The organism is Microlunatus antarcticus (assembly GCF_014193425.1).
Taxonomy (GTDB): Bacteria; Actinomycetota; Actinomycetes; order Propionibacteriales; family Propionibacteriaceae; genus Microlunatus; species Microlunatus antarcticus.
In genome coordinates this window covers 2672350-3587938 of record NZ_JACHZG010000001.1, presented here as the reverse complement: position 1 = coordinate 3587938, position 915589 = coordinate 2672350, and the positions used below count along the sequence as shown (strand labels likewise).

Here is a 915589-nt window from a genome sequence, read left to right as displayed (position 1 = left end):
CGGCGCTCGACCAGGCGGCTCGTCTCCTGCCGAACCCCGCCGTGCTGCTCAACGCGGCGACCCTGCTGGAGGCTCAGGCGAGCTCGGAGATCGAGAACATCGTCACGACCGCGGACGAGCTGTTCCGCTACGCGGAGAGCGACGAGGTGGGAGGCCACGCCACCAAGGAGGCGCTCCGCTACCGCGCGGCCCTCTACGAGGGGGTCTCCGCGCTCGTTCGACGTCCGCTGACCTTCGGCACCGCCACGGCGGTGTGCTCGCGCATCAAGGACGTCGACATGACGATCCGTCGGATGTCGGGGACCAGGATCGCCAACCCGGCGACGCGCCGCGTCGTCTACGCCCCGCCCGAGGGGTTCGACGTCATCTCCGACAAGCTGGCGAACTGGGAACGGTTCCTCCACGACGACGCCCTCGGTCTCGACCCGCTGGTGCGGATGGCGATCGCGCACTACCAGTTCGAGGCGATCCACCCGTTCCACGACGGGAACGGGCGGACGGGCCGCATCGTCAACATCCTCGCGCTGGTCGAGGAGGGGTTGATCGCCGAGCCTGTGCTCTACCTGTCGCGGTACCTCATCCGGCACAAGAGCGAGTACTACCGGCTCCTGAACGCGGTCACGAGCGAGGAGGCATGGGAGGACTGGATCCTCTACGTGCTGCGCGCCGTCGAGCTGACGGCCCGGTCGACCCTGATCAAGATCTCCGGCATCCGGACGATCCAGGACGAGGTATCCGAGCGTGCGCGGACCGTGACCCGTGGGGGGCGGGACGCGACCTTTCTGACTCTGCTGTTCGAGCAGCCGTACGTCCGCATCAAGACAGTGGTGGAGCGGTGCGAGGTCTCACGACCGACCGCCACGGCCTGGCTGTCGGACCTGGTCGGCGCCGACGTGCTGTCCGAGCGGCGGACCGGTCGGGAACGGCTGTTCGTCAACCACCGCTTCCTCGAGGTGCTGCTCCGTGACGAGCTGGAGGAGCTCGACGCCTGAGCACTGTGGGGTCGACGCCCTGTCTGACCGGACCCGGAGTGGGCAAGGTTCCGGGGACAGCAACGAGATCCGAGGAGGAACGATGGCGAAGTCAGTCGCAACCGTGTGGGTGCCCGTGGACGACATGGACCGGGCGAAGAAGTTCTACGGCGAGACCCTGCACTTCGAGGTGGGCAAGGAGACCCCGGAGTGGAGCGAGGTGGACGCCGGCAACCTGACCATCGGGCTCAACGCCCGCGAGGGCACGTCGGCGCACGCCGACGGCGGCGCGGTCATCACCTTCACGCCCGAGGGTGGGATCGACGCCGAGGTCGAGCGTCTGCAGGCCGAGGGCGTGACCTTCACCGGCGGCATCAGCGACCACCCGTGGGGTCGGATCGCGCCGTTCAAGGACTCCGAGGGCAACGACCTGCAGCTGTACGCGCCGCCGGCGGACTGACCCCGCGGTGTAGCGTCCGGCGGATGCTGGACCTCGAAAGAATCGTGACCGACCCGCCCGAGGCGGAGCGGTGACGACGACGGCGCCCACCCCGGCAGCGGTGGGCAAGGTCGGCGAGGCCCGACGCCCGCGGTCCCGGCGCGAGCCGGGGTCGTGGGGCGCCGTCGTCTACCTGGTCCCCGCGCTGGTCGTGTTCGTCGCGTTCTTCTTCTTCCCGCTCGGGCGCTCGATCTACCTCTCGTTCCAGCGCAGCGACCTCTTCGGCCGTCCGCGCGGCTTCGTCGGGGTGGAGCACTACACCGACCTCTTCACCGACCCCGGCTTCGGCAAGACGCTCCTGGTGACCCTCGGTTTCACGCTGCTCACGGTGATCCCGAGCATCCTCATCGGGCTGGTGCTCGCCCTCGCCCTGCAGGAGCGGATCCGGGCGGTGCGCTTCTTCCGCACGGCTTTCGCACTGCCCTTCGCCTTCTCCGTGGCCACGGCCGCGGTCGTCTTCGGCGTGATGCTCAACCCCGCGACCGGCGTGGTCAACGGCCTGCTCTCGTACGTCGGCGTCGCTCCCGTCGGCTGGCTGACCGAGCCGTCGACCGCGCTGCTCGCCGTCGCGGCGACGTCGGTGTGGATGCAGGTCGGCTACAACCTGCTCGTCCTGTCCGCCGGGCTCGGCGCCGTGCCGGACGACGTGCTCGAGGCCGCCCGGCTCGACGGGGCCTCGGGGCTGCGGCTGCAGACCGGGGTGGTCCTGCCGCTGATCAGCCCGCAGCTGTTCTTCCTCGCCGTCACCGGAACGGTCCAGGCGCTGCAGAGCTTCGGCCAGATCCACATCCTGACCCGCGGGGGACCCGACCGCTCGACGCAGACGCTCGTCTACTCGATCTACGACGTGGCGTTCGCCAACAACAACTCGAACTTCGGCGCCGGCTCGGCCCAGGCGATCGTCCTGCTGGTCGTGGTGCTGGCGATCACCGCGTTCCAGTTCGGGTTCCTCCAGCGGAAGGTGTTCTACTCCTGATGGCCACCGCGACCTCCCCGGCCCCGACCGCCGCGCGGCCACCCGCCGCCCGCCGTCCCACGTCCGCCCGGCACCGCTCCGGCGGCGGCCGCGTCCTCAACTACGTGCTGCTCGGCGTGCTCTTCCTGGTCCTGCTCTTCCCGGTCTACTACGGCCTGGTCGGCAGCTTCATGAGCCCGAGCGACATCAACACCTTCCCGCCCCGGCTCTGGCCGGTCAGCGGCTTCGTCGCCGAGAACTACGCCAACGCCCTCGAGGTCATCCCGCTCGCCCGCCAGTACCTGAACTCGGCCGCCGTGGCCGTGCTCGTCGTGGTCGGGCAGCTGGTCACCAGCGTCCTGGCCGCGTACGCGCTGGTCTTCCTGCGGATCCGCGGCCGGCGCTTCTGGTTCGCGCTGCTGCTGAGCACGATGATGATCCCCTGGGAGGCGATCATCATCCCGAACTACCTGGCCATGGCCGAGCTCGGGCTGATCAACACCGTCGCCGCCCTCGCGCTGCCCTACCTCGCGGCCGGCTTCGGGGTGTTCCTGCTGCGGCAGGCGTTCCTCACCTTCCCGATGGAGCTGCGCGACGCCGCCCGCGTCGACGGGGTCGGCAGCTTCGGCTTCCTCTGGCGGATCCTCGTGCCGCTGACCCGCCCGACGATCGCCGCGCTGGGGGTGTGGTCGTTCCTGTCCGCCTGGAACATGTACTTCTGGCCGCTGCTGATCACCCAGGCGCCGGAGAACCAGACGATCCAGATCGGCATCGCCCAGCTCCAGTCCGTGGACGCGAACGACCCCGGCATGGTGCTCGCCGGCGTCGTGCTCGCGCTGCTGCCCACGCTGGCCCTGGTGCTCTTCGGCCAGCGCTTCATCGTCCGCGGGCTCACGGCGGGGTCAGGCCGGTGAGCGCCGTGCGCGTGCCGGTCGTCCGCCGGCTGCTCGCCGCGCTCGGCGTCCTGCTCCTCGTCGTCGTCGCGGGCTGCGGCGCCGGTCGTCCCGAGGGCAACCTCGACGTCCCGGCCGCGGACGCGGTGGACACGGCGACCGGCGTCACGACGGTCACCTTCTGGCACTCGATGGACGCCGGCAACGGCGTCGCGCTGAACGCGCTCGTGGACAAGTTCAACGCCGCCCACGCCGGCAAGATCGTCGTCAAGCCGATCTTCCAGGGCGACTACGACACCGCCATCACCAAGTACAAGGCGTCGGTGCAGTCGAGCACGACGCCGTCGGTCATCCAGATCTACGACATCGGCACGCAGTTCATGGTCGACTCCGGCGAGGTGGTGCCGGTCGCGGGCTTCGCGCAGCGCGACGGCTACGACCTCGGCGCCATCCAGAAGAACATCGCCGGTACGTACACGGTCGGCGGCACCCAGTGGTCGATGCCGCTGAACAGCTCCGTCCCGCTGCTCTACTACAACAAGACGGCCTTCGCCGCGGCCGGCCTCGACCCCGACAAGCCGCCGCAGAACCTCGCCGAGATCCGCGCCGCCGCGGAGAAGCTGAGCAAGGTCAACGGCGGGCCGGTCGCGTACGGGTTCGGCGCGGCGATCTACGGGTGGTTCCTCGAGCAGTTCGCGGCGACCAACGGCGAGGCGTTCTGCAACGCCGACAACGGCCGTACGGGGCAGCGCGTCACCGCGGCGAACATGGCCTCGCCGACCATCACCGAGGCCGTCGAGTGGTGGCAGAAGATGGTCGCGGACGGGCTGGCCGTGAACACGGGCCGCGTGTCGAAGGACGCGCAGGACGCGTTCAAGGCGGGCCAGACGGCGATGACGCTGGAGTCCACCGGCCAGGTGAAGGGCTTCACGACTGCGGCGAAGGGCAAGTTCGAGCTCGGCGCCGCGGCGTACCCGGTGGTGTCGGGGACCGTGAAGCCCGGTAACGGCCCCTCGATCGGCGGCGGCAGCCTGTGGATCTCCGGCCCCGGGCACAGCGAGGCCGAGAAGGAGGCCTCGTGGCAGCTGGCGAAGTTCCTGGCCCAGCCGGACTCCCAGGCCGAGTGGCACACGCAGACCGGCTACTTCCCGCTGACCGACAAGGCCCTGGACGAGCCCGTGGACAAGGAGTTCGTCGCGGCGAACCCGCTGTTCCAGGTCGCCATCGACTCGCTCGACAAGACCGAGGTGTCGCCGGCCACGACGGGCTGCGCCGCCGGTCCCATGCCGCAGATGCGCAAGGCGCTGGAGGAGGGCCTGGAACGTGCGCTCATCGGCAAGGACCCGAAGACCTCCCTGGTGACGGTCCAGGAAAACGTGGCGGAGTCGGTCGCCAGCTACAACGAGTCGGTCGGCGGCTCCTGACCGCAGGCCGGCAGGGCTGCGCCAAGAAGCGCAGCACTACTGACCTTTTCGACGTGATCGCGAGGGGGAGGTAGGGAGTTGGCCGACTGGAGTGCCCTGAGTCAGTACCTGCGCAGCGCGGGTCCGACTGTCGTCCTTGGCTGGTCCGAGCTGAACGACATAGTGGGGGGCCTGCCCGCGAGTGCCACCGACCACCGAGCGTGGTGGTCGGGTGACAGACCCCACGTACGAGCCTGGAAAGAAGCAGGATTCACGAGAGCCGAGACCAAAGTCGGAGAGTCGGTCACCTTCGTGAGAGTCGGCGAGGCGGTCGAGACGTCCACGGCTGCCGGTGACTCGAGCGAGCAGCGGCGGGTCGAGATGCTGATGCTGACGCTGCTGCAGCAGAAGCTCGGCATCACGCTTGCGCCACGTCGCCTGCACTCGCCGGACGGCGCGTTCATCGATGTGGACGGCGTCGCAACGAACAACTCCGTGCTGGTCGAGTGCTGGGCTCACCAAGGAACGGCCAAGGTGGCGCAGAAGTACAAGCTCGTCAACGACGCTGCCAAACTGCAGTGGGCTGCTACGTGGCTCTCGCCACGTCCTGCAGGTCTGTTCCTCTGCGTCAGCGACGAGGCCGCCGTCAAGCACCTCCGCGGTACCTCCTGGCAAGGGGCCGCGATCCGGCAGATGGGCGTGTGCCTCGAGGTCGTGCAGCTTCAGGACGATGACGTCCTCGCCCTGGTCGAGGCGCAGAGGCGTCAGTTCCGCTGACCCTTCTCACGACCGGGAACGGTACGCATTGAACCTCCTCCAACTGCGCGCAAAGCGATGTCCTCGCCACCTCCTGGCAACGATTTACGCGGTGGGAAGCAGAGGTCGATCAGACGAGGAGGTCGACGACCTCGGACCAGCTCTCGACGACGGCGGTGACTCCGACGTTGAGCAGCAGCCGCCGTCGCTCCTCGCGCTCGGCGGGCTGCACGAACTGCAGGTTCCCCAGCGTCGGGATGCCGGCCGCTACGGCCGAGGTGGCGCCGGTGCCGGAGTCCTCCACCGCCACGGCCTCCGCGGGCGCCAGCCCCAGGACGTGGAGCGCGTAGCGGTAGATCGCGGGGTCGGGCTTGCTCGTCGGCACCGCGAGCGAGTCCTCGGCGCTGAAGCGCCGCTCGGGCGGGAACCAGCCCGCCATCCCGGTCACCTCGAAGCAGGCGGCGATCCGCGCGTCCGCGCTCGAGCTGACCGCGGCGATGCCGTGGTGCTCGGCGAGCGTGGCCAGGGGACCCAGGACGTCCGGGTCGGGACGGAGCTCCTGGCTCAGGTACGCCGTCACGGCGTCCTTCTCCACCTGGACCCAGTGCTCGAGCTCGTCGGGACCGATGGCCGGCAGGCCGTGCTCGCGGGCCAGCGTGGCCAGGACGAGGCGATAGCTCATGCCGGTCGCGGCCAGCCGGAGCTCCTCGGCCCCGTACCGGCGGTCGACGCCGTGCTCGGCGAGGTAGCGGTTGATCACCTGGCTCGACGCGACGAAGGCCGGCTCCTCGCTCGGGAAGAGGTTGCCGTCGGCGTCGCAGAGGACGGTCCGGACCTCGCGGAGCCGGTCGACCGCGGGGGTGGGGACCACGTCGGGGATCCTAGGCTCTCGCGTCAGTCGCTCGCCGCGCCCTCGTAGTCGACGATCTCGTCGACGTTGGCCTTCGAGTGGCTGCTGGGGTCGAAGGCGTACCCGAGCCACTCCTTCGCCAGCCGACGGGCGAGCTCGAGACCGATGACGCGCTCGCCCATGGTCAGGATCTGGCAGTCGTTGGACAGGATCGAGCGCTCGACGCTGAACGAGTCGTGGGCGACCGTCGCGCGGATGCCCTTGACCTTGTTCGCGGCGATGGAGACGCCGATGCCGGTGCCGCAGACGAGGATCGCCCGGTCGGCCTCGCCGGCCATGATCTTGGTCGCGGCGGCGATGGCCACGGACGGGTAGGTGCCCGCCTTCGGGTCGCTCTCGTTCACGCCCAGGTCCTCGACGCTCGCGACCCGCGGGTCCTGACGCGCGTCGGCCAGGATCGCGTCCTTGTAGTGGTAGCCGGCGCTGTCGCCGCCGAGCAGCAGACGGATGCCGTCAGCCATGGTGAGCCTCTCTTCGTGCGGTGCTGTGGATCAGGAGGTGGGTCAGGACGGGTCGGGTGCGTCGGCGAGGACGCCGCCGATCGCCGTGGCGATCAGCGCGAGGGAGACCGCGCCGGGGTCGGGGGTGCCGACGCTACGTTCGGCGAGCGGCCGGGCGCGACCGATCTTGGGGACGAGCGCGGCCGTGGCGTCGGCGGCCTCGGTCGCCGCGACCGCGGCGTCCCGCCAGGCCTGCGCGAGCGGCGTGCCGCCGTCGACGGCTCCGACGAGGGCGTCGACGAAGGGGAACAGCGCGTCCAGCATCGTCTTGTCCCCGAGCGAGGCCTTGCTGAACTCCTGCAGCCGCGTCGCCGAGCTCTGCACCGCGTGCGCGACGCCCTCGTCGGTCACGCGGTCGACGTCGCCGAGCTGCTGGCCGACGCCGTCGAGCAGCAGCCCCCAGAGGATGCCGCTGGTCCCGCCGGCCTTGTCGCCGAAGGCCGCGCTCGCGGCGGCCAGCACGGTCTGCACGCCGCCCCCGGCCTCGCCCGAGGCGTCCGCCGCCTCGGTCGCGGCCTTCGCCCCGCGGGACATGCCGATGCCGTGGTCGCCGTCGCCGGCGATGGCGTCGAGACGGCCCAGCTCGTCCTTGTGCTCCTCGACCGTCGCGCTGAGCACGGCGACCGCGCGCCGGGCGACCTCGGCCGCGGCGCGGGAGTCCTCGCTCGACTCGGCGACCGGGGTCTCGAGCGTCTCCTCGGTGACCTCGAGGTGCCGGGTGAAGCGCTCGCTGGTCGTGGCCGCACCGCGGCGGTAGGCGGGGGTGTCGGCCGGCGCGGTCCAGTAGCCCTCGAGCTCGTCGTCCAGCCAGGTGACCGAGAGCGAGCAGCCGGCCATGTCGAGGCTGGTCACGAGCTCCCCGACCTCGGGCTGCACCAGCGTGACGCCGGCCTGCTCGAGCAGGGGGGCGATGGAGGCGAAGAGGACGAAGAGCTCCTCGTACTTGGTGGCGCCCAGACCGTTGACGAGGACGGCCGCGCGTCCGTCGGCGGACTCGGGGCGCTCCGCGAGCACCGTCTCCACCAGCCGCGCCGCGAGGGCGGGGGCGGGCATCCAGGCGTCGGAGGTGATGCCGGGCTCGCCGTGGATGCCGAGGCCGAAGTCCATCTGGCCGGGCTCGACGTGGAACAGCGGCTCGTCCGCGCCCGGCATCGTGCAGCCGTCGAAGGCCACGCCGAAGGAGTACGTCGCGGCGTTGGCCTTGGCCATGACGCGCTCGACGCCGTCGAGGTCGAGCCCGGCCTCGGCGGCCGCGCCGGCGACCTTGTAGACGGTGAACGTGCCCGCGATCCCCCGCCGCTTCTCCTGCTCGTCGAGCGAGGCGGAGGCGATGTCGTCGGTGACCCAGACGATCCGGACGTCGATGCCCTCGGCCTCGAGCCGGTCGGCGGCGACCTTGAAGTTGAGCCGGTCGCCGGCGTAGTTGCCGAAGCCCATGACCACCCCGGCGCCGCCGTGGGCCGCCTTGCAGATCCGGTAGACCTGCTCGGCCGACGGGGAGGCGAACAGGTCGCCGAGCACCGCGCCGTCGGCGAACCCGGTCCCGACCGTGCCGCTGTACGAGGGGTAGTGGCCCGAGCCGCCGCCGAGGACGAGGCTGACCTTGCCCTCGAGCGGCCCGCCCGCCCGCACGAAGCCGGAGGAGCCGGGGACGCGCTGGACGTAGGTCGGGTAGGCGGCGGCGAAACCGACCAGGACGTCGTCCTTGAAGGCGGCGGGGTCGTCGTAGACGTGGGTCATGCGGATCTCCTGGGGCGGCGGTGCACGGAGCGGGTTGGGGCGGGAGGTCCCGAGCCGGTGGCCCGGGACCTCCCGCTCGGACTAGCTGCTCAGCTGGAAGTTGTTCACCTGAGCGGCGTTGTCCTTGTTGATCAGGGTGCAGTCCAGCGCCTGCTTCTCGTCGGGCACCCCCGTCTGACCGTTCTTGATGACGCCGTCGAGCTCGGTGATGGCCTTGTTCGTGCCCTCCACGATGGGCTGGAGGACCGTGGCGACCATCTCGCCCTTCTTCACCGCGTCGACCGCGTCCTGGTTGCCGTCGAAGCCCAGCACCTTGACCTGGTCGAGCTTGCCCTTCTCCTTGAGCGCGTTGATCGCGCCCAGCGCCATCTCGTCGTTGCCGGCGACGACACCCTTGACGTCAGGGTTCTTGCTGAGCAGCGACTCCATCTTCTCCTGGCCCGTCTGGCGGTCCCAGTTCGCGATCTCCAGGCCGACCTTCTTCAGGTCGGGGTACTGCGAGATGACCGACTTGTAGCCGTCGGAGCGGACCTGCGCGTTGTTGTCGCTCGGCTTGCCGAAGAGCTCGACGTAGGTGCCCTTGTAGTCCATCGCCTCGGCCCACGCCTCGGCACCGAGGCCGGCGCCCTGCGCGTTGTTCGACACGATCTGCGCCTTGGCCAGACCGGTCTTGGAGATCTCGGCGTTGATGAGCACGACCGGGATCTTGGCGTCCACGGCCTTCTGCACGGCGGCGACGCTCTCGTCGGCGCCGGCCGGGTCGAGCAGGATGCCCGCGACCTTGTCGTTGATGGCGGTCTCGATCAGCTGGTTCTGGGTCTCGGGGTCGTTGTTGTTGGCCGAGACCGTGGCCTTGTAGCCGAGCTTCTCCACCGCGGCCTGGGCCGTGTCGGCCTCCGCCTTCCAGTACGGGTTGCTCGGGTCGACGGTGATGATCGCGATGGTGCCGCCCGCGGGGGCGCCACCCCCCGCGCTGGCGGAGGCGGCGGGCTGGGCGTCGCCGCCACCGCCGCAGGCGGCGAGGGTGACCATGAGGGCGGCGGCGGTCAGCAGGGGACCGCTCCGGCGGAGGTTGAACATCGATGTTCCTTTCGGTGGCGTGCAGGTGGGGTGGTGGTTGGACGGGGTGGTGCGGGGGAGGTTCAGCCGGCCTTGGCGCCGGTGCCCTGGCGGACCGCGGCGACGGCTCGCCGGGCGTTGCGGCGCCGGCCGATGATCTGCTGGATCTGGTCGACGGCGACGGCGAGGATGATCACCGCGCCGGTGATGACCTTCTGCCAGAAGGGCGAGACGCCGACGATGACGAGACCGTTGGCGAGGAAGCCGATGACGAAGGCGCCGATGATCGTGCCGCGCACGGTGCCGCGGCCGCCGGAGAGCGCGGCCCCGCCGATGACGACGGCGGCGATCGCGTTCAGCTCGTAGTAGGTGCCGAGGTCGGCGGTGGAGGAGCTGATGTTGGCCATCTGCAGGATCCCGACCACGCCGGCGCACAGCCCGGACAGGACGTAGATCCGCGTGCGGATCCGCTTGACCGGCACGCCGGAGAGCTGGGCGGCGCGCTCGTTGCTGCCGGTCGCGTACAGCCAGCGGCCGAACGGCGTCCGGGTCAGCACGATCGAGAAGACGACGGCGAAGAGGATCATCACCCAGGCCGAGATCGGCAGCCCGAGCGGGCGGCTCGCGAAGACCGTGAAGAAGCCGGTGTTGTTCAGGTAGGGCTGGCCGCTGAGCTCGTTGGTGATGTTCTGGCCGTTGAGCAGCACCTCCGTGAGGCCACGGGCGACGTAGAGCATGCCGAGCGTCGTGATGAACGGGGCGAGGTTCAGCCGGGCGATCAACAACCCGTTCACCCAGCCCACGAGCATGCCGACCGCGACCGACAGGACGACGATCACCCACACCTGCGGGAACATGATCGCCTCGGTCAGGGGCAGGTTCAGCCCCCGGAACAGCGTGCCCGCGACGGCGGCCGTGAGCCCCACGGTCGAGCCGACCGAGAGGTCGATGCCCCCGTTCAGGATGACGAGCAGCATGCCCAGCGCGACGATGGCGTTGAAGGCGACCTGCTTGGTGATCGTCGTCAGGTTGCCGGCGGTGAGGTAGTTGTCGCTCAGCACGGCGAAGATCGCGATGATGATCAGCAGGGCGATCAGGGCGCGACCCTCGACGAGGACCGAGTTGAGGTTGAACGACCGCCCGGCCTTCGTCCCGGCCGGGCCGGGACCGGCGGCCTGCGGTGCAGGCGCGGTGCTCGTGGTGGTCATGACGCTCCGTTTCGGTCGACGTTGACGTGGGTGGGGGAGGGGTCCTCGACGGGCTCGTGCTCGCCGGAGGCCGCCATCACCTCGTCCCGGGTGCAGGTGCGGGGGTCGAGCTCGCGGACGAAGCGCCCTCGGCTCATGACGATCAGGCGGTGCGAGGCGGTGAGGGCCTCGCCGACCTCGGAGGTGACGTAGAGGACGGCCAGGCCCTTCTGGGCCTCGCGGAACAGCAGCGAGAAGATCTCGCCCTTGGCCCCGACGTCGATGCCGCGGGTGGGCTCGTCGAGCAGCAGCACCTTGGGGGCGGTCAGCAGCATCTTGCCGATGACGACCTTCTGCTGGTTGCCGCCGGACAGCGAGGTGATCAGCGCGTTCGGCCCGGAGGTCTTGACCCGGACCTCGGCGATCTCCTTCTCGATGTTCGCCCGCTCCGGGCGGCGCTGGATGAAGAGGTTCTTGACCGTCGACAGCAGGCTCGCGAGCGACATGTTCGCGCCGACGCTCATCATCTGCACGAGCCCGTCCCGCTGCCGGTCCTCGGGCACCAGACCGAGGCCGAGGGCGATCCGGTCCTTGACGCTGGTGGTGCCGAGGTCCGTCCCGTCGAGCAGGATCCGCCCGCCGGAGATCGGGTCGCGGCCGGCGATGGCCTCCATCAGCTCGGTCCGGCCGGCGCCCATCAGGCCGTAGAGGCAGACGATCTCGCCCTGCCGCACGTCGAGGGAGACGTCGTTGACCGCCACCCGACCGGTGTCGAGCTCGGCGACGGTGACGTTCTGGACGGAGAGGGCAACCTCGCCGAACTCGCGCGGCGCGTCGCGGAAGTCGTAGTCGGCCTCGCGCCCCACCATCTGGCGTACGACCCAGGGCAGGTCGATGTTCGCGGCCTCCTCGGTCGCCACCAGCTCGCCGTCGCGGAACACGACGGCGTGGTCGGCGATCTCGATCGCCTCCTCCAGGTGGTGGGAGATGTAGACGATCGCCACCCCCTGGCTGGTCAGCTCGCGGATGACCTTGAAGAGAACCTCGACCTCGTTCGCGCTCAGCGCCGAGGTCGGCTCGTCCATGATCAGGATTCGCGTGTCGGTCTGCAGGGCACGCGCGATCTCGACGATCTGCTGCTGGCCGACCCGCAGGTCCTGCACGAGGGTCGTGGGTCGGATCGGCTCCTCGAGCCGCTCCATCAGGCCGCGGGTGATCTCGTTCTCCCGGGCGTAGTCGATCCCCCCGGTGCGCGAGCGCAGCTCGCGGCCGATGAAGACGTTGTCGCGCACGCTGAGGTTGGAGCAGAGGTTCAGCTCCTGGTGGATGATCGAGATCCCGCGGTCGACCGCGTCGCTCGTCGAGACGAGGTCGACCGGTTCGCCGTCGAGCTCGAGCTGGCCGCCTGTCGGCTTCTCGACGCCCGACAGGATCTTCATCAGCGTCGACTTGCCGGCGCCGTTCTCCCCGAACAGCACGGTGACCTGACCGCGGCGGACCTCGAAGTTCACGCCCTTGAGCGCGCGGGTCACCCCGTACGTCTTGCTGATGTCGATCGCGCGCAGCACGACCTCGCCGGTGGGACGGTCCGCCACGGCGGTAGCCCGGGCGTTCCCGGCGTCGCTCATCAGGAGGCCTCGATGGTGAGCGGCTGCACGTTGACCGGCTTGGCCCGCGGCACGGGGCCGCCGCCGGTGGAGGTCACGCTCACGACGCCGACGACCGTCACCTTCTTGCCCTGCAGCGACGCGGGGTCGGGCACCGAGGACTGCAGGTCGGCGAGCATGAGCTTCTTGATCTCGTCGGACACGTACTGGTACTGCGTCTGGCCGGGGGCGTCGGCGAACTTGAAGCCCATGGCGTCGCGCAGGACGCTGCCGTTCACGGCGGTGGTCAGCGGGACCAGGACGACCGTCTGGTTCGGCACCCCGTCCACCTGCAGCCGCAGCGAGGCGTCGCTGGCCTCGACGACCGTGCCCGTCGCCTTGACGTCGAAGACGTAGGAGTTCTCGCTCGGCGACACGGCCTTGTAGGTGTCGGCGGCGCTACGGGGGTCCGACTGGAAGGCCGGGACGACCTTCCCGAGGTCGGCCGCCTCGCCGGGGATCGTCGTCTTGGCCCGGCCGTAGAGGTCCTCGGCGGTCGCGACCGGGTCGAAGGGCTTCGGCGCGATCGTGGCCAGCTCGGCCGGGGTGAGGAACTTGGTGCTCAGCGCCATCGCGACGACCAGGGCGACGAGGGCGACGACCCCGACGATCCGGGCCGGCGAGAGCCGGCGGGACGAGGTGGCGGTCTTGACCGTGGCCATCAACGGCTCCTGGGCTGGTGGGTGGAAGAGAGCTCGTCCCGGCGGTCGACCGCCCGGCCGCCGAGGGACAGCAGCGCGGTGAAACCGGCGGCGGTCCACGCGGCGCGGCCGACGAAGAGCCCGTCGAGGTCGAGGTCGAGCAGGTCGGTGGCGTTCTCGGTGGTCACGCTGCCGCCGTAGAGGAGCGCACGGAGCCGGACGCCGGGTGCCAGGTCGGCGACGGCCCCGCGGATCGCGTCCAGGACACCGACGACGTCGGCGGGCTCGGCGGCCCGGCCGCCCTCCCCGATCGCCCAGACCGGCTCGTACGCGACGACGACCCGGGACACGTCGTCCGGGTCGACGTCGGCGAGGGCGCTGCGGACCTGGTCGGCGACGTACGCGTCGGCCCGGCCGGCGGACCGTACGGACCAGGGCTCGCCGACGCAGAGCACGGGGACGAGACCCGCGTCGAGGGCGGCGGCCACCTTGGCCGCGACCATCTCGTCGGTCTCGCCGAGCAGGCCGCGGCGTTCGGAGTGACCGATCTCGACGACCTGCGCCCCGGCGTCGCGCACCTGGGTCATCGAGACCTCACCGGTCATCGGACCGTCCGGACCCCAGTGGGCGTTCTGCACGCCCACCAGCACGGGCGAACCCGTCGGAAGAGCGTCCAGGACGACGTGCAGCGACGTGAGCGGCGGCAGCAGGAAGGCCTGGACGCCTTCCGGGACGACGGTGTGGCCGAGCTCCTCGACGTACGCCCGCGACTCGGCGAGGGTCTTGGTCATCTTCCAGCTGGTGCCCAGCCACAGGGGTCGAGGCTCGGTCCTCGCGTGGAGGACGGTCACGGGATCAGCGTGACCTTGATGGATTCCTTGCCGCTGGCGACGAGGTCGAGGCCTTTCTGGAAGTCGGCGAGGGGGAGCTGGTGGGTGCAGATCTCGTCCATGGGCAGCACGCCGGACTCGATGAGGCGGATGGCGGCGGGCCAGCAGTGGGGGCCGAGGTGGGCGCCGAGGACGTCGAGCTCTTTGTCGTCGCTGATGATCGACCAGTCGACGCTGACGTCGCTGCCGAAGACGCTGTACTCGACGTAGCGGCCGAGCTTGCGGAGCAGGTTGAGGCCCTGGCCGACGGCTGAGGGGTGGCCGGTGGACTCGATGTAGACGTCGGCGCCGTAGCCGCCGGTGAGCTCTTTCACGCGGGCGACGGCGTCTTCGCGGCCGATGTTGATGGTGAGGTCGGCGCCGGTGCGGGCGGCGATGGCGAGCTTGTTGTCGTCGAGGTCGAGGGCGATGACCAGGCGGGGGTTCTTGGCCTTGCTGCCGGCGATCATGCCGAGCCCGATGGGGCCGCAGCCGGCGACGACGACGACGTCGTCGAAGGTGAGGCGGGCGCGTTCGACGCCGTGCAGGGCGCAGGAGAGCGGTTCGGCGAAGGCGGCGTGGGCGGGGGGGATGTCGGCGCTGACCTTGTGCACGAGGCTGTCGGTGGTGAAGACCATGTAGGAGGCCATGGCGCCGGGGGTGGCGCGCTTGAAGCCGTACATGTCGTGGCGGGCGCACATGTGGTAGGCGCCGTCGAGGCAGTAGCGACACGTCCAGTCGGGCACGATCTGCTCGGCGACGACGCGGTCGCCGACCGTGATGTCCCAGTGCGCGGCGGCTTCGTCGTCGAGCTCGACGACGCGGCCGGTGAACTCGTGGCCGGGGATGACCTCGGTCTCGGCCCAGGCTGGGCGGTTGGCGTCGCCCCAGAACTTGGCGGCGCCGTGGTAGCACTTCAGGTCGCTGGCGCAGATGCCGACGGCCTCGACCTTGACGAGGACCTCGCCGGGTCCGCGGGTGGGGACGGGGACCTGTTCGAGGCGGTAGTCCTCGGGTCCGTGGTTGACCACGGCCTGCATCGTGGTCGGGACTTCGGTGGACGCCCGGGTGGTGGTGACGTCCGCGCTCGTGTCGAGGGCCATCGACGAGCCTCTCTGCTCGGGATCTGGGGCGGTCCAGGTCGTAGACCTGCCGCTCGGTGGTGCGACGGACACGCTAGCGGCCGGCTGGACATATGTCCAGCACGAATGTTCTGGCCGGTTCTTGGCCTGCACACCCGTTCAGGGCGACGGGCTGCTGCGATACTTCCCGCATGGCGGCGGCACCGCGACCCGAGACGGCGTCGGGCTACCGGGTGGGTGGCACGGACGGCAGCCGCTTCGACCCGTCGATGCTCTACGCCGTCGCGAAGCTCTACTACCTCGAGGACGCGACGCAGGCCGAGGTCGCGGCGCAGCTGGGGACGAGCCGGGCGACGGTGTCGCGGCTCCTGTCCGAGGCCCGGCGTCAGGGGATCGTCAAGATCCAGGTGATCGCCCCCGAGGAGTCGGGGGCCGACAACCTCGCCGCGCGGCTGGCGACGGCGTTGGGGCTCACCTCGGTCGAGCTGTCCGCACCCTTCCCCGCCACCGGCCCGGGCGCCGCCGACGTGCTGGGCAGCGTCCTCGCCCCCGCGGTGGGTCGGGCGCTCGACAGCGTCGGGCTGAGCCCGGGCGACGTCCTGCTGGTCTCGTCGGGCCGGACCGTCTACGAGGTCGCCCGCTACGAGCTCCCACGCCTGCCCGGCGTGGTCGTCGCCCCCACCGTCGGCGGCACCGACCAGCCCGAGGCCTGGTACCAGACCAACGAGATCACCCGGCTCGTCGCCGAGCGGATCGGCGGGCGGGCGATGTACCTCTTCGCCCCCGCGCTGCCCGGCCCCGAGCTCTACGAGACCCTCCAGCACGACCCGACGATCCAGCGAGTCCTGCACCTGTGGCCGCACGCGCGCTGCGTCCTGACGGGGATCGGAGCGCCCCCGCTGCTGCGCGCCCAGGCCCCGCAGTTCATCGACACCTCGTCGGCGGGGCTGGTCGAGGCCATCGGCGACATCTGCTCGCGGTTCTTCTCGCGGTCCGGGGCGCCCGTCACCTTCCCGGGCAGCGAGCGGCTCATCGCGCTGGACCTCGAGACCCTCAAGCAGGTGCCGGTCGTCATCGCCGTCGCCTCCGGTGCGGACAAGGTCGCCCCCCTGATCGCGGCGGCCCGCGCGGGCTTCTTCGACCACCTGGTGACCGACCCGCAGACCGCACGGCTCGTGCTGGACCGGATGTGAACCTGTCGGCCCCGAGAGAGCCCGCCGGACCTCTCCTGCTGGGCATCGACCTGGGCACGGCGAGCAGCAAGGGCGTGCTCACCACCGCGGACGGCCTCGTGGTCGCCACCGCCGTCCGCGACCGCCCGCGGTCCATGAGCCGGCCGCGGCCGACCTGGGCCGAGGTCGACGCCGACGCGGTCTGGTGGGCCGACGTGGTCTCTCTCAGCCGAGAGCTGGTCGCGGCTGCGGGCGGCCGCATCGCCGCGGTCTGCGTCAGCGGGGTGGGCCCCTGCCTGGTCCTCTGCGACGAGGACGACCGTCCGGTGCGCCCCGCCATCCTCTACGGCATCGACATGCGGGCGCAGGTCGAGATCGAGGAGCTGACGGACGAGCTGGGCCGTGAACAGATTCTCCAGCGGTGCGGCAAGACCCTGTCCAGCCAGGCCGTCGGACCCAAGCTGGAGTGGGTGGCGAAGCACGAGCCCGAGGCCTTCGGCCGTGCCCGCCGGTGGTTCGGGTCGAGCTCCTACCTCGTGCGCCGGCTCACCGGGGAGTACGTGCAGGACCACCACACCGCGAGCCAGTGCGACCCGCTGTACGACGTGCACGCGCTGGGCTGGGCGCAGCCGTGGGCCGACCGGGTCGTGCGTCACCTGGAGCTGCCGCGTCTCGCCTGGCCGTCGGAGGTCGTGGGGACCGTGACGGCCGCGGCAGCGGCCGAGACCGGTCTGCCGGTCGGCACGCCGGTCAGCGCCGGGACCGTCGACGCCTGGGCCGAGTCCTTCAGCGCAGGGGTGCGTGCCCCCGGCGACCTGATGATCATGTACGGGTCGACCCTGTTCCTCGTCCAGACGCTGGAGCGGCCCCAGGCCGACCCGGTGCTGTGGACGACGACCGGCATCGACCCCGGCTCGTACACGCTGGCGGCGGGCATGGCCACGGCCGGCCTCCTCACCGCCTGGGTCCGGGACCTCGTGGGAGCGCCGGACTTCGCCACGCTCGCCCGGGAGGCGGCCGCGGCGCCGGCCGGCTCCGACGGTCTGCTCGTGCTGCCCTACTTCGCCGGCGAGCGCACGCCGGTCTTCGACCCCCGGGCCCGCGGTGTCGTGGCCGGCCTCACCCTCGACCACACGCGGGCGCACCTGGCCCGCGCGGTCTACGAGGGCGTCGCGTACGGGGTCCGCCAGATCCTCGAGCTGCTCGGCGCGGGCGTGGCACGGGTCCGCCGCGTCGTCGCCGTCGGCGGGGGCACGCAGAGCCGCCTCTGGCCGCAGATCGTGAGCGACGTGACCGGTCAGGTGCAGTCCGTGCCCGCCGTGACGATCGGTGCGAGCCACGGGAGCGCCCTGATGGCGGCGATCGGCGTCGGGCTGGTGCCGCCGGACACCAGCTGGGCGACCGAGGCCACCGCGGTGGTCCCCGACCCGAGCCTCCGGTCCACGTACGACGAGCTCTACGCCGCGTACCTCGAGCTCTACCCGGCGGTGAAGCCCGTGCTGGGCACGCTGTCCCGGATCCAGGAACGTTCAGCGGAGGCCGGCCGCGCATCCTGACTGCGCACTCCCGCACCTGGAGTGCGGCGTGTGGGGTGCGGAACTGCGCACCTACGTACTCCGCCGCCCTTGAACGGCACGAGGCCCGCCACCCCGGAAGGGGTGACGGGCCTCGAGGCCTACGGGTGCTGGATCACACGTCGTAGTAGAGCTCGAACTCGTGGGGCGTCGGGCGGAGCCGGATGGCGTCGATCTCGGTGCGCTTCAGCTCGACCCAGGTCTCGATCAGGTCGGGGGTGAAGACGTCGCCGCCCAGCAGGAACTCGTGGTCGGCCTCGAGGGTGTCGAGGACGCCGCCGAGGCTGTCGGGGACCGTGGGAACGTTCGCGTGCTCCTCGGGCGGCAGCTCGTAGAGGTCCTTGTCGACCGGGGCCAGCGGCTCGGTCTTGTTCTGGATGCCGTCGATGCCGGCCATGAGGATCGCCGCGAACGCGAGGTACGGGTTCGACGACGGGTCCGGGCACCGGAACTCGACGCGCTTGGCCTTCGGGTTGGAGCCCGTGATCGGGATCCGCATCGCGGCCGAGCGGTTGCGCGAGCTGTAGACCAGGTTCACCGGCGCCTCGAAGCCCGGCACCAGGCGGTGGTACGAGTTGACGCTCGGGTTGGTGAAGGCGAGCAGCGACGGCGCGTGCTTGAGCACGCCGCCGATGTACCAGCGGGCGAGGTCCGAGAGACCGCCGTAGCCGGCCTCGTCGTAGAACAGGGGCGTGCCCTCGTTCCAGATGGAGCTGTGCACGTGCATGCCGGAACCGTTGTCGCCGAAGATCGGCTTCGGCATGAAGGTGGCGGTCTTGCCCGCGGCCCACGCCGTGTTCTTGATGATGTACTTGAACTTCTGCACGTCGTCGCCCGCGGCGAGCATCGTGTTGAAGCGGTAGTTGATCTCCGCCTGCCCCGCGGTGCCGACCTCGTGGTGGGCACGCTCCACGATCAGGCCGGAGCCCTCGAGGTGCTTGGTCATGTCGTCGCGCAGGTCGGCGAAGTGGTCGACCGGCGGGACCGGGAAGTAGCCGCCCTTGTACTTGACCTTGTAGCCGCGGTTGCCGCCCTCCTCGACGCGCCCGGTGTTCCAGGCGCCGGCGACGGAGTCGATCGAGTAGTAGCCGGTGTTCTGCTTCGTCTCGAAGCGCACGTCGTCGAAGACGTAGAACTCGGCCTCGGGCGCGAAGAACGCGGTGTCGCCGATGCCCGTGGAGGCCAGGAAGTTCTCCGCCTTGCGCGCGATGTTGCGCGGGTCGCGGCTGTAGGGCTCCTTGGTCAACGGGTCGTGCACGAAGAAGTTCAGCGCAAGGGTCTTGGCCTTGCGGAACGGGTCGATGAACGCCGTCGTCGGGTCGGGCAGCAGCGCCATGTCCGACTCGTGGATCTTCTGGAACCCACGGATGGAGGAGCCGTCGAAGGCCAGGCCGTCGCTGAAGACGGCCTCGTCGAACGACCCGGCGGGCACCGTGAAGTGCTGCATCTGGCCAGGCAGGTCGCAGAACCGGATGTCGACGATCTCGACGCCCTCGTTCTTGATGTAGGCCAACAGGTCGTCGGCGCCTTGGAACATCTGTCCTCCGGTGGGTAGGCGTGCGGTGCGAGATACGGCCGTGCGTGCGCAGGGGTGCCGCAGGGCACGACCGTAACGTCCTCGGTATCCGAACGTAGGGAGACCCGGTTGCGTCCGGGTTTCCGCGACGTTCCGCGCGCGTAACGCCACCTCACACGAGGTCGCGGGTCGTCGTTCACGAGGGTCGGGCGGAGCGCCCGCGTACGCTCGACGTGTGGCTGAGCAGGCCGCCGGTACGGCCGGCGAGAGCGACTACCCGGGCGAGCGCGTCGGCCTGCCGCAGGCGGGGCCGGGATCGCTGGCCAGCTGGGGGAGCCGCATCGCGGCGCTGATCGTCGACTGGGTGATCTGCACCGTCGTGGCCGTCCTCCTCTTCGGGACCCGGGTCGTCACCGGTCAGGGCTGGACCAGCTGGATGACGCTGTCCGTGTTCTTCGTCGAGACGACGGTCCTCTGCGTCCTGGCCGGGGGGAGCGCGGGCCAGCTGATCTGCCGCCTCGCCGTGGGCCGCGTCGACCGCACCCAGCTCGGCCTCGTGCGCTCGGCGCTGCGGGCGGCGATGGTCTGCGTGGTCCTGCCGGCCGTCGTGATCGGCACCGACCGACGGGGTCTGCACGACCTGGCCGCCGGCACGGTCGTCGTCAACCGGCGCTGACGATCCTCGTCGTAACAATTCAGGACGTGCACGTGCAGTGCACTTGAAAGCGAGTAGACCAGGTGCCATCCTGGTCTCATGGTTAACGTCACCGTAACATTCGACCCCGACGACGCGGCCGACCTGAGCAAGGCCCGCGCCGTCCTCGACCGTCTCTCGGCTGCCTCCGACGCCGCGACGACCGACCCCGAGGCCATCCACCAGAAGGTGATCGCGCTGCTCCGGGGTTACGGCCACAACCGCGTGGAGTACATCCGCGCGGTCGCCAAGGCGGCTCCCGGCCGTGCCCGCTACGAGGACCTCGTCGCGATCGTCGGCTCGTCCAAGGCGCTCGGCGGCACGCACTCCTCGATCGAGCGCGCCTGGCGCGCGAAGGGGATGCCCGGCCCGTTCGTCGAGACCGACGACGTCGGCGACGCGTCGATGGACATGAAGCTGGCCGACATCGTCCTCTACGCCCTGCACGAGGTCGAGGAGCCCGACCCCCTCGTCGCCGCCCGCTACTGACCCGCACGACCAGCACCGAGCTCGGGGCCGACAGCGTCGTCCGCCCCTGACCCCGGGAGGACAGCGTCGTCCGCCCTGGCACCGCGAAGGCCCGCCACCCCTGAGGGGTGACGGGCCTTCGTGCTGGAGCCGACGGCCCCTGGAGCTCGCCGAACGCTCCTGAGCCTGTCGAAGGGTTAGAAGCCCGCCTCCGCCAGTGCGCTGCAGCAGGTGTCGATGATCATGCCGGTGACCAGGTAGGGGTCCATGTTGGCGTTGGGCCGACGGTCCTCGAGCCAGCCTTTCTTGGCCTTCTCGACGGCCCAGGGGATGCGGACCGAGGCGCCGCGGTCCGAGGCACCCCAGCTGAACTCCTTGAAGCTCGCCGTCTCGTGCGCACCGGTCAGGCGGTCCTCGATGCCGGCCCCGTACGCAAGGACGTGCGCCTCGGCGTTCTTGCCCAGGGCCTCGCACGCCACGACGATCGCGTCGTAGCCGTCCATCGTCGCCTTGGTCGAGAAGTTCGTGTGCGCGCCGGCGCCGTTCCAGTCACCCTTCATCGGCTTCGCGTCGAAGCTGACGGTGACGTCGTAGTCCTCGGCGATGCGGTGCAGCAGCCAGCGGGCGATCCACATCTGGTCGCCGATCATGGGCGCGTTGAGCACCCCGATCTGGAACTCCCACTGCGCCATCATGACCTCGGCGTTGGTGCCCTCGATCGCGAGGCCGGCGTCCAGGCAGGCCTGCGTGTGGCGCTCGATGATGTCGCGGCCGACCATCTTCTCGCCGCCGACGCCGCAGTAGTACGGGCCCTGCGGGGCGGGGTAGCCGTTCTCGGGCCAGCCGAGCGGACGCCCGGCCTGCATGAACGTGTACTCCTGCTCGATGCCGAACATCGGGTTCTGGTCGGCGTACTTCTCCGCCGCCGCCACGGAGGCTGCCCGCGTGTTCGTGGGGTGCGGGGTGAAGTCGGTCAGCTGGACCTCGCACATGACGAGGATGTTGTCGCGGCCGCGCAGCGGGTCCGGCACCGTGTAGACCGGCTGGAGCACGCAGTCGGAGTTGGCGCCTGGAGCCTGGTTGGTGCTCGACCCGTCGAAGCCCCAGATGTCGGGCTCCTTGCCGTCGGCCACGATGCGCGTCTTGCTCCGCATGATCGGCGACGGCTTCGTGCCGTCGATCCAGATGTACTCCGCCTGATACGGCATCCCGAGAACTCCTTCTGCCCCCACGCTGGTGCGCGGCGTCCTCGACGCATCCTGGTCGGGCGTGATGTCGGCGCCGTGTCGGCGAGGTTTCCCCGGGCGCACACGCCCGGACGGCCCGTGACGATCTCGCGACGGGTCCGCTGCGATGCTGGCCCCGTGGCACAGACGCCGAGGGTGGAGCTCGAGCAGCTCGAGGTCACCGACCTCGCGGAGCTGCAGGCCTGGCTCGCCGAGCACCACACCTCCGCGCCCGGCGTCTGGCTGGTGACGTGGAAGCGGAGCGCCGACCCCGAGCGGCACGTCGCGTACGAGGCCGTCGTGCGCGAGTGCCTGCGCGTGGGCTGGATCGACGGTCAGGCCCGGGGCGTGGACGAGGGACGCAGCGCCATCCGGCTGACCCCGCGCCGACCGGGCAGCGGCTGGGCGCGGACCAACCAGCAGCGGGTCGCCGAGCTGGAGGCGGCCGGGCTGATGCTGCCGCGCGGTCAGGCGGTCGTCGACGAGGCCCGGTCGAGCGGGGCCTGGACCTTGCTCGACGACGCCGAGACCCTGACCGAACCCCCCGAGCTCGCAGCGGCGCTCGACACGGACCCGGAGGCCCGACGGCAGTGGGACGCGTTCCCGCGGTCGCCCAAGCGCGCCGCGCTGGTGTGGCTGGGCAGCGCCAAGCGCGCCGCCACCCGCGAGAAGCGGGTGACCGAGATCGTCTCGCGCGCGTCCCAGGGCCTCCGCACGCCCTGACGCCGCTCCCTGACCCTGCTCTCTCGAACTTCTGACGTAGGAACGACACCAGAGGTGGTTTTCCGCACAGAAGTTTGGAGGGAGCGTCAGTCTCAGGTGACCGCGGAACGCACCTTGTAGCGGTCGTCGTCCCACGCCCGCGTGGCGAGGACGTCGGCCAGGATCTCTACGGCGTCGTAGACGTCGACGTGGCGCAGGTAGAGCGGGGTGAGTCCGAGCCGCAGGCAGTCCGGCTCGCGGAAGTCGCCGACCACGCCGCGGGCGATCAGCGCCTGGACGACGGCGTACGCCTCCGGGTGCGCGAAGGTGAGGTGGCTGCCCCGGCGCTCGTGCTCGCGGGGCGTGACGAGGGTGAGCTCGCCGCCGCACCGTTCCTCGACGAGGTCGAGGAACAGGTCACCCAGGGCGAGCGACTTGGCGCGGACCTCCTCCAGGTCGGCGCGCAGCGCGACGTCCAGGCCGCACTCGACGAGCGCGAGGGAGACGACCGGCTGGGTCCCGCCGAGGAACCGGGCCACGCCGGGCGCGGGCTCGTACACGTCCTCCATCGCGAAGGGCCGGGCGTGCCCCCACCACCCGGTGAGCGGCTGGCGGCTGCTCTCGACGTGACGCGGGTTGACCCACAGGAAGGCGGGGGAGCCCGGCCCGCCGTTCAGGTACTTGTACGTGCAGCCCACCGCGAAGTCGGCGTCGGCGGCGGTCAGGCCGATGGGCAGGGCGCCGGCCGAGTGCGCGAGGTCCCACACCACGAGCGCTCCGGCTGCGTGGACCTGCGCGGTGACCGCGGCGAGGTCCCACAGCGCGCCCGTGCGGTAGTTGACGTGGCTCAGCGTGACGACGGCCGTGGTGTCGTCGAGCGCCGCGGCGAGCTCCTCGGGGCTGTCGACCAGGCGCAGCTCGTGACCGCGGCCCAGCAGCTCGGTCAGCCCGTGGGAGATGTAGAGGTCGGTCGGGAAGTTGTCGCGCTCGCTCACCACGACCGTCCGGCGCGGGTCGGCGCTCGCCTGGAGCGCGAGGGCCGCGGCGAGGGCCTTGAACAGGTTGGCCGACGTGGTGTCGGTGACGACCGTGCTCCCCGGGCCGCCGCCGATCAGGGGAGCGAGCCGGTCGCCGAGCCGGACGGGCAGCTCCCACCAGCCGGCCGTGTTCCAGCTGGCGATCAGGTCCTGGCCCCACTCGCGCTCGACCACGGCGGCCGCCCGGGCGGCGGCCGCCTTCGGTCGCGCACCGAGCGAGTTGCCGTCCAGGTAGACCCCGGGCGGCAGCACGAACGCGTCGCGGAGCGCTGCCAGCGGGTCCGCCGCGTCGAGCCGTACGCAGTCCTCGCGCGTGATCAACCGACGAGGTCCGCGGCCTCGAGCCACGCGAGCTCGAGGTCGTCCTTCTCCGCGGTGGCCGCGTCGAGCTCGCGCTGCAGGTCGGCGAGCTTGCTGTAGTCCGCCGCCGCCTTGGCCATCTGCGTGTGCAGCGTCGCGATCCGCTTGTCGACCTTGCCGATCTGCGACTCGACCCGCGACATGGTCTTGCGGGCGGTGCGCAGGTCGGCGTTGGCGGTCGTGCCGTTCGACACCGGACCGGTCGGCAGATCCCCGGCGGCGGCCCGCTGGCGGCGCACCTCGAGGTACTGCTCGACGCCGCCGGGCAGCAGCACGCAGGTTCCGTCGCCCATCAGTGCGTACGTGACGTCGCAGACCCGCTCGAGGAAGTACCGGTCGTGGCTGACCACGATCAGCGTGCCCGGCCAGCCGTCCAGGTAGTCCTCGACGACGTTGAGGGTGTCGATGTCGAGGTCGTTCGTCGGCTCGTCGAGCAGCAGCACGTTCGGCTCCGCGAGCAGCAGGCGGAGCAGCTGCAGGCGGCGTCGCTCCCCGCCGGACAGGTCGTCGAGGCGGGTCGTCAGCTTGTTGCCGGTGAAGCCGAAGCCCTCGAGCAGGGTGCTGGCCGACACCTCGGTCCCGGTGGCGACGCGGACCTGGCGCTTGACGCCCTCGACCGACTCGAGCACGCGCTCGGAGCCGGTGAGGCCCTCGAGCTGCATGAGCGTCTGGCCGAGGTGGCCGATGTTGAGCGTCTTGCCCTGCTTGACCGTGCCCGAGGTCGGCTGGGCCTCGCCGTCGAGCAGGCGCAGCAGCGACGACTTGCCGGCGCCGTTGACCCCGACCAGGCCGATGCGGTCGCCCGGGCCGATGGACCAGGTGAGGTCCTCGAGCAGCACCTTCGGCGGCTCGCCGACCGAGAGGTCGACGTGCTTGAGGTCGAAGACGTCCTTGCCCAGCCGGCTGGTGGCGAAGCGCTGCAGCTCGAACCGGTCGCGCGGCGGCGGCTCGTCGGCGATCAGGGCGTTGGCCGCATCGATCCGGAACTGCGGCTTCGAGGTCCGCGCGGGCGGGCCGCGGCGCAGCCAGGCCAGCTCCTTGCGCAGCAGGTTCTTGCGGCGGGCGTCGGCGGCGCTGGCCTGCCGGGCGCGCTCGGCGCGGGCGAGCACGTACGCGGCGTAGCCCCCGTCGTACGCGTCGACGCGGGCGTCGTGGACCTCCCAGATGCGCGTGCAGATCGCGTCCAGGAACCACCGGTCGTGGCTGACGACGAGCATCGCGACCGAGCGGGCCTGCAGCGCGTTGAGCGCGTCGGCGAGCCAGGCGACGGCCTCGACGTCGAGGTGGTTGGTCGGCTCGTCGAGCACGAGCAGGTCGTGGTCGCCGAGCAGCAGCTCCGTCAGCGCGACGCGACGTCGCTCGCCGCCCGAGAGGGTGGTGAGCTCGGTGTCGAGGTCGACGTCGGCCAGCAGGTGCTCGACGACCGCGCGGGTGCCGGCGTCGGCGGCCCAGACGTGGTCCGGCTGGCCGTCGACGATGATCGAGCGGACGGTGGTCCCGGGCGGCACGTCGTCGGTCTGGATGAGGTAGCCGATCGACACCCGTCCCGTCCGCGTGACGCGGCCGGAATCGGGCTCGGCGGTCCCGGTGAGGATGCGGAGGAGGGTGGTCTTGCCGTCACCGTTGCGTCCGACGACGCCGATGACGTCGCCGCGGGACAGTCCGAGACTGACCTCGTCGAGCAGGGTGCGGGTGCCGAAGGTGATGGTGAGACGTTCGGCGTTGACGAGGTTGGCCATAGGAGGCCAAGTGTTCCACGTCGCGGGGGTGGCGGGTCGTCGCTGGACGGGGTGATGATGACGCGTGGCCGACTGGAACCAGCAGATCATCGAGGAGTTCCGCGCGAACGATGGCATCGTCGAGACCATGGGCTTCGGCCGCGGCCTCGTCCTGGTCCACCACCTCGGTGCCCGGTCGGGCGAGGAACGGATCAACCCCGTGGCGAACATCCGGGAGGACGACGGCTCACGGCTCGTCGCCGCCTCGGCGGCCGGGGCCGACAAGAACCCCGACTGGTACCACAACCTGCTCGCGCACCCCGACGTCACCGTCGAGACGCCGGACGGGGTGGAGCAGGTCCACGTGACCGACCTGCACGGCGCCGAGCGCGACGCCGCGTGGGCGCGGTTCAAGCAGATGTCCGACGGCTTCCGCGCGTACGAGGCGAAGACCGACCGGGTGATCCCGGTGCTCCGCCTGACGCCTCGCGGCTGACCTGCCACCCTGCGCTGGAGCCCGGCTCCCGCACGTCACAGTGCGGTGGCCGTGACGAGCGCGACACGGCCCGTCTCGTCACCGCGCCGCACCTCGAAGAGCACGTTGCCGGTCGGCTCGGTCGTAGAAGCGGTCTCGCCGGGGCGAGTGGGCACCGCCACCTGACCCAGGATGATCGCCGTCGGATTCTTGCTCTCGTCGAGGTCGACGCGCCGGATCAGGAGAAGGTCCGCGTCGAGGCCGCGGTCCCACCCGGTCGGCCGCGCCAGCTCGAGGTGGTAGTCCCAAGCCGGTTGCGCACGCAGGATCGCCAGGAGGTTGGCCCGCGCGCCGGCGTCGTCCGTGGCGGCGAGCGCGACCGTGGTCCCGCTGCCAGACCGCAACCAACCGCCGTCGTCGCGGAGCACCCGGTGCTCGTAGATCCAGCCGTTCTGCAGCAGGTGGGTGGCGCAGACGCGAGGGCCGAAGTTCGTGCCGTAGGTGTCGTCCCACGCGAGCGGTCGCTGGCTCATCAGGCAGCAGGGGTCGGCGTAGTCCTTGGTCAGACCGGGCGTGCGGTCGTGCTGCAGCCCGAAGCCGTGGCCCATCTCGTGGCACACGATGTCGGCGGCGTGCGGCGGGGTGAGCGTGGTGAAGCTGCCGGACGCGCTGCCGTCCAGCCAGAACGGGGCCCAGACCGCCCACGGGATGTCCTCCTGCGTCTTCCCGGGCGGGATCACCCCGTCCTTGGACCAGTTCTCGACGTAGACCGCGACGAAGCCGGCGAACGGCGAGGTGTCCACCCCGGTCGCGCGCAACGCGTCGATCCCGGCTTGGCACAGGCCGCGCCGTCCCGGCCCGGGCGGGGTCGTGGCGCCTGACCCGCCGGCCTGAGCCCGGGTCAGGGAGACCGTGACCCAGCCGAACACCTGCGACCCCCGCACGTCGATGTGGCCCAGCGAGGCGTCACGCCAGTAGTCGCCGACGCCGCCGGAGCGGTTCGCGAAGACGGCGCGGTAGAGCGTCTCCGCCGGCGCCTCCTTGGCTTGGTCCGCCGGCTCGCCCTTCAGCCGGCACAGGATGATGGCCCACGGCTTGGGCTCGTCGCTGCCCATCGACCGCACCACGCCGCGGGCTGACCCGGGCGGGGAGGGCGGGAAACGCCTCGCGAGGGCGCGCAGGCCGGTGTTCTCGTCCTTCGGGACCCGACCCGCGGCCTTCTGGATCTCGACGGACTGCCGGAGCGTGCTCACTGCAGCGTCACGAGGACGGGGATGAGGGCCCCGTCCCCCCGGGCGGGTGCCAGTGCCTTGCCGATCACGGCACCGAAGGCCCTGGTGGTGTCCGACACCCGCATCGCGTGCCCGGGCCGCGCAGAGGTGGTCAGCATGTCCCCGACCTCGACCGGGTCGGAGGTCGCGTCGACGAGGCAGTAGACCTTGCCCATCAGCGCCAGGCTCACGTGATGGTCGGTGGCGGTGGAGCCGTCGAGCACCACCCCGGGTCGGTAGCGTCCCGCTCCCGACACGACACCGACGGCGCGGCGGTCGTACGCGCTGGTGCACGGCTGGACCCGGCCCTCGTCGTCGAGGACCACCACCGTCCCGGGCGGCACCCCGTCGGAGGGCGCGGCGTCGAAGTTCTCGGCGTAGTCCGCCCCGGCCAGGACCAGGTCGCCCGTCACGACGACGTTCCCGTCGAACCACCCGGCGAGCCCGCCTGGGTTGTGCCCGGATACCGCCGCCGCTCGCGGGTTGTGGGTCACCGCGAAGACACCGTCGAACGTCTGGCTCTCACCGACGACCCCCGCATTGGTGTCGCTGTGCCCGTAGACGCCCTGGAAGTCGGTGCTGGTCCCGACGACCCCGCGGTGACCCTGTCCGACGACTCCGTCGCCGTTCTGGCTCGACCCGTGCACCCCCACCCCGGTGGTGCTCGCCCCGTCCACCCCCGTCCCTGCGTCGCAACGGCCGGCGGTCCCCACGCCCTGGCCCGCGTGCAGCCCGAGGACCCCGTTCGGTCCGCCCTTCGCCCAGCCCTCGAGCGCGTTGCCGAGCTCGGAGTCGGCACGAAGGCCCGGCATGGCGCGGCTGAAGGCGACCAACCCGTAGTCGCTGTCGCTCGCCGCGACCACGCCGCGCCCCTTCACGGACGTCCCTCGCAACGCGTTGCCGGTGTCGCTTCGCGCGTCGACCGCGAGCCCGCCGCTGGTGTTCACGGCGTGCACCGCGGTGGTCGCCCCGTCTGCCGACGTGACGTCGATGGGTGTGCCCACGATGGCTCCTCGTCCTGGATCTCTGCGGTGGCGCTCTGTCGCGCCGACCTCGACGAGCCCACCCTGACCCCCGCTCCCGCGCCGAGCCCGTGGTGTTGCATGATCGGCAACGCGTCTTGACCCGGGACGGACGAGTGGGGGCTCGCGGCCGGGTCGGGCTCGGAGGCGCGACGTGCATCTCGACCTGGACGGCCTGGCCGCCTTCCTCGTGGTCTGCGAGGAGGCCCACTATGCGCGCGCCGCTCGTCGGCTCCACCTCAGCGCCTCCGCCCTCACCCGCCAGGTGCAGCACCTGGAGCAGCAGCTCGGCACCCGTCTGATCGAGCGGGGACCGGCGGGGTTCGAGCGGCTGACGCCGGCGGGGGAGCGGCTGCGGGGTTCCGGACCAGCGCTGCTGGAGCACGCGCGGACGGTAGGACGCACCACGGCCGGCGGAGCCGGCACCATGACGCTCCGGGTGGGGTTGCCGGGGGCGGTGGGCGACTACCCCAGCCGACGGCTGCTGGACGGGCTTCGTGCCCGGGCCCTCGCCCGGCGTCCGTCGGTGCACCTCCGGTTCCTCGGCGTGCCGCTGCCCCTGCTCGACGAGAGCCTCGACCGCGAGCTCGTGGACGTCCTCTGGACCATCGAGCACGCGGCCCTGCGGCAGCACCAGACCGTTCTAGCCGCCGTCGAACGGGTGGGTCTGGTCGCTCGATCTCACCGGCTCCCGGGCAACGAGGTCGACGGCGGCGCTTTCGCCGAGCTGCCGTTGCTCCGCGACCCGACCGTCGACCGGGGCTGGATGGCACCGTGGGTGCTCGCTGATCTCCGACCGACCTCCGCCGCCCGCCTGGTCGATGTCTCCGCGCGGGGGGTGGCCGACGTGATCCGTGCCGTCGCCGAGGACCGCGCCGTCACCGTCGTCCACGCCCCCCAGGCCCGCTACTTGCCAAGCTGTGTGCGGACGGTTGCCCTGACGGAGGTGGCAGAGGTGCGCTACGTCGCCGCGCGCCGCGTGGACGACAGGCGCAGGGAGGTCTCCGACGTCATCGCCTTGATGCGGGAGTCCGCGGTCCGCGACGCGACGAGCGTCACGGTCGCCGTCGGTCGGGACCTGCTGATGCGACCCCGGGGGGACCGGCCGGGGGCCTAGCGCCCGCGGGTCGCCTGCTTCGAGGCGCGCGTGGGCATCGGGCCCTTGGGCATGCCGATGACGGGTCGGACGGCGTCGAGGGCCCGCAGGCGGGCCTTGAGGTCGGTGACCTGGTTGGGCTGCAGTGTCTTGGGGAGCTTGCGGATGCGGTCGGCGAGCTTGTCCAGGGGGACCTGGTTGGCCGCGTCGCCCATCATCAGCGTCGTGACGGGGACCCCGTACGCGACCCGCTCGTGCTTGCGCGCCTCGCTGCCGAGCAGCTGACGCGCCCGCGCCGGGTCGCCCTCGCCGATCAGCACCAGACCGCCAGGGCCGAGCGTGCGGTGCACGACGTCCTTCTGGCGCGTGGCGGCGACGACCGGCGTCGAGATCCACTGCTTCGGGAGCATCGACAGCGCGACCTCGCCGGAGCCGGTCTGGCCGGCGTACCGCTTGTAGGTCGCCCCCTTGGCCCGCCGTACGAGCAGCGCCATCGCCAGCAGGACGCCGAGCAGTGCGCCCATCACGATGGCGTAGACGACGTGGTCGACGAGCAGGCCGATGACGAGACCGACGACCACCGGCAGCAGGAACGTGCCCAGCAGCAGGAACGGGAGCTGGCGGTCGTACTCGTGGGTGACCTTGTACGCCTGCTGGATCTGCTTGAGGCGCCCCATGTCGGCGGGGTCGGTGCTGGTCTTGCGACGGAGCTTGGCGGCGGCGCGGGCCTGCTTGGCCAGCGCCTTCGCCTCCTTGGCGGTGGGCGTCACCGTCGTCGTCTTGCGGTCGGCCATCAGCGGGCAGCCCCCTCGGGCGAGAGGAGGTCGCGCGACTCGAGCGCCTCGCGGTAGAGCCGGCCGGCCCGGTAGGACGAGCGGACCAGCGGCCCGCTCAGGACCCCGGCGAAGCCGATCTCCTTGGCCTCCGCCGCGAGCTCGACGAACTCCTCCGGCTTGACCCAGCGGTCGACCGGGTGGTGCCGCGGCGAGGGCCGCAGGTACTGGGTGATGGTGATGATCTCGGTGCCGGCGTCGTGCAGGTCGCGCAGCGCCTCCGAGACCTCCTCGCGGGTCTCGCCCATGCCCAGGATGAGGTTGGACTTGGTCACCATGCCGGCCGCGCGGGAGTAGCGGAGCACGCCGAGCGACCGGTCGTAGCGAAAGCCGGGACGGATGCGCTTGAAGATCCGCGGCACCGTCTCGACGTTGTGCGCGAACACCGCGGGGCCTGCGGAGAACAGCTGGTCCAGGTAGTCGGTGTTGCTCGAGAAGTCCGGGGCCAGCATCTCGACGCCGGTGCCCGGGTTGAGCTCCTTCACCTTGCGGATCGTCTCGGCGTAGAGCCAGGCGCCCTCGTCGGGGAGGTCGTCGCGGCAGACGCCGGTGATGGTCGCGTAGTTCAGGCCCATCTTCTGCACCGACTCGGCCACGCGGAGCGGCTCGCCCGTGTCGAGATCGGCCGGCTTGCCGGTGTCGATCTGGCAGAAGTCGCAGCGCCGCGTGCACTGGTCGCCCCCGATGAGGAACGTGGCCTCACGGTCTTCCCAGCACTCGAAGATGTTGGGGCACCCGGCCTCCTGGCACACCGTGTGGAGCCCCTCGGACTTCACCAGCGCCTGGAGGTCGCGGTACTCCGGACCCATCCGCGCGGTCGTCTTGATCCAGCTCGGCTTCTTCTCGATCGGGACCGCGGCGTTGCGGACCTCCAGCCGGAGCATCTTGCGTCCCTCGGGCGTCACGGTCACCCGGTCACGATACCCGCACCCACGCACAGGAACCGTGGCTCTCAGGTGACGTCGCGACGCCGGAAGACGAGGACGCCGACGACGACGGAGACCACCGCGAGGGTGAGCCAGTAGAGGCCGCTGTGGGCGAAGGAGATGTGCTTCTCGACCTCGGTGTAGTCGCTGCCGTCGGCCAGGACGCTCCGGTACTGGGTGTAGGTCGTGCCGTGCTCCAGGAACGCGGTGAGGTTGAGCTCGGGCAGGTAGGGCGGCAGCCACGCGAGGGGCGCGTCGACGTCCGAGGTGAACGCGGACAGGACGGCGCGGACGAGGCCGTACGCCAGCGGGACCGCGATCGCCGCGACCGTGTGACGCGCGACGAGGGCGATGACGTAGCCGGCCAGACCGGCGAGGGCGACCAGGGCCACCGCACGTCCACCGGCGGCCGCGACGTGCCCGAGCCGGACGAGCGGCTCGCCGTGGTTGGACACCTGGGCCGCCGTGAGACCGAAGGTGGCGAACACGGCCACCGCTCCGAGCACCGTCGAGCCGAGCACGACGGCGATGCCCTTCGAGGCGAACACCTTGAGCCGCTGCGGCACGAAGGTGAGCCAGTTGGCCAGGGACCCGGTCGAGTACTCGGCGCCGATGAAGGACGCCCCGGCCAGGAAGCTGGCGAACATGGCCAGGTACGCGGCCGTGGTCACGCCCGCCTGGCCGACGACGTCGAACGGCGGCGGGGTGACCTGGTACTGCTCCGGCGTGGGGGCCGGGTCGTAGCTCTCGCACTCCTCCTGCGTGCCGCCGCCCTGCTGGACGCAGTCGGCGACGTTCGCGGCGTGGCTCTCCTGCCACTGCTGCTGCGCGGCCGCGTACGCCTGCGCCGCGTCGGCCTGCGCCGCGGCCGACGGGGCCACCTCGGAGCGGATGCCGAACTGGAACAGGGCGACGGCCGCGAGCACGACCACGGCCGCGACGATGCTGACCCGGCGCGACCGGAGCCGGAGGAGCTCCGTGGCGACGAGGCGGACGACGCCGGTCACGACCGGCCCCCGCTCCGGCGCGGGGCGCTCGGGGGGAGCGGGGCGGGTGGCGCGACGTGCGGGCCGCCCGCACCCAGGTGCTCCTCCGACGTGAGGCTGAGGAAGACCTCCTCCAGGTCGGGTCGCTGCCAGACCAGCTCGGCGAGGTAGATCTCGCGCTGGGCGAGGGTGCGGGTGACCTCCGCGGCGTTCAGGGCGGGGCGGCCGGCACCGGCCCGGACGAGCACCGTGCCGGGCGGGCCGGGTTCGGGGGCGAAGCCCGCCTCGAGCAGGATCCGGGCGGCGGTCGCCGGGTCGGGGACGCGGACGCGGACGGCCTCGGTGCCGCCGCGGGCGAGGATCTCGTCCACGTCGCCCTCGGCCAGCAGCCTGCCGCGGCCGATGATCGTGACCGTGTCGGCGACCTGCTGCACCTCGTTCAGGATGTGGCTGGAGACGAGCACCGTGCGGCCCGCGTCGGCCAGGCCCCGCATCGTCTCGCGGATCTCGTGGATGCCTGCCGGGTCGAGCCCGTTCGTGGGCTCGTCGAAGATCAGCAGCTCCGGGTCCTTGAGCAGCGTGCCGGCGATGGCCAGCCGCTGCTTCATCCCCAGCGAGTACGAGCGGAAGCGGTCGCCGCCGCGCTCGCCCAGGCCGACCTCGGCGAGCACCTGGTCCACCCGGGAGGCCGGGGCGCCGATGCCGCCGGCGAGCAGCTCGAGGTTGCGTCGGGCCGTGAAGGCCGGGAAGAACTTCGGCTGCTCGACGATCGCGCCGACGCGGTCGACCACGGCGGGCAGGTGCTCGGGGACGGGCTGGTCGAAGACGGTCATCGTGCCCGAGTCGGGCCGGATGAGCCCGAGCAGCATCCGGATCGTCGTCGTCTTGCCGGACCCGTTCGGGCCGAGGAAGCCGTGCACGCCGCCGCGCGGCACCCGCAGGTCGAGCCCCTCGACGGCCACGCGCCGGCCCTTGCGGGTGCGGTAGGTCTTGCGCAGCGCGGTCGTGGAGACCGCCAGCTCGGGGGCCCGGGCGTGGCGCGGGGGAGCGCTCGTGGTCATCGGCTCGCTTCTCGTCGGGGGCCGCTCACGGTAGCGGCGCGGCGACCTCAGGCTCTCGTGCCGCGCGGGCCCTGTCGTCGGTCCGCGGGCGGTCCCGGCGTCAGACCAGGGTCTGAGGACTACCGGACGGAGACGGTCAGGCCGTACGTCGTGCCGGCGGCGACCGGCTCGGGGAGGGAGGCCACGTCGGGCGTCCGGTCGTACGGCTCGAAGGCGAGGAGGCGCTCGAGGTGCGGCACGAGCACGTACGCCAGCGACGTCAGCGCCGGAGAGGTGCCCAGCTCGGCCGCGATCGAGGTGACGCCGGCGTCGGCGATCCCGCAGGGGACGATCCGGTCGTACGCCGCCAGGTCCGGGTCGGCGTTGAGTGCGAAGCCGTGCATGGTGACGCCGCCGGCCACGCGTACGCCGATGGCGGCGATCTTGCGCTCGGGGCGGCCGGTGGCGACGTCGACGGGCAGCCAGACGCCCGAGCGCCCGGCCACCCGGCCGGTCGTCAGCCCGAGCTCGGCGAGGGCGTCGATCAGGGCCTGCTCCAGGCGGCGCACGTAGTCGACGACGCCGAAGGCCTCGGGCAGCCGGACGAGCGGGTAGCCGACGAGCTGGCCCGGGCCGTGCCAGGTGATCTTGCCGCCCCGGTCGACGTCCACGACGGGGGTGCCGTCGAGGGGTCGCTCGTGCGGCTCGGTCCGCTTGCCGGCGGTGTAGACCGACGCGTGCTCGAGCAGCAGCAGGGTGTCCGGCGCCTGCCCGGCGACGACGTCGGCGTGGAGCCGGTGCTGCAGGTCCCAGCCGTCGCGGTAGTCGGTCAGGTCGCCGCCCAGGCCCAGGTAGCGCACGTCGAGGCTCACGTTCGCGAGTCTAGGACCGCGCCACGGGTGGGTCGTCCACGAGGCGCTGGTGCAGGACGTGGTCCTGCCAGCGCCCCGCGATGCGGATGTAGCGGGGCGCGACCCCGATCTCGGTGAAGCCGTTCTTCGCGAGCACCCGCCGAGATGCGTGGTTGTGCAGCAGCGTGCCGGCCTGGACGCGGTGCAGCCCGAGCTCGCCGAAGGCGATCGCCAGCACGGCGCGTACGGCGGCGGTGGCCACGCCGCGGCCCTGGTGGTCGACGTCGATCCAGTAGCCGAGGTGCGCGTTCTGGAAGGCGCCGCGGACCACGTCGTTGAGGTTCATCCGACCGACGGGCCTGCCGTCGACGAGCACGACGAACGGGTGCTGCTCGTCGCGGGCCTGCCGGGCGAGGGCCTGCGCCAGCCCGCGCTCCTGCCCGGCGGGGGTGAAGTAGTCCTCCGCGTGCACCGGCTCCCAGGGCGCGAGCGCCTCCCGGTTGCGCAGGACCAGATTGGCGAGCGCGGCCGCGTCCGCGGGCCGGACCAGCCGGACCTCGACCGACGGGGGCACGCGGTCAGGCGGCGGCGGTGGGGACGCCGCGCAGCGCCGTGGCGACCGTGCTGGTGACGTCCGGCGCCTGGAACACGTAGCCGTCGTCCAGCAGGCGCTGCGGCAGCACCCACATGTCGTTCAGCAGCTGGCCCGAAAGCTCGCCGAGCGCGGTGCGCAGGACCGCGGCCGGGGCCTTGAGCAGTCGCGGCCGGTGCAGCGCGCGGGCCAGGGCGTCGGTGAACTCCGCGTTCGTGCAGGGCTGCGGGATCGTCAGGTTGTACGGGCCGCGCGCGTGCGGGGTCGAGGCCGCCCAGCGCACGACGCCGAGGTAGTCGGCCAGGCTGATCAGCGGCATCCGCTGCGTGCCGTCGCCGAGCACGGTGCCGAGGCCCGCGCCCCAGGCCAGCCGCATCGGCAGGAACGGGCCGCCGCTGCGGTCGAGCACGGGGCTGGTCCGCAGGAAGACGACGCGGCCCCCGGCGTCGACGGCCGGCTGGGCCGCCTCCTCCCAGCGGGCGCAGACCTGGGCGAAGAAGTCGGGCGCGACTGGGTCGGCCTCGGTGTGCGGGGTCTCCGTGCGCCGACCGCCGTAGAAGGAGATCCCGCCGGCCTGGACGAGCACCGGCGCGTCCGCCCCGCGGGTGGCCAGCGCGCGGGCCAGGGTCGAGGTCGTCTCGACGCGCGAGGACAGGATCGCTTCGCGTCGCGCCTGCGTCCACAGCCCGGTGAACGCGGGAGCACCAGCGAGGTCCACGACCGCGTCGACGCCGTCGAGCACCGCTGGGTCGAGCTCGCCGCGCGCGGGGTCCCACCGGCGCTCGGCGAGCGCCGCCGGCTCCCGGCGGACGAGGCGGACGACCTCGTCACCGTCGGTCGCCAGCTGCACCCGGAGCGCCGTGCCCAGGAACCCCGAGGCGCCGGCCAGCAGCCAGGTGGTCACCGGGACGTCCTCCTGGCCCGCCGACCCCTCAGAACCCGAGCTCGGAGGCGAAGTCGCCGCCCTCGAGCCGGGCCTTGACCATGCTCAGGAACCGCGCGGCGTCAGCGCCGTCGACCAGGCGGTGGTCGTACGTCATCGACAGGTACATCATGTCGCGCACCGCGATGGTGTCCCCGACCCCGGGGACGGTCAGCACGACGGGCCGCTTGACCAGCGCGCCGGTGCCGAGGATGGCGACCTGCGGCTGGTTGATGATCGGCGTGTCCATCAGGGTGCCGGCCGAGCCGTAGTTGGTGATGGTGAACGTGCCGCCGCTGAGGTCGTCCGGCGTCACCTTGTTGGACCGGGTCCGCGAAGCGAGGTCGGCGATCTTCTTGGCCAGGCCGGCGATGTTCAGGTCGCCGGCGTCCTTGATCACCGGGACGAGCAGGCCCTTCTCGGTGTCCACCGCGATGCCGATGTGCTCGGCGTCGGGGTACGTGATGGTCCCGGCCTCGGTGTCGATCGTCGCGTTGACCTTGGGGAAGACCTTCAGCGCCTCGACCGTGGCCTTGGTGATGAAGGGCAGGTACGACAGGCTCGCGCCCTCGCGCCGCTTGAAGTCGTCCTTGGCCCGGGCCCGGATCTGCGAGATCGCGGTGAGGTCGACCTCGACCGTGGCGGTGAGGCTCGCGGCGACCTGCTGGGACTCCAGCATCCGGCGCGCGATCGTCGAGCGCAGGCGCGACATCTTCTCCGTCGTGCCGCGCAGGTTGCTCGGCTGGCCGGCCGGCGCCGAGGCGGCGGCGGGAGCCGGGGTCGACGCGGCGGCCGGAGCCGGGCTCGCCGCGGGGGCGGGCGGTGCGGCGGCCTGCTTCGCGGCCTCCTCCGCCGCCTGCTTGGCGGCCTCGGCGGCGGCGAGCACGTCCTGCTTGCGGACGCGGCCCCCGACGCCGGTGCCGGTCACCGTGCTGAGGTCCACGTCGTGCTCGCGGGCGAGCTTGCGGACGAGCGGGGTCACGTAGCCCTCGTAGTCGCCGGCCACCGGCGACGGCGCGGCGGTGCGGGCCGGACCGTGCTGCTCGGGCTGCGGGTCCTGCGGCGCGGGCGACGACCCACCGCCGAGGCGGCTGCGGTCGGCGTCGCTGAAGGACGGCGGCACGGGCTTGGTGTCGCTGGGCGAGGCCTGGGCGGCCTGCTGGCCCGGCTCGACCTTCGGCGGCGCGGTCTGCTGGGCGGGCTCGGCGGGCGCAGCCGGGGCGGCGGGCGCAGCGGGTGCGGCCGGAGCGGCGGACTTGTCGCCGATCACCGCCAGGACGGCGCCGACCTCGACGGACTCGTCCTCGGCCACGCGGATCTCGAGCAGCGTGCCCGCCGCGGGGGAGGGGATCTCGGTGTCGACCTTGTCGGTGCTGACCTCGAGGAGCGCCTCGTCGGCGGCGACCTCGTCGCCGACCTGCTTGAGCCAACGGGTGACGGTGCCCTCGGTGACGCTCTCGCCCAGGGCGGGCAGGCGGACCTCGGTGCCCTCGGCGGGACCGCTGCCGGCGGGCGCGTCGGACTGCGGGTCGGACTGGGAGGCCACGTCCGCGTCGGTGGACTGCGGGGTGGCGGCGTTCGACCCGGGGCCCTCACCGGTGGTGCCGGCGCTGACCGGGGTCGGGTCCTCGGCCTCGATCTCGGCGTCCGCGTCGTTCGCGGAGGAGGTCTCGGGCTCGGCGGCGGGCTCACCCGCCGGGGCGTCGGTGCCGCCGGAGCCGGAACCGGCCTCCTCGGCGCTGCCGATGACTGCGAGCACGGCGCCGACCTCGACGGTCTCGTCCTCGGCGGCCTTGATCTCGAGCAGCACGCCCGCCGTCGGGGACGGGATCTCGGTGTCGACCTTGTCGGTCGACACCTCCAGGAGCGGCTCGTCCTCCGCGACGGTGTCTCCGACCTGCTTCAACCAGCGGGAGACCGTCCCTTCGGTGACGCTCTCGCCCAGGGCCGGCAGGGTGACCGAAGTCGACATGGCGGTGTGGTGCTCCTTCTCGCGCGACGTTGGGCTCGGTCCGGCTGCACGACCGTGGGTCGGCAGCCCGACGGATCAGGCCCGGACGAGGTCAGCCTAGCGGTGCCCCGCCAGGCACCGCCGCGCGCCGGTGGAGGTCAGCGGTGCGCGTGCAGCGGGCGGCCCGCGAGGGCCAGGTGCGCCTCGCCCAGGGCCTCGTCCAGCGTCGGGTGCGCGTGCGGCAGCGACGCGACCTCGTCGGGCCAGGCCTCCCAGGAGGTGATGAGCTGCGCCTCGCCGATCAGCTCGCCGACCCGGGCCCCCACCATGTGCACGCCGACGACGGGCCCGTCGGTGCGCCGGACGAGCTTCACGAAGCCCGAGGTCTGGAGGATCTGCGCCTTGCCGTTGCCGGCGAGGTCGTACGTCTGGGTCTCGACGTCGCCGAAGCGGGCCCGTGCCACCTCCTCGCTCAGCCCCACCGACGCGACCTCGGGGTCGCAGTAGGTGACGCGCGGGATCTGCTCGTCGGGGACCAGGACCGGAGCGCGGTCGAGGCGGCCCGTGCGGTGCGCGACGTCCTCGGCCACGAAGATCCCGTGGGCGAAGCCGCGGTGGGCGAGCTGCAGCCCCAGGACCAGGTCGCCGACGGCGTACACGTCGGGCACCGAGGTGCGCAGGCGGTCGTCGACGGTGACGTAGCCGCGGTCGAGCGTCACGCCCGCCTCCTCGTAGCCCATCCCCGCGGAACGTGGACCGCGGCCGACCGCCACGAGGACGAGGTCCGCCTCCAGCGTCGTGCCGTCCTTGTCGTCGAGCGCCACCCGGACGCCGGTCGGGAGGGTCTCCACGGAACGCACCGGGCTCGCCGTGCGCACCGTGATCCCGCGCTTGCGGAACGCGCGCAGCAGGGCCGCCGACGCGGCCGGGTCCTCGCCCGGGACGAGGCGGTCGAGCGCCTCGACGACGGTCACCTCGACCCCGAAGGAGCGCCACGCGGACGCGAGCTCGACGCCGATCACACCGCCGCCGAGCACCACCGCGGACGTCGGCAGGGTCTGCAGGCGGATCGCGTCGGTGCTGGTCAGCACGCGTTCGCCGTCGGGCACCAGGCCGGGCAGGGACTTGGACTGCGAGCCGGTCGCCAGCACGACGTACGGGGCGGTGAGCGTGCGGCCGTCGACCTGGACGGCCGGGACGCCGTCTCCGGGCACCAGACGCCCTTCGCCCGTGACGACGGTGATCCCGCGGGAGGACACGAGCCCGGTCAGGCCCTTGTAGAGGCGGGCGACGACCCCCTCCGCGTACGACCGGACGCCGGCGAGGTCGATCTTGTCCACGCTGACGTGGACCCCGAAGCGGGCGCCGTCCCGGGCACCGTCGGCCACCTCGGCCGCGTGCAGGATCGCCTTGGTCGGGATGCAGCCGTAGTGCAGGCACGTGCCGCCGACGAGGTCACGTTCCACCAGGGCCACGCGCAGCCCGAGCTGCGCCGCCCGCAGCGCGCAGGCGTAGCCCCCGCTCCCCGCGCCCAGCACCACCAGGTCGTACGCGTCTTCGCTCATCCACCCATTGTCCGCCCGGGGCGGGACGGCCAGCCGGAGCGCTCGACCCGACCACCGCACGATCCGCGCCGGAGCGGAGCGGAGGCAATTAAACTCGGGTCATGGGTCTGTTCAGCCGCGCCAGGGGCAAGGTGCGACGCGGCGGTGCGTCGGGCAAGGTCGACGAGGCCACCACCACTCACCTGACGACCTTCGCGCGGAGCCGGCGCGGGGTCGAGGCCTTCGTGGAGCCGCAGACGTCGGTGACCCGGACGACCCTGCTGCTGGTGGCGTACGACGGCGAGTGGACCCGGCGTGTCGTGCCGTCGCCGCAGTGGGCGCACGCCTTCGCGGAGTCGCTCCAGATCCCCGGCTACGACGCCGCGGTGGTCGGCTACCCGCAGCGGATGCGCGACTACAACACGCGCAACAAGAAGCACCCCGACCTGCGCTGACGGACGCCCGGACGTGGCGCAGGCCACACCGCAAAGCCGCCCGATCAGTCCCGCCCCACCCAAACCTCAGTCCGGCCCGCTCCGAATCTCGACCAGTGCGGGCGTCCTTCGGGGGACTACCTGACAAGTCCTCGGCCCTCTGGGCCGCGCGCTCCGCACTCCGTGCCGGCGGGGGGCGTGCCAGGGGTGGGATGGCCACCTGGGCGCCGGGGCGCCGCCGGTGCGGTTCACTCGTGGTCCCGCCCGGCACCTCCCTCGAGGAGGTGCCGGGTGGTTGACCCGAGAGACGTGTGGGTGGAGGGCCGGGCGCACGACGCCGGGCCCCTTCCGGGGGCGGTCACCCACGCCGGAGCCGCGCTGGTCCAGGGGGGTCGGCGCGGCTCCTCCCGCCCGGTGTCTCAGCCGGCCAGCGTGCGCGCCAGCTCGACCAGCGTGACGACCCCGACCCCGGTGCCGCCCGCGCTGAAGGCGCCCTCGGCCGAGCCGGTGCGGAAGGCCGGACCCGCGATGTCGAGGTGGGCCCACGGCGTCCCGGCGTCCACGAACTCCCGCAGGAACGCGGCCGCCGCGAGCGCGCCGCCTGCCCGGTCGGTGCCCGACGAGCGGAGGTCGGCGACGGTGGAGTCGAGCTTGCCCCGCGTCTCCGGCGGGATGGGCAGCTGCCAGAACGGCTCGCCCGCGCGGTCGGCCGCGTCGAGCACGCGGCGCGCCGTGGGGTCGTCGGTCGCCATGACGCCCGCGGTCCGGTCGCCCAGCGCGACGATCGCGGCCCCCGTCAAGGTGGCCACGTCGACGACCAGGTCGGGGGAGTCGGCGTTGCTGCGGGCCAGCGCGTCGGCCATGACCAGACGGCCCTCGGCGTCGGAGTTGGCGTTCTCGACCGTCGTGCCGCCGTAGATCGTCAGCACGTCGGAGGGCCGGTAGGCCGAGCCGGACGGCATGTTCTCGGCGAGGGCGCCGTAGGCGGTGACCTGCACGGGGAGCCCGAGCTCGGCGATCGCCCACGTCGCGGCGAGCACGGCGGCGGCGCCGGCCATGTCGCACTTCATCGTGTACATCCCGTCGGCCGGCTTGAGGTTCAGCCCGCCGGTGTCGAAGGTGATGCCCTTGCCCACGAGGGCGAGGTGCGCCGTGGCGCCGCGCGGGCGGTAGGTCAGCCGGACGAGGCGGGGCGGGCGCGCAGAGCCGCCGCCCACGGCCATCAGGCCCCCGTAGCCCTGCGCGGCCAGCTCGGTCTCGTCCAGGACCTCGACCTTGAGCTTCGTCCCCTTGGCCAGGGTCTCGACCTCGTCGGCGAACGACTCGGGGTAGAGCAGGTTGGCCGGGACGTTGACCCACTCGCGGGCCGTGGCGACCGCGGTCGCCAGCACGCTCGCGACCCGGGCGACGTCCTCACCGGCGGCCGTACGGGCGTCGCCGTCGTGCAGCACCGCAATCGTGCCGATCTTGGCCGGGGTCTCCTTGGCGGTGACGCCGGCGTACGCGTACGTCCCCAGCAGGGCGCCCGCGGACACCGCCAGCGCCTCCTCGGCGGTCGTGGCGCCCAGGGCGACGACGACGTCGACGGTGGCCCCGTCCTCGGCCAGGCCGCCGGCCTGACGCACGCCCGAGGCGGCCGCGTCGCGCAGCGCCGGGGCGTCGACGCCGTCGGTGCCCAGCCCGACCACGACGACGCGGACGTCGTCGACGCCCGGCAGCGTGCGCGTGTGCCCGGCCTTGGCCGTGGCGCCGACCGAGGTCGCGAGCGCGGCGACGTCGCTGCCGAAGCGCGCCGCGTACGCCTGGTCGACCGCGGCCGGGACCGAGCGGACCCCCTCGGCGCCGAGGCCGACGACCAGGACCACCGGGCCTCGGGGCAGGGACGTCGCGAGGGTGAGCGTGGGCAGCACAGGAGTCGGCACGTCGGTCAGGCTAGTAGGTTCGCCTGCGATCGAACCGGGCCCCACGGACCCGGTTGACAGCGGCCGCGGAGGAGACCAGTGAGCACCGACGAGGCGACCGAGACGCCGCCCGAGCAGCTGCGGACCTCGCCGCTGCACGAGCGGCACGTCGCGGCCGGAGCGCGCTTCGCCGCGTTCGGCGGCTGGTCGATGCCGGTCGAGTACGCCGGCGGCGGCGTGCTCGCCGAGCACACCGCGGTCCGCGAGGCCGTCGGGCTGTTCGACGTCAGCCACCTCGGCAAGGTCGGCGTCACCGGGCCGGGCGCGCTCGCCTTCGTCAACACCGTCCTGACCAACGACCTCGGACGCATCGGTCCCGGGCAGGCGCAGTACACGCTGCTGGCCAACCCGGACGGCGGCGTGGTCGACGACCTGATCGCCTACCTGACCGGGCCCGACGAGCTGCTCCTCGTGCCCAACGCCGCGAACGCCGCCGCCGTGGCCGCGGACCTCGAGGCCGCCGCTCCGGAGGGCGTGGTCGTCCAGGACCGCCACCACGACCTCGCCGTCCTCGCCCTGCAGGGCCCGCGGGCCGACGCGGTGCTGACCGCCGCCGGGCTGCCGCTCGGGCTGGACTACATGGCCTTCGCCGTGACCGAGGTCGGCGGCGCGGAGGTCGTGGTCTGCCGTACGGGCTACACCGGCGAGCGCGGCTACGAGCTGCTCGTCCCGACCGCGGCGGCGCCGGCGGTGTGGGACGCGCTGGTCGCGGCCGGCGCGCCGTCAGGCCTGCGACTCGCCGGGCTCGGGGCCCGCGACACGCTGCGGACCGAGATGGGCTACCCGCTGCACGGGCAGGACCTGTCCTCCACGATCACCGCCGTGCAGGCCCGGCTGGGCTGGGCCGTCGGGTGGTCGAAGCCGACGTTCCAGGGTGCGGAGGCGCTGCGCGCGGAGAAGCAGGCCGGGCCGACCCGGGTGCTGCGCGGCCTGCGCGCCGACGGGCGCGGCATCCCGCGCGCCGGCATGGTCGTGCGCGACCCGGACGGGTCCGAGGTCGGCGTCGTGACCTCCGGCACGTTCTCGCCCTCGCTGAAGGCCGGCGTGGCGCTCGCCCTGCTCGACGCCGCGGTGACCGAGGACGACGAGGTGACCGTGGACGTCCGTGCCCGGCGCGAGCCGTTCCGCGTCGTCCGTCCGCCCTTCGTCCCGTCCCACGTCCGGTGACCGCCGTCGACACCCCCCGGACCGGGCGTACGCGGACCCGGGTGGCCCACCTGGTGCTGCTGCTGGCCGGGCTGGTCGTGATCGGGTACGCCCTCACGCTCGGCGGCTCGCCCGCGCTCCGCTGCCACGACGCCGTCATGACGCCGGGCTCGGTGTGCCTCAAGGCCGACGGGTCGGAGGGCCAGACGTACGAGCAGCGCATCGCCACGCGCCGCTCGGCGCAGCCCGTCGTCGCCGGCCTGGGCGTCCTGATGGCCGGGTTCGGCGGAGCGCTGCTGGTCGCCGACCTGCGGCGCCGCCCGCGGGACGGTCGGCCCTCAGCGGTCGAAGACGCAGGCTGAGTCGTCGGTGAGGGCGACCGCGAGGCGGCGCCGTTGCAGCGCGTCGAGGTCCGTCGGCGGGTCGTCGGCCCGCCGCCACGCCACCTCGAGGCTCTCGTCGTCACCGACCGCCGCCTCGCCGCCCAGGTAGCGGCAGCGGAAGGTCAGGCTGACGAACTGGCAGACGTCGCCGTTCGGGTAGGTGATGGGCGGGTCGGTGGTGACCAGCGCGAGCCGTTCCGCCTCGGCCTCGACGCGCAGCTCCTCGAGGACCTCGCGCACGACCGTGCTCCCGGGCTGCTCGCCCGGCTCGACGATGCCCGACGGCAGCGCCCACAGGCCGTTGTCCGCCCGACGCCCGTACAGCACCTCGGGCGTCCCGGCCTCGTCGTGACGCACCACGACCGCCGTCACCCCGGTGAGGAAGAGCGGGTCGTGACCGACCCCGCGACGCAGCTGCAGGATGAACTCGGGCACCGGCACGAGAGGGACCCTACGCAGGTCCCGCCGAGCGTCAGCCGGGGTCGGGCTCCAGGCTCATCGGCCCGTACACGAAGCGGTCGCCGTCGTAGAGGCTGACCGCGTGGACGCCGGACGCGAGCAGGTCGGGGTAGACCTCCCCGAGCCAGCTCTCGGCCTCGCCCTGGGACGGGAACTGCTCGGTGCCCACCGGGCGGGTCGGGCCCGAGCCGCGGGCCCCGGCGGGTCGGTCCGACCGCCAGTGCCACTCCAGCAGGTCGTCCTTGCTCGCCATCCGGCTCAGTACTTCTCGCCGCGCTTGACGCGGGGCTGCGGGATGCGGAAGCGGCGGATCTGGATGGCCCGGTTGGCGCCGTAGAAGAGCAGGCCCTTCGTGGTGGTCCCCGGCAGGCGGGCGGCCAGCACCTTCTTGTAGCTGCGCCACATCAGGAAGAGGTCGAAGATCACGGCCAGCACGTACGCGTACATGACGACCGTGCCGATCGCGGCGGCGCGGGGGTAGATCGTGTTGAGGAAGCTGGTCGCGAGGATCAGCACCAGGGCCGGCAGCAGCACCTCGCCGATGCTGAAGCGGGCGTCGACGTGGTCGCGCATGAGCGCCTTCGCCGGCGTGTTGTCGCGGGCCGCCATGGCCTGCATGCGCTCGCTGCGGTTCTGCCGCGAGGCGAGGGCTCGGGACTCCTTCTTGCTGTACGTCTGCGTCACGCGCTGGCGGCGCGCGGCCTCCGCCTCCTTGCGGCTCGGCGTCGGCCCGGGCTTGCGGCCCGAGGGGTCGCGGACCGCGGGCTCGGGGGTCGTGGGCGTCGTCGCCGTGGACCCGTCGCTCGTCCCGCGTCGGAAGATTGCCACTGACTGCCTCTCGCTCGTCCCCGCGCCGCTCGCGGGTGGTGAGGACCGCACCGCTGCAGGCCGTCCTGACCCTTGATCCTCCCAGGGTTCACCCCGGAAACCGAAACCCCGGGGCCCGCGCACGACCGGGCTTCCCGCGCCGGAGATACGGTGGGGGCCTGTTCGCGCGGAGGGTTCGTCGAACGTCCCGCACCGCTCCTCGGCCCAGGAAGGACCTCCGAGACCAACATGGCCGGCATCTTTCAGCGCATGTCCCTGATCTTCCGAGCCAAGGCGGACAAGACCTTGGACAAGTACGAAGACCCGCGGCAGACGCTGGACTACTCCTACCAGCGTCAGCTCGAGCTCCTGCAGAAGGTGCGTCGCGGGGTGGCCGACGTGGCGACCAGCCGCAAGCGCATCGAGCTGCAGGCCAACGGGCTCAGCACGCAGTCCGACAAGCTGACCCAGCAGGCGCAGAAGGCGCTCGAGGTCGGCCGTGAGGACCTGGCCCGCGAGGCGCTCACGCGTCGTTCCGGGATCCAGCAGCAGCTCACCGACCTGCAGGCGCAGCACGCGCAGCTGCAGGGCGAGGAGGAGAAGCTCGTCCGGGCCAGCCAGCGGCTGCAGGCCAAGGTCGACGCCTTCCGCACCAAGAAGGAGACGATCAAGGCGACGTATTCCGCCGCCGAGGCGCAGAGCCGGATCGGCGAGGCGTTCTCGGGCATCAGCGAGGAGATGGGCGACGTCGGCCTCGCGGTCCAGCGGGCCGAGGACAAGACGCTGCAGCTGCAGGCGCGCGCCGGCGCGATCGACGAGCTGCTCGCTAGCGGCGCGCTCGACGACGCGACCGGGACGCAGAAGGACGACATCACCATGGAGCTCGAGCAGCTCGCGTCGACCTCCGACGTCGAGAACGAGCTCAGCCGGATGAAGGCGTCGATCGGCGGCGGTCCCGCCGGCGGCACGCAGGCGATCGGCGGCGGCCAGGCGTCGGCGCTCGAGGGCCAGCCCGCCCCGCAGGCGCCGGTCGCGGCCACCGACTACCAGAGCCAGCCCGCAGCACCGGTGCAGCCGGCCCAGCCGAACGCGGGGGACCTCCGATGATCGTCCGCATCCTCGGCGAGGGTCAGTGGGACGTGCCGGCCTCGGCCGTCGACGGGCTCAACGCCCTCGACGACCAGGTCGAGCAGGCGGTCGCGCAGCAGGACGAGGACCAGCTGGCGCACGCGCTGGCCGAGCTCCTCGCCGAGGTGCGCTCGCTCGGCACGCCGGTCGCCGACGACCAGATCGTCGACTCCGAGCTGATCCTGCCGGACGTCGGCTCCAGCCTCGCCGACGTCGAGGCCCTCCTGGCCGAGTCCTCCGAAGGCCTCATCCCCGGCTGACGCCGTACGGGTTCTTCCACGGCCGAGTGCGCGCAGATCGTGAGCATCGCCCTCCGCGGCGCACGATCAGCGCGCACTCGTGAGCAGCCGTTGGTCGTGAGCTGCTCCTGACGTCGGATGTCGATGTTCCACTGCCGCGGATCCGTCCGGTGCTGGTCTCCCTCGTACTCGATCGCGACCCGCCAGCGGCCGAGGAACAGGTCCACACGGCCAACCGCGCGGCCGCCGGCGAAGACGACCGGGTTGACCTCCGGCTCGGGTAGCCCGGCCAGGAGGAGGCAGAGCCGCAACCGGGTCTCCTGCACCGAGTCCACCCGCTCGCGTACGAGGGCAGCGGCCCGACGCGCGAGCACGGCTCCACGACTCCGGCTCACGATCGCCGCAGCGCGCAGGGCAGCGGGCGAGGAGTGCCCCAGCCGGACGAGCCAGTCCCCGGCGGCGACGAGCTCGACCAGATACAGCTCCTGGGCGGCGCCGACGAAGGCCGCCTCGGCCGAGACGCAGGAACCGTCGAGAGCGGTCGGCGGCAAGGTCCGGACCCGTCGCACCCGTACACCTGGGCGACGCACCTGGTGCGGGTGAGCGCTCACGAACCGCAGCGGCCGGTGGTCGCCGACGTCCACGCCCAGCGCGTGCAACGCGGACACCCCCTCCAGCACGGCGTCCGCCGGGAGCACGAGGCGGGCGGCAGCAAGACTCAGCTCGAGGCTGGGCTCCAGGTCGGCCGGCGCGTACGCCCCGTGGTGCTCACGTCGCACCGCGCGGCTGCGCAGGGTCGCCTCGGTGAGGCCGGCGGCTGTCGCCTGGGCGGCCGTGAACGGTCCGAGCACTCCGGCACCCTGCCCCACCTGAGGCCGGGAGCCGCCGGATCACCGGGCCGCCTGTGGACAACTCCGACGATGCGGCAGCGAGTGCGCGCAGATCGTCGTCCTGGGGCACGCGAACGCACGATTCGCGCGCGCTCGGGCCGGGGAGGAGCAAGAGGCCCCACGCGGATCAGTCCTTCGTCGTCTCGCCCGGCAGGTCGAGCATGCGCTGCAGGGCGATCTTGGCGTGGTGCTCGGTCTCGGCGTCGACGGTGACCTGGTTGACGACGTGGCCGTCGACGAGGTTCTCGAGCACCCAGACCAGGTGCGGGAGGTCGATGCGGTTCATGGTCGAGCAGTAGCAGACGTGCTGCTCGAGGAACGTGACCTCCTGCTCCGGGTGCGCCTTGGCCAGGCGCTGCACGAGGTTGAGCTCGGTCCCGACGGCCCACCTCGTGCCCGGCGGCGCCGACTCGACGGCCTTGATGATGTATTCGGTCGACCCGACCTCGTCGGCCAGCAGCACGACCTCGTGCTGGCACTCCGGGTGCACGATCACCCGCACCCCGGGGACGCGGGCCCGGACGTCGTGCACGGCCTCGGGTGTGAACCGCCCGTGCACCGAGCAGTGGCCCTTCCACAGGATCACCTTCGCCGCGCGCAGCTCGTCGGCGGTGAGCCCGCCGTTCGGCCGGTGCGGGTCGTACAGGACGCACTCGTCGAGACCGAGCCCCAGCTGGAGCACGGCGGTGTTGCGACCGAGGTGCTGGTCGGGCAGGAACAGGACCTTCTCGCCCCGCGCGAACGCCCACTCCATGACCTTCTTGGCGTTGGAGGAGGTGCAGACCACGCCGCCCTCGCGACCGCAGAAGGCCTTGATGTCGGCGGAGGAGTTCATGTAGGTGACGGGGACGGTCACGTCCGCGACCCCGGCGTCGGCCAGCACGTCCCAGCAGTCCTCGACCTGCGCGAGCCGGGCCATGTCGGCCATCGAGCAGCCGGCGGCCAGGTCCGGCAGGATCACCTGCTGGTCCGCGCTGGTGAGGATGTCGGCCGACTCGGCCATGAAGTGGACGCCGCAGAAGACGATGAACTCGGCCTCGGGCCGCGCCGCCGCCTCGCGGGCGAGCTTGAACGAGTCGCCCGTGACGTCGGCGAACTGGATGACCTCGTCGCGCTGGTAGTGGTGACCGAGCACGAACACCCGCTCGCCCAGCTGCGCCTTGGCCCGCCGGGCGCGTTCGACGAGGTTCGGGTCGGACGCCGGCGGCAGCTCGCCGGGGCACTCGACGCCGCGCTCCGAACGGGGGTCGGACTCGCGCCCCAGCACGAAGAGCGACAGCGGCGTACGGACTGGTGCGGGCGTCGTCGTCACGGCCCCAACCTACTCGTGGGGGAGTCCGGCGAGCCCTGGCCGACCGCGGCCGGGGCGGTCCCGGACCGCGGCGCTGGCAGGATGCAGCCGTGCGCGTCCTGGTCTGCTCCGACGAGCTGGGCGGCCTGTCGTCCGCCGCCGCCGGCCGGTACCTCGCGCGGGGGTGGGACGGCCGTGCGACCGCCGTCGTCCCGGTCGGCGAGGCCGGAGCCGGCTTCGTCACCTCGGTCGCCGACCGGCTGGGGGCCGCCGCGGAACCTGTCGTCCTCGGTGACCGCGTCGGCGTCCGGACGCAGGCCCGCGCGCTCACCGCGGTGGCGCTGCCCGGGCCGGGCGTGGGGGAGGGGCCACTCCCGTACGCGGCGAGCTCGCTCCCGCTGGGGCGCCTCGTCGCCGAGACCCTGCCGGACGGCGGCACCCTGCTGGTCGACCTGGTCAGCGACGACGTCCACGACGGCGGGGCCGGCCTGCTCGCGGCCCTCGGTGCGGAGGCGGACGTCGACCTGACCGGCGGCGTCGCGGGGCTGGCGGGGCTGTCGCGGCTCGACCTGAGCCTCCCGCTCGAGCGGCTCGGCGACCTCGACCTCGTCGGCGTCGTGCCGAGCACGCGGACGACGACGCCGCTGCTCGGGCTCCGCGGCATCACCTCGGTCCGTGGTCGGGCCGCAGAGGAGGACGCGGAACCGTTGCTCGCGGCCGACGCGAGCCTGCAGCGGCTGGCCGACCTGGCCGGGTCGGGTCTGGGGGCGACGCCCGGCGCCGGGGCCTGTGGCGGGACTGCGCTGGCCGTGCTCGCGCTCGGCGGGCGCCTGACCAGCGGACCGGAGCTCGCCCTCGGCGGCATCAGCGGTCCGGTCGACCTCGTCGTCACGGGCTGCTCGGTCTTCGACTTCGCGCACCGCGGGGGCGGGGTCGTCGCCGCGGCCGCCGCGCTGGCCGGTCGGCTGCTCGCCCCCTGCGTGGTCGTGGCCGGCGAGGTCCTGATCGGGGCCCGGGAGATGCGCACGATGGGCATCGAGGCCGCGTACGCGGTGCACGAGGCGGCTCGTACGGCCGGCGACCCGGCGGCCGGCGGCGCGGGTGGCGCGGTCACCCCGGACGAGCTGACGGCGGCCGCCGAGCGGGTCGCGCGCACCTGGCGCTGGTGACGCCGGACACGTCCGACCCAGCAGGGGTGGGCCTGGAGTTCGGACGGACCTACCATGAAGTCCGGGAACACGATCCGCCTCATGCGAGTTGCGTCCACGAAGCAGCAGCATCCTCACCGACCAGGGGAGACCCTCATGACCGCCACCACCAGCCCGATCACCATCACCGCGCCGCCGGCCGACGGGGTCCTCCTGACCGACGTCGCCGCCGGCAAGGTCAAGGCGCTCCTCGAGTCCGAGGGCCGCGACGACCTCGCGCTCCGCGTCGCCGTGCAGCCCGGTGGCTGCTCGGGCCTGCGCTACCAGCTCTTCTTCGACGAGCGTCAGCTCGACGGCGACGTCCGCAAGGACTTCGGCGGCGTCAGCGTCGTCACGGACCGGATGAGCGCGCCGTACCTCACGGGTGCCTCCATCGACTTCGTGGACACGATCGAGAAGCAGGGCTTCACGATCGACAACCCGAACGCGACCGGTTCCTGCGCCTGCGGCGACAGCTTCCACTGATCGGCCGCTGAGCGCCGGCCTCCTCGACGAGGCCGACGCCCGAAGACCCGAGACGCTCTGCCCCTACCGAGTCCAGGGGCAGGGCGTCTCGTCTTTTCACCCCAACGCGGGAGCGGTCAGCCCTCGCCGTGGGTGAGCACGAAGTCGAGGACCTCGGAGTAGCTCGCGGTCGCCACGGCCAGGCAGGTGTCGGCCGCGCCGTAGTAGAGGCGCAGGCGGTCCAGCTCGGCGTCGTGCAGCAGCCCGCACGGGAACACCACCCCGGGAACGTCCCCGGTCTGCTCGTAGACCTCGGACGGGCCGAGCACCCACTCCGCGCAGCGCCGGATCACCTTCGACGGGTCGTCCAGGTCCAGCAGCGCGAGCCCGGCCCGGTAGAGCGCTCCCGCGACCGTCTGGCGTACGCCGTGGTAGATGAGCAGCCAGCCCTCGGGCGTCTCCAGCGGCGGCGGGCCGATGCCGATCCGCGCGCAGTCCCAGAAGCCGCCCTCCCGGGCGGACATGACCGGCTCCGACGGGCTCCAGGTCTGCAGGTCGGACGAGCGGGACAGCCAGATGTCGGCGCGCTGGGTGTGCCCTGTCACCGGGCGGTGGAACAGGACGTACTTGCCGCCGACCTTGCGCGACAGCAGGGCCCCGTTCTTGTCCTCGGGCGGGCGGACGACCCCGTGACGCTCGACCGTGACGAAGTCGGTGGTGGTCGCGAGCGACAGGCTCGGACCGCCGGGGCCGAACGAGGTGAAGGCGATCGCCCAGGCCTCCAGCTCGGTGGACCAGGTGAGGCGGGCGTCCTCGAGGCCCCACTGCTCGCGCACGACCCCGGCCTCCGGCGCCAGCAGCGGCTCGGCGTCGACGACCCAGTTGGAGAAGCCGTCGTCGGAGCGGGCGACGGTCAGGTGGCTCATGCCGCGCCGGTCCTCGACCCGGCAGAGCAGCAGGGTCTGGTCGCCGACCTGGGCGGCTCCCGCGTTCATCACGGCGTTGACCGTGTAGGGCCAGCGGCTCGGGCTCAGGATCGGGTTGCCGGCGTACCGGGTGAACAGGGCGGCGCTGCGATCCGCCGACGTCGAGGTCATGGCCGCGACGCTATCCCGGGCACCCGCCTCAGTCGGTGACGCTCAGCCGCAGCAGCCCGGCGTGGTCCAGCGCCAGGGCGGCCTGCCAGACCGCCAGGGTCGACTCCGCGCCCTGGTTCTCGTTCACCCCGTCCTCGGTCAGGCCGTCCGCGCACCCGCCCGAGGCCGGGTCGTAGAGGGAGACCCCGAGCCGGTTCGCGCCGAAGAACCACGACCACGCGGCCCAGGCCCAGGTCCGGTACCTCGGCGACCCGGTCACCGTGTAGGCCTCGACGCACGCCTCGACCAGGGCCGCGGCGTCGAGCGGCTGCTCGTCGCCGTCCCCCTCGTCGTCCCCGGGCCCGCCGGCCGCGGGCGAGCCGTCGGGCTGCTGACGCCACCGGTTGCCGATCAGCCTGACCGTGGAGGTGCCGAGGCCGCACTGCGCGGCGTACCAGTCGAGGGACTCGAGGCCACGGCGGACGAGCGCGTCGTCGCCGAGCCGCTGCCCCGCGGCGAGCAGCGCCTGCGGCAGTCGCGCGTTGTCGTAGGTGAGGTAGGTCTCGAACCAGGGCCAGCGCGGGCCGGCGTAGCGGTCGAGCGACTCGGTGAGCCGGGTCGCCAGGGTCCGCAGCAGGGCCGTGAGGCTCGCCGGCAGCAGCCCGGGCTCCGGCCGGGCGAGTCCGAGCAGGGTGTACGCGACGGTGCGCGGGCTGAGCGCGGCCCCCAGCGAGGGCTCCAGCGCCTCCAGCTCGCGCAGCGCCGGCTTCGCGTCGCCCGCCGCGGGCTGGGCCGCGACCACGGCGCCGAGCGCCCAGGCCGCGCGACCGACGTGGTCGCCCTGGTGGGGCTCGTCCAGCCAGCCGCGGTCGTGCCCCATGAAGTTGCGCAGCCCCGCCCGGCCCGGCTCGAGCGCGTACGCGAGGAAGGCCAGCCCCGAGCCGACCATCCGGACCGGCTCGGGTCGCTGCTCCGGGCGCGAGGCCAGCCCGAGGCCGACCAGCACCATCCGGGCCACGTCGTCGGTGCAGTAGCCGCTCGACCACCGCGGCGTCACGCCGTCGGCGTGCTGGACGATGCCGACGTCGTCGCAGAGCCGGTCCAGCTGGGCCAGCCGGAGCACCTGGCGTGGCACCCACTCGACCGGCGGGACGGCGGTCGCCTCGGAGAGCACGTCGATCGTCGTGCGGGCCACCTGCTCCCAGCCGAGCGTCGAGCCCACCCGGACGGCCTCGGCGCGGGCCTCGGCCAGCGCCTCGGGGTGGTCCAGCAGGTCGGTGATCGCGCCGGCCATGGCGGTCGGGTCGGCAAAGGGGACGAGGCGCCCGGCGCCGCTGGCCAGCAGGTCCTCGGCGTAGAGGTAGGGGGTGGACACGACCGGGCAGCCGGCGGCCACCGCGAAGGTCAGGGCGCCCGAGACGATCTGCTCGCGCGAGCGGTAGGGCGTCAGGTAGAGGTCGGTGGAGGCGAGCAGCACGCTCAGCTCCTCGACGGTGAGGAACCGGTCGAGGAAGTGCACGTGGTCACCGAGCCCGAGCTCGGCGACCAGCCGCTGGAGGCCCTCCCGGTAGACCTCGCCCTCGTGCCGCACGACCTCGGGGTGCGTCTGGCCCGCGACCAGGTAGAGCACCTCGGGGTGGGTCGGCACCACCTGGGCGAGGGCCTCGATCGCCAGCTCGATGCCCTTGCCCGACGAGATCAGGCCGAAGGTGGAGAGCACCGTACGGCCGCGCAGCACGTGCAGCGAGAGGTCGTCGGAGACGTCGGCCGACGCGCTGGCCGCCGCGGCCCGGGCCGCCTCGTGCGCGACGACGAGCGCGGGCACGCCGTGCGGCACGACGCGGATGCGGCCCGACGGGACCGCCCCCGAGGTCACGACCATCCGCCGGGCGGTCTCGGTGAAGACGGTCACGAGCGTCGCCAGCGCGCACACGCGGCGCAGCGCGGAGGCCTGCGCGGGGCTGGGGTGCGTGAGCACGGTGTGCAGGGTCAGCACCACCGGACGCCCGACCCCGGCCAGCAGGGTCACGAGGTGGTCGCCGGCCGTCCCGCCGAAGATCCCGAACTCGTGCTCGACGAGGACGACGTCCACGTCGGAGGCGGCCAGCTCACGGGCGACCCGGTCGTAGTCGCGCCGGTCGTGCTGGCGCAGGTGCCACCTGACCTCGGGCCGGTCCAGCGCGTCGGTGGGGTCCACGTCGCCGCCGAGGTCCTGGTCGATGGCCACGACCTCCAGCTCGAGGGCCGGGTCCGCGGCCCGGGCCGCGGCGTGCAGGTCGGCCGCGAAGACCCCGATCCCGCACGGTCGCGGGGGATAGGTCGACACCATGGCCACCTTCATACGTCCTGGCTCCCTCGTCGTCGGTCCACCGAGCAGCCAGGATCCCACCTCCGGTCAGCGGTCGCGGACCACCTGGAAGCGGGGCGGGGCGGAGCGGAGGAGGGTGTGACCGCGCATCCGGCACCAGGCGGCGAGGTCCGGCGCCGTCGCGGGGTCGTCGGCCAGGAGCTCGACGGTCTCGCCGACCGCGACCGAGCCGATGCGCCGGGCGATCTCGATGATCGGGCGCGGGCAGCGCATCCCGGTGCAGTCCAGGGTGAGGGCGGCCGGGCGGTCAGGACCGTCAGAGCCGTCGGAGCCGTCGGAGCCGTCCAGGGGCGCGGTCATGCGGCGCCGAGGCGGTCGCGGATCTCGGCGACGACCCCGGGGAGCACGTCGAGGAACGCCTCCACCTCGGCCTCGGTGGTCGTCCGGGTGAGCCCGAGCCGCACGTTGCCGTGGGTGAGCGCGCCCATGGAGGCCAGGACGTGGGAGGGGTGCTCGCTGCTCGCGCTGCAGGCCGAGCCGCTGGCCACGGCGAAGCCCGCCCGGTCCAGCTCGAGGCTCAGGGTCTCCCCGTCGACGTAGAGGGCCGAGAAGGTCAGCAGGTGCGGCGCCCGGTCGTCCGGGTCGCCCACCACGTCGACGTCGGGCACCCGGGCGGCGACCTCGCGGCGCAGCCGGTCGACCAGGGCGTGCTGACGCGCGCCGACGACCTCACGCGTGGCGACCACCGTGTCGAGGGCCGCGGCGGCCGACCAGACGGCGGGGACGTCCACGACCCCCGGCCAGCGCCCCTGCTGGTGGTCGTCGGCGGGGTAGGGCGCCCGCCAGCGGGTGCCGCGCCGCACGACCATCAGCCCGACCGAGGCCGGTCCGCCGTACGCGCCCGCCCAGCCGAGCAGCACCGACCAGTCACCCAGAGCCGTGGTGTCCAGCCGCCCGAGCGCCGTGGTGGCGTCCAGCACGAGGGGCACCCCGGCCGCGCGGCACGCCTGCGCCGCCGCGGCGTACGGCTGGCGGGTGCCGACCTCGTGGTTGGCGACCTGCAGGCAGGCGAGCGCGACCCCGGGGCGTCCGACCGCCTCCGTCCAGGCCTCGAGGTCGACGCGTCCGAGGGGGTCGACGCCGACGGCCACGTGCTCGCCGTACGCGGCGGCCGCGGCCAGCACGGCGGAGTGCTCGACCGTGGAGGTGACGACGAGGTTCCCCACCCGACGGCGTCCCTGCACCAGGCCGGCCACCGCCGCCTGCGCGGTCGGCGCCAGAGGACCGGTCAGGACGACCTCGTCGGGACGGGCGCCGACGTGGGCTGCGACACGTTCGCGGGCGGAGTCGAGGGCCTGCGCGGCCAGCCGGCCCGGTCGGTGCAGCCGCTGGGGGTCGCCCCACCCCGAGGACGCGGCAAGAACCCATGCGTCACGTGCCTCTGGGAGCAGGGGTTCACCTGAAGAACAGTCGAGGAAGACCGGCGTTCGCACCTCCGCCACGGGGGAAAGATACGTCCGGGCCCGCAACGGCCCCCTGGGCTTCCTGCGTTACTGTGACCGAGCAAAGATCGAGACGCAGACTGCCCTCCAGGCACCTGAGTCACAGCCCTCACGACGGGTAACACCGGCGGGTGGGTGCACGCCAAGCGCGACGCACGGGGACGACTCGTCGTCCGGCCCGGGTGGGCATGTTCCGAGGAGAGGCCAGAGTGGGTGTGAGCAGAGATCGGGCGCGACGCGTCGGTCTGCGCGGTGGAGTGGCGGTGAGCGCACTGGCGCTGACGCTGCTGACGGGGTGCTCCCCGGAGACGACCGCGCAGCTCAAGCGGCTCGGGCTGCCGGAGGCCGGCACCGTTCAGGCCCCGGCAATCGGTGACCTCTGGATCGGCACCTGGATCGCGGCCGGCTCGATCGGCATCGCGGTCTACGCCCTGGTCATCTGGGCGGCGGTGCGCTACAAGACGAACCACAACGACATGCCGAAGCAGAACCGCTACAACCTGCCGATGGAGATCTTCTACACGGTGGCGCCGTTCGTCGTCATCGGCGTGCTGTTCTACTACACGGTCCTCGCGCAGAACGTCGTGCAGAAGAACCCGACCCCCGACGTGACCGTCGACGTCGTCGGGCAGAAGTGGGCCTGGACCTTCAACTACGAGTCGGCGGGCAACGCGGCCGTCGGCACGGACGTGTGGGAGACCGGCACCATCAACCAGTGGGCGACCCTCTACCTGCCGGTGAACAAGACCGTTCGCTTCAACCTCTCCTCGCCGGACGTCAACCACTCCTTCTGGGTGCCCGTCTTCTACGAGAAGATGGACGTCATCCCGGGCCGGGACAACCACTTCACGGTGACCCCGAACCGTGAGGGCGTGTTCGCCGGCAAGTGCGCCGAGCTCTGCGGCACCTACCACTCCTCGATGCTCTTCGAGGTCCACGTGGTCAGCGAGGCCGAGTACGAGGCCCACCTGAAGACGCTCGTGGCCAAGGGCCAGACCGGCCAGGCCAAGGGCGCAGCAATCCCCAACCCGGTGGGTGAGCCCGGCAACACCGGGCAGCCCGAGCCGGCCGCAGCTCAGCAGGGAGGCACGCGATGACGACGCTCCAGCGCACCGCGACGGAGATCGCGACCCCCAAGCGACAGCTGGGGACGATCTCGTGGAAGTGGATGGTCACCACCGACCACAAGGTGATCGGCAACCTCTACTTCATCACCACGATGCTGTTCTTCTTCCTGGGCGGCATCCTGGCGCTGGGCATCCGCGCCGAGCTGGCCTTCCCGGGCATGCAGTACATGTCGCGGGAGACTTACAACCAGTTCTTCACGATGCACGGCACGATCATGCTGCTGCTCTTCGCGACGCCGCTCTTCGCCGGCTTCGCGAACGCGATCATGCCGCTGCAGATCGGTTCGCCCGACGTGGCGTTCCCGCGGCTGAACATGCTGTCGTACTGGCTCTACCTCTTCGGCGGCCTCGTCACGGTCTCCGGCTTCCTGTCCCCGTCGGGCGCCGCCAGCTTCGGCTGGTTCGCGTACGCCCCGCTCAGCGACGCCGTGAACTCGCCCGGCGTCGGCGGTGACCTGTGGATCATGGGCCTCTACATGGCCGGTCTGGGCACGATCCTCGGCGCGGTCAACTTCATCACGACGATCATCACGATGCGTGCCCCCGGCATGACGATGTTCCGGATGCCGATCTTCACCTGGAACATCCTGGTGACGTCGATCCTCGTGCTGATCGCGTTCCCGATCCTCGCGGCGGCCCTGCTGGTGCTCGAGGCGGACCGCAAGCTGGGCGCCCACGTCTTCGATGCCGCGAACGGCGGCCCGATCCTGTGGCAGCACCTGTTCTGGTTCTTCGGGCACCCCGAGGTCTACATCATCGCGCTGCCGTTCTTCGGCATCATCACCGAGATCCTGCCGGTCTTCAGCCGCAAGCCGATCTTCGGCTACGTCGGCCTCGTCGGCGCGACGCTGTCGATCGCGGCCCTCTCGGTGGCCGTGTGGGCCCACCACATGTACGTGACCGGTGCGGTCAACCTGCCGTTCTTCTCCTTCATGACGTTCCTCATCGCGGTCCCGACCGGGGTGAAGTTCTTCAACTGGATCGGCACCATGTGGGGCGGCAACATCGCCATGCGAACACCCATGCTCTGGGCCGTCGGCTTCCTGATCACCTTCCTCTTCGGTGGTCTGACCGGTGTCGTCCTGGCCTCGCCGCCGCTCGACTTCGCGCTCTCCGACTCCTACTTCGTGGTCGCTCACTTCCACTACGTGGTGTTCGGCACGGTCGTGTTCGCGATGTTCGCCGGCTTCTACTTCTGGTGGCCCAAGTTCACCGGCCACATGCTCGACGAGCGCCTGGGCAAGGTCCACTTCTGGCTGCTGTTCATCGGCTTCCAGGCCACGTTCTTCGTCCAGCACTGGCTCGGCGTCGAGGGCATGCCCCGTCGCTACGCCGACTACCTGCCGAACGAGGGCTTCACGGTCCTCAACCAGATCTCGTCGGCCGGTGCGTTCCTGCTCGGCGCCTCGATGCTGCCGTTCGTCTACAACGTGTGGAAGAGCCGCAACAACCCGAAGGTCGGCGTCGACGACCCGTGGGGCTGGGGCCGTTCGCTCGAGTGGGCGACCTCCTGCCCGCCGCCGCGGCACAACTTCACCTCGATCCCGCGGATCCGGTCCGAGGCCCCGGCCTTCGACCTGCACCACCCCGAGGTCGCGCTGTCGGAGTACAACGACATGAACGGCGAGCTCAACGACACCCTGGTCGACGCCGCGGACGACACCGGTCGCCGCACGCTGCTGGAGCAGCGCGTCAGCGGGGAGTCCACCGATCCGGTCGAGGCGTACGACGAGCAGCACCCCAACCAGTCCCCGCCCTCGGCTGACTTCAACGACAAGGAGGCCGGCCGAGGATGAAGGCTGAGACCTGGGTCTTCATCTCCCTGACGGTCTTCGTCGCGGCGATCACCCCCGTCTACTGGTTGATGAGCAACGACCCCACGGGGACCGCTGCGCTCATCCTGACGTTCTTCCTGCTGCTGATGATCGCCCTGTACCTGGGCCTCCTCGCACGTCGGATCGACCCTCGCCCGGAGGACAAGAAGTCGGGCGAGATCGCGGAGGGTGCCGGCGAGCTCGGCTTCTTCCCGCCGCAGAGCAAGTGGCCGCTGTTCGTCGGCCTGACGTTCACCCTCTTCATCCTCGGGCCGGTCTTCGGCTGGTGGCTGATGATCCTGGGCGTCGCGTTCGGCACGGTGACGCTCACCGGCCTGATCTTCGAGTACTACCGCGGGGATCACGCGCACTAGCCCTCTCGGGCGTGAACGAGGTCGCAGGGCCTCAGACGCCGTCTTCCTCACGATCGATGACGCCACTCGTCGGGCGGATCCATCCGGGTCTGCCTGAAGGGTGGCGTCATCGCTCGTTCGTCCAGACGGCGCCGGCCCACATGACCTCGTCCACGCCCGGGCGCGGTCGAGCTCCTGCCTGATCGAGTCTCCTCGGCGGCGGCGGCGGCGGCGGCGGCGGACGGTCGGCGGTAGTCGGAATGCGCTCGAACGCTCCCTGAGCTTGTCGAAGGGCCACGCAGTGGTCGGCGTGCGTACGACAGCTAGTACCGCTCAGCGGCGCGGGGGAACCTCGATGCGGTCGAGGTCTCGGGCGGCGGTGACGTCAGGGAAGAGCTCACGGGCCTCGGCTGCGAAGACCTGCTCGTCGGGATGGCGGGCCGAGTAGTGGGTCAGGACGAGGCGGCGTACGCCCGCCTCTACCGCGATGCCGGCGGCGTCGGCCGCGGTCAGGTGGGCGTAGCGCTCGGCGAGGTCCGCCTCGGTGCGCAGGTAGGTCGACTCGCAGACCGCGAGGTCCGCATCGCGGCAGAGCTCGACCGCGGCGCTGCAGCGGCGCGTGTCCATGACGAGGGCGAAGGACTGGCCGCGACGGGGTTCGGTGACCTCGGAGGCGAGGACGCGTCGCCCGTCGACGGTGACCTCGCCGTCCTGCAGCAGCCGGCCGACGTCGGGTCCGGAGAGACCGACAGCGTCCAGCCGGTCCCGGACGACCCGGCGTCCGTCGGGTTCCTGGAGGCGCCACCCGTACGTGGGCACGCGGTGGTCGAGCGCGCGGGCGGACAGCGTGAGCCCCGGCCAGGTGTCGACCACGCCGTCGGACGACACCGGGTGCTCGCGGACCTCGGGCCCGTCGGCCGCCGCGCTGGCGTGACGGAGCCGGTCGACGTACGGCTGGCCCGCGGCGGGGAAGTAGAGGTCGACCGGCTGGCCGCGACCGTCCAGCGCGATGCGCTGCAGCACACTGGGCAGACCGAGGCAGTGGTCGCCGTGCAGGTGGGTGATGCAGATCCGGGTGATGCTGCCCGCCGAGACGCCGGCCAGGGTGAGCTGGCGTTGCGTCCCCTCGCCCGGGTCGAAGAGCACCACCTCGCGGTCCCAGCGCAGCACCGCGGCCTGGTGCGCCCGCGTCCGGGTCGGCACCTGCGACGCGGTCCCCAGGACGATCAGCTCCCGCGCACCCACGGCAGCGGAGCCTACGCCGCCGTGCGCCCCTGAGCCGGTCGTGGCTTCAGAGGGGGTGACTCCCGGCTCGACGAGGGGAAGGATGGGGCCATGTGCCGCAACATCCGACCGCTGAACAACTTCGAGCCGCCGGCGACCTCGAACGAGGTCCACGACGCCGCGCTGCAGTACGTCCGCAAGATCGCCGGGACGACGAAGCCGTCCAAGGCGAACGAGGCCGCCTTCGAACGTGCCGTGCACGACATCGCGCACGCGACCGAGCACCTGCTGGAGAGCCTGGTGACCACGGGCACGCCGAAGAACCGCGACGAGGAGGCCGCGAAGGCCCGGGCGCGCTCCGCCGCGCGCTTCGCGTCGGCCTGACCACGCAAGCTTGTCGACCCCGGTCCGTGCGTGGCTGACCAGGTTACCCGGCTCGACGTCGACTACCTGGTCGTCGGCGCGGGCGCGGCCGGGATGGCGTTCACCGACGCCCTGATCGACCACGCGGATGTCTCCGTGGCGATGGTCGACCGCCGCGACGGCCCCGGCGGGCACTGGCGCGCGGCGTACCCCTTCGTCCAGCTGCACCAGTCGTCGACGTACTACGGCGTCGCGTCGACGCTGCTCGGTGGCGACCGACGTCAGACCTCGGGACCCGAGGCCGGGCTGCACGAGCGGGCCGGGCAGCCTGAGATCCTCGCCTACTACGACCAGGTCCTCGCCGAACGGATGGTCGGCCCGGGCCGCGTGCGGCTGTTCACGGGCGCCGACTTCCTGGGCGGTCGGACCTTCGTGGACCGGGCGTCGGGCGAGCACTACGCCGTGCCCGAACGGTGCCGTATCGTCGACGCGCGCTACCTCGCGCCGGACATCCCCGGCGAGACCCCGCCGCCGTTCGCCGTCGACGGCGCCCACGTCGTCCCGGCCAACGACCTCCCGACGTCCGGGCCCGCCCGGCAGCACGTGGTCGTCGGCTCCGGCAAGACGGCCACCGACAGCGTCGTCTGGCTCCTGCGGCACGGCGTCGACCCCGACGCGATCTGCTGGGTGCGCCCGCGCGAGCCCTGGATGCTCGACCGGGCCCGGATCCAGCCCGACCCCGTGATCTACCTCGGGATGGTCGCGGAGCTGATGGGCCTGGCGTCGGACGCCCGCACCCTGCCCGGGCTGTTCACCGCCCTCGAGGACGCCGGGACGATGATGCGCCTCGACCCCGCCGTCACACCGTCCATGGCGAAGGTCCCGACCCTGGGTCGCTGGGAGCTCGACCTCCTGCGCCGGGTCGAGCACGTGGTGCGCCTGGGCCGTGTACGGACGGCCCGACGTGGTCGCCTCGACCTGGACGGCGGGACGGTCCCGATCGACGACGACGCGCTCGTCGTCCACTGCGCGGCGGACGGCCTGAGGCCGCGACCACGTCGGCCGATCTGGGCACCGGACGTCGTCACGCTGCAGCCCGTCCGGGCCGGCTTCCCCTGCTTCGGGGCGGCGCTCGTGGGCTACGTCGAGGCGACCCGGGACGACGACGCCGAGAAGAACCGCCTCTGCCCGCCGTCGTCGTACGGCAACTCGCTGGCCGACTGGGCCCGGATGAACGTCCTCGGCTTCCGGGCCGGCGCGGTCTTCGGCGCGGAGCCCGACGTGAAGGCCTGGACCGACCGGGTCGCGCTCAACCCGGCGCGGGTGCCGCCCGACGCCACGTCACCCGAGCTCGACGCCGTCCTGGAACGTCTCGCGCGGGCCGTCCCGTCCGGCGTCGCGCGGCTCGAGGAGCTCGCGGCCGCGGGCACCTGAAGCGGTTCGTTCGCCGGCGACGCGCGGTCCGGACGCAGCCGAGGGTCTGTCGGTGGGAGGGCGTGGGCGTCTAGATTGTCGCCATGTCGACCGAGGTGCTTCGGTACGCCGCGTTCACGACCAGCGACGGTCGCGGGGGCAACCCCGCGGGGGTGGTGCTCGACGCGGACGGGCTCGACGCCGCCGCGATGCAGGAGATCGCCGCCGACCTCGGCTACTCCGAGACGGCCTTCCTCTTCCCGCGCGACCACGAGCCCAACGTGTACGACGTCCGCTTCTTCGCCCCGCGGCAGGAGGTGCCGTTCTGCGGTCACGCGACCATCGCCTCCGGCGTGGCGCTCGTCGAGCGGCACCCGGCCGCCGAGCTCGTGTTCCACACGCCTGCGGGCCTGGTCACGGTCAACACCGAACGTACCGACCACGGGCTCGTGGCCGAGCTGACCAGCGTCTCGCCGCGGGTCCGGCTGGCCCCGCCCGGGCTGGTGGGGCCGGTGCTCCGGGCCCTCGGCTGGTCGCCGGGTGACCTCGACCCCGACTACCCCGTACGGCTGGCGAACGCCGGCTCCGAGCACCTCGTGCTCGTCACCCGCACCCGCGCGCGGCTGGCCGACCTGCACTACGACTTCGACGCCCTCGCCGCCCTCATGCAGGAGCACGAGCTCATCACGGTCCTGCTCGTCTGGCCCGAGGGACGCAAGCTCTTCCACGCCCGCAACCCCTTCGCCGGCAGCGGCGTCGTCGAGGACCCGGCGACCGGCGCCGCGGCGGCCGCGTTCGGCGGCTACCTGCGGGACCTCCACATCATCGGCGCCAGCGCGGAGTTCACCATCTGCCAGGGCGTGGACATGGGCCGCCCGAGCCGCATCGACGTCAGCGTCCTGCGCGGCGAACCCGGCGTGAGAGTCCGAGGCGCCGCGAGCGCCATCCCGGCCTAGGACGAACAGCCAGCCGCTCGCGAAACTAGACCAGGCACTCGCTCGACGGCGGCGATGTGAGCGTCGGGTAGGTCGTGCGCCCGCTCCTGCCTGGACGAGCAGCCGGTGACGTCACCCAGTACGCCTGAGGCGACCGTCAGGACGAACGAGTGGCGTCACCGGATGGGAGGAAGGCAGGAGCTCTCCGCGCACGGCCGGGCGCGAATCACCAGGACACGCTGAGGGGGCGCCCTTCGTCGTAGCCGGAGCTGGACTGCACGCCGACGACGGCGAGCTGGTGGAACTCTTCCAGCGTCGAGGCACCGGCGTAGGTGCAGGAGCTGCGGACGCCGGCGACGATCGAGTCGATGAGGTCCTCGACGCCCGGACGCTCCGGGTCGAGGTACATCCGCGAGGAGGAGATGCCCTCCTCGAACAGGCCGGACCGCGCCCGGTCGAAGCCGCTCGAGTCCTTGGTCCGCAGCCGTACGGCGCGGGCGGAGGCCATGCCGTACGACTCCTTGTACGCCCGGCCCTGCGCGTCGACCATCAGGTTGCCGGTGCTCTCGTACGTCCCGGCGAACCAGGAGCCGATCATCGCGCTGCCCGCACCGGCGGCCAGGGCGAGCGCGACGTCGCGCGGGTAGCGGACGCCGCCGTCGGCCCAGACCGACTTGCCGAGCGCGCGCGCCGCCGCCGCGCACTCGAGCACCGCGCTGAACTGGGGGCGTCCGACGCCGGTCATCATCCGCGTCGTGCACATCGCGCCCGGGCCGACGCCGACCTTGATCACGTCGGCTCCCGCGCCGACGAGGTCGTCGACCCCGTCCGCGGCGACGACGTTGCCGGCGACGAGGGGGACCGAGCGGCCGGTCGCGTCGGCGAGGCGGTCGCGGACCTCGCGGACCGCCTTCAGCGACGACAGCATCTTGTCCTGGTGCCCGTGCGCCGTGTCGACGACCAGCACGTCGATCCCGGCCCGGAGCAGCGCCTCAGCCCGCCCGGCGACGTCGCCGTTGATGCCGACCGCCGCGCCGATCATCAGCGCCCCGTCCGGGTCGAGGGCGGGGCGGTAGAGCGTGGAACGCACCGCGGAGCGCGAGGTCATCACCCCGAGCAGGCGGCCGTCCGACCCGGCCGAACCGTCGGGCTCCACGACCACGGCGAGCTGGAGGTGCGAGGCGGCGAGCGCGTCGAAGATCTCCCGCGGCGAGGTGTCCGGGCCGACGGCCACCAGGTCGGTGCTCATCACGTCCTTCACCTGGGCGAAGCGGTCCACCCCGACGGTGTCGGCCTCGGCGACGGTGCCGAGGGGGCGGCCGTCCTCCACCACCACGACGCGCCCGTGCGCCCGCTTGGGGAGCAGCGACAGCGCCTCGCCGACCGTGCTGCTCGGCGCGACCGTGACGGGGGTGTCGAAGACGGTGTGCGAGCCCTTGACCTTGCGGACGACCTCGGCGACGACCTCGGTCGGGATGTCCTGGGGGATGATCGCGACCCCGCCGCGGCGGGCGACGGTCTCCGACATCCGGCGGCCCGACACCGCGGTCATGTTGGCCACGACGAGGGGCAGCGTGGTGCCGACCCCGTCGTTGGACGTGAGGTCGACCTCGAGGCGGGAGGTCAGCGACGAGCGTCGCGGGACCATGAACACGTCGCTGTAGGTCAGGTCCGTGGCGGGCGGCGGCTGCAGGAAGCGCATGGGTCCATTGTCCCTGGTCCGGGGACGGAGGTCGATCCCGCGCGGGCCACCCCCGACGGCGCGAAAGAGCGTACGATGATGAAGTGGTTGACGCTTCTACTTCCCCCTCGTACGTGGCTCCCGGTCAGGAGTTCACCCGTGACATGCAGTACGTCGCGACCCGCATCACCGCGGACGGTCGCGACGGCTTCGCCGTGGAGGCTGGCCGCTACCGGCTGATCGCCGCCCGCGCCTGCCCGTGGGCGAACCGCGCGATCATCGTGCGCCGCCTGCTCGGCCTCGAGGACGCGATCTCCATGGGCCTGACCGGCCCGACCCACGACCAGCGCAGCTGGACCTTCGACCTCGACCCGGGCGGCGTGGACCCGGTGCTCGGCTACGAGCGGCTGCAGCAGGCGTACTTCGCCTTCGACCCCGACTACCCGCGCGGCATCACGGTGCCGGCGTTCGTCGACGAGACCACCAAGGCGCTCGTCACCAACGACTTCGCGCAGATGACGCTCGACATGTCGACGGAGTGGACCGCGTTCCACCGCGACGGCGCCCCCGACCTCTACCCCGAGCACCTGCGCGACGAGATGGCGCCGGTCATGAAGCGCATCTTCACCGAGGTCAACAACGGCGTCTACCGCTGCGGCTTCGCCGGCTCGCAGGAGACCTACGAGGCCGCGTACGACCGCCTCTTCGTCGCGCTCGACTGGCTGGAGGAGCGCCTGGCCACGCAGCGCTACCTGATGGGGGACTCGATCACCGAGGCCGACGTCCGGCTGTTCACGACGCTGGCCCGCTTCGACGCCGTCTACCACGGCCACTTCAAGTGCAACCGGCAGAAGCTGACCGAGATGCCCGTGCTGTGGGCCTACGCGCGGGACCTGTTCCAGACGCCCGGCTTCGGCGACACCACCGACTTCGAGCAGATCAAGAAGCACTACTACGTCGTTCACAGCGACATCAACCCGACGCAGATCGTGCCGAAGGGCCCGGACCTGGCGGGCTGGCTGACGCCGCACCACCGCGAGGAGCTGGGTGGGCGACCGTTCGGCGACGGGACGGCCCCCGGACCGGTCCGCGCCGGCGAAGAGGTCCCGGCCGGGGCGAACCCCGCTTCCTGATCCACCCACGAACGAGCCGTCTGCCACCGCGGGCGGCTCGTTCTGGCGTGCCTCGACGGCGGGTCGCCCTCACCCGCATGGTCCTGACCGTGCCCGGGTCGGCCGGGATCGTTCCCGAAACCTTTCGACTCCTCTGGTGGCCGGTTTCCCTGGCCGAGCGCTCGTCTTCGCCTCACCGTACGGGCCGGAACCACGGCGCGGATGCGCGCCGAGCCTCCTTGAATTGCTTGGCACACAATCCTTGACCTGTCCGCCAGGACCGGCCTAGTGTCCTGAGCACGACGAACCGCTCACCACTTATCCGAAACTTTTCGGGGCCGTGGAGAGCTCCGGACGGACGACGAACCGTCCTGTCGTCGTGCACGACCTGCCCGCGACCCCCGCCGGCGGACCCACCTCAACGAAGAGGAACCCCATGTCCCTACGCCGTACCTGCCTCAGCCTGGTGACCGCGGGAGCTGTCGCGTCCGCCCTCCTCGCCGGCGGCGCCCCCGCCGCCGGAGCCGCCACCAGCGACGCGGGCAGCAAGTCCCTCAAGGCCCTGGCCAAGCCGACCGGCGTCCGCGTCGGTACCGCGGTCGACACCGCCGCCCTCGCCGACGATGCGACGTACGCCGGTGCCGTCTCGGCCCAGTTCAACAGCGTCACCCCCGAGAACGTCATGAAGTGGGAGGTCGTGGAGCCGGAGCGCGGCAAGCTCGACTTCACCGAGGCCGACAAGCTCGTGGCCTTCGCCAAGGCCCACAAGCAGAAGGTCCGCGGCCACACGCTGGTCTGGCACAGCCAGCTGCCGGCCTGGCTCACCAGCGGGGTCGAGGACGGGTCGATCGACAAGAAGCAGCTGCGCTCGATCCTCAAGCAGCACATCGCCACCGAGATGGGCCACTTCAAGGGCGACATCTGGGCGTGGGACGTGGTCAACGAGGCATTCAACGACGACGGCACGCTGCGCGACTCGCTGTGGCTGCGCGAGCTCGGGCCGGAGTACATCGCCGACGCGTTCCGGTGGGCGCACAAGGCCGACCCCAAGGCGATTCTCTTCTACAACGACTACAACACCGAGGGCATCGGGCCGAAGAGCGACGCCGTCTACAAGCTGGTCAAGGAGCTGCGCAGCGAGGGCGTGCCGATCCAGGGCTACGGCGTCCAGGGCCACCTGAGCACCGAGTACGGCCTGCCCACCGACATGCAGGCCAACCTGCACCGCTTCGCCAAGCTGGGGCTCAAGACCGCCGTGACCGAGGCGGACGTGCGCATCACGTTCTCGGCCAGCGACCCGGCGACCCCGGCCGAGGTGCAGGCCCAGTCCAACGGCTACAGCTACATGCTGCAGAGCTGCCTGCTCGAGCGCAGCTGCATCTCGTTCACCGTCTGGGGCTTCACCGACAAGTACTCGTGGATCCCGCAGGTCTTCCCGGGCGAGGGCCAGGCCAACCTCTACGACGAGGACTACCAGCCGAAGGCCGCGTACGAGACGGTGCAGCGCGACCTGAGGCTGGCGAAGGGCATCAAGAAGCACTGACCCGTAGGTTCCGGCTCGGAGCACGAGATCGGGGTGGATCTGACCGCGACTACGCGGTCGGATCCACCCCGATCTTTCGTCAGCCCGGTGCGGGGGAGAGGTAGACCCACAGCTGCAGCGGCGGGACGTCGCCGTAGCCGAAGCCGCTGAGGTCCAGGCTCGTCGGACCGAGCCGGGTCCAGCCCTCCGACTCGTAGAGCCGGGCCGGGCCGGTCGTGCTCTGCAGGACGTCCAGGACCGCCCGCCGGCCCGACGCGTGCGCCCGTTCCGTCGCCGTTCGGACGAGGGCGCGCCCGACCCCGCGCCCGCGGGCGTCGGGATGCACGAGCAGCCGGGCCAGCACCGTGAGCCTGGCGGCCGGCAGGCCGGTCGCCTCCTGCGCGAGCGCGAGGACGGGTTCGCCCTCCGCCCGGTGCAGCGCGACCTGCCCGACGACCCGGCTCTCGGGGCCGTCGTCGTCCGCCGCCACCCAGGCGTCCGTCTCGCCCTGCGCCCGCAGGAACTTCGCCGGCTTGGCCGGCCAGTAGCGGGGATAGCCGTCCACCGCGTGCGTGCGCTCCATCACGGCCACGCAGGCGTCGTCGTCGGTGGCGAGCTTGGCCCTGATGATCACGCCGTCATTGTCCTTCGGCACGACCGTTCCTCGCGGCTCGGACCGGGCCGGCCTCAAGCGGCCAGGTGGAACGTGCTGGCGAACCGGTCGAGGAGGTCGCCGCGGCCGTGCAGCACCTGGACCACCCCGGTGGCGATGGCCCGGTCGGGCGCGAGCTCGCCCGAGATGAGCCGCCGGATGGCGTGGCCCGCGGCGAAGGTCAGGTCGGCCGGGCCGTCACCGCGCGTGACGTCGAGGTTGGCCCCGTCCACGCGGACGAGGAGCTGCGCGGGGCCGAGGCGCGCCGCGTACGCCGTGGCCGGCAGGTCCGCCGCGACCAGCGGACGGAACGCGGTGCGCAGCGCCATGGTCATCGCGTCCGGCGTGATGACCTGCTCGTCCCGCGGGTCGCCCATCGCCTTGAAGCCCCAGGTGCCGAGGGCGAGGACGACGGGCTCGAGCTCGCGGCCGTACGGGGTCAGCTCGTAGACGATGACGCGCGAGTGCGGGGCCCGGCGCAGGATCCCGGCCGCCTGCAGCTCCTTGAGCCGCGTCGCGAGGATGTTGCTCGGGATGCGGGGCAGGCCCTCGGCGAGCTCGCCGTAGCGGCGCGGCCCGACGAGCAGGTCACGGACGATGAGCAGGGCCCACCGCTCGCCGACCAGCTCGAGGGCCCGGGTGATCCCGTCGTACTGCCCGTAGTCGCGTGCGGCCACCGGCCTCAGGCCTGCTGGTCGGCGAACGCCGCGGGGCCCTGGGCCGCGGCCGCGGGGTCCATCCAGCCGAAGTCGATGACGTTGCCGTCGGGGTCGGTGACCCCGCGCTGGTACATGAAGCCGAAGTCCGTGGCCTCGCCCGGCTCGGTACCGCCCGCGGCAACGCCAGCGGCGACCGCGGCGTCGACGGCCTCGCGGCTGTCGAGGAAGATCGCCGTCGAGGCCGAGGGGTTCACCGCGGGGTCGCCGATCGGCAGCTGGGTGAAGGTCTGGAAGTAGTCGCGCACCAGGATCATGACGTAGCTGTGGTCCTCCTCGACCACGACGCAGGCGGCGTTGTGGTCGGTGAAGAGCGGGTTGATGCGAAAGCCGAGGGCCGTGTAGAACGCCTTCGCGCGCTCCAGGTCGGTCACCGGCAGGTTGACGAACATCGAGGTCATGGTGGTCTCCCGTCGAGAGCCCGTCGTCGGGCTGCGCCCTCACACTTGCAAAAAGCAAGTAGGACGTCAAGACCCCGGGGCCGTCAGCGCCCGGACGCGGCGTACGGGCCGGGCGCGCCGGTGACGTTGAGCATCACCGTGTAGATGCTGGTCGTCGCGCAGGCGAAGAGCACGTTGCGCTTGAGGCCGCCGAAGGTGAGGTTGGCCGTGATCTCGGGCAGCAGGAGCTTGCCGAGCAGCGTTCCGTCGGGGTGCAGGCAGTGCACGCCGTCCTCGGCGGCCGCCCAGATCCGGCCCGTGCTGTCGAGGCGGATCCCGTCGAACGTGCCCGCCGTGCTGGTGGCGAGCTCGCGGCCGCCCTCGAGCCGGCCGTCGTCGGTGACGTCGAAGACGCGCAGGTGGCGGCGCGCCGAGTCGACGACGTAGAGCTGGCTCTCGTCCAGCGAGAGCGCCAGCCCGTTCGGCTGGTCGAAGTCGTCCGTCACCTGGTGGCAGGTGCCGTCGGGGTCGATCCGGTAGACGTGGTGCCCGAGCTCGGGCTCGGCCTGGAAGCCCTCGTAGTCGGTGGAGATGCCGTAGCTCGGGTCGGTGAACCAGACCCGGCCCCGGCTGTCGACGACGACGTCGTTCGGGCTGTTGAAGGGGTGGCCGTCGTAGCGGTCGGCGAGGACGGTGAGCGACCCGTCGTACTCGGTCCGGGTCACCGCCCGGGAACCGTGGCCGCAGGTGACCAGGCGCCCCTGGCCGTCGAGCGTGCTGCCGTTCGGGTAGCCGGCCGGCGACCGGAAGACGCCCGTCTCGCCGGTGAGCTCGTCCCAGCGGAGCAGCCGGTCGTTCGGGATGTCGCTCCAGACGAAGCTGCGCGACGCGGGGAGGTAGGTCCCGCCCTCGACCCAGCGGCAGCCGGACGCGATCCGCACGACGAGCGAGTCGCCGTCCACCGCCGCGAAGCGGTCGTCGAGGCGTTCCCAGGTGGTGGGCAGGGCGTCGGCGGGGGGCTGGCCTGGTCGCGTCGTCACGCGGGACACCGTACGGCGGCACCCTCGGCCTCCGGCGACCTGCTCGACGGGATTGATCATCACCTGGACGGCGTCGGACGCCCGAGGGCCGCAACGCGGCGGAAACAATCGCTCGCTAGCGTCACGAGCGCTGCACCGGACTCGCCCGTACGCCCACCGCCGTCTGCCGGGAGGACCCCGATGAACCTCGCGCCCTCGGAGACCGAGAAGCTGCTGATGGCCGTCGCCGGCATGGTCGCCCGGGACCGGCTGGCCCGCGGCGTCAAGCTGAACTGGCCCGAGTCGGTGGCCCTGCTGAGCACGTGGGTGATCGAGCGGGCCCGCGAGGGCGCCCGCGTCGACGAGCTGATGACCACCGGCCGCGAGGTCCTCACGCGCGACCAGGTCATGGACGGCGTCGCCGAGATGATGACCGACGTGCAGGTCGAGGCGACGTTCCCGGACGGCCGCAAGCTCGTCACCCTCCACTCGCCGATCCAGTAGAAGGAGACGACATGGCGGGCATCGCGACCTCGGGACCCGGGGCCTTCCGGATCGCCCCGGGCGAGATCGAGCTCAACGCGGACCGGGGCCCGGAGGAGCGCGGCGAGCTGACCTTCACCAACACGGCCGACCGGCCGATCCAGGTGGGGTCGCACTTCCACCTGCCCGACGTGAACGTCGGGCTCGAGTTCGACCGCGCGGCGGCGCAGGGCCACCGGCTCGACATCGCGGCGGGCACGTCGGTGCGCTTCGAGCCGGGCGCCTCCCGGACGGTCGCCACCGTCGCGCTGCGCGGGCGTCGCCTCGTGCCCGGCCTCCAGATCCGCACGCCCGCCCCGACCGAGCAGGAGGGCTGATACGTGCGCATCAGCCGTGACGCGTACGCCGCGATCTTTGGCCCGACCGCGGGGGACCAGATCCGCCTCGGCGACACCGACCTCTGGATCGAGATCGAGCAGGACCTGACCGTCGGCGGCGAGGAGTCGGTCTTCGGCGGCGGCAAGTCGATCCGCGAGTCGGGGAACCAGTCGCTCGCGACCTCGGCGGAGGGTGCGCTCGACACGGTGGTCACCAACGTCGTGATCCTCGACCACTGGGGCATCGTCCGCGCCGACGTCGGGATCAGGGACGGCCGGATCGTCGGCATCGGGCGCAGCGGCAACCCTGACATCGCCGACGGCGTCGACCCCGCGCTGATCATCGGCCCGGGCACCGACGTGATCTCCGGCGAGGGCAAGATCCTCACGGCCGGCGGGTTCGACGCCCACGTCCACCTGCTGTCGCCGTCGCAGATCCACGAGGCGCTGGCCGCCGGGCTCACCACGCTGGGCGGCGGTGGCACGGGGCCGTCCGAGGGTTCGAAGGCCACCACGGTCACGCCCGGGGCGTGGCACCTCAAGCAGACCCACCGGGCGCTGGACGAGTTCCCGGTGAACCTCCTGCTGCTGGGCAAGGGCAACACGGTCTCGGCCGGCGCGTTCGAGGAGCAGGCCCTGGCCGGGGCCGGCGGCTACAAGGTCCACGAGGACTGGGGCTCGACCCCGGCCGCCGTGGACGCCGCGCTCCGGGGGGCGGAGGAGTGGGGCCTGCAGGTCGCGTTGCACTCCGACTCGCTGAACGAGTCCGGCTTCGTCGCGTCCACCGTGGCCGCGATCGCGGGACGCAGCATCTCCGCGTTCCACGTCGAGGGCGCCGGTGGCGGGCACGCGCCGGACATCATCACCATCGCCGGGCTGCCGCACGTGCTGCCCGGCTCCACGAACCCGACCCTCCCGCACACCGTCAACACCGTCGCCGAGCACCTCGACATGCTGATGGTCTGTCACCACCTCAACCCCTCGGTGCCCGAGGACCTGGCCTTCGCCGAGTCGCGGATCCGCGCGACCACGATCGCCGCCGAAGATCATCTGCACGACCTCGGCGCGATCTCGATCACCTCGTCGGACGCACAGGCGATGGGGCGCATCGGCGAGGTGATCACCCGGACGTGGCAGGTCGCGCACGTGATGAAGCACGTGCGCGGCGACCTGTCCGGCGGCCTGCCGGCCGACAACTTCCGCGCCCGGCGCTACGTGGCGAAGTACACGATCAACCCCGCGATCAGCCACGGCGTCGACCACGAGATCGGGTCGGTCGAGGTGGGCAAGCTCGCCGACCTCGTGCTCTGGGACCCGCGCTTCTTCGGCCACCGCCCGAGCGTCGTGATCAAGGGCGGCGGCATCGTCGTGGCCGCGCTCGGCGACCCGAACGCCTCCATCCCGACGCCGCAGCCGGTGCTCATGCGCCCCGCCCTCTACTGGGGCAGCGGGGCCGCGCGCTCGCAGACGTACGTCGCCCCGGCCGCCCTCGACGCCGGGCTGGCCGACGAGCTGGGGCTCCAGCGCCAGCTGGTCGCGTGCCGTCCGACGCGCGACGTCGGCAAGGCGCAGATGATCATGAACGACGCGCTCCCGGACATCGTGGTCGACGCCGAGACGCACGCGATCACGATCGACGGTTCCTTGATCACCCCCGCGCCCGCGAGCGTGCTGCCGCTGGCCCAGCTCTACTCGATGTTCTGAGCGGTCGGACCCGCCGCATGACCGCCTCGTACCTGTCCCTGCTGCTCGCCGACGGCCGGCTGCCCACGGGTGCCCACACGCAGTCGGCCGGGGTCGAGCCGGCGCTGCGGCACGGGATGCGCGTGGACGAGGTGCCCGCGTACCTGCGGGTGCGGCTCGCCACCGTCGTCGAGGTCGAGGCGGCCGCGGCCGTGGTGGCCGGGCACGTCTGGACCAGCGGGGTCGTTCGCGCTGGTTGCGGAGCGTCGACCGTGGTCGAGGCGCTGGCCGAGGTCGACGCGGCCTGGCGCGTCCGGACGCTGTCGGACGCGCTGCGCGAAGCCTCGGACCTGCTGGGCCGCAGCTACCTGCGGACCGCGGCGGCCGTGTGGGACCTGACCCCGTTCGCGACCGCGGCCGGACCCTGGTGCCGGGCCGTCGTCCTCGGCGTCGTCGCCGCCGAGGCCGGGCTCGACGCCGAGCAGACCGCCCGCCTCGTCGCGTACGAGGACGTCCAGACCGTCGTCGCCGCCGCGCTCAAGCTCGAGCCCTTCGACCCGAGCGTCGGGGTGCGCTGGGCGGCGGACGCGGCCGTCGCGGTCGAGGCCCTCGTGAGCCGCGTCGTCGACGCCCGCACCACCACCGACATCCCGGCCCACAGCGCCCCCCTCGTCGAGGAATGGGGCCAGCACCACAAGACGAGCGAGAGGCGGTTGTTCCGTGCCTGAGAGCAGCACCATCCCCACCCGAGCCCTGCGGATCGGGGTGGCCGGACCGGTCGGCACCGGGAAGAGCTCGCTCATCGCGCTGCTCTGCCGCGAGCTCGGGACCGAGCTCAGCCTGGCCGTCGTGACGAACGACATCTACACCGACGAGGACGCGCGGTTCCTGCGCTCGGCCGGCGTGCTCGACCCCGAGCGGATCCGCGCGGTCGAGACCGGTGCCTGCCCGCACACGGCGATCCGGGACGACATCAGCCAGAACCTGCTCGCCGTCGAGGACCTCGAGCGTGACTTCGCGCCGGTCGACGTCGTGCTCGTGGAGTCCGGCGGGGACAACCTCACCGCGACGTTCTCCCCGGCGCTCGTCGACGCGCAGTTCTTCGTGCTCGACGTCGCCGGCGGGGGAGACGTGGCCCGCAAGGGCGGCCCCGGCATCGCCCGCGCCGACGCGCTCGTGGTCAACAAGACCGACCTCGCCCCGTACGTCGGGGTCGACGTCGAGCAGATGGTCGCCGACGCCGAGGACGCGCGCGAGGGCCGTACGGTCCTCCCCCTCAGCCGGCAGGACCCGGCGTCGGTCGCGCGCGTGAAGGCGTGGGTCCTGGCGACGCTGGCCGAGTTCCGCACCGGGAACCACGTCGCGCAGGACCCGGGACCCATGGCGCCGCACTTCCATGCCGAGACCGGGGAGACGCACACCCACGAGCACGCCCATTCCCACTGAGACCGCGGCGACCACGACGGTCGCGGTCGACCGGGTCGACGGACGGCACGTCGTCCGGCTGCGGCAGGGTCTCCTCCGGCCGCAGGTGGTCGGGTCCGCCCCGGACCGCTGCCGGATCGGCCTGCTGGCGACGACCGCGCTGCTCCTCGGCGGCGACGTCGTCGAGCTCGAGGTCCGGGTCGGACCCGGGGCGCGGCTCGACCTGTTCGACGTGGCCGGGACCGTGGCGTACCACGGGCGGGGCGAGGCGAGCGCCTGGCACGTCCGGCTCGAGCTGGCCGCGGGGGCGGCGCTGACCTACGCCTGCGAACCCTTCGTCGTCGGTGACGGCGCGGACGTGACCCGCACGCTCGACGTCGACCTCGCCCCCGACGCGTCCGCGGTGGTGCGCGACACCGTCGTCCTCGGTCGTACGGGTCAGCGCGGCGGCCGCCTGCGTTCCGTCACCGCGGTGCGCGTCGGCGGGCGTCCCGTCCTGCTCGAGGACCAGCGCCTCGACCCCGACGGCCTGCGGGACGCGCCGGGCATGCTCGGCGCCCACCGCGTCCTGGACACGGTCGCGTGGCTCGGGCCGGCGCGGCCCGAGCCGACGGCGGCCACGACGTACGCCCTCGTCGGCGGAGCCGGGACCCTGAGCCGCTGGCTCGGCAGCAGCCTGGCCGACTCGCCGCTGCACCGCGTGGACGTCGGTGCCACCGACGCGGCGGTCCACGCGGCGCCGTCCCCGGCCCGCTGACCGGCAGCCCGGCCACGTAGCGTCTCCGGGTGGCTTCCCGTGACGTCCTGGCACCGGTGCGGGCCGTGGTCTTCGACCTCGACGACACGCTGCTCGACCACCGGGGTTCGACGACCGCAGCCCTGGCGGCGTGGCTCCCCGGCCTCGGGGTCGAGCCGGCCCCCGGCCTGGAGCAGGCCTGGTTCGACCTGGAGGACGAGCACTTCGAGAGCTGGCGGTCCGGTCTGATCAGCTTCGACGAGCAACGGAGACGACGCCTCCGCGACTTCCTGCCGCTCGTCGGTCAGGCCGTCGGCCCCGACGCCGAGCTCGACCTGGTCTTCGTCGGCTACCTCGAGCAGTACGAGCGGGCCTGGCGCCCCTTCGACGACGTCCGGCCCGCCGTCGACGACCTGGTCGACCGCGGGATCGCCCTGGCCGTCCTCACGAACGGCTCGACCGCGCAGCAGACCGCCAAGGTGGCGGCGATCGGGCTGAGCGACTGCGTGGCCGGGGTCGTGACGGCCGAGCAGCTCGGGGTGGCCAAGCCCGCGCCGCAGACCTATCGGGCCGCCTGCCGGCTGCTGTCCGTCGCTCCGGCCGAGACGGTGCACGTCGGCGACCGCCACGACCTCGACGTGGTCGCCGCGCGGGCGGCGGGACTACGGGCGCTCCACCTCGACCGGCACCGGCGGGAGGAGGAAGCACCGGCAGGCCGGATCACGACCCTCGCCGAGCTCAGCGCGCGGCTGGAGACCTGACCTCTGACGCCGCACGGCTCAGGCGCGAGGTGTCGGGCCTCAGCCCGCCGTCCGGCGGACCGGTTCGCCGGCGTAGACGTGGACATGCAGGTGCTTCGAGTCCTGGAAGCGCCCGAGGTTGGTCAGCACCCCCGCCTCGCCGTGCGTGACCTCGACCTCGCGGGCGACCCGCTGCACCACGGCGAGCAGGGCGCGGACGTCCGGCTCGTCCTCGTCCGCGACCGACGTGAACGAGGCCAGGTGGCGCTTCGGGACGACGACGACGTGGACGGCCCAGAACGGCCGGGTGTGGTGGAAGGCCAGGACCCGGTCGTCCTCGTGCACGACGTCGAGGTGCTGCGTACGCGGGACGGCGACGTCGCAGTAGAAGTCGTTGCCGTCGTACGCCGGGTCCGTCACGGGCCGACCCTAGCGAGTGCGACCCCCGGACCCGCTGGCCAAGCGCTCAGCCGACGGCCTCCACGAGGTAGGTGGCGACCTGCTCCGGGTTCGTCGGGGCGACGGTCAGGCCGCTGCGGCCGAGCACGGCGCCGGTCAGCACGACGGGGCCGCGGTCCTGCTGCACGAGCCGGAGCGGGCCGAGGTGGTCGGACGTCGCGTGGTCGCTGGTGCCGGCCCGGTCGACGTGCCACCACGGCGGCGGGACGACCCCGGAGGGCGGCTGGTCGAGCAGGGCGGGCGTGACCCGGTAGCGCAGGTCGGGGTCGAGGCCGGGCAGCGGGACCCGCCCCAGGATCGCGACGTCGGAGCGCGACACCGAGGCGAACGAGTAGATCGCGCTCCGCCGGTCGTGCGCCACCACCCCGCCGGCGAGCAGCGCGTCGTCGGGGAAGTCGATCCGGACGAGGTCGCCCTGCAGCAGCAGCGCGCGGTGCTCCTTGTAGAAGGCGATCCACGCACCGAGCTCGGCCAGCTCGGTCTCGGTGGCGCTGGTCAGGTCCCACTCCACGCCGAGGTGGCCCCAGATCGCCGTCGCGGCACGGAAGCGCAGCTCGTGGTGACGTCCCGTCGTGTGCGAGGCGCCGGAGGCGATGTGCGCCCCCATGAGCTCCGGCGGGATCAGCTGCGTGGTCCAGCGGTGCATCTGCTGGCGCTCCAGCGGGTCGATGCAGTCCGAGACCCAGACGCGGTCGGTGCGCTCCAGCACGCCGAGGTCGACGCGCGAGCCGCCCGAGGAGCACGACTCGATCTCCAGCCCGGGGTGCGCGGCCTTGATCTCGTCGACGAGGCGGTAGAAGGCGAGCGTCTGCGCGTGCACGCCGGGCTGCCCGGTCGGCGAGGTGCCCGCGTCCACGAGGTCGCGGTTGTGGTCCCACTTGATGTAGGAGATGTCGTACTCGGCCAGGATCGCGAAGATCTGGTCGCGGATGTAGGCGTAGCACTCGGGGATGCCGAGGTTGATCACCTGCTGCTGGCGGGCCTCGACCGGGATCCGGCCGCCCGTGGCCATGATCCACTCGGGGTGCGCCCGGGCGACGTCGGAGTCCTCGTTGACCATCTCGGGCTCGAACCACAGCCCGAACTGCATCCCCAGCCCGGTGACCGCGTCGACGAGCGGGTGCAGTCCCTCGGGCCAGACGTCGGGGGAGACGGTCCAGTCGCCGAGCCCGGCGCTGTCGTCGCGCCGGCCGCCGAACCAGCCGTCGTCGAGGACGTAGCGCTCGACGCCCGCCGCGGCGGCCAGGCGGGCGAGCTCGAGGAGCTTCTCGTGGTTGGCGTGGTCGAAGTAGACGGCCTCCCAGACGTTGATCGTCACGGGCCGGTCCGGGCCGGGGTGGTTCGGCCGGGCCCGCAGGAAGCGGTGGAACCGACGCGCGACCTCGTCGAGCCCGGTCCCGTACGCGGCGTAGACCCAGGGCGTCTCGTACGACGCGTCCGGTCCGAGCACGACCTCGCCCGGCAGCAGCAGCTCGCCGCCGCCGATGACCTGCTCGCCGCTGGACAGCCGCTCGGCGTAGTGGGTGTGGTTGCCGCTCCAGGCGGTGTGGACGGCCCAGACCTCGCCGGTGGCGAAGTCGAAGCCGGGCGTCCCGACGTGCAGCAGCGTGGCCGCGTCCGGACCGGTCCGACCGCGACGCCCCTCGCGCAGGTGGGTGCCGACGTCGAGGCGCCCGCGCTGCGGGGTGCGCTCCTTGCCCCAGCGGCCAGCCAGGTCGAGGACCTCGCGCGCCACCGCGGGCACCGGCAGCGCGAGGACGAGGTCCTGCAGCCCGTACGCGTCGGCCGCGGTGTTGGTCAGCCGGGCGCGGAGCCGGACGAGCCCCTCCGGGGTCAGCTGCACGGTCAGCTCGAGGGCCAGTCCGGCCTCCTGGTCGTCCGCCCGGACGACGAGCGTGGCGGCGCCCGCGTTCGTCACGCCCGACCCGAGGGCGACGTCGGCCCCGTCGAGCGCGAGCGAGGCGACGGTGAACTTCGGGGACCAGCCGGCGCCGGCGCGCGACCCGCTCAGCCCGGGGCGCCCGGTCCAGCCGGTCCAGTGCTCCGGCAGCAGGGCGACCGAGACGGGGTCGTCGATGGAGCTCGGCGCGACGACCGCCGCCGAGGCCTCGGCCAGCGCGACGGCGTCCTCGTCGGTCAGCGTCGGCAGCGCCGCACCCCAGTGCAGGACGCGCGGCAGCCCGGCCCCGCCGAGGTCGAGCACGAGGCTGACGCCGGCGGCGCTCAGCGCGACGCAGGTCGGGAGGGCGGAGGGGGTCGCGGGCACGGGGGCACGTCCAATCAGGCGGTCGGGCAGGGCGAGGGCAGGGTGAGGGCAGGTGGGGACGGTCGGGATCAGGGGAGGGAGCAGCCGCAGGAGCGACGGACCACGAGCTCGGTGGGGAGGTGCTGGTGGGCGGGCGCGTTGGCGGGGTCGAGCACGGCCGAGAGCGCGGTCCGGGCCATGAGGTCGATCTGCTGGCGCGAGGACGTCAGGGGAGGCCAGGTGAACTCCGACTGCGTCGTGCCGTCGTAGGCCACCAGCGCGATGTCGTCGGGGCACTCGAGCCCCGCCTCACGGACGGCGCGGTAAGCCCCGGAGGCCTGCTGGTCCGACGACAGGAAGATCGCGTCGGGCCGGTGCCGCCAGGCCAGGACCTGCCGGGTCGCCTCGTAGCCGCCGGTCCGGCTGAAGTCGGTGCGCACCACCGGCCCCGGCGGCAGCCCGTGCGCCGCGAACGCGTCGGCGAAGCCGCGCTCCCGCGGCTCGGGCAGCCGTTCGGTGGACTCGCCGATGACCAGGGCGACGCTCGTGTGGCCGTGCGTGCCGAGCAGGTGCTCGACCAGGTCGTACGCCCCCCGGCGGGAGTCGGAGCCCACGGCCGCGTAGCCGGCGAACGGGGTGGAGACGTTGATCAGCACGGTGGGGCGCCTCGGTGCGGGCAGCGCCGCCAGGGCCTCCGGCATCAGGACCGTCGAGACGAGGAGCCCGTCCACGTTGCGCCCGGCGAGGTCGGTGACGAGCTCGCGCTCGAGGTCGACCCGGGAGCCGGAGCTGCCCAGCGTCACGAGGAAGCCGCGCTCGGCGGCCGCACCCTCGACGGCCTGGGCGAGCTCGGCGAAGAACGGGTTCGTGATGTCCGGGACGACCAGCCCGAGCATCTCGCTCGAGCCCAGGCGCAGCGTCCGGGCGGCGACGTTGGGGGAGTAGTCGAGGGCCTGCACCGCCGCGCGCACCCGGGCCGCGGTGCCGGGGGACACCCGACGCGGGCCCTCGTTGACCACGTAGCTGACGACCGCGGTGCTGACGCCGGCGTACCGGGCGACGTCGGCGCGGGTCGCGGCCCGGCCGTGGGCGAGGGGTCGTACGGGCACGGTCACGCCCGGACCTCCTCCGCCTCGTCGCCAGTGGGAGCGGTCAATCTACTGCGGTAGACCGCCTCTGGGAAGAGCCTGGGTCGAGCGAGTCGGGCAGCCGGCCGGGCGACGGACGGCGCAGACGAGCGGAAAGTGCCCTTCGATGGCCGGAATGGATCGCTCCAACGGCTACTTCTGTGACCAGCATGAGCGAGAGCCCGGCAGGTCTCAGTTCCGACACGGCGGCTCGGGGGTCTTGCCAGCGCCCGATCTACTGCTGTAACTTCCTGCGCATCGAGGCGCCGCCGCTCCGATCTCGGACGGTGCGGCGTACGCCGGTCCGAGGTTCGGAGGGATGACGATGATGTCGTGCACGAGGGCGCCAGCCCGACGGGTCTGGCCCGACGCCGCCGCCGGAGGGCCGGAGTGAGCACGGCCACCGCACCGGTCGACAGCGCCACGGGCGCGGCGACGCCGCCCGTCGGCAAGGGCACCAACCGGCCGCCCGGCAAGTCCGACCTGTCGATGGCGCTGGTCTTCATCGCCCCGGCGCTCTTCGGCTTCCTGGTCTTCTACCTCTACCCGACGATCCGCGGCATCTACTTCAGCCTGACGCGCTACAACATCCTGGGTCGACCGCGCTTCATCGGGATCGACAACTACACCCGGCTGTTCGGCGACGCGCTGTTCTGGAACGCGATGAAGGTGACGCTCGAGTACGTCGCCCTCAACATCCTCTTCCAGACGATCCTCGCCGTCGGGATCGGCGTCCTGATGCAGCGCCTGACCAAGAACACCGCCGTCCGGGCGGTCATCCTGCTGCCGTTCCTGATCTCGAACGTGATCGCGGCGCTCGTCTGGTTCCTCATGCTCGACTTCCAGGTCGGCATCGTCAACGAGATCCTGGCGAACATCGGGCTGGACCGGATCACCTTCTTCGGCGGCGACGCGACGGCGATCCCGACCATCGCCGCGGTCAACGTGTGGCGCCACATGGGCTACACGGCACTGCTGATCTTCGCCGGCCTGCAGACGATCCCCGACTACGTGTACGAGGCCGCCGCCGTCGACGGCAGCACCGAGTGGCGCTCGTTCTGGCGGATCACGCTGCCCCTGCTGCGCCCGATCCTCGCCCTGGTCCTGGTGATCACGGTGACCGGCTCGTTCCAGATCTTCGACACCGTGAACGTGACGACCCGGGGCGGCCCCGGCAACGCGAGCCGGGTGATCCAGTACTACATCGTCCAGAAGGGCTTCACCGAGGGCCAGTTCGGCTACGCGAGCGCCATCTCGTTCGTGCTGTTCGTCATCCTCGCCATCGTCGCCCTCGTCCAGCTACGCCTGCTCCGTGCGGGCGAGTCCGACCTGGCCTGAGAAGGGACGGACATGGCCACCACCATCGCCCCCACATCCATCGCGCCCGAGCAGACCGCGAGCGGGACCCGCGGCCGCAAGCCGCTCAACGCGGGCCGCGTCGCCGCCTGGGCCGCCATGATCATCATCATCCTGATCACGCTGTTCCCGTTCTACTGGATGCTGCGCACCTCGTTCTCGACGTCGAAGGCGCTGTTCCTCGAGCCGGGGAAGCTCGGGCCCGTCGACTTCACCCTCGGCGCGTACAAGCGGGTGCTCGGGCTCGCGACGACCGCCGAGGCGCAGGCCGAGGGCGGGTCGGGCGCGTCGGTCGACTTCTTCCTCTACCTGCGGAACTCGACGATCTTCGCCGTGGTCGCGACAGCGGGCCAGGTGTTCTTCAGCGCGCTGGCCGCGTACGCCTTCGCGCGGCTGCGGTGGCCGGGCCGCGACATCGTGTTCTTCGCGTTCCTGACCGCGCTGATGGTGCCGCCGATCTTCACCGCGCTGCCCAACTTCATCCTGATCAAGAACCTGGGCCTGCTGGGCACGTTCCCGGGGCTGATCGCGCCGTACTTCTTCATGACGCCGTTCGCCGTCTTCTTCCTGCGGCAGTTCTTCCTCGGCATCAACCGTGAGGTCGAGGAGGCGGCGAAGCTCGACGGCGCCGGGCTCTGGATGGTCTTCTTCCGGATCATCCTGCCGATGAGCTGGGCGCCGATCACCACCCTGGCGATCCTCACGCTCATCAACATGTGGAACGAGTACCTCTGGCCCCTGCTGGTCGGGACGAACGACAGCACCCGCGTGCTGAACGTCGCCCTGGGCGTCTTCCGCTCGCAGACCCCGCAGACCGGGCCCGACTGGGCCGGCCTCATGGCGGCCGTCCTGATCGCGGCGCTCCCGCTGCTGATCGTCTTCATGTTCTTCGCGAAGCGGATCGTCAACTCGATCGGCTTCTCGGGATCCAAGTAGGCCCAGGACCCCTCCGGGGGCCCGTCGACGGGGCAGGCCCCTGCCTCACGGCCGTCCGCACGACCAGCACCACCCGCACGACCCAACGCACTGCGCCAGCCCGGGGCGGTGCCACCCGAAAGGAACTGCCAACGATGGCAAGAATGCACAAGAAGCTCGGGGCCGCCCTGGTCGGCCTCGCGGCCCTGAGCCTGACCCTCACCGCCTGCGGCGGCGGCGGCTCCGACAGCGGCGGCGGCGGTGGCACGGACGGCGACGCGATCGACACGACCTCGGCGACCGGCGAGGTCAACTACTGGCTCTGGGACGCCAGCCAGCTCCCGGCGTACCAGGCCTGCGCGGACGCCTTCCACACGGCGAACCCGAACGTCACGGTCAAGATCAGCCAGTACGCCTGGGACGACTACTGGAGCAAGCTCACCAACGGCTTCGTCGCCGGTGACGCGCCGGACGTCTTCACCGACCACCTGTCCAAGTACGGCGAGTTCGTCGCCCAGGACCAGCTGGTCCCGCTCGACGCCACGCTGGCCAAGGACGGCTTCAACACGAACCAGTACCAGCCGGGTCTCGCCGACCTGTGGGTCGGCCAGGACGGCAAGCGCTACGGCCTGCCCAAGGACTTCGACACCGTCGCGGTGTTCTACAACAAGACGCTGACCAAGGCGGCCGGGTACTCCGACGCGGACCTGCAGGACCTGTCCTGGAACCCGACCGACGGCGGCTCGTACGAGAAGCTGATCGCGCACCTCACCCAGGACACGAGCGGTCGGCGCGGCGACGAGGCCGGCTTCGACAAGAGCAAGATCAAGGTCTACGGCCTGGGCCTCGACGGCGGTTCCGGCGGCGACAACGGCGGCCAGACCCAGTGGAGCATGTACACCGGCTCGACGGCGCCGGCGTGGCAGTACACCGACAAGAACCCCTGGGGCACGCACTACAACTACGACCAGCCGCAGTTCCAGCAGACGATCAGCTGGTACAAGAGCCTGATCGACAAGGGCTACATGCCCAGCGTCGCCGAGGTCACCGGCCAGGACGAGACCTCGATCTTCACCGCCGGCAAGTACGCCACGGTGACGAACGGCTCGTGGAACACCAACGCCCTCGCCGGGAGCAAGGACCTCAGCGTCGGGCTCGCGCCGACGCCCGTCGGGCCGAGCGGCAAGCGCTCCAGCATGTACAACGGCCTCGCCGACTCGATCTGGGTGGGCGCGAAGAACAAGCCGGGTGCCGCCAAGTGGGTCGAGTTCCTCGGCTCGCCCGACTGCCAGAACATCGTCGGGGAGAAGTCGGTCGTCTTCCCGGCCATCCCCGCCGCCACGGAGAAGGCCCAGGCCGCCTTCGAGGCCAAGGGCATCGACGTCAAGGCCTTCACCACCCAGGTGACGGACAAGACGACCTTCCTGTTCCCGATCACCGACCACGCGTCGGAGATCAAGGGCATCCTGCAGCCGGCGATGGACAACGTCCTGTCCGGCAAGGCGGACGTCTCCTCGCTGACCGAGGCGAACACGCAGATCAACCAGCTGTTCCAGTAGTCACCTGACCGGCGCGCAGCGCGCCGATCACCGTCCGAGGGGCGTCGCCGGTCTGTCCGGCGGCGCCCCTCTTTCGTCCTGGTCGTCGCTCCGCTGCTGCTGGTCGGGCTCGATGTCCTACTGGTGCTCGAGGTCGCGGAGCCGGACGACGAGGCTGCGGGCGACCTGCTCGCGGACCGGGGGGGTGCTGACGTCGTCGGCGTAGGTCCACGTCAGCGTGTTGGCGTAGCGCTGCACGTAGAAGTCGAAGCGCCGGTCGCCGTCGACCAGGCTCCACCGGACGACGGACCCCGCGGCGCTGGAGAGCCAGTGCCGCCCGGTCACCTCGTACGCGGTCGGCGGCCGGTCGTACGGGGGAAAGGTGACCGCCACGCGCGTGCACCGGAGCATCGCCACCCGCTTGCGGTCGAGCTCGGCCCGGGCGGCGTCCGCGTCGGCGAAGCGCACGACGAGGAGCGTCACCGGCTGGGCGGGGCGGCCGTTGATCCCCGTCCAGGAACGTCCGTCGAGCGGCGGGGTCGAGGTCAGGACCGTCAGCGGGGCGCAGGCCGCCGGGTCCGTCCGCGGGCTGCGGTCGGGACCGAAGCCCGCCGGGTCGGCCGGCGAGGCCAGGCCCGAGCGGTCCACCGGACGAAAGGTCTCCAGCGCGGCGTCGAGCCGGAGGTCGCTCACGAAGGCCCGCCGGTCGAGCGCCGCACGGACGCCGAGCGCCGCGCCGACCTCCGCCCCCAGGAGCACCAGCGACACGACCAGGGCCGCGGCGACCACCGATCGGGTCGAACGCCGCGTCGCCGGCCTCATCCGCCCGGGCAGCCGCAGGAGCGCCGGACGACCAACGTCCCCTGGAACTGCTGGTGCGGGGTCGGTCGGGTCGGGTCGAGGGCGAGGGACACGGCCTCGCGCGCCATCGCGGCGATGGGCTGGGCCACGACGGTCAGCGGCGGCCAGGAGTACTCGGCCTCCTTGGTGCCGTCGAAGCTGACCACGGCCAGGTCGCCGGGCAGCGCCAGCCCGCGTTCGTGCCCCGCGCGGAGCAGGCCGACGGCGAGCAGGTCGCTGCAGGCGAACACGGCGGTCGGGGGGTCCGGGGAGTCGAGGAGCAGCCGGCCGGCCTCGTAGCCGCCGTCCCGGGTCCACGGCACGCGCGTCACCGGTCCCTCGGGCAGCCCGGCCGCCCGCAGCGCCTCGCGCCACCCGATCTCGCGCGGGTCCTCCAGGTCGTGGGCCGCGTCGCCGAGGGCGATGCCGATGCGGCGGTGGCCGTGCACGCCGGCGAGGTGCTCGACCGCGAGGCGCGCCCCTTGGGCGCCGTCCAGCCCCACGCTCGCGAAGCCGGGGATCGGGGCCGACGTGTCGAGCAGCACCACCGGCGGCAGCCGGAAGGAACGGCGGAACGTCTCGTCCGGCCGGTGGGAGACGCTCGCGGCGATGATGCCGTCGACCTGGCGGCCGAGCAGGTCCTCGACCAGGCGGGTCTCCGACTCGAGGTCGTCCCGGGCGGTGGCGATCATGAGCGCCCGGCCCCGCTCGTACGCCTCGGCGCCGATCGCGGAGGCGTACTCGGTGTAGTACGGGTTGTCGGCGTCGGCGAGGACCAGCCCGATGATGTCGGTCCGACCCTTGCGCAGGGCCCGGGCGCTCGGGTTGGGACGGTAGTCGAGGAGCTCGATCGCGTCCCGCACGCGGGCCGCCGTCTGGGGGGCGACGGGCTTGGGCCCGTTGTTCACGACGTAGCTGACGACGGCGGTGCTGACCCCGGCCTGACGGGCGACGTCGTCCCGTGTCACGGCGCGCCGAGACGTGCTCACCGTCCGCTCCGCATGGGTCTCCGCCTCATCGCCCGCTCGGGCTCGAAGGCCCGATCGTAACGGAGTGGCGCCCGTTCAGGAGGTGGGTGTCGCGCCGGGCGCGGACGGGGCGGCGGTCGGGGTCGACGACGCCACCGGGGTGGGGGAGTCCGACGGTACGGGGCTGCTCGACGGGGTGGGGGCGGCCGTCGGCTCGCTGCTCGGCGTCGACGACGGCGCGGCCGTCGCGCTCGGCGCGGCGCTCACCGTGGAGCTGGGGGCGGCGCTCGGCGTCGGCGACGCACTGGGTCGGGCGGTCGGCGTCGGGCTGGGCCGGGTGCTCGGCTCGGCGACCTGGCCGACGGTCGTGCCGGTCCCGCCGGAGAGGGCGCGCCCGGTCGCCAGCTCGATCCCCGTCAGCACCAGTGCGGCGACGACGAACATCAGCAGCGCGCCGACGACGACCTGCTTCCAGCCGACGCGCGACCGCCCGGCGGTGGTGGTCGCGTCCGGGTCGACGTCCGCGCCGTCGGGGGTCTGGTCGGTGGTGACCGGCCACCCGTCGGTGGCGTCGACGCCGGTGTCGCCGACGCTGGTCGGCGGGGTCGTGGCGGTCGCCTGGCCGGGCTGGCGGGCGGTGCCGCCCGTGGAGGCCGGCCGGACCCGGGCGATCACGGTGCTGACGCCCTGGCTCGTACGCCTCAGGGAGGCCGTGTAGAGGGTCCCGGCGACGGCCGCGATGATGCTCGCGAACGCGGCACCGACGACGGTGCCGGCGAGGCTGAGCCGGGAGCCCAGCGCGGCGGCGGTCATCGCGGCGAGGGCGCCGCCGACGATCTGGGCGATCGACAGCGAGCTCTTCGGGGCCTCGCGCTTGTCGGGTCCGTCGTCGGCGGAGGGCTGGGGGCGGTCGTTCGGGTCGGTGCTCATGTGCGTGCTTTCGTCCGGGCGTGGTGGGCACCAGGCGGTGCCCTCGTCCGTGTCCGCCAACGGCTGGTCCGCCGCGTTCGTTACCAGGGGTGAGGAAGCCCACAGGACCGGGAACGCCGACGCCCCGCCTCCCACGAGGGGAGACGGGGCGTCGAAGGTCGTACCGGGGCGCTACTGGCTCGGGATGGATCCCGAGGTCGTCGCGCCGGCCTCGATCGAGTGGTGACCGTTGCCGTTCCCGTGCTCGCCGTGCCCGTTGCCGTTGTGCCCGTTGCCGCTCTCGAGCTCGTGGCCGTCGTGCCCGTCACCGTGGTGCTGGGCGGCCTCGAGCTCGGCCCGGGTCGGCTTGCGCAGCGTGTCGATGAAGTAGAACCGGCTCGCCCGACGGCGCAGGTTCTCCCGCTGCAGCTGCCCCTCGGTCAGGTCGGGGTCGGACTCGACCGGCATCAGCGCCGCGTTCTCGCGGTGCTGCGTCAGCGTCCAGGCCTCGCCCTGGCTGATCGGGGCGTGACGCTCGGTGTAGGCACCGGACGGGTCACGCTCGATGATGCCCGTCTCGGCCCCGTGCAGCAGACGCTCCTCGTCGGAGCGCTGGAGCCCGATGCAGATCCGCTTCGTCGCCATGAAGGCGATGACCGGCATCACGAAGACCGCCACCCGGAGGAAGTAGGTCACCGCGTTGAGCGACACGTGGAACTGGGTCGCGACGAGGTCGTTGCCACCACCGATCCAGAGCATCGCGTACGCCGTCATCGCGGCCACGCCGAAGCCGGTGCGGGTCGGGTTGTTGCGGGGACGCTCGAGGATGTGGTGCTCGCTCTTGTCCTTGGTGACCCACGCCTCGATGAAGGGGTAGAGCGCCATCAGGCCGAAGAAGAGACCCATCGTGCCGAGACCCGGGATCGCGACGTTCCACGACCAGGTCGTGCCGCCGATGTGCGACTCCCAGTTCGGCATGATCCGGATCGCGCCCTCGACGAAGCCCATGTACCAGTCGGGCTGCGAGCCCGCCGAGACCTCGGCCGGGTTGTACGGGCCGTACGACCAGATCGGGTTGATCTGCATGAGCCCGCCCATGAGGACCAGGACACCGAAGACGATGAAGAAGAACCCACCGGCCTTTGCCATGTAGACCGGAAAGATCGGGTAGCCGACCACGTTGGCCTCGGTGCGACCCGGGCCGGGGAACTGCGTGTGCTTGAGGTAGACCACGAGCGCGAGGTGTGCCGCGATCAGGCCCAGGATCAGCGCCGGCAGCAGCAGGATGTGGACCATGTAGAGACGGGCCACGATCAGGTCGCCGGGGAACTCGCCACCGAAGACGAAGAACTCGGCCCAGGTCCCGATGAGGGGGATCGAGCGGATGAGGCCGTCGACGAAGCGGAGCCCGGTGCCCGAGAGCAGGTCGTCGGGCAACGAGTAGCCCGCGAAGCCCTCGATGAGGCCCAGCATGACCAGCGCGACGCCGAGGAGCCAGTTGAGCTCGCGGGGCTTGCGGAACGCGCCGGTGAAGAAGACGCGGAGGCTGTGCGCCAGCATCGCGGCCAGGAACAGCATGGCCGACCAGTGGTGGATCTGCCGGACGAGCAGGCCGCCACGGATGTCGAACGACAGGTTCAGCGTCGACTCGTAGCTCTGCGACATCGAGAGGCCGCGCAGCAGCTGGTAGCTGCCGTTGTACTCGACCTCGGCCATGGACGGCGTGTACCAGATCGTGAGGAACACACCGGTCAGCAGCAGGACGACGAACGAGTAGAGCGCGACCTCACCCAGCAGGAACGACCAGTGGTCGGGGAACACCTTGCGGATGAAGGGCCGGCTCAGCTTGGCGAGGCCGAGGCGCTGGTCGAGGTACTCGGAGGGACCTGCGGCCAGCTTGAAGACCGGCCCCAGCTCCTGCTTCGGGGTGTCGGCCTGGACGGCCGGGGCGTCGGAAACTGTGGCTGCTGGACGAGCCATCAGTTGTCCCCTTCCTTGAAGTCGTTACGAGAGTCACGCTCGAAGAAGCTCGGGCCGACCGGGACGGTGAAACCACTGCGTGCGACGAGGTAGCCCTCGGCGTCCACGGTGATGGGCAGCTGCGGCAGCGCACGCGCGGCCGGGCCGAAGATCACCAGCCCCGAGTTGCCGAGGTCGAAGGTCGACTGGTGGCAAGGGCAGAGCAGGTGGTGGGTCTGCTGCTCCCAGAGGCTGATGGGGCAGCCGACGTGAGTGCAGATCTTGGAGTAGCAGAGGATCCCGCCGACCTGCCAGTCCTGGCGCGAGGCCGGGATCTGGATGGTCCGGGGGTCCATCCGGACGATGATGATCGAGGACTTCGACTTGGCCTGGAGGAACTCCGTGCCCTCGAGCTCCTTGAGGTTCTCGGGCTGGCCGTTGACCAGCTGCCCGATCTCCAGGTCGGAGGCCTTGATCGGGACGTAGGTGACGTCGTTGACGAGGCGCACGCCCTCGGCCCAGATCGTGGTCTCGATCGTGGCCGCACGACGCTTCTTGGTCGGCCAGGGGCCGAGGTCGGCGAAGCTGACGATCAGCGGGATCCCCAGGGCGGCCAGCGCACCGACGAGGCTGCGACCGAGCACCTTGCGCCGGGTGATCTTGGACTCCTCGGTGCCCTTCTGGAGCTCGGTGACGACGTACTCGCGGTCGTCGGCGTCTGAGGCGGCACTGTGCCGGTAGTCGACCATCTCGTGGTCGTCCATCAGCTGACGCGCCCACTGGACGGCACCGATGCCGATCAGCAGCAGCGCGAGACCCGCGGTGGTGCCGAGCAGGAAGTGCTGCAGCCCGACGTGCAGGAAGCCGAAGTCGATGTACGCCGTCTCCGGGACCGCGAAGTACGCGACCGCGAAGCCGATGGCCAGGACGGGGACGATGCCGAACATCGTCGCGACCTGACGGGTGGCCCGGTCTGCGGCCTTCTCGTCGACGTCGGTGAGTCGGGGCAGGTGCTCCGGGTGGCCGGGGTCGGCGACCGGGTACTGCGACTCCGGGTGGGTCGTGTCGAGGTCGGTGTGCCCGTCCCCGGCCGAGGTGCTGCGCTCGAGATCTGTCACTTTGCCTTGACTCCCTTGGACGCGATCCAGACCGCGAAGGCGATGAGTCCGCCGATGCCGATGATCCAGGCCCACAGGCCCTCGCTCACCGGGCCGAGCCCGCCGAGGTCGAGCCCGCCCTGGTTGGGGCGCGAGTGCAGGTCGTTGAGGTAGGCGATGATCGCCTTCTTGTCCTCCGGACGGAGGACGTCGTCGTTGAACACCGGCATCTGCTGCGGGCCGGTGACCATGGCCTCGTAGATGTGCAGGTTGCTGGAGTTCTTCAGCGACGGTGCGTACTTGCCGCCGGGGAGCGCGCCGCCGGCGCCCTCGAAGTTGTGGCAGGCCGAGCAGTTGGTGCGGAAGAGCTCGCCGCCCCGGGCGATGTCCTCCTGGCTGACACCGGCGGTGTTGTACTCCTCCGGCGCGGGGATCGCCGGGCCGGGGCCCAGCGTCGCGACGTACGCGGCGAGCGCGGCGATCTCGGCCTCGCTGTAGCGGACCGGGTGGACCGGCGCCTGCGCGGCGGGGGCGGCCATCGGCATCCGGCCGCTGCCGACCTGGAACTCGACGGAGGCGGCGCCCACACCGGCCAGGGGCGGGCCCTGGATGGTGCTGGTGACCTGGCCCTCGCCGTTCAGGCCGTGGCAGGAGCCGCAGCCCACGGCGAAGAGGGCCTTGCCCTCCGCGACCTGCTGGCTGGTGCCGGTGTCGGCCGACGACTGCTGCCCGGGGGCCAGCAGGGTCGACAGCGCCCCCATGACGAACAGGGCGAGCAGCAGGAGCAGCGCTCGCGCTGCCGGGTGCCGCCGTCGTGCTGCCAGGAAACTCACTGTGTCCTACCCCTCCGTCGTTCAGTCAAGGATTCAGTTGTGCGCCCGACGACGGATGCGAGGTCAGGTGTGACGCTTCAGTCTCGTGCTCCGGCAGGTCAGCGGAGCAGGTAGATCACGCCGAACAGCGCGATCCACACGATGTCGACGAAGTGCCAGTAGTAGGAGACGACGACGGCCGTGACGGCCTGCTCGTGCGTGAAGGTGCGGGCCAGGAACGTGCGGCCGAGCACGAACAGGAAGGCGATGAGCCCGCCGGTCACGTGCAGGCCGTGGAAGCCGGTGGCCAGGAAGAAGACCGAGCCGTACACGTTCGCGGAGATGCTCAGGCCCTCGTGGATGAGCGTCGCGTACTCGAACGTCTGGCCGGCGATGAAGAAGGCGCCGAGGCCGAAGGTCAGGAAGTACCACTCGCGCAGACCCCAGCCCCCGAAGTTCAGGACCGAGCCGGTGCGCCCGACCTGACCGCGCTCGGCGGCGAACACGCCCATCTGGCAGGTGAAGGAGCTCGACACCAGCACCGCCGTGTTCGCGATGGCGAACGGGATGTTCAGGGTCGCGGTCGACGTGTCCCACAGGGTGGGGACGTTCGCCTGCGCCGCCTGGGCGGAGGTGACGTTGCGGATCGTGAAGTACGCCGCGAAGAGGGCGGCGAAGAACATCAGCTCCGACGCCAGCCAGATGATGGTGCCCACCGCCACGGCGTCGGGCCTTCCGGGTCGTCCGTAGAGGCGCGACTGCGGGATCGGGTGGAGCGCGCTCTCGGGCTTGGTCATCGACCCGGAGACGCTGTGCGAGTGTGTTGCCACGGGGTCATTATGTCCACAGATGCCTCACGGGTCACGGCTCGGGCGTGGCGCCGCACGGCGCGAGCCCCTCCGGGGCGCCGACCACTAGGCTGCTCGCGGTCCGCCGAGGTCGCGTGGACCCACCCACCGGACCGAGCGCAGGAGACAGTGCCATGAGCAGCCACCCCGGACCAGACGCCCCCGGCGCCCTGACCGTGCTGCTCTACTCGTCCAACCGGCGCACCCGCGAGGACGTGCGGCTGGCCCTGGGTCGCCGCGTCGCCCGTGACCTCCCGCCCGTCCGGGTGGAGGAGGTCGCCACGCAGCCGGCCGTGCTCACCGCGATGGACCGCGGCGGCATCGACCTCGCGATCCTCGACGGCGAGGCGGTCCCGGGCGGGATGGGCCTGTGCCGCCAGCTGAAGGACGAGATCCGCCGCTGCCCGCCGCTGCTGGTCCTCACCGGCCGGCCGGACGACGCCTGGCTGGCGACCTGGTCGCGGGCCGACGGGGTGGTCGGCCACCCGATCGACCCCGTCCGGCTCCCGGCGGTGGTCGCGCAGCTCCTGCGGGGGGCGACGGAACCGGCCGGACGCGGGTGAGCGGGGTCGTGGCGGCAGCGCCCGCCGGGCCGACCTGGCCGAGCGTCCTCAGCGACCTGGTCGCGCGACGTGACGCCGACCGGGCGACGACCGCCTGGGCGATGCGGCAGATCCTCGCGGGCGACGCCACCCCGGCCCAGATCGCCGGCTTCGTCATGGCGCTGCGCACGAAGGGCGAGACGGTCGACGAGATCGCCGGCCTCGCCGAGACGATGCTCGACTTCGCCACGCCGCTGGAGATCGGCGGGCACGCGGTCGACGTCGTCGGCTCCGGGGGCGACCGGGCGAACACCGTCAACATCTCGACCATGGCCGCGATCGTGGCCGCCGGCGCCGGCGCGCGGGTGGTCAAGCACGGCAACCGGGCCGCGTCGTCGGCCAGCGGCGCCGCCGACGTGCTCGAGGCGCTGGGCGTCGTGCTCGACGTCGTGCCCGAGGACCAGCAGCAGGTCGTGGACGCCGCCGGCATCGCCTTCCTCTTCGCCCCGCTCTACCACCCGGCCCTGCGGCACGCGGGGCTCGTCCGGCGCGAGCTCGGGGTCGCCACGGTCTTCAACTTCCTCGGCCCGCTCGCCAACCCGGCCCAGCCCGCCGCGCAGGCCGTCGGGGTTGCCGACCTCCGCGTCGCCGAGCTCGTCGCCGGCGTCCTGGCCCGGCGCGGCCACCAGGGCCTCGTCGTCCACGGCGGCGACGGGTTGGACGAGCTCACGACGACCAGCGCCTCGACCGTGTGGGTGCACCGGGACGGCGTCGTCGTCCGCACGTCCTTCGACCCGCTGGACCTCGGGCTGGCCCGGGCCGTCCCGGACGACCTGGTCGGGGGCGACCCGCAGCACAACGCCGAGGTCACCCGGGCCCTGCTCGCCGGTCGGCCGGGCCCCGTCCGCGACATCGTGCTGCTCAACGCGGCGGCGGCGCTCGCGGCGTACGAGGGGCCCGACGCCGACGGGCTGACCGACCAGCTCGCCCGGCAGCTCGACGTGGCCCGGGAGGCCATCGACAGCGGGGCGGCCGCCCGGACGCTCGACACCTGGGTCGAGGCCACCCACGCCGTACGGTCCGTCCGGCGGTAGGACCCCGCTCGACGGGGTCCCGGCCCCGGCACGCCCGGTGGCGGGACGCAGAGGTCCGTACGCTGGACGTGTGATATCACGCGACCTCGCCAGCCGGCTCGCTCCCGTCCTGGACTGGACGCCCGCGAACGGCGACCAGTTCTTCATCCCGCGGCCGGAGATCTCCGAGTCCGTCTTCACGATCGCCGACATGGTCGTCGAGCTGATCGTGCGGCACGGCGAGGAGCGGTTCCACTTCAACGGCACCGTCGAGTGGGCCCTCGACTCGGTGGAGTCCGACGCGGTGGTGTGGATGCCGCGCGAGGAGCAGCTCCGCGGTCTGCTCGGTGACGCCTTCCTCTCCCTCGACCGCGTCGGCGAGGGCTTCGTGGTCAGCGGCGCCGGGCCGGCCGGGGCCTTCCACACCGAGCCGCGGCCCGACGCGAGCGACGCCTACGCCGAGGCCCTGCTCGTCGTGCTGCCCGAGCGCGACCCCGCGGCGGCCGCGGCCGTCGGCGCCCTCACCCGCTGAGGGCACGCACCCCGCAGGCCAGGAACGCGCCGGCCAACATCGACGGCGCGTACGGGAAGGCGCCCGGGCGGCCCCGCAGCGCCAGCACGACCCCGACGGCCGCCCCGACCAGGCTGCCGAGCAGCAGGGCCGCGACGAGCGTCGACCAGCCCGCGGCAGCGGTCGCCGCGCCCAGCACGGGCGCCAGCCGGACGTCGCCGAAGCCCAGGCCGCCCCGGCTGAGCCGCCACAGCAGCAGGTAGAGCAGAGCGGCCGCGCCCGCCCCGGCCGCGCTGCGCACCAGGAGCGGCACCCCGCCGAGGAACGTCGCCGGCACGGCGGCCCCGGCGGTCAGGACCCAGACGGCACGGGTGAGCCCGAGGGGCAGCCACGTCGTCCGAGCGTCGATCGCGACGAGCACCAGGGCGGGCCCGCACAGGACCCACCACAGCGGCCAGGTGCCCGTCGGCAGCGTGAGCCCGACCAGGCCGGCCGTGCCGACCGCCAGCGCGGTGCACGCGGTCACGAAGCCACGCGTCGGCAGCGCCCGGTAGGGCGTCTTGCCCTCGGGCTCGGCCGGCTCGGGCAGGCGGACCAGCACGGCGCGGGTGCCGAGGAGCACCGGGACGGCCGCCACGAGGACGAGCAGCACGACGTCCCACCCGCCCGGCAGCAGGCCGGGGGAGGAGGACGGGAGCGGCACCGGGCGATCGTACGGAGCGCCGGCGGCTCACGCGGCCGACGCCACGTCGTCCCGGCTCTCGTCGTGCAGGTCCTCGACGTGCAGGTCCTCGTCGTCCCGGTCCTCGTCGTGCAGGGCGGCGGGCAGGCCCCGGGCGAGACCGACGAGGCGGACGGCCAGCAGCCGGTTGCCGTGCGTGTGCCGGTCCAGCGCCGCGAGCTCCTCGAGCCCGAAGCCGACGGCCGACGCCACCTCGTCGACCGACCAGCCGCTCGCCCGGAGCCGTCCGAGCGCGGCCCGCGGCTCGTCGGCCGGGGCCAGACGCCAGCGGAGCCCCTGCACGTCGTCGGGCCGCACCAGCAGCAGCCGGCGGGCGGTCGGCGGGCTGATCCGGCGGGGGACCCGCCCCGCGCGGCCCTCGAGCAGGTTCCGGACCGTCCGGGTCGGGAGGCCCAGGACGACGGCCACCTCCGCCACGTCGAGCGACCCCGCGGACATGAGGTGGCGCAGGTGCGCCCGGAACGGCCGGGCGTCGACCCAGCGGGCGTCCATCTCGTCGTGCCCCGACACCCCGCCCGTCCCGGTCCCCGCGGTCGTCCGGGCCCCGGACCCTGTCGTCGACACCACCACGTCGTTCTCCCGTCTCCGTCGTGGGCTCCACGCCAGGAGCCCTCAGCAGGAGAAGGCCCGCGGAGGGCCCCCGATGTGTCACGGGTGGTGTTGGCGGTGTCGCCACAGGTGTTGTCCGGGTGGTCTGGGTTGTCCGGGCAGACGACTACGGGCGGCCCGGGTCTCCCCGGACCGCCCGCAGGGGTCAGTGCTCGTCGTGCCGGTGGTGCCGGTGCGTCAGTGCTGGGCCTTCGTGAAGCCGGCCTGCTGGGCCGCCTCCTCCGAGCTGAACCAGACCTCGGCGATCGTGCGTGCCCAGCCGTTCGAGTCGGGCAGGTGGTACTTCATCGACCGCTCGTTGCCCTTGATGGCGAAGCCCTCCGGGGGCTCGACCCCGACGTAGGCCCCGGCCATGTCGTAGCGCTCGGGGTGCGCCTCCGGGCCACCACCGGTCTTGGTGTCCTGCTCGGCCCAGACCGCGTCGGCCGGCTCCTCGTAGGCCCGCTCCTCGACGGTCTCGAGCTCGGTCTCGATCTTCTCGTCGCCGTAGGGCGTCTCTGCACCGGCACCGACGTTGTCGGCCCCGGTCGAGTCGTCTCCGGTGCTGTCCGAGGACCCGGTGGTGCCGGCCCCGGTCGACCCGGCGTCGGTGGCCGAGGGCACGGACGGGGCGTCGTCGCCCTCGTCGACGGAGGCGACGTCGTCGAGGTTCGCGTGGCGTGCGGCGATCGCCGAGCCGTCCACGTCCTCGACGGTGCCGGACTCGTCACCGGGCGTGCCGGCGGTGCCGTAGAGCGACGTGGTGCTGGCCACGACGTCGGTCTCGCCGGGCCCGGCCGTCTCGGGCTGGGGCTCGGCGACGCCGGCCTCGGCCGACACGCGCGGCTCGGCCGCCACGGGCGGTGCGTACGGCGTGGTCGGGCGGGCGGTCTGCCACTGCGAGCCCTTGTCGCCGACGAGCTTGCGGACGACGACGTAGGTGGCGGCGGCCGCGGCGCCGACGACGGCGAGGGTCGTCAGCCAGCGGTGCTTCTTGCGCGGCGGCGGCAGGACCACCGCGGGCTCCTTGCGGACGCTCTGCACGAGCGACCGGCCGCGGTCCGCGGCCGACGTGACCAGGGGCGTGGCCGACGCGGCGGCGGTGGCCGCAGCGGCGCCGACGGCGGGGACGTACTCGCTCGTGACCTTGTCACGCGCTCCCGAGAACGCCTCCCGGGCGGCCTCGAGTGCCGGCTCGAGCCGGTCGGCCAGGTCGTGGCCCGACTTCACGCCCTGCTGACGGACGAGGGCCGCGTACGGCGCGACGGCCTCGGCGGCCTGGTGCGCGTACGGCGCGACGCGGTCGGCGGCCTGGTGGCCGAGGTCGTTCACCTGGGCCGCGTACGGCCCGACCGCGTCGGCGGCCTGGTGGGCGTACGGCGACACGGCGTCGCTCACCTGCTGCGCGAACGGGGTCACCGCCTCGACCGCCTGGTGGGTGAGGGGGGCGACCTTCTCGGCGGCGCTGTGCGCGAGGGCCACGGTCTTCTCCGCGGCGGCCTGCGCGACGGGGACGACCTTGTCGCGCACGACCTCGCCGGGGTCAGGGGTCTTGTTCACGGGTGTCTCCTCCAGAGGGCGGCCGGCGTCCACCAGCCACCCCCAAACCGTAGCGTCCGCCCTGGTCAGGCCGGAGAGACGGGCCGCGTTGGCGCGGTCTGCCAGGATGGGGGACCCAGCCGCGCGGACCCACCGGGGTCCTGAGCGCTCGCGGCCGACGTCCGGGCAGACCGGATCCTCATCAGAAAGGTGCCTCTTCTCGTGGCCCAGCAGACGGCAGTCCTCCACACCAACCACGGCGACATCGCGCTGAACCTGTTCGCCGACCAGGCGCCCAAGACGGTGGCCAACTTCGTCGGGCTGGCCGGCGGCACGCTGGAGTACCAGGACCCGCAGACGGGCGCGAAGACGACCGGCCCGTTCTACGACGGCGTCATCTTCCACCGCATCATCGACGGCTTCATGGTCCAGACGGGCGACCGCCTGGGCACCGGCACCGGTGGCCCGGGCTACACCTTCGCCGACGAGTTCCACCCCGACCTGTCGTTCAACCGGCCCTACCTCCTGGCCATGGCCAACGCGGGCCCGGGCACCAACGGCTCGCAGTTCTTCATCACGGTGACGAACACGCCGCACCTCAACCGCAAGCACTCGATCTTCGGCGAGGTGGCCGACGCCGCCAGCCGTGCGGTGGTCGACGAGATCGCCAACGTGAAGACCGGCCGGGGCGACCGTCCGGTCGAGCCCGTCGTCATCGAGTCGGTGACGCTCGGCAGCGCCGGGTCCGCTTCCTGATGCTGCCGAAGGCACCACGATGACCGCGGAGACGGGGCCGGACTTCACCGCCCCCGGCTTCGCGGCCTGCTACAAGCACCCGGACCGGCAGACCGGCATCGCGTGCCAGCGGTGCGGTCGGCCGATCTGCGGGGAGTGCATGAACACGGCCTCGGTCGGGTTCCAGTGCCCCCGCTGCGTCGGGCTCGGGCGGGCGAACGTCCGCGAGCCGCGGACCCGCTTCGGGGCGCGCATGGCGCCCGGGGGCGGGGTGGCGACCAAGGGCGTGATGATCGCCCTGGCGGTGGTCTACGTGACCAACCTCGTCACGCGAGGCCTCGTCCTGCCTTGGCTCCTCATGGTCAACCCGTACGTCGCGGCCGGGGAGCTGTGGCGCCTCGTCACCAGCGGTCTCGTCTCCGGCGGGCTGCTCGGCCTGGTCATGAACCTGCTCGTCCTCTGGCTCGCCGGACGGGCGATCGAGTCCGAGGTCGGACCGGCGAGGTTCCTGGCCATCTACTTCACTGCGACGCTCGGCGGCTCGACGCTGTTCTACCTGCTCGGTCCGGAGAACGGCGCCACGCTCGGGGCGGCCTCGGCCGTGGTCGGTCTGCTGGCGGCCAACGCCATCGGCAAGCGCAAGAGCGGCGAGGACGTCCGCGGCGACGTGGGCCTCTTCGTCATCCTCGTGCTCTACAGCCTGGTGGTCGGCTTCTCCAGCTTCGGCTGGCTCACGATGATCGGTGGCATCGCCGTGGGTGCGCTGGCGGGCGCCGTGCTGGCGTACGCGCCCCGCGGCAACCGCACGGCGGCCCAGGTCGTCGGCCTGCTCGCCGTCGTCGTGGTCTGCGTGGTCGCCGTCGCGCTGCCGACCTTCGTCGGCTAGCGCGTCGGCGGCGCCCACCTCGCCGGGCGGGGCGTCAGGCGATCGACGAGACCGAGGGCACCGGCAGGGGCGTGAGTCGCGGCTGGTGCAGCAGGACGAAGCCCACGACCGCGCTGACGAGCAGCAGCACGACCAGCACGAGGACGACGGCCGTCAGGGTGCGGGTCGTGACCCAGGGTCCGCGGGTGGCGAGGTCGTCGGTCAGGGGCGGCGGTGGCGCCGACCCGTCCGGCTCAGTCGCCGCCAAGGGAGAAGGCCGCCTCGAGGTCGTGCGCGGAGTAGGCGCGGAACGCGATGTGGGTCTCGGTGCGGAGGATGCCCGGCACCTTGTTGAGCCGGTCGGCCACGACGCCGGCGACCTGCTCGTGGTCGGCGACCCGCACGATCGCGACGAGGTCGAGCGCGCCGGTGACGGAGTAGACCTCCGAGACCCCGGGCAGCGCCGCGACCGCCTCGGCCACCTCGCTGATCCGCGCCACCTCGGCGTTGATGAAGACGATCGCGGTCACCACGCCGGCCATCCTAGGGTCGCCCCGGCCCGCCGGGGGCCACCCCTCGCCGACCGGCTCCGCCGCTCCCTCACCCGGCCAGCGCGGGCTGCGGCGCCGCCTGCCCCCCGAGGGCGTGCTGGACGAGGGTCTCGTGGTCGAGCACCGCGTGCAGGGGCCAGGCCCACTCGCCCTCGATGTGCATGATGCGGACCCCGGGCTGCTCCAGCCAGTCGGCGATGCGCTCGGTCTCCTCGATGCCGGCGGCGGGCAGGGGCGCCGGGGCGGGTCGTACGGTCTCGGCGGTCGCGACCGTGCTGCGGGCCACGGCCTGCGGCACGTCGTACGCCCCGGCGACCCCGCTGCTGGCCAGCCGGCCGTGCCGGATCACGTGGATGTCCCAGCCCGCCCCCTCGCGGCGCGCGGCGACGATCTCGGGGCACGCGGCCAGGCTCGACACCCGGTGGAAGCGGCGCGCGGTCCGGCCGAGCGTGTCCAGCCGCCGCCGGATCGTCTCGGCCTCCTCGTAGCGGTGCTCGCCGACGAGGCGCGTCAGCCGGGCCGACACGGCCGAGACCGCCGGGCGGGCGTCCGTGCACAGCGCGGCGCGCACCTGCTCGACCAGGACGGCGTACTCCTCGCGGCCGACCGAGCCGTCGCACGGGGCGCAGCAGCGGCCCATCGCGGCCAGGGCGCAGGCGTTGGTGGGCCGGGTCGGGCTCAGCCGTGTCGTGCACTGGCGCAGCGGGAAGCCGTCGTAGACCGCGAGCACGACGTCCTCGGCGGCCTGGCGCCGGGCGAAGGGGCCGAAGTAGGTCGCCCCGTCCTCCTTGACCGCGCCCACGATCGACAGCCGGGGGAACACGTCCGTCGTGATCTTGACCCACGTCTGGCGGTCGGGGAACTTGGAGCGCCGGTTGTAGCGCGGCGCGTGCGCGGCGATGAGGCGCAGCTCGAGGACGTCGGCCTGCAGCTGGGTGTCGCAGACGATCGTCTCGACGCCGGTGGCCACCCGGACCATCTCGTCCATCCGGCGCCGCTTCTCCGACGCGGTGAAGTACGTCCGCACCCGCGCCCGGAGGTTCTTGGACTTGCCGACGTAGAGCACGTGGCGCTGGGCCTCGCCGTCGGCGGTCGCGGGCTGCTCGGCCACGAAGAGGTAGACGCCTGCGGTCTCGGGCAGCCCGGCCGCCCAGGTCCGCCGGGAGCGGCGCTGCGGGGAGACCTGCCGGCTGAACTCCTGCAGGTCCTCCAGGGTGTGCACCCCCAGGTTGCCGACCCGCTCCATCAGCCCGTGCAGCACGTCGACCGTGGCCTGCGCGTCGGTGAGCGCCCGGTGGTTGGGGGTGACGGTGGTCCGGAAGTGCCGCGCCAGGGTCCCGAGCTTGCAGTTGGGGACCTCGTCGCGCAGCAGGATCACCCGCGCGAGGGCGGCGGTGTCGAGCACCGGCCAGCGCGGGTACGGGTAGCCGAGCCCCTCGCAGGCCCGGCGCAGGAAGCCGGTGTCGAAGGGCGCGTTGTGCGCGACCACGACGGTGCCGTGGGCGAAGGCGAGGAAGGCGGGCAGCACCTCGCGCAGCGTCGGTGCGGCCGCGACCATCGAGCTGGTGATGCCGGTGAGCACCGCGATCAGCGGCGGGATGTGCGTCCGCGGGTTGACCAGCGTCTGGAACTCGCCGACGACCTCGCCGCCGCGCACCTTGACCGCCCCGATCTCGGTGATCCGGTCCGTCTCCGCGCCGCCGGTGGTCTCCAGGTCGACGACGCAGTAGGTGAGGTCCGACAGCGGCGTCCCGAGGTCGTCGAAGCTCGCCTGCGCCGGGGTGGTCATGGGCCGAGACCGTACGGGCTTCCCCTGACAGAAGCTCGCACACCTGTTCGAGCGGGGTCGTGACCAGTGGTCACGGACGACGCGTCCCCGGCTGACCAGTGGTCACGCCGGGGCGGTGCAGGGAGCTGGGGGAGGGGCTCGAATGACCAGTGGTCACCTGGAGCGGGGTTCGTGGGAGGTCGGGGGAGCGGGGTGGCCGGGGGGCACCCCGGGGTCGTCAGGCCCGGGCGAGGACCTCGCCGTGCGGCACCAGGAACCAGGCCCGCGGGTCCGCGCCGAAGGTGCGCCAGGCCTCGGCGAGGTGCTCGAGCTCGGCGGTGTCCGCGAGCCCGTGCCCCAGCGCGGAGGTGGCGAAGGACGACTCGGTGAGGCGCTCGGCCCAGGTCCCCGTCCACCAGGCGAGGTCCTCGGCGGAGGCGTAGCACCAGACCGATCCCGAGGCCGTGACGTCGGTGAAGCCGGCCTCGAGGGCCCACGCCTTCAGCCGCCGGCCCGCGTCCGGCTCGCCTCCGTTGCGGCGCGCGAGGTCCTCGTAGAGGGCGAGCCAGCGGGTCAGCCCGGCGCTCTCGGGGAACCAGCTCATGGTCGCGTAGTCGGCGTCGCGGACGGCGACGAGACCGCCCGGGCGGCAGACGCGGCGCATCTCGCGCAGCGCGGCGACCGGGTCGGCCAGGTGCTGGAGCACCTGGTGGGCGTGGACGACGTCGTACGTGCCGTCGGGGGCGTCCAGCGCGTACACGTCGCCCGTGTCGATGCGGACGTTCGTCAGCCCGCGGCGTGTCACGAGCTCACGCGCGGCGGTGACGGCGGCCTGGGCCGGGTCGAGGCCCACGACCCGGGCGACGCGGGTGGCGAGGTCGGCGGTGATCGTCCCGGGCCCGGCCCCGACGTCGAGCAGGACGTCGGTGGGACGCAGGTGGGGGAGCAGGTACGCCGCGGAGGTCTCGGCGGTCCGGCGGCCGTGGGAGGCGAGGACCGAGGGGTGGTGCCCGTGGGAGTACGTCTCCCGGGGCGCCTCCGGACCGTCGGCGGGACGGGCGGCCGGGTCCGGGTCGGGGGTGCTCACGGGCCGAGTCTCGCAGGAGTGTCAGTGGGGGTGGTCAGAGTGTTCTTCGGCGGGCGGTGGCGTGAGGGGACGTCACCGCCCGCCGACCAGATCGTCGCCCGAGCACCACACCGAAGCACCACACCGAGCACCACTCAGGACGCCGGGACCACCGGCTCGAAGGGGAGGACCGCGATGAGCCAGGGGAGCACCTTGCACGTGGACTGCGACAGCTGCTCGGCCCGAGGGCCGGCCTGCACGGACTGCGTGGTGACCGTCCTGCTCGGGATCCCCGGGCCGCGGGTCGACCTCGACGGGGACGAGCAGCAGGCCCTGTCGGCGCTCGCCAGGTCCGGGCTGGTACCGCCGCTGCGCCTCGTCCCGAGCGCGCGGCCCGTCCGGAGCGTGTCGTCCCCGGGCCGCGCGGACTGGGAGGGGCTCGACGAGCGGGACATTTTTACCGGCTTCGTGACGGGATCGGAAGGTTAGGCGGGGTTTGCCAGTGACCAAATCGTGACCTAGCCTGAGTCAGCCGGAGCACTTGAACGGTTGACGAACCCTGATGACAAGGGTGTCGATCACGCTCCGGCAACGCTGTGAATTGCCCCGTTCCCGGGGTGCCCCTCGTCAGACTCGGGCACACTGGAGACATCGGGGTCCAGGTGAGCCTGGTTCACAGGGCCGATCCGGGCCGTCAGCGTGCGCGCAGGCGGGTCGGGTGCCGTCAGACGAAGGGGTTAGTCCGCGTGTTCCCACGCCACCGCGAGACCAGAGCGACCGCCCGTGTGGCGGCGCTGGGGCTCACGAGCCTGGCGCTCGGCGCTGTGATGTTCGCCGGCCCCGTCAGCACCGCCTCCGCCGACCCCGCCGTGACGATCGCCGAGGCCAAGGCCCAGATCGAGCAGCTGCAGGTCGACGCCGAGGCGCTGGACCAGGACTACCTCGCGATCAAGCAGCAGGTCGACGCCTCGAAGGCCGACCTCGCGCTCAAGCAGCAGGACGCCCAGGCGCAGTCGCAGAAGGTCGACGCGCTGCGCAAGCAGGTCGGGCAGGCCGCGCTGGCGCAGTTCCAGGACCGGAACGTCGACACGGCGGCCCAGCTGCTCCTCGACTCCGACACCGAGGGCTTCCTCTCCCAGGTCTCCACGATCGAGAAGGTCGGCTCCAACCAGAACAAGGTCCTCCAGGACTTCCAGCAGCAGCGGGCCGGTCTCGCCGACCTCCAGAAGTCGCAGCAGACCGAGCTCGTCGCGCTGGAGAAGAAGGAGACCGATCTCGAGACGCTGAAGGCCGGCTCCGACAAGAAGCTGACCGAGGCCAAGGCCGTGCTGGCCAAGCTCACGACCGAGCAGCAGCAGACGCTCGCCGCGCAGGACCAGAAGCAGACCTCGGACGCGCAGACCCTCGCGGAGAGCGCGCTCGGCACCACGCCCGAGACCCCGGCCTCCTCGACGGCGGACAACTCGAAGGGCGAGGCGGCGCTCGCCTGGGCGGTCAAGCAGCTCGGCAAGCCCTACAGCTTCGGTGCCACCGGCCCGAGCTCGTTCGACTGCTCCGGCCTCACGCTTGGCGCCTGGAAGGCCGCGGGCGTCAGCATCAACCGCACCTCGCAGGCCCAGTTCAAGAACGGCCGCGCCATCGCCAAGTCCGACCTCAAGCCGGGCGACCTCGTCTTCTACTACGGCGGCATCAGCCACGTCGCGATGTACGTCGGCAACGGCACGATCATCCACGCGCCCCACTCGGGCACCGTCGTCAAGTACGCCAAGCTCGACTCGATGCCGTTCGCCGGCGCGCGTCGTCCCGCCTGATCCTCGGCCCCTGGTGATCGCCCGGCGCACCAGCGCCGGGTTCCTGGCCGTCGTCCTGGCGCTCGGCGTCGGCGCGTGCTCACCGCCTCGGTCCAGCCCGACCGTGCCGGCGACGGCGCCGTCCACCGCCGCTGCCGCTCCCACGACCGGCTCGAGCCGTCCCGCCACGCCCGACGCCCAGACCGCGCTCGACCGCCTCTTCGCGGCCGGACGGGCCGGGGACCGTACGGGCTGGGACGCCGGAACGGCTCCGGTCGCCGGCTTCGCGGGTCGTTCCACCCTCCTCTTCGACAACCTCGTCGCGCTGCGTCCCACGCGGCTGCGCGTCCGCCTGACCGGTGCCGAGCAGGACCTGCCCACAGACCGCCGCGCCGAGCTCGGTGCGGAGGCCCGGGTCGTGCAGGCGAGTGTCGGCTGGCGCCTCGCCGGCGAACGGGCGGACGCGACCTCCTCGGTCTGGCTGACGCTGGTCCCCGGCCCGGACGGCGTACGCCTGGCGGGCACCGACGACGGCAGCACGCTCGACAGCCCCGCCGTGCCGATCTGGTGGCTGGCCCCGGTCACCCGCGTGACCCGCGGGGACGTCACGGTCCTCGTCGGTCCCGGGCAGGACGCGCCGCGCTGGGCCGCGCTGGCCACCCGGGCCGCGGCGGACGCCCACGACCACCTGCCCGCGGTGCTGCGCCGGGACTGGGACGGGGGCCTGGTCGTGGAGGTTCCCGGCAGCGGCGACGACTTCGCCCGCGTCCTCGGCGGCGCACCGTCGGCGTACGCGACGACCGCGGCGGTCACCCGGCCCGAGGGACCGACGACGGCCTCGGCCGTCCGGGTCGTGGTCAACCCGGCGACCGCGCGCGACCCCGAGGCCGAGCTCGGGACGACGCTGACCCACGAGACGGTGCACGTCGCCACCTCCTCCGCCACCTCGGCCGCGCCGCTGTGGGCGGTGGAGGGGCTGGCCGAGCACGTCGCGCTCGAGGCGCACCCCGACCAGCGCCGCAGCGAGCTCGCCGTGCTCCCCGGTGGTGCGCCGCCGACCCGGCTGCCGGCCGACGCGGCCTTCACCGCGGGCGGGCCGGAGGTCACAGCGGCGTACGCGCAGGCCTGGCTGGTCTGCCTCGCCGTCGCCGAGCACCGGGGCGACGAGGACCTGGGCCGCTTCTACCGCGCGCTGGACGGCGGGGCCACGGTCTCCGCCGCCGCCCGGTCGACGCTCGGGGTCGACGAGGCCACCGTCGTGCGCTGGTGGCGCGGGGCGTCGGAGCGCGCGGCCGCCGACCGGCGGGGCTGAGCCGGACCGTGGCGCCCACGCTCGTGCTGACCAACGACTTCCCGCCGCGGATCGGCGGGATCGAGTCGTTCGTGGCGACCGTCTGCCGGCTGGTGGACGACGACGTCGTCGTGCTCGCCTCCGGCCCGCCCGGGGCGGAGGCGACCGACGCCGACCGCGCCTTCCCCGTGGTGCGTCACGGCGAGCTCCTGCTGCCCACACCGCGCGTCGCCCGGCGCGCGGCGGAGCTGCTGCGCGCGTACGGCGCCACCCGCGTCGTCGTCGGCGCGGCCATGCCGCTCGGCCTGCTCGCGCCGGGCCTGCGTCGCGCCGGCGCCGAGCGGGTGGTCGCGCTCACCCACGGCCACGAGGTCTGGTGGGCCACCGTGCCGGGCGCCCGCAGCGCGCTGCGCCGGGTGGGGGACGCCTGCGACCACCTGACGACGATCTCGGACTACACCGCGCGTCGGATCGCCCCCGCCCTGAGCCCCGCCGCCCGGTCGCGGCTGCTGCGGCTGCCCCCGCCCGTGGACGTGGACCGCTTCCGACCGCTCCCGAACCCGGCGGCGCTGGAGAGCCCGACCGTCGTGGCGGTCGGGCGCTTCGTGGCGCAGAAGGGCTTCGACCTCCTCCTGCGCGCGTGGCCCGGGGTGGTGGCCGGCCTGGGGCCCGGCCGGCGCCCGCGGCTCGTGCTGGTCGGGGACGGACCCCAGGCGCCCGCCCTGCGCCGGCTGGCCGCGCAGCCCGGATCGGCGGGGACGGTGACCTTCACCGGCGCCCTCGACGCCGCGGGCGTGGTGGCGCGGCTCCGGGCCGCCCACGTGTTCGCCCTGCCGGTGCGGACCCGGTGGGCCGGCCTCAACCCCGAGGGCCTCGGCCTCGCGGCCCTGGAGGCGGCGGCCTGCGGGCTCCCGGTCCTGGTCGGCGACTCCGGCGGGGCGCCCGAGACGGTCCTCGACGGGGTCAGCGGTCGGGTGCTGCCCGGGAACGACGCGGGGGCGTGGACCCGGGCGCTCCTGGAGCTCCTCGGGGACCCGGTCGCCGCGGCCGCGGCCGGGGAGCGGGGCCGGGGCCTGGTGGCGGAACGCTTCGGTCTCGGGCCGGCCCGGAGCACGCTCCGCGCGGCACTCGCCCTCGACGCCGATCCCGTACCCTGAGGCGGTGCCAGGGCAGACGAGCTCCAGCGTCGTCATCGACGCCGAGCCCGACGCGGTCATGGCGGTGATCGCCGACTTCGACGCCTACCCGGCCTGGGTCGACTCGATGGAGCGCGCCACCGTCCTCGCCGAGACCGACGGGGTGGCCGACGAGGTCGAGATGGTGCTGGCCCACCCGCTCTTCTCCGACACCTACGTGCTCGCGTACGACTGGGCGCCCGACCGCGTGTCGTGGCACCTCGTCCGCGGCGGCCGCCTGACCGCCATGGACGGGTCGTACGTCCTGGGCGCCGACCGCGGCCGGACGACCGTGACCTACACCCTCGCGGTCGACACCTCGCTGCCGATGATCGGGCTGCTGCGCCGCAAGGCGGAGAAGACGATCGTGGACGGTGCGCTCCGCGGGCTCAAGCGTCGGGTCGAAGGCTGAGCACCGCGCGGCCCGCCGCCGTGCGGCAGCCCCGCCCGGCCCGCCCGGCCCGACCCCTCCCGGAACGGCTCAGCGTCGGCGTCGACATCGGGGGCACCAAGGTCGCCGCAGGCGTGGTCGACGAGGCCGGCCGGGTCCTCGAGCGCTCGCAGGTGCCCACGCCGTCGCACGACCCCCAGGCCGTCGAGGACGCGATCGTCGACGCCGTGAACCGCCTGCGGGAGCGCCACGCGGTCGAGGCCGTCGGCATCGGCGCGGCGGGGTGGGTCGACAACACCCAGTCGGTCGTCCGCTTCAGCCCGCACCTGGCCTGGCGCGACGAGCCCCTGCGGGCCGCGCTCGGCCGCCGCATCAACCTCCCGCTCATCGTCGACAACGACGCGAACGCGGCCGCCTGGTCGGAGTACCGCTTCGGGGCGGGCGCCGGCTCGTCGGTCATGGTCTGCCTCACCCTGGGGACCGGTATCGGCGGCGGGCTCGTGATCAACGGCGCACTGTTCCGAGGCACGTACGGCATGGCCGGCGAGTGGGGCCACATGACCTCGGTGCCCGGCGGGCACCCGTGCGAGTGCGGCAACCGCGGCTGCTGGGAGCAGTACGCCTCCGGCAACGCCCTGGTGCGCGAGGCGCGGGCGCTGCTGGGCGCCGGCGGTCCCGAGGCCGCGCACCTGCGGGTCGCCCTCGGCGTGGGCCCGGAGGCGCTCACCGGACCCCACGTCACGGCGGCCGCGATGGCGGGCGACCCGGTGGCCGTACGCCTGCTCGCTGACGTCGGCACGTGGCTGGGCCTGGGCATCGCGAACGTGGTCGCCGGGCTCGACCCCGAGGTCGTCGTGATCGGCGGCGGGGTCAGCGCCGCGGGCGAGCTGCTCGTCGGACCGGCGCGCGAGGCGTTCCAGGCGACGCTGTCGGGTCGCGGCTTCCGCACGTACGCGCGGCTGGAGCTGGCGAAGTTCCGGAACGACGCCGGTCTGGTCGGGGCGGCGGACCTGGCCCGGCTCGCCCTCCTCGAGCCGCCGGACTCGGCGCGCTTCGGCTTCTGGCCGCGCCGGCGCAAGCGTCGGCGGGAACGTTCCGTGCGTCAGCTCGGCAGCGAGGCGCGAGCCCGCCGCCGCCAGCTCAGCGCCTGAAGTTGGGTCAGAGGACCGCGCCGTCGCCCGCGTCCGGCGGGCGGTGGCGCGGGAGCTGGGTCAGCAGGACGACCGAGCCGACGATGAAGCACGTGACGGCGAGGTAGCCGAGCCAGGTCGGCAGCCGCAGGCCGAAGCCCGCAGCGAGGACGACCACCGCGGAGAGCAGCACGGCGGTCCACCCCACCAGCGCGGGCGTCCGGGGCCGCCCCAGCGGCGGGAGCGGGTCGGGCACGTAGCGCTCGTCGGGCGTCGGGGCGGGTGCCGGGCTCGCGCGCCACGCGAGCGGCTGCACGAGCTCGGGGCGAGGCGGGACGAGCGGGATCACGGGCGGGGGAGCGGGCTCCGTGGCGTCGCCGGTGTCGGCCCGGTCGTCGGTGGTGGCGAGGTCGCCGCTCAGCCCGAGGGCCAGCCGCGGCTCGGCGGGGTGCTCGGCGGTGAGGTGGTAGCCGGCCACCAGCTCGGCGAAGGCGCGGTCGACCGACTCGCGGTCGTCGTCCTGCTCCGCCATCGGTGACCCTTCCCGGCTCCGGCGAACACCGCTCACCCGGCCAGGCGGGTGAAGAAGTCCACGCTGCCCGCGAAGATCGTGTGCGCCTCGTGGTCGAGCGTGGCTACATGGTAGCTGCGCTCGAGCACCACGAACGTCCGGTCCGGCGAGGTCGTGGACGCCTGGATCAGCGCCACCGACGACGGGTCCGCGACGTGGTCCTGCCGGGACCGGTAGACGAGCAGCGGCGTTCGCACGTCAGCGAGCTCGAGGCGCACCGCCGCCCACAGGTGCCGCTGCGAGGCGAGCGCGTGCAGCGGCGTCCGGCCGTAGCCGCCCTCGTCGGCGCCGGGCTTCGCGACGTCGCCCGCGATGCCGCCGAGCGAGGGCGTCACGAGCCGGATCAGGCGCAGCACCTTGAGGCGCGGGTCCACGATGTTGACCACCGGGTTCACCAGCACGAGGCCGTGGACGAGGTCGGGGTGCCGCTGCGCCAGCCGGAGCGCGAGGGCCCCGCCCATCGACAGCCCGCCGATGCCGACGCGCCGTCCGGTCGCGTCGGCCAGGCGCAGGAGCGCGCGCTCGGCCGCCGCGTACCAGTCCGGCCAGCCCGTCACGTTCAGCTCGCGCCAGCTCGTCCCGTGGCCGGGCAGGCGGGGGAGGTCGACCCGGAAGCCGTGCGCGGCCAGGTCCTCGGCCCAGGGGCGCATCGAGCGCGGCGAGCCGGAGAAGCCGTGCACGACCAGCACCGGCGGGCCGTCCGCGGGACCACCGGCGTACGGGGCGGCGCGCGGGTCGACCTCGGCGGCCTCGGGTGCCTGGGCGAGGAGTGCGGCAACATCCATCCGGGCATGCTCGCACTAGGGTTCTGCCACCCGCCCGTCGTGGTGCGGGGCCGCGCCACGGAGGTCGAGATGTCGTACTACACGTTCTTCAAGGGCGCGCTGTTCAAGCCCCTGATCCGCGTGCTGGTGCGACCGCGGGTCGTCGGCTCCGAGCGCGTCCCCGCCACCGGCGGCGCGCTCCTAGCGGGCAACCACATCTCGGGCTGGGACACCCTGGTGATCCCGGCGATGCTGCCGCGGACGATGACGTTCCCGGCCAAGGCCGAGCTGTTCGTCGGCCGCGGTCCGGTCTCGCGGGTGGTGGCCTGGTTCGTCCGGGCGGTCGGCATCCTGCCGATGGACCGGACGGGCGGGCGGGCCAGCGCCTCGAGCATGGACGTCGTCCTCGACGCGCTCCGCGAGGGGAAGGTCGTCGGCATCTTCCCCGAGGGCACGCGCTCGCCGGACGGCCGGCTCTACCGCGGCCGGACCGGGGTGGCGAGGCTGGCCCTGGCGACCGGGGTCCCCGTGATCCCCGTCGGGGTGCAGCACACGCGACCGCCGAGCCTGCATCGCGCCGTGGTCCGCTTCGGCGAGCCGCTCGACTTCAGCGCGTACGCCGGCGCGGGCAACGACCGCGACGTGCTGCGGCACGTGACCGACCAGGTGATGGCCGCGATCCAGGAGCTCAGCGGGCAGCGCTACGTCGAGACGTACGCGAACGGGGTCAAGGCGGCCCTGCGCGAGGGCCGCACCCTCGACCTCGTCGAGGTGGCCCGCCCCGGCCTCGGCCGGACCGCGCCCCCGTTGCCGGGCCGGCCGTGAGGCCGCCCCGGGGCGACGAGCCCGACGCCGCCCCGGTCCCCACCGACGTCGTCTCCGTCGACGCCTCGGGGACGCTGCGCGTCGCCAGCGCCGACGGCCGGCGGCCGGGCCGCGGCATCTACTGGGTGCTGCGCCACGTCGTCCTGGGCCCGGTCGTGACCCGGCTGTTCCGCCCGATCGAGGAGGGCGCAGACCACGTGCCCGCCGAGGGCGGGGCGATCCTGGCCGGCAACCACCTCTCGTACGCCGACTGGCTCTTCACCCCGCTCGCGCTGAACCGGCGGGTGACCTTCGTGGCCAAGTCGGACTACTTCACCGGGGTGGGGATCAAGGGCTGGGCGCAGAAGCGCTTCTTCGCCGGCACCGGCCAGGTCCCCGTCGACCGCAGCGGCGGCCGGGCGAGCGAGGGCGCGATCCGCGCCGGGCTGGCGGTGCTCGAGCGCGGCGAGCTCTTCGGCATCTACCCCGAGGGCACGCGCAGCCACGACGGCCGCCTCTACAAGGGCCGGACCGGCGTGGCCCGGCTGGCGCTCCTGGCCAAGGTCCCGGTCATCCCCACGGCGGTGATCGGCACCGACGTGATCGCCCCGCCGGGCAAGATCATCCGCCGCGTGGTCAGCCCGACCGTCCGCTTCGGCGAGCCGCTCGACTTCTCCCGCTACGAGGGGATGGAGGACGACCGCTACGTCCTGCGCTCGATCACCGACGAGATCATGTACGCGATCATGGAGCTCTCGGGCCAGGAGTACGTCGACCTGTACGCCCCCGTGGCCAAGGAGCTCGCCGCGCAGGAGGCCAAGGCCGCCGCGCTGGACGAGGTCAGCCCCCAGGCCTGACGCGTCGCGAGGCGTGCGACGGGGGCTGGAAACCGGAAGGCCCCACCTGTGCGCTCCCGTAGGCTTGCGGGATGTCCGAGACGGTCCAGGCCCGACTGATCGAGGCGGGGGTGCCCTCCCTCGCGGAGCTGCACGCCCTCGACGCGAAGCAGCAGCCGACCTATCGGGACCCGGCCGCGCTGGGCGACGTGGTCGACCGGCTGCGCGTCCTGCCGCCGCTGGTGTTCGCGGCGGAGTGCGACTCGCTGCGGGCCAAGATGGCCAGCGTCGCGGCGGGCGAGGCGTTCTTCCTGCAGGGCGGCGACTGCGCCGAGACCTTCGCCGGAGTCACCGCCCAGAACATCTCCGGCAAGCTCCGCACGCTGCTGTCGATGGCGGTCGTGCTGACGTACGCCGCCCAGGTCCCGATCGTCAAGGTGGGGCGGATGGCCGGGCAGTACGCCAAGCCCCGCAGCTCCGACGACGAGACCCGCGGCGGCGTGACGCTGCCGGCGTACCGCGGCGACGCCGTCAACGGCTTCGACTTCACGCCAGCCTCCCGCATCCCCGACCCGGAGCGGCTGCTCGGGGTCTACCACGCGTCCGCGGCCACGCTGAACCTCACCCGCGCCTTCATGACCGGCGGCTTCGCGCACCTGCGCAGCGTCCACAGCTGGAACGCCGACTTCGTCCAGTCCGCTGCCGGGGTGCAGTACCAGCAGCTGGCCGACGACATCGACCGCGCGCTCGCCTTCATGGTGGCGTGCGGGATCGACGAGGACACCTTCCGCACGGTCGACTTCTACTCCAGCCACGAGGCCCTGCTGCTCGAGTACGAGCACGCCCTCACCCGGGTCGACTCCCGGACCGGCAACCCGTACGGCACCTCCGGCCACTTCCTGTGGATCGGGGAGCGGACGCGTCAGCTCGAGGGCCCGCACGTCGAGCTGATGAGCCGGATGCATAACCCGATCGGCATCAAGCTGGGCCCGAGCACGACGGCCGACGTCGCGCTGGCGCTGGCCGACCGGATCGACCCGGACCACGTCGACGGCCGGATCACCTTCATCACGCGGATGGGTGCGGGCAAGATCCGTGAGGTGCTGCCCGAGCTGGTGGCCAAGGTGACCGCGAGCGGCCGCCGGGTGGCCTGGGTCTCCGACCCCATGCACGGCAACACCTTCGAGTCGCGCAACGGCTACAAGACCCGCGCCTTCTCCGACGTCATGGACGAGCTGAACGGCTTCTTCGACGTCCACGAGGAGCTCGGGACCTGGCCGGGCGGCGTGCACGTCGAGCTCACGGGCGACGACGTGACCGAGTGCGTGGGCGGCAGCGACGAGATCGTCGAGGCCGACCTGGTCAACCGCTACGAGACGCTGTGCGACCCGCGGCTCAACCGGAACCAGAGCCTGGAGCTCGCGTTCCTGGTCGCGGAACGCCTCACCTCGGGGCGCATCCGGCGCACGAATCCGGTGCAGGCGTACGCCCCCGTCTCGCTCTGAGTGGTGCTCCGCGCGGTACGGCGTGTCACTGTGGGGTGGTGACCAAGACGAAGACCGCCGTGAAGATCGAGACCGAGACCCTCTACAAGAAGACCGACGGCGGACAGCGCCTCCACCTGCGCGGGTGCCCGCACATCGTCGGTCTGGAGGTCGAGGCGGTCGCCCCGGGCGACAGCTCGGTCCCGGTCTGCCGGTGGACGCGCGCCGAGCTCGACGGCGTCGGCCGGATCCCGCAGAAGACGATCGACGGCGCGCTGCGCGAGTTCGGGGCGAGCCCGGAGGTCCGGCCGCGCCTCATCAAGCTGCTCAAGGGCCTCAAGTGGGACAAGGTCTACCTCCCGCAGAGCCGCTCGTTCGTGGCCCTGTCGCTGGACGAGCACCCGGTGGCCTGGGCGGGCAAGAACTACGTCCAGATCGGCGAGGAGTTCGTCCCGCTGGAGGAGTACCAGGGCGGCGTCGGGGGCGGGCCGTTCGTCAGCGAGCTGTGGGGCGAGCCCTGCCCCGAGTGCTTCATGCAGCGCTCCATGAACGGCACCTGCACCTGCGACTAGTCGCCGCGTTCGTCTGACCGTCCGACCGTGGTCGGTCCCAGCCCTGCAGAGCCCGATCTGCGGCTGGGACCGGCCACGTCCCGGTTCGGGGCGTGGCTAGGGTCGAACGGTGATCGACCTTCGCTCTGACACCGTGACCGTCCCGACCCCCGCCATGCGCGAGGCGATGGCGTCCGCGCCGGTGGGCGACGACGTCTACGACGAGGACCCGTCCATCCACGCGCTCGAGGAGCGGGCCGCCGCCGTGCTCGGGCACGAGGCCGGCCTCTTCTGCGCGACCGGCTCGATGACCAACGTCCTCGGCGTCTGGCTGCACGTCGCGCCCGGCACCGAGGTGCTCTGCGACGTGAACGCGCACGTCGCCCGCGCGGAGATGGGCGCCCACGGCGCGCTGACCGGCGTCACGATGCGGACCTGGCCCTCGCTGAACGGCCGGCTCGACGCGGCGGAGGTCGAGCGGATCGTCTCGCCCGACGCGGGGCCGTACCTCGTCTCGACGGCCTGCGTGGCGGTCGAGAACACGCACAACTTCGGCGGTGGCACCGTCCAGCCCTTCGACCAGCTGGAGGCCACGCGCGACCTGTGCCGCGAGCTCGGCATCGCGTTCCACCTCGACGGGGCTCGGCTGCCGAACGCCGCGGTCGCGGCCGGGATCTCCCTCGAGACGTACGGGCGCCTCTTCGACACCGTGAGCCTGTGCCTGTCGAAGGGGCTCGGCGCCCCGGTGGGCTCGGTCCTCGTGGGGTCCGCGGCGGAGATCGCCCGCGCCCGGGTGCAGCGCAAGCGGCTCGGTGGCGGGTGGCGGCAGGCCGGGATCCTCGCGGCCGCGGGTCTCTACGCGCTGGAGCACCACGTCGACCGGCTGGCCGACGACCACGCAGCCGCCCGCGCGCTCGCCGACGCGGTGGCCGCCAAGGCACCGCAGGCCATCGACCCCGCGGCGGTCGAGACGAACATCGTCGCCCTCGACACCGGCACGGTCCCGGCGACGCAGGTCGTCGCCGCGGCGGCTGCGGAGGGCGTCCGCGTGGGCACGGTCGGCACGCGCACCGTCCGGGCGGTCACGCACCTGGACGTCACGCTCGACCAGGCACGCGCCGCGGGCGAGGTGCTCGGCGACGTCCTCGCCCGCGTGGAGCAGGCCGCCTGAGCCCGGTCGCGGGCACCCGCACCGATCTTGTGTGCGGGCAGCGACACCAGGTGTCGCTACCCGCACAGAAGTCCGTCAGCCCTGCTGCGACTTGGCCTCGTCGATCCAGGCGCTGACCTGCTTCTCGGAGACACCGATGACGCGGCCGTGCCGGTCCAGGATCATCTGGGTCAGCGAGGCGGGGTTGCGGTGGCTCAGCTCCTTGATCGAGTCCACGCCGATGCTCTCCAGCATCTCCGTGTGCTTCGGTCCGATGCCGTTGAGCTTGTGAAGGTCGTTCTCCATGGCCATGGTCGTCGGTGCTCCTCGTCGGCCAGCGCCTCTGGCCCTGCCGGAAATCTAGGCCTCGGACGCGGGCCTGTCGACGGGGGGTGAGGGTCCTTCGCCGACGATCAGCCGACGATCAGCCGGCGATCAGTAGAGGACCTGCTCGACCGGCTCGACCGGGCGGGGCGGCTCGTCGCCGAGCATCTGCGTGAGGTCGATCTCGACGGTCCGCGCGATCGCGGTCATGGGCACGTCGTAGACGGTGTCGGCGAACGGGTTGCCCAGCTGGTCGCCGATCTGCACCGCCATCAGGAACATCAGCCCCACCAGCCCGGAGCCGAGCGGGGTCAGCCAGCCCAGGTCCTCGACCACGGCGAAGGGCAGGATCAGGCAGAACAGCCGCGAGAAGAACCGCGGCAGGAAGCGGTACTGGACCGGCAGCGGCGTGTTCTTGATCCGCTCGAGGCCGCCCTGGGCGTCGGTCAGCGCGACGAGCGCGGCCTCCAGCTCCAGGCGTGACAGCTCGCCGACCATGCCGTTGCGGTAGGCCTCGCTCAGCAGCCGGTCGGTCTCCACGAGGATCGCGGTCTGCCGGTTGTTCGCCGCCTCGACGCGCGTCAGCGCCTCGGGTCGCAGGAACCGCCCGGCCTCGGCGGCCAGCGGCTGGCCCCGCAGGAACGTCCGCAGCACATGGACGTAGGCGATCTGGTTGCGCACCACCTGGTCGGCCAGCCCCGGCGTCGCGTCGGGCCCGCGCTCGTCGATCAGCACGAGCGCCTGGCGGGCGAGGCTGCGCGAGGAGTTGACCACCTGGCCCCAGAGCGTGCGGGCCTCCCACCAGCGCCCGTACGCGGCGTTGACGGTGAAGCCGACGAAGAGCGCGATCACGGTGCCGAAGAGGGTGAACTGGATGTCGATCGCCTCGAAGTGCGTGGTGTCGTCGAGGTAGAGGGCGGTGACCAGCACGTCCCACACGAGCAGGGCGCTCACGGAGACGGCGAGCGTGCGCCACGCGCGCAGGGGGAGCTGTTTCTCGTTGAGGATCAAGGTCGGGGTCCTTGTCGTCGTCGTACGCGGTGGGGAGGGGTCTCCCGCCCCGCATGGGGGAGTCCGGCGCGCCCACCGACTCTGGTGCGCGCGACCAGTGTGGTCGGCGGACCTGTGGACGCGGAATCGAGTGGTCGTGCCTCGTCCCGACTTGCCAGGGGCTGTGCAATTGCATATGGTACTGAGCACTGAGAGAGGATGGTCCCCATGGCCGACACCACTTCGCCCGGCACGACCCCCTGGCGCGGCGTCTTCACCGCCACCGCGCTGCCCTTCAACGACGACCTCACGGTCGACTACGACGCGTTCGGCGAGCACGTCGCTTGGCTCGCCGCGTACGGCACCCACGGCGTCGCCCCGAACGGCTCGCTGGGGGAGTACCAGACGCTCTCGGACGACGAGCGCGCGAAGGTCGTCGAGACCGCGGTCCAGGCCAGCCCCGAGGGCTTCGGCGTCATGGCCGGCTGCGGGGCGTACGGGACCCTCCAGAGCGTCCGCTGGATCGAGCAGGCCGCGCAGGCCGGGGCCACCTCGGTGCTGCTGCTGCCGCCGAACACCTACCGCGCCGACGCCGAGACCGTGCTGCGCCACTACCGCGAGGCGGCCAAGGTCGGCCTGCCGATCGTGGCCTACAACAACCCGTACGACACCAAGGTCGACCTCCTGCCGTCGGTGCTCGCGCAGCTCCACGCCGAGGGCCTGATCGTCGCGGTGAAGGAGTTCACCGGGGACGTGCGCCGTGCGTACGAGATCGCCGAGCTGGCGCCCGGCCTCGACCTGATCGTCGGCTCCGACGACGTCCTGCTGGAGCTCGGCGTGGCCGGTGCGGTCGGCTGGGTCGCGGGCTACCCGAACGCGATCCCGCAGTCCACGCTCGAGCTGTACGAGCTGGTCACCTCCGGCGACCCGGCCGACCTCGCCCGGGCGCTGCCGATCTACCGCGACCTGCACTCGCTGCTGCGCTGGGACTCCAAGACCGAGTTCGTCCAGGCGATCAAGCTGTCGATGGACGTCGCCGGTCGCAAGGGCGGCATCTGCCGTCCCCCGCGCGCCGCGCTCCCGACCGAGATCCACGACCGCGTGGTGGCCGACACCGAGGCGGCTTTGGCCAAGGGTTACAAGTAGTCGCGTGAGCACCCTGACGAGCACCGAGATCTCCGTCCCCGACGAGACAGCCCCCGACGCCGTCCCCGAGCTCGTGGCCGCGGCCGTCGAGGCGGGGCGGGTCTGGGCGGCGACCGGCCGTGAGGACCGCGCCGACGTCCTCGACGCCGTCGCGGACGCGCTGGACGCGGCGGGCGACGAGCTCGTCCCGCTCGCCATGGCGGAGTCGCACCTGCCGGAGGGGCGGCTCCGCGGGGAGCTGACCCGCACGACCTTCCAGCTGCGGCTGTTCGGCCAGGCGCTGCGCGACGGCGGCTACCTCGACGTCCGCGTCGACCACGCCGACCCGGACTGGCCGATGGGCGCCCCCCGGCCCGACCTGCGGCGTACGCAGGTCCCGCTCGGTCCGGTCGTCGTGTTCGCGGCGGTCAACTTCCCGTTCGCGTTCAGCGTCGCCGGCGGTGACACCGCCTCCGCGCTCGCCGCCGGCTGCCCGGTGCTGCTCAAGGCGCACCCGGGCCACCTGCGGCTCTCCGTCGCCACGGCCGAGGTCGTGCGGCGGGCGCTCGCCGCGTCCGGCGCGCCGGACGACCTCTTCACGCTCCTCGTGGGCGTCGAGGCCGGCCGCGCCGCGCTGACCGACCCCGGCGTCCAGGCCGGCGCGTTCACCGGCTCGACCACGGGCGGGCGCACGCTCTTCGACCTGGCGAACGGCCGACCCGTGCCGATCCCGTTCTTCGGCGAGCTCGGCAGCGTCAATCCGGTCTTCGTCACCCGGGCGGCCGCCGAGGCCCGCGGGCCGGAGATCGCCGCGCAGGCCGTCGCCTCCTTCACGCTCGGGGCGGGGCAGTTCTGCACCAAGCCGGGCGTGCTGCTGGTGCCCGAGGGCTCGTCGGTGCTGGAGGTCCTCCGGACGACCGACCTCCCCGGTCCGGCCCCGATGCTGTCGGAGCGTATGGTCGAGGGCCACGCCCGCGTCCGCCACGAGCTCGAGGACGTGCCCGGCACCGAGGTGCTCGTCGGCGGCCCGGACACGGCGGACGGCACGCCCGCGCCGACGGTCCTGCTCACCGACGTCGCCACGCTGCTGGCCGACGTCGAGGCGCTGTTCCGCGAGTGCTTCGGCCCCACGCTGCTCGTCGCGACGTACGCGGCCGAGGACGACCTGCTGTCGCTGGCCCAGACCATCGACGGCCAGCTGACCGCGACCGTCTTCGGCGAGGACTCCGACGTGCCGCACCTGGCGGGCCTCGTCACCACGCTCGCCACCAAGGCCGGCCGGCTGCTCTGGAACGCCTGGCCGACCGGCGTCAGCGTCACCGACGCCCAGCAGCACGGCGGCCCGTACCCCGCGACCACCGCGCCCTCGACCACGTCGGTCGGCACGGCGGCGATCAGCCGGTTCCTGCGGCCGGTCGCGTTCCAGGGGTTCCCCGAGGGGCTGCTGCCCGCCGAGCTGACGGACGGGGCCACGCTGCCGCGCCGGGTCGACGGGGTGCTCCTCACGGACACGACGCGATGAGGGCGAGCCGCGTCTTCTCCGCGGTCGACTCCCACACCGAGGGCATGCCGACCCGCGTGATCACCGGCGGGTTCGGCGTGATCCCGGGCGCGAGCATGGCGGAACGTCGCCTCTGGTTCATGGAGAACAGCGACGACCTGCGCACGCTGCTGATGTGCGAGCCGCGCGGGCACGGGTCGATGAGCGGGGCGATCCTGCAGCCGCCGACCCGGCCCGACGCCGACTGGGGCGTGCTCTTCATCGAGGTGTCCGGGCTGCTGCCGATGTGCGGCCACGGGACCATGGGCGTCGCGACGGTGCTGGTCGAGACCGGGATGGTCCCCGTCGTCGAGCCGGTCACGACGATCCGGCTCGAGGTGCCCGCCGGGCTCGTCGTGGCGAAGGTCGCCGTCACCGACGGTCACGCCACCTCCGTGACGCTGGAGATGGTCCCGTCGTTCAGCCTCGGCCTGGACCGCGTCGTCTCGGTGCCGGGGTACGGCGACGTCACGTACGACATCGCGTACGGGGGCAACTTCTACGCGGTCGTCCAGCTGGAGTCGCTCGGCCTGCCCTTCGAGCACGCGGCCAAGAACCGGCTGCTCGACGCCGGCCTGGCGATCATGGCCGCGATCGACGAGCAGGACCGGCCCGTGCATCCGCTGCAGGCCGACATCAACGGCTGCCACCACGTCTACCTCGCCGCACCCGGCTCGACCGCGCAGCACTCGCGCCACGCGATGGCGATCTACCCCGGCTGGTTCGACCGGTCGCCCTGCGGCACCGGCACCTGCGGCCGGATGGCGCAGCTGCACGCGCGCGGTGAGCTCGCGGTCGGCGACGAGTTCGTCAACGAGTCGTTCATCGGCTCCCGCTTCACCGGCCGGCTGCTGGGCGAGACCACCGTCGGCGACCTGCCGGCGGTGCTGCCGAGCATCACCGGCCGCGCCTGGGTCACCGGCCTGGGCCAGTACCTCCTCGACCCGACCGATCCCTTCCCCGCCGGCTTCACCCTGTGACGTCACCTGTGGGAGGGGTGCGATGAGCGGGACCGTGCCGCGTACGGCCGACCTGGTCGTCATCGGCGCCGGGGCCGTCGGTGCGGCGTGCGCGTACTTCGCCGCGCGGGAGGGGCTCCGGGTCGTCGTCGTGGACCGCGGGCCCGTCGCCGGGGGCACGAGCAGCGCGGGGGAGGGCAACCTCCTGCTGTCCGACAAGGAGCCCGGACCCGAGCTCGAGCTGGCCCTGCTGTCGCGACGCGTCTGGACCGAGGACCTCGCCCCGCACGGCCACCACTGGGAGTTCGAGTCCAAGGGCGGCCTCGTCGTCAGCGACGACGTCGCCGGGGTGGCGGCCCTGGCCGAGCTCGCCGTGCACCAGCGCGGGGCCGGCATCGAGGCCGTGCCCGTCGGGGCGGACGAGCTGCCCGCGTACGAGCCGTTCCTGAGCCGCGACCTCACCGGCGGCATGTTCTACCCCCAGGACGCCCAGGTGCAGCCGATGCTGCTGACCGCCCACCTGCTGCGGCTCGCCCGCGAGCTCGGTGCGACGGTCGTCACCGGGTCGGCCGTGACGGATTTCCTGCGCGACGGCGACGCGGTGACCGGCGTCCGCACCTCGACCGGCGACGTCAGCGCCCCCGCCGTCCTCAACGCCGCCGGGACCTGGTCGGGCGAGGTCGCCCGGCTCGCCGGCGTCCACCTGCCGGTGCTGCCCCGACGGGGTTTCGTGCTCGTGACCCAGCCCCTGCCCCCGGTCGTGCGCCACAAGGTCTACGGCGCCAGCTACGTCGCCGACGTCGCCAGCTCCGACGAAGCCCTGCAGACCTCGCCGGTGGTCGAGGGCACGCCGAGCGGCACCGTCCTGGTCGGGGCCTCCCGTGAGCGGGTCGGCTTCGACAAGACGCCCTCGCTCCCCGTGCTGGCCCGGCTCGCGGCGGCCGCGGCGGCGCTGTTCCCGGTGCTGCGCGACGCGTCGCTGATCCGCGCGTACGCCGGCTTCCGGCCCTACTGCCCCGACCACCTCCCGGTCATCGGCCCCGACCCCCGCGCGCCGGGTCTCTGGCACGCCTGCGGTCACGAGGGCGCCGGGATCGGGCTGTGCGTCGGGACCGGCTCGTTGCTGGCGCAGGTCCTCACCGGTCAGCGCCCCGAGCTCGACCTGCACGCGTTCCGCCCGGAACGCTTCGACGCTGCGACCGGTCCGGGGACCGCCCAGCCCCAGGAGCTCGCCGGTGCCCGCTGAGCCTCGCCCTGTCGGCCGCACCGTCGGTCGCTCCACCGTCCCCTTCGACCTCGACGGCCGTCCGCTGACCGCGCGTCCCGGGCAGAGCGTCGGTGCCGCCCTCACCGACGCCGGCGTCCGGTCCTGGCGCACGACCCGGCGGCGCGGGAAGCCGCGCGGGCTGTTCTGCGGCATCGGGGTGTGCTTCGACTGCCTCATCGAGGTCGACGGACGGCCCGACCAGCGCGCCTGCCTCGTCCCCGTGGAGCCGGGCATGCGGCTCCGGACCGGGGCCCCCGAGGAGTGGACCGAGCAGAGCGAAGAGGGGAGCGGGCATGAGTGACCTCGCCGTCGTCGGCGCCGGGCCCGCGGGCCTCGCCGCCGCGGTCGCCGCCGCCTCCCGCGGGCTGTCGGTGACGGTCGTCGACGCCGGCCGTCAGCCGGGCGGGCAGTACTGGCGCCACCCCGACGAGCAGACCGCCGACCCGGACGAGCTGGCCTCGCACGGCCAGCACGACTGGACGGCGTACGTCCGCCTCCGCGAGCGCTTCGACGACCTCCTGGGCCCGGACCGGATCACGTACGTCCCGGGCGCCCAGGTCTGGTTCACCGAGCGGGCGGGCCAGGGCTGGCGGCTCCGGCTCAGCCCGGTGGTCGAGGGGGTCGCCTCGAGCGACCACGTGCCCACCGAGGTCGTCGTGGACGCCCTCGTGCTGTGCCCCGGCGGCTACGACCGCCAGCTGCCCGTGCCGGGCTGGGACCTGCCGGGCGTGCTCGCCGCCGGTGGGGTGCAGGCGCTGCTCAAGGGCCACGGCTCGCTCGCGGGCCGCCGTGCGGTGGTGGCCGGGACGGGACCGTTCCTGCTGCCGGTCGCGGCCGGGCTCGCCGAGGCGGGGGCCGAGGTGCTGGGCATCTGCGAGGCCAACGCCGTCACCGGCTGGGTCCGCCAGCTCGGCGGGGCCGTCCAGTCACCGGCCAAGGGCCTGGACGCGGTCGGCTACGTGCGCACGATGGTCGCCCACCGCATCCCCTACCGCCAGCGGACCGTGGTCACGGCGATCGGTGGCCGCGACGCCGTCGAGTCCGTCACCACCTCCCGCCTCGACGCGCAGGGCCGGCTCGTCGCCGGCAGCGAGCGGACCGCCGCGGTCGACCTGGTCGCGCTCGGCTGGGGCTTCACCCCCTCGCTCGAGCTCGTGACCGCCGTCGGCGCGGAGACCCGGGTCGACGTGGACGACTCGCTGGTCGCCGTGGTCGACGCCGAGCAGCGCAGCACCGCGCCGCACGTCTACGTCGCCGGAGAGGCGACGGGTGTCGGTGGCGCCGCCCTCGCGCTGCAGGAGGGCGAGCTGGCCGGGCTGGTCGCCGCCGCCGATCGCGGACGCGGCGGGAAGAGCCGCCGGATCCGTCGGCTGCAGGGCAGCATCAGCCGCGGCCGCGCCTTCGCGACCGCCATGCACCGCGCGCACCCCGTGCCGCCGACCTGGTCGAGCTGGCTGACGCCCGAGACGCTCGTCTGCCGGTGCGAGGAGGTCGACGTGGGCACCGTCCTGCGGGCCCGCGACGAGCTCGGGGGCGGCGACGCCCGAACAGCGAAGCTGCTGACCCGGACGGGGATGGGCTGGTGCCAGGGGCGCGTGTGCGGCTTCGCCACCGCGCTGCTCGCCGCCCAGCACGAGGGCCGCGCCCTGACGGTCGACGACCTGCGGCCGACGGCCAAGCGCACCCTGTCGACCCCGGTCAGCCTCGGTCGGCTCGCCGACCTGGCCGCCGTCGACCCCGAGGCCACGGTCGTCGCGCTCGACTGACGTCGGACCCCGTCCTCGGGCCCGAGCGGGCCGGGGTGGTCGTCGAGCCCGGTCAGACCGGCAGGAGCTCGCCCCGGACGATCGTCTGGCCCGAGTGCTGCGTGCTGCCGATGCTCTGCTGCGAGATCTCGAGGAACGGGAACTGCTCGAGGTCGATCGCCTGCTCCACGGTCCAGAGACCGTGCGGGCCGTCGAGGATCCCGAGGGTCTGGCGCTGGGCGGGGTCGTCCCGGTGGACGAGCCACGCCTGACGCACGCCGCCGTGCGGCAGCTCGGCGTGCAGGGAGACCTCCAGCAGCCGCCGACCCTCGGCGTCCGTGGCCAGCTGCGCCTCCCCGGAGGCCTTCGACCAGGGCTCGAGCACCGGCGCGAGGCGCGCGTACGCCCGTCGGTCGCGTGCGGCCTCGGCGCGGCGGGCGTCGAGGCCCTCCTGCACGCCGGACCACACCCGCGGGCTGGGCTCGGCGAGGGTCAGCGACCCGGCCTCACGGGCCAGCTCGACGACGCGGGTCAGCTCGGCCAGCTCGCCCGCGCAGGCGCGGCAGGACGCGACGTGGTCGCGTTCCTCGTCGCCGCCGAAGGGGTCGCCGAGCGCGAGCAGCGCGAGCAGCTCGGGGTCAGTGTGCATCGGCGTTGCCCTCCAGCCGGTGTCGAAGCTCCATGAGACTGGTGGTGATCCGGGCCCGGACGTCCTCGACCGCGAGCCCCGTCCGCCCGGCGATCTCGCCGAGGGTCAGGTCGTGGTCCAGCGCCATCTGCAGCAGCCTGCGCGAGGACGTGTCCAGGTGGGCCATCCCGTCCACCATCACCATTCTTTCGGCCAGAGCACCGGTCTTGGACTCGTCTCCCGCCGAATCTTCCGACGCGCGGTCCGCGGGGACCCGCCGGGCGCGCGCCGCCCGGGTGTCGGCGATGCTGCGGCACGCGAGGTCCACGAGCCAGTCGGCGAGGCGGGAGCGGCCGGGATCGAACGTCGCGCGGGCGGCCCACGCCTGCGAGAACACGGTCCGGGTGACCGTCTCCGCCTCCGTGACGTCACCGAGCGAACGGAGCGCGAGGCTGTAGACCAGCGGCGACCAGCGGTCGTACACCGCGACCAGGCCCAGCTCGTCGCCCGCGGAGAAGGCGTCGACCACCTGCGGGTCGTCCTCTCGGGCTGACACCACCGCATGTCCTTCCTGCTCGGCCCGCGCGCCGCCTGCGGGCTGCTCCGGGGCCACCATCCTGCCGTGCCGGCGTCAGGACGCGGAACCGGGACGGCCCGCCCAGGTCGTCCGCACCCGGGCGATGTGCGCGTGCATCAGGGCCTCGGCCCCGGCCGCGTCACGGGCCTCGAGGAGGTCGACCAGCAGCAGGTGCTCGCGCGCGTTCTCGGCGAGCACGCCGCTGGTCAGCAGGCTGCTGAGGCCGAGCAGCCGGGTCTGGCTCCGCAGCTCGGAGACGAGGTCCACCAGGCGTGGGTTGCCGTCGTACGCGAGCAGCCGCAGGTGGAACTGCCGGTCGGCCTCGGTGTAGGCGACGAGGTCGCCGCCGGCCGCCTCGTCGACGATGTCCTGCGCCATCCGCCGCAGCCCGGGCAGGTCCGCCAGCGGGACGAGGGCGGTCACCCGGCCGACCACGGGCGGCTCGAGCAGCTGGCGGATCTGGGTCACCTGGTCGAGCGAGGCGTCGTCCACCTCGGTGACGCGGAAGCCCTTGTTGGGCACGATCGTCACCATGCCCTCGCGGACGAGGTCGAGCATGGCCTCCCGCACCGGCGTCGCCGAGACGCCGAAGCGACCGGCGAGCGAGGGTGCGGAGTAGACGACGCCGGGCTCCATCTCGCCGGAGATGATGGCCGAGCGCAGCGCCTGGGAGACGCGGTCGCGCAGGTTGGTCTTGGGCAAGGTCGTGATGCTCGACGTCTGGGTCACCTCGACGGCCCTCCTCGTGGGACTGCTGCGTCACACCGTACGGGTCGCGCCGCCGCGGTCCGAGGCGCCGCGCTTGGATAGCGTGGGTCCCATGCAGCTCACCCACCTCGGTCACTCCGCCGTCCTCGTCCAGACCGACGGGGCCCGGATCCTGATCGACCCGGGCAACTTCTCCGACGCCTGGCACGGCCTCACCGACCTCGACGCGATCCTGGTGACCCACCAGCACGCCGACCACCTCGACCCCGCGGCGCTCCCGGCGCTGCTCGCGGCCAACCCGGGTGCCCGGGTGGTCGTCGAGCCCTCGATCCTCGCGGCGAGCGAGGCCGGCGACCTGCCCGAGCTGCCCGGGGCCAGCGGCCTCGCGCCCGACGACCAGACGGCGATCGGCGACGTGCTCGTCACCGCCGTCGGCGGGGCGCACGCGGTCATCCACCCCGACCTGCCCCGCATCGGGAACGTCGGCTTCGTGCTCCGCTCCGAGGGCCAGCCCACGTTCTTCCACCCCGGCGACTCGTACGCGGTCGCCCCGGGCGGGGTCGACGTCGTCGCCGTCCCGCTCTACGGCCCGTGGGGTGCGCTGCGCGAGACGATCGACTTCGCGCGGGCCGTCGCCGCGCCCGAGGGCTTCGGGATCCACGACGAGCTGCTGAACGACCGCGGCCGCGGGCTGATCACCGGCCGGGTCAAGGCCATGACGCCGACGTCGCTCGTCGACCTCCGGGGCGGGCAGACCCACACGTTCTGAGGGCGTGGGCCCGCCGGGGCCGATCAGAAGGCGTACGCCAGCAGGTCGGCCAGGAGCTCGTCGGCGTCGACGTCCAGACCGCGGGCGCGGAACCAGGTCGTCACGTTGCGGCAGTCGCGGGCGAGGTACTCCGTCCCCTGCGGGTTGGCCACCACGTCGACGGCCTGCGGCAGGTCGATCAGCACCAGGCGGTCCTCGGTGGCCAGCAGGTTGAAGGGTGACAGGTCGCCGTGCGCCAGCCCCATCGTGGCCATCGCGCGCATGGCCTCGACGAGCTGCGCCCAGTAGGTCTCCAGCAACGGGAGGCCCGGCCGCGTCTGGGCCAGTCGCGGGGCCCCGGACCCGTCCGCGAGCGTGATCAGCTCCATCAGCAGCTCGGTGCCGTCGAGCTGCACCGGGTAGGGCACGGGCAGCCCCGCCGACCAGAAGCGGGCCAGGTGGTCGAACTCGGCCGCCGCCCACTGACCGGCCTGGACCGCACGACCGTGGCGCGTGCCCTTCGCCGCGGCGCGGCGGTCGCGGCTGTTCCGCATCCGGCGGCCCTCGGTGTAGCCCGCGTCGCGCGAGAACAGGCGGTGGTCGAGGCTGCGGTACCGCTTGGCGGCCAGCACGACCCCGGAGTCGGCGTCGGCCCGCTCGAGCAGGAAGACGTCCGCCTCCTTGCCGGTCTTGAGGATGCCGAGCTCGGTGTCGATCGCCGCGTCGGAGGTGACGAGCCAGGCGGGGAAGGGCTCGGGACCGGCGAGGACGCCGATGTCGTCCCAGGTGGACCAGCGCTGTCCGGGGCCGGGCTCGTCCGGCTCGTCGTAGGACGCCGCCGTGCCGGGGGCGGGGTCAGGTGCGGGGAGAGGTGGAGCAGGGAAGACGTCGGACATGGGTGGGCAGATCTCCTGGGGAGAAGGGGTGGGCTGCGGGCAACCCGAGGACGGGGACGGACACCACGCACCTCCTCCTGCTCAGGGTCGGCCAGACGACCTGCCGGTGGGCCCACCCTCCTCACGCCGACCAGGGATCGCAAGGGGTTTTCCGCGGGCGTCGGCGCCCTTCCGCGAACTTCTGTGCCGCTGACGACCTCTGGTGTCGTTCCGGCCGCAGAAGTTCGGCGGGTCGGCGGCCGACCGGCGCCGGCCGGGCTCAGACCAGGGCGAGGGTGATCGTCGCGCCCTTGGGCGCCTGCTGCCCGCCGCCCGGCGACGAGGTCACGACGTAGCCGAGGCCGAGGTAGTTCGTGGCCTTCTTCGTCTTCGTCTTGAAGCCGGCCGCCTCCATGGTCTCCTCCGCCTTGCGGATGCCCATGGCGCGGACGTTGGGCACGGTGACCAGGACGGGGCCCAGCGACCGGACGAGCGCGACCTCGTCGCCCTTCTTCAGGCTGCCCGAGGGCGGGTCCTGGCTGATCACGTCACCGGACTCGACCTCGTCGGAGTTCGCGGTGGTCACGCTGACGGTCAGGCCGGCCTTCTTGAGCGCGGCCGTCGCCTTGGCGGCGTCCTTGCCCGTCCAGTCGGCGAGCTTGACCGGCTGCGGGCCGCCGCTGACCACGAGCGCGACGGCGGTGTCGCGCTTGAGCGAGGACCCCGCGCCCTGGCCGGCGCTCAGCACGACCCCCTGGGCCACCGTGTCGCTCCACCGCGTCGTGACCTTGCCGACCTTGAGGTTGGCGTCGCGCAGCGTCGCCGTGGCGGCGTCGGCGGTGAGCCCGACGACGGTCGGCATGGCGAACCGTTCCGGCCCGCGCGACAGCACGGCCTCGATGCGGGTGCCCTTGCGCACGCGGGCGCCGGGGGCGGGCTCGGTCGAGACCACCTCGCCCACCGGCACCGTCTCGCTCCAGCCGTCGGTGAAGTCCACGGCGAGGTCGGCGCCGTCGGCGACCGCCGCGGCGTCGGCCCGGGTCAGGGTGGTGAGGGCCGGGGCGCTGGTGAAGCGGCCCTCGGTGAGGTACCAGCCGGTGACGGCCGCGACCGTGGTCAGCAGCAGCACGAGGATGATCGCCACCCAGCCCCGGCGCCGCCGCCGGGCCTCGCGCTCCCGGCGGACGGCCACGCGCTCCGCGTGCTCGCTCCCGGACGGCCGCAGGCGCGGGTCGTGGCCGGGGACGACGGGCGGCGGCGCGTCGCGGAACGTCGGCGGCGCGTACGGCTGCGGGTCGGTCAGCTCCTCGCGCGGCGCGGCGAACGACGGTCGGGCCGTGCTGATGTGCTGGGTCGCCTCGAGGTCGGCCCGGTGGCCGACGACCTGCGTGAGGGCGGAGTCCGGGTCCAGCTCCCGGACGCGGACGGCGGTGGGGGTGAGGTCCTGCGTGAGCTCGGGGTCGTCGGTCAGCCCGGCGAGCAGGGCGGCGCGCACGCGGCGGACCTGGGTGAGCAGCACCCGGCCGTCGGGCGGACGCAGCGCGGGGTCCCGGGCGGTGGCGCGGGCGACGAGCGCGTCGAGGTAGGGCGGGACGGTGCCGCGCGGGGCGTGCGCCGACGGCGGCGGGACGTCCTGGTGGACGTGCGCGTACGCGACCTGGATCGGGGTCTCGCCGCTGTGCGGCTTGCGCCCGGTCAGCAGCTCGAAGAGCACGACGCCGGCGCTGTAGACGTCGCTGCGGGCGTCGGTGTGGCCGGAGGTGACGAGCTCGGGCGGGAGGTACGACACGGTGCCGATCAGCAGGCCCTGCGTCGCGGTCTGGGTCTGGGAGCTGATCGCCTTGGCCAGGCCGAAGTCGGCGACCTTGACCTTGCCGCGGTCGCCGAGCAGCACGTTCTCGGGCTTGACGTCGCGGTGCACGAGCCCGGCGTCGTGGGCGGCGGCCAGCGCCGAGACGACCGGCTCCAGCAGGTCGAGCGCGGCGAGGGGGTCGAGCGGCGCGTGCGCGTTGACGACGTCGCGCAGGGTCTGGCCCTCGACGTACTCCATGACGATGTAGGGGCGGACGACGTTCCCGTCGACGGCGTCGGCACCCTGGTCGAAGACCGAGACGACGTTGGGGTGCGAGAGCCGCGCGGCGGCGCGGGCCTCGTGGTCGAACTTGCGCGCGAACTCGAGGTCGTCGCCGAGCCCCACGTGCATGATCTTGACCGCGACGGTCCGGGTCAGGCGGGTGTCGATGCCCTTGTAGACGGTGGCCATGCCGCCGCGGGCGAGGCGTTCGGTGATCTCGTAGCGGCCGTCGAGCACCCGACCGACCAGAGGGTCACCGCTCGGGCCGCGGGAGCCGGAGCCCCGCGCGCCGAAGGTGCTGGTCATCGTCACGCCCGCTCCCACCACGTCCGCGGCACCGGCCGCACGTCTACCCGGTGCCTGCTGTGCTGAGCGCCGATTCTAGGAGCGGAGCGGCAGGACACCGCTGCTGACGCGCCGGTCGTCCTCGGGCCGGTCGTGCGGCGTGATCCGTCCCTCCGGGGTCGACGACGCCCGGGCGAAGCGGCGGACGGGGATCCGTCCGGCCCCTGCCGCGAGGCGTCCGGCCTGCACGGCCAGGCGCATCGCGTGCGCCATCGCCACCGGGTCCTCCGCGCGCGTCACCGCGGACGCGAGCAGCACCGCGTCGCACCCGAGCTCCAGGGCCCGCGCCGCCTCGGAGGCGGTGCCGAGCCCGGCGTCGAGGATCACGGGGACGGTCGCGTCGGCGACGATCAGCTCGATGTTGTGCTCGTTGCGGATGCCCAGGCCGGACCCGATCGGCGCGCCCAGCGGCATCACGGCCGCGCAGCCCGCGTCGGCCAGCCGGCGGGCCAGGATCGGGTCGTCGTTGGTGTAGGGCAGCACGACGAAGCCGTCCGCCACGAGCCGCTCGGCCGCGTCGAGGAGCTCGATCGGGTCGGGGAGCAGCGTCACCTCGTCGGCGATGACCTCGAGCTTGACCCAGTCGGTCTCCAGGGCCTCGCGCGCCAGCTGCGCGGTCAGCACGGCGTCGGCGCTGGTGTAGCAGCCGGCCGTGTTCGGCAGCACCGCGATGCCGTGCCGGTCGAGCACGTCGAGCACCGAGCCCGGCGCGCTCGGGTCCACCCGCCGCATCGCGACGGTCGTCAGCTCGGTCCCGGACGCGAGCAGCGCGGCCTCCATGACCTCCAGGCTGGGTGCGCCGCCGGTGCCCATGATCAGCCGGGAGGCGAACGAGCGGCCGGCGATGACCAGCGGGTCGGCCGCCGGGTCCGGGCTCCGGGGCCGGCTCGGCTCCAGGCGCGGGTCAGCCACCCTGCACCGCCGTCACGATCTCCACGCGGGCACCTTCGTCGAGGGTGGTGGTCTGGTGGCGGGTCCGGGGCACGACGACGCCGTCGAGCGCCACCGCGAAGCCGCGCGGCGCCTTGCCCCCGAGCCCGAGCACCTGGTCGAGGGTCGCCGGGCCGGTGACCTCGCGGGGCTCGCCGTTCACGAAGACGATCACCGGGCGACCTCGAGGGCCGGCTCGGACGTCCGGTCGAAGCGGCCCAGGGTGAAGGGCGCGGCGACGTCGTCGAGGACGCCGGTCAGGACGTACGAGGCCGCGACGTCCGCCGAGACCGGCGTGAGGAGCACGCCGTTGCGGTGGTGGCCGGTCGCCAGCGACAGCCCCTCGAGCGCGCAGCCGCCGAAGATCGGCGCGTTGTCGGGGGTGTTCGGCCGCCAGCCGACGGACGTCTCGGCGAGCGCGTACTCCGCGGTCATGGGGATGACCTGACGGGCGTCGCGCAGGAGCTCGTAGATCCCGCCCGCGGTGACGCGGTGGTCGAAGCCCTGCTCCTCGACCGTCGCGCCGATCACGACCTCGCGCCCGTGCTCGCGGGGGACCAGGTAGACCTCGTTGCCCCGGCTGAAGGCGCGCACGGTCAGGCCCGGGCACGGGAAGCGGCCCGGGTCGAGGCGCACGATCTGGCCCTTGACCGGGCGGACGGGCACGGTCGGCACGCCGTCGACCTGGGCGGCCCAGGCGCCGTTGGCCAGGACGACCCGCCGTGTGGGGAGCGTGGTCCCGTCGGCCAGCGTGGCCCCGGTGACGTGGCCGTCGGCGCTCTCGACGCGGTGGACGAAGCCGGTGACCTCCCGGACCCCGGCCCGCTGCGCCGCCGTGGTGAGCGCCTCCAGCAGCACGCGGTTGTCGCAGCTCCAGTCGCTCGGGACGAGCAGCCCGCTGCGGACGGTCGGGGCGAGCAGCGGCTCGAGGGCGCGGCACTCGCGGCTGGTCAGCCGCTGGGCGGCGAGGCCCTGCCGGTCCAGGTAGTCGGCGAACGTCCGCAGCCGGGCGGAGTCGTCCGGGTCGGACGCGACGGAGACGGTCGGTCCCTCGCGCAGCCCCGACGGTCGGCCCGAGGCCTCGACGACCTCGGCGGAGAAGGACGGCCAGCGCTGCGCCGAGGCCTGGTTGAGCGCGAGCAGCGTGCGTTCGGTGAAGGTCGTCTCGGTGACGGCCGCGAGCATGCCGGCGGCCACGCGCGACGCAGCGGCCGACCGTTCGCCCACGACCAGGGTCACGTCGAGACCGGCCTGGGCCAGCCGCCAGGCCGTCGCGGTGCCGATGAGACCGCCGCCGACGACCACCACGTCGGTCGCGGTCACCTGCGGGTCCCGTCCATGCGCCCACCTTAGGACGCGTCCGGACGGTCTCCAGGGCGCGGCCGTCCCCGGCCCGTTGCGGGAGAATCAGCGGATGGAGCTGGGGATCACGACGTTCGCCGAGGTGACCGAGCCCGGGGTCTCGCCGGGGGCGCGGCTGCGGCAGGTGGTCGAGGAGGCCGTCCTCGCCGAGCAGGTCGGGCTGTCGGTCTACGGGGTCGGCGAGCACCACCGTCCGGAGATGGCGGCGTCGGCCCCCGCGGTGGTGCTGGCGACGATCGCCGGTCGCACGGAACGCCTCCGGCTGAGCTCGGCCGTGACGGTGCTCAGCTCGGCGGACCCCGTACGCGTGTTCCAGGACTTCGTCACGCTCGACCTGCTGTCCTCCGGCCGCGCCGAGCTGATGGCCGGGCGCGGGTCGTTCACCGAGTCGTTCCCGCTCTTCGGCCACTCGCTCGGCGACTACGACGCCCTGTTCGCGGAGAAGCTCGAGCTGCTGCTCGCGCTGCGGGACGGGGGACCGACCACCTGGTCGGGGCAGTTCCGGGCGCCGCTCGACGGGCTCGAGGTCCACCCGCGGTCCGAACGGCCGCTGCCCGTCTGGCTCGCCGTCGGCGGCACCCCCGAGTCGGTCGTCCGCGCGGGCACCCTCGGCCTGCCCATGGCGCTCGCGATCATCGGCGGGGCCTGGGCGTCGTTCGCCCCGCACGCCGACCTCTACCGACGCGCGCTCGAGTACGGGCAGGCCGACCCGGCCACGCCGCTCGCGGTGCACAGCCACGGCTACGTCTGCACCGACGAGAAGGCCGGGCGGGCCGAGTTCCTGCCCGCGTACCGCCGGACGTTCGACGGCATCGGGCGCGAGCGCGGCTGGCCGGTCATGTCGGACGCCGCGGTCGAGGCCGTCCTCGCGCCGGAGGGGGCCCTGTTCTTCGGCCACCCCGAGCGGGTCGCGGACAAGATCGTCGCGCTTACCAGGGCGCTCGGGCTGCAGCGCTTCGAGATGCACGCCTCGCACGTGGGCCACGCCCAGACCATGCGCTCGATCGAGCTCTTCGGGACCCAGGTGGCACCGCTCGTGGCCGAGCGGCTCGCAGCCTGAGCGCAGCGGACAATGGGCGCGTGACCGTGATGACGAGCCTCGCCCACCGGCTGCGGTCGGCGCGCCTCTACCTCTGCACCGACGCCCGGGAGCGGCAGGGCGACCTCGACGCGTTCCTTCGTGCGGCGTTCGCCGGCGGGGTGGACGTCGTGCAGATCCGTCAGAAGAACATGGCCCGCGACGCCGAGCTGGCCGCCCTCGAGGTCGCCCGCAGCGCCGCCGTCGCCACGCAGGGGATCGTCTGCGTGAACGACTCGCCCAAGGTCGCGAAGGCCTTCGCCGCCGACATGCTCCACCTCGGGCAGACGGACGGTTCCGCGAAGCGGGCCCGCCGGTCGCTCCACGAGTGGGCCCTGATCGGGCGCTCGACCCACACGCCGGCGCAGCTGGAGCAGGCGGCGGCCGACCCGGGCGTCGACTACTTCGCCGTCGGACCGGTCCACGCGACGCCGACCAAGCCCGACTACGTGCCCGTCGGGCTCGACCTCGTCCGCCACGCGGCGCAGGTCGCGCCGGTCGGGGACGTGAGCTCCAAGCCGTGGTTCGCCATCGGCGGGCTGGACGCGGACAACCTCGACCAGGTCGTCGAGGCCGGGGCGCGCCGCGTCGTCGTCGTCCGCGCCATCACCGAGGCGTCCGACCCCGAGGCCGCCGCCCGTGTGCTGAAGGACCGGCTGCGTCGGGCCTGGTCGGACGACCCCGCGCTCGCGTCGTACGCGCTCCGCTCGGCCGCGCTCGACGCGTGAGCGTCCCTCCGACGACGGGCGCCCCGCGACCCCGGGGCCTCCGGACGGCCACGGTCGTCGTGGCGGTCCTCGTGCTGGGCCTCGTCGCCCTGCTGGTCGGGCTGGTCGGCTCCGGCACCGACGGGTCCGAGGCCGTCCCGGCCGGAGCGGGGACGAGCGTCCGGCCCGCACCGTCCGGGACCGCCGGCACGGCCCGTGCCTCGTCGACGCGGCGGCCGTCCGCCCCGGCGACCGCGGGTACCGGTAGCCGGGACCCCGAGTCGGGGCTGCGGGTCGTCACGCTGGGCTCGCTGCCCCGCGAGGCCCAGGCCACGGTGGCCCTCGTCGACCGGGGCGGACCGTTCCCGTACTCCCAGGACGGCGTCACCTTCGGCAACCGCGAGGGCGTGCTGCCGGCGCACCCCCGCGGCTGGTACCGCGAGTACACCGTCCGCACCCCCGGCGAGCGCGACCGCGGCCCACGGCGGATCGTCACGGGCGACGACGACCGCCAGATCTTCTACACCGGCGACCACTACGCGACGTTCGTCCGGGTGTCGCGGTGAGCGACGACGGCCGGGCCGCCTGGCCGTCCCGCGGGGTGCAGCGGGTGCTCGGTGCGGCCGCGCCGGCCGCCGCCGAGCTGAGGCGTCGCGGGTGGGAGGTGGCGCTCGTGCCGCCGGCCACGTCCGACGACGGGCTCTGGGACGGCCTGGCCGTCGCGCTCGGGCTGCCCGGCTGGTTCGGACGCAACCTCGACGCCCTCGACGAGGCGCTCGGCGACCGCGTCCGACCGACCGCGCTCGTCCTCGCGTGCTGGACCGCGTACGCCCGCGCCCGGCCCGAGCGCTGGGAGCACCTGCTCCAGCTCCTGCAGGAGCGGGCGGACCAGGACGGACCACCGTTCGTGGTCGTCCTCGCCGACTAGCCCCGCGGCGCCCGTGGTGGCGCGGTGCGAATCAGGCGGTCCGGCGCACCGCCGCGTCGGCGAGGGCGGTGAGCGCCGTACGGCCCTCGTCCGTCACGTCGGCGCACGCGAGCGCGCTCAACGCCTGGTCGTGCGTCGCGGTGATGGTCGCCTCCACCTCGGCGGTGGCGCCGGAATCGGTGATCACGTCCTGCAGCCGCGCGACGCCGTCCGTCCCCAGGTCCGGGTCGCCGAGCAGGTCGACGAGCAGAAGGCGGCCGGCGGCATTGGTGCGGGCGTAGGCCTGCGCGACGAGCACGGTGCGCTTGCCCTCGCGGAGGTCGTCGCCGGCGGGTTTGCCCGTGACCTCCGGGTCGCCGAACACCCCCAGCAGGTCGTCGCGGAACTGGAAGGCCCGGCCGAGCGGGGAGCCGTACGCGAGCAGCTGCTCCAGGAGCCGCGGGTCCGCACCGCCGACGGCCGCTCCGGCCTGGACCGGGCGGACGACGGTGTACCGGGCGGTCTTGTGCTCGGTCACGCGGTCGGCGTCGGCCAGCGCGCCGGCCAGCTCGGGCCGCCCGGCGACCTCGGGCAGCCAACGGGGGAGGGGCTGGGCCTGGACGACCATGTCGAGGTACTGCCCGCAGGTGACCTCGGTGCGCATCAGGTCCACCAGCGGCAGGGCGCGGGCGACCGCGTCGACGTGCAGCCGGGCCTCGCCGAGGATCTGCGCGGACCACATGATCAGCAGGTCGCCCAGCAGGATCGCTCCGGCCCGGCCGAAGGCGGGCCCGTCACCCAGCCAGCCCGCACCGGCGTGCAGCGCCTCGAAGCGCCGGTGGGCGGACGGCTGCCCGCGGCGGACGTCGGAGGAGTCCATGACGTCGTCGTGGACCAGGGCGCTCGCGTGCAGCAGGTCGAAGCTCCCGGCCGCGTCGAGCAGGGCCGGCAGGTCGGCGTCAGCGGGGTGCCCGCCGGCGGCCACGAGGCCCCACACGAAGAAGGCGGGCCGCAGGCGCTTGCCCCCGCCCAGGAGCGCGTCGGCCATGCTCCGGACCCCGGAGAGCTCGGGCCCCATCACCTCCAGGGCGGGCGCCCGGCGCGCGACGAAGGCGGCGAGCCGGTCGGACACCGCGCCCCGGAACGCGGCCCCCAGCGGGTCGGCCGGGTCCAGCACCGCCACCGGTCCCGCGACGACCCCGACGTCTGGCCCCGGTCTGTCCACACCGAGGATCGTACGGACCGGGCTTCGTCGCTCACCTATCGTGGTCGCCATGCCGGGGCCCTCTGTCGTCGCCGCCCGCCCCCGGTCCGTGCGGCGTGCGCGCAAGCCCACCGTCGCCCAGCTCCTCGAGGCGGCGGAGCGGCCGCTGGTCTCCTTCGAGCTGTTCCCGGCGAAGGACGACGAGCAGCACCGTCAGCTCTGGACGACGATCCGCGAGCTCGAGTCGCTCGGCCCGGACTTCGTCTCCGTGACGTACGGGGCGTCCGGCTCGACCCGCGACCGCACCGTGAGCGCCACCCAGCAGATCGCCGAGCAGACGACGCTGCGCCCGATGGCCCACCTGACCGCGGCGAGCCAGAGCCGCGACGAGCTGCGCCACGTCGTGGGGGCGTACGCGTCGGTCGGGATCAACCACGTCATGGCCATCCGGGGCGACATGCCCGGCGGACCGACGATGCCGTGGGAGCCGCACCCCGACGGCCTGCGGAACGCAACGGAGCTGGTCTCGCTCGTCGCCGAGCTCGGCGACTTCTGCATCGGCGTCGGTGCGTTCCCCGACCTGCACCCGCAGACCCGCGACGCCGACCTCGACGCCCGGATCCTCGTGGCCAAGCAGCGGGCCGGCGCGAGCTTCGCGATCACCCAGCTCTTCTTCACCGCGCAGCGCTACTTCGACCTCGTCGACCGGGTGCGTGCGCTCGGCAGCGACCTGCCGATCATCCCGGGCATCATGCCGGTGACGCGGATCAGCCAGATCGAACGGTTCGCCGACCTGTCGGGCGCCCCGCTCCCGTCGTTCGTCACCGACCGGCTCCGCGAGGTCGGCGACGACCCCGTCCGCGTCCGGGGTGCGGGGGTCGACCTGGCCACCACGCTCTCGGAGGAGCTGCTGGCCGGCGGAGCGCCGGGGCTGCACTTCATCACCATGAACCGCTCGCCCGCGACCCGGGAGATCTACGCCCGGCTGGGGCCCCTGCTGAACCGGGCGTAAGAAGTTTCGGCGGTTTGCTTGCGCGCCCGCCGAGCGTTCGTTCAGGATGACAACGCAACCATCTGGTCGACGGGGGTCGACCTTCCAACGCCGTCTCTTCTCCAGGAGCATGAGAGCGTGCACGTCGACCCCGCACCCGCCACGTACGTCGGCGCCATCCTGACGGCCGTCCGCGCCTTCAACCAGGCGCGCGTGTTCTCCGTCCTCGACGACTCCGACGCCTCCCACGGCGTGGACACGACGATCGACGAGGTCGTCTTCCCCTCGCTGCGCGTGGTGGGCACGTTCTGGTCCAGCGGCACGATCGACATCGCGCACGAGCACCTGCTGTCGACGGCGGTGGCGCGCTGGGTCGCCGCGAAGTCGGCCGTGCTGCCGGCCCCCACCCGTACGGGCACGATCCTGCTGTCCGCCGGCCCGCAGGACATGCACACGCTGGCGCTCGACTGCCTCGACCTGCTGCTCGCCAGCCGCGGGGTCGAGGTGTGCAACCTGGGCGCCCAGACCCCGGTCGCGTCGCTGCTCGTCGCCGCACGTTCCGTGCACCCGACGGCGGTGGTGCTGTCGTCCCACACCCCGACCGTGGCGAGCCAGGCCGTCCGCTCGGTCAAGGCCGTGGCCGAGGCCGGCCTGCCGGTCTACTTCGCCGGCTCGTCCTTCGCGTCCCAGTTCTTCCGCCAGAACACGCCGGGCCTGCCGCTCGACGGCACGCTGCCCGAGGCGGCGGAGCTGCTCGCGACGAAGCACACCACGCGCCCGACCGAGCCGACCTCGGTTCCGCGGGAACGGTTCCGGCAGGCCGCCGCAGCCACCGCGTAACTTCTGTCTCCGCTCCGCTCCGACGCGGCCCGCGCTCTGGTCCGACGCTTTCGTCGTCGCGGGTGACGACGGAGAAGCGTGTCGTCACCCACTCCTCCTCAACGCGCCGGCGCGCGGACCGGCGGTGGTTCAGCAGGTCGGGGCAACGTCCCCAGGGCTACGGCCGCCAGCGGCCGGGTGCTCCGAGGTCGAGCGTGACCAGACGCTGCGTCGGTCGGGTCAGCGCCACGTAGAGCGAGCGCACGCCGCCGGGCGCCTGCGCCACGACGTCGTCCGGCGTCACGACCAGCACCCCGTCGTACTCCAGGCCCTTCGACTCCGTCGAGGTGACGACCGCGAGCCGGTCCGCCCCCTCCAGGTCGGCCGCGAGCAGGTCCGCCTCGATCTCCGTACGCCGGTCGGGCGGGCAGATGACGCCGACGGTTCCCGCGACCTCGCGCAGCAGGTCCCGGACGTGCTCGACGACGCCGGTGGAGAGGTCGTCGGTCACGGCGAGCAGAGGCTCGACGCCGGTCGAGCGCACGGCGGTCGGGAGGTCGGCGTCGGGGAAGGCCTTGACCACCACGCGCGAGGCCAGGTCGAAGACCTCGGCCGGGCTGCGGTAGTTCGTGCTCATCCGGAACCGCCGCACCGGGGCGTGCCCGATGATCTCGCGCAGGGCGCGGTCGGTCTCGTCCGCGTCGGGCCAGGAGCTCTGCGCGGGGTCGCCGACGATCGTCCAGCTGGCGCTCGCGCCGCGGCGCCGCAGCATGCGCCACTGCATCGGCGTGACGTCCTGCGCCTCGTCGATGAGCACGTGGGCGTACGTACGGTGCGGCAGGTCGAAGGGGTCGACCTCGCGCTGGACGGAGAGCCGGTCGGCCGTGGTGACGAGCTCCGACATCTCGGAGTCGGCGTCCAGGAACAGCGAGGTCTCGCTCTCCTCGGCCGAGGGCGGGACCGGCCCGAGCAGGTGCACGAGCTCGTCCAGCAGAGCCCCGTCCGCGACGGTCGGGCCGAGCGCGACGAGGTCGGTCAGCCCGGCGCTGAGCAGGTCGGCGTCCCGCGCGCTCAGCACGCCCTGGCTGAGCCGTCGGGTGAGGGCGGGGTCTGCGAGGCGCTGCAGCACGGTGGTCGCGCTCAGGGTGGGCCACCAGGCGTGCCCGAACATCGTGAAGGTGGCGAGGTCGGTGACCAGGTCGTCGAACTCGTCGCGCTCCATGTCCACCTCGCTCGGGCGCGAGCGCCAGAGCGCGTTCAGCAGGGCCTTCTCGGCGGCCTCGCGGCCCGCGTTGAGCTTGTGGTGGGCCAGCACGTCGCGCCGGATGCCCGCGAGCGCGGGCGCACGCAGGACCAGCACCTGGCCCTGGACCACGAGGCGCAGCTCCAGCGGCTGGTCGGTGAGCGGCTCGAGGACGAGCCGCTTGAGCAGCGGCTGCATCCGGAGGCTGCCCTTGACCGCGGCGGTCGCCGGGTCGTCGGGGCGCTCGCCGGTGACCGGCAGGACGTCGGAGGGGACCGAGCCGATCGAGCGGAGGGTGACCGACTCCTCGCCGAGGCTCGGCAGGACCCGTTCGATGTAGTTCAGGAACACCCGGCTCGGGCCCACCACGAGGACGCCGCCCGACTCGAAGCGGCGACGGTTGGAGTAGAGCAGGTACGCGGTGCGGTGCAGCCCGACGACGGTCTTGCCCGTGCCGGGACCGCCGGAGATGAGGGTGAAGCCCTGGTACGGCGCGCGGATCGCCTCGTCCTGCTCGCCCTGGATCGTGGCGACGATGTCGCGCATCTGGTGCCCGCGGGCCCGGGAGAGAGCGGCCATGAGCGCGCCCTCGCCGATGACCACGAGCTCGCCGTCGGCGTTCTCGGAGTCGAGCAGGTCGTCCTCGATGCCGACCACGCGGTCACCCGTGCACCGGAGGACGCGGCGCCGGACGACGTCCATCGGGAGGGTCGGCGTGGCGCGGTAGAAGGGCTCGGCGGCGGGGGCGCGCCAGTCGATGACCAGCGGCTCGTAGTCGTCGTCGCGGACCCCGATGCGGCCCACGTAGCGGACCTCGCCGTCGGTGCGGTCGAGCCGGCCGAAGACGAGGCCCTCGTGCTCCCCGTCGAGCACCGCGAGGCGCTTGGCGGCCTGGAAGGCGAAGACGTCGCGCTCGTAGAGGCCGGTCCCGTCCTCCTCGCGGACGTAGGACCCGCGGTCGGAGTGGAACAGCGACCGACCCGCGCTGGCGACCTGCTCGGCCGAGCGGGTCGCGTCGCCCAGCCGGGCGTACACGCGGTCCACGTGGGCCTGCTCGACCGCGATCTCGGTCGTGAGCGGATCGGTGTGCGACTCGATGGCCAAGGGCCCATCCATCCAGCTAGAAAACGGACGGCCAACTATACGGCGGCCCCCGGCGGCCACCCCCGATCCGACCGGCCCCGGGCCGATGGCACCCGGACTGGGTCAGTCGCGCCGGCCGGCCACGGCGTACGCGGCCAGCGCGCCGCTCTGCACGACCGCCGACGGGCTGCTCCCCGCCGGTGAGGCCGCCCCCGCCAGCGCGACCCCCGGCTGGGCCGTGGCGGTGCCGGGCCGGCGGCGCCAGCCGCGCAGGCCGGTCGTGTCCAGCCCCCACCCCGGCGCGGGCACCCCGGCGTGGTGGTCGTGCGTCGTCCGCACGGTCCGGCCCGACAGCCGACGGGTCGTGCGGACGACCGGTCGGCCGTCGCCGTCGAGCTCGACGTGCTCGTCGACCTCCTCCGGGCCGGTGCGGTCCAGGACCGTGTGCGTCGCCACCGGCAGCCGGACGGGTCCGGCGCCGCGGAGCGCCTTCCGCAGCCCGCGGGCGGCCCCCGGCGGGAGCAGGCCGGCGGCGGTCCACGGGTCGACCGCGAGCACCACGGCGCCGGCCGGCTCGACCCCGGTCGCGGTCCGGACGCCGGTCACGCCGGCCGGTCCGGTCTCGACGCCGCGGACGGGGGAGGAGAGGTGCACGGCCACGCCCCGGAGCGCGAGCCGGGCCGCGAGCAGCTCGACGAGGACCGACGAGCGGCCGACGTCGCCCGGGGCCTCCGGACGGCGGCCGCGGGCGGGAGCCGGGTCGGGCGCGACCTGCCAGCGCCCGAACGTCCGGCTCACCAGCAGGTCGACGCCGGTGAGCGCCGGCGCCCGCTCGGGCGTGGTGCCCTGCCGGTGGGCGGTGCTGCGCACCAGCGCGCGCAGGTGGGGCTCGTCGAGGGAGTCGGCGAGGTCGGCGAGGCTCCGTCGGCCGCGGAGGCGGCGGACCACGTCGCGGGTGAGCGCCGAGGGGTCGTACGGCTCCTCGAGCCCGAGCGGCCGCAGGGTCTGCCAGACCTCGCCGAGGGAGTCGAGGAGGTGCTGCCAGCGCGCGGCCGGCCCCGGCCCGTACGCGTGGAGCAGGGCCTCGTGCTGCCGGCCGCGGTCGCTCGGCAGCACGAGCTCGCTGCCGTCGGCGAAGCGGTAGGTGGGGGCCGGTGCGGGCACGAGGGCCAGCCCGCTGCGGGCGAGCTCGGCCTCCAGCGGCCGGCCGCTCTTGCGGCTCAGGTCGCGCCACGGCGCCGGGAAGGTCAGCACGCCGGGGGCGTCGTCGACCAGGATCTTGCCGCCGCCGCCGCCGCCGCCGCCGCCGCCGTCGCCGGGGAGCGCGTACGGCGCCCACCGCCCGCCGAGGACGTCCGACGCTTCGTGCAGGACGACGGCGTGGCCCATCTTCGCCAGCCGGGCCGCCGCGGCCATCCCCGCCAGGCCACCGCCGACCACGGCGACCAGCGGTCCGTCGGCGGTCGGCACGAGGCGAGGGTAGGCGAGGGCGCCCGCGGCGGTGGCAGGCTGGCCCCATGAGCGAGCCCGCGGCCCCCGAGCTCCCGGAGGGCGACCGGCCCCGGGTGAGCATCACCTACTGCACGCAGTGCCGCTGGCTGCTCCGGGCGACCTGGCTGGCCGGGGAGCTGCTGACCTCGTTCACCACCGAGCTCGGCGAGGTCGCGCTGGTCCCCGGGGTCGGCGGCGTCTTCACCGTGGCCATCGACGACGACGTGGTCTGGGACCGCAAGCGCGACGGCGGCTTCCCCGACCTCGCGCCGCTCAAGCGCCTGGTCCGGGACCGCGTGGCCCCCGGTCGCAGCCTGGGCCACACCGACCGGCACGCGGCGGTCCCGGTCGCGGGCAGCGTGAAGGACAGCGTCGAGGGCGGGGCGTGAACCGCGCGCTGCTGCTCACCGTCTTCGACCGCCCGCACTACCTCGACCCCGTCCTCGACGCCTGGGCCGCGGTGCGCGGCCTGGCCGACTGGCACGTCCGGGTCGCCGTCGAGCCCAGCGACGTCGCGGGCGAGGTCGTGGGGCTGGTGGACGCGTTCGTGCGGCGGACCGGCCACCGCGACGTCGAGGTCGTGCTCAACCCGACCCGGCTCGGGGTCCTGGAGAACCCGTACGTCCACCTCGACGCGCTCTTCGCCGCCGGGCACGACTTCGTGGTCCGGGCCGAGGACGACCTGCTGGTGAGCGACGACGTGCTCGAGCTCTTCGCCCACGTGGCGACGACGTACGCCGCGGAGCCGACGGTCGCCACGGCCCACGCCTTCAGCGCCGGGCCGGCGGACGCGGACCACGCCGAGCTGGCTCGCACCGACGCCTTCTGCCCCTGGGTCTGGGGCACCTGGCGCGACCGCTGGACCGGGCTGCTGGGCCCGACCTGGGACCGCGACTACTCGACGTTCAACGGCTCGCCCGGCTTCGAGACCGGCTGGGACTGGAACCTGAACACCCGGGTCTTCCCGAGCCGCGGGCTCGGCGCCGTGGCGCCCCTCGCCAGCCGCGTCCGGAACATCGGCGAGGTCGGCGAGCACGGCACCCCGGACGACCTCGTGCCGGCCCCGAGCTTCGCCGCCCACGTCCCGACGCAGGTCTTCCGGGAACGCGGTCGCGTGCACTGAGCCGAGAGCGGTGGCGCCGGCCGTTCACCGAGTCGTCGCCGCGGGTTCGACACGCGGGTGGCGCGCGTCCCGCACAACTGTCGGTGCCCGGCGGTAGTGTTCGGAGAGTTCGAACAGGTGTTCGAGAGGCTGCTTGGGGAAGGGGCCCGACGACACCGCCGAACCACGGTGGCGTGTTCGCGGCACGCACCGACGTCTCGACCCCGGTGCGGACGGACCTCGACCCCCGTCCGCACCGGGGTCGTCGATCGTCCGGGCCCGGCTCGGCCTCCACCGCTACGCTGCGCAGGCCTGCGGTGCGGCGGACGAGCGGGCGAGGAGGAGGGTCGGTGGCGATGTCCAGACGACGGCGTTCGGTCGCCTCGGCACGGCTCGAGGAGGTCCTCGGCGCCCAGCTCGACGGGCTCGTCCCGGGGGAGCAGCGGGCGCTCGACGTCGTCGACCTCGGCGGCGGCACCGGTGGCCTCGCGCTCGACGTCGCCCGGCGCGGGCACCACGTGACCGTCGTGGACCCCAGTCCCGACGCGCTCGCCTCCCTGGAGCGCCGGCTGGCCGACGACCACCTCGAGGGCACCGTCGCCGCGCGCCAGGGTGACGCCTCCGACCTGGTCCGCCTGCTCGGGCGCGGGGCCGTCGACGTGGTCCTCTGCCACCGCGTGCTGGAGGTCGTCGACGACCCGGCGGCCGTGCTGGCCGACGCCGCCGCGGTGCTGCGTCCGGGCGGGGCCCTCAGCCTCCTGGTCGCGCAGAAGCACGCCCTCGTGGTCCTCCAGGCCGTGGCCGGCAACCTCGCCGCCGCCCGCCAGACCTGGGACGACCCGCGGCGCCTGGACTTCGCGGCGGTGACCGCGCTGGTCGAGGCCGCGGGCTTCGCCGTGCGCGAGGCCGACGGCATCGGGGCCGTCTCCGACCTCGTGGGCGAGGCCGTGGTGGAGAGCCCCGCCGCCTGGGCCGAGCTGCTGGCCCTCGAGACGGCGGTGAGCCGGGACCCCGCGTTCCGGGCGCTGGCGCCGCACGTCCACGTCTTCGCCCAGCTGCCGCCCGAGCAGGTGCTCAGCGGCTCCTGACCCCGGCCCGCCCGTCCCGTGCGTCGTGCCTCCGGCGGGCTGTCGGTGCCGCTTGCTACCGTAGAACGCGTGTTCGAATCCGTCCGCCACGCGCGTGCCGTCGGAGCCGCCCGGTGACCCGGACGATCATGCACGTCGACATGGACGCGTTCTACGCTTCCGTGGCGCTGCGCGGGCGGCCGGACCTGCAGGGGACGCCCGTCATCGTCGGCGGCGAGGGGCGTGGGGTCGTCCTGTCCTGCACCTACGAGGCCCGCGCCCGCGGCGTACGGTCCGGGATGTCGTCCTCCGAGGCCCGTCGGCTGGCGCCACGGGCGACGTTCCTGCCGCCGGACTTCGACAGCTACGTCGCCGTCTCCAAGGCCATCGTCGAGGTGTTCAGCTCGTTCAGCGCCGTGGTGGAGTCCGCCTCCGTGGACGAGGCCTTCATCGACGTGACCGGCGCCCTGCGGATGCACGGGTCCGCCGTGGCGATGGGGGAGCGGCTGCGGGCGACGATCGCCGACGAGCAGCACATCACCTGCTCGGTCGGGATCGGGCCGAGCAAGTTCGTGGCCAAGGTCGCGTCGCGCGCGGCCAAGCCGGACGGCCTGGTCGAGGTCCGGCCGGACCAGGTGACCGAGTTCCTCCACCCGCTGCCGGTCGAGTCGATGTGGGGCGTGGGGGCGGCCACGGCGGCCAAGCTGCACCGGCTCGGGATCGAGACGGTGGGCGACCTCGCGCACGCCGACGTCCGGGCGCTCCGACCCGTGTTCGGCCCGAACGCCGGCGCCGGGCTGAGGGCTCTGGCGTGGGGCCGGGACGCGCGGACGGTCGTGCCGTGGACGCGGGAGCGCAGCGTGGGGTCGCAGGAGACGCTCTCGGTCGACACCGACCGCCGTGAGGACGTGTCCCGCGAGCTGCTGCGGATGGCCGACAAGACCGCCCGCCGGATGCGCAAGCAGGGCCTCCTCGGCCGGACCGTGGTGCTCTGCCTCCGGTTCGCCGACTTCCGGGAGATCACGCGCGCGGTCACCGTGGACTCCCCGACCGACGTGGGCGAGGAGATCCACGCGGCGGTGATGGCCACGTACGACCGCCTCGGGCTGGACCGCGCGCGGATCCGTCGGGTCGGCGTCCGGGTGGAGGGCCTCGTGGGGGAGTCCCGGGCCCACCGGCAGCCGCAGCTGACCGACCCGGAGTTCGGCTGGCGCGAGGCCGAGCACGCCATCGACGAGACGGTCGCGCGCTTCGGGCCGGGTGCCGTCCGGCGCGCCGTGCTGGGCGGGAACCGTCGTGCGACGAGCGTCGCAGAGGCCAATTCGCTGGGGCTGTTCCCCCTGACCTGAAGCGCACCTAGACTGGCGAAGCCTACGGCGTGCACGTGGGTTTCTGTGTGACTGACGACGGTGTCGTCGCGGTTGGGTCTCGATCTCGCCGCGCGCCTCTCGACCGGCGGCCAGCCACGTAGGATGGCCGAAGTTGATCACGTGACCCGGTGGGAGGTGGCCGATGGCCCTCTCGAACGAGGAGCAACGGCTTCTCGAGCAGATGGAGGCCGCCCTGGCGGCCGAGGACCCCAAGCTCGTCAACGCCATGCGCGGAACCGGCACGCGCCGGGTCCACCGCCGGCGGGCTGCGCTGGTCTGGCAGCCGACCTGACCTCGCGCCCGGCGGCGGCCCAGCTCAGCGACGCGGGGGCTCAGCGACGGCGGAAGAGGGAGGCCGGGACCAGGAACGCACGGACGCGCCGCCCCAGCCCGGCCGGCGCGGTGATCGCCTCGCGCAGCGACGTGGTGGTCCCGGGCAGGTCGGCCGTCGCGCCGGGGTCGCCCAGGCTCGGGGCGTAGCGCGCGCGCTCGACGAGGGTGGCGACGCGGCCGAGGTCCTCGCGGTCGGACGGCTCGAGCCGCTGGCCGACCTCGCGGCCGACGGCGCGCGGGGTGCCCGAGGGCCAGGTGCCGCCGAAGTCGAGGACCGTGTCGCGCAGCTCCGCCCAGGCCGCCTCGACCTGCTCGTCCGTGGGTCCGTCCGCGGCCAGCCGGGCCCGGCGCCGCCGGATGCGGAGCACGGCCGGCGTGGCGAGCAGGAGCAGCAGCACGACCGCACCGGCGACGACCCCGACCGTCCGCCAGGGGAAGGTGGTGGTCGTCGTGGTGGTCTGGGTCGGCGTCTCCTGCGGGGCCGTGCTCGGCGCCTCGGACGCGCTCGGGGTGGCGGTGCTGGGCGCCGCCGACGCGGAGGCGCTCGGCGTCGGGGTGTCGCTCTCGTCGGTCGGGACGGTCCAGGCGGGCGGCGAGCCGGCCTGCACGCCCGGCGTCGGCTCGAAGCGCACCCACCCGTAGCCGGCGAAGTAGAGCTCGGGCCAGGCGTGCATGTCGCGCACCGAGACGTTGAACGTGTCACCGCTCCGGGCGCCGGGCAGGAAGCCGACGGCCACCCGCGCGGGGATGCCGTTGACGCGCGCCATCATCGCCATCGCGCTGGCGAACTGCTCGCAGTAGCCGCGCCGGTCGAGGGTCAGGAAGTTGACCAGGGCCTGGTAGCCGTTGCCCGGGCGCTGCTGGGTGTCGTAGGTGAAGTTGTCGGGGTCGCGCAGGTAGGCCTGGATGGCGGCAGCGCGGGCGTACGGGGTGTCCGCCCCGCGCGTGACCTGGCGGCTGAGGTCGACCAGGGACTGGGGCAGGTCCGGCGGGACCACGCCGGTGACGTCGCCGTCCGACGGCGCGCCCGCCCCGGCGCGGGCCAGCTCGGCGGCGGTGGGGGCGATGTCCCAGCTCTGGACCTGGTAGCTCAGGTTGGTCAGCACGTCGGCGCGGTTGTCGCTGTTGACGATGGTGAGGGACTCGCTGTTGTAGCTCCAGTCCCCGTTCGCGGTGAAGCTGCGGGCGGCGTACGGGGCGGGCAGGTACTGCGAGGAGAAGTCGACCGCGGTGATCTCGGTGGTGCGCACCTCCGGCACCGCGCCGCTGTAGCCGGGCGGCTCGGACAGCGTCGAACCGGTGTTGAGCCGGATCTGGGTGTTGCCGAAGCCGGCGGCCGAGAACTGGGGGAGCGCGGCCATCCGGAGGTACACCCCGCCGGGCTTGTCGGTGGTGTAGCGGAAGACGACGCGGTCCGCCGGCTGGTTGAGGTTGCGCTTGAGGTCGAGGCTCGGGTCGGTGAGCTGCAGCGGCCCGTTCCCACCGAAGCCGCTCCCCAGGCCGAGGCCGGGCAGGCTGATCGTCGGGAGGAGCACCGCGAGCACCAGCGCCAGCACGACGGCGGGGGCGGCCAGCAGACCCGCGGCCCGCCACACGGCCGGCCCGACGACGGAGACGGCGCGGGTGCCGGACGCACTCGTCCGGAACGAGGCACCCTGCGAGGAGTCGGCGCTGAGCCCGCGGGTCCAGGCGGACGCGTCGTTGAGGCCGTCGGCCACCAGCACGGCCAGGTAGCCGAGCGCCAGGCAGGCGAAGCTGAGGATCCCGGAGTCGTAGCCGAGCCCGATCGCCGGTACCGCGAACAGGGCGGCCAGGGGCGCCACGACCCAGGCGGGCCGGTCCAGGCCCGAGACCACGAGGTCGGCGAGCGCGGCGACCAGGCAGATCGACGTGGCGAAGATGAGGAACACGCCCGGGTCGGCGTCCATGGGCGAGCTCTGGGTCTGCATGTGGAGGACGCCACGGGCCCAGAGCCGGGGGTACGCGGTGACCAGGTCGGCGTCGCGGCTGACCGCGTAGCCCAGGACGAGCGAGCCGGCGACGACGCCGAGCAGCTGGGTCGCGAAGGCCAGGCTGGCGCCCGAACGGCGCCGGCGCAGCACCAGGCCGGTCGCGCAGACCAGGGCGATGCCGAGCCAGGTCACCGGGACGAAGAGCCGGTCGCTGGTCAGGGGCAGCACGGTCAGGGTGGCGAGGCCCATGGCGACGACCGTGGCCAGCGAGAGCCGGGTGTCGGGGCGGATCATGCGGGCACCACCGTGCGCTCGAGGGCCGCCCAGGCCTCGGGGACCGTCATCGAGGCGTCGACGACGACGACGCGCCACTGCTGGTCGGCCAGGATCTCGGCCGCGCGGGCGGCGGGACCGTCAGCGTCGGCGGTGGCGGCGCTGGCGGCGGTGGCGGTGCCCGGTTCGCCGGACGGGGGACCGTCCGTCCGGACCCGCGACCCGGTCGTCCAGGTGTCGACGTCCAGCACCATCGCGAGCCCGGTGGCCCGGCGGCGGCGCAGGCCGGCGACCGCGTACGCCTCCTCCGGCGTCAGGCGGCCGAGGACGGCGACGACGAGCTGCTCGCCCCGCTCGCCGCCGTGGTCGGCGAGGAGGTGGCCCAGGCTCGGGCCGGGCGTCGCCTGCAGGTCGGTCAGCTGGGCCAGGAGCGCCTGGGCGGCCACGGGTCCCCGCGCGGTCCCGGTGCTCTGCAGGGGTCCGTCGGTGGTGACCACGTCGACCGCGTAGCCGTCCTCGGCGAGCTGCAGCCCGACCGAGGCGACGGCGGAGACGCCCCACTCCAGCGAGTGGTGGATCCCGCGGCCCGCGTGCGCCGAGGCCCGGGAGTCCAGCAGGACGGTCGTGCTCGGGTCGAGGGCCTGCTCCTCGCGGCGGACCATCAGCTCGCCGGACCGGGCGGTGGAGCGCCAGTGGATGCGCCGGACGTCGTCGCCCTGCCGGTACTCGCGGACGAGGACGTCGTCGGCGCCCAGCACCCCGATGCGCCGCGGCCTCGCCTCGCCCGCGCTGCCGCCGCTGCCGCCGCCGGCCACGCGGCCCAGGTCGAAGACCTGCGGGGTCACGACGACCTCGCTCGTCGCGGTGAACGTGCGGTCGAGGCGGACGAGGCCGAACGGGTCGGTGGTGCGGACCATCAGCGGGCCGGTGCGGTAGTGGCCGCGGGCGCGGCCGAGCAGCGGGTACTCGACGGTGCGCTGCCAGTGCGAGGTCGCCCGGTCGACCAGGAGGCGGGGACGCTCACCGAGCTCGGGGGGCACCTGGTCCTCGATCTCCAGCAGGGCCGCGGGCAGCAGCGAGTCGTGGCCGAGGGTGATGCGGCCGTGCATCGGGGTGCCGAGCGCGACCTGGGCCGGCTCCACGGAACGTTCCGCGGACATCCGCAGGCGGGCCCGCAGGACGAGGACCAGCGCGACGACGGGCAGGGCCAGCAGCAGCAGGCCCACGCGCATGACGTCGCGCTGGCCGCTGATCATCGCGCCGAGCAGCACCAGCAGGCCGGTCCCGGCCAGCCACCGGCCGCGCGCGGTCAGGACGGACCAGACGCGTCGCACTCCCGCTCCCGCGCCGGGTGTCGCGCTCAGCGGGCCTGGGCGCGGTCGGGCACCCGGATCTCGGCGACGGCGCGGGTGATGACGTCCTCCGCGCTGCGGCGGGAGAGCTGCGCCTCGGACGAGAGCAGCACCCGGTGCGCGAGGACGGGCACGGCCAGCGCCTGGACGTCGTCGGGGGTGACGTAGTCACGACCCTGCAGCGCGGCGTACGCGCGGACGGCCCGGAGGAGCTGGAGGCTGGCCCGGGGGGAGGCGCCGAGCCGCAGGTCGCGCGAGGTGCGCGTCGCGCCCACGATGCTGACGAGGTAGTGCTTGACCGCCGGCGCCACGAACACGCCCGCGACCGCACGGATCAGGCCGCGGATCGTGGCCGCGTCGGTGACCGGGGTGAGGCGGGAGAGCGGGTCCGACGAGCCGTGCGAGTCGAGCATGTCCAGCTCGGCGCTCGGCGTCGGGTAGCCCATCTCGAGCCGGGCGAGGAAGCGGTCGCGCTGCGCCTCGGGCAGGGGGTAGGTGCCCTCCATCTCGATCGGGTTCTGCGTGGCGACCACCATGAACGGCGCGTCCAGCAGGTAGGTGGTGCCGTCGACGCTGACCTGGCGCTCCTCCATGGACTCCAGGAGCGCGGACTGGGTCTTCGGCGAGGCGCGGTTGATCTCGTCGCCCACGACGATGTTGGCGAAGATGCCGCCGGGCTTGAACTCGAAGTCGCGGGTCTCGGAGTTCCAGATCGAGACGCCGGTGATGTCGCTGGGCAGCAGGTCCGGGGTGAACTGCACGCGCCGCACCGAGCAGTCGATCGAGCGGCCGATCGCCTTGGCGAGCATCGTCTTCCCGACGCCCGGCACGTCCTCGACCAGCAGGTGGCCCTCGGCCAGCAGCACGACCATGGCGAGGTCGACGGCCTCGCGCTTGCCCTCGATCACCTGCTCGATGGCCTGACGGACCCGACTCATCACGGCGACCACGTCGGCGACGGAGTAGTCGGTGCCGGTCTGCCGGTCGGAGTCGACGCTCAGGCTCACAGGTTCCCCTTCGTCGGGCGGTCCGGACCAGACGTCGGCCCGTCGGCGGCTGTCGTGCCGGACGCACGGGCGCGTCACGCGGAAGTGCCCGCTCATCGTATGCGCGGGCCCGAAAGCCGGTCGGGCGCGACAGAAAGTCACCTCCGGGGCAGAAGCGGGGGCGACGTGGGGCTCAAGGGGAGCCAGGTGGGGCGAAGTGGAGTAAAGTGGCGGGCAGTGGAGATCGAAGGGCCGTCTGATCCCAGTCGGGCTGTCGAAGACGGCTGACCCCGGTCGCCGAGCGAAGGAGGGTTCCGTGTTCCTCGGGACCCACACGCCGAAGCTCGACGAGAAGGGCCGGCTGATCCTCCCGGCGAAGTACCGCGACGAGCTGGCGGAGGGCCTGGTGATCACTCGGTTCCAGGAGCGCTGCCTGGCCATCTGGCCCGTCGCGACCTTCGCCGAGCTGGTGCAGGGCGTCCGGGGGGCGTCCTCCAGCCAGCAGGTCCGCGACTACCAGCGGATGCTCGCGTCGGGGGCCTCGGACGAGACCCCGGACAAGCAGGGACGGGTCACGATCCCGGCTCACCTGCGTTCCTACGCGGGGCTCGACCGGGACTGCGTCGTCGTCGGGGCCATCAACCGGGTGGAGATCTGGGACGCGACGGCCTGGCAGACGTACGAGGCCAGCAAGGAGTCGGCGTTCGCCGACCTGGACGACGAGGTCTTCCCGGGCATCTGAGGTCTTCCCCCCTCAGCCGGGCAGCACTCGAGCACCACCAGCAGGACCGCACCACCAGCAGGACCGCACGCAGGACGTGCCGAGCGGCTTCAACCCGCTGGCCGGCGCCCTGGCACCACTTCCCCGGTGCCAGGTCGCCACCAGGCCTCGGGTTGGAACCACCCGGCACGTCCCGCGAGCGGGCCGGTCGGGTCGCATCTGACCCCGCCGGACGAGCACAGCCGAAGGGTCGAGCGGGTGATGGTGCAGGACGGCGAGGGCTCGGTCGGGCCGGCGCACGCGCCCGCCCACGTCCCGGTCATGCTCGCCGAGGTCCTCGCCCTCCTCGCCCCGGCGCTCGAGCCCACCCCGCAGACCCCCCACCCGGTGCTGGTCGACTGCACGCTCGGGCTGGCCGGCCACGCGTCCGCGCTGCTCGAGGCGTGCCCCGAGGCCCACCTGGTCGGGCTCGACCGCGACCCGCAGGCGCTGGCGATCGCCCGCGAGCGGCTCGCCCCGTACGCCGACCGCGTCACCCTCGTCGAGGCCGTCTACGACGAGCTGCCCGACGTGCTGGCCGACCTCGGCCGGCCCCGCGTCCAGGCCGTGCTCCTCGACCTCGGCCTCTCCTCGCTCCAGATCGACTCGGCCGAGCGGGGCTTCGCCTACGCGGCCGACGCGCCGCTCGACATGCGCATGGGCCGGTCCGGCCCGACGGCCGCCGAGGTCCTCAACACCTACGAGGTGCGCGACCTCGCCCGCGTCCTGCGCCGCTACGGCGAGGAACGCTTCGCCGACCGGATCGCCCGCCGGCTGGTCGAGGCCCGCGAGGTCGAGCCGTTCGCCCGGTCCGGCCGGCTGGTCGAGCTGCTCCGCGCCGCGATCCCGATGGCCACGCAGAAGACCGGCGGCCACCCGGCGAAGCGCACGTTCCAGGCGCTGCGCATCGAGGTCAACGGCGAGCTGGCCGCGCTCGAGTCCGTCCTGCCGAGCGCCGTCTCCGCGCTCGCGGTCGGCGGGCGCATCGCGGTCCTCGCCTACCACTCGCTCGAGGACCGGCCGGTCAAGCAGGTCCTGGCCGCCGGTGCCGCCGACCGGGCCCCCCGCGGCCTGCCCGTCGTGCCGCCCGAGCTCCGCGCCGAGCTCGAGCTGCTCACCAAGGGTGCCCAGCGCCCGACCGAGGCCGAGGTCGCCCTCAACCCGCGTGCGACGTCCGCCCGGCTGCGCGCCGCCGCTCGCATCTTCGACCCCCGTCAGGCGGGGGGACGACCCCCCACACCCCCCGATGGCGTTCCACTCGCTGGCGCTCGCGAAACCCCCCGAACGACGACCCGACCCGAGGAGGTGGGCGCATGAGCGCTCTCCAGGCCGCCCCGAAGACGACCCGCAGGCACGCGAGCCGACCGGACGAGCAGGTCGACCGCCCGGTCCTGCGGCCGCTGGTCACGCCGGGTCGCCGGATGGCGCGGCTGCCGTTCCTCGTCGTGCTCATCGCCGCCTTCGGGCTGGGCATGGCCGGGCTCCTGCTGCTGAACACCACGCTGCAGAACCAGGAGTTCGAGGCGCGCCGACTCAACAGCCAGGCCAGCCAGCTGACCTACGTGCAGGATGACCTCGAGTCGCAGCTGCAGACCGTCTCCGCGCCCGCGTCGCTGGCGCAGAAGGCGTACGAGCAGGGCATGCGGCCCAACGTCCACGCGGCGTTCCTGGTGCTGCCCGACGGCACCGTCAAGGGCGACGCGGAGACCACCAAGGGGACCGAGATGAGCCACCTCCAGCCGGGCGCCGGCGAAAAGCTGACCACGGCCCGCGCGGCGGCGGAGGCCGCCGAGAAGGCGGCCAAGGCGGCCGAGGAGGCGACGGCGGACCCGACCCCCGGGGCCACGACGACGACCAGCCCGACGACCAGCACCTCGGCGCAGCCGACGACGACCAGCCGCTGAGAGGCCTGCCGATGCCGCAACGCCGACCGCACCCCGCCGCAGCCGGGCGCACCGGCTCCGACGGGCGCGACCGCCCCGACGCCACCCGTCGCCGCGTCCCCGCCGGGGGCGAGGCGCACCGCCGCGGGGAACGGATCCTGCGGGACGGCTCCGCCGAGCGGGCCCGCTCGCGCCCGGAGCCCGCCGTCCGTCGGACGCCGAACAAGGCCGTGCCCGCGCCGCGGGCGAAGCCGCCGGTCCGCCGGCCGCCGCCCCGGACGCCGCTCACCGCGATCCGCGTCCCGCTCGGCTCGTCCAACCGCCGGCTGCACATCGTGCTCGTGATCATGGCCATGGGCCTCTCGCTCTGCGCCGGCCGGCTCCTGCAGCTCCAGGGCTTCGACTCGGCCCGCTACACCGCGGACTCGATCGACGCCCTCACCCGGACGCTCCCGCTGCTGCCCTCGCGCGGCGAGATCACCGACCGGAACGGCGCTGTCCTGGCGTCGACCCAGCCGGCGGTGGCCGTCACCGCCGACCCGACGCTCGTCATGGGTGACAAGCCCGAGCTCGCCGCCGGTCGCGTCGCGCAGGTCGCGGGCATCCTCGCGCCGTACCTGCAGATGACCACCGACCAGCTCGTGCCGCTGCTGACCACCCCGAACACGCACTTCGTCTACCTCAAGAAGCAGGTGCCGGCGCTGACGTACACCCGCCTCGCCGCCGACATCTCCAAGGCCGGCTTCTACGGGGTGTTCCGCGAGGCCGACCCGATCCGCACCTACCCGAACGGGTCGGTCGGCTCGTCGGTGGTCGGCTTCGTCGGGGCCGACGGCAAGGGCCTCGGCGGCCTCGAGCTGTCCATGAACCAGGAGCTGTCCGGCAAGTCCGGCACGGAGACGTACGAGAGCGCGCCGAACGGCAGCAAGATCCCGCTCGGCGACAGCAAGGTCACGCCCGCGACGAACGGCCTCAACTTCCGGCTCAGCCTCGACAGCGAGCTGCAGTGGATGGTGCAGGAGCGGCTGGCCGCGCAGGTCGTGCGGACCGACTCCGACTACGGCATGGCCGTCGTCATGAACGTCAAGACCGGCGAGGTGCTGGCGATGGCCGACGCCCCGACGTACGACTCCTCCAACCCGAGCGCCGCGTCCACCGAGGACCGCGGCAACAAGGCGGTCTCCTCGCCGTACGAGCCGGGCAGCGTGCAGAAGATCATCACCTCGGCCGCGCTCCTCGACTCGGGGACGGCGACGCCGGACACCCGCATCTCGATCCCGTACCGGCTCAAGTCCGGCCCGCTGACGATCAAGGACGCGTTCACGCACACGTCCGACCCGCTCAAGCTGCGGATGCGCGGGGCCGTGGCGCAGTCGTCCAACATCGGCATGGCGCTGCTGACCCGGCAGATGGACCGCAAGAAGCTGAACGACTACTACGAGAAGTTCGGGCTCGGCCAGACCACCGGCGTCCAGCTGCCCGGCGAGTCGGCCGGGATCATCCCCGGCGCGGACATGTCGGACATCCAGCGCGACCAGGTCGCCTTCGGCCAGGCCATCTCGGTCACGGCCATCCAGGAGGCGGCGGCCATCTCGGGCATCGTGAACGGTGGCATCTACAACCCGCCCACCGTCGTCTCGCAGGTGACCGACTCGGCCGGGAACACCGTCGACCTGGACAAGAGGGAGCCGCGCCGGGTGATCTCGGCCAAGGCGTCCGCCCAGGTCCGCGACGTCATGCAGGCCGTGATGGACAGCGAGAACGGGCAGAAGAACCTGCGGCTCGAGGCGTACGACAGCGGGGGCAAGACGGGCACCGCGCAGCGCGCCGACCCCGAGCTCCACAAGTACAAGGGCTACGTCACCTCGTTCGTCGGCTTCGCGCCGCTGAACGACCCGGAGATCCTCACCTACGTCGTCCTGAACAACCCGAAGGGCAGCTTCGACACGGGCACCAGCACGGCGAACCCGGTGTGGCGGGACATCATGAAGTTCGCGCTGCCGCGCTACTCCGTGATGCCGGACAAGACGAAGCCGAACCCCAAGCGCACGACCTGGTGAGCGCGACGAGGACCGGGCTCCGGCCGCGACGCACGTCGCCCGTCCCGCTGGACGTCCTGGTGCCCGGCACCGCCTCCTCGGTGGCGGTGTCCGGCGTCACCCTGGACGCACGGCTCGTGGAGCCGGGCGACCTGTTCGTCGGTCTGCCCGGCCGTCACCACCACGGGGCCACGTTCAGCGACGCCGCCGCCCGGGCCGGAGCCGTCGCGCTCCTGACCGACCCCGCCGGGGCCGCGCTGGCGGGGCAGACGCTCCCGCTGGCCGTGCTCGCCGACCCGCGGCACGCCATGGCCGGCGCGGCCGCCACCGTCTACGGCGAGCCGGCGCGGGCCTTGACGACCTACGGGATCACCGGCACGCAGGGCAAGACCACGACGGCGTACCTCCTCGACGCCGCGCTGCGCGCCGGCCGCACGTCGACCGGCCTGATCGGCACCGTCGGGTTCGCCCTCGACGGGCAGGACCTGGGTGGTTCGCGCACGACGGTGACCACCCCCGAGTCGCCGGAGCTGCAGGGCCTGCTCGGCTACCTCCTCGAGCACGGGGCGCAGGCTCTGGTCATGGAGGTCTCCTCGCACGCCCTCGCGCTGGGCCGGGTCGACGCGATCGTCTTCGACGTGGCGGCGTTCACCGGCTTCGGGACCGACCACCTCGACTTCCACGGCGACGTCGAGTCCTACTTCGAGGCGAAGGCCTCCCTCTTCACGCCCGAGCGGACCCGGCACGCGGTGCTCAACGTGGACGACGCCCGCGGCGAGGTCCTGGTGGGCCGCGCCCGGGCGGCCGGCCTGGGGGTCACGACCATCGGCGCCGGCCCGTACGCCGACGTCCACCCGGTGCGGACGGAGCTCGCCGAGCACGGGCGGACCCGCCTCGTGGCCCGCGTGCACGGCGAGCAGGTGGAGCTGACCCTGCCGCTGCCCGGGGAGTACAACCTGCGCAACGCGCTCACCGCGCTGGCGATGGTGGCGGCCACCGGGGGCGACGTGGCCGTCGCGGCCCAGGGCGTGGAGCGCGCGTCCGTACCGGGGCGGATGCAGCGCGTGGACCTCGGGGAGGGCTCCCCGGCCGTGTTCGTGGACTTCGCGCACACCCCGGAGGCCGTGACCGCCGCGATCGGCGCCGTGGCGGGCTCCGCCCGCGTCCTGGCCGTGCTCGGGGCCGGCGGGGACCGCGACCCCGGCAAGCGCGAGCCGATGGGTGCCGCCGCCGCGGCGGCCGCCGACGTCGTGGTCGTCACCGACGACAACCCGCGCACCGAGGACCCGGCGGCGATCCGGGCCCGGGTGCTGGCGGGCGCACGCGGGCTCGACCGGGCCGGCGTGCAGGTCGTCGACGGCGGTGACCGGCGGTCGGCGATCACCACGGCGCTCGGGCTCGCCGGGCCCGACGACGCGGTCGTCGTGCTCGGCAAGGGCCACGAGACCGGCCAGGAGATCGCCGGCGTGGTCACCCCGTTCGCCGATGCGGAGGTCGTGCGCGAGGCCTGGTCCCGGCTCCGCACGGACGGGGCCGCGTCGTGATCCCGCTCCGCGTGTCCCAGGTCGCGACCGTCCTCGGCGCCGAGCTCTGGCCCGGCTCCGGCCTCCCGGCCGACCTCGGCGTCACGATCACCGACGTCACGACCGACTCGCGATCCGTCGGCCCGGGCTCGCTCTTCGTCGCGCTCGCCGGCGAGCGGGTCGACGGGCACACGTTCGTCGCCCAGGTCCTCGCCGCGGGCGCCGTCGCCGTGCTGGTCGCCCACCCCGTCGACGGCGTCCCCGGGACCCAGCTCGTCGTCGCGGACCCGCTCGAGGCGCTCGGGCGGCTGGCGCGGCACGTCGTCGACCGCCTGCGGCCCGGCGGGCTGCGCGTCGTCGGGATCACCGGCTCGCAGGGCAAGACGTCCACCAAGGACCTGCTCGGCGCCGTGCTCGCCGCCGCCGGTCCGACCGTCGCCCCCGCCGGCAACCTCAACAACGAGCTCGGGGTCCCTCTCACCGTGCTCCGGGTCGTGGGTTCCACGAGCGCCAGCGAGGGGAACCCCTCGGGGGGTGTGGGGGGTCGTCCCCCCTCAGGACAGGGCACCGAACACCTGGTGGTCGAGATGGGGGCCCGGGGGATCGGGCACATCGCCTACCTCTGCGGCATCGCCCCGCCCGACGTCGCGGTGGTGCTGAACGTCGGCCATGCGCACGTGGGCGAGTTCGGCGGCCGCGAGGCGATCGCGCAGGCCAAGGGCGAGCTGGTCGAGGCCGTGGGCGAGGACGGCGTCGCCGTGCTGAACGCCGACGACCCGCGGGTCTGGGCCATGCGGTCGCGCACGCGGGCCCGGGTGCTGCCGTTCGCGGTCGACCGGGCGCCCGACGGGCCCGACGCGGTCTGGGCCGAGGGCCTCGTCGGCGACGAGCGCGGCCGGTACGTGTTCACGCTGCACGTCCGCCGCGCCGGGGTGGAGGCGCAGGCCCCGGTGGCGCTGCGCGGCACGGGCCGTCACCAGGTCGCCAACGCCGTGGCGGCCGCCGCGGCCGCCGTCGCCCTCGGGCTCGACGTCGACCCCGTCGCCGGCGCGCTGAGCGCGGCCGAGCCCGCGTCGCGCTGGCGGATGGAGGTGCACGACCGGGCCGACGGCGTCCGCGTGGTCAACGACAGCTACAACGCCAACCCGGCCTCGATGGCCGCGGCGGTGGAGACCCTCGCCGAGCTCGGCCGCGGGCGCGGACGCACCTGGGCCGTGGTCGGCGACATGCTCGAGCTCGGGGCCGAGGCGCCCGCGCTGCACGCCGAGCTGGCCGTCCGGCTCCGGGAGGCCGGCATCGACGAGATCGTCGCGCTGGGGGAGTTCGCGCCCCTGCTGGTGGCCGACGCGCCCGGGCGTGCGCGGGTCGCGGAGTCGGTCTCCCAGGCGGCCGCGTGGGTCCGCGCCGGGGTGGCGCCGGGCGACGTGGTTCTGGTGAAGGCGTCGCGTGGCCTAGCCTTGAACCTCGTGGCCGACGAGATCCTGCGCACCCCCGACCCCGGGAGCGACGCGTGAAGGTCGTCTTCCTCGCCGGCTTCCTGGCGCTGCTGGGCACGCTCCTCGGCACCCGCCTGGCCATCACCTTCCTGGTCAAGAAGGGCTACGGCCAGCTGATCCGGGACGACGGCCCGACCTCGCACCACGTCAAGCGCGGCACCCCGACCATGGGTGGCCTGGTGATCATCGCCTCGGTGCTGCTCGCCTACCTGGTCAGCCACCTGATCACCTGGACCCTGCCGTCGGCCTCGGGTCTGCTGGTGCTGTTCCTCTTCACCGGGCTCGGGGTCGTCGGGTTCCTCGACGACTTCATCAAGATCAGCAAGCAGCGCTCGCTCGGGCTGCGGAGCAAGGCCAAGATCGCGGGCCAGTCGATCGTGGCGATCATCTTCGCCCTGCTCGCGCTGCAGTTCCCCGACGAGCGCGGCATCCGCCCGGCGTCGCAGGCGATCTCGTTCCTGCGCGACATCGACTGGTTCCCCACGCTGCCGGTCGTCCTCGTCGTGCTCTGGGTGATGCTCCTCATCGCGGCGGCCAGCAACGGGGTCAACCTGACCGACGGCCTCGACGGCCTGGCCGCGGGCGCCTGCGTGATGATCTTCGGCGCGTACACGCTGGTGAACATCTGGCAGTACAACCAGTCCTGCGCCTACGTCTCCTCGGCCGGCCCCAAGTGCTACGAGGTGCGCGACCCGTACGACCTCGCCGTCGTCGCGGTCGCCCTGGCCGGGGCGTGCTTCGGCTTCCTGTGGTGGAACGCCGAGCCCGCGAAGATCTTCATGGGCGACACCGGCTCGCTCTCCCTGGGTGGCGCGCTGGCCGGGATGGCGATCTTCACCCGCACCGAGCTGCTCCTGATCATCCTCGGCGGGTTGCTGGTGATCGAGGTGATGTCGGTCGTGCTGCAGGTGGGCTACTTCAAGCTGACCCACGGCAAGCGCATCTTCAAGATGTCGCCGATCCACCACCACTTCGAGCTGCTCAACTGGGCGCAGGTGACGATCGTCATGCGCTTCTGGATCATCTGCGGGCTCTTCGTCGCCGCCGGGCTCGGCATCTTCTACGCGGAATGGGTGGCCGGCAGCGCATGACGATCTCCTGGATGAGCCTCGCCGACGGGGCGTCGCCCTGGCCCGACGCGCACGTCGTCATCGCCGGCGTCGGCGTCTCCGGCTTCGCGGCGGCGGACGGGCTGCTCCAGCTGGGTGCCCGGGTCACCGTGCTCGACGACGCCGCGACCGAGGCGAACGCCGACAAGGGCGCGCTGCTCGAGGTCCTCGGGGCGACCGTCCGGCTCGGGCCGGGCTCGACCGCCGCGCTGCCGGAGGGCGCCGACCTGGTCGTCACCACCGGCTTCCCGCCGAGCGCGCCGATCCTGGTGCAGGCCCTCGCCGGGTCCGTGCCGATCTGGAGCGAGGTCGAGCTCGCCTGGCGGCTGAGCCGACCGGCCAAGGTCGTGCCCTGGCTCGGGATCACCGGCACCAACGGCAAGACGACGACCACTCAGATGCTCGAGGCCATGCTCACGGCCGCCGGGCTGAAGACGGCGGCCGTGGGGAACATCGGTCGCCCGGTGATGGAGATCGTGCTCGACCCGGAGCCGTACGACGTCCTGGCCGTCGAGCTCTCCAGCCACCAGCTGCACTGGTCGAGCTCGCTGGCCCTGCACTCGTCGGTGGTGCTCAACCTGCAGCCCGACCACCTGTCCTGGCACGGCGGCATGGAGGCGTACGGGGCGGCGAAGGCCAAGATCTACGAGGGCGTCTCGCACGCCTGCGTCTACAACGTCGCCGACCGCGCCACCGAGGCGATGGTCGAGCAGGCCGACGTCGTCGAGGGCGCCCGGGCGATCGGCTTCACCCTCGGCACGCCGGCGCCGTCGATGCTCGGCGTCGTGGACGAGCTGCTCGTCGACCGGGCCTTCATCGAGCAGCGGCGCGACTCCGCCCTCGAGCTCGCGACGCTCGCCGACGTGGCGCGTGCGGCCGGGGCTGTGGCGGGACCGGGGGGCGACGCCGTGCCGCCGCCGCACGTCGTGGCGAACGCGCTGGCCGCCGCCGCGCTCGCCCGCTCGTACGGCGTCCCGGCGACCGCGGTCCGCGACGGCCTGCGGAACGTGCGCGTCGGCGCCCACAAGATCGCGGACGTGGGGGAGCGGCGCGGGGTCCGCTACGTCGACGACTCCAAGGCCACCAACCCGCACGCCGCCGACGCCGCGCTGCGCGCCTTCGGCGACCCGGACGACCCCTCGGGGAGCCGTGTCGTGTGGGTCGCGGGCGGCCAGGCCAAGGGCACCCGCTTCGACGACCTGGTGGTCGCCCACGCGCCCCGGCTGCGGGCCGCGGTGCTGCTCGGGGTGGACGCGCCGGTGGTCGCCGAAGCGCTCGCTCGACACGCACCGGATGTGCCGGTGGAGGTCGTGACCAGCGCCGAAGATGGGCGCACGACGCCGACCGGCACCGCTCGCGGTGCCGCCGACGTCATGGCACGGGTCGTCGCGGCGGCCTCGTCCCTGGCCCGGCCGGGAGACGTGGTCCTGCTCGCGCCGGGCTGCGCCAGCCTGGACATGTTCGTTGACTACGCCGCCCGCGGCGACGCCTTCACCGAGGCGGTGCGCGCGCTCGCTCCCTGACCGGTCGCTCGTGGCCCGGGACGGGAACGGGTCGCACGTGGGACGAGAAGGAGGAAGCCACCCGTGGCGACCCTGACCCCCACCCGCCGCCCCCGCACCGACATCGCCCCGACCCCGGGGCGGGCGGTCGCCCTGTGGCTCCGCGCGGTGCTCGACCGCCCGATGACCAGCTACCACCTCGTGCTCGGCTCGGTCGCCCTGCTGCTCGTGGTCGGGCTGATGATGGTGCTGTCGGCGTCCAGCGTGAACGCCTACCTGACGACCGGCGACTCGTACTACTACGTCAAGCGGCAGGTCATCTTCCTGGTCATCGGCGTGGTCGGCGCGATCACGATCATGAAGCTCCCGGTCGGCACCCTGCGCTGGGTGAGCTGGCTCGGCCTCGGGCTGGCGACGCTCCTGCTCGTCCTCACCTACACCCCGCTCGGCCTCGACATCAACGGCAACCGCAACTGGCTGTCCACCGGCGTGGCCGGCTTCGCGATCCAGCCGGCCGAGTTCGCCAAGCTCGCGCTCGTCCTCTGGGGCGCCGACGTGCTGGCCCGCAAGCAGAAGATGCTCGACCGCCCGCTCCACCTGCTGGTGCCGTTCCTGCCCGTGTCGGGTCTGATCATCGCCCTCGTCGTGTTCCAGGGCGACGCGGGCACCGCGGTCGTCCTCGCCGGCATCGTGGCCGGGGTGCTGTGGATCGTCGGGGCCCCCGTCCGGGTGCTGACCGCGCTCGGCGCGGTCGGGTTCCTCGGGGTCGTCGGCCTCTTCGTCACCTCGCCGATCCGCATGCGCCGGCTCGCCGCCTACCTCGACCCGTCGGTCAACGTCAACGGGATCAACGACCAGGCCCAGGCCGGCATGTTCGCCATCGCGTCCGGCGGCTGGTGGGGCCTCGGCCTCGGCGCCAGCCGGCAGAAGTGGGGGAGCCTGCCCGAGGCGCACACCGACTTCATCTTCGCCGTGCTCGGCGAGGAGTTCGGCCTGTTCGGCTCGCTCGTCGTGCTGGCCCTCGTCGGGCTGCTCGGCTACGCCGGCTTCCGGATCGCGTCACGCTCCGACGACCCCTTCTCGCGCTACGCCGCGGGCGGGGTCACCACCTGGTTCGTCGTGCAGGCGCTGTTCAACCTGGCCGTCGTCCTGCGCCTCCTCCCGATCGCCGGCGTCCCGCTGCCGCTCGTCTCGTACGGCGGCTCGGCGCTGATCGGCAACCTGCTCGCCGTGGGCGTGCTGCTCGGCTGCGCCCGCCGCGAGCCCGACGCGCGGAACCTGCTGGCCGCCCGCCGCGCCGGCGACCGCCCGCGGATGACGGTGACCACCGGCAGCGCTGCGGGCACGGGAGCGGCCAAGGCCACCCGCCGGACCCGGAGCCGCGGGTGACCTCACCCGCGCCCGACGCGTACGCCTCGGCCGGGCGGCCGGTGTCGGTGGTGCTCGCCGGCGGCGGCACCGCGGGGCACACCTCGCCCCTGGTCGCGACCGCGCAGGAGCTGCTCCGGCTCGCGCCGGGCACCCGCGTCACCGCGGTCGGCACCGCACGGGGGCTGGAGACGACCGTGGTGCCGGCCGCCGGGCTGACGCTCGAGCTGATCCCGCCGGTGCCGCTGCCGCGCCGGCCCGGGCCGGACCTGTTCCGCGTGCCCGCGCGGCTGGCCGCCGCCGTCCGGGCCGCCGCCGCGGTGCTGCGCGAGACCGAGGCCGACGTCGCCCTGGGCTTCGGCGGCTACGTGTCCACCCCGGTCTACCTCGCCGCCCGACGGCTCGGCGTCCCGGTCGTGGTCCACGAGCAGAACGCGCTGCCCGGCCTGGCCAACCGCCTCGCCGCCCGGATCACGCACGACGTCTTCACCTCGTTCCCCGGCACGCCGCTGGCCCACGCGACGCTCATCGGGCTGCCGCTGCGGCGCGGGATCGCCGACCTCGACCGGGCGGGTGACCGGGCGTCCGCCCGCGCCGCGTTCGACCTCGGGGCCGACCGGCCGACCCTGCTGGTCAGCGGCGGCTCGCAGGGCGCGGCCAGCATCAACGGGGCCACCCGCGCCGCCGCCGACGACCTGCTCCGCGCGGGGATCAGCGTCCTGCACGTGCTCGGTCCCCGGAACTTCGCCCCGACCGACGTGCGGCGCGCCGACGAGGCGACCGGGGCCGCGTACGTGCCCGTCGCCTACGTCGAGGCGATGGAGCAGGCGTACGCCGCCGCCGACCTGATGCTGGGCCGCTGCGGCGCCGGCACCGTGATGGAGACCGCCGCCGTCGGGCTGCCCTCGGTGTTCGTGCCCTACCCGCACGGCAACGGGGAGCAGGCGCGCAACGCGGCCCCGGTCGTCGCCGCGGGCGGGGGGCTGCTGCTCGACGACGCCGCGTGCACCCGCGACTGGGTCGCGACGCAGGTCCCGGCGCTGCTCGGCGACCCGGCCCGGCTCGCGGCCATGACGCGGGCGCTGGCCGGCACCACGAGACGTGACGCCGCCACGGTCCTGGCCCGACGCACACTGGCCGTCGCGGCGGGGTCAGGTCCCCGCCGGCACGGGAAGGGGCACTGACGTGGGTCTGCTGGAACCGGTGGAGCTCGTGGGCCCGCAGGACCTCGGGGCGACCCACTTCATCGCGGCGGGCGGGTCCGGGATGAACGGGATCGCCTCGATGTTCCTCGACCTGGGCCTGCCGGTGAGCGGCAGCGACCGGTCCGACTCCGCCTACCTGCGCGGGCTGGCCGCCCGCGGCGCCGACGTCCACGTGGGGCACCGCGCCGAGCAGCTGGGGGGCGCGCGGACCGTCGTCGTCTCCTCGGCCATCCGCGAGGACAACCCCGAGCTGGCCGAGGCCCGTCGTCGCGGGCTGCGCGTCCTGCACCGCAGCGCCGCGCTCGGCTCGCTGATGCTCGGCCGACGCGGCGTGGCGGTCGCGGGGACGCACGGCAAGACCACGACGACGGCGATGGTCGTCGGCGCGCTGGTCGGGGCCGGGCTGGACCCGTCGTACGTCATCGGTGGCGCGTTCACCGGGTCCAAGAGCGGCGGGCACCTCGGGAGCGGCGACGTCATGGTCGTCGAGGCGGACGAGAGCGACGGGTCGTTCCTGCAGTACCCGGCGCAGATCGCCGTCGTCACCAACGTCGACCCCGACCACCTCAGCAACTGGGGGACCGCGCAGGCGTACGCCGACGGGTTCCTGCGCTTCGCCACCGCGGCGGGCGTCGCGGTGCTCGTGGTCAGCGCGGACGACCCGGGGGCCGTCGAGCTCACCGCCGCTGTCCGCCGCCGGGCGCTGGACGGCGCCGGGCACGTCCCGGAGATCGTCACCTTCGGGCTGGACGCCGACGCCGACGTCCGGATCACCGGCGCCACGTACGCGGGCACGGGCTCGAGCTTTCGGCTCGGGCGCGACGGCACGGGCGGTCCGATGACCCTCGACGTCCCCGGTGCCTACAACGCCGCCAACGCCGCGGCCGCGTACGCGGTCCTCAGCTGGCTCGGCGTCGACGACGCGACCGCACGCGAGCAGCTGTCGACCTACGCCGGGACGAACCGGCGGTTCCAGCTCGTCGGGACCGTCGACGGCGTCCGCGTCTACGACGACTACGCCCACCACCCGACCGAGGTGCTCAGCACCCTGCGGGCGGCCCGGACGGCCGTGGCCGACGGGGGCCGGGTGGTCGCCGTGCTCCAGCCGCACCTCTACACCCGCACGCGGGACCTCTGGCGCGAGCTCGCCGAGGCCACCTCGCTGGCCGACGAGGCCGTCGTCATGGACGTCTGCGGCGACCGGGAGGACCCGATCCCCGGCGTGACCGGTGCGCTGGTCGCCGACGCGATCCCCGCCGGGACGGCGCACGTGACCTACGAGCCGGACTGGGACGAGGCCGCCCCGGTCGTCGCCGGCCTGGCGCGCCGCGGCGACCTGGTCGTTACCCTCGGCTGCGGCGACGTGACCAAGGTGGCGCCGCTGATCGTCGACGCCCTCGCGCGCCGCTCCGACCTGTCGGTGCGCACGGTGGGTTCCGCGGCCCCCCAGGACGACGCGCCCCGGGCCGACCAGCTGCAGCCCGGGGGTGGCCGGTGACGACCACGGCGACCCCGCCGTCGACGCGGCCCTCGGCCCGCCCGTCGCTGGCCGAGCAGCGGGAGCGGCAGCGCCGTAGCCGGCGCCGGATCCTCCGGGCCGTGATCGCGCTCGTCCTCGCCGCGCTGGTCGGCACCGCCGTCTGGCTCGTCTACTTCTCGACCGTCCTCGACACCCGGTCCGTCGCCGTCAGCGGCACCCGGGCGCTCACGCCGGAGCAGGTGACCGCGGCCGCCGCCGTACCCCTCGGCCGGCCGCTCGCGCGCCAGGACCTCGACGCCGTCGCGCGGCGCGCGACCGCGCTGCCCCAGGTCTCCGCCGCCCAGGTGACCCGCGACTGGCCGAACACGGTCCGCGTCACCGTCACGGAGCGCGAGCCCCTGCTGGCCGTGGCCCAGCCGGGCGGCTTCCTCATCGCGGACAAGGCCGGCGTGGTCTTCGCTGCGGAGACGACCCGACCGACGGGCGTGGTCGAGGTCGCCGCAGACCCGGCGAACCGCCCGCTGCTCGTCGAGCTCGGCTCCGTCGTCCTCAGCCTGCCCAAGGACGTGCGCGACCAGGTGACGAGCATCGCCGCCACGACGCCGGACTCGATCCAGCTCAAGACCACCTCGGGCATCACGATCATCTGGGGCGACTCGTCGCAGTCGGAGCTGAAGGCCCAGGTGGCCGTGGCCCTGCTCGACTCGGGCCCGAAGACGACCATCGACGTCTCCGCGCCCCACACACCCGCCGTCCGGTAGCGCCCGGCGCGCGGGCACACCCTCCTGCCCTCGGCACACCTTCCTGTCGCGGGCACACCCTCCTCTTCTCGGCACACCCTGCAGGGTGTGCCGTCATGACCAGGGTGTGCCGCGGCGAGCAGGGTGTGCCGACGCGATCGGGGCGGCGGAGGGGGCCTACGGCCCGCACGCCCCACCTCACCCTCAAGTGGATCTCCAGAGATCCGGGGGTTACGGCGATCCGAGGGCGTGTCGGACGCCGTCACGTGGACTTGCCCGACGGCCCTCGCTAGATTCGCAGACGTTCGCGTCTCCCCTCGTCGACCTACCTTCCCCGGGTCGGCCCGTCGGGTCTCGACCCTTCGTCGAGGCTCGGAGGACCGGGTCGGAGGAACGTCGAACGAGCCGGTCGAGCGCGCAAGCGAGAACGAGAAGGAAGTACCCCCGTGGTGTCTGCGTCACAGAACTACCTGGCCATCATCAAGGTCGTCGGAGTCGGCGGCGGCGGTGTCAACGCCGTCAACCGCATGATCGAGGCCGGTCTGCGCGGCGTCGAGTTCATCGCCGTCAACACCGACGCCCAGGCGTTGCTGATGAGCGATGCCGACGTCAAGCTCGACATCGGTCGTGAGCTCACCCGCGGCCTCGGTGCCGGTGCCGACCCGGACAAGGGTCGCCAGGCCGCCGAGGACCACGCCCAGGACATCGAGGACGCGCTCAAGGGCGCCGACATGGTCTTCGTGACGGCCGGCGAGGGCGGTGGCACCGGGACCGGTGGCGCGCCCGTCGTGGCTCGGATCGCTCGTGCGCTCGGGGCGCTGACCATCGGCGTCGTCACGCGGCCGTTCTCGTTCGAGGGCAAGCGTCGCGCCGGCCAGGCCGAGGCGGGCATCGGCCAGCTGCGCGAGGAGGTCGACACCCTCATCGTCATCCCGAACGACAAGCTGCTCCAGATGGTCGACCACCAGATCGCCATCCTCGACGCCTTCAAGCAGGCCGACCAGGTGCTGATGCAGGGTGTCTCCGGCATCACCGACCTCATCACCACCCCGGGCCTGATCAACCTCGACTTCGCCGACGTCAAGGCGGTCATGTCGAACGCCGGCTCCGCGCTCATGGGCATCGGCTCCGCCCGCGGCGAGGACCGGGCGCGTGCGGCGGCCGAGATGGCCGTCAGCTCGCCCCTCCTCGAGGCCAGCATCGAGGGCGCGCACGGCGTGCTCCTCTCGATCGCCGGCGGCTCGGACCTCGGGCTGTTCGAGGTCTCGTCCGCGGCCGACCTGATCCAGGCGGCGGCCCACGAGGACGCGAACATCATCTTCGGCACGGTCATCGACGACGCGCTCGGCGACGAGGTCCGCGTCACGGTCATCGCGGCCGGCTTCGAGGGCGGCCAGCCGCCGCGTCGCCAGCCCGGCATCGCCCGTTCGGCCGACCTGCGCAACGGGGGCGGCGGCAACGGCCGACCGGCTCAGGCCCCGCAGGCGCCCGCCCAGGCGTCGAACCCGGGCCCGTCGTACGAGTCCTCGCGCCCCGTGCCCGCGGCCACGCCCAGCGGGGCGAGCGCCGGTCCGGCGTCGACCCCGCGCCCGGCCCAGCTCCGGCCGCCGAGCCCGCCGGCCGACGACGACCTCGACGTGCCCGACTTCTTGAAGTAAGCGGTCCCGGGCCGCCGCGGCGCGACGGGCCGCGCCGCCGAATCGGGGCAGCGTGTCGCCGGTCGTCGTCCGCGGCGGGCGCCGGGACGGCCGGTAGTGTCGTGGTCGCCGACCCTCTCCTCGAGCGGGTCGGCGACGGACGAGATCGAGACGGCGCCTAGATGATCGAGGGACGACGATGGCGGAAAGACTGAAGCGGGCTGCGGCTTGGCTGGGCCTGGTGACGGACGACCGCTACAACGAGTACGAGGCGGACGACGTCGAGCGCACCGAGGGGATCAGCCGTGAGGAGCTCATCGGGGGCCAGGACCGCGTCGCCGCGGCCGGTGGCACGGCTCCGGTCGTGGCCGGTGGCGCCGTCGGAGGCAGCGTCACCACGCTGCAGAGCAAGCGCCCGACCAGCGTCGCGGCGGTGGCCCACCCCGGTGCGGCGGTGCCCGTCGTGACCCCGGAGCCCACGCCGGCCCCGCGGGCCCGGACCGCCGACCTCTCGCGCATCACCACCGTCCACCCGCGGACCTACAACGAGGCCCGCACCATCGGCGAGCACTTCCGCGACGGCGTCCCGGTGATCATGAACCTCTCGCAGATGGAGGACGTCGACGCCAAGCGCCTCGTCGACTTCGCCGCGGGGCTCATCTTCGGGCTGCACGGGACGATCGAGCGCGTCACCAGCAAGGTCTTCCTGCTGTCGCCGCAGAACGTCACCGTGGCCACCGAGGACAAGGAACGCATCGCGAGCGGGTTCTTCAACCAGAGCTGACCCGCTCGGCCGGGCCTCGATGGCCCGGTCGATCGGGTGCCGCGACCGGGCGCCCGGTTTCTGCCGGCCAACTACGATGGGCTCCTCGCAGACGGGGACGAGGAGAGGGGTCGACGTGTCGCTCGTGGGTGTGATCATCGGATGGGTCCTGTGGCTCTTCATGCTGGTCCTGTTCGCCCGGATGATCCTGTCGTGGGTGCCCGTCCTGGTGCGTGAGTGGGAGCCCCGCGGCCCGCTGCTGGTCCTGGCGGAGGTCGTCTACTCGATCACCGACCCGCCGCTGCGCGCGCTGCGCAAGGTCCTCAAGCCGGTCCGGGTGGGCGCCATGAGCCTCGACCTCGCGTTCATCGCCCTGTTCCTGCTGGTCAGCATCCTGATGCAGGTCAACCGGGTCGTCTTCTACTCTCCCTCCTACTAGGAGATCGCGGCCCGCTCGTCGCGGGTCCGCTCCTCGCCGCGTCGGCCGTCACGCCTCGACGCGCTCGGTGTGCGTACGACCCCAGCCAGGTCGGATACGGTGGTCGGCGGGCTCGTGAGCCCCGTTCTGCTGTCTGACCAACTGAGGTGTGATCGATGACGCTGTCGCTCGACGATGTCCGCAACAAGCGGTTCCGGATGGCCCGCAAGGGCGGTTACGAGGTCCTCGAGGTCGACGAGTTCGTCGACCAGGTGGAGGAGAGCTTCGCGCAGCTGACCGAGGAGAACGCCAGCCTCAAGAAGCAGGTCGACGCGCTGAAGTCGGGTTCCGCCAACGAGGCCGCCGGTCCCGCCGAGCGCGAGACCGAGAGCTCCGCGCCGCAGGCCGTGGCCGCCGAGCCGTCCGCCCAGCCCTCGCAGCCCGCTCCGTCGGCGCAGCCGGTGGCCAGCACCCCGGCCGCTCCCGCCGAGCCCGTCGTCGTCACGACGAGCGCCGAGGCCAGCACCGCCGTCGTCCGCCTCGTGCAGCTGTCGACCGAGCAGGCCGAGCACCTGGTGCGCGAGGCCACGGACGAGGCGAGCCGCATCCGCGAGGACGCGAGCCGCAGCGCCCAGCAGGTCACCGAGGACGCCCGTACCCGTGCCGAGCGGCTGGAGTCCGAGGCCCGGGTCAACGCCGAGCGCGTCCAGGCCGAGGCCAAGACCCGTTCGGAGTCGTTGGAGTCGGAGCTCGCCCAGCGTCGTACGCAGCTCTTCGGCGACCTGGACCGCCAGCGCGACTCGCTCACCGAGACGGTCGCCCGGCTGCGAGAGTTCGAGCAGAAGTACCGCTCGGGCCTGCACGACCACCTGCAGGGCCAGCTCAGCACCCTCGAGCACGTGGGTCTCGAGCCCGAGGGGGGCCCGGAGCGCACCGCACCGCGGCAGCCGTCGAGCACGTCCGACGACGCCGCGACGTCCGGCACCGGTCCGACCGCCGCCGTCCGGGGCGAGGGCGACCAGGGCAGCACCACCGACGAGACGTCCGCCCGGCCGAGCGCCGGGGCGGCCTCCGGCTCGAGCGACACGCCGCGCCTCGACGCGCTGCTCGGCGACCAGCGCTAGCACCGTCCGGGCTCCGGCCGCCTTCCTCGAGGGGGCGGCCGGTCCCCGGTCGCGGCGCGCCGGCCACCGGCGCGCGGCGCCGCCGACCTCGTCAGGTGTCGGCGGGACAACGAAGCACGTCCGTTCGTTGAAGAAACGCAGGTGACCGCCTACTGTCTCTGCGTCAGTCCGAGCGAGGGGACCCCTTCATGAGCACCACCAAGACCACCGACGCAGCCACGGGCGGCGGGTCGGGCTCGGTCCGGGTCGCCCCGACCGTGAACGCCGCCCCCGTCGTGCACGCGGAGCGTCCGACCACCGACGTCGACCCGGCCGGCCTGCCGGTCCGCCCGGGCGAGGACCCGTGGACGGCCGAGGAGCTGGACGAGGTCCGGACCACGCTGGCCGACGACGTCGTGCGCTTCTCCGAGCAGCTGGCCACGTCGAACGCCGAGCTGCACAACCTGCTCCGTGACGGCACCGAGGGTGCCGGGCGCGACCCGGCCGACGTCGGCTCCGCGAACTTCGAGCGCGACGCCGAGATGAGCCTGGCCAACAACGCCCGCGAGATGCTCGACCAGTCGCAGCTCGCGCTGCGCCACATCGAGCTCGGCGTCTACGGCACCTGCGACAACTGTGGCCAGCCGATCGGCAAGTACCGGCTGCAGGCGTTCCCGCGGGCGACGCTGTGCGTGACCTGCAAGCAGCGCGAAGAGCGCCGCTGAACCCCTCGGACCCCGCTGACGCCGAGGGTCTCGGCACGGCCGAGCCCGAGGCCCCGGCCGGGGTCGGTCCGGTCGAGGGCAGGTCGGTGCCGGAGGTCGAGCACCGGCCGAGGCTGTGGCCGCTGTTCGGCGCCATCGCGCTCGTCGCGCTGGCGCTCGACGTGGTCACCAAGGTCGCGGTCGTCACCTACCTCGAGCCCGAGGTGGGCGTGCCGGTCGTCGGCAACCTGCTGACGCTGCGTCTCATCCGCAACCCGGGTGCGGCGTTCAGCCAGGGCGAGGGCTTCACCTGGGTCTTCGCCGTGGCCGCCGTGCTCGTGCTGGGCTTCGTGCTGATCCGGCTGGTCCCACGCCTGGGACACCTCGGTTGGACCGTCGCCCTGGCCCTGCTGGCGGCCGGGGTCGCGGGCAACCTCGCCGACCGGCTCTTCCGTGCTCCGGGTCCGTTCCGGGGGCACGTCGTCGACTTCCTGCAGCTGCCGCACTGGCCGATCTTCAACGTCGCGGACATGTGCATCACCACGGCCGCGGTCATGATCGTCGTGCTGTCGCTGATCAAGAACGTCGGCATCGACGGGCGCCACCCCGGCGACGACCAGCCGGGCTCCGCGTGAGCGACCCGAAGGTCCTGCTCGTCCCGGACAGCCTCGAGGGTGAGCGGGTGGACGCGGTCGTGGCCCGCGTCCTCGGCATCGCCCGCGGGCGCAGCGCCGACCTCATCGCGGCCGGCCGCGTACGCCTCGACGGTGCGCTGGTCGCCAAGTCCGACCGGGCGCTCGCGGGCGCCCTGCTCGAGGTGGACCTCGACGAGGAGCCGTCCGGGCCGCAGGTCGTGGCCCGCGCCGTGGAGGACCTCGCGATCCTGCACGAGGACGCCGACCTGGTCGTCGTCGACAAGCCCGCAGGTGTGGCCGCCCACCCCAGCCTCGGCTGGGACGGGCCCGACGTGCTCGGGGCCCTCATGGCGGCCGGCGTCTCGATCACCACGTCCGGCGCCGCGGAACGCCGAGGCATCGTCCAGCGCCTCGACGTCGGCACCTCGGGCCTGATGGTCGTGGCCAAGAGCGAGCACGCGTACTCCGTGCTCAAGCGCGCCTTCAAGGCGCGGACGGTGCAGAAGACGTACCACGCGCTCGTCCAGGGCCACCCCGACCCCTTCACCGGGACGATCGACGCGCCGATCGCCCGCCACCCGGGCTCGGAGTGGCGGATGGCCGTCGTCGCGGGCGGCCGCGAGAGCGTGACGCACTACGACACGATCGACGCCTACGTCGGGACGACGCTGCTGACGGTGGGCCTCGAGACGGGCCGCACCCACCAGATCCGCGTCCACATGGCCGCGATCCACCACCCGTGCGTGGGCGACCCGACCTACGGCTCCGACCCGGTCCTCGCGGCCCGGCTGGGCCTGGTCCGGCAGTGGCTCCACGCCGTCCGGCTGCGCTTCGTCCACCCCGGGACCGGCGAGGAGGTCGAGTTCGTCTCGACCTACCCGGCCGACCTCGTCCACGCGCTCGAGGTCGTCTCCACCACCTGAGGGTGCGTCTGCTCAGAGCTCCAGCGTCACGTCGGCGCGTTCGAGGACCACGGGGTCGTGCGAGGCGACGAGGACCGCCGCTCCCGCGCGCGTCGCCCCCTCGAGGGCGGCCACGACCCGGGCCGCCGAGACGTCGTCCTGCTGCGACGTCGGCTCGTCGAGGACCAGCACCGGCGCTCCCGACACGAGCACGCGGGCCAGCGAGGCCCGCTGACGCTCGCCGCCGGAGAGCACCCCCGTCGGCGTCCCCCGCTGCGCGGCCAGCCCCAGGCGTGCGACCAGCGCCTCGACCTTGGCGTCCTCGACGACCCGTCCCCGGAGCGAGGCCGCGAGGTCGACGTTCTCGGCCACGGTCATCGTCTCGACCAGGTTCGCGCGCTGGAGCCCGTGCGCGAGCCAGCGCCGCCGGTGGTCGGCGCGAGCCTCGCGGTCAAGGGCCGCCCAGGCCGTGCCACCGACCGTGACCCGTCCGCCCCGGGGGTCGGTGAGCCCGGCGACCAGGGTGAGCAGCGTCGACTTGCCGCTCCCGGACGGGCCGCGCAGCGCGGTCCACGAGCCGGGCCGCAGGGTCAGGTCCAGCCCGGTGAACAACGTGCGCCCGCCCCACCCGGCGTCGACCGCCACGAGCTCGACGAGCGCCGCCCCGGACGCCGGGACGGCCGTCGCCGCGGCTGACGATGGCGCAGCGGCAGGAGCCGCGGCCGGGGTGACGGCGGCCGGGTGCAGGATCAGCCCGCCGGCGTCGGCCCGGGCGGTCCAGCTCGCCGTCCGCCCCCCGCCGGTGGTGAGCAGCTCGCCCGGCACCCGGACCCAGCCGCGGCTGTCCGCGACCTGGGTGACCGCCGTCCGGCCCGGCACCCACTCCTCGGCCAGCCGGCCGTCACGCAGCCGGACGGCCCGGTCCACGAACGCGTCCGACCGCGGGTCGTGGCTCACCAGGATGACACCCGTCCCCTCGGCTGCGACGGCCTCGAGGAGCCCATACACCTGGTGGGCGGCGTCCTCGTCGAGCTCGCCGGTGGGCTCGTCGGCGAGCACCAGCGCGGGCCCGTGGGCGACCGCCGCGCAGAGGGCGACGCGCTGGGCCTCGCCGCCGGAGAGCCGACGGACGTCGGCTCGGGCGAGGTGGCCGAGACCGAGCCGGTCCAGGGTCTGCTGGGCCCGGGCGCGGGCGGGCGCCGTACGGGTGCCGGTCAGGCGGAGCTGGAGGGCGACGTTGTCGCGGACGTCGAGCTCGGGGAGCAGGTTGCGGCGGGCGTGCTGGTCGACGAAGCCCAGCGCCCGCGCCCGCCACCGGCGCCGCTCGCCGGCGTCCATCGCGTGCACCGCCGCTCCGCCCACCTCGACGCGTCCGGCGAGGACCGGCTGGTCACCGGTGACGACCCGGAGCAGCGTCGACTTGCCGGACCCGTTGGGGCCGGCGACGAGGAGGCGTTCGCCGGCGGCCAGGGTGAGGTCGGCGCCGCGCAGGGCCATGACCGGCTCGGCCCCGCTGCGGTAGGCGACGAAGACGTCGGTCACCTCGACCACGGGCCGCCCGTGGTCCGAAGGCCTACTGGGCTCGCTCACCGGAGGTCCAGCTCGGGAGCGGTCGGCCCTCGTTCACGGAGGCTGGTCGCCGCGGTGAGGACGGCGGCGAGGACCGTGCCCACGACGGCGGCGACGAGCACGACGGCGGTCGGGGCCGCGGCCAGCACGACCTGCAGCGGCGGGGTGGTGGGACGTCCGTCCGGTCCGGTGCCGAGCAGCCGGGCCGCGGCGGCGGCGAGGCCGGCGCCGGAGAGGAGCCCGAGCGGCAGCCCGACGACCAGGACGAGCGCGGCGCGGGTCAGCAGCACCCGGCGCAGCGCGCGCGGCTCGACCCCGTCGACCTCGAGGGCGAAGAGGTCCGCCGCCGCCAGCTCCCGGTCCCCGCGGACGCCGCCGACCACCGCGACCAGGCCGAGCAGGAGCGCGACCACCCCGGCCGCGCCGAGCAGGGCCACGAAGCCGGTCGTCACCGGGTCCTGCCCGAGCGCCTGTGCCACGTCGGTGCGGTAGGTGAGCGTCGCCGCGGAGGCCGACGCGGTCAGCTCGTCGTGCACCGCCTGCGCGTCCGCCGCGGGCGTCGCGACCCAGACCTGCGCCACGGGCCCGGTGCCGGGCGCGGTCCGGTCGACCAGGGCCGCGACGGCCGACCGGTCGGCGACGACGAAGCGGCTCGGCAGGGTCGGCATGCGAGGGAGGACGGCGACGACCCGGACCGGCTGCGTCGTCTGGTCGACCGTGAGGCCGAAGGTGCCGCGGGCGCCGGCCCGGGCCGCGGTCTCCGCGTCGACGGCGACCGGGAGGACGGGGCGCTGCGCGACCGGGATCCAGGACGGCAGCAGCACGGCCCGGGCGTCGCGGATCTGGTAGCGCGCGCTCAGGCCGGGGGAGCCCCCGGCGGCCTCGGGGGCGACGGTCACCGAGTCGGCTCCCCAGCCCGACCAGGACCACGCGACGGCGGTACCGTCCGCGTGCACGGCCCCGAGGTGCAGGGTCCCGGCGGGCAGCGGGCGGTCGGTGCTGCCCTCGCCGATGCCGTGCTGGCGCCGCGTCAGGTGGTCGGCGGACTCGCCGATCTCCAGGGCGCGGACCGCGAGCGCCGGTCCAGCGGGCAGGTCGGCGTACGCCTCCTCCCCGCGCTGCGCGAGACGGACCCGGCGCTCCTGCCCGTCGGGCCCGGCGACCCAGAGGCCGAGCGTGACGTCGGCGTCGAGGCCGCGGACCTCGAGGACGAGCCGGCGGGTGCCCGCCGGGACGGTCGGCCCGGGCGACGGCGACGCGGGCGTCCGCAGCAGGTCGGCGACCTCGGCCGCGCTCGTGCTGCTCCCGGTGACCGCGGACCAGCGTTGCACCAGCGGCAGGACGTCGGGGTCGAGGCCGGTCAGGGGCAGGGCGGTGGCGCCGGACGCCCCCGCGAAGGCGCTCACGACCGTGCTCGTCACGGGAGCCACCACGACCCCGGGGCCGAGCCCGGTCAGGCGCTCGGGGTCGACCACCGACGCGGGCTGTCGCACCTGCGTGCTCGGCGTGACCCGGACGTCGAGGGGGACGAGCGCGGCCGCCCGGTCCTCGGCGGAACGGTGCGTCGAGGCCGACCAGGCCCCGGCCAGGAAGGCGGTGGCCAGCGCGGCCGCGAGGAACCCGGCGGTCACGCTGGGCAGCAGCGGGCGCCGGGTGGTGAGCAGGGCGACCCGGGTGAGCGGGGCGGCACCCCGGCGCCCACCCCTAGCCAGCGCTGCGACCACGGGGGTCCAGAGCAGCGCCCCGAGCAGACCCGCCGCCAGCGTGAGACCGACCAGCGCCGCGACGGGCAGCGGCGCCCGGGGGTCGTCGGAGGGGCGGACGAGCGCGAGCACGGCCAGGCCGCCCGCCAGCAGCACGACCGCGGTCAGGGCGAGGCGCAGGGTGGCGGGACGGGCCGCCGGGCCGGCGGCCAGGAGCACGCTGCCCAGGACGGCGGCGAGCCCGAGCCCGAGCACCACCGGCCAGGTCGACGCCAGGGCGTGGAGCGCACCGGCGGACGGGTCGGGCCCGCCGCGGACGAGCACCGCGACGAGTGCCGTCCCGGCGGCCGTCCCCACGACGAGCCCGACCACGACCGCCATCGCCGTCTGCAGCGCGGCGACGCCCAGGACCTGGGCGGGGCGGGCGCCGCGCCGGGTCAGCAGAGTGCCGTGCTGGCGCTGGGCCGGTCGGCGCGCGGCCGCCAGCACCAGGCAGAAGCCGAGCTGGAGCGCCCCGGCGCCGACCCCGAGGACGGTGAACCGTCCCGTCGAGGCCTGCGCCCGGGCGGCTGCGTCGAGGACGACGCCGTCGGGCCAGGTGACGTTCAGCGGGCCGGCGACGAGGTTGACCTCGGCGGCGACCCGGTCGAGCGCGGCCGTGAAGGCGCCGGCGCCCCGGTCGGTGACGACGGCGGCGTCGAGCGGGGTGAACCACGCGAGGTTGCGGCCGTAGAGGGTGAGGGACGCCAGGTCGGCCATCGCGGCCGGGTCGGAGCCCAGGAGCAGCGGCTGGCCCGGAGCCACCAGGCCGAGGCCGACGAGCCGGGGCTCGCGCAGCGTCGCGGTGCCCGTGACCACGAGGCCGAGATCCCGGGCCGGCGCGGCGAGGTCGGGGGTGGACCCGGTCGAGGTGCTGACGACCAGGACCTCGCAGGCGGTGGGGGAGCAGGCGGTGGGGAGGCGGCCCGAGGTCAGCGCCACGTCGTCGGGGAGCCGGTCGAGTGCGCCCACAGCGGCGTCGGTGCCCTGTAGGGAGAGTGCGCGGTAGGCGAGGGCCTGCGTCGGGACGGGCAGGCCGGCCTGCGCGAGACCGGCGTCCACCCGCGCCGACACCGAGGCCAGCTCGGCGCCCCGGAGGTCCCGCGTGGTGACGGCCAGCACGCCGCGGGCCGGCTCGGGCACGGCGGAGACGGCCTGCTGGACGACGGCGACGGCGGCGCGCTCCTGCAGGCCGGCGGCGGCCAGCGGCATGAGGGCCGCCAGCGCCGTCCCGAGGGCGAGGAGCAGCCAGGGTCCGGGGCGGTGACGTACACCCGCCCAGGCCAGCCCGGCGCCGGTGCCCACCCGTCTCCCCTCGTCACGTCCACCCGTGGAGTGCTGGCGCAGTCTAACGACCAAAATGGTCTCGGTGGTGTGTCTGGGTGGTAGACAGATGCGGTGACCGTGCAACCCGGTGGCCGGTCGCCGGCGCCGCCCCACCTGGCGCCGCTGCAGGACCTGCTGAACACGGTCAACCTGGAGTCGGGCGAGGACGAGCTGGCGCCGGCGTCGTTCGCGGCCTGGGCCGGCGCCCGTGGGGTGGACGACGCGGACGAGGCCGACCGGGTGCGGCTGCAGGTGTTCCGAGAGGCGCTCCGGGACTGGGTCGGCACGCACGACGAGCAGGTGCCGGCAGGCGTCGCCGCCGGGATCGCCGCGGCCCGCCTCCGCGTGGCCGTCGACGGCGGTCGGCTCCGGACGACCTCGCGCACCGCGTTCGGGCGCCTCGTCGCCGAGCTCGTGGAGGGCGTGCGGACGGCGCAGCGCGACGACGGGTGGTCCCGGCTCAAGATCTGCGACCGGGGGTCGTGCCGGTGGGCCTTCTACGACCACTCGCGCAACAACAGCTCGCGGTGGTGCGCGAGCTCGATCTGCGGGGCCCGGGAGAAGTCGCGCCGGGCCTACCGCCGCCGGTCCCATCCAGACGCGGGCGGGGCACCGGTCGAGCACGAGAGGTCGGCTAGGGTCGATCCGTGAGAAGAGCCAACATCGTGTGCACGCTCGGGCCGGCCGCGGAGACCCTCGAGCGACTGGTCGAGCTCGTCGAGGCGGGCATGGACGTCGCCCGGCTGAACATGAGCCACGGCGGCTACGAGGACCACCTCCTGCGCCTCGAGAACACCCGCGCCGCGGCCAAGCAGGTCGGCCGCCCGGTCGGTGTGCTGGCCGACCTCCAGGGCCCGAAGATCCGGCTCGCCCGGTTCGCGAACGGCCCCGAGAACCTCGAGGTCGGGGCGCGCTTCACCATCACGATCGACGACGTGCAGGGCACCGCCGAGCGGTGCGGCACCACGTACAAGGGCCTCCCCGGCGACGTCTCGCCCGGCGACCTCATCCTCATCGACGACGGCAAGCTCACCCTGCGGGCCGTCGAGGTGACCGCGACCGACGTCGTCACCGAGGTCGTCGTCGGCGGACCGGTCAGCAACAACAAGGGCATCAACCTGCCCGGCGTCGCCATGAGCGTGCCGGCGATGAGCGAGAAGGACGCCGACGACCTGCGCTGGGCGCTGGCCCAGGGCGTCGACATGATCGCGCTGTCCTTCGTGCGCAGCGCCGAGGACATCCTCCTCGTGCACCAGATCATGGACGAGGAGGGCCGCCGGGTCCCCGTCATCGCCAAGATCGAGAAGCCCCAGGCCGTCGAGAACCTCGACGAGATCGTCGACGCCTTCGACGCGGTGATGGTCGCGCGCGGCGACCTCGGCGTGGAGCTGCCGCTCGAGGACGTGCCGCTGGTCCAGAAGCAGATCGTCAGCGCGGCCCGTCGCTGGGCCAAGCCCGTGATCGTCGCCACCCAGATGCTCGAGTCCATGATCACCTCGCCGCGGCCGACGCGGGCCGAGGCCTCCGACGTGGCCAACGCGATCCTCGACGGCGCCGACGCGGTCATGCTGTCCGGCGAGACGAGCGTCGGCGACTTCCCGGTCGTGACCGTGCAGACGATGGCCCGCATCATCGACAACGTCGAGAAGAACGGCTTCGCCCAGATCACGGACGTCGACTGGGACCCGCACACCACGAGCGGCGTGATCACCAAGGCGGCCGAGGAGGTCGCCACGCGGCTCGGGGCCAAGTTCTTGGTCGCGTTCACGCACTCCGGCGACTCGGCCCGGCGCCTCGCGCGCCTGCGGTCGGAGATCCCGATTCTGGCCTTCACCCCCATCGAGCAGACGCAGGGCGCGCTGACCCTGACCTGGGGCGTCGAGACGTTCCTGGTGCCGATGGTCGGGCACACCGACGACATGATCCGTCAGGTCGACCTGGCGCTGACCCAGTCGGGCAAGATCTCCGAGGGCGAGCTCGTGATCATCGTCGCCGGGTCGCCCCCCGGGGTCGCCGGCCACACGAACATGATCCGCGTCCGCCGCATCGGCGCGCCGCTCTAACCGAGGAGCAGATCGGCCTCCGCCGTGGTGACCGTGCCGGCGGTGCGACCCGGGGCGGTCGTGTACTGCCAGTACAGGTTGGTGTGGGCGATCACCTGAGCGGGCGGGGGTGCTCCGTACGCCGACAGGTCCTCGGTGGAGTGCGCGTCGCTGACCAGGGTCGCGTCGTAGCCACGCGTGAGCGCACCGTGCAGCGTCGAGCGGATGCAGGCGTCGGTCTGCGCGCCCGCGACGACCAGGCGACCGATGCCGCCGGCGGAGAGCTCGGCTTCGAGGTCGGTGTCTTCGAAGGCGTCGCCGTACTCCTTGTGCACCAGCGGTTCGGTGTCGAGGCGAACCAGCTCCGGGACGTAGGCCCAGGGCTCGCTACCGCTCGGCAGGTCGTCGCTGTGGTGCTGGACCCAGACGACCGGCGTACCGGCCGCGCGGGCCCTGGTCACCAGGACTCCGATGTTGGCGACCACCCGGTCGCGGTCGTGCGCCCCGGCCATGACGCCGTTCTGCACGTCGATCACCAGGAGCGCGGTCTTCGGTCGGTCCTCGAGGGTGGTCATGCTCGCGATGCTAGACCGGCCCTCTGACTGCGGCAGACCGACGTGTCCCCCTGCTCAGGGGACCAGGACGAGCCGCTCCGGCAGGTCCCAGGCGGACTCCACCTCGCTGAGCTGGCGCTCGACGAAGTCGACGGTGAGCCGGCCCTCGACGGCCGCGAGGAACATGGCCCCGACGGCCGGCGGCATGAGCTCCATCGGGAAGTTGCCGATGCCGTGCCCCGACAGCTGGATCGCCGTGCTGCGCAGGGTGGCGGCGCTGACGGCCAGGTCGGCACCCGCAAGGTTGCCGATGTTGACGAAGCGCACGGGGCGGTGCGGGTCGACCTTGTTCGTCACGAGCGCCTGCAGCACGGTGGCCGCGGGCTGTCCCCAGAGGTAGTCGAGGACGATGTCGTACGCGCCGTCCGGCCCGGCCGCCTCGGCCAGCGGGGCGGCGAGGTCGTCGCCGAGCGTGACGGTCGCGTCGGCCCCGAGCTCGGAGGCCCGCGCCAGTCCTTCCGGGTTGCGTCCGAGGGCGACGACGCGCGACGCCCCGAGCGCGCGGGCGGTCTGGACCGCGAGCAGGCCGGAGGTGCCGGTCGCCCCGACGACGAGGACGGTGGCGCCCTCGGCGCCGAGCCGGCTCAGCGGGACCCAGCTCGACGCCGCCGGGTTCACGAGCGCCGCGGCCGTCGCGGACGACAGGCCCTCGGGCACCTCGACCGCGGCGTTCGCCGGCACGGCGGCCCGCTCGGCGAGCATCCCGTACGGCGCCTGGACCCCCGCGGCGTACACGCGGCGGCCGTCGGGCAGCCGCACCACGCCGTCGAGCCCCGGCACGAAGGGGGGCTTCACCGCGGAGCTGTAGTGGCGGCCGGCGGCGATGATCCGCACGATGACGTGCACGGCCGAGGCGAGCACCTCCGCCTCGACCCGCCCCTCCGCGACCACCGGGTCCGCGAAGTCGGTGTAGGTCGGGGGCTGGTTGGTGTCGGTGACGACGGCTGCGCGCATGACGCCCATTGAACGCGACGTCGCCGGGGCACGCCCGCCGTGGGTCAGCCCCCGAGAGGGTCGCCGAACGCCGCGCGCTCCACCGGGCCGATCCCGAGCGTCTTGAGCCCGAAGGTCTGCGAGCCCTTCGTGGTGAAGCCCGTGCCCGCGCCGCGCAGCGTGGTCACGGCACCTGAGGCATTCTCGCCCGGAGCGCCGACGTCGAGGTCCAGACGCCCGTCGCCGTCGTGGTCGAGCAGCGTGACCGAGCTGCCGAAGCGGTCGCTCACCTCGGCCTTGCCGGGGATGCCGCGGGTGCCCTGGTCGTAGGTCCTGTTCCCGCTGGTGCGCCAGCCTCCCTTCGCGCCGTGCACGACGGTGACTCTGCCGCTTCCGCGGTTCTCCCCGGGCGCGCCGACGACGAGGTCGGCGAAGCCGTCGCGGTTCAGGTCGGCGAGGGCGAGAGAGATGCCGAAGGAGTCCTTCGGCTCGTCGACGCCGGGAACCCCGCGGCCGGACTGGGTCAGCACGAGCGTCCGGTCTTCGGCGACGGGTCCGGTGGGCCTCAGCCGGAGGATCCGCACCGACCCGACGGCGTCCGGTGTCGGCTCGGGGACCGCGACGACCAGGTCGGGTCGGGCTGCGCCGGTCACGTGGCCGATCGCGACCGAGGTCGGGCCGGCGTAGTCGAAGGAGTGCGCGAGGCGGGTGCACCCGGTCGGGCCTCCGGCCGCGCCGGGACAGACGCTGACCGAGCCGGGATAGGCGTCACCCGGCCTGTTCGATCCGTAGGAACCCACCACGAGGTCGGCCCTGCCGTCGCCGTCCAGGTCGCCCGCGGCCAACGAGCTGCCGAACCCGCGGTCCTCGTCCTGGCTCCCGCCACCGGGGCCTCGACCCTCGAGCGCCCGGGCAGACGCCTGGGTCAGACCGCGGGTGCCCCCGACGAACACCAGCACCGTGCCGTCCGTGGCGCCGGCGGCCAGGTCTGGATAACCGTCTCCGGTGAGGTCGGCGGCCACCAGCACGCTGGAGAGACCGGTCGGGTTGTCCTCGTCGTAGCGACCGGTGTACCTGAGCCCGGTGCTGCGGGCGGAATCGAGACCGCCGGAGGACCCGGGTATGACGGTGAGGACACCGACGCCCTGACCGTGGCCCTGGTAGGTGGACGTCGAGACGATCAGGTCCGCGTACCCGTCGCGGTCGAAGTCAGCGCTGGCCAGGCCTCGGCCGAAGCGGTCGCCCTCGATCGGTTCGTCCTCCAGGCCAGGGGTGTCCTTGGTGACGAGCCGCGGCTCGAGCGGGATCCTGCCGCGGACGTTCGGGAGCACCACCACGCCCCCCGCGTCGTAGTTGGTCGGGTCGCCGACCAGGAGACCGGTCGCCGACGCCACCAGCTCCTGGCGACCGTTCCCGTCGAAGTCGTAGGGCTTGGCCGGCTTGGTGGCCGCCGTGGCCGGAGAGCCCCAGCAGCCCAGGGGTGCGACCAGCCCTGCGGCCAGCAGCGCCAGGAGCACCCGTCGAGTCATCTCGGTCTCCTCGGTCGCCGGAAGGCCTACCCTGCGGCATTCCGGCGCCGAGCACAAGAACTCAGATGAAGGTGACGCCCTGCGCGAGGGGGAGCTGGCCCGAGTAGTTGACCGTCTGCGTCGACGGACGCATGTACGCCTTCCACGCGTCGGAGCCGGACTCGCGACCGCCGCCGGTCTCCTTCTCCCCGCCGAACGCGCCGCCGATCTCGGCGCCCGAGGTGCCGATGTTGACGTTGGCGATGCCGCAGTCGGAGCCGGCCGAGGACAGGAACCGTTCCGCCTCGCCCTGGTCGGTGGTGAAGATCGCCGAGCTCAGGCCCTGCGGGACCGCGTTGTGGAGCGCGATCGCCTCGCCGAGGTCGTCGTACGTCATCACGTAGAGGATCGGCGCGAACGTCTCCTCGTGCACGATGGCGGTCTGGTCGGGCATCGACACGACGGCCGGGCGCACGTAGTAGGCGTCGGGGTGCGCGTCGGCCAGCTCGCGGTCGCCGCCGGCCAGGACGGTGCCGCCCTGCTCCCGCGCCGCGGCGAGCGCAGCCTGCTGCGCCTCGTACGAGCGCTGGTTGACCAGGGGCCCGACGAGGACGCCGTCCTCCCGGGGGTCGCCGACGGCCAGGGACTCGTACGCCGCCACGACCCGCTTGGTCAGCTGGTCGGCCACGGAGGAGTGCACGAACAGGCGGCGCAGGGTGGTGCAGCGCTGCCCGGCGGTGCCCGCGGCGGCGAAGACGACGCCGCGCAGCGCGAGGTCGAGGTCGGCCGACGGAGCGACGATGGCGCCGTTGTTGCCGCCGAGCTCGAGCAGGGTGCGCCCGAAGCGGGCGGCGACGGCCGGGGCGACCTCGCGGCCCATCCGGACCGAGCCGGTGGCCGAGACGAGGGCGACGCGCGGGTCCTCGACGAGCTTGCGGCTGCCGTCGGCGTCGGTCAGGAGGAGCTGGTGGATGCCCTTCGGGGCACCGGCCTCGGAGACGGCCTTCGCGAGGAGGGCGTCGACGGCGATGGCCGACAGCCGGGCCGCGTCGGCCGGCTTCCACACGACGGTGTCGCCGCAGACGAGGGCGAGCGCGGTGTTCCAGGCGTAGACGGCGACGGGAAAGTTGAAGGCGGAGATGACGCCGACGACGCCCAGCGGGTGCCAGACCTCCTGCAGGCGGTGGCCGGGGCGCTCCGACGGCATCGTCTTGCCGAAGAGCTGGCGCGACTGCCCGACGGCCAGGTCGGCGATGTCGATCATCTCCTGGACCTCGCCGCGCGCCTCGGACGGCGTCTTGCCGACCTCGGCGGTGACCAGGGTGGCCAGGTGCTCCTTGTGCTCGGTCAGCAGCTCGCCCCAGCGCTTGACCAGCTGGCCGCGCAGCGGGGCCGGGGTGTCGCGCCACGCCGGGAAGGCCTCGGCCGCACGGCCGACGGCGGCGTCGATGTCGGCGACGGTGTCGAGCCGGGCGCCGATGAGCGGCTCGCCGGTGATGGGGCTCGCCACCTGGGCGTCACCGCCGACCACGGAGAGGTCGACGCCGCAGGCCTGGAGGGCGGCGCGGACGTCGTCGGCCAGGGGCGTCGTGGTGGTCAGGGTGTCGGTCATACGGATGCGTTCTCCTGGGTCGGGACGGGCGTGGTGTTGATGGCGTGGCCCAGGGCGGCCTCGGCCTCGGCGAGCGAGGCGGCCTGCTGGGCGGCGTAGAGGTCGTTCGGGTCGGCGATGGTGATCCCGACGACCTCGCTCAGCCGGACGAGGTCGTACGGCGTGCCGAGCTGGTCGTCGTCGCGCGAGCCCTCGTCGGTGAGGTTGGACTGGAAGATGCCGGCGGCCGAGCGAGGGAGGAAGTCCTCGTAGACGATCGGCTCGGCGACCAGGGCGCCGGACTCGAGCAGCTCGGCGAGCCCGGCCACGGTCCCTGAGCCTGTCGAAGGGCGGGCCGTCCCGGTGGCGTGGAACCGGAAGAACCCGAGCCCCGCGAGCGCGAGACCGGTCTCGGTCTGCGGCAGGTGCTCCCGCCACACCTCCGCGGCGACCGCCACGCGGGTGGTGCCCTGCGGTGCGTGGGCCAGCCGGCGGTCGACCTCCGCGGTCAGATCGTCGTAGAGGTCACGTCCGGTCGCGGTGAGCGCGATGCCGCGCTGCTCCACCTCGCCGAAGCGGACGCGGAGCTCGCCGCTGGTCGTGGTGCCGTCCGCCTCCCGGAACGTGCGCGGCTCGGCGAGTGCGCGGAACGACGTCTGCCGCAGCAGCACGTCCGGACCCTCCCAGTCGGGCGGGCCCTGGATCTCCGGGATCATCGCGATGCCCAGCGCGCTCATCCGCGCGTACAGGTCGTCGATGTCCAGCACCCGCGGTGTGAGGTGGTTGATGTGCGTGGCGGGCACGCCGCCGATGTCGGCGGCGACGGCGGAGATCGCCTCGAGATGGTCGTACCAGGCGCGGTCGATCGGCTCGGTCGACAGCGCGAACGATGCGGTGGCCAGAGTGAGGAAGCGGTCGGCGTCGTCGCTGCCGAGGCTGCCCTCGGCCGCGGCGCGGTCGGCCAGGACCAGGGCCTCCGGCGCGAACAGCTCACGGGCGGCCACGAACGCCTCGAGCCGTTCCTGCGTGGCGGCGTCGAAGAACCGGCGGTCGTCGGTGACCAGCATCGAGGTGAAGACGCGGAACGGGTTGCGGGCCAGCTCGTCGACGTCGGTGGGCCGGAAGGCGGTGGAGACGACCGGTACCGAGCTCGCCGAGGCGTCGCGGAGGTCGTAGAAGCCGACCGGGTGCATGCCGAAGCCGGCGAAGAGCCGGGCCACCTGGGCCATCTCCACGGGGGAGCCCACCCGGATCGCGCCGTGGCGTTCCGCGGTGACGCGGGAAATCGAGCCGAGCCGCTCCGCGTCGGCCCCGTGCGCCGCGACGAAGTCCTCGTTCACGGCGCGGGAGACGTCGACGAGCGTCGTGTACGCCGGGACCTCCTGGCCGTAGAGGTCGGCGAGCGACACGGCGAACCGGGCCCGCAGCTCCCACTGGGGGACGCTCACTGGTGACTCACTCCCTCTAGATGATGTGGACCTCGGCGAGCAGGCTGTGCCCGACGGGATCCGGGTCGAAGCGGGACACGTCGAACGGCGTCACGTCGAGGAACGGCTCGACCCCACGGTAGAGGTCGCGCACGACTTCTCCAACCGCGGGCGCCTGCAAGAATCCGTGTCCGGAGAAGCCTGTGGCGTAGAAAAACCCGTCCAGCTGCCGAGAAGCGCCAATGATCGCGTTGTGGTCCGGCGTGTTCTCGTAGAGCCCCGCCCAGCCGCTCTCCAGCGGGCGTCCGACGAGACTCGGGGCGACGACCTGCGCGGCCTCCTCGAAGGCCGGGACCCAGGCGTCGTCGAAGTCGCGCCCGAAGCCCTCGGGCTCGTCCGCGTTGGAGATCCCCAGCAGCATCCCGCCGGCGTAGTTGTGGAAGTAGAGCGTGGTCGACAGGTCGAGCGTGAACGGGACCGTCGGGAAGGCGGGCGTCGGGTGCGGCGTGAAGCCGATCTGGCGGCGCACGGGGACCACCGGCAGCGGCACCCCGGCCAGCTCGCCGAGGCGGGCCGACCAGGCGCCGGTCGCGCAGACGACCGCGTCCGTCCGGATGGTTCCGCGGTCGGTCTCCACGGCGCGGACCGCGCCCTCGCTCGTCTCGACCCCGGTGACGGTCGTGCCCTGGTGGAGCCGACCGCCCAGGGCCTCGAACGCTCGCGCGTACGCGCCGACGACCCGGCCGGGATCGGCGTAGCCGTCGCGCGGGGAGAACGAGGCGCCGACGAGCACCGACGGGTCGACCAGCGGATTCAGCGTGTAGGCCTCCGACGGCGTGATCATCCGTCCGCTGGCGCCCAGGCTCTGCTGGAGCGCGGTGCTGGCCTCGACCGAGGCCACCTCGGCGTCGCTGCGGCAGAGGAAGAGGTAACCGACCTGCCGCAGGCCGATGTCGGTGGAGAACCGTTCCGCGAAGCGCTCGAACGTCTCCAGGCTGCGCTGCCCGAGCAGCACGTTGCCCGGGTCGGAGAACGTCGCGCGGACGCCGCCGAGCGGCTTGGCCGAGGAGCCGCTGCCGAGCGTGTCGCGCTCGACGAGGACGACGTCGCGCACCCCCGCCTCGGCGAGGTGGAACGCGATGCTCGTGCCCATCACGCCGCCGCCGACGACGACGACCTCGGCGCGCTCGGGCAGCGGGGCGCGGGAGGTGGAGGAGGCGCTCATGTCTTGGTCAGTCTCTCGCGACCACGTCGTTAAGATCCATCGACACCTTCTCCACGGGTCGTTGAGGTCTGCTGCATGCTGGGGGCGTGAGATGGACGCTGGACCAGCTCCGCACGCTGGTGGCCGTGGCCGAGCACGGCACGATGAGCGGCGCCGCGGTCACCCTCGGCTACACGACCGGCGCGGTGTCGCAGCAGATGGCCGCCCTGGCCCGCGCGGTCGGGCGTCCGCTGTTCCTCCGTGACGGAGCCCGCCTGGCGCTCTCGGACGACGGGGTCGTCCTCGTCGAGCAGGCGCGGCTCGTGCTCGAGGCGGAGGCGCGGGCCGCAAGCGTCCTCCGGGGACCCTCGGCGGCTTCGGCGGTTCGCTTGGGGGTCTTCGGCTCCGCTGCGGTGGTGGGCCTGCCGGCCACGCGCGCCCGGCTGACCGGTGACCCGGCCGTCGCGCTGCAGGCGGTCGAGGTCGACGTCGAGGCCATGCCCGACGCGGTGCTCCGCGACGAGATCGACCTCGCGCTGGGGCTGGACTACTCCGACGCGCCGCTGCCGCCGCGGCGCGGGCTGGACGTGGCGCGACTGCACCGGGAGGGGTTTCTGCTCGTGCTGCCGCCCGGGGCCAAGCTGGACGCCGGGTCCGCCGAGGAGGTCCGCGCCTTCGCCGACGAGACGGACTGGATCCTCCCGCCGCCGTCGTCGACCTTCGGGCGAGCCGTCCGTACGGCGTGCGCCCGGGCCGGCATCGCCCCGCGCGAGCGGCACCTGGTCACCGACACCGCGGTCTCGATCGCGCTGGCGGAGGCGGGGCTCGGCATCACCCTTGTGACGCCGCTGATGTTGGCGATGCGGGCGACCACCGCCCCCACCGTCGCGCTGCCCGGACCCTCCACCCGCGACGTCGTCGCGCTGACGCGGACGGCGGCGCTCGACCGGACGGGCGTGCGTGCGGTCAGGTCGGCGCTGGTCGAGGCGTTCACCTTCTGAGGCAGCGGCCACGTCCCACGCGGTGGCGCGGTCGGAGGGGTCGGGTCAGGAGAAGCCGCCGGCGAGGGCGACGATGCCGATCGCCAGCCCCGCGAGGACGAGCAGCACGATCGTGGTGACCCCGACGTAGAGGCCGATGCGTTCGTTCAGGCTCAGCTGGAGCCTCCAGCCGAGGGCCTTCGCGGCGTCGAGCACGAGGTCCCGACCCGCCCCCGCGTTGAACGTCACCTCCGACTCCTTCGTCACCCCGTCCCGGCCGAGGGAGTAGGTGCGGTGGAAGCTCCGTCCCACCACCCGCCCTTTCGTGACCGCGAGCGCGGCACCCAGGGTCGGGCGTTCGCGGCCGTCCGTCCCGGCGACCCAGGTCAGCGTCCGGACCTCGTCGGTGATCCTGAGCCTGCGGGCGGCCTTCAGCACCTGGACGTGCTGGATCGACGTCTGGCTGAGCCGCCACTCCCGCAACCGACCGAACCACTGCGGGTCCTCGACCGCGAGGCGTACGTCGAACCCCTCGGCGGTCGCCTCCACCGCGTACGGCGAGCCCGCCGCGCGTGCCTGTACCGCTGCGATCAGGTCGTCCGTCGCGCTCACGCGCGTCACGGTAGAACGCCTGGGGTCCGTCGGTGCGGGTTTCGCTGCCGGTTGCGATCAGCACCTGAGTCCGAGTCCGCGTTGTCGGGCGAGGATGCGGGCGTTGAGGACCGGCCGCTGGTCCCGGTCGACCCACTTCGGTGGGATCCAGGCAGGGAGGTCGTCGATCATGTGGCAGGTCCACCCGCGGGCGGCGAAGTTGTGGTGGTGCCAGGCGCACAACAAGGTCAGGTTGTGCAGGTCGGTCCGGCCACCCTGGCTCCACTCGGTGACGTGGTGGCGTTCGCACCACTCAGGCGGCCGGTCGCAGCCGGGGAACGAGCAGCCGCCGTCGCGGGCGATCAGGGCGACGGTCTGGCCGTTGGTCGCGAGACGGCGGGTGCGGCCGAGCTGGAGGACGACGCCGGTCTTGGTGAGGACGGCCGGGTAGACGTCGGCCTGGTCGGCAAGGCGGACGATCGTCTCGGTCGACAGCATGGTGCCGTCGCTGGTCACACCCCAGCGGGCGCGGGCCTGGAGGTCGTCCTCGGGGATGGTGACGATGACGGTGGCGGGGGTGCCGCCGGAGTCGGGCAAGGTGCCGGAGCGCAGGAGCCGGTCGCACACCTCGCCCAACGCGTCGTGGGAGCGCTGGCCGTGGTGGCGCGGGTCGGGTTCCTCGACGGTGCGTCCGTCCTCGAGGACGACCGTCTCCAACCGTGGCTTGGCCAGCGGGCCGAGGACGGCGTGGAGCTTGGCGCCGAGCTCGCCGGTGAGGCGGCCTTCGACGGCGTACATGCCGTCGGTGAGCTTGCGGAAGGCGAGGTGGCGTCGTTCGGTGTTGAGCTGTTCGGCCGGGACGGTGCCGTCGGGGTCGATCCGGTCGACGACCTGCTGAGCGATCACCCGCAGCTCTTTCGGCCCGAACGTCACGGCGTACTCGGCGAGGAGCCGGTCGCCGAGATCGAGATCGGCCGGGTCGAACCCGCGCCGGTCCACACCCTCCAGCGCACGGACGCACACATCGACCTGCTCGGGGCTGACGTCCCCGGCCCGCTGCGCCGCCGCCAGCGCCGGCCGCAACGGCCCGAGCTCCTCGCCGGTCATGGCGACCCGCTCGCCGACGGCCTCGGCGGCACGGACCCGCCGGGCCGCCTCCCCGCGGGACAGGCGCAGCACCCAGGCGAGGGTGGCGGGCAGGTTCGGCTGCCCGACCGTCTCGGCCAGCCGGACCGACTCGGCCACCCGGACCGCGCGGTGGTCGATGAGCGACATCCGGTTCCGCGTCTGCTCGAACCGTTGCAGGAACCCGACCAGCCCTGCCTTGTCGAGGCCGTCCAACCCGCCGGCCTCGACGACCCCGATCAGCTGGTCGAGCGCCCCGACGAAGTCGTCGAGGGCGTCGTCGACGGGCATCGCCGCACCGCTCTCGCCGCCCTCGATTTCCATGGCTTCAACCTATGGAGGCCCGCTGACAGTTTCGAACACACGTTCGAAGGTGTCCACACGGGCTCAGCCAGATGTGCCTAGGTGTTGATCGCGACGAGTGCGCGGGCTCGGCTGAACCTCTGCTGCAGGTCTCGCAGGATGCGAAGTGCTTCTGGATCGTCAAATCCCGTGACGATGCGCCAGTCCCAGGCAGCCCCGGCGACGTAGCTCGTGAAGGCGATCTCCGTGCAGAGCAACGCTCGCGTCCAGTCGATCCGCGAGAGTGATGCGCTTGGCCACAGGCTCCCGTAGATGCGCTTCCTCTCGGCCCGGAAGTCGTCCAGCCCGTCGAAGCCCATCGCCACAGCCATTTCCTGGGTGCAGGTGACAGGACCTCCCCACACGTGCAGTCCCGCACGCAGGAGATCCAGCCCGTCCTCCGTCAGCTCGACCGGCACCAGCTCGTCCCGCGGGTTCACGCGACTGCTCCTTCGAGGATCAGGCCCGGGGAGCAGCCCGCCGCAGGCTGGCGAACAGGACCCAGACGACGCCGACGGTGAGCAGCATGGCGCCGGGGACGTGGATCCACAGGCTGGAGTAGCCGCCCCAGTAGGCCTGCAGGAACGTGTACGCGAACACGATCGCCGCGAGTGCTGCCGTGGCGATGGACACGCGTCCCTGCCGCCAGAGGAGGACGGCGGCGATCGCCGCCAGGCCACTGAGGACGTGGAGCACGATCGCGCCGGCGGCGTGCACCTCCTCGGGTCCACCGTTCGGGAACAGCTGCCCCGCGCTGATGAACTGCACGAGCACGTTCACGACGGACAGGGCGGCGAAGACCTGGAACGCACGGACGAGGCCGGAGGCGGCGGGTGCGCCCGCGCGTGCGGGTGCGTCGGCGGTGGTGGACATGGGTGCTCCTGGGGGAAGAGGGCAGGCGACAAGCAGTGGTTCCGAGGGTGTCATGGCGGCGCAAACTTGGCGGTCGAGCCAAGAACGTTGATTGTCAGACAATCGGCTGCTAGCGTCTGATTCATGGCGCAGCCGGTGAACGAAGAGCTGAGGGACGAGGAGGACGCGCTGCGTCCCGCGCTCGCCCCGGTGGCCTCGATCTCGCGCCGCGAAGCCGTTCTGGCGCAGATCCGCCGCGGCATCGTCGTCGGAGCGCTGCGGCCGGGGGACAAGCTCACCGAGCTGTCCCTGGCCGCCGACCTCCAGGTCAGCCGGGCCACCGTGCGGGAGGCACTGGGCCAGCTCGCGCAGGAGGGGCTCGTCGTCGCGGAGCCCTACCGCGGGTTGCGGGTGGCCGACCTCGACGCGGCCGCGCTCCGCGACCTGGCCCGCACGCGGGTGGCGCTCGACCTGCTCGCCGCGCGCGCCGTCCTCGACGACACGACCGGTCGGCGGCTGGGCGCCGTCCGGCTGGCTTGGGCCGCCTTCGAGAGCAGCGCGTTCGACGACGACCCGGTCGTCCGGCACGAGGGTCACCTGGCGTTTCACCGGGCGATCTGGAGCGCGGCCGACAACGTGGTGCTCGACCAGCTCTGGCCGGTCATCCAGGCCCACATGACCATCGCGCTGGCGCAGGACCAGGCCGTCCGTCACGACCCGGAACGTTCCCATCGCCTGCACCGCGACCTCATGGACGCGTTGGGGAGCGGTCTCGAGGTACGGGTCGAGACGACGTTCCGCGAGCACACCATCGCCAGCGTCGACGAGCTGATCGCGCTGCGCGACCCGACGGACCAGCACGAGAAGAACGTGAGGACACCCGCATGAAGATCCTGGTCATCGGCGCCACCGGCCTGGTCGGGGGAGCCGCGGCCGACGCCCTCGAGGCGTTCGGCGACGAGGTGCTCCGCGCCTCGAAGAGCTCGGAGCTGGCGGTCGACCTGACCGAGCCCGAGTCGATCCAGGCCCTCTTCGAGCGGATCGGCAGCGTGGACGCCGTCGTGTCCGCGGTCGGCTCCGTGCCCTTCAAGCCCCTCGCCGACCTGACCGCGGACGACTACCGGTCCGCCTACCTCGGCAAGGTCGCCGCCCAGCTCGACGTCGTCCGGATCGGGACCCCTCACCTCCCCGACGGCGGCTCGATCACCCTGACGACCGGCATCCTCGCCCGGGAGCCGATCCGCACCGGCGCGGCCGCCGCCATGGCGAACGGTGCGCTCGAGTCGTTCGTCATCTCCGCCGCGGCCGAGCTGCCTCGTGGTCTGCGCATCAACGCGGTCAGCCCCACGGTGCTGACCGAGGCCACCGGCTACCACTCGTCCTTCCCCGGCTTCGTCCCCGTGCCGGCCGCCGAGGTCGGCCGGGCGTTCGTGAAGTCCGTCCACGGGGTCCAGACCGGACAGGTCTTCGCGCTGTGACCCACGTCGTCGTCATCGGCGGTGGGGCCATCGGGCTCATGACCGCCTACCAGCTGGCCACGGACGGCGCGCGCGTCACGCTCGTCGACGCCCGGCGTACGGGTCAGGGTGCGGCCGAGGTCAACGCCGGCTGGGTCTGCCCGGCGGAGTCGGCCCCCGTCCCGGGGCCCGGGATGATCAGCACCTCCCTGCGCTGGATGCTGCGTCGCGACAGCCCGCTCTACATCCGACCGTCGCTCGACCCGCAGTTCGTCAAGTTCATGCTCGGCATGTGGCGCAGCTGCAACGCGCCCGCGCAGCAGGCCGGCTTCGAGGCCCACCTGCGCCTCGCGGCGAGCTCGGGCGAGGCGTACGACCGCTACCGCAGCGACGGGCTGGACTTCGAGCTGCGTCACGACGGCCTCCTGATGGCCTTCACCGACCCGCACAACCTCGAGCACCACCGTGGGCTCCTCGAGCTGGCCCGCCGCTTCGACCGGGACCCGCAGGTCCTGGTCGGCGACGACGTCCGGGTCCAGGAGCCCAAGCTCTCCGACCGGGTGATCGGCGGCATCTACTTCCCGCGCGAGGAGCACCTCGACCCGCCGGCCCTGATGGGTGCGCTGCACCGCCGGCTGCTCGAGCTCGGCGTGACGATCCTCGAGAACGCACCGATCGACGGCGCGGAGCACGGCTGGGCCTCCGGCGGCGACGGGATCCGGAGCATCACCGCCGGTGGGCAGCAGGTCGGCGGCGACGCGTACGTCCTCGCCGCCGGCGCCTGGACCGGCCCGATCTCGCGGCTCCTCGGGGTGCCGCTCCCGGTCCGGCCGGGCAAGGGCTACAGCATCGACGTGGAGCCGTACGACCTGCGCAGCTCGGTCAACCTCTCCGACGCCAAGGTCGCGGTGACGCCCCTCGCCCGCAACCTGCGCCTCGCGGGGACGATGGAGTTCGCCGGGCTCGACGAGGAGCTCAACCAGGTGCGCGTCGGCGCGATCCTGCGGGCGCCGAGCGCGTACTTCCGCGACTGGACCCCGCCGGCCGGGCCTGTCACGCCGAAGGCCGGCATCCGCCCGATGACACCCGACGGGATCCCCGTCGTCGGCCGCCTCGGGAGCCTGTCCAACACGTACGTCTCCAGCGGCCACGGCATGCAGGGCATCACCCTCGGCCCGGGCTCCGCGCTCGCCCTCAGCCGGATGGTGCTGCACGGCGAGACCCCCGACGTGCTCGTGCCCTTCGCCCCGCAGCGCTTCACCCGCGCCCTCGTCCGCAGGACCCCGACGCGCCGCGACCTCGCGGCCGACGCCGCCTGACCCGCCCCAGACCAAGGACCCCACCGTGCCTCGCAAGCAGACCCGGCTCACCGGCATCCTCGCCGCCGTCCCCACCCCGTTCACCGCCGACGGGTCGGCCGTCGACGAGGTCGCGCTCGCCGCGCTCGTCGACCGACTGGTCGAGGCCGGCATCCACGGCCTGGTGCCCTGCGGGACGACGGGGGAGTTCACGAGCCTCAGCCCGGACGAGCACCGCCGGGTCATCGAGCTCTACGTCGCCGCCGCGGCCGGGCGCGTCCCCGTCGTCGCCGGCGTCGGCTCGATGACCACCGCCGGCGCGATCGACCTGGTGCAGCACAGCGAGCGGGTCGGCGCGGACGCCGTCATGCTCGTGCCGCCGTTCTACGACCCGCTGGACTTCACGGCGCTCAAGGTGTTCCTGTCGGCCGTCGCCGCGGCGACCACCCTGCCGATCGTCTACTACAACGTCCCCGGCGCGACGGGTATCCGCCTCGACGCCGACCAGATCGCCGAGCTCGGCTCGATCGACGGCGTCGACTACCTCAAGGACACCTCGGGCGACGCGGTCACGCTGACCGACCTGATCGTCAGCCGCAGCGCCGACATCAAGGCGTTCAACGGCTGGGACACCCTCACGTTCACCGGGCTGGCCCTCGGCGCCGAGGCCTCGGTCTGGGGCGTGGCGGGCATCGTGCCCGAGCAGGCCGTCGCGCTGTGGGACACCCTGGCCGTGAAGGGCGACCTCGGCGCGGCCCGCGAGCAGTGGCGCGACCTGTGGGCGCTGAGCTCCTACCTCGAGTCGATCAGCTACGTCTCCGGGGTCAAGGCCGCGCTCGAGCTCGTCGGGCACCCGGTCGGTCCGACCCGCGCCCCGGTGCAGCCGCTGTCCGTGGAGCAGCGGGCCGGTCTCGTCGCCGTCCTCGGACCCTTCGCCGCGGCAGAGGCCTGACATGCGGCAGCTCCAGCTCGAGTGCATCGAGGCCCACGCCGAGGGTGAGGCCGGGCGTGTCGTGATCAACGCCGCCGGGCTGGTCCAGGGCGCGACGATGGCTGAGCGGCTCGCGTACTGCCGCGACCACCTCGACGACCTCCGGCGGTTCCTGCTGCGCGAGCCGCGGGGCTTCCCGGGGCTGTGCGCGGTGCTCGTGCTGCCGCCGGTCGAGCCGGGTTCGGACCTCGGCATCGTCGTGCTCGAGCAGGGCGGCTTCACCCCGATGTCGGGCAGCAACACGATCTGCACCGTGACCGCGGTCCTGGAGAGCGGGATCGTGCCGATGCTCGAGCCCGTCACCCGGGTCCGCATCGACACCGCGGTGGGCACGGTCGAGACCGAGGCGGTCGTCTCGGGCGGCAAGGTCCGCAGCGTCACCGTCGCCAACGTCCCGGCGTTCGTCGTCGGCCTGGACGTGCCGCTCGAGGTGCCGACCTTCGGGACGGTCGCGGTCGACGTGGTGTTCGGCGGCGGCTTCTTCGTCCAGGCCCCCGCAGCCGCGATGGGTCTGACGATCGACCCGGACCGGGGCCGCGAGCTCACCCGGGCGGGCGCGCTGCTCAAGCTCGCGGCGCTCGAGCAGCTGGACGTGCGCCACCCGCTGAACCCCGACATCGACGCGGTCGGCAACATCATGCTGCACTCCGGCGACCGTCAGCCCGGCGTGCAGGACCGCAACGCGGTCGTCCTCACCCAGGGCCGTCTGCGCGCCGACGACCCCAGCACGTGGACGGGTGCGCTCGACCGCTCGCCGTGCGGCACCGGGACGTGTGGGCGGATGGCCGCGCTGCACGCCCGCGGTCAGCTGGAGATCGGCGAGAAGTTCTCCCACCTCAGCGTCATCGGCACCGAGTTCGTCGGCGAGCTGCTCGGGACGACGACCCTCGGCGCGTACGAGGCCGTCCTGCCCACCATCACCGGCAGCGGCTGGGTGACCGGCCGCTCGACCTGGGTGCTCGACGACACCGATCCCTTCCCCGCCGGCTTCAGCGTCGGCGACATCTGGGCCCCCGGGCTCTGAGCCCCGTCGACGAGCCCAGCAGACGCAGAGAGAGCGAGCACGAGTGAGCCAGTACATCGACGGGCAGCGCCGGGAGGCCCTGACCGGGGCCCGCGACGTGGTCCGGGACCCCTCGACGGGCGAGGTGGTCGACGAGATCACGCTCGCCGGACCGGACGACGTGGAGGCCGCGGTCGCCGCGGCGCGGGCGGCCTTCCCGGCCTGGTCCGGTGCGACCCCGGGCGAACGTTCCGCGGTGCTGCGTTCGCTCGCCTTCCTGCTCGAGGCGGAAGCCGAGGAGCTGGCGCAGACCGAGAGTCGCCAGGCCGGCAAGCCGATCCGGCTCGCCCGCGAGTTCGACGTCCCGGGCACGATCGACAACACGGCGTTCTTCGCCGGCGCCGCGCGGACCCTGGAGGGCCAGGCGACCGCGGAGTACTCGGCCGACCACACCAGCTCGATCCGGCGCGAGCCCGTCGGCGTCGTCGGCTCCATCGCCCCGTGGAACTACCCCCTGCAGATGGCGGCCTGGAAGGTCCTGCCCGCCGTGGCCGCCGGCAACACCATCGTGCTCAAGCCGTCGGAGCTGACGCCGCTGACGACGCTGCGGTTCGCGGAGCTGGCCACGCAGGCCGGGATCCCCGACGGGGTCTTCAACGTGCTGACCGGGACCGGCGTCGACTGCGGCGCGCACCTGCTGCGGCACCCGCAGGTCGACATGGTCTCGTTCACCGGCTCGACGCGCGTCGGACGTACGGTCCTCGAGGCCGCGGCGACCACGGCCAAGCGGGTGCACCTCGAGCTCGGCGGCAAGGCTCCGTTCGTGGTGTTCGACGACGCCGACCTCGACGCCGCGATCCAGGGCGCCGTCGCGGCGAGCCTGATCAACACCGGTCAGGACTGCACGGCGGCGACCCGCGCGATCGTGCACCGCTCGCTCCACGACCGCTTCGTCGAGGGCGTCGCGGACCTGTTCGCCTCCGTGCGCCTCGGCCCGACGCAGGACCCGGCCACCGACCTCGGTCCCCTGATCAGCACGGCCCACCGCGACCGCGTGGCCGCCCTCGTCGACCGGTCCCGCGCGTACGCCCGCGTGGTCACCGGCGGCACCGTCCCCGGCGGTGGCCTCGCCGCGGGCTCCTACTACGCGCCGACGCTGATCGCCGACGCCGGGCTGACCAGCGAGGTCGTGCGCGACGAGATCTTCGGACCGGTGCTCGTCGTCCTGCCCTTCGACACCGACGACGAGGCGATCACCCTGGCCAACGACACCCCGTACGGGCTGGCCGCCTCCGCCTGGACCCGCGACGTCTACCGCGCGCTGCGGGCGACGCGCGAGATCCGCGCCGGCTGCGTGTGGGTCAACGACCACATCCCGATCATCAGCGAGATGCCGCACGGCGGGATGAAGGAGTCGGGCTTCGGCAAGGACATGTCGACCTACTCGTTCGAGGACTACACCGTGGTCAAGCACGTCATGTTCGACCTCACCGGCGTCGCGGCCAAGCCGTGGCACCGGACGGTCTTCACGGGCCCGCAGGGCGGGGGAGACCGATGATCAAGCAGCCGACGACGTCCACCGCGCGGCGCTTCGTCGACCAGGTCTGCCTGATCACCGGCGCGGTCGGCGGCATCGGCACGGCCATCGCCGGGCGGCTCGCGGCGGAGGGTGCGGTCGTGCAGGTCGCCGACCGCGACGCCGACGCGTGCGCCCGGGTGGTCGAGGACCTCGTGCTGGCCGGCGGGCGGGCGGAGGTGCGGGCGTTCGACCTCACCGACCCCGACGCCTGCGCCGCCGCCGTGCGTGACGTGGTCGACGAGCACGGCCGCCTCGACGTCCTGGTCAACAACGCGGGCGTCAATCGGCGCGGTGCGCTGCTCGACCTGGCCGCGGACGACTGGGCGGCCACGTTCGCCGTGAACGTCGACGCCCTCGTGCACCTGTGCCGGGCGGTGCTGCCGACCATGATCAACGCCGGCCAGGGGGCCATCGTCAACACGGCCTCGCAGTGGGGCCTGTCGCCCGCGCCCGGCCACGTCGCGTACAACACCTCCAAGGCCGCAGTCGTGGCCTTCACCCAGAACCTCGCCCGCGACTACGCGCCGGCCGGGGTCCGGGTGAACGCGGTCTGCCCGGGGGAGGTCTGGACCCCGATGCTCGAGGCGAACCTGGCCCGCAGCGGTCGCACCAAGGCCGACCTGGACGCGCTCGTCCCGTACGGGCGCGTCGGGCTGCCCGAGGAGATCGCCGCGCTGGTCGCGTTCCTGGCCTCGGACGAGGCGCCCTACCTCTGCGGCGCGGCCGTGGAGATCACCGGCGCGCAGGCCGTCGCGTGAGCGGGCTGGGGGAGGGCACCATGGGCCGCGGCCGGGTCGTCCTCGTCACCGGCGGCTCGCGCGGCATCGGCAGGGCGGCGGTCCGTGCGCTGCACCGCGACGGCTTCCACGTCGTGCTGCACCACCGTGCGTCGGGTCCGGCGGCGCAGGCGGTGGCCGCGGAGCTCGGCGAGGAGCGCGTGCACGTGCTGGCGGCCGACCTCGCCGTGGCGGGGGAGGCGGACCGGCTCTGGGGCGAGGCGCTGGCCTGGCGCGGCCGCGTCGACGTCCTCGTGAACAACGCCGGCGTCTACCTGGCCTCTCCGCTCGACGACGCCGACGCCTGGGACGCGGGCTGGGCGGACAACCTCATGATCAACCTGCTCGCTCCGGCGACGTTGTGCCGGCTGGCCGTCACGCGGTGGCAGGCCTCCGGCGGCGGGATCGTCGTGAACGTGACCAGCCGGGCGGCGCACCGCGGCGACGACGCCGACCACCTCGCGTACGGGGCGGCGAAGGGCGGGCTCCAGTCCCTCACCAAGGGGATCGCCCGGTCCTTCGCCCGCGACGGCGTGCTCGCGTACGACATCGCGCCCGGCTGGGTGCTGACCGACATGATGACCGACGGTCCGGAGGCCGAGGCGCTCGCCGCGTCGATGCCCCTGGGCGAGGTGACCCCGCCCGAGGACGTCGCCGAGGTCATCGCCTTCCTGGCCTCGGGACGTTCCCGGCACACCTCCGGGGCGACCATCGACGTGACGGGGGCCGACTACGTGCGGTGACCCGGAGCCCGTCCCCCCACGCGGGGCGTGGGGGCGCCCCCTCAGGGCACGAGGATCGTGCGCCCCCGGACCCGCCCGGCGTCGAGGTCGTCGATCGCCTGCTGGAAGTCGGCCAGCGCGTACGTGCTCGTGTGCAGCGTGACCTTGCCCTGGGCCGCGAGGGCCATGAGCTCGACGAGGTCGTTGTAGGAGCCGACGAGGTTGCCAATCAGGTTGATCTCGCTCGAGACCATGTCGATCGTCGGGACGCTGATGTTCTCGCCGTAGCCGACGACGAAGTAGCTGCCGGCCTGACGCAGCATGGCCACACCCTCGGCGGTGGCGCCGCCCTCGCCGACGAAGTCGATCACCGCCTCGGCACCCTTGCCCCCGGTGAGCTCCCGGATCGCGGCCACGTGTCCGCCGTCGGCGAGGACGGTGTGGTCGGCCCCGATCTCGGACGCGAGGGTCAGGGCCTCGGGGTTGCGGTCGACGACGACGAGGGTCGCGCCCGAGATCGCCTTCATGACCTGGACGCCGATGTGGCCCAGCCCGCCGGCGCCGATCATCACGCAGAAGTCGCCGGGATGCAGGATCCGGGCGGCCTTGGCGGCGGCGTGGTACGCGGTCAGGCCGGCGTCGGCGAGGGCGGCCACGGCCGCGGGCTCCAGCCCGTCGCCGAGCGGGACGACGCTGCGCGCGGTCGTCAGCAGGTACTCGGCGTAGCCGCCGTCGCTGTCGATCCCGGGGAACCGGTTGTTCTCGCAGTGCACGTCGTCGCCGAAGCGGCACGCGCGGCAGAGGCCGCAGGTCACCAGCGGGTGCAGGATCACCGCGTCCCCGACGGCGACGTTCGTCACCGCGGACCCGACCGCGTGCACCCAGCCGGCGTTCTCGTGACCGATCGTGTACGGCAGCGCGACCTGGGACTTCTCGGCCCACTGGCCCTCGAGGATGTGCAGGTCGGTCCGGCAGACGCCGGCGCCGCCGATGCGGACGACCACGTCGAGCGGGCCGTCGGCCGTGGGTTCGGGGACGTCGTTCAGCTGAAGCTTGTCGTGGTAGCCGATGACCTGGACGGCTCGCATGTCAGTGCTCGCTCTCGTGGGAGGGGGACGGCGGGGCGGGAGGCAGGGAGGAGGGGACGGCCGGGTCGTACGCGCTGGCCGCCTGGTCCTCCTCCGCCCCGGGGTAGCGGGTGGCCAGCAGGCCGCGGCAGAAGTGGGCGTTGCCCTCGACCGAGATCCGGGTGGTCCGGGCGAACCGGAGCCGCAACGGCACCTGGTCCTCGCTCACCGGCCGGCCGTGGTCGTCGACCATGACGAGTGCAGCCGGGTCGGTCGCGAAGCCGAGGTCACGACGTCGGCGGACGAGCGCCTCGGTCGTGCGCCCGGACGGCAGGTCGGCCAGCGTGAGCGTGTGCAGGTCGGCGACGGTCCAGGACGAGGTCCTCAGCAAGGCCGCGCAGGAACGTTCCATGGCGGCCGTGTGGGCCTTGCGGCGGAAGATCATCCGCAGCTCGTCCAGGCTGTCGTCAGCCTCGTGCTCGAACGTGCCGCGGTAGCCGCCGCCCGCCGCCAGACCCGAGTTGATCTTGGTCGAGTCGTGGTGGTCGTCGAGCCAGACGGCGACGTCGCGCAGCTCGTCCAGCGCCGTCAGGGCGTCCTGGGCGTCGGCGGCAATCAGGTAGGCGAAGTTCGGCGCGCAGAACGACGTGGGCAGGCGCAGGTGCACCTCGACGTCCACCCGGCCGTCGCCCGTGGGCTCCAGGTGGTGGCTCGCCACGAAGCCCAGGTCGGTGATCGGCTCGTCGAGCTCGGGGTCCATCACCGTGCCGAGGGCGGCCCACACGGCACCCGGGAGCGCGTCGGACGCGCGGACCGGGTGCAGGTCGACCGCGGTCACGCGACCGGGACGCGCAGGTCGGGGGCGGGCGAGGCCACGGGGACCTCGTCGGGCGCGGCCTGGACCTGGAGGTGCGCGGGCACGGGGATGTCGTACAGCGCCGCGGCGTTGAGGCCGAGGATCTTCTTGCGCTGGTCGGTGGTGATGGCGGAGTACTCGGGCTGCATGTCCTCGGGGATCTGGAAGTCGACGAACGTCTCGACGAGCCACTTCGGCGTCCACAGCGCGTAGTCGCTGGAGAAGAGGATCCGGTCCTCGCCGATCCAGTAGAGGAGCTCGCCGATGATCTGGGCGAAGTAGCGGGGCCGGGTGTGCATGAAGGGGATGGCGACCGCGAGGCCCCCGTACACGTTGGGTTCCTGCGTGGCGATCCAGCAGAAGTCCTCCAGCCGCGGCAGGCCGACGTGCTCGACGACGAAGTTGAGGTCGGTGAAGTCGCTGGCCACGCCGTCCACGTCCGCGACGTCGAACGCGTCGCGGTCGAGCGGGCGGATGGTGGGGCCCTTGTGCACGTGGATGTTCTTGATCCCGAGCGAGCGGCACGCCTCGAGGTACTTCACCGACCACGGATCCGTCAGCTTGTAGCCGCGCGAGTCGCCGTGCCACTCCGCGGTGTAGAGCTTGATGCCCTTGAGGCCGAAGCGTTCGGCGTCGAGGTGCAGCTGGTCGAGCCCCTGCTCGCCGTTACGCGGGTCGTACGAGTGGTTGTACGTGAGCTTGTCCGGGTGCGCCTGGGTGAGGGCCCACGCCTCCTCGGTCTGGCCGAAGCCACGGTGGTAGAACTCGCCGAGGTAGGCGGGCTGGAAGATCGCGTGGTCGACGTAGCCGTCGGTGAAGAGGTCCTTCATCAGCCGGTCGGCGTAGTAGAGGTACTGCTCGTAGCTCCACAGCTCGGACGCGGGGCTGAGGTTGCGGTGGTAGTCGTAGAAGCAGTCGATGAACTGCTTGCCGTGGATGTTCCGCTGGTTCTCGGGCCGCGCGTCCCACAGGGCGATGTGCGCGTCGACCACGAAGTACTTCTCGCCGTTGCTCTCGTACATCTCTCGACCTCCATGTCGACAGGTCCGCACCTCGTCACCTCGTCACGACGGTGCGGTCGGTCCAGCACGCAAGGGGCGTTCCGCTCGCCCCGGCGTGCTGGTTGACGGGGCGAGCGCTCCAGCAGGTGCAGCGCTGAGCCGACGGTAACCCGGCGGGGTGACCTGGGTCTCACGGGGGTCGGTCGTGTGCGACTGGTCTCGGTCGATCGGCACAGCCGACGCACAGGAGCGCCAAGAATCCAGCCAGGTTCGCTCACTACCGTCCGCGGCATGACATCGAAGAACTCGCTGAGAGAACGCCCCCTGTCCCGGCGCTGGTTCCTGGGAATCGTGCCGGTCGCGGTCGCCGGACTCGCCGCCTGCTCCGGTTCCACCATCGGGCCCGCCAGCTCGAGCGCCTCGTCGACCGCTTCCGCGGCGTCGAGCGCGGTGGCGACCGGGGCGGCCGCCGCCGGGAGCGTGGCCGCGTTCGCCCAGGCTTTCTACAAGACCCTCACCCCCGAGCAGCAGCCGACCGTGCTGCTCGACTACTCCCTGGCGACCGCCGAGCGTTGGTCGAACCTGCCCCAGGGCCTGCTGGGCGGCAGCACGGGCGGCGGGGGTGGGATGCCCTCCGGGATGCCCAGCGGCGGTCCTGACGGGGACGGTTCGGGACGCCCGTCGGGGATGCCGAGCGGTGGGCCCGCCGGGGGCGGTTCGGGCGGCGCAGGCGGGGGCAGCCAGTCCCGTGTCGGGCTCAGCCTCGGCGACCTCACCGAGGACCAGCTCGCCGCCTTCACGGCGATGATTAAGGCCGCGACGGGGAGCGGCACGGGCACCGGCTACGACGCGATCGAGCAGCACCTCAACGCCGACGACTATCTCGCGGCGAACGGCGGGGGCGACGACTACGGCCGCAAGAACTACTACGTGGCCCTCCTCGGCAGCCCGCAGGACTCGGGGACGTGGGAGCTGCAGTTCGGCGGGCACCACCTGGCCGTCGCGAACACCTACACCGACGGCCAGCTCGCCGGCGCGACGCCGTCGTTCCGCGGCATCGAGCCGAACGGGGCCTTCGACCTCGACGGCCGGACCAACGAGCCGATGAAGGTCAAGGAGGCCGCCTTCACGGCGCTGCTCACCGGCCTGGGCGCCGACCAGCTGGCGAAGGCGAAGCTGAGCGACACGTTCACCGACCTGGTCCTCACGCCGGGCAAGGACTGGGCCTTCCCGACGTCGAAGGAGGGCGTACAGGTCTCCGAGTTCTCGGCGGCCCAGCAGAAGCTCGTGACCGCCGCGATCGCCTCGTACGTCGAGGACATCGCCGACGCCGATGCGAAGACGATCCTGGCCCGGTACTCGGACGAGCTCGCCGACACCTACGTGGCGTACGCGGGCACCGTCGCCCTCACCGAGCAGAACGACTACGTCCGCATCGACGGTCCGTCGGTGTGGATCGAGTTCTCGATGCAGCACGGCATCGTGCTCGCCGGCAACCACCCGCACTCGGTGTGGCGCGACCGGACCACGGACTACGGCGGCACGAGGAGCTGATGCGGACGCTCACCCGCGCCCTGGCGGCGGTGTCGCTGGCGTTCGTGGTGCTCGTCCTGGGGACGGGCACCGCGTCCGCGCACGTGCTGCCCACCTCGACGGTGCAGCTCGTGGTCGGTGCGGACGCGGTCGAGGCGCAGGTCTCCATCCCCGTCGACGACCTGACGGCGGCGAGCGGCCTCGACCTCGGCGACGCCTCCGAGGCCGCGGTCACCGCCCAGGCCTCGGCGATCGACGCCTACCTCGTGGCCCACGTACGCCCGACCAGCGACGACGGTCGGGCGTGGTCGGTCGTCGCGGGTGCCCCGACCGTCTCGGGGGCCGGGGACGCCCGGACGACGGGGCTCTACCGGGAGGTGCGCGTGCTGCTCACCCTCACCCCGCCGGCGGGGGCCGACGTGCGCTCGTTCGACCTCGGCTACGACGCGGTGGTCGACCGCGTCGCGACCCACACCGTGATCGTGACCGTCAGCTCCGACTGGTCGGGCGGGCAGGTCTCGGCCCCGTACGAGGTCGGCACCGTCGTGCGCGACACGGTCACGGGCACGGTGGTGCCGCTGCACGTGGACCTCGGGTCGGGCAGCGACCTCCGGGGCCTCACCAGCATGGTGGTTCTCGGGATCCAGCACATCCGTGAGGGCACCGACCACCAGCTGTTCCTGCTCACCCTGCTCCTGCCGGCCCCGTTGCTGGTCTCCGCGTCGGGTCCGCGTCGGTGGGGCGGTCCGGTCACAGCGCGCTCGGCGCTCGGTCGGATCGCCCGCATCACCCTCGCCTTCACGTTCGGGCACTCGGTCACCCTCGCTGCGGGTGCGATCGGCGTGCCCGTCCCGCAGCAGGCCGTCGAGGTGCTGATCGCGGTGAGCATCCTGGTCGCCGCCGTGCACGCCGGACGGCCGCTGTTCCCCGGGCGCGAGGCGCTCGTCGCCGGGTGCTTCGGGCTCGTCCACGGCCTGGCCTTCTCCGAGACCCTCCGCGCGCTCGACCTCACCGGCGGTCGCCTGGTGCTGTCGCTGGTCGGCTTCAACCTCGGCATCGAGCTCATGCAGCTCGTCGTCGTCGCCCTGGTGCTGCCGCCGCTGGTCCTGCTGGCGCGGGCAGGTCGCTACAGCACCCTGCGCGTCGGCGCGGCCGCCCTCACCGGGGTCGCGGCGATCGGCTGGGTCCTGGCGCGTCTTGGGGTGGCGAACCCGGTCGCCGACCTCGCCGACCGGCTCGGTTCCGTGGCCGTCCTGGTCGTCGTCGTGCTCTGGGTCGTGGCGCTCCTGCAGGTCCGCCGCTCCGGCGCGGCTAGTGCGGCTGGCGCGGGTCGCCGGGGCTCTCGGCGAGCATCACCCGGATCCGCTCCTGCGACGACTCCAGCGACTCGCGGGTGACCGCGACCGCCGCCTCGACGTCGCGCGCCTCGACCGCCTCGAGCAGGCGGCGCTGGGTCGACCACGCCCCGTGGTCGGGGTGGAGCGAACCGGCGCCGTCGGCACCCAGCAGCTTGAAGGCGCGGCACCGCTGCCACAGGTCCTCGACCAGGCCGACGAGCACGGGGTTGCCGCCCGCGGCGTAGAGGACCGAGAGGAGCTCCTCGTCGGCGTCCAGGGCCTCGCTGACCCGGCCGGCGGCGACGGCCGCCCGCATCCGCTCGTCCGCCACGCGCATCCGGGCGACGTCTTCGGCCGCGACGGAGCGGCACCCCAGGCGGGTCGCCTCCACCTCGAGCAGGAGCCGGGTGGCGTAGACGTGCGCGAGCTCCGCCGGCGTGAGGTCGGCGACGACCGCGCCGCGGTGCGGGGTCCGGACGACGAGGCCGTTCTGCTCGAGCCGGCCGATCGCCTCCCGGACCGGCATCGGGCTGGTGCCGAGCTGGGCGGCGAGGTCGCGCAGCCGGAGCCGTGACCCGGCCGCGATCTCGCCACTGCGGATGCCCTCACGGATGGCGCCGTAGACCCGGTCGGTCACCAGCGAGGTCTCGCCGAGGGGAGCCAGGGTCATGAGCAGACCGTACCTGACGGGGCTTGCTTCTGATCTGTGATCACATCTAGGATCCGAAGGACCGCCGTCCAAGGAGCCCGCTGATGACCGTCCACGACACTGCCTCCGGTTCGTTCGCCGGCTCCGCGGGCGCGCTGCGCTGGCCGACCCTGTTCTCGCCGTTCCGGCTGCGCGGCAAGACGGTCCGCAACCGGATCACCTCGACGCCGCACTCGACGGGCTGGGGCCACGACGGTCTGCTCACCCAGGCGGAGGTCGACTACCACGTCCGCAAGGCCGCGGGCGGCGTCGGCCTGGTCATGACGTTCGGGTCGGCCTCGGTGGACCCGGAGAGCGCGGCGTCGTACGGGTCGATCTCGCTGTGGGACCCCCGCAACGACGCGCTGCTGCGCCAGCTCGCCGACCGCGTGCACGCCCACGGCGCGCTGACCATGGCGCAGATGACGCACATGGGGCGCCGCGGCAACTCCTGGCACTCCGGCGTCGCGCTCAAGGCGGCCTCCGACCTGCCCGAGGGCGTGCACCGCGAGGTCCCGGCGGTGCTGAGCGAGGCCGAGATCGCTGTCTTGGTCGACCGCTTCGGCCACTCGGCGCGGCGCCTGATGGAGCTGGGCTGGGACGGGGCCGAGGTCACCTCGCACGGCGGACACCTGATCGAGCAGTTCTACGACCCTTACGTGAACGACCGCACCGACCGCTACGGCGGCAGCTTCGAGAACCGGCTGCGATTCGGTCGCGAGGTGCTCGCCGCGGTGCGCGCCTGGACCTCGGAGGACTTCCTCGTGGGCTTCCGGATGTCGGCCTACCACGGGCTGCTCGAGGGCGCCGGCATGACCGACGCCGAGCTCGTCGAGGTGGCGCAGGGGATGACCGCGAACGGTGCGGTCGACCTGCTCAGCGTCTCCGGCGGCACCGGCTACACGGTGCGCAGCAGCTCGGTCTTCGTGCCCGGCGACGAGCTGGGCGAGAACGTGAACGGCCCGCACGCGGGTCGCCTGCGCCGCGCGACGGGGGTCGCGACCCTCGTCGCCGGGCGCATCCTCGACGCCGACCACGCCGAGGAGGCCCTGGTCCGCGACGGCGTCGACCTGGTCGCCATGACGCGCGCGCTGATCGCCGACCCCGACCTTCCGCGCACGTACGCCGCCGGCCGGACCCCGCGACCCTGCATCAGCCTCAACGAGGGCTGCATCGGCCGGCTCTACCAGGGCAGGCCCATGTGGTGCTCGGTCAACCCCGGGATCCGCGAGCCGGAGGTCGACCTGGGCCTCGACCCGGGCACCGGCGCCGTCGGTCCGACCCAGCACCGGCGGGTCGTGGTGATCGGCGGCGGTGTCGCCGGCGCGGAGGCCGCGTTCCGGGCGGCCGAGCGGGGGAGCAGCGTGACCCTCTTCGAGCAGGGCGACCGGATCGGCGGCCGCGCCGAGCTGGCGGGGCGCCGGCCGGGCCGCGAACGGTGGGGCCTCTACCTCGACTGGCTGGTCGAACGGCTGGCGGAAACCGGTGTCGACGTGCGGCTGCGGACCTCGCCCACCGTCGACGACGTGCTGGCGCTCGAGCCCGACTCCGTCGTCATCGCGTCCGGCTCCGCCCCGCGCTGGCCCTCCTGGGTGACGGGCGCCCCCTCGACCGTGGTCGACGCCGACACGGTCGTCGCCCGCACCCCGAGCCCCGAGGAGGCCGGCGCGGTCGCGCTGGTCGTCGACGACGAAGGCGGGTTCGTCGCCCCGACCGCCGCCGAGGCGCTCGCCGCCGCCGGGTGGACCGTACGGCTGGCCACGAGCCTGACGTCCGTCGCGGCGGAGGTGGACCCGACGCAGGTCTGGTTCGTCCGGCGCCGCCTCAAGCTGGCCGGTGTCGAGCTGGTCGACTCGGTCGGCCCGGACCACGACGGCACGTCCTGGTCGCTCGTCGACCTCGAGTCCGACCTCCGCCGACCGGCGGGCCGTGTGGACCTGGTTGTGCTCGCCGGCGTACGGCGCTCGGCCGACGCGCTCAGCGCCGAGCTCGCCGCCGCGGCGCCGGACCTGGAGATCGTCAAGGTCGGTGACGCGCTCGCTCCGCGGCACCTGCTCGACGCGGCGGCCGAGGGCGCCCGGGCCGGTGCGGCCTGGGGGAAGCCCGAGGTGTCGGCGCTCGCCCCGGCCACGGTCGGCGCCGGCTAGCCGAGGCGGGTCGCTCAGCCCTCGAAGGCGGTGAGCGCCGCGTCGTACAGCTCGAGCGCCTGGGCGACCTCGTCGTCGCTGACGTTGAGCGGCGGGACGACGTGGATGCGGTTGTCGGTGGCGAAGGGCAGCATGCCGCGGCTGATGAGGTCGGACTTGATCCCCGCGACGGTGGCGGTCGCGAGCGGCTCGCGCGTCTGGGGGTCCTTGACGAGATCGAGGGCCCAGAAGACGCCGGTGCCGCGGACCTCGCCGATGACCGGGTGCTTCGCCGCGAGCTCGGCCAGGCCCGGAGCGAGCAGGTCCCGCCCGACGCGCTTCGCGTTCTCGACCGCACCCTCCTCGGCCATGGCCTTCTGGGTGGCGACGATGCTGGCCGCGGCGAGGGGATGGCCGGAGTAGGTCAGCCCGCCGGGGAAGACGCGGTCGTCGAAGGCGTGCGCGATGTCGGAGGAGATGATCACGCCGCCGACGGGGACGTAGCCGGAGTTCACGCCCTTGGCGAAGGTGATCAGGTCGGGGCGGACGTCGTGCGCGTCGAGGGCGAACCACTCGCCCGTACGCCCGAAGCCGGCCATGACCTCGTCGAGGATGAGGAGGATCCCGTACCGGTCGCAGATCGCGCGGACCCCGGACAGGTAGCCGGGCGGGGGGACCATGATCCCGGCGGTGCCGGGCACCGACTCGAGCAGGATCGCCGCGATCGACTCGGGGCCCTCGGCCTGGACGGTCCGCTCGAGGTGGTGCAGCGCGCGGGCGCACTCCTCCTCGGGCGTGCTCGCCCAGAACTCCGAGCGGTAGAGGAACGGGCCGAAGAAGTGCACGTGGCCGGTGGCGTACTCGTTGGGGATGCGGCGCCAGTCGCCGGTCGCGACGATGGCCGCGCCGGTGTTGCCGTGGTACGAGCGGTAGCGCGAGAGAACCTTGTCGCGGCCGGTGACCAGGCGCGCCATGCGGATGGCGTTCTCGTTGGCGTCGGCGCCGCCGGCGGTGAAGAAGACCTTCTCGAAGCCCTCGGGAGCGCGCTGCAGGATCAGTCGCGCGGCCTCGGCGCGGGTCGCGTTCCCGTGCGCGGGGGCGACGGTCGTGAGCTTGGACAGCTGCTCGGTGATGCCCGCGATGATCTTGGGGTGCTGGTGGCCCATGTTCGTGAACACGAGCTGGCCGGAGAAGTCGAGGTAGTGGTTGCCGTCGTGGTCCCACACGGTGGTGCCCGAGCCGCCGGCGAGGGGCAGCGGCTTGAGCCCGCCCTGCTTGGACCACGAGTGGAAGACGACCGCCGCGTCGGCGGCGCTGACCTCGGCGTTCGAGGGCCCGCTCGTGGCCTCGTCCGTGGCGTCCGTCAGCTGGGCGTCGGTCGTCTCGGCAAAGGTGGTCACGGGTGCTCCTGAGGGCTCGGCGTCGGTCCTCGTCAGTCTCTCACCGCGCGTGTTGCGCTAGTGCGACGACGTCGTCGCGCGGGCGTGGTCGAGCACGGCCTCCGCGACGACGAGGTCCTGCCAGGCCATCCCGCTGCCCTTGAACAGCACCCGGCCCGCCGAGGCCCCCGCCTCGCCGCGGGCCACCGACGCGAGGGGGACCAGGTCGGCCGCCACGACGGCGCCGGCGGCCACGGCCTGGACGACGTCGCCGCACTCGCGCAGCGCGGTGGCCACGTCCTCCACCACGACGGTGGCGGAGCCGGCGAACGCGACGTCGACCTCGGCGGCCTCGGCCTCGTGCGACCCGACCGCCGCGACGAGAACGTGACCGCCCAGCAGCGACGAGTCGAAGACCGGTGTACGGGCCGTGGTCGCGCAGACGACGACGTCGGCGGTCCGGAGCGCCTCGGCGACCCCCGGGTCGTCGGTGGCGAGCACGGTCGCGCCGGCGGCGGGACCTTCGCTCGGCAGCGCCACCCGGCCGGGCGTCCGGACCACGAAGGTGACGGCGCCGAGGGTTACCTCGGCGGCGAGCGCGTCGACGTGCCCGACGCCCTGGGGTCCGGCGCCGAAGACGACGACCCGCTGCGGCCCTTCGGCACGACGCAGCCACGGGCGGAGCCCGACGATGCTCGTGGCCGGGGTGCGGAGCGTGGTGAGCGCGGTCCCGTCGAGCGTCGCGACCGGCTGCATCGTCTCGGCGTCGAAGAGGACGAAGACCGCGCCGATGCGGGGCAGCCCGCGCGCGGCGTTGCCGGGGGCGACGCCGACGAGCTTGACCCCGACGTGGCGCGCGCCCGCCGCCGGCATGACGATGAGCTCGCCCGCGGGCACGTCGACGAACGAGCGCGGCACGGTCGCCGACGGGTCGAGCCCGTCGCGCAGCGCCTGCTGCATCGCGTCGGACGCACCGGCCGGACCGAGGGCGAGGACGGCGGCGGCGTCGAGGTGGGGGAGGGTCACGACGTCACGATTTCACGTACGCGTCGCGCCCCGCGAACAGCGAGACGACGAGCTGGACGAGGTTGACCACGACCACGGCGACGAGCGTCGAGCCCCACGCGCCGGTCGCCTGGAACAGGGCGCCCGCGCCGATCGGCCCGATGATCCCGAGCAGGTAGCCCACGCTCTGCACCATGCCGGAGAGCCGGGCCGCGTCGGCGGTGCTCCGGCTCCGCTCGGCCACGAACGTGAGGGCCACGACGAGCGAGGCCCCGCTGCTCAGGCCCGCGACGACCAGCCAGAGCGCGTCGAGGCCGGGCAGGAGCAGCAGCCCCAGCATCGAGACCGCCATGCCGAGGCTCACGGCGACCCCGGCGAGGCGGTGGTCGCGTCGGCCACGCATGGCGAGCGAGACCAGCAGGCCGCCCGCGATGCCGGTGGCCTGGAAGAGGAACAGGTCCCAGCCGGCCCGGACCGGACTGACCCCGCGGGCCACCTCGATGCTCGGCAGCCAGGTGACCATCAGGTAGAAGAAGATCGCCTGCGTCCCCATGAAGGCGGTCACCTGCCACGCGAGCGGTGAGCGCCACACCGACGTGGCCGTACGGGCGGGCGCCCCGGGCAGGGGGTCCGGGACCGCGGCGTCGCGCGAGTGCCCCCGCAGGCGGGGCAGCCACGCCACCAGGGCGAGCACACCGACGACCCCCCACACCCCGATGCCCAGGCGCCAGCCGCCGATCTCGGCGATCGGCAGGGCCAGTCCCGAGGCCAGTGCGGCGGACAGGCTGAGCGTCGCCGTGTACGCGCCCGTCATCAGCGGCACCTCGCGCGGGAAGTCGCGCTTGACCAGGGCGGGGACCAGCACGTTGCACACGGCGATGCCGGCGCCGAGGGCGATGGTGCCCGCCCAGAGCGTCAGGGTCGGGCCGGGCAGCGAGCGCAGGACGGTCGCCGCGAGCATGACGACCATGGCGCCGAAGACGGTGTGGTCCGGTCCCCAGCGGCGGCTGGCCAGCTGGACGAACGGCGACACGACGGCGAAGGCGAGCAGCGGGACCGAGCCGAGCACGCCGAGCGCGGACGGGCTGAGCCCGGTGTCGGCGCCGACGAGCGCGATGACCGGGCCGAGCGCGGTGAGGGTGGGGCGCAGGTTCGCGGCGACGACCAGCAGGCTGAGCCCGAGGACCAGCGCCGAGAGCCCGCGCGCCGGGGGTGCTGCGGCCGTGGTCACCGCTGCAGTCTCGCGGAACGGTTCCGATAGCGTCGCTGCTCCGCGGGCAGCGAGACGATGTTCTCGCACGACGGTGGTCGAGCTGGAGGACGAGATGCGCTGGAGCCAGGTGCTCAACGTGGTCGACGTGCACTGCGGGGGCGAGAACGCCCGCGTGGTCACCGGGGGGATCGGCGACGTCCCCGGCGAGACGATGCTCGACAAGCGCGCCTACCTGACCGAGCAGCGCGACGACCTGCGCCTGCGGCTGCTCCAGGAACCGCGCGGCGGCGTCATCCACAGCGCCGACTTCGTGCTGCCCTCGCGTCACCCCGAGGCCCAGCTCGGCTACGTCATCGCCGAGTCGACCGAGTACCCGGTGATGTCGGGCAGCAACACGATCTGCGTGACGACCGCGCTCCTCGAGACCGGGATGCTCCCGATGATCGAGCCGGTCATGCACCTCGCCCTCGAGTCCGCCGCCGGGCTGATCCGCGTCGAGTGCACCTGCGCCGACGGCAAGGTCACGTCGGTCCGCTTCACCAACCAGCCCGCGTTCGTCTACCACCTCGACGCGCCCGTCGAGGTGGCCGGCCTCGGCACCGTCACGGTCGACGTCGCCTGGGGCGGGATGGCGTACGTGCTCGTCGACGCCGCGTCGCTGGGCTTCGGCATCACGCCGGACGAGGCCCGCGACCTCTGCGTGGTGGGGGAGGCGGTCAAGCTCGCCGCCGCCGCCCAGCTCCCGGCCGTGCACCCCGAGCATCCCGAGTTCCCGGGGATCACCAACTTCGAGTTCACCGGCCCGCTGGGCCGTACGCCGGAGGGCGAGCTGACCGCGCGGAACGCCGTCGTCGTCAGCCCGGGCCGCCTGGACCGCTCGCCCTGCGGCACGGGGACCTCGGCCCGGCTCGCCGTGCTCCACGCCCGGGGGCTCGTCACGACAGGGGAGAACTTCGTGCACACCTCGATCATCGGTTCCCGCTTCGACAGCCGCATCGAGGAGCTGACCACCGTCGGCGACGTCCCGGCGGTCGTGCCGAGCGTCGCGGGCCAGGCCTGGATCACCCAGCTCTGCCAGGTCGGGGTCGACCCGAGCGATCCGTTCCCGAACGGCTACGCGCTAGCCGACACGTGGGGGGCGGCACCACCGTCCCCGGTGGCCGTCCGGCTGGCCACCGCGGCGGCGGAGGCCCGGGCGTGAGCGCCGTGACCGGCGGTCACCACGACGTCATCGTCCTGGGCCTGGGCTCCATGGGCTCCGCCGCCGCGCGCCAGCTCGCCGCCCGGGGCCTGTCGGTGCTCGGGCTCGAGCGCTTCTGGCCCGCGCACGACCAGGGCTCCGGCCACGGCGAGACCCGCATCGTGCGCCAGTCCTACTTCGAGGGCGCCGCGTACGTGCCCCTGCTGCGCCGCGCGTACGAGGGCTGGCACGAGCTGCAGGAGACCAGCGGGCGCGACATCCTCACGCTCTGCGGCGGCCTCTACGTCGGCGACCCGGAGTCCAAGATCTTCAAGGGCTCCCGCCTCGCCGCCGAGGCGCACGACCTGCCCCACGAGGTGCTCGACGCCGAGCAGATCCGGGCCCGGTTCCCGGCCATGGACCCGGCCGACCACGCCTTCGGGCTCTACGAGGACAACGCCGGCTTCGTCCGCCCCGAGCAGACGATCCTGGCGAACCTCGACCTCGCCGCCCGCCACGGCGCGGAGCTGCGGTACGACGAGCCCGCCCGTTCCTGGCGGGGGACCCCGGGCGGCGGCGTCGAGGTCGTCACCGATCAGGGCACGTACGGCGCCGACCGGCTCGTTATCGCCGCCGGGGCCTGGGCGCCGGGGCTGCTCGCCGACCTCGGGCTCGCCCTGCGCGTCGAGCGCCAGGTCGTCGGCTGGTTCACCCCCGACTTCGACGCCGTCCCGTACGAGCGGTGGACGAGCGAGGAGCTGCCGGTCTACATCGAGGAGACCGACCTCAACCGGGACATCTACGGCTTCCCGATGGTCGACGGTCCCGCCGGGGGGATGAAGCTGGCCTTCTTCAACACCTTCGACCCGGCCGACCCCGACACGGTCGACCGCACCGTCACCGAGGTCGAGATCGAGGCCACGCGCACCCGCGCGCAGCAGCTCTTCCCGCACCTGACGGGACCGGTGGTGAAGTCCCTGACCTGCCTCTACACCACCAGCTCCGACCGCGACTTCATCGTCGGCGCGATGCCCGGCTCCCCGCAGGTGACGGTCGCCAGCGTCTGCTCCGGCCACGGCTTCAAGTTCGTGCCGGTCATCGGCGAGATCCTGGCCGACCTCGTCGTCTCCGACGCGACGGCGCACGACATCGCCCTCTTCGACCCCGCCCGCCCCAGCCTGCAACCCTCTGCCCGCCCCAGCTGACGCGGACGGCTCACCCCAGCCCGGCCACGGAGTGAGGAGAGGTGACGTCGGTGACGAGCGGCCGAGCCGAGCAAGGCAGCAGAGCCGGGAGGGTCTGGCGGAGACGGCTCCCCGAGCGTGGATGGGTCTGGCGGGAGCCCGAGCTTGCGAGGGCGGATGGTTGCGAGGGGAGCCGTCTGCGCCAGGCCCTCGCGGCGGGACCAGCCACCGTCACGCGAGATGTGAAGAAGTACCGAGGAGGGGACTCGAACCCCCATGCCCTTTCGGACAGACGGTTTTGAGCCGTCCGCGTATGCCATTCCGCCACCTCGGCCCCACACCCGCGCGTCGGTCAGTGTCCCACACCGGTCACCGAGGGCCCGAGTCCGTAACATCCGCTCGCTAGGGTGTGGCGCGTGACTACGACAGACACTCCAGCGTCGGAGACCTCAGCCATCCGCGTCGTCGTGGCCGAGGACGAGGCCCTCATCCGGCTCGACCTCGTCGAGATGCTGACCGAGGAGGGCTACGACGTCGTCGGCCAGGCCGGCGACGGCGAGGCCGCGGTGGAGCTCACCACGCAGCTGCGTCCGGACCTGGTGGTCATGGACGTCAAGATGCCCAAGCTCGACGGCATCAGCGCCGCGGAGAAGATCGCGACCGACCGGATCGCCCCCGTGGTGATGCTGACGGCGTTCAGCCAGCGCGACCTCGTCGACCGGGCCCGTGCCGCGGGTGCGATGGCGTACGTGGTGAAGCCGTTCGGCAAGGCCGACCTGATCCCGGCGATCGAGATCGCGCGGGCCCGGTTCGCCGAGATCACCGCTGTCGAGGCCGAGGTCACCGACCTCACCGAGCGGCTCGAGTCGCGCAAGGCCGTCGACCGGGCCAAGGGCATGCTCCAGACGGGTCTCGGGCTGACCGAGCCGGAAGCGTTCCGCTGGATCCAGAAGACGGCGATGGACCTGCGCAAGTCGATGCGCGAGGTCGCCGACGGCGTCATCGAGCACGGCGCCGGCGGGGCCAAGAAGAAGTAGGGCTTCTCCGCCGCGAACGCAGGTCAAGGCCTGTCCTTGACCTGACGTCGCGGAATGCCGCTTTACCCGCGGACCGACCTCGACCAGGCTGGTCCCCGTGGGAGACGCGGCGCTGGTGACGGGTGCGGGCAGCGGCATGGGGCTGGCGACCGCCCGACGCTACGTCGACGACGGTTGGACGGTGGTCGGGCTCGACGCCTCTGGCCCCGCGCTCGAGGCCGCAGCCGTCGAGCTGGGGGAGCGCTTCGTCCCGCTGGTCGCCGACGTGACGGACGGGGCCGGCCTCACCGCGGCGGTGAGCGCGGCCGCCGCCGGGCTGACGCTCCGGGCGGTGGTCAACGCCGCCGGCATCTACCCGCCCAGCACCCTGGACGACTACACCGACGCCCTCTTCCACCGCGTCTTCGACGTGAACGTCCTCGGCCTGCTCAACGTCTGCCGCGCCACCGTCCCGCTGCTCCGTGCGGCCGGGGGCGGCGGCATCGTGAACTTCTCGTCGGTCGACGCGATCGCCGTCTCCGAGGGCCAGCTCGTCTACAGCGCGTCCAAGGCGGCCGTCAGCGCGCTGACCCGGTCCCTGGCCGTCGAGCTCGCGCCGGAGATCACCGTGAACGGCGTGGCGCCCGGCTGGGTCGACACCCCCGGCAACGCTGCGACCGGGCGCATGGAGGGCGCGGCGCAGACCATCCCCCTGCGCCGCGTCGCCCAGCCCGCCGAGATCGCCCACTGGGTCGTCCAGCTCGCGGGCGGTGGTGGCTACGTCACCGGCGAGACCCTCGTGATCAGCGGCGGAAGCCTCATCCGCTGAGCCCGGCGCCACCCGATCCCACCGGCACCACCCCACCCGCACGACCCCGGGAGAACCGCATGACCTCCGCGACCTACTGCGTCATCGGCGCCGGCGCCGCCGGCCTCGCCACCCTCCGGACCCTGCTCGCGAGCGGCCGGGAGGTCGACTGCTTCGAGGCGACCGACCGCGTCGGGGGCCACTGGAACACCGACTACGAGGCCCTGCACCTCATCACCTCCCGCGACGTGACGGGTTACGCCGGCTTCCCGATGCCCGCCGACTACCCGCTCTTCCCCTCGCGCGACCAGGTCACGGCCTACCTGACCGCGTACGCCGACGCCCACGGCCTGCACGAGCGGATCACCTTCGGCATCCGGGTCGAGTCGGTCGTCCCCGTGCCGACGAGCGGGTCCACCGGCTCCGCCGGGTGGGTCGTGACGACCTCGGACGGACGCGAGCGGACGTACGACGGGGTGCTCGTGGCCAACGGCCACCTGCACGACCAGCGCGTCCCGGCCGTGCCGGGGGAGTTCACCGGGAAGCAGATCCACTCCGGGTCCTACCGCAGCACCGCCGACGTCGAGGGCACCCGCGTGCTGGTCGTCGGGTCGGGCAACTCCGGCTGCGACCTCGCCGTCGACGCGGCGCAGCACCGCCTGGAGACGTCCATCTGCGTGCGGTCGGGCCACATCTTCCAGCCGAAGACGTTCTTCGGCGTCCCCCGCTCGGAGCTGTCGTTCCTGAAGCAGTTCACGTTCGAGGAGCAGGACCTGCTCACCCGCCTGCTGATCACGGCGAGCAAGGGGACGTACGAGAACTACCCCGGCCTGCCGAAGCCCCCGTTCCGGACGCTCGCCGAGGGGGCGCCGGTGGTCAACGACCTGCTCCTCTACTGGATCCAGCACGGCCGCGTGACCGTGGTGCCCGGGATCGAGCGCTTCGAGGGCCGGACGGTGCACTTCACCGACGGCACCGCGGGGGAGTACGACACGGTCCTCTGGGCGACCGGCTTCCACCCGACGCTGCCGTTCCTCGACGACGACCTCCTGCAGACCGCCGACGGGGTCCCGCTGCGCACCGGCGGGGGCATCGTCCCGGCCGGGCTGGACCGGCTCTACCTGATCGGCCTGGCCGCCCCGCGCGGGCCGCAGATCGCCCTCTACCCGGTCCAGGCGACGCTGGCGCTGGCCATGGCCGAGCTGTGGGAGCAGGGCCTCGACACCTCCCTGGCCGGAGCGCTGGAGGCGGAGCAGCCGTTCGAGCAGCGCGTCGACATGCTCCGCCCGGTCTGGGAGGCGCAGATGGAGGCGACCCGGGACCTCGTCCAGCGACTTGCGGCCCGCCTGCACGCCCGCCTCGACCCCGAGCCCCCGCACCCGCCCCACGCCGAGGTGCCGGAGCAGGGGAGCTACGACGAGGCAGTCGTCTCCTGACCCACGGCTCTCCGACGCGGACGGCGAGACGTGAGGCGCACCCAGGTTGACTCGGGAGGTCGAGCGTCGGAGCCGGCCGCGGCGTCTGGACGACCGAACGAGAACGCCCGCGGCGGTGACCACCTCATCAGGTGACCACCGCCGCGGGCATTCGAGCGACGGAGGAAGACGCCGCGATCAGCCGGCGTGCGCGAGACCGTACGCGATGACTAGTGACCACCCAGGTACGCAGCGGTGACCGACGGGTCGTCGAGGAGCATGGAGGCCTCGCCCTCCGTGTTCAGGCGGCCGGACTCGAGGACGTACGCGTAGTCGGCGATCTCGAGGGCGGCGAGCGCGTTCTGCTCGACGAGCAGCACGGTCACCCCCTGCGAACGGATCTTCTCGATGGTCTCGAAGATGACGTCGACCAGGACCGGCGCGAGCCCCATCGAGGGCTCGTCCAGCAGCAGCAGCCGCGGGTCGCCGAGCAGCGCCCGGGCCACCGCGAGCATCTGCTGCTCGCCGCCGGACATCGTGCCGGCCTTCTGGCTGATCCGCTCCCGCAGCCGCGGGAACAGCTCCAGCACGTTCTCGCGGTCCTCGGCGATCTTGGCCGTGTCCTTGCGGGTGAAGGCGCCGAGGTCGAGGTTCTCCGACACGGTCATCCGCTGGAAGATCTTGCGGCCCTCGGGGGACTGGCTGATCCCGAGCTTGACCACGTCGTGGCCGGGGATGCCGTTGATCTTCTTGCCCTCGTAGACGACGTCGCCGCTCTTGGGTCGCAGCAGGCCCGAGATCGTCCGCAGCGTCGTGGACTTGCCCGCACCGTTCGAGCCGATGAGGGTGACGATCTCCCCGGCGTAGACGGTCATGGACAGGTTCTGCACCGCGGCGATGTTGCCGTAGCTGACGCTGAGGTTGTCCAGCTGGAGGATGACCTCCTTGCCCTGGCCCCGGGCCGCGCCGGCCTGCGGCTGCGGGGAGTCCTGCACCTCGGCGGTCATGCCTGCTCCTGCTCGGTCGTCGTCGGCTGGGCGGACGGCCCGGCGGCCACGGCCCCCGGCTTGGGGAGGCGCTTGCCCTCCCGCGTGCCCGTCTTGCCCAGGTAGGCCTCGATCACCTGCTGGTTGTTGCGGATGTCGTCCGGGGTCCCCTGGGCGATCATGGCGCCGCGGTCGAGCACGGTGATGCGCTCGCTGATCTTCATGATCACGCTCATGTCGTGCTCGATCAGCAGCACCGAGATGCCCTTCTCGTCGCGCACCCGGTAGACGAAGTCGTTGAAGTTCGACGACTCCTGCGGGTTCATGCCGGCCGTGGGCTCGTCGAGCAGGAGGACCCGGGGCTTGAGCGCCATGGCGCGCGCGATCTCGAGGCGGCGCTGGTCGCCGTACGAGAGGTTGCGCGCGAGCTCGCCGACGGTCTTGCCGATGCCGACGTAGTCAAGCAGCTCGCGGGCGGTCTCCCGCGCCTCGCGCTCCTCGCGACGCTGGCCCGGGGTCCGGATGATCGTCGACATGACGCCCGCCTTGAGGTGGGAGTGCATGGCGACCATGACGTTCTCCTCGGCCGTCATCAGGCCGAAGAGGCGGATGTTCTGGAACGTCCGGGCCAGGCCCATCGCCGCGCGCTTGTGCGGCTTGACCGCGGTGATGTCCTTCCCGTCCAGGTAGACCGCGCCCTCGGTCGCCTCGTACAGGCCGGTGAGCACGTTGAAGAACGTCGTCTTCCCCGCGCCGTTCGGCCCGATGAGGCTGACGACCGACTTCGGCGGGATGGAGAACGACACGTTGTCGACCGCGGTCAGACCGCCGAAGCGGATCGTGATGCGGTCGGCGAAGAGGACGTTCGCCTCGACCGGGTCGACCCCGGTGTCGGGCTCGTGCACGGACACGCGACCGTCGACGCCGCTCTCGGCGCTGTCGGGCCGACCGCCGTCGGCGGCCTCCGGGCTGTTCGGCGTGCTGCCGAGCTGGGTGACGTCGCCCAGGGTCTCGCGGAGACCTCCGTCGGAGCTGCTCACGACTCGTCCTCCCGTCGGGGTGAGGGGCTCGGGGCGGAGGCCGCCCCGGCCATGACGTCGGCCGAGTGCGCGATCTTGGCGTCGGCCTTCGCGTCGCTGTGCTCGACCGCGTCGGTCTCGGCCTCTGCCTCGAGGCTGTCCGCCCCGAGGGACTCGGCCTCCGTCCGGGACGGCATCGACATCAGCGCCTTGGTCCGGCTCTCGGGAATGAGGCCCTCCCGGCGGAAGAGCATCATGAGCACGAGCAGCAGGCCGAGGATCACGTAGTTGTAGCGCGGCAGGCTGGCGGCGAGGTCGGTCCCGGCGAAGGAGTCGATCTGCACGCCGATCTGCTTGAGCCCGTTGCTGTTCAGCCAGGACAGCAGGAACGCACCGATCGTGACGCCCCAGACGTTGCCCATGCCGCCGAGGACGACCATCAGCAGGACGAGCACCGACTTGCCGAAGTCGAAGCCGGACGGTGAGACCGCGGTCGTGATCGCCGAGGCGTTCGCGACGCCGCCGATGCCGCCGAAGAAGGCGCCGACCGCGTACGCGAGCAGCTTCACGCGGACGAGCGGGACGCCCATCATGCTGGCCGCCAGCTCGTCCTCGCGCAGCGCGAGCCACGCCCGGCCGAGCCGGCCCTCGCGGATGCGCAGCGAGACGAAGATGCAGATCCCGACGAGCAGGCCGAGGACGAGGATCTTCCACACGTTGCCGGCCGCGGAGTTCGTCAGCAGGGGAGGGGCGATCCCGGCGGCCCCCAGTGGTCCGGTGCCGATCGGGTCGATCGGGCCGATGCCGGGGTCGCCGTTGGCGAGGTTGAAGCCGGCGATGTCACCCGAGTTCCGGAAGAACTGGGTGATCACCTCGCCGAAGCCGAGCGTCACCAGCGCGAGGTAGTCGCCCCGGAGCCGCAGCGTCGGGGCGCCGATGAACAGACCCAGGATCGAGCAGAGGATGCCCGCGGCGATGCACACGAGCCAGAAGTTGATGTGCGTGCCCGGCGTGGTGGCCTTCACCGGCGAGAGCAGGTGGAAGTCCCACGACCAGTTGAAGGGGAACGCCATCAGCCAGCCGGCCGTGTAGCCGCCGAGGGCCCAGAAGGCCACGTAGCCGAGGTCGAGGAGGCCGGCGTAGCCGACCACCACGTTCAGGCCCAGCGCCATGATCGCCCACATCAGGCACTCGTTGATCGTCGCCACCGGGAGCCAGGCGAGGACGGGTGCGGAGACCGGCTTGACCAGGCTCGGGAGGATCTGGAAGTACAGGAAGAACAGGAAGAGGATGACGGCCACGTAGCCGATCGGCCACGCGAACCTCTTGAGGTCGCGCTGAGGCGCGGCCGCATGCGTTGCTGCAGCCATGGTCTACACCTTCTCCGTCGTCGGTCGCCCGAAGATGCCCTCGGGCTTGAAGACCATGAGGATGATCAGGATCGCGAAGACGACGCTCTGCGACCAGTCGGAGCCGAGCCCGTAGGCCCCGCCCTCGTTCATCGCCTGCACGACGCCGATCGCCACCCCGCCGACCACGGCCCCGGTCAGGTTGCCGATGCCGCCGAGCACCGCGGAGGTGAAGGCGATGAGGCCCAGCTGGGTGCCGGTGTCGTAGTAGGTCTGGGTCTGGCAGAGGAAGTAGAGGACGCCCGCCGCACCCGCGAGGGCGCCGCCGAGGCCGAAGACGAACGAGATGGTGCCGTTGACGTTGATGCCCATCAGCCGGGCGCCGTCCTGGTCCTGCGCGACGGCGCGCATCGCCTTGCCCATCTTGGTGCGCGACACGATCCAGGTCATGAGCAGCAGCAGCGGGACCGTCACCGCGACGACCATGAGGAGCTTGTAGATGAAGACGCCCTCGACCTGGGGCCCGCCCCAGGTGATCGGCCAGTTCTTCTGGGCCGAGCCGTTGACGTACTCCTGCTGCGCGATGCCGCGGAAGATGAAGGACAGCCCGACCGCGGTCATCAGCGGCGCCAGCTTGGGCGCCGACCGGAGCTTGCGGTAGGCCAGGAACTCGGCCGACATGTTGATGAAGCCGCCGGCCGCCATGCAGACGACCAGGGCCAGCAGCAGCGGCAGGATCGTGACCACGGTGACCTGGCCGACGCCCAGCAGGCTGACCATGAGGCCGGCCGCGATGATCGTGGTGAGCATGAAGAGGTCGCCGTGGGCGAAGTTGATGAGCTCGACGATGCCGTAGACCATCGTGTAGCCGAGGGCCACGAGCGCGTAGAGCAGGCCGTTCTGCAGGCCGACGAGCAGGGAGCCGATGAAGCGGTCGGGGTTCGCCACGAGGTTGGCGACGAACCAGATGAGGATTCCGGCGAGGACGGCGTAGGCGAGAACGCGCTCGACCAGGGGTCCGAGCCGGACCTTGGCCTTGCGCTGGGTTCCCCCGACGACGAGCGAGGCTGTGGCCATCGCGAGCCAACCTTTCGGACGGGAGGCGCTTCGGTGCGCCGTGAGTGGGTTGGGTCGGACGACCCGCGGGTGGAGCTGGGCGTTGCGGAGAAGAGCCCTGAGGGAGAAAGACCCCGGGCCCGGCTGCAGCAGCCGGGCCCGGGGTTCGTCCTCAGGAGATCGACTGAGACTTCTCGAAGGTCTCCTTGCCGTCCTTGATGATCTCGATCGTCAGGTCCTTCGCACTGGTGTCACCGGTGGTCGGGTCGATCTTGATCTCCTTGCCCAGCACCGACTTGTCGGCCGGGATGGTGATGCCGGCACCGCCGAGCACCTGCTCGGTCACGCTCTTGCGGCTGCCGTCGGACTTGGCGATCGCGTCGAGGATGACCTGGGTGGCGGCCACGCCGTACAGCGGGTAGGAGCCGTCCGGCGCCTTGCCGTACTTGGTCTGGTAGTCGGTGAGGAGCTTGGCGCCCACGCCACCGGCCGCGGCCAGCTGGTCCTGGGTCAGACCGGCGAAGGTCAGGTACATGCCCTTCGACTCGTCGAGCTTGAGCAGGTCCGGGTAGCCGGTGAAGCCGTCGGGGGCGAAGAGCTTGACCGCCCCGTCGTTCGGGCCGAGCACGGCGACCTTGTCCTTGACGAGCTGGCCACCGTTGTTGTCGTAGATGCCGCCGAGGTAGACCATGTCCGCACCCGAGGCCTTGACCGCCTGGTAGAGCGCGGTGTAGTTCGGCTGCTTGGCGTCCCAGTGCGCCGAGCCGACGACCTCGATGCCGTTCTTGACCGCGTTGTCGGAGAACGCCTTCGCCACGCCCAGGCCGTAGGTCTGGTTGTCGTCGAGGACGTACGCCTTCTTGACCTTCAGGTCGGCGGACGCGAAGGCCGCGGCCCCGGCGCCCTGGTAGTCGTCCGTGGTGATGACGCGGGCGAAGTTGCGGGTGCCGCTCGGGTAGTACTTCTCCGGCTCGCCGACGTCCCAGGTCTTGGTCAGACCCGGGTTGGTGTTCGCGTGGCTGACCATCAGCATCGGGCCGGTGCTGTCCTGGTTCAGGGTCGGCACCTCGATCTTGGCGCAGCCCGAGTTGTACGTGCCCATGATCGCGACCTCGTTGGTGTTGGCCACGTGGTCGGTCGCGTTCTTGGCGCACGCCGCGTCGTCCCAGGCGCCCTTGGCGGCGGTCGAGTCGTCGTACGTCTTGAGCGTGATGTTGTAGTTGCCGGCCTTGCCGCCCACCGAGTCCAGGTAGAGCTGGATCAGGTTGTTGGTCGACTCGGACGTGGACGCGCTGGCGCCCTGGAGCGGCAGGTCGGTGGAGATGACCAGGTCGGTCGGGGCGCTGTCCCCGGTACCGGTGCCGGTGTCGGCCCCGTTGGCGCACGCCGTCAGGGACAGTGCGGCGATCGCGCCCAGTGCGACGATGCGCGTCAGTGATCGTGCTGGCAAGGGATTTCCTCCTCGTACATGTCGGCCGGCGCACCGTGCGCCGACCGGGTCCTGCTCGTCGTACGGCCACCCGCCCGGTGGTGGAGCCGGACCGTAGGAGGTCCGGCCAGGGGGAAACCAGGCGCGTCGTGACACCGACCGAGGCCGTGCCAGACGTGGTGCGCTGCCGCAGCCTTACGCAGGGTTATATCCGACGTGTTACCGAAAATGACCACGCCGTTACCGGTCGTTATGACCTTGGGACCGGCGAGGGTCATTGTTATGGGTCGGCAGACAAAATTTCCTGCGTGAGGTGCGGGCAGTGGCGCAACATCCTTGCGCGCCGACCGGGACCTGTCTAGAGGACGGCCTCTCGGGTCCGCGGGTCCGTGCAGGCCCGGCGGAAGGCCTCGATCCGGGCCCGGATCTCCCGGCCGAGCAGGCGCTGCCCGATCGGCTCGGCCACGAACCGCAGCAGGCGCGGCCGGATGCTGTACGTGTACTTCCACGTCGCGGTGGTGCCGGGCGTGCCGTCGTGGACGGCCGGGTCGAAGCGCCAGCCGCCCCCGAACGTGGCGAAGAACCACGGCCCGCGCTCCATCGTCATGCCGACCGAGGTGGGCGGGCGGTAGGAGACGTAGCGGCTCACCATGGCGAAGCCGCGGACCGGCCCGACCCGGGCGCGGGTGAAGGTGCGGACGTCCTTGCCGGGGCGGTCGGCACCGATCAGGTGCTGCGCGCGGATGAAGGGGTCCCACGCCAGCCGGGTCTCACCGGTGGTCTGGCTGACCGCGAAGGCGACCTCGGGCGGGACCGGGACCCACACCTGGGCGACGACCTGGGGCACGCCCGCAGGCTAGGCGGGATCGGGGTCGTCGTGGCCCGGTCGGAGCACGTGGCAGGTGACGCGGGCCGTGGCCACGCGGACGCCCGACTCGTGCGAGATCACGACCTCGTACGACGTCACACGGCGCCCGAGGTGGAGGGCCGTCGCCACGCCGGTCACGCGGCCGGCGCGGGCCGGGCGGTGGTGGGTGACGTTCAGGTCGACGCCGACGGCCATGCCGCCGGGCTGGGCGTGCGCGTACGAGGCGATCGACGCGAGCGTCTCGGCCAGGACCCCGGAGGCACCCCCGTGCCACAGCCCGTACGGCTGGGTGTTGCCCTCGACCGGCATCGACCCGACCGTGCGCTGAGCGGTCAGCTCGGTCACCTGGAGCCCCATCTTGTCGTCCAGGGCGCTGGACGTCGTGGACCACCAGTCGGGGAGTGCAGCCTCGTCGATCACGCCCGCAAGCCTCGCACCTGCGAGCGCAGGGTCCTGTCAGTGGCCACGGATAGAGTTCCCACGTGCCGACCGCGACGAAGACGAAGCCGGGCGCGAAGGGTGCCGCCGCGGCACCGGCGCGGCCCAAGCTGCTCCTGCTGGACGGCCACTCGGTCGCCTACCGCGCGTTCTTCGCGCTGCCCGTGGAGAACTTCTCGACCGCGACGGGCCAGCACACCAACGGGGTCTTCGGCTTCACGTCGATGCTGATCAACGTCCTGCGCGACGAGGCGCCGACGCACGTCGGCGTGGCCTTCGACGTCAGCCGCAAGACGTTCCGCAACGAGCTCTACAGCGAGTACAAGGCCACGCGGTCGGAGAGCCCGAGCGAGTTCAAGGGCCAGGTCGACCTGGTCAAGGAGGTCCTCAAGGCCCTCAACATCGTCTACGTCGAGGCGCCGGGCTTCGAGGCCGACGACGTGATCGGCACGCTCACCACGCAGGCGCAGGACGCCGGCTGGGACGTGCTGATCTGCTCCGGCGACCGCGACGCGTTCCAGCTCGTGACCGACCGGGTCACCGTGCTCTACCCGCGCAAGGGGGTCTCGGACCTGGCCCGGATGACGCCCGAGGCCGTGCTCGAGCGCTACTTCGCCACCCCCGAGCGCTACCCCGACCTCGCCGCGCTGGTGGGGGAGACGAGCGACAACCTGCCCGGCATCCCGGGCGTCGGACCCAAGACCGCGGCCAAGTGGCTCGAGCAGTACGGCGACCTGGAGACCCTCGTCGAGCACGCCGGCGAGCTGAAGGGCAAGGCCGCGCTGGCCTTCCAGGAGCGCACCGAGTCGGTGCTGCTCAACCGGCAGGTCAACGCCCTCGTCCGCAACCTCGAGCTCCCGGTCACCATCGAGCAGCTCGAGCGGCAGCCGTGGAACCGCGAGGCGACCCACCAGCTGTTCGACGGGCTGGAGTTCCGAGTGCTGCGCGACCGGCTGCTGGAGGCGCTGCCCAACTCCGACGAGATGGTGGCCGAGGGCGGCTTCGAGATGGTCGGCGAGCGGCTCGAGGCGGGTGCGCTCGGCGCATGGCTGGCCGAGCACACCGTCACCGGGCGCACGGGCGTCGACGTGATCGGGCACTGGGCCTCGGGCACCGGTGACGTGCGGGCGGTCTCGCTCGCCGCGTCGGACGGTGCGGCCGCGTACGTGGACGTCACCGAGCTGCTGCCCGACGACGAGCAGGTCCTCGCCCGGTGGTTGGAGGACGCCGACCGGCCCAAGGCCATGCACGACGCGAAGGGTCCGCTGCTGGCGCTCTGGGCGCGCGGGTGGGAGATCGCGGGCCTGACCTCGGACACCCAGCTCGCGGCGTACCTGGTCCGACCCGACCAGCGCACCTTCGACCTGGCCGACCTGACCGTGCGCTACCTGAAGCGCGAGCTCAAGGTCGAGGGCGAGGAGGAGGTCACCGACCCCGACCAGGACGCGCTGGACTTCGGGGACGACGACTCGGGGGCCAAGGTCTCGGCGGACGCCTCGATGGTCCGCGCCCACGCCGTCATCGACCTCGCCGAGGCGCTCGACGCCCAGATCGCCGAGCGCAACGGCACGTCGCTGCTCAACGGCGTCGAGCTGCCGCTGCTGCGCACCCTGGCGCGGATGGAGCGCACGGGCGTCGCAGTCGACGCCGACCACCTCCACACGCTCGAGTCGGAGTTCGACGCGACCGTCAGCAATGCGGCCGCACAGGCGTACGAGGTGCTCGGCAAGCAGATCAACCTCGGCTCGCCCAAGCAGCTCCAGGTCGTCCTGTTCGACGAGCTCGGCATGCCGAAGACCCGCAAGACCAAGTCCGGCTACACCACCGACGCCGAGGCGCTCCAGGCGCTGTACGAGAAGACCGAGCACCCGTTCCTGGCCCACCTGCTCGTGCACCGCGACGCGATCCGGCTGCGCCAGACCGTCGACGGCCTGCTCAAGTCGGTCGCCGACGACGGGCGGATCCACACCACGTACGTGCAGACGATCGCCGCCACCGGGCGGCTGTCCAGCACCGACCCCAACCTGCAGAACATCCCGATCCGCACCGAGGAGGGGCGCCGGATCCGCGAGGCGTTCGTCGTCGGGCCGGGCTACGAGTCGCTCATGTCGGCCGACTACAGCCAGATCGAGATGCGCATCATGGCGCACGCCAGCGACGACGAGGCCCTCATCGAGGCCTTCAAGTCGGGCATGGACTTCCACACCGTCACGGCCTCCCGGGTCTTCGGCGTCGAGCCGGACGCGGTGACCGGGGCCGAGCGGGCGCGGATCAAGGCGATGAACTACGGCCTCGCGTACGGGCTGAGCGCCTTCGGCCTGAGCCAGCAGCTCCACATCGAGACGTCCGAGGCCAAGGCGCTGATGGACGAGTACTTCGAGCGGTTCGGCGACGTGCGGACCTACCTGCACTCGCTGGTCGCCGACGCGCGACGCACCGAGTACACGGAGACGATCCTGGGCCGGCGCCGCTACCTGCCCGACCTGCTGAGCGACAACCGCCAGCGGCGCGACATGGCCGAGCGGATGGCGCTCAACGCCCCCATCCAGGGGTCGGCCGCCGACATCATCAAGGTGGCGATGCTCGACGTCGAGCAGGCGCTGGACAGTGCGGGGATGCGCAGCCGGATGCTGCTCCAGGTGCACGACGAGCTCGTGTTCGAGGTCGGCCCGGGGGAGCGCGAGGCGCTCGAGGAGCTGGTCCGCGCCCGGATGGGGCACGCGGTGGAGCTGAGCGTTCCGCTGGACGTCTCGGTGGGTGTCGGCCGCAGCTGGCACGACGCCGCGCACTGAGTCTTCTGTCGCTCTGGCGGCGTTCGCCTGACGTCGTGACCTGAGACCGCTCACGTGAAGCGGCAGCCCTGGCGGTGGCCAGGTCTGGCGTGCTTCACGATCACGGTCCCAGGTCACGACGGCGAACGCTGATCGCCATAGCTCCGGGGCCTGAGCGCCTGTTCCGCGCTGCCGCCGGTCGCCACCCGCGGCACACCGTTCTTTACGAGGCGCCTTTGTCCTTTGTCCACTGCCCGCCACGCCGAACACGATCAGCGGTCGATCCGGGACCTCACGAGCAGGTCGGCCCTCGCCGCGGACTCCGGGTCGGCGCCGACGGCGTCGAGGAAGTCGACGCGGCCAAGGGCATAGAGGACGGCGTCGGTCACCGCCACCACGGTCGCCGTACGGGGCACGTCGCGGAGCAGGGCGATCTCGCCGAAGCAGTCCCCGGCCTTCATCACGCTCAGCTGCTCGTCCCCCCGGACGGCGTCGACGCGACCCGACCCGACGACGTAGAACTCCTCGCCGACGTCGCCGGCCTCGATCACCCGGGTGCCGGAGGCGACCCCGAGGCGCCGCAGCCGGGTGGCGACCAGCTCCTGGGCTGCGGGCGTCAGGTTCGCGAACAGCGGCTGGGCCTGGACGAGGCCGAGGAGTGCCGGCGGCCGGAGCGTGCGATCCAGCCGGTGCAGGCCGGGACGGCACACCAGGGTCACGGCCGCGACCGGCACGCCGAGCGCGACCAGCCCCCCGCCGGCGCCCAGCGTGGCGATCAGCAGCGGAGCGAGCAGCGCTCCCAGGGCGATGCCCGCGCACGTCGCGCTCTCGACCGCCCCGAGCACCCGGCCGAGCACCGGCCGGGGCGCGAGCCGCTGGAGCAGCGTCCTCAGGTGACGTCGACCAGGGGATTACCCAGGCCGAGGACGAAGAAGGCGGCGAACGCGACCACGGCGGCCGGGGCCAGGCCGACCACCAGGAGCGGCAGCGTCGACAGCAGCAGCCCCGTCCCGAAGTCGGTGGCCCGGGTGCTGCGGTGCGCGCGCCCGAGCGCGACCAGGCCGCCCACGACAGCGCCCACCCCCAGCGCGGCGCTGAGATAGCCGACGCCCGGCTCCCCGAGGTGGACCAGCTGCACCGCCACGACGACGACGTAGACCGCGCCGGCGCCGGCGACGACGGTCTCGAGGCACGCCAGACCGGTGACCAGGCGCAGGCGCCGGTCCGACCAGACGATGCGGAAACCCTCCATCGCGTCGACCGCGAGTCCGGGCGCAGGGCTGCCGGGGTCCGGGCACGGGTCGGCGCCGCGGCTCCTCAGCCCGAGGACGAGCACGGCGGACCACACGAAGGAGAGGACGTCGAGCGCGAAGACCACCGGGATGCTGGTGACCGCGAGCAGCAGCCCGCCCAGCGCCGGTCCGACGACGACGGCCACGCTCTCGACCGTGGACCCGACGGCGTTGGCGGCGGTCAGCTCGCGGGGGGACGTCACCAGGGACGGGGTCATCGCGGCGGACACCGGCCGGTACGGGGCCCCGACGACCCCGGTCACCCCCGCGACCACCAGGACCAGGAGCGGCGGCCCGCCAGAGAGGACCAGCAGTGCCGCCCCTGCGACCAGACCGGCACGGACCGCGTCGAGGCCCACCAGGACCGCCTTGGGCGGGAGACGGTCGACCGCCGCGACGCCGAACGGCACCGTCGCGGCCTTCAGTGCCAGCTTGATCGCCACGAACGCGCCGAGAGCGCCGGCTCCACCCCACTGGAAGGTGTAGACCGCCAGGGCGGTGGCGTACGCGCCGTCGCCGACCGTCGACCCGAGGAGCGACAGGTTGATCCGCCTGAGGTCCCGGTTGTCCCAGACCAGCCGGGCCGTCGTGCGCGGGTCGGCGAGCACGCCGCGCACAAGGGTCACCTGCCGAGATGCTGCCACGTCGGACGGCGCGTGGGAGTGGAGCCAGGTCCACTCCTGCACGCCGACGAGGTCGTCGGTCAGGCCGCGGGGAGGGGGGCGCAGCCGCCGAGGACGGTGCTGGTGAGGAACGCCGGGCCGAGCGCGGCCCAGGCTCCGCCGTAGTAGGTGGGGGTCTGCTGCTGCAGGGTCACGGCCTGCGCCATCCGGTCCCGTGCCCCCGCGACGTCGCCGGCCGCGGCCAGCGCGGCGGCCTCACCCTCGAGGCCGACCACCGACCGGTCCGACGTGAGCGGCCGGCCACCCAGGTCGCGTTCCGCGGCCGAGCCGGGGCTCTGCTCCAGCGCGGGGACCAGCCGGGCGGCCAGGGACCGGTCCTCCGGCGTGCAGGACTCGGCGTACCGCAGCGGGAAGCGGGTCGCGTCGTAGCCGTAGCGGACGCCCTGCCCGCCGTGGCCGGCCGCTCCCGGCATCGGGTCGACGTGACCGTCGGCGTGGACCTGGGCCCAGTCCGGCGGCAGGTCGACCTGCTCCAGCAGCCGGGCGTTCACGGCCCGGCTCCCGGCCGCCAGCTCGGCCCACCGGGAGTCGCCCGACGCGTCGCCGAGCACGGCGTACGCCGCGGGCGAGGCGTAGCTCGGGTTGAAGGCCCACGGCTCGCCGGTGGCCCAGCTGCCGGCGGTCAGCACGCGCCCCGCCGAGGTCGGGACGGTCTCCACGTCGAGGACCGCCTGGCCGAGCTTCAGCCCATCAGCGAGCAGGTCCAGGTCGCCGAAGGTCCGCCCCGCCAGGACGAGCGCCCGTGCGGCGTCGAGGTCGGCGTCCGCGGCCGACGACGCGTCGACCACGCTGCCGTCGGCCCACTGCCAGCTCAGCGTGCCGTCGGGGCGGAGGAGGTGCTCCCGCGTCCAGCCCCACACCTTCCGGAACGTGTCCCCGTCCCCGGAACCGACGGCGACGAGCATCGCGTACGCCTGCCCCTCGCTGACCGTGTCGCCCGCCTGGTCACGTCGGACGACGCGGCCGTCGGGGTCGACGTAGGTGCTCAGGAACGCGGCCGACGGGTCCGTGAGCCCCGGGCCGGGTGCCGCAGAACCGGGCGCGCCCGCACCGCACCCCGTCAGCCCGGTCGCCGCCAGCAGCAGGAGCACCAGCCCGACGAGCGCCGTGACCCCCGGAGGCCGGCGCGGACGGGTCCTGCCAGGGGTCTCCACACCCCGTCCATCGCGCGCGGGTGCTCCAGCGTTACCGACCGATCCGTCACGCCCGTGGGCCGGGAGCGCGAGGCGCGCCGACGGGGGGCGTCTCACGACCTCCACGGGATTGACCCCCTCGCGGGGCCCAGGTAGCCTCGGGTGTCGCTGTGGCCTGCGTTACCTCGGACGTAGCAGGTCACGCTCGTACGGAATCAGATGGTGGTCGTCCGGCGTTGTTCATCACAGCGCTGAGCAGCTTCGTTCTGCAGTACGGAGCGGGCCGCAGTGCACCACACACCACTCATCCACCATCCGGAGCACCTACTACATGACGTCCTCTCTCGAGGCTCCTCCCCAGGTCGCGATCAACGACTTCGAGTCGGACGAGGCCTTCCTCGCCGCCATCGACGCGACCATCAAGTACTTCAACGACGGTGACATCGTCAGCGGCATCGTCGTCAAGGTCGACCGGGACGAGGTCCTGCTCGACATCGGTTACAAGACCGAAGGGGTCATCCCCTCCAAAGAGCTCTCCATCAAGCACGACGTGGACCCGTTCGACGTGGTCTCCGTCGGCGACGAGGTCGAGGCCCTCGTCCAGCAGAAGGAGGACAAGGAGGGTCGTCTGATCCTGTCCAAGAAGCGGGCTCAGTACGAGCGCGCCTGGGGCACGATCGAGAAGATCAAGGAAGAGGACGGCGTCGTCACCGGCTCCGTCATCGAGGTCGTCAAGGGTGGCCTCATCATCGACATCGGCCTGCGCGGCTTCCTGCCCGCGTCCTTGGTCGAGATGCGCCGCGTCCGCGACCTGCAGCCGTACGTCGGCATGGAGCTCGAGGCCAAGATCATCGAGCTGGACAAGAACCGCAACAACGTGGTCCTGTCCCGCCGCGCGTGGCTCGAGCAGACGCAGTCCGAGGTGCGCCAGAACTTCCTCACGCAGCTGCAGAAGGGCCAGATCCGCAAGGGTGTCGTGTCCTCGATCGTCAACTTCGGTGCCTTCGTGGACCTCGGTGGCGTCGACGGCCTCGTGCACGTGTCGGAGCTGTCCTGGAAGCACATCGACCACCCGTCCGAGGTCGTCGAGGTCGGCCAGGAGGTCACCGTCGAGGTCCTCGACGTCGACATGGACCGCGAGCGCGTCTCCCTGTCGCTGAAGGCGACCAAGGAAGACCCGTGGCAGGCGTTCGCCCGCACCCACCAGATCGGTCAGATCGTGCCGGGCAAGGTCACCAAGCTGGTGCCCTTCGGTGCGTTCGTCCGGGTGGAGGAGGGCATCGAGGGCCTGGTCCACGTGTCCGAGCTCGCCGAGCGTCACGTCGAGATCCCCGAGCAGGTCGTGCAGGTCAACGACAGCGTGCTCGTCAAGATCATCGACATCGACCTCGAGCGTCGTCGCATCTCGCTGTCGCTCAAGCAGGCCAACGAGGGCGTCGACATCAACTCCGAGGAGTTCGACCCGACGCTCTACGGCATGACGGCGTCGTACGACGCCGAGGGCAACTACCTGTACCCGGAGGGCTTCGACTCCGAGACGGGCGAGTGGCTCGAGGGCTACGACGAGCAGCGCGCGGCCTGGGAGGCCCAGTACGCCGAGGCTCACGCCCGCTTCGAGGCGCACAAGAAGCAGGTCGTGGAGGCCGAGGAGGGCGCCAGCGCCGCTGCGGCCCCGTCGACCTACTCGTCCTCGACGAGCACCTCGGCCGCGACCAGCGAGGAGGACGGCACCGCCGCTCCTTCCGCGCCGGCCGCACCGGAGGGTTCGCTGGCTTCGGACGAGGCGCTCCAGGCGCTCCGCGAGAAGCTGACCGGGAACGCCTGACCCACCCGGTAGGACACGTCAGCAGGCCCCGCTCCGACTCGTCGGAGCGGGGCCTGCTGCGTTCTCGGGCGACAGCGCCACGTCCTTGACCATTAAATTGGGTTCCGGAGCAATCCGGTCGCAAGAGCCGTCACGAACCGTGGGGGAACGCCCAGGATCCGGGCCGCTCGTGGGCAGGTCGGATCACGGCGATCAGCGAGACGTGCCGGCGAGCCGCGCCGCGGTGTTCCCCCAGCCGGGCGGCGCGGCCGGACGCGGGCCCTCCCACCCCCGGGGGAGGGCCCGGCCCGTCTCCCTACGCTGAGGCTCATGACGGCGGCCCGCGCGCGACGCATCGGACTCACCGGCGGGATCGCGTCCGGCAAGAGCACCGTGGCGACCCTCCTCGAGGAACGGGGCGCGCTGGTCGTCGACGCCGACGTGCTGGCCCGCGAGGTCGTGGAGCCCGGGACGCCGGGGCTCGCGGCCGTCGTCGACCGGTTCGGGCCCACCGTCCTCACCCCTGACGGCCGGCTGGACCGCGCCGCACTCGGGCGGCTCGTGTTCTCCGGCGACGCGGCGGGGTCGGCCCGTCGCGACCTCGAGGCCGTGGTCCACCCCGCCGTCCGGGCCCGCGCGGCCGAGCTCGAAGCCGGCGCGCAGCCCGGCCAGGCCGTCGTCCACGTCATCCCGTTGCTGGTCGAGACGGGTCAGGCCGACGCCTTCGACCTGGTGGTGGTCGTCGACGTGCCGGAGGACGTGCAGCGGGCACGGCTGCTGGCCCGCGGCGGTCTCGCCGAGGCGGAGGCCGACGCGCGGATCGCCGCGCAGGCCACCCGGGCCGCACGCCTGGCGGCGGCGGACGTGGTGCTGGACAACGCCGGCGACCGCGACGACCTCGTCCGACACGTCGAGGAGCTCTGGGCCCGAATAGGCCCGCGCTGACTCCCCGGGCTGCGATACTCCGTGCCGAGCCGGTCGGGATCTGTGCCCGGCGTCACGCCGACGACCCGGGTCCGGGTCAGGCCGAGGAGGACCCCTGATGGAATGCCCCCGCTGCCACGCGCAGATCCCGGGCACCGCCCACTTCTGCCCGGAGTGCGGCTCCGACCGCCGGACCGGTGACACGGCCCGCCGACGGTCGTTCGCCGCGAAGCCCGACGAGCCGGTGGCCTCGTTCGCGCTCGTCTCGTCGATCATGCCGCGCGGCTCGGGGCAGCGACCGCAGACGTACCGGATCGCGCTGACGTTCGCCCTCGTCGTCGCGCTCGTGGCGGCGATCTTCGGGGCGATGCCGATCGCCGTGCTCGTCGCGGCCTTCGCCGTCCCGATCGTCTACATCGTCTACATGTACGACGTGAACCTCTGGGAGGACGAACCGCTCCCGGTCACCGGCCTCGCCTTCGGCCTCACCGGGGCGCTGGCCCTGGTCTGGACGATCCTGTGGACCTGGCTGCGCGGGCCGGTCCCGTTCGCCACGCCGTCCTTCGACGGCACCGGCAACGGCGCCCCCACGCTGGGGACGTTCCTGCTGGTCGCCGTGCTGGTGCCCGTGGTCGGCGAGGCGATCCGCCAGGTCGGTCCCGTCCTCCTGGCCAGCCGCCCGCAGTTCGACGACCTCATGGACGGTCTGACCTTCGGGGTCATCAGCGGCGTCGCGTACGCCACCTTCGACACCCTCGTGCGGCACTGGGCGCTGCTGACCGGTGGCCTGCAGGACGCCGACCCAGGTCTGTGGGTCTCGCTGATCTTCCTCGAGGGCTTCGTCAAGCCGCTCCTGATGGGGACCGCGACCGGGCTCGCCTGCGCCGAGTTCTCCGGCCTGGGCCGCGGCTACGACGGCCTCACGCCGCGCTACCTCCGAGCGGTCGTGCTCGCGGTCGTCGCGAACATCGCCTACCAGGCGGGCACGTACCTCTTCTCCTTCGTCGGCAGCGCCACCCTCGGGGTGCTGCTGAGCATCCTGTGGGGTCTGTTCATCCTGGCCATCCTGATCCTGCGGCTGCGGGTCGTCCTCCACACGGGCCTGATGGAGGCCGCCCTCGAGCACCACGCCCGGGGGGCCGGCGTCGGACCCGACGGCGAGCTCGTCCACTGCGCGCAGTGCGAGATGCCGCTGCAGCCCGGGGCCGCGTTCTGCGCCGCCTGCGGCACGGCCCTCGCGGCCACCACGAACGCCCCCCGGCCGAAGGTCGCGGCCACCGCCGCGACGTCCGGCCCGACCCCCGGCCCGACGCCGGGCGAGGAGACCGTGGCCCTGCCGCGAACCAGCCACGACGGGGAGGAGCAGGCATGAGCGAGTCCCAGGGACCGCGCCCCGACCAGGGGCAGCCGTCGTACCAGCCCGGCTACCCGCAGCAGCCGGGCTACCCCCAGCAGCCGGGCCAGCAGGGCTACCCGGCGCAGGGGTATCCGCAGCCGGGCTACCCGCAGCAGGGGTACGCCCAGCCGGGGTACCCGCAGCAGGGGGGACAGCCGTACGGGGGTCAGCCCGGGCAGGGCGGCTACCCGCCCCAGGGGCCGGGTGGTCAGCCCGGCTACCGGCCGTCGGGCCCGACGGGCGGCCCGACCAAGAAGAGCCCGCTGCTGATCATCGGGATCGTGGTCGCGGCCATCGTCGCGCTCGTGGCCATCGGCGGCATCGCCATCGGCCTCAGCTCGGGCGACAAGGACGTGCCGGACACGACCATCACGCCCGGTCCGCAGACCCCGCCGCCGGACGAGCCGTCCGCCGACCCGACCCCCTCGTCCTCGCCGAGCAGCGAGCCGTCGGGCGGGTCGACGCCGGGCGGCGGCGGCAACGGCGCAGCCATCGACCTCGGCAACGACGTCACCCTCGTGCCGGCCGACGGCTGGGACGTGCGCAAGCAGACGGCGTCGCTGGCCCAGCTGACCGACGGCAAGAACGTCTTCATCGGCCAGACCGCCAAGCTCGACACGGGCACCAACCCGAGCCAGGTCTGCACGGCCTGGCACAAGCAGCTCGCGGGGAGCGAGGGCGGCGGCAAGTTCTCCGAGCCCAAGAAGGCGGACGTCGGGTCGGAGAAGCTGACGGCGGCCACCTGCTCGGCCCAGATCACCGCCAGCAGCGGCCAGGGGTCGAGCTCGCTCCTGCTCGTCACGGTCGTCTCGGTGCGCAGCTCCGACGGCGTCACGGTCCTCGGCACGGTCGCCTTCACCGCCTCGGCGGACCAGGACCAGCTGGCCAAGGACTTCGGCGCCATGTCGGCGAGCATGCTGCAGTCGCAGGCGGCCGGCTGACCCCCTCCGAGCGTCGGCAAGGGCGGAGCCGGGCCCTGCCTGGACGACCGAGCGAGCAAGGCCCCGACCGGCCGAAGGGGCGGAGGCACGGACCAGGGCCTTGCGAGCGCGGGAGGAAGGCAGGGTCTTGAGGCGGAGCCCGGGCGCGAGGAGGAGAAAACTGTCGGAGGGCGTGCGTACGCTCGACGTATGCGTCCGATCACCGACCTCCAGCGCACGGTAGCGCCGTTCAAGATGGAGGCGGGCTTCCAGCCCTCGGGCGACCAGCCGACCGCCATCGAGGACCTCGAGCGACGGATCCGGGCCGGTGAGCAGGACGTGGTGCTGCTCGGCGCGACCGGCACCGGCAAGACGGCGACGGTGGGCTGGCTGACCGAGCGCGTGCAGCGTCCCGTGCTCGTCATGCAGCCCAACAAGACGCTCGCCGCGCAGTTCGCCAACGAGCTGCGCCAGTTCTTCCCGCACAACGCCGTCGAGTACTTCGTCTCGTACTACGACTACTACCAGCCCGAGGCGTACATCCCCCAGAGCGACACCTACATCGAGAAGGACTCCTCGCTCAACGAAGAGGTCGAGCGGCTGCGGCACTCGGCGACCAACTCGCTGCTCACGCGGCGCGACGTCATCGTCGTCGCGACGGTGTCGGCGATCTACGGCCTGGGCACCCCGCAGGAGTACGTCGACCGGATGGTCCGCCTGAAGGTCGGGGAGGACGTCGACCGCGACGCCCTGCTGCGCCGTCTCGTGAGCATCCAGTACGCGCGCAACGACCTCGCGGGCACGCGCGGCACGTTCCGGGTGCGCGGCGACACCCTCGAGGTGTTCCCGATGTACGAGGAGCTGGCGGTCCGGGTCGAGTTCTTCGGCGACGAGATCGAGCGGCTCTCGACGCTGCACCCCGTGACGGGCGAGGTGGTGACCGAGGACCAGGAGATCTACGTCTTCCCGGCCAGCCACTACATCGCCGGTCCGGAGCGGATGGAGCGGTCCATCCGGGACATCGAGACCGAGCTGGGGGAACGGCTCGGCCAGCTGGACGCCCAGCACAAGCTGCTCGAGTCCCAGCGCCTGCGGATGCGCACCAGCTACGACATCGAGATGATGCGTCAGATCGGCAGCTGCTCGGGCATCGAGAACTACTCCCGCCACATGGACGGCCGCGGGCCGGGCACGCCGCCCAACACGCTGCTCGACTACTTCCCCGAGGACTTCCTCCTCGTCGTCGACGAGTCCCACGTGACCATCCCGCAGATCGGGGGGATGTACGAGGGAGACATGTCCCGCAAGCGGACCCTGGTGGACCACGGCTTCCGGCTGCCGAGCGCGATGGACAACCGGCCGCTGCGCTTCGAGGAGTTCGCCGAGCGGATCGGGCAGACCGTCTACCTGTCCGCGACGCCGGGGGACTACGAGCTGGCCAAGGGCGACGGCTACGTCGAGCAGATCATCCGCCCGACCGGGCTGGTCGACCCGCAGGTGGTGGTCAAGCCGACGTCGGGCCAGATCGACGACCTGATCGCCGAGATCCGGATCCGGGCCGAGCGGGGCGAGCGCGTCCTGGTGACGACCCTGACGAAGAAGATGTCCGAGGACCTGACGGACTACCTGCTGGAGAACAAGGTGCGGACGCGCTACCTGCACTCCGAGGTCGACACGCTCCAGCGCATCGCCCTGCTGCGCGAGCTGCGGATGGGGGAGTACGACGTCCTGGTCGGCATCAACCTGCTGCGCGAGGGCCTCGACCTGCCGGAGGTGTCGCTGGTCTCGATCCTCGACGCGGACAAGGAGGGGTTCCTCCGGAGCGCGAAGAGCCTGATCCAGACCATCGGCCGCGCCGCGCGCAACGTGTCGGGCGAGGTGCACATGTACGCCGACTCGATCACCGACTCGATGGCCGCCGCGATCGACGAGACCAACCGCCGCCGCGACATCCAGGTCGCGTACAACCTCGAGCACGGCATCGACCCGCAGCCGCTGCAGAAGAAGATCGCCGACATCACCGAGATGCTCGCCCGTGAGGACGCGGACACCGACTCGCTGCTCTCCGGGTCCGGCGCCGGCCGGCAGCGGGGCAAGGGCAAGTCGCCGGTGCCGAGCCTGGGGATGGAGTCCGCGGCGCAGGCGCGCAAGCTCGCCGGGCTGCCGGCGGGCGAGCTGGCCGACCTCGTGCAGCAGCTCACCGAGCAGATGCACGTGGCCGCGGCCGACCTGCAGTTCGAGGCCGCCGCCCGGATCCGCGACGAGGTGTCCGAGCTCAAGAAGGAGCTCCGGCAGATGGTGGAGGCCAACCGGTAGGCAGGCGCGCGGTTCGCCGGGCGCTGCTCCTGCTGCCATACTGGGCGGCTGGAGGGGAGTACTCCCCAAGCGTGGGCATCGTCAGCACGGAACGTCGGACCTCGGGTCCGCCGGACCCGGTGTCCTCGGTCAGCCTCAGGCTGGCGGAAGAGACCTCCGAGACTGCTGCGTTCGCACCAACCCCCGTCTCGGAAGGTTCACCCCTGCATGGACGTCCACGGTTACGCCTGGGCCGCCACGATCGCGATCATGGTCGCGATCCTCGGCTTCGACATCTTCGTCATCGGACGGCGGCCCCACGAGCCGTCGATGAAAGAGGCCGGCACCGCGATCGGCGTCTTCGTCGCTCTGGCCGTCGTCTTCGGCCTCGGGGTCTGGGGCGTGTCCGGCCCGCGCTACGCGGGTGAGTTCTTCGCCGGCTGGCTGACCGAGTACAGCCTGTCGATCGACAACCTCTTCATCTTCATCATCATCATGACCAAGCTGAAGGTCCCCCGGGAGCTGCAGCAGTTCGCGCTCCTCGTCGGCATCGTGCTGGCCCTCGTGTTCCGCGGCATCTTCATCGCCGTCGGCGCCGCGGCCATCGACCGCTTCAGCTGGGTCTTCTTCCTCTTCGGCGCCTTCCTGCTCTACACCGCGATCCGCCTGGTCCTCGACTACCGCAACCACGACGACGACGAGGAGGCCCCGGACAACCCGCTCATCCGCTTCGTCCGGCGCCGCTTCCCCTCGACCGACGACTTCGACGGCCCGCACCTCACGGTCAAGCGCGACGGCAAGCGCCTGATCACCCCGATGCTCATCGTCATCGTCGCGCTGGGCAGCACCGACCTGCTCTTCGCGCTCGACTCGATCCCCGCGATCTACGGCCTCACGCAGGAGCCGTACCTGGTCTTCACGGCGAACGTCTTCGCCCTGATGGGTCTGCGTCAGCTGTACTTCCTGCTGGGCGGCCTGCTGCGCAAGCTGGTCTACCTGTCGATCGGGCTCTCGGTCATCCTGGCCTTCATCGGCTTCAAGCTGATCTTCCACGCGATGCACGAGTACCACCTCGACGAGCGGCTCGGCATCCCCTTCAGCCTCGAGATCCCCATCTGGCTGTCGCTCGTGGTCATCATCGGCACGCTGACCGTCACCGCGGTCGCCAGCCTGGTGAAGTCCCGCTGGGACGACGACCACGCGGAGCCGACCGCTCCCGCTCGCTGAGATCCGGCCGGTCCGGAGACCGTGGGGCTGGACCCCGCACGGACCCGGAAAACAGAGGAAGTCCGTACCTACCTGCTCGGGGGTTCAGGTAAGGACGGACTTCCCGTGTGACGGACGAGGATGATGCTCGGGGGTTCATCACCCTCGTCCGACACCAATTACTTTAGGGCACGACCTGAACCAGCTGCTCAGGTTCGGGCGTCAGCAAGCGGACATGACCGCTATCTGACACGCCCTGCGGGAACGCCGTTCAGACCGGCAGGGCCCGGGTCGCGTCACCCAGCACCTCGGCCTCGCCCGAGGTCCGGGTGGAGAGGTCGTTCGCGATGACGGCGAGCGAGGCGGACACCATGTCCAGCTCGGCCGGGTCGATGCGGTCGAGGGTCGCGGCCAGCCAGCGGTGGCTCTCGGTCGTGATGGCCTCGCCCCGCTCGGTGACCTGGACGATCGTGCGGCGCCGGTCGCGCGGGTGCCGGACGCGTTCGGCCACGCCCTGCCGTTCGAGCCGGTCGACGAGCGCCGTGAGCGCGCTGCTCGTGAGCCCCAGGTTGCGGGCCATCTCGGACTGGCCGCTGCTGCCGTGCACGGCGAGGAACGACAGCGCCTGGCTCTCCGTCGTCCCGAGGCCGATCGCCTCGGCCACCACCTGGCGGTAGTGCTCGCCGGCCAGGATCAGCCTGCGCAGGTTAAGGACGGCCTCGTCCATGCTCGAGGTGGTGTCGATGTGCTTCTCCTGCCACAGGGAGTCCGCGACGGACTCTGTCGGATCGCGAGGTCTTCGACTGCTCGAGCTCCGACACCCGGGGGCGTCAGCACCGCTTCGCACAGCCGAAGCAGCGCAGTTCCTCCGATCTACCACCTGCTTCGTAGACGATCGTAGCGCCGAAGCCGCTCGTCCATCGAGCTTCTCGAGGCTCTGCTCGGCGCGCGTCGGCCGGGTCGTGCACAACGCAGAGGAAGTCCGTGGCTACCTGCTCGGGGGGTCAGGTAAGCACGGACTTCCCATGCGTCGGACGGGGACGATGCTCGGGGGTTCATAGCCCCCGTCCGACAACAACGACGTTAAACCACGATCCGGAAGATTTCCGGTGATCTGCGTGTCCGAAGTGGACATGCCCGGAAGATGACACCACCGAGCACCCCCTCGCCGGGGGTGCGCGGCGTACGCCGGCGGTCAGCCGGCGAGCAGCGCCCGGGTGGGCACGGGGTCGACCTCTCCGGTGACGACCCCGGTCGCGACGGCGTCCAGGTCGTCGGCGACGACCGCCAGCCCGTCCGCGAACCCCGCGAGCCGCTCGGGGTCGAGGAGCCGGAGCGCGTGCTCGAGGCACTGCTGGCTCTCGGTCGCGATCTGCCGTCCCCGCTCGGTGAGCCGGACGACCGTACGACGGCGGTCGTGCGGGTGGCGGGTCCGTTCGGCGACGCCCTGGCGCTCCAGCCGGTCGACGAGGGCGGTCGACGCGCTGCTCGTGAGCTGCAGGTCGCGGGCGAGCTGGGACTGGCCGCGCCCGTCGTGCAGCGCGAGGACCGAGAGCGCCTGGCTCTCGGTGCTCCCGAGCCCGATCGCGTCGGACACGGCCTGGCGGTAGCGCTCGGCGGCGAGGACGAGGCGGCGGAAGTTACGGACGGCGTCGTCCAGGTCGTCGGCGGCGATGTCGCCTCCTGTCGGCAGGGGACGTCCGCGGACGTCGTCGGGTTGCGCTCCGACCGGACGGCCTGGCGCTCTCCCCCGACGGAAGCACGCAGGACCGGACGCGGTCAGGCCGGTAGTTCCTCCGACGTACTACCTGCTGCGGGAAAGACGATATCAACAAGTCGCTCGACGGGAGAGCATTCCAACGAGAAAAGGTTCTACCCGTCAACCAGGACGGGCCCGGTGCCTCCGAGGAGACACCGGGCCCGTCAGGCGCGGATCAGGCGGCGACGGCCGTCGCCGCCGCCACGGCGGGCTCGAGCGCAGCGGCCACCAGCGTCGCCACGTCGGTGGTCAGGACCACCTCGACCGCGTCGGTGACCTCGGTCGGGACCTCGTCGAGGTCGGGCGCGTTCCGCTGCGGGACGAACACCGTCGTGAGGCCCGCCCGCTGGGCGGCGAGCAGCTTCTGCTTCAGCCCGCCGATGGGCAGGACCCGCCCGTTGAGCGTGACCTCGCCGGTCATGCCCACCTCGCCGCGCACCGGTCGCCCGGTCGCCATCGAGGTCAGCGCGGTCACCATCGTGACGCCCGCGGACGGACCGTCCTTGGGGACGGCCCCGGCGGGGACGTGCACGTGGATCGGCCGGTCGAGCACGGACGGGTCGGTGATCCCGAGCTGCTCGGCGTGGGCCCGGACGTAGGAGAGGGCGATGTGCGCCGACTCCTTCATCACGTCGCCGAGCTGGCCGGTGAGCGTGAGCCCGCCGCCGCCCTTCGCCGAGCCCTCCGACGCCGGCAGGACGCTGGCCTCGATGAACAGGGTGTCGCCGCCCAGGCCGGTCACGGCCAGGCCCGTGGCCACGCCGGGGACCGAGGTCCGCTCGTGCGCCTCGGGGGTGAAGCGCGGACGACCGAGGAACTCACGCAGGTTGGACTTGGTGATCGTCAACGGGCCCTCCTTCGCCTGCTCGCCCGGCTTGGCCAGGCGGGTGGTCGCCTTGCGCATCGCCTTGGCCAGCAGCCGCTCGAGCTGGCGTACGCCGGGCTCGTGCGTGTAGTCGGCCGCGATCTCGCGGAGCGCCTCGTCGTCGACCTGCACCTCGTCGGTGGTCAGCGCGGCCCGCTCCAGCTGCCGGGGCAGCAGGAAGTCGCGGGCGATGGCGACCTTGTCCTCCCCGGTGTAGCCGTCGAGGGTGACGAGCTCCATGCGGTCCAGCAGGGGCTGCGGGATGTTCTCGATCACGTTCGCCGTGGCCAGGAACAGCACGTCGGACAGGTCGAGGTCGACCTCGAGGTAGTGGTCGCGGAACGTGTGGTTCTGCGCCGGGTCCAGCACCTCGAGCAGGGCGGCCGAGGGGTCGCCGCGGTAGTCCGAGCCGACCTTGTCGATCTCGTCGAGCAGCACGACCGGGTTCATCGAGCCGGCCTCGCTGATCGCGCGGACGATGCGGCCGGGCAGCGCGCCGACGTACGTACGCCGGTGCCCGCGGATCTCGGCCTCGTCGCGGACGCCACCCAGGGCGACGCGGACGAACTTGCGGCCCAGCGAGCGGGCGACGGACTCACCGAGGGAGGTCTTGCCCACCCCGGGAGGACCGGCCAGCACCATCACGGCACCGGAACCACGCCCGCCCACGAGCTCGAGCCCGCGCTCGGCGCGACGGGCGCGCACGGCGAGGTACTCCACGATCCGGTCCTTGACGTCCTCGAGCCCGTGGTGGTCGGCGTCGAGCACCTCGCGGGCCGCACCGATGTCGGTCGAGTCGGTCGTCTTGACCGCCCACGGCAGGTCGAGGACGGTGTCCAGCCAGGTGCGGATCCAGCCCGACTCGGGGCTCTGGTCGCTGGCCCGCTCGAGCTTGCCCACCTCGCGCAGCGCGGCCTTGCGGACGTCGTCGGGCAGGTCGGCGGCCTCGACGCGGCCGCGGTAGTCGTCGGCCCCCTCGGGCTCGTCCTCGCCCAGCTCCTTGCGGATGGCGTTCAGCTGCTGGCGCAGCAGGAACTCGCGCTGGCTCTTCTCCATGCCCTCGCGGACGTCTTCGGAGATCTTGTCGTTGACCTCGGTCTCGGCGATGTGGGACTTGACCCACTCGACGAGCACCCGCAGCCGGTCGGCCACGTACGGGGTCTCGAGCAGCTCGCGCTTCTGCTCGTCGGTCAGCCAGGAGGCGTAGCCGGCCAGGTCGGACAGCGCGGCCGGGTCGGTCACCTTGTTCACGGTGTCGATGACCTGCCAGGCGTCGCGCCGCTGGAGCGTGGCGACGAGCAGGTGCTTGTACTCCTCGGCGAGCGCGCGGATCTCGTCGGTCTCGAAGACCGCGTCGAGCTCCTCGGCCTCGATCCACAGCGCGGTGCCGGGCCCGGAGACGCCGGAGCCGATCTTCACGCGGCGGTCGGCCTTGAGGACCGCCGCCGGGTCGCCGTTCTGCAGGCGGCCGAGCTGGACGATCGAGGCGACCACGCCGTACGAGGCGTAGCGGTCGTCGAGGCGGGGGGCGACGAGCAGGGTGTCGTCGCTGTGCGCACGGGCCGCGTCGATCGCGGCCTTCGTGGCGTCGTCGAGCTCGACCGGCACGACCATGCCGGGGAGCACGACCAGGTCGTTCAGGAAGAGGATGGGGAGTCGTGTGGTCGTCATGGGTCGAGCCTCCGTTCGGGGCCGCTCAGGTGTGGTTGAGCGACATCGACTCAAGGCTGGGGAGGTCCGGTTTCTTCCCCGCGTCCTCTGGGGGCGAACACGGCCCGGGCCGGTGACGGCGGGCGATCCCCTCCCTCGACGTCAGGAGCGCGGCCCGCCGCTCGAGACCCACGACCCCAGCGGCTGGTCCGGCCCGTCCTGCTCGTCCTCCTCGACGGTGGTCACGACCATCCCGCGCGCCTGGTAGTTGGCCAGCGCCGCGGGGCCGTCGAGCGTGCAGGTGTGGACCCAGACCCGGGTGGGGCGGGGGAGGTCGCTCCGCTCGTGCACGGTCCAGGCGTGCCGGAGGCCGTGCTCCAGGAGGAGGCCGCCGTAGCCGTGGCCGATCGCGTCCTCGGCCAGCCCGAAGTAGCGGATCTCGACCTCGAGACCGCTCTCCCGGCGGGTGGGGTGGAGCTGGACGTAGCCGGCGGGCGCGCCGCCGCGGTAGAGGACCCAGAGCTCCTCGCCCTCGTTGGCGAGCTCGTCGAGCCACTGCTGCCGGGACCAGCCCAGGCGTTCGGTCCAGTGCCAGGGGCCGCCCACGAGGCCGTAGAGGAAGCGGGCGTACTCGGGGGAGATCTGGAGCACGCGCTCCAGGCGGACGCCGTCGGGCAGGGGCCGTGCCGCCCGCTCCGGCGGCTCCCGCATCTCCAGGGTGGTCGTCACGACGCGCAAGCCGGCGCTCCTAGGGGGTCGGTCGGGTGAAGACGGGACCGGCACCGTAGCCCACGGTCCGTACCCCCGGTCCGAAGCCCCCGTACGAGGTGGCCGGCCGGGAAGGACCCGGCCGGCCACCCGCGGGCCGCTCGTCGACGACCCGCTGCTGCTCCTCGAGCGGTTACTTCACCAGCTGGGCCACCGGGCTCGCGGTGCCCTCCGGGTGCAGGGTCCAGAAGCGGCCCGAGCCGGTCGGGGAGAACGAGACCCCGGCGATGCCCGGCGTGGTCACCGTGACGGCTCCGGTCGTGATCATCGGGATGAGCGGAGCCGCGTCGGCGATCTCCTTCTGGGCCTGCTGGTAGGCCGCGGTGCGGTCGGCGGACGTCGGCTGCAGGGCGAACTTCGCGTTGTCCGCGTCGACGGTCTCCGAGCTCCAGAGGGGGTAGTTGTTGATGCCGCCCTTGGTGGCCCAGTAGCCGATGACGATCTTCGGGTCGTCGGTCCAGGCCGACCAGTTGAACAGCTCGAGCCCGGGCGGGCCGACCTTGGCGCCCGGCTCCGTCTGCGACCGCGCGTTGACCACGTCGAACAGGCCGGCCTGGGTCTGCGGCGTCAGGTTGGCCTTGATGCCGATCTTCGTCAGGTTGGCCTGGATGAGCAGCGCGGTGTTGGTCTGGTCGTCGTCACCCTGCAGGTAGTAGAGGGGGACGTCGATCGCGGGCTTCCCGGCCTCGGCCATGAGCGCGTTGGCCTTGTCCAGGTCGGTCGTGTACTGCTCCCAGGCCGGGGTGTACTCCGGCGCGGAGTCCATGACGATGGACTTGGCCCGGGTGCCGCGGCCGTAGGCGACGTTGTCGAGCACGTCCTGGTAGGGGAGCGCGTACGCGATGGCCTGGCGCACGCGCTGGTCCGCGAGGGCGCCCACCTGCTCGGCCGGACCCGCGGTGATGGCGAACATGTCGAAGAAGCCGGTGTCCTGCCACACGACCTTCAGGCCGGCCTCGCCGAGGGTGTTCACCTGGGCGTTGGTGAAGCCCGAGTCGGCGTAGTTGATCGTCTGGTTGCGCAGCAGCGAGCTGACGCCCGACGTGGTGATCTGGATGTTCACGTCCGGGTAGGCCGGCTTGGGCATCCAGCTGTCGTCGGAGGCCGCGAGGGTGATGCTGGTGCCGGGCTTGCGGTCCGTGATGGCGTACGGGCCCGTGCCCACGGCGTTCTCCCGCAGCCACGCCGAGCCGGTGGGGTCGCTGTCGGTGACGTGCGGCTTGACCGCGTCCTCGTCGAGGATGCTGGTGTACGCCTGGCTGAAGATCGCCATCAGGGTCGGGGTCACCGGCGTCGGCTTCCCGGCGGAGGTGACGAAGTCGATGGTCACCGTGGACGGGTCGACGACCTTGATCTGGTCGGGGGACTGCAGGCCGTTGGCCTTGAAGTCACCGACGCCCGGGGTCTTCCAGATGCGCGACAGGCTGAACTTGACGTCCGAGGCGGTGACCTCGTCGTCGGTGCCGTGGAACTTGACCCCCTGGCGCAGCTTGAACGTGATCGAGGAGTCCTTGGTCGTCCAGGACTCGGCGAGCAGCGGGACCACCTCGGCCCCCTGGAACTTGAGGGATCCGTCGGCCTGCTCCGCGAACTTCGGCGACAGCAGCGGCTGGTAGATGTTCCGGGTCAGCGCGCGGTCCTGGCCGGTCGAGAGGTTGGCCGGGTCGAGCGAGGTGACGTCGGCGGGCCAGGCCGTGGTGATGGCCGTGGTCGCGGCGGGGGCCTCGGTGTCGCTCTGCGAGCCGGCCGACCCGCAGCCGGTGAGCACGGTGAAGGTGGTGAGGCCGACCAGCGCGGCGACGGCGCGTCGGGTCTGGGTGCTTCCGGGCATGGGTGTTCCTGTTCTGTGCCGGGCGTCGGCACGAGGGAGGGAGAGCGTCTTCGGTGGTCCGGATCGGTGGGCAGCCTGCGTCAGGCGATGCTGCTGAGCACCTCCGGGTGGCCGGACAGCACCACGGGGCAGGCCACGAGGTGCGGCCCCCCGGAGACGGTGAGCAGCGGCGGCCGGGCGGTGTGGCACGACGGCTGGACCTCGGGGCAGCGGGACGCGAGGCGGCAGCCGGCCGGGAGGTGGACCGGGCTGGGGATCTCGCCCCGGAGCCGGATCCGCTCGGTGGTCGTGCCGTACTGGGTCGACATCGCCGCGGAGAGCAGGGCCCGGGTGTACGGGTGCTGCGGGTTGGTGAAGACGTCCTCGGTCCGGCCGGTCTCGACGACCGAGCCGAGGTACATGACGAGGACGCGGTCGGCCATGCGCCGGACCGAGGACAGGTCGTGGGAGATGAGCAGGTAGCCCAGGCCGCGTTCTTCGCGGAGCCGCGAGAGCAGGTCGAGCACCTGGCCGCGCACGGACACGTCGAGGGCCGAGGTGGGCTCGTCGAGCAGCAGGTAGGTCGGGTCCACCGCCAGCGCGCGGGCGATCGCGACCCGCTGGCGCTGGCCACCGCTGAGCTGGCGGGGGTAGCGCCCGAGCAGCGCGGCGTCGAGCCGGACGTCGGCGAGGAGCTCCTCGACCCGCGCGCGACGTTCCTGGCGCGACCGGCGGCTGTGCAGCCGCAGCGGCTCGTCGATGGTCTCCCCGACCGTCATCTGCGGGTTCAGCGACGTCATCGGGTCCTGGAACACCATCTGCAGCCGCTGGTACGCCTGCCACAGCGACCGGCGGCGCAGGCCCGTGAGGTCCACCTCGTCCAGCATCACGCGGCCCGCGTCCGGCTCGACGAGGCGCGCGATGCACCGCGCGAGGGTGGACTTGCCGGAGCCGGACTCCCCGACGACGGCGACCGTCTCCCCGGGAGCCAGCGTGAGGTCGACACCGTCGACCGCGGTGAGCTGGGCCCGTACGCCGCGGTCGCGCACGGCGAACCGCTTGACCATCCCGTTGACCACCAGGGCTGAGCGGGTCATCGGGTGCCTCCGAGCGTCTGGCTGGCGGCGACCAGCTCGGCGGTGTAGGGGTGGGTGGGGTTCGTGAGCACCGAGGAGGTCCGTCCGGACTCGCAGATCTCGCCGTGCCGGAGCACGACGACGTCGTCGCAGGTCTGGGCCACGACCCCCATGTCGTGGGTGATCAGCAGCGCGGACAGCCGGCCGCCCTTGATCATCTCGACGATGAGCTCCAGGACCTCGGCCTGGACGGTCAGGTCGAGGCCGGTCGTCGGCTCGTCCAGCAGGAGCAGCTCCGGCTCGCAGGCCAGGGCGATGGCGAGCTGGACGCGCTGGGCGGTGCCGCCGGACAGCTCGTGCGGGTACTGCCGCAGGCGCCGCTCCGGCTCGGGGACCCGCATCTGCTCGAGCAGCTCGACCGCCCGCGTCCGGGCCGCCGCCTTGCCGAGACCCTGGTGCAGCCGCACGACGTCCACGAGCTGTCGGCCGACGGTGAAGACCGGGTTGAGCGCGCTGCGCGAGTCCTGGAAGACCATGGCCACCGTGCGGCCGCGGACACCGCGGAAGGCGGCCTCGTCGTACCCGCCGAGGTCGGTCCCGTTCAGGTGGATCGAGCCGCCCGTGCGCTCGAACGTGGCGGGGGTCAGCCCGACGATGCTCAGGGCGAGCATCGTCTTCCCGCTGCCGGTCTCACCCACCACCGCGGTGAGGGCGCCGCGGCGGAAGGCCACGTCGACGCCCTTGAGGATCGGGGTGACCCGGCCGCCGTGCCGCCCCCGGAACCCGCCGGAGTAGTTCTCGAAGGCGACGATCACGTCGGTGGGGTCCGGCTCGTGGTCGAGCTCGGGCACCACCTCCAGCGTCGTGGAACCGGTCTGCTCCATCTCAGCTCCCGCGTCGGACGAGGTCGTGGTCGGTGAGGCCGTCACCGAGCAGGTGGAAGGCGGCGGCGACGAGGAAGATCCCGACCCCGGGGAAGAACGAGGTCCACCACTGCCCGTCGACGACCCCGGACTGGCCGCCGGCGATCATCGAGCCCCACTCGGCGGAGCCGGGCTCGATCCCGAGACCGAGGTAGCCCAGCGACCCGATGGTCGCGATGACCCAGGAGGCGTTGATGCCGGCGTACGCGATCAGCGGGCGGGTGGAGTTGGGCAGCAGGTGCCGGAACAGCACCCCGGCGGGCCGGCGCCCGATCATGGCCGCGGCCTCCGCGAACTGCCAGTTCTTCTTGGTCAGCACCTCGGCCCGGGCCAGGCGCATGTAGTCGGGCAGCGGGATCAGGACCACCACGAGGATGAGGTCGCGCAGGCTGCCGCCCAGCGCGGTGATGACCAGCATGGCGAGCAGCAGGGCGGGGAAGGCGTTCATGACCTGCAGCAGCCGCATCGACACGGCGTCGAACCAGCCGCCGACGAACCCGCTGATCCCGCCCCAGAGGGTGCCGACGACCAGGGAGATGCTGACCACGAGGGCGGTGACGCCCAGGTCGGTCCGGGTGGCGGCCAGCGCCCGGGAGAACACGTCCGAGCCGGTGGCGTCGGTCCCGAACCAGTGGTCGGCGCTCGGCGGGGCGTTGAAGGGGCCGACCGCCTTGGCGAGCGGCGGGTACGGCGTCCACACCAGCGACACCAGGGCGGCGGCGCAGAGCACGACGATGATGACGGCGCCGACCTTGACGGCGTCCTGACCGGCCCAGAGCTCGCGGATCCGGGAGCCCGCCCCGGTGGCTTCCGGCTGAGCGGCGTCCGGCTGGGCGGCGTCCGACAGGGTGGCGTCCGTCGGGGAGGTCTTCGCCTGCGTCGCGGCGCTCATGCGCGGGACCTCGGGTCGACGAAGCCGTAGACGATGTTCAGGACCTCGTAGATGAGGACGTAGATCGCCGAGGCGTAGAGGACGAAGGCCTGGATGACCGGGAAGTCGGAGGTCCGGATGGCCTGCAGGGAGTAGTTGCCGACCCCGGGCCAGCCGAAGATCCCCTCGACGAGGATCGAGCCGCAGAGGGTGAAGGCGACGATGCCGGCCAGGATGGTGACGACCGGGAGCAGCCCGTTCTTGAGCGCGTAGACGAAGCGGATGCGCGTCGTGCCGAAGCCCAGGGCGCGCGCCGTCCGGATGTAGTCCGAGCCCAGCGACTCCACCATCGCCGTCCGGACGACCTTGGCGATCGGGGCCGCGAGACCGATCGCCAGGGTGACGACCGGGAGCACCAGCTGCGCGGCGGCCTTCCCGGCGGTGTCGAACCGGCCCGTGAGCACCCCGTCGAGGACGTAGAAACCGGTGATGTCCGGTGGTGGTCGTACGCCGATCGGTAGTCGCCCGATCGGTCCGGGCAGCACCTGGAACTGGACGGTGAAGAGCCACACGAGCATCAGGCCGACCCAGAACTGGGGGGTCGCGATCCAGGCGATCGAGACCGTGCGCGAGACCCGGTCGAACGCCCGCCCGGGGCGGGCCGCCGAGAACACCCCCATGACGACGCCCACGACGACCCCGAAGAGGAGGGCGTACGAGGCGAGCTCGGCCGTGGCGGCGAAGCGGTCCGTCAGGTCGGTCAGCACCGGGCGTCCGGTCTGGAAGGACTTCCCGAGGTCGCCCTGGGCCAGCTGGGCGAGGAAGAGGGCGTACTGCTCGGGCAGCGGCTTGTCCAGACCGAGGTCCGCGCGGACCTGCTCGCGCGCCACGGCCTCGTCCGCGGCGCTGGCGAAGCCGGCCGAGCCCAGGAACAGGTTCGTGGGGTCCGGCGCGACGACGTGGGTCACGAGGAACGTCAGCGTGACGACCGCGAGGATCACGCCGAGGCTGCCACCGACCGAGCGCAGGATCGACAGGACCCGCGTGCGGCCGCGGCCCCGGACCGCGGGCGCCGTGTCCGGCGCGAGCGTGACCTCGAGGGCCGAGGTGGTCGTCATCGGACCGGCTCGGCGAGAGCGGTGTCGACCGCCCGGGTGTCGACGAGCGAGGAGTAGTCGGCGGCGGTCGAGACCAGTCCGCCCTCCCGGAGGATGTCCATCCACCGGTTGCACGCGGCCTCGTCGACGACCACGGACTCCCAGGTCCCGTTCTCGACCAGCTCGGCGGTGGCGGCGGCCCGCGCCGCCTCGGTCGCTCCCGGCCAGTGCTCGGCCAGCAGCCCGGCGGTGGCGGCGCCGGCGTTGATCGCGTCCATCGCCTCCTGCAGCGCGGCCAGGAAGGCGGTCAGCGGCGCGAGCAGCGGGTCCAGCCGCTCCGGGTCGGTGTAGAAGACGCTGTTGGGCATCACGCCGCCCGGTCCGGCGAGGCGGTAGGTCTGGTGGACCAGTCCGGCCGTGCTCAGCTTCGCCGCGCTGAAGGCGTCGACGACCATCGCGTCGCCGTGCCCGCCGAGGAACAGCTCGGTGAGCATCGGGCCGGACAGGTCGCGGACGAACCGGGCGCTCGCCGGGTCGACACCCGCGGCGCGGATCAGGCCGGCGGTGAACTCGTACGGGGCGGTGCCGCCGGCCCCGGGGACGAGGACCGTCCTGCCGGTGATCCAGCTCCAGTCGAAGTCGGCGACCGGCTCGCGGGTGATCACGGTCTTGGAGAACCGGGCGTTGATCTGGCCGACGGTCACCAGCTCGCGCCCGCGCCCGGCGTACATCGCCGGCACCCACAGCCCGCCGAGCACGACGTCGGCCTCGCCGGACGCCAGGTCGTCGAGGACCTCGGTCCAGGGGTCGCGGTCCCACACGCGGACCTCCAGGCCGCGGGCGGCGAAGAGCCCGGCGGCCTCGGCGTAGTACAGGGGCAGGTAGTTCTGACCGTGCGACGTGGCGGAGACCGACAGGGAGAGCATGAGAAATGTATACAAAACAGGTGTTTCGGCCGCGTTCCACCGGCATTACACATCGGTAAGAGCCAACTCACCCCGCTGGCGGTGTATACGTCCTAGCATGGGGCCGTGGTCGACGAGCCCAAGCCCCTCCAGGTCCACCAGCTGCTGCGCCGCAAGATCATGCTCGGCGAGTACGCGCAGGGCCAGGTGCTGAGCGAGACCCGGCTGGCGCAGGACCTGTCGGTGTCGCGCGTCCCGGTGCGCGAGGTGCTGCCCCTGCTGCAGCTCGAGGGCTTCGTGGAGACCGCACCCCGCCGCCGCAGCGTGGTGACGACCTGGACGCCGAAGCTGATCGACGACCTGTTCGACGCCCGGCTCGGGGTCGAGGTGGCGGCCGCGGCCGCGGCAGCGCGGCGGATGCGCGAGACCCCTGACCCGGCCGTGATGTCCGCGCTCACCAGCGCCATGAGCCGGTCCGAGCGGCACCTCGCCGAGGACCACCCGATCGAGCTCGCGCTGTCCAACGCCGAGCTCCACCTCGCGTTCGCGGCCGCCTCGAGGAACCCCCTGTTCGAGGGCCTCATGCGGCTGCTCGCCGGGCGGATGGCCTGGATGTTCTACCTGACGTCGGGCCGGGACCTGCGGGGGCAGAGCGAGGAGCACCAGGCGCTGCTGGACGCGGTCCGGGCCGGCAACGTCCGGCTCACCGAGGCGCTCATGTACGCCCACGTCGAGTCCGGTAGAGACGCCACCCAGGAGGCCCTGAGCGGCCTCTGGACCTCCGGTGCCCGCGCCGCCGGGGACGCCGTCGCCTGAGCGGGCTCAGCCCGGCCCGCCCCGCCCGGCCGACCTCCGCGCCGGTCAGCCGGGCTGCTGGCCGGCGTCCTGGAGCTGCGGCGCGGTCATGGGCAGGTCGGTGCCGACGCCGGTGAGCCGGGCGCGGTCGATCGCCAGCGCCGCGACGGCCAGGTCCTGCGCGCCGATCCCCACCGAGTTGAACAGGGTGATCGCGTCCGGGTCGACCCGCCCGGGGTCGCGGCCGGCCACCACCGCCCCGAGCTCCCGGAGCCCGGGGTGCGGGGGGAGGGCGCCCTCGGCGATGGCGAGGAGGATCTCGCCCGACTTGGCCATCGACGTGCTCGCGCTGTCGACGAAGAGCTCGGACCGGGCGATCCCCTCGGCGTCGATCTCACGGTGGGTCGGGCGCGGCGGCGCCCCCACCGCGTTGATGTGCTGACCCGCGCGGAACCAGCGTCCCTCGACGACCGGGGTGCGCGACGGGGTCAGGGTGCAGACGACGTCGGACTGGGCCACGACGTCGTAAGCGCTCGTCGCCCGGGTGAGCGGGAGGTCGAGGCCGAGCTCGTCGCACGCCAGCGCGAAGTCGACGAGGGTCTGCTCCGACCGGGTCCAGACGACGACGCGCTCGAAGGCGCGGACCTCGGTGAGGGCCCGGACGTGCTCGACGGCGAGCGCGCCGGCGCCCACCAGGCCGAGCGTCCGGCTGTCCGCCCGGGCCAGGTGGGCGGTGGCCACGGCGGACGCGGCGGCGGTGCGCTGCCGGGTGAGGACCGCGCCGTCGAGGACGGCGACGCACTCGCCCGTGACCGTCGAGCTGACCAGCAGCGTCGAGCGCTGCGGGGGGAGCCCGCGCTCCCGGTTCTCCGGGATGTCGCACATCAGCTTGACCACGGCGAGGCCGAGCCGGTCGGACAGCGCGGCCATCGGCAGGAGCACGGCGTCGCCGACCCCGCTGGCCAGCAGCGCGGGCGGGCCCTGGGTCATGGTGCCGAGACCCAGGTCGAGATGGATCTCCTCGACGGCGCGGACGACCTCGGCGGTGCTCAGGAGACCGGTGAGGTCCTCCCGGCTCAGGAACAGGGTCATCGGGTGGGGAGGGGGGTCGACAAGGGGGTCTCCACGACGGTCGGGACACACGGACAGGGGCGTACGTGCGCTCTCTGTGTATACAACTTTCGTGACGGTGGGGTTACCTACGGTCACCGCAGGACGAAAAGCGGTCGACACCCGAGCAGGCCGACCGACGACAGGTCCCCGTCCCGCTCGGGAAGATGTATACGAGAGTTCACCGGGACCGGGCCTGCGGTGCTGGACCAGGGGGTCAGGCGTCCGCGCTGAGGGTGATCCGGACCTCGCGGAGCTGGTCGCCGAACGCCTGCAGCACCCGCAGCCGGGGGTCCACGGTCGGGAGCACCCGCGGCTGGAGCAGCGGGCCGAGCCCGGCGAGCCGGGGGTCGGCCAGGACGGCGAGCACACCCGCCCGGTCGCCGCCGCCGACCACGGCCGTCAGCTCGCCCAGGTGGGGGCGCAGCAGGGTCGCCGCGACGTCGGCGGCCTCGGCGTACGCCTGCTGCGTCTGGTTGGCCCGGCGTCGGGCGTAGCGCTGCTGCGACCAGCCGCCGGCCTTGGTGGTCCCCTGGACGTAGGTGCTGCCGACCTTCGACCCGATCAGCCGGGAGCCCTCGAACCAGCCGACCGCGTACCCGCCCCGGCGGACCAGGACGGCCCCGACCGTGCGGTCGACGAGGGCGTGCTCGACGACCGACGGCAGGTCCGCGGCCGACGGCAGCGGCGGGAACGGGACCTCGACGACCGCGACCGCCCCGTCCGCCGCGGTCAGCGTGAGCTCGGCGGCCGTCCCCGACGTCGTGACCGGGCCGTGGCGGGCCTCGAAGCGCGTCACCCAGCCGGCGAGCCGCTCGGCTACGACCAGGACGACGCGGTCCGCCCCGCCGTCGCCGGGGGGTCGGGTGCTGGTCACCGGTCGATCCTCCGTCAGGAGCGGCCGGCCCGACGACTCTGCGCCCCGGCGGCGTGGTCGCGCTCGCAGGAACGGGCGCAGCGTGGCCGCCGGGGCGCGGGAGTCGGGTGGTCTCAGCCCTGGTTGCTGAACGCCGCGTCGAAGGCGGCGTCGGGGGCGTCGAAGGCGAGCCGCTTCACGAACTCCAGCGCCTCGGGGGCCCCGACGAGCCGGTCCATGCCGGCGTCCTCCCACTCGACCGAGATCGGGCCGGTGTAGCCGATCGTGTTGAGCATCCGGAAGCAGCGCTCCCACGGGACGTCGCCGTGCCCGGTGGAGACGAAGTCCCAGCCGCGGCGCGGGTCGGCCCAGGCCAGGTGCGACCCCATCCGACCGTTCCGCCCGTTGCCGACCTGGAGCTTGGCGTCCTTGCAGTCGACGTGGACGATCCGGTCCTGGAAGTCCCAGAGGAAGCCGACCGGGTCGAGGTCCTGCCACACGAAGTGGCTCGGGTCCCAGTTGAGGCCGAAGGCCTCGCGGTGCCCGACCGCCTCCAGGGCGCGCGTCGTCGTCCAGTAGTCGTACGCGATCTCGCTCGGGTGCACCTCGTGCCCGAACTTGACGCCCTCCTCGTCGAAGACGTCGAGGATCGGGTTCCAGCGGTTCGCGAAGTCCTCGTACCCGGCGTCGACCAGGGACTGCGACGCGGGCGGGAACATGGCCACGTACTTCCAGATCGACGAGCCGGTGAAGCCGACGACCACGTCCACGCCCAGCTTGCGCGCGGCCCGGGCGGTCATCTTCATCTCCTCGGCCGCCCGCTGCCGGACGCCCTCGGCGTCGCCGTCGCCCCAGATCCGGTCCGGCAGGATGTCGCGGTGCCGGGCGTCGATCGGGTCGTCGCAGACCGCCTGGCCCTTGAGGTGGTTGCTGATCGCGAAGACCTGCAGGCCGTGGCGCTTGAGGGTCTCCAGCTTGGCCGGGACGTACGCGGCGTCCTCGACGGCGGCCCAGGGGTCGAAGTGGTCGCCCCAGCAGGCGATCTCCAGCCCGTCGTAGCCCCACGACGAGGCCAGCCGGCACACCTCCTCGAACGGCAGGTCGGCCCACTGGCCGGTGAACAGGGTGATCGGTCGGGTCATCGGTGCTTGCTCCTCCACGGGTGGTCAGGGGTGGGGCCGCCGGGGCCGGGTGGCCCCGACGGCTCCGGGCTCGACTCAGGACTCGAACGCGGTCCCGGCGTACTGGTCGACGTTCTCCGACGTGACGACCGGGGCGTAGAGCTGGACGACGCGCGGGACCTCGACCTCGGGCAGGTCGCCGAGGCCCTTCTTCTGCACGAGCAGGCGGGCGAGCTTGATGCCGTCGGCGCCCTGCGTGGACGGGTAGACGACCGTCGCCTTGAGCACGCCGGTGCCGCTCTTGATGTCGCGCATGGCGTTGGCCGAGCCGGCGCCGCCGATCATGACGAACTCGCTGCGGTTGGCGTTCTTGATCGCCGCCAGGACGCCGACGCCCTGGTCGTCGTCGTGGTTCCAGATGGCGTCGATCTTGGGGGCCGCCTGCAGCAGGTTGGCGGTCGCCTTCTCCCCGCCCTCGACGGTGAAGTCGGCGGCGACGCGGTTGTCGACGTTCTGACCGCACTTCTCGAGCGCGTCCTTGAAGCCCTTGCTCCGGTCCTGCGTCAGCGGCAGCGAGTCGATGCCGGCGATCTCGGCGACCACGGCGTCGGTCTTGCCCTGCAGCTGGGTGCAGAGGTACTGCCCGGCCGAGACGCCCATGCCGTAGTTGTCGCCGAGGACGGTGACGCGGGCGGCGTTCGGGTCGCTGAACTCGCGGTCCACGTTGATCACGGGGATCCCGGCCTCCGTGGCCTTCTTGGCCACGGCGGTCAGCGCCGCGCCGTCGAAGGGCAGGATGACGATCGCGCCGACCTTGTCGTTGATGAAGGTCTCGACCTGGCTGATCTGCTGGTTGACGTCGTTGGTGCCGGCCGCGACCTTCAGCTCGACGTCGGGGTTCTCCGCCGCGGCCTTCTTCGCGTTGTCGGTGATGGCCGCCATCCAGCCGTGGTCGGCGGCCGGGGCGGAGAAGCCGATGACGACCTTCTCGCCCGGGGCGTCGTTCCCGGAGCCGGCGCCCGGTGCGGGGGCGCTGGCCGCGGGCGCGCTGGTCGTGGGCTCGGGGGTGTTGCTCGTGCAGCCGGCCACGGCGAGCAGCGCGGTGCAGCTGAGGACGGTGGCGGTGCCGAGGAGGCTGCGGTGCAGACCTCGGGAGGGACGGACGGACATGGCGACTTCCTTTCGACGGTGAACGGGTCGGGTCTCGGGGTGGGTCAGGTCTTGCGGGCGGCGAGGCGCTGCTGGAGCAGGACGGCGGCGACGATGATCAGGCCCTTGACCACCGACTGCGCGGAGATCGAGAGGTTGTTGAGCGTGAAGACGTTCGACAGCGTGGTGAAGATCAGCACCCCCAGCACCGTGCCGACGATGGTGCCGCGACCGCCCGACAGCAGCGTCCCGCCGATGACGACGGCGGCGATGGCGTCGAGCTCGTAGAGCGTGCCGTGGGTCGAGCTGCCGGTCGTGGTGCGGGCGACCAGCATCAGGGCGGCGATGCCGCAGCACACGCCGAGCAGCACGTAGAGGTACATCGTGTGCCGCTGGACCCGGATGCCGGCGAGCCGCGCGGCCTCGGGGTTGCCGCCGACGGCGACGGTGCGGCGGCCGAACGTCGTGCGGTTGAGCACGACCCACCCGATGGCGGCGACCGCCGCGAAGAGGATGACCAGCACCGGGATTCCCAGCACGTCGGCGTCGAGGACGCCGACGAACGCGGGGACGTTCACGATCTGCGTACGCCGGTTGGAGATGATCTCGGCCAGCCCGCGGGCGCCGGCCAGCATGGCCAGGGTCGCGATGAAGGGGACGATCCGCCCGTACGCGACGAGCACCCCGTTCACCAGGCCGCAGCCCGCGCCGACGGCCAGGGCGGCGAACACCATGACCAGCCAGGTGGTCTCGTTCGCGATCGTCTGGGTGGCCAGCGTCGTGCACCAGACCGAGCTGAGCGCGACGATCGCCCCGACCGACAGGTCGATGCCGCCGCCGGTGATGACGAACGTGAGCCCCACGCTCACCACGCCGATCACGGCGGCCAGCCGCAGGATGGTCAGGACGTTCGCGCCGTCGGCGAAGCGGTCGCCCCCGGTCACCACCCCGGCGACGCAGAGGATCAGCAGGGCGACGACGAGGCCGAGGTTCCGGCCGGCCGCGGTCCGCAGCAGGTGCGCCAGCCCCCCGCCGTCGGCGTCGAGGTCGGGCGTGCGGGACGGTTCGTGCTGCGCCCCCGGCGACGGGGTGGCGCGGCCGACGACCGCGGTCTCGGGCTCGCTCATGCGGGTGCTCCTTCCATGACCAGGTCCAGGACCTGTGCTTCGTCGAGGGCGGACGCGGGGGCCTCGTGGACCACCGCCCCCTCCCGCATCACGAGGACGCGGTCGGCCAGGCCGAGCACCTCCTCGACCTCGCTGGAGACGACCACGACGGCCACCCCGGAGTCGGCCAGCGCCCTGATCAGGGTGTAGATCTCGGTCCGCGCCCCGATGTCGACGCCCCGGGTGGGCTCGTCGAGCAGCAGGACCTTGCACCCGCGCAGCAGCCAGCGCGCCAGCACGACCTTCTGCTGGTTGCCGCCCGACAGCGTGCGGACGGCCCGGTCGACGCCGGCGGGCCGCACGTCCAGCGACGCGGTGACCTCCCGCGCGGCGACCCTCTCGGCGTGGTGGTCGAGGAACCCGGCGCGGGAGAAGCGCTGCAGGCTCGAGACGGTCACGTTCGCGGTCACCGACTCGTCCAGCAGCAGGCCCTGGCTCTTGCGCTCCTCGGGGCAGAGCCCGACGCCGGCGGCGACGCGGGCCGCGACCGACCCGTTGGGCATCGTCCGACCGTTCACGCGGACGGACCCCGACGTCGCGCGCCGGGCCCCGTACAGGGTCTCGAGGACCTCCGAGCGTCCCGCACCGACGAGCCCGGCCAGCCCGAGGATCTCGCCCGCGTGCACCGCGAAGCTGACCGGGGAGAAGAGGCCGCGCCGGGCGAGGGCGTCGACCTCGAGCACCGGCGCGGCCGTGGTCAGGGCGGCCGGCTCCTGAGGTCGCGGCGGGAAGACGTACTCGATGGAACGTCCGGTCATCAGCCGGATCAGCTCCCGCGTGGGGGTCTCGCTCACCGGCAGGTCGGTCGCGACGCTGGTCCCGTCCTTCAGCACGGTGATCCGGTCGCCGATCTGGCGGATCTCCTCGAGCCGGTGGGAGATGTAGACGACGGCGACGCCCTGGGCGACGAGGCCGCGGACCACGCGGAACAGGTTGGCGACCTCGCCGGAGTCGAGGACGGCGGACGGCTCGTCGAGGACCAGCAGCCGGGTGTCGTGGGAGAGCGCGCGGGCCATGCTGACGATCTGCTGCGAGGCGGGCGAGAGGCTGCCGACCAGGCGGTGCACGCCGATGCCGGCGTGGCCCATCCGCGCCAGCAGCTCGCGGGCCCGGGCGCCGGCCTGGCCGCGCCGGGTGAAGCCGGCGGTGGACAGCTCGTGGCCCAGGAAGATGTTCTCGGTGACCGAGAGGTCGGCGACGAGGTCCAGCTCCTGGTAGATCGTCGAGATCCCGACCTTGATCGCCCCGACGGGCGAGGGGAACGAGACCGGCCGGCCCTCCCAGCGGATCTCGCCCCCGTCCGGCTGGTAGGACCCCGACAGGACCTTGATCAGGGTCGACTTGCCGGCGCCGTTCTGCCCGAGCAGGCAGTGCACCTCCGCCGCGCGCACGGTGAGGTCGACGCCGCCGAGAGCGAGCACGCCGGGGAAGCGCTTGAGGATGCCGCGCATCTGGAGCAGCGGCGGGGCGTCCTCGGACGGCACGGGCTCGTACGGCGTGGTGGGTGCGGTGGTCATGCGGGCGCTCCTGCGGGGACGGCCCCGGCGCGGGGCGAGGTCACGGCGGTGGGGTCGTCGAAGATCCAGGTCAGCGCCTCGAGCGCGCCGCCGCGGGCGGCCGCGGTGAAGCCGAGCGCCGAGGACTCGACCCGGCAGCCGGCCGGCTGGGGCGCGAAGACCCGGTCGGGCAGCGACCTCCGCAGCGGTTCGGCCAGCCAGGGCCCGAGGAGGGCGAAGTAGCCGCCGAGCACGAGCAGCCCGGGGTCGAACAGGTTGACCAGGAACCCGGCCCCGGTGCCGAGCCAGTCCGCGGTGCGGTCCAGCGCGTCCAGCGTCCGGCGGTCGCCGGCCTCGGCGCGGGCGATCAGCGTGGCGAGGCGCGCCACGAGGTCCAGCGTCGGGTCGCGGACGGGGTCGTCGGCGTCCGCGGCCCCCGACAGCAGTGCGTCCAGCCCGGCGACGGTCTCCCAGCACCCCCGTCGGCCGCAGCCGCACCGGCGACCGCCGGGGTCGACCTGCAGGTGGCCGACCTCGCCGGCGAAACCGCGTACGCCGCGCAGCAGCCGGCCGGCGGCGACCACACCGGCACCGACGCCGACCACCCCGGTGAGCAGCACGAGGTCGGCGACGTCGGCCCGGCCGGGGGCGTCGACCTCGGCCCGGGCGGCCAGGTTCGCCTCGTTGTCGAGGAGCAGCGGGCAGGCGGGGTCGTCGAGAAGCGCACGCATCTGCTCGACGACCGGCGTCTGCGCCCAGCCCAGGTTGGGGGCCCGCAGGACGCGGCCCGTCGAGCGCTCCACCAGGCCGGGGACGGCCACGGTGACCCCGACGAGCTCGCCACCGGCCGCGGTGAGCGAGGCGACGATCTCGAGGACGAGCGTGGCGAGGCGGGGGAGCGCGACGTCGGCGTCGAGCGGGCCGGCCTCGAGCGGGACCCAGCGCTCGGCGACGACCTCGCTCCGGACGTCCAGCGCCACGACGGAGAGGTAGCCGAGGTTCACCTCGGCGCCGACCGTGAAGAAGGTGCCGCCGCGGAGGTCGACGTGCTGCGAGGGGCGCCCGACCGCACCGCGCTCGGTCTCGCCCTCGGCCACGAGCCCCCGCTCGACGAGCTCGGCGACCAGGCTCGACACGGTGGCCTTGTTCAGGCCGGTCTCGGCCGCGATGGTCGCCCGCGAACGGGCCCCGGCCGCGCGGAGGTGCGACATCACCAGGGCGAGGTTGTGGCGCCGGACCGCGAGCAGACCCGCGGACGTGCCGGCGTCCGCGAGCAGCGAGCGATCACGGACCATCACCACAGGCTCCTTTGTCTGTTGGTCCAACAAACTAAACCGCGCCCAGAGTGACGTCAAGCACATCCAGGGGGGACAGTCGCGGCGCGGACTGAGGTGCGTCGGTGCACCGAGCGCGTTCTCGTCCAGCGTCGGCGTTTGGGGCGGGGTCGTTTGCTGGAGGGTCGGACGGGGAAGAAGCCCGTCCGAGAGATCGACACATCGCACCGGTGCGACACACACGGAGGATCAGCGAGCAGCCACCAGCCGAAGGCCTGGCTCACGTCCGGGTGTGCCCGCGCGCCGTGCGCGTCGACGACACCCTGACGGAGGAACCGCGCATGAAGGTGGTCTACAACTCGTTCGACGGTCGCTACAGCGACAGCCCCCGGGTCCTCTACGAGACCTACCGCGACCAGTACCCGGGCGAGCACCTGTGGCTGGCCGACCCCGCCCACCTGCACGGCTTCCCGGCCGACGTCGCGACCGTGCCGATCGAGGGCCCGGCTGCCGTGGCCGCGCTGGAGTCGGCCGACCTGGTCGTGGCGAACACCCACCTCGAGGCGGAGTGGACCAAGGCTCCCGGGGCGACCTACCTCCAGACCTGGCACGGGACGCCGCTCAAGCGGATCCACCACGACGTGCTGTGGGCGCCGGAGGGGCGGCTCGCCGAGCTCGACCGCGACGTGGCCCGCTGGGACCACCTCGTCTCGCCCAACGCCGTCAGCACGCCCCGGCTCCGGGCCGCCTTCGGCTGGACCGGCAGCGTGCTGGAGACCGGCTACCCGCGCAACGACGTCCTGACGTCCGCGTCCGCCCCGCGGACCCGGGCCCGGGTCCGCAAGGCGCTGGGCATCCCCGACGGCGTCACGGCCGTCCTCTACACCCCGACCTGGCGCGACCGCGACCACTTCGAGCCGCCCGTCGGCGGGCTGGAGTTCGCCGTCCCCCTGGACGAGCTGGCCGCGTCGCTCGGCCCGGGCTTCGTCCTGCTGCCCCGGCTGCACTACAAGGTGACGCACCTGCGCGACGCACCGGCCGTCGAGGGCGTGGTCGACGTGTCGTACCACCCGGACGTGGCCGAGCTGTTCCTGGCCGCCGACGTCATGGTCACGGACTACTCGTCCACGATGTTCGACTTCGCCGCGACGGGGAAGCCGATGGTCTTCTACGCGTACGACCTGGAGGCGTACCGCGACTCGCTGCGTGGCTTCTACTTCGACCTGGAGCCGGTCGCGCCGGGGCCCGTCCTCAGCCGGCCGGAGGAGCTGCTCCACGCCCTGCGCACGCTCGACGAGGGGCACGCCGCCCATCGGGCCCGCTACCGCGCGTTCCGGCGGACGTTCTGCTCGTGGGAGGACGGACGCTCCACCGAGCGGCTGCGCCCGGTCTTCGAGGAGGCGGCCCGCCGCCCGCGGCGTCAGGAACGCTTCGTCGTCCCGAGGAGCACCCGGACGTCGGTCTCGAAGCGGCCCGCGATCACGCGGTAGCCGGCGTTGCTCGGGTGCCCGTTGACCGGGTTGGCGTAGCGGGACCCGTCGCCGTCGACGAACCAGCTCTCGGCGAGCGGGTCGACGAACGGGAGGTGCTGCTGCGTCCCGTAGCCGGCGAGCACGCACTGGGCGACCAGCCGCGGTCCGTCGGGCTTCCCGTACGGGGTCGCCGGGCCCATCAGGAGGACCGCGGTCCCGGGGAACTTCGCCCGGACCGCGTCGACCGTGCGCGAGACGGCGTCGGTGAGCGCGAGGTAGGGGGTGTCGCGGTCGTTCGACCCGCCCTGCAGCACCACGAGGTCGAACGTGCCGCCCTGGACGCCGGCCAGCCGTTGGAGGTACGTGCCCTCGTTGCGCGGGCCCGGGTTGACGTAGCCCGTCCCGCCGACGCCGTTGACCGTGACCTTCCACCCGAGCGGCTTGCCCACGAGGTAGGCCCAGCCCTTCGTCTCCGGCTCGGCGCCGTACCCCTCGGTGTAGGAGTCGCCGAGGACCAGGACGTCGGGGTTCTTGGGCAGGACGAGGCTGCCGGGGACCAGCGTCGGGCGCGGGTCGGGAAGGGTGCAGGTCGGCTCGGGGGCGGGCGGCGCGGCCGGGGTGCTGCAGCCGGAGACGAGCCCCAGGACGGCGAGGGTGGCGACGACGGCCAGGCCGAGGCGGGTCCTGGCGCGGGAACGTCGGCTCACGGGATCACGACGACGCGCTCGAGCATCGCGACGACGACACCTTCCGGTTGTTCCTGAGACCTGCATGAACGAGCGGAAGGTTACCGCCCGTCCCCTTTTCGTGCAGCGTTCGGCACTATGAGAGCCGTCACCGCAGGAACGTTTGGCCTCAGACTCAGGTTCCCTTAGGGTGAGGGCGTTGCTGGCGATGATCTCGTTGTCGCCGGTGCGGGCCACCCCGGAGCCCGAGAGTCACCGCGTGCGTGCGTCCGAGGACCCAGCACGAGTTAGGGATGACTCGTGGGCACCACCTCGGGGAGAAGTGCTGACTGACGTGACTCAGATCGATCCAAGGCCGCAAGCGCCTCACCACATCCTCGCCCGCACCGGATTCAGCACCGCACCGCCCGCGGCGCGCTGGATCGAGGCCTACCGTGCCCGGCTCACCGTCGGGGACCTCGTCGTCGTCATCGCCGCGGTCGTCGCCGCCCAGCTCGCCCGCTTCGGCACGACCGGCGACGCCGTCCTGCTGCCGAGCTCGATGGTCAGCTACTCGATCGTCTCCGCCGTCCTGGTCGTGCTCTGGGCGCTGGCCCTCACCGCGTTCCACACCCGGGAGAGCCGCATCGTCGGCTCGGGCCCGGAGGAGTACCGCCGCATCGCCCACGCTTCGTTCGCGCTCTTCGGCACGGTCGCGATCCTCGCGTACCTGCTCAAGCTCGACGTCGCCCGCGGCTACCTCTTCGTCGCCCTGCCGGTCGGACTCTCGCTGCTCCTGCTGCAGCGCAAGCTGTGGCGCACCTGGTTGCACAAGCAGCGGGCCCAGCGCCGCTACCTCTCCAGCGTCCTCGTCGTCGGCTCGCACCGTGCGGCCGTCGCGATGGCCAAGGTCTTCGAGCGTGACCCGAACGCGGGCTTCCGCGTGGTCGGGGTCTGCGAGCCCGGCTGGGGCCACGCGGGCCGGGTCCTCGACATCGAGGGTCACCACGTCCCGGTGCTCGGCGACGAGTCCACCGTGATCGACGCCGTCGAGGCCACCCAGGCCGACATGGTCGCCGTCAGCAACACCGAGTTCTTCGGCAACGAGGGCATGCGGGCCCTGGCCTGGCAGCTCGAGGCCGCGGGCACCGACCTGGTCGTGGCGCCCGGCGTCGTCGACGTGGCCGGCCCCCGGCTGCAGGTCCGCCCGGTCGCCGGCCTCCCGCTGCTCCACGTGGACAAGCCGCAGTACCGCGGGGCGGGCAAGTTCGGCAAGCACGCCGTCGACGCTCTCGGGGCGGCCGTCGCCATCCTGCTGCTGTCCCCGGTCATGATCGTCATCGCGCTGCTGGTCAAGCTGACCAGCCCGGGCAAGGTCTTCTACCGCTCCGAGCGCATCGGCCTGAACGGCGAGCCGTTCGGCATGCTCAAGTTCCGCTCGATGCGGCAGGACGCCGACAAGGTCCGGCTCAACCTGCTCGACCTCAACCAGGGCGCCGGCCCGCTGTTCAAGATGCGCGACGACCCCCGAGTCACCTCGCTGGGCAAGGTCCTCCGGCGCTTCAGCCTCGACGAGCTGCCGCAGCTGTTCAACGTGCTGACCGGGCAGATGAGCATCGTCGGCCCCCGCCCGCCGCTGCGCGACGAGGTCATGACGTACTCCGACATGGTCCACCGCCGCCTGCTGGTCAAGCCGGGCATCACCGGCCTGTGGCAGGTCAGCGGACGTTCCGACCTGTCGTGGGAGGAGTCGGTCCGCCTCGACCTCTACTACGTCGAGAACTGGTCCCTCATCCAGGACCTGGTCATCGTCTGGCGCACCGTCGCCGCCGTCCTCGGCAAGAGCGGCGCGTACTGAGCCTCGGCCCGCCGGCCCGCACGCCTCGTGCCCCAGACCCCTCGTGGGTCTGGGGCACGTGTCGTTTCGCTTGGGTCTCGCGTGCGCGTTCTGCGCGAGTGGCGCCATCGGGCACGCGTACTCGGCGTGGCGCGGGTCGAGTGGCGCCAGCGGTGACGCGGGGCGAGGGGTCAGGGCGAAAAGCGCAGCAACGGGGGAGCACGTGCCCCGCAGGTGCGCGCTCCCGCACCTCAGGGCGGCGTGTCGAGGTGCGGAACTGCGCACCTGGCGACCGACCTGACGAGTGGCGCCACCGGGCACGCGTACGCGGCGTGTCGCGGGTCGAGTGGCGCCAGTGGTGACGCATCTCGAGGGGGGTTAGGGCGACAGCGCAGCAACAGGGAAGTGGGTGCCCTGCGAGAGTGCGCTCCCGCACGTCAGGGCGGCGCATCCAGGTGCGCGAGCGCACACTCAGCGACGAGTGGCGCCACCGGAGACGCGTACGCAGCGTGACGCGTGTCGAGTGGCGCCAACGGTCCCGCCGGCCGACGGGCCAAGCTACGGGGCAGCCTGCTCCGTCGTTGCTGCGCCTTGGTCTGAAACCTTCGCTCGCAGGTCAGCTGGACTCCAGGCGCCCCAGGCGCATAGAACCCCTCAGGCGCGGTCGCCGCTGGTGGACTCGGCGTCGACGTACGCGGTGGCGGCCTCGTTCTCGACCGGGTCCGCGGGCGGGAGGTCGGAGCCGATGATCGAGGGCAGCAGGCGGGTCACGACGATCAGGTAGAGGACCGCGGAGACGAGGCGGACGAGCGCCGTGGCGATCGGGATGCCGATCGGGCCGAACAGCACGAAGAACAGCCAGTCCGCAAGCGCGTTGAGCACCGCGAACGTGGCCGCGAACCACACCAGCAGCCGCTGCCGGCGGGCGATGATGAGCATCCGGCCACCGCAGGAGATGCAGAGGCTGAACGGCATCGACAGGAACAGGATCGCGCCCCACCGGAGGCCCTGGAGCCACGGGGACGGGAGGAAGTCGAACGTGCTGGCCAGCAGGCAGACGCCCGACCCGACGAGGCCGACGGCCACGTTCACGGCGAGGAGGATCCCGAAGTCCTTGCGGAACATGGCCCGCCCGGCCGCGTACTCGTAGCTGGGGAGCCGCGCCCAGCGCGACAGGCGGCGGACGACGAGGCCGAGGTTGACGACCTGGGCCGCGGCGAAGAACAGCTTGTCGGCCATCTCGTACGACGACAGCGACCCGACGGGGCTGCGGGCCAGGAAGATGCGGTCCGTCACGGGGCCGGACTGCGCGGTCAGCGCGGAGGCCGACTGCCACACGAGGCCGCGGGTCGGGATGTCGGCGGCCTCGGTGCTCGAGGGCAGCCGGCGCGACGTGCGGTAGAGGATCGTGAGCCGGACGAGCTCGCCGAGGACGAAGCCGGCCGCGTAGACGAAGAGCGGAGCGGTCGGCCAGGCCAGCACCAGGACGATCGGCACGACGGTGCGCAGCGACTGCAGGCTGATGGGGAGGGCGACCCGGCCGTGGGCGATGTTGAGCCCGGAGAACGCGCTGGACACGCCCCCGACGAGCGCCATCAGCAGCATCACGCCGGCCAGCGCGGCGAACTCGTACGGGTCGGTCCGTCGGAACGCGTAGACGACCGTGAGCGGCAGTCCGACGGCCACGCAGGTGGCGAGGGCGAAGAGGAAGATCCGGCGCGCGTACGAGCGCAGCACCGCCTTGCCCGGGGGCGTGCCGCGCCCGATGAGGCGGCCCATCTCCGCGACGCTGTTGGCCTCGATCGCGTTGCCGACGACGTTGGTCAGCGTCAGCGAGACCGACGCCGCGAGCAGGAGCTCGTCGCTGCGCGAGGTCCCGACGAGCCAGGACAGGACGAAGGAGAAGGCGAAGCCGGGGAAGAGGACGAGGGCCGCGACCCCCGTGGTGAGGATGTCGGAGCGTGACCGCACCTTCGGCGTCCCCGTGCCCTTCGGCGTCTCCTGGGGCGGGGACGGGTCCTGAGGCGGAGGTGCGCCCTGGGGGGCGGGCGCGTCCTGGGTCATGGCTGGGCGGGGCGGGGCACGGGGACGAAGTCGGGCATCATCGCCGCGGAACCCTTCTGCGAGACGACGCGCGCGGGGGCTCCCGCGACCGTCACCTCGTCGGGCACGTCGCGCCCGACGACGGCGTTCGCGCCGATGACGACGCGGTCACCGATCGTGATGCCGCCGTAGATCACCGCGCCCGGCGCGATGTAGCAGTAGTCGCCGATGGTCGGGACCCCGCTCGGGCTCAGCCCGATGTTCGTCGCGGAGTTGATCCGGCACCAGGCGCCGACCTTGGCCTTCGAGTGCACGACGATGCTGCCGTAGTGGGCGATCCCCAGCCCCGGTCCGAAGACGTTCGGCGGGATGGTCAGGCCGAGCCGGGTCGAGAGGCGCATGAGCTGTGCGCGGTACCAGGAACGTCGCACGCGGGCGACCGGTCCGGGCTGCGCCAGCAGGAGCTCCACCCGGCGGAGCACCCGCAGGTAGTGGACCTCGGGCCGGCGGAACCGCTGGACGAAGGTCCAGCGGGACAGGCCGGCCGCCGTGAGGTCGTCGCGCAGGTAGCGCTCGTAGTCGGACCGCGTGGAGATCATGGGTCAGCGCACGCCCGCGACGGCTGCGCGGGCAGCGACCTGGGCGCGCGCGCCGCGGCGTGGTCGCACGATCCCGTTGTCCACCGCGTCCACCGCGTCCACCGCGTCGTCGACCGTCCCCGGCACGGGGGCGTCGGCGCTCGTCCGCGTGGCGATGACGACCAGGCCCACGGCGATCAGAGCGGCGGGGTTGCTCTCCCAGAGGGGGAAGGCGGCACCGGCGACGACGTACGCGGCGATGGCGGCGATGCCGTCCGCCCGGCCGGTCCGCACGACGCGGACGACGACGACGGCCACCAGGACGAGCAGCGCGGCCGTGCCGATCACGCCGCCGCTGACCAGGGTGCCGAGCACCGAGTTCTCGAGCGGGAGCACGGCGCCGGACTGCGCGGTGGCGATGGCGGAGTTCCCCGGCCCGTAGCCCACGATCGGCCGCTCCAGGAAGAGGCGGCCCGCGAGGCGGACGACGTAGTCGCGGTAGAGGCTGGAGGCCGCGCCCTCGGCGCTGCCCGCCCGACCGGCGATGGTCGGGAGCGCGGGGAGGACGACCAGGGCGACGACGCCGAGCACGATCCCGAGGAGCTTGTTGGCGATGCTCGTGCGGCCCGAGACGAGGGTGACGAGCAGCCCGACCGCGAGGCCGGCGACGAGGGCGTACACACCGCTGCGGGAGCCGGTGAGGCCGGCGGCGAGGGCGCAGGCGGCGAAGCAGATGAACGCGGTGCCGCGGGGGGCGCCGACGCGCGTCATGGTGAACGCGGCGAGGCAGGCGGTGACGGAGAAGAAGGTGCCGTTCATCAGCGGGTGGCCGAGCGTCGTGCTGACCCGGTAGAGGGCCCAGTGCTGGTCGAAGCTGTAGTACGGCGACAGCGGGTTCGTCTGCAGCAGCGACTCGATGACCGCGACGAGCGACAGGCCGATCCCGAGCACGAACCACGCCTGCAGCAGCGTCGTCGACGTGCGCCGGTCGATGGCCGGGGCGAGCGCGGCCGGCAGGGCCACGGCGATCGCGACGACGATCAGCCAGTTGACGCTGCGCGACGGGCTCAGCCCGATGTAGGACAGCCCGAGCAGCACCGCGAAGACGGGGACGAGCCAGCGCAGCGAGCGGAAGAAGGAGGGACGCCCCCGCGTGAACGACAGCCGGACGAGCCAGATGAGCAGCACGACCACGGCGGGGGAGTAGAAGCGGCCGACGAAGTTGGGCACGCCGACCAGGTAGCCGACCGGCAGGAGCGCGAAGAGCCACAGGGCCACGCTGGGCAGGATCCACAGGGGCAGGCAGGCCGCGACGACGAGGACGGCGAGGCCGACCAGCACGACCGTGCCGACGGGCGACGCGGCGGCGATGCCGCCCAGCGCGAGGACGACCAGGACCACGGGGACCAGCAGGAGGGCCTGGGACGGCTCAGCCGCAGGACGGACAGTCGACATGCATCAGGCCTTCGATCGGTGACAGGTGCGCTCGTCAGGGACCGCCCCCAGGCCTGACGAGGTGCCGCCAGGCGCCCGGTCGGGGACGTCGCGACTCCGCGCTGCGCGCCCAGCCTCGCTGGCGTCCCAGCCGCTGTCAATCCGATCCGTGGGGTTGCCGCCCGCCGTCGTCCGGCTCACGCGGACGTCCCGGGCGGCTGTGGGCAGGATCACCGCTGCCGCGCGGCGTCAGCGCCTCAGCTCGGGCTTGAAGCCCGGGGCCACCTCGCGGGTCGTCGGCCACTGCGCGACCTTCGCGCCCAGGGCGTCGTACGTGCCGATCAGCTTGGCCGGGTTGCCCCCGACGACCGAGCCGTCCGGCACCGAGCGGGTGACGACCGAGCCGGCGGCGACGACGCAGCGGTTCCCGATCCGGACGCCGGGCATGATCGTCGTGCCCGCGCCGACGAACACGTCGTCGCCGATCTCGATCCGGGCCAGCCAGTAGTGCCGGCGCCCCTGCTCGTCGGGGAAGAGCCAGCCGACCCCGTCGTGGGTGATGAACGTGACGTCGCTGCTCACGGTGACGCGGTCGCCGATGGTCAGCAGCTCCCACTCCGAGCTGATCTGCAGGGAGTAGATCCGGCAGCCCTCGCCGATCGTGACGCCGAGGTCCCGGGCGGCCTGGACGGGGCCCTTGACCCGGCTGAGCGCCCGCCACCGCCACCACCGCGGGAGCCGCGAGACAAGACTGGGCACGTCGCTCCTGGGGGGACGAGGGGGCAGGGAAGGACGCCGACACTAGCGCAGGGAGCCTGCGCCGGTGCCGGCGTCCGTACCGAGGTCGGACCTGGTCCGGGCGGTCCCCCGACGGGACGCCCGGTGCGGTCCGGGGTCAGTTCTGGCAGGGCTTGTTGGTCACCCCCAGAGCGGCGGAGGCGGCCGTGTTGTTGCAGCTGACGACGTTGCCCGCGGCCTCGTTGGCGGGCATCCGGACGCCGTAGCCCGGCAGGGTGTCGGTGACGCCGTTGTTGTAGACGACGTTGTTGAGGCCCCAGTCGGTGTCGGTGTTCCAGATCTGGATGGCGTCCTGCGGGCTGTGGCTGCCGGTGTTGCCGGCGACGACCCAGCTGTTGCCCATGACCTGGACGAGGGAGTCGGTGTCGGCCGAGGTGATGGCCGCCCCGTCGAGGGTGTTCTTCCACATCGTGCCGTCGGTGGTGCCGGCCTTCGCCTCCATGGGCTCCGCCGTGGTGGCGCGGATGTCGTTGAAGGCGACGAGGTTGCGGTCGCTGGTGTCGGGGGCGCAGTTGTTGTAGAGGCACCAGTTGCCCTGCGCCGTGCCGATGTAGACGCCCTCGCCGTAGCCGGCCGAGTTCAGGCCGGTGGTGGAGATGGAGTTGCCGATGACGGTGGAGTCGGTGGTCTGGTTCTTGAGGTGGATGGCCTCGTCGCCGATGTTCTCGACGCGGAGGTCGGCGACCGTGACGGCCTTGGAGTAGAGGACGGCGACGCCCTTCTGGACGTTGCGGACGGTCATCCCGGCGAGCACCAGGTTGGACGCCCCGTTGACGCGGAAGCCGTAGCCCTTGGTGACGTCGGCGTTGTCGATGACCGCCGCACGGGGACCGCAGATCCAGACCGGCTTGTCCGGGGTGCCGGTCGAGCCGATGTCGTAGTTGGCGCCGTACGTGCCCGGGTTGAGCCGGATGACCGTTCCGGCGGTGGCCGAGGAGATCGCCGAGAGCAGCTGCGCCCGGGTGGAGACGGTCACCGTCGCGGTCGGGCAGGTGCTGTAGCGCTGCGGGAAGGCGGCGTACGGGTCGCCGCCGTTGGTGAACGAGGCCGGCAGCGACGCACCGGAGTCGTTGCCCCAGGTGTCGCGGGCGACGACGGTCCAGGTGAAGCTGCCGCCCTCGGCCAGGCCCACGTTGCTGAACGAGGTGGTGTCGGCCGAGGTGGTCCCGACGAGCACCTCGGTGGTGGAGCCCGCGGCCCGCCGGAAGACCCGGTAGGAGGCCACGTCGCCGTCCGGGCTCTTGGTCCAGGTCAGCTTGGCGCCCGTACGGGTCCCCGTCGCCTTGAGCGCCGTCGGCACCGCGGGGGCGTAGATGTCCGGGGCGACGAACGCGTCGAGCGTGATGTTGCGGCCCTGGGAGTCGGCGCTCTTGTTGCCGGTCCGCACGATCCGGATGGTGTGGCCGGTCTCAGGGAGCCCGGTGACCTCGAAGACGTTCTGCGCGAACTTCGTCGCGGCGGAGTAGAGGTCGACGGTGGTCTGCTTGACGCCGTCGATGTAGACGTCGGCCTGGCCCGAGGAGGTGTTGGTCCGGGCGAGCCAGCGGATGCCGCTGGTGGCGAAGGACATCTCGGCGTAGCCGTCGGAGCCCAGGGTCGCGAACGAGCTGCCGCTGTCGGTGCCCGCGCCGGTGGAGGCCGTGCGGCTCCAGGCGCCCTTCATCAGGATGTCGTCGGTGTCGTCGTCCTCGTACGTCCCGGCCGGCACCGCCTTCATCGTGATCGTGACGTCGGCGACGGTCGAGCGGGGGGACTCGTTGCCCATCGCGTCGAGCGAGGTGACCTGGTAGTGGTAGGTCGCCCCCGGCTGCAGGCTGTCGTCGGTCCAGCTCGTGGCCGCCACCGGCGCCGTGGTCACGGCGGCCATGGGCCCGTCGGCGAGCGCGCGGTAGACGCGGTAGCCGACGACGTCGCTCTCCGGGGAGGCGGTCCAGCCGAGCTGGGCCGTCCCGCGGCCCGGGGCGGCCACGGGGGCCGTCGGGGCGGAGGGCGGGTAGATGTCGGGGGCGACGAAGGCGTCGAGCATGATCGAGGTGCTGGAGGAGCTCGCGTTCTTGGTGCCGGTCCGCACGACCCGCAGCGTGTGCGGGGTCTCGGTCAGCCCGCTCGCCTCGAAGACGACCTGCTGGTACTTCGTGGTCGCGGAGTAGAGGTCGATGCTCGCCTTCTTGACCCCGTCGAGGTAGACGTCGGCGATGCCGGAGTAGCTGTTCGTCCGCGAGACCCACCGGATGCCGGAGGTCGTGAAGGAGATCTCGGCGTATCCGGCGGCGTTGAGCGTCGAGTACGAGCCGCCCGAGTCCATGCCGGACGTGACGACCGACCAGGGGCCGTTGAGCGTGACCGCGTCGGCGTCGTTCTCGTAGACCCCGGCCGGCTGGGCCTCGATGGGCAGCGTCACCGAGGTGGTGGCCGAGGCGTCGGAGGCGTTGCCGGAGGTGTCGACCGCGACGACGTCGTAGGTGTAGGTGACGCCGGGGCGGCGGGCGAGGTCGGTGAAGCTCGTGACGTCGGCGGTGGTGGTGCCGACCTGGGTCCGGGTCGTGGTGACGCCGCCGAGCCGGAAGACGCGGTAGGCCGCGACGTCGGGCTCGGGGTTGGCGGTCCAGGCCAGGTTGACGTCGGCACCGGACAGGCTCGCGGTGAGGCCGGCGGGGGCGCCCGGGGCGTGGATGTCGGGGGCGACGAAGGCGTCGAGCATGATCGCCGCGCTGGTCGAGCTCGCGTTCTTGGTGCCCGTCCGGACGATGCGGAGCGTGTGCGGGGTCTCGGTCAGCCCAGAGACCTCGTACGCGACCTGCTGGGTCTTGGTGGCGGAGGAGTAGAGGTCGACGCTGGCCTTCTTCACGCCGTCGAGGTAGACGTCGGCGTTGCCGGAGTAGGTGTTCGTCCGGGTCATCCAGCGGATGCCGGAGGTGGTGAAGGAGAGCTCGGCGTAGCCGGCGCCGCTGAGGCTGCTGGTGGAGCCGCCGGAGTCCTGGTTGGACGCGACCTTGGTCCAGGTGCCGTTGAGCGTGACGGCCGGGTCGTCGTTCTCGTACGTGCCCTGGCCGACGGCGTTGATCGCGGTGGTGACGGTCGCAGCGGCGCTGCGGTCGGACTCGAGGGCCGAGGTGTCGACCGCGCTGACCTGGTAGCTGTAGGTCGTGCCCGGCGCGAGGCCGTCGTCGACGTAGCCGGTGCCGGTCACCAGCCCGGTCGAGATCTTGGTGAACGGCCCCGTCCCGGTGGCGCGGAAGACGTTGTAGCCGGCGACGTCGGGCTCGGGGTTGGCGTCCCAGCCCAGCGAGACCTTGGTGCCCGTGGCGGGGGCGACCACGCCGGTCGGGGCGTCGGGGGCGTGGACGTCGGGGGCGACAAAGGCGTCGAGGGCGATGTTCAGGCTGCTCGAGCTCGGGTTCTTCGCGCCGCTGCGCACGATCCGGATCGTGTGCGGGGTCTCGCTGAGCCCCGTGACCTCGTACGCGACCTGCTTGGTCTTCGTGGTCGACGAGTAGAGGTCGACGCTCACCTTCTTGACCCCGTCGAGGTAGACGTCGGCGATGCCGGAGTAGCTGTTCAGGCGGGTGATCCAGCGGATGCCCGACGTGTTGAAGGACAGCTCGGCGTAGCCGGCGGTGCTCAGGGTGCTGGTCGAGCCGCCCGAGTCCTGGTTCGACGCGACCTTGCTCCAGGTGCCGTTCAGCGTGACGGCCGGGTCGTCGTTCTCGTACGTGCCCTGGCCGACGGTGTTGGCCGGCGTGGGGGACGCGGTGGGGGTCGCGGTCTGGGTGGGCGACGCGGTCGGGGTGGGGGTGGGCGTCGGGGTCGGCGTGGGGGTGGCCGTCGGGGTCGGGGTCGGCGTGGGCGTCGGGGTCGGCGTGGGTGCGGCGGCCGGGGTGTAGGTGGCGGCGGTGCTGCGGGCCGACTCGTTGCCCGCGCGGTCGACGGCGGTGACCTGGTAGCCGTAGGTCGTGCCGATTGTGAGGCCGCTGTCGAGGTAGCTGGCGGCGATGACCGGGTCGCTCGAGATCTCGGTCCAGCTGCCGGAGCCGGTGGCGCGGTAGACGTTGTAGCCGGCGACGTCGGACTCGGGGCTCGCGGTCCAGGTGATGCGGGCGCCCGTGCCCTCCTTGGCCGCGGCGACGCCGGCCGGGACCGTCGGCGCCGTGGCGTCGACGACGTCCAGGTAGTCGAGGGTGACGTTCCGGCCGGTGGAGCTGTCGTTCTTGGTCCCGGTCCGCACGATCTTGAGCGTGTGGGTCCCGTCGGTGAGGCCCGCGGCGGAGTACACGGCCTGCTTGACCTTGCTGGTCGCGGAGTAGAGGTCGACGGTCGTCTTCTTCACGCCGTCGAGGTAGACGTCGGCGAGACCGGAGAAGTTGTTGGTCCGCGTGCTCCAGGTGACGCCCGTGCCGGTGAAGGTGAAGGTGGCCGAGCCGTCGGCGTTGAGGTTCGCGTACGAGCCGCCCGAGTCGGACGACGAGGTCGCGGTGCTCCAGGCACCCGTGTAGGTGATCGAGGAGGCGGTGTTCTCGTAGCGGCCGGGCAGGACCCCCGCGTCGGCCGCCTGGGCCTGGACCGGGACGAGCAGACCTGCGACCACCGCGAAGGCGGCGACGGTGCTCGTGCCGGCGATCCGGGCGGCGGTGCTGATTCTGGGCAGGCCAACAGAGAGGGTGCGCATGGGGGGGCCTTTCGACGACCGAGCCGTGGTGTCGGCTCTCGACCTGATGACGTGCCCCCGAGGGCTTGTCCGGCCCCCCGGTCGGGGAGCTTTCCTTGCCGTCCCGCAGATCGTAGGCAGCCTCGATCCTGGCTTTCCGGCGGAATCCGACGGTTTCAGGAATGAGGTATCGGCTCAGGAATGACCGCGGCGCTCATGTCTGAAGATCGCTTAACGCCGGCCCGGGTTTGGGCCGTTTGACCACGTTGTCAAGGCGGTTTGTCTAGGAATGTCTCAGTTCGATTCAGCAAGGTCTACCCGTGAGTTCTTAGGGTCCGGACCTTGCCTGACAACGTCGCCCCGTGCACGTCTCGCCAATCGCGTCTTTGGTCTGAGGGAAAGGCGTTCAGGTCCGACGACTTCCTGAGTGGAACGTCCGGCCGTGACGTTGCGCGACGAACGACACCACCGGGCTCCGGCCCGGGGGCTGACCGCTCGGATGGGGCGTGGCGATCCGGAGGGGAACCGGTATCGTCGGCGCGCCAGGGCCGGCACACGGGCCGCGCGCCGGGCCCGAGACGGTCGTCGAACGTCGGACGGGACCCCCATGCAGATCCTCAGCACCTCCACGGTGCCGGGCGACGACGTCGTCCACCACCGGATGGCCTCCGGCGGGCGTTCGCTGCGCGGCCGGCTCTCGGCCTGGCTCGAGCGCGCCGCGGACGCGGACGCCGTCGTGCTGAGCGGGTCGGTCTCGCTGGGCACGCGCTACGACCAGCTGATCGCCGCCCGGACGTTCGCGACGCGCTACCCCGACCGCCCCGTCGTGCTGGCCGACTGCACCTGGGAGCCCGGGAGCCGGGCGCTCGACCGCCTCTTCCGTACGCAGCGTCCGGTGGCCGTCGACCGGCCGGCCCGTCACGGACGGCGCACCACCCGCTTCGCGATCGGCCGCCTGCGGGCGCCGAACATCCACTGCTGCGTCCTGTCCAGCGAGGAGGGGCGCTCGTTCCCGGGCTTCTGGGGGATCGACCCCGCGAACGTCCACGTCACGCCCTACTGGGCCAGCAACCTGGGGGCGCTCCAGGCGGCGCGGGCCTCGTACGAGGACGCAGCCGGGGAGCAGCGTGACGACGCCGAGGTGCTCGTCTTCGCGGGCGGCGACTCCCTGCGCGACTACCGGCCGCTGCTGGCGGCCGCCGAGGCCGTCCGCGCCCCGGTGCGCATCGCCACCCGCCTGCCGGTGCCGGACCGGCTCCCGTCGAACGTGACGGCCGGCCCCGTGTCGGGGGAGGAGTTCCTGCGGCTCGCGGTCGGCGCGCCGGTCGCCGTCGTGCCGCTCGTGCCCGACGCCCTCCGCAGCGGCGGGCAGAAGACCTACCTCGGCGCCATGGGCCTCGGTCAGACCGTGATCGTTCCCGGGGCCCCCGGCGTGCTCGACCACGTCCGGCCCGACGTGACCGGGCTGGTTCCGGCGGCTGACGACGCGGACGCCCTCGCGGACGCGGTCAACGCGGCGGTCGGCGACCCGGCCCTGCGGGAACGCCTCGGCGCCGCCGCGCAGGCGGACGTCGCCGAACGCTTCTCCCCCCAGGCCTACGGCGAGCGCCTGTACGGCATTGCGCGCAGCCTGGTGGAGCGCGGCTGAGTCGCTGGAGGACAAGCAAAGGCGCAGGAACGAGCGAGTACGCGCCAGGCAAGAGGACAAGCAAAGGCGCAGCAACGAGCGAGTACGCGCACCGCGAGTCGCCCGTCGCCTCGAGCGGTACCGGATCCCGCTTTCTGACGCCTTTCGACCGGGAAGGCGTACCGCTGGAGAGTGCATGTAACCGGTGGCGCCACTCGACGCGCGACACGCCGCGTACGCGTGCCCGTTGGCGCCACTCGCGACGATCAGCTCGAGCCCGCACGCGAGTGTGCGCTCATGCACCTCGACCGGCCGCCGCGACGTGCGGGAGCGCACTCTCGCGAAGGTTGACCACTGGCGGTCGTACCTCTGACGCCAGACGTCGCAGGTTGAGCTCGTCCGCGTGACCTCAAGTGCCACAAGTCGCCCTGACGAGCGGGAGCGCGTCCCCGCGAGGCACCCGCTCCCCGTTGCTGCGCTCTTCTCCTGAAAGCCTCCGCGAGCGGTACCTGATCCCGCCCCCCGGACCCTGCGGACCGGGAACGCCTACCGCTGGAGCAGATCCGTAACCGCTGGCGTCACAAGCTGACGCCCAGGCGCGCACCCGCGAAGCAGCCCCACTCCCCGTTGCTGCGTCCTCGTCTGAAGACTCAGAGAGCCGACGAACGACCTAGCGCGTGATGTGACGCAGCACGTGCTCGAGCGCCGCGCCGCTCTCGGCGGGGGAGAAGCGTTCGAGCCAGGCCGGGGCCGAGACGGGCGCGAGCGTACGGGCGCGCAGCACGGCGTCGGCGTAGTCCGCCGGCTCGGAGCCGATCGCGAACTCACCCGTCACGTGCGGGACGATCGCGTCGGCGCTGCCGAGCGCGCGCGAGGAGGCGACGCTGGGGATGCCGGCGGCCGCGCCCTCGACGAGCACGTTCGCGAAGCCCTCGGCGGCGGAGGTCAGGAGCACGACCGCGTCCGGCTCGGCCTCGTCGAACCAGCTCGTCACCCATCCGCGGAACGTGACGGGCACGCCCAGGCGCTCCGCGGCGCTGCGCACCTCGGCCTCGAGCGGGCCCTTGCCGAAGAAGTCGACCTTGGCGTCGATCCCGTCGCGCTCCCGCAGCAGGGCCGCGGTCTCGACCGCAAGCACGGGCCGCTTCTGCGGGACGAGCCGCGCCGGGATGGTCAGCGTGACGCTGGTGCCGTCGGTCGGTCCGGCGGCGACACGTGCCGCGGCGGCGTGGCCGGGGTCCTTACCCGTCGCCGGGTTGGGCACGACCCAGACGCGGTCCGGGTCCAGGTTGTAGACGCCTGCGGCCTCGGCGGCGACCGGGTGCGAGATCGCGACGTACGCGTCCGCGCGGCGGTAGAGCTGGTGCGCGAGCCCGAGCTCGACCTTGTACGACAGGCCGTGGATCCGGCGCAGCGGCGCCTCCACGTTCCGCCCGCTGATGACGGTCCGCGGCGCGTTCGCGAGGCCGCGGGTGGCGAGCAGGACGAGCAGGTTCCAGTGCGGCATGAGGCCCATGAGAACGTCGTAGCCCGCGCCGGACACGTGGCTGCGCAGCGCGCGCACGCGGGCCGGGAACGAGCTCGCCGTCAGCGCGACGACCGGCACGTCCGGGTGCGTCGCGTCGGGCTCGTGCGTGGTGAGCAGCGTCGGGTGGTGACCCTGGCGGGCCAGGTGCTCGGCCCACTGCACCGCGACGAACTCGGCGCCGCCCCCGCTGAGGCTCGGCAGCAGGATCCCGACGCGCAGGCCGTCCTGCGTCGCGGGGGTTCCCGAGGTGGCCGTCATGCCTGGGGGCCGAACGTCTTCTTCGCCCAGTCGAGGTGGCGTGCGAGGCCCTCCTCGATGGTGACGGTCGGCTGCCAGCCGAGCACGCGCGCGATCTTGGCGGTGTCGCCGCCGGTGCGGAAGACGTCGCCCTTGACCGACTCGGTGTGCTCGACGCGCAGCGGCTTGCCGTTGAGGTCGGAGATGATCCGCAGGGTGTCGAGCACCGAGACGTTGGAGCCGCCGGCGACGTTCAGCACGGTGCCGGGCGTCACGCCGTCGGTCGAGGCGGCCGCGATGTTCGCCGCGACGACGTCCTCGACGTAGGTGAAGTCGCGGATCTGCTCGCCGGTGCCGTAGATCGAGATGAGCTCGTCGAGCACGGCGGCGCGGACGAAGCGCGTGAAGGCCATGTCCGTGCGCTGGCCCGGGCCGTAGACGGTGAAGTAGCGCAGGGAGACCGTCGGCACGCCGAAGTTCGACGCGTACAGCGAGCACAGGTGCTCGGCCGCGAGCTTGGTGACCCCGTACGGGCTCACCGGCTGCGGGCGGTCGTCCTCCGACGTCGGGTAGCGCTCGGCGTTGCCGTAGATCGACGACGACGACGCGTAGACCATCCGCTTGAGCCGCGGGGCGTCCTTGGCCGCCTCGAGCAGGCGCTGCGTGGCCTCGATGTTCTGCCGGACGTAGATGGCGAAGTCCTTGCCCCACGACATCCGGACGCCCGGCTGGCCGGCCTGGTGGAAGATCCAGTCGACGTCGACGAGCAGCGCACCCAGATCGACCGTGTTGAGGTCGGCCTGGACGAAGGTGAAGCCGGTCTCCGGGATGGAGGCGAGGTTGCCGCGCTTGATCGACACCTCGTAGTAGTCGGTGAGCACGTCGATGCCGACGACCTCGTGACCTTCGCTCAGGAGCTGCTTGGCCAGGGTGCTGCCCACGAACCCGGCCACGCCGGTCACGAGTGCTCTCATCGGGGGTTCCTCACGTCGAACGTCGGGGGTACGGGGGTGGAGAAGGGCGGGGCCGCGGGCACGGGTCAGGCGGCCGTGACGTCGTAGATGCGCTTGATCAGCACCGGGGCGCTGAGGTCGGCGACCGCCGCGCGCACCTGGGTGCGGTCGAGGTGGGCCGCCTCGCGGACGCGGGCGGCGAGCTCCTGCGGGTCGCGGCTGCAGACGAAGCCGGTGCGGCCGTCGACCACGAGGCCGCCGGTGTCGGAGCCCTCCGTCACGACCGACGGCAGGCCCGAGGCCATCGCCTCGACGAGCACGCGGGGGTAGCCCTCGTAGCCCGGGTGGGAGGTCATGAGGAACACACCCGCGGCGCCCATGCGGTCGGCCACCTCACGGGGGGCGACGCGGCCGGGCACGCTGATCCGACCGGCGATGCTGGGGTGGAGCGCGTCGACCTGGGCCCGGACCTGCTCGAGCATCGTGCCCTGCCCGAGCAGGTCGAGCTTCCACGGCTGCTCGGGATCGGTGTCGACGAGGGTCGCGAAGGCCTCGACCGCGAGCGCCGGGTCCTTCGGCACCTCGAGGCGCCCGACCCAGATCACCTGGTGAGGGTCGCGCTCGGCCTCGGGCCGGTCGGTGATCAGCGCGGGGTCGAACCAGGTGGGGGAGAACCGGGCGCGGGGGTTCCACCCGCGAACGACGCCGGAGTACTCCTGGTTGAACACGACGACGTCCGCCGCGGCGCCGACCGTACGGCGCTCGAGCACGCCGTGGGCGTCACCGGTGAAGCGCCAGAACGAGTCGGACGTGCTGCCCGTCAGACCCTGCTCCTGGGTGTGGATGAAGTACGCCTGCGGCCGGCGCACCAGCAGCTTGAGGGCGAGCGCGGAGTTGAGGCCGTGCACCTGCACGATCTCCGCCCGCGGCAGGCGGCTGCGGTAGCGCGCGAGGCCGGCCATCAGCCGGACGGAGTGGGGGACGCGACGTGCGCCCTCCGCGGGGTCGAGCGCGACGACGGGCAGGAACCAGAAGGGTCGGCCGTCGCCGAGGTCGTGACGCTCCCACCGGCCCAGGACGCGGCCGGGGTGACCGATGCCCGTGTCGACGCCGACGACCGCCACCTCGGCGGACTCGGGGAGGTAGCGGCACATCCCGCGCAGGCAGGTGTCGATGCCGCCGGGCGAGGAACGGGCGGGGTCGAACTGGTGGACGATCAGCCGGTCGACGTGCGTGGGGGGTGCCTGGGGGTCGGGCACGCTCATCTTGTGGGTCAGCCTCTCGAGCGACGGTCTTGCGGGGCACGGCGCGGCCGGTCGGGACGAGCGACGTCCGCCGGGGCGGGTCGCCCATGCCTCCCGGCGGGACCGACGTGGCGTCTCGTCGACGAGTCCGGCGTGCTCGTGCCGGTCACCACTCTCGGCAGGATTTAACCACGGCTGGCCGACACCGGTAAATTTGAGAGTTCGGTCACGCGTGGCCCGCCGGAGACGGCCCTGCTGACGCGGGGCAGCGGGCGGGGTGTATACGTCGACGGCGCCGCACACCTCTCGACCGGGCCTCCGGGGGGTCGGGCTGTGACAGACTTTCGCCCGACGCCACCCCTGGGGTGCCCATCGAAAGGCTTTGCTTAATGGATCTGCGCGGCTATCTCAAAGTCCTGCAGCGACGCTGGATCAGCATCCTGGTCATCACGCTCGCCACCCTCGCCGTGACGGCGGGCATCACGTTCGCCCTGACGCCCCAGTACACGGCCTCGACCCGCCTGTTCTTCGGCGTGCAGGGTGCCCAGTCGGGCAGCGACCTCGCGCAGGGCTCGACCTTCGCCGAGGCGCAGCTGACCTCGTACGCCCAGGTCGCGACCTCGCCGCTCGTGCTCGCGCCGGTCATCCAGAACCTCGGCCTGCAGCTCACGCCGTCGCAGCTGGCGTCGAAGGTCTCGGCCTTCGCCCCGACCGACACGGTGATCATCCAGGTGACGGTGACCGACACGGACGCCGCACGGTCCGCGGCCATCGCGAACGCGGTCGGCCAGCAGCTCGCCTCGGTGACCAGCGACCTGTCGCCGCGCCGCCAGGACGGGTCCCAGTCGGTGAAGGCGACGATCCTCGCGCCGGCCCAGGTCCCGACCGACGCGTCGTCGCCGAACATCCTGCGCAACCTCGCCGCCGGCCTGATCCTCGGCCTCCTGCTCGGCATCGCCGTCGCCATCGCCCGCCGCCTGCTCGACACCAAGGTGCGCAACGAGGCCGACCTCGAGCAGGTCACCACGGTGCCGGTGCTGGGCGTCGTGCCCTTCGACTCCGACGCCGAGGCGCACCCCGTCGTCATCCGCGACGACCCGCTGAGCGTCCGCGCCGAGGCCGTCCGCCGCCTGCGCACGAACCTCCAGTTCGTCGAGGCCGCCGAGCAGTCGCGCTCGGTCGTCGTCACCTCGTCGATCCCGGGCGAAGGCAAGTCGACCGCGGCGCTCAACCTGGCCGCCTCGCTGTCCGACGCCGGCCTGAACGTCGTGCTCGTCGACGCCGACCTGCGTCGCCCGAGCATCGCCCGCTACGTCGGCATCGAGGGCTCGGTGGGCCTCACCACCGTGCTCATCGGCGAGGCCGCGCTGGACGACGTCCTGCAGCCGTGGGGGGACAGCTCGCTCCGCGTGCTCCCGTCCGGCCAGGTCCCGCCCAACCCGAGCGAGCTCCTCGGCTCGGGCGCGATGGCCGACCTGCTCGACCAGCTCACCGAGCGCTTCGACATGGTCATCCTCGACAGCCCGCCGCTGCTGCCGGTGACCGACGGCGCGATCCTGGGCCGCCTGGCCGGCACCACGCTCGTCGTGGTCGGCGCAGACCGCCTGCACCGCTCGCAGCTGCGCGGGGCGCTCGAGTCCCTCAGCACCGCCGGGGTGCACGTGTCCGGCGTCGTCCTCAACAAGGTCGCCGCGCACAACTTCGGCCCGTACGAGTACGGCTACACCTACATGCAGCGCTCGGACCAGGCCACGGTCGCCCCGAAGCCGCCGCGTCGCGCCGAGGGCAAGCTGCCGCGCGACCAGGACCAGGAGATCGAGCCCGCCCGCGGGTGATCTCGAGCCCCACCAGCAGGACCCTCACCAGCACGACACCGCAGAGCACGACGGCGGCCGCGACCCGGCCGTTCGTCGTGCTCTGCGTCTGTGAAGGGAACATCTGCCGCTCGCCCGTCGCGGCGGTGCTGCTCCGGCAGGTGCTGGGCGCCGACGTCGAGGTGGCCTCGGCCGGGACGCGGGCGGTCGTGGGCGCGCCGGTCGAGCCGGCCATGGAGTCCCTGCTCCGGCAGCGTTCCCCGGCGGGCAGCGGGGACTTCCACGCCCGCCAGCTGCGGCCGGAGCACCTCCGCGCCGCGGATCTCGTCGTCACGATGACCCAGCGGCAGCGGGGGAAGGCCGCCGGCCTGGCCCCGGCCGTCGTGCGGCGCACCTTCACGCTGCGTGAGCTCGCGCGGCTGCTCTCCGAGGTGGGCCCCGAGGCTCTCGCCCCCGGAACCGTCACGGAGCGGCTGCGGCAGGCCGTGCCCCTGGCGGGTGCCCGGCGGCACTACGTCGCCGACCCCCGTGACGACGACGTCGCGGACCCGTACGGGCGTGACCGGGCGGCGTACGTCCGGGCCTACGACGACATCGCCGACGCGGTGGACCGCGTCGGCGAGGTGCTCGTCGGAAAGAGCTAGGCGGCCTGGTCGGTCGCCCGTGCTACGGGATTCGGGTCTACGGCGTCGGGCAGAAGGCCGGCGGCGGCACGATCGTGCGGGAGGCCGCCTCCACGAGCAGCTGGCGGGACGGGTGCTCGAGGTCGAGGACCCCGGCGAGGCCGTGGGACTCCAGCGTCTCGGCCAGGCCGGACTGGTGGTCGTCGACGTGCTCGTGGTGCGCGGAGCGTCGGACGGCCAGGACCGGGCTCTTGCCCAGGCTGAACTGCTGCAGGACCGAGCCGACCCCGCTGTGGGCGACGACGACGTCGGCGGCCTCGGAGAGCTGGTTGAGGCGCTCGACGCTCACCTGCTCGTAGACCTCGCCGGGCAGGTCGGTGCGCGTCGTGGAGCCGAGCTGCCAGACGACCTCGTCCTCGGGGCGCAGCATCGACAGCACGGCGTCGACCGCGCGGTCGAAGCGGTAGGGCGCGATGGTGCCGAGGGTGACCAGGACCTTGAGCGGTCCCTCCGTGGTCGGGCTCTGCTCGACGGTCCAGTCCTGGAGGATGCTGCCGGCGTACGACCACCGGGCACCCGCCCAGGAGGTGTACTGCGTGGCGGTGCGGACCCGGGGGACGTGGGCGAGGATGCGGCCGGTCGTCGAGGGACCGTGCGGGCGGGCGAGGCTCTCGACGTAGAAGGTCGGGATGCCGTTCCAGGCGGCGAGCGGCAGGATCGTCGCGGCGACCCCGGCCCCGGTGCTCACGCAGGCGTCGAAGCGCTCGCGACGCAGCAGGGGGAGCACCTTGCGTGCCGCTCGCACCGCAGCGCGGACGTCACGGGGCGACACGTAGTCGACGAAGAGGTGCGGACGGTCGCGGAGCGCGTCCACGCTCTGCGCGGTCTCGAAGGTGACCCAGCGCGAGCCGGCGGACGGCTGGATGCGGTCGGCGATGAGGTTCAGCTCGGCGAGGTGACCGCCGGTGGAGGTGACCCAGAGGACCTTCGCACCGCGGGGGATCTCGTCCAGCATGTCGGCGGGGGCGGAAGCCGGACCGGTGAGGGTCGACGACTCGTGCGTGTCGTCCGCTAGGCGGCGCAGAGGCACGGACAACGCGCTCATAGAGCCTTCCGTCTGGGCACCGCGTATGCGGTGCCGGACCTCGTCCCTTCAGCCCCCCGGCCGATGGAACTCTTATGACCCCCCCAGCCGTTCCGTACAGTACCGGAGGCGGCCGCCCGAGCGCCAAGCCAGAGTCGATTCAGTTGCTTGTGATCTCAATCTCAGGTGCGGACAAAGTCTGCCCGTGGCCACAGACCGTGGCCCCCCTCCGGCGCGGGTGGTGGCTCGTTCAGCCGGAGCGGGTGGTCCGCAGGCCGCGTTCCACGAGCACCGCGCAGGCGGCGCAGAGGCCCGCGACGACCACGAGCAGCACGCCCTCGTCGGCGAGGTGCGCCAGCTCGGAGAGCACGACCGGCAGCACGAAGCCGACGTAGATGAGGGAGTAGTAGATCCCGGTCAGCCCGGCGACCCGTTCCGGGTCGGCGAGGGCCTGCGTCTCGACGAGCCCGGTGAGGATGCAGATCCCGTACGCCGTGCCGAGCAGCGCGGCGGCGACCAGCGCGAGCGCCACCGACCCCGTCCGGACGTCGAGCGCGAGCAGCAGGGCGCCGACGGTCGTGAGGCCGAGCCCGACGACGGCCTGACGTCCGCGGACGAGACGGCCGAGCCGGGGGACGAGCGGCTGCACGCCCGCCCCGAGCGACAGGGTGACGACCGCGGCCAGCGCGGCGAAGGCGACCGTGTAGCCGCCCGTGCGGCCGGCGACGAGCGCGGGCCCCACCACGAACGCCAGCGCCGGCGCGCCGAAGACCCAGGGCGCCATCGGGACCACGACCCGCAGGAAGCGGGCTCGGCTCGCCGGCGGCAGGTAGAGCTCCTCACGCAGCGGACGGGGCGGGACGGTTCCGCGGCGACGCGTCTCCGGGCTGCGCAGCAGGGGGACCGCCGTCACCAGGCAGAGCACGATCTGCACCCCGTACGGGAGCAGCGTCGGCGCGGGTCCCCACTGCGCCAGCGCGCCGGCGACGGCGGCCCCCAGCCCGAAGCCGAGGGTCAGCGTCAGCGCGGCCCGGCGGGCCCGGGTGCTCGGGGCGGCGGCGACCGACAGCTCCTTGACCCACGTGGTCCCGGCGACCATCGCCGCCGCCACGCTCACGCCGCTGACGAACCGTCCGGCGCAGAGCGCCGCGGGGCTCGCGCTGCCGAGCGCGAGGACCACGCTGCCGAGGACGCTCAGCACAAGGGCCGCGACCACCAGGGGGCGGCGGCCGAGGCGGTCGGCGACGGGGCCGGTGAGCAGGAAGCCCGGGACCAGCCCGAGGACGTAGAAGGCGAAGAAGAGGTCGACCTGCACCGCCGAGTAGCGCTCGACCTGCCGGTAGAGCAGCAGCAGCGGCGAGAAGTGGTTGCCGCCCCACGCGACCACGAGCATCGCCGGGGCCACGCCGAGCCAGGACCGGGGCGTCACTCCCGCGTCCAGCCGCGCAGGAAGTCGAGGACGACCTGCGCCGGCATCTCGCACGGGCGCAGCACGTCCCCGCCGCTCGTGCGCCAGACGTTCGCGCTGACCGCGTCGGCCCCGCCCAGCTCCTCGGCGTAGAGGGTCGTCGTACCGCCGCCGGCGTGGTCGGCGCGGGTCAGGCCCCAGGTGCGGCCCGCGTACGCGACCGGCGTCCACCCCAGCGGCACCCGCTCGACCAGCCCGTGCAGCTCCTCCGGGCCGACCTCGGGCCCGTCCTCCGGCTCGTCGGTCATGCCGGGTCCGCTGCCCGGTCCGACGGGGCGGCGGCCTTGGCCTCGACCAGCGCGTGCGCACGCCGGACGCGGACGACCGTGTTGGCGGCGCAGGCGGCGAGCATGACGACCAGCAGCAGGGCGAAGACGCCGACCGGCCACACGTAGACCTCGGCCAGCTCGTACGTCTCCTTGACCGCGATGAAGAAGGCACCCGCCGCGACCATCGCCCAGCCGGTCGCCACGCTCGTGAACTCGACGAAGCCCTCGACCTCCTCGGCGGTCAGGGCGTCGAGCACCTGCCGGCGGTAGGCCCGCTGGCGGCGGCGCTGGAGGAGGTACGCGACGGGCGGCAGCAGCCACCACCAGGGCGACAGCGGCGGCTGCGGAGCCGTCTGCCGGGCCGCCCGGGTGACCCCGCCGCGCCGTTCGCCCTGCTCGTCGAGCTCGACGGCGGCCTGGTAGAGCGGCCCCGCGACGAGGAGCCAGGCACCGACGAAGCCGGACCAGGCGATGAGCTCGTGCACGCGGACACGCTAGCGAGCGGTCCGTCTACCCGCGGGACCACGCGCTGACGTGGGCGGGGACCTCGATGCCAGGCGTCAGGTCGGGCGCCGGCTCGGGCGTCCCGGGCACGGCGCTGCGCAGCGGCAGCACGCCGGCCCACCAGGGCGAGGCGAGGTCCTCCTCGTCGTCGCCGGGCGGGCCGGAACGGCTCTTGTACGAGACCTCCGTCAGGTCGAGGCGCAGCACGGCGGTGGCCGCCAGCTCGCGGCGGCTGGGCCCGCGGACGTGGTCCGAGCGGCCGGGGGCGATCGCGTCGACCAGGTGCCGGAGGGCGTCGTCCTTCTCCGCCGGGTCCGTGAGGAGCACCGCCCGGCCGTGCACGACCACGCAGCGGTAGTTGGCGGAGTGGTGGAAGGCCGAGCGGGCCAGCACCAGCCCGTCGAGGTGGGTGACGGTCACGCAGACGTCGAGGCCGTCCTCGAGCGACTGCCGCATCGCCCGCGCCCCGGTCGAGCCGTGGAGGTAGAGGGCCTCGCCGACCCGCACGTGGAGCTGGGGGAGCACGACGGGAGCGCCGTCGGCGACGAACGCGACGTGGCAGAGGACCGCCTCGTCGAGCGCGGCGTGCACGGCCTCACGGTCGTACGCGACCCGCTCCCGCAGCCGTGTCGGGGTGGTCCTGCTCGTCGGGGGATAGGTGCTCGTGGTCATCGGTCTCACGTCCGCTGATTGATCTAGTACAATCGGCTGATTGTGACAGAACGTTACCGGCTGGCCGGAAGCACAGCAAGCGAGATCCTCGCCTCGGTGGAGGCGGCCGTCCGCGACGGCGAGCTCGTCGCCGGCGACCTGGTCCCGACCGTACGGGCGCTGGCCGACCAGCTCGGGGTGGCACCCGGGACGGTCGCCAGCGCCTACCGCACCGCGCAGCAGCGCGGGCTGATCGAGACCCACGGCCGCAACGGCACCCGGGTGCGCGCACGGCCGGCGCTGGGGGAGCGCAGCGGGGGGTCGGCGGTCCCGGAGGGCGTCGTCGACCTCGCGTCCGGTCAGCCGAGCGCGGCCCTGCTACCCCGGCTGGACCCGGCGCGGCTGCGCTGGGACCGGGCGGCCGCGCCCGACGTGCTGGTGCTGCCCGCCCTCGCCGACCTGGCGCGCACCCGGCTGGCGGCCGACGGCGTGCCGACCGACCACCTCACGCTGGCCGGTGGCGGCCTGGACGCCATCCGCCGGGTCCTCGCCGCCCGGCTGGCCCCGGGCGACGCGGTCGCGGTCGAGGACCCGGGCTGGCCCAACCTGCTGGACCTGCTCGCCTCGGTCGGCCTCCGAGCGCTCCCGGTCGCGGTGGACCAGGAGGGTCCCCAGGCGCCGGCGCTGGCCGCCGCCCTGCGGAACGGGGCCCGCGCGGTCGTCGTCACCTCCCGCGCGCAGAACCCGACGGGCGCGTACGTCACCGCCGAGCGGGCCGCCGCGCTGCGTCGCGTCCTGGCCCGTCACCCCGAGGTGCTGGTCGTCGAGGACGACCACGCGGCGGAGCTGGCCGGAGTTCCGCTCGCCGGTCTGGCCGGGGCGACGCAGGCCTGGGCGTTCGTGCGCTCGCTGTCCAAGCCGTACGGGCCCGACCTGCGCCTGGCCGTGGTGGCCGGCGACGAGGCGACCGTCGCCCGGGTCGAGGGCCAGCTGCGGATCGGGTCGGGCTGGGTCAGCACGTTGCTGCAGGGCGTCGCGGTCACGCTGTGGTCCGACCCGGGGGTCGACGAGGTCGTGGCCGCGGCGGCGCGGGCGTACGACACCCGCCGGGAGGCCCTGCTCCGCGCGCTGGCGGGCGCGGGCCTGGCGGCCACCGGCGCGACCGGGCTGAACGTCTGGCTGCCGGTGCCCGACGAGACCCGCGTCGTGGCCGACCTGCTCGCCGCGGGCTGGGCGGTCGCGCCGGGAAGGCGGTTCCGGCAGGGGGCGGGGTCCGCCGTGCGGATCACGGTCAGCCACCTCGAGCCCGACCGCGTCGACGACCTCGTCCGAGCCCTCCGCGACGCGACGCGGGGACGTTCCGGGGGTCCGGTCACCGCCTGAGCCCTGGGAGTCTCGACTCCGCTCGATCCGACGACCGAGATGAGCCGGGCCGCTGCTCTTCACGCTCGGTGGAGGCGCACGTCGTCATCTCGGTCGTCGAATCGCGCACGAGAGCAGGGCCCGCGGCCGTCACCAACCGCGGGCGCGCCACTCGCCCAGGTGCGGCCGCTCGGTGCCGATGGTGGTGGCGTCGCCGTGGCCGGGGTGCACGACCGTGTCGTCGGCGAACCGGTTGAAGACCTTGGCCTCCAGGTCGTCGATCAGCGAGTCGAAGTCGGCTGGGCTCCAGGTCTTGCCCGGGCCGCCCGGGAAGAGGCTGTCGCCGGTGAAGAGGTGCGTCGGGCCCTCCGGCCCGCGGTAGGCCAGCACGATCGAGCCGGGGGTGTGGCCGACCAGGCCGACGACCTCCAGCTGCTCCGTCCCGAGCGCGACGGCGTCGCCGTCCCAGACGCCGTCCGGCGTCGGCACCCCCGCCCCCTCGGCGATCGCCTCGGCGTCCGGTCGGCCGGCGACGAGACGCTCGGAACGTCCCGCCAGCGCCGCCAGGGCCGCCCAGTGGTCGCGGTGGCGGTGGGTCGTCACGATCGTCGCCAGCGGCCGCTCCCCGAGCAGGTCGAGCAGCGTCGCCGCGTCGTCCGCCGCGTCGACGAGGAGCAGGCCGGCCCCGCCGTCGAGCAGGTAGGCGTTGTTGTCGCCGGGCCCGACCGACACCTTGGTGGCGGTGACGGTGGGGGACAGGGCGAGGGTCAGCGGCGCGCCGCCGCGGGTGACGTGAAAGGTCTCGGGCACGCCGACAGTCTCGCGCGTCGGTCCATCGTCGGTCGGTGGCGGACCGTCAGAGGCTGGGCAGGCGGAGGCCGCGGGTGCCGGGCACCGCGTCCGGCTCCACGCGATTGGTGAGCCAGCCGACGAGGGCCGGTGCCGGGCCGTGCACGACGAGACCGGGACCGACCTGACCGACCGTGGTCGTGAAGCCGGAGTCGGTGTGCAGCTCGACCCGGGGGAACTCGTCGCGCGCCCGGGCGCGAAAGGCGACCCACTCGATGAGCCACTCGGCGACCTCGGGCTCGATCCGGTCCATCTCGTGGCCGACGCCCAGGTCGACGTGGTGGATCTCGACCTCGAAGAGCCGACCGAGGGGCAGCAGCCGCGCGGGCACGACCAGCCCGCCGCGCAGGTGCACCGCGGCCGACCACCCCGTCGGCGTGCCCTCGGTGCTCCGGGCGGCGGGGTCGACCCGGTCGAGGCTGTCGAACGCCTCGGCCAGCCGCCCGGCGCTGGCGTCGAGGTCGGTCTGCAGCTCGAGCCCCGTACGCCCGGCGCCGTCGTCGATCTCGGCCGCCCGGGCCTCGGGGGAGGCGTACATCGCCTGCGGGACGCCGCTCCGTGCACCCGAGACGAGCCGGGTGAAGCCGTCCGCCTGCCGCGCCACGTGCGAGGCGACGTGCGCCCGGCTCCAGCCGGGCAGCCGGCTGGGCGCGGCCCACTGCGCGTCGGTGACCGCGATCGTGCTCCCGAGGAGGTGCTGCGTCGCGGTGGTCAGCAGGGCGCGCAGCCCGGCGAGCTGGTCGTCGGGGGAGGGTTCGCTCACGCGCTCAACCTAGGGGCTGACCCGCCGGCGCCCGCGATCGTGGCCCTCCGCGCGTTCGGTCGCGGAGGCCGTCCGGACGCGGCTGACCGGGGAATACCGGGCCCGTCCGGCGCCGTTCGAATCTGTCAGTGAGCACACCTAGTCTTTCGTCCGTGCCTTTTCCGGAGAACCGTCTCGTCGTCCGCGGTGCTCGTGAGCACAACCTGCGGAACATCTCGCTCGACCTCCCCCGGGACGCGCTGATCGTCTTCACCGGTCTGTCCGGCTCGGGCAAGTCGAGCCTCGCCTTCGACACGATCTTCGCCGAGGGTCAGCGCCGCTACGTCGAGTCGCTGTCGGCGTACGCGCGGCAGTTCCTGGGCCAGATGGACAAGCCCGACGTCGACTTCATCGAGGGCCTGTCGCCCGCCGTGTCGATCGACCAGAAGTCGACGAGCCGCAACCCGCGCTCCACCGTCGGCACCATCACCGAGGTCTACGACTACCTGCGCCTCCTCTACGCCCGCGCCGGCCGCGCGCACTGCCCGGTCTGCGGCGAGCCGATCAGCAAGCAGTCCCCGCAGCAGATCGTCGACCGGCTGATGGGGCTGGAGGAGGGCACCCGCTTCCAGGTCCTCGCGCCGATCATCCGCGACCGCAAGGGCGAGTACGCCGACCTCTTCCGCCAGCTCGCCACGCAGGGCTTCAGCCGGGCGCGCGTCGACGGCGAGATCGTCCAGCTCACCGACCCGCCGGTGCTGGACAAGAAGTACAAGCACTCGATCGACGTCATCGTCGACCGCATCGCGGTGAAGTCGACGATCCAGCAGCGCCTGACCGACTCGGTCGAGACGGCCCTCGGGCTCGCGCAGGGCATCGTGACGATCGACTACGTCGACCGCGGCACGGACGACCCGGAGCGCGAGCGGACCTACTCGGAGAAGATGGCCTGCCCCAACGGGCACGACATCGCCATCGACGAGCTCGAGCCGCGGCAGTTCTCGTTCAACGGCCCCTGGGGTGCCTGCCCCGTCTGCTCCGGCCTCGGCACCCGGATGGAGGTCGACCCGGAGCTGGTCGTCCCCGACGACGAGCTGTCCCTGGACGGCGGCGCGATCGCGCCCTGGGCGTCGGCGCACGTCGCCGACTACTTCCAGCGGCTCATCCAGTCGCTCGCGGAGGAGCACGGCTTCAAGACCACCACGCCCTGGCACCGCCTGCCGGCCGCGATCCAGAAGCTGCTGCTCTTCGGCGTCCCCGGCCAGGTGCACGTGACCTACCGCAACCGGTACGGCCGCGAGCGCAGCTACAACGCCAAGTACGAGGGCGTCGTCGCCTACATCGAGCGCCGGCACTCCGAGGCGGAGACCGACACCTCCCGCGAGCGCTTCGCCGGCTACATGCGCGAGGTCCCCTGCCGGACCTGCAAGGGCGCCCGGCTCAAGCCGACCTCGCTCGCCGTCACGCTCGGCGGGCTCAACATCTCCGAGATCGCGGCCCTGTCGATCGACGACGCGGCCCGGTTCCTGCGCGAGCTCGAGCTGAGCGACCGTGAGCTCCAGATCGCCGAGCGGGTGCTCAAGGAGATCAACGAGCGGCTGCGGTTCCTGCTCGACGTCGGCCTGGACTACCTCTCGCTGAGCCGCCCGACCGCCAGCCTCTCCGGCGGCGAGGCCCAGCGCATCCGGCTCGCCACGCAGATCGGCTCGGGCCTGGTCGGGGTGCTCTACGTGCTCGACGAGCCGAGCATCGGCCTGCACCAGCGCGACAACCGGCGCCTCATCGAGACACTCGTCCGCCTCCGCGACCTCGGCAACACCCTGATCGTGGTCGAGCACGACGAGGACACCATCCGCGTCGCCGACTGGGCCGTCGACATCGGCCCGGGAGCGGGGGAGCACGGCGGCCACGTCGTCGTGTCCGGTCCCGTGCAGGAGCTGCTCGACAGCGAGGAGTCGATCACCGGGGCGTACCTGTCCGGTCGCCGCTCGATCCCGATGCCGGCGCTGCGCCGCCCGCGGGTCAAGGGCCGCGAGATCGTCGTGCACCAGGCCACCGAGCACAACCTGCAGAACGTCACCGTCGGCTTCCCGCTCGGCCAGCTGATCGCCGTCACCGGCGTCTCCGGCTCCGGCAAGTCGACGCTGGTCAACAGCATCCTGTACGCGGCGCTGGCGAAGAAGATCTACAACGCCCGCGAGGTCCCCGGACGGCACCGCTCGATCACCGGCGCGGACGAGATCGACAAGATCATCCACGTCGACCAGTCGCCGATCGGACGCACGCCGCGGTCCAACCCGGCGACGTACACCGGCGTGTACGACCACGTGCGCCGGCTGTTCTCGGAGACGCCCGAGGCGAAGGTCCGCGGCTACCAGCCCGGACGGTTCTCGTTCAACGTCAAGGGTGGTCGCTGCGAGAACTGCGCGGGCGACGGCACGATCAAGATCGAGATGAACTTCCTGCCGGACGTCTACGTCCCGTGCGAGGTCTGCCACGGCGCCCGCTACAACCGCGAGACGCTCGAGGTGCACTACAAGGGCAAGACGATCTCCGACGTGCTGAACATGCCGATCGAGGAGGCCGCCGACTTCTTCGCCGCGATCCCGGCGATCGCGCGGCACCTCGTCACGCTCAAGGAGGTCGGGCTCGGCTACGTCCGGCTGGGCCAGTCCGCCCCGACCCTGTCGGGCGGCGAGGCGCAGCGGGTCAAGCTGGCCAGCGAGCTGCAGAAGCGGTCCACGGGCCGCACCCTCTACGTGCTCGACGAGCCCACCACCGGTCTGCACTTCGAGGACATCCGCAAGCTCCTCGGCGTGCTCCAGCGGCTGGTCGACTCGGGCAACACGGTGGTCGTGATCGAGCACAACCTCGACGTGATCAAGACCGCCGACTGGCTGATCGACATGGGTCCGGAGGGCGGCAACAAGGGCGGCACCCTCGTCGCCGAGGGCACGCCGGAGCAGATCGCGGCGACCCCGGAGTCGTACACGGGTGAGTTCCTCAAGCCGCTGCTGGAGGGCCGTGAGGTCCCGGTGGGGCTGGTGCAGGAGGCATTCGCCGCCCGCGTCGCCGCGCCGATGACCAAGGCCGCCGTCAAGCGCGCCGCGGCGGCGGAGAAGGCCGCGGCCACCAAGCGCCAGCCGGGCGAGATCCCGACCAACGGACGCCCGGTCAAGAAGGCGGTGGCCAAGAAGGCCGTCGCCAAGAAGACCGTGGCAGCCGCGCGCAAGGCGAGCTGACGGTGGGTCCCGCGCGCACGGCGGCGTACGGGTTCATCGGCACGGGGGCGATCACGCGGGCGATGGTCGAGGGGCTCAGCGCCCTCGACCCGGCCCCGCAGATCGTCGTGTCGCCGCGCAGCGCCTCGGTCGGTGCGGCGCTCGCGGCCCGCTTCGGGAACGTCCGGGTCGCGGCCGACAACCAGGCCGTCGTGGACGCGTCGGCGTGCGTGGTGCTCGCGACCCGGCCCGACATCGGCGTCGCGGTGCTCGAGGGCCTCACCTTCGCGGCCGACCAGCTGGTCGTGAGCGTCGTCGCCGGTGTGTCCGTCGACGCCCTGCTCGCTGCCGTGGCTCCCGCTTCTGAGGTCGCCCGCGCGATTCCGCTGCCCTCAGTCGCGGCGCGTCAGGGCCTCGTGCCCGTCTACCCGGCCCAGCCGGCTGAGCTGGCGATGTTCCGCGAGCTGGGCGAGGTCGTCGCGCTCGACGACGAGACCGCCTTCGACTCCTTCAGCGCGGCCTCGGCCTTCGCCGCGACCCAGCTGGACCTGCTGGCGACCGTCGAGGCCTGGTTGGTCGGCCGCGGCGTCCCGGGCCCGGACGCGAGCGCGTACGTCCGGGTCCTGATCCGCGGGCTGAGTGACGCCCTGGCCGAGGAGCCCGACCGCGAGCTTGCCCTGCTGGCGAGCGACCACGCGACCCCGGGCGGGCTGAACGAGCAGGTCCGGACGTACGTCCGCGGCCACGGCGTGCACGAGCTGGTCGCCACGGCCCTCGACGACGTCGCCCGACGGGTCGCCGCGGCCTCGCGCTGACACGACGCGTGGCGAGCCGGCAGCGGGCCGTGCGGGGGCACCGGCCGCGCGCCTGTGCGTCAGCCATGAACGTGCGGACGGGTGAACCCTCGGACGACGTGCCTCGTTGATGCGGGTGTCCGCCACCACGCCCTCGCGCCCCCTGGAGCACCGATGACCTCGACGACCGACCGCACAGCCTCCCCGACCGACCCCGCGAGCCCGGGCGGGCCCTCCCGGCGCGCCGTCCTGCGGACCGCGGGCCTCGTCACCCTTTCCGGCGGGGCGGTGCTCACGCTGGCTGCCTGCGGCGCGGAGGGGCAGGCCGGCGACCCGGTCCCCACCTCGGCTGCGCCCAGCACCAGCGCCGCGTCACCCAGCGCGAGCAGCTCGGCGAGCGCGAGCGAGTCGCCCTCGGAGGCGGCCTCCAGCAAGGCGCCCAGCGGCCCGAGCGTGGCGACCGCCGACGTCCCCGTGGGTGGCGGCGTGATCCTCGACGACGCCGACTACGTGATCACGCAGCCGACCAAGGGCACGTACAAGGCCTTCAGCAAGATCTGCACCCACCAGGGCTGCAAGGTCGGATCCGTGTCGGGCGGCGTCATCATCTGCCCCTGCCACAAGAGCGAGTTCTCGATCGAGGACGGCTCGGTCAAGCAGCCGCCGGCCAGCAAGCCCCTGGCCGAGTCCGCGACCACCGTGTCCGGCTCGAAGGTCTACGTCACCGGATAGGTCGGCGAGCGAGGTCGACCGGCTGACCGGCAGCGGACCTGCGCGCCTCGGGAGGACCTCGGGGGACGGTGGTCCCCCGAGGTCGGAGCCGGAGCTAGCGGACGGCGATCTCGATGTCCTTCTGACCCGTCACCGTGAGCTTCTGCAGCTTGGTGGCCGCAGCGGCCGGGGGCGCCGAGTCGTCGGACTCGTCGTCCTGCGGCTCGAGCACCAGCTGGGCGGTCACCGCGTCGTTGCGCGGAGCCGAGGTCAGCTGCGAGATGACGCCGTCCAGCGAGCCCTCGGTGTCGGACGCGCATCCCTGACCGATGAGCAGGCACTCCAGGCTGGCGTCGTCGTCGCCCGCCTGGGCGAGGTCGACACCGCCGGTGGCCGACACCGTCCCGACCTGACCCTTGGCCGACTTCGGCACGGTCATCCGCAGCTTGACGTAGGACGACGTCGTGCTCCGGAACGGGCTCATGTCGACCCGGACGGTGAGCTTGTCCCCGACCTTGGCCTGGACGAGGTCGCCCTTGACGTAGGGGCCGCCGTTGACCGAGACCCGCATCCGGGTGATGTGCAGCTGGTCGAACTTCGTCGACAGCTCGTTCGCGAAGGCGACCTTGTCGATGCGGACGTCCTCGAAGTCGTTGTTGAGCAGCGCATCGGCTGCGGAGGCGACGTCGAAGGCCGGGTCGATGGTCACGTCGTCGCGCGAGGCCCAGCGGTTCGTCCGGGTCACGGCGAACGTCTTGCCGCCGGCCCGGGTGCCGGAGATGGTCCAGCTGCTCGAGCCGGCACCGTCCCCCCACTCGTCGAAGACGGCGTCCTGGCTCGAGAAGACGATGTCGGGCAGCAGGCCGGGCAGCGAGCCACGGTCGACCACCGTGGTCGAGCCGTCCCGGACCTTCCCGGAGTTCAGGTTCTTCACCCGGGTGGACACCACACTGCCGCTGGGCACCGCGGTCAGGTCGGCGCGGATGCCGGCCGTGCGGTCCTGGTCGACGGTGCCGAAGCTCGGCCCGACGTTCGCCATCTTGAACGAGCCGAGCGTGTTGTCGGTGACGATGGCGATCGAGGTCGCGTCGTTCGCGCCGTACGAGGCCGGTCCGGACAGGTTGAACGGGTGGCCGAACGCGATGGCCTGGTCGCCGCAGACGTAGGTCGTGGTCCCGATCGCGGCGGCGGTCAGGTCCCCGTAGGACAGGGTGGCGGCGAAGTTGCCTCCCGCTTGCGGCCGGGAGGTCGGCGCTGCCGCCGTGGGTGCGCTCCGGCGGCCGGCGGCGTAGGCCTTGACCGACCACCCGGCGGCGTCGGTGGCCGCCTGCAGCTTGTCGAGCCGGGCGGTGCCGATGCCGCTGACCGCGAGCGGGCTCACCAGCTGCTGCAGCGTCCCCTTGGGGGTGGCGACCCCGGCCGCGGCAGCCAGCTTCGTCTTCGCGGCCGTCGACAGCGTGGCCTTCGGGCTGGCGGGTGACGCCTGCTTCGACCGAGCGGTGCTGGTCGCCTTCAGGTCGAGCAGGTCGAGCATGTCAGCGGCCGGGGTGAGCCCGCCGATGGGGGAGGGGGCGGTGGTGAAGCCGTAGGAGACGGACCCGAGCAGCTTGCCGTCCACGTAGACCGGGGAGCCGGACATCCCGGCCCAGATGCCGCTGCCCTGGTCGACGACGTGCCCGCCGGCGACGTCGGAGACCTTGACGATGATCATGTCGCGCCCCGCTCCGAGGCCGTCCTCGAGCACACCGAGGACGTCGACGACGAACGGCTGGGGTGTCGTCCCGGTCACGACCGTCTGGCCCTCGCCGCGCAGCCCGGGAGCCACCGACGCGAGCGGGTACGCCGTCGGGCACTCGACCGCTCTCGCGCTGACCTGGGGTGCGGCCTGGGCGGGTGCGGTCATCGACCCGGCCACCAGGGCCAGCAGCACTCCCGCGCCCGCCGCGGGGACCAGACGTCGCCGGTGCCGTCTCGTATCGGCCATGGGGTCGTTCCTTCCGTCCGGTCGACACTCATCCCGCGGAGCACCCGAGCGGCTCTGCGCAGGTCGACACCGAGACCCTACCGAGACTGAACGCAGCCTGAGACGCATGTCGAAAGAATCTCAGCAGCCACGGCGAGCGCCGGGGGCCGCCCGCGGAACCGCACGACGGATCCGGACCGGGCTCATCCAGGTCGTCACGTCCTGCACTCGAGCGGGGTGCTCGCCCTTGGTCGGGGCGGTCGGGGAGACGCCGGAACTGTCGGTGGGCGCACCTAACCTGGGGCGCGTGCCACCTTCTCGTACGCGGCGGGCGCCGTTGTCCTACCGGCCGGCACCGGGGTCCATCCCCGAGCAGCCCGGGGTCTACCGCTTCTCCGACGAGAACGGCCGGGTCATCTACGTGGGCAAGGCCAAGAGCCTGCGCCAGCGGCTGAACTCCTACTTCGCCGACCCGCGCGGGCTGCACGAGCGCACGCGGCAGATGGTGACGACCGCGACCAAGGTCGAGTGGACCGTCGTCCAGACCGAGGTCGAGTCCCTCCAGCTGGAGTACTCCTGGATCAAGGAGTACGACCCCCGCTTCAACGTGAAGTACCGCGACGACAAGTCGTACCCCTGGCTCGCGGTGACGCTGAGCGAGGAGTTCCCGCGGGTGACCGTGGGGCGTGGCGCCAAGCGCAAGGGCAACCGCTACTTCGGCCCGTACTCGCACGCCTGGGCGATCCGCGAGACCGTCGACCAGCTGCTGCACGTCTTCCCGATGCGCTCGTGCCGGTCGGGGGTGTTCCGCAACCACCAGCTCCTCGGTCGGCCCTGCCTGCTCGGCTACATCGACAAGTGCTCGGCGCCCTGCGTGGGGAAGGTGAGCCCGGAGGAGCACCGGGAGATCGTCGACGACTTCTGCCAGTTCATGGGCGGCCAGGCGACGCCGATGATCCGCTCGATCGAGCGCAAGATGCGCGCGGCGAGCGACGAGATGGACTTCGAGCGCGCCGCCCGGCTCCGCGACGACGCGCAGGCCATGCAGCGGGCGCTCGAGCGCAACGCCGTCGTGTTCACCGACGGCACCGACGCAGACGTCATCGCGCTGGCCGAGGACCCGCTGGAGGTCGCGGTGCAGATCTTCCACGTCCGCGGCGGCCGCATCCGCGGCGAGCGCGGCTGGGTCGCCGACCGCTTCGACGAGGGCGGGACGCCCGAGCTGGTCGAGCAGTTCCTGCTCCAGCTGTACGCCGAGGCCGACAACGAGCCCGACCCGCGCGACGCCGTGCCGCGCGAGATCCTCGTGCCCGAGCTGCCGACCTCGCTCGACTCGCTCACCGAGCTGCTGACCGAGCGGCGCGGGTCGCACGTCGGCATCCGGGTGCCGCAGCGCGGGGACAAGCGGACGCTCATGGAGACGGTGGCCAAGAACGCGGACGAGGCACTCATCCGCCACAAGACGACGCGCGCGAGCGACCTGTCCACCCGCAACCGGGCGCTGGAGGAGATCCAGGAGGCCCTCGAGCTGCCGAACATCCCGCTGCGGATCGAGTGCTTCGACATCTCGAACCTGCAGGGGACAGAGGTCGTCGCCTCGATGGTCGTCTTCGAGGACGGCCTGCCGCGCAAGAGCGAGTACCGCCGCTTCGTGATCCGTGGCGTCGAGGGCCAGAACGACGTCGCGTCCATGCACGAGGTCATCACCCGGCGGTTCCGCCGGATGATCGACGACCGCAAGGCGGCGACCGCCGCGACCGACGGGGCGACCGGCGAGGGTCCGCTGCTCATCGACCCGGAGACGGGCGCGCCGCGACGGTTCGCGTACGTGCCGCAGCTGGTCGTCGTCGACGGCGGCCCGCCGCAGGTCGCCGCCGCCGCGCAGGCGATGGACGAGCTCGGGGTCGACGACGTGGCCCTGTGCGGCCTGGCCAAACGGCTCGAGGAGGTCTGGCTGCCCGACTCGGGAGTGCCGGTCATCCTCCCGCGCACGAGCGAGGGGCTCTACCTCCTGCAGCGCGTCCGCGACGAGGCGCACCGCTTCGCCATCACCCACCACCGCGGCCGGCGGAGCAAGTCCATGGTCGAGTCGGTCCTGGACCAGGTCTCCGGCCTGGGGGAGGTGCGGCGCCGCACGCTCCTCAACCACTTCGGCTCGCTGCGCAAGCTGCGCGCCGCCACGGTCGAGGAGATCGCCGCGGTGCCGGGGTTCGGGACCAAGACCGCGCTAGCGGTCAAGATCGCGCTGGACGCCAAGCCGGCGGGCGAGGCGATCGACATGAGCACGGGTGAGGTGCTGGCGGAGCGCTGACGCTTCCGTCGGGGGCTGGGTCGTGCGCCGGCGACCGGTCGGACGGCGGCGCCGCGCAACCATCCGCCCGGACGCGGCCGTCTTCGCTGCGTCTTTCGTCTGTCGACGCGCCCGGGCTCCCGCCAGACCCATCCACGCGCGGCGCCGCCGTCCGACCGACCGCCTCTCGACCACCTCCCGGCGGTTGCAGCTTTGCCCGGCACCACCTGACCCGTGCGGTCGGGCCGCGCCCGCGGCTCTGCGCAGCGCGAGTCGTGAAGTGCCTCCGCGGCAACCTGCGGGTCGCCTTCGCGGCGACGGGCGGGTGCGGGTCCTGCGGGGTTGAGGTCGACCGCGGATAATGGCGGGGTGAGCACCGAGACGGCGACCGCCCCCACGCCGCCCGCCGAGCCCGTCGTCCCTGCTGAGCCCGCTGAGCCCGTCGCCGAGGTCGAGGGGGCGGACGCCTCGGCGACCGCCCTCGCGCCGCTGCGGGTCGTCGTCGTGAGCGGGATGTCCGGGGCCGGACGGTCGACCGCGGCGGACAACCTCGAGGACCTCGGCTGGTACGTCGTCGACAACCTGCCGCCGAGCGTGCTGCCGGAGGTCTGCGCCGAGGCGCGGCGGACGGGGATCCGTCAGCTGGCCGTGGTGCTCGACGTACGGACGCGGTCGTTCTTCGAGCAGCTGCCGACGATGTTCTCCGAGCTCAAGCAGGGTGGGACCCTGCCCGAGATCGTCTACCTCGAGGCGTCGGACGAGGTGATCGTGCGGCGTCAGGAGTCGGTCCGGCGCCCACACCCGCTGCAGGGCAACGGCCGGCTCCTGGACGGGATCCACCGGGAACGCGACCTCCTGGCCACGCTGCGGGCGGCGGCCGACCTCGTCATCGACACCTCCTCGCTGAACGTGCACCAGCTCGGCTCCCGGATCAGCCACGCGTACGGCGGCCCGGACCACGCGCTGCGGGTCACGATCCTGTCGTTCGGCTTCAAGAACGGCGTCCCGCTGGATGCCGACATGATCTTCGACGTGCGCTTCCTGCCCAACCCGCACTGGGTGCCCGAGCTGCGCCCGCAGACCGGCCTCAGCGCCCCGGTCAGCGCGTACGTGCTCAGCCAGGCCGGCGCCTCCCCGTTCCTCGCGTCGGTGGAGGACGTGCTGAGGACGGTGGCGTCGGGCTACCTGCAGGAGGGCAAGCGCTTCGCGACCATCGGCATCGGGTGCACCGGCGGCAAGCACCGCAGCACGGCGATGTCGGAGGAGCTCGCGCGTCGGCTCCGCGCCGACGGGCTGCCGACCACCGTCCTGCACCGGGACCTCGGGCGCGAATGAGGCCCTCCGGCGAGCCGCGGTCGCCCATCCGCCTGCAGGGGCGGCCGATGGTGGACGTGCGCCCGGCCGTGGTGGCGTTCGGCGGCGGGCACGGCCTGTCCGCCTCGCTCTCGGCCCTGCGCCGGGTGACCGACCGGCTCACGGCCGTCGTGACGGTCGCCGACGACGGCGGCTCGTCCGGCCGGCTCCGCGACGAGCTCGGCTGCCTCCCGCCCGGCGACCTGCGGATGGCCCTGGCCGCGCTCTGCGGGGACGACGAGTCCGGCCGTACGTGGGCCGACGTCCTGCAGTACCGGTTCGTCTCGCCCGGCCCGCTCGGCGACCACGCGATCGGCAACCTCCTCATCGCCGGTCTGTGGGAACGCCTCGGCGACCCCGTGGCGGGGCTGGACATGGTGGCCCGTCTTCTCGGCTGCACGGGCCGGGTCCTGCCCATGGCGTCGGTGCCGCTGGACATCGAGGCCGAGGTCATCGGGGTCTCGCCCGACCGGCCCGACGAGGTCTCGTCCGTACGCGGCCAGGCCCGCGTCGCCAAGACGACGGGGGAGGTCTGCTCGGTCCGCCTGATCCCGCAGGACCCGCCCGCCAGTCCCGAGTCGGTCGAGGCCGTGCTGGACGCGGACTGGGTCGTGCTCGGCCCGGGCTCGTGGTTCACCTCGGTCATCCCGCACCTCCTGGTCCCGCAGCTCGCGGAGGCCATCCAGGCGACGACCGCCAAGCGGATCCTCGTGCTGAACCTCGAGCCGGCCGAGGAGACCGCCGGGTTCTCGGCGGCCAAGCACATCGAGCTGCTCGCCGACCACGCCCCCAAGCTGCGCCTGGACGTCGTGCTGGCCGACAGCGCGTTCGCCTCCGACGACCCGCATCTGGTGGCCTGGGCCGACTCGCTCGGCGCCGACCTGGCGGTCGCGGACCTGGCCGCGCGAGACGGTTCCCCGCGCCACGACCCGCTCCGGCTGGCGTCGGCGTACGCCGAGATCATGGGCGTCTGAGCCCTGTCCTGAGGGGGGCGACCCCCCACACCCCCCGCCCGAGCTCCACTCGCTGGCGCTCCCGGAACCCGCCCGTACCAGGCGGTGCGCCGCGCATTCTCACCCCTCCCGGAACTTCTGGGGGTCCGTGACACGCGTGGCATCATTCCCAGCATGGCGATGACGGCGCAGGTGAAGGCTGAGCTCGCGACCTTCAAGGTCACGAAGCCCTGCGATCGCAAGTCCGAGGTGGCGACCACCCTCCGCTTCGCCAACGGCCTCCACGTCGTCAGCGGCAAGATCGTGATCGAGGCCGAGCTCGACACCGGTGCCGCCGCCCGCCGGCTGCGTACCGACATCGCCGACGTCTTCGGCCACAGCAGCGACCTCGTCGTGGTGAACGGCAACGGCCTGCGCCGCGGCACGCGCTACGTGGTCCGCGTCGTCAAGGACGGCGACGCGCTTGCCCGTCAGACCGGCCTGGTCGACTCCCGCGGGCGTCCCGCGCGCGGCCTCCCCGCCCAGGTGGTCAGCGGGGGTCTGTGCGACTGCATCGCGGCGTGGCGCGGCGCGTTCCTGGCCCACGGCTCGCTGACCGAGCCGGGCCGTTCCATGGCCCTCGAGGTCACCTGCCCCGGGCCCGAGGCCGCGCTGGCCCTCGTCGGGGCCGCGCGCCGGCTCGGCATCCCGGCCAAGGCCCGCGAGGTCCGCAACATCGACCGCGTGGTCGTCCGCGACGGCGACGCGATCGCCGCCCTGCTCACCCACCTCGGCGCCCACGACTCCCTGATGGCCTGGGAGGAGCGTCGGATGCGCCGCGAGGTGCGCGCCTCGGCCAACCGGCTGGCCAACTTCGACGACGCCAACCTGCGCCGCTCCGCCCGCGCGGCGGTCGCGGCCGGGGCCCGGGTCGAGCGGGCCCTGGAGATCCTCGGCGACGACGTCCCCGAGCACCTGCGGATCGCGGGCAGCCTGCGCGTCGAGCACCAGCAGGCGAGCCTGGAGGAGCTGGGGCAGCTCCACACCCCGCAGCTCACCAAGGACGCGGTCGCCGGCCGGATCCGGCGCCTGCTGGCCACGGCCGACAAGAAGGCCGTCGAGCTCGGCATCCCGAGCACCGAGGCGTCGCTGACCTCGGACATGCTCGACGACTGAGGTCGTCGGCCGTGTAACCACGGCGTAACCACCGGGCCTACTGGTATCAGACCAGTCTGCGGGCGGTCGTAACGGGCGTGCGTCGACTTCGTTATCGTGGCGGATGGCCGTTCACAGCGGCCGGCAGACCCCATCGACGAGGAGATTGCTTCATGACCGTGCGTGTCGGCATCAACGGCTTCGGCCGGATCGGGCGCAACTTCTTCCGCGCCATCCAGGCCTCCGGGGCGGACATCGAGGTCGTCGCGTTCAACGACCTCGGCGACGACGCCACCCAGGCCCACCTGCTCAAGTACGACTCCATCCTCGGCCGGCTCGGCCAGGACGTCGAGGTCGTCGACGGCGGCATCAAGGTCGGCGACAAGGTCGTCAAGTCGTACGCCGAGCGCGACCCCGCGAACCTGCCCTGGGGCGAGATCGGCGCGGACGTCGTCATCGAGTCCACCGGCTTCTTCACCGATGGGCTGAAGGCCAAGGCGCACCTCGACGGCGGCGCCAAGAAGGTCATCATCTCGGCTCCCGCCAAGAACGACGACTTCACCGTCGTCATGGGTGTGAACGACGGCGACTACGACCCCGCCAGCCACAACATCATCAGCAACGCGTCCTGCACGACGAACTGCCTCGCGCCGCTCGGCAAGGTGCTCGACGACGAGTTCGGGATCGTCAAGGGCCTCATGACGACGATCCACGCGTACACGCAGGACCAGAACCTGCAGGACGGCCCGCACGCCGACCTGCGTCGCGCCCGCGCGGCGGCCCTGAACATCGTGCCGACCTCGACCGGTGCCGCCAAGGCGATCGGGCTCGTGCTGCCGCAGCTCAAGGGCAAGCTCGACGGCTACGCGCTGCGCGTGCCGGTGCCGACGGGCTCGGCCACCGACCTTACGGTGGAGCTCGGTCGCGAGACGACCGTCGCCGAGGTCAATGCGGCGTTCAAGGCCGCCGCCGAGGGCCCCCTGAAGGGCTACCTCAAGTACACCGAGGACCCGATCGTCTCCTCCGACATCGTGACCGACCCGAGCTCCTGCATCTTCGACTCGGGCCTGACCAAGGTCATCGGCAACCAGGTCAAGGTCGTCGGCTGGTACGACAACGAGTGGGGCTACTCCAACCGCCTCGTCGACCTCGTCACGCTGGTCGGCAAGTCGCTCTGAGCCAGGCTCGTCCTGTGAGCCCGTCGGAGGTCCTCCTCCGGCGGGCTCACGCCACGTCCGGCACCCGAAGCACGACCCAAGGAGAGCCCAGATGAAGTCCGTCGCCGACCTGGGGGACCTGCGCGGCAAGCGCGTCCTCGTCCGCTGCGACCTGAACGTCCCCCTCGACGGGGAGACGATCACCGACGACGGCCGCATCCGGGCGTCCGTGCCGACCCTCACCCAGCTGCGCGAGGCCGGGGCGCGGGTCGTCGTGATGGCCCACCTGGCCCGGCCCAAGGGCCAGGTGAACCCGAAGTACTCGCTCGCCCCGGCGGCGAAGCGCCTCGGTGAGCTGCTCGGCACCGACGTCGTGCTGGCGCAGGACGTGGTCGGTCCCTCCGCCGAGGCGATGGTCGCCGGTCTGGCCGACGGCGAGATCGGGATGCTCGAGAACGTCCGCTACGAGCCCGCCGAGGAGTCCAAGGTCGACGCCGAGCGCGTCGAGCTGGCCCAGAGGTACGCCGCGTTCGGCGACGTCTTCGTCTCCGACGGCTTCGGCGTCGTGCACCGCAAGCAGGCCAGCGTGTACGACGTGGCCTCGCTGCTCCCGAACGCGGCCGGCGGGCTCGTGCTGGCCGAGGTCGAGGTGCTGAAGCGTCTCACCGAGTCGCCCGAGCGCCCGTACGTCGTCGTCCTCGGCGGCGCCAAGGTGTCGGACAAGCTCGCCGTGATCGCCAACCTGCTCGGCACCGCCGACACCGTCGTGGTCGGCGGCGGCATGCTCTTCACCTTCCTCGCGGCCCAGGGCCACGAGGTCGGCACCAGCCTCCTCGAGCGCGACCAGATCGACACCGTCCGCGGCTACCTCGAGCAGGCGGAGGCGACCGGCAAGCGGATCGTGCTGCCGACCGACATCGTCGTGGCGCCCGAGTTCAAGGCGGACGCCACGCCGACCGTGGTCGCCGCCGACGCGATGCCGGCCGACCAGCTCGGCCTCGACATCGGTCCGGAGTCCGCGAAGGCGTTCGCCGACGTCGTCCGCGGCGCGAAGACCGTCTTCTGGAACGGTCCGATGGGCGTCGCCGAGTGGGCGGCGTTCGCGAACGGGACCCGGGCCGTGGCCCAGGCCCTCACCGAGGTCGACGGGCTGTCGGTGGTCGGCGGGGGAGACTCCGCCGCGGCGGTGCGCGACCTCGGCTTCGCCGACGACGACTTCGGCCACATCTCCACCGGCGGCGGCGCCAGCCTCGAGTACCTCGAGGGCAAGACGCTGCCCGGCCTGGCCGTCCTGGGCTGAGCCGGCACCACCCGTACGTCCCCCCGCACCACTCCCGAGCAGACGAAGGACCACCTGTGCCCCGCACGCCGCTGATGGCCGGCAACTGGAAGATGAACCTCAACCACGTCGAGGCGGTGGGCCTGGTGCAGAAGCTGGCCTGGACGCTGGAGGACAAGAAGTACGACCCGGCGCGCTGCGAGGTCGTCGTGCTGCCGCCCTTCACCGACCTCCGCTCGGTGCAGACGCTGATCGACGGCGACCGGCTCAAGCTGGTCTACGGCGCGCAGGACGTCTCGGCGAACGACGCGGGTCAGTACACCGGCGAGATCTCGGCGGCGATGCTGGCCAAGCTCGGCTGCCGCTACGTCACCGTCGGGCACTCGGAGCGCCGCTTCTACCACCACGAGGACGACGCGCTGGTCAACATCAAGGCCCGCAAGGCGATCGCGGCCGGCATCGCGCCGATCATCTGCGTCGGGGAGGGCCGGGACGTGCGGCAGTCCGGCGACCACGTCGCCTACGTCGAGGCCCAGGTCCACGCGGCCCTCGCCGACATCACGGCCGAGCAGGCCGCCTCCGTCGTCATTGCGTACGAGCCCGTGTGGGCGATCGGGACCGGCGAGGTCGCGAGCCCGGAGAACGCGCAGGAGGTGTGCAGCGCGGTCCGCGGCGTCGTGGCCGAGCTCTACTCCGACGCCGTCGCCGACACGGTTCGCGTGCTCTACGGCGGTTCGGTCAAGGCCGACAACGTCGCGGCCACCATGGCCCAGCCCGACGTGGACGGCTGCCTGGTCGGCGGGTCCAGCCTCAAGGTGGACGAGTTCTCCGCCATCGCGCGGTTCTACGACCTGCCCGCCTGACCCACTCGCGGCACCCGCCGTCGCAGTTCCTGCCCCACGAGTCACAGGTTCTTCACGTTCACGTGAAAATCCGACGCTGGCCACACCAGATCTGGTGTGGCCAGTGCCAGTTTCTCGTGCAGAGCGGGTCGGCCGGCCGACCTCCCGCCACGACGGGTGCCGACGCTCGGACGTACGGTCCCGTCGTGGGCCTGGGTTAAAGTTGGCGCGTGCCTGTGCTCGTGCCCCTGATGACCACCCCGATCCTGATCTTCACGATCGTGCTGGTCGTGACCAGCGTGACGCTGGCGCTGTTCGTGCTGCTCCACAAGGGCCGCGGCGGTGGCCTGTCCGACCTCTTCGGCGGCGGGATCTCGTCGTCGATGGGCGGCTCGTCGGTCGCCGAGCGCAACCTCGACCGGCTGACGATCATCATCGCGGTGATCTGGCTGGCCTGCATCGTGGCGCTGGGGCTGCTCTACAAGCTCGGCTCGTAGGACCACGACCTCCGTCGGCGCGCCGACCGGACGTCTCACATTCGCACGTCCGAGGATGTGCACGGGCGACGGGCGTGATGTGCTCGCCCCACAAGCAATGATCGGGGGATCAGACGGTGGCTGGTAGCGGGAGTGCGATCCGGGGTAGCCGGGTCGGCGCAGGACCGATGGGCGAGGCCGAGCGCGGGGACACCGCGGCGAGGCTCTACGTCTCCTACTACTGCTCGTCCGGGCACGAGACGCGGCCGGCCTTCGCCGCCGACGCCGCCGTCCCGTCGGTGTGGGACTGCCCGCGCTGCGGGATGCCGTCCAACCTGGACTCGAAGAACCCCCCGCCCCCGCCGAAGAACGAGCCGTACAAGACGCACCTTGCGTACGTGAAGGAACGGCGGAGCGACCACGAGGCCGCCACGATCCTGAGCGAGGCGCTCCAGACGCTGCGCGACCGGCGTGCGCGCGGCGAGGTCATCTACTGACCGTCCCGCCGCGGCCACCTCCGCGGTACGCCGGCTTCGAGGGCCTGTACGCGTCGGACGCCGTGGACCTGGCGGTCGCGACGTTCCTCGGGGTCTTCGCCGGGGCAACGGTGGGTGCCCCCGTACGCGACGCCCACCGCATCGACGAGGTGCTCGCCTGGCTGGCCGGCATCCCGATGAACTCGGGCCTCCTCGGCACGACCGACCGGACCACCTGGGAGCTCCTGCAGCCGTACGTCCTCGAGACCGCCTGTCTCTGGGAGCAGGCCCGGGTCGCCTCCACCCGGACCGTTGGCGGCGACCACGCCCGGACCGTCTGCTGCCTGCTCCGGCGGGGGGAGAACGTCCTCGGGTCCGCCGACCCGCAGCGCACGATGCGCGAGCTGCTCGACGGCGTGGAGCTGCGGTGACCGACGCGACCATCCCGGCTCGGCCCGACGTCCTCGCGCGCTACCTGCACGGGGCGGTCGCGCTGGTCGTGCGGGTCGCGCTCGTCGTCCAGCTCGGGCTGATCCTCGCGGGCGGGACGGACGTGAACACGGGGGAGACCGCGGCCGACACCGGCGTCGCGATCCGGCTCGCCCGGCTGGTCAGCTACTTCACCATCCAGAGCAACGTCCTCGTGCTGGTCGCCTCGATCACCCTCGCCCTGGCGCCCACGCGGGACGGACGGGCCTGGCGGGTCCTGCGGCTGGACTCCTTGCTCGCGATCGCCATCACGGGGATCGTCTACAACACCCTGCTCGCGCGGCTCGTGCACCTCGACGGGCTCGCCCTGTGGACGAACGCCGCCTTGCACATCGTGTCGCCCGTCGCGACGATCGGCGTGTGGCTGCTGGTCGGGCCGCGGCCCCGGATCACCTGGGGCGCTGTCGCGTGGGCCTTCGTCTGGCCGGTCGCCTGGATCGTCGGCACCTTCGTCCGCGGGGCGATCACGGGGTGGTACCCGTACCCCTTTATGGACGCGGCGGACCTCGGCTACCCGCGGGCGATCGGCGTCACGAGCCTGGTCGTCGTCCTGGCGCTGGTGCTCGCGGTCGCGCTGAAGGCGCTCGACGGGCGCCTGCGCCCGAGGAACCGGCGCCCGCGCGCCTGACTCCCGCCGCGACTAGCGGGACGAGCCCGCGACGGTCTCGACGTCGGCGGGCAGGTCGGCGGCCGCAGCCGTGTCCACGAGCCAGATCGTCGCCTCGGTCCCGGAGGCCAGCGCGGCCGGCACGGGGTCGGGACCGGTGCCCAGCACCCCCTTCGCCACCGCCTCGGCCTTCTCGGCCCCGCTCACGCAGAACCACACCTGGCGCGACCGGTCGATGACGTCCATGGTCACGCTGATCCGGTCCGGAGGCGGCTTGGGCGAGTCCCGGACGGCGATGACCGAACCCGGCGTCCGCAGCGACGGGTGACCCGGGAACAACGAGGCCACGTGCCCGTCCGGGCCCATGCCGAGCAGGCAGACGTCGAAGACCGTGTTCCCGAGCTCGGCCGCGTACGCCGCGGCCGCCTCGTCGAGGTCGAGGTCGCCGTCGGAGGAGGGCATGACGTGCACGAAGCGCTCGTCGAGGCGCAGGGGACCGCGCAGCACGTCGAGCGTGCCGTCGGCGTTGCGGTCGGGGTCGCCGGCCGGGACGAAGCGTTCGTCGCCCCACCACAGGGAGACCCGCGACCAGTCCACGTCGCCGGGCCCGTCGGCGGCGAGGCGGGCGTACGCCTTCGTCGCGATGCCGCCGCCGGTGAGGCACACCTGGGGCGTGCGCCCCCGCGCCTGGAGGTCGGCGAGGGTGCTCGTCAGCCGGGCGGCCAGCGCCTCGGCGACGGCGTCGGGGCCGTCGTGGACGACGATCTCAGCGGGGGTGGGCACGGTGCGGCACGCTCCTTCGGCAGCAGCCTCCGCGCGGTGCGGAGACACGACGCCGGACGGACCACGAGGGTCCGTCCGGCGTCAGGGTCAGCTCTCAGCTGTTGGGGTCGTCGACGTCCGTCGACTCGCCCGGCGTCTTGCCCTTCTTGGCGTCGTCGAGGGCGGTCTGCACCGTCTCGACGAGCTCGGCCCAGGACTTGTCGAACTTGTCGACGCCCTCTTTCTCGAGCACGTCCCAGACGTCGTCGAGGTCGACCCCGACGGCCTCCAGCTGCGCGAAGGTCTCCGACGCCTCCTCCTCGGTCCCGCTCACGCGGTCGCCGGTGAGCTCACCGTGGTCGGCGAAGGCCTGCATGGTCTTCTCCGGCATGGTGTTGACGGTGTTGGCCACCACGAGCTCGGACACGTAGACCGTGTCGGGCAGGTCCGGGCTCTTGACCCCGGTCGAGGCCCACAGCGGCCGCTGCCGGTTGGCGCCCTTCTCCTGCAGCGCGGCGAAGCGCTCCGAGGCGAAGACCTCCTCGTACGCGGCGTAGGCCAGCCGGCCGTTGGCGATGGCCGCCTTGCCCTTGAGCGCCTTGGCCTCGTCGCTGCCGATGGCGTCGAGCCGCTTGTCGACCTCGGAGTCGACGCGCGAGATGAAGAACGACGCGACCGACTGGATGCGGCTGAGGTCGTGGCCGTTGGCCGCGGCCTGCTCCAGACCGGTCAGGTAGGCGTCCATCACCGCGCGGTAGCGCTCGAGCGAGAAGATGAGCGTCACGTTCACGCTGATCCCCTCGCCGATGGCCGAGGTGATGGCCGGCAGGCCCGGCTTCGTCGCGGGGATCTTGATCAGCACGTTGGGCCGGTCGACGATCTTCCACAGGTCGGACGCCTGGGCGGTGGTGCCCTCGGTGTCCATGGCCAGACCGGGCTCGACCTCGATGGACACGCGTCCGTCGACCCCGTTCGTCGCCTCGTACACGCCCTTGAACAGGTCGCACGCGTGGCGCACGTCGTCCGAGGTCAGCGCCTTGATGGCGTCCGCCACGGCGGTGTCCCGGGCGGCGAGCTCACGCACCTGGTCGTTGTACGCCGCCCCGTTGGAGAGCGCCGAGGCGAAGATCGTCGGGTTGGTGGTGACACCGCTGACCGACGAGTTCTTGATCAGGCCCTCGAGGTTGCCCGTGTTCAGGCGTTCGCGGGACAGGTCGTCCAGCCAGATGGACACGCCTTCGTCGGCGAGGCCCTTCAGTCGATCGCTCATGGTCGTCCTTCGTTCGCGAGATGGGTGGGTGTGATGGTGCTCAGCTGATCGTGGCGCCGGCGTCGGGCTCGTGGTCGCCGGTGTTCTTGGGGCCGGAGGCCGCCGCGTGCAGCGGGGCTCCCGCCTCGTCGGCGTGGGCGAGGCTCTCGCGCGCCGCTGCGGCCACGGTCTCGGGGGTGAACCCGAACTCCTTGAACAGCAGCGCACCGTCGGCGCTCGCGCCGTAGTGGTTGATGCTGACGATCCGGCCGGCGTCGCCGACGATGTCGCGCCAGCTGCCGGAGACCCCGGCCTCGACGCTGACCCGCGCCTTGACGGCGGCCGGGATGACCGACTCGCGGTAGGCGTCGTCCTGCTCGTCGAACCACTCGCGGCACGGCATCGAGACCACGCGGGTCTTGACGCCCTCGCCGGCCAGCACCTCGGCCGCGGCGACCGCGAGCGGGACCTCGGAACCGGTGGCGACGATGATCACGGTCTTGTCCGCGTCGGCGTCGCCGAACTCCTTGAGCACGTACGCGCCCTTGGCCACGCCCTCGGTGGTGGCGTAGCCGTCGGCCCCGCGCGGCACGATCGGCAGGTTCTGCCGGCTGAGGATCAGCGCGGCCGGCCGGTCGGAGTTGTGCAGGATCGCCGCCCAGGAGGCCGCCGTCTCGTTCGCGTCGGCCGGGCGGACGACGTCGAGCCCCGGGATGAGCCGGAGGGAGGAGACGTGCTCGATCGGCTGGTGGGTCGGGCCGTCCTCGCCCAGGCCGATGGAGTCGTGGGTCCAGACGTAGGTGACGGGCACCCGCATCAGGGCCGACAGCCGCACCGCACCGCGCATGTAGTCGGAGAAGGTGAGGAAGGTGCCGCCGTAGGGACGCGTGCCGCCGTGGACCTTGATGCCGTTGAGGATGGCGCCCATCGCGTGCTCGCGGATGCCGAAGTGCAGCACCCGGCCGTACGGGCTCCCCTGGAACTCCTCGGTCTGCCGGTCGGTCGGCAGGAAGCTCGGCTGGCCCTTGGGGGTGGTGTTGTTCGAGCCGGCCAGGTCGGCTGATCCGCCCCAGAGCTCGGGCAGGCGGGGAGCGAGCGCGGTGAGCACGCTGCCGGAGGCGGCGCGGGTGGCGACGCCCTTGGGGTCGGCGTCCCAGGTCGGGAGCGCCTCCTCCCAGCCCGGGGTCAGCTCGTCGTCGACCATCCGGTCGTAGAGCGCCTTCTCGTCGGAGCGGGTGGCGGCCCAGGTGTCGAAGCCCTTCTGCCACTCGGCCTGGGCGGCCTCACCGCGGTCGCGCAGCCCGCGGGTGTGGGCCAGGACCTCGGGGTCGACGTCGAAGCTCTTCGCCGGGTCGAAGCCGAGCACCTCCTTGAGGGCCGCCACCTCGTCCTTGCCGAGCGCGCTGCCGTGGGCGCCCTCGGTGTTCTGCTTGGTGGGCGAGGGCCAGGCGATGATCGTGCGCAGCTGGATGAAGGTGGGCTGGTCGGTGACCTTCTTGCCCTCCTCGATGGCGTCCAGCAGGGCCTTGACGTTCTCCTTGTACTCGCCGCCCTCGAGCCAGTCGACGGTCGCGACGTGCCAGCCGTACGCGGCGTAGCGGGCGGCCGTGTCCTCGGTCAGCGCGATCTCGGTGTGGCCCTCGATCGAGATGAAGTTGCGGTCGTAGATCAGCGTGAGGTTGCCCAGGCGCTGCGTGCCGGCGAGCGAGGACGCCTCGGAGCTGATGCCCTCCTCGATGTCGCCGTCGGAGGCCAGGCAGTAGATGTGGTGGTCGAAGACCGACTCGCCCAGGGGCGCGTCCGGGTCGAGCAGGCCGCGCTCGCGGCGGGCGGCCATCGCCATGCCGACCGCGTTCGCGATGCCCTGGCCGAGCGGGCCGGTGGTGATCTCGACGCCGTCGGTGTGGCCGTACTCCGGGTGGCCCGGGGTCTTGGAGCCCCAGGTGCGCAGCGCGCCGATGTCCTCGATCTCGAGGCCCCAGCCGCCGAGGTAGAGCTGGAGGTAGAGCGAGATGCTCGAGTGGCCGCAGGAGAGCACGAACCGGTCGCGGCCGGGCCAGTGCGGCTCGGCCGGGTTGTGGCGCATGACCTTCTGGAACAGCAGGTACGCCACCGGCGCCAGGCTGATCGCGGTGCCGGGGTGGCCGTTGCCCACCTTCTGCACCGCGTCGGCGGCGAGGACGCGGACCGTGTCCACCGCCTTGGTGTCGAGGTCCGTCCACCCTTCGGGGAAGACGTCGTCCTCGGTGGGGGAGGTGGTCGCAGTGCTGGTCACAGGCAGTCCTTCCGGGGTGCAGGCGAGGAGCGCCGACCGCGGTTGCGCCGACGACTCCGACGCCCTGACCTTATCCAGCGGAGCGCGCTCACGGACAGGGCCTACCCGTGGTGGGCACCGACCATTCACCCAGACGTCACGCGCGGGTGCGTCCGAACGGCGTGGGACGCGGGTCACGCGGTCGTACGGCCGTCCCGGGACGGCCGCGCACTAACCTGGGCGATGCACCCCCGCGCGCCTGCTGCGCGCCCGCCGCCCGCCGGCTGGGCCCGAGGTGCCGGACGTGAAAGAGTGCAACCTGTGACCGCCCTGGACCTGACCGGCGACGCAGCCGCGGCGGACCGCGGCGACGTGGCCGACCGCACCGGTTCGAGGGCCTCGGCCCGGGACGTGGTCTCGGCCTACGTCAACCTCACCAAGCCGCGCATCATCGAGCTCCTGCTCGTCACGACCGTGCCGGCCATGTTCCTGGCTGCGCGGGGCGTCCCGCCGCTGATGCTGGTCCTGCTCACCATGCTCGGCGGCTGCTTCGCCGCCGCGAGCGCCAACGTCTTCAACTGCGTGCTCGACCGCGACATCGACGAGCGCATGCGGCGTACGCGGCGCCGTGCCCTCCCGCGGCACATGGTCGGTCCGCGGTCCGCGACCGTCTTCGGCGCCGTCCTCGGTGTCGCCGCGACGCTGGTGCTGGGCTACGGCGTCAACTGGCTCTCCGCGTTCCTGGCCCTCGGGGCGAACGCCTTCTACGTCTTCGTCTACACGCTGCTGCTCAAGCGCCGTACGCCGCAGAACATCGTCTGGGGCGGGATCGCCGGCTGCTTCCCCCCGCTGATCGGGTGGACGGCCGTCACCGGCCACATCGCGCTGGCCCCGTTCGTGCTGTTCGCGATCGTCTTCTTCTGGACCCCGCCGCACACCTGGGCGCTCGCGTTCCGCTACCGCGCCGACTACGCCGCGGCCGAGGTCCCGATGCTCCCCGTCGTCCGGTCCGCGCCCTACGTCGCGCGCCAGATGCTGATCTACAGCGTGGTCACGGTGCTGGTCTCGCTGTCCCTCTGGCCGATCGCCGACACCGGCTGGCTCTACCCGTCGGTCGCCGCCGTGGCCGGTCTCGTGTTCCTTGTCGAGGCCTTCCAGCTCTACCTGCGGGCCCGGGCCGGCCTCGTCGACGCCGCGCTGCGCCCGATGCGGCTGTTCCACTGGTCCAACTCGTACCTCGCGCTGATCTTCGTCGCCGCCGCGGTCGACCCGCTCCTGCGCTGACGCTTGCCCCTTGGGCGCGCTGCTCGCTCACTTCTGACTGCTCGTTGCCGCCTCGCGGCGCGTGCTGAGCGCAGATCCCGAGCTGACGCTCCGACGAGCAGTCAGAAGTGAGCGCGGAGTGGGCCGAGGATGAGTCCGTGACGCAGTCCGTGGAGCTCCTGCTCGACCCGGTGTCCGAGGGGGTCGTGCTGGGGGAGTGGGCACGCCTGGCCGAGGCCGGTCTGCCGACCGAGCAGCGGGTGGAGCCCAGCCCGACGCACCGCCCCCACGTGACGCTCTGGGCGGGCCCGTCGATCCCGCCCGAGGTCGACGCCGCCTGGCCCGACCTGATGGCCGGGCTCGAGCTCCCGCTGCTGCTCGGCTCGCTGCTCGCCTTCGGACCGCGGCGGGGGCAGGTGGTCCTGGTGCGTCAGGTCGTGGCGAGCGCCGCGCTGCTGGACCTGCAGACGCAGATCGCGAAACGGTGCGGCGTCGAGCCCGACAGCCACTTCGCGCCCGGTCGCTGGAGCCCGCACGTCACCCTCGCGCGACGCGTACGGGTGGAGCAGCTCGGCGAGGTCGTGGCCGTGCTGGGCGAGGTGCCCGACCTCACGGCGACCGTCCGCACCGCCCGCCGCTGGGACGGCGACGCGAAGGTGGCCTGGGACCTGACCTGACCCCGAGAACGACCACAGCCGCGTACCGGCGAGTCAGCCGCACAGGTCGGGACCTGTGCGGCTGGCTGCGAGGTACGCGGCTGTGGCCGCGGCGGTGACCGCTGGGGTCAGCGGCGACCGGTGCTGAAGTTCGCGGCCGAGTGGCTGCCGGCGCCGGCCGAGCCACCCGTGGAGCCCGAGCTGCTGGTCGAGTAGGCGAGGGAGTTGCCGCCCCCACCGCCACCGGTCGGACGACGACCGCCGGAGGCCGGACGCGCAGGTCCACGACCGGTCTTGGCCGGACCCTGGGCGCTGCGACCGCGACCACCACCGGCGCCACGCGCACCACCGCGGGACTCGCCCTGCGGCGCCGCGCTGCCCGAGCCCGAGCCGCGACGACGACCGGCGCCGGCGTTGCGCGGACGCGAGTCCCCGCCGCCGTTGTCGGAGGAGGCGGGCACCTCGAGGCCACCCGGCAGCGCACGCGCTCCGGGGGCGACCGTGGTGAGGACCGGGTCGGACATGCTCTGCACCCGGGTGGTGGTCGGGTTGATGCCCGCCGCCTTGGTCAGCGAACGCACCTCGCGCAGCTGCTCGCCCGTGGCGAGCGTGACGACGGTGCCGTCGCTGCCGGCGCGGGCGGTACGACCGGAACGGTGCGTGTAGGCCTTGTGCTCGACCGGCGGGTCGGCGTGGACGACCAGGGCGACGTCGTCGACGTGGATGCCGCGGGCGGCGATGTCGGTCGCGACGAGCGTCGTGGCCTTGCCGCTGTGGAAGGCGTCCATGTTGCGCGTCCGGGCGCCCTGGCTCAGGTTGCCGTGCAGGTCGACCGTCGGGATGCCCTTGGAGTTGAGCTGACGGGCGAGCGCCTTGGCGCCGTGCTTGGTGCGGGTGAAGACGACCGTACGGCCCGGCGCGCTGGCCAGGTCGATGAGGACGGGCAGGCGCTGGTCGCGGTCGACGTGCAGCACGTGGTGCGTCATCGTCGAGACGGGGGACAGCGCGGAGTCGGCCTCGTGGACGACCGCGTTGGTGAGGAAGCGCTTCACGAGCACGTCGACCTGGTTGTCCAGGGTGGCCGAGAAGAGCATCCGCTGACCGTCGCGCGGGGTCTGGTCGAGCAGGCGGCGGACGACCGGGAGGAAGCCCAGGTCGGCCATGTGGTCGGCCTCGTCGATGATCGTGATCTCGATGCCGCCGAGGTTGCCCTGGCCCTGCTTGATCAGGTCCTCGAGCCGGCCGGGGCAGGCGATGAGGATGTCGACGCCCTTGCGCAGCGCCGCGACCTGCGGCCCCTGGCCGACGCCGCCGAAGACGGTGCGGGAGGTGAGGCCGGTGGTGGCGGCGAGCGGCGCGAGGGCCGCCTCGATCTGACCGACGAGCTCACGCGTCGGGGCCAGGATCAGGGCCCGGGGGGCACCGGGCCGACGCTTCGGCGAGGTGGCCGACAGGCGGGCGACCAGGGGGAGCAGGAACGCGTAGGTCTTGCCGGAGCCGGTGCGGCCCCGGCCGAGGACGTCGCGCCCGGCGAGGGAGTCGGGCAGCGTCGCGGCCTGGATGGGGGTGGGCTCGGTGATGTCCCGCTTGGCGAGGACGTCGACGAGGGAAGAGGGCACGCCGAGCGTGCTGAAGTCGTGCTGGGTCAAGGAGTTCCGTCCATGATGTCCCGCCGACACCGGCCCGAGATTCTCTCGGGAGGCGCCTCGTACGGAGCCACGGAGGGCTACGACGTACGGACTGCTTGCGGCAGGAGCGAAAGCAAGCTGATGCACTGATCATAGCGCCGCATCGAGAGGTTGAAGTGACAACCACCGCCCTGAGGGGCGTGCGCCTCGTCACGCCGGCGCCGTCGGGGTCACGCGTTCGACATCTGCCCGGGCTTCACTGGGGGCGTGCAGCACGAGCAGGAGGCCGAGACGCCCATCACCGTCGCGATCGAGCGGCGGGTGGACGCCGACCATCAGGCGGAGGCGCTGGCCTGGGTGCAGACCGGGACCAGCCTGGCGAGCCGGATGCCCGGCTACCTGGGTTCGGGCTGGGTGCGCGCCCACGGCTCGTCGTCGCTCTGGTACACCCTCTACCGGTTCGCCGACGCGGCCTCGCTGGCGGGCTGGGAGTCCTCGGACGAACGGCGCTGGTGGCTCCGCAGCGGGGAGGAGTTCGTGCACGACGCCCGGGTGGAGCGGCGTACGGGCATCGAGGGCTGGTTCGACGTCCCGGCCTCGTCGCTCCTCGAACCGGCGGCGGGCCCGGTCCGGAGCGCTCCGCCACGGTGGAAGCAGGCCGTCAGCATCTGGCTCGGCTTCTTCCCGACGAACCTCGTCTTCAGCCTGCTGGTGTCGCTGCTGCCGGTCTGGGGCGTCGTGCCCCTCGCGGCGCGCGTCCTGATCACCACGGTCGTCCTGACCCCGGTGATGACCTACGTCGTGCTGCCCTTCGTCACCGCGCGGCTCCGGCCGTGGCTCGAACGTCCGCCGTCCGGGCGTCGGGACCCGGGGCCGGCCGGGCCGTAGGCGCGCGGCGGACGGCGAGCAGCACGTTCGTCGCCGCGGCGACCGAGAGGGACGCGCCGAGCAGGTGCAGCGCGACGAGCGGGACCGGGACACCGAGGTGGTACTGCGCGAGCCCGAGGGCGGCCTGGAGCACCTCGACCGCGATCAGCAGGACCACCGGGAGGGCGCGGCAGACGACCAGCAGGGCCAGCGTGGCCGCGATCGTCACCCAGACGGCCGCCGCGTGCAGGTGCGTGACGAGGACGCCGTCGAGGCCGTTGCGCACGGCGTTCAGGTCGCCGGCGTGCGGGCCGCTGCCCGTCACGACGGTGCCGAGCCAGACCGCCGCCACCATGCCGGCGAAGGCGACGCGGGCCAGGACGAGGGTCCAGGTGCTGCTCACCCGGACGACCCGGGCTCCGCGGGTGGACCGCACGAGCCCGACCGCCAGGCCGACCAGGGCCATGGAGACGACGAAGTGGAGCCCCACGACCCAGGGGTTGAGGTGGGTGAGGACGCTGATGCCGCCGATGACGATCTGGGCCGGGATGCCGAGCAGCAGGCCACCCGCCAGCCAGCGCAGGTCGCGACGGCGCCCCCCGCGGACCTCGAGCCGGGTCTGGTCGCGCAGGCGGAGCGCGGTGATCCAGGTGAGCGCGACCACCGCGATGAGCACGAAGGTGAGCAGCCGGTTGCCGAACTCGATCGCGCCGTGCACGCCCAGCTCGGGGTGGGAGACGAAGGAGCTCTCGCTGCAGCGGGGCCAGGTGGGGCAGCCGAGGCCCGACGCGGTCAGGCGTACGAGCCCGCCCGTCACCACGATCAGGATGTTGATCGCCAGCGCGGCGACGGCCCACCGGCGCAGCGCGACGGGACCGGTGATCAAGCGCAGCAACCCCATGCCTCCCATCATGCGGTCCAACGGAAGGAGCGCCGGGCGAGGAGCCCTGCGACGACGAGCCACACGGCGAGCACGGCGAAGGGCCAGCCCAGGAGCAGACCGGTCGAGCCCGTCCGCAGGCCCTCGCCCAGGGCGGCCGTGGGCAGCGCCTCGACGACCGGCTGGAGGGCCCGGGGGTAGCGGGAGACGCCGATGACCAGGCCGCCGCCGACGAGCAGCACGACGTAGACCAGGTTGGCGACGGCGAGCGTGGCCTCGGCGCGCAGCCGACCCGCGAGGAGGAGGCCGAGCGCCACGAACGTGGCCGCCCCGAGGACGACGAGGGCCGCGCTGCCCAGGAACGAGCCCGCCGTGTACGCGGGCCGCCAGCCGAGCAGGAGGGCGGCGGTCACCAGGACGACGAGCTGGCCGAGCAGCACCAGGCCGACCGCGAGGGCCTTGCCCGCGAGCAGACCGCCGCGGCCCAGCGGCGTGGCGGCGAGCCGCTCGAGCACGCCGTAGCGCCGCTCGAAGCCGGTGGCGATGGCGACGGACGTGAAGGCCGACGACCACACCGCGAGCCCGAGCACCGAGGGCGCGGCGGAGGCGAGCGGCACGAACCGGCCGTGCGTCGCCGCGGCCAGCACGAGGATCGCCAGCGGGATGACGAGCGCGAGCAGGAGCTGTTCGCCGTTGCGGACCAGCAGCCGGAGCTCGGTGAGGGCGTGCCGCACGACACGTCGTCCGGCCGGTGCGGCCCCGGGGGCGGGGGAGAGGTCGAGCACGGGCTGGAGGCGGGGCGTGGTCATCCGACGACCCCGTGCGTCCGGGCCAGGAACACGCTCTCCAGGCTCTCGCCGCCGGCCGTCAGCTCGTCGACGGTGCCGGACGCGGCGACCTGGCCGCGGTCGATCATCCAGACCTGGTCGGCCAGCGCCGTGGCCTCGTCCATCGCGTGGGTCGTCAGCACGATCGAGACGCCGGCGGCGCGCAGCTCGCGGAGCAGCTCCCAGGTCGCGCGCCGGGCGTGCGGGTCCATGCCGGCCGTCGGCTCGTCCAGGAACACCAGCTCCGGGCGCCCGACCAGGGCGCCGGCGAGGTTGACGGCCTGCTGCTGACCGCCGGACAGCCGACGGTAGGGGGTGCGGGCGTACGCGCCGATGCCCAGCCGCGCGACCAGCGCGTCGACGTCGAGCGGGTGGGCGTAGAGCGAGGCGAGGTAGCGCAGCAGCTCGACCGCGCGGATCCCGGACCACGAGCCCGTGCTCTGCGGCATGAGGCCGACGGCCGCCGTGACCTCCGGCGAGCCGGGGGCCCGGCCGAGCACGCGCACCTCGCCGCCGTCGGGGGTGACGAGGCCGGTGCAGCACCGCAGCAGGGTGGTCTTGCCAGCCCCGTTGGGACCGAGGAGCGCGGTGAGGGCTCCGGTCCTGGCCGTGAGACTGAGGCCGTCGAGCACCGTCCGGCCGCCGAGGTCGACCGCGAGGTCGCGCACCTCCAGCGCGGGACCGGACGGGCTGGGCACGCCGTGAGTCTAGGCGGCGGGCGCGTGCCGGAACGGCCGCGTGAGGGCCGTCACGACGGCCGACCGGGGCGCCGCCCACAATGGGCCGATGGACCTGCCCGTGATGCCGCCGGTCGCGCCGATGCTGGCCAAGGCGACCAAGACCGTCCCCACCGGCGACCTGACCTACGAGCCGAAGTGGGACGGCTTCCGCTCGATCATCTTCCGCGACGGGGACGAGGTCGAGATCGGCAGCCGCAACGGCAAGTCGATGACGCGCTACTTCCCCGAGGTGGTGGAGGCCGTCCTCGCCAGCTTCCCGGAACGGTGCGTGGTCGACGGCGAGATCATCGTCGTCGACCCCACCGGCGTACGGCTGGAGTTCGAGACCCTGCAGCAGCGAGTCCACCCCGCCGCCAGCCGGGTCAAGCGGCTCTCGGTCGAGACGCCCGCGAGCTTCGTGGCCTTCGACCTGCTCGCCCTCGGCGACGAGGACTGGACGCCCCGGCCCTTCGTCGAGCGTCGGGCCGCGCTCGAGCGGGCCCTCGCGCAGGCCCGGCCCCCGGTCCACCTCACCCGGGTCACCGACGACGCGGCGGTGGCGACGGAGTGGTTCACCCAGTTCGAGGGCGCCGGCCTGGACGGCGTCGTGGCCAAGCCCAACCAGCAGCGCTACGCGCCGGACAAGCGGGTCATGTTCAAGATCAAGCACGAGCGCACGGCGGACTGCGTGGTCGCCGGCTACCGGGTGCACAAGAGCGGCCCGGACAGCATCGGGTCGCTGCTGCTCGGCCTGTACGACGGCGCGGGCGAGCTCGTCTCCGTCGGGGTCATCGGCGCCTTCCCCGCGGCCCGGCGCCAGGAGCTGTTCACCGAGCTGCAGCCGCTGGTGACGACCTTCGACGAGCACCCGTGGGCGTGGGCCAAGCAGGAGGAGGGCACCCGGACGCCCCGGGCCTCGGAGGGCAGCCGCTGGAACAACGGCAAGGACCTCTCCTTCACCCCGCTGCGGCCCGACCTCGTGGTCGAGGTCCGCTACGAGCACATGGAGGGGGAGCGGTTCCGTCACATGGCGCAGTTCAACCGCTGGCGCCCCGACCGCGACCCGCGCTCGTGCACGTACGAGCAGCTCGAGGAGCCGGTGAGCTACGACCTCGCGGACGTCCTGGGGGCGCCGACCGGCGCCTGACGCCCGCACTCCTCGTTCACCACCCGTTCGTCCACCTGTCAGTGGCCTGTGCGCACAATGCGGGTCCGCGCCGGCCGGCGCAGGTCTAGGGGGACGAATCGATGTCGATGCGACGCTGGCTGCTGGCCGGGATCCTGACCGTGGGGCTGGTCGGCCCGCTGGGCGCGCTGCCGGCCGACGCGGCGGCGCTCAAGCCCCACCAGGACGTGGTCGGCTACGTCGACCCGCTGATCGGCACGGCCAACGGGGGCAACACCTACCCCGGGGCGGTCCGGCCGTTCGGGATGCTCTCCTGGTCCCCGACCTCGACCGCGGGTGACCAGACCGGCACCGGGGCGTCCAACGGCTACGCCTACGACACCACCCGGATCCGGGGCTTCTCGCTGACCCACGTGAACGGTGCGGGCTGCTTCCCCGGGGCCGCCGGGGACCTGCCGGTCTTCCCGCACGTGGGCGAGGTCGCGACCTCCCCGAGCGCGGACACCAAGGACGAGGTCTACGCCAGCGACTTCAGCCACGACGACGAGGTGGCCGAGCCCGGCCGCTACCGCCTGGGCCTGGCCAACGGGGTGAAGACCGACTTCGCGGCCACCACCCGGGCCGGCGTCGGTACCGTCGCCTTCCCCCGCGGCTCGACCGCCAACCTGCTCTTCCGCACGTCGAACTCCCTGAACGGCAGCGAGGACGCCGAGACCACGATCGACCCGGCCACCCGTACGGTGTCGGGCTCGGTCCTCACCGGCGGCTTCTGCGGCCGGCGGGCCAACGGCGGGGGCAGCAACAAGTTCTCCTCCTACCGGTTGTACTTCACCGCGCACTTCGACCAGGCGTTCGTCCGCACCGGCACCTGGGTCGACGGCACCGTCCGGCCGGGCACGACCACGGCCACCGGCGGCGAGGGCTACGAGACCGGGGCGGCGCGCGCCGGCCGCGGCTCGGGCGGCTACGTCGGCTTCGACACGACCTCGGACCGTCCGGTCACGATGCGGATCGGCCTGTCGTACACGAGCGGCCAGGCGGCGGAGGACAACCTCGCCGCCGAGCTCCGCCCGACGGCCACGGTGAAGAAGACCGCGTCCGCGGGTCGGAAGATCTGGAACGCCCAGCTGCGGCGGATCGACGTCGCCGGCGGACGCCGGGACAAGCTCACGACCTTCTACACCGCGCTGTACCACGCCTTCCTGCAGCCGAACGTGAACAGCGACGTCGCGGGGACCTACCGCGGACCGGACCAGAAGATCCACCGGCTGGCGGCGGGCCAGGGGGCTCAGTACGGCAACTTCTCCGGCTGGGACCAGTACCGGGCCCACACCCAGCTGCTGGCGCTGCTCGAGCCCGAGCTCGCCGGCGACTTCGTCCAGTCGATGCTCAACGCGTCCCGCCAGAACGGCGGGGTCTGGGACCGCTGGCTCCTGACCAACAGCCCGACCCGGGTGATGGCGGGTGACCCGAGCGCCGTCGCGGTGGCCGGGATGTACGCCCTCGGGGTCCGCAACTTCGAGGTCGGCGCGGCCTTCGACTCCCTCGTCCGCCAGGCCACCGTGCCGAACCCGGCCGGGCTGTCCGACTACGGCTGCCCCGGTCAGTGCGCCGGCATGCGGCCCAATCTCGCTGCGTACGAGCGGCTGCACTACGCGCCCCAGGACGAGTGCCACTGCTGGGGCGGCGCGGGCGAGACGCTGGAGGACTCGACCGCCGACTACGCCCTCGCCCAGTGGGCGAAGAAGCTCGGCCGGGACGACGAGGCCCGCTTGTTCACCGCCCGCGCCGGCTACTGGGAGAACACCTTCAACCCCGAGGCCACCCCGGAGGCCGGCTACCAGCAGCCCCGGCTCGCGGACGGCTCCTGGATGGCGCCCTTCGACCTCGACAGCGGGGTGGGCTTCGCCCAGGGGACCTCGGCGACCTACACCTGGATGGTCCAGCACGACGTGCACCGGCTGTCGGCACTGATGGGCGGGGACCGGGTGGCCGCGGCCCGGCTCGACGACTTCTTCCGGCTTGACGACGGGTCCTGGGCCGTGACGCCCACCCCCGACGGCTACGACCCGACCAACGAGCCGGGCATCCACGTCCCGTGGCTCTACAACGCCCTCGGCCAGCCGTGGAAGACGCAGCAGACCGTCCGGACGTACCTGGACCTGGTGTACGGCACCGGTCCGGCCGGGCTGCCCGGCAACGACGACCTCGGCACCATGTCGGCCTGGTACGTCTGGGGCGCCCTCGGGATGTACCCGCAGACCCCCAGCCGGGGCGAGATGCTGCTGTCGAGCCCCACGTTCCGCAAGGTGTGGATCAGGCGGGCCGGCGGGCCCACCACGACCGTGACCGCCCCCGGCGCCTCGGCCAAGGCCGTCTACGTCCGCGGCGCCGAGCTGGACGGGCGCACCTGGAACCGTTCCTGGGTCCCGGCCTCGCTGCTCACCCGCGGCGGGGACCTGGAGATCCGTGTCGGGGCCAAGGCGAAGAAGTCCTGGGGCTCGAGCCCGCAGGAGGTCCCGCAGGACCGCTGACGTGACCGAGCCGCGGCTCGCCGGGGGACCGGGGTCGCGCTCCGGGCTTAGGTCCGCCTTGGTTGAACGCTGTGCGAATAAGAGCACACTGGCCTTGTGTATTCAGCAGGCGAGGCGACGCGGGAGGTGTCCGGCGACGAGCCGGAGACCGATCCCGGCGCCACGACGCGTCAGCGCGTCGCCCGCTCGATCCTCGAGCACGGACCGTCGACGGCCGCCGAGCTCGCGACCCGCCTGGGCCTGACCGCGGCGGGCGTACGGCGCCACCTCGACGGCCTGGCCGAGCAGGGCCTGCTGACCTCGCGGGAGCAGCGCGTGTACGGCGCGCGTGGCCGGGGTCGTCCCGCGCGGGTCTTCGTGCTCACCGACGCCGGTCGGGACAGCTTCAGCGCCGGCTACGACGACCTCGCCGTCCAGGCGCTGGAGTTCCTGGCCGCGACGGCCGGGGCGGGTGCGGTCGGCCGGTTCGCCGAGGCGCGGGTCGCCCCGCTCGAGGAGCACTTCCGCCAGGCGCTCGCCGGCGCCGACGCGACCGAGACCCCGACGCAGACCCTCGCGCGGACGCTCTCGGCCGAGGGCTACGCCGCTTCTCTGCGGCCAGCCGTCGCGGGGGAGCAGCTGTGCCAGCACCACTGCCCGGTCGCGCACGTGGCCGAGCGCTTCCCCGAGCTGTGCGACGCGGAGACCGAGGCGTTCTCGCGCCAGCTCGGGGTCCACGTCCAGCGGCTCGCCACGATCGCGCACGGCGACGGCGTCTGCACGACCCACATCCCGAGAACCACTTCGACCACACCGACGTCACACGGGTCAGCCGGAACATCCGGTCGCGACCCGGGCTTGAACCTGATGCACGCCCCCGATCACGAGGAGCACACATGACCGACATCCTTGACGAGACCGCCGTCACCACCGGGACCGCTACCGGTCCGGTCGCGCCCGGCACGGGGCAGAGCCAGGACGAGCACCTCGACGCCCTCGGCCGTTACCGCTTCGGCTGGTCCGACTCCGACGCCGCCGGCTCGATCGCCAAGCGCGGCCTGAGCACCGCCGTCGTGGAGAACATCTCCGCGCTCAAGAGCGAGCCGCAGTGGATGCTCGACCTGCGCCTCAAGGGCCTCAAGCTCTTCGACCGCAAGCCGATGCCGGCCTGGGGTGCGGAGCTGAACGACATCGACTTCGACAACATCAAGTACTTCGTGCGCTCGACCGAGAAGCAGGCCGCGACCTGGGACGACCTGCCGGCCGACATCAAGAACACGTACGACAAGCTCGGCATCCCCGAGGCGGAGAAGGCGCGCCTGGTCTCCGGCGTGGCCGCCCAGTACGAGTCCGAGGTGGTCTACCACAAGATCAACGAGGAGCTCGAGAAGCAGGGCGTCATCTTCCTCGACACCGACACCGCGCTGAAGGAGTACCCGGAGCTCTTCGCCGAGTACTTCGCCACGGTCATCCCGGTCGGGGACAACAAGTTCTCCGCGCTGAACTCGGCGGTGTGGTCCGGCGGCTCGTTCATCTACGTCCCCAAGGGCGTGCACGTCGAGATCCCGCTGCAGGCCTACTTCCGGATCAACACCGAGAACATGGGCCAGTTCGAGCGCACGCTGATCATCGTCGACGAGGACGCGTACGTGCACTACGTCGAGGGCTGCACCGCGCCGATCTACTCGTCCGACTCGCTGCACAGCGCGGTCGTCGAGATCGTCGTGAAGAAGGGCGCCCGCTGCCGCTACACGACGATCCAGAACTGGTCGAACAACGTCTACAACCTCGTCACCAAGCGCGCCACCTGCGAGGAGGGCGCCACGATGGAGTGGATCGACGGCAACATCGGCTCCAAGGTGACCATGAAGTACCCGGCCGTCTACCTCATGGGCGAGCACGCCCGGGGCGAGACGCTGTCCATCGCCTTCGCCGGCGAGGGCCAGCACCAGGACGCGGGCTCCAAGATGGTCCACTGCGCGCCGTACACGTCGAGCTCGATCATCTCCAAGTCCGTCGCCCGTGGTGGCGGCCGCACCTCGTACCGCGGTCTGGTGCAGGTGCAGGACGGGGCGCACCACTCGGCCTCGATCGTCAAGTGCGACGCGCTCCTGGTCGACTCGATCAGCCGCTCCGACACCTACCCCTACGTCGACGTCCGCGAGGACGACGTGTCGATGGCGCACGAGGCCACGGTCTCCAAGGTCAGCGACGAGCAGCTCTTCTACCTGATGAGCCGCGGGATGGGCGAGGACGAGGCGATGGCCATGATCGTCCGCGGCTTCGTGGAGCCGATCGCCCGTGAGCTCCCGATGGAGTACGCCCTCGAGCTCAACCGCCTGATCGAGCTGCAGATGGAGGGCGCGGTCGGCTGACGCCGGCCCCGACCCCACCGATCCACCGATCCACCGAAGGAAGCTCTCACTTGTCCGTCCAGATCGACGCGCCCCTCGAGGTCGTGCCGGCCGCTGCTCCCGACGGTTCCGTCGCGGCGGTCGCCGGCGCGGTGGAGACCGTCTCGTCCCACCTCCACCCGGTCGCCTCCTACGACCTCGCCGACCACCCGCGCCCCACCGGGCGTGAGGAGGTCTGGCGGTTCACCCCGATCAAGCGGCTCCGCGGCCTGCTCGACACCGAGGGTGCGGAGAAGGGCGAGATCACGGTCGCCGTCGACGCCCCCGACCAGGTCGAGGTGCGCACCGTCGGTGCGGCCGAGGCCCGGGGCTTCGAGGGACCGGCGCCGGTCGACCGGATCGCGGCGCTCGCCGTCGCGAACGCCGGCGACGCGACGCTGGTCGACGTGCCGGCCGAGGTCGAGCTGACCGAGCCCGTCACCATCACGGTGACGGGCGAGGGGCTGGGCGCGCCCGCGTTCCGGTCGCTGGTCATCAGGGTGGGGGCGTTCGCGAAGGCGACGATCGTGCTCGAGCACCTGGGGTCCACCGTGCTGGCGAGCTCCGTGGTCCTGCTCGTCGGCGACGGCGCGCGCGTCGACCTCGCCGGTCTGCAGCTCTGGGACGACGACGCCGTGCACGCGGGTCACCTCGGGATCCGGGTCGGTCGGGACGCGCACGTGCGCACCCTGACCGCCTCGCTGGGCGGGGACCTCGTCCGGCTCGTGCAGACGGCGGAGTACGCGGGTCCCGGCGGCGAGATCGAGCAGCTCGGCCTCTACTTCGTCGACGCCGACCAGCACCTGGAGCACCGGCTGTTCGTCGACCACAACGCGCCGCGCACGACCAGCAACGTCGACTACCGCGGGGCGCTGCAGGGCGCCGGTGCCCACTCCGTGTGGGTGGGCGACGTGCTGATCCGCAAGGTCGCCGAGGGCATCACCACGTACGAGTCCAACCGCAACCTGGTGCTCACCGACGGCTGCCGCGCCGACTCCGTGCCCAACCTGGAGATCGAGACCGGCGAGATCGCCGGGGCCGGCCACGCCTCGACGACCGGCCGCTTCGACGACGAGCAGCTCTTCTACCTGCGCAGCCGCGGCATCGACGAGGTCGAGGCCCGTCGGCTCGTCGTGCACGGCTTCTTCGCCGACATCATCCGCCGGATCGGCGTGCCGTCGGTCGAGGACCGCCTGCTCGCCGCCGTCGAGGAGGAGCTCGCCATCAACGTGGGCGCGCCGGCCTCCTCGGGTCGGGTCGCCGAGCCGGAGTCGGAGACCGAGGCCGACGAGGACCTCGAGGCGCCGATCGTCGCGCCCGAGCACGTCGAGGGTCGCGACGCGGACGACGCCGGGCACCACGCCTTCGAGGCCGACGACGACCTCGCCGTGATCGCGAAGCAGCAGTCGTGAGCGGGGGTCTCGTCCGGGCCTGCGCCGTCGCCGACGTGGCGCCCGGCTCGGCTCTCGCCGTCGAGATCGACGGCACCGAGGTCGCCATCGTGCGCACCGGTGACCGCTACTACGCGATCGCCGACGAGTGCTCGCACGCGTCGGTCCCGCTGTCCGAGGGCGACGTCGACGGCTGCACGATCGAGTGCTACCTGCACGGCTCGCCCTTCGACCTCCGGACGGGCCAGCCCCTCGGCCTGCCCGCCACCGAACCCGTACCGGTCTTCCGCTGCCGTGTCGACGGCGACGACGTCCTCGTGGACCTCGCCGCGCGACCGGACCCGGACGACGACCAGACCACCTCAGCCCCGGCGGGGACCGCTCCCCGCAGCCTCAGCCAGGAGTAACAGATGTCCACTCTCGAGATCCGCGACCTGCACGTCTCGGTCAACACCGAGTCCGGCGCCAAGGAGATCCTCAAGGGGGTCGACCTCACCATCGCCAGCGGCGAGGTGCACGCGATCATGGGCCCCAACGGGTCCGGCAAGTCCACGCTGGCCTACTCGATCGCCGGCCACCCCAAGTACACGATCACCTCGGGCACCGTGACGCTCGACGGCGAGAACCTGCTGGCCATGAGCGTCGACGAGCGCGCCCGGGCCGGGCTGTTCCTCGCCATGCAGTACCCGGTCGAGGTGCCCGGCGTGAGCGTCGCGAACTTCCTGCGGACGGCCAAGACCGCCATGGACGGCGAGGCGCCCAAGCTGCGCACCTGGGTCAAGGACGTCAACGAGGCGATGGACCGCGTCCAGATGGACCGCGAGTTCGCCAACCGCAGCGTCAACGAGGGCTTCTCGGGCGGCGAGAAGAAGCGTCACGAGATCGTCCAGCTCGAGCTGCTCAACCCGCAGTTCGCGATCCTCGACGAGACCGACTCCGGGCTCGACATCGACGCGCTGCGGATCGTCTCGGAGGGCGTCAACCGCTTCTCCGCGCAGGGTGACCGCGGCGTCCTGCTGATCACGCACTACACGCGGATCCTGCGCTACATCAAGCCCGACTTCGTGCACGTCTTCGTCGCTGGCCGCGTGGCCGCGCAGGGCGGCCAGGAGCTCGCCGAGCAGCTCGAGGCCGAGGGCTACGACAAGTACGTGCGCGCGGCCGCGGCGGCGGTCTGACCATGACCGCCCAGCTGGACGGGCGCACGCCGCTCTCGGGCGGCGCGCAGTACCCCGACGTCATCGAGCCGGCCGAGCTGACCCTCGCCGAGGGCCTGCCGACCGACGAGCCGATCCCCTTCGACGTCGACGCGATCCGCGCCGACTTCCCGATCCTGGAGCGCACCGCCCCGGGCACGGACGGGCCCGTCCCGCTGGTCTACCTCGACAGCGCGAACACCTCGCAGAAGCCGCGCTGCGTCGTCGAGGCGATCGAGGACCACTACCTCAGTCACAACGCCAACGTCGCCCGGGCCATGCACCTGCTCGGCGCCGAGGCGACGGAGGCGTTCGAGTCCTCCCGGGCCGTGCTGGCCGAGTTCGTCGGGGCCACGTCCAGCGACGAGATCGTCTTCACCAAGAACGCGTCGGAGGCGCTGAACCTCTGCGCCCACACGCTCGGGGCCTCGCTGCGCCCGGGCGACGAGATCGTCGTCTCCGTGATGGAGCACCACTCGAACATCGTCCCGTGGCAGCTCGTGGCCGAGCGGACCGGCGCTGTGCTGCGCTGGTTCGACGTCACCGAGGAGGGCCGGCTCGACGTCGAGGGCGGGCTCGCGTCCGGGCTGATCAACGAGCGCACCAAGATCGTCTCGATCACCCACGTCTCCAACGTCCTCGGCACGATCAACCCGGTGGCGCAGGTCGCCGCGGCGGCCCACGCGTACGGGGCGACGGTCGTCGTCGACGCGTCCCAGTCCGTGCCGCAGATGCCGGTCGACGTGCACGCGCTGGGGGCCGACCTGGTCGCCTTCACCGGGCACAAGATGGTCGGTCCGACCGGCATCGGCGTGCTCTGGGGTCGCTACGACCTGCTCGCCTCGCTGCCCCCGTTCCTCGGTGGCGGCGAGATGATCGAGACCGTCCGGATGACCGGTTCGACCTTCGCCCCGCCGCCGCACCGCTTCGAGGCGGGGACGCCGCCGATCGCGCAGGCCGTCGGCCTGGCCGCGGCCGCGCGCTACCTCACCGCGCTCGGTATGGAGCAGGTCGCCGCGCACGAGCACCTGGTCACCGCGTACGCGTTGGACGGGCTGGCCACGGTGCCGGGGCTGCGCGTCCTCGGCCCGAGCAAGGCCGTGGACCGTGGGGGAGCGATCTCCTTCACCCTGCAGACCACGAGCGGCGAGCAGATCCACCCGCACGACGTCAGCCAGCTGCTGGACGCCCGGGGGATCGCCGTCCGCGGCGGGCACCACTGCGCCCGGCCGCTGCACGAGCGCTTCGGGGTGCAGTCCTCGACGCGCGCGTCGAGCTACCTCTACACCAAGACCTCGGAGATCGACGTGCTCGTCGACGCGCTGAACCGCACGGTCGGCTTCTTCAGCCGGCCCCCGCGCACCCGGGCTCCGCGTCCGAGCCGGACGACCACGGAAGGCGGCGCGCGATGAACGTCGAGGACCTCTACCAGGAGATCATCCTGGACCACTACCGGGCGAAGCACCACAGCGGTCTTCGGGACCCGTACGAGGCCGAGGTGCACCACGTGAACCCGTCCTGCGGCGACGAGGTGACCCTTCGCCTGCACCTGGAGGGCGACACCGTCGCGGACGTCTCGTACGAGGGCCTGGGCTGCTCGATCTCCCAGGCCTCGACCTCGGTGATGAGCGACCTCGTCATCGGTCGGCCCGTCACGGACGGGCTCGACCTGCACGCCGAGTTCCTGGCCCTCATGCAGGGGCGGGGGACGATCGAGCCCGACGAGGACCGCCTCGAGGACGGGATCGCCTTCGCGGGCGTGGCGAAGTTCCCGGCGCGGGTGAAGTGCGCGCTGCTGGGCTGGTCGGCGTTCAAGGACGCGGCCGCCCGGGCCCTGAGCGAGCAAGAGCTGACCGAGCACCAGCAGCACCAGACCGAAGGAGCGTCATGACGAGCGAGCTGACCACCGAGACCCAGGGCATGCGCCCGTCCGAGCTGGTCCAGGACGACCTGCCCGACGTGAACGGTGCCGGTGACTACTCCCCGGCCGCCCGGGCGACGGTCGCCGACATCGAGGAGGCGCTGAAGGACGTCGTCGACCCCGAGCTCGGGATCAACGTCGTCGACCTCGGCCTCATCTACGGCCTCAACCTCGAGGACGACGGGTCGCTGACCATCGACATGACGCTGACGTCCGCGGCCTGCCCGCTGACCGACGTGATCGAGGACCAGACCGACACCGCGCTCGAGGGCCTCGTCGAGCGCTTCGTCATCAACTGGGTCTGGATGCCGCCGTGGGGCATGGAGAAGATCACCGCCGACGGCCGTGAGCAGCTCCGGGCCCTCGGCTTCAACGTCTGAGGCTCGGACGCCGGCTGTGCCAGAACCCGCGGTGACCCTGCGCCCGCAGCGGCCGTCCGACCTCCCGCTGCTGGTGGGCGGGGACACGCCGTTCGACGACTTCGGCCCGCTCGCCACCGGGTCGCACCCGGCCCCGTCCCGGATGGACGACGCCGGGGCGCTGACCGTCGTCGACGAGGCGGGTCAGGTCGCGGGCGACGTCAGCTGGCACTGGCGCGGCTGGGGCCCCAACGCCGGGTCACGCTGCCCGATGATCGGCATCTGGCTGCGGCCCGAGCACCGGGGCCGTGGCCTCGGGCGTCTGGCCCAGCGCTGCGTGGTCGAGCTGTTCTTCACCCACACGCGCGCCAACCGGGTCGAGGCCCACACCGACGTCGAGAACGTGGCCGAGCAGCGCGCGCTCGAGGCCGCCGGCTTCACCCGCGAGGGGCTGACCCGCGGCGCGCAGTGGCGCGACGGGGCGTTCCACGACGGCTACCTCTACGCCGTCCTGCGCGCCGACCTCGCCCCCCGGTCCCCGTAGCGTCCCACCGGTGCTGCGCTTCGACTTCCGACCGGGTGACGCCCGGGCCGGCGGCGGGCGGTTGCGCTTCGGCGAGCCGCTGCGGACGGTCGTCGCCCGGACACCGAACGACGTCGTCGGGGCGCTGACCGAGGTCGACGCCGCCTGCGCGGCCGGGCTGTGGGCCGCCGGCTTCGTCGCGTACGACGCCGCCCCGGCCTTCGACCCCGCCTTCGTGGTCCCCGGTCCGGATTCCGGCCCGGCCGACCTGCCGCTCGTCTGGTTCGGCCTGTACGCCGCGCCGCTGGTGGACGACGAGGCCGACCCGCCGGGGCCGGCGTCCGTCCCCGGACCCTGGGTGCCCTCGACGGACCGGGCCGCGTACGACGACGCCTTCGCCGTGGTGCAGCGCGCCATCCGCGCCGGGGACAGCTACCAGACCAACCTCACGCTGCCCCTGACGGCCGGCTGGGACGACGGCGCCGCCGACCCGGCCCGGTACGAGCGCCTGCTCGAGGCCCAGGGCCCGGCGTTCGGGGCGTACCTCGACCTCGGTCGCCACCACGTGCTGTCCGTGTCGCCGGAGCTGTTCTTCGCCCGGCGCGGGACCACGGTGACGACCCGGCCGATGAAGGGCACCGCCCGCCGCGGCCGCTCGAGCGCGGAGGACGCGCAGCGGCTCGCGGGTCTCCTGGCCAGCGAGAAGGACCGCGCCGAGAACGTCATGATCACCGACCTGCTGCGCAACGATCTCGGTCGACTCGCACGGACGGGCGGCGTCGACGTCCCTACCCTCTGCGTGCCCGAGCGCTACCCGACGGTCTGGCAGCTCACCTCGACGGTGACGGCCGAGGTCGGCCCGCAGGTCGGGCTCGCGGAGCTGTTCGGCGCCCTCTTCCCGTGCGGCTCGATCACCGGCGCGCCCAAGATCGCGTCCATGGCCCTGATCGCCGAGCTCGAGACCTCCGCCCGCGGGCTCTACTGCGGTGCCGTGGGTGTCGTCGCGCCGGGCGGGGACGCCACGTTCAGCGTGGCCATCCGGACCGTGGTGGCCGACCTCGAGCGGGCCACGGCGACGTACGGGGTCGGGAGCGGGGTCACCGTGGGCTCGACCGCGGCCGGCGAGCACGACGAGCTCCTGGCCAAGGCCGCCGTGCTGACCGCCCCGGCGCCGCGGGCGTTCGACCTGCTGGAGACGTTCCGGCTGGAGGACGGGCGCTGGTGGGCGGAGGAGGCGCACCTGGACCGGCTGGCCGCGTCGGCGGACTACTTCGGCCGGGCCGACCCCGTGCCGAGCGCCCAAGCCGCACTCGAAGCCGTCGTCGCCGCGCACCCGGAGGGCCGGTGGCGGGTGCGCCTCGCGGTCGCTCGCGACGGGGCGGCCGCGACGACGGTCGAGCCGCTGCCCGGGGCGTCCGACGAGCCGTTGACCCTCGTGCTCGCGACCGAGCCCGTCGACCCCGACGAGGTCTTCCTCGCCCACAAGACGACGTGGCGCGGGCCGTACGCGCCCCACCGCGCCCGGGCCGTGGCGCTGCGCGTCGACGACGTCCTGCTGTGGAACGCGCGCGGCGAGGTCACCGAGACCACGATCGGCAGCGTCGCGCTGCACGACGCCGACGGCTGGTGGACCCCACCGGTCTCCTGCGGGCTGCTGCCGGGCGTCGAGCGCGGGCTGGCCCTGGCGGCGGGCCGGGTGCAGGAGCGCCTGCTGACCGTCGCCGACCTGCGGACGAGCCTGGCGGGCGGGGCGGAGCTGTGGTTCCTCAACAGCGTGCGCGGCTGGCGCCGGGCCGAGCTGGTCGGCTGAGCCGCACCGACGAGGATGGCCGCGTGTGGTCCACCCTCGCGAGCCGTGACGTGTACGAGAACGCCTGGATCCGGGTCCGGGAGGACCAGGTGCGCCGGCCCGACGGGACGGAGGGCGTGTACGGCGTGGTCGAGGTCCGTAACCCGGCCGTCTTCGTCGTGGCGGTGACCGCCGCCGCCGAGATCCTGCTCGTGACGGTCGACCACTACACGACGGGGGGACCGAGCGTCGAGGTCCCGGCCGGCGGCAGCGACGGCGAGGACCTGCTGCTCGCGGCGCAGCGCGAGCTCCGGGAGGAGACGGGCTACGCGGCCGCGCGCTGGCAGGCGCTGGGCGAGGTGCAGTCGCTGAACGGGGTGGCCGCGGCGCGTGGGCGCGTGTTCCTGGCCCGGGAGCTCGCGCTCGTCGGCGGGGCCGAGCTCGAGACCGAGGGCATCGCCGCCGTCGAGGTCGTTCCGCTCGCCGAGGTCGTGGCCATGGTCGGGCGCGGGGAGATCACCGACAACGAGTCGCTCGGGGCGCTGCTGATGGCCTTGGTCGCGCTCGGCCGCGTCGGCTAGGACGCGCCCGGGGTGAAGAGGCCCGCGGTGGCGACCGCCACCCGGCCGCGCGCCGTCGCCTCGTCGTGGTGGAAGCGGTCGGTGGCCCAGGCCAGCGCGAGGACCAGCTCGAACACCGGCTCGGCCTCGACGTCCGGTCCCACGTCCCCGGACGCCTGCGCGGCGTCCAGGAACGTCGCCGTCCTGGCCAGCAGCGGGTTGCAGGTCGTCTGCACCGTCGCCGTGTCGTCGTCACGGGGGCCGGCCAGGCAGGACGGCAGGTCGTGCCAGGTCCGCAGCAGCCAGGCCAGGCGCACGAGCCACTCGCTCAGGGCCTCGCGCGGCGCCGTCGTCCGCGCGAGCTCGTCGGCCTCGGCGAGGACCTCCGCGGTGCTGGTCTCGATGACGGCCGAGAGGAGGTCGTCGCGCGTGGGGAAGTTGCGGTAGAGCGTGGCGTTGCCGACCCCGGCGCGGGCGGCCACGCCGTCGAGCGACGTGAAGACGCCCTCGTCCTCGAACGCCTCCCGCGCCGCGCGGAGGATCGCGTCCCGGTTGCGTCGGGCGTCGGCCCGGAGGGGGCGGACCGCCTCGGTCGTCCGAGCTGCCACGGGCCACCTCCTTGATAAACGGGGACCTTCCCCACATACTCGGATGCGGGGGAAGTCCCCACTTATCAAGGAGTCTAGATGAAGGCACTCGAAGGTCGCCACGTCCTCGTGACCGGAGCCAACGGCGGGCTCGGCGAGCAGTTCGTCGCCCAGGCCCTGGAGCGGGGTGCGGCGAAGGTCTACGCCGCCGCCCGTACGCCGCGCACCTGGAGCGACCCGCGGGTCGAGCCCCTGGACCTCGACCTGAACGACCCCGAGGCCCCGGCCCGGGCGGCCGCCGTCGCGACCGACGTCGACCTGCTGATCAACAACGCGGCCATCGCCCCCGCGGGGGACTCGATCTCCGGTCCGGAGGACGAGCTGCGCCGGATCTTCGAGACCAACTTCTTCGGCACGTTGCGCGTCAGCAACGCGTTCGCCCCGGTGCTCGCGGCCAACGGCGGCGGTACCCTGATCAACATCCTCTCCGCCGCCGCCTGGGTCAGCATGCCCACCGGCTACGCCGCCTCGAAGGCCGCGATGTGGTCGGCCACCAACGCGCTGCGGCTCCAGCTGCGCGGGCAGGGGACCCACGTGGTCGGGCTGCTCGTCGGCATGATCGACACCCCGATGACGGCGGGCTGGGACGTCCCCAAGGTGACCCCGGAGAGCGTCGTCGCGCAGGCGTACGACGCGGTCGGCGACGGCACGCTCGAGGTCCTGGCCGACGAGGTCACCCGCGACCTCAAGTCCCGCCTCAACACCCGGGGCGAGGAGCTCTACCCCTGGCTGGACGAGCAGGTCGCCGCGCTCTCGTCCTGAGGCGCTGACGCGGAGTTCGTCCGTCGGGTCCGGCCCCGGGCGCCTCGAGCTGACGAGGACCCGCTGGTTAGGGTCGGGACCTCAGGAACGATCCAACGAAGGAGGGCACGATGTCGATCGGAGACAAGGCCAAGGACGCCGTCCAGAAGGCCGCGGGCAAGGCCGAGGAGACCGTCGGGAAGCACACCGACGACGCCGAGCTCACCGCCCAGGGCCACAAGGACCAGGCCATGGGCGAGGCGCGCATGGAGACCGAGAAGGCCAAGGACGCCGTCAAGGACTGACGCCGTCGCGGGGTCGTGCGGGTCCGCCCGCGCGACCCCGGTCGCGGTCGTGCCGCCGGCGGAGGCCGACCCCCGTGAGGGGCCGACCCTCAGAGGCCGGCGACGAAGAGCGCGTGGACGCGGGTGTCGGCCGTGGCCTCCGGGTGGAACGAGGTGGCCAGCAGGCGCCCCTGCCGCACGGCCACCGGGTGCCCCGCCGCGCTCGCCAGCACCTCGACGCCGGCGCCGACGCGCTCGACCCACGGGGCGCGGATGAAGACGGCGTGCAGCGGGCCCTCGATCCCGACGACGTCGAGGTCGGTCTCGAAGGAGTCGACCTGCCGGCCGAACGCGTTACGGCGGACGGTCACGTCGAGCCCGCCGAAGGTCTGCTGATCGCCCAGCCCGTCCAGCAGCTCGTCGGCGAGCATGATCATCCCGGCGCAGGACCCGTACGCCGGCAGGCCGGCCGCGAGCGCGTCGACCAGCGGGTCGCGCAGGCCGAAGCGGCGCGACAGCTTGTCGATCGTCGTCGACTCCCCGCCGGGCAGCACGATGCCGTCGAGCCCGGTCAGCTCCTCGGGGCGGCGGACCGTCCGGGACCGGGCACCGACGGCCTCGAGCGCCCGGCAGTGGTCGACGACGTCGCCCTGCAGGGCGAGGACGCCGACGAGAGGGGTCACCAGCCGCGCTGGGCGAGCCGGTGCGGCTCGGGGATGTCGTCGACGTTGATGCCGACCATCGCCTCGCCGAGCCCGCGGGAGACCTTGGCGATCATGCCCGGGTCGTCGTGGAACGTGGTCGCGGCGACGATGGCCGCCGCGCGCTGCGCCGGGTTGCCCGACTTGAAGATGCCGGAGCCGACGAAGACGCCCTCGGCGCCGAGCTGCATCATCATGGCCGCGTCGGCCGGGGTGGCGATGCCGCCCGCGGTGAAGAGCACGACGGGGAGCTTGCCGGCCTCGGCCACCTCGACCACGAGGTCGTACGGCGCCTGGAGCTCCTTGGCCGCGACGTAGAGCTCGTCGCGGGACAGGCTGCTCAGGCGCCGCATCTCGCCGCGGATGGTGCGCATGTGGGTGGTGGCGTTCGAGACGTCGCCGGTGCCGGCCTCGCCCTTGGAGCGGATCATGGCCGCGCCCTCGCTGATGCGCCGCAGCGCCTCGCCGAGGTTGGTCGCGCCGCACACGAACGGGGCCGCGAAGGCCCACTTGTCGATGTGGTGGACGTAGTCGGCCGGGGTCAGCACCTCGGACTCGTCGATGTAGTCCACGCCGAGCGACTGCAGGACCTGCGCCTCGACGAAGTGGCCGATCCGGGCCTTGGCCATGACGGGGATCGACACGGCGCCGATGATCGACTCGATCATGTCGGGGTCGCTCATCCGGGCGACGCCGCCCTGCGCGCGGATGTCGGCGGGCACGCGCTCGAGCGCCATGACGGCCACGGCCCCCGCGTCCTCGGCGATCTTCGCCTGCTCGGCGGTGACGACGTCCATGATCACGCCGCCCTTGAGCATGTCCGCCATGCCGCGCTTGACCCGGTTGGTCCCGGTGCCCGTGCCGTTGTCCTGCATGTCGCTCATCGTCCTGCCTCCGCCGCTGCTGAATTCACCGAGCAGCCTAGGAGCAGGACCAGCACGGGAGCGGGGGGACGGCCCACGCGGACAGGTGGAGCGGGGCGGTCCGTCACCCCAGCGCCGCGACCACCCGCGTGAGCCCCTCGACCAGGGGGTCGGTCGCCGTCGCCAACGAGACCCGCAGGTGCCCCGCACCGGCCGGGCCGAAGGCGTCGCCGGGGGCGAGCGCGACGCCGTGCTCGAGCACCAGCCCGGTCGCGACCTCGGTGCTGGGACGCGGGTCGGCGTGCGCGAGCCAGAGGTAGAAGGCGCCGACCGGGGGAGCGGCGAGCGTGAGCGCGGCCGAGCCGGCCAGCACCGCCAGGCAGCGGTCCCGGCGGTCGCGGTAGTCGACCCGCATGGCCTCGACGTGGTCCTGCGTCCCGGCGAGGGCGGCGGCACCGGCCCACTGGGTCGGCGTGCTCACGCAGGACAGCGTCGTCTCCTGCACCCGGCGGACCAGCGGGGTCAGGCTGGGCGGTGACACCACGTAGCCCAGCCGGAAGCCGGTCATCGCGTGGGTCTTCGACAGGGAGAAGACGCTGACCACCTCGGGGGTCGGCTCCCCGGCCGCGCGCATCCGCTGGGCCACGGCGGCGACGCACGGCTGCGGCGCGTCCAGCCACATCTCGTCGTAGCACTCGTCGGAGACCACCCACAGACCGTGACGTGCGGCCCAGCCCAGCAGCCGCTCGAGGACGGCGGCGTCGAGGCCGGAGCCGGTGGGGTTGGACGGGGAGTTGAGCACGAGGACCCGCGTACGGGGGGTGCGGAGGCGCTCGAGGGTGTCCGGGTCGACCCCGGCTCCGTCGGGGCCGAGCAGCGGGTAGCCGACAGGCACGGCGTCGCAGACCACCGCGAGCGTCCGCAGGTTGGGCCAGCCCGGGTCGGGCACGAGGACCTCGTCACCGGCGTCGAGGAGGGCGCGGTAGGTGGCGCCGAGCCCCTCGACCCCGCCCGCGCAGACGGTGACGTCGTCCGGCGACGTCGTCACCCCGTTCACCCGCTCGACCTTCGCCGCGGCGGCCTCCCGGAACGCCGGCAGCCCGGGGGTCGGCCCGTAGCGGGTGGCCCCGTCGCGCAGCGCCGCGGCCATCGCCTCGACGACGTGCGGCGGCGTCGGCGCGGACGGCTCGCCCAGCTGCAGCTGAATCGTCCCCGGGGTCCGCCAGGCCAGGTCGGCGATCGCGCGGATCCCCGACGGCGCGATGGCGGCCGCCGTACGGGACCCGGTCACGGCAGCGACCGCAGGGCGCCGCCGTCGCAGGCGATCGTCGTGCCGGTGACGTACGACGCGGCGTCCGAGGCGAGGAAGCCGACGAGCGCGGCCAGCTCCTCCGGCCGGCCGTAGCGTCCGGCCGGGATGGCGGCGGCCGAGTCGCGGCTCACGTCGGCGACGTCGCGGCCGGTGCGGGTGGCGGCGGCCTGGTCCAGGGACGCCACGCGTGGGGTGGCGATCCGGCCGGGCAGCACGCCGTTCACGGTGACGCCGTCCCCGGCGACCGTCCGGGCCAGCGTCTTGAGCCACGACGTCAGCGCCGACCGGCCGGCGTTGGAGTAGGCGAGGGTGTCGATGGGCTCGCGGACCCCGGACGACAGGATCGCGAGGACCCGGCCGAAGCCGCGCTCCCGCATGCCCGGCAGCAGCCGCAGCGTCAGGTCGACCGGGGTGACGGCGAGCAGCTGAAAGGCCGCCCGCATCCCGTCGGCGGTGACCTCGTCGGCCCGGGCCACCGGCGGGCCGCCCGCGTTGAGGACCAGCACGTCCACCTGCCCGTACGCCTCCAGCGCCGCGTCCCCGACGACCTGGGCCGCGCCCGGGTCGGCCGCGTCCGCGACGACGGTACGGACCTGCCGGCCGGGTGCGGCGAGCTCGGCCGCGGTGGCGTCGAGCCGGTCCTGGTCGCGCGACCACAGCAGGAGGTCGTGCCCGGCGAGCGCCCGGGCCGAGGCGGCACCGAGGCCGGAGGTCGCCCCGCCGACCACGGCGACGCGGTTCACGCCGCCGTCCTCTCGTCGAGGTGGACGTCGACGTCGAGCGCCGCGGGACCGGGAACCAGGCCGACCCGCTGCAGCACCTCGTCGAGCTCGGCGACGGTGACGGGGTCGATCCCGGCGGACGGCACCGGCCCGCGCATCGCCCCCGAGACGAGGGCCCCGCGGCGGCGGAGGACCTCCTTGCGGATGGCGAGGCCGTAGCCGGGCTGGCCCTCGAAGGCGATGAGGGGCAGGAAGGCGTCGAACACCCGCGCGGCCCGGACCCGGTCGCCGGCGGCCAGGGCCAGCCGTACGGCGCGGAGCACCTCCGGGTAGGCGAAGCCGGTCATCGTCCCGGCCGCTCCGCGCGACAGCTCGGCGAAGGCGGAGACGCCGCCGAGCCCGCCGTAGACGGTCAGGTCCGGCACCTGCGCGAGCAGGCGGGTGATCTTGGGCGGGGTGGGGGCGTCCTCGAGCTTGACCGCCACGGCGCCGCTGCGCCCCAGCGCCGCCACCAGGGTGGAGACCGCGAGCTGCACGCCGGTCGCGACGGGCTCGTCCTGCAGCAGCACCGGCAGCGGGGAACGTTCGCCGACCGCGCCGAAGAAGGCGACGACGGTGTCCGCGTCGCGGACCAGGGGAGGGGCGGCGACCATGGCCGCCACCGCGCCGTGCTCCTGGGCCCGGGCGGCACGCTCGGCGACGAGCGGGGCCGAGGCCGCGCTGCACCCGGCGGCGAAGGGGACGTCGCCGGCCCCGCGCGACACGGCGCCGAGCACGACGTCCCGCTCGGCGTCGGAGAGCGAGGTGACCTCGCCCATCACGCCGAGCACGGTCACGCCGTCCACACCCCAGCCCACGGCGGTCCGGACGGCGTGCTCGAGCGCGTCGCCGTCCACCGACCCGTCCGACGCGAAGGGCGTGGGGGCGATCCACCAGGTCCCGCCGGCCAGCGCCCGCCGGCCCGGAGCGGGTGCCTCGTGCGTCGTCGTCGTCATGTCTCTAGTAGCCCTTCGTCGCGTCGTAGGTGTTGCGCAGCGGTCGCCCGTCGAGGTAGCGCCGCAGGTTGTCGACGAACAGGTCGACCAGCGCCGCGTTCTCGCTGACCAGGGTCGAGGCCGAGTGCGGGGAGACGATCACGTTCGGCAGGTCCCACAGCGGTGACGACGCCGGCAGCGGTTCGACCTCGAAGACGTCGAGGGCGGCGCCGCCCAGGTGGCCGGAGGTCAGCGCCTCGATCAGCGCCGCCTCGTCGACGACCTGGCCGCGGGCCACGTTGACGACGATCGCGCCGGCGGGCAGGCCCTCGATGCGGGCGCGGCTCAGCAGCCCCGTCGTCTCGTCGGTGAGAGGCGTGGCCAGCACGACCACCTCAGCGCTCGGGAGCACCTCGTCCAGGGCGTCGGTGCTCACGACCCGCACCCCGGCGGGGACGTCGTACGTCCGCCCCGGCCGTCCGACGCCGACGACGTCCAGGCCCACGGCGTCGAGCAGCCGGCAGGTCTCGCGGCCGATGGACCCCAGCCCCACGACCACGGCGCGGCGGCCGCGTACGGAGGAGGTGGCGTAGCGCTCCCAGCGGTGGGCCGCCTGCTGGGCGCGCAGGTGGGGGATCCCCTTGGCCAGGTCGAGCACGCCCGTGAGGGCGAACTCGGCGAGCGGCACGGCGTGCACGCCGGCGGCGGTGGTGAAGGTGATCGGCGTCTGGTCGAGCCCGGTGCGCGCGACGAACCCCCCGATCCCGGCGCTGGTCGCCTGCACCCAGCGCAGCCGCGGGGCGTTCCTCGCCGTCCCGGCCGGGTCGCGCCAGTCGAAGTCGAAGGTGACCTCGGCGGAGGCCAGCAGGTCGGACCAGCGCTGCGCCTGCGCCGCGTCCAGCTCGGGCTTCGTGCCGCCGTGCTCGCAGGGGTAGCGGGGGACCGGGAGCAGGTCGGGCTCGAAGAGGACCTCGACCTCGGGCACCGCCGAGGCCAGCCGCTCGACGAGCTCCGGTTCGAGCGGCGAGGCGATGAGCACGGTGGTTCCGGGCACGGTCTGGATGCTCCTTCGGGCGTGGATCGGGTCGAAGGACCGCGGTCGGGGCACGCGGATCGTCGATTGTCGACCGAACGTAAGCCCTCCGACCGGCCCACGTCCAGAGCGGCGCACCCCGTCCGGGACGGCGGCTCGGCACCGTCGTCTGACCGTTACACGGCCGTTCCTCAGGAGGTCTTGACAGTGGTGCCGTCGGTGCAACATCGTCGATTGTCGACAACCGACGAGGAGTGAGCACCGGATCCGGTGCTCCGGGACACGAGGAGCAGCAGTGGTCGCAGGAGCGCTCGAGGGCACGGTGGCGCTGGTCACCGGCGGCGCGAACGGGCTCGGCCGGGCCATCGTGACGGCCCTCGCCGACAGCGGCGCGAAGGTCGGCGTGCTCGACCTGTCGCCCTTCCCGCTCGACCGGCCGGACGTGCTCTCCGTCGTGGCCGACGTCGCCGACGAGGGCGCGGTCGACGGTGCGCTGGCCGCGCTCGAGGAGCGCTGGGGGCCGGCCTCCATCCTCGTCAACGACGCCGCCGACTATCCGACCGCGGGGCTGCTCGAGATGTCGCCGGCCGCGTGGCGGCACGTGTTCGACGTGAACGTCACCGGCATGTTCCTGGCCTGCCGGTCCTTCGTGCAGCGCTACGTCGACGCCGGCCTCACCTCGGGCCGGATCGTCAGCATCTCGACCGGCTCGGCCCGCAGCCCCCGGCCGCGCGGGGCGGCGTACGCGTCGTCCAAGGCCGCCGTCGAGACGATCTCCGCGACGTTCGCCATGGAGCTCGGCCCGCTGGGGATCACGAGCAACGTGGTCGCCCCCGGCTACATCGACGTCCGGGGCGCGAGCGACGCGAACCCCGACCGCGCGAGCGACGACCTGCGCGCCTCGCTCACCGCGTCCATCCCCACCGGACGCGCTGGTCTGCCGGCCGACATCGCGAACGCCGTCCGGTTCCTCTGCCTCCCCGAGAGCGACCACGTCAACGCGGCCGTCATCGCGGTGGACGGCGGGTCCAGCGCCGGCCGGTTCCGGATGCCGGGCGAGCGCCCTTCGACAGAGCCTGTCCTGAGCTTGTCGAAGGGCTCAGGGAGCGGGGTGGTGGGCGCATGACGGCCCTGGCCCAAGAGCTGGCGGCGACCATGCGGACGCCGCTGCTCGAGACCCGCGGGCTCAGCAAGCACTACGCGCTGCAGCGCAGCACCCGGGCCTGGTTCCGCCGCGAGCCCGGCGAGGTCCTGCGCGCCGTGGACGACGTGAGCCTGTCGGTCATGCCCGGGCGCACGCTCGGCGTCGTCGGCGAGACCGGGTCGGGCAAGAGCACCCTCGGTCGGCTCGTGCTCCGCCTGGAGCGGCCGAGCGGCGGGCAGGTGCTGCTCGACGGCCAGGACGTCGCCTCCGGCGGCGGCGCGATGAGCCACCGGCTGCGTCGCGACGTCCAGGTCGTGCTGCAGGACCCATACACCTCGCTGAACCCGCACGAGACGGTCGGCACCGCCATCGGCGAGGTCCTCAAGGTCACCGGCGGCGTCCCCGCCGCGGACCGACCGGGCCGCGTGGCGGAGCTGCTCGACCAGGTCGGCTTCCCCTCCGGCTGGGCCGACCGCAAGCCGGGCCAGCTCTCCGGCGGCGGGCGCCAGCGCGTGAGCATCGCCCGCGCGCTGGCCGTCGGTCCGCGGCTGCTGGTGGCCGACGAGCCGGTGTCGGCGCTTGACGTGTCCGTCCAGGCCCAGGTGCTGAACCTCTTCCAGCGCCTGCAGTCCGAGCTCGGGCTGGCCTACCTCTTCATCACCCACGACCTGGCCGTGCTGGAGCGGATCGCCGACGACGTCGCCGTGCTCTACCTCGGTCGCGTCGTCGAGTCCGGGCCCGCCGCGGCGCTCTTCGCCAGCCCCGCCCACCCGTACACCCAGGCGCTGCTCGCCGCCGCCCCCAAGCTCGGCCGCCGCCGCTCGACGACCAGCGCGGTCGCAGGCGAGCTGCCGAACCCGATCACGCCGCCCTCGGGCTGCACGTTCCACCCGCGGTGCCCGGCCGCCATGGCGGTCTGCCGCGAGGTCGTCCCGCTCATGGCGACCACCCCGGCCGGCCAGCAGGTGGCCTGCCACCTCTACCCGGGCTCGACGCCCACGACGACCCGCCAGCCCCACCTCGTCAACGGCGCCGCTGCCGTCGCGCACCCCACCCCGTCCCCTGGAGGAACCCGATGACACCCGTGCCCCACACCCACGACCCCGGCTCCGTCCTGCGCCGGCTGCGCCTGACCGGGGTCACCGGCCTCGCCGCCGCCGCCCTCGTGCTCGCCGCCTGCGGGGGAGGAGGTTCGTCCACGACCGCCCCGGAGGCCTCGGCCCCGGCCGCGACCAGCGAGGTCGACACCCTCAAGATCGCCAACGGCGTCGCCATCGACACGCTCGACCCGGCCGAGAACGCGGCCAACGAGAGCATCTGGCTCGACCAGAACATCTACGCCCGGCTCGTGCAGACCGACCCGACGGGGACCAAGATCGTCCCCGACCTGGCGTCGACCTGGGAGCAGAGCGCGGACGGGCTGACCTGGACGTTCCACCTGAACCCCGCGGCCAAGTTCGCGGACGGCTCGCCGGTCACCGCGGCCGACGCCGCGTGGTCGATCAACCGGGCCCGCGCGCTCGAGGGCGGCTGGGGCTTCCTCATCACGCCCGTCACCTCGATCACCGCGACCGACCCGCAGACCGTGGTGATCAAGCTCAAGACCAAGCACGCGCCGCTGCTGGCCGACCTCGCCATGTACGCGTACGGGATCCTGCCGCAGAAGGCGGTCGAGGCCGACAAGGACTTCTTCAGCAAGACCCCGTACGGCGCAGGCCCGTTCAAGGTCACCAAGCTCGAGCCCGACAGCCAGCTGGTGCTGACGCGCAACGACAGCTACTGGGGCCCGAAGCCCAAGATCAGCACGGTCGAGGTCAGCGTCGTCACGAACGACAACACCCGCGTCCTGCAGCTGCAGGGCGGCCAGGTCGACGTGATCGAGAACCCGCCGGGCAACCTGGTCAAGCAGCTCTCGGCGAACCCCAAGCTGAAGGTCGACCTCTTCCCCTCGACGCGCGTCGACTTCCTGCAGGTGCCGCTGAAGTCGAAGCCGTTCGAGGACGTCCGGGTCCGCCAGGCCGTCAAGGCCGCGCTCGACCTCGACGCCATGAACACGCTGGCCTACCAGGGCAACGCGGTCCCGGCGAACACGTTCTTCCCCTACAAGATGCTCCACTGGGCCGAGTCCATCCCGACGCCGAAGCCCGACCTGGACAAGGCGAAGCAGCTGCTCACCGAGGCCGGCTTCCCGAACGGCTTCAAGACCGACCTGATCACGGTCAGCGGTGACGCGGCCGGCCAGGCGCAGGCCGTGGTGATCAAGGACGACCTGGCCAAGATCGGGATCGACGTGACGATCCAGTCGTACGAGCAGTCCACCGCGTACACCAACGAGCGGTCGGGCACGAACGGGCTCGGTCTTCGCTACTGGACCAACGACATCATCGACCCCGACGAGGTCGCGACCTTCGGCGCCGACATCAAGGGCGGCGCGAACAGCTTCAGCTCCTACTGGGGCGACGAGGCCACGAGCAAGGCGATCAACGACGCCCGCTCGGAGACCGACGAGGCCAAGCGCGGCGAGCTCTACGCGCAGGTGCAGCAGACGATCGCCGACCAGGCGCCGTTCATCCCGCTGGCCTACGCCCCCTTCCGCTACGCCTCCGGCGCCTGGGTCAACGGGTTCCAGGTCTCGCCGCTCGGCAACTACAACGACTCCCTGCTCAGCCTGACCGTCGGGACGCACTGAGCATGCGCGCGCTCGGCCTGAGCTGGACCCGGCTGGCGAACCTGGTCCCGGTGCTGTTCGGCATCACGCTGGTGAGCTTCGTGCTCATCCGCCTGGTGCCGGGCGACCCGGCGACGCAGATCCTCGGCAACCGCTACACGCCCGAGGCGGCCGAGCAGATCCGGAACTCCCTCGGCCTGAACGACTCGATCCTCACCCAGTACGGGATCTTCCTGCGCTCGGCGGTCACGGGGTCGTTCGGGGAGTCGTACCAGTACCACCGCCCGGTCGGCGAGATCCTCGTCGACCGGGTGGGGCCCTCCCTGCTGCTCGTCGCGGTCACTGCCGCGCTCTGCACCCTCATCAGCCTCCCGCTCGGGGTGCTGGCGGCGGTCCGCCGCGGCGGGGCCCTGGACCAGGGGACGCGGATCTTCTTCACCCTCGGCTACGCGCTCCCGGCCTTCCTGATCGGGATCGTGCTGATCCTCGTCTTCGGGCTCCGGCTGGGCTGGTTCCCGATCGGCGGCTACGGGACGGGGTTCGGCCAGCACCTCTACCACCTGGTGCTGCCGGCGGTCACGCTCGCGATCCCGTTCTCGACCGTGCTCGTCCGGTCGCTGCGGGCGAGCACCATCAACGTCCTGGAGTCCGACTTCGTCACCATCGCGCGGCTCAAGGGCATCTCGGGCTGGACCGTCCTGGCCCGGCACGTCCTGCGCAACGCGATCGCCCCGGTCGCCGTCGTCTTCGGCGTGAACCTCGCCTTCCTCGTGGGCGGCACGGTGGTGATCGAGAACGTGTTCTCCATCCCCGGCATGGGCAGCCTGCTGGTCGGGGCGGTCGCCACCCGTGACTACCCGGTCGTCCAGGCCGTGTCCCTCGTCCTCGCAGTCTTCGTGCTCCTGGTCAACGTCCTCACCGACGTCGTCCACCGGCTCCTCGACCCCCGTCTCGCCGTGGCGGTGACCCGATGACGACGCTCGTCGACCCCGCCCAGCTGGGGAGCGTCCGAAGCCTCGGCCGGGCGCGATGGCTGCGGCTGCCGTTGCCCAAGGTGCTGCGCGGGAAGTTCTCGCTGATCGCGGGCCTCGTGCTGCTGGCGGCCATCGCCGTGCTCTGCCTCGGCGCGCCGCTCTTCACCTCGGCGTCGCCGCTCGACATCGACCCGCTGAACCCGCTCGCGCCACCCTCGCCCGGGCACCCGCTCGGGACGGACGCCTTCGGCCGCGACCTGTGGGCCCGCGTGCTCTACGGCGGGCGCTACGACCTGGCCATCGCCTTCGGCGCGACGATCGTGACCCTCGTCGTGGGCACCGCGGTCGGGATGCTCGCCGCGTACGTCGGCGGCTGGGTCGAGGCCGTGATCATGCGGGTCGTCGACCTGTTCTTCGCCTTCCCGTTCATCGTCCTGGTGATCGCGATCGTCGCCTCGCTCGGCCCGAGCCTGCGCAACATGTTCATCGCGCTGTGGGTGGCGAGCTGGGTCGGCTACGCCCGGATCGCGCACGGCCAGACCCTCGCCGCGCGGCGCTACGGCTACGTCGTGGCGGCCAACGTCCTCGGCTACTCGACGCCGCGCGTCCTGCTGCGCCACGTGCTGCCGTCGGTCGCGCCGCTCGTGATCGTCTTCGCCATGGTCGACGCCGTCGGCAACGTGCTGCTCGGCGCGTCGCTGGGCTTCCTCGGGATCGGCGTGCGCCAGCCGACGCCGGAGTGGGGCGCCATGATCTCGGAGGGGCAGGCCTACATCCTGTCCAACTGGCAGCTGTCGCTGGTCCCCGGCGTCGCGCTGGTCGTGCTCGGGGTGGCCTTCAGCCTCCTCGGCGACGGGCTCGCCGACGTCCTGAGGGCCGAGCAGTGAGCGCGGGGGCCCCGATGGACTCCGCGCCGCTCCTGGGCGAGCGGGTCGGCGTGCCGGACGCCGACGAGGTCGTGCCCGCGCCGGCGGACCCGCGCGAGCGCGGCGACGTGCTGCTGCAGGTCAGCGACCTGCGGGTCAGCATCCCCACCGCCGCCGGGCAGGTCCATGCCGCCGACGGGGTCACGCTGACCCTGCGCCAGGGCGAGGTGCTCGGGGTGGTCGGGGAGACCGGCTCCGGCAAGAGCGTGACGTGCCGGGCGCTGCTGGGGCTCCGGCCCACGCCGCGCACGGAGGTGTCGGGAACGGTCGCCTACCCCAGCATCGGCGTGGAGGACATCACCGTCCTTCCGTCGAAGCGGCTGCGGCGCCTCTGGGGCCGGCACGTCGCGATGATCCCGCAGAACCCGATGACCTCGCTGGACCCGGTCCGCCGCATCGGCGACCAGGTCGCGGAGGCGCTGGGGGACACGGTGCACGGGAAGGCGGCCCGCCGCGAGCGCGTCATCGAGCTGCTCCGCCAGGTCGGTCTGCCGGCCCCCGAACGGCGGCTCGACGCCTTCCCGCACCAGTTCAGCGGGGGGATGCTGCAGCGCACGCTGATCGCGATCGCCATCGCGCAGAACCCGGCGCTGCTCGTCGCCGACGAGCCGACGACGGCGCTCGACGTGCTGATCCAGGACCAGATCCTCGGGCTGCTGCTGTCGCTGCAGCGCGACCTGGGCACCAGCCTCGTCCTGGTCAGCCACGACCTGTCGGTGGTGTCGCAGGTCTGCGACCGCGTCGCCGTCATGTACGCGGGGCAGGTCGTCGAGCTCGCCGACACCGCGACGCTGCTCTCCAGCCCGCGCCACCCGTACACGCGTGCCCTCATCGGCGCGCTGCCCGGCGCGGTCGCCCGCGACGAGCCGCTCCGCGTCATCCCCGGCGCACCGCCCCCGCTCGTCGGGCTCGGCCCGACCTGCCGCTTCGCCGCCCGCTGCGAGCTGCACGAGGAGGCCTGCGACACGTGGGCCACCGAGCTGCTCACGATCGGCTCAGCCGGCGGCCCCGCAACAGGCACCGCTTCCCACCAGAGCCGCTGCCGACGAGCCGACGAGCTCGCCGCAGCACCCCCGACCACCCAGCACCAAGGAGAACAACGATGACCTCACCCAGCGCCGAGCAGGGTCAGAACCCGGGCAAACAGACCCTCAACGTCGGCGTCGTCGGCACCGGCCGGTGGGCCGTCCGCTCGCACATCCCCGGCTGGCAGCGCGACCCGCGCTGCCGCGTGGTCGGTCTCGCCGACGTCGACGGCGACCTGGTCAAGGCCGCCGGCGACCAGTTCGGCGTCGCCCGGGTGACCGACGACTACCGCGAGCTCGTCGAGGACCCCGACATCGACGTCATCGACGTCGTCACCGGCGACGCCATGCACTTCGAGGTGACCATGGCCGCGCTCGAGGCCGGCAAGCACGTGCTGTGCGAGAAGCCGGTCAACCACGACTACCACGAGGTCGTCCGGGCCGCCGACCTCGCCGCGAGCAAGGGGCTGAAGACCAAGCTCGGCTTCACGTTCCGCTACGCGCCGGCCACGATGTACGCCGCCGAGCTGATCCGCCAGGGCTTCGTCGGCACGCCGTACATGCTCAACGCGTACGAGCAGAACAGCCAGTGGCTCGACCCGCAGAACCCGCTGCGCCAGCAGAACGACGCGAGCAACCCCGACCGCATCCAGGTCGCCTCGATCGAGGGCTACGGGGCGCCGGTCATCGACATCATGCACTGGTGGATGGGCACGCCCCTGACCTCCGTCGTCGGCACCATGCGCAACTTCGTCCCCGAGCGGATGGTCCGCGACACCGGCCGCATGGAGCGCATGAACATCGACGACGGCGACATGTTCCTCGCCGAGTTCGAGGGCGGCGGCCTGGCGTCGGTCCAGTCCTCCTTCGTGACCGTCGGCAACTTCCCCGGCATCGAGGTCCGCATCTACGGCTCCGAGGGCGCGATCATCGTCCGGCTCGTCGAGGAGAACGGGATCTGCCAGACGATCAAGACGGCCAGCAAGGACGCCGTCGAGTTCGTCGAGCGGGAGATCCCCGAGCGGTTCTTCCCGGCCGGCGGCACCTCGCTGGAGGCGTGGCCGTTCCTCTTCTACTCCAACCTCGTCTCCGACTTCGCCACCGAGATCCTGTCCGGCGGCCCGGAGAACCAGGGCGACTTCCGCCAGGGCGCCCTCGTGCAGCACACGATCAACGCCTTCGAGGCGTCGCACCGCCAGCGCGCGTGGGTCGACTTCCCGCTGAAGACCGCGTGAGCACCACGACGGAGCGCGTGACGGCCGCCGACGCCCACGCCTGGGGCGGGCTGGACGAGAGCACGGCCCGGGCGGTGCTCGAGGAGGCGCTCGCCGCGGCGACCGGCGAGGGCGTGACCTTCGCCGACGTCCGGCTCGTCGAGGCCGAGGAGGAACGGCTCTACACCGACCTCCGCGGCGAGCTCGACGAGCGTCGCGAGCACAACGCCGGGCTCGGCGTCCGGGTGCTGCGCGACGGGGTCTGGGGCTTCGCCTCGGCCTCGCTCGACGGCCCCGGCACCGCGCAGGCCGTGGCCCGTCGGGCGGTGGCCGCCGCGGCCGCCGCCGCCGGGACCGCGCCGGTCGTCCTCGCCCCGCGCGAGCCGACGAGCGGGACCTGGTCGGTCCCGGTCGACGTCGACCCGTTCGAGGTCTCGGCCGGGGAGCGCCACGACCTGCTCCAGCGGATCGTGCGCGCCGCGTCGGTGCCGGGCCTCGTGCGGTCGGTGACCGCAGGCCTGAACGCCAAGCGCCAGCACAAGCACTACGCCGACTCCGAGGGGTCGCGGCAGTCGCAGCACCTCGTGGAGACGGGCGCGATGCTGCTCGCCGTCGCGGCCGACGAGCGCGGGGCGCAGCGGCGCAGCTTTCCGAACTCGTTCCACGGCAACACCGCCGCGGCCGGCTGGGAGTACGTCCTCGGCCTCGGGCTCGAGGACGAGGCCACCCGGGTGGGGGAGGAGGCGGTCGCGCTGCTCGGCGCGCCGCAGGCCCCCGGCGGGACCGCCGACGTGGTCATCGGCCCGGCGCAGCTGGCGCTGCAGATCCACGAGTCGGTCGGGCACGCGCTCGAGCTGGACCGGATCCTCGGCGACGAGACGAACTTCGCCGGTCGCTCCTGGGTCCAGCCCGACGACATCGGCAGCCTGCGGTACGGCTCGCCGGCCATGAACGTCGTGGCCGACCCGACCGTGCCCGGCACCCGCGGCAGCTTCGCCTTCGACGACGAGGGCACGCCCGCGACGCGGCACGCCCTGATCGAGAAGGGTGTCCTGCGCGACGTGCTGTCCAGCCGTGACGCGGTCGCGCGGCACGGCGGAGAGACAACGGGCGCGGCCCGTGCCGACGGCTGGGCGTGGCTGCCGGTCTGCTTCGCCACGAACGTCTACCTCGAGCCGGGGGAGGGGTCGCTCGACGAGCTCCTCGACCGGATGGGCGACGGCTACTACGCCGACGACAACCGCACCTGGTCGATCGACGACCGCCGGATGGCGTTCCAGTTCGGCACCGAGGCGGCCTGGGAGGTCAAGAACGGCAAGCGGGGCCGGCTGCTGCGCGGCTTCTCGTACGGCGGTCTCACCCCGCAGTTCTGGGGCTCGCTCGAGGCGGTCGCCGGGCCGGAGGAGTTCAAGGCGTACGGCATGCCGTGCGGCAAGGGGGAGCCCAAGCAGTGGGGGTTCCTGGGCCACGGCGCCTCGCCGTCGCTGTTCCGTGGGATCTCGACGGGGGTGGCCCGATGACGACGACCATGATCATCAGCACCGACCAGGCAGAGCCGGCGGTCGGCGCCGACCGCGCGGTCCAGGCCTGCGCCGAGGCGGTCCGCGCCGCCAAGGCCGCCGGTGCGGACGAGGCCGAGGCGTTCCTGTCGGGCCGGGCGGGCGGCTACACCCGCTTCGCCGTCGACCGGGTCCACCAGCCGCAGGACGTGCACGAGCGCCAGCTCATGGTCCGCGCCGTGGTCGAGGGCCGCTCGGCCCGCGTCGCGACCACCGACCTGGCCGGTGCCGCCGACGCCGGACGGCGCGCCACCGGACGCGCGGCCGCACTGGCCCGCGCCGCCGGACCCCTGGCCGCGCTCCCGGCACCCGCGCCCGCGCGGTCCGTGCCCAGCCTCGCGCCCGAGGTGCTCTGGGACCCGCGCACGGCGGCCTGGGGCACGCCCGAGCGCGTCGGCGCGGTCCGGAGCCTGATGGCCGCGTCCCGGGCGGCCGGGGGCGAGGCCTTCGGCATGCTCGGCCGCGCCGTCACCGAGCTCGCCGTGGTCGACGCCGACGGCGTCGAGCGCTACGCCGCGGCGACCGAGGCGTACGGGTCGTTCACGGTCCGAATCGACGACGGCACCTCGCACTGGGTCGACCTCGACCGCCGGCTCGACGTGCTCGACCTGGACGCCGTCGTCGCGCGCACGGTGCAGGAGGCCGGCCGCGCTCGCGGCCGGACGGACCTGGCCGACGGCACGTACGACGTCGTCCTCTCCCCGCTCGCGACCGGCGAGCTGCTGGAGGGCTTCCACGCGTACGGCTTCACCGGCGACGCGGTCGCCGACGGCGTGGGTGCCGTGGCCCGGCGCCGCGGCGAGCGGGTCGCGCCCGAGACGGTCGATGTGGCCGACGACCCACGGGCCGTGCGCGGGCTGCCGTTCCCGTTCGACCCCGAGGGCACCGACGCGAGCCGCGTGCCGCTGCTCGACCACGGCGTCGTCGCGGACGCGGTCACCGACCGGGCCAGCGCCTCCCGCGCCGGCCTGCCGCTGACCGGCCATGCGCACATCGCCCGCGAGGAGACGCCGCACCCGGCGCCGGCCAGCCTGACCATGGCGCCCGGCACCGCGAGCGTCGACGAGCTGGTCGCCGGGGTCGAGCGCGGCGTCTACGTGCAGCGGCTCTGGTACCTCCGGGTCGTCGACCCGGCGGCCACCACGCTGACCGGCGGCAGCCGGGACGCCTGCTTCCTCATCGAGGACGGACGTCTCACCACCCCGGTGCGGCCGGCGCGGTTCACGGAGTCGGTCTTCGGCGTGCTGTCGCGCGTCGACGCGATCGGGGCCGACGTGCTCGCGCAGCCGCTGGCCAACGTCTGGAACGGCGCCGTCAGCGCGCCCGCCGTCCGGGTCCGGGGCTTCCGCTTCGGCTCGGCGGCCTCGCCGACGAGCCCCACCACCCCCGAGGAGGAGACCGCGTGAAGGTCGAGAGCAACGCCGGCCGGCTGGTGACCCAGCTGCTGGCCGGCGAGGTGTGGCCGGCGACGGCCGACCGCCACGCCTACCGGGTCGACGCGGACGGCGGCCCGTTCGTGCTGCCCGGGATGGGCGGGGTCACGCTCGCCGGGCACCTCGGGGAGCCGGCGACGGGGTGGGCCAGCGACCACCTCGAGCCGGGGCTCTCCGTCCGGCACGCCGACCCGGGCGCCAACTACGCCCTGCAGAACCTGACCTGCGTCGGCAACGAGGTCACGCTGGTCTCGGGTGCATCCGCCGGTGAGAGCGGGGTCGCGATCGGCCAGCACGCGTACGTGCTCGTCGACGCGGCCGACGACGTCCTCGAGGGGGCGACGGTCGGCGACCGGGTGACGGTCCGCGCGCACGGGCAGGGCCTCGCCCTGAAGGCGCACCCGCAGGTGCGGGTGAAGAACCTCGACCCGGCCGTCCTCGACGCGATGCCGGGCGGCACCCGTCCCGACGGGCGCCTCGAGGTGCACGTCGCCGTCGACGTCCCGGCCGACGCCGCCGGGGCCGGCGGCGGGATGGCCTCCGAGTTCGCCAACACCGACCTGATGGGCGCGTACGCGGGCCTCGACGCGTCCCTGTCGCTGGGGCTGGAGGGCCTGCGGATCGGGGACCTCGTGGTCATGCGCGACACCGACCACAGCTGGGGCCGCGGCTACCGGCCCGGCTGGCTGACCGTCGGCACGATCTCCACCGGGCAGTGCGCGCTCTTCGGCCACGGGCCCGGTCCGACGACGCTCTTCAGCGGGCCGGCCGAGGCGTTCCACGTCGTGATCGACGCCGACGCGAACCTCTCCGCCTACGTCGGGGAGTCACGCCGGGTCCGGACGGAGGTCCTGGCATGAGAGCCGTCGCGGTCAACCTGGCCGGCGTCGTGGAGAGCCCGGCGATCGGGCCGTCGCCCTACCGCGTCGACGTCGACGGGCACCCGTACGTCCCGGTCGGCGACGGCGGCATCGTGCTGGGCGTCGCGCTCGGGGACCTCGTGTCCGCCGCGCTCGGCGACCACGTCGCTCCCGGCGCCACGGTCGGCCACCCCGACCAACCCGCCCGGCACGGACTGACGGCGTACGCCTGCGTCGGCAACCCCGTCGTCGTGCGCAGCGGCGCGGCCGCCGGTGCGACCGGGCGCGTCTTCGGCAAGCGCGGCGAGGACGGCCGGCTGCTCGTGTGGCTGCCCGAGGACGCCCTGGAACGTCTCCGGCCCGGCGACGGCGTCGCCGTCCGCGCGTACGGGCAGGGCGCCTCGCTGCCCGGGCTCCCGCCCGGCGTCGAGGTGCTCAACCTCGACCCCTGGCTCGCTCCCGCGCTCGGCATCACGGCGGGGCCCGACGGGGTGGAGGTCGGCGTGCGCGCGGTCGTCCCCAGCCGGCTGGCCGGCAACGGCATCGGTCGTCCGGCGCAGCAGTGGGACGTCGACCTCGCCTTCCCGGCCGGCGACCCGGTGCTCGCCGCGCTGCGGCTCGGCGACCTGCTGGCCGTCGCGGACCTCGACGTCCGGCACAACATGGGCTATCGGCGCGGGCACGTGACGGTGGGTCTCGTCGTGCACGGCGACAGCCCGATGCCGGGCCACGGACCGGGCCTGGTGCCACTGCTCTGCGGGCCCGCCGACCTCCTCCGGGCCACGCCCGACGCCGAGGGCCACGTCGGGCTCACCGAGCACGCGCTCGCCGCACCGGGAACGACCCCCCAGGGCAGGGCAGGATGAGCCCCCAGACGCTGGCCGAGGTGGTCGGGAGGCAGGGGGTGCGCGCGGTGCTCGAGCACGAGTCGCTGCCGGAGGCGGTGCGGAACGCGCTGCGCCGCCAGATCCTCAACAACGAGCTGCCCGCGGGCGAGCGGCTGGTCGAGGCCACGATCGCGGCCGACCTCGGCGTGAGCCGGGCGACGGTCCGCGAGGCGATGCGCGGGCTGTCGGCCGAAGGGCTGATCGAGATCTCGCCGCGCCGTCAGACCGTGGTGACCCGGATGAGCACCGAAGACGCCGACGACGTCTGCTTCGCCCGCTACGTGCTCGAGGCGGGCATCGCCAAGGCGTTGACCAAGGACGAGAAGGTCGGCCTCGACGAGGCGCTGGCGGAGGCGCTCGAGCGCATGGACGTCGCGGCCCAGGAGGGTGACCTGCAGGCCATCGTCGAGGCCGACGTGCACTTCCACGGCCTCATCGTCAACGCGTCCGGCCGCCGTCGCGCGGTCGAGCTGTGGTCCACGGTCAACGGCCAGATCGGCGCGCTGATGCGGGCCTCGATCGACCGTCAGCACCTCGCCCTCAAGGGCGTCCGCGCCCGTCACGAACCCGTCCGTGAGGCGTTGCGCTCCGGCACGGCCCGACAGATCGAGAAGGCCATCTACGCCCACTACGTCACCGACCGCGACAAGGTCCCGGCGCACGTGCTCGCCCTCGCGGACGGAGCCCCAGCGTGAGCCCGCGGCCGCCCGTCCGCTGGGGGATCCTCGGCACCGCGAACATCGCCCGCGCCCAGCTGCTGCCCGCCCTGGCCGAGTCCGGTGACGTGGCCGTGGTCGTCGGCGGTCGCGACCGGGACCGTACGGAGGCCTTCGCCCGCGACCACGGGGTCACCCGGGCCGCCGACGGCTACCGGGCCGTGCTCGAGGACCCCGAGGTCGACGCCGTCTACGTCCCGCTGCCCAACCCGCTGCACGCGGAGTGGGCGACCGCGGCGCTCGAGGCCGGCAAGGCCGTGCTGTGCGAGAAGCCGCTGACCACCAACCCCACTGCAACCCGGGCGCTGCTCGACGTCGCCCGGAGCACCGGCGGGTTGCTGTGGGAGTCGTTCGTCTTCCCGTTCCAGGCCCAGCACCTCCGCCTCGTCGAGCTGATCGACTCCGGCGCGATCGGCGAGCTGCGCGAGATCGTCGCGTCGTTCCACTTCCCGGTCACCCGCCCGGAGAACATCCGCCTCTCGGCGCCCATGTTCGGCGGCGCGCTCGCGGACGTCGGCTGCTACCCGATGCGGCTCGCGCACGAGCTGTTCGGCCAGCCCGTCGCGGAGGCCCAGGTCGCCGCCGAGCTCGGCGCGGAGGTCGAGGTCGAGGCGGCCGGTGTCCTCACGTACGACGACGGGCGCCGGCTGATGCTGACGTGCGGGTTCCGGAGGCAGCCCGAGACCACGGCGCTGCTGCTCGGGACCGAGGGCCTGATCCGCGTCGACAACCCGTGGCACCCGCAGCCGGGCGCGCAGATCGAGGTGCGGGGGAGCGGCAGCGACCCTGTGACCGAGAGCCCCACGGTCGACGCGCACTCGTTCACCGCTGCGCTGCGCCACATCGGGGCCGTGCTCCGCGAGGAGGCCGAGCCGGTGCACCTGGCGTCGACGTCCGCGCTGGCCGTCGCCCAGGCGCTGGGGCACGCCCGCGAGGCGGCCGGGCTGCCGCTCGACGGCTCGGCTGGCTCTGGCGCGGGCTCGGGAGGTGTTCGATGAGCAGGCGCGGGCTGTTCGTGCCGGCCTTCGACCCGCTGGCCGACGCGCGCGTGTTCGCGGATCTCGCCGCGCAGGCGGAGGAGGCGGGCTGGGACGGGATCTTCATCTGGGACCACCTGCTCTACGCCGACCCCGTCGTCGAGATCGCCGACCCCTGGATCTGCCTCGCCGCCGCCGCGATGACCACCTCCCGGATCCAGCTCGGGACCGCGGTCACGCCGCTGTCCCGCCGCCGTCCGCAGGTCCTGGCCCGCCAGGCGGCGACGCTCGACCGCCTGTCCGGCGGACGGCTGATCCTCGGCTTCGGCCTGGGTGACGACGGCGGCGGGCGGAACGGTCGCGGCGGCGAGCTCTCCGCCTTCGGCGAGACGGTCGAGCCCAAGGTCCGCGCCGCCCTCCTCGACGAGGGGCTCGACGTGCTGACCGCGCTGCTGTCCGGGGAGCTGGTCGACCACGACGGTCCCCACCACCGGGCGGCGGGCGTCACGTTCCTGCCGTCCGCCACGCGTCCGGGCGGCATCCCGATCTGGATCGGCGGACGGTGGCCCAACAAGCCGCCGCAGCGGCGCGCCGCGCGGTACGACGGCTACTTCGTCATCGGCCTCGGCTCGCCCGCCGACGTCGCCGAGGCGCGGACGGCGATCGACGCGGCGCGGGCCGCGGCTGGTTCCGACGAGCCGATCGAGCTGGTGGTCCAGGTGCCGGCCGACGGCGACCCCGTGGCGTGGGCCGACGCCGGCGCGAGCTGGGTGCTGACCGGGGTCGGTCCCTACCGGATGGACCTCGACGCGGTCAGGAAGGTCGTCGCCGCGGGCCCCGTTCCGTAGCGGATCGTCGCGACGAGCACGAGCCGTGCCTCGGCGGAGCGCCTGGTCAGCCAGGTGTCGGAGCTGGGCTGTCGTGGCCCTCCGGTGCGGCGCTGCTGCTCAGCGGCGAGGGGTCGAGCGGCCCGGGGCTGGTGCAGACGGCCGTGACCCCAGGAAGAGTCGCGGGATCCTCTCCTGCGGTGAAGCGGCGGCCCACCTCCCCGTGGGGGACGCCGTACCAGCAGCCCACGTAGGTGATCTCCGGGGTCTCCGACGGAGGGGACGCGGGGCGGGTGACGTCGGTGTTGCCGAGGACCACGAGTGCGCCGAAGCCCAGAACGGCCATCAGGCCGACAGCAATCGCGCCTGGGCTCCGCAGGCTCACGCCCTACATCTTCACCGGCACGGTGGAGCACGAGCGGCCACGACTGCCAACGACTGCAGCCCGGCTGGGTCCCTGCCGTTTTTCTGTCCTACCGTCGGCTTCAGCTCAGGACGTGATGGAGTCGACGCGTGGTGAAGGGCGTCGTGAAGTTCTACAAGGTCGAGAAGGGCTGGGGTGCCATCTCCTCCGACGCCCTTCCTGCGGCGGCTGACGCCTGGGTCCACTTCTCCGTGATCGAGGGCACGGGCTACCGCGAGCTCGCAGCAGGGGACGTCGTCGAATTCGACTTCGAGGCCGTCGAGCAGGACAGCTTCCGCTTCCGCGCCACACGGGTGAAGCGGCTCAGGGGCGGCCCCGCTCCAACGCTGAGACGCCGCGGGGACGAGGTGAGGATCGAGCCCGAGGGTGTGCCTGACACCCCGCTGGTTCCTTGAGGCGGGCGCGAGTGCCCTGATCGGCGGTCTGAAAGGCCTTCGCGCGCGGGGACGTAGCCCCGACGTGCGGAGCACGTAAGCCGACCGTCCAGCGTCGTATCCGTCGACTGAACTACGAGCCCGCCCTCGGGCCGCTAGATGGTGTGGAGATGTCTTGGAGGTGTGGGGCAAAAGTCGCCTGAGCGGATTTGGCGCTCAGGCTGACGGAGCGCGAGTCGTCCTGGATAAACGCCACCCCCGAAGGCAAGGAGTAGGGGAGCGCCCTAGTGTCGCCCGGCGGAACCGCACCTACGTGGACCTCGCCGATGCGACACTGCCGGCATGCCGAAGTTGCCTCAGCCCGTTATCGAAGTTGCCTGGCGCCAGACCGGGGAGACCGGCCGCATCCATTACCGCGCCATCCGCCCTGACGGCACCCGGCGTCGACTCCTCGCAAAGGAAGGCGACGGCCTGTACGACCTGCTCGAGCTCCATCTGGCCGCCGTTGGCTATAGCGGGCCGAAGACATCAGCAGAAGGCGAGGACGAGCACTAGCCGAGCGTGGGCAAGGCACTTGAAGTGGTATCTGACTCGACGGCCCTGGAAGGAGAGCTGACCCTCGGACACGTCCTAGCCGCCGCGGGACTGGCCCTGTCTGACGTGATCGTCCTTCGCCACACGTACACCGATGACGGTCTGCGCAACCAGGACGACCTCACGGCAGCGAGAGTGCTGGACTACACACGTTGGCAGGGCATCGGCAACAAGATCGGACTGAACCCCCCGAAGCTCTGGCTCGTCTTCATGGCCGACGGCAAGCGACGTTCACGCCTCCTCACCGCCTACGACAACTACGGCGAACTCACGTCGCAGCGCTCCGAGGAGTCGCGACTGTTCGACCTTCGCCCCTCGCAAGCGCTGTCCGCGCTCACCGATCGGCTTGTTGTCGAGTGGTCTAAAGACGCGGTCAACTGGGCCAAGCTCGGAACGAGCGCTGCAGCCTTCCCCATCGTCGAGATCGCCGACCCCGGACGGATCCAGTTTCCGGGCTTCGACCGGGTGCTACTCACCTACTTGCAGCTCCAGTCTTTGGTCACGGACTCCCGCTACTCGGACTGGCGCACGGCGCTCGGCGCAGTCCAGGGGGTCTACCTGATTGCAGACACGACCAACGGGAAGCTCTACGTGGGCAAGGCCGACGGGCAGGAGCGAATCCTCGGCCGATGGTCCACCTACGCGAAGGACGGACACGGCGGCAACATCGCCCTACAGGCCCTGGCCGACCTCGACTCCGCCCACGCTGAGCACTTCCAATTCAGCATCCTGCGCGTCTTCGGCCCCAGCGTCCCCGCGGCAGAGGTTGACGAAGCCGAGTCGCACTTCAAGCATGCACTGCTGACACGTCAATTCGGGCTCAATCGGAACTAGCCGGGCCGACACGACCACCGCAGTCCAGTCGCTACTCGCTGGCCGATGTCGTGACACTAAGAGCACGCACACCCCGACCGTCGTGCCGAGCATGCATGCCGACCGTCGTGCGGGGCACGTTGAACGACCCCCTACGGTCAATGGCGCCATGCGCGGGCAGCCCGGCGTCGGCGCTTGAGTTACCTCAAGCGGCGATTGCGGCCCGCTCTGCTTCAGGGGGAAACAGTCAGTAACTGCTCGCACCGGTACGTTGCTCGGATGAGTCTCGGTGCAGTACTGGCGTGGTCGGTGCTCCAACTCACTTTCTCCGAGGCCGAGCTGGTGCGCTAGTGGAAATTCTCGAATTTATACAAGCCATGGGCCCAACGCTGGTCGTGATGACGCAGGTGCTCGGGGTCCTAGTCATCGGGATGGTTGCTTCTGCTGTCCTCGATCAGGTCGTACTAGTCCTCTTGCCTCACACCGATCGCGGGGTACTCGCCAATGGAGTTGGAACTTTCACTGACCGGGTGGCTCTCCCGTTCCTCAGCGCAGTCCTAGGTGGTGTCCTCGGCGCGTTCGTCTCGCTCTACGTCACGGCGAACCCGTCGTTGTGGCAGCGGGTCGGAGCTTGTACCGCGCTTGGGCTGACCTTGGGTGCTTTTGTCACGGTGTGGAGGCACGCTGAACGCGCGCTTCCGCAGCAACTCTTTGAACTGCGTCAACAGGTGACAGACCACCGACGCTGGGACCGGATCCGCGAGCGGATCCGCACCGAGCGTTCTCAAATCGAGTTCGGACGCCGGTGGTCTCACATACCGGGGAGGATCCTCACCGTCGCTTGGTTCCTGCTGCAGTCACTGCCAGCAGGGTTCGTCTGCCTGCTCTACTTCAAGCACTTCCTAGCGAGTTCCGAGCTTCACATGGTGGTGCTAGCGGTTGCAATCGCCGCGGTTGGTCAAGTCTCAATCCTGCTTCTCGTACACATCGCATGGCCGCGTATGCGTAAGCAGCGCCTCGCACGTCTGAACAAGTTCGAGGCCGAGCTGACTCAGGTCGAGTCCGAGAGGGCTTCCGAGCTCGAGCGTCAGGCGCAGGAGGTTGAGGCCTCTGAGCACCGCCTTGTAGAACGGCTGCGTCAAGCTCTCGCAGAAGCGGGGACAGCAGCAGATCAGCTTGGCCCCGTGCGCCGGGCTGTGAAGGCGCTACTTCGCATCTGACGGAGCTGCGAACTTCAGCCTTCAGAGGCCGCGGCGACGCGGTGCACAGCGCCGACCCGGTCGCAGGCCGCGGCCGTCGTGCGGAGGGCGCACAAGCCGACCGCCTCAAGGCGTACCGCCAGCCACGTCGACCACGGTGCCCTGAATCAACTCGGCCAGCGTGGCGAGGGGCTGGTTCAGCAGGTGCTCAATACCAGTGCGGGTGGTGCCACGCTCCTACCAAGTCACGTCGGCCGGTCCTTCACACCGGTCGCCGGCAGCACCGCACGAGGCCAACCTTTGAAGAGCGACAAGCAAGCAATGAGCCAGACGACCGGTGCTCGGGACCCAACCACCGCATCGGCGGCCCTGTCACTCTCACATTGACAGCACGCAAGCCGTCCCTCCATGAAGAACGAGCACACCCTGACACGCAGTCGTCATGCGCTGAGCGGAATTCTCGGAAGACCCGACCGCAAAAAGACCCAGTAACCGGGGTTACTACGAACACGCGGCTGAGGTCCCGGAGGACACGTGAACGCCGGCTGTACCTGCGCCTCCGAGTACCGGCTCTAGCGTGCGTCCGCACGACGGTGGCGCTACGGCAAGGCCCACTGAGCGCCGACCTACACCAGGGCCTGGCTCCCGATCACGGAGAGCAGCTGCAGCTTCTCGTGGCTCTCGCTGCCGGGGATGGCGGTGTAGACGAGCAGCCGGTGGGACTGGTCGGGGTCGAGCAGCGACTGGCAGCTCAGCTCCAGCACGCCGAGCTCGGGGTGGACGAAGTGCTTCGTCTCCTGGGGGCGGACGCCGACCTCATGGGTCTCCCACAGCGTCCGGAACTCCTCGCTCTGCGGGAGGAGCAGCTCGGCCAGGTGGGCGGCGCGTGACGCCGGCCCCCGGAGCGTGGCCAGCCCGCGCAGACCGGAGGCGAAGAGGCGGCTCAGGGACGCATGGTCCTCGGGCGCGTACCGCGCCCGGGTGCCCGGATCGGTGAACCACCGGTAGCCGAGGCTGCGGGCGGGCCCGGTGTAGCGGGTCAGGTCCCCGGTCAGCGCGACGCCGAGGGGCGACTGGCGCAGCGTCTCGCCGAGCTCGGTCACGATCTCGGCCGGGGTGTCGTCGAGCCGGTCGAGGACGCGCAGCAGGCCGGGGCTGACGTGCTCGCTGGCGGTGCCGCGGAGCGGGGGCTGGTGCCCGGCGAGCCGGAACAGGTGGTCCCGCTCGTCGAGCGAGAGGTGCAGGCCCTGCGCGATCGACGCGATCATCTGCTCCGAGGGCTGCGGTCCCCGTTCCCGCTCGATCCGGGAGTAGTAGTCGGTCGACATGTGGCAGAGCGCCGCCACCTCCTCGCGCCGCAACCCGCTGGTCCGGCGGCGCTGCCCGCGGGGGAGGCCGACGTCCTCGGGCTGCAGGGACTCCCGCCGCCGCCGCAGGAACTCGGCGAGCCCGACCCGGTCGATCACCACCCGCTTCTCCCTCCGTCGCTGCCGGCGTACGACGCCATGTCTACCGGTCGTGCGTCGGTACAGCCACGGCCTGCCGATCCCCCTCTGGCTCCCGGCCCCGCCGCAGCCTGGGTCTGACGAGCCGTGGATCAGCGGGCCCTTCACAGGGCGGGCGTACGGGGCGACGGTGGTGACACCGAAGCGACGACCCAGGAGTGCCACCATGCCCCGCAGGAACATCGACATCACCGTCCCCGACCTCACCGGCCGGCGCGCCGTGGTCACCGGAGCCAGCGACGGGATGGGTCTGCGCATCGCCGCCCGCCTGGCCGCCGCCGGGGCGGAGGTGGTCATGCCCGTCCGCAACCGGACCAAGGGCGAGGCCGCGATCGCCACGATCCGCCGGAGCACTCCTGGGGCCGACGTCTCGCTCCGCGACCTCGACCTCGCGTCCCTCGCCTCCGTCGCCGCCCTCGGGGAGACGCTCGACCGCGAGGGACGCCCGGTCCACATCCTGATCAACAACGCCGGGGTGATGACCCCGCCCGAGCGGCAGGTCACCGCCGACGGTTTCGAGCTGCAGCTGGGGTCCAACCACCTCGGCCACTTCGCTCTGGTCGCCCATCTCCTGCCGCTGCTGCGGGCGGGTCAGGCCCGGGTGACCTCGCAGGTCAGCGTCGCCGCGCGCAGCGGGCAGATCCACTGGGACGACCTCGGCTGGGAGCGCTCGTACGACGGCATGAAGGCCTACGCCCAGTCCAAGATCGCCTTCGGTCTCTTCGGGCTGGAGCTGGACCGCCGCAGCCGGACGCAGGACTGGGGCATCACGAGCAACCTCGCCCACCCCGGCGTCGCCCCGACCAACCTGCTCGCCGCCCGCCCCGAGCTCGGTCGCGCTCAGGACACGGCTGGACGCAAGATTATCCGCGCCCTCTCCCGACGCGGCATCCTGCTCGGCACCGTCGAGACCGCCGGGCTCCCCGCCCTGATGGCGGCGACCGATCCGGCGGCCCGCGGCGGCGCCTTCTACGGACCGCGCGGTCCCGGCAGCCTCGGCGGTCCGCCCGCCGAGCAGAAGCTCTACGCCCCGTTGCGCAGCACCGAGGAGGCCCGGCGCGTCTGGGAGATGTCCGAGCGGCTCACCGGGACCGCGTTCGCGGCCTGACGCCGCGGACTGAGTGAGGCCCGTCCGGTGGGCCCGACGCTCAGGCCTCACCGCGGGGGTCGTCCAGCTCGTCGCGCCAGGAGTGCTGGGGGTCGTAGCCGAGAAGGTTCCGGGCCTTGTCGATGCTGTAGAAGGTCTCGTCGCGGCCCATCTCACGACGCACCTCGACGCCGTCGTAGAAGGTGTCGATGATCTCTGTCGTGGTCGCGGCCACCGACATGTCGGCGTTGGCGACGTTGAAGATCTCGAAGCCGAGCCCGTCGGTCTCGAGGGCGCGGAGGGTCATCTGGCCCAGGTCGCGGGTGTCGATGTAGGCGAACAGGTTGCGCCGTCGCAACGACGGGTCCGCCAGGAAGGGCGGGAACATCTCGGCGTACTCGTGCGGCTCGATGACGTTGTTGATCCGCAGGCCGTAGATGTCCGCGCCGGTGCGGGCGTGGAAGGAGCGCGCGACCACCTCGCCCGCCACCTTCGACATGGCGTAGGAGTCCTCCGGCACCACGGGGTGGTTTTCGTCGACGGGCACGTACAGCGGCTTGCGCTCGCCCTGGCCGAAGCAGACGCCGTACGTGGTCTCCGAGGACGCGAAGACCACCTTGCGGATGCCGAGCCGGGTCGCCGCCTCCAGGACGTGGTACTGCCCCAGGATGTTGCTCGCGAACGTCGTGGCGTCCGGCGCGAGGAGGATCCGGGGGATCGCGGCGAAGTGGACGACCGCGTCGTACGCCGACCCCTGGCTCGCCTCGCGAGCCGGGGCGTCCAGGTCGGCCATGGTGGGCATGCCCGCCATCGCCGAGTACACCTGGCCGGCGTCGGTCAGGTCGACCTGGAGGTCGGTGACGTCGGGGTGGCCCAACGGGGTGAGGTCGGCGTTGGTGACCTGGTGGCCCTGGGAGGCGAGGTAGGGCGCGACGTGATGCCCCGCCTTGCCGCTGCCGCCGGTGAAGAAGATGCGCATACCCACAGCAAACCCCTCGCCGGCAACACCCTGGCCACTCGAGCGACCGCGGCGGCACCTTCTACGGACCGCGCGGTCCCGGCGACCTCGGCGGCCCGCCCGCCGAGCAGAAGCTGTACGCCCCGTTCCGCAGCACCGAGGAGGCCCAGCGCGTCTGGGAGATGTCCGAGCGGCTCACCCGGACCGCCTTCATCGGCGCCTGATCACGGAGTCGGCCCGGCGGGCGGGTGAGCCCTCGTGGACCCCGTCGTCAGACGGCGATGCGTCCACCGTCGACGGGGAGGACCGCCCCGTGCACGAAGCCGGCGCCGTCGCCGGCCAGGAAGACGACCGCCTCGGCGACCTCCTCGGGCAGCCCGGGACGCCCGGCCGGTCCGGCGGCGGCGAGCTGGTCGAGCGCCTCGCCCATCGCGGCGGTGCCCTCGGTGCGGGTGGGGCCGGGGCTGACGGCGTTGACGCGCACGCCGGCGGGTCCGTACTCCGCAGCCCACGACTTCGTGAGCAGCACCAGCGCGGCCTTGCTCGCCCCGTAGAGACCCATGCCGGCAGCGCCGAACTCGGCCACCATCGTCGTCACGTTGACGACGGCCCCCTGCCCCCGGGCGGCCATGGCGGGAGCCAGGGCGGCGACCAGGAAGTACGGCGCCGTGACGTTGATCGCCAGCACGCGGTCGACGTCGGCGGGCGTGGTGCCGGCGGTCGGGCCGAAGGGGAAGACGCCGGCGTTGTTGACGAGGATGTCCACGTGGCCCCCACCCAGCTCGGTGGCGCGAGCGGCGAGCTCGCGGGCGGTGCCCGCGTCGGCGAGGTCGGCGGCGGCGAAGTCGGCGGTGCCTCCGGCTGCCCGGATCTCCGCCACGGTGGCGTCGCCCCGGGCGGCGTCGCGGCCGGAGACGACGACGTGGGCCCCCTGGGAGGCGAGCGCGAGGGCGACGGCGCGGCCGATGCCGCTAGTCGCGCCGGTGACGAGGGCGGTACGTCCGTGGAGCTCGGTGGACATGGATGGTTCCTTCCCTAGTGGAGTGATCGCTCCACTCTGGCTCCTCGAAATTGGAGACACCACTCCAGAACGAGCTAGGCTCGTCGTCATGACCACGACGACCCGCACCTCGGCACCGCGTCGGCTGACCGCCAAGGGGGAGGCCACCCGCGCGCGGATCGTCGAGGCCGCCTCCGGCCTGGTCTTCGCCCACGGCGTCACCCGCACCGGTGTCGAGGACGTCCAGCGCGAGGCGGGCGTCAGCGCGTCGCAGCTGTACCACTACTTCGGCGACAAGCAGACGCTGATGCGAGCGGTCATCGCCCACCAGACCGAGGCGGTGCTGGCCGCCCAGCAGCCCGAGCTCGACGCGCTCGACACCTTCGAGGCGCTGGGTCGCTGGCGCGACCGGCTCGTCACCCTGCAGCGGTCGCGGCACTGCGCCGGGGGATGCCCGATCGGCTCTATCGCCGCCGAGATCGCCGACGACGACCCCGAGGCCCGGGCCGACCTCGTCGCCGGCTTCGAGCAGTGGGAGGCGCCCCTGCGCTCGGGCCTGGCCACGATGCGCGACCGCGGGGTGCTGCGGGACGACGCCGACCCGGACCGCCTCGCACTGGCCCTGCTCGCCGCGCTGCAGGGCGGGCTGCTGCTCACCCAGACCCGCCGCACCACGCTGCCGCTCGAGACCGCGCTCGACGCCATGATCGAGCTGATCGGGAGCTACGCGGTCTGACGTCGCCCGTACGTGGAGGTCCCTCCTGCGGCTCGGCCGTAGGATGAGGCCTGCAGCCGCGAGCGTGCCCACGTTCCGCGGACGGCTGCCGCTCCGGGCGCGTTCCGCCGGGGAACAACGAGCCGCCCCGCGACGCTGCACCTGGCTGGTTCACGTCACGAAGGAAGCAGGCAGTACACACATGCTGGTCGCGAAGGATCTCCAGGTGCGCGCGGGCGCGCGGCTGCTGATCGACGGCGCGTCGTTCCAGATCGCCCCTGGTGACAAGGTCGGTCTGGTCGGGCGCAACGGGGCCGGCAAGACGACGCTGACGAAGATCCTGTCCGGCGAGGCCGCACCCGCCGCCGGCTCGGTCACCCGCACCGGCGCCGTTGGCTACCTCGCGCAGGATCCCCGTACGGGGGACCCCGAGGTCCTCGCCCGCAACCGCATCCTCTCCGCCCGGGGCCTCGACACCGCGCTGATCCGGCTCGAGAAGGCCGGCATGGCCATGGCGAGCGACGACGAGGCCGAGCGCGACAAGGCCATGGCCGCGTACGCGCGGGCCGAGGCCGAGCTGACCGCCGGCGGGGGCTACGCCGCCGAGGCCGAGGCCGCCCGGATCGCCGCCAACCTGGGCCTGGCGCAGCGCGTGCTCGACCAGCCGCTGCACACCCTCTCGGGCGGGCAGCGCCGGCGGGTGGAGCTCGCGCGCATCCTCTTCTCGGGCGCCGAGACGATGCTGCTGGACGAGCCCACCAACCACCTCGACGCGGACTCGATCGCCTGGCTCCGCACGTACCTGGCGGGGCACAACGGCGCCCTGCTCGTGATCAGCCACGACGTGGGCCTGCTCGAGGCGACGGTCAACAAGGTCATCCACCTCGACGCCAACCGCTCCGAGATGGACGTCTACGCGATGGGCTGGAAGCGCTACCTCCAGCAGCGTGAGACCGACGAGAAGCGGCGTCGTCGCGAGCGGCAGAACGCCGAGCGCAAGGCCGACACCCTGATGCTGCAGGCCGACAAGATGCGCGCCAAGGCCACGAAGGCGACGGCCGCCCAGAACATGGCCAAACGTGCGGAGAAGCTGCGGGCGGGCATCGAGGGCGAGCGCGTGCAGGACAAGGTGGCCAAGATCCGTTTCCCGGAGCCGGCCGCGTGCGGCAAGACCCCGCTCATGGCGGAGGGCCTGTCCAAGACGTACGGCTCGCTCGAGATCTTCACCGGCGTCGACCTCGCGATCGACAAGGGCTCGCAGGTCGTCATCCTCGGCCTCAACGGGGCGGGCAAGACCACGCTGCTCCGGATCCTGGCTGGGGTCGAGCAGTCCGACACGGGCAACGTGCTGCCCGGGCACGGGCTGCGGCTCGGCTACTACGCCCAGGAGCACGAGACGCTGGACACGAACCGCAGCGTGCTGGAGAACATGAAGACCGCGGCGCCGGACCTCAACGACACCGACGTCCGCAAGGTGCTCGGCTCGTTCCTGTTCAGCGGCGACGACGTGGACAAGCCGGCGGCCGTGCTGTCGGGCGGGGAGAAGACCCGGCTCGCGCTCGCGGCCCTGGTCGTCTCCAGCGCGAACGTCCTGCTCCTCGACGAGCCCACCAACAACCTCGACCCCGCCTCGCGCGCCGAGGTGCTGGGCGCGATCAAGACGTACGCCGGCGCCGTCGTCCTGGTGACGCACGACGAGGGCGCGGTGGACGCGCTCGACCCGGACCGTGTCCTCCTCCTGCCCGACGGCACCGAGGACCTCTGGAGCCCGGAGTACGCGGACCTGATCTCGCTCGCCTGAGGCCGGACCCGGTGGGCGCGACCCACCGGGACCGACCGTGTCGACCCCCGGAGGACGCCCTCCGCGCGCTGGTGCGATCATGGTCCGCGATCGGTTGATCATGGAGCCGCGATGCCCGAGCCCAGCCCCGACGACGGGGGCCCGTCCGGGCGTCCTGACCACGGGAGCACGCATGGCGGAGAGCGCCGACGGGACTCAGACGGGACTGACGAAGGGTGCCCGGATCACCGGGGACCAGCGCTCGTCGCTGGGCACGACCTTCGGCCAGCGCTACGCGGGCGGGGAGAGCATCCGCTCCATCGCGCAGGACACGGGACGTTCCTACGGGTTCGTGCACGGGGTCCTCAAGGAGTCGGGCGCGACCCTGCGCGGTCGCGGTGGCGCGACCCGGGGTCCGCGGCGCACGGGGGCCGACCGCGTCGAGGACCAGGCCGCGAACGCCACGGAGACGCCGGCGTCGGCCGTGCGCACCAAGGCCAAGGCCGCCAAGGACAAGGTCGAGAAGGCGGCGGACAAGGTCAGCGAGAAGGCGGCCAAGTCCAAGAGCGCCAAGGACGACAAGGGCAAGAAGAAGGCCGAGCCGAAGAAGGCCGCCAAGAAGGGCAAGAAGGGCTAGTCGCTAGCCCCGCCGCCAGGTGCTGACGCGGACGGCGAGCTCGATCTCGCTCGGTGCCGGGCCCGGACGGTCGGTGCCGTGGAACGCGTTCGGCCCCATGGCGACGAGGTCGTCGAGGGCGGCGCGGTCCAGGGGGACCGTTTGGCGCACGTCGACCGCGTCCAGCGGCTCCAGGTGCTCGCCGAACGTGGCCGCCAGCCGTTCCTGCTTGCCGGGCTCCACGTCGAGCAGGCCCCAGGCCGCCCGGAGACCGGCGAGGTGCTCGGGCAGCGGGCTCACGACGACCGCGAGACCGCCCGGCGCCAGGACCCGGGTCAGCTCGGCGGGCTGACGCGGCGCGAAGACGCTGAGCACGACGTCGACGCCGGACGTCCGCAGGGGGAGCCGTTCCCAGGCGTCGGCCACGACGGCGCCGACGGCCCGCTCGCTCCGGGCGGACCGCCGCGCGGCGGTGGGGGACACGTCCAGGGCGACCCCGCGACCCGGCCGCCCGTCGTCCGCGAACCGGGCCAGCACGCGCTCGAGGTACCACCCCGGTCCGGCGCCGACGTCGAGCACGACGGGCGCAGAGGACGGCGTCCGCAGGGCCGCGTCGGCGAGGGCGTCCGCGATCGCGTCGTACGCGCCGCCGCCCAGGAACCTCTCGCGGGCGGCCACCATCTCCGGCCCGTCGGCGTTGCGCGGGACGGCCCGGCCGACCAGGTTCACGTACCCCTGACGGGCGACGTCGTACGCGTGGCCGCGCTCGCAGCGCAGCGTCGTCGCGTCGAGCGCCAGCGGGGTGTCCGGGAGGTCGCGGGCCGCGCAGGTGGGGCAGGCGAGCAGGTCCGCGACGTCGGCGAGGCTCACGGGGACGCCGGGGCGGTCACAGGGAGCGGAGCGCGCCGCCCTCGACCGGGACCACGCACCCGGTGAGGTACGACGCCGCCGGCGACAGCACGAAGGCGGCCACCCGCCCGAACTCGTCGGGGCGACCGTAGCGGCGCAGCGGGATCGCCGCCTCCCGGGCCGCCCGTGCGGCCGTCGGGTCGGCGTCGCCGGCGTCGAGCTCCCGGGTCCGCTCGGTCTCGACGCGTCCGGGCATCAGCCCGACGACACGTCCGCCGGTCGGGCCGATCTCGTCGGCCAGCTGCTTGATCAACATCCCGAGACCGGGGCGGAGGCCGTTCGAGGTCGCGAGCCCGCCGACGGGGGAGCGGACCGAGGTCGAGAGCACCCAGGCCAGGCTGAGGTCGGCCGCGGTGGCGTGCGCCACGACCGCGCGCGACACCCGCAGCGCGGCGAGGAAGACGCGGTCGAACGCCGTCGACCACTGCTCGTCGGTGGTGCCGAGCACGGTGCCGGGCGGCGGCCCGCCCACGCTGACCAGGGCGCCGTCGAGCCGGCCGAAGGCGTGCAGGGCGACGAGGCAGGCGAGGTCGGCGGTCGCCGGGTCGGTCAGGTCGGCGGTCACGGCGACCGCACGGTCCGGGCCCAGCTCCTCGACGGCCTCGTCCAGCACGTCCGCCCGCCGCGCGACGAGGACGACGCGTGCGCCCTCGGCGACGAGCTGGGCTGCGCTGGCCCGGCCCAGACCGCCGCTGGCGGCGGTGACGACGAAGACGCGGTCGTTCAGTCCGAGGTCCACCGGCTCATACTCCGCTCGAGGTCAGCTCGGGGTGCGCGGGGTCGCGCGGCTTCGGACCCTTCGGCGCCTTGGGCGTCTTGCGGTGACCGGTGCGCCGCTCGCGCAGGTCGCCGCGGATGAAGACGACGATGCCGGCGACGCCGATGCCGGCGAACATGAACCACTGCACCGCGTACCAGAAGTGGGGGCCGTCGGAGATCTCGGGCAGCGCGACGGGCGCGAAGCCGCCCGTCTGTGGCGGGTCGACCGTGATCAGGCCGATGTAGCCGTCGACGACCGGGTAGGGCAGCGTCGCGCCGAACGCCTCGGAGCTGATCAGCCGGGCGGCGCCGTCGACCGGGGTGATGGCCGAGCGCTTGCCCTGCTCGTCGCGGCGGACGTGCCCGACGACCGTGACCTCACCGGTCGGCGGGGCGGGGGCGACGGTCGGGATCGGGGCGCCGTTGGCGAGCGAGACGATGCCGCGGTCGACCAGGACCGCCCCGGTCGCGGTGCGCAGCGGGGTGACGACCTCGTAGCCCTCGGTGTCGCCGCTGCTGCGGTAGCGCAGCAGCAGCTGGTGGTCCGCGTCGAACGTCCCCGTCGCGCTGACGCGCTGCCACTGGTCGGCGTCGACGATCGTGCGGGTGAAGACGTCGGTGTACGGGCGGACGGCCTGCTCCTCGTTGCGGACCGTCGAGACGTTCCGCTCGCGGCGCGACTCGAGCCGGTCGAGCTGCCAGTTGCCGAGGAAGGCGCACGCGGTCCCGAACGCCAGCACGAACGCGGTCAGCAGAGTCCAGCGGACCCAGAGGCGTTGCACCGCTCCAGGCTAGCCCGCGTTGTCGTGGGAGGCGGTCGGACCGCCGGCCGCTCCGTCGGTCGCTTCGTCGGGGCCCGGCGCCGGCTCCTCGAGCAGCGCCTGGGCCGCCTGCGTCGCGGTGGCGACGTCCGCACCCCGCCCGACCGCGACCCCGACCAGGAAGGTGGTCAGCGGACCCGCGACGCGCTCCACGCCGTGCGCGGCCTCGCGGGTCAGGTCGAGGAGCTCGGTGATCCTCGCCTCGTCCAGGTCGACGTCGTCGGTCCCGAGCTCGGCGCCGAGCCGTGCCAGCCACTGGGTCAGGTCCATCGTCGTGCCCTCCGTCGTCGTGCGGTCGTTGGCCCCCGGTGCCAGGATGGGGGCATGGGACGCCTCACCCGGACCCGACCGGTGGTCAAGGTCCGCGTGGGCGACGACCCCCGGGTCGTGCGCCGCAGCGACACGCTAGCCGTGGAGGAACCGCTCGAGGTGCGCCTCGACGGCTCCGCGTTCCTGGTGACGATGCGGACCCCCGGCGACGACATCGACCTCGTGCACGGCCTGCTGCACGGCGAGGGCGTCATCACCACCGCCTCCGACGTCGTCCTGGCCCGCTACTGCGCGGGCACCGACGCGGACGGGCTGCAGACGTACAACGTGCTCGACGTCAGCCTCGTGCCGGGCGCCGCGCCGACCGGGCCGCTGCGCCAGGTGCTGGTGAACAGCGCCTGCGGGCTGTGCGGCAGCACCTCGATCGACCAGGTCGTCACCGCCCGGCGGCACCCGACGACGTTCCGGGAGCCGCTGCCGGTGGAGCGGGTGCTCGCGGCACCCGAGCTGCTGCGCGAGCAGCAGCGCGCCTTCGACAAGACCGGCGGGCTGCACGCCGCCGGGCTGATCGACGCCGACGGTGAGCTGGTGTGCGTGCGCGAGGACGTCGGACGGCACAACGCCCTCGACAAGGTGATCGGCTGGGCCCTGCGCGAGGGGCGGCTGCCGCTCGTCGGCTGCACCCTGGTCGTGTCGAGCCGGGCGTCGTACGAGCTGACGCAGAAGGCCGTCCTCGCCGGGGCCGAGCTGCTGGTCGCCGTGTCGGCGCCGACCTCGCTGGCCGTGGAGCTGGCCGACGAGGCCGGTCTGACCCTGGTCGCCTTCGTCCGCGGCGAGACGATGAACGTCTACGCCCACCCCGAACGGCTCGACCTGGCCGCCGTGGGGAGCGTCCCGGTCGGCTGACCGGTGGGTTCCGTCCGGACGGCCCGCGATCCTGAGAGTTCCCCTAGCATCGTCGCGTGAGCACCACGACCCTGCTGATGATCGTCGGCGGCGTGGTGTGCCTCAAGACCCTCGCCTTCGTCGGGCTGCTGGTCCGTCGCGGGCGCCGGCAGCGGGTCGCGCTGGCGGCGGCGGCCGAGGCGGTCACGGCTGCGGAGGCGCTGGCCCGCCCGCCCGCCCGCGGCGAGGGCGAGGACCCGGCCGGCTGGCGGCTGCTGTGGGCCGAGCCGGGCGTGATGCTCGTCGAGAACGCCGGCGACACCGGCGGCGCCCGCGACGTGGAGCTGAGAGCGACCCTCACGTCCCGGTCCGGCGTCGTGGCGTCGGCGGCGCACACCGTCCGGTTCGTGGCCTCCGGCGCCTGCTTCACCGTGCGGTTCGCCGCCGTGGACCCCTGGCTGGCCGCGTGCACCCTCGACTACGCGCTGGTCTGGCGCACGCCGGCGGGCGAGCGTCGGCGCGAGACCCGGAACGTCCCGTCCGTCGTGCCCGTCCCCGACCTGGCGCTGGAAGCCGCCTGAGCCGAGGGCTCAGCGCCCGGTCGGGCAGGGGGCGGTGGACTCGCGGACGACCAGGCGGGTCGAGAGCTCGAGGTGCGACGTCCCGAGGAAGTCGCCGGTGATCAGCTGGCTCAGCGATCGCACCGCGAGCCGGCCCATCTCCACGAGCGGCTGGGCGACCGTGGTGAGCGGGGGAGCGGAGCGGCTCGCGAGGTAGGTGTCGTCGAAGCCGACGATGCTGAGGTCCTCCGGGATCCGGATCGACCGGAGCCTGGCCTCCTCCATGATCCCGAGGGCGATCTCGTCGCCGGCGGCGAAGATCGCGGTCGGCCGCTCGGGCAGGTCGAGCAGTCGGGCGGCCGACGCGCGGCCCCCGGCGTACGTGAACGGCGACGGCACGATCAGGTCGTCGTCGGCGCGGAGCCCGGCCTCGCCCAGGGCGGACTGGTAGCCGGCGAGCCGGGCCTGGCTGCAGTCGACGCTGCTCGGCCCGGCGGCGTGCGCGATGCGCCGGTGACCGAGCGCGAGCAGGTGCTTGGTCGCCGACAGCCCGCCGCTGAAGTTGGTGGCGCCGATGCTGACGGTGGCCCCCGACCCCGCGCGGACCGGGTCGACGACGACGGTCGGGAAGCCGTCGTCGATGAGGGTGGCCACGGGCGGGGTCGCGGCGTCGACGGTGATGAAGATGGCGCCGATACGACCCGAGCGGCGCATCATCTGCGGCTCGACGACGGCGGTGTTGTCGCGCACCTGCGGCCCGATGGCGACGTCCAGGTGCTCGGCCCGCGCCGCGTCCAGGATGCCGTCCAGGACGCCGACGACGTACGGGTTCTCCAGGCCGGGGAACTCGACCTCGATGGTGCCCTCGAGGCGCGAGCGGCGCCGGCCGTTGCCGGTGACGCGGTAGGAGGAGTCCCGCAGCTGCTGCTGCACGCGACGACGGGTGCCGGGCGCGACGTCCGCGTGGTCGTTGAGGACCTTGGACACGGTGGCGACCGAGACCCCCACGGCGCTCGCGACGTCGGCCAGGGTGGCGCGGCTACTCATGGGCACCCCTTCTGCTCGAAAAGTTTCGGTCACAGTAGCGCCTCAGATCCACGAGCGCGAGCAGAAAACGCCGGGATGGACACGCGGACCGGGGAACACTTCCCCTGGGACCCCGGATGTTGCACACTGGGCGTGGGAACGTTCCCGCGAGCGCAGACCGCTGCAGTGACAACACTCCGGTGACGACATGCGGGGCGCCCTTGACAGGCTCGGTCTCGCGAACTTACGTTAAATCGAGCAGCATTGAGCGAAACATCTCTGTGGTGTTCCGTCGCATCGTTCACACCGCGGCACCGGCCGCGCTCATCTAGGAGATCAGAGTGGATCCCAGCAACACCTCGCGTCGCGGCTTCCTCAAGCTGGCCGGCCTGGCCGGTCTGAGCGCCTCGGCGGTCGGCACCCTCGCCGCGTGCGGCGGCGGCACCCAGCCCACCACCCCGGGTGCGGGCGGCAGCGCGGGCGGTGGCGGCGCGGCCGCCGGCACCGGTGCGGCCAGCTACTGGTTCCTGAGCGGCCAGCCGCAGCAGGCCATCCGTGAGGCCACGGTCAAGCGCTTCAACACGGCCAACCCCGACGCCGCCATCAAGTACACCGAGTTCCAGAACGACGCGTACAAGACCAAGATCAAGACCGCCATCGGCGCGGGCCAGGGCCCGTCGATCATCTGGGGCTGGGGCGGCGGTGGCCTCCGCGAGTACGTGAAGAACAACCAGGTCGAGGACCTGACGTCGTTCTTCTCCGAGAACGCCGCGGTCAAGGACCGGCTCTTCCCGTCCGCCTTCGAGGCGGCCTCGGTCGACGGCAAGATCTACGCGATGCCGGCCGAGACGGTCACCCCGATCGTCTTCTACTGGAACAAGAAGGTCTTCGACAAGGTCGGCGTGCAGCCCCCGCAGACGTGGGACGACATCATGGCCCTGGTCCCGAAGTTCAACGACGCGGGCATCGCGCCGTTCTCCCTCGGCGGCCAGTCCCGCTGGACCAACATGATGTGGCTCGAGTTCCTGCTCGACCGCATCGCGGGCCCGGAGGTCTTCCAGAACGCCTTCTCCGGCAAGGCCGGCGCGTGGTCCGACCCCGCGGTGCTCGACATGCTGACCAAGATCCAGGACCTGGTGAAGGCGAACGGCTTCATCAAGGGCTTCTCCTCGATCACCGCCGACTCCAACGCCGACCTGGCCCTGCTCTACACCGGCAAGGCCGCGATGATGGTCCACGGCGCCTGGACCTACGGCACCATGAAGGCCGACGGCGGCGACTTCGTCAGCGGCGGCAACCTCGGCTACGGGAACTTCCCGGCCGTCACCGGCGGCAAGGGCGACCCGACCAACACCGTGGGCAACCCGGCGCAGTACTACTCGATCTCCGCCAAGGCGTCGGACGCCGAGAAGAACACGGCCAAGAAGTTCTTCTCGACCAGCGTGCTGGACGACACCGAGATCAAGGCGTGGGCCGACTCCGGCAGCGTGGCGATCGTCAAGGGCTCGAACGCCCAGTTCAGCGGCGCGGACGCGCCGTTCCTGAACTTCATCTACGACACCGCCAGCAACGCCAAGTCCTTCGCGCAGTCGTGGGACCAGGCGCTGCCCGCCAACGCGGCCGAGACCCTCCTGGACAACATCGCGAAGCTGTTCCAGCTCTCGATCACGCCCCAGGAGTGGGTCGACAACATGAACAAGGTCATCGGGCAGTGACCGCGCTGGCTCCGGCGGCTCTGCAGTCGGCGCCGGCCAGCAGCGCGTCGGCAGGCGGCGGCAGCGGCATCCGGGAGCGTTCGCTCACCTGGATGGCGCTGCCGGCCCTGCTGATGTTCGTGGCCTTCGGCGTCATCCCCCTGATCGGGGTGCTGGTGCTGTCCTTCACCACCTGGGACGGCATCGGGGAGATCCGGCCCTCCGGCCTCACCAGCTGGAAGGCGGTCCTCACCGACCCTGGGCTGCCGCACGCGCTGTGGGTCACGTTCCTCGTGATGGCGCTGACCTGGATCGTCCAGACGCCGATGAGCATCCTGCTCGGGGCGTTCCTGGCCGGTCAGCAGCGCTACCGCGAGCTCCTCGCGGTGCTCTACTTCATCCCGCTGCTGCTGAGCTCCGCCGCGCTGGCGATCACGTACAAGGCGCTGCTCGACCCGAACTTCGGGCTGGGCGCAGGCCTGCACCTGCCGTTCCTGGCGCAGGACTGGCTCGGTCGGCCCTACCTCGCGGTCGGCGTCGTGATCTTCGTCGTCTCCTGGCAGTTCATCCCGTTCCACGCGCTGATCTACCAGGGCGGCGTCCGGCAGATCCCGGTGACGATGTACGAGGCCGCGCTGATCGACGGTGCGGGCCGGGTGCGTCAGTTCTTCAGCATCACGCTGCCGCAGCTGAAGTACACGATCATCACGTCGTCCACGCTCATGGTCGTCGGGTCGCTGACCTTCTTCGACCTGATCTTCGTGCTGACCGCCGGGGGCCCGGGCGACGCCACCCGGGTGCTCGCGCTGTCGATGTACATCACCGGGTTCCAGGCCAACCTCATGGGCCCGGCCAGCGCCATCGCCTGCATCCTCGTGCTCGTCGGTCTGGCGCTCGCCCTGCTGCTGCGCCGCCTCGGCGGCGACGCGACGTCCAGCCAGCTGGAAGGGGCCTGACATGGCGACCGTGACCACGAGCGCCCCGACCCGCCGGCCGGCCGCCAAGAAGTCCGCGGACCGCGGGTCGGGCATGCGGGGGACCGTCAGCAAGAACTGGTTCGGCGGGGCCCTCAGCTGGGTCTGGCTGCTGATCGTGCTGGTCCCGATCTACTGGATCATCATCACCAGCTTCAAGCAGCAGAGCGACTACTTCTCGACCAACCCGCTCGCCCCGCCGACGGCGCCGACCCTGTCGAACTACCTGATGGTCGTCCAGTCGGACTTCCCGCGGTACTTCGTCAACAGCGTGATCGTCACGGTGGGCTCGATCGTGCCGGCCGTGCTGATCTCGTTCCTCGCCGCGTTCGCCATCGTGCGGGGACGGGGGTGGCTGCTGAAGGCCACGAACTCCCTGTTCCTGATGGGCCTGGCCATCCCGCTGCAGGCGACGATCATCCCCGTCTACCTGATCATCATCCGGCTGGGCCTCTACGACACCCTGGGCGCGATCATCCTGCCGTCGATCGCGTTCGCCATCCCGCTGTCGGTCCTGGTGCTGTCGAACTTCATCCGCGACGTCCCGAAGGAGCTCTTCGAGTCGATGCGGATGGACGGCGCCTCCGACTGGCAGACGCTGTGGCAGCTCGCCTTCCCGCTCACCCGTCCCGCGCTGGTCACCGTGACCATCTACAACGGCCTGGGGATCTGGAACGGCTTCCTGCTCCCGCTGATCCTGACCCAGAGCCCGGAGAAGCGGCTGCTGCCGCTCGGGCTGTGGACCTTCCAGGGGCAGTACAGCGTGAACGTCCCGGCGATCCTCGCCTCCGTCGTGCTGACCACCCTCCCGATCCTCGTGCTCTACGTGATCGGTCGTCGTCAGCTGATGAGCGGCCTGACCGCCGGCTTCAGCAAGTAGCTCGGCCCCGGCTCCGGCGGACTCCTCCGCCGGAGCCGGGTTTCCGGCTGCCCGGAGCCGGTCCTCACGCCACCCGGGACACCCAGAACGCACCCCAGAACACCCACCCCAGAACACCCAGAAGCAGTACGGAGAGGTCGACGAAGATGCCTGTGGAGCTGCACGTCAGGATCGAGGGGTCCGACGGACCCGACCCGGCCGACGGGTCCGAGCAGCGGCCGTTCGCGAGCATCAACGCGGCCGCCCGTGTCGCCCAGCCCGGGGACACCGTCGTCGTGCACGACGGCGTCTACCGCGAATGGGTCGACCCCCGCTACTCCGGGCTCAGCGACTCCCGCCGGATCACCTACACCGCCGCGCCGGGGGAGCACCCCGTGATCAAGGGCTCCGAGGTGGTCACCGGCTGGTCGCAGGTCGACGGCGGCGCGGTGTGGACCGTGGACGTCCCGAACAGCCTCTTCGGCGACTTCAACCCCTTCGCCGAGGAGGTCGACGGCGACTGGATCGTCTACGCCGAGCCGACCACGCCGAAGAAGCACCTCGGCGACGTCTACCTCGACGGGACGAGCTTCTACGAGGTCACCTCGCGCGACGCCGTCACCGACCCGCCGCTGCGCACCGAGGTCGTCGACGACTGGACCTCCACGACCGACCGCGTCCGCGACCCCGCGCAGACCCAGCTCGTCTGGTTCGCCGAGGTGGGCCCCGAGGTCACGACGGTCTGGGCGAACTTCGCCGGTGCCGACCCCAACGCGTCGCTGGTCGAGATCAACGTGCGGCGCTCGGTCTTCTACCCGCGCGAGCACCACGTCGACTACATCACCGTGCGGGGCTTCGAGCTCGCCCAGGCGGCCACGCCGTGGGCGCCCCCGACCGCCGACCAGCCGGGCCTGATCGGGCCGAACTGGGCCAAGGGCTGGGTCATCGAGGACAACGTCATCCACGACGCCAAGTGCTCCGCGATCTCGATCGGCAAGGAGATCTCCACCGGGCACAACTTCGCCACGCTGCGCGGCGACAAGCCGGGCTACCAGTACCAGCTGGAGTCGGTGTTCACCGCCGCCCGCCTCGGCTGGGACCGCGAGCACATCGGCTCGCACCTCATCCGGCGCAACACGATCTTCGACTGCGGGCAGAACGGGATCGTGGGCCACCTCGGCTGCGTGTTCTCCACGATCGAGGACAACCACATCTACAACATCGCGATCAAGCGCGAGTTCTACGGCTACGAGATCGGCGGCATCAAGCTCCACGCCGCGATCGACGTGACCATCCGGCACAACCGGATCCACGACTGCTCGCTCGGCACCTGGCTCGACTGGCAGACCCAGGGCACCCGCGTCACGCGGAACGTCTACCACGACAACAACCGCGACCTCTTCGTCGAGGTGAGCCACGGCCCGTACGTCGTCGACCACAACGTCTTCGCCTCGAAGGTGTCGCTGGAGTCCTTCGCGCAGGGCGGGGCGTACGTGAACAACCTCGTCTGCGGGACGGTCTGGCTGCAGCCCGTCGTCGAGCGGCCGACGCCGTACCACACGCCGCACAGCACGCAGGTGGCCGGCTACGCGGCGATCCTCGGCGGCGACGACCGCCTGATCGGCAACGTGTTCCTGGGCGGCGACGCCTCGCTCGCGTACGCGCGTGAGTCGCGCTGGGACGCCAAGGCCCACCACGGGACGGTCGGCTACGACGGCCACCCGTCCTCGATGGAGGAGTACCGGGTGCTGATCGCCGACCCGACCCGCGGCGACCACGAGCGGTTCGCCGACGTGCCCCAGCCGGTCTACATCCGCGACAACGTCTACCTCACCGGCGCCGAGCCGTACGAGGCCGAGACGGGTGCGGTCGTCCTCGACGGCGACGCGAGCGTGCGCGTGGTCACCGAGGGCGACGAGGTCCACCTCGAGACCACGCTCCCCGAGGGCTTCGCCGAGGCGACCGTCGCCACCGTCTCCGGGACCGACCTGCCGCCGGTGCGGTTCGTCGACGCGGACTTCGACGACCCCGACGGCCGACCGGTCCTGCTCGACACCGACCTCGTCGGCGAGCCCAAGGACGAGGGTCAGGCCTACCCGGCCGGCGCGCTGCGCGGGCTGAAGGCCGGCTCCCAGCGCACCCGCGTCTGGTGACACGCTCGGACGTGCCGGGGCAGCCTCGCACGTCCTGACCGTCACCCCTCCAGCCGATCCACACCACCTCTCAGGAGAAGCACCATGGCCCCAGTCCCCACCCGTGAAGACAAGTTCAGCTTCGGTCTGTGGACCGTCGGCTGGCAGGCGCGCGACCTGTTCGGCGAGGCCACCCGCCCCGTGATGGCCGGCGTGACGGCCGTGCACAAGCTCGCCGAGCTCGGCGCGTACGGCATCACGTTCCACGACGACGACCTCGTCCCGCCGGAGAGCAGCAGCACCGAGCGCGACACGATCATCAGCGAGTTCAAGGCCGCGCTGGCCGAGACCGGCCTGGTCGTGCCGATGGTCACGACCAACCTGTTCGGCGACCCGGTCTTCAAGGACGGCGGGTTCACCAGCAACGACCGCTCGATCCGCCGCTACGCGCTGCGCAAGGTCATGCGGAACATGGACCTCGCCGCCGAGCTCGGCGCCGAGATCTACGTCTTCTGGGGTGGCCGCGAGGGCTCCGAGGTCGACTTCGCCAAGGACGTCCGGGCGGCGCTCGACCGTTACCGCGAGGGCATCGACATGCTCGCGCAGTACTCGATCGACAAGGGCTACAACATGCGCTTCGCGATCGAGCCGAAGCCGAACGAGCCCCGCGGCGACATCCTGCTGCCGTCGATCGGGCACGCGCTCGCCTTCATCAACGAGTGCGAGCACGCCGACATGATCGGCATCAACCCCGAGGTCGGCCACGAGCAGATGGCCAGCCTCAACTACACCCACGGCATCGCGCAGGCGCTGTGGGCGAACAAGCTCTTCCACATCGACCTCAACGGTCAGAAGGGCCCGCGCTACGACCAGGACATGGTCTTCGGCTACGGCGACCTGCTGCAGGCGTTCTCCACCGTCGACCTGCTCGAGAACGGCGCCCCGGGCGGCGGGCCGACCTACGACGGCGACCGGCACTTCGACTACAAGCCGCTGCGGACCGAGAGCATCGAGGGGGTCTGGGAGTCGGCGCTGGCCAACATGGAGCTCTACCTCAGCCTCAAGGAGCGCTCGCAGTCGTTCCGCGACGACCCGGAGGTCCAGGAGGCCCTCGCGGCCGCTGGCGTGGGCACGCTGTCCGAGCCGACCCTGAACGAGGGCGAGGACTACGACGCCCTGCTCGCCGACCGCTCGGCCTTCGAGGACTACGACCTCGAGGCCGGTCGGACACGGGGCTACGGCTTCGCCAAGATCCAGCGTCTCGCCCTGGAGCACCTCCTCGGCGTCCGCTCGGGGACGGCCCAGCTCCCGTCCTGACGGGTGCCCGTGCAGCGGACGCCTCCCCTGGGGGCGTCCGCTGCCCGTAGCGTCGGGTCCACCACCCGCAGAAGGAGCACGACATGAGCAAGAGCACCGACCTGGGCCTGCTGGCCCTGCGCCTCGGCTTCGGCACCGCCGCGGCCTCGCACGGCGCGCAGAAGCTGTTCGGCTGGTTCGGCGGCTACGGCATCGAGGGGACCGGCGGCTTCTTCGAGTCGGTCGGCTTCACCCCGGGCAAGCGCAACGCCACCCTCGCCGGGCTGGCCGAGACCGGCGGTGGCCTGGCCGTCGCGCTCGGGCTCGGGACCGGAGCGGCGGGCGCCGCCCTGACCGGGAACATGGTCGTCGCGTCCTCGCTGCACGGCTTCGAGAAGTTCTTCGCCGCCGACGGCGGCCCCGAGACCGCGCTCACGTACGGGCTCGTCGGGACGGCCCTCACCCTCACCGGCGCGGGCCGCTACTCGCTGGACCACCTCACCGGGCACGTCTTCGACAAGCCGTGGCTGCGGGTCGCGGCGTACGCCGCCGCCGCAGGTGCGGCCACGGCGATCATCATCGCCCGTCGCAACGAGCTGGCCTCCCGGCCGCCGGCGCCCGAGGTGCCGGCGGAGGGTGCTGACGACGCCTCCTGACGGTTGCTCGAGGCCCGGGCAGGGCCGTCACGTGCGCCTAGAGTTGGCCACGTGACCGTCCTGCTCGGCCTGCCCGGCCTGCGCTCGTCCCGCCCTGGCGCGGACCAGCAGCGCCGGCTCGCGGACGCGTACGGGCGGGTCGCGGCCGACCTGCGGCTGTCGCTCACGGACCGCTGCAACCTGCGCTGCACCTACTGCATGCCCGCCGAGGGCCTGGACTGGATGGACCGCTCCGAGCTGCTCGACGACGACGAGATCGTCCGGCTGGTCCGGATCGGCACCGAGCGGCTCGGCATCACCACGGTGCGGCTCACCGGCGGCGAGCCCCTGCTGCGCCGTGGGCTCGAGGGCCTGGTCGCCCGGTTGGCGGCGCTCGAGCCGTCCCCGGTGCTCGCCCTGACGACCAACGGCATCGGTCTCGCCGGTCGGGCGGAGGCCCTGCGGGCGGCCGGGCTGAACCGCATCAACGTCTCGCTCGACACGCTGAACCCGGACACGTTCGCGGAGCTGACCCGCCGACGCCGGCACGCCGACGTGCTCGCCGGCATCCGCGCGGCCCGGGCCGCGGGCCTCGACCCGGTCAAGATCAACGCCGTGCTGATGCGCGGGGTGAACGACCACGAGGCGCCGGACATGCTCCGCTGGGCGCTCGACGAGGGCGTGCAGCTGCGCTTCATCGAGCAGATGCCGCTCGACGCCCAGCACGGCTGGCGGCGCGCCGACATGGTCACCGCCGCCGAGACGCTGGCGCGGCTGCGGACGGCGTTCTCGCTCGTGGTCGACCCGGCCCATGCTGCGGCCCGCGGGAGCGCCCCGGCCGAGCTGTTCCGGGTGGTCGGCACCGACCGGACGGTCGGCGTGATCGCCTCGGTGACCCAGCCGTTCTGCGGGTCCTGCGACCGCGTACGCCTCACGGCCGACGGTCAGATCCGGACCTGCCTCTTCGCTCGCGAGGAGTCGGACCTGCGGCTCCTGCTGCGGGGCGGAGCCGACGACGCAACCATCGCCGACGCGTGGGTCACCGCGGTCGCGGGCAAGCAGCCGGGTCACGGCATCGACGACCCGAGCTTCCTCCAGCCCGACCGGCCGATGTCGGCCATCGGCGGCTGAGCCTCAGTCCGAGCCGGGCGCCTCGGCGCCCAGGGGCACGACCTCGCGCAGCATCCCGCGAGCGCCGAGGTACGAGGCCAGGGAGTCCGTGTGCTCGTCGCACGCCAGCCAGTGCTTGCGGCGTTCCGGGGTGTGGATCTTGACGTTGTTCCAGCGCACGTCCGTGGTCGCGGGTGCCGTGCAGCCGCGGGCCGAGCAGATCAGCTCGTCGGGCAGGTCGGTGGGAGGCGGGTCAGCGGGGAACAGGCTCACGCGGCCCAGTATTTGCGACGGTCCGCAACGGGCTCGTGCACCCGGCCCTCCGCGTCGGCGATGACCTCGCCCTCGACGAAGGCCGGCGACGGTCCGGCGGTCAGCTGGAGCGCGTCGCTCGGGGCCCCTCGCCGGACGGGGTGCTTCAGCCCCTTGGTGTTGGCCTGGTTGGCCAGCAGGACCGCCATGTACGGCAGGAACAGCGCCCCGCCGAAGAGCACCCACTGCAGCCAGCCGTGCGCGAAGATGACCGCCACCAGGAAGCAGACCGTCCGGAACGCCATCGTGATCGTGTAGCGACGGACGCGCTGCGTCATCTCGACGCTCGACCCCGGACGCGCGTCGGTGATGTTCGTCGCGCCCGAAGGGATGACCATAACCAGACATTACGTCTGGAGGGCCTCCGCGGTTTCGTTCCCCAGGAGACGAGTTGGGTGGGGGAGCGGCCACAGCGTTAACGTGCAGCCCGTGACCGAGGTTCCGACCAGTGAAGCGTCCGCCGTCGACCAGGGGCGTGTCGCCCTCGTCACGGGGGGCAACCGCGGCATCGGCCGCGTGATCGCCCAGCACCTGGCGGCGGAGGGCTTCCGCGTCGCGGCGACGTACCGCACCGGGGACGTGCCGCCCGGGATCCTCGGGGTGCGGTGCGACATCACCGACACCGAGCAGGTCGACGCCGCCTTCGCGGCCGTCGAGGCCGAGCTCGGCCCGGTCGAGGTGCTCGTGGCCAACGCGGGCGTCACCCGCGACACGCTGCTGATGCGCATGAGCGAGGACGACTGGGACGCCGTCATCGACACGAACCTCACCGGCACGTTCCACGTCGTGCGCCGCGCCGCGCGACCCATGGTCCGCGCCCGCTTCGGCCGGATCGTCCTCATCTCCTCGGTCGTCGGCCAGCTCGGCTCCGCGGGCCAGGTGAACTACGCGACCTCCAAGGCCGGGCTGGTCGGCATGGCCCGCTCGCTGGCCCGCGAGCTCGGCGGCCGGGGGATCACCGCCAACGTCGTCGCACCCGGCTTCGTCGAGACCGACATGACGGCGGCCCTCGACGAGAAGACCGTCGCGGGCTACAAGGCGCAGATCCCGCTCGGCCGGATGGGCGCCAGCGAGGACGTCGCCGCGGCCGTCGCGTTCCTCGCCGGGCCTGGGGGCGCGTACGTCACGGGCGCCCTGCTCCCGGTCGACGGCGGCCTGGGGATGGGCCACTGAGCCCGGACGCTCACGACGGACCCGGCGGCCGTAGGGCAGGATCGACCCTTATGGGCATCCTCGACGGCAAGACGGTCCTGGTGGCCGGCGTCACCCTCGACACCTCGATCGCGTTCTCCGTGGCGCGGGTCGCGCAGGAGCAGGGCGCGCAGGTCATCGTGTCGAACTTCGGGCGGGCCATGAGCCTGACGAGGCGGGTGATCCGCAAGCTCGACCCGGAGCCGGCGCTGCTCGAGGTCGACGTGACCAACGAGGAGCACCTCGCCGGGCTGGCCGACCAGCTCCGCGAGCACACCGACTCCCTCGACGGTCTCGTGCACTCGCTCGCGTACGCCAACCCGGAGACCGCCCTGGGCGGCAAGTTCCTCAGCACGCCGTGGGACGACGTGTCCAAGGCGCTGCAGGTGTCGGCGTACTCGCTCGCGTCGCTCACCATGGCCTGCAAGCCGGTGCTGGCCAACCCGGCCTCGGTGGTCGGGCTGACCTTCGACGCGACGGTGTCGTGGCCCGTCTACGACTGGATGGGCGTCTCCAAGTCGGCGCTCGAGAGCACCAGCCGCTACCTCGCCCGCTACCTCGGACCCGAGGGGGTACGGGTCAACCTCGTCGCGGCCGGCCCGCTGGAGACCCTGGCCAAGAAGGCGATCGGCGGGGCCGACGAGTTCAACACGGTCTGGGGCTCGCGGGCGCCGCTCGGCTGGGACCCGCGCGACCCGGAGCCGACGGCCCGCGCGGTCGTCGCCCTGATGAGCGACTTCTTCCCCGCCACGACCGGCGAGATGATCCACGTCGACGGCGGGCTGCACTCCACCGGTTCCTGAGGCCCCCCCCGCTACCTGGGTCCTACCGCACGGCGGCCGTCACGTCGGCTGCCGACCGGCTGAAGGGCGCTGGCAGAGTGCGGGGTCCGTGCGGTGGGAAGGAGCGGGACGATGACGCTGGGTGACGAGCTGCTGGCGGGGGTGCGGAGGGCGGCCGCCGGGATCGGCGCCGGTCTGACCGCGTGGTCGGGAGCCGGGGAGGGTGACCGGGCGCCGGCCGGTCAGGCGGGGCACCTCGCGACCGAGGACCCGGCGCTCTTCACGCCCCGGGTGTACGGCGACCCGGCCAAGCTGCACGTCGCCGAGACCGCGGTGGTCAACGACGCCCTCTTCAACCTGTCGTCGGGCGAGATCACCGTCGGGGAGTGGGCCTTCTTCGGCCACGGGGTGTCGGTGCTCACCGGCACGCACGACTGGCGCACCTTCGGGAAGGCCCGCCAGACCGCCGTGCCCAAGAGCGGGCGCGACGTCGTGATCGAGGAGGGCGTCTGGGTCTCCAGCGGCGCCACGCTGGTCGGGCCGTGCCGCATCGGGGCGAACGCGGTGGTGGCGGTCGGCGCCGTCGTCCTGGGCGACGTGGCGCCGTACACGATCGTCGGCGGGGTGCCGGCGAAGGTCCTGCGGACCATCGAGCACGACGAGCCCGGCGCGCCGGCGGGGGAGGACGCGTGACGACGCTCGAGGACCTCGAGGCCCGGCTGCGGGAGCTGGAGGCCGAGGTCGCCACGCTCCGCGCGGAGCGTTCCGGGACCGAGAGCGAGACCGGACCCCGCTTCGCCGCCGTCTACGCCGCGTTCGCCGACCGGTTCCGCGGGTCGCGCGAGGAGGTGACCGCCAAGCTCCGGCCCTACCTCGGCGACGTCGCACGCGTGCTCCAGCCGGCCGAGCGCGGACCTCGCGTGCTCGACGTCGGCTGCGGCCGCGCCGAGTGGCTGACGCTGCTGCGCGACGAGGGGATCGCCGCCCGCGGGATCGACGCCAACGTCGACTTCGCGACCGCGGGGCGTACGGCCGGCCTCGACGTCGTGCACGGCGACGGGGTGGCGTACCTGGCCGCCCGCGAGGAGGGCTCGCTCGACCTCGTGAGCGCGTTCCACCTGGTCGAGCACCTCGACACCGAGACGCTGCTGGCGCTCTTCGAGGCGGCCCACCACGCGCTGCGGCCGGGCGGCTGCCTGCTCCTCGAGACGCCCAACCCGACGAACCTCACGATGGGCGCCTGCAACTTCTACCTCGACCCCACGCACCGCTCGCCGCTGCCGCCGGCGCGGACGGCGTTCCTGGTCGAGGCGTCCGGCTTCCGCGACGTCGAGGTCCGTCCGCTGCACCCGGACGACTCACCGCTCGACCCCGACGCGGGTCCGCCGACCCCCGTGGAGGCGCTGGTCGCCCGTGCCCTGCGCGGCCCCCGCGACTACGCGGTGCTCGGCTACCGCGCCTGACCCCGCCCGCGACCGTCACCGCGCAGGGGTCGGTCAGGCGTCGGGCCAGCCCGCGGCGGCGCAGAGGGCCTGGCCGGCCGCGGTGCGCACGACCCGCAGCTCGCGGGTGCGCACCTCCGCCTCGTGCAGGGTGATGGCCGCGCCGTCGCTGGTCAGCGCCTCGTCGCAGGCGATCAGGAGTCGGGCGGCGCGGTCGGCGGCGAGACGCGCCCGGGGCGGGTAGCCCGGGGCCAGGACGCCGCCGTGGTCGGCCCGCGGTCGGCTCCCGGCGGCGACGTCGAGGTGGGTCAGCGTGGTGGCGGCACGCAGCACGGCCTCGCTCAGCTCGCGCTCCGCCTCGTACAGGGTCGGCGGGGTGAAGGGTCGCGCGGCCGCGTGCACGCGCCACTGCACGCTGGGGCCGACCCGGTGCGGCACCAGGGCCAGCCCGCCGCCGGCCGCGACCGCCGCCTCGCCGGCGACGAGCGCAGCGGTGTTGAGCTCGACCGGGCCCCGCAGCGGCCCCAGCGCGCCGGGCACCGGGAGGGCGAGCAGCCAGCGGTCCGGCTCGGCCGCGAGCAGCCGGGCGAACCCGTCGTCGAGCTCCGTGGCGCGGAGGGGGTCCAGGCCGAGCAGGCCGTCCGGATCGACGAGGTGGTGGGCGACGTCCGGGCCGATGACCTCGGCGGCCGCCCGCTCGGCGGCCAACCGGGTGTGCAGGGCGGCGTTGAGGTTCGAGACGAGGCGCAGCGACAGGCTTCCCGGTGGCAGGGGTGCGTCCACGCCCAACACCGTACGCGGACGCGAGCGTCGGTCGCGGGCGTTCCGCCGGTAAGGTCGCCGACGTGGCCGCAGTCGTCGATCTCGCCGGGGTAGGCGTCGTCCGAGGCGGGGCGGTCCTGCTCGACGACGTGAGCTGGACCGTGGACGAGAGCGACCGCTGGGTCGTCCTCGGGCCGAACGGGGCCGGCAAGACGACGCTCCTGCAGCTCCTCGCCGCGCAGATCCACCCGACGACCGGCGTCGTCGGGCTCCTCGACGAGGTGCTGGGCACCGTCGACGTCTTCGAGCTCCGCCCGCGCATCGGCCTGACGTCCGCCGCGCTGGCCGAACGCATCCCGCGCGGGGAGCGCGTCCACGACGTCGTGGTCTCCGCCTCGTACGCGGTCGTCGGCCGCTGGCGCGAGAGCTACGACGACCTCGACCACGAGCGGGCCGACGAGCTGCTCGCGTCGCTGTCGATCAGCGGGCTGGCCGACCGCACCTTCGGCACGCTGAGCGAGGGCGAGCGCAAGCGCGTGCAGATCGCCCGCGCGCTGATGACCGACCCCGAGCTCCTGCTGCTCGACGAGCCCTCCGCCGGGCTCGACCTCACGGGCCGCGAGACATTGCTCCGCACGCTGGGCACCCTGGCCTCGGACCCGTACGCGCCGGCCTCGGTGCTGGTGACCCACCACGTGGAGGAGATCCCGGTCGGGGTCACCCACGCGCTGCTGCTCAAGCAGGGCCGGGTCGTCGCCGCCGGGCCCGTCGAGACGACCCTCACCGCGCAGCGGCTGGGGGAGACCTTCGACCTCGAGGTCGAGCTCACCTCGCGCGCCGGCCGCTGGTCGGCGCGCGCGCTCTGACCGCCTGCGTCCGGCCGGGCGACCACCCGGCTGGCACCATGGAGGTCTACGCGGGAGGCGCACCTTGAACCTGACGGACTGGCTCGGAGACCACGGCTGGGCCCTGTGGCTGAGCCTCGCCCTGATCCTCGCGGTCGCCGAGGTCGTGTCGCTGGACCTGGTGCTGATCATGCTCGCCGTGGGTGCCCTGGCCGCCGCCGGGACTGCGGCCATCGCTCCCGACCTGTGGTGGCTGCAGATCCTCGTCGGGGCCGGGGTGAGCGCCGGCATGCTGATCTTCCTGCGCCCGAGCGTGCTGGCCAAGGTCCGCGCGACGCCCGGCTACCGCTCGTCGACCGACAAGATGGTCGGCAGCAGCGGGATGGCCACCTCCCAGATCGACCGGGGCAGCGGCGAGATCAAGGTCGACGGCCAGACCTGGTCGGCACGGACGTACGCCTCCGACGTGATCATCGAGCAGGGCACGGAGATCGAGGTCTACGAGATCGACGGGCCCATCGCGGTCGTGTACCCGAAGTACGGCGAGATCGCCTGACCGGTCCGACCGGCCTGACCCGCCCCCGCTCCGGGGGCGCGTGACACCCCTCGGGGCACACTGGACTCCAGACAACAACGTCTCGGAGGAACCACCGTGGACAGCACTTCCCTGATCGTCGCCCTCGTCGTCGCGCTGGCGGTGATCTTCATCCTCGCCAGCTCCATCCGCGTCATCCGCCAGCAGCGGGTCGGGATGGTCGAGCGGCTCGGCCGCTTCAACCGGACCCTCGAGCCCGGTCCGCACCTGCTCATCCCCGTGCTCGACAAGGTCCGCTACAACCTGGACATGCGCGAGAACGTGATCCCGTTCCCGCCGCAGGGGGTCATCACCGAGGACAACCTGATGGTCGGGATCGACTCGGTCATCTACTTCCAGATCGTCGACCCGGAGCGCGCCGCGTACGAGGCGCAGGACTACGTCAAGGCGATCGAGCAGCTCACCCAGACCACGCTGCGCAACATCATCGGCGGGCTCGACCTCGAGCAGACGCTGACCAGCCGCGAGGAGATCAACCAGAAGCTGCGCGTCGTCCTCGACGAGGCGACCGGCAAGTGGGGGATCAAGGTCAACCGCGTCGAGCTGCGGGCGATCGAGCCGCCGCCCACGATCCGTGACGCCATGGAGAAGGGTGCGCGCGCCGAGCGCGACAAGCGCGCCGCGATCCTCATCGCCGAGGGCCAGCGCCAGTCGAACATCCTCTCCGCCGGCGGTGAGAAGGAGTCCGCGATCTTGCGGGCGCAGGGTGACCGCGAGGCCGCCGTGCTCCGGGCCCAGGCCGACCGCCAGGCCCAGATGCTGCGGGCCGAGGGCGAGGCGCAGGCGATCGGGACCGTGTTCAACGCGATCCACGCCGGCCAGCCCGACCAGGCGCTGCTGTCCTACCAGTACCTGCAGATGCTGCCGCAGCTGGCCAAGGGCGACGCCAACAAGATGTGGATCGTCCCGAGCGAGCTGAACGACGCCCTCAAGGGTCTCGGCGGCGTCGTGAACCAGGCCATGAGCGGCGGCAGCGCAGGAGCGCAGGGGACCGGTATCCCGGCCGCCAGCGGCACCTTCACCGCCCCGCCGAAGATCGACGTGCAGGCCGAGATCGAGCAGCAGTCCCGCGCGGACGAGGAGGCCTCGCGCAAGACGGTCGCCGAGGCGATCGCCGCCGCGCAGGAGCTGGAGCGCCCGGGCGTACGGCCGCACGCGACGGTCAACAACGGCAACGGGACCCCGGCGGTCACGGACGGGCGCGAGAACGCGCCGGTCCTCACGGAGCAGTCCGCGGCGGACAGCACCGCGGCGTCCACGGAGCCGGAGACGGTGGGGGAAGCCGCTAACGTGCAGCGGTGAGCCCGACCGACCTCCTGCTGATCGGGCTCGCCGGCATCTGGGCGGGCTTCATCAACACGGTGGTCGGTTCCGGGACGCTCATCACGTTCCCGGTCCTGCTCGCCCTCGGCGTGCCCCCGGTGGTGGCGAACGTCTCCAACACCATCGGGCTCGCCCCGGGGTCGTTCGCGGGGGCGTGGGCCATGCGCCCCGAGCTCAAGGGTCAGCGGAGCCGGATCCTGCGGCTCGGCCCGCTCGCCCTGGTCGGCGGGATCGTCGGGGCCGTGCTGCTGCTGCGGCTGCCGGCCGAGGCGTTCGCCGCGATCGTGCCCGTGCTCATCGGGCTCGGCTGCCTGCTCGTCGTCCTGCAGCCGGTGCTCTCCCGACGCGTGGCCGCGCGGCGCGAACGACTCGGCGAGCCGGTGGCCGGCTCGCCCGGCGGACCCCGCTGGCTCGGCGCCGGTGTGCTCGCGACCGGTGTCTACGGCGGCTACTTCGGCGCCGCCCAGGGCGTGCTGCTGCTCGGCCTCCTGGGGATCGGGCTGGACGAGCCGCTGCCCCGGATCAACGCGCTCAAGAACGTGCTCGCGATGCTCGTGAATGCCGTCGCGGGCGTCGTCTTCATCCTCGTGAGCCACGTGAACTGGCCGGTCGCCGTCGTCATCGCGGTCGGGGCGGTCCTCGGCTCCCAGCTCGGCGCACGGGTCGGGCGTCGGCTGCCGCCGACCGTCTACCGCGTCGTGATCGTCACGGTCGGCGTGGTGGCGATCGTCAACCTGCTGCGCTGACGCGTGGGCCGTACGCCGTCCGCCGTACGGGGGCAGCGGCGGCTAGCGTGCTGTCGTGACGACCGCGGCCAGGGCCCGACCGGGACGGCGTGCCGCGGTGATCGGCGCGGCCGCTGTCGTCCTGGTCGTGCTGCTGGTGCTCCTCGTCCGCTGCGTGACGAGCGGTCCGGCTTCGTCGTCGGGCCCGTCGGCGGGGGACGCCGAGGTGCTCGTCACCGACGTCGAGCTCCCGCAGACCGACCCCGCCTACACCGTCGCGTCGGTCGTCGCCGTCGTCCAAGGCGACCGGGCGTTCCTGCGGGTGAGCCTGATCTGGCCCGACGACGACACGGAGCTGCACCAGGTCCCCCTGATGGGGGCGACCGTCACCCACCACGCGCCGTACGCGGGTCTCACCGCGGCGTGCGGGCTGACCGACTCGGTGGCGCCGCCGAGGATCGAGGGTCCCGCAACCCTCGAGCTGTCGTGCACCGGTCTGCTGGTGCCCGCCGACGTGGCCACGGTCGAGCTGACGGACTGAGCTGACGTACGAGCCTGGATCCGGCGTCGAGGGCGGCTCAGGCGACCTGGCGCAGCAGCATCACGTGCGCGCTCGCCAGCTCGGCCAGCCGGGCGCCGGGCAGCAGCAGCTTGCTGCCGCGGGTGCCGCTGCCGACCACGACCCACGGCTGCGCGACGACGGCGTCGTCCACGAGCACCGGCCAGTCCGAGGGCAGGCCGACCGGGGTGATGCCGCCGTACGCCATCCGGGAACGTTCCGTGGCCTCGGCCATCGGGGCGAAGGAGATCTTGCGGACGCCCAGCTGGTGCCGGACGGCCTTGTTGACGTCCGCGCGGTCGGTGGCCAGCACGAGGCACGCCGCCGTCGTCGTGGTCTCGGCGCGCCGCCCGCTCACGACGACGCAGTTCGCGGACTGCTCGAGCGTCACCCCGTACGCCTCGCAGAACGCGGCGGTGTCGGCCAGGTCGTCGGCGATCGGGGCGACGAAGCAGTCGGCCGCCCAGGCGGCATCCGCCGCGCTCACCGCCTCCGCGGTCGGCGGGGCCAGCAGGTCGAGCTGCTCGAGGGCGGGCCGCCAGGGCAACGAACCGATGGAGGGTGCGGGCACGGCGCGATCCTAGGGGCGGGCAGGATGGGCGGGTGCAGGTGGAGGTCGGGGCCGACGACCCGCGGCTCGGCGACTACGTCCGGCTGCGGGAGTCGTCGTTGCGGCGCAGCCTCGAGTCCGAGCGCGGGCTCTTCATCGCCGAGGGCGAGAAGGTCATCCGCCGCGCGGTCGAGGCCGGGCACCGACCGCGGTCGTTCCTGCTGGCGCCGCGCTGGCTCGCCGGGCTCGAGGACGTGCTGGCCCGCTGGCCCGACGTCGACGTCTACGTGGTCGACGAGGCCGTCGCCGAGCAGGTCACCGGCTTCCACGTCCACCGCGGCGCGCTCGCCTCGCTCCACCGGGCCGACCTGCCGCCGGTGGACGACCTGCTGGGCCTCGATCGGCTGGTGGTGCTGGAGGACGTCGTCGACCACACCAACGTCGGAGCGATCCTGCGCAGCGCCGCCGGGCTCGGCTGGGACGGGGCGCTGCTGTCGCCACGTTCCGCGGACCCGCTCTACCGGCGGGCGGTCAAGGTCAGCATGGGGGCGGTGTTCGCGCTGCCGTGGACCCGGTTCCCGAGCTGGCGCGACGCGCCCGCGCTGCTGACCGGGGCCGGCTTCACGACCGTCGCCCTCACCCTGGCCGACGACTCCGAGGACCTGGACGTCGTGGCGGAGCGGCTGCGCGGTCCAGGCAAGGTCGCCGTGCTGCTCGGGACCGAGGGCGCCGGGCTGTCCGACCACTGGGCGCAGACCGCGTCCGTCCGGGTCCGGATCCCGATGCGGGCCGGGATCGACTCGCTCAACGTGGCGGCGGCCGCCGCCGTCGCCTGCTACGCCCTGGCCCCGCGGGTCACTCGCTAGAGCTCCGACTCGTCGTCGTCGTCGTCCTCGTCGTCGGCCGGCCCGAGCCGCGGCGACACGGGCCAGTCGGCCGGGTAGCGCGCCGCGAGGTCGTCGTGCTGCTGGCGCAGCTTCTTGCGGGCCCGCCCCGAGAGACGGTCGCCGAACACGGTGCCGTTGAGGTGGTCTGTCTCGTGCTGGAGGCAGCGGGCGAGCAGCCCGTCGCCGTGGATCTCGACCGGGTTCCCGTCGACGTCCTGCCCGCGGCAGACGGCGTGGTCGGGGCGGGCGAGCGTCTCGTACGCACCGAGGTAGGACAGGCAGCCCTCGTCGGCGGCGTCGAGGTTGCGCTCCTTGCCCTCCGGCAGCTCGACGACGGGGTTGCAGACGACCCCGACCCGACGGATCTCCTCGTCGTCCGGGCAGTCGTAGACGAAGACGGCGAGGTCGCGTCCGACCTGGTTGGCCGCCAGACCGACGCCGGAGGCCGCCTCCATCGTCGCGAACATGTCGCGCACCAGGGTCCGCAGGTCGTCGTCGAAACGGTCGACCGGTCGGGTCGTCGCGTGCATCACCGGGGTGCCCCAGCGGGTGATCGGCAGCACGCGGCCGCCGGTCGTGAGGTCGTCGTCCACGGCGGGCAGATTAGCGCCCCCAGCCATCGACGTGCGCGTTCATGACCGCACGTCGAGCAGCACGAGGCACGCGGGCCGGGGCGTCGGGAAGCGGAGGACCGCCGCCGCGGCCTCCAGCCCCCGGCCCGCCTCGGCCGTGATCGCTCCCAGGTCGAGCACGACGACCTCGTCCGACTCCTGGTCGGCGACCCAGACCAGGCCGTCGGCCACGACCACGTCGCGCGGGTGACGGCCGCCGCACGCGACCTCCGTGACGAACGCGACCGTGCTCTCCGCGGGGTCCAACCGGAAGACGCTCACCGTGTCAGGGCCGCGCGTGGCGACGACGACCAGGTCGTCCGAGAAGCGGAGCGCGGACGGGGCGGGCGCGTCGCCCGGCGCTGGGTCGGACGCGGTGACGTCGCCCGTACGGCGTGTCGTCCCGATCACCTGCGTCGGGCGCCAGCCGCCCAACTCGCGTCGACCGACCCACAGCTCGGAGGAGAGCTCGCCAGCCACGACGAGGGTGTCGTCGGCGACGACGAGGTGGCGCGGCCCGAACCCGGGCGGGAGCACCAGCGCAGGCGCGGCCTCCGTCAGCCGCCCGTCGTCGTGCAGCAGCAGCCGGTGCACCCGGTCGGTGCCGAGGTCGCAGACCAGCACCTCGTCCGACCGGTGCGGGTCGAGGACGACCTGGTGGGCGTGCGGTGCGTCCTGCCGGACGGGGTCGGGCCCGAGCGGGGCCGAGGACGAGAACCGGTCGAGCGGACCGGTCAGCCGACCCGCCTCGTCCAGGGCGAAGGTCTCCACCGTCCCGCTGCCGTAGTGGGCGACGAGGACCTGCCGGCCGTCCGCGGTGAGCGCCAGGTGGCAGCCGCCGTCGCCGCCCGTCGCCCGCCGGTCCAAGACGGTGAGGCGCCCGTCGTTCTCCAGCCGGGTGCACGCGAGCATCGACGGCGCCGTCTCGGAGACGCTGACCAGCCAGGGGTCGGTGGGGTGCGGCACGACCCAGCTGGGGGAGGGCAGGGCCTCGTGCCCGACCCGGACGTACGCCGGCCCGTCGGCCGGGCGCTCGTGCAGGTCCAGCACGGTCAGACCGGTGCCGGCCTCCGGGTCGTCGCCGGACGGGTCGAGGCTGTAGCCGCCGACGACGACCCGTCGCGGAAGCGTGGTCGGGTGGCTCGCTCGTCGCTCGGTCACAGCCCAGCCGTACCACGGCACAGTCACGGCCCGGCCGGGCGACGTACGGGGTGGCGTCTTGCCCGGGCCTGGTGGGGCGCCCACAGTGACGTGGTGGACGTGGACGTGGTGGGCGAGGCGGTCGGCGAGCCCGAGCCGCTCCCGCCGGCGCTCACCGACCCGCTCGAGGACTACCTGCGCGAGCTCCGGCTGCGGCGGGGCCTGTCCCCGCACACGCTGCGGGCCTACCGCACCGACCTGATCGGCCTGCTGACCCACCTGGCCGGACGCGGCGTGCTCGACCTCGCCGAGGTGGACCTCCGCGACCTGCGCGGTTGGCTGGCCGCCCAGCAGGCCGCAGGCCGCGCGCGCACCACGCTGCAGCGCCGCTCGGCGGCGGTGCACGGCTTCTTCCGGTGGGCCGAGCAGACCGGGCGGCTCTCCCGCGACCCCTCGGCCGCGCTCCGCTCGCCCCGGCCGCACCGACGGCTGCCCGCGACCCTCAGCCAGGTCGAGGCGGTGCAGCTGCTGGACGACGCGCTCGCCGTGGCCCGCGAGGAGGACGGGCCCGTCGGCCTGCGCGACGTCGCGCTGCTCGAGGTCCTCTACGCGACCGGCGTCCGGGTGGCGGAGCTCTGCGGCCTCGACACCGCCGACGTCGACCGCGACCGCGGCGTGCTCCGGGTCTTCGGCAAGGGCGCCAAGGAACGTTCCGTGCCTGTCGGCCGCCCCGCACTCGTCGCCGTGGACACCTGGCTGGCGCGCGGCCGCCCCTCGCTCGCCGTCCCGGCCTCGGGCTCGGCGCTCTTCGTCGGGGAACGCGGTGGCCGGCTCGACCCCCGCGTGGTCCGGCGCATCGTGCACCGGGCGCTCCGCATGGTCGACGGCGCGCCCGACCTCGGGCCCCACGGCCTGCGGCACGCCATGGCCACCCACCTCCTCGAGGGCGGTGCCGACCTGCGCAGCGTGCAGGAGATGCTCGGGCACGCGTCCCTCGCGACGACGCAGATCTACACCCACGTCACCGACGAACGACTCCGCTCCGCCTACCTCCAGGCCCACCCGCGCGCCTGACGCGTCTAGGGATGGCAGGTGCGCACTCCCGCACCCGACACGCCGGTGAAGACGTGCGCCAGCGCGCACCTGCGGTTCGTTTCCCCGCCTTGAGACCCTCAGAGCTCTCGAGAACGCTCGGCGCCCGTGTCGAAGAACGTGTCCAGGTAGTCCTCCGCCGACAGCCCGCTCTCCCGGAGCAGGGAGAACACCTCGGCACCGTCGCCAGGCTCGTCGAAGAGCCGGTAGGCCTGCGCCAGCCCCAGGAAGGTGTCGGGCGCCTCCTCGATCGCCGCCGCGTACGTCTCCGCCTCGGCCTCGGCCCGCGCGACCGCCTCCTCCACCGAGTCGGCGCGCCACAAGGTGATGCGCTCCTCGTAGAGCGGTGGACCACCGTCGGCCGGCCAGCCCTTCGCGAACAGGCAGCGCACCGCGAACCACGCCGCCGTCTCGCTCATCGGCCGAGCGTGACACGGAGCCGGCGTCCGCGCTGTCGTGCGGAGCGGGAGCCAGGGCTGCTGGTCCGACGCCAGCACGCCTCACAGCCACGTCATCGGGTCGACCATGCGGCCGTCGAGCCAGACCATCAGGTGCAGGTGGCAGCCCGTGGCGAAGCCGGTCTGGCCGACGTAGCCGACGACCTGGCCCCGGCGGACCCGGGTGCCGGGCCCGACGACGTAGCGGATCGCGTGGTTGTACGCGGTCACGACCTCGTGCCCGTCGACGGAGCCGTGGTCGATGAACAGGCGGTTCCCGTAGGCGACGCTCGACCCGCGCCGCGACACCCGCCCGTCGTACGCCGCCCGGATCGAGGTGCCGCACGCGGCGCCGAAGTCGGTGCCGTCGTGCAGCTTCCACACGTGCAGGACGGGGTGGAGGCGGCGGCCGTACGGGGAGGTCACGGCGCCCGGGACCGGGCGGACGAAGCCGTGGCTGCCGGGCGTCCCGATCGCGCTCAGCGGCCCACCGACGAACCCGACCGCCCCGGTCGCCGCCGCCTCGACCGCCTTGCGGGCCGCCTCCCGGGCGAGCGCCTCGGCGACGACCACGGAGCGCCGGGAGGACGGGACGAGGCGCAGGGTGCCCGCTGTGCCCGCGGAACCCGTCCCACGGACCAGGACCAGCGGGTCGAGGTAGGTCGTGCCGCGCTTGAGGCCCCAGTGCAGGCAGCGGTCCTGGCAGTGCGCCTCGCGGCCGACCCTGCCGATCACCTGGCCCGTCCGGACGCGCTGCCCGACCCGGACCGACGCCTCGACCGGCTCGAAGGTCGAGCGGACGCCGCCGTGGTCGACCACGACGACCGGCTTGCCGCCGACCCGTCCGACGAACACGACCCTGCCGTCCGCGGGCGCCAGGACCCGTTGGCCGGGTCGGGCCTCGAGGTCGACGCCGCGGTGCCCGGGCAACCACGGCAGGTCGGGCGGGGGAGGGTCGAAGCCCTCCTCGACCGTCGGAGTCCCGTCCAGGGGCCAGCCGCCGGTGGTCGGACCCGCCCCGCCGTCCGCGTCACCTGGCGCGGCCCAGGCAGGGGCCACCCCCAGCACGCCCAGCACCACCGCCAGGAGCGCGGTCGCGCACGCCCGCCGGAACCCGTCTCTGCCACTGCTCACGACGAGATCTTGGTGACCGGCGCCGCGGTCGCGCCGGTGCCCGGACGAGACCTGTGGATGAGTTGGCAGGACGCTCTGGGGCTGTGGACAACCGGCCGGCAGCGGATTCGCGGGGGTAGGCCCGGACGAGTAGTCTGGGCGCAGCAGGCCCACCTGGGCCTGACTTCGCGTGCCCACCTTCCGGTCACCTCGTGACCGGGCGGCGCCACGGTCCTGGCCTCGGCCGGGCGGGTGCCTGCGTGAGCACCAGGGAGCGTCGAACAGCTCGGCGCTCGTCAACCGTACGTCGGTGCCTCCTCGCACCGGCAAGGAGAGGAAACGGCCATGGCCGTCGTCACCACTCGCCAGCTCCTCGAGAGCGGCGTCCACTTCGGGCACCAGACCCGTCGCTGGAACCCCAAGATGAAGCGCTTCATCTTCACCGAGCGCAACGGCATCTACATCATCGACCTGCAGCAGTCGCTGACCTACATCGACCGCGCGTACGCGTTCGTCAAGGACACGGTCGGCCGCGGCGGTCAGGTGCTCTTCATCGGCACCAAGAAGCAGGCGCAGGAGACCATCGCCGAGCAGGCGACCCGGGTCGGGATGCCCTACGTGAACCACCGCTGGCTCGGTGGCATGCTCACCAACTTCGGCACCATCGTGAAGCGCATCCAGCGCCTCAAGGAGCTCGAGGTCATGGACTTCGACGACGTCGCGGCCTCGGGCCTGACGAAGAAGGAGCTCCTCGGACTGCGCCGCGAGAAGGACAAGCTCGAGAAGACCCTCGGCGGCATCCGCGAGATGTCCCGGACCCCGCAGGCGGTCTGGATCGTGGACACCAAGAAGGAGCACCTCGCCGTCGACGAGGCGCGCAAGCTGCGCATCCCGGTGATCGGCATCCTCGACACCAACTGCGACCCCGACGAGGTCGACTTCGCCATCCCCGGCAACGACGACGCGATCCGCTCCGTCTCGCTGCTGACCCGCGTGCTGGCCGACGCCGTCGCCGAGGGCCTCGTGTCCCGCTCCGGTGGCGCGACGACCGGTGACGAGGCCGAGGTCGAGCCCATGCCCGACTGGGAGCGCGAGCTCCTGGGCGCCTCGCAGGAGCCCGCCGCGTCCGTCCCCGACGCCGAGCCGGCCGCTGACGCCGCCCCGGTGCCCGGTGACGAGCAGCCCGGCGAGGCCGCTGTCGAGGCCGAGGCCGAGGCCGACGCCAAGGTGACCGAGGAGCGCGAGTACCAGCCCGACGCGGCTGACCAGGCCGCTCCGGCCGTCTGAGCCCGCACCACTGCTCCTTCCGGGGAGCGCCTTTCCCGAACGAGAACGACGAAGACGAAGGACGGACCGCTGCATGGCGATTTCTGCTGCTGACGTGAAGAAGCTCCGCGACGCCACCGGCGCCGGGATGATGGACTGCAAGAAGGCCCTGACCGAGGCCGACGGCGACTACGAGAACGCCATCGAGGTCCTGCGGGTCAACGGCCAGGCCAAGGCGGCCAAGCGTGGCGCCGAGCGTTCCGCGAACAACGGGCTCGTGGCGTACGACGACGGCGCTCTGCTCCAGCTCGGGGCCGAGACCGACTTCGTGGCCAAGAACCAGGAGTTCCAGGACCTGGCCGCGAACGCGGTCAAGGCCGTGGCCGCCAACCAGGCCGCCGGCGTCGAGGCGGCCAACGCCGCCGCGCTGCCGTCCGGCCAGACCGTCGGCGAGGCCGTCGAGGCCCTCGCCGTCAAGATCGGCGAGAAGCTCGAGGTGAGCAACGCGGCGTACTTCGACGGCAAGACCGTCGTCTACCTGCACCGCCGCGCCTCGGACCTGCCGCCGCAGGTCGGCGTCCTCGTCGAGTACGACGGGGCCGACGAGACGGCCGCCCGCGCGGTGGCGATGCAGATCGCCGCCATGCGTCCGACCTACCTGAGCCGGGACGAGGTGCCCGCCGACCTCGTCGAGAACGAGCGGCGCATCGCCGAGGCCCAGGCCCGCGAGGAGGGCAAGCCCGACCAGGCCGTGCCCCGCATCGTCGAGGGCCGGGTGAACTCCTACTTCAAGGACGTCGCCCTGCTCGACCAGCCCTCGGTCACCGACGGCAAGACCTCGGTCGGCAAGCAGCTCGAGGCCGCCGGCGTCACGGTCAAGCGGTTCGTCCGCTTCGAGGCCGCCGGCTCCTGATCCATCGCGTCGTGCTCTGAGCCTGTCGGGCGATCGACAGGCTCAGGGCACGTAGCGACGGGCTCAGAACCACGACCAGCAGGACCCAGGAGACACCCATGACCGGCCCTTACTCACGCGTGATGCTCAAGCTCTCCGGCGAGGTGTTCGGGGGTGGCAGCGTCGGCGTCGACCCGATCGTCGTGCACGGGGTGGCCACGCAGATCGCCCAGGTCGTCAAGGCCGGGACCCAGGTCGCGGTCGTGGTCGGCGGCGGCAACTTCTTCCGCGGCGCCGAGCTCCAGCAGGCCGGGATGGACCGCGACCGCGCGGACTACATGGGCATGCTCGGCACGGTCATGAACTGCCTCGCGCTGCAGGACTTCCTCGAGAAGGAGGGCGTGCAGACCCGCGTTCAGACGGCCATCACGATGGGCCAGATCGCCGAGCCGTACATCCCCCGTCGCGCCGAGCGGCACCTGGAGAAGGGCCGCGTGGTCATCTTCGGCGCCGGCTCCGGGATGCCCTACTTCTCGACCGACACCGTCGCCGCCCAGCGCGCGCTCGAGGTGGGCGCGGACGTGCTGCTGATGGGCAAGCAGGGGGTGGACGGGGTCTACTCCGCCGACCCGCACCGCGACCCCACGGCGGTGAAGTACGACGAGCTCACCTACGACGAGTACCTCGCCAAGGACCTCAAGGTCGCCGACGCGACGGCCATCAGCATGGCCCGTGACTACAAGCTGGCGATGGTCTTCTTCGGGCTCGACAACCCCGGGAGCATCGTCGCCGTGGTCTCGGGTGAGAAGATCGGCACGTCCGTCCACGCCTGAGGCGACCGCCTCGGGCCGATTCCGGACCACCCTCCCGGCCCCTGGGCCAGGATCCCGCCGCACCACCCGCACGCCGTACGAAGGAGTCCACCCGTGACCGCCGCCGAGATCCTCGCTGACGCCGACACCAACATGGAGCTGGCCGTCGAGTACGCCAAGGAGGAGTTCGCCGCGATCCGCACCGGACGGGCGCACCCGGCGATGTTCGCCAAGATCACCGCCGAGTACTACGGCGCGTACACCCCGCTGCAGCAGCTGGCGAGCTTTCAGGTCCCCGAGGCCCGGATGGTCCTGGTGACCCCGTACGACCGCGGTTCGCTGCCGGCGATCGAGAAGGCCATCCGCGAGTCGGACCTCGGCGTGAACCCGTCGAACGACGGCAACTCGATCCGCCTGGTCCTGCCCGAGCTCACCGAGCAGCGGCGCAAGGAGTACATCAAGCTCGCGCGCAGCAAGGCCGAGGACGCCCGCATCTCCATCCGCGGCTCGCGTCGTCAGGCCAAGGACGCGCTCGACAAGATGGTCAAGGACAAAGAGGTCGGCGAGGACGAGGTGACCCGCGCCGAGAAGCAGCTGGACGGCTCGACGAAGAAGTACGTCGACCAGGTCGACGACGTCCTCAAGCACAAGGAAGCCGAGCTGCTCGACGTCTGAGCGACTCCCTCCTCACCTCGACGTGTCCGCCGACACCGCTCCACCCGCCCCGCCCGTCCGCGGCGGCCGGGCCGGTCGCGACCTGCCCAAGGCGATCGGGATCGGGGTCGGGCTGGGGGCGTTCGTCGTGCTCAGCCTGCTGTTCTTCAAGCCGGCCTTCGTCCTGCTGGTGGCGGTCGCGCTCGTCCTCGGCTCGCGGGAGCTGCACGCGGCGCTGAAGCGTCAGGGGATGAACGCCGCCATCGTCCCGATCATGGTCGGGACCGTGGCCATCGCCATCGGGTCCTACCTCGCGGGCATCCAGCGGCCGATCGTCTACTCGACGACCAGCGTGCTGCTGGGGGCACTGGCGCTGACGGTGCTGGCCGCCCTCGTGTGGCGGATGCCCGGCGGGCCCCACGGCTACGTCAAGGACGCCGCGGCGAGTCTGTTCATCATCTGCTACGTCCCGCTGCTCGGCTCGTTCACGGCGCTGATGCTCGCCGGCGAGAACGGGGGAGCGCGCCTCGTCACGTTCATCCTCGTCGTGGTCAGCAGCGACACGGGCGGCTACGTCTTCGGCGTCCTGATGGGCAAGCACCCGATGGCGCCGACGATCAGCCCCAAGAAGTCGTGGGAGGGCCTGGCCGGCTCGTTGCTCTTCGGGATCGTGGCCGGGATCTGCATGGCCGTGCTCGGCCTGCACGTGCCGATCTGGATCGGGGTGCTCATCGGCGTCGCCCTGGTCGCGGTCGGCACCTGCGGCGACCTGATCGAGTCCCTGATCAAGCGCGACCTCGGGATCAAGGACATGAGTTCGTTCCTGCCCGGCCACGGCGGGGTCATGGACCGGCTCGACAGCCTCCTTGTGGCGGCCCCGGTAGCCTGGCTCATCATGTACATCCTCGTCCCTGGAGGCTGACGTGAGTGCAGCAGGAACCCCCGACCTGCCCCGCTCCGAGGCCCTTACGTCCGCAGCACCGGTTGTGCCCGAGTACGTGCAGCCGCCGGACCGTTCCTCGTTGCCGCTGGTCTTCTCCGCCCCGCGCCGCGGCAAGCCGCCGGTGCACTGGGCCGACCTCGATCCCGCCGCTCGTCGTACGGCCGTCGAGGCGGCCGGCCACCGGGCCTACCGCGCCCGTCAGCTCTCGGCCCACTACTTCGAGGGCCTGCGCAGCGACCCGGAGACCTGGACCGACCTGCCGACCGGCGTCCGCGCCGAGCTGGCGTCGACGTTCATGCCGACGTTGCTCAAGCCGGTGCGCGAGCTGACCTGCGACGACGGCGACACCGTCAAGTCGCTGTGGCAGCTGCACGACGGCGCGCTCGTGGAGAGCGTGCTCATGCGCTACCCCGACCGGGTCACGATGTGCGTCTCCAGCCAGGCCGGCTGCGGCATGGCGTGCCCGTTCTGCGCCACCGGCCAGGGCGGCCTGCAGCGGAACATGAGCACCGCCGAGATCGTCGAGCAGGTCGTCGACGGCGCCCGCAAGCTCGCCGCCGGCACGCTCGCCGACGCCGAGGCCGGCCGTACGCCCCGGGTCAGCAACGTCGTGTTCATGGGCATGGGTGAGCCGCTGGCCAACTACAAGGCGGTCGTCGGCGCGCTGCGGCAGCTCACCACGCCGAGCCCCGACGGGCTCGGCATGAGCGCCCGGGGCATCACCGTCTCCACCGTCGGGCTGGTCCCGCGCATCAACCAGCTCGCGACCGAGGGCATGCCGGTCACCCTGGCCCTGTCGCTGCACGCACCGGACGACGAGCTGCGCGACGAGCTCGTGCCCGTCAACACGCGCTGGAACGTCGACGAGGTCGTGGACGCGGCGTGGGAGTACGCCAAGACCACGAAGCGCCGGGTGTCGATCGAGTACATCCTCATCCGCGACGTGAACGACCAGCCCCAGCGGGCCGAGCAGCTCGCGAAGGTGCTGCGCCGCCGCGGCACGTGGGGCTGGGTGCACGTCAACCTCATCCCGCTCAACCCGACCCCGGGTTCGCGCTGGACCGCGTCACGGCGCCGCGACGAGGACGAGTTCGTCCGTCGGCTCCAGGCCCGCGGCGTGCCCGTCACCGTCCGCGACACCCGTGGCCGGGAGATCGACGGGGCCTGCGGCCAGCTCGCCGCCGGCCAGGCCGACATCGACGCCGTCAGCACACCGGCGACACCCGTCGCCCGTGCCCGCGTCTGACCTTCGGCCGACGGCGGCCGCCGGGGGTGGTGGTCCGACGGAGCTGATCGTGCGTTCGTCGGTCGTCGGCTGGCACGACACCGCCTTCCCCGGCTGGCTCGAGGTCACCGTGTCGGATGTCGGGGGGCGGGTGCACCGCATCGTCGAGAAGGCGCCGGTGCTCACCGGACGCACGGTCCGCGTCAGCGAGGACCTTCCCCTCGAGATGTGGCTCCGCGGTGAGCACGTGCGCATGGACCGTGGCGCGGTCGTCGTCCGATTGGTTCGCGGTGTCGTGACCGCAGACGGGTCGTCCGAGCTGACGCTGGACCACCAGGACGTGCGCTGGCTCTAGCGCACGACGGCGGTCCTAGGCTGACGCCCATGAGCTCCCCCGAGGTGCCCGTGCCCGCGCTGACCGACGTCGCCGACGCGCTCGTGGCGGCGGGCGTTCGGGTCGTCGTCGGCACGATGGTGAACGCCTCCGGTCTGGTGCTGGCCAAGTCGGTGCCGGTCGCGCGGCTCGCGGCCTTCGCGCAGGCCGGGCTCGGGTCGGCGCCGGTCTGGGACGTCTTCACCGTCGACGGCGCGATCGCCTTCACCGACACGGTCAGCGCGGTGGGGGACCGCCGCCTGCGGATCGACACCGAGGAGCTGGCGGTCCTCGGCGACGGCCTCGCGTGGGCCCCCACCGACATCGTCACGCAGGAGGGCGAACCCGTCCCGACCTGCCCGCGTACGGCCCTCCGGGACGTGGAGCGGCGACTGGCGGACGCCGGCTTGCAGGCGCTCGTGGGCCACGAGCTCGAGCTGGTCCTCGTGCAGCCGGACGGCTCTCCCCTCGAGGGCGGGTCCTGGGTGCCGTACGGGATGAGCGGGCTCCTCGACCACGCCGGCTTCGTGGACGATCTCGTCGCCGCCTGCGCCGCGGCCGGGGTGCCGCTGGAGCAGGTGCACGCCGAGTACGGCCGTCAGCAGCTCGAGCTGTCGCTGCCGCCCGCGAGCCCGCTGCAGGCCGCCGACCGGGCGGTGCTCGTCCGCGTCGTCATCGGCCAGGTCGCGCGGCGCCACGGTGTCCGGGCGTCGTTCTCGCCGGCCCCGTTCCCGGGGACGGTCGGCAGCGGCGCCCACCAGCACCTGTCGCTGACCCGCGACGGGGTGCCGCTGCTCTCCGGCGGGTCCGGTCCGCACGGGCTCACCGAGGACGGCGGCGCGGCGATCGGCGGTCTGGTCGACGGCCTCGCCGACGTCCAGGCCTTCCTCACCGGGTCGGTGCTCTCCGGCGCCCGCCTCGTCCCGGGAGGCTGGTCCGGCGCGTTCCGCTGCTGGGGCACCGAGAACCGCGAGGCGGCGGTCCGCTACCTCGTCGCCGCGCCGGGCAACCCGCACGGCGCGAACGTCGAGGTCAAGATCATCGACCCGTCCGCCTGCGTCTACCTCGCCTCCGCCGCGATCCTCGCCCTCGCCCTCGACGGGATCGAGCGGCACGCGGCCCTGCCGACCGAGGTCGCGACCGACCCGAGCACGGTGGCCGAGGCCGACCGGGCCGGGGCCGGGCTCGAACTGCTCTCGTCGGACCCCGCCGCCGTCGTCGACGCGTTGGACCGTTCGGCGCTCGCGCGTCGGCTGCTCGGTGACCCGGTGGTCGACGCGACGGTCGCCGTACGGCGGCTCGAGCAGAAGACGTTCGCCGACGTGCCGGTCGAGGACGTCGCCGCCCGGCTCCGGCTCGTGTGGTCGGCCTGAGCACGGTGGGATCCCCGCTCGCCGAGCACTTGGAACAGCTCGCGCTCGTCGACCACCACGTCCACGGCACGTGGACGCAGGACGCCGATCCGGCTCGGATCGCGAACGCCTTCAACGAGGCCGACACCGCCCCGCTCGCCGACCCGACGTCCGCCTGGGACACCCAGCTCGGGTTCGCCGTCCGTCGCTGGTGCGCGCCGCTGCTCGACCTGGAGCCGCACGCGTCGCCCGAGACCTACCTGCAGCGGCGCGCCGAGCTCGGTGAGCTCGAGGTCGCGCGTCGCCTGATCGCCCCGACGAACGTGTCCGACTGGCTCGTCGACACCGGATGGAGCGAGGGGCTGACGTCGCCGGACGGGCTGGCCGCGCTCGGCGGCGGCACCGGACGCACGATCGTGCGGCTGGAGACGCTGGCCGAGTCGCTGCTGCCGACGCTGGTGGACGCGGGCGACTGGGCCGAGGCGTTCGGGGCCGCGGTGGACGAGGCCGCGAGGACCTGCGTCGGGTTCAAGTCGGTGATCGCGTACCGCTCCGGGTTCGCCGTCGACCTCACCCCGCCCGCCCCGGAGGCCGTGGCCGAGGCGGCTCGGCGGTGGCACGCCGGGCTGGAGGACGGCCGAGCCCCACGGCTCGACGACCCGACGCTGATCGTCTCGGGTCTCTACGCCGCCCTGCGCACCCATCGTCCGCTCCAGCTGCACGTCGGGTTCGGCGACCGTGACCTCGACCTCGCGTCGGTCGACCCCCTGCTCCTCACCGACCTGCTGCGTCGGCCCGAGGTGCGCGGGGTGCCGGTGATGCTGCTGCACTGCTACCCGTACGAGCGCCACGCCGGCTACCTCGCCCAGGCCTTCCCCGAGGTCTACCTCGACGTCGGGCTCGCCACCCACTTCCTCGGCGCCCGAGGGGTCGGAGTCGTGGCCCGTTCGCTGGAGCTGGCCCCGTTCCGCCAGGTGCTCTACTCCTCCGACGCCGCTGGCCCCGCCGAGCTGCACCACCTGGGCGCCCGCCTCTGGCGCCACAGCATGACGCAGGTGCTCGGCGGCTGGGTCGACGCGGGCGAGTGGTCTCTCGACGACGCCCGCCGCGTGGCGACCCTCGTCGGCCGCGACAACGCGCGCCGCGCGTACGACCTGGACTAGGGCAACGGGACGATCTCCAGGCGCTCGACGCGGGCGTCACGTACGTCGAGCAGACCCAGCGTGCGGAACGGTTGCCGCCGCTTGTCGGTCGGGGATCCCGGGTTGACGATGCGCAGGCGGCGCCCATCCAGCAGATGGCCGGTCTCGTCGAGCGGGATGTGGGAGTGGCCGAAGACCACGAGGTCCGCCTCCGGGAACCGCCGCCGCATCCGCGCCGTGCGCCCCTGCTTGGCCCCGGCGTCGTGGATCATCGCCACGCGGAGCCCGTCGAGCTCGCCGCTCCACGTCTCCTCGGCGCCCCAGGCCGCGACCTCGGGCCCGTCGTTGTTGCCCTGCACGACGTGCACCGGCGCGTACGCGGCCAGCTCGTCGAGCACGGACGGCAGGCACACGTCGCCCGCGTGGAGGATCAGGTCGGCGCCGGTCAGGTGCTCGGCCACGGCCGGCGGCAGACCCTTCCAGAAGCGCGGCGCGTGGGTGTCGGACAGGAGGACCACGCGCATCCCCGCATCCTCCCAGTGCTCGATCCGTGCCCCGAGATCGAGGCCGACCTCGGGCCCTGAGCGTGGAGCCGCAGGCCCGGCGCCAGCTCGGGCTCCGGATCGAGCAGACTGCGGAACCATGCACCCCGCGCCCGCCCCGCTGCCCACCGCCGTCACCTCGAGGCGGCGCGAGCCGGTGACGCGGACGACCTACCTCGTCGTCGGGACGGGCTGGCGAGCGGAGCCGTACCTGCGGCTCGCGGCGATGCTGCCCGACCGCTTCGGGGTGACGGGGATCGTCGCGCACTCGGACGCGTCCCAGGAACGCGCCCGCCGCGACTGGGGCGTCCCGGTGCACGCCGACCTCGACGCCGCGCTGGCGGCGGAGCGCCCGGATTTCGTCGTCCTGAGCGTGCCGTGGCCGGTCACCCCGGTGCTCGTCCGCCGGCTCGTCGCGCTCGGCCTGCCCGTGCTCACCGAGACCCCGCCCGCGCCGGACCTCGAGGGCCTGCACGCGCTCTGGGCCGAGGTCGGGGCGTCCGGCCTGGTCCAGGTCGCCGAGCAGTACGCGCTCATGCCGCTCGATGCGGCCCGCCTCGCCCTCGTCGCCGACGGCGTGATCGGGACGCCGAGCTCGGTCCTGGTCTCCTCCACACACCTCTACCACGCCGTCGCGATGATGCGGTCCTACCTCCGCGTCGGGGTCGACGGGCCCGTCGAGGTCGTCGGGCGCGCGTACGGCGGGACGCTCGTGGACCCGCTCACGCCGGCCGGGTGGACGTACGACGACGAGCCGAAGCCGGCGCAGAACATCCTGGCCGCGGTCGACTTCGGCCAGGGTCGGGTCGGGCGCTACGACTTCACCGACAACCAGTGGTGGAACCCGCTGCGCCCCGACCACCTGCTCGTCCGCGGCTCGGCGGGCGAGATCGCCGACACGAGCGTGGTGCACCTGGCCGACCCGACGACGCCGGTCACCTCGCGCCTCGAACGTGTGTCGACCGGCGTCGGCATGGACTACCAGGGCCTCGAGCTCACGCACCTGACGTTCGAGGGCCGCGTGGTCTGGCGCAACGACTTCCTCGGCGCCGGGCTGACCGACGACGACCTCGGCGTCGCCGTCCTGCTCGACCGGACGGGGGCCTGGGTCCGCGAGGGCGGCGACGGGCCGTACCCGCTGCGCGAGGCGTGCCAGGACCACGCGGTCGGGATGGCGATCGAGCGGGCGGTCGCCACCGGCGAGACCGTCCGGGTGGAGCGCCAGCCGTGGGCCTGAGCGCGTCAGGCGTGGTGGACTAGGCGGACGATGCCCGCACGCCAGACGAAGCCCACGCAGCAGCCCAAGGACGCGTACGCGCAGAGCGGCAAGGTCCTCGCCTCGCAGGTCCAGCGGTTGCGCGGATGGCTGAGCACCGACGCGAGCAGGCTGCCGGAGCTGGTCGACGCGCTGAACGCGCTCGTCGCCCACCGGCTCGACGGCCACGCGTACGCCGCGGCGGGGGCGGACGCGCAGGAGGCGGTCAAGCGTTCCGCGGACCTGCTGCTGTCGACCGGGCCCCTCGGGCCCTACAGCAGCGCGGTCGACGCGGTCCGCTGCGGCACGGCCCTCGTCCAGCTCGCGGCGCTCCAGACCGCGGTCGGCCTCGTCGACGCCGCCGGCGCGACCCTCGACTCCTGGGACGGCATCCGTACGCAGGTCGCCGAGGCGGGCACCGTCGTCGAGCTCGCCGCCGCGCCGGGTCGGCACGCCCTGGTCGTGGCCGCGCGCGTCGCCCTGGCCCGAGGTGACGTCGCGAGCGCCAACGCGTACGCCGACGCGGCCCTCGCCGTCAGCGGCCCGCCGCCCGCCGAGACCGGGTTCGGCGTAGTGGACCTCGACCGGTTGGAGTCGGACGTGCGCTGGGCGGCGGGTCACCCCGAGCAGTCGCTGGGCTTCCTGCACACGGCCAAGGAGGCGTACGAGAGCGCGGTCGGCGAGCGCCTGGCCGACCCGGGCCGCCTCGCGCCCCCGCTCGCCGAACGGCTCACCGAGCCGATGCCCGGGCTGTACCGCGACCTGGCCGACCGGCTGGGCTCCGTGGGCGAGCGCGACCTCGCGCTGGCCAACCGCCGGCAGCTCGTGGCGCGGCTGCACGCCTTCGCGGGGCGGTCCGACGCGTTCCGGGCGCCGCTGGTGGCGGCGCTGACCGATCTCGCGTCGGACCTGGCCACGGCCGGGCGGGGCGAGGAGGCCTTCGACGCGGCGACGGAGGCCCACGAGGCCGCGGTGGACAAGAACGTGGCCGCGGGGACCCGCCTGCTGGCGGCCGCCGCGCTGGCCCGCGCCTCGCTCGTCTCGGGTCGGCAGACCCCGGCAGGTCCGCTGCGCGGTCTGCTGACGAGCGAGGGAGAGAGCGCCGGGCCCGCCGTCCGCAGCGTGGTCCAGGCCGCGCTGGCCGAGACGCTGCGCGCCGAGGGGCTCGACGAGGCCGCAGCGGCGGCGTCCGCGCAGGCGACCGGGACCGGCGCGGTGCTCGTCGACCAGGCGCGCGGGGTCGTCCCGCGCGGTGACGGCGCAGTCACCTGGACACCGCTCGACCGCGAGCGCGCCTACGGGGCCCCGCTCGCGGCGGCCGGCGGAGCCGCCCCCGCGGTCCCGACGTGGCTCGAGCAGGAGCGCGCCGAGGCCCGCCGTCAGGAGGCCGAGCGCGCCGAGGAGGCCCGCCGCGACGCCGAGGAACGCGCCGCGCAGGAGGCCCGCGCGCAGGAGCTGGCCCGGGCCGAGGCCGCCGCGCGCGCGACGTCCGAGGCGCAGGAGCGCGAGCGCGAGGAGGCCCGTCGCCAGGCCGCGGAGGAGGCCGAGCAGGCCGAGCGCAAGCGCCGCCGCGAGGAGCGGCTGCGCCAGCACCAGGACGAGGTCGACGCGCGCGAACGCGCGGAACGGGACGTCCAGCGGGACGAGATCGACGCCCGCCTGGCCGCGCTCGACGCCGCGGAGGAGGCCGAGCGCGACCGCCTCCTCGCCCTGCGCGCCCGGCTCGACGAGCCGACGGCGCCCGCCGAGCCGACGCCGCCCGCCCAGCCGCCTGGGGCGATCGAGCCGCAGGAGCCCGATGCTCAGCAGCCCGAGCCGCAGGAGCCCGAGCCGCTCCCAGAGCCCGAGCCGACCCCCGAGCCAGAGCCCGAACCGCTCCCCGAGCCCGAGCCAACTCCCGAGCCGGAACCCGACCCCCTGGACCTCGCCGAGCAGGAGCTCGCCCGGGCCCGCACGAGCGGCGGACGGCGTGAGGTGCGGGCCGCGTTGGAGGCGGTCGTCGACGTCCTCCGGGAACGTCAGGCCCAGGACCCCGCGTACGCGGCCCGCCTGCGGACCGCGCTCGAGGAGCTCTCGAGCGCCCGGCTGCGCGGTGGCGACATCTTCGGTGCCCGCGCAGCGTCGCGGGAGGCCAAGGCCCTGCGCTGACGGCATGATGGTGGCTCGTGAGCGAGCCCGAGCAGACCCTCGACCCGGCACTCAAGGCGCTGGCGGACGCGTACGGCATCGCGACGGACTACTGGGACTGGCAGAGCCGCCACGTCGTGGTCCCGCCGAGCACGGTGCGTTCCGTGCTGGCGGCGCTCGACGTCGACGCGAGCACGCCGGAGGCGGCCGTCGAGGCCCTCGCCGCCCGTGAGCAGGAGCCCTGGACGCGGATGCTCCCGCCCTGCCTGGCCCTGCGGTCGGGGCGTACGGGTCACGTCAACGCCCACGTCCGCGCCGGCGACGCGCTCGAGGTGTGGATCGACCTCGAGACCGGTGGCGTCTGGGAGCACCTGCGCCAGCTCGACAACTGGAGCCCGCCGCGGGACCTGACCGGCCCGTACCCGGGCGGGGGTCCGGTCGGCGAGGCGACCTTCGAGATCCCGGACGCGCTCCCGCTGGGCTACCACCGGCTCCGGGCGCGCAGCACGGACGCGTCGGGGACGGTGCACGAGGCCGCCATGGTCCTGATCGTGACGCCGAGCTGGCTCGGTCTGCCGGCGTCGGTCGGCGAGCACCGGACCTGGGGCATCGCCACGCAGCTCTACAGCGTGCGGTCGCGGCAGTCGTGGGGCGTCGGCGACCTCGTCGACCTGGAGGACCTGGCCGTGTGGTCCGCCGCCACCACAGGCGCCGACTACGTGCTGGTCAACCCCCTCCACGCGGCGGAACCGGTGGCGCCGCTCGAGCCGTCGCCCTACCTGCCGACCTCGCGCCGCTTCGCCAACCCGATCTACCTGCGCGTCGAGCGGATCCCCGAGTACGCGACCGCCCCGGCTGACGTCCGGGCCGAGGTCGACCGGCTCGGGCGGGACCTGGCCGATCGGCTCGCCGGCCTCGACGTCATCGACCGCGACTCCACGTGGTCGGCCAAGCGGGCCGCGCTGCAGGCCCTCTTCGCCGTGCCGCGCACGCCCGGGCGCCAGGCCGCGTTCGACGCCTACCGCGAGCGCGAGGGCGACGGTCTGCGGAACTTCGCCGTCTGGTCCGCGCTCGCCGTCGCCCTCGGACCTGACTGGACGGCCTGGCCCGACGCGCTCCGGCACCCGGGGTCGGCGCAGGTGCAGGCGTGGGCGGGGGAGCACGCGGGCGAGGTCGACCTCGAGTGCTGGCTGCAGTTCGCGCTCGACGAGCAGCTCGACGCCACCCAGTCGGCCGCCCTGCGGGCCGGGATGAGCCTCGGCGTCCTGCACGACCTGGCCGTCGGGGTGAACCCGCGCGGCGCCGACGCCTGGAGCCTGCAGGACACGTACGCCCGTGGGATCGCGGTCGGCGCTCCGCCGGACCCCTACAACCAGAACGGGCAGGACTGGAGCCAGCCCCCGTGGCGCCCGGACCGGCTGGCCGAGACGGCGTACGAGCCCTACCGCGCGATGGTGTCGACGATCCTGCGCCACGCGGGCGGCATCCGCGTCGACCACGTGATCGGGCTGTTCCGGCTGTGGTGGATCCCGGCCGGGGCGGGGCCGAAGGCCGGCACGTACGTCCGCTACGACCACGAGGCGATGATCGGCATCCTGGCGCTCGAGGCGCACCGGGCTGACGCGCTGGTGGTCGGCGAGGACCTCGGCACGGTCGAGCCGTGGGTCCGCGACGACCTGGCGAGCCGCGGGATCCTCGGCACGTCGATCCTGTGGTTCGAGTTCGACTTCCACGGCGACGGCACCCCGCTCGCGCCCGAGCTGTGGCGCGAGTACTGCCTCGCCTCGGTCACCACGCACGACCTGCCGCCGACGACGGCCTACCTCGCCGGCGACCACGTGCGCCTCCGCGAGGAGCTCGGCGTGCTGACCCGCCCGTTCGCGGAGGAGCTCGCGGCGGACGAGGCCGAGCGAGCGGCCTGGCTGGACAACCTGCGGACGCACGGGGTCCTCGCCGAGGGGGCCGACGTGCAGGAGACGGTCGAGGCGCTGCACCGCTACCTGACGCTCACGCCCGCGCGCATGCTCAACGCCGCGCTGACCGACGCCGTGGGCGACCGCCGCGCCCAGAACCAGCCGGGCACGACGAACGAGTACCCCAACTGGCGGGTGCCGCTGACGGACGCCGACGGCCGCCAGGTGCTGCTCGAGGACGTCTTCACCAGCGAGCGCGCGCAGGCGTTGTTCCGCGTGTTCAAGGGCTGAGCCGCACGTGCCGGCCGGGACGGGCGGCTCAGCCGTGCCCGGGGTCGGGTCGAGCCTCGTGCTGGCCGGAGTCGCGCTGATCGCGACGTGCTACGGCTTCGCCCGGTTCGCGTACGGGCTGTTCGCGCCCCGGCTGTCGGAGGAGTTCGCGCTGTCGACCCGGCTGACCGGGATCGTCGGCGGTGGCGGCTACGTCGGCTACTGCCTCGCGATCGGGCTGAGCACGGTCCTCACCGCGCGCTGGGGACCCCGGCGGGTGGCGGTGCTGGCCGGCTCGGTGGCGACGCTCGGGATCGCCCTGGTGGCGGTCGCCCCGTCGGCCGTCGTGCTGGCGGTGGGCGTGCTCGTGGCGGGTTCGAGCACCGGGATCGCCTCGCCGCCGCTGGCCGCCGCGGTGGCCCGGTGGGTGGCGGAACGGGCGCGCGACACCGCGCAGACCGTGGTCAACGCCGGCACCGGGATCGGGGTGCTGGTGTCCGGCCCCGTGGCGCTGCTGCTGTTCGACCGGTGGCGGCTCGCGTGGGCGCTCTTCGCCGTGCTGACCGCCCTCGTCACGATCTGGGTGGCCCGGGCGGTCCCCGCCGGCGGGCGGGCGGAGGCGGACAGCGGCGGCACGACGGGGCTGCGCGTACCCGGCGCCGTCCGGCTGGCGCTCGCAGCGTTCGCGCTGGGGCTCGCCAGCATCGCGGTGTGGACCTTCGGCCAGGACGTCGTCCGGGCCGGCGGGGGTGGCGAGTGGCTGGCCCCGGCCGTCTGGACGGTGATCGGCGGCGCCGGGATCGCCGGCGCGCTCGCCGGCCCCGTCGTGGACCGGTTCGGCGTCCGGACCACGTGGGTCGCGCTCATGATGCTGCTGGCGGCCGGCACGGCCGGGCTGGCAGCGGGGGCGGGTGTGCCGGCCGCCGCGCTGCTCGCCGGAGCCGTGTTCGGGGGCGCGTACATCGCGCTCAGCGGCGTGCTGCTGGTCTGGGCCACGCGGACCTACCCCAGCCGGCCGGCCCGCGGGGTCGGGCTAACCTTCTTCATGATCGCCGCGGGCCAGGCCGTCGGGGCGCCCCTGGTCGGTCTCGGCGCAGACCTCACGTCGCTGACCGGGGTCTGCTACCTCGCGGCCTTGGTCGCCCTCGTCGGCGCGTGCGTCCGCGGCCCCGGGAGGGTCACGACAGCCGGAGCATGACCTTGCTGCTGCCCGTGCTCCGGTCGGCGGCGACCTGCATCGCCTCGAGCGCGTCGTCGATCCCGAACGTGTGGGTCATCAGCGGCGTCACGTCCAGGCCGGCCGCCATGGCGGCGACGGCGTCGGTGATCTCGTCGACGAACCGGTAGGAGCCGACCCAGGTGATCTCGCGGGTGACCAGGTCGCCGAGCGCAGCGGGGGAGGGCGTGCCGGGCAGGTTGCCGACCTGGACGAGCGTGCCGCCCCGCGCCACCGCGTGCAGCACCCCGCCGAGCGCGCCGGTGGCCCCGGAGGCCTCGAAGACCAGCTCCACGTCCTCCGGCAACGACGCGGTGCGGACGTCCACCGTGACGTCGGCGCCCATCGTCCGCGCGACCCGCAGCGCGGCGGCGTCCACGTCGGCGACCGTCACCGTGCGCGCCCCGGCCTCCTTCGCCGCGGCGACCACGAGCGCGCCGATCGGGCCGGCCCCGTTCACGAGGACGTCGCGGCTGCGCACGTCGCCGGCGCGGCGGACGGCGTGCATCGCCACGCCGAGCGGCTCGGCCAGCGCACCCCGCTTGGTGTCGACGCCGTCGGGCAGCACCCGCAGCTGGTCGACGCGGACCACGAGGTGCTGCACGAACCCGCCGTGCGTGTGCGGGACGAACGCGGCCGAGCCGAGGTAGCGGACGTACGGGTGCAGGTTCGTCCGGCCGGCCAGCCGCTCGGGCAGCGCCGGATCGCCGACGAGGGTCGCCGGGTGGACGGTCGTCGGCTGCCCGACCTCGACGTCGCGGACGCCCGGGCCGAGGCGTCCCACCCGGCCGGCGACCTCGTGGCCGAGGACGAGGGGTTCGGTGAGGACGGCGGTTCCCGTCGCGCCGTGGCGGAAGTACGACAGGTCGGAGCCGCAGATCCCGCCCCACTCGACGTCGACGACGACCTCGTCCGGCCCGGGCTCGACCTCGTCGACCTCGTCGACGCGGAGGTCTCCCGCGCCGTGGACGACGACAGCCTTCATGGGGCCGAGTCTGCCCGACCGCCGCCTACGATCAGCACCCGCGCCGGGCTGGCGCGGATCCCGGCCCGATCGCGAGAAACCGCTGACTCCCGCCACGGATGTGGGGTCCGAGAGGGTCGGGAGTCAGCGGTTCGTCGGGGTCAGGAGCCCGGGGTCAGGAGCCCCGTGGGAGTCAGGGGGTGGGGATCAGCTTCTCCGCGCGGTAGCGGTCGAAGAGGTCGGTGAAGGAACGTTCCGTCCGCCGGTAGCCGAGGAACCCGGCCTCGCGGCTCTTGCTCATGTCCGTGACGACCTCCATCGGCCGGCCGAGGTCGGCGTCGGTGTGCCACCAGGAGGCCAGCCGGGAGATGTCGGTCTCGACGAGGCCGTACTTCTCGGCGATCGCGGGCCAGGCGCCCTCGTGCTCGGTCAGCTGCTGCTCCAGCGGCCGCGGGTCGCCGTCGGGGCCGACCACGCGGGCGGGGTCGACGCCGAGGTACGCGGCGAGGCGCGGCCACAGCCAGCGCCACCGGAAGACGTCGCCGTTCACGATGTTGAACGCCTCGTCCGCGCCGGCCGGGTCGGTCGAGGCCCACACCATCTGCTCGGCCAGCAGGCCCGCGTCGGTCATGTCCGTGAGGCTGTTCCACTGCGCCTCGCTGCCGGGGAAGGCGAACGGCAGGTCGAGCTCGTTGGACAGCGTCGCCGCGACGGCGAGCGTCAGACCCATGTTCATCGCGTTGCCGACAGCGTGCCCGATCACCGTGTGGGAGCGGTGCACCGACCAGGTGAAGCCCTGCCGCGCGGCGGCGGCGAAGAGCTCGTCCTCCTGCGCGTAGTAGAAGTTCGGGGTCTCCAGCCGGGGCTCCTCCTCGTGGAAGGGGGTCTCGGGGACCTTGCCCTGCGCGTACGCCTCGAACGGGCCGAGGTAGTGCTTGAGCCCGGTCACCAGCGCGACGTGCTGCAGCGGCGCGTGCCCGAGCGCGGCGAGCAGGTCGCGGACCATCCCGCCGTTGACGGCGATGTTCTCGGCCTCGGTCTCCTGGCGCTGCCAGGCGGTGAAGAAGACGTGCGTCGGGCGGACGTCGGCCAGCGCCGTCCGCAGGCTCTCCGGGTCGCGCAGGTCGGCGGCCACGCTGCCCACGCCGTCGCGCGTCGAGCCGCCGCGCGACAGGGCCAGCACCTCCCAGTCCTCGGCGAGCAGCTGGTCCACCAGAGCGGACCCGGTGATACCGCTCGCGCCCACCACGAGGGCGGTGCGGGAGGTCGGCTCGGCGGTCGGGAGGTCGGTCGTCGCGTCGGGAGTCACGTGGTGCCCAACCGGTCGGGACGGCCGGGCATTCCGTCCGGACGCGTGCGTCGGGCGTCTGCGCACGCCGGCCCGATGATGGGGCGTGCCCTTCTGGTCGGTCGCGCTCGTCGTGGCGACGGCGCTCCACGCCGGCTTCCAGCTGACCGTCACGGCGCTCGTCTACCCGGCGCTGGCCCGCGTCGACGGGCCCGGCTTCGCCCGGGCCCACGACCTCCACTCCCGCGGCATCGTCCCGCTGGTGGGCCTCGTGTACGGCGTCGTCGTCGTGAGCGCGGTCGGTGCCGTCGTGACGCACCCGACCTCGTTCCTGGCCTGGGCCGCCGCCCTGTCGAGCGCGGTCGCCCTGGCGACGACCGCGTTCCGGGCCGCACCGCTGCACGGACGGCTGGGCCGGCGCGGGCCGGAGCCCGACCTCGTCCGTGCTCTGCTGCGGGCCGACCGCGTACGGACGACCTTCGCGGTGCTGGCCGTCGTCCCAGCGGTCGCCCTCGCGCTCTCGGCCTGAGCGAGGCTCCTCCCGCCGCGCTGACCGGGACCGACCCGCGACGGGGCGCGGGCTCATCGGGGTCGGTCCCGGTCGCGCGGGGGATTCCGTCCCGGGTGGGGGGCACCCGGGACGGAGGAAGGCCGGTTCTTAGGGGGAACCGGCGCCTCACACCCTGGCAGGACCGGTGCGGCGCCGCGTGAGGCGTGGAGAACTTCCCCGCGCCCAGATCTTCAGGTGATACTCAGCCCCGACGAATAGCCCGGCTCAGGTGTCGGTCGGGATGTGGTCGGCGGTGACGAAGTCGATGAGCTCCTCGACGCAGGTGAGGAGGGGCCGCTCGATGTCGTTCCACGAACGCACCCGGCCGAGGATCGCCTGCCACGCGCGCGCGATGTCGGCCTGGTCGGCGTGGGGGAGCTTGAGCACCTCGCAGATGCCGGCCTTCCACTCGACGTCGCGAGGGATGTCGGGCCAGCGCTTGAGCCCGACGCGCTCCGGCTTGACCGCCTGCCAGACGTCGACGTACGGGTGGCCGAGCACGCGGACGAACTTCCCGTGCTTGCCCCGCTCGACGGCCTGGGCGATCCGCGTCTCCTTGCTCCCGGGCACGAGGTGGTCCGCGAGCACCCCGAGGCGCCGACCGGGGCCGGGCGCGAACTCGGCGACCACGGCCGCGAGGTCGTCGATCCCGCCCAGGAACTCGACCACGACGCCCACGTGGCGGAGGTCGTCGCCCCAGATGCGTTCGACGAGCTCGGCGTCGTGCCGGCCCTCGACGTAGATCCGGCTGGGCAGCGCGACCTTCGCCGTCTCGCCGCCCGGCGTCGCGACCGAACCGGACGCGGTCCTCGTCGCCCGCTTCGCGCTGGCGCGTACGGGGGCCTGCAGCGTGACCGGCTTCCCGTCTACGAGGAATCCCGCTCCGAGCTCGAACGCGCGCACCTTGCCGCGCCGGTCCTCGAGCAGGACCAGACCGTTCTCCCACCGCTGGACCGCGCCGCAGAAGCCGGTCGTCGCGTCCTCGACCACCAGGTCGCGCTCGAGGGTCATGGGCGTGCTGACCGGCTTGCGGGGCGCGTTCCAGCCCGCGCTGAGGACGTCACCGTTGTAGCGGTCGAGGGGGCTCACCGCTGCACGCTAGGCGGACGGACGGTCGCGGGGCCGCAAGCCGGTCCGCGAGTCTGGCGTCGGCTCCCCGGCGCCTGCCCGTCGGGGTGCATCGTCGGGCTATCCGTCGGCGAGTCTTCGCCTGGCGGTCCTCCCGTGTTCACCCCGCGAGCGCAGACTCACCCCTCGTGACCACCCCCCTCACCCCGGTCGGGCCCAGCCCGACGAACGAGCCCGCCGGCCTGACCACCCCGACGACGACGCGACGCACGGTCCTCAAGGGCGCGGCGCTCGCCGCCGCGGCCGCCGGCACGGCCGGACTGCCCGGGCTGCGGTCCTTCGACCTCGAGGCCGCCGCGGCCCCCGCCCATCGCGGCGTCTTCGGCTACGGCGTGGCCAGCGGGGACCCGACCGGCGACGCGATCGTGCTGTGGACGCGCGCGACGCCGCCGCCCGAGACCCCGGGCGGCCCCGTCGCCACCCCGGGCAGCGGCCTCGGGAAGCCCGTACGCGTGCGCTGGGAGCTCTCCTACGACCAGCACTTCCGCCACGTGGTCAAGCGCGGTGCGGTCTCCGCCCGCGCGGAGTCCGACCACACGGTCAAGGTCGACGTGCGCGGGCTGCGGCCGTACACGCGCTACTGGTACCGCTTCCGCGCCCTCGGCGAGACGAGCGTGGTCGGGCGTACGCAGACCGCGCCCGACGAGCCGCGGCGCGAGCACGCGCTGCGCTTCGCGCTGGTGTCGTGCAGCAACTACACGGGCGGATACTTCACCGCCTACCGGGCGCTGGGGGAGCGCGACGACCTCGACTTCGTCCTGCACGTCGGCGACTACGTCTACGAGTACGGCAACGGTCCCGACCGCTACGGCCCCGCGGACCTCGTCGGCAAGCGCGACGGCATCCCCGCGACCGAGACGGTCGACCTCGAGGGCTACCGGCTGCGGCACGCGCTGCACAAGGCCGACCCGGACCTCCAGCTCGCGCACCGGCGCCACCCCTGGATCACGATCTTCGACGATCACGAGGTCGCCAACAACGCCTGGCGCGGCGGCGCGGAGAACCACACACCCGGCTCCGAGGGCGACTTCCTCGAGCGGCGCCGGGAGGCGTACGAGGCCTACCTGGAGTGGATGCCCTTCCGGCTGCCGTCGCAGCACACGGTCGACCACCAGGGGACGCGGTTCTTCAAGCGGTTCACCTTCGGCACGCTCGCCGACCTGTCGGTGCTCGAGACGCGGCAGAACCGGAGCGCCCAGGTCGACGTCGCCCCGTACACGAAGGGCGGCGGCGGCTTCATCCCGACGAGCAGCCCGACCGTCCAGGCCGAGCTCGCCGACCCGGACCGCCACCTGCCCGAGCCCGAGCAGCTGCGCTGGTTCGAGAAGGCCCTGGCCCGCCGGGGACGTTCCTGGCACCTCGTCGGCAACCAGGTGATCTTCACCCCGATCCGCTTCCCGGGGGCGGCGCTCGGCCTGCCCGCCGGCGACTACCTCAACTCCGACCAGTGGGACGGCTACCAGGCCGACCAGGCCGCGCTGATCGAGCACCTCGACGCCCACGACAGCGGGCACGGCGACGCCGTGTTCCTGACCGGGGACATCCACTCGTCCTGGGCGATGGACGTCCCGGTGAAGCGCGAGGCCGGCTACCACTCGGCCGGGGTCGAGTTCGTGTGCCCGTCAATCACCAGCGACGGCTTCTACGAGCTGGTGCGCGCCTCGGCGAAGGGCGCGCCCGCCCCCGCCGTGGTCCAGACGACCCGCGGCCTCACGAGTGCGGTCGCCGGTGCGAACCCGTGGGTCCGCTACCTCGACGGCGTCGGGCACGGCTTCGTCGTCCTCGACGTGACGACGAAGCGGGTCCAGGCGGACTTCTACCTGACCCCCGTCCCGACCACCGCGCTGCCCGACCCGCGGGTCGACCCGAGCGTCGAGCCGGTGTACGCGACCAGCTGGCGCACGCTGCGCCGGACGCGCCGGGTCGTGGCGGCCGACGGGCCGGTGGGTGAGCGTCGGGACGAGCCGCGCCAGCGCAAGCGCTGACGGCGCGGCTGGCTCGGGTCGAGTCAGGCCGGCTCAGGCCGGGCGGCAGCCGCACGACTCCCGGACGACCAGGTCCAGAGCGAAGAGCTCGTGCGACGACCCGGGCGGCAGGTGGAGGGCGTCCAGCGCGGCCGCGGCCATGGCGGCGACGGGCTGGCGCGCCGAGGTGAGCGGCGGGACCGCGTACGCGCCGTCGTCGGTCCCGTCGAAGCCGACGACGGCCACGTCACCGGGCACGCGCACGCCGGCGGACCAGAGGCCGTGCAGGAGGCCGAAGGCCTGGGCGTCGGAGGTGGCGAAGACGGCGGTGGGACGTTCCGGGAGCGCGAGCAGCTGCTGCGCGGCGTCGAGCCCGCCCAGGCGGTCGAACGGGACCCGCACGATCGGGCCGGTGTCGGCGTTGCAGGCCGAGACGGCCTGGCTCCACCCCAGCTCGCGGGAGGTGGGACGTTCCGCGGCGGTCTCGCCACTGACCAGGGCGACGGAGCGGTGCCCGTGCACGGTCAGGAGGTGCTCGACCGCGAGCCGGGCCCCCTGCCGCGTGTCCGGCCCGAGGGCGTGCACCCCGGGCACCGGGAACGGCGCGTTGACGACCACGGTCGGCAGGCCCGGGTCGGACAGCGCCGGGCTGTCGGCGAGGTGCATGACCGTGGCGACGACCAGACCGTCGATCCCGTGCCGGGGCAGGCTCTCCACGAGCTCCTGCTCCTGGGCGAGCACGGCGTCCGAGCTCGCCGCGATCACGGCCAGGCCCTGCTGGTGCGCGGCCGCCTGGAACGCCTCCGAGAAGGCGGCGAAGAACGGGTTCGACACGCTCGGCAGGATCAGGCCGACCATGCCGGTCGACCCCACCCGCAGCGCCCGCGCCGCCCGGTTGGGCCGGTAGTCGAGCTGCCGTACGGCGTCCCGCACCCGTTCCGCGGTGGCCGGCGCGACCGGGCGCGGCCCCTCGTTGAGCACGTAGCTGACGACCGCCGGACTCACCCCGGCCAGCCGCGCGACCTCGGCGGCGGTGGCCCGGCGTACGGGGTCCGGCGGCGTGGGCACCGGGACATGGTCTCGCGGTTCACGTGGAGTGCGGTCCGGTGGGCCCATCGAGGCCCGCCGGCTCAGGAGATCCGCGGCGCATCGCGCTGTCGACCACGACCACTACCGTCGGAGCATGGCCGTCACCTCCTTGCTCGACATCCACCTCAGCCCCGACGCCCCGGCCGACGCCGAGGCACGCGTCACCTCGGTGCTGGCCCAGACGCGCGCCCGCCCGGGGTTCCTCTCGGCCGACGTCGTACGGGACCTGACCGACCCGCGCCACCTCGTCGTGATCGAGATGTGGGAGTCGGTGGAGGCGGACGACGCCTACCGCGCGTGGCGCGCGACCCCCGAGGGCGCGAACGAGCTGGGCGAGCTGACCGGCGGCCGGGTGTCGCTGGTGCGCTACGAGGCCACCACGATCTGAGCCTGCCCGGCACCCGGTCCGGGTGAGTATCAGACCGAGGGCTGCGGCCTCTGGAGTGTCAGGACACACTCGAGAAAGAGGTTCACCATGGTCTACGCAGCAGGCGGGGCACTCGCCGTAGGACTGATCGGCTACGGGTTCTACAAGGTCTACAAGTACGCGACCGCGGTGCAGTCGGTCGAGGCGGGGAGCGCGGGCGCGGACGCCGGGACACCCTGACGGGTAGCGGCCCCTCAGGACACCGCCTAGCGGCGGTGTCCTGGCTTCCTCCGTGGTGGTCGGGTGGAGCCCCACCCGACGAAGAAGGCGAGCAGCAGACCCTGGAACACGCCGTCGAGCAGGACGTCCGCGCTGATCGTCGGGCCGGTTCGGCCCGTGACCAGGTGGAGAAGGGCGTGAGCGACGACGCTCACCACCAGGGTCAGTGCGAAGGAGACCAGGAACCGCCTGCGCTTGATCCGAGGCGGGTACGGGCTGGGCTCCTCGTCCGGGCCGTACCAGCCGCCGTCGCGCTTGGCCTTCGCCACCCGCGCTTCCCAGTCCGTCATCGGTCGGTCGGCGCCCACGGTCCCACTCTGGCACCGCCGTTCGACCGATGCTCCGGATCGGTCGGACGCGGTCGCAGCGACTGCTGGATCATGGCCGCGTGCGAAAGCCAGCAGCTCGTCCGTCGGTCGGGCCGGGTGATGCCGCTCCTTCTCCAGCCGTGGCGCCCGCGCACGACCAGGTCTTCGGCACGCCGGAGACCGTCAGCTGGATCACGAGCGGGACCACCCGTGGCCGAACCATCGCCCGAGCCGTCCCTCCGGTCTTCGAGTCCTTCGCCACCGTCGACGAGCTCGACGCCGAGGACGACACGCTCCTCGTCGAGCAGGAACGTGCAGTCCTACGTCACCTCGCCGACTTCGGCGGTCACGACTGGTGGCTCGGCTACCTCGACACCGGTGCTCACGACGTGGTCTTCCCCGCGGCGACGAGGGTCCTGATGTACGCCGAGTGGTCGTACGTGATCGTCAAGGCCGGGCCGGACGAAGCCAGGACCTGGCGGGACTCACCACCCGACCTGATCTTCCCGGAGGACCGCTCCTGGTTGATGTCGATGCTCTGGGACGACGGCTGGACGAGCATCGGCGGCCCGGCCCAGCTCATCGACGACCTGGTCGCCGACCCCCTCGTGCAGGCGCGAGCGGTGAGCCTCGGGGTCGACGCCGCACCGCCCGGGCAGACGGCCTATTGATCAACGGGGACGGGAATCGATCCGGTCCGCTCGGCCCAGGCGAGCCTGACCTCGCGTAGCGCCAGGAACAGCGGGAACGCGAAGGCCAAGGCCGCGACGAGCGACGCGGGCCGAGCCGCGTCCAGTGCGGTGGCCCTCGAACACCTTTCGAGACCGGTCGGTCCGGGCTGATGCTTCCCCGAGGCGACCGCTCTTCCACTATGAGCGGGTCTGGAGGAAGCGAGCCACTCGTTCGCACCGAAGCCTGAGCTCGTCGCCTGCTTCTCGGTCGGATCCTCCGATGGCGGTGGCGAGCAGCTCGGGGGTGGCGTAGACGTCAGCGACCAGCGCACGTAGCTCCTCGGCTGAGACTCCGTCGAGCTGGAGCGCCACCGCCAGTGCTCTGATGTCCTCCACGTCGCGATCCCGGAACGCGATGATCTTCATGGCGAGAAGATGGTCGAGCGGCGCGACGTGGACGTCGAGGCCGGGCGCGCTGCGCTCGGCGAGCGCTTCTGGCGGGCGGGGCGGGAGCCAAGGTCGGGCAGCGCTGTTCAGCCAGCCTGGAGGAAGCCCTTCCTCCAGCGCCATGGCTTCGGCTTCCTCCAGCACCGCTTGATCCGACACCATCGCGTCGACATCGATGGTGAGCCGACGTGGCTGGGCTCGCAGGGCGACCGCGACTCCTCCGACGACGTAGACGCTCGCCGCGACCCCACGCCGCTTCAGGCGCTCGTCGAGCAAGATCAGCAGCTCGCGAACGCGTTCTGCGTCGAGGCTCCAGCGCGGAACGCCTGAACCTGCTGCCACGTCAGGCCGTCACGAGGTCACGCTCGGGCAGGAAGATGTTGAGGGCGGCGAGCCAGGCTGGGGTCGCGTCCCTGACCTCCTCGGGGCGGAGCAGGACCCCGGTGAAGGTCCACGGCTCGCCGAGCGGCTCGCGCGCAGTCCATGAAGGAGGCTCGAGCCCGGCTTCGATGAACTCGTGGCCGGTGACGCTCGCCGTCAGCGTGTCCCAGTCCTGCCGACCACTCGAGAGGGGCGGGGCGGTCCAGCCGGCGATGAGGTGGGGGTGCCGAGCCAGCACGAGCCGGAGGTGGTCGCGGCCCTGCACGACCAGCCGGAAGGCCCAGTCTTCTTGGCCGTCGGTCAGGGCCAGGCGGAGGGCCACCCCCAGGGCGGGTGCCGAGAGCAGATGGAGACGGTGGAGGTCGCCGAGCGCCGTCCCGACCCTTCGGACGCGGACGAAGAACCGGGCGGAGGGCGACACCGCTCCGCTCAGGTAGGTCGACAGCCGGGGCTGCGACGTGCCGAGCGCTGCGGCGAATGCGGTCTGGGTCAGCTGGCTGCTGCGGACCGCCTCGCGCAGCTCTTCCATGACGGTGCGCGCGTCGAGGTCGTCCGCCCTCTCCTCCATGGCGCAATCATATCGCTTCGGATATAGAGGGAGATCGGCGGCGGACCAGCCTGACCTCGCGTAGCGCCAGGAACAGCGGGAACGCGAAAGCCACCGCTGGGACGAGCGACATCACGGCGAAGACCACCGGCACCCACGCACGCCACCCCAGGCGCCGGGACTCGCGGACGTAGAGGGCGACGCACACCACGAACACGACCAGGATGTCCACGGCGGCCGACGAGCTAGCCGCGTTCGCGAACCAGTCGCCGACGTAGTTCCCGCCGCGGTAGCCGAGGTTGAAGTACCACGTGCCGACCAGGCCGACGACGGCCAGCGCGGCGTACGTGCTGGCGAGGAGCAACGAGCCTCGAGGGGTCCGGCGGACCTCCGGCGTCGGCCGGCTCATCGTGCCTTCACCGTCTCGCGCTCGACCGACCCGCTCAGGCGGGGTCGGGTCCGCAGGACCACCGCGTACGCGCCGAGGGTGACGGCGACGAGAGCGGCCGTGACGAGGGCGGTCGCCGCGTCCGGGTGGACGATCGACTGGCCGCGCAGGGCCTGCCACGTCAGGACGGCCAGGACGCCGACGTACGCGGCCGCGGTCACGAAGACGATCTTGGTCCGGGTGGCCGAAGCGGCGAGCAGGGCGAACCGGGTTCCCAGGACCGACAACGCGAGGCCGAGGACGATCATGACCTGCAGGCCGTGGATGCCGACGAAGTGCGGGATGCGCAGGTCGCCGCCGACGGTGCTCCAGCCGAGGACCGGGAGACCCGGGCCTCCGTCGGGCAGCCCCACGGTGTGGGCGCCGATCACGGTGGCCTCCGTGCCGGACTCCCAGGACGCCTGCTGCACCGGCGTCGGAAGCGTCATGAGGAAGGCGAGCGCCATCCCGACGACGGCGATGATCATGCCCAGCCGCAACGCCCACGTCAGCGTCAGGTCGGGCAGCCGCTGGGTCAGCAGCAGGACGACGAGCACGAGGTTGGACACCCACAGCGTCCCGATCATGGCGGCCATCGACTGGTAGACGAGCGTGTCGAACGGCGTCGCGAAGTCGAAGTGGCTGGTCCGCCCGCGGACGACCTGGGTGACGATCGCGACCATCTCACCGGCGAGCATGAACGCGCAGATCGTGCCGAGGACCGACGCGAGGCGTCGGTGCCGCGGCATCACCGAGAGCAGCCAGGCGAGGGTGGCGGCGTAGATCGCGATGGACACCGCGAACTTGGCCGGCTTGTCCCAGATCGGCAGCCCCGTCAGCTCGCGGGGGTCGGCGACGATGCCGACCAGGCAGCCGACGAAGAGCACCGCGGACGCGGCGGTCAGCAGCATCAGCGGGCGGTGCCAGCGGTAGGCCTGCCCGACGAACCCGGCCGGTGACCGGCGGGAGCTCGGAGCTGGTTCGTGGGCGGGGGTGACGCGGGGCGGCGTGGTCGTGGTGGCCATGAGTCGATCGTCGTCGGGTCGCGCGGCCCGCACATCGTCCTCGGCGCCGCGGGTCCATCGGCCGTGCGGACGCCCGGAGGTGTCCGCGCGGCCGATGCGGTCGGGTCGGCGCCGTCGTTAGCCTGACCAGGTGCGAGGCCTGACGGACGTGGACCGGTGAGCGAACGGCGCGGCGACGTGCTGCCCGACCTCGTGTGGCTGGTGCCGGTGGTGCTCGCCGTGGTCGCCACCTGCGTGACGACAGACCAGCTCCCCGTGGTGGCCCCGTTGCTCGCCGTGGCCGTCGCGCCCTGGGTCCTGGTCGCGGTCGGGCGTCCGCCGCGTTCGTGGCTGCTCGTCGTGCTCGGGCTGACGCCGGTCGTGGCGATCCTGGTTGTCGACGAGCTCAACGCGTCCGTGTTCCTCGGCACCACGGTGCTGTGCCTCCTGGCGAGCCGGGCCGACCGGACGGGCCAGCTCGTCGCCCTCGCCGCGGCCGGGATCGTGCTGCCCTTCGCCAGCCTGGCGAGCCGGAGCTTCAACGAGGGCGTCTTCTACTTCGCCATCGGCAACCTGTTCGGCATCGTGGTCGGGATGCTGCTCGGCCGCTCCCGCCGGCTGGACGCGCAGCTGCGCACCGCCGACGCGCGCCTCGCCGCCCTCTCCGCGCAGGAGGAACGCACCCGGCTCGCCCGGGACGTCCACGACCTCGTCGCGCACTCGCTCACGGTGGTCGTCCTCCAGGTCGGCGGCGCCCGACGCGTGCTGAGAGCCGACCCCGCCCGGGCCGAGCAGGCGCTCGCGGAGGCGGAGCAGATGTGCCGGGAGAGCCTCGACGGGATCCGGGAGGTCGTCGGGCTGCTCCGGGCGGGCGACGAAGCACCGGGTGCGGCCGTCGACCTCGTACGGCTCGTCGAGACCTACCGCGCCGCCGGCGTCGAGGTCGACCTCGAGGCGGACGAGCGGACCGACGCCCTGCCGCTGCTGGTCCGCGGCACCCTCTACCGCGTCGTGCAGGAGGCGCTCGCGAACGCCGCCCGCTACCGCAGCCCAGGTGCTGCGGTGAGCGTCCGGACCCTGGTCGACGACGGGGGAGCGACGGTGGTCGTGGCGAACGCCGGCTCGCCCGGCCAGCGGTCGGGACCCGGCGGGTACGGCCTCGCCGGGCTGCGCGAGCAGGTCACCGCCCTCGGCGGGACGCTCAGCAGCGGACCCACGGGTGACCGGTGGGTCGTGGAGTGCCGCCTGCCGCAGGACGTCACCGCCCGAGCCGGGCTAGTCGTCCGGTGACCGGCCTGCGACTGGTGATCGCCGACGACCAGGCCATGATCAGGTCCGGCCTCGCGCTCGTGCTCAGCAGCGAGCCCGACCTCGAGGTCGTCGCCGAGTGCGGCGACGGGCGGGCGCTCGTCCAGGCCAGCGCCGACCTGCGTCCCGACCTCGTGCTGACCGACGTCCGGATGCCGGTGATGGACGGGATCGAGGCGGCCCGGCTGATCCGGTCCTCGCCCGAGCCGCCGCCGATCCTGGCGCTCACGACGTTCGACGACGACGAGGTCCTGTGGCCGATGCTGGCCGCCGGTGTCGGCGGGTTCGTGCTGAAGGACAGCCCGGCCGAGTCGCTCGTCGCCGCGGTGCGCACGGTCGCGGCGGGCGGACGGTGGATCGACCCGCGCGTGCTGCCGCGGGTCGTCGACCGGGCCGTGGCCCAGCCCGTCGCCGAGCCGGCCGGCACGAAGGCGCTGGCGCGGCTGACCCCGCGCGAGCGCGAGGTGCTCGACCTGGTCTGCCAGGGCGCGAGCAACGCCGAGATCGCGGCCTCGCTTCGGACGACGGAGCGCACCGTGAAGTCGCAGGTCTCCTCGGTGCTGCAGAAGCTGGGGGCCCGCGACCGCGCGGCGGCGATCATCGTCGCGTACGAGGCGGGCTGGCGCCGGCCGTGAGAGTCGGCGCCGATCAGCTGCTGACGTCGCCCGCCGCGGTGCGAGGGCCGGCGGACGGCCGGTAGGTGCCCACCACGCCGCCGACCACGATGATCAGGGCCGCCGCGAAGAGGACGGTGAAGGCGCGGTTGTCGCGTTCGACGGTGACGAAGTCGAGCCAGCAGAGGACCAGACCCAGCACACCGAGCACGACCAGGAGCGCGGTCTCCCAGGCGACCAGGCGTCCGCCGCGAGCGCGGGCCCGTACGGCTGCCCACTGGCTCACCGCGGCGGCCATCAGGACGAAGGCGCTGGAGGCGAGCACCCAACTGCCGGAGTCCGACGCCCGGACCAGCCCGACGACGACCACCACCGCGAGCAGCGCCGCCGCTGCGAGGGCGACGATCCGGACCACGCGCTGCCGCTCCATGCGGGTCATCGTCCCAGAGAGCGCATCGAGGGCGGCGGACCGGCAGGGCCGGTCGTCACTCGTGCGAGACGATCCACTCCAGGTCGGCGACCTTGACCCACTCGGTGCTGCCGTCGTCCCACTCGACCTCGACCTCGTCGAACTTCTTGTCGTTGACCGTCGTCACGACCCCGTAGTCCTCGCCGCGCCGTACGACTGCCCCGACCTTCGCCATGGGCCTGATGGTAGGCCGACGCAAGCCGTCGGAGTGCGCGCTCCGAGCGGCGGTGGGACGAGGCTGGTGCGCGTCCGCAGCACGTGCTCGCCGCGGAGCATCTCTAGGCTGGGCCTCGTGGTCAGGTCCCGGGTCGGGGTGAGCGAGTACGCCACCTCCGTGGTGCGCCTCTTCCCCGACTACGCCGAGTCCGTCATCTGGTTCCGGGGCCCGGTCCCGTACGAGGACACACGGCTCGACCCGCGGCTGATCGCTGATCTCCGGGCGTGGGACGCCTCCTACTACGCCGGACTCACGGCCGACCTCGCGTGGCGCGCGGCAGGGGTCGAGGCCGCCTTCCACGCGGAGGGCGCGAGGCTCGCCCGGCGGCTCGCGGACCAGATCGGTGACGACTTCCAGGTCGAGCACGACCTCGGCGAGTCCCACCGCCGGGTGCGTGGTGCCGGGCCACCACGGAACCCTGACGCTGCCGCCGCGTTCGCGGAGCTGGCCCGGGTCGCCCGCGCCGAGTGGGACGGCCGTCGCGCGGTCGTCGAGCGGGCGAGACGGGACGGGGAGACCCTCGAGTGGCGAGCCGAGCCGTAGCGGCTGCTCCGAGCGCTCGGGCCGCTCGATACGATCCCCGGGTGTCTGACGCTGCGGTGAGGTTCGGGTTGGTCGGCTACGGCTTCGGGGGCCGGTACTTCCACGCACCGATGATCGCTGGCGCCCCCGGCTGCGAGCTGGTCGGCGTCGTCACGCGCTCGCCGGAACGGCGCGCCGAGGTCGCCGAGGAGCACCCCGGGGTCGCCCTGCACGACACGGTCGACGACCTGCTCGCGGCGGGCGTCGACGCCGTCACTGTGTGCACGCCCGCAGCGACGCACACGGCGGTCACGGACCAGCTGCTGCGCCGGGGAGTGCCCGTCGTCTGCGACAAGCCGTTCGCGCTCGACGCCGAGGCCGCCCGCAGCACTGTCGAGCTGGCCGAGCGCGAGGGCGTGCTGCTCAGCCCGTACCAGAACCGACGCTGGGACTCCGACCTCCTGACGGTGCGTCGGCTGCTGGACGCCGGCAGCCTGGGCGAGGTGCGGCGCTTCGAGTCGGCGTTCGAGCGCTGGGCCTCGGACCCCGTGCCGCCGGCGGCGGGCGGTGGGCTGCTGCGCGACTTCGGCAGCCACCTCGTCGACCAGGCCCTGCACCTCTTCGGGCCGGTGGAGCGGGTCTACGCCGAGACGCACGAGATCGAGCCCGAGGTCGAGGACGACGTCCTGGTGCTGCTGCAGCACGCGAGCGGCATGCGCTCGCAGCTGTCGGGCGCGTGGCGGCAGAGCTCGCCGCGGCCGCGTTTCCGGGTGAGCGGGGACGAGGCCACGTTCGTCGTCACCTCGCCGATGGACGGGCAGGAGGAGGCCCTCATCGCCGGGCGGACGCCGTCGAGCGAAGGCGACGACTGGGGCCAGGAGGTCGAGGCGGCCTGGGGCACGCTGCACCGCGGCGTCGAGAGCGAGGTCGTGCCCAGCGAGCGCGGCCGCTGGGACCAGTTCTACGAGCAGTTCGCCGCCGCCGTACGCGGGACGTCCCCGGTCCCGGTCGACCCGTGGGACGCCGTCGCGACCGCGACCGTCCTCGACGCGGCGCGCCGGAGCGCGGCCACCGGCACCACGGTCGACGTCCCCAGCCGGTGACCTCCGGCGGCGCGGTCACGATCACGCCGGTCCACGTCGCCGACCTGCTGGCCGACGGCAGTCTGATGCCGGTATACGTGCACGTCGTCGACCACCCGGACGGGCGCCTGCTCGTCGACACGGGACTGACCGAGCTGCACCCGGCGGTCGCCGACCTGGACCCGAGGCTGCGTCCCGTGGCTGAGTGGGACCTCGACCTCGCCAGCATCGACCTCGTCGTCAACACGCACCTGCACTTCGACCACTGCGGCGGCAACCACCTCTTCGCCGGCAGACCCACGTACGTCCAGCGCCGCGAGCTCGACGACGCGCGGACGCAGGAGGACTACACGATCCCCGCGTGGGTCGACGCTACCGGCGTGCGGTACGTGCCGGTCGACGGAGAGCTCGAGCTGCTGCCCGGCATCCGGCTGGTCCCGGCCCCCGGCCACACAGCCGGTTCGCAGGTGGTCGTCGTCGAGACCGGCGGGCGTCCGGTCGTGATCGCCGGCGACACGGCGGTCTGGTTCGGCGAGCTCGACGACCCGCGTACAGAGGGGCAGCGCCTCGTCCGTGCGCTCGACCCGGAGCTCGTCTGGCTCTCGCACACCCACGAGCCGTGGCGGCCGAGCGCGGTCTGAAGGGATGTGATGCACCTGGGTGCCGCCATGCTGGTGCCGCCCTCCATCGAAGGAACGTCATGACCGACATCACCGGGTACGTCAACCTCGCCCTCCTGCTGCTTGGCGTCTGGTTCGTGCTGAGCGTCCAGGGCCACGTGAAGCAGATCGCCGCGGACGTCCGCGCGATCCGCCTGGCCCAGGTGGACGACGCAGCTCCTCCGATGCCGGCTCGCGAGAGCCCCTCCGATCCGGCCGTAGACCCGCACCGGTAGCGGCCGTCGGCCCGGACGGGCTCCCGGCGGCGGACATCGGGCGAGATCGTGCACCTGGGAGGTGCACGATCCCGCCCGTCGTGCCGAGGCTGCCGACCGGAGCGCTGCGTCAGCCGCCTCCCGCGTCCTCCGCGGCGAGGAGCTGCTCCCGGAGGATGTCGCCGTGGCCGGCGTGCCGGGCGAGCTCGCGGACCAGGTGCAGGTAGATCCAGCGCAGGGAGACGGGGCTGCGCCGGTTGTGCAGGGCGACGCTGTCGAGGTCGTGCCCGGCGGCGATCTCGAGCGCGCTGTCCCACGCCCGGCGGTAGAGCGCCCTGACAGACGCGACCGTGTCGTCCTGCGTCAGGACGAAGCTGTCCTCGGCGGCGTCCGGGATCCCGAGGTCGGCCCGCGCACGCCCCGCGAACGCGACGTCGAACCACACCCGCTCGACGAACGACGCGTGCTTGACCAGCCCCAGCAGGGTGGTCGCCGACGGCACGAGCCGACGACGGGCCTGCTCGTCGTCCAGCCCGTCGAGGAGGTTGATGATCTCGACCCGCTGGTCGTGCAGGAACGACTCGAGCTGCTCGCGCTCGCCGGACGTCACGGTGCCTTCGGCGCGCTCCTCGACGTCCATGGGGCGACGGTAGCGGCCGGGGCGGGGAGCTCGGCCTCAGTCGAGGCAGAACTCGTTGCCCTCCGGGTCCTGCATGACGATGCAGAGGTCGTTCTCGACGTCGGGCTCCAGGCGGTTCACCTCGCGGGCGCCGAGCGCGACCAGGCGGTCACGTTCCGCCTCGAGCGCCGCCGAGCGTCCTTCCGGCGGGACACCGGCCGCGGCGCGGAGGTCCAGGTGGACCCGGTTCTTCGCCGCCTTCGGCTCCGGGACCTTCTGGAAGAAGATCCGTGGACCGACACCGTCCGGGTCGGTCAGCGCGGACCGGTCGTTGCGGTGCTCCGGGTCGACGCCCCACGCGTCGAGCGCCGCGTCCCACGAGTCGAAGCCCTCGGGCGGCGGCTGGAGCGCGTAGTGCAGCGCCTCGGCCCAGAAGGCCGCGTGCGCACCCGGGTCGGCACTGTCGAAGGTCACCTGGAACTCCACACCCATGACCTGATCCTGGCGCACGGAGGGCCGGTGAGAAAAGGGTGGGGCGCGTCTCGTGGACCCCTAGGTTCGTCGGGTGGTCCTCGACGCGCTGATGCCCCGATGGAGCTGAGCCGCAGCCGGCTGTCCGACCGGCCGGTCGTCCGCAGCCTCAGGCTGCTGCTCGGGCTGGTCCTCTTCGGCCTGGCGCTGGCCGTGCTCCTCCACGGCGGCCTCGGCCTCGACCCGTGGACGGTCTTCAGCTTCGGCGTCAGCCGGCACGTCGCCCTGAGCCTCGGTGCCGTGACCGTCATCAGCTCGGTCGTCGTGCTGCTCCTGTGGATCCCGCTGCGTCAGCGGCCCGGGGTCGGGACCGTCGCCAACGCGCTGATCGTCGGCCCGGTGCTCGACCTCGGGGTCGCCGTGCTGCCGACCCCGGACTCGCTCGTCGTCCGGGTCCTGTTCATGGTGCTCGCGGTGGTCATGGTCGCCGTCGGCACCGGCTTCTACGTCGGCGTCGGCTGGGGTCCGGGACCCCGGGACGGGCTGATGACCGGCCTGGTCCGCCTCGGCCTCCCGCTCTACCTCGCCCGGACCCTGATCGAGGGGACCGTGCTGGTGATCGGCTGGCTGCTCGGCGGCACGGTCGGGGTGGCGACCGTCGTCTACGCCCTCGCCGTCGGTCCGCTGGTGGGACGCTTCTTGCCCCGGCTGACCCTGCCGCCGACCCGCTGAGCCGGCGGCAGGCGTCCGCCTCGCTCAGCCGTTGTACGGGGCCATCACGTCGATCACCCAGGTGACGCCGAAGCGGTCGGTGACCATGCCGTAGAGCGGCGAGAAGCCGGCCGGGCCGAGGTCGGACCGGATCGTCCCGCCCTGGATCAGGCCCTGCCAGTACCGGGTGATCTCCTCGGCCTCCGTGCCGCGGACGGAGACGTAGACGGGGTCGGTGCCCGCGTCGTACGCGCGCTTCGGCGGCACGTCGAAGGCCATGATCGAGAAGCCGCTCGGGGACTGGACGCCGCCCCACATGAGCTGGTCGGGCACCGCGCCGTCGGCGGTCTCCCGCTCGGTCGCGCCCTGGGCGAAGGTGAAGGCCACGACCTCCCCGCCGAAGACGCTCGCGTAGAAGTCGAGCGCCTCGCGCGCCTGGCCGCGGAAGTTCAGGTGGGTGGTGGTGGTGACGCTCATGGTGGGCTCCTCGCTCCGATGGGTCGTCCGTCGGCGGTCCTCGTCGGCGGCGTGAGCACGACTCTGCCAGCGGTACAGGACAGTTTCAGTCCTCTACTTCGGGCAGGCTGGAACTCGTGAACGGAACCTCCTCCCGCCTGCTCACCCTGCTGTCGCTGCTGCAGGCGCGCCGGGACTGGCCGGGTGGGCTGCTGGCGGAACGTCTCGACGTCACCCCCCGTACGGTGCGCCGCGACGTCGACCGGCTGCGTGAGCTGGGCTACCCGGTGCGGGCGTTCAAGGGCCCCGACGGCGGTTACCGGCTCGACGCCGGGGCCGAGCTGCCGCCGCTGCTCTTCGACGACGACCAGGCCGTGGCCCTCGCGATCGCCCTGCAGCTCGCCGTGACGAGCGGGGCCGGGGTCGGCGAGGCCGCGACCCGGGCGCTGATCACCGTGCGCCAGGTGATGCCGGCTCGACTGCGACGCCGGCTCGACGCCGTCCAGGTCGTCCCGGTCGCCGACCGCACGGGCCACGAGGCCGAGCCGGCGGTCCTCGTCGCGCTGACCACCGCCGTCCGGGCACGCGAGGTGCTGCGGTTCGACTACGCGACCGAGCACCGCCCCGACGGTGCGCCGGGCGAGCTCGTGCCGCCCCGACGGGTCGAGCCGCACCACACCGTCGTGCGGTCCGGCCGCTGGTACCTCGTGGCCTGGGACCTCGACCGCGACGACTGGCGGACGTTCCGCGTGGACCGGATCACCCCGCGTACGCCCACGGGGCCGCGGTTCACCCCGCGCGAGGTCCCCGGCGGGGACGTGGCCACGTTCGTCAGCGCGCGGTTCAAGGGCTCGTCCGGGGCGGACGCCTGGCCCTGCACGGGGGTGGTCGAGCTCGACCTGCCCGCCGCGGACGTCGCCCCGTACGCCGCCGACGGGACGGTCGAGGCCCTCGGGCCCGACCGTTGCCGGCTGAGCCGCGGGGCCTGGTCGTGGGTCGGGCTGGCCGCGACCGTGGCCGGGTTCGACGCCGAGATCCGCGTGGTCGGCCCGCCCGAGCTGAAGGAGGCCTTCGCCACCCTGGCGGACCGGCTGAGCAGAGCGGCAGGTGGACGACGCTGAGGATCTGACACCGAAGACGGTGGCGGATCCTCAGCGCTGCCCGAAGCCTCAGGCCCGCTCGGCCGCGACGAGCTCGTCGAGCTTCTGGTCGAGCTCGGTGTCGACGACCTGCTGCTCGGGGTGGGCGTCGTACCACTCGACGATCTCGCGTGCGCCCTGCGCCCACGTGGTCGTGGCGACGAAGTCGGGGACAATCGACTTGATCTTGGCGTTGTCGAAGATCAACGAGTGCGCCTTGTCGCCCACGATGCCGTCCTTCCATTCGGGCAGGGCCCGGCCGAGCCGCTCCGAGCCGACGTGGACGATGTCGGCCGTCGTCCCGGCCGCGGTGGCCAGGCCCTGCGCGACGGCGTCCCAGGTCAGGTGCTCGTCGGAGGTGATGTGGACGGCGTCGCCGAGCGTGCGCGGGTCGCCCAGGAGCGGGACGAAGCCCTTCGCGAAGTCGCGCGAGTGCGTCAGGGTCCAGAACGACGTCCCGTCGCCGTGCACCACGACCGGCTTGCCCCGGCGCATCCGGTCGATCATGGTCCAGCCGCCATCGAGCGGGATGAGGGTGGGGTCGTACGTGTGCGAGGGCCGCACGATCGTCGCCGGGAAGTCCTGCTCCCGGTACGCGGCCACCAGCAGGTCCTCGCAGGCGATCTTGTCGCGCGAGTACCGCCAGAACGGGTTGCGCAGGGGCGTCGACTCGGTGATCGGCAGGCGGACGACCGGCTTGCTGTACGCGGAGGCGGAGCTGATGAACACGTACTGGCCCGTACGCCCGGCGAACAGCTCGACGTCGGCCTGCACCTGCTCGGGCGTGAACGCCCGGAACGTCGCCACCGTGTCGAAGGTGCGCGACCCGATCGCGGCGCGCACCGAGGCCGGGTCGGTCGCGTCCCCGACGAGGACCTCGGCGCCCTCGATCGGCGGTCGGCTGCTCTCGAGCCCGCGGTTCAGCACCGTGAGCTCCCAGCCACGTTCGACCGCGAGCCGGCTGCACTCCGAGCTGATGATCCCCGTGCCGCCGATGAGCAGTGCCTTCATCCACATCCCTCTCGTACCGGTCGGTCGGAGAGCTCCGCCGCACCGCCGACCATCATCCGCGTCCGCGCTCAGTAGTGGATGGGGCCCCGGGCGCCGCCGCCGACGGCGACCGCGTCCCCGTTGACGGCGACGCTCCTCGGGGAGGCGAGGAAGGCGACGACGTCGGCCACCTCCTCGGCGGTGACGAGCCGCCCGATCGACACCGGCTGCGCCAGGACGGCGAGCGCCTCGGGCTCGGTGATCCCGCGGGCCCGCGCGACCTGCTCGACCATGGCCGGCGTCCGTTCGGTGACGGTCATGCCGGGGTGGACGACCGTGACGTTGACCCCGGACCGGCCGAGCTCGTCGGCGAGCGTCTTGGTCAGGGCGGCGACGGCGACGTTCCGGATGGCGCCGAAGGCGCTGCCGGCCTGCCGGGCGGCCAGGCCGCTGACGTTGATGATCCGACCCCAGCCCTGCGCCGTCATGTGCGGCGCTGCGGCCCGGGCGGTGCGCAGGTAGCCGAGGACCTTGGTCTCCATCTGCCGACGGAGCTCGTCGTCCTCGAGGCTCGCCAGCGCGGTCGGGCTCCCGAACGGGGCGGGTTCGGCGGCGGCGTTGACGAGGACGTCCACGCCGCCCAGCTCGGCAACCGTGGTGTCGACCAGGAGCCGTACGGCGGCGTCGTCGGTCGTGTCGGTCGGGACGGCCAGGACCTGCTGCCCGTCCCGGGCTCGACCGACCAGCGTGGCGCGGGCGGCCTCGAGCGCGTCCGCGGAACGTGCGGCGAGGACCACGTGCGCACCCTCGTCGACCAGCGCCCGGGCCACGGCCAGCCCGATGCCCTTGCTGCCGCCGGTGACGACGGCTCTCTTGCCACTGAGCTGCAGGTCCATGAGCGCTCCCAGGTCGTGTCGTCGGACCCCTAGGCTGACGCGGTGAACGCACAGTCGCGGGTCTGTCTCGTCAGCGGTGCCTCGCGCGGACTCGGAGCGGCCATCGCGCGTCGCCTGGGCGCCGCCGGCTGGGCGGTCGCCGTCAGCTACCGCTCGGACACGGCCGGGGCCGAGGCCGTGGTCGCCGACATCGAGGCGGCCGGCGGTCGGGCGGCCGCGCTGCAGGGCGACGTCACCGACGAGGCCGCCGTGGCGCAGCTCGTCGCTGCCGCGGGCGAGCAGCTCGGACCGGTGACCGCCGTGGTCGCGAACGCCACCGGGCCCCAGCCCAACGCGGACGTGGCCGACCTGACCTGGCGGGCGTACCTCGACCAGCTCGAGTTCTTCGTGCTGAGTCCGACCCTCCTGGTCCAGGCGGCGCTGCCCGCGATGCGGGCGGCCGGCGGCGGCCGGGTCGTCATGATCGCCTCCGACGTCGTGGACCGGCACCTGCCCGGTACCTCGGCCTACTCCTCGGCCAAGAGCGCGCAGCTGGGCCTGGTGAACATCTGGGCCAAGGAGCTCGGTCCGCAGCGCATCACCGTGAATGCCGTCAGCCCGGGCTGGATCCCGGTCGAGCGTCACGTCGGCGCCGACACCAGCGCGTACGAGGCCTCGGTGCCGCTCGGGCGGATCGGCGTGCCGGAGGACATCGCCGGGGCGGTGACCTACCTGCTGTCCGACGAAGCCGCCTTCGTCACCGGCCAGGTCCTGACCGTCAACGGCGGCCAGGTCCTCTGACCGCTCCGGGTCGCGCCCGCCGACCTGCGGCCACGCGCCGGCCCGGTCGCCGACGCGTGGCCGCCCCTCACGGGGTGGGGTCGACCGGCGGCACGGTCGGGAGGCGGCGGATCCGCCCCTCGCCGGCCCGGCGCTGCAGCGTGATCCGGTCGATCTCGCTGTAGGCCTCGTTCGTGCCCGGCAGCGCGTCGGCGAGCGTGCGCACGGTGAACGTCGTGTGCTTGCCGTGCAGGGCCGGCTTCACGTCGATGGCCAGGAACGCGTACGCGTCGTAGCGCACCTGCGACCAGCCCACGACCTCGGGCACCTTCGTCCCCTGCAGGTAGCCGGAGGCGTTCTTCGCCGTGCCGTCCGCCGACCAGTAGTAGCTGTTGAGGACGTTCTCGGTGTTGTTCTCCGCGCTGTTCTCGCCGCCGGGAGGCGCGTACCCGCGGTAGCGCTGACCCTCGGGCAGAGCCTGCGGGCCGGTCGGCGTGACGCCCGCGGGAGCCGGCGCGTCGGCGCTCGGAGCCGGACGGAACGGGTAGCGCGGACGCCCGCCGCTGCCGACGCAGATGTACGTCACCCCGTCGACCTGGGGCTGGACGACCGAGCCGTCGGGTGCCGTCCGGGTCGGCTTGCCGTACTTGATCGGGTCGGTCCGCTCGAGCAGGTGGTTGTGGCCCTGCACCACGAGGTCGACCTCGTAGCGCGAGAAGAGCGGGTCGAGCGCGTCGCGCAGCCCGCCGTCGGAGGCGTGGTTGTTGGTCGTCGAGTAGGCGCAGTGGTGGAAGAAGGCGACGACGAAGTCGATGCCCGGCGCCTCGTCGGCGTCGGTCCGCCACCGCTTGAGGGTGCGCTCCAGCCAGGCCAGCTGGGCGCCGTTCGAGTAACCCTTGTTGGTCTGGATCTCGTTGCTGAGCTCGTTCGCGTCGACCGAGATCACCGCGACGTTGCCGTAGACGAACTCGTAGACCGACGGGCACCCCTTGGGCCCGTTGCCCGGCAGGTCGAGCCGGTCCAGGTGCCCGCCGTAGCCGTGCGTCGGGCTGTCGCCCAGCTGCACCGTGTTTCCGTACAGGGGCTCCATGTCGTGGTTGCCGGTCGCGAACATCCACGGCGTGAAGGCCGCCTGGCTCTCGATCTGGTTGAGGAAGACGTCCCAGACGTACGGGTTGTAGAGGTTCGTTCCCGGTGCCGACGTCCCGAGCGGGGTGTGGGAGTCGTCGGCCGGGAGGCCGCTGCCCCCCGGGTCGGCGTAGCAGATGTCGCCCGCGAGCAGGGTGAAGACGGGTCGCTGCGAGGCCATCAGGTTCGTCTGCGTCGCCGCCGGGTGGGGGTCGCGCCCGCTCGTGCCGGCGACCGGGTCGGCCGGGTTGTAGTAGTTGTTGTCGAAGAGGCCGCCGGGCCAGGTGCCGCCGGCGTTCTTGACCACGTCCGGGTCCTGGTTCCACGCGAACTTCGGGTCGGTCGGGGCGTTGTTCGTGCCGACGTCGGCGAAGGCGGTGAAGGTGAACTCCTCGGGCACCTCGCTGCGGTGGTTCCGCCTGCCTTTGGCCGGCTTGGGTGCGGTGGTGAAGTACGCCGTCCCGCTCTTCGCGCCGTCCGACAGCCGCAGGCGGTAGTGGTAGACCTTGTCGGCCCGCAGCCCGTCGAGCACCGCCTTGGCGTAGAACTGGCTGCCGACCGGGCCGCCCGGGATGGCGTACTGGCCGACGAGGTGGACGATCTCGGCCTCGTAGCGCTCGCCGTAGTGGCCGGGCTCGGTGCCGACGTCGACGAAGCAGCGCAGCTTGGACGGCAGCATCCCCGTCTTGCTGACCAGCTGCGCCGTCACGGCCATGGCGTTGTCCGGACGGTCGTGCTTGCCCTGGACGAAGGACAGGTGGCGACCCGAGATCACCGTCCCGGACGTGCCGATCGTGCCTCCGCCCGCGGCGAACGCGGCGTTGGCCAGGCCGAACTGCGCCGCCGCGTAGCCGCCGGCCCCGGCCATCACCGCCTTCAGCACGCTCCGCCGGCTGACGGCCTGACGGCTCAGCTCGCGCGCGTTCCACTCGGTGTACTCGTCGATGGTGGTGGGCTGACCGCCCTGCTCCAGAAGTGTCACGAGAAGCGATCCTGCGCCTGCCGACGGGCGGAGTCGATAGACAGCCTATGGAACGGAAGGTGAACATCACGGGTCGGCGCCCGCGCGGGGCTAGGCGTCGCGGCGGACGTACAGGTCGACCTCGACGCCACGGACGAGGAGGCGGCGCTCCTGCACGAAGTGCGCGCTCAGCACGGCCATCTCGTTGGTCCCGGCGCGGTCGGTGCTCTTGACCCGGAGGCCCCGGGTGCCGAAGACCCAGATCCGCTCGCGGGCGAGCATCGCCGCGCGGACGTCGTCGGGCTTGCGGGCGGTCCCGCGGAGGTTGGCGGCCCGGACGGCCGAGCGGTCGAGGGCGATGTCGTCGACCTGGGTGAACCCGTCCGGGTAGGCCATCGCGCCGAGGCGGAAGCTCAGCGGGAGGAAGAGGACCGCGTCACCGGGCCGGGCCTGCGCCCGCAGGACGGCGGCGGCACCGGCGAAGTCCTGGGAGCGGGAGTCGACGGTCCGCTCGTGACGCAGGTCGGGGACGTGGGCGACGCTCACGGCCAGCACGAGGAACCCGGCGACCGCCCAGCCGACCGCCGTGCGGCCGGTGCGGTGCGCGGCCCACCGGGCGAGCTGCTCGACCCCGCGGGCGGCGAGGAGCGGGAGGGCGGCGACGCAGAACAGGACGTAGCGGACCTCGAAGAGCGGCTGCACGAGGGAGACCGTCAGCAGGGCGACGACCGGGACCACCAGCAGCGGCAGCGCCACGAGCGCGAGGCCACCGCCCGTACGGCGCCGCCGGCGCTGCACCTCGACCACGCTGCCCAGCACCACGAGCGCGAGGACCATGACGAGGAGCCAAGAGCTCGAGCCGAAGAACCTGTCCCGCAGCAGCGTCACCGTGCTCCAGCCCAGCGACGACGTGTGGCTGACCTGGTCGGACTGGGCCAGGGACATCAGCGCCACCGGCGCCATCAGCACCCCGCACGCCAGCACGGACGCCACCCACCACCGCCAGACCCGCCAGGCCGGCCGGCTCAGCACCACGGTCACCGCGTGCGCGAGCAGCGCCAGCACCGCGAGCTCGTTCAGGGTCGTCGCGACGACGATCGACGCCGCGTAGCCCCACCACCAGCGGCGGCGGCCACCCGACAGAGCGCGGACGAGGCAGTACGTCGCGACGAGGACGGCCCCGGTGACCAGCGCGAACGACCGGCCCTCCTGCGCGTAGTAGGAGACCAGCGGCCAGCCCGCGAAGAGCAGTCCGGCGGCCAGCCCCGCGCGGACGCCGGCCAACCGGTTCCCCAGGGCGGCGGTCGCGCCCGCCGCGACGCCCATGCCCAGCACCGACGGCGCACGCATCCACGCCTCGCCGCCGCCCGGCAGCATCCAGACGTGCATGAGGAGGTAGTAGGCGCCGTGGACGAGGTCGATGTTGTCGAGCACGGCCAGGATCTGGTGGACCGGGCGCATCACGACGGTGTACGTCGCCGTCTCGTCCAGCCACATCGACCCGCGGTCCAGGCCCCAGAACCCGACCGCCAGCATCACGACGACCGACACCGCGACGACGCCGTGCTGGAGCCGGCGAGGCTCCTCGGCGACCTGGTCGAGAGGTGAGGAGGACGGGGGTCGCACCTCGGACGGGGGCGAGGGGCGCTGCTGGAGTGTGGTCATGACGCGGCGAAGTTATCGCCGCTCGCCGCCCCGCCCACCGACACGCGCACGCCGCGCGGCTGTCGTCCCGGCGAACATCTGCTGAACGGCTGGGCGACCGGACGACGTCGTCGACCGGCGGCCTCAGCCCGTTGGTCCGGTGTTCACCTGCCGGTACCTCACCGGTTCACGTAGCCACCCTAAGTTCCGAAGGTCGGTGACCGGGGGAGTGCAGGTGGAACGAGCAGCAGCAGCGGTGCGCGCACGTGGCGTGTCGAAGTCCTTCGGCGACGTCGTGGCGCTCGACCAGGTCGACCTCGACCTGGAGGCGGGCCAGGTCCACGGGCTTGTCGGTCCGAACGGGGCGGGCAAGTCGACGCTCCTGGGTCTCCTCCTCGGTCTGAGCGCCGCGGACCGCGGCACGCTGTCGATCCTCGGCGCACCCGTCGGGCGGAACCTCGTCGTGCCGGCCGGGGTCGCGGGCTTCGTCGACGAGCCCGGCCTCTACCCCTCGCTCACCCCGCGGCAGAACCTGGCCGCCCTCGCGTCGCTGCGCGGTGGCCCGCGGGGTGAGGCCGGCCCTGACATCGACGCGGCGCTCGAGCAGGTCGGTCTGGCCGACGTGGCCGACGACCGCGTACGCGGCTTCTCCCTCGGCATGCGACAGCGGCTCGGGCTGGCGTCGGCCATGCTCACCGGGCCGCAGCTGCTCGTCCTCGACGAGCCGGCCAACGGGCTGGACCCGGCCGGCCGGCGCCACGTGAACCGCGTCATCGCCGGCCTCGCCGCCGCGGGGACGGCCGTCGTGCTGTCCAGCCACCGGATGGACGACCTGGCCGAGCTCTGCTCCGACGTCTCCATCCTCACCGCCGGACGTGTCGTCTTCTCCGGTCCGGTGGAGAAGCTCGCGGCCGAGACCGGGGACCTGGACTACCGGCTGCGCACCACCGACGTCGCCGTCGCCCGTGAGCTGGCGGCGCAGACCCGGAGCCTGCGGCTGCCGGCGCAGGAGGACCACCTGCGCGGCGACCCGGACGTCCTCCTCGTGCGCGGCTCCGTCGAGGCGGTCGACGACCTCGTCGTCCGCCTGGTCGGGGCGGGCGTCGGGATCCGTGAGCTCGGTCCGGTCGTGCCCCCGCTCGAGGCCGCGTTCCTGGCTCTCACGCAGGACCAGGAGGCACTGTCGTGACCGCGCTCGCGTCGGCCCCCGCTCAGGCCGGGACCGCCGTACGCCCCGCACCGCTGGGCCGCACGTACCGCTTCGAGCTGCTCAAGCTGCTGACGCAGTGGCGCGTACGGCTGCTGCTCGCGGCGTGCTGGCTCGCGCCGGCCGTGTTCGTGGGGGTCGTGAGCCGGCAGAGCGCACTGCCCGCCGACACCGTCTTCGGCCGGCTGATGGGCTCGACCGGCTGGGCCGGCGCCCTGGTCGTGCTGGTCTTCGCCTGCCTCTGGGCGCTCCCGCTGCTGACCGCGCTGGTCGCCGGCGACGTCTTCGCCGTCGAGGACCGGCTCGGGACGTGGCGGCACCTGCTGGTCGCGGTCCGCTCCAAGAGGGCGATCTTCGTCAGCAAGGCCCTCGCCAGCGCGACCGTCATCCTGCTGCTGGTCGTCGGTCTCGCCGTCTCGGGCGCGGCCGGCGGGCTCGTCTCGGTCGGGGACCGCCCGCTGGCCGGGCTCGACGGCTACCCCTTCACGGGGTCGGAGGTCGCCGGTCGCTACGTCCTCGCCTGGCTGAGCGTCCTGGCGCCGACGGCGGCCTTCGCCGCGGTCGGGCTGCTCGGGTCCGTGGCCCTGGGGCGCTCGCCCATGGGGCTGGCCACGCCGGCCGTGCTCGCCGTGCTCCTCGCGCTCGTCCAGCTGCTGCCGCTCCCGCTCGCCGTCCGGCTGGCGCTGCCGAGCCAGGCGTTCGTCGCGTGGCGGGGCCTGTTCACCGAGCAGGCGCAGACCGGGCCCCTCCTGGTCGGGATCCTGGTCGCCCTCGTCTGGGCCGTCGCGGCGACCGCGCTGGCGTACCGCCTGTTCCTCCGGCGGGACTTCACCGACCTGGCCAACGACGGCTCCGGCCGCCGGTTCGTGCTCGCCGGCCTGCTGCCGCTCGCGGCACTGACCGCGGCGACCGCCCTGGTCGTGAGCCTCGTGACCCCGGCCGGCGGCACCGGGATCGACGCGCCCCGGCTGGAAGGCTCGCTCGCGACCTCGTACGGGCACCTCTACCGGCTCCAGACCGACGAGCTGCACCGGCCCGCCGTCACGGAGGCGCAGCTGCAGACCACCGCGGCCTGCGACAAGGGCGGCTCGCTCGTGGTCGACGAGGGCCCCGGCACCGACTGGCGCTGCGTCGTCTCGTGGCACCTCCCGGGCACGACCGCGGTCGGGTCCGCCATCTACCAGCTCGACGTCACGGCCGACGGGCGCTACGTGGCCGACGGGGACGGACCGGCCGAGGTCAACGGCTTCTTCCAGGTCCGGACCCCGTCCGGGGACGCGCCCAACCCCCTCTGGCAGTTCGACGGCACCGTCGACCTGCTGCAACCCCCACGGAAGGACTGACCATGCAGGTCGTACGCCGACGCCGGTCTCGCACCGCACCCCCACTGAGGCTCTTCCAGCGGCGAACGGCCCGGGTCGCCGTCATCGGCCTGGCCACGCTCGCCGTCGCCGGGACCGGGGCGGCCCAGGCCAGCACGACAGGCTTCGGCAGCAACCAGGTGGGCAGCACCTCCGCAGCCGGGCTGCAGATCTCGTCGGACCAGGTGACCAAGCCGGTCGGCCAGCGGCTGCTGACCAAGTACGGCAAGTTCATGGGCTCGGCCGTCAGCCCGGACGGACGGTTCCTCGCTGCGTCGAGCGCCGACAGCGGCGTCGTCCTGCAGGTCTTCGACCTGGCGGCCCAGCGACCGGTCTGGCTGGTCGGCAGTCAGCCCGGCGTGAACACCAAGCTCGACGACCGCAGCGTCGGGCAGGAGGGGCCGTCGTTCTCCCCGGACGGCAAGTTCCTCTGGCTGCCGCAGACCAACGGCCTGACCCGCTTCGCCGTGGCCGTCGACGGCTCCCTCAGCGCCCCGAACACGATCACGCTGCCGGTCAAGCCGATCACGCCCATCCCCACGAACGACCCGACCAGCCCGCTCACGGAGCTCTCGGCCCTCCCCGGGAAGGTCACGTTCTCCCCGGACGGCGCCACCGTCTACGTCCCGGTCAACGGCCAGAACACCGTCGTCGCGCTCGACGCGGTCACCGGAGTGGTCAAGCAGACCTGGAACGTCGGCATCGCTCCGCGCGCGGTCGTCCTGGTCGGCAGCAAGCTCTACGTCAGCAACGAGGGCGGCCGCCAGGCCGTCGCCGGCGACACGACCATCGAGTCGTACGGCACGAAGGTCCCGGCGGACGCCGTCAAGGGCACGTCGACCTCCGGGACGGTCAGCGTCATCGACCTTGCTGCGGCGGGCTCGCCGGTGGGCGCGATCCGCGTCGGCCTGCACCCGACGGCGATGTACGCCGCCGGCACCGCGCTGTTCGTCACGAACACCTTCAACGACACGGTCTCGGTCATCGACACCGGGCTGGGCAAGGTCGTGCAGACCATCGCGACGCGGCCCTGGGAGTCGTCCTCGGTCGGCTACCAGCCCAACGCCGTCACGCTCACCCCCGACGGCCACCTGCTCGTCACGCTGGCCCGGGCCAATGCGGTCGCTGTCTACCGCTACAGCGGCAAGCCCCAGGAGCCGGTCAGCTACGTCGGGCTCCTCCCGACCGACTACTACCCGGCCGACATCGCGACGGCCGGTGGGCAGGTCGTCGTCACGAACACCCGCGGCGTCGACGCGCGGGGCCCGGAGCAGGCCGTCAACAAGGGCTTCGGCACCGTGTCGGCCACCGACCACAACACCCACAGCACGACCGGGTCGCTGACCCGGTTCACCCTGCCGGACGACCAGACGATCGCCAGGAGCACCGACACCGTCTTCACGCAGAACGGGTGGACCGGCTCGGACGTCGCGAAGGCGAGCGGCTCGACCGCGGCCCCCGTCGCCGTGCCCAAGCACATCGGCGACCCGTCGAAGATCAAGCACGTCTTCCTGCTGGTGAAGGAGAACCGAACCTACGACCAGATCTACGGAGACGACACGCGCGGCAACGGCGACCCGACGCTGGCGCAGTTCGGGGAGAAGGTCACGCCCAACCAGCACAAGCTGGCGAAGCAGTTCGGGCTGTACGACAACTTCTACGACGTCGGCACCAACTCGGCCGAGGGCCACAACTGGGTGATGCAGGGCGACAACCCCGAGTACACGGAGTCGAGCGCGGGGGAGTACATCCGCAGCTACGACACCGAGAGCGACGTCCTCGGCCACCAGCGCTCCGGGTTCCTGTGGACCGCGGCTCAGGCCGCGGGCGCGAGCGTGCGCAACTACGGCGAGTTCATGGCCTACGAGAACAAGCCGGCCACCGCGACCTGGCAGCAGTACTACTGCGCGGCGACGAACGTCGGCGCCGGCGGCGACCCCGCGCAGCTCACCGACCCGGCGATCAAGGTGAACGACCAGTCGCCGATCCCGTCGCTGAACGCAGTCGCGGACCACGACTACCCGCAGTTCGACACGGCCATCCCGGACATCTACCGCTCGCAGGTCTGGTACCAGGACTTCAAGAAGAACGGTCCGGCCGACCTCAACATGTTCTGGCTCTCCAGCGACCACACCGGGGGGACGGCCGACCCGCGGGCCCAGGTGGCCGACGGGGACCTCGCGGTCGGCCAGATGGTCGCCGCGATCTCGCACAGCCGGTACTGGAAGGACTCGGCGATCTTCGTCGTGGAGGACGACAGCCAGGACGGCGTCGACCACGTCGACGGTCACCGGTCGCCGGTCCAGGTGATCAGCCCGTACGCGCAGCACGGCAAGGTGGACTCCACCTACTACTCCCAGATCACGATGGTGCGCACCATCGAGCAGATCCTCGGGGCCCAGCCGCTCAACCAGAAGGTCGCCGCGGCCACCCCGATGTACGGGGCGTTCACGGACAAGCCGGACCTCACGCCGTACACCCCGGTGCTCAACCGGGTCCCGCTGACCGAGGGCGTCGTGACGAAGCCGAGCTGCGGCCCGGACACGCTCGGCAAGAAGGGCACCGCGCTGAAGAAGCTGAACGCGGAGCAGCAGAAGGCCACGGTCGTCCCCAACGAGCAGCAGTCCGTCGCCAAGGCGTGGGAGGACTGGGGCAACCAGCAGCACTTCACCGGCAACGGGGCCATCCCGGACTACGCGCACCCCGCCCAGCTGAACCGCTACACCTGGTACCAGACGCACGGGTGGAACAAGCCCTACCCGGGTGACGCCAAGATCTTCGCGCCCGACGACGTGCCGGGTGCGGCGATCCCGGGGGTCGACGGCGACCGCTGAGGAAGGCGACCGACGCCGCAGGAGCCGGGAGGGGCCGGCTCCTGCGGGGTCGTCCCGCTAGGGGACGAGCCGAGCCGTGGGGGCTCGCCGGAGGAGCAGCTCGACGGCCTCGACCGTGTCGCGCTGGAGCACGACCACGTGGTCGTCTGACTCGGCCTGGTAGCCCTGGGTCCGCAGGAGGTCGGTCGCGGACCGGGCCTCCGCGGCGCTGGCGGTGCTGTATCGACGTGTCATCTGCCGACGATAGGCCTCGACCTGGTGCCTGAACAGCCCCCCGGGCGTCTGCCCGGAAGCTCTCAGGCGCGCAGGTCGAGGGACATGAGGACCTTGTCGTAACGCTTGTCCTGCACCGCGACGAAGCGTTCCAGGAGCCCGTGGCGCGTGAAGCCGACCGAGGCGTACAGGCGCTCGGCCCGGAGGTTGTCGCCGCGGAGATCGAGGGTGAGCACCTCCACACCGGCGTCGCGGGCGGCCTCGACGAGCGCGGTCACGAGGGCTCGGCCGACCCTGAGTCCCTGGTGCGCCGGGCTGACCGCCAGCTTCTCCAGGTCCGCGTGCGGGCGGTGCGTGGGGCGGGCGTACCGGCGCCACCAGCCCAGCCCGGCCAATGCGTCCCCGACCCGGGCCAGGACGAGGGCGGCGTCGCCGTCCGGGGCGTCCGCGGCCACGGCCCGGAGCAGGTCGGCGACCTCGGCGGTGCTCGGCGGGTCGACCCAGCCGAGGGCCGCTCCGTCGCGCACGAGGTCCTGGAGCAGGTTGGCCGCGGCGTCGACGACGTCGGGCGTGAGGTCGTCCGGCGTCGCGCTGACGACGTCGAGGTGGTTCGCGGCGTCCGGCACGGGACCATTCTGAAGGGCTTTCCCGCCGTGTCGCGCGACGCTACGGGGCCACGTCGCCGATTCCGCTCTAATCGTTTAGATTGAGGTCCGGAGCCGACGTCCGGCTCCTCACCACCTCCTCGGGAAGGTCAGGCACGACGTTGAAGATCGGTGTCATCGGCACGGGACAGTTCGCCGGCAGCTTCATCCACCTCTGGCAGCTGCACCCCGACGTGGAGGCGGTCTACGTGACCGACCTGGTCCCCGAGCGTGCGGCGGAGCACGTCACCCGGTACGGGCTGGCCGGCTCGTTCGGCAGCGTCGAGGAGCTGCTGGCCTCCGAGTGCGACACGGTCGCCGTCTTCACGCAGCGCTGGACCCACGCCGAGCTCGTGCTGCAGGCGCTGGACGCCGGCAAGAACGTCTACTCCGCCGTGCCCATGGCGCTGGCCGTCGACGAGATCGCCGCCATCGTCCGCAAGGTCGAGGAGACCGGCCTGATCTACATGATGGGCGAGACGAGCTACTACAACCCCGCCGTCGTCTGGGCCCGGGCCCAGCGGGCGAAGGGCGCGTTCGGGCGGGTCTTCTACGCCGAGGGCGACTACGTGCACGACATGGACAACGGCTTCTACGCCGCCTACCAGTTCAGCGGGGGCGACGCCTGGAAGTCGACGGCGTCGTACCCGCCCATGCTCTACCCGACCCACGCGGTGGGCGGCGTCCTCGGCGTCCTGCCGACCCACGCCACGTCGGTGTCCTGCCTGGGCATCCCCGACGACCGCGGCGACGGGGTCTTCGACGCCGACGTGTCGCTGTGGGGCAACGAGTTCTCGAACATGACCGCGCTCTTCCAGCTCGCCGACGGCGGCACGATGCGGACCAACGAGTTCCGCCGCGTGGGCCACCCGGCGCGCGTCCACGAGTCACGGTTCCGCTTCTACGGCACCGACGGCGTCATGGAGCAGACCTCGACCGGCGCCTCCTGGAGCACCCGCGACGAGATCGACGACATCGGCGAGCTGTTCCGGACCTACACGCACAAGGGCGTGGTCACCGACCCGACGGTGCTCGAGGGCATCGACCCGGCGCTGCGGCACAGCTTCGAGTCCGGGATGGCGAAGGTGCACGACCGCACCCGCCTCCCGGTCGAGTTCGAGGGCGCGCCCAACGGGCACGAGGGCAGCCACCACTTCCTGGCCGACGACTTCGTCCGCGCGGTCACCACGAAGACGCAGCCCCCGGTGAACGCCTGGCGCGCGGCGCGGTTCACGCTGCCGGGCATCGTGGCCTGGGACTCGGCGAACAAGGACGGCGAGCGCCTCGACGTCCCCGACTTCGGCGACGGCCCGGCCGACCCCGGCTGGGGCTGAGCCTCCGGCGGGCTGGCTGACCACGGGAAACCGGTGCTGACCGCACCAGATCTGGTGCGGTCGGTACCGGTTTTTCACGTGAACGTGAAAAACCTGGTGCCGGCGGGGCTGCTGGTACGACGCGGGCGGTCGAGTTCCGCGCACCGGGAACGTTGGGTCCGCCCTGCCACGCTGGGGGCGTGGCTGAGATGGCGATGTTCCCGCTCGGGTCGGTGCTGCTCCCGGCGATGCCGCTACAGCTCCGGGTCTTCGAGGAGCGCTACCTGCTGATGCTCTCGGGCCTGGTGGCGGCCGAGGACACGCGCTTCGGCGTCGTGCTGATCGAGCGCGGCTGGGAGGTCGGCGGCGGCGACCACCGCTTCGGCGTGGGAACGGTCGCGGAGATCCTGCAGGTCGCGGCGGAGGACGGCATGGTCGGCGTCGCCGCCCAGGGCGCCGGCCGCTTCGAGATCGTCGAGTGGCTGGACGACGCCCCGCACCCGCGGGCCGAGGTCAGGACGCTGCCCGACCTCGTCTGGGACGACGGCCTCGAGCCGCTGCGCGAGGAGACCGAGCAGCTCGTCCGCCGCACGCTGGCCGAGGCGTCCGAGTTCGCGGAGACGGGCTGGTCGCCCGACGTCGAGCTGGCCGACGACCCGATGGACCGGTGCTGGCAGCTCGCCGGCATCGCCCCGCTCGGGGACCTCGACCGCCTGACCCTGCTGCGGGCCACGTCCGCGGAGGAGCTGCTGAACAAGACGGCCGAGCTCACCCACGACGCCCGCGTCCCGTTCTCGACGCCGTGGCCCGAGGACGAGGGCTAGGACCGGCCGCCCTCAGCCCTTGACCGCGCCGGACGTCAGGCCCTGGACGATCCAGCGGCTGGCCAGCGCGAACATCACCATGGTGGGCACGATCGTCAGCACGCTGGCGGCCGCCATCGGGCCCCACTCGATGTTGAAGCTCGAGATGAACCCGTTGAGCGCCGTCGGAATGGTCTTGTTGCTGTCGGAGTTCATCAGGGTCACCGACAGGAACAGCTCGTTCCAGCAGTTGACGAAGTTGAAGATGAACGCGGCCATGATCCCGGGCGTCATCACCGGCACGATCACCCGGAACAGCGCGGTCAGCCGCGAGCACCCGTCGACCATCGCCGCCTCCTCCAGGGCGTCCGGCACGTTCTCGAAGAAGCCGCGCAGCATGATCGTGCAGAACGGGATGCACATGGCGATGTAGAGCAGCACCAGCCCGCCCTTGCGGTCCACCAGCTGCAGGTTGACCATCAGCAGGTAGAGCGGGCCGAGGGCGATGAAGGCCGGGATCATCTGGGTGACCAGGAACGCCAGCAGCAGGGGCCCCTTGCCCCGGAACTCGAAGCGTGCCAGCACGTACGCCGACAGCAGCGAGATCAGCGTGCCGACCGCGGCCGCGGAGAGCGAGACCAGCAGGCTGTTGCTCAGGTAGACCCCGAAGTCGGACTTGCTGAACAGGCTGGCGTAGTTCTCCAGCGACCACGGGTGCGGCAGGTAGCGGAGCGGGAAGGCCGCGATCGCCCCGGGCTCCTTGAACGACGTCACCACGATCCAGTACAGCGGGAACAGGGTGATGACCATCCACAGCGCCAGCAGGGCCACCCGGACGACGCGGCCGGGAACGGTGGTCTTGTCGATCATCAGGCGTCTCGATCCCGCAGCGCCAGCAGGTAGAACGTGGTGAACAGGACGAGCACCGCGACCACGATCAGACCGAGAGCGGACGCCAGCCCGTAGTCACCGGCCTGGGTGAAGTTGATCATCCAGCTCGTCACGATGTGGGTCTGCTCGGCCGGTCCGCCGCCGGTCATCCCGTAGATGATCTCCGGGAAGTTGAACACCCAGATCACGCGCAGCAGCACCGTCAGCAGCAGCGTCGTCCGGATGAACGGGATCATGATGTGGAACAACGTCTGCACCTTGTTCGCCCCGTCCAGGGCAGCCGCCTCGAGGGTCTCGTCGGGGACGGACTGCAGGGCGGCCAAGATCATGATCGTGAAGAAGGTCACGCCGTACCAGACGTTGGCCACGATGACCGAGAACATGGCCAACGTCGGGTCCGCCAGCCAGGCGATGTTGGTGTCGATCAGCCCGGCCTTGCGGAGCAGGTCGTTGAACACCCCGAACTCGCCGTTGAACATCCAGCGGAACAGGATCCCGATCAGGAAGCCCGACACCGCCCACGGGAAGAACACCAGCGCCTGGTAGATCCCCCGGAACCGGAAGTGGCGACGCAGCAGGAGCGCGAGACCGAAGCCGATCAGCAGCTGCGGCACGATCGAGCCCACCACCCAGACGACCGAGTGCAGGAGCACCGTGTAGAAGGTCGGGTTGGCCAGCAGGGTCTTGAAGTTGGCCAGCCCGACGAACGGCGTGTTGCGCAGGTCGTAGAGGTTCCACTGCTTGAAGGCCATCTCGCTGCCCCGGACCAGCGGGTAATAGGTGAAGATCACGACGAAGACCAGGGCCGGAGCCAGGAAGGCCAGCACGCCGAGCCCCCGGCGGATCGTCAACTGGCGCTTGCGTCGCGGTGGTGCCGGCGAGGAGCGCTCGGCCGCCGGCCGCTGGCTCGGTCGGCTGGCCTGGTCGGTGACGGCCATGATCAGGTCAGCCCTGCCACTTCTTGAGCCAGTAGGCGTCCCAGCTCTTGAGCAGGTCGGCCGTGGAGAGCTTGTTGATCAGGACCTGCTGCACCTCGTTGTCGGCCTTGGTCGACCACTCGGTCCACCAGGTCACGCCCCGCGGCTGGACCACGGTCAGGTAGGTGTCCGGAGCCTTGGTCATGGTCACGTACGACGCCCACGGCCCGGTCTTGTAGAACTCGTCGTCGCCGGCCTTCTTCTGGATGGGCACCAGGCTGTTCTCCTTGGCGAACACCGTCGAGGCCTCGCCCGACAGGAACTCCACGAGCTTGACCGCGGCCTCCTTGTTCTTGCTGGACTCCGCGATGCCCCAGCCCGACGTCGCCACCGGCTGCGCCGCCTTGCCCGAGGGGCCGGTCAGCAGGGGAGCGGTGTTCCACTGGTCGGCCTTGAGCACCTTCGACGCCGAGACCGTCGCGATCACCTCGGGATCCTGCAGCAGGAAGGCCGTCGAACCGTTGTTGAACCCCTCCACCATCTCCGGGTAGCCCCAGGCCACCGACGAGGGCGGGGACGCCTTGCGGAACAGGTCGAAGTACGCGTCCACGGCGGCCTGCGCCTCGGGTGCCGCGAAGATCGACTGGCCGCCCTTGATCTTGAAGGCGTTCTCCCGGTCGATGGTGTCGCCGACGTACGCCTCGATGGCCGCGACCACGTTGCCGCTCCCGTTCTTGCCACCCCGGAACGCGTAGCCGTACCGGTTCTTGGTCGGGTCCTGGATCGCGGCGGCCTGGGTCAGCAGCTCGTCCCAGCTCTTCGGCGGCGCGCTGAAGCCCGCCTCCTTGATCAGGTCCGTGCGGTAGAAGAGGCTGAGCCCGTAGAAGCCGTAGGGGATGAAGTAGGTCTTGCCGTCGTTCTGCTTCGAGTACTTCTGAGCCTGCTCGGTGAGGTCGGCGAAGCCGGCCCACTTCGCGACGTCTCCGCTCATGTCGTAGAGCCAGCCGTTGTTGCTGAACGGTCCGACGGTCAGGTCGCGCACCTCGAGCACGTCGGCACCGCTGCCGGACTGCAGCATCTGCTGGATCTTCTGGTCGGCCTGCTCGGTGGGGGGCGAGATCAGCTGCACCTTGATCCCGGGGTTCGCCGCCTCGAACTCGCCGAGCAGCTTCTTCAGCACCTCGGAGCGGGCGGGGTTGGTCAGGCTCTCGACCATCTGCAGCGTGACGGACCCGCTGCCTCCCGAGGAGCCCGAGCCCGCGCTCGAGCAGCCGGGCAGCCCGACGACGGCCGCTCCGGCCAGGGACGCTGCGCCAAGGACGAACTGTCTACGCTTCACTGCTCTCTTCTTTCTTCGGGGTTGACGGTCGGAGGTTCGGGGCTGGCTTCGCCGGCCCAGCGCTGGAGCAGCGGGATGCCTCGTTCGACGAGGTCGAGGTAGTCCGCGGGGGTGTTGTAGGCGTGCGCCGACAACCGCAGGTAGCCGCGACCGTCGAAAGAGGTGAAGGCGGTCTCCATGCCCGCCTCGGCGAGCATCCGGTCGCGCAGCGCGTTGCCCCCGAGCTGCCCGGCGACCAGACCGTCCGGGAGACCCACCAGCCGGATCGGACCGACCGGCATCCCGACCCGGGCCCGGCAGTCGACGCCGAAGGCCTCGGTCATCGCCGCGGTCAGCAGCTCCTGCGCCCAGTCCGCCAGCTCGGTGGTGTAGCGCCGGACCCGGTCCCAGCCGAACGCCTCCTCGACGAAGTCCAGCGCCACCGGGGCCGCGAGCCAGCTGGTCAGGTCGAGCGTCCCCTGGTGGTCGAAGCGTTCCGGGAAGTCCAGGTCCCCGCCCCACGAGTCGATCAGCGGGTACGCGAGGTCCGCGGGCCCCGGTCGGGCGACCAGGACGGCGCTGCCGCGGGGGGCCGTGCCGAACTTGTGGAGGTTGCCCACCCAGAAGTCCGCGTCGGCCTCCGCGACCGGGTCCTCGAGCAGCAGCGGCGCGTGCGCCCCGTCGACCAGCGTGGTGATGCCCCGCTCGCGCGCGGCGGCGCAGATCGCCGCGACCGGCATCCGGCGGGCCGTCGGCGAGGTGATGTGGTCGATCACGATCAGCTCGGTCCGGTCGGTGACCGCGGCGAGGACGGCGGCCGCCGCCTCGTCGGCCTCGGCGGCCAGGGGCACCTCGGCCGTGCGGAGCGAACCTCCGGCCCTCTGGGCCAGTCTCGCGGCGCCCATGGTCACCGCGCCGTAGCCGTGGTCGGTCACCAGGATCTCGGCGCCCGGGGAGAGCGTGACGCTGTTGAAGACGACGCTGGCTCCGCCGCTCGCGTTCGGCACCAGGGCCAGCCGCTGGGGGTCGACCCTCAGCCAGGGGGCGATCCGGGCGCGGGCCCCGGCGACGCGAAGGGGCAGGCCGGGGAACCAGGCCACCGGAGCGCGCTCCATCTCGGCCTGGGCCTCGCGCTGGCGGTCGAGGGCCACCCGCGGGACCGCCCCGAAGGACCCGTGGTTCAGGTGTCGGAGCGAGGGGTCCAGCACCCAGGCCGACGCCGCGGGAGAGCCGTCCGCCAGCGCGAGCGGCACGGGCGTCTTCAGGTCGAGCGTGACGGACATGGGTTCCTTCCTGGAGGTGGCCCTCATGCTCGTCCGATGAATCGCCCCCTGTAAAGCCTGTTCGTGTGACGATCAGGTCAATTCGTCAGACAAGGCTCCCGGCGTCGTTGATGGTGCTGGAACACTGGAGCGCACGCGAGCCTCCTCGCGGAGGGGGTGGACGTGTCGGCAGTCGAGGTCGCCTTCGAGGGGCTGCGCGCCATGATCTCGACCGGGCGGCTGGGCGCCGGGCAGCGCTTCCCGATCGAGGCCCACCTCTGCGCGGAGCTCGGCGTGTCGCGGAGCTCGCTGCGCGAGGCCGTCCGGATGCTGGCCGCCCTGGGCGTGGTCGAGACGCGCCAGGGTTCGGGCACCTACGTGTCCCGGCTGCGGGCGGCCGACATCGTCGGCAGCCTGACCCTCACCGTCGGGCTGCTGCCCCTGGAGGGGTTGCTCGAGATCTACGAGCTGCGACGGGTCCTCGAGGGTCACGCGGCCGCCGGGGCCGCAGCGCGACGGCCGGACTCCCTGGTGCCGGAGCTGGACGACCTGCTGACCCGCATCGAGGCCACCGACGATCCCGACCTGACGGCCGAGCTCGACCACCGGTTCCACTCGATGTGCGCCGAGGCCGGTGGCAACCCGACCCTGGCCGCGCTCCTCGAGGTGTTCCGCAGCCGGAGCCGGAGCTACCAGATCTTCACCTCGCCCAGCGGCCCGACGATCAAGCGGGTCAGCGACGAGGGCCACCGGGCCATCGCCGACGCCATCGCCGCCCGGGACCCCGGAGCCGCCGAGACCGCGGCCTGCGCCCACGTGGCGGAGACGGAGCGATGGCTCCGACGGCTGCAGCCTCCGCCTGCCGGCTGAACCGACGCGACGGCTGAACGGCCGGAGCAGGGCCGACCAGGAGGTGGGCGAGGGGTCAGACGGTGCGGGTCGGACCTGTGCTGCGCCGGACGACGAGCTCGACGGGCATCAGGACCTGGCGCGGTGCCTCGTCGGGGTCGAGGAGCATCCGGCCGATCTCGCGGCCGCGCTCGACGATCGGCTGCCGGACGGTGGTCAGGCCGCGCGGCGCGGCCGCCGGGATGTCGTCGAAGCCGCAGACCGAGACCGTCCCCGGGACGTCCACGTCGGCCGCGTTGAGGCCCTCCAGCACGCCGAGGGCGAGCACGTCGCTGAGGCCGACGACGGCCGTAGGCAGGGGACCGCGGGCGAGGAGCCATGCCGCGACGCGCTCGCCCGAGCCGAAGTCGTTCTGCCCCGCGGTGACGAGCGTGATTCGGCCGTCGAGGGCGTCCGACAGCCCCGACAGGCGGGCGGCGTAGTCGGCGAAGTCCAGACGCGGCGGCTCGACCAACCGCACCTCCGACCCCGGCGGCGCGTCGTCGACGGGCGCGACCACGACGACGTCGGTGTGCCCGAGGCCCGCGAGGTGCTCGCCGACCAGGGTCCCCGTACGCCGGTCGTCGATCGCCACCCAGCTGGCGCCGGGGTCGTCGAGCGGGTCGGTCGTGACCAGGCTGATCCCGCGAGCCCGGGCGAGGTCGGCGACCGGGTGCGTCGCCGGGACCGACAGCAGCGCGAGGGCGTCGATGCTGGCCTGCCGGACGACCGACAGGTCGGGGACGCCGTCGGCGTCGTAGTGCAGCGGCAGCAGCACGATCGAGGTGGTCGTGCCCTCCACCGCCGAGGCCAGCCCGGCGAGCAGGCCGACCGCGTACGGGTCGGAGAACGCGTACGAGAGGTAGCCGGTCAGCAGCACGCCCACCGCGCCGGAACGTCCCGTCCGCAGCGCCCGCCCGGCCGCGTCCGGCCCGGTGAACCCGAGCTCGGCCGCGACCGCGAGGATCCGTTCCCGCAGCTCGGCGGACAGCTGGTCGGGACGGTTGTAGGCGTTGGAGACCGTGGCCGGGGAGACCCCGACCGCGGCCGCCACCGTCTTGAGCGTCACCCGCGGCACGGGCGCACTCTAGTGGCGCGGACGCCCAGGGCCCGTCAGCGCTTGCGTCCGCGCGGCACCGGGAGCGGCTCGACGCCCGGCGTCCAGTTCAGGACGCTGGCGCGCTCCAGGAACTCGTCGCTGGAGAGGTCGCCGGTGGCGAAGCGGGTGGCGAGGATCTCGCGCGCCTCGTGCTCCGGGCTGGTGGGCCGGCGGGCCCAGGGGAGCGCACCGAGCTGGCCGGTGCGGCGCAGGTAGACGAGCGTGCCGGCGACCAGCAGCAGGAAGAGCAGGAACATGAGACCTCCGAAGATGGGGTTGGGTCCGCCGTGGGCGGCCCACTGGGCGTGCTGGGCGGCGGCGTCGGTCAGAGCAGCGCCGTCGGGTCCGTGTGGTGGCATGCCTCCACGATGGCCGCGCGAGACCTCCCGCACATCGGGTGGCAGGCGACACCTCGCGTACGCCTCCCGACGTACGCGGGCTACGCACGCCGACGGATGTGCGGGCGGCGGCGCGGCGCTAGGTTCGGTGGACCAGATCAGCCGAGGAGCACCACGGGAGGAACCGACGTGACCCGATCGCGCCGGGTCCTGCTGCTCAACGCGGCCCTCGGGCTGGGTATCGCCTGGTTCTGCTGGGTCGGGGCGCACGTCCCCTGGGCCCGCTCGGACGGAGACCGTTCGACCTACGACGGACCGCGGAACCGGGAACCGGGCGACGGGCGGGGTCCCTTCGACCGCGGCGACGACGCCTTCCAGGCCGTGGCGGTCTCGTGGGTGGCCGTCCCGTTCCTGCTGCTGCTCGCCGCCGGGGTGGCGCTGCGCTGGCGGTGGCCGCGCGCGGCCTTCGTGGCCTGCGCGGTCGGGGTGGGCGGCTTCTTCGGCGTGACCACGTTCTTCGGACCGGTGCTGCTGGCCCTGGCCCTCACCGTCTACCCGATGGCGGCCACGCTGCCGGTCCGGCGCTGGGTCGGACTGCTGGCCCTCCTGGTCCCGGTCGTGCTGGCGGCGCACCACGGCGAGGCCTACCTCGGTGCGCTCGACCCGATCCTCTACGCCGAGCTCGTGATGGCCGTCGCCTTCGCCGTGCTCCCCGCCCTCCTGGCCCTGCTGCGCCGCGGCCGGCGGGAGGCCGTGCTCCGCGACCGCGAGGAGGACCGCCGCCGGACCGCGTACGAGGAACGGCTGCGGATCGCCCGCGAGGTGCACGACGTCGTCGGGCACAGCCTGTCGGTCGTCACCATGCAGGCCGGTGTCGCGCTGCACGTGCTCGACAAGCAGCGCGCGGCGGGGACGCCGGTCTCGCCGGAGGTGAGTGAGTCGCTGGAGGCGATCCGGCGCTCGAGCCGGGACGCGCTGGCCGAGCTCCGGACGACGCTGGGGATGTTCCGGGAGCCGGCGGGCGAGTCGCGGGCGCCGACGGCGGGGCTCGACCGGCTCGACGACCTCGTCGGGGCGCTGCGGGCCGCGGGTCGCCGCATCGAGGTCGTCCGTCCCCCCGACCCAGGGCCTCCGCTGCCGGCCGCCGTCGACCAGGCCGCGTTCCGGATCGTGCAGGAGGGCCTGACGAACGTGGTCCGCCACGCCGGCGAGGCCCGGGCCACCGTACGGATCCTCCGCGAGCGCGGCGCGCTGGTCGTCGAGGTGAGCGACGACGGCCCGGGTGCTCCCCGCCTCGAGGAGGGCAACGGCATCCGCGGCATGCGCGAGCGGGCCGCCTCGCTCGGCGGCACCGTGACGCTCGGTGCCGGGGCGCACGGCGGGTTCGTGCTGCGGGCGGACCTGCCACTCGTCGACCTCGACCACCCGGTGACCGCGTGACCAGCCCGGGGCGCGACCCGGACGCGCGCATCCGGGTCGCCGTCGTCGACGACCAGCCGCTGGTCCGGATGGGCCTGCGGACGTTGATCAACTCGGAGGACGACCTCGAGCTCGTCGGCGAGGCCGAGGACGGCCGGGCCGGTCTCGAGCTCGTCCGCCGGGTGCGTCCCGACGTGGTCCTGATGGACATCCGGATGCCCCGGCTCGACGGCATCGCCGCGCTCCGGGCGGTGGCCGCGGACCCGACGCTGGCGGGCGTCCGGGTGATCGTGCTGACCACGTTCGAGACCGACGAGCACGTCTTCGACGCCCTGCAGGCGGGTGCGGCCGGCTTCCTGATCAAGGACGCCGAGCCGGCCGACATGCTGCGCGCGGTCCGGCTGGCGGCGGCGGGGGAGTCCCTGCTCTCCCCGTCGGTGACCCGGCGGGTGATCGACTCGTTCAGCGCCCGCGGACCCGTACGCCGCGCGCACGACCGCCTCGGCGACCTCACCGAGCGCGAGCGCGAGGTGCTGGCGCTGATCGGCGAGGGCCTGAGCAACGACGAGATCGGCACCCGGCTCGTGGTCAGCCCGGCGACGGCCCGGACGCACGTGAGCCGGGTGATGACCAAGCTCGGCGCGCGCGACCGGGCGCAGCTCGTGGTGATCGCCTACCAGTCGGGCCTGGTGCGCTGAGCCTCCACGACCACCTCACCCACCGAGATGCCGCGCCGCCGGGCGGGAGGTGGAGCACGATCGTCGCGTGACCCTCGTGTGGCTGCCGTTCACCGGTCCGGACGAGGTGCGTCGTCGCCTCGGCGACCTGCCGCCGGGCCTTGAGGTCGACTACTACGGGGCCGGCGGCGAGGACGTGCCCGCCTCGGTCGACGAGGTGGAGCTCTACGTGCTGCCGTACATGCAGCCCGGCGCCAAGGAGCTCATGGCCCGGATGCCGCGGCTGCGGGTCGTGCAGACGTTGACCGCCGGCGTCGACGACGTCGTGCCGCACGTCCCGGACGGGGTGACGCTCTGCAACGCGGCGGGAGTGCACGACGCCAGCACCGCCGAGCTGGCCGTCGCCCTGATGCTGGCCAGCGGCCGCCACCTCGACGTGTTCGCCCGCCAGCAGGCCGAGAGCCGCTGGCACTCGATCAACGGGACGGCACTGGCGGACCAGCGCGTGCTGATCTTCGGCCACGGGCGCATCGGTCAGGCCATCGAGGCGCGGCTGGCGGGCTTCGAGGTCGCCTCGATCACGCGGGTCGCCCGCCGGGCCCGGGACGAGCCGCTCGTGCACAGCAGCGACGAGCTCCTCGACCTGCTGGCCGAGACCGACGTCCTCGTGATCATCGCCCCGCTCACGCCCGAGACGGACCGGGTCATCGGGGCGGAGGCCCTGAGCCGGCTGCCCGACGGCGCCCTGGTCGTCAACGTCGCGCGGGGCCGGCTCGTCGACACCGACGCGCTGCTGGCCGAGACGAGCAGCGGCCGGCTGCGCGCCGCGCTCGACGTCACCGACCCCGAGCCGCTGCCCGCCGACCACCCCCTGTGGCGGGTGCCGGACGTGCTGATCTCGCCCCACGTGGGTGGGGCGAGCTCAGCGTTCCTGCCGCGGGCGGACCGGTTGATCAAGGCCCAGCTGGCCCGCTACGCCGCCGGGGAGCCCTTGATCAACCAGGTGTCGACGGCGAGGTGACCGTGGAGAGACCGAGCCGGCCGCGGGTCGCGACGATCAGCACCAGCGCGACGACCGTCGTGGCGACCAGCTGCACGTGGACGGGGTCGCGGACGACGTCCAGCGTCGGGAAGATCCGGCTCCACACCGAGCTGTAGGTGCTGTTGATCCCGGCGTGCAGCATCATCACGATCGGCAGGCTCTGACCCGTCCGGTTGAAGACCCAGGTCATGACCAGGCTCAACGGGATGCACGCGGCGACGAACTCGACGGGCGCCAGCAGCGGGACGTCCGGCCAGCCGCCCCAGTCGCTCAGGAAGAGCGGCAGGTGCCAGCAGCCCCAGAGCGTGCCGAGCAGGACGGTTCCGCGGACGGCGCCGAAGCGGACCTGCAGGCGGGGCAGGGCGAAGTCGCGCCAGCCCGGCTCCTCCGCCATCGCGGTGGTGAAGAACTGCAGGACGAGCATCGGCAGGTAGAGGGCGAGCAGGCTCAGGTCCGGGTTCGCCACGTTCCCCAAGGCGCCGGGCAGCAGCAGCGTGGTGGTGATCAGGATGGCCGGCACGCCGATCAGCACGGCGGCGTACCAGCGCCAGCCGACCTTGAAGCGGACCAGCCGGGCACCCCAGTGGCGCAGTCCGGCGCGGCCGTCGACGACCGAGGTCACGATGAACGCCGCCGTCAGCGGACCCAGGAACGCCCCGGGCAGGACACCCAGGAGCTGGCCACCCGGGACGCTGAAGGGCAGTAAGCCCAGGCCGGTGCCGCCGAGGACGTACGGGGCCCAGGCCAGCCAGCTGAGGCCGAAGGCGAGCACGAAGAACGCGGCGGTCGGGTGGCGACGGACGAGCTGGACGGTGCCGGAAGGCGGCGACGGGGTGGTCGCCGGACGGGTATCGGTCACGGAATCCGAGGTCATCGGAGGGCTCCTGTGCGAGAGGGGAATCTGACTCCTCCGACGCTAGGAATCCGCGAGGCCCCGCACGATCCCGCTGGCTGCCCGACCCGTGGTGCAGCAGGCTCTACTCTTCGCGCCGTCGGGCGCGGTCCGGGCTCCGGCTGACCTAGGGTCGGCGCTGAGGAGGTGCGCCGTGGACGGTGACCAGGCAGCCGTCGCCCAGCGACCGGCGCGTCGGGGCGAGCTCGGGCAGACCGCCGGCCAGAGCCTCGGCCAGAGCCTCGCGCACCGGCTGCGCCGGGCGGTCGACGCCCTCGAGCAGATCCTCGCCGGCCTCGCGACCGGCGTGCTCGCGCTCCTCGTCCTCGTCGCGGTCCTGGCGGTCGCCGCGCTCTGCCTGGTCGGCGTGGGGGTGCTCGTCGTCCCGACCGCGGCGCGGCTGGTCCGCGCCGTCGCCGACCGGGAACGTTCCCGGGTGTCGCGCTCGGGTCGACCGCTGCCGCCGGCCGGGGTGTCGCCCGGCACCGCCCGGGAGGTGGTGCGCGACCCGGTCGTCCGCCGCGAGCTCGGGTGGCTCGTGCTGCACGGGACCGTCGGCGTCGTCGTCGGGCTGATCGGCCTGACGCTGCCCCTGTGGGTCGTGCAGGACGTGACCTACCCGCTCTGGTACCGCGCCACCGACCACGCGCCGAGCGTGGTGTTCGCCCGGGTCGACGGTTTCGGCGACGCCCTGCTCGTCGCCCTGCTGGGGCTGGCGTTCGCGGCCCTGTTCGTCGCGGTCGGTCCCGCCGTCGCGCGGCTGCAGAGCTGGCCCGGCCGTGCCCTGCTGGCCCCGCTCGGGGGCGACCTCACCCGACGGGTCGCCGAGCTCGTCAGCACGCGGGCGGCGGCTCTGGACGCCCACGCGGCCGAGCTGCGTCGCATCGAACGGTCCCTGCACGACGGCTCGCAGAACCGGCTCGTCGCCGCGAACGTGCTCATCGGGGCGGCCCGTCGGGCCGTCGTCCGCGACCCCGCCACCGCCGACGAGCTGCTCGAGAAGGCGCAGGCGGCGACGGAGCAGGCGCTGGCCGAGCTCCGCGGGGTGGTGCGGTCCATCCTCCCGCCGGTCCTCGACCGCGGCCTGGCCGAGGCGCTGCACGGCCTGGCCGTCGGCTCGCCCGTCCCGTGCGTCGTGGCGGTGGACCTGGCGGAACGCTGCGCCGCCTCGGTGGAGGCGACCGCGTACTTCGCCGCGGCCGAGGCGGTATCGAACACCCGCCACAGCGGGGCGCGACAGGTGCGCGTCGACGCCCGTACGGTCGCCGGCGAGCTGCGGCTGCGGGTGGCCGACGACGGTCACGGGGGTGCCGACGGGCGGTCCGGGTCTGGGCTGACCGGCATCCGGCGGCGGGTCGAGGCGTACGACGGGACCTTCCGCCTGGACAGCCCTGCGGGCGGTCCGACGACCGTGGAGGTTGCGCTGCCGTGCGGGTCGTGATCGCCGAGGACGACCCGCTGCTGCGGGAGGGGCTGAGCCTGCTGCTGCGCGCCGAGTCGATCGACGTCGTGGCCACGGCCGACGACGCCGCCTCGTTGCTCGCCGCGGTGGGGGAGCACGACCCGGACGTGGCCATCGTCGACGTCCGGATGCCGCCGACGCACACCGACGAGGGCATCGTGGCGGCCGTCGAGGCTCGCCGGCGGCAGCCCGGGCTCGCGGTGCTGGTGCTCTCGGCGTACGTCGAGCAGAGCTTCGCCACCGACCTGCTGGCCACGGGCGCGGCGGGGCTCGGCTACCTGCTCAAGGAGCGGGTCGGCCGGGTCGAGGAGTTCCTGGTCGCGCTGCACCGCATCGCCGACGGCGGTACGGCCATCGACCCGGAGGTCGTCGAGCAGCTGCTCACCCGGCGCCCGGCGCGGAGCGCGCTGACCCGGCTCAGCCCGCGCGAGCTCGAGGTGCTCGCGCTCATGGCCGAGGGCCTCGGGAACGCGGCCATCGGACGTTCCCTGGTCATCACCGACGGGGCGGTGCACAAGCACATCCGCAGCATCTTCGCCAAGCTGGACCTGGCGCCCGACGACCAGGCCGACCGGCGCGTGGTCGCCGTGCTGCGCTACCTGAACGAGGGCGCGTCGCGCTGACGGCAGAGTGAATCGTGCGGCAGTCCTCCGGGTCCTAGGCTCGACGGGTGGAACCTGGGACGCGCGCGATCGTGGAGCTGGCGTGGGCGCGCCGGCTCGGGCTGCCGGACGACGCCCTCGAGCCGGGCACGTCGTGGCGGCTCACCCGGGTCGACAGCTCGGTGGCGATGTTCGTCAGCCTGTGGGAGCACCGCGTGCTCGTCGGGCCGGACTGGCTGCTCGACCGCGCCGAGGGCGTCGACGACGGCGTGCTGGCGTCGGGTCCCGGCCTGCTCGGGCTGACCGCGGAGACGGCCGACGGGGCGGCGCCGGGCCGGCTGCTGGGGGCGGGGATCCTGTCCTTCACCGACCGCTACGTCGAGCACGAGGCCCTGGAGACGGTCGTCGTCGCCGACGACCCGCAGGCCGTGCACGACCTCGAGCGGCAGTGCCCGCCGGACGACGTGACCGAGGTCGGCCTCGGGCGGATGGCCGACCGCTTCGTCCTGCTCGACGACCGCGAGGCCCCCGACGCCGGGTCGGGCTACGACGAGTGGCAGGGCATCCTCGCGAACGTAGGCGTCCTGGTCCCGCCCGCGCTGCGCCGGTCCGGGCGTGGCCTGCTCGCCGGAGCGATGGCGACGAACGACGCGCTCGACTCCGGCCTCGTCGCGCAGTGGCGGTGCCGCGCCGAGAACGTCGCCTCCCTGGGCCTGGCCCGCCGCCTCGGCTACGAGCCGGTCGGCACGCAGACCACGGTCGCGCTCGCCTAGCGGGTGGCGCCCGGGACGAGGTCCGCGACCGCGGCGTCGAGCTCGGGCCAGCGGAACGTGAAGCCGGCGTCGAGAAGACGTTCCGGGACGGCCCAGCGGCTCTTGAGCACGAGCTCGGACTCCTGGCGCAGCACGACCATCCCGATCTCCAGGAGCCACCGCGGTGCGGGTAGCCCGAAGGGGGCGTGCCCGGCCCGGCCGAGGGCGGCCATCAGCGCACGGTTCGTGCTGGTGCCGGGTGCGGCGAGGTTCACCGGGCCGGCCACCTCGTCGTGCTCGTCGAGGAACGCGACCGCCGCGACCAGGTCGTCGACGTGGATCCAGCTGAAGCGCTGGTCGCCGTCACGGGTGTCGTGGTGACCCCGCCACCGGGGCGGCCCCGTCGGGGTCGGCCCGATGCCGCGGTAGCGCCGGTGCGGGAACCACCACCCGTCCTGCTGCGGGCCGCCCATTCCGAGGCGGGCGGCGGTGAGCAGCTTGTTGAGCGCCGGACCGTCGCCGAGCACGATCGCCATCCGCAGCGCCACCCGTCGGGTCGCCGGCAGCTCGCCGGCGAAGAACGTGCGCTCCCAGTCGCGCGCCACGTCGACGGAGAAGCCCTCGCCGAGCTCGCCGTCGTCCTCGGTCTGCGGTCGGTCGGTCGCGTGGCGGTAGATCGTCGCGGTGCTCGCGTTCAGCCACAGCCGCGGCGGTCGTACGGCGCGGCGTACGGCGTCGCCGAGCGCGCCGGTCGTCCGGGTCCGCGAGAGGTAGATCTCCTCGCGGTGGGCGTCGGTGTAGCGGCAGCCGACGCTACGCCCGGCGAGGTTGACCACGAGGTCGGCGCCGTCGACGGCGGCGTCGAGCGCCGCCCGGTCGTCCCAGCGCACGTCCGGCCCGCGACGCCCGACGACCACGACGTCGTACCCGCGTGTCCGCAGGTCCTGCGCCAGCCGCGGGCCGAGGAAGCCGGAGGCCCCGGCCAGGACCGCGCGTGCACCGTTCATCAGGCCACGCTGCCACACCCGCCAGACTCGGGGGCATGAGCACCGAGACCGACTACCTCGCGGCGTACGACGCGCAGCTGCGCACCGACGCGGAGACCCCCAGCGCGATCCGGGTCGAACGGCTCGGTCCCTTGCGGCTGGTGACCTTCGCCGGTGGGCGCGGCTTCGTCACCTACCGCGACCTCGCGGGCGCCGACGCCGAGACGATCGCGGACTGGGTCGCGCAGGCGCTCGACCACTACGCGGGCGACCCCGCGATCGACCGGGTCGAGTGGAAGACCCGCGGACATGATCATGCTCCGGGGTTGCACGACGCGCTGATCAAGCGCGGCTTCGCGCCCGAGGAGACGGAGTCGATCGTGATCGGGCGGGCCGACCTGCTCGACGTCGACGTCTCGCTGCCCGACGGGGTGCACCTGCGCCGTGTCACCGACGAGGCCGACGTCCGGGCGATGAGCGCCATGCAGGACATCGCCTTCGGCGACGCGGTGTCGGCGGAGATGGCCGACGCCCTGCTCCGGCGGCTCGCCCTCGACGACGGGATGGAGCTCTGGGTCGCGGAGTCCGCCGGCGACGTCGTCGGCGCCGGGCGGCTGGAGCCCGTCGTGGGGACCGACTTCGCCGGCGTCTGGGGTGGCGCCGTGCTGCCCACCTGGCGCGGGCGGGGGATCTACCGCGCGCTCACCGCCGTACGGGCCCGCTCGGCGCTCGCGCTCGGCAAGACCCTCGTCCACAGCGACTCGACCGCGTGGTCGCGCCCGATCCTGGAACGTTCCGGTCTGGTCGCCGTCTCCACCACCACGCCCTACCGCTGGCGCCGGCCTGCTCCTCCCGAGGTCCGCGAGAGGTAGGTTGCCGCGCTTTCCAGCGCTGAAAGTTCGCGGCAACCTACCGCTCGCCGAGGGGGTGAGGGGTGGGGAAACCCTGGTGCGCGTCCTGCTTCAGTCGGTCTCGGCGTCCAGGTCGTCGGTGCTCTCGCCGGTGACGTCCTGCGCGGCGCGGTCGAGCAGGGCGCTCCCGCCGAGCGGCTCGGCGTGCCAGCGGTCGAGCCGCCAACCCGACGCCGGGTCGCCGACGAGGACGGCCAGGCCGGTGTTCGCGAGCCACAGCTCGTGGGACTCCTCGGGGCTGAGGCGGGTGGCGAGGGCGGCGTACGCGCGGATGGCGGCGCCGTGGCTGAAGACGACGGCGGTCGCGTCGGGCCGGTGCGCGTCGACCACGGCGGCCACCGCCGCGTCGTACCGGGCCCGGAAGGCATGCCCGTCCTCGCCGCCGGGTACTGCGTGGTCGAGGTCGCCGGCCATCCAGGCCGCCAGGCTTCCCACGTACGCCTCGACCGCCTCGGGCTCCGAGCTCATCTCGTACGCGCCGGCCGAGACCTCCTCGAAGCCGTCCCGGACCTCGACCCGCAGGTCCCGGGCGCGGGCCAGGGGAGCGGCGGTCAGCTGGGTGCGGACCAGTCGGCTCACGTAGATCCCGTCGACGCGCTCGTCGGCGAGGGCGGCCGGGACCGCGGCGGCCTGGGCCTCGCCGAGGGCGGTCAGCGGCAGCCCCGGGACCGCGGTGTCGAGCGCCCCGGCGACGTTGGCGGGGGTCTGGCCATGACGGATCAGGAGCAGGCGCACCGCACGCATGCTTCCCGACCGCCGCCGGTCACTGCGGGGCGGGGGGCTCCGCGACGTCGGCCTCGATGATCGAGGAGGCGCCGGCGGCGCGCGCGTCGAAGTTGGTGGTGCGCTCCTGCAGACGCGTGAGCGACGCGCCGTCGCCGAGCGGGACCACGACGTGCACGCTGTCGCTCTGGCGCACGCCGGGGTGGTCCAGCACCTGGTCGACGAGCTCGCTGCGGGCCTCGGGCGGCGCCTCGCCGCGACGGGCGGTCAGGGCCACCGAGGCCTTCCCGTGCGGCTCCGGCGGCGCGGTGACCTCGGCGGCGGCCACGACGCGCCCCTCGTGCTGGACCTTGAGGGAGTCCTTCTTGGCCCGGGGGTCGTGCGCTGCGTCGGTCATCTGAGCTCCTGGGGGCTGCGGCGGGCCGCAGAGGGGTCGACCTGGACGGCGACGGCTGCCCACACCCTCGCACCGGCCGCATCCCGGTGTCCACGCGAGACCCGGAGGCGGTGTCTGGGCCGGAGGAGCGAGGGGTACGGGAGGCCCGGCCCAGCGAGGGCCGGGCCTCCCGGGCGGTCAGTTCAGCGCGCGGGTCCCGGCGGGCAGGACGCCGCCGGCGACGATCTCGGCGGCCGCGTCCTGGAGCGCGGTCAGGGCCACACGCTGGGTGAAGGGGCCCGTCGACACGCGCGCGACGCCCAGCTCCTGCAGCTCGCGGGCGGGCAGCGAGACACCGGGGACGCTGATCACGGTCAGCCGGCGAGGACCGAACGCCTCGGCGACCGTACGGATCTCCTCGCGGTCGACCAGGCCCGGGACGAAGACGACCGGGGCGCCGGCGGCGAGGAACGCCTGGCCGCGGCGGATCGCCTCGTCGATCACCTGGCCGCGCGGGGCGTCGCCGGCCCTGGCCACGGCGTCTGTCCTGGCGTTGAGCACGAAGTCGATGCCGGCGTCGCGACCGGCAGCGATCACGGCCTCGACCGCGGCCACGGCCTCGTCGAACGGCTTCATCTGGTCCTCGAGGTTGCCCCCGACGACACCGACCTCGATGGCGCGCCGTGCGGTGGCGCCTGCGTCGCCGTACCCGGCCTCGAGGTCCATCGTGACGGGGACGTCCACGGCGGCGACGATGCGTCGGACCATGTCGAGGTGCAGCTCGAGCGGGATGTTCTCGCCGTCGTCGTAGCCGAACGTCGCGGCGATCGAGTGGCTCGCGGTGGCGAGGGCCTTGACCCCCGGCGTCGCGGCGACGGTCCGGGCCGAGACGACGTCCCAGACGTTGGCCAGGACGAGGATGTCCTGGGCGGTGTGGAGGTCGAGCAGGGTCTGGGCGCGCGTGGCGAGATCACTCATGCCCGCCCCAACCCGGCCCGGGGCGTGGGCATTCCCGTCGCCGCCCCTCCGGCTCGGACGGCGTGGACGGTGACCGTCGTGCTGCGGCCCGCCCCGGCGACCGCGTCGAGCCCCTCGGTCACGGTGCCCAGCGGCACGAGGCCGGGCGGGGGGACGGTCTGCCCGAGGTCCTCGTAGAAGACGGCGACGTCCCCGCTCGGGGGCCAGTAGTAGACGCCGCCCACCGCGGGGTCGAGGACGCGCTCGTCGTCCGCGACCGGCAGCGGCGTGGAGAGGTGGACCGCCTTCGCCTGACCGAGCAGGTCGCGCCACCGCAGCGGGACCGGGGCCTGCTCGGCGAACGCCCGGCCCGCCGGCGTGTCGAGCAGCGCCACAGTGACGGCGGCCCCGGACGGTGCGGTCGACGGGGCGGGCGCGGGCCGCTGGAGGCAGCCGAGGGCCGGCGCCGCGAGCACGACGAGCACGGAGGTGGGCAGCACCGCGGCTGCTCGCGAGAGGCGGGTACGGGTGCGGGTCCGCACCGTCGAGTGGTCCATGCGTCCCAGCCAACGTCGGTCGTCGGGAGGGGCCCAGCCCCTGACGATGCGTGTACTCGTGGTGCCTCCCTCGTCCGGGCCGGCCGCTCTAGGGTCGGACCCATGGACAACCGGGCCGAGGTCTCCGAGTTCCTGACCTCGCGCCGGGCCGGCATCACCCCCGAGCAGGTCGGTCTGGCCCAGTACGGGCAGCGCCGCGTTCCCGGGTTGCGTCGGAGCGAGGTGGCCGCGCTCTCGGGCGTGAGCGTCGAGTACTACGCCAAGCTCGAGCGCGGGCTGCTCGGAGGCGTCTCGGCCGGTGTCCTCGACGCCCTCGCTCGCGCCCTGCGGCTCGACGACGCCGAGCGTCGTCACCTGTTCCACCTCGCCCAGGCGGCGGACGGCACGACCGCCGCCATGCGTCCTCGCCGGGCCGGCCGGGCTCGCTCGATCCGGCCCGCCACGCAGTGGGCCCTGGACAGCATCACGGCGGCCCCGGCGATCGTCGGCAACGAGCGGTCGGACCTGCTGGGCGCCAACCACCTCGGCCGCACGCTCTACGCCGACCTCTACGCGACCCCGGCCCGTCCGCCCAACTTCGCCCGCTTCACGTTCTTCGACGCCGCGGCGCGACGGTTCTTCCCCGACTGGGAGGCCGCGGCCGCCACGACCGTCGCCAACCTGCGTACGGCGGCCGGCCGAGACCCCCACGATCGTGAGCTCCAGGACCTCGTCGGAGAGCTCTCGACGCGCAGCGACGACTTCCGGCGTCGCTGGGGGGCCCACGACGTCCGGACCCACGGGGCCGGCGTGAAGCACTACCGCCACCACGTCGTGGGCGACCTCGAGCTGAGCTACCTCAGCTCCGACCTGCGGGCCGAGCCGGGACTCAGCCTGACCATCTACGCCGCCGAGCCGGGATCGCCCACGGCCGAGGCGCTGGCGCTGCTCGCCTCCTGGGCCGCGACGCGGGAGGACAGCGCGGTGTCCTAGCGGGCGAGCCGACGCAGCAGGACGGACGACAGGGGAGCCGTCAGCGTGTGAAGGTGGGCGAGGTCGAGCTCGGCGAGCCCGCCGACGGTGTCGGAGTAGAGGTTGAGGGTGGCGAGCGGCCGCAGGTTCGAGACCAGCAGCACCGAGAGCGCACCCGTCAGCCCGAGGTCGGAGACGGCCTCGGCGCACCAGCGGGTCCACCGTGTCTCGGTCCGCAGGTCCGCGGCGACGACGCTGTGCCCGGTCCGGACGGACTGGAGGCACGGGCCCTCGCCGAGCGCGTCCTGCAACTCGTCGGCACGCCGGGCGGTGCGGTCGGTGGAGACCCGGACCGTGAGCCGCCCGCCGGTCACGGTCGTGACGCTGGCGTGGTGGCAGCCGTCGACGAGCGACGGGAGCAGGTCGACCCGGTGCTGGAGGCGGAGGTGGGCGTCGAGCTCGTCGCGGGCCGAGGGCCGCGCACGGCCGTGGGCGTAGGTGGTGCGCGTCGGCGCGTCGATCAGGGGGGTCGTGGCCACGGGGCCTCCAGGTGCACCCAGGTGCCCGCGGCGTCGCGGGCCCTGCTCGTCGGAGTGGATCTTCTGGTCCCCGTTGTTCGGAAGCGTACCGAGGTCCGGCCCGCTCCACACGCGATTCGGCGTGCTCGCGCCCGACGGTGTGAGGTCGGGCCGGTCAGCCCTGCGGTGCGAAGTCCGCCCGGTGGTCCTCGACCCACCGGGCGAAGGTCAGGGCTGGCCGACCCAGCACGTCCTCGACGCCGGGCAGCACGATCCCGTCGCGGACGCCGCTCGCCTGCTCGAGCATGGTGAGCAGCGCGTCGGCCAGCCCCTCGTTCACCCACGGGTTCGCGAGCATCTCGGCGCGGGCCTGGTCGCGGGTCTGCTCCTCGAAGCGCACCGGCCGACCGAGGACCTCGGCGAGGACGCGGACGCGGTCGAGCTGGCTCAGCGGCTCCGGGCCGGACAGCGCGTACGCCCGACCGGCGTGACGCCCGGGGTCGAGGAGCGCCGCGACCGCCACCGCGGCGATGTCGGCCTCGTGGACGGGGGCGGCCGTCGAGTCTCCGAAGGGCTGGCGCACGACGCCCTCGGCCCGGACCGACGCGGCCCAGCCGAGGGTGTTGGCCATGAACATCCCCGGCCTGATGTGGGTCCACGTCATCGAGGAGGCCTCGACGGCCTCCTCGACCGCCAGGTGGCGTCGTCTCAGGGGCTCCAGCTCCGGGGGCGTGTCCATCGCGACGGAGATGGACGACAGGACCACCACGTGCCGTACGACCGCCGCGGCCGCCGCCTCGGCCACCGCGCGCACGCGGGCGGGCTCGGGGAAGAGGTAGAGGGCCCGGACCCCCGCGAGCACCTCGGCCGGCAGCTCCTCGGTGAGGTCACCCGCGACGGCCTCGACGCCGTCGGGCCAGTCGACCCGTCCGGGCCGCCGGCTGAGCGCCCGCACGGGCTCCCCGCGGCCGACCAGCTGGTCGACCACCTGCCGCCCCACGTTCCCCGACGCGCCCGTCACCAGGATCATGGTCCGGACCCTAGACCCGTACGACGGGCCCGGACGAGGCTCGGCCGGTCGTCAGGTGAGCGCGACGAGCCCGACGACGAGACCGATCACGACGGCCAGGGAGCCGACCACGACGAAGACCACGCCCACGGTCGAGCCGTCGACGATCCCGCCGTCGACCACGGCGTCGTGCGGGTCGGCCGGGTTGACCAGGACGGGGACGTCGCGCCCGACCGGGTCACGCAGGACGGACGAGGTGTAGCGGTTCCAGAACAGCACCTGCGTGCCGTCGCGCCGGTAGGCGACCTGGCACCGCACCAGGTCCCCGTCCGGCCGGGTGGCCACCACGCGACCCGGGTAGGCGTGCCAGGTGCGTCGCCGCCGGCGGGTGCTCGCCAGGGTGCGCGCCCCCAGGACGACGAAGACCGCCCCGAGCAGGACGAACCCGGCGCTGAGGAGCGTGAAGGCCTGACCGAAGGTCACGGCAGGAGGGCAGGCGAGCCGCGGGTCGGACGAGGCGTGCGCCGCGGGCGGCCCGGAGTCAGACCGGCGTCAGCCCGGGAGCCGGCCGCGGACGAGGCTGTGCTGGGAGTGCGCGGCGTCGCCGTCCTCGGGCTCGAGGGAGATGTCGACCGTCTGGTAGCCGTCGAGCCGGTCGTCGGTCGGCGTCGGGAGCCAGTAGCTGGCGTCGCCGGACGAGGGGAGGACCCCGAGCGCGTACATCCGGCGTCCGTCGCTGTTGATCAACCAGACCTCGTGGTAGTCCCGGGTGGGCGAGGAGGTGAGGGTGGCGTGGACGCGCAGCTGCAGGGTGTCGCGGTCGCGGACGAGCTCGGCCGTGCCCTCGCCGGTCTCGCCGGGCAGCGGGGCCAGGACGGTGCTGGCGACCAGAGCCGGACCGGCGACCGGTTCGTCGGACGAGCGCAGGGCGAGCACACCCAGCGTCCCGCCGACGCCCACGACCAGGCCGGAGACCGCCGCGACGGCGACCAGGGCACCGCGCCGGCGCGAGGCCGGCCTGGAGGACGCCGGGCGAGGCGGTGCCGCCACGGGCTCGTCGCCCGCCAGGTCCCGCTCGACGGCGGCCCAGACCTCGGGCCGGGGCGGACGCAGGTCGCTCGGCCGGACCGCGCGGGCGTCGCGGGCGAGATCGCTCAGCGCGCCGAGCTCCCGGCTGCACGAGGCGCAGGAACCGAGGTGGTCGAGCTCGTCGGGCGTCGCCCGGTGGTCGGCGTCGGCCGCGAGGGCGGCGAGCTGCTCGTCGCTCAGGTGGGCCACGCCGCTGCCTCCTTCAACCGGCTCCGCAGGTGGAGCAGCGCCCGTCGGGCGTGGCTCTTGACCGTGCCCAGCGGCAGCCCGAGCCCCTCGGCGATCTGGGCGTACGTGTAGCCCTCCCAGTAGGCCATCCGCAAGATCGTCCCACGCGGGTCGGGCAGCTGCTGGATCTCCGCGACGAGCACGAGGCGTTCGAGGTCCCGCTCGGGCGGCGGTCCCTCCGCCGGGGTCGTGACGGCCTCGCTCTCGAGCGTGGTGACCAGGCGCAGCTGGCGCTGGTGGCGACGGTGGTGGTCGACCAGGCGGTGCCGGGTGATGCCGACGAGCCAGCCGGCGAGGCTGCCACGCTCGGGGGCGTAGTCCGCGCGGCTGCGCCAGGCGCTGACGAACACCTGCTGCGTCACGTCCTCGGCGTCGGCGGCGGTGCGCACCTCGCGCAGCGCGAGCGTGTGGACGAGGGGAGACCAGCGTCGGTACGCCTCCTCGAGGCAGGCGCGGTCGCCCGCGACGAAGCCGCGCGCCAGACCGTCGTCGGCCGTCATCGGCTCCCCGTCCCCGTACGCGGTGGTGACCTCGTCGACCGGCTCGGCGTCGAGCTGGCGTGTGCGCGGGGCCACTGCCACCCATGGTGAACCACGACCGGCGACCTCGGCGCTCACCGGGGAACCGCCGTGACGACGAGGTTGTCCTGGTAGCCGCCGTTCTCCGCGTCGTACGCGCCACCGCAGGTGATCAGCCGGAGCACCGCGGGACCGGAGCGGTCGAACACGGCGTCGGGCGTGAAGTCGTCCTTGTCGATGCGCTGCACCTTCGTCACCTCGTACGTCGTGGTGCCGTCGTATCCGTCGTGCAGCTCGACCCGGTCGCCCCGCTCGAGCCCGGCCACACGGGTCAGGGGGCCCGCGCCGTAACGGTCGCTGTCGACGTGGCCCGCGACCACGACGGCACCCCGACGGTCCCCGGGCGCGGCGCCGAAGCGGTACCAGCCGAGCTCGGTCGGCTTCTCGGGCAGCGCCATCTGCCCGTTCTTCGCGACGCCCGTCGGCACCACGCGCAGGTCGAGGCCGACCGCCTTCGCCACGACCCGGTCGGGCGCGGTGCGGTCGACCGGCTTGCGCGGCGTGGCCGGGCGGGTCTTCCACGCGCGCTCCGGGACGTCCCGGGCGCTGGCCGAGGGCGTCGGTGCGGGCTCCAGCGCCGGAAGGGTGGCGGGAGCGACCGGCTCGAGCTGCGTCGAGACGGGGACGCCGGCCGCCACGGTGGGCGTGGCGACGACCTGCTGGCCCGCGAGCAGGACCAGCAGGGCGGACGCAGCCAGGACGGCTGGCCAGAGCCAGCCGTCCTGCCGCGGGGGTCGTACGGTCAACGCGAGGTCACCGCAGGGTCGGGACCTTGACGCCCCGGCCGGACCGGCCGAGCAGGCGCGAGCCCGCCAGGACCAGACCGGCGAGGCCGATCCCGAGCAGCCCGAGGGTCGCCGGCGACGCCGCGGCCGCCTGACCACCGGTGCCACCGGGGACGCCGCCCGGGTTGCCGCCCATGCCGTCGATCGTCTGCACGGCCAGCTCCAGGTTGTCGTCCTCGGCCGAGCCCCACGCGTACACGATCGTGGTCGTGCCCTCCGCGAGGTCGACGTCGGCCGGGCCGATGACGCTGTCGTCCTCGCCGGCCAGGGTCACGTCGGCGCTGATCGTCCCGGCGGGCAGCTCGGCGCTGGCCTCGTCGGGGTTCTCCAGGTCGGCGAAGGCCACGTCACCGTCGGCGCGGACGTCCACGGCCGGGGCCGCGGCGTCGTGCCGCACGATGAGCCGCGCGTCGCCGGCGTCGATGCCCGAGACGTCGTTCGCGTACGCGGTCAACTCCGGGTCGCCACCGGAGTCGAGGTGGGCCACGACGGTGACGTTCGCGCCGGCCGGGACCTCCGCGTTCTCCAGCTCGGCGACGGCGTCGCCGTCGGCCCCGTCACCGGCGGCGACGACCTTGAGGTCGTAGCTGCCGGCGGGCAGCATCTGCGGGTCGGTCAGCGTGCCGGGCTCGAAGTCGGTGAGCAGCGCCTTGCCGTTGGCGTAGACGTCGACCGTCGCACCGGGCACCGCGTGGAGGATCGACACCGTGGCGGTGTCGGCGGCGCTCGCGGTGGTGGTCGGGAGCAGCAGGGCCCCGGACGCGACGGCCAGGGCGACCGCCCCGATGACGGGGCGGGTGTGGGCGGACGTTCTCATGCGGCCTCCAGGTGGGGTGGGATACCTGGACTGCGCCCGGGCGGCCGATCGGGATGCGCGCGGCCGGAAAAAGAATCGGGCCCCTGCGTCAGGCGAGCGGCAGCGTGCGCCGAGGGGTGATCGGACCGAGCTGGGCGAAGGCGACCTCCAGGCCCGGAGCGAGCGTCGCGACCGGGTAGGCCCAGTCGCCCTGGTCCGCCGCGTCGACCGCTCCCACGCCGGCTTCGGCGAGCCGGCGCACCTCGCCCGCGACCGAGGCCAGCCGGCCGCGCTGCTCGTACACGTACGGCCGGTCGACCGGGTCGCCGTGACCCGGCACGGCGCGGGTCGCGGCCGTCATCAGCCCGATCACCCCGTCGACCGTGACCGGCCACTCCTGCAGGAACGAGTCCGGCCCGAGCGAGGGCGGCGCGGCCTGCTCCACCAGGTCGCCGACGAGAAGGAGGTCGGCGTCGGGGACGACCACGACCAGGTCGCCGCCGGTGTGCCCGCGGCCGAGGTGCGCGACCTCCACCCGGCGTCCGCCCAGGTCGAAGGCGACGGCGAGCACCATCGGCCGACTGACGCCCGGTACGTCCTCGTGGCCAACGGTGACCAGGTCGGCGAACGCCGGCAGCCCGAGCAGGTGGTCGTCGTGGGCGTGCGTGACCACGACGACCTCGAGCGGCACGTCGCAGACCTCGGCCACCGCCGCGCGGACCGTACGGCCCTGCTCCGGGCTCGACCCGGTGTCGACCAGCAGCGCCCGCTCGGCGCCGGCCACGAGCACGAGGTTGACCGCGTCCGGCTCGGCGACGGCCCGCCAGACCGAAGGCGCCAGCTCCTCCCACGGCCCGAGGTCGTACGTCGGCTCGGCGTCCTGCTCGGGCTGGGTCACGGGGCTAGACTGGCACTCACCGCACGCGAGTGCCAAAGCGCTGCCGGGCGTCCCGCCGCGGCGCCGGCGAAGGGGGTGACCGCATGGACGACCGCAAGCTGCAGGTGCTCCGCGCCATCGTCACCGACTACGTGTCGAGCCAGGAGCCCGTCGGGTCCAAGGCGCTGGTGGACAAGCACGACCTCGGTGTCTCCCCGGCCACGGTCCGCAACGACATGGCCGCGCTGGAGGAGGAGGGCTACATCACGCAGCCCCACACCAGCGCGGGCCGCATCCCGACCGACAAGGGCTACCGGCTCTTCGTCGACCGGCTCGGCACGGTCAAGCCGCTCTCCACGGCCGAGCAGCGGGCGATCCAGACGTTCCTGTCGGGGGCGCTCGACCTCGACGACATCCTGCTCCGGACGGTCCGGCTGCTCGCCCAGGCGACGCAGCAGGTCGCGATCGTGCAGTACCCGACGCTGAGCCACTCCACGGTGCGTCACGTCGAGCTCGTCTCGCTCTCGACGACCCGCGTGCTGCTCGTGCTGATCACCTCGACCGGACGGGTCGAGCAGCGTTCGCTCGAGGTGCCCGAGCTCGACGAGGACAGCCTGGGCGAGATGCGGTCCCGGCTGAACGTCGCCGCCGCGGGAAAGACGCCCGAGGAGGCCGGCGCGAACCTGTCCGGGCTGCTCACCGCGCTGTCCGAGCCGACGCTCCCGCTCGGCCGGGTCGTGGTGACCGCGCTGCTCGAGATGCTGGGCAGCGAGACGTCGACCCGCATGGTGATCGGCGGGATGCCCTACCTGACCCGGTACGCCGCCGACCCGGGCAGCATGAAGCCGGTGCTGGAGGCCCTCGAGGAGCAGGTCGTCCTGCTCACCCTGCTGGGCGAGGCCACCTCCGACGCCGTCACGGTCCGGATCGGGCAGGAGAACCCGTTCAAGGAGCTCCAGACGACCTCGGTCGTCGCCAGCGGCTACGGCAGCCGCGCCACCCTCGGGGTCGTCGGTCCGACACGGATGGACTACCCCTCCACGATGGCCTCCGTCCGCGCGGTCGCGCGGTACGTGGGCCGATTCCTCGCGCAGGGCTGACCAGAATCAGGATGACCGACCACCCCCATGGCTGCTGACTACTACGAGACGCTCGGCGTCTCCCGCGACGCCTCACCCGAGCAGATCAAGAAGGCCTACCGCCAGCTCGCGATGAAGCTCCACCCCGACGTGGCCACCGAGCCCGACGCGGGGGAGCGCTTCAAGGCGGTCGCGGAGGCGTACGAGGTCCTCGCCGACCCGAAGAAGAAGGACCTGTACGACCGCGGCGCCGACCCGCTGGGCGGTGGCCTCGGCGGCGGGTTCTCCGGCGGCTTCACCAACCAGGGCGGCTTCGACTTCGGCAACCTCGTCGACGCCATGTTCGGCGGCGGCCAGGCCGGCCGCGGTCCCCGGTCGCGCGTCCGGCGCGGCCAGGACGCGCTCGTGCGGCTCGACCTCGAGCTGGCCGAGGCCGCGTTCGGCGTGACCAAGCCGCTGCGGGTCGACACCGCGGTGCTCTGCCCGCTCTGCCAGGGCAGCGGCGCGCAGGAGGGCTCCGAGCCCGTCGAGTGCCGCACCTGCCACGGCCAGGGCGACGTCACGCACGTGCAGCGCTCGTTCCTCGGCGACATCCGCACCACGCAGCCCTGCCCGACCTGCGGCGGCTACGGCAGCGTCATCCCCAACCCGTGCCCGGAGTGCTCGGGCGACGGCCGGGTGCGATCCGCGCGGACGATCAACGTCAAGATCCCGGCCGGCGTCAGCACCGGCAACCGGATCCACCTGGCCGCGCACGGCGAGGTGGGGGCCGGCGGCGGTCCCGCCGGCGACCTGTACGTCGAGCTGGTCGTCGCGCCGCACGAGATCTTCCGCCGCGAGGGCGACGACCTCGAGGTGACGGTCCGGATCCCGATGACCGCCGCCGCGCTCGGCACCGAGGTCACCGTGCAGACGCTCGAGGGCGACCTGCCCGACACCGACGACGAGGACCGGGAGGTCCGCGTCACGGTCGCGCCGGGCACGCAGTCCGGCACCCGGGTGGCGCTCGACGGCTGGGGTGTTCCCAAGCTCCGCTCCAACGGGCGCGGTGAGCTGGGCGTCACGCTGCTCGTGCAGACGCCGACGCGCATCGACGACGAGCAGCGCGAGCTCCTGCGCCAGCTCGCCGAACTGCGCGAGGAGACGGCACCGGACGGCACCGTGCAGAAGCAGGGCCGCGGGGTCTTCGGGCGCCTGCGCCACGCCTTCGCCGACCGGTGACCGACGCGCTCTTCCTGCTCGAGAGCCTGGCCGGGACGCGGCCGCCCGTGGGTGGCGAGGTGCTCGTCGACGGCCCCGAGGGTCACCACGCCGTCACGGTGCGGCGGCTCCGTGCAGGTGACCGCGTGGTCGTGGCCGACGGGTCCGGCGGCGGGGTGCGCGGCGAGGTGGTCGACGCGACGAAGGCTGGGCTACGGGTCCGGGTCACCGAGGTGCTCGACCAGCCCGCGCCACCCGTACGGCTGGTCGTCGCGCAGGCGCTGGCCAAGGGGGACCGCGCGGAGCTGGCCGTGGAGATGCTGACCGAGGTCGGCGTCGCCGAGGTGGTTCCGTGGCAGGCGTCGCGGTCGATCGCGCGCTGGTCGGCCGACCGCGTGGAACGCGGCCTCGGCCGGTGGCGGAGCACGGCCCGCGAGGCGGCCAAGCAGTCCCGGCGGCTGCAGGTCCCGACGGTCTCCGAGCCGGTCGGCACCCGCGCCCTGGCCGAGCGGCTGGCTGCAGCCGACCTCGCCCTCGTGCTGCACGAGGACGCCACCGAGGCCATCGCCCGGGTCGCGCTGCCGTCCGCCGGCGAGGTGGTGATCGTGGTCGGGCCCGAGGGCGGCATCAGCCCGGAGGAGCTGACTGCCTTCGAGGCCGTGGGCGCCCGTACGGTCCGCGTCGGCGACCACGTGCTGCGGACCTCGACGGCCGGCGTCGTCGCGCTCGCCGCCCTGATCAACCGCTGACGCCGTACGGTCGCGCGCCCCCGGGCACACCCTGCTGACCTCAGCACACCTTCCCCACCCCGGCATACCCTGCTCGCCCCGGCACACCCTGCAGGGTGTGCCGATGTGGGGAGGGTGTGCCGATCCCGGCCGCACGACGGCCGCAGACGTGACGCGGGGCGCGGTGGGCTTTCGCCCGCCGCGCCCCGCGCCGTTTACGGCTTCCGGATCAGCTGATCACCTTGAGCTTGATCGTGTACTTCGAGGTGGTCTTGATCCCCAGGTTGTAGGTCTTGCCCGGCTTGAGCGACGTCGGGATGGTGTAGCCGAGAGCCCACTCGTCGTCGTTCTCGGTGGCCTTGAACTTGTCACCGCTCTTGCTCGGCGTCTTCGGCGCCTCGACCGGCTTGTAGACCTGCGGTCGCTTGCTGCTCTTCGCGACCAGCGTGACGGCCTGACCGGCCTTGACGGTGTACGCGCCGTCCACGTACGGGGCGTCGACGATGCCCCGGACGTACGTGCTGGCGCGGACCGTCCTCGTGGTGGTGTTCCCCGCCTGGTCGACCGCGATCACCGAGTAGGTCACGGCCTTGCCGTCGACCTTCCGCTGGGCGGCGCAGGCCGACACCCCGGACAGCGCGTCCGTGGCGCGGCACCCGGCCTCGGGGGCCGACGAGAAGAACCGGTCGCCGTCCTCGACCCCGAGCGCGTCGACCACCGGCTTGGTGGTGTCGATGTTGATGCCGGTGACGCTCGCCGTGGCGACGCCGCCGTCCTCGGCGATGATCGTCTTCGACACGCCCTGCGACGCGGCGTCGGCCGACAGGGTGACCGGGTCGGGGCAGTCGTCGGTGAGCGGCGCGCTCCCCTCGACGCAGTCGAAGGACACCGTCACCGACGCGCGGTACCAACCGGTCGGCGACTTCACCGCGTCGCTCGAGACGGTCGCCTTGATGGTCGGGCTCTTCCGCAGGGTGGACGTGGAGGACCCGGCGAAGTCGTCGTCGCCGCTGTAGACGACGCTGACGAACGTGTCCGCGGGGATGGTCCCGTCGTACGCCGCCTTGCCGCGTACGAGCGTCACCGGGTCGGAGACCGTGTCGCCGAAGCTGAAGACGACCGTGCCTTCCGGCGTCCCGGCCCCCGGGGCCACCGCAGCGACCACGACCGAGGCCTGGTTCGCGCGGACCGTGAGGTCGGTGCTGGTCTTGGCCTGGGCGACGGGCAGCGACTGCTCGACGCTGGACTCCGCGTAGGTCTCGTCGAGCGGGGTGAAGACGGCCTTGACCGGGTGGCCGCCGGCGCCCAGGTCGGTCGGCAGATCGATGCTGGCCGTGCCCTCGAGGACGGAGACGCGGTCACCGAAGGGCTTGCCGTCGACCGAGAGCTGGACGAAGCCGGCCGTGGTGCCGGTCACCGTGACGGTCGCCGTCACCGGCTGGCCGTAGACCGGGGTCTCCTGGTCGAACGTGAGCGCGCTGGTCGTCCTGATCAGGTTGACGGCCACCTCCTGGTTCACAGGTATGGCGGCCTTGTAGTCGACGGTTCCTGCCTGTGCGGCGAGGACGACGCACCGGCCCGCGGCCGTCAGCGTCACCGTCTTCGCCGCGTTGTCGACCGTGCACACACCGTCGGCCGAGCCGGCACCGAGGCTGTAGACAACCGGTGAGCCGCTGGTCGTCGACCCCGTGGCCTCCAGGGGGATGACGTCGCCGATCGTGCCCGAAGTGGGCAGCGGCGGGAAGGTGATGGTCTGGTTGCCCTGGCCGATCTTGAAGGACACCACGTTGTGCCCGGGCGCGTGGGTCTCGTCGCCCGGCAGGTCGCCCGCGATGACGCAGGTGCCGACGTGGTCGAAGCTCACGGCAACACGGTCGACGCTGCACGCGCTGTTCGTGGTGGTCGGGTCCACGCTGAAGGTCACGACACCCGGGCCGGAGGCGTCGGCGGAGACGTTCCGGGACTTGCCCCCCACCACGGCGCCGTCGAAGCTGCTCGTGAAGGAGACGGTGTACGCGGGAAGGTTCGCGTAGCTCAGCGTGATCGCGCCGTCGCCGGACTGGACGCCCGCGGCGCCGACCACGTCGGTCACGCTCGCCGCCGCGAACCCAGCGCCGCCGCCGCCGCCGGACCCCACGTCGGTTCCGGGGAAGTCATCGATGGTGCCGCCCCCGCCGCCCCCCGCGTGGAAGCCGCCACCGCCCCCTGCTCCGGGCTCACTGCTCGAAGGTCCGAAGAGCGAGTCGGCGAAGCCGCCCCGCCCGCCGGTCGGCAGACCCGTGGCCTCGTCCGCGTCCCCGCTGCCTGACTGCCCGAAGGGATTCCCGCCTGTCCCGTTCGCGTCGAGCGTCCCGGGCTGGCCGCCGGTCGAGCTCGATCCGTCCGCCCCCGCGTCTGCTGCTGACCCAGCCCCGCCACCGGAGCCGCCGGCTCGACCATCGCTTGCGCCGCCCCCACCGCCGGCTGCCAGCAGGAGCTCGGCGTCGAACACGTATGACGCACCGCCGCCGCTGGCACCCCCGCCGTCGCCCCAGTAGTTGTAGCCGCCGGCCCCGCCACCGCCGTAGGTTCCCGAAGCCCCGTCCGGCGAGTCGGTCGAGGTCGTGCCACCTGCCCCGACGACGACCTCGAGCTCGTCGCCCGGCTCGACGGAGAAGGTGCCCGTCGTCCGGCCGCCCAGGCCGGCCACGGCCGGGGTCGCCGAGCTGCCGCCCGCGGCTCCCGAGACGTCGGCGGTGAGCGACGTGACGCCCGACGGCACCGTCCAGGTCTGCAGCGCGCCCGTGGCGGCAAAGGTCACGGTGCAGGTGCCGTCGGCGCACACGGGCTGCGGACCGATGGGCTCGGCAGAGGCCGTGCCGGACGACGCCGACCACAGCAGGGAGGAGCTGGTCGCGAGGACCAGGAGGGAGATCCCGCCGTGGCCGAGGCGTCGGCGCAGACGAGGAGGTTTCGGGCTCACGAGGACCGTCCTGAGAAGAAGAAGTGGGCCCCCGAGCCAGCTCGAACGTACATGAGAAAGATCTGAAGAAATAGTGGTTCCTACGGGTTAAAACGTAAACGATCTCCGACTCCTCCTGCCGGCGCGCAAACGTGCTCCGGCCCCGTCTTGGTACGGTCACCGCGATGTCCACCTCACCCCGCGCCGAGTCCCGCGTCCTGATCGGCGTCGACTGGGGCGGGACGAAGATCGAGGCGGCCGCGCTGGCGCCCGACGGCTCCGAGCTGGTCCGCCTCCGGACCCCGACGCCCCGCTCCGACTACGACGCCTGCCTGGCCACCGTCGTCCGGCTCGTGGCCGAGGTGGAGGCCGAGGTCGGGACCACGGGAACGATCGGCGTCGGCCTGCCCGGCTCGTTGGATCCGCGTACGGGGGTGGCCAAGGGCTGCAGCTCGACCTGGCTGATCGGCCGGCGCCCGGAGGACGACCTGCGGACCGCGTTCGGTCGGGACATCCGCACGATGAACGACGCGGACTGCTTCGCGGCCTCGGAGGCGCACGACGGGGCCGGAGCGGGCCACCGCGTGGTCTTCGCCGTCATCCTCGGCACCGGGGCCGGCGCCGGCATCGCGGTCGACGGGCGGGTGCACTCCGGTCCCAACCACTCGGCGGGCGAGTGGGGGCACAGCGCGCTCCCGTACCCGCATCTCTCCGAGGTCCCCGGGCCCGCCTGCTACTGCGGGCGGCACGGCTGTCTGGAACGGTGGGTGTCCGGCCGGGCGCTGGCCCGCGACTACCGCGAGCACGCCGACATCGACCTCGTCGACCCGGCGCAGCTCACCGCGGTCGACGTGGTGCAGCGCATGCGGACGGGCGAGCGGCTGGCGCGGATGATCTTCGACCGCTATCTCGACCGGCTGGCCCGCGGCCTGTCCCAGGTCGTCAACGCCCTCGACCCGGACGTCTTCGTCCTGGGCGGGGGCATGTCCAACGTGGACGAGCTGTACGCCGAGCTGCCGGACCGCATCGCGTCGTACACGTTCTCGCCCTGCTTCTACACACCCGTCGTGCGCGCCGCGCACGGCGACTCGAGCGGCGTCAGGGGAGCGGCATGGCTGTGGCGATGAGTCCGGGCACCAGCGGGGGCGACGACGGGCTGGACGCACGCTTCGCCTTCGGTCTCGACCTGGTCCGCGAGGCCGGGGAGCTCGCCCTGCGGCACTTCCGCAGCCTGTCCACGCTCGTCGTGCACCGCAAGGGCCCGCGCGACGTGGTCAGCGAGGCCGACACCGAGGTCGAGGACCTGATCCGCGCCCGGCTGCGCGAGACGTTCCCGGACGACGGCTTCCTCGGCGAGGAGACCGGCTCGCTCGAGGTCGACGGTTCCGCGGGCACCTGGGTCGTCGACCCGATCGACGGCACCCAGCCCTTCGTCAGCGGCCTGCGGTCCTGGTGCGTCTCCATCGCGTACGTCCGTGCGGGCCGCGTCGAGCTCGGCTTCGTCAACAGCCCGGCGGCGGACGAGCTGTTCGTGGGCCGCCGCGGCGGCGAGGCCACGCTGAACGGCGTCCGCATCACCCCGCACCCGGGGACCACCCTGCTCGACGGCCTCGTCTACGTAGGGGCCTCGCCGCGGGTGACCGCGGAGCAGGTGGTCCCGATGATCGACCGGCTGCTGCGCGCCGGCGGCATGTTCGTCCGCAGCGGGTCGGGGGCCCTCGGGCTGTGCGACGTGGCGTGCGGGCGGCTGCTCGGCTACGTCGAGCCCCACATCAACACCTGGGACTGCCTCGGCGCGATCGCGGTGCTCGAGGCCGCGGGGTGCCGGGTCGACTACGGCGACGCCACCGCGGAGCTGCTGCACGGCGGCCCGATCGTCGCGGGCCCGCCGGCGGTGTTCGACCAGCTCGTCTCGCTCACCGGCTGACCCCGGCAGACGCATGGCAGGCTGGCCCCATGAGTGACAACGCGGACGTCCAGTCGTACGAGCAGACCCCTGACGAGATCGACCAGATGGACCAGGACCAGCTGCAGCCGTACAACAACCTCGACAGCTCCGTGGTCGAGGACGCGCTGGACGAGGGCTACTCGCCGCCCGAGCGTCCGTCGGCCCTGATCCGCGAGGGCGAGCACGAGACGCTCGACCAGCGCCTCTCCGAGGAGATCCCCGAGCCCGACCCGTACGCCGAGGACGACGTCGACGAGGAGGACAACCTCACCGTGCGCGCGGACGAGGAGAACCTCGACGACGGCGAGGTCGGCGACGTGCGTTCCGGTCGCCTGGTCGACCCGAACGAGGGCATCGGCCTCGACGAGGACAAGGACCTGATCGGCGAGGACGTCGGCGTGGACGGCGGCGCCGCGAGCGCCGAAGAGGCCGCCATGCACATCGTCCCGGAGTGACGCTCTACCCCGAGATCGAGCCGTACGCGGAGGGTCTGCTCGACGTCGGCGACGGCCAGCAGATCCACTGGGAGGAGTGCGGGAACCCGGACGGCAAGCCGGTCGTGTTCCTGCACGGCGGCCCGGGTGGCGGCGTCTCGCCCGGCGTCCGGCGGCTGTTCGACCCGGCGCGCTACCGCGTGGTCCTCTTCGACCAGCGCGGGTGCGGCCGCAGCGTCCCGCACGCCAGCACGCCCGAGGCGGACCCGGCGGTCAACACGACCTGGCACCTCGTCGCCGACGTGGAGCGGCTGCGCGAGGCGCGCGGGATCGACCGCTGGCAGGTGTTCGGCGGATCGTGGGGCAGCGCGCTGGGCCTCGCGTACGCCGAGCGGCACCCCGACCGGGTGACCGAGCTCGTCCTGCGGGGCATCTTCACGCTGAGACGCAGCGAGCTCGACTTCTTCTACGGCGGCGAGGCCGGCCAGGTCTTGCCGGAGCGCTACGCGGGCTACCTCGCGCCGCTGCTCGAGCGCGGCCTCGTCGAGGTGACGCCGGGCGGCACGGTCGTGGGCGACCCGATCGCGGCCTACCACGAGCTGCTCTTCGACCCCGACCCCGCGGTGCACGGCCCGGCGGCCGTGGCCTGGGCGACGTGGGAGGCCTCCGCGATCACGCTCGTGCCCGACGAGGCGCTGATCGCCGAGTTCGCGGACCCGGCGTACGCGCTGGCCTTCGCGCGGATCGAGAACCACTACTTCGTCAACGAGGGCTGGTTCTCCACCACACCCGAGGGCGAGGGCCAGCTGATCGCCGACGCCGGCCGGCTCGCGGACGTCCCGGGCGTCATCGTCCAGGGCCGCTACGACCTCTGCACGCCCGCGGTGACCGCCTGGGACCTGCACCGGGCGTGGCCGCAGGCCGAGCTCGTGATGGCCCCGACGTCCGGTCACGCCTGGTCCGAGCCGGAGATCAGCGCGGCGCTGGTCGCGGCGACGGACCGCTTCGCGGACCGCTGGCCGCTGCCCTGATCCTCGAGCCCTGGTCTCTGGGCGAACTTCTGCGCGCCTGACGACCTCACAGGTGCTCGACCGCGCAGAAGTTCAGCCGGACGGGGCTCAGGCGCGCGGCACCCGGTAGTCGAGCTGCACGAACGACCCGGCCCGCGAGCATCCGACGAGCTCCAGCGGTGGGGTGACGAGACGGCGGGGCAGCAGCGGGGCGCCACCGCCGAGGAACACCGGTGCGACACCGAGGTGGACCTCGTCGAGCAGGCCGGCGTCGAGGAACATCCCGACCAGCTCGCCCCCGCCGACCAGCCACAGGTCCTTACCCTCGGGCAGCAGCGCGGCGACCTCCGCGTGCACCGGCTCGACGGCATCACTGACGAACCGCAGGTCTGCGCCCGGGACGCCCGGCAGCTCGCGCGACGTGAAGACCCAGGTGGGCTGCGCGTACGGCCAGCGGGCCGGGTCGTCGCGGATCTCCTCCCGGAGCAGCCACTCGTACGTGGTTTAGCCCATGACGACGGCGCCGATGCCGGCCAGGAACGTCGCGTACCGGCCGGGGACCCCGGCGTCGTCCCCCTCGCCCGGCTCGCCCTCGGAGAACTGGAAGAGCCACGCCAGCGAGTTCTCCTCGTCGGCGATGTAGCCGTCGATGCTGGTGGCCGTGCAGTAGTGCGTCTTCACAGACTGCCTCCGCTTCTCCCTGTGCCGACTGGCCCAGGCTCACTAGACTGGCCGGGTCAAGTGCCCGAGCGGCACGCAGCACCACGTGAGGACCCTCCTGAGCAGGTCAGAGACCGGCAGGCCGGAGCGAGCAGCCCGGCCCGCGAGCACGACCGACATCCGCGGCGACCGCGCGCCGCGCGCCGTCGATGCCGAGCAGGGCGAGAGCGGCTTCGAGGAGCTCCGGCGGATCACCGTCCCGGTGTCGATCGAGATGGTCAACCTCCTCGGCCCGCGCGACGAGTTCCTGCGCATCCTCGAGCGCGAGCTGACCGCGGGCGTGCACGTCCGCGGCAACGAGATCACGCTGTCGGGCGCACCTGTGGCGGTCGACCTCGGCGTCGAGGTCATCAGCGAGCTCGTCACGATCCTCCGCACCGGCCAGGGCCTCACGCCCGACGGCGTGGAGCGGATCGTCTCGATGCTCGCGGAACGTGGCGACACCCGCCCGGCCGAGGTGCTGACCCAGAACATCCTGTCGTCGCGCGGCAAGACGATCCGGCCCAAGACGCTCAACCAGAAGCGCTACGTCGACGCGATCGACCAGCACACGGTGGTCTTCGGCATCGGTCCGGCCGGCACGGGCAAGACCTATCTCGCCGTGGCCAAGGCCGTGCAGGCGCTGCAGGCCAAGGAGGTCAACCGGATCATCCTGACCCGGCCGGCCGTCGAGGCCGGCGAGCACCTGGGCTTCCTGCCCGGCACGCTGAACGACAAGATCGACCCGTACGTGCGACCGCTCTACGACGCGCTGCACGACATGCTCGACCCCGACCTGATCCCGCGCCTGCTCACGGCCGGCACGATCGAGGTGGCGCCCCTGGCCTTCATGCGCGGCCGGACGCTCAACGACGCGTTCATCATCCTGGACGAGGCGCAGAACACCTCGGTCGAGCAGATGAAGATGTTCCTGACGCGGCTCGGCTTCGGGTCGCGCATGGTCGTCACGGGCGACGTCACGCAGGTCGACCTGCCCAACGGCACCGCCAGCGGGCTGCGCCAGGCCGAGGCCATCCTCAGCGAGGTCGACGACCTCTCCTTCTGCCACCTGACCGCGCACGACGTCGTGCGGCACAAGCTGGTGGGTCGCATCGTCGCGGCGTACGAGGTCCACGACGCCGCACAGCCGCCGCCCGTCGCGCGGCGCTGACGCCCACCCGGAGAACGAGAACGTGACTGTCGACATCAACAACGAGTCCGGTCTGGAGGCGGACAGTACCGGCCTGGTCCGGCTCGCCACCTTCGCGCTGGGCCGCCTGCGCATCCACCCACAGGCCGAGCTGTCCATCCTGCTGGTCGACGAGCCGACCATGAGCGCCTACCACGAGAAGTACATGGGGGAGCCGGGGCCGACCGACGTGCTCAGCTTTCCCATGGACGAGCTGCGGCCGCCCCGCGACGACGAGGACGAGCCGCCCGCGGGCATGCTCGGCGACGTCGTGCTCTGCCCGTCGGTGACCGACGCGCAGGCCCGCGAGCACGGCCGTACGGCGCAGGCGGAGGCCGAGTACCTGCTGGTGCACGGCATCCTGCACCTGCTCGGCTACGACCACGCCGACGACGCCGAGCGCGCCGAGATGTTCGGGCTCAAGGACCGTGTCCTCGAGGCCTGGGCGAAGGAACGACCGGACCAGCCCGGACGCGTCGCCGGAGCGGCCCGATGAGCAGCGCCGACTGGGGCCTGCTGGTCGTCGCGTTGCTGCTCGTGGTCCTCGCCGGCCTGCTGGCCGCGGCCGAGGCGGCGCTGAGCTCGATCTCCAAGGCCCGGGCCAACCGTCTCTGCGAGGAGGGCCGTCCTGGCGCCGCGCGGCTGCGCAGGCTCGCCGACGACCCGCCGTCCTACCTGAACACCGCGCTCTTCGTCCGCACGCTGCTCGAGATCTCGTCCATCGTCATCGTGGTCCTGGTGGTCCTGACCAACCTCAGCGTCACCTGGGAGGCCGGGGCGCTGGCGACCGGCGCGATGTTCGTCGTCTCGTTCATCTTCTGGGGTGTCGCGCCGCGCACGCTGGGCCGCCAGCACGCCGACACGGTCTCCCTCGCCGCCGCCGGCCCGCTCGGCCTGCTGACGACCGTGCTCGGACCGCTGACCCGGCTGCTGATCATGATCGGCAACGCCGTGACGCCGGGCAAGGGCTTCGTGGACGGGCCGTTCTCGACCGAGGCGGAGCTGCGCGAGCTGGTCGACCTGGCCGAGACGAGCTCGGTGATCGACTCGGGCGAGCGCCGGATGATCCACTCCGTCTTCGACCTGGGCAACACGATCGTGCGCGAGGTCATGGTGCCGCGCACGGACATGGTCTTCATCGAGGAGCACAAGACGCTGCGCCAGGCGGTGTCGCTCGCGCTGCGCTCCGGCTTCAGCCGCATCCCGGTGATCCGGGACGGGCTCGACGACGTCGTCGGCATCCTGTACCTCAAGGACATCATCAAGCGGACGTACGACGCCCCCGACGTGCAGTCCAAGGAGCGCGTCGGCTCCGTGATGCGGCCCGTGTCGTGGTGCCCCGACTCCAAGCCCGTGGACGAGCTCCTCCAGGAGATGCAGCTCAAGCGCGTGCACCTGGTCGTGGTCGTCGACGAGTTCGGCGGGACAGCCGGGATGGCGACGATCGAGGACATCCTCGAGGAGATCGTCGGCGAGATCACCGACGAGTACGACGTGGAGCCGACCGACGTGACGCCGCTGGGGGAGGACCGCTTCCGCATCTCGTCGCGCCTCCCGCTCGACGAGCTCGGCGACCTCTACGGCCTCAAGCTGGACGACGAGGACGTCGAGACCGTGGGCGGGCTCATGGCCAAGCAGCTGAACAAGGTGCCGATCCCGGGCTCCGTCGTCAGCTACGCCGGCCTCGAGCTGGTCGCCGAACGTTCCAGCGGCCGCCGCAACCGGATCGGGACCGTCCTGGTGACCCGGCAGCAGGACAGCACCGACGAGCCGCAGGCCGACCAGGTGCCCGCGCACGAGGAATCGATGGCATGAGCACCGGACCGATGAGCACCGAACCCACCAGCACGCCCTCCGACCCCGAGGACGTCAAGATCATCACGCTCGCCCGCAGCGCCCTGGCCCGGACGAGCGCGCCGCAGGGCGCCTGCGTCCGCGACACCGACGGCCGGACGTACGCCGCCACGAACGTCGCGCTCGAGCACCTGACCCTGTCCGCGGTCGCGGTCGCCGTGTCCATGGCGATCTCGTCGGGGGCCACGGGCCTCGAGGCCGTCGCCGTCGCGACGGACGACGACCCGGACCCGTACGCGCTCGACGGCGACCTCGACGTGGTCCGTGACCTCGGCGGCGAGGGCGTGGCCCTTTGGGCCGTCGACCCCCGCGGCGTCGTCCGCGGGCGGGTGCTCACGTGAGGCCCGCGATGCCCGGGTCCCTCGACGGCACGGAGACGCCCGAGGGCTTCAAGTCGGGCTTCGCCTGCTTCGTCGGGCGGCCCAACGCCGGCAAGTCGACGCTCACCAACGCGCTCGTCGGCACCAAGATCGCCATCGCCTCGGCCAAGCCGCAGACCACGCGGCACGCGATCCGCGGCATCGTGAACCGGCCCGACGCGCAGCTCGTGCTGATCGACACCCCGGGTCTGCACCGCCCCCGGACGCTGCTGGGCGAGCGGCTGAACGACGTCGTCCGCGCCACGTGGAGCGAGGTCGACACGGTGGGCGTGTGCCTGCCGGCCGACCAGAAGATCGGGCCGGGGGACACCTACCTCGTGGGCGAGCTGGCCAAGCTGCCGCGCGTCCCGGCCCTCGTCGCCGTGGCGACCAAGTCCGACCTCGTCGGCCCCACCCGGATGGCCCAGCACCTGATGGCGATCCAGGCGCTCGAGGAGACGCTCGGCATCACGTGGACGCACATCGTCCCCGTCTCCTCCGTGACCGACGACCAGCTCGACGTCTTGGCCGACACGCTCGTCTCGCTGCTGCCGGACGGCCCGCCGCTCTACCCGGGCGGGGAGGTCACCGACGAGCCCGAGGAGACCCTGGTCGCCGAGCTCATCCGCGAGTCGGTCCTCGAGACCGTCCGTGACGAGCTGCCGCACTCGATCACCGTCGCCATCGAGGAGATGGGCCTGCGGGAGGGCCGGCCGGCCGACAAGCCGCTGCTGGACGTATACGCCTCGATGATCGTCGAGCGCGACTCCCAGAAGGGCATCATCATCGGCCACCGCGGCGAGCGGCTGCGCGACATCGGTGAGAAGTCCCGGCGCCAGATCGAGGCTCTCCTGGGTACCCCGGTCTACCTCGACCTGCGGATCAAGGTCCTCAAGGAGTGGCAGCGCAACCCCAAGCACCTCAACCGCCTCGGCTTCTGAAGGCGCTCGGGGGCTACGCCTCGCTCCGAGGCGTCAGCACCCGCTGGTACATCGCGAACGTCCTCGACAGGCGGTAGCCGAGGGCCTCGTTGACCTTGATCATCGGCAGGTTGTCCACGTTGTTCCAGGTCTCCACGACCTCGACCTGCGGCTCCGTCTCGGCGAGCCAGCGCATCATCTCGATCTTGAGCGCGAGCCCGAGCCGGTGCCCCCGATGATCACGGGTGACGGCGGTGTCGTACTGCAGGGCCTCGCGGGGGGCCCACGGCCGGACGGCGAGGTAGGTGTGCCCGGCCATCTTGCCGGTCGTCCGGTGCCGGGCGACGACGCGACGGATGCGTTCGCCGCGGAGCGCCCGGGCCCGCTCGGCGTCGCGCATGCGGTCCAGGTCGAAGACCTCGTCCTCGAAGGCGAGATCGCCCATCGGTGCGTCGTTGATGGCGGCCGTCGCCGGGATCAGCTCGGCCAGGTGGGCGTCGTCGTAGGGCGGGTCGACCCGTTCGAGCCGGTAGTCGCGCGCGTGCCCGGCGGCGTCGCGCCCGAGGCGGTCGATCTCGGCCGCGTCGAGGTGAGCGAGCACCTGGTGGCGCCGGGCGTCCCGGGCCGCGAGCGCGAAGCCTCGCTCGGCGAGGAGCGCCGTCATCCGTACGTCGTCGGCGCCGACGCCGACCCAGAGGGTCGTGCGTCCGAGGGCCCGGGTCCGGCTGGCCAGCTCCTCGAGCACCACGACCTGGAGCCCCTCGTCGCGCCGGTCCGGACGGACCCGGAGGTGCGCCTCGACCAGGTGCCGGTTGTCGAGGACGGGCACGTCGATCCAGAAGGCACCGACCACCTCACCCGTGTCGTCGAGGAGCAGGGTCGCGCGGCTGGGGTTCAGGTCGCCGCCGTGGCGGAGCTCGATGGCGTGGTCCTCGACGGTCTGCACGAAGGCCTCGGGGTCGTCGTGCACGCGCACCAGCTCGTCCAGCGCGGTCAGCCGCTCGAGCTGCCCGTCGTCGTACGGGTCGACCTCCACGAGTCTCATCCCTCAGGCTCTCGCGGACGGGTCGTCGGTGTCGAGCGCTTTCGCGGGGGTGGTTGGCGTGGCGGGGGCCGTGGGCTAGGGTGACGAACGTGGCAAGCGCGCTGGGGCTCCGGGCCCTCATTCTCCTTCCTTGCCGCAGCGAGGCCTCTTAACGGCCGGCCTCCTCGCTGCGGAGTTCTTGCCTGCCCGGCCAGCTCCCATCAGCAGCGAGGACCCCGATGAGCACCACCCCGTTCGGCACCCGCACCCAGTCCGTGCCGACGCAGACCACCAGCCCGATGCCGTACGGGCGCTACCGCGCCTTCCCGCCCATCGATCTGCCCGACCGCACCTGGCCCGCCGCGCGCATCACCCACGCGCCCCGTTGGCTGTCGACCGACCTGCGGGACGGCAACCAGGCGCTGATCGACCCGATGACCCCGGCCCGCAAGCACAAGATGTTCGCGCTGCTGGTGAAGATGGGCTACAAGGAGATCGAGGTCGGCTTTCCGTCGGCCAGCCAGACGGACTTCGACTTCGTCCGCCAGCTCGTCGAGCGTGACCTGATCCCCGACGACGTCACCATCTCGGTGCTGACGCAGGCCCGCGAGGACCTGATCGAGCGCACGGCCGAGTCGCTGGCCGGCGCGCGGGCGGGGACGATCCACCTCTACAACGCGGTCGCGCCGCTCTTCCGCCGCGTGGTGTTCAAGGTGGACCGCGACGAGTGCGTGAACATCGCCACCCGGGGCACCGAGCTGGTCATGAAGTACGCCGAGCAGCACCTGGGCGACGTCGAGTTCGGCTACGAGTACAGCCCGGAGATCTTCACCTCCGCCGAGCTCGACTTCTCCGTCGAGGTCTGCAACGCCGTGATGGAGGTCTGGCAGCCGGGACCCGGCCGCGAGATCGTCCTGAACCTGCCCGCGACGGTCGAGGTCGCCACCCCGAACGTCTACGCCGACCAGATCGAGTGGTTCAGCCGCCACGTCGACCACCGCGAGCACGTCGCCATCTCCCTGCACCCGCACAACGACCGCGGGACGGCGACGGCGGCCACCGAGCTGGGCCTGATGGCCGGCGCCGACCGTGTCGAGGGCTGCCTCTTCGGCCACGGCGAGCGCACCGGCAACGTCGACCTGGTCACCCTGGGCATGAACCTGTTCAGCCAGGGCATCGACCCCAAGATCGACTTCTCCGACATCGACGAGATCCGTCGCACGGTGGAGTACTGCACGGGACTGCCGGTCCACCCGCGCCACCCGTACGCGGGGGACCTCGTCTACACCGCCTTCTCCGGCTCCCACCAGGACGCCATCAAGAAGGGCCTGGAGGACCTCGACCGCAAGGCCGCGGCCGCCGGGGTGCCGGTCGCCGAGCTGGACTGGGAGGCGCCGTACCTCCCGATCGACCCGCACGACGTCGGCCGGAGCTACGAGGCCGTCATCCGGGTGAACAGCCAGTCCGGCAAGGGCGGCGTCGCCTACATCATGAAGTCCGAGCACCAGCTCGAGCTCCCACGGCGGCTGCAGATCGAGTTCTCGCGGACCGTGCAGACCCACACCGACGGCGAGGGCGGCGAGATCGGCCCGGAGCGGCTGTGGGAGATCTTCTCGGCCGAGTACCTCGGTCGGACGACGCCGCTCCGGCTCACCGAGGTCGTCTCGGCCAGCAGCGCGGGCGGTCGTGACTCGATCACCGCGCGGGTGCAGGACCGCGGCACCGAGCGGACGGTGAGCGGGGAGGGCAACGGCCCCGTGTCCTCGTTCGTCGACGCGCTGTCGGGCCTCGGCTACCACGTACGGGTCCTCGACTACGCCGAGCACGCGCTGTCCGCCGGGGGCGACGCCCTCGCCGCGGCGTACGTGGAGTGCGAGGTCGGTCAGGGCGACAACAGCGTGGTCGCCTGGGGGGTGGCCACGGACGCGAACATCGTCACGGCCTCCCTCAAGGCGGTCATCTCGGCGGTCGACCGCGCGATCGGCTGACGGCCACCACGACGTTCCCTGAGCTTGTCGAAGGGCTGGAGCCCCGGCCACTACCGTGCTCCCGTGTCTGCAGCCCCTTCGACAAGCTCAGGGAACGTCTCCTCGGTCCGGACGACCGACTACCACACCGGGGGTGAACCCTTCCGGATCGTGGTCGAACCACCGGTCGAGATCCCCGGCACCGACGTCGCCGACCGGCGGGCGCGGGCGATCGGGGACACCGACGCCGACGCGCTCCGCCGGTTGCTGTGCTTCGAACCGCGGGGGCACGCCGACATGTACGGCGGGTTCCTCGTGCCGCCGGACGACGCCGGGGCGGACCTCGGGGTCCTGTTCTGGCACAAGGACGGCTTCTCCACCGCCTGCGGCCACGGGACGATCGCCCTCGGCGCCTGGGCCGTGGAGTCCGGCCGCGTCGCGGCGCCCACCGACGGCGTGACCGACGTCGTTGTGGACGTGCCGTCCGGCCGGGTCACCGCCCGCGTCCACACGGTCGGCGGGCTCGTCGAGGCGGTCGACTTCGTCAATGTGCCCAGCTACGTCGTGGAGACCGGGATCGAGGTGCCCACCGCGTACGGGCCGGTCGTCGTCGACGTGGCCTGCGGGGGAGCGCTCTACGCCAGCCTCGACGTCGCCTCGGTCGGGCTGCACGTCGAGCCGGGGAGCATCACCGAGCTGATCGCCTTCGGGCGCGAGGTGAAGCGGGCCCTCGTCGACCACCCCGCCGCGCGCCACGCGCGCGACGAGCGGCTGAGCGGCATCTACGGGACGATCCTCTTCGAGGACCTCGGCGAGCGTCCCGAGGGGCCCCACCAGCGGAACGTGACGATCTTCGCCGACGGCGAGGTCGACCGTTCGCCCTGCGGCTCGGGCACCGCGTCCCGCGTCGCGAGCCTTGCCGCCTCGGGCGTGCTCGGTCCCGACCAGGTGCTGACGCACGACTCGATCGTCGGCTCCCGCTTCGTCGCCCGCGTCCTCGAGCACACGACCGCGGACGGCTTCCCCGCCGTCGTCCCGTCGATCACCGGCACCGCGCACCGTACGGGTGAGCACGAGTTCGTGGGGGACCCGAGGGACACCCTGCCGGGCTTCGTCCTCCGCTGACCACTGGTCACTCCGAGGGGGTGGGCGGGTGGCTACCAGGCTCGAGGTGACCACTGGTCACTCGACCTGGCTGACCAGTGGTCGCTCCGGGGGTGGACTCCTCAGGCGAGGCCGTTGGCCGCCGTCTGCGCGGGGGCGACGCCGGCGTAGATCCAGGCCTGGAAGAACGGTTCGAGGTCGGTCGCTGTGAGGGACTGCGCCTTGGCCATCCAGTCCTCCAGGCTCCGGGTGCCCGGGTCCTGCGCCCACTCGACGTTGAGCCGGGTGAAGGCCTCGTCGCCCATCACGTTGCGCAGCGCCTGCAGCGTCATCGGGCCGCGGAGGTAGACCGTGGTGAACATGTTCCGCCGGCCCGGGTCGATCATGGTCACGCGCCAGAAGTCCCGGGCGTCACGGGCCCGGGCGAAGATCCGCGTCAGCTCGCTCTGTGCGGTCGGGCCGCCGTTGCGCTCCTGCCAGGCCCAGGCCGCCCAGGACGCGTACGCCTCGGAGTCGAAGATGTCGTTCCACTGCCGCACGGTGACGTTGTCGCCGAACCACATGTGCGCGAGCTCGTGGGTCACCAGCTCGTCGGCGTAGCGCGGGTCGACGATCGAGCGCGCCTTGTAGACCGGTCGGGTCTGCGCCTCCAGCCCGTCGAAGGGCAGGTCGGCGTCGGCGACGACGATGCCGCCCAGCTCGGTGAAGGGGTACGGCCCGAAGAGGCCGGCGAGCACGCGGACCTTCGCGGCGGAGGTCTGGAGCGCGGCGAACGCCGTCCGCCGGTCGTCGGCCGACAGCTGGTCGCTGACCGCGTAGACGTACGGCAGGCCGTCCACCACGCCCTGCTCCAGCGCGAAGCCGCCGATCGCGGCGAAGGTCAGGTAGGTCGCCATCGGCTGCCGCGACACCCAGTGCCAGGTGTCCCAGTCGGCCTCGGTCCCGCTGTCCGCGGTGACCAGGCGCCCGACGCTGACCGCCTGCAGGCCGCGCGGGACGCGGATCGAGATGTCCATGAGCGCCGGGTCGGAGGGGTGGTCGTTCGAGGGGAACCACCACGCGGCGCTCTCCGGCTCGCCCGAGACCAGCCACTCCTGACCGGTGCGCGTCCAGGGGTGGCCGCCGTCGGTGTCGGTGACGTCGCCGGGCTCGCCGTCGTACGCGACCTCCACCGTGAAGTCGTCCCCGGCCGCGATCGGCTGGGCGGGCGTGACCCGCCAGTTCGCGTCGCCGTCCTTGGCCAGGCCCGCGTCCTGGCCGTCGACGGTGACCTCGGTGATGTTGAGGCGCAGGTCGAGGAAGAAGCTGTGGAGGCCCTGGAGGGAGCGCGCCGAGATCGTCGTGGTGCCGCTCAGGACCTCGGTGCGCGGGTCCCAGCTGACCCCGATCTGGTAGCGCGAGACGTCGTAGCCGCCGTTGCCCGCGCCGGGGTAGTAGGGGTCCCCGACGCCGCGCGAGCCGTCGATCACGGAACCGTTCGCCGGACCTGAGGCCGCCGGCGACAGGTCCGGTGCGACGCGGCGCCAGACGGCGGCGAGCCCGAGCGGCAGCAGCAGGGACGCGACGAGGGCGAGCGTGACGACGGCGGCGAGGAGGTAGACGTACGCGGGGCGGCGTGGTCGGGACGTCAGCCGTTCGGGGCCCGTCGAGGGCGGCGGCCAGCGCGGGTCAACGCTCGACATGCGCCATCGAGCGGAGCGAGCGGTCGAGGTGCCACGTGGTGAAGGCCGACGTCAGCCCGCTGGCCTCGCGGGCGGCCCGCGGGGCGACGTCGCGGGTCGCGGCCCAGCGCCCCTCGAGCAGGGCCCCGAGCAGCTCGAGGGTGTCCGGCGAGGGCCGGGCCGAGCCGGGCGGGCGGCAGCGTTCGCAGACGGCGCCGCCGGCCGAGGGGGAGAAGGCCGCGTGCGGGCCCTCGAGCCCGCAGAGCGCGCAGTCGCGGAACGACGGCGCGTAGCCCGCGACGGACAGGGCCCGCAGCAGGTAGGAGTCGAGCACCAGGGTCGGCGGCCGCGGTCCGTCGGAGGTGCCCGAGCCCAGGGCGCGGAGCGCGCCGACGAGCAGCCGGTAGTGCTGCAGCGCGGGCTCGCCCTCCTCGACGACGAGCCGGTCGGCCGTCTCGAGCATGACCTGACCCGCCGTGTACGCGGGGTAGTCGGCGCTCAGCGGCCCGCCGAAGGCGTCCAGCGACTCGACCTGGGCGACGACGTCGAGGGAGTGCCCGGTGGCGAGCTGGACGTCGATGTGGCTGAACGGCTCGAGCCGCGCGCCGAACTTCGACGAGGTCCGCCGGACCCCGCGGGCGACGGCGCGGACCTTGCCCCGGCCGCGGCTCAGCAGCGTGATGATGCGGTCGGCCTCGCCCAGCTTGTGCGTCCGCAGCACCACGGCGTGGTCGCGGTAGGTGGGCACCCCGTTATTGTCCCAAGCGTGCCAAGACTGTCCCGGAAGAGAGAGCCGGCGGCGCGGCGCACGGGTCCGCCCGGCCCGCCCGCCCCGCATCGCGAGGGCGCGCTCCCGCCGGCGATCGACGCCGCGAAGGTTCCGCAGCACGTCGCGATCGTCATGGACGGCAACGGGCGCTGGGCCAAGCAGAGGGGTCTGTCGCGCACCGAGGGCCACGCCCGCGGCGAGGACGCGCTCTTCGACGTGATCTCGGGTGCCATCCAGATCGGGGTCAAGTACCTGTCGGCGTACGCGTTCTCCACCGAGAACTGGCGGCGCTCGCCGGAGGAGGTCCGGTGGCTGATGGGCTTCAACCGCGACGTGATCCACCGTCGGCGCGACCAGCTCGACGCGATGGGCGTCCGGGTGCGCTGGGCCGGGCGTCGGCCGCGGCTGTGGCGCAGCGTGATCTCCGAGCTCGAGAGCGCGGAGGCGCAGACGGTCGACAACGACGTGCTGACCCTGCAGTTCTGCGTGAACTACGGCGGGCGCGCCGAGATCGTCGACGCCGTCCGGGCGATCGCGACCGACGCGGCCGCCGGGCGGCTGGACCCGGCCAAGCTCACCGAGGAACGCTTCCGGCGGTACCTCGACGAGCCGGAGATCCCCGACGTCGACCTGTTCGTCCGGTCCTCCGGCGAGCAGCGCACGTCGAACTTCCTGCTCTGGCAGAGCGCGTACGCCGAGCTCGTGTTCCTCGACCGGCTCTGGCCCGACTTCGACCGGCGCGACCTGTGGCACGCGATCCAGCTGTACGCCGACCGCGACCGTCGCTACGGCGGAGCGGTCCCGAACGAGGTCCCGCCGCAGTAGTGCGAAGGGCTATGGAGAGTTGAACGGTCTACCTAATCTGCCGTGATGGGACCTCTCGCCTCGCCCCTCGTCCGCTCCCACGTCCGGCCGCTGCGCCGTGGCGCCGTCACCGTGGCCGGCCTCGCCGCCTTCGCGCTCGTCGGCTGCGGCGCCGACACCACGGAGTCGCCGGCCACCGCACCGGCCCCCTCCAGCTCGACCTCGGCCCCGCCGCCCCCGGCCGACAGCGCCGCCCCGAGCAGCACGCCGAGCGCCACGGCGTCCTCGACCGCGGGCAACGGCGCCGCGCTCGTCGCCGCCGGGAAGACCGCGGTCGCCGAGGTCTCGGGCTCCACGCTCGTCTCGATCGAGACCGACACCGACGGCGGCACGACGGTGTGGGAGGTCCAGCTCGTCAACGGTGACGGCGACGAGCAGGACGTCGACGTCAGCGCCGACGGCGCCAGCGTGGTCCGGACGTCTGCGCTCGACCGCCAGGACGCCGGCGACCGGCGCGAGAACCTGGCCCGCGTCGCAGGCGCAAAGCTCGACTACGCCGCCGCGGTGGACGCCCTGCCGAGCACCGTCGCCGGCGGCACCATCAGCGAGCTCAAGCTCGACACCGACCGCGGCCGGGTCGTCTGGGACGCCGAGGTGCGGGCGGCCGGCGGTGGCGAGCGCGAGGTCACCCTCGACGCCGGCACCGGCGACGTGATCCAGGACCGCTAGCCCCGCCCGGTCGCCTCGCGGGTCGTCAGCCTCCGCTCTTCACGGCGTCGGCCCGCGAGGCGACGGCGTCGACCCGCGAGCTGACGGCGGCGACCGCCGCGGTGCCGGCGTACGTGGCCTGGTAGCGGTCGGTGCCGGGGAAGGGCTGCTTGTTGCTGTACTTCCCCTTCTTCTCGGTCGTCAGCAGGGCGACCCGCTTCGGGTTCGGCGTCTCGACCGGGCCGAGGCGCAGGATGCGGACCCGCTCGCCCTTCACGCCCTCGAAGCGGCTCCGCTCCCAGCTCGCGCGGCGCAGCTTGCCGGCGAAGGTGACCTTGCGTCGGACGGGCTCCGGGCCGGCGTTGAACGACAACGTGCTGGCCCGGCGCACGCTGAAGCTGCGCTCGGCGTAGCGGCGACCCTCGGCCTCGAAGGAGAGCAGCCAGGTGCCCGCGTCGGCGTCCTCCAGCTCGGAGGTGTCGATCGTGAGCTGGCCCTCGTACTCCACGCCGCCGTCGAACGGCGGGGGGCCCTCCGAGAGGTCGACGATGATCTCGCGGTGCGGCGCCAGCACGCGGACGTACGGGTTCTCGAAGGAGCTGAAGCACCCGGCGTAGCCGTCGACGAACACCCGCGTCGACGTCGAGGCCAGCGGCCCGAGGACCACGTCGTCAGGGGTGGGGGAGACGCCGGTGATCGGCGCACCCGGGTCGGGGCAGTCGTCCGCCCAGGCCGCCGGGGCGACGGTCAGCAGACCGGCGGCCAGCGTGGTCGTGACAAGAGCGGAGACGAAGCGGTGCACGGGAGCTCCTCGGGGGCGGAGTGGGCCGCGCAAGCAACTGAGAGAAGCGCGGTGCTTTCTCAGCCGCATCCTAGGGTCTGCTGCGCCGGCTCGTCACCCCCTCAGAAGCGGGTGGCTCCGAGGACGACGACCAGCCCGACCATCACCAGGCGCATGAGCTTGCCGCCGGCGCTGAGGGCCGGCCAGGCGAGGAACGTCAGCCAGACCAGGAACAGCCCGATGAGCACGAGCGCCACCAGCGCCACCGGTGCCGGGGCGAGGACGGCGACGGCGAAGAGCGCGACCGTCGCCAGCGGGACGGCCTGCTTGGGCAGGGCGGTGAGCCGGACGAGCGCGGGCCGGCTCACGACCTCGAGGCGGGCGCGCAGCGGGGACGGGGCGGTGTCGGGCACCGCCCCAGTGTGGCCCGACCTGTCCCGAAAGTGGTCACTCCGGGCCCCGTCCAAGGCCAGTTCCGGGGTCGGAGTGACCACTTTCCGGAAGAGGATGGGGGTCAGAAGGCGCCCAGGGCAGCGACCTGCGGGGCGGGGAGACGGGCGAGCAACCGGTCGAAGACGGTCAGTCGGTCGAACTGGCGGGCGTGGTCGCGGGCCGCGAGCTCCATCATCTCGCGCTCGATGTCGGGCAGGCCGAGGGCTTCGTCGAGGGCGTCGGCGATGGCCTGCGGGTCCTCGACCGGGACGATCAGCGCGGTCTCGCCGACGGCCTCGCCGATCCCGCCGGTGTCGCACGTGATGACGGGCCCGCCGCCGGCGAGCATCTTCTCCACCAGGGCGATCCCGAACGTCTCGACGAACTCGGGCATCGGCTTGCTCGGCAGCACGAACGTCGCGCAGCCGGCCATCAGGGCCGGCTTCTCGTCGTCGCTCACGTCGTCGAGGAAGCGGATGCGGTCGGCCGCGCTCGAGGCGGCGGCGACCGCGTGGAGCTCGGCCGCGTCGGGACCGTTGCCGGCGATCACGAGCGTCTTGCCCGCGGCGGTCGGGCTGGCCGCGAAACCGGCGATGAGGTCGTCCACGCCCTTGGCCCGCGCGAGCCGGGAGAGGTAGAGCACGTACGAGCCGGGCGTCAGGCCGCGGGCGGCGAGGACCTCGGTGGTGGCCGCCGGGTCGAGGTCCAGGTAGTCGGCCGTGTTGATCGCCGGGTACGAGATCGCGACCCGCTCGCGGCACCGGTCGGCGAAGCGGGTGCCGTGCCGCGCGTCGATCGCCTCGGCGGAGGAGACGACGAGGTCGCGGGTGTACTCCGAGACGGCGACGGGCACGTCGCTGCCCAGGAACGCGGTCAGGACCTGCGCGGCGGCGCCGAACTGCTCCTTCTCCACGCAGGTGCGGACGACGTTGGTCACGTCGGAGCCGACGGCCTCGGCGATGGTCGTCACGTTCACCGGCAGCCCGGTCTCCCGCGCGACCCGGACGGCCTCGCTCACCGCGAGCGTGTGCGGGCTGAGGTACAGCGACATCGCCACGGTCGGGACGCCGTCGGTGAACAGCTCGACCAGCCGGCCGACCAGGCCCGACAGGTAGCGCCCGTCCGGCACGCGGTAGTCGCCCACGGGCTCGGGCCGCTCGACCTCGATGCCGTCGCTGTAGGGCTGGACGCTCTCCAGCGGCTTGAGCGGCAGGCCCGCGGCGACGAGGCGCTCGACCGGCCAGGTCACGATCTTCACCTCGCTGAAGCCGCGCAGCAGCGCCGCCTCGGCGAGGTTGCGCGCCTCGCCGGAGTGGCCGCAGATGACCGGGTCGGCACGGACGACGATCACCAGGCGGCGCCGCGTACGGGCGCGGGGCCGGCGACGTCGCGGCGGACGGGAACCTTCCAGGGGCGGGGTCATTCCGGCTCCTCTCAGCCTGCTGCTCTTCAGCCTGTGGTGGTGACGGGGACGGGCGCGGCCGAGGGCTCGCGGTGACCGGCTCCGGGTGGGGTGACGGACGGGGGTCGGGTGGTGGTGCCCCACGCGGACGGCGTGGGCCCGAGGTCGATCTGCAGGGTGCCGCCGCGGTGCAGGTCGCGGGTCGAGACCCAGCTCTGCTCCCACGGCTGGTCGTTGAACCGGACGGACTGGACGTACTGCGGCGGGCGGTCCGGGCCGGGCTCGAGGAACCCGGTGGTGGTGATGTCGAGCTGCTCGCGGCCGAGCCGGAGGCGCGACCACGAGAACGACGGCGCGTTGATCAGGTAGAGGCCCTGGCCCGCGACGGGGAACAGCCCGAGGCTGGCCCAGACGTACCAGGAGCTCAAGCCGCCGGAGTCGTCGTTGCCGGGCAGCCCGCCGCGGCCGAGGCCGAACATGTTCTCGACGACCCCGTGGACGATCTCCGCGGTCCGGTCCGGGCGCCCGAGGTAGTGGTAGGCCCACGGGGCCTCCATGTCGGGCTCGTTGTTGAGGCCCTCGAAGCGGTTGAGGGCGTAGCCGGCGGCGAGCTCGGCGACGCTGGGGCGCTCGCCGACCTGGGTCACCGCCCCCGCCCCGAAGCCGAAGAACGTGTCGAGCATCGCCAGGTACGCGTCCTCGCCGCCCGCGAGGTCGATGCGCGCGGCCATGTCGTGCAGGACGCGGAACGAGTAGTTCCACTTGCCGCCCTCGTAGAACGAGGAGTCGACGAGCAGGCCGCTGACGGCGTCGAACGCGTTCACCCACCGCGTGGCGAGCTCCTCGAGCTGCCCGGCGAGTGCCGTGTCGCCCACGTGGCGCGCGACCTTGGCCGTGCAGTGGTAGCCGAAGGCCAGGTCGAGAGTGTGCGTGACCGGGTGGGCCACGCCGCGGAGCAGGAACTCCTCCCCGTACGCGCGTCGGAGATCGTTGTCCATGTGCACCAGGGCCCAGTCCCAGTCGATGCCGGGCAGGCCGAGGGTGCACAGGTCGGCCAGGAACGTCTGCGCCAGCGCGCTGCCCTGGCGCGAGAAGCGGTCCACGCCCTTGGCCATCCGGTAGCCGATCGGGAGGTTGCCCTCCTCCTCGCAGACGTTGAGCAGCGCGTTCGCCAGCTCGACCGCGCGGGCCGGGAACAGCGCCGTCAGCAGCGGCAGCTGCGTGCGGTAGATGTCCCACATCGTGCAGATGTCGAAGGCAAACGGCCCGTTCGAGGGCCAGAACGGGCTCTCGTCGACGGCGAAGCAGGGCTTGATCATCCCGTGGTAGAGCGCGCTGGAGAAGATCTTGCGCCGCGTCGCCGACGGCGTCTCGACCCTGATCCGCGCCAGGTGCTCGCGCCACACGGCGGCGGTGCCGGCGCGTCGGCCCTCGAACGCGGCCGGTCCGGCGACGGCGAGCGTCGGGTCCTCCGGGAGATCGGGCCGGCGGACCTCGATCTGCTCGCGGGCGGCGTTGTCGCGCCGCAGGTTCATGCGCGCCTGCGCCGTGCCGCGCAGCGAGAAGCCGAAGCGCACCTCCACGACCTGGCCTGGCTCGGCCCGCCCGCGCCACATCAGACCGAACGGGCGCAGGGTGGTCGGGCGGATCCGGTCGAAGTCCATCCGGGTGCCGCCCTGCATGAGGCGGCGGTCGTACCAGAGCAGCTGCGGCCAGTCGCCGCCGTCGAGCTCGACGTGCGTGGCCAGCGGGGTGCCCTCGACGACGATCTCGGCGTTCGCGACGCCGGGGCTGATCGTCTCCAGGTGCGCGCGCAGCGGGACCGTCGCCCCGTACGGGATCGCCAGCCCGCCCATCGAGAAGTCGATCACCAGCCGCGCGTCGGCGTGGGCGGGGAACGTGTAGCGGTGGACCGCGCTCTTGGGCCCGACCGTGAGCTCGCAGCGGATGCCCTCCCCACCGGTCCGGGGGCCGGCGGCCGAGGGCGAGCCCGCGCCGAGGGTGCAGGCGTAGTAGCCGGGTTCGGCCTCCTCGTCCGAGATCGGCCAGTTGGTGCCGAGGGCGTCGAGCGGCTCGAGCATCGGGGTGACGCGGAAGTAGTTGTAGTACTTGCGGATCGCGCCCGTCCCCGACTGCTGGAAGTGCGTGAAGCCGGACGCGACCGGCTCCTCCAGCAGGCGCGGCGGGACGCCCTCGGTGTTGAGCTCGTAGAGGCCGTAGCCCGTCGGGTAGGCGCCGGAGTAGGAGCAGGCCGAGACCATCCCGAAGGGGTACGTCGCGCCCGGGTGCGTGTTGCCGACCTGCGGCTTGGGCCACCACCACGACGCGGCGAGGCCCACCGGCGGGGGCAGCTCGGTCGCGGAGGACCCGATGAAGGGGTCGACGTGCTCGATCATCAGTGCCTCCGTCAGGTCGTCGGGAGCGGGCGTTGCAGCGGCGGAGCGGACGGACGGAGGAGGAGGAGCGGTCCCGAGTTCACCGAACCTAGGGCGTCCAGGTGGCCGTTGGGTTTCGCGCAGGTGACACCCTGCTGTCGATCCGGTCACGAGCGGGGACTGACAACGTTTGCCTGCCTGACCAGGCCGGACACCGCCTTCTGAAGGCTGGCGAAGGGCCGGATACGGCCAGGAGGAAACGCTCCCTGAGCCTGTCGAAGGGCCACGAAGTGGTCGGCGTCCGAGAACCCGGGGTCGGTGAGAGCCAACCTCTTCGAGGCCCTTCGACAAGCTCAGGGAGCGTTCCTCGACCTCGTGGCCGGCTCACGGCGATACTCACCCCGTGATCGTCGTGACGCGCTTCCAGGTGCCCGAGCAGGAGACGGAGGCGTTCGTCGCGCAGGCGGAGGCGGCGATCGGGGTCCTGCGGCAGCGGGGCGGGCTGCGCTCGCTCGACTTCGCGCGGAACCTGGACGAGCAGGAGCTCTGGACCATCACCGCGCGCTGGGACGACGTCGGCTCCTACCGCCGCGCGCTCTCGGGGATCGAGTCGCGCTCGGTGGTCGTGCCGCTGCTGTCGCGGGCGATCGACGAGCCCACCGCGTACGAGGACCCTCACCTGGTCGGTCCCAACCTCGCGCGCGGGTCCGTCCCGCCCTTCGCTCCCTGAGCCTGTCGGCGGGCTCAGGCCACCGTCACCACGAGGTTGTCGAGGTCGACGTCGCCGCCGGAGCTTGCGGTCCAGTCGTCGTTGTCGCCGCCCCGGAAGATCGACCAGTCGAGGTGGGTGACGTGCACCGCGTGGTCGGTGCGGTAGACGACGTCGCTGCGGTCAAGGACCCCGACGCCGTCGACCCAGGCCTGCAGCCGGCCGTCGGCCTGGCCGATCGTGTTGAGCCTGTAGCACTGGCGCAGCGTGTGCCAGGTCCCGTCGACGATGCTGCGCCCCCAGCTCACGTCGTCGCCGAACGTGCCGGCCTGGCCCGGGTGGTAGAGGTAGGTGACCGCGAGGTCGGGCTGGCCGGACTCGCGCACGAACCGGAAGAGCTTGGGCCCCAGCCACATGACCCGGCCGGACCAGCCGTGGTCGGTCTTGCCGCCGCCGGTCGGCGTGGCGGGCGAGACGCCCGGCGCGACGCCGAGCAGCCCCGGGAGCTTGCCCCCGGCCGAGACCTCGAAGCCGGGGGAGAAGCGCACGTCGTACGTGACGCAGGCGGAGTCCCGGCTCTGGTCCTCGAGCGGGACGACGAGGACGTTGCCGTCGCCGGGAGCGTCGTTGCGGTCGAGGATGCGGTGCGCTGCCAGGTGGGTGCGGACGAAGCGGCTGCGCCCCTGGGGCTCGCGCTCGTACGTCATCGAGTCGTACTCCGCGTCGGAGCGGTTGGTCTTGCCCACCGCACGGATGAACGAGTCCGGCGTGACCGGTCCGAGGGTCTCCTCGTCGAAGCGGGCGTCGATGACCGTCTCGCCGGGCGGGTCGCTCTCCCCGCTGAAGGTCGGGCCAGGCGACGCGGCGGCCTCGGGCCGGGCGGCGTAGAAGGACCCCTCGGCGGCCCAGCCGCCCCCGCGCAGCGCGGTGCGCCCGGCCGCGGTGGTCGCGTAGCGGTGCACCCCGCCGGCCTGGAACCGTTGCACCTGGACGGTGCAGGGGCTCGCGGCCCGCGCGACGTACGCGACGACGCCCTGGTCCACGTAGCCCCAGCTCCGCACCGCCTCGGTGACCTCGTCGGCGTCCGCGGTCCAGAGCTGGTCGCCCTCGCCCTTGCGCAGCTGGTGGACCGCGACGAGCCCCGGGGTCGGACCGGTCGCCGCGCGGAAGAGGACCCCCTCGTCCTGCGTCCAGCCGGTCTCGCGCGCCGTGGTCGCGCCGCTCGCGGTGGTGGTGAAGAGCCCGGTCCGGGTGGCCGGGTTGACCTGGTAGCGCACCGGCACGGTCATGGCCGCGCAGCCGGAGGGGTCGGCCGGCGGGGCGGCGACGGGCCGCTCGTGCCCGGCCAGGACGACGACGGCCGTGGCGACGAGGGCCATCACGACGAGGCCGGCGGCCAACGCCAGGAGGACCTGCAGGCGCCGGCTGATCGGCCCACTTCCTCGCGGACGTCGGGCTCGGCTGCGGGAGGAGCGGCGGGCGTGGCTCATTGCGGCCGGGCGGCCGCCTTGGCCGACAGCTTGACGTGCGGCGCGAGCACCGGGTGCCAGCCGGCGGCGACGACCGCGTCGAGGAGGAAGCGGAGGGCCTCGACCGACTGCGACCGGTCCCCGCCCCCGTCGTGCATCAGGATCACCACGCCCGGGTGCAGGTGCGAGACCACGCGGTGCACGATGACCGCGCTGCCCGGCCGGGACCAGTCGCGCGGATCGTCCGACCAGCGCAGCGGGTCGAGCCCGTGGGCGTCCATCGCCTTGACCACCGTCGGGTCCCACAGCCCGCCCGGCTGCCGGTAGAACGTCACCGGGGTGCCGTGCGGGGCGGCCGCCCGGACGTCGGCGAGCCCGTCGGCGACCTCGGCGTCGACGTACTTCCGGCCCTTCTTGTTCATCGTCAGGTCGTGGTCGCGGCTGTGGTCGCACAGCTCGTGCCCGCCCGCCACCTCCTTCTTGACCAGCGAGGGGTAGGTCTTGGCCTGGTCGCCGATGAGGCAGAAGACGGCGTGCACGTGGTGCTGGGCCAGCAGGCCGAGCACCTGCGACGTGGAGCCGGGCCAGGGCCCGTCGTCGAAGGTGAAGGACACCGCGGCCCCGTGCCCGCGGGGGACCCAGACCTCGTGGCCCTTGAAGTGCCCGACCCAGGTGTCCGGCGGCGGGGTGGGCGCGGCCTTCGTGGGCCTCGTCGGCCTGGGCGTCGGGCTCGACGTGGCCGAGACGCTCGGGCGCGCCGTGGGGCTCGACGTGGTGGAGCTCGCGCTGGGGTCGCTCGTCAGCGACGGGCCCGGGGCGGTCGCGGCCGGAGCGGGCGGAGAGGCCGGCGGAGGGATCGTGCCGCACCCGGCGAGCGCGAGGGCCAGCAGGGCCGGCAGCAGCACGCGTGGGACCCCCGTCACCGGAGGATCATCGCTCACGGCCCGTCCGCCGGCCCAGCGGCGTGAGAAAAGAACCTCCGGTGTCGCGACGCCGAGAACCGCTGCCTTCGACACCGGCACTAGGCTCAGGCGTCGTGCCGTCCCAGCCGGGGGCGGCGTACGACCGCGCCCCACCGTCTTGTTTGGAGCTCTCCTCGTGGCCCCCACGACCCTCGACAACGTCATCAGCCTGTGCAAGCGCCGGGGCTTCGTCTTCCCCTCGGGCGAGATCTACGGCGGGACGCGGTCGGCCTGGGACTACGGCCCGCTGGGCACCGAGCTCAAGGAGAACATCAAGCGCCAGTGGTGGCGCAGCGTCGTGCAGAGCCGCGACGACGTCGTCGGCCTCGACTCCTCGGTGATCCTGCCGCGCCAGGTCTGGGTCGCCTCGGGCCACGTCGGCGTGTTCACCGACCCGCTGGTCGAGTGCCTCCACTGCCACAAGCGGTTCCGCGCGGACCACCTGCAGGAGGGCTACGCGGAGAAGCACAAGGTCGACGACCCCGACACCGTCGAGCTGACCTCGGTGCCGTGCCCCAACTGCGGCACGCGCGGGCAGTGGACCGCGCCGCGCGACTTCAACATGATGCTCAAGACCTACCTCGGCCCGGTCGAGGACGAGTCCGGGCTGCACTACCTGCGCCCGGAGACCGCGCAGGGCATCTTCGTCAACTTCGCCAACGTCGTGCAGACCACGCGCAAGAAGCCGCCGTTCGGCATCGGCCAGGTCGGCAAGAGCTTCCGCAACGAGATCACGCCCGGCAACTTCATCTTCCGCACCCGCGAGTTCGAGCAGATGGAGATGGAGTTCTTCGTCGTGCCCGGCACCGACGAGGAGTGGCACCAGTACTGGATCGACGAGCGCACCCGCTGGTACACCGACCTCGGCGTCGACGCGGCCAACCTGCGCCACTTCGAGCACCCGGCGGAGAAGCTGTCGCACTACTCCAAGCGCACGGTCGACATCGAGTACCGCTTCGGCTTCGCCGGCAGCGAGTGGGGCGAGCTGGAGGGCGTCGCCAACCGGACCGACTTCGACCTCAAGACCCACTCGGAGCACTCCGGCAACGACCTGTCCTACTTCGACCAGGCGAGCGGCGACCGCTTCGTCCCGTACGTGATCGAGCCGGCGGCGGGGCTGACCCGCTCGCTGATGGCGTTCCTCATCGACGCGTACACCGAGGACGAGGCGCCGAACACCAAGGGCGGCGTCGACAAGCGCACCGTGCTCAAGCTCGACCCGCGCCTCGCGCCGGTCAAGGCCGCCGTGCTGCCGCTGTCGCGCAACGAGGCCCTGTCGCCCAAGGCGCGCGACCTCGCGGCCGAGCTGCGCAAGAGCTGGAACGTCGACTTCGACGACGCCCAGGCCATCGGGCGCCGCTACCGCCGTCAGGACGAGATCGGGACCCCCTTCTGCGTCACGGTCGACTTCGACACCCTCGAGGACGACGCGGTCACGATCCGCTCCCGTGACGAGATGACCCAGGAGCGTGTCGCGCTCGACCAGGTCGTCGCGTACCTCGGCGCGCGGCTCCCGGGCTGCTGATGACCGGGCTCTCGACGAGAACCGGCCCCTGGGCTGCGGCGGCCCCGGTCGTCGAGCTCGCCCCCATGGCGGGGGTGACGAACGCGGCCTACCGGCAGCTCTGCCGCGAGCAGCACGAGGCCGGCGGCGGGACGGACGGGTTGTTCGTCTGCGAGATGATCACCAGCCGCGGGATCGTGGCCGGGGACCGCAAGACGATGGAGATGCTGCAGTTCGACCCCGGGGAGACGACCCGGAGCGTGCAGCTCTACGGCGTCGACCCCGTCACGATGGCCGACGCGACGGCGATCCTCTGCGAGCGCTTCGGCGTGGGCCACGTCGACCTGAACTTCGGCTGCCCGGTCCCCAAGGTCACCCGCAAGGGCGGGGGAGCGGCGCTGCCGTACAAGCGGGACCGGCTGCGCTCGATCCTGCGGGCCGTCGTCGCGGCCGCGCGCCCGTACGGCGTCCCCGTCACGATGAAGACCCGCGTCGGGATCGACGACGCGCACCAGACCTACCTCGACGCCGGCACCATCGCGGAGGAGGAGGGCTGCGCCTCCATCGCGCTGCACGGGCGTACGGCGCAGCAGTCCTACTCCGGCCACGCCGACTGGTCGACCATCGCCAAGCTCAAGGAGCACGTCTCCATCCCGGTGCTCGGCAACGGCGACGTCTGGGAGGCCGAGGACGCCCGCCGCATGCTCGACCAGACCGGCGCCGACGGCGTCGTCGTGGGCCGTGGCTGCCTGGGTCGGCCGTGGTTGTTCCACGACCTCGCGGTGGCGCTGCAGGGGGACGGTTCAGGGAGCGACTCGGAGCGTCGTGCCCTGCCGACCTCCGGTGAGGTCGCCGTGACCATCCGCCGGCACGCCGAGCTGCTCGCCGGGCTCCAGACCGACCCCGAGCAGGGTGAACGCCGCGCGCTGACCGACCTGCGCAAGCACATGGCCTGGTACCTCAAGGGCTATCCCGTCGGCGGCGACACCCGGCGCGCGCTGGCCATGGTGTCGTCGTTCGCCGAGCTCGACGCCGCGCTGGCCGGGCTCGACCCCGACCTGGCCTTCCCGGTCACCGAGCTGGGGACGCCGCGCGGCCGCCAGGGTGCGCCGAAGAGCAAGGTCGCGCTGCCCGAGCACTGGCTCGACGACACCAGCGGCGCCACTCTGGACCTCGACGACGACGAGCACGTCTCGGGTGGCTGACCCGTTGCGCCCTGAGCCCTTCGACAAGCTCAGGACAGGCTCGGTCGACGGGCCCGAGCCCTCGGCGCGCGCCCAGCAGTGGGCGACGACCATGCACGGCCACGCGGCCGAGGGCCTCGTCCGCGCCCACGCCGGGTCGCACGGGCACGTCGGGCCCGGCCGGACGGTCGACCGGCTGACGCGGGAGGCGTACGAGCGGGAGTCGCTGCGCTCCGGCGCGACCCTCGCCGCGGGGGCGGGGGACCGCGTCCGGCCCGAGGAGCCCGACGCCGAGCGGACCTGCTTCGAGCGGGACCGGGACCGGATCGTGCACTCGACCGCGTTCCGCCGGCTGGCGGGCAAGACCCAGGTCGTCGTGCACCCGACCGACCACCAGCGGACGCGGCTGACGCACGCCCTCGAGGTCGCGCAGGTGGCGACGTCGATCGCCCGCGGCGTCGGCGTGAACGTGGCGCTGGCCGAGGCGATCGCCCTGGGCCACGACTGCGGCCACGGCCCCGGCGGGCACGCCAGCGAGGACGCGTTCGACGCGTACGTGCCCGGCGGCTTCGACCACGGCCCGTGGGGCGCCGACGTCTCCCTGCTCGACCTCAACCTCTGCGCCCAGACGCTCGACGGCATCCGGAACCACTCCTGGTCCCGCCCGGCACCGAGCACCGTCGAGGGGGAGATCGTCAGCTGGGCCGACCGGATCGCCTACTGCGCCCACGACCTCGAGGACGCCGTCCACGCCGGGATCCTGGGCACGGACGAGATCCCCGACGCCGTCGCGGACGTGGCCGGGCGGTCGCGGCGCGAGCAGCTGGGGCACTTCGTCCGCGCGGTGGTGGCCGGGGTGGCCGAGCACGGCGAGGTCGGGATGGCGGCCGACTCGGCTGCGGCGCTGGCCTCGCTGCGGGCGTTCAACTACGAGCGGATCTACGTCCGGCCCGAGTCGCTGGCCCAGTCGCGGGCGGTGGTCGAGGTGCTGCAGGCGCTGGTCGAGCACTTCACGGCCCATCCCGGGGCACTGCCCGGAACGGTGGTCCCGACCGACGACCCGGTGCTGACCGCGGTGACGTACGTGGCGGGGATGACGGACCGGTTCGCCTTCGACCTGGCCGTCCGCGACCTCGGGTGGGCCTCGGAGCGTCTGCCCCTGCGCCCGGGCGGGTAGAGACTGCGCCCGGGCGGGTAAGCAGGAGCTATGAAGCAACGCACTCTCGCCGGCCGGTCCGTCTCTGCGATCGGCCTCGGCGGCATGCCCATGTCCATCGAGGGCCGCCCGGACCGCCCCCGGTCCATCGCCACCATCCACGCCGCGCTCGACGCCGGCATCACCCTGATCGACACCGCCGACGCCTACCACTGGCACGGCGACGAGGTCGGCCACAACGAGTCGCTCATCGCCGAGGCGCTGAAGTCGTACGGCGGGTCGACCGACGACGTGGTCGTGGCCACCAAGGGCGGGCACCTGCGTCCGGGCGACGGCAGCTGGACCGCCGACGGCAGCGCCAAGCACCTCCGTCAGGCCGCGCAGGAGTCGGCGAAGCGCCTCGGCGTCGAGCAGATCGGGCTCTACCAGTTCCACCGTCCCGACCCCGAGGTCCCCTTCGAGGAGTCCGTCGGCGTCCTGAAGGAGCTGCTCGACGAGGGCCTGATCGCCCTCGCCGGCGTCTCGAACACCGACGTCGACCAGATCCGGCAGGCCAACGACCTCCTCGACGGCCGTCTCGCCTCGGTGCAGAACCAGTTCAGCCCGTCGTTCCGCACCAGCCAGGGCGAGCTCGAGCTGTGCGCCGAGCTCGGCATCGCGTTCCTGCCGTGGAGCCCGCTCGGCGGCATCACCAACGCGGCGGGGCTGGGCGACAAGTTCGCGCCGTTCGCCGAGGTCGCGTCGGAGCGCGGCGTCAGCCCGCAGGTCGTGTGCCTGGCCTGGGAGCTCGCGCTGGCCGACGTCGTGATCCCGATCCCGGGCGCCTCGCGTCCGGAGACGATCACCGACTCCGCCACCGCCGCCGACCTCGAGCTGAGCAGCGACGAGCTGGCCCGCCTGAACGCGGCCGGCTAGGAACACACCCGACAGCGATGAGGATCGTGCACCGACATCGGTGCACGATCCTCATCGGTGACGGCCTCGTAGCCTGCTGCGTGCTTCAATCGCCGACGTGAGCGGGTCCGACGTCGACGTGCGGCCGATCAGCCGCGGATCGCTGGCCTGGCGGGTGTTCGCCGCGATCGTCCTCGTCGTCCTGCTGGTGCACGGGTCGACCTCGCTGGCCGTGAAGGACGACGCCTGGCCCCTGGGGCCGCTGTCGCAGTACGCGTTCCGCCCCGGTCCGAACGACACGGTCCTCGTCACCCGCACCTACGGGCTGATGCCGGACGGTTCGCGCATCGAGCTGCCGCTGCGGGTCGAGACGGCCGGCATCAGCCGCGCCGAGGTCGAGGCGCAGATCCCGCGCTTCGAGCGCGACCCGAGCCTGCTCCGGGCGGTCAGCGACGGCTGGAGCTCTCGCCACCCCGACCAGCCCCGCCCCGTCGAGGTCCTCCTCGTCCAGGACCGGAGCTACCTGCACAAGGGCAGGGTCGTGTCCCGCGACGAGGTCCCGCTCGCCCAGTGGCGGGTCACGCCGTGAGCACGCCCCGTCCGGGGTCGGTGGCCGGCTGGTTCGCGCCCGTCCTCCCCGAGGCCCGGGTGGCGGTCCTGCGCCGGGTGCTCTACGTCTTCGTGCTGCTCGACATGCACCTGATCGTCCGCGACCCGATCCCGCTCAGTCACCACCCCGACCTCTACCGGCCGCTGATCTTCGCCGAGGTGCTGCACCTGCCGCCGCCGAGCCTCCCGCTGGCCTGGGGCCTGTACGCCGTCCTCGTCGCCGGCTGCGTCGCCGGGCTGACCGGACGTGCGCCACGGTCGACCGGCTGGGTCGTCGCCGCCGCGTTCACCTGGTGGGTCGCCATCGGCTTCAGCTACGGCAAGGTCGACCACGACCACCTCGCCCTGGTCGTCGCGCTGTGGGTGCTCCCGACGGTCGGCGCGGTCCCGGGCGGCTGGTCCTCCGGGCGACGCTCCGCCCAGGCGGGCTGGGCGCTCAAGGTGGTGCAGATCGCCGTCATCGGCACCTACTTCCTCTCGGCGCTGACCAAGATCAGCAACGACCCGCGCGGGTGGAGCCTGACCGGGTGGCCGGAGAGCTACATCCTGCTGTGGGCGGTCGTCCGGCGGCCGCACGGGCTCGGGCAGCTGCTGATCCCGTACCCGGGCGTCCTGCACGTGATGCAGTGGTTCTCGATCCTGGCCGAGCTCGGCTCGGTCGTCGTGCTGTGGCTGCGCGGTCGTGCGCTGCTCTGCGCAGCCCTGTTCTGGATGGGCTTCCACGTCTTCACCGTGGCGATGCTCTACATCCACTTCGCCCCGACGGTCGTCTGCTGGCTCGCCTTTGCCCCCCTGGAACGTCTCGCGCCCTGGTGGCGCGCCCGCCACCCACCCCTCGAGCCCCCTGTGCCCATTCCCGCGCGGGCCGAGTCCGCCTCCCGCTGACGGGCCGCGGACGGGGCCTGTGCACAACCGGGGCGAGCGCGAACGGCGCCACTAGACTCCCGACGTGGCCGGGCGGATCAACGACGAGGACGTCGTCGCCGTCCGGGAACGCGCCCGGATCGACGAGGTCGTGGGCTCGTACGTCGCGCTGCGCAACGCGGGCGGCGGGTCCCTCAAGGGCCTGTGCCCCTTCCACGACGAGAAGACACCGAGCTTCCAGGTCACGCCGGCGCGTGGGTTCTTCTACTGCTTCGGGTGCGGCGAGGGCGGCGACGTCATCACGTTCCAGCAGAAGATCGACAGCCTGTCCTTCGCCGAGGCGGTGGAGCGCCTGGCCGACCGGGTCGGCATCGTGCTGCGCTACACCGAGCAGAGCGGCCCGCGCCAGGAGCCGGGGCTGCGGCTGCGGCTGATGGAGGCCAACCAGGCCGCCGAGGAGTTCTACACCGAGCAGCTCTCGACGCCCGACGCGCTGATCGGGCGGCAGTTCCTGGGCGGGCGTGGCTTCGACCGGGCCGCCGCGGAACGGTTCGGCGTCGGCTTCGCCCCCACCGACGGCAAGGCGCTGCTGAAGCACCTGCGCGGGCGGGGCTTCTCCGACACCGAGCTGGTCAAGGCGGGGCTGACCCGCGAGTCGGGCTGGGACTTCTTCCAGGGTCGCCTGCTCTGGCCGATCCGCGACTCCGGCAAGCAGGTGCTGGGCTTCGGCGCCCGGCGGCTGCGCGACGACGACCGGATGCCGGCCAAGTACCTCAACACCCCCGAGACGCCGCTCTACAAGAAGTCGCACGTCCTCTACGGCCTCGACCTGGCCCGCAAGCAGATCAGCGCCAAGAGCCAGGCCGTGGTGGTCGAGGGCTACACCGACGTGATGGCCGCGCACCTCTCCGGCGTGGACACCGCGGTGGCGGTCTGCGGGACGGCCTTCGGCGACGACCACGCCCGGCTGCTCCGCCGGCTGATGGGCGACCACGACGCGTTCCACGGCGAGGTGATCTTCACCTTCGACGGCGACCGGGCGGGGCAGAACGCCGCCCTCAAGGTCTTCGCCGGCGACCAGAACTTCATCACCCAGACGTACGTCGCCGTCGAGCCCACCGGCCTCGACCCGTGCGACCTGCGGCTGCAGCACGGCGACGCGGCCGTTCGCGAGCTGGTCGCGCGCCGGATGCCGCTCTACCGCTTCGTGATGAGCAACATGCTCGGTTCTCACGACCTCGACCGCGCCGACGGCCGGCTCGAGGCGCTGCGGGCCACGGCGCCCCTGGTCGGGAGCATCCGCGACTCGAGCCTGGTCAACGGCTACGCCCGCGAGCTCGCCGGGCTGCTGGGGATGGACCCCGACGAGGTCCGGGCCGAGGTCTCCCGCGCGGCGTCCCGGTCCAGCCGTCGCGCCCCGGCGCCCGAGCCGGTGGCGGCCCCGCCGGAGCCGAAGCCGACCGGGATCCCGATCCCGGACCCGCGCGACCGCCATCTCGCCCTCGAGCGGGAGACGGCGCAGCTGCTCGTCCAGGCGCCCGAGCAGTTCCCGGAGCACTGGGACGGGCTGAGCCCGGCCGACTTCACCCACCCGGCGTACGCGGCGGTCTTCACCGGCGTGGAGAAGGCCGTGGCGGACGACGGCCCGGGGGAGTGGACGCAGCGGGTCAGCGACGCCGTGGAGGACGAGCGGGTGCGGTCGCTCGTCGTCGCGCTCTCCGTCGAGCCCCTGCCGCTGCAGGGTGCCCCCGACGAGCGCTTCGTCGTCGCCCACACGGCCGGGCTGCAGCTGCTGACGGTGATGCGCAGCATCGCGACCCTGAAGTCGCGGCTGCAGCGGACGAACCCCGTCTCCGCGCAGCAGAAGTACAACGCGATGTTCTCCGAGCTCGTGGTCCTCGAGGCGCGCCGCAAGGCCCTCCAGACGCGCAGCATCGGCGCGCAGGACTGAGCCGCTCCTCCACAGGGCGGAGCTGACCCGGCCGGTTCTCCACAGCCACCTCCCGGCGGGCGGCGCGTCCCGCTGCGCGTCACCAGACTCCGGTCGTGAGCGCACCCGCCCCGACCCAGCACCCCTACGCGACCTCCCAGGTGGCGGCGTGGGCCGACGCCGTCGAGGCGGGCGTCCTGGCCGCCGCGGCCCGCGAGGACCCGCACGTCCCCTGGCGCAACGACGCGACCGACGAGGAGCTCGCCGTGCTCGAGCGCGCGGGGGCGCGGGCGCAGCAGGAGTTCGTCGCCGCCAACCTGGGCCTGGTGGGCGCGGTCCTCGGCCCGTACGTCCGCACCGGTGCGCCGGCCGCGGACCTGTTCCAGGAGGGCTGCCTCGGGCTGATCGCGGCGGTGGAGCGCTTCGACCACCGGCGGGGGGTCCGGTTCTCGACCTACGCGACCTACTGGGTGCGGACCTGCGTGAGCTCGGCGACCTCGCGCTTCGCCTCGGCGACCACCGTCCCGGTCAGTCGGAACGACCAGCTGCGGGCCGCGCGCGGCGTGGAGAGCGCCCTCACCCAGCAGCTCGGCCGGCTGCCGACCGTCGCGGAGGTGGCCACGGCGCTCGGCCGGGACGAGCGGTGGACGGCGGGGCTGCTCGGCCAACGGGGCGTGCGCTCCCTGGAGGAGGTCGACGAGCGGACCCTGCACCGGCTCTCCGACGCGGCCGAGGACCGCGACGACGCGTCCCGGCGGGAGCCCGAGGTGTGGGCCCGGCGGCTGATGGCGACGCTCACCGGCTTCGACCGGCAGGTGCTCGAGCTCCGGCTCGGCTTCGGCGGCCGGTCGCCGAGCAGCCTGGCGTCCGTCGCCCGCGAGCTGGACGTCCCGGTCGGGCGGGTGCGGCGGGCCGAGGTGCGGGCCCTCGAGCAGCTGCGGGCGCGCTGCCCGAGCGCGCTGGCCCGGAGCGCGTCGTGACGAGCTGTACGGCCCGGCGCGAGCCCGCGGCGCGGTCAGGCCTCGCCGGGGACGAGGAGGTCCTGCCAGCGCTCGCCGACCAGCCCGTCGAGGAGGCCGCGTGCCCCCGCGGCGCGGACCGTCGAGGCCCGGTCCTGGGTGCCGAGCCGGCGGTAGAGGTCGCGGACGTGCTTGTCCACCGTGCTCTGGCTGATGCCGAGCCGCGAGCCGACCGCCCGGACGGTCCGACCCTCCGCGAGCAGGTGCAGGACCTCGGTCTGACGGGCGGTCAGCGCCGGGTCGGGAGCGCGCAGGAAGCGCCCGTGCGTGGCGACCACGACCGGCTGGAGCGCCCGGGCGGCGGCGAGCTCCTCGTCGTCGAAGGGCCGCTCGTAGCGCGCCGCGAGGTAGGTGGCGATCGTGGCACCCGTACGAGCGACCGGGACGACGAGCAGCTCGCCGAGCACCCGGCCCCGGTGCTCCAGGACCAGCCCGGGCGCGGCACCCCACCCCGGCGCGACGGCCTTGGCCGACACCGGGGGCACGACCCCGACCTCGCGGAGCCACCGGGTGAGCGCACCGTCCTCCCAGGAGGCGCTGAGCGTGTCGCGCAGCGTCGCCGCCCACGCCAGGTCGGGCGGCCAGCACCGGACCCCGGCCGCGTGAGACCCGGCGACCGCGAACACCGCCACCGTGGCGCCGCACAGCTCGGCCAGCGCGGGCAGCGTGGTGTCGACCTGCCGGGTCAGCGTGCCGGCCGTGGCCAGCCGGCCGGCCAGGTCGAGGGGGGCGTCGACCGCGACGGAGGGAGGGGCGACACGCACACGCTGGTCCTAGTCGAAAGTAGATGAGGTGTCAATGGTGCGATCCGGTACTACAGGGGTTCAGTCTGGTCGACAACGCTGTCCCCGTACCGGCACGAACGGGTCGCGGGGGGCGATCCGGCTCGTGCGGGTCGTCCCCGCCCCGGCCGGACCGCTCAGCGGCCGGTCGGGGTGCCTGGGGTTCCACGGCAGAATGAGGGCGTGCTCACCACCGCCGTACGCCGCCGATGAGGCCCCGGTTCGGCACCCGAGGGCTGCCGCCCGAGGTGCACGCGTCCTGGCGTCGCTCGCTGAGCGACCGGCAGGGCGTGCCGGCCCGGATCCTGGCCTGGGCTCGGTCGCAGGACGGCTTCGCGGTCGGGAGCCCGTCGGTGCTGTCGGTCGGCGGGGGTGACGGGACGAGCGGTGCGGTGCCCGACGCGCTGCCCGACAGCGGCGTCCAGCCTCGGGACTGGCGCCACATCGGCTGGCACGAGATCGAGCACGGCGGCTGGAACGCCGAGTCGCGCAGCCTGTCCTGGACGCTCTACGGCGGGCGGCGCGGTCGGGTCGAGCTGGCCGACCCGGCCCGGCTGCCGGAGCTGTTCCGCGAGCGGGTGGCCGCCAGCATCGCCGTGGAACGTTTCGTGCCGCTGCGCGGCGAGCGCGGGGTCACGGTCACCGCCCGTCGCGACCTGGGGGCCGCCGGGACGCTCTCCTGGCACTCCACCCTGACCCGTGGCCTCACCGGGAACGAGCCCGGCGTGGCCGACGAGATCGCCGCTGCGGAGGCCGACCTGCGGTCGGAGTACGGATCCACCCCTCAGGGCTGGTAGCGTCATCCAGGCCAATCCCCTGTAGCTCAATTGGCAGAGCAGCCGGCTGTTAACCGGCAGGTTACTGGTTCGAGTCCAGTCGGGGGAGCACACAGTTCGGTCGTCGCAGAGCCGCGGGGCGCTCGGGATCCAGGAGCATCGATGAGCGCACAGCCCGAGGTCTCCGTCCTCGCGACGACCGTCGGCCCGCAGGCCCTCACCCGTCGTACGGCCCTCGTCGGGGCCCTCGGCCTGGCCGGGACCGCGCTGGTCGGGGTCCCCGCCGCCCAGGCCGCCCCGCGGGTCAGCGGACGGATCCTCGAGACCTACCTCGCCGCGGGCGGGGCCCGCGTCCTCGGTGCCGCCGTGCACGGCGAGGTGAAGCGGCGGATCTCGTCGAAGAACACCTACGCGCAGCGCTTCGAGCGCGGCATCGTCTGGTGGGGCTCCGGGGTGGGCAAGGTCGACCTGACCGCCGGCCCCCGGGTCCGGCTCGACACCTCGCGCAACTTCCGCCCCGTCGTCGGGGTGCGGGACCTGTGGCGCACCGGCGACCTGGACGGGTGCACGGCGCTCGAGAAGCGGGTCGTGATCGACCTCGGCATCGAGACGATGATCGCGATGAACTCGGGCGGCGACCCGTCGATCCCCGGCGTGAAGAAGTACCGGTACTACATCGACAACGCGGGGGAGAACCTCGAGTTCTACCGGGGTTACGTCGCCTGGGCCGCGAGCCGGAAGTCGGTCGGCCGGGTGCTCCGCCGCGTCGCCCGCTCCGACGCCCCGGTGCTCGTGCACTGCCGGGCCGGCAAGGACCGGACGGGCTGGGTCTGCGACCTGATGCAGAGCGTCGCCGGGGTCAGCCGCGAGGTGCGCGACGCCGACTACCTGGCCACGCGGGCGTACGCCGGGTCGGAGATCGACCTCGCGTGGCTGAACGCCGCCCGGGACCAGCTCGTCACCGACTACGGCACGCTCGAGGATTACCTCGTGGACGGTTGCGACCTGGACCGCGCCGACCTCGTCCGGCTGCGACTCCGGCTCCGCTAGCCGCTGCTCCACCCGATCCTTCACCCCGCCCGGCCGCCGGAGCGACCGGGCGGGATGGTCAGGACTGGCTTCGGGCCGGCCCGTGCACGGCGCCCTCGGTGCCGCCCCCGACACCGACCCCGCCGCCGACGGCCGGCCGTGCGGGCCACTCGACCTTGCCCTGCACCACGCGGTCCAGGTCGTCGAGGAACGCGCGCGCCCAGTGGTCGATGTCGTGCTCGAACACCTGGCGGCGCAGCAGCCGCATCCGCCGGGCCTTGATCCGGGCCGGGGCGTTCATCGCCTCGACCATCGTCTCCTTGAGCCCGTCGATGTCGTGCGGGTTGATCAGGTAGGCCTGCCGCAGCTCGCGCGCCGCGCCCGCGAACTCGCTCAGCACCAGCGCGCCGTCGTCGGCCTGGCGGCACGCCACGTACTCCTTGGCCACGAGGTTCATGCCGTCGCGCAGCGGCGTGACGATCATGACGTCGGCGGCCCGGTAGAGCGCGGCCATCTCCTCGCGCGGGTACGAGGCGTGCAGGTAGGTGATCGGCGGCCGGCCGATCCGGGCCACCTCGGAGTTGATCCGCCCGACGAGGCGGTCGATGTCGTCGCGCAGGTTCCGGTACTGCTCGACCCGCTCGCGCGACGGCGTGGCGACCTGCACCAGCGCCGCCTCCTCGGGGTCGATGCGACCCTCGGCGACGAGCTCCCCGAAGGCCTGGATGCGCTCGAGCAGGCCCTTGGTGTAGTCGAGGCGGTCGACCCCCAGGAACAGGACCTTCGGCTCGCCGAGGTCGGCCCGGATCTCCGCCGCCCGCGCGGCCGTCGCGTCGCTGGACGCCAGCTCGTGCAGTGACGCGGCGGCGATGGAGATCGGGTACGCGCGGGCCATCACGGTCCGCCCGTCGGCGTCGTGCACGTACTCGCGGCGCGTCTCGAGGTGCAGCCGCTGGCGGACCAGGCGCAGGAAGTTCTGCGCCCCGCCGCCCAGCTGGAAGCCGACCAGGTCGGCGCCGAGGAGGCCGCGCAGGATCTGGTCGCGCCAGGGGAGCTGGACGTAGAGCTCGGTCGGGGGGAAGGGGATGTGCAGGAAGAAGCCGATGTTGAGGTCGGGCCGCAGCTCGCGCAGCATCTGCGGCACCAGCTGGAGCTGGTAGTCCTGCACCCACACGACCGCGCCCTCGTCGGCCACGGCGGCCGTCCGGTCGGCGAAGCGCTGGTTGACCCGGACGTACGCGTCCCACCACTCCCGGCGGAACTCCGGCGGCACGACGACGTCGTGGTAGAGCGGCCACAGCGTGCCGTTGGAGAAGCCCTCGTAGTAGTCGGCGACCTCGGCCTCCGACAGCGGGACCGGCACGAGCTCGAGCCCGTCGTTCTCGAACGGCTCGACCACCTCGTCGGGCGCCCCGTGCCAGCCGACCCACGCACCGTGGTGCGAGTGCATGACCGGCTCCAGCGCCGTCACGAGACCGCCCGGGGACGTGCGCCAGGTGGTGGTGCCGTCGGGGTGCTCGACGCGGTCGACGGGCAGCCGGTTGGCGACCACGACGAAGCTGGCCCGACGCGTCGGTCGGACCTCGGCGTCGAGCGGCTGGTCGACGACCTGCCCCTCGTCGGCCTCGACGGTGCCGGGACCGGCGTCCTGCCCGTGTGCCGTACCGGTCACCACTGCTGTCGCCTCACCCGCCGAAGGTTACGGGGCGACGGCGCATCCGCGTGCCCACGGGCGCGGGGAGCGCGGAGCCTGAACTTCTCCTAGGCTCTGCCCATGACCGACGGCGCGCTGGCGCAGAACCGCCTGCAGGCCGTGCTCGACCACCCGGAGCAGACGCTCGTGGGGATCGACTTCGACGGCACCCTCGCGCCGATCGTCGCCGACCCGGAGCAGGCGCACGCGGACCCGCGCGCGGTCGCCGCGCTGGGTCGCCTCGGGCGGCTGCTGGGGACCGTCGCCGTCGTCACCGGACGCCCCGCACGGACCGCCGTGCGGCTGGGCGGCTTCCGCGACGTCGAGGGTCTTGACCGCCTCGTGGTGCTGGGCCAGTACGGCGTCGAGCGCTGGGACGCGTCGACCGACGAGTTCGTCATCCCGCCCGACCCCGGCCAGGTCGCCGCGCTGACGCAGGAGATCCCGCCGCTGCTCGACCGGCTCGGCCAGGGCGCCGCCCACGTCGAGCACAAGGGTCGCGCGGTCGTCGTGCACACCCGCCAGCTGCCGGACCCGGACGCGTCCTTCTCGACCCTGTCCGGGCCGCTGAACGACCTCGCCGAACGCCACGAGATGGTCGTGGAGCCCGGCAAGAACGTCCTCGAGATCCGCTCGCCGGGCATCGACAAGGGGGTCGCGCTGCGGGCGATCGTCGAGCAGACCGGCGCCCGGCAGGTCGTGTTCGTGGGCGACGACCTCGGTGACCTGCCGGCCTTCCGCGAGGTCGAGCAGCTGCGTCGCGAGGGTCTCGGCGGGCTGCTGGTCTGCTCGGCGTCGCACGAGGAGGACGCGCTGTCGGCGATCGCCGACGTCGTCGTCCAGGGGCCGGCGGGTGTGGCGACGTGGCTCGAGGAGCTCGCCGACGCCCTCGAGGCCCGGCGCTCGACCGTCTGAGCCTCAGCCGGTGCGATCGGACGGCGCAGATCCGCCGGTGGTCAGACGGCGCGGAACGACGCGAACTCGACCTCGCGCCGGAGCTCGAAGCCCATCGCCAGGTAGAGCTCGATCGCCCGCGTGTTGGCTGCGCCCGTGTGCAGGAACGGGGTCTCGCCGCGCTCGCGGACGAGGTGGGCGACGCCGCGGACCAGCCGTGAGGCCAGGCCCCGGCGGCGGTACGCCGGGTCCGTGCAGACGGCGCTGATCTCGGTCCAGCCCGTCGGGTGCAGCCGCTCGCCGGCCAGCGCCACCAGCCGGCCGTCGTGCCGGAGCCCGAGGTAGGTGCCCAGCTCGTACGTGCGCGGCCGGAACGGTCCCGGCTCGGTCCGCGCCACCAGGTCCATCGCCTCGGCCGCGTCGGCGGGCCCGACGACGAACGCGTCGTCGGCGGGCGCGGAGACGAGCGCGTCCGTCGACACGAGCTGGACGCCTGCGACGACACCGTCCGGCGCCCAGCCGGGCGGCACCGTACGGCTGAAGCCCCGGTCCCCGGCGAGCGCGGCCACCTCGTCCTCGGCGTAGAGGTCGCGCAGGTCGCCCCAGGCGCGGGCGTCGTCGACGTCGGCGAGCGCGGCGAACGGTGACACGGCCGGGTCGTAGCGGCGTGCGAGCCCGTCGCCGAGGGCGAAGCGGGCGTGCGCGCCGACGAGGGAGGCCCAGGTCGGGGAGTCGAGCGGGTGCGGCGACGCCGCTGAGGCGTCGCTCACGTTCGGGACGGTGATGACCACGGGGGGAAGAACTCCGCCGCTCCCGGTGCTGTTCCCACGAGACCGTCCTGCCGGTCCGACCCCGTCTGCTCAGCGGACGGTGCTGGAACCGTGAGGATTCCCGAGTAATCCTGTAGGCAATGCGCTCGCCGTCCGGCGGGCACGACGACCGAGGAGACCCCCGTGCCCGCGACCGACGACGCCTCGAGCCTGGTGCTGGTGCTCGTCGGCCTGGGACCGCGCGGGGCCGGCCTGCTGGAACGCCTCGTGGCCAACGCGGCCGCGGACCACGCCGGACCCGTCCAGGTGCACCTCGTCGACCCGTACCCGATCGGCGGCGGGCGGGTGTGGCGCTCGGAGCAGTCGTCGCTCCTGCGCCTCAACACGACGGCCGAGGACCTGACCGCGTTCGTCGACGACAGCGTGACGATGGCCGGACCCGTGACCCCGGGCCCGACGCTCGCCGAGTGGGCCCGGACGCACGGCGTGGACCTCGAGGACCCCGAGCTCGCCGCCGAGGCCGAGGCCCTGGGTCCGCTGGACTTCCCGAGCCGGCGCCTGGGCAGCGCCTACTTCGACTTCGCCGTCCGTCGCACCCTCGGCCGCGTGCCCGCGGGCATGACGCTCGTGACCCACGCCCAGCGTGCGGTGGACGTGCTGAGCGGCGGCACGGACGGGGACCCGGGCGACGGGGACCGCGAGGTCGTCGTGCTCGAGGACGGCGAGCGCCTCACCGCCGACGCCGTCGTGCTGGTGAACAGCCACGTCGACGTCCGGCCCGCCCCGCCGTTCGCCGCGCTGGAGACCTTCGCGGCCGAGCGCGGCCTGACCTACCTCCCGCCCGGGTACGCCGGCGACCTCGACCTCACCGGTGTGCCGGCGGGGGAGGACGTCCTGGTCCGCGGCTTCGGCCTCGACTTCGTCGACCTGATGGTGCTGCTCACCGAGGGTCGCGGCGGGCGCTACCGGAACGACGGCGACCGCCTGGTCTACGAGCCCTCGGGCGCCGAGCCCCACCTGCTCGTCGGCTCCCGTCGCGGCGTGCCCTACCACGCGAAGCCGATGTACCGGCTCCGCGCGGGCAAGCCGACGACCACGACGTTCTGCACGACGCAGGCCGTCGGCGCCGTGCTGCGACGCGCGGCCGACCGTGACGAGGCGATCGACTTCCTGGCGGACCTGTGGCCGCTGGTCGGCCGGGAGGTCGCGTGGTGGTACTACCGCGAGCTCGGGCTCGGCCACCCGGAGCGGGTCGCCACGTCGTGGGAGACGTTCGCGGAGACGTTCGCCGCCCTGGCGTGGGGGAGCGAGGCGTACGCCCGCTGGATCGCCGAGGTGGTCCCCGACCCGGCGGACCGCTTCGACCCCGCCGTCCTGGACCGGCCGCTGCGCGGGCTCCGCGTCGCCGACGCCGCCGAGCTGGGGCGCGTGGTCCGGGACCACATCACCGCCGACCTCGCCCGCCGTGACGACGACACGTGGAGCGCGGACCTGGGGGCCTTCTTCGGGCTGCTGGCGATCGTGCCCGTCGTCGCGCCGGCCCTCGGCTCGCCGCGGATGGACCCGACCTCGCTGGCCCATGACTTCTACGGCTGGTTCATGGGCTTCTTCAGCTTCTGGGCCAGCGGCCCGCCCCACGACCGGCTCGAGCAGCTGCTGGCGCTCCAGGCGGCCGGCGTGGTCACGTTCCTGGGCCCGGATCTCGAGGTCGTCGCCGACGCGGAGCGCGGGACGTTCGTGGCGCGGTCCTCCGCCGTGCCCGGCGAGGTCGAGGCCCGCGCCTTCGTGGAGGCGACGCTGCCGGCCTTCGACCTGGGCCGGACCGAGGACCCGCTGCTGTCCGCCCTGGCGGCCCGCGGCGAGGCGTCGACCCAGGTCCTCGTCGATGCTGCCGGGCGTCCGTTCGACACCGGCCAGCTGCGCACCGACGCGACCCACCACCTCGTCCGGGCCGACGGCACGATCGCCTCGCGACGGCTGGCGCTCGGGATGCACACCGCGCTCAAGGCGGCCGCGTTCGCACGGCCGTGCACGAACGGTCCGGTCCACCGGCTCAACGACCACGTCGCGCGCGCCCTGCTGGCCCTGCCGCGCCGGTCGGCCGACCACCTGATGTCCCGCACGACGGCAGGAGCCGCACGATGACCAGCACCACCACCCGGGCCTCGTACGCGAGCCCGGTCGATACCGACCGGTACGGGACCTACGCCGTCCCGCAGCGCCCCGGCGACCCGCGCCCGCTCTACCGCTTCACCGGCCGGCTCACCCGCGACGGCTCCAGCGGCTTCCCGGCCGTGGCCGGGCGCTACCACCTCTACGCCGGCTGGTTCTGCCCCTGGGCGCAGCGCGTGGTGCTCGAGCTCGAGGTCAACGGGCTGCAGGACGTGGTCGGGGTGTCGTACGTGGACGGCGCCCGGGACGGCCGGGGCTGGGCCTTCCGCGAGGCGAACGGCCCGGACCCGGTCCACGGCTTCACCCTGCTGCGCGACGCGTACGAGGCCACCGAGCCCGGCTTCGACGGCCACGTCAGCGTCCCGACCCTGTGGGACACCCAGACGGGCCGGATCGTCAGCAACGACTACCGGACCCTCGGACTCGACGTCGCCACCGAGTTCGCCGAGCTGCGGAGCCCGGGCGTGGACACCTATCCGGAGGCGTACCGCGCGGAGATCGACGAGCTCGACGCCTGGGTCGGGCCGGCGGTCAACTCCGGTGTGGGTCGCGCCGCGGGGGAGGGCCCGGCGGCCGAGCAGGCGCGCACCGAGCTGCACGCCGCGTTCCGGCGCCTGGACGACCGGCTCGTCGACGGCGGGTTCCTGGTCGGGCACGGGCTGACCGAGGCCGACATCCGGCTCTGGGTGACGCTCGCGCGCTACGACGTGCAGGGCAACCAGGGACAAGCAGGAGCCGGCCGGCTCGGCCCGCCGCTGAGCCACTACCCGCACCTGGCCCGCTACGCCGCGTACCTCGCCGGGCTGCCCGCCTTCGCCGCGAGCACCCGGTGGTCGGCCTTCAGCGCCCCCGGAGCCACCCCGTCCTTCCTCGAGGGAGACGTCCGATGACCCGCCCCCTGCACCTCGCCGTCGCCCTCGACGGCGCCGGTTGGCACCCGTCGGCGTGGCGGCTGCCGACCGCGCGTCCGACCGAGCTCCTGACCGCCGGCTACTGGGTCGACCTCGCCCGCCGGGCGGAGGAGGGGCTGCTCGACCTCGTCACGTTCGAGGACGCGTTCGCGCTGCAGAGCACCTCGACCACGGGTCCGGACCACCGGACCGACCGGGTCCGCGGTCGCCTCGACGCCGTCCTGGTCGCCGCCCGCGTCGCACCGCTGACGCAGCACGTCGGGCTGGTGCCGACGGCGACGGTGACCCACACCGAGCCGTTCCACGTGTCCAAGGCCATCGCGACTCTCGACTACGTGTCCGAGGGCCGTGGCGGCTGGCGCCCGCAGGTCTCCGCCCGTCCCGAGGAGGTCGCCCTCTTCGGCCGCCGGGAGGTCTGGGGCGACCCGTTCGTCGACGACGAGGCGACCCGTGCGCTCGTGCGGGACCTCTTCGAGGAGGCGGGCGACGCGGTCGAGGTCGTGCGCCGGCTCTGGGACAGCTGGGAGGACGGCGCGGAGATCCGCGACGTCGCGTCGGGTCGCTTCGTCGACCGCGACCAGCTGCACTACGTCGACTTCGAGGGCCGGTTCTTCAGCGTCCGCGGGCCGTCGATCACCCCGCGCCCGCCGCAGGGGCAGCCGGTCGTCGTCGCCCTGGCCCACGCCGAGGTGCCGCGCGCCTTCGCCGCGCGCTCGGCCGACGTCGTCCTGATCACGCCCGCCGACAACGCGAGCGCGACGGCGCAGGTCGCCGAGATCGTGGCCGTCCGCCGCGACGCGGGGCGGACCGGCGTCGACCACGTGTTCGGCGAGCTCGTCGTGCTGCTGGACGACGACCAGGCGCGTGCCGACGAGCGCTGGGCGCAGCTCGAGGCCTGGTCGGGCGAACCGTTCACCAGCGACGCCGAGGTGTTCGTCGGGACGCCGCAGGGGCTCGCCGACCTGCTGCTCGCCCGGGCCGAGGCCGGCCTCACCGGCTTCCGGCTCCGCCCGGCCGCGCTGCCCCAGGACCTCGACGCGATCGTCGACGGCCTGGTCCCCGAGCTCCAGCGGCGCGGGGCCTTCCGGACCGCGTACGAGGCCGGCACCCTGCGCGACCGGCTCGGGCTCGAGCGGCCCGCCAACCGCTACGCGACCGGAGGAACCCGATGAGCACGCCCCGCAAGCAGGTCCACCTCGCCGCCCACTTCCCGGGCGTCAACAACACGACGGTCTGGAGCGACCCGCAGGCGGGCAGCCACATCGAGTTCAGCTCGTTCCGGCACCTGGCCCAGACCGCCGAGCGCGGCCTCTTCGACTTCTTCTTCCTCGCCGAGGGCCTCCGGCTGCGCGAGCAGAACGGCGAGATCTACGACCTCGACGTCGTCGGCCGGCCCGACACCTTCACCGTCCTGTCCGCGCTCGCCGCCATCACCGACCGCCTCGGTCTCGCGGGGACGGTCAGCTCGACGTTCAACGAGCCGTACGAGGTCGCGCGCCAGTTCGCGACGCTCGACCACCTCTCGGCCGGCCGGGCCGCCTGGAACGTGGTGACGTCATGGGACGCATTCACCGGCGAGAACTTCCGCCGCGGCGGCTACCTGCCGCAGGAGGAGCGTTACTCCCGCGCCCAGCACTTCCTCGACGCCGCGTTCGCGCTCTTCGACACCTGGGACGGCGACGAGGTCCTGGCCGACCGGGCCGGGGGCGAGTTCCTGAGCCGGCCGGACGTGGGGACGTTCTCGCACCACGACCAGCACTTCGCCATCGACGGGGCGTTCAGCACCCCGCGCAGCCCGCAGGGGCGACCGGTGATCTTCCAGGCCGGCGACTCCGACGAGGGACGCGAGTTCGCGGCGGCCACCGCCGACGCGATCTTCACCCGGCACGCCACGTACGACGCCGGCCGCGCCTTCTACGCCGACGTCAAGGGCCGCCTCGCCGCGCACGGGCGCCGGCCCGAGCAGCTCGTCGTGCTCCCGGCCGCGACCTTCGTGCTCGGCGACACCGACGCGGAGGCCGAGGAGATCGCCCAGCAGGTCCGCCTGCAGCAGGTCAGCGGCGCGACCGCGATCAAGCTCGCCGAGCAGCTGTGGAACACCGACCTCTCCGACCTCGACCCGGACGGGCCGCCGCCGTCCTTCGACCCGGTCGTCGGCGAGAACACGATCGCCAAGGGGAGGGCCAGCGTGCGCATGCACAAGGACCCGGTCGCGACCGCACGCGAGTGGCGGGCCAAGGCCGAGGCCGAGCACCTGTCGCTCCGCGAGCTGATCGTCGAGACGACGAACCGGCAGACCTTCGTGGGCACCGCGTCGACGGTCGCTCAGGCGATCGATGACCACGTCCAGGCCGACGTCTGCGACGGCTACATCCTGGTCCCGCACATCACCCCGGGCGGGCTCGACCGCTTCGTCGACGAGGTGGTGCCGCTGCTCCAGGAACGCGGCGTGTTCCGCACCGCGTACGAGGGCGCGACCCTGCGGGAGCACCTTGGGCTCGGCGCCGCGCCTCGGGTCATGCGGAGCGACGTCTCGACGGGGGCGCTCTCGTGAGCGCCGCCGACCGTCCGCAGGTCGTCGCGCTCTCCGGCAACCCACGCCCCGGCTCGCGGACCCTGCTCGTCGCGCGGACGCTGGCCGGCGCGCTCGCCGAGCGTCTCGGCGCCGGGCAGATCACCTCGCTCGACCTCGCCGAGGTCGCGCCGCAGCTGTTCGCGGAGAGCGCGCCCGACGCGGACCGCTTTGCCGAGACGTTGGCCGGGGCGGCCGTCGCCGTCGTGGCGACGCCGGTCTACAAGGCCAGCTACACCGGCCTGCTCAAGGCGTTCCTCGACCGCTACCCGACCGGCGGGCTGCGCGGCGTCCTCGCCGTGCCGGTCGTCGTGTCGGCCAGCCCCGCGCACTCGTTCGTGGCCGAGCACCTGCTGCGTCCGCTGCTCGTCGAGCTCGGGGCCTCCGCCCCCACCCGCCCGTTCGCGGTCACGGAGTCCAAGCTGGCCGACCTCGACGCCCTCGCGGCGACCTGGGCCGACGAGGCGGCGGTCACCGTGTCGGCGCTCATCGGAACGGGAGCACGATGACCGCGGAGCCGCGCACCCGACCGTCGGAGGCGGTGACCTCCGACGCCTTCCGGTCGATCTTCCGGCAGCACCCGGCCGGGGTCGCCGTCGTGGCGCTGCGTGACGGCGACCGACCGGTCGGCTTCACGGCCACGTCGGTCGTCTCCGTCTCGGCCGACCCGGCCCTGCTGACCTTCTCCGTCGCGGGCACCTCGTCCTCCTGGCCCGCCCTGTCCCGCGCGGAGACCCTGACCATCAGCTTCCTGGCCGCCGGGCAGGTCGACGTGTCGGCCCGGTTCGCCACGAGCGGCGTGGACCGCTTCGCCGGCGTCGACTGGCACTGGCTGCCCACCGGCGAGCCGGTGCTCGACGACGTCCCCGCCTGGATCCGCGGCGAGGTCGTGCAGCGCGTGGCGGTCGGGGCCAGCCACCTGGTCGTGGTCCAGGCGCTCGAGACCTCCCAGGTCGGTGGCGGCCCTCCGCTCGTCTACCACGACCGCGCCTACCACTCGCTGCACGAGGGCTCCGCGCTGTAGGTGCTCGGCACCCGCCGATCAACCTTGTCCGACCAGTTCCGTACGCCCACCCCAGAAGGAGCCCTGTGCCCAAGCAGATCGTCCCGTTCACCGTCGAGGGACACGGAACCGGCGTCGCGCAGCAGCTGACGGTCGTCGGCGAGCACGCGCACACGTTCAGCTCGGACACCTACCCGGCGTTCGGCGGGGCCGACGCCGCGCCGAGCCCGCTGTCGTACACGCTCGGGGCCCTCACCTCGTGCAACCAGATCTCGGCGCAGCTGGTCGCGAAGGGCCTGGGCGTGCGGCTGGGGGAGTTCCGGATCTCCGCGCGCGGGGACTTCGACCCGTCCGTGTTCGTGGGCGGCGCCGACGGGAACGCGAACTTCGACGCCGTGACCGTGGTGGCGTCCGTCGAGACCGATGCGGACGAGGAGACCTTCGCGACCCTGGTGTCGGAGCTCGAGCGCCGCTGCCCCGTGACCCAGCTGTTCAAGCGGAGCGGGCTGGACTACAGCTCGACGTGGACCGCGCTGCCGCTGGCCTGAGAGTTGGGATGATCGACCCGTGACGCCGACGTACGACTGGTTCCTGCCCACCACCGGCGACAGCCGGTCCCTCGTCGGGGGCGGGCACAGCGTCCCCGTCGACGTCGGCCGGGCCGGTGGCTCGCTCGACACGGCCGGACGGTTCCGCGAGCCGGACCTGCGCTACCTCGCGCACGTCGCCCGGACGGCGGAGGACCTCGGCTTCGACGCGGTCCTGACCCCGACCGGGACGCCGTGCGAGGACGCGTGGGTCGTCGCCTCGGCGCTGATCACCCAGACCGAGCGGCTCAAGTTCCTGGTCGCGCTCCGGCCCGGGCTGATCAGCCCGACGCTGCTGGCGCAGATGGCGTCGACGTTCCAGCGGATGTCGGGCAACCGCCTCCTGCTGAACGTCGTCGTCGGCGGTGACCGGGACGAGCAGCTGCGCTTCGGCGACCGGGTCGGCAAGGACGACCGCTACGCCCGGGCGGCCGAGTTCCTGCAGGTCTTCCGCGGGGCGTTCACGGCGGCCGGCACGAGTTTCACCGGCGACTTCTACGACGTCACCGACGCCCGGACGCGGCAACCCGCGCCCGTGCCGGAGATCTACCTCGGCGGCTCGTCGGCCGCCGCCGGCCCGGTGACGGCCGAGCAGACCGACGTCTACCTCACCTGGGGCGAGCCGCCGGCGGCCGTCGCGGCGAAGATCGCCTGGATCCGGGGCCTGACCGAGGCGGCCGGCCGGCAGGTGCGCTTCGGCGTACGCCTGCACACCATCAGCCGGGACCGTTCCGAGGACGCGTGGCGGGTGGCCGACGACATGCTGGCGCAGCTCGACCCTTCTGACGTCGCGAAGGCGCAGGCCGCGCTGGCGGCCAGCGAGTCGGAGGGACAGCGCCGGATGCGCGCGCTGCACGGTGGCCTGACCACGTACACCGAGGCCCGCCAGCTCGAGGTGCACCCGGGCCTGTGGTCGGGGATCGGCCTGATGCGCAGCGGCGCCGGCACCGCGCTGGTCGGCAGCCACACCGAGGTCGCCGACCTGATCGGGGAGTACGCGGCCGTCGGCATCGAGGAGTTCGTCCTGTCCGGCTACCCGCACGTCGAGGAGGCGTACTGGTTCGCCGAGGGCGTCCTGCCGATCCTCCGACGCCGCGGCCTCGCCGCCTGAGAGACGACCGCGAGCGGTAGGTTGCCGCGCCCGAGACGCCCGAGAAGGCGCGGCAACCTCCCGCTCGCGGGGCTCGATCAGGGCTTGCGCGGCCCGACCGGCTTGTCTCCGGCGAGCGTGATGCGGCGCATCACACGGACGTCGGTGTAGTCGCGGTTGGCGTAGTGGGACGTGCTGCGGTTGTCCCAGAGGCCGACGTCGCCGGCCTGCCAGCGGTGGCGGATCGTGTGCTCGGGCTTGGTGAGGTGGGCGTAGAGCAGGTCGAGGATGCCGCGGCTCTCGTGCTCGGAGACGCCCACGACGTGCGAGGTGAAGCCCGGGTTGACGAACAGGCCCTTGCGCCCGGTGACTGGGTGCACGCGGACGACCGGGTGGGCGACGGGGAGCAGCTCGGTGACCCGCTTGCCGTCCCAGAGGTTGCCCTCGCCGCCGCGTCCGCGACGCAGGTGCATGCCCCACTCGCGGTCCCCGTCGTGAACGGCGTCGAGCTGGTCGATCATGGCGCGCACCGGGGCCGCGAGCGACTCGTACGCCAGCTGGCTGTCGGCCCAGCTCGTGTCGCCGCCGGACGGGGGGAGCTGGATGGCGCGCAGGATCGACGCGGCGGGCGGGCTCTCCATGAACGTGACGTCCGTGTGCCACACGTCGGAGAACGAGAAGGCCGGGTCGGCGCTGTCGATGTTGTAGATCTCGGGGTGGGCGTCGTCGAGCCCCGCGACCACCGGGTGCGCCGCGGTGGGGGAGCCGAGCCGGCGGGCGAGCTCGACCTGGTCGTCGTCGGTGAGGTCCTGGCCGCGGAAGAAGAGCACCTTGCGGTCGACGAGGGCGGCGCCGATCGCCGCGATCTGCGCGTCGGTGGCCCTCCGGAGGTCCAGCCCGACGACCTCGGCGCCGAAGGACGGTCCGAGCAGGTCCAGCGTCAGGTCCCCGGTCTCGGCCGGGTCGGTTCCGGCAGTGGTGGAGGTGAGCGTCATCGGTGGGTCTCCTTCTCTCGGGTCAGGCGGCGGCGCTGCGGACGGCGTGTGCGATCTCGGTGCGGGCGGCGGCGAACTCGGGCAGCAGCCGCAGGTCGTCGGGGTCGACGCCCGCCCGCGGCAGGTCGACCTCCAGGTCCAGCGCGACCCGGCCGGGCCGCTTGCTCAGCACGACGACCCGGCTGCCCAGGAACACGGCCTCGTCGACGCTGTGGGTGACGAAGACCGACGTGCGGCCCGGCTCCGCGCTCACGCGGCGGACGTCCTCCTGCAGCCGCTCCCGGGTCAGCGCGTCGAGGGCGGCGAACGGCTCGTCGAGCAGCAGGAGCGGGGAGTCGACGGCGAGGGCCCGGGCGATCGCGACCCGCTGCTGCTGACCGCCGGAGATCTCCCAGACGCGACGGTCCGCGATGTCGGGCAGGCCCACCCGGGTGAGCAGCTCGTCACGCCGCGCGACGCGCTGGTCGCGCGGGAGGCCCTTGTAGCGCAGCGCCAGCTCGATGTTGCCGCCGACGGTGCGCCAGGGGAAGAGCCGCGGCTGCTGGAACACCAGGCCGGCGTCGCGCCCCGGGACCGGCGTCCGGCCACCGACGCGGACGGCGCCGGAGGTCGGCGTCTCGAAGCCCGCGACCAGGCGCAGCAGGGTGCTCTTGCCGCACCCGGAGGCGCCGACCAGCACGACGAACTCGCCCGGCTCGATCGTCAGGTCGACGGGTCCGACGGCCACGACGGCGGACCGGCCGTGACCGTACGCGTGCTCGACGCCCTGCACCTCGACGACCGGCTCGGCGGCTGGCTGGGCGGCCGGCGACCCCGCGCCGGCCGCCCGCAGCTCACGACTGGGAGAGGACACCGGGCAGACCCTTGGTGTAGACGGCCGCGTCGAAGACCGACTGCTCCGGCACGGCCGGGATCTGCTTCTGCTCGCTCAGGAAGACGGCGGCGTCGTGCAGGTTCTTGCCCACGTTGCCCGGCTTGCCGTCGGTGCCGAGCCAGGTCGAGCTGGTCATCTCGGCCGGGGTCAGGTAGACGCCCTGCTTGATCTGGCCGGCCGCCTCCTCGGGGCTGATGCCGAGCTCGGCCCCGATGGCGGTGCTGGCCGCGGTCGGGTCGTTCTTGATCGTCTCGAGCGCGGAGGCCTCGGCCTTGCGCCAGGCGTCGACCGCCTCGGGGTGCTTGGTGATGAAGTCGGTGCTCACGACACCGAGGTCGAGCGTGGGCTTGCCGGCCGTGGCCAGGTCCTTGCTCGCGATCAGCTGCGTGCCGTCGGCGCGCAGCGTGTCGAGGACCGGCAGCCAGGTGTACGCCGCGTCGATGTCGCCGCGCTTCCAGGCGGAGGCGATGTCCTGGGGCTCGAGGTCGACCAGGGTCACGTCCTTGTCGCTCAGCCCGGCCTGGTTCAGCGCCGCGAGCAGGCTGTAGTGCGCGGTCGAGGAGAACGACGTGGCGACCTTCTTGCCGCGCAGCCCGGCGACGTCGGTCACGCCGGAGGCGTTCCGGGCGACGAGCGCCTCGTTGTCGCCGGCCACGTCGAGCACGAAGGCGACCTGGTACGGGATGTTCAGCGGCTGCGACAGCCCGCGGGCCACGGGGCTCGACCCGATCGCCGCGACGTCGATCGACTTGGCGATGTAGGCGGTGTTGATGCTGGCGCCGGAGTCGAACGCGCTCCACTCGATCTTGTAGTCGGGCAGGGCGGTCTCGAGCAGCTTCTTGTTCTTGACGATCAGGTCGCCGCTCGGGAACTTCTGGTACGCGATGCGGATGGTCTTGTCGGCCGAGCCGCCGGCGTCGGAGCCGGACGCACCGCCACCTCCGCAGGCGGCGAGCGCGACGAGCGCGAGGGCGGTCACGGCCACGCCGAGGCGGCGGGTGAGACGGGGGCTGGCGGGGTGGGTCACGCGATCTCCTTGAGAGGGTCGTACGAGGTCGTGGAGGAAGTGGTGGGGCCTTCAGACCCGGCCGCGCCAGGGCGCGACGCGACGTCCGGCGGCGCTGAGGAGCCCGTCGATGACCAGGCCCGAGATGCCGATGGCGATGATCCCGACGAGGACGACGGCGGTGTTGTTGTAGCGCTGGGCGTCGCGGACCATGCCGCCGATGCCGGGCAGGCCGTTGATCGTCTCGGCGGCCACGACGGAGGAGTAGGCGATGCCGACGGCGATCCGGATGCCGGTGACGATCTCCGGCAGGGCCGACATGATCACGGCGTCGCGGACGACGTCGATCCGCCTCGCCCCGAGGGCGCGGGCCGACTCGACGAGCCCGACCGGCGCGGCGACCACGGCGGCGGCGGTGGCCACGGCGACCGGCGGCAGCGCCGCCACGGCGAGCAGCCAGATCTTCGGCGACTCGTCGATGCCGAACCAGATGACGAAGAGGCTGAAGTACGCGAGCGGCGGCAGCGCCCGGACGAAGGTGACCAGCGGCTCGAGCATGATCCGGATCGGCGTCACCGTGCCCAGCACCACACCGAGCACGAGCCCGCCCACGACGCCGATCACGGAGCCGAGCAGGATGCGCCGCAGGCTGATGGCCAGGTGCTCCCACAGGAACATGTCGTTGTAGCCGCGGACCCCGTCGTGGACGGTGTTCAGCTGGACGAAGGTGTCCCAGACCAGCCCCGGCGAAGGCCGGATGACCTCGTCGGGCTCGCCCCACGCCGAGATGACCCACCAGACGCCGAGCAGCAGCGCGACGGCCAGGACCCGGAGCCCGGCCCGACGGCCGAAGCCGCCGCGGGCGCCGAGGACCGCCGAGGTGTCGCTGGCGTCGAGCGATCCCGAGCGCACGGCGCGCTGGTCCTCGGGGGTGACGACGACGGCGGCCATACGCGTGCTCCAGGGGGTGGGGCGGTGGGCGGGGAGGGGGTCGGCCGTCGGTCACGGCCTCGTCGCGGTCGACCGTCGGTCAGGGACCGGGCGCGACCAGGGCGACGGGCAGGCGCGTCAGCGCCCGCAGCGGGGACGACAGCAGCACCGGCCGGAGCGCATTCGGCTCCGCTGCTCTGTTTCCATAGTAGAAACGTAGGGAATCGGCGCGCCCACGTCCACCCGTACCGCGATGTGGGACGGCCGTCTCAGTGGAGGCGGCCGCGCGCCTCAGCCCTCGAGGTCCGGCGACTGCGGCGAGTCCTGCTGCGTCCGCTCCGGGTGGTCCTCGCGCTCGTCGGAGTCGGCCAGGATCGCCGCGGCCTGGGCCTCGGGGTCGTCGCTGCCCGCGGCGCGCTCCTCGGGCAGCAGCAGGGCGCGCTCCTCGACCCGGGGGTCGCGGTCGTTCGTCTCGTCCGGGCTCATGCCCCGACCGTAGCCGAAGCCGGCCGTACGGCCCCGCGTGCCAGAGTGGGGAGATGGACCTCGCACGAGCCCTCGACGCCGCCCGCGCGAACGACCGCTCGGTGCTCGTGACGCTGCGTCAGGACGGTCGCCCACAGCTGTCGAACGTCGTCCACCAGGTCGGCGGTGACGGGCTCGTCCGTGTGTCGACCACGGCCGACCGGGCGAAGTTCCACAACCTGCGGCGAACGCCCTGGGGCTCGCTCAAGGTCGACGGGGAGAGCTTCTGGTCGTACGCGGTGCTCGAGGGTGACGTCACGTTGTCCGACGTGGCCGCCGACCCGGCGGACGCCGCCGTCGACGAGCTGGTCGAGCTCTACCGCGGCATCGCCGGCGAGCACCCCGACTGGGGCGACTACCGCCGCACGATGGTCGCCGACCGGAGGCTCGTCATCCGCCTCCGGCCGACGTACGCCTACGGCGCGCTCTAGGCGAGCGTCTTCAGCGTGGTCACGAGCGGCGTCGTCGGCCGGCCGATGAGCCGGCTGAGGTCACCGGTCACCTCGGCGAGCGTGCCCTCGGCGATGTTGGCGTCCAGGCCGACGAGGAACCCGCGGGTGCCCGCGTCGAGACCGGCGGCGGTCAGCTCGGCGTCCAGCTGCTCCGGCGACACCGGCCGGTAGGTCAGCTCGCGGCCCAGCGCGGTGCTCGCGGCCGCGGTGAAGCCGGCGAAGTCCCACGCCTCGTCGCCGCCGAGCTCGTACACCGTGTCGTCGTGACCCTCGGTCGTCGCGACGACGACGGCGGCGGCCGCGAAGTCGGGCCGCGAGGCGCTGGCCACGCGGCCCTCGCCCGCGGCGGAGACGACCTCGCCCGTCGCGGCGGCGGTCTGGAGAGTGCCGGCGTAGTTCTCGCTGTACCAGTTGTTCCGCAGGAACGTCCAGGTCAGGCCCGACTCCCGCAGCAGCGCCTCGGTCGCCTTGTGCTCGGGCGCGAGGATCAGCGTGGTGTCGTCGGCGTGCGGGGCGCTGGTGTAGACGACCCGACCGACCTCGGCGCGCTGGGCGGCGCGCACGACGTTGGTGTGCTGCGGGACGCGGGCGCCCGGGGTGTCGCCGGAGATGAAGACGACGACGTCCACCCCCGCGAAGGCGGCGGCGAGCGCGTCCTCGTCCTCGTACGGGGCGACGCGCACGGTGACGCCGAGGTCGGCGGCCTTCTGCGCGTCGCGCACGACGGCGACGACCTGGTGGGCGGGGAGGTGGTCGGTGAGGCCGGCGACGACCAGACGGCCCAGCTGTCCGGTGGCTCCGGTGACGGCGATGCTCATGCCCTCCGCAACCCCGGCCTCGGGCGAACTCTTCCCGGCCGCGAGGATGGGCGTGTGATCGAGGCATGAGCAGCACGAGGACAGCGGTCGTCACGGGTGCGAGCAGCGGGATCGGGGCCGCGACGGCCCGCGCGCTGGCCGGGGACGGCTGGACCGTCGTCTGCGCCGCGCGGCGGCAGGACCGGGTCGAGGCCCTCGCGGCGGAGATCGGCGGGGTGCCGGCCGTGCTCGACGTGACCGATCGCGCTTCGGTCCAGGCGTTCGCCGCGGGTCTGGGCGAGGAGGTGTCGCTGCTGGTGAACAACGCCGGCATGGCGCTCGGCCAGGAGCCGGTCGCCGAGGCCGACCTCGACGCGTGGGAGCGGATGTACGCGACCAACGTCATCGGCACGACCCGCGTCACCCAGGCGCTGCTCCCGCGGCTGATCAAGGCTGAGGGCAAGATCGTCTTCATCACCTCGACCGCGGCCGACACCGCGTACGAGGGTGGCGCCGGCTACTGCGGGGCGAAAGCCGCCGAGCGGATGGTCGCCGGCGCGATGCGTCTCGAGCTCGTGGACCAGCCGGTGACCATCCACGACGTCGCGCCCGGCATGGTGCGGACCGACGAGTTCGCGCTCAACCGCTACGCCGGCGACGCGGACCGGGCCGGGGCGGTCTACGCCGGGGTCGCCGAGCCGCTCGTGGCCGAGGACGTGGCCGAGACCGTGCGCTGGATCGCGTCGCTCCCGCGCCACGTCGACGTCGACCGGCTCACGGTTCGCCCGCGCGCGCAGGCCGCGCAGCACAAGGTGCACCGGGTGCTCGATCCCGGTCGCCCGAGCTGACCGTGCCACGACCCGCCCGTCCGACCGACTCGGCGGAACGCCTCGTCTTCTTCACCGACGCGGTGGTCGCGATCGCCCTGACGCTGCTGGTCCTGCCGCTGGTCGACCTCGTCCCGGAGGCGAGCCGGTCGGGGCTCGACCTGGGCGACCTGCTGCGCGAGAACGTCTCCGAGCTCGGGTCGTTCCTGCTGAGCTTCGTGGTGATCTTCCGGTTCTGGTGGTCCCACCACCAGCTGTTCCGCCACGTCTCGGGCCTGAGCCCGTCCCTCGTGCGCTGGAACCTCCTCTGGCTGCTCTCGATCGTCTTCCTGCCCTGGCCGACCGCGATCATCACGGCGTACGACACCTCGCCCCTGACCGTGCTGCTCTACTCCGGGACCCTCGTCGTCAGCACCGGGTCGTTGACCGCCCTGGCCGTCGTCGTCCACCGCGACCCGGCCCTCAGCGCCGGTCGAGACCGCGAGACGCGCGACGAGGTCCTCGGCATCGGCAGCTCCTTCGCCGTGCTGATCGTCGCGCTGGTCCTCGGGACGACCTTCGCGGACACGGTGAACTACTGGGCGCTGCTGCTGCTGTTCGCCACCGGGCCGGTCGAGCGGCTGCTCAGGTGGCGGTGGTCGAAGCGGCCGGAACGCCCGGACGACCGGCCCCCGGAGACCGACGCCGACGTACGCTGATCCCGATGTCTGGAGAGTCGACCACGATGCGCGACCGGTCCGAACGGGTTCGTTGATGGGCCACGACCACGGGCACGCGCACGGCACGCTGACGGCGACCGGACGGCACCGCAAGCGCCTCGTGATCGTCATGGTCATCACGCTGTCCGTGTTCGTCGCCGAGGTGGTGGGCGGCCTCCTGTCGGGATCGCTGGCCCTCCTGGCCGACGCCGGGCACATGCTCACCGACTCCGCCGGCCTGGTCATCGCCCTCGTCGCGTCCGTCCTGGCCGCGCGACCGGCCACGAGTGCGCGGACGTACGGGCTGCAGCGCACCGAGGTCCTCGCGGCGCTGGTCAACGGCGTGCTGCTGGTCGCCATCGCCGGCTGGGTCCTCGTGCAGGCCGTGCAGCGGTGGTCGGACCCGACCGAGGTGTCGAGCGGGCTGATGCTCGCTGTCGCCGGCGTCGGCATCGTCGCGAACGTCGTCGGCCTGCTCCTCCTGCGCGGCGGCAAGGACGAGAGCCTCAACCTGCGCGGCGCGTACCTCGAGGTGCTCGGCGACCTCGTCGGCTCGGTCGCCGTCGTGGTGGCCGCGGTGGTCATCATGACGACCGGCTGGACGCGGGCCGACCCGCTCGCCTCGGTCCTCGTCGTCTGCCTGATCCTCCCGCGGGCCTGGTCCCTCATCCGCGACGTCGTGGATGTGCTCCTCGAGGCGACGCCGCGCGGTGTCGACCTGGGGACCGTGCGGACGCACATCGAGGAGACGCCCGGCGTGGTCGAGGTCCACGACCTGCACGTGTGGACCATCACCAGCGGGCTGCCCGTGCTCTCGGCCCACGTGGTCGTCGACCGCGACCATCTCGCCGCCGGCCGGTCGGGCGAGATCCTCGACTCCCTGGGCCACTGCCTCGGCGAGCACTTCGACGTCGCGCACTGCACGTTCCAGCTGGAGCCGGAGGGGCACCGGGCGCACGAGCCCGCCCACCACGCCTGATCGCCGAGCAGCGGCGGCGCGGCCTCAGGTGAGCGTGGGCAGCAGCGCCGTCCAGGCCTCCTCGGCGGCGCCGGCGACCGGACCGTCCTCACCCAGCGCAGCGGCGACCAGCGGCGGCGGGGCGTCACGGCGGAAGGCCATCAGCCCGGACCGGTAGGCGGCGCCGAGGGCCTCGGGTGCGTGCGCGAGCAGGTCGGCGCCGAGCCCGCCGAGCGTCACGACGTCGGCGTCCAGGCCGTTCACGAGCCCCGCGGTCCCGCGGCCGAGGGCGGCGGCGACGGACGCCACGGCGTCGCGCTCGCGGGGGTCCGTCGCCGTCCGGATCACGCGCCGGGCGTACGCCACGTGGTCCCGGGGGACGGCACGGCCGAGGAGCCGGGCGAGGGCGGTTCCGTCCACGGCGGTGCCCCAGCAGCCCTGCGCGCCGCAGGGGCAGCCGACTCCCGGATCGCCGAACGGCATGTGCCCGAACTCGCCGGCCGCGCCGGTGGCCCCGGCCAGCACCGTCCCGTCCTGGACCACGGCTCCGCCGAGACCCGCCTCGACGTGCAGGTGCAGGTGCAGGTGGGCGCCGACCGCGGCACCGCGGCGGGACTCGGCGGCGGCCGCCAGCGTGGCGTCGTTCCGGGCGACGAGGACCGGCGCGTCGGGCCACAGCGCGTGGAGGTCGACGTCGCGCCAGAGCAGGGTGGCCGCGTCGAGGCGGGCGTCGGGCGTCACGGTGCCCGGGACGGCCAGGCCGAGCGCCTGCGGCCGGTCGGCGTACCGGTCCCGGAACGTGGCGATCGTCGCCGCCAGCACCGTGGCGAGGGTCGCCCACTCCGCCCGGTGCTCGCCCTCCGTGCTCGCGACCACGGCCCCACCCAGCTCGACGACGTCCACCCGCCACGTCTCGTGGGTGATGGCGGCGGCCAGGACGAGCGGGCCCGCCGGGTGCGGCACCAGCGCGGTCGTCGGCCGGCCGCGTACGCCGCTCGGTGAGGCCGGGACCTCGGCCAGCAGGGCGGCCCCGGTCAGCCGGCCGACGATCTCCGTGGTCGCGCCCGTGCCGAGGCCGAGGAGCCGGGCGGCCTCGCTGCGGGTGAGCCCAGGGTGCGCGTGGGCGGCCTGCAACAGCTCCGTCGAACGCGTCGCCACCGCGACCCCTTCCTTTTACTCGTACATAGAGTTTAATGGGTCCATGACCGTGCTGCTCGCCATCATGATGGTGGTCGCCCTGGGGACGTGGATCCCGCTGACCCAGCTGACGCCGTCGACGCCGGAGCGGACCCGGATCCTCTACGTCGCCGTCGGCAACGTGGTCCTGGCCGTGGCCGCGCTCCTGGTGACCGGGGGCCGGCTCGAGCTCGGCTGGCGCACCTTCTGGCTCCCGCTCCTCGGGGGCGTGGTCTGGGCCGCCGGGAACTACTGCGTGCTGCGGGCGACGCGGCTGATCGGGCTCGCCCGGGCGTCCGGCACCTGGACGCCGCTCAACATCGTCGTCGCGTTCGCGTGGGGCGGGCTGCTCTTCGGCGAGCTCGCCGGCTTCTCCGGCCTGCAGGTCGGCGTCCTGGTCGCCGGCTTCGTGGCCGTGGTGGCCGGGGTGCTGCTGATCGCGGGGGCGCGGGACGAGTCGACGGGCCAGCCGACCAGGGCCCGGGGGTCCGGGTTCCTGTGGGCGGGTGCGGCCGGGATCCTCTGGGGGAGCTACTTCATCCCGGCGCAGTGGGCCGGCGTGCCGGCGCAGGTGAGCAACGTCCCGCTCGCCCTCGGCATCCTGCTCGGCGCCGTGGTGCTGTGCCTCCCGGCCCGAGAGCCCGTCCGGCTGGGTCTGCGCCCCGCGGCGACCCTGCTCGGCGCCGGCCTCCTCTTCGGCGTCGGCAACCTCGCCCTGCTCGGGCTCGTCGCCCGGGTGGGCGCGGGTGCCGGCTTCACGATCGCCCAGCTCAGCCTCGCCGTGAACGCCGGCATCGGCATCTGGTTCTTCCGCGTCCCGCGGCCCGGGACGAGCCAGGCGCGCCGGGTCCTGACCGGTGTGGTGATCGCCGGCCTCGGCGGCGGCGCGATCGCGGCCCTGCGCTAGGCGCCGTGGCGGCCAGGTCGGGGCGGTCAGGCGCCGGCGCCGCCGTCCACCGGGACGATCGCACCGGTCACCATCTAGGCGCGGTCGCTGAGCAGCCACGCCGCCACCTCGGCGACCTCGCGGGGCTCGGCCATCCGCCCCATCGGGATCGAGCTGCTCACCTGGGCCACGATGCCGGGCGTCGCCGCCTCCCAGGCGTCGATCATCGAGGTGGCCGTGCCGCCGGGGGTGATCCCGTTGACCCGGATGCCGTCTCGTGCCCACGTCACGGCGGCGGTCTCGGTGATGCTGTTGAGCGCCCGCTTCATCGCCCCGTACGCGGGCAGCGCGGGGTTGGCCCGACGGCTGCCGATGCTCGAGGTGTTGACGATCGCGCCGCCGCCCGTCCGCCGCATGAGGGCGGCCTCGGCGTTCATCGCGGTCCAGTGGGCCCGGAAGTTGACCGTGAACTGCTCGTCCACGTCGTCGTCGCTCGTGGTGTCGAGCGGCCCGGGCTGCTGGATCGTGGCGCCGTTGTTGAAGGCGCCGTCGAGGCGGCCGTGCAGGCGCTCGACGTGGTCGACGGCGGCGCGGATGCTCGCGCGGTCGGCGAGGTCGAGGGCGACGGCGTCGGCGGTCCCGCCCTCGTCCCGCACGCCGGCGACGACGCGGTCGAGGGCGTCCGTGCTGCGCGCGGCCAGGACGACGGTGGCGCCCTCCCGGGCGAAGAGGTGCGCGGCGGCCTCGCCGATGCCGCGGCTGGCGCCGGTGACGAGGACGACCTTGCCACTGAGGAGGCCGACGGGGGTGGGGGTGCTCGTGGTGGTCATGCCGCCAGCGTGCGTGGCGTCGACGTCCGCAGGCAGGCACAGGCGGTACCAGGCTGAGCGGCCCGCCGACGCCCGGCGGTGCGCAGACTGGAGGGGTGGACAAGCAGGAGCTGGGAGCGTTCCTCCGCAGCCGTCGGGAGCGGCTGCGGCCGGAGGACGTCGGGCTGCCGGCCGGCGCGCGACGGCGTACGCCGGGTCTGCGCCGTGAGGAGGTCGCGGTGCTCGCCTACATCTCGATCGAGTACTACGTGCGGCTGGAGCAGGGGCGCGCTCCGCGGCCGTCGAGCGAGGTCCTGTCCGGCATCGCCCGGGCGCTCCGGCTCACCGACGCCGAGTCCGACCACCTCCACGTCCTCGCCGGGACCGCGCCGACCCGCGGGGGCCTGCACCGGCGCGACGTCCGCCCGAGCATCCTCGCGCTGGTCGAGCGGCTCCCGCAGACCGCCGCCTTCGTGGTGTCGGCCGCGTTCGAGGTCCTCGCCTGGAACGACCTCGCCGCCGCGCTCATGGAGGACTTCGCCCTCCTCGCCCCGCGAGACCGCAACCTCGCGCGGCGGGCGTTCCTCGGCACGACGGGACCCAGCCCGCTGTACGGGGTGTCCGACCTGGCCGACTTCCGGCTCGGCGTCGTCGCCGGGCTGCGCGTCACCCTCGGGCGCTACCCGACCGACCCGGTCGTCACCGGGCTCGTCGACGAGCTCCTCGCAGGCAGCGACGACTTCGCCCGGCGGTGGGAACGTCACGACGTCCAGGCGGCGCCCGTGCTGACGAAAACCTTCGACCACCCCGTCGTCGGCGCACTCACCGTCGAGTGCGACGCCCTCGACCTGGTCGAGCAGGACCAGCACCTCGTCCTCTACAGCGCGCCGCGCGGGTCCTCCGCCGCGGACGCGCTCGGCCTGCTCGCCGTGCTCGGTCCGGAGGTCGCGGCCGGCGCGCGCTGACCGTCGGCCGCCCGCGGCTCGATCGCGTCGAGGAAGGCCCGGAACGCCCGGTCGGTGCGCTCGGCGTCGCCGGTCGCGTCGAGGTCGGCCAGGAGGCCGCGGACGACGGCGAGCACGAGCGTGGCGAGGTCCGGCCGGCCGAGGCTGCGCAGGCCCTCCTCGAGGGGTCCGAGCCAGTCGGTGGTCGCGACCCGGCGGAAGCCGGGCCACAGCCGCTGCTCGGCGCTCTCGCGCAGCGGACCGAACAGGCGCAGGTACGGCTGCCCGTCCGGTCCGGTCATCGAGGTCCAGAAGCGCAGCAGGGTGTCGGTGTAGGCCTCCCCGGGCCGGACCGAGAGGAGGTCGCCGTACAGCTCGACCTGTCGGCGCCGCGCCTGCCCGAGGACGGCCCGCAGCAGGGCGTCGCGGGTGCCGAAGTGGTAGATCAGCACGCGCGCCGACGCGCCGGTCGCGCGGGTGAACGGCTCGAGCCGGTCGGGCAGGCCGTGCGCCAGGGCGTGGTCGGTGCAGGCATCGAGCAGCCGTTCGCGGATGTCGGGCTGAGGACGTCGTCCCATGCCGCCATCTTTTCGCGTAACAACCGCTACGTCTAACGTCGGGAACAGGTGTCCGGGCCGTCGGGCGCAGCAGACGAGGAGACGTGATGAGGGTCGTGTTCGTGCACGGGGCGTGCGTGAAGGACGGGTCGTGGTGGTGGCACCGCGCGGCGGCGCTGCTGCAGGACCGCGGCGTCGTGAGCGTCGCCCCGCCGCTGCCCAGCTGCGGCGAGACCGGTGTGCCCGGGGGGACGGACGGCGCCGGGCTCGCCGAGGACGTCGCCGCGGTGCGGCAGGTGCTGCAGGACGGCGACGAACCGACCGTGGTCGTCGCCCACAGCTACGGCGGCATCGTCGCCGCCGAGGCGGCGGCCGGGATCGCGTCGGTGCGCCACCTGGTGCTGGTGTCCAGCTACCTGCCCGAGATCGGCCAGAGCCTGTCGGACTTCGGGGGCGACGGCGGTCCGGCGCCGTTCCTGGACGTGGACCCGGCGGCGGGGGTGTTCCGCGTCCGGCCCGAGCTGCTCGTCGGCACCTTCCTCCAGGACTGCGACCCCGAGGTCCAGGCCGAGGCGGGGGAGCACCTGGCCGACCAGAGCGTGCGCGTCACGGGTGAGCCCGTGGGTGCGGCCGCCTGGCAGCAGGTGCCCTCGACCTACGTCGTCTGTACGGACGACCGCGGGACGCCGGCGGACCGGCAGCGCGACTTCGCGCGTCGGGCGGGCCGCGTCGTCGAGCTCGAGGCCGGGCACCACGTGTTCCTGTCGCAGCCCGACGCGGTCGTGGACCTGCTGCTCGCCCTCTGACGCAACCCCCCGGACGCATTGGGGCCGTACGGTGACGCCGTGATCAGTCGAGCGCGGAACGCCTGGCTCCTCGCGGGGGTGCTCCTGCTCGTCGCGGGGGCGCTCACAGCCGTCTCGTACGTCGCGCACTGGTCGCCGTGCTTCGACGGCGGGGTGCGCTCGGACCTCTGCTCGCACCGGCGGGACACCTGGCTGACCCCGCCCTACATGGCAGACCCGCCGGACCGCGTCCCCTGGGTGGTCGGGCCCGTCGCGATCGCCTCGCTGCTGGCCGGGCTGGCCTGGCCGGTCGCGATGATGGCTCTCCCGCTCCGGCGGGCGGGGCGGGTCGTCGGGACGCTGCTGGCGTTGCAGGCCGTGTCGATCGGGGTCTGGTCGGTGGTCTCGGCCTTCACGCCGCTCATCGACCCCGAGATGGACATCTCTGGGCTCTGGTACGTCGGCGGCGAGCTGCTCGCCGTGGCGCTCGCCCTGGGGATGGTGCTGAGCTCGGTGGACGAGGAGAAGATCCCGCTCCGCCTCGTCTGGCCCGTGATCGCCCTCGTCGGTACGACCACGTTCGGGCTGGTGCGCTGGATGGCGGAGCTGGTCGTCTTCCACGGCCACCTGGGCGACGGCTACCCCCGCCCCGGGGCCGGGTTCGGGATGGCGGCGACGCTGCTGCTCTGCGGTGCCGCCCTCGTGGTGCGCTCGCGGCTCAGGGACCGGGCGCCGTCCACCGAACGACGGACGAGGGCGACGGCTCAGCCGTAGCGGTGGTTCTTCTCCGGGTGGCCGGCCTCGCGGGTGCACGCCCGCCCGTTCATGGACTTGTGGCCGCAGAGCTCGCCCTGGGGGGCCGCGGCAGCGGGGGCCGCCTTGGGGGCCTTCGCCGGCTTGACCGCCGGTGCCGCGGCGGCGGGGGCCGGAGAAGTGCCCTGCGTGGCGGCCGCCTCACGGCGGGTGGGACCGCTGGCGCTGTCCCGGGCGTACTTGGCTTCACGCATCGCCCGCTGGGCGTCGACCTTGCTCACGGGAGGGAGCCTACGAGGCCCCACCGACAACCGCCCCGCGGAACCTCCACCGCCCCCGCCCGCTCCGTCTCGAGCGGCACCCTCGGGCTACGTTGAGCGTCGACGCCCCACCACCCGACCGGGGCGTCCGCGGGAGGGGCAACGGCGCCACCCGGACCCGGGTGGGGGAGCACTGCGTGAGCATCAGGGACGTCGCCGTCGTCGGAGCGGGCTACATGGGGGGCGGGATCGCCCAGGTGCTCGCCATCGCCGGGTTCCGGGTCGTCGTCACCGACGCCGACGCCGAGACCACCCGGCGCCAGCTCGAGCGGATCCGGCAGGAGGCTCGCGCCTTCGAGGACCAGGGCCTCTTCGACCCGGGGTCGACCGATCTGGTGGAGGCCAACATCCGCGCCGCGGCCAGCCTGGAGGAGGCCGTCGCCGAAGCGGACTTCGTCGAGGAGGCCGTCTCGGAGAACCCGGCGGTCAAGGGCGCGGTGCTGGCCGCCATCGAGGCCGCCGCCCGTCCCGACGCCATCATCGGGACCAACACCTCGACCCTGCCGATCGGCGGGCTCGCCGTGAACCTGCAGCACTCCGCCCGTTTCCTCGGCGTGCACTTCTCCAACCCGGCCCCCTTCATCCCCGGCGTCGAGCTCATCGCCCACGCTGGCACCGACCCGGCGGCCGTGGTGGCGTCGGAGGAGCTGGTGGCCCGGACGGGCAAGCTCAGCGCGCGCGTGAGCGACAAGGCGGGCTTCGTGCTCAACCGCCTCCAGTACGTGCTGCTCAAGGAGGCCGCCTCGCTGGTGGAGGAGGGTGTCGCCACCGCCGAGGACGTCGACATCGTCGTCCGGACGACCTTCGGCTACCGGCTGCCGTTCTTCGGCCCGTTCGCCATCGCCGACATGGCCGGGCTCGACATCTACGCGGCCGGCTTCAACACCCTCGCCGAGCACTACGGGGACCGGTTCGCAGCACCGGCGGTGATCACCGACCTCGTCGAGGGCGGCCACCTCGGGGTCAAGAAGGACGGCGGGTTCGTCATCCCGGCCGGCGACTCGGCCCCGCTCGTCGCCTACCGGAACCGCGCGTACGCCCGCCTCGGCCAGCTCCTCCGCGAGCTCGGTCCGGCGCCGACGGTCGGGGAGGCCGTGGCTACTCCCGAAGCCCTGAAGAACCCCGAGCCCCTGACGACCACCGAGGAGGACCAGCGATGACCCTCACCACGAACACCCCCGGCGCGACCCCGCCGTACACGGCCGACACCTGGCCGATCGCCGCGGCGATGCTCGCCTTCGGCAGCAACGACTCCAAGGGCGGACCGATCCAGGACGCCGACCCCGCGGAGTGGGCCAAGCAGCTGCGTCTCGTCCGGCGGATGGGCTTCACCGAGGTCGACCCGACCGACACCTGGGTGCGCATCGCCGACCTCGCGCCCGAGCGGCTCACCGACTTCTCGGCCGTGCTGGCCGACGCCGGGCTGACCATCCCCGCGATCTCGACCTCGCGGCGCAGCGTGATGGACCCCGAGCACGGCGCGGAGTACCTCGACTACAGCCACCGGCTGCTCGACGCCGCGGCCCAGCTCGAGATCCCGTTGGTCAGCTTCGGCTTCTTCCAGCCGTTCACCCCCGCGCAGGCGAAGGCGCTGTGGTTCTGGCTGGAGGAGGGCTGGCAGGACGACGAGTCCGCGGAGGCCCGGGCGCTCGCCGCGTCCCGGATCCGGGAGCTCGCCGAGCACGCCGCCGGGAACGGCCAGCAGATCACCCTCGAGATGTACGAGGACACCTACGTCGGCACGTGCGACTCCGCGGTCGCCTTCCTCCAGGAGGTCGACCACCCGGCGTGCGGGCTCAACCCCGACATCGGCAACTTCATCCGGCTGCACCGCCCGCTCGAGCCCGTCCTGGAGATGTTCGAGAAGGTCCTGCCCTACGCCAACTACTGGCACGTGAAGAACTACGCGCGCGACGAGGACCCGGCGTCCGGCACGGTCTCCACCTTCCCGCTGCCGATGGAGTTCGGCCTGATCAACTACCGGACCGTGATCGGCCGGGCCCTCGAGCTGGGCTTCTCCGGGGCGTTCCTCTGCGAGCACTACGGCAGCGACAGCCTCGGCGTGATCGCGCGCAACCGCACCTACATCCGCGGGGTCCTCGACACGCTGCTGGACTGAGGCGGAACAGGGCGGGGGCGGGGAGGTGCGGCCGGGTCTGCGGAGGTCGACGTCGCTCGCCGGCGCCGCCACCGCCGTGCTGCTGGTCGGTTGCGGCGTCCCCCTGCAGCGTCCGACCGACGTCGGCGAGCAGGCTCCGCCCGGCCCGACCCGCGAGCACTGGGCGCTGAGCCACCGGGTGCCGGGGTCGACCTCCGTACGCGTGGTGGGCCAGCGGGTCGACGCGTACGCCGAGTCGACGACCGTGAGCCTGGGCCGGGACGCGAGTGGTGCGGAGGTGCGGTGCTCCGTCTCCGTCTCCGCCCCCGGGTGGGGCGGCCCGGAGAACATGGTGGGCGAGAAGGTGCCGACGACGGTGCAGGGTCGCCCGGCGGTGCGGAACGGTGCCGGCGCCGAGGGCGACTACCTGATATGGCAGCGGGCCGACGGTGCCTGGACGCAGTCGATGTGCGAGGACGAGGGTCAGTCCGCCTTCCAGGACCGGTTGGCGGAGATCGTCGTCGACGAGCCGTCCGAGATCTTGCTGCCCTTCGACGTGTCGCTCCCCGCCGGCCTCGAGGTCAGCAGCGTCGAGCAGGACGTGCCGTCCGGCGAGACGACGGTCCGCCTCGCGGGCGCCGGCCGGGTCGGGACCGAGGAGGGCGCGCTGGTGCTGTCCTTCGACGGGGAGCTCGACCAGCCGGAGGGTCGGAAGACCGTGATCAACGGACGTCCGGCCATGATCGACGAGACGGCGAGGTTCCCGGGCGTCTGCCTGGACGTCCAGGGTCACGACGTCTGCGTGAGGACGGACGCGAGCGACACCGGGCCCTACCCCGACCGTTCCGCGGAGCTGCCGATGATCATGGCGCTCGCCGAGTCCCTGCGGTTCCCCGACGACCTCGAGGACCGTTCGTCCTGGACTGCGGCCCAGGACGTGTTCGGCTGAGAGCGCGCCGGTCCAGGGCCAGGGTGGCCAGCCCGGCCGGCACCGCTGACACCGCGACGCAGAAGGCGAGCGCTCCCGGGCTGACCTCGAAGCCCGACAGCAGCAGGAGCAGCGCCGTGACCGGGAACGCCGCACCCGCCGCCGCAAGCACGGCCCGCAGCGCCGACGCGGACGCCCACGCCCGGCCTTCGAGCGCGACCAGCACGAGAACCGCCCCGGGCGCGACGACGAGACCGAGCACGAGGCCGGCGACCAGGCCCACCCCGGCGGACAGGACCAGGCTGCTCGTCTGAGTGACCTCCGTCGCCTCGTCCCGCCCGTAGAGCCAGCCGACGAGGCATCCACCGACAGCTCCCACCGCGCCGCAGGCCCCGCCGAGCCAGACGACCACGTCGTCCAGGTTCGCCTGGCGCCGTACGGGACGCGTCAGGACGCTCACGACTCCGGACCCCGGTCGTCCCAGGCCGCGTCGATCTCGGCGCACAGGGCCAGGTCGAGGACCGCGTCTGCCGGTGGGCTGAGCAGGGGACCGGCCGTGCTCGTCGTCCGGCCACGACGTTCCTCGACGGCGCCGACGAAGGCCGCGGCCTGCCGGAGGAAGCCGTCGGCCGGGAACGTCTCGACGGCCGCTTCGGCCCCACGCCTCGAGAGACGGAGCCGACCGCCGTCCTGGTCCCCCGGGTGGATCTCCAGCGCACCGTCGGTGCCGACGAGGAGCAGGTCCCAGTCGTCGAGGTCCGACGGCTTGACGTACGAGGCGGTCATCGCCGCGACGACCCGGCCCGGGAACTCGGCCAGCACCATGACGGTCTCCGGCCGTACGCCGCCCGGGTCCAGGACCCGCTTGACGTTGCCGATCGCCCCCTTGATCACGGGCTCGCCCAGCAGCCAGCGCAACGGGTCGAGGAACGCGTAGGTCAGGTGCGTGACGAGCATGCCGCCGCTGGCCTCCTGCTCGTAGTGCCAGCCGCGCTCCTGCTGCTCGTAGCCGGCGTTGGACCGCACGCTGACGAGCTCGCCGACCGCGTTCTCGCCGAGGAGCTCGGCGACCCGTCGCCAGACGCTCTTGTAGCGGGCCTCGTACCCGGCCTCGACCACGACACCGGCCGCGCGCTGGCCGTCGACGACGCGCTGCCCGGCCGCGAGCGTCGAGGCGAGCGGGCCGCCGATCAGGACGTCGAGACCCGCGTCGAGGCAGCGGAGGACGACCTCGTCCTGCACGCGGTGCGGCAGGGCGACCAGCACCGCGTCGAGGTCGTCCCGGGCGAAGAGGTCGTCGACGGTCCCGCCCTGCGCACCGGGGTACCGCTCGGCGAACGCGGCCGCCCGTTCCTGGCGGCGCGCCGCCACCGCCACCAGCTCGACCGACCCGGTCGCGAGCAGCGCGTCGACGCGCACGGTCGCGAGCGGGCTGACACCGACGACCCCGAGCCTCACCGGAGCAACCTATGCGGAGAGCCCCGGCCGGCGGGCGCACGAGAGACGATGGGCCCATGGTGGATCTCGAGCCGACCGCGGCCGACCTGGCGGACCTGGTCGTGCGGATGACCGAGCTCGCGTGGCCCACCACGGAGGACGAACGCCTCGTCCTCTTCGACCAGCTCGGCCTCCACGACGTGGAGAGCCCCCGGCCCGACGAGAACGTGCCCGGTGCGGAACGCCGCTGGTTCGCCTCGGACCTGTCGAGCGGGCTGGGCGGGACGGCGACCATGTTCCGCGGCGAGTTCCTCGGGCTCGGCCTCTTCGCCTACGACGAGCCGGTCGAGGACGGCGAACGGGCGCGCGTCGGGTACGCGGCCGTGCGCGAGCTGGTGAGCCGGCGGCTCGGCCCCCCGGTCGAGGAGTGGGGGAGCGCCGCCGAGCCCGCCTGCCTGTGGCACCCCGGTCCGCTGATGATCGACCTGTACTGCTTCCAGCGCCAGCGGAGCGGGATCATGATCGGCCCCGACCACGCCGACCGGTCGGCCGCGTACGAGGAGCTGGCGTCCCTGACCGACGGCGGCTAGAGGATCCCGTCCCGCGCGGCGGCCTGCATGGTCGGGACCGCCGGTCGGAAGCCGAACCCGCGGAGGACCGTGCTGTCCATCCGGCCCGCCCAGGGGTTGACGAGCGGCTCGCTCGAGCCGTCGATCGGCTGGCCGGCGAACGCGGCCATCTCGTAGACCGTGACCGGCGCGTCGTCGGTGAGGTTGACGACCCGCCCGTCGAACGTCCCCGCCAGCGCCATGCCGACGACGGTCGCGACGTCGCGGTGGTGGGCGACGGAGTACGTGTGCGCGGGGTGCAGCCCGAAGCGGTCGACCAGGCCGGGCATCGAGGCCAGGTGGCCGTCACCCTCGCCGTAGACGAAGGGGAGGCGGACCACCGACCACGTCAGCCCGCTGTCGGCCAGGAGCGCCTCGGCCGCCAGCTTGCTCGCGGGGTAGGCCGCGGTCGGCGAGCACGTGTCCGTCTCCCGACCCGGCTGCGCGGCAGCCGCGTCGTAGACGTTGCCGGTGCTGGCCATGAAGAAGCGGGCCCGGGGCGCGTACGTCTGCACGGCGGTGATCAGGTTCCGCGTCCCGTCGAGGTTCGCGCGCCAGACCGCGTCCTCGTCGGTCGTGCGGAAGAGGGCCGCGAGGTGGACCACGGCCTCCACGCCCTCGACGGCCTGACGCAACGCGTCGGGGTCGGCCAGGTCGCCGCGGACGCCGGTCGTCCCGTCGGGCAGCGCCACCTCGCTGCGCACGAGAGCGCGACAGGTGTGACCGGCCTCCACGAGCCGCGGCAGGAGCCGCGAACCCACGAGACCGCTTGCGCCGGTGAGCAGAAGCGTCGCCATGATGGTTCCCTTCGGTGATGGTCAGTCATACTGACGATCAGGCTAGCAGTAGTCTGGGGTGATGGTCGCGCGACAGGAGGACCTCGGGCCGCAGCTGAGCTCTCGCCTCACCTACCTGCTCAAGCGCGCCCTCCTGGACCTGGAGGACCTGCACCGCGACCACCTCGCGAGCACGGGGATCAACGTGCGCGAGCTGACGGTGCTGCAGTTCCTCGACGGCCGTGAGCCGGAGTCGCAGCAGCAGGTCGCGAGCCACCTCGGGGTCGACCGCACCACGATGGTCGGGCTGATCGACGCGCTGGAGCGCCTCGGCCTCGTCGAGCGCCGCGCGGACGCGAGCGACCGCCGCCGCAACGTCGTCCAGCTGACCGAGGCGGGCCGGCGGACGCTCGCGGAGGCGACGCGGGCGAGCGACGAGGCGGAACGTCGCCTGCTCGGCGCCCTCGACCAGGCCGACGCCACCCGGTTGCGCGAGCTGCTGCAGCGCCTCGCCTCCTCGCCGCGCTGACGACCGTCCGCCCCGGCGTCACACCGGCGGGCCCCCGGGCGTCAGGAGGGCAGGGACGTCCGTCCCGCAGAGAAGAGGTCGCCATGTCCACCACCACCGACCAGCGCGTCGGCTTCAGCGAGGCCGAGAAGGCCGCGATGAAGGCCCGCCACGACGAGCTCCGTTCCTCCGGACGGGGCGGGGCGAAGAAGGCCGACGAGGCACAAGCCTGCCTCGACGCGATCGCGGCCCTCCCCGACGGGGACCGGGCGCTGGCCGAGCGGGTCCACGCCCTCGTGGGCGAGGTGGCGCCCGGGCTGCGACCGAAGACCTGGTACGGCATGCCGGCCTACGTCGACGAGCAGGGCAAGGTCGTCTGCTTCTTCAAGGCCGGGAGCAAGTTCGGGTCGCGCTACGCGACCCTCGGCTTCAGCGACGTGGCCCGCCTCGACGACGGCGACCTGTGGCCGACCGAGTACGCCGTCAGCCGGATGTCCGCCGAGGTCGAGGCAGCCGTCGGCGACCTCGTACGCCGGGCCGTGCACCCCGGCTGACGCTGGGGACTGAGCCGGCTCAGGGCTGGACGAGCAGGAACACGGCCAGCCCGAGCCCCGCGACCGCGACGACGACCCGGACGACGAGCTCGGGCAGGCGGCGCAGGATCCGCGGGGCGAGGGCGCCGCCGAGGACCATCCCGACGGCGAGGGGCACCATCGCCGTCCACGCGACCAGGTCCTGGCTGACGAAGACGAGCGTCGCGACCAGGTTGGCGAGCCCGAGGACCACGGCGCGGAGCGCGGTGATGCGGGAGAGCGGGTCGGTGAGGGCGAGCCCGAGCACGGCGACGACCAGCGTCCCCGCCCCGGCGCCGAAGTAGCCGCCGTAGACCGCGAGCAGGCCGATGGCCACCAGGGTGAACGGGTGGTGCTCGGACCACCGCCCGCGGTGCAGGCGCTGCAGCCAGGGGCGGAGCAGCAGCACGACGGCGCCCGTCGCGACGAGCCAGGGGATGACGGCGGTGAAGGTCGACTCGGGCAGCACGACGAGCAGACCGGCGCCGACGGCCCCGCCGAGCAGCCCCGCCGCGCCGAACCGGACGAGGCGTGACCGCATGCCGGTCAGCTCCTGGCGCGCGGAGCTCACCCCGCCGAGGGCGATCCCGGTCAGGGCGGCCGTGTTGGTGGCGTTGGCCGCCAGCGGCGAGAGCCCGACCGCGAGGAGGGCGGGGTACGACACGACCGACGCCAGCCCGGCGCCGTACCCGGTCAGCCCCGACCCGATGCCGGCGAGGAAGAGCAGGACGGCCTGCATCACCCCGGCGCTCACGCCGTCCAGTCTCGGGACCCACGTGCTCGGGGCCGGGGGGTCTCACGAGACGCGTACGCCGGAGCCACGGCTCCGGCGTACGCCCAGCGGGTCTAGCTCGTGACGGTGACGGTGAAGACCTCGGACTCGGACGCCTTCGCCTTGGACCCGCCCTCGTAGGCCACGAGGAAGTCGAAGCTCTGGCCGGCGATCTCGGGGTCCGTCTCCAGCGCGAAGGTGACGTTGCCCTTCTTGCTCGTCTTCTTCGTCGTGATGATGCCGCCGGTCTCGGCGTCGGGCGCGTCGAGGAGGACGAGCTCGAGCTTCTGCTTCGCGTACGCCTTGTACTTGCTGCCGGACTTGCGCGTCAGCTTCGCCTTGATCTCGATGTCGTCCCCGACCGTGACCTCGGCCGGCGCCTTCGCGCTGATCTTGGTCTTGGCCTTCGACGCCTTCTTGGCGACGTCCGCGTTGTCCGCGTGCCAGGCGTGGACCGACGACGTCGACGACGTCGCCGAGATCGTCGGGGGAGCGGCCTGGGCGGCCGACGGGGCTCCGACGACCAGCCCGGCCGCGAGTGCGGCGGCGGCGACGAGAGGGGTGATGCGCACGTGTTCTCCTGGTCGTCGGCGACCGGGCGTCGACGTGTTGTTCCGGTGGTCCGGTCAACCTAAGGGGCGCACTCCCCTCACACGGCGGAACCTGAGAGGAAGCCGTGTGTTCTCGGCCACGCGTCGGTCGGGGCCTCGGGCTAGGTTCGCCTCATGGGTCGGCGGAACTACCTCGTCGAGGGCGTCTCGGGGACGGGCAAGACGTCCGTCGCCGACGAGCTCTTGCGGCGCGGTCACCAGGCCGTCCACGGCGACCGGGAGCTGGCCTACCCGGGCGACCCGGCGACGGGTGAGCCGGTGCCGGGTGGTTCGCACGAGCACCACCTGTGGGACGTCGAGAAGGTCACGGCGTTGGTCGCCGACCGGAGCCGTCCGGCGACCTTCTTCTGCGGCGGCTCGCGGAACGTCGCCCGCTTCCTCGGCCTCTTCGACGAGGTCTTCGTCCTGCACGTCGACCTCGACACCCTGCGGCGGCGCCTCGACGCGCGGGGCGAGGACGAGTTCGGCGGGCGGGGGGAGGAGCGCGCGCTCGTCGAGCGGCTGCACCGTACCGGCGAGGACGTCCCGGACGGCACCGTCGTCGACGCGACCGCTCCGCTGACGGAGGTCGTCGACCGGATCCTCGCGCTCGCCGCCCGCCATGGTGACGACGAAGCCGCAGGACGAGCATGAGGTCATGCCCGACGTGACCCTCGCCCCGCACCCGGACCGGCTGCTGCCCGCCGACCCAGGGGTCCGCGCGATCGCCCGCGGGCTGCTCGACTCGGTCGCGGGGTTGCCGATCATCTCCCCGCACGGGCACGTGCCGGCGCACTGGCTGGCCGACGACGTCCCGTTCACCGACCCGACCTCGCTGCTGATCACGCCGGACCACTACGTCACGCGGCTCCTGCACGCGGACGGCGCGGAGCTGTCCACCTTCGGCGTCGGCGAGGGGCCGCTCACCGAGCAGCAGGCACGGGCGGCGTTCCGCGCTGTGTGCGCGCGGTGGGACGTCGTCCGCGGGACGCCGGTACGCCTCTGGTTCGAGGCCCAGCTCGTCGACCTCTTCGGCGTGGCCCTGCGCCCGAGCGCGGGCACGGCCGACCGGATCTACGACGCGGTGGCCGCGGCGCTGGCGACGGAGGCGTTCCGGCCGCGGGCGCTCTACGCCCGCTTCGGCCTCGAGGTGCTGGCGACGACCGACGACCCGTGCGACGACCTCGCCGCCCACGCCCGGCTGCGCGACGACCCGACCTGGACTGGCCGGGTCGTCCCGACCTTCCGCCCGGACCGCTACCTCGAGACCGCGCGCGACGGGTGGAACGCCGACGTCGACCGGCTCGGCGAGGTCAGCGGCGTCGAGGTGGGCGACTACGCGGGCTTCGTCCGCGCGCTCGAGGCCCGTCGCGCCCACTTCGTCGCGCACGGCGCGGTCTCCACCGACCACAGCCACCGCGACGCCCGGACGGACCCGCTCGACCCGGCGGAGGCGAGCCGCCTCTACGCCGCCGCCCGGCGCGGGCAGGTGACGGTCACGGAGGCGACGGCCCTGCGGCGCCACCTGGTCGGCGAGATGGCGCGGATGTCGTGCGACGACGGCCTGGTGATGACGCTGCACCCGGGCGTGTGGCGCGACCACCACCGGCCGACGTACGAGCGGTACGGGGCCGACGTCGGCACCGACATCCCCGTCGCGGTCGAGTACACCGACGCGCTGCGGCCGATGCTGAGCCGCTACGGCACGCACCCGGGCTTCCAGGTGGTGCTCTTCACCCTCGACGAGACTGTCTTCTCCCGCGAGATCGCGCCGCTGGCCGGCTTCTACCCGAGCGTGTACGCGGGCGCGCCCTGGTGGTTCCTCGACGCCCCGGACGCGATCCGGCGCTACCGCGCGGCGATCACCGAGAGCGCCGGCTTCGCCAAGACGTCCGGCTTCGTCGACGACACCCGCGCCTTCTGCTCCATCCCCGCCCGCCACGACCTCGCCCGCCGCATCGACGCGGGCTTCGTCGCCGGCCTCGTCGCCGAGCACCGGCTCGACGAGGAGGAGGCGTACGCGGTCCTCCACGACCTCGTGGTGACCAACCCCAGGAAGGCCTTCAAGCTGTGAGCACCGAGACGCGCCCGCGGCTGTCGCGCGACCTGCCCGGCACCCCGGCCGCACCGCCGGTCCGGATCGTGCACCTCGGCGTCGGGAACTTCCACCGCGCCCACCAGGCCTGGTACACCGCGCACGCCGCCGACGCCGACGCCTGGGGGATCGCCGCCTTCACGGGGCGCCGGCCCGACGTCGCCGACGCGCTCGCGCCGCAGGACGGGCTCTACACGCTCATCACCCGCAGCGCGGAGGGCGACGCGTACGAGGTCGTCGGCTCGCTCGCGGAGGTGCACCCGGCGGCCGACCACGAACGGTTCCTGGGCCACCTGGCCAGGCCCGAGGTCGCCGTGGTGACCATCACCGTCACCGAGCGGGGCTACGTCCTCGACCGCGACGGCCACCTCGACGCCGGCGACGAGGTCGTCCGGTCCGACGTCGCCGCGCTGCGGGAGGACCCGCGAGCCGCGGTCATCTCCATGCCGGCGCGCCTCGTCGGCGGGCTACTGGCCCGCCGGGCCGCCGGGGCCGGGACGATCACGCTGCTGTCCTGCGACAACCTCCCCGACAACGGGGCGGTGACCGCGAGCGTCGTCACCGAGCTCACTCGGCTGGTGGACGACACGCTGCCCGGCTGGGTCGAGGAGCACGTCGACTTCGCCACCTCGATGGTCGACCGGATCACCCCGGCGACGACCGACGAGGACCGCCGGCTCGTGGCGGAGACGCAGGGCTACGTCGACGCCGAGCCCGTGCCCACCGAGCCGTTCCACGAGTGGGTCGTGTCCGGACGCTTCCCGGCCGGCCGGCCGGCGTGGGAGACCGCCGGGGTGACGCTCGTGGACGACGTCACCCCCTTCGAGCAGCGCAAGCTGTGGCTGCTGAACGGATCGCACTCGCTCCTCGCGTACGCCGCGAGCATCCGCGGGCACGCCACGATCGACGAGGCGGTGGCGGACCCGCTGTGCCGGGCGTGGGTCGAGCAGCTGTGGGACGAGGCGTGCCGGCACCTGACCCTGCCGGCCGACGCGCTCACCGAGTACCGCCGGGCGCTGCTCGAGCGGTTCGGCAACCCGCGCGTACGCCACCTGCTGGCTCAGATCGCCGCCGACGGCTCGACCAAGCTGGGCGTCCGCATCCTGCCCGTGCTGCGGGCGGAACGTTCCGCGGGGCGCGTCCCGACCGGCTGCGCCACCACCCTGGCCGCCTGGGTCCTGCACCTGCGCGGCGCCGGGGCACCGGTCCGCGACGCCGGGGCGGGACCGGCCCGGGAGGCGGCGGCGGCCGAGGACCTGCGCACCGCGGTCGTCGGTGTCCTCGACGTCCTCGCGCCCGGGCTGGGCGACGACGCACCGCTGGTCGACGCCGTCCTGACGCAGGCGGAGGAGCTCCGGCCGACCCCGACCCCTGCCCCGACGGCCGACGACCGCGTCTGGCTCGACCCCGCCCGGGCGCCCCGCGAGCGGGCGCTCGCCCTCGTGGCGGCGATGACGCTGGAGCAGAAGATCGCCCAGCTGCACGGCGCGATGGCGACCGGCGTCGACCTCTACGCCCTCACCGCCGCGGCGCCGGAGAACGGCGGCGACCCGGACCTGGTGGGGGAGCCCGTGGAGGTCGTGCGGCACGTCGACGAGATCGACGAGCTCGGGATCCCGCGCTTCCGCATCACCAACGGGCCGGTCGGCGTGGGGCTGGGCGACGGCACGCCGAGCCCGGCCGCGACCTCGCTGCCCATGACGATCGGGCTCGCCGCCGGCTTCGACCTCGAGCTCGCCCGCCGCTACGGCGACCTGATCGGCTCCGAGACGGCGACGCTCGGCCAGCACGTGCTCGAGGGCCCGGGCGTCTGCCTGCACCGCACGATCGTCTCCGGCCGCAACTTCGAGTACTTCTCCGAGGACCCCTACCTGACCGGGGCCATGGCGGTCGCGGTGGCGCGGGCGATCCAGGACCACGGCGTCATCGCCATGGCCAAGCACTTCGTCCTCAACGACCAGGAGCACGAACGGTTCCGGACCAGCGTCGAGGTCGAGGAGCGCGTGCTGCGCGAGCTCTACCTGCTGCCCTTCGAGATGCTGGTCAAGGACGCCGGCATCGCCGCGGTGATGAGCGCGTACAACCGCATCCGGGGCGTGTTCGCGTCGGAGTACCGCCACACGCTGACCGAGGTGCTGCGCCACGACTGGGGCTTCGAGGGCTACGTCCAGTCGGACTTCTGGTCGGCCCGCTCGGCCGTCGCGTCGCTGAACGCGGGCCTCGACCACGAGATGCCGGACTCCAAGTGGTTCGACGAGCGGACCGTGAAGAGGGCGCTGGCCGAGACCGCGGTGGAGATCGAGACGGTCGACCGTGCGCTCGTCCGGCGGTTCACCCCGATGTTCCGCCTCGGGCAGTTCGAGCGCCCGTACGCCCCCGGCGCGATCGACGCCGTCGGCCACGGCGCGGCCGCGCGCGAGATCGGCGCGCAGATCGCCGTGCTGCTCAAGAACGACGGCGCGGTCCTGCCCCTCGACCCGCACGTCGGCTCGATCGTGATCATCGGGCAGTCGACGTTCGTGGACGAGGCCTGCCTCGGCGGCGGCGGCTCGTCCAAGGTCATCCCGCTCTACACGGTCCCGCCGCTGGAGGGCCTGCGCGACGTCCTCGACGATCTTGGTTCCAGCGCGGAGGTCACCAGGATCACCGTCGCCGACGACCTCTCGGACCTCGAGCGCGCCCGGACGGCCGCCACGGCGGCGGATGCCGTGGTGATCATGGCCGGGCTCGTGGCGACCGAGGGGTGGGACCAGCCCGACGCGCACCTGATGCACGACCAGGACCGCATGATCACCGAGCTCCTCGGGCTCAACCCGCGCACCGTCGTGGTGCTCAAGGACGGCAACCCGGTCCTCATGCCGTGGGTCGACCGGGCGCCGGCGGTCCTCGAGGTCTGGAACCAGGGTGCGGAGGACGGCCACGTCGTCGCCGACCTGCTCCTCGGCGTGGTCAACCCGTCGGGCAAGGTCCCGACCACCTACCCGCGCTCGGCCGACGACACCCTCCACGCCGGACGTCCGGAGCGCTACCCGGGCACCGACGAGGGCGACGGCTACCCGGTCATCCGCTACTCCGAGGGCCTCGAGATGGGCTACCGCTGGTTCCAGGCCCAGGGGATCGAGCCGCTCTTCGGCTTCGGCCACGGGCTCTCGTACACGACCTTCGTCCTCGACGACGTGGTGGTGGACACCGCCGACGCCGGCCGGCAGCCCATGGTCGTGACGGCGCGCGTCACCAACACCGGGACGGTCGCCGGGGCCGAGGTCGTGCAGGTCTACCTCGGGGTCCCGGTCGAGGGCGAGCCGCCGAAGCGCCTGGTCGGCTTCGGCAAGGTGCACCTCGCGGCCGGTGCCTCGGCTGCCGTGACGATCACGGTTGACCCGGCGGCGACGCACCACCCGTTCGGCGTGTGGGACGACGGGCACCGCGCGTTCGTGGTGGTGCCGGGGGAGTACACGGTCTTCGTCGGCACGTCCGCCGCCGACACCCCGCACCGCACGCCCGTACGGGTCGGCTGAGGCGTCAGGGTCGGGGGTCGACGCCGGGGCGGGGTCCGTGCCCGGGCGGGCGCGGCGCGTTCAGCCGGAACCGCAGCCCGAGCATCCGGACGGCGAAGCAGACGCCGGCCGCGGTGAGGGCGGCGGGCGCACCGAGGACCTGGTCGACGCCGACGCGGCTGGTGATCACGACCAGGGCGGCGGCGAGGAGAGCTGGGATGGCGTAGAGCCCCGTGCGCAGCACGTCGGGCACGCGGCGGATCAGCACGTCGCGGATGGTCCCGCCGCCGACCCCGGTGAGGGCACCGAGCAGGACGGCCTGGGCCGGACCCATGCCGAGCTCGAGCGCCTTGCCGGCCCCGCTCACCGCGAAGAGGCTGAGCCCGGCGGCGTCGAGCACGTGGATGGAGATCCGCAGCCGCCGCAGCTGGCGGCTGAAGCCGAAGGCGATCAGCGCCCCCGCGGCCGCCACGGCCAGGTAGCGCCAGTCGACGAACGTCGCCGGCGGCAGCGCGCCCAGCAGGACGTCGCGGATGATCCCGCCCCCGACCGCGGTGATGACGCCGAGCGTGAGGACGCCCACGAGGTCGACGTCCACCGCGCGGATGGCCGTGAGCGCACCGTTCAGCGCGAAGGCGAAGGTGCCGACCAGGTCGAGCACCAGCAGGACCGAGAGATCACCGGGCACCAGGACGGTCTACCGCACGGCGCGCCTCTGGACCGGCTCCGCCGGGGGTGAGCGCACCTGGAGGTGGGGGATTCGGACGAGGATGGTGAGGTGGTCCCCGTGAACGGCAGTGCTGACGTCCTGATCGAGCCGACGACCGAGACGGAGGCGCTGGAGGCGATCGCCCGGTCGCTGACCGGCGTCGGTCGCCTGGGCGTCGCGTTCTCCGGGGGCGTCGACTCGTCGGTGCTGCTCGCGGCCGCGGTCCGGGTCCTCGGGCCCAGCCGCGTCGTCGCTGTCCTGGGCGTCTCGCCGAGCCTGGCGGCCGACGAACGTTCCGCCGCGCACGAGGTCGCGAGCGTGATCGGCGCCGCCCTGGTCGAGGTGACCACCGACGAGGGCAGCCTCCCGGCCTACCAGGCCAACGACGCCGACCGCTGTTTCCACTGCAAGAACGAGCTCTTCACGCGGATCTCCGACGAGGTCGTCCGTCAGCACGCGCTCGACGCGGTCGCGTACGGGGAGAACCTCGACGACGCCGCCCGCTCCGACCGCCCCGGAAGCCGGGCCGCCGCCGAGCACCGCGTGCTGGCCCCGCTGCGCGACGCCGGGCTCGACAAGGCCGCCGTACGCCGCCTCGCCCGCGCCTGGGCGCTGCCCTGCGCCGAGAAGCCGGCCGCACCCTGCCTGGCCTCGCGGATCCCGCACGGTTCCGTGGTCAGCCCGGAGAAGCTGCGGCAGGTCGAGCAGGCCGAGAGCGGTCTGCGCCGCCTCGGCCTCGGCGACCTCCGGGTGCGTCACCACGACGAGATCGCGCGCGTCGAGCTGCCCGGCGAGGACCTGGCCCGCGCGGCGCAGGAGCCGTTGCGCAGCGCCGTGCGCGAGGTCGTGCTGGGCGCCGGGTTCCGCTACGCGGTGCTCGACCTGGGCACCATGCAGCCGGGCGCCTTCACCCTCACCGTCCTGCAGGGCCGCGCGTGAGCGACCCCCTGGCCGATTTCGCGGACCTCGACCTGGGACGTCAGGACCGTCGCGGCTACCCGGAGGCCGTCTACTGCGCGGGCAAGACGCCCGAGCAGGTCCGCCTGATCGCCGAGGCCGTGTCCGGCCGGCCGGACGTCGTCACGCTGTTCACCCGTGCGGGTGAGGAGCACGCGGCCGCGGTGCTCGCGTCGCTGCCGGACGCCGCCTGGGACCCCGAGGCCCGGCTGCTGGCCTGGCCGCCGACGGTCCCGCCCAGCACCGGCGGCCTCGTCCTGGTCCTGGCGGCTGGCACGTCCGACCTCCCCGTGGCCCGGGAGGCCTGGCTGACCGCGCGCTACCTGGGTCGGGAGGCCGAGCTCGTCGTGGACGTGGGCGTCGCCGGGCTGCACCGGGTCCTGGGCAAGCTCGACCTGCTGCGTTCCGCGCGGGTCGTCGTCGTGGCGGCCGGGATGGACGGAGCCCTGCCGAGCGTGGTCGCGGGCCTCGTGCGCGCGCCCGTCGTCGCGCTCCCGACCTCCGTCGGTTACGGGGCGTCCTTCGGCGGCGTCGCCGCCCTGCTGACCATGCTCAACAGCTGCGCGCCCGGCGTCAGCGTGGTCAACATCGACAACGGGTACGGCGCCGGCCACCTTGCCGCACAGATCGCCGAGCCGGCGTGAGGCACCTCTGGATCGACGCGTCGGCTGGCGTCGCCGGGGACATGCTGCTCGGGGCGCTGCTCGACGCCGGTGCCTCCCTGGCCGTCGTCCAGCGTGCGGTCGACGCGGTGGTCGCGGCCTCGGTCACCGTCGAGGCGCACCAGGTGACGCGCGCCGGGATGCGAGCCACGAAGGCCGACGTCGTGATGCGGGTGGACGACCCGCCGCACCGGGACTGGCGCACCGTACGGCGGATGGTCTCCGAGGCCGACCTCGCCGACCGGGTGCGGGCCGACGTGCTGCGCGTGTTCCAGAGCCTGGCCGACGCCGAGGCCCGGGCCCACGGGATCTCCGCCGAGGACGTGCACTTCCACGAGGTCGGGGCGCTCGACTCGATCGCCGACGTCGTGGGCGTCTGCGCCGCCGTGGCCGACCTCGGCGTCGAGGCGGTGAGCGGGAGCGAGGTGTCGGTCGGCTCGGGCACCGTCCGCATGGCGCACGGCCGCATCGCGGTGCCGGGACCGGCGGTCGTCGAGCTCTCGCGCGGGTGGCGGGTCCGCGCCGGCGGCGAGGGCGAGCTCACGACACCGACGGGCATGGCGCTGGTGGTCACCCTCGGCGACACCTGCGAGGACCTCCCGTCGATGAGCCTGGAGGGCTCGGGGACCGGCGCGGGCACCCGTGACGCGGCCGGCCGTCCGAACGTCACCCGCGTGTTCCTGGGGTCGCGCGCCGACACCGCGTCGACGGCCGCGTCGGAGGGCACCCCAGCGTTGGTGATCGAGGCCAACGTCGACGACCTCGACCCGCGGCTCTGGCCCGGCGTGCTCGCCGCCCTGCTCGACGCCGGGGCCCAGGACGCCTGGCTCGTGCCGATCCTCATGAAGAAGGGACGACCGGCCCACACGCTGCACGTCCTCTGCGCGCCCGACGCGGCCCCGCGGCTGCGCGACGTCGTCTACGCGCACACGTCGACGATCGGCGTACGGCAGGCCCCCACGACGAAGTTCATGCTGCCGCGGACGTGGGTGGACGTGCAGGTCGATGATCATGCCGTGCCGGTCAAGATCAGCCACGACGGCGGGGTGATCATCCGGGTCACGCCCGAGTTCGACGCCGTCGCCGGGCTGGCGCGGGCGACGGGCCGCTCCGAGCTGGACGCGATGGCCGCCGCGCTGGCAGCGGCCGCCTCCGCCGGGCTCGCGCAGGGCGCGCCGGCCCCGGAGTAGCGGCACCGCGATGGAGCCCGAGCACCTCGACGCCGAGGGCGCCCGCCTGGGTCGTGGACGATCGTGGCTGGTCCTCGGGGTCGTGCTCGCCGTCGTCGTCGGCCTCGTCGTCCTCCGGTTCACCTCGCAGGAACCGGACGTCTCACCCCGGCCCGCCCCGCGGCCGATGATCAGCGCGTCGGCGACCAGTCACACCTGGCCCGCCGACCTGCCGCCGGGCCTGCTGCTCGTCGGGTCGGCGGGGCGGGTCTACGCCGTCGACAGCCGCGACGGCAGGGTGACGCCGACGAGGGTGCCGGCCTACTCGAGCGAGACGTCGATGACCTCGTTGGGCACGGGCGTGCTCGTGTGGGGGGCCACGAAGCGCTCGAGGTCCGTCGTCATGTCCGACGGGTCCGTCCAGCCGGTGAGCGGAGCGCTGCGCACGGCCGCCGCGTTCCTGCCCGGCCCGGACGGCTCGGTCTGGGCGGCGGAGGACCCGGGCTCGAGGCGGACGACCTGGCGCCGGGTCGACGCGGACGGCAAGGCGTCCACGCGTGTCAGCGTCGACGGGGACGCGGCGAGCGACGGGGCCGGCGGCCTGCTGAGCGTCACCGACGCCGGCTTCCGCTCCGCCTTCCCGACGTCCTCCCGGGCCCGTCAGGTCGGTGACGTCATCGCGACCGGCCCCGACGGCTACGTCCGACGGACCTGCGCGCGGGGCGAGTGCCGCTTCACGCTGCACCGCCACGCCGAGGAGCCGGACAGCGTGCTGAGCACCGCGGTCGGCGAGGACACGACGGGCGGCACCCTCTCGCCGGCCAACCGGCGGCTGGCCGTGACCGAGACGGTCGGCGACACGAGCACCCTGCGGGTGAGCGTCGTGGGCACGGGCCAGATCGACGAGATCTTCGACCAGCCGCGCGGCAGCACACGCGACGCCGTCTGGCTCGACGACCGCTGGCTGGCCCTGATCAGCGTCGACCAGCTGATGCTCTACGACGCAGAGGATGACCGCGTCGTCGTCCCGGCCGTGCCGCTCAGCAGCCTCGGGCCGCTGGCGTGGCGCCCGGCGTAGCCGCGTAGCTCAGCACCCGACGCCACGTCTGCTCGATCTGGTGAAGTCTGCGCGCGTTCGAACGCGCGCAGACTCGACAAGAGCGAGCAGACGGGCGAAGGAGGGCTAGAGACCCAGCCCGCGCCGGCCGACCGCGTTGAGGTCCTCGGGCGCGAACCGGTTCGGCCAGCTCGCCTCGTAGTGCTCCTCGGGGAAGTCGTGCGGGCTCCGCCCGGACAGGAACGCCTCGCGCACGGAGGCGGCGTACGCGTCGTTCTTGGCGCACTGCGGTGCGGCCGGGATGTAGATGACGTTGCCCCAGCCCTGCTGGTCCGTCACCGGGGCGACCGCGTGGATCATGTCGCAGTGCCACCAGACGGAGTCGCCGGGCGCGACGTCGGGGATGCCGGAGAGGGCCCGGGTCAGGATGGCGTGGTAGCGCTCGTTCACCGGGAACGTCCGGTTGGGCTGCACCCCGCACATCTCCTCGGCGGGCACGTCGTCGAGCAGCGGGCGGAGCATCAGGTAGGCCATCGCCTTCGGGATCGGCACGGTGTGCAGGACGCCCTGGTCCCGCTGCATCTCGCTGAGCGCGGTCCAGCCCTGGAACGTGCGGAACGCCGAGCACATCGTCGAGCCCGGGTACTGCGCGGCCTCGGTGCGGTAGGCCGCGTCCCACGGGTCGTACGCCGCGACGTCGCCGGAGAAGAGGTGACGGAAGTGCTGCTGGTAGCCCTCGGTCATCCACAGGTCGAGCGTCCCGGGGTCGAGGTGGGTGCCGAGCCCGCCCGAGGTCGCGCCCGGCGGGCGGCGGCGGAGACGGTCGGGGTAGAGGGTGTCGACCTCGGGGTCGAACCACCGGCGCCCCTCGCTGTCGGAGGTCCAGCGCCGGTTGAGGAACGCCTGCACCGTCGCCATGCGTGGGTCCTGGCGCGCCTCCATCTGCGCGCGGGACCAGTAGACCGGGTAGATCTCGGGCTTGCTCATCTCCGAGCCGAGGGTGCCGAAGAAGTCGTCGGCCGGGCCGGCGTAGGTCTCGAAGAAGCGGTTCGACTCGACGTAGTCCACGACGTCGGCGTCCCAGGCCTCGGCCCGGGCGCGGTCGAAGTGGCCGCGCACGACGGCGCAGCCGCGCCGCTTCACCAGGGCCAGCGTCTCCTCCGTCACGGTTCCGGCTTCCACGTCGGCGTAGTCGACGACCGGCCAGACCTCCTCGCCGCGGGCCCGGGTGGCCTCGATGTCGGCGATCTCGCCCTCGAGGAACGTCTCGATCTCGTCGACCACCTGCGCGACCGTGCGGCCCGAGGCCTCGATGCGGGCGCGGATCGCCGCCTTGATCTCGGCCGTCGCGGCCGGAAGGTCGTCCGGGAGGGTCTCCCAGTGCGGCAGCCCGGAGCTGGGGCTGACGGGCGTGGCCGGGGTGGCGGTGGTGGTCATGCGCTGGGCCTCCAGGGGAATGGTTAGGACTCTTTCTGGTTCCGTGGCTGGAACTGTAGGACACCGTTCGGATAAAGTGCAAGGACTCCTAACCATTGATCTGACCCGAGGTGCCGATGACCGACGTGCAGGACCCACCGCGGGCGTCCCTCGCCCTGCTGCGTCGGATCACCGACCGGCACGTGGTGGACCAGCTGCTGCGCGGGGACAACATGACCCGGGCCGAGATCGCGGCGGTGACGGGCATCTCGAAGCCCACCGTGTCGGAGAGCGTGCGGCGCCTCGAGCTCGACGGGGTGGTGGTGGAGGCCGGGGCCGCGCCCTTGGGCCGGCGTGGACCCGCCGGCGTCCACTACCGGCTCCGCGAGGACCTGGGCGTCGCGCTCGCGGTCGAGGGCGGGCCGGACGGCCTCGTCGCGGAGCTCCTCGACGTCCGGGGGACCGTGCTGCGCCGCGTCGAGCGGGACACGCCCAGCCCGGTGACGGCCGCCGAGCTCGACCCGCTGCTGCTCGCCCTCGTCGCCGACGCGACGGGGGACCTGCCGGGACCCGTACGGGCGTGCTCGCTCTCGCTGGCCGGGCCGGTGGACCGGGGCTCCGGCCGGCTCGTGCACCTGCCGCACTCGCCGTTCGTCGTCGACGAGCTCGACCCGCGGGCGCTGCTCGCGCCGCTCGTCGACGTGGAGATCGAGGTCGACAACGACGTGAACTGGGCCGCGCTCGCCGAGCACGACGCGGGAGCGGCGGTCGGCCTGGACGACTTCTGCTACCTCCACCTCGGGCACGGCCTCGGGGGTGCGGTGGTCCACGACGGCCGGCTCGTCCGCGGTCACGCCGGTCTGGCCGGCGAGCCCGCGCACGTCCTGACCACCGGGCCGGACGGCCGCGCGCGGCGCCTGGTCGAGTGCTTCGGCGACCTCGGCCTGCTGCGGCCGGCCTCGGACACCATCGACGTCGAGGCGGTCGAACGTGTCCTGACCGGCGACCGCCGGGAGGACCACGCGCGTCGGGACGCGATCGTGACGGCGGTCGCGGGTGCGCTGGTCTCCGTGGCCGCGCTCCTCAACCCGGCGGCGATCGTCGTCGGGGGACCCTGGGCCGGAGCGGCCGGGTTCGTCGACCGCCTCGTCGCGCGGACCGGCGAGCTCCTGGTGCCCCCGACGCCCGTGGTCGTCGCCGGTCTGGGCCGGGCGGCCCCGCTGCTGGGGGCCCGGCTCGCGGCGACCCGGTCGCTGCAGGACGTGCTGCTCGGGCCTCAGCGTCCCGACGCTGCTGGCGTGGTGTCGTAGTCGGCGATGATCACGCCCGTCGAGGTGACGACGGTGCCGGTCAGCGTGAGGCGTGTCAGCGGCGCCGGCCCGTCGAAGAGGCGCGCGCCCGTCCCGAGCGTGAGCGGGTGGATGAGCAGGGTGTAGTGGTCGATCAGCCCGGCCGCGTGGAGCGAGCGCACCAGCGACGCGCTGCCGATGATCGAGAGGTGGCGGCCCGTCGTCGCCTTCAGCGCGGCCACCGTCTCGACGGCCTCGCCCCGCAGCAGGATCGAGTTCTGCCACGCGTCCGCGTCCTCGAGCGTGCGGGAGACGACGTACTTGGTCGCCGCGTTCATGTGCGTGCTGAACGGGTTGTCGTCGGTCCGGGTGCCCCACGCGGTGGTGAAGTCGGTCCAGGTCCGGTGCCCGAAGAGCATGTCGCCGGGCCGGGCGAGCCCCTTCCCGGCCTCCCGTGCCATCACCTCGTCGGCGTAGTCCTGGCCCCAGCCGCCGTGGGTGAAGCCGCCGCGCGTGTCCTCGTCGGGCCGGCCGAGACCCTGCACCACCCCGTCGAGGGTGAGGCTCAGGAACACGCCGACCGATCGGGTCCGACCGCCCGGGTCCGAGGTCATGGGATGTCCTTCCGCGTCGCCGATGACTTCACCCCGGTCGAGCGGTCGAGAGACCACCAGCCCGATCCGAGGAGAGCTCCATGACATCACCGACCGACGCAACCGTCGAGACGCGGACCCTGAGCGTGCCGGGGGCCGAGCTGACGTACGACGTCCACGGCGACCTGGCCACGGCGACCGCGGGCGCCCCGGCGCTGGTGCTGATCGGGACGCCGCTGGGGCCGACGGGTTCGTGACGCTGCGCGACGTCCTCGTCCGAGCCGTAGGGTCGGCCGGGTGACCGAGACCCCTGACCCGGCGGCCGGGCTGATGCCCGCCGCGTTCATCGGGCACGGCAACCCGATGAACGCGCTCGCGGACAACCGCTACACCCAGGCCTGGCACGCGTTCGGTCGTGCGGTGCCGAAGCCGCGCGCGATCCTCGTGGTCTCGGCGCACTGGTACATCAACGCCACCGCGGTCACGGCGATGCCGCGGCCGCGCACCATCCACGACTTCTACGGGTTCCCGCAGCCGCTCTTCGACGTCGACTACCCGGCCCCGGGCCTGCCGTCCTTCGTCGAGGAGGTGAGCGACACGGTGCACCCGACCTGGGTCGGTGCCGACGTGGACAGCTGGGGGATCGACCACGGGACGTGGTCGGTCCTGATGCACACGTTCCCCGACGCGGACGTCCCGGTGATGCAGCTGAGCATCAACGCCGACAAGCGCTTCGACTACCACCTCGACCTCGGCGCCCGCCTCGCCCCGCTGCGTGAGCAGGGGGTGCTGATCATCGGCAGCGGCAACGTCGTGCACAACCTCGGCGGCATGGACTCCCGGCTGCCCGACGCCGGCTTCGACTGGGCGCGGCGCTTCGACGAGCAGGTGCGGGCGTCGATGACCGACGACCCGACCGAGGTCGCCGCGCTCGACGGTCACCGCGACTTCGACGTCGCGGTCCCCACGCCGGACCACTACCTCCCGCTGCTCTACCTCGCCGGCCTCGCCGGGGCCGCCGACCGCGGCGCCGACGTGCTCGTCGACGGCTACGCGTACGGGTCGCTCTCGATGACCGCCTACACCCTCGACCTGGCGTGCCCGGGTGCCGGCGACGGCACCGCGCCCGCCGCGGCGCTGCCCGAGGGCGTGCCGCCCGACGGCTCGAACATGTGACTGCTGCGGCGTCCGGGCGCCCGTGCCGGTCGGGATGAACCATCGGGGCCTCTGCCCCGTCTGCTCTCACGACCGACCGACCAGGAGGTGGGGATGGAGGGTGCTGTCGAACCGGCGGCAGCGCTGCGCCAGCTGCACGAGCAGCACGGTGCCGCCCTGCTCGGCTTCGCCGCGCGCCTCACGCACAACCCCGACCTGGCCCGCGACGTCGTGCAGGACGTGCTGCTCCGCGCCTGGCGGCACCCGGAGATCGTCGCGTCCGACGAACGGGCGGCCCGGGCCTGGCTGTTCACCGTGACGCGCAACCTCGTGATCGACCGCTGGCGCAGCGCCGCCCACCGCCACGAGACGGCGACCGACGTCTCGACCCTCGCGGACCGGACCCCGACCGGCGAGGACGCGACGAGCGCGGTGCTCGACCGCTGGCTGATCGCCGACGCGTTGCGTGGCCTGTCGCCGCAGCACCGGGAGGTCGTCGTGGCCGCGTCGTACGAGGGGCGGCCGCTCGCCGAGATCGCCCGCACGCTCGGCGTGCCCGAGGGGACGGTCAAGTCGCGGCTGCACTACGGCCTGCGCAGCCTGCGGCTGCTGCTGCAGGAGAAGGGGGTGACCGCGCCGTGAGCGCCGTCGACCGCTACACCGAGTGGGACGCGGCGTACGTCCTCGGGGCCCTGCCGCCGGACGAGCGCGCCGAGTTCGAGCAGCATCTGGCCGGCTGCGAGCGCTGCCGCACCGCCGTCGGCGAGCTCGCCGGGATGCCCGGGCTGCTGGCTCGGGTGCCGCCCGTGGAGGCCCTGGCGATGGACGCCGACCCCGCGGGGGAGATCGAGCCCCCGCTCCCGCCGGCCCCGGCCTCGCCGCCCAAGCCCCTGCGTTCCAGAACCCGTCCGCGGTGGTGGCAGCTGGCGGCCGCCGCCGTCCTCGTCGCGGTGCTCGGTGGGCTCGGTGGCTACGGCCTCCGCGCGCTGGTCGAGCGCGACGAGGTGCAGCGGCTCGCGTTCTCGGCCGTGGTGCCGTCCCCGCTCACCGCCGTCGTCGACCTCGCGCCGGTGAACGGCGGGACCGACGTCCGGGTCGAGTGCCAGTACGCCGACGTGACGGAGGGGGAGCCGTACTCGGTGTGGGTCGTCGACACCGCCGGCCGGGGGAGCGAGGTCAAGCTCTGGACCGTCCGCCCGAACCGGGTCATGCACCCCTCGGGCGTCAGCCCGCTCGCGCTCGACGCGATCGCCGCCGTCGAGATCCGGGAGGGTGACGCCGGGCCCGTGCTGCTGCGCGCCCAGCGCTGAGCACCGGCGACCTCAGTCGAGGTGGAACACCTCGGGCAGGACCTGCCAGGCCTGGTCCGGAGCGCCCTCGCTCGCGAACAGCGCGGCGACGGACCGCTGCCACCGGTCGTTGACCGGTCCCTGGACGCGCCGCTGGATCGCGTCGAGGTCGTCGCCGGCGTCGGTCGAGACGAAGCCGACCAGGACGCCGTCGTCGCCGACGTAGAGGGAGTAGTCGTGCCAGCCGGCGTCGCGCAGGGCCGCGAGCATCTCCGGCCAGACCTCGGTGTGCACGCGGCGGTACTCCGCGACCTGGTCCGGCCTGACCTGACCCCTCAGGCAGTAGCGGGGCACGACGCCTCCTGAGGAGCTCGTTGAATCGTCACAGGAGCGTAGCGGTTGACAGGCTGCAGCCGGGGTGATTGCCTCGACTAGAACGTTTCATATCGCCTGTGCTTCGAACTCGAGGAGTGGAATGCCCGACTGGTCCGCCGTCCTGATCTCGCCCGACGAGGACTTCGACGGAGCCCCGCTGCTGCGCAAGGAGCTCCGGCTCGACGAGGGCCACGGGGCGGTCGTCCGCGGCACGCTGCTCGCCACGGCGCACGGCGTCTACGAGGCCTTCCTCAACGGGCGGCGCGTCGGGGACGACGTGCTCAGCCCGGGCTGGTCGAGCTACGAGTGGCGGCTGCGCTACAACGAGCACGACGTGACCGCGCTGCTCGCCGAGACCCCGGCCGAGGGCACGGTCCTCGGGCTCGCGCTCGGCAACGGCTGGTTCCGCGGGCGCCTCGGCTGGACGGGCGGTCGCGCCTACTACGGCTCCGAGCTCGGGGCCTTCGCGCAGCTGGAGATCGCGTACGCCGACGGCCACGTCCAGACGGTCGTGACCGACGAGTCCTGGACCGCCGGCCCGTCCGCGGTGCTGGCCAACGACCTCTACGACGGCGAGACGATCGATGCCCGCCGCCTCGACGACGGCTGGCTCCGGCCCGGCCACGCCGACCCGGCCTGGGGCGGCGTGCACCGCGGTGAGCTGGACCTGAGCACGCTGACGCCGTACATCGGGCCGCCGGTGAAGCGGATCCTCGAGGTCGCTCCGGTGAAGATCTGGACCTCGCCGTCCGGACGGACTCTCGTCGACTTCGGCCAGAACCTGGTCGGCTGGCTCCGGGTGCACGTCCAGGGACCGGCCGGGACCACCGTCACCCTGCGCCACGCCGAGGTCCTCGAGCACGACGAGCTCGGCGTCCGCCCGCTGCGGACGGCGCACGCGACCGACCGGTTCGTGCTCAGCGGCCGGGCCGACGTCTTCGAGCCCACGCTCACGTTCCACGGCTTCCGCTACGCCGAGGTCGAGGGCTGGCCCGGGGAGCTGACGCCCGACGCGCTCACCGCGGTCGTCGTGTCCTCCGAGCTGCGCCGGACCGGTGACTTCAGCTGCTCCGACGAGCTCGTCACCCAGCTGCACCGCAACGCGGTGTGGGGGACGGTCGGCAACTTCCTCGACGTGCCGACCGACTGCCCGCAGCGCGACGAGCGCCTCGGCTGGACCGGCGACATCGCCGCCTTCACGCCGTCGGCGGCCTACCTCTTCGACGTGGACGACTTCCTCCGCGACTGGCTGCGCGACGTCGAGGCCGAGCAGCGCGCGGCCGACGGGATGGTCGCGTTCGTCGTCCCAGACGTGCTCAAGCTCGTGCTCGCTGACGACCCCGACGCCAGCTCCTTCCCGCCCCAGGAGTCGACCGCGGTCTGGAGCGACGCCGCCGTCTGGGTGCCATGGGCGCTGTGGCAGGCGTACGGGGACCGCCGCGTGCTGGAGGACCAGATCGGCTCCATGGCCGCGCACGTGCGCCGGGTCGAGTCGCTCCTGTCGCCGACCGGGCTGTGGGACACCGGCTTCCAGTTCGGCGACTGGCTGGACCCGACCGCGCCGCCGGAGGACCCCATCCTGGCCAAGGCGGACCCGGGCGTGGTCGCGACGGCCTGCCTGTTCCGCAGCGCCACGCTGGTGGCGGAGACGGCCGAGCTGGTCGGGCACGAGGACGCGGCGCACTTCCGCGAGGTCGCGGAGCGGACGCGGACCGCGTTCGTCGAGCACTACGTGGCTGACGACGGTCGCATCACCAGCGACGCCGTCACCGTCTACGCGCTGGCGATCGCCTTCGGCCTGCTCGAGGGCGACCTGCAGGCCCGGGCCGGGGACCGGCTCGCCGAGCTGGTCCGCGAGGGCGGCCACCACATCCTGACCGGCTTCGCCGGCACCCCGTTCGTCACCGACGCGCTGACGATCACCGGGCACCTCGACGACGCGTACGCGCTGCTGCTCCAGCGGGAGTGCCCGTCCTGGCTCTACCCGGTGACCATGGGGGCGACGACGGTCTGGGAGCGCTGGGACTCGATGCTGCCCGACGGCACCATCAACCCGGGCCAGATGACCAGCTTCAACCACTACGCGCTGGGGGCGGTCGTGGACTGGCTGCACCGGACGGTCGCCGGCCTCGCGCCGCTGGAGCCGGGCTACGCCCGCGTCCTGGTGGCACCGCGGCCCGGGGGAGGGCTCACCTGGGCGAAGACCTCGCTGGAGACCCGCCACGGCGCGGTGGCGGTCGGCTGGACCCAGGCCGACGGGGCCGCGCTGGAGCTGGACGTGAGCCTGCCCGACGGGGTCACCGGCGTCGTCCGGCTGCCCGGCGAGGCGGACCGCGAGATCGGCTCGGGCACGCACCACCTCACGGCGGCGTCGGTCTGACGCCTGCGCGGGCGTGGCTGAACCGTTATGCCGCGCCCGAGGGGCCGCCGCCCGGATGTGTTGACGGGCGGCGGCACCTAGGTTAACGTTCGGGCATTGAAACGATCCAGGCACTGCGGCCCGGATGGCTCTTCAGGCCTCTGCGCAGCTGCCTCGAACACCCGGAGGCACCATGAGGTTCAGCAGAACGGCCCGGCGAGGACTCGCCACGGTGGCCGTCACGTCGTCGATCGCCCTGGTGGCGGCCGGCTGCAGCGCCGGCAGTCTCGGCAGCAGCAGCGACGCGGGCAGCGCCGGGGGAAGCGCGGCCGCGGTGACGATCACCTACCTGATCCCCAACGACGACGCCACGGCGGCGCAGACGAAGGCGGTCATCGCCGCCTTCCAGGCCGCCAACCCGGGCATCACCATCAACACCGACACCCGCCCGGGCGGCACAGACGGCGACAACATCATCAAGACGCGGCTGGCGACCGGGGACATGGCCGAGGTCTTCCAGTACAACAACGGGTCGCTGCTGCAGGCGATCAAGCCGGAGCAGAACCTGACGGCGCTCGACGACCAGCCGTGGGCCGGGCAGCTCGACGACAACTTCGCGGCCTCGTCGAAGGGCACGGACGGCAAGCTCTACGGCGGTCCGATCGGCACGGCGTTCGGCGGCGGGGTGCTCTACAACATCCCCGTGTACAAGAAGCTCGGGCTCGAGATCCCCAAGACGTGGGACGAGTTCATGGCCAACAGCAAGAAGATCAAGGACGCTGGCGGGGTCGACCCGGTCGAGCAGACGTACGGCGAGTCCTGGACCTCGCAGCTCTTCGTGCTCGGCGACTACGCGAACGTCGAGGCGGCCGTCCCCGACTTCGCCACGAAGTACACCGCCAACCAGGCCGGCTACGCCAACACCCCGGCCGCCCTGGCCGGCTTCGAGCACATCCAGGCGGTCAAGGACGCGGGCTACCTCAACAAGGACTTCGCCTCGGCCACGCTGAACGACGGCATGAAGGCGGTCGCCACCGGCGAGGCGGCCCAGTACCCGCAGCTCGGCGGCTCCGCGGCCAACATCGAGAACCTGGCTCCCGGGAAGACGAACGACGTCGGCATGTTCGCCCTGCCCGGGAACGACCCGGCCTCGAACAACCTGACCGTGTGGCCCGGCACGTCGGCCCTCTACATCCCGAAGTCGGCCGAGGGCGACAAGCTCGACGCCGCCAAGAAGTTCCTGACCTTCGTGACGACCCAGCAGGGCTGCGACGCCGCCATCCAGGGCTCGCCCCCGCAGGGCCCGTTCCTGTCCAAGGCCTGCACCCTGCCGAGCACCGTCTCCCAGGTGGCCAAGGACACCCAGGCCTACTTCGACGCCGGTCACGCGACCCCCGCGCTGGAGTTCAAGTCGCCGGTCAAGGGCCCGAACCTCGAGCAGATCTGCATCCAGGTCGGCACCGGCCAGGAGAGCGCGGCCCAGGCCGCGGCCCTGTACGACAAGGACGTCAAGAAGCAGGCGCAGCAGCTCAACCTCCCCGGCTGGGACTGATCCCCACCGCCCGCCGACGGGCTCGGGAGCCGTCCTCCTGAGCCCGACGGTGGGCTCCGTCCACCCAGCACACCCACCGAAGGAGACGGGATGGCGAGCACGACGAGCACCCCGGAGGCGACGCGGGCCGCTCCGGCCGAGCCGGCGCCGAAGAGCAGGGGGTCCCGACGCCGGGGGCCGTACCCGTACTGGTTCCTGATCATTCCCGGCGTCATCTACGTCGTGTTCTTCGTCGTCCCGACGCTGACGTCGTTCTACTTCTCGTTCACCCGGTGGGACCTCTTCACCTCGCGCTGGATCGGGCTGGACAACTACCGGACGTTCTTCCAGGAGCAGGCGCTGGTCATCGGCCTGCGGAACACGCTGATCTACGCGGTGCTGACGTCCGGGCTCAAGGTCGTCCTCGGCATGGCCCTGGCCATCGCGCTGACGTCGCGGATCATCGCCCGCGGCTACCTCCGCTCGGTGATCTTCTTCCCGGTGCTGGTCAGCGCCATCGGCGTCGGCCTCACCTTCACCGTCCTGATGAACCCCGAGAAGGGGCTGATCAACAACGCCCTCGGCCACGTCGGGGTCGACGGCCCGGGCTGGCTGACCAACCCGAGCCTGGCGCTGATCTCGGTGGCGCTGGTCGACGTCTGGAAGGGTGTCGGGCTGGCCACGGTGATCTACATCGCCGGGCTGGTGTCCATCGCCGGCGAGTACAACGAGGCGGCCCAGGTCGACGGCGCGAGCCGCTGGCAGCTGTTCCGCACGATCACGCTGCCGCTCGTCCGGCCGGCCACCGCGTCGGTGATCACGCTCTCCCTGATCGGTGGGCTGCGGTCCTTCGACCTCATCTACGCGATGACCAAGGGCGGGCCCGGGTTCGCCTCCGACGTGATCGCCTCGGTGATCTACAAGCAGTACCAGGCCGGCTTCTACGGCCTCTCCACCGCGGGCTCGGTCGTGCTGTTCCTGCTCGTGACCCTCATCGTCGTGCCGCTGACGCGCTGGCTCAACCGGGCGGAGGACTGATGAGGAACACGCGGGGCGTCGTCATCGGCGGCGTCGGCATCGTCTTCACCGGGATCTTTTTCGTGGTCCCTTTCCTCTTCATCCTGCTGCTCGCCTCGCAGGACCGGGTCCAGTCGAACGAGCTGCGTTTCGCCTGGCCACGGAACTTCCAGCTGCTGCAGAACATCGCCCAGGCGTTCTCGTCGCGGGACTACCTGATGGTCATCGCGTTCATCAACAGCGTCATCCTGACCGTCGTCAGCGTGGCGGCGATGGTCTTCCTCGGGGCGATGGTCGCGTACGTCTGGCAGCGCCGCCCGGGCCGGACCACCGGGGCGGTCGGGCTTCTCGTCCTTGCCGGCCTGATCGTGCCGCCGGCCATCGTGCCGACGATCTGGGTGCTGCAGAAGGTCGGGCTGTTCAAGACGATGCCCGGCCTGATCCTGATCGAGATCGCGTACGGGCTGCCCTTCTGCATCCTGCTCTTCCGCGCCTTCATCGCCAGCGTCCCGCGCGAGCTCGACGAGGCCGCGACCGTGGACGGGGCGAACCCGCTGCAGGTCTTCTTCCGGGTGATCTTCCCGGTCCTGCGGTCGGTGATGATCACGGTGATCATCCTGCAGTCGGTGTTCGTCTACAACGACTTCCAGAACCCGCTCTACTTCCTGCCGGGCACGCAGAACGCGACGATCCAGGTCACGCTGCTCAACTTCCAGAGCCAGTTCACGACGCAGTACAACCTGCTGTTCGCCACGATCCTGCTCGTGATGATCCCGCCGTTCGTCATGTTCATCTTCTTCAACCGCAAGATCGTCGCCGGCATGGCCGCCGGCTCGGTGAAGGGGTAGACGCGCTCAGCGCGGCCAGGAAGCGGAAGCACGCGACTCCTGGCGCCAGAGGGCACACCCAGGGGCCCCTGGCGCGACTTGTGGCGCCACCGGTCACAGATCCCCTCGAGCGGTACGCCTTCCCGGTGGTCATCTCACTCGGAGCGGGAAGGTGTACCGCTCGCGGGCGAAAGGCGGGCTCGAGGATCGCCCGCTGCCTCGTTGGTGCGTCTGTGCCCGTCGAGCTGCCGTTTGTCGAACTGCCGTGCGCAGAGGCTCAGCGCGGGGACGTGCTGCGCCGGACGACCAGCTCGGGGGTGAAGCGCACGCCCTGGTGCTCGTGGGGGAGGTCGTGGTCGGCGGCCTCCATCTCCTCGAACAGCAGCTCGGCGCCCCGGCGGCCCAGGGCCTCGCGCGGCTGCCGGACCGAGGACAGCGGCACGGCGGCGGACGCGGCGAAGGAGATGTCGTCGTAGCCGATGAGCGCGACGTCCTCCGGCACCCGCAGGCCGTGCGTGACGAAGCCCTGCAGCAGCCCGATCGCGAGCAGGTCGTTCATGGCGAAGACCGCCGTCGGGCGCTCGGCGTCGGGCAGCCCGACGAGCTGGTCGGCGGCGGCGACCCCGGCGGCGGCCTCCTGCGAGTCCGTCGACACGACGAGCAGGGAGGCCGAGCTGCCGTGCTGGCCGCGGGCGATCTCCGCGCCGAGCCGGCGGTCGCGGACCTGGTGCAGGGTGCCCGGGCCACCGACCAGGGCGATCGAGGTGTGGCCGAGGTCGAGCAGGTGCGAGGTGGCGAGCCGACCGCCCTCGACGTCGTCGACCGACACCGAGCAGTAGCCGGTCCCGTCGCCCGCACGGTCGACGATCACGACCGGGATGCCCCGTCGGCGCAGGGTCTCCGCGCGGTCGCTCGGACCGCTGACCGGCGCCCAGAGGATGCCGCCCACGCGCTGCTGCTCCAGCACCCGCAGCTGCTCGCTCTCGCGCTCGGGACGGGCCGCGCTGTTGCTCGCCTGCACGTGGTAGCCGCGGCCCTGGACCCAGTCCTCGACCCCGCGCAGGACGTCGGTGAAGAACGGGTTGCCGATGTCCATCACGACCATGCTGATCACCCGGCTGCGGCCGGCGCGCAGCTGGCGGGCCGACTCGTTCGGCACCCAGCCCAGCTTGGCGATCGCGGTCTCCACCCGGTCCCGGGTGGCCGGGCTCACGAGGTCGGGCGAGTTCACGACGTTCGACACGGTGCCCAGCGAGACCCCGGCCAGCGTGGCGACGTCCTTCATGCTCGTCGACGACTTGCGGGGCACACGGGCTCCTCTCCGGCCTGCGTCGCCCACGACGACCGGCCGGCGCGTTGAAGGTTTCAGGAGGATATCGGACGGCCGCCGCGCCGCGGTCGGGACGCGGCGCGGGTTCCTTGACACGTGTAACGCCGAGTCGTAGGGTCGGGCTCTCGATGGAACGTTTCAAGACAGCGTGAGAAGTGGAGTCCCCCATGGCGTCGTTCGCCGATATCACCGACCAGCTCGCCGGCCAGGCCATCGAGCTCCCGTCGTGGGCCTTCGGCAACTCCGGCACCCGCTTCAAGGTCTTCTCCACCCCGGGCACGCCCCGCAGCGTCGAGGAGAAGATCGCCGACGCGGCGCAGGTGCACGCGGCCACCGGACTGGCGCCCAAGGTCGCCCTGCACATCCCGTGGGACCAGGTCGACGACTTCGCCGCCCTGGGCCGGTACGCCGAGGACCACGGCGTCACCCTGGGCACGATCAACTCGAACACGTTCCAGGACGACGCCTACAAGTTCGGCAGCCTGACCCACGTCGACGAGACGATCCGCCGCAAGGCCATCGAGCACCACTTCACGTGCGTCGACGTGATGGACGCGACCGGTTCCCGGGACCTGAAGATCTGGCTCGCCGACGGCACGAACTACGCCGGCCAGGGCGACATCCGCGGCCGTCAGGACCGCCTCGCCGACAGCCTCCGCCAGATCTACGACCGGCTCGGGCCGGAGCAGCGGATGGTGCTGGAGTACAAGTTCTTCGAGCCGGCGTTCTACCACACCGACGTCCCCGACTGGGGCACCTCGTACGCCCACGTGAGCGCGCTGGGCGACAAGGCGATGGTCTGCCTCGACACCGGCCACCACGCGCCGGGCACCAACATCGAGTTCATCGTCGCCCAGCTCCTGCGGCTCGGAAAGCTCGGCTCGTTCGACTTCAACTCGCGCTACTACGCCGACGACGACCTGATCGTCGGGTCAGCCGATCCCTTCCAGCTGTTCCGGATCCTCTACGAGGTCATCCGCGGCGGCGGCTTCGGACCGGGCTCCGACGTCGCCTTCATGCTCGACCAGTGCCACAACGTCGAGGACAAGATCCCCGGCCAGATCCGGTCGGTGCTCAACGTGCAGGAGATGACGGCGCGCGCCCTGCTCGTCGACCACGACGCGCTGGCCAAGGCGCAGGCCGACGGCGACGTGCTCGGCGCCAACGGGCTGATCATGGACGCCTTCTACACCGACGTCCGCCCCGACCTCGCCGCCTGGCGCGAGTCGCGCGGTCTGCCCGGGGACCCGATGCACGCGTACGCGGTGTCCGGCTACCAGCGCACGATCGAGACCGACCGCGTCGGTGGTCGCCAGGCCGGCTGGGGCGCCTGACGTGACCGGTGCTGACGACACGAACCCCGCCGTCGCTGAGCTGATCAAGCGATCGAACCGGCTCGGCTCCGACCCGAAGAACACGAACTACGCCGGCGGCAACACCTCGGCGAAAGGCCGCGACGTCGACCCCGTCACCGGCGAGGACGTCGAGCTCCTCTGGGTCAAGGGTTCCGGGGGTGACCTCGGGACGCTGACCGAGAGCGGGCTGGCCGTGCTCCGGCTGGACCGCGTCCGCGCCCTCGTCGGGACCTACCCCGGCGTCGAGCGCGAGGACGAGATGGTCGCGGCGTTCGACTACTGCCTGCACGGCCGGGGCGGCGCGGCCCCGTCGATCGACACCGCGATGCACGGCCTGGTGGACGCGGCTCACGTCGACCACCTGCACCCCGACTCCGGGATCGCCATCGCCACCGCGGCGGACGGCGAGGAGCTGACGACGAAGATCTTCGGCGACCAGGTCGTCTGGGTGCCGTGGCGCCGTCCCGGCTTCCAGCTCGGGCTCGACATCGCGGCGCTCAAGGAGGCCCACCCCGAAGCGGTCGGCTGCATCCTGGGCGGCCACGGGATCACCGCCTGGGGCAACACCTCCGAGCAGGCCGAGGCCGCCTCGCTGTGGATCATCGACACCGCGGCCCGCTTCATCGCCGACCACGCGAAGCCGGAGCCGTTCGGGCCGGCACTGCCTGGGTACGGCGCGCTGCCCGAGGCGGAGCGGCGCGCGCGGGCAGTCGCCCTGGCCCCTGTCGTCCGCGGTCTCGCCTCCCACGACCGGCCGATGGTCGGCCACTTCACCGACGACGCGGTGGTGCTCGACTTCCTCGCCGCCGCGGAGCACCCGAGGCTCGCCGCGCTGGGTACGAGCTGCCCGGACCACTTCCTGCGGACCAAGGTCAAGCCCCTCGTGCTCGACCTGCCGGCCGACGCCCCGCTCGAGGACGCGAAGGCGCGTCTGGCCGAGCTGCACGAGGCCTACCGGGCGGACTACCAGGCGTACTACGACCGCTACGCCGGCCCCGACTCCCCGCCGATCCGCGGTGCCGACCCGCTGGTCGTCCTGGTGCCGGGCGTCGGGATGTTCTCGTACGGGGCGAACAAGCAGACCGCCCGCGTGGCGGGGGAGTTCTACGTCAACGCCATCAACGTCATGCGCGGGGCCGAGGGGATCAGCACGTACGCCCCGATCGACGAGCGCGAGAAGTTCCGGATCGAGTACTGGGCGCTGGAGGAGGCCAAGCTCGCACGGCTGCCGAAGCCCAAGCCGCTCGCGACCCGGATCGCCCTTGTCACCGGCGCAGCCTCCGGGATCGGCAAGGCCATCGCCACCCGCCTCGCCGCGGAGGGCGCGTGCGTCGTGATCGCCGACCTCGACGTGGAGAAGGCAGCCGCCGCCGCCGCGGAGATCGGGGGGCCGGACGTGGCGATCGGGGTCGCAGCCGACGTCACCGACGAGGCCGCGGTGCAGGCGGCGGTCGACGCGACCGTGCTCGCCTTCGGTGGGCTCGACCTGGTCGTCAACAACGCTGGGCTGTCGCTGTCGAAGTCGTTGCTCGACACCACGGTCACCGACTGGGACCTCCAGCACGCGGTGATGGCCAAGGGCTCGTTCCTGGTGTCGCGGGCCGCGGCCCGGGTGCTGATCGACCAGGGGCTGGGCGGCGACATCGTCTACATCTCCAGCAAGAACTCCGTCTTCGCCGGGCCCAACAACATCGCCTACTCCGCGACGAAGGCCGACCAGGCCCACCAGGTGCGGCTGCTGGCCGCCGAGCTCGGCGAGCACGGCGTCAAGGTCAACGGCATCAACCCCGACGGCGTCGTCCGCGGCTCCGGGATCTTCGCCGGCGGCTGGGGGGCCAAGCGGGCCGCCGTGTACGGGGTGCCCGAGTCCGAGCTCGGCGCCTACTACGCGCAGCGGACGCTGCTCAAGCGCGAGGTGCTGCCCGAGAACGTGGCCAACGCCGTCTTCGTGCTCTGCTCGGCCGACCTGAGCCACACCACCGGCCTGCACGTGCCCGTCGACGCCGGGGTGGCGGCTGCTTTTCTCCGATGAGCGTTCCTCCGGTGAGCACCCGGGCTCGTACGGTCCACGCCGCGATCGACATCGGGGCGTCGAGCGGGCGGGTCGTCGCCGGCGTGGTCGACGACGGGCGGGTCGAGCTGCACACGGTGCACCGCTTCGCCAACGGCGCCGTCCGGGACGGGGACCGCCTGCGCTGGGACCTGAGCGGGCTGTTCGCCGAGGTCCTGGTCGGTCTGACCCGGCTGGGGGAGGCCTTCGCCGATGTGACGAGCATCGGCGTCGACACCTGGGCCGTCGACTACGGCCTGCTCGACACGGACGGCCGGCTGCTGGCCGAGCCCACCGCGTACCGCGACGACCGGACCACGCCCGCGGTCCTCGCCGCCGTGCACGAGCGCGTGAGCGCGGCGGACCTGTACGTGGTGAACGGGCTGCAGTCCCTGCCCTTCACCACCGTCTACCAGCTCGCCGCCGAGCAGCGGGGCCCGCTCTGGCCGCGGGTGCGGCACGCCGTGCTGCTGCCCGACCTGATCGGCTACTGGCTGACCGGGGAGCTGCGGACGGAGGTCACGAACGCCTCGACGACGGGCCTGCTCGACGCCCGGACGCGGACGTTCCCGGCCGACCTGGCTGCGCGCCTCGACCTGCCGGTCGACCTCTTCCCGCCGCTGGTCCAGCCGGGGGAGCCTCTCGGCGCGTTGCTGCCCGCGGTGGCGGCGGAGACCGGGCTGCCCCCGGGGGTCACGGTGGTCGCGGTCGGCTCCCACGACACCGCCTCCGCCGTCGTCGGCGTCCCGGCCACCGAGCCGGCCTGGGCCTACGTCTCCTCGGGGACCTGGTCGCTCGTCGGCCTCGAGCTCGACGCGCCGGTGCTGACGCCGGAGAGCCGGACGGCGAACTTCACCAACGAGGGCGGCGTGGACGGGCGCACCCGGTTCCTGCGCAACGTCGGCGGGCTGTGGCTGCTGTCGGAGTCGCTGCGGGACTGGGCCGAGCGCGGCGAGCCGGCCGAGCTGGAGGCGCTCCTCGACCAGGCCGCCGCGCTGCCCGCGGGCGGTCCGACGATCGACGTCGACGACGACACGTTCATCGCGCCCGGGGACATGCCCGCCCGGATCCGGGAGGCCTGCCGTGCCGCCGGGCAGGAGGTCCCCGCGTCGTCGGCGGCGGTGGTGCGCTGCGTGCTGGAGTCGCTCGCGGCCGCGTACGCGCGCACGCTCGACCAGGCCGAGCGGCTGACCGGGCGCACGGTCGAGGTCGTGCACGTGGTCGGCGGAGGGTCCCAGAACGCCCTGCTCTGCCAGCTGGCGGCCGACGCCACGGGCCGTCCGGTGCTCGCCGGTCCGGTGGAGGCCACGGCGCTGGGTAACGTCATGGTCCAGGCGCGCACCGCCGGCTCCCTCACGGGCACGCTGGAGGAGATGCGGGCCCGGACGGCCGAGCAGCTCGACCTGCGACGCTACGACCCCGTGACCGACGCAGCGCCGAGCACCACGAAGGAGGCCGGGTCGTGAAGATCGGGTTGCTGATCACCTGCCTGGCCGACGCGATGTTCCCCGACGTCGGACGGGCCACCGTGGCCGTGCTCGAGCGTCTCGGCCACACCGTCGCCTTCCCCGCCGAGCAGTCCTGCTGCGGGCAGATGCACGTCAACACCGGCTACCAGAAGGCCGCGCTGCCGCTGGTCGAGCGCTACGCCGACGTGTTCGCCCCGTACGACGCCGTCGTCGCCCCGTCCGGGTCCTGCGTCGGGTCGGTGCGCCACCAGCACGGCCTCGTCGCGCGCCGCTTCGGCAGCACCGGGCTCCAGGACGCGGTCACCGACGTCGCGGGCAAGACGTACGAGCTGTCCGAGCTGCTCGTCGACGTCCTCGGCGTCACCGACGTCGGCGCCTACTTCCCGCACCGCGTCACCTACCACCCCACCTGCCACTCGCTGCGGATGCTGCGGGTCGGCGACAAGCCGCTGAGCCTGCTGCGGGCCGTCGACGGGATCCGGCTGGTCGACCTGCCCGACGCGGACCAGTGCTGCGGCTTCGGCGGCACCTTCGCGGTCAAGAACGCCGACACCTCGACCGCGATGATGACGGACAAGATGCGCCACGTGCTCGACACCGGGGCCCAGTTCTGCAGCGCCGGCGACAGCTCCTGCCTGATGCACATCGGCGGCGGTCTGTCCCGGATCCGGTCGGGGGTCGGCACCGTCCACCTCGCGCAGATCCTCGCGGCGACGCGGGACCGGCCGTACGCGGTGGACCAGGCGCACGCGACGACGCTGGAGGGACGGGCGTGAGCACAGCGACGTCGAACACCGTCATGCTGGGGATGCCCACCCTGCCGCCCCCCGCCCCGCGCGGCGTCGGGCACCTGCGGGGGGACGAGAGCTTCCCCGCCGCGGCCCGGCACGCGCTCGCCGACACCCAGCTGCGGGCCAACCTCGGCCACGCGACCCGCACGATCCGGGCCAAGCGCGCCTCCGTGGTCGCCGAGCTGCCCGACTGGGAGGAGCTGCGCGAGGCCGGCCGACAGCTCAAGGTCCACACGATGGCCCACCTGCCCGACTACCTCGAGCAGCTCGAGGCGGCGGTCACGGCCCGCGGCGGGGTCGTGCACTGGGCCCGCGACGCCGACGAGGCCAACCGGATCGTCGTCGACCTGGTCAAGGCCAAGGGCGTCGACGAGGTCGTCAAGGTCAAGTCGATGGCGACGCAGGAGATCGCGCTGAACGAGGCCCTCGAGGCCGCCGGGGTCTCGGCGTGGGAGACCGACCTGGCCGAGCTCATCGTGCAGCTCGGGCACGACCGGCCCAGCCACATCCTCGTGCCCGCGATCCACCGGAACCGTTCCGAGATCCGGCGGATCTTCCTCGACGAGATGGGCGACGTCGACCCCGACCTCACCGACGAGCCCGCCGTCCTCGCCGGAGCGGCACGCCTGCACCTGCGGCGCAAGTTCCTGTCCGCGGAGGTGGCGATCAGCGGCGCGAACTACGCCATCGCCGAGACCGGCACGATCGGCGTCGTCGAGTCGGAGGGGAACGGGCGCATGTGCCTCACCCTGCCGAAGACGCTGATCACCGTGATGGGCATCGAGAAGCTCGTCCCCCGCTACACCGACCTCGAGGTGTTCCTCCAGCTGCTGCCCCGCTCGAGCACGGGGGAGCGGATGAACCCGTACACCTCGATGTGGACCGGGCTGACCCCCGACGACGGGCCGCAGGAGTTCCACCTCGTGCTGCTCGACAACGGGCGGACGCAGGTCCTCGCCGACGCCGAGGGGCGCGACGCGCTCAACTGCATCCGGTGCAGCGCCTGCCTCAACGTCTGCCCCGTCTACGAGCGGGCCGGCGGGCACGCGTACGGGTCGGTCTACCCCGGGCCGATCGGCGCGATCCTGTCGCCGCTGCTGACCGGGGTGGAGGACAACGCGTCGCTGCCCTTCGCGTCGTCGCTCTGCGGCGCCTGCTACGACGCCTGCCCGGTCAAGATCAACATCCCGGAGATCCTCGTCCACCTGCGCGCCCGGCACACGGAGACGTACGCCGAGGAGCACCGCGCGCCGAGCGCCGAGGCGGTCGCCATGCGGACCCTGTCGTACGTCATGCGCAGCCCGCTCCGGTGGACGCTCGCGCTGCGGAGCGGCCGGTTCGGCCGGCTGCTCGGGCGCCGGCGCGGGACGATCGGCGAGGTCCCGCTGCCGGTGGTCAAGCAGTGGACCGAGACGCGCGACCTCGCGCGACCGCCGCAGCAGACGTTCCGGGACTGGTGGGCCGACACGCACTCCGGGGACCCCTCGTGAGCGACGCACCCGCCTCCGCCCGCGACGTCGTCCTGGGCCGAATCCGTGACGCGCACCGGCTGGCCCCGCCGCCCGACCTCCCGTACGAGGCCATCGCGCGCGACTACCGCCGTACGCGGTCGGCGTCGACCGACGAGCTCGTCGAGCTGCTGGTCGACCGCCTGGTCGACTACAAGGCCCGGGTCCGGCGCACCACGCCGGACGAGCTGGTCGCGACGCTGGCGGCCGCCCTGCGCGACCAGGGCGTCCAGTCGGTGGCGGTGCCCGCGGGGCTCGACGCCGGCTGGCTGGACGGCAGCGGCGTCGCGGTGCGGCGCGACCGGCCCGCCGACGGCGCGGGCCTGACGGTCGCCGAGCTCGACCACCTCGACGGCGTCGTCACCGCCTGCGCGGTCGCGGTCGCGGAGACCGGCACGATCGTCCTCGACGCGTCGCCCGACCAGGGCCGCCGCCTGTTGACGCTCGTCCCCGACTACCACCTCTGCGTCGTCCGGGCCGACCAGATCGTGCCCGACGTCCCGCAGGCGCTCGCGCTGCTCGACCCGGTGCGCCCGACGACCATGATCAGCGGGCCCAGCGCCACCAGCGACATCGAGCTCAACCGCGTCGAGGGCGTCCACGGCCCCCGCACCCTCGAGGTCGTCGTCGTGACCAGCTCGTCCGACTCCGGAATGTAGCACCCGAGCGATCCGCCCCTGGGGTCGTTCGCCCAGGTCGGTTCGTCCCACAGGCCTCAGGTCTTTCACGTTCACGTGAAAAACTCGCGCTGACCGCACCAGATCTGCCGTGGTCGGTGCCAGTTTTTCACGTGAACGTGAAAAACCTGAGGCTGCCGTGACTGCATAGCCAGCCTCAGCCCGTCTTGGTGAAGCCGTCCGGCATCCGGTCGAGCCAGGCGGCCGGGTGGGTCGCCACGGAACGTCCCCCCGGCCGCTCACGCGCCTCGGCGACGGCGGCCAGCAGGGCCGCGGCGACGGCGTCGGGTCCGTTGCGCTCGAGGATCCAGGTCCGGTTCGCCGCGCCGAGCGGGGCCAGCTCCTCGTGGCGGACGAGCAGGTCGGCGAGGCGGTCGGCCAGCAGCAGCGGCCGCTGCTCGGGCACGCGCCACGCGCCCGGGGCGTCGAAGAGCGCGACCCCGCCGCCGCCGTCGTAGCCGGCGACCAGGCAGCCCGACATCATCGCCTCGGCGACGGGAAGCCCGAAGCTGTCGGTGTGCGACAGGGCGACGAACACCGCGGAGCGCGCGAGCACCCGGGCAACCTCCGACCGCGGGACGTCCGCGAGCACGTGCACCGAGCCGGCCGGCACCCGCGGGTCCTGCTCGAGCAGCCGTCCCAGCAGCCGCGCCTCGTGCGGCCGCTTCTTGGGCAGCAGGGCGATCCCCGACTTCTCGGCCGCGGGGGAGAACACGTCCGGGTCGACCGGCGGCGGCACGACCGAGACCGGGAGCGACGGGTTCAGCGCACGGAGGACCTGCGCCTGCTCCTCCGACACCGCCCAGACGGCCGGCGCCGGTGACCAGCCCGGGTAGGCGTCGAGCGGCCCGTCCCAGGTGGCGTACGTGTAGAAGTGGTTCTGGTTGAAGATGATCTTGCGGGCGCCGGGGGCCGGATCGACGCCGGGCACGACCGGGGCCTCCGGGAACAGGACCACGTCGTCCGCGCCGACCTCGAGGGTGCCGCCCGCGACGACGGGGACGTCGCCCATCCAGGCGGGCGTGCCCGACTGGGGCAGCCAGAGCACCGCCTCGATCCCGGCGGCCCGCAGCAGGGCGATGTGGTGCAGGTGGACGTCGACGCCGCCGCTGAGGTTCTTGGTGGCGAAGCTGGCGTAGACGACTCGACCGGGCACGTCCTCCACGCTAACGACCGTCCGGGTAGGCGACGAAGGCGAACCGGGTGGAGTCGGGCGACCAGCTGTTGACGTTGATCGTGCCCTGACCGCCGCGGACGGGGTAGCGCTGCAGCGGGCTCGACCAGTCCTGCGTCGACACGACCCGCACCTCGACGTCGAGGTCGGCCGGATGGCCGAGCGTTCCCGCCGGGAAGGCGATGTACGTGCCGTACGCGCTGTCCGGCGAGAGGTGCGGGAACCAGTCGACGGTGCCGCTCGTGACCAGGCGCTCGACGGTCCCGCCGCCGGCCGGCAGCCGGGCGAGCTGGGCGTGGCCCGGGGCCGAGGTGAAGCCCTCGGTGTTGACGTAGATCCAGGCGCCGTCCGGCGACCACTCGGGTCCGTCCAGGTGCCCGGGCCCGGTCTCCAGGTGCGCCGTCGTCCCGGCCCGGTCGAGGACGACCAGCCGTCCCACCGGGTGCTCGAGGTCGCGGAGCTCGACGTACGCGAGCCGGGTCCCGTCGGGGGAGACGCCGTGCAGGAAGTGCCAGGCCCCGTCGTCGCGCGTGACGCGCTCGACCGGTCCGCCGCTCAGCGACCCGCGGTAGACGTGTCTGTCCATCGCCGAGGCGTAGACGTGCTCGCCGTCCGGGTCGAGGACGTGGTCGTTGTTCACCTCCGGCAGGTCCGGCAGGTCGATCCGGCGCAGCCCGCTGGACGGGTCGGCGGGGTCGAGCGTCCACAGGACACCGTCACCGTTGAGGACGAGGCGGCCGTCGCGCGTCCAGTTCGGCGCCTCCAGCAGCAGGTCGGCGGTCTCGAGGACCAGCTCGGGGGTCTCGAGCCCAGGACCGCCCAGCCAGACCTGGCTGCGCTGGCCGGCGGCGAGCACGCGGGGTGCCATCTCGGTGTCCTTCCGTAGGGGTGGGTCCGGGGACCCGGTGGTTCAGCCGAGGGGACGCGCGGCCCAGCGGGGCGGTTCGGCGCCCGAGCGGGTGCAGGTGTCCGCCGCGACCTCGACGGCGAAGGCGAGCAGCGTCTGCAGGTCCGCCGGCTCCAGCGACGCGACGCCCGCGCGGGTGAGGCGTCCGGTCTGCCACAGGGACGCGAGCGTCGCCGCCATGAACGCGTCGCCCGCGCCCACCGTGTCGACGACCTCGACCGTCGGGGTCGCGACCCTGGCCTCGTACGCCCCCGTCGTGGCCCATGCGCCGTCGGCGCCCGACGTGACCAGCACCAGCGCGGCGCCGGCGTCGAGCCAGCGTCGCGCGACCGCCTCGACGGGCTCGCCCGGGTGCAGCCAGGCGACGTCCTCGTCGCTGACCTTGACCACGTCGCTCAGCGCGACCCAGCCGGCCAGCTGCTCGAGGTAGTGGTCGCGGTCGGCGATGACCGAGGGGCGGACGTTCGGGTCGAGCGTGACCAGCCGACGGCCCGACTCGGCGCGGACGAGGCCGGTCAGCGTGCCGGCCTGAGGCTCGTACGCGAGGGCGACGGACCCGACGTGCAGCGCGGCGCCGGGCGGCAGCGCGAGGCCGTCGAGGTGCTCGGGGCGCAGGCCGCGGTCGGCGGTCCCGGCGTTGTAGAAGCGGTAGCCGGCCACGCCGCCGAGGATGTCGGCGACCCCGAGGCCGGTCTGGTCGGTGCTCGGCACCAGGAACGTGTCCAGCACGTCCGAGCCGGCCAGGTGCCGGCGCAGCAGCTCGCCGAACCCGTCGTCCGACACCCGCGCCAGCAGCGCGGTCGGCACCCCGAGGCGGCCGAGCCCGACGGCGACGTTGAGGCACGAGCCGCCCGGGTGGGGCGCGTACGCGGGACCGCCGTCCACTGCGACCGTCGAGGTGAGGTCGACGAACGCGTCGCCCGCGACGACGATGTCGGGCGCGCTCATCGCGTCGTCGCCACGACCGCCTCCTCGAAGGCGGTCGAGGCCGCGATGGTCAGCTCCTCGGAGAAGAACGCCTCCGCGACCACCGGGGAGAAGGTGAAGTGCTGCACCCCGGCGCGGGCGAGCGTGACCATCGAGCCGACGTCGCGGATGCTCGCGAGCAGGACCTTGGTGCTGCTCCCGGTCGCGGCCAGGAGCTCGTGCATGGCCAGCACGTCCCCCATGGCGTCGCGGCCGGCGTCGGCGAGCCGACCGAGGTAGGGCGCGATGTACGTGGCCCCGGCCGCCGCCGCGATCATGGCCTGGCCCGGGTGGTAGACGGCGGTCAGCAGCGTCGGGATGCCACGACCGGCCAGCTCGGCGCACGCCGCGGCGCCGGCCTTCGACACGACGAGCTTGACCACCACGTCGTCCCCGAGCTCGCGCAGCCGCAGCCCGCGGTCGACCAGGGTGCGCGTGTCCTCGCCCCAGGCCTGGAAGAAGATCTCCTGCGCCCCGGCCGCGCGGGCCCAGGCGTGGATGTCCTCGATGTCGGCGACCCCGCGCTCGGCGCGCTGGAGGATCGTCGGGTTCGTCGTCAGGCCGGCGAAGAGTCCCGTCGCGAGCAGCGGCTCGGCGGCGGCCCGGTCGGCGGTGTCGAGGTACAGGTGCATGCCGCCCACTCTCCCAGAGGTCGGAGGGTCGTCAGGAGAACCACATGCCGCCGTCGACCACGATCGACTGACCGGTGACGTACGCGGCGTCGGGCGAGGCCAGGAACGAGACCACGCCGGCCACGTCGGTGGGGACCTCGAGGCGGCCGAGCGGGATGCCGGCGACCATCGCCTCCAGCTCCGAGCCGACGGCGGTGCCGTTCCGGTCGGCCATCGCGGCGTCGATCGAGTCCCACATCGGCGTCCGGACGACGCCGGGGCTGTAGACGTTGACGGTGATCCCGTGCTCGGCCAGCTCCTGCGCGAGCGACTGGCTCATCCCGCGCACCGCGAACTTGGTGGCCGAGTAGGCCGACTGCCACTTGCCGCCCCGGTGGGCCGCGACCGAGCCGGCCCCGATGATCCGGCCGCCCCGACCCTGCGCGACGAGCTGGCGCGCAGCTGCGGCGTAGCAGTGGAAGACGCCGGTGAGGTTGACGTCGAGCGTCGTGCGCCACTGCTCGGGGGTGGTGTCGACCAGGGGAGCGGTGATCGCGATCCCGGCGTTGGCCACCATCACGTCCAGCCCGCCGAAGCGCGCCACGTGGGCCGCGACCGCCGCGTCGACCGAGGCCGCGTCGGTGACGTCGCCCTCGAGCGCCTGTCCCGGGGTCGCGAGGTCGGCGACCAGCGCGTCCAGCCCCGCCCGCGCGCCCGGCAGGTCGAGCGCGGAGACCGCCAGGCCGTCCGCGGCCAGCCGCAGGGCGATCGCGTGACCGATGCCGCCGGCCGCCCCGGTGACGATCGCGGAGCGGGCGGGGCTCACGGCACGATGACGATCTTGTGCGCCGAGGCGTCGTGCTGCGCCGCCTCGATCGCCTGCGCGTAGTCGGCGAGGGCGAAGCGGTGCGTGATGAGGCCGTCCGTGCGCACCCGGCCGCTGCGCAACGCGTTGATCGCGGCGGCGAACGACGTCATCTCCGCGAACGACCCGAGCACGGTCAGCTCGCGGCGGAAGATCTCGTACGGCGCCAGCGCGAGCCGGGCCTCCTCGCGGGCGACCCCGTACACGAGCAGGGTGCCGCCGTTGCGCAGCAGCGGGAGCCCGAGGTCGCCGACGACCGAGGAGCCGGTGGCCTCGACGACGATGTCGTAGCCATCCCCCGTGGGGGAGGCCGCTCGCAGCTGGTCGGTGACCTGCTGGGCGCTGTCCTCGGTGACCCGGCCGATGGCGATGGTCTGGTCGATGCCGAGCGCCCGGACGGTGTCGAGCTTGGCCTGCGCGGGGTCGGCGACCGTCACGTGGGCCACCCCGCCGGAGGCCATCAGCTGGGCCAGGAGCGTGCCGGTCGGGCCGGCGCCGAAGACGAGCGCGCTCGTGCCCGGGCGGGGACGGAGCCGTTCGAGGCCGTGCATCGCGCAGGAGGCCGGCTCGGTCAGCACGGCGGTGTCAGGCTCGAGCCCGTCCGCGACGAACACCTGCCCGGCAGGGACCGAGACGTACTCGGCGAACATCCCGTCACGGTTGACCCCCACGGCGAGGAGGTTCTCGCAGCGGACGAGGTCGCCGGCGCGGCAGTACGCGCAGAGCCCGCAGTACGCGTTCGGGTTCACCACGACCTGCTGGCCGACCTCGAAGCCGGTCACCCCGTCACCCAGCGCGGTGACGACGCCGACGCCCTCGTGGCCCGGGATCAGCGGGAACCTCGCGCCGAACCCGCCGTGGTGCAGGTGCAGGTCGGTGCCGCAGAAGCCCGCCTGGGTCACCTTGATCTTGACCTCGCCGGGCCCGGCCTCGGGCTCGGGGACCTCGCGCACCTCGGGCTCCAGCGCCCGGTCGTAGACGACCGCCTGCATTCCCCGCACCTCTTCTTCTGCTCGTCCGACATCCCGGGTGGATGGACCGTCAGGCTCTCATCCCCCCGGCGGCGTCACGGCGCCGCCGGGGTCAGGCGCGGTCGTGGAGGGTGATGAGGTAGCCGTCCGGGTCCACGAAGGTGAAGGTCCGCCCGAACGGGCCGTCGAACGGCTCCACGGCGATCTCCACCCCGTCCGCGACCAGTGCGTCGTGGACGGCCTGGGCCTCGGCGGCGTGCAGCCACAGCCCGACACCGCGACCGAGCGGGGCCGCGTCGAGGTCGACGCCCGGCAGGGCGTCGCGCACGGCGAACGCGGCCGGCTTCGTGGCGAACACCACCGCGTGAGGCGGACCGGCCTGGCGGGTGAGGCCGAGGTGGTGCTCGTAGAACTCCGCGGAGCGGGACACGTCGCGCACCTGGAGCGAGACGAAACCGGGACCGTCGACCGTCATGCTGTTCTCCTTCGTCGTTGTCAGTTGTCTGACATAAGCGACCGTATGTCAGAATACTGACATGAGTCAACCCGGAGCCCAGGTCGAGCTGTCCGCCTCGCCGGGCTATCTCCTGAAGGTCGCCGCCAGCGCGCTGCGGTCGGCGATGGAGGACGTGCTGCGCCCGCTGGGGATGACGGTCACGCACTACTCCTGCCTCGAGCTCCTCGCGCAACGGCCCGGCCTGTCGAGCTCCGAGCTCGCGCGCGGGGCCTTCGTCACCCGGCAGTCGATGAACGTCCTGCTCCAGGCGCTGCAGCGCGACGGCCTCGTCATCCGGCCGGAGCAGCCGGTGGCGGGCCGCACGCTCCCCACGGAGCTCACCGCCGCCGGCCGGCGCCAGGTCGCCGTCGCCAGCGCCGCGGTGCGGGCCGTGGAGGACCGGATGGTCGGCGACCTCGGACCCCCCGACCGCGAGCGGCTCGTCGCGCTGCTCCGTGGCTGCGTCGACGCGCTCCACCAGGCCTGACGCAGGTCGTCCACGCGCACGGGCGTCCACGCCTCGGAAGATCCCGACCATCCCGCTAGGGAACATAGGATCAGCGCATGGCGGCCCACCTCGACCTGACCCAGCTGCGGACGTTCGTGGCCGTCACCGAGTGCGGTGGCCAGGAGCGCGCGGCCGCGGCGCTGCACCTCAGTCAGCCCACGGTGAGCCAGCACGTCAAGCTGCTCGAACGACGCCTGCGCCAGACGCTGACGCGACGTAACGGGCGGCGTACGGAGCTCACGACCGACGGCGAACGGCTGCTCGTCGAGGCCCGCCGTATCCTCGCGGTGCACGACGAGGCCGTCGAACGCCTCTCGGCGGCCGGCCCACCCGCCGTGGTGATCGGCTCGACCGAGACCGCGGCCGAGCAGGTCCTGCCCGGGCTGCTCGCCGTGCTGCGCGACGCGTACCCGACGACGTCGGTCACGTTCCGGATCGACCGCTCGACCCAGCTGGCCGAGGCGGTCGGGCGGGGTGCGATCGACCTGGCCGTGCTCCTCGGGCTGGGCGCCGAGGTGCCGGGCCGTCAGGTGGGCGCGCTGCCGCTGGCCTGGTTCGCCGCGCCGGGCTGGCGCGAACCCGCTCCGGGCGTGCCCGTCCCACTGGTCGCGTACGTCGAGCCGTGCGGCATGCGCCAGCTCGCGGTCGCCGAGCTCGCCGCGACCGGCCGGTCGATCGAGGTGGCGGCGGAGTCCACCAGCCTCGAGGGCGTCCTCGCCGCGGCCCGGGCCGGCCTCGGCGTCGCGGTGCTGCCGAGCGGGGGCGCGGTACCGGCGGGGCTGGTGCCGGTGACCCACCTGCCCGACCTCGGCGCCATCGGGGTGTTCCTGGCCGCGCGCCGCGGGCTCGACGTCGACGTGGAGGCGGCCGGTCTGTCGGCGCTCGAGGTGTTCTTCGGCGGGCTGCGTCAGTCATCGGGGTCTCCGATGGTTCCGGTTCACGCTTCGTCGTTGGAGCTGCGGACGTCGGGTTCCTACGCTTCAGAGGTGATCACGGACGCGAGGGACGGGCGATGACGGCCAGCACGGTGCTGATCGGGGTGGACGACCTCGTCCGCGACCGGGCCGACGGCCGACCCGTACGCGTCCTCGACGTGCGCTGGTCCCTGGCCGAGCCGGACGGGCGCCCCGCCTACCGCGCCGGGCACATCCCGGGAGCCGTGTTCGTGGACCTCGGGTCCGAGCTGTCCCGGCACCCGGCGCCCGGCGAGGGACGCCACCCGCTGCCGGACGTGGCCGACCTGCAGGCGGCCGCCCGGTCGTGGGGGATCGACGACGGCGACGCGGTCGTCGTCTACGACGACTCGGGCAACCTCGCCGCGTCCCGCGCCTGGTGGCTGCTGAGCCACGCCGGGCTGGACGTCTCCCTGCTCGACGGGGCCCTCGGGGCCTGGCGGGCGGCCGGGCACGAGCTCGCCACCGGCGACGAGACGGTCGAGCCCGGGTCCGTCACGCTCGCGTACGGGACGTTCGACGTGCTCGGGCTGGACGACGTCGAGGCCTGGGTGGCGGAGCAGCCGCTGCTCGACGCCCGGGCCGGCGAGCGCTACCGCGGCGAGCAGGAGCCGATCGACCCCCGGGCCGGGCACATCCCGGGCGCGCTGAGCGCACCGACGGCGGAGAACCTGGACGCGAACGGGCGCTTCCTTGGCGCGGCCGCGCTGCGGGAACGCTTCGCCGGGCTCGGCCTCGACCCGGACCGCCCGGTCGGCGTCTACTGCGGCTCCGGCGTCACCGCCGCGCACGAGGCGGTCGCGCTGACCGTCGCCGGCTACCGCCCGGTGCTCTACCCGGGGTCCTGGTCGGAGTGGTCGTCGCACCCCGAGCTCCCCGTCGCGACCGGCTGAGCTCCCGACCTGCCCGCCCTGCCTGTCCTCCCTCTGCCGCACCACCCAGGAGCTCCCGTGAGCACGACCACCCTCGCCGACGTCCGGCCCGACGCCGTCACCGAGCTCGACACGGTCGAGTGGCGCGAGCCCGCCGGCCTCAACCCGCGGGGGACGCTCGTCGTGCTCGGCGGCCGGGGCGAGCCGCCGGAGGTCTACGCCCGCTTCGCCGCCCGGCTGTCGGCCGACGCGTACCGGGTGGTCGTGGTCAGCACCGCCGACCCCGCCGGGCCCGCCGCCCGCACCGAGATCACCGCCCTGCTCGCCGACCCGGCGCTCGTCGCCCCGGTCGTGCTCGTCGGCTCCGACACCGGCGCCCGGCTCGCCCTCGACCTGGTCGGTACCGCCGACGCCCGACCCGCGGCGCTGGTCCTGGCCGGGCTCCCCGTCGGCGGTCCCGCCGCAGGCGCCTCCTGGCCGACGGACGAGATCGGCGCGCGGACCGCCTGCCCGACCCACCAGGGCGTGATGCGGCAGTCGTCGCGCGGCAGCCTGGCCGACCGCCCGGTGCTGCCCCGGCTCGCGCGGAGCCTGGACCTGCGGGGCGTGCCCGTCCTCGCCGTGCACGGCGCCGACGACGCGATCAGCCCGCTGCCCGCGGTGCTCGACGTCTACCGCGGGGCCGGCGTGCCCGAGGTCCACGTCGTGGCCGAGGGACGGCACGACATCCTGAACGACGTGACCCACCGCTCCGTCGCCGCGACCCTGGTCCTGTTCCTCGAGCGCCTGCGGCTCTCCTCCGCGGACGACCGCGGCCTCGCGCCGCTCGTCGTGACCACGTCGACCGCGCGTCCGGGGCGATGACCGCGGGCACGGTCGCTCGGTCGGACTGGTCCGGGCTGGCGGCGGCCCTCTCGCCCTCCGCGGTGGTCGCGGTCGACGAGGCGAGTCGCGCCGCCGCGGCCAACGACCGCTCGGGCTGGGTGACGACGAGCTCGCCGGACGTCGTCGTCCGCGTCGGCACGGTCGCCGACGTGCAGGAGGTGCTGCGCTTCGCCACGGCGACCCGGACGCCCGTGGTCACGCGGGGCGGCGGGACCGGTCTGGCCGGCGGCGCGGTCGCGGCCGAGGGCTCGCTGGTGCTCGACGTCAGCGGCCTGACCCGCATCGTCGACGTCCGTCCCGACGACGCGGTGGCCGTGGTCGAGCCCGGCGTCCTGACCGCCGACCTCGACCGCGTCGTCCGCGCGCACGGGCTCCGCTACGCGCCGGACCCGGCCAGCGCGGCCATCTCGACCATCGGCGGCAACATCGCCACCAACGCCGGCGGGCTGCGCTGCGTGAAGTACGGCGTCACGCGCGACGCCGTGCTCGCGCTGGACGTCGTGCTCGCCGACGGCACCCTGCTGCAGACCGGGCAAGCGACGGTGAAGGGCGTGGCCGGCTACGACCTGACGAGCCTGCTCGTGGGCTCGGAGGGCACGCTCGGCGTGATCGTCGGGGCCACCCTGCGCCTGACCGCGGCCCCCACCCTGGTGGCCACCGCCGCCGCGTTCTTCTACGACCTCGACGCCGCGACGGCCGCGACCCTCGCGGTGACCCGGGCCGGCGTACGGCCGTCCACGCTCGAGCTCGTCGACGGGGCCACGCTGGCCGCGATCGACGCCGCTCAGGGCTCGGACCTCGCGACCCGGGGGCAGGCCTTCGTCCTCGTGCAGACCGACGGCTTCGCGGCCGAGGCCGAGCTGGCCGTCGCCGCCGCGGAGCTCCGTCGTCTCGGCGGCCAGGTCCAGGTGACCACCGACGACGCCGAGGCCGAGCGTCTGATGTCCGCCCGCCGGCTCGCGCTCCCGTCCATCGAACGGCTCGGCCGCGTCCTCATCGAGGACATCGCGGTCCCGCGCTCGCAGCTCGCCGAGGCGGTCCGCGGGGTGGCCGCCATCGCGAAGAGCACCGGCGTACGGATCTTCACCTTCGCCCACGCCGGCGACGGCAACCTCCACCCGATCATCGCCGTCGCCTCGGAGGACGCGGGCCACCTCGCCGCTGTCGACCGGGCCGCCGACGCCGTGTTCGCCCTCGCGCTGCGGCTCGGGGGCACGGTCAGCGGGGAGCATGGCGTGGGCCTGCTCAAGCGCGGCTGGCTCGACGCCGAGCTCGGCCCCCGTTCGCGTGACCTGCAACACGGAATCAAAGCGGTCTTCGACCCGCTGAACCTGCTGAACCCCGGCAAGGCCCTCTGACCCCGTGAACACCCCGAGGAGCTCTCGATGAGCGTCGACGTGAACGACCCGGCCGTCAGCGCCGCCGCCCGGAGCGGGGACGCGCTGGGTGCGGACGCGTTCAAGGGCGTGTTCCGCCGCCACCCGGCCGGCGTCGCCGTGATCACCACCGTCGTCGACGGCAAGCCCGTCGGCTTCACCGCCACCTCGGTCATCTCCGTCTCGGCGGACCCGCCGCTGCTCGCCTTCTCGGTCGACTCGGCCTCGTCCGCATGGCGCGCCCTGGCCTCCGCGGAGACCCTGGTCGTCAACTTCCTGACCGCGGCCCAGGTCGAGCTCTCGGCCCGGTTCGCCACCAGCGGCATCGACCGCTTCGCGACCACGGACTGGTTCGAGCTCCCGACCGGCGAGCCCGTCTTGGTCGGCAGCGCCGCCTGGGTGCGGGGCGAGGTCCTGCAGCGGACGCCCGTCGGACGCAGCTTCCTGGTCTCGGTCCTGGCCCTGGAGTCCGACGTCGCGACGGACGACGCCAGCCCGCTCGTCTACCACGACCGCAGCTACCACGGCATCGGCGACCACTCGGTCCTCTGAGGCCCGCCCCGTACGGGTCCGCCCGCGCCCCGACCGCGCTCCTGATGGGGCGCTCCCCGACCCGAGCGGTACGAAACACTGACTCCCGACCGCCGATCCTCACGGATCGTCGTCGGGAGTCAGCGTTTCTTGCGCTACGGGAGGAGGGGAGGGGGTAGCTGAGCACGCCCCCTCCGACCGGCTCAAGAGCGGGTGTCGGGCCCACCGCGGCCCCGTCCACGAGGAACCGCTGACTCCCGCCACCCGCTCCGTGCGGAGCTGTGGACGGAGTCAGCGGTTCCTCGTGAGCGAGCTCTGGTGAGTCCTCTCGCCCGGCCGCCAGGGGGCAGCTGAGCGCCGACGCTGACCACGGGAAACTGACGCTCTGCACGGCATATCTGCCGTGCTGAGCGGCAGAGTTTCACGTGAACGTGAAAGTCCTGAGGCCCGTGGGACGTGGAGGACTCAGACGGGTGTCGCGTGGCGGCGGCCCGGGACCGCGGCGAGGAGCTCGCGGGTGTACGGCTCGCGCGGCTGACGCAGGACCTCGGACGCCGGGCCCTGCTCGACCACGGCACCGTCCTTGAGGACGGCGATGTGGTGGGCGAGCTGGGCGACGACGGCGAGGTCGTGGGAGACCAGCACGTACGTCAGGCCGAGGTGCGTCTGCAGCTCGCCGAGGAGGCGCAGGATCTGCGCCTGGACGCTCACGTCGAGCGCGGAGACCGGCTCGTCCAGGAACACGAGGTCCGGGCGTGCGGCCAGGGCCCGTGCGATCGCGACCCGCTGACGCTGCCCGCCGGACAGCTCGGCGGGGCGGCGGACGAGGTACGACGTCGGCAGCCCGACCTGCTCGAGCAGCTCCTCGGCCCGGGCCCGGCGTCCCCTTCGGTCGGCCAGGCGGAGGGAGACGAGCGGCTCGGTGACGCACTGCTCGACCGTCCAGCGCGGGTCGAGGGCGGAGAACGGGTTCTGCTGCACCAGCTGGAACCGGGCCCGCAGCGGTCGGAGCGCACCCCAGGAACGTCCCGTGACGTCCTCGCCGTCGAAGATCACCCGGCCATGATCAGGTGCCTCGAGGCCGAGCGCGACGCGCAGCGTGGTGGTCTTCCCGGAACCGGACTCGCCGACCAGCGCGAGCGTCTGCCCGCGCCGCGCGACCAGGGACACGTCGTGGACCGCCCGTACGCTGCGCGCGCCGCCGGCGAGGCGGGGGAGCGCGAACGACTTGCCGATCCCCTCGACGCGGAGCAGCGCCGGAGGCTGGTCACCGTCGTCGCGGCCGGAGTCGAGCGGCCCGACCACGGTCAGGCTCGGGGCGTCCTCGATCAGCCGCCGGGTCTGCGGTGCCGTCGGGTGCCGCAGCACCTGCTGCGACGGCCCCGTCTCGACGACGCGGCCCTGGTCCAGCACGACGACGCGGTCGGCGCGGTCGGCCGCGACGCCAAGATCATGGGTGATCATCAGCAGCGCGATGCCGCGGTCGGCGACGAGCCCCTCGAGGTGGTCGAGGATGCGCTTCTGCACGGTGACGTCGAGCGCGCTGGTCGGCTCGTCGGCGATGATCAGCCGCGGGTGGCCGGCGAGCGCGATGGCGATCAGCACCCGTTGCCGCAGGCCGCCGGAGAGCTCGTGCGGATACTGCCGGGCCCGGACGGCGGCGTCGGGGAGCCCGGCGTCGGACAGCGCCTCGACGACCTCGGCCGACACGGAACGTTCCGGGACGCCGCGGTGCCGGACGGCCTCGGCGACCTGCGCGCCGATCCGCTGGGTCGGGTTGAGCCCGACGGTCGGGTCCTGCGGCACGAGGCCGACGACCGAGCCGCGGATCCGGCGCAGCACCCGGTCGCGCGCGCCGGTGACGTCCTCGCCCTCGACGATCACCTGGCCCGACGTCACGACGCCGGCCGGCGGCAGCAGCCCGAGGATCGTCTGCGCGACCGTGGTCTTGCCCGACCCGCTGCCGCCGACGACGGCGACCGTCTCGCCGGGGTCGATGCGCAGGTCGACGCCGGTGACGGCCGGGGCGACCGTCCGGTGCCGGCGGTAGCCGACGTGCAGGTCACGCACCTCGACGACGGCGGTGCCGGGCGTGCTCCCGGCCGCCGTCACCGGACCTCCTCTAGCGTGCGGGCGACGTGGTTGAGGCTCAGCACGACCAGCCCCACGAACAGGCCCGGCAGCAGCGACACCCACGGTGCGGTGACCAGGTAGTCGCGGCCGCGGGCGATCAGCGTGCCCCACTCGGCGGCGGGCGGCGCGGCGCCGAAGCCGAGGAAGCTGAGCGCGGCGACCGACAGGATCGCCACGCCGAAGTCGAGGACCGCGAGCACGGCCACGGGTCCCCACGCGTTCGGGAGGACGTGGTGCAGCAGGATCCGGCTCCGGGTCGCGCCGCTCGCCCGTGCGGCCTCGATGTAGGGCAGCGTCTTGACGCGCAGGACCTCGGCCCGGGTCGTCCGGGCGAAGCCCGGCACGATCCCCACGCCGACCGCGATCGCCACCGGCAGCGTGCCGAAGCCGAGCGCCGTGACGACGGCGAGGGCCATCAGCAGGCCCGGGATGGCCAGCGACACGTCGACCACGCGCATCAGCACCGCGTCGACCCAGCCGCCGAAGAAGCCGGACAGCACGCCGAGGCCGAGCCCCGCGACGAGCGCGATGACGATGGCGCTGAGCGCGGCCTGGATGGTGAGGGTCGAGCCGAAGACCACGCGCGTGTAGAGGTCGCGGCCGAGCTCGTCGGTGCCGAACCAGTGCGCGGCGCCCGGCGGCGTCAGGCGGTCGACGGGGGCGGTCGCGTACGGGTCGTACGTGGTGAAGAGGCTCGGCGCGACGGCGGAGACGACGACGAGCACGACGAGGGCGACGGCGAGGACGAAGCCGGGTCGTCGCAGCAGCGCCTGGGCGCGCTGGCGGCGGGGCGAACGCTCCGCGGGGCTGGTCCGGACGGACGGGAGCCGGCGCCGGGGCGGGACGGGGTCCGCCAGGACCGGCGAGACGCTGCGGACGACGGGGGACACGGGGGAGACGTCGAGGGTCACGGTCGGACCACCTTCGGCGCGTGCACGACGCGCGGGTCGACGAGGGGGTACAGCAGGTCGACGAGGAGGTTGACCCCGACGAAGGCGACGGCGGCGACCACGACGATGCCCTGCACCACCGGGATGTCCTGCGCGAGGACCGACTCGGCCGCGAGCCGCCCGACCCCGATACGGGAGAAGACGGTCTCGACCGTCACCGCACCGGTCACAGTGGCGCCCACGAGCAGGCCGAGGATGGTCAGGGCCGGCAGGGCCGCGTTGCGGCTCGCGTGACGCAGCTGCACCTGGAAGCGCGACAGGCCCTTGGCCCGGGCGGTCGTGACGTACGGCTCGTCGAGGGTGTCGCGCAGGCTGCGGGTGAGGACCTGGGCCAGGCTCGCCGACGTCGGGATCGCCATCGTCACCGCGGGGAGCACGAGGCTGCGCCAGCCGAGGTTGCCGGTCGCCGGCACCCAGTGCAGCGTGAACGCGAAGACCTGGATGAGCAGCAGCCCGACCCAGAAGGTGGGGAGGGAGACCCCGAGCGACGGCAGCCGGGACAGCAGGAGCCGGGCCGGGCGCCACTGCACGTACGCGGCGAGGAAGGCGAGGGCCACGCCGCCGACGACGGCGAGGACGACGGCGACGAGGCTGAGCACCAGCGTAGGGGGGAGCCGGGACGCGAGGAGCTGCGTGACCGGCACGTGGGCGGTCAGCGACGTCCCCAGGTCGCCGTGCAGGGCGCGGACCAGCAGGTGCACGTACTGCAGGTGGACCGGCTGGTCGAGGCCGAACCGGGCCCGCGCGGCCGCGACCTGGTCGGGCGTGAGGGAGTCCAGCTCCACGTTGTTGGCCGCCAGCATCAGCGCGACCGGGTCGCTGGGCAGCAGGTAGAGCACGACGAAGGTGACGGTGTAGGCCGCCCAGAGCACCAGCAGCGCCTGGGCGACCCGACCGACGACGTAGCGGAGCATCAGCTGTCGAGCCAGACGTCGTAGAAGGAGCCGAACGACTCCGACGTCCAGCGGAACCCGTGCACCTTCGGCGAGAGGCCCGCCTGCTGCACCCGCTCGAACACCGGGAAGCTGACCCCCTGCGTCACCAGCTGCTCCTGCAGCTCGGCGTAGACCTCGGCCCGCTCCTTCGCGTCCGTCTCCGCGATCCCGGCGTCGAAGAGGCTCTTGATCTTGGCTGCCGTCGCCGGGGTCTGGCTGTTCTGGGCCAGGGCCTTCGACCCCGAGATGGCCGGGTCGAGGATCCACTGCAGCACCCCCGGGTCCGCGCGGGTGTAGTAGGTGCCGATCAGGTCGTACGCGCCCGAGGTGATCACGGACGGCCGCTCGGCCACCGTGCTGACCTTGAGCTGGACCTCGATCCCGATCTGCTTCAGCTGGTCCTGCAGCAGGACGTCGCCGGGGGTCTCGGTGGTGATCGCCTCGACCAGGGTCAGGCGCTGCCCGTCCCTGGCCCGGATCCCGTCCGCCCCCGGCGTCCAGCCGGCCGCGTCGAGCAGGCGCTTCGCCCCGTCCGGGTCGTAGGCCAGCGCCGCCGCCTGCGAGACGGCGTACGGGGTGGTCGTGTCGTACGGGCCCTGGACGACCGGGTAGTCGGCGCCGTAGATCGTGTGCGCGTACGTCGCGCGGTCGATGCCCTTCTGCACCGCCTGGCGGACGGCGGCGTCGGCGAGCGGACGCCCGGGGGCGGTGTTGGGGTAGAGCGCGGACGCCGGGCCCGGGAGCGGCCGGCTCTGCACGCTGTCCCCGTTGCCCTCGAGCTGGGCGATCTGCTCGGGCCCGAACGGGTTGCGCGGCCAGGCGACGTCGATCGCCCCGCTGGTCAGGTTGCCGACGCGGACGCTGTCCTCGGCGACGTAGCTGATCTTGATGTGGTCGAGGTAGGCGTCGCCGGCGTGGGCGTTCAGCGCCGACGGCCAGGCGTAGCCGGGACGGCGGCTGAGGTCGATGCCCTCGGTCGGTCGGTAGGAGTCGAGCGTGAACGGCCCGGACCCGACGACCTGCCCGAGGCAGCGCTGCTCGGGGGTCTTGCTGTACGAGGCGGGCGACAGGATGGCGAGGTTGGTCGTCGACGTCGCCTGCAGGAACGCGGCGTTCGGGGTCGAGAAGCGGACCCGCACGGTGTGGTCGTCGATCACGTCTGTCCCGGCGTACCCGGCGGTGTAGACGCCCCCGTACGCGGTCGGGAGCTCCTTCAGCAGGGCCGCGTTCCCGTCGAACGCGGTCTTCACCGCGCTCGCGTCGAGCGGCGTCCCGTCGCTGAAGGTGACCCCGTCGCGCAGCGTGAAGGTGTAGCTCTTGCCCGAGCCCGCGACCTTCCAGCTCGTGGCGAGCCAGGGCACGATCTTGCCCGTCGCCGGGTCCTGGTCGGTGAGCGAGTCGGCGACGTTCCGGATGACCGTACGGTGCTCGATCCAGTACGTCTGGAAGGGGTCGACGCAGGCGAACGCGGTGTTGTCGGGCCAGAAGGCGAGGTCGAGCGTGCCGCCGCTGCGGGGGACGCCGCTCGGCGACACCGACCCGGCTCCTGTGGTGCCCGCGCCGCAGCCGGCCGCGAGCAGCACGGTCGACAGGGCGGCGGCGGCCACGGCGACGAGGCGGGCTCGTCGGCGGGGACGGAGGGACGGGAGGCGGGTCACGAGAGGTCTCCTGCGGTGGGGTCGGGCCTGAGGTCGTCGAGGGAGCGGCGGCCGGCGAGCAGCAGTGCGGCGTCGTCCTGCGGCGGGTGCGGGCGGGCGCCCTGGACGTCGCGGAAGTGCCGTTCGAGCGGGTGGTGGCGGGTGAGCGCGGGGTTGCCGATCGCGGCCAGGGCCGTCTGCACGGCGGTCGTGGCGGCGCGGGTGGTGAGGAGCTTGGCCACGCCGGCGCGGCGGGCGGCGTCCGGGTCGCCCGTGTCGAAGCGGGACGCCAGGCCGAGCAGGAGCTCCTCGGCGCCGACGAGCTGCGCCTCGATCTCGCCGGCCACGGTCTGGATGCGTTCCGTGGTGGCGATGGGGCGGCCGAGCGAGGTGGGCACGCGTTCGTGGGCGAACCGCACGAAGAAGCGTTGCGCCGCCCGGCCGACCCCGACGTAGAGCGCCGCGATCGCGAGCCCAGTCGGGCTGCCGGCGGAGAGCTCGCGGGGGAGCTCGGAGTGCCGGGTGCCCCTGAAGTTCTCGAACGGGATCTCCACGTCGGTGTAGACCACGTCGTGGGTGCTGGTCGCGCGCATGCCCAGGTGGTCCCAGGTCTTCTCGATCCGGATCCCGGGGCTCTCCGCCGGGACGATCGCGTGCGCGAGCAGCGGGTCGGCCTCGTCGGTCGCCGCCCAGACCAGGTGGTACGCCAGCCCCTCGGACCCGGTGGCGAAGCCCTTGTGGCCGTTCAGCACCCAGCCGTCGGCGGTGCGGCGGACGGTGGTCGACGGGAGGCCGCCGCGGGCCGGGGCGCCCCACTCGGGCTCGGCGCGGACGGCGTTCAGCAGCACCGGCCGGTCGAGCGAGTCGGCGACGACCGAGGCGTAGAGGTCCTCGGGCCACCACGGCGTCGCGCTCTGCTGCGCGTGCTGGAACACGGTCATGGCGGCGATCAGCGCGACCGACGGGTCACCGGCGCCCAGGGCACCGAAGACGCGGACGGCGTCGACCGCGGTGAGCGTCGTGCCGCCGTACGCGGGGCCGATGCCGAGTCGGAGGAAGCCGGCGTCGTGCAGCACCTGCAGCGGGACCCAGGGGAACTCGGCGCTGCGGTCGTACTCCTCGGCGGTGGCGGCGAGGGCGTCACGGACGCGGGCCAGGTGGTCGTCGGACAGGTCGACGGTCGGCAAGGCCGGTCTCGCGCGGCCCGGCGAGAGCCGCTGGTCGGTGAGCGTCACGCCTGCACCAGCTCCCGGGCGGCTTCACGGACAGGGAGCGGCGGCTGGTCGACGACCTCGCCGCGCCGGCCCGTCGCCCGCCGGTGGGCGAGCTCCTGACGGACCAGCGGCAGCACGTACCGGCCGTAGTCGATGGCGTCGTTGAGGTTGTCGTAGCCGCGTACCGACACCAGCGACGCGCCCAGCTCGACGTAGTCGAGGATCGCCGCGGCGACGGTCTCGTAGCTGCCGACCAGCGCGGTCGAGGCGCCGGCCCCGTTCGTGGCCTTGGCCGTCCGGGTCCACAGCGCCCGGTCGTGCCGCTCGCCACGTTCCGCGATCTCCAGCGCGCGCTGGGAACCGACGTTCTGCGGCGCGCCCGCGCCGAGCAGCCGACGGGGGAAGAACGACCCCGAGGCGTACGTCTGCTCGATCGTCGCCAGCGTGCGGTGCGCCTTCTCCCAGGCCAGGTCGTCCGTGGCCGCGACGATCGGGCGGAACGTGACCCAGGTCCGTGGGACGTCGGTGCGCCCCGCCGCCCGTGCGGCCGCGGCGACCCGCTCGATCTGCTCGCGCGTCTCGGCCAGCGGCTCGCCCCACAGCCCGAAGATGTCGCCGAGACGGCCGCCGACGCGGTACGCCGCCTCCGACGAGCCGCCGATGGACACCGGGATCGGCCCGCCCGAGTAGGTCGGGAAGCCCGGGCCGAAGTCGGTGAACCGGTAGTAGCGACCATCGTGGTTCCACGGCTCGCGCTCGGTCCAGGAGCGCTGCAGGATCTCGACGTACTCCTCCGAGCGGTCGTACCGCTCGTCCTTGGTGACGAAGTCGCCCTGCCTGGCCTGCTCGGCGTCGCTGCCGCCCGAGATGATGTGCACCACCGCACGGCCCTCGGAGAGCTGGTCCAGCGTGGCCAGCTGCTGGGCCGCGACGGTGGGGTAGATCGTGTTCGGTCGGAGCGCGATGATCGGCCGGATCCGTTCGGTGTGCTGCGCCACCGCGGCGGCGACGGTGAACGGATCGGCGGTGCTCGAGCCGTACGGCGCCAGCGTGTAGTCGAAGCCGCCGTCCTCCAGCGCGCGGGCGTAGCGCTTGAGGTACCGGAGGTCGACGCCGCTGCCGGGGCGCGGGTTGAGCTCGTCGGCCTCCCGGACGTTGATCAGGCTGATGAATTCGACCTCGGGCTGGTCGGCCGGAGTGGTCGACGGGGCAGGGGTGTGCGGCATGGAGGTTCCTCGAGGGGTGCGACCGCGTGCGGTCGGGACGGGCGTGAGCGAGCAGGGCGGACGCGGAGGTCCGTGGCGCAGGGCCCGGCCGGAGTCCTCAGAGGGGCTCCGGGTGGTCGGTCAGCGGGCGCGCAGCAGGGTCAGAGACATCGGGGACCGCGCACGGCGGCGCCCGGCATCTCGACCGGAACCACCCGTGCAGCGCTGACGGCGCGGTCCGGTGCGTGTTCCATAGCAAGAGACTAGGGAATGTCGGGTGAGAGTTCCAACCGCGATCGGTGATGGGTTCGCATCAGGGTTCGCGATGGGTGTGCCGGTCGGCCGACAGCTGACCGCGTACGCCCGCGCCGCTCGCCCGCCTGCGCCCCACCCGGAGCTCTTTGCTCGCTTTTGCCGCCTTTGCTCGTGTTGCAGCACGAGCGAACGCCACAAGGTCGAGCGAACGTGGGGCAGGAGTCGGTGCGGGGGAGTGCAACGGGTGCAGCGAGGCGAGGGCTGCGCCGCGTGAACGCGGCAGGATGGGCAGGTGTCCGACCAGATCGAGCTGTTCGCCGTGCCGACGCCGACGCGTACGGACCCGGGTCGCTGCCGGGTCCCGACCCGGTTCGGGTCGGTGAAGCCGTGCGGGCGGACCGCGGAGGGGACGGCGGCCGAGTGGACCGCACCCCTCGACCCCGCGGCCCGGCTGGGCTCGTGCCAGGAGTGCGCGGACGTCTTCGGGCTCGTCTTCACCCCGTTCTAGGTGCCGGCCAGGGGCCCTTCGCTCAACACCTGAGGGCTTGACGGCTTAGCGACGACCGACGCAGCCGCGGCTCGCCCTACCGGTCGTCGGCGTCCGTGATCCTCGCGACGCCGTTCCGGTAGGCCCAGACCACGGTCTGCAGCCGGTCCCGGGTGCCGATCTTGGCCATCGCCCGGGTGAGGTGGGACTTCACCGTGCTCGTCTCGATGAACAGCTCGCGCGCGATCTCCTCGTTGGACCGGCCCTGCGCGAGCACGCGCACGATGTCGGCCTCGCGGGCGGTCAGCCCGGCGGGCGCGGCGCCCGGCTCGGGTACGGCGTGCCGGCGCGCGAACTCGGCGATCACCCGCCTCGTGACCGCCTGGTCCAGGAGGCCGGCGCCGGCGGCCAGCCGGCGTACGGCGTCGACGAGCTCGTCGGGCTCGGCGTCCTTGAGCAGGAACCCGCTGGCGCCGGCTTCCAGGGCGCCGAAGACGTACTCGTCGAGGTCGAAGGTGGTGACGACGAGCACCGCGGGGGCGTCGGGGCCAGCGGCGAGGATGCGCCGGGTCGCGGCGAGGCCGTCCCCGCCGGGCATGCGCACGTCCATGCAGACGACGTCCGGACGCGTCCGGGCGACGACCGCCACGGCATCCGGTCCGGTGGAGGCCTCGCCGACCACCTCGAGGTCGCCCTCGCTCTCGAAGATCACTCGGAAGCCGGCGCGGATGACGGCCTGGTCGTCGACCAGCACCAGGCGGATCATCGGAGGCCCGCGTCCGCGTCGTCGAGGGCCGTGCCGGGTCCGGGCCGGGGGAGGAGGAGGGCGACGCGCCAGGCCGGACCGGGGACGGGTCCCGCCTCCAGCACCCCGCCGACCAGAGCCGCCCGCTCCCGCATGCCGGCGAGCCCGAAGCCGACCCGCACCCCGGGGTCTGGGACGGGCGTCGCTGCTGGGTCAGGGCTGCCGCTCACGACGCACAGCCGTACGGCGTCGTCGGTGTAGGTGAGCGTGACGACGACCTCCTGCTGCGGGGCGTGCTGCCGCGCGTTGCTGAGCGCCTCCTGCGCGACGCGGTAGGCGGTCACGTCGGCGACGGGGGCCAGCGGAACGGGCGTGCCGACCACCTCCAGCCGAACCGGGTCGCCGAGCCCCCGCGCGGCGTCGATCAGGCCGGGCAGCACCGCCAGGCCGGGGACGGGGTCGAGGTCGAGGGCCCCGGCGGTGCCCACGGCGCCGGTCCCGCCGCCGTGCTGCCGGAGGACGCCGACCACGGCGCGCAGGTTGTCGAGGGCCTGGCGGCCCTGGGCGCGGACCTCGAGGACGGCCCGCCGGGCGGCCTCCGGGTCGGCGCCCACGAGCCGCTCGGCGGCGGAGGCCTGGACGAGCAGGCCGGTCAGGTGGTGCGCGGCGACGTCGTGCAGCTCGCGCGCCATGCGCAGGCGCTCGGCCTCGACCGCCCGCCGGGTGTCGGCCTCTCGGCCCGCCTCCACGGCCGCCGCCCGCGCCTCGAGCAGCGCGACATTCTCCCGCCGGGTCGCGACCGCGACCCCCGCTGCCGCGGCCGCCACGCAGAGCAGCACCACGGCGACGGCCGACACCACCCAGGTGCCCGTCCCTGGGACGGTCCCGGCGGCCGCCCGGCCCGGCAGCGCCGCTCGCAGCGCCAGGTCGACGAGCGGCGTGCCCACGACCTCGACGACCAGCGCGAGCGCGCCCCAGCCCACGAGCCGGGCCAGCGGCAGGCACGTCCCGGCGGTGTAGAAGGCGACCAGGCCGGCGACGCCGCGGACCGTCGCCTGGTCCGCCACGGTGGCGCTGAGGAGCACCTGCAGCACCGCCACCAGCAACAGGCAGGCGGCGGGCCGGACGCGGCGTACGGCGAGAGCCAGGGACTGCGCGGCCGCGACGACCAGGAGCAGGGCGTGCTGCACCGGGGTCAGCCGGACGTCCAGCTCGCTCGCGAGCGGGCCGGTCAGCGCGGCCAGCCCCGCGACGGTGAGGGCGGCGACGACGACGGCGAGGGCGGTGTCCCGCGCGAGCACGGTCCGCAGCCCGGCCCGGTCCAGCCGGGCGTCGAGCCGGCCGTGCGTCCGCACCTCGGTCACCCGCTCAGTATCCGTACGCCGTGCCCGCGATCAGGACGTCGCCGCCCCGGGACGGGCCCACCGGAACGAGCGGGCGGCGACCAGCGCAACGACGACGAGGGCGACGACGAGCCAGCCGACCCAGCCCAGGACCGAGGGCGCGACGCCCGCTGCGCCGGGCACGAAGACCGCGAGCAGCGTCCCGCCGCTCGCGTTGAGGGCACCGTGCGCGAACGCGGACGGGTAGACCGACGCCGATCGCAGCCGCAGCCAGCCGAAGAGCACGCCCATCAAGATCGTCGTGACGGTCATCATGATCAGCGCGGACGGGTTCGTGGTGCCGTAGTTGTAGCCGAGCAGCACGAGCGGCGCGTGCCACGGACCCCAGACCAGCCCGGAGAGCAGCAGCGCGCGGCCGGTCCCGAGGGGGCGCAGCGCCGGCAGCAGGAAGCCGCGCCACCCGATCTCCTCGCCGAGCGCCGCGACGGTGACGAGCAGGCCGAGCAGCTGCATGGAGACGAGGGAGGGCCAGGTGCCGGGCGCCAGGTGCACCGGGGTCACGCCGAGGACCCAGGCGAGACCGATGGCCAGCAGACCGAGCACCTGCACGCCCACGAAGCCGAGCAGGGCGTAGCCCGCCGTACGCCGCCACGGCCGGACGGGGGCCAGCCCCAGGAACCGGGCCGGTCGGGCCGGCCGGACGACGACGAGGGTGGCGACCAGGGCGGCCAGCGTCGGGGTGAGCATCACGGCGAGCCCGAGGGGCAGGAAGAGCGGGTTCGCCAGGCCGCCGCTGCGCCACAGCGGCAGGGCGATCAGCCAGCCGCCGCCGTACGCCACCAGCAGGAAGGTGACGACGGCGGCCCAACGGACGCGGGGTGCGGGTGGTGCAGCCAGGTCGGTGGAAGGGTCGGCGGGAGGAACGGCCCGTTCGTTTTCGGTGATCATGATCATCACGCTAGGCAGGCGCGGCCGCCGACGCATCGCGCGCAGGTCGGCACCCCGCCTCCTCCGAAGGTCGGAGACGGGGTGCCGGGCTCAGTTCTGGCAGGGCACGTTCGACAGGCCCTTGGCCCCCCGGCTGTTGTCGCAGCCGGCGACGTTCCCGTCGTTGACGTAGGGCAGGTGGACGACGTAGCCGGGCGGCGGGCCGACGGCGACGGCGTTGTCGTAGACGACGTTGTCGAAGCCGTAGCTGCCGTCGTCGGTGTTCCAGATCTGGATCGCGTCCTCGGGGCTGTTGCTGCCCTTGCTCCCCGCCACGACCCAGCCGCTGCCCATGATCTGGATCAGCGAGTCGGCGTCGTCGGCGGTGATCGTCGACCCGTCCATCGTGTTCTTCCACATGGTGCCGTCGTTGGTGCCGGCCTTGGCCTCGATCGACTCCGCCGTGTTGTTCTTGATCACGTTGTAGGCGACGACGTTGCGGTCGCTGTTGTCGGGCTGGCAGTTGTTGTACTTGCACCAGTTGCCCTGCGCGGTGCCGATGTAGACGCCCTCGCCGTAGTTCTTGGCGTTCAGCCCAGTCGTGTCGACGCTGTTGCCGATCACCGTGCTGTCGGTGGTCATGTTCTTCAGGTGGATCGCCTCGTCGCCGATCCGCTCGACCCGCATGTCCGCGATCGTGACGTTCTTCGCGTACTGCACGGAGACGCCCTTCTGCACGTTGCGGACGGTCATGCCGGCCAGGACCACGTTGTTGGCCCCGTTCACCTGGAACCCGTAGCCCTTGGTGAAGTCGTTGTTGTCGAAGACCGCGGTGTCGGGCCCGCAGATCCACATCGGGTTGGCGGCGGTGGCCTTGGTGTTGATCAGGTAGCCGGAGCCGTAGCTGCCCGGGTTGAGCCTGATCACCGTGCCGGACGTGCCCGCCTTGATGGCCGTGAGCAGCTGGGCGCGCGTCGAGACCGTGACGGTCGCCGTCGGGCACTTCGCGTAGCGGTAGGCGAAGGTCGCGTACGGGTCCCCGCCCGTGGTCAGCACCGCCGCGTTCGAGGCGGGCGAGTCGTTCCCCGACGTGTCCCGGGCCACGACCGTCCAGGAGTAGCTCACCCCGTTCGCCAGGCCGACGTCGGTGAAGGACGTCGTGGCCGGGTCGGTCGTGCCGACGAGGACGGCGGTCGAGGAGCCGGCCGTACGCCGGAGCAGCCGGTAGGAGGCGACGTCGCGCTCCGCGTTCTTCTTCCAGAGCAGCTTCACGCCGCTGCGGACGGGCGTCTCCGTCAGGGCCTGCGGCGCCGCCGGGGCGTAGATGTCCGGGGCAACGAAGGCGTCGAGGCTGATGCCCTTGCCGGTCGACGCGGCGTTCTTGGTGCCGGTCCACGCGATCCGGATGGTGTGGCCGGTCTCGCTCAGGCCCTTGACCTCGAAGACGGTCTGCCCGGTCTTGGTGCCCGCGCTGTAGAGGTCGACGCTCTCCTGCTTGCGGCCGTCGATCCAGACGTCGGCGATGCCGGAGTAGGCGTTGGTCCGGGTGACCCACCGGATGCCGCTCGTCGCGAACGACATCTCGGCGTAGCCCGTGCCGGTCAGGCTCGAGATCGAGCCGCCGCTGTCGTACGTCGAGGACGCCTTGGTCCAGTCGCCCTGCTGGGTGACGCTCGGGCTGCCGTCCTCGTAGGTGCCGGCGGGCAGGGCGGTCATCGGCACCGTCGTCGTGATGATCTCCGAACGGGCGGACTCGGTGCCGCTCGTGTTGAGGGCGGTGACCTGGTAGCGGTAGGTCGCGCCCGGCTGCAGGCCGGTGTCGACGTAGTCGGTGTCGTCGGCCGGCTGGGTCCCGACTGCGGTCAGGTTCCCGGTGGCCGCCCCGCGGTAGACGCGGTAGCTGCTGACGTCGGCCTCCGGGCTCGCGGTCCAGTCCAGCTGCACCCCGCCAGGGACGGGCGTCGGCGCGACGTCGCGCGGTGCGGCCGGCGGGAAGACGTTGGGCGCGAGGAAGGCGTCGAGCAGGATCTGGGTGCTGTTCGAGCTCGGGCTCTTGGTCCCGGTGCGGACGATGCGGAGCGTGTGGGGCGTCTCCGGCAGGCCCTTGACCTCGTAGACGACCTGCTGGAACTTCGTCGAGGGCGAGTAGAGGTCGACGCTCTTCTGCTTCACGCCGTCGAGGTAGACGTCGGCGATGCCGGAGTAGTTGTTGACCCGGCTGATCCAGCGGATGCCGCTGGTGTTGAACGAGACCTGGGCGAAGCCGGGCCCGTCCAGGGAGGAGTAGGAACCGCCGGAGTCCAGCTTGGAGGGGATGACCGACCACGTGCCGTCGAGGGTGACCTCCGCGCTGTCGTTCTCGTACGTTCCCGCGCCCTCGGGCTTGATCGGGATGGTGACCGACGCGCCCCGGGACGGCGCCGAGACGTTGCCGGAGGTGTCCGTGGCGACGAGGTCGTAGGTGAACGTGCTGCCCTGGGCCCGACCGAGCACGGTGGTGGTCGTCGTCCCGGCGGGGAAGGTGCCGACCGAGCGCAGGGTCGTGCTCGATCCCTCGCGCTCCCGGACCTCGTAGGTCGTGAGGTCCGGCTCGGTGCTCCTGGCCCACGTCAGGACGACGTCGGTCCCCGAGGCCACGGCGGTGAGGCCGGTCGGGGCCGCCGGTGCGACGAGGTCCGGGGCGACGAAGGCGTCGAGGGTGATGGTGGTGGCGCTCGCCGCCGGGTTCTTGGTCCCCGTCCAGACGACCCGCAACGTGTGCGGGCCGGCGGGCAGGTCCTTGACCTCGTACGCGACGTACTGGGCCTTCGCGGTCGCCGCGTAGAGGTCGACGCTGGTCTGCTTGACCCCGTCGAGGTAGACGTCGGCGATGCCGGAGTAGCTGTCGAGACGCGAGATCCAGCGGATCGAGCTCGTGCTGAAGGTGAGCTGCGCGTAGCCGGCCGCCTTGAGCGAGGCGTGGGCGCCGGCGACGTCCTGGGTGGAGCTGGTCGACGTCCACGGGCCGCGCAGGCCGACCGCCGGGTTCTTCTCGTCGTAGGTGCCCGCGCCGCGGGGCGTGATCGGCAGCTGCACGGACAGGGCCGACGACGCGGGGGAGACGTTGCCGGAGGTGTCGGTCGCCACGACGTCGTAGAGGTCGGTCTCGCCGGGCAGGCGGCCGGGGTCGGTGGCGGTGCGCACCTTGGCGGTCGTCGTCGCGATCAGGGTGCGGTCGCCGCGGGTCCCCACGCGGCGGAAGACCTGGTAGCTCTTCACGTCGCTCTCGGCGTTCGCGGACCAGGTCAGGGTCACGTCGTCGCCGGTGATCTTGGAGGTGAGTCCGCTCGGGGCCGCCGGTGCGACGACGTCGGGGGTGACGAAGGCGTCGAGCTGGATGCTCTTGCCCGAGGACTTCGCGTTCTTCTTGCCCGTGCGGACGATCTTGATCGTGTGCGTGCCCGCGGTCGGCAGGCCGGTCACCTCGTACGCGACCTGCTGCCGCTGGGTGGTCGGGGAGTAGAGGTCGACGGTCGCCTTCTTGGTGCCGTCGACGTAGACGTCGGCGATGCCCGAACCGCTGGTCTTGCGGGTCACCCAGCGGACGCCCGAGGTGGTGAAGGTCAGCTGCGCGTAGCCGGACGCGTTCAGGCGCCGGACCGAGCCGCCGGAGTCCTGGCTCGACTTCGACGTCTTCCAGCTGCCCTTGTACTTGATGACGGACGACGTGTTCTCCCACGTCCCCGCACCGACCGTGCTGGCCGCCTGCGCGGGGGCTGGGACCAGCAGAGCACCCACGACGGCGAGCGCGGTGACGGCGCCCGTGGCGGCGAGCCGCGTACGGGCCGAGGTGGGCCGGGCCTCCCTGGACCGTGCGTGCGTGGACGAAAGAGGTGCGGCGGAGCGCAAGAGACGGGGCCCTTCTCGACGACGAGCCGCCCCGACGGCTGCTGACCTGCTGACACCGGCGCGGCGCGACCTCCCGACGGTGGGAGCGGCCCTGCACTGGTGCGACGAGCGTAGGTGTTTGTCGGGGATGACGTTCGTCGGTCCGACAAAGCATGTGTGAGGTACCGCTGAGAATTCGCTGCGGATCCTTCAGCCGTGCGTGGCTGAGTCGAACTTCGAGAACCCTCACGGCGTTCTTAGGCGCTCGGGCATAACGGCCGTCCGAGCCGGAGCGATCACACCCCCGAGCAGCTGCTCAGGTCAGGACACGGCCCTCCGGGGCCGCTCGGGGTGCTTCGACTCGCCATGGAGGCGCCCGTGTCCCACCCCGCCCGCCCCGCCCGCCGTGCCGCGACCACCTGGTCGCGCCTCGCCGCCGTGATCGCCCTGCTCGCGGCGACCCTGCTGAGCGCGGCGCCCGCGCCGGCCGACGCGTACGAGCTGAAGTCGCCGTCGAGCCTCAAGGCGGTCGAGAAGACCACGACCTCGCTGACGGTGACGTGGAAGCCGATCGCCGACGCCGAGAACTACCGCGTGCAGTTCTCGACCTCCTCGAAGATGAAGAAGGCGAAGTACGAGCGGTCCGCCGACACCACCGCCACCCTCACCGGGCTGAAGAAGAGCACGACCTACTACGTGAAGGTCCGCGTCATCGACGCCGACGGCGACAACCTCTCGTCGTACTCCAAGGCGGTCAAGATCAAGACGCCGAGCAAGAACCCGACGCCGACCGAGCCGACGCCGACCCCGACGCCCAGCCCCTCGCCGTCGGCCACCCCGACGCCCACGCCGACCCCGACGCCCACCGCGCCGGCCGCGCCGCTGCGGGCCGCCAGCTTCAACATCAAGTGCGCGAACTGCTTCTCCGGCCTGCCGAACGAGGGTCGTTGGGAGGACCGTCGTCAGGCGGTCGTCGACACGATCCGCGGTCAGGACCTCGACGTGCTGGGCGTGCAGGAGGCGGGCCAGTCCTGGCTGAAGGGCCCGGACGGCAAGAGCCTCTCGCCCTCGCTCACCCAGTTCGAGGACCTGCGGAACCGCCTCGGCGGGTCCTGGACGCTCTCGAACGCCAACCGGAACAACTGCGTGAAGTCGACGACCCCGAGCAGCTGCGTCTACAAGGACCAGGGCGCCTCGCAGGACACGAAGATCCTCTTCGACGCCTCCCGGGTCCAGCTGCTCGACCAGGGGTCCAAGAAGCTCCCGTTCGTCGACCCCGACGACAACGACCGCTACGTCGCCTGGGCCCAGTTCCGCCAGCGCTCGACCGGCAACCGCTTCATGTTCGCCACGACCCACCTCGAGGGGACCAAGGACAAGGCCGGGTCGACCGCGTTCTACGACCTGCGCCGCACGCAGACCGAGGTGTCGATCGCCGCGGTGAAGGAGCACAACCCCGAGAACCTGCCGGTCGTGTTCAACGGCGACTTCAACTCGAGCCGCTTCGCCCACGACTACAGCCCCACCAACGCCCCGTACGACGTCCTCGTGAAGGCCGGCCTGGTCGACCCGCTCGGCGCCGCCTTCAGCACGACGAAGACCGCACCCGGCGCGACCGTCGGCAAGCGCATCAACACCTGGGTGGACAGCTTCAACGAGTTCAACCTCGTCGTGAACAACCACAAGCAGTGGATCAACGGCTCCTACATCGACTACATGTTCGTGTCGCCGTCGATCAAGGTGCCCGAGTGGGAGACGGTCGTGAAGATGGACGCGAACGGTCAGTTCGTCGGCACCATCCCGTCCGACCACAACATGATCCGGGCCTCCCTGGTCCTGCCGAAGACGAGCTGAGCGACGCCGTGAAGGGCCGCGGGCGGTGGTGATGTTCTCGAGGCCGACACACCGCGGCGCCTTGCGGCGAAATAGGGACGGGGCGGCGAAAAATGCTCGTATGTCGAGCGACCCGGTAGCCCTGCGGACCGAAGAGACGCCCTGCCTGCTCTTCCCCGAGCTGTTCGCCCAGGGCGGTGGGCTCCAGCGGTCGGTCCAGGAGCGGGCCAGCCTCTACGCCGAGCGGTGGGACCGGGTGCTGCTCCTCACCACCGGCTTCACGCCGAACTGGCACTCCGTGCCGGTCGCGCTCAAGGAGCGGGGAAGCCTGCACCCGCGGGTCAAGGTCCGCAACTTCTTCGCCCACAGCGACTGGATGCAGCAGCTCGGCGTCCCGCCGCTCGAGGCGTACGCGGTCGTCGGCGAGGACGAGGTCACCACTCGGGCGCAGAAGCTGAAGGGCCGTGAGCCGTTCCGCCTGGCCGACTTCCGGCCGGGCGAGCGCTTCCCCTTCCGGTTCCGCTACTTCGACACCGAGGGCCGCCCGTTCCTCACCACGTTCGTCAGCGGCGACACCAAGCAGGAGTCGCGTGGCGTCGACGCGGCCGGGAACCGCGTCGACTGGTACCGGGTGCTCGCCGACTGGGTCGACGCCAAGATCGCCGACGTGCCGCACCCCGTCCTGTTCTCCCTGAAGCGGGGGAGCAACGACCCCGTCCTGCTCAAGTCGCAGAAGGCGTACCGCAAGATCGCGTCGCTGCACAACTGCCACTACAAGGACCCCGACGACCGGTCCAGCGGCATCCGCCCGAGCTTTCGGACCCTCTTCGACCACGCCGACCAGGTCGACCAGATCGTCTGCCAGACCCAGCAGCAGCTCACCGAGCTGCGCGAGGACGTCCCGGGGATGCCGTTGAGCGCTATCCGTTACCCCGGTCGCGACGTGGGCCAGGAGCCGGTCGAGAAGGACCCGTCGCTGGTGCTGCTCGTGTCGCAGCTGATCGAGCGCAAGCGCATCGACCACGCGATCCGGGCGTTCCCCCTCGTGCTCGAGTCTGTGCCGGAGGCCCGGCTCGAGATCTACGGCCAGGGGCCGCTGAAGGACAAGCTCCAGGGGTTGATCGACGAGCTCGGCGTGGGGGAGTCGGTGACGCTCATGGGCTACTCGCTCACCGTCGGCGAGGCCCAGGCCCGCGCCGCCTGCGTGCTGCTGACGTCCACCTTCGAGGGCTCGCCGCGCGTCGTCACCGAGAGCATGAGCCGGGGCACGGCGGCGGTGTCGTACGACATCCGCTACGGCCCGCGCGACCTGATCACCCACGGCGTCGACGGCCTCCTCGTCGAGCGGCACGAGCCGGCCGCGCTCGCCGCGGCGATCGTCTCGCTGGTCAGCGACCCCGACCGGGTGGTCGAGATGGGGCGCCGGGCGGGGGAGATCGTCGAGCGGCACCCGGCCAGCGCCTTCGAGGAGGCCTGGTGCGAGCTCCTGATGGCGCCGCCGCGCAAGCCGGACGTCCTCAGCCGGGCCCGGAACCTCAAGAAGTGGGTCCGCAGCTCGCGGCCCGTCCGGCGGCTGCGTCGGATCTCGACCGCGCTCCCGGCCCCGTACGGGACCAGTCGCGAGAAGCGCTCCAGGACACGCACGTCGGCCTGACGTGCCGGGGCGACGCCGCCCGCGGCGAGGCCGATCCTCGGCTTGAATGGCGGGCATGACGTGGGACGAGCAGCCGGGCACCGAACGCTGGCGACGCGTCCGCCGGCGGGTCAACCGGGTGTGGGCCGACGACGACCCGCCCACGCTCATCCACGGCGTCCCGCCGCTCGACCTGTGGGACATGCGGCGCCCGCTCCCCGCCCCGGTCGACCTCGAGCAGCAGGCGTCCTTCGACTTCGCCCACCGGGTCGGCGCGGTGATGCTCGCGCGCGGAGCCTCGATGGAGGACGTCGAGGCCTCGATCCGGGCGGCAGCGCTGGCCATGGGCCTGCCGAGCCCCGAGGTCGACGTCACCTTCACCTCGATCGTCGTCTCGGTCCGGCCTGACCCCGCCCGGCCCCCGCTCACGTCGGTGAGCGTCGTCCGCCAGCGCAGCGACGACCACTCGCGCCTGGCCGACACCCACCAGCTGCTCATCGCCCTGGCCGCCGGCAAGCTCGACCGCACCGGCGCCTTCGACCGGCTGGCGCGGATCGAGGGGCGGCCGCACCCGTACGGCCCCAACCTCGTCACCCTCGCCCGCGGCGTGCTGGCCGGGGCGATCGTCGCGCAGCTGGGCGGCACCTGGGCCGGTGCGATCGTCGTGGCGACCGTCGCCATGCTCATCGACCTGGTGGGCCGGTGGCTGGCCCGGCGCCGGGTCCCGACCTTCTACCTCAACGTCGTCGCCGGGCTGATCGCCACCCTGGCGGCCGCCGGCACGACGGTGATCGGCGCGCAGCAGACGCCGTCGCTCGTCGTCGCCGGCAGCATCGTGGTCCTGCTCCCCGGCGGCACCCTGGTCAACGGGGTCCGCGACGCGCTGAGCGGCTACGTCGTCACCGGGACCGCGCGGGTCTTCGAGGTGCTCCTCGTGGTGTCCGGCCTCGTCGGCGGCGTGGCGCTGGGGCTGTCGCTCAGCCGGGCGCTCGGCGTGGACATGTCCGTCGACCCCGGGATGTTCGGCCTCGACGCGCTCCCGGTCCGGGTCCTGTCGGCCGCCGTCGCCGCCGTCGCGGCCGCCGTCACCTACTACGCCCCGTACCGGCTGCTGCCCGCCGCCGCCCTGTCGGGTGCCCTCGGCATGCTCGTCCTGTCCGTGGTGCAGCCGGTCGGTCTCACCGGGGTGCCCGGCTACGCGCTGGCCGCGTTCGTCGTCGGCCTCAGCGGCTACGTCCTGGCCAACGCCCAGCGCGCGCTGCCGATGATGGTCGTCGTGCCGGGCATCCTGTCGCTGCTGCCCGGGCTCACCCTCTACACCGGCCTGCTCGAGCTCAGCACCGGCCAGGCCGCCGAGGGGCTCGTGACCATGGTCGACGCGGGCGCCCGCGGTCTCGCCATCGCGGCCGCCGTGCTCGTGGCCGAGCTCATCGGACAACCCGTGCGCCGCCGGATCCAGCACCGGGCCTTCCCGGTGGCGGGTCGGTCGCCGGGTGAGCCGCCCCGGCTGCCGGCGTAGCGGCGTTCGCAGGAGAGGATCGTCCGCGTGACCTCCGCGACCCCCGACCTCGACCGGTTCGACCTCGACGCGGCCTGGCGGGTCGGGTCGGGGCTGGTGCAGACCGGCCGCGCGGCGCAGCACCCCGTGGTGATCGTGATCTGGCTGGGGGAGCAGCGGGCGTTCCACGCCGCCCTGCCCGGCAGCAGCGCGGACAACGACCGCTGGGCCGAGCGCAAGGCCCGCGTCGTGCGACGGTTCGGCCGGTCCTCGCACGAGGTGGGCGTCGAGCTCGTCGGGGACGACCTGACGGCGTTCCTCACGGCCTTCGGGCTGTCGGCCGTCGAGTACGCCCCCACCGGCGGCGCGGTCCCGATCACCGTGCGGGGCGCGCTGGTCGGCGTCCTGGCCGTCTCCGGCCTCGCCTCGCTCGAGGACCACGAGCTGGCGCTCGCCGCCCTCCGCGCCGAGCGCGACCGACCCGAGCCGGCTGACGTCCGGGGCGCCTAGGTCCGGCTGCCCCCGTACGCGACCGGCACGAGGTCGGCCCGGGCCGCCCCGGTCCGGACCAGGTCGAGGATCACCTCGGCCACGCGCTCCGGCGGGTCGAAGTCCAGCCCGGCCAGGCTGGTCTCCGCGCTCTCCCGCCCGGCCCGCATCGATCCGATGAACTCGGTGCTCGTGATGAACGGGATGACGGTCGAGACCGTGACCCCCGTCCCGTCGAGCTCGGACCGGGCGATCGCCGACAGCCGCTCGAGGGCGATCTTGGACGCGACGTACGCGCCCGTCCCCGGCAGGTCGGCGAACGTCGTCCCCGAGCTCACGTTGACGATGCTGCCGGAGCCCTGCGCGCGCATCAGGGGGAGCACGGCCTGCATCACCGACAGCGGCGCGACCACGTTGAGCTCGAGCAGCGCCCGGAAGTCGTCGAGGTCGGTCTCCTCCATCCTCGCCTCGAGACCCTGCCCCGCGTTGTTGACCACGACGTCGACCCGGCCGAAGGCGTCGACGGCCGTGCGGACGAGCGCGTCGACCTGAGCGCGGTCGGTGACGTCGCACCGCACCGCGACGGCCCGCCCGAGCTCGTCGGCCAGGGCCGAGACCCGGTCCTCGCGGCGAGCGGCGAGGACGACGCGCGCGCCCCGCGCGGACGCGGCCCGGGCCGTCGCCTCACCGATGCCCGACGAGGCACCGGTCACCACCACCACGGCGTCGTCGATGTCCATCTGATCCCCCTCGTTCCCCGGGTCCTCGCGACCCGACGCGCTTTACGCTACTCCTCAGTAGCGTAACCGGCTCGGGGCTCGGTAGCCTTCGACCCGTGGAGGACGAGGAGGGTGCTCGGGCGATCCGTCGTCCCGGCGCGGGGGGACGCGCGGGTCGGCCGTTCGACCACTCGCGTGACGCCGAGATCCTGGCGATCACGCTCGACGCGCTGGCCGAGCGCGACTACGAGCACGTCGCCCTCGACGCGATCGCGGTTCGCGCCGGACGGGCCAAGACCACGCTCTACCGGCGCTGGCCGACCAAGGCCGACCTCGTGCTGGCGGCCGTCCACGCGGCCGGCGGTCCGCCCGAGGCCGAAGACCTCCCCGACCGGGGCTCGCTGCGCGACGACCTGCTCGCGGTGATCGACTCGCCCTGGCTCGGCGGACCGGAGCGGCGGCTCGCCGTCTTCGCCGGCCTGGCCTCGGCGGCCCGCACCTCGCCCGCGCTGGGCGACGCGGTCCGGATGAGGATGACCGAGCCGTACGTCGCGCTCTACCGCGCGCTGCTGCAGCGTGCGGTCGACCGCGGCGAGGTCGCCTCGGAGCTGGGCGGGAAGGTTCCGCTGCTCGCCGAGGTGATCCCGGCGATGTCGAGCCACCGCCTGGGCGCCAGCCGTGAGGCGGTGGGGCGGGCGTTCTTCGTCGGGGTCGTCGACGACGTCGTGCTGCCCGCGCTCGGGCTCAGCAGGGTTCGCGGCGAGTAACCGCCGGCGGCGCCTACTTCACCGCCCCGAAGAGCAGGCCGCGGACGAGCGACTTCTGCGCCGCCCAGCCGGCGATGATCACCGGCAGGCTGACCAGGGTCGCGACCGCGGCGACGTGTGCGGTGTAGAGCTCGCCGAAGCTGAGGAACTTCTGCAGGAACAGCGGCAGCGTCGACTTCGAGGTGGTCAGGTTGACCGCGTAGAAGTACTCGTTCCAGGAGAACACGGCGCACAGCAGGGCGGTCGAGGCCAGGCCCGGCTTGATCAGCGGCAGGATGATCGAGCGCATCTTCGTCCAGCCGGCGGCGCCGTCGACCGACGCAGCCTCAAGGACCTCGCCGGGGATCTCCTGCATGAACGAGCGGATCATCCAGATGCCCAGGGGCAGGTTCATGCCGATGTGCATCAGCACCAGGATCGTGATGGTGTTCAGCAGCCCGAGCGCGCTGGCCACGATGTAGATCGGGATGATCCCGGCCGCGATCGGCATCATCTTGGTCGAGATGAAGAAGAACAGGACGTCCTGCGCCTTGGCCACCGGCCGGACCGAGAGCGCGTACGCCGCGGGCACGGCCAGGGCGAGCACGACCAGGGTCGAGACGACGACCACGACGAGGGAGTTGACCGCGTACGGGCCGATGCCGGCCTGGAGCGCCTCGGCGTAGTTCGTCAGGGTCGGGGTGAAGAGGAACTGCGGCGTCGGGTTGGCCGCGTCGATCTCGGTCTGGAAGCTCTTGACCACCATGTAGAAGATCGGGAAGAACAGCACGAGGCTGCCCACCCAGCCGCCGACGGCGATGCCGCTGCGCTTCAAGACGTTCGGCTTCATCGTCGTCCCTCCGACTGGAAGATCCCTGACAGCAGCCGCAGCACCGGGGAGACCAAGGCGATCGTCAGCACCAGGGCGACGACGCCCAGGGCCGAGGCGAAGCCGAAGTCGAAGGCGTTGAACGCTTTCAGGTAGATGTAGTACGTGATGTTGGTGGTGGCGTAGGCCGGTCCACCCGCGCTCAGCAGGGCGATCTCGCCGAACGTCTGGATGAGGTTCATGGCCAGCAGCAGCGCCGCCAGCTCGATGAACGGGCGCAGGTGCGGAAGGGTGATGAACCGGAACCGGCTGAACGGGCCGGCGCCGTCGACCTGCGCGGCCTCGAGCTGGTCCTGCGGGGCGCCCTGCAGGCCGGCGAGCATGATCAGCAGGCCGAACGGGGTGAACCGCCACGTCAGGAGCACGACCAGCGCGAGCAGCGGGTAGTCGCTCAACCAGGACACCGCGGGCAGCCCGACGGAGCGGCTGAGGAAGCCGAAGAGCCCGAACGTCGGGTCGAACATGGCACTGCGCCAGAAGAGCGTGACCGCGACCGGCATGGCGAAGAACGGGGTGATGGCCAGCGTGCGGGCGATGCCGCGGCCGGGGAAGCTGTGGTTGAGCGCCATCGCGATCAGCAACCCGATCGCGATGCACAGCACCGTCGAGACGCCGGTGATCAGGACGGTGTTGAGGATCGACTTCCAGAAGATCGGGTCGGTCGCGGTGTCGACGTAGTTGTGGCCCCAGTTGAAGCCCTGGTCCCCGCCGGACAGCAGGTTCCAGCGCCGGATGCTGAAGAACAGCGTCATCAGGAACGGGATCTGGGTCAGGGCCAGGGTGAACACCAGCGCGGGCAGCAGCGGTCCCCGCAGCCTCCAGCGCTCCGCCGAGGTGGGAGCCGGTGGCGGCGTGGGGGGCGCGATGACCTGTCCCGGTGGGGTGTCGGCGACGAGCGTCATGGAGCTGGGTCCTCTCGGTGGGGACCGGGGCTGCGGAGCCGCCCGGGGGGCAGGTGGCTCCGCAGCGTCCGGGAGGGGTCCTACTTGAGGAGGCCGGCGGTCTTGACCGCCTTGGTCGTGTAGTCCTGGCTCTTCTGCAGCGCCTCCGACACCGACTGCGTGCCCGCGATGGCGCCCGCGATCTGCTGCGAGGTGTAGTCGCCGATGTCGACGAACTCGGGGATCTGCACGTACTGCACGCCCGTGTAGGGGACCGGCTTGACCGTGGGCGCCTTCGGCGTCGCGGCGTTGATCGACTTCAGTGTGAGGTCGGCGTAGCTGGCCGCGGCCTGCTTGTACTCGGGGATCTCGTAGGTCGACTTGCGCGAGCCGGGCGGGATGGAGTCCCAGCCGGCCTTCTCTCCCGCGAGCTTGATGTAGTCCTTGCTGGTCACCCAGGAGATGAACTTCCAGGACGCGTCGGCGTTCTTGGAGGACTTGGTGATCCCGAGGCCCCACGACCACAACCAGCCCGAGGCCTTGCCGGACGGGCCGGTGGGCGCCATGGCGAAGCCCAGGTTGTCCTTCACCTCGGGGGTGGCCTGGTCGATGACCGACCCGGCGAAGACCGTGTCGTCGTACCACATGGCCGTCTTGCCCTGGCTCATCTGCTGCAGGCAGCCCTCCCAGCCGTCCTTGGCCGCGTCGGGCTGGCCGTACTTGCGCAGCGAGTCGACGTAGAACTGGACGGCCTGCTCGGTCTCCGGGCTGGTCAGCTGCGGGTTCCAGCTCTCGTCGAACCAGCGCCCGCCGTAGGTGTTGATCACGGTGGTGATCGCGGCCAGGTTCTGGCCCCAGCCGGGCAGGCCACGCAGGCAGAGGCCCGAGACGCCGTCGGCCTTGTCGTCCATCTTGGCCGCAGCGGCCTGGACCTCGTCCCAGGTCGGGGTCTGCGAGATCGTGACGCCGGCCTTCTTGGCCAGGTCCTTGCGGTAGAAGAGGAACGAGGACGAGCCGTAGAACGGGGCGCCGTAGAGCTTGCCGTCCTGGCCCGAGACGACGTCCTTGATCGGGGTGGTCAGGTCCGCGGCGTCCCAGGCGGTGTCCTTGGCGACGTAGTCGTCGAGGGGGACGAGCCAGCCCTTCTGCGCCCAGATGGGGACCTCGTAGGCACCGACCATGGCGACGTCGAACTGGCCGGCGTTGGTGGCGACGTCCTTGGTCACGGCGGGCCGCAGGTCGTTCTCCGGGAGGGTCGTGAACTTGACCTTGATGCCGGGGTTCTTGGCCTCGAAGTCACTGATCAACGACTCCGCGGTCTTCATCTGCGGGTTGGCGGCCAGCGCGACGTTGATCGTCACGGTGCCGCCCGGCGCCGTGCCCGCACCGCTGCCGTCGGTGGTGCAGGCGGCGAGCGGCACCACCGCCAGCGACGCGGCGGCCAGGCCTGCGGTCAGCCGCGTGGCGCGGCGGCGTGGAAGGGAAAAGCGCATCGGTGGGACCCCTGTTCCTCTGCCCTGAGGGCGACTGTACGTACAAGCCATACTGGACGGACAGGTAGCAGTATCTGGACACTCGGGGCTGGCTGTCAACCGCTTCGCTGGACAGGCGCTGACCGGGCCGGACTCCCCAGGGCAGCGGTTGTCGCCCTGGTGGGACGTCAGGTACGGTCTGTCCATACCAGGCAGTGCGCGATGCAGTGCCGTGGCCTTGGAAGGATCGGCCCATGCCTCTGGTCAGTGGTCACGACGTCATCGCTGAGTGCACGTCCCGTGGTCTCGTCGCGGGTGCGTTCAACACCACGAACCTCGAGACGACGATGGGGATCGTCGCGGCGATCGAGCGCGTCGGGGTGCCGACGTTCATCCAGTGCGCTCCCACCAACGCCGTGCTCTCGGGCTTCGAGTACATCCACGACATGGTGTCGCGGCGCCTCGCTGACTGCGAGGTCCCGGTCGCCCTCCACCTCGACCACGGCAAGTCGCTGTCCGCGGTCGAGGACGCCCTGGCCGCGAAGTTCACGTCGATCATGATCGACGCCTCCGAGGAGCCCTACGACGAGAACGTCGCCACCTCGGCGCGGGCCCGTGAGCTGTGCGGGCCGGTCGCGCTGGAGGCCGAGCTGGGCAGCATCGGCGGCAAGGAGGACGAGGTCGGCGCAGACCTGGCCGCCTCCACCGATCCTGCTCAGGTTGCCGCGTTCGTCGAGGCGGTCGGGTGCGACATGCTGGCCGTCTCCGTCGGCAACGTCCATGGCTACGCCCCGGACGCCCGCATCGACTTCGAGCTGCTCGGGAGGGTCCGCGACGTGAGTCCCGTCCCGCTGGTGATCCACGGGGGCTCCGGTCTGCCCGCCGACCAGCTCGGCCGCCTGCACGAGTTCGACGTGGTCAAGGTCAACATCGCCAGCGACCTGCGCAACGCCTACATCCGTACGTTCGGCGAGGCCTACCGGGCGAACCCGGACGAGGTCTCGCTGATCCGCGTGTCCAAGGACGCCGTCGCTGCGGTGGCCGACGTCGTGGAACGTCGGATCCGCATGTTCAACCCGTCCGCCCGATAGCGGCGGACGGGCTGACGGTGGTGCATCCCACGCTCACGGTCGACGTCGGGACGACCAGCGTCAAGCTGTGCGTGTTCGACGCCGACGCAGGCCTGATCGCGACCGCGAAGCACGCCACTCCGACCGCCCTCGACGACGCCGGCGAGATCTACGACGTGCCCGCGCTCCTGGACGTCGTCGGGTCGTTCATCAAGGACCTGCCGGCGGCCCAGCGCGCGCTGGTCGAACGGATCGCGCTCACCGGGGTGGGGGAGTCCGGCGGCCTCGTGCGCGGCGATCTCTCGCCGGCGTCGCCGATGGTCCTGTGGCACGACCAGCGCGGTGTCGACCGTCTGCGCGGGCTGTCGCTCGAGGACCGGTCCCTCGTCTACCGCGTCACCGGGCTGCCCGTCAGCGGGAACTACGCGTTGTCGAAGACGGCCTGGGCCGTGGACCGGGCCGGTGGGCACGGCGACGCGAGGTGGCTGAACATCGCCGAGCACCTGGCCGCCGTGATGACCGGGGAGCGGTGGTCCGAACCGTCACTGGCCAGCCGGACCATGGCCCTGGACCTGTCCACCCGCACCTGGTCGCCCGAGGTGTGCGCGCTGGTCGGGCTGGACGTCGGCGTCTTCCCCGAGCTCCGGTCGGCGGCGGAGGGCACGCCGGTCACGCCCGCGTACGCCGCGTCCGTGGGTCTGTCCACCGACGTTGTGGTGCACGTGGCCGGGCACGACCACATGGTCGGCGGGGTCGGGGCGGACCTGAGGCCAGGGGAGCTCCTGAACTCCACCGGCACCACCGAGGGACTGCTGCTCGTCGCCGACGCGCCGACCCTCGACGGGCACGCGGAGCGGTCCAAGCTCGCCAACGGCCTGGCCTGCGCGGGGCCTGGCTACACGCTGTTCGCCTCGATCCCGACCGGCGGCTCGGCCTTCGCGACGCTGCAGGGGATGCTCGGCCTGGACGCGGGTCGGCTGGCTGCGTGCGTGCGCGACCTGCACGCCCGCTACCTGGAGGGCCGGATCGACCTGGGGGCCGTGCCGCTCGTGCTGCCGCAGTTCCGGGGCAGCCCACCCCCGACGAAGGACCCCGCGGCACGGGGCCTCGTCGCCGGTCTGCGGACCGGCACCACGGCCGAGGATCTCGTGCTCGGCTGCTTCCTCGGCCTGGCGCTGCAGCTCGGCGACGTGCTGGAGCTGTTCCGGGTCGCGCCCCGGCAGCTCAAGGTCATCGGCCCGGCGAGCGGGAACCCGCTGTGGCTCCAGCTGAAGGCCGACCTGCTCGGGATCCCGCTCAGCGCCTCGGGCTTCGGCGAGGTCGTGTCCCGCGGAGCCCAGGCGCTGGCGTCCGGGACCACCGGCGTCTGGGCGGAGACCGGACCGTACGACGTCCTGGTCGACCCGGTCCGCCACGCGCGGCTGATCGACTGGCGCGCCGCGGTCCGGCCCCGGTGGGAGCACCTGAAGGCGACGCCCTCGTGACCCTCGTCGCCGGCATCGACTCCTCGACGCAGAGCTGCAAGGTGACGGTCCGGGACCTGGGCACGGGACTCGAGCTGCGCCACGGCAAGGCGTCGCACCCGCCGCAGACCGTCGTCGACCCCCGCGCCTGGTGGGACGCCCTGCTGCTCGCCGTCGCGAGGGCGGGCGGGCTCCACGACGTGGCCGCGATCTCGGTGAGCGGCCAGCAGCACACCCCGGTCTTCCTCGACGCCGACGGCGCGGTGGTCTGCGACTCGCCGCTGTGGAACGACACGGGCTCGCACCCGCACATGGTGGCGCTGAACGCCGAGCTCGGCCGGGAGGAGTGGATCCGCCGTACGGGGCTGCCGCTCACCCTGTCCGACACCGCCGCCAAGCTGCGCTGGTTGCGCGACACCCACCCCGAGCACGCCCGCCGCACGGCGGCGGTCGCCGTCGTGCACGACTGGCTGACCTGGCGCCTCCGGGGGTTCAACGACGGGTCCGGAGACATCCACGAGCTGACCACCGACCGCTCCGAGGCGAGCGGCACCGCCTACTGGTCGCCGCAGACCGGCGAGTACTGCACCGACCTCTTCGTGCACGCCTTCGGTCGGGCGTGCGTCCTGCCCCGGATCCTGGGTCCGCTCGACCGGGCCGGCGTGACGGGGACGGGTCTGCCGGGCATCCCGGCCGGCGTCGCGATCGGGGTGGGCGGCGGGGACAACGCCGCCGCCGCGCTCGCGCTCGACCTGCGCGACGGCGACGCGGTGATGTCGCTGGGGACCTCCGGTGTCGTCTACACCCGCTCGTCCGTCCCCGTGCACGACCTCAGCGGCTACGTCTGCAGCTACGCCGACGCGACCGGCCATCACCTGCCACTCGTCGCCACCCTCAACGCGGCCCGGAACTTCGACGCGGGGGCCGCTCTGCTCGGGTGCACGTACGCCGAGCTGTCGGACTTGGCGCTCCAGGCACCTCCGGGAGCGGCCGGCCTCACGCTGCTGCCCTTCTTCGAGGGCGAGCGGACCCCGGACCTGCCGCACGCCCGGGCGTCGCTGCACGAGGCGTCGCTGGCGAACTTCACGCGGCCCAACTTCGCGCGCGCCGTCGTCGAGGGCACGGTGGCCAGCCAGGTCGCGATGCTCGAGGCGCTGGACGCCTGCGGCCTCCGGGTGGACCGGCTCTTCCTGATCGGTGGAGCGGCTGCCAGCACGGCGGTGCAGACGATCCTCGCGCAGATGGTCGATGTCACGGTCGTCATGCCGGCGCTGGACGAGTACGTCACCAAGGGCGCGGCCCTGCAGGCGGCCTCCGCGCTGGAGGGGGCCTTCAGGACGTGGCCGGTGGCTCTGCGGGAGCTGCCGCGCGTCGCGTTGGAGAAGGACATCGCCCGGCAGCACAGGTCCGCGATGGCGGCGCTGGGCTACGACGTCTGAACGGGCAGAGGAGACTTCTGGATCGGCATCCACCACGAAGGAGGCACCTTCCGTGTCCAGCAGCAGGCGCACGGCTGTCGCCTGCGGGGTCGACATCGGGAGCACCAACGTCAAGGTCGTCGTCCTCGACCGAGACGGGGTGGTCCGCGGGCGGGCGCGACGCTCGACCCCGCGCGACCGGCACGGACTCTCGGCGGACGCCCTCGTCGTGGTGGCGCTGGTCGAGCAGCTGATCACGGAGGCCTGCGGGGACGCGTACGCGGCCCACGCCGTCTGCACGGTCGGGGTAGGGGAGGACGGTCTCCTCCTCGACGCCGACCTCGCTCCCCTGTCGCCGGTGCTGGCCTGGTTCGACCCGCGGCGGCAGGGTGTGCTCCGGCTGCTGCGCCCCGAGCTCGGCGACGACGAGGGGTTCGACGCCACGGACGACGCCGCGCGCACCCTGGTGGGCTGGGCGTGGGCGCGTCAGCAACCGGGTGCGGACGCCGCGCGCAGCTGGGTCGCCGTCGCCGACCTGCCCGCGGTGCTGTGGACCGCTCGCCGCTTCCTCAGCGACACGCTCGCCTCACGCACCGGTGCCTGGCGGGCGAGCAGCCGGTCGTGGTCCGCCGACCGTGTCGCGGCGACGCTCGGCTCGCGCGACCTCCTGCCGGGCGTGCTGCCGGCGGGTGCGGTCGTCGGGACGCTCCGGTCCCCGGGTCTGCTCGCGTCGGGCGCCGTCGTCGACGGTGCGACCGTGGTCGTGGGCGGTCACGACCATCCCGTCGGCGGGTGGGCGGCCGACCAGCTGATGCCCGGCGCCGTGCTGGACTCCATGGGGACGGCGGAGGTCGTCGTCGCCCAGACGTCCCACGCGCCGCCGGTCCACCACCCGGATGTCGACATCGCACCGGGGATCCGGTCGGCGGGGACGACGGTGCTGCGGGTGGTCGAGCTGGCGCGGAACACGGCGTGGGCGGCGCAGGACCCCGAGGTCGCCCGCTGGATGGAGGCGATCCTGGCCGGGACCGCGCAACCGGAGCCGATCCTGGGCTCGGGCTACTTCCGCGCCGGTCGACGGGGTGGCGACCAGCCGTCCTACGCGCTCGATGCCCCGCGCGCTCCCCGCGCCAAGGCTTCGGCGGTGCTGGGGGCTCTGGCCCACGCGGGACGTGCGTCGGTGGCCGCTGTGGCCGGCGGCGCCGTGAACCCGTCCTTCGTGCGGCTGGCGGGGGGTTGGACGCGCTCACCGGGCTGGCTCGACATCAAGGAAGCCGTCACCGGCCACCGGTGCGCGCCGATCGCCGAGCCCGAGGTGACCGCCGTCGGAGCAGCGATGCTTGCCGCGTCGGCGCTCGGCTGGGTGCCGGACCCGGCCACGGCGCTCGGCGAGAAGGCCGCGATCTAGGAGGCCAGCTCAGCTCGCGACGATGTTCACCTCGAGCGGCACCGTGTCGGTGAGCACCCAGGTCTCGTAGTAGTCGAAACGCCGGTCGCTCTGGTCCCACGACAGCGAACGGATGCGCAGGACCGGGTCGCCGGGTTCTACACCGAGGTGCTCCGCGACCTGTTCGGGCGCCTTCGTCGCGTGGATCACCCGCCGGGCACCCTGGATCACGAAGCCGGCCTGCCGCAGGGTGCTGTTCACCGAGCCCGTGCCGTCGAGCACGTCCGTGGCGCCGGCGATCACCGCTCCGCTGGCGCTCGGGAACCAGTTGGTGCTGAACAGCGCGGGTCGGCCGTCCAGGGAGCGCGCCCGGTCAAGGGTGAACACCTTCTCCTGGGCGGGCAGCCCCAGCGCCTCCGACACGTGCGCCGGCGGGACGCGGAAGCCGGCGTCGACCACCGTCGTCTCGATCCCCGTACGGCCGTGCCGGATCTGGGACTCGAGGAAGCCCTCCGTGTCCTGGACGATCCAGCCGGAGGTCGGCCCGGGGACGGTGGCGAAGACCCCGCGTCGGGCCACCCGGCGCGCGAAGCCGTCGGACTCGAGCCTGGACATCGTCTGGCGGACCGTGGCGCGCGCAAGGCCGAAGTCCCGGCTCAGCTCCAGCTCGCTGGGCAGACGCTCGTCGACCGGGAGGTCGCCGCTGACGATCCGGCCCTTGAGGATGTCGAACAGCTGCTCGTAGTAGGGGACCGGCGAGGTCCGGTCGATCGTCTGCGTCATCGCACCTCCTGGTGCGTCAGTGAACCAGACCGTCGGGCAGGTCTGACGGGACTGTCTTGTCCGGACAGTTTAGACAGCGCAGAGCAGCGGGCGTTAGAGTTCGGTGCCCTCCAGCAGCAGGCCCGAGTCAGACAGGCGGAACGGTGCGATGACCCAGACCATGCGAGCGGTCGTGGCCGACGGCCGTGGCGGCGTCGAGCTCGACGAGCGGCCCGTCCCCCGGAGCCGGGAGGGCTGGGTCGTGATCGCCCCGGTCGGCACCGGCGTCTGCGGCACCGACCTGCACCTGATCGACGGCGACTACCCGCACGGCCGGTTCCCGGTGGTCCCGGGTCACGAGTTCGCCGGCCACGTCACCGAGGTCGGCCCGGGGGTCCGCGGTCTGGCCGAGGGCGACTACGTCGGGGTGAACCCGAACATCAGCTGCACGGTCTGCGTCTGGTGCCGCCGGGGTGCCCCCAACCTCTGCGTCGACCTGCTGCCGGTCGGCGTCGCGGTCGACGGCTCCTGCGCGGAGTACGTCGCGGTGCCGAGCCGCACCGTCGTCCCGCTGAGCGCGTCCATCGAGCAACGGGCGGCGCCGCTCATCGAGCCGTTCGCCTGCGTGCTCCACGCGTTGGAGCGCGCCCCGGGCTGGCGGGGCGAGGAGGCTGTGGTCTTCGGTGCCGGCTCGATCGGGCTGATGGCGGTCGTGCTGGCGCGCGCCGAGGGTGGTGCCGGCGTCCGTGTCGTCGAGCCGAACGCGGCCCGCCGGGCGGCGGCGCTCGCACTGGGGGCCGCGGAGGCGGTGGGGTCGGTCGACGAGCTCGAGCGTGAGGTGTTCGACCTCGCCGTGGACGCGAGCGGGCACCCGGCGGCCATCGCCCAGGCGATCGCCGCGCTGGGCCCGCGCGGCCGGCTCGTCCAGATGGGGGTGGCGTCACCCTCGGCCGCCGTGGCGCTGAGCCCGTACGAGGTGTTCGCGAAGGAGCTCAGCATCATCGGGTCGAACTCGCTCGCCGACAGGTACGCCGAGGCGGCCGATCGGATGGTCGACCTCCAGGACGAGCTGGTCGGCATGATCACCGCGACGTTCCGGCTCGAGGACTACCGGTCGGCCCTTGCTGCGGCGAAGAGCCCGGACCACATCAAGGTCCAGGTCGTCGCCTGAGGCGTCACGAGCGTGGCGCGCCGGTGGTCACCGGCGGGCCGGGCCTGGGTCTCCGGGGGCTTCGACCGGCGGTACGGCTCGGCCTCCACCGCATCGCGCCGAGGGGAGCGGCCATCTGCGGTTCCTGATCATGCTCCTGCTGCCCGCGCCCCTGGTGATCGCCGGCCGTCGGTGGCAGCGGGGTGCCGTGACGGTGGCACAAGACGTGCGGCGGGTGGTCCACGTCGTCACCGCCCGTACGTCCGCCTACCGGCCCTGCGCACCAGCGTCGCCGCGCTCGGTGCCGTGCTCGCGCTGGGCTGGCTCGCGAACCGGGTCGGACTCACGGACGACCCGCTGAAGCCCGTCGGCAACCTGCTGGTCGACCATCCGCTGGCCCTTGCGGCGGGACTCGGGGCGCTGGCGCTCGTCCTCACCGGCCCCCGCGTCGCCCGCAGCACCGGGGCGTCCCGACGTCCTGCCGCTGTCTAGCCGGTGACCTCCGCCTGCCACAGCCCGACGGTGGCGTCGACGATCCCGTCGGCCGACCCGCGCCACGTGGCACGGGCGACGGGCGTGCCGTCGGCGAGGGCGGTCTCGCGCTGCGCGAAGACGTGCACGGCCAGCAGCCGCGTCATCTCGCCTCGTTCCAGCCGGACCGGCTCGGGCAGTCGCGCCGCGAGCCTGGCCAGTGCGGAGGCGGTCCGGGAGAGGCCGTCCGACTGCTCGAGCTCGGTGGCGATGAGCTCGCGGTAGCGCGGGTCGGTCGCGACCAGCGCGGTGAAGCGCGCCCACCACGTCGGGCTGCCCAGCGACTCCAGGTGCTCCGCCACGGGGTGGATGAGGCAGGAGACCCAGGCGCGGAGCTCGTCGCTGACCAAGGCTTCGTCGACCCAGCGCGCTCGCAGTGCCTCGACGAGCTCGCCGTGGCGGCGCACGATGGCGCGCACCAGGTCGGCGGTGGTTCCGAAGTGGTAGTTGACCGCCGAGACGTTCCCCTGACCGGCGGCGGCGGCGATCTGGCGGTGGGAGACGTTGTCCAGCCCGCGCTCGGCGAAGAGCCGCTCGGCCGCGTCGAGGATGCGCTCACGGGTCGACGCGGCGCGCTCGGCGCCGGTCGGGGCGGCTGTCGCAGCCGTTCCTGATGTCGTCCTCACCTGCACGCCCCTGAGTTTGCCGTACGTCGCGTCCTGTGGTTCCATCTAATTCAAGCGTATGAATCAAACCAGGGACGAAGGATCGACTGTGACGACAGAAGTGGCCGCACCGCTGGACGAGCTCGTGCTCGGCGTGGGGGCACCCGGAGACGACGTCGACCAGGTGGGTCCGACGCGGACCGGGCTGGTCGTGGGCGTGCTCGCTCTCGCCGGCATCGCCGTGTCGCTGATGCAGACCCTGGTCATCCCGATCGTGCCGCGGCTCCCCGTGCTCCTCGACGCCACGGCGAGCAGCGCCGCGTGGGCGGTGACGGCGACGCTGCTGGCAGGCGCGGTCGTCACCCCCATCGCGGGACGGCTCGGCGACATGGTCGGCAAGAAGCCGGTGCTGCTGGCCAGTGTCGTGGCGATGGTCGTCGGCTCGCTGCTGTGCGCGCTGGCCGGCAGCCTGGAGCTGCTCGTGGTCGGCCGCGCGGTGCAGGGCCTGGCGGCCGGGGTCATCCCGCTCGGCATGAGCCTGATGCGCGACGTCCTCCCCCCGCAGAAGCTGGGCCCGGCGGTCGCGCTGATGAGCGCGTCGCTCGGGGTGGGGGGAGCGCTGGGTCTGCCGGCCGCCGCCCTCATCGTCGAGCGCGCCAGCTGGCACGTCCTCTTCTGGGTCGCCGCGGGTCTGGGGGCCGTGGTCTTCGGGCTGGTCCTGCTGGTGGTGCCCGCAGCTCGCGCCGTCCGGGCACGGGGGCGCCTGGACGTCGGTGGGGCGGTCGGGCTGTCGGTCGCGCTGGTGTCGCTTCTCCTTGCGGTGTCCAAGGGCGCGGAGTGGGGGTGGTCGAGCCCGCGCGTCCTCGGGCTGCTCGTGCTGGCGGTGGTCGCCGGCCTGGTCTGGGGCCGGTGGCAGCTGCGGACCTCTTCTCCGTTGGTCGACCTGCGGACGACCGCCCGGCCGCAGGTGCTCATCACCAACGTCGCCTCGTTGGTCTTCGGGTTCTCGATGTTCGCCATGTCCCTGGTCGTCCCCCAGGTCGTGCAGCTGCCGGCGGAGACGGGCTTCGGGCTCGGGCGCAGCATCCTCGTGGCCGGCCTGGTCATGGTGCCGAGCGGGCTCGTGATGATGGTGGCCGCACCCGTGTCGGCCGCCGTCTCCCGTCGGACCAGCCCGCGGGTGACCCTGATGATCGGTGCGCTCGTCGTGGCGGTCGGCTACGCGCTGGGTGTGTTCTTCCTCGGCTCGGTGTGGCAGCTGTGCCTGGTGACGGGGCTCATCGGCGCCGGGATCGGCTTCGCGTACGGGTCGCTGCCGCAGCTGATCATGTCCGCGGTCCCGGTGGGGGAGACCTCGTCGGCCAACGGCTTCAACACCCTCGTCCGTTCGATCGGCACCTCGGTGTCGAGCGCCGTGGCCGGCGCGGTGCTCGCGGCTTCGGCCACTGTCGTCGGCGGCGTCAGCGCCCCGACCCTCGGCGGCTTCCAGACGATCTTGGTCCTCGGTTCCGCCGCCGCGTTCGTCACCATGATCATCACCCTGTTCCTGCCTCGGAAGGTCTCCTGAGATGCGTCTCGTCGTCGACATGACCAAGTGCCAGAGCTACGCGCAGTGCTGCTTCCTCGCCCCCGAGTCCTTCACGTTCCAGGGTCAGGAGGCGCTGGTCTACGACCCTGCCCCGACTGACGCGCACCGCGGCAAGATCCTGCAGGCGGCCGCCGCCTGCCCGGTGCAGGCCATCCTGCTCGACCGGTCGGACGACCCGACCCTCGCGCGCCGGGAGCTGCCCGCGCCGCCGCCCGGCCCGACACCGCTCGGCCCCGAGAGCCGGGTCGTCGTGGTGGGCGCCTCGCTGGCCGGGCTACGAGGGGCCGAGGCCCTGCGCCGCGAGGGCTTCCGGGGGGAGCTGACCATCATCGGCGACGAGCCCGAGGAACCGTACGACCGCCCGCCGCTGTCGAAGCAGGTCCTCTCCGGACGGGTGGCGCCGGAGAGCACCACCCTGCCCCGGCTGGAGGACCTCGACGCGGGGTGGCGGCTCGGCGTCGCGGCGACCGGCCTGGACCTCGACGCCAAGCAGGTCCTGCTGGCCGACGGGGAGCACATCGCCTTCGACCGGCTGCTGATCGCCACCGGGACGAGGGCGCGGCCGTGGGTCGACCCTGACGGCGCCGGGCTCGACGGCGTCTTCACGCTGCGGACGGTCGACGACTCCCGCCGGCTGCGGGCCGCGCTCGAGGCCCGGCCCGCCCGCGTCCTCGTGGTCGGGGGCGGGTTCACCGGGTCGGAGGTCGCGTCGGTCTGCCGGGACCTCGACCTCCCGGTCACGGTCGCCGTCCGGGGTCCTGCCCCCTTGGCCGGTGCGCTCGGGGCCGTGGTCGGCCGCATCGCCGGCGACGTCCAGCGGGACCACGGCGTCGACCTGCGCTGCGACGTGAGCGTCACCACGCTCGAGGGCCAGGACGGGCGCGTGCGGGGGGCCCGGCTCTCCGACGGCACGTTCGTGGAGGCGGACGTCGTCGTCGTGGCGACCGGGGCCGTGCGCAACGTCGAGTGGCTCGAGGGCTCCGGCCTGTCGAGCGGGGAGTGGGGCGTCACCTGCGACGCCGGCTGCCGGGTCTTCGACCTGAACGGGGTCGTCACCGACGACGTCTTCGTGGCCGGCGACGTCGCGCGCTTCCCGCACCCGGTCTTCGGGGCCGAGTTCATGGCCATGGAGCACTGGGGCAACGCGGTCGAGCAGGCCCGGGTCGCCGCGCACAACATGGTCACCGGGCAGGTCCGCCGCTGGGCGCACCTGTCGGTGCCGGTCTTCTGGAGCATCCAGTTCGGTCACGTGATCAAGTCCGTCGGCGTGCCGTCGGTCGCCGACGAGGTCATGATCACCCAGGGCTCGGTGGAGGACCGCTCGTTCGTCGCCGTCTACGGGCGGCAGGGCCGGACCGTCGCCGCCGTGTCGTTCGACCAGTCGAAGCTGCTCGAGCACCACCGCCGGGCGATCGCCGAAGGCGCCGCGTTCCCGCCGGACGCGTCCACGGTCAACGAGGCGCCCGACCAGGACCTAGAGCCGGCCGGGCTCCCGTCGACCCGGACCCCCTGGGCCGTCGCCGAGGAGACCGACCTCGTCGTCACGGGCGACGAGCCCAGCGAGTGGCGCACGACCTGGCGCCCCCGTCGCGCCGACGACCAGCAGCCCCAGCTCGCCCGACAGGAGTGATCATGACCATCACCGAGACCACCGGCACGACCAGCACCGGCACGACCAGCACGCAGGAGGCGTACGCGCAGGTCGTCGACCACGCGAACCGCGCCGACCCCTACCCGTACTACGCCCGGCTGCGGGAGCAGCCGGTGGCGCGGCTGGACGAGCGCACGTTCGTCGTGACCGGTCATCAGGAGATCCTCGACCTGATCCACGACCCGAGGATCAGCTCCGACCCCCGGAACCTCGCCGAGGGTCACAGCATCGGCGGCCACACCCCGGCGGCCGAGACCGACGCCGAGGGGGAGCCCGCCGAGGAGAGCCCGTCGCTCCTCAACGCGTTCGTGATGCTGGACGCCCCCAAGCACGACCGGCTGCGCAGCCAGACGATGCGTCACTTCGGTCCGCCGCACCACGCGGGCTACGTCGACGCGATGCGCGGCGACATGGCCCGCATCGTGAACGACCTCATCGACGGCTTCGGCGACGCGCGGGAGGTCGACCTCGTCGAGGCGCTCGCGTACCCCTTCCCGGTCACCATGATCTGCGAGGTGCTCGGCGTCCCGCGCGAGGACGAGCCCCGCTTCCACGCGTGGAGCGAGGACATCATCGCCACCGCCGAGGCGACCGGGCCCGAGGACGCCGCCGAGAAGCGGGAGCGCGCCGGCCTGGCGACCGCGCAGCTGACGGAGTACCTCTCCGCCCTGGCCGACGAGAAGACCCGGGACCCGAAGGACGACCTGCTCTCCGGGCTGGTGAACCACGACGGCCCGGGCGGGCGCATGTCGCGCGTCGACGTGCTGAACACCGCGATCATGCTGCTCATCGGCGGTCACGAGACCACCGTGAACATGATCGCCAACGGCGTCCTCACGCTCCTGCGTCACCCCGAGGTGCTGGAACGTCTCGAGCGCGAGCCGGAGCACGTCGCGCGGGTCTTCGAGGAGCTGCTGCGTCTCGAGCCGCCCGCACAGGTCACGCCCACCCGCGTCGCCCTCGACGACCTCGTGCTGGGGGGCGTCCTGATCCCGAAGGGCTCGTCGATCTGGGTGATGTGGGCCGCCGCCAACCGCGACCCGCGGCACTTCGCCGACCCTGACCGCTTCGACCCCGACCGGGAGCAGAACGACCACCTCGGCTTCGGCGGCGGCATCCACGCCTGCTTCGGCGCGCCCCTCGCCCGGCTCGAGGTGCAGATCGCGCTGGTCGAGGTCTTCCGCCGCCTGGAGAACCCGCGTCTGGTGCTCGACCCGCCGCCCTACCGGCGCAACCCGTTCCTGCGCGGACCCTCCCACCTGCCGATCGCCTTCGACGGCGTACGACCGCGGTAGCGCGTGGGCGCGATCGACGCAGGCGCGCCCGCTGGTTGCCACCTGTCCCTGCCGACCCCGCTCCCGTCTCGAGGACTCAGATGCTCGTCGAAGCCCTGGACCGAACTGCCACCCTCCTCGTCGTCGACGTGCAGGCCCTGACCCTGCCCAACGCCCGGTCAGTCCCCTCCGGCGACCTGCTCGAGCGGATCGGGCAGCTGACCGACGGGTTCCGTAGAACCGGACGTCCGGTCGCCTACGCCATCACGACCGGCATGCGAGGCGGCCGCACCGACCGACGAACGCCCGCACGATCCTGGCCCGAGGACGCGTTGTCGGTCCCGGACGTCATCGGCGCGCGTGCGGGGGAGGTCTGCTACGAACGGACGGGGTGGAGCGCTTTCTCCGGGACGAACCTCGTGGCCGACCTCAGGCGGCGCCGCTCCACTCAGCTGGTCGTCACCGGGCTCGCCACGAGCTTCGGCGTGGAGTCGACCGTCCGGGCCGGGTACGACCTCGGCTTCGACCTGGTCGTTCCCGTCGACGCCGTCTCGGACCCCGACGCGGCGTCTCACGAGCAGTCGGTCACGCACGTCTTCCCGCTGCTGGCCGAGACGACCTCGACCGAGATGGTGCTGAGGTTGCTGGCTGATCCCGGAGCGTGACTCGTCGGCCGCAGGGTGAGCGGGCGGGGCGAACGGGGCGGTGGGGCGGGTGGGGCTTGAACCCACGACCGAAGGATTATGAGTCCCTTGCTCTGACCGGCTGAGCTACCGCCCCTGGCCGGACGATGCTACCGACGCGTGCTCGTGCACCTGGTACGGCGCCTGGGTGCCGGGCGATCGACGGGTCCGGTGGATCACCACGAGGAGCCCGACCACGCTGACCACGGCGACGAGGACGTGGACGACCAGGATGTTCGAGCCGTCCCAGGCCGCGTGCAGCAGCACCGCACCGATGAACGTGGCGACGAACCGGAAGAACGCGCGGCCCTTGACCGTCGACGTCCCGATCGCGAACAGCGCCGCCGCCGTCATCCCGGTCCAGGCGACGTGGCCGGCGGGGGAGAGGAGCGCGCGCAGCAGCAGGGTCGAGTCGAGCGCGGCGATCGAGCCGCTCTTGAGCAGCGCGGTGAAGCCGTAGCCCATCGTCTCCAGCGTCGCGAAGCCCATGCCGCTCGCGACGCCGATGACGACGCCGGCGGCCGCGCCGCGGTAGCGGCTGATCAGCAGCACGAGCAGCGGGACGATGAGCTTCGCGGACTCCTCGATCAGCCCGACGAACAGCATCGGGATCGTCCTGAGCGCGCGCAGGGTGTCGTACTCGAGCGTCCCGGCGGCGACCGTGCCGATGATGCCGCCGAGGACGGCGACGAGGGCGAGCAGGCCGGACGAGACGACGATCCGTCGACCACCGGTGGCGGCGAAGGTCAGCACGGTCCCGGGCACGACTGCCGAGCCGAGCAGCAGCAGCGACGGGATGAAGTTGACGTTCTGCGTCGCGACCGCGGTCCGCAGCACGACCAGGTAGGCCGCGACGCCGAGGACGAGGACGGCGATCCAGGAGAGCCGGTGGAGGCGGCTGCGGCCGGGTTCGGGGGCGGCGGAGGCGGCGGTCACGGGCGAACCTCTCGTACGGGGCGGGCGGCGGCGAGGTCGGCGGAACGGTCCTCGGGGGGCGGGTCGGTCGACGGGGGCGCTGCTCGACGCCGCGCCACGACGACGGCGGCGACCAGGAGCACGACGCCGATGAACAGGGTGCCGGAGCCGATGAGGTTCTCCTCGAGCGTCCAGGACAGCTCGACGTCGGCGCTGTTCGGCAGGTTCTGGAACGGCTCGGCCGCGACCCAGCCGCAGAAGAGCAGGCCTAGCACGCTGAACCACTGCGGCAGCCGCGGCGGCTCCGGGAAGGGCAGCAGGTCGATGATCAGGACGACCGCGAGCGGCACGATCCACACGAAGTGGTGCAGCCAGGAGACGGGCGAGGCCAGCAGGGTGGTGACACCGCCGAGCATCACCGCGAGCGCGACCTCGCCCCGCCGGTGCCAGAGCACGGCCGCCCAGGTCCCGAGGGCGGCGACGACCGCGCTCAGGGCGAGCCCGAGCAGCGGCACCCCGGAGCCGAAGCCGAACGCACGGATGACGTCGGCCAGCACCGACTGGTTGGTGAAGTAGACGATGCTGCCGCCGAGCCCGGTGTCGCCGTGTGCGAGCCGGGTCCAGAAGCCGTACGACTGCCGCGGCGCGAAGACCGCGGCGGCCAGGGTGAGCGCGACGCCGGAGACGACGGCCACCACGAAGGCCCGCATGCGGCGCACGAGGAGCAGGTAGACCACGAACAGCGCCGGCGTGAGCTTGATGCAGGCGGCGAGGGCGGTCCAGAAGCCCTCGGGCAGGACCCGGCGCGTGAATACCCGGGGGCCGGGGACGAGGTCGAGCACGACCAGCGCGACCAGGAAGATGCCGAGCTGGCCGAAGCCGAGCGTCTGGCGGACCGGCTCGACGAAGAGCGCGGCGGTCCCGACCAGGCTCAGCACCCAGCCGTGCAGCCCGACGCGGTGCAGCACCGCGAGCAGGGCCAGGACGCCGCCGATCGTCCAGGCGACCTGGACCAGCGTGGTGGGCGCCAGCGCCAGCGGCACGGACAGCACCGCGGCCAGCGGCGGGTAGAGGAACTGCAGGCGTCCGGGCAGGGCGTAGAAGTCGCCGCCCGCCAGCAGGACCCGGCCGGCCTCGCGGTAGACCTCGAGGTCGACCATGTTCGGCGTCCAGGGCAGGCGCCGCCCGCCGAACTCGATCGCTCCGATCCACAGCCCGGTGAGGACCGGCAGCACGCAGATCAGGGCGCCGCGGACCGTACGCCTCATGCGGGCGTCGCGGCCCCGACGTGGCCGGGCGACGAGGTCGGGGCGCCGGAGGCGACCCAGTCGAGGATCGTCGCGCCGACGCCGGAGTCGTGGTTGGCCGGCACGACCGGGAAGCCGAGGGCCAGCAGGGCGGGGTGCGCGTTCGCGACGACGCGCGGCATCCCGACCCAGCTGAGCATGCTCACATCATTCGGCATGTCGCCGAAGGCGGCAACGCGACGGGCCGGTACGCCGAGACGGGTGCAGGTCCGCGCGAGCATGCTCGCCTTGTCGACCCCGGCGGCGCTGATCTCGACCAGCCCGTAGCCGCGCCCGGTGGAGCACGTCGCCGTGAGCGCGCCGCCGACGCAGGCCTGCACGCGGGCGAGCAGCGCGTCGTCGCCGAGCACCGCGCTCTGGACGAGCATCTTGACCGCGGAGACCTCGCGGGCGAGCTGCTCGACGGGCGCCCGACGCAGCGTGGGGTCCTGGCCGGTGTCGGGGACCCACGTCCGGTACGCCGGCTCGTAGCCGAAGTGCGTGCCCGACTCGAAGGCGAAGGCCGCGTCGGGGACGCTCGCGCGGATGGAGGCGACGGCGTCGAGCGCCACCAGGGGGTCGAGGCAGAGCCGGTCGAGGGTCCGCCGGCTGGCGAGGTCGTAGAGGACGGCGCCGTTGCTGGCGATGACGGTCGGGTGCACACCGGGCAGGTCGGCGATCACGCCGAGCCAGCGGACCGGCCGCCCGGTGGCGAAGACGACCGGGATGCCGGCCTGCTCGGCCCGCAGGACGGCGTGGGCGTTGAGCTCGCTCACCGTGCCGTCCGGCGACAGGAACGTGCCGTCGAGGTCGCAGGCGACCAGAGCGGGCGGGCCCGCGTCGAGGAGGGAGGTCATGGGGGTCCGTCGCGCCTTACAGCCGGGAGGGTGGGGTCGGGCTGCCCGGGGAGCCGCTGTCGTCGGGCGACGAGCCGCCGGGGGAGGGTGAGCCGGACTGCGAGCCCGAGTTCGACGGGGACGGCGAGCCCGACCCGGACTGGGACGGCGACCCCGACGGGGAGCCGGACTGCGGGGACGGCGAGCCCGACTGCGGGCTGGGCGAAGATGACGCAGGGGGCGGGCTGCCGGTGCCGTCCGCGGGCGGCGGCGGGCTCTGCGGCGGCTGGTTCTGGAAGATCAGGATCGCGATGAGGACGGCGAGCGCCGCCAGCAGCATCATCAGCAGCCACGAGACGAGGATCGTGCGCCAGCCCGCGCGGTCGTAGCGACCGGGCCACGGCAGCGGCCAGAGCCGGGCCAGGCCGGGGCGTACGCGGTCGATCCAGGGCAGCTGGTAGTCCGGTCCGACCGGTCGGCCGAGCGGTTCGAGGGCGGCGAGCTCGACGGTGTCCAGCACGCGCTGCGCCTCGGCGGCGGCCGCGGGGGACCCGTCGTACGCGAGCGCGACCCAAGGGGCGTCGGGGCGGGAGTCGGGGGTGACGGGCGTGTCCGGCGCGACGAAGCGGCGCCCGAGCCGACCGGTGTCCTGGCCCTGCCCGCCGCGCGCGAGCACGGTGTCGATGTGCATCTCGTTGACCTCGCCGGCCAGGCGGTCCCGCGCCGCGGCGTCGGACGCCGCACCCTCGGAGAGCAGCAGCACCATCGCCGGGACGCCGTCGGCCTCGTCCGCCTTGTGCGCGGTGAACGCGGTGCCGGCGGCGCTCGCGTGCAGACGGGCGTCGAGCCAGAAACCGCCGACCTTGGGCGGGTCGTCCGGCAGCAAGGGGCTCACGGGGACGAAGTCGTCGAGGGTCGAGGGATCGACGGCGTCGAACGCGCGCATGGCCTCGACGTTGGCCGGGGTCGGACCCGGCGGCGGAGCCTGCGCCGAGGGGTCGCCCGGGTTCCAGGGGCCGTAGTACGGCGACGACACAGGCACCTCCTCGGCGGGGGTCGGGGACGGACCGGGCGAGTCTATTCGCCGCGCGGAGCACCACGGCCCTCTTCGCCACCGCGCGCGGACCGAGCGCGACCCGTGACGCACCTTCTCTATGGAGGACCTGTGAACCCCTGGTGCTGGCACTCTCGCCGCCTACGCTGGAGCCGCTGGTCTGCGAGACTGTGCGGGCCTTCCGGACGGGCGTGATCGCGAGGTCCCCGGGGCCAGGCCAGCACGCAGCATCGACCGAGCAGCAACGGGCAGCGACCAGGTGCCCCGTCCCCCCGTGCCACCAGGAGTCAGCGAGTGAGCAGCCCCACGTACGGAGCGCCGAACACCTCCGGCGCGTCCGCGGAGTCGGCCTCGCCCTCGACGTCGGTGGCCGCACCCGCGCGGCCGCACCTGGACCCGGCCGAGGCGTCGCGCCTGCTCGGCGAGGCGATCAGCCAGGTCCAGCGCGTCATCGTCGGCCAGGAGCACATGGTCGAGCAGCTGATGGTCGGACTGCTGGCCAAGGGCCACATCCTGCTCGAGGGCGTGCCCGGCGTGGCCAAGACGCTCGCCGTCCGCAGCTTCGCGACCGTGGTGGGCGGGACGTTCTCGCGCATCCAGTTCACCCCCGACCTGGTGCCCTCCGACATCGTCGGCACGCGCATCTACAAGGCGAGCCAGGAGACGTTCGACGTCGAGCTCGGCCCGATCTTCGTGAACTTCGTCCTCGCCGACGAGATCAACCGCGCGCCCGCCAAGGTGCAGGCCGCGATGCTCGAGCTGATGGCGGAGAAGCAGGTCTCCATCGCCGGCACGACCTACCAGACGCCGCGGCCGTTCATCGTCATCGCGACGCAGAACCCGGTGGAGTCCGAGGGTGTCTACCCGCTCCCCGAGGCGCAGCGTGACCGCTTCCTGCTCAAGGTCGACGTCCCGTACCCGCGTGGGAACGAGGAGTTCGAGATCCTGCGCCGGATGAGCGTCGACCCGCCGGAGTCGAAGCCCGTCTTCGACCCCGAGATCGTCCGCTCGCTCCAGCAGCAGGCGAGCGAGGTGTTCGTCCACAACCTCGTGGCCGAGTACATCGTGCGGCTGGTGCTGGCGACGCGGACGCCGGCCGACTTCAACCTGCCCGACCTGACCTCGGTCATCCAGATCGGCTGCAGCCCCCGCGCCACGCTCGGCCTGGTCGCCGCGTCGCGGGCGCTCGCCCTGATCCACGGCCGTGACTACGTGCTCCCGACCGACGTGCAGGCCGTGGCCAAGGACGTCATGGCGCACCGCCTCACCCTGGGCTTCGACGCCATCGCCGACAACATCTCGCCGGCGCAGGTCGTGGAGCGGATCATCGCCATGGTCCCGCCGCCCACGCCGGTCTGGCAGGGCGGCAACGGCGCCCAGCAGCCCGCCCCCCAGGGTCAGCAGCAGGGCCAGCCGCAGCACGCCCCGCAGCAGCCGGGTCGTCCGGGCGGTCAGCAGGGACCCAACGGTCAGCAGGGGCCCCACGGCCAGGGCCCGAACGGCCAGGGCACGGGCGGCTTCCCGCCGCCGACCGGTCGGCCGGTCGCCCCGTACCCGCCGGCCCGGGACTTCTAGGCCTCCATGGCGGCACCTTTCTCCAGCCCTCCGGGGTACGGGCCTCCCGCAGGCCCGCCCGTGCAGTTCGCGGCGCCTCCGCGTGAGGCGGGGGCGGTCGCGTCGGTGCTCGCCGCACCGACCCGGGCGACGATCCCGCTCAACAAGCTCGCCCCCGAGGCCGCGCTGCGCCGGCTCGAGCTGACGATCGTGCGGCGCCTGGAGGGCTACCTCCACGGCGACCACCTCGGCCTGCTCCCGGGCCCGGGCTCGGAGGCCAACGACGCCCGCCTCTACATCGCCGGCGAGGACGACGTGCGCAAGATCGACTGGGCCGTCACGGCCCGGACGACCGTCCCGTACGTGCGCGACACCGTCTCCGACCGCGAGCTCGAGGTCTGGGGCCTGCTCGACGTCACCCCGTCGATGAACTGGGGGACCGAGGGCGTCACCAAGCGTGACCTGGGCATCGCCGCGATCGCGACCATCGGCTTCCTCAGCCAGAAGATGGGCGACCGCTTCGGCGGCTACATCATGAAGCCGGACAAGCTGCGCCACCTGCAGGCGCGGTCGGGACGTTCCGCGCTCTACGGGCTGCTGCGCACGATGCTGACCGAGCCGTTCGTGCCCGACCACGCGACCGGCCCGATGACGCTGGCGAACGCGGTCGAGCAGATGTCGCGGGCGCAGCGCCGCCGCGGCCTGCGGGTCGTCGTCTCGGACTTCCTCACCCCGGGCGACCACGAGCTCGACCCGAACGTCCCGCCCGAGTGGGAACGTTCCATGCGCCGCCTCGCCGTGCGCAACCAGGTGCTGGCGATCGAGGTCGTCGACCGCCGCGAGGTCGAGTTCCCCAACGTCGGCGACATGCTGATCCGCGACCCCGAGACCGACTTCGAGCGCTACGTGAACACGAACGACCCCGACGCCCGCGCCCGGATGGACGCGGCCAGCTCGGCGCAGCGGGAACGGATCCGCATCTCCCTGCGTCGTGCTGGTGTGGGACACATCCAGCTGCGCACCGACCGGGACTGGGTCGGCGACATCGCGCGCTTCGTCCTGGCCTACCGCCGCGTCGCCAGCATGCTGCACGCCCCGCCGCAGGGGGTCACGCGATGAGCGCGGCCACCGCGGTGCTCGCTCCGCTCAACGTCTTCGGCGACGTCTGGAGCTTCTTCAGCCAGATCAGCTTCGCGTCCCCGGGCCGGATGCTGATCCTGGTCGCGATCCCGCTGCTGGTCGCCGCGTACGTGCTGGCGAGCCGGCGCAAGAACCGTCGCGGCATGCGCTTCACCAACACCTCGATGCTCGACGTGGTCATCCCGCGGCAGTCCCAGTGGCGTCGCCACCTCGCGGTCGCCCTGTCGCTGCTGAGCCTGGTGACGCTGACGACGGCGTTCGCGAAGCCGACGACCGAGGTCAACGTGCCCCGCGAGCGCGCGACGATCGTCCTCGTCATCGACGCCTCGCTGTCGATGCAGGCGACCGACGTCCCGCCGAACCGGCTCGACGCCGCCAAGGCCGCGGCGATCGCGTTCGTCAACGAGCTGCCCGAGAAGTACAACGTCTCGGTCGTGTCGATGGCCGGGGCGACCTCGATCCTCGTCCCGCCGACGCTCCAGCACGGCACCGTCGCCAACGCGATCAACAGCATCAAGCTGCAGGACTCGACCGCGATCGGGGCCGGGATCGACACGGCGATGGCCGCGCTGCAGCAGGCGCCGAAGGACCCGGACCACCCCGACGACCCGGCTCCCGGCGCGATCGTGCTGCTGAGCGACGGGTCCAACACGACCGGTCGTGCGCCGCAGCAGGCCGCCGGCGACGCCAAGCTGGCCGGCGTGCCCGTCTACACGATCGCGTACGGCACGGAGAACGGCTACGTCGACCTCGACGGCAAGCGCAACCCGGTGCCGGTCGACAAGGAGCAGATGCAGGAGATCGCGCAGATCAGCGGCGGGCAGTACTTCGCCGCCGCGACGCCGGAGCAGCTGCGCAGCGTCTACGAGAACATCTCCTCCGAGGTCGGCTACGAGAAGGCCGACCGCGAGGTGACGTCCCAGTTCGCGGGCTTCGGCCTGGCGTTCGCGGTCCTCGCCGCGCTCGGTGCGATCTCCCTGGGGGCGAAGTGGCCGTGATCCTTCAACCCCTCAGCCCCCTGCTGATGACCCCGCTGCTGTCGTTCCTGGAGCCCAGTCGCCTCTGGTGGCTGCTCCTCATCCCGGCGCTGGTCGGCTTCTACCTGTTCCTGGTCAACCGCAAGCGCAAGCGGAACGACCGGATCGCCAGCTCGATGTTCGACCTCGTCATCCCGCGCGACCGGACCTGGCTCCGGCACGTGGCCGTCGGGCTGTCGATCCTCAGCCTGCTGACGCTCACGGTCGCGTACGCCAAGCCCAAGGGCGAGGTGTCGGTGCCGCGGGAGCGGGCCACGATCGTCGTCACCATCGACGTGTCCCTGTCGATGGAGGCCATGGACGTCCAGCCCAACCGGCTGGACGCGGCGAAGTCCGCAGCCGAGGGGTTCGTGAACTCGCTGCCGCCCAAGTTCAACGTGGCGATCGTGTCCTTCGCCGGAACGGCGACGACGCTCGTCCCGCCGACCCAGGACCGGGGCGCGGCGACGGCGGCCATCCAGTCGCTGCAGCCGAAGGCGTCCACCGCGATCGGCGAGGGCATCTACACCTCACTCGCGGCGCTCGCCCAGGTCGCGCCCGACCCGGGGGACCCGAACGCGGTCGCGCCCGCCCGCGTCGTGCTGCTGAGCGACGGCAAGACCCAGATCGGGCGCCCGTCCGACGAGGCCGCCCAGACCGCCGCGGCCCAGAAGGTGCCGATCTACACGATCGCGTACGGCACCCCCGACGGCTACATCGACATCGGCGGGCGCCGGGAGCCCGTGCCCGTCGACCGTGCGGAGCTCGCTCGCGTGTCGCGGATCAGCGGTGGCACCGCGTACACGGCCACCTCGGCCGGTCAGCTGAAGGACGTCTACCGCGACATCGGCAGCTCGGTCGGCACGGAGAAGGTCGACCAGGAGGTCACGTCCCGCTACGCCGGCTTCGGTCTCGCCTTCGCGATGCTGGCCGCGCTCGGGATGATCTCGCTCGGGGCCCGCTGGCCGTGAGGCAGCCACCCGCCCGGCAGCTCCGGCTGCTCGCGAACCTCGCACCGTTCGCCGCGATCGTGTTCGCGCTGCTGACCGTCTGGCTGACGGTGAGCGCCGTACGGGGGCTCGAGCAGATCATCATGGGGCTGGCCGAGCCCGGGTCGGCCCGCGAGCCGGTGTTCCCGGCCGTCGTCCTCGTCGTCCTGACCGCGGCGTGCGGGGTGTTCACCGCGCTCGTCGCCTACCGGCTCGGTGTCCAGGTGCCACGGATCCTGCGCGGGTGGGACGAGGCCCTCGCCGAACGAGGTCGCGCGCTCCGCGACGAGTGAGGCCCGGCCTCAGCGCTTCGGGGTGCGCGACGCGAAGTGGCCGAGGGCATACCGGACGACCAGCGCCAGCATGACCAGGCCCGCGAGGACCGCCGCGGCGTCGGCCGCGTGGGCGACGCCCGCCCCGCCGAGGCCCAGCCCGAGCGCGCCGAGCACGATCAGCGCCAGGTGAACATCCGTTCGCCGAAGGCCCAGGCGAAGGGCACAAAGTGCAGCCCCACGACGCCGGCGATCAGGGCCGGACGCAGCTCGGCGTGACCGAGGCCCGCCAGCAGCCGGGAGCCCGCCGCGATGAGCACCAGCTCGCCGACCACGCAGCCGCCGTAGACGAGCAGCGCCCGCCGGCTCGGCTCCCGGAACGTCCCCAGCGCCGTCGGCCGGACGTAGAGCGCGAGGAGGGCGAGCACGGCCAGGACCACGGCGACCGCCACGGCCGCGACGCGCACCCCGGTGCCGAAGGGCGGGCTGTAGCTGAGGACGAAGACCAGCCCGCCGGCGACGCCGATCAGCGCACCCCAGCGAAGGGGGTCGACGAGGACGGGCGGCTCGCCCTCGGGCCCGGGGGTCAGGACCCCACCGTCGGCGGGTGCTCCGCGACGCAGAAGAGGTTGCCCTCGGGGTCGCTCAGCGTCGACCACTGCACGTGGGGGTACTCGTCGAGGACGTCCCACCTCCAGGTGGCACCCAGGAGGACGAGCCGGTCCACCTCGGCCGTCCGTGATCCCCAGGGGACGGTCAGGTCGAGGTGCATCGACGTGCGCTCGGGGCGGGGGCCGGACCGGGGCTGGAAGAACATGGCGAAGCCCCCGGGTCGCGCCTCCGGCAGGAACGCCGTGTCGCCGTGGATCACCGCGCGACCACCGGTCACCGTGGCCCAGAACTGTGCCAGGGCGGCTGGGTCGGAAGCCTCGACGTTCACCGCTTCGAGGGAGATCATGGGGAGGGCCATGGCGCGACCCTACGGTCCGGCGGGCTGCCGGGCCGAGATCGGTGCCCCGCCTAGCCTGGGACCGTGACTGACGTGGCTGACCTGCCGACCGGGACCGGGCTCGAGGTCGACGTCGCGGGCAACCTGGCGCGGGTGCGGGCGGAGATCGACGGAGCCTGCGCGGCGGCCGGGCGTGACCCGGGCGACGTACGGCTGCTCCCCGTGAGCAAGACGCACCCGGTCGCGGTGCTCGAGCGGGCGTACGCGGCGGGCGTGCGGCTGTTCGGGGAGAACAAGGTCCAGGAGGCGGCGGAGAAGGCGGAGGCCTTCGCCGAGGCCGACCACCCCGACCTGCGCTGGGCGATGATCGGCCACCTGCAGAGCAACAAGGTGCGCCAGGTCGCGACGTTCGCCCACGAGCTGCACGCCCTCGACTCGCTCAAGGTCGCGCGCGGGCTGGACCGGGCGCTGGCCGAGCTCGACCGCACGCTCGACGTGTTCGTCCAGGTGAACTCCTCCGCCGAGCCGCAGAAGTCCGGGCTCGCACCCGAGGACGTCGAGGCGCTGCTCACCGAGCTGGTGGACCTGCCGAGCCTGCGCGTACGCGGCCTGATGACGCTGGCGCTGAACAGCGACGACGAGGGGGCCGTCGCGGCCTGCTTCGAGCGGACGACCGCCCTCCGCGACCGGCTGCCGGCCGAGCTCCTCGGCCGCGAGCTGTCGATGGGCATGTCCGGCGACTTCGCCCTCGCCATCGCCCACGGCGCGACGACCGTCCGCATCGGCCAGGCCATCTTCGGGGCCCGCGAGACCCGCTGACCCCTCGCGTTCCCCGGCAAGTGGTCACCCCGGCGGCTTTTCGGGCCCCAGAAGTCGGCCGCAGCGACCACTTGCCGAAGAAGGTGAGGGGACAGGCGCGTCAGGTCAGGTTCTCGACCGGCAGGACGGGGACGTCGTCGGCGGGGGTGAAGCCGAAGACCTGGGCGAGGAAGCTGACCTGGGCCTCGTACGAGGCGACGATCGTCTCCGCGCGGCGGAAGCCGTGGCCCTCGCCCGCGAACATGATCAGCGTGACGGGCAGGCCTTTGGACCGGGCGGCGTCGGCCATCTCCTCGGCCTGGTTCGGCGGGACCACGAGGTCGTCCAGGCCCTGCAGCAGCAGGATCGGCGCGGACAGCTCGTCGACGTGGTGGATGGGGGAGCGGTCGACGTAGACGTCCCGGTCCGCGGGGTAGGGCCCGACCAGGCCGTCGAGGTAGCGCGACTCGAACTTGTGGGTGTCGCGGGCCAGGATCTCGAGGTCGCCCACCCCGTACGAGCTGATGCCGGCGGTGAAGACGTCCGTCGCGGTCAGCGCGCGGAGCGTGGTGTAGCCGCCGGCGCTGCCGCCCTTGACCACGAGCCGTGCGCGGTCGGCCAGCCCCTGCTCGACCATCGCGAGCGCGCCGTTGCCGCAGTCGGCGACGTCGACGATGCCCCAGCGGCCCTTGAGGCGTTCGCGGTAGGGGCGGCCGTAGCCCGTGCTGCCGCCGTAGTTGACGTCGAGGACGGCGTAACCGCGCGACGTCCAGAACTGCGTGGACAGCGAGAACACGGCCCGGGCCTGCGACGTCGGGCCGCCGTGCGACAGGGTGATGAGCGGCGGCGTCTCGCCCTCGGGGGCGACGAAGTCGAGGTTGACCGGCGGGTGGTACCAGCCGTGCACGACCCCGCCCTCGCCCGGCCAGGTGACGTCGCGGGCGACCGAGACCCCGGCCGGGTCGGGTGCCTGCCGGGTGCTCGTCCGCACGGTGGTCCACGTGCCGTCGGCCCCGAGCGTCGCGAGCTCGGCGGGGCGGTCCGGGTGCGTCAGGACGGCGGCGACCCCGCCCGGCCCGGCGGCGAGCGCATCGGCGCCGACCCCAGCGTCCGCCACCGGGGTCAGCTCGCCGCTCTCGACGTCGAGGAGCTGCAGCCTCGGCGAGCCGTCCGTGATCACGAGGCAGAGCAGCCCGCCGTCGGTGAGCACCGCGTACGGGGTCGTGCCCAGCACCCACTGCGGCTCGGCGAACTCGGCCTCCGCCGGGTGTAGGGCGCGGACGGAGGTTGCGGTCGGGCCGGCGGAGAAGAGGTAGAGGTTCCACCAGCCGGTGCGGTCCGAGACGAAGACCAGGTCGTCGCCCCGCCACCGCGGCTGCACCGCCGACTCGGACGGTCCACCGGCCACGGTCTCGACCGCGCCGAGCCCGTCGGCCTGGAGCGGCGCCACCTGCAGAAGGGTCGCGTCCCACGGCATGCTCGGGTGGTCCCACTGGGTCCAGGCCAGCCGGCCGTCGGCCGAGAGCTGCGGGGTGGAGTAGAAGTCGGCCCCGGAGGCGAGGACGGTGACGGCGTCGACGTCGTGCGCGGCCGACCCGTCGAGCGGGATCGCCACGAGGGTCGTGACCGCCTCGCCGTGCTCGGCCACCGTCGCCTCCCGCTGGTCCTCACAGACGGCGACGACGACGCCCCGGTCCGGGTGCACGTCGGGGTCGCCGTACCAGAGCGGGCCCTCGGCGGTCAGGACGGTGACGGTCCCGTCGGCGTCGCGGCGGCGCAGGCGACCGTCGGTCAGGTCGGACCACACGACGACGCCGTCGCGGACGCCGTACTCACCGCCCCCGTACTCGTTCACCCGGGTGCGGACGTTCGTGGGGCCGGGCGTCAGCTCCGTCGCCTCGCCGCCGGCCAGGGGACGGCGCCACAGGCTCACCCGCCCGCCCTGGTCGGGCCGCGACTCCAACCAGTAGAGGTCGTCGCCGTCCACGCGCGCGGCGTCCAGCCCGGTCGAGCCGGCGGTGAGGTCCTCCACGCCGATGGGGGAGCGCCAGGAGCCGTACGGAGCGGTGGTGACCATGCCGCCCACCCTACGAAGCCGCTGCTGCGGCGCTGGTGCGCCACCTTGTGCACCGATGTCGGTGCACAGGTCGCCACCCTGACGGGACCCCGGAACTCCTGGTGCGGCTGAGACTTCTGAGGCAGAATGTGAGCGAACCACCACGCGGGACCCGGTGCGAAGGATGTCGGGGAAGGCAGCCCTGAGCTGCCGAGGTCCCACCCGTGGAGGTTCCAGATGAGCACGACCCGTGGCGTCCTGTACGTCCACTCGTCGCCGTCGGCGCTGTGCCCGCACGTGGAGTGGGCGGTCGGCGGCCTGTTCGGCATGCCCGTACGGCTGGACTGGATCCCCCAGCCGGCCGAGCGTGCCGCGTACCGCGCCGAGTACTCGTGGCTCGGTCCCGTCGGCACGGCCGCACGCCTCGCCAGCGCCCTGCGCGGCTGGCAGCGGCTGCGCTTCGAGGTGACCGAGGAGGCCCGGTCGGGCTCCGAGGGCGAGCGCTACTCGTACACTCCCCGCCTCGGCGTGTTCCACGCCATCACCGGGCTGCACGGCGACCTGATGATCCCCGAGGACCGCGTCCGTGCGGCGATGCTGACCGCCTCGAGCGGTGGTCGCGCCCTGGCCGACTCGCTCGACGAGCTGCTGGGCCACGCCTGGGACGCCGAGCTGGAACCGTTCCGGCACGCGGGCGAGGGCGCCCCCGTGCGGTGGCTGCACGAGGTCGTCTGACCTCGTCGCCGGCAATGTGGGGCTTCTTTCCTACGTGCTGCGTTCTTATGCTTACGATGCAAGCCGACGGCCCGGGCAGCAGCCGGGGCCCCTGCTGAGGAGCTCCCCCCGTGCCCCTTCCGTCCTTCCTCCGACGCCCGGCGGTGCCGCTGGCGTCCGCCGCCCTGCTCGCCGCCGTCGCCCTGCCCGGCCTCAGCACCACCGCCGTGGCCACCCCGACCCGGCCCGCTCTGCCGCTGCCCGCCGTGGCCTCGCTGCAGACGGTCCGGATCGAGGTGCCCTCGGCGCTCGACGCGGCCCCGTTCGACAAGGCGCGCTCGGTGAACGTGCCCGAGGGCTGGACCGTCAAGGTCGTGGCCCGCCCGAAGAAGCCGCGCCTCGAGGTCCCGACCCCCGACGGCCGGCTGCTCGTCTCCCGGCCCGAGTACGGCCTCATCACGCGGCTCACGCCGAACAAGCGCGGCTACCCGACGTCGTCGACCCTGGTCAAGGGCCTGCGCAAGCCCCACGGCATGGTCTTCGACGGGAACACCCTCTACGTCGCCGAGAGCAACCGGGTCGACAAGTACACGTACAAGGACGGCAAGGTCGGCAAGCGCTCGACGGTGCTGTCCGGGCTGCCCGACAGCAAGAGCAAGGACCTCAAGGGCGCGTACGCCCACGCGCTCAAGAGCCTGGCCCTCGGCCCGGACCACGAGCTGTACGTCTCGGTCGGCTCGACGCAGAACGCCTCGGCCTCCGACCGCGACCTGAAGCTGCAGCGGGCCTCGGTCCTCAAGATCGAGAAGGGCAAGTCGGGCTACTCCGTCTTCGCGCGCGGCGTGCGCAACGGCACCGGGCTCGCGGTCGCCCCGGACGGCAACCTGTGGACCGCGGTGAACAACCGCGACAACACCACCTACCCGTACCACCAGGACTACGACGGCAACGGCAGCGACGACTACGACAAGAAGATCACGGCCTACGTCAACGACCACCCGATCGAGCCCCTGGCCCGGCTCACCAAGGGCCGCGACCTCGGCTGGCCGTACTGCAACCCGAACCCCGACGTGGACCCGGGCGTGAAGGGCACGGACTTCGACTACTCCGACCGGCCGTTCGTCCGCGACGCCGAGCTCAACGGCAACGGGTCCAAGCTCGACTGCACCAAGCTCCCCGCGCTCGAGCAGGGACTGCCGGCCCACTCCGCGCCGCTCGGTCTGGCCTTCACGCGGACGGAGCTGCCGGGCATCGGCAGCGGCGCCCTGGTCGGCGTCCACGGTTCCTGGAACCGGAACCCGCCGCGCGAGCCCGAGGTCGCGTTCTTCAGCTACTCCCGCGGCGAGATGGGCGGGCAGCGCACGATCATGAGCGGCTTCCAGAACAGCAAGGGCGACCGCTGGGGCCGGCCCGTGGCCGCGGTCCAGGGGGCCGACGGCAACGTCTACGTGACCGACGACTACGCCAACGCGGTCTACCGGATGACCCCGCCGGCGTAGTCGACGAGGACGGGCCTCGGGGGGCCCGCGTCCGCAGCGCAGCGCACGAACCCCGGCACTCCTCCGGGGACCCCCGACCCCGAAGGACCGACCGTGCCCCCGACCTCTCGTCCGCGCGCCCTGCTCGCACCCGCCGCTGCCGTGCTGCTGGCGGTCTGCGCCCTGCCCGGAGCCGGCCTGACCGCCGTCGCCGCCCCCGCCCCGGCGGCGGCTCCCGTCCCGGCCGCCCGCGTCGCGCTCGGCGCCGTCCGCGTCACGGTGCCGAGCGACCTCGCCTCGGCGCCGTTCGACCAGCCACGGTCCGTGCTGGTGCCGGCCGGCTGGACCGCGGGCGTCTGGGCACGACCGGACAAGGCACGGCTCGAGGCCTGGACGCCGGACGGCCGGCTGCTCGTGTCCCGGCCGGCGGCGGGCGTCGTCATGCGGCTGACCCCCGGCCCCGACGGGCGGGCGACCTCCACCACGCTGCTGACGGGGCTGCGCAAGCCGCACGGGCTCGCGTTCGACGGGAGCACGCTCTACGTGGCCGAGAGCAACCGCATCGACCGCTACACCTACGCCGACGGCACGGTCGGGCCGCGCACGACGGTCCTGACCGACCTGCCCGACACCGAGAGCCCGGACCTCAAGGGCGCGTACGCCCATGCGCTCAAGAGCGTGGCGGTCGGGCCGGACCACGCGCTCTACGTCTCGGTCGGGTCGACCGAGAACGCCTCGGCGAGCGACCGCACCCTGACGCCCGAGCGGGCGTCGGTCCTGCGCGTGGACCCGACGACCGGGAGGTACACGACCTTCGCGCACGGGGTCCGCAACGGCACCGGCCTCGCCGTGGCCCCGGACGGCGCCGTGTGGACGGCGGTGAACAACCGCGACAACCTCGCGTACGCCTACCACCGCGACTACGACGGCGACGGCAGCGACGACTACGGCAAGGTGCTGCCGGCGTACGTCAACGACCACCCGGTCGAGCCGCTGGCCAAGCTGACCCCGGGCCGCGACCTCGGCTGGCCCTACTGCAACCCGGACCCCGACGAGGTGCGAGGCGTGAAGGGGTCGGCGCTGCGCTACGCGAACCGCGCCTTCGTCCGCGACGTCCAGCTCAACGCCGGGTCGAAGAAGCTCGACTGCACGACGCTGGCGCCGGTCGAGCAGGCGCTTCCGGGGCACTCCGCGCCGCTCGGGCTCGCCTTCACCCGTACGGCTCTGCCGGGTCTCGGCGACGGTGCGCTCGTCGGCGTCCACGGCTCCTGGAACCGGACCCCGCCCCGCCCGCCGGAGGTCGCCTTCTTCGCCTCCGTGAACGGCGGCCTCGGCGGTCAGCAGACGATCATGTCCGGGTTCCAGGACGCGAGCGGCGACCGGTGGGGCCGCCCGGTGGCTGCGGTCCAGGGCCCGGACGGTGCGCTGTACGTGAGCGACGACCTCGCCGGCGCGGTGTACCGGCTGGCGCCGCCGGCCTGACGTCGGGCCGCGACGCGGCTTGATCCGGGTCGGCACGCTGGGGGCATGAGCACAGCGCGGTCGACCCGACACCTCGCGGCGCTGGCCGTGGCCGGACTGCTCGCGGTCGCGACCGGGTGCGGCAGCGCCACCCCGGCGGCCGCGCCGTCCAGCGCGCCGACCACCGCCGCCTCGGCCTCGTCGCCGCTGCAGACCGTCGACCTCGCGATCCCGCCCGGTCTCGACGCCTCGCCGCTGGACGAGCCGCGCACGGTCCAGGCACCCACCGGCTGGTCGGTCAGCGTCTTCGCGCGCACGGACGGGGCCCGGCTGCTGGCCTGGGCGCCGGACGGCTCGCTGCTGATCTCCCGGCCGAAGGCGGGCGAGGTCGACGTCGTCACGCCGACGCCGGCCGACGGGAGCGGTGCGCCCGCGACCACGACGCTGCTCAGCGGGCTCAACCAGCCGCACGGCCTCGCGTTCCACGACGGGCGGCTCTACGTCGCCCAGAGCGACCGCGTCGACGCGTACGCGTACGCCGACGGCCGCGCGACCGACCCGCAGCCCGTCGTGACCGGGCTGCCCGACGCCAAGAGCGACGACCTGCGCGGGGCGTACGCGCACGCGCTCAAGAGCGTCGCCGTCGGGGAGGACGGCGCGGTCTACGTCTCCGTCGGCTCGACCGGGAACATCTCCGAGGAGGACCGCGACGCCGACCCGCAGCGCGCGACGATCTTGCGCGTGCCGCCGGGTGGCGGGAAGGCCGAGGTCTTCGCCCGCGGCGTCCGGAACGGCACCGGTCTGGCGATCGCCCCCGACGGGGCCGTCTGGACCGCGGTCAACAACCGCGACAACATCGAGTACCCGTACGACCGCGACTTCGACGGCGACGGTTCCTCGGACCTGGGCGACGTCCTGCCGTCTTACGTCGGCGACCACCCGCTGGAGCCGTTCGCGCGCCTGACCCAGGGCCGCGACCTGGGCTGGCCGTACTGCAACCCCGACCCCGACGTCGACCCCGGCGTGCCGGGCTCGGCCCTCGACTACTCCGACCGCCCGTTCGTCCGCGACGTCGAGACCAACGCCGACGGGTCCAAGCTCGACTGCTCGACGCTGCCGCCGGTGGAGCAGGGGATGGGCGCGCACTCCGCGCCCCTCGGCCTGAGCTTCACCTCCGCCGCCGGCCTGCCCGCCCCGTACGGCGTGGGCGCCCTGGTCGGCATCCACGGTTCCTGGAACCGGACCCCGCCGCGCGCCCCGGAGGTGTCGTTCTTCCCGTACGAGAACGGCGGCCTGGGTGACCAGCAGACGCTGCTGACCGGGTTCCAGAGCGCCGACGGCGACCGGTGGGGCCGACCCGTCTCGGCGGTCCAGGGCCCCGACGGCGCCGTCTACGTCAGCGACGACGAGGCCGGCGCGGTCTACCGGATGCAGCCGCCCGCCTGACCAACGCCCCCTGAGCCCGTCGAGACGCTCCCTGAGCTTGTCGAAGGGTCCCGAAGGGGTCGGCGTCTCTCATCACCAGCCCACGGAACCCGCCCGGTCCGAGAACGTCCCGGTCGGGCCCTCGCTGCCGACGGTCGCCATCGCGACCACCGCGTCGGTGCCCTCGGTCACCGTCTGCGGACCGGAGTGGCCGTTGAGGTCCGTGGCGGTGTAGCCGGGGTCGACGACGTTGATCCGGATCTCGGGCAGGAACTGCGCGTAGACGGAGGTCAGCATGTTCAGCGCGGCCTTGCTGGCGGAGTAGGCGAGCGAGGGGACCGAGTGCTCGATGCGGGACTCGTCGGCGCGTACCTCGAAGGACCCGAGCCCGCTCGAGACGTTGACGATCACCGGGTTCGCGGAACGGCGCAGCAGGGGCAGGAACGCGTGGGTCGTGCGTGCGACGGAGACGGTGTTCGTGTCGAGGACGGCGGTGAGGACGGGTCCGTCGACCTCGTCGATCCCCACGTCCGGACCGGTGATGCCCGCGTTGTTGATCAGGACGTCGAGGCTGCCGAAGCGCTCCTCGACCTCCGCCGCCGCGGCGGACACCGACGCTTCGGAGCTGACGTCGAGCTGGACGAAGTCCACGCCCAGCTCCTCGGCGGCGCGGCGTCCCCGGTCGGCGTCCCGCGCGCCGATGACGACGCGGTGGCCGTGCTCCTTCAGGCGGCGGGCGGTCTCGTGGCCCAGGCCCTTGTTGGCGCCGGTGATCAGGGTGGTGGTGGTCGGTTGCTGCGTGCTCTGCGTGGTCATGGAGCCAGCGTGCGTCCGGTTCCGCGCGGGCGGGTAGGAGGCTTCGACCCTGGGACTCGCGATACCACCCAGGCCGTCCTTCGCCCGCGCACACTGGTCGGGTGATCGAGACGACGGGCCGTGGCGACCTCGCCGGCCTCCTGCGCGCGTGGCGCGACCGGCTGCAGCCCGAGGCGGTCGGCTTCCCGGTGGGGCAACGGCGTACGCGGGGGCTGCGGCGCGAGGAGGTCGCGCTGCTGGCGGGACTCTCGGTCGACTACCTGGTCCGCCTCGAGCAGGGTCGCGCGGCCCGGCCGTCCGCGCAGGTCGTCGCCTCCCTGGCCCGGGTGCTCCAGCTGTCCGACCCCGAGCGCGACGAGCTGTACGCCGCGGCCGGGCTGGCGGCGCCGACGTCGGGCCTGGTGCCGACCCACATCCCGGGCAGCGTGCAGCGGCTGCTGGCCCGGCTCCCCGACGTCGCGATCGGCGTCTACACCGCGACCTGGACGCTGCTGACCGCGAACGACGCCTGGTCGGCGCTGCTCGGACCCGTGGACCCCGGGCGCAACCTCGTCGTCCAGCAGTTCACGCGCTCCGGCGTCACGGTCCTGCGGCGGGCCGACGACGAGATGCGCTTCCAGTGCGCGCTGGTGTCCGACCTCCGGCGTGCGCTGATCCGCTACCCCCAGGACGCGGCGGTCCCGGCGCTGGTGGAGCACCTGCGGAGCGTCAGCGAGACGTTCCGCGGGCTGTGGGCCGACGCGACGATCGTGGAGCACCGCTCGGAGCCGAAGACGTTCGTGCACCCGGTCGTCGGGCACATCACGCTCGACTGCGACGTCTTCACGGCCGCCGGCACCGACCTGCGGATCGTCGCCTACACCGCCGTCCCCGGCAGCGAGGACGCCTCGCGCTTCGACCTCCTGCGCACCCTCGGCGCCGTCCAGGACCCGACCTGGCAGGGTGCCGAGCTCCCGGCCTGCGCCCCGGTGGACGATGTGGCGCAGACGAGGGCACGTCCGACGAAGGGGTAGAGGTCCATGGCCGACGAACGCGGGTCCGACGAGGGTCTGAGCACCGCCGAGCGCGACGCGATCAAGCAGCGGAGCGCCGAGCTCCGCGAGCAGGCGAAGGGCGCCAAGGGCTCGGCCAAGAAGGAACGCGAGGCGCAGGCCTGCCTCGACGCGATCGACGCCCTGACCGGCGCGGACCGGGCCGTCGCCGAGCGGCTGCACGCGATCGTCGCCGAGGAGGCGCCGCACCTCGACGCGAAGACCTGGTACGGCTTCCCCTCGTACGCCCGTGACGGCAAGGTCGTCGTCTTCTACCAGCCGGCCTCGAAGTTCGGGACGCGCTACGGCACGGTCGGCTTCAGCGAGGACGCACGCCTCGACGACGGCGTTCTCTGGCCGACCTCCTTCGCCGTCCTCGAGGTGGACGACGAGGTCGACCGCACCCTTCGCGACCTGGTGCGCCGCGCCGCCGGCTGAGACCAAGAACGCTCCCTGAGCCTGTCGAAGGGCCACGGAGTGGTCAGCGTTCGATGCCAACCTCTTCGAGGCCCTTCGACAAGCTCAGGGAGCGTAAGGCGCGAGGAGGACTAGAGGGGGATGTTGGTGTGCTCACCTCGCCGACCGACGTCGGCGTCGCGGATGGCGGTCGCCACCGCGGAACGACTCGTCTGCGGCGTGACGATCTCGTCGACCACGCCGATCTCGACGGCCTTCTCGACGCCGCCGGCGATGCGCTCGTGCTCGGCGGCCAGCTCGGCCTCGAGCTGGGGGCGGACGTCGTCGGCCACGGCGGCGAGCTTGCGGCGGTGCAGGATCCGGACGGCGGCGACCGGGCCCATGACGGCGACCTCGGCGCCCGGCCAGGCGAAGACCTTCGTCGCGCCGAGCGAGCGCGCGTTCATGGCGATGTACGCGCCTCCGTACGCCTTGCGCGTCACCAGCGTCACGCGCGGGACGACGGCCTCGGCGAAGGCGTGCAGCAGCTTGGCGCCACGGCGTACGACGCCGTCCCACTCCTGGCCCACGCCGGGCAGGTAGCCGGGCACGTCGACGAGGACGACGAGCGGCACGCCGAAGGTGTCGCACATGCGCACGAACCGCGCCGCCTTCTCCGCGCTGAGGGAGTCGAGGCAGCCGCCGAGGCGGAGCGGGTTGTTGGCGATGACGCCGACCGTGCGGCCGCCGAGGCGACCGAGGGCGATGGTGACGTTGGGCGCCCAGCGGGCGTGCAGCTCGACCGTCGAGCCCTCGTCGAGGACGCCGTTGATCAGCGGGTGCACGTCGTACGCGCGGCGCGGCGACTCAGGCAGGAGCGCGGCCAGGTCGACGTCGGCCACCTCGGCCTCCATCGAGCCCTGGTCGGCCAGCAGCGTGGTGAGCGCGCGGCCCCGGTTGAGCGCGTCGGCCTCGTCGTCGGCGACGACGTGGACCACCCCGGAACGTCGCCCGTGCGTGTCGGGGCCGCCGAGGCGGAGCATGTCGACGTCCTCGCCGGTGACCGAGCGGACGACGTCCGGACCGGTCACGAAGATGCGGCCCTCGGGCGCCAGGATCACCAGGTCGGTGAGCGCCGGACCGTACGCCGCGCCGCCGGCCGCGAAGCCGAGCACGATCGAGATCTGCGGGATCTTGCCCGACGCCTGCGTCATGGCGTGGAAGATCAGCCCGACCGCGTGCAACGACAGCACGCCCTCGGCCAGGCGCGCGCCGCCCGAGTGCCAGATGCCCAGGATCGGGACGCGGTCGCGCATCGCGCGCTCGTACGCCTGAACCACCACGTCGCAGCCCTGGACCCCCATGGCGCCGCCCATGACGGTCGCGTCGGAGCAGAAGGCGACGACGCGCGAGCCGTTGATCGTCCCGACGGCGGCGAGCATGCCCGAGTCGTCGTCGGGGGTGATCAGCTCGACCGAGCCCTCGTCGAGCAGCGCCGCGAGGCGGTGGTTCGGGTTGCGCGGGTCGAGCTCGCGGGGAACCTTCTCCTTCTTGGCCGCCGGAGCGGCGGGAGAAGCAGCGGGGGTGGGTGCGACGGTGGCGGTCATGCGGGCCCTCCTGGGGTGGGGCTGGGGCTACGGGGCCGGGTGGGTGGCGTATGCGTTGGTCAGGACGACCGCGACGTTGTGACCACCGAAGCCGAACGAGTTGTTGACCGCGGCCAGGTCGCCCGAGGGCAGGTCGCGGACCTGGGTGGCGACGTCGACGTCCAGGTCGGGCTCGGGGTTGTCGAGGTTGATCGTCGGCGGGACCCGGCGGTGGTAGAGCGCGAGCAGCGTGGCCATCGACTCGAGCGCGCCGGCGCCGCCGAGCAGGTGCCCGGTCATCGACTTGGTGCCCGTGACGATCGCCTCGGTGTTCGCGCCGAGCGCCTGGTGGAGCGAGCTGATCTCGGTCATGTCACCCGTCGGGGTGGACGTGGCGTGCGCGTTCACGTGCACGACGTCGGAGGCGCTGAGCTCGGCCTCGCGCAGCGCGTACGTGATCGCCCGCGCCTGGGTGTCGCCGGCCGGGTTGGGCTGGACCATGTCGTGCGCGTCGGCGGTGATCCCGGCGCCGGCGAGCTCGCCGTAGATCCGGGCGCCGCGGGCCTGCGCATGCTCGAGGGTCTCGATGACAAGCATCGCCGCCCCTTCGCCGAGCACGAAGCCGTCGCGGTCGACGTCCCACGGGCGCGAGGCGCGTTCCGGGTCGTCGTTGCGGCGGCTCATCGCCTGCATCTGCGAGAAGGACGCCATCGGCATCGGGTGGATGCAGGCCTCGGTACCGCCGACCAGGGCGACGTCGGCGCGGCCGAGCCGGATCAGGTCCAGGCCCAGGGCGATGGCCTCGTTGCTCGAGGCGCAGGCCGACACCGCGGTGCTGACCGGCGCCTGCGCGCCGATCCGCAGCCCGAGGTTGGCCGCCGTGGCGTTGGCCATGAGCATGGGGATCGCGAGCGGGCTGACCCGGCGGGCGCCCTTCTCCTTCTGGATGTCCCACTGCCCGAGGAGCGTGTGCAGCCCACCGATCCCGGTGCCGATCGCGACGGCGAGGCGGTCGCGCTGGACGGGGTTGTCGTCCTTCAGCCCGTAGCCGGCGTCGGCCCAGGCCTCCATCCCCGCGACCACGCCGAGCTGGGCGGAACGGTCGAGCCGTCGGGCCTCGACGCGCTCCAGCACCCCGGACGGGTCCACCAGGGCGGGTGCGGCGATCTTGGTCGGGATGTCGTCGGGGAAGTCGGCGCCGAGCCGACGGACGCCGGATCGTCCCTCGAGCAGCGCGGCCCAGGTCGTGGGCGCGTCCCCGCCGAGCGGGGTGGTGGCCCCGATGCCGGTGACGACGACGCGGGTGCGAGACATCGATGTGCTCCTGGTTGAGAAGAGGTCGTACGGGGTGGTGAGGTAGGCGGGAACCCGGGACCGCGTCTGCGATCCCGGGCCGCGCTTCACGTTTCGCGAGCGCTAGCGAGTGGAACGTAGGCGGGGGTGTGGGGGTCGCCCCCCACACGATTCAGCTCAGCTCGCCGCGCGCTCGATGTAGGCGACGGCGTCGCCCACGGTCTTGAGGTTCTTGGACTCCTCGTCGGGGATCGACACGCCGAACTTCTCCTCGCAGGCGTAGATGATCTCGACCATCGACAGCGAGTCCACGTCGAGGTCGTCGGTGAACGACTTGTCGAGCTGGACGTCGTCGACCGGCACGCCAGCGACCTCGTTGACGATCTCGGCCAGGTCCGAACGGACCTCTTCGGTGGTGGGCATCGCGGTGGGAACTCCTTCGTGTGGGTGGTGCTGATCTTGCGGGATGAGGGAGATGATCACGCTACGGGAGCGTGATCACCTGGCCGGCGTAGACGAGCCCGGCGCCGAAGCCGATGATCAGGGCGGTCTGCCCGGACGTCGCCTGGCCGCTCTCGAGCAGCGTCTCGATCGCCAGGGGGATCGAGGCGGCCGAGGTGTTGCCGTGGTGGATGATGTCGCGCGCGACGACGACGTCGCCGGGGAGCTTGAGCGCCTTGAACATCGCGTCGGTGATGCGGTTGTTGGCCTGGTGCGGGACGAAGACGTCGAGCTCCTCCGGCGGCACGCCCGCGGCCTCGAGCGCCTCGGCGGCGGTCTTGGCCATCGCGTACGAGGCCCACTTGAAGACCGGGTTGCCGGTCATCCGCAGCACCGGCCAGGTGGCGGCCTCCGCCGTGCCGTCCTCGGGCCGGACCCGCTCGTGACGGGGGATCGCCTTGTCCCAGGGCTGGGTCTGGGTGATGAGGTCGGCCTGCTCGCCGTCGGAGCCCCAGACGACCGGGCCGATGGACGCGACGTCGCTCGGGCCCATGACCGCCGCCCCGGCGCCGTCGGCGAAGATGAAGGCCGTCGACCGGTCGTGGATGTCGGTCAGGTCGGTGAGCCGCTCGACGCCGATGATCACGACGTGCTTCGAGGCGCCGGAGCGGATCAGCGCGTCGGCCATCGCGACCATGTAGCAGAAGCCCGCGCACGCCGCGTTGATGTCGAAGGCCGCGGCGTCCGTGGCTCCGAGCTCCGTCGCGATGGTGGTCGCGATGGCGGGCGTCTGCAGCAGGTGGGTGACGGTGGCGACCATGACCGTGTCGATCTGCCCGGGCTCGAGGCCGGCCCGCTCGATCGCCTTGCGGGCGGCCGCGACGGACATCATCTGGACCGTCTCGTCGGGCGAGGCCCAGCGTCGTTCCGTGATACCGGAACGTGTCCGGATCCACTCGTCGGAGGAGTCGATGTAGGTGACGATCTCGGCGTTGTCGACGACCCGGCGCGGGCGGTAGCCGCCGATGCCCATGATCTTCGAGAACTCCGCTCCCTGGCTGGTGCGGATGCTCTTCATCGGGTCACCTCGGTCGCCTCGTCGGACTCCACGGTCGGGTGCAGGCGCAGCAGCGGCTGGCCCGGCGACACCGGGTCGCCGTCCTCGACGAGCCACTCCACGACGATGCCGCCGTACGGGGCGCTGATCGCGACCTCGTCGCGGCTGTTCTTGACCAGGCCGATCGTGCTGGCCACCGGGAGCAGCATGCCCGCCTCGATGTCCTCCGTACGGCTGAACTGGCCCTTGCCCGGCGACACCACGAGGCGCCAGGTCGGGTTGGCGGTGATCGGCGTCGACGACGCCGGCTGGCCGCCGTGACGCGCGATGAAGTCGAGCGCGCCCTCGGTCTGGTCCGGCGTGTTCAGCGCGAAGAGCTCGACGCCCTTGAGGTTGCGCTTGGCGATGCCGGTCAGCGTGCCGGCCGGCGGGAGCTCTAGCAGGCCCGTGACACCGAGGTCGGCCATCGCCGCCATGCAGAGGTCCCAGCGCACCGGCGAGGCCACCTGGCCGACGAGGCGGCGCAGGACGTCGCGGCCGTCGTGGACGACCTGTCCGTCGAGGTTCGACAGGAGGCGCGTGCGGGGGTCGTGTGTCGAGATGGCGCGGGAGAGGCGCGAGAGCCGGTCCACCGCGGGCTTCATGTGGACCGTGTGGAAGGCGCCGGCGACGCTGAGCGGGATCAGGCGGGCCCGGGTCGGCGGGTTCTCGGCGAGGGCGGCGAGCTGCTCGACCGTCCCCGCGGCGACGACCTGGCCGGTGCCGTTGTTGTTGGCGGCGGTGAGTCCCTGCGCCTCGAGCGCGGCAGCCACCTCGTCCGCCTGGCCGCCGACGACCGCCGTCATCGACGTAGGGCGGGCAGCGCTGGCGGCGGCCATCGCCCGGCCGCGTTCGGCGACGAAGACCATCGCCGACTCGGCGGAGAAGACGCCCACGCCCGCGGCGGCGGTGATCTCGCCGACCGAGTGACCGGCGGCGACGCCGATCAGGGGGTACGCGTCCGCCGGGTGCGGGAACAGCTCGAGCGCCGCCAGGAGCCCGGTGGCCACCAGCAGCGGCTGCGCCACCGCGGTGTCCCGGATGGTCTCGGCGTCGGCGTGGACGCCGTAGTGCTCGAGGTCGACCCCGCTCACCGCGCTCAGCCAGTTCAACCGGTCGGAGAAGGAGGACTCGGAGACCCACGGGTCCAGGAACCCGGGAGTTTGTGCGCCCTGACCGGGCGCGACGATCGCCAGCACCCCTTTACTCTTTCGTGACCTTGGCCCGGAAGTCGCGCAGGGACACCACGAATCTTCGGACATCCGATTGTCGGGTTCCCACAAAGGTGTGGCGCTCGTCTCGTCCCGCCCGCGTGTCGCGCACCGCTAGGTCTGCCCCGTACGTGGGCGGGTCTCTCCACGGCGCCTCGACCAGCGGTCAGGGGGGGAAGGCCCGTTCTCGCTCGGTCTTGGTGTCTTCGCTCGTGCTGCAGCACGAGCGAACGCACCGAAGGCGAGCGAACGCGTCTGGGGTGGCTCGTCCGCGGGGCTGCTCGCCTTGGGCGAGTCTGCGCGGCTTCGAACGCGCGCAAACTCGACAAGATCGAGCAGACGCGTACGGGGAGGCCGCCCGCCCTTCTCCCGCAAGTGGTCGCTCCGGCGCCTCTTTGCTGCGCTTTTCAGGCCCGCAACGACCACTTTCCGGGGAAGGTGACCCCGGCGCAAGCGCTCAGCGGCGCAGGCGCCCGAGGGTCAGGGCCAGGCGAAGGGCGTAGCCGTCGCGGGGGTCGGTGGGGGAGTAGCCGGTGACCTCGTGGATGCGGCGGAGGCGGTAGCGGACGGTGTTCGCGTGGACGAACAGCGCCCGCGCGGCCGCCTCGACCTGCAGGCCCTGGTCCAGGAACGTCACCAGCGTGTCCAGCAGCCCTCCGCCCGCGGCGACGAGGGGGTCGTAGAGGTCGCGGGCCAGCGCGCGCCGGGCGTGGCCGTCGCCGGAGAGGGCGCGTTCGGGGAGGAGGTCGGAGGACTCGACCGGGCGCGGGGCCTCGGGCCAGGCGGGAGCGGCGCGGTAGCCCGAGAACGCCTCCCGCGTCGAGCCGACGGCGTCCATCAGGTGCTCGACGGGCGGGCCGATGACGACGGGACCGGCGCCGAAGCAGTCGACGAAGCGCGACACGACCTGGCGCGCGAACTCCGGCGTGCTCAGGGCCGAGCCGCCGAGCACGACGACCATCCGGTCGCCCTGGACCGCGCCGAGCATGTCGAGCCCGGCGGTGCCGGCCGAGCGGCGTACGGACTCCACGGCCTGGGTCGACTCGCTCTCGGGCGCCGGGCCGACCACGACGACGACCCCGCCGGAGGAGTGCCAGCCCAGGGTCGAGGCCCGGGAGAGGACCGTCTCGTCGGTCTCGCCGCGCAGCACGGCGTCGACGACGAGGGCCTCGAGCCGGGCGTCCCAGGCGCCGCGGAGCTCGGCCGCCCGGGCGTAGATCTCGGCGGCAGCGAAGGCGACCTCGCGGCTGTAGCCGACGATCGCCGCGTGCAGCACCGGCCGGTCGCCGCGCGGCGCGACCTCGTCGATCTGCGCCTCGACGACGTCGATGGTCGTCCGGACGAGCTCGACGGTCTGCGACAGGGTGATCTTGCGGGTCAGCGCCCGGGGTGCGGCGCCGAAGATGTCGGTCGTCGTCGGCGCTTCGGGGTCCGGGTCGGAGAACCAGGTGACGAAGCCGTCGATGCCCGCCCGCGCGACGACCCCGACCCACGACCGGTAGTCGGCGTCGAGCGCGCGGAACCAGGGGTGCCGCTCCTCCATCTCCGCGATGGTGGCGGTCGTCATGGCGGGCGTGGCCCCGGCGAGGCGCTTGGCCATCGCGGCCCGCGTCTTGGGTGCGGGGAGCAGGGACTTCGTGATGCCCCTCGTGCTCGCCGCCATAGGGTCAAAGGTAGGGGGACGGGTCGTACGCACGTACGGCGCGGGCAGCACGGACAGGAGCAGGGACACGTGAGCGAGCACGCAGAGCCGACCGAGCTGCTCGACCCCGTCGCCGCGCTGCGCGAGATCGGCTTCCTCCTGGAACGTTCCCGGTCCGACACCTACCGGGTCAAGGCCTACCGCGGCGCGGCCGACGCCGTCGCGGCCATGACTCCCGACGAACGCGCGCAGCGCAAGGCGGACGGTTCCTGGGCGAAGGCGACGGGAGTCGGGCCGAAGACGGCGACGGTGATCACGCAGGCGCTCGCCGGCCGGGTCCCCGACTACCTCCAGCAGCTCCGCGACGCGCGCGAGCCGCTCGTCGAGGGCGGCGCCGCGCTGCGTGCCCGGCTCAAGGGCGACCTCCACACGCACTCCACGTGGTCCGACGGCGGCAGCCCGGTGGAGGAGATGATGGCGACCGCCAAGACCCTTGGCCACGAGTACTGCGTGATCACCGACCACTCGCCGCGCCTGACCGTCGCCCGGGGGCTCAGCCCGGAGCGGCTGCAGGAGCAGATGGCGCTGACCGAGCGGCTGAACGAGGAGATGGCGCCCTTCCGGGTGCTGCAGGGGATCGAGGTCGACATCCTCGAGGACGGCGGCCTCGACCAGACCGACGCGCTGCTGTCCCGCCTCGACGTCGTCGTCGCCAGCGTCCACTCCAAGCTGCGCTCCGACTCCGAGACCATGACCCACCGGATGGTCGGCGCGATCGCCAACCGTCGGACGAACGTGCTCGGCCACTGCACCGGCCGCCTGATCGAGGGGGCCCGCGGGACGCGGCCGGAGTCGGTCTTCGACGCCGAGGTCGTCTTCGAGGCCTGCCGGACCTTCGACGTCGCCGTGGAGATCAACTCCCGTCCCGAGCGGCGCGACCCGCCGACCCGGCTGCTGCAGCAGGCCATCGACGCGGGCTGCCTGTTCAGCATCGACACCGACGCGCACGCGCCCGGGCAGCTGGAGTTCCTCGCGTACGGGTGCGACCGCGCGGAGGCGCTGGGGCTCGACCCGGACCGCATCGTCAACACCTGGCCGGTCGACAAGCTGCTCGCCTGGGCGGACAAGAGCTGAGCCGCAGCCCTGGAGACCGGGCCGACGACCACGGGGCCGGCCCGGCGGACGGTACATTTTTCGCCGTGCAGCCGAGGGGGACGTCCGGCCGACCTGCGGCCGCGACGTACCGCGGCACGGGCGCCACGTTCCTCCGGAGCGGCGGCTGGGCGGTCCTGCTCGATCTCTCGCCCGCGCACCCGCTCGTCGAGCTCTGCTGGCACCTGCTCGACGTGACCCCGGACCTCGACGACCTCCTCCGGGCCCTCGTCGACCGGGGCCTGCGCGACGTGCCCGCGTTCCTGGTCGTGCGCGAGACGGGCGCACGCCGACTGGTTGCGGGCGGCGCCCTCACCCTCGCTCTCGACGGGACGGACGTTCCCAACGACCGCGGCGACGGGGCCTGGCTCGACCTCCCGCTCACCGACGGATCGACGCTCGACGCGGCGTTCGGCGGTGGCGGTGGTGGCGGCGAGGAGCCTCACGCGCGGAGCTTGCCGCTGCGGGACGGGGTCGTGACCGCCACGGCCTTCCGTCTCGTCCTCGACCGCTCGGCCGACGCGGGCGGTCAGGGCGGGGGCGAGGCACCGAGTGCGGACGACACCCAGCCCTTCTTCGCGACCCTCCAAAGCGGGGTGGAGGCGCAGGAAGACGAGGCGTCGACGGCCACGGTCCGGGCCCACCGCGCCGTTATGGACGCCGGCCCGGCCGCGGAGACCCAGGCGCCGCGCGTGCTCGCCGCCGTCTGCCCGGCCGGGCACCTGACACCGGCGTACGCGGGCCTGTGCCGGGTCTGCCGCCGAACGGTTGCACCGCAGCAGGCGTTCGAGACACCCCGCCCGGTCCTCGGGCGGCTGGCCCTGCCGGAGGGCGGCACCCTGGTCCTCGACCGTGGCGCTGTGCTCGGGCGCGCTCCCCACGTGCCTGGCGACTGGGTCGGGCCGCCGCCGCGTCTGGTGACGCTGCCGGACCCCGACCAGGACGTCTCCGCGCAGCACGTCTCGGTGGTGCTCGACCTCTGGAACGTCCTCGTCTGCGACCTCGGCTCGACGAACGGGACCGCCCTCGTCGAGCCCGACGGCAAGGTCCGGCCGCTGCGGGCGTACGAGCCGGTCCCGCTCGCCGCGGGCGACGTCCTCGTGCTCGCCGACGTGGTCACGCTGGCCTACGAGGTCCAGCCGTGAGCGGTGGCCGGCCCGAGGAGGTCGGTCCGCAGATCGAGGGACTCGAGTACCGGCGCCGGATCGGCACGGGCGGCTACGCCGACGTCTTCCTCTACCGCGAGACGAGCCTCGACCGCGACGTCGCGGTGAAGGTGGTGCGGGAGACCGGGCTGTCGGAGGACGAGGCGACCGGCTTCGTCGCCGAGGCCCACGCGATGGCGCACCTGGCCCACCCGCACATCGTCCCGGTCTTCGCCGTCGGCCGGGCGGCGCACGGGCGGCCGTACCTGACGATGCCGTTCTACCCCGAGGGCACGCTCTTCGACCGGGCCCAGACCCCGCTCGGGGTGGCCGAGGTGCTCAAGACCGGCGTCCAGATCGGGAGCGCGGTGGCCTACGCGCACGGCGCGGGCATCCTCCACCGTGACATCAAGCCGCACAACATCCTGCGCAACCAGTTCGGCCCCGCGCTCAGCGACTTCGGCATCGCCGGGACGATCGCCGACGTCGGCGAGCGGATCATCGGCATGTCGATCCCGTGGTCGCCGCCGGAGGTGCTCCTCGACACGGCCGCCCCGAGCGTCGGTTCGGACGTCTACTCGCTGGCCGCCACCCTCTGGCACCTGCTGACCGCCCGCGCCCCGTTCGAGCGGGCGGGCGACACGGAGGCGGCCCTCGTCCGCCGGATCCGCCTCGACCCGCTCCCGCCGCTGGCCCGGCCGGACGTGCCTGCCGCGCTCGAGGGCCTGCTGCGCCAGTCCATGGCCAAGGACCCGCGCGACCGCTTCTCCTCGATGGCCAGCTTCGTCCACGCGCTCCAGGACGTGCAGCGCCAGCTCCGGCTCGAGCCCACCGACGTCGTGCTCGTGCCCGGGCGGCGCCGGTCGGGCGTGGCGGCGGAGCGGACGACGTCCCGGACCGGTGCCGACCTGTCCGGACTGACGCGGCGTCGGTCCGATCTCGACGTTCCCGAGCCGGTCGACGACCCGCCGGCCAAGCCGGCCGAGCCTCTGGAGCAGACCGCGCCGGGACGGCCGCGTACGCCGGTCGTGCTGCTGGTCCTCGTCCTGGTGATGGCGGCGGTCCTGCTCCTCGGTCTGCTGATGCTCCTCCTGCGCTCGGGCGGTGCCGGGTGACGACGTCCGCCTCTCCCGGGCTGCCCGGGCTGACCCTGGACTACTGCGGCGAGGTCCACACGGCCCGTCCCGGTCACCCGCTCGTCGTCGGCCGCGACGCCGAGGTCGCGATCGACGACAACCCGTTCCTGCACCGGCACTTCCTCGAGGTGTCCGACCGGGGCGACCTGTGGTGGCTGTCGAACGTCGGCACCGTGCTCAGCGCGACGGTCGCGGACGAGTTCGGCGGCCTCCAGGCCTGGCTCGCGCCGGGCGGGCAGCTGCCGCTCGTCTTCCCGCGGACGGTCGTCTGGTTCACCGCGGGTCCCACCACCTACGAGCTCGACATCCTCGTGACCGGGTCGCCCTTCGAGCCGGTCCGGCAACGGTCCGAGCTGGCCGGGTCGGTGACGGTCGGTCGGGTGTCGCTGACGCCCGACCAGCACCTCCTGCTCGTCGGCCTCTGCGAGCCCGTGCTGAAGCGCCAGAACCGGGGTGGTGCGGTGGCCCCCGCCTCGAACGTGGTCGCCGCCCGCCTCGGGTGGACGCCCACCAAGCTCAACCGCAAGCTCGACAACGTCTGCGACAAGCTGACCAAGCAGGGGGTCCGCGGCCTGCACGGGGACGCCTCGCGGCTCGCCACCAGCCGCAAGGCCCGCCTCGTCGAGTACGCGCTCGCCACCCAGCTGGTCACCACCGCCGACCTCGCCCTCCTGCCCGACGCGTCGACCCGGCCCTGACCTCGTCCACAGCTCCCGAGGGCAGGAGGCATGGGGAGTTCTCCCCCTTCTCCGCGCGGCGTCGCGTCCCTAGGGTCGTGCGCGGGCAGCAGGGGCGGGCTCACGGCGCCGAGGCGGTGGCGGGCCGCCTCGACGAAGCAGGGGAGACGCGCGTCGACGAGCTGCCCGGTCTGCGGTCACGTCACCCGGGGGGTGGGGCGGGACCGCGGTGCACGGGGCGCCGGACCTCCGGCGCCTCGTGCCGGCCGACCGGAACCGCCCGTACGCGCGCTGCCGTCCCGGCTGCTCCGACCGCCTCGTCGGACGCGGCCGTCGTGCGAGGATCGCTCGCGTGACCGGTCCCGGCGCGACGACGGCGCGTCCCGACGCCCGCCGCCTGACCACCCTCCTCGTCGCCGTCCTGGTCGTCCTCACCGCCGCGTCCGGCGTGGTCTGGTGGAACGTCCTGAACCCGCCCCGGACGGCCCCGGCGGCGACACCCCCGGCCCCGGCGACCACCGCACCCGCCGAGTCCCCGGCCACGAGCCCCGCCGGCCCGACCGACGACCTGCCCCGTTCGGCGCGACCGCTCGCCGACGACCAGATCGTCGTGCGCTTCAACGTGGGCGACGACTGGACGATGTCGACGATCAGCTCGACCGGACGGCGCGGCTCGGTGGTGCTGGCCTCGGGCGAGCAGGAGATCGCGCCCGTGGTGTCGCACGACCGCCGGACGGTGCTCTACCTCCGCCGGGAGCGGCCGGGCGACCGGACGTCCCTGCACGCCGTCGCCGCCGACGGGAGCGTCCAGCGGCTCCTCTTCCGTGACGGGTCGCCCGGGTGCCCGTTCCTGCGGCAGGTCGTCTGGAGCGTCGACGGGACGCTCGGCGTGGTGTGCAAGCTCGACCAGCAGGGGACGATCTTCACGCTGGGCACGGCGACGACGGACGGGACGTTCCTCCGCACGCTCGACGTCGGGCTGATCGGCAGCCCGACCTTCAGCCCGGACGGCCGCCAGGTCCTCTACCCGAAGGCGGCCTCGGGCTCGTGGAGCCGCGGGGGGCCGCTCTACGTCACCGACGTCGACGGGTCCACCGAACCGAGGCAGGTGGTCGACGGGCGCAACGTCGGCCCGGCCTGGGCGCCGACCGGGCGGACGATCGCGTTCTCCCGCTACGTCTCCGTCGAGGGCTCGGACGACCCGGCGCACGTCGTGACCCTGCCGGTCGACGGCCCGCCGGACGCCGTCGACGAGCTCACCGCGAGCGAGGAGATCGACACCGACCCCTCGTGGTCGCCGGACGGCACCCACCTCGTCTTCCGGCGGGCGACGGACGACTCGGACGACCGCCTCCGCCTCGTGGTCGTGACGCGGGACGGCGACGACGAGCGCGAGCTCGAGCAGGACGGCACGGTGGGGACGCCGAGCTGGACCCCGCGCTGACGGGCGGTCCCGGCACGACCGCATAGGGTCGGGGCGTGGACGACGACATGCTGGCGGCCGACCTCGTACGCGAAGCCGGCGGGCTGGCGTCGCAGATGCTGGCCGCAGGGCTCGACACGCACTTCAAGACGTCGATCTCCGACGTGGTGTCGGCGGCCGACCACGCCGCCGAGGCGCTGGTCTCCGGCCGGCTCGCGGCCGAGCGGCCCGACGACGGCCAGGTCGGCGAGGAGGGCGCCCGCAGCGCCGTCGCCGACGGGGCGGGCGGCCGCACCTGGTACATCGACCCGGTCGACGGCACGTACAACTTCCTGTCCGGCATCCCGTACTGGTGCTCCGCGATCGGGCTGATCGACACCGAGGGCCCGCTGCTCGGCGCCGTCTACTACCCGGCGCGCGACGAGCTCTGGGTCGGCGGCCGGGACCGCCCGACGACGCTGAACGAGCGCGCGCTGCCGACGCTGGCCGACCGGCCGCTGGCCGAGGTGTCGGTCGCCACCTACTCGAACGCCTCGCACCTGCGCGACCACGTCAAGGCCGCCTCCTGGAACGCCGTGACCTCGACCGCGGCCACGACGCGGATGTTCGGGTCGGCGTCGGTCGACCTCGCCGGTGTCGCGACCGGCCGGATCGGCGTGTTCCTGCAGGCCAACCTGCACCCCTGGGACTGGTACCCGGGCGCTGCGCTGGTCATCGGCGCGGGCGGGGTGGCCGAGGAGGTCCTGATCGCCGACCAGCGCTGGCTCGTCGCCGGGAACGCGCAGTCCGTCGCCGAGGCGCGCGCCGCCCTGGTCGACGCGGCCGCCGCCGCGGCGTGACCGACCCGCGACCCGAGGAGGTCTTCCCGCCCGGCTTCTTCGCCCGCGAGGACGAGAGCCCGGACGGGGAGTTCTACGGGCCGCCGCGCCTGGTCACCCACATCGACGACGGGGCCGTGCTCGCGGTATCCGGTCTGTACGCCGAGCTCGGCGTGGACGGTTCCGCGGGGGAGCCGCGCCGCGTGCTCGACCTGATGTCGTCCTGGATCTCGCACCTGGCCACGGCACCGAGCGAGCTGGTGGTGCTCGGCATGAACGCCGCCGAGCTGCAGGCCAACCCGCAGGCCACGGAACGCGTGGTCCGCGACCTCAACGACGACCCGACGCTGCCCTTCGCCGACGCCTCCTTCGACGCCGTGCTCTGCTGCGTCTCGGTCGACTACCTCGTCCACCCGGTCGAGGTGCTGCGCGAGGCCGCCCGCGTGCTGCGGCCGGGAGCGCCGGTGGTGCTGACCTTCTCCAACCGGCTCTTCCCGAGCAAGGCGGTCGCGGGCTGGCTCTACGCCGACGAACCCGGCCGCTGCGCGATCGCGGCGGCGTACGTCCGCCTGGCCGGCGGGTTCGACGAGCCCGAGGTCTCGCTGCGGACCCCGGCGGGCCGCTACCGGGGCGACCCGCTCTACGCCGTCGTGGCCCGCCGGGCCTAGAAGTCCCAGGTGCGCGACGTCACCTGGAAGGCGACCCAGTCGCCGAGCGCGCGGGCCTGCTCCAGCGCGGGCCGGGGGACCGGCACCAGGTGCAGCAGCGCGCTCGACGACGCCGCGTCGGCGACGACGCCCGGCGCCCAGGCGACGAGGCCGAGGCAGACCAGCCAGCAGCCGACGGCGGTCCCGGCCCCCGACAGCAGGGCCCCGAGCAACCCCCGCCGGCCGACGAGCGCGCCGATCACGGAGGAGGCCACGAGGACGAGGGTGACGAGGTCGACCAGCCCGAGGTGCGTCATGAGCCCAGCGTGCGCGGCGAGGCTGAAGAAGCCCTCAAGACGACGAGATCTTCAGGTTCGGCCCGCCGGAGCCCCCGGACGTCAGCCCACGCGGGCGCCGACGATACCGCCGTCGACGTCGATCGAGCTGCCCTGCACGAAGCGGCCCTCGTCCGACACGAGGAAGCGGACCGCGTACGCGACGTCGACCGGGCGGACGGGCACCCCGGCCGGCGTCTGCTTCGCCAGGTGGTCCATCGCCTCGGGGTAGTCGGCGTTGCCGCGGGTGGTGGTGGCGCCCGGCGCGACGCCGACGACCCGCACGCCGCGGGGCCCGTACTCCGCGGCCCAGCCCCGCGTCAGCTGCTCCAGGGCGGCCTTGGTCGCCGGGTACATCGCCATCGGGGCGGTGCCGACGCGGGCCATCCACGACCCGATGTTGACGATCACGCCGTCACCCCGCTCGGCCATGGCCGGAGCCAGCGCGCCGACGAGGACGTGCGGCGCGCGCACGTTGACCGCGAGCAGCGCGTCGAGGTCGTCGTCTGCGAAGGTCTCGGTCGGCCCGATCGGGTAGATGCCGGCATTGTTCACGAGGACGTCGACCCGGCCACCCAGGACGTCGGTCGCCTCGGCGGCGAACCGCCGGAGGTCGGCGTACGAGCCGGCGAGGTCGAGGGTCAGCGCGTGAGCCTTGCCGCCGGCGGCGGTGATCGCGTCGGCGACGGGCCGGGCCCGGACGAGGTCGCGGGCGGTGACGAGCACGGTGGCGCCGGAGCTGGCGAGCACCCGGGCGACGGCCTCGCCGATGCCGGCGCTGGAGCCGGTGACGATCGCGGTGCGGCCGTCGAGGCGGCCGTCGGTGGGGAGGGAGGACAGGAGGTCATCGTTGGACTGCATGGTCCAGTTCTAGCACACGCTCTGGACCGTGGGGTCCAGCGCGTAGCCTCAAGGGCGTGGACGGAACCCTCACGGAGCGCGGCCGCCAGACCCGCCAGCGCATCATCGAGGCGACCGGGCAGCAGATCCTGGCCGGCGGGATCGGCGGGACGACCCTCGACGGGGTGCGCGCGGCGACGCTGACCAGCAAGAGCCAGCTGTTCCACTACTTCCCCGGTGGCAAGAACGAGCTGGTGCGCGAGGTCGCGGCGTGGGAGGGCGACCAGCTGCTGGCCGCGCAGCTCCCGTGGCTCGACGACCTGTCGACCTGGGAGTCGTGGCACGCCTGGCGCGACGCGCTCGTCGACTACTACCTGGGCCTGGGCCGGTGGGCGTGCCCGATCGGCTCCATGGCCTGGGAGGCCGCCGCCACCGACCCCGAGCTCGCCGCCGGGATCGCCGAGGCGATGCGCGCCTGGCGCGGCAAGCTGGCCGACGGCGTACGCCGCCTCCAGGCCGCCGGGGGAGTGGCGCCCACCTCCGACCCCGAACGCCTCGCCGCCGCCATCCTCGCCGCCGTCCAGGGCGGGCTGATGCTCAGCCAGCCCGAGCGCAGCAGCTGGCCCCTCGAGGCCGCCCTGGACTCCCTGCTCGACGTCCTCCGCGCGGGTGCCCCCGCGACGAACGTTCCCTGAGACGACAACGAGCCACGTTGTGCACCGATGTCGGTGCACAACGTGGCTCGGTGCTCGGCCTTAGGCGCCCGCGCCCTCCTGCGCCACACCGGCGACCGCGGTGGGGTCGCCCACGCGGTACTTGTCGTACGCCTGCTTGGCCGCACCCGCGTCGTACTGGCCCTCGCGGCCCAGGCTCTCGAGCGTGGCGACGACGATCGACTCGGCGTCGACCTCGAAGAACCGTCGTGCCGCGGCCCGCGTGTCCGCGAAGCCGAAGCCGTCGGTGCCGAGCGAGGTCCACGGCTGGTAGACGTACGGCGCGATCTGGTCCTGCACCGCGCGCATGTAGTCGCTGACCGCGACCACGGAGCCCTCGGCCCCGTGCAGCATCTGCGTGACGTGCGGGTAGCGCTTGTCCTCGCCCGGGTGGTTGAGGTTCCAGGTCGCGGTCTCGACGGCGTCGCGGCGCAGCTCGTTCCACGAGGTCACCGACCACACGTCGGCGGCCACGCCCCACTCGTCGGCGAGCATCTTCTGGGCCTTGAGCGCCGCGGCCATGCCGATGCCCGAGGCCAGCAGCTGCGCGCGCGGCTTGCCGGCGGGGTCGATCGGCGCGGTGTTGTAGCGGTAGAGGCCCCGCAGCAGCGCCTCGACGTCGAGCCCCTCGGGCGCACCCGGCTGGTCGACCGGCTCGTTGTAGACCGTCATGTAGTAGATGACGTTCTCGCCGTCGGGGTGCTCGGTGTCGTCGTGGCCGTACATCCGGCGCAGGCCGTCCTTGACGATGTGCCCGATCTCGAACGCGAACGCCGGGTCGTAGTGCACGATCGCCGGGTTGGTGCTCGCCAGCAGCGGCGAGTGGCCGTCCGCGTGCTGCAGACCCTCACCGGTCAGAGTCGTGCGGCCCGCCGTGGCGCCGATCAGGAAACCGCGCGACATCTGGTCGGCCATCGCCCAGATCGAGTCGCCGGTCCGCTGGAACCCGAACATCGAGTAGAAGATGTAGACCGGGATCATCGGCTCGCCGTGGATCGAGTAGGCCGACCCCGCGGCGATCGTGGAGCCCATGGCCCCCGCCTCGGAGATGCCCTCGTGCAGGAGCTGCCCGTTCTTGGCCTCCTTGTAGGAGAGCAGCAGCTTGCGGTCGACCGACTCGTACGTCTGGCCGTGCGGGTTGTAGATCTTGGCCGTCGGGAACATGGAGTCCATGCCGAAGGTGCGGAACTCGTCCGGCGCGATCGGCACGATCCGCTGGCCGATCTCCTTGTCGCGCATCAGGTCGCGCAGCAGCCGGACGAACGCCTGGGTCGTCGCGACCTTGGCGCCGCCCGCGGGCTCCATCAGCGGGGCGTACATCTCGTCGCCCGGGAGCTTGACGACGACCGGCTTGACCCGCCGCTCGGGCAGGTAGCCGCCGAGCGCCCGACGGCGCTCCTGCAGGTACTGGATCTCCTCGTTGTCCTGCCCCGGGTGGAAGTAGGGCGGGTTGTACGGGTCCTCGAGCTGGCTGTCGGGGATGTCGAGGTAGAGCCGGTCGCGGAAGGCCTTGAGGTCCTTGCTCGTCAGCTTCTTCATCTGGTGCGTGGCGTTCTTGCCCTCGAGGGCGTCGATCGTCCAGCCCTTGACGGTCTGCGCCAGGATCACGGTCGGCTGCCCGACGTGCTCCTTGGCCGCCTTGAACGCCGCGTAGACCTTGCGGTAGTCGTGCCCGCCGCGCGACAGCGTCTTCAGCTGCTCGTCGGAGTAGTTGGCGACCATCTTCTGCAGGCGCGGGTCGGAGAAGAAGTTCTGGCGGATGTACGCGCCGTCCTCGACCAGGTAGGTCTGGTACTGCCCGTCCGGGGTGGTGTTCATCTTGTTCACCAGCGCGCCCGAGGCGTCCGCCGCGAGCAGCGGGTCCCAGTCGCGGCCCCACAGGACCTTGATCACGTGCCAGCCGGCGCCGAGGAAGTACGACTCGAGCTCCTGCACGACCTTGCCGTTGCCGACCACCGGGCCGTCGAGCTGCTGCAGGTTGCAGTTCACGACGTACGTCAGGTTGTCGAGGCCCTCGCGCGACGCGACGCGGATGGCGCCCAGCGACTCGGGCTCGCCCATCTCGCCGTCGCCCAGGAACGCCCAGACGTGCTGGTCGGAGGTGTCCTTGATGCCGCGGTTGGCGAGGTAGCGGTTGAACCGCGCCTGGTAGATCGAGTTGATCCCGGTCAGGCCCATGGAGACCGTCGGGAACTCCCAGAACTCCGGCATCAGGCGGGGGTGCGGGTAGGACGAGAGGCCGCGACCCGGTCCGCGCGAGACCTCCTGGCGGAAGCCGTCGAGCTGGTCGGCGCTCAGCCGGCCCTCGAGGTAGGCGCGGGCGTAGATGCCGGGGGAGGCGTGGCCCTGGATGAAGACCTGGTCGCCGCCGCCGGGGGCGTCCTTGCCCCGGAAGAAGTGGTTGAAGCCGACCTCGTAGAGGCTGGCCGCGCTCTGGTAGGTCGCGATGTGCCCGCCGACCTCCAGGCCCTTGCGGTTGGCCTTGCTGACCATGATCGCGGCGTTCCAGCGGATGTACGCCCGCAGCCGACGCTCGACGTGCTCGTCGCCGGGGAACCACGGCTCCGCCTCCGGCGGGATGGTGTTGACGTAGTCGCTGCTGCGCAGGGCGGGCAGGCCGACCTGCTTCTCGCGCGCCCGGGCGAGCAGCTGCAGCATCACGAAGCGGGCGCGTGCCTTGCCCTTCTCGTCGAGGAGGTCGTCCAGGGACTCGAGCCAGTCCTGGGTCTCCTCGGGGTCGATGTCCGGGACCTGGTGCACCAGGCCTTCTGCCGTCAGGGTCGGGCGCGGCCCGCCGGCGCTGCTCGCGCCGGTGCTGCTCGTGTGCCCGCTCTGGCTCGCCATCGATGCTCCTCACTTCGGGCCAGCGGCTGGGGTGGTGCCGCCCGCGCCCTTCGTCAACGTGGCCCCCATCCTGTCACCGGCCTCCAGCCGACGCACCGTGGTGGTCCCGCCGCGCCCCGTTCCCCCTTCCTGGAGGGGCCCGCCTGTGCGAGGCTGTCGGCCACAAGGCGCCGCGTGGACGCGGCTGCCGGGGCTCGACCGTCCTTCGGGGCGGTCGTACGAGAGGAGCGTGCCGTGAGTACGGCGGCAGGTGCCACGGGCGACAACCCGGCGGCCAGCAAGCTGGGACTCACCAGCGGTCAGATCGTCCAGGAGCTCGGCTGGGACGACGACGTCGACGACGCGCTGCGGCTCGCCGTGGAGGACGCCGTCGACGGCGAGCTCGTCGAGGAGGCGGTCGAGGCGGTCGACGTCGTGCTGCTGTGGTGGCGCGACGGGGACGGCGACCTGGTCGACGGCCTGGTCGACTCGCTCACCGACCTCACCGACACCGGCTACATCTGGCTGATGACGCCGAAGGTCGGACGCGCGGGCTACGTCGACGCGAGCGACCTCTCCGAGTCCGCCATCACCGCGGGCCTGGCCCAGACGGTGAGCGCGACGGCGTCCGCCGAGTGGTCGGCGACCAAGCTCGTCCGCCCGCGCGGCACGCGCCGGTGACCCTGGCCGTCGGAGACCGCGCCCCGGACTTCCGCACCCGGAACCACCACGGCGAGACGGTCACGTTCCACGAGGAGCTCGCCCGCGCCGAGGGCCCGGTCCTGCTGGTCTTCTACCCCTGGGCCTTCTCGGGCATCTGCACGAGCGAGCTCGGTGCGCTGCGCGCGGGTCACGCCGACCTCGTCGCGGCCGGCGTACGCGTGCTGGCGGTGTCCTGCGACGCCATGTTCACGCTGCGCGCGTTCGCCGAGGCCGAGGACCTCCCGTTCGACCTGCTGAGCGACCACTGGCCGCACGGGGCGGTCGCACGGGAGTACGGCGTCTTCGACGACGGGGCCGGGTGCGCGCTGCGCGGCTCGTTCCTGGTCGACCCCTCGGGCACGATCCGCTGGCAGGTCCTCAACGGCATCGGCGAGCCCAGGGACATCGTCGCGCACCTGCGCACCGCGCTCGCCGACCGCTGACGCCGCGGCGGACCGCGAGGCCCGAGGGCCGCGCGCACCGGGGGACCGGCGGTCCCTAGTCTCGGACCATGCCCCTCGACGGTGAGTACGAGCCCAGCCCCGACCAGTGGGTCCGCGACCAGGTGGAGACCTACGAGGCGACCGACGGGCGCGAGGCCAACACCCTTGGCGACACCGGGATGCCGGTCGTGATCTTCACGACGCGCGGCCGGAAGTCGCGCAAGATCCGCAAGATGGCGCTGATGAAGGTCGAGCACGACGGCGCGTACGCGCTGGTCGCCTCGAAGGGCGGGGCGCCCGAGCACCCCGTCTGGTACCTGAACCTCAAGGCCGACCCCGACGCGCTGATGGTCCAGGACGGCGCCGACCGCTGGGACGCGACGACGCGCGAGCTGAGCGGCGACGAGCGTCAGGAGTGGTGGGACCGCGCGGTCGCCGCCTACCCGCCGTACGCCGAGTACCAGACCAAGACCGACCGCCTGATCCCCGTGCTGCTCGCGGAGCGTCGCGACTGATCCGGCGGCTCGGGGATGACATCTTCTGCCTCGAGGGACCAGCTGCGCGCGACCCCCAGCGCCGTACGGTCGTCCCCGCCGAGGAGGACGGCTGTGCCGCACCCGTTCCGTGCGCTCCCCGGTCGGCTCGCCCCGGTCGTCCTCTGCTGCCTGCTGGCCCTCGTGCCGCTGCTCGTCGGCCCCACCTCCGCGGGCGCCGCCCCCGTGGCGGACCCGCCGCCGGCGTCGGTCGCGCAGTACCTGTACTCGACCCCCTCCGGCTCGGCCGTCGGTCCGTGGTGCCACCCCCAGGACCTCACCCCGTGCTCCCTGGGCAACGACCTGGTCCGCCGCATCGACGCCGTGCCGCCCGGCGGGGTCGTGGACGTCGTCATGTACTCGACGACCCGCGTGGACATGGCGCAGGCCCTCGTGGGCGCGGCCGCCCGCGGCGTGTCGGTCCGGGTGCTCACGAGCCATCCCAAGCCCGACGGCGAGAAGAGCGGTGACGTCGCCGACCGCGTCCAGGTCCTCGTCGACCAGCTGCGGCTGCTGCGGCGGCCGGTCAAGGTCGGCTGGGGCTCGCTCTCCCGCTCGGGCCGGGCGGGGATCGAGCACCGCAAGCTCGTCCTGATCGACCCCGACCCCGCGGTCGACGGCGACGAGGAGACGATCTCGGACTCGGGCAACTGGACCTACTCCCTCGACACCGCCTACAACGACCGGACCGTCGTCACCGACCGCTGCCTCTACGCCGCCACGCGCAAGCACCTCGACGTGCTGTGGAAGGACAAGGCCGCCAAGCGGATCGACGCCCTGCCGACCTGCGACGGACGGCGCCGGCTGTGGATGATGCCCGAGGTCCGGACCGACCCCGTGCTGGCCTGGGCCAAGCAGGCGCGCTGCGGGCTGGGCGCGCGCGTGACGTTCGCGAACTTCTACCTCACCGGGTCCAAGGCCGACCTGGTCGACCAGCTCATCCGGTTCCGGCGGGCCGGCGCGTACGTCCAGGTGGCGGCGAACGACGAGCTGACCGGGCACTACTCGACCACGCAGAAGCGGCGGATGGTCGCGGCCGGCATCAAGGTGTACGACGTGTCGGTGCTGCTCGACCCCGTGACGGGCCGCAAGGTCTACGACCACCAGAAGAGCCTGTCGGCGACGGGCTGCGGCGAGGCGTTCTCCGCCCAGGGCTCCACGACGCAGAACAGCACGGCCTACACGAAGAACGGGAACGCCGTCGTGACGTCGTCGGTCTGGTCCGACGCGGCCGCCATGCAGGCCGGGTTCGCGACGATGGTGGCGGGCGCGCACCGGTTGACCGCGGCCGACCTCGGCTGAGACCCCGGCGACCCGCCGCGGTCGGCAGGCCCGCTGATCCCGGTGCCGCCGGCCGACGCCGCCGTCGGCGGCGAACCGGGACCGGTGGTCAGCACTGGCGGCGCAGCGCACCCATGTCGAGGATCTGCACCCCGCCCCGACCGAGGCGGACGACGTCGGCCAGCTCGAGGCGTCGCAGCGCCGCGTTGACGGTCGGTCGGGTCGTCCCCGCCAGGCCGGCCAGGTCCTCCTGCGTGAGCGGGACGCGGACCGACTCCTCGCCCGTGCCGTAGAGCAGGCCCACCTCGTGCAGGCGGCGCGCGACGCGGCGGTGCACCGGCAGGTGGTGGGCCTCCGCGACGCGGTGGCTCAGGCGGTCGATCCGCCGGGCCATCAGCTGCATGACGAAGTCGTCGACCTCCGGCGTGCTGCGCCGGATCCGGTCGAACTCGGCCCGTCGCAGCACGAGCGCCTCCACCGGGTCCAGGGCGACGACGTCCGCCGTCCGCTCGCGCTCGCGGTTCAGCAGACCGACCTCGCCGATGATGTCGCCCCTCCCGAGGACGGCGAGCGTGACCTGGCTGCCCGACGGCAGGAGCAGGCGCACCACGGCATGCCCGTGGGTCACCACCAGGAGCGCCGTCGCGTCCTCGCCGTCGCGCACCAGCAGCTCTCCGGGGTCCCAGCTCCGGCGGACGGCGGCGGCCAGCACCGCGTCGCGACCCGGGACGGGGAGCCGCGCGAGGAAGCCCGAGCCGGTTCCGGGAGCAGCAGGCACGAGGCCAGCATCGCAGCGCTGCCGGTCGTCCCCGCGCGGGCGCCGGGGCCCAGCACCGGCAGCGGCGCCCCCCAGCAACCGCTGCCGGTGTCCCCCTGGGGGACCCCGACGGCCGGCGCTCGGACCCATTCCCTGTGGCCCGCGCCGTCCGACGGGTCGGTGTCGGCCCGCACGCCCAGGTTCGCCGGGCCGCGAGCGCCCGTCTGTCGTCTCGACGACACAACGCGGAAGGAGGAGTGGTTGCGATCTACGGGGGACAATGACGGCGTGCCCGCCGCCCCCGCGCCTGCCGCGCCGTGAGCGCGGGATGACCGGTCGGGCCTGCAGCTGCGGACGGATGCCCGGGGCCGAGGACCGCTTCTGCGCCAGCTGCGGACGGCCGCTGGAGGCGGGGACGGCGTCACCGCACGAGGGCCCGCCCGTCGAGCTGCTCGCCGACCCGACCGACGGCGCTGACGGTCCCGACGCCCTGGTCGAGCTCCTGCGCGGCTTCGTCGGCCGGCAGGTGGCGGACCGGATCACGCTCGAGGGTGGACGTCCCGAGGAGGAGCGCCGCCTCGTCACCGCCGTCTTCGCGGACCTCTCCGGCTTCGCCGCGCTCGCCGGCCGGCTCGACGCCGAGGAGCTGCAGAGCGTGGTCGACCCGGTCCTCGCCGGGCTGGCGGGGGTCGTCGGTCGCTACGACGGGCACGTGGAGAAGTTCGCCGGCGACGCGTTGCTGGCTCTGTTCGGCGCGCCGGTGGCCCACGAGGACGACGCGGCGCGGGCGCTCCACGCGGCCCTGGACATGCGGGCCGAACTGACCCGGCTGGTCGGGCTCGTCCCGACCGGGTCGGCCGACGAGCTGCGGCTGCACGTCGGGGTGAGCACCGGGCCGGTGGTGGCCCGGACCGTCGGGTGGACGGCGCGGATGGACTACGCCGTCCTGGGTGAGTCGGTCATCCTCGCCCAGCGTCTGCAGGCTCTCGCACCGGCGGGGGAGGTCTACGTGGGCGCCTCCACCCGAGCGCTGGTGGGTGAGGAGTTCGTGTTCGCCGACCTCGGCTCGCTGACCGTGAAGGACCGCCCGGTCCCGGTAGCGGCCTTCCGGCTCCTCGGCCGGGGGACCGCGGGAACCGAGGAGGGCCTGCCGCTGGTGGGCCGCGAGGCCGAGCAGGCCGCTCTCACCGACTGCCTGGGTCGGGCTCGCGCCGGCGAGGGCGTCGTGGTGCGGGTGAGCGGGCCGCCGGGGTCGGGGAAGTCGCGGCTGCTGGCCGAGGTGGGCCGTGCGGCGCGGGTCGGCGGCGCCACCGTCGTCGAGCTCCTCGGCGCGGTCCACGCCCAGAGCCCCTACCGTTGCGTGCTCCCGCTCGTCGCGTCCGCCCTCCAGCACCGGTACCCGGACGCGGAGGACCGTCTGGACGCGCTGGCGGCCGACGACGCGGCGCCGGCCGACGTGGGGCTCACGGCGGTCCTGGTCGGGCGGGCCGGGGCTGGGGACGCGCTCGACCCCCGGTCGCCCGACCTGGTCCGCCGACAGCTCGACGCCGCCGTCCGTGCCTGGCTCCTCGACCTGGTGACGCGAGGCCCCGTCGTCCTGCTGGCCGACGGGCTGCAGAGCTTCGACACCGCGTCGGCGGAGGTGCTGGGGCAGCTGGTCGACGACCCCGTGGCCGGTGTGCTGCTCTGCCTCGGCACGCGGGACGAGGACGGCCCGCGTACGGGGACCTCGCTGCGCCTGCCCGAGCTGGGCGCAGGGGACGTCCGCGAGCTCGTCGCCGCCGAGCTCGGCCTGGTCCCCGACGACCGCCTGGTGGCCCACGTCTCCGAGCGGGGCCAGGGGAATCCCCTGATGGTTCGCGAGACGGTCCGCCAGCTCCGCCTCGAGCGGCTGCTGGAAGAACGGCACGGTTTCGCCCGGCTGGTCACGGGCGCGCACACGGTGCCGGCCACCCTCGAGGGCTTGCTCGCGGCGCGGCTCGACGCCCTCCCACCCGCGGTCGCGCAGGTGGCGACGACGGCCGCGGTCATCGGCCTGACCGTCCCGCCGGCGCTGCTGCGCGAGGTGACCGGTCTGTCGCCGGAGAGCTGCGCCCGGCAGGTCGACGCGCTCGTGCGGGCCGACGTCCTGCGGGCGGCGCCCGCGGACGGGGTCTCGGGGACGGTCGCCGTCTGGCGCTTCGAGAACGCGCTCGTGCGCGACCTGCTCGTCGCCCGGCTCACGACGCGCCGTCGGCAGCGCCTCCACGCCCGGGTCGCGGACGCGTTGGGCGCGGTCGACGAGCCGTCGGAGGAGGTCGTCGCCCTGCGGGCCGAGCACCTCTACCTCGCCGGCGACCTGGCCGGGGCCCTTCCGTGGCTGCGGCGTGCGGCCGTGCACGCCCGGCGCCTCCTCGCCCAGGACTCCGCGGTGCTGGCGCTCACCCGGGCGGTGCAGGCCGCCCGGAGCGTGGCGCCCGAGGCGCTGGCCGAGCTCGCGACCGACCTGGCCGACGTCTGGGCCGAGCGTGGCGAGCACGCGCGGGCCCGCGAGCTCTACCGCGAGGCGCGCCGGCGCGGCGGCGACGCCCGGTCCTGGGCGGGTGAGGCCTCGGTGCTGCGCCGCGAGGGTCGCTACGCGGACGCGCTCGCCCTGCTCGACGAGGCGGACGCGGCCCGGGCGGGCGGTGACGTGCGGCTGCTCGCCAACGAGCGCAGCTGGGCGCTCTCGGTCTCGGGGGACCTCGAGGGGGCGGTCGGCGCGCTGCAGGTCGGCCTGGACGCGGGGGACCCGACCGACGGCGTCGCCGGCCTGCTCCTGCTGCAGCTCGTGCGGGCCGAGACCCTGCTGGGCCAGCTCCCGTCCGCGCGCGAGCACGTCCGGCGCGCGATCGACAACCTCGAGCGCGCCGGTGACCGGGCCGGGCTGTGCACCGCGTTCCGGCTGCTCGGGTCGCTGCAGCAGACCTCAGGGGAGCTGGACGCCGCCGCGACCACCCTCATCGAGGGCCTGCGTCTCGCCACCCAGGCGGGGCTGATGGAGGAGATGGGCGGGTGCCAGCTGAACCTCGGGCTGGTGCACGCGGACCGGGGTGACCACCGTGCCGCGGAGGACGCCTACCGGCTCGCGGGGATCACCTTCGAGCAGGCGGGCATCGAGGCCGGACGCGCGATGGCGTACGGGAACCGGGCCTGCGAGCTCTTCCTGCTGGGCGAGCACGACCGGTCGCGCACGCTGGCCCGGCGGGCGCTCGCCCTGGCCGAGCAGGTCGGCAACCAGCTGACGGCTGCCGACGTGCACCAGACCCTGGCCCTCGTCGCGGAGGCGACGGGTGACCTGGTCACGGCGCACCGGGAGGCCGAGGCGGCGGTCGCCGGCTTCGAGCGTGCCGGGCTGGCCGTGGCTGCCGGACCCAGCCGGGAGCTCGCGGAGCGCTGCGCGCCCTGAGTCCGGCTCAGGCGCCAGGCGGGTCCTGCGTCAGTGGTACGAGACGGAGCAGGTGGTGGGCTCGTACTCGCCGACGACCTCGTAGGGACCGCTGCTCGCGGCGTTCGCCCGGTGGGCGACGTCGGCCACGTCGATCCGGTGCGACTGCGGCGTCTTCACGGAGAAGCTCACCACCTTCACCCCGGCGTCCTCGGCCGTGAACGTGATTGGGGTGGTCCGCAGGCTGAAGGTGCAGTCCGGGGCGTCGACCGCGCGCAGGAGGACCGTGCCGCGGTAGCCGGTGTCCAGGCGGCCGTCGCGGCGGAGCGCCCGCAGCAGCACCGGCGTCGGGGTGGCGACCTGCACGCTCGCCGGCACGTCGACGCGGAGGCTCGTGGTGGGCTTGCGCACCACGCGCACGGTGACCCGCGACGGCTCGCGCTGACCGCTCGCGTCCGAGACCGACACCGGGAGCGCGTAGCGTCCGGTCGCCTTCGGCGCACGAATGTCGAACACCCTCAGCGTCACCGACTGCCCGGGCAGGCAGCTCAGGTGGGAGACGACGGCGATGTGCGCCTTCGCCGTGTTGAGGACCGTGACCGTCGGCGGCCCCGAGGTGCCGCGGCAGTCGTCGGGGCCGAGGTCGCCTAGCTTCTCGCTCGGCCGGACGACGACGCTCCCGGCGATGGAGGGGTCGTCGGGGAAGAGGCGGTTGCCGACCTGCAGGGTCGAGCGCCAGGCCGGCCGCGGCAGCGTGAGGACGACGGTGCCGTCGGTGAGAGGGCCGCCCGCGTCGAAGCGGAGCAGCAGGTTGTTGCCGGTGCTGCCGGCCACCACGTCGGCGACGGCGTCCGTCTCGAGGTCGTAGCCGGAGACGCCGAGCCGGTCCGGCACGCTGAGGACGGGCGGGTCGGGGTCGTCGGCCGAGGCCGGCGTCGACGAACCGGCCGTGGTCAGGACCAGGGCGAGCAGCAGGGCGAGGATCACCGCCGCGAGGCGTCGGGGGAGCGCGAGCGAGGGGTGCGTCGGCACCGGGGTGGCGTGGACTTGCGTCATCGGGGCGTCCTTGGTCGGGGGTCACCCGAACCATGACAGAAACCCTGGTGCCACGGAACCCCGACGGCCTGGGTGGGAGCAGAGGGGCTCGAACCCCCGACCCCCTGCTTGTAAGGCAGGTGCTCTGACCAGCTGAGCTATGCTCCCGCGCGCCGCGGCCGGGCCACGCTACCGGTCCGGACGACGAGCCGCACCATTCTCGCACCGGGCGGTGGAACAGGCAGGGCAGCAGGTGAGGACGCCCTAACCTGGAGGGGTGACGAACGAGGTGGTGGTGCTCCGGGACACCCTGGCGGCTCATCGCTCGATGCTCATGGGCGCGCTGAACAGCAACGAGCACCTCGACATCGACCGCGCCTTCGCCGCCCACGCGGGCCTGGCCCGCGTGCTCACCCACTGGGACGACCTCACCGCGCACCAGCAGCGCGCCGTGATGGAGACGGTGGAGTACGTCGTGAACGGCGACGACGAGCAGCCCGACCTCACCTCGCCCGACGGGTTCGCCGACGACCTCGCCCGCGTCCGCGCGTTGCAGGCCGCCCTCGGCTACGCCTGACCCGTACGCTGACCGGCCATGACCACCCTGGCGGCCCGCACCGCGCTCGGCGTGCTCACGGGGGCCATCGCCCTCGCGGCGATGCTCCGCCTGGTCGGAGGGGCCTTCACGGGCGGGATGTCGAGCTTCGCGCTCGTCGTGACCCTCGTGGCCATGGTGCCGTGGGTCGGCTACGTGACCTGGCGGGCCCGACGCAGCCGGCTCGTCCCGCGTACGGCGCTTTTGGTCCTCGGGCTCGACGTCCTCGGCCTCGTCCTGGTCTGGGTCCTCGTCTTCGGACCGGTGCTGGCCCTCGCCGTGTCGTTCGCGGCCTTCGTCCTCATCTGGATCGGCGACCGGCCGCTGCGTACGACCCCGCGCTCGGAGCGGTTCGTCCGCGTGGAGGAGCTCCGCACCCCGGAGCCCGACGACTCCGACGACCCGCTCGAGGACGAGAGCTCCGGCGAGGAGCCGGGCGACGAGGACAGCACCACGCCGCGCAGCGCCTCCGACTAGCACGAGAACGGCCCGGCGCCGTCGACGAGCCCAGCAGGCGTCGATGCGCACTTGCGCGCGCCGACACGCGCTTGGAGGGTGCCGAACTGCGCAGTCGCGAGGGAAGCGCCCCCTGAGCTGGTCGAAGGGCCTCGAAGAGGTCGGTGTTCTTGCTGGTGGCCGAGGGGGAGACCAACCCGTTCCGGGCCCTTGGACCAGATCAGGGGGCGGCGTCGCGAGCGTGCGCTCCCGCACCGGGGCACCCCGATGGGAGGTGCGGTAGCGCACGGTCGTGAGGGGGCGTTCGGGGTCAGACCTCCAGCCGCAGCGCCAGGGCGGCGGCGCCGAGGAGGCCGGCGTTCTCGAGCACGGCCGGGCGGACCTCGAGGTCGCGGACGTAGGGGAGCGCGGCGAAGTCGGCGAGGTGCCGGCGCAGCGGGTCGAAGATGACGGCGCCCGCCCGCGAGACGCCGCCGCCGAGGACGAACGTCGTCACGTCCAGCTCGGTCGCCGTGGTGGCGATCCCGGCGGCGAGGGCGCGCATGCCCTCGTCGATGACCGCGAGCGCGACCGCGTCCCCGAAACGTGCGTCAGCGGTCAGCGCGCGGGCGTCGTCGCCGCCGGCCCAGCCGCGCGCCCGTGCCGCGGCGACCAGGGCGGGGCCCCGGGCGTACATCTCGACGCAGCCGTGCCCGCCGCAGACGCAGCGGGCGCCCCACGCGTTCACGCTGATGTGGCCGAGGTGGACCGCGTTCCCGGTCGTGCCGCCGAACAGCCGGTCCTCGAGCACGGCGCCCGCGCCGACGCCGGTGGACAGGACCATCCCGACCATCGACGCCACGTCGCGGGCCGCCCCGAGCCAGTGCTCGCCGAGGGCGAAGCAGTGCCCGTCGTTGGCCAGCCCGACCACCGCCCGTCGACCCGACGCCTCGGCGGCGGCGCGGCGTACGTGGTCGACCAGCGGGAAGTCGCGCCAGGCGGGGATGTTCACCGGCGAGACCGTGCCCGCGGGACCGTCGAGCGGTCCGGCCGACGAGACGCCCACCCGCAGCGGGTCGGAGGTGGCAGGCAGCCGCGCGGCGATCGCGGCGATGCCCTCGAGCAGCGGCTCGACCACCCGGAGCGGGTCGGGCTCGGGACGGGTCGGGCGCACGTCCTCGGCCAGGACCGTGCCCTCGTCGTCGACCAGGGCCAGCGCGATCTTCGTGCCGCCGACGTCGACGGCCAGGACGACCTCGGGCATCTGGGGTCCTCTCGTCCGGGCGCCGCGGGTCCATCCAGGAGCTCCGCCTCCGCGAGCGCCCTAGACTCGCATGTCGTGGCTGGTACCGACTTCTCCGTGGAGATCCCCGACCTCGAGCGGGCGCTGGCCTCGATCGAGGCGGTGCTCGACCCTGCCGGCAAGCGCCTGGAGATCGCCGACCTCGAGCAGCAGGTGTCCGCACCCGACCTCTGGGACGACGTGGACCACGCCCAGCAGGTCACCTCGCGGCTTTCCCTGCTCCAGTCCGACGTCGACCGGCTGACCGCGCTGCACTCCCGCCTCGACGACCTCGCGGTCCTCGTCGAGCTCGGCCAGGAGGAGAGCGACGACGCCAGCATGGTCGAGGCGGAGCACGAGCTGAGCGCGCTGCGCAAGACGATCGACGCCCTCGAGGTGCGGACGCTGATGGCCGGGGAGTACGACCAGCGCGAGGCCCTCGTGACGATCCGCTCCGAGGCGGGCGGGATCGACGCGGCCGACTTCGCCGAGATGCTGCAGCGGATGTACCTGCGCTGGGCGGAGCGCCACAAGTACCCGACCGAGGTCTTCGACACCTCCTACGCCGAGGAGGCGGGGATCAAGTCGACGACGTTCCAGGTGCGGGCGCCGTACGCGTACGGGACCCTGTCGGTCGAGCAGGGCACCCACCGCCTCGTCCGGATCTCCCCGTTCGACAACCAGGGCCGCCGCCAGACGTCGTTCGCGGGCGTCGAGGTGCTGCCGGTCACGGAGTCGACCGACCACATCGAGATCCCCGAGGCCGACATCCGCGTCGACGTGTTCCGGTCCTCCGGGCCGGGCGGGCAGAGCGTCAACACGACCGACTCGGCCGTGCGCCTCACCCACCTGCCGACCGGCATCGTCGTCTCCTGCCAGAACGAGAAGTCCCAGCTGCAGAACAAGGCCGCCGCGCTCCGCGTGCTGCAGTCGCGGCTGCTGGAGAAGGCGCGGCACGACCGCGAGGCCGAGATGAACGCGCTCAAGGGCGACGGCGGCAACAGCTGGGGCTCGCAGATGCGCTCGTACGTGCTGCACCCGTACCAGATGGTCAAGGACCTGCGGACCGACTTCGAGGTCTCCTCGCCCGACGCGGTCTTCGACGGCGACATCGACGGGTTCATCGACTCGGGCATCCGCTGGCGGATGCGTGACCACGTCGGCTGAGCCGATGACGCGCGGCACGCCCGGCCCCGAGGTCAGGCGGGTGAGCGCCGCGCTCACCTACAGTGGACGCGGCCGTCCGGCCCAGCCCTGCGCTGGGCGCGGATCCTCCTACCCGGCCGGGACCCAGCTGTGATTCGATTCGAGAGCGTCTCCAAGACCTACGACGGGCAGCGCCGCGCGGCGCTCGACCGCGTCAACGTCGACATCGACAAGGGTGAGTTCGTCTTCCTCGTCGGCGCGTCCGGGTCGGGCAAGTCGACGTTCCTGCGGCTGATCCTGCGCGAGCAGCGCGCGACCCGCGGCAAGGTCTTCGTGGCCGGCCGCGACCTCGGTCGCCTGCACAGCTGGAAGATCCCCGCGATGCGGCGCCAGATCGGGACCGTGTTCCAGGACTTCCGCCTGCTGCCGAACAAGACCGTCACCGAGAACGTCGCCTTCGCCCTGCAGGTCATCGGCAAGCCGCCGTCGACCATCAAGCGGGTGGTGCCGGAGGTGCTCGAGCTCGTGGGTCTCGACGGCAAGGGCGGTCGGCTGCCCGAGGAGCTGTCCGGCGGGGAGCAGCAGCGCGTGGCGATCGCGCGGGCCTTCGTCAACCGGCCGATGATCCTCATCGCCGACGAGCCGACCGGGAACCTCGACCCGGCGACCAGCATCGGCATCATGAAGCTGCTCGACCGGATCAACCGGGCGGACACCACCGTCCTCATGGCGACCCACGACTCGACGATCGTGGACCAGATGCGCAAGCGCGTGATCGAGCTCGACGACGGCGAGGTCGTCCGCGACCAGAGCCGCGGCGTCTACGGCTACCAGTGAGCCCGAGTAAGGACCGTTGATGCGTTTCCGCCACATCTTCTCCGAGACCCGAGCCGGTCTCCGGCAGAACCTGACGATGACCCTCGCGGTCATCATGACCATGTGGGTCTCCCTGTCCCTGTTCGGGGCGGGCCTGCTGGCCAGCCAGCAGGTCGACCTCATGAAGGGCCGCTGGTACGACAAGATCGAGATCTCGATCTTCCTGTGCACCAGCGACGTCCAGGGCGACAACTGCGACCCGGGTCAGGACGCGACCGACGCGCAGAAGCAGGTCATCCAGCAGACGCTGCTGAGCAACCCCGAGGTCGCCGGCAACGGCGTCTACTTCGAGGACAAGCAGGCCGCGTACGACGAGTTCCAGAAGGCGTACGCGGGCAGCCCCATCCGCGACTCCCTCACCGTCGACCAGATGCAGGAGTCGTTCCGGGTCAAGCTCAAGAACCCGGAGGAGTACGAGGGCGTCGTCAGCTCCGTCCAGGGGCTGCGCGGGGTGCAGAAGGTCCAAGACCTCCGCCAGTACCTCGACCCCTTCTTCAACGCCCTCAACCTCGTCCAGTGGGGGACCATCGCCACGTCGGCGCTGCTGCTGCTCGCCGCGGCCCTCCAGATCGGCAACACGATCCGGCTGGCGGCCTTCGCCCGACGGCGCGAGATCGGCATCATGCGGCTCGTGGGGGCCAGCAACCTCTACATCACGCTGCCGTTCCTCTTCGAGGCCGTGTTCTCCGCGCTCGTCGGCGCCGCGCTGGCCTGCGGCACGCTCGCGGCCGGCGTCTACTTCATCGTCATGCAGAAGGCTGAGCCCGCCATCCGGTCGATCCCCTGGATCGGCTGGAACCAGACCGGCCTCGCCATGCTCGGCGTCATCATCGTCGGCGTCGTCCTCTCGGTCGTCCCGACCATCGTCACGACCCGCAAGTACCTGCGCGTCTGACCCACGGCCCCGTGAACCGGGGTCACTGCCCGCCCGCGAACTCAGCCGCGCACCCTGCACACAGCCGCTCAGGCTGCAGGTTGCGCGGCTGTGTCGTCCCTCCGCGGCTACGCCTTGCGCGGCTCGCGCGCCCCGAGCTGGCTTCGCGCGAGAACGCTCCCTGAGCTTGTCGAAGGGCCTCGAAGAGGTGGGCTTCTCCGTCGTCGTTCGGCCAGCCGACTGGCTCTCACCCTCCGAACAGGCTCAGAGGGCGTCGTTACGCCCGTTACCGGTGGAACTGGCGTCGCCACATCGAAGACCGTGGTCTGACCCGTTCGAGCACCCTCGAGAACATCGACCCTTGACGTTTCCGCGGTTCCTGTGCTGCTGAACCCGCTCTGCTGAACTCTCGATGAAGCCTTCACCCTGAGTTACGCCTGAGCCTCTTGTGACTCGAGTGCAAGGGGTTGCCGCCCGTACGGGCGTTCTGCCTACCATCCGGCCCGTTGGTCACCCTGACCGACACACCGGGATTCTCCCCAGAATCTCGATCTGTAGTTGAGAGTCACCCTTCGGCCGCCGCGAACGGCCGCATCGGGACTCCGACGGACCTCGATTGGACGAACGCTGTGCCGGACCTTCCCCGCGTCCTCACCGACGCTCCGGTCGCCGACGACCTGCCCTCGGGCACGCTCACTGGTCATCGACCGACCCGCCTCGGCGGCCGCCTGAACGCCCTCGTGCTGACGGGTGCCCTCGTGGTCGCCCTCTCCGGCGGGCTCGTGATCTCGACGGCGCAGGCCGACGACCTCACCGACCAGCGCTCGGAGCTCAAGTCGCAGATCAGCCGGACCAAGGCCGACCTCAGCGAGTCGAGCGCGGCGCTCAGCAACGCGGGCGTCCAGGTCGACCGGGTGGCGAGCCAGCTGGCCTCCGCCCAGGCCGAGCTGGCCCAGGCCCGGTCGGCGCTCGCGACGGCCAAGGCCGACGACGTCCGGCTCGCCGGCAAGCTCAAGCGGGCCCAGGCCGACCTGGCCAAGGCGCGCGCGGCGGTGCTGGACTGCCAGGAGCGGCTCGACGCCAAGAAGCAGATGGTCGGCGTCATCGTGCGGAACCAGTACCAGCAGCAGACCAACCTCATGCCGATCGCCGTGCTGACCTCCCACAGCACGACGGACCTGGCGACCCGCATGCAGTGGGCGACCACCATGCTCGACACGACGCAGTCCAAGATCGACGCGCTGCTCGCGCTCGAGACCCAGCTCAAGGCCAAGCGCGCGTCGCTGGCCAAGGCCGAGAAGAAGGTGGCGGACGACCGCGCCGAGGCCGCCGACTCGCTGGCGCAGACCCGCCGGCTCGAGGCGCAGGCGAGCTCCGCCGCCGCCGCCGTCGCCGGGCACCTCGTGCAGCAGCAGGCCATCGAGAAGGCCGCCGCCCAGGACGTCGCGCAGGACCGGTCGCACTACGCCAAGCTCACCGCCGAGCGCGCGACGGTGGAGAACCGCATCGCCGTCCGGGTGGCCAAGCAGAAGGCAGCGGCCAAGGCCGCGGCGGCGAAGGAGGCGGCACGTCAGGTGGCGGCGGCCAAGGCCGAGGCCCGCGCGGCCGCCCGCTCGAAGGCGTCGTCCCCGAAGCGGGCCTCCCGCTCGACCAGCAGCGCCCGCGTCGCCGCCCCCCGGGCCGCGAGCAGCGCCAGCACCTCGTCCTCCGGCTCGCACCACGGCTTCATCTACCCGGTGAGCGCGCCGATCACGTCGCCGTACGGGATGCGCCTGCACCCCGTGCTGCACGTCTGGAAGCTGCACGACGGCACCGACTTCGGCGCCGGCTGCGGCGCGGCCATCCACGCGGCCGCCGACGGCGTCGTGGCCGAGAAGTACTACAACGCGGGTTACGGCAACCGGCTGATGATCGACCACGGCAAGGTCGACGGGAAGTACGTGACCACCGGCTACAACCACGCGATCCGCTACGTGGTTGGCGTCGGGGACCACGTCAAGCAGGGCCAGGTCATCGGGTACGTCGGGACGACCGGCTACTCCACCGGCTGCCACCTCCACCTCATGGTGTGGCTGAACGGCGGCATGGTGAACCCGATGAGCTGGTACTGACCGAGCCGACCGCCTGACGGCGGGCCGCACGACCAGCCGGGGGAGAGCCCCGGCCCAGAACACCCCCCGGTGCGACTCGCCGGGGCAGGACCGCCGGGGAAGGGGGTTCTGCCCCGGCGTTCGGGGTCTCCGGGGCGTTCCGGCTGCGCGCGTAGGGTGGGGATCCCGTGTTCGCCGCGGTGTGCAGTCAGTGCCGGCCTTCGCCGACCTCGACGCCGCCGTCACGAGCCCGCGTGCTGCGGCCCGGTCTTTCCGGGTGCCGCACCGGGCCGGCGAGTCCCTGACCAGAGGAGTCCCCATGCTGACCGTGCACGCCTACGCCGCCCCGAGCGCCACCGCGCCGCTCGAGCCCACCACGATCGAGCGCCGCGACGTCGGCCCGACCGAGATCCTGATCGACATCAAGTTCGCCGGCATCTGCCACTCCGACATCCACACCGCGCGCGGCGAGTGGGGCGACGCCGGCTGGCCGATCGTCGTCGGGCACGAGATCGCCGGCGTCGTCGCCGAGGTCGGCTCCGAGGTCAGCAAGCACCAGGTCGGCGACCGCGTCGGCGTCGGCTGCCTCGTCGACTCCTGCCGCGAGTGCGACAGCTGCCAGAAGGGCCTGGAGCAGTACTGCCTCAACGGCAACATCGGCACGTACGGCGGCATCGGCCGTGACGGCAAGCCGACCGCCGGTGGCTACTCCACCCACCTCGTGGTCGAGCAGGACTTCGCCCTGCGCATCCCCGAGGGCATCGAGCTCGACGAGGCCGCCCCGCTGCTCTGCGCCGGCATCACCCTCTACTCCCCGCTGAACCACTGGAACGCGGGCCCGGGCAAGAACGTCGCGATCATCGGCCTCGGCGGCCTCGGCCACATGGGCGTCAAGATCGCCCACGCCATGGGCGCGAAAGTCACCGTCCTGAGCCAGTCGCTCAAGAAGCAGGAGGACGGTCTCCGTCTCGGGGCCGACTCCTACTACGCCACGAGCGAGCCTGAGACCTTCGAGAAGCTCGCGGGCTCGTTCGACCTCATCGTCAACACGGTCTCGGCCAACCTGGACCTCGACGCGTACATGGGTCTCCTCGCGGTCGACGGCACCCTGGTCGAGGTCGGCGCTCCCGAGCACCCGATGTCGGTCAAGGCCTTCTCGCTGCTGCCGGGTCGGCGCAGCCTCGCGGGCTCCAGCATCGGCGGGATCCCCGAGACCCAGGAGATGCTCGACTTCTGCGCCGAGCACGGTCTGGGCGCCGAGATCGAGGTCATTCCGGCCAGCAAGATCAACGAGGCGTGGGACCGGGTCGTCAACAGCGACGTCCGCTACCGCTTCGTCATCGACACCTCGACCCTGGGCTGATCCCAGCCCCCGTCCCGCCTCCGATCACGGAGGCGGGACGCCGGTCGACCCTTCGAGCAGGGAGAATGGATCACATGCCGAAGGAGAAGGGCCGCAACCTCGTCGCCTCGAACAAGAAGGCGAGGCACGACTACACCATCCACGACACGTGGGAGGCGGGCCTCGTCCTCAGCGGGACCGAGGTCAAGTCCCTGCGGGCCGGTCACGCGAACCTGACCGACGCCTACGCCACCCTGGACGACGGGGAGGTGTGGCTGCGCGGCGCCAACATCCCCGAGTACAGCCACGGCACGTGGACCAACCACACGGCCCGTCGCACCCGCAAGCTGCTGCTCAACCGCCGCGAGATCGACAAGATCTCCCGCGAGCTGGGCACCACCGGGTCGATGACGCTGATCCCGCTGTCGCTCTACTTCAACGACGGCTACGCCAAGGTCGAGCTCGCCCTCGGCACCGGCAAGCGGGAGTACGACAAGCGGCACACGCTCGCCGAGCGCGAGGGTCGACGTGAGGCCGAGCGGGCGTTGGCCGCCCGGAACCGGAGGAACCGATGACCCGTCCGGGCACGTCCGCCGCCCGCAGCGGTGGGCTCAGCCGGGCCTCTCGGCTGCTGCTCGCGCTGTTCCTCGCCTGCGGGGTCGTGCTGACCTCGGCGCTGATCGGGACCCGCCCCGCCTCCGCCGCCACAGCGGACCTGGTCAAGTCCCTCGACGTCGCCTACGCCGTGCAGCCCGACGGCACCCTGCAGGTCAAGGAGACGTGGGTCTGGCAGTTCGGGAGCGACTCCGGCCGGCACGGCATCAAGCGCAACCTGGTGGTGCGCGAGCCGTGGTCCGAGCAGGGCAAGGACACGAACCAGGACGCGGTGTACACCCTCAGCAACCTGCAGGTCACCAGCCCCGACGGCGTCAACACCGACGTCAGCCAGGACGACACCCCCTCCGACAAGGGGCGTGAGGTCGAGACCACCCTCACGATCGGCAGCGGCAGCGAGACCATCAGCGCCCCCACCGCGACGTACGTCATCTCGTACGACCTCACGGGCGCCCTGCGCAGCTTCCCGAACGACAACCCGCCGTACGACGAGTTCTTCTGGGACGTCACCGGGTCGGGGAACCCCGCCTTCGAGCAGGTGCGCGTGACCGCCTCCGTGCCTCAGGGGCCCTACCAAGGCGGGCTCTCGTGCTTCGCCGGTCCGATCCAGTCGAAGACGAACTGCACGGAGCCCTCGAAGGTGAGCGGTGATGCGGGCGTGTTCGAGACCGACGACCTGCCGGCCGGCCAGAACATGTCGGTCGGCGTCAAGATCCAGCCCGGCGCGGTCGCCACCGTGACGCCCGACCTCCAGCCGCGGGCCGACGCCCGGACCCCGGCCGAGAAGGCTGCTGTCGTCGGCGCAGGCGTGGCAGTCGGGGGAGCGGCGATCGCCTCACCGCTCCTCGGCGTCGCGTACTACCGCAAGCGCGGGCGCGACCTGCGCTACGCCGGCCTGCCGCCGGGGTCGTTCCCGGCCGGCGGGCAGCAGACCGAGACGGTGCCGAACGACCCGGACCTCCAGATCCCCGTCGCGTTCGTGCCCCCGAAGATCCCGGTCGCCGAAGCGGGCCTGCTGATCGACGGCGTGCTCGACACCAAGGAGACGGCCGCGACGCTGGTCGACCTCGCCGTGCGGGGTGGCGTGCGGATCATCAGCGAGAACAAGAGCGACATGCGGGTCGACCTGCTCGACCCGAGCGTCGCGACCGCGCCCCACGAGATGGCCCTGCTCAACGGGATCTTCCGCGGCGACCCGCCCGGCACCGTGGTCGACCTGGGCTCGCAGGGCAGCCTCCTGCCGGCGCACGAGGCGATGGACGCCGCCGTACGCGAGCAGGTGACGGCACGCGGATGGTTCACCAAGGTGCCGAGCGGACGCTCGACCACGGGGCTCGGCCTCGGCGTCGTCGCGTTGGTCGTCTTCGGCGTCGTGCATGCCGGGCTGTGGGCGTTGCTCCTCGCCGCCGCCCTGCTGCCCGTCGTCATCACGGTCCTCGTGGTGAAGCAGAAGATGAAGCGGGGACAGCGCACGCCAGAGGGCCGGGCCTGGTCCGACCAGACCGAGGGCTTCAAGCAGTACATCGCGACGGCCGAGGCAGGTCAGCTGCGCTTCGAGGAGGGCGAGGACATCTTCTCGCGCTACCTGCCCTGGGCGATCGTCTTCGGTCTGGCCGACCGCTGGTCCAAGGTGTGCGGCGACCTGGTCGCGATGGGCCGGCTGCCTGACACCGTCCCGTACTGGTACTACGGCAACATGAACCTGAGCTCCTTCAACACCGGGTTCCTGACCGGGACCCTCCTGTCCTCGGCCAGCCCGGTCCCGTCGGCCTCGAGCGGGAGCGGCGGCACCGGTTTTGGTGGCGGCAGCTCGTTCGGCGGCGGTGGCTTCTCCGGTGGCGGCGGTGGCGGGGGCGGCAGCAGCAGCTGGTGAGTCAGGCCAGCCGGCGGGCCAGGTGGGCCGCCGTCGGGCCTGACCCTCGCTGCACGACGTCGACCGGCCGACCCGCGTCGACGACCGCACCACCGGTGTCCCCGCCTCCGGGCCCGAGGTCGACGAGCCAGTCCGCCGCGAGGGCGACGGCGGCGTCGTGCTCGACGACGACCACCGTGCTCCCGGCGTCGACCAGGCCCTGGAGCAGGAGCAGCAGTCGTTCCACGTCGGCCGGGTGCAGCCCCGTCGTCGGCTCGTCGAGCAGGTAGAGCGTGCCGGCCAGCCGGGTGCGCTGCAGCTCGGTGGCCAGCTTGATCCGCTGGGCCTCTCCGCCGGACAGCTCCGTCGCCGGCTGACCCAGCCGGAGGTAGCCCAGACCGACGTCGCGCAGGGCGGTCAGACCGCGTACGGCGGCGGGGATGTCGTTCAGAGCGGTCACCGCGGCGTCGACGTCGAGCTCCAGCACGTCGGCGATGGTCCGGCCCCGGTGCGTCACCTCGAGCGTCTCGGCCGCGTAGCGGGACCCGTGGCAGGTGGGGCAGACCGAGTACGAGCCGGGCAGGAACAGCATCCGGACGGCCAGGCTGCCCTCGCCCTTGCAGGTCGGGCAGCGTCCGGCGGCGACGTTGAAGGAGAACCGGCTGGCACTCCAGCGGCGCCGGCGCGCCTCGGGTGTCTTGGCGAAGGTCGAGCGGACCGCGTCGAACAACCCGGTGTACGTGGCCAGGTTGGAGCGCGGCGTACGGCCGATCGGTCGCTGGTCGACCACGACGAGCCGGCTCACCGCCTCGAGCCCGTCCACGCGGCCTGCCCGTCGCTCCGCCGCGGCCTCGACAGCGACCCCTTCCGTCTCTCCTGCGTCCTCGGCCGAGGCGGGGTCTGACGGGTCGGGCTCCTCCTCGTCGTTCGCCTCGTCGGCGGAGTCGGGGAGGCCGAGGTGGTGGCGGGTGACGTCGGCCAGCACGTCGAGCAGCGTCGTCTTGCCCGCCCCGGACACGCCGGTCACCACGGTGAAGGTGCCGAGCGGCAGGTCGACGTCGAGGTCGTGCAGGTTGTGGGCCGACACCTCGTGCAGCCGGAGCCAGCCGGTCGGCGTGCGCGGCTCGGCGCGGAGGGCGGGGCGGTGGTCCGGCGCGAGATAGGGCCGTGTTGCGGAGGCGGCCACGTCCTGCAGCCCGGCCACGGGCCCGCTGTGCAGGATCCGTCCGCCGCCGTTCCCGGCGCCGGGCCCGACGTCGACCAGCCAGTCCGCGGAACGCACCAGGTCGAGGTCGTGCTCGACGAGCAGCACGCTGTTGCCGGCGTCGCGCAGCCCGAGCAGCACCCGGGTCACCGCCTCGGTGTCGGCGGGGTGGAGGCCGGCCGACGGCTCGTCCAGGACGTAGACGACCCCGAAGAGGCCCGACCGCAGCTGGGTCGCCAACCGCAGCCGCTGCAGCTCACCGGCCGAGAGGGTGGGGACGGCCCGGTCCAGGGCCAGGTAGCCGAGGCCCAGGTCGACGACGAGCTCGCTGCGGCCCAGCAGGTCGTCCAGCAGCGTGCCGGCCGCGCTGTCGCGGTCGTGCCCGGAGGCCGCCTCGCGCAGCAGGGCCACAAGACGTTCCAGGGGGAGCGCGGCGAGGTCGGCGATGTCGTGCCCGGCGAACGTGACGGCCAGCGCCTCCGGCCGCAGCCGACGACCGCCGCAGACCGGGCAGGGCGAGGCGTCGAGGTAGGCGCGCAGCCGGCGGCGGATCGGGGCCGACTTCGTCGTGGCGAAGGTCTCGAGGACGTACTCCCGCACCCCGGTCCACCGACCCTGGTACGGCCGCTGGATCCGGCCGGCCTCGCGCTCGAAGTTGACCGTCACCACCGGGTGCTCGTCGGTGAAGAGGATCCAGTCGCGGTCGGCCCGCTCGAGGTCGCGCCACGGCCGGTCGACGTCGTAGCCGAGGGTCCGGAGGATGTCGCGGAAGTTCTTGCCCAGCCACGCGCCCGGCCAGGCGGCCACCGCACCCTCGCGGATGCTGAGCGAGGGGTCGGGCACCACGGACGACTCGCTGACCGCGAACGTCACGCCCACGCCGTGGCAGTGCGGGCACGCGCCAGCCGGGGTGTTGGCCGAGAACGCGTCCGAGTCGAGCCGCTCGGCCCCGTCGGGATAGGTCCCCATCCGGGAGAAGAGCATGCGCAGCGAGTTCGACAGGGTGGTCACGGTGCCGACGGACGAGCGGGACGAGCTCCCGTTCCGCTGCTGCTGCAGGGCGACGGCCGGCGGCAGTCCGCTCACCGAGGCGACGCGGGGGACACCCGCCTGCTGGATCAGCCGACGCGCGTACGGCGCGACTGACTCCAGGTAGCGCCGCTGCGACTCGGCGAAGATCGTGCCGAAGGCGAGCGACGACTTCCCCGAGCCGGAGATGCCGGTGAAGGCGACCACCGCGTCGCGAGGGAGCGAGACGTCGACGTCGCGCAGGTTGTGCTCGCGGGCGCCCCGGACCTCGATGAAGCCCGGGGGCACCCGCGACGGGTCGTTCGGGGTCAGCGCACGCCGACGAGGTCGACAACGAAGATCAGCGTCTCGCCCGGGCCGATGACGCCACCGGCGCCGCGGTCGCCGTACGCGAGGTGCGGCGGGATGACGAGGCGACGGCGGCCGCCGACCTTCATCCCGGCCACGCCGTCGTCCCAGCCCTTGATGACGCGGCCTGCGCCGAGCGGGAAGTCGAGCGGGGCGCCACGGTTGTACGACGCGTCGAACTCCTCGCCGGTGCTGTGGGCGACACCCACGTAGTGGACGCTGACCTGGTCGCCCTTGCCGGCCTCGGCCCCGTCACCGACGGTGAGGTCGGTGATCTCGAGCTCGGTGGGGGGCGGACCGTCAGGGGCTTCGACTTCGGGCTTCTCAGGCATGAATCCAACCTAACGGTTGTCGCTGACAGGACCTCGGTACGCCCCGTCCACGGGGTTCAGGAGGCAGCGGTCCGGGTCGGACCGGGGTCGCGCCTGATGGTGGCGCGGACCGGTCCGGGACGATGCTGGGGGACATGAGCGCGACGCAGCCGAACCCGTACCAGCACCCCACACTGCAGATGAGCGTGACCCCCGAGCAGCGTGACCGCGCGGTGTCCTGGCTGCAGCAGGCGTACGCCGAGGACCGGATCGGGGAGAGCGAGCTCGACTGGCGCCTCGGCCAGGTCCTGGAGGCGACGAGCCGCCGCGAGCTCAACCAGGCGTTCTACGGGATCGTCTCCGTGCCGCTCGCCTCGCAGGCCGTCGGGCTGCACCCGGCCTACCAGCCGCTGGTGAGGCCCGAGACCCGCGAGCACGCCGGTAGAGGTGCGGCCGGCTTCGCGCACCTGTCGGTCTTCTTCCTGTGGCTGCTCGGCCCGCTCCTCGTCTTCGGGCTCTCGAGCCCCGGGTCGTACGCACGGCGCGAGGCGGCCAAGGCCTTCAACTTCCAGCTGCTCTCGTTCCTCCTGCTCATTGCGACCGGGATCGTCTCGTCGATCTTCCCGGGCGACGGCTTCGACCCGGTCTTCGGGCTGATGGCGCTCGGCTGGTTCGTACTGACGATCGTCGGCGGCGCCAAGGCGCTGCAGGGCGAGAGCTGGCGCAACCCGGTCACCCGGGCGCTCAAGCTCCAGGTGCTGTCGGAGAAGTAACGGGGTAGACGCCAGGTCCGTGGACCGCGGGCCGGTCGGGGAATGTTCTCGGCCGGCCCGCGTTACGGATGGCGGGTCCCGTGCCGCGCGAGTAGCATGGGCCCCTCGCCCCGGAAGTCGTCCGCGACCGACGGGGTGGAAAAACTCAACAGGGGGTGATCGGTTTCGACTTGGGTCGGTAGTCCCAGGAGAAGCGGGCCGAGAATCCAAGGTCAACTCGTTAATGTTCCTTGGAAACCAATAAGTGCCAACTCTAAGCGCACTGACTTCGCTCTCGCTGTCTAAACAGTGATCGAAGGGTCAGACCGAGGACGTCTCCGCCCCGGAACCTGGCCTCATCTAGGAGACTTGCTGGCCGCACTGCGTCTCAGGGTGCGTTCGGGACTTTTCTGAGACTGGGTCTGTCTGCGACGTGCTGGCGCGAGCGCAGAGATCGAGAAAACGACTAGCCAGCTGCGCCCGGAGAAGACCTGGCTCGCTGTCCAAGGACGCGGGTTCGATTCCCGCCACCTCCACCCCTGTTGTCCGGACGGCCCGCTCATCACGAGCGGGCCGTTCGTCTTTTCGTGGACAGACGATCGCCAGCCGGTTCGGCAACGCCGAGGACGGTCGCGCTGAGAATGTTCTGAAGGTCACACTTATCGACTGCGGGTGATGCCAGGGGCTGGTTGAGTGCCGGTATCGACACGTCAGGCCTCGGGGGCCAGGGGTGGCGGCGCAGGGAAGAGTCCCGAGACGCCGCTGGTGCTGGTGTGCGCCGTTGGGTGCTGCGGGCGGGTCTGGTGCTGGCGGCGGGTGCTGCGGGTCTGTCGTTGTCGGCGGGGTCTGCGCAGGCGGACAGCGGGTTGAGCGGGACGTTGGGCCATGTGTCCGACACGGTGAAGAAGGTCACCGGTTCCGGTTCCTCGCACTCCTCGTCTTCCCAGTCGTCCCACTCGTCGTCTAAGTCGTCCAGCCCGTCGAAGTCGTCGCACTCGTTCACGTCGTCCCACCGCTCGTCGGTGAAGGTGTCGACGCAGCGGGTGTCGGTACGTAAGAGCGTGGTCCGGCCGGTCGTGCGACCGGTGGTGCGGACCGTGAAGCCCGTGGTTCACGTTGAGACCGCGCACGAGAAGCGGGTGGCGAAGCAGGTCGCGCAGAAGAAGAAGGCGGTCGCGCAGAAGAAGCGGGTCCAGGAGGTCGACCGGGCCGTCGCCGACGTGACGAAGACCGTGTTCGGTGCGTCCTCGAAGTCGTCGGTGAAGCCGGGCAAGAGCTCGCACCCGGCGCCTGTCGCGCTGGTGTCGGCGGACGTGTCGAAGGTGACGACGGAGGCTCTGGCCGACGTGACCTCCACGGTGCTGACCCCGCGTACGTCGCTCGAGCTCCCGACCGTCACCCTGCCCGACCTGAACGTGGCCGTGTCCCTGCCGGCCGTCGACCTGACCGTGGTGAAGCTGCCCTCGGTCAGAGTGGGCGTCGTAGCTCCGGCTGTGGACCTCGTCGTCGATCTGCCCGTGGTCGTCGAAGGCCCGACCCTGTCGCCCGCGGCACCGCCGGCGGCGGCCGCTCCTCACGTGTCGCGTCCCGGGTCGGTGTCGCCCGCCTCGACGACCGGGTCGCTGCCCCAGGCGGCCGGGTCAATCACCCTCGACCGGGCGGCGGCAATCTCGGGTCAGCCGACTCGTACGGCTACGCCGGGCGCCGAGCAGGGCGATGGCCACGGCTATGTGACGCCGACGCTCGAGATCGGCCTGTCGCTCGTCGCGACGGCCGGCACCGGCGACTCGGGCCTCGGGCTCGGTGCTGCACCGACCGGCTCGGCCGGCGGCAGCGCCGGAGGCGCACTGATCTTCGGGCTGGCCGTCTCGGCTGGTCTGGCGGGGCTGAAGGCGTTGCACGCCCGGCCCGCGCACGCTCGTTCTGGGCACACGCTGGGGCTGCTGCGTCAGCCCGGCTTCTCTCCCGACTGACGTCTTCTCTCACACCCCAGGTGCCCACCCTTCGCGGGTCGGCACGGCGCTCCTTGCGCGCCGGTTCCCGGGCCACCCCGCACCCCTTGTGCGGTCGGTCCTCTCCCTGAACTCGTAGAGAGAAGCAACCCCCATGAACGCATGGTTCACCCGTCTGCTCGCCGGAGCAGCCTGCACGGTCGGCGCGCTCGCGCTGACGACCGGCGCCGCCCACGCCGACGACCACGACGGCGGTCTCGACCTCGGGATCGTGAAGGTCTCCACCCACCACGACAAGTCCAGCAGCCACAAGTCCTCGAACTCGCACTCGGGTGGGTTGAAGGTGTCGCTGCGGACGCCGGTGAAGGTCCGCGCCGACGTCAACCTCGGCTCGCGCCACTCCTCGACCAGCGTCCGCGTCGGCACCGGCAGCGGGAACGGCTCGCGCAGCAGCAGCGGGTCCGCGGTGAAGGTCCGCGTCGGCGCCGGCAGCTCCTCGCACCGCTCGACGAGCACGGCTCGGTCGAACCGGACGTACGTGCAGGTCCAGGCCCACGCGAAGGCCGTCAAGGCCGAGCAGAAGGCCGAGAAGGCGAAGGTCGCCAAGGCGAAGGCGGTGGCCAAGGCCAAGGCGGTGAAGGCGGCGAAGGTCAAGGCCGCGAAGGTGCGTGAGGCGAAGCGTCAGCGCGCGTTGGAGGTGCGGGCGGATGCGGCGCTGCTGAAGGGTCTGATCCCCGCGACCCGGGTGCTGGCCGACGGGCGGGTCCTGGACCTGCCGGTCCGGGCCTGCGTGCTGGTGAACACCGATGGCTGCGACCGCACCCCTGACCCGACCCACACGGGCACGAACGCGGGCGCCGGCGACACCGGTGGCGGTCTCGGGTCGAGCCCGCTGCTCACCTCGGTGGTCACCGCCACCGCGTCTGACGTCCCCGTCGTCGGTGACCTGGACGCCTGCGCCCTGATCAACGCCGGCGGCTGCACCACCGGCACCAACCCGGGCACCGGCACCAGCCCGGGCACCGGCACCGGCCCGGGCACCGGGAACACCGGCTCGAACCCCACCAGCCCGAACCCCACGAGCTCGACCAACGAGATCATCACCGCGATCGTCACCGCCACCGCTGACCTTCCGGTCGTGGGCGACGTGAACGCCTGCGCCCTGGTCAACGCGACCGGCTGCACGACTGGCACCGGCGCCGGGACGAACCCGGGCACCGGCAACACCGGCTCGACCGGGTCGAACCCGAGCACCTCGACCGATCCGATCGTGACCGCGATCGTCACGGCGACCGCCGACCTGCCGGTCGTCGGCGACGTCAACGCCTGCGCCCTGGTCAACGCCACCGGCTGCACCACCACCGCCGCTGGCTCGAACACCACGCCGGCGCTGCCGGTGATCGTGCCCCCGGTCGTGGGCCAGGCCACCGCTGACCTGCCCGTCGTCGGGACCGTCGACGCCTGCCTGCTGATCAACGCCCTCGGCTGCACCACCAACACCGGCACCGGCACCACACCGGCCGGTCCCACCGGCCCGGCCGTGCCGATTATCCCGGTCGTCATCGGCGAGGTCGGCACCACCGTCCCCGGCGTCGGCGGCGTCGACGCCTGCGTCCTGATCAACGCCACCGGCTGCACCACCGGAACCCCCACCACCCCCACCACCCCGACGACCCCGACCACGCCCACCACCCCGACCACGCCCACCACCCCGACGACCCCGACCACGCCCGGTGACGGCAACGGCGGCGACGACGGCAACGGCGACAACGGCAACGGCGGGAACGGCAATAACGACGGCAACGGGAACAACGGCAACAACGGCAACGCCAGCACCGTGTCCCTGACCGGCCCGCAGGGCCAGGCCGGCAATGGCCTCGGCGGCAACAACGGCGACCGTCTCGCTCAGACCGGCGCCGCCGCCGGCCTCGCGGGTCTGCTCGGCGGGGGACTGCTCCTGCTGATCGGCGGGCTCAGCCTCACCCTGCGCCGCCGCCGCAGCTGACGCCAGCTGACCATCCAGAGCCGGACCCACTAGTCCGGCCACGAGCAGTCCGGGCACCAGACGCGGGGGCGTCTGGTCCCCGGCACCCACCGCCCGTCGGTCGGTTCGGCGCCCACCCTGTTCCTCGGGGGGTGGCGCGCTGAACCGGCCGACGGGCCGTACCCACACCCGGGGCTACCTCTTCTTCGCCTTCACCCGTGCCTCACGCTCTGCGGCGAGGCGACCTTCCTCGACGAGCGCGGCGCGAAAGCTGGTGAGTGTGCTCATCAGAACGTCGATCTTGTGGAGCGAATTCGCGAGGCATTCGGGATCGACGTCGAAGTCGAGGCTGATCTGGCGTCCGCAGTCGGCCACCGTGAAATCCGTCTCGGTGTAGACACGGTCTCCGGTGCGTCTCGAGGTGTCTTCGACAGAGGCGAGGACATAAGCGCCGGCCAGGTGTCCGCGCCGGTTGAGAAAGCGTCGCGTGTAGTAGCGCCGAGGCATCGTGCATTTCCTTTCTGCTGGTCATGGTCGGTCTGGCATGACGTCCTCCCTCCCCGTCCGGGCCTGGCGAACCGACCAGTAAAGGACCTCCGATTCGGCGCGGCAACCTCTTTTTCGGATTGCGCGCCGAAGGCTCCCGAAACTCCCGTTGGTGTGTCGTCCATCACGTCATCGACGTGACCTCGGCCGGACCTTATGGTTCGGATGTGTCGAGGAGATCCCCCGCTTCCCGCCGCCACGCGCCTGCGCCGACACCTCGTGTCCGCCGAGCCGTCGCCGCGCTCGTCCTGGCCGCCGCGCTCGGTCTGCCGTCGACCGCCGCCTCGGCCGCGCCGAGCGACCCGGTGACGTTCGCCGACCCCGTCTTCCGCACCTGTGTGGCCGCCGCGCTCGGGATGCGTCCCTCGAACCCGATCACGCCCGCCCAGGCGGCCTCGGTCACGGACCTCGACTGCGGCGAGCTCTCACCGACGTCGCTCGGCGGGGCGCAGGCTCTGACGAACCTGACGACGCTGTCGGTCTCGTACGGCAGCACCATCACGGACCTCGCGCCGCTGGCCCGGCTCACGCGGCTGCGGGAGCTGACCCTGCCGTTCAGCCGGATCACTGACCTGGCTCCGCTGCGCGGATTGACCGGGCTCGAGCGGCTCGACGTCTACGGCAACCCCGTCTCCGGACTGGCGCCGCTGTCGGCGCTGACCCGCCTGACCTACCTCGACATCACCGGTTCCTCGTGGACGACGCTGGAACCGCTACGTCGCCTGACCCAGCTGCGCCGCCTGTCCGCCGACCAGGAGGGACAGGTCGACATCGCCGCTGTCGCCGCGCTCACCGGGCTCCAGCGGCTCGACCTGGTCGTGCCCGACGTCCGTGACCTCGCACCGCTGCGGACCCTGACCGGTCTGACCCAGCTGAACGTGCAGGCCGCCGCGACCGACGTGTCGGCCCTGACGCCGATGAGTCGGCTGCGGGTCCTCTCGCTGAACGTCGCGGGCGGCGACGGACGCGCCCTGGCCGGCAAGCCGGACCTCACCGAGCTCTCCGTGTACGGGGTGCGGCTCCCCAGCCTGGACGTGCTGACGTCGTCGACGCGACTGACCTACCTGGTCGCCGTCGCGCCCTCGATCACCGACGTCGCGGGCCTGCAGAAGCTGCCCGAGCTGAGCGAGCTGATCCTCAGCGGGGTCGACCGGGCCGACTTCAGCCCGCTGCGCGGGCTGACGCAGCTGAGCTACGTGTCGGTCTCCGACAGCCGGGTCGGCCCGGTCCGGCAGTTCAACGGGTTCGAGGCGCTGTCGTCGCTCCAGCTCAACAACGACCAGATCACCAGCGTGGACGGCTTCGAGCCCTCGGCGAACCTCTCGTCGCTGGACGTGTCCGGCAATCACCTCGCCGACATCAGCGCCCTCGGCTGCGGCCTGCTCGTGAACGCGCTTGCGCAGACCGTCGACGTCGGCCGTGCGCCGGTGGGCAGCCCGACGCGCCTGCCGCTCGTGTCGGTCGAGGGCCAGACCGTGCAGCTGGGCCGGTCGACGGACTGGACGTCAACGGGCCCCACCGTCACCTACGCCCGGGCGGGGACGTACCGGGTGCCGTTCGTCGCGTCTGGCCCACCGGACTGCGACCAGGTGCAGTTCGCCGGGGTGGTGACCCAGACGGCGTCGGCCGGCCGGCCCATGCGCCCACCGAGGGACCGGTAGGCGCACGGCCGAGGCCCCGGGGGTCAGCCGACCGGGTAGGCCACCAGGTCGACGATGGTGCTGCCGCCCTCCTTCGGGGTGGCGGCGTCGCCGGTGTCGTTCACCACGTGGTCGATCGTCCCCGCGTTGTTGAGGCTGACGGTCACGAGGTCGTGGAGCCTGACCCCCTTGCGGTCGGGCACCTCGAAGGAGTGCGAGAGGTGCAGCGTCGGGTCGACGTTGGTGTAGATGTACGAGCCGCCGGCCCAGAGCTCGTGCTTGCGCACGTCGTCCCCGACCTTGTACGCGGCCCAGCCGAGCGTCTTCCCGTGCTTCCACGCGGCCTGGTTCGGTGCGTCGTACGGGAGCTCATTCTGGAAGAACACGGTCCGCCCGCGCTCACCGGTCCAGATCACGTTGTAGCGCTGGTAGTGCTCGACGAACAGCCCCGTCGCGGTGACGTCGTCCCCGCTGATCTTGACGCCCGTGTCGGCGGTGTTGACCTTCCAGCCGACGCCCTCGCCGTGGTCGGCGCGCCAGGCCCAGATGTCGTCGAGGATCACGTGGTCGCTCTTGACCACGAGGCTCGTGTCGGCCTTGCCGACGTGCGGACCACCGATCCGGAAGAACACGTCCTGCACCGCGGTCGGCCGCGAGGCGGTCGGCCCGTGACCCTTGCCGGTCCCGATCACCAGCAGCGCGGAGGAGTTCTTCGTCCCCGCGTCGATGGTGATCCCGGCGATGTCGACGTCCGGCACCTCGGAGACGCGGATGGGCACGGCGCCCTTCTCCGCGGTCAGGGTCGCGATGCCGAGCCCGAGGACCACGGTGCCCGCCTTGCGGACGTGCAGCGTGCGGTCGATGCCGTAGACGCCAGGGGTGAAGAGCAGGTTGCGGCCCTTGGACAGCTGCTTCTCGATGGTCTTCGCCGAGTCCGACGGACGGGCGACGAAGAAGGTCGACAGCGGGAGCGACTTCCCGGGGGTCGGGCCGTCGGTCCAGGTCGGCCCGGAGGAGTTCTTCTGGGCCTTCGGCACGAAGACCTGCCACGCGCCGCGGGCGTCGATGTAGACGTACGGCTTCTCCTTGCTCGCCGGCGTCTGCGCGAGCGTCGTGTACGGCGGGTCCGGGAAGCCCTGCGCGGGCGCGCCCTCGACGCCGGAGAACGTCTGGTTCCAGACGCCGTTCGACCAGCTGCCGATCTCGCTGTTCCGCGTCAGCCACTGCTGCTGCGACCCGTTGGTCACGGCCTTGGTGCGGGCATCGGCGAGGTAGCCGCCGCTGGCGTACTGGGGAGGCGCGGAGCAGTAGTCCATCAGCGACGTCAGGCCGGTAATGTCGACGCGGCGCAGCGGAGCGGCCTGGGAGACGGCCCAGAACTCCGTGTTCGCCCGGCAGTCCTTGCCCCCGGTCGGGTTGATCGTCAGGTTGGACATCGACCGCCAGAAGTTGTTCAGCGCGATGCAGCTCTCGGTGCCGTCCGCGGCCTTCTCGCACTGGTTGTAGACGTTCACGGCGCCATTGATCACGACGTCGCCCGGGTTGCGTCCGAGGCCGGCGACCTCGGTGTAGTAGCCGACCTGGAAGATCAACGGCGTCGCCGCGGAACCGTACGTCCCCGGCGCGAAGAGGATCGCGTCGCGTTCCTCGCCGAACTGGTTCGGCACCTGCCGGGCCGCGATGGCGTCGAGCTTGGCCTGGACGTCCGCCTGGGCCATGGCGGGGGTGATCAGGGTGACGTTCGGCCCGAGGTCGGGCGTCGTCGGCGCCGCCAGGGGCGCGCTCGGTCGGGTGGGGGCGCTGGGCAGGACGGGTGTCGCGTCAGCGGGGGCCGCGAGACCGGCGGTGGTCAGGCCGGACAGGGCGAGAGCCCCGACCAGCGCGACGGCTCGCCGTCGGAACGTCGCCGGGGCGGGTCGCGGACGGGGTGAGGTGGGCGTCATTGCCACTCCTGGGGTTTGTTGCGTCGACTATGGACCGCTCGGAACTTAACCCGGGAGCGGTCGGCTCATGCACGGGCCTGGTCCAGCGCGCGTGCGGGGGGCTGGCCTACGGTGCTCACCGAGACGGACGGTCGTCAGGACAGAGGGGTTGGACACGATGGAGCAGGCGTCGGAGAAGCAGACGTTCGTCAACGTCATCGACGGTGAGGAGCGGCCCAGCGCGTCGGGCGACGTGCTCGACATCGTCAACCCGGCGACCGGCGAGGTGTACGCGACGTCGCCCAACTCCGGCGACGAGGACGTGGACGCCGCCTTCACCGCGGCGGCGAAGGCCTTCGAGTCCCAGCGCTGGACCACCCCGTCGGAGCGGCAGCGGATGCTGCTGCGGTTCGCCGACCTCGTCGAGGGCTCGGCCGACGAGCTGGCCGCGATCGAGTCGGAGAACACGGGCAAGCCCCTCGGCCTCACGCACTCCGAGGAGGTGCTGGTCCTCGTCGACCAGATCCGCTTCTTCGCCGGCGCGGCCCGGGTGCTCGAGGGGCGCGCGTCGGGGGAGTACCTGCGCGGCTACACCTCGTCCGTACGCCGCGAACCCCGCGGCCCGGTCGCCCAGGTCACCCCGTGGAACTACCCCGCGATGATGGCGATCTGGAAGCTCGCCCCGGCGCTGGCCGCGGGCAACACCGCGGTGCTGAAGCCCTCGGACACGACCCCGGCCTCCTCGGCCTGGCTGGTGCGCAAGGCGCAGGAGGTCTTCCCGCCCGGGGTGGTCAACCTCGTCTGCGGCGACCGCGACACCGGAGCGCGGCTGGCGGCGCACCCCGTCCCGCGGATGATCTCCATCACCGGCTCGACCCGCGCCGGGATCGCGGTGGCCACGGCCGCCGCGCCGGACCTCAAGGTCGCCCACCTCGAGCTCGGTGGCAAGGCTCCGGTGATCGTCTTCGACGACGCCGACCTCGAGTCGGCCGTCGAGGGGATCCGGACGGGCGGGTTCTTCAACGCCGGCCAGGACTGCACGGCGGCGACGCGCGTCATCTGCCAGGACGGGATCTACGACCGCTTCGTCGCCGCGCTCGCCGAGGCGGCGGCCGGCACGCGGACGGGCTTCGACCCGACCGACGAGGACCTGTTCTACGGCCCGATCAACAACGCCCGTCAGCTGGCCCACGTCAGCGGGCTGGTCGACCGGGTCGCCGAGCACGCGCAGGTCGTCACGGGCGGTACGGCGGTGGGGGAGCGCGGCTACTTCTACGCCCCGACCGTCATCGCCGACGTCCGTCAGGGCGACGAGGCCGCCGTGACCGAGATCTTCGGCCCGGTGATCACCGTCCAGCGCTTCTCGGACGAGGACGAGGCCGTCCGCGTGGCCAACGACACCGCGTACGGGCTCGCGTCCTCGGTCTGGACCACCGACGCGGGCCGGGCGGCGCGGGTGCCCGCGCGGCTCGACTTCGGCTGCGTCTGGGTCAACACCCACATCCCGCTGGTGGCGGAGATGCCGCACGGCGGGTTCAAGCACTCGGGCTACGGCAAGGACCTGTCGATGTACAGCCTCGAGGACTACACGCGGGTCAAGCACGTCATGCAGCACCACGGCTTCGAGGGATGAGGCACGCCGGACACGTTCCGCTGCGGGTCACGCTGTGCCGCGGCTGCTGCTGCGGCACGGTGAAGAAGCGCCCCGACGTGGACCACGAGGCGCAGCGGCTCCGGCTGCACGCGCTCGCGGCCGAGGGAACCATCGCCTGCCGCGAGACCGACTGCCTCGGGCCCTGCGACAGCGCGAACGTCATGGTGGTCAACCCGACGCCCGTGGCCCGGCGGACGGGCGCGCGGCCGACGTGGTTCGGCGAGGTCTCGGACGACCAGCTCGACCTGGTGATCGACTGGATCACCGAGGGCGGGCCGGGCCTCGTCCCGCTCCCGGTGGGACTCGAGCGGCACGTCGTCCCGCCCGGGGCGGCCTGAGCCGAGGGAAGAACGCTGACGAGGTCTGTTCAGCGCACCATCGCCAGCACGTCGCGGACCAGCTGTCGGGCGTACGCCTCGTCGACCGGGAGCGCGAAGACGACGTGGTGGTAGAGCGGCGCGATGACGTGGTCGAGGATCTGCGGAACCGTCGGTGCCGCCTCGCCGCGTTCGACCGCGCGGCGTACGACCTCGGTCGCCTGCTCGCCCCGCCGGTCGGTGACCGCGCAGCTCGCGACGATCTCCACGCGCGACGACACCATCGCGCGCAGGAAGCGGGCCCGCTCCGGCCGGCCGATGTCGTGGACGATGGCCAGCGCCCACTGCGTGAGGTCCTCGTCGAGCGACCCGGTGTCGGGCGCCGACTCGCCCTCGCGTGTCAGGGCGGCGACGGCGACCTCCTCGAGGAGCGCGTTCACGTCGGGCCAGCGCCGGTACAGCGTGGTCGGGGTGACCCCGGCCCGCTCGGCGACGACGGGGAAGGTGATCTTGTCGACCCCCTCGCCCACGAGCTCGCCCACCGACGTGTGGATCGCGGCGAGCACGCGGCTGCTGCGTCCACCGGGCCGGCTCGCGGCTGGAGGGGGGACCATCCCACGATTATGGCAAACGTCTTGGCTTTTACGCTGAACCTCGACTACAGTCGTTAAAGCCAAGAACATGGCTTTACTCCGGAGGTCCCGTGCTCAGCCGTCCCACCTCGTTCGTCGTCGCCGGAGCCGCCGGCGCCGCGACGTTGACGGCGGCCTCCGCGCCGTCGCCGCTCTACCCCGTCTACCAGCGGCTCTGGGACCTGTCGGCCTTCACGCTGACGGTCGTCTTCGCCGTGTACGTCGCCGCGCTGCTTGTCGCCCTGCTGACCGTCGGCTCGCTGTCGGACCGGGTCGGGCGCCGACCGGTGGCCTCCGCGTCCCTGGTGCTCCTCGCGCTGGGGATGGTGCTCTTCTCGGTCGCCGGGGGCGTCGGCGGCCTGCTGACGGCCCGGGTCGTGCAGGGGTTCGCCGTCGGTGCCGCCACCGGGACGGTCACGGCCATGATCATGGACTCGGCCCCGAGCCCACGGACCGGCTCGGTGGTGAGCAGTGCCGTCCCCGCGCTGGGCATCGCGATCGGCGCGGTCCTCGCGGGCGGCCTCGTCGAGTTCGCCCCGCTCCCGCGCCAGCTCGTCTTCTGGGTCCTCGCCGTCGCGTACGTCGCACTCGCCGGGCTCGTGTGGCTGGTCCCCGACCGCGACCGCTCCGGAGCATCGTCCCGGGAGCCGGTCTGGCGGTCGCTGCTGCCGAGCGTCGGGCTACCGTCGGCGACCCGGCCGGTCTTCCTCGCCCTGGTCCCGTCGATCTGCGCGACCTGGGCGCTCTCCGGCCTCTACCTCTCCCTCGGGTCGTCGATCGTCGGCACCGTCCTCGGCGTGCGCAGCCACTTCCTCGTGGGCCTCGTCCTCGGGGTGTTCTTCCTCGCGGGACTGGGCGGGACCGTCGTCTCGGCGTCCCTGCCGGTTCGCGTGCGCGGGTGGTTCGGCCACGGGGCGCTCGTCGTCGGCGTGCTGATCACGGTCGTCGCGCTGCCGAGGGGCTCGACACCGCTGTACGTCGTCGGCTCGGTCGTGGCCGGGGTCGGCTTCGGGGCGGCGTTCCGCTCCGCCGTGAACGCGCTGGGCGAGGCCGCGCCCAGCGCCGAGCGGGGGCAGGTCTTCGCGACCATGTACGTCGTCAGCTACGTCGCTTTCAGCGTCCCGGCGCTCGCGGCCGGGCTCGCCGTCGCGCGGTTCTGGCTCGAGCCGACCGCGGTCGCGTACGGGGCGCTGGACGTCGCGCTCGTGCTGGTCGCCATGATCATCGGCGCGGTCCGGACGCATCGCGATGACCATGGAGATGCCCGGCGACCGAGCGCGGTGAAACGATGAGCGCCACGCCCACGCCGCCGGTGATCACCTCGCGCAGGTTCCGTACAGCGCGTCACACGACGCACTACCTCGAGAGCGGGCCGGCCGACGGACCGCTGATGATCTTCCTCCACGGCTGGCTGAGCATCGGCCTGATCTGGCGGGCCCAGCTCGAGGCGTTCGCCGCCGAGGGCTGGCACTGCGTCGCTCCCGACCTGCGCGGCTTCGGCGGTTCCTCCACCCCGGCGTGCACCGACGCGTACACCACCCGGGAGGTCGTGGCCGACCTGGTCGAGCTCCACGACCACCTCGGCGGCGCGCCCGCGATCTGGGTGGGCCACGACTGGGGCAGCGTCGTGGCCGGTGCGGTCGCCGCGCACGAACCCGCACGCACCCGGGGCGTCGTGCTGACCTCGTGGGCGTACTTTCCGGGCTCCAACGCCCTGTCGACCCTCGTCCCGCTGGTCGACCGGAGCCTCTACCCGGCCGACGTCTACCCGGACGGCCAGTGGGACTACTACCGCTACTACGCGACCCACTTCGAGACGGCGGTCGCCGACCTCGACGCCGACCCGGCCGCGACGCTGGCGTACGTCTACCGGTCCGGTAGCCCGGAAGCGGTGGGTCGGGTCGCACCCACGGCCACGACCACGCGGGACGGCGGGCGCTTCGGTGCCGCGCACCACGCTCCGCCGACGGCACCCGATGCGGACCTCTGGCCGGCGGCCGACTTCGACGTGCTGGTGGACGCCTTCGCGAGGACCGGCTTCCGCGCCTCCTGCGCCTGGTACGTCAACGACGACGCCAACGTCGCCTACGCGCGGGAGGCGACCGACGGGGGTCGCCTCGCGCAACCGGTGCTCTTCGTCAACGGCGACTGGGACCCGATCTGCGGCATCACCGGCAACCGCCAGGGCGACCCGATGCGGGCCGCGTGCGAGGACCTCACGGTGACCAACCTGCCCGCCGGGCACTGGCTCCCACTCGAGCGCCCAGCCGAGCACGTCGAGGCGATTCGGAGCTGGCTCGAGCGCGCTGGCCTGTGAGGTCGGGGGTTCAAGGACGCCAACCTCTTCGAGGCCCTTCGACAGGCTCAGGGAGCGTTCTCGGCCTAGCTTGTCCGGTTCAGGGCCTCGAGCTCCGCCCACAGGTCCTCGGGGATCGAGACCGCGCAGCGGCGTTCGTTCTCGGCGATCTCCGCGGCCGTCCGGACGCCCAGGGGGACCGACACGACGGCGGGGTGCCGCAGCGGGAACTGCACCGCCACGTCGGGCAGCTGGACGCCGTACCGCTCGGCGAGGTCGGCGAGGGCGTTCACGCGGGCGAGCAGGCCGGGCGGGACGGGGCCGTGGTCGTACGTCAGCCCTTCCGACGGCCGCGGCCGGCTGAGCAGGCCGGACTGGAAGACGCCTGCGGCGACGTAGCCGACGCCCCGTTCGAGCGCGAGCGGCAGCAGCTCGGTCAGGGCCTGCTGCTCAAGCACGGTGTAGCGGCCCGCGACCATCACGACGTCGAGGTCGGTCCGCCGGATCGCCTCGCACGGACCCTCCGGGTGCTTCATCCCCACGCCGACCGCGCCGACGACGCCCTGCTCGCGGAGCTCGACCAGCGCGGGGATCCCCTGGGTGAACGCGGTCTCGGCGTACTCGTCGTCGGGGTCGTGCACGTAGACGATGTCGACGTGGTCCAGCCCGAGGCGCGTCATGCTCCCCTCCAGGCTGCGGCGTACGCCGTCGGCGCTGTAATCACGCACGCGCTCGTGCGTCGCCGGGACGTCGAACTCCGGGTCGCGCTGGTTCGCCCGCTCCGGGGTCGGCACGAGCAGGCGCCCGACCTTGGTCGAGACGACGAACTCGCCGCGCGGACGACCCGCGAGCGCCTGCCCGAGGCGGCGCTCGGACAGGCCGAGGCCGTAGTGCGGGGCCGTGTCGAAGTAGCGGATGCCGTGCTCCCAGGCCGCGTCCAGCGCGCGGAGAGCGACTTCGTCGTCGAGGGCTTGGGGGAGGTTCCCGAGCTGCGCACCCCCGAAGCCGATCTCGGTGAGCGGCAGCCCGGTCCTCAGTCGACGCACCTGCATGTGCCGATCCTCCCGCGTCAGGTCCGGACGCCGATGGTCAGCAGCAGGTTCGCGCAGATCCGCTGGTCGCCCGTGGCCACCACGAAGGCCACGTCGGGTCCGCGGGCCGCGTCGTAGAAGGCGAAGCGCTCCATCACGGCGAAGTCGACCTGCGCGCCGAGCATCTGCTCGTACTCGGCGTGGGCGGGGACGGCACCGCCGTCGGGCAGCGCCATCACGCGCCCCGCCTCGATGTTCACGGCGTCCAGGAGCGGGCCCAGCACCTCGGTCACGCTCAGCAGGCCGGGCCGCAGGTTGAGGTGGATGACCTCGGCGCCCGCGGGCTTGGCGGTCGCGGCGGGGTAGTTCCCGTCGGCCAGCAGCACCTGCGAGCCGTGGCCGGCGGCGGCCAGCGCCCGCAGCAGCGGGGGGTGGGTGAGGGTGTAGTTGAGCACGGGTTCCTCCTGCGGGAGCGTGGATCAGGGTGGGTCGGGATGAGGATCAGTCGCGGGGACGGGCGACGGAGCCGCCGGGGACGAGCTCGGCGCGCAGCACGACGCGCTGGTACGGGTCCGGCCCGGCCTGGGCGCCGGGCTCGAGCTCGGACTCGGGCTGCGGCTCCAGCCGGCGGCGCATCAGGTCGGCGGCCCGGACGGCGATCTCGTGCGTGGGCTGGACGACCATCGACAGGCGGGGCTTGATCACCTGCGAGAGCTCGAGCGAGTCGAAGCCGACGAACGAGATGTCCTCGGGGATCCGCAGCCCCGACTCGTTGAGCGCGATGAGCGCGCCGACCGTGAGCTCGTAGTTCAGGCACACGACGGCGGTCGGGCGCTCGGGCTCGGCGAGCAGGCTGCGCATGCTCGCTACCCCGGACTCGACGGTCAGCGGACCGGACCGGACGGCGCCCGGCCCGACCTCGAGGCTGTGCTGGCGCATCGCGTCGAGGAAGCCGTCGCTGCGCCCGCGCAGGCTCCAGATGTCGGGCGGGCCGGCGATCGCCGCCACCCGCCGGTGCCCGTGGTCGACCACGTGGCGCACGGCCTGCCGCGCTGCGTCGGCGTTGTCGAGCACGACCGCGTCCCCGTCGAGCCCGTCGACGAGGCGGTCGATGAGCACGACCGGCAGCCCGCGCCCGGAGACGGCGACGAGCGTGGCCGCGTCGTGCGCCGCCGGCACCGCGATGATGCCGTCGACCATCCGGCCCGCGAGCGAGTCGACCGCCGCACCCGGCTCGCCGTGCGCGCCACGGCTGGCGCTCACCACGACCCCCACGCCGCTGTCGCTCAGCGCCGCCTCGATCCCGGCGATGATGCTGAGGTGGAAGGGGTTGTCGAGCACCGGCAGCAGCACGCCGACCGTGCGTGAGCGCTGCGTCCGCAGGCTCCGGGCAAGCGTGTTCACGCGATAGCCGAGCTCGGAGGCCGCGGTCTCCACGGCCACGCGGTTCGACTCCCGGAGCGGGAGCCCGTTGAAGTACTTCGAGATCGTCGACAGCGACAGCCCGGTGTGCTCCTGCAGGTCCTTGTAGGTCACGGGGGACCGCCCCGGCCTCACGGCCCGGGCGCGCGGCTCGCTCATGGGGTCATCTTGTGCCCCAGGTCGCCGTCGAGCCGTCGACGTCCCACAGGTCCTCCCACGAGCTCGCGCCCGGCCACAGGAAGACCTGACCCTTGATCAGCCGGTCGCCCGCGTCGGCCTGCGTCAGCGCGGTCATCTCCGCGTCGGTCAGCGGGTCGGTCGTGACCGCACGCAGGTTCGACACGTACTGCGACCGCTTGACCGCGAAGGGGATCGGCACCTGCCCGCGCTGGACGGCCCACTTGAGGCAGACCAGCGCCGGGTGCACGCCGTGCGCCTGCGCGGCGGCGACCACGGCCGGGTGCTCGGTGTCGACGTGGTCGCCCGGCGTCCGGTCGCGCTCCGGGCGCGAGGGGGAGCCCAGCGGCGAGTAGCCGATCGGCTGGACGCCCTCGGCCACGCAGAGGTCGAAGAGCTCGGGCTGCTGGAAGCAGGGGTGCAGCTCCAGCTCGTTCAGCGACGGCCGCACGCGCGCGTCGGCGAGGATCTGCTCCAGCTTGGGCACGGTCACGTTGGACAGGCCGAGGTGGCGCACGAGGCCCTGGTCGACGAGCAGCTCCATCGCCCGCCAGGTCTCCATGAACACCTCGTGCACGTACGGCCGGGCGTCCGGGTCGCGGGCGTCGGGGTCTGCGGCCGGCGGGTGGTGGTTGGGGAAGGGCCAGTGGACGAAGTAGCCGTCGAGGTGGTTCAACCCGAGGTCGGTGAGCGTCTTCCGGACCGCGGACGCCACGCCCTCGGCGCCGTGGCTGTCGTTCCACAGCTTCGACACCACGAACAGGTCGTCACGCTCGACCACGCGGTCGCTGAACGCGTCCGCGAAGACCTGCCCGATCTGCGCCTCGTTGCCGTAGACCGCGGCGCAGTCGACGAGGCGGTAGCCGACCTCGAGCCCACCGCGTACGGCCTCGGCGACCTGCGCGGTGCTGTAGCGGTCGGAGCCGAAGGTCCCCAGCCCGACAGCCGGCATCGCGTCGCCGTTCGTCAGCGTGCGGGCGGGCACCGAGGCCGGGTCGACGGCGTCGTCGGGGGTCGAGCTCACGTGGGCTCCTTCGTCGGAGGCGGCGGCCTCGGAAAGCGAAACGATTCGTGCGGACACTACGAGGGCTTCCCGGCCATGTCAACGATCTGGACACGATGGTCAAACGTTGCACCAGAGCCATTGACAGCGCCGAAGGACGATGAGTAGGTTCCCTCTCGTCCCGAATGCAAAACGTTTCGCCTGGCGGTGAGCCGACCTGGCGCGTGACAGGAGTGTCAATGAAGACCACGGACATCAAGAGTCGTACGCGAACGACGCTGGGTCTGGTCGGCGCGTCGCTCGCCGTGCTGATCGCCTCGGCGTGCGGCGGCGGGGGCGGCGGCGGGCTGCCCGGCCAGGCCGGTGCCTCGGCGCCGGCGCAGACCGACTCGGGCGGCGCCATCACGGTGTGGGTCGACCCGCCCCGGGTGCCCGCGGCGGAGGCCTTCAAGAAGGCCAACCCCGACATCGAGACGACGATCAACCAGATCGACGGCACGGTCGGCAGCAAGGCCCTGTCGCAGCAGTTCGCCCAGTTCAACCAGGCGAAGCAAGGCTGGCCCGACGCCATCTTCTTCCCGTCCAACGACGACATCGCCTGGGCCTCCGGCGCGCAGATCAACTACGCGGCCGACCTGACGTCGCAGGTGCCCGACCTGATCAAGGGCTACGACCCGGCGGTCCTCGCGCCCTGCAACATCGACGGCAAGATCCGCTGCCTGCGCAACGACGCCGCCCCGGACGTGTTCTGGTACAACCAGAAGTTCTTCAGCGCCAACGGCTACACCCCGCCCAAGACGTGGGAGGAGTACGGGACGCTCGCGGTCAAGATCGCCGCCGAGCACCCGGGCAAGGTGAGCGCCTTCCTCGGCGACGCCTACGCCCCGGACCGCTACCTGTGGGCGAGCGGCTGCCCGACGAACCAGCGGCTCAGCGAGACATCGGTCATGATCAACCTCGACGACGCCAAGTGCCAGCGGGCCAAGAAGCTCGTCGGCGAGATGGTGACCGGCAAGGCCGCCTCCAACCTCGGCATCTTCGACGCCGACGCGGCCAAGGCCGGGAAGGACCTCGTCATGAGCCCGGGTGCGCTCTGGTGGGGCGACTACCTGTTCAACCAGACGTGGAAGATCGACGCCGGCACCATGACGGCGACGACCCCGCTGACCTGGCAGGGCGAGTCCCAGCCCTCCACCGGCAACGAGGGTGGCGGCCTGTGGGGCGTCTCCAGCCACATCACCGGCAAGCAGCTCGAGAACACGCTCAAGTTCGCCACCTTCGTGGTGAGCGACCCGCGCTGGCAGGTCGAGCTGAGCACCGGGCTGCCGGCGTACGGGCCCGTCCAGGACGACTGGATCGCCAAGCAGAAGGCGTCGAAGTACTTCGCCGACAACGACGCCACCTTCGCGGCGTTCAAGCAGGCGGCGACGTACGTCCCCGGTGACCACGCCTACACGCTCTACAACACCGGCGGGATCTGGACCGAGACGGTCGCCAAGGACCTCGTCGCCGGCAAGAGCTTCGACGAGGCCTGGACGACCTTCGGCAGCGAGCTGAACAACCAGGCCAAGTCGCAGGGCTACGAGGTGAAGACCACCCCATGACCGTGGCCTCCTCGGCCCGGACGGACTCTGCGACGGCGGCCGACGCCGCCGTCGCAGGTCCGTCCAGGCGACCGTCTCGACGCACCTCGCGGCGCGTCGAGGCGGTCGGCGCGTGGACCCTCTGCGCGCCGTACGTCGTCCTGCTGCTGATCGCCGGGATCGTCCCGATCGGCTACGCCTTCGCGACGGCCCTGCAGACGCCGCCGACCCCGCTCAACCCGGCGGTCGGCTTCGGCGGGCTGAAGAGCTTCGAGACGGTCGTCACCGACTTCCGGTTCCTGCGGACCTTCGGCAACATCGCCAGCGTCCTGGTCATCTGGCTGCCGATCATGATGATCGGGATCGTCGGCCTGGCCCTCCTGGTGCACGCGAGCCCCGGCCGCTTCGGCAACGTGATGCGCTTCGTCTACTACCTCCCCGGTGCGCTCGCCGGCGTGGCGAACTTCGTGCTCTGGGTGTACCTGCTCAACCCGAGCTCGTCGCCGATCCGGGCGTTCTGGAGCGCCCTCGGCCTCACCGACATCAAGTCGGTCGTCGTCTCGGGGAACAACCTGTCCTTCATCCTCGCGGCGATGCTGTTCTTCCAGGGCGTCGGCACGTGGATCGTGATCGTCAACGGCGGGCTCAACGGGATCGACGAGGCCGTGCTCGAGGCGGCTGAGATCGACGGTGCGGGCCCGTGGCGCGTCGCCTGGGACGTCAAGCTGCCGATCATCCGGCCGTGGATCGGCTACGCGGCGCTGATGAACCTCGCGTACGGCTTCCAGCTCTTCCTCGAGCCCCAGCTGCTCGACCAGGTCGCCTCGAACGCGCTGCCCGACCAGTACTCGCCGAGCCAGCTCGGCTACGCCTTCGCGTTCTCCAACTACAACTTCCCGGCCGCCGCCGCGATGTCGCTCATCCTGCTCGCCATCACCCTCGGCATCGGGCTGATCATCGTGTTCAAGAGCGGGCTGTTCAGCGAGGAGACCCACTGATGGCCGTCGCTCTGCCGGAAACCACTGCCGCTCCCGAGACGCCCCTCCGCACGTCGGCCGGCCGTCGCCCGATGTCGATCAACCGGCTGGCCCGCATCGTCACGATGCTGCTCGTCGCCGCCGCCTTCGTGTTCCCGATCATCGGCTTCGTCGCCATGTCCTTCCGCAACGCGGACGAGGTCGCGGCGGGCCAGGGCGGGTTCCTCGGGCTCGGCGGGGTGTCGTGGGAGAACGTCCGCTACTCCTGGTCCCAGGTCGACGGCTTCGGGCCGGGCAACGGGGGACTGTTCGTCCAGTGGATGACCAACTCGCTGGTGATCTCGATCGGGGGCGCGCTCATCGCCGTCGTCGCCGCGATCCCGGCCGGCTACGCGATGGCCCGGCTCCGCTTCCGCGGCCGCCGCGTCCTGCTCTTCGTCACCCTGCTCGCCATGGTCATGCCGAACACCGTGCTCGTCATCCCGCTGTTCCTCGAGGTGGCGGCGATCGGCGCGGTCGGGCAGCTGTGGCCCGTCATCGTGATCATGGGGTTCTTCCCGTTCGGCTGCTACCTCGCCTACATCCACTTCATGACGACGATGCCGCCCGAGCTGGTCGAGGCCGCGCGAATCGACGGGCTGAACGAGATCTCGATCTTCACCAAGGTGGCGATCCCGATCTCCAAGCAGGCCGTCGCCCTGGTCGCGTTCTTCTCCTTCGTGGCGAACTGGACGAACTTCTTCCTCCCGCTCGCCCTGCTCAGCTCCAACCAGAACAACAAGACCGTCTCCATCGGTCTGCAGGAGCTCATCGGCGCGAGCCCGCTGTTCAACCCGACCGTCGCGGCCGGGCTGAACGTCAAGCTCTACATGCCCCAGCTCGCGCTGGCGACGTTCCTCAGCATGCTGCCGCTGCTGATCGTGTTCCTGGGCGCCCAGCGGTTCCTCATGCGCGGTCAGACGGTCGGGGCGGTCAAGGGCTGAGCGACCCCTGCTTCACCGGGGGGTGAGGACCGACCGCCCGCGCCCGCCCGGGGTCCGGGGCGGCGTGCGAGGCTGCCCCTCATGAGCACTGGTCTGGTCGAGAAGGACCGCCCGGGCACCGGCCGTACGTTCTTCGGCCACCCGCTGGGCCTGGCGAACCTCGCCGGCGTCGAGATGTGGGAGCGTTTCAGCTTCTACGGGATGCAGGGCATCCTCGTCTACTACCTCTACTACAGCGTCACCGAGGGCGGTCTGGGGCTGCCGCAGAGCGCGGCGACCTCGATCGTCGGGGCGTACGGCGGGCTGGTCTACCTCTCCGCGATCCTCGGCGCCTGGGTCGCGGACCGGCTCCTGGGCGCGGAGCGGACGTTGCTCGCCGCGGCGGTCGTGATCATGCTCGGGCACATCTCGCTGGCCGTCGTCCCCGGGCTCGCCGGAGTCGGGATCGGCCTCGTCTGCATCGCGCTGGGCTCGGGGTCGCTCAAGACCACGACCAGCTCGGTGCTCGGTGATCTCTACTCATCCGAGGACACGCGTCGCGACGCCGGCTTCTCCATCTACTACATGGGCGTCAACCTCGGCGCCCTGTTCGGCCCGCTGCTGACCGGCCTGCTGCAGGGCATGAAGGGCTTCCACTGGGGCTTCGGCCTCGCCGCGGTGGGGATGGCCCTCGGCCTGACCCAGTACCTGCTGCTGCGGCGCCGCACCCTCGGCGACGTCGGCCGCACCGTCGCCAACCCGCTCGACCGGCGTGGGCGGATCCGCTACGGCGCGGCCGCGCTGGTCGTGGTGCTGCTGGTGATCGTGCTCTCGCTGGTCGGCGTCATCACGGCCGGACGGCTCTCCGCGATCGTCGTGGGCATCACCGTCGTCGCCACCATCGCGTTGTTCGCGGTGATCCTGACGTCGAACAAGATCACGGACGACGAGCGCAACCGGGTGGTCTCGTTCATCCCGATGTTCGTCGCGAGCGCGGTCTTCTGGTCGCTGTTCCAGCAGCAGAGCACCGTCATCGCCGTGTACGCCGACCAGCGCCTCGACCGGACGATCTTCGGCTGGACGATGCCACCGAGCTTCGTGCAGTCGATCAACCCCGTGTTCATCATTGTCTTCGCCGGGGTGTTCGCCGCGCTGTGGACGCGGCTAGGGGAGCGGCAGCCCCCGACCCCGGTGAAGTTCGCGCTGGGCACGCTCTTCATGGGCGTGGCGTTCCTGCTGTTCCTGCCCTTCGCGAACGGCGCGCCCAACAGCACCCCGCTGCTCTGGCTGGTGCTGATCCTGTTCTTCTTCACCCTCGCCGAGCTGTGCCTGTCCCCGGTCGGCCAGTCGCTGTCCACCAAGCTCGCGCCGGCCGCCTTTCACACCCAGATGATCGCGCTGTACTTCCTCTCGATCGCCGTGGGCACCGCCACGGCGGGGACGCTCGCCGGCTTCTACGACCCCGAGCGCGAGACCCCGTACTTCCTGATCATCGGCCTTGCCTCGATCGCCGTGGGCGTGCTGCTGCTCCTCGCTCGGCGCTGGATCAGCGCGCGGATGGTGGGGGTCCGCTGAGCGGTGGTGGTCGTACGGGCTCCAGCCCCACCGCCTGGGCCGGGGGCGCGCGCCCCCGTCCGCCTCAGACGGCCGTGTAACCGCCGTCGATGAGGTAGTACCCGCCCGTGATGAACGACGCCTCCGGTGACAGGAGGAAGGACACGAGGTGCGCCACCTCGTCGGGCCGACCGAGCCGGCCGAGCGGGTGCCGCTGGATCAGCGCCGCCCGGTACTCCTCGGGCAGGCCCGCGAGCAGCGGGGTGTCGATGTACGCGGGGCCGACGCAGTTGATCCGGAGGCCCTGCGGTCCGTACTCCGCGGCAGCGTTCTTGGTGATCCCGACGACGCCGTGCTTTGCCGCGGTGTAGGCCCCGTTCCCGAGCGCCGCGACGGTTCCGTGGATCGACGCCATGTTGACGATCGCGCACTGCTCCGCGCCCGCGGCGAGCATCGCCGGGATCTGATAGCGCATCCCGTACAGCACGCCGCTGAGGTTGATGCCGATGACCTTGTCCCAGGCGTCGACGTCCGTCTCCCCGGCCGGCGCCTGAGGTCCGCCGATGCCGGCGTTGTTCACCGCCAGGTGCAGGCCGCCGTACGTGTCGATGGCGTGCTGCACCGCCTTCTCGGAGTCGGCTGCACGCGCCGTGTCCTGCTCGAACGCGGACGCCGTGCCGCCGCCGTCGACGATCTGCTGCGCCACGCGCTTCGCACCAGCGAGGTTGATGTCGCTGACGACGACGCTCGCCCCCTTGGCCGCCAGCTCGAGGCTGATCGCCTCGCCGAGGCCAGAACCTCCGCCCGTGACGATCGCGATCTTGCCGTTGAAGTCAGTCATCGTTTGCTCTCCTTGCGCGCGGTGCTGGTTCCACAAGTGTTCCCGAATCGGCCGGATACCGCAGGCTGGCCCCGGGGGAGGCCTCGACGTCCCGGTCGCGGCTAGCGCGGGGTGGGGAGCTATGGCTCGTGGTCGTGATCATGGGGTTCTTCCCGTTCGGCTGCTACCTCGACTCTTAGCGACATTGAAAAATGCTTACACATGCCCCAGCCGCCTGTTTGCGACCACCAGAAAAGTTTTTGGCGGCCGAAGCAATAGTTAGAAGGATGGCGCGCTTTCCGACCCAAGAACGTCTAGCGCACATGACTTGGTCGATCTAACGGATTAGCTAGCGATGTTGGGCTTTTCCCTCGGCCGAGCACGGGCAGGTTGCGCAACCCCACTGATTCACATGGGTTACCCCTGGTCGCCCCGCAATCTGTTATCTTTGCGCTGTTTAGCTAAGGTACGTGCTTGCGGGGTATCTCCCTCTGCCAAGCGCGACCAATCCGAGGTTCAGTTCTTACACAGTTTCGGGGTACCCGCTATGAACTTGCTCTCGCAACTCCTGCCTGGCGTCCGAGATTTCCGGACACCCGTGGCGGTCGGAGTGCTCTGGGTATTAACGGTAATGCTGACCTTCACGGCACTCCCTCGAGGCGACGGAAGCTTCCGATCGCACCTGCTTACGGGTATTGAGCCGATTACAGTAAGCATGGCAAAATTTCCGACCGAGGTAAAGCTGTCTGTGGCGGCTCTGGCTATCTACTTATTAGGTGTGGCCGCAACAGTCATCGGTGATCGTGTGGCCCGCCTTCTGCGCGCGCTCTTCAAGCTCTTTATTGGCATTGTTGGAAGCATTTCGCTCGCAGTGCTTCTTCTGCAAACCAAGTTCGGCCAGCTGCTATTCTTCCTCGCCTTCCTACTCCTCGTGGCAATCGTCGTTGGTGCATCTAGCCTCTCGAAAGATCAGGGTTTCCTGAATCGTATGAACGTGAGGATTAGGAACGCCTCGACGGCTTCCCTCCTGCAATTATACGGACTTGGTTCTCGAACTCGCGAAGACATCGCAAGCGCATGGAATCCTGAGAGACGTCAGATCGAGTACTTTCGCACCCAAGATCTCTCTCGTCGCATCGACGTGGATCCGGGATTTATTGGCAGATTCGTGGAGCGAATGCAGTTTTCCGAGATTGCAAGAGCACTGAACTCGTCGTCAGAGAAGTTCGACGTCCCTAGTAAGCTCCTGCACTTTTCGAGCGAATATAGCTGGGACGCCATTGCAGATGCAGCAATCGGCCTGCACGCCTACTTGAAAGTCCCGAAGTCGTTCCGAAAGTGGTTGGTGCAAAGTTTGGACACCGTCGAGATCAAGGACCCCGCCACGGCATACCGACACCTGTTCAAGCCCCTAAACTGGCGAGCGAGACTCGGCCTCAACGACCCACTCTTACCGGAGGAGGTCCAAGCCGGGTTGAGCCAGATTAGAGACCCGACGTCGCAGATGCGTGCTGATTTCAAGGCGTCTTCCATCTATGACCAGATTATGACTCTAAGCGAGATCGGCGTCGCAGTGGATGCGGTGCCGAAGCAGAGTCGCCCATATGTCGACATCAGGAAGTTTACTTGGCGGAAGATTGAGCAGAGCTTAACGCGCAATGGAGGACCGCAGTTCGTCTCTACGGAAGATCTGGGCAGGTGGCTGGTCAAACGCTTGAGCGACCTCCTGAACGACAACGAACGTTACCGGCGCCTGTTTCTGCGCCAGATCGTGGACTCTGCTGCCTATACAAAAGACTTAGAAAGGCGCACAAAGGCTGGTCAGATCAGGCTTCGGGTAGAACAATCCGGCCTCTTCGACCTCTTCGACAGGCTCAAATCAGAAGCAGAGTTTCGAGTAAGTCTCTCTCTGCCGCTTGCGATCAGCGTGTCACTACTATGGCTGCTTCTCACCAAGGAGGTTTCCCTACTAAACTATCGCGTCCCGATGCGACTCAAGTCTTGGCTTGAGCCGGTAGGACTTCAAGACATACCAATAAGAGACTTCTATATCAATGTTCGATACATAATTTCAGTCTTGACAGGTATCGTAACGTTCGTAATCTTCACTGGCGCGGGCAAAGTCAAAGATATTGAGGCGTCGGCGATACTATATTCGAGTAACCGGTATATAGGCATCCCAATTGGGACGGAAACGTTTATTGAGGACGAAGACTTTACGGCTCGTCCGGTCCCCGGCTGGTTATTTCGCTGACCAAGACGCGTTGAGTTAAGGGTCGTTGTGATGCGCTGAAGTCTCCGAGCAACCGAGCACGCGGTGACTCTGCCTGACGAGGGTGGCTGCGACCGCAGTGTGGCTCTACGTGCCCTTCCGTTGACCGAGGGGATCGGCGCCATACATTCGTTGGGCTGTGTGTGACCACACGTTTTCGGCCTCTGCCTTCGATAGGCCCACAAGCACCGTACGCAGGCCGTCGAAGACCGGCCCATAGTCGCCGGCGACGATGGAGATCGGCCAGTCGCCGCCGTACATGAGTCGGTTCGCGCCGAAGACGTCGAGTGCGCGGTCTACGAACGGGCGAACCCCGTCGATGGTCCAGGACGCGAGGTCAGCGCCGGGGTACAAGCCGGAGATCTTGGCGTGCACGAGCGGGTTCTGGGCGGCGACTCCGATGAGGCTCCACCAGGGTTCGTAGGACGCCTCGCCGATCGGTGGCTTGGCCAAGTGGTCGATGACGATGCGCAGGTCCGGGTGGCGCTCGCTGATCGTCGCCACGTGCTCGAGGTGGCGGGGAAGGACGGCGACGTGGTCCCAGGGGAGGCCGGCCTGCTCGATCAGGCCGAGGGTCTCGTCCACGTCGGGGCGCAGGACCCAGTCCGGGTCCGCGCGATCGTGGGTCAGGTTGCGGATGCCGACGACGTACGGGTTGGCCTGCAGCACCTCGAGGCGGGCTGCGGCCTCGGCCGGGCGTTCGAGCGGGATGTAGGCGACCACGCCGACGACCTCGGGCCGCTCGGCGGCGACCTCGAGCATCAGGTCGGTGTCGCGGTCGTCGTCGTCGGCCTGGACGAGGATGACGGCGTCGACGCCGTTCTGCTCGAGCTGGGGCGCGACCTCGTCGAAGGTGAAGGTGCGGTTGAACGGCGGGACGTCCCGGTCGATCCAGGAGTAGGGCGAGCGGTCGAGGTCCCAGACGTGCAGGTGGGAGTCGATGATCACCGCAGCGCCCCCTCGGGGTCGACAACATCGGCAGCGGAGCTGCGGCCGGCCCAGAAGGTCCCGTCCGGGAAGGCGTACTCGGCGACGGAGGCGGTCTTGATCTCCGCGCTGTAGCCGGGCCGCGACGGGAGCACGTACGCGCCGTCGTCCACGATGCAGGGGTCGGTGAAGTGCTCGTGCAGGTGGTCGACGAACTCGGTCACCCGGTGCTCGGTCGTCCCCGACACCGCGACGTAGTCGAAGACCGACAGGTGCTGCACGAGCTCGCAGAGCCCGACGCCGCCGGCGTGCGGGCAGACCGGGACGCCGAACTTCTTCGCCATCAGGTAGACGGGCACGATCTCGTTGATCGAAGCCAGCCGGGCCGCGTCGAGCTGGCAGAAGTCGATCGCCTCCGCCTGGAACAGCTGCTTGAACAGCACCCGGTTCATGCCGTGCTCGCCCGTCGCGACGCCGATCGGCGCGACCGCCTTGCGGATCGTGGCGTGGCCGAGCACGTCGTCCGGGCTGGTCGGCTCTTCGATCCACAGCGGCTTGAACTCGGCCAGCGCCCGCACCCACTCGATGGCCTGCGGCACGTCCCAGACCTGGTTGGCGTCGATCATGAGGTTCGCGTCCCAGCCGATGACCTCGCGCGCGATCGAGCAGCGGCGTACGTCGTCCTCGAGGTTCGCGCCGACCTTGAGCTTCACGTGGCGGAAGCCCTGCTCGAGCGCCTCGGCGGCGAGGCGGCGCAGCTTGTCGTCGGAGTAGCCGAGCCAACCGGCGGAGGTCGTGTAGCAGGGGTAGCCCGTGCGGCCGAGGTCGGCAATGCGCTCGGCCCGGTCGGGGACCGACTCCGTCAGCATCGCGACGGCCTCGTTGCGGGTCAGGACGTCGCTGAGGTAGGTGAGGTCGAGGGTGTCGACGAGCACCTCGGGGTCCATGTCGACGAGCAGCTGCCACAGCGGCTTGCCGGCGACCCGGGCGGCGAGGTCCCAGACGGCGTTCATCACGGCGGCCATGGCCAGGTGCTCGACGCCCTTGTCCGGGCCGAGCCAGCGCAGCTGCGAGTCCGAGGCGAGCCCGCGGTACGTCCCGCCGAGGTCGCCGACCACGTCGGCGACGTCGCGGCCGATCAGCGGGGCGGCGCGGTGCTCGGCGGCGAGCACGCAGATGTCGTTGCCGCGCCCGATGGTGAAGGTGAAGCCGTGCCCGGCCAGATCCGGGTCGTCGGTGCGCAGCACGACATAGGCCGCGGAGTAGTCGGCGTCCTTGTTCATGGCGTCGGAGCCGTCCAGCGACAGCGAGGTCGGGAAGCGGAGGTCGACGACGTCGACGGCGACGATGCGGGTCATGAGGGGCTCCTGGTTGGGTTCAGCGGCAGGGGTGGGGCGAAGGATGCCGCGGCAGCGGAGGCTGCGGCGAGGGCCGGTTCGACGGGCTCGCCGCGCCAGACGACGGCGTCGACCAGCTCGTTGAGCACCTGGACGAGAGTGGGCAGCTCGGGTACGCGGGGCAGCGGGCGGGAGTGCGCGTGGGCCTGCTCGAACAGCGCGTGCTCGGGGTGGTCGACGAGGAGATCGGGATCGGCCCAGGTGCTCCGGCGGGCGCCGGACGCGCCGGCGCGGGTGGTCTCGAGGTCCGTCTCCGCGGAAGCCGCGTGGCGGACGTAGTCCCAGGCGCGGTCGGGGTCGGCGCAGGCCGTCGTCACGCACGTGACCCAGAAGGCGTTGACGGTGACGGTCGGGCTGCCGTCGTCGTGGGTCGGGGCGACCGCGCAGGCGAAGTCCTCCGCCACCGCGCCGGCGGCGGCCAGCGACGAGTAGCCGGCCCAGTTCACGGTGACGCCGACGCGTCCGGCGGCGAACTCCGAGCCGCTGTCGTTGCTGTCCATCTGCGCGGCAGCCGGACTCACCAGCGTGGTGACGACCTCGCGCAGGAAGGCGAGCGCGGCGCGCATCGGGGCGGTGCCGAGAACGATCCGGCCGTGGGCATCGATGAGGTCGCCGCCGAAGCGGCGCAGGTGCAGCACGAGGTCGTAGACGTTGTTGTGGCCGTCGGGCTTGCCGGCGAGGACGGTGCCGGCGCGGACGCCGGGCTCCTGCAGAGCGGCGGCCTGGGCGAGCAGATCCGACCAGGTCGTCGGTGGCTGGAGCCCGTGCTCGGCGAGCAGCGACGGTCGCGTGAACAGCAACTGCGGACCGTCGTGGAACGGCAAGCCGTAGACGTCGTCTCCCCAGGTGATGCCCTCGTGGAAGGACGGCGACCACGCGTCCGGCCAACCCTCTGGCGAGGTCTGCTCGAGGTACGGCGTCAGGCCGCGGATCCGCCCGCTCGCCGCCAGCGCGGGCAGCCAGTCGGCGGGGACGACGAGCAGGTCGGCGGTCGGGTCGTCGGGCCCGAGAGCGGCAGCCTCCAGCTCGGGCAGCCCGAGCCAGGTCGCCCGTACACCCTCGGTGCCGCCCGACGGCCAGGCCGTGGCGTGCGCGGACACGGCTCGACGGAACCCGTCGAACTCGCGGCCCAAGAGCGTCAGCGGCGCCGAGCTCATCCGCCGCGCTTGTTGGTCAGGTAGAGGTGCGTCAGGACCATCACGGTCTCGTCGCGCTGGTTGTTGACGGTGACGAGCTCGTGGACGTAGCCGTAGCGGTCGGGCTGCTTCTTGTGGTCAGAGAGCTCGGTGATCGCCGCGGTGACGGTGATCGTGTCGTCGATGAAGACCGGCTTGATGAACCTGATCTTGTCGTAGCCGTACGACATCGCCTGCGGGTTGATGTCCGTCGCCGTCATGCCGACCGCGACGGAGAGGATCAGCGTGCCGTGGGCGATTCGCTGGCCGGCGGGCTGGGTCTTCATCCACTCCGCGTCCATGTGGTGCGGGAAGAAGTCGCCCGTCTGGCCGGCGTGCATGACGACGTCGGTCTCGGTGATCGTGCGCCCGACCGACGTTCGGCTCTCGCCGATCTGGTAGTCCTCGAACCAGCGGTCCTCGGTCTTCATCGGTCCTCCCTTGTGTCCTGCTCGACCAGCAGACGCGCGGCCAGCTCGTTCGCGCGGTGCAGCAGCGTCTCGTCGCTCAGGTCGCGCCGCAGCGTCTTGGTGACCCAGGGCGAGACCGTGTCCTGGAGCTCGATGAGTCCGGCGGTGCGCGGGCGCACCCACGACTCCTCGACCGTCCGGCGGGTCCCGCGGAAGAAGTCGAGCGAGTCCGCGTTGAGCCGGTCGTCGTCCCATGACGCCCCGTAGCCGGGCTGGCCGCCGGCGTCGTAGTAGAGGCCCGACTGGATCTCCGGCGAGGCGACCCACAGCGCGTACGCGCGCGCCGCGGCCAGATCGGAGGCACGGCTTGATACCGCAACCCCGGCGCCGCCGAGCTGGGAGCCCGCGACCCCGCGCAGGCCGGCCGGCATGTCGACGTAGCGCAGCCGCTGCGGACGGAACGCGGCGCGGGAGTAGTTGCTGTAGCCGTAGAGCAGCGGCGCGTAGGCCCAGACCTCGTCGCTCTCGGCCGCGAGCGCCTCGGCGACCTGGATGGGGTTGGCCGACAGGCACCAGGCCGGGACCCGGTCGGCGAGGCGGTGCAGCAGGTCGAGGACGGGGGCGGCGTCCTCGGCGGAGAGGAACACGCCCGGCGAGGCCCCCACCGGGGTCCCGCGGTTGGCCGCGATTGTGCAGAGGCTCGACCACGCGTCGATCGGCTTGGCCGGCCAGATCACCCGACCCTCGTCCGCCAGCTCGAGCACCTGGTCCCAGGTCGTTGGCGCGTCCGGGAGCCGGTCGGGCCGGTGAACCGCGACCTGTGACGCGGTGTCGGTGGCGAGGCCGTACTGGTGGCCGGCGTGCGCGTACGTCGCGTGGCTCGGCCCGACCGAGTCGGCGGCCAGCGCGGCCAGCTCCTCGTCGTGCCCGGCCCCGTCGAGGGCGGCGAGCAGCCCGGCCTTGGCCGCCAGGGGCACGTGCGGGTGGTCGATGACCAGCAGGTCGTAGCGCGCGGTGAGGTCCTCGAGGGGCGCGTCGGCGAAGAGCTGCAGCGACCGGAACTCCCACTCGACCCGGACCCCCGTCCGCCGCTCGTACTCGGCGGCCGCCGCGACCTGGCAGTCGTAGCCGCGGGGGTGCTCCCAGGTGATGCCGCGCAGTGTCGTGATCGGGAGGGTCATCGGTTGTGCTCGCCCAGGGCCGGGCCGGGTCGCTCGCTCGTCAGGCGGTGGCCGTCGACACGGATCGGGCTGCGGGTGGTGGTCAGGGTGAGGTCGTCGGCGCTGACCTGCTGGGTCATCGCGATGGCGGCGAAGCCCTCGTGCGCGATCAGCTCCTCCAGCGTCAGGACGGGTGCGCACCAGACGTCCTCGGCGTCGAGCAGCGCGAGCCACGCGTCACGGGTGTCGGTCCGCAGCCGATCGGCGATCAGCTCCTCGATCTCCTCCTGCCGCTCCCACCAGGCGCTCGGGTCGCTCATCGAGGTCAGCTCGTGCAGCCCGAGCAGGCGCCCGATGGTCGGGACCGGGTTCATCGCGATGGCGAGGTAGCCGTCGGAGCAGGGGTAGATGCCGTACGGGGCGGGCAGGAACGCGTGCGCCGAGCGCGGACCCTTGCGCTGCACCGCGACGGTCGGGTCGTTCAGGCGGGTGGTGAGCAGCTCGAACTGCAGGTCGAGCAGGGCCTCGAAGAGGCTGGTCTGCACGAGGCCGCCGCGGCCGGTGCGGTAGCGGCGCACGAGCAGGGCGGTGATGCCCTGCGCCAGGTGGCAGCTGGCGAGGTGGTCGGCGACGGACAGGCCGACGGGGACGGGCGGGTCCTCGCGCGAGCCGTTCAGCCACGGCAGCCCGGAGATGGCCTGGGCCAGCAGGTCCTGGCCGGGCCGGTCCTTGAACGGGCCGGCGTCGCCGTAGCCGCTGACGCTGCCGTAGATGATCTTCGGGTTGATCGTGGAGACCGACGCGTGGTCAAGGCCGATGCGTTCCATCACGCCGGGGCGGAAGTTCTGGATCATCACGTCGGCGGTGGCCACGAGGTCGCGCACCATCGCCAGGTCGGCGGGGTCCTTCAGGTCGGCGGTGATGCTCTCCTTGTTGCGGTTCATCGCGTGGAACGACATGGAGCTCGCCCCGGCCATCCGCCCGCCGAACGCGAGGGTCCGACCGAGGTCGCCCGTGCCCGGGCGCTCGATCTTGATCACGCGCGCACCAAGATCAGCGAGCCGCAGGGCCGCGACCGGCCCGGCGAGGAACTGGCTGAAGTCGAGGACGGTCACGCCCTCCAGCGGCAGGTCCAGCTCGTCGGAGCCCTCAGGCACCGTCGCCGCCGTCACGCTTCTGGACCTGGCGGGCGCGCAGGTGGGTGGCGCCGCCGTCGACCTCGAGCGAGGTGCCCGTGGTCGAGCCCGCGCGCGGGCTGGCCAGGTAGGCGACCGCGTACGCGACCTCCTCGGGCGTCACCATCCGGCCGATGGCCTGGCGGGCGTCCATCGCGGCCTTCTCCTTGACCGGGTCGGGGAACGTCGCCAGCATCCGGTCCACGAACCCGGTGTGGACGGTCCCCGGTGCCACGCAGTTGACGCGGATGCCCTCGCCGACGTGGTCGGTCGCCATGGCGAAGGTGAGGGCGAGCACCGCACCCTTCGACGCGGCGTACAGGGTGCGCTGGGGGAGCCCGACCAGGGCCGCGATCGAGCACGTGTTGACGATGGCCGCGGCGTCGGAGCGGCGCAGGTACGGCATGGCGGCGGCCGACACGCGGGCGATCCCGACGACGTTGACGTCCAGGACGCGTGACCAGTCGTCGTCGGAGAGGTCCTCGACCGTGCCGACGGCGCTGATCCCGGCGTTGTTCACGACGACGTCGAGCTGCCCGAGCTCGGACACGACCGTGGCGATGGCCGCGTCGACCGACGCGCGGTCGCGGACGTCGCAGGGGACCGCCAGGACGCCCTCCGGGGCACCGCTGGGGTCGACGTCGAGCGCGGCGACGTGCGCCCCGCGCGCCACGAGCTCCTCGACGACGGCCAGCCCGATGCCGGCCCCGCCGCCGGTCACGACGGCGACCAGCCCGGCGAACTCCTGGCTCGGCTCCACGGGGCTCATCGGGTCGCCTGCTCGAACGTCTGCCGGCCCCGGCCGAGGCCGGTGATCTCGAGCTCCACGACGTCGCCTGCTTTCAGGTAGGGGTGGTCGGGCAGGCCGAGGGCGACCCCGGCCGGCGTGCCTGTGTTGATGACGTCCCCGGGCTCGAGGACCATGAACTGGCTCAGGTACCAGATCACGTGGTCGACGCCGAAGATCATGTCGGCCGTCGTGCCGTCCTGGCGGGCCACGCCGTTGACCGAGAGCGTGAGGCGCAGGTCCTGCGGGTCGGCGACCTCGTCCGCCGTGACCAGCTCGGGGCCGAGCGGGTTGAACGTCTCGCAGCTCTTGCCCTTGTCCCACTGGCCGCCGCGCTCGAGCTGGAACTCGCGCTCCGACACGTCGTGCGACAGCACGTAGCCGGCCACGTGGTCGCGCGACTCGGCGGGGGAGCCGAGGTAGCGCGCCGTACGGCCGATGACGACGCCGAGCTCGACCTCCCAGTCGGTCTTGGTCGAGCCGACCGGCACGAGGACGCGGTCGAACGGGCCGACGACGGTGCTCGGGTCCTTCATGAAGATGATCGGCTCCTCCGGCAGCGCCGCGCCGGTCTCCGCCGCGTGGTCGCGGTAGTTGAGGCCGATGCAGACGATCTTGCCGGGACGGGCGAGGGGTGCGCCGACGCGCAGGTCCGCCGCGCCGGGCAGCTCGGGCAGCGTGCCGTCGGCCACGGCGGTGGCGGCCCGCGCCAGGCCGTCGGCGGCGAAGAACGCGGGTCCGAGGTCGGCGACCCCGAGCGAGTCCAGCACCGGGCGGAGGTCGTGGTGGGTGCCGTCGACGACCACCGTGGGGATCTCGGCTCCGGCAGGGCCCAGGCGGGCGAGTCTCATCGTGCTCCTTCGTCGAACGGGGGTGGCTCGCCGCCGCTGGCTGCGGAGCGGTAGGCCGCCTCGACGACGGCCATGGTGCGGAAGACGTCGTCGACCGACGTCGGGAGCGAGGGGATCGAGCCCTCGCAGAAGCGTTGCAGGACGCTCATCGACCCGATGAAGGCGTCGGGGAACCACGAGCCCTTGAAGGGCAGCGGGCGCCAGCCCTCGTCGAGCCGGTCGTCGGTGACGACCTCGAGCCTGTCCTCGCCCCCGCGCGGGTAGTCGAGCAGGAGTCCCAGCTGAGCGCGGACGGCGCCCTGCGTGCCCTCCCACTTAACGAAGCTCTCCTCGTACGGGGCGCCGAAGTGGTGGTCGTGGTTCGTCGACACCACGACCCGGATGGGCCGGTCGCCGTAGGTCAGGGCGATGTCGGAGCGGGTGTTGGCGACGGTCTTGGCGGGGTGGCGGACGGTCACCGCGGAGACGCCGGTCGGGTCGCCCAGGAACGAGCGCAGCAGGTCGAGGTAGTGGACGCTGTGCATGTTGATCTCGAGGCGGGGGAGGTCGAGCACGTACGGGAACATCTCCCACGGCGTGTTCACCGAGACCCGGACCTCGACGTCGTACAGCTCGCCGATGGTGCCCGCGGCGATGAGCTCGCGGGCGGCGGCGACGTACGGGGCGAAGCGCAGCTGCGTGTTGACGGCGGCTACGAGCCCCTTGCGGTGGCAGACCTCGCGGGTGCGGACGCCGTCGGCGAGGTCGTTGCCGAGCGGCTTCTGCAGCAGCACCGGGGCTCCGTCCGGGAGCTGCTCGAGCACCCCGATGTGCGCCTCGGGCGGGAGGGCGACGTCGTACACCGCGTCGGCGGGCGCGTGGGCGACCGCGCCGGCGACGTCGTCGTAGGTCTCCGCGACGCCGTACGCGTCCGCCAGCGTCCGTGCGCGGCCCCGGTCGAGGTCGGTGAGACTGGCGACGGTTAAGCCGGCCTTCGCGTACGCGGGCAGGTGCGCGTCCCGGACGATGCCGCCGGCCCCGATGAGCACGATCGGCCGGGGCCGTTCCGGGAGGACGAGGCGGTAGCCGGGGTGCGGGGACCGCTCGGGCAGCGTACTCGGGTCACCCGCGGCGTACGGCGGCACGGTGACTCCTTCGCGGGTGGGCGAGCGGCACCCGGTGTGTCGCCCTCGACGCTGATCAAACGTTAGACCACGGCGACGGTCGAGGTCAACGGCGGGTCTTGCGCCCGGACGCCGACGTCATGTTGTGAGACGCCCCCTCACTTCGAAGCGCCAGAGGCGCCGTTCAAGCGTTATGAGCGGCTAAGCACCCCTCTGGCGCTCCAAAGTGAGGGAATCCCTCGCCGGAGGTCTTCGGAGCCGAGGGGCTTCCGCCGATTCGACGGCTCGACGCCTCAGGGCGACAGGGAAGCGGTCGACCCTCGCACCACCAGCACGGGGGCGGGGTCGAGGATCACCTCGTCGGTCATCGTCGCGTCCCCGATGCGGCGGATCACGCTGGTGACCGCCGTCCGGCCCATCGCGTAGAACTGCATGCGGACGGCGGTGAGCGGTGGCCAGGTGTTCTCCGCGGTCCAGGAGTCGAGGACGGTGACCACGGACAGGTCACCGGGGACGTCGATCCCGAGGGCGTGGGCCTCGGCGAGCAGCCCGACGGCGGCGTTCACGTTGGCGACGACTATGCCGGTCGGCCGCGGGTCGAGCTGCATCAGCGCCCGCAGGGCCTGCCGACCCTGGTCGGCGGTGTAGCCGAGCGCGGTCTCGTGGTCGGCGCGCGGGTCGAGCCCGGCCGCCCGCATCGCCTGCTGATGACCCCGGCGCCGGCGCTGGGCCGTGTAGGACGTCGGCAGCCCGCCGGCGAGGGCGATCCGGGTGTGGCCCAGCTCGACGAGGTGCTCGGTCGCGGTCCGGCCGCCGCCCACGTCGTCGACGGTGACCGACGAGGCGCGGCCGGGGGCGACGGAGTTGATCAGCACGACCGCCGCCCGGGGGTCGAGCAGCTGGGCCAGCGCGGCCGGGTCCACGCCGTCGGTGGCCTGGAGCACCAGACCGTCGACCCGGCCCTCGCCGAGCAGCCGGGCGATGACCTCGGTCTGCGGCCGGTCGGTGTCGAGGCGGCCGAGCAGGACCGTGTAGCCGTGCGCCGCGGCCTCGTCCTCGACGCCGTGCATGAGCTCGGTGAAGAGCGCGTTGGTCAGGTCGGGGACCACGAGCCCCAACACCTGGGTGCGCGCGGCCTGGAGCGCGCGGGCGGCGAAGTTGGGCCGGTAGCGCAGCTCCTCGGCCGCCGTCAGGATCCGCTGGCGGGTGTCGGGGCTGACGCGGATCGCCGCGTTCCCGCGCAGCACCTTCGAGACGGCCGAGACGGACACGCCGGCGCGCGCGGCGACCTCGGACAGCGTCACCGCCGCGGTCGCGGAGGCGCGGACGGGTTCGTCGGCGGGCCCGCCGTCAGCGCTCACGCCACGCCTCCCCGTCGTCGTCGGTGAGGACCGCGCTCGTGCCGACGCGGCCCTGCGCGCCCAGGCGGGGGGAGCCGCGTCCGCTGACGAGCGGTTCGCCGTCGATGCGGATGGGGCTGCGGGTCGTGGTCAGGCGTACGGGTTCGCCGCCCGGCTCCCGCGGCGGCCGCTCGACGGTCTGGGTCATGTCCACCGCGCGGAACGCGTCGTGGACGAGCAGCTCCTCCAGCGTCAGCACCGGTGAGCACCAGACGCCGTCGGCGTCGAGGAGGTCGAGCCACGCGTCGGTGGTGCGGCCGCGGAGGAGGTCCGGGAGCTCGGCCGCCGAGGCTGCGACGGTCCCGAGGAGCTGGGTCAACCGACCGGGCGCTGCGGTCAGGGCCAGCCAGCCGTCTTCGGTGGGGAAGACCCCCGAGACGGGAGCCGGAGCGAGCTCATCCGACTCGGCTTCGGAAGTCGCGGTCGCACTGAGCCGGTCGGTCAGGCGTACGAGCTGGAGGTCGAGCATGCCCTCCAGCAGGCTGGTCTCGACCAGCCCGCCGCGCCCGGTCCGGGCCCGGCGGACCAGGAGCGCGACGACCCCCTGCGCGATGTGGCAGCTGAGCAGGTGGTCGGCGAGCGAGAGGCCCACCGTGACCGGGCGGTCCCCGGAACCGCTCACCCAGGGCAGCGCCGAGACCGACTGCGCGAGCAGGTCCTGCCCGGGGCGGCCGGCCCACGGTCCGTCGGCCCCGTAGCCGGAGGCGCTGGCGTAGACGAGCCCGGGGTTGAGCTGGGCGACGGTGGGGTGGTCGAGCCCGAGACGTTCCATGACGCCGGGGCGGAAGTTGTGGAGCAGGACGTCGGCGCGGCGTACGAGATCCTTCACCAGGGCGAGGTCGGCCGGGTCCTTGAGGTCGGCGACGACGGCTTCCTTGTTCCGGTTCATCGCGTGGAACGACGCCGTGTCCCCGTCGATCCACCGGCCGGCGAAGGCGAGGGTCCGCCCGATCTCGCCGGTCACGGGCCGCTCGACCTTGATCACCCGGGCGCCGAGGTCCGCCAGCCGCAGGGCCGCGACCGGGCCGGCCAGGAACTGGCTGAAGTCGAGCACGACCGTTCCGTCCAGCGGGAGGTCCTCGCGGTCGAGCACAGCCCTCCGATCGTCACGACGCCAGCCGTCCGACGGGCCGAGAGTACGGCGGAGGCGTTCGGGGGAGCAACCAACCCGCCCGGTGTGGCCTCTTCACCCTCTCTTCCCGCTGGCTTTCACCGCGCGAGTGGCGCCACCCCACACGAGACACGCCGCGGAGGCGTTACGGGTGGCGCCACTCGCGCGAATTGGGAGGATCAAGAGCCGACCTCTTCGAGGCCCTTCGACAGGCTCAGGGGGCGTTGTTGCCCTTCGACAGGCTCAGGGAGCGTTGCGGCGTGAGCTCGTTCAGCTCCCAGGGGGAGTCGTAGCCGTCGGGGGAGGCGAGCAGGTCGAGGAACGGGACGGCGTCGAACGCCTCCGGCCCGAGGACGCCGGCGCCCGACCAGACGCCGGTGGCGAGGAGCTCGAGGGCGACGACCGGGTTGAGCGCCGTCTGCCAGACCACGCACTGCGCGCCGTCGATGCGCATCGAGTCGGCGTTGTCGACGACGTGGGACAGGTAGACCTTGCGCGGCTGGCCGTCCACGCCCGTACCGGTGACGAGCAGCCCGGCGCACGTCGCGCCTGACATCGCGTCACCGAGCCCGGCCGGGTCCGGGAGGCAGGCCGCGACGACGTCGCGCGGCGACACCTTCACCCCCTTGACGTCGACCGGGTCGGTCTTGTCCAGGCCCACCTTGTGCAGCGCCTTGAGCACGTCGATGAACTCGGTGCCGAGGCCGTACTTGAAGGTCACCTTGTCCGCGTCGAGCCAGCGCGGCATGAGGAGGACCTCCTCGTGCTCGACGTGCACGCACTCGACCGGGCCGATGCCGCCCGGGAAGTCGAACACCTCCGGCTCGCTGAACGGCTCGATCGTGTACCAGCCGCGGTCGCGCTCGTAGACGACCGGCGGGTTGAGGCACTCCTCGATCGTGGTCCAGATCGAGAAGCCCGGCGCGAAGGCGTAGCCGGCGACGGACAGGTTGCCGCCGTCGCGCACGCCCAGCTCGGTGACGTGGGAGAAGAGGTGGTCGACCGCGTAGCGCGCGAAGACGTCCGAGAGCCCCGGCTCGACGCCGATGCCGACCAGCGCGAGCCGGCCGTCGGCGCGCCACGCCTCGTCCTGCGCGAGCTGCTCGTCGCCGAGCTTGACGCCGGTCTGGGAGTACGGGTGCTCGGGGTGCGGCCGCGACAGCGACATCGCCATGTCGAGGTAGTCCGCCCCGGCCTGCCGGGCGCCCTCGAAGATCGGCATGACGAAGCGCGGGTCCACGGCGTTCATCACGTGGGTGGCGCCGTGGCGCCGGACGGCCTCGGCCACCGCCGTCGCGTCGGACGCGTCGACCCGGTCGGCGACGAAGCGCGTCTCCCCGGGGTTGCGCTCCCGCACGGCGGCGACCGTACGGTCCGCCCGGGCCTGGTCGTAGTCGGCCACGACCAGCGCCTCGAAGAACGAGCGCCGAGCGGCGATGCGCGCGATCGCGTCACCCACCCCGCCCGCACCGACCAGCAGAATCCGCATCGACTTGCCTCTCCACAAACGGGAATCGGAGCCCTAGACTCCCAGAAATCGCGGATTCCGCGCCATATTCGACGGCTGCGAAAAGATGTCGGCACTCGGGAGGCCCCATGGCGACCACAGTCCAGGACACGACCGGCACCGGTGCGGCGGCGGGCGAGAAGGGGCTCAAGGGCGGCGCCATCGGCCTCGTCTCGAGCATCGTGGTCGCCGTCGCCTCCACCGCGCCGGCCTACAGCCTGGCCGCGAGCCTGGGCTACGTGGTGCTGGTGGCGAACGGCGACGGCCTGGTCGGCGTCAAGGCCCCGTCGATCATGCTGCTCGCCTTCCTGCCGATGTACTTCATCGCCGTCGCGTACGCGGAGCTCAACAAGGCCGAGCCGGACTGCGGGACGACCTTCACCTGGGCGACCCGCGCGTTCGGGCCGAAGGCCGGCTGGATGGGCGGCTGGGGGATCATCGTCGCCGACATCATCGTCATGGCGAACCTGGCGCAGATCGCGGGGCAGTACACGTTCTCGCTCTTCGGGCTCACCACGCTGGCGGACTCGACCTTCTGGAGCACGGTCGCCGGTGTCCTCTGGATCGCGATCATGACCTACGTCTGCTGGCGCGGCCTGGAGCTGTCGGCCCGGATCCAGTACTGCCTGCTCGGGATCGAGCTGGTGGTGCTCGTGATCTTCGCCGTCTACGCGCTCGTCCGCGTCTTCGGCTCGAACCCGCCCGAGGGCTCGATCACGCCGAGCCTGACCTGGCTTTGGCCGTCGGGGCTGAGCCTGAACGCGCTCGTCACGGCCGTGCTCATCGCCGTCTTCATCTACTGGGGCTGGGACAGCGCCGTGGCGGTGAACGAGGAGACCAAGGACCCGGCCACCACGCCGGGCCGCGCCGCCATCCTGTCGACGCTGCTGCTGCTCGCGACGTACGCCATCGTCTCGATCGCCATGGTCGCCTTCGCCGGGGTGGGGGACTCCGGCGTGGGCCTGGGCAACGAGGCCAACGCCGACGACATCTTCGCCGCCCTCGGGACGCAGGTGTTCGGCGACAGCGCGCTCGGCCACGTGATGGAGGTGCTGCTGGTGATCACCGTCCTCACGTCCGCCTCGGCGTCCACGCAGACGACGATCCTGCCGACGGCGCGGACCTCGCTGTCGATGGCGGCCTACCGCGCCGTGCCCGCCCGCTTCGCCCGGATCCACCCTACGCACCTGTCGCCGAGCACCTCGACGATCTGGATGGGCGCGATCTCGATCGTCTTCTACGTCGGCATGACCCTGATCAGCGAGAACATCCTGGCCGACTCGATCGCCGCCGTCGGCCTGCTGATCGCCTTCTACTACGGCCTCACCGGCTTCGCCTGCGTCTGGTTCTACCGCCGGACGCTGACCTCGAGCCTGCGGAACTTCGTGATGCGGGGGCTCTTCCCGCTCCTCGGCGGGGTCATGCTGCTCGGCGCCTTCGTCATCGCGTCCTACCAGTACGCGCAGCCCGACTTCGGCGAGACCTCGATCTTCGGCATCGGCGGCGTCTTCGTGCTCGGCATCGGCTCGCTCCTGCTCGGCGTGGTGCTGATGCTGGCCTGGCAGGCACGCCACCCGGCCTACTTCCGGGGCGAGACGCTGCCCAAGCTGGCCGCCGACGAGCTCCTGCTGGTGCACGGTGGGACCCAGCAGCCGCGCGTGGCCCTGCCCGACTCGGGCGAGATGGCCACGGTCATCGCGCCCGACCGCTCCAACCTGCCGCCCGGCGCCTCCGCGGTCCGGCCGCAGGACCAGGACCCGCCGGGACGATGAACCTCCCCGAGCCCACCCCCCGGGCGGCTCGTCGTCCTCCCGTCCTGGACGACGTGTCGCGGGCGCTGGTCGAGATGCTGCAGCGCGACGGCCGGCAGTCGTACGCCGCGCTGGCCGCCGCGGTCGGCCTGTCGGAGTCGACGGTGCGCCAGCGGGTGCAGAAGCTCGTCGACGGGGGCGTGATCCAGGTGGTCGCGGTCACCGACCCGACGCAGGTCGGATTCACCCGCCAGGCCATGATCGGCATCCGCGTGGACGGCGACCCGAGCTCCCCGCTCGAGGCGCTCGAGGCGCTGCCCGAGGTCGAGTACCTCGTCAGCACGGCCGGGACGTTCGACCTCCTGGTCGAGGTCGTCTGCGAGGACGACGACCACCTGCTCGACCTGCTCGCCCGCCTCCGCCGGCTGCCCGGCGTGAGCAGCACGGAGACGTTCCTCTACCTCAAGCTCCACCGGCAGCGCTACGACTGGGGCACCCGGTGACGATCACCGGTCCCAGCCCCCGTCAGACGACATCCACGAAGATCGCAAGGAGCACGGCATGACCAGCACACCCCAGGAAGTCGCCCAGGAGTCCGCGGGCACCACCACGCCGCGCGGCACCGACCGCGGCCTCGCGGCCCGGAACCACCTGTGGAAGCACTTCACGCGCGAGTCGGCGTACGGCGAGGGCCACGAGGTGCCGATCATCGTGCGCGGCGAGGGGGCGTACATCTGGGACGACCGCGGCCGCCGCTACCTCGACGGGCTGGCCGGGCTGTTCGTCGTGCAGGCGGGCCACGGACGGCACGAGCTCGCCGAGGCCGCAGCCAAGCAGGCCCGCGACCTCGCCTTCTTCCCGCTCTGGTCGTACGCGCACCCGGCGGCGATCGACCTCGCCGAGCGGCTCGCGCACTACGCGCCCGGCGACCTCAACCGGGTCTTCTTCACCACCGGCGGTGCCGAGGCCGTCGAGAGCGCCTGGAAGCTGGCGAAGCAGTACTTCAAGCTGGTCGGCAAGCCGCTCAAGACCAAGGTCATCTCGCGCTCGGTCGCCTACCACGGCACCACCCAGGGCGCCCTGGCGATCACCGGCATCCCCGCGCTCAAGGAGGTCTACGAGCCGCTCGTGCCGGGCACGTTCCGGGTGCCGAACACCAACGCGTACCGCGCGCCCGATGTCTTCGCCGGCGACGGCAAGGCCTTCGGCCGCTGGGCGGCGGACCGCATCGAGGAGGCGATCCTCTTCGAGGGCCCCGACACCGTCGCGGCCGTGTTCCTGGAGCCGGTGCAGAACGCCGGCGGCTGCTTCCCCCCGCCCCCCGGCTACTTCGAGCGCGTCCGCGAGATCTGCGACGAGCACGACGTGCTGCTGGTCTCCGACGAGGTCATCTGCGCGTTCGGCCGGATCGGGTCGATGTTCGCCTGCGACGACCTCGGCTACGTGCCCGACATCATCACCTGCGCCAAGGGCATGACCTCGGGCTACTCACCCATCGGCGCCATGATCGCCAGCGAGCGGCTGTTCGAGCCGTTCGCGCACGGCACGACGACCTTCGCCCACGGCTACACGTTCGGTGGGCACCCGGTCTCGGCCGCGGTCGCGATGGCCAACCTCGACCTCTTCGAGCGCGAGAGGCTCAACGAGCACGTGCACACCGAGGGCCCGGCGTTCCGCCGGACGCTGGAGAAGCTGCTGGACCTGCCGATCGTCGGCGACGTCCGCGGCGAGGGCTTCTTCTACGGCATCGAGCTGGTCAAGGACAAGACGACGAAGGAGACCTTCGACGCCGACGAGTCCGAGCGGATGCTGCGCGGGTTCCTGTCGGGCGCGCTCTTCGAGGCCGGCCTCTACTGCCGTGCCGACGACCGCGGCGACCCCGTCATCCAGCTCGCCCCGCCGCTGATCAGCGGGCAGTCCGAGTTCGACCAGATGGAGTCGATCCTCCGCGACGTCCTCACGCGCGCCTGGGCGCTGATCTAGCGAGAACGCTCCTGCGGGAGGTGCGAGAACGCTCCCTGAGCTCGTCGAAGGGCCTCGAAGAGGTCAGCGTTCTTGCTGAAGTGGGTGGAGAACGCCAACCCGTTCCGGGCCCTTCGACAAGCTCAGGGAGCGTTCTGCAGGACCAACCGTTCCGAGGTGTCAAGGGCTAGAAGTTCTCGCCCGTGCGCCAGGGCATCTCCTGCAGAGCCAGGGAGTTGCCGTCCGGGTCCGCGAACCAGGCGTAGCGGACCCCACCCCCGACGTCGACGACCTCGGCCACCTCCACGCCGCGGTCGAGCAGCTCCTGGCGGGCGGAGGCGATGTCCGCGACCACGAGGTGCAGGGCCTTCTGGCTGCCGGGCGTCATGGAGGACGACTCGCCCATGCCGGTGCCCAGCAGGATCGAGCAGGCCGAGCCGGGCGGGGTGAGCTGGACGACCCGCATGCCCTCCACCGGGCGCACGTCGACGTCGAGGACGAAGCCCAGCCGGTCGGTGTAGAAGGCCAGAGCCCGGTCGACGTCGGTGACCGGGACCTGCACGAGCTCGAGCTTGAGGTCCACGGCGCTGCTCAGCTGGCGGCGAGCGCCCCGAGCAGGACCTCGAGGCCCTCGCTCAGCAGGGCGTCGTCGATCGCCAGCGGCGGCAGGAGCCGGATGACGTTGCCGTACGTGCCGCAGGTCAGGACGATCACGCCCTCGCTCGCGGTCCGCTTCGCGACGGCCGCGGTCAGCGCCGCGTCCGGCTCGCCCGTGGCGGGATCGACGAGCTCGATGGCGATCATGGCGCCGCGGCCGCGGACGTCGCCGATGCGCGGGTCGTCGGCCTGGGCCGAGGCGAGGCGGTCGAGCAGCAGCGTCCCGATCTCGCGGGCCCGCTCGACGAGACCGTCGTGCTCGAAGTGGTCGAGCGACGCGAGCGCCGCCGCGCACGCCACCGGGTTGCCCGCGTACGTCCCGCCGAGCCCCCCGCCGTGCACCGCGTCCATGATCTCGGCGCGACCGGTCACGGCCGACAGCGGCAGGCCGCCGGCGATGCCCTTGGCCGTGGTGATCAGGTCGGGGACCAGGCCCTCGTGCTCGCTCGCGAACAGGTCACCCGTCCGCGCGAAGCCGGACTGGATCTCGTCGGCGATGAAGACCACGCCGTTCTCCGTGCACCACGCCCGCAGCGCGGGCAGGAAGCCCTCGGCGGGGACGACGAAGCCGCCCTCGCCCTGGACCGGCTCGATGATCACCGCGGCGAGGTCGGCGGCGCCGACCTGCTTCTCGATCACCGAGATCGCGCGCTTGGCGGCCTCCGGCCCGGACAGGCCGTCGCGGTAGGGGTACGACATCGGTGCGCGGTAGACCTCGCTCGCGAACGGTCCGAAGCCGGCCTTGTAGGGCATCGACTTCGCCGTCAGGGCCATCGTCAGGTTGGTGCGGCCGTGGTACGCGTGGTCGAAGGCGACCACTGCGGAACGTCCCGTGTGGTGCCGCGCGATCTTGATCGCGTTCTCGACCGCCTCGGCGCCCGAGCTGAACAGCGCGGACCGCTTGGCGTGGTCGCCCGGGGTGAGCCGGTTGAGGCGTTCGGCCACCTCGACGTAGCCCTCGTACGGGGTGATGGTGAAGCAGGTGTGCGTCAGCTGCGCGGCCTGCGCGGCGACGGCCGCGGCCACCGCGGGGTCCGCGTTGCCGACGGTCGTGACGGCGATCCCGGAGCCCAGGTCGATCAGCGAGTTGCCGTCGACGTCGACCAGGACGCCGCCGCCGGCCGCGACCGCGTACACGGGCATCGACGAGGCGACGCCCGACGCGACGGCGGCCTTGCGGCGGTCCGCCAGATCCAGCGAGCGCGGGCCCGGGATGCTCGTCACCAGGCGACGTTCCTGGGGCAGCGTCGGGCCACCCAGCGCGGTGCGGTCGGTCACGGACATGGTGTTCCTCCTGGGCCGGGGTGCGTCGACGCCCAGCCTAGGACCGGCCGGTCGGTCGGAGGAGCGGCCGGGTGCCCGCGCGGAGGGCGGCGAGGCGCAGATCCGCCCCGTGGTCGTCTGCTGAGCCGAACATGAAGAACTCTCAGCGACGGGGGCGCCCTGCCGCTACGCTCCGTCTCAGATCGACGCTCCGGGCCGCCCTCACGTGCGCCCGTCCGACTCGGGGACGAAGGAGCAGCACCCGCATGTCCTCAGGTCCCCGCGTGGGGTACGTCCGACGCGCCTGCACCGTTATCGTCGCGCTGGTCCTCGGGGCGCTGAGCGTCCTGGTGGCCGGTCCGGTCGCCCTCGCGGGCGCCGGTCTCGTCACCACGGCCCCGACCACCGCACTCGTGCCTCCGGACGCGACCACCGGTCTGACCGGGGCGAGCGTCGGCGGGGCCGCCGACGACGCGTCGCTCCAGGTCACGGTCAGCACCGATCGCGGGACCTTGTCCGTGGCGACCACCACCGGCCTCGACCTCGCGTTCGGCAACGCATGGGCGGGCACGTCCTCGATCACCTTCTCCGGCGTGACCGAGGACCTGAACAGCGCCCTGGCCACGCTGGCCATCACGACGGGGTCCGACGCCGGCGTCACCGCCGACGTGACCGTGGCGGCGCTGCTCGACACCCCCGGCTTCGTGTACTCCCCGACCAACCAGCACTTCTACGAGTACGTCCCCGCCCCCGCGATCGACGCGGACACGGCCCGGGCCGAGGCGCAGCAGCGGACGTTCCTCGGTCAGCACGGCTACCTGGCGACGATGGCTTCCGCTGCCGTCAACGACCTGGTCTCCACCCGCATCGAGGGGGCTCGGTCGGTCTGGTTCGGCGCGCGGAGCGTCGACGACTACCCGACGCGGACGTGGGTGTGGGGCGACGGGCCCCTCGCCGGCCAGGTGATCAGCAGCTGCGTCAACTTCTTCGAGGTCTGTCAGGACGTCGCCGACCCTGGCGTCTACCGCAGCTGGGCCCCCGGAGAGCCGAACAACGCGGGGGCCTGGTACGACAACTACTCCGGGGAGTGGGCCGCGGTGACCAACTGGGGAGGCATCGGCAGCTGGAACGACCTGCCGCCCTCCAACGACGGCACCTCCGGCTACGTCGTCGAGTACGGCGACCAGGCCGTGGGCGCAACGACCTTCAACGGGATCGCGACGTCGACGGCGACCATCGACGTCCGAGGTGTGCCGGGTGCGCCGACCGGCGTGCTCGCCACCCGCGGGGCCGCGTCGGCCAGCGTCTCCTTCGACGCTCCGGCGAGCGACGGCGGCTCCGTGGTGACGGGGTACACCGTGACGACCGCTCCGGGCGGCACCGTGACCAGCTGTGCGACCAGCCCCTGCGAGGTCGACGGCCTCACGAACGGGACCGCGTACACCTTCACCGTCCGCGCGATGAACGCCCTGGGCACCGGCGAGCCTTCCGCTGCGTCCGACGCGGTGACCCCGGCCGTCGCGCCGGGCGCCCCGACGGACATCAGAGCCGTCGCGACCGACGCCTCCGCGACGGTGTCCTTCACGGCACCCGCCGCCGACGGCGGCTCCCCGGTGACGGGCTACGTCGTCCAGGTCGGGTCGAGCGGCGACGAGGTCAGCTGCGCGGTCAGCCCCTGCCTGGTCACGGGGCTCGAGAACGGGACGACGTACGCCCTCACCGTCCGGGCCGTGAACGACGCGGGCCGTTCGGTCGCCTCCGAGCCGGCGGAGGTGACGCCGGCCGGCCTGGCCGACGCTCCCCGTTCGGTCACCGCGAGGCGCGGCGACCAGAAGGTGACGCTGACGTTCGCGCGACCCGCGCAGGACGGCGGTGCCGCGGTCACGGGCTACCTGGTCGAGACCACCCCGGGCGGGGACGTCACGTCCTGCACCACGAGCCCGTGCACGGTCGAGGGACTGACCAACGGCACCTCCTACACGTTCGAGGTCCGGGCGAGGACCTCCGCCGGGCTCGGGGAGGCGTCGGAGCCGACCTCGCCGGTCGTCCCCGCCACCGTCCCCGGGGCTCCGACCGGGCTGACGGCCGAGCGCGGTGACGGCTCGGCGGTCCTGGGCTTCGACGCCCCGGGCAGCGACGGCGGGTCGGACGTCACGGCGTACGAGGTCAGCGTCGATGGCGGCGACACGTGGACGGCGCTCGAGGTCGACGGCCACGGCTCCCTCACCGCCACCGTCGACGGCCTGACCAACGGCGTCACGTACGTGTTCGAGGTCCGCGCCCGGAACGACGTCGGGCCCGGAGAGGCGGCGGGCGAGCCGTCGGTGACGCCCGCGCGCCGACCCGGGACCCCGACCGGCGTCTCCGCCGTGCGGGGCGACGAGGAGGTCCGCGTCTCCTTCACCGCACCGGCCAGCAACGGCTCCCCGATCACCGGCTACGTCGTCGGCGTGGAGCCCGGCGGGCACGAGGTCCCGTGCGAGGCGAGCCCGTGCACGGTGCCCGGTCTCGAGAACGGAACCTCCTACACCTTCACCGTGCGGGCGACCAACGACGTCGGCGAGTCGTCGCCGTCGGACGCCTCCGAGGCGGTCACTCCGGCCGGGAAGCCCTCCGCCCCGGAGCTGCTCGGCGTCACGTCCGGCGACGCGTCCCTCGCCCTGGTGTTCGACGCGCCCGAGACCGACGGCGGGAGCGACGTGCTGGGCTACGAGGCGACCGTCGACGGTGGTCACACCTGGGTCGCGCTCGACTCCGTCGCGACCGGGGACCACCTGACCGGCGTGGTCCACAGCGCGCTCGGCAACGGTCGGCGCTACGTGGTGTCCGTGCGCGCCGTCAACGCGGTGGGCGCCGGGACGCCCTCCGGAGGGCTCGCGGCAACGCCGGCCACGGTGCCGGGCGCGGTGCGCGACCTGGCGGTCGCCGTGTCGGACGGCAAGGTCTCGGTGAGCTGGAGCCGGCCGGCCTCGGACGGCGGGTCGGCGCTGGTCGGCTACCGGGTGGTCGTGCAGCCCGGAGGGCGCACCTGCGAGACGACGTCGACCAGCTGCACGATCACCGGCCTCCCGACCGGGGTCGCCTACACGTTCACGGTCACCGCGTCGAACACCGACCCGGAGAAGAGCGGCACCGGCCGCGGTGCGGCGACGACCTCGGACGCCGTGACGGTGACCGGGCCGCCCTCGGTGCCGCAGGCCCTGCAGGTCACGCCGGGCGACCGGCGGCTGGACCTGTCCTTCCGGACGCCTGCCGTTGACGGGGGTCTTCCGGTGACCGGCTACGAGCTGAGCCTGGACGGCGGACAGACGTGGTCGACGGCCCGCCCGACCGGTACGGACCCCCTCGCCCTGGCGGTCGTCCCGGTCCTGAACGGCCGGCACTACGACGTCGCGGTGCGGGCCAGGAACGCGCAGGGGGCCGGGATCGCCACCACGACGGGCGCGACGACGCTCCAGTGGTTCGCCGACCCGGTCAGCCCGGCCGCCGCGGCGGCCGAGGTCGCGGTGCCGAAGAAGCCGCAGTCCTACCACGGCAGGCTGCGGACCACCCGGGCGACGCTGCGCTCCGCCGACGGCACGGTCGCGATGCCCGCGACCGCCCTGAAGGGTCGGCAGCTGCAGCCGGGCCAGGCGACCGACCTGAACCGGCTCTTCCACAGCGGCGACGCGCGGTTCACCACGAAGGGCCGGGCGCAGGTGAAGGAGGTCGCGCGCAGCCTCACCTACGTCAGGGCCGTGACCTGCGAGGGCTACACCGACTACCGCGGCCGGACGGCCCACCTGAAGTCGCTCTCGGCCCAGCGCGCCGACGCGGTCTGCGACGCCCTGCGCCGCGATCTGCCGCAGGAGCTGTCGTTGAAGAAGAAGGCGTACGGGCTCACCCGTCCGGTCCTCGTCGGCGGGAAGTCCACGAGCCGGTGGACCAACCGGCGCGTGGTGGTGGTCGTGCGCGACTGAGCCCACCCACGAGGCCGCGCGCAGCGCGTGCGGGACGCGGCTACCGTGTCCCGCACGCGGTCGTCGACGAGCGCGGGTACCGAGCGCGACGCAGGGGAGCACCGTGAACCTCGAGAAGGTCGTCTTCGGCTTCTTCGTCCTGCTCGCCGCGACGCTCAACATGGGCTTCTTCGTCGGCGACATCGCCAACCCGGACCTGCACAACGTGTACGAGCTGTTCGCGGCGCTCGCGGTGAGCCTGATCGCGACGGTGCTCAAGTTCGGCGACCGGACGCAGATCGGCGCGGTGCACCTCGCGACGAGCCTGGTCGCCGACCTCCAGCTCATCGCCGCGAGCGTCGTGTGGGTGTGGGCCGACGAGATCTCCAAGGCCGGCATCACGCCGGAGTCGACGGCGAGCGTGGTGTCGCTCTCGGGCGGCGCGCTCCTGGCCAACCTGGTGTCGGTCGTGCTGCTGGTGACCGAGACCGTCACGTTCCACCGGGGCTGAGCGCGGGTCGGGGGAGAGTCGTTTCGATGAGCAACCCGCTGATGGTCTTCCTCGAGCTGCTCGGCCGGCGCGACCCCGTCCGGCGGATCCCGGCGCTCGTCGACCTGGCGCCCGAGCAGGCGTCGTCGGCGATCTTCGTCGTGATGCGTCGGATGCGCGCCCCGCTGATCACGCTGATCGTGATCTTCAGCATCAGCGTCATCGGGCTGTCGCTGATCCCCGGGATCGACGACCAGGGGCGGCCCGCCCACATCGGGCTCTTCGACTCGTTCTACTTCGTCAGCTACACCGCGACCACGATCGGCTTCGGCGAGCTGCCGTGGCCGTTCACCCCGGCGCAACGGCTGTGGGTGACCTTCACGATCTACGCGTCGGTGATCGGCTGGGCGTACGCGATCGGCTCGCTGCTGACGCTGCTGCAGGACCGCGCGTTCCAGCAGGCGGTGGCGCTGCAGGGCTTCACCCGCAAGGTCGGGCGCATGCGTGAACCGTTCTTCCTGGTCGCCGGGTTCGGCCGGGCGGGGGAGCTGCTGGCTCGTGACTTCGACGCGCTCGGGCAGCAGCTGGTGGTGATCGACTCGTCCTCGGAGCGCATCGACGCCCTCGAGCTCGGCTCGTACCACGCCGACATCCCCGGCCTGGTCGCCGACGCCGCCAACCCCCGCAACCTCGGCGCCGCCGGGCTCAACCACCCGAGCTGCGCGGCCGTGCTCGCCCTGAGCAACGACGACGAGACGAACCTCGCCGTCACCATGGCGGCAGCGCTCCTGCGCCCTGACATCCCGGTCGTGGCCCGGACGGTGTCAGCCGCGGTCGCGGAGCGGATGCACGCCTTCGGCACGCCCACCGTGGTCAACCCGTTCGACCGCTTCGGCGAGCACCTGCGGCTCGCGCTGAACGCACCGGCGTCCTACCAGCTGCTCACCTGGCTCGAGGCCGGCCCGGGCGCCGAGCTGCCCAAGCGCGGCGAGCCGCGGCGCGACGGGCTCTGGGTCGTCTGCGGGTACGGCCGCTTCGGGCGCGAGGTGACCTCCGACCTGCGCGCCGCGGGCCTCGACGTGGTGGTCGTCGAGTCGGTCGCCAGCGAGGACCACGACGCCGAGGTCGTCCTCGGCGACGGCTCCGACGGCCGGGTCCTCCTCGAGGCGGGCCTCGAGCGGGCCGTCGGCCTGGTCGCGGGCACCGACAACGACACGACGAACCTCTCGATGCTCGCCACCGCGCGCCGGCACAACCCGGGGCTGTTCCTGGCCGCCCGGCAGAACCTGCCGACCAGCGCGGCCCTCTTCGAGGCGATGCGGCCCGACGCGCTGCTGGTGCCGACCGAGGTGGTCGCGCACGAGGTCTACGCGCAGCTCAGCACGCCGCTGCTCTGGCGCTTCATCCAGCGGCTCCCCGCGCAGGGGGACGGCTGGGCCGACGTCGTCACCGCGCGGCTGCGCTCCAGCTGCGGCCAGCAGCTGCCCGCGCTGTGGAAGGTCCGGCTGGACCACGCTCAGGCCCCCGCCCTGGAGCGGCTCCTGCCGACCGGGCGCGTCCGCCTCGGCGACCTCCTCCGCAGCCCCGAGGACCGCGACCGTCGGCTGAAGGTCGTCCCGCTGCTGCTGCTGCGCGAGGACGGGGACGAGGTCGTCCTGACCCCCGACGACGACGTCGTGCTGGCGCCGGGCGACCAGCTGCTGTTCGCCGGGCGCGCCGCCGAGCGACGCGGGCTGGAGAGCACGCTGGTCATCGAGTCGGGGGCGGCGTATGTGCTCTTCGACCGCCGGGTGCCCTCGAGCTGGGTCTGGCGGCGGTTGTCGAAGGACGACGGCGACCCGCTCGGCGGGGACCGCCCCCGGAGCACCGGCACCCGGGCGGCCGAGCCGCCGACGGTGTCGGTGGGCTCGCCCAGGCTGGACGGCGACGACGAGGAGGACGCATGAGCAGACGGTCCGAGGGCACCTTCGAGGTGCTGGGCTTCACCCCCGCCGACGTGGAGCCGGCGGTGGAGGTGACGACCGCGATGCCGGTGGGCGTGGCGACCATGGAGAAGCGCTTCACCGGCGAGGTCGACGGCACGTCGGCGACCTGGTTCACCGGTGGCCAGGCACCCGAGGGCGACGGGACGTACGTCGCCCTCGAGTCCTTCGTCGGGACGCTCGACACGATGGCGGGGGCATTCGTCTTCGTCCACGCGGCCTCGACGCACCAGGGCGACCGCCACGGCGAGTTCTTCCGCATCGCCGAGGGCAGCGGCACCGGCGACCTGGCCGGGATCTCGGGCACGGGCGGCCTCGCCGTCGACGACGACGGGACGCACCGCATCTGGTTCGAGTGGGACCTGCCCGCGGGATGACCGAGCCCGGTGCGGACCGGCGCCCGGCGCTGCTCGAGCGCTACCGGGCGCTGGTCGACCACGACCTCCCGGCGGCGGCGCGGGCGGACGGCTGGTCGCTGCGGCTCAACCACTGCTTCGGGCGCGTGCTGCTCGACGACGCGGTCGGCGGGTGCTGGTACGACCACCTCGACCGCCGGGGCGGCCCGGCCTACCGCCAGCTGGACGACGCCCAGCTCGGCGGCGCGGTCGCCCTCGGCGAGCGGCTGCTCACCGAGGGCGACCCGCTGCTGCGCACGCTCGACGCCCGTTCCCTGGCGTGGCGCGGCAAGGCGCCGAAGCGCTACTGAGCCACGAACGAGCTCGGGTCGACCGAGACGATCTGGCCGGCCCCGTCGGCGCCGAAGAACGCCTTGTAGAGCGACCGGGCCGAGGCGTAGAGCTTGCCGTCGCTCCACAGCAGGCCGGTTGGCTGGGACACCTGGGCGTACGTGCGCTTGCCGTCCGGCGCGACCTTGACGACCTGGCCGACCGAGTCGGGGTTGAAGTCCGGCGCGGGCGGGCCCTCGGGCGCCCCCTGCAGGGCCTCGGACACGTAGACGCTGCCGTCGGACCCCACGGCCACGCCGGTCGGGGACGTGAAGCCGGTGAGCGTCTTGACCAGCTTGGTGTTCTTGTCCAGCACGTAGACGCGGCCCTCGCCCGGCGCCTCGCTGCTCAGCCCGGAGATGTAGAGCAGGCCGCCCGGCCCGTACGCCAGCCCCGTCGGCACCGGGTCACAGCTCGGTCCGGCGTCGCTGTTCTGCTCCTGCGTGGCGCACTCGCCCGTCGTGATCGCCTGCGGCACCCAGTAGGTCGAGACCTTCCCCTTCTTGCTCACCGCGAGGATGTCGTTAGCTCCCGCGTCGGCGATGAGCAGGAAGCCGTTCTTCGCCCGGCTCTTCACGACGGCGTAGGGGTTGGAGAGCGTGTCGTCGGTCGGCCCCGTGCCCTGGGTCTGGTTGTCCGGGTTGTGCTTCAGCTCGTACGCGAGCAGGTCGGCGAAGGTGGCCGGCTTCTGGCCGGCCTTGGCCACGTAGAGGCGGCGCGAGCCGCCGACCTGCGGCTCGCCCGGGTTCGACGACCCCGACGTGGCGTAGATCTTTCCGCCTGCCCTGACCGCGCCCTGGGCGTTCGCGACGCCCTTGACCACGGTCTTGCGGGCGCCGCCCGCCTTCGTCACCTGCGCGACCTGGTTGAGGCCGGACTCGGCGACGTAGAAGGAGTCGCCGCTCTCGCTCAGCTGACGCGGGTCGGTCAGGTTCTTGGCGACGACCTTGACCTTGGCCGGCGTCTCCGCCGCCTTCGGGCTGACGGCCGTGGCCGGCGTGGTGCTGAGCAGTCCCGCACAGCTCAGAGCGGTGGCCGCGACGAGCGCGACCCGGTTCCGTACGTGCATGTATCCCCCCGGATGTGATCTGGTTCACCCCCTGACGGGGCGGGGCGAACGTATGGCAGGGGCTGAGGGTCTGGCTAGAGGTTCTCAGAAAGGTGCACAGATCGGTCGTGCGAGGTCAACCAGTGACACGGCAGGACACGAGGTCCTGGCCGCTCTTCATCGCCACCACCCGGGTGGCGCTCTGCTCGACCCGCGCGCGGAAGGCGCGGTCCGACCGGGCCCGTTCCAGGAGGCCGTCGTGCACCTGCGCGGCGGCCGACGTGCTGCCGACGAGGGCGAGGTCGCCGCCGGCCTCGAGGAAGCGGACGCCGCGGCTGCGCACCGACGTCGACGCCAGGGCCCGGCCGAGCAGGTCGTCCGACACGACGACGCCGCGGAAGCCCAGGTCGCCGCGGAGCATGCCCTCGATGACGGTCGGCGAGTAGGTCGCGGGCCGCTTCGCGTCGATGCGCCGGTAGGTCGCCGACGACAGCATGACCAGCTCGGTCCCGTGCTCGACGTCGGCCCGGAAGCCGGCCAGGAGCGCGTCGTCGCGCGTGGTGGTCGCGTCGACCACCGTCGCGCGGGTGTCGGTGTTGCCGCGGACCCGGCCGAGGCCCGGGAAGTGCTTGACCGCCGTGGCCGTGCCGCCGTCGTGCATCCCCTCGAGCACGGCGACGGACTTGCGGGCGACCACGGCGGGCTGGGGTCCGAAGCCGCGGTGAAGCGCGCCGATGGGCTCGTTGGCGTTGCCGACGGAGCTCGGGACCACGTCGGCGACCGGGGCGAGGTTGAGGTCGACACCGGCGCGGCCCAGCTGCTCGGACCACGTCTTCGCCCGCTTGCGCAGCGTGGCGTCCGACCAGCCGGCCTGCGTGCTGGCGCGGGGGATGGTGTCGAAGCCGGGGCCCTTCAGCCGCTGCACGAGACCGCCCTCCTGGTCCGCGGCGACCAGAAGGCCGACCCCGTCGACCTTCCCGACGCCGTCGCGCAGGTCTCCGGTGAGGTCGGCCGTGCGCCGATGACCCTCCGTGCTGTTGCCGAGCAGGACGACGGAGCCGAGGTGCAGGCGGCGTACCGCGTCCCGGCCGGCCGCGCTCGGGGTCGTCGAGCTCTGCGCCACCATGATCGTCTGCCCGACCTGCTCGGAGAGGCTCATGCCCGCGACGACCGCGGCGCAGGTCCCCGGCTGACGCTGGGCGTGCTCGGCCTCGGGGGCCGTGCTGCCGCCCCCCGACGGCGTCGCCGAGGGCGCTGCCGACGTGCTCGTGGTCGGTGCGGTCGGCACCGGTGCGGGCGCCGCGGTCGTGACCGGTGCGGACGCGGCCGGTCCGGGGGTCGTCGGAGCGCCGCAGGCCGGCAGGAGCAGGGCCAGCGGAAGGAGACCGACGACGGCGGCACGACGACGCACCCGGTGACCTTAGGTGCCGCGCGGCCCGGGCGCAGACTTGCGGCGTGGTCTACCTGCCTCCGCTGCGGCATCCGCGGGTGACCTGGGGCGCCTGGAGCACGGACTTCTCGGCCCGTGTCCACACCATGGGCGTGGTCAACCGCACGCCGGACTCCTTCTGGGACGGCGGCGCCACGTACGCCCTCGAACGTGCGGTGGGCGCCGTGGTCGCCGCCGCCGAGGCCGGCGCGGACTGGGTCGACGTGGGCGGGGCCCCGTTCTCGCCGGACGCGCTCGCCGTGGGCCCGGAGGAGGAGGCCGACCGTGTCGTCCCCGTCCTCGTCGGGGCGCGGGCCTGGACCGACGTCGTCCTCTCCGTCGACACCGTCCGCCCCGAGGTCGCCCACCGCGCGCTCGAGGCCGGAGCCCTCGTCGTCAACGACACCAGCGGCCTGCGCGACCCGGAGCTCGCGGACGTCGTCGCCGGTGCGGACGCCGCCCTCGTCGTCACCCACAGCCTCGCGGCGCCGGGGACGCACCTGCGCCGACCGCGCTACGACGACGTGGTCGACGAGGTGAAGGCCTTCCTGGCCGACCGCGTCCAGCTGGCCTGCGACCGCGGCGTCGCCGAGGACCGGATCGTCCTCGACCCCGGTCACGACCTGAACAAGAACACCCGCCACAGCCTCGAGCTGACCCGGCGCCTGCCCGAGATCGCCGACCTCGGCCTCCCGCTGCTGGCCGCCGTGTCCAACAAGGACTTCGTCGGCGAGTCGACCGGGCTGGGCAAGCCCGACCGCCTCGTCCCCTCGGTCGCCGCGGCCTCCGCCTGCGTGCTCGGTGGCGCCCGCGTCCTGCGGATGCACGACGTCGCGGCCTCGGTCGCCACGGCCCGGATGCTCGAGGCCGTCCTCGGCCTGCGCGAGCCGACCGGTCTCCGTCACAACCTCGAGTGACGTCCCGCCCTTCGCCCGCCGGTTCGGGGCGCTGTCCTGCAGCCCGGAACTGTCGGCGCCGCTCACTACTGTGGCGGTCGTGGAGGTCTGGAGCCGGGCGCAGGTGCTCGCCGCGGCACCGGACGACGCGTCGCGCCGGGCGGCACCGCCGCTGACCGCGACCCGGATCTGGTCCGAGTCCGGCCGGGGTCCGGGCGGCCTGCTCTGGGGCCGGTGCCGGGGGTCGGCGACGTACGCGGTCGTGGTGGACCCGGGGCGGTCGTACGCGTGCAGCTGCCCGAGCCGGAAGTCGCCCTGCAAGCACGCGCTCGCGCTGCTCCTGCGCTGGACGGACGGCCTGGTCGCGCCGGGCGAGCCGCCCGCGTGGGTGCCGGCCGCCGGACCCGCCCGGGGACGGACCGCGGACGAGGAGCGGGTGCCCGACGCCGACGCGGCGGCCGCCCGCGCCGCAGAGCGCCGGGCCAAGGTCGACGCCGGGCTCGACGAGCTCGACCGCTGGCTGCAGGACCAGGTCCGCACCGGGCTCTCGGTGTGGGAGCGGCGCGCGTGGACCCACGTCGAGGGGGTGGCCGCCCGCATGGTCGACGCCCAGGCGCCCGGGGTCGCGGGGATGCTCCGCGGCCTGCCCGGGCTCCTCGCGCGCGACGCCTGGCCGGAGCACCTGCTCGACGCGCTCGCGGGCCTGCACCTGCTCGTCGTCGCCCACCGCGGCCTCGACCGGCTGCCCGACGACCTGGCCGCGACCGTCCGGTCGCGGGTCGGCTACCCCGTGGCCAAGGCGGCGGTGCTGGCCCGGCCGTCGGTGTCCGACCACTGGTGGGCGGTCGGCGCCGTGGACAGCATCGACGGCCGGCTCGAGACGCGGCGCGTCTGGCTCTGGGGCACGCGGACGCGCAGCTGGGCGATGCTGCTGAGCTTTGCCGTCCCCGGTGCCGGTCTGGACGAGAGCGTGGAGGTGGGAGAGCTGCTGGACGCCGAGGTCCACCGTTACCCGGGTGGTGGCGAGCACCGGGTCCTGCTGGGCGAGCAGCGACCGGTCGAGGACACGCCGTGGCCGACCCTCGAGCGCGGGTGGCCGGCCGAGCCGGTCGCCGCCGCCGAGCACCGCTGGGCCGCACAGGTGGCCGCCGACCCCTGGGCCAACCGCATGCCGACCGTGCTGCGGGCCGTGCCCGTACCGCCGGCGCGGGCGGGGGAGCCCTGGCACCTGGCCGATCGAGACGGGCCCGCGGTACGGCTCGTCGCGGCCGTCGCCGAGCCGTGGCCGCTGCTCGCCGCGTCGGGCGGCGACGTGGTGGACGTGTTCGGCGAGTGGGGACCGGCGGGGTTCACGCCCGTCCGGCTGCTCGACGCCGGCGCCGAGACCGACGCCCCGCGTCTGCTGGCGGTCGCATGAGCGCCGTCGGATGAGAGCCGTCGCGTGAGCACGACGGCGGTCGAGGTCGACCTGGTGAACGCGGCCCTGCTCGGGACGGACCGGCGCGCGGTCCCGCTCCCCGAGGGGGCCGACCCCGCCGACTGGCTGCTGGAGGCGGCGGGCCGACGTCGGGCCACCACCCTCGTCGCCGCCGCGTCGACCGTCGTCCGGCCCGGTCCGTCGGCCCCGGCCAGCACGCTGTCGCTGCCGTCCGTCGCCGCCCGCGACATGCTCGACGAGATCCTGCTCCAGGCGTCGCTGCCGCTGCTCGACCTCTGGCTGCGCGAGGCGCTCGCCGCCGGCGTCGGCCTCCCACCCGAGCGCTGGGCGCCGGTCCTCGACCGGGCCCGACGCGCCACCGGGCTGAACCGCGCCCGGCTCGGGGCGGCGCTCGGCCCGCGCGGGCTGTGGTTCGCCCGGCACAACCCCGCCTGGTCCGCCGTGGTCCGGGCGGCCGAGGTCCCCGCCCCGGACGACGCGCTGGCCGCGGAGCCGGCGCGCGCTGTCGTCCGGACGCTGGCCGCCGGGGAGCAGTCCGTGGGCGGGGCGCGCACCCTCGGGCAGCAGACCGCCGCCCGGCTCCCGCTGGCGCTCTACCCCGAGCTCGTCGAGGCGGGTCGGGACCCGACGAACGCCGCCGCCCGCGCCGGCCTCGCCGCCGCCGAGGAGGTCCTCTGGGTGCGCTGGGCGCTGGCGAGCGCGTTCGACCCGTACCGGGTGCCCCCGGAGCGTCACCCTGTCCGCACCGTCCCCACTCTTCCCACCCGCCAGGAGCGTCCGTGAGCGAGGCCATCATCGAGCAGGACCAGGCGCCTGTGGCGGCGCCGGCGGTGCTCCGCCCGCACGCGGAGGTCGCCTTCGCCGAGGAGCTCGCGGCGCTGGAGGCGTTCGACGCGGACGAGGGCCGGCCGCGCCCGCCGCAGTGGCGCCTCTCGCCGTGGGCCGTCGTGACCTACCTCGTCGGCGGCACCCTGGCCGACGGGACGGTGGTCAGCCCGAAGTACATCGGGTCGCGCCGGCTCATGGAGGTCGCCGTCGCCACGCTCGCCACGGACCGCGCGCTGCTGCTGATGGGCCTGCCCGGCACGGCCAAGTCGTGGGTGTCGGAGCACCTGGCCGCCGCGGTGTCGGGGGACTCGACGCTGCTCGTCCAGGGCACCTCGGGCACGGCCGAGGAGTCGATCCGCTACGGCTGGAACTACGCCCGCCTGCTCGCCGAGGGCCCCACCCCGCAGGCATTGGTGGCCTCCCCGGTCATGGTCGCCATGGAACGGGGCGCCCTGGCCCGGGTCGAGGAGCTCACCCGCATCCCGTCCGACGTGCAGGACGCGCTGATCACGGTCCTGTCGGAGAAGGTCCTCCCGGTGCCCGAGCTGGGGCGCGAGGTCGCCGCCCGGCCCGGCTTCAACGTCATCGCCACGGCCAACGACCGCGACAAGGGCGTGAACGAGCTGTCCTCGGCGCTGCGCCGACGCTTCAACACCGTCGTCCTGCCGCTGCCCGCCGACGCCGAGGACGAGGTCCGCATCGTCACGACCCGCGTCGCCGACCTGACCGCCGCGCTCCAGCTGCCGCCGGTCAGAACCGCCCGTGAGGAGATCGAGCGGGTCGTCACCGTGTTCCGTGAGCTGCGCTCGGGGGTGACCGAGGACGGGCGTACGGCGGTCCGCTCGCCCACGGCGACCCTGTCCGCGGCCGAGGCGATCTCGGTGATGACCAACGGGATCGCGCTGGCCGCCCACTTCGGCGACGGCGTGCTGCGACCGGCCGACGTCGCCTCGGGCATCGTCGGGGCCGTGGTCAAGGACCCGGTCGCCGACGCGCAGGCCTGGGCCGAGTACCTCGACGTCGTCGTCCGGGAACGTCCGGGCTGGGGCGCCTTCTACGAGGCCTGCCGGGACGGCACGTGAGCCTGCTCGCCGAGCACGAGACCGAGCACCCGCCCGAGACCCCGCTTGAGAACACCGCCCCGACGGGGCCGACGGTCGAGGTGTTCGGGATCCGGCACCACGGCCCGGGCTCGGCACGCTCGCTCGTCGCGGCGCTGGACGCGTACAACCCTGACTGCGTGCTCGTCGAGGGGCCGCCGGACGCCGACGCGCTGCTGCGGTTCGTCGGTGACGAGGACCTCGTGCCGCCCGTGGCGCTGCTGGCGTACGCGCCCGAGGAGCCGCGGGTCGCGTCGTTCTGGCCGTTCGCCGGCTTCTCGCCCGAGTGGCAGGCGATCCGGTGGGCCCGCCGACACGACGTCGAGGTCGGCTTCTGCGACCTGCCCGCCTCGGCCACACTCGCTCCCCGGGAGCGCACGCTGCTGGACGAGGCGGACGACGCACCGGACGACGAGACTGCGGACGCCGAGGACGACGTCGACGGGCCCTCCGCCGTCGACCTGCTGCTGAGCGGCCCCGCCGCGACCGGCCCGGACGCCGCCGCACGCCGTCGGCTGGCGAGCCGCGACCCGCTGGCCGCGCTGGCGCAGGCCGGCGGCTACGACGACGCCGAGCGGTGGTGGGAGGACGTCGTCGAGGGCCGGCTCGACGGGTCGTCGCCCTTCCCGCTCGTCCTCGAGGCGATGGGCGAGCTGCGCCGCCTGGTCGGTCAGCGCCGAGGTCGCCACGCCGAGAACGAGGCGCGCCGGGAGGCGTACATGCGCCAGACGATCCGCGCGGCGCTCAAGCGGGGGCGGACGCGGGTGGCCGTGGTCTGCGGCGCCTGGCACGCCCCGGTGCTCACCGCTCCGCTCGGTCCCGCGGCGCCCGACGCCCGGCTGCTGCGGGGGCTGCCGAAGCGCAAGGTGGTCTGCACCTGGGTGCCGTGGACGCACCGCCGGCTCGCCGCGGCCAGCGGGTACGGCGCCGGCATCACCTCGCCCGGCTGGTACGCGCACCTCTTCGAGGCGCCCGACGTGCCGGTGACGCGCTGGCTGACCGCGGTGGCCGGCGAGCTGCGCACCCGCGACCTGCCGGTGTCGAGCGCCTCGGTGATCGAGGCCGTCCGGCTCGCCGAGACGCTCGCGACCCTGCGAGGGCGGCCGCTCGCGGGTCTGAGCGAGGTCACCGACGCGACCCGCGCGGTGCTCTGCGACGGCGACGAGCTGGCGCTGCGCTACGTCACCGAGCGGCTGGTGGTGGGGGAGCGGCTGGGCGACGTGCCCGCGTCGGTGCCGACCGTCCCGCTCGAGGCCGACCTCGTGGCGACCACCCGTCGGCTGCGGCTCAAGCGCGAGCCGGCGGCGCGCGCGCTCGACCTCGACCTGCGCCGGGGCATCGACCGGGAACGGTCGCAGCTGTTCCACCGGCTCCGCCTGCTCGACCTCGGCTGGGCGCAGCCGGCGACCAGCGACGTGCAGGCGACGGGGACGTTCCGCGAGACGTGGCGCCTGGCCTGGCAGCCCGAGCTGGCTGTGTCCGTCGTCGAGGCGGCCGTCTGGGGAACGACCGTCGAGTCGGCCGCCACCGCCCGCGTGGAGTCGGTCGTCGCCGGGCAGAGCCTGGTCGAGCTGGCCCGCACCGTGGAACGTTGCCTGCTGGCCGCCCTGCCCGACGCCCTCGCTCGGCTCCTGGAGGCCTGCGCCGACCAGGCGGCGCGCGACGCCGACGTCGAGCACCTGATGGAGGCGCTGCCCGCGCTGGCCCGGGCCGCCCGCTACGGCGACGTCCGGGGCACCGACACCGGTGCGCTCCGCCAGACCGCCGAGGTCCTCGTGCGGCGTACGTGCGCGGGCCTGGGGCGGGCGACGACCGGGCTGGACGACGAGAGCGCGGTCCGCGTCCGGGACCTGGTCGACGCGGTGCACGCCGCCGTCGGGCTGCTGGCGCAGGAGGGGGACGGCGACGTCCGGCGCGAGTGGCTCGCCACGCTGCGGGGCCTGGCCGACCGGCGCGACCTCGCCCCGCTCCTGCAGGGTCGGCTGACCCGGCTGCTCGTCGACGCCGAGCTGGTCGACGACGCTCCCGCGCGCCTGCACCGCGCGCTCTCGTACGGCAGCCCGGCCGCGACGAAGGCGGCCTGGGTCGAGGGCTTCTTCACCGACGGCGCCGTGCTGCTCGTGCACGACCCGGCGCTCCGCACCCTGCTCGACGGCTGGGTCTCGAGTCTCGCCGACGCCGAGTTCGTCGACGTGCTGCCGCTCGTCCGGCGCACGTTCGGCACGTTCTCCCCGGCGCAGCGCCGCTCCCTCGCCCAACGGCTGGCCCACGGCGACCCCGTGCCCGCGTCCGCCGCGGCCGACCGCCTCACCGCGCTGGCCGGACCCGCGCTCGCGACCGTCGAGACGATCCTCGCGGCGGGCCGGCATGACTGACGCGCCCGGCTCGACCGACCCGGCCGAGCCGGTCGAGGGCGAGGAGAACAGCCGCCACCGGCGCTGGCGGCTCCTGCTCGGCGAGCCGGCCGAGGCCGCGCTCGAGCCGGGCCTCACCGCCGAGGAGCAGCAGATGGACCGGGCCCTCGCCGCGCTGTACGACGCCGACGACCCCGGCGAGGACGGGCGTACGCGGCGCCGGGGCGGGCTCGGGGCGTCGGCCCCGTCGGTGGCCCGCTGGCTCGGCGACATCCGCACGTACTTCCCGACGTCGGTCGTCCAGGTCCTGCAGCGCGACGCGATCGAGCGGCTCGACCTCGCCTCGCTGCTGCTGGAGCCGGAGCTGCTCGACTCCGTGCAGCCGGACGTGCACCTGGCCGCGACGCTGGTCAGCCTCAACCAGGTGATGCCCGAGACGACCCGGCGTACGGCACGTGTCGTCGTCGGCCGGGTCGTGGCCGAGATCGAGCGGCGGATCGCCCAGCCGACGCGTTCCGCGGTGCACGGGGCGGTCAACCGGGCGGCCCGCACCTCCCGCCCGCGGGCCCGTGACATCGACTGGAACGCCACCATCGCGGCCAACCTCAAGCACTACCTGCCCGAGCACCGCACCGTCGTCCCCGAGCGCCTGGTCGGCTACGCCCGGGCCTCGCCCGCCGTCTCCCGCGACGTGGTCGTGGCGATCGACCAGTCGGGCTCGATGGCCGAGTCGGTCGTGTTCGGCGCGGTCTTCGGCGCCGTGCTGGCCTCCATCCGGTCCCTGCGCACCTCGCTCGTCGCCTTCGACACCGAGGTCGTCGACCTCACCCCGTACCTCGACGACCCGGTCGACGTGCTCTTCGGCTGCCAGCTCGGCGGCGGGACCGACATCAACCGCGGCCTCGCGTACGCCGCCGGTCTGGTGCGTCAGCCCGAGAACACGCTCATGGTGCTGATCACCGACCTCTTCGAGGGCGGCGACGCGGAGCAGCTGCTCCGGCGGGTGGCGTCCCTGGTCCGCTCGGGCGTGACGCTCGTCGTCCTCCTGGCGTTGAGCGACGCCGGCGCGCCCGCGTACGACCATGACCACGCCGCCGCGCTGGAGGCGCTCGGGGTGCCGGCCTTCGCCTGCACGCCGGACGCGTTCCCGGACCTGCTCGCCGTCGCCCTGCGCCGCGGTGACGTCGGGGCCTGGGCCGCCGCCCAGCAGGCGGCGCGGCGGTGAACCGCCCGGCGCGCACCACCCCGCTGGTCGGGCTGCTCCTGGCCCTCCTGCTCGCGGTCGCGTCCGGCGTGGTCGCCCTCGTCGGCCGCCCGCCGGGTCCGCCCGTCCAGTCCCCGCAGTCGCCCCCGCCCGCTCCCACGACGCCGTCCCCGGCGCCCCGGACAGACGTGCCGACGCCGGGCGCGGCCTACCCGGTGCGCAAGGTGGGAGCCCTCGACGCCGACCGCAGCGTCCTGGTGAACGCACGCGGCGCGGCCGACCTGCGCTACCGCCGCGCCCCGCACAACGGCACCCGCCTGCACTTCATCTGCACGGGCTGCGACGCCGACACCTGGCTCGTCGAGCTGCCCGGGGGCACGCCCGTGGGCGGTGGCCCGCTCCCCGACCCTGCCGACGTGATCTGGGCGCTGGACACCGTCGCGCCGGACACCGTGGCGCCCAGCACCGGCAGCGGCCTGCTCGTGAGGGCCCCGGCCTCGGCCCTGTGGACCGTCACGCTCACCCCGTTCGACGCCGTCCCGGTGCACGAGCAGACCTTCGGCTCGCTCGGGGACGACGTCGTCGCGGTCAGCGCCCGGTCGGACCTGCGGCTCACCTGCGGCAGCGCCTCGGTGGTCCGGACCCTCTCCCGCCGGTCGGCCACCGGCGAGTACGCCGAGGGCGCGCGCGAGCAGCGGGACGACCCGGGGACCTTCCCGGTCCCCGGCCCCCTCGGCACCGACCCGACGATCCTGGCCGTGTCCTGCCGGGGGCGCTGGTCGGTCAGCTTCCCGTGAGAGCCGAGGCGGCGCTCGGGGCGACACCGGTCGGCACGCGGTCCGGCGCAGGCCTCAGCGCAGGCTGACCTTGACCTTCCCGTCGGACCCGCCGCCACCGGTCAGGGTGACCCCGGTGATCGTGGCCTTCTTCGGGACGTCGAAGACGATCGTGCCCTTGGCCGTGTCGCCGGGATCGACGCCGTCGGCGAGCAGGTTGCTGTCCGGGTCGTCGTACAGGGCCGCCTCGAGATCGCTGCGGTAGGTCTTGCCGTCGTCGTCGGAGAGCTTCTGGCCGTCGCCGGAGATGGTGCCCTCGGAGTCGCCGTTGTTCTTGGCGCTGATCTCGAGGAGGCAGAACTCGCCCTCGGCCTCCTTCGTGCGGTCGTCGTCGCCGACCTCGCTCTCGCCGCAGTCGAAGTCGGTGACCTTGAGCTGCCAGTCCCCGGCCTTGACCGAGTCGCCCATCTCGGCCGCCTTGGCGACCGCCTTCTTCTTCGTCGCGGTCGTCGCGGTCGTCGCCTTCTTCGTCGGCACCGCGGCCGGGACGGCCGCCGGCTCGACGATCGCCGTGCTGCCCGCCGCGGTCGACGTGGCGGGCGCTCCCGCGGCCGGGGCGGGCGTGCCGCTCCCCGCGCCACCGATGCCGATGATCACGCCGGCGGTGGCCAGCGCGGCGAGCGGGAGGAGCACACGCTTCCGCTGGTACCAGCGGCGCACGACCAGGGCGCGGCGCGGTCGTGCCCGAGGCGGCGCGTGGTGGGTGAGCAGCTCCCCGTGCGCGGCGTGGGCGGGCTGCTGCCGGCGACCAGGAGGGTTCTGGGTGGTCGGGTCGGCCATGAAGGTCTCCTTCTCGGCGAGGCCTTCGCGGCGAAGGCTCGGGGGATGCTCCACCCGGTCGCGGCACCAGACGCAGCACGGCTCCCGAGCTGGCGACACCGATTTTGTCCCTGGTCGTCAGAAAGCGAACGTAGCCCAGCCCGATCGTCGACGTGGCGGGATCCTGAACTTCGTCGGTCGGGTGGCGGGCGCAGGAGAGCGCTCCGGGGTCACCGGGTGGCGCTCACGTCCCCGAGAGGCCGAAGAGGGCCCGCGCGTTGCCGGAGGTGAAGGCCACGCGGTCGGCCTCGGTGGGGAGCTCGCCCAGGAACGTGGCGATGTCGTCCCGGGTCGGACGCTGGAACGGGTAGTCCGTGGAGAACAGCAGCCGGTCGGGCGTCGTCACCTCGAGCGCGTGGTGCAGGAGCGCCGGGCTCAGCATCCCGGAGGCCGTGACGTGGACGTTCGTGCGGACGTAGTCCGACACCTTCCGCTCCAGCCCGGCGACCCGGGACAGGCTGTCGGTGCGGTCCCGCCAGAAGAGCAGCAGCTCGCCCCAGTGCCCGAGCACGAGCTGCAGATCGGGGTGGCGGTCGAACGTGCCGCGCACGATCAGCCGCAGCGCGGCCAGCGCGGCCTCGAGGTGCCAACCCCAGCCGAAGGTGGACAGGGCGAGGTCGGTCATCGGGTCGAAGCCGCTGTACTGCGCCTCGCGCACGGCCGGGGCCGGGATCTGCGGGTGGACGAAGACGGGGAGGTGCAGCTCCGCGGCGGCCGCGAAGACGTCGTCGAAGCGCGGGTCGTCGAGCGGCGTCTCGCCGACCCGGCCGTAGACCATCGTCCCCACGCAGCCGAGCCCCGCGGCGCGCTCGAGCTCGGCGACGGCCGCCGCCGGGTCGGCCAGCGGGAGCGTCGCGAAGGCGCGCAGCCGCGTCGGGTGCCGCCGTACGGCCTCGGCGGCGACGTCGTTGGCCTCCCGGCTCAGCCGTACGGCGTCCACCGGGTCGAGCGGCTGCGTCCCGGGCGGCGCGAGGGACACGATCGCCAGGTCGATGCCCTGCGCGTCCATCGCGGCGACCCGGGCGTCGCCGAGGTCGTCGAGGCGCTCGAGGTTGTCGCCCATCTCGTCGAAGGCGAGGCTCGGGTCCTGACGCCCCGCCGGCAGCGCCTTCACGGCGGCGGTCAGCGCCGGGTGGTTCCAGTGCTCCTCGATCGCGATCAGCTCCATCGGGCCCCCTCGGGTCTCGGTCGGATCCTGACGGACCGACGTGCGTGAGAACATGCAGAGCGTGAGCGCTGTCCCCTCTGTCTCGTACTCGATCACCGTACGGCTGGAGGTCCCCGCAGGTGGAGCCTCCGTCAGCCAGCTGACCACCGCCGTCGAGCAGGCCGGCGGGGCGGTGACCGCGCTCGACGTGACGGCCTCCGGCCACGAACGCCTGCGGATGGACGTCACCGTCGCGGCCCGCGACACCGACCACGCGGACCAGCTCGTCGAGATCATGACCGCCGTGCCGGGCGTGACGATCGGCAAGGTCAGCGACCGCACGTTCCTCATGCACCTCGGCGGCAAGATCGAGATGCAGAGCAAGCACCCGATCCGCAACCGCGACGACCTGTCGATGATCTACACCCCGGGCGTGGCCCGGGTCTGCCTCGCGATCGCCAAGAACCCCGAGGACGCGCGGCGCCTCACGATCAAGCGGAACTCGATCGCCGTCATCACCGACGGCTCGGCCGTCCTCGGCCTGGGCAACATCGGCCCGCAGGCCGCGCTGCCGGTGATGGAGGGCAAGGCGGCGCTGTTCAAGCGCTTCGCCGGCATCGACGCCTGGCCGCTGTGCCTGGACACCCAGGACACCGAGGAGATCATCGCCGTGGTCAAGGCGGTGGCCCCCGGCTTCGCGGGCATCAACCTCGAGGACATCTCCGCCCCGCGCTGCTTCGAGGTGGAACGCCGCCTCCGCGAGCTCCTCGACATCCCCGTCTTCCACGACGACCAGCACGGCACCGCGATCGTGGTCCTCGCCGCGCTCTACAACGCGCTGCGCGTCGTCGGCAAGAACATCGCCGACGTCCGGATCGTCATGTCCGGCGCGGGCGCGGCCGGCACCGCGATCATCAAGCTGCTGCTCGAGGCCGGCGCGGGCGACATCGTCGTGGCCGACATCGAGGGCGTGGTCCACCGCCAGCGCGACGGCCTGGTCGGCGAGCTGCTCTGGCTGGCCGAGCACACGAACGCGCTGGACGTGACCGGCTCGCTGCGCGCAGCCGTCGCCGGCGCCGACGTCTTCATCGGGGTGTCCGCGCCCAACGTGCTGTCCGGCGAGGACGTGGCCACGATGGCCGACCAGGCGATCGTCTTCGCCCTGGCCAACCCCGAGCCCGAGGTCGACCCGGCCGACGCCAGCCGCTACGCCGCGGTCGTCGCCACCGGGCGGTCCGACTTCCCCAACCAGATCAACAACGTGCTGGCCTTCCCCGGCGTGTTCCGCGGGCTGCTCGACGCGCGGAGCTCCGAGATCACCTCGACGATGCTGCTCGCCGCGGCCCGGGCTCTGGCCGGGGTGGTCTCCGACGCCGAGCTCAACGCCTCCTACATCACCCCCAGCGTCTTCAACGCCGACGTGCACACGGCCGTGGCCGCGGCGGTGCGCCGCGCGGCGGGCGGGCCGGCCGAGCTCCCGGCCGAGGGCGTCGACGCCGAAGTCGCGGTGTGACCCCGGCCCCGACCACGAGGGCCACGACCTCCCACCAGACGCTCCGGCCGGCCCCCGGGCGCACCGTACGGGTGGCCGCCGCCGCGGCGGCCCTCGTCGGGCTGGCCGTCCACCTCTGGGGGCTCTACCGCGACCACGGGCCGCCGTCGGTGCCGTGGTTCCCGCAGGCGGACAAGCTCGAGCACCTCGTCGGCTTCGGGCTGCCCTGCTTCCTCGTCCTGCTCGCGCTGCACCTGCACGTGGCCCGGCGCGGCCAGCTGCTGAGCGGGCGCGCGGTGGCGCTGGTGGTCGGGCTCTTCGTCCTGCACGCGGGGGTCAGCGAGGTCGTCCAGGGCGAGCTCTACACGACGCGGTCGGGCGACCCGGCCGACGCGCTGGCCGACGTCGTGGGCACGGCCCTGGGGCTGGCCGCGTACCTGCTCCTGCGGCGGCGGGCGGCGCATGGCCGAGCGTGATCCCCGGCCCGGCGCCCTCCTCGTGGCCAGCGTCGCCCTGGCCGACGGCGTCTTCAACGCCACGGTGGTCCTGGTGCTCGACGCCGACGCGGACGGTGCGCTCGGCGTCGTCCTCAACGAGCTGTCGCCGACGACGCTGGACTCGGTGCTGCCCGACTGGGTGCCGGTGGTGTCGGAGCCGCGGCTGCTCTTCCACGGCGGCCCGGTCTCGCCGAACGGCGCCATCTGCCTCGCCCGGGTCCGCGTGCCGGGGGAGGAGCCCCCGGGCTGGCGCCGCCTCTTCGGCGACGTCGGCCTGCTCCACCTCGACACCCCCGTCGAGATCGTCCAGGGCGCGTACGCCGACCTGCGCATCTTCGCGGGCTACGCCGGCTGGGCCGCGGGCCAGCTGGAGGCCGAGGTCGCCGAGGGGATGTGGCACGTCCTCGACGCCGAGCCGAGCGACGTCTTCGGCATCGCCCCGCTCGACCTGTGGCGCTCGGTGCTGCGCCGCCAGCGGACCCCCGTCGCCGTCTTCTCCACCTGGGTCGACGACCCCACGACCAACTAGCCCGCGGTCACGGGTCGAGGCGGACGGCTCGCATACGATGTGGGCCACGCCACCGGGGTGCGACGACGCGCCCCGCTGGTCCCGGCGACGAAAGGGCTGTGCGTGTTCGAGGGCATGGCAGGCGGCTCGCCCGAGCCGATCGAGACCAGCGCCGCACGCCCGCGCATCCTCGTCGTCGACGACGACGCCGCCCTGGCCGAGATGCTGTCCATCGTGCTGCGCAACGAGGGCTTCGAGCCCTTCTGGTGCGCGTACGGGGACAAGGCGCTGGCGTCGTTCCGGGAGAACCACCCCGACCTCGTGCTCCTCGACGTCATGCTGCCCGGCCGCGACGGGGTCGACGTCTGCCGCGACATCCGCGGCGAGTCGGGCGTCCCGATCGTCATGCTGACCGCGCGCACCGACACCGTCGACGTGGTCGAGGGCCTCGAGGCCGGCGCCGACGACTACGTCTCCAAGCCTTTCAAGGCCAAGGAGCTCGTCGCGCGGATCCGGACGCGGCTGCGTCGCCTGCCGACGGCGGTCGAGGAGGGCGAGGCCGACACGCTCGAGATCGGCGACCTGGTCATCAGCGTCGACGGGCACTCCGTCAAGCGCGACGGTGCGTCGATCGCGCTGACCCCGCTCGAGTTCGACCTGCTGCTCGCCCTGGCCCGCCGGCCCTGGCAGGTGTTCAGCCGCGAGGTGCTGCTGGAGCAGGTGTGGGGCTACCGCCACGCGGCCGACACGCGCCTGGTGAACGTCCACGTGCAGCGGCTGCGCTCCAAGATCGAGCGCGACCCCGAGCACCCGGAGATCGTCGTGACGGTCCGTGGCATCGGTTACAAGGCCGGCGACGCCGTCCGCGCCTGACGTCGGCGCCGCTGCCGACGAGCCGGGCGCCGGTGCGGGCGCAGGGCGTCACGTCGCGCGGCTGCTCGACTTCCTGCGTCCGGTCACCACCGCCCGCTGGTGGCGACGGCTCCTGAGCTGGTGGTCACGGTCGTTGCCCTTGCGGGTCACGTCGACGGTCTTCATCGCCTCGGTCGTGGTGCTGGTGCTCGGCGGGTTCCTCCTGATGCAGCAGGCGACCCTCGGCGTGCTCTCGGGCAAGCAGGAGAGCGCGGGGAACGAGGCACGTCAGGCCATCAACGCCGCTCAGGCGCAGCTGAACGCGACCGACCTCTCCGGCGAGGTGAACGTCGACAAGCTGCTGTACGACCTCGCGGGCGGGTTCGCCACGCGGTCCGGCGGCGACGAGCAGTACCAGGTGATCATCTCCGCGCGCGGCCAGACGATCAAGGCGGGCGACGCGACCGCGGACAGCATCCCGCCCGCGCTGCGGACCCAGGTCGAGTCCAGCCCCGACCTCCTGATCACCCCGACCGAGGTCGTGTACGACGACGGCCGGCCCTCCGTCGCGGGCCTCGTCGCCGGGTCGGCGCTGACGCTGCCGGGCACGGGGCGCTACGCGATCTTCCTGGTCTTCCCGCTCACGCAGGAGGTCAACACCCTGGAGGTGCTGCGCTACGCCGTCGTGAGCACCGGTGCGGTGCTCGTGCTGATGCTGACCTTCATCGCCGCGCTCGTGGCCCGCCAGGTCGTCGTGCCCGTCCGCGACGCGCGTCGCGCCGCCGAGAACCTCGCCTCGGGCAACCTGCACGACCGGATGCGGGTGCGCGGTCAGGACGACCTGGCCCGGCTGGCCACCTCCATGAACGACATGGCCGCCGAGATGGAGAAGCAGATCACCACGCTCTCGGAGCTCTCGCAGGTGCAGCAGCGCTTCGTCTCCGACGTCTCGCACGAGCTGCGCACCCCGCTCACCACCGTCCGGATGGCCGCCGAGGTGCTGCACGACGCCCGCGACGACTTCGACCCCGTGTCCGCGCGGTCGGCGGAGCTGCTGCAGAACGAGCTCGACCGCTTCGAGTCCCTGCTCAACGACCTGCTCGAGATCTCCCGCTTCGACGCCGGGGCGGCCGAGCTCAGCGCGACGACCCTCGACCTGCGCAGCGTGGTCGACCGGGTGCTGGACGCGCAGGAGGCGCTCATCCGGGCGTACGGGGTCCAGGTCCGCGTGCACACCACGGGGGACACGACCGCCGAGGTCGACCCGCGGCGGATCGAGCGGATTCTCCGCAACCTGATGACCAACGCGATCGAGCACAGCGAGGGCCGCCCGGTGGACGTGCTCCTCGCCGGCGACGAGGACGCGGTGGCCGTGGCCGTCCGCGACCACGGCGTCGGCTTCGAGGCGAGCCAGGCCAAGCAGGTCTTCCTCCGGTTCTGGCGGGCCGACCCCGCCCGGGCCCGGACCGTGGGCGGCACGGGGCTCGGGCTGGCCATCTCGATGGAGGACGCGAACCTCCACGGCGGCTGGCTCACCGCCTGGGGCCGGCCGGGCCTCGGCGCCCAGTTCCGGCTGACCGTGCCCCGCCGGGTCGGCGGGTTGCTCGCGACCTCGCCGCTGCCGATGGCCCCCCGGGACCTCCCGCTGCTGGCCGTGCCGTCGTCGGACCATGACGCGGAGGCCGACCGCCCCCGGGCCGAAGCCGGGACCCGATCGTGAGCCGCGGACGCGCGACCGGGGCCGCGCTGCTCGTCGCGCTGACGATGCTGCTGGCCGGCTGCGTCAGCGTGCCGACGGCGGGCCGGATCGAGCGGGTCGAGGGGGCGCAGCAGAGCTGCCAGAACTGCGTGAACGTCGAGGTCGCCCCGCCCTCGCCGGGCGACGACCCGGAGCAGATCGTGGACGGCTTCCTCCGCGCGAACGCCAACTACCAGCCGACGTACGACGTGGCCAAGCGCTACCTCACCCGTGAGTCCGCCCAGACCTGGAAGCCCCAGGCCGGCGTGACCGTCTACAGCGGGGCGACCGCCGTCGACGGGGACCGGGTCCGCCTCACCGGCCGCACGATCGGCACGGTGGCGGAGGACCGGGCCTACACCGCTCGTGACGTCCCGCTCGACCAGGCCTTCACGCTCGTGCGTCAGGACGGCGAGTGGCGGATCGACGCCCCGCCGAGCGGGCTCCTGGTCGCCGACTACGCGTTCGACCAGTTCTACGCGACCTACGACCTGTTCTTCCTGGCCAACGGGCGGCCCGGCGGGCAGGCCGGGGCGGTGCAGAGCCCGGTGCTCGTGCCGGACCCGATCTACCTGCCCAAGTTCCGCAGCCCGGACAGCGTCGCCTCGGCGCTGGTCAAGCAGCTCCTGGTCGGGCCCACGACCTGGCTGGCCGGGTCGGTGACCACGGCCGTCCCCCCGGGGACCACGCTCAGCGTCGACTCGGTGACCATCGCCAACGGCGTCGCCTCGGTGTCGTTGAGCGACACCGTGCTCTCGCTGCCCGACACCCAGCGGTCGCTGCTGGCCGCGCAGATCGTCTACACGCTCAAGGAGGCGGTGGCCATCCAGGGGGTGGCCATCACCGTGAGCCAGCAGGGCTTCCGGGTCCCGGAGAGCGACCCCACCACCCTGGTCGTCCCGACGACGTCGATCTCCAGCCAGCTCGACCCGATCAGCCCGAACGCCGGCAACCAGCTCTACGTCGTGAGCAAGGGCAAGGTGGCGCTGGTGGACGCCGGGACGGGCGAGCTGCGCGACTTCGCCGGCCAGCTCGGGTCCGACGACGTGAGGTCGCTCGCCGTCTCGGTGACGGACACCGACCTCGCCGCCGTCACGTCCGGCGGCACACGGCTCGTCCAGACGCCGACGGCCGCCGCGGGCTCGCAGGCGCGCACGGTGCTGTCCGGGGTGGAGGGGCTGGTACGGCCGCAGTTCACCCGGTTCGGCGAGCTGTGGGCGCTCGGCCGCGAGGACGGGCGGCAGCGCCTGTGGCGCGTCGTCGACGGCAAGAAGAGCGTGGTCAACGCCCCCGAGCTGGAGGGGCGGCAGCTCACGGCCTTCCGCTTCTCGCCCGACGGGGTCCGGGTCGCCTTCCTCGAGCGCGACGGTTCCGGGTCCCGCCTTCTCGTCGGCCGGGTCAACCGCGGCGACCGGGTCGACATCGAGGGGGTGCGCGAGCTCGACACCAGGCAGCCCGAGGCGCCGCAGCTGACCCGGCTGAAGGACGTCGGCTGGCTCGACTCCACCCACCTGCTCGTGCTGGGGGTGGCCAAGGGCGCGGACGTGGCGGCGCCGTACGCGGTCAGCGAGGACGCGTCCACGATCACCGACCAGGGCGAGGCGCTCTCCTGGAACCCGGTCCAGCTGGCCGTCTCGCTCCGAACCCAGTCCGCCATCGTCCGCAGCAGCAACGGGCAGACGTGGCGCGACCAGGGCACCACGTGGGTGCAGTTCATCGGCGACGTCGACGCGGTGGCCTACCCCGGCTGACCCGGCGTGCCGGTCGTCCACAGGACGTCCCCCGCACCGCTCTCGACGTCCACCGCCCAGACCGGCGACGGCCGTTCACGGGTCGCGGTGACCACACTCCCGTCGTGACCACCGCTCCTCTCGTCCCGCTCGCCGCCCGGTGCCGGGCCGCCGCCGGAGACCTGCTCCTCGGCGCCAGCTGCCACGGCTGCGGCGGTCCCGCCTGGACGCTGTGCGAGGAGTGCCGGGCCGACCTGACCGCCTCGGCGGTCCGCCCGACCCAGCCGGACCCCTGCCCGCCCGGCTTCCCGCGGACGTGGACGGCGGGGGAGTACGACGCCCTGGCCCGCGGCCTCGTGAGCGCGCACAAGGAACGTTCCGCGTTGGGTCTCACCCGGGTCCTGGGGGAGCGGCTGGCCCTCGCCGTGCTGGCGCTGCTCGCGGAGGCCGGGGTGCCCGACGCGGCGGGCGGACGGGTGCTCCTGGTCCCGGTGCCGTCGGCCCGACGGGCGGTGCGGGAGCGGGGCTTCGACGCCGGCCTCGCGCTGGCCCGGGCGGCGGCGCGTCGGCTGCCGCAGGCGTCCGCCACGGCGCTGCTGAGACCGACGCGGCGCGTGGCCGACCAGAGCGGGCTGGGGGCCCACGAGCGGCTCGCGAACCTCGCCGGCGCGTTCCGCCTGGCGCGCGGTCACCCCTGGTCCGCGGCGCACCCGACGCGGTCGGCGACCCGTTCGACCCCGCCTGCGGTGGTCGTGGTGGTCGACGACGTCGTGACCAGCGGGGCCAGCCTGACCGAGGCCGCCCGGGCCCTGCGGGTGGCGGGGCAGCCGGTGCTCGGGGCCGCGACGGTGGCGGCAACCCAGCGTCGCGCACCCCCGCGGGCGTACGCCGAGGTCGGCTCCGGAAGCTTTCGCCCCGGTCGGCCGGGATCGTGGAGGGGGGTCTAACGTCACTTCATGGCGCCCCTGCTCACCTCGGAACGGAACGGACCTCGCGGTCCGTTCGACCAGGTAGGCGGGGGCTTCGTGGCGTCCGGCACCGTGGCCGGCCCGCGCTCCTGCGGGTCCGCCCGAGCCGCCGCCGGTCCGTGACCCCGAGGAAAGGCGAGATCTGATGGATGTTGTCGTGAAGAGCCGGCACTGCTCGGTCGCCGACGAGTTCCGCGCGCTGGTCGAGGAAAAGCTTGCTCGGCTCGAGAAGCTCGACGACCGGGTGATCCGGGTCGAGGTCGAGGTGACCGAGGAGCCCAACAGGCGCCAGCACGACCAGGCGCTGTGCGTCGAGATCACCCTCCGCAGCAAGGGCCCGGTGGTCCGGGCCGAGGCGGCCAGCACCGACAAGGTCGCGGCCTTCGACATGGCGCTGGACCGCATCATGGCCCAGCTGCGCAAGGCGGCCGACCGCAAGAAGGTCCACCGCGGCCAGCACGCACCCCAGTCGCTCCGGGTCGCCACCCCGCCCGACCTCGGTGCCGCCACGCCCGCCGCGTCCGAGGACGAGACCGACACCCGCGTGGTGGCCGGCATGCAGGTGCAGGGCGACGGACCGCTCGTGGTGCGCGAGAAGACGCACGCGGCGGGTCCCATGACCCTCGACCAGGCGCTGCTCGAGATGGAGCTCGTGGGCCACGACTTCTTCCTCTTCGTGGACGCCGAGCATGCGCTGCCGAGCGTCGTCTACCGGCGCCACGGCTACGACTACGGCGTCATCCGGCTCGAGACCACCGACTCCGCGGCCGCCGCGGTGGCCGCGGTCGGCTGACCTGTCGGAGGCGCCCGCTAGCGTGCGACGGGTGTCTCCTGAACGACTGACGCCGGCCCAGGCGCGACGCGTCGCGCTGGCCGCCCAGGGTTTCGGGCGGCCGGCGCCGACCCGGCCGGTGGGGATGCGCGACCTCGTCTCGCTGACCCACCGGCTCGGCCAGCTCCAGATCGACTCGATCAACGTCGTCACCCGGGCGCACTTCGTCCCCACCTTCTCGCGGCTGGGTCCGTACGACCCCGCGCTGCTCGAGCGGGCCGCGTTCTCCGCGCCCCGCCGGCTGTTCGAGTACTGGGGCCACGCCGCGAGCCTGCTCGACGTCGACCTCGAGCCGCTCCTGCGCTTCCGCATGCGGGAGGGGGCGCACGCCTGGGGCGGTGTCGACGCGGTGGCCAGGGCCAACCCGGCGCTGGTCGACCTCGTCCGCCGCGAGATCGCGGAACGCGGCCCGCTCAGCGCCCGCCAGCTCGAGGTCGAGCACGGCCAGGACGCGCGCGAGCGCGACCACTGGGGCTGGAACTGGTCCGCGGTCAAGACCGTCCTCGAGTGGCTGTTCTACGTCGGGGAGGTGAGCTCGGCGCGACGGAACTCGCAGTTCGAGCGGGTGTACGACATCCCCGACCGGGTCCTGCCCGCCGCGGTCCGGGCCCGACCGACACCATCCCCGGAGGAGTCGGTCCGCGGACTGGTCCGCCGTGCGGCGGTCGCGCTGGGCGTGGCGACAGAGCCGGCCCTGCGCGACTACTTCCGTACCCGTCCGGGTGCCACGCAGCAGGCCGTGGCCGAGCTGGTCGAGTCCGGTGAGCTGCTGACCGTGACCGTGGGCGACCAGACCCGCCCCTGGTACCTGTGGCACGAGGCGCGGTTGCCGCGGCGGGTCCACGCCCGCGCGCTGCTGAGCCCCTTCGACTCGATGGTCTTCGAGCGCGCCCGGCTGGAGGCGCTCTTCGGCTTCACCTACCGCATCGAGATCTACGTGCCGGGTCCGCGCCGGGTGTACGGCTACTACGTCTACCCGTTCCTGCTCGGCGACCGGTTCGTGGCCCGCGTCGACCTCAAGGCCGACCGGGCCAACGGGGTGCTGCGCGTCCTCTCGGCCTGGGTCGAGGACGGCGTGGACCCGTGGGAGGTCGCCGCCGAGCTGGCGGCCGAGCTCGCGTCCATGGCCGCCTGGCAGGGGCTCTCGGACGTCGAGGTGCTCCCGCGAGGAGACCTCGCCGCCGCCCTCGAGGCCGCGGTCCGCGTGTCCTGACCTCGAGCTCCTTGACTTTCCGGGCCCCGCCGGGTTCAGTGGTGACACCGCGTTGTAAACGTTTACAACGAGGGTCGGACCAGCAAGGGGGCTGAGGGTGTCGACGTTGTTGGAGGTCGCCCGGCGCGCCGGGGTCTCGATCGCGTCAGCCTCCCGCGCCCTGAACGGCGAGTCGGCCAGCCCTCGCACGGTCGAGCTCGTGACCGCCGCGGCCCTCGAGCTGGAGTACGTCCCCGACGCCCGGGCGCGGGGTCTCAAGCGGGGGGCCACGGGTCAGCTGGCCTTCGGGGTCGCCGATGTCGGCAACCACGTCTACGTCGAGATGATGCGCGCCGTCGAGGACGCGGTGCGCGACGCGAGCTACCGGGTGCTCATCTCCTCGGTCGGCTCGACGGTCGAGACCGAGGTGGCCCTGCTGCGCAGCCTCGCCAGCGGCTACGTCGACGGCCTCGTCATCAGCCCCCTGCGGGTCGACGCCGAGCTGCTCGCCGAGCTCGGCCGCCTGCGCGTGCCGGTGGTGGTGGTGGGTCTGCTCCCGCACCCGGAGGGCTTCGACAACGTGCGCGCCAACTCCGCCGCCGGCGTCGAGCTCGCCGTCGAGCACCTGCTGGACACCGGCCGACGGCGGATCGGCTTCGTCAACGGGCCGGAGGACACGACCCCGGGCCGGGTCCGCGGCCGGGCGTTCACCGCGGTCTGCGAGCGCCTCGGGCTCGCCGAGCTCGGAGTCGTCGCGTCCGACTTCACCTTCGCGGCCGGTCTCGACGCGGCCCGTGACCTGCTCGACCGCACCACCCGTACGGGGACGCCTCTGGACGCCGTCGTGGCCGCCAACGACCTGATCGCGGCCGGGACGTACCACGCCGCCGCCGAACGCGGCCTGCAGATCCCGGGCGACCTCGCCGTGGTGGGCATGGACGACTCCGCGCTCGCCGCCCAGCTGCTGCCCACCCTGACCAGCGTGGACCTCGGCGCCGCCGCACGCGGCCGGCACGCCGCCGAGCTCCTGCTGGCCCGGCTCCGCGACCCCGACCGTCCGACGCAGAGCGTCGTCGTGGAGCCCGCGCTCGTCGTCCGCTCGTCCACCGCAGGGAGCCCGTCATGACCACCGTCACCCAGACGCCGCCGCCGGTGCCGCTGGCGCCGTCCGCGCCGGCGGCGCCCCGCCGGACGTCGCGGATGGTCGTCGCCCGGCGCAAGGAGGTGGCCGCGCTGGTCATCCCCTCGCTGATCCCGATCCTGATCTTCAGCGTGGCGCCGTTGCTGAACGGGGTCTACCTGGCCTTCACCGACGCCACGCTGTCGCGGAACTCGAGCAACGCGTTCACCGGCCTGGGGCAGTTCCGCAAGCTCTTCGGCGATGCGCTGTTCCTCGAGTCGTTCAAGATCGGCATGATCTGGGCCTTCAGCGTCACGCTGCTGCAGCTGGCCGCCGGCCTCGGGCTGGCGCTCCTGCTGAACGCCAACCTCCGCTTCCAGGGCGTCACCCGGTTGCTGGCCCTCATCCCGTGGGCGATGCCGCCGGTCGTCGTGGCGATCATGTGGAAGATGCTCTACAACCCCAACTCGGGACCGATCAACGGCGCCATCCGCCTGTTCGACCCCGGCTTCGCGCTGGACTGGCTGGGCAGCTTCGGCACGGCGCTCCCGGCCGCGATCATCGTCGGCGTGTGGGTCGGGATGCCGCAGACCTCGATCACCCTGCTCGCCGGGCTGCAGCAGATCCCCGACGAGCTCGTCGAGGCCGCGGAGATGGACGGGGCCAGCACCTGGTCCTCCTTCGTCCACGTCACCCTGCCGGCGCTACGACCGGTGATCACCTCGATCACCTCGCTCAACTTCATCTGGAACTTCAACTCGTTCGGCCTGGTCTACGTCCTGACCGAGGGCGGACCGGGTGGTCAGACGATGCTGCCGATGCTCTTCGCCTACAACGAGGCGTTCAAGTACCGCGACATCGCGTACGCCGCCGCCATGGGCAACGTCATGGTGCTGGTCGTGGTGGTGCTGCTCATGTTCTACCTCTGGACCCAGTTCCGGACGGAGCGAGAAGACTGATGGCCCTCACCCGCACCCGCCCGGCGACACGTGGCGCCCAGTACGTCGGGCTCGCCGCCTACATGGTCTTCCTCGGCTTCCCGCTCTTCTACCTGCTGATGGCGTCGCTGAAGTCGACCCAGCAGCTGGCCTCGCTGGACGTCTGGATCTTCCCGCGGTCGCTCGCCTGGTCGAACTTCTCCGAGGCGCTGGCCAGCCAGGGCATCGTGCGGGCGACGGCCAACACCGCGATCGTCTCGCTCACCACGACGCTGGTCGTGACCGTGATCGCGCTGCCGGCGGCGTACGCCATGGCCCGGTTCCGTGGTCGGCTGCGGCTGATCGGCACGGGCTACGTCCTGGTCAGCCAGGTCTTCCCGGTGATCCTGATCATCATCCCGCTGTTCCTCATCCTGCGGACGATCAACCTCAACGACTCCCTGGTCGGACTCACGCTCGTCTACGTCACGTTCTGCCTGCCGTTCGCGCTGTGGATGCTGCAGGGCTTCGTGGCGGCCATCCCGGTCTCGCTGGAGGAGGCCGCGGCGATGGACGGGGCCAGCCGCCTCACCATGCTGCGCACCGTCGTGTTCCCGCTGCTCGTGCCGGGCACGGTGGCGACCGCGATGTTCACCTTCGTCTCGGCCTGGAACGAGTTCTTCTTCGCCCTGGTCCTGCTGCAGAGCCCCGACAACTTCACCCTGTCCCGCTCGCTCGCCCTGTTCGTCGGCGCGGAGGGCCAGGTCCGCCTCGGTCCGCTGGCCGCCGGCGCCGTCCTGGCCTCGATCCCCAGCCTCGTCTTCTTCGCCATCCTGCAGCGCCGTCTCACCGGCGGGCTGCTGTCCGGCGCCGTCAAGGGCTGACCCGCACACCCGCACCACCGCGCAGTCCCGCTCCAGCCGTCCCACCCGTCCACCCGAAGGAAGAACCATGAACCTCCGCCGCATCGCCGCCGCGGGCCTGACCACGGTCCTGGCCGCCTCCCTCGCCGCCTGTGGTGGCGGAGGGTCCGGCAGCTCGACCGACTCCGGCCCCGTCACCCTCAAGTTCCAGTCGTTGGCCTTCCTGCCCGGGACGCAGACGGCGACGCAGAAGATCGTCGACGACTTCAACGCGGCCAACCCGGACGTCAAGGTCGACCTGGTGCAGGGGAGCTGGGACAACGTCCACGACCAGCTCGTCACGCAGTTCGCCGGCGGGACCGCGCCGGACATCATCCACGACGAGTCCGCCGACATGACGGGCTTCGCGCAGGGCGGCTACCTCGCCGACCTCGGCGGCACGATGGACCCGACGGTGAAGGCCTCGATCAGTCCCGGCGTGCTCGACGCCGTGACGGTCGACGGCAAGGTGATCGCCGCGCCGACCGTGCTGCAGTCGTACCTCGTGTTCGCCAACAAGAAGCTGCTCGACGACGCTGGCGTGACGGTGCCGACCGGTCCGACCATGACCTGGGACCAGTTCGCCGCGCTCGCCAGGCAGGTCGAGACCAAGACCGGCACGCCGGGCGTCGGCTGGGGCCTGAAGAGCCCGACGGCCTCCTTCATGAACCTGGCGCTCGGCTTCGGCGGCACCTACTTCGACGGCACCGGCAAGGACGCGACGATCAAGGTCGGCGACCCCGAGCTCGAGGTCCCGAAGCGGATCGCGGCGATGGCCGCCGACGGCAGCCTCGACAAGGCCACGCTGACCCAGTCCGGCAGCGACGTGCTGCCCGCCTGGTACGCGGGCAAGTTCGCCATGACCGTCCAGGGCTCGTACGCCGCCGGCTCGTTCGGCACCGACGCGCCGAAGGGCTTCGACTGGGTGGCGCTCCCCGCGCTGGCCGGAAGCACCGGCGCGGCCCAGGCCGCCAACCCGCAGACCCTGTCGGTCTCGGCGGACTCCAAGCACGTCGCCGAGGCGTCCAGCTTCGTCAACTTCTACATGAACGCGCAGAACCTGGCCTCGATCGCCGAGGGCGAGACGCTCTACCCGGCGACCAAGGACGCGCAGCAGGCCGTCATCACCAAGACCGGCGGCAAGGACGGCTGGGAGCAGATCGTGGCCTCCGGCGACGCGCTGCAGAAGGCGCCCTTCCAGAGCGTCGACAACTACCCGCAGTGGAAGGACCAGATCGCCACGCCGGCCTTCCAGCAGTTCCTCGCCGGCAAGACCGACGCGGCCGGTCTGCAGAAGGCGCTCGCCGACGGCTGGACCACCGTCAACCGGTGACGCGGCGGCCGCACGCCGCCGGACCCGGCACCACCTGAGAACGACAGTCAGAGGAGAAGCAGATGGACACGCCTGAGACGGGCACGCTCGAGGCCCGCGTCTGGGCGGTGCTCGCCGGCGCCGCGGTGGGCGACGCGCTGGGCGGTGCCACCGAGGGCTGGACGGTCGAGCAGATCCAGACCCGGCACGGCGGCCCCGTCACCGGGGTCGTCGGACCCTTCTACGAGGACTGGCGCCACGCCCGCCCCATCGCGCCGTACCACAAGGGCGACGGGCACATCACGGACGACACCTTGATGACGCACGCGCTGGTCCAGGTGTACGCGGCGCGGCGTCAGCACCTCGACGCGTACGCGATGGCGAGCGACCTCGTGCCGCTGCTGATCGGGGAGCAGGTCTGGATCCCCGAGCTGGAGTCCGAGGCTCTGATCCTGCAGCGGGTGTTCCTGGCCGAGAAGTGGCTGGTGGCGCGGTTGCACTACGGCCACGTCGACCCGCGCGAGGCCGGGGTCGGCAACATCGTGAACTGCGGCGCCGCCATGTACATGGCGCCCGTCGGCGTGGTCAACGCGACGAGCCCACGGGCCGCGTACGCCGAGGCCATCGACCTGGCCGGGGCCCACCAGTCCAGCTACGGCCGAGAGGCGGCCGGGGTGTTCGCCGCTGCCGTCGCCGCCGCGCTGACCCCGGGCGCCGACGTCGAGGACGTGGTGGCCGCGGCCCTCGACGTGGCGCACGACGGCACCCGGGCGGCGCTGGTCGCCGTGGTCGAGGCGGTTCGCGGGCTCGCGCCCGGCGCCGACGACGAGACCGTCCGGGACACGCTGCGGGCGGCGATCCGGCCGTACGACACGGTCGGCGACGACTACCGCAAGCCGGCCATGGACGCCCGCCTGCCCAGCCGGACGAAGTCGATCGAGGAGCTGCCCGTCGCGCTCGGCTTCTGCCTGGCCGCCGGGGGCGACTACCGGGCGGCCGTGCTCGGCGCCGTGAACTACGGCCGCGACGCCGACTCCATCGCCACCATGGCCGGGGCGGTCTGCGCCGGTCTCGGCGGTCCGGAGGCGGTGCCGACCGAATGGGTGCGCGACGTCGAGCAGGCCAGCCGGATCGACCTGCGGCAGGTGGCCGAGGCGCTGTCCGGTGCCGCGGCCGAGATCATCGCGTCCGACCTCGACGAGGCGGACCAGCACCGTCGGCGGGTGGCCGCGCTGTGCGGCTGACCTGGGCCCAGCCCGAGGACCTGCTGCTGCACGAGCTGGTGCAGGCCCGTGTCGAAGGCGTCGACGCCCTGGCGGTGGACGCCGTAGGACGGCGCTGGCTCGAGGCGGGCGGTGGTTCGGTCGAGCCCCCGGTCAGCGGGGCGGCCGCGGTCGGCGCGGGCTCCGACCTGCGCCGGCTGGCGGGCCGGCTCCTCGACGAGCTCGACGAGCTGCCGCGCGCCGACGACCCGGACCACCCGGCGTCCCTCGCGGGGGTCGAGGCGGGCTGGGACGGCGGTCCCGCCGTCCGGCGGCCCGGGACCGACCTGGCCGACCGCGTCGCCGGGGCCTGGCTCGGCCGGTCCGCGGGCTGCCTGCTCGGGAAGCCGGTGGAGAAGATCCCGAGGGCGGGGATCCGGGCGATCGCCGAGGAGACCGGCAACTGGCCGGTGCGGGGCTACTTCACCGCGGTCGGTCTGAGTGCCGCGACAGCCGCGGCCTGGCCCTGGAACCGTCGCTCCGCGCCCACGAGCCTCGTGGAGAACATCGACGGGATGCCCGAGGACGACGACCTCAACTACCCGCTCCTCGACCTCGCCCTGCTCGAGCGGCACGGCGCCCCGACCACCGAGGACGTGGCCACGGCCTGGCTCGCCGACCTGCCCGCCGGTCGGGTCTTCACCGCCGAGCGCGCCGCCTACCGCAACCTGCTGCTGGCCCTGCCGCTGGACGAGGTCCCGAGCCGGCGCAACCCCTTCCGGGAGTGGATCGGCGCCCTCATCCGGGGCGACGTCTTCGGCTGGGCCCGGCCCGGGGACCCGTACACCGCCGCCCGGCTCGCCTGGCCCGACGCGGTGCTCAGCCACACCCGCAACGGCGTCTACGGCGAGCTGTGGGCGGCCGCGCTGGCCTCGGCCAGCCTGGTCGCGGACGACGTCGAGGAGGTGCTGGAGCGGGCGGCCGCAGTCGTGCCGCCCCGCTCGGAGCTCGCCGAGGCGATCGCCTTCGGCACCCGGTTCGGCCGGCGTGCGCTGCCTCTCGACCAGCGCCTCGACGCCCTGCACGCGCGCTACGGCCACCTGCACTGGGTGCACGTGCTGAACAACGCGGCGACGATTGCCTGCGCGCTCGCTGCGTCGGACGGCGACTTCACCAGCGGGGTCGGTCTCGCGGTGATGACGGGATGGGACACGGACTCCACCGGCGCCACCGTCGGATCGGTGCTGGGCGGGCTCCTCGGCGCCGACCGGCTGCCCGACGCCTGGACGGGGCCCCTGGACGGCCGCATCGCCACCAGCCTGCCCGGCGGGGAGCAGCAGGTCACCGACCTGGTCCGCCGGACGCTGGCACTCGCGGGGGTTGCCGCATGAGGACCGCTGCGACGACCGGGACCGCCACCTTCGTCGTGGGGGAGCGCGGCATGGACCCGCTCGTCCCGCGCCCCCTGGACCGTCCGACCGTGGTCGACCTCGACGCGCCGGACTGGGCCGCGATGGACGCGGCCAAGATCCTCGCCGCACCTGACGACCCCGCCGATCGGCCCCGGTGGCGGGCCGTGCTGGAGGAGTGGCGGTCCGGGGCGTCCGCCCGGCAGGGCTTCTCGACCGCGGCGTACGACGCGCCGGAGGGTCGGTGGGCGCAGCGGTGCTTCGCCGTCGCCCAGGTCTGGCTGTGGGACGAGCTGCTCTACGACGCCGCCGCCGGGCGCTTCACCCCGGAGCGGCTGCTGGCCGACGCGAGGGAGCGGCTGGGCGGCTTCGACGGCGTGGTGCTCTGGCACGCGTACCCGGTCATCGGGATCGACGACCGCAACCAGTGGGACTACTACCGCGACGTGCCGGGCCTGCGCGACCTCGTCGACGCCCTGCACGACGCCGGCGTCGCCGTGTTCGTCGACTACAACCCCTGGGACACCGGCACCCGGCGCGGCGGGGACGACGGTGACGAGCTGACGTCCGTCGTCCGCGAGCTGGGCGCGGACGGCGTGTTCCTCGACACCCTCAAGGAGGGCGACCCCGCCCTGGTGGCCGCACTCGAGGCCGCCCGCCCCGGGATCGCGCTGGAGAGCGAGTCGACGCTGCCGCTGGCCCGGCTCGGCGAGCACCGGCTGTCCTGGGCGCAATGGTTCGCCGACTCGCCGGTCCCCGGCGTGATCCGCACCCACTACGTGGAACGGCGCCACCTGCAGCACCACGTCCGCCGGTGGAACCGCGACCACGCCGAGGAGCTGTCGTCGGCGTTCCTCAACGGGTGCGGCCTGATGGTCTGGGAGGTCGTCTTCGGCGCCTGGGTCGGCTGGAACCCCCGTGACGCCGCCACCCTGCGCCGGCTGCTCGCCGTCCAGCGCGGCTGCGGCGACCTGCAGGCCACAGGGGAGTGGACGCCGCTCGCCGACCTCCACCCCGACGCGACGGCCGCCGGCGTGGCCGCCTCGGCCTGGTCCGCCGACGGCGTCACGCTGTGGGGGCTGACCCATCGCGGGACAGCCGCGTACGACGGTCCGCTGCTGCCGACGGACCACCCCGACCGGGTCGCGCTCACCACCGGAGCTCCTGAGCCGTCCGGGATCGGCGCTCTCGTCACCCTCGCACCGGGCGTCGCCGAGCCCGCGTGGCTCGCACCCCTCGCCGAGGCCCTGGCGGAGGCGCCCGAGGAGGGTGACGCGACCTTCCCGGTCCGCACGTCGGTCCGGGTCGTGCCCGAGCCGAGCCGCGGCGCGCCGGCGGCCGACGCCGTCGTGGTCGCCGCCGGTCGGCACCACCTCACGGTCCGCTACCGCATGCGGGAGACCGGGCTCTACGACGAGGCCCCGTTCGTCGAGGAGTGGAAGCCCCTGCCCCCGCGCCTCCACGACCTGCGCACCCTCGAGCGGACCGTCGACCTCGACCACCCGGTCGCCGTGGCGCCGACCGAGGTCACCTGGCTCGACTTCGACCGGTTCCTCGCCGCGTCTGGCTGGCGACCGCGCGAGACGAACCGCTTCCTCGCGGGTCCCGCGCCCGACCCCGACGCGCCCGTCACCTTCGTCGACCTCGACGACGCCCGCGCGTACGCCCGCTGGGCCGGCGCCCGGCTGCCCACCGAGGACGAGTGGCAGCTCGCTGCGCAGCGTGGCGGGCCGGGTTGGCGGCACGGGCGGGTGTGGAGCTGGACCGAGAGCGAGCACAGCGACGGCCGGACCCGCTACGTCCAGCTCAAGGGCGGCAGCGCGTACCTGGCGCAGGGCTCGGAGTGGTACTTCGACGGCGGCCCGCAGCCGCCCGAGGTGTCGGCCAAGCTGCTGCTCCCCGGCCTCGGCCTGGCCCGGTCGAGCATGATCGGCTTCCGGCTGGCCTGGGACCTCGACCACGATCAGCAGACTTCGGGAGATGATCACCAGTGAACGCAGGACCGCTCGAGGGGCTCAAGGTCGTCGACGTCGCGACGCTGTTCGCCGGGCCGCTGGCCGCGACCCAGCTGGGCGACTTCGGCGCGGAGGTGATCAAGGTCGAGCACCCACGGCGCCCGGACGGGGCCCGTGGGCACGGTCCGAGCAAGGATGGTGTCGGCCTCTGGTACGCCACCATCGGTCGCAACAAGGAGAGCATCACCCTCGACCTGTCGTCACCGACCGGCGCCGACGTGCTGCGCCGGCTCGTGGCCGACGCCGACGTGCTGGTGGAGAACTTCCGCCCCGGCACCCTCGAGCGCTGGGGCCTCGCCCCGGCCGACCTGCTCGCCCTCAACCCCGGGCTCGTGGTCGCACGGGTGACCGCGTTCGGCCAGACCGGCCCGTACGCCCCCCGCCCCGGGTTCGGCTCCCTGGCCGAGGCCATGAGCGGCTTCGCCGCCGTCACCGGCGAGGAGGGCGGCCCGCCGACCCTGCCGCCGTTCGGGCTGGCCGACGGCATCGCCTCGCTGGCCACGGCGTTCGCCGTCCTCGCCGCACTGCGCGGCCGGGACCGGACCGGCCAGGGCCAGGTGATCGACCTCGCGATCCTCGAGCCCATCCTGGCCATGCTCGGCGGCCAGCTCACGATCTACGACCAGCTCGGGCTCGTCCAGGAACGTCACGGCAACCGTTCCGTGAACAACGCCCCGCGCAACTGCTACCGCACCGCCGACGACAACTGGGTCGCCGTTTCCACCAGCTCGCAGTCCATCGCCGAGCGGGTGATGCGGCTCGTCGGCCACCCCGAGCACCTGGACGAGCCGTGGTTCGCCAGCGGGGCCGGCCGGGCCGCGCACGCCGACGAGCTGGACGAGGCGGTCGGCTCCTGGATCGCCGTGCGGACCACCGTCGAGGTGCTCGCCGCGTTCACGGAGGCCCAGGCCGCGGTCGCCCCGATCTACGACGTCCGCGGCATCGTCGCCGACCCGCAGGTCCAGGCCCGCGGCACCGTCCTGACCGTGCCTGACCCGGTCCTCGGCCCGCTGCAGATGCAGAACGTGCTGTTCCGGCTGTCCGAGACGCCGGGCTCGGTGCGGTGGACAGCGCGACCGCACGGGGCCGACACGGACGCGGTGCTCGCCCGGTACGGCTACGACGAGGCCGCGGTCGCCGCGCTGCGCGAGCAGGGGGTCGTGTGAGGTCGGCGCCCGTGCTCGTCGCTCTCTACGTGCCCGGCGACCGGCCCGAACGCTTCGCCAAGGCCTTCGCCACCGGCGCCGACCAGGTCATCCTCGACCTGGAGGACGCCGTGGCACCGGGGCACAAGGAGCTGGGTCGGCACGCGGTGGCCGAGCTGCTGGCCGGCTCCGTGCCCGGACGGGTCGCCGTACGCCCCAACGGCGCGGGGTCCCCGTGGCACGAGGCCGACCTGGCGATGCTCGCTCAGGCTCGCAGCCGACCCGCGCTGCGGCTGCCCAAGGTCGAGGGTCCGGACGACGTCGACCGGGTCCTGGAACGTCTCGGCGACTCTTCCGGCGAGCCCTGGGAGCTCACCTGCCTGCTGGAGTCGGCGCTCGGCGTCGAGCGGGCGTACGCCGTCGCGAGCCACCCCGCCGTCTCGGGGATCGCACTCGGCGAGGCCGACCTGCGGGCCGAGCTCGGCGTGACCGCCGAGGTCGCGCTGGACTGGCTCCGGGTGCGTTCCGTGGTGGCCGCCCGCGCCGCCGGGCTGTCGGCACCGGCGATGGCCGTGCACCCGCACCTGGACGACGACGAGGGGCTGCGGGCCTCCTGCCGGCACGGCGCGGCGCTGGGCCTGCGCGGGCGGGCGGCGATCCACCCGCGCCAGGTCCCGGTCATCCGCGAGGCCTTCACGCCGACGGCGGAGGAGGTCGCCGACGCCCGGCAGGTGGTCCAGGCGCTGGCCGGTGCCGCCGGCGCTGTCCGGCTGCCCGACGGCCGGATGGTCGACGCGGCCATGGGCGCCGAGGCCCGTGCGGTCCTCGCCCTCGCGGGCTGACGCTCAGCCGGCCGGGTTCCTCAGCGGCAGCCAGGCGAGGACGTCGACGATGCGGGCGTCCCAGTAGGCCCAGTCGTGGTCGCCGGGGCCCTCGACCAGCTCGACCGGCAGGTCGGCGGCCGTGCAGGCCGCGGCGAACCGGCGGTTGTCCTCCAGCAGCCCGTCCTCGGTCCCGCACCAGGCGCGCAGCGCCGGCAGCGCGTCCGGGTCGGCCTCGGCCACCAGGTGGAGCAGGTCGGCGTCCGTGCCCGCGACCGGTCCGTCGCCGAAGAGGCGGGCGGTCATCCGCGGGTCCTCCGGCCGCTCGCGCCGGGTCGTGCGTCCGGCGATGTCGAGGGCGCCGGAGAGGCTGGCCGCGGCGGCGAAGCGGTGCGGCTCGCGCAGCGCCCACTTGAGCGCGCCGTAGCCGCCCATCGACAGCCCGGCCACAAAGGTGTCCTCGCGGCGTTCAGAGAAGCGGAAGAAGTCGTGCACCAGCGCCGGCAGCTCTTCGGACAGGAACGTCCAGTACCGACCGCCGTACACCTCGTCGGTGTAGTAGCTGCGGTGCACCTGAGGCATCACGACGGCCAGGCCGAGCGGAGCGACGTACCGCTCGATCGACGTCCGGCGCACCCAGGTCGTCGCGTCGTCGCTCATGCCGTGCAGCAGGTAGAGCACCGGGGGAGGCGTGTCCGACGCCGCGCCCGCCAGCCCGACCTGCGAGGTCGTGCGCTGGGGCAGGATCACGTTCATCGAGGTGCTCAGGCTCAGGGCCTCGGAGAAGAAGTCGACGCGCAGCAGGGCCATGGGTCGATTCTGCGCCGCGACCTCGCGGAGTCAGAGCGTGCCGACCAGCTCGTCGAGCATCGGGTCGAGCGAGCCGAGCGCGACGGAGAGGTGGCCCTCTCCGGGCAGCAGGTGAGCGACGGCGCGGGGCAGGTGGTCCGCCAGCCAGCGGCCGTGGGCGAACGGGACCATGAGGTCCTCCTCGCCCTGCCAGACGAACGCGGGCACCGCGACCTCGCTGACGTCGAAGCCCCAGGGCCGGGTCAGCGCGAGGTCGTCGTCCAGCCACCCGTCAACCCCGGTCCGGACGGACTCGCGCAGAGCTGCCGCGAGGTCCTCGCCGTACTCGTCGGTCAGCACGGCCCGGTCGACCGGCGGCAGCAGGCTCGCCATCTCGGCGACGATCCCCCCGGCCTGCACGGTGCGGAGGCCTTCCGCGTCGCGCTCGAGGTACGTCCGCAGCTCCGTCTCGCCCGCCCGCGCCGCGGCGAACTCCTCCAGGTTCTGCTCGCCCATCCCGGCGAGGAAGTCGAAGCCGTCGACGGTGCTCGGGGCGGCGCCCGCGATGCAGAGCACCCCGGCGACCCGGCCGGGCAGGTGGGCCGCCGTCGCCAGCGCGTGCGGGCCGCCGCCCGACCACCCCGCCACCACGCTTCGGTCGGCGCCTAGGTGGTCCAGCACCACCGCGACGTCGTCCGCGGCGTCGACGACGCGTCGTCCGGGCCGCCGGGTGGAGCCGCCGTAGCCCGGCCGCGACCACGTCACCAGGCGCAGCGACCGGGCGGCCGAGGCGCGCTCCAGCGCACGGGTCGCGATCCGGGATCCGGGCGTCCCGTGGTGGAAGAGGAGTGGCACGGCCCCCTCGGGACCGCTGACGGAGACGTCGAGCGAGCGGCCGTCAGGCGTACGGAGGAGAGGCACGAGGTCATCCTGCTCCGGGGCGACGCTCCCGCGAGACGAGGCCTACGTCCCGAGGGCTGGCCTACGATGGACGGGCGTCGCGGCACGGAGTCCCGGCGCCCAGTGGCACGACCTAGTAGGGAGCCCGGATCTCGTGGCGTTGATGGACAGGATGCTCCGCTTCGGCGAGGGCAAGATCCTCAAGCAGCTCAAGGGGATGGCCAACCAGGTCAACTCCATCGAGGAGGACTTCGTCGCGATGAGCGACGACGAGCTCCAGGGTCAGACGGCCGACTTCAAGCAGCGGCACGAGAACGGCGAGACGCTCGAGCAGCTGCTGCCCGAGGCGTTCGCCACGGTGCGCGAGGCCAGCAAGCGCGTCCTGGGCAAGCGGCACTTCGACGTCCAGCTCATGGGTGGGGCCGCGCTGCACCTCGGGAACATCGCCGAGATGAAGACCGGTGAGGGCAAGACACTCGTCGCCACGCTCCCGTCGTACCTGAACGCCATCACCGGACGCGGCGTCCACGTGGTCACGGTGAACGACTACCTGGCCAAGTTCCAGTCCGAGCAGATGGGCCGCATCCACCACTTCCTCGGGATGGACGTCGGCGCGATCCTGTCGCAGATGACCCCGGCCGAGCGGCGGGTCGCGTACGCGTGCGACATCACGTACGGCACGAACAACGAGTTCGGGTTCGACTACCTGCGCGACAACATGGCCCTGAGCATCGAGGACTGCGTCCAGCGCGAGCACCACTTCGCCGTGGTCGACGAGGTCGACTCGATCCTCATCGACGAGGCGCGCACGCCGCTGATCATCTCCGGCCCGGCCGAGGACAGCCAGCGCTGGTACCCGACCTTCGCGAGCATGGTCAACCGGCTCCAGAAGGACGTGCACTACGAGGTCGACGAGAAGAAGCGCACCGTCGCGATCCTCGAGGCCGGCATCGACCAGGTGGAGGACCGCCTGGGCATCGACAACCTCTACGAGTCGGCGAACACGCCGCTGATCTCCTACCTGAACAACGCGATCAAGGCCAAGGAGCTCTTCAAGCTCGACCGCGACTACGTGAATATGGACGGCGAGATCCTCATCGTCGACGAGCACACGGGTCGTTCGCTGGTCGGCCGTCGCTACAACGAGGGCCTGCACCAGGCGATCGAGGCCAAGGAGAAGGTGCAGATCCGCGAGGAGTACCAGACCCTCGCCACCATCACGCTGCAGAACTACTTCCGCATGTACGAGAAGCTCTCGGGCATGACGGGCACCGCCCTCACCGAGGCGTCCGAGTTCCAGAAGATCTACGGCCTGGGTGTCGTCCCGATCCCCACGAACATGCCGATGGTGCGCGCCGACCAGCGCGACCTGATCTACCGCACCGAGCTGGCCAAGTTCGAGGCCATCGTCGAGGACGTCGCCGAGCGGCACGAGAAGGGCCAGCCGGTCCTGATCGGCACCGCCTCCGTCGCCAAGTCGGAGACGCTGTCCAAGCTGCTGAAGGAGAAGGGCGTCAAGCACGAGGTGCTGAACGCCAAGCAGCACGCGCGGGAGGCCTCGATCATCGCGCTCGCCGGGCAGAAGGGCGCCGTCACCGTCGCCACGAACATGGCCGGCCGTGGCACCGACATCATCCTCGGCGGCAACGCCGAGTTCCTGGCCGACTTCTCCCTGCGCGGCCAGGGCATCGACCCCGTCGAGCACGCCGAGGAGTACGAGGAGCGCTACCCCAAGGTCCTGGAGTCCCTCGAGGAGCAGGTCACCGGCGAGCACGAGGAGGTCGTCGAGGCCGGCGGTCTCTACGTCGTCGGCTCCGAGCGACACGAGTCGCGCCGCATCGACAACCAGCTCCGCGGTCGTTCCGGCCGTCAGGGCGACCCTGGGGAGAGCCGCTTCTACCTCTCGCTCGGCGACGACCTGATGCGGCTGTTCAAGTCCGACATCGTCGAGTGGGTGCTCAACGCGCTGAACATCCCCGACGACCAGCCGATCGAGAACAAGCGGGTCAGCTCGTCGATCGCCAGCGCCCAGGCGCAGGTCGAGTCGCAGAACTTCGAGACCCGCAAGAACATCCTCAAGTACGACGACGTGATGAACCGTCAGCGTCACGCCGTCTACGGCGACCGCCGCAAGGTGCTCGAGGGCGCGGACATCTCCGACCGGCTCCGCACCACGGTGGACACCGTGGTCGAGCAGTACGTCGTCGGGGCGACCGCCGGCTTCGCCGAGGACTGGGACCTCGAGCAGCTGTGGACCAGCATGAACACGCTCTACCCGGTCGGGCTGGACCGGGCGACCTACGAGGACGACGACGACCTGGACCAGGCGACGCTGATCGCGGACTTCAAGGCCGACGCCGAGCGTGCGTACGACGCCCGTGAGGCCGAGCTGGGCTCCGAGGTCATGCGGGAGGTCGAGCGGCGGGTGCTGCTCACCGTCCTGGACCGCAAGTGGCGCGAGCACCTCTACGAGATGGACTACCTGCGCGAGGGCATCGGCCTGCGCGCGATGGCGCAGCGCGACCCGCTGGTGGAGTACCAGCGCGAGGGCGGCGACATGTTCAACTCCATGATGGAGGCGTTCATGGAGGAGGTCGTCGGCTTCGTCTTCCACCTGGACGTCGAGGTAGAGCCGTCGACGCCGAAGGTGGGCGTCGTCGCCGGTGCGGACGGCCGGGCGATGCAGATCGGCTCGCGCGGGTCGAACGGCAACGGGTCGAACGGCAACGGGACGAGCGCGGTCGACGCGGACGAGACCGACGGCGACGGGTCCAACGGGCACCGCCACCTGGTCGAGACGGGTCCCGACCCGGACGGCCCCGGGGTCGAGGTGACCGAGGTCGAGGAGGTCGACGAGCCCGAGCTCGAGCCCGCGGGCTCACGGCCGCAGATCCGGGCCAAGGGTCTGGAGCCGCAGGCCCGCCGCCGGCTGACCTACACGTCCCCCGACGAGTCCGGCGAGGCCACGGCCGACGCCGCGACCATCGACGACCCGTACGCGGGCGTCGGCCGGAACGCGCCCTGCCCCTGCGGGTCAGGCAAGAAGTTCAAGATGTGCCACGGGCGCTCGGGGTCCTGACCTCGTCCTGACCCTGGCTCGACCCGTGCGGAGGGCGCGGCACGCTGCGGCGTGCCGCGCCCTCGGCACAGGTTCGTGTGGTGGCCTGCAGCGGTGATCGTGCGCTGCCGTGTGCTCGCCCTCGTCGTCGCTCTGCTGACCGGTCCCGCGCCCGTCGGGGCGCCGCCCGCCCTCGCGCCCGCGCCGTCCCTGCTCAGCGCGGCCGAGGTGGCCGCCCTGGACCCGGACGCGCAGGCCGTTCTGCTCGCCCCGCTGCGGGCTGCGGCCGCGGCGCTCGACGCCGTCGGGCGGAGCCAGGACCGCGACGTGTACGCGGGAGTGGCCCTGGACGCGTCCACTGGTCGGACCGACCTCTACCTGACCGACCCGGGCGCCGCCGCCGGTGTGCTGGCCGCCGCGCGTCTCCACGACCCGGACCTGGCCGCGAACCAGGTCGTCGTCCACCGTGCGGCGTACGCGCTGACCGTCCTCGACGCCGCGAGCCGCCAGGCCGTCGAGTCCCCGGAGCCGTACGCGCTCTACGCCTCCTACCCGGCGCCGGACGCCTCCGGTGTCCGCGTGGAGGTGCGCGACCCCGTGGCGGCGTCCCGGGAGTCGGCACCCGACCTCGAGGTGGCGAGCCGCGACGGGACCCGGGTGCGCGTCCCGGTGACGTTCGTCGCCGGCAGCCCCCGCGTGGCCCACGACTGGGACGCGGTGAAGTGGCACGACTCCGCGCCCTTCATCGGCGGTGACGTGCTGACGAGCGACGGCGACCACCACTACTGCACGGCCGGTCTGCCGGCCGTGCGGAAGAAGGACCGGCACCCGGTCATGGTCACCGCGAACCACTGCTTCGGAAGCGGCGATCGCGTCTACACCGCCGCGGGCAGGACCTGGGCCTACCGCAACGGGCGGACCGGTCGCTACGTCGGCACGGTGACGAGGCGGAGCACGGCGTACGACGCCGAGGTGCTCGACGGGGCGGACGACGCCGCCGACGAGAGCGACACCTCGGGCTGGAAGCCGCTGACCAGCGTCGCCTACTCCTACCGCGGCGACGACGTCTGCCACTCGGGGGCGCGCTCCGCGGCCGACGGCCACCCGACGCCGTGCGGCATCGAGGTGACGATCGACGACCTGTACTTCCGCGAGGGCGGCCACACCGTGCGCGGGGTCGAGGGCGAGGACGTGCACGGGTGGGGCTCGGTGAACGGGGACAGCGGCGGGACGGTCTTCGCGGTGCAGCCGCACGGGACGCGCCAGCTGCGCGGGCAGGTGTCGTCGGGCGGGGCGGACGGGACCGACGACCAGCGCCGCGTCGACTGGCCCGAGGCGGTCGACATCTTCCGGACCCTGGGCCTGGAGCTCGACCCCGAGACCTGATCGGTCGCGCCGGCCCGTCCGGGTGTCGACCTCGGGGCAGACGTGTTGTCCGTCCGCTGCCGCCGTCCACAGATCGGCTCGCGGCTCTTCTCTCGCCCCGGCCGCTCGCGCAGGGTGACGACGTGAGCGTCCCCGTCGTCCGTGTCCTGCCGTCGAGCCGACCCGAGCCGCGCACCTGGCGGGTGGGTTCGCCCCGACCGGCCGCGCCCGTCGCCGCACCCGAGGTCGCGGCGCCCGTCCCGCGGCCGACGCCGGGGCAGGTGTTACGGGTTGGTCGCACCTGGGGTGCGCGTCAGCCCCAGGAGCTGCCCGACGCGGCCCGGTGGTCGGGCTGGCTGGCCCTCGCCCTGACCGAGGCGCTGCTCGGCCGCCGGCCCGCCACCCAGCTCACCGGGTGGGTGGCCGACGACGTGGTGGCGGGACTGAACCGGCGTCAGCGGCTGCACGCCGCGGACGAGGCGGCGGCTCGCACGGTGCTGCTGTCCGGCCGCGTCCAGCACCCCGCCCCGCTCGCGGTGGAGGCCACCGCGGTGCTCCGCTCCGGCCCCCGTACGGTCGTGCTCGCCTTCCGGCTCGAGGGATGCGGCCGGGGATGGCTGTGCACGGCCCTCGAGGCCGGGGTGACCTCCGGCCCCCGACGGAGGGACCGGAGGTCCGGGCTCAGCTCCGCTTCGAGCGCAGCAGGGTGAAGGAGCAGTCCCGCACGATCAGCGTGCTCACCGGTGCCGAGACGCGCTGCCCGGGGTCGCTGCTCACGACGAGCTCCCACTCCGCGTGCAGGGGCGGCGCGACCGTGAACTCGACGCCGTTGGCGGCCGCGTTGAGCAGCAGCGCGAAGGTGTCGCCGTCGCGGTGGGCGAAGACGAACATGATGCTGCGGGCCCGCGGGTCGTCCCAGTCGCTGTCGGAGAAGGTCTGGCCGTCGGAGCGCAGGAGCCACACCGTCGCGTTCGACCCCTCCTCCTCGTCGGACTTCCCCTCGGCCGCGGCCGCGCGGTACCAGTCCGGTCGCAGCGCCGGCTCGGCCTTGCGCAGCGCGACGAGGTCGGCCGTGAACCGGCGCAGCTCGTGGTCGGCGGTCGACCAGTCGTACCAGGAGATCTCGTTGTCCTGGCAGTAGGCGTTGTTGTTGCCGCCCTGGCTCCGGGCGATCTCGTCCCCGCCGAGGATCATCGGGACGCCGGCCGACAGCAGCAGCGTGGCGAGGAAGTTCCGGCGCATCCGGTCGCGCCGGGTCAGCACGGCCTCGTCGTCGGTCGGGCCCTCGGCGCCGGAGTTCGTGGAACGGTTGTCGCTCTCGCCGTCCTCGTTGTCCTCGCCGTTCGCCGCGTTGTGCTTCAGCGAGTACGACGTCAGGTCCGCCAGGGTGAAGCCGTCGTGGGCCGTGACGAAGTTGACGCTGCACAGCGGCGAGCGGCGGCTGGCCTCGTAGACGTCGGGGCTGCCCAGGATCCGCTGCGCGACGCCGCCGATGCGGCTGTCGGCGCCACCCCAGAAGTCACGGAGGTCGTCGCGGAACTTCCCGTTCCACTCCGACCAGTCTGCCGGGAACCCGCCGACCTGGTAGCCCTGCGTGTCCCACGGCTCGGCGATCATCTTGGTCGGCGCCAGCACCGGGTCCTGGTGGATGAGGTCGAGGAACGCGCTGTGCATGTCTGCCGACCCGTCCTGGCGGGTGAGGGTCGTGGCGAGGTCGAAGCGGAAGCCGTCGACGTGCATCTCGGTGACCCAGTAGCGCAGCGAGTCCATGATCAGCCCGAGCGCGGCCGGGTGGCCGACGTTGAGGCTGTTCCCGGTCCCGGTCGTGTCGAAGTAGGAGGAGCGGTCCTCCTCGACGAGGCGGTAGTAGGCGGCGTTGTCGATCCCCTTGAACGAGATCGTCGGCCCGAGGTGGTTGCCCTCGGCGGTGTGGTTGTAGACGACGTCGAGGATCACCTCGAGGCCGGCCGCGTGCAGCGCCTTGACCATCTGCTTGAACTCGACGACCTGCTGCCCACCGTCGCCCGACGCGCTGTAGTCGGCGTTCGGGGCGAAGAAGCCGTACGTGTTGTAGCCCCAGTAGTTGCGCAGGCCCTGGTCGACCAGGTGCGAGTCCTGCGCGAACTGCTGCACCGGGATCAGCTCGACGGCGGTCACGCCCAGCTCGACCAGGTAGGCGATCGACGCGGGGTGCGCGAGGCCGGCGTACGTCCCGCGGATCTCCTCGGGGACGTCCGGGTGGAGCTGGGTGAAGCCCTTGACGTGCGTCTCGTAGACGATCGTCTCGTCGAGCGGGACGAACGGGTGCTTGTCGTCGCCCCAGTCGAATGACCGGTCGGTCACCACGCACCGCGGCATGAACGGGGCGGAGTCGGTCGGGTTCAGCTCGTCCGGGGCGTTGAAGCGGTGGCTGAAGGTCGCCTCGTCGCCCTTGAGCTCGCCCTCGATCGCCGTGGCGTACGGGTCGAGGAGCAGCTTGTGCGGGTTGTGGCGCAGGCCGTTGGCAGGGTCCCACGCGCCCTGGACGCGCAGGCCGTAGCGGGTGCCGACGCCGTGGCCCTCGATGCGGCCGTGGAAGACGTGGCCGGAACGTTCCTGGAGCCGGTGCGCGGTCTCGCGCCCGGACTCGTCGAAGACGCAGACGTCGACCGCGTCGGCGGTCTCGGAGTAGACGGCCGCCACGAGGCCGTCGCCGTCGACGTGGACGCCGAGCGGGTACGGCCGGGTGCGGTGCTCGCGGGTGATGATCACAGGTCGAAGTATGGCGGGCGCGACGGGTCCGACCCGGTGCCGCTCACGACGGCGGCAGCGTCACGCCGAAGCCCTGGACCGCCAGCCGCAGCAGGACCGGCCCCGGCCGCAGGAACTCGCTGATCTTGGCCGAGGTCAGCACGTCCAGCTCGTCGACCCGATGCCGGTACGCCGGGCCCCCCTCCGCGCGCGCTCGCTGGAGCACGCCGGTGTTGTGCCAGACCTTCTCCCGCGACTCGCGCAGGAAGCGCCGGGACGCCCACCGGTGCAGCGGCCCCAGGAGGCGGTCGACGCGCCGGACCTTCCAGCCCAGCTCGGCGTCCTCGGCCCGCAGCCGCGCGAAGAGCACCTCGTCGATCCGCTGGTGGTCGCGGTCCCGACGCGCGAGCAGGGCGGGGTCGGCGAAGTCGGCGTCGGTGACGACGGCGACCAGGGACTGCGGCAGGTCGAAGTTGATGTGGGCGTTCATGGCCAGCAGCAGGTGGCCGAGCGGGTGCATCGCCGGGTCGGCGGTGAAGGCCAGCCGCCACGGACGGGGGACCGGTTCACCGGCCAGGTCGGCGTCGTGCGCCGCGAGGAACTGATCGGCGAACACCTCGTCCCACGCCACGACCCAGCCCGGGTCCTCGAACGAGCCGGCGGCCACGGCGTCGGCGACCCCCAGCGTGACCCGCCGGTAGACGGCGACGAAGGTCGCGCGGTGCGTGGCGTCGGCCGGGAGGGCGTCGAGCCGGTCCTGCAGCGTCGCCGCGACGGCCAGGACACGAGCCGGGTCGCCGGGGGTGCCGCTCACCTCCTCATCCTGCCGCGACCGCGCGGAAGCGGATGCGCCCACCCACCGGGACCTGCCCGACCCGGTCGAGGTGGTGGCGCGCGACGCAGGCGATCACCGGGTAGCCGCCGGTGACCGGGTGGTCGGCGGTGAAGACGACCGGCAGCCCGTTCTGCGGGACCTGGACCGACCCCGGGACCGTGCCCTCGCTGGGCAGCTCCTCGGTGCGGGACCGGACGAGCGGCTCGCCGTCCAGGCGGAGCCCGACCCGGTTGGACCGCGGCGTGACCGTCCACTCCTGGCGCAGGAAGCGGTCGACGACCTCCGGGGCGAACCAGTCGTCCCGGGGGCCGAGGACCACGTCGACCTCGGTCAGCTCGTCGGCGGACGGCAGGCGTGGTCCCGGGTCGGGGTCGACGGCGGCCGCCGACTCACTTGCCCGGCCGACGCGGACGACGTCACCGACCTGGAGACGTGGTGGGCCGACGCCGGAGAGCAGGTCGGTCGAGCGGCTGCCGAGCACGGCCTCGGCCGCGACACCGCCGGCGACCGCGAGATAGCCGACCATCCCCCGGGCCGGGGTGCCGAGGTGCAGCTCGTCGCCAGGCCCCAGGGCGAAAGCCCGGTCGAGCTCGAGCTCGACCTCGACCTCGGCGCCGGTCACGGCGACCACCAGGTCCGTCAGCGCCCGGACCTCCAGCCCGCCGGCTGCGATCTCCAGGGCCGCGGCCCCCGACGGGTTGCCGACCAGCCGGTTGGCCCGGCGGAGCGCCTGCCGGTCGACGGCGCCGGACCGGGCCACGCCCTGCGCGGCCCGCCCGGGCCGGCCGAGGTCGGCGACGACCGTGAGCGGTCCTGGTGCGAGCACCTCGAGCGCGGGCTGGCCCACCAGCGTCGCCGTCGCGGCAGCGCCCGACCCCGATCCCGGGTCCGGGTCAGCGAGGGCATCCGGACCCACGTCGACGAACCGCACGCGCATCCCCGGGGCCAGCAGCGCGGGGTCGGCCCGCCGCAGGTCCCACAGCGCGAGGCCGGTGCGTCCGATCAGCTGCCAGCCGCCCGGGCTCGCACGCGGGTAGATCCCGCTGAAGCGTCCGGCCAGGCCGACCGAGCCGGCGGGGATGGCGGTCCTCGGCTCGGACCGGCGCGGGACGTCGAGCGCGGGGTCGCCGCCGGAGAGGTAGCCGAAGCCCGGCGCGAAGCCGGTGAAGGCGACGGTCCACGGCGCCGCGGTGTGACGGCGGACGACCTCGGCCGGGTCCAGACCGCAGAGCCGGGCCACCTCGTCGAGGTCGGCGCCGTCGTAGCAGACCGGCACCTCGACGACCGGCCCCTCGGCCGTCGCCAGGTGACCGAGGGAGCGGGCGCGCAGGTCGGCGGCGAGGGTCTCGGCGTCGGTCAGCGCCGGGTCGAAGCGCACGAGCACCGTACGGGCGGCCGGGACGAGCTCCCAGACCCCGGGCGGGGGGGCGTCGCGCAGGGACGCGAAGAGCGCGAGCGCCTCGTCGAGGTCGGCCACCTCGGCCAGCAGGCCGTCGGACCCGGCGGGCAGCACCCGGACGTCCGTGCCGACCACGGGTCAGCCGGCCTGCGGGCCGGCAGCGAAGGAGCGCACTTCGACGCCGGCGCCGGTCAGCGCCCCGCGGACCGCCTGCGCCATCGCGACCGCACCGGGTGAGTCGCCGTGCACGCAGATCGAGTCCGCGGCGACCGGCACCGTGCTGCCGTCGACCGCCTCCACCGTGCCCGTGCGGACCAGCCTCACCATCCGCTCGGCCACCTCGTCGGCGTCGTGCAGCACGGAGCCCGGCTCGCGCCGGCTGACCAGCGCACCGGCCGGGGTGTACGCCCGGTCGGCGAACGCCTCGGCCACGACCGGCTGACCGGCCTCGCGGGCCGCGTCCAGGAACACGGAGCCGGCCAGCCCGACCACCGGCAGGGTCGGGTCGTAGCGCCCGAGGGCCGCCAGCACCGCCCGGGCGTGGCGACGACCGCGGTCGTCGTCGGCGGCGATCGTGTTGTAGAGCGCGCCGTGCGGCTTCACGTAGCCGATCCGGGCCCCGAGCGTCCGGCAGATGCCGGCGAGCGCGCCGAGCTGGTAGACGACGTCCCCGCTCAGCTCGGCCTCGTCGGCGTCGACGTAGCGCCGTCCGAAGCCGGCCAGGTCGCGGTAGGAGACGTGCGCGCCGATCGCGACGCCGTGCCGCAGCGCGGTGGTGACGGAACGGGCCATGGTCGACGGGTCGCCGGCGTGGAAGCCGCACGCGACGTTGGCGCTCGTCACGGTGGCGATCACGGCGTCGTCGTCGCCGAGCTCCCAGCGGCCGAACCCCTCGCCGACGTCGGCGTTCAGGTCCACGACGTGCACGTCGGCCTCCCGGTCCACGACTGCCCCCCGCTGGTCGTCGTCGGTGATCGTGGAACGATCCCACACGGTCGGCCCGCCGTTCTCGTCGCGTTGGTAACGTCCGCGGCGTGACCCTGCCTGCGGACGAGCCGGTCGTGCTCGACCCGGCCGGTCGGGCCGAGCGCGTGGCGGACCACGTCCGCCGCGGGATCCTCGACGGCACGTACGCCTTCGGCACGCGCCTGTCGGAGCCGCGGATCAGCCGGGACCTGCACGTCTCGCGCAACACGCTGCGGGAGGCGTTCCGCGCGCTGGCGGAGGAACGGCTGGTGGTCCACGAGCTCAACCGCGGGGTGTTCGTCCGGATGCCGACCACCCAGGAGGTGTCCGAGCTGTACGACGTCCGCCGCCTCGTGGAGTGCGCGGCGGTCGCGGCGCACCCGGGCGGCACGGCCGGGCTCGAGCGCGTCGTCGAGACCCTGGAACGGGCCGACGCGACGGCGCGGGCGCACGACTGGGTCGGCGTCGGGACGGCGGACATCGACTTCCACCGCGAGCTGACCGCGCTGGCCAGCGTCCGGGTGGTGAGCCTGATGCAGAGCGTGTGGAACGAGATGCGCCTCGCCTTCCACGTGGTCGCCCGCCCGGACGCCTTCCACGGCACCTACCTGGAGCGCAACCACGCGATCCTCGACGCCCTGGCCGTCCAGGGCGGGCCGGTCGCGGCAGAGATGCTGCGGGCCTACCTCGACGAGGCCGAGAGCCAGGTGCTGGCGGAGTACCGCAGCCGCGGGCTGGGCTGACCCCTTCCGCTCAGCCACGGCGGTCGGCCCGCGCCGCCGCGGCGGCCGCGACGAGGGCGACGGTCTGGTCGACCACCGCCCGCCGGTCGGCCTCGAAGGCCGGGTCGGTCAGCACGGTCGGGTCGCCGGGGTACTCCAGGGCCGAGATGTGCAGGTGACCGCCGGGGACGTCCCAGGCGTGCAGCGCCTGCCGCAGGCGGTTCGAGCGGTACATGCTCTCGTTGCTGAGGTAGTCGCCGCCGGTCCCGGCCGCGGCCGTGCTGCCCGGGGACGGGTCCGGTCGCTCGACCAGCGCGGTCGGGTCCGGGAACGTCCCCGCCGGCCACTCCCGGATCCCCTCCTTGAGCACGACCGGCCAGGGCCCGGTCCCGGCGTCGACCATCGCCGCGTACGGCAGCGTCGTCTCGATCCAGTCGGGGGAGTCGAAGGGCTGGGGCCAGTGCGAGGCCCGCGCCACCGACCCGAAGTGCTGGTCGCGCTGGTTGTCCGGGGTCCCGCCGCGCGCGTTCGCCGCCCACTTCTCGACGTCCATCCGACCGCGCGAGGTCATGCTGATCGTCATGATCAGGTCGGCCCGGTCGTCGCCGGGCCGCAGCACCGGGCCGTACGCGTCCTCGACCACGCACTGGTCGAAGTCGGCGTAGCCCACCGGCAGCACGACGGCCCGGACCAGCGCGTCGCCGTGCGCGGTCTGGAGCCGCCGTCCGTCGAGCTGGAGCGCGGCCGCGCCGGACGGGTTCGAGTGCCGCACGCTCTGGTCCAGCCCGAACACGTCGAAGCCGCTGACCATGACCCGGAGGTCGCCGGGTCGCGCGTCGGCCCACCCGACGCTCCCTGAGCCCGTCGAAGGGCGCTCGATGCCCCGGCTCGTCCGGTCGAGGATCCGCAGCAGCCCGTGGCGCTGGTGCTGGACGGTCAGGTGCGGCGAGTCGAGCCGGCGCAGCGTGGCGCTGAGGACGAGGCGCGCCCAGTAGAGCGGGCGGTCGTCGTACGGGTCGAGGTCACCCTGACCGCTCCGGCCCTGGGCGCGGTCGACCGCGGCGGTCCACAGCTCGGCGCCCGCCTGCCGCACGGCCGCGGTCAGCTCCGCGAGCGAGGGCGCCACCTGCAGGCGACCGGCCAGGTCGGCCGCGAGGTCGTCGAAGCCGGACCGCCGCAGGACCTGGTCGGCGAGCGACGGGCCGCCGGCGGCGAGCGACTCGCTCAGCCGCGACTCCTCGACCGTCAGGGGTGCGGGCCGGGAGGGTGCCGGGTGGGGGGTCGTCCGGTCGTCGTCTGCCTGGGGGGTCATCGCGCTCCGCCTGCCTCGAGGGTCTTGCAGAATCGTTCAACGATCCCTAGGTTACCTAGCAGGGCTTCCCTCCGCGCCCCTCCCTCCCTCCGAAAGGCGGAGAGCGTGCTCGTCCTCCTCGGCATCCTGGTGGTGGTCGTCGGCTTCGCGCTGAGGCTCAACCCCATGCTCGTGGTCACCGTCGCCGGTCTCGTGACCGGCTTCCTCGGTGGCATGACTCCCCTCCAGGTCCTGAACGCCTTCGGCACCGGCTTCGCCGGCAGCCGGTCGGTCAGCATCTTCCTGCTCGTGCTGCCGGTCATCGGCCTGGTCGAGCACTTCGGCCTGCAGCAGCAGGCGCGGCGCCTGGTCTCCAAGCTCGCCCGCCTGAGCACCGGAGGCATCCTCGCCGGCTACCTCTTCGTGCGACAGGTCCTGGCCGCGATCGGGCTGATGAGCATCGGCGGGCACGCCCAGACCGTGCGTCCGCTCGTCGCCCCGATGGCGGAGGCGGCCGCCGTGCGCAAGTACGGCCCGCTGCCCGACCGCGTCGTCCAGCGGATCCGTGCCTTCGCCGCCAGCACCGACAACGTCGGCGCCTTCTTCGGCGAGGACATCTTCGTGGCCGTCGGCGCGGTGCTGCTGATCACCTCGTTCGTCGACACCACGTACGGCTTCACCCTCGTGCCCCTGCAGGTCGCGCTCTGGGCCATCCCGACCGCGATCGTCGCCCTGCTGATCCACGGCACGCGCAGCCTGCTCGTCGACCGGGCCCTGCGCCGGGAGATGGCCGGCCTCGTTCCCGAGGCGGTGGCCCGATGATCTCCGTCGAGTGGTTCTACTGGCTGATGGGCCTGTTCTGGCTCGGCGTCGGCGTGCTCGTCGCCCGTGACCGGAGCAACCCGAAGCGCCTGACCAGCGGCCTGTTCTGGGCGCTGCTCGGCCTCTGCTTCCCCTACAGCTCCTTCGTGATCGCCAAGACCGCGCCGGCCTGGCCGCTGGGGCTGGTCATCGTGGTCATCGCCGCGCTGGCCGGCACCGGTCGGCTCGCCAAGAGCGGGACCGCCACGGCGGCCACCGAGGCCGGTGACGTCGAGGGGGCCGACCTCGACCGCGACGCCGACCGGCCCGACCGGCCCCTCCGCGCGGGTGGCGGGACGGGCGGCTCGAGCGTGGCGCTCGCCCCGACGCAGGAGCGCGAGGCGCTGGCGGAGAAGTTCGGGAACAAGCTGTTCATCCCGGTGCTCGCGATCCCGGTGATCACCGCGCTCTGCGCGATCGCCGGGCCGTACGTGATCATCGGCGGCCGACCGCTGCTGCAGAAGGGCAGCGAGACCGTGATCGGGCTCGCCGCCGCCGGCATCATCGCGATCGTCATCTCCATGATCGTCTTCCGGCTGCGCTCGCCGGCGCTGGCCCTCACCGAGGGGCGTCGGCTCACCGAGGACCTGGGGTGGGCGCTCGTGCTGCCGCAGCTGCTGTCGGTGCTCGGGCTGGTCTTCGCCACCGCCGGCGTGGGCACAGCGATCGGCTCCACCGTGTCGGCGATCCTGCCGAAGGGCTCGCTGCTGCCCGCGGTGATCCTCTACTGCGTCGGGATGGCGGTCTTCACCGTGATCATGGGTAACGCGTTCGCCGCGTTCCCTGTGCTCACCGCGGCGATCGGCTACCCGGTCCTGGTGGCGGCGATGGGCGGCAACCCGGCGGCGATCTTCGCCATCGGGATGCTGTCGGGCTACTGCGGGACGCTCTGCACGCCGATGGCGGCCAACTTCAACATCGTCCCGGTCGCCCTGCTGGAGCTGAAGAGCAACTACGCCGTGATCCGGGCCCAGCTGCCGACGGCGGTCCCGCTGCTCGTGGCGAACATCGTGATCATGTACGTGGTCGCCTTCTGAGCGCGCGGCCACCCCACGACGCGGTCGACCTGGCCGGCCTGGCCAGGACGGCCGTCACGAACGCGACCCGGGAGTACCCGTACGCCCTGGTCGCCGTCGTGACCGGTCCCGCGGACCTCCCCCTCCCGCGGGACCGGCACCCGGCGTTCCACGGCTGCTACGACTGGCACTCCGCCGTGCACACGCACTGGCTGCTCGTCCGGCTGCTCCGCCGCCACGCCGACTCGATCGATGCCGGGGCCGCCCACGCCGTGCTCGACGCGCACCTGACGCCGGCCCACCTGGCGACGGAGGCCGCGGTCCTGGCCGACCAGCCGTCGTTCGAGCGCCCGTACGGCTGGGCCTGGCTCGTCGCCCTCGCGGCCGAGTGCCGGGCCGCCGTCGGCGAGGTCGAGGCCGCCCGGGTCTGGGCCGACGCGCTCGAGCCGGCGGCGGACGTGGTCGTCGGGCTGGTCCTGGACTGGCTCCCGCGGGCGGGTCGGCCGGTGCGCGACGGCACGCACGCGAGCACCGCCTTCGCCCTCGGCCTGCTGCTCGACGCGGCGGGGCCGTTGCGTCGCGACGACCTGACTGCGGCGGTCGAGGCGTACGTGCGCGAGTGGTTCGTGCCGGACCGGGACGCGCCGCTGCGGTGGGAGCCGTCGGGGCAGGACTTCCTGTCGCCGGGGCTGTCGGAGGCCGACCTGGTCCGCCGGGTGCTCGACCCGGTGGCGTTCGCCGCGTGGCTCGACGGCTTCTGGCCCGGGCTGGCGGCGGGGGAGCCGCGCAGCCTGCTCGAGCCCGTCGTCGTGCGCGACCGCACCGACGGCCAGCTCGGCCACCTCGACGGGCTCAACCTCTCCCGCGCGTGGTCGCTCGCGCGGCTGGGGCTGGCGCTCGACGTCGACGACCCGCGGCGTGCGGTGCTGGAGGATGCGGCACAGGCGCACCGCGGGGCCGGGCTGCCGGCGCTGGCCGAGGACGGCTACCTGAGCACGCACTGGCTCGGGACGTTCGCGATGCTGGCGCTCGAACCGGCAGGATGAGGCCGTGCCCCACACCGTGAACCGTCAGCCCGCCGAGGGCGTGGCCAGGACCGGGCGACGCTGCTCGCGGTCCTGGTCGCGCTCTGAGACCTTGTCTACCACTGCCGCCCTGTCGGCTGGCCGCGCCCCCCGGGGCGCGACGGAGGTGCGGCCATGAGCCCGGCGCCGCCCGAGCAGGAGCGGGAGGTCCTGACCTGGGACCTCTACGGCCGGGCTGCCCGTGAGCTGGCCCAGACCGTCGCCGACAGCGGTTTCGTGCCCGACGTCGTCCTCGGCATCGCCCGCGGCGGCCTGATCCCGGCCGGGAGCCTCGCGTACGCGCTGGGCTGCAAGAACCTGTTCACCATCAGCGTCGAGTTCTACACCGGCGTCGACAGCCGCCTCGACGTCCCGGTGATGCTGCCGCCGTTCCTGAACGCGCACGACCTCGACGAGGCGTCGGTGCTCGTCGTCGACGACGTGGCCGACACCGGCCGCACGCTCGAGCTGGTCGCCGACTTCTGCTCCGGGCACGTCCGGGAGATGCGGACGGCGGTCCTCTACGAGAAGCCGCAGTCGGTGATCACCTGCGACCACGTCTGGAAGCGCACCTCGCGCTGGATCAACTTCCCCTGGTCGACCGAGCCCCCGGTCGCGAACCGGTCCGGTGTCCTCGACGCCTGAGCCTGACCGGTTCGTCCTGCGCGACGACCTGCCCGTCCCCGCGGCCTCGGGACTGACGGTTCCGGTCGGGGCCACCGTGCTGGTCGTGGAGGACGCGCGGGAGCCCGGGCCGGTCGGAGCAGCGATCCTCACCGGGGACCCGCCGTTGCTCGTGCTGGAGGGGCTGTGGGTGCGTCCCGACGCGTTCGCCGTGGCCGGGCCCGACCTGGCCAGGGCGGTCGGTGAGCTGGTCTGCGCCCGTGCGTCGACCTCGGGGGCCGCGGTGCTCAGCGTCGACGTCGGAGCCGACGACGTCCTCCTGCTCGACGTCGCGGCGGGGACGAAGGTCCTCGGAGAGCGCATGGTCAAGCGCGTCGCCGCCGACGTCGTGCCGCCGGCCGGGCTCGGGTGGCGGGCGATGACCCCCGCCGAGCTCGGACCCTGGCGGGAGCAGCAGGTCGTGGCGTACGCGGAGGACAACCGGGAACGTTCCGGGGGCGACCTCGTGCTCGCCCGGGAACGTGCGGAGCGCGACTTCGCGCGTCTCCTGCCTGCCGGGCTCGCCACGCCGGACACCTCGCTCGTGCTCCTCGTCGAGGGCGAGGCGCCGGTCGGGCACCTCTGGGTCCGGCACCGCCGGGGGCCCGGGCTGTCCTACGTCTACGACGTCGAGGTCGCCGAGGCGCACCGGGGTCGCGGGCTCGGTCGGGCGGCCATGGTCGTCGCCGAGGTGCTCGCCCGACGGGCGGGGGACGACCGGCTCGGCCTGCACGTCTTCGGCGGCAACGACGTGGCGCGCCGGCTCTACCGGTCCCAGGGCTTCTCCGTCACGAGCACCGAGCACGACCTGCTCGCGCCGACCGGTCCCTGACGGGCCCGAATGGTCCGTGGTCTCAGACGACGAGCGAGGACTGGATCGAGTAGTGGGCGGCCTGGTAGACGTGCCGGCCGAGCTCGACGAACTGGCCGACGTCGTCGTACGCGGTCCGCTCGACGGTGAGGCAGGCGGCCGGCGGCGTGGAGTCGAGCAGGCCGGCCTCCTCGTCGTCCATGAGCCGCGCGGAGATCCGCTGGTGGGCGATCTTGAGGTTGACGCCCAGCGTCGCGAGGTGGCCGTAGAGGCTGAGGCCGTCCTCGACGTCGCTCCGGGCGATCTCGAAGCGCGCCGGCAGGTAGTTGGTGAGGATGGCCAGCGGCACGTCGTCGGCCAGGCGCAGCCGGCGGATGGTGACGAAGTCGCCCTCGGTCACGCCGGTGGCGTCGAGCGCGTCCCGCACGTCGTCGGCCAGCGGCCCGACCGTGAAGTCGAGGAGGCGGGTGCTCGGGACGCGGCCGGCCTTGGCCAGGTCCTCGTTGAGGCTCGAGAGCCGCTCGTCGCGGCGGAACTGCGAGCGCACGACCTGGGTGCCGACCCCGCGCTTGCGGACCAGCAGGCCCTTCTTCACCAGCTCCTGGATCGCCTGCCGGGCCGTGGGGCGCGAGAGCCCCAGGCGGTTGGTCAGGGACAGCTCATTCTCGAGCCGGTCGCCCGGGGCCAGCTCGCCCGACGTGATGGCCTGCTCGATCGAGGTGGCGAGCTGGTGGTAGAGCGGCACCGACGACGTCCGGTCGAGCCGGATGTCGAGCTCGGCGAACGCGGCACCCTGCGACATGGCACCACCCTAGGACGAGCACCGGGGTTTGTCGGCACAAACCCACCCCGACCTGTGAGGCGCACGCCAGGCGCGGCGCCGCTCAGGAGGCGGAGATGTCCGCCGTGTCCACCCAGCGCCGCTCCCGCGCCGACTCGGCCATGGCGTCGACGAGCCGGGCCGCCCGGAGCGCGTCGGTGATCGTGGCGCCCTCGGGCGTGCCGGTGGCGATGGAACGCACCAGCCGGTGCGCCTCGACGACCTTGAGGTCGTCGTAGCTCATGGCGATGCCCGACCCGGGCTGGAACGCGCCGAGGTCGCCGTCGCCGGCCTTCACGTAGTGGGTCGCGTACGAGGCGTCGGTGACCTCCTGGTCGAGGCAGACCTGGAGCTCGCCCATCCGGCGGAAGTCCCACGCCAGCGAGCCGGTGTCGCCGTGCACCTCGATCCCGTACGTGCACTGCTCGCCGACCGCGACGCGGCTCGACGTCAGGGAGCCGCGCGCGCCGCCCGCGAAGCGGAGGAGGGCGCCGGCGTAGTCCTCGTTCTCGACCCGCGCGAGGGCCCCGGTGCCGCGGGCGGTGTGCGCGAAGGCGGCCCCGCTGAGCGCGGGCCGCTCGGTGATGAACGTCGCGGTGTCGCAGACCAGCGACTCCACCTCGCCGACGACGTAGCGGCCGAGGTCGATGCCGTGGCTGACCAGGTCGCCGAGCACGCCCGAGCCGGCCCACTCGTTCTGGTAGCGCCAGGTGAGCGCGCCCTCGGGGTGCGCGGCGTAGTCGGCGAGCATCGTGATGCTGACCTGCTCGATCCGGCCGAGCCGACCGTCGGCCACGAGCTGCCGGGCCAGCTCGACGGCCGGGGCGTTGCGGTAGTTGAAGCCCACCGCCGCCTGGACCCCGGCCCGCGCAACGGCCTCCGCGATCTCGGCGGTCTCCTCGGCGTTGCGCCCGGCCGGCTTCTCCAGCCACACGTGCTTGCCCGCCTCGGCCGCGGCGACCGCGACGTCGCGGTGGATGAAGTTCGGGCCGGTGATGCTGATGACGTCGATGTCGTCGCGCGCGACCAGGTCACGCCAGTCGGCGTGCACGTCGGCGAACCCGTACGCCACGACCGTCCGCGCGATCCGGGCGTCGCCGGCGTTGTCGGCCACGGCGACCAGGACGGGTCGCAGCGGGGCGTCGAGGTAGTGCTGCCCGACGCGGGTGTACGCGCGGGCGTGGACCTGGCCCATCCAGCCGAGGCCGACCACGCCGACGCGAAGGGGGGTGGCAGCAGCGTTGGTGCTTGACGTCATCGTCGGGTCCCTCTCGACCGGGTGCGTTTGTCAGGACAAAACGCTAGCACCAGGTCCGGTCGGCGGGCGCCCGCCCGGGTGACGAGGCGCGGGGCGGGTGCCCGCCGACCGTCGCCGTCAGCTCCCGAGGAACGCCAGGATGTCGGCGTCGAGCTCGGCCTGGTAGTCCCCGGCGATGCCGTGGGGGGCACCCGGGTAGACCTTGAGCGTGCCGTGCTTGACGAGCTCGATCGTCTTCAGCGCGGCGTCGTGGATCGGGACGATCTGGTCGTCGTCGCCCTGCGCGATGAAGATCGGTACGTCCAGGGACTTCAGGTCTTCGGTGAAGTCGGTCTCCGAGAACGCCTTCACGCAGTCGTACGCGGCGGTCAGCCCGGCCAGCATGCCCTGGCGCCAGAAGTCGTCCTTCAGCCCCTGCGACACCTTGGCGCCGTCGCGGTTGAAGCCGTAGAACGGCACCGACAGGTCCTGGTAGAACTGCGACCGGTCCTTCAGCACGCCCTCGCGGATGCCGTCGAAGACCTCGATCGGGCTGCCGTCAGGGTTGCTGTCGGACTTGATCATGACCGGTGGGACGGCCCCTGCGGTGATCACCTTCGTCACCCGGCCGACCCCGTGCTGCGCGGCGTAGCGCACGACCTCGCCACCCCCGGTGGAGTGGCCGATCACCGCCAGGTCGGTCAGGTCGAGGGCCTCGACCAGGTCGGCCAGGTCCGAGGCGTACGTGTCCATGTCGTTGCCCTGGTAGGTCTGCTGCGACCGGCCGTGGCCGCGCCGGTCGTGCGCGATCGCCCGGTAGCCGGCATCGGCCAGCAGCTTGAGCTCGAGCTGCCAGGCGTCCGAGCTGAGCGGCCAGCCGTGGCTGAGGACGACGGGTCGACCTTGCCCTGCTCCACGTAGTAGAGCTGGGTCCCGTCCTTGGTGCTGATGTACGGCACGAAGCCTCCTTCTTCCCGGCCCAGCGCGGGTGCTGGGCGCTGAGCCGACCCTAGGAAGATCACCGGTCGCCGGGAAGGGACGTTGGTCGCCCCCTGCATGAACGTTCAGGGCGAGAAGAGCAGGACCAGCCCGGCGCAGGTGTAGCCGACCATCAGCACGAGCATCGGCCACTGGCCCCGGAGCGCGGAACGTTCGGGGAGGAGGGCGACCGCCTTCTCGTGGGCCGAGATCACCCCGAGGACGTGCCCGACGACGATGGCGAGGAGCTGGACGACCGCGATGGCCGTCGGGTGGTCGAAGATCGAGGCGTCGACGGCCCAGCGCCCGGTGCCCAGGACGTCCCAGCCGCGCCCGAGCGGGTCGGACAGGTTGACCAGCACCCGCTGGCCCTCGAGGACGAGCAGGGTGAAGTAGTGCGCGATCGCGTAGCCCACGACGATCGGCACGAGCGAGCCGGCCATCAGCCGGGCGTACGTGCGGGCCGGTCGGTCGCCGTACCGGGCCATCCACGCGGCGGCCGCGGTGAAGGTCACCAGCACGACCAGGATCATCACGAGCAGCCCGGCCGTGGCCCAGAGGATGCTCGGCACGGCGGACGCCTGCACGGTGCTGATCCACCGCGTGGTGTTGGTGAAGCTGTCGAAGGCGGTGCTGCCCAGCAGCACGGCGACCACCCCGACGGCCCCCGGTGGCGGTCGCCACGCGGTCAGCCCGGCGAGCGGGTTGACCAGGCGCAGGACGTCGCCGGTCCGGTGCCAGGGCGACAGCCGCGCGATCGTCGTCGAGTAGACCTCGAACGGGTCGGAGACGGCGAACCATCGCTCCCCGAAGGCGATGGCGCCCAGGACCACGACGACCAGCCAGGCCAGTGCCCAGACCCGCATCACCGGGAGCGTCGTCCGGTCGGGCTGCACGAGCTCCAGCCAGGTGAACGCGGTCAGGTGGATCGCCCCGGGCCACAGCCCCACCCAGGACGGCAGCGCCGCGAGGCCCTCGCGCGGGTCGGTCCGCGCGACCGCGCACAGCAGCCGGTGCAGCGTCCGGAGCGGGTTGACCACCCGCCAGAACGGTCCGAGCAGGATCGACAGCGGGACCAGGCCCACCCACATCCACACGAAGACGAAGCCGAAGACCGGGTTGGTCAGCAGGTCGCGCCCCGCGAACAGGGCCAGCCCGACCCAGGCGAAGAGCACCAGCACCAGCACGCGCGCGAGCGTGCGGGTGACGGAGGAGTCCACGAACCGGGTGAGCCGTGGCAGCGCGACCCCGCCGACGGCGCCGAAGCGGGGCCGCCGCCACGCCACGCCGAGCACGACGAACGAGACGACGAGCGCCACCCCGGCCCCGACGAGGACGAAGGAGAACGGCAGCGGCAGGTCGTGCCGCGAGGCGATGCCGTGCAGCGGGGCGAGCACGGAAGGACCGGCGAGCGCGTACGGGGGCAACGCGCGGCTCTAGCGGACGTTCAGGACGACGATGACCTTGCCGAGGTGGTGCGACTCGATCTCGAAGCTGCCCGGCTGCGTCGGCGTGAACGAGCCCGTCGTGGGCTGGTTGGCCGGGACCTCCAGCTCGTACCCGTCACCGCCGGTGTGGGCGTGGATCTCGTCGGCCTCGTCGCTGGTCACGACCAGGACGACCTGCTGGCCGAGCGAGGCGGAGATCTTCTCGCCGTTCGGCTGCACCTGCCCGCCGGCGATCGTGATCGGGACGGTGAGCGGGGCGAGGGTGCTGCTCGCACCCGCGCTGGGGCTGTCCCCGGTCGAGATCGGCTGGTTGCAGGCCGTCGTCAGGCCGGCCGTCGCCACCACCACGGCCGCCGCCGCCATCCATCTGCTGGTTCTTCGCACCCCTCCAGCATGGCTCATGGTCGGTCAGGTGGGGCCGAACCGCTCCACCCGGACGTCGGCGTCCGGCACCCCCAGCCCGGTCAGCAGCGTGGTGGCCGAGTCGGCGAAGCCGGCCGAGCCGCACACGAAGGACGTCCAGCCCGGGCCGCGGTCCTCGAGGAACGGGGCGAGGTCGTCCGCCGCCAGCCGGCCGCTCGGCCTGCCGCCCGCCAGGCCCGTACGGCTCAGCGCGAGCACGGCGCCCGCGTCGCGGAGCTCGTCCGCGTACGGGAGGTCGTCCCAGGTGCGCGCGGCCGCGACGAGGCGGAGCAGGTCGGTCGCGCCGACCGCCTGCGCGTGCCGCAGCATCGCGACGAGCGGCACGACGCCGGTGCCGCCGCCGACGCCCAGCGCCGGGGTCGTGCCGCGCCAGACGAACCAGCCGCCGATCGGGCCGCGCACGTCGAGCCGGTCGCCGACGGCGACCCCGTCCGCGAGGTAGCCGGAGACCTCCCCGTCGTCGATCCGCTCGACGTAGAGCTCGACCAGCGGGTCCTCCGCCGGCGAGGACAGCGAGTACGAGCGCTGTGCGACGTAGCCGTCGGGCGCCGACAGCCGGACGACGTAGTGCTGGCCCGGGAGGTGGTCGATCCGGTCGGGCACCTCGAGGCGCAGCAGCACGGCCCGGGGGTGCGGGTGCCGCACCTCGCGGACGACGGCCGTGCGCCACGCCCCCGTCGGGGCGGGCGCGGTCGTGCTGTCCGCCACCTGCTCAGTCACCCTGGTAGCGCTGCTCGCGCCAGGGGTCGCCGAGGTCGTGGTAGCCGTTGCGCTCCCAGAAGCCCTGCACGTCGTGGTCCAGGAGCGTGAGCTGCGTGACCCACTTGGCGCTCTTCCAGAAGTACAGGTGCGGCACCAGCAGCCGGACCGGGCCGCCGTGCTCACGGGTGAGCGGCTTGCCGTCCGCCTCCCACGCCACCCAGGCCTGGCCGCCGCGCAGGTGCTCGAGCGGGAGGTTCGTGGTGTAGCCGGTGGTCGAGGTGGCGAGGACGAACTTCGCCTCCTTCTTCACCCCGGCGGCGTCGAGCAGGACGTCGACGCTCACCCCGGACCAGTGCATGCCGAACTTGGACCAGGTCGTCACGCAGTGGATCGGACCGTCGTAGTCGGACTGGGGGAGCGCGTGCATCTCGTCCCAGGTCCAGGTGCGCGGGGTGTCGACCAGGCCGTCGACGCCCATCGACCAGGACTGCGGGTCCAGGCGGGGCGCAACCTCGGCGGTGAGCACGGGCCAGCCGTCGCCCTCGTCGTACTGCCCGGGCGGGAGGTCGGTGCGCTGACCTCCGCGTCGACGTCCGGCGAAGCCGCGAGAGACGGTCATGGGTGGTCCTCCTGGACGTGACGGCTGGTGATCACCGACTCTAAGGGAGCCCGCTACGGTGGCGCCATGCCAGAGCTCGTCGCCGCGCTCGACCAGGGAACCACCAGCACCCGCTGCATGATCTTCGACCACGACGGTCGCGAGGTGGCGCGCCACCAGCTCGAGCACGAGCAGATCATGCCGCGCTCGGGCTGGGTCGAGCACGACCCGGACGAGATCTGGGAGCGGACCCGGACCGTGGCCAAGAAGGCCCTGCGCCGCGCGAAGGCCGACCCCTCCGACCTCGCCGCCGTCGGCATCACGAACCAGCGCGAGACCACCGTCGTCTGGGACCGCCGGACGGGCCGACCCTGCTACAACGCCATCGTCTGGCAGGACACCCGGACCGACTCGATCGCCGCCGCGCTGCAGCGGGACGGGCACGCGGACCTGATCCGGGAACGTTCCGGGCTGCCTCCGGCGACCTACTTCGCGGGCGGCAAGCTCAAGTGGGTCCTCGACGAGGTCGACGGCGTCCGTGAGGCGGCCGAGGCGGGTGACGTCATCTTCGGCACCATCGACTCCTGGCTGCTGTGGAACATGACCGGCGGGACCGAGGGCGGCGTCCACCTGACCGACGTCACCAACGCGTCGCGGACCATGCTGATGAACCTCGAGACCCTCGCGTGGGACCCCGAGCTGTGCGCGATCTTCGGCGTGCCGATGCAGATGCTGCCCGAGATCCGCCCGTCCTCGGACCCGAACCTCTTCGGTCGCACGCAGGGCGCCCGGGGCGGCGTATGGAAGGGCGAGGTGCCCATCGCCGGGGTCCTCGGCGACCAGCACGCGGCCATGGTCGGGCAGGTCTGCCTCGCGGCCGGGGAGGCCAAGAACACGTACGGCACCGGCAACTTCCTGCTGCTGAACACCGGCGAGGAGCTCGTCCGCTCCAAGAACGGCCTGCTGTCGACCGTGTGCTACCAGCTCGGCGACGCCAAGCCGGTGTACGCGCTGGAGGGCTCGATCGCCGTCACCGGCTCGGCGATCCAGTGGCTGCGCGACCAGCTCAAGATCATCGGCGACGCCGCGGAGAGCGAGGCGCTGGCGCGCTCGGTCGACGACAACGGCGGGGTCTACTTCGTGCCGGCCTTCTCGGGCCTGTTCGCGCCCTACTGGCGCTCCGACGCGCGCGGGGCGATCGTCGGACTGTCGCGCTACAACACCAACGCCCACGTCGCCCGGGCCGCGCTGGAGGCGATCTGCTACCAGAGCCGCGACGTCGTCGACGCGATGGAGGCCGACTCGGGCGTGCACCTCGACGTGCTCAAGGTCGACGGCGGCGTCACGGCGAACGACCTCTGCATGCAGATCCAGGCCGACGTCCTCGGCGTCGAGGTCAGTCGTCCCGAGGTCGCCGAGACGACAGCGCTCGGGGCGGCGTACGCGGCCGGGCTCGCGGTCGGCTTCTGGTCCGACCCCGACGAGCTGCGCGAGAACTGGCACGAGGACCGGCGCTGGACCCCGCACGGCGACGAGGAGTCGCGCGAGCAGGGCTACGCCGGCTGGAAGAAGGCCGTCGACCGCACGCTCGACTGGGTCGACGTCCCCTGAGCCGAGCTTTTGCTGCGGCAACGACACCTCACGTGCGTACCGTCACAGAAGTTCGTCGCGGGCGGCGGGGATGATGGACCCATGCCCTCGCTCACCACCCCCCTCAGTCCTGCCGCCCGTACGGAGGCGCTCCGCCGGCTCGGCGAGGAGGAGCTCGACGTCCTCGTGGTCGGCGGCGGGGTCGTCGGCGTCGGCGCCGCGCTCGACGCGGTCACCCGCGGGCTGCGGGTCGGGCTCGTCGAGGCGCGCGACTGGGCCGCCGGCACCTCGAGCCGCTCGAGCAAGCTCTTCCACGGCGGCCTGCGCTATCTCGAGCAGCTGAACTTCTCCCTCGTCTTCGAGGCGCTCAAGGAGCGCAAGCTCGCCCTCCAGACGCTCTGCCCCCACCTCGCGCACCCGGTCGAGTTCCTCTACCCGCTGCAGAAGACGGGCATCGACCGCGCGTACGCGGGTCTCGGCATCGGCGTCTACGACGTCATGGGCGCCGGGCGCGGCGTGCCGTCGCACCTCAAGCACCACGGCAAGCGGTCGACGTACGAGGCGTTCCCGTCGGCCAAGCCCGGCGCGCTGACCGGGTCGATCACCTTCTACGAGGGCCAGGTCGACGACGCCCGCCACACGATGATGATTGCCCGTACGGCTGCCCACTACGGCGCGATCGTGGCCAGCAGCGCCCGGGTCACCGGCTTCGCGCGCACGGCCGGCCGGATCACCGGCGCCACGGTCACCGACCTGGAGACCGGCACCGAGATCGCCGTGCGGGCCAAGCACGTGATCAACGCGACCGGGGTCTGGGTCGACGAGATCCAGGAGATGATCGGCGGCCGCGGGCAGTTCCGGGTGCGGGCGTCGAAGGGCATCCACCTCGTCGTGCCGCGCGAGCGGATCAGCTCGCGCACCGGCATCATCACGCGCACCGCGACGAGCCTGCTCTTCGTCATCCCGTGGGGGAACTTCTGGTTCATCGGGACCACCGACACCGACTGGAACCTCGACCTCGCTCACCCGGCAGCCAGCGCGGCCGACATCGACTACGTCCTCGAGCAGGTCAACGCGCTCCTCGCCGACCCGCTGACCACCGACGACGTCATCGGCGTCTACGCCGGGCTGCGCCCGCTGCTGGCCGGCGAGGACGAGTCGACGTCCAAGCTGTCCCGCGAGCACGCCGTCTCCTCGCCCGCCCCCGGCCTGACCGCCGTGGCCGGCGGCAAGTACACGACCTACCGGATCATGGCGCTCGACGCCGTCGACGCCGCGGTCCGCGACCTCGACGCGGGCACCGGCCCGTCCATCACCGAGAACGTGCCGCTGCTGGGCGCCGACGGCTACCACGCCGCCTGGAACTCGCGGCGCCTCCTCGCGGAACGCGCCGGCCTCGACCAGAGCTGGGTCGAGCACCTGCTCAACCGCTACGGCACCCTCCTGCCCGAGCTGCTCGAGCTGGTCGAGGCCGACCCGAGCCTGGCCGAGCCGTTGGCCGGCGCGGGGGAGTACCTGCGCGTCGAGGCCGTGTACGCGGCCTCGCACGAGGGCGCCCTGCACCTCGACGACGTGCTGGCCCGGCGTACGCGCATCTCCATCGAGACCTGGGACCGCGGCACCGTCGTGGCCGAGGAGGCCGCGCGCCTGGTCGCCCCGGTGCTCGGCTGGTCCGACGAGGACGTCGCCCGCGAGGTCGAGCACTACGTCGTCCGCGTCGCCGCCGAGCGCGAGTCGCAGACCCAGCCGGACGACCGGACGGCCGACGCCGCCCGCCTCGGTGCCCCCGACGTCCGGGTGGGCGCCTCCGCCTGACGCAGAGAGCGACACCTGTACGCCACACGTATGGCACCGACGTATGGCACTCTGGGTGACATGGTGAAGACGACGATCTACCTGCCCGAGGAGCTCGACCTCTGGTTGGAGTCCCGGTCGGCGTCGACGGCGACCAGCAAGGCCGAGCTGATCCGCAGAGCTCTGACGCGCATGCAGCAGGACGAGCCGATCAGCGGCGACCGGCCTGTCTTCAAGGTCTACGACAGTGGTCGGTCCCTCACGGTCGACGAGATGGACGAGGCGATCGCGAGCCGGATAGCCGAGCGGGCTGCTCGACGTTGATCGTCGTCGCCGACACCTCCGGGCTGCTGGCGGCCCTCGATGCCGGCCAGTCCGAGCACGTCGAGTGCTCGGCGGTGATGCGCTCGGCGTCCTTCCTCGTCTCCCCGCTGGTGCTGACCGAGCTGGACCATCTCGTCCAGCACAGGTTGGGGTGGACCGTTGCCGTCGAAGCGCTCGACCTCCTGCTCGGACGTATCGACGACGGGTACGACCAGCTGGCGACCCTGGGGCGCACCGAGCTCGGTCTGGCCCGGGACGTGCGTCGGAAGTACGCATCTCTCCAGCTCGACCTGGCCGACTGCGTCGGCGTCGCCCTGGCCCACCGTCATGAGACGAACGAGATCTTCACGCTCGACCAGCGCGATTTCCGAGCCATCACGCCCCTCGGGCGGTTCTCGCACTTCCGCTTGCTGCCGGCTGACGGGAAGCCCGCCTCCTCCTGAGCTCAGTCGAGGTCGCGGTGGGCCGACTCGGGCAGGGCGACGAGGACGACGACGAAGGTGACGGCGACCAGCAGGGCTACCCACCAGCCGAAGAGGGCCGGGTGGCCGAGCCGGCCGAACAGGGTGCCCACGAACGGGGCCGTCCCGCCGAACGCGGCGACGGTCAACGAGTAGGGGAAGCCGATGCCGGCGGCTCGCACGCGGCCGGGCACGATCTCGGCGTTCACCGCGGCGCTGATCGAGGTGAACGCGGCCAGCACCAGCATCCCGATCAGGCTGACCGTCAGCAGACCGCCGAACGAGGAGGCCGAGCGGACCAGCGCGAGGCCGGGGACGACGCCGAGGCCGAAGACGACGGTGAAGGTCAGCAGCACCGGACGCCGTCCGACGCGGTCGGAGAGGTGGCCCACCAGCGGCTGCACCAGCCCGAAGAAGGCGAGCGAGATCGTGCTGACCAGCAGCGCCCGTTCGAGCGGCACCCCACCCTGCTGCGCGTACGTCGGCAGGTAGGTCGTCCACGTGTAGTAGGCGATGGTGCCTCCGACCGTGACCCCGCAGATCAGGGCGGACTGCCGGGGGTAGCGGCGCAGCGCCTCGAACACACCCGGTCGCTCAGCAGGCGCGACAGGAGCGCGCGTCTCCTCCGCGGCCCGCCGGATCAGCAGCCCGACGAGCGCGAGCAGCGCACCGACCGCGAAGCCGACCCGCCAACCCCAGCCCGCGAGCTGCTCGTCGGTGAGCCGGGCAGCCAGCAGGGCCGCGAGACCGGAGGCGAGCAGCTGACCGACGGTCGTCGAGACGTACTGGAACGAGGAGTAGAGGCCGCGGCGGCCGCGCGGGGCCGACTCGACCAGGAACGTCGTGTTCGCGGCGAACTCGCCGCCCACCGACAGCCCGCAGATCAGCCGACCCAGGACGAAGACGACCGGCGACCAGAGCCCGACCTGCGCGTACGTCGGGCTGACCGCGAGGACCAGGCTTCCGAAGCCCATGGCCAGGATCGTCAGCGTCAGCGTGTTCTTGCGGCCCCAGCGGTCGGCGAGCGAGCCGATGAGCAGCCCGCCGAGCGGGCGGAGGAAGAAGCCGACGGCGAAGACGGCGAAGGAGGCGAGCACCGCCGACACCTCGTCGCCGCCGAAGATCTGGCGGGCGAAGACCGGGGTGAGGAAGGTGTAGAGGTACCAGTCGTACCACTCGACGGCGTTGCCGACCGAGGCCGCGACGACCTGTCGTGGTCCGTGCTGCTGGGCGCGGGTCCGCTGGTCGAGACTCTGGCTCACGCCCACACGTTAGGAGCGGCCCGGTCAGAGGCGCAGCAGACCCGCCGGGGTGGGGGAGAAGCCGCAGCGGGCGTAGAAGCGCTCGAGGTGCGGCTCGAAGTCGACGTGCAGCCACGTGCAGCCGGCCTCCCGGGTGACGTCCGTGGCGCGTCGGACCAGCGCCGCACCGATGCCCTCGCCCTGGCGTCCCGGGTCGACGCACGTGTCGAGCAGGAACGCGTGCGTCCCGCCGTCCCAGGCCACGTTCACGAACCACATCAGTCCTCGGGCACGTAGTCGAAGTTAGGGGCGAGCCAGCCCTCGGCCTCCGACAGCGTTCAGCCCTTGCGGGTGGCGTACTCCGACACCTGGTCGCGCCCGATGCGGCCGACGACGAAGTACTGGCTTTCGGGGTGCGCGAAGTACCAGCCGCTGACCGCCGCGCCGGGCCACATGGCCATCGACTCGGCCAGGATCGAGCCAGACCACAGCCCGTCACCTCGCCTGCTCTGACAGCCGAGCCCGACGACGTCGTGGAGGCCGAATTGGTGGAGGAGCCCCGGGCAGACCGTCACACCGTGCCCTCCCAGGAGTCGAAGAGCGCGACCCCACCGAAGCACCTGCGCGAGGACCTGAAGCGCGTGCAGGAACTACGGGATCTGCTCTGCCGCGAACGTCTTCGACGGGCTCGTGCTGGGCGCGGCGGGGCAGCTGATCGAGCGGTTCGTGACGTACTCACTACGTCTGTAGCTGCACCGGCGAGGCAGCCGAGAGTTGTAACGAGCGCGGGATCCGGTGGCATCGGCCTACGCCGGTCCCACGTAAGATCTGCGTCTTCGTCGGTTACTCCAGATGGGCCGACAACCTATTTTGCGCTCATGTGACCGTATGTAGCCGACGACTACGCGTATCGCGTCCATACGGTGTGCATACACTTGGGCTTCTTAAACCAAGACGCGGCGAGACGAGAACGGCTTGACTCGGACGCTTTGACGTGTAACCCTCAGTACATGACGAACCTGGAAGAGACACCCTCAGCTCCTGCTGAGCTGCTCGACACTGCCTCTCGGACGGTCACCGTCCGTGGGCCAGGAGTCGAGATCACGCGCCCAGTCGACGAGGCGAGGATGGCCGAGGTGATCGGCCTGCTGTTTGGGGCTGCGCCCAGTCGCCCTGCCGCACAGCCACCCGGCGACGGGGGTGGCGTTCGCACACCCCACCCGCCGCGTACGCCTGAGCCGGACGGCGAGCCTGACTTCGCTGACATCACGCTCGGCGAATTCGTCGAGGACTCAGGTGCGAAGACGTTCCCACAGAAGATCTGCGTGACCGGCTACTTCCTCTGGAAGAAGCAGGGAAGGGACACCTTCACCCGGGACGACGTGAGAAACGCGCTCATCGCAGCGCACGAGGACATGCCCGGCAACTTCGGTCGGGACTGGCTGACGGCTGCGTCGACGAAGCTCATCGCCTCGAACGACAATAAGGCGTTCTCCATCACGAGGACGGGACGAGTCGCCGTCGAGTCGAACTTCCAGGACGCTCCCAAGGCCCGGCCAGCGCGCCGTCCGCGCAAGACCTCCTCGCCTCCATCTGAAGAGTCCGCGTGACGGAGCCCATCGGCGTCCGCGTCCAGAGGATGGCGATGGCCGACCGGACTCTGGTCCTCGCGTCCATCGCCTCCTCCCGCTCGGAGGACGGCACATTCACTGGTCGGTCAGTCGCTCAGATCTACCTAGACACCGCGCTTCCACCCCCAGCGAAGATCGGCAACGTGATCGCGTCGCTTCGGACGTCGGGCTACGCGACTCCCGAGAAGGCTCACGGAGCATGGCTGCTGACTCCGCTTGGGCGGCAGCGGGTCTCGACTATCGTCGGAGACGACTCCGCAGCACTGCTGGCGGAGTCCATTCCAGGTGGCGCTGAGCTGGCCCACTCTCGACACCCGCTCATTCCGGCCTCGCTGGCGCCGCCGCAACTCCTCGGTCCGGTGTCGGCCTTCACGGCCACGTCGCCGTCTGCCGGGAACGTCTTCGGAATGACGCGGTTCCCCGACGGTGACGAGGTGCCTGACGGTCCCGATCCTGTGGCCGCAGCCCTGGCGGTCACGGGAACGGCTCTGCGAGAGCACGGCCTGAACTTCCTGCTAGCGTCTCAGCGAGCGATGGTGGACGACCTGTGGGGCAACGTGGCCGCCCACATGTGGGCAAGCAACTACGGCGTCGCGTTCTTCGAGGACCGTCGCGGGCGTGGGATGAACTACAACCTGGTCATCGAGGTCGGGGCGATGCTCATGGCCGGCCGTCGGTGCCTGCTGTTGAAGGATGAGTCGATAGAGCGGATGCCGACGGACCTCGTCGGCTTCATCTACAAGTCGGTCGACCTTGACGACGCAGACACGGTAGCGAGCGCGGTTCACGCCTGGGCGCGGGAGGATCTGTCGCTGGGCTGATGCGGTTGTCCAAACACTCGTCCTGGGCTTTGCGCCACGGACGGACCGGAACGTGAACTCGAGAAGATTCTCGAAAACGGTCCACACGCAGCAACCACGCCATCGGCCTGTCCGAGATCCAGGACCTGATCGAGATGCGGAACGTCATCCGTACCTCGCTGCACGCGGTGTTGCCAATCGAGGCCGCGATGACCTGTTGTCGGTGCTGCTGGGCGCGGGTTCGCTGGTCGAGATCTTGGCTCACGCCCACAGATCAGGAGAGGCCGGTCAGAGGCGGAGCAGGCCCGCCGGGGTGGGGGAGAACCCGCAGCGGACGTAGAAGGTCTCCAGGCGGGGCTCGCAGTCCACGTGCAGCCAGGTGCAGCCGGTCCCGCGGGCCGCCTCTGTCGCCCGCCGCACGAGCTCGACGCCCACGCCCTGGCCCTGCCGGTCCGGCGCCACGCAGGTGTCGAGCAGGAACGCGTGCGTCCCGCCGTCCCATGCGACGTTGACGAAGCCGACGAGGTGTCCGTCCGCGTACGCCTCGACCCAGCTCAGGCTGTTCCGGTGCAGGCGGGCGTTCCAGGGCAGCACCGGTCCTCGCCCGCCGAACGCCGCGTCGTGCAGCGCCGACAGGGCCACGTCGTCCACCGCACCCCGTACGCGGTAGCCGACCGGTCCCACCGCGCCCTCAGTCCTCGGGGATGTAGTCGAGGTTCGGCGCGAGCCACCGCTCGGCCTCGGACAGCGTCCAGCCCTTGCGCGTCGCGTACTCCGACACCTGGTCGCGGCCCAGCCGGCCGACGACGAAGTACTGGCTCTGCGGGTGGGAGAAGTACCAGCCGCTGACCGCCGCGCCCGGCCACATCGCCATGGACTCGGTGAGCGAGATCCCCACCTGGGCCTCGACGTCGAGCAGGTCCCACAGCAGGGCCTTCTCGGTGTGGTCGGGGCAGGCCGGGTAGCCCGGTGCGGGCCGGATGCCCGAGTAGCGCTCGGCGATCAGGTCGTCGCCGCCGAGCTGCTCGTCGGGCGCGTAGCCCCAGAACTCGCGGCGGACGCGCTGGTGCAGCCGCTCGGCGAAGGCCTCGGCGAGGCGGTCGGCCAGCGACTCGAGCAGGATCGCCGAGTAGTCGTCGAGGTCGGCCTTGAACGCGGCGACGTGCTCCGCGGAACCGTGCCCAGCCGTCACCGCGAACGCGCCGACGTAGTCGGGCACGCCGCTGCCCCTCGGCGCCACGAAGTCGGCCAACGAACGGTTCGGGATGCCCTCGCGGTGCTGGCCCTGCTGGCGCAGGTGGTGCAGCGTCGTCCGGACGGACGTCCGCGACTCGTCCGTGTAGACCTCCAGGTCGTCGCCGACCGAGGCGGCCGGGAAGAGCCCGAACGTGCCCGCCGCCCGCAGCCACTTCTCCTTCGACAGCCGGTCGAGCATCCGCTGCGCGTCCTCGTAGAGCTTGCGCGCCACCGTCGCCGTGGCCGGGTTGTGCAGCAGGTCCGGGAACCGCCCGCGCATCTCCCACGCGCCGAAGAACGGGCTCCAGTCGATGTAGCCGCGCAGCTCGTCGAGGTCGTAGTCGTCGAACGTCCGCGTGAACGACGCCGCCGGGTGCTGGCCGGTGGGCTCCTCGGACGTGTGCTGGTCGCGCGCCTGCTGCAGCAGCATCCGCGGGCGCGGCGGCCGGTGGCCGGTCCAGGCGATCGGGGTCGCGTGCACCTTCGCCTGCGCGAACGAGCGCAGCGGTCGGTCGGTCCGCTTGGCCCCGTGGCGCTCGCGCAGCGAGGCGTAGTCGGCGGCGACCGACTCGAGCAGCGCCGGGCGACGCTCGTCCGACAGCAGCGAGGCGACGGTCGGCACGGACCGCGACGCGTCCTTGACCCAGACGACCGGGCCGGAGTACGCGGGGGCGACCTTGACGGCCGTGTGGGCGCGAGAGGTGGTCGCGCCGCCCAGCAGCAGCGGGATGGTGAAGCCCTGGCGCTCCATCTCCTTCGCCAGGTTGACCATCTCGTCGAGCGAGGGGGTGATCAGCCCGGAGACGCCGATGAGGTCGGCGTGCTCGGTGCGGGCGACGTCGAGGATCTTCTGCCCCGGGACCATGACCCCGAGGTCGACGACGTCGTAGTTGTTGCACTGCAGGACCACGCCGACGATGTTCTTGCCGATGTCGTGGACGTCGCCCTTGACCGTGGCCATGACGACCTTGCCCTTGGTCGTCGTCTCGCCCGGCAAGCGTTCGGCGTCGATGAAGGGGACCAGGTGCGCGACGGCCCTCTTCATGACGCGCGCTGACTTCACGACCTGCGGCAGGAACATCTTCCCGGCGCCGAAGAGGTCGCCGACCTTGCCCATGCCGTCCATCAGCGGGCCCTCGATGACGTCCAGCGGACGCCCGCCCGACCCGACGAGCTCGAGGCGCAGCTCCTCGGTGTCCTCGACGACCCAGGCGTCGATGCCCTGGACCAGCGCGTGGGTGATGCGGTCCCGTACGGGCAGCCCGCGCCACTCCTGCTCGGTGACCTCCCCGGACGCCGCCCGGTTGTGCTCGGAGGCCACCTCGAGCAGCCGCTCGGTCGCGTCGGCGCGGCGGTTGAGCACCACGTCGGTGATGCGCTCGCGCAGGTCCGGCTCGATGTCGTCGTAGACCACGAGCGCCCCGGCGTTGACGATGCCCATGTCGAGGCCCGCCTCGATGGCGTGGAAGAGGAACACGGCGTGGATCGCCTCGCGGACCGGGTTGTTGCCCCGGAAGGAGAAGGAGACGTTCGAGATCCCACCCGACACGAGCGCCCCAGGCAGGCTCTTCTTGATCCAGCGGACGGCCTCGATGAAGTCCACGCCGTAGTTCTGATGCTCCTCGATCCCCGTGGCCAGGGCGAAGACGTTCGGGTCGAAGATGATGTCGTTCGGCGGGAATCCGACCTGGTCGACGAGGAGGTCGTACGCCCGCTGGCACACGTCCTGGCGCCGCTCGAGGGTGTCGGCCTGGCCGTCCTCGTCGAAGGCCATGACGACGACGGCGGCTCCGTGCCGACGCGCCAGCTGGGCGTGCTCGAGGAACGGCTCGACGCCCTCCTTCAGCGAGATCGAGTTGATGATCGGCTTGCCCTGCAGCGCCTTGAGGCCGGCCTCGACGACCTCCCACTTGGAGGAGTCGATCATGACCGGGACGCGGCAGATGTCGGGCTCGGTCGCGACGAGGCGCGTGAAGCGCTCCATCGCGGCGACGCCGTCGATCATGCCCTCGTCCATGTTGATGTCGATCACCTGCGCGCCGGCCTCGACCTGCTGGCGAGCGACCTCGAGCGCGGTGGGGTAGTCACCGGCCTTGATCAGGTTCCGGAAGCGGGCTGACCCGGTGATGTTCGTCCGCTCGCCGATGTTGACGAAGAGCGAGTCCTCGGTCACCGTCAGCGGCTCGAGCCCCGACAGCCGCAGCGCCGGCTGGACCTCGACCGGCTCGCGCAGCACGAGGCCTGCCGTCGACGGCGCCACCGCGTCGGCGAGCGCGGCGATGTGGTCGGGCGTCGTGCCGCAGCAGCCGCCGACGATGTTGACGAGCCCGGAGTGCGCGAACTCGCCCAGCACGCGCGCCAGGTCCTCGGGCGACTCGTCGTACTCGCCGAACGCGTTCGGCAGGCCCGCGTTGGGGTGCGTCGACACGAACGTGTCGGCGATCCGCGCGAGCTCGGCGACGTACGGACGCAGGTCGGCCGCGCCCAGCGCGCAGTTGAGGCCGACGGCGAGGGGGCGGGCGTGGCGGACCGAGTTCCAGAACGCCTCGGTCACCTGGCCCGACAGCGTGCGGCCGGACGCGTCGGTGATCGTCCCGGAGATGATCACCGGCCAGCGCCGGTCCTGGCGCTCGAAGAGCGTCTCGACGGCGAAGATCGACGCGCGGGCGTTGAGCGTGTCGAAGATCGTCTCGATGATCAACGCGTCGGCGCCGCCGTCGACGAGGCCCTGGGCCTGCTCGAGGTAGGCCTCGACGAGGTCGTCGAAGGTGGTGTTGCGGGCGCCGGGGTCGTTCACGTCCGGCGAGATGGACGCCGTCCGGTTGGTCGGGCCGATCGCGCCGAGCACCCAGCGCGGCCGGCCGGGGTCGCGCGCCTCGGCCGCGTCGCAGGCCCGCCGGGCGATCTGCGCCGCCGCGAGGTTCACCTCGTACGCCAGGTCGCTCATGCCGTAGTCGGCGAGCGAGATCCGCTGGGCGTTGAACGTGTTGGTCTCGAGCAGGTCGGCGCCGGCGTCGAGGTAACGGCTGTGCAGGCTCTCGATCAGCGCCGGCTGGGTGAGGTTGAGCAGGTCGTTGTTGCCCTGCACGTCGCTCGGCCAGTCGGCGAAGCGCTCCCCGCGGAAGTCGGCCTCGCCCAGCCCCTGCTCCTGCAGCAGCGTGCCCATGGCGCCGTCCATGACCACCACGCGCTCGCGCATGAGCGCAGTGAGGGCTGCGCTCGCGTCCGGGCGGTGGTCGACGGTCTTGCTCACGGTTCCCCTGAGGTTGTGCAGGCGCTCGGGACGGCACCCGACTTCCCAGGATACGGAGTGGGCCCGGTCGGGCGCCGGATTCCCGGGCGGCGGACGCCTCCCGCGCGGCGGGCCGCCGTACGGTGGTCGCGTGCCTCAGCGTCTGACCCCCCTCGAGGTCTCGCTCCTCGCGCTCGACACCTCCCGCACGCCCGGGCACGTCGGCACGGTGACCGTGCTCGAGCCGACCCCCGAGAGCGGGGAGATCGACCACGAGACCATCGGTGCGCTGATCGAGAGCCGCCTCGCGTACGTGCCGCGCTACCGCCAGCGCGTCGTCGCCGTGCCCGGTCGGCTGGCCGCCCCGGTGTGGGTGGACGACGAGGACTTCGACCTCTCCTTCCACGTCCGCCCGGCGGCCCTGCCGCGGCCGGGGACGCCCGACCAGCTGCGCGAGCTCGTCGGCCAGCTGCTGTCACGCCGCCTCGACCGTTCGCGGCCGCTGTGGGAGGTCCACGTCGTCGAGGGGCTCGAGGGCGGCCGGATGGCCGTGGTCGAGAAGGCCCACCTCGCCCTCGTCGACGGCGGCGACACCGTCGACCTCGCCCAGGTGCTGCTCGACGCCGACGAGGAGTCCTCCGCGCTCGGCGCGCCGGGCGCCTGGAACCCGGCCCTGGAGCCCGGCCCCACCGACCTCGTCGTCGGCGCCCTCTGGGAGAGCGCGCAGGACCCGGTCCGCGCCGTCGACAACCTCCGCGGCCTCGTCACCGGTGCGCTCGGGATCGCCCTGGCCGTGGGCGAGGTGGTCGGCGGCACCCTCGGCACGAGCCTGGGCGACATGGCCGGCGACGCGCTCCGCGGCGGCCGCCCGCCCGCCGGCTCGCCCCTCGCGGGGACGGTGTCGCCGTCGCGCCGCTTCGCCACCCTGCGGGTCCCGCTCGCCGACCTGCAGGCCGTCCACGAGGCGCACGGCCACACGGTGAACGACGTGGTCCTCGCGGTGGTGGCCGGAGGGCTCCGTTCCTGGCTGATGACCCGGGGCGGGGTCGGCCAGAGCCGGCGGACCCTCCGTGCGCTCGTGCCCATGAGCGTGCTCGAGGACGAGGCCGGGACCTCCTCGCTCGGCGTGCAGGTCGCGCCCCACCTGCAGGACCTGCCCGTGGGCGAGCCGAACGCGCTGGTGCGCCTGCACCAGGTCGCCTACTCCACGAAGGCCCACCGCGACAGCGGGCGGGCCGTCGACGCGCGGACGCTCACCGACATCGCCGGCTTCGCCCCGGCCACGCTGCACGTCCTCGGGGTGCGCGTGGCCGCGGAGACGGTCCGCCGCCCGCACGACGTGCTGGTCACCAACGTCCCCGGCCCGCAGCTGCCGCTCTTCGCCGGGGGCGCGCGGATGACGGAGACGTTCCCGGTCGTGCCGCTCAGCGCCGGGCACCTGCTCGCCGTCGGCGTCACCTCGTACGACGGGGGCGTGTTCTTCGGCCTCACCGCCGACCGGGAGGCGATCGACGACCTCGACGTCCTCGTCCAGTGCCTCGACGACGCGGTCGGCGACCTGCTGGACACCACCGACCAGGTCGGGCGCCGCCAGCCGACGCGGGCCGCCTCGCCGGCCGCACGGCGTGCGGCAGCGTCGAAGGCCGCCGCCCGGGCCGAGGCCGCCCGTCGGCGCGCTAGTGTGCGGCGGTCATGAGCACCCCCAGCCTCGACGGCGTCGCCGCCTTCGTCCCCGTCTCCCGCGAGCAGGCGACCGCCCTGCGTTCCGGGGACGACCTCGGCGACCTCGTCGCGTACGCCCCCGGCCCCGCGCTGCAGGCGGCTCACGGTCTCGGCCCCACCGACGAGGAGGAGGCCGGCTTCGTCGCCCTCGGCTACGCCGGGCTCGGGGCCCTGCTCACCGGGCCCGGGCTGCGCACGGTCCTCGCCGTCGACGTCGGCGGCGGGCAGGTCCAGGCCTCCGGCAGCGAGTTCGGCCAGGTCCAGCTCCACGGCCTGACCTGGGCGCAGGTGTCGGCCGTGTTCGCCGACGAGCCCGACGCCTCACCCGACCTCGACGCCGCGCGGGCCCTGGTCGCCGGCCGTTCCCTCGCCGACGTCGCCGACGACGAGGAGTTCGTCGGTCTCGTCGACCGCTGGGACCTCCTCTGGTACGCCCCGGCGGAGCTCGACGCGTCCGCGGGCTGACGGGTCAGGCCGGGCCGGGCCGATGAGATCGGCGCGGTCGTGCGGTCAGAGCACCACGCCGGGCGGGAGCATCCGACCGGCGACCACGACAGGAGCCGGTTCATGGGCAAGATCAAGGTGCACGAGTTCACGACGCTCGACGGGTCTGTCGGGGTGCCGATGTGGACGATGGACTTCCCGTTCACGCCGGAGCAGATCACCGAGACGGGCGCGCTGACCGGGGCGGCCTCGGGGATCCTGCTCGGCCGGGCGACGTACGAGATGTTCGGGCCCGCGTGGTCGCAGCGCACGGTCGAGGACGACCCGGGCGCCCCGTTCTTCAACGACACCCGCAAGTACGTGGTGTCGAGCACGCTGACCGAGCCGACGTGGGGCCCGGCGACCGTGCTCCCGTACGACGCGATCCGGATCGCCCAGCTCAAGGACGAGGTCGACGGCGACCTCTACGTCAGCGGCAGCGGGACGCTCGTCCGCTCCCTGATCGCCGACGGGCTCGTCGACGAGCTCCACCTCTTCGTCTACCCCGTGGGGCTCGGCGAGGGGCCGTACCTGTTCCCGCCCGGGGGCGCGCGGGCGACGCTCGCGCTGCTCGGCTCGACCGCGTACGAGAACGGCGTCGTCCACCTGACCTACGGCCCAGCCGCCGGCTGAGCAGCGCTCCCCTCGACAAGCGCAGGGCACAGAGGACACTGGTCGCATGCCTCGCTCGATCTGGAAGGGTGCCATCTCCTTCGGACTGGTCACCATCCCGGTGAAGCTCTACTCCGCCACGGAGGAGAAGGACATCGCGTTCCGTCAGGTCCACTCGGCGGACGGGGGCCGGATCAAGTACCGCCGCGTCTGCGAGATCGACGGCGAGGAGGTCCCGTACGCCGAGATCGCCAAGGGCTACGAGCTGGCGGACGGGCGCATGGTCATCCTCGAGAAGGAGGACTTCGACGCGCTCCCGCTGGCGACGACCAAGGCCGTCGAGGTCGTGCAGTTCGTGGCCGAGGAGGATGTCGACCCGACGTACTTCAACAAGACCTACTTCCTGCAGGCCGACGGGCCGGGCACCAAGCCGTACGTCCTCCTGCGCGACGCGCTGGTCAAGACGGGGCAGTGCGCCCTGGTCAAGGTCGCGCTGCGGTCCCGCGAGGCCCTGGCCCTCGTACGCCCGCGCGACGGCCTGCTGGTGATGCACACGATGCTCTGGCCTGACGAGCTGCGCGACGGCCAGTTCGCCGCGCCGCCCGAGACGGTCTCGGTCTCCGACGCCGAGGTGACCATGGCGCAGTCGTTCATCGAGGCGCTGTCTGGCGACTTCGCTCCGGAGGAGTACACCGACGCGTACCGCGAGGCGCTCGAGGAGGTCGTGCGGAGCAAGGCCGCCGGCGTCCCCGTGCCCGAGCAGTCCGAAGCGCCCCAGGAGGCCGAGGTCGTCGACCTGGTCGCCGCCCTCCGCGCCTCCGTCGAGGCGGCGAAGAAGCGGCGGGCGGAAGGTTCCGCGGCGAAGGCGGGCTGATCTGCTAGCACGTTGCTAGCATGGTCAGCATGAGGACCCTCTACGTGCGCAACGTCCCCGACGAGGTAGTCGAGCGGCTGGAGCAGCTCGCGGCTCGAGAGGGATCCTCGGTCAACGCGGTGGTCCTCAAGGAGCTGGCGAGTGCGGCTCGACGGACGCGGAACGCCGAGATCTTCGACTCGCTGCCCAGCCTCGGCATCTCGGCGGAGGACACACTTCGAGCGATCGACGAGGGTCGCGCACGACGATGATCGTCGTCGACGCCTCGGCCCTCGTCCAGGCGTTGCTCCAGGATGCGTCGGCGCGTGCCGCGCTGAGGGGGGACGAGCTCCACGCGCCTTTCCTGATCGACTCCGAGGTGCTCAACGCACTTCGCGGGCACTTCCTGGGCGGGCGGATCAGCGACACCGAGGCCGCGCTGGTGATCGCCCAGCTCGGAGCGATGGACCTCAGCCGGCACTCAGCGGTGCCGCTTGCCGAACGCGCGTGGGAGCTGCGCTCGAACCTCACCGCGTACGACGCGTCGTACGTCGCTCTCGCCGAACGTCTGGGCGGAGGCCTCGTCACCGCCGACGCCCGGATCGCGAGGGCGCCAGGCCTCCGGTGCAGCGTGCACGTCGTCTCCTGAGCCCGACTGCGCGAAGATCGTGCGACACGCCGCGCTTCGTTCGCGATCTGCGCGCAGTCGCGGAGGGCTACGCCTGCTGGTGCTCGGCGAGCCAGCGGTCGCCAGCGGCCTGCTGCGTGCGGAACCCGGCCAGCACGGCCGGGGCGGCGCCCTGCTCGAGCTTGCGGCCGAGCAGGGGGACGTTGACCTTCAGCTCGCCGACGAGGCGGACGGTGGTGCCGCGGCCGCCGGGCGCGAGGCGGAGCTTGCCCTTCAGCGACACGGGCTGCTTGTCGACCGTGAGCACGAGGTCGGCGTCCCGAGAGCCGTCCGGGGCGGCCTCGCCCCAGGTCGTCTCCTCGAGGATGACGAGCTCGGGGCCGGTGAAGCGGGCGGCCGAGTCCGGCGCCTTCAGCGTGCGGGAGGTCCAGGTGCGGGGCGGGGTGATCTCGACCTGCCAGGGGGTGGCCTCGCTGGCCACGCACACCTGCTCCTGATAGCTGCGGTCCAGCATCATGGCGTGCACCGTGGCCGGGTCGGCGGCGAAGTCGAGGTCGGTCGAGATGTCCATCCGGCCATTGAACCAGCCCGCCGGGCACCGTCTAACGTGGTCGTGACGCACGACGCGGTGCGTCGGACGCAGAGACGGATGGTGTGGTGACGACGTACGAGGTCGGGCTCGAGCAGGACAAGACCGACAAGATCGCGGCGGTCGCCGCCGCGGGGCGGCGGGTCGCGAGCGAGCTGGGTCAGGACCCGGACGCGGTGTCGACCTTCATGTGGCACTACTTCCGCCACGTCGACCCGGCCGACCTCGAGGACCGGACGGTCGACGACCTGCTGGCCCTGGTGGAGAGCCACTACCGCACGGCCCTCGTGCGTGAGCCCGGCCAGGACGTCGTCCGGGTGGTCGGCCCGGCCGGCGCCGACTCGCTGGCGGACCTCGGCGAGCAGGACGACGCCACCGGCGTGGCCGGCCCGGGCGGGGTGGGTGGCGCGACGGTGCTCCAGGTCGTCACCGACGACCTGCCGTTCCTCGTCGACTCGGTGACGATGGAGGTCCTGCGTCAGGGCTGGACCATCCGCGAGGTGTTCCACCCGCAGTTCCTGGTCCTGCGCGACGCCGAGGGCCGGCTCTCGCAGCTGCTGCGCTCGGCCGAGGCGGCGGGGGAGCCGGCCACCCTGCACGAGTCCTGGATGAACCTCGAGCTGCTGCCCCCCGCGCGGCTCGGGTCGGAGGAGGCCGCCGCGGCCGACCTCGAACGGGGCATCCACGAGGTGCTCGACCTCGTCGGCGTGTCGGTGGCCGACTGGCACGCGATGGCCGAGCGGGCCGTCGCGATCTCGGCCGAGCTCGCGGAACAGGTCACCTCGAGCTCCTTCGGCGGCGCCGGTGGCGAGGCCGACCAGGCGCGCGAGCTGCTCGACTGGCTGAGCGGCAACCACTTCACCTTCTTCGGCGCCCGCGACTACGACCTCGTGGGAAGCGGCGCCGAGGCCCGCTACGTGCCGGTCCCGGGCACGGGTCTCGGCATCCTGCAGGGCGACGAGGACCCGGCCGGGTCGTTCTCCGCGCTGCCCCGCCTCGACGGGCCGCCCGCGCTGCTCGTCGTGACCAAGGACAACGCGCGCTCACGGGTCCACCGGCCGGCCTACCTCGACTACATCGGGGTCCGGCGCCTCGACGCGGAGAGTCGCGTGGTCGGCGAGCACCGCCTGCTCGGGCTCTTCTCCACGACGGCCTACTCCGAGAGCGTCATGCGGGTCCCGGTGCTGCGGCAGAAGGCCTTGGCCGTGATCGAGGGGTCCGGCTACGACCTCGCCAGCCACGGCGGCAAGGCGATCGTCGACACGCTCGAGACCTACCCGCGCGACGAGCTGTTCCAGACGCCGCTGCCCGAGCTGTCCGAGACCGTCGAGCGCATCGCCCACCTCAAGGAACGTCGCCAGGTGCGCATGTTCGTGCGCGCGGACCCGTACGGGCGCTTCGTGTCCTGCCTGGTCTACCTGCCGCGCGACCGCTACACCGGAACGGTGCGGCGCAAGATGGAGCAGGTCCTGCTCGAGCGCCTCGGCGGGGCGAGCATCGACGACAGCGCGCGCGTGACCGACGCGGTCCTGGCGCGGCTGCACGTCGTCGTGCGGATGCCCGCGGGCCGGCCCACCGCGCTGGACGAGGCCATCGACCTGCGCGCCCTCGAGCGCGACCTCACCGCCGCGACGCGCACCTGGGACGACGAGTTCGCCGACCTGCTCGGGGGCACCCGGGCCGCCGACCGGCTCGGTGCGCTGCTCCGCGCGCTGCCGGAGGGCTACAAGGAGGACTACACCCCGCGGCAGGGCCGGCAGGACCTCGCGGCGCTGACCGACCTGGAGAGCGGGGCCGACATGGCCCTGGCCCTCTACGCCCCCGACGCGCTCCCCGGCCGTCCCGTGGACGAGGCGGACCTGCGGCTCAAGATCTTCCGCCGCGACATGTCGCTCTCGCTCAGCCAGCTCCTCCCGCACCTGACCCGGCTCGGTGTCGACGTGATCGACGAGCGCCCGTACGAGCTCGACGCCGGCGACTCCGAGCGCGCCTGGATCTACGACTTCGGGCTGGCCGTGCCGGGCGGGGCGCAGGCGGTCGCCGCCGACTGGGACGCCGCCGGGCGCGAACGCTTCGTGGCCGCGTTCCGGGCCGCGTACGAAGGGGTCGCCGAGTCCGACGCCTTCTGCGGGCTGGTCATGGCCGCCGGCCTCGGCTGGCGCGAGGTGAGCCTGCTCCGCGCGGTGGGCCACTACCTCCGCCAGGGCGGCGTCTCCTACAGCCAGACCTACATGGCGCAGGCGCTGGCCGCCAACACCGCGATCACCCGGGAGCTCTTCGACCTCTTCGCGGTCCGCTTCGACCCCGCGCTCGCGCTCTCGGTGGCGGACCGGACGGCGCGTGCCGACGTGCTGACCGCCGCGGTGGAGGACGCGCTCGACGACGTCTCCAGCCTCGACCAGGACAAGATCATCCGCTCGTTCCTGGCCGTGCTGCGCGCGCTGGTGCGGACGAACTTCTACCGCCCGGACCGCGCCGCCCTCGCCCTCAAGCTGCGCTCGCGCGAGGTGCCGGACCTGCCCGAGCCGCGCCCGGCGTTCGAGATCTTCGTCCACGCGCCGCGCGTCGAGGGCGTCCACCTGCGCTTCGGCCTCGTCGCCCGCGGCGGCCTGCGCTGGTCCGACCGTGCGGAGGACTTCCGCACCGAGGTGCTCGGTCTGGTCAAGGCGCAGACGGTCAAGAACACGGTGATCGTGCCGACCGGGGCCAAGGGCGGCTTCGTGCCGCGCTGGCTGCCGGACCCGGCCGTCGACCGCGACGCCTGGCTGGCCGAGGGCGTCGCCTGCTACAAGATCTTCATCACCAGCCTGCTCGACGTGACCGACAACCTGGTGGGCGGCGAGGTGGTGCCGCCGGCCGACGTCGTCCGCCACGACGGCGACGACCCGTACCTCGTGGTCGCCGCCGACAAGGGGACGGCCACGTTCTCCGACACCGCGAACGCCATCGCGCTGGAGGAGGGCTTCTGGCTGGGCGACGCCTTCGCCTCGGGCGGCTCGGTCGGCTACGACCACAAGGCGATGGGCATCACCGCCCGCGGGGCCTGGGAGTCGGTCGTCCGCCACTTCCGCGAGCTCGGCATCGACCCCGACCGCGACGACTTCACCTGCGTCGGCATCGGTGACATGAGCGGCGACGTCTTCGGCAACGGGATGCTGCTGAGCGAGCACCTCCGCCTGGTCGCCGCCTTCGACCACCGCCACGTGTTCCTGGACCCGACGCCGGACCCGGCCCGCAGCTTCGCCGAGCGGCAGCGGCTCTTCGCCCTGCCGCGGTCGAGCTGGGCCGACTACGACGCGAGCCTGATCTCCGAGGGCGGCGGGGTCTACCCGCGCACGCTCAAGTCGATCCCGGTGAGCGAGCCGGTCCGGCAGGCCCTGGGGCTTCCGGCCGGGGCCACCTCGCTCGACCCGACGACGCTCATCAGCGCGGCGCTCACGGCGCCGGTCGACTTGCTCTGGAACGGCGGCATCGGCACCTACGTCAAGGCCGAGACGGAGAGCGAGGCCGACGTCGGCGACAAGGCCAACGACGCCCTGCGGGTGAACGGGGCCCAGCTCCGGGCGCGCTGCGTGGGGGAGGGCGGCAACCTCGGGCTGACCCAGCTCGGCCGCATCGAGTACGCGACCCGGGGCGGCAAGATCAACACCGACTTCATCGACAACTCCGCGGGCGTGGACACCTCCGACCACGAGGTCAACATCAAGATCCTGCTGGCGCCGGACGTCGCGGACGGCACGCTCACGACGGAGGGGCGCAACGCGCTGCTCGCGTCGATGACCGACGACGTGGCCGGGCTCGTGCTGGCCCACAACGTCTCGCAGAACCTGGCGCTGGCCAACGCGGAGGCGCAGGCCCCGTCGATGGCCCGGGTGCACGGCGAGTGGATCTCGCGGCTCGAGGACCAGGGCCTGATCGACCGGGCGATCGAGTTCCTGCCCGAGGAGGAGGCGCTCGACGCGCGCCGGGGCAAGAACCGCGGCCTCACCTCGCCCGAGCTCGCCGTGCTGCTCGCGTACACGAAGATCGTCCTCAGCGACGAGGTCGGGCGCAGCGACCTGCCCGACGAGCCGGACCTCGCGGACCGCCTCGTGACCTACTTCCCGCCGGCCCTGCGCGGCGCGTACACCGCCCAGATGCAGCAGCACCGGCTGCACCGCGAGATCGTGACGACCGTCGTGGTCAACACGTTCGTCGACACCGCCGGGATGACCTGCTTCCACCGGCTCTCCACCGAGACGGGGGCGAGCGCGCCCGACCTGATCCGCGCGCACATCGCGGCGCGCACGATCTTCGACGCGGCCTCCCTCGAGGCGGCGGTCGCCGAGCTCGACCACAGCGTCGCTGCCGACACCCAGACCCGGATGCGGCTGGCGATCCGGACGCTCGTCGAGCGCGCGACCCGGTGGCTGGTGAACGAGCGGCCCCGCCCGCTCGACATCTCCGCTGCCGTCGCCGAGCTCGGCCCCGGCGTCCGTACGGTCGTCGACGCGCTCCCCGGCCTGCTGGGCGAGCGCGAGGCGGAGGGGGTCGCCGAGCGCGCCGCGGACCTGCGTGAGGCCGGGGTGCCCGACGACCTCGCGGCGCGGGTGGCCGCGCTGCCGACCGCGTTCAGCGCGCTCTCGTCCGTGACCACCGCGCGGGTCGCGGACCCCTCGACCGGCGCAGAGCGGCGCATGGACGCGAGCCTGGTCGCCGGGGTGCACTTCGAGCTGGCCCAGCGCCTCGGCCTGGACCGCCTGATGACCCGGATCTCCGCCCTGCCGCGCGAGGACCGCTGGTCGACCATGGCGCGGGCCGCGCTGCGCGACGACCTGCACACCGCCCACGCCCGCCTGACCGCCCAGGTCGTGGCGGCCGCGGGTCCGGCGGAGGATGTCGCCGAGCCGGCCCGCGCGGCGGACGAGCTGGTCGCGGCCTGGGAACGGGCCACCCCGGCCTCCGGCGGCGCCCGGTCGACGCTCCGGTCGGTCCTCACCGGCCCGACGGACCTCGCGAAGGCCTCCGTCGCCCTGCGCGTGGTCCGGGGCCTGGTCGGCGACTGACCCTTCGGCCCTGCTCGCTCGAGCGGGTCAGCACACCACCTTCCGACCAGTGGTCGCTCCCGACCTCGGATCAGCTCCGGGAGCTCCCGGGACCGACCACTGGTCAGGTGGGGAGAAGAGCCCAGACGCCGCAGTCGCGGTGGTGCTCGTCCGGTGCGTGGTAGGTCTGGGGGATGCGGATCGACCTCCACACCCACTCCAACGTCTCCGACGGCACCGACACCCCGGCCGAGCTGGTGGTGGCGGCGCGCGACGCCGGCCTCGACGTGGTGGCGCTGACCGACCACGACACGTTCGACGGGCTGGACCGCGCGGTCGCCGCCGGCCATGAGCACGGGGTCGAGGTCGTGCGCGGCCTCGAGCTCTCCTGCATGCGGCAGGGGCAGAGCGTGCACCTGCTGGCGTTCGGGGCCGACCCCGAGGCGGCGGCGCTGGCCGAGGAGATGGTGCGGGTGCGCGAGGGCCGGACCGGGCGGCTGCGTCCGGTGCTGGACCTCCTGGCCGGGCTCGGGGTGCCGGTGACGGAGGAGGAGGTGATGGCCCAGGTCGGGTCCTCACCCTCCGTGGGTCGTCCGCACATCGCCGACGCGCTGGTCGCGGCGGGCTGGGTCGCCGACAGGACGGAGGCGTTCGACCGGTTCCTCGCCGACGGCGGGCCCGCGCACGTCGGGCGCTACGCCATCGAGGTCGCCCACGGGATCGACCTCGTGCACGCGGCCGGCGGGGTCGCCGTCATCGCGCACCCCTGGGGGCGCGGCCGGGCCGGGCTGCTGCCGGAGGCGTTCCTGGTCGAGCTCGTCGAGCAGCACGGGCTCGACGGCATCGAGGTGGACCACCAGGACCACGACGCGGAGACGCGCGCCGAGCTTCGGGCGCTGGCCGACCGGCTCGGCGTGCTGGGCACGGGCTCCAGCGACTACCACGGGACCGGCAAGACCGACCACGACCTCGGGGTGAACACGACCCGCCCCGAGGTGTACGACGAGCTGCGCAAGCGCATCCGCGTCGCCCGCTGAGGGTCGGGGGCCTGGCAGGCCCCCGACCCCTGCGCCGCTACCCCTCCGAGGGCGCGGCGATCGCGTCGAGCCGGGCGAGCTGGCTGTCGCTGAGCTGGACCGAGGCCACGGCCAGGTTCTGCTCGAGGTGGGCGACCGACGACGTGCCGGGGATGAGCAGGACGCTCTCGTCGTGCGCGAGCAGCCAGGCGAGCCCGACCTGCGCCGGCGTCGCGTCCGTCTCCTGCGCGACGGCCTGGACCGTCGCGTCGTCGACGACCTTCTTCATCCCCGGGAAGGCGGAGCCCAGCGGGAAGTAGGGCACGTACGAGATCCCGTGGTCGGAGCAGAGCCGGAGCACGGCCTCGTCGCTGCGGTCCAGCAGGCTGTAGGCGTTCTGGACCGTGACGACCGCGGCCTGCTCGATGGCCTGCACGACCTGGTCGTGGTCGGCGGTCGAGATGCCGACGCCGGCGATCAGGCCCTCCTCGCGCATGGCGACCATCGCCGCCAGCAGGTCCTCGAGCGGGGCCTGCCCGGGCACCGGGTGCTCCTGCAGGCGCAGGTTGACGGCGGCGAGGCGCTCGGTGCCGAGCGCACGGAGGTTGGCCTCGACGTCCTCGCGCACGGCCTCGGGCGTGAGAGCCGGCAGCCACTGGCCCTTCGTGTCCCGGCGGGCGCCGACCTTGGAGACGATCGCGAGGTCGTCGGCGTAGGGGTGCAGCGCCTCGCGGATCAGCGCGTTGGAGACGTCGGGGCCGTAGAACTGCGCCGTGTCGATGTGGTTGACGCCCAGCTCGACCGCGCGCCGCAGCACGGCGATCGCGTCGTCGTGGTCCTTGGGCGGACCCATCACGCCCGGGCCGGGGAGCTGCATCGCGCCGAAGCCGATGCGGTTCACCTGGTAGCCGGCGAGGTCGTACGTGCCGGCGAGGGCGGCGGTGGGGCGGGTGGCGTCGGTCATGATCGCCACGCTACCCGCGGGGTGACGCCAGGCGCTGAGCGCAGTGAGGGACCGCGTACGCCCGGATTCCTGCGTACGCGCGGCGTATCTATCCGGGCGGCTGCGGCACTCGTCACGGGCTTGTAATCTCGGGTCTTCGCGCCAGGGGGGCCTGGTGCGGCTGGGGCGTCGTCGTGCGACGGACGCCCGGAACTCGGGGGGGTTTCCATGACCGTACGCGCGCCGCGTCGGCTTCTCGTCCTGGTGCTGATGCTCGGCACCACGCTCGGACTGGCGGGCCTGACCGCCGCTCCGAGCTTCGCCGCCAACGAGGCGACCCTGTACGTCGTCCAGGGTCTGCCGGGTCGTAGCGTCGACGTGAAGGTCGACGGCAAGCAGGTGGCGTCCGGGGTCAAGACCGCGGCCGTCGTCGGTCCGTTCAAGGTCAAGCCCGGGTCGCGCGAGGTGACCTTCAGCGACGCCGGGACCGAGCTGCTGAGCCGCAAGTTCGACGTCAAGGCCCGGTCCAGCTGGGACGTCGTGGTCCACCTGCCGGGCGGCGGGTCGACCGAGCCCACCGTCACCGTGTTCCGCAACGACACCTCGTCCGTCCCGCGCGGCAAGGCCGAGCTGGTCGTGGCGCACACCGCGACGGTGCCGGCCGCGGACGTCCGCGTGAACGGCAAGGTCCTCTTCTCCAACATCGCGAACGGCGAGGCGCTGAACCTCACCGTCCCGGTCGCCACCTACAAGGTGGCGATCACCCCGACCGGCAAGACCTCGCCGGTCTACCTCGGCCCGGTCAGCCTGACCGTCAAGGGCGGCGCCGTGAACCGCGTCTACGCCCTCGGCGACCCCGACAACAACACGATGAACGTCGCCGTCCACGTGCTGGCCACCGGCTCGTCCGGCTCCGAGCGGCCGAAGAAGGTCGACACCGGCTCCGGCGGCGAGGCCGCCGGCGCGGTCCGCTTCCTCGCCAAGCTGACTCGTTGAGCCACCGCCCGGGCCCGACGACGCGGCGCGCCGGGCCGGTGGCGGTCCTCGCCCTCGCGCTCGCCCTGGCGGCGTGCGGCGGCGCGGACCCGGCCGTCGTGGCCCAGCCGCCCGCCCCGGCTCCGGCGCCCACCAGCACCGCGGCGCCGGACGGGGAAGCCCCCCCGGCCGCCGTCGGGCGGTCAGCGGCGAGCAACCGCATCACGTTCGTGCCCGACCGGGTGGTCCTGCCCGGGGGCGCCGCGGCACCCGTCCAGCCTGCGGCCACCCGGGACGGGGAGCTCCAGGTCCCCGAGGACGTGCAGCACGTCGGCTGGTGGGACGGCAGCGCCGAGGCCGGTGACCCCTTCGGGAACACGGTCGTCGCGGGCCACGTCGACTCCGCGACCGACGGGCTGGGCTTCTTCTCCCGACTGCTGAGCCTGACCAAGGGCGAGACGGTGACGTTGCGCGGGCCCGACGGGCACCACCTCGCGTACACGATCACGTCGATCCGGACGATCAAGAAGGACGCGCTCGCCACGGGGAGCGCCGCCTTCGACCAGACCGGGGACCCGCACCTGGTGCTCATCACGTGCGGCGGCGACTACCGCCGCGGCGACGGCGGCTACGACAGCAACGTGGTGGTGACCGCGACGCCGAAGGGCCTGGCCCGCTAGCGGACCAGACCCTTCGTGGGCGAGCTCGACGAACCCTCGGGACTACTCCGAGGACGACGCCTCGGGAGCCGCCGCGTCAGCCGGCCCGGACTCGTCGGACGACGCCTCGGCGCCACCCTGCTCCGTACGGCCGCGGCCCCGGCCCCCACGACGGCGGCGGCGACGCTTGGTCGCCTCCCCGTCGCCGGTGCCCTCCGTGGCGGTCTCGGCCGCGTCGGAGGTCTCGACCTGCTGCGTGGGCTCGACGACGGGGACGTCGCCCGACGTCGCGGTCGGCTCGGCCGCGGCGGCGACGACCGGGGTCTCGGCGGCGTCGGTCGTGGCGGCCGACTCGTCGGCGACCACGCCGTTGCGCAGCCGGCGGCGGTTGCGGCTGCGGCTCGGCGCCGCGCCCTCTGTCCTGCCCTCGGCCTTGCCCTCGGTCTTGTCGTCGGCGCCCTTGCTGCTGGAGCCCTTGGCGTCGGAGCCGCGGCCCTCGGCGCGGTCCTCACCGCGACGGCGACCACGGTCCCGGTCGCGGCTGCCGGCCTCACGCTCGCGCGGCGGCTCGGGCGTGGGCTCGTTGAGCCGACCCTTGGCGGACGGGTCGATGCCCATGTCGTGGAAGAGGTGCGCGGAGGTGGAGTAGGTCTCCTCCGGCTCCGGGAACGGGAGCCCGAGCGCGTTGTTGATCACCTTCCACCGCGTCTGGTCGGCCCAGTCGACGAAGGTGATCGCGATGCCCGAGGCGCCGGCGCGGCCGGTGCGGCCGATGCGGTGGACGTACGTCTTCTCGTCGTCCGGGCACTCGTAGTTGATCACGTGCGTGACCCCGGTGACGTCGATGCCGCGGGCGGCGACGTCGGTGGCCACGAGGACGTCGACCTTGCCCTCGCGGAAGCGCTTCAGCGCCTTCTCGCGGGCCACCTGGTTGAGGTCGCCGTGGATCGAGGTGGCCTCGAAGCCGCGCTCGACGAGGTCGTCGGTCAGCCGCTGAGCCGAACGCTTGGTGCGGCTGAAGATCATCACGCGTCCGCGGTCCTGCGCCTGCAGGATGCGGGCCACGACCTCGGGCTTGTCGAGCATGTGCGCCTGGTAGACGAACTGCGCCGTCGCGGGGACGGTCGTCTCGTCGTCGGCGGACTCGGCCCGGATGTTGACGGGGTGCTCCAGGTGCCGGCGGGCCAGCGTGACGATCGCCGACGGCATGGTGGCCGAGAAGAGCATGGTCTGGCGCGACGCGGGCGTCTTGGCCAGCAGGCGCTCGACGTCGGGCAGGAAGCCCAGGTCGAGCATCTCGTCGGCCTCGTCCAGCACCAGCGTCTTGAGGTGGGAGAGGTCGAGGACACGGCGGTCGGCGAGGTCGAGGAGCCGGCCCGGCGTCCCGACCACGACGTCGACGCCGTTCTTGAGCGCGTCGAGCTGCGCGTCGTAGCCGACGCCGCCGTAGACGGTCAGCACCCGGATCGGGCGCAGCGCGGCCGCGGTCGAGAGGTCCTTGCTGACCTGGCTGGCGAGCTCGCGGGTCGGGCAGACGACCAGGCCCTGCGGGGCGCCCGGCTTCGCCAGCTCGTCGTAGCCCGCCTCGCCCGGGGCCGACGCGCGCTGCAGCATGACGATGCCGAAGGCCAGCGTCTTGCCGGTGCCGGTGCGCGCCTGACCGATCATGTCGGTGCCCGAGAGCGCGATCGGGATGGCCATGGCCTGGATGGGGAAGGGGTGGAGGATGCCCACCTGCTCGAGCGCCTGGACGATCGGGCCCTCGACGCCGAGGTCGGCGAAGGTCTCCGGGAGCGGGGCCTCGGCCTCGTCGGCCTCCTCGGCGGCCGCGAGCGACTCGTCGGTCGGGCTGATGTCGGTGTCGGTGTCGGTCTGGGAGTCGGTCCCGGAGTTGGCCCCGAGGCCCTCCTCGGGCTCGATCTCGGAGGTCTCGAGGTCGGCGTCGCCCAGGACTGATTCGGACGTGTTCGTGTCGGTCTGCGTGTTCAGCGTATTCGCCTGTCTACGTCTGCGGTGGCCGCGCGAGCCCGCACGACGCGAACGGATCGCGGTGCCGAGGCCGGCGGCCAGGGACGCCGGTAGGGCGTCTGTGCTATGGAGTCTAGCCGTCCGGCCTGCCCGATCCCCTCATTAGGCTGCCGCCCATGTCCGACGTCATCGAGCCGCCCGAGGATGCCCGCCACCCGACCGTGCGCGAGGAGGAGGTGCGGGCCGGCACGGTCGACCTGCTCGGGGCGATCGCGTACGGGGCCCTGACGGCGTACGAGCGGCTCGCGCAGGACGGGGCCGGGGCGCCGACCCTGGCCGACAAGGTCACCCTCGCGACGATGTCGGGCCGCCAGGTCCACCACCTCGAACGGGTCCGGGACCGGCTGGCCGAGCTGGGGGCCGACCTGATGGGGGCGATGGAGCCGTTCCACCGGGCGTTCGACGACTTCCACGCGCACACGCGCCCGAAGGACTGGCTCGAGGGGCTGATGTGGGTCTACGTCGGCAGCGGCTTCGCCGACGACTTCTACGCCGAGGTCGCGGTCACGGTCGACCCGGCGACGCGGGCCCTGGTCGAGGACGTGCTGTCCGACACCCGCCACGACGACTTCGTGGTCGAGCACGTGCGCGCCGGCATCGAGGCCGACCCACGGGTGGCCGGACGCCTCGCCCTGTGGGGACGTCGGCTCGTGGGGGAGGCGCTCAGCCAGGCGCAGCGGGTGGCCGTGGACCGGGTGGGCCTCACGGCTCTGCTCATGGGGGCGGAGGGCGTGGACGTCGTCGCGGTCAACAAGACGTTCTCGCGGCTGGTCGGCCACCACGCCGCCCGGATGCGGCGGCTCGGCCTCCAGCCCTAGGCGGGGGTGTGGGGGTCGCCCCCCACACGACACCCTCCTAGAGGCTGCCGAAACCGACCTTGCGGGCGTTCTCCTCGCCGAGCTCGAGGTAGGCGATCTTCTCGCCCGGGATCATGACCCGACGGCCGCGGTTGTCGGTGAGGGTGAGCACCGAGCCGTTCTCGACGGCGTCGGAGAAGGACTTCTCGACGCTGGCGGCGCTCTCGTCGGTGTCGACGACGACCTCGCGGTTCACGTACTGGATGCCGACCTTGATCTCCACGGAGCTCCTCCTGCGTTCTCGACCGGACGCGGGGTGGACCCCCGCGACCGCTCTACCACGCTGCCACACGCAGCCGCGGGAGCACGTACGTGTTCGCGCCGGGCGGAGATCGCGTCCATCGAGACGCCGACCTCCTCGAGGCCCTTCGACAGGATCGGGGAGCGTCTCGCCCTATGCCGTCTCGTCCTCGGTGGCCGGGCGGACGACGAGCCGGGTCCAGGCGCCGACGTACACGCGGTCGTCAGCGTCGAGCTCCTGCTTGGCGCCGACGGCGACCGGGTTCTTGGGCAGCGGGCCCCCGCTCGCCGCGACGAACGTCCCGTTCGCCGACTCGAGGTCCTCCACCCAGAAGCGGGTGCCGTCGGTCGTCAGCTGCGCGTGCCGCCGGCTGACGCCGGTGTCGTCGGCGCAGTCCACGTCGGGGTGGATGTTGCGACTGGTGGAGGGCCGCCCGACCAGCGCCGACCGGCTGGTCAGCACGACCGTGCGCGGCGGACCGGCCGACGGCAGCGGGTCCGGGCTCTGCGACTCGGTGTACCAGGCCGGGTCCACCCAGACCTCGACCACCCAGCGGGCCACGGCGGCCGGCGCGGGGACGTCGGGCAGGCCCGAGTCGTCGGTCGGGGGCGGCGTCGCGGCGGCGTCGGGCTCGCCCGTCACCACGGACGCGTCCGGCTGGGCGCCGACCGGAGGAGCCGGGTCGGCCCCGACGGGCGGGTCGAGGGGGCGGGGCATCGCGCCGGTGGTGAAGTCGTAACCGCACCCCTCGCAGAACAGGGCGTCCGCGGTGTGCGGGGTCCCGCAGTTCGGGCAGGGCTCGAGGCCGGGGGTCGCGCCGACCGCCGGGTCGGCGGTCGCGGCGGGAGCGTTCTCGACGGCTCCGGCCTGGTCCCCGGCCGCGTCGATCGGCGCGCCGCAGATGTCGCAGTAGTCGGCCGCGCTGGTGAAGTGGCCGTTCGGGCAGCGGTTCACGACCGGATCCTCGTCGTCTTGGTGGAGGCGGTGTCGAGCGCCATCTCGTCGGCCTTCTCGACGTCGCGGCGCAGCCGTACGGTGCCGGTCTCGGGGTCGTCGATGTCGACCACCTTGCGCAGCCGTGTCGTGGCCTCGGCGTTGCCGGTGGCCTCGGCCAGCTGCACCGCACGACCCAGCCGGGTCGTCGCGGTGGCCTCGTCGCCGGACGCCTTGGCGGCGAGGCCCTCCTGGATCGCGTCGGCGAGCTCGGTCTGGCCGGTGTAGTGGGCGACCTCGGCGTTGATCCGCGTGGTGAGGCCCTCGTCGTCGGACCACCGCGCCTTGATCAGCGACTGGGCGACGACGTCCGGCCCGACCGCCAGCTGCACGCGGGCGGCGAGCTGCTCCTGGCCGAGCGACTTCGCCGGGAGCCGGACGGCCACGTGGTAGTCGCGGGACTCGTCGCCCCACGAACCCGTGGGGTAGGCGCCGGTGAGGGCGTTGACGTCCGTACGCCGCGTCGTCAGGTCCTCGACCGAGGGCGACACCTGGCGGACGAAGAGCAGCTGGGCGCCCTGCGGCGTCCACACCCGCAGGTCCGCGGCGGCGATCCCGCGTGCCATCGAGGCCTGCATCAGCGCGGCGAACTCGGCCCGCAGCTGGTCGGGCTCGGGGACGATGTCGACGGTCCCGAGCAGCGCCTGGGCGATCCGGCGCACCTCGGCGACCTGCCAGTCCACGCCGACCCCGCGGCAGTCGCACTGGAAGCGTCCGACGACCGCCGCGACGGCCGCGTCGAGCTGGTCGGGGCGCTCGTTGTGGTTCTCGCCGTCGGTCAGCAGGATCGCGTGGCGCTTGGTCAGCGTGTCGCCGCCCGGGCCGCCGACCGAGTCGAAGAGGCGCCCGGCCAGGGTGAGCCACTGGCCCATCGCTGTGCCGCCGTCGGCCCGGAACTGCTGCACCGCCTGGTGCGCCTGGAAGCGGTGGTTGGCGTCCATGACGACCATGCCCGGGCCGGACCGGACCGGCGGGTAGGCGAGGTAGGCCTGGTGCGTCCCGGCCACGACCGCGAACCAGGTCCCGTCCGCGATCTGGTCGAGCGCCGCGTCGGCGGCGAGCTTGGCCGCCTCCATCCGCGTCCGGCCCATCGAGCCGGAGGTGTCGACGATGATGATCTCGCCCGCGTCCCCCGAGCCCGTACGCCCGGCGGCGCCCGCCCCGGTGCACGTGACCGTCACGATCGCGTTGACGTCGGTGCCGCCCTCGGGCAGGAACTCGTTCTGGTAGACGGTCGCGGCGAACTCCGCCATCGTGCGTCCTCCTCGTCGCGGTGCTGGCCCCTCAGTATGAGGGGCCAGCAGGTCCGCCGGCCCGGGGGGACGACCGCTCAGTACCCCAGGTTGACGTGGGCCCGGTGGTGGTCGTCCTGCTCGACCAGGTCCACCAGCCCGAGCGCGTAGTCGGTGGCGGAGATCGCCCCGCCGTCGGTGGGCGAGACGGCGACGTCGTCGCCGAGGCGGTAGACGCCCCGCCGCTCGCCGGGGGCGAACGAGCCGAACAGCTGGGCCGGGCTGACGAAGACCCAGTCGAGCGTCTCGGACGCCGCGGGGAGGTCCTCGGTGATCAGGGCCGCACCCGCGAGGATCTCGCCGTGGAGCGCGGCGGGGACCTCGCTGAGGTCCTCGACGAAGCGCGGCGCTCCCGGTGCCGGGCGGAGCGAGGAGAAGCCGCCGACGACGAAGAGCCGGGCTCCCTCGACGTCCGCGAGGCGGGCGACGGTGCGGTAGACGTCGCGGAAGGAGCTCGTCAGCGGACCCCGGGGGGCGAGCGCGGCCACCACGACGTCGGCGCCGGAGACGACCGAGGCGATCGCGCCCTCGTCCGTGGCGTCGCCCTGGACGTACGTCACGCCGGGGACCTGCTGCGCGGGGAGCGTCCGGCTGAACGCGGTGACGTCGTGGCCGCGGCCGGCGGCCTCGGCGACGACGGCCGACCCGGCGTAGCCGGTGCCGCCGAGGACGGTGATGCGGGACATGGGATGCCTCTCTCGATGCGGGTGCGGCCCGTGCGTGGGCCACCCGGTTACCGTAGGAGACCTGGTCCCTCTTCGGAAGAAGGCACTTTGTGGTAACCACCTCGGCGACGCCGCTGCTGCCGGGCGACCCGTACCAGGCGGACTGCCCGACCCGCCGGATCCTCGACCGCATCGGGGACCGGTGGACCGTGCTCGTGATCGGCGTCCTCGACCACGGCGACGCCCGCTTCTCCGAGCTCAGGCGACGTATCGCCGGGGTCTCGCAGAAGATGCTGACCCAGACCCTCCGCGGCCTGGAGCGCGACGGGCTCGTGCGCCGCACCGTCTATCCCGAGGTGCCCGTCCGCGTGGTGTACGGGCTCACCGAGGCCGGCCGGACCCTGCAGGAACCCCTCCGCGCGCTGCAGCAGTGGTCGATCGAGCACCTCGGCGACGTGTCGGCGTCGCAGCAGGCGTACGACCTGCGGGACTGAGAGCCAGGCCTCAGTGCCGGGCGAGGGCGACCGAGACGTTGTCGCGCCCGCCCTGCTCGTTGGCCCAGCGGACGAGCGCCTCGCCGAGCTCGAGCGGTGAGGTGGTCTCGCCGGAGAGGGTCGTCACGAGCTCGCCCAGCTGGTCGGCCTCGGAGCAGTAGTTCCACAGCCCGTCGGAGCAGACGAGGACCCAGCCGGGGTGGCCGAGGATGACAGACCCGGTGCGGGGGACGACGTCCGGCGCGTCGCGCCCGAGCCACTTGGTGATGGCGTGGGCCTGCGGGCCGTTCTCGGCGGTGACGCGGTCCACGCCCATGGCGATGCGGGCCTGGGCCATCGAGTCGTCCAGGCTCAGCTCGGCCGGCGCCGCGCCCATCCCGGTGCCGCCGGCGTCGGGCAGCCAGTAGACCCGGCTGTCGCCGACGTTGCCGAAGACCACGAGGTCGCCCTCGACGACGGCGGCGGCGAAGGTGCAGGCGGCGGCGTCCGGCCCGCCCTCGGGGGTCGCCGCGAGGACGGCGTCGTTGGCCTGCGCGACCGCGCTGACCATGGCGCCCGCGATCGCCCCCGCGCGGCTGGCGGGGTTGGGCAGGCCGGTCGGCTGGAGCGCGACGAGCACGTCGCGGGCCCGCCGCGCGGCGGCCAGCGAGGCGATGTCGGAGTCGGTGGAGGTGGAGACGCCGTCGCAGACGACCAGCACGGCGCGCGACCCCGGCTCCGGGTCGGCGGCGACGGCCGTGGCGTCCTCGTTGCGGTGGTGCTTCACGCCCCGGTCGCACACCGCGGCGACCCAGCTCGCCGGCTGCTCGACGTAGTGGTCGCGCGGGATCGGGGCCTTGGTCCCGCACACCGTGCAGTAGCCGTCCTCGCCGACCTCGCTGCCGCAGGACAGGCACCGCGCGGCGGGCACGAGCGCGTCGGCGGTCGCCGACGCGGTGGTCGACGTCGCGCGGGTGAGCTCGATCGGGGCGTCCTGCTCGACCGCGGTCAGGGTCGGGTCGGCGGGGGCGGCCTGGGCGGGGCCGGAGAGCGCGGCGCCGCAGGACTCGCAGAAGGCCTGGCCGGGCTCGACGCCCGCCCCGCAGGCCGGGCAGGTGTTCTCGGTCATCGCAGGGTCCACCTTCGTACGGCGTTGGCCCGGTCGACCCAGGCGTGGCTGCGCGCCTCGTCGTCCTCGCTGCGGGCGAGCTCACGATAGGTCGCCTCGAGCCCGTCGCGCAGCGCGTCCGGCTGCGCGGCGTACCGCCCGACGGTGAGGGCCTGCGCCGGGGGCCCGGGGGTGCCGAGCGGAGCGGCGCTCTGCGCCCGGGCCAGGGCGCGCTCGAGGATGCCGGCGGTCAGCAGGCCGCGCTCGTGCGGGTCGAGCCGCACGCCCTCCAGGCTGCCGAGCGCCTGCGCGAGCTGGGGCAGGTCCGCCGCCGGTCCGGCGAGCGCGACCGCCCGCAGCCGGCGGGAGTCGCTGAAGGCGCGGCTGGTCGACGGCACGAGGTCCAGGGCCGCGACCGCGCCCGGCACGTCACCGCGGGCGCTGCGGAGCCGCGCCAGCCCGAAGGCGCCGGCGGCGACGTAGTTCGCGTCCGTGCCGGCGCAGGTCGTGTAGAGGCCCTCGGCCACGTCCGGCTCGCCGCCGCGCTCGCAGGCCAGGGCCAGGGCCAGCTTGGGCGCGAGCTCGCCGGGCACCTGGCCGTAGACGGCGTTGAACGCCGACTGGGCCGCTCCGAAGTCGCCCGCCTCGAGCGCCGCCAGGCCGCTCATCCACACTGCGCGCCACTCCCACGGGTCGGCACGCAGCATCTGGTCGACGGCCTGGGCGACGAGGTCGGGCCGTTGCAGCTCGAGCGCGGCGCGGGCCTGGGCCAGCAGCACCTCGGGGCTCAGCGCCGGCGCGGTCTGCAGGAACGTGAGCCGGTCGGCCGGGTCCTCGGCGCTCACGTTGCTCAGCCAGGCGTGCTGGGGGTCCGTGGTGTCGACGCGCAGGGACGGCAGGTCGCGTGCCTCGAGCAGCCCGCCCGTGATCGCCGGGGCCTCGAAGAGCACCGAGGCGGCGGAGGTGAGCGCTGTGCCGGGGGTGTGGGCGGCGACGACCTCGCGGAGCACGCCGAGCAGCTGGACCCGCAGCTCGTCGGCGGAGCTGAAGCGGTCGGCCGGGTCGGGCGCGCACGCCTTGAGCAGCAGCCGGTGCAGCGAGTCGTGCGACGCCAGGACGGGGGTGTCGGCGACCGGCGGCAGGCTGGCGACGTACGTCGTCTGGTAGCCGCGGAACTCGGTCATCAGCACCGTCAGGGTGCGGCCGATCGTGTAGATGTCGGAAGCGACGCTCGGGCCGAGCTGCGCGACCTCGGGGGCCTGGTAGCCGACCGTGCCGTAGATGGCGGAGTCGTCGTCGTCGATGCGGCGGACGCCCCCCAGGTCGATCAGCTTGACCGCGTCGCCGACCTGGATGAGGTTGTCGGGCTTGAAGTCGCAGTAGACCAGCCCGAGGTCGTGCAGGTAGGTGAAGGCGGGCAGCACCTCGAGGATGTACGCCAGTGCCTGGTCGACGGGCAGCGGGTCGAAGACGCCGTGGTTGGCCCGCATCCGCTCCTTGAGGATCTGCTTGAGCGAGACCCCGCCGACGTACTCCATGACGATGTAGCCCGCACCCTCGTGCGTCACGAAGTTGTAGATCTCGACGATCAGCGGGTGCTCCACCGCCGCGAGGAACTGCTGCTCCGCGATCGCCGCCGCCAGGGCGTCCGGGTCGCCCGAGTTCAGCAGGCCCTTGAGCACCACCCAGCGGTCGGAGACGTTCTTGTCGCGCGCCAGGTAGATCCAGCCGAGTCCGCCGTGCGCGAGGGCGCCGGCGACGGCGTACTGCCCCGCGACCAGGTCGCCGGCCTTGAGCTTGGGGGTGAAGGAGTACGGCGCGCCGCAGCTCGCGCAGAAGCCCTCGGGCCGGCCGGGCCGCCCGTCGCGGCTGCGGCCGACCGGCTTGCCGCAGCGGGCGCAGGACCGCTTGTTCTCGGGCACGGACGCGTCGACGAGGACCGCGTTCGCGGCGTCGACGACGGGGGCGGGCGGGACACGGGTCAGGCCCGCGCCGAGGCGGGCGGCGCGCAGCCGCTGCGACCCGCTGCCGACCCGGCGGGTGGCCCGCGAGGCACCACCGTTCAGCCGTGAGGAGCCGAGGGCCGTGGACCCCAGCCGGCTGGAGCCGCGCGTCACGGTCGACCCGGCCCCGCCCGGCTGCGGGGCGAGCGGTGTCTCGGCGGCGGGCGTCCCGGCGGGGGTCCCGCAGACGTCGCAGTAGCCGTCGACGACCGTCCCGGTGCAGCCCGGCTGGGTGCAGCGGCCCGACGCCACGGCGGGCGGCGGTCCGACCGTGCTCCGGGGCGCGGGCGCCGGGGCGGCCGCGGCGGTGCCGGGGCTGCCGCACACGTCGCACCAGCCGTCGACGATGGTGCCGGTGCAGCCGGGCTGCGTGCACGCGGGTCCGACGGCGGTCGCGGTCACCGGGCCTCCAGGTAGGTGGCGTAGAGCGTGACGAGCTGCTCGGCCAGGGCCGGGCGTGAGGGTCGGGCGTCGAGCGCGGCGCGGGCCATGCCGTACGCGCGCTGCAGGTCGGGCTCGTCGGCGCGCCCGGTCGCCTCCGCCTTCACCCGGAGCGCGGCGAGCCGTGCGTCGCGGTCGTCGTGGGCCTGCAGCGCGCGGCCGTACGCCTGCTCCGCGACCGCGAGCGCGCGGCCGACCAGGTCGAGGCGCTGCTCGTACGCGGTCAGCGCGGCGGCCGTGTTGGGCAGGGGGCCGAGGGCGGCGACGTCGGGGACCGCGTAGCGCGGGGCGTCCTCGACGGTGGCCACGCACCGTTCCGCGAGGGTGCGGAACGTCGCGGCGCGGGCCATGAGGTCGGTCCGGCGGGACCGCACGCGGGCCACGAGGGCGCCGGCCTCGCGCCGGCGGGCGCCGCCGACGATGAGGTCGCGCTCCAGCGTGGCGGCCTCGACCTCGAGGGGCCCGAGGATGCCGCCGACGTCACCACCGCGACCGGCCTTGTCGACGGCGTCGGTCAGCCGGCGCGCGAGGGCGGCCACGTGGTCGGCGGCCCGCTGGCGGGGCGACCCGACCGGCTCGAGCGTCGTCTGGTCGCGCAGCCGCTCGAGCTGGGCGCGCAGGGCCGCGACGCGGACGTTCGTCTGCGCGCCCGAGGGGTCGAGACCGAGACGTTCGCGGAGCTCGCCGACGACCGCGTCGGTGAGCCGGCAGGCCTCGGGGACGGACAGGGCGAGCGGGCTGCTCGGCCGGCCGGGACCGCGACCGGCAGCGGTCTCGCGCCGGCCCCAGACCAGCGTCGCCATCCGCTCGCGCTCGTCGCGGCCGACACGGCCCGAGTCCCAGACCCCGCGCAGCTGCGCCTCGCGGTCCGCGACGGCCTGCCACAGGGTCAGGGCCAGGGTGATGTCGCCGGTGTAGCGCGCCGGGTCGGGCGCACCGAGCACCTCGGCGTCCAGGGCGTCGACCTCGGCGCGACGACGGCTCAGCCAGTCGCCGAGGGCCGTGAGGTAGGCCAGGGCCGCCTCGGGCTCCAGCGCCTCGCCCAGCCGGCCCGGGGCCGGGGGAGCGGGCACGCCCGCCGGGACCGCGCGCACCGTGCCCGTGCCGCTCACGCGGACCGTCCGTAGACGGCCTTCGGCGGAGCGGGGGCGGAGCCCAGCGGGCCCGAGAACCAGCGGTCGTAGATCGTGGTCCACTCGCCGTCGGAGCGCATCCGCGCGAGCTCGGCGTTGACGAAGCGGACCAGGTCGACGTCCTTCGCGTTCATCCCCAGCCCGTACGGCTCCGCGGTGAACGCCTTCTGCTCGGGGACCACCGCGTACGGGTCCTGGGCGGCCAGGCCGGCCAGCACGGTGTCGTCGCCGGTGATCGCGTCGACCTGCCCCTGCTGGAACAGCACGAGGCACCCGGTGTGGCTGTCGGACCCGACGGCCACGGCCTTCGGCTGCAGGCGGACGAGGTTCTCCATGCTCGACGTGCCGTTGGGCGCGCACACGCGCTGGTCCGCCAGGTCGGCCAGCGAGGTGGCCTTCGACCCGAGCCGCACCATGATCTTCTGACCGGCCCGGTAGTACTCCGAGGAGAAGGCGATCTGCTTCCACCGGTCGCAGGTCATGGTCATGTTCCGGGCGACGAGGTCGACCTGCCCCGACTCCAGGGCGGGGATGCGCTGCGCGGCGGTGATCACGACGAGCTGGTACTTCTTCTCGTCGCCGAGGATCGCCTTGGCCATCGCCTTCACGAAGTCGATGTCGAAGCCCTGGATCTGGCCGCCGAGCGGGTCGCGCGCGCCGAGCAGGTAGCTGTCGGCCGAGACCCCGGCGACGAGCCGACCCCGCTTCTTGATCTTCGCCATCGTGGAGCCGGCCGGCAGGTCGTCGCTGCTCGTGAGCTCGCTCGGCGCGTACGAGGTGGTGGCGTCGTCGCAGGCGGCGGGCGCGGCGGGGGCCCCCGAGGGCGCGGCGGTGGCCGCGGCGGGCACGGGGACCGGCGTCTCGTCGGTGCCGAAGACCGCGCAGGCGGGTAGGAGTGCGCAGAGCGCCAGCGCCGCGCCGGCCAGCAGCCCGCGGCGCGGGGACCGTCCGGCCGGTCGGGCGCTCACCGGTACTCCCGCAGCCGGGCCGCGATGCCGCGGCTGCCGGCCCAGGCGGCGCCGAGCCCGGCCAAGAAGGTCAGCACGCAGCCGAGGAGCAGCCCGCCGTGGCTGCCGCGGAGGTCGTTGACCGCGCCGGTGCCGGTGCCGGCCACGAAGCGGGCGACGGACTGGTCGAAGGGGGCGAAGGCGGCGTTCGACGAGCCGTTCTCCGAGCCCACGGCCAGGCCGACCGCGTCGTCCCACGAGCCGCCGTCGTCGAGGCTGCGGATCTGCGTGTGGACCTTGGTGTAGCCGTCCCACTGGCCCTCGAAGACCGAGCCGTCGCGGACCCGGGACAGGCGCTCGCGCACCGTGGCGTCCGAGGCCTGCCACGACTGCTCGTAGGTGCCGCCCGAGCCGCGGGCGATCAGGGTCAGGCTCTCCGACGACTTCGCGAGGTTGGCCTGGACCCGGGCCGTCCCGACGTCGCTGACGCTCTCGAAGTCGCTGCGGGCGGTGCCCACGAGGACCGACAGGGCGGCCAGGGCCACGACCGAGGCCAGCGACAGGCCGAGCAGCACGATCGAGCCGGTCAGCAGCCCGCCGTTGACCCGGCGCTTGAACTGCCGCGCGACGCGGAGCTGGACGACCACGAAGGCCGCGGTGGCGCCCAGGGCGAGGAGCGGCAGGACCCAGCCCCAGCCGGTGGAGAGGGAGGCCGCGGCGCGGGCGGTGTTGGCCTCGACGAGCGCGTCCGCGAGGGGCAGCGCGTCGGTGCGCAGCCCGTTGCTCGCCTCGCGGAGGTACTGCGCGCCGACCGGGAGGCCCTGCCGGTTGTTCGCCCGCGCGGCCTCGACCAGTCCGGCGTAGTCGAGGACCTGCGCGTTGAGGGCGGCGAGCGCGTCGGCGTCGGCGGGCTGCGCCTGGGCGGCCTGGGAGACCAGCCCCGCGACCTCCGCGAGCGCGTCGTCGTACGCGGCCCGGCGCTGCGGCGACTCGAGCCCGCCGACGAGGAACGTGTTGGTGGCGTTGGCGTCGGCGACGAGCAGGTCGGTCTCGATGGTCTGCACGCGGACGAGCTGCTCGACGTCGTTGGCGGCCTGCCGCAGCGTCAGGGTGAGCAGGGCCATCGCGGTCGTGCCCAGCACGGCGAGGACGAGCCCGCTCGCGACCACCACGTTCCGGAGGCGCCGCAGCCGCGCCGGGGTGTCGGTGACGGGCTGCGCGACCTCGACCGGGACCGCGCCGAGCGGCGTCGGGACAGCCGGTGTGGGGGCCGGGGCAGGGCTGGGCGGTGCCGACGGGGCCGGCCGGGCCGGGGCGGGCGCGGAGGACGTCTGGCTCATCCGGGCTGCTCCTCGCTCGGCGCGGCGTCCGTCGGGGGTGACGGCCGCGGGGTCTGGGGGGCTCCAGCATCGCCTGCCGGAGGTCCGTCCGGGGCGATCCCGAGCAGAGGGTCGTCGGTGATCGGCGGTGCCGGGTCCGCCCCGAGGTCGTCGGGGACGAGGCCGCGGAGCTCGTCGACGGTGGGTTCCTCGACGTCGCGCAGCCGCCACGCCTGCCGGCCGATGGCGGCCTCGAGCACGTTGCGGGCGAAGCGGGCGTTGCCGAAGGTCGGGCCGCGCGGGGTGGTCGCCAGCAGGGCGGTGAAGCGGTCCGCGCAGCCGTCGCCGAGGTCGTAGTCGGCGCCACCCGCCATCGAGGCCAGGATCGAGCGCAGCTCGTCGTCGGTGTAGTCGGCGAACTCCAGCGTCGTGCGGAACCGGCTGGACAGGCCGGGGTTCTGGGCGACGAAGCCCACCATCGGACCCGGGTAGCCCGCGACGATCACCACCAGGTCGTCGCGGCGGTCCTCCATCTCCTTGACCAGGGTGTCGACGGCCTCCTGGCCGTACTGGTCCCCGGCCAGGCTGTACGCCTCGTCGATGAAGAGCACGCCGCCGGCCGCTGACGCGACGACCTCCGCGGTCTTGAGCGCGGTCTGCCCGAGGTAGCCCGCGACCAGCTCCGAACGGTCGACCTCGACCAGCTGACCCTGGCTGAGCAGCCCGAGAGCGGCGTAGATCCCGCCGACCAGGCGCGCGACGGTCGTCTTGCCCGTGCCCGGATTGCCCACGAACACGAGGTGACGGGTGATCGTCGCCGACCGCAGCCCGGCCCTGGCCCGCATCTTCTCCACCCGCAGCACGGCGACCTGCCGGTGGATCTCGCCCTTGACCTCGGCGAGCCCGGTCAGCGCGTCGAGGTCGGCCAGCAGCTCCTCGACGGTCTTCTTCGGCTCGGCCGGGGCCTGCGTGGCCGCCGGCTCCTCGGGCGTCGCGGGAGCCGCGGCGGCGGGCGGGGGAGGTTCCGGGGTGTGCTCCGACGTCCTGATCGCCGGCGTCTCTCCCGGAGCCAGCGGCAGGTCACCCGTCCCCGCGCCGATCCCCGGGAACTTGACGGCGCCGAGCGCCGGGGAGCCGAGGAGGTCCAGCGGGTTGAGCCCGGGCGGGGCCGGGGTGGCGATCGCCTCGGACGCCTCGCGCAGCGCGGCGATGCGGGCCAGGGCGGACTCCAGGGCCGACCGCAGCCCATCTGGCTCGGACGAGCGCGGCGTCACAGGGGTCCGAGTCCTGGGCTCGTCGGGTCCGAGGACGCGTGCCCGAACTTCTCCTGCAGGAACCGTCCCTGCACGACCAGCGCGTTCGCGTCCACCCGGACGGCGGCGTCGAAGATCGCGTCCATCGAGCTGGCCAGCAGGTCGAGGGTGTCGATGAGCAGCATCAGCGAGGTCCTCCCGTCCTCGACCGGGCGGGAGTCCGCCCACTGCCGGGGGAGCCGGGTGTACGCGGCGAGCGCTTCAGGCAGGTAGTCGGTCGCCGTGGCGGTGACCGCGTACGCCTCCGCGCTGCCCAGGCCGAGGTTGCGGACGCGCGGCAGGGTCTCGCGGACCGTCCGGGTGATCCGCCGGACGCGGGAGGCCACGGGCGCGGGTACGGCTCCGCCCGCCACCGCGGCGTCGGTCGCGTCGAGCGAGGCGAGGAGGTCCTCCTCGGTCGGGACACGGTCGAGCACGACCTCGGGGGCGGCGGGCTCGGGCGTACGCCCGTTCACCCGGTCCCACCAGTCGCGCAAGCCCATCCCTCGTCCCGGCCCGGTCTCAGCCGTCGGTCTCGGGACCGAGCTCGAGCGCGCCGGAGGCGAGGTTCGTGTCCGAGCGCGACACGCGGTCGAGGTAGCTGCGTGACTTCGCGACCTCGGACTCGAGCGCCCCGATGGTGGTGCTCATCGACGTCAGCGCCTCGGCCTTGAAGGCGTCGATGGAGTCCATCGTGGCGTAGATGTTCGCGAAGGCGGCCTGCAGCTGCGGCAGCCCGACGGTCGCCGACGCCGCCTGCTTCTGGATGGAGGCGGAGTTGTCGCGCAGGAGCTCCGAGGTCCGCTGGATCAGGTCCGACGTGGTCGTGTTGAGCGCCGTGATCTGGTCGAGCACCAGCTTCTGGTTGTTGAGCGCCTGGGCGACGATGACTGCGGTGCGCAGGGCCGAGACGGTCGTCGTCGACGCGCGGTCGACACCCTTGATCAGCTCGATGTTGTTCTTGATGATCACGTCGATGGCGAGGTAGTTCTGGATCGACACCGCGAGCTGGGTGAGCAGGTCCTGGTGCTTCTGGCGGACGTAGAAGAGCACGTCCTGGCTCAGCGCCTTGGCCCGCTCGGGGTCGATCAGCTCGAGCTCGGCGATCTTCTCCTCGAGCCGGCCGTCGAGCTGCTCGGCGACGTAGATGTAGGCGTTGAGCCGGCCCATCACGGTCCAGAGGTTCTGCTTCTCGAGGTTGAGCGCGACGTTGTCGCGGCTCAGCTCGTCCTGGCCGTTGCGCAGGCTGTGCAGGATCGCGTCGAGGTGGCTCTGCGCGCCCTGGTACTTGCGGAAGTAGTCGGCGACCTTGTCCCCGAACGGGATCATCCCCAGGAACTTGCGCGGGCCGGTCGCCTGGCTCGGGTCCAGCTCCTCGACCGTGCGGCGCAGCTCGAGCAGCGTCCGGCCCACCTTCGAGCCCTGGGACAGCCCGCCCTCCTGCAGCGCCTTGACCGGCGTCTGCAGCAGCCGGTTGGACGTCTCCGCCGCCTTGCGGATCTCGGAGTCGCCCATGGTGCGGACGTTGTCGGCCTGCCGGGCGAACTCGGGCGAGCGCGCCTGGGCCTTCAGCAGCGCGGTGAGGTAGCCCTCGACACGGTCGTCGAGCGCGGGCAGCTGCTTGGGGTCCACCTGCGGCGCCATGGCCGGGGCCTGCGTCGTCGCGACCGCGGCGACCGGCTCGGGCGCCGTCAGCGTGAGGGCGGCGGGCTGCGGCGGGCTCAACGGTGCGGGGGCGGTGGCTCCTGGGGTGGGCGCGGCCCCTCCCGGCTCGGTCATGCGGACGCTTCCTCTCGCTCCTGCTGGCTCGCGGGTCTTCACCCGTGATCGTGCCGTGCCCGGTCGGGTGAGCGAAATCTACTCGTCCGCGGGTCGGGCGGTCCCCGCACGGTGCGCAGAGGGACGAAGATCTCGCCATGCAGACCGACGGCGACCTCCGGCTGCGCCGGTTCGTGGACCGACAGGTGCTCGTGGTCGGCGGGAGCACCGGCATCGGTCTGGCGGTCGCGCGACGCCTCGCGGCCGAGGGCGCCGTGGTCGTGCTGGCCGACCTCGAGCAGGCGGCGTGCGAGGCGGCGGGCGCGACCCTGCCCGGGTCCGGGCACCGGGCGGCTGCGGTGGACGTCACCTCCCGCACGTCGGTCGAGGCCCTGTTCGACTCGCTGGACCGGGTCGACGTCCTGGTGCACGTGTCCGGTGGAGATCGCGCGCACGGGAGCTTCGTCGAGACCGACGACCGCACGTGGCTCGAGCTCCTCGAGCTGAACCTCCTCGGCGTGGTCCGGACCTGCCGCGCCGCGGCGCCGTTGCTGCTGGCCAGCGACGTCCACCCCGCCGTGGTGATCGTCGGCTCGGTGAACGCCGTGGTTGCTCTCGGCAGCGAGCCCTACTCGGCGGCCAAGGCCGGGGTGGTCTCCCTCGTCAGCAACCTGGCCGCGGAGCTGGCGCCCCGGGTCCGGGTGAACGCGGTGCTGCCCGCCACGATCGAGACCCGCGTCTGGGACGACCAGCCCGGCGGGGCCGACCGGCTCCGGCGGCTCTACCCGCTCGACCGCGTGGGTCGGCCGGAGGACGTCGCCGCGGCCGTCGCCTTCCTGGCCGGTGACGACGCCGCGTGGATCACGGGCCACGCGCTCCCGGTGGACGGCGGGCTGCTCACGGGCGGAGCTCTGCGACGGCTGCTCGACTGACGTCGCCGCGAGCCGACGGTTCTCGCCGGTTTTCTGCCCCTCGTCGACCGCGATGCGACCTGAGCGGTGCGAAGACGCGGACGAGCGTCAGAAAACCGGCGGACCGGCTCAGTGCGCGGGCGGGATCTCCCCGGAGCCGCGGACGACCAGCGTGGCGGGCACCACGGAGGTGACGGCGGGGGAGTCGTCGCCGTCCAGGCGGGCGAAGACGCGCGCGGCGGCCGTACGGCCCATCTCGGCCGGGTCCTGGGCGACCACGGTCAGCGCGGGCTCGAGCATGTCGGCGAGGAAGAGGTCGTCGAAGCCGACCATGGCGATCTCGTGGTGCAGCCCGAGGTCGTGCAGGGCGCGGATGCCGCCGATGCTCACGAGGTTCTGGCTGGTGAAGATCGCGGTCGGCCGGCGCGGGCCGGTCACCAGGTCGCGGACGGCCTCGTACGCGGCCTCCACCGAGAGCACCCCGGTGACGACGGGGCCGGGCAGGACGCCCGCGTCCTGCAGCGTCTCGGTGTAGCCGAGGTACCGCTCACGGGCCGTCGCCACGTCGAGGTCGTCGCTGAGGAACGCGATGTCGCGGTGGTCGTGGGCCAGCAGGTGGGCGACGGCCGTGGCCGAGGCGTGCCGGTTGTCGGTCAGGACCGTGTCGGCCTCCAGCCCGCGCGGCGGGCGGTCGACGAACACGACCGGCACCCCCTGGTCGCGCTCGGTCTGCAGGTAGGTGTGGTCCTCGGAGATGGTCGTCAGCACCAGCGCGTCGACGCGGCGGCGGGTGAAGGCCTCGACGAGAGCGCGCTCACGGTCCGGGTCGTCGCCGAAGCTCGCCCCGAAGACGGCGGTCTGCCGTTCCCACGCCGCACCCTCGACGGCGCGGTGGATCGCGGCCGAGAACGGGTTGTCGACGGCGTCGAGGAGGAGGCCCAGGGTGAGCGTCTTCCGGTCCCCACGGCGGAGGGCCCCGGCGCCCTGGTTCGGCGTGAACTTCAACGCCATTACCGCTTGCTCTACCTTTTCCCGCGTTCCGACCGATACGTTCGCCTCGTGGTTGATCACCCGGGACACCGTCTTGATGCCGACTCCGGCCAGCGCGGCGACGTCGCGGATGGTCGCGCGGCCTCGAGGGTGGCGGCTGGGCGCTGGGTCGGTCACGTGAACCTCCTTGTCCTCACGACGGTGTTCGCACAATCGTGATCGAACCGAGGTTGACACCACGGCTGAGAATATCTTAGATGAAGCCTGACACCGTTGTCACGCGACATACGGTGCGTCATTCCAACGAAGGGATCACGTTCATGAAGAAGTTTCTACCCCTCGCCCGCGGTCGACGACGCGGCCTGATGGCCGGCGTCGTGCTCGCCGCCGCGGCCTCGCTGTCGCTGACGGCCTGCGCCGGCTCGGCCACCCCGAGCGGCACCAGCTCGGGCGACGGCGGCTCCGGCGGCACGATCGCCGTCGCGCTGATCACCAAGACCTCCACCAACCCCTTCTTCCTCGCCATGAAGAAGGGCGCCGAGGACGAGGCGGCCAAGGACGGCGTCACGCTCACCTACGCCGCCGGCGCGGCGGACGGCGACGAGGACGGCCAGGTCAAGGCCATCGAGGCCGCCGTGGCCCGTGGCGACAAGGGCATCCTCATCACCCCGAACGGCCCGGGCGTCAACTCGGCGATCAACAACGCCCGCAAGCAGGGGCTGTTCGTGATCGCGCTCGACACGCCGCCGGACCCCGCGGACACGGTCGACATCACCTTCGCCACCGACAACTTCAAGGCCGGCGAGGCCATCGGCAAGTGGGCGGCGGCCAAGCAGGACGGCAAGCCGGCCAACATCGCGCTGCTCGACCTCTACAACGACAAGGTCGTCTCGGTCGACCTAGGCCGCGACCAGGGCTTCCTGACCGGCATGGGCATCGACACCAAGGACATCAAGAAGAACGGCGACGAGGACAAGTCCGGCAGCTACACCGGCGGCAAGGGCGGCTCGTACACCATCGTGTGCAACGAGCCCACCAAGGGCGCCCAGGACCTCGGCAAGTCGGCCATGGAGACCTGCCTGTCCAAGACCAAGGACATCAACCTCGTCTACACGCTGAACGAGCCGGCCGCGGCCGGCGCCGCCGAGGCCCTCAAGGCCGCGGGCGTGACGGCGACCATCGTCTCGGTCGACGGTGGCTGCTCGCCGGGCATCGCGGACGTCAAGGCCGGGATCATCGGCGCGACCGCGCAGCAGTACCCGGTGAAGATGGCCGAGCTCGGCGTCAAGGCGATCAAGCAGATCGCCGACGGCGGAGCGAAGCCGGCCGTGACCCCCGGGCTCGACTTCTTCGACACGGGCGTGGCCCTGGTGACCGACAAGCCGGTCGACGGCCTCGAGAGCATCACCTCCGACGCCGCGTCGAAGATCTGCTGGGGCTGACGGCTCTGCAGCGTGAGCGCTGCAGCCTGAACCCCGCGGACTGATCCTCGCGAAGGACGTGCCGGCCCGGCCCTGCGGCCGGGCCGGCACGTTCCCCCGGGTGCCGAGCACCCTCACTGGTCACGCACCACCAACGGCAAGGAAGCCCACGTGTCCACCACCACCGCACCGGCTCAGCAGCCGGCGACCGCGGCCGAGCAGTTCGCGCTGCGTCGCCAGTCACCGGCCCAACGCATCCAGCACGTCCTGCACGCCCAGCCGGCCCTGAGCCCGCTGCTCGTGCTGATCATCGCCGTCATCGTCTTCACGCTGGTCAACCCGCGGTTCCTGCAGCCGTCGACCATCTCGATCCTGCTCCAGCAGGTGGCGATCATCGCCGCCCTGGCCATCGGCCAGACCCTGATCATCCTCACCGCCGGCATCGACCTCTCGGTCGGCGCGCTGACGGTGTTCTCCATGCTGATCATGGCCAGCCTCGCCTCTGCCGGAGGCGTGCCCGGGCCGCTGGCGATCCTGATCGGGATCCTCGTGGGCACGGCGGGCGGGTTGCTGAACGGGTTCCTGGTGACCCGGATCAACCTGCCACCGTTCATCGTCACCCTGGGGACGCTGAGCATCTTCCTGGCCGCCGGCCTGCTCTACTCCGGTGGCTCCAACATCCAGTCCACCGCCCTGCCCGCCTCGGTCAACTGGGCCGGCAGCGTCCGGCACATCGGGCCGCTGAACATCACCTGGGGCGTCATCATCGTCGCCCTCATGGCGGCGGTCGTGGGCTTCGCCCTCAGCCAGACCACCTGGGGCCGGCACGTGTACGCGGTCGGCAACGACATCGAGGCGGCGCGCTTGGTCGGCATCCGGGTCAACCGGGTCCTGCTGAGCGTCTACACCGTCGCGGGCCTGCTCTACGGCTTCACGGCCTGGCTCCAGATCGGCCGCGCGGGCAGCGCGAGCCCGAACGCCCTGACCGACGCCAACCTGGAGAGCATCACCGCCGTCGTGATCGGCGGCACGAGCCTCTTCGGCGGTCGCGGCGCCATCATCGGCACCATGATCGGCGCGCTGATCGTGTACGCGTTCCGGCTGGGCCTCAGCCTCGCCGGCGTGGACGACCAGTGGCGCGTGTTCGCCACCGGTGTCCTGGTCATCGTCGCCGTCGCCATCGACCAGTGGATCCGGAAGGTGAAGTCATGAGCGCAACCCAGAGCGAGGCCGGCTACGGCACGGTCAACGGCGTCGACCTCGACGCCGTCCAGCAGGGGATCGCGGACCCGAGCCAGACGGTCCTGTCGGCCCGCAAGCTGATCAAGACGTTCGGCAAGGTCATCGGCCTGGACGGGGTCGACCTCGACCTCTACCCGGGCGAGATCCTCGCGATCATCGGCGACAACGGGGCCGGCAAGTCGACCCTGATCAAGGCGGCCACGGGCGCCCTGACGCCGGACTCCGGCCAGCTCTACCTGGACGGCAAGGAGATCAGCTTCAAGACCCCGCAGGACGCCCGCGGCGCCGGCATCGAGACCGTCTACCAGACGCTCGCCGTCGCGCCCGCGCTCGACATCTCGGCCAACATGTTCCTCGGCCGGGAGATGCGTCGATCCGGGGTGCTGGGGTCGGTCTTCCGGATGATGGACAAGAAGGGCATGAAGGAGGCGGCCGGCAAGTCGATGGCCAACCTGGGCATCGCCACCGTCCAGAACATGGGCCAGGCGGTGGAGACGCTGTCCGGTGGTCAGCGCCAGGCCGTCGCCGTGGCCCGGGCGGCCACGTTCGCGTCGAAGTTCGTCGTCCTCGACGAGCCCACCGCCGCGCTGGGCGTCAAGGAGACCGGGCAGGTGCTGAACCTGATCCAGCAGATCAAGGCCAAGGGCCTGCCGGTCATCCTGATCAGCCACAACATGCCCAACGTGTTCGAGGTGGCCGACCGGATCCACATCGCCCGCCTGGGCGGGTGCGCCGGCGTCATCACGCCCAAGTCGCACACGCCCACCGAGGCGGTCGCGATCATGACCGGCGCCACCACGCTCCAGCGGGGCTGACGGCCGGCACGACCAGGACGGCCCGCGTACGCCTCGGCGTACGCGGGCCGTCGTCGTTCCTGGGGCACTCACCACCGGGGCTGCACCTCAGCCGCGAACCTCCGACCCAGCCGCGTACGCCGCGGCTGGCGCGGTTGTCTCTCCGGTCCGCGGCTGTGGTTCTGCGCGGCAGCGAGACGGGTCAGGCGTCGCGGGGCGCGCGCAGCGGGAACCCGCTGATGCCGCGCCAGGCGAGGGTGCTGACGAGCTGTTTGGCCTGCTCGAGCCCGATCGCGGCGCTGCGGTCGGAGACCCAGTAGCGGGCGCCCACCTGGGCGAGGCCGACCATCGAGATGGCGAGGAGCTTCGCCTGCTCCGGCGGAAGCAGCGTGTCCTCGACGATGACGGCGGCGATCAGGTCGGCGACGTCGTTGTTGACCCGCCAGAGGCGGTCCTGCACGCGACCGTCGCCGGTGAGGTCGGACTCGAAGACGAAGCGGAACTCCCCGCTGGTCGACGACACGAAGTCGAAGAACGCGCCCATCGCGGCCACGACGCGGTCGGCGTTGTCGTCGGTCGAGGCCAGGCCGTCCTGCACGACGTCGACGAGGGAGTCGCAGGCCTGGTCGAGCAGGGCGAGGTAGAGGTCGAGCTTGGAGTCGAAGTGCTGGTAGAGCACCGGCTTGCTGATCCCGGCCGCCGCGGCGATCTCGTCCATGGCGGCGGCGTGGTAGCCCCGGGTGGTGAAGACCTCGTTGGCGGCGTCGAGCAGCTGTGCCCGCCGCTGGTCGCGCGGCAGCCGGGCTCCGCGGACCTGGACCTCCTCGGTCTGCGGAACACCTGGCACGAGCGCCACCCTAACGAGCGCGGCTCCCCGCCCCGACCGCCTCGCCGATCTGCACGGCCCACAGCCCGGCGTAGATCCCACCGGCGGCGACCAGCTCGTCGTGCGAGCCCGACTCCGCGACCCGGCCGCCCGCCAGGACCCAGATCCGGTCGGCGTCACGCACCGTCGAGAGCCGGTGGGCGACCACCAGCGCGGTCCGCGAGGCGGTGACCGCGGCCAGGGAACGTTGGATCGCGGCCTCCGTCTCCGTGTCGACCGCCGACGTCGCCTCGTCGAGGACGAGCAGCGCGGGGTCGCGCAGGATCGCCCGGGCCAGCGCGATCCGCTGGCGCTGCCCGCCGGAGAGGGTCTGGCCGCGCTCGCCGACCACGGTGTCGTAGCCCTGCGGCAGCTCGGCGATGAACGCGTCCGCCTCGGCCAGCCGCGCGGCCTCGCGCACCTGCTCGTCGGTGGCGTCGACCCGCCCGTACGCGAGGTTGTCCCGCACGGTGCCGTGGAAGAGGAAGACGTCCTGGCTGACGTAGCCGATCGCGCCGCGCAGCGCGTCCCAGCCGAGCTCGCGGACGTCGGTGCCGTCGAGCAGCACCTGGCCCTCGCGGGGATCGGAGAAGCGCAGCACGAGCCGCAGCAGGCTGGACTTGCCGGCGCCGGTGGTCCCGACGACCGCGTGGGTCTCCCCGGCGGGCACGACGATGTCGAGGCCGCGCAGCACGTCTGGGCCGTCGGCGTAGCCGAAGCGGATGCCGCGCAGCTCGAGACGGCCGCGGACCGGCAGCGCGAGGCTGCTCGCCCCGGGCCGGGTGTCGCCGCGCTCGGACATGAGCGCGAAGATGCGCCGGGTCGAGGCCATCGCCCGTTGGTAGAGGTCGAGGGTCTCGCCGAGGTCGGTCAGCGGCCAGAGCAGCCGCTGGGTCATGAAGACGAGGATCGTGTAGAGCCCGACCTCGAGCCGGCCGTTGATCACGAGCCAGCCGCCCAGCAGCAGCGTGGAGGTGAAGCCGGCCAGGATCGCCATCCGGATCAGGGGGACGAAGGCCGACGACCAGCGGATCGTCGTGAGGTTGGCGTCGCGGTACCCGGTGGAGACCTCGCGGACGCGCTCGACCTCGCGCGCCTCGGCGGTGAAGGCCTTGATCGTCGAGAGGCCGCCGAGGTTGGTCGAGATGGTCGCGCTCACGTCGCCCGCCCGGGCCCGGACACGGGCGTAGAGCGGCTCGAGACGACGCTGGAAGACGATCGACCCGATCACGATCACCGGGACCGGCAGGAACGCGAGCAGCGTGAGCGTCCACGACGTCGCGGCGAAGACCGCGCCGACGAACACCACCGTCCAGAAGGTGTGCAGGATGACGCGGGCTCCCGTGTCCAGGAACCGTTCCAGCTGGTTCACGTCGTCGCTGATCACCGAGAGGACCCGGCCGGGAGCCGAGCCCTCGTGCCAGGAGACGTCGAGCTCCTGCACGTTCGTGTACGTCTCCACGCGCAGGTCGTGCTCGACGTCCTGGGCCAGCCCCCGCCAGAGCAGGGACGCGACGTAGTCGGTGATCGACTCGATCACCCAGACCCCCGCGTTGACGGCGGCGACGATGACGAGCTGGGAGAAGCGGTCCTCGACCCCGAAGAGGGTGGCGGCGAAGGAGTCGGAGCCGCGGACCACGACGTCGACCGCCACGCCGAGCAGGAGCTCGGGCAGCACGTCGGCGGCGGTGTTCAGGGTCGTCGCGGCCGCCGCCGCTACCACGCGCGGGCGGTAGCGACGGTGGTGGCGCCAGAGCGCCCGCAGCGGGGAGGTCTCGGCGTCAGACGTCGGAAGCAGGGTCGGTACGGGGCTCACGAGGTGCTAGCGTGCCATCTCACTGAGGTAAGGCTTGCCTAAGGAGCACGAAGATGGACGATCGCATCGCCCGCGACGAGGCCGCGGTTCTCGCCCGGACCGTCCTGTCCACCTCCCACGAGGCGACGTGCGCGCGGCTCGACGGGGCCGAGCACGGGTGCGCCGGCACGGTCGGGCTGCTCGCGGCCGGCGGGGAGCCCTTCCTGGTCCCGTCCGACCCGGAGGACTTCTTCGCGACCGGGACCGCGCTCAGCGTCCGGATCGCCATCCCCGAGGTCGGCGTCCTCCACGCCACCGGGACCACGGCACCGGTCCGGCTGGCGGCCGACGACCCGGGTGTCGTCCGGACGATCCAGGACCACCGTGGCTGCCTGCTGGGTCCCGTGGACCCGGCCCTGCTGCGGGTCGTGCCGCTCCGGCTCTCCGGCCTGGCGATCGCGGTCCCCGGCGCGGGCACGGCGCAGACGCTGACCCCGGGCGAGCTCGCGGCCGCGTCGCCGGACTGGCTGCTCGCCCGGGGCCGCCGGCTCACCGAGCACCTGGAGCAGAACCACGCCGACGACCTGGCCCGGCTGGCCGCGGCCCACGGGGTCCCGTCGGCGACCGCGGTGACGCTGGGCCGGCTGACCACCCGGGCCGCCCGGCTCGTGTGCCTCGGCGCCGAGGGCGTCACGACGGTCGACATGGTCTTCGACCCGCCCGTGCGCAACCCGGCCGAGCTCTGGCGCCGGCTCGCGACCGCGCAGGCCGCGTCCTGAACCCGCCCTGACCGGGCGCGGGCTCAGGACGCGTCGGGGAGCGGCGGCCGGTCGTCGAGCAGCAGGTCCGCCGCGAGGTCCCCGTGCTGGGCCACGCGGTCGAGCACCGCGGCGGGGGAGAAGTGCAGGTCCTCCGGGCGCGTGGCCGCGGCCAGCTCCTCCCAGCTGACCGGGGTGGCGACCGAGGGCCGTTCCCGGCCGCGCAACGAGTACGGCGCGATGGTGTTGCGGGCCGGCAGGTCCTGGTTGTGGTCGACGTAGATCCGCCCGCGCCGCTGCTCGACCGACATCGAGGCGACGAAGAAGTCGGGCCGGGCCTTCGCCATCGCCGCGTTGAGCCCCTTCACGTACGCCCAGGCGTCGCGCGCCCGGCACGGGGCGACGGCCGCGTACACCTGGACGCCCTTGCTCCCGGACGTCTGCGGCACGGGCACCAGCCCGTCGCCGGCCAGCACCTGGGCCACGAGCAGGGCCGCGTGGGCGGAATCGAGCACGTCCATTCCCGCGCCCGGATCGAGGTCGACGACGACCCGGTCGGCCAGCGGCTCGCCGTCTCGCGGCTCCTCGCCGGGCAGGTCGAGCACCCCGTCGGGGCCCACGACGCCGCTCGCGATCGTCCACTGCGGGACGTGCAGCTCGAGGGCGGCGAGGTTGGCCAGCCACACCAGCGTCGCGGTCTCCTCGGCGACGACGTAGTCGATGACGCCCTCGCTGGTCCGGACGGGCTGGCGGCGGACCCACGCTGGCGTGCTGACCGGCGCGTTCTTCTCGTAGAACGAGCCGGCGGCGAGCGGGGTCGTGCCGCCGGTGTGGGGCGCGGTCGACGCCCGCGGTACGCCCCCCGGGAAGCGCAGCCGCGTCAGGGCCCGGTCGCGGACGTGCGGCAGCATCGTGTCGGCGATCCGGGCGTAGTAGTCGATGACCTCGCCCTTGGTCCAGCCGTCGGGGTAGAGGGCCTTGTCCAGGTTGGACAGGCCGAGCGTGCGCCCGCCGACCCGGACCGCGGTCACGGCGCCTCGACGACCTGCCGGCCGACGCCGAACTCCTCCAGCCGGGCGGGCTCGGGGTGGTCGCCGACGCCGGGCTCGCGGCGGACGGCGACGTAGCCGTCGACCATGACCACCGGCGGGGTGACGTCGACGGCGTAGAAGCGGTCGGAGCCGGAGATGTCGCCGGTGAGGGTGAAGCCGGGCAGCCCGGCCAGCGCGGCGTTGGCGGCCCGGCCGAGCCCGGTCTCGAGCATGCCGCCGCACCAGACGGCCGCGCCGGAGGCCCGGCAGAGGTCGTGGATCCGCCGCGCCTCGAGGTAGCCGCCGACCCGGCCCGGCTTGATGTTGATGATGCTCGCCGCGCCCAGGGCCAGGGCGTCGGCCGCCCGCGGCGCGGAGACGACCGACTCGTCGAGGCAGATCGGGGTCACGAGCTGGCGGGCGAGCAGGGCGTGCTGGCGGAGGTCGTCCTCGGCCAGCGGCTGCTCGATCAGCAGCAGGTCGAAGGCGTCCAGCCTGCGCAGCACCGCGGCGTCGGCCAACGTGTAGGCGGCGTTCGCGTCGACCTGGAGCGGGATGTCGCCGAACCGCTCCCGCACGGCCCGGGTCGGCTCGACGTCGCGGCCCGGCTTGATCTTGAGCTTGATGCGGCGGTAGCCCTCGTCGAGGTAGCCCTCCACCACCCGCAGCAGCGTGGGCACGTCGTCCTGGATCCCGACGGAGACGCCCGACGGGACCCGGTCGACCGTGACGCCGAGGTAGTCGGCGAACGAGGTGCCGGCGGCGCGCAGCTGCGCGTCGAGCAGCGCCATCTCCAGGGCGGCCTTGGCCATCGGGTGCCCGACCACGGGGGCCAGCACCTCGGCGACCGTCTCGGCGCTGAGCGGGCGCTCGCGCTGCGCGGCGAACACGCGCGGCAGCAGGTGGTCGACGAGGACGGCCTGGGCGCCGGCGACGTACTCGGCCGAGTAGGTGGGTTCCTCCTGCGCGACGCACTCGCCCCAGCCGGTGACCTCGCGCCTCTGGTCGCCGACGGACACGGTTGTCCGCGCCTCGAGCAGCAGGGCGAGGCGTTCGGTCTCCGTCCCGAAGGACGTGGTGAACGGCGACACCAGGGGTAGCCGGACGAGGTGCAGCACGATCGAGTCGAGGGTCAGGGTCATGCGGGGTCCGCCTGTCGTGGGTCCGGTCGGCCGAGCACGTAGCGGCCCGACCGGGTGAAGCCGTGCACGCGCCAGCCCTGCTCGTGCAGGTCCGCGTACGCCTGCCGGAACGCAACCCGCCAGCGCGACGCCGTGCCGCGGTCGCTGGCCCGCAGGGCCTCGACGTCGGGCGGCACGGCCAGCGTGACCGTCGTGGTGCCGACGGGGACGTCCGGGGCGAGCACCGGGGCGCCGTCGGCGTCGGCGAGGAGGGCGACGTACGACCCGTCCGGCTCGTCGGCCGGCGTCACCTGCTGCGGCTCGACCGGCCAGTGCACGAGCAGCCGGTCGCTCTCCTCGCCGGCGTTCAGGCCGTCGTCCATCGGTCCGTAGAAGTCGACCAGGTACGCCTCGACGTGCGCGCCGAGCCGACCCAGGTTGAACCAGGCGTTCCGCGCGATGAGGGGGTCGTACGTCCAGCCGATGACGTCGACGCCGTGCTCCGCGCACCACGCGCGCTGGTGCAGCTTGAGGGCGGTGCCGATCCCGCGCGGGGCACCGCGACGCACGGCCGCGACGTGGGAGTGCAGCAGGCGGCCGTGCGGGGCGCCGAGGAACCCGGCGCACGTGCCGACCATCACGCCGGCGTCGTCGAACGCGCCGCTGACGTAGTTGCCGGCGAAGCCCAGCGCGACCAGCAGACCGGGTTCCATCGGGCTCTCGCGCGGGTCGGTCTGCCACACCTCGGCGAGCAGGGCGGAGGCGTCGGCCATCTCGCCGGCGACGAGGTCCCGCACGGTGACACCGGCGAGGCCCGCGGCGGCGAGGGCCGCGTCGGACAGCCGGCGCCGCAGCTCCAGCCCGTCCGCGCCGTCGACCACGGGGGCGATCCTGCCAGACGCGCCCGGGACCCCCGAGGCCAGAATGGCCGCGTGCCCACCGTGCCCCTGATCGTCGTCCGCCCGCCGTCCCCGCGGCTCGCCGAGGGGGAGCTCACCCACCTCGACCGCGTCCCCGTGGACCCCGCGCTGGCCCGGACGCAGTGGGAGGGCTACGTCGCGGCCTTCGCCGCCCGCGGCTGGGACGTCGTCGAGCTCGAGCCCGCCCCGGAGCACCCGGACGGCGTGTTCGTGGAGGACGCCCTGGTGGTCGTCGACCGGTTGGCGATCCTCACCTCGCCGGGTGCGGCCTCGCGGCGCGGTGAGCTGGTGACCGCCCGCGCCGGCGTCGACCGGCTCGTGGCCTCCGGCTTCGCCCTCGAGGTCGTGGCGATCGAGCCGCCCGGCACCCTGGACGGCGGCGACGTGCTGAAGGTCGGCGACGTGATCTACGTCGGGCGCGGCGACCGGACCAACGACGAGGGCGTCCGCCAGCTCGCCGCGCTCGTCGAGCCGTACGGGCGCCGGGTCGTCCCCGTGCCCGTGGCGAAGGTGCTGCACCTCAAGTCGGGCGTGACCGCGCTGCCCGACGGGACCGTCGTCGGCTACGCGCCGCTGGTCGACGACCCGGCCGCGTACCCCACGTTCCTGGGGGTGCCCGAGGAGCACGGCACCGCGGTGGTCGACCTCGGCGACGGCGCGGTGCTCATGTCCGCCGACGCCCCGCGCACCGCCGAGCTGTACGCCGCCCGCGGCCTCGAGGTCGTGACCGTCCCGATCACCGAGTTCGAGCGCCTCGAGGGCTGCGTCACCTGCCTGTCGGTACGGATTCGCCGCTGACCCACGTACTTCCCCCGGTCGGTCGGCTGGGACGTACAGCCGCGCGCCCTCCGCACAGCCGCGTAGCGGCGACTCAGCCGCACAGAGTGCGGCCTGTGCGGCTGTTCCGGAGGTGAGCGGCTGTGGCGAACCCGTCCTCGACGGTGGGCTAAGGGCTCAGCCCTGGTGCGGCAGCACGATCACCGGGACCGGGGCGTGGCGGATGAGCTTGGTCGCACGCGACCCCAGGAACACGCGCGCGAGCGGTCCGATGGACGAGGAACCGATCGCGAGCACCTCGCCCGACTGCCACGGGATCGACGCCATCGTGTCGCTCCAGGTCGCGCCGGTGCCGATGACGCGTTCGACGGACTCGGGGATGACGCCGTCGGCGACCAGGCGGCGCTGGGCCTTCTCGGCCTCGCTGGTCCACGAGTCGAGGACCGAGTCCTCGGCGGTGATGCCGCCGAGCGGCGGGTACATCGTGGCGCCGCGTACGCCGAAGCTCGCGACCCGCAGCGGCACGCCGAACCGCTCGGCCAGCGTGTGGACCCGCCCGACCACGGCCACCGACGACGCCGAGTCGGAGAAGGCGCAGGTCACCTTCGTGACCCCCTCGGCCGCGACCGAGCGGAACTCGCGCGGGCTGATCGCCAGCGGCACCGGGGAGGCGTGCAGCAGCTTGTCGGCGGTCGACCCGACCACGACGCGCCCGACCTGCCCGTCCGTCGAGGAGCCCAGCACGAGGACCGTCCCGTCGAGCTGGCCGACGGCGTCGATGAGCGCGCTCGCCACGGAACGTCCGGTGACCGCGCGATAGGTCAGGTCGACCTTGACGGTGGTCTCGGTGTCCACGAGGTACGCGCGGGCCTGACGTTCGGCCTCCGCGCCGACCTGACGGGCGTACTCGCCGTACTCGGCGTCGACCCGGGCCATCGAGGGGGTGCTCCACTGCCGCGGCACCACGGTGACGACGGCCATGGGCTCGTCGAGCGCGTGGGCGAGCTGCAGGCCGAGGTCGAGCGAACCTCGACCGCCCTTGCCGGGGGTGTATCCGACGACGACCGACATCAGGCTCAGTGCTCCTTCGTGGGCTCGGGCAGCTCGTCGGGCGCGATCTCCCCGCGCTGCAGCCGGCCGACGACCGAGTGCTTGCGCCCGTAGAGCATGTAGAAGGCGAGGAACACGAGCACCCAGCCGGCGAAGACCACCCAGGTGATCCAGTGCAGGCTCGACAGGATGTAGGCGCAGGCGAGGATCGACAAGATGGGGGTGACGGGGTAGCCCGGCACCTTGAACGCGCGGGGCAGGTCGGGCTCGCGGCGGCGCAGGATGATCACGCCGAGCGAGACGATCACGAACGCGGTCAGGGTGCCGATCGAGACGACGTCGATCAGGTAGTCCAGCGGCACGAAAGCGGCGAGCAGAGCGACGACGATCGCCACGATGATCGTGTTGTTGACCGGCGTCCCGCTGCGCGGGCTGACCTTGGCGAAGACCGGCGGCAGCATGCCGTCGCGCCCCATCGCGAAGAGGATGCGGGTCTGGCCGTAGAGGGTCACGAGCGTGACGGAGAAGATCGAGATCACGGCCCCGAGGGCCAGGATCGTGCCCCAGATGTTCGCGCCGGTGACGATCTCCAGGATCTTGGCCAGCCCGGCCTCCTGCTGGCCCTCGAACTCCGTCCACGGCTGCGTCCCGAGCGCGGCCAGTGCCACGAGGACGTAGAAGACGATGACGATGATCAGCGCCGCGATCAGGGCCCGCGGCATCGTGCGCTGCGGGTCCTTGACCTCGTCGCCGGCCGTCGACACGGCGTCGAGGCCGATGAAGGAGAAGAAGATCGTCCCCGCCGCCGTCCCGATGGCCGCCTTGCCCAGCGGGGCGAAGTCGGTGAAGTTGGCGCCGTTGAACGCGGTGAAGGAGATCACCACGAACATCAGCAGCACGGCGAGCTTGATCACGACCATGATCGCGTTGAGGCGGGCCGACTCGCTCGCACCGCGGATCAGCAGCATCATGCAGAGCCCGACGAGGATGACGGCAGGCAGGTTGATGATCCCGGTCGCGCCGTCGCCCTCCGCGAAGGGGGCCGCCAGCAGGGCCGGCGGCAGCGAGACCCCGGTGATGTTGGTGACCGCCTCGTTCAGGTAGCCCGACCACCCGACCGCGACCGCCGCCGTCGAGACGCCGTACTCCAGCAGCAGGCAGGCCGCGACGCCCATGGCGACGACCTCGCCGAGGGTGGCGTACGCGTATGAGTAGGTGCTGCCCGAGACGGGGACCGACGAGGCGAGCTCGGCGTAGCAGAGCGCCGCGAGCCCCGCCGCGATGCCCGCGAGGATGAAGGAGATGATCACGGCCGGCCCAGCCTCGGGCACGGCTTGGCCGAGCACGAAGAAGATGCCGGTGCCGATCGTCGCGCCGACGCCGAACATCGTCAGCTGGAACGTCCCGATCGTGCGCTCGAGCTTGGGTCCGTGCGGGTTCGCGCTCTCGCCCACGGGCTTGCGGCGCCAGAGCTCACCCCGTAGCCCCGGTCGTGCGGTCGAGGTGCTCATCCTGCTCCGATCCCGAGCGGTCGCCGGGTTGCCCGGTGACCAGTGCGTCGTAGTCTCTCGGTCCGGCGCCCCCGTTGACCAGACCCGCGCCGCGCCCGTACGCAACGGTTGCGTGTCAGCGCGGGGGCGGTGACGGTGGCGGCGCCGGGTGAGAGGGTGGCGCGATGTCGACCCTCGCCCTGCCTCCCGCCGAGGACCGGGTCGCCCGCCGCCGGGTACGCCCCGACCCCCGACGGCGACCCGATCTCCCGGTCGCTTACCACCAGCTCCTGCGCGGGCCCGGGTGGCGGTGGTGGCGGCCGCTGGTCTCGCTCGCCGTGCTGGTCGGTCTGCTGATCGTGCTCTTCGTGGCGGTGTTCGGCGGGTTCGAGGGCCTCGACGCGCTGCTGCCGGACCGTTGGGTCGGCTCGGTGGACGACGACATGAGCGCCCTGTCGATGCTCGAGCTCGACCTGGTGCTGGCCGCGCTCATCCCGGCGTCGGCGGGTGCGGTGGCGATCGCCCACCGGGTCCGGCCGCGCTGGGTCTCCTCGGTCGTCGGCCGGCTGCGGTGGCGCTGGCTGGGCCGGTGCGCCCTCGTCGTCGCGCCCGTCTGGGTGGTCTACCTGGGCCTGGGGTTCCTGCTCGACCCGGTCACGCCGGGCCGGCCGGACCACTGGGTGCTGCTGCTGGTGATGGCCCTGCTCGTCACACCGTTCCAGGCGGCGGGCGAGGAGTTCCTCTTCCGGGGCTGGCTGGTCCAGAACCTCGGCTCGTACTTCCCCCGGCCCGTCGCGGGGCTCGTCGTGACCACCGTCGTGTCGGCCGCGCTCTTCGGGCTCGCGCACGGGAGCCCGGACCCGTGGGTCCTGCTGAGCATCGCCACGCTCGCCGTCGCCGCCTGCCTGGCGAACTGGCGCACCGGCGGGCTCGAGGCCGGCATCGCGATGCACGCCGTGAACAACGTCGGCGTGGGCGTCCTGACGATCACGTACGGCGGCTACGCGGACTCGTTCGTCGACACGACCACGACCGGGTCGCCGTGGGACTTCTTCCCCGGCCTGGTCGTGCACGCGATCGCCGTGGCCCTGATCCTGTGGCAGGCCCGGCGCGTGCGGATCGACCGCGTGACGCGGGCCGTGGGCCCGGGGGCGCTCGAGGTCGGCTCGTGGTCGTACGGCGACCCGATCCCGGTCGACCCGCCCGACGCCACCTGGTTCGCCCCGCTGGGGCGCTGAGCGTCCGACGCTCCCTGAGCCTGTCGAAGGGCCTCGGAGAGGTTGGCGCCGCTCCCTCCTGGTCGACCCTGACAGACTCGGGCCGTGCCTCCGCCAGTGACGTCAGAACGGTCGACCCTGCCCGAGGGGTGGTCCACCCGGGTGCCCGGTGACGGCGACATCGGTGCCTTGACGGCACTGCTGGCCGCCAACCGGCGCCACGGCAGCAGCCCGGTCGACGTCGCCACCCTCACCGCCCTGGTCGTGGGCCCGGCGAGCTGGACGCGGCGCCAGCTCGTGGTCCTCGACGCGTCGGCGACGCTGGTCGGCTGGGTCGTCGTGCACGACCGGGCCAACGGGCGCACGGAGGTCACGGTCCTCGTCGCGCCCGACGCCCCCGCCCAGGGCGCGATCGCCGCCGGGCTCTTCGCCTGGGCCGACCGTGAGGCCGCCGAGGTCGCCGCGCTCCGTCGGGCGCCCCGTACGCAGCTCGACTCGGCCGCGGACGCCGACGACGACCGGCAGCGCACCTGGCTGGCGGCGGCGGGCTACGACTGCGTCCGGACGTGGCTGAAGATGGACCGGCCCGTCGACCCGGCCGAGGCCGAGCCGGGGGCGCTGCCCGAGCCGAGGCCCGGCGTGCGGGTGCGCCGCGTCCGCGAGCACGGCAACGGGCTGCCGACCGCCGAGGACTTGCAGACGGTGCACCTGGTGCTGGAGCAGTCGTTCGCCGACCACTTCAACTCCTACCGCGAGGGCTTCGCCGAGTTCGTCGTCCGGCTGCAGGAGGACCCCTGGCACCGCTGGGACCACTGGTGGATCGCCGAGGTCGAGCTGGAGGGGGAGTGGCGCCCGGGCGGCGCGCTGATCAGCTCGGTCTCGCCGCCCGACGCGGCCGGCGCGTACGGGAGCTACGTCGACTACATCGGCGTGCACCGACGCGCCCGCGGGCGGGGCGTCGCCAAGGCGCTGCTGAGCACGGTCGTCGCGGACGCCGCCCGGCGCGGGCGCACGCGGGTCTCGCTCGAGGTCGACGCCGACTCCTCGACCAACGCCGACGGCCTGTACCTCTCGCTGGGCTGGGTGGTCGACCACCGCACCGAGTCCTGGCACCGCTACGTGGACGCGGGCACCCAGGGGTGAGGCGCGGCGGACGCCGGCCGTGGTGAGCGCGGCCGAGCGGCTGCTGCACGACGTCGCCGCGGAGTGGGAGCTGCGCGTGGACGGCGCCGTGCGGGAGCTGCCGCGTCCATCCGTGCCGGTGCGGACGGCCGAGGGCGAACCTGGGCTGCTGGAGCACGCGCCGGACGGGTCGCCGTACGAGCACCTGGCCCTGCGGGCGTGGGACGGGCACGGTGCCGTCCGGCTGCTGCGGGCCGACCCGCGGCGCCACCTGCTGCTGACCGGACGGACCAAGCCGGACGAGGACCTGCGGACCCTCGACGCGTACGACGCCTGCACCCAGGTCGGCGGGCTCTACGCCGTGCTCCACCGCGCGCCGATCCCGCAGCCGCCGCGGCTCGCCGACCTGGTGGAGGGCTGGCTCGCCGACCTCGCCCTGCCGGCGGTGGCGGCGACCGTGCCGCGACGGTTCGCGGAGCAGGTGCGTTCCTGGGCGCCGGGGCTCGTCGACCCGACCGAGGTCACCCCCGTGCTGCTGCACGGTGACCTGCGGCCCGGGACCGTCCGCGGCGTGGGTCGGGGCTGGGCGGCCGTCGCACCGCGACCGGCGTCGGGCGACCCCGCGTACGAGGTCGCCGCGGTCCTGCGGCGCTGGGACGGGGCCGAGGGCAGCGACGACCTGCGCGGCGACCTGCTCGAACGCTTCTACGCCGTCGTCGACGCCGCCGGGCTGGACGAGGACCGGGCCCGTTCCTGGGTGGTGGTACGGACCCTCGTCGAGCTGGCCGGAACCTTCGCGAGCGGCGGCGTGGCGGCCGACGAGGTGACGTGGGCGATGACGGTGGTCAAGGCCGTCCAGCGCTGAGCCGGTCGGTGTTGTCCGGCTGGTCCATGATGTTGGTTCACTCGCACAGGTGTTCGATTCTGTCGGTGGGTCGTCGTAGGTTCATCTCATGGCGTTGCGGACGGTGGAACGGGTCGAGGAGGCTCCCCATCCCATGACTGCACGCCTGAGCTCGCTGGTGGACGAGCTGGCCGGGCTGACGTCCGACGCGCTCGCCGGGGTGGACGACGACTCGACCGAGGCCGACTTGGTCGACCAGATCGCGGTGCTGGAACGGCTGCGGGGTGCGGTCGCGGCCGTGCAGGCCGCCGTGATCGTCCGGTTCGGGCGGGCGCGGGTCGAGCGGCAGCTGGCCGCCGACGTGCACCCGCGCGACATCGGCCGCGGGGTGGCCGAGGAGCTGGGCCTGGCGTGCCGGGTGTCGCCGACGGTCGCGGCGCGGCGGTTGGGTTCGGCGCGGGCGTGGTGGTTCGACCTGCCGCACACCTACGCCGCCCTTGCGGTTGGCGCGGTGAGTGAGCCGACCGCGGAGGCGGTCGTGATGGAGACGCGGCATCTCGACGCCGTCACCCGACGTAGCGTGGACGCCCGTCTGCACGACGCCGGCGTCGCCGGGCTCGGCGTGAGGGAGGCCGCGGTGCTAGCGCGTCGCTACGCCTACGAGGCCGACCGGGAGGCCTACGTCGCCCGCGGCCGGAACGAGCGGAAGCACCGCCGCGTCGGCCTGCGGCCTGCGCCGGACACGATGAGCGTCCTGTCCGGGTACCTACCCGTGGAGCAGGGCGTCGCCTGCCTCGCCGCGCTACGGCGTCACACCGACAACCTCGTGGCGACCGGCGACGACCGGACGCGGGACCAGATCATGGCCGACACCCTCGTCGAACGCCTCACCGGACAAGCCCGAGCCGCCGACGTGGCCGTGGAGATCCAGCTGATCCTGCCCGCCGACCTCGCCGACGACCCCGACAGCACGAGGACCGCCACGATCACCGGCGCCGGCCCGCTCCCCGGAGCTCTGGCCCGCGAGATCGTCGACGCCAGCCTCGGCGCCAAGACGGTGCGTCGCCTGCACACCACCTCAGACGGGCGGATGTCCGGGATCGACCCGAGGCGCCGGTTCACCGGCGCGCTGGCCGACCTGGTCAGGGCCCGCGACCAGACGTGCCGGGTCCCCTTCTGCGGGGCGCCGGTCCGTCACCTCGACCACGTCCGGCGTCACGCCGACGGCGGCCCGACCACCCTGGTCAACGGCCGCGGGCTGTGCGCCCGCCACAACCTCGTCCACGAACAGCCCGGCTGGACCGCCGCCGTCGTCCACGACGGGCTCGGGACCGAGCCCCACACCGTCAGGACCACGACGCCGACCGGTCACGCCTACACGGCGCGGGCACCCGACCCGCCGTGAGCCTCCCGGCCGATGGGGGATGCGCCGTTCTTCGGCCTGCGGGCCGCGTCTCTGCGACGATGAGCGGCGTGCCCGATCACGCGACGATCATCGACGTCGATGGTGCGACCAGCCTGACCTTCTACTGCGGTGAACTGCCGGCGGACGAGGCCATCAGTGCTGCCGACCACGAACCCAACGGCTACTTCTGGGAGGGTCTGGTGCGGTTCGTCGCTCCCGAGCTCGCGGCCAGGGTGGAGCTCGACTCCGAGTCGGGCATGTTCGCGGCGTACGGGGATCGGGCGACGCTCGAGGAGCTGCAGCGGGTGCTGGCCGGCTACCTCGACGACGGAGACCGCGTGGCGACGACCATCCGTGATGCGGAGAGCTCAGGCTTCGCGTTCGACGACTGAGGCAGAGCGAGCGCTCGAGCCATCCGGGCCTGGTCGATCGGAGCGCGGGTCGACCTCCCGCTGGACCGCCGTCGGGGGTGAGGCGCGGGGTCGTGGTCGGTAGCGCCGGAGGTCGTGCTCGCGCTCCTCGTGAGCGGTCACGGCATCCGGGGTCCTCCGTCGGGCGCGCTTCGGGCGGTGCAGCAGGCGGCGCAGCCCGTACGGCAGCAGGTGCATGTCGCAGATTTGCAGATGCTGACGCAGGTCGACCAGAACTGTGGCTTTTCTCCGCGATCGGCGCCCGCGGCGGCAAGGGGCAGTCCGGCCGTCGGAATAGGTCGCCCCGGGGGGACGTTCCGGCTGACGATCGAGGGACCCGTCCGACGGGATCCCGTACGAGAGCAGGAGGAACCGTGGCTCTGCCACCGCTGGTCGAACCCGCCGCCGAGCTGACGACCGAAGAGGTCCGTCGCTACAGCCGTCATCTGATCATCCCGGACGTGGGCATGATCGGGCAGAAGCGGCTGAAGAACGCCCGCGTCCTCGTCATCGGGGCCGGCGGCCTCGGCAGCCCGGCCCTGCTGTACCTGGCCGCCGCGGGCGTGGGCACGCTGGGCATCGTCGAGTTCGACACCGTCGACGAGTCCAACCTGCAGCGCCAGATCATCCACGGGCAGTCGGACATCGGGAAGTCCAAGGCCATCTCGGCCAAGGAGTCCATCTCCGAGGTCAACCCGCTGGTGAACGTGATCGTCCACGACACGCGTCTCGACAACGACAACGTCATGGACATCTTCGCCCAGTACGACCTGATCCTCGACGGCACCGACAACTTCGCCACGCGCTACCTGGTGAACGACGCCGCCGTGCTGTCGCACAAGCCGTACGTCTGGGGCTCGATCTTCCGCTTCGAGGGCCAGGCGAGCGTCTTCTGGGACGACCACGGGCCCAACTACCGCGACCTCTACCCCGAGGCTCCGCCGCCCGGCATGGTGCCGTCGTGCGCCGAGGGCGGCGTGCTCGGCGTGCTCTGCGCGTCGATCGGCTCGATCATGGTCACCGAGGCGATCAAGCTGATCACCGGCATCGGCGAGCCGCTGATCGGTCGCCTCATGGTCTACGACGCGCTCGAGATGACGTACACGACGCTCAAGCTGCGCAAGGACCCCGACACCGCGCCGATCACCGAGCTGATCGACTACGAGGCGTTCTGCGGGGCGATCACCGACGAGGCCGCCAACGCCGTCGCCGGTCACACCATCGGTGTGCGCCAGCTGGAGGAGTGGCTCGCCGAGCGCGAGCGCGGCGAGAAGGACTTCCTCCTCGTCGACGTCCGCGAGTCCGTCGAGCGCGACATCAACGCGATCCCGGGTTCGGTGCTCATCCCCAAGGGCGACTTCCAGACCGGTGAGGCCCTCGGCCAGATGCCGCAGGACAAGCAGGTCGTCCTCTACTGCAAGACCGGCGTGCGTTCCTCGGAGGTGCTGGCGATCATCCAGGGCGCCGGCCTCGCCGACGCCGTGCACGTCGGCGGCGGCGTCAGCGCCTGGGTCAACGAGATCGACCCGAGCCAGCCCGCCTACTGAGCGAGCTCGCCCGGCAGCGACCCGCGCAGGGCGCCGACCGTCAGCGGTCGGCGTCCTGCAGCACCTGCTGCCAGTCCGACGGGACGCGTTCCTCCGGCCCGGGCGTGGTCTGGTCGGCCGGGTGCGAGCTCGGCGCGGCGAGCCGCGGGCCCTGGCCGATCGCGTCGTCCTTGTAGTCCCAGAACCAGTCCTCGCCCGGCTCGAACGACTGGATGTAGCGGTGATGCGTCGACATCGCGTGCGCGGTCGCGTGCTTGTTCAGCGAGTCGTCGCAGCAGCCGATGTGGCCGCACGTCGCGCAACGACGCAGGTGGAACCACCACGACCCGCTGGCGTCGCACTCGACGCAGCCGTCACCGCTCGGCGGTACGTCCGTGTCCACGTCGCTGTTCCACTTCACGTGCTCGGGCAAGGTTTCCTCCTGCTGACGGGTCCGGCGCGCTCACGGTACCGAGTCGGGCCCTCAACGCTCGTACGGGCTGAACTTCTCGATCGCCGCGGGCGTCACCGGGGCGAACAGGTTGACGAGGTTGCCGTCGGGGTCGCGCAGCAGCAGCGACCGGTTGCCCCACGGCATCGTGGTCGGCTCGTTGACGAACGTCGTCACCCAGGGCTGGAGCGAGGCGTACGTGGCGTCGACGTCGTCGACCAGCAGCTCGATGATCACCGACCGGTTCGCCGCGGACTCGGCCGAGCCCGCGCCGAACAGCCCGACCGTCCGGGTGCTCCCGAGGGCGAGGGTGCCGTTGGGCGTCCGGAGCTCGGCGAAGTCAGGCACCGGCCGGTCCACCGTGACGCCGGTGAGCCGGGCGTAGAAGTCGCTCAGGCGGTCGACGTCGTCGGTGATGATGCGGACGGAGACGAGGTTCATGTCGACCACGCTAGGACCGATATCGGACAGGATCCGCCCGGTATTCGCTACCTTCTTCTCGTGCCCCGACCGACCGCGCGCGTCCTCGCGCTGCTGGAGATCCTGCAGAACGGCGGCACCCGCTCGGTCGCCGACCTCGCGGACCGGCTCGGCGTCGACGAACGGACCGTGCGCCGCTACGTCACCCACCTGCTGGACCTCGACGTCCCGGTCGTCTCGGTGCGCGGCCGGTACGGCGGTTACCGCCTGGCGCCGGGCTACCGGCTCCCGCCGCTGATGCTCACCGACGACGAGGCGGTGGCGGTGCTGGTCGGGCTGGCCTCCGGGCTGCGGGCCGGTGGCGACGCGTCGGGGCTGGCCGCCGAGAGCGCGGCCGCCAAGCTCCACCGCGTGCTGCCGAAGCCGTTGGCCGCCCGGCTGGAGGCGCTGCTCGACGTCGCGGACCTGGGGGAGCCGACTCCTACGGGGCCGACGCCCGACGTCGACGTGCTGCTGGTGGTGGCGGGAGCCGTGCGCGACCGGCGCGCGCTCGACCTCGTCCACACGCGCGACGGACGGACCACCGACCGCACGGTGCTGCCGTACGGGATCGTCGCCCACGCGGGGCGGTGGTACCTCACCGGCGTCGACGTGGAGAACGACGAGCTCCGGACGTTCCGGCTGGACCGGGTCGTGACGGCACGCGCCGACTCGGGGACGTTCGACGTCCCGGACGGCTTCGACCCGCGCGCCGAGGTCCTTCGTGGCCTCGCCCGGACGCCCTGGCGGCACGCGGTGTCGGTGCTCGTGCACGCCGAGGCGGGAGCGGTCGAGTCCAGGCTGCCGCTCGGGATCGCGACCGTCGCACCGGTGCCGGAGCGAGAGGGCTGGGTGCGGGTCGAGATCCGCGCCGAGCGGCTGGACTGGGTCCCCGGGGTGCTCGCGACGCTCGACGCCGACCTCGTGGTGGAAGGTCCGGTCGAGCTCCGCGACCGCGTCCGTGACCTGGGACGCCGGCTCCTCGCCGCCTGAGCGGGCTGACTCCTCCGGGGACGGAACGCGACAGCCCCCGGCACCGAGGTGCCGGGGGCTGCTGCGTTCAGCCGGTGCGGGTCGTCAGATCGCGACGACCGCGTCCGCCTGGGGGCCCTTCGGACCCTGGGTGGTCTCGAACTCGACGCGCTGACCCTCGTCGAGGGACCGGAAGCCGCTCGTCTGGATCGCGCTGTAGTGGACGAACACGTCCGGGCCGCCGCCGTCGACGGCGATGAAGCCGAAGCCCTTCTCGGCGTTGAACCACTTGACGGTGCCTTGCGCCATGCACTTCTCCTTGTGACCTTCGACGCCGCATCCGCGACGCTCTGCTGCGACTCAGCCTGGCACACCGGCCCGGGGGTTGGGAACGGTTCGCGCCCGTCTTCGTCGACGGTCTGATTACGTCGGGTGCCGCTCAAACTGGACGGCCGGGCAGGCTCTCCGGTGCAGGTCGCCAACGGACGGACGCCAGGCGTACGCGGCCGTCATGGACCGGGACGCCCTCCTCGGCCAGCCGGCTCAGCGCGCGCTCACCCAGACCGTCCGCCGGCCGGCCGTCGGCGCGGATGACGCGCCACCAGGGGACGGCGGCACCGTGGCGCGCCAGGACGGCGCCGACCTGGCGCGGACCACCCCGCCCGACCATCTCGGCGAGGTCGCCGTACGTCGTCACCGCCCCGGGCGGCACGGCCTCGACGAGGCGCAGGACCTCCTCGGTGTAGGTGTCGTCCACCCTGCGCTCCCGCTCCGTACCGGCCTCACCAGCCCTGGGAGCCCGGCCCGCCCTTGAACGGACCGCTGACCGCGGCGGTGATCCAGCCGCCGTAGAACGTCCCGGGCTGCGGCTCGACCCGCTCCCCGTCCACCGTGCAGTAGTCCATCTGGCCGGGGTAGAGCGCGATCATCCCGCGCAGCGCGGCGTAGCGGGGCGTGGGGCTGAGGTAGGTCCAGGCCGCCCGGCGCACGACCTTGTCGCCGCCGACCACGTCGAGGTACGACGCCTCGCCCTTCCACTCGCAGTACGACGACCCGCCCGCCTCCTTCAGCGACCCGGCGATGAACGCGCTCCGCGGGAGGTAGTAGGTCGGCGGGTGAGAGGTCTCGAGGTACTGCACGCTCGTCTGCGTCTCGCAGATCTCGACCCCGCCGAGCACGACGGTGACGAGGTGGTCGACGCTCCGCAGCGCGGGCGGGCGCGGGTAGTCCCAGACCGACTCCTGGCCGGGCGCGACGGGATCGGGGACGGGACGGCTGGCCATGCGGGAAGCCTAGGCGTGGCACGCGAGCGGCAGCAGGCGATACTGACGCCCGTGGAAGGGGTCGAGGTGCGTCGCTCCGCCGACCGCTTCGCCACCGTCGCGCCCGCCACGCCGGACGCCGCCGAGGGCTGGGCCCTGACCCGCCACAGCTTCTCCTTCGGCGAGCACTACGACCCCGACCGCGTCGGCTTCGGGTCCCTCCTGGCGCTGAACGACGAGACCGTCCGCGCGGGCACGGGTTACCCGGAGCACACCCACCGCGACGTCGAGATCGTCACGTGGGTGGTCTCCGGAGAGCTGCGCCACGCGGACACCGCCCACCCGGACGACTCGGTCGCGACCATCGAGCCGGGCGAGGTGCAGGGTCTGAGCGCCGGCAGCGGCGTGACGCACGCCGAGGGCGCCGCCGCCGACGCGGACGTGCGCTTCGTGCAGACCTGGATCCGGCCCGACGCCCCCGGAGGAACGCCGTCGTACGTGGTCGGCGGCTTCAAGCCCGCGTACCTGGCGTCCACCTGGGTGGCGGCCGCGTCCGGCTCCGACCCGACGGCGGTGGTCGACCTGCGCAGCCGGGGGACCACCCTGTGGGTCACCCGCCTCGAGACCGGCGAGGAACGCACCCTGCCCGCGTCGGCCTCCGCGTACGTCCTTCTCGCCCGCGGTGCCGTGGACGTCGACGGTGTCGGGCCGCTCGACGAGGGGGACGCGCTCGAGCTCACGGTGCCCGCCCCGCTCCGGGTGGTCGCCCGCGAACCGGCCGAGATCCTCGCCTGGACCTTCGCGTGAGCGTGGTCGAGGCGGGCCACCCGCTGCTGATCCGCGTCTCCGGGCGCGACCGGCCCAGCGTCACGCGTGACCTGCTCCAGCTGCTCGGCAGCGCGGGGGCGGTGCTCGAGGACATGGAACAGCTCGTCGTGCGCGAGCGGCTCACCCTCGACGTGCTCGTCCGGCTCGACGGCGCCGACGACAGCGTCGTACGGGACGTCCTGTTCTGGGGCTTCACCCACGACATGAAGGTCGACTTCGAGCGCGTCGCCAGCACCTCGAGCCGCGCCGGCCTGATGCGGCACGCCGTGACTGTCCTGGGCCGCCCGCTCACCCCGTCGTCGCTGGCCGCGGTGGCCGAGGCGATCGCCGCCACCGGCGGCAACATCGACCGCATCGTCCGGCTGGCCACCGACCCGGTCACCGCGTACGACCTCGTCGTCATCGCCGGGGACGTCGAGGCCATGCGGCGCGAGCTCGGCGAGGTGGCGCAGGCCGAGCGGATCGACATCGCGGTCCAGGTCAACGGCCTGGAACGTCGCGCCAAGCGGCTCGTCGTCATGGACGTCGACTCGACGCTGATCATGGACGAGGTCATCGAGCTGCTCGCCGACGAGGCCGGCTGCGGGGCCGAGGTGGCGGCGACGACGGCGCGGGCGATGGCCGGCGAGCTGGACTTCGAGGGGTCGCTGCGCGAGCGCGTCCGGCTGCTCGCCGGGCTCGACGAGGCCGCGATCGACCGGGTCCGCGCCCGGATCCGGCTGACGCCGGGCGCCCGGACGTTCGTCCGCACGCTCAAGCGCCTCGGCTTCGTCGTCGGCATCGTCAGCGGCGGGTTCACGCCGTTCACCGACTTCCTGCGCGTCGACCTCGGCCTGGACCACGCCCACGCGAACACCCTCGAGGTCCGCGACGGGCGGCTGACCGGCGAGGTGCTCGGCACCGTCGTCGACCGGGCGCGTAAGGCCGAGCTGCTGGCGCAGATCGCGGCGGCGGAGGGCGTCCCGCTGTCGCAGACGGTAGCCGTCGGGGACGGCGCGAACGACCTCGACATGCTCGCCGCCGCCGGGCTCGGCATCGCCTTCAACGCCAAGCCGGTCGTCCGGGCGCAGGCCGACACCACCGTGTCGGTGCCCTACCTGGACGCGATCCTCTTCATGCTCGGCATCCGCGGCGCCGACGTCGAGCGGGTCAGCGCAGCCGAGGCGACATCCACGAGAGGGGAGCCGGCATGAGCACGTTGCGGGTGGCGCAGGCCCAGATCGCGACGGGGGCCGACCTCGACGACAACCTCCGGCAGGTCGCCGAGCAGACCGGGTGGGCCGCCGCCGCCGGCGCCCGGCTGGTCACGTTCCCGGAGGCGACGATGCGCGCGTTCGGGCTGCCGCTCGCCGAGATCGCGCAGCCCCTCGACGGACCCTGGGCGGACGGTGTGCGGGCGATCGCCGCGCGCCACGACGTCGTGGTGGTCGCCGGCATGTTCACCCCGGCAACGGACGGCCGGGTGACCAACACCCTGCTGGTGACGGGTCCCGGCGTCGAGGCGAGCTACGACAAGATCCACGTCTACGACGCCTTCGGCTACGCGGAGTCGGACGCGGTGGCGCCCGGCGACGACGTGGTCGTCGTCCGGGTCGACGGGATCGGGGTGGGGCTGGCCACCTGCTACGACGTGCGGTTCCCCGACCTGTTCACCGCGCTCGCCGACCGCGGGGCGGAGGTCGTGTGCCTGCCCAGCTCGTGGGGCGCCGGCCCCGGCAAGCTCGAGCAGTGGCAGCTCCTGACCCGCGCTCGGGCCCTGGACAGCACGTGCTTCGTCGTGGCCACCGGCCAGGCCGACCCGCTGACCGCCGGCCTCCTGCTGCCCGGCCGCGGGAACGCGCCGACCGGCATCGGGCACAGCTGCGTCGTCGGTCCGGACGGGACGGTGCTCGCCGAGCTCGGCGCCGAGGAGGACCTCGTCGTGACCGAGCTCGACCTCGACGAGGTGGCCCGCGTCCGCGCCGTGCTGCCGGTCCTGCTGAACCGGCGCCGCGACCTCGGGTAGAGACTGCCGAGATGCGCACTGTCGTCTACGCCGAGACCGGTGGTCCCGAGGTCCTGAGGCTCACCGACGAGCCCGTCCCCGAGCCCGGACCGGGCGAGCTCCGGGTGCGGGTGCTCCGATCCGGGGTCAACCCGACCGACTGGAAGTCCCGCGCCGGACGCGGTCCCGGCAGCCCGGTGGACCCGCCGCAGATCCCGGGCCAGGACGGCGCGGGCGTCGTCGAGGCCGTCGGCGAAGGGGTGCCCGCCTCGTGGCTCGGCCTGGACGTCTGGGTCTTCGAGGCCGCGTTCAAGCGCCGCTGGGGCACGACGAGCGAGCACACCCTCGTCCGGCAGACGCACCTGGCGGCGCTGCCCTCCCGCGGGGCGGAGGGGGCCCCGTACGACCTCGGCGCCGCCCTCGGCATCCCGTTCATCACCGCGCACCGGTGCCTGACGGTGCACGAGGAGGGCCCGCTGCGCCTCGGGCCGGGGACGCTGCAGGGCCGTACGGTCCTGGTCTCGGGTGGTGCGGGCGCGGTCGGCAACGCCGCCATCCAGCTCGCCCGCTGGTCCGACGCCACGATCCTCACCACGGTCAGCAGCCCCGCCAAGGGCCGGCTCGCGGCCGCCGCCGGGGCGGACCACGTGATCGACTACCGGGAGACCGACGTGCGGGCCGAGGTCCGCCGGATCGTCCCCGGCGGGGTCGACGTCGTCGTCGAGGTGAACCCGCAGGCCAACGCGGGGCTCGACGGCGGGCTGCTCGCGCCGGGCGCGGTCGTGGTGACGTACGCCGACGACGGCGGCGGGGCGGAGGTCGCGGTCCCGGTGCGGACGTCGATGGTCCGCAACGTGCGCTGGCAGTTCGTCCTCGTCTACACCCTGCCCGCCGCCGCGAAGGCGCGCGCGGTGGACGACCTCGGCGCCGCCCTGCTCGACGGCGCGATCGGGGTCGGTGACGCCCACGGCCTGCCGCTGCACCACTTCCCCCTCGAGCAGGCGGCGCAGGCGCAGGAGGCGGTCGAGCGCGGTGCGGTCGGCAAGGTGCTGATCACCCCGTGACCACCGCCTGACCCACCCGGCTGACTCACCCGCGGATGAGCGCCGGGTGGCGCTCCCGGCTGGCAGGATGACCGCCGTGAGCGCGGCGGGGGACGAGCGCTGGGCGCCGTTCCCCGTGCAGGACTGGTCGACGATGCCGGTCGACCCCCTGCTCGGCGCCGCGTACGCCCAGCACGACCCGGGCGTCGACCCGAGCTGGGGCCCGCCGGCGTCCGCGGGCCCGACGCGGCCGTGGTGGGTCCCGCTCGTCGTACTCCTCTGCCTCGGGCTCGTCGTCGGCACCGGCAGCTGGCTCGCCCGCCGGGCCCCTCAGGTCCGCACGACGGCCCTGTCGTACGTGCCCGCGGACGGCGCGGCGCTGTGGCAGCGGGTGGACCAGACGCGCGAGTCGGTCACGCAGACGAGGACGCAGGTGACCGAGTCGGCCCGGTTCGCCGGGGTCGACGGCCTGCTGAGCGGTGACGCGTTCGTCGTCACCCGGGTGCTGCACCAGGACTACGACGACCCGTCGGGCTCGCGGCTCTGGCGCGAGACCACCACGTCGGTGGACGGCGCCGGGGTCCCGAGCCAGACGACCCGCTACCACCGCGTCCGGGGCAGCGTCGAGCTCGCGGGCGAGCGGTCGGCCGACGGGACCATCACCGCGTACGAGCCCGCGCTCGTAGAGCTCCCGGCCGACGTGGGGCCGGGGTCGAAGTGGTTCGGCACCGGGACCGCCGGCGACACCGCGGACTACGCGAGCTTCTTCCAGGCGGCGGCAGGTGCGGACGGGTGCCTCGAGGTCAGCGGTCAGGTCGAGCTGACGGACCGGGGAGCGCCGCAGACCAAGCGTCGGACGTGGCTGACCCGGACGTGGTGCCCCGGGCGTGGGGTGGTCGAGGCCAGCGAGAGCGAGGGGGCCGACCGCACCTGGGAGACGGCCGTGCCCGCGCCGGACCCGGGAGCGCGCCGGACCACCGCCGACGACGTCGCGTGGACCGACCCGGCCGCCTGGAAGCCCCGGACCTGGGACACGGTGACCGTCGACGGCACCGACGAGACCCGGACGATGCTGGGCACGGTGGCGACCACCGTGCACCCCGTGCTGACCTCGTCGGGCCTGGTCGTGCGGGCCCTGCAGGCGCCGGACGACCTGGTGGCGACCACGCCCAAGACGATCGACGCCTGGACCCCGGCGTGGTCGGTCCACCCCGGCGGGACGGTGCTGAGCCTCGCGGCCTTCGGCTCGGTCGTGCTCGTGACGACCAGCGAGCGCGCGCTGGTCGCGTACTCCGACGCCGGGATGCGGCTCTGGTCGGCGGCCCTGCCCGAGATCGGCCCTAACGCCCCGGTACGCGTGTCCGGGGACGACGCCGTGGTGGTCGACCTGTCCGGGCGCGTGCTGCGCTTCGGCATCGCGGACGGCGCGGTGCGCTGGACCGGGAACGTTCCCGGTGACGTCAACCTCACACCCGCGGCCGGCAGTGGGGTCGTCGTCGTGGCCGACCGGAGGGGGACCGTCACCGCGCTCGACGCGGCGAGCGGGGCGACCCGCTGGGACCGGTCCTTCGCCGCCTCGGCCGTCGCCGTGGTCGGGGACCGGGTCCTCGTCACCGAGGACCAGAATCTCGACGGGCTCGACCCGGCGACCGGCACGACCCGTTTCCTCACGCACTTCGACGGCGGGCTCACGGCGCTCACGGGCTTCGCCGGCCGGCCGGTGGTCGCCTCCAAGGAGGCGACGCTGCTGCTGGACGCCGACGGACGGGTGACCGCCCGGCTGCCGGGCTACCTCGCGGTCGACCCCACGGCGACGCACCTCGCCGGCTGGACCTCGGACCGGCTCGACGTCGTCGGCGGCGACGGGCGCGTCGCAGCGACCTGGCCGACCCGCTCGACCTCGCTGGTGTCGAGCGAACGCCCCGGGCTCGCGACGCCGCAGGGGCTCTACCTCTTCGGCTACACCAAGGGCTGGACCTTCGACTCCTGGACCACCGGTGGCTGAGCGCCGGGCCGACGCTCGGGTGGGCCGGGCGGCCGCCTTCGTCCGCGGCGTCGTCGACCAGACCGTCGTCGGACCGGTCCAGGAGGGCCGGATCCGCGAGGACCGCTGGCCGTACGGGCTCCGGGCGGTCGTGCTGGTGGCCTACCTCGCCTTCGCCCTCGCGGGCGTCCTCGTCGTGACGTCCGGCGCGATCCGGCGCACGTCCGTCCTCGACCCCGTCGGCACCGGAGGCATCGGGCTGCCCGGCCCCGCCGTCTGGATGCTGGTCACCCTCTTCTCCTTCGGCCTCAGCCTGCTGCTGACCGCCGGGCTCCGCGCGCCGTGGTGGCTGCGGCTGCTCGCGCTCCTGGTCGTGCTCGCCGCGCTCGCCGCCTGGAGCCTGCGCACCCCGGGGACGAGCGGGTCGCTCTGGTTGCCGCTGCTGGTGCTGCTCCTGCTCGCCGGTCTCGTCGTGCTCGTGCTCGTCCGCTCCCGCCGCCCGTTCGCCTGGTGGGAGCTCGGGGCCGTCTGGGCCCTCTGCGCCGCCTGCCTGGTCATCGGGATCGTGCAGAACCGCTACTCGATCGCCTTCGGGTCGGACCAGGTGCCGCTCTTCCTCCAGTACCTCGCCCTGGTCCTCGGCTACCTCGTGCTGCCGACCGCGATGGTCGCCGGGGCGGCCGCCGCCGAGGTCTGCCTGCGGCTGACGGTCGCCGCGACCGGGCAGGCCCAGCGCCTCGCCCGGCACTGGGTCCCGTACGCGGTCCTCGGGGTCGTGGTGCTCGTGCGGGCGGTGCAGGTGGCGTTCCAGCTGGCCACCCGCGACCCGGTCACGCAGGGCTGGGACGTCGTCGTCCCGTCGCTCGTGCTCGTCGGGCTGCTGGCGGCGGTGGGCGTCGCGCTGGTACGGGTGGCGCAACGGCGGGGCGCGGGCGTCGCGGTGGACGGTCTGGGGGACGAGCTGACGGCGGTCGGGCTCCCCATCGGGGCCGCGCTGGTCCTCGTGATCCTGCCGGTGCAGCTCGCGGTGGGCGTCCTGCCCCTGGCCGCCGCGCTCGACCCGAGCGGCACCCTCCTCGGCTCCGACGTCGACCTGGGCGCGATCGTCGGCCGGCTCGTCGACCCCATCCGCGCGGTCGTCGGTCTCGGGGTGGTGCTGCTGGCGTTCCGGGCCGCCCGCCGCGGCCGGGCCACCCGGGCGCTGGTGCTCGGCACCGTCGGCGTGATGCTCCTGATGCTGGCCCGGACGCTCGTGCAGGGCCCGCAGGCCCGGGCCGGGGTCGACCCCGACGTGCTGAACCTCGTGGCGACGACGGTGGTGGTCGTCGCCGGCGTCGTCCAGCTCCTCCGACGCCGGCTGGACCGTCCGCGCGCGCTCGGCCTCGCCGGCGCCCTGACGCTCTGCGCCCTGTTCTCCAGCCGCGACTTCGTCTCCGACCCCGTCGGCGCGGTGCTCGGCTTCTCCGGCGCCGCGCTGGTCCTGTTCGGCCTGGTGTGGGACCTGTTCACCGGCTCGTCCTGGGCCAACGGCGAGAGCCGCCGCTTCGCCCGCCCGACCCGGGTGCTGCTCGTCCTCGCCAACTCGGTGACCACCATGTCCGTGCTCGCCTTCGCGGCCCTGGTTCGCGACGGCAGCACGACGATCTACCTCGACCCGTACGCCGAGCTCGGCGACCTCGTGTTCGGCACGGCCCTGCTTGCCGCGGGCGTCGTCGCCGTGCTCGCCCCGCCGAGAGGGGAGCTGGTCGCGCCCGCCCCGACCAGCCCGGATCTCGGCGCCACCGACCCGTACGCCGTCTCCGCCGGGTCGTCGACGAGCCAGCCCGCCCCGTCCTGAGCCGGTCCCGGTCCGGCTACCGCGCTACCCGGCAGGGCGAAGGGCACGAGCAGCGGTCCGACGACCGCCGCGACGAGACGGAAGCAGAGCAGCCCCAGCACGGTGCCGGTGACGTTGGCGATCAGGTCGTTGACGTCGACCGTGCGGCTCATGCCGAGCAGGACGTCCCCGACGCCCTGACCGCCCTCGATCGTGGTGCTGACCGCCAGCCCGACCAGCGCGACCGCGGGCACGGACCGGACTCGCAGGACCAGCGGCAGCAGCGCGCCCAGCGGGAGCGTCATGACGATGTTGAGCACGAACGTGGGTGCGTCGAGGGTGACGAGCGGGACCACGTTCAGCAGGCTGCGCAGCGCGACCTCGCGGCCGAAGGTCGGCGCGCCCGTCCCGAGGGTGACGTGGTCGGAGGTGCCGAAGGGGATCTGCCAGGGGAAGAACGTCACGGCCAGGACGCCGACCGCGTACGCCGTCACGACCAGCACGGTCAGCGCGCGACCCGCGGTCAGCGTGCGCCGGTGGCCGAGCGCGAGCAGCCAGACGACGACCACGCCGACCAGCAGGGGCACCAGGACGGGGCCCGCGTGGACGGCGACGACGAACGAACCAGGCACAGGGTGATCTCCTCGAGGGGCGTCAGGACGACTCCTCGAGACTGCCCGGCGGGAGCCGCCCGGACATCAGCCCTGGGGCCGCGGCCTCAGCGACCGGCGGCGACCAGGGTCGTACGGTCCTGGACCTCGGCCTCCGCCTCCGAGGTCACGCACGCGCTGGCGGAGGCGATCAGGTAGGCCAGCTGGTCACGGGTGCTGACGAGGTCGGCCACCTGCCGGTCGAGACGCTCGTGCTCCTGCTCCATCACCGCGATCGTCTCCCGGGTCGACTCCTTCGAGGGGTGGTCGACGCAGGGCAGCACGGTCGCGATCGTCGTGCTGGTCAGGCCCGCGTTGTAGAGCTGGCGCAGCAGCCGGACGCGGGCGACCGCGTCCTCGGCGTACGTCCGCTGCCCGGTCGTGGTCCGGACCGAGGTGAGCAGGCCCTGCTCCTCGTAGTAGCGCAGCGAGCGGACGCTGACGCCGGTCTGCCGGGCGAGGTCGCCGATCCGCACGTGTGACTCCGCTCTCAAGAGTTGCCCCTGACGTCAGTGTCAGGTCTTAGCGTTCGAGCCTAGCGCCGGCACGCGGCGCGCACACGACGCGAGGAAGCACACACATGAAGATCGCCGGATCGGTCGCGCTCGTCACGGGGGCCAACCGCGGACTCGGGGCCCACTTCGCCGCCCAGCTGCTCGAGCGGGGTGCCGCCAAGGTCTACGCGGCGGCGCGCAACCCGGACGCCGTCACCGTGGCGGGGGTCGAGGTCCTCGCGCTCGACCTCCTGGACCAGGCCAGCATCGACGCCGCGGTGCGGGCCGCGCCCGACGTCACCCTGCTGGTCAACAACGCCGGTGTCTCGGCCGGGCAGAACCTGGTGCGCGGCGACCAGGCCGAGGTGCGGCGGGAGATGGAGACGAACTTCTTCGGCACGCTGGCGGTCACCCGTGCGTTCGCCGACGTCCTCGCCGCCCACCGTGGTGGCGCGATCGTCAACGTCCTCTCGGCCCTGTCGTTCTTCTCCTTCCTCGGGGCCACGTCCTACTCGGCGAGCAAGGCGGCCGAGTGGAGCTTGACCGACGGGACACGGGTCGAGCTCGCGGAGCAGGGCACCCAGGTGCTCGGCCTCTACCTCGGCGGCGCCGACACCGACATGATGGCGGGCTACGACGGTCCGCTGCTCGACCCGGCCGAGGTCGTGCGGGCGGCCCTCGACGGGCTCGAGGCCGGTCAGGTCGAGGTGCTGGTCGACGACTGGAGCCGGATGACCAAGGCGGGCGTCGCCCAGGACCCCGCCGCCTTCTACGCCCAGGCGGCGGCCCTGTTCGCCTGACCCGTCGTCGGCCCGGGGGTCCCGGGGCTCGGTCGAGGCGGTTCTGTCGGAGGCCCGTGCTCGAATGGTCTCCGCCATGTACCGACTCGCCCTGACCCCCGAGGCCCTCAGCGCCGCTCCCGACCTCGACGACGCGCAGGCCGCGGTGGTCGCCCACGCCGGCGGCCCGCTCCTGGTGCTCGCCGGGCCGGGGACCGGCAAGACGACGACGCTCGTGGAGTCGGTGGTCGACCGGATCGACCGCCGCGGTGCGGCCCCGGACTCGGTGCTGGTCCTGACCTTCTCGCGGCGGGCGGCCGCCGACCTGCGCACCCGGATCGCCGGCCGCCTGGGCAAGACCGTGGTGACGCCGGCGGCGATGACGTTCCACGCGTTCTGCTACGCGCTGGTGCGCCGCTTCGCCGACCGGCTGGGCCTCGCCGGCCCCGTGCCGGAGTCGGGCAGCGGGCCGGGGGCGGCGTACGGGTCGGGCGTGCGGCTGCTGACCGGGCCGGAGCAGGACTTCCGGGTGCGCGAGGTCCTGCAGGGCAGCGAGGAGGTGGGGCACGACGCGTGGCCGACGTCGTTGGCCGACGCCTTCGAGACCCGCGCCTTCGCCGGGCAGGTCCGGTCGGTCCTGGCCAAGGCGCGCCAGCTCGGGATGGACCCGGTCGACGTGCTCGAGGCCGGCGAGGCGGCCGGGCGCGAGGACTGGGTGCGCGTCGGGCAGTTCTTCGAGGAGTACCTGGACGTCCTCGACGCCGAGGGGGTGCTCGACTACGGCGAGCTCGTCCACCGCAGCCGCATCCTGCTCGCCGACCCGGAGGTCGTCGCGACGCTGCGCAGCGAGATCGGTGCTGTGTTCGTGGACGAGTACCAGGACACCGACCCGGCCCAGGTCAGCCTGCTGCAGGCCCTGGCGGGCGACGGGCGCGACGTCGTCGCCGTGGGCGACCCGGACCAGTCGATCTACGCGTTCCGGGGCGCAGAGGCCCGCGGCATCCTCGACTTCCCGCGCCGGTTCCGCACCGCGGCGGGGGAGCCCGCGCCGGTCCTGGCCCTGGGCACGGCCCGCCGCTTCGGCCCGGCCCTGCTGGCCGTCAGCCGGAACGTCGCTCGCCGCCTGCCCGTCCCGCCGGCCCTGCCGCGCGACGTCTTCGAGGCGTTCCGCAACCCGACGCCAGACGGTTCCGCGCCGCGGGGCCGCGTCGAGGTCATCACCTGCAGCAGCCCGGGCGCCGAGGCCGAGCACGTCGCCGACCTGCTCCGGACCGCGCACCTGCGCGACGGCCTGGCCTGGAGCCAGATGGCGGTGCTCGTCCGTTCCGGGCGCCAGACCATCCCGGCGCTGACCCGGGCCCTGGTCGCGGCCGGGGTGCCGGTCGAGGTGGCCGGCGACGAGATCCCGCTCGCCGCCGACCCCGCCGTACGCCCCCTGCTGCTCGCCCTGCGCGTGGCCACCGGGGGCCGGCAGGCCGGGCCGGAGGAGGCGCAGCTGCTGCTGAGCTCGCCGCTCGGCGGGCTCGACTCGATGGCGACGCGGCTGCTGGGCCGTGCGCTGCGGGCGGCCGAGCGGGCCGAGCTCGGCGGGCTGGACATGCCCCGGCCCTCGCCCGAGCTGCTGGCCGCCGCGCTGCACGACCCCGACCTGCTCGAGGCCTGCGCGCCCGGTCCAGCGGTCGACGCGGCGGTCCGGCTCGCCGCGCTGCTGCGGACCTGCGCGGGGATCGTCCGGTCCGGCGGCACGGCCGAGGAGGCCCTGTGGAGCCTGTGGTCGGGCACGGACTGGCCCGACACCCTCCAACGCGTGGCGGCCGGCGGCGGCGAGTCCTCCAGGCGGGCCGACCGCGACCTCGACGCGGTCTGCGCCCTGTTCGACGTGGCCGCCCGCTCCGAGGAGATCTCCGGGCTCCGCGGCGTCTCGGGCTTCCTCGCCGAGGTCGAGGGGCAGCAGATCCCCGCCGACACCTGGCGCGAGGCCGACCTGCGCGGGACCGGCGTCCGGGTCCTCACCGCCCACCGGTCCAAGGGCCTGGAGTGGGACCTCGTCGTCGTGGCGAGCGTGCAGGAGGGCCGCTGGCCCGACGTCCGGCGGCGCGGGTCGCTCCTCGACGCCGACCGGCTCGGTCGGCACGGCCTGGCCGAGCCCGTGCCGACCGCGGTCCGGGTCGCCGAGGAACGTCGCCTCTTCTACGTCGCCTGCACCCGCGCGCGCTCGCGCCTGGTCGTCACCGCCGTCGCCGGGACGGAGGGGGAGGGCGACCAGCCGTCGCGCTTCCTCGACGAGCTCGGCGTGCCCGCCACGCCCCGGCCGGGCCGCCCGCGCCGGCCGCTGACCCTCGCCGCGCTCGTGGGCGAGCTGCGGCGGACGAGCGTCGACCCCGACGCGACCCCCGAGCTGCGCGACCAGGCGACGCTGCGCCTGGCCCGGCTCGCCGACGCGGCCGACGCCGAGGGGCGGCCGCTCGTCCCCGCCGCGTCGCCGACGACCTGGTGGGGGATGCGCGCCCTCAGCGAGGCCGGCACGCCCGTCGTCGACCCCCGCAAGCCCGTCGCGATGTCGGGCAGCCAGCTGGGCGACGTGCTCGCCTGCCCGCGGCAGTGGTTCCTCAACCGGCAGGCCAGCGCGGGCACCACCCGCAACAGCGCCGCCAGCTTCGGCTCGGTCGTCCACGTCCTGGCCCAGCACAGCGCGGGCGTCCCGCTGGAGCCCGAGCAACGTTCCGCCTACCTCGAGAGCGTCTGGGACCAGATCGCCTTCGACGCCAACTGGCTCTCCGCGGTCGAGCGGGCCGAGGCGGAGGACGCGCTCGACCGCTTCGTCGTCTGGCAGGAGGCGCGCGGCCACCTCGAGCTGCTGGGCACGGAGGTCCCGTTCCGCTGCGAGGTCGACGCGGGCGGGCGCCGTGTCCTGCTCACCGGCACGGCCGACCGGGTCGAGCGCGAGCGTGACGGCCGGGTCCGGATCGTCGACTTCAAGACGGGGCGTACGGCTCCCGCCGCGGCCGACGTCGCCGTGCAGGACCAGCTCGGCGTCTACCAGCTCGCGGTCGCGCAGGGCGCCTTCGCCGACGTGGCCGGGCCGGGCGCGCGACCGTCGGGGGCGGAGCTGGTCTACCTGCGCCTGCCCGAGAAGCAGACGGGCTTCCCGCAGGTCTTCACCCAGGCGTCGCTGGACGATGTGCCGTTCCCGCTCCGGGCCGGTTCGGAGGGTGACGGGCCCGACCCGGAGGCGGAGGGCTGCGCGACGTGGGTGCACCAGCGGCTCCGTGACGCGGCCGAGCTGATCGCGGCCGAGCGCTTCGACGCGCGGGTGGGTCCGGCGTGCCGCTGGTGCGCGTTCAAGGCCAGCTGCCCGACGCAGGCCGTCGGCCGGCAGGTGGTCGCATGAGCGTCCGTGCGCTCACCCCGGTGCCGGGCACGCCCCGGCTGCGGACGCCGGCCGACCTGGTCGAGGCGCTGGGCCTGCCGTTCTCCGCCCAGCAGCTCGCGGCCATCACCGCACCGCTCGAGCCGGGCGTCATCATCGCCGGTGCCGGGTCGGGCAAGACGACCGTGATGGCGGCCCGCGTGGTGTGGCTGGTCGGCACCGGCCGGGTGCGCCCGGAGGAGGTGCTCGGCCTCACCTTCACCCGCAAGGCCGCCGCCGAGCTCTCCACCCGCGTGCGGACCGCTCTGGTCGCCGCCGGGGTCGTGGACGACCGGTCCGTCGACGAGTCGGGCGAGCAGGTGGTCATGACGTACGACGCCTTCGCCGCCCGGCTGGTGTCGGAGCACGGGCTGCGGCTGGGCTACGAGGCCGACCCGACGATGGTCAGCGGAGCCACCCGGTTCCGCCTCGCGGCCCGCGTGGTGGCCGCGGCGGCCGGCCCGTTCGAGTTCCTGTCGCGGCTGCGCCCGGCGAGCGTGACCGAGCGGGTCCTCAAGCTCGACGCCGACCTCACCTCGCACCTGGTGAGCGTCGACGCCCTCGACGCGCACGCCCGCGACCTGCTGATCGGGTGGGACTCGGCGCCGCTCAACAACCGCGGCAACGTCTACGTCGACGTCAAGAAGGCCCGGATCGCCGTGCAGGAGCGGCTCGAGCTGGCCAGCCTCGTGCGCGACTACCAGGCGCTGAAGACCCGGCTCGGCGTCGTCGAGTTCGCCGACCAGATGGCCATCGCCGCCCGGCTGGCCACCGAGGTGCCGCAGGTCGGCACCGACCTGCGGTCGGCGTTCCGGGTCGTGCTCCTCGACGAGTACCAGGACACGTCCGCCGCCCAGGCGGGGATGCTGCGCGGGCTGTTCTCGGGCTTCGCCCCCGAGGACGGGCTCGGGCACGCGGTCACCGCCGTGGGCGACCCGTTCCAGGCGATCTACGGCTGGCGGGGGGCGGCGGCCAGCAACATCACGACGTTCGCGGACACGTTCCGCCGGACCGACGGCCACCCGGCGGAGCGCTACGCGCTGACGGTCAACCGCCGCAGCGGACCGACCATCCTCGACGTCGCCAACGTGCTCAGCCGCCCCCTGCGGGCCGGTCAGGCGACGGCCGGGGTGTCGGCGCAGGAGTCGGACGACGTCGCCAGCGGCCTCGGGCTGCTCCAGGCCCCGCCCGGGACGGCGCCCGCCGAGGTCGCGTCGGCCACGTTCACCTCGTGGCCCGAGGAGGTCACCTGGGTGGCCGACCGGATCGTCGAGGCCCGCCGGCGGGGAACCGTCGAGCACTGGGCCGACATCGCGGTCCTGACGCGCCGCAACGCCGACATCGGCCCGCTCTACGCCGAGCTGACGTCGCGCGAGGTCCCCGTCGAGATCGTCGGGCTCGGCGGGCTGCTCGGCCTGCCCGAGGTCATGGACGTCACCGCCACGCTCCGGCTCGTCGACGACGTGACGGCCAACCCCGACCTCGTCCGGCTCCTGACGGGGTCGCGCTGGCGGCTCGGGCCCCGCGACCTCGCCCTGCTGGGGCGTCGGGCCCGCGAGCTGGCGCGGGCCGCCCTCGGTCGTGACGACCACCCCGGGGCGACCTCCGACCGGGCGGTCGGCAGTCAGGTCCCCGACCCCGCCCAGGTGCGGTCGGCCCTCGTCGACGCGGTCGCCGACCTCGACCCGACCGAGGTCGTGAGCCTGCTCGACGCCCTCGAGGACCCGGGCGACGCGCCGTACTCGCTCCCCGCCCGGCGCCGCTTCACCCGCGTCGCGAGCGAGCTGGCCAACCTGCGCCGCCACCCTGACGAGCCGGTGCTCGACCTCACCCGGCGGGTCGTGACGACCCTCGGCCTCGACGTCGAGCTCGTCGCCACCCCCGAGCTGGAGCGGACCAACCGCCGCGACCAGCTCGGCGCGTTCCTGGACGCTGTCGCCGACTACGTCGACGTCGACGGGGACGCGTCGCTGTCCGGGCTCCTGGCCTGGCTGCAGGCCGAGCTCGACTCGGGCACCGGCCTGGAGCAGGCCGTCCCGTCGGACCGCGAGGCGGTCAAGCTGCTCACCATCCACAAGGCCAAGGGCCTGGAGTGGGAGATGGTCTTCCTGCCCGGGCTGGTCGAGGGCGTGTTCCCGAGCGAGCGGGTCAGCGACAACTGGGTCAGCGCGGCCGCCGCCCTGCCGGCCGACCTGCGCGGCGACGCGGGCTCGATCCCGCAGCTGATGGACACGAGCAACGCGGCCATCACCGACTACAAGGCCGCCCTCAAGGCGCAGCAGCTGCTCTCGGAGGACCGGCTCGCGTACGTCGCCGTCACCCGCGCGCGCGCGGTGCTGGTCGGCAGCGGCCACTGGTGGCGTCCCGACCTGGTCCGCCCCCGTGTCGCGTCGTCGTACCTGCGCGCGATCGCCGCCGAGGCCGAGCGGCAGGACCGGGTGCTGGCCACGGCCGAGGCGCCGGGCAAGGACAACCCGCTGGTCACCGACGCCGCCCCGACGCCGTGGCCGCAGCCGCTCGACCCCGACGCCCTGGCGCGACGCCAGGAGGCGGCGGCGTCGGTCGAGGCGGCACGGGCGCGGTTCGCCGAGACGGGCGCGTACGCGGAGACGGGCTCGGCCCCGCTCATGCTCGACCTGGAGGGCGAGGTCGCGGCCTGGGACGCCGACCTCGACCGGCTGCTGCGCGAGGCCCGGGAGTCACGTTCCGGGGACCGGACGGTCGAGCTGCCCGCGAGCCTGGCCGCGACCGCGCTGCTCCGGCTGCGGGCCGACCCGGACGCGTTCGCCGCGTCGCTCGCCCGCCCCATGCCGACGGCCCCGTCGCGGTCGGCGCGGTCGGGCACCCGCTTCCACACGTTCGTGGAGCAGTGGTTCGGGGAGCGGCTGACGCACGGCGGGCTCGGCCAGCAGGCGCTCGTCGACCCCGACGACCTCGCCGACCGCGCGGACGCGGACGGCCCCGACGAGGCCGATCTGCGCGCGGTCTGCGACGCCTTCACGCGGGGGCGCTTCGCCTCGCGGGTCCCGTACGCGGTCGAGGCGCCCGTCTCGCTCGCGCTCGCCGGCCGGCTGGTGCGCGGACGGATCGACGCGGTGTACGCGGCCGACGAGGGCGCGGGCTTCCCGGTCGAGGTGCCGCCGGGGACGAAGTTCCTGGTCGTGGACTGGAAGACGGGACGCGCCGACAGCGGGGACCCGCTCCAGCTGGCGATCTACCGCCTGGCCTGGGCCGAGGCCACCGGGGTCGGGGTGGACGAGGTCGCCGCGGTCTTCGTGCACGTGCGCGACGACACCGTCGTCGTCCCGCGGCGGCTGGCGGGCCGGACCGAGCTCGAGCGGCTGCTCGAGCCGGACCGGGCGGACGCACCAGACCCGGCAGCGCGGACCCAGTAATCTCGGACCGGTGATCCCCGAGGCCCCACCCGCTTGGTCCGACGAGCTCAGCGGGGTGGCGTGGTCCGTCGCCAGCTCGCTCGACCGGGTCGGTCACCACCGGCGTTCCGCGGAGTGGGTCGCCCAGCTCTGGCGCTCTCCGGACGCCCGGCTGCTCAAGCTCGACGCCGAGGCCAGCTTCACCGTCCTGGCCGACGGCTCGCTGCGGCTGGTCAAGCCGTTCGTGGACCACGACCCCCAGCGGCACCTCCTCCTCGGCCTCGTCGAGGGGGCGCCGGTGTTCGCGGTGCAGGCCGTCGTCGACGGCGAGGTCCGTAGCCTGCGCGAGGTCGGCGGCTCGCTGTCCGACGTCGAGCGTGACGTTGCCGCCGCGGCCACCGCGCTGATCCGCTGGCACCAGATGGAACCGCTGTGCCCGCGCTGCGGTGGGGAGACGCGCGTCGTGGACGGCGGCTACGCCCGCCACTGCGCGGCGTGCGACGAGCAGCACTTCCCGCGGACCGACCCGGCCGTCATCGTGGCCGTCGTCGACGTCGACGACCGGATCCTGCTCGGACGCCAGGCGTCCTGGGGGCACCGGGTCTCGGTCCTGGCCGGCTTCGTCGAGGCGGGGGAGTCGCTGGAGCAGACGATCCACCGCGAGATCGCCGAGGAGGTCGACGTCACGCTCGACCGGATCCGCTACTTCGGCAGCCAGCCCTGGTCGTTCCCGCGCTCGCTGATGACCGGCTTCTTCGCCCGCGCGTCGTCGACCGCGGTGTGCGTCGACGCCGACGAGATCGCCTGGGCCGGCTGGTTCACCCGCGACGAGCTCACCGCCCAGCTCGAGGCCGGCACCATCGGGCTGCCCGGGCCGAGCTCCATCGCCCACCGGCTCATCGCCACCTGGCGCTCCGAGCCCACGGTCTGGTGAGCACGGTCTGGTGAGCACGGTCTGGTGAGCACGGTCTGGTGAACGCAGGCGGCGTTTAACGGACTCGCAACCTGGGGCTGCGCGGGCCGCAACACGGCACTCGTAATTTTCTGCCGTGACCGCCACCGCCACCCGGACAGACGAGCCGTCGAACGACGTCCACCCCGTCGACCGGGTCCCGCCGCTCTCGCGGCTGGCTCCGCTCGGCCTGCAGCACGTCCTCGCCATGTACGCCGGCGCCGTCGCCGTGCCGCTCGTGGTCGGCGGTGCCATGATCTCGGCCGGCAAGCTGTCGCCGGGCGACCTGCCCTTCCTGATCAGCGCCGACCTCTTCGTCGCCGGCATCGCGAGCATCATCCAGTCGGTCGGCTTCTGGCGCTTCGGCGTGCGGCTGCCGATGATGCAGGGCTGCACGTTCGCCGCCGTCGGACCGATGATCGCCATCGGCAGCCAGTACGGCGTGACCGCGATCTACGCGTCGGTGATCATCTCCGGGCTCTTCATGATCCTGGTCGCGTCGGTCTTCTCCCAGCTGCTCCGGTTCTTCCCACCGCTGGTCACCGGCACGATCATCCTGATCATCGGGGTGTCGCTCACCGCCGTCGCGGCCGGTTGGGTGGGCGGGGGATCGGCCAGCCCCTCGTACGGGTCACCCGGGAACGTCGGGCTCGCGTTCTTCACCCTGGTCGTCATCCTGGCCGTGGAGCGCTTCGCCCCGCCGGTGCTGCAGCGGCTGTCGATCCTGCTCGGGCTGGTGATCGGCACGCTGGTCGCCATCCCCTTCGGCTTCGCCGACTTCAGCGGTGCGGCTCAGGAGAGCTGGTTCGGCTTCCCGGCGCCGTTCCACTTCGGGCTGCCGGACTTCAGCGTCGGGCTCCTCGCCGCGTACTTCTCCATGATCATCGTGGCCCTCGTGATCATGACCGAGACGACCGGCGACATGCTGGCCATCGGCGAGATCGTCGACAAGCCGCTGTCGCGCCGCCAGCTCGCCGACGGCATCCGGGCCGACGGGCTGTCGACGATGATCGGCGGGGTCTTCAACACGTTCCCCTACACCGCGTTCGCGCAGAACGTCGGGCTGGTGTCGCTGAGCGGCGTGCGCTCCCGCTACGTCGCCACCTTCGCGGGCGGGGTGCTGATCGTCCTCGGGCTCATCCCCAAGCTGGGCGGCGTGGTCGAGGGCATCCCGCAGGCCGTGCTGGGCGGGGCGGGCATCGCCCTGTTCGGCATGGTCGCGGCGAGCGGCGTCCGCACCCTCGGCAAGGTCCAGCTCAACAACGCCAACATCCTGGTCATCGCGATCTCGCTGGCCGTGGGGCTGCTGCCGACCGTGGCGGTCACCAGCGGCCAGGGCGAGGCGCTGCACGTCTTCGGCCAGCTGCCGGAGGGCCTGCAGATCGTGGTGAACTCCGGCATCTCCGCTGGCGCGATCACCGCGATCCTGCTCAACCTGGTCTTCAACAGCCGCGCGATGCAGCGGCGCCACGGGACCGAGGACGAGGGCTACGCGGCCTTCGACGCGGTGCGTTCCGCGGCGACCGACGTCACCCCGCCGAAGGCGTAGCCGGGCGGTCGTCGGAGCGCGGGCACCTCACGCCATCCGCTGCCGCAGGCCGCTGGCCCGGTTGGCGGGGCGGTCGACCGCGGCGCGGACGGCGTCCTCGCCGCCGAGCAGCAGCACGCGGGTCGTGGCCCGGGTGACGGCGGTGTAGAGCAGCTCGCGGGTCAGCAGCGGCGACTCGGGCGGCGGCAGCACGAGGGTCACGGCGGCGAACTGGCTGCCCTGTGCCTTGTGCACGGTCATCGCGTGGACCGTCTGGACCGCGTCGAGCCGGACGGGTGGGAAGAGCGCCGGGCCGGTGGCGCGCGCGAACGCGGCGCGGATCCCGACCGGCGTCCGCACGACCACGCCGGTGTCGCCGTTCCACAGGTCGAGGTCGCGGTCGTTGGCGGTGACGAGCAGCGGACGGCCGAGCGAGGTGTCGCCGTCCACGCCGTAGCCCGGGACGGCGGAGGCGAGCCAGTGCTCGGCCTCGACGTTCCACCGCGTGACCCCGTACGGCCCGCGGCGGTGGGCGCAGAGCAGGCGGTGCTGCTCGACCGCGGTCAGGGCCGCGCCGATCTCCCCGTCGGTGGCGGCGGCCAGCGCGGCGGCCGCGCTGGTGCGCAGGGTGCGGGCCAGCTCCCCGAGGCCACCGCCGGTCGCGGTCAGACCGGCGCCGGCGTCCAGGTCGGCGAGCGTGACGTCGGCCCGGCCGCTCGTGAGCAGCTCCACGGCACGGTCCGCGTCGCCGGTCCGGATCGCGTCCGCGAGCTCGGCGATGCCGCCCTTGAAGCGCCAGTTGTGCGTCAGCCGCACCACGGAACGTTGCGCCGGTCCGGTGATGTCGGCGAGCACCGCGCCGGCCTCGACCGACGACAGCTGGTCGGGGTCGCCGACGAGGACGAGACGGGCGTCCGGGCGGACGGCCTCCAGCAGCCGGGCCATCAGCGTCAGCGACACCATCGACATCTCGTCGACGACGACCACGTCGTGCGGGAGCGGGTTGCTGGCGTCGTGACGGAAGCGGCTCTTGGAGTCGGGCCGCCAGCCCAGCAGGCGGTGCAGCGTGGACGCCTCCAGCGCACCGACGCGGTCACGGTCCTCGGCGGGCAGCCCCTCGGCCGCGGTCGTCACCGCCTCCTGCAGGCGGGCGGCGGCCTTGCCGGTCGGCGCGGCGAGCGCGACCCGGAGCGGAGGCCCCGGCTGGCCCCGCAGCAGAGCGAGGAGCCGGGCCACGGTCGTCGTCTTCCCGGTCCCGGGACCTCCGGCGAGCACGGTCACCCACCGGCGGGCGCTGGCCTCGGCGGCCTCGCGCTGGTGGTCGGCCGTCCCGGCGGGCGCGGCCGCGGGCGGGAACAGACGGTCGAGGTCGGCGGTCAGGGCCGCCGCGTCGACCGAGGGCGGTGCCGCCGCGGAACGCTGCTCCAGCGCCTCGCGGACCGACTCCTCCTGCTGCCAGTAGCGCTCGAGGTAGAGCAGCGTGCCCGACAGCCGCAGCGGGCGGGCCGCGCCGACGTCGTCGGGCTCGGCCACCAGGCGGCTGCCGCGGACGGCGTCGATCCAGCCGGTCGTCTCGGGCCAGGGCAGCTCGGGCGCCGCCTCCGCGGCGGCGGCCGTGCCGGGACCGAGCCGGGGGACGGCGCCGGGCAGCAGGGCGTCGTCGTCCGGCAGGTCGATCGCCGTCGCGGTGGTCAGGTCGAGGCAGACCGAGCCGCTCTGCAGCGCGCGGACGGTCAGGGCGACCGCGAGCAGCACCCGCTCGTCGCGCTCGCCGCCGATGCGGGCGAGGGCCTCGGCGGTGTGCACGTCGGCCAGGTCGAGCACCCCCGCCCGGTGGAACCGTTCCAGCAGCGGCGACCGCACCCGGACGGCGGTCAGGACGTTCCGCTCGTTCGTCGTGACGCTCACGCTCCCACCTCCGTACGCCCGGCCAGCAGCTCGGACAGGCCCAGTACCAGCGACGACGGCGGCCGCCAGCTGAAGACCCCGGCCGGCACCCCGTCGACCTCGGGCGTCTCTGGCCCCGCCATGCCGCGCACGAAGAGGTAGAGCACGCCGCCGAGGTGCACGTCCGGGTCGTAGCCCGGCTGGCGCCAGCGCAGCATCCGGTGCAGCGCGACCGCGTAGAGCAGCGCCTGCAACGGGTAGTGCGCGGCCATCATCGCCTCTGGGAGGGCGGCCGGGGCATACGCGCGCAGCGTCAGCGGGCTGCCGTCGAAGCGGCCGAGCCAGTTCGTCTTGTAGTCGACGACGAGGTGGCGGGCGGGCCCGTCGGGGGTGTCACGGATGCGGAGCACCGCGTCGATGCTGCCGGTGAGGTAGCCGCGCAGGGGCTGTTCCGCGAGCACGGGCGCGCTCAGGCGGTCCGCGTACGGGGCCAGCGGGTCGCCGTCGGGGACGTGGCGGCGCAGCAGGGGCGCGACGTCGCCGAGCCGGACGTCGGCGGCGACGGGGTCGTCCCCGCCGGCCAGGGGCAGCTCGAAGACGAGCTCGGTCAGCCGGTCCGCCCGCGGGACGTCCGTCAGCGTCCGCCCGCCCGCCAACGGTCCGAGCGAGGTGCCGCAGACGGGGAGGAGGCCCTCGGCGAGCTGGTCGGCGGTCATGCCGGCGCTGCCCGTGCGGGCGATGACGGCAGCGCACGCGCTGCGCAGGCTCGCGGCCAGGTCACCCGCACCCGGGTCGAGGTCCTCGAGCACGGCATGGACCGCCGTGCCGAAGTCGGCGCCGCTGGGCAGGCCCGCCATCGGCGACACCGCGTCCCAGGGGTCCGGCTCGCCGGCGGCCGCGGGGGGCGGCCCGGCCGTCGCGCTCGACGGGCGGTCGGCGTCCCACTCCGCCTCGGCGTCGACCTCCGTGCCGGCGGTCTCGCCGGGCGTCTCGTCGTCCTCGCGGCCGGCCTCGGGCTCGCTGCCGACCCCGGGCCCGGAGAGGTCCAGCCCGTGCGCGGCGGCGGTCAGGGAGGAGTACGAGGTGCGGCGCCACGCCAGGTCCAGCGCCCGGTCGAAGGTGCGGACGCGCAGCGGCCCGTCCTGCCCGTCGCCGACGGACAGCTCCGCCGGCTCCCGGTCGACCTCGAGCGGCTCGACCCGCACGTGCGGACCGAGGTCGCGCCCCGACCGCGGGTCGCCCAGCTCGAGCGCGTAGCGCGGCTCGGGCACCCCGCCCCCGGAGCGAAGCACCCGCTGCAGCGCCGAGGCCGGCACGGTGTACGAGGGCGTCCACCAGGTGACGACCTGGCACTGGGCCCGGGTGAGGGCGACGTAGAAGAGGCGCAGGTCCTCCGACGCGTCCTCGGCCTGGTGGCGGGCGAAGCGGTCGGGTCGTCCCGGGGCCCAGCTCCCGCCGACGTCGAGCACGAGACCGGCCCGGCTCGCGTCGCCGGGGACGCCCGGGTGCAGCAGCAGGGTCGCGCCCTTCTTGTCGTCCGACACCCAGCGGTCACCCGCGTCCGGGAGGTAGACGATCGGGTACTGCAGGCCCTTGCTGCGGTGGACCGTGACCACGGTGACCTGGTGGCCCTCCGCGTCGAGGCGGCGGGAGCCCTCCACGCCGGAGTCGCGGTGCGCGTCGGCCACCCGGTCGGTGAACCACTCGAGCAGCGCTCCCGGCCCGAGACGGTCGCGCGTCGTCGCGTCGTGCAGCAGCTCGGCCAGGTGGCGCAGGTCGGTGAGCCGCCGGGCGCCGCCGGTGTGCCCGAGCAGGCGTGCCGCGACGTCGCGGTCGCGGGTCACGGACTCCATGAGCGCGGCAACACCCCGCGCCTGGAGGACCCGCCGCCAGCCGCGGACCTGCAGCGTCACGTCGATCATCGCGTCGTCGTCCGCCCGGGCCAGCTCGACGACCGACCAGCCGAAGAAGCACGTCAGGGTGGCGGCGCGCACGTGGGCCTGGGTGGGGGTGTCGAGCGCGAGCAGGAGCGTCGCCCAGTCCTGCGCGGCCTCGGACACGAAGACGGACCGGTCCGCCCGCACGACCGCGGGCACGTGCGCGGCGACGAGCGCGGCGCGGACGTCCTCCGCCGCCCGGTTGGTCCGCACCAGGACCGCGACGTCGCGGGCGTCGACCCGCCGGGGGCCGTCGCCGAGGTCGATCCGGGTGCCGGAGGCGAGCAGCCGGGTGACGTCGGCGACCAGGTCGCGGGTGACGCGCCGGCGGACGTAGCGCACGGGATCGACCTTCACGGGCTTCGTGGCGTCGGCGTCGTACGGGGCCACCCGCAGCCGGACGGGAGCCGTCAGCCCCGGGTCGCCGCTCAGCCGGTCGACCCGATGGGCAGCGCGGACCGGGTCGACCACGATGTCGCGCTCGCCCAGGGCCAGCCCGCCGAGCAGGTGCTCGAAGGCGGCGACGAGCGAGGGGTCGCTGCGGTGGTTCGTCGGCAGCGTCTGCACCGTGGTCCCCGGGGCATCGCGTGCGTCGAGGTAGCAGTGCACGTCGGCGCCGCGGAAGCCGTAGATCGCCTGCTTGGGGTCGCCGATCAGCACCATCCGGGTACGTCCGGCGAAAGCTGCGCGCAGGATGTCCCACTGCACCGGGTCGGTGTCCTGGAACTCGTCGACCAGCACGACCTCGTAGCGCTCGCGCAGCCGGGCGGCCGCGGCCGCCCCGTGGCGGGGGTCGGTGAGGCTGGTCCGGAGCCGGACGAGCAGGTCGTCGTAGGTGAACGTCTGCGTCGCCCGCATGCGCCGCTCCACCTCGGCCCGGACGGTCCGGGCGTACGCCACCCGCTCGCCCGGGTCGCCCCGGGCGGCGCTCGGGTCGTCGTCGGGGTCCGGCACGAGCGGCGCCCCCACGGAGCGGCACGCCTCGCGGGCCACGGCCTGCGCGTCGGCGAGCGTCTTCCAGGGCGACCGGCCGCGGTCGGCGTAGCGCTGCAGGTAGGTGTCGGAGGCCACCTCGTCGACGAGGTCGTCGACCTGGTCCACGACGGTCGCGTGCGGCTCCGCGTCGCCCAGCACGCCCAGGCCGTCGAGCGCCTGCAGGCAGAACTCGTGCGTCGTCGCGATGGTGGCCTCGTCGAAGTCACGCAGCGCGGTCACGACCAGGGAGCGGCGCACGGCTCGCTCGTCGGGGTCGACCGCCTGCAGCAGCGCGTCGACCGGGTCCGTCGCCACGGGTGCGTCGGGCGCGAGGGCCCGGTCGAGCCCGACCAGCCGGTCGCGGACGCGGGTGCGCAGCTCGGTGGTCGCCATGCGTCCGAACGTGATCAGCAGGAGCCGGGGGAGCGGGACCCGCTCCTCGACCACGAACCGCGCGGTCAGCGCCGCGAGCGCGTACGTCTTGCCCGTCCCGGCGCTCGCCTCGAGCACGGTCGTGCCCTCCGGGAGCGGTCCGCAGACGTCGAAGGCGGGCCAGCGTCGCCCGTCGGCGGTCGGGGCCGCGGAGGCGCGAAGCGTGTCGGTGCTCATCGGCCCTGCACCCGGATCAGCGGCACGAACACCCGGCGCGCGACGCTGGCGAAGCGGCTCTCCCCGTCGCGGTCCGGACGTCCCTCGCCGGGCCGCGCGGGCTCGGCCATCAGCGTGTCGAGGTCGGCACCGACCCCGAGGACCCGCTCCCACAGCGGGTCGCGGTCGCGGCCCCACTGGTCCTCGACCCGCTTGAGCTCGTCGGGCAGCTGGTCGCGCGAGTCCAGCAGCGCGTACTCGTACGACGCGAGCGGCGCGAACGGGAGGAGCGTGCGCAGGCCGGCGCCCTGCAGGTCGACGAGGTCGGTGAGCACGAGGCGGGCGAACTCCGGCGTCACCGGCCCGAGCTCGAGCTGGCCCTTGCGCCCGACGACGACGGTGCGCCACTCGCGCTCGGGCCGGCTGGCGCTGAGCGCGAGCAGCTCGACCCACGCCTGCAGCCGGTGCTTCGCCGACGGCCGGGAGAACAGGACCCGGACCGCGGTATCGCCGCGCACGCCGTCGACGCTGCCGGTCAGCCGGACCGGCCCGAGGTCGAGGAGGACGTCGACCCGCTCGGCGGGACGCTCCGTCCACGGGGCCGCAGAGGCGGCCACCGTGCCGACCTCCGTGCGCAGGTCGCCGACCACCCGGGTGCCGAGCTCGCGGGGCGGCACCGACCCGCGCCGCCACTCCGCGGCCGACAGCGCGTCGAGGTCGGCCCCGCGCAGGTGGGCCTGGAGCATCCGGTCACCGATGGCCCAGCGCTGCAGTCCGTCCAGCTCGACGGGGATCTGCTCGTCCTCCGCCTCGTCGCGCCCGCCGTCGCTGAGCCCGGCCCGGGCGCGCAGCAGCGCGCGCACGGGGTGGTGGAAGAAGCGGTAGAGCTCGGTGAGCTCGACGGAACGGTCGGCGGGCAGCGGCTCGAGCAGCACCCCGGCGTACGGGGTCGGCGCGGGCCGAGGCTGGCCGCGCTGCGCCCGGGCCCCCCGCAGCGCGGCGCGGTCGAAGCTGAACGGCTCGTCCGATGCTCCGTCGGTGGCTCCGTCGCCGACGGCGAAGTTCCTTCGCCCGAACGGCTGCAGCGCGTGGTGGACGGTCAGGTGCTGGCGGACCGGCCGGCCGTCGGTCGTCCGCGCCGATGCGTCGAGCGTCTCGAGCAGCGCCTCGACCGGTACGGCGGGGCGCAGGTCGCTCCCGGTGCGGGGGTCGACCGCGGAGTGGAGGACGACCAGGGTCTCGCGGGCCGCGCAGACCGCGTCGAGGAACAGCTGCCTGTCCTCGCCGCGCGGGTCCGGGTCGCCGACCCGGCGGCCGGCGGCGGTCAGGTCGTCGCCGTCCGGGGTCACCCGCCGCGGGAACGCGCCGTCGTCCAGGCCGAGCAGGCAGACGACCCGGTGCGGCACCGCCCGCATGGGCAGCAGGCTGGCCACGGTCAGCGTGCCCGTGCGGAAGTTCGCCCGGCCCGCCCGGCCGCGGAACGCGTCCGCCAGCAGGGCCCGGACCTCGGTCAACGACAGCGTGCTGGCCCCGGCGGCCGCGCCCGCGCGCTCCTCCAGCCGGGCGAGCTCGCCGTACGCGTGCGCGTGCTGCCAGCGGTCGGCCGGCTTGACGTCGGTGAGCTCCTCGACGACCTCGCGGCACAGCGTCAGCCAGTCGGGCAGGGTCTTCGGGGTCGCGCAGGCGTCGCTCAGCCCCCGCACCCGGCTGAGCAGCTCGGCCAGCCGTCCGACGAGCCCGACGTCGTCGGACGCCACGTCGTCGAGCGGCAGCACGGTGCCGATGAAGCGGGCGTCGCTCTCGTCCATCGCGACCCCGAGCAGCAGCCGGTCGAGCCCGGCGGCCCAGGTGTTCTGCGCGAAGCCCTCCATGCCGAACCGGGCCCGGTGGCCGGCGTCGAGCCCCCAGCGCACGCCCGTCTGCGGCAGCAGCTCGTGCAGGCGCTCGAGGTCGTCCTCCCCGAGGCGGAACCGGGTCGCCACGGGGGTCGCCGCCGCGAGGTCGAGCAGGGCCGACAGCGTCACCCGGGCGTCGGCGAGGTCGAGCAGGCGTCCGACGGTGGCGAGGACCGGGTTGAGCTGGCGCAGCGAACGGTCGGCCAGGCGCACGCGCAGGCGGTGGCCGGGGTGCTCGGGCCGCCCGGAGCCGTCCTCCTCGCTGTCGAGGCCGAAGGTGGCGGCGACCAGCGGTGCGTACGCCTCGACGTCCGGGCACATCACCACGACGTCACGAGGCTGGAGGGTCTCGTCGTCGGCGAGCAGGCCCAGCAGCACCTCGCGCAGGACCTCGACCTGGCGGTGGGGCCCGGCGCAGGCGTGCACCTGGACGCTGCGGTCGTCCGGCGCGAGCAGGTGGTCGCGCGACGGTGCGCGGTCGGCCGCGACGTCGGCCTGCAGGCGGGTCAGCAGGGTCTCGGGCCCGGTGTCGAGCGCGGGGTGGTGCTCGTCGACGAGGGTCGCCCCGACGCTCGCAGCACCGACCTCGAGCCGGACCTGGAGCTCGCGGAGGTCGCGGCCGAGGTAGGCCAGCAGCGGGTGGTGGACGACGTCCGCAGAGGGGTCGTCCGCGCGCAGCGGGAGCACCGGACCTGCGGGCTGCGGCAGTCGGGACACCGCATCCCACGCGGCCGGTGACGGGTGCGGCAGCCAGAGGTGGACGTCGCGGCGGACGCCGAGGGCCAGCAGCACGTCGAGGTGGCGCGGGTCGAGACGCGTGGCGCCGAAGACCGACAGCCGCTCGGGCAGGTCGCTCGCCGAGCCCGAGAGGTCGCCGTCGCGGAGCCGCTCGACGTCGCGGCGGAGCCGGGTCACGGGGTCCGGGCCGCCGATGTGGTCCCGCAGCCGGCGCCAGAGCTCCGGCTGCCAGGCCCGGTCCGACGCCAGGGGTACCCCGTCCGGTCCCAGGTCGCGGCCGGCGGCCCAGTCCTCGAGCATCGCCGGGCGGTCGGCGGCGTAGCGCGCGAACAGCCCCGCGACCCGCCGGGCCGTGCTCCAGCGCCGCGAGCGCCGGGTGTCCTCCGGGTCGTCGGCTGCTCCGTCACCGAGGTCCGTGGCCGGGCCGAGGTGGTCGGCGAGCACCGCCGCCCACGGCTCAGCGACGGCGGTCTCGAGGACGGCGAGCAGCGGCCACACGGCGCGCGACGGGACCCACGGGTCGTCCGTGCCGGAGCGGCCGAGCGCCTCCGCCACGAAGCGGGCGGGGGAGGGGAAGTCCACCCCGGCGCAGACACCGTCGTCCCCGGGACCGGCACCGAGGGTGTGGGCGAGGCGCTGTGCGATCCAGCGCTCCACGCCCGGGGTGGGGACGCAGACGACCTCGGTGGCGAACGGGTCGGCCAGCGGGACGGCGAGCACCCGGCCGAGGGCGCCGACGAGGACGTCGGCCCGTTCGGCGCGGTGCAGGTGGAGGCTCATGGTCCGGCCCACCCTAGGGCGGCCCACCGACAGAACCCGTGGTTCCGCCGATGGTCGTCAGGACAGCAGCAGGTCGGCCAGCTGGCGGGGGTGCTCGAGGAGCACGTCCGCGCCGGCGCTCTCGAGCTCGGCCCGGCTGCCGTAGCCCCACAGCACGCCGACGGTCCGGGTACCGACGGCACGTCCTGCCGCGACGTCAGAACGCCGGTCGCCGATCATCACCGCGTCGGCGGGGTCGACGCCGCCCATCAGCTCGAGCGTCTCGGCCAGCGTCTCGGCCTTCGACGGCTGGTCCTCGCCCAGGCCGTTCACCACGCCGAAGAAGCGGGTCAGCCCGTGCGCCTCGAGAGTGGCGCGCGCCGTGTCGGTGCGCTTGGCCGTCGCGGTGCCGAGGGGGTGCCGCGCGGCGAGGGTGGTCAGCGCCTCGACCACCCCGTCGTAGACGGTGGCCTGCTGCAGTCCCTCGCGGAAGTAGAAGGTGCGGTACGCGGCGATCGCCTCGGCCAGGCGGCCCGCCGGCACGCCCAGCGCGGGGAGCAGGTCCACCAGCGGTGGTCCCAGGTCGGAGCGCAGGGTCGCGTCGTCGGGCGGCGTGACGCCCACGGCCCGCAGCGCGTGCCCGAACCCGGCGACGATCCCGTCGGCCGAGTCGAGGAGCGTCCCGTCGATGTCGAGCACGACGGCCCGCAGCCCCGGCCGGGCGACGCTCACGCCAGCTTGTCCTGGACCTGCCGCGCCGAGGGGTTCGTCAGCGTGGAGCCGTCGGCGAACCAGACGGTCGGGACCGTCTCGTTGCCGCCGTTGGCCTTCTGGACCAGCGCGGCACCGTCCGGGACCTCCTCGATGTTGATCTCGTCGTACGCGACGCCGGCCCGGTCGAGCTGGGACTTGAGGCGCTTGCAGTAGCCGCACCACGTCGTGGTGAAGATCGTGGGACGGTCGGCGGTCGGTGCGTTCAGCGTGCTCACAAGGGCGTCAACCGGGTCGTCGCGGCCCGTATTCCGCGGCGCGACCGGCGCCCCCGTCAGCGCGGACCGTCAGAGCAGCCCGTACGTCCGGAGCGTGCTGATCGCGAGGGCGCCCAGCAGGGCGAGGCCCAGGGCGATCACCGAGCCGATGATCCGCTGACGGGCGGAGCGACCGGCCAGGACCGCGACGAGCGCCGCCAGCACCAGCAGCACGACCGCCGTCTGGGCGAGGTCGTGGCGGTAGGCGACGTCGCCGCCCGCGTCCGAGAGCCGCGTGAGGTCGAGCCACGCCTCGGCCAGCAGCACCGCGACCGCGGCGGCCGTGCCGACCGGTCCGCGCCACGGGTGGGCCGACCGGGCCCAGGCGCCGGCAGTGCCGAACACGGCACCTGCCGCCACCGCGAGGGCCAGCCAGAGCAGGGCGGAGCCGTTGGTCAGGGTCGAGACGTCGTCACCGAGCGCGACCACGGCGGTGGCGTAGTAGCCCTCGACCGCGAGCAGCAGGGTGAGGACGCCGGCGACGGCGGGCCACCAGCGACCGCGGATCCGGTCGGACCACCCGACGGCGAAGGCGACGAGCGCCCAGGCCGCCGGGGAGTTGGCCAGGTTGGCGAAGGGGTATGGCAGCACGTGCTGCAGCAGCAGGTCGAGCGGGCCGAGCACCAGGCCGACGACCACGGGCACCAGCACCGAGGTCCACCTCGACCGGGGTCGGCGCGTGGGCTGGTGGTCGACGGAACCGGCCGCAGCGGTGGGGACGGGGGTGAGGGTCTGCACGCACCACAGCCTCGGGGAGCGGGGACGCCCGCGCATCGCCCCGGGGTCCCCTCCCACGGGATCCACCGTCAGACCGGGGTCTCACGTCGCGCGGACGTCAGAACGTGCGCACCTCGGGCAGCCGGGCCGCGACCGCCTCGACGAGGGCGGGGTCGCCGGCCATCGGACCGTCGGGTCGGGGCCAGGCGAGCACCGCGTCGGTGTAGCCGAGCGCGGCCGCACGCCCGAGCGCGTCCACGACCTGCTCCGCCGAGCCGAAGTCCGCCGTACGCGCCTCGAGGTTGAGGTAGCGCGTGAAGCCCTCCGGCAGCGGCGGCCCCGCGGCGGTCCGGTCCTCGGTGGCGCGGGCGAAGCGGGCGGCCTTGTCCGCCGCGGCCGCCCACCAGTCCTCGGCGTCGGCGTCGGGCGGCGCCCCGGTCGTGGTGACCCAGCCGTCGCCCTGCTCCAGGGCCAGCCGCATGCCCTTCGGTCCGTTCGCGGCGACGACGAACGGCGGGTGCGGCCGCTGGACGCAGGCGGGGACCGTCCGGGCCTCGTCGACGGTGTACCAGTCGCCCGACCAGCTGGTCCTCGGCTGGCTCAGGACCGAGCCGAGCACCTCGACGAACTCGGCGAACCGCGCGTGCCGGCGCCCCGGGCTGAGCGCAGGCTCACCGAGCATCGTCGCGTCGTAGCCGTCCGTGCCGGCCCCGAGCCCGACGTTCAACCGGCCGTCGGAGAGGTGGTCGAGCGTCATCAGCTCCTTGGCGAACGGGACCGGGTGGCGGAAGTTCGGCGTCGCGACCCACGTCCCGACCCTCAGCGTGCTCGTCGACAGCGCGGCGGCGGTGAGGGTCGGCACGGTCGCGAACCAGGGCGAGTCGGCCAGCGAGCGCCAGGCGAGGTGGTCGAAGGTCCAGGCGTGGTCGTAGCCGTACGCCTCGACCGCACGCCAGCGCTCCCGGTCGGTCGACCAGCCCAGCTCCGGCAGCAGCGTGATCCCGACGCGCATCAACGGTCTCCGGCCCGACGCGCGGCCCGCTCGACCCGGTGGTGGTACGCGGTCCACCAGTCCGCGTCGTTGTCGGGCAGGTTGCTGACGCCCGCCCGCATGCCGGCGGCGCCGTCGACCAGCTCGCGGACGAGGTCGGCCTGCCCGGCGTGCCGGCTCGTCTCGGCGACGACGTGGGCGAGCACGCGGTGCAGAGTCGGCTCGCGACGCTCGGCGGGCCACCAGGGCACCAGGCCGATTTCGTCGAGCGGCAACGCCTCGACCGTGGCGTCCGAGTGCGCCCAGACCCGGCGGTAGAGGGCCACCAGGTCGGCCGTCGACTCCTCGGGGGTGGCCCACATGTCGGCGTTGTCCTCGGCCGCGTCGCTCGCCCAGCGCGGCAGGTCGGGGAACGGGCGCCCGAACGTCGCCCCGAGGTAGCCCGCCTCGGTGCCGGCGGTGTGCTTGACCAGGCCGAGCAGGTTGGTGCCGGTCGGCACCAGCGGGCGGCGGACGTCGTACTCCGACAGCCCCTCGAGCTTCCACAGCAGGTCCTCGCGGGCCCGCTGCAGGTACTCGCGCAGGTCGGCCTTGGCCCGGTCGTCGGGGCTGTTCTCGGGGTTGTGCTCGGCGGTCGTCGTCACGGTGTGACTGTGTCAGAGCGCACCGACACCTGGCGACGTCGAGCGTTCGATTCCTGTCGGTGGTGGCGGCTACGGTGTTCGACGTGCCAGGAACGGACCCGGAGGAGCTGCTCGCCGGGCTCGACCCCGAGCAGCGCGAGGTCGCGACGGCGTTGCGCGGCCCCGTCGCCGTCATCGCGGGGGCGGGGACCGGCAAGACCCGTGCCATCACGCACCGGATCGCGTACGGCGTGGCCACCGGGGTCTACCGACCCACGTCCGTGCTGGCCGTCACCTTCACGACGCGCGCCGCCGGCGAGCTCCGCGGCCGGCTCCAGCAGCTCGGCGCCCACGGCGTGCAGGCCCGGACGTTCCACTCCGCCGCGCTCCGCCAGCTGCAGTACTTCTGGCCCCGGGCGTACGGCAGCGACGTCCCGTCGGTGCTGGACAACCGGATGTCGCTGGTGGCGGAGTCCGCCGGCCGGCTGCGCGTCCGCGTCGACACCGCCCGGCTGCGGGACCTCGTCTCCGAGATCGGCTGGGCCAAGGTCAGCAACGTCCGGCCCGAGGACTACGCCCGGCTCGCGGAGCAGCACCACCGCAGCGTCGCCACGATCGAGCCCGACATGGTCGCGCGGATCTTCACCGGCTACGAGGAGGCGAAGCGCGACCGCGGCCGCATCGACTTCGAGGACATCCTGCTGTGCACCGCCGCGCTGATCTCCGACCACCCCGACGTCGCCGAGCAGGTCCGCCGGACCTACCGCCACCTGGTCGTGGACGAGTACCAGGACGTCAGCCCGCTGCAGGAGGCGCTGCTCACGCTGTGGCGCGGCGACAGCCAGGAGATCTGCGTCGTCGGCGACCCGGCCCAGACCATCCACTCCTTCGCCGGGGCGCAGCCGTCCTTCCTGACGGGCTTCCCCCGGCGGTTCAGCGACGCCACGGTGGTCAAGCTGGTCCGTGACTACCGCTCCACCCCTCAGGTCGTCGGCTGTGCCAACGCGGTGATGTCGGTCGCGGGCGCCTCGTCGCTCAAGCTGGTCGCCCAGCGCCCGGACGGGCCGCAGGTGAGCTTCGTCGAGTCGTCGGACGAGGCGTCGGAGGCGTCCGGCGTCGCCGAGTGGGTCGAGGCCCAGCACGCGGCGGGCGTCGAGTACCGCGACCTGGCCGTCCTCTACCGGATCAACGCCCAGTCGCCGCCGTTGGAGCAGGCGCTGGCCGAGCGCGGCATCCCCTACCTGGTCCGCAGCGGGGAGCGCTTCTACGAGCGGCCCGAGGTGCGCCAGACCCTCGTGACGCTGCGGACGCAGCTCCGCGCCGCGGAGAGCGAGGGCGGCTCGGCCCTGGACCAGTTCAAGGCCCTGCTCGGCGCACTCGGCTGGACGGAGAAGTCCCCGGAGAGCGCCGGCGCGGTCCGCGAGCGGTGGGAGTCGCTCGCCGCCCTGCTCAGCGTGGCCGAGGACCTGGCCGCCGCCCGGACCGCCGCCGGGCTGCCGCTCACGCTCGCCGAGGTGTCGGCCGAGCTCGACCGCCGGGCGGAGGCGCAGCACGTCCCCGTCGCCCAGGGCGTGACCGTGTCGACGCTGCACTCGGCCAAGGGCCTGGAGTGGGAGGGCGTCGCGCTGCTCGGCGTGCACGAGGGGACGCTGCCGTTCGTCCTGGCCACGACGCCGGAGGAGGTCACCGAGGAGCGGCGGCTGCTCTACGTCGGCATGACCCGCGCCATGAGCCTGCTGCGCGTCTCCTGGTCGCGCACCCGCAACGGCGGCGGCAACGTGCGCAAGCCGTCGCGGTTCCTCGACCCGGTGCTCCCCGCCTCGTACAAGGGATCGGCAGCGAACGGGGTCGGCTCCAGCTCGGCCGCCCGCAAGGGCCGGGGGCGCGGGGCCGTGCTGTCCGTGCACTGCCGCTCCTGCGGCAAGGGGCTGAACGACGCCGCCGAGCGCAAGCTCGGCCGGCACACCGACTGCCCGTCGACCTTCGACGAGGTCACGCTCGACCTGCTGCGGGAGTGGCGCCGTCAGGAAGCCGCCTCGGCGAGCCTGCCCGCGTACTGCGTCTTCACCGACGCCACGCTGGTCGCCATCGCGGAGGCCCGGCCGCGCAGCGACCTCGACCTGTTCCGGGTGCAGGGCATCGGCAAGCTCAAGGTCGACAAGTACGGCGAGCAGGTGCTGTCGGTCCTCGCGGCCGGCGAGGAGCGGGCGAGCGCCGCCTCCTGAGCGGGCGCGGCGAGGTTCTTCGGAACTCTCCCGTTAATTCCGTTGCGGCCCCACGCGGCCGCGCCCTACTGTGATGCACGAACTCCAGGGACGTGCCCGCACGCCCCTGACCGAGATCGCCTCGTACCAGCAGCACTCGCACCCCGGGAAGGGGGAACGCCAGGTGTCCATCCTCATCGACATGCCGGCCGCGCTCGTCGCGTCGCCGCGCCCGTGCGCCCCCCTCGCTGGTGCGCGCCTGCGTGCGGATGACGCCCAGCCCCGCCTCACGAGCCCGATGACGGCCGCCGCCCCCATGGCGTGGCGTCACCTGACCGGCTCCGAGAAGCGGGCCTTCGCCGCCGCCGAGCACCAGCCCCAGGACGGACGCACCGCCTTTGCCGGCGGCACGTACGTCACCACCAACCACTCGACCCGTTCGGGACCACCGACCTCCAGACCGCCGGCGTAACAGCGCCGACCGCCTCCAGGCCGTGACTCCCAGAACACCGGGAATCACGGCCTTCGTGCTTTCCGGCCCCTGGAGCAGCACGCTCCGTGAACAAGGAAGGCCGACATGAGCCTCGCAGTCGGACTCGCGGCACTCGTCACCCCGCCCAGCGGTGTGACGTTCGCCGAGCTGCCCTGCCGGCTGAACGACCCGGAGCTGTTCTTCGCCGAGTCCCCCGCCGACGTGGAGACGGCGAAGGCGCTCTGCCTGGACTGCCCGATCCGGACCGCGTGCCTCGACGGGGCGCTCGACCGGCGGGAGCCCTGGGGTGTCTGGGGTGGCGAGCTGTTCATCGCCGGTGTCGTGGTCGCGCGCAAGCGGCCGCGGGGCCGGCCCCGCAAGAACCCGGTGGAGCCGGCCGCTCCCGCCGTCCCCGCCCGCAGGGGCGAGGTGGCGGCGTGAGCGCCGGGGTGCCGGGCGAGGACTCCGGGCTGAACCTGGGCGTACGGCTCTTCCACGTCGTCCGTCTCTGGCTCGGTGCTGTGCTGTCGCCGGACGAGGAGTGAGCCGGGGCAGGAGGTGAGGGCGGCGGACGGGAGGTCCGCCGCCCTCGTGCGTCAGTCCGCGTAGCCGGGCAGGAGCTCCCGGAGCACGGCGTTGAACGGCGCGCGGGCGTTCAGCTGGGCCAGCACGGCGAGGCCGCCGAGCCAGACCCGGTGGATCAGCAGGTACTCCGGGGGCAGGTTGATCTTGGTCGCCACCCCGTTGTTGGCGCGGATGTCACGGACCCGGACGAACTGCTCGCGCATCCAGTCGCGGGTGAACTCGAACTCGGGCACGGCAGCCGGCTCGACGAACGGGGCGAGGTAGTCGAGCACGTCCTGGGCGTCGACGTCGCTCACGATGAAGCCCTCGGCCCGCAGCTGCTCGGCGGTCTGGGCCGCGTCGGCGTTCTCGGCGACGTGCAGGATCCGGCCCATCGCCGGCGGGAGGCCGTCGGGGAAGCGGGCCACGAGGCCGAAGTCGATGACGCCCAGCCGACCGTCGGGCAGCACCTTGAAGTTGCCGGGGTGCGGGTCGGCGTGGAGAAGCCCGACCCGCGCGGGGGCGGCGAACAGGAACCGGACGTACGCGAGCCCGATCCGGTTGCGGTCCTCCTGCGGCATCTCGAAGGCGGAGTTGAGCGACTTGCCCTCGACCCACTCCGAGACCATCACCTTGCTGGTCGAGGCCAGGACCGCCGGCACGAAGAACTCGGCGTCGCCGGCGAACCCCTCGGCGGCCTGGGCCTGGGCGGCCGCCTCGAGGGTGTAGTCGAGCTCCTCGCTCACCCGGGCCGTCAGCTCGTCGACCAGGGGTCCGATGTCCATGCCGCCGGCCAGGGGAGCCATGACCTTCGACATCCGGCCGATCTGGCGGAGGTCGGAGCGCAGGGCGGCATCGGCGCCCGGGTACTGCACCTTGACCGCGACGGGCCGGCCGTCGGCCCAGACGGCCCGATGGACCTGGCCGATCGAGGCCGCCGCGGCGGGCTGGGCGGAGAAGGAGCTGAAGCTGTCGCGCCACTGCGGGCCCAGCTCGCGGGCCAGCACGGCGTGCACGCGGGAGGTCGGCATCGGCGGCGCGGAGTCCTGCAGCCGGGCGAGCTGCTGCCGGTAGGGGCCGGCGATGTCGTCGGGAAGGACGGCCTCGAACAGGCTCAGCGCCTGCCCCACCTTCATCGCGCCGCCCTTGAGCTCGCCGAGCACCTTGAACAGCTGCTCGGCGGCCTTCTGCTGGAGCTGGTCGCTCACCTGCTCGGCGGGGGCACCACCGATCCGCCGCCCGAGCCCGAGGGCGGAGCGTCCGGCGAAGCCGAGGGGGAGCGAGGCCAGCCGCGCGCTGCGCCGGAACCCGCCCCGCGCGATGCGGTCGTCGTCCTTCTCGGCCTGGGCGTCGGTCCGCCCCGGCCGGGGGCGCCGGGCCCCGCGGGCGCGCTCGGGCACGGCGGGGGAGTCGTCGGGCATGGACCCCATTCTTCTCTCCGGCACCAACCGTCAGCCAGGGTCCGGCGCGGACCTGGCGTCGCCCCAGCGGCACGGGCACTCGGGGTGCACGGGCCAGGGGCGCAGGCGCAGGGTGTGCTGGCCGGCGCCGAGCTCGAGCGTGCGGCCGAGCGTCTCCGCGCCCTCCCCGGCGACGAAGGCCAGCGCCTGCACGGCGGCGGTGACGGCCGCCCAGGCGAGCAGGGTCGGTGCGGGCCGCATCCGGAGGCGGGTGAGCTGCTCGAGCAGCCAGGGCCAGCGTGGGTCGGCGTCGCGCCGGGCCAGGTCGGCGCAGCGCACGCACGAGGTCGTCCCGGGCACCACGAGCGGACCGACGACGGCCTCATCCCCGCTGCACCGGACGAGGAGGTGCGGTGCGCCGACCTCGCGCAGGAGGTCGGTGACGAGCCGGTCGGGCTCGGGGCCGTCCGCGACCACGACCGTGAGCGCGACGGCATCGCCCTCGGGGTGGACGAAGTGGCGGGTGCGCCGGACGCGGACGCCGGTCCGGTCGTCGGCGAGGGACGCCACCAGGAGGTCGAGCGGGTCGGGGCGGTCGGGGTCGGGGCGGCGCTGGCGGCGCCCTCGCGACGACCCGGGCTCGGGCCTGACGTGCTCGGGGAGGTCGGCCAGGTAGACGGTGGAGAAGCCCGCGCTGACGAGCTCCTGAGCCGTACGGCTGCCGAGCGGGCCCACGCCCACGACGCGGACGGCTGCGGTCGTGGCGGGCGGTCGGAGGAGGTGGGCGTCGGCGAGGGCGACGAGGAGGTCGGGGACGGCCTGCGGCCCGAGCCCGAGCTCGACCGCGGTCTCGTCGAGGTGGTGCGGTGGCGCGCCGACGGCGAGGTCGCGGACCACCCGGTCGTACGACGCGGGGACGACCACGCAGGGCTCGACGCCGATCTGCAGCTCGCTGTCGCTGCGGCGCAGCACCATCGCGTGGGGCGCCAGACGGACACTCAGGTCCCCGGTGCCGTCCACCCGTCCAGTCTGGGGTCAGCCGACGGTCCGGAGCCGCTATCCACAGGCCTCTCGGACCCAGGACACGAACGACGTCCGCCGACCCGTGGGGCCGGCGGACGTCGGGCGTCGGTCAGGCCTTGCCGAGGATGCGGTTGAGGTTCGTCCCGCACACCGGGCACTTGGCCTTCGCCATGCGCGTGCCCTTGTCGTTCACGTGCACGTCGCCGGTGGCCTCGCGCTTCTCCTTGCACTTCACGCAGTAGAACTCACCGCTGTACGTCTCGGTCTCGGCCATCTCTTCTCCTCGTTCGACGGTGGACGACTCTCGTCATCATGCCGGGCTGAGCCTGCGGCAGGCCCGACGGAACCCGGTCAGCGTAGCGGCAGGCTCAGGGCGAAGACCCGCCACGCCACGCCGTGCCGCCGCTCAGGACCGCCCGGGACCGGCGTCCGGGACGGGTGCGGACAGCACGAGGCCCTCGCCGCCGGACCGTGCCCGCCTTCCCCTGCGAGCGACCCGACGAGGCGAGGGCCTCGTGCCGAGGAACGCTAGGGGTCCTGCGCAGCACCCGTCAAACGGCGGTCGGCGTGTTCTGTCCACTGCCTGTGGACAACTCTGTGGACGACGTGTGGCCAGAAGGTGGACGGGGCCCCGCCCCCGGGGCGTCCCCGGCCGTTGGCGTGCTGTTCACCTGTGGAAACCACCGGTGCGGTGGTCCGTCCGAACTTTTTTCCCGGGCCGGGACGGCGCGAGTCCGACGACGGCTCCGGGGCGGGTGAAGATGGAGCGGTGGAGCACGCGACGGGACCGACGGGGGAGCGCACGCCGGTCGTCGAGGTGCGGCGCAGCCGGCGGCGGCGGCGTACGGTCACGGCCTACCGCGAGGGGCAGACCGTCGTCGTCCTCGTCCCGGCGACGATGTCGCGGGCCGACGAACGGCGTCACGTCGAGGCCTTGGTCGCGCGGTTGCTCGCCCGCGAGGCCCGGGACGGGGCCCCGGTCGGCGACGACGCGCTCGTGGCCCGGGCCCTCGAGCTCGGCCGCCGCCACCTCGCCCCGCAGCTCGGGTCCGCGCCCGTCCCGACCCGCGTGACCTGGGTGGGCAACCAGCGCCGCCGGTGGGGCTCGTGCACCCCGGCCGAGGGAACGATCCGGCTGTCGGACCGGCTGCGTCCGATGCCGGCGTACGTGCGCGACTACGTCCTGCTGCACGAGCTGGTCCACCTCGTCGAGGCGAACCACACCCCCCGCTTCCACGCGCTGGTCGCCGCCTATCCGGACGCCGAGCGGGCCCGCGGCTACCTGGAGGGCTACGCCGCCGCGGCCCGGCTCGAGACCGACCCGGGCCTCGACGGCGACGAGGGGGTCGACGCGTGAGCGCGGCTCCCGAGGACGCCGCGGAACGTCGTCGCCTGGTCCTGGTGCTGGCCCGGTACGACGCGGCCGGTGCGGCGCCTCCGGGCGTGGACCCCGCGGCGTTCGCCCACGCCTGCCTCGCCGACACCTACGAGGTGGCGGCCGACCTGGTCGGGGCGCGCTCCGGTCTGGTCGGCCCCGCCGCGCTGGACGCGCTGCTCTGGCCCGGCTCCCTCCGCCTCGAGGAGCGGGGGCTGCGTGACCTGCTCGCCGCCTGCGCCGAGGAGGCCGACGAGGTCGTCCTCGTCCCGGCGGACGCGCCCGACCTCCCCGGGCTGGCGCTGGCCAAGCAGCTGAAGGTGCTGCACCGCGCCGACGTGGCCGTCGCCCCCGAGTGGGGCGGCCCGGGTTGTGTCGCCCTGGGCTTCCGCCTGCCCGTCGCGGCCTGGCTCCCGCTCGAGGACCTCGACCTCGATCTCGACCCGACGTCGACCCTGAGGGCCGTCGCACCCTCGCCCGCGCTGGTCGAGGTCACCCCCCAGTGGCACCGGCTCCGCGGTGCGGCCGGTGTCCACCGGCTCGACCCGGCCCTCGAGGGCTGGGAGGAGACCCGCGCGCTGCTGTCGGCGCGCGTCCGCCCCTGAGGTCCGGACCTCTCGGTCAGGCCGGCCGCGGACGACGCGTCCGGGTCCCGGCGACGACCACGGCCACGACGTTGGCCAGCACCACCAGGCCGATGCCCGTCCACGCGTGGACCTCGAGCACCTGACCCAGCACCACCAGGCCGACGACGGCGGCGAGCGCCGGGTTGACGCTCATGAACACCCCGAAGAAGCGCGTCGAGATCCGGCGCAGCGAGACGAGGTCGGCCGCGTACGGGATGGCGGAGCAGAGCAGGCCGACGGCGACGCAGTAGAGCAGCGGCAGCCCGACGAGGCGGCCGTGCAGGACGAGGAGCACCACCACGGGCAGGTAGCCCAGCGCCGACAGCGTGGTCGCCGCGGCCGTGGCCTGCAGGCCGGGCAGGCGGCGCCCGACCAGCCGGTTGAGCACGATGTACGCCGCCCAGCAGGCCGCCGCCAGCAGCGCGAGGCCCACGCCGAGCCAGTCCGTCGCGGGCCCGGGCAGCACGAGGACGTACACCCCGACGCCGGCGACCACCGCGCAGACCAGGTCGGTCACGGTCCGGGAGCCGACCAGCGCGACCGCGAGCGGCCCGAGGAACTCGAGCGTCGCGGCGAGGCCGAGGTCGATCCGGCTGAAGGCCGAGTAGAGGCTGAGGTTCATGGTCGCGAAGACCAGGGCCAGCAGCAGGGTGGGCCACCACTGCGCCCAGGTGAAGCGGCGGAAGGGCGGCCGGGCGATCGGGAGCAGGACGGCGGCCGCCACGAGCTGGCGGACGGCGACCACCCCGGGCACCCCGACGGCCGCGTACGCGAAGGTACCGACAGCCGCACCGACCTGCGCGGAGGCAGCGCTGCCGGTCATGGTCAGCGTGCCGCGGAGCAGCCCGGAACGTTCCCCGCCCGGTGCCGCGGGGACGATCAGCTCCGGCTCGAGCGAGGTCACCGACGCAGTCTCGGACCGCGTGCCACGGGCACGAAATACGGCGCGTCGGCGATCTATACGCTTTGCGCATGGCCATCGACCTGCGGCAGCTGCGAGCCCTGGTCGCCGTGGTCGAGGAGGGGTCCTTCACCGACGCGGCGATCGCGCTCGGCACCTCGCAGGCGTCGGTGTCGCGCGCGGTGGCCGCCCTCGAGTCCGCGCTCGGCACCCGGGTGCTCCGTCGGACCAGCCGTCAGGTGACCACCACCGCCGCCGGGCTCCGGGTGCTCGAGCACGCCCGCCAGGCGCTCGGCGCGGTCGCCGCGCTCGAGCGGGTCGCCGGGCGGGCGGAGGGCGAGGTCCGGGTCGGCTACGCGTGGTCCGCGCTGGGGGAGCACACGGCCCCGGTGCAGCGGCGCTGGGCGGAGGCCCACCCCGGTCGCGAGCTCGTGTTCCTGGGCACCAACAGCCCCACGGCCGGGCTGGCGGAGGGCCTGGTCGACGTGGCCGTGCTGCGGCGACCGCTGACCGATGCCCGCTTCGCGGTCGAGCCGGTGGGGAGCGAGGACCGCTACGCCGTCCTGCCGCGGACCGACCCGCTCGCCCGACGCCGGGCCGTGGCGCTGGCCGACTTCGCCGGCCGGACGCTGGCGGTGGACCCACGGACGGGCACGACCGGCGAGCACCTCTGGCCGGCGGAGGGCGGTCCCCGCACCTACCGCGAGGTGCACGGGGTCGAGGACCTGCTCACGTCGGTGGTCGCCGGCCAGGCGGTCGGCATGACCTCGGCCGCGACGACGCACCAGCACCGGCACCCGGGCGTGGTCTACCGGCGCGTCCGCGACGCACCGCCCGTGCCGGTCTCCCTGGCCTGGTGGCGCGAGGACCCGCCGGCCGACGTCGCGGTCGTCGTGGCGACCGTCCGCGACGCGTACGGCTACCGCGAGGTGCCCGCGGCGTCCTGACCGTCGTCGGGCTTCTCGTCGTCGGGCTTGTCGGCCTCGTCGAGCAGCTCGGCCAGGGCGGCGTCGAAGTCGTCGTCCGCGCTCTCGGTCGCCGCGTCGTCGGTGCGGGCGAAGCCGAGCGGGTCGTCCAGGTCCGCGGACGTGGGCACGAGGTCGGGGTGGCTCCAGACCGCGTCGCGTCCCTCCGCCCCGCGGGCGTCACGGACGGCCGCCCAGAGGTTGGCCGCGTCACGCAGCCGCCGCGGGCGCAGCTCGAGCCCCACCAGCGTCGCGAAGGTGGCCTCCGCCGGACCGCCGGTCGCCCGACGGCGTCGTACGGTCTCCGCCAGCGGGACCGCGGCCGGCATCCAGCGCGCGGTGGCCTCGGTCACGACGTCGTCGACCCAGCCCTCGACCAGCGCCAGCATCGTCTCGAGGCGCTGGAGCGTGGCCAGCTGCTCGGGGGTCTTCTGCGGCTCGAACAGGCCGCCCTCGAGCTTGGCGCCGATCTCCTCCATGTTGGAGGGGTCCATGCCGGACACGGCCTCCTCGAGGGCGGAGGTGTCGATGGTGATGCCGGCGGCGTACTGCTCCACCAGCACGAGCAGCTGGGAGCGCAGCCACGAGGCCGAGGCGAAGAGGCGCTGCCGGGCGCACTCCCGCAGGGTGAGGTAGAGGGTGACGTCCGTGGCCGACTGCTCGAGGCCCTCGCCGAAGGCGGCGACGTTCGTGGGGAGCAGCGCGACCTGGGGGACGTCGGTCAGCGGCAGGCCGATGTCGGTCGTGCTGACGACCTCGCCGGACAGCTGTCCCAGGCCCTGGCCCAGCTGGAGGCCGAACATGCTGGCGCCGGAGCTGCGCAGCATCGGCCGGAGCATCTCGGCCATGCCGGCCATCCCCGGGATGCCGGCCTCGTCGCCGCCCTCCGTGGTGAGCGCGCCCGCCATGGCGTCGGCGATGTGGCTCGCGACCGGCTCGACCAGGCGGCGCCACGTCGGCATCGTCCGCTCGATCCACTCGGCGCGGCTCCAGGCCGCCGGCTGCCCCTCGACGCGCGGGAAGTCCGTCGCCGCGTCGAGCCAGACCTCGGCGATGGCCACCGCGTCGGCGATCGCCCGGACCTGGGCCTGAGAGGGGGTCGGGTCGGGGCCGAGCGCGGCCGCGCTCTTGCGCGCCGTGTCCTTGGTGACCTCCCAGTTGACCCCGGAGGCCGAGTCCGAGCCGGCGCCGAACATGCCGCCGCCCGCGCCCCCGAGCATGGAGAAGGCGCTCTGCAGCTGGGCGGCGAGAGCGTTGGTGTCGCCGCTGGCCAGCGAGGCGAAGAGGGCCTCGAGCGGGTTGGTGGGGTCACCGCCGCCGGAGGGGGCCGCGCCGCCGCCGAGCCCGCCGAAGCCGGCCCCGCCGCCGAAGCCCGCGCCACCGCCCGACCCGCTCCCGGGCGAGCCGGAGCCCGACCCGCCGAGGCGGTAGCCGCCCGAACCCGCGCCCGAGCCGGAGCCCGACCCGGAACCGCCGGCGCCCGCACCCGGCTGGGTCGCCGGGGGCTCGCCCTGCTCGTCGTCCGGACGCTCGTCCCGGTCCTGCGTCATGGGGTCTCCTGGTGTCGCCTGGTGTGGTTCGGGCCCTGCCGGCGGCTGCGCTGCCGTGACCCTCCACGGTACGCGCGGGCCCTGGGCTCTCGGCTAAGGTCGCAGGCATGGCCGGTCCGCACGAGGTGGTGCGTGAGGCCAGCACCAGCAGCGATCCCCTCAGCGTCGACGCGATGCTGGCCCAGGTCCGCGACCCGAGCGTCGGCGGCATCGCCCTCTTCGTCGGCGTCGTCCGCGACCACGACCACGGCGACGCGGTCACGAGCCTCGACTACACCGCGCACCCGACCGCCACGGCCGCGCTCCGGACCTGTGCGGAGCAGACGGCGGCGGCGTACGACGTCACGGCGATCGCGGTCGCGCACCGCACGGGCCACCTCGAGGTCGGCGACCTCGCCGTGGTCGTGGCGGTCGGCGCGGCCCACCGGCAGGCGGCCCTGGAGGCGTGCCGCCACCTGATCGACACGCTCAAGGAGCAGGTGCCGATCTGGAAGGAGCAGGCCCTCGTCGACGGCACGTCGGAGTGGGTCGGCCTGGGCGACGAGCCCGGCGCATGAGCTCCAGCTCGATCACCCGCCAGACCGTGACGGCCTTCGTGTCCGCGGGTGTCTTCGTGGTGCTCGCGGTCCTGGTCGCCGTGGTGCCCGTGCCGTACGTGACGTGGTCGCCGGGCCAGGCCCGCGACGTGCTGGCGGCGGGCTCCGAGCCGATCATCACGATCTCGGGCACGCCGACCTACCCGACGTCGGGCCAGCTCGACCTGACCGTGGTCTCGACGACCACGGCGGACTCCCGGCTGAGCCTGCCGCAGGCGCTCGTCGCCTACTGGCGGCCCCACCACGACGCGCTGCCGCGGGAGGCGATCTACCCGCCCGGCAAGTCGGTGGAGGACGTCGAAAGCGACGACGCCGAGATGATGGTGGACGCGCAGGACGACGCGGTGGTCGCGGCCCTGCGGGCCGACGGCGAACGTGTGGACCTGCTGCCCGCGGTCACGTCGGTGACGATCGGCAGCCCCGCCCAGAACCGGCTCCGGCCCGGCGACCTCGTCGTCTCCGTCGGCGGGACCACCACCTCGACCCTGGAGTCCGTCCAGGCGGCCGTGCGGCGGGCCGAGGCGGACGTCCCGCTCGAGTTCGTGGTGCTGCGCGACAAGGTGCGGACCGAGGTCAGCGTCGAGCCGAAGGCGCAGGCCGCCGGCGGCGGGGTCCAGATCGGCATCACGATCGGGACCGGCTACTCCTACGGCCCGCGCATCTCCTACGACCTCGGCCAGCGGATCGGCGGGCCCAGCGCCGGGCTGGTCTTCGCGCTGGCCATCTACGACAAGCTGACCCCGGGCGAGCTCCTCGCCGGCCAGCACGTCGCCGGGACCGGCACGATCGACCCCAGCGGGACGGTCGGCGGCATCGGCGGCATCCAGGAGAAGATCGCTGGAGCCGAGCAGGCCGGGGCGACCACGTTCCTGGTGCCCGCGCCCAACTGCGCCGACCTCGCCGGCGTCCGGACCTCGATGCGGCTCGTCCGGGTCGCGACCCTGACCGACGCCATCGAGTCGGTCCGCGCGCTCGGCTCGGGCGCGCCCAGCCAGCAGCTGCCCACGTGCTAGGAGCCGCCTCGTGACCACACCGACGACCCCCTCCGGACCGTCCGCGGTCGTGGGGGAGCAGGACCGCCGCGAGGCGCTGCTGGCCGCCCTCGTCGAGCTCGAGCACCACGTGGGCGAGGCGGGCTGGGACGCGCCGGCACGGCTGTTCGCGCTCGTCGAGACCGATGCGCTCGTGGCCGCCGAGCCGGGTCTGGCGGAGGCGCTGAAGCTGCGCACCTCGGCCGACGGTGGTGCGCCCGGGGCGCTGACCGCGATCGAGCAGGACACGTTCGTGCCCACGGACGACCTGCTCGGCGACCTCGCCGGCATCGAGTGGCCCGACGAGGTCTTCGGCTCCGCCGTGGCCACCGTCCGCACGTTCCTGCCGTCGTCGGTCGAGGTCGACCTCCCCGACGACCCGGCCGAGGCGGCCGCCCTGGTGGCCGCCCACCCGGCGGCCCAGGAGATCCGGGTCGTCGTCGCGGTGGACCGCAGCGGCGCGCAGCACGGCGTCGCCCGCCTGCGGACGCAGCCGGAGGAGCTCCTGGCGGGCACCGACCTCGTGCCGGGGCTGGCCACAGCCTTGGCGCATACCCTTGGCTGACCCGTACGGGTCGTGCGCTCCTCAGCGAGCCCAGGACCGGCGGTGGACGGTCCGGGTACGGCGGTGACGAGGAGAAGAACGGTTGAGTAGCGTGCGGGTCCAGGGCGGCCGACGACGAAGCGCGATCCTGCCCACGTTGGTCGTCGTCGCGGTCCTCGTGGTGGCCTTCGCCCTCTTCACGAACGTCTGGACGGCGCGGCTCTGGTACCGCTCGTTCGACTTCGGCTCCGTCTTCAGCACGGTGCTGCTCACCCGGGTCGGGCTGTTCCTGGTCTTCGGCCTCGTCATGGCCGGCCTCGTCGCCGCCAACGCGGCCATCGCCTACCGGCTCCGCCCGCGGTTCCGCCCGCAGGGCCCGACGAGCCCGCTGCTCGAGCGCTACCGCGAGATCGTGGAGACCCGCTTCATCTGGGTCATGATCGGCATCGGTGTCGTCGTCGGGCTGTTCGCCGGCGCCGCGGCGAGCGGGCAGACGCTGACCTTCCTCGCCTGGAGCAAGCGGACCGCGTTCGGCGTCACCGATCCGCAGTACGGCATGGACGTCTCGTTCTTCGTCTTCTCCTACCCGTGGTGGCGATTCGTCCTGTCGTTCGGCTTCGCCGCGCTGACCGTGAGCGTCATCGCCGCGGCGGTCATGCACTACGTGATGGGTGCGGTGCGCTTCAGCGGCCCGCGCCGCGGTGGCACGACCCCCGCGCAGGCGCACCTCTCGATCCTCGTCGGGCTGACCCTGCTGGTCCGCGGCGCCAGCTACTGGTTCGACCAGTACGGGCTGGAGATCACCAAGACCTCCCAGCTGTTCACCGGCATCTCGTACACCTCCGACCACGCGACCGCGAACGCCAAGCTGATCCTCGCGATCGCCGCCGGCATCGTGGCGCTGCTGTTCCTGGGCAACGCGCTGCTGCAGCGCTGGGTCGTCCCCACGGCGGGCCTGGTCCTGCTGATCCTGTCCGCGATCGTGCTCGGCTACGTCTACCCCGGCGCGGTCCAGTACTTCTCCGTGCGACCCAGCGAGGAGCTGCGCGAGCGCACGTACATCCAGCAGAACATCGACGCGACGCGGGCGGCGTACGGCGTCGCGAACACCGAGGTCACGGACTACTCCGCGACCACGACGGCGACCGCCGGCCAGCTGAGGTCCGACGCCGAGGCGCTGCCCGGCATCCGCCTGATCGACCCGAGCGTCGTCTCGCCGGCGTACGAGCAGCTGCAGCAGGTCCGCGGCTACTACCAGTTCCCGAAGAATCTCGACGTCGACCGCTACACGATCGACGGCCAGGAGACCGACGCCGTCGTCGCCGTGCGCGAGATGAACCTCGACGGCGTCGAGGGCCAGAACTGGAACAACCTCAAGACCGTCTACACCCACGGGCTCGGCCTCGTCTCCGCGTACGGCAACCGGGCGCAGGCCAACGGCGAGCCGCAGTGGATCACCGAGGGGATCCCGCCGACCGGCCAGATCGCCGAGCACGAGCCGCGCGTCTACTTCGGCGAGCTGCAGGGCCAGAGCCCCGACGAGTACTCCATCGTCGGTGCCGAGCCGGGCGCCGCGCCGATCGAGCTGGACACGCCGGGCGGGCCGAACTACACCTACACCGGCAAGGGCGGCGTCTCGATCGGCAGCCTGTGGCACAAGCTGCTCTACGCCGCGAAGTTCGCCGACATCAACATCCTGCTGTCCGACCGGGTGAACAGCGCGTCGAAGATCATCTACGACCGCACGCCGCTCCAGCGGGTGCAGCAGGCGGCCCCGTGGATGACCGTCGACCGCGACGCCTACCCGGCCGTCGTGCAGGGCCGGATCGTCTGGGTCGTCGACGGCTACACGACGTCGAACAGCTATCCCAACAGCGAGCGCATCAACCTCAACGCCGCGACCTCGGACAGCCAGACCACGACGCCCGGCACGCAGGTCGTGGCCCAGCCGGGCAACGACATCAACTACATGCGCAACTCGGTCAAGGCGGTCGTCGACGCGTACGACGGCACCGTCAAGCTCTACGCCTGGGACGAGTCCGACCCGGTCCTGCAGACCTGGCGCAAGGTCTTCGGCAGCGTCATCCAGCCGAAGAGCGCGATCCCGGCCGACCTGCTCGCGCACCTGCGCTACCCGCAGGACTACTTCAAGGTGCAGCGCCAGATCCTGGCCCGCTACCACCAGACCGACCCCGGCACCTGGTACCGGCAGTCGAGCCTGTGGGAGATCCCGCGCGACCCGGTCAACGCGGCGTCCACGAGCGCGGTCGAGCAGCCCTTCTACCTCTCGGTGAAGTGGCCGGGCGACCCGAACGCGGTCTTCTCGCTCACCACCGCGTACGTGCCCAACGGGCGGTCGAACCTGGCCGCGTACATGGCCGTGAACGCCGACGCGGCGAGCCCCGACTACGGGCGGATCCGCATCCTGCAGATGTCGGACACGACGCAGATCGACGGTCCCGGGCAGTCGTTCAACGCGATCACGACCAACGAGACGGTCAGCGCGGCGCTACGGAACTTCACAGCGCAGGGCAGCTCGCAGGCCTCGTTCGGCAACCTGCTCACCCTGCCCCTCGGCGGCGGCCTGCTGTACGCGATGCCGGTCTACGCCCAGCGCCCGGCCTCGTCGGGCTCCTACCCGGTGCTGCGCTTCGTGGCGGTGCGCTTCGGCCAGTCGGTCGGCTTCGGCACCTCGCTGCAGGACGCGCTGGACCAGGTGTTCAAGGGCAACGCCGGGGCGACCACCCCGGAGGGCGAGGGGGACGGCACCCCGTCGGGCGAGACCGACAACCCGGCGGCGGTCGCCGCGCTCGACGACGCGTCGACGGCCTACGCCGACGCCCAGAAGGCGCTCACGGCCGGCAACCTGGGTGAGTACCAGAGCAAGATCAACGAGATGCAGGACGACCTCGTCAAGGCCCAGCGGGCCCTCGGCCGGTAGTCCGGACGAACCCGGTCGGCCGACGGCCGACCGGGTTCGCCGGGCTCAGCCGAGTTCTGAGGCCGAGGGTCTTGGTCGATCGCCGGCTCAGCAGAGCCCGGCGATCGGCTGCCGCTAGACGCTCGACTCCTTGCACTCAGCGGAACCGACGTCGATGTCGGTCGTCCGCTTGATGGTCAGGCTCTCGTCGACGAAGACGTCGAGGTTGTCGTCGTTCGCCCGCGCGATGTCGCGGACACAGACGCGGAAGCGCTCGGCGATGCCCGACATGGTGTCGTCGCTGACGACCACGTAGTCGTAACCGCTCGCCGTCCTGGCCGCAGTCCCGCGAGCGTGCCGGCGCGGACCGGTATCGACGGGCTGGACGGCCTGCGGCGACGGCGAGGACGACTGGGCGGCCGAGGGCGTCGCGCTCGCGTCGCCGGGGGTGACAGCAGATGTCGGCTGCCGCGAGGGCGACGACGGGCCGGGTGTCGGAGCGTCAGGCGCTGAGCAGCCGATCCACGAGAAGAGCAAGGGGACGACGCTCAGCGCGATCAGGACCCTTCGGTTGCTGCGTCCTGACCGGCAGCGCCGGTCCCCGTACTCCGTCGAGAGCATGGCGGCATCATCGCAGCGCGATGACCTTCCGGCCTCGCGCTGTCGCGGCGCGTGTTCCTCTGAAGCTCGCCGGGCACGGGTTCATCGATCCTGCCTAGGCCACCGACAAGAAGCGGCGCCGAGCAGGGGCTGACACAACCCATCAGGCCCCGGTGCCGGAGCTGCGACCTCAGCCTGCTGCGCGTGCGACGAGGGCGGCGTACCTCCGGTCCGGTCGGGCCGCGACCTGGTGCTGCCGGCGCTCCAGCTCGACGAACCCGGCGGCCTCGAGTCGCTCGGCGAGCGCGTCGACCGGCCACCGGTAGGCCGTCACCACCTGGTGGTCGAACGCGGCCACGTCGTCCTCGCTGTCGAAGAACCCGAGGACCAGCACGCCCGTGGGTACGAGGACGCGGCGCAGCTCGGCCAGGACGTCGTGCAGCTGGTGCGGCGTCACGTGGATGGTCGAGTACCAGGACAGGACGCCGGCGACGGACCGGTCGCCGACGTCCAGGTCGGTCATCGAACCCAGCCGGAAGTCGCAGCCGGGTCGGGTCGTCCGCGCGTGGGTCACGAACTCCGGGACGAGGTCGATGCCGGTGACGTCGACCCCCTCGGCCTGCAGGCGGGCGGTCCAGTGGCCGGGGCCGCAACCGAGGTCGAGCACGGGTCCGTCAAGCCCTGTCAGGTGGCGCAGGACCAGCGCGGTGTCGCCGTCGTCGTCGGGCCAACCCGCGTCGACGAGGGCGATGTACTGCTCCGCCTTGGCCGAGTAGGCGTCACGCACCGGTCGGAGGGCGGTCACACCCACACCCTAGGGATCAGCACCGGTCGAGCCGGCCGTCGTACCTCGTGTCGACCTGATTGTGCGATCGAGCAGCGGACCGGCCTTCTCTGTCATTAATATGTTCTCCGTACCGAAGCGGCACGCGCGAGAGCGGTGGCCGTTCCGGGACCTTCGACGGGGCGAAGCAACCATCTGTCGTCGCAGGGCTCCACCTGCGCCACCCTCGAAGGACGTCGATCTATGCGCCGCACCAGCCTCCTGCTCGCCTCCGCCGTTGTCGCCACCGCGACGCTGGCGACAGCCCTGCCGGCCTCGGCCGCGACCACCGGCACGACCACGACCACGTTCGTGCTGAACGGCGGTGCGCTGAACCTCACCGTGGCGCCGACCGCGACCATCCCGAGCGCCTTCGCGGGCAGCAGCAGCGTCTCCGGCTCTCTCGGCACCGTCAGCGTCGCGGACCTGCGCGGCGGTCTGGTCGGCTGGACCGCGTCGGCCAGCTCGACCACGTTCACCACCACGGCCGGCGACACCCCGTCGAGCTCGGTGACCTACGTGCCCGGTCTGGCGTCCAACACCGGCATCGCCGTCGTGCTGCCGGTGCTCACCGCGACCCTGACGAGCACGCCGGTCGCGGTGATGAGCTCGACCGGGGTCGTCGGCACCAACACCGCCAGCTGGACCCCGACGCTCACGGTCGCGCTGCCGAGCAACGCGCTGGCCGGCACCTACACCGGCACGGTCACCACGTCGGTCGCCTGAGCAGGTCGGGGACCTCGGGGTGCGCCGGCTCATCGGGCTCGCGATCGCGGTGATCGTGGGACTTCTTCTCGCCGGCAGCCCCGGGGTCGCCACCGCGGTCCCGGCCGAGCCGGGGCTCGGCATCCGTCTGGTCGACGTCCCGACCGCGGAGGCCGACAACCCGCGGGCCCGGTCGTACATCGTCGACCACGTCAAACCCGGTTCGGTGATCGAACGCCGGGTGGAGGTCAGCAACGGCACCGGCGACCGGGCGGAGGTGGAGGCCTACGCCGCCGCCGCGACCGTCACGGACGACGGCTTCGTCGGGGCGGAGGGGCGGACCGGCAACGACCTCTCGAGCTGGACCTCGGTCACCCTCGACCGCGACGACCTGGCGCCCGGGCAGGTCTCGATGGCGCAGGTGGCCATCCGCGTCCCGGACGACGCGGTCCGGGGTGAGCGGTACGCCGTGGTGTGGGCGTCCGTGCAGGTCCCTCCGGCCACGCCCGGAGGGGTGGCTCAGGTCAGTCGCGTCGGCATCCGCATCTACCTGTCGGTCGGGCCGGGCGGCGCCCCGAAGACCGACTTCGACATCGCGTCGCTGACGGCGGCCCGGACGCAGGCCGGCATCCCGGAGATCCACGTGACCGTCCGCAACACCGGCGAGCGCGCGCTCGACCTGCGCGGCTCCCTCAGCCTGAAGGACGGCCCGGGAGGACTCTCGGCGGGACCGTTCACCGTTCCCGCGAAGACGACGCTGGCCATCGGCGGCACACGGGACGTGGTGATCCCGCTCGATCCTCGGCTGCCCGAGGGCCCCTGGTCGGCCAAGGTCACCGTCGCCAGCGGGACCGACCAGCGCAGCGCCAAGGCGACCATCACGTTCCCTGCCGTCGCGAACACGGCGGCTGCGCCGGTCCCTGTCGCCGCTGGGCTCACCGCCGGCGAGCGGCTGGCCCTGATCGTCGGGGTCGTCGTCCTGGCCGTCGTCGTCGGACTGCTGCTCCTGGCCAGACGCCGCCGTCGCGGTACGACATGAGGGCGGTCAGCCCCCGGGCGGTGCTGCCCGGCCTGGCGGTCGCGGTGGCGCTCTGCCTCGTCGGGACGCCGGCCAGCGCGGACCCCACCGCCACCAGCGACGTCGTCGTCACCGTGCCGGGCGGCGCCCTGCAGATCGCCGTCGAGGACGATCAGGTGAGCCTCACGACGATCACGACCGACGGGGGCCAGACCATGGTCAGCGGCCGGCTCGGCCAGGTCACCGTCCGCGACCGGCGGAACGCGCCCGCGGGCTCGGGCTGGGTGGCCGACGTGGTGGCGACCGACTTCACCGGTCGCGGGGAGAGCAGCCTGCCGGCCAGCCAGTTCCGCTACGAGCCCGGGGAGGTGGACACCGAGGGCACGGTCACGGTGACGACGTCCGCGGGCCGGAACCTGCGCGAGCCGACGGCGGTGGTCACGGCGACCGACGTCCTCGGCGACAACAGCGCCAGCTGGACCCCCGTCCTGACCGTGGTCGTCCCGCCGGGGATGGCCCCCGGCACCTACCGGGGGACGGTGACCCACTCCGTCCTCTAGGCCTGGAGGCCGGCAGGACGAGAGTGCGGTGCGCTCGAGGTCAGGCCTCGGGGTGCACGACCTCGAGGTCGGTGAACCCGAGCTCGCGCAGCGGGTCGGCGATGACGGCGGCGTCGCCGACGACGACCAGGGTGAGGGCGTCGACGTCGACCAGCGAGCTGTACGCCTGCGTCGCCGACTCCGGCGTGACCTCGCGCAGCTGGGCGAGGTTCCGGGTCACGTAGTCGTCGCCCAACCCCACGAGCCGGTTGACCGCGGCCTGGTCGGCAACACCGTCGGCGGTCGCGTAGCGCAGCGGGGAGATGCCGGTCGAGTAGGTCACGGCGTCGACGACCTCGGCCGCCGTGAACGGGCGGTCCGCCACGTCCGCGAGCTCGCCGGCGAGGCGTACGGCGTCGGCGACCACGTCGGTGCGGAACGAACCGCCGATGGCGAAGCTGCCGCCCGCGCGCAGCGGGGTGAGCGACATGCGCACGCCGTACGTGTAGCCCTTCTCCTCGCGGAGGACGGCGTTGAGCCGGGACAGGAACGCTCCACCCATCGCGTACGTGGCCACGCTCGCGTCCGGCCAGCGCGGGTCGGTGCGGTCGATCCCGAAGCCGCCGAAGCGCACGTCGGCCTGCACGGCGCCGGGCCGGTCGAGCACCACGTGCCGCCGGGGTCCCGGGGACGTCTGCTCGTGCGGCGTCCGGACCTGGGCGTCGTTGGACCAGCCGCCGAACCAGCGCTCGGCCAGGGCGTGCGGGTCGACGCCGCCGAAGTCGCCGGCGAGCACGAGGCTCGCGCCGGCCGGGCCGACCTGCTCGGCGTGGTGGCGGCGGGCCGCCGCACCGTCGACGCGCGCCACGCTGGCCGCCTCGCCGCCGCTCATCCTCGACGCGCGGCTGGCCGGGTCGAAGACCGACTCGCGGAAGGCCATGGACGCGAGCTGGGCCGAGTTCGCGTACGCCTGCTCGATCTGGGCGAGCCGGATCTGGACGTGCCGGTCGACGTCGGCGTCGGAGATCTGCGGCTGGGTGATCGCCTCGGCGAACAGCTCGAACGCCCGCTCGAGGCGCGAGGCGGGGACGTCGAGGACGGCCTGGAAGCCCGAGAGCGAGACCTCGATGCCGAAGCCGGCGCCCTCGGTCTCGAGCAGCTCGGCGAACTCCTCGCCCGGGTGGGTCCGCGTGCCCTCGTCGAGGGTGCGGGCAGCGATCGTCGTGACGCCCTCGAGGTCGCGGTCCTCGCCGTTCAGCGGGGTGTCGAGGACCAGGTGGGCGGAGACGACGTGCTGGCCGGGCAGGTCGAAGCAGACCAGCTCGATGCCGTTGCCGAGCGTGCTGAGCGCCGGCTCCGGGAACGACCAGCTGCCGGGGGCGGCGACCGCGGGCTGCGGGTCGGCCTGCCAGGAGAGGGGCGTGCTCATGCGGAGGCCTTCCGGTAGAGGAGGGTCGCGCGGCGGTCGCTGCTGAACCACTCGCCGACCGCGGCCGCGACGTCGTCCGGCTCGACGGCGTCGACCTCGGCCATGCGGGTGTTGACGAGGCCGGGGTCGTGCTCGAGGGTCGCGTACTCCGACAGCGCGTCGGCGCGGCTGTCGACGCGGGAGAGCTCGTGCAGCCAGTGGCGCTCGTACTGCGCCTTCGCACGGCGCAGCTCGACGTCGGTCGGGCCCTCCGCCGCCAGGCGGTCGATCTGGGTGACGAGGGCGTCCTCGACCTCGGCGAGGTCCTGGCCGCCGCGGGCCCGGGCGTACGCGTAGCCGAAGGAGTTGCCGCCGATGAGGCCGGTGCTGGCCGCGCCCGAGCTCTCGGCGACCTCGGCCTCGCGGACCAGCGCGCGGTGCAGGCGCGAGGTCTGGCCGTGCCCGAGCACGCTGAAGAACAGGTCGAGCGCGTCGAACGCCCGTGTGCCCCGGGCCGGCAGCCGCCAGGCGAGGTAGACGGCCTCGGCGGGCACGTCGGCGGAGGTCTCCTCGCGGGCCGTGCCGTCGAGCGGGGGGAGCACGCCGGTCTGCGGGTGCGCAGGGAGCTCGCCGGCGGCCAGGCCGCCGAAGTAGCGCTCCACGCGGCGCAGCGCGTCGTCCTCGCTGACGTCGCCGACGACGGACAGGACGGCGTTGTTCGGCAGGTAGTGGCGCCGGAAGAAGTTGTGCGCGTCCTCGAGGCTGGCTGCGTCCAGGTCGGCCATCGAGCCGATCGTGGTGTGGCCGTACGGGTGCTCCGGCGGGAAGGTGAGGCTGTTGAGACGCTGCATGACGTCGCCGTACGGGACGTTGTCGTAGCGCTGGCGCTTCTCCTCCTTGACCACCTCGCGCTGGGTGTTCAGGTTCTCGGCGGTGAGCGCGTCGAGCAGGCTCCCCATCCGGTCGGCCTCGAGCCAGAGCGCGAGGTCGAGGCCGCCGACGGGCAGCGTCTCGAAGTAGTTGGTGCGGTCGAACCAGGTCGTCGCGTTCACCGAGGCGCCGGCCGCCTGCAGCAGGCCGATGTGGGCGCCGGAGGCCACGTTCGCGGAGCCCTGGAACATCACGTGCTCGAAGAGGTGGGCGAAGCCGGTCCGGCCCGGTTCCTCGTCGCGCGAGCCGACGTCGTACCAGAGGTTCACCGCTACGACGGGTGCTCCGTGGTCGGGGCTCAGCAGGACCCGGAGGCCGTTGTCGAGGACGTGCTCGCTGACGGGGTACGCGGCGGGCGTCGAGGGCACGCGCGTCACCTGGCGCAGGGATCGGTGCGGCTGGGCATGCCTGCCATTCGAGCACACGCCCCTAATCGCCCGGTGTGCGCTCGACGGTCGAGAGGTCGCGACCGGGTGGCGCGGGAGCGCGGGCCCGGAGCTGGGCGTCGGGCAGCAGGCCGGCGGCGCGGGCCGGTTCTGCGTACGCGGCGGCCAGGCTGGCGACCGTGTCGTGGGCGTTGAGCCCGCTCGGGTTGGGCACGACCCACAGCCGGGCCCGCGCGCCCTCGGGGCCGATCCCGTGCGCCTGCTCGCCCGTGCTCGCCTTCGGTTCGGCGAACGCGGTGCGGTAGGCGGTGATCCCCGCGACCGCGACGACCCGCGGCCGGTGCCGTTCCACGAAGGCCTCCAGCCGGGCCCGCCCCGCGCGGAGCTCGTCGGGGTGGAGCTCGTCGGCGCGGGCGGTCGCGCGGTTGACCAGGTTGGTGTTGGCGAGGCCCCGGGCGAGCCAGTAGACGCGGTCGTCGTCGGTCAGCCCCGTCGCGGGGTCGATCGTCCGGTCGATGATCCCGGCGAGCTGCAGCGCGGGGTAGAAGCGGTTGCCCGGACGCGCGAAGTGGGTCTGCACGGCGGCGGTCCACAGGCCCGGGTTGATCCCGACGAAGACGAGCCGCGGGTCCCGACCGACCAGGTCGGGGACGCTCGCGTCCGCGTACGTCGCCAGCTGCGCCTTGGTGAAGCCCACGAGGCAGGAACCTAGTGGGCCCCGGTCGGGATCGGTGCGGATCCGACCGCGACTGCCCGGTCGGATCCGCGCCGATGTCCGACGGACGGCCTTCAGGGCACGATCACCAGGCGCTCGGAGGTCGTCGGGAACGCGGCCCAGGCGCGGTCGACCTGGCTGAGCGGCACGGGTCGGGGCTCGACGGCGAGGCGGCCGCCGAGCACCTCGCCGACGAGGGTGTGCAGCTCGGCGACGATCGCGCGCGTCGACACCGAGCCCTGCCCGGAACCGACGATCGCGAGGTTCGTGGCGCGCAGCGCCGCCGACGGCACGGGGGAGTCGGCCCCGGCGACGGAACCGATCTGGACCCAGGTCAGCGCCTGGTCGTCGTCGGCCCGAGCTGGGACGATCGCGCGCAGCGCGTCGGCCGCCGGAGCGCCCCAGAGGTAGTCGAGCACCACGTCGACGTCCGACCCCGCGACGGCGAGCGCGGTCGCCGCCGTGGGGAGCGAGAGGTCGACCACGACGTCCGCGCCCTGCACGGTCAGGCGGTCCAGCTTGTCCGCGTCACGCCCGACGGCGACCACCGACGACGCGCCCAGGCCGCTCGCGATCTGCACGGCGATCCGCCCGGCGCTGCCCGTCGCCCCCAGCACGAGGACCTTCTGACCCGCCGCGAACGACGTCCGTCGCCGCAGCGCGACCCACGACGACATGGCGGGGTTCATGGCCGCGGCCACGAGGACGGGGTCCGCGTCGGCGGGCAGCTCCACGCTGCGCCTCAGGTCGATCACGGTGCGCTCGGCCATGGCGCCCAGGCCGGTGCCGGGGAGCACGAAGTAGCGGAGCGTGCCGTCGGGGGAGCGACCCACGCCGTCGACCCCCGGCACCATCGGCAGGACGCCGTCGCTCGTGTAGTGCGAGCCGTCGGCCTGGGAGAGCACCCGGCGGCTGAGGGCGGACGCCAGGACCTCGACGACCACCTGGTGGGGACCCGACGCCTCGGGTTCGTCGACCTCGGCGCACCGGGGTGCCTCGTCGTAGCGGGAGACCACGGCTGCGTGCATCGTCATCACTCCTCGTCCGCGCCCGGAAGCACGAAGCAGTTGGTTGGATCTACGAATCAAACTAGTTCGTAAACCCACCTAACGCAAGGTGTAGGGTCAGGTCGTGCCCCCAGATCCGGAGCTTCGGCTCGGCCGTCTGTCCGAGCGAGAGGACCCGTTGGTCAGCGCACTGGCCCAGACGACCTTCCTGGTGATGGCCCTGCTCAACCGGCTGTGCGCCGAGCACGACCTCTCGCTGACCCAGCTCCGGGTGCTGGCGATCCTCCGCGACCGGGACCGCGTCCGGGTGTCGACGCTGGCCGACCACCTCGGCCTGGAGAGGTCGACGGTGACGGGCCAGGTCGACCGCGGCGTACGGCGGGACCTGCTCGCGCGGACCGCGAGCCCGGGCGACGGTCGTGCCGTGGACGTCTCCCTCACCGCCGCGGGGCTCGACCTGGCCGACCGGCTCTACGCGGCGGTGACCGCTTCCCTCGAGGGGCTCACCGGCTCTCTCGGTGCTGCCGACCAGCGCCGGCTCGCCGCCCTGCTCGACCGCCTGCTCGTCGCCTCGTCGTCGCCCGGGAGCACGTAACCTGCTCGCGTGCGTCGAACTCTCCTGGCCGTCCCGGCGTACGGGTCACCCGAGCTGACCGACGCGGTCCTGCGGGACCTGCTGCGCGACGACCCGCTGCTGCCCGCGTGGCTGCGGCTCGTGGTCGTCGACAACCAGGGGGACTACGTGCTGCCCGGCTGGGCGGCCGGGGTCGAGGTCGTGCGGACGGGGGAGAACCTCCGCTGGATCGGCACGGCCAACTGGGCGTTCGCTCAGGCGCAGGCCGAGGGCGACGAGGTCGTCGTGCTGCTCAACAACGACACCCGGCTCTCGCGCGGCTTCCTGCGCGGCCTGGTCGGCGCGGTCGAGGGCGACGTGGCGATCGCGGCCGCCTGCTACGACGACTTCTGGCTGCACCAGCGAGCGTCGCGCGTCCCGGCCGACGCCGAGGCGTACGTGCCCCGCGACAGCGTGCGCGACGTGGCCTTCTGCGACGGGACCGCGATCGCGTTCGCGGTCAAGGCCGTCGTCGCGGTGGGCCCGATGGACACGGCCGCGTTCCCGCAGCACGGCTACGGCGCCGACGTCGACTGGGCGCTCCGGGCCCGCCGGGCCGGCTGGCGGTGCGTCGTGACCGAGCAGGCGTACGTGCACCACCTCCGCCGCGTGACCATGACGCGGGTCGGGCGGACGTCGGAGGACAACCGCGCCGAGATCCTCACCGGCCTCGACGCCCTCTGGGGCGACACGTGGCGGGCGCTCGCCGGGCTCGGACCGGGTGCGTTCCCGGCGCACAACACCGGCAGCGCGATCGACTGGTACGCCGACCCGGAGTCCGTGCGCGCGCTCCTGGGGTAGGGGCGCCGACGCCCCGGGCGGTGCCGACGGATGTCGACGGGTGTATACGGCCTCGACGGGTCGGTGCGCCGGTCGTCCTGCCGGGTGACCACGAAAGACTGGCGCTGAGCACGGCAGATCTGCCGTGGTCGGCGCCAGTTTTTCACGTGGACGTGAAAAACCCGGGACAGGTGGGACGAACCGACCTAGTAGGCGCCGGTGACGACGTTCTCGAGGTCCTCGCCGCGGACGAAGCGCTCGATCTGAGCCTTGACCAGGGCGTACGCGCGGGCACCGGACGCCTTGACGTGGCCGGCGGCGTGCGGGGTGATCAGCACGTTCGGCGCGCTCCAGAGGGGGTGGCCCTCGGGCAGCGGCTCGGGCTCGACGACGTCCAGGGCCGCGCGGAGGCGACCCGCGGTCAGCTCGGCCAGCAGGGCGTCGGTGTCGACGACCTTGCCGCGGGCAACGTTCACGAGCAGCGCGCCGTCGGGCATCGCGGCGAGGAACTCGGCGTCCACCATGCCCTCGGTCGCCGGGGTCAGCGGGACGGTGAGCACGACGACGTCCGCGTCGGGGAGCAGGTCCGGCAGCTCGGACGTGGCGTGAACCCCCTCACGGGCGGAGTGGGCCACGAGCACGGGCTTCGCGTCGAAGCCGACCAGCCGCTTGGCCGTCTGCTCGCCCAGGTCGCCGGCGCCGACGACCAGCACCCGCTTGCCGATCAGGTCCTCGCCCTGGGCGTCGTCCCAGGCGCCACGTTCCTGGGCGCGGACGAAGTGCGGGATCTGGCGGTAGGTCGCCAGGATCAGCGCGAGCACGAGCTCGCTGACGGGCCCGCCGTGGACGCCGCGGGCGTCGCAGAGCTGGACGCCGTCCGGGATCTGGCCGAGCACGTCCTCGACGCCCGCGCTCAGCAGCTGCATGACCTTGAGGTCCGGCATGGCTGCGAGCTTGTTCTCGAGGTCGCTGGAGTCCTCGACCTGCGGGACCCAGAGCTCGGTCTCCGCGAGCCGCTCCGGGCGCTCGGGCTCGCCGTTCCAGACGACGACCTCGACCCCCTCGGGCAGGTCACCCAGCAGCTGGACGGCTTCGGCATCGGGCACGCAGACGACAGTCACGACTTCACCCTAGCCAGCGAGGCGTCGCGCTCGGCGGCGTCGGCACACCTTCCTTGTCGCGGCACACCCTGCTCGTCTCGGCACACCCTGCAGGGTGTGCCGGAGCGAGCGGGGTATGCCCGCGCGAGCAGGGTGTGCCGACCCGGGCGAGCAGGGTGTGCCGGGGGAACGGGGCGTACGGGGGTCTAGAGGCCCTCGGCCACCTTCGCCGTAGCCAGGACCCAGGCGTCGCGGGACGGCTTCGAGAGGGCGGCGAAGTCGATCGGGCCGCCGGCCACCAGCGACGGCTCGTGCGGGACGTCGACGACGGCCCGGGTGAGCTGGGCGAAGTGGTCGTGCAGCCGCGACGAGAGCAGGGTGTCGTTCGAGGAGGCCGGCGCCGACAGGATCGTCACGGCGTGCTCGACCTTGTCGCCGTGGCCCTTGGCCCGCAGCCCGTCGACCAGCCAGGCGGCGCTGGCGGCGGTGTCCTCACGGATGGTCGACACGATCACCAGCTGGTCGGCGGCCTCGATCGCGGCCTCCCAGTTGCTCGCCCGCATGTTGTTGCCGGTGTCGATCACGAGGATCCGGTAGAAGCGGCTGAGTGTTCCGTGCAGCCGCTGGA

At 73.1% G+C, this 915589-nt stretch carries 863 protein-coding genes, 4 tRNA genes, 1 other RNA gene and 5 pseudogenes (2 of these 873 running past the window's edge); 483 read left to right on the top strand and 390 right to left on the bottom strand.

The window, feature by feature from the left end; all coding sequences use genetic code 11:
• From FHX39_RS16820 to FHX39_RS16795, 7 genes and pseudogenes are all read left to right on the top strand, one after another.
• Positions 1–992 carry the 3' portion of a Fic family protein gene (locus tag FHX39_RS16820; protein ID WP_332836889.1) on the top strand. Its footprint begins 112 nt before the window's first position, so 992 of the gene's 1104 nt are visible here — the last part of the coding sequence; its start codon lies off the left edge, out of view; its stop codon occupies positions 990–992.
• 82 nt (positions 993–1074) lie between these two features.
• Positions 1075–1431: a VOC family protein gene (locus tag FHX39_RS16815; RefSeq protein WP_183340304.1), complete on the top strand. Its 357-nt coding sequence runs from the start codon at positions 1075–1077 to the stop codon at positions 1429–1431.
• A gap of 70 nt (positions 1432–1501) precedes the next feature.
• Positions 1502–2446: a carbohydrate ABC transporter permease gene (locus tag FHX39_RS16810; protein ID WP_332836888.1), complete on the top strand. Its 945-nt coding sequence runs from the start codon at positions 1502–1504 to the stop codon at positions 2444–2446.
• Positions 2446–3339 carry a carbohydrate ABC transporter permease gene (locus FHX39_RS16805; RefSeq protein WP_183340302.1) on the top strand — a complete coding sequence of 298 codons (894 nt, stop codon included), beginning with the start codon at positions 2446–2448 and terminating at the stop codon, positions 3337–3339. Before FHX39_RS16810 ends, FHX39_RS16805 begins: the two co-directional genes overlap by 1 nt.
• On the top strand, positions 3336–4742 hold the full coding sequence (locus FHX39_RS16800; RefSeq protein WP_183340300.1) for an ABC transporter substrate-binding protein: 1407 nt from the start codon (positions 3336–3338) through the stop codon (positions 4740–4742). The genes FHX39_RS16805 and FHX39_RS16800 overlap by 4 nt, the downstream gene beginning before the upstream one ends.
• A gap of 78 nt (positions 4743–4820) precedes the next feature.
• A pseudogene (locus tag FHX39_RS22475) lies at positions 4821–5030 on the top strand (DUF7662 domain-containing protein); the annotation flags it as partial.
• Between the two features lie 3 nt (positions 5031–5033).
• Complete coding sequence (locus FHX39_RS16795) at positions 5034–5498, top strand: hypothetical protein (RefSeq protein WP_183340298.1); 465 nt, start codon at positions 5034–5036, stop codon at positions 5496–5498.
• A 109-nt stretch (positions 5499–5607) separates the two neighbouring features.
• On the opposite strand, the gene FHX39_RS16790 is transcribed toward FHX39_RS16795, so the two are convergent.
• The 9 genes from FHX39_RS16790 to FHX39_RS16750 form a co-directional block, all read right to left on the bottom strand.
• On the bottom strand, positions 5608–6348 hold the full coding sequence (locus FHX39_RS16790; RefSeq protein WP_198423447.1) for an HAD family hydrolase: 741 nt from the start codon (positions 6346–6348) through the stop codon (positions 5608–5610).
• A 23-nt stretch (positions 6349–6371) separates the two neighbouring features.
• Positions 6372–6848 carry a ribose-5-phosphate isomerase gene (locus FHX39_RS16785; protein ID WP_183340296.1) on the bottom strand — a complete coding sequence of 159 codons (477 nt, stop codon included), beginning with the start codon at positions 6846–6848 and terminating at the stop codon, positions 6372–6374.
• A gap of 42 nt (positions 6849–6890) precedes the next feature.
• Positions 6891–8627 (bottom strand): dihydroxyacetone kinase family protein, encoded by a 1737-nt coding sequence (locus tag FHX39_RS16780; RefSeq protein ID WP_183340294.1) that lies wholly within the window; start codon positions 8625–8627, stop codon positions 6891–6893.
• A gap of 81 nt (positions 8628–8708) precedes the next feature.
• Entirely contained in the window at positions 8709–9707 is a 999-nt protein-coding gene (locus FHX39_RS16775) for a D-ribose ABC transporter substrate-binding protein (RefSeq protein WP_198423446.1), read from the bottom strand.
• A 62-nt stretch (positions 9708–9769) separates the two neighbouring features.
• Positions 9770–10894, bottom strand: a complete 1125-nt coding sequence (locus tag FHX39_RS16770) for an ABC transporter permease (RefSeq protein ID WP_183340292.1) — start codon at positions 10892–10894, stop codon at positions 9770–9772.
• Positions 10891–12501, bottom strand: coding sequence for a sugar ABC transporter ATP-binding protein (locus FHX39_RS16765; RefSeq protein ID WP_183340290.1), 1611 nt, complete (start codon positions 12499–12501; stop codon positions 10891–10893). The genes FHX39_RS16770 and FHX39_RS16765 overlap by 4 nt, the downstream gene beginning before the upstream one ends.
• Complete coding sequence (locus FHX39_RS16760) at positions 12501–13181, bottom strand: DUF2291 family protein (protein WP_183340288.1); 681 nt, start codon at positions 13179–13181, stop codon at positions 12501–12503. Before FHX39_RS16760 ends, FHX39_RS16765 begins: the two co-directional genes overlap by 1 nt.
• A complete protein-coding gene (locus FHX39_RS16755) occupies positions 13181–14011 on the bottom strand; it encodes a triose-phosphate isomerase family protein (RefSeq protein ID WP_332836887.1) in 831 nt (276 codons plus the stop codon). Before FHX39_RS16755 ends, FHX39_RS16760 begins: the two co-directional genes overlap by 1 nt.
• Positions 14008–15132: an alcohol dehydrogenase catalytic domain-containing protein gene (locus FHX39_RS16750; RefSeq protein WP_232530648.1), complete on the bottom strand. Its 1125-nt coding sequence runs from the start codon at positions 15130–15132 to the stop codon at positions 14008–14010. The genes FHX39_RS16755 and FHX39_RS16750 overlap by 4 nt, the downstream gene beginning before the upstream one ends.
• A 170-nt stretch (positions 15133–15302) precedes the next feature.
• Here FHX39_RS16750 and FHX39_RS16745 point away from each other — a divergent pair, with 170 nt between their 5' ends.
• Both FHX39_RS16745 and FHX39_RS16740 read left to right on the top strand, forming a co-directional pair.
• A complete protein-coding gene (locus tag FHX39_RS16745; RefSeq protein ID WP_183340286.1) occupies positions 15303–16304 on the top strand; it encodes a sugar-binding transcriptional regulator in 1002 nt (333 codons plus the stop codon).
• Complete coding sequence (locus tag FHX39_RS16740; protein WP_198423445.1) at positions 16301–17839, top strand: FGGY-family carbohydrate kinase; 1539 nt, start codon at positions 16301–16303, stop codon at positions 17837–17839. The genes FHX39_RS16745 and FHX39_RS16740 overlap by 4 nt, the downstream gene beginning before the upstream one ends.
• 133 nt (positions 17840–17972) lie before the next feature.
• Here FHX39_RS16740 and glnA read toward each other — a convergent pair whose 3' ends face one another.
• A complete protein-coding gene (gene glnA, locus FHX39_RS16735) occupies positions 17973–19394 on the bottom strand; it encodes a type I glutamate--ammonia ligase (RefSeq protein WP_183340284.1) in 1422 nt (473 codons plus the stop codon).
• A gap of 214 nt (positions 19395–19608) precedes the next feature.
• Between glnA and FHX39_RS16730 the strand changes: the two genes are divergently transcribed.
• Together FHX39_RS16730 and FHX39_RS16725 are read left to right on the top strand one after the other, a co-directional pair.
• On the top strand, positions 19609–20049 hold the full coding sequence (locus FHX39_RS16730; RefSeq protein ID WP_183340282.1) for an RDD family protein: 441 nt from the start codon (positions 19609–19611) through the stop codon (positions 20047–20049).
• Positions 20050–20127: 78 nt separating this feature from the next.
• A complete protein-coding gene (locus FHX39_RS16725) occupies positions 20128–20556 on the top strand; it encodes a hypothetical protein (protein ID WP_183340279.1) in 429 nt (142 codons plus the stop codon).
• Between the two features lie 176 nt (positions 20557–20732).
• Here FHX39_RS16725 and glnII read toward each other — a convergent pair whose 3' ends face one another.
• Entirely contained in the window at positions 20733–21743 is a 1011-nt protein-coding gene (gene glnII, locus FHX39_RS16720) for a glutamine synthetase GlnII (protein ID WP_183340277.1), read from the bottom strand.
• Between the two features lie 156 nt (positions 21744–21899).
• On the opposite strand from glnII, the gene FHX39_RS22265 reads away from it, so the two are divergent.
• Positions 21900–22484: a YdeI/OmpD-associated family protein gene (locus tag FHX39_RS22265; RefSeq protein ID WP_198423444.1), complete on the top strand. Its 585-nt coding sequence runs from the start codon at positions 21900–21902 to the stop codon at positions 22482–22484.
• A gap of 92 nt (positions 22485–22576) precedes the next feature.
• Here FHX39_RS22265 and kynU read toward each other — a convergent pair whose 3' ends face one another.
• On the bottom strand, positions 22577–23821 hold the full coding sequence (kynU, locus tag FHX39_RS16710) for a kynureninase (protein ID WP_183340275.1): 1245 nt from the start codon (positions 23819–23821) through the stop codon (positions 22577–22579).
• Entirely contained in the window at positions 23818–25599 is a 1782-nt protein-coding gene (locus FHX39_RS16705; RefSeq protein WP_183340272.1) for an ABC-F family ATP-binding cassette domain-containing protein, read from the bottom strand. The genes kynU and FHX39_RS16705 overlap by 4 nt, the downstream gene beginning before the upstream one ends.
• A 64-nt stretch (positions 25600–25663) precedes the next feature.
• Here FHX39_RS16705 and FHX39_RS16700 point away from each other — a divergent pair, with 64 nt between their 5' ends.
• On the top strand, positions 25664–26074 hold the full coding sequence (locus FHX39_RS16700) for a nitroreductase/quinone reductase family protein (RefSeq protein ID WP_183340270.1): 411 nt from the start codon (positions 25664–25666) through the stop codon (positions 26072–26074).
• A 35-nt stretch (positions 26075–26109) separates the two neighbouring features.
• On the opposite strand, the gene FHX39_RS16695 is transcribed toward FHX39_RS16700, so the two are convergent.
• Both FHX39_RS16695 and FHX39_RS16690 read right to left on the bottom strand, forming a co-directional pair.
• On the bottom strand, positions 26110–27306 hold the full coding sequence (locus FHX39_RS16695) for a metallopeptidase domain-containing protein (protein ID WP_183340268.1): 1197 nt from the start codon (positions 27304–27306) through the stop codon (positions 26110–26112).
• Positions 27303–28328: a hypothetical protein gene (locus tag FHX39_RS16690; protein ID WP_183340266.1), complete on the bottom strand. Its 1026-nt coding sequence runs from the start codon at positions 28326–28328 to the stop codon at positions 27303–27305. Before FHX39_RS16690 ends, FHX39_RS16695 begins: the two co-directional genes overlap by 4 nt.
• Positions 28329–28500: 172 nt before the next feature.
• Between FHX39_RS16690 and FHX39_RS16685 the strand changes: the two genes are divergently transcribed.
• Positions 28501–29463 (top strand): LysR family transcriptional regulator, encoded by a 963-nt coding sequence (locus FHX39_RS16685; RefSeq protein ID WP_183340264.1) that lies wholly within the window; start codon positions 28501–28503, stop codon positions 29461–29463.
• Here the strand turns inward: FHX39_RS16685 and FHX39_RS16680 are convergent.
• The 9 genes from FHX39_RS16680 to lpdA all read right to left on the bottom strand — a co-directional run bounded on the left by FHX39_RS16680 (position 29460) and on the right by lpdA (position 39108).
• Positions 29460–30236, bottom strand: coding sequence for a DUF4191 domain-containing protein (locus FHX39_RS16680; protein WP_183340262.1), 777 nt, complete (start codon positions 30234–30236; stop codon positions 29460–29462). The genes FHX39_RS16685 and FHX39_RS16680 overlap by 4 nt on opposite strands.
• On the bottom strand, positions 30236–31159 hold the full coding sequence (lipA, locus tag FHX39_RS16675; RefSeq protein WP_198423973.1) for a lipoyl synthase: 924 nt from the start codon (positions 31157–31159) through the stop codon (positions 30236–30238). The genes FHX39_RS16680 and lipA overlap by 1 nt, the downstream gene beginning before the upstream one ends.
• Before the next feature lie 68 nt (positions 31160–31227).
• Positions 31228–32208 carry an ABC transporter permease subunit gene (locus FHX39_RS16670; RefSeq protein ID WP_183340258.1) on the bottom strand — a complete coding sequence of 327 codons (981 nt, stop codon included), beginning with the start codon at positions 32206–32208 and terminating at the stop codon, positions 31228–31230.
• Positions 32205–33248, bottom strand: a complete 1044-nt coding sequence (locus FHX39_RS16665; RefSeq protein ID WP_183340256.1) for an ABC transporter ATP-binding protein — start codon at positions 33246–33248, stop codon at positions 32205–32207. Before FHX39_RS16665 ends, FHX39_RS16670 begins: the two co-directional genes overlap by 4 nt.
• Before the next feature lie 119 nt (positions 33249–33367).
• Entirely contained in the window at positions 33368–34099 is a 732-nt protein-coding gene (lipB, locus tag FHX39_RS16660; RefSeq protein WP_183340255.1) for a lipoyl(octanoyl) transferase LipB, read from the bottom strand.
• Between the two features lie 10 nt (positions 34100–34109).
• Entirely contained in the window at positions 34110–34652 is a 543-nt protein-coding gene (locus tag FHX39_RS16655) for a GNAT family N-acetyltransferase (RefSeq protein WP_183340253.1), read from the bottom strand.
• Positions 34653–34656: 4 nt separating this feature from the next.
• A complete protein-coding gene (locus FHX39_RS16650) occupies positions 34657–35574 on the bottom strand; it encodes a TIGR01777 family oxidoreductase (RefSeq protein ID WP_183340252.1) in 918 nt (305 codons plus the stop codon).
• Positions 35575–35602: 28 nt separating this feature from the next.
• A complete protein-coding gene (sucB, locus tag FHX39_RS16645; protein WP_183340249.1) occupies positions 35603–37564 on the bottom strand; it encodes a 2-oxoglutarate dehydrogenase, E2 component, dihydrolipoamide succinyltransferase in 1962 nt (653 codons plus the stop codon).
• Between the two features lie 137 nt (positions 37565–37701).
• A complete protein-coding gene (gene lpdA / locus FHX39_RS16640; protein ID WP_183340247.1) occupies positions 37702–39108 on the bottom strand; it encodes a dihydrolipoyl dehydrogenase in 1407 nt (468 codons plus the stop codon).
• A 101-nt stretch (positions 39109–39209) separates the two neighbouring features.
• On the opposite strand from lpdA, the gene FHX39_RS16635 reads away from it, so the two are divergent.
• A complete protein-coding gene (locus FHX39_RS16635; protein WP_183340245.1) occupies positions 39210–39542 on the top strand; it encodes a hypothetical protein in 333 nt (110 codons plus the stop codon).
• A gap of 398 nt (positions 39543–39940) precedes the next feature.
• On the opposite strand, the gene FHX39_RS16630 is transcribed toward FHX39_RS16635, so the two are convergent.
• On the bottom strand, positions 39941–41443 hold the full coding sequence (locus FHX39_RS16630) for a leucyl aminopeptidase (RefSeq protein ID WP_183340243.1): 1503 nt from the start codon (positions 41441–41443) through the stop codon (positions 39941–39943).
• Positions 41444–41521: 78 nt separating this feature from the next.
• Between FHX39_RS16630 and gcvT the strand changes: the two genes are divergently transcribed.
• Complete coding sequence (gene gcvT / locus FHX39_RS16625) at positions 41522–42649, top strand: glycine cleavage system aminomethyltransferase GcvT (protein ID WP_332836886.1); 1128 nt, start codon at positions 41522–41524, stop codon at positions 42647–42649.
• Positions 42646–42990, top strand: coding sequence for a hypothetical protein (locus tag FHX39_RS16620; protein WP_183340241.1), 345 nt, complete (start codon positions 42646–42648; stop codon positions 42988–42990). Before gcvT ends, FHX39_RS16620 begins: the two co-directional genes overlap by 4 nt.
• Here FHX39_RS16620 and FHX39_RS16615 read toward each other — a convergent pair.
• The 3 genes from FHX39_RS16615 to FHX39_RS16605 are packed head-to-tail and all read right to left on the bottom strand — an operon-like array spanning position 42967 to position 44298.
• Positions 42967–43452 carry an NUDIX hydrolase gene (locus tag FHX39_RS16615; protein ID WP_183340239.1) on the bottom strand — a complete coding sequence of 162 codons (486 nt, stop codon included), beginning with the start codon at positions 43450–43452 and terminating at the stop codon, positions 42967–42969. The genes FHX39_RS16620 and FHX39_RS16615 overlap by 24 nt on opposite strands.
• A gap of 31 nt (positions 43453–43483) precedes the next feature.
• Positions 43484–43723, bottom strand: a complete 240-nt coding sequence (locus FHX39_RS16610) for a hypothetical protein (protein WP_183341725.1) — start codon at positions 43721–43723, stop codon at positions 43484–43486.
• 5 nt (positions 43724–43728) lie between these two features.
• The gene (locus tag FHX39_RS16605; RefSeq protein WP_183340237.1) at positions 43729–44298 is read right to left on the bottom strand and encodes a DUF3043 domain-containing protein; all 570 of its coding nucleotides are present in this window, start codon (positions 44296–44298) and stop codon (positions 43729–43731) included.
• Between the two features lie 228 nt (positions 44299–44526).
• On the opposite strand from FHX39_RS16605, the gene FHX39_RS16600 reads away from it, so the two are divergent.
• Both FHX39_RS16600 and pspAA read left to right on the top strand, forming a co-directional pair.
• The gene (locus FHX39_RS16600; RefSeq protein WP_183340235.1) at positions 44527–45384 is read left to right on the top strand and encodes a PspA/IM30 family protein; all 858 of its coding nucleotides are present in this window, start codon (positions 44527–44529) and stop codon (positions 45382–45384) included.
• The gene (pspAA, locus tag FHX39_RS16595) at positions 45381–45665 is read left to right on the top strand and encodes a PspA-associated protein PspAA (protein WP_183340233.1); all 285 of its coding nucleotides are present in this window, start codon (positions 45381–45383) and stop codon (positions 45663–45665) included. The genes FHX39_RS16600 and pspAA overlap by 4 nt, the downstream gene beginning before the upstream one ends.
• A 996-nt stretch (positions 45666–46661) precedes the next feature.
• Here the strand turns inward: pspAA and nadA are convergent.
• On the bottom strand, positions 46662–47846 hold the full coding sequence (gene nadA / locus FHX39_RS16590; RefSeq protein ID WP_183340231.1) for a quinolinate synthase NadA: 1185 nt from the start codon (positions 47844–47846) through the stop codon (positions 46662–46664).
• An 89-nt stretch (positions 47847–47935) separates the two neighbouring features.
• Between nadA and FHX39_RS16585 the strand changes: the two genes are divergently transcribed.
• Positions 47936–48994: a glycerate kinase gene (locus FHX39_RS16585; RefSeq protein WP_183340228.1), complete on the top strand. Its 1059-nt coding sequence runs from the start codon at positions 47936–47938 to the stop codon at positions 48992–48994.
• A gap of 135 nt (positions 48995–49129) precedes the next feature.
• A complete protein-coding gene (locus tag FHX39_RS16580; RefSeq protein ID WP_183340226.1) occupies positions 49130–49498 on the top strand; it encodes a HesB/IscA family protein in 369 nt (122 codons plus the stop codon).
• Between the two features lie 116 nt (positions 49499–49614).
• Here FHX39_RS16580 and FHX39_RS16575 read toward each other — a convergent pair whose 3' ends face one another.
• From FHX39_RS16575 to FHX39_RS16560, 4 genes are read right to left on the bottom strand one after another with little or no spacing between them, the layout of a single operon-like run.
• Positions 49615–50574 carry a glycoside hydrolase family 130 protein gene (locus tag FHX39_RS16575; RefSeq protein ID WP_183340224.1) on the bottom strand — a complete coding sequence of 320 codons (960 nt, stop codon included), beginning with the start codon at positions 50572–50574 and terminating at the stop codon, positions 49615–49617.
• A 28-nt stretch (positions 50575–50602) separates the two neighbouring features.
• Complete coding sequence (locus FHX39_RS16570) at positions 50603–52894, bottom strand: glycosyltransferase (RefSeq protein ID WP_183340222.1); 2292 nt, start codon at positions 52892–52894, stop codon at positions 50603–50605.
• 54 nt (positions 52895–52948) lie between these two features.
• Positions 52949–53221 carry a sulfurtransferase TusA family protein gene (locus FHX39_RS16565; protein ID WP_183340220.1) on the bottom strand — a complete coding sequence of 91 codons (273 nt, stop codon included), beginning with the start codon at positions 53219–53221 and terminating at the stop codon, positions 52949–52951.
• Entirely contained in the window at positions 53218–54363 is a 1146-nt protein-coding gene (locus FHX39_RS16560; RefSeq protein WP_332836885.1) for a cysteine desulfurase family protein, read from the bottom strand. The genes FHX39_RS16565 and FHX39_RS16560 overlap by 4 nt, the downstream gene beginning before the upstream one ends.
• A 263-nt stretch (positions 54364–54626) precedes the next feature.
• Between FHX39_RS16560 and ctaC the strand changes: the two genes are divergently transcribed.
• Genes ctaC through FHX39_RS16545 form a run of 3 tightly spaced genes read left to right on the top strand, consistent with a single transcriptional unit; the run spans position 54627 to position 57678 of the window.
• A complete protein-coding gene (gene ctaC, locus FHX39_RS16555) occupies positions 54627–55460 on the top strand; it encodes an aa3-type cytochrome oxidase subunit II (RefSeq protein ID WP_332836884.1) in 834 nt (277 codons plus the stop codon).
• Positions 55457–57286 carry an aa3-type cytochrome oxidase subunit I gene (ctaD, locus tag FHX39_RS16550; protein WP_183340216.1) on the top strand — a complete coding sequence of 610 codons (1830 nt, stop codon included), beginning with the start codon at positions 55457–55459 and terminating at the stop codon, positions 57284–57286. The genes ctaC and ctaD overlap by 4 nt, the downstream gene beginning before the upstream one ends.
• Positions 57283–57678 (top strand): cytochrome c oxidase subunit 4, encoded by a 396-nt coding sequence (locus FHX39_RS16545; protein WP_183340214.1) that lies wholly within the window; start codon positions 57283–57285, stop codon positions 57676–57678. The genes ctaD and FHX39_RS16545 overlap by 4 nt, the downstream gene beginning before the upstream one ends.
• A gap of 312 nt (positions 57679–57990) precedes the next feature.
• Here FHX39_RS16545 and FHX39_RS16540 read toward each other — a convergent pair whose 3' ends face one another.
• Complete coding sequence (locus FHX39_RS16540; protein WP_183340212.1) at positions 57991–58902, bottom strand: ribonuclease Z; 912 nt, start codon at positions 58900–58902, stop codon at positions 57991–57993.
• Between the two features lie 90 nt (positions 58903–58992).
• On the opposite strand from FHX39_RS16540, the gene FHX39_RS16535 reads away from it, so the two are divergent.
• The 3 genes from FHX39_RS16535 to FHX39_RS16525 all read left to right on the top strand — a co-directional run bounded on the left by FHX39_RS16535 (position 58993) and on the right by FHX39_RS16525 (position 61613).
• Positions 58993–59265, top strand: a complete 273-nt coding sequence (locus FHX39_RS16535; RefSeq protein ID WP_183340210.1) for a DUF2277 domain-containing protein — start codon at positions 58993–58995, stop codon at positions 59263–59265.
• Positions 59266–59295: 30 nt separating this feature from the next.
• The gene (locus tag FHX39_RS16530) at positions 59296–60678 is read left to right on the top strand and encodes an NAD(P)-binding protein (protein WP_332836883.1); all 1383 of its coding nucleotides are present in this window, start codon (positions 59296–59298) and stop codon (positions 60676–60678) included.
• An 83-nt stretch (positions 60679–60761) separates the two neighbouring features.
• Positions 60762–61613 carry a PhzF family phenazine biosynthesis protein gene (locus FHX39_RS16525; RefSeq protein ID WP_183340208.1) on the top strand — a complete coding sequence of 284 codons (852 nt, stop codon included), beginning with the start codon at positions 60762–60764 and terminating at the stop codon, positions 61611–61613.
• A 205-nt stretch (positions 61614–61818) separates the two neighbouring features.
• Here the strand turns inward: FHX39_RS16525 and FHX39_RS16520 are convergent, their stop codons facing one another.
• Positions 61819–63294 (bottom strand): GuaB1 family IMP dehydrogenase-related protein, encoded by a 1476-nt coding sequence (locus FHX39_RS16520; RefSeq protein ID WP_183340207.1) that lies wholly within the window; start codon positions 63292–63294, stop codon positions 61819–61821.
• Between the two features lie 143 nt (positions 63295–63437).
• Between FHX39_RS16520 and FHX39_RS16515 the strand changes: the two genes are divergently transcribed.
• Together FHX39_RS16515 and FHX39_RS16510 are read left to right on the top strand one after the other, a co-directional pair.
• The gene (locus FHX39_RS16515; RefSeq protein ID WP_183340205.1) at positions 63438–64406 is read left to right on the top strand and encodes a glutathione S-transferase family protein; all 969 of its coding nucleotides are present in this window, start codon (positions 63438–63440) and stop codon (positions 64404–64406) included.
• Positions 64407–64821: 415 nt separating this feature from the next.
• Positions 64822–65928, top strand: coding sequence for an endo-1,4-beta-xylanase (locus FHX39_RS16510; RefSeq protein WP_183340203.1), 1107 nt, complete (start codon positions 64822–64824; stop codon positions 65926–65928).
• Between the two features lie 79 nt (positions 65929–66007).
• On the opposite strand, the gene FHX39_RS16505 is transcribed toward FHX39_RS16510, so the two are convergent.
• The 4 genes from FHX39_RS16505 to FHX39_RS16490 form a co-directional block, all read right to left on the bottom strand.
• The gene (locus tag FHX39_RS16505) at positions 66008–66562 is read right to left on the bottom strand and encodes a GNAT family N-acetyltransferase (protein WP_183340201.1); all 555 of its coding nucleotides are present in this window, start codon (positions 66560–66562) and stop codon (positions 66008–66010) included.
• Between the two features lie 32 nt (positions 66563–66594).
• Complete coding sequence (locus tag FHX39_RS16500; RefSeq protein WP_183340199.1) at positions 66595–67236, bottom strand: winged helix-turn-helix transcriptional regulator; 642 nt, start codon at positions 67234–67236, stop codon at positions 66595–66597.
• 5 nt (positions 67237–67241) lie between these two features.
• Positions 67242–67676, bottom strand: a complete 435-nt coding sequence (locus FHX39_RS16495; protein WP_183340197.1) for a VOC family protein — start codon at positions 67674–67676, stop codon at positions 67242–67244.
• Positions 67677–67759: 83 nt separating this feature from the next.
• Positions 67760–68695, bottom strand: a complete 936-nt coding sequence (locus FHX39_RS16490; RefSeq protein ID WP_332836882.1) for an SMP-30/gluconolactonase/LRE family protein — start codon at positions 68693–68695, stop codon at positions 67760–67762.
• 180 nt (positions 68696–68875) lie between these two features.
• Here FHX39_RS16490 and FHX39_RS16485 point away from each other — a divergent pair, with 180 nt between their 5' ends.
• The 7 genes from FHX39_RS16485 to FHX39_RS16460 all read left to right on the top strand — a co-directional run bounded on the left by FHX39_RS16485 (position 68876) and on the right by FHX39_RS16460 (position 74139).
• Positions 68876–69178, top strand: a complete 303-nt coding sequence (locus FHX39_RS16485) for an urease subunit gamma (protein ID WP_183340193.1) — start codon at positions 68876–68878, stop codon at positions 69176–69178.
• 11 nt (positions 69179–69189) lie between these two features.
• The gene (gene ureB, locus FHX39_RS20745; RefSeq protein WP_198423442.1) at positions 69190–69534 is read left to right on the top strand and encodes an urease subunit beta; all 345 of its coding nucleotides are present in this window, start codon (positions 69190–69192) and stop codon (positions 69532–69534) included.
• A 3-nt stretch (positions 69535–69537) separates the two neighbouring features.
• Positions 69538–71238 carry an urease subunit alpha gene (locus FHX39_RS16480; RefSeq protein WP_332836881.1) on the top strand — a complete coding sequence of 567 codons (1701 nt, stop codon included), beginning with the start codon at positions 69538–69540 and terminating at the stop codon, positions 71236–71238.
• A 17-nt stretch (positions 71239–71255) separates the two neighbouring features.
• Positions 71256–71945, top strand: coding sequence for an urease accessory protein UreF (locus FHX39_RS16475; protein WP_183340191.1), 690 nt, complete (start codon positions 71256–71258; stop codon positions 71943–71945).
• Complete coding sequence (gene ureG, locus FHX39_RS16470; RefSeq protein WP_183340189.1) at positions 71938–72663, top strand: urease accessory protein UreG; 726 nt, start codon at positions 71938–71940, stop codon at positions 72661–72663. Before FHX39_RS16475 ends, ureG begins: the two co-directional genes overlap by 8 nt.
• Before the next feature lie 85 nt (positions 72664–72748).
• The gene (locus FHX39_RS16465; protein ID WP_183340187.1) at positions 72749–73399 is read left to right on the top strand and encodes an urease accessory protein UreD; all 651 of its coding nucleotides are present in this window, start codon (positions 72749–72751) and stop codon (positions 73397–73399) included.
• Positions 73400–73428: 29 nt separating this feature from the next.
• On the top strand, positions 73429–74139 hold the full coding sequence (locus FHX39_RS16460; protein WP_332836880.1) for an HAD family hydrolase: 711 nt from the start codon (positions 73429–73431) through the stop codon (positions 74137–74139).
• Positions 74140–74178: 39 nt separating this feature from the next.
• Here FHX39_RS16460 and FHX39_RS16455 read toward each other — a convergent pair whose 3' ends face one another.
• From FHX39_RS16455 to FHX39_RS16445, 3 genes are all read right to left on the bottom strand, one after another.
• Positions 74179–74538, bottom strand: coding sequence for an HIT domain-containing protein (locus FHX39_RS16455; RefSeq protein WP_183340185.1), 360 nt, complete (start codon positions 74536–74538; stop codon positions 74179–74181).
• 46 nt (positions 74539–74584) lie between these two features.
• On the bottom strand, positions 74585–76843 hold the full coding sequence (locus FHX39_RS16450; RefSeq protein WP_183340183.1) for an alpha-galactosidase: 2259 nt from the start codon (positions 76841–76843) through the stop codon (positions 74585–74587).
• Positions 76844–76911: 68 nt separating this feature from the next.
• Entirely contained in the window at positions 76912–77937 is a 1026-nt protein-coding gene (locus FHX39_RS16445) for a LacI family DNA-binding transcriptional regulator (protein WP_183340181.1), read from the bottom strand.
• Positions 77938–78339: 402 nt separating this feature from the next.
• Between FHX39_RS16445 and FHX39_RS16440 the strand changes: the two genes are divergently transcribed.
• The 3 genes from FHX39_RS16440 (at position 78340) to FHX39_RS16430 (ending at position 81779) form a co-directional block, all read left to right on the top strand.
• Positions 78340–79287, top strand: coding sequence for a carbohydrate ABC transporter permease (locus tag FHX39_RS16440; RefSeq protein WP_332836879.1), 948 nt, complete (start codon positions 78340–78342; stop codon positions 79285–79287).
• Between the two features lie 12 nt (positions 79288–79299).
• On the top strand, positions 79300–80241 hold the full coding sequence (locus tag FHX39_RS16435; protein ID WP_183340179.1) for a carbohydrate ABC transporter permease: 942 nt from the start codon (positions 79300–79302) through the stop codon (positions 80239–80241).
• A 143-nt stretch (positions 80242–80384) separates the two neighbouring features.
• On the top strand, positions 80385–81779 hold the full coding sequence (locus tag FHX39_RS16430) for an ABC transporter substrate-binding protein (protein WP_183340177.1): 1395 nt from the start codon (positions 80385–80387) through the stop codon (positions 81777–81779).
• 117 nt (positions 81780–81896) lie between these two features.
• Here FHX39_RS16430 and FHX39_RS16425 read toward each other — a convergent pair whose 3' ends face one another.
• The 7 genes from FHX39_RS16425 to ctaE all read right to left on the bottom strand — a co-directional run bounded on the left by FHX39_RS16425 (position 81897) and on the right by ctaE (position 89173).
• On the bottom strand, positions 81897–82547 hold the full coding sequence (locus FHX39_RS16425; protein ID WP_183340175.1) for a hypothetical protein: 651 nt from the start codon (positions 82545–82547) through the stop codon (positions 81897–81899).
• Between the two features lie 29 nt (positions 82548–82576).
• On the bottom strand, positions 82577–83587 hold the full coding sequence (locus tag FHX39_RS16420; protein ID WP_183340173.1) for a LacI family DNA-binding transcriptional regulator: 1011 nt from the start codon (positions 83585–83587) through the stop codon (positions 82577–82579).
• 75 nt (positions 83588–83662) lie between these two features.
• Positions 83663–84496, bottom strand: coding sequence for a hypothetical protein (locus FHX39_RS16415; protein ID WP_183340172.1), 834 nt, complete (start codon positions 84494–84496; stop codon positions 83663–83665).
• A gap of 171 nt (positions 84497–84667) precedes the next feature.
• Positions 84668–86455, bottom strand: a complete 1788-nt coding sequence (qcrB, locus tag FHX39_RS16410) for a cytochrome bc1 complex cytochrome b subunit (protein ID WP_183340170.1) — start codon at positions 86453–86455, stop codon at positions 84668–84670.
• The gene (gene qcrA / locus FHX39_RS16405; RefSeq protein WP_183340168.1) at positions 86455–87552 is read right to left on the bottom strand and encodes a cytochrome bc1 complex Rieske iron-sulfur subunit; all 1098 of its coding nucleotides are present in this window, start codon (positions 87550–87552) and stop codon (positions 86455–86457) included. The genes qcrB and qcrA overlap by 1 nt, the downstream gene beginning before the upstream one ends.
• A complete protein-coding gene (gene qcrC / locus FHX39_RS16400) occupies positions 87549–88364 on the bottom strand; it encodes a cytochrome bc1 complex diheme cytochrome c subunit (protein ID WP_183340166.1) in 816 nt (271 codons plus the stop codon). The genes qcrA and qcrC overlap by 4 nt, the downstream gene beginning before the upstream one ends.
• Positions 88365–88462: 98 nt before the next feature.
• The gene (gene ctaE, locus FHX39_RS16395; protein ID WP_456299346.1) at positions 88463–89173 is read right to left on the bottom strand and encodes an aa3-type cytochrome oxidase subunit III; all 711 of its coding nucleotides are present in this window, start codon (positions 89171–89173) and stop codon (positions 88463–88465) included.
• A gap of 152 nt (positions 89174–89325) precedes the next feature.
• Between ctaE and FHX39_RS16390 the strand changes: the two genes are divergently transcribed.
• The 3 genes from FHX39_RS16390 to FHX39_RS16380 all read left to right on the top strand — a co-directional run bounded on the left by FHX39_RS16390 (position 89326) and on the right by FHX39_RS16380 (position 91338).
• Positions 89326–89754, top strand: coding sequence for a response regulator transcription factor (locus FHX39_RS16390; protein WP_183340164.1), 429 nt, complete (start codon positions 89326–89328; stop codon positions 89752–89754).
• Positions 89755–89762: 8 nt separating this feature from the next.
• Complete coding sequence (trpD, locus tag FHX39_RS16385; RefSeq protein ID WP_183340162.1) at positions 89763–90827, top strand: anthranilate phosphoribosyltransferase; 1065 nt, start codon at positions 89763–89765, stop codon at positions 90825–90827.
• A gap of 70 nt (positions 90828–90897) precedes the next feature.
• Positions 90898–91338 carry a pilus assembly protein CpaE gene (locus tag FHX39_RS16380; protein ID WP_183340160.1) on the top strand — a complete coding sequence of 147 codons (441 nt, stop codon included), beginning with the start codon at positions 90898–90900 and terminating at the stop codon, positions 91336–91338.
• Here FHX39_RS16380 and FHX39_RS22260 read toward each other — a convergent pair.
• The 3 genes from FHX39_RS22260 to FHX39_RS16365 form a co-directional block, all read right to left on the bottom strand.
• Positions 91328–92020 carry a prepilin peptidase gene (locus FHX39_RS22260; RefSeq protein ID WP_183340158.1) on the bottom strand — a complete coding sequence of 231 codons (693 nt, stop codon included), beginning with the start codon at positions 92018–92020 and terminating at the stop codon, positions 91328–91330. The two genes, FHX39_RS16380 and FHX39_RS22260, sit on opposite strands and share 11 nt — an antisense overlap.
• 27 nt (positions 92021–92047) lie before the next feature.
• A complete protein-coding gene (locus FHX39_RS16370; protein ID WP_183340156.1) occupies positions 92048–92623 on the bottom strand; it encodes a hypothetical protein in 576 nt (191 codons plus the stop codon).
• A 222-nt stretch (positions 92624–92845) separates the two neighbouring features.
• Entirely contained in the window at positions 92846–94207 is a 1362-nt protein-coding gene (locus FHX39_RS16365) for a sunset domain-containing protein (RefSeq protein ID WP_183340154.1), read from the bottom strand.
• A gap of 201 nt (positions 94208–94408) precedes the next feature.
• Between FHX39_RS16365 and FHX39_RS16360 the strand changes: the two genes are divergently transcribed.
• Positions 94409–94942 (top strand): peptidylprolyl isomerase, encoded by a 534-nt coding sequence (locus FHX39_RS16360; protein WP_183341609.1) that lies wholly within the window; start codon positions 94409–94411, stop codon positions 94940–94942.
• Positions 94943–94961: 19 nt separating this feature from the next.
• A complete protein-coding gene (locus FHX39_RS16355) occupies positions 94962–95807 on the top strand; it encodes a rhomboid family intramembrane serine protease (protein WP_183340152.1) in 846 nt (281 codons plus the stop codon).
• Positions 95808–95841: 34 nt separating this feature from the next.
• Here the strand turns inward: FHX39_RS16355 and FHX39_RS16350 are convergent, their stop codons facing one another.
• The 4 genes from FHX39_RS16350 to FHX39_RS16335 all read right to left on the bottom strand — a co-directional run bounded on the left by FHX39_RS16350 (position 95842) and on the right by FHX39_RS16335 (position 99192).
• Positions 95842–96054, bottom strand: a complete 213-nt coding sequence (locus FHX39_RS16350; protein ID WP_183340150.1) for a hypothetical protein — start codon at positions 96052–96054, stop codon at positions 95842–95844.
• Positions 96041–96319 carry an Lrp/AsnC family transcriptional regulator gene (locus FHX39_RS16345; protein WP_183340148.1) on the bottom strand — a complete coding sequence of 93 codons (279 nt, stop codon included), beginning with the start codon at positions 96317–96319 and terminating at the stop codon, positions 96041–96043. The genes FHX39_RS16350 and FHX39_RS16345 overlap by 14 nt, the downstream gene beginning before the upstream one ends.
• A gap of 67 nt (positions 96320–96386) precedes the next feature.
• Entirely contained in the window at positions 96387–98126 is a 1740-nt protein-coding gene (locus FHX39_RS16340) for a DEDD exonuclease domain-containing protein (protein ID WP_183340146.1), read from the bottom strand.
• Positions 98127–98343: 217 nt separating this feature from the next.
• Entirely contained in the window at positions 98344–99192 is an 849-nt protein-coding gene (locus FHX39_RS16335; protein WP_183340144.1) for a class I SAM-dependent methyltransferase, read from the bottom strand.
• 174 nt (positions 99193–99366) lie between these two features.
• Between FHX39_RS16335 and FHX39_RS20740 the strand changes: the two genes are divergently transcribed.
• From FHX39_RS20740 to FHX39_RS16305, 6 genes are all read left to right on the top strand, one after another.
• Positions 99367–99660: a hypothetical protein gene (locus FHX39_RS20740; RefSeq protein ID WP_198424011.1), complete on the top strand. Its 294-nt coding sequence runs from the start codon at positions 99367–99369 to the stop codon at positions 99658–99660.
• Between the two features lie 257 nt (positions 99661–99917).
• Entirely contained in the window at positions 99918–100982 is a 1065-nt protein-coding gene (locus tag FHX39_RS16325) for a C40 family peptidase (RefSeq protein ID WP_183340142.1), read from the top strand.
• A 13-nt stretch (positions 100983–100995) separates the two neighbouring features.
• Positions 100996–102273 (top strand): hypothetical protein, encoded by a 1278-nt coding sequence (locus FHX39_RS16320; protein WP_183340140.1) that lies wholly within the window; start codon positions 100996–100998, stop codon positions 102271–102273.
• An 8-nt stretch (positions 102274–102281) separates the two neighbouring features.
• On the top strand, positions 102282–103409 hold the full coding sequence (locus FHX39_RS16315) for a glycosyltransferase family 4 protein (RefSeq protein WP_332836878.1): 1128 nt from the start codon (positions 102282–102284) through the stop codon (positions 103407–103409).
• A gap of 4 nt (positions 103410–103413) precedes the next feature.
• Positions 103414–103839: an SRPBCC family protein gene (locus FHX39_RS16310; RefSeq protein ID WP_183340136.1), complete on the top strand. Its 426-nt coding sequence runs from the start codon at positions 103414–103416 to the stop codon at positions 103837–103839.
• Positions 103840–103859: 20 nt separating this feature from the next.
• Complete coding sequence (locus FHX39_RS16305) at positions 103860–104969, top strand: ROK family glucokinase (protein WP_183340133.1); 1110 nt, start codon at positions 103860–103862, stop codon at positions 104967–104969.
• Between the two features lie 7 nt (positions 104970–104976).
• Here the strand turns inward: FHX39_RS16305 and FHX39_RS16300 are convergent, their stop codons facing one another.
• Together FHX39_RS16300 and FHX39_RS16295 are read right to left on the bottom strand one after the other, a co-directional pair.
• Positions 104977–105480 (bottom strand): hypothetical protein, encoded by a 504-nt coding sequence (locus tag FHX39_RS16300; RefSeq protein ID WP_183340131.1) that lies wholly within the window; start codon positions 105478–105480, stop codon positions 104977–104979.
• A 32-nt stretch (positions 105481–105512) separates the two neighbouring features.
• Entirely contained in the window at positions 105513–106304 is a 792-nt protein-coding gene (locus FHX39_RS16295) for an alpha/beta hydrolase (RefSeq protein WP_183340129.1), read from the bottom strand.
• Positions 106305–106373: 69 nt separating this feature from the next.
• Here FHX39_RS16295 and FHX39_RS16290 point away from each other — a divergent pair, with 69 nt between their 5' ends.
• The 5 genes from FHX39_RS16290 (at position 106374) to FHX39_RS16270 (ending at position 111129) form a co-directional block, all read left to right on the top strand.
• Positions 106374–107108, top strand: coding sequence for a lysophospholipid acyltransferase family protein (locus FHX39_RS16290; protein WP_183341607.1), 735 nt, complete (start codon positions 106374–106376; stop codon positions 107106–107108).
• Positions 107109–107182: 74 nt separating this feature from the next.
• Entirely contained in the window at positions 107183–107944 is a 762-nt protein-coding gene (locus FHX39_RS16285) for a lysophospholipid acyltransferase family protein (RefSeq protein WP_183341605.1), read from the top strand.
• A gap of 71 nt (positions 107945–108015) precedes the next feature.
• Positions 108016–109428 (top strand): class II 3-deoxy-7-phosphoheptulonate synthase, encoded by a 1413-nt coding sequence (locus FHX39_RS16280; protein WP_198423440.1) that lies wholly within the window; start codon positions 108016–108018, stop codon positions 109426–109428.
• A 38-nt stretch (positions 109429–109466) separates the two neighbouring features.
• Positions 109467–109979, top strand: coding sequence for a hypothetical protein (locus FHX39_RS16275; protein WP_183340127.1), 513 nt, complete (start codon positions 109467–109469; stop codon positions 109977–109979).
• A 109-nt stretch (positions 109980–110088) separates the two neighbouring features.
• Positions 110089–111129: a threonine aldolase family protein gene (locus FHX39_RS16270; RefSeq protein ID WP_183340125.1), complete on the top strand. Its 1041-nt coding sequence runs from the start codon at positions 110089–110091 to the stop codon at positions 111127–111129.
• Positions 111130–111204: 75 nt separating this feature from the next.
• On the opposite strand, the gene FHX39_RS16265 is transcribed toward FHX39_RS16270, so the two are convergent.
• Together FHX39_RS16265 and FHX39_RS16260 are read right to left on the bottom strand one after the other, a co-directional pair.
• Positions 111205–111420 (bottom strand): DUF4332 domain-containing protein, encoded by a 216-nt coding sequence (locus FHX39_RS16265; RefSeq protein ID WP_183340123.1) that lies wholly within the window; start codon positions 111418–111420, stop codon positions 111205–111207.
• A gap of 123 nt (positions 111421–111543) precedes the next feature.
• Positions 111544–112443 carry a bestrophin family protein gene (locus FHX39_RS16260; protein ID WP_183340121.1) on the bottom strand — a complete coding sequence of 300 codons (900 nt, stop codon included), beginning with the start codon at positions 112441–112443 and terminating at the stop codon, positions 111544–111546.
• 207 nt (positions 112444–112650) lie between these two features.
• Here FHX39_RS16260 and FHX39_RS16255 point away from each other — a divergent pair, with 207 nt between their 5' ends.
• The 6 genes from FHX39_RS16255 to FHX39_RS21840 are packed head-to-tail and all read left to right on the top strand — an operon-like array spanning position 112651 to position 119079.
• Positions 112651–113568 (top strand): dihydrodipicolinate synthase family protein, encoded by a 918-nt coding sequence (locus tag FHX39_RS16255; protein WP_183340119.1) that lies wholly within the window; start codon positions 112651–112653, stop codon positions 113566–113568.
• A gap of 4 nt (positions 113569–113572) precedes the next feature.
• The gene (locus tag FHX39_RS16250; RefSeq protein WP_332836877.1) at positions 113573–115069 is read left to right on the top strand and encodes an aldehyde dehydrogenase (NADP(+)); all 1497 of its coding nucleotides are present in this window, start codon (positions 113573–113575) and stop codon (positions 115067–115069) included.
• Complete coding sequence (locus tag FHX39_RS16245; RefSeq protein WP_183340116.1) at positions 115066–116067, top strand: proline racemase family protein; 1002 nt, start codon at positions 115066–115068, stop codon at positions 116065–116067. Before FHX39_RS16250 ends, FHX39_RS16245 begins: the two co-directional genes overlap by 4 nt.
• 22 nt (positions 116068–116089) lie before the next feature.
• Positions 116090–117292 (top strand): NAD(P)/FAD-dependent oxidoreductase, encoded by a 1203-nt coding sequence (locus tag FHX39_RS16240; RefSeq protein WP_183340114.1) that lies wholly within the window; start codon positions 116090–116092, stop codon positions 117290–117292.
• A complete protein-coding gene (locus FHX39_RS16235; protein ID WP_183340112.1) occupies positions 117282–117614 on the top strand; it encodes a (2Fe-2S)-binding protein in 333 nt (110 codons plus the stop codon). The genes FHX39_RS16240 and FHX39_RS16235 overlap by 11 nt, the downstream gene beginning before the upstream one ends.
• A complete protein-coding gene (locus tag FHX39_RS21840; protein ID WP_183340110.1) occupies positions 117607–119079 on the top strand; it encodes an FAD-dependent oxidoreductase in 1473 nt (490 codons plus the stop codon). The genes FHX39_RS16235 and FHX39_RS21840 overlap by 8 nt, the downstream gene beginning before the upstream one ends.
• A gap of 52 nt (positions 119080–119131) precedes the next feature.
• Here FHX39_RS21840 and FHX39_RS16225 read toward each other — a convergent pair whose 3' ends face one another.
• The 3 genes from FHX39_RS16225 to FHX39_RS16215 form a co-directional block, all read right to left on the bottom strand.
• A complete protein-coding gene (locus tag FHX39_RS16225; RefSeq protein ID WP_183340107.1) occupies positions 119132–119707 on the bottom strand; it encodes a hypothetical protein in 576 nt (191 codons plus the stop codon).
• Positions 119697–120245, bottom strand: coding sequence for a sigma-70 family RNA polymerase sigma factor (locus FHX39_RS16220; RefSeq protein ID WP_183340105.1), 549 nt, complete (start codon positions 120243–120245; stop codon positions 119697–119699). The genes FHX39_RS16225 and FHX39_RS16220 overlap by 11 nt, the downstream gene beginning before the upstream one ends.
• Before the next feature lie 72 nt (positions 120246–120317).
• Positions 120318–120992: a GntR family transcriptional regulator gene (locus tag FHX39_RS16215; protein WP_183340103.1), complete on the bottom strand. Its 675-nt coding sequence runs from the start codon at positions 120990–120992 to the stop codon at positions 120318–120320.
• Positions 120993–121083: 91 nt separating this feature from the next.
• Between FHX39_RS16215 and FHX39_RS16210 the strand changes: the two genes are divergently transcribed.
• Positions 121084–121740: an MBL fold metallo-hydrolase gene (locus FHX39_RS16210; RefSeq protein ID WP_183340101.1), complete on the top strand. Its 657-nt coding sequence runs from the start codon at positions 121084–121086 to the stop codon at positions 121738–121740.
• Positions 121741–121763: 23 nt separating this feature from the next.
• On the opposite strand, the gene FHX39_RS16205 is transcribed toward FHX39_RS16210, so the two are convergent.
• The 6 genes and pseudogenes from FHX39_RS16205 to thiO form a co-directional block, all read right to left on the bottom strand.
• Positions 121764–122615 carry a serine protein kinase RIO gene (locus FHX39_RS16205; protein ID WP_183340099.1) on the bottom strand — a complete coding sequence of 284 codons (852 nt, stop codon included), beginning with the start codon at positions 122613–122615 and terminating at the stop codon, positions 121764–121766.
• Between the two features lie 259 nt (positions 122616–122874).
• Entirely contained in the window at positions 122875–123054 is a 180-nt protein-coding gene (locus FHX39_RS22255) for a PASTA domain-containing protein (protein ID WP_332836957.1), read from the bottom strand.
• 39 nt (positions 123055–123093) lie between these two features.
• A pseudogene (pknB, locus tag FHX39_RS16200) lies at positions 123094–124974 on the bottom strand (Stk1 family PASTA domain-containing Ser/Thr kinase); the annotation flags it as partial.
• A 75-nt stretch (positions 124975–125049) separates the two neighbouring features.
• The gene (locus FHX39_RS16195; protein ID WP_183340096.1) at positions 125050–125925 is read right to left on the bottom strand and encodes a thiazole synthase; all 876 of its coding nucleotides are present in this window, start codon (positions 125923–125925) and stop codon (positions 125050–125052) included.
• Positions 125918–126118 (bottom strand): sulfur carrier protein ThiS, encoded by a 201-nt coding sequence (thiS, locus tag FHX39_RS22250; protein WP_183340094.1) that lies wholly within the window; start codon positions 126116–126118, stop codon positions 125918–125920. The genes FHX39_RS16195 and thiS overlap by 8 nt, the downstream gene beginning before the upstream one ends.
• Positions 126115–127266, bottom strand: a complete 1152-nt coding sequence (thiO, locus tag FHX39_RS16185; RefSeq protein ID WP_183340092.1) for a glycine oxidase ThiO — start codon at positions 127264–127266, stop codon at positions 126115–126117. Before thiO ends, thiS begins: the two co-directional genes overlap by 4 nt.
• A gap of 91 nt (positions 127267–127357) precedes the next feature.
• Between thiO and FHX39_RS16180 the strand changes: the two genes are divergently transcribed.
• Genes FHX39_RS16180 through FHX39_RS21370 form a run of 4 tightly spaced genes read left to right on the top strand, consistent with a single transcriptional unit; the run spans position 127358 to position 130018 of the window.
• Entirely contained in the window at positions 127358–128365 is a 1008-nt protein-coding gene (locus tag FHX39_RS16180; RefSeq protein WP_183340090.1) for an LLM class flavin-dependent oxidoreductase, read from the top strand.
• Positions 128366–128394: 29 nt separating this feature from the next.
• Entirely contained in the window at positions 128395–129111 is a 717-nt protein-coding gene (thiE, locus tag FHX39_RS16175; RefSeq protein ID WP_183341597.1) for a thiamine phosphate synthase, read from the top strand.
• A complete protein-coding gene (locus FHX39_RS16170) occupies positions 129108–129656 on the top strand; it encodes a ribonuclease domain-containing protein (protein WP_332836876.1) in 549 nt (182 codons plus the stop codon). The genes thiE and FHX39_RS16170 overlap by 4 nt, the downstream gene beginning before the upstream one ends.
• The gene (locus tag FHX39_RS21370) at positions 129653–130018 is read left to right on the top strand and encodes a barstar family protein (RefSeq protein ID WP_198423439.1); all 366 of its coding nucleotides are present in this window, start codon (positions 129653–129655) and stop codon (positions 130016–130018) included. The genes FHX39_RS16170 and FHX39_RS21370 overlap by 4 nt, the downstream gene beginning before the upstream one ends.
• A gap of 31 nt (positions 130019–130049) precedes the next feature.
• On the opposite strand, the gene FHX39_RS16160 is transcribed toward FHX39_RS21370, so the two are convergent.
• The gene (locus FHX39_RS16160; RefSeq protein WP_408631492.1) at positions 130050–131222 is read right to left on the bottom strand and encodes a polyprenyl synthetase family protein; all 1173 of its coding nucleotides are present in this window, start codon (positions 131220–131222) and stop codon (positions 130050–130052) included.
• A gap of 49 nt (positions 131223–131271) precedes the next feature.
• On the opposite strand from FHX39_RS16160, the gene metF reads away from it, so the two are divergent.
• Entirely contained in the window at positions 131272–132213 is a 942-nt protein-coding gene (gene metF, locus FHX39_RS16155) for a methylenetetrahydrofolate reductase [NAD(P)H] (RefSeq protein ID WP_183340088.1), read from the top strand.
• A gap of 117 nt (positions 132214–132330) precedes the next feature.
• Complete coding sequence (locus FHX39_RS16150; RefSeq protein ID WP_183340086.1) at positions 132331–133032, top strand: cobalamin B12-binding domain-containing protein; 702 nt, start codon at positions 132331–132333, stop codon at positions 133030–133032.
• A 157-nt stretch (positions 133033–133189) separates the two neighbouring features.
• Here the strand turns inward: FHX39_RS16150 and FHX39_RS16145 are convergent, their stop codons facing one another.
• Together FHX39_RS16145 and FHX39_RS16140 are read right to left on the bottom strand one after the other, a co-directional pair.
• On the bottom strand, positions 133190–135370 hold the full coding sequence (locus FHX39_RS16145; protein WP_183340083.1) for a UvrD-helicase domain-containing protein: 2181 nt from the start codon (positions 135368–135370) through the stop codon (positions 133190–133192).
• A gap of 90 nt (positions 135371–135460) precedes the next feature.
• Positions 135461–136807: an FAD-dependent oxidoreductase gene (locus FHX39_RS16140; protein ID WP_183340081.1), complete on the bottom strand. Its 1347-nt coding sequence runs from the start codon at positions 136805–136807 to the stop codon at positions 135461–135463.
• Positions 136808–136854: 47 nt separating this feature from the next.
• On the opposite strand from FHX39_RS16140, the gene FHX39_RS16135 reads away from it, so the two are divergent.
• The 5 genes from FHX39_RS16135 to FHX39_RS16115 all read left to right on the top strand — a co-directional run bounded on the left by FHX39_RS16135 (position 136855) and on the right by FHX39_RS16115 (position 140659).
• Entirely contained in the window at positions 136855–137217 is a 363-nt protein-coding gene (locus FHX39_RS16135; RefSeq protein ID WP_183340079.1) for a SelT/SelW/SelH family protein, read from the top strand.
• Positions 137214–137951: a hypothetical protein gene (locus FHX39_RS16130; RefSeq protein ID WP_183340077.1), complete on the top strand. Its 738-nt coding sequence runs from the start codon at positions 137214–137216 to the stop codon at positions 137949–137951. The genes FHX39_RS16135 and FHX39_RS16130 overlap by 4 nt, the downstream gene beginning before the upstream one ends.
• 335 nt (positions 137952–138286) lie before the next feature.
• Positions 138287–139018, top strand: coding sequence for a methyltransferase domain-containing protein (locus tag FHX39_RS16125; protein WP_183340075.1), 732 nt, complete (start codon positions 138287–138289; stop codon positions 139016–139018).
• 113 nt (positions 139019–139131) lie between these two features.
• A complete protein-coding gene (dinB, locus tag FHX39_RS16120; protein ID WP_332836875.1) occupies positions 139132–140346 on the top strand; it encodes a DNA polymerase IV in 1215 nt (404 codons plus the stop codon).
• A 163-nt stretch (positions 140347–140509) separates the two neighbouring features.
• A complete protein-coding gene (locus FHX39_RS16115; RefSeq protein WP_183340073.1) occupies positions 140510–140659 on the top strand; it encodes a DUF3040 domain-containing protein in 150 nt (49 codons plus the stop codon).
• Positions 140660–140699: 40 nt separating this feature from the next.
• On the opposite strand, the gene FHX39_RS16110 is transcribed toward FHX39_RS16115, so the two are convergent.
• From FHX39_RS16110 to FHX39_RS16100, 3 genes are read right to left on the bottom strand one after another with little or no spacing between them, the layout of a single operon-like run.
• On the bottom strand, positions 140700–142946 hold the full coding sequence (locus tag FHX39_RS16110; RefSeq protein WP_183340071.1) for a transglutaminase family protein: 2247 nt from the start codon (positions 142944–142946) through the stop codon (positions 140700–140702).
• Positions 142943–144259 carry a DUF58 domain-containing protein gene (locus tag FHX39_RS16105; protein ID WP_183340069.1) on the bottom strand — a complete coding sequence of 439 codons (1317 nt, stop codon included), beginning with the start codon at positions 144257–144259 and terminating at the stop codon, positions 142943–142945. The genes FHX39_RS16110 and FHX39_RS16105 overlap by 4 nt, the downstream gene beginning before the upstream one ends.
• Positions 144260–144285: 26 nt before the next feature.
• Entirely contained in the window at positions 144286–145227 is a 942-nt protein-coding gene (locus tag FHX39_RS16100; RefSeq protein ID WP_332836956.1) for an AAA family ATPase, read from the bottom strand.
• A 352-nt stretch (positions 145228–145579) separates the two neighbouring features.
• Here FHX39_RS16100 and mraZ point away from each other — a divergent pair, with 352 nt between their 5' ends.
• The 19 genes from mraZ (at position 145580) to FHX39_RS16005 (ending at position 166551) form a co-directional block, all read left to right on the top strand.
• The gene (gene mraZ, locus FHX39_RS16095) at positions 145580–146005 is read left to right on the top strand and encodes a division/cell wall cluster transcriptional repressor MraZ (protein WP_183340067.1); all 426 of its coding nucleotides are present in this window, start codon (positions 145580–145582) and stop codon (positions 146003–146005) included.
• 240 nt (positions 146006–146245) lie between these two features.
• Positions 146246–147340 carry a 16S rRNA (cytosine(1402)-N(4))-methyltransferase RsmH gene (gene rsmH, locus FHX39_RS16090; RefSeq protein ID WP_183341587.1) on the top strand — a complete coding sequence of 365 codons (1095 nt, stop codon included), beginning with the start codon at positions 146246–146248 and terminating at the stop codon, positions 147338–147340.
• Positions 147337–147927, top strand: coding sequence for a hypothetical protein (locus tag FHX39_RS16085; protein WP_183340066.1), 591 nt, complete (start codon positions 147337–147339; stop codon positions 147925–147927). The genes rsmH and FHX39_RS16085 overlap by 4 nt, the downstream gene beginning before the upstream one ends.
• A gap of 11 nt (positions 147928–147938) precedes the next feature.
• The gene (locus FHX39_RS16080) at positions 147939–149966 is read left to right on the top strand and encodes a peptidoglycan D,D-transpeptidase FtsI family protein (protein WP_183340065.1); all 2028 of its coding nucleotides are present in this window, start codon (positions 147939–147941) and stop codon (positions 149964–149966) included.
• A complete protein-coding gene (locus tag FHX39_RS16075) occupies positions 149963–151489 on the top strand; it encodes a UDP-N-acetylmuramoyl-L-alanyl-D-glutamate--2,6-diaminopimelate ligase (protein WP_332836874.1) in 1527 nt (508 codons plus the stop codon). The genes FHX39_RS16080 and FHX39_RS16075 overlap by 4 nt, the downstream gene beginning before the upstream one ends.
• On the top strand, positions 151486–152982 hold the full coding sequence (locus FHX39_RS16070) for a UDP-N-acetylmuramoyl-tripeptide--D-alanyl-D-alanine ligase (protein WP_183340064.1): 1497 nt from the start codon (positions 151486–151488) through the stop codon (positions 152980–152982). Before FHX39_RS16075 ends, FHX39_RS16070 begins: the two co-directional genes overlap by 4 nt.
• Positions 152979–154055, top strand: a complete 1077-nt coding sequence (gene mraY, locus FHX39_RS16065; RefSeq protein WP_183340063.1) for a phospho-N-acetylmuramoyl-pentapeptide-transferase — start codon at positions 152979–152981, stop codon at positions 154053–154055. The genes FHX39_RS16070 and mraY overlap by 4 nt, the downstream gene beginning before the upstream one ends.
• Positions 154034–155596, top strand: coding sequence for a UDP-N-acetylmuramoyl-L-alanine--D-glutamate ligase (gene murD / locus FHX39_RS16060; protein ID WP_183340061.1), 1563 nt, complete (start codon positions 154034–154036; stop codon positions 155594–155596). Before mraY ends, murD begins: the two co-directional genes overlap by 22 nt.
• 63 nt (positions 155597–155659) lie before the next feature.
• Positions 155660–156964, top strand: a complete 1305-nt coding sequence (ftsW, locus tag FHX39_RS16055; RefSeq protein WP_332836873.1) for a putative lipid II flippase FtsW — start codon at positions 155660–155662, stop codon at positions 156962–156964.
• On the top strand, positions 156961–158127 hold the full coding sequence (gene murG / locus FHX39_RS16050) for an undecaprenyldiphospho-muramoylpentapeptide beta-N-acetylglucosaminyltransferase (RefSeq protein WP_198424010.1): 1167 nt from the start codon (positions 156961–156963) through the stop codon (positions 158125–158127). Before ftsW ends, murG begins: the two co-directional genes overlap by 4 nt.
• 1 nt (position 158128) lies before the next feature.
• Entirely contained in the window at positions 158129–159646 is a 1518-nt protein-coding gene (gene murC, locus FHX39_RS16045) for a UDP-N-acetylmuramate--L-alanine ligase (protein WP_183340059.1), read from the top strand.
• Positions 159643–160389: a cell division protein FtsQ/DivIB gene (locus tag FHX39_RS16040; protein WP_183340057.1), complete on the top strand. Its 747-nt coding sequence runs from the start codon at positions 159643–159645 to the stop codon at positions 160387–160389. Before murC ends, FHX39_RS16040 begins: the two co-directional genes overlap by 4 nt.
• 425 nt (positions 160390–160814) lie before the next feature.
• Positions 160815–162026: a cell division protein FtsZ gene (gene ftsZ / locus FHX39_RS16035; protein WP_183340054.1), complete on the top strand. Its 1212-nt coding sequence runs from the start codon at positions 160815–160817 to the stop codon at positions 162024–162026.
• 178 nt (positions 162027–162204) lie between these two features.
• The gene (locus FHX39_RS16030) at positions 162205–162789 is read left to right on the top strand and encodes a cell division protein SepF (protein ID WP_183340053.1); all 585 of its coding nucleotides are present in this window, start codon (positions 162205–162207) and stop codon (positions 162787–162789) included.
• Positions 162790–162904: 115 nt separating this feature from the next.
• A complete protein-coding gene (locus FHX39_RS16025; RefSeq protein WP_183340051.1) occupies positions 162905–163207 on the top strand; it encodes a YggT family protein in 303 nt (100 codons plus the stop codon).
• A 155-nt stretch (positions 163208–163362) separates the two neighbouring features.
• Positions 163363–164310, top strand: coding sequence for a DivIVA domain-containing protein (locus FHX39_RS16020; RefSeq protein WP_183340050.1), 948 nt, complete (start codon positions 163363–163365; stop codon positions 164308–164310).
• Positions 164311–164498: 188 nt separating this feature from the next.
• On the top strand, positions 164499–165014 hold the full coding sequence (locus tag FHX39_RS16015) for a TraR/DksA family transcriptional regulator (RefSeq protein ID WP_183340049.1): 516 nt from the start codon (positions 164499–164501) through the stop codon (positions 165012–165014).
• A gap of 86 nt (positions 165015–165100) precedes the next feature.
• Positions 165101–165628 carry a signal peptidase II gene (locus FHX39_RS16010; RefSeq protein WP_332836872.1) on the top strand — a complete coding sequence of 176 codons (528 nt, stop codon included), beginning with the start codon at positions 165101–165103 and terminating at the stop codon, positions 165626–165628.
• The gene (locus FHX39_RS16005) at positions 165625–166551 is read left to right on the top strand and encodes an RluA family pseudouridine synthase (RefSeq protein WP_183340048.1); all 927 of its coding nucleotides are present in this window, start codon (positions 165625–165627) and stop codon (positions 166549–166551) included. Before FHX39_RS16010 ends, FHX39_RS16005 begins: the two co-directional genes overlap by 4 nt.
• Positions 166552–166563: 12 nt before the next feature.
• Here the strand turns inward: FHX39_RS16005 and FHX39_RS16000 are convergent, their stop codons facing one another.
• Both FHX39_RS16000 and FHX39_RS15995 read right to left on the bottom strand, forming a co-directional pair.
• Positions 166564–168081, bottom strand: coding sequence for an ATP-binding cassette domain-containing protein (locus tag FHX39_RS16000; protein ID WP_183340047.1), 1518 nt, complete (start codon positions 168079–168081; stop codon positions 166564–166566).
• 35 nt (positions 168082–168116) lie between these two features.
• Positions 168117–171146 (bottom strand): ABC transporter permease, encoded by a 3030-nt coding sequence (locus tag FHX39_RS15995; protein WP_183340046.1) that lies wholly within the window; start codon positions 171144–171146, stop codon positions 168117–168119.
• Positions 171147–171239: 93 nt separating this feature from the next.
• Here FHX39_RS15995 and FHX39_RS15990 point away from each other — a divergent pair, with 93 nt between their 5' ends.
• Positions 171240–171818, top strand: a complete 579-nt coding sequence (locus tag FHX39_RS15990) for a CGNR zinc finger domain-containing protein (RefSeq protein ID WP_183340044.1) — start codon at positions 171240–171242, stop codon at positions 171816–171818.
• Positions 171815–173230 carry a pyruvate kinase gene (gene pyk, locus FHX39_RS15985; protein WP_183340042.1) on the top strand — a complete coding sequence of 472 codons (1416 nt, stop codon included), beginning with the start codon at positions 171815–171817 and terminating at the stop codon, positions 173228–173230. Before FHX39_RS15990 ends, pyk begins: the two co-directional genes overlap by 4 nt.
• On the opposite strand, the gene FHX39_RS15980 is transcribed toward pyk, so the two are convergent.
• The 6 genes from FHX39_RS15980 to FHX39_RS15955 form a co-directional block, all read right to left on the bottom strand.
• Complete coding sequence (locus FHX39_RS15980) at positions 173227–173784, bottom strand: cysteine hydrolase family protein (RefSeq protein ID WP_183340040.1); 558 nt, start codon at positions 173782–173784, stop codon at positions 173227–173229. The two genes, pyk and FHX39_RS15980, sit on opposite strands and share 4 nt — an antisense overlap.
• Before the next feature lie 54 nt (positions 173785–173838).
• On the bottom strand, positions 173839–174777 hold the full coding sequence (locus FHX39_RS15975) for a quinone oxidoreductase family protein (protein ID WP_183340038.1): 939 nt from the start codon (positions 174775–174777) through the stop codon (positions 173839–173841).
• Between the two features lie 44 nt (positions 174778–174821).
• A complete protein-coding gene (locus FHX39_RS15970; protein ID WP_183340036.1) occupies positions 174822–176285 on the bottom strand; it encodes an FG-GAP and VCBS repeat-containing protein in 1464 nt (487 codons plus the stop codon).
• 61 nt (positions 176286–176346) lie between these two features.
• Positions 176347–177876 (bottom strand): L-piperidine-6-carboxylate dehydrogenase, encoded by a 1530-nt coding sequence (amaB, locus tag FHX39_RS15965; RefSeq protein WP_183340034.1) that lies wholly within the window; start codon positions 177874–177876, stop codon positions 176347–176349.
• Complete coding sequence (gene hglS, locus FHX39_RS15960) at positions 177873–179303, bottom strand: 2-oxoadipate dioxygenase/decarboxylase (RefSeq protein ID WP_183340032.1); 1431 nt, start codon at positions 179301–179303, stop codon at positions 177873–177875. The genes amaB and hglS overlap by 4 nt, the downstream gene beginning before the upstream one ends.
• A gap of 16 nt (positions 179304–179319) precedes the next feature.
• A complete protein-coding gene (locus FHX39_RS15955; protein WP_183340030.1) occupies positions 179320–180507 on the bottom strand; it encodes an NAD(P)/FAD-dependent oxidoreductase in 1188 nt (395 codons plus the stop codon).
• A gap of 86 nt (positions 180508–180593) precedes the next feature.
• On the opposite strand from FHX39_RS15955, the gene FHX39_RS15950 reads away from it, so the two are divergent.
• The gene (locus FHX39_RS15950) at positions 180594–181487 is read left to right on the top strand and encodes a LysR substrate-binding domain-containing protein (RefSeq protein ID WP_183340028.1); all 894 of its coding nucleotides are present in this window, start codon (positions 180594–180596) and stop codon (positions 181485–181487) included.
• A gap of 45 nt (positions 181488–181532) precedes the next feature.
• On the opposite strand, the gene FHX39_RS15945 is transcribed toward FHX39_RS15950, so the two are convergent.
• From FHX39_RS15945 to FHX39_RS15930, 4 genes are all read right to left on the bottom strand, one after another.
• Entirely contained in the window at positions 181533–182078 is a 546-nt protein-coding gene (locus FHX39_RS15945; protein ID WP_183340026.1) for a hypothetical protein, read from the bottom strand.
• A 57-nt stretch (positions 182079–182135) separates the two neighbouring features.
• Positions 182136–183506: an HNH endonuclease signature motif containing protein gene (locus FHX39_RS15940; protein ID WP_183340024.1), complete on the bottom strand. Its 1371-nt coding sequence runs from the start codon at positions 183504–183506 to the stop codon at positions 182136–182138.
• A gap of 77 nt (positions 183507–183583) precedes the next feature.
• Entirely contained in the window at positions 183584–183964 is a 381-nt protein-coding gene (locus FHX39_RS15935) for a hypothetical protein (protein WP_183340022.1), read from the bottom strand.
• A 19-nt stretch (positions 183965–183983) separates the two neighbouring features.
• Positions 183984–184397 carry a hypothetical protein gene (locus tag FHX39_RS15930; protein WP_183340020.1) on the bottom strand — a complete coding sequence of 138 codons (414 nt, stop codon included), beginning with the start codon at positions 184395–184397 and terminating at the stop codon, positions 183984–183986.
• Between the two features lie 123 nt (positions 184398–184520).
• Here FHX39_RS15930 and FHX39_RS15925 point away from each other — a divergent pair, with 123 nt between their 5' ends.
• Genes FHX39_RS15925 through FHX39_RS15890 form a run of 8 tightly spaced genes read left to right on the top strand, consistent with a single transcriptional unit; the run spans position 184521 to position 192223 of the window.
• On the top strand, positions 184521–185264 hold the full coding sequence (locus tag FHX39_RS15925; RefSeq protein ID WP_183340018.1) for a GntR family transcriptional regulator: 744 nt from the start codon (positions 184521–184523) through the stop codon (positions 185262–185264).
• Positions 185261–185854: a short chain dehydrogenase gene (locus tag FHX39_RS15920; protein WP_183340016.1), complete on the top strand. Its 594-nt coding sequence runs from the start codon at positions 185261–185263 to the stop codon at positions 185852–185854. Before FHX39_RS15925 ends, FHX39_RS15920 begins: the two co-directional genes overlap by 4 nt.
• A complete protein-coding gene (locus FHX39_RS15915) occupies positions 185851–187152 on the top strand; it encodes an NAD(P)/FAD-dependent oxidoreductase (protein ID WP_332836871.1) in 1302 nt (433 codons plus the stop codon). Before FHX39_RS15920 ends, FHX39_RS15915 begins: the two co-directional genes overlap by 4 nt.
• Before the next feature lie 25 nt (positions 187153–187177).
• On the top strand, positions 187178–188083 hold the full coding sequence (locus FHX39_RS15910) for a dihydrodipicolinate synthase family protein (protein WP_183340014.1): 906 nt from the start codon (positions 187178–187180) through the stop codon (positions 188081–188083).
• A 1-nt stretch (position 188084) separates the two neighbouring features.
• Entirely contained in the window at positions 188085–189146 is a 1062-nt protein-coding gene (locus tag FHX39_RS15905; RefSeq protein ID WP_183340012.1) for a proline racemase family protein, read from the top strand.
• Between the two features lie 43 nt (positions 189147–189189).
• Positions 189190–190683: a gamma-aminobutyraldehyde dehydrogenase gene (locus FHX39_RS15900; protein WP_183340010.1), complete on the top strand. Its 1494-nt coding sequence runs from the start codon at positions 189190–189192 to the stop codon at positions 190681–190683.
• Entirely contained in the window at positions 190680–191462 is a 783-nt protein-coding gene (locus FHX39_RS15895) for an SDR family NAD(P)-dependent oxidoreductase (RefSeq protein ID WP_183340008.1), read from the top strand. The genes FHX39_RS15900 and FHX39_RS15895 overlap by 4 nt, the downstream gene beginning before the upstream one ends.
• Positions 191459–192223 (top strand): SDR family NAD(P)-dependent oxidoreductase, encoded by a 765-nt coding sequence (locus FHX39_RS15890; protein ID WP_198423436.1) that lies wholly within the window; start codon positions 191459–191461, stop codon positions 192221–192223. Before FHX39_RS15895 ends, FHX39_RS15890 begins: the two co-directional genes overlap by 4 nt.
• Before the next feature lie 41 nt (positions 192224–192264).
• Here FHX39_RS15890 and FHX39_RS15885 read toward each other — a convergent pair whose 3' ends face one another.
• The 3 genes from FHX39_RS15885 to FHX39_RS15875 are packed head-to-tail and all read right to left on the bottom strand — an operon-like array spanning position 192265 to position 195147.
• Complete coding sequence (locus tag FHX39_RS15885) at positions 192265–193290, bottom strand: NAD(P)-dependent alcohol dehydrogenase (protein WP_183340006.1); 1026 nt, start codon at positions 193288–193290, stop codon at positions 192265–192267.
• A gap of 1 nt (position 193291) precedes the next feature.
• A complete protein-coding gene (locus tag FHX39_RS15880; protein WP_183340003.1) occupies positions 193292–194107 on the bottom strand; it encodes an iron-sulfur cluster assembly protein in 816 nt (271 codons plus the stop codon).
• Positions 194104–195147 carry an amidohydrolase family protein gene (locus FHX39_RS15875; RefSeq protein WP_183340001.1) on the bottom strand — a complete coding sequence of 348 codons (1044 nt, stop codon included), beginning with the start codon at positions 195145–195147 and terminating at the stop codon, positions 194104–194106. Before FHX39_RS15875 ends, FHX39_RS15880 begins: the two co-directional genes overlap by 4 nt.
• Positions 195148–195417: 270 nt before the next feature.
• Between FHX39_RS15875 and FHX39_RS15870 the strand changes: the two genes are divergently transcribed.
• Positions 195418–196680: a DUF3500 domain-containing protein gene (locus FHX39_RS15870; protein WP_183339998.1), complete on the top strand. Its 1263-nt coding sequence runs from the start codon at positions 195418–195420 to the stop codon at positions 196678–196680.
• Positions 196680–198056 (top strand): HupE/UreJ family protein, encoded by a 1377-nt coding sequence (locus FHX39_RS15865; protein WP_183339996.1) that lies wholly within the window; start codon positions 196680–196682, stop codon positions 198054–198056. The genes FHX39_RS15870 and FHX39_RS15865 overlap by 1 nt, the downstream gene beginning before the upstream one ends.
• Here FHX39_RS15865 and FHX39_RS15860 read toward each other — a convergent pair.
• On the bottom strand, positions 197971–198666 hold the full coding sequence (locus tag FHX39_RS15860; RefSeq protein ID WP_183339993.1) for a GntR family transcriptional regulator: 696 nt from the start codon (positions 198664–198666) through the stop codon (positions 197971–197973). The genes FHX39_RS15865 and FHX39_RS15860 overlap by 86 nt on opposite strands.
• 83 nt (positions 198667–198749) lie before the next feature.
• Here FHX39_RS15860 and FHX39_RS15855 point away from each other — a divergent pair, with 83 nt between their 5' ends.
• The gene (locus FHX39_RS15855) at positions 198750–200831 is read left to right on the top strand and encodes an FAD-dependent oxidoreductase (protein ID WP_183339992.1); all 2082 of its coding nucleotides are present in this window, start codon (positions 198750–198752) and stop codon (positions 200829–200831) included.
• A 14-nt stretch (positions 200832–200845) separates the two neighbouring features.
• Here FHX39_RS15855 and FHX39_RS15850 read toward each other — a convergent pair whose 3' ends face one another.
• The 3 genes from FHX39_RS15850 to FHX39_RS15840 are packed head-to-tail and all read right to left on the bottom strand — an operon-like array spanning position 200846 to position 204425.
• The gene (locus FHX39_RS15850) at positions 200846–202210 is read right to left on the bottom strand and encodes an aspartate aminotransferase family protein (RefSeq protein WP_332836870.1); all 1365 of its coding nucleotides are present in this window, start codon (positions 202208–202210) and stop codon (positions 200846–200848) included.
• A 57-nt stretch (positions 202211–202267) separates the two neighbouring features.
• Entirely contained in the window at positions 202268–203215 is a 948-nt protein-coding gene (locus FHX39_RS15845) for an ornithine cyclodeaminase family protein (RefSeq protein WP_198423435.1), read from the bottom strand.
• A 4-nt stretch (positions 203216–203219) separates the two neighbouring features.
• Positions 203220–204425, bottom strand: a complete 1206-nt coding sequence (locus FHX39_RS15840) for an MFS transporter (protein ID WP_183339990.1) — start codon at positions 204423–204425, stop codon at positions 203220–203222.
• A gap of 73 nt (positions 204426–204498) precedes the next feature.
• On the opposite strand from FHX39_RS15840, the gene FHX39_RS15835 reads away from it, so the two are divergent.
• Together FHX39_RS15835 and solA are read left to right on the top strand one after the other, a co-directional pair.
• Positions 204499–205608, top strand: coding sequence for a proline racemase family protein (locus tag FHX39_RS15835; protein WP_198423434.1), 1110 nt, complete (start codon positions 204499–204501; stop codon positions 205606–205608).
• Positions 205605–206792, top strand: a complete 1188-nt coding sequence (gene solA / locus FHX39_RS15830) for an N-methyl-L-tryptophan oxidase (RefSeq protein WP_332836869.1) — start codon at positions 205605–205607, stop codon at positions 206790–206792. The genes FHX39_RS15835 and solA overlap by 4 nt, the downstream gene beginning before the upstream one ends.
• 230 nt (positions 206793–207022) lie before the next feature.
• On the opposite strand, the gene FHX39_RS15825 is transcribed toward solA, so the two are convergent.
• A tRNA-Leu gene (locus FHX39_RS15825) sits at positions 207023–207105 on the bottom strand.
• Between the two features lie 82 nt (positions 207106–207187).
• Between FHX39_RS15825 and FHX39_RS15820 the strand changes: the two genes are divergently transcribed.
• The 3 genes from FHX39_RS15820 (at position 207188) to FHX39_RS15810 (ending at position 210031) form a co-directional block, all read left to right on the top strand.
• Positions 207188–207808, top strand: a complete 621-nt coding sequence (locus FHX39_RS15820) for an ANTAR domain-containing response regulator (RefSeq protein ID WP_332836868.1) — start codon at positions 207188–207190, stop codon at positions 207806–207808.
• 97 nt (positions 207809–207905) lie between these two features.
• On the top strand, positions 207906–208616 hold the full coding sequence (locus tag FHX39_RS15815; RefSeq protein ID WP_332836867.1) for an SDR family NAD(P)-dependent oxidoreductase: 711 nt from the start codon (positions 207906–207908) through the stop codon (positions 208614–208616).
• A 59-nt stretch (positions 208617–208675) separates the two neighbouring features.
• Positions 208676–210031, top strand: a complete 1356-nt coding sequence (locus tag FHX39_RS15810; protein ID WP_183339986.1) for a flavin-containing monooxygenase — start codon at positions 208676–208678, stop codon at positions 210029–210031.
• A 209-nt stretch (positions 210032–210240) separates the two neighbouring features.
• Here FHX39_RS15810 and FHX39_RS15805 read toward each other — a convergent pair whose 3' ends face one another.
• The 7 genes from FHX39_RS15805 to FHX39_RS15775 all read right to left on the bottom strand — a co-directional run bounded on the left by FHX39_RS15805 (position 210241) and on the right by FHX39_RS15775 (position 217137).
• Positions 210241–211017 (bottom strand): ABC transporter ATP-binding protein, encoded by a 777-nt coding sequence (locus FHX39_RS15805; RefSeq protein ID WP_183339985.1) that lies wholly within the window; start codon positions 211015–211017, stop codon positions 210241–210243.
• Positions 211014–212036 (bottom strand): ABC transporter ATP-binding protein, encoded by a 1023-nt coding sequence (locus tag FHX39_RS15800; protein ID WP_332836866.1) that lies wholly within the window; start codon positions 212034–212036, stop codon positions 211014–211016. Before FHX39_RS15800 ends, FHX39_RS15805 begins: the two co-directional genes overlap by 4 nt.
• Complete coding sequence (locus tag FHX39_RS15795; RefSeq protein ID WP_183339983.1) at positions 212033–213385, bottom strand: branched-chain amino acid ABC transporter permease; 1353 nt, start codon at positions 213383–213385, stop codon at positions 212033–212035. The genes FHX39_RS15800 and FHX39_RS15795 overlap by 4 nt, the downstream gene beginning before the upstream one ends.
• Before the next feature lie 3 nt (positions 213386–213388).
• On the bottom strand, positions 213389–214441 hold the full coding sequence (locus FHX39_RS15790; RefSeq protein ID WP_183339981.1) for a branched-chain amino acid ABC transporter permease: 1053 nt from the start codon (positions 214439–214441) through the stop codon (positions 213389–213391).
• Between the two features lie 151 nt (positions 214442–214592).
• A complete protein-coding gene (locus tag FHX39_RS15785) occupies positions 214593–215870 on the bottom strand; it encodes a branched-chain amino acid ABC transporter substrate-binding protein (RefSeq protein WP_183339978.1) in 1278 nt (425 codons plus the stop codon).
• 337 nt (positions 215871–216207) lie between these two features.
• Complete coding sequence (locus FHX39_RS15780) at positions 216208–216696, bottom strand: SRPBCC family protein (RefSeq protein ID WP_183339976.1); 489 nt, start codon at positions 216694–216696, stop codon at positions 216208–216210.
• Positions 216697–216705: 9 nt separating this feature from the next.
• Positions 216706–217137, bottom strand: coding sequence for a PaaI family thioesterase (locus FHX39_RS15775; RefSeq protein WP_332836865.1), 432 nt, complete (start codon positions 217135–217137; stop codon positions 216706–216708).
• A 62-nt stretch (positions 217138–217199) separates the two neighbouring features.
• Here FHX39_RS15775 and polA point away from each other — a divergent pair, with 62 nt between their 5' ends.
• Positions 217200–219947, top strand: a complete 2748-nt coding sequence (gene polA, locus FHX39_RS15770) for a DNA polymerase I (protein ID WP_183339974.1) — start codon at positions 217200–217202, stop codon at positions 219945–219947.
• A gap of 251 nt (positions 219948–220198) precedes the next feature.
• On the opposite strand, the gene FHX39_RS22245 is transcribed toward polA, so the two are convergent.
• The 3 genes from FHX39_RS22245 to FHX39_RS15755 all read right to left on the bottom strand — a co-directional run bounded on the left by FHX39_RS22245 (position 220199) and on the right by FHX39_RS15755 (position 222992).
• Entirely contained in the window at positions 220199–220771 is a 573-nt protein-coding gene (locus FHX39_RS22245; RefSeq protein WP_332836864.1) for a cyclic nucleotide-binding domain-containing protein, read from the bottom strand.
• A gap of 44 nt (positions 220772–220815) precedes the next feature.
• Complete coding sequence (locus tag FHX39_RS15760; RefSeq protein WP_183339970.1) at positions 220816–221844, bottom strand: MFS transporter; 1029 nt, start codon at positions 221842–221844, stop codon at positions 220816–220818.
• A 77-nt stretch (positions 221845–221921) separates the two neighbouring features.
• Positions 221922–222992: a glycosyl hydrolase family 8 gene (locus FHX39_RS15755; protein ID WP_183339968.1), complete on the bottom strand. Its 1071-nt coding sequence runs from the start codon at positions 222990–222992 to the stop codon at positions 221922–221924.
• A gap of 373 nt (positions 222993–223365) precedes the next feature.
• Between FHX39_RS15755 and rpsA the strand changes: the two genes are divergently transcribed.
• The 6 genes from rpsA to FHX39_RS15725 all read left to right on the top strand — a co-directional run bounded on the left by rpsA (position 223366) and on the right by FHX39_RS15725 (position 231600).
• Positions 223366–224859, top strand: coding sequence for a 30S ribosomal protein S1 (gene rpsA / locus FHX39_RS15750; RefSeq protein WP_183339966.1), 1494 nt, complete (start codon positions 223366–223368; stop codon positions 224857–224859).
• A gap of 309 nt (positions 224860–225168) precedes the next feature.
• Positions 225169–225783: a dephospho-CoA kinase gene (coaE, locus tag FHX39_RS15745; RefSeq protein ID WP_183339964.1), complete on the top strand. Its 615-nt coding sequence runs from the start codon at positions 225169–225171 to the stop codon at positions 225781–225783.
• Between the two features lie 97 nt (positions 225784–225880).
• Positions 225881–227134 (top strand): zinc-ribbon domain-containing protein, encoded by a 1254-nt coding sequence (locus tag FHX39_RS15740; RefSeq protein ID WP_183339962.1) that lies wholly within the window; start codon positions 225881–225883, stop codon positions 227132–227134.
• Positions 227131–228099 (top strand): hypothetical protein, encoded by a 969-nt coding sequence (locus FHX39_RS15735; protein WP_183339960.1) that lies wholly within the window; start codon positions 227131–227133, stop codon positions 228097–228099. Before FHX39_RS15740 ends, FHX39_RS15735 begins: the two co-directional genes overlap by 4 nt.
• Before the next feature lie 189 nt (positions 228100–228288).
• The gene (gene uvrB / locus FHX39_RS15730; RefSeq protein WP_183339958.1) at positions 228289–230394 is read left to right on the top strand and encodes an excinuclease ABC subunit UvrB; all 2106 of its coding nucleotides are present in this window, start codon (positions 228289–228291) and stop codon (positions 230392–230394) included.
• 207 nt (positions 230395–230601) lie between these two features.
• Positions 230602–231600, top strand: a complete 999-nt coding sequence (locus tag FHX39_RS15725) for a TerC family protein (protein ID WP_183339956.1) — start codon at positions 230602–230604, stop codon at positions 231598–231600.
• Between the two features lie 250 nt (positions 231601–231850).
• On the opposite strand, the gene FHX39_RS15720 is transcribed toward FHX39_RS15725, so the two are convergent.
• The 10 genes from FHX39_RS15720 to FHX39_RS15675 form a co-directional block, all read right to left on the bottom strand.
• Positions 231851–232306 carry a MarR family winged helix-turn-helix transcriptional regulator gene (locus FHX39_RS15720; protein ID WP_183339954.1) on the bottom strand — a complete coding sequence of 152 codons (456 nt, stop codon included), beginning with the start codon at positions 232304–232306 and terminating at the stop codon, positions 231851–231853.
• Positions 232307–232774: 468 nt separating this feature from the next.
• The gene (locus tag FHX39_RS15715; RefSeq protein WP_183339952.1) at positions 232775–233176 is read right to left on the bottom strand and encodes a MarR family winged helix-turn-helix transcriptional regulator; all 402 of its coding nucleotides are present in this window, start codon (positions 233174–233176) and stop codon (positions 232775–232777) included.
• Positions 233177–233513: 337 nt separating this feature from the next.
• The gene (gene lon / locus FHX39_RS15710; protein ID WP_183339950.1) at positions 233514–235874 is read right to left on the bottom strand and encodes an endopeptidase La; all 2361 of its coding nucleotides are present in this window, start codon (positions 235872–235874) and stop codon (positions 233514–233516) included.
• A gap of 141 nt (positions 235875–236015) precedes the next feature.
• Positions 236016–236582: a GNAT family N-acetyltransferase gene (locus FHX39_RS15705; protein WP_332836955.1), complete on the bottom strand. Its 567-nt coding sequence runs from the start codon at positions 236580–236582 to the stop codon at positions 236016–236018.
• 172 nt (positions 236583–236754) lie between these two features.
• Entirely contained in the window at positions 236755–238452 is a 1698-nt protein-coding gene (locus FHX39_RS15700) for an ABC transporter substrate-binding protein (protein ID WP_183339948.1), read from the bottom strand.
• Positions 238453–238532: 80 nt separating this feature from the next.
• Complete coding sequence (locus FHX39_RS15695) at positions 238533–239528, bottom strand: oligopeptide/dipeptide ABC transporter ATP-binding protein (RefSeq protein ID WP_183339947.1); 996 nt, start codon at positions 239526–239528, stop codon at positions 238533–238535.
• A complete protein-coding gene (locus FHX39_RS15690; RefSeq protein ID WP_183339944.1) occupies positions 239525–240391 on the bottom strand; it encodes an ABC transporter ATP-binding protein in 867 nt (288 codons plus the stop codon). Before FHX39_RS15690 ends, FHX39_RS15695 begins: the two co-directional genes overlap by 4 nt.
• A gap of 1 nt (position 240392) precedes the next feature.
• Entirely contained in the window at positions 240393–241322 is a 930-nt protein-coding gene (locus tag FHX39_RS15685) for an ABC transporter permease (RefSeq protein WP_183339942.1), read from the bottom strand.
• Positions 241319–242419, bottom strand: coding sequence for an ABC transporter permease (locus FHX39_RS15680; RefSeq protein WP_183339940.1), 1101 nt, complete (start codon positions 242417–242419; stop codon positions 241319–241321). Before FHX39_RS15680 ends, FHX39_RS15685 begins: the two co-directional genes overlap by 4 nt.
• A complete protein-coding gene (locus FHX39_RS15675; RefSeq protein WP_183339938.1) occupies positions 242416–243324 on the bottom strand; it encodes an ABC transporter substrate-binding protein in 909 nt (302 codons plus the stop codon). Before FHX39_RS15675 ends, FHX39_RS15680 begins: the two co-directional genes overlap by 4 nt.
• 105 nt (positions 243325–243429) lie before the next feature.
• Between FHX39_RS15675 and FHX39_RS15670 the strand changes: the two genes are divergently transcribed.
• Positions 243430–244119 (top strand): GntR family transcriptional regulator, encoded by a 690-nt coding sequence (locus tag FHX39_RS15670; protein WP_183339936.1) that lies wholly within the window; start codon positions 243430–243432, stop codon positions 244117–244119.
• Between the two features lie 45 nt (positions 244120–244164).
• Here FHX39_RS15670 and FHX39_RS15665 read toward each other — a convergent pair whose 3' ends face one another.
• The 7 genes from FHX39_RS15665 to FHX39_RS15635 form a co-directional block, all read right to left on the bottom strand.
• Positions 244165–245190 (bottom strand): ornithine cyclodeaminase family protein, encoded by a 1026-nt coding sequence (locus tag FHX39_RS15665; protein WP_183339934.1) that lies wholly within the window; start codon positions 245188–245190, stop codon positions 244165–244167.
• A 235-nt stretch (positions 245191–245425) separates the two neighbouring features.
• The gene (locus FHX39_RS15660; protein WP_183339932.1) at positions 245426–246085 is read right to left on the bottom strand and encodes an acVLRF1 family peptidyl-tRNA hydrolase; all 660 of its coding nucleotides are present in this window, start codon (positions 246083–246085) and stop codon (positions 245426–245428) included.
• Positions 246086–246198: 113 nt separating this feature from the next.
• Complete coding sequence (locus FHX39_RS15655; protein ID WP_183339930.1) at positions 246199–247206, bottom strand: sugar phosphate isomerase/epimerase family protein; 1008 nt, start codon at positions 247204–247206, stop codon at positions 246199–246201.
• A gap of 75 nt (positions 247207–247281) precedes the next feature.
• Positions 247282–248355 carry a substrate-binding domain-containing protein gene (locus tag FHX39_RS15650; protein WP_183339928.1) on the bottom strand — a complete coding sequence of 358 codons (1074 nt, stop codon included), beginning with the start codon at positions 248353–248355 and terminating at the stop codon, positions 247282–247284.
• A 44-nt stretch (positions 248356–248399) separates the two neighbouring features.
• The gene (locus FHX39_RS15645) at positions 248400–249461 is read right to left on the bottom strand and encodes an ABC transporter permease (protein WP_183339926.1); all 1062 of its coding nucleotides are present in this window, start codon (positions 249459–249461) and stop codon (positions 248400–248402) included.
• Positions 249458–251017: a sugar ABC transporter ATP-binding protein gene (locus tag FHX39_RS15640; RefSeq protein WP_198423432.1), complete on the bottom strand. Its 1560-nt coding sequence runs from the start codon at positions 251015–251017 to the stop codon at positions 249458–249460. Before FHX39_RS15640 ends, FHX39_RS15645 begins: the two co-directional genes overlap by 4 nt.
• Positions 251014–252291 (bottom strand): ROK family transcriptional regulator, encoded by a 1278-nt coding sequence (locus FHX39_RS15635; protein WP_183341554.1) that lies wholly within the window; start codon positions 252289–252291, stop codon positions 251014–251016. The genes FHX39_RS15640 and FHX39_RS15635 overlap by 4 nt, the downstream gene beginning before the upstream one ends.
• Before the next feature lie 320 nt (positions 252292–252611).
• On the opposite strand from FHX39_RS15635, the gene FHX39_RS15630 reads away from it, so the two are divergent.
• Positions 252612–253760, top strand: a complete 1149-nt coding sequence (locus FHX39_RS15630) for a CDP-glycerol glycerophosphotransferase family protein (RefSeq protein ID WP_183339924.1) — start codon at positions 252612–252614, stop codon at positions 253758–253760.
• Here the strand turns inward: FHX39_RS15630 and FHX39_RS15625 are convergent.
• The gene (locus tag FHX39_RS15625) at positions 253691–254449 is read right to left on the bottom strand and encodes an SGNH/GDSL hydrolase family protein (protein WP_183339922.1); all 759 of its coding nucleotides are present in this window, start codon (positions 254447–254449) and stop codon (positions 253691–253693) included. The genes FHX39_RS15630 and FHX39_RS15625 overlap by 70 nt on opposite strands.
• A gap of 313 nt (positions 254450–254762) precedes the next feature.
• Here FHX39_RS15625 and FHX39_RS15620 point away from each other — a divergent pair, with 313 nt between their 5' ends.
• Positions 254763–256265: a sugar transferase gene (locus tag FHX39_RS15620; RefSeq protein ID WP_198423431.1), complete on the top strand. Its 1503-nt coding sequence runs from the start codon at positions 254763–254765 to the stop codon at positions 256263–256265.
• Positions 256266–256898: 633 nt separating this feature from the next.
• On the opposite strand, the gene FHX39_RS15615 is transcribed toward FHX39_RS15620, so the two are convergent.
• The 5 genes and pseudogenes from FHX39_RS15615 to FHX39_RS15595 all read right to left on the bottom strand — a co-directional run bounded on the left by FHX39_RS15615 (position 256899) and on the right by FHX39_RS15595 (position 265763).
• The gene (locus FHX39_RS15615) at positions 256899–258215 is read right to left on the bottom strand and encodes a polysaccharide biosynthesis protein (RefSeq protein ID WP_183339920.1); all 1317 of its coding nucleotides are present in this window, start codon (positions 258213–258215) and stop codon (positions 256899–256901) included.
• Between the two features lie 89 nt (positions 258216–258304).
• Positions 258305–258886: a serine O-acetyltransferase gene (locus FHX39_RS15610; protein WP_198423430.1), complete on the bottom strand. Its 582-nt coding sequence runs from the start codon at positions 258884–258886 to the stop codon at positions 258305–258307.
• 3 nt (positions 258887–258889) lie between these two features.
• Positions 258890–260320: an O-antigen ligase family protein gene (locus tag FHX39_RS15605; protein WP_183339917.1), complete on the bottom strand. Its 1431-nt coding sequence runs from the start codon at positions 260318–260320 to the stop codon at positions 258890–258892.
• Positions 260321–260638: 318 nt separating this feature from the next.
• Positions 260639–260788 (bottom strand): annotated as a pseudogene (locus FHX39_RS22450) (DapH/DapD/GlmU-related protein); the annotation flags it as partial.
• A 406-nt stretch (positions 260789–261194) separates the two neighbouring features.
• Positions 261195–265763, bottom strand: a complete 4569-nt coding sequence (locus tag FHX39_RS15595) for a fibronectin type III domain-containing protein (protein ID WP_183339913.1) — start codon at positions 265761–265763, stop codon at positions 261195–261197.
• 586 nt (positions 265764–266349) lie between these two features.
• On the opposite strand from FHX39_RS15595, the gene FHX39_RS15590 reads away from it, so the two are divergent.
• Positions 266350–267390 carry a glycosyltransferase gene (locus FHX39_RS15590; protein ID WP_183339911.1) on the top strand — a complete coding sequence of 347 codons (1041 nt, stop codon included), beginning with the start codon at positions 266350–266352 and terminating at the stop codon, positions 267388–267390.
• A 649-nt stretch (positions 267391–268039) separates the two neighbouring features.
• On the opposite strand, the gene FHX39_RS15585 is transcribed toward FHX39_RS15590, so the two are convergent.
• From FHX39_RS15585 to FHX39_RS15575, 3 genes are all read right to left on the bottom strand, one after another.
• Entirely contained in the window at positions 268040–269155 is a 1116-nt protein-coding gene (locus FHX39_RS15585) for a glycosyltransferase (RefSeq protein ID WP_183339910.1), read from the bottom strand.
• The gene (locus tag FHX39_RS15580) at positions 269152–270108 is read right to left on the bottom strand and encodes an NAD-dependent epimerase/dehydratase family protein (protein WP_183339907.1); all 957 of its coding nucleotides are present in this window, start codon (positions 270106–270108) and stop codon (positions 269152–269154) included. Before FHX39_RS15580 ends, FHX39_RS15585 begins: the two co-directional genes overlap by 4 nt.
• A gap of 65 nt (positions 270109–270173) precedes the next feature.
• The gene (locus tag FHX39_RS15575) at positions 270174–271346 is read right to left on the bottom strand and encodes a glycosyltransferase family 4 protein (protein ID WP_332836863.1); all 1173 of its coding nucleotides are present in this window, start codon (positions 271344–271346) and stop codon (positions 270174–270176) included.
• A gap of 374 nt (positions 271347–271720) precedes the next feature.
• Here FHX39_RS15575 and FHX39_RS15570 point away from each other — a divergent pair, with 374 nt between their 5' ends.
• Both FHX39_RS15570 and FHX39_RS15565 read left to right on the top strand, forming a co-directional pair.
• The gene (locus FHX39_RS15570) at positions 271721–273166 is read left to right on the top strand and encodes a polysaccharide biosynthesis tyrosine autokinase (protein WP_183339903.1); all 1446 of its coding nucleotides are present in this window, start codon (positions 271721–271723) and stop codon (positions 273164–273166) included.
• Entirely contained in the window at positions 273163–273789 is a 627-nt protein-coding gene (locus FHX39_RS15565; protein ID WP_198423429.1) for an arsenate reductase/protein-tyrosine-phosphatase family protein, read from the top strand. Before FHX39_RS15570 ends, FHX39_RS15565 begins: the two co-directional genes overlap by 4 nt.
• 37 nt (positions 273790–273826) lie before the next feature.
• Here FHX39_RS15565 and FHX39_RS15560 read toward each other — a convergent pair whose 3' ends face one another.
• The 5 genes from FHX39_RS15560 to FHX39_RS15540 form a co-directional block, all read right to left on the bottom strand.
• Positions 273827–274873, bottom strand: a complete 1047-nt coding sequence (locus FHX39_RS15560; RefSeq protein ID WP_183339900.1) for a glycosyltransferase — start codon at positions 274871–274873, stop codon at positions 273827–273829.
• A gap of 229 nt (positions 274874–275102) precedes the next feature.
• Positions 275103–276281 (bottom strand): MFS transporter, encoded by a 1179-nt coding sequence (locus FHX39_RS15555; RefSeq protein WP_183339898.1) that lies wholly within the window; start codon positions 276279–276281, stop codon positions 275103–275105.
• Positions 276278–276568, bottom strand: a complete 291-nt coding sequence (locus tag FHX39_RS15550; protein WP_232530641.1) for a peptide methionine sulfoxide reductase — start codon at positions 276566–276568, stop codon at positions 276278–276280. Before FHX39_RS15550 ends, FHX39_RS15555 begins: the two co-directional genes overlap by 4 nt.
• A complete protein-coding gene (locus tag FHX39_RS15545; RefSeq protein WP_183339896.1) occupies positions 276565–277074 on the bottom strand; it encodes a hypothetical protein in 510 nt (169 codons plus the stop codon). The genes FHX39_RS15550 and FHX39_RS15545 overlap by 4 nt, the downstream gene beginning before the upstream one ends.
• A gap of 25 nt (positions 277075–277099) precedes the next feature.
• Positions 277100–277765 (bottom strand): pyridoxamine 5'-phosphate oxidase family protein, encoded by a 666-nt coding sequence (locus FHX39_RS15540; RefSeq protein ID WP_183339894.1) that lies wholly within the window; start codon positions 277763–277765, stop codon positions 277100–277102.
• A gap of 42 nt (positions 277766–277807) precedes the next feature.
• On the opposite strand from FHX39_RS15540, the gene FHX39_RS15535 reads away from it, so the two are divergent.
• Positions 277808–279127 (top strand): aminotransferase class I/II-fold pyridoxal phosphate-dependent enzyme, encoded by a 1320-nt coding sequence (locus tag FHX39_RS15535; protein ID WP_183339892.1) that lies wholly within the window; start codon positions 277808–277810, stop codon positions 279125–279127.
• 129 nt (positions 279128–279256) lie between these two features.
• On the opposite strand, the gene FHX39_RS15530 is transcribed toward FHX39_RS15535, so the two are convergent.
• Positions 279257–279916 carry an MBL fold metallo-hydrolase gene (locus tag FHX39_RS15530; protein ID WP_332836862.1) on the bottom strand — a complete coding sequence of 220 codons (660 nt, stop codon included), beginning with the start codon at positions 279914–279916 and terminating at the stop codon, positions 279257–279259.
• 46 nt (positions 279917–279962) lie between these two features.
• Positions 279963–280718, bottom strand: a complete 756-nt coding sequence (locus FHX39_RS15525; RefSeq protein WP_183339890.1) for a maleylpyruvate isomerase family mycothiol-dependent enzyme — start codon at positions 280716–280718, stop codon at positions 279963–279965.
• A gap of 152 nt (positions 280719–280870) precedes the next feature.
• On the opposite strand from FHX39_RS15525, the gene uvrA reads away from it, so the two are divergent.
• The 3 genes from uvrA (at position 280871) to FHX39_RS15510 (ending at position 285444) form a co-directional block, all read left to right on the top strand.
• Positions 280871–283939 (top strand): excinuclease ABC subunit UvrA, encoded by a 3069-nt coding sequence (gene uvrA / locus FHX39_RS15520; protein WP_183339888.1) that lies wholly within the window; start codon positions 280871–280873, stop codon positions 283937–283939.
• Between the two features lie 2 nt (positions 283940–283941).
• The gene (locus tag FHX39_RS15515; RefSeq protein ID WP_183339886.1) at positions 283942–284733 is read left to right on the top strand and encodes an NAD(P)-binding domain-containing protein; all 792 of its coding nucleotides are present in this window, start codon (positions 283942–283944) and stop codon (positions 284731–284733) included.
• 153 nt (positions 284734–284886) lie between these two features.
• Positions 284887–285444, top strand: coding sequence for a Rieske (2Fe-2S) protein (locus FHX39_RS15510; protein WP_183339885.1), 558 nt, complete (start codon positions 284887–284889; stop codon positions 285442–285444).
• 94 nt (positions 285445–285538) lie between these two features.
• Here the strand turns inward: FHX39_RS15510 and FHX39_RS15505 are convergent, their stop codons facing one another.
• Complete coding sequence (locus FHX39_RS15505) at positions 285539–287407, bottom strand: SpoIVB peptidase S55 domain-containing protein (RefSeq protein ID WP_183339882.1); 1869 nt, start codon at positions 287405–287407, stop codon at positions 285539–285541.
• A gap of 286 nt (positions 287408–287693) precedes the next feature.
• On the opposite strand from FHX39_RS15505, the gene uvrC reads away from it, so the two are divergent.
• The 11 genes from uvrC (at position 287694) to FHX39_RS21355 (ending at position 298463) form a co-directional block, all read left to right on the top strand.
• Entirely contained in the window at positions 287694–289697 is a 2004-nt protein-coding gene (gene uvrC / locus FHX39_RS15500; protein WP_332836861.1) for an excinuclease ABC subunit UvrC, read from the top strand.
• A gap of 468 nt (positions 289698–290165) precedes the next feature.
• Entirely contained in the window at positions 290166–291011 is an 846-nt protein-coding gene (rapZ, locus tag FHX39_RS15495; RefSeq protein ID WP_269778752.1) for an RNase adapter RapZ, read from the top strand.
• A gap of 47 nt (positions 291012–291058) precedes the next feature.
• Positions 291059–292003 (top strand): gluconeogenesis factor YvcK family protein, encoded by a 945-nt coding sequence (locus FHX39_RS15490; RefSeq protein ID WP_183339878.1) that lies wholly within the window; start codon positions 291059–291061, stop codon positions 292001–292003.
• Positions 292004–292156: 153 nt separating this feature from the next.
• The gene (whiA, locus tag FHX39_RS15485) at positions 292157–293137 is read left to right on the top strand and encodes a DNA-binding protein WhiA (RefSeq protein WP_183339876.1); all 981 of its coding nucleotides are present in this window, start codon (positions 292157–292159) and stop codon (positions 293135–293137) included.
• Positions 293138–293289: 152 nt separating this feature from the next.
• Positions 293290–294294 carry a type I glyceraldehyde-3-phosphate dehydrogenase gene (gene gap / locus FHX39_RS15480; protein WP_183339875.1) on the top strand — a complete coding sequence of 335 codons (1005 nt, stop codon included), beginning with the start codon at positions 293290–293292 and terminating at the stop codon, positions 294292–294294.
• A 91-nt stretch (positions 294295–294385) separates the two neighbouring features.
• Positions 294386–295573: a phosphoglycerate kinase gene (locus tag FHX39_RS15475; protein WP_183339874.1), complete on the top strand. Its 1188-nt coding sequence runs from the start codon at positions 294386–294388 to the stop codon at positions 295571–295573.
• 56 nt (positions 295574–295629) lie between these two features.
• Entirely contained in the window at positions 295630–296415 is a 786-nt protein-coding gene (gene tpiA, locus FHX39_RS15470) for a triose-phosphate isomerase (RefSeq protein ID WP_332836860.1), read from the top strand.
• A 230-nt stretch (positions 296416–296645) separates the two neighbouring features.
• The gene (secG, locus tag FHX39_RS15465; RefSeq protein WP_183341538.1) at positions 296646–296891 is read left to right on the top strand and encodes a preprotein translocase subunit SecG; all 246 of its coding nucleotides are present in this window, start codon (positions 296646–296648) and stop codon (positions 296889–296891) included.
• Between the two features lie 116 nt (positions 296892–297007).
• Positions 297008–297367, top strand: coding sequence for an RNA polymerase-binding protein RbpA (locus FHX39_RS15460; RefSeq protein WP_183339873.1), 360 nt, complete (start codon positions 297008–297010; stop codon positions 297365–297367).
• Between the two features lie 62 nt (positions 297368–297429).
• Positions 297430–297777, top strand: a complete 348-nt coding sequence (locus FHX39_RS15455) for a hypothetical protein (protein WP_183339872.1) — start codon at positions 297430–297432, stop codon at positions 297775–297777.
• Entirely contained in the window at positions 297774–298463 is a 690-nt protein-coding gene (locus FHX39_RS21355; protein ID WP_198423427.1) for a Pr6Pr family membrane protein, read from the top strand. Before FHX39_RS15455 ends, FHX39_RS21355 begins: the two co-directional genes overlap by 4 nt.
• A 12-nt stretch (positions 298464–298475) precedes the next feature.
• Here FHX39_RS21355 and pgl read toward each other — a convergent pair whose 3' ends face one another.
• The 3 genes from pgl to tkt all read right to left on the bottom strand — a co-directional run bounded on the left by pgl (position 298476) and on the right by tkt (position 302728).
• On the bottom strand, positions 298476–299225 hold the full coding sequence (gene pgl / locus FHX39_RS15445; protein ID WP_332836859.1) for a 6-phosphogluconolactonase: 750 nt from the start codon (positions 299223–299225) through the stop codon (positions 298476–298478).
• Positions 299226–299319: 94 nt separating this feature from the next.
• Complete coding sequence (gene tal, locus FHX39_RS15440; protein ID WP_183339871.1) at positions 299320–300474, bottom strand: transaldolase; 1155 nt, start codon at positions 300472–300474, stop codon at positions 299320–299322.
• Between the two features lie 40 nt (positions 300475–300514).
• Positions 300515–302728: a transketolase gene (tkt, locus tag FHX39_RS15435; protein ID WP_183339870.1), complete on the bottom strand. Its 2214-nt coding sequence runs from the start codon at positions 302726–302728 to the stop codon at positions 300515–300517.
• 315 nt (positions 302729–303043) lie between these two features.
• Between tkt and FHX39_RS15430 the strand changes: the two genes are divergently transcribed.
• Positions 303044–303991 (top strand): heme o synthase, encoded by a 948-nt coding sequence (locus FHX39_RS15430; RefSeq protein ID WP_332836954.1) that lies wholly within the window; start codon positions 303044–303046, stop codon positions 303989–303991.
• A gap of 137 nt (positions 303992–304128) precedes the next feature.
• Positions 304129–304647, top strand: a complete 519-nt coding sequence (locus tag FHX39_RS15425) for a 2'-5' RNA ligase family protein (protein WP_183339868.1) — start codon at positions 304129–304131, stop codon at positions 304645–304647.
• A 107-nt stretch (positions 304648–304754) separates the two neighbouring features.
• Here FHX39_RS15425 and FHX39_RS15420 read toward each other — a convergent pair whose 3' ends face one another.
• Positions 304755–306275, bottom strand: a complete 1521-nt coding sequence (locus FHX39_RS15420) for a DEAD/DEAH box helicase (RefSeq protein ID WP_183339867.1) — start codon at positions 306273–306275, stop codon at positions 304755–304757.
• Between the two features lie 246 nt (positions 306276–306521).
• Between FHX39_RS15420 and FHX39_RS15415 the strand changes: the two genes are divergently transcribed.
• Entirely contained in the window at positions 306522–307142 is a 621-nt protein-coding gene (locus tag FHX39_RS15415; protein WP_183339866.1) for an antibiotic biosynthesis monooxygenase, read from the top strand.
• Here FHX39_RS15415 and FHX39_RS15410 read toward each other — a convergent pair.
• Genes FHX39_RS15410 through FHX39_RS15400 form a run of 3 tightly spaced genes read right to left on the bottom strand, consistent with a single transcriptional unit; the run spans position 307069 to position 309502 of the window.
• Positions 307069–308022: a COX15/CtaA family protein gene (locus tag FHX39_RS15410; protein ID WP_183339865.1), complete on the bottom strand. Its 954-nt coding sequence runs from the start codon at positions 308020–308022 to the stop codon at positions 307069–307071. The genes FHX39_RS15415 and FHX39_RS15410 overlap by 74 nt on opposite strands.
• A gap of 8 nt (positions 308023–308030) precedes the next feature.
• Positions 308031–308810: an ABC transporter permease gene (locus FHX39_RS15405; protein ID WP_183339864.1), complete on the bottom strand. Its 780-nt coding sequence runs from the start codon at positions 308808–308810 to the stop codon at positions 308031–308033.
• Positions 308807–309502, bottom strand: a complete 696-nt coding sequence (locus FHX39_RS15400) for an ABC transporter ATP-binding protein (protein ID WP_198423935.1) — start codon at positions 309500–309502, stop codon at positions 308807–308809. Before FHX39_RS15400 ends, FHX39_RS15405 begins: the two co-directional genes overlap by 4 nt.
• 112 nt (positions 309503–309614) lie before the next feature.
• Here FHX39_RS15400 and FHX39_RS15395 point away from each other — a divergent pair, with 112 nt between their 5' ends.
• From FHX39_RS15395 to FHX39_RS15335, 13 genes are all read left to right on the top strand, one after another.
• Complete coding sequence (locus FHX39_RS15395; RefSeq protein ID WP_183339860.1) at positions 309615–310694, top strand: ATP-dependent DNA ligase; 1080 nt, start codon at positions 309615–309617, stop codon at positions 310692–310694.
• Positions 310695–310795: 101 nt separating this feature from the next.
• Positions 310796–313207: a GH92 family glycosyl hydrolase gene (locus FHX39_RS15390; protein ID WP_183339858.1), complete on the top strand. Its 2412-nt coding sequence runs from the start codon at positions 310796–310798 to the stop codon at positions 313205–313207.
• Positions 313208–313303: 96 nt separating this feature from the next.
• Positions 313304–314086 (top strand): helix-turn-helix transcriptional regulator, encoded by a 783-nt coding sequence (locus FHX39_RS15385; protein ID WP_408631491.1) that lies wholly within the window; start codon positions 313304–313306, stop codon positions 314084–314086.
• Entirely contained in the window at positions 314083–315561 is a 1479-nt protein-coding gene (gene sufB / locus FHX39_RS15380) for a Fe-S cluster assembly protein SufB (protein WP_183339856.1), read from the top strand. The genes FHX39_RS15385 and sufB overlap by 4 nt, the downstream gene beginning before the upstream one ends.
• 50 nt (positions 315562–315611) lie before the next feature.
• Positions 315612–316991, top strand: a complete 1380-nt coding sequence (gene sufD / locus FHX39_RS15375) for a Fe-S cluster assembly protein SufD (RefSeq protein ID WP_198423426.1) — start codon at positions 315612–315614, stop codon at positions 316989–316991.
• Complete coding sequence (locus tag FHX39_RS15370) at positions 316988–317377, top strand: non-heme iron oxygenase ferredoxin subunit (RefSeq protein WP_183339854.1); 390 nt, start codon at positions 316988–316990, stop codon at positions 317375–317377. Before sufD ends, FHX39_RS15370 begins: the two co-directional genes overlap by 4 nt.
• Positions 317378–317380: 3 nt before the next feature.
• Entirely contained in the window at positions 317381–318148 is a 768-nt protein-coding gene (gene sufC, locus FHX39_RS15365) for a Fe-S cluster assembly ATPase SufC (protein WP_183339852.1), read from the top strand.
• Between the two features lie 113 nt (positions 318149–318261).
• Positions 318262–319578, top strand: coding sequence for a SufS family cysteine desulfurase (locus FHX39_RS15360; protein ID WP_183341528.1), 1317 nt, complete (start codon positions 318262–318264; stop codon positions 319576–319578).
• Positions 319575–320057 (top strand): Fe-S cluster assembly sulfur transfer protein SufU, encoded by a 483-nt coding sequence (gene sufU, locus FHX39_RS15355; RefSeq protein ID WP_183339850.1) that lies wholly within the window; start codon positions 319575–319577, stop codon positions 320055–320057. Before FHX39_RS15360 ends, sufU begins: the two co-directional genes overlap by 4 nt.
• On the top strand, positions 320054–320467 hold the full coding sequence (locus FHX39_RS15350) for a metal-sulfur cluster assembly factor (RefSeq protein ID WP_332836858.1): 414 nt from the start codon (positions 320054–320056) through the stop codon (positions 320465–320467). Before sufU ends, FHX39_RS15350 begins: the two co-directional genes overlap by 4 nt.
• A gap of 31 nt (positions 320468–320498) precedes the next feature.
• Positions 320499–320990, top strand: coding sequence for a GNAT family N-acetyltransferase (locus FHX39_RS15345; RefSeq protein ID WP_198423424.1), 492 nt, complete (start codon positions 320499–320501; stop codon positions 320988–320990).
• Between the two features lie 10 nt (positions 320991–321000).
• The gene (locus FHX39_RS15340; protein WP_183339845.1) at positions 321001–322779 is read left to right on the top strand and encodes a chorismate-binding protein; all 1779 of its coding nucleotides are present in this window, start codon (positions 321001–321003) and stop codon (positions 322777–322779) included.
• A gap of 23 nt (positions 322780–322802) precedes the next feature.
• The gene (locus FHX39_RS15335; protein ID WP_183339843.1) at positions 322803–323339 is read left to right on the top strand and encodes an NUDIX domain-containing protein; all 537 of its coding nucleotides are present in this window, start codon (positions 322803–322805) and stop codon (positions 323337–323339) included.
• Here the strand turns inward: FHX39_RS15335 and FHX39_RS15330 are convergent.
• Positions 323336–323926, bottom strand: coding sequence for a TetR/AcrR family transcriptional regulator (locus FHX39_RS15330; RefSeq protein ID WP_183339841.1), 591 nt, complete (start codon positions 323924–323926; stop codon positions 323336–323338). The two genes, FHX39_RS15335 and FHX39_RS15330, sit on opposite strands and share 4 nt — an antisense overlap.
• Positions 323927–324004: 78 nt before the next feature.
• Between FHX39_RS15330 and FHX39_RS15325 the strand changes: the two genes are divergently transcribed.
• Positions 324005–324727, top strand: coding sequence for an SDR family oxidoreductase (locus FHX39_RS15325; protein WP_183339839.1), 723 nt, complete (start codon positions 324005–324007; stop codon positions 324725–324727).
• Between the two features lie 110 nt (positions 324728–324837).
• Positions 324838–325011, top strand: coding sequence for a CsbD family protein (locus FHX39_RS15320; RefSeq protein WP_183339837.1), 174 nt, complete (start codon positions 324838–324840; stop codon positions 325009–325011).
• Between the two features lie 89 nt (positions 325012–325100).
• Here the strand turns inward: FHX39_RS15320 and pdxT are convergent, their stop codons facing one another.
• The 6 genes from pdxT to FHX39_RS15290 all read right to left on the bottom strand — a co-directional run bounded on the left by pdxT (position 325101) and on the right by FHX39_RS15290 (position 330616).
• Complete coding sequence (gene pdxT, locus FHX39_RS15315; RefSeq protein WP_198423931.1) at positions 325101–325676, bottom strand: pyridoxal 5'-phosphate synthase glutaminase subunit PdxT; 576 nt, start codon at positions 325674–325676, stop codon at positions 325101–325103.
• Positions 325670–326566 carry a pyridoxal 5'-phosphate synthase lyase subunit PdxS gene (gene pdxS, locus FHX39_RS15310; RefSeq protein WP_198423932.1) on the bottom strand — a complete coding sequence of 299 codons (897 nt, stop codon included), beginning with the start codon at positions 326564–326566 and terminating at the stop codon, positions 325670–325672. The genes pdxT and pdxS overlap by 7 nt, the downstream gene beginning before the upstream one ends.
• A 112-nt stretch (positions 326567–326678) precedes the next feature.
• Positions 326679–327845, bottom strand: coding sequence for a pyridoxal phosphate-dependent aminotransferase (locus FHX39_RS15305; RefSeq protein WP_183339831.1), 1167 nt, complete (start codon positions 327843–327845; stop codon positions 326679–326681).
• Complete coding sequence (locus FHX39_RS15300) at positions 327842–328609, bottom strand: SDR family oxidoreductase (RefSeq protein WP_183339829.1); 768 nt, start codon at positions 328607–328609, stop codon at positions 327842–327844. Before FHX39_RS15300 ends, FHX39_RS15305 begins: the two co-directional genes overlap by 4 nt.
• On the bottom strand, positions 328606–329583 hold the full coding sequence (locus FHX39_RS15295) for a dihydrodipicolinate synthase family protein (RefSeq protein WP_183339827.1): 978 nt from the start codon (positions 329581–329583) through the stop codon (positions 328606–328608). Before FHX39_RS15295 ends, FHX39_RS15300 begins: the two co-directional genes overlap by 4 nt.
• A gap of 4 nt (positions 329584–329587) precedes the next feature.
• Positions 329588–330616: a D-2-hydroxyacid dehydrogenase gene (locus FHX39_RS15290; RefSeq protein ID WP_198423423.1), complete on the bottom strand. Its 1029-nt coding sequence runs from the start codon at positions 330614–330616 to the stop codon at positions 329588–329590.
• Between the two features lie 274 nt (positions 330617–330890).
• Between FHX39_RS15290 and FHX39_RS15285 the strand changes: the two genes are divergently transcribed.
• The 14 genes from FHX39_RS15285 to FHX39_RS15220 are packed head-to-tail and all read left to right on the top strand — an operon-like array spanning position 330891 to position 345826.
• A complete protein-coding gene (locus FHX39_RS15285) occupies positions 330891–331721 on the top strand; it encodes an SDR family NAD(P)-dependent oxidoreductase (protein ID WP_183339823.1) in 831 nt (276 codons plus the stop codon).
• Positions 331718–332818 (top strand): ABC transporter ATP-binding protein, encoded by a 1101-nt coding sequence (locus FHX39_RS15280; RefSeq protein WP_198423422.1) that lies wholly within the window; start codon positions 331718–331720, stop codon positions 332816–332818. The genes FHX39_RS15285 and FHX39_RS15280 overlap by 4 nt, the downstream gene beginning before the upstream one ends.
• On the top strand, positions 332815–334428 hold the full coding sequence (locus FHX39_RS15275) for an ABC transporter substrate-binding protein (protein WP_183339821.1): 1614 nt from the start codon (positions 332815–332817) through the stop codon (positions 334426–334428). Before FHX39_RS15280 ends, FHX39_RS15275 begins: the two co-directional genes overlap by 4 nt.
• 2 nt (positions 334429–334430) lie before the next feature.
• Entirely contained in the window at positions 334431–335381 is a 951-nt protein-coding gene (locus FHX39_RS15270) for an ABC transporter permease (RefSeq protein ID WP_183339819.1), read from the top strand.
• Positions 335378–336268, top strand: coding sequence for an ABC transporter permease (locus tag FHX39_RS15265; protein WP_183339817.1), 891 nt, complete (start codon positions 335378–335380; stop codon positions 336266–336268). Before FHX39_RS15270 ends, FHX39_RS15265 begins: the two co-directional genes overlap by 4 nt.
• A complete protein-coding gene (locus FHX39_RS15260; protein ID WP_183339815.1) occupies positions 336265–337413 on the top strand; it encodes an ABC transporter ATP-binding protein in 1149 nt (382 codons plus the stop codon). Before FHX39_RS15265 ends, FHX39_RS15260 begins: the two co-directional genes overlap by 4 nt.
• On the top strand, positions 337410–338567 hold the full coding sequence (locus FHX39_RS15255) for a Gfo/Idh/MocA family protein (protein ID WP_183339813.1): 1158 nt from the start codon (positions 337410–337412) through the stop codon (positions 338565–338567). The genes FHX39_RS15260 and FHX39_RS15255 overlap by 4 nt, the downstream gene beginning before the upstream one ends.
• Entirely contained in the window at positions 338564–340066 is a 1503-nt protein-coding gene (locus FHX39_RS22235; protein ID WP_198423421.1) for a TldD/PmbA family protein, read from the top strand. Before FHX39_RS15255 ends, FHX39_RS22235 begins: the two co-directional genes overlap by 4 nt.
• A complete protein-coding gene (locus FHX39_RS15245; protein ID WP_198423420.1) occupies positions 340063–341511 on the top strand; it encodes a TldD/PmbA family protein in 1449 nt (482 codons plus the stop codon). Before FHX39_RS22235 ends, FHX39_RS15245 begins: the two co-directional genes overlap by 4 nt.
• Positions 341508–342398 carry a DUF4438 family protein gene (locus tag FHX39_RS15240; RefSeq protein ID WP_183339811.1) on the top strand — a complete coding sequence of 297 codons (891 nt, stop codon included), beginning with the start codon at positions 341508–341510 and terminating at the stop codon, positions 342396–342398. The genes FHX39_RS15245 and FHX39_RS15240 overlap by 4 nt, the downstream gene beginning before the upstream one ends.
• Positions 342395–343264, top strand: coding sequence for a DUF4438 family protein (locus tag FHX39_RS15235; protein ID WP_183339809.1), 870 nt, complete (start codon positions 342395–342397; stop codon positions 343262–343264). The genes FHX39_RS15240 and FHX39_RS15235 overlap by 4 nt, the downstream gene beginning before the upstream one ends.
• Positions 343261–343980 carry a GntR family transcriptional regulator gene (locus FHX39_RS15230; RefSeq protein ID WP_183339807.1) on the top strand — a complete coding sequence of 240 codons (720 nt, stop codon included), beginning with the start codon at positions 343261–343263 and terminating at the stop codon, positions 343978–343980. Before FHX39_RS15235 ends, FHX39_RS15230 begins: the two co-directional genes overlap by 4 nt.
• Positions 343977–344999: a Gfo/Idh/MocA family protein gene (locus tag FHX39_RS22230; protein WP_183339805.1), complete on the top strand. Its 1023-nt coding sequence runs from the start codon at positions 343977–343979 to the stop codon at positions 344997–344999. The genes FHX39_RS15230 and FHX39_RS22230 overlap by 4 nt, the downstream gene beginning before the upstream one ends.
• Complete coding sequence (locus tag FHX39_RS15220) at positions 344996–345826, top strand: LLM class flavin-dependent oxidoreductase (protein WP_183339803.1); 831 nt, start codon at positions 344996–344998, stop codon at positions 345824–345826. Before FHX39_RS22230 ends, FHX39_RS15220 begins: the two co-directional genes overlap by 4 nt.
• Positions 345827–345872: 46 nt before the next feature.
• Here FHX39_RS15220 and FHX39_RS15215 read toward each other — a convergent pair whose 3' ends face one another.
• A complete protein-coding gene (locus FHX39_RS15215; RefSeq protein WP_183339801.1) occupies positions 345873–346190 on the bottom strand; it encodes a hypothetical protein in 318 nt (105 codons plus the stop codon).
• Between the two features lie 128 nt (positions 346191–346318).
• Here FHX39_RS15215 and FHX39_RS15210 point away from each other — a divergent pair, with 128 nt between their 5' ends.
• The 4 genes from FHX39_RS15210 to FHX39_RS15195 all read left to right on the top strand — a co-directional run bounded on the left by FHX39_RS15210 (position 346319) and on the right by FHX39_RS15195 (position 349230).
• Positions 346319–346624 carry a cold-shock protein gene (locus FHX39_RS15210; protein WP_183339799.1) on the top strand — a complete coding sequence of 102 codons (306 nt, stop codon included), beginning with the start codon at positions 346319–346321 and terminating at the stop codon, positions 346622–346624.
• 321 nt (positions 346625–346945) lie between these two features.
• Positions 346946–347158, top strand: coding sequence for a hypothetical protein (locus FHX39_RS15205; protein ID WP_183339797.1), 213 nt, complete (start codon positions 346946–346948; stop codon positions 347156–347158).
• A 6-nt stretch (positions 347159–347164) separates the two neighbouring features.
• The gene (locus FHX39_RS15200; protein WP_198423419.1) at positions 347165–348031 is read left to right on the top strand and encodes a GIY-YIG nuclease family protein; all 867 of its coding nucleotides are present in this window, start codon (positions 347165–347167) and stop codon (positions 348029–348031) included.
• Between the two features lie 377 nt (positions 348032–348408).
• Positions 348409–349230, top strand: a complete 822-nt coding sequence (locus tag FHX39_RS15195) for a hypothetical protein (protein ID WP_183339795.1) — start codon at positions 348409–348411, stop codon at positions 349228–349230.
• A gap of 605 nt (positions 349231–349835) precedes the next feature.
• Here the strand turns inward: FHX39_RS15195 and FHX39_RS15190 are convergent.
• Positions 349836–350675 (bottom strand): helix-turn-helix transcriptional regulator, encoded by an 840-nt coding sequence (locus tag FHX39_RS15190; protein ID WP_183339793.1) that lies wholly within the window; start codon positions 350673–350675, stop codon positions 349836–349838.
• Positions 350676–350880: 205 nt separating this feature from the next.
• Here FHX39_RS15190 and FHX39_RS15185 point away from each other — a divergent pair, with 205 nt between their 5' ends.
• The gene (locus FHX39_RS15185) at positions 350881–351822 is read left to right on the top strand and encodes an SDR family oxidoreductase (protein ID WP_183339790.1); all 942 of its coding nucleotides are present in this window, start codon (positions 350881–350883) and stop codon (positions 351820–351822) included.
• Between the two features lie 40 nt (positions 351823–351862).
• Here the strand turns inward: FHX39_RS15185 and FHX39_RS15180 are convergent, their stop codons facing one another.
• Complete coding sequence (locus tag FHX39_RS15180; protein ID WP_183341515.1) at positions 351863–352780, bottom strand: NAD-dependent epimerase/dehydratase family protein; 918 nt, start codon at positions 352778–352780, stop codon at positions 351863–351865.
• A 250-nt stretch (positions 352781–353030) separates the two neighbouring features.
• Positions 353031–353780, bottom strand: coding sequence for an SDR family NAD(P)-dependent oxidoreductase (locus tag FHX39_RS15175; RefSeq protein ID WP_183339788.1), 750 nt, complete (start codon positions 353778–353780; stop codon positions 353031–353033).
• A gap of 88 nt (positions 353781–353868) precedes the next feature.
• Between FHX39_RS15175 and FHX39_RS15170 the strand changes: the two genes are divergently transcribed.
• The 3 genes from FHX39_RS15170 (at position 353869) to FHX39_RS21345 (ending at position 356891) form a co-directional block, all read left to right on the top strand.
• Entirely contained in the window at positions 353869–354495 is a 627-nt protein-coding gene (locus tag FHX39_RS15170; protein ID WP_183339786.1) for a TetR/AcrR family transcriptional regulator, read from the top strand.
• 181 nt (positions 354496–354676) lie between these two features.
• Positions 354677–356275: an ABC-F family ATP-binding cassette domain-containing protein gene (locus tag FHX39_RS15165; protein ID WP_183339784.1), complete on the top strand. Its 1599-nt coding sequence runs from the start codon at positions 354677–354679 to the stop codon at positions 356273–356275.
• Positions 356276–356447: 172 nt separating this feature from the next.
• On the top strand, positions 356448–356891 hold the full coding sequence (locus tag FHX39_RS21345; protein WP_232530639.1) for a helix-turn-helix domain-containing protein: 444 nt from the start codon (positions 356448–356450) through the stop codon (positions 356889–356891).
• A 3-nt stretch (positions 356892–356894) separates the two neighbouring features.
• Here the strand turns inward: FHX39_RS21345 and FHX39_RS15155 are convergent, their stop codons facing one another.
• From FHX39_RS15155 to FHX39_RS15140, 4 genes are read right to left on the bottom strand one after another with little or no spacing between them, the layout of a single operon-like run.
• Positions 356895–357740, bottom strand: coding sequence for a putative RNA methyltransferase (locus FHX39_RS15155; protein WP_183339782.1), 846 nt, complete (start codon positions 357738–357740; stop codon positions 356895–356897).
• Between the two features lie 16 nt (positions 357741–357756).
• Positions 357757–358518, bottom strand: a complete 762-nt coding sequence (locus FHX39_RS15150; protein WP_183339780.1) for an SDR family oxidoreductase — start codon at positions 358516–358518, stop codon at positions 357757–357759.
• Positions 358519–358522: 4 nt separating this feature from the next.
• Complete coding sequence (locus tag FHX39_RS15145; protein WP_183339778.1) at positions 358523–359320, bottom strand: SURF1 family cytochrome oxidase biogenesis protein; 798 nt, start codon at positions 359318–359320, stop codon at positions 358523–358525.
• Between the two features lie 9 nt (positions 359321–359329).
• Positions 359330–359629, bottom strand: a complete 300-nt coding sequence (locus FHX39_RS15140) for a DUF6457 domain-containing protein (RefSeq protein WP_183339776.1) — start codon at positions 359627–359629, stop codon at positions 359330–359332.
• Between the two features lie 54 nt (positions 359630–359683).
• On the opposite strand from FHX39_RS15140, the gene fdhD reads away from it, so the two are divergent.
• Together fdhD and FHX39_RS15130 are read left to right on the top strand one after the other, a co-directional pair.
• Positions 359684–360535: a formate dehydrogenase accessory sulfurtransferase FdhD gene (gene fdhD, locus FHX39_RS15135; RefSeq protein ID WP_183339775.1), complete on the top strand. Its 852-nt coding sequence runs from the start codon at positions 359684–359686 to the stop codon at positions 360533–360535.
• 56 nt (positions 360536–360591) lie between these two features.
• Positions 360592–361095, top strand: a complete 504-nt coding sequence (locus FHX39_RS15130; protein ID WP_183339773.1) for a hypothetical protein — start codon at positions 360592–360594, stop codon at positions 361093–361095.
• A 9-nt stretch (positions 361096–361104) separates the two neighbouring features.
• Here FHX39_RS15130 and FHX39_RS15125 read toward each other — a convergent pair whose 3' ends face one another.
• On the bottom strand, positions 361105–362121 hold the full coding sequence (locus FHX39_RS15125) for a LacI family DNA-binding transcriptional regulator (RefSeq protein WP_183339772.1): 1017 nt from the start codon (positions 362119–362121) through the stop codon (positions 361105–361107).
• 320 nt (positions 362122–362441) lie between these two features.
• On the opposite strand from FHX39_RS15125, the gene FHX39_RS15120 reads away from it, so the two are divergent.
• The 7 genes from FHX39_RS15120 to moaA all read left to right on the top strand — a co-directional run bounded on the left by FHX39_RS15120 (position 362442) and on the right by moaA (position 370821).
• Complete coding sequence (locus FHX39_RS15120) at positions 362442–363815, top strand: extracellular solute-binding protein (protein WP_183339771.1); 1374 nt, start codon at positions 362442–362444, stop codon at positions 363813–363815.
• Positions 363812–364750 (top strand): carbohydrate ABC transporter permease, encoded by a 939-nt coding sequence (locus FHX39_RS15115; protein WP_332836857.1) that lies wholly within the window; start codon positions 363812–363814, stop codon positions 364748–364750. The genes FHX39_RS15120 and FHX39_RS15115 overlap by 4 nt, the downstream gene beginning before the upstream one ends.
• Before the next feature lies 1 nt (position 364751).
• Positions 364752–365648, top strand: a complete 897-nt coding sequence (locus FHX39_RS15110; RefSeq protein WP_183339769.1) for a carbohydrate ABC transporter permease — start codon at positions 364752–364754, stop codon at positions 365646–365648.
• 146 nt (positions 365649–365794) lie between these two features.
• Complete coding sequence (locus FHX39_RS15105) at positions 365795–367780, top strand: right-handed parallel beta-helix repeat-containing protein (protein WP_183339767.1); 1986 nt, start codon at positions 365795–365797, stop codon at positions 367778–367780.
• A gap of 84 nt (positions 367781–367864) precedes the next feature.
• Complete coding sequence (gene xylA, locus FHX39_RS15100) at positions 367865–369076, top strand: xylose isomerase (protein ID WP_183339764.1); 1212 nt, start codon at positions 367865–367867, stop codon at positions 369074–369076.
• An 83-nt stretch (positions 369077–369159) separates the two neighbouring features.
• Complete coding sequence (locus tag FHX39_RS15095) at positions 369160–369711, top strand: DoxX family protein (protein ID WP_183339762.1); 552 nt, start codon at positions 369160–369162, stop codon at positions 369709–369711.
• 60 nt (positions 369712–369771) lie between these two features.
• Positions 369772–370821, top strand: a complete 1050-nt coding sequence (gene moaA, locus FHX39_RS15090; protein ID WP_232531311.1) for a GTP 3',8-cyclase MoaA — start codon at positions 369772–369774, stop codon at positions 370819–370821.
• Between the two features lie 3 nt (positions 370822–370824).
• Here the strand turns inward: moaA and FHX39_RS15085 are convergent, their stop codons facing one another.
• Positions 370825–371073, bottom strand: a complete 249-nt coding sequence (locus FHX39_RS15085) for an acetone carboxylase (RefSeq protein ID WP_332836856.1) — start codon at positions 371071–371073, stop codon at positions 370825–370827.
• The gene (locus FHX39_RS15080; protein WP_183339758.1) at positions 371070–371450 is read right to left on the bottom strand and encodes a DUF3099 domain-containing protein; all 381 of its coding nucleotides are present in this window, start codon (positions 371448–371450) and stop codon (positions 371070–371072) included. The genes FHX39_RS15085 and FHX39_RS15080 overlap by 4 nt, the downstream gene beginning before the upstream one ends.
• A 91-nt stretch (positions 371451–371541) precedes the next feature.
• Here FHX39_RS15080 and FHX39_RS15075 point away from each other — a divergent pair, with 91 nt between their 5' ends.
• From FHX39_RS15075 to FHX39_RS15060, 4 genes are all read left to right on the top strand, one after another.
• Positions 371542–372285 carry a beta-ketoacyl-ACP reductase gene (locus FHX39_RS15075; RefSeq protein ID WP_332836855.1) on the top strand — a complete coding sequence of 248 codons (744 nt, stop codon included), beginning with the start codon at positions 371542–371544 and terminating at the stop codon, positions 372283–372285.
• A gap of 50 nt (positions 372286–372335) precedes the next feature.
• A complete protein-coding gene (gene fabI / locus FHX39_RS15070; RefSeq protein ID WP_183339754.1) occupies positions 372336–373106 on the top strand; it encodes an enoyl-ACP reductase FabI in 771 nt (256 codons plus the stop codon).
• Between the two features lie 111 nt (positions 373107–373217).
• Positions 373218–373778: an acyltransferase gene (locus FHX39_RS15065; RefSeq protein ID WP_183339752.1), complete on the top strand. Its 561-nt coding sequence runs from the start codon at positions 373218–373220 to the stop codon at positions 373776–373778.
• On the top strand, positions 373775–374548 hold the full coding sequence (locus tag FHX39_RS15060; protein ID WP_183339750.1) for a class I SAM-dependent methyltransferase: 774 nt from the start codon (positions 373775–373777) through the stop codon (positions 374546–374548). Before FHX39_RS15065 ends, FHX39_RS15060 begins: the two co-directional genes overlap by 4 nt.
• A gap of 33 nt (positions 374549–374581) precedes the next feature.
• Here FHX39_RS15060 and FHX39_RS15055 read toward each other — a convergent pair whose 3' ends face one another.
• Positions 374582–375310 (bottom strand): hypothetical protein, encoded by a 729-nt coding sequence (locus FHX39_RS15055; protein WP_183339748.1) that lies wholly within the window; start codon positions 375308–375310, stop codon positions 374582–374584.
• 62 nt (positions 375311–375372) lie between these two features.
• Here FHX39_RS15055 and FHX39_RS15050 point away from each other — a divergent pair, with 62 nt between their 5' ends.
• The 5 genes from FHX39_RS15050 (at position 375373) to FHX39_RS15030 (ending at position 379318) form a co-directional block, all read left to right on the top strand.
• Positions 375373–376155 (top strand): ABC transporter ATP-binding protein, encoded by a 783-nt coding sequence (locus tag FHX39_RS15050; RefSeq protein WP_183339746.1) that lies wholly within the window; start codon positions 375373–375375, stop codon positions 376153–376155.
• Between the two features lie 64 nt (positions 376156–376219).
• Positions 376220–376690 (top strand): NfeD family protein, encoded by a 471-nt coding sequence (locus FHX39_RS15045; RefSeq protein WP_232530638.1) that lies wholly within the window; start codon positions 376220–376222, stop codon positions 376688–376690.
• Positions 376691–376801: 111 nt separating this feature from the next.
• Positions 376802–378031: an SPFH domain-containing protein gene (locus tag FHX39_RS15040; protein WP_408631503.1), complete on the top strand. Its 1230-nt coding sequence runs from the start codon at positions 376802–376804 to the stop codon at positions 378029–378031.
• Positions 378028–378798: a sulfite exporter TauE/SafE family protein gene (locus FHX39_RS15035; RefSeq protein WP_183339744.1), complete on the top strand. Its 771-nt coding sequence runs from the start codon at positions 378028–378030 to the stop codon at positions 378796–378798. The genes FHX39_RS15040 and FHX39_RS15035 overlap by 4 nt, the downstream gene beginning before the upstream one ends.
• A gap of 55 nt (positions 378799–378853) precedes the next feature.
• Complete coding sequence (locus FHX39_RS15030) at positions 378854–379318, top strand: hypothetical protein (RefSeq protein WP_183339742.1); 465 nt, start codon at positions 378854–378856, stop codon at positions 379316–379318.
• A gap of 37 nt (positions 379319–379355) precedes the next feature.
• Here the strand turns inward: FHX39_RS15030 and FHX39_RS15025 are convergent, their stop codons facing one another.
• Entirely contained in the window at positions 379356–379907 is a 552-nt protein-coding gene (locus FHX39_RS15025; RefSeq protein WP_332836854.1) for a YbaK/EbsC family protein, read from the bottom strand.
• 32 nt (positions 379908–379939) lie between these two features.
• On the opposite strand from FHX39_RS15025, the gene FHX39_RS15020 reads away from it, so the two are divergent.
• The gene (locus tag FHX39_RS15020) at positions 379940–380752 is read left to right on the top strand and encodes a TrmH family RNA methyltransferase (protein WP_183339740.1); all 813 of its coding nucleotides are present in this window, start codon (positions 379940–379942) and stop codon (positions 380750–380752) included.
• Here FHX39_RS15020 and def read toward each other — a convergent pair.
• Both def and FHX39_RS15010 read right to left on the bottom strand, forming a co-directional pair.
• Positions 380749–381366, bottom strand: a complete 618-nt coding sequence (def, locus tag FHX39_RS15015; RefSeq protein WP_332836853.1) for a peptide deformylase — start codon at positions 381364–381366, stop codon at positions 380749–380751. The two genes, FHX39_RS15020 and def, sit on opposite strands and share 4 nt — an antisense overlap.
• A gap of 39 nt (positions 381367–381405) precedes the next feature.
• Positions 381406–382545, bottom strand: coding sequence for a lactonase family protein (locus FHX39_RS15010; RefSeq protein WP_183339736.1), 1140 nt, complete (start codon positions 382543–382545; stop codon positions 381406–381408).
• 93 nt (positions 382546–382638) lie between these two features.
• On the opposite strand from FHX39_RS15010, the gene FHX39_RS15005 reads away from it, so the two are divergent.
• Positions 382639–383598 (top strand): tyrosine recombinase XerC, encoded by a 960-nt coding sequence (locus FHX39_RS15005; RefSeq protein ID WP_332836852.1) that lies wholly within the window; start codon positions 382639–382641, stop codon positions 383596–383598.
• A gap of 98 nt (positions 383599–383696) precedes the next feature.
• Here the strand turns inward: FHX39_RS15005 and FHX39_RS15000 are convergent, their stop codons facing one another.
• Both FHX39_RS15000 and FHX39_RS14995 read right to left on the bottom strand, forming a co-directional pair.
• Positions 383697–384035, bottom strand: coding sequence for a hypothetical protein (locus FHX39_RS15000; protein WP_183339732.1), 339 nt, complete (start codon positions 384033–384035; stop codon positions 383697–383699).
• Positions 384036–384116: 81 nt separating this feature from the next.
• Positions 384117–385187, bottom strand: coding sequence for a peptidoglycan DD-metalloendopeptidase family protein (locus FHX39_RS14995; protein ID WP_183339730.1), 1071 nt, complete (start codon positions 385185–385187; stop codon positions 384117–384119).
• A 324-nt stretch (positions 385188–385511) separates the two neighbouring features.
• Between FHX39_RS14995 and rpsB the strand changes: the two genes are divergently transcribed.
• The 9 genes from rpsB (at position 385512) to FHX39_RS14950 (ending at position 393846) form a co-directional block, all read left to right on the top strand.
• Complete coding sequence (gene rpsB / locus FHX39_RS14990) at positions 385512–386453, top strand: 30S ribosomal protein S2 (protein WP_183339728.1); 942 nt, start codon at positions 385512–385514, stop codon at positions 386451–386453.
• Positions 386454–386526: 73 nt separating this feature from the next.
• Positions 386527–387345, top strand: a complete 819-nt coding sequence (tsf, locus tag FHX39_RS14985; protein WP_183339726.1) for a translation elongation factor Ts — start codon at positions 386527–386529, stop codon at positions 387343–387345.
• A 98-nt stretch (positions 387346–387443) separates the two neighbouring features.
• Entirely contained in the window at positions 387444–388157 is a 714-nt protein-coding gene (pyrH, locus tag FHX39_RS14980; protein WP_183339724.1) for a UMP kinase, read from the top strand.
• Between the two features lie 132 nt (positions 388158–388289).
• Complete coding sequence (frr, locus tag FHX39_RS14975; protein ID WP_198423920.1) at positions 388290–388811, top strand: ribosome recycling factor; 522 nt, start codon at positions 388290–388292, stop codon at positions 388809–388811.
• A 22-nt stretch (positions 388812–388833) separates the two neighbouring features.
• Entirely contained in the window at positions 388834–389712 is an 879-nt protein-coding gene (locus FHX39_RS14970; protein ID WP_183339704.1) for a phosphatidate cytidylyltransferase, read from the top strand.
• A gap of 64 nt (positions 389713–389776) precedes the next feature.
• Positions 389777–390979, top strand: coding sequence for a 23S rRNA (adenine(2503)-C(2))-methyltransferase RlmN (gene rlmN, locus FHX39_RS14965; RefSeq protein ID WP_332836851.1), 1203 nt, complete (start codon positions 389777–389779; stop codon positions 390977–390979).
• 49 nt (positions 390980–391028) lie between these two features.
• Entirely contained in the window at positions 391029–391313 is a 285-nt protein-coding gene (locus FHX39_RS14960) for a hypothetical protein (protein WP_183339702.1), read from the top strand.
• 29 nt (positions 391314–391342) lie between these two features.
• Complete coding sequence (locus FHX39_RS14955; protein ID WP_183339700.1) at positions 391343–392704, top strand: type I glutamate--ammonia ligase; 1362 nt, start codon at positions 391343–391345, stop codon at positions 392702–392704.
• 5 nt (positions 392705–392709) lie between these two features.
• Positions 392710–393846 (top strand): amidohydrolase family protein, encoded by a 1137-nt coding sequence (locus FHX39_RS14950; RefSeq protein ID WP_183339698.1) that lies wholly within the window; start codon positions 392710–392712, stop codon positions 393844–393846.
• Here the strand turns inward: FHX39_RS14950 and FHX39_RS14945 are convergent.
• Entirely contained in the window at positions 393843–394349 is a 507-nt protein-coding gene (locus tag FHX39_RS14945) for a metallophosphoesterase family protein (RefSeq protein ID WP_183339696.1), read from the bottom strand. The genes FHX39_RS14950 and FHX39_RS14945 overlap by 4 nt on opposite strands.
• Before the next feature lie 118 nt (positions 394350–394467).
• Between FHX39_RS14945 and FHX39_RS14940 the strand changes: the two genes are divergently transcribed.
• From FHX39_RS14940 to FHX39_RS14925, 4 genes are read left to right on the top strand one after another with little or no spacing between them, the layout of a single operon-like run.
• A complete protein-coding gene (locus tag FHX39_RS14940; protein WP_183339694.1) occupies positions 394468–395604 on the top strand; it encodes a Gfo/Idh/MocA family oxidoreductase in 1137 nt (378 codons plus the stop codon).
• Between the two features lie 30 nt (positions 395605–395634).
• Positions 395635–397770, top strand: a complete 2136-nt coding sequence (locus FHX39_RS14935; protein ID WP_183339691.1) for a hypothetical protein — start codon at positions 395635–395637, stop codon at positions 397768–397770.
• A gap of 17 nt (positions 397771–397787) precedes the next feature.
• Positions 397788–399953: a 4-alpha-glucanotransferase gene (malQ, locus tag FHX39_RS14930; RefSeq protein ID WP_183339689.1), complete on the top strand. Its 2166-nt coding sequence runs from the start codon at positions 397788–397790 to the stop codon at positions 399951–399953.
• Between the two features lie 7 nt (positions 399954–399960).
• Positions 399961–401130, top strand: coding sequence for an MFS transporter (locus FHX39_RS14925; RefSeq protein WP_183339687.1), 1170 nt, complete (start codon positions 399961–399963; stop codon positions 401128–401130).
• Here the strand turns inward: FHX39_RS14925 and FHX39_RS14920 are convergent.
• Positions 401111–402133 carry an L-idonate 5-dehydrogenase gene (locus FHX39_RS14920; protein ID WP_183339685.1) on the bottom strand — a complete coding sequence of 341 codons (1023 nt, stop codon included), beginning with the start codon at positions 402131–402133 and terminating at the stop codon, positions 401111–401113. The genes FHX39_RS14925 and FHX39_RS14920 overlap by 20 nt on opposite strands.
• A gap of 172 nt (positions 402134–402305) precedes the next feature.
• Complete coding sequence (locus FHX39_RS14915; protein WP_183339683.1) at positions 402306–403421, bottom strand: SDR family oxidoreductase; 1116 nt, start codon at positions 403419–403421, stop codon at positions 402306–402308.
• A gap of 85 nt (positions 403422–403506) precedes the next feature.
• Between FHX39_RS14915 and FHX39_RS14910 the strand changes: the two genes are divergently transcribed.
• Complete coding sequence (locus FHX39_RS14910) at positions 403507–403929, top strand: hypothetical protein (protein WP_183339681.1); 423 nt, start codon at positions 403507–403509, stop codon at positions 403927–403929.
• A gap of 246 nt (positions 403930–404175) precedes the next feature.
• On the opposite strand, the gene FHX39_RS14905 is transcribed toward FHX39_RS14910, so the two are convergent.
• Entirely contained in the window at positions 404176–405039 is an 864-nt protein-coding gene (locus FHX39_RS14905; RefSeq protein ID WP_183339679.1) for a DUF3097 domain-containing protein, read from the bottom strand.
• 167 nt (positions 405040–405206) lie between these two features.
• Between FHX39_RS14905 and FHX39_RS14900 the strand changes: the two genes are divergently transcribed.
• The gene (locus FHX39_RS14900) at positions 405207–407063 is read left to right on the top strand and encodes an alkaline phosphatase D family protein (RefSeq protein ID WP_198423416.1); all 1857 of its coding nucleotides are present in this window, start codon (positions 405207–405209) and stop codon (positions 407061–407063) included.
• Between the two features lie 33 nt (positions 407064–407096).
• On the opposite strand, the gene FHX39_RS14895 is transcribed toward FHX39_RS14900, so the two are convergent.
• Entirely contained in the window at positions 407097–408110 is a 1014-nt protein-coding gene (locus tag FHX39_RS14895) for a LacI family DNA-binding transcriptional regulator (protein WP_183339677.1), read from the bottom strand.
• A 115-nt stretch (positions 408111–408225) separates the two neighbouring features.
• On the opposite strand from FHX39_RS14895, the gene FHX39_RS14890 reads away from it, so the two are divergent.
• Positions 408226–408519, top strand: a complete 294-nt coding sequence (locus FHX39_RS14890) for a putative quinol monooxygenase (protein WP_183339675.1) — start codon at positions 408226–408228, stop codon at positions 408517–408519.
• Positions 408520–408606: 87 nt separating this feature from the next.
• Positions 408607–408738: a hypothetical protein gene (locus tag FHX39_RS21830; protein ID WP_269778527.1), complete on the top strand. Its 132-nt coding sequence runs from the start codon at positions 408607–408609 to the stop codon at positions 408736–408738.
• A 26-nt stretch (positions 408739–408764) separates the two neighbouring features.
• Here FHX39_RS21830 and FHX39_RS14885 read toward each other — a convergent pair whose 3' ends face one another.
• Positions 408765–409085, bottom strand: coding sequence for a hypothetical protein (locus FHX39_RS14885; RefSeq protein ID WP_183339673.1), 321 nt, complete (start codon positions 409083–409085; stop codon positions 408765–408767).
• 140 nt (positions 409086–409225) lie between these two features.
• Between FHX39_RS14885 and FHX39_RS14880 the strand changes: the two genes are divergently transcribed.
• Entirely contained in the window at positions 409226–409756 is a 531-nt protein-coding gene (locus tag FHX39_RS14880; RefSeq protein WP_183339671.1) for a hypothetical protein, read from the top strand.
• A 198-nt stretch (positions 409757–409954) separates the two neighbouring features.
• Here FHX39_RS14880 and FHX39_RS14875 read toward each other — a convergent pair whose 3' ends face one another.
• Genes FHX39_RS14875 through FHX39_RS14860 form a run of 4 tightly spaced genes read right to left on the bottom strand, consistent with a single transcriptional unit; the run spans position 409955 to position 412583 of the window.
• Positions 409955–410545 (bottom strand): DUF6036 family nucleotidyltransferase, encoded by a 591-nt coding sequence (locus tag FHX39_RS14875; RefSeq protein ID WP_183339669.1) that lies wholly within the window; start codon positions 410543–410545, stop codon positions 409955–409957.
• Between the two features lies 1 nt (position 410546).
• The gene (locus FHX39_RS14870) at positions 410547–411152 is read right to left on the bottom strand and encodes a helix-turn-helix domain-containing protein (RefSeq protein ID WP_183339667.1); all 606 of its coding nucleotides are present in this window, start codon (positions 411150–411152) and stop codon (positions 410547–410549) included.
• 7 nt (positions 411153–411159) lie between these two features.
• On the bottom strand, positions 411160–411540 hold the full coding sequence (locus FHX39_RS14865) for a DUF2834 domain-containing protein (protein WP_183339665.1): 381 nt from the start codon (positions 411538–411540) through the stop codon (positions 411160–411162).
• Entirely contained in the window at positions 411537–412583 is a 1047-nt protein-coding gene (locus tag FHX39_RS14860) for a hypothetical protein (protein ID WP_198423415.1), read from the bottom strand. The genes FHX39_RS14865 and FHX39_RS14860 overlap by 4 nt, the downstream gene beginning before the upstream one ends.
• Before the next feature lie 156 nt (positions 412584–412739).
• Here FHX39_RS14860 and FHX39_RS22225 point away from each other — a divergent pair, with 156 nt between their 5' ends.
• Both FHX39_RS22225 and FHX39_RS14850 read left to right on the top strand, forming a co-directional pair.
• Complete coding sequence (locus FHX39_RS22225) at positions 412740–413852, top strand: sensor histidine kinase (protein WP_183339663.1); 1113 nt, start codon at positions 412740–412742, stop codon at positions 413850–413852.
• On the top strand, positions 413849–414505 hold the full coding sequence (locus FHX39_RS14850; protein WP_332836850.1) for a response regulator transcription factor: 657 nt from the start codon (positions 413849–413851) through the stop codon (positions 414503–414505). Before FHX39_RS22225 ends, FHX39_RS14850 begins: the two co-directional genes overlap by 4 nt.
• 13 nt (positions 414506–414518) lie before the next feature.
• On the opposite strand, the gene FHX39_RS14845 is transcribed toward FHX39_RS14850, so the two are convergent.
• Together FHX39_RS14845 and FHX39_RS14840 are read right to left on the bottom strand one after the other, a co-directional pair.
• Positions 414519–414914: a hypothetical protein gene (locus tag FHX39_RS14845; protein ID WP_183339661.1), complete on the bottom strand. Its 396-nt coding sequence runs from the start codon at positions 414912–414914 to the stop codon at positions 414519–414521.
• A 55-nt stretch (positions 414915–414969) separates the two neighbouring features.
• Positions 414970–415128 carry a hypothetical protein gene (locus FHX39_RS14840; protein WP_183339659.1) on the bottom strand — a complete coding sequence of 53 codons (159 nt, stop codon included), beginning with the start codon at positions 415126–415128 and terminating at the stop codon, positions 414970–414972.
• Positions 415129–415245: 117 nt separating this feature from the next.
• Between FHX39_RS14840 and FHX39_RS14835 the strand changes: the two genes are divergently transcribed.
• From FHX39_RS14835 to FHX39_RS14820, 4 genes are read left to right on the top strand one after another with little or no spacing between them, the layout of a single operon-like run.
• The gene (locus FHX39_RS14835; protein WP_183339657.1) at positions 415246–415713 is read left to right on the top strand and encodes a hypothetical protein; all 468 of its coding nucleotides are present in this window, start codon (positions 415246–415248) and stop codon (positions 415711–415713) included.
• A 41-nt stretch (positions 415714–415754) separates the two neighbouring features.
• Complete coding sequence (locus FHX39_RS14830; RefSeq protein ID WP_183339654.1) at positions 415755–416795, top strand: Gfo/Idh/MocA family protein; 1041 nt, start codon at positions 415755–415757, stop codon at positions 416793–416795.
• Positions 416792–417415: an MBL fold metallo-hydrolase gene (locus tag FHX39_RS14825; protein WP_332836849.1), complete on the top strand. Its 624-nt coding sequence runs from the start codon at positions 416792–416794 to the stop codon at positions 417413–417415. The genes FHX39_RS14830 and FHX39_RS14825 overlap by 4 nt, the downstream gene beginning before the upstream one ends.
• 59 nt (positions 417416–417474) lie before the next feature.
• Positions 417475–417669, top strand: coding sequence for a hypothetical protein (locus FHX39_RS14820; RefSeq protein ID WP_183339652.1), 195 nt, complete (start codon positions 417475–417477; stop codon positions 417667–417669).
• A gap of 109 nt (positions 417670–417778) precedes the next feature.
• Here the strand turns inward: FHX39_RS14820 and FHX39_RS14815 are convergent, their stop codons facing one another.
• Together FHX39_RS14815 and FHX39_RS14810 are read right to left on the bottom strand one after the other, a co-directional pair.
• On the bottom strand, positions 417779–418288 hold the full coding sequence (locus tag FHX39_RS14815) for a DinB family protein (protein WP_183339650.1): 510 nt from the start codon (positions 418286–418288) through the stop codon (positions 417779–417781).
• Positions 418289–418324: 36 nt separating this feature from the next.
• Positions 418325–418759, bottom strand: a complete 435-nt coding sequence (locus FHX39_RS14810; RefSeq protein ID WP_183339648.1) for a VOC family protein — start codon at positions 418757–418759, stop codon at positions 418325–418327.
• Positions 418760–418858: 99 nt separating this feature from the next.
• On the opposite strand from FHX39_RS14810, the gene yczE reads away from it, so the two are divergent.
• Positions 418859–419470: a membrane protein YczE gene (gene yczE / locus FHX39_RS14805; RefSeq protein WP_198423414.1), complete on the top strand. Its 612-nt coding sequence runs from the start codon at positions 418859–418861 to the stop codon at positions 419468–419470.
• Positions 419471–419494: 24 nt separating this feature from the next.
• On the opposite strand, the gene FHX39_RS14800 is transcribed toward yczE, so the two are convergent.
• The gene (locus FHX39_RS14800) at positions 419495–419926 is read right to left on the bottom strand and encodes a VOC family protein (protein WP_183339646.1); all 432 of its coding nucleotides are present in this window, start codon (positions 419924–419926) and stop codon (positions 419495–419497) included.
• A 116-nt stretch (positions 419927–420042) separates the two neighbouring features.
• On the opposite strand from FHX39_RS14800, the gene FHX39_RS14795 reads away from it, so the two are divergent.
• Positions 420043–421026 (top strand): helix-turn-helix transcriptional regulator, encoded by a 984-nt coding sequence (locus FHX39_RS14795; protein ID WP_183339644.1) that lies wholly within the window; start codon positions 420043–420045, stop codon positions 421024–421026.
• A gap of 48 nt (positions 421027–421074) precedes the next feature.
• On the opposite strand, the gene FHX39_RS14790 is transcribed toward FHX39_RS14795, so the two are convergent.
• On the bottom strand, positions 421075–422055 hold the full coding sequence (locus tag FHX39_RS14790; protein WP_183339642.1) for an SDR family oxidoreductase: 981 nt from the start codon (positions 422053–422055) through the stop codon (positions 421075–421077).
• 68 nt (positions 422056–422123) lie between these two features.
• Positions 422124–422930, bottom strand: coding sequence for an SDR family NAD(P)-dependent oxidoreductase (locus FHX39_RS14785; protein WP_183339640.1), 807 nt, complete (start codon positions 422928–422930; stop codon positions 422124–422126).
• A gap of 42 nt (positions 422931–422972) precedes the next feature.
• Here FHX39_RS14785 and FHX39_RS14780 point away from each other — a divergent pair, with 42 nt between their 5' ends.
• The gene (locus FHX39_RS14780; protein ID WP_183339638.1) at positions 422973–423710 is read left to right on the top strand and encodes an SDR family oxidoreductase; all 738 of its coding nucleotides are present in this window, start codon (positions 422973–422975) and stop codon (positions 423708–423710) included.
• 67 nt (positions 423711–423777) lie between these two features.
• On the opposite strand, the gene FHX39_RS14775 is transcribed toward FHX39_RS14780, so the two are convergent.
• Together FHX39_RS14775 and FHX39_RS14770 are read right to left on the bottom strand one after the other, a co-directional pair.
• Complete coding sequence (locus FHX39_RS14775) at positions 423778–425799, bottom strand: purple acid phosphatase family protein (protein ID WP_198423412.1); 2022 nt, start codon at positions 425797–425799, stop codon at positions 423778–423780.
• Between the two features lie 90 nt (positions 425800–425889).
• On the bottom strand, positions 425890–427443 hold the full coding sequence (locus tag FHX39_RS14770; protein ID WP_183339636.1) for a glycosyltransferase family 39 protein: 1554 nt from the start codon (positions 427441–427443) through the stop codon (positions 425890–425892).
• A gap of 235 nt (positions 427444–427678) precedes the next feature.
• Here FHX39_RS14770 and FHX39_RS14765 point away from each other — a divergent pair, with 235 nt between their 5' ends.
• Genes FHX39_RS14765 through FHX39_RS14755 form a run of 3 tightly spaced genes read left to right on the top strand, consistent with a single transcriptional unit; the run spans position 427679 to position 432824 of the window.
• A complete protein-coding gene (locus FHX39_RS14765) occupies positions 427679–428611 on the top strand; it encodes an ABC transporter ATP-binding protein (RefSeq protein WP_332836848.1) in 933 nt (310 codons plus the stop codon).
• Entirely contained in the window at positions 428608–429972 is a 1365-nt protein-coding gene (locus tag FHX39_RS14760) for an ABC transporter permease (protein ID WP_183339634.1), read from the top strand. Before FHX39_RS14765 ends, FHX39_RS14760 begins: the two co-directional genes overlap by 4 nt.
• A gap of 2 nt (positions 429973–429974) precedes the next feature.
• The gene (locus FHX39_RS14755) at positions 429975–432824 is read left to right on the top strand and encodes an alkaline phosphatase family protein (RefSeq protein WP_183339632.1); all 2850 of its coding nucleotides are present in this window, start codon (positions 429975–429977) and stop codon (positions 432822–432824) included.
• 57 nt (positions 432825–432881) lie between these two features.
• Here FHX39_RS14755 and FHX39_RS14750 read toward each other — a convergent pair whose 3' ends face one another.
• Together FHX39_RS14750 and FHX39_RS21335 are read right to left on the bottom strand one after the other, a co-directional pair.
• Complete coding sequence (locus tag FHX39_RS14750) at positions 432882–433058, bottom strand: hypothetical protein (RefSeq protein WP_183339630.1); 177 nt, start codon at positions 433056–433058, stop codon at positions 432882–432884.
• A gap of 62 nt (positions 433059–433120) precedes the next feature.
• Positions 433121–433663 (bottom strand): GNAT family N-acetyltransferase, encoded by a 543-nt coding sequence (locus FHX39_RS21335; protein WP_183339628.1) that lies wholly within the window; start codon positions 433661–433663, stop codon positions 433121–433123.
• A gap of 140 nt (positions 433664–433803) precedes the next feature.
• Between FHX39_RS21335 and FHX39_RS14740 the strand changes: the two genes are divergently transcribed.
• Positions 433804–435015 carry a Gfo/Idh/MocA family protein gene (locus FHX39_RS14740; RefSeq protein WP_183339626.1) on the top strand — a complete coding sequence of 404 codons (1212 nt, stop codon included), beginning with the start codon at positions 433804–433806 and terminating at the stop codon, positions 435013–435015.
• A 188-nt stretch (positions 435016–435203) separates the two neighbouring features.
• Entirely contained in the window at positions 435204–435818 is a 615-nt protein-coding gene (locus tag FHX39_RS14735) for an LON peptidase substrate-binding domain-containing protein (RefSeq protein ID WP_232531294.1), read from the top strand.
• Between the two features lie 12 nt (positions 435819–435830).
• Here the strand turns inward: FHX39_RS14735 and FHX39_RS14730 are convergent, their stop codons facing one another.
• The 4 genes from FHX39_RS14730 to FHX39_RS14715 are packed head-to-tail and all read right to left on the bottom strand — an operon-like array spanning position 435831 to position 440206.
• A complete protein-coding gene (locus tag FHX39_RS14730; RefSeq protein WP_183339624.1) occupies positions 435831–436667 on the bottom strand; it encodes a carbohydrate ABC transporter permease in 837 nt (278 codons plus the stop codon).
• Complete coding sequence (locus tag FHX39_RS14725; RefSeq protein ID WP_183339622.1) at positions 436667–437626, bottom strand: carbohydrate ABC transporter permease; 960 nt, start codon at positions 437624–437626, stop codon at positions 436667–436669. Before FHX39_RS14725 ends, FHX39_RS14730 begins: the two co-directional genes overlap by 1 nt.
• Before the next feature lie 7 nt (positions 437627–437633).
• Positions 437634–438944, bottom strand: a complete 1311-nt coding sequence (locus FHX39_RS14720) for an ABC transporter substrate-binding protein (RefSeq protein ID WP_183339620.1) — start codon at positions 438942–438944, stop codon at positions 437634–437636.
• Positions 438941–440206 carry an aminotransferase class V-fold PLP-dependent enzyme gene (locus FHX39_RS14715; RefSeq protein WP_183339618.1) on the bottom strand — a complete coding sequence of 422 codons (1266 nt, stop codon included), beginning with the start codon at positions 440204–440206 and terminating at the stop codon, positions 438941–438943. The genes FHX39_RS14720 and FHX39_RS14715 overlap by 4 nt, the downstream gene beginning before the upstream one ends.
• Positions 440207–440368: 162 nt before the next feature.
• Between FHX39_RS14715 and FHX39_RS14710 the strand changes: the two genes are divergently transcribed.
• Positions 440369–441055, top strand: coding sequence for a FadR/GntR family transcriptional regulator (locus FHX39_RS14710; RefSeq protein WP_183339616.1), 687 nt, complete (start codon positions 440369–440371; stop codon positions 441053–441055).
• A 55-nt stretch (positions 441056–441110) separates the two neighbouring features.
• Here the strand turns inward: FHX39_RS14710 and FHX39_RS14705 are convergent, their stop codons facing one another.
• Together FHX39_RS14705 and FHX39_RS14700 are read right to left on the bottom strand one after the other, a co-directional pair.
• Positions 441111–442151 (bottom strand): LacI family DNA-binding transcriptional regulator, encoded by a 1041-nt coding sequence (locus tag FHX39_RS14705; RefSeq protein ID WP_183339614.1) that lies wholly within the window; start codon positions 442149–442151, stop codon positions 441111–441113.
• Positions 442152–442186: 35 nt separating this feature from the next.
• Positions 442187–442531 carry an SHOCT domain-containing protein gene (locus tag FHX39_RS14700; RefSeq protein ID WP_183339612.1) on the bottom strand — a complete coding sequence of 115 codons (345 nt, stop codon included), beginning with the start codon at positions 442529–442531 and terminating at the stop codon, positions 442187–442189.
• 168 nt (positions 442532–442699) lie between these two features.
• On the opposite strand from FHX39_RS14700, the gene FHX39_RS22220 reads away from it, so the two are divergent.
• From FHX39_RS22220 to FHX39_RS14685, 3 genes are all read left to right on the top strand, one after another.
• The gene (locus FHX39_RS22220; RefSeq protein ID WP_183339610.1) at positions 442700–443950 is read left to right on the top strand and encodes a sensor histidine kinase; all 1251 of its coding nucleotides are present in this window, start codon (positions 442700–442702) and stop codon (positions 443948–443950) included.
• Positions 443947–444627 (top strand): response regulator transcription factor, encoded by a 681-nt coding sequence (locus FHX39_RS14690; RefSeq protein ID WP_332836847.1) that lies wholly within the window; start codon positions 443947–443949, stop codon positions 444625–444627. Before FHX39_RS22220 ends, FHX39_RS14690 begins: the two co-directional genes overlap by 4 nt.
• A 67-nt stretch (positions 444628–444694) precedes the next feature.
• Positions 444695–445627, top strand: a complete 933-nt coding sequence (locus FHX39_RS14685; protein WP_183339608.1) for a 2-hydroxyacid dehydrogenase — start codon at positions 444695–444697, stop codon at positions 445625–445627.
• Here the strand turns inward: FHX39_RS14685 and FHX39_RS14680 are convergent.
• Complete coding sequence (locus FHX39_RS14680) at positions 445602–446522, bottom strand: CPBP family intramembrane glutamic endopeptidase (protein WP_183339605.1); 921 nt, start codon at positions 446520–446522, stop codon at positions 445602–445604. The genes FHX39_RS14685 and FHX39_RS14680 overlap by 26 nt on opposite strands.
• Positions 446523–446694: 172 nt before the next feature.
• Here FHX39_RS14680 and FHX39_RS14675 point away from each other — a divergent pair, with 172 nt between their 5' ends.
• The 3 genes from FHX39_RS14675 to FHX39_RS14665 are packed head-to-tail and all read left to right on the top strand — an operon-like array spanning position 446695 to position 449377.
• Entirely contained in the window at positions 446695–447981 is a 1287-nt protein-coding gene (locus FHX39_RS14675; RefSeq protein WP_183339603.1) for a sensor histidine kinase, read from the top strand.
• Positions 447969–448625, top strand: coding sequence for a response regulator (locus FHX39_RS14670; protein ID WP_183339601.1), 657 nt, complete (start codon positions 447969–447971; stop codon positions 448623–448625). Before FHX39_RS14675 ends, FHX39_RS14670 begins: the two co-directional genes overlap by 13 nt.
• 47 nt (positions 448626–448672) lie before the next feature.
• Entirely contained in the window at positions 448673–449377 is a 705-nt protein-coding gene (locus FHX39_RS14665; RefSeq protein ID WP_183339599.1) for a GNAT family N-acetyltransferase, read from the top strand.
• Here FHX39_RS14665 and FHX39_RS14660 read toward each other — a convergent pair.
• A complete protein-coding gene (locus FHX39_RS14660; protein ID WP_183339597.1) occupies positions 449374–450363 on the bottom strand; it encodes an epimerase in 990 nt (329 codons plus the stop codon). The genes FHX39_RS14665 and FHX39_RS14660 overlap by 4 nt on opposite strands.
• A gap of 35 nt (positions 450364–450398) precedes the next feature.
• Between FHX39_RS14660 and FHX39_RS14655 the strand changes: the two genes are divergently transcribed.
• Positions 450399–451214 (top strand): GNAT family N-acetyltransferase, encoded by an 816-nt coding sequence (locus tag FHX39_RS14655; protein ID WP_183339595.1) that lies wholly within the window; start codon positions 450399–450401, stop codon positions 451212–451214.
• A gap of 90 nt (positions 451215–451304) precedes the next feature.
• Here FHX39_RS14655 and FHX39_RS14650 read toward each other — a convergent pair whose 3' ends face one another.
• The 4 genes from FHX39_RS14650 to FHX39_RS14635 form a co-directional block, all read right to left on the bottom strand.
• A complete protein-coding gene (locus tag FHX39_RS14650) occupies positions 451305–451988 on the bottom strand; it encodes a histidine phosphatase family protein (RefSeq protein WP_183339593.1) in 684 nt (227 codons plus the stop codon).
• Between the two features lie 28 nt (positions 451989–452016).
• The gene (locus tag FHX39_RS14645) at positions 452017–452373 is read right to left on the bottom strand and encodes a hypothetical protein (RefSeq protein WP_183339591.1); all 357 of its coding nucleotides are present in this window, start codon (positions 452371–452373) and stop codon (positions 452017–452019) included.
• A gap of 177 nt (positions 452374–452550) precedes the next feature.
• Complete coding sequence (locus FHX39_RS14640) at positions 452551–453330, bottom strand: isocitrate lyase/PEP mutase family protein (protein WP_183339589.1); 780 nt, start codon at positions 453328–453330, stop codon at positions 452551–452553.
• Positions 453327–453866, bottom strand: coding sequence for a cyclophilin-like fold protein (locus FHX39_RS14635; RefSeq protein ID WP_183339587.1), 540 nt, complete (start codon positions 453864–453866; stop codon positions 453327–453329). Before FHX39_RS14635 ends, FHX39_RS14640 begins: the two co-directional genes overlap by 4 nt.
• 102 nt (positions 453867–453968) lie before the next feature.
• On the opposite strand from FHX39_RS14635, the gene FHX39_RS14630 reads away from it, so the two are divergent.
• Positions 453969–454838: a helix-turn-helix transcriptional regulator gene (locus FHX39_RS14630; protein WP_183339585.1), complete on the top strand. Its 870-nt coding sequence runs from the start codon at positions 453969–453971 to the stop codon at positions 454836–454838.
• Here the strand turns inward: FHX39_RS14630 and FHX39_RS14625 are convergent.
• The 8 genes from FHX39_RS14625 to FHX39_RS14590 all read right to left on the bottom strand — a co-directional run bounded on the left by FHX39_RS14625 (position 454835) and on the right by FHX39_RS14590 (position 460718).
• On the bottom strand, positions 454835–455356 hold the full coding sequence (locus FHX39_RS14625; RefSeq protein WP_183339583.1) for a GAF domain-containing protein: 522 nt from the start codon (positions 455354–455356) through the stop codon (positions 454835–454837). The genes FHX39_RS14630 and FHX39_RS14625 overlap by 4 nt on opposite strands.
• A gap of 154 nt (positions 455357–455510) precedes the next feature.
• Positions 455511–456365, bottom strand: a complete 855-nt coding sequence (locus FHX39_RS14620; protein ID WP_183339581.1) for an NAD(P)H-binding protein — start codon at positions 456363–456365, stop codon at positions 455511–455513.
• Between the two features lie 51 nt (positions 456366–456416).
• Complete coding sequence (locus FHX39_RS14615; protein WP_183339579.1) at positions 456417–456827, bottom strand: DUF3592 domain-containing protein; 411 nt, start codon at positions 456825–456827, stop codon at positions 456417–456419.
• A gap of 69 nt (positions 456828–456896) precedes the next feature.
• Entirely contained in the window at positions 456897–457622 is a 726-nt protein-coding gene (locus FHX39_RS14610; RefSeq protein ID WP_183339577.1) for an anti-sigma factor, read from the bottom strand.
• Entirely contained in the window at positions 457610–458236 is a 627-nt protein-coding gene (locus tag FHX39_RS14605; protein WP_332836846.1) for a sigma-70 family RNA polymerase sigma factor, read from the bottom strand. The genes FHX39_RS14610 and FHX39_RS14605 overlap by 13 nt, the downstream gene beginning before the upstream one ends.
• 38 nt (positions 458237–458274) lie before the next feature.
• Complete coding sequence (locus FHX39_RS14600) at positions 458275–458985, bottom strand: class F sortase (RefSeq protein ID WP_183339575.1); 711 nt, start codon at positions 458983–458985, stop codon at positions 458275–458277.
• Positions 458986–458992: 7 nt separating this feature from the next.
• Positions 458993–459841, bottom strand: coding sequence for a DUF4397 domain-containing protein (locus tag FHX39_RS14595; protein WP_183339573.1), 849 nt, complete (start codon positions 459839–459841; stop codon positions 458993–458995).
• Between the two features lie 88 nt (positions 459842–459929).
• Positions 459930–460718, bottom strand: a complete 789-nt coding sequence (locus tag FHX39_RS14590) for an MBL fold metallo-hydrolase (RefSeq protein ID WP_183339571.1) — start codon at positions 460716–460718, stop codon at positions 459930–459932.
• A gap of 83 nt (positions 460719–460801) precedes the next feature.
• On the opposite strand from FHX39_RS14590, the gene hrcA reads away from it, so the two are divergent.
• Genes hrcA through FHX39_RS14575 form a run of 3 tightly spaced genes read left to right on the top strand, consistent with a single transcriptional unit; the run spans position 460802 to position 463725 of the window.
• Entirely contained in the window at positions 460802–461797 is a 996-nt protein-coding gene (gene hrcA / locus FHX39_RS14585; protein WP_183339568.1) for a heat-inducible transcriptional repressor HrcA, read from the top strand.
• 27 nt (positions 461798–461824) lie between these two features.
• Complete coding sequence (gene dnaJ / locus FHX39_RS14580) at positions 461825–462997, top strand: molecular chaperone DnaJ (RefSeq protein WP_183339566.1); 1173 nt, start codon at positions 461825–461827, stop codon at positions 462995–462997.
• On the top strand, positions 462994–463725 hold the full coding sequence (locus FHX39_RS14575) for a 16S rRNA (uracil(1498)-N(3))-methyltransferase (RefSeq protein WP_183339564.1): 732 nt from the start codon (positions 462994–462996) through the stop codon (positions 463723–463725). Before dnaJ ends, FHX39_RS14575 begins: the two co-directional genes overlap by 4 nt.
• 208 nt (positions 463726–463933) lie before the next feature.
• On the opposite strand, the gene FHX39_RS22215 is transcribed toward FHX39_RS14575, so the two are convergent.
• Positions 463934–466666, bottom strand: coding sequence for an Ig-like domain repeat protein (locus FHX39_RS22215; protein ID WP_183339562.1), 2733 nt, complete (start codon positions 466664–466666; stop codon positions 463934–463936).
• A gap of 164 nt (positions 466667–466830) precedes the next feature.
• On the opposite strand from FHX39_RS22215, the gene FHX39_RS14565 reads away from it, so the two are divergent.
• From FHX39_RS14565 to pip, 4 genes are read left to right on the top strand one after another with little or no spacing between them, the layout of a single operon-like run.
• Positions 466831–467772, top strand: coding sequence for an ROK family protein (locus FHX39_RS14565; protein ID WP_183339560.1), 942 nt, complete (start codon positions 466831–466833; stop codon positions 467770–467772).
• On the top strand, positions 467757–468572 hold the full coding sequence (locus tag FHX39_RS14560) for an inositol monophosphatase family protein (RefSeq protein ID WP_183339558.1): 816 nt from the start codon (positions 467757–467759) through the stop codon (positions 468570–468572). Before FHX39_RS14565 ends, FHX39_RS14560 begins: the two co-directional genes overlap by 16 nt.
• A gap of 29 nt (positions 468573–468601) precedes the next feature.
• Positions 468602–469048 (top strand): DUF5709 domain-containing protein, encoded by a 447-nt coding sequence (locus tag FHX39_RS14555; RefSeq protein WP_183339556.1) that lies wholly within the window; start codon positions 468602–468604, stop codon positions 469046–469048.
• Positions 469045–470058 carry a prolyl aminopeptidase gene (gene pip, locus FHX39_RS14550; RefSeq protein WP_183339554.1) on the top strand — a complete coding sequence of 338 codons (1014 nt, stop codon included), beginning with the start codon at positions 469045–469047 and terminating at the stop codon, positions 470056–470058. The genes FHX39_RS14555 and pip overlap by 4 nt, the downstream gene beginning before the upstream one ends.
• A gap of 87 nt (positions 470059–470145) precedes the next feature.
• On the opposite strand, the gene FHX39_RS21310 is transcribed toward pip, so the two are convergent.
• Positions 470146–470511 (bottom strand): dihydrofolate reductase family protein, encoded by a 366-nt coding sequence (locus FHX39_RS21310; RefSeq protein WP_332836953.1) that lies wholly within the window; start codon positions 470509–470511, stop codon positions 470146–470148.
• 30 nt (positions 470512–470541) lie between these two features.
• Entirely contained in the window at positions 470542–470718 is a 177-nt protein-coding gene (locus FHX39_RS21305; RefSeq protein WP_232530635.1) for a hypothetical protein, read from the bottom strand.
• A 253-nt stretch (positions 470719–470971) separates the two neighbouring features.
• On the opposite strand from FHX39_RS21305, the gene FHX39_RS14540 reads away from it, so the two are divergent.
• Genes FHX39_RS14540 through era form a run of 5 tightly spaced genes read left to right on the top strand, consistent with a single transcriptional unit; the run spans position 470972 to position 475079 of the window.
• Positions 470972–471907, top strand: coding sequence for a PhoH family protein (locus FHX39_RS14540; RefSeq protein WP_183341481.1), 936 nt, complete (start codon positions 470972–470974; stop codon positions 471905–471907).
• Positions 471908–471929: 22 nt separating this feature from the next.
• Positions 471930–472421 (top strand): rRNA maturation RNase YbeY, encoded by a 492-nt coding sequence (ybeY, locus tag FHX39_RS14535; protein WP_183339552.1) that lies wholly within the window; start codon positions 471930–471932, stop codon positions 472419–472421.
• Positions 472418–473740 carry a hemolysin family protein gene (locus tag FHX39_RS14530; protein ID WP_183339550.1) on the top strand — a complete coding sequence of 441 codons (1323 nt, stop codon included), beginning with the start codon at positions 472418–472420 and terminating at the stop codon, positions 473738–473740. The genes ybeY and FHX39_RS14530 overlap by 4 nt, the downstream gene beginning before the upstream one ends.
• Positions 473737–474120 (top strand): cytidine/deoxycytidylate deaminase family protein, encoded by a 384-nt coding sequence (locus tag FHX39_RS14525; protein WP_232530634.1) that lies wholly within the window; start codon positions 473737–473739, stop codon positions 474118–474120. Before FHX39_RS14530 ends, FHX39_RS14525 begins: the two co-directional genes overlap by 4 nt.
• Before the next feature lie 8 nt (positions 474121–474128).
• Positions 474129–475079, top strand: a complete 951-nt coding sequence (gene era / locus FHX39_RS14520; protein ID WP_183339548.1) for a GTPase Era — start codon at positions 474129–474131, stop codon at positions 475077–475079.
• A 13-nt stretch (positions 475080–475092) separates the two neighbouring features.
• Here the strand turns inward: era and FHX39_RS14515 are convergent, their stop codons facing one another.
• On the bottom strand, positions 475093–476103 hold the full coding sequence (locus tag FHX39_RS14515) for a GNAT family N-acetyltransferase (RefSeq protein ID WP_183339546.1): 1011 nt from the start codon (positions 476101–476103) through the stop codon (positions 475093–475095).
• A 218-nt stretch (positions 476104–476321) separates the two neighbouring features.
• Here FHX39_RS14515 and leuA point away from each other — a divergent pair, with 218 nt between their 5' ends.
• Both leuA and FHX39_RS14505 read left to right on the top strand, forming a co-directional pair.
• Positions 476322–478070, top strand: a complete 1749-nt coding sequence (leuA, locus tag FHX39_RS14510) for a 2-isopropylmalate synthase (RefSeq protein ID WP_183339544.1) — start codon at positions 476322–476324, stop codon at positions 478068–478070.
• Between the two features lie 63 nt (positions 478071–478133).
• Positions 478134–479174, top strand: a complete 1041-nt coding sequence (locus FHX39_RS14505) for a proline racemase family protein (RefSeq protein WP_183339542.1) — start codon at positions 478134–478136, stop codon at positions 479172–479174.
• 101 nt (positions 479175–479275) lie between these two features.
• Here FHX39_RS14505 and FHX39_RS14500 read toward each other — a convergent pair whose 3' ends face one another.
• Positions 479276–480835 (bottom strand): M1 family metallopeptidase, encoded by a 1560-nt coding sequence (locus FHX39_RS14500; protein WP_183339540.1) that lies wholly within the window; start codon positions 480833–480835, stop codon positions 479276–479278.
• The gene (gene recO / locus FHX39_RS14495; protein ID WP_183339538.1) at positions 480822–481562 is read right to left on the bottom strand and encodes a DNA repair protein RecO; all 741 of its coding nucleotides are present in this window, start codon (positions 481560–481562) and stop codon (positions 480822–480824) included. Before recO ends, FHX39_RS14500 begins: the two co-directional genes overlap by 14 nt.
• Before the next feature lie 27 nt (positions 481563–481589).
• Between recO and FHX39_RS14490 the strand changes: the two genes are divergently transcribed.
• Both FHX39_RS14490 and FHX39_RS14485 read left to right on the top strand, forming a co-directional pair.
• The gene (locus FHX39_RS14490) at positions 481590–482408 is read left to right on the top strand and encodes an isoprenyl transferase (RefSeq protein WP_183341477.1); all 819 of its coding nucleotides are present in this window, start codon (positions 481590–481592) and stop codon (positions 482406–482408) included.
• Between the two features lie 45 nt (positions 482409–482453).
• Positions 482454–483116, top strand: a complete 663-nt coding sequence (locus FHX39_RS14485; protein ID WP_183339536.1) for a PepSY domain-containing protein — start codon at positions 482454–482456, stop codon at positions 483114–483116.
• 25 nt (positions 483117–483141) lie between these two features.
• Here the strand turns inward: FHX39_RS14485 and FHX39_RS14480 are convergent, their stop codons facing one another.
• From FHX39_RS14480 to FHX39_RS14465, 4 genes are all read right to left on the bottom strand, one after another.
• Positions 483142–483897 (bottom strand): hypothetical protein, encoded by a 756-nt coding sequence (locus FHX39_RS14480; RefSeq protein WP_183339534.1) that lies wholly within the window; start codon positions 483895–483897, stop codon positions 483142–483144.
• Between the two features lie 101 nt (positions 483898–483998).
• A complete protein-coding gene (locus tag FHX39_RS14475; RefSeq protein WP_183339532.1) occupies positions 483999–484289 on the bottom strand; it encodes a DUF6703 family protein in 291 nt (96 codons plus the stop codon).
• Positions 484290–484390: 101 nt separating this feature from the next.
• Complete coding sequence (locus FHX39_RS14470) at positions 484391–485731, bottom strand: glycosyltransferase (protein WP_183339530.1); 1341 nt, start codon at positions 485729–485731, stop codon at positions 484391–484393.
• 26 nt (positions 485732–485757) lie between these two features.
• Positions 485758–488106: a glycoside hydrolase domain-containing protein gene (locus tag FHX39_RS14465; RefSeq protein ID WP_183339528.1), complete on the bottom strand. Its 2349-nt coding sequence runs from the start codon at positions 488104–488106 to the stop codon at positions 485758–485760.
• Positions 488107–488488: 382 nt separating this feature from the next.
• Here FHX39_RS14465 and FHX39_RS14460 point away from each other — a divergent pair, with 382 nt between their 5' ends.
• Positions 488489–488815, top strand: a complete 327-nt coding sequence (locus FHX39_RS14460; protein ID WP_183339526.1) for an antibiotic biosynthesis monooxygenase family protein — start codon at positions 488489–488491, stop codon at positions 488813–488815.
• A 14-nt stretch (positions 488816–488829) separates the two neighbouring features.
• Here FHX39_RS14460 and FHX39_RS14455 read toward each other — a convergent pair whose 3' ends face one another.
• Together FHX39_RS14455 and FHX39_RS14450 are read right to left on the bottom strand one after the other, a co-directional pair.
• Complete coding sequence (locus FHX39_RS14455; protein WP_232530633.1) at positions 488830–490194, bottom strand: polysaccharide lyase; 1365 nt, start codon at positions 490192–490194, stop codon at positions 488830–488832.
• Positions 490195–490280: 86 nt separating this feature from the next.
• Positions 490281–491186, bottom strand: coding sequence for a polysaccharide deacetylase family protein (locus FHX39_RS14450; protein WP_183339522.1), 906 nt, complete (start codon positions 491184–491186; stop codon positions 490281–490283).
• 175 nt (positions 491187–491361) lie between these two features.
• On the opposite strand from FHX39_RS14450, the gene FHX39_RS14445 reads away from it, so the two are divergent.
• From FHX39_RS14445 to FHX39_RS14410, 8 genes are all read left to right on the top strand, one after another.
• Positions 491362–492750 carry a glycine--tRNA ligase gene (locus FHX39_RS14445; RefSeq protein ID WP_332836844.1) on the top strand — a complete coding sequence of 463 codons (1389 nt, stop codon included), beginning with the start codon at positions 491362–491364 and terminating at the stop codon, positions 492748–492750.
• Positions 492750–493934: a tRNA dihydrouridine synthase DusB gene (gene dusB, locus FHX39_RS14440; protein WP_183339518.1), complete on the top strand. Its 1185-nt coding sequence runs from the start codon at positions 492750–492752 to the stop codon at positions 493932–493934. The genes FHX39_RS14445 and dusB overlap by 1 nt, the downstream gene beginning before the upstream one ends.
• Positions 493935–494025: 91 nt before the next feature.
• Positions 494026–495090: an HD domain-containing protein gene (locus FHX39_RS14435; RefSeq protein WP_183341475.1), complete on the top strand. Its 1065-nt coding sequence runs from the start codon at positions 494026–494028 to the stop codon at positions 495088–495090.
• A 30-nt stretch (positions 495091–495120) separates the two neighbouring features.
• Entirely contained in the window at positions 495121–495984 is an 864-nt protein-coding gene (locus tag FHX39_RS14430; protein ID WP_183339516.1) for an aldo/keto reductase, read from the top strand.
• 97 nt (positions 495985–496081) lie between these two features.
• Positions 496082–496552: a hypothetical protein gene (locus tag FHX39_RS14425; RefSeq protein ID WP_183339514.1), complete on the top strand. Its 471-nt coding sequence runs from the start codon at positions 496082–496084 to the stop codon at positions 496550–496552.
• Entirely contained in the window at positions 496549–497457 is a 909-nt protein-coding gene (locus FHX39_RS14420; RefSeq protein WP_183339512.1) for a hypothetical protein, read from the top strand. The genes FHX39_RS14425 and FHX39_RS14420 overlap by 4 nt, the downstream gene beginning before the upstream one ends.
• Before the next feature lie 64 nt (positions 497458–497521).
• Complete coding sequence (dnaG, locus tag FHX39_RS14415) at positions 497522–499387, top strand: DNA primase (RefSeq protein WP_183339510.1); 1866 nt, start codon at positions 497522–497524, stop codon at positions 499385–499387.
• Between the two features lie 95 nt (positions 499388–499482).
• The gene (locus tag FHX39_RS14410; protein WP_183339508.1) at positions 499483–500346 is read left to right on the top strand and encodes a sigma-70 family RNA polymerase sigma factor; all 864 of its coding nucleotides are present in this window, start codon (positions 499483–499485) and stop codon (positions 500344–500346) included.
• 35 nt (positions 500347–500381) lie between these two features.
• Here FHX39_RS14410 and FHX39_RS22210 read toward each other — a convergent pair whose 3' ends face one another.
• Positions 500382–501149, bottom strand: coding sequence for a helix-turn-helix transcriptional regulator (locus tag FHX39_RS22210; protein ID WP_183339506.1), 768 nt, complete (start codon positions 501147–501149; stop codon positions 500382–500384).
• Positions 501150–501376: 227 nt separating this feature from the next.
• On the opposite strand from FHX39_RS22210, the gene FHX39_RS14400 reads away from it, so the two are divergent.
• The 3 genes from FHX39_RS14400 (at position 501377) to FHX39_RS14390 (ending at position 502993) form a co-directional block, all read left to right on the top strand.
• Positions 501377–501964: a hypothetical protein gene (locus tag FHX39_RS14400; protein ID WP_183339504.1), complete on the top strand. Its 588-nt coding sequence runs from the start codon at positions 501377–501379 to the stop codon at positions 501962–501964.
• Positions 501965–501979: 15 nt separating this feature from the next.
• A tRNA-Asn gene (locus tag FHX39_RS14395) sits at positions 501980–502052 on the top strand.
• A 53-nt stretch (positions 502053–502105) separates the two neighbouring features.
• Positions 502106–502993 carry a tyrosine-protein phosphatase gene (locus tag FHX39_RS14390; RefSeq protein WP_183339502.1) on the top strand — a complete coding sequence of 296 codons (888 nt, stop codon included), beginning with the start codon at positions 502106–502108 and terminating at the stop codon, positions 502991–502993.
• 172 nt (positions 502994–503165) lie between these two features.
• On the opposite strand, the pseudogene FHX39_RS14385 reads toward FHX39_RS14390, so the two are convergent.
• A pseudogene (locus FHX39_RS14385) lies at positions 503166–504524 on the bottom strand (alpha,alpha-trehalose-phosphate synthase (UDP-forming)); the annotation flags it as partial.
• Between the two features lie 222 nt (positions 504525–504746).
• Between FHX39_RS14385 and otsB the strand changes: the two are divergent.
• Positions 504747–505580, top strand: coding sequence for a trehalose-phosphatase (gene otsB, locus FHX39_RS14380; RefSeq protein ID WP_183339498.1), 834 nt, complete (start codon positions 504747–504749; stop codon positions 505578–505580).
• Positions 505581–505621: 41 nt separating this feature from the next.
• Here otsB and FHX39_RS22205 read toward each other — a convergent pair whose 3' ends face one another.
• Positions 505622–506329 carry a GNAT family N-acetyltransferase gene (locus FHX39_RS22205; protein ID WP_332836843.1) on the bottom strand — a complete coding sequence of 236 codons (708 nt, stop codon included), beginning with the start codon at positions 506327–506329 and terminating at the stop codon, positions 505622–505624.
• 183 nt (positions 506330–506512) lie between these two features.
• Here FHX39_RS22205 and FHX39_RS14370 point away from each other — a divergent pair, with 183 nt between their 5' ends.
• The 8 genes from FHX39_RS14370 (at position 506513) to FHX39_RS14335 (ending at position 514685) form a co-directional block, all read left to right on the top strand.
• The gene (locus FHX39_RS14370; RefSeq protein WP_198423407.1) at positions 506513–508474 is read left to right on the top strand and encodes an FAD/NAD(P)-binding protein; all 1962 of its coding nucleotides are present in this window, start codon (positions 506513–506515) and stop codon (positions 508472–508474) included.
• Entirely contained in the window at positions 508471–509391 is a 921-nt protein-coding gene (locus FHX39_RS14365) for a glutathione S-transferase C-terminal domain-containing protein (RefSeq protein ID WP_183339496.1), read from the top strand. Before FHX39_RS14370 ends, FHX39_RS14365 begins: the two co-directional genes overlap by 4 nt.
• The gene (locus FHX39_RS14360) at positions 509388–510584 is read left to right on the top strand and encodes an LLM class flavin-dependent oxidoreductase (RefSeq protein ID WP_183339494.1); all 1197 of its coding nucleotides are present in this window, start codon (positions 509388–509390) and stop codon (positions 510582–510584) included. The genes FHX39_RS14365 and FHX39_RS14360 overlap by 4 nt, the downstream gene beginning before the upstream one ends.
• On the top strand, positions 510581–511966 hold the full coding sequence (locus tag FHX39_RS14355; protein ID WP_183339492.1) for an NtaA/DmoA family FMN-dependent monooxygenase: 1386 nt from the start codon (positions 510581–510583) through the stop codon (positions 511964–511966). The genes FHX39_RS14360 and FHX39_RS14355 overlap by 4 nt, the downstream gene beginning before the upstream one ends.
• A complete protein-coding gene (locus FHX39_RS14350; protein ID WP_183339490.1) occupies positions 511963–512493 on the top strand; it encodes an NADPH-dependent FMN reductase in 531 nt (176 codons plus the stop codon). The genes FHX39_RS14355 and FHX39_RS14350 overlap by 4 nt, the downstream gene beginning before the upstream one ends.
• Positions 512490–513008 carry a flavin reductase family protein gene (locus tag FHX39_RS14345; RefSeq protein WP_183339488.1) on the top strand — a complete coding sequence of 173 codons (519 nt, stop codon included), beginning with the start codon at positions 512490–512492 and terminating at the stop codon, positions 513006–513008. Before FHX39_RS14350 ends, FHX39_RS14345 begins: the two co-directional genes overlap by 4 nt.
• A 65-nt stretch (positions 513009–513073) precedes the next feature.
• On the top strand, positions 513074–513535 hold the full coding sequence (locus FHX39_RS14340) for an OsmC family protein (protein ID WP_183339486.1): 462 nt from the start codon (positions 513074–513076) through the stop codon (positions 513533–513535).
• Positions 513536–513554: 19 nt separating this feature from the next.
• On the top strand, positions 513555–514685 hold the full coding sequence (locus FHX39_RS14335; protein WP_183339484.1) for an LLM class flavin-dependent oxidoreductase: 1131 nt from the start codon (positions 513555–513557) through the stop codon (positions 514683–514685).
• Between the two features lie 77 nt (positions 514686–514762).
• Here FHX39_RS14335 and FHX39_RS14330 read toward each other — a convergent pair whose 3' ends face one another.
• The 5 genes from FHX39_RS14330 to FHX39_RS14310 form a co-directional block, all read right to left on the bottom strand.
• A complete protein-coding gene (locus FHX39_RS14330; protein WP_183339482.1) occupies positions 514763–515659 on the bottom strand; it encodes a TauD/TfdA dioxygenase family protein in 897 nt (298 codons plus the stop codon).
• Positions 515660–515681: 22 nt separating this feature from the next.
• The gene (locus FHX39_RS14325; protein WP_198423406.1) at positions 515682–516512 is read right to left on the bottom strand and encodes an ABC transporter ATP-binding protein; all 831 of its coding nucleotides are present in this window, start codon (positions 516510–516512) and stop codon (positions 515682–515684) included.
• Positions 516493–517560, bottom strand: a complete 1068-nt coding sequence (locus FHX39_RS14320) for a taurine ABC transporter substrate-binding protein (RefSeq protein ID WP_183339480.1) — start codon at positions 517558–517560, stop codon at positions 516493–516495. Before FHX39_RS14320 ends, FHX39_RS14325 begins: the two co-directional genes overlap by 20 nt.
• 51 nt (positions 517561–517611) lie before the next feature.
• Positions 517612–518490: an ABC transporter permease gene (locus FHX39_RS14315; RefSeq protein ID WP_183339478.1), complete on the bottom strand. Its 879-nt coding sequence runs from the start codon at positions 518488–518490 to the stop codon at positions 517612–517614.
• Positions 518491–518760: 270 nt separating this feature from the next.
• The gene (locus tag FHX39_RS14310; protein ID WP_183339476.1) at positions 518761–518955 is read right to left on the bottom strand and encodes a hypothetical protein; all 195 of its coding nucleotides are present in this window, start codon (positions 518953–518955) and stop codon (positions 518761–518763) included.
• A 53-nt stretch (positions 518956–519008) separates the two neighbouring features.
• On the opposite strand from FHX39_RS14310, the gene FHX39_RS14305 reads away from it, so the two are divergent.
• Positions 519009–519425, top strand: coding sequence for a PPOX class F420-dependent oxidoreductase (locus FHX39_RS14305; RefSeq protein WP_183339474.1), 417 nt, complete (start codon positions 519009–519011; stop codon positions 519423–519425).
• On the opposite strand, the gene FHX39_RS14300 is transcribed toward FHX39_RS14305, so the two are convergent.
• Positions 519422–520264, bottom strand: a complete 843-nt coding sequence (locus FHX39_RS14300) for an SDR family oxidoreductase (RefSeq protein WP_183339472.1) — start codon at positions 520262–520264, stop codon at positions 519422–519424. The two genes, FHX39_RS14305 and FHX39_RS14300, sit on opposite strands and share 4 nt — an antisense overlap.
• A 65-nt stretch (positions 520265–520329) precedes the next feature.
• On the opposite strand from FHX39_RS14300, the gene FHX39_RS14295 reads away from it, so the two are divergent.
• The 3 genes from FHX39_RS14295 to FHX39_RS14285 are packed head-to-tail and all read left to right on the top strand — an operon-like array spanning position 520330 to position 522747.
• Positions 520330–521091, top strand: a complete 762-nt coding sequence (locus FHX39_RS14295; protein ID WP_183339471.1) for an SDR family NAD(P)-dependent oxidoreductase — start codon at positions 520330–520332, stop codon at positions 521089–521091.
• A gap of 2 nt (positions 521092–521093) precedes the next feature.
• Positions 521094–521768, top strand: coding sequence for a TMEM175 family protein (locus tag FHX39_RS14290; RefSeq protein WP_183339469.1), 675 nt, complete (start codon positions 521094–521096; stop codon positions 521766–521768).
• 55 nt (positions 521769–521823) lie between these two features.
• Positions 521824–522747 carry a cation diffusion facilitator family transporter gene (locus FHX39_RS14285; protein WP_183339467.1) on the top strand — a complete coding sequence of 308 codons (924 nt, stop codon included), beginning with the start codon at positions 521824–521826 and terminating at the stop codon, positions 522745–522747.
• Positions 522748–522771: 24 nt separating this feature from the next.
• Here FHX39_RS14285 and FHX39_RS14280 read toward each other — a convergent pair whose 3' ends face one another.
• On the bottom strand, positions 522772–523884 hold the full coding sequence (locus tag FHX39_RS14280; protein WP_183339465.1) for an ROK family protein: 1113 nt from the start codon (positions 523882–523884) through the stop codon (positions 522772–522774).
• A 43-nt stretch (positions 523885–523927) separates the two neighbouring features.
• Here FHX39_RS14280 and FHX39_RS14275 point away from each other — a divergent pair, with 43 nt between their 5' ends.
• Positions 523928–524809 carry a GRP family sugar transporter gene (locus tag FHX39_RS14275; protein WP_183339463.1) on the top strand — a complete coding sequence of 294 codons (882 nt, stop codon included), beginning with the start codon at positions 523928–523930 and terminating at the stop codon, positions 524807–524809.
• 74 nt (positions 524810–524883) lie between these two features.
• Here FHX39_RS14275 and FHX39_RS14270 read toward each other — a convergent pair whose 3' ends face one another.
• Positions 524884–525618 carry an SDR family NAD(P)-dependent oxidoreductase gene (locus tag FHX39_RS14270; RefSeq protein ID WP_183339461.1) on the bottom strand — a complete coding sequence of 245 codons (735 nt, stop codon included), beginning with the start codon at positions 525616–525618 and terminating at the stop codon, positions 524884–524886.
• 95 nt (positions 525619–525713) lie between these two features.
• Here FHX39_RS14270 and FHX39_RS14265 point away from each other — a divergent pair, with 95 nt between their 5' ends.
• On the top strand, positions 525714–526562 hold the full coding sequence (locus FHX39_RS14265; RefSeq protein ID WP_183339459.1) for a helix-turn-helix transcriptional regulator: 849 nt from the start codon (positions 525714–525716) through the stop codon (positions 526560–526562).
• On the opposite strand, the gene FHX39_RS14260 is transcribed toward FHX39_RS14265, so the two are convergent.
• A complete protein-coding gene (locus FHX39_RS14260) occupies positions 526475–527119 on the bottom strand; it encodes a TetR/AcrR family transcriptional regulator (RefSeq protein WP_198423405.1) in 645 nt (214 codons plus the stop codon). The two genes, FHX39_RS14265 and FHX39_RS14260, sit on opposite strands and share 88 nt — an antisense overlap.
• A gap of 86 nt (positions 527120–527205) precedes the next feature.
• Here FHX39_RS14260 and FHX39_RS14255 point away from each other — a divergent pair, with 86 nt between their 5' ends.
• On the top strand, positions 527206–527904 hold the full coding sequence (locus FHX39_RS14255; RefSeq protein WP_183339457.1) for an alpha/beta fold hydrolase: 699 nt from the start codon (positions 527206–527208) through the stop codon (positions 527902–527904).
• Between the two features lie 39 nt (positions 527905–527943).
• On the top strand, positions 527944–528657 hold the full coding sequence (locus tag FHX39_RS14250; protein ID WP_183339455.1) for a hypothetical protein: 714 nt from the start codon (positions 527944–527946) through the stop codon (positions 528655–528657).
• Here FHX39_RS14250 and FHX39_RS14245 read toward each other — a convergent pair.
• Positions 528648–528917, bottom strand: a complete 270-nt coding sequence (locus tag FHX39_RS14245) for a hypothetical protein (protein WP_183341723.1) — start codon at positions 528915–528917, stop codon at positions 528648–528650. The genes FHX39_RS14250 and FHX39_RS14245 overlap by 10 nt on opposite strands.
• Positions 528918–529093: 176 nt before the next feature.
• Here FHX39_RS14245 and FHX39_RS14240 point away from each other — a divergent pair, with 176 nt between their 5' ends.
• The 3 genes from FHX39_RS14240 to FHX39_RS14230 are packed head-to-tail and all read left to right on the top strand — an operon-like array spanning position 529094 to position 532003.
• Complete coding sequence (locus FHX39_RS14240) at positions 529094–530116, top strand: 3-hydroxyacyl-CoA dehydrogenase family protein (RefSeq protein ID WP_183339453.1); 1023 nt, start codon at positions 529094–529096, stop codon at positions 530114–530116.
• The gene (locus tag FHX39_RS14235; protein ID WP_183339451.1) at positions 530113–531075 is read left to right on the top strand and encodes a sugar phosphate isomerase/epimerase family protein; all 963 of its coding nucleotides are present in this window, start codon (positions 530113–530115) and stop codon (positions 531073–531075) included. The genes FHX39_RS14240 and FHX39_RS14235 overlap by 4 nt, the downstream gene beginning before the upstream one ends.
• 25 nt (positions 531076–531100) lie before the next feature.
• Positions 531101–532003 carry a hypothetical protein gene (locus FHX39_RS14230; protein ID WP_183339449.1) on the top strand — a complete coding sequence of 301 codons (903 nt, stop codon included), beginning with the start codon at positions 531101–531103 and terminating at the stop codon, positions 532001–532003.
• Here the strand turns inward: FHX39_RS14230 and FHX39_RS14225 are convergent.
• On the bottom strand, positions 531918–532442 hold the full coding sequence (locus FHX39_RS14225) for a hypothetical protein (protein WP_183339446.1): 525 nt from the start codon (positions 532440–532442) through the stop codon (positions 531918–531920). The two genes, FHX39_RS14230 and FHX39_RS14225, sit on opposite strands and share 86 nt — an antisense overlap.
• A complete protein-coding gene (locus FHX39_RS14220; RefSeq protein WP_183339444.1) occupies positions 532439–533440 on the bottom strand; it encodes a Gfo/Idh/MocA family protein in 1002 nt (333 codons plus the stop codon). Before FHX39_RS14220 ends, FHX39_RS14225 begins: the two co-directional genes overlap by 4 nt.
• A gap of 56 nt (positions 533441–533496) precedes the next feature.
• Between FHX39_RS14220 and FHX39_RS14215 the strand changes: the two genes are divergently transcribed.
• Positions 533497–534009 (top strand): hypothetical protein, encoded by a 513-nt coding sequence (locus FHX39_RS14215; RefSeq protein ID WP_183339442.1) that lies wholly within the window; start codon positions 533497–533499, stop codon positions 534007–534009.
• Here the strand turns inward: FHX39_RS14215 and FHX39_RS14210 are convergent.
• Positions 534006–534824, bottom strand: coding sequence for an NAD-dependent epimerase/dehydratase family protein (locus FHX39_RS14210; RefSeq protein WP_183339440.1), 819 nt, complete (start codon positions 534822–534824; stop codon positions 534006–534008). The two genes, FHX39_RS14215 and FHX39_RS14210, sit on opposite strands and share 4 nt — an antisense overlap.
• Positions 534825–534885: 61 nt before the next feature.
• Between FHX39_RS14210 and FHX39_RS14205 the strand changes: the two genes are divergently transcribed.
• Together FHX39_RS14205 and FHX39_RS14200 are read left to right on the top strand one after the other, a co-directional pair.
• Positions 534886–535332 (top strand): MarR family winged helix-turn-helix transcriptional regulator, encoded by a 447-nt coding sequence (locus FHX39_RS14205; protein ID WP_183339438.1) that lies wholly within the window; start codon positions 534886–534888, stop codon positions 535330–535332.
• A gap of 83 nt (positions 535333–535415) precedes the next feature.
• Positions 535416–535865, top strand: coding sequence for an iron chaperone (locus FHX39_RS14200; RefSeq protein WP_183339436.1), 450 nt, complete (start codon positions 535416–535418; stop codon positions 535863–535865).
• A 19-nt stretch (positions 535866–535884) separates the two neighbouring features.
• Here the strand turns inward: FHX39_RS14200 and FHX39_RS14195 are convergent, their stop codons facing one another.
• Together FHX39_RS14195 and FHX39_RS14190 are read right to left on the bottom strand one after the other, a co-directional pair.
• Entirely contained in the window at positions 535885–536637 is a 753-nt protein-coding gene (locus tag FHX39_RS14195) for a sulfite exporter TauE/SafE family protein (RefSeq protein ID WP_332836842.1), read from the bottom strand.
• A gap of 92 nt (positions 536638–536729) precedes the next feature.
• A complete protein-coding gene (locus FHX39_RS14190; RefSeq protein WP_183339434.1) occupies positions 536730–537227 on the bottom strand; it encodes a hypothetical protein in 498 nt (165 codons plus the stop codon).
• A 153-nt stretch (positions 537228–537380) separates the two neighbouring features.
• Here FHX39_RS14190 and FHX39_RS14185 point away from each other — a divergent pair, with 153 nt between their 5' ends.
• The 3 genes from FHX39_RS14185 to FHX39_RS21295 are packed head-to-tail and all read left to right on the top strand — an operon-like array spanning position 537381 to position 542858.
• A complete protein-coding gene (locus tag FHX39_RS14185; RefSeq protein ID WP_183339432.1) occupies positions 537381–537899 on the top strand; it encodes an AAA family ATPase in 519 nt (172 codons plus the stop codon).
• Positions 537900–537903: 4 nt separating this feature from the next.
• On the top strand, positions 537904–539319 hold the full coding sequence (gene uxaC / locus FHX39_RS14180) for a glucuronate isomerase (protein ID WP_183339430.1): 1416 nt from the start codon (positions 537904–537906) through the stop codon (positions 539317–539319).
• On the top strand, positions 539316–542858 hold the full coding sequence (locus tag FHX39_RS21295; RefSeq protein WP_332836841.1) for a glycoside hydrolase family 3 C-terminal domain-containing protein: 3543 nt from the start codon (positions 539316–539318) through the stop codon (positions 542856–542858). Before uxaC ends, FHX39_RS21295 begins: the two co-directional genes overlap by 4 nt.
• A gap of 4 nt (positions 542859–542862) precedes the next feature.
• Here the strand turns inward: FHX39_RS21295 and FHX39_RS14165 are convergent, their stop codons facing one another.
• A complete protein-coding gene (locus FHX39_RS14165) occupies positions 542863–543525 on the bottom strand; it encodes a trimeric intracellular cation channel family protein (protein ID WP_183339428.1) in 663 nt (220 codons plus the stop codon).
• A gap of 90 nt (positions 543526–543615) precedes the next feature.
• Between FHX39_RS14165 and larE the strand changes: the two genes are divergently transcribed.
• The 4 genes from larE to FHX39_RS14145 are packed head-to-tail and all read left to right on the top strand — an operon-like array spanning position 543616 to position 547412.
• A complete protein-coding gene (larE, locus tag FHX39_RS14160; protein ID WP_332836840.1) occupies positions 543616–544485 on the top strand; it encodes an ATP-dependent sacrificial sulfur transferase LarE in 870 nt (289 codons plus the stop codon).
• Positions 544482–545147 carry a nickel pincer cofactor biosynthesis protein LarB gene (larB, locus tag FHX39_RS14155; RefSeq protein ID WP_183339426.1) on the top strand — a complete coding sequence of 222 codons (666 nt, stop codon included), beginning with the start codon at positions 544482–544484 and terminating at the stop codon, positions 545145–545147. The genes larE and larB overlap by 4 nt, the downstream gene beginning before the upstream one ends.
• Entirely contained in the window at positions 545144–546355 is a 1212-nt protein-coding gene (larC, locus tag FHX39_RS14150; protein WP_183339424.1) for a nickel pincer cofactor biosynthesis protein LarC, read from the top strand. The genes larB and larC overlap by 4 nt, the downstream gene beginning before the upstream one ends.
• Before the next feature lie 10 nt (positions 546356–546365).
• Positions 546366–547412 (top strand): hypothetical protein, encoded by a 1047-nt coding sequence (locus FHX39_RS14145; RefSeq protein ID WP_183339422.1) that lies wholly within the window; start codon positions 546366–546368, stop codon positions 547410–547412.
• A 105-nt stretch (positions 547413–547517) separates the two neighbouring features.
• On the opposite strand, the gene FHX39_RS14140 is transcribed toward FHX39_RS14145, so the two are convergent.
• Entirely contained in the window at positions 547518–548828 is a 1311-nt protein-coding gene (locus tag FHX39_RS14140) for a YbiU family protein (RefSeq protein WP_183339420.1), read from the bottom strand.
• 116 nt (positions 548829–548944) lie between these two features.
• On the opposite strand from FHX39_RS14140, the gene FHX39_RS14135 reads away from it, so the two are divergent.
• Entirely contained in the window at positions 548945–550117 is a 1173-nt protein-coding gene (locus FHX39_RS14135) for an ROK family transcriptional regulator (RefSeq protein WP_183339418.1), read from the top strand.
• Here FHX39_RS14135 and FHX39_RS14130 read toward each other — a convergent pair.
• Positions 550084–550710: a dihydrofolate reductase family protein gene (locus FHX39_RS14130; protein WP_183339416.1), complete on the bottom strand. Its 627-nt coding sequence runs from the start codon at positions 550708–550710 to the stop codon at positions 550084–550086. The genes FHX39_RS14135 and FHX39_RS14130 overlap by 34 nt on opposite strands.
• An 80-nt stretch (positions 550711–550790) precedes the next feature.
• Between FHX39_RS14130 and FHX39_RS14125 the strand changes: the two genes are divergently transcribed.
• The 4 genes from FHX39_RS14125 to FHX39_RS14110 all read left to right on the top strand — a co-directional run bounded on the left by FHX39_RS14125 (position 550791) and on the right by FHX39_RS14110 (position 553154).
• Positions 550791–550946 (top strand): hypothetical protein, encoded by a 156-nt coding sequence (locus FHX39_RS14125; RefSeq protein ID WP_183339414.1) that lies wholly within the window; start codon positions 550791–550793, stop codon positions 550944–550946.
• Positions 550947–550986: 40 nt separating this feature from the next.
• Entirely contained in the window at positions 550987–551865 is an 879-nt protein-coding gene (gene ygiD / locus FHX39_RS14120; RefSeq protein WP_332836839.1) for a 4,5-DOPA-extradiol-dioxygenase, read from the top strand.
• Positions 551866–551958: 93 nt separating this feature from the next.
• Entirely contained in the window at positions 551959–552486 is a 528-nt protein-coding gene (locus tag FHX39_RS14115; protein ID WP_183339412.1) for a sigma-70 family RNA polymerase sigma factor, read from the top strand.
• Complete coding sequence (locus FHX39_RS14110; RefSeq protein WP_183339410.1) at positions 552483–553154, top strand: zf-HC2 domain-containing protein; 672 nt, start codon at positions 552483–552485, stop codon at positions 553152–553154. The genes FHX39_RS14115 and FHX39_RS14110 overlap by 4 nt, the downstream gene beginning before the upstream one ends.
• A gap of 12 nt (positions 553155–553166) precedes the next feature.
• On the opposite strand, the gene FHX39_RS14105 is transcribed toward FHX39_RS14110, so the two are convergent.
• On the bottom strand, positions 553167–553487 hold the full coding sequence (locus FHX39_RS14105; protein ID WP_332836838.1) for an L-rhamnose mutarotase: 321 nt from the start codon (positions 553485–553487) through the stop codon (positions 553167–553169).
• Between the two features lie 121 nt (positions 553488–553608).
• Between FHX39_RS14105 and FHX39_RS14100 the strand changes: the two genes are divergently transcribed.
• The 4 genes from FHX39_RS14100 to FHX39_RS14085 all read left to right on the top strand — a co-directional run bounded on the left by FHX39_RS14100 (position 553609) and on the right by FHX39_RS14085 (position 559263).
• Positions 553609–555888: an alpha-L-rhamnosidase gene (locus tag FHX39_RS14100; protein WP_183339408.1), complete on the top strand. Its 2280-nt coding sequence runs from the start codon at positions 553609–553611 to the stop codon at positions 555886–555888.
• Positions 555889–556099: 211 nt separating this feature from the next.
• Positions 556100–557419 (top strand): ABC transporter substrate-binding protein, encoded by a 1320-nt coding sequence (locus FHX39_RS14095; RefSeq protein WP_332836837.1) that lies wholly within the window; start codon positions 556100–556102, stop codon positions 557417–557419.
• A 90-nt stretch (positions 557420–557509) separates the two neighbouring features.
• Entirely contained in the window at positions 557510–558436 is a 927-nt protein-coding gene (locus tag FHX39_RS14090; protein ID WP_183339404.1) for a carbohydrate ABC transporter permease, read from the top strand.
• The gene (locus tag FHX39_RS14085) at positions 558436–559263 is read left to right on the top strand and encodes a carbohydrate ABC transporter permease (RefSeq protein ID WP_183339402.1); all 828 of its coding nucleotides are present in this window, start codon (positions 558436–558438) and stop codon (positions 559261–559263) included. The genes FHX39_RS14090 and FHX39_RS14085 overlap by 1 nt, the downstream gene beginning before the upstream one ends.
• A 256-nt stretch (positions 559264–559519) precedes the next feature.
• On the opposite strand, the gene FHX39_RS14080 is transcribed toward FHX39_RS14085, so the two are convergent.
• The gene (locus tag FHX39_RS14080) at positions 559520–560551 is read right to left on the bottom strand and encodes a LacI family DNA-binding transcriptional regulator (protein ID WP_332836836.1); all 1032 of its coding nucleotides are present in this window, start codon (positions 560549–560551) and stop codon (positions 559520–559522) included.
• 188 nt (positions 560552–560739) lie between these two features.
• Here FHX39_RS14080 and rhaI point away from each other — a divergent pair, with 188 nt between their 5' ends.
• Genes rhaI through FHX39_RS14050 form a run of 6 tightly spaced genes read left to right on the top strand, consistent with a single transcriptional unit; the run spans position 560740 to position 568404 of the window.
• Entirely contained in the window at positions 560740–561906 is a 1167-nt protein-coding gene (gene rhaI, locus FHX39_RS14075; protein ID WP_183339400.1) for an L-rhamnose isomerase, read from the top strand.
• A 1-nt stretch (position 561907) separates the two neighbouring features.
• Positions 561908–563959, top strand: coding sequence for a bifunctional aldolase/short-chain dehydrogenase (locus tag FHX39_RS14070; protein WP_183339398.1), 2052 nt, complete (start codon positions 561908–561910; stop codon positions 563957–563959).
• An 11-nt stretch (positions 563960–563970) separates the two neighbouring features.
• Complete coding sequence (locus FHX39_RS14065; protein WP_332836835.1) at positions 563971–565443, top strand: rhamnulokinase; 1473 nt, start codon at positions 563971–563973, stop codon at positions 565441–565443.
• The gene (locus tag FHX39_RS14060) at positions 565440–566222 is read left to right on the top strand and encodes a (Fe-S)-binding protein (RefSeq protein ID WP_183339394.1); all 783 of its coding nucleotides are present in this window, start codon (positions 565440–565442) and stop codon (positions 566220–566222) included. Before FHX39_RS14065 ends, FHX39_RS14060 begins: the two co-directional genes overlap by 4 nt.
• 23 nt (positions 566223–566245) lie before the next feature.
• Positions 566246–567727, top strand: a complete 1482-nt coding sequence (locus FHX39_RS14055; RefSeq protein WP_232531269.1) for a LutB/LldF family L-lactate oxidation iron-sulfur protein — start codon at positions 566246–566248, stop codon at positions 567725–567727.
• Positions 567724–568404: a LutC/YkgG family protein gene (locus tag FHX39_RS14050; RefSeq protein WP_183339392.1), complete on the top strand. Its 681-nt coding sequence runs from the start codon at positions 567724–567726 to the stop codon at positions 568402–568404. The genes FHX39_RS14055 and FHX39_RS14050 overlap by 4 nt, the downstream gene beginning before the upstream one ends.
• Positions 568405–568579: 175 nt before the next feature.
• Here the strand turns inward: FHX39_RS14050 and FHX39_RS21820 are convergent, their stop codons facing one another.
• The 7 genes from FHX39_RS21820 to FHX39_RS14015 form a co-directional block, all read right to left on the bottom strand.
• Positions 568580–569578, bottom strand: coding sequence for a glycosyltransferase (locus FHX39_RS21820; protein WP_183339390.1), 999 nt, complete (start codon positions 569576–569578; stop codon positions 568580–568582).
• A 10-nt stretch (positions 569579–569588) separates the two neighbouring features.
• A complete protein-coding gene (locus tag FHX39_RS14040; protein ID WP_183339388.1) occupies positions 569589–570464 on the bottom strand; it encodes a TolB family protein in 876 nt (291 codons plus the stop codon).
• A 42-nt stretch (positions 570465–570506) separates the two neighbouring features.
• Positions 570507–571451 (bottom strand): carbohydrate kinase family protein, encoded by a 945-nt coding sequence (locus FHX39_RS14035; RefSeq protein ID WP_183339386.1) that lies wholly within the window; start codon positions 571449–571451, stop codon positions 570507–570509.
• A complete protein-coding gene (locus FHX39_RS14030; RefSeq protein ID WP_183339384.1) occupies positions 571448–572101 on the bottom strand; it encodes a transaldolase family protein in 654 nt (217 codons plus the stop codon). Before FHX39_RS14030 ends, FHX39_RS14035 begins: the two co-directional genes overlap by 4 nt.
• Positions 572102–572132: 31 nt before the next feature.
• Positions 572133–572906 carry an SDR family oxidoreductase gene (locus tag FHX39_RS14025; protein ID WP_183339382.1) on the bottom strand — a complete coding sequence of 258 codons (774 nt, stop codon included), beginning with the start codon at positions 572904–572906 and terminating at the stop codon, positions 572133–572135.
• On the bottom strand, positions 572903–573937 hold the full coding sequence (locus FHX39_RS14020; protein ID WP_183339380.1) for a zinc-dependent alcohol dehydrogenase family protein: 1035 nt from the start codon (positions 573935–573937) through the stop codon (positions 572903–572905). Before FHX39_RS14020 ends, FHX39_RS14025 begins: the two co-directional genes overlap by 4 nt.
• 91 nt (positions 573938–574028) lie before the next feature.
• The gene (locus FHX39_RS14015; protein WP_183339378.1) at positions 574029–574391 is read right to left on the bottom strand and encodes a VOC family protein; all 363 of its coding nucleotides are present in this window, start codon (positions 574389–574391) and stop codon (positions 574029–574031) included.
• A 61-nt stretch (positions 574392–574452) separates the two neighbouring features.
• Here FHX39_RS14015 and FHX39_RS14010 point away from each other — a divergent pair, with 61 nt between their 5' ends.
• The 6 genes from FHX39_RS14010 (at position 574453) to FHX39_RS13985 (ending at position 579558) form a co-directional block, all read left to right on the top strand.
• Positions 574453–574899, top strand: coding sequence for a MarR family winged helix-turn-helix transcriptional regulator (locus FHX39_RS14010; RefSeq protein ID WP_183339376.1), 447 nt, complete (start codon positions 574453–574455; stop codon positions 574897–574899).
• A gap of 77 nt (positions 574900–574976) precedes the next feature.
• The gene (locus FHX39_RS14005; RefSeq protein WP_183339374.1) at positions 574977–575936 is read left to right on the top strand and encodes a LysR substrate-binding domain-containing protein; all 960 of its coding nucleotides are present in this window, start codon (positions 574977–574979) and stop codon (positions 575934–575936) included.
• Positions 575933–576766, top strand: coding sequence for a sulfurtransferase (locus FHX39_RS14000; protein ID WP_183339372.1), 834 nt, complete (start codon positions 575933–575935; stop codon positions 576764–576766). The genes FHX39_RS14005 and FHX39_RS14000 overlap by 4 nt, the downstream gene beginning before the upstream one ends.
• A gap of 57 nt (positions 576767–576823) precedes the next feature.
• Positions 576824–577609 carry an alpha/beta hydrolase gene (locus FHX39_RS13995; protein WP_198423404.1) on the top strand — a complete coding sequence of 262 codons (786 nt, stop codon included), beginning with the start codon at positions 576824–576826 and terminating at the stop codon, positions 577607–577609.
• Positions 577606–578988: an FAD-binding oxidoreductase gene (locus FHX39_RS13990; RefSeq protein WP_183339370.1), complete on the top strand. Its 1383-nt coding sequence runs from the start codon at positions 577606–577608 to the stop codon at positions 578986–578988. The genes FHX39_RS13995 and FHX39_RS13990 overlap by 4 nt, the downstream gene beginning before the upstream one ends.
• 27 nt (positions 578989–579015) lie before the next feature.
• On the top strand, positions 579016–579558 hold the full coding sequence (locus tag FHX39_RS13985; protein ID WP_183339368.1) for a flavin reductase family protein: 543 nt from the start codon (positions 579016–579018) through the stop codon (positions 579556–579558).
• A 444-nt stretch (positions 579559–580002) separates the two neighbouring features.
• On the opposite strand, the gene FHX39_RS13980 is transcribed toward FHX39_RS13985, so the two are convergent.
• Genes FHX39_RS13980 through FHX39_RS13955 form a run of 6 tightly spaced genes read right to left on the bottom strand, consistent with a single transcriptional unit; the run spans position 580003 to position 587632 of the window.
• Complete coding sequence (locus FHX39_RS13980) at positions 580003–581649, bottom strand: dipeptide ABC transporter ATP-binding protein (RefSeq protein WP_183339366.1); 1647 nt, start codon at positions 581647–581649, stop codon at positions 580003–580005.
• The gene (locus FHX39_RS21285; RefSeq protein ID WP_332836833.1) at positions 581646–582581 is read right to left on the bottom strand and encodes an ABC transporter permease; all 936 of its coding nucleotides are present in this window, start codon (positions 582579–582581) and stop codon (positions 581646–581648) included. The genes FHX39_RS13980 and FHX39_RS21285 overlap by 4 nt, the downstream gene beginning before the upstream one ends.
• Entirely contained in the window at positions 582578–583534 is a 957-nt protein-coding gene (locus FHX39_RS13970) for an ABC transporter permease (protein WP_183339364.1), read from the bottom strand. Before FHX39_RS13970 ends, FHX39_RS21285 begins: the two co-directional genes overlap by 4 nt.
• A complete protein-coding gene (locus FHX39_RS13965) occupies positions 583534–585213 on the bottom strand; it encodes an ABC transporter substrate-binding protein (protein WP_198423403.1) in 1680 nt (559 codons plus the stop codon). The genes FHX39_RS13970 and FHX39_RS13965 overlap by 1 nt, the downstream gene beginning before the upstream one ends.
• Positions 585210–586427 (bottom strand): acyl-CoA dehydrogenase family protein, encoded by a 1218-nt coding sequence (locus FHX39_RS13960; protein WP_183339362.1) that lies wholly within the window; start codon positions 586425–586427, stop codon positions 585210–585212. Before FHX39_RS13960 ends, FHX39_RS13965 begins: the two co-directional genes overlap by 4 nt.
• Positions 586424–587632 (bottom strand): LLM class flavin-dependent oxidoreductase, encoded by a 1209-nt coding sequence (locus FHX39_RS13955; protein WP_183339360.1) that lies wholly within the window; start codon positions 587630–587632, stop codon positions 586424–586426. Before FHX39_RS13955 ends, FHX39_RS13960 begins: the two co-directional genes overlap by 4 nt.
• 526 nt (positions 587633–588158) lie before the next feature.
• On the opposite strand from FHX39_RS13955, the gene FHX39_RS13950 reads away from it, so the two are divergent.
• The gene (locus FHX39_RS13950) at positions 588159–588374 is read left to right on the top strand and encodes a hypothetical protein (RefSeq protein ID WP_183339358.1); all 216 of its coding nucleotides are present in this window, start codon (positions 588159–588161) and stop codon (positions 588372–588374) included.
• A gap of 76 nt (positions 588375–588450) precedes the next feature.
• Here the strand turns inward: FHX39_RS13950 and FHX39_RS13945 are convergent, their stop codons facing one another.
• The 4 genes from FHX39_RS13945 to FHX39_RS13930 all read right to left on the bottom strand — a co-directional run bounded on the left by FHX39_RS13945 (position 588451) and on the right by FHX39_RS13930 (position 595145).
• Positions 588451–589119: a response regulator gene (locus FHX39_RS13945; protein WP_183339356.1), complete on the bottom strand. Its 669-nt coding sequence runs from the start codon at positions 589117–589119 to the stop codon at positions 588451–588453.
• Positions 589116–590462, bottom strand: coding sequence for a sensor histidine kinase (locus FHX39_RS22200; protein ID WP_183339354.1), 1347 nt, complete (start codon positions 590460–590462; stop codon positions 589116–589118). The genes FHX39_RS13945 and FHX39_RS22200 overlap by 4 nt, the downstream gene beginning before the upstream one ends.
• Before the next feature lie 30 nt (positions 590463–590492).
• The gene (locus FHX39_RS13935; protein ID WP_183339352.1) at positions 590493–591389 is read right to left on the bottom strand and encodes a CPBP family intramembrane glutamic endopeptidase; all 897 of its coding nucleotides are present in this window, start codon (positions 591387–591389) and stop codon (positions 590493–590495) included.
• Between the two features lie 90 nt (positions 591390–591479).
• Positions 591480–595145 carry a fibronectin type III domain-containing protein gene (locus FHX39_RS13930; protein WP_183339350.1) on the bottom strand — a complete coding sequence of 1222 codons (3666 nt, stop codon included), beginning with the start codon at positions 595143–595145 and terminating at the stop codon, positions 591480–591482.
• Positions 595146–595613: 468 nt separating this feature from the next.
• Here FHX39_RS13930 and FHX39_RS13925 point away from each other — a divergent pair, with 468 nt between their 5' ends.
• From FHX39_RS13925 to FHX39_RS13910, 4 genes are all read left to right on the top strand, one after another.
• Positions 595614–597089 carry an endonuclease/exonuclease/phosphatase family protein gene (locus tag FHX39_RS13925; protein ID WP_183339348.1) on the top strand — a complete coding sequence of 492 codons (1476 nt, stop codon included), beginning with the start codon at positions 595614–595616 and terminating at the stop codon, positions 597087–597089.
• A 100-nt stretch (positions 597090–597189) separates the two neighbouring features.
• Entirely contained in the window at positions 597190–598722 is a 1533-nt protein-coding gene (locus FHX39_RS21815) for a glycosyltransferase (RefSeq protein ID WP_183339346.1), read from the top strand.
• Positions 598723–598777: 55 nt separating this feature from the next.
• Entirely contained in the window at positions 598778–600220 is a 1443-nt protein-coding gene (locus tag FHX39_RS13915) for a threonine/serine exporter family protein (RefSeq protein WP_183339344.1), read from the top strand.
• A 27-nt stretch (positions 600221–600247) separates the two neighbouring features.
• On the top strand, positions 600248–600709 hold the full coding sequence (locus FHX39_RS13910; RefSeq protein WP_198423402.1) for a heme-degrading domain-containing protein: 462 nt from the start codon (positions 600248–600250) through the stop codon (positions 600707–600709).
• Here the strand turns inward: FHX39_RS13910 and FHX39_RS13905 are convergent.
• The gene (locus tag FHX39_RS13905; RefSeq protein ID WP_183339341.1) at positions 600706–601428 is read right to left on the bottom strand and encodes an SDR family oxidoreductase; all 723 of its coding nucleotides are present in this window, start codon (positions 601426–601428) and stop codon (positions 600706–600708) included. The two genes, FHX39_RS13910 and FHX39_RS13905, sit on opposite strands and share 4 nt — an antisense overlap.
• Before the next feature lie 95 nt (positions 601429–601523).
• Between FHX39_RS13905 and FHX39_RS13900 the strand changes: the two genes are divergently transcribed.
• Positions 601524–602174 (top strand): TetR/AcrR family transcriptional regulator, encoded by a 651-nt coding sequence (locus FHX39_RS13900; protein ID WP_183339339.1) that lies wholly within the window; start codon positions 601524–601526, stop codon positions 602172–602174.
• A 13-nt stretch (positions 602175–602187) separates the two neighbouring features.
• On the opposite strand, the gene FHX39_RS13895 is transcribed toward FHX39_RS13900, so the two are convergent.
• The 3 genes from FHX39_RS13895 to FHX39_RS13885 all read right to left on the bottom strand — a co-directional run bounded on the left by FHX39_RS13895 (position 602188) and on the right by FHX39_RS13885 (position 605416).
• Positions 602188–603003, bottom strand: a complete 816-nt coding sequence (locus FHX39_RS13895; RefSeq protein WP_183339337.1) for a carbohydrate ABC transporter permease — start codon at positions 603001–603003, stop codon at positions 602188–602190.
• Positions 603000–603944 carry a carbohydrate ABC transporter permease gene (locus FHX39_RS13890; RefSeq protein ID WP_183339335.1) on the bottom strand — a complete coding sequence of 315 codons (945 nt, stop codon included), beginning with the start codon at positions 603942–603944 and terminating at the stop codon, positions 603000–603002. Before FHX39_RS13890 ends, FHX39_RS13895 begins: the two co-directional genes overlap by 4 nt.
• Before the next feature lie 80 nt (positions 603945–604024).
• The gene (locus tag FHX39_RS13885; RefSeq protein ID WP_183339333.1) at positions 604025–605416 is read right to left on the bottom strand and encodes an ABC transporter substrate-binding protein; all 1392 of its coding nucleotides are present in this window, start codon (positions 605414–605416) and stop codon (positions 604025–604027) included.
• Between the two features lie 233 nt (positions 605417–605649).
• On the opposite strand from FHX39_RS13885, the gene FHX39_RS13880 reads away from it, so the two are divergent.
• Genes FHX39_RS13880 through FHX39_RS13865 form a run of 4 tightly spaced genes read left to right on the top strand, consistent with a single transcriptional unit; the run spans position 605650 to position 610754 of the window.
• Entirely contained in the window at positions 605650–606486 is an 837-nt protein-coding gene (locus tag FHX39_RS13880; RefSeq protein WP_183339331.1) for a class II fructose-bisphosphate aldolase, read from the top strand.
• Positions 606487–606503: 17 nt separating this feature from the next.
• Positions 606504–607949: an FGGY-family carbohydrate kinase gene (locus FHX39_RS13875; protein ID WP_183339329.1), complete on the top strand. Its 1446-nt coding sequence runs from the start codon at positions 606504–606506 to the stop codon at positions 607947–607949.
• Positions 607946–609367, top strand: coding sequence for an FGGY family carbohydrate kinase (locus tag FHX39_RS13870; RefSeq protein WP_183339327.1), 1422 nt, complete (start codon positions 607946–607948; stop codon positions 609365–609367). The genes FHX39_RS13875 and FHX39_RS13870 overlap by 4 nt, the downstream gene beginning before the upstream one ends.
• 52 nt (positions 609368–609419) lie before the next feature.
• Positions 609420–610754, top strand: a complete 1335-nt coding sequence (locus FHX39_RS13865) for an FGGY family carbohydrate kinase (protein ID WP_183339325.1) — start codon at positions 609420–609422, stop codon at positions 610752–610754.
• A gap of 9 nt (positions 610755–610763) precedes the next feature.
• Here the strand turns inward: FHX39_RS13865 and FHX39_RS13860 are convergent, their stop codons facing one another.
• On the bottom strand, positions 610764–611516 hold the full coding sequence (locus FHX39_RS13860) for a GntR family transcriptional regulator (RefSeq protein WP_183339323.1): 753 nt from the start codon (positions 611514–611516) through the stop codon (positions 610764–610766).
• A gap of 148 nt (positions 611517–611664) precedes the next feature.
• Here FHX39_RS13860 and FHX39_RS13855 point away from each other — a divergent pair, with 148 nt between their 5' ends.
• On the top strand, positions 611665–612666 hold the full coding sequence (locus tag FHX39_RS13855) for a zinc-dependent alcohol dehydrogenase (RefSeq protein WP_183339321.1): 1002 nt from the start codon (positions 611665–611667) through the stop codon (positions 612664–612666).
• A gap of 285 nt (positions 612667–612951) precedes the next feature.
• Complete coding sequence (locus FHX39_RS13850) at positions 612952–613137, top strand: hypothetical protein (RefSeq protein ID WP_183339319.1); 186 nt, start codon at positions 612952–612954, stop codon at positions 613135–613137.
• Here FHX39_RS13850 and FHX39_RS13845 read toward each other — a convergent pair.
• Positions 613134–613802, bottom strand: a complete 669-nt coding sequence (locus FHX39_RS13845) for a TetR/AcrR family transcriptional regulator (protein ID WP_332836832.1) — start codon at positions 613800–613802, stop codon at positions 613134–613136. The genes FHX39_RS13850 and FHX39_RS13845 overlap by 4 nt on opposite strands.
• An 88-nt stretch (positions 613803–613890) precedes the next feature.
• Here FHX39_RS13845 and FHX39_RS13840 point away from each other — a divergent pair, with 88 nt between their 5' ends.
• The 4 genes from FHX39_RS13840 (at position 613891) to FHX39_RS13825 (ending at position 618959) form a co-directional block, all read left to right on the top strand.
• Positions 613891–615348, top strand: coding sequence for an MFS transporter (locus FHX39_RS13840; RefSeq protein ID WP_332836831.1), 1458 nt, complete (start codon positions 613891–613893; stop codon positions 615346–615348).
• A 1-nt stretch (position 615349) separates the two neighbouring features.
• Positions 615350–616999, top strand: a complete 1650-nt coding sequence (locus FHX39_RS13835; protein ID WP_183339313.1) for an FAD-dependent oxidoreductase — start codon at positions 615350–615352, stop codon at positions 616997–616999.
• A 2-nt stretch (positions 617000–617001) separates the two neighbouring features.
• Positions 617002–618315 carry a cytochrome P450 gene (locus tag FHX39_RS13830; protein ID WP_183339311.1) on the top strand — a complete coding sequence of 438 codons (1314 nt, stop codon included), beginning with the start codon at positions 617002–617004 and terminating at the stop codon, positions 618313–618315.
• An 80-nt stretch (positions 618316–618395) separates the two neighbouring features.
• Positions 618396–618959, top strand: coding sequence for a cysteine hydrolase family protein (locus FHX39_RS13825; protein WP_183339309.1), 564 nt, complete (start codon positions 618396–618398; stop codon positions 618957–618959).
• Positions 618960–619000: 41 nt separating this feature from the next.
• On the opposite strand, the gene FHX39_RS13820 is transcribed toward FHX39_RS13825, so the two are convergent.
• The 5 genes from FHX39_RS13820 to FHX39_RS13800 all read right to left on the bottom strand — a co-directional run bounded on the left by FHX39_RS13820 (position 619001) and on the right by FHX39_RS13800 (position 622960).
• Positions 619001–619074, bottom strand: a tRNA-Ile gene (locus FHX39_RS13820).
• The gene (locus FHX39_RS13815; RefSeq protein ID WP_183339307.1) at positions 619065–619913 is read right to left on the bottom strand and encodes a PrsW family intramembrane metalloprotease; all 849 of its coding nucleotides are present in this window, start codon (positions 619911–619913) and stop codon (positions 619065–619067) included. The genes FHX39_RS13820 and FHX39_RS13815 overlap by 10 nt, the downstream gene beginning before the upstream one ends.
• Positions 619910–621160, bottom strand: coding sequence for a glycosyltransferase 87 family protein (locus FHX39_RS13810; RefSeq protein WP_183339305.1), 1251 nt, complete (start codon positions 621158–621160; stop codon positions 619910–619912). Before FHX39_RS13810 ends, FHX39_RS13815 begins: the two co-directional genes overlap by 4 nt.
• Positions 621157–622035 (bottom strand): HAD family hydrolase, encoded by an 879-nt coding sequence (locus FHX39_RS13805; RefSeq protein WP_183339303.1) that lies wholly within the window; start codon positions 622033–622035, stop codon positions 621157–621159. The genes FHX39_RS13810 and FHX39_RS13805 overlap by 4 nt, the downstream gene beginning before the upstream one ends.
• 16 nt (positions 622036–622051) lie before the next feature.
• Positions 622052–622960, bottom strand: a complete 909-nt coding sequence (locus FHX39_RS13800) for a hypothetical protein (RefSeq protein WP_183341445.1) — start codon at positions 622958–622960, stop codon at positions 622052–622054.
• 474 nt (positions 622961–623434) lie between these two features.
• Between FHX39_RS13800 and FHX39_RS13795 the strand changes: the two genes are divergently transcribed.
• Genes FHX39_RS13795 through FHX39_RS13775 form a run of 5 tightly spaced genes read left to right on the top strand, consistent with a single transcriptional unit; the run spans position 623435 to position 628060 of the window.
• Positions 623435–624643 (top strand): AAA family ATPase, encoded by a 1209-nt coding sequence (locus FHX39_RS13795; protein WP_332836952.1) that lies wholly within the window; start codon positions 623435–623437, stop codon positions 624641–624643.
• A gap of 6 nt (positions 624644–624649) precedes the next feature.
• Entirely contained in the window at positions 624650–625741 is a 1092-nt protein-coding gene (locus tag FHX39_RS13790) for a DUF58 domain-containing protein (RefSeq protein WP_183339299.1), read from the top strand.
• Positions 625738–626760, top strand: coding sequence for a VWA domain-containing protein (locus tag FHX39_RS13785; RefSeq protein ID WP_183339297.1), 1023 nt, complete (start codon positions 625738–625740; stop codon positions 626758–626760). The genes FHX39_RS13790 and FHX39_RS13785 overlap by 4 nt, the downstream gene beginning before the upstream one ends.
• A gap of 20 nt (positions 626761–626780) precedes the next feature.
• Positions 626781–627749, top strand: a complete 969-nt coding sequence (locus tag FHX39_RS13780; protein ID WP_183341443.1) for a VWA domain-containing protein — start codon at positions 626781–626783, stop codon at positions 627747–627749.
• Positions 627746–628060: a hypothetical protein gene (locus FHX39_RS13775; RefSeq protein ID WP_183339295.1), complete on the top strand. Its 315-nt coding sequence runs from the start codon at positions 627746–627748 to the stop codon at positions 628058–628060. The genes FHX39_RS13780 and FHX39_RS13775 overlap by 4 nt, the downstream gene beginning before the upstream one ends.
• 9 nt (positions 628061–628069) lie before the next feature.
• Here FHX39_RS13775 and FHX39_RS13770 read toward each other — a convergent pair whose 3' ends face one another.
• Genes FHX39_RS13770 through FHX39_RS13760 form a run of 3 tightly spaced genes read right to left on the bottom strand, consistent with a single transcriptional unit; the run spans position 628070 to position 629009 of the window.
• Positions 628070–628216 carry a hypothetical protein gene (locus tag FHX39_RS13770; protein WP_183339293.1) on the bottom strand — a complete coding sequence of 49 codons (147 nt, stop codon included), beginning with the start codon at positions 628214–628216 and terminating at the stop codon, positions 628070–628072.
• 2 nt (positions 628217–628218) lie between these two features.
• Positions 628219–628698 carry a hypothetical protein gene (locus tag FHX39_RS13765; RefSeq protein WP_183339291.1) on the bottom strand — a complete coding sequence of 160 codons (480 nt, stop codon included), beginning with the start codon at positions 628696–628698 and terminating at the stop codon, positions 628219–628221.
• Positions 628626–629009 (bottom strand): VOC family protein, encoded by a 384-nt coding sequence (locus FHX39_RS13760; protein WP_183339289.1) that lies wholly within the window; start codon positions 629007–629009, stop codon positions 628626–628628. Before FHX39_RS13760 ends, FHX39_RS13765 begins: the two co-directional genes overlap by 73 nt.
• A gap of 63 nt (positions 629010–629072) precedes the next feature.
• On the opposite strand from FHX39_RS13760, the gene FHX39_RS13755 reads away from it, so the two are divergent.
• Positions 629073–629807 carry a YggS family pyridoxal phosphate-dependent enzyme gene (locus FHX39_RS13755; RefSeq protein ID WP_332836828.1) on the top strand — a complete coding sequence of 245 codons (735 nt, stop codon included), beginning with the start codon at positions 629073–629075 and terminating at the stop codon, positions 629805–629807.
• Positions 629808–629907: 100 nt separating this feature from the next.
• Here FHX39_RS13755 and FHX39_RS13750 read toward each other — a convergent pair whose 3' ends face one another.
• Positions 629908–631863, bottom strand: coding sequence for a S9 family peptidase (locus FHX39_RS13750; protein WP_183339287.1), 1956 nt, complete (start codon positions 631861–631863; stop codon positions 629908–629910).
• A gap of 216 nt (positions 631864–632079) precedes the next feature.
• Between FHX39_RS13750 and FHX39_RS13745 the strand changes: the two genes are divergently transcribed.
• The 4 genes from FHX39_RS13745 to FHX39_RS13730 all read left to right on the top strand — a co-directional run bounded on the left by FHX39_RS13745 (position 632080) and on the right by FHX39_RS13730 (position 636941).
• A complete protein-coding gene (locus FHX39_RS13745) occupies positions 632080–632577 on the top strand; it encodes a DUF3145 domain-containing protein (protein ID WP_183339285.1) in 498 nt (165 codons plus the stop codon).
• A gap of 110 nt (positions 632578–632687) precedes the next feature.
• Entirely contained in the window at positions 632688–634055 is a 1368-nt protein-coding gene (locus tag FHX39_RS13740; RefSeq protein WP_198423401.1) for a PQQ-dependent sugar dehydrogenase, read from the top strand.
• A 93-nt stretch (positions 634056–634148) separates the two neighbouring features.
• On the top strand, positions 634149–635516 hold the full coding sequence (locus FHX39_RS13735) for a PQQ-dependent sugar dehydrogenase (protein WP_198423400.1): 1368 nt from the start codon (positions 634149–634151) through the stop codon (positions 635514–635516).
• A gap of 45 nt (positions 635517–635561) precedes the next feature.
• The gene (locus FHX39_RS13730) at positions 635562–636941 is read left to right on the top strand and encodes a PQQ-dependent sugar dehydrogenase (RefSeq protein ID WP_183339282.1); all 1380 of its coding nucleotides are present in this window, start codon (positions 635562–635564) and stop codon (positions 636939–636941) included.
• A gap of 72 nt (positions 636942–637013) precedes the next feature.
• Here FHX39_RS13730 and FHX39_RS13725 read toward each other — a convergent pair whose 3' ends face one another.
• Positions 637014–637736 (bottom strand): SDR family NAD(P)-dependent oxidoreductase, encoded by a 723-nt coding sequence (locus FHX39_RS13725; RefSeq protein WP_183339280.1) that lies wholly within the window; start codon positions 637734–637736, stop codon positions 637014–637016.
• A 101-nt stretch (positions 637737–637837) separates the two neighbouring features.
• Here FHX39_RS13725 and FHX39_RS13720 point away from each other — a divergent pair, with 101 nt between their 5' ends.
• Both FHX39_RS13720 and FHX39_RS13715 read left to right on the top strand, forming a co-directional pair.
• On the top strand, positions 637838–638749 hold the full coding sequence (locus tag FHX39_RS13720) for a helix-turn-helix transcriptional regulator (RefSeq protein WP_332836827.1): 912 nt from the start codon (positions 637838–637840) through the stop codon (positions 638747–638749).
• Positions 638750–638755: 6 nt separating this feature from the next.
• The gene (locus FHX39_RS13715; protein ID WP_183339278.1) at positions 638756–639205 is read left to right on the top strand and encodes an iron chaperone; all 450 of its coding nucleotides are present in this window, start codon (positions 638756–638758) and stop codon (positions 639203–639205) included.
• Positions 639206–639315: 110 nt separating this feature from the next.
• On the opposite strand, the gene FHX39_RS13710 is transcribed toward FHX39_RS13715, so the two are convergent.
• The 6 genes from FHX39_RS13710 to FHX39_RS13685 all read right to left on the bottom strand — a co-directional run bounded on the left by FHX39_RS13710 (position 639316) and on the right by FHX39_RS13685 (position 646453).
• On the bottom strand, positions 639316–640770 hold the full coding sequence (locus FHX39_RS13710) for an acyl-CoA carboxylase subunit beta (protein ID WP_183339276.1): 1455 nt from the start codon (positions 640768–640770) through the stop codon (positions 639316–639318).
• Between the two features lie 27 nt (positions 640771–640797).
• Positions 640798–642063: a beta-ketoacyl-[acyl-carrier-protein] synthase family protein gene (locus FHX39_RS13705; RefSeq protein WP_183339274.1), complete on the bottom strand. Its 1266-nt coding sequence runs from the start codon at positions 642061–642063 to the stop codon at positions 640798–640800.
• 156 nt (positions 642064–642219) lie between these two features.
• Positions 642220–642465, bottom strand: a complete 246-nt coding sequence (locus FHX39_RS13700) for an acyl carrier protein (protein ID WP_183339272.1) — start codon at positions 642463–642465, stop codon at positions 642220–642222.
• A gap of 61 nt (positions 642466–642526) precedes the next feature.
• Positions 642527–643561, bottom strand: coding sequence for a beta-ketoacyl-ACP synthase III (locus FHX39_RS13695; protein ID WP_183339270.1), 1035 nt, complete (start codon positions 643559–643561; stop codon positions 642527–642529).
• Positions 643558–644778 (bottom strand): acyltransferase domain-containing protein, encoded by a 1221-nt coding sequence (locus FHX39_RS13690; RefSeq protein WP_183339268.1) that lies wholly within the window; start codon positions 644776–644778, stop codon positions 643558–643560. The genes FHX39_RS13695 and FHX39_RS13690 overlap by 4 nt, the downstream gene beginning before the upstream one ends.
• Before the next feature lie 469 nt (positions 644779–645247).
• Positions 645248–646453: a PucR family transcriptional regulator gene (locus FHX39_RS13685; RefSeq protein ID WP_183339266.1), complete on the bottom strand. Its 1206-nt coding sequence runs from the start codon at positions 646451–646453 to the stop codon at positions 645248–645250.
• A gap of 69 nt (positions 646454–646522) precedes the next feature.
• Between FHX39_RS13685 and FHX39_RS13680 the strand changes: the two genes are divergently transcribed.
• The 7 genes from FHX39_RS13680 (at position 646523) to FHX39_RS22190 (ending at position 653451) form a co-directional block, all read left to right on the top strand.
• Positions 646523–647566 (top strand): PHP domain-containing protein, encoded by a 1044-nt coding sequence (locus tag FHX39_RS13680; RefSeq protein ID WP_332836826.1) that lies wholly within the window; start codon positions 646523–646525, stop codon positions 647564–647566.
• Between the two features lie 65 nt (positions 647567–647631).
• Entirely contained in the window at positions 647632–648729 is a 1098-nt protein-coding gene (locus FHX39_RS22195) for an FHA domain-containing protein (RefSeq protein WP_183339264.1), read from the top strand.
• Positions 648726–649844 (top strand): serine/threonine-protein kinase, encoded by a 1119-nt coding sequence (locus FHX39_RS13670; protein ID WP_183339262.1) that lies wholly within the window; start codon positions 648726–648728, stop codon positions 649842–649844. Before FHX39_RS22195 ends, FHX39_RS13670 begins: the two co-directional genes overlap by 4 nt.
• Positions 649841–650563, top strand: coding sequence for an FHA domain-containing protein (locus tag FHX39_RS13665; RefSeq protein WP_198423398.1), 723 nt, complete (start codon positions 649841–649843; stop codon positions 650561–650563). Before FHX39_RS13670 ends, FHX39_RS13665 begins: the two co-directional genes overlap by 4 nt.
• Positions 650564–650894: 331 nt before the next feature.
• Positions 650895–651986 (top strand): TolB family protein, encoded by a 1092-nt coding sequence (locus FHX39_RS13660; protein ID WP_183339260.1) that lies wholly within the window; start codon positions 650895–650897, stop codon positions 651984–651986.
• A gap of 35 nt (positions 651987–652021) precedes the next feature.
• Complete coding sequence (locus tag FHX39_RS13655; protein ID WP_332836825.1) at positions 652022–652804, top strand: inositol monophosphatase family protein; 783 nt, start codon at positions 652022–652024, stop codon at positions 652802–652804.
• Positions 652801–653451: a class I SAM-dependent methyltransferase gene (locus FHX39_RS22190; protein ID WP_183339258.1), complete on the top strand. Its 651-nt coding sequence runs from the start codon at positions 652801–652803 to the stop codon at positions 653449–653451. Before FHX39_RS13655 ends, FHX39_RS22190 begins: the two co-directional genes overlap by 4 nt.
• Here the strand turns inward: FHX39_RS22190 and FHX39_RS13645 are convergent.
• Both FHX39_RS13645 and FHX39_RS13640 read right to left on the bottom strand, forming a co-directional pair.
• The gene (locus tag FHX39_RS13645; protein ID WP_183339256.1) at positions 653448–653747 is read right to left on the bottom strand and encodes a hypothetical protein; all 300 of its coding nucleotides are present in this window, start codon (positions 653745–653747) and stop codon (positions 653448–653450) included. The two genes, FHX39_RS22190 and FHX39_RS13645, sit on opposite strands and share 4 nt — an antisense overlap.
• Before the next feature lie 81 nt (positions 653748–653828).
• Positions 653829–654626, bottom strand: a complete 798-nt coding sequence (locus tag FHX39_RS13640) for an SDR family NAD(P)-dependent oxidoreductase (protein WP_183339254.1) — start codon at positions 654624–654626, stop codon at positions 653829–653831.
• A 56-nt stretch (positions 654627–654682) separates the two neighbouring features.
• On the opposite strand from FHX39_RS13640, the gene FHX39_RS22185 reads away from it, so the two are divergent.
• On the top strand, positions 654683–655300 hold the full coding sequence (locus FHX39_RS22185) for a TetR/AcrR family transcriptional regulator (RefSeq protein ID WP_183339252.1): 618 nt from the start codon (positions 654683–654685) through the stop codon (positions 655298–655300).
• 60 nt (positions 655301–655360) lie between these two features.
• Here FHX39_RS22185 and aceE read toward each other — a convergent pair whose 3' ends face one another.
• Positions 655361–658162: a pyruvate dehydrogenase (acetyl-transferring), homodimeric type gene (aceE, locus tag FHX39_RS13630; protein ID WP_183339250.1), complete on the bottom strand. Its 2802-nt coding sequence runs from the start codon at positions 658160–658162 to the stop codon at positions 655361–655363.
• 234 nt (positions 658163–658396) lie between these two features.
• Here aceE and FHX39_RS21260 point away from each other — a divergent pair, with 234 nt between their 5' ends.
• The 4 genes from FHX39_RS21260 (at position 658397) to FHX39_RS13610 (ending at position 661121) form a co-directional block, all read left to right on the top strand.
• A complete protein-coding gene (locus FHX39_RS21260) occupies positions 658397–658822 on the top strand; it encodes a DUF3052 domain-containing protein (protein WP_183339248.1) in 426 nt (141 codons plus the stop codon).
• Positions 658819–659286: a peroxiredoxin gene (locus tag FHX39_RS21255; protein ID WP_183339246.1), complete on the top strand. Its 468-nt coding sequence runs from the start codon at positions 658819–658821 to the stop codon at positions 659284–659286. Before FHX39_RS21260 ends, FHX39_RS21255 begins: the two co-directional genes overlap by 4 nt.
• A gap of 68 nt (positions 659287–659354) precedes the next feature.
• Positions 659355–659801, top strand: coding sequence for a nitroreductase family deazaflavin-dependent oxidoreductase (locus FHX39_RS13615; protein ID WP_183339244.1), 447 nt, complete (start codon positions 659355–659357; stop codon positions 659799–659801).
• 93 nt (positions 659802–659894) lie between these two features.
• Entirely contained in the window at positions 659895–661121 is a 1227-nt protein-coding gene (locus FHX39_RS13610; protein WP_183339242.1) for a phospholipase D-like domain-containing protein, read from the top strand.
• Between the two features lie 88 nt (positions 661122–661209).
• Here FHX39_RS13610 and FHX39_RS13605 read toward each other — a convergent pair whose 3' ends face one another.
• Positions 661210–661878, bottom strand: a complete 669-nt coding sequence (locus tag FHX39_RS13605) for a Crp/Fnr family transcriptional regulator (protein ID WP_183339240.1) — start codon at positions 661876–661878, stop codon at positions 661210–661212.
• 337 nt (positions 661879–662215) lie between these two features.
• On the opposite strand from FHX39_RS13605, the gene FHX39_RS13600 reads away from it, so the two are divergent.
• Positions 662216–665284, top strand: coding sequence for an ATP-binding protein (locus FHX39_RS13600; protein ID WP_183339238.1), 3069 nt, complete (start codon positions 662216–662218; stop codon positions 665282–665284).
• 30 nt (positions 665285–665314) lie between these two features.
• On the opposite strand, the gene FHX39_RS13595 is transcribed toward FHX39_RS13600, so the two are convergent.
• Together FHX39_RS13595 and FHX39_RS13590 are read right to left on the bottom strand one after the other, a co-directional pair.
• Entirely contained in the window at positions 665315–666319 is a 1005-nt protein-coding gene (locus tag FHX39_RS13595; protein ID WP_183339236.1) for a hypothetical protein, read from the bottom strand.
• Positions 666320–666392: 73 nt separating this feature from the next.
• Positions 666393–666466 (bottom strand) — tRNA-Val (locus FHX39_RS13590).
• A gap of 109 nt (positions 666467–666575) precedes the next feature.
• Here FHX39_RS13590 and FHX39_RS13585 point away from each other — a divergent pair.
• Together FHX39_RS13585 and FHX39_RS13580 are read left to right on the top strand one after the other, a co-directional pair.
• The gene (locus FHX39_RS13585; RefSeq protein ID WP_183339234.1) at positions 666576–666875 is read left to right on the top strand and encodes a hypothetical protein; all 300 of its coding nucleotides are present in this window, start codon (positions 666576–666578) and stop codon (positions 666873–666875) included.
• An 18-nt stretch (positions 666876–666893) separates the two neighbouring features.
• Entirely contained in the window at positions 666894–667370 is a 477-nt protein-coding gene (locus FHX39_RS13580; RefSeq protein WP_183339232.1) for a hypothetical protein, read from the top strand.
• 289 nt (positions 667371–667659) lie between these two features.
• On the opposite strand, the gene FHX39_RS13575 is transcribed toward FHX39_RS13580, so the two are convergent.
• A complete protein-coding gene (locus tag FHX39_RS13575; protein WP_183339230.1) occupies positions 667660–668592 on the bottom strand; it encodes an ROK family protein in 933 nt (310 codons plus the stop codon).
• A 75-nt stretch (positions 668593–668667) separates the two neighbouring features.
• Between FHX39_RS13575 and prfB the strand changes: the two genes are divergently transcribed.
• The 7 genes from prfB to FHX39_RS13540 all read left to right on the top strand — a co-directional run bounded on the left by prfB (position 668668) and on the right by FHX39_RS13540 (position 677426).
• Complete coding sequence (gene prfB / locus FHX39_RS13570; protein ID WP_183339228.1) at positions 668668–669777, top strand: peptide chain release factor 2; 1110 nt, start codon at positions 668668–668670, stop codon at positions 669775–669777.
• 129 nt (positions 669778–669906) lie between these two features.
• On the top strand, positions 669907–670593 hold the full coding sequence (ftsE, locus tag FHX39_RS13565; RefSeq protein WP_183339226.1) for a cell division ATP-binding protein FtsE: 687 nt from the start codon (positions 669907–669909) through the stop codon (positions 670591–670593).
• A 19-nt stretch (positions 670594–670612) separates the two neighbouring features.
• The gene (gene ftsX / locus FHX39_RS13560) at positions 670613–671527 is read left to right on the top strand and encodes a permease-like cell division protein FtsX (RefSeq protein WP_183339224.1); all 915 of its coding nucleotides are present in this window, start codon (positions 670613–670615) and stop codon (positions 671525–671527) included.
• A gap of 608 nt (positions 671528–672135) precedes the next feature.
• Positions 672136–673617, top strand: coding sequence for a peptidoglycan DD-metalloendopeptidase family protein (locus FHX39_RS22180; protein ID WP_183339222.1), 1482 nt, complete (start codon positions 672136–672138; stop codon positions 673615–673617).
• A 298-nt stretch (positions 673618–673915) separates the two neighbouring features.
• Complete coding sequence (locus FHX39_RS13550) at positions 673916–674959, top strand: NAD(P)-dependent alcohol dehydrogenase (protein WP_183339220.1); 1044 nt, start codon at positions 673916–673918, stop codon at positions 674957–674959.
• A gap of 74 nt (positions 674960–675033) precedes the next feature.
• Positions 675034–675513, top strand: a complete 480-nt coding sequence (gene smpB / locus FHX39_RS13545; protein WP_183339218.1) for an SsrA-binding protein SmpB — start codon at positions 675034–675036, stop codon at positions 675511–675513.
• The gene (locus tag FHX39_RS13540) at positions 675510–677426 is read left to right on the top strand and encodes a DUF2207 domain-containing protein (RefSeq protein ID WP_183339216.1); all 1917 of its coding nucleotides are present in this window, start codon (positions 675510–675512) and stop codon (positions 677424–677426) included. The genes smpB and FHX39_RS13540 overlap by 4 nt, the downstream gene beginning before the upstream one ends.
• A gap of 1 nt (position 677427) precedes the next feature.
• Here the strand turns inward: FHX39_RS13540 and FHX39_RS13535 are convergent, their stop codons facing one another.
• Positions 677428–679926, bottom strand: coding sequence for an excinuclease ABC subunit UvrA (locus tag FHX39_RS13535; protein WP_183339214.1), 2499 nt, complete (start codon positions 679924–679926; stop codon positions 677428–677430).
• 20 nt (positions 679927–679946) lie between these two features.
• Positions 679947–680318 carry an FKBP-type peptidyl-prolyl cis-trans isomerase gene (locus FHX39_RS13530; RefSeq protein WP_183339212.1) on the bottom strand — a complete coding sequence of 124 codons (372 nt, stop codon included), beginning with the start codon at positions 680316–680318 and terminating at the stop codon, positions 679947–679949.
• 134 nt (positions 680319–680452) lie between these two features.
• Between FHX39_RS13530 and FHX39_RS13525 the strand changes: the two genes are divergently transcribed.
• The 4 genes from FHX39_RS13525 to FHX39_RS13510 all read left to right on the top strand — a co-directional run bounded on the left by FHX39_RS13525 (position 680453) and on the right by FHX39_RS13510 (position 685006).
• Positions 680453–681070, top strand: coding sequence for a DUF1707 and DUF4870 domain-containing protein (locus FHX39_RS13525; protein WP_183339210.1), 618 nt, complete (start codon positions 680453–680455; stop codon positions 681068–681070).
• A gap of 151 nt (positions 681071–681221) precedes the next feature.
• Positions 681222–681588: a transfer-messenger RNA gene (ssrA, locus tag FHX39_RS13520) on the top strand.
• Between the two features lie 567 nt (positions 681589–682155).
• Positions 682156–683022: a hypothetical protein gene (locus tag FHX39_RS13515; protein WP_183339208.1), complete on the top strand. Its 867-nt coding sequence runs from the start codon at positions 682156–682158 to the stop codon at positions 683020–683022.
• Between the two features lie 133 nt (positions 683023–683155).
• Positions 683156–685006: a hypothetical protein gene (locus tag FHX39_RS13510; protein WP_183339206.1), complete on the top strand. Its 1851-nt coding sequence runs from the start codon at positions 683156–683158 to the stop codon at positions 685004–685006.
• 174 nt (positions 685007–685180) lie between these two features.
• Here the strand turns inward: FHX39_RS13510 and FHX39_RS13505 are convergent, their stop codons facing one another.
• Positions 685181–685492 carry a hypothetical protein gene (locus tag FHX39_RS13505; protein WP_183339204.1) on the bottom strand — a complete coding sequence of 104 codons (312 nt, stop codon included), beginning with the start codon at positions 685490–685492 and terminating at the stop codon, positions 685181–685183.
• 206 nt (positions 685493–685698) lie between these two features.
• Here FHX39_RS13505 and FHX39_RS13500 point away from each other — a divergent pair, with 206 nt between their 5' ends.
• Complete coding sequence (locus FHX39_RS13500; RefSeq protein ID WP_183339202.1) at positions 685699–687192, top strand: leucine-rich repeat domain-containing protein; 1494 nt, start codon at positions 685699–685701, stop codon at positions 687190–687192.
• A gap of 23 nt (positions 687193–687215) precedes the next feature.
• On the opposite strand, the gene FHX39_RS13495 is transcribed toward FHX39_RS13500, so the two are convergent.
• Complete coding sequence (locus FHX39_RS13495; protein WP_183339200.1) at positions 687216–689114, bottom strand: adenylyl cyclase; 1899 nt, start codon at positions 689112–689114, stop codon at positions 687216–687218.
• 157 nt (positions 689115–689271) lie between these two features.
• Between FHX39_RS13495 and FHX39_RS13490 the strand changes: the two genes are divergently transcribed.
• Together FHX39_RS13490 and FHX39_RS13485 are read left to right on the top strand one after the other, a co-directional pair.
• On the top strand, positions 689272–690726 hold the full coding sequence (locus tag FHX39_RS13490) for an aminobutyraldehyde dehydrogenase (RefSeq protein ID WP_183341427.1): 1455 nt from the start codon (positions 689272–689274) through the stop codon (positions 690724–690726).
• The gene (locus FHX39_RS13485) at positions 690723–691085 is read left to right on the top strand and encodes a (2Fe-2S) ferredoxin domain-containing protein (RefSeq protein ID WP_183339198.1); all 363 of its coding nucleotides are present in this window, start codon (positions 690723–690725) and stop codon (positions 691083–691085) included. The genes FHX39_RS13490 and FHX39_RS13485 overlap by 4 nt, the downstream gene beginning before the upstream one ends.
• 29 nt (positions 691086–691114) lie before the next feature.
• Here the strand turns inward: FHX39_RS13485 and FHX39_RS13480 are convergent, their stop codons facing one another.
• Entirely contained in the window at positions 691115–691678 is a 564-nt protein-coding gene (locus FHX39_RS13480; RefSeq protein ID WP_183339196.1) for a TetR/AcrR family transcriptional regulator, read from the bottom strand.
• Between the two features lie 89 nt (positions 691679–691767).
• On the opposite strand from FHX39_RS13480, the gene FHX39_RS13475 reads away from it, so the two are divergent.
• Both FHX39_RS13475 and FHX39_RS13470 read left to right on the top strand, forming a co-directional pair.
• Entirely contained in the window at positions 691768–692988 is a 1221-nt protein-coding gene (locus tag FHX39_RS13475) for an MFS transporter (protein WP_183339194.1), read from the top strand.
• Positions 692985–694013, top strand: coding sequence for an alpha/beta fold hydrolase (locus FHX39_RS13470; RefSeq protein ID WP_183339192.1), 1029 nt, complete (start codon positions 692985–692987; stop codon positions 694011–694013). Before FHX39_RS13475 ends, FHX39_RS13470 begins: the two co-directional genes overlap by 4 nt.
• Before the next feature lie 65 nt (positions 694014–694078).
• Here FHX39_RS13470 and FHX39_RS13465 read toward each other — a convergent pair whose 3' ends face one another.
• From FHX39_RS13465 to FHX39_RS13450, 4 genes are read right to left on the bottom strand one after another with little or no spacing between them, the layout of a single operon-like run.
• Complete coding sequence (locus FHX39_RS13465) at positions 694079–695044, bottom strand: aldo/keto reductase (protein WP_183339190.1); 966 nt, start codon at positions 695042–695044, stop codon at positions 694079–694081.
• A 17-nt stretch (positions 695045–695061) separates the two neighbouring features.
• Entirely contained in the window at positions 695062–695478 is a 417-nt protein-coding gene (locus FHX39_RS13460) for an RbsD/FucU family protein (RefSeq protein WP_183339188.1), read from the bottom strand.
• 46 nt (positions 695479–695524) lie between these two features.
• On the bottom strand, positions 695525–696604 hold the full coding sequence (locus tag FHX39_RS13455; protein WP_183339186.1) for a LacI family DNA-binding transcriptional regulator: 1080 nt from the start codon (positions 696602–696604) through the stop codon (positions 695525–695527).
• A 4-nt stretch (positions 696605–696608) separates the two neighbouring features.
• Positions 696609–697646 (bottom strand): aldo/keto reductase, encoded by a 1038-nt coding sequence (locus FHX39_RS13450; protein ID WP_198423397.1) that lies wholly within the window; start codon positions 697644–697646, stop codon positions 696609–696611.
• Between the two features lie 218 nt (positions 697647–697864).
• Between FHX39_RS13450 and FHX39_RS13445 the strand changes: the two genes are divergently transcribed.
• The 4 genes from FHX39_RS13445 (at position 697865) to FHX39_RS13430 (ending at position 702722) form a co-directional block, all read left to right on the top strand.
• Positions 697865–699229, top strand: a complete 1365-nt coding sequence (locus FHX39_RS13445) for an ABC transporter substrate-binding protein (RefSeq protein ID WP_183339184.1) — start codon at positions 697865–697867, stop codon at positions 699227–699229.
• Positions 699226–700206 carry a carbohydrate ABC transporter permease gene (locus FHX39_RS13440; protein ID WP_183339182.1) on the top strand — a complete coding sequence of 327 codons (981 nt, stop codon included), beginning with the start codon at positions 699226–699228 and terminating at the stop codon, positions 700204–700206. The genes FHX39_RS13445 and FHX39_RS13440 overlap by 4 nt, the downstream gene beginning before the upstream one ends.
• Positions 700206–701168 (top strand): carbohydrate ABC transporter permease, encoded by a 963-nt coding sequence (locus FHX39_RS13435; protein WP_198423396.1) that lies wholly within the window; start codon positions 700206–700208, stop codon positions 701166–701168. Before FHX39_RS13440 ends, FHX39_RS13435 begins: the two co-directional genes overlap by 1 nt.
• 81 nt (positions 701169–701249) lie before the next feature.
• The gene (locus tag FHX39_RS13430; protein ID WP_183339180.1) at positions 701250–702722 is read left to right on the top strand and encodes a peptide MFS transporter; all 1473 of its coding nucleotides are present in this window, start codon (positions 701250–701252) and stop codon (positions 702720–702722) included.
• A 64-nt stretch (positions 702723–702786) separates the two neighbouring features.
• Here FHX39_RS13430 and FHX39_RS13425 read toward each other — a convergent pair whose 3' ends face one another.
• Positions 702787–703542 carry an SDR family NAD(P)-dependent oxidoreductase gene (locus tag FHX39_RS13425; RefSeq protein ID WP_183339178.1) on the bottom strand — a complete coding sequence of 252 codons (756 nt, stop codon included), beginning with the start codon at positions 703540–703542 and terminating at the stop codon, positions 702787–702789.
• A gap of 577 nt (positions 703543–704119) precedes the next feature.
• Here FHX39_RS13425 and FHX39_RS13420 point away from each other — a divergent pair.
• Positions 704120–705775, top strand: coding sequence for a hypothetical protein (locus tag FHX39_RS13420; protein ID WP_183339176.1), 1656 nt, complete (start codon positions 704120–704122; stop codon positions 705773–705775).
• Positions 705776–705880: 105 nt separating this feature from the next.
• Here FHX39_RS13420 and FHX39_RS13415 read toward each other — a convergent pair whose 3' ends face one another.
• From FHX39_RS13415 to FHX39_RS13360, 12 genes are all read right to left on the bottom strand, one after another.
• Positions 705881–706741, bottom strand: coding sequence for an amidohydrolase family protein (locus FHX39_RS13415; RefSeq protein ID WP_183339174.1), 861 nt, complete (start codon positions 706739–706741; stop codon positions 705881–705883).
• Positions 706738–708078 (bottom strand): L-fuconate dehydratase, encoded by a 1341-nt coding sequence (locus tag FHX39_RS13410; RefSeq protein ID WP_183339172.1) that lies wholly within the window; start codon positions 708076–708078, stop codon positions 706738–706740. Before FHX39_RS13410 ends, FHX39_RS13415 begins: the two co-directional genes overlap by 4 nt.
• Complete coding sequence (locus FHX39_RS13405) at positions 708075–709274, bottom strand: ABC transporter substrate-binding protein (protein ID WP_183339170.1); 1200 nt, start codon at positions 709272–709274, stop codon at positions 708075–708077. Before FHX39_RS13405 ends, FHX39_RS13410 begins: the two co-directional genes overlap by 4 nt.
• Positions 709271–709723, bottom strand: coding sequence for a MaoC/PaaZ C-terminal domain-containing protein (locus FHX39_RS13400; RefSeq protein WP_183339168.1), 453 nt, complete (start codon positions 709721–709723; stop codon positions 709271–709273). Before FHX39_RS13400 ends, FHX39_RS13405 begins: the two co-directional genes overlap by 4 nt.
• Positions 709720–710883: an extracellular solute-binding protein gene (locus FHX39_RS13395; RefSeq protein WP_183339166.1), complete on the bottom strand. Its 1164-nt coding sequence runs from the start codon at positions 710881–710883 to the stop codon at positions 709720–709722. Before FHX39_RS13395 ends, FHX39_RS13400 begins: the two co-directional genes overlap by 4 nt.
• Positions 710880–712019 (bottom strand): CaiB/BaiF CoA transferase family protein, encoded by a 1140-nt coding sequence (locus FHX39_RS13390; protein WP_183339163.1) that lies wholly within the window; start codon positions 712017–712019, stop codon positions 710880–710882. Before FHX39_RS13390 ends, FHX39_RS13395 begins: the two co-directional genes overlap by 4 nt.
• Positions 712012–712806: an SDR family NAD(P)-dependent oxidoreductase gene (locus tag FHX39_RS13385; RefSeq protein WP_183339161.1), complete on the bottom strand. Its 795-nt coding sequence runs from the start codon at positions 712804–712806 to the stop codon at positions 712012–712014. The genes FHX39_RS13390 and FHX39_RS13385 overlap by 8 nt, the downstream gene beginning before the upstream one ends.
• On the bottom strand, positions 712803–713675 hold the full coding sequence (locus FHX39_RS13380) for a fumarylacetoacetate hydrolase family protein (protein ID WP_183339159.1): 873 nt from the start codon (positions 713673–713675) through the stop codon (positions 712803–712805). The genes FHX39_RS13385 and FHX39_RS13380 overlap by 4 nt, the downstream gene beginning before the upstream one ends.
• Entirely contained in the window at positions 713672–714799 is a 1128-nt protein-coding gene (locus FHX39_RS13375) for a Gfo/Idh/MocA family protein (RefSeq protein WP_198423395.1), read from the bottom strand. Before FHX39_RS13375 ends, FHX39_RS13380 begins: the two co-directional genes overlap by 4 nt.
• 272 nt (positions 714800–715071) lie before the next feature.
• Positions 715072–716139, bottom strand: coding sequence for a LacI family DNA-binding transcriptional regulator (locus FHX39_RS13370; protein WP_198423394.1), 1068 nt, complete (start codon positions 716137–716139; stop codon positions 715072–715074).
• Entirely contained in the window at positions 716129–717271 is a 1143-nt protein-coding gene (locus FHX39_RS13365; RefSeq protein WP_183339157.1) for a CaiB/BaiF CoA transferase family protein, read from the bottom strand. Before FHX39_RS13365 ends, FHX39_RS13370 begins: the two co-directional genes overlap by 11 nt.
• Before the next feature lie 232 nt (positions 717272–717503).
• Positions 717504–718778: a saccharopine dehydrogenase family protein gene (locus FHX39_RS13360; protein ID WP_183339155.1), complete on the bottom strand. Its 1275-nt coding sequence runs from the start codon at positions 718776–718778 to the stop codon at positions 717504–717506.
• A 107-nt stretch (positions 718779–718885) separates the two neighbouring features.
• On the opposite strand from FHX39_RS13360, the gene FHX39_RS13355 reads away from it, so the two are divergent.
• Genes FHX39_RS13355 through FHX39_RS13345 form a run of 3 tightly spaced genes read left to right on the top strand, consistent with a single transcriptional unit; the run spans position 718886 to position 722530 of the window.
• The gene (locus FHX39_RS13355; protein ID WP_183339153.1) at positions 718886–720568 is read left to right on the top strand and encodes an APC family permease; all 1683 of its coding nucleotides are present in this window, start codon (positions 718886–718888) and stop codon (positions 720566–720568) included.
• Positions 720565–721050: an Lrp/AsnC family transcriptional regulator gene (locus tag FHX39_RS13350; protein WP_183339151.1), complete on the top strand. Its 486-nt coding sequence runs from the start codon at positions 720565–720567 to the stop codon at positions 721048–721050. Before FHX39_RS13355 ends, FHX39_RS13350 begins: the two co-directional genes overlap by 4 nt.
• Positions 721051–721108: 58 nt before the next feature.
• A complete protein-coding gene (locus tag FHX39_RS13345; protein ID WP_183339149.1) occupies positions 721109–722530 on the top strand; it encodes an aspartate aminotransferase family protein in 1422 nt (473 codons plus the stop codon).
• Positions 722531–722696: 166 nt separating this feature from the next.
• Here FHX39_RS13345 and FHX39_RS13340 read toward each other — a convergent pair whose 3' ends face one another.
• Complete coding sequence (locus FHX39_RS13340; protein WP_183339147.1) at positions 722697–723092, bottom strand: VOC family protein; 396 nt, start codon at positions 723090–723092, stop codon at positions 722697–722699.
• Between the two features lie 8 nt (positions 723093–723100).
• Positions 723101–724450: a 4-aminobutyrate--2-oxoglutarate transaminase gene (gene gabT, locus FHX39_RS13335; protein WP_183339145.1), complete on the bottom strand. Its 1350-nt coding sequence runs from the start codon at positions 724448–724450 to the stop codon at positions 723101–723103.
• A gap of 245 nt (positions 724451–724695) precedes the next feature.
• Between gabT and FHX39_RS13330 the strand changes: the two genes are divergently transcribed.
• The 5 genes from FHX39_RS13330 (at position 724696) to FHX39_RS13310 (ending at position 731545) form a co-directional block, all read left to right on the top strand.
• A complete protein-coding gene (locus FHX39_RS13330) occupies positions 724696–728388 on the top strand; it encodes a fibronectin type III domain-containing protein (RefSeq protein WP_183339143.1) in 3693 nt (1230 codons plus the stop codon).
• 103 nt (positions 728389–728491) lie between these two features.
• Positions 728492–728878, top strand: coding sequence for a DUF6394 family protein (locus tag FHX39_RS13325; protein WP_183339141.1), 387 nt, complete (start codon positions 728492–728494; stop codon positions 728876–728878).
• 26 nt (positions 728879–728904) lie between these two features.
• Positions 728905–730803 (top strand): potassium channel family protein, encoded by a 1899-nt coding sequence (locus tag FHX39_RS13320; protein WP_183339139.1) that lies wholly within the window; start codon positions 728905–728907, stop codon positions 730801–730803.
• Entirely contained in the window at positions 730800–731216 is a 417-nt protein-coding gene (locus tag FHX39_RS13315) for a DUF3224 domain-containing protein (RefSeq protein ID WP_183339137.1), read from the top strand. Before FHX39_RS13320 ends, FHX39_RS13315 begins: the two co-directional genes overlap by 4 nt.
• Positions 731213–731545, top strand: a complete 333-nt coding sequence (locus tag FHX39_RS13310; protein WP_183339135.1) for a hypothetical protein — start codon at positions 731213–731215, stop codon at positions 731543–731545. Before FHX39_RS13315 ends, FHX39_RS13310 begins: the two co-directional genes overlap by 4 nt.
• Here the strand turns inward: FHX39_RS13310 and FHX39_RS13305 are convergent.
• Both FHX39_RS13305 and FHX39_RS13300 read right to left on the bottom strand, forming a co-directional pair.
• A complete protein-coding gene (locus tag FHX39_RS13305) occupies positions 731539–732633 on the bottom strand; it encodes a ScyD/ScyE family protein (protein WP_183339133.1) in 1095 nt (364 codons plus the stop codon). The two genes, FHX39_RS13310 and FHX39_RS13305, sit on opposite strands and share 7 nt — an antisense overlap.
• 115 nt (positions 732634–732748) lie before the next feature.
• Positions 732749–734023, bottom strand: coding sequence for a glycoside hydrolase family 3 protein (locus FHX39_RS13300; RefSeq protein WP_183339131.1), 1275 nt, complete (start codon positions 734021–734023; stop codon positions 732749–732751).
• Between the two features lie 44 nt (positions 734024–734067).
• On the opposite strand from FHX39_RS13300, the gene folP reads away from it, so the two are divergent.
• The 7 genes from folP (at position 734068) to FHX39_RS13265 (ending at position 742658) form a co-directional block, all read left to right on the top strand.
• On the top strand, positions 734068–734958 hold the full coding sequence (gene folP, locus FHX39_RS13295) for a dihydropteroate synthase (protein ID WP_332836824.1): 891 nt from the start codon (positions 734068–734070) through the stop codon (positions 734956–734958).
• A gap of 79 nt (positions 734959–735037) precedes the next feature.
• Positions 735038–736354: an SWIM zinc finger family protein gene (locus FHX39_RS13290; RefSeq protein WP_183339129.1), complete on the top strand. Its 1317-nt coding sequence runs from the start codon at positions 735038–735040 to the stop codon at positions 736352–736354.
• A gap of 24 nt (positions 736355–736378) precedes the next feature.
• The gene (locus FHX39_RS13285; protein WP_183339127.1) at positions 736379–737158 is read left to right on the top strand and encodes a DUF5691 domain-containing protein; all 780 of its coding nucleotides are present in this window, start codon (positions 736379–736381) and stop codon (positions 737156–737158) included.
• A complete protein-coding gene (locus FHX39_RS13280) occupies positions 737155–738285 on the top strand; it encodes an ATP-binding protein (protein WP_408631490.1) in 1131 nt (376 codons plus the stop codon). The genes FHX39_RS13285 and FHX39_RS13280 overlap by 4 nt, the downstream gene beginning before the upstream one ends.
• On the top strand, positions 738282–740678 hold the full coding sequence (locus FHX39_RS13275) for a DUF5682 family protein (protein ID WP_198423393.1): 2397 nt from the start codon (positions 738282–738284) through the stop codon (positions 740676–740678). Before FHX39_RS13280 ends, FHX39_RS13275 begins: the two co-directional genes overlap by 4 nt.
• Positions 740671–741882: a VWA domain-containing protein gene (locus FHX39_RS13270; protein ID WP_183339125.1), complete on the top strand. Its 1212-nt coding sequence runs from the start codon at positions 740671–740673 to the stop codon at positions 741880–741882. Before FHX39_RS13275 ends, FHX39_RS13270 begins: the two co-directional genes overlap by 8 nt.
• Positions 741879–742658 (top strand): hypothetical protein, encoded by a 780-nt coding sequence (locus FHX39_RS13265; RefSeq protein ID WP_183339123.1) that lies wholly within the window; start codon positions 741879–741881, stop codon positions 742656–742658. Before FHX39_RS13270 ends, FHX39_RS13265 begins: the two co-directional genes overlap by 4 nt.
• Before the next feature lie 54 nt (positions 742659–742712).
• Here FHX39_RS13265 and FHX39_RS13260 read toward each other — a convergent pair whose 3' ends face one another.
• Positions 742713–743477: a DUF4352 domain-containing protein gene (locus FHX39_RS13260; RefSeq protein WP_183339121.1), complete on the bottom strand. Its 765-nt coding sequence runs from the start codon at positions 743475–743477 to the stop codon at positions 742713–742715.
• A 223-nt stretch (positions 743478–743700) separates the two neighbouring features.
• Positions 743701–744684, bottom strand: a complete 984-nt coding sequence (locus FHX39_RS13255) for an amidohydrolase family protein (protein WP_183339119.1) — start codon at positions 744682–744684, stop codon at positions 743701–743703.
• 61 nt (positions 744685–744745) lie between these two features.
• Here FHX39_RS13255 and FHX39_RS13250 point away from each other — a divergent pair, with 61 nt between their 5' ends.
• The 18 genes from FHX39_RS13250 (at position 744746) to FHX39_RS13165 (ending at position 765336) form a co-directional block, all read left to right on the top strand.
• Positions 744746–746176 (top strand): NAD-dependent malic enzyme, encoded by a 1431-nt coding sequence (locus FHX39_RS13250; RefSeq protein WP_183339117.1) that lies wholly within the window; start codon positions 744746–744748, stop codon positions 746174–746176.
• Complete coding sequence (locus tag FHX39_RS13245; RefSeq protein WP_183339115.1) at positions 746173–746631, top strand: VanZ family protein; 459 nt, start codon at positions 746173–746175, stop codon at positions 746629–746631. Before FHX39_RS13250 ends, FHX39_RS13245 begins: the two co-directional genes overlap by 4 nt.
• Positions 746618–747181, top strand: a complete 564-nt coding sequence (locus FHX39_RS13240; RefSeq protein WP_183339113.1) for a YqgE/AlgH family protein — start codon at positions 746618–746620, stop codon at positions 747179–747181. The genes FHX39_RS13245 and FHX39_RS13240 overlap by 14 nt, the downstream gene beginning before the upstream one ends.
• A gap of 114 nt (positions 747182–747295) precedes the next feature.
• A complete protein-coding gene (gene mtrA, locus FHX39_RS13235) occupies positions 747296–748033 on the top strand; it encodes an MtrAB system response regulator MtrA (protein ID WP_183341410.1) in 738 nt (245 codons plus the stop codon).
• Positions 748034–748094: 61 nt separating this feature from the next.
• Positions 748095–749732, top strand: a complete 1638-nt coding sequence (gene mtrB, locus FHX39_RS13230; protein ID WP_183341408.1) for an MtrAB system histidine kinase MtrB — start codon at positions 748095–748097, stop codon at positions 749730–749732.
• Positions 749729–751501: a GerMN domain-containing protein gene (locus tag FHX39_RS13225; RefSeq protein WP_183339111.1), complete on the top strand. Its 1773-nt coding sequence runs from the start codon at positions 749729–749731 to the stop codon at positions 751499–751501. Before mtrB ends, FHX39_RS13225 begins: the two co-directional genes overlap by 4 nt.
• Positions 751502–751605: 104 nt before the next feature.
• The gene (locus tag FHX39_RS13220; RefSeq protein ID WP_183339109.1) at positions 751606–752427 is read left to right on the top strand and encodes a ComF family protein; all 822 of its coding nucleotides are present in this window, start codon (positions 751606–751608) and stop codon (positions 752425–752427) included.
• A gap of 166 nt (positions 752428–752593) precedes the next feature.
• Positions 752594–753241: a ribosome hibernation-promoting factor, HPF/YfiA family gene (hpf, locus tag FHX39_RS13215; RefSeq protein ID WP_183339107.1), complete on the top strand. Its 648-nt coding sequence runs from the start codon at positions 752594–752596 to the stop codon at positions 753239–753241.
• Positions 753242–753272: 31 nt separating this feature from the next.
• A complete protein-coding gene (locus tag FHX39_RS13210) occupies positions 753273–754493 on the top strand; it encodes a winged helix-turn-helix domain-containing protein (protein WP_332836823.1) in 1221 nt (406 codons plus the stop codon).
• Between the two features lie 97 nt (positions 754494–754590).
• Positions 754591–755598: a LacI family DNA-binding transcriptional regulator gene (locus FHX39_RS13205; protein WP_332836822.1), complete on the top strand. Its 1008-nt coding sequence runs from the start codon at positions 754591–754593 to the stop codon at positions 755596–755598.
• A complete protein-coding gene (locus FHX39_RS13200) occupies positions 755595–756551 on the top strand; it encodes a carbohydrate ABC transporter permease (RefSeq protein WP_183339103.1) in 957 nt (318 codons plus the stop codon). Before FHX39_RS13205 ends, FHX39_RS13200 begins: the two co-directional genes overlap by 4 nt.
• Positions 756551–757393, top strand: coding sequence for a carbohydrate ABC transporter permease (locus FHX39_RS13195; protein WP_183339101.1), 843 nt, complete (start codon positions 756551–756553; stop codon positions 757391–757393). Before FHX39_RS13200 ends, FHX39_RS13195 begins: the two co-directional genes overlap by 1 nt.
• A gap of 67 nt (positions 757394–757460) precedes the next feature.
• Positions 757461–758744, top strand: coding sequence for an ABC transporter substrate-binding protein (locus FHX39_RS13190; protein ID WP_183339099.1), 1284 nt, complete (start codon positions 757461–757463; stop codon positions 758742–758744).
• Between the two features lie 62 nt (positions 758745–758806).
• The gene (locus FHX39_RS13185) at positions 758807–759967 is read left to right on the top strand and encodes an ADP-ribosylglycohydrolase family protein (protein ID WP_183339097.1); all 1161 of its coding nucleotides are present in this window, start codon (positions 758807–758809) and stop codon (positions 759965–759967) included.
• Complete coding sequence (locus FHX39_RS13180; RefSeq protein WP_183339095.1) at positions 759958–761316, top strand: ADP-ribosylglycohydrolase family protein; 1359 nt, start codon at positions 759958–759960, stop codon at positions 761314–761316. Before FHX39_RS13185 ends, FHX39_RS13180 begins: the two co-directional genes overlap by 10 nt.
• The gene (locus tag FHX39_RS13175; protein ID WP_232530628.1) at positions 761313–763328 is read left to right on the top strand and encodes an SUMF1/EgtB/PvdO family nonheme iron enzyme; all 2016 of its coding nucleotides are present in this window, start codon (positions 761313–761315) and stop codon (positions 763326–763328) included. The genes FHX39_RS13180 and FHX39_RS13175 overlap by 4 nt, the downstream gene beginning before the upstream one ends.
• On the top strand, positions 763325–764515 hold the full coding sequence (locus FHX39_RS13170) for a CaiB/BaiF CoA transferase family protein (RefSeq protein ID WP_183339093.1): 1191 nt from the start codon (positions 763325–763327) through the stop codon (positions 764513–764515). Before FHX39_RS13175 ends, FHX39_RS13170 begins: the two co-directional genes overlap by 4 nt.
• 11 nt (positions 764516–764526) lie before the next feature.
• Positions 764527–765336: an HpcH/HpaI aldolase/citrate lyase family protein gene (locus FHX39_RS13165; protein WP_332836821.1), complete on the top strand. Its 810-nt coding sequence runs from the start codon at positions 764527–764529 to the stop codon at positions 765334–765336.
• Positions 765337–765339: 3 nt separating this feature from the next.
• Here the strand turns inward: FHX39_RS13165 and FHX39_RS13160 are convergent, their stop codons facing one another.
• Complete coding sequence (locus FHX39_RS13160; protein ID WP_183339089.1) at positions 765340–766125, bottom strand: alpha/beta hydrolase; 786 nt, start codon at positions 766123–766125, stop codon at positions 765340–765342.
• 30 nt (positions 766126–766155) lie between these two features.
• On the bottom strand, positions 766156–767025 hold the full coding sequence (locus tag FHX39_RS13155) for an alpha/beta fold hydrolase (protein ID WP_183339087.1): 870 nt from the start codon (positions 767023–767025) through the stop codon (positions 766156–766158).
• Between the two features lie 142 nt (positions 767026–767167).
• On the opposite strand from FHX39_RS13155, the pseudogene secA reads away from it, so the two are divergent.
• From secA to FHX39_RS13140, 4 genes and pseudogenes are all read left to right on the top strand, one after another.
• Positions 767168–769633: pseudogene (gene secA, locus FHX39_RS13150) on the top strand (preprotein translocase subunit SecA); the annotation flags it as partial.
• 51 nt (positions 769634–769684) lie between these two features.
• Entirely contained in the window at positions 769685–770083 is a 399-nt protein-coding gene (locus FHX39_RS22445; RefSeq protein ID WP_408631501.1) for an SEC-C metal-binding domain-containing protein, read from the top strand.
• Between the two features lie 93 nt (positions 770084–770176).
• On the top strand, positions 770177–771448 hold the full coding sequence (locus FHX39_RS13145) for a chymotrypsin family serine protease (protein ID WP_183339083.1): 1272 nt from the start codon (positions 770177–770179) through the stop codon (positions 771446–771448).
• 122 nt (positions 771449–771570) lie between these two features.
• Positions 771571–772137, top strand: coding sequence for an Rv3235 family protein (locus tag FHX39_RS13140; RefSeq protein ID WP_183339081.1), 567 nt, complete (start codon positions 771571–771573; stop codon positions 772135–772137).
• On the opposite strand, the gene glgX is transcribed toward FHX39_RS13140, so the two are convergent.
• From glgX to FHX39_RS13120, 4 genes are read right to left on the bottom strand one after another with little or no spacing between them, the layout of a single operon-like run.
• Positions 772109–774178 (bottom strand): glycogen debranching protein GlgX, encoded by a 2070-nt coding sequence (glgX, locus tag FHX39_RS13135; RefSeq protein ID WP_332836820.1) that lies wholly within the window; start codon positions 774176–774178, stop codon positions 772109–772111. The two genes, FHX39_RS13140 and glgX, sit on opposite strands and share 29 nt — an antisense overlap.
• Positions 774179–774221: 43 nt before the next feature.
• Positions 774222–774971, bottom strand: a complete 750-nt coding sequence (locus FHX39_RS13130) for a DUF5995 family protein (RefSeq protein WP_198423390.1) — start codon at positions 774969–774971, stop codon at positions 774222–774224.
• Positions 774972–774975: 4 nt separating this feature from the next.
• On the bottom strand, positions 774976–776526 hold the full coding sequence (locus FHX39_RS13125; protein WP_183339078.1) for a 5-oxoprolinase subunit B/C family protein: 1551 nt from the start codon (positions 776524–776526) through the stop codon (positions 774976–774978).
• Positions 776527–776529: 3 nt separating this feature from the next.
• Complete coding sequence (locus tag FHX39_RS13120; RefSeq protein WP_183341398.1) at positions 776530–777318, bottom strand: LamB/YcsF family protein; 789 nt, start codon at positions 777316–777318, stop codon at positions 776530–776532.
• Between the two features lie 107 nt (positions 777319–777425).
• Between FHX39_RS13120 and FHX39_RS13115 the strand changes: the two genes are divergently transcribed.
• Positions 777426–778100 (top strand): GntR family transcriptional regulator, encoded by a 675-nt coding sequence (locus FHX39_RS13115; protein WP_183339076.1) that lies wholly within the window; start codon positions 777426–777428, stop codon positions 778098–778100.
• A gap of 10 nt (positions 778101–778110) precedes the next feature.
• Here FHX39_RS13115 and FHX39_RS13110 read toward each other — a convergent pair whose 3' ends face one another.
• Positions 778111–779391 (bottom strand): C15 family peptidase, encoded by a 1281-nt coding sequence (locus tag FHX39_RS13110; protein WP_183339074.1) that lies wholly within the window; start codon positions 779389–779391, stop codon positions 778111–778113.
• 105 nt (positions 779392–779496) lie between these two features.
• On the opposite strand from FHX39_RS13110, the gene FHX39_RS13105 reads away from it, so the two are divergent.
• The 5 genes from FHX39_RS13105 to FHX39_RS22175 all read left to right on the top strand — a co-directional run bounded on the left by FHX39_RS13105 (position 779497) and on the right by FHX39_RS22175 (position 783806).
• Positions 779497–780192 carry a DUF969 domain-containing protein gene (locus FHX39_RS13105; RefSeq protein ID WP_183339072.1) on the top strand — a complete coding sequence of 232 codons (696 nt, stop codon included), beginning with the start codon at positions 779497–779499 and terminating at the stop codon, positions 780190–780192.
• On the top strand, positions 780189–781268 hold the full coding sequence (locus FHX39_RS13100) for a DUF979 domain-containing protein (RefSeq protein ID WP_183339070.1): 1080 nt from the start codon (positions 780189–780191) through the stop codon (positions 781266–781268). The genes FHX39_RS13105 and FHX39_RS13100 overlap by 4 nt, the downstream gene beginning before the upstream one ends.
• On the top strand, positions 781265–782293 hold the full coding sequence (locus FHX39_RS13095; protein WP_332836950.1) for a DUF2891 domain-containing protein: 1029 nt from the start codon (positions 781265–781267) through the stop codon (positions 782291–782293). Before FHX39_RS13100 ends, FHX39_RS13095 begins: the two co-directional genes overlap by 4 nt.
• A gap of 153 nt (positions 782294–782446) precedes the next feature.
• Entirely contained in the window at positions 782447–782956 is a 510-nt protein-coding gene (locus FHX39_RS13090; RefSeq protein WP_183339069.1) for a phosphoribosyltransferase, read from the top strand.
• Complete coding sequence (locus tag FHX39_RS22175; protein WP_183339068.1) at positions 782940–783806, top strand: GNAT family N-acetyltransferase; 867 nt, start codon at positions 782940–782942, stop codon at positions 783804–783806. The genes FHX39_RS13090 and FHX39_RS22175 overlap by 17 nt, the downstream gene beginning before the upstream one ends.
• A gap of 22 nt (positions 783807–783828) precedes the next feature.
• Here the strand turns inward: FHX39_RS22175 and FHX39_RS13080 are convergent, their stop codons facing one another.
• From FHX39_RS13080 to FHX39_RS13050, 7 genes are all read right to left on the bottom strand, one after another.
• Positions 783829–784587 (bottom strand): GntR family transcriptional regulator, encoded by a 759-nt coding sequence (locus FHX39_RS13080; RefSeq protein ID WP_183339067.1) that lies wholly within the window; start codon positions 784585–784587, stop codon positions 783829–783831.
• An 82-nt stretch (positions 784588–784669) separates the two neighbouring features.
• A complete protein-coding gene (locus tag FHX39_RS13075; RefSeq protein WP_183339066.1) occupies positions 784670–785863 on the bottom strand; it encodes a Gfo/Idh/MocA family protein in 1194 nt (397 codons plus the stop codon).
• Positions 785864–785980: 117 nt separating this feature from the next.
• Positions 785981–786973 carry an alpha/beta fold hydrolase gene (locus FHX39_RS13070; protein WP_332836819.1) on the bottom strand — a complete coding sequence of 331 codons (993 nt, stop codon included), beginning with the start codon at positions 786971–786973 and terminating at the stop codon, positions 785981–785983.
• Positions 786907–788247, bottom strand: coding sequence for a hypothetical protein (locus FHX39_RS13065; protein WP_183339065.1), 1341 nt, complete (start codon positions 788245–788247; stop codon positions 786907–786909). The genes FHX39_RS13070 and FHX39_RS13065 overlap by 67 nt, the downstream gene beginning before the upstream one ends.
• A gap of 9 nt (positions 788248–788256) precedes the next feature.
• Entirely contained in the window at positions 788257–788652 is a 396-nt protein-coding gene (locus FHX39_RS13060) for a hypothetical protein (protein ID WP_183339064.1), read from the bottom strand.
• Positions 788653–788676: 24 nt separating this feature from the next.
• Positions 788677–789411, bottom strand: coding sequence for an FAD-binding oxidoreductase (locus FHX39_RS13055; RefSeq protein WP_332836818.1), 735 nt, complete (start codon positions 789409–789411; stop codon positions 788677–788679).
• Positions 789404–790012: a sulfite oxidase-like oxidoreductase gene (locus FHX39_RS13050; RefSeq protein ID WP_183339063.1), complete on the bottom strand. Its 609-nt coding sequence runs from the start codon at positions 790010–790012 to the stop codon at positions 789404–789406. Before FHX39_RS13050 ends, FHX39_RS13055 begins: the two co-directional genes overlap by 8 nt.
• 66 nt (positions 790013–790078) lie before the next feature.
• Between FHX39_RS13050 and glpK the strand changes: the two genes are divergently transcribed.
• The 4 genes from glpK (at position 790079) to FHX39_RS13030 (ending at position 794142) form a co-directional block, all read left to right on the top strand.
• Positions 790079–791602: a glycerol kinase GlpK gene (gene glpK, locus FHX39_RS13045; protein ID WP_183339062.1), complete on the top strand. Its 1524-nt coding sequence runs from the start codon at positions 790079–790081 to the stop codon at positions 791600–791602.
• Between the two features lie 81 nt (positions 791603–791683).
• On the top strand, positions 791684–793396 hold the full coding sequence (locus FHX39_RS13040; protein ID WP_183339060.1) for a glycerol-3-phosphate dehydrogenase/oxidase: 1713 nt from the start codon (positions 791684–791686) through the stop codon (positions 793394–793396).
• 60 nt (positions 793397–793456) lie between these two features.
• Complete coding sequence (locus FHX39_RS13035) at positions 793457–793699, top strand: CopG family transcriptional regulator (protein WP_183339059.1); 243 nt, start codon at positions 793457–793459, stop codon at positions 793697–793699.
• Positions 793696–794142, top strand: coding sequence for a type II toxin-antitoxin system VapC family toxin (locus tag FHX39_RS13030; protein ID WP_183339058.1), 447 nt, complete (start codon positions 793696–793698; stop codon positions 794140–794142). Before FHX39_RS13035 ends, FHX39_RS13030 begins: the two co-directional genes overlap by 4 nt.
• A gap of 2 nt (positions 794143–794144) precedes the next feature.
• On the opposite strand, the gene FHX39_RS21795 is transcribed toward FHX39_RS13030, so the two are convergent.
• Genes FHX39_RS21795 through FHX39_RS22470 form a run of 3 tightly spaced genes read right to left on the bottom strand, consistent with a single transcriptional unit; the run spans position 794145 to position 795976 of the window.
• A complete protein-coding gene (locus tag FHX39_RS21795; protein ID WP_198423389.1) occupies positions 794145–795422 on the bottom strand; it encodes an MFS transporter in 1278 nt (425 codons plus the stop codon).
• A gap of 24 nt (positions 795423–795446) precedes the next feature.
• On the bottom strand, positions 795447–795680 hold the full coding sequence (locus FHX39_RS13020; protein ID WP_183339056.1) for a GNAT family N-acetyltransferase: 234 nt from the start codon (positions 795678–795680) through the stop codon (positions 795447–795449).
• A 59-nt stretch (positions 795681–795739) separates the two neighbouring features.
• A complete protein-coding gene (locus FHX39_RS22470; protein ID WP_332836817.1) occupies positions 795740–795976 on the bottom strand; it encodes a vitamin B12 dependent-methionine synthase activation domain-containing protein in 237 nt (78 codons plus the stop codon).
• A gap of 435 nt (positions 795977–796411) precedes the next feature.
• Here FHX39_RS22470 and FHX39_RS13010 point away from each other — a divergent pair, with 435 nt between their 5' ends.
• Both FHX39_RS13010 and FHX39_RS13005 read left to right on the top strand, forming a co-directional pair.
• The gene (locus tag FHX39_RS13010; protein WP_183339055.1) at positions 796412–797011 is read left to right on the top strand and encodes a hypothetical protein; all 600 of its coding nucleotides are present in this window, start codon (positions 796412–796414) and stop codon (positions 797009–797011) included.
• Positions 797008–797853 (top strand): hypothetical protein, encoded by an 846-nt coding sequence (locus FHX39_RS13005; protein WP_183339054.1) that lies wholly within the window; start codon positions 797008–797010, stop codon positions 797851–797853. Before FHX39_RS13010 ends, FHX39_RS13005 begins: the two co-directional genes overlap by 4 nt.
• Positions 797854–798120: 267 nt before the next feature.
• On the opposite strand, the gene FHX39_RS13000 is transcribed toward FHX39_RS13005, so the two are convergent.
• Together FHX39_RS13000 and metH are read right to left on the bottom strand one after the other, a co-directional pair.
• Positions 798121–798516, bottom strand: a complete 396-nt coding sequence (locus FHX39_RS13000) for a GNAT family N-acetyltransferase (RefSeq protein WP_183339052.1) — start codon at positions 798514–798516, stop codon at positions 798121–798123.
• Positions 798517–798523: 7 nt separating this feature from the next.
• Positions 798524–802321, bottom strand: a complete 3798-nt coding sequence (gene metH, locus FHX39_RS12995; protein ID WP_183339050.1) for a methionine synthase — start codon at positions 802319–802321, stop codon at positions 798524–798526.
• A 130-nt stretch (positions 802322–802451) separates the two neighbouring features.
• On the opposite strand from metH, the gene FHX39_RS12990 reads away from it, so the two are divergent.
• The 6 genes from FHX39_RS12990 (at position 802452) to FHX39_RS12965 (ending at position 806619) form a co-directional block, all read left to right on the top strand.
• Entirely contained in the window at positions 802452–803996 is a 1545-nt protein-coding gene (locus FHX39_RS12990; protein WP_183339048.1) for a WS/DGAT/MGAT family O-acyltransferase, read from the top strand.
• Positions 803993–804487 carry a helix-turn-helix domain-containing protein gene (locus FHX39_RS12985; protein WP_183339046.1) on the top strand — a complete coding sequence of 165 codons (495 nt, stop codon included), beginning with the start codon at positions 803993–803995 and terminating at the stop codon, positions 804485–804487. Before FHX39_RS12990 ends, FHX39_RS12985 begins: the two co-directional genes overlap by 4 nt.
• A 102-nt stretch (positions 804488–804589) precedes the next feature.
• Entirely contained in the window at positions 804590–805138 is a 549-nt protein-coding gene (locus FHX39_RS12980; protein WP_183339044.1) for a dihydrofolate reductase family protein, read from the top strand.
• A gap of 46 nt (positions 805139–805184) precedes the next feature.
• Positions 805185–805991, top strand: a complete 807-nt coding sequence (gene ku, locus FHX39_RS12975; protein ID WP_183339042.1) for a non-homologous end joining protein Ku — start codon at positions 805185–805187, stop codon at positions 805989–805991.
• A gap of 29 nt (positions 805992–806020) precedes the next feature.
• A complete protein-coding gene (locus FHX39_RS12970) occupies positions 806021–806242 on the top strand; it encodes a FitA-like ribbon-helix-helix domain-containing protein (protein WP_183339039.1) in 222 nt (73 codons plus the stop codon).
• Entirely contained in the window at positions 806239–806619 is a 381-nt protein-coding gene (locus tag FHX39_RS12965; protein WP_183339037.1) for a type II toxin-antitoxin system VapC family toxin, read from the top strand. Before FHX39_RS12970 ends, FHX39_RS12965 begins: the two co-directional genes overlap by 4 nt.
• A 67-nt stretch (positions 806620–806686) precedes the next feature.
• Here FHX39_RS12965 and FHX39_RS12960 read toward each other — a convergent pair whose 3' ends face one another.
• Positions 806687–807169 carry a DUF2505 domain-containing protein gene (locus FHX39_RS12960; RefSeq protein ID WP_183339035.1) on the bottom strand — a complete coding sequence of 161 codons (483 nt, stop codon included), beginning with the start codon at positions 807167–807169 and terminating at the stop codon, positions 806687–806689.
• A gap of 86 nt (positions 807170–807255) precedes the next feature.
• On the opposite strand from FHX39_RS12960, the gene FHX39_RS12955 reads away from it, so the two are divergent.
• Both FHX39_RS12955 and FHX39_RS12950 read left to right on the top strand, forming a co-directional pair.
• Positions 807256–812232, top strand: coding sequence for an NAD-glutamate dehydrogenase (locus FHX39_RS12955; protein WP_183339033.1), 4977 nt, complete (start codon positions 807256–807258; stop codon positions 812230–812232).
• A gap of 173 nt (positions 812233–812405) precedes the next feature.
• Positions 812406–813248: a PHP domain-containing protein gene (locus tag FHX39_RS12950; RefSeq protein WP_183339031.1), complete on the top strand. Its 843-nt coding sequence runs from the start codon at positions 812406–812408 to the stop codon at positions 813246–813248.
• 37 nt (positions 813249–813285) lie between these two features.
• On the opposite strand, the gene FHX39_RS12945 is transcribed toward FHX39_RS12950, so the two are convergent.
• Positions 813286–814191 carry an oxidoreductase gene (locus tag FHX39_RS12945; protein WP_183339029.1) on the bottom strand — a complete coding sequence of 302 codons (906 nt, stop codon included), beginning with the start codon at positions 814189–814191 and terminating at the stop codon, positions 813286–813288.
• A 207-nt stretch (positions 814192–814398) separates the two neighbouring features.
• On the opposite strand from FHX39_RS12945, the gene FHX39_RS12940 reads away from it, so the two are divergent.
• Both FHX39_RS12940 and FHX39_RS12935 read left to right on the top strand, forming a co-directional pair.
• On the top strand, positions 814399–815166 hold the full coding sequence (locus FHX39_RS12940) for a DUF4397 domain-containing protein (RefSeq protein ID WP_183339027.1): 768 nt from the start codon (positions 814399–814401) through the stop codon (positions 815164–815166).
• Positions 815163–815825 (top strand): class F sortase, encoded by a 663-nt coding sequence (locus FHX39_RS12935; RefSeq protein ID WP_232530627.1) that lies wholly within the window; start codon positions 815163–815165, stop codon positions 815823–815825. The genes FHX39_RS12940 and FHX39_RS12935 overlap by 4 nt, the downstream gene beginning before the upstream one ends.
• A 42-nt stretch (positions 815826–815867) precedes the next feature.
• Here FHX39_RS12935 and FHX39_RS22165 read toward each other — a convergent pair whose 3' ends face one another.
• Complete coding sequence (locus FHX39_RS22165; protein ID WP_408631489.1) at positions 815868–817505, bottom strand: DEAD/DEAH box helicase; 1638 nt, start codon at positions 817503–817505, stop codon at positions 815868–815870.
• An 18-nt stretch (positions 817506–817523) separates the two neighbouring features.
• Here FHX39_RS22165 and FHX39_RS22435 point away from each other — a divergent pair, with 18 nt between their 5' ends.
• Both FHX39_RS22435 and FHX39_RS12925 read left to right on the top strand, forming a co-directional pair.
• Entirely contained in the window at positions 817524–817760 is a 237-nt protein-coding gene (locus tag FHX39_RS22435) for a hypothetical protein (protein ID WP_232530626.1), read from the top strand.
• 188 nt (positions 817761–817948) lie between these two features.
• Positions 817949–818650, top strand: a complete 702-nt coding sequence (locus tag FHX39_RS12925; RefSeq protein ID WP_183339025.1) for a ferritin-like fold-containing protein — start codon at positions 817949–817951, stop codon at positions 818648–818650.
• A 37-nt stretch (positions 818651–818687) separates the two neighbouring features.
• On the opposite strand, the gene FHX39_RS12920 is transcribed toward FHX39_RS12925, so the two are convergent.
• The 4 genes from FHX39_RS12920 to FHX39_RS12905 all read right to left on the bottom strand — a co-directional run bounded on the left by FHX39_RS12920 (position 818688) and on the right by FHX39_RS12905 (position 821901).
• The gene (locus FHX39_RS12920) at positions 818688–818912 is read right to left on the bottom strand and encodes a DUF3107 domain-containing protein (RefSeq protein ID WP_183339023.1); all 225 of its coding nucleotides are present in this window, start codon (positions 818910–818912) and stop codon (positions 818688–818690) included.
• 171 nt (positions 818913–819083) lie between these two features.
• Positions 819084–819884, bottom strand: a complete 801-nt coding sequence (locus FHX39_RS12915) for an FHA domain-containing protein (protein ID WP_183339021.1) — start codon at positions 819882–819884, stop codon at positions 819084–819086.
• Positions 819881–821176 carry a vWA domain-containing protein gene (locus FHX39_RS12910; RefSeq protein ID WP_183339019.1) on the bottom strand — a complete coding sequence of 432 codons (1296 nt, stop codon included), beginning with the start codon at positions 821174–821176 and terminating at the stop codon, positions 819881–819883. The genes FHX39_RS12915 and FHX39_RS12910 overlap by 4 nt, the downstream gene beginning before the upstream one ends.
• A 77-nt stretch (positions 821177–821253) precedes the next feature.
• Positions 821254–821901, bottom strand: a complete 648-nt coding sequence (locus FHX39_RS12905) for an NAD(P)-dependent oxidoreductase (protein WP_183339017.1) — start codon at positions 821899–821901, stop codon at positions 821254–821256.
• A gap of 89 nt (positions 821902–821990) precedes the next feature.
• Here FHX39_RS12905 and FHX39_RS12900 point away from each other — a divergent pair, with 89 nt between their 5' ends.
• Complete coding sequence (locus tag FHX39_RS12900; RefSeq protein WP_183339015.1) at positions 821991–822374, top strand: winged helix-turn-helix transcriptional regulator; 384 nt, start codon at positions 821991–821993, stop codon at positions 822372–822374.
• Between the two features lie 10 nt (positions 822375–822384).
• Here the strand turns inward: FHX39_RS12900 and FHX39_RS12895 are convergent, their stop codons facing one another.
• The 8 genes from FHX39_RS12895 to FHX39_RS12865 are packed head-to-tail and all read right to left on the bottom strand — an operon-like array spanning position 822385 to position 832375.
• Positions 822385–823482, bottom strand: coding sequence for a protein phosphatase 2C domain-containing protein (locus FHX39_RS12895; protein ID WP_183339013.1), 1098 nt, complete (start codon positions 823480–823482; stop codon positions 822385–822387).
• Complete coding sequence (locus FHX39_RS12890; protein WP_183339011.1) at positions 823479–825866, bottom strand: serine/threonine-protein kinase; 2388 nt, start codon at positions 825864–825866, stop codon at positions 823479–823481. Before FHX39_RS12890 ends, FHX39_RS12895 begins: the two co-directional genes overlap by 4 nt.
• Positions 825863–827017, bottom strand: coding sequence for a hypothetical protein (locus FHX39_RS12885; protein WP_183339009.1), 1155 nt, complete (start codon positions 827015–827017; stop codon positions 825863–825865). Before FHX39_RS12885 ends, FHX39_RS12890 begins: the two co-directional genes overlap by 4 nt.
• Positions 827014–828006, bottom strand: coding sequence for a glutamate ABC transporter substrate-binding protein (locus FHX39_RS21220; RefSeq protein WP_183339007.1), 993 nt, complete (start codon positions 828004–828006; stop codon positions 827014–827016). Before FHX39_RS21220 ends, FHX39_RS12885 begins: the two co-directional genes overlap by 4 nt.
• Positions 828003–829325, bottom strand: coding sequence for a hypothetical protein (locus FHX39_RS21215; protein ID WP_183339005.1), 1323 nt, complete (start codon positions 829323–829325; stop codon positions 828003–828005). Before FHX39_RS21215 ends, FHX39_RS21220 begins: the two co-directional genes overlap by 4 nt.
• Entirely contained in the window at positions 829322–830578 is a 1257-nt protein-coding gene (locus FHX39_RS12870) for an AAA family ATPase (protein ID WP_332836816.1), read from the bottom strand. Before FHX39_RS12870 ends, FHX39_RS21215 begins: the two co-directional genes overlap by 4 nt.
• The gene (locus FHX39_RS20720; protein ID WP_198423386.1) at positions 830575–831099 is read right to left on the bottom strand and encodes a hypothetical protein; all 525 of its coding nucleotides are present in this window, start codon (positions 831097–831099) and stop codon (positions 830575–830577) included. The genes FHX39_RS12870 and FHX39_RS20720 overlap by 4 nt, the downstream gene beginning before the upstream one ends.
• Before the next feature lie 19 nt (positions 831100–831118).
• Positions 831119–832375, bottom strand: a complete 1257-nt coding sequence (locus FHX39_RS12865; protein WP_183339001.1) for a toxic anion resistance protein — start codon at positions 832373–832375, stop codon at positions 831119–831121.
• A gap of 137 nt (positions 832376–832512) precedes the next feature.
• Here FHX39_RS12865 and FHX39_RS12860 point away from each other — a divergent pair, with 137 nt between their 5' ends.
• Positions 832513–833286: an SDR family NAD(P)-dependent oxidoreductase gene (locus tag FHX39_RS12860; protein WP_183338999.1), complete on the top strand. Its 774-nt coding sequence runs from the start codon at positions 832513–832515 to the stop codon at positions 833284–833286.
• Positions 833287–833394: 108 nt separating this feature from the next.
• Here the strand turns inward: FHX39_RS12860 and FHX39_RS12855 are convergent, their stop codons facing one another.
• Positions 833395–834432, bottom strand: coding sequence for a LacI family DNA-binding transcriptional regulator (locus FHX39_RS12855; protein ID WP_198423385.1), 1038 nt, complete (start codon positions 834430–834432; stop codon positions 833395–833397).
• 143 nt (positions 834433–834575) lie between these two features.
• Here FHX39_RS12855 and FHX39_RS12850 point away from each other — a divergent pair, with 143 nt between their 5' ends.
• The 3 genes from FHX39_RS12850 to FHX39_RS12840 all read left to right on the top strand — a co-directional run bounded on the left by FHX39_RS12850 (position 834576) and on the right by FHX39_RS12840 (position 837733).
• The gene (locus FHX39_RS12850; RefSeq protein ID WP_183338997.1) at positions 834576–835697 is read left to right on the top strand and encodes a substrate-binding domain-containing protein; all 1122 of its coding nucleotides are present in this window, start codon (positions 834576–834578) and stop codon (positions 835695–835697) included.
• 150 nt (positions 835698–835847) lie between these two features.
• Positions 835848–836888, top strand: coding sequence for an ABC transporter permease (locus FHX39_RS12845; protein WP_183338995.1), 1041 nt, complete (start codon positions 835848–835850; stop codon positions 836886–836888).
• Positions 836885–837733 carry an ATP-binding cassette domain-containing protein gene (locus tag FHX39_RS12840; protein WP_183338993.1) on the top strand — a complete coding sequence of 283 codons (849 nt, stop codon included), beginning with the start codon at positions 836885–836887 and terminating at the stop codon, positions 837731–837733. Before FHX39_RS12845 ends, FHX39_RS12840 begins: the two co-directional genes overlap by 4 nt.
• 181 nt (positions 837734–837914) lie before the next feature.
• On the opposite strand, the gene FHX39_RS12835 is transcribed toward FHX39_RS12840, so the two are convergent.
• Entirely contained in the window at positions 837915–838559 is a 645-nt protein-coding gene (locus FHX39_RS12835) for a TetR/AcrR family transcriptional regulator (RefSeq protein ID WP_183338990.1), read from the bottom strand.
• Between the two features lie 10 nt (positions 838560–838569).
• The gene (locus tag FHX39_RS12830) at positions 838570–840393 is read right to left on the bottom strand and encodes an ABC transporter ATP-binding protein (protein ID WP_332836815.1); all 1824 of its coding nucleotides are present in this window, start codon (positions 840391–840393) and stop codon (positions 838570–838572) included.
• Positions 840394–840446: 53 nt separating this feature from the next.
• On the opposite strand from FHX39_RS12830, the gene FHX39_RS12825 reads away from it, so the two are divergent.
• Positions 840447–841151, top strand: coding sequence for a DUF2470 domain-containing protein (locus tag FHX39_RS12825; protein ID WP_183338988.1), 705 nt, complete (start codon positions 840447–840449; stop codon positions 841149–841151).
• A 23-nt stretch (positions 841152–841174) separates the two neighbouring features.
• On the opposite strand, the gene FHX39_RS12820 is transcribed toward FHX39_RS12825, so the two are convergent.
• The 3 genes from FHX39_RS12820 to FHX39_RS12810 are packed head-to-tail and all read right to left on the bottom strand — an operon-like array spanning position 841175 to position 844163.
• Positions 841175–842161 (bottom strand): DNA polymerase domain-containing protein, encoded by a 987-nt coding sequence (locus FHX39_RS12820; protein ID WP_183338986.1) that lies wholly within the window; start codon positions 842159–842161, stop codon positions 841175–841177.
• A complete protein-coding gene (gene menC / locus FHX39_RS12815; RefSeq protein ID WP_183338984.1) occupies positions 842158–843303 on the bottom strand; it encodes an o-succinylbenzoate synthase in 1146 nt (381 codons plus the stop codon). The genes FHX39_RS12820 and menC overlap by 4 nt, the downstream gene beginning before the upstream one ends.
• The gene (locus FHX39_RS12810; RefSeq protein ID WP_183338982.1) at positions 843300–844163 is read right to left on the bottom strand and encodes a hypothetical protein; all 864 of its coding nucleotides are present in this window, start codon (positions 844161–844163) and stop codon (positions 843300–843302) included. Before FHX39_RS12810 ends, menC begins: the two co-directional genes overlap by 4 nt.
• A 51-nt stretch (positions 844164–844214) precedes the next feature.
• Between FHX39_RS12810 and ddaH the strand changes: the two genes are divergently transcribed.
• Positions 844215–845000: a dimethylargininase gene (gene ddaH, locus FHX39_RS12805; protein ID WP_183338980.1), complete on the top strand. Its 786-nt coding sequence runs from the start codon at positions 844215–844217 to the stop codon at positions 844998–845000.
• 156 nt (positions 845001–845156) lie between these two features.
• Here the strand turns inward: ddaH and FHX39_RS12800 are convergent, their stop codons facing one another.
• Complete coding sequence (locus FHX39_RS12800; RefSeq protein ID WP_183338978.1) at positions 845157–846050, bottom strand: universal stress protein; 894 nt, start codon at positions 846048–846050, stop codon at positions 845157–845159.
• Positions 846051–846055: 5 nt separating this feature from the next.
• Positions 846056–847540 (bottom strand): amino acid permease, encoded by a 1485-nt coding sequence (locus tag FHX39_RS12795; RefSeq protein WP_183338976.1) that lies wholly within the window; start codon positions 847538–847540, stop codon positions 846056–846058.
• Positions 847541–847704: 164 nt separating this feature from the next.
• Here FHX39_RS12795 and FHX39_RS12790 point away from each other — a divergent pair, with 164 nt between their 5' ends.
• The 6 genes from FHX39_RS12790 (at position 847705) to moeZ (ending at position 854064) form a co-directional block, all read left to right on the top strand.
• Positions 847705–848757, top strand: a complete 1053-nt coding sequence (locus FHX39_RS12790) for a CPBP family intramembrane glutamic endopeptidase (protein ID WP_183338974.1) — start codon at positions 847705–847707, stop codon at positions 848755–848757.
• 84 nt (positions 848758–848841) lie between these two features.
• The gene (locus FHX39_RS12785) at positions 848842–849879 is read left to right on the top strand and encodes a GNAT family N-acetyltransferase (protein ID WP_332836814.1); all 1038 of its coding nucleotides are present in this window, start codon (positions 848842–848844) and stop codon (positions 849877–849879) included.
• 22 nt (positions 849880–849901) lie between these two features.
• Positions 849902–850723, top strand: a complete 822-nt coding sequence (locus FHX39_RS12780) for an aminoglycoside phosphotransferase family protein (RefSeq protein ID WP_183338972.1) — start codon at positions 849902–849904, stop codon at positions 850721–850723.
• 133 nt (positions 850724–850856) lie between these two features.
• Positions 850857–852107, top strand: coding sequence for an HNH endonuclease signature motif containing protein (locus FHX39_RS12775; protein WP_183338971.1), 1251 nt, complete (start codon positions 850857–850859; stop codon positions 852105–852107).
• Positions 852104–852499: an Imm51 family immunity protein gene (locus FHX39_RS12770; protein ID WP_198423384.1), complete on the top strand. Its 396-nt coding sequence runs from the start codon at positions 852104–852106 to the stop codon at positions 852497–852499. The genes FHX39_RS12775 and FHX39_RS12770 overlap by 4 nt, the downstream gene beginning before the upstream one ends.
• Before the next feature lie 392 nt (positions 852500–852891).
• The gene (gene moeZ, locus FHX39_RS12765) at positions 852892–854064 is read left to right on the top strand and encodes an adenylyltransferase/sulfurtransferase MoeZ (RefSeq protein WP_183338969.1); all 1173 of its coding nucleotides are present in this window, start codon (positions 852892–852894) and stop codon (positions 854062–854064) included.
• A gap of 40 nt (positions 854065–854104) precedes the next feature.
• Here the strand turns inward: moeZ and FHX39_RS12760 are convergent, their stop codons facing one another.
• Together FHX39_RS12760 and FHX39_RS12755 are read right to left on the bottom strand one after the other, a co-directional pair.
• Positions 854105–854476, bottom strand: a complete 372-nt coding sequence (locus FHX39_RS12760; protein ID WP_198423383.1) for a UBP-type zinc finger domain-containing protein — start codon at positions 854474–854476, stop codon at positions 854105–854107.
• A 51-nt stretch (positions 854477–854527) separates the two neighbouring features.
• Positions 854528–854935, bottom strand: a complete 408-nt coding sequence (locus tag FHX39_RS12755; protein ID WP_183338967.1) for a VOC family protein — start codon at positions 854933–854935, stop codon at positions 854528–854530.
• Positions 854936–854995: 60 nt separating this feature from the next.
• Between FHX39_RS12755 and FHX39_RS12750 the strand changes: the two genes are divergently transcribed.
• Positions 854996–855946 carry a helix-turn-helix transcriptional regulator gene (locus FHX39_RS12750; protein WP_183338965.1) on the top strand — a complete coding sequence of 317 codons (951 nt, stop codon included), beginning with the start codon at positions 854996–854998 and terminating at the stop codon, positions 855944–855946.
• 84 nt (positions 855947–856030) lie between these two features.
• On the opposite strand, the gene FHX39_RS12745 is transcribed toward FHX39_RS12750, so the two are convergent.
• The 3 genes from FHX39_RS12745 to FHX39_RS12735 form a co-directional block, all read right to left on the bottom strand.
• Entirely contained in the window at positions 856031–856234 is a 204-nt protein-coding gene (locus FHX39_RS12745; protein ID WP_183338963.1) for a cold-shock protein, read from the bottom strand.
• A gap of 130 nt (positions 856235–856364) precedes the next feature.
• Positions 856365–856682 carry an MGMT family protein gene (locus FHX39_RS12740; RefSeq protein ID WP_183338961.1) on the bottom strand — a complete coding sequence of 106 codons (318 nt, stop codon included), beginning with the start codon at positions 856680–856682 and terminating at the stop codon, positions 856365–856367.
• A gap of 25 nt (positions 856683–856707) precedes the next feature.
• Positions 856708–857208, bottom strand: coding sequence for a DUF427 domain-containing protein (locus FHX39_RS12735; RefSeq protein ID WP_183338958.1), 501 nt, complete (start codon positions 857206–857208; stop codon positions 856708–856710).
• Positions 857209–857259: 51 nt separating this feature from the next.
• Between FHX39_RS12735 and FHX39_RS12730 the strand changes: the two genes are divergently transcribed.
• From FHX39_RS12730 to FHX39_RS22160, 5 genes are all read left to right on the top strand, one after another.
• A complete protein-coding gene (locus FHX39_RS12730) occupies positions 857260–857994 on the top strand; it encodes a pirin family protein (protein ID WP_183338956.1) in 735 nt (244 codons plus the stop codon).
• A complete protein-coding gene (serB, locus tag FHX39_RS12725) occupies positions 857991–859208 on the top strand; it encodes a phosphoserine phosphatase SerB (protein ID WP_332836813.1) in 1218 nt (405 codons plus the stop codon). Before FHX39_RS12730 ends, serB begins: the two co-directional genes overlap by 4 nt.
• Complete coding sequence (locus FHX39_RS12720) at positions 859205–860020, top strand: carbon-nitrogen hydrolase family protein (protein WP_232530624.1); 816 nt, start codon at positions 859205–859207, stop codon at positions 860018–860020. Before serB ends, FHX39_RS12720 begins: the two co-directional genes overlap by 4 nt.
• 11 nt (positions 860021–860031) lie before the next feature.
• Positions 860032–861063: an NADPH:quinone reductase gene (locus tag FHX39_RS12715; protein WP_183338954.1), complete on the top strand. Its 1032-nt coding sequence runs from the start codon at positions 860032–860034 to the stop codon at positions 861061–861063.
• 76 nt (positions 861064–861139) lie between these two features.
• The gene (locus FHX39_RS22160; RefSeq protein ID WP_183338952.1) at positions 861140–863047 is read left to right on the top strand and encodes an outer membrane protein assembly factor BamB family protein; all 1908 of its coding nucleotides are present in this window, start codon (positions 861140–861142) and stop codon (positions 863045–863047) included.
• 1623 nt (positions 863048–864670) lie between these two features.
• Here FHX39_RS22160 and FHX39_RS12705 read toward each other — a convergent pair.
• On the bottom strand, positions 864671–865474 hold the full coding sequence (locus FHX39_RS12705; RefSeq protein ID WP_183338951.1) for a VanZ family protein: 804 nt from the start codon (positions 865472–865474) through the stop codon (positions 864671–864673).
• A gap of 86 nt (positions 865475–865560) precedes the next feature.
• Positions 865561–865986 (bottom strand): MerR family transcriptional regulator, encoded by a 426-nt coding sequence (locus tag FHX39_RS12700; protein ID WP_198423382.1) that lies wholly within the window; start codon positions 865984–865986, stop codon positions 865561–865563.
• Positions 865987–866072: 86 nt separating this feature from the next.
• Between FHX39_RS12700 and FHX39_RS12695 the strand changes: the two genes are divergently transcribed.
• From FHX39_RS12695 to FHX39_RS12675, 5 genes are all read left to right on the top strand, one after another.
• Positions 866073–866786, top strand: coding sequence for an SDR family oxidoreductase (locus tag FHX39_RS12695; RefSeq protein ID WP_183338949.1), 714 nt, complete (start codon positions 866073–866075; stop codon positions 866784–866786).
• Between the two features lie 76 nt (positions 866787–866862).
• A complete protein-coding gene (locus FHX39_RS12690) occupies positions 866863–870156 on the top strand; it encodes an ATP-dependent helicase (RefSeq protein WP_183338947.1) in 3294 nt (1097 codons plus the stop codon).
• Complete coding sequence (locus tag FHX39_RS12685; protein WP_183338945.1) at positions 870153–873569, top strand: ATP-dependent DNA helicase; 3417 nt, start codon at positions 870153–870155, stop codon at positions 873567–873569. The genes FHX39_RS12690 and FHX39_RS12685 overlap by 4 nt, the downstream gene beginning before the upstream one ends.
• A 10-nt stretch (positions 873570–873579) precedes the next feature.
• Positions 873580–874482, top strand: coding sequence for an NAD(+) diphosphatase (gene nudC, locus FHX39_RS12680; RefSeq protein WP_183338942.1), 903 nt, complete (start codon positions 873580–873582; stop codon positions 874480–874482).
• Positions 874483–874597: 115 nt separating this feature from the next.
• Entirely contained in the window at positions 874598–876049 is a 1452-nt protein-coding gene (locus FHX39_RS12675; RefSeq protein WP_332836812.1) for a nucleobase:cation symporter-2 family protein, read from the top strand.
• Between the two features lie 27 nt (positions 876050–876076).
• Here the strand turns inward: FHX39_RS12675 and recD are convergent, their stop codons facing one another.
• The 8 genes from recD to FHX39_RS12635 form a co-directional block, all read right to left on the bottom strand.
• The gene (gene recD, locus FHX39_RS12670) at positions 876077–877936 is read right to left on the bottom strand and encodes an exodeoxyribonuclease V subunit alpha (protein ID WP_332836811.1); all 1860 of its coding nucleotides are present in this window, start codon (positions 877934–877936) and stop codon (positions 876077–876079) included.
• The gene (locus FHX39_RS21790) at positions 877933–881436 is read right to left on the bottom strand and encodes a UvrD-helicase domain-containing protein (protein ID WP_183338940.1); all 3504 of its coding nucleotides are present in this window, start codon (positions 881434–881436) and stop codon (positions 877933–877935) included. The genes recD and FHX39_RS21790 overlap by 4 nt, the downstream gene beginning before the upstream one ends.
• Complete coding sequence (gene recC / locus FHX39_RS12660) at positions 881433–884828, bottom strand: exodeoxyribonuclease V subunit gamma (protein ID WP_183338939.1); 3396 nt, start codon at positions 884826–884828, stop codon at positions 881433–881435. The genes FHX39_RS21790 and recC overlap by 4 nt, the downstream gene beginning before the upstream one ends.
• A gap of 57 nt (positions 884829–884885) precedes the next feature.
• A complete protein-coding gene (locus FHX39_RS12655; RefSeq protein WP_183338937.1) occupies positions 884886–885539 on the bottom strand; it encodes an HAD hydrolase-like protein in 654 nt (217 codons plus the stop codon).
• A complete protein-coding gene (locus FHX39_RS12650) occupies positions 885536–885796 on the bottom strand; it encodes a mycoredoxin (protein ID WP_332836810.1) in 261 nt (86 codons plus the stop codon). The genes FHX39_RS12655 and FHX39_RS12650 overlap by 4 nt, the downstream gene beginning before the upstream one ends.
• Positions 885797–885865: 69 nt before the next feature.
• Entirely contained in the window at positions 885866–886573 is a 708-nt protein-coding gene (locus FHX39_RS12645) for a DUF6518 family protein (RefSeq protein WP_183338935.1), read from the bottom strand.
• Between the two features lie 97 nt (positions 886574–886670).
• Positions 886671–887564, bottom strand: coding sequence for an LLM class flavin-dependent oxidoreductase (locus FHX39_RS12640; RefSeq protein WP_183338933.1), 894 nt, complete (start codon positions 887562–887564; stop codon positions 886671–886673).
• On the bottom strand, positions 887564–888187 hold the full coding sequence (locus FHX39_RS12635; protein ID WP_183338931.1) for a DinB family protein: 624 nt from the start codon (positions 888185–888187) through the stop codon (positions 887564–887566). Before FHX39_RS12635 ends, FHX39_RS12640 begins: the two co-directional genes overlap by 1 nt.
• An 83-nt stretch (positions 888188–888270) precedes the next feature.
• On the opposite strand from FHX39_RS12635, the gene FHX39_RS12630 reads away from it, so the two are divergent.
• The 3 genes from FHX39_RS12630 (at position 888271) to FHX39_RS12620 (ending at position 891283) form a co-directional block, all read left to right on the top strand.
• A complete protein-coding gene (locus FHX39_RS12630) occupies positions 888271–890391 on the top strand; it encodes an ATP-dependent DNA helicase UvrD2 (protein ID WP_332836809.1) in 2121 nt (706 codons plus the stop codon).
• A gap of 73 nt (positions 890392–890464) precedes the next feature.
• The gene (locus tag FHX39_RS12625) at positions 890465–890842 is read left to right on the top strand and encodes a hypothetical protein (RefSeq protein ID WP_183338929.1); all 378 of its coding nucleotides are present in this window, start codon (positions 890465–890467) and stop codon (positions 890840–890842) included.
• A gap of 105 nt (positions 890843–890947) precedes the next feature.
• Entirely contained in the window at positions 890948–891283 is a 336-nt protein-coding gene (locus FHX39_RS12620) for a WhiB family transcriptional regulator (protein ID WP_183338927.1), read from the top strand.
• Between the two features lie 155 nt (positions 891284–891438).
• On the opposite strand, the gene FHX39_RS12615 is transcribed toward FHX39_RS12620, so the two are convergent.
• The 3 genes from FHX39_RS12615 to FHX39_RS12605 all read right to left on the bottom strand — a co-directional run bounded on the left by FHX39_RS12615 (position 891439) and on the right by FHX39_RS12605 (position 894103).
• Positions 891439–892827 carry an ABC1 kinase family protein gene (locus FHX39_RS12615; protein ID WP_183338925.1) on the bottom strand — a complete coding sequence of 463 codons (1389 nt, stop codon included), beginning with the start codon at positions 892825–892827 and terminating at the stop codon, positions 891439–891441.
• Positions 892828–892857: 30 nt separating this feature from the next.
• On the bottom strand, positions 892858–893826 hold the full coding sequence (locus FHX39_RS12610) for a hypothetical protein (protein WP_183338923.1): 969 nt from the start codon (positions 893824–893826) through the stop codon (positions 892858–892860).
• 112 nt (positions 893827–893938) lie between these two features.
• Entirely contained in the window at positions 893939–894103 is a 165-nt protein-coding gene (locus FHX39_RS12605; RefSeq protein ID WP_183338921.1) for a DUF5679 domain-containing protein, read from the bottom strand.
• A gap of 495 nt (positions 894104–894598) precedes the next feature.
• Between FHX39_RS12605 and FHX39_RS12600 the strand changes: the two genes are divergently transcribed.
• Positions 894599–895186, top strand: coding sequence for a M48 metallopeptidase family protein (locus tag FHX39_RS12600; protein WP_332836808.1), 588 nt, complete (start codon positions 894599–894601; stop codon positions 895184–895186).
• Complete coding sequence (locus FHX39_RS12595) at positions 895183–895809, top strand: glycosyltransferase family protein (RefSeq protein WP_183338918.1); 627 nt, start codon at positions 895183–895185, stop codon at positions 895807–895809. The genes FHX39_RS12600 and FHX39_RS12595 overlap by 4 nt, the downstream gene beginning before the upstream one ends.
• 16 nt (positions 895810–895825) lie before the next feature.
• Here FHX39_RS12595 and FHX39_RS12590 read toward each other — a convergent pair whose 3' ends face one another.
• Entirely contained in the window at positions 895826–896734 is a 909-nt protein-coding gene (locus tag FHX39_RS12590; protein WP_332836807.1) for an EamA family transporter, read from the bottom strand.
• A gap of 68 nt (positions 896735–896802) precedes the next feature.
• Here FHX39_RS12590 and FHX39_RS12585 point away from each other — a divergent pair, with 68 nt between their 5' ends.
• Positions 896803–897678: a LysR family transcriptional regulator gene (locus FHX39_RS12585; RefSeq protein WP_183338916.1), complete on the top strand. Its 876-nt coding sequence runs from the start codon at positions 896803–896805 to the stop codon at positions 897676–897678.
• Here FHX39_RS12585 and FHX39_RS12580 read toward each other — a convergent pair.
• Positions 897651–899246 (bottom strand): zinc-dependent metalloprotease, encoded by a 1596-nt coding sequence (locus tag FHX39_RS12580; protein WP_183338914.1) that lies wholly within the window; start codon positions 899244–899246, stop codon positions 897651–897653. The genes FHX39_RS12585 and FHX39_RS12580 overlap by 28 nt on opposite strands.
• 107 nt (positions 899247–899353) lie before the next feature.
• On the opposite strand from FHX39_RS12580, the gene FHX39_RS12575 reads away from it, so the two are divergent.
• From FHX39_RS12575 to FHX39_RS12560, 4 genes are all read left to right on the top strand, one after another.
• Entirely contained in the window at positions 899354–899803 is a 450-nt protein-coding gene (locus tag FHX39_RS12575; protein ID WP_183338913.1) for a molybdenum cofactor biosynthesis protein MoaE, read from the top strand.
• The gene (locus FHX39_RS12570; protein WP_183338911.1) at positions 899800–900855 is read left to right on the top strand and encodes a YlbL family protein; all 1056 of its coding nucleotides are present in this window, start codon (positions 899800–899802) and stop codon (positions 900853–900855) included. The genes FHX39_RS12575 and FHX39_RS12570 overlap by 4 nt, the downstream gene beginning before the upstream one ends.
• A 10-nt stretch (positions 900856–900865) precedes the next feature.
• Positions 900866–901438, top strand: a complete 573-nt coding sequence (locus tag FHX39_RS12565; protein WP_183338909.1) for a PPA1309 family protein — start codon at positions 900866–900868, stop codon at positions 901436–901438.
• Between the two features lie 91 nt (positions 901439–901529).
• The gene (locus FHX39_RS12560; protein ID WP_332836948.1) at positions 901530–904358 is read left to right on the top strand and encodes a UPF0182 family membrane protein; all 2829 of its coding nucleotides are present in this window, start codon (positions 901530–901532) and stop codon (positions 904356–904358) included.
• A gap of 114 nt (positions 904359–904472) precedes the next feature.
• Here the strand turns inward: FHX39_RS12560 and FHX39_RS22155 are convergent, their stop codons facing one another.
• Both FHX39_RS22155 and FHX39_RS12550 read right to left on the bottom strand, forming a co-directional pair.
• Positions 904473–904649, bottom strand: coding sequence for a LysM peptidoglycan-binding domain-containing protein (locus tag FHX39_RS22155; protein ID WP_183338905.1), 177 nt, complete (start codon positions 904647–904649; stop codon positions 904473–904475).
• Positions 904650–905127: 478 nt separating this feature from the next.
• Positions 905128–905742 carry a class I SAM-dependent methyltransferase gene (locus FHX39_RS12550; RefSeq protein ID WP_332836806.1) on the bottom strand — a complete coding sequence of 205 codons (615 nt, stop codon included), beginning with the start codon at positions 905740–905742 and terminating at the stop codon, positions 905128–905130.
• A 222-nt stretch (positions 905743–905964) separates the two neighbouring features.
• Here FHX39_RS12550 and FHX39_RS12545 point away from each other — a divergent pair, with 222 nt between their 5' ends.
• From FHX39_RS12545 to FHX39_RS12535, 3 genes are read left to right on the top strand one after another with little or no spacing between them, the layout of a single operon-like run.
• Positions 905965–906486: a hypothetical protein gene (locus FHX39_RS12545; RefSeq protein ID WP_183338901.1), complete on the top strand. Its 522-nt coding sequence runs from the start codon at positions 905965–905967 to the stop codon at positions 906484–906486.
• Between the two features lie 19 nt (positions 906487–906505).
• Complete coding sequence (locus FHX39_RS12540) at positions 906506–907504, top strand: peptidase (RefSeq protein ID WP_183338899.1); 999 nt, start codon at positions 906506–906508, stop codon at positions 907502–907504.
• Positions 907501–908043, top strand: coding sequence for a hypothetical protein (locus FHX39_RS12535; protein WP_183338897.1), 543 nt, complete (start codon positions 907501–907503; stop codon positions 908041–908043). Before FHX39_RS12540 ends, FHX39_RS12535 begins: the two co-directional genes overlap by 4 nt.
• A 40-nt stretch (positions 908044–908083) precedes the next feature.
• On the opposite strand, the gene FHX39_RS12530 is transcribed toward FHX39_RS12535, so the two are convergent.
• From FHX39_RS12530 to FHX39_RS12515, 4 genes are all read right to left on the bottom strand, one after another.
• Positions 908084–909451, bottom strand: coding sequence for a M16 family metallopeptidase (locus FHX39_RS12530; protein WP_183338895.1), 1368 nt, complete (start codon positions 909449–909451; stop codon positions 908084–908086).
• The gene (locus FHX39_RS12525) at positions 909448–910728 is read right to left on the bottom strand and encodes a M16 family metallopeptidase (protein ID WP_332836805.1); all 1281 of its coding nucleotides are present in this window, start codon (positions 910726–910728) and stop codon (positions 909448–909450) included. The genes FHX39_RS12530 and FHX39_RS12525 overlap by 4 nt, the downstream gene beginning before the upstream one ends.
• 61 nt (positions 910729–910789) lie before the next feature.
• Entirely contained in the window at positions 910790–911443 is a 654-nt protein-coding gene (locus FHX39_RS12520; protein WP_183338891.1) for a mismatch-specific DNA-glycosylase, read from the bottom strand.
• A gap of 92 nt (positions 911444–911535) precedes the next feature.
• The gene (locus FHX39_RS12515; protein WP_232530623.1) at positions 911536–912495 is read right to left on the bottom strand and encodes a quinone oxidoreductase family protein; all 960 of its coding nucleotides are present in this window, start codon (positions 912493–912495) and stop codon (positions 911536–911538) included.
• A 151-nt stretch (positions 912496–912646) separates the two neighbouring features.
• Here FHX39_RS12515 and FHX39_RS12510 point away from each other — a divergent pair, with 151 nt between their 5' ends.
• Together FHX39_RS12510 and FHX39_RS12505 are read left to right on the top strand one after the other, a co-directional pair.
• Entirely contained in the window at positions 912647–913063 is a 417-nt protein-coding gene (locus FHX39_RS12510; RefSeq protein WP_198423381.1) for a MarR family winged helix-turn-helix transcriptional regulator, read from the top strand.
• Between the two features lie 9 nt (positions 913064–913072).
• On the top strand, positions 913073–913882 hold the full coding sequence (locus FHX39_RS12505; protein ID WP_183338889.1) for a glycosyltransferase family protein: 810 nt from the start codon (positions 913073–913075) through the stop codon (positions 913880–913882).
• A 185-nt stretch (positions 913883–914067) separates the two neighbouring features.
• Here FHX39_RS12505 and FHX39_RS12500 read toward each other — a convergent pair whose 3' ends face one another.
• Entirely contained in the window at positions 914068–914982 is a 915-nt protein-coding gene (locus FHX39_RS12500) for a 2-hydroxyacid dehydrogenase (protein WP_183338887.1), read from the bottom strand.
• Between the two features lie 185 nt (positions 914983–915167).
• Positions 915168–915589, bottom strand: the 3' end of a protein-coding gene (locus FHX39_RS12495) for a MinD/ParA family ATP-binding protein (protein WP_183338885.1). Its footprint extends 1048 nt past the window's final position; the window shows 422 of its 1470 coding nt (coding positions 1049–1470); its start codon lies off the right edge, out of view — the gene reads right to left on this strand; its stop codon occupies positions 915168–915170.

Excerpts from the sequence above, each read along its gene's own strand:
- FHX39_RS16815 (WP_183340304.1), top strand. The coding sequence starts at position 1,075 with ATGGCGAAGTCAGTCGCAACCGTGTGGGTGCCCGTGGACGACATGGAC.
- FHX39_RS16805 (WP_183340302.1), top strand. The coding sequence starts at position 2,446 with ATGGCCACCGCGACCTCCCCGGCCCCGACCGCCGCGCGGCCACCCGCC.
- FHX39_RS16785 (WP_183340296.1), bottom strand. The coding sequence starts at position 6,848 with ATGGCTGACGGCATCCGTCTGCTGCTCGGCGGCGACAGCGCCGGCTAC.
- FHX39_RS16780 (WP_183340294.1), bottom strand. The coding sequence starts at position 8,627 with ATGACCCACGTCTACGACGACCCCGCCGCCTTCAAGGACGACGTCCTG.
- FHX39_RS16775 (WP_198423446.1), bottom strand. The coding sequence starts at position 9,707 with ATGTTCAACCTCCGCCGGAGCGGTCCCCTGCTGACCGCCGCCGCCCTC.
- FHX39_RS16770 (WP_183340292.1), bottom strand. The coding sequence starts at position 10,894 with ATGACCACCACGAGCACCGCGCCTGCACCGCAGGCCGCCGGTCCCGGC.
- FHX39_RS16765 (WP_183340290.1), bottom strand. The coding sequence starts at position 12,501 with ATGAGCGACGCCGGGAACGCCCGGGCTACCGCCGTGGCGGACCGTCCC.
- FHX39_RS16760 (WP_183340288.1), bottom strand. The coding sequence starts at position 13,181 with ATGGCCACGGTCAAGACCGCCACCTCGTCCCGCCGGCTCTCGCCGGCC.
- FHX39_RS16750 (WP_232530648.1), bottom strand. The coding sequence starts at position 15,132 with ATGGCCCTCGACACGAGCGCGGACGTCACCACCACCCGGGCGTCCACC.
- FHX39_RS16745 (WP_183340286.1), top strand. The coding sequence starts at position 15,303 with ATGGCGGCGGCACCGCGACCCGAGACGGCGTCGGGCTACCGGGTGGGT.
- glnA (WP_183340284.1), bottom strand. The coding sequence starts at position 19,394 with ATGTTCCAAGGCGCCGACGACCTGTTGGCCTACATCAAGAACGAGGGC.
- FHX39_RS16725 (WP_183340279.1), top strand. The coding sequence starts at position 20,128 with ATGGTTAACGTCACCGTAACATTCGACCCCGACGACGCGGCCGACCTG.
- glnII (WP_183340277.1), bottom strand. The coding sequence starts at position 21,743 with ATGCCGTATCAGGCGGAGTACATCTGGATCGACGGCACGAAGCCGTCG.
- FHX39_RS16705 (WP_183340272.1), bottom strand. The coding sequence starts at position 25,599 with ATGGCCAACCTCGTCAACGCCGAACGTCTCACCATCACCTTCGGCACC.
- FHX39_RS16680 (WP_183340262.1), bottom strand. The coding sequence starts at position 30,236 with ATGGCCGACCGCAAGACGACGACGGTGACGCCCACCGCCAAGGAGGCG.
- lipA (WP_198423973.1), bottom strand. The coding sequence starts at position 31,159 with ATGCTCCGGCTGGAGGTCCGCAACGCCGCGGTCCCGATCGAGAAGAAG.
- FHX39_RS16665 (WP_183340256.1), bottom strand. The coding sequence starts at position 33,248 with ATGACCACGAGCGCTCCCCCGCGCCACGCCCGGGCCCCCGAGCTGGCG.
- sucB (WP_183340249.1), bottom strand. The coding sequence starts at position 37,564 with ATGTCGACTTCGGTCACCCTGCCGGCCCTGGGCGAGAGCGTCACCGAA.
- lpdA (WP_183340247.1), bottom strand. The coding sequence starts at position 39,108 with ATGAGCGAAGACGCGTACGACCTGGTGGTGCTGGGCGCGGGGAGCGGG.
- FHX39_RS16635 (WP_183340245.1), top strand. The coding sequence starts at position 39,210 with ATGGGTCTGTTCAGCCGCGCCAGGGGCAAGGTGCGACGCGGCGGTGCG.
- FHX39_RS16610 (WP_183341725.1), bottom strand. The coding sequence starts at position 43,723 with ATGGCGAGCAAGGACGACCTGCTGGAGTGGCACTGGCGGTCGGACCGA.
- FHX39_RS16600 (WP_183340235.1), top strand. The coding sequence starts at position 44,527 with ATGGCCGGCATCTTTCAGCGCATGTCCCTGATCTTCCGAGCCAAGGCG.
- pspAA (WP_183340233.1), top strand. The coding sequence starts at position 45,381 with ATGATCGTCCGCATCCTCGGCGAGGGTCAGTGGGACGTGCCGGCCTCG.
- FHX39_RS16580 (WP_183340226.1), top strand. The coding sequence starts at position 49,130 with ATGACCGCCACCACCAGCCCGATCACCATCACCGCGCCGCCGGCCGAC.
- FHX39_RS16575 (WP_183340224.1), bottom strand. The coding sequence starts at position 50,574 with ATGACCTCGACGTCGGCGGATCGCAGCGCCGCCCTGTTCACCCGGTAC.
- FHX39_RS16570 (WP_183340222.1), bottom strand. The coding sequence starts at position 52,894 with ATGAAGGTGGCCATGGTGTCGACCTATCCCCCGCGACCGTGCGGGATC.
- FHX39_RS16565 (WP_183340220.1), bottom strand. The coding sequence starts at position 53,221 with ATGACCGCGCCCCTGGACGGCTCCGACGGCTCCGACGGCTCTGACGGT.
- ctaD (WP_183340216.1), top strand. The coding sequence starts at position 55,457 with ATGACGACGCTCCAGCGCACCGCGACGGAGATCGCGACCCCCAAGCGA.
- FHX39_RS16545 (WP_183340214.1), top strand. The coding sequence starts at position 57,283 with ATGAAGGCTGAGACCTGGGTCTTCATCTCCCTGACGGTCTTCGTCGCG.
- FHX39_RS16535 (WP_183340210.1), top strand. The coding sequence starts at position 58,993 with ATGTGCCGCAACATCCGACCGCTGAACAACTTCGAGCCGCCGGCGACC.
- FHX39_RS16525 (WP_183340208.1), top strand. The coding sequence starts at position 60,762 with ATGTCGACCGAGGTGCTTCGGTACGCCGCGTTCACGACCAGCGACGGT.
- FHX39_RS16520 (WP_183340207.1), bottom strand. The coding sequence starts at position 63,294 with ATGCGCTTCCTGCAGCCGCCGCCCGCCACGGACCTGACCTACAGCGAC.
- FHX39_RS16515 (WP_183340205.1), top strand. The coding sequence starts at position 63,438 with ATGCAGTACGTCGCGACCCGCATCACCGCGGACGGTCGCGACGGCTTC.
- FHX39_RS16510 (WP_183340203.1), top strand. The coding sequence starts at position 64,822 with ATGTCCCTACGCCGTACCTGCCTCAGCCTGGTGACCGCGGGAGCTGTC.
- FHX39_RS16495 (WP_183340197.1), bottom strand. The coding sequence starts at position 67,676 with ATGACCTCGATGTTCGTCAACCTGCCGGTGACCGACCTGGAGCGCGCG.
- FHX39_RS16485 (WP_183340193.1), top strand. The coding sequence starts at position 68,876 with ATGAACCTCGCGCCCTCGGAGACCGAGAAGCTGCTGATGGCCGTCGCC.
- ureB (WP_198423442.1), top strand. The coding sequence starts at position 69,190 with ATGGCGGGCATCGCGACCTCGGGACCCGGGGCCTTCCGGATCGCCCCG.
- FHX39_RS16475 (WP_183340191.1), top strand. The coding sequence starts at position 71,256 with ATGACCGCCTCGTACCTGTCCCTGCTGCTCGCCGACGGCCGGCTGCCC.
- FHX39_RS16435 (WP_183340179.1), top strand. The coding sequence starts at position 79,300 with ATGGCCACCACCATCGCCCCCACATCCATCGCGCCCGAGCAGACCGCG.
- FHX39_RS16430 (WP_183340177.1), top strand. The coding sequence starts at position 80,385 with ATGCACAAGAAGCTCGGGGCCGCCCTGGTCGGCCTCGCGGCCCTGAGC.
- FHX39_RS16415 (WP_183340172.1), bottom strand. The coding sequence starts at position 84,496 with ATGAGCACCGACCCGAACGACCGCCCCCAGCCCTCCGCCGACGACGGA.
- qcrB (WP_183340170.1), bottom strand. The coding sequence starts at position 86,455 with ATGGCTCGTCCAGCAGCCACAGTTTCCGACGCCCCGGCCGTCCAGGCC.
- FHX39_RS16390 (WP_183340164.1), top strand. The coding sequence starts at position 89,326 with ATGAGCAGCCACCCCGGACCAGACGCCCCCGGCGCCCTGACCGTGCTG.
- FHX39_RS16355 (WP_183340152.1), top strand. The coding sequence starts at position 94,962 with ATGACCGCGGAGACGGGGCCGGACTTCACCGCCCCCGGCTTCGCGGCC.
- FHX39_RS16340 (WP_183340146.1), bottom strand. The coding sequence starts at position 98,126 with ATGACCACCCCGGCGCAGGCGAGCTTCGACGACCTCGGGACGCCGCTG.
- FHX39_RS20740 (WP_198424011.1), top strand. The coding sequence starts at position 99,367 with ATGAGCCAGGGGAGCACCTTGCACGTGGACTGCGACAGCTGCTCGGCC.
- FHX39_RS16300 (WP_183340131.1), bottom strand. The coding sequence starts at position 105,480 with ATGGCGGAGCAGGACGACGACCGCGAGTCGGTCGACCGCGCCTTCGCC.
- FHX39_RS16295 (WP_183340129.1), bottom strand. The coding sequence starts at position 106,304 with ATGGATGTTGCCGCACTCCTCGCCCAGGCACCCGAGGCCGCCGAGGTC.
- FHX39_RS16290 (WP_183341607.1), top strand. The coding sequence starts at position 106,374 with ATGTCGTACTACACGTTCTTCAAGGGCGCGCTGTTCAAGCCCCTGATC.
- FHX39_RS16280 (WP_198423440.1), top strand. The coding sequence starts at position 108,016 with ATGTCCGAGACGGTCCAGGCCCGACTGATCGAGGCGGGGGTGCCCTCC.
- FHX39_RS16265 (WP_183340123.1), bottom strand. The coding sequence starts at position 111,420 with ATGGCCATGGAGAACGACCTTCACAAGCTCAACGGCATCGGACCGAAG.
- FHX39_RS16255 (WP_183340119.1), top strand. The coding sequence starts at position 112,651 with ATGGCCGACACCACTTCGCCCGGCACGACCCCCTGGCGCGGCGTCTTC.
- FHX39_RS16245 (WP_183340116.1), top strand. The coding sequence starts at position 115,066 with ATGAGGGCGAGCCGCGTCTTCTCCGCGGTCGACTCCCACACCGAGGGC.
- FHX39_RS16240 (WP_183340114.1), top strand. The coding sequence starts at position 116,090 with ATGAGCGGGACCGTGCCGCGTACGGCCGACCTGGTCGTCATCGGCGCC.
- FHX39_RS21840 (WP_183340110.1), top strand. The coding sequence starts at position 117,607 with ATGAGTGACCTCGCCGTCGTCGGCGCCGGGCCCGCGGGCCTCGCCGCC.
- FHX39_RS16225 (WP_183340107.1), bottom strand. The coding sequence starts at position 119,707 with ATGCACACTGACCCCGAGCTGCTCGCGCTGCTCGCGCTCGGCGACCCC.
- FHX39_RS16210 (WP_183340101.1), top strand. The coding sequence starts at position 121,084 with ATGCAGCTCACCCACCTCGGTCACTCCGCCGTCCTCGTCCAGACCGAC.
- FHX39_RS16205 (WP_183340099.1), bottom strand. The coding sequence starts at position 122,615 with ATGTCCGACGTCTTCCCTGCTCCACCTCTCCCCGCACCTGACCCCGCC.
- FHX39_RS16180 (WP_183340090.1), top strand. The coding sequence starts at position 127,358 with ATGGAGCTGGGGATCACGACGTTCGCCGAGGTGACCGAGCCCGGGGTC.
- thiE (WP_183341597.1), top strand. The coding sequence starts at position 128,395 with ATGACGAGCCTCGCCCACCGGCTGCGGTCGGCGCGCCTCTACCTCTGC.
- metF (WP_183340088.1), top strand. The coding sequence starts at position 131,272 with ATGCCGGGGCCCTCTGTCGTCGCCGCCCGCCCCCGGTCCGTGCGGCGT.
- FHX39_RS16145 (WP_183340083.1), bottom strand. The coding sequence starts at position 135,370 with ATGGATGGGCCCTTGGCCATCGAGTCGCACACCGATCCGCTCACGACC.
- FHX39_RS16135 (WP_183340079.1), top strand. The coding sequence starts at position 136,855 with ATGAGCGAGCCCGCGGCCCCCGAGCTCCCGGAGGGCGACCGGCCCCGG.
- FHX39_RS16125 (WP_183340075.1), top strand. The coding sequence starts at position 138,287 with ATGTCCAGACGACGGCGTTCGGTCGCCTCGGCACGGCTCGAGGAGGTC.
- FHX39_RS16115 (WP_183340073.1), top strand. The coding sequence starts at position 140,510 with ATGGCCCTCTCGAACGAGGAGCAACGGCTTCTCGAGCAGATGGAGGCC.
- FHX39_RS16110 (WP_183340071.1), bottom strand. The coding sequence starts at position 142,946 with ATGATCCGCCCCGACACCCGGCTCTCGCTGGCCACGGTCGTCGCCATG.
- rsmH (WP_183341587.1), top strand. The coding sequence starts at position 146,246 with ATGGTGCAGGACGGCGAGGGCTCGGTCGGGCCGGCGCACGCGCCCGCC.
- FHX39_RS16085 (WP_183340066.1), top strand. The coding sequence starts at position 147,337 with ATGAGCGCTCTCCAGGCCGCCCCGAAGACGACCCGCAGGCACGCGAGC.
- FHX39_RS16080 (WP_183340065.1), top strand. The coding sequence starts at position 147,939 with ATGCCGCAACGCCGACCGCACCCCGCCGCAGCCGGGCGCACCGGCTCC.
- murD (WP_183340061.1), top strand. The coding sequence starts at position 154,034 with ATGGGTGGCCGGCAGCGCATGACGATCTCCTGGATGAGCCTCGCCGAC.
- FHX39_RS16030 (WP_183340053.1), top strand. The coding sequence starts at position 162,205 with ATGGCGGAAAGACTGAAGCGGGCTGCGGCTTGGCTGGGCCTGGTGACG.
- FHX39_RS16020 (WP_183340050.1), top strand. The coding sequence starts at position 163,363 with ATGACGCTGTCGCTCGACGATGTCCGCAACAAGCGGTTCCGGATGGCC.
- FHX39_RS16015 (WP_183340049.1), top strand. The coding sequence starts at position 164,499 with ATGAGCACCACCAAGACCACCGACGCAGCCACGGGCGGCGGGTCGGGC.
- FHX39_RS15980 (WP_183340040.1), bottom strand. The coding sequence starts at position 173,784 with ATGACCACCCTCGAGGACCGACCGAAGACCGCGCTCCTGGTGATCGAC.
- FHX39_RS15975 (WP_183340038.1), bottom strand. The coding sequence starts at position 174,777 with ATGCGCGCAGCCGTCGTCACCGACACCAACCAGCCCCCGACCTACACC.
- FHX39_RS15970 (WP_183340036.1), bottom strand. The coding sequence starts at position 176,285 with ATGACTCGACGGGTGCTCCTGGCGCTGCTGGCCGCAGGGCTGGTCGCA.
- amaB (WP_183340034.1), bottom strand. The coding sequence starts at position 177,876 with ATGACCGACACCCTGACCACCACGACGCCCCTGGCCGACGACGTCCGC.
- FHX39_RS15955 (WP_183340030.1), bottom strand. The coding sequence starts at position 180,507 with ATGAGCGCCTCCTCCACCTCCCGCGCCCCGCTGCCCGAGCGCGCCGAG.
- FHX39_RS15940 (WP_183340024.1), bottom strand. The coding sequence starts at position 183,506 with ATGGAAATCGAGGGCGGCGAGAGCGGTGCGGCGATGCCCGTCGACGAC.
- FHX39_RS15930 (WP_183340020.1), bottom strand. The coding sequence starts at position 184,397 with ATGTCCACCACCGCCGACGCACCCGCACGCGCGGGCGCACCCGCCGCC.
- FHX39_RS15925 (WP_183340018.1), top strand. The coding sequence starts at position 184,521 with ATGGCGCAGCCGGTGAACGAAGAGCTGAGGGACGAGGAGGACGCGCTG.
- FHX39_RS15920 (WP_183340016.1), top strand. The coding sequence starts at position 185,261 with ATGAAGATCCTGGTCATCGGCGCCACCGGCCTGGTCGGGGGAGCCGCG.
- FHX39_RS15905 (WP_183340012.1), top strand. The coding sequence starts at position 188,085 with ATGCGGCAGCTCCAGCTCGAGTGCATCGAGGCCCACGCCGAGGGTGAG.
- FHX39_RS15895 (WP_183340008.1), top strand. The coding sequence starts at position 190,680 with ATGATCAAGCAGCCGACGACGTCCACCGCGCGGCGCTTCGTCGACCAG.
- FHX39_RS15885 (WP_183340006.1), bottom strand. The coding sequence starts at position 193,290 with ATGCGAGCCGTCCAGGTCATCGGCTACCACGACAAGCTTCAGCTGAAC.
- FHX39_RS15875 (WP_183340001.1), bottom strand. The coding sequence starts at position 195,147 with ATGTACGAGAGCAACGGCGAGAAGTACTTCGTGGTCGACGCGCACATC.
- FHX39_RS15870 (WP_183339998.1), top strand. The coding sequence starts at position 195,418 with ATGACATCGAAGAACTCGCTGAGAGAACGCCCCCTGTCCCGGCGCTGG.
- FHX39_RS15865 (WP_183339996.1), top strand. The coding sequence starts at position 196,680 with ATGCGGACGCTCACCCGCGCCCTGGCGGCGGTGTCGCTGGCGTTCGTG.
- FHX39_RS15860 (WP_183339993.1), bottom strand. The coding sequence starts at position 198,666 with ATGACCCTGGCTCCCCTCGGCGAGACCTCGCTGGTGACCGACCGGGTC.
- FHX39_RS15855 (WP_183339992.1), top strand. The coding sequence starts at position 198,750 with ATGACCGTCCACGACACTGCCTCCGGTTCGTTCGCCGGCTCCGCGGGC.
- FHX39_RS15810 (WP_183339986.1), top strand. The coding sequence starts at position 208,676 with ATGACCTCCGCGACCTACTGCGTCATCGGCGCCGGCGCCGCCGGCCTC.
- FHX39_RS15805 (WP_183339985.1), bottom strand. The coding sequence starts at position 211,017 with ATGACCGCCGAGGTGCAGGACTCCCCGCAGCCGCAGGCCGGCGCGGCC.
- FHX39_RS15795 (WP_183339983.1), bottom strand. The coding sequence starts at position 213,385 with ATGGCTGCAGCAACGCATGCGGCCGCGCCTCAGCGCGACCTCAAGAGG.
- FHX39_RS15790 (WP_183339981.1), bottom strand. The coding sequence starts at position 214,441 with ATGGCCACAGCCTCGCTCGTCGTCGGGGGAACCCAGCGCAAGGCCAAG.
- rpsA (WP_183339966.1), top strand. The coding sequence starts at position 223,366 with ATGACGTCCTCTCTCGAGGCTCCTCCCCAGGTCGCGATCAACGACTTC.
- coaE (WP_183339964.1), top strand. The coding sequence starts at position 225,169 with ATGACGGCGGCCCGCGCGCGACGCATCGGACTCACCGGCGGGATCGCG.
- FHX39_RS15740 (WP_183339962.1), top strand. The coding sequence starts at position 225,881 with ATGGAATGCCCCCGCTGCCACGCGCAGATCCCGGGCACCGCCCACTTC.
- FHX39_RS15735 (WP_183339960.1), top strand. The coding sequence starts at position 227,131 with ATGAGCGAGTCCCAGGGACCGCGCCCCGACCAGGGGCAGCCGTCGTAC.
- uvrB (WP_183339958.1), top strand. The coding sequence starts at position 228,289 with ATGCGTCCGATCACCGACCTCCAGCGCACGGTAGCGCCGTTCAAGATG.
- FHX39_RS15725 (WP_183339956.1), top strand. The coding sequence starts at position 230,602 with ATGGACGTCCACGGTTACGCCTGGGCCGCCACGATCGCGATCATGGTC.
- FHX39_RS15720 (WP_183339954.1), bottom strand. The coding sequence starts at position 232,306 with ATGGACGAGGCCGTCCTTAACCTGCGCAGGCTGATCCTGGCCGGCGAG.
- lon (WP_183339950.1), bottom strand. The coding sequence starts at position 235,874 with ATGACGACCACACGACTCCCCATCCTCTTCCTGAACGACCTGGTCGTG.
- FHX39_RS15700 (WP_183339948.1), bottom strand. The coding sequence starts at position 238,452 with ATGCCCGGAAGCACCCAGACCCGACGCGCCGTCGCCGCGCTGGTCGGC.
- FHX39_RS15695 (WP_183339947.1), bottom strand. The coding sequence starts at position 239,528 with ATGACCCGCTCAGCCCTGGTGGTCAACGGGATGGTCAAGCGGTTCGCC.
- FHX39_RS15690 (WP_183339944.1), bottom strand. The coding sequence starts at position 240,391 with ATGGAGCAGACCGGTTCCACGACGCTGGAGGTGGTGCCCGAGCTCGAC.
- FHX39_RS15685 (WP_183339942.1), bottom strand. The coding sequence starts at position 241,322 with ATGAGCGCCGCGACGCAGGCGAAGACCTCCCCGACGGACGCCACCCTG.
- FHX39_RS15680 (WP_183339940.1), bottom strand. The coding sequence starts at position 242,419 with ATGACGACCACCTCGGCCCTCGAGGTCACGCTCGCGCCGGACACGGCG.
- FHX39_RS15675 (WP_183339938.1), bottom strand. The coding sequence starts at position 243,324 with ATGCTCTCCCTGTCGGTCTCCGCCACGTCGCACGGTCAGAACTACCTG.
- FHX39_RS15665 (WP_183339934.1), bottom strand. The coding sequence starts at position 245,190 with ATGACCCTGTTCCTGAGCCGGGAGGACCTCACCGGTCTCCTGAGCACC.
- FHX39_RS15655 (WP_183339930.1), bottom strand. The coding sequence starts at position 247,206 with ATGACCCGACCGATCACCCTGTTCACCGGCCAGTGGGCCGACCTGCCG.
- FHX39_RS15650 (WP_183339928.1), bottom strand. The coding sequence starts at position 248,355 with ATGTCCGTCCGTCCCTCCCGAGGTCTGCACCGCAGCCTCCTCGGCACC.
- FHX39_RS15645 (WP_183339926.1), bottom strand. The coding sequence starts at position 249,461 with ATGAGCGAGCCCGAGACCGCGGTCGTCGGCCGCGCCACCCCGTCGCCG.
- FHX39_RS15640 (WP_198423432.1), bottom strand. The coding sequence starts at position 251,017 with ATGACCACCGCACCCACCACGCCGTACGAGCCCGTGCCGTCCGAGGAC.
- FHX39_RS15635 (WP_183341554.1), bottom strand. The coding sequence starts at position 252,291 with ATGGTCCGTGATCGCTCGCTGCTCGCGGACGCCGGCACGTCCGCGGGT.
- FHX39_RS15630 (WP_183339924.1), top strand. The coding sequence starts at position 252,612 with ATGAAGGTGGTCTACAACTCGTTCGACGGTCGCTACAGCGACAGCCCC.
- FHX39_RS15610 (WP_198423430.1), bottom strand. The coding sequence starts at position 258,886 with ATGATCTCCACGCGGTCCGACTACGAGCGCTACCTGCGCGACGACCTC.
- FHX39_RS15605 (WP_183339917.1), bottom strand. The coding sequence starts at position 260,320 with ATGTCGACTGTCCGTCCTGCGGCTGAGCCGTCCCAGGCCCTCCTGCTG.
- FHX39_RS15595 (WP_183339913.1), bottom strand. The coding sequence starts at position 265,763 with ATGCGCACCCTCTCTGTTGGCCTGCCCAGAATCAGCACCGCCGCCCGG.
- FHX39_RS15590 (WP_183339911.1), top strand. The coding sequence starts at position 266,350 with ATGCAGATCCTCAGCACCTCCACGGTGCCGGGCGACGACGTCGTCCAC.
- FHX39_RS15585 (WP_183339910.1), bottom strand. The coding sequence starts at position 269,155 with ATGACGGCCACCTCGGGAACCCCCGCGACGCAGGACGGCCTGCGCGTC.
- FHX39_RS15580 (WP_183339907.1), bottom strand. The coding sequence starts at position 270,108 with ATGAGAGCACTCGTGACCGGCGTGGCCGGGTTCGTGGGCAGCACCCTG.
- FHX39_RS15570 (WP_183339903.1), top strand. The coding sequence starts at position 271,721 with ATGGATCTGCGCGGCTATCTCAAAGTCCTGCAGCGACGCTGGATCAGC.
- FHX39_RS15560 (WP_183339900.1), bottom strand. The coding sequence starts at position 274,873 with ATGAGCGCGTTGTCCGTGCCTCTGCGCCGCCTAGCGGACGACACGCAC.
- FHX39_RS15550 (WP_232530641.1), bottom strand. The coding sequence starts at position 276,568 with ATGACCGACGAGCCGGAGGACGGGCCCGAGGTCGGCCCGGAGGAGCTG.
- FHX39_RS15540 (WP_183339894.1), bottom strand. The coding sequence starts at position 277,765 with ATGACCACGAGCACCTATCCCCCGACGAGCAGGACCACCCCGACACGG.
- FHX39_RS15510 (WP_183339885.1), top strand. The coding sequence starts at position 284,887 with ATGACCTCGACGACCGACCGCACAGCCTCCCCGACCGACCCCGCGAGC.
- FHX39_RS15505 (WP_183339882.1), bottom strand. The coding sequence starts at position 287,407 with ATGGCCGATACGAGACGGCACCGGCGACGTCTGGTCCCCGCGGCGGGC.
- FHX39_RS15490 (WP_183339878.1), top strand. The coding sequence starts at position 291,059 with ATGGTGGACGTGCGCCCGGCCGTGGTGGCGTTCGGCGGCGGGCACGGC.
- whiA (WP_183339876.1), top strand. The coding sequence starts at position 292,157 with ATGGCGATGACGGCGCAGGTGAAGGCTGAGCTCGCGACCTTCAAGGTC.
- gap (WP_183339875.1), top strand. The coding sequence starts at position 293,290 with ATGACCGTGCGTGTCGGCATCAACGGCTTCGGCCGGATCGGGCGCAAC.
- FHX39_RS15475 (WP_183339874.1), top strand. The coding sequence starts at position 294,386 with ATGAAGTCCGTCGCCGACCTGGGGGACCTGCGCGGCAAGCGCGTCCTC.
- secG (WP_183341538.1), top strand. The coding sequence starts at position 296,646 with ATGACCACCCCGATCCTGATCTTCACGATCGTGCTGGTCGTGACCAGC.
- tal (WP_183339871.1), bottom strand. The coding sequence starts at position 300,474 with ATGAGCGATCGACTGAAGGGCCTCGCCGACGAAGGCGTGTCCATCTGG.
- FHX39_RS15410 (WP_183339865.1), bottom strand. The coding sequence starts at position 308,022 with ATGGGGTTGCTGCGCTTGATCACCGGTCCCGTCGCGCTGCGCCGGTGG.
- FHX39_RS15405 (WP_183339864.1), bottom strand. The coding sequence starts at position 308,810 with ATGACCACGCCCCGCCTCCAGCCCGTGCTCGACCTCTCCCCCGCCCCC.
- FHX39_RS15395 (WP_183339860.1), top strand. The coding sequence starts at position 309,615 with ATGGACCTGCCCGTGATGCCGCCGGTCGCGCCGATGCTGGCCAAGGCG.
- FHX39_RS15390 (WP_183339858.1), top strand. The coding sequence starts at position 310,796 with ATGTCGATGCGACGCTGGCTGCTGGCCGGGATCCTGACCGTGGGGCTG.
- sufB (WP_183339856.1), top strand. The coding sequence starts at position 314,083 with ATGACCGACATCCTTGACGAGACCGCCGTCACCACCGGGACCGCTACC.
- sufC (WP_183339852.1), top strand. The coding sequence starts at position 317,381 with ATGTCCACTCTCGAGATCCGCGACCTGCACGTCTCGGTCAACACCGAG.
- sufU (WP_183339850.1), top strand. The coding sequence starts at position 319,575 with ATGAACGTCGAGGACCTCTACCAGGAGATCATCCTGGACCACTACCGG.
- FHX39_RS15350 (WP_332836858.1), top strand. The coding sequence starts at position 320,054 with ATGACGAGCGAGCTGACCACCGAGACCCAGGGCATGCGCCCGTCCGAG.
- FHX39_RS15325 (WP_183339839.1), top strand. The coding sequence starts at position 324,005 with ATGAAGGCACTCGAAGGTCGCCACGTCCTCGTGACCGGAGCCAACGGC.
- FHX39_RS15320 (WP_183339837.1), top strand. The coding sequence starts at position 324,838 with ATGTCGATCGGAGACAAGGCCAAGGACGCCGTCCAGAAGGCCGCGGGC.
- pdxS (WP_198423932.1), bottom strand. The coding sequence starts at position 326,566 with ATGCAGGACAACGGCACGGGCACCGGGACCAACCGGGTCAAGCGCGGC.
- FHX39_RS15295 (WP_183339827.1), bottom strand. The coding sequence starts at position 329,583 with ATGACGACGACGACGCACGAGGCACCCGCTCCGGGCCGGCGGGCGCTG.
- FHX39_RS15280 (WP_198423422.1), top strand. The coding sequence starts at position 331,718 with ATGACGGCCCTGGCCCAAGAGCTGGCGGCGACCATGCGGACGCCGCTG.
- FHX39_RS15275 (WP_183339821.1), top strand. The coding sequence starts at position 332,815 with ATGACACCCGTGCCCCACACCCACGACCCCGGCTCCGTCCTGCGCCGG.
- FHX39_RS15270 (WP_183339819.1), top strand. The coding sequence starts at position 334,431 with ATGCGCGCGCTCGGCCTGAGCTGGACCCGGCTGGCGAACCTGGTCCCG.
- FHX39_RS15265 (WP_183339817.1), top strand. The coding sequence starts at position 335,378 with ATGACGACGCTCGTCGACCCCGCCCAGCTGGGGAGCGTCCGAAGCCTC.
- FHX39_RS15255 (WP_183339813.1), top strand. The coding sequence starts at position 337,410 with ATGACCTCACCCAGCGCCGAGCAGGGTCAGAACCCGGGCAAACAGACC.
- FHX39_RS15245 (WP_198423420.1), top strand. The coding sequence starts at position 340,063 with ATGACGACGACCATGATCATCAGCACCGACCAGGCAGAGCCGGCGGTC.
- FHX39_RS15235 (WP_183339809.1), top strand. The coding sequence starts at position 342,395 with ATGAGAGCCGTCGCGGTCAACCTGGCCGGCGTCGTGGAGAGCCCGGCG.
- FHX39_RS15230 (WP_183339807.1), top strand. The coding sequence starts at position 343,261 with ATGAGCCCCCAGACGCTGGCCGAGGTGGTCGGGAGGCAGGGGGTGCGC.
- FHX39_RS15220 (WP_183339803.1), top strand. The coding sequence starts at position 344,996 with ATGAGCAGGCGCGGGCTGTTCGTGCCGGCCTTCGACCCGCTGGCCGAC.
- FHX39_RS15205 (WP_183339797.1), top strand. The coding sequence starts at position 346,946 with ATGCCGAAGTTGCCTCAGCCCGTTATCGAAGTTGCCTGGCGCCAGACC.
- FHX39_RS15195 (WP_183339795.1), top strand. The coding sequence starts at position 348,409 with ATGACGCAGGTGCTCGGGGTCCTAGTCATCGGGATGGTTGCTTCTGCT.
- FHX39_RS15185 (WP_183339790.1), top strand. The coding sequence starts at position 350,881 with ATGCCCCGCAGGAACATCGACATCACCGTCCCCGACCTCACCGGCCGG.
- FHX39_RS15180 (WP_183341515.1), bottom strand. The coding sequence starts at position 352,780 with ATGCGCATCTTCTTCACCGGCGGCAGCGGCAAGGCGGGGCATCACGTC.
- FHX39_RS15175 (WP_183339788.1), bottom strand. The coding sequence starts at position 353,780 with ATGTCCACCGAGCTCCACGGACGTACCGCCCTCGTCACCGGCGCGACT.
- FHX39_RS15170 (WP_183339786.1), top strand. The coding sequence starts at position 353,869 with ATGACCACGACGACCCGCACCTCGGCACCGCGTCGGCTGACCGCCAAG.
- FHX39_RS15165 (WP_183339784.1), top strand. The coding sequence starts at position 354,677 with ATGCTGGTCGCGAAGGATCTCCAGGTGCGCGCGGGCGCGCGGCTGCTG.
- FHX39_RS21345 (WP_232530639.1), top strand. The coding sequence starts at position 356,448 with ATGGCGGAGAGCGCCGACGGGACTCAGACGGGACTGACGAAGGGTGCC.
- FHX39_RS15140 (WP_183339776.1), bottom strand. The coding sequence starts at position 359,629 with ATGGACCTGACCCAGTGGCTGGCACGGCTCGGCGCCGAGCTCGGGACC.
- fdhD (WP_183339775.1), top strand. The coding sequence starts at position 359,684 with ATGGGACGCCTCACCCGGACCCGACCGGTGGTCAAGGTCCGCGTGGGC.
- FHX39_RS15125 (WP_183339772.1), bottom strand. The coding sequence starts at position 362,121 with ATGAGTAGCCGCGCCACCCTGGCCGACGTCGCGAGCGCCGTGGGGGTC.
- FHX39_RS15110 (WP_183339769.1), top strand. The coding sequence starts at position 364,752 with ATGGCGACCGTGACCACGAGCGCCCCGACCCGCCGGCCGGCCGCCAAG.
- FHX39_RS15105 (WP_183339767.1), top strand. The coding sequence starts at position 365,795 with ATGCCTGTGGAGCTGCACGTCAGGATCGAGGGGTCCGACGGACCCGAC.
- xylA (WP_183339764.1), top strand. The coding sequence starts at position 367,865 with ATGGCCCCAGTCCCCACCCGTGAAGACAAGTTCAGCTTCGGTCTGTGG.
- FHX39_RS15095 (WP_183339762.1), top strand. The coding sequence starts at position 369,160 with ATGAGCAAGAGCACCGACCTGGGCCTGCTGGCCCTGCGCCTCGGCTTC.
- FHX39_RS15080 (WP_183339758.1), bottom strand. The coding sequence starts at position 371,450 with ATGGTCATCCCTTCGGGCGCGACGAACATCACCGACGCGCGTCCGGGG.
- fabI (WP_183339754.1), top strand. The coding sequence starts at position 372,336 with ATGGGCATCCTCGACGGCAAGACGGTCCTGGTGGCCGGCGTCACCCTC.
- FHX39_RS15065 (WP_183339752.1), top strand. The coding sequence starts at position 373,218 with ATGACGCTGGGTGACGAGCTGCTGGCGGGGGTGCGGAGGGCGGCCGCC.
- FHX39_RS15000 (WP_183339732.1), bottom strand. The coding sequence starts at position 384,035 with ATGAGCGAGACGGCGGCGTGGTTCGCGGTGCGCTGCCTGTTCGCGAAG.
- rpsB (WP_183339728.1), top strand. The coding sequence starts at position 385,512 with ATGGCCGTCGTCACCACTCGCCAGCTCCTCGAGAGCGGCGTCCACTTC.
- tsf (WP_183339726.1), top strand. The coding sequence starts at position 386,527 with ATGGCGATTTCTGCTGCTGACGTGAAGAAGCTCCGCGACGCCACCGGC.
- pyrH (WP_183339724.1), top strand. The coding sequence starts at position 387,444 with ATGACCGGCCCTTACTCACGCGTGATGCTCAAGCTCTCCGGCGAGGTG.
- frr (WP_198423920.1), top strand. The coding sequence starts at position 388,290 with ATGGAGCTGGCCGTCGAGTACGCCAAGGAGGAGTTCGCCGCGATCCGC.
- FHX39_RS14955 (WP_183339700.1), top strand. The coding sequence starts at position 391,343 with ATGAGCTCCCCCGAGGTGCCCGTGCCCGCGCTGACCGACGTCGCCGAC.
- FHX39_RS14945 (WP_183339696.1), bottom strand. The coding sequence starts at position 394,349 with ATGCGCGTGGTCCTCCTGTCCGACACCCACGCGCCGCGCTTCTGGAAG.
- FHX39_RS14940 (WP_183339694.1), top strand. The coding sequence starts at position 394,468 with ATGCACCCCGCGCCCGCCCCGCTGCCCACCGCCGTCACCTCGAGGCGG.
- FHX39_RS14935 (WP_183339691.1), top strand. The coding sequence starts at position 395,635 with ATGCCCGCACGCCAGACGAAGCCCACGCAGCAGCCCAAGGACGCGTAC.
- FHX39_RS14920 (WP_183339685.1), bottom strand. The coding sequence starts at position 402,133 with ATGAAGGCTGTCGTCGTCCACGGCGCGGGAGACCTCCGCGTCGACGAG.
- FHX39_RS14890 (WP_183339675.1), top strand. The coding sequence starts at position 408,226 with ATGGCCGTCACCTCCTTGCTCGACATCCACCTCAGCCCCGACGCCCCG.
- FHX39_RS21830 (WP_269778527.1), top strand. The coding sequence starts at position 408,607 with ATGGTCTACGCAGCAGGCGGGGCACTCGCCGTAGGACTGATCGGCTAC.
- FHX39_RS14870 (WP_183339667.1), bottom strand. The coding sequence starts at position 411,152 with ATGGAGGAGAGGGCGGACGACCTCGACGCGCGCACCGTCATGGAAGAG.
- FHX39_RS14865 (WP_183339665.1), bottom strand. The coding sequence starts at position 411,540 with ATGAGCCGGCCGACGCCGGAGGTCCGCCGGACCCCTCGAGGCTCGTTG.
- FHX39_RS14860 (WP_198423415.1), bottom strand. The coding sequence starts at position 412,583 with ATGGCCACCACGACCACGCCGCCCCGCGTCACCCCCGCCCACGAACCA.
- FHX39_RS14845 (WP_183339661.1), bottom strand. The coding sequence starts at position 414,914 with ATGGAGCGGCAGCGCGTGGTCCGGATCGTCGCCCTCGCAGCGGCGGCG.
- FHX39_RS14840 (WP_183339659.1), bottom strand. The coding sequence starts at position 415,128 with ATGGCGAAGGTCGGGGCAGTCGTACGGCGCGGCGAGGACTACGGGGTC.
- FHX39_RS14820 (WP_183339652.1), top strand. The coding sequence starts at position 417,475 with ATGACCGACATCACCGGGTACGTCAACCTCGCCCTCCTGCTGCTTGGC.
- FHX39_RS14815 (WP_183339650.1), bottom strand. The coding sequence starts at position 418,288 with ATGGACGTCGAGGAGCGCGCCGAAGGCACCGTGACGTCCGGCGAGCGC.
- FHX39_RS14810 (WP_183339648.1), bottom strand. The coding sequence starts at position 418,759 with ATGGGTGTGGAGTTCCAGGTGACCTTCGACAGTGCCGACCCGGGTGCG.
- yczE (WP_198423414.1), top strand. The coding sequence starts at position 418,859 with ATGGAGCTGAGCCGCAGCCGGCTGTCCGACCGGCCGGTCGTCCGCAGC.
- FHX39_RS14800 (WP_183339646.1), bottom strand. The coding sequence starts at position 419,926 with ATGAGCGTCACCACCACCACCCACCTGAACTTCCGCGGCCAGGCGCGC.
- FHX39_RS14790 (WP_183339642.1), bottom strand. The coding sequence starts at position 422,055 with ATGAAGGCACTGCTCATCGGCGGCACGGGGATCATCAGCTCGGAGTGC.
- FHX39_RS14785 (WP_183339640.1), bottom strand. The coding sequence starts at position 422,930 with ATGGACCTGCAGCTCAGTGGCAAGAGAGCCGTCGTCACCGGCGGCAGC.
- FHX39_RS14770 (WP_183339636.1), bottom strand. The coding sequence starts at position 427,443 with ATGACCACACTCCAGCAGCGCCCCTCGCCCCCGTCCGAGGTGCGACCC.
- FHX39_RS14755 (WP_183339632.1), top strand. The coding sequence starts at position 429,975 with ATGCAGGTCGTACGCCGACGCCGGTCTCGCACCGCACCCCCACTGAGG.
- FHX39_RS14750 (WP_183339630.1), bottom strand. The coding sequence starts at position 433,058 with ATGACACGTCGATACAGCACCGCCAGCGCCGCGGAGGCCCGGTCCGCG.
- FHX39_RS14735 (WP_232531294.1), top strand. The coding sequence starts at position 435,204 with ATGGCGATGTTCCCGCTCGGGTCGGTGCTGCTCCCGGCGATGCCGCTA.
- FHX39_RS14730 (WP_183339624.1), bottom strand. The coding sequence starts at position 436,667 with ATGATCGACAAGACCACCGTTCCCGGCCGCGTCGTCCGGGTGGCCCTG.
- FHX39_RS14725 (WP_183339622.1), bottom strand. The coding sequence starts at position 437,626 with ATGGCCGTCACCGACCAGGCCAGCCGACCGAGCCAGCGGCCGGCGGCC.
- FHX39_RS14715 (WP_183339618.1), bottom strand. The coding sequence starts at position 440,206 with ATGTCCGTCACGCTCGACCTGAAGACGCCCGTGCCGCTCGCGCTGGCG.
- FHX39_RS14700 (WP_183339612.1), bottom strand. The coding sequence starts at position 442,531 with ATGCCACCACACGGACCCGACGGCGCTGCTCTGACCGACGCCGCCGCC.
- FHX39_RS14680 (WP_183339605.1), bottom strand. The coding sequence starts at position 446,522 with ATGACCTCGGATTCCGTGACCGATACCCGTCCGGCGACCACCCCGTCG.
- FHX39_RS14660 (WP_183339597.1), bottom strand. The coding sequence starts at position 450,363 with ATGAACGGTGCACGCGCGGTCCTGGCCGGGGCCTCCGGCTTCCTCGGC.
- FHX39_RS14655 (WP_183339595.1), top strand. The coding sequence starts at position 450,399 with ATGAGCACCGAGACCGACTACCTCGCGGCGTACGACGCGCAGCTGCGC.
- FHX39_RS14645 (WP_183339591.1), bottom strand. The coding sequence starts at position 452,373 with ATGACCGACGCAGCGCACGACCCCCGGGCCAAGAAGGACTCCCTCAAG.
- FHX39_RS14640 (WP_183339589.1), bottom strand. The coding sequence starts at position 453,330 with ATGAGTGATCTCGCCACGCGCGCCCAGACCCTGCTCGACCTCCACACC.
- FHX39_RS14635 (WP_183339587.1), bottom strand. The coding sequence starts at position 453,866 with ATGGACCACTCGACGGTGCGGACCCGCACCCGTACCCGCCTCTCGCGA.
- FHX39_RS14630 (WP_183339585.1), top strand. The coding sequence starts at position 453,969 with ATGGACAACCGGGCCGAGGTCTCCGAGTTCCTGACCTCGCGCCGGGCC.
- FHX39_RS14620 (WP_183339581.1), bottom strand. The coding sequence starts at position 456,365 with ATGATCCTGGTGACGGGCGCGTCGGGGAACGTGGGGCGGCAGGTGGTC.
- FHX39_RS14595 (WP_183339573.1), bottom strand. The coding sequence starts at position 459,841 with ATGAGAACGTCCGCCCACACCCGCCCCGTCATCGGGGCGGTCGCCCTG.
- hrcA (WP_183339568.1), top strand. The coding sequence starts at position 460,802 with ATGGACGACCGCAAGCTGCAGGTGCTCCGCGCCATCGTCACCGACTAC.
- dnaJ (WP_183339566.1), top strand. The coding sequence starts at position 461,825 with ATGGCTGCTGACTACTACGAGACGCTCGGCGTCTCCCGCGACGCCTCA.
- FHX39_RS14565 (WP_183339560.1), top strand. The coding sequence starts at position 466,831 with ATGTCCACCTCACCCCGCGCCGAGTCCCGCGTCCTGATCGGCGTCGAC.
- FHX39_RS14560 (WP_183339558.1), top strand. The coding sequence starts at position 467,757 with ATGGCTGTGGCGATGAGTCCGGGCACCAGCGGGGGCGACGACGGGCTG.
- FHX39_RS14555 (WP_183339556.1), top strand. The coding sequence starts at position 468,602 with ATGAGTGACAACGCGGACGTCCAGTCGTACGAGCAGACCCCTGACGAG.
- FHX39_RS14540 (WP_183341481.1), top strand. The coding sequence starts at position 470,972 with ATGGTCAACCTCCTCGGCCCGCGCGACGAGTTCCTGCGCATCCTCGAG.
- FHX39_RS14530 (WP_183339550.1), top strand. The coding sequence starts at position 472,418 with ATGAGCAGCGCCGACTGGGGCCTGCTGGTCGTCGCGTTGCTGCTCGTG.
- FHX39_RS14525 (WP_232530634.1), top strand. The coding sequence starts at position 473,737 with ATGAGCACCGGACCGATGAGCACCGAACCCACCAGCACGCCCTCCGAC.
- era (WP_183339548.1), top strand. The coding sequence starts at position 474,129 with ATGCCCGGGTCCCTCGACGGCACGGAGACGCCCGAGGGCTTCAAGTCG.
- FHX39_RS14515 (WP_183339546.1), bottom strand. The coding sequence starts at position 476,103 with ATGAGACTCGTGGAGGTCGACCCGTACGACGACGGGCAGCTCGAGCGG.
- leuA (WP_183339544.1), top strand. The coding sequence starts at position 476,322 with ATGAGCACCACCCCGTTCGGCACCCGCACCCAGTCCGTGCCGACGCAG.
- FHX39_RS14500 (WP_183339540.1), bottom strand. The coding sequence starts at position 480,835 with ATGTCGAGCGTTGACCCGCGCTGGCCGCCGCCCTCGACGGGCCCCGAA.
- FHX39_RS14485 (WP_183339536.1), top strand. The coding sequence starts at position 482,454 with ATGGGACCTCTCGCCTCGCCCCTCGTCCGCTCCCACGTCCGGCCGCTG.
- FHX39_RS14470 (WP_183339530.1), bottom strand. The coding sequence starts at position 485,731 with ATGACCCCGCCCCTGGAAGGTTCCCGTCCGCCGCGACGTCGCCGGCCC.
- FHX39_RS14465 (WP_183339528.1), bottom strand. The coding sequence starts at position 488,106 with ATGATCGAGCACGTCGACCCCTTCATCGGGTCCTCCGCGACCGAGCTG.
- dusB (WP_183339518.1), top strand. The coding sequence starts at position 492,750 with ATGACCGGGCTCTCGACGAGAACCGGCCCCTGGGCTGCGGCGGCCCCG.
- FHX39_RS14435 (WP_183341475.1), top strand. The coding sequence starts at position 494,026 with ATGCACGGCCACGCGGCCGAGGGCCTCGTCCGCGCCCACGCCGGGTCG.
- FHX39_RS14430 (WP_183339516.1), top strand. The coding sequence starts at position 495,121 with ATGAAGCAACGCACTCTCGCCGGCCGGTCCGTCTCTGCGATCGGCCTC.
- FHX39_RS14400 (WP_183339504.1), top strand. The coding sequence starts at position 501,377 with ATGAGGCCCCGGTTCGGCACCCGAGGGCTGCCGCCCGAGGTGCACGCG.
- FHX39_RS14390 (WP_183339502.1), top strand. The coding sequence starts at position 502,106 with ATGAGCGCACAGCCCGAGGTCTCCGTCCTCGCGACGACCGTCGGCCCG.
- otsB (WP_183339498.1), top strand. The coding sequence starts at position 504,747 with ATGACCGACGGCGCGCTGGCGCAGAACCGCCTGCAGGCCGTGCTCGAC.
- FHX39_RS14365 (WP_183339496.1), top strand. The coding sequence starts at position 508,471 with ATGACCAGCACCACCACCCGGGCCTCGTACGCGAGCCCGGTCGATACC.
- FHX39_RS14360 (WP_183339494.1), top strand. The coding sequence starts at position 509,388 with ATGACCCGCCCCCTGCACCTCGCCGTCGCCCTCGACGGCGCCGGTTGG.
- FHX39_RS14355 (WP_183339492.1), top strand. The coding sequence starts at position 510,581 with ATGAGCACGCCCCGCAAGCAGGTCCACCTCGCCGCCCACTTCCCGGGC.
- FHX39_RS14345 (WP_183339488.1), top strand. The coding sequence starts at position 512,490 with ATGACCGCGGAGCCGCGCACCCGACCGTCGGAGGCGGTGACCTCCGAC.
- FHX39_RS14330 (WP_183339482.1), bottom strand. The coding sequence starts at position 515,659 with ATGACGCTCACCTCCACCACTGCCGGAACCGACCCGGCCGAGACCGGG.
- FHX39_RS14315 (WP_183339478.1), bottom strand. The coding sequence starts at position 518,490 with ATGGCCGCCGTCGTCGTCACCCCCGAGGACCAGCGCGCCGTGCGCTCG.
- FHX39_RS14310 (WP_183339476.1), bottom strand. The coding sequence starts at position 518,955 with ATGAGCCCGGACGAGACGAACGACCGCGACCCCCGGGTCGAGGAGCGC.
- FHX39_RS14305 (WP_183339474.1), top strand. The coding sequence starts at position 519,009 with ATGGACCTCGCACGAGCCCTCGACGCCGCCCGCGCGAACGACCGCTCG.
- FHX39_RS14300 (WP_183339472.1), bottom strand. The coding sequence starts at position 520,264 with ATGAGCATCGCCGTCACCGGAGCCACCGGACAGCTGGGCCGTCTGGTC.
- FHX39_RS14295 (WP_183339471.1), top strand. The coding sequence starts at position 520,330 with ATGAGCAGCACGAGGACAGCGGTCGTCACGGGTGCGAGCAGCGGGATC.
- FHX39_RS14285 (WP_183339467.1), top strand. The coding sequence starts at position 521,824 with ATGGGCCACGACCACGGGCACGCGCACGGCACGCTGACGGCGACCGGA.
- FHX39_RS14275 (WP_183339463.1), top strand. The coding sequence starts at position 523,928 with ATGACCGTGCTGCTCGCCATCATGATGGTGGTCGCCCTGGGGACGTGG.
- FHX39_RS14270 (WP_183339461.1), bottom strand. The coding sequence starts at position 525,618 with ATGACCACCACGAGCACCCCCACCCCCGTCGGCCTCCTCAGTGGCAAG.
- FHX39_RS14260 (WP_198423405.1), bottom strand. The coding sequence starts at position 527,119 with ATGGGACGACGTCCTCAGCCCGACATCCGCGAACGGCTGCTCGATGCC.
- FHX39_RS14255 (WP_183339457.1), top strand. The coding sequence starts at position 527,206 with ATGAGGGTCGTGTTCGTGCACGGGGCGTGCGTGAAGGACGGGTCGTGG.
- FHX39_RS14235 (WP_183339451.1), top strand. The coding sequence starts at position 530,113 with ATGACCCTCACCACGAACACCCCCGGCGCGACCCCGCCGTACACGGCC.
- FHX39_RS14215 (WP_183339442.1), top strand. The coding sequence starts at position 533,497 with ATGGTGGATCTCGAGCCGACCGCGGCCGACCTGGCGGACCTGGTCGTG.
- FHX39_RS14210 (WP_183339440.1), bottom strand. The coding sequence starts at position 534,824 with ATGGCGACGCTTCTGCTCACCGGCGCAAGCGGTCTCGTGGGTTCGCGG.
- FHX39_RS14205 (WP_183339438.1), top strand. The coding sequence starts at position 534,886 with ATGGTCGCGCGACAGGAGGACCTCGGGCCGCAGCTGAGCTCTCGCCTC.
- FHX39_RS14200 (WP_183339436.1), top strand. The coding sequence starts at position 535,416 with ATGTCCACCACCACCGACCAGCGCGTCGGCTTCAGCGAGGCCGAGAAG.
- FHX39_RS14185 (WP_183339432.1), top strand. The coding sequence starts at position 537,381 with ATGGGTCGGCGGAACTACCTCGTCGAGGGCGTCTCGGGGACGGGCAAG.
- uxaC (WP_183339430.1), top strand. The coding sequence starts at position 537,904 with ATGCCCGACGTGACCCTCGCCCCGCACCCGGACCGGCTGCTGCCCGCC.
- FHX39_RS14145 (WP_183339422.1), top strand. The coding sequence starts at position 546,366 with ATGGAGCCCGAGCACCTCGACGCCGAGGGCGCCCGCCTGGGTCGTGGA.
- FHX39_RS14140 (WP_183339420.1), bottom strand. The coding sequence starts at position 548,828 with ATGACCACCACCGCCACCCCGGCCACGCCCGTCAGCCCCAGCTCCGGG.
- FHX39_RS14135 (WP_183339418.1), top strand. The coding sequence starts at position 548,945 with ATGACCGACGTGCAGGACCCACCGCGGGCGTCCCTCGCCCTGCTGCGT.
- FHX39_RS14130 (WP_183339416.1), bottom strand. The coding sequence starts at position 550,710 with ATGACCTCGGACCCGGGCGGTCGGACCCGATCGGTCGGCGTGTTCCTG.
- FHX39_RS14125 (WP_183339414.1), top strand. The coding sequence starts at position 550,791 with ATGACATCACCGACCGACGCAACCGTCGAGACGCGGACCCTGAGCGTG.
- FHX39_RS14115 (WP_183339412.1), top strand. The coding sequence starts at position 551,959 with ATGGAGGGTGCTGTCGAACCGGCGGCAGCGCTGCGCCAGCTGCACGAG.
- FHX39_RS14100 (WP_183339408.1), top strand. The coding sequence starts at position 553,609 with ATGCCCGACTGGTCCGCCGTCCTGATCTCGCCCGACGAGGACTTCGAC.
- FHX39_RS14090 (WP_183339404.1), top strand. The coding sequence starts at position 557,510 with ATGGCGAGCACGACGAGCACCCCGGAGGCGACGCGGGCCGCTCCGGCC.
- FHX39_RS14085 (WP_183339402.1), top strand. The coding sequence starts at position 558,436 with ATGAGGAACACGCGGGGCGTCGTCATCGGCGGCGTCGGCATCGTCTTC.
- rhaI (WP_183339400.1), top strand. The coding sequence starts at position 560,740 with ATGGCGTCGTTCGCCGATATCACCGACCAGCTCGCCGGCCAGGCCATC.
- FHX39_RS14055 (WP_232531269.1), top strand. The coding sequence starts at position 566,246 with ATGCTGGGGATGCCCACCCTGCCGCCCCCCGCCCCGCGCGGCGTCGGG.
- FHX39_RS14040 (WP_183339388.1), bottom strand. The coding sequence starts at position 570,464 with ATGGCACCCCGCGTGCTCGCCGCCGGCCAGCGCAGCCAGGTCTGGCTG.
- FHX39_RS14035 (WP_183339386.1), bottom strand. The coding sequence starts at position 571,451 with ATGAGCGCGCCCGACATCGTCGTCGCGGGCGACGCGTTCGTCGACCTC.
- FHX39_RS14030 (WP_183339384.1), bottom strand. The coding sequence starts at position 572,101 with ATGCACCTGTACCTCGACACCGCCGACCGGGCCGCCGCCGAGCCGCTG.
- FHX39_RS14020 (WP_183339380.1), bottom strand. The coding sequence starts at position 573,937 with ATGCAGGCGGTCGTCTACGACCGGGCGCTGGAGCCCGAGGTGCGCGAG.
- FHX39_RS14015 (WP_183339378.1), bottom strand. The coding sequence starts at position 574,391 with ATGACGGTCGACGGTCCCGGTTTCGTCTCGCTCCAGGTGCGCGACGTG.
- FHX39_RS14010 (WP_183339376.1), top strand. The coding sequence starts at position 574,453 with ATGAGTCAACCCGGAGCCCAGGTCGAGCTGTCCGCCTCGCCGGGCTAT.
- FHX39_RS14005 (WP_183339374.1), top strand. The coding sequence starts at position 574,977 with ATGGCGGCCCACCTCGACCTGACCCAGCTGCGGACGTTCGTGGCCGTC.
- FHX39_RS14000 (WP_183339372.1), top strand. The coding sequence starts at position 575,933 with ATGACGGCCAGCACGGTGCTGATCGGGGTGGACGACCTCGTCCGCGAC.
- FHX39_RS13990 (WP_183339370.1), top strand. The coding sequence starts at position 577,606 with ATGACCGCGGGCACGGTCGCTCGGTCGGACTGGTCCGGGCTGGCGGCG.
- FHX39_RS13985 (WP_183339368.1), top strand. The coding sequence starts at position 579,016 with ATGAGCGTCGACGTGAACGACCCGGCCGTCAGCGCCGCCGCCCGGAGC.
- FHX39_RS13970 (WP_183339364.1), bottom strand. The coding sequence starts at position 583,534 with ATGCTCCGCTACGTCGTCGGTCGGGTCGCCCAGGCGCTGCTGGTGCTC.
- FHX39_RS13955 (WP_183339360.1), bottom strand. The coding sequence starts at position 587,632 with ATGCCGCACACCCCTGCCCCGTCGACCACTCCGGCCGACCAGCCCGAG.
- FHX39_RS13945 (WP_183339356.1), bottom strand. The coding sequence starts at position 589,119 with ATGATCCGCCTGGTGCTGGTCGACGACCAGGCCGTCATCCGCGCCGGC.
- FHX39_RS13935 (WP_183339352.1), bottom strand. The coding sequence starts at position 591,389 with ATGATCACCGAAAACGAACGGGCCGTTCCTCCCGCCGACCCTTCCACC.
- FHX39_RS21815 (WP_183339346.1), top strand. The coding sequence starts at position 597,190 with ATGTCGAGCGACCCGGTAGCCCTGCGGACCGAAGAGACGCCCTGCCTG.
- FHX39_RS13915 (WP_183339344.1), top strand. The coding sequence starts at position 598,778 with ATGACGTGGGACGAGCAGCCGGGCACCGAACGCTGGCGACGCGTCCGC.
- FHX39_RS13905 (WP_183339341.1), bottom strand. The coding sequence starts at position 601,428 with ATGGACATCGACGACGCCGTGGTGGTGGTGACCGGTGCCTCGTCGGGC.
- FHX39_RS13895 (WP_183339337.1), bottom strand. The coding sequence starts at position 603,003 with ATGAAGCCGAACGTCTTGAAGCGCAGCGGCATCGCCGTCGGCGGCTGG.
- FHX39_RS13890 (WP_183339335.1), bottom strand. The coding sequence starts at position 603,944 with ATGACGCTCGTCGCCGACACCCCACCGGGACAGGTCATCGCGCCCCCC.
- FHX39_RS13885 (WP_183339333.1), bottom strand. The coding sequence starts at position 605,416 with ATGCGCTTTTCCCTTCCACGCCGCCGCGCCACGCGGCTGACCGCAGGC.
- FHX39_RS13880 (WP_183339331.1), top strand. The coding sequence starts at position 605,650 with ATGCCTCTGGTCAGTGGTCACGACGTCATCGCTGAGTGCACGTCCCGT.
- FHX39_RS13860 (WP_183339323.1), bottom strand. The coding sequence starts at position 611,516 with ATGACGCAGACGATCGACCGGACCTCGCCGGTCCCCTACTACGAGCAG.
- FHX39_RS13855 (WP_183339321.1), top strand. The coding sequence starts at position 611,665 with ATGACCCAGACCATGCGAGCGGTCGTGGCCGACGGCCGTGGCGGCGTC.
- FHX39_RS13835 (WP_183339313.1), top strand. The coding sequence starts at position 615,350 with ATGCGTCTCGTCGTCGACATGACCAAGTGCCAGAGCTACGCGCAGTGC.
- FHX39_RS13830 (WP_183339311.1), top strand. The coding sequence starts at position 617,002 with ATGACCATCACCGAGACCACCGGCACGACCAGCACCGGCACGACCAGC.
- FHX39_RS13825 (WP_183339309.1), top strand. The coding sequence starts at position 618,396 with ATGCTCGTCGAAGCCCTGGACCGAACTGCCACCCTCCTCGTCGTCGAC.
- FHX39_RS13810 (WP_183339305.1), bottom strand. The coding sequence starts at position 621,160 with ATGAGGCGTACGGTCCGCGGCGCCCTGATCTGCGTGCTGCCGGTCCTC.
- FHX39_RS13805 (WP_183339303.1), bottom strand. The coding sequence starts at position 622,035 with ATGACCTCCCTCCTCGACGCGGGCCCGCCCGCTCTGGTCGCCTGCGAC.
- FHX39_RS13800 (WP_183341445.1), bottom strand. The coding sequence starts at position 622,960 with ATGCGCGCGTTCGACGCCGTCGATCCCTCGACCCTCGACGACTTCGTC.
- FHX39_RS13790 (WP_183339299.1), top strand. The coding sequence starts at position 624,650 with ATGGCGGCACCTTTCTCCAGCCCTCCGGGGTACGGGCCTCCCGCAGGC.
- FHX39_RS13785 (WP_183339297.1), top strand. The coding sequence starts at position 625,738 with ATGAGCGCGGCCACCGCGGTGCTCGCTCCGCTCAACGTCTTCGGCGAC.
- FHX39_RS13760 (WP_183339289.1), bottom strand. The coding sequence starts at position 629,009 with ATGGCCCTCCCCATGATCTCCCTCGAAGCGGTGAACGTCGAGGCTTCC.
- FHX39_RS13750 (WP_183339287.1), bottom strand. The coding sequence starts at position 631,863 with ATGGTCACCACCGCTCCGTACGGCTCCTGGCGCTCCCCCATCGGCGTG.
- FHX39_RS13745 (WP_183339285.1), top strand. The coding sequence starts at position 632,080 with ATGAGCACGACCCGTGGCGTCCTGTACGTCCACTCGTCGCCGTCGGCG.
- FHX39_RS13730 (WP_183339282.1), top strand. The coding sequence starts at position 635,562 with ATGAGCACAGCGCGGTCGACCCGACACCTCGCGGCGCTGGCCGTGGCC.
- FHX39_RS13725 (WP_183339280.1), bottom strand. The coding sequence starts at position 637,736 with ATGACCACGCAGAGCACGCAGCAACCGACCACCACCACCCTGATCACC.
- FHX39_RS13715 (WP_183339278.1), top strand. The coding sequence starts at position 638,756 with ATGGCCGACGAACGCGGGTCCGACGAGGGTCTGAGCACCGCCGAGCGC.
- FHX39_RS13710 (WP_183339276.1), bottom strand. The coding sequence starts at position 640,770 with ATGACCGCCACCGTCGCACCCACCCCCGCTGCTTCTCCCGCCGCTCCG.
- FHX39_RS13705 (WP_183339274.1), bottom strand. The coding sequence starts at position 642,063 with ATGTCTCGCACCCGCGTCGTCGTCACCGGCATCGGGGCCACCACCCCG.
- FHX39_RS13700 (WP_183339272.1), bottom strand. The coding sequence starts at position 642,465 with ATGCCCACCACCGAAGAGGTCCGTTCGGACCTGGCCGAGATCGTCAAC.
- FHX39_RS13695 (WP_183339270.1), bottom strand. The coding sequence starts at position 643,561 with ATGAAGAGCATCCGCACCAGCCAGGGAGCGGAGTTCTCGAAGATCATG.
- FHX39_RS13685 (WP_183339266.1), bottom strand. The coding sequence starts at position 646,453 with ATGGCGGCGAGCACGAGGGGCATCACGAAGTCCCTGCTCCCCGCACCC.
- FHX39_RS13645 (WP_183339256.1), bottom strand. The coding sequence starts at position 653,747 with ATGACGCACCTCGGGCTGGTCGACCTCGTCACCCTCGTCCTCGTGGCC.
- FHX39_RS13640 (WP_183339254.1), bottom strand. The coding sequence starts at position 654,626 with ATGCAGTCCAACGATGACCTCCTGTCCTCCCTCCCCACCGACGGCCGC.
- aceE (WP_183339250.1), bottom strand. The coding sequence starts at position 658,162 with ATGGCGAGCCAGAGCGGGCACACGAGCAGCACCGGCGCGAGCAGCGCC.
- FHX39_RS13615 (WP_183339244.1), top strand. The coding sequence starts at position 659,355 with ATGCCCCTCGACGGTGAGTACGAGCCCAGCCCCGACCAGTGGGTCCGC.
- FHX39_RS13600 (WP_183339238.1), top strand. The coding sequence starts at position 662,216 with ATGCCCGGGGCCGAGGACCGCTTCTGCGCCAGCTGCGGACGGCCGCTG.
- FHX39_RS13595 (WP_183339236.1), bottom strand. The coding sequence starts at position 666,319 with ATGACGCAAGTCCACGCCACCCCGGTGCCGACGCACCCCTCGCTCGCG.
- FHX39_RS13580 (WP_183339232.1), top strand. The coding sequence starts at position 666,894 with ATGACCACCCTGGCGGCCCGCACCGCGCTCGGCGTGCTCACGGGGGCC.
- FHX39_RS13575 (WP_183339230.1), bottom strand. The coding sequence starts at position 668,592 with ATGCCCGAGGTCGTCCTGGCCGTCGACGTCGGCGGCACGAAGATCGCG.
- ftsX (WP_183339224.1), top strand. The coding sequence starts at position 670,613 with ATGCGTTTCCGCCACATCTTCTCCGAGACCCGAGCCGGTCTCCGGCAG.
- FHX39_RS13550 (WP_183339220.1), top strand. The coding sequence starts at position 673,916 with ATGCTGACCGTGCACGCCTACGCCGCCCCGAGCGCCACCGCGCCGCTC.
- smpB (WP_183339218.1), top strand. The coding sequence starts at position 675,034 with ATGCCGAAGGAGAAGGGCCGCAACCTCGTCGCCTCGAACAAGAAGGCG.
- FHX39_RS13540 (WP_183339216.1), top strand. The coding sequence starts at position 675,510 with ATGACCCGTCCGGGCACGTCCGCCGCCCGCAGCGGTGGGCTCAGCCGG.
- FHX39_RS13530 (WP_183339212.1), bottom strand. The coding sequence starts at position 680,318 with ATGCCTGAGAAGCCCGAAGTCGAAGCCCCTGACGGTCCGCCCCCCACC.
- FHX39_RS13525 (WP_183339210.1), top strand. The coding sequence starts at position 680,453 with ATGAGCGCGACGCAGCCGAACCCGTACCAGCACCCCACACTGCAGATG.
- FHX39_RS13510 (WP_183339206.1), top strand. The coding sequence starts at position 683,156 with ATGAACGCATGGTTCACCCGTCTGCTCGCCGGAGCAGCCTGCACGGTC.
- FHX39_RS13505 (WP_183339204.1), bottom strand. The coding sequence starts at position 685,492 with ATGCCTCGGCGCTACTACACGCGACGCTTTCTCAACCGGCGCGGACAC.
- FHX39_RS13495 (WP_183339200.1), bottom strand. The coding sequence starts at position 689,114 with ATGACGCCCACCTCACCCCGTCCGCGACCCGCCCCGGCGACGTTCCGA.
- FHX39_RS13490 (WP_183341427.1), top strand. The coding sequence starts at position 689,272 with ATGGAGCAGGCGTCGGAGAAGCAGACGTTCGTCAACGTCATCGACGGT.
- FHX39_RS13485 (WP_183339198.1), top strand. The coding sequence starts at position 690,723 with ATGAGGCACGCCGGACACGTTCCGCTGCGGGTCACGCTGTGCCGCGGC.
- FHX39_RS13480 (WP_183339196.1), bottom strand. The coding sequence starts at position 691,678 with ATGGTCCCCCCTCCAGCCGCGAGCCGGCCCGGTGGACGCAGCAGCCGC.
- FHX39_RS13470 (WP_183339192.1), top strand. The coding sequence starts at position 692,985 with ATGAGCGCCACGCCCACGCCGCCGGTGATCACCTCGCGCAGGTTCCGT.
- FHX39_RS13465 (WP_183339190.1), bottom strand. The coding sequence starts at position 695,044 with ATGCAGGTGCGTCGACTGAGGACCGGGCTGCCGCTCACCGAGATCGGC.
- FHX39_RS13455 (WP_183339186.1), bottom strand. The coding sequence starts at position 696,604 with ATGAGCGAGCCGCGCGCCCGGGCCGTGAGGCCGGGGCGGTCCCCCGTG.
- FHX39_RS13445 (WP_183339184.1), top strand. The coding sequence starts at position 697,865 with ATGAAGACCACGGACATCAAGAGTCGTACGCGAACGACGCTGGGTCTG.
- FHX39_RS13440 (WP_183339182.1), top strand. The coding sequence starts at position 699,226 with ATGACCGTGGCCTCCTCGGCCCGGACGGACTCTGCGACGGCGGCCGAC.
- FHX39_RS13435 (WP_198423396.1), top strand. The coding sequence starts at position 700,206 with ATGGCCGTCGCTCTGCCGGAAACCACTGCCGCTCCCGAGACGCCCCTC.
- FHX39_RS13430 (WP_183339180.1), top strand. The coding sequence starts at position 701,250 with ATGAGCACTGGTCTGGTCGAGAAGGACCGCCCGGGCACCGGCCGTACG.
- FHX39_RS13425 (WP_183339178.1), bottom strand. The coding sequence starts at position 703,542 with ATGACTGACTTCAACGGCAAGATCGCGATCGTCACGGGCGGAGGTTCT.
- FHX39_RS13410 (WP_183339172.1), bottom strand. The coding sequence starts at position 708,078 with ATGACCCGCATCGTCGCCGTCGACGTCGTCGACCTCCGCTTCCCGACC.
- FHX39_RS13405 (WP_183339170.1), bottom strand. The coding sequence starts at position 709,274 with ATGAGCTCGGCGCCGCTGACGCTCTTGGGCCGCGAGTTCGACGGGTTC.
- FHX39_RS13400 (WP_183339168.1), bottom strand. The coding sequence starts at position 709,723 with ATGAAGACCGAGGACCGCTGGTTCGAGGACTACCAGATCGGCGAGAGC.
- FHX39_RS13395 (WP_183339166.1), bottom strand. The coding sequence starts at position 710,883 with ATGACCCTCCCGATCACGACACTGCGCGGCATCACCTGGGAGCACCCC.
- FHX39_RS13385 (WP_183339161.1), bottom strand. The coding sequence starts at position 712,806 with ATGAGCCCCGTGGAGCCGAGCCAGGAGTTCGCCGGGCTGGTCGCCGTC.
- FHX39_RS13380 (WP_183339159.1), bottom strand. The coding sequence starts at position 713,675 with ATGAGACTCGCCCGCCTGGGCCCTGCCGGAGCCGAGATCCCCACGGTG.
- FHX39_RS13360 (WP_183339155.1), bottom strand. The coding sequence starts at position 718,778 with ATGCGGATTCTGCTGGTCGGTGCGGGCGGGGTGGGTGACGCGATCGCG.
- FHX39_RS13355 (WP_183339153.1), top strand. The coding sequence starts at position 718,886 with ATGGCGACCACAGTCCAGGACACGACCGGCACCGGTGCGGCGGCGGGC.
- FHX39_RS13350 (WP_183339151.1), top strand. The coding sequence starts at position 720,565 with ATGAACCTCCCCGAGCCCACCCCCCGGGCGGCTCGTCGTCCTCCCGTC.
- FHX39_RS13345 (WP_183339149.1), top strand. The coding sequence starts at position 721,109 with ATGACCAGCACACCCCAGGAAGTCGCCCAGGAGTCCGCGGGCACCACC.
- gabT (WP_183339145.1), bottom strand. The coding sequence starts at position 724,450 with ATGTCCGTGACCGACCGCACCGCGCTGGGTGGCCCGACGCTGCCCCAG.
- FHX39_RS13330 (WP_183339143.1), top strand. The coding sequence starts at position 724,696 with ATGTCCTCAGGTCCCCGCGTGGGGTACGTCCGACGCGCCTGCACCGTT.
- FHX39_RS13320 (WP_183339139.1), top strand. The coding sequence starts at position 728,905 with ATGAGCAACCCGCTGATGGTCTTCCTCGAGCTGCTCGGCCGGCGCGAC.
- FHX39_RS13315 (WP_183339137.1), top strand. The coding sequence starts at position 730,800 with ATGAGCAGACGGTCCGAGGGCACCTTCGAGGTGCTGGGCTTCACCCCC.
- FHX39_RS13310 (WP_183339135.1), top strand. The coding sequence starts at position 731,213 with ATGACCGAGCCCGGTGCGGACCGGCGCCCGGCGCTGCTCGAGCGCTAC.
- FHX39_RS13305 (WP_183339133.1), bottom strand. The coding sequence starts at position 732,633 with ATGCACGTACGGAACCGGGTCGCGCTCGTCGCGGCCACCGCTCTGAGC.
- FHX39_RS13270 (WP_183339125.1), top strand. The coding sequence starts at position 740,671 with ATGACTGACGCGCCCGGCTCGACCGACCCGGCCGAGCCGGTCGAGGGC.
- FHX39_RS13260 (WP_183339121.1), bottom strand. The coding sequence starts at position 743,477 with ATGGCCGACCCGACCACCCAGAACCCTCCTGGTCGCCGGCAGCAGCCC.
- FHX39_RS13255 (WP_183339119.1), bottom strand. The coding sequence starts at position 744,684 with ATGGAGCTGATCGCGATCGAGGAGCACTGGAACCACCCGGCGCTGACC.
- FHX39_RS13240 (WP_183339113.1), top strand. The coding sequence starts at position 746,618 with ATGGCCGAGCGTGATCCCCGGCCCGGCGCCCTCCTCGTGGCCAGCGTC.
- mtrA (WP_183341410.1), top strand. The coding sequence starts at position 747,296 with ATGGCAGGCGGCTCGCCCGAGCCGATCGAGACCAGCGCCGCACGCCCG.
- hpf (WP_183339107.1), top strand. The coding sequence starts at position 752,594 with ATGGATGTTGTCGTGAAGAGCCGGCACTGCTCGGTCGCCGACGAGTTC.
- FHX39_RS13200 (WP_183339103.1), top strand. The coding sequence starts at position 755,595 with ATGACCACCGTCACCCAGACGCCGCCGCCGGTGCCGCTGGCGCCGTCC.
- FHX39_RS13195 (WP_183339101.1), top strand. The coding sequence starts at position 756,551 with ATGGCCCTCACCCGCACCCGCCCGGCGACACGTGGCGCCCAGTACGTC.
- FHX39_RS13190 (WP_183339099.1), top strand. The coding sequence starts at position 757,461 with ATGAACCTCCGCCGCATCGCCGCCGCGGGCCTGACCACGGTCCTGGCC.
- FHX39_RS13185 (WP_183339097.1), top strand. The coding sequence starts at position 758,807 with ATGGACACGCCTGAGACGGGCACGCTCGAGGCCCGCGTCTGGGCGGTG.
- FHX39_RS13175 (WP_232530628.1), top strand. The coding sequence starts at position 761,313 with ATGAGGACCGCTGCGACGACCGGGACCGCCACCTTCGTCGTGGGGGAG.
- FHX39_RS13160 (WP_183339089.1), bottom strand. The coding sequence starts at position 766,125 with ATGGCCCTGCTGCGCGTCGACTTCTTCTCCGAGGCCCTGAGCCTGAGC.
- FHX39_RS22445 (WP_408631501.1), top strand. The coding sequence starts at position 769,685 with ATGCAGATCGGCTCGCGCGGGTCGAACGGCAACGGGTCGAACGGCAAC.
- FHX39_RS13110 (WP_183339074.1), bottom strand. The coding sequence starts at position 779,391 with ATGACCCCCCAGGCAGACGACGACCGGACGACCCCCCACCCGGCACCC.
- FHX39_RS13100 (WP_183339070.1), top strand. The coding sequence starts at position 780,189 with ATGATCTCCGTCGAGTGGTTCTACTGGCTGATGGGCCTGTTCTGGCTC.
- FHX39_RS13090 (WP_183339069.1), top strand. The coding sequence starts at position 782,447 with ATGAGCCCGGCGCCGCCCGAGCAGGAGCGGGAGGTCCTGACCTGGGAC.
- FHX39_RS13080 (WP_183339067.1), bottom strand. The coding sequence starts at position 784,587 with ATGTCGCAGGGTGCCGCGTTCGCCGAGCTCGACATCCGGCTCGACCGG.
- FHX39_RS13075 (WP_183339066.1), bottom strand. The coding sequence starts at position 785,863 with ATGACGTCAAGCACCAACGCTGCTGCCACCCCCCTTCGCGTCGGCGTG.
- FHX39_RS13050 (WP_183339063.1), bottom strand. The coding sequence starts at position 790,012 with ATGACCGTCTCTCGCGGCTTCGCCGGACGTCGACGCGGAGGTCAGCGC.
- glpK (WP_183339062.1), top strand. The coding sequence starts at position 790,079 with ATGCCAGAGCTCGTCGCCGCGCTCGACCAGGGAACCACCAGCACCCGC.
- FHX39_RS13040 (WP_183339060.1), top strand. The coding sequence starts at position 791,684 with ATGCCCTCGCTCACCACCCCCCTCAGTCCTGCCGCCCGTACGGAGGCG.
- FHX39_RS13035 (WP_183339059.1), top strand. The coding sequence starts at position 793,457 with ATGGTGAAGACGACGATCTACCTGCCCGAGGAGCTCGACCTCTGGTTG.
- FHX39_RS13020 (WP_183339056.1), bottom strand. The coding sequence starts at position 795,680 with ATGTGGTTCGTGAACGTGGCCTGGGACGGCGGGACGCACGCGTTCCTG.
- FHX39_RS13010 (WP_183339055.1), top strand. The coding sequence starts at position 796,412 with ATGACGAACCTGGAAGAGACACCCTCAGCTCCTGCTGAGCTGCTCGAC.
- FHX39_RS12985 (WP_183339046.1), top strand. The coding sequence starts at position 803,993 with ATGAGCACCCCCAGCCTCGACGGCGTCGCCGCCTTCGTCCCCGTCTCC.
- FHX39_RS12980 (WP_183339044.1), top strand. The coding sequence starts at position 804,590 with ATGGGCAAGATCAAGGTGCACGAGTTCACGACGCTCGACGGGTCTGTC.
- ku (WP_183339042.1), top strand. The coding sequence starts at position 805,185 with ATGCCTCGCTCGATCTGGAAGGGTGCCATCTCCTTCGGACTGGTCACC.
- FHX39_RS12970 (WP_183339039.1), top strand. The coding sequence starts at position 806,021 with ATGAGGACCCTCTACGTGCGCAACGTCCCCGACGAGGTAGTCGAGCGG.
- FHX39_RS12965 (WP_183339037.1), top strand. The coding sequence starts at position 806,239 with ATGATCGTCGTCGACGCCTCGGCCCTCGTCCAGGCGTTGCTCCAGGAT.
- FHX39_RS12960 (WP_183339035.1), bottom strand. The coding sequence starts at position 807,169 with ATGGACATCTCGACCGACCTCGACTTCGCCGCCGACCCGGCCACGGTG.
- FHX39_RS12950 (WP_183339031.1), top strand. The coding sequence starts at position 812,406 with ATGCGGATCGACCTCCACACCCACTCCAACGTCTCCGACGGCACCGAC.
- FHX39_RS12945 (WP_183339029.1), bottom strand. The coding sequence starts at position 814,191 with ATGACCGACGCCACCCGCCCCACCGCCGCCCTCGCCGGCACGTACGAC.
- FHX39_RS12940 (WP_183339027.1), top strand. The coding sequence starts at position 814,399 with ATGACCGTACGCGCGCCGCGTCGGCTTCTCGTCCTGGTGCTGATGCTC.
- FHX39_RS22165 (WP_408631489.1), bottom strand. The coding sequence starts at position 817,505 with ATGGCCATCCCGATCGCGCTCTCGGGCACCGACATGATCGGTCAGGCG.
- FHX39_RS12925 (WP_183339025.1), top strand. The coding sequence starts at position 817,949 with ATGTCCGACGTCATCGAGCCGCCCGAGGATGCCCGCCACCCGACCGTG.
- FHX39_RS12910 (WP_183339019.1), bottom strand. The coding sequence starts at position 821,176 with ATGGCGGAGTTCGCCGCGACCGTCTACCAGAACGAGTTCCTGCCCGAG.
- FHX39_RS12905 (WP_183339017.1), bottom strand. The coding sequence starts at position 821,901 with ATGTCCCGCATCACCGTCCTCGGCGGCACCGGCTACGCCGGGTCGGCC.
- FHX39_RS12895 (WP_183339013.1), bottom strand. The coding sequence starts at position 823,482 with ATGACCGAGAACACCTGCCCGGCCTGCGGGGCGGGCGTCGAGCCCGGC.
- FHX39_RS21215 (WP_183339005.1), bottom strand. The coding sequence starts at position 829,325 with ATGAGCCAGACGTCCTCCGCGCCCGCCCCGGCCCGGCCGGCCCCGTCG.
- FHX39_RS20720 (WP_198423386.1), bottom strand. The coding sequence starts at position 831,099 with ATGGGCTTGCGCGACTGGTGGGACCGGGTGAACGGGCGTACGCCCGAG.
- FHX39_RS12865 (WP_183339001.1), bottom strand. The coding sequence starts at position 832,375 with ATGACCGAGCCGGGAGGGGCCGCGCCCACCCCAGGAGCCACCGCCCCC.
- FHX39_RS12860 (WP_183338999.1), top strand. The coding sequence starts at position 832,513 with ATGCAGACCGACGGCGACCTCCGGCTGCGCCGGTTCGTGGACCGACAG.
- FHX39_RS12850 (WP_183338997.1), top strand. The coding sequence starts at position 834,576 with ATGAAGAAGTTTCTACCCCTCGCCCGCGGTCGACGACGCGGCCTGATG.
- FHX39_RS12840 (WP_183338993.1), top strand. The coding sequence starts at position 836,885 with ATGAGCGCAACCCAGAGCGAGGCCGGCTACGGCACGGTCAACGGCGTC.
- FHX39_RS12825 (WP_183338988.1), top strand. The coding sequence starts at position 840,447 with ATGGACGATCGCATCGCCCGCGACGAGGCCGCGGTTCTCGCCCGGACC.
- menC (WP_183338984.1), bottom strand. The coding sequence starts at position 843,303 with ATGACCCTGACCCTCGACTCGATCGTGCTGCACCTCGTCCGGCTACCC.
- FHX39_RS12800 (WP_183338978.1), bottom strand. The coding sequence starts at position 846,050 with ATGTCGGTCGTCGTCGGATACACCCCCGGCAAGGGCGGTCGAGGTTCG.
- FHX39_RS12795 (WP_183338976.1), bottom strand. The coding sequence starts at position 847,540 with ATGAGCACCTCGACCGCACGACCGGGGCTACGGGGTGAGCTCTGGCGC.
- FHX39_RS12790 (WP_183338974.1), top strand. The coding sequence starts at position 847,705 with ATGTCGACCCTCGCCCTGCCTCCCGCCGAGGACCGGGTCGCCCGCCGC.
- FHX39_RS12775 (WP_183338971.1), top strand. The coding sequence starts at position 850,857 with ATGACTGCACGCCTGAGCTCGCTGGTGGACGAGCTGGCCGGGCTGACG.
- FHX39_RS12755 (WP_183338967.1), bottom strand. The coding sequence starts at position 854,935 with ATGAACCTCGTCTCCGTCCGCATCATCACCGACGACGTCGACCGCCTG.
- FHX39_RS12745 (WP_183338963.1), bottom strand. The coding sequence starts at position 856,234 with ATGGCGCAAGGCACCGTCAAGTGGTTCAACGCCGAGAAGGGCTTCGGC.
- FHX39_RS12735 (WP_183338958.1), bottom strand. The coding sequence starts at position 857,208 with ATGGCCAGCCGTCCCGTCCCCGATCCCGTCGCGCCCGGCCAGGAGTCG.
- FHX39_RS12720 (WP_232530624.1), top strand. The coding sequence starts at position 859,205 with ATGAGCACGTTGCGGGTGGCGCAGGCCCAGATCGCGACGGGGGCCGAC.
- FHX39_RS12715 (WP_183338954.1), top strand. The coding sequence starts at position 860,032 with ATGCGCACTGTCGTCTACGCCGAGACCGGTGGTCCCGAGGTCCTGAGG.
- FHX39_RS12695 (WP_183338949.1), top strand. The coding sequence starts at position 866,073 with ATGAAGATCGCCGGATCGGTCGCGCTCGTCACGGGGGCCAACCGCGGA.
- FHX39_RS12690 (WP_183338947.1), top strand. The coding sequence starts at position 866,863 with ATGTACCGACTCGCCCTGACCCCCGAGGCCCTCAGCGCCGCTCCCGAC.
- FHX39_RS12685 (WP_183338945.1), top strand. The coding sequence starts at position 870,153 with ATGAGCGTCCGTGCGCTCACCCCGGTGCCGGGCACGCCCCGGCTGCGG.
- FHX39_RS21790 (WP_183338940.1), bottom strand. The coding sequence starts at position 881,436 with ATGAGCACCGACACGCTTCGCGCCTCCGCGGCCCCGACCGCCGACGGG.
- recC (WP_183338939.1), bottom strand. The coding sequence starts at position 884,828 with ATGAGCCTCCACCTGCACCGCGCCGAACGGGCCGACGTCCTCGTCGGC.
- FHX39_RS12640 (WP_183338933.1), bottom strand. The coding sequence starts at position 887,564 with ATGCGCGTCGGGATCACGCTGCTGCCGGAGCTGGGCTGGTCGACCGAC.
- FHX39_RS12625 (WP_183338929.1), top strand. The coding sequence starts at position 890,465 with ATGCACGAACTCCAGGGACGTGCCCGCACGCCCCTGACCGAGATCGCC.
- FHX39_RS12620 (WP_183338927.1), top strand. The coding sequence starts at position 890,948 with ATGAGCCTCGCAGTCGGACTCGCGGCACTCGTCACCCCGCCCAGCGGT.
- FHX39_RS12615 (WP_183338925.1), bottom strand. The coding sequence starts at position 892,827 with ATGCCCGACGACTCCCCCGCCGTGCCCGAGCGCGCCCGCGGGGCCCGG.
- FHX39_RS12605 (WP_183338921.1), bottom strand. The coding sequence starts at position 894,103 with ATGGCCGAGACCGAGACGTACAGCGGTGAGTTCTACTGCGTGAAGTGC.
- FHX39_RS12585 (WP_183338916.1), top strand. The coding sequence starts at position 896,803 with ATGGCCATCGACCTGCGGCAGCTGCGAGCCCTGGTCGCCGTGGTCGAG.
- FHX39_RS12580 (WP_183338914.1), bottom strand. The coding sequence starts at position 899,246 with ATGACGCAGGACCGGGACGAGCGTCCGGACGACGAGCAGGGCGAGCCC.
- FHX39_RS12575 (WP_183338913.1), top strand. The coding sequence starts at position 899,354 with ATGGCCGGTCCGCACGAGGTGGTGCGTGAGGCCAGCACCAGCAGCGAT.
- FHX39_RS12570 (WP_183338911.1), top strand. The coding sequence starts at position 899,800 with ATGAGCTCCAGCTCGATCACCCGCCAGACCGTGACGGCCTTCGTGTCC.
- FHX39_RS12545 (WP_183338901.1), top strand. The coding sequence starts at position 905,965 with ATGCGCCGCACCAGCCTCCTGCTCGCCTCCGCCGTTGTCGCCACCGCG.
- FHX39_RS12535 (WP_183338897.1), top strand. The coding sequence starts at position 907,501 with ATGAGGGCGGTCAGCCCCCGGGCGGTGCTGCCCGGCCTGGCGGTCGCG.
- FHX39_RS12530 (WP_183338895.1), bottom strand. The coding sequence starts at position 909,451 with ATGAGCACGCCCCTCTCCTGGCAGGCCGACCCGCAGCCCGCGGTCGCC.
- FHX39_RS12515 (WP_232530623.1), bottom strand. The coding sequence starts at position 912,495 with ATGACGATGCACGCAGCCGTGGTCTCCCGCTACGACGAGGCACCCCGG.